The organism is Arthrobacter sp. Hor0625, from assembly GCF_052567525.1.
Genome location: NZ_CP199586.1, coordinates 1,416,041 through 2,318,303, shown reverse-complemented (window position 1 = coordinate 2,318,303; position 902,263 = coordinate 1,416,041). Strand labels below are relative to the sequence as shown.

Genomic DNA, 902,263 nt, shown 5'->3' with positions numbered 1-902,263 from the left:
TCAGGTCCTGTTCGGGGCCCGACAGCAGCTTCGGGGCCCGGGCCAGCGGCAGGATGCCCTCGGCCTTGGCCCGCCGGATCAGGTCGAACGCGTACGACGCCCAGGTGCGCGCCGGCGTCGTGCTCAGGCTGCGGTCCAGCCGTGCAGTGAAGCGGTCGCGCAGGGCGTCGGCGGCGAGCCGGCCGGGCGCGAGGATGAGCATCCGTCCCGGATCCAGGCCGTCGCGCTGCGCACGGCGGACGGCGGCCTCGACCAGCACCGTCGACTTCCCGGTCCCCGGCGCCCCCGGGACCAGGACCGGCCCGGAACCGTGGGCGACGTCGACGACCGCCAGCTGGTCCGGCGAGAGCACCGGGGCGGAGCCGTGCAGCGTCCGGGGCGGCAGCAGCCGCAAGCCGGGGCCTGGCGCAATCGGGGAGACCGGGGCGGCGGATGCCGGGGACGCGGGTGCTGGGTCTGCTGATGTCGGGACTGCTGGGGTTGCGGATGCTGGGTCGGGGCTACTCACACGGACATTTCATCATTGGGGACCGACAACTTATGCAACTCCCGTTCGAGGCGTTCGGCCAGGGCATCGATCCGCTCGAACTCCGGCTCGGTCGGCGCCCAGCGTGCCGTCACCAGGTCCACCCGCCAGCGGCCTTCGCCGGTGCGCTGGTAGTCCTCGAAGCGGCCCAGCAGCGGTGTGCCCTCGGCAAGGTAGCGGGCCAGGGCGTCGCGTTCGTGGCCCGGCGGGGCCTCTCCGTTGGCCTTGAGGATCCGCCACCACGGGACGGAGCTGCCGTGGTGGCTCATGACCGCCCCGACCTGCCGCGGGCCTCCGGCGCCGAGGAGTTCGGAGACATCCCCGTACGCGACGGCGGTGCCCGGCGGCACCATGGCGGCAAGCTCCAGCACCGCCTCCACATACTCCGTCCGCATGGGTTAAGGGTACCGGGGCGCGGTGGCCGCCGTGCCGGGCCGGGGGTCCCAAAACCGTCGGTGGCAGCCGGTAGCGTTAAAGCATGAGCACCTGGCACACCCTCCCCCGCGCAGCCTTTGATCTTGAGACCACCGGCCGGAACTCCCGCGCGGCCCGGATCGTGACGGCTTCGGTCACCGTGGTGGACGCCAACGGCGCCGTCATCAAGGAACACGAGTGGGTGGCCGATCCGGGCATGGAAATTCCCGCCGAGGCCAGTGAGGTGCACGGCGTCACCACCGAGCGCGCCCGCAGTGAGGGCCGCCCGGCCGCGGAGGTCGTCCGGGAGCTGGCCGCCGTCCTCCAGGAGCTCTTCGACACCGGCGTGCCGGTCATCGCCTTCAACGCCAGCTACGACTTCACCGTCCTTGCAGCCGAGTCGGCACGGTACGGCGTGCCGCAACTGAGCCGGTTCCCCGTGCTGGACCCCTACATCATGAACAAGCAGGTGGACCGGTACCGCAAGGGCAAGCGCACCCTGACCGCGCTCTGCGAGGAGTACGGGGTCAGCCTGGACAACGCCCACACCTCGGCAGCGGACGCGCTGGCGACCCTGCGGATGCTGGACGCCATGGCTGGTAAGTTTCCCAAGCTGCGGATGCCGGCCGGCCACCTGCACCAGCTCCAGGTTGAGTGGGCCTCGGCCCAGGCCACGGACTTCCAGGGCTATCTGCGCAAGACCAAGCCGGCCGCAGTGATTGAGGGCGACTGGCCTGTCCTGCCGCCCGAGGACGCCAGCCGCGGCGGCTTCTAGCCCTTAGACGGGGCCCTGCGGGGCCCGCTGGGACGGAGATCACAGGCGGCACGCGCCGCCCGGACCTGCACCGCTGCCGTCGCCGATTCCGCCCTACGGCGCTCTCCCGCCGCCCTGCCGGGCTCTGGACGCACGGTACAGAATTTTGCGAAGTATTTCGCCGTTGCGGGTGAACTTTATGCGCAAGTGGCTGCCAAATCGCGCCGCTGACATAATTTAGTTCAGCAGAGGCCGCGTGTTATGGCGCGCCCGAAACCCAACCGCCAAGGGATAAATGATCACAGTTACCGACCTGCGCAAGGTCTACCGGCAGGGCAAAAAGGAAGTCGTGGCGCTCGACGGCGTCACCCTTTCCGTGCCCAAGGGCTCGGTCCACGGCATCATCGGCCACTCCGGCGCCGGAAAGTCGACGCTGGTGCGCTGCCTGACCCTGCTGGACCGCCCGACCTCCGGTTCCGTCAGCATCGACGGCACTGAGCTCAGTTCCGTCCGGGATTCGGAGATCCGTGCTGCGCGGCGGCGCATCGGCATGGTCTTCCAGCACGCGAACCTGATGGACTCCCGGACGGCTGCCGGCAACGTGGCGCATCCGCTGGAGCTGGTCCGGACCCCGAAGGAGAAGATCCGCACCCGGGTGGCCGAGCTCCTGAAGCTCGTCGGCCTGGAGGGCTTCGAGAATGCCTACCCGTCCCAGCTCTCCGGCGGCCAGCGCCAGCGCGTCGGGATCGCCCGGGCCCTCGCCTCGGATCCCGAGGTCCTCCTGTGCGATGAGCCGACCTCCGCCCTCGACCCCGCCACCACGGACGAAATCCTGGACCTCATCCGGGACCTGACCCAGCGCCTGCAGCTGACCGTGCTGATCATCACCCACGAAATGAACGTCGTGAAGCGCGTCTGCGATTCGGTGTCGCTGCTCTCCCGGGGGCGCATCATCGAACACGGCGCCCTGCAGGACGTGGCCGGAGAGCTCGACAGCAAGCTCGCCCGCGCGTTGCTTCCCTTGCCGCCGTCGGAACCTCTCCACGGTGCGCTGCAGCGCGGGCCGGTCCTGGAAATCCTGTTCTCCGGTGACAGCGCCAAGGAACCCGTCCTGACCGGCGTGGCCCGGCACTTCGACATCGACCTCAACGTCCTCGCCGGCAGTGTCGAGACCCTCGGCGGCCAGCAGTTCGGCCACCTGCGTGTCCAGCTGGCCGAGAACGCCGACTTCGACGCCGTGCTGCGGTACCTGCACGGACGCGGCATCAACGCCAAGCGCGTGGCAGCCGACGCCGCCCCGGCGGACCAAGGAGCCACCTCATGAACGACATCTTCAGCAACCCCGTCCTGGCCCGCGCTCTCCCCGAGGCAATCGTGGAGACCCTGCAGATGGTGGGCATCTCCGCCTTCTTCACCGTGCTGATCGGCCTGCCGCTGGGCGTCTTCCTGCACGTGACCGCCCCGGGCGGACTGCGGCCGATGCCGGTCACCAACCGGATCCTCAGCGACGTCGTCGTCAACATCACCCGGTCCATCCCGTTCGCCATCCTCATGGTGGCGCTGATTCCGCTCGCCCGGGCCCTGACCGGCACGAGCCTGGGTCCGGTCGCGGCGTCGGTGTCGCTCTCGATCGGCACCATCCCGTTCTTTGCCCGGCTCGTGGAGTCCTGCCTGCGCGATGTGCACCACGGCAAGATCGACGCCGCCCAAGTGATGGGTTCCACCAACATGCAGGTCATCAGCAAGGTGATGCTGCGCGAATCCCTGCCGGCCCTCGTCGCGGCCACCACCACCACGGTGGTGACCCTGGTGGGCTACTCCGCGATGGCCGGCCTGGTCGGCGGCGGCGGCCTCGGAAAGCTCGCCTACAACTACGGCTTCCAGCGATTCGACGTCACGGTCATGATCGTCACCATCGTCCTGATCGTCGTCCTCGTCCAGGTCATCCAGCTTGTCGGGGAGCGGATCTCCCGCGGCCTCGACCACCGCTGACCGGCCATCCCCAGCCTTGCAGCGGGTAGCCGCCCCCTGCATCTGCGCGGACCACGGCACTGCCGTGGACTTCCGCCTATTTTGAAAGGAACGCATCCAATGCGTAAGTCACTCACCCTCCTGGCCACCGGCATTGTCACTGCCCTGGCGCTGACGGCTTGCGGTGGTTCGTCCACCCCCAGCGCCCAGGTCACGACCCTCGACCCGGCCAAGCCCGCCACCCTGACGGTCGGTGCGAGCCCCGTCCCGCACGCCAAGATCCTTGAGTTCATCAACCAGGAGCTCGCCCCCAAGGCCGGGCTGAAGCTGGAGATCAAGGAGATCGAGGATTACCAGACGCCCAACACGGCGCTGAGCGACGGTTCCCTCGACGCCAACTTCTACCAGCACCTGCCCTGGTTCGAGGACCAGGTCAAGACCAAGGGCTACAAGTTCGGCCACGGCGAGGGTGTGCACATCGAGCCGTACGCCGCGTTCTCCGAAAAGGTCAAGGACATCAAGGACATCAAGGACGGCGCCAAGGTCGCCATCACGAATGATCCGTCCAACCAGGTCCGCGCCCTCAAGGTCCTCCAGGTGGCCGGCCTGCTCAAGGACATCAAGGACGACACCTCGGTGCTGACGATCAGCGATGAGCAGAACCCGAAGAAACTCAAGTTCTCGGAGAACCAGCCGGAACTGCTGATCAACGACCTGAAGGACCCCTCCGTGGACCTGGCCCTGATCAACGGCAACTTCATCCTCAAGGCGGGGCTGAGCACCAAGAATGCCCTCGCCGTCGAGTCGGTGGAGAACAACCCGTACGCCAACTTCCTGGCCTGGCGCGAAGATTCGAAGGATGACGTGCGGATCAAGAAGCTTGACGAGCTGCTGCACTCCCCCGAGGTCAAGGCCTTCATCGAGAAGGAATGGCCCAACGGCGACGTGACCCCGGCCTTCTAGTCCGGACAACGCTTAAACACTTTCGGCACCCGCTGCGGCGGGTGCCGAAAGTGTTTAACGGCCCCGGCGCGGCTCCCCGGAGAGGGATCCGCGCCGGCGGCGAACTAGCCCCTGGCTTCGGCGGCGGCCTTCGCTGCGGCCGGAAGGGCGTCGAAGATCCGGTTCATCGCGGCGTCGTCGTGCGCGGCGGAGAGGAACCAGGCCTCAAATACCGACGGCGGCAGGTACACCCCCGAGTCGAGCATGGAGTGGAAGAACGGCGCGTACCGGAAGACTTCCTGGCCCTGCGCGTCGTCGTAGTTGTGGACGCCGCGGGCCGAGGTGCCGAAGGCGACGGAGAACAGGTTGCCGGCGCGCTGGATGGAGTGGTCCACACCGGCGGCGTCCAGTGCCGAGGACAGTGCGCCGGAGAGCTCCAGCGACCGGGCGTCGACGAACGAGTACACCTCGGGCGTGGCGTGCGTCAGGGTGGCGACGCCGGCGGCCATCGCGACCGGGTTCCCGGAGAGGGTCCCGGCCTGGTACACCGGGCCGGTCGGGGCGAGGTAGTCCATGACCTCGGCGCGGCCGCCGAGGGCCGCCGTCGGCATGCCGCCGCCGATCACCTTGCCGAAGGTGAGCAGGTCCGGGGCCCACGGTTCGGCAGCGTCGGCGGCGCCGCCGGTGAGGCCCCAGTAGCCGGAGTAGCCGGTGCGGAACCCGGTGAGGACCTCGTCGAGGATCAGCAGGGCGCCGTGTTCGCGGGTGATCCGGGCCAGGCCGGCGTTGAAGCCCTCGCCCGGGGTGACCACGCCCATGTTGGCGGGGGCTGCCTCGGTGATGACGGCGGCGATGCTGTCGCCGTGCTTGGCGAAGGCGGCCTCGACGGCGGCCAGGTCGTTGTAGGGCAGCACCAGGGTCTCGGCGGCGGTCGCGGCGGTGACGCCGGCGGAGCCCGGCAGTGCGAGCGTGGCGAGCCCGGAACCGGCGGCAGCGAGCAGGCCGTCCAGGTGGCCGTGGTAGCAGCCGGCGAACTTGATCACGAGGTTCCGGCCGGTGTAGCCGCGGGCCAGCCGGATCGCGGTCATGGTCGCCTCCGTGCCGGTGGAGACCATCCGGACCCGCTCGGCCGCCGGCACGCGTTCCTGCACGATCGCGGCGAGGTTGGCCTCGTCCGGGGTGGAGGCGCCAAAGGACAGCCCGCGGTCGACGGCGGCGTGGACCGCCGCGAGGACCTCCGGGTGGGCGTGGCCCAGCAGGGCCGGGCCCCAGGAGCAGACCAGATCGACGTACTCGGCGCCGTCGGCGTCGGTCAGGTAGGCGCCTTTGGCGGAGACCATGAAGCGGGGCGTCCCGCCCACGGAGCCGAAGGCCCGGACCGGTGAGTTGACGCCGCCGGGCATCAGCCGGCGGGCGCGGTCGAAGAGTTCCTCGTTGCGGGGGTGGCTGGAAGTCATGGTTCCTATTCTTTCAGTGCTTGCGGGGTGCCGGCGCCGCGGCCGGCCAGCAGGGCGGCGACGCGGGGCGCCACCTCGGTGCCGAACAGTTCGATCGAGCGCATCATCGCCGCGTGCGGGAGCGTGCCGTTGCTGTACTTGAGGTCGAAGCGGTCCGCGCCCAGGGTGTCCTTGAGCAGGGCGATCTTGGCCGCGACGGTCTCCGGCGAGCCGACGTAGAGCGCTCCCTCGGGGGCGCACAGGTAATCGAACTCGGCCCGGCTGCCCGGACCCCATCCCCGTTCGGCCCCGATCTGGTTGCGCTGGCCGAGCCAGTGCGGGAAGAACTCCTCCCTCGCTTCCTCGTCCGTGGCGGCGACGTGGCCGGGCGAATGCGTGGCGACCTGCTGCATCGCGTGCCCGTACTTGGCCATGGCCTCGCGGTAGAGGTCCGCCAGCGGTCCGAAGGACCGCGGCTGGCCGCCGATGATCGCGAAGATGATCGGGTAGCCGTACTCCGCGCAGCGCAGCACCGACTCGGGGGTGCCCCCGACGCCGATCCAGGCCGGCAGCAGGTGGTGCTCCAGGGGCGGGTAGACGCTGAGGCCGTTGATCGGCCGGCGGGTCCGGCCCTCCCACTTGACCGGCTTCTGCGCGCGGACCTTGTCGAAGAGTTCGAGCTTCTCTTCGAAGAGGACCTCATAGTCGGACAGGTCCAGGCCGAACAGCGGGAACGACTCCACGAAGGAGCCGCGGCCCAGCATGACCTCGGCCCGGCCGTTGGAGATGGCGTCGACGGTGGCGAACCGCTGGAAGACCCGGATCGGGTCATCGGAGCTCAGCACCGTCACGGCGGAGCCGAGGCGGATGTTCCGGGTCCGCGCCGCGGCGGCGGCGAGGAACACTTCCGGCGCGGAGACGGCGAAGTCACGGCGGTGGTGCTCCCCCACCCCGAAGGCATGCAGTCCGACCTCATCGGCGAGTTCGGCCTGTTCGAGCAGCTGCCGGAGCACCTGGGCGTGCGGGACGGGGTGCCCGTCCGGGAACACGCCGACGTCGCCGAAGGTGTTCAGGCCCAGCAGCATGGTGTCCGGGCCGACCGGGGCGGTGGGGTTCGCCCCGGTCGCGGGATCGGGCGCGACGGCGGCGCTCACCGGGATTCCCTCAACCAGCCTGCGAGTTCGCTCGCCCAGTAGGTCAGGACCATGTTGGCGCCGGCCCGCTTGATCCCCAGCACGGACTCGGTGATGGCTGCACGGCGGTCGATCCAGCCGTTCGCGGCGGCGGCCTCGATCATCGAGTACTCCCCGGAGATCTGGTAGGCGGCGACCGGCACCGGGCTCATCGCGGCGACGTCGGCCAGGATGTCCAGGTAGCTCATGGCGGGCTTCACCATGACCATGTCGGCGCCTTCTTCAAGGTCCAGTTCCACTTCAAGGATCGCTTCGCGGCGGTTCGCGGCATCCATCTGGTAGGTGCGCCGGTCCCCGGTGAGCTGGGAGTCGACGGCTTCGCGGAACGGGCCGTAGAAGGCGGAGGCGTACTTGGCGGCGTAGGCCACGACGGCGGTGTTGGCGTGTCCCGCCTGCTCCAGGGCCTGCCGGATGACGGCGATCTGGCCGTCCATCATGCCGGAGGGGCCGAGGACGTGTGCGCCGGCCTCGGCCTGGGCCACGGCCATCTGCCCGTAGATCTCCAGGGTGGAGTCGTTGTCGACGTAGCCGTGAGCGTCCAGCACGCCGCAGTGGCCGTGGTCGGTGAACTCATCGAGGCAGACGTCGCTCATGATGACGAGGTCGTCGCCGACCTCGGCCTTCACGTCGCGGATGGCCTTGTTCAGCACCCCGTCGGGATCCAGCGACGCGGTGCCGCGGGCATCCCGTTCGGCGGGGATGCCGAAGAGCATAATGCCGCCCACGCCCAGCTCCACGGCCTCGGCGGCGGCACGTTTCAGCGACTCGGTGGTGTGCTGCTGCACCCCGGGCATCGAGGCGATCGGATTCGGTTCGGTGAGACCCTCGCGGATGAAGGCCGGCAGGATGAGTTCTGCCGGGTCCAGCCGGTACTCTGCCGTCAGCCGGCGCATTGCGGGGGTGGTGCGGAGCCTGCGGGGGCGGTGGGTCGGGAAGCTCATGGCTGATCCTCAATCTGCTCGGGGTCGGGAAGGGGTTCGTGGCGGGCCGGCGCCAGGGCCTCGGTGACAGCGGCGACGAGCCCGGAGGCGGTGGGCTCCGGGGCGACGGCGGCGACCTGCAGCCCGAGGGCGTGCGCCTCGGCCGCCGTCGAGCGTCCGATCGCGACGAGGCGGCAGCCGCCCAGGGGGGCCAGGCCGGCGTGGACCCGGCGCGCAGCGCTGGGTGAGGCGGCGACGACGGCGGCCAGGGTTCCGGCGTCGAGCGCGGACTTGGCCTCTGCGAAGCTCAGCACGGCCGCGCCTGCTTCCGCTGCGGCGCCCACGGATGCGCCCGGGTCCAGGCTGCGCCGCGGGTCCGCGGGGTAGTCGACGGTCCGGTAGGCGGTAACGGCCTGCACCGCGGCGCCGCTGGCGGCCAGCCCGCGGCGCAGCCGGGGGTCGGCGATGTCGGCCTGCGGCAGCAGCACTGTCCCGCGGCCGGCGGGCCAGACGTCCAGCAGCCCGGCGCCGGAGTGTTGTCCGGCGGGGGCAAGGTCGACGGCGACGTCCAGGCGCTCCAGCGCCCGCCGCGTGGCGGGGCCGACGGCTGCCACCTGCAGGCTGCCCGGCAGCCAGGCGCTCAGGGCGGCGCCGCGTTCGGCGGCCTTGGCGGCCAGGACCTGGACCGTGGTGACGCTGCTGACCACCAGCCAGGTGTAGGCGCCGGCGCCGAGCGCATCGAAGGCGACATCGAGGGAGTGCTGGTCCGGGGCGGCTTCGAAGTCGATGAGCGGCAGCAGCAGCGGCTCCGCGCCGGCGGCGCGGAGCGCGGACACCAGCGCTCCGGCCCGGTCCGGGCTGCGGGTGACCAGCACGCGGGCGCCGGCCAGTCCCTCCGCCCCGGTGTCCGGGTCCGGGCGGAAGCCAGCGCTGCGGCGTCCCATCGGGTGTGGATCCGTCCGGTTCAGGAGGCGGCCAGGTCGGCGATGTCGGCTGCTCCGGCGGCCAGCAGCGCCTCGGCCAGCTCGATGCCCAGCAGCGTCGCGCCGACTTCGGTCAGCCCGTCGGTGGCCTTCTTGTCCCGGACCGTGGCGGTGCCGTCGACGGCACAGACCACCGCCTCGAGGTGCAGCATGCTGCTTTTCCGGTAGGCGTAGGCGCCCACCGGCGCGGCGCAGCCGGCCTCCAGCCGGGCCAGCAGGGCCCGTTCGGCGGTGATGGCGAGGCGGGTGTCCGGGTCGTCCAGGGCGGCGAGGGCCTGCGCGAGCACGCCCTGCGAGCCCTCGGTGGAACCGGCCTTGCGGGGGGCATCGGCGGTGCGGCATTCGATCGCCAGCGAGCCCTGCCCGGCCGCGGGCAGCATCACGTCGGTGTCCAGGTACTCGCTCACGGCGTCCAGCCGGCCGATCCGGTGCAGCCCGGCGGCGGCGAGCACGACGGCGTCGAGGTCGCAGGATTTGCCCTCGACGTACACCTCGGTGCTGTTCCCCGGCAGCCCCGGCACCCGGCCGAGCCGGGTGTCGACGTTGCCGCGGATGTCGCGGATGTCCAGGTCGGGCCGGGCGGCCCGCAGCTGGGCGGCGCGGCGGGGCGAGCCGGTCCCCACCGTGGCGCCGGCCGGCAGGTCGGCGAGCTTGAGCCCGTCCCGGGCGCAGAGCACGTCCCGGACGTCCACGCGCTTCGGGGTCGCGGCCAGGCTCAGCCCGAGGGCCGGTCCGGTGGGCAGGTCCTTGAGCGAATGCACCGCGACGTCGCAGGCGTCCCGCAGGAGCGCATCGCGCAGGGCCGCGACGAACACGCCGGTGCCGCCCATCTGGGACAGGGACCCGGTCAGGACGTCGCCGTCGGTGCGGACGTGGACGAGCTCCACGGGGAGCCCTCCGACGGCGGCGAGCTGGTCCGCGGTCTGCCGGGTCTGGGTGAGGGCGAGCTTGCTGGCCCGGGTGCCGATCCGTACGGTCACGGCGTGGCCTGCCCAGCTGCCGGGGCTGCCGCAGTGGCGGGCGCGCCGGCGGCGGGATAGGGGTCGTGCCCCGTCCCGACGGTGGTGTCCGCGCCGGCGATGGTGGGCTTCTCGCCGCGGAAGTTCGCGCAGCAGCCGGGCCGGCAGACGTCGTACCAGGGGCCGAGTTTGGTCAGGTGCGGCCGGTCGGCGATGTTGTTCGCGGCGGTCCGCTCGCTGATCAGGTCCACGATGCCGGCGACGAACTTCCGGTGCGTCCCGGGCGTCGGGACGCGGGTGGCGGCCAGGCCGAGTTCGGCGCAGGTTTCCAGGGCTTCGGTGTCGAGGTCCCAGACGACTTCCATGTGGTCGCTGACGAAGCCGAGCGGTACGATCACGACGCCCTTGACGCCCTGGCCGGCGAGCTCCTCGATCGCATCGTTGATGTCCGGTTCCAGCCACGGCACGTGCGGGGCGCCTGAGCGGGACTGGTAGACCAGGGACCACGGGGCGGTGAGGCCGGTGTCGGCTTCGACCCGGCGGATGACTTCGGTGCCGGTGGCCAGGTGCTGGGCCACGTAGGCGGAGTCCTGCTCGAACTGCCGCGGCTCGCCCTCGGACCGGCCGGCGGCCTCGGCGTCGCGGGTCGGAATCGAGTGGGTCGCGAAGAGGATGTGCACCGGGGCGTCCGGGGTGCCTGCGGCGGCCAGCTGCGCGCGGACGTCGGCGAGGCCGGCCGCGGTGCCTTCGATGAACGGTTCGACGAAGCCGGGGTGGTCGAAGTACTGCCGGACCTTGTCCACTTCGAGTTTGCCGTCCAGGCCGGTCTCGGTCAGGGCCAGGCCGATGTCCTCGCGGTACTGGCGGCAGCTGGAGTAGCAGGAGTAGGCGCTGGTGGTGATCATCAGCACCTTGCGGTGCCCGGCGTCGTAGATCTCCTGGAGGGTCTGCGGGATGTAGGGGTCCCAGTTGCGGTTGCCCCAGAAGATCGGCAGGTTGATGCCGCGGGCGGCGAACTCCGCCTCCATCGAGGCCTTGAGCTGGCGGTTCTGCTCGTTGATCGGGCTGATGCCGCCGTTGGCGCGGTAGTGGTGCGAGACCTCCTCCAGCCGCTCGTCCGGGATGTCGCGGCCGCGTGTGACGTTGCGCAGGAAGGGGATGACGTCGTCCTGGCCCTCGGGGCCGCCGAAGGAGGCCAGCAGCACGGCGTCGTAGTCCTTGGGGGCCATCCGGCCGGCCTCGGTGACCGGGTTCACGGCGGTCAGCTCCGGGGATTCCTGCGGTTCCAGCGGGCTCATGCGAGGACCTCGGCAATCTCGGCGGCGCTGACGCGGCGGCCGGTGTAGAAGGGGACTTCTTCGCGCACGTGGTGGCGGGCTTCGGTGGCGCGCAGGTGGCGCATCAGGTCCACCAGGTCCACCAGCTCGGGGGCTTCCAGGCCCAGGATCCACTCCCAGTCGCCGAGGGCGAAGGAGGACACGGTGTTGGAGATGACCTGGGGGAAGTCGCGGCCCAGCAGGCCGTGGTCGCGGAGCATCTTTCCGCGTTCGGCGTCCGGCAGCAGGTACCACTCGTAGGAGCGGACGAAGGGGTAGACGCAGAGCCATTCGGCCGGTTCCACGCCGCGGGAGAAGGCCGGGGTGTGGTTCTTGGCGAACTCCGCCTCCCGGTGCACGCCCATCGCGGACCAGGCAATCTCGGTTCCGGTGAAGAGCTTGCTGCGGCGGATATCGCGGACGGCGCGCTGCAGCGCCTCGGCCCGCGGGCCGTGCAGCCAGACCATCACGTCGGCGTCCGCGCGCATGGCGGAGACGTCGTAGCTGCCGCGGTGGACGACGCCGTCCTCCGCCAGGCGGGCCAGGAGCGCCTCAAAATCTTCGGCCGCGTCGCCGCTGCGCAGGACGTCGGCGGAGCGCTTGAAGACCGTCCACAGCGTGAAGTACTGCTCGGTGGCTTCCTCGGCTGCTGCTCCGGTTTTAGTGACAGATTCGGCAGAAGTGTGGCTCATGGTTACCATCCTGCACCCTCCCCCGGGCTAAGTCGAAACAGAGCACTTCTACAAGACGTAGAAGTGCTCAATTTCACAGCGTGCGGGGCGGCCTGCGCCTAGATTTTGCGCATTCGGAGGACGACGGCGCCGGCTCCGAGGGAGACGGCGACGAGGCAGATCCCCCAGCCCACGAGGGCGGATGGGCCCACCGGTTCGACGGCAGACGCCGCCTGCATCTTGTCCCCGGCCGAGGGGGCGGGGTCCGGGGTTGCGGTGGCGGCGGACCTCGTGGACGCCGAGCGGGGCGTCCCGCTGGAGGTGGGCGTTCCCGCTGCGGGGGCGGCGGGGGCCGCCGGTGCCCCCTGCTCCGGGGCAGCCGGCGCGGCCTCCTGGCCGGTGGCCGGCGCCTGGGCGGTGGGCAGCTGCGGGGCCGAGGTGCCCGGTGCTGCGGTGCCGGGCGCCGGGCTCCCCGGGGCCGTGGCGCCGGGCGCGGTAGTGCCTGGGGCGGTAGTGCCCGGGGCGGTGGTGCCCGGGGCGGTGGTGCCGGGAGCCGCGGTTCCCGGGGACGTGGGAGAATCCGTGGCACGCCGGGAGTCGCGCTCTTCCGGCGGGTCGGTGGGGTCCGGCTCGTCCGTGGCCGTGTCCCGAGTGGGCGACGGTGTAGAGGTCCCGGAGGTCGGTGAGGGTTCGGGCGACCCGATCAGTCCGCCGATCAGGTCATCGATGCCGACGGAGATCGAGGCGGACGGCGCGTCCGGGCTGGGAGAAGGCGTTGCCGCCTGCGTGGCAGGAACTCCTGCGGTGAGAGCCAGTACCGCTCCGAGCGCTGCCACGGCAGTGCCGCGTCGGAGTCCCCCATGGTGACCGGCCGGTGTTTCTGGAACTTCGGACCTGTGCGTAACCATGGTCATCGAGCCTAATCGCAGAAAGCCGGCGGGGAAAATTTGCCCAAACCGCCTCCTTCCGGCTAGCGGGGCGCCGTCCGGGGGCCGTCAGGGCAGCAGTGCCGCCACCTGGACGGGCGTGTCGGCGACGATCGCGGCGAGGCCGTTTCCGGAGAGCCAGCCGCCGACGACGGCGAGGTCGCCTTCCGTGGCGCAGAGCCGGCGGACCTGCTCGACCCGCTGCCGGTGGCCGAGCGTCGCGAACGGCAGGGCGCCGGACCAGCGCACCACGTCCCAGCCAACGACGTCGCTGCGGGAGAGCGGAACGCCAAGCAGCGCGGAGGCGTCCTGAAGCGCGGCGTCGTAGAGGTCCTCATCGCCGGAGGGCAGCTGGCCGGCGGCGGCCGTCCCGCCGTCGTCGCCGCCGCGGCCGTAGGACAGCCGCAGGACGTGGCGGCCCGGCGGCGTCAGCGCGGCCAGCCAGGCCCACTTGGCCGTGGCGTGGGTCAGGGCCTTGGCGCGGATGCCCGGACTCTGGGGAGCCACGAGCACACCGGTTCCGCGGGGTGCCGCATCGAGCGCGGGCTGGTCCACCACCAGCGTCACGAGCCGGACGTCGGGTCCCGGGTCCGGGCTGAGCGCTGCCAGAGCCGGCAGCGCGTCGGCGAGCAGCGCGACGGCGGCGGGGCCTTCTACCGCCACTACGAGCCGTCCGGCGTCGATCCGGGCCGTTCCGGTGCTGATCCGCCAGCCGCCGGGGATGCGCTGGACCGCCTCGGCGCGGGTGGCGCTGAGTAGGGTGGCGCCGAGTCCTTGCAGTTCGGCGAGCAGGGCCGTGACCAGGGTGTGCATGCCGCCGAGGAGACCGGCGACGGCGGAGCCTGCCTTGCGGAGCCCCGGCGCGTGGCTGCCCGGCGCGTGGCTGTCCTGGGCCGGGCTGTGCTGGGCCGGGCTGTGCTGGGCCGGGTTTCCGGCGGTGGGACGGTCCGCGGCGGGGCGGCGCTGCGCGGCGACGGCGGCGGCGAGGGACCCGTGGCTGCGGACCCCGGCGCGCAGTCCGGGGGCCACCATGTCCACGTCCAGCAGTGCCGGGTCGGCCGAGTGCACGCCGCCGACCACGGGCGCGACCAGCCGTTCCAGTACGCGGCGGCCCATCCGGGCGCGGACCAGCGCGGCGACACTGGTGGCATCGGCCGAGGTGCCGACGGACGCCGGCAGCAGGGTGTCGAGCCAGGCCCGCAGCGAGCCCGGCAGCCCGAGGGACCGGCGGACCTCGGGGTCCCACGGGTTGGCGGGGATGCCCAGCACCCCGGTTTTTGGCAGTTCGCGCGGGCCCTCGGGCAGCTGCACCCAGGCGCCGCCGGGGTTCGGCGGAACGATCCGGTCGCCCAGGCCCAGTTCCTCGGCCAGCGTCGCCACCGCCGCGGAGCGGGTGGCGAAGGATTCGGCGCCGCTGTCCAGGGTCAGTCCGGCCACCGCGTGGCTGCCCACGCAGCCGCCCCACTCCCCCGAGGCTTCGAGCACCGTGGTGTGGAGGCCAGCCCGGGCCAGTTCCCGGGCCGCGAGCAGCCCGGAGATACCGCCCCCGATCACGACGGCGGTCCGGTCGGTCCCGGCGGGCACGGAACTGACCGGGCCGGCGGCGTCGGTGCCCATCGGGGGCCTACTCCGGCGCGATCGAGTGGATGAGTTCGACGACGCGGGTCAGCACCGCCGCGTCGGTCTCGGGGGGTACGCCGTGGCCCAGGTTCAGCACGTGGCCCGGGGCGGCGGAGCCGGCCGCGATGACCTCGCGTACGTGGGCCTCGAGGATCTCCCAGGGGGCGGACAGCAGCGCCGGGTCGATGTTGCCCTGCAGCGGCACGGTCCCGCCGAGCCGGCGGTTGGCCTCGTCGAGCGGCAGCCGGTAATCAACACCGACGACGTCGACGCCGACGTCGCGCATGGCCACCAGCAGTTCCGAGGTGCCGGTGCCGAAGTGAATCAGGGGTGCGCCGAGGTGCCGAACGTGGTCCAGGGCCCGGGCGGAGGCGGGGGCGACGAACCGGGTGTAGTCGGCAAGGCCCAGCGAGCCGGCCCAGGAATCGAAGAGCTGGCCGGCCGAGGCGCCGGCCTCAAGCTGGGCGCGGAGGAACAGTCCGGAGGCGTCGGCCGCCCAGTTGGCCAGCGCGGTCCAGGTCTCCGGATCGGCGTGCATCATGGTGCGCGGGCCGAGGTGGTCGCGCGACGGCCGGCCTTCGACCATGTACGCGGCGAGGGTAAAGGGCGCCCCGGCAAAGCCGATCAGCGGGGTGCTGCCGAGCTCGGCCACGGTCAGCCGCACGGCCTCGCGGATCGGTTCCAGCGCCTCCCAGCTCAGCTGAGGCAGGGCCGCGACGTCCGCGGCGGTACGCACCGGCTTGTCCAGGACCGGGCCCACGCCCGGGACGATGTCCACGCCGACGCCGGCCAGCTTGAGCGGGATGACGATATCGGAGAAGAAGATTGCGGCGTCGACGTCGTGCCGGCGGACCGGCTGGAGCGTGATCTCGGACGCCAGTTCCGGGCGCAGGCAGGAGTCGAGCATGGCGACGCCTTCACGGACCTTCAGGTACTCGGGCAGCGAGCGTCCCGCCTGCCGCATGAACCACACCGGGCGCCGGGACGGCGTGCCGCCGCGGTAGGCCGTAATCAGGGGTGAGCCGGCGGTGCGGCCGTCCATCAGGGGGTGGCCGGCGTCGAGGCCCGTTGCCGTGCCGTCGTTAACCGTGCCGTTATTTGCCGTGCCGGCGGTTGCCGCAGCGCTAGGAGTCATGCCTCTGATTGTGCCGAAAACTGCCCTCAAAAGATAACGACAGCCTGTCAGACGGCGCGGGCAGCGGCCCGCCGTGGCGTGAATCACACCCCGGCGTGGGCAGTCCCACCCCGGGCTGTTGTTCTACACGGGGGCGAAAAAGCTATGATTGTCGTGCTGTGGTTCTTTTCTCATTGGTGGCTACACACGCCGACATCGACCTCGAGACCGTTGCTCAACTGAGCACCGGCGCTTCCGGGCTTGCCGCATCCGCCCTCGCCGGTTCCCCGGCCGTGGCGGGTGCCGTCGTCCTGTCCACCTGCAACCGCTTCGAAATTTACGGCGAAGCGCCGCACCCGGATGACGTGGAAGCGGCCCGCGCCGCCCTGGTCTCGCAGATCAGCGGCGCCAGCGGCCTGAACCAGCAGCTCGTCTCCCGGTCCTTCAACACCCGCACCGGCCCGGACGTGACCCGGCACCTGTTCGCGGTCAGCTCCGGCCTGGACTCCGCCGTCGTCGGCGAACGCGAAATCGCCGGCCAGGTCCGGCGGGCACTGATCAGCGCCCAGCAGGAGGGGACGGCCAGCGCCGGCCTCGTCCGGCTGTTCCAGGCCGCGTCCAAGACCGCCAAGGACGTCGGTGCGCAGACCGCCCTCGGTTCACGGGGCCTCTCAATCGTTTCGGTCGCCCTCGACCTCGCCACCGACCTCTCCGAGAACGCCGACTGGTCTACCAAGAAGGTCGTGGTGTTCGGCACCGGCGCCTACGCCGGCGCCACCATGTCCCTGCTGCGCGAACGCGGCTGCACCGATGTGTCGGTCTTTTCGTCCTCCGGCCGGGCCGCCGGCTTCGTGGCCACCCGCGGCGGCACCGCCCTGGACAGCGACTCACTGCCCGGCGCCGTGGCGGCCGCCGACGTCATGATCGGCTGCAGCGGCTCGGACAACCGGGTCGAGGCGGCGGAGCTGGCGCGGATCCGTGCAGCGTCGCCGCAGCCCCTGATCGTGATCGACCTGGCGCTCACCCACGACTTTGATCCTGCCGTCGCCGAACTGGACGGCGTCGAACTGTTGACCCTGGAATCCGTGCGGCTGGCCGCCCCGCAGGAGCAGGCCGAATCCCTGAGCCAGGCCAGCGACATTGTCGACGGCGCCGCGACCGCGTTCGAGCAGGAACGCCAGGCGCGCTCGGTCGACTCGGCCATCGTCGCCCTGCGCCGCCACACGATGGATGTCCTCGACGCCGAAATGGAAAAGGTGCGCGCCCGTCACGGCTGCACCGCCGCGGCGGAGGAAGTGGAGTTCGCCTTGCGCCGGATGGTCAAGCAGTTGCTGCATGTCCCCACCGTGCGGGCCCGCGAACTCGCGGCGAACGGCCAGCAGGCCGACTACGTCGCCGGCCTCGAGGCTGTCTACGGGATCACGGTCGAGCAGCCCGCGGCCCGCGCCGCTGCGACCGCCACCGAGGCGCAGTGCCCGGTCGACCACAGCGAGGCTCCCGCCGCCGGAAGCGGCCGGGAAACGGCCTAGGACCCGCCGGGAGCGAGGGTGTTGATGCCTGCCGGCCCGGCGGACCGTGACCTCAGTAGACCGGCTTCTGCGGTTCAACCTCGCGCACCCAGGCGAGGATGCCGCCCTCCAGGTGGCTGACCCGCTCGTAGCCTGCGGCCCGGGCAGCGGCCAGCACCGCCGCGGAGCGCGTGCCGCCCTTGCAGTGGAAGACGATGTCCGTGTCCTGCGGCAGCTCGGCCCACGCTTCGCCGGCCAGGATCCTGCCCTGCGGGATCAGCCTGGCACCCTCGATGCGGACGATGTCGAATTCCCCGCTCTCGCGCACATCCACCAGCTGGAAGTCCTTCAACCCGGCCTTGCGGGAGGCGAGCATGGTGGCCAGCTGGGTGGCCGTGACGGTGTGCTCGGTGCCGGCGTCCGCGGCCGGGGCGATGCCGCAGAACGCCTCGTAATCGGTCAGTTCGGTGATGCGCGGCGCCGCGGGGTCCCGGGACACGCGGATCTCCCGCCACGTTCCGCCCAGGGCGTCGAACAGCGCCACCCGGCCCAGCAGGGAGCGGCCGACGCCGGTGATCAGTTTTACCGCTTCGGTCACCATCAGTGAGCCGACGGCGGCGCAGAGCATGCCGAACACGCCGCCCTCCCCGCAGGACGGAACGGAGCCGGCCGGCGGCGCCTCGGGGTACAGGTCCCGGTAGGTGGGTCCTTGCTGCTCCCAGAACACACTGACCTGCCCGTCGAAGCGGAAGATCGACCCCCAGACGTAGGGTTTCCCCAGGATGGCGGCCGCGTCGTTGACCAGGTAACGGGTGGCGAAGTTGTCGGCGCCGTCGATGATCAGGTCATAGCCAGCGAACAGGTCCAGCGCGTTGGTGGCATCCAGCCGCACGTTATGCAGCCGGACCTCGACCAGCGGGTTCAACGCGGCGATGGCGTCCCGGGCCGAGGCCGTCTTGGGGCGGCCCACGTCGGCGACGCCGTGGATCACCTGGCGCTGCAGGTTGCTGAGGTCCACGTCGTCGTCGTCGATGATGCCGAGGGTCCCCACGCCGGCTGCGGCCAGGTACAGCAGGGCGGGCGAGCCGAGGCCGCCGGCACCGATCACCAGGACCTTGGCGTTCTTGAGCCGGCGCTGCCCGAGCGCGCCGATCTCGGGGATGATCAGGTGGCGGGAGTAGCGCTCCACTTCCTCCGGCGTCAGGTCCGGCCCGGGATCGACCAGCGGTCCGGGTGCCGCGGGCGGGGTTGCCGGGTCGCCGTGCGCGCTCAACTGGGAAGCCATACTTCAATGTATGCCCGAAGATGCCGCCAGGTCATATTACCCGCGCGTAAAGTGGAGCTAACAGCGAGGGAAAGAAGGCGGACAGTGGTTCATCAGGCACCGGATGCGCGGGGACAGACCGGAAAGCCGGCGGCCGGCAACGGCCGGAGCGGGAGCCAGCGTTCGGCCCGGCTGCCACGCGACGAACGGCGGGCCCAGCTTCTCGCCGCCGCCCAGGAAGTGTTCGTGGCCAACGGCTACCACGGCGCCGCGATGGACGAAATCGCCGAGACGGCGCACGTGAGCAAACCGGTGCTGTACCAGCACTTCCCGTCCAAGCGCGAGCTGTACCTGGCGCTGCTGGACAGCCACCTGTCGGCCCTGACCGAACTGCTGCTGGGCGCCCTGAACTCCACGACGGACAACGACGAGCGCGTCCAGGCGGTCATGCGCGCCTACTTCCGCTTCATCGCCAGTGATGACCAAGCCCACCGGCTGGTCTTCGAATCGGGGCTGGTCAACGACGCCGATGTCAGCGCCCGGCTGGAAACCTTCAACAAGACCTTCGCCGACGCGATCGCCAAGGTCATCGCCGAGGACACCAAGCTGCCGCTCATCGAGGCACAGCTCCTGGGCCGCGGGCTCTCCGGCATGGCCCAGGTCAGCGCCCGCTACTGGCTGGAAACCGACGGCGACCTCGACCTCGATGTGGCCAGTGACCTGGTCTACCGTTTAGCTTGGCGCGGAATCTCGCGCTTCCCCAAAGAGTCCTAGACTACAAATAGAGAACACCCTCAAACTTTTTGATTGGCTGGGAGGCCTTGCTGTGGAAGTAAAGATCGGCATTCAGAACATCGGCCGCGAAATCGCCCTGGAATCGAACCAGGACGCCGACGCGGTGGCGGCGCTGGTGGCAGAGGCCCTGTCCAAGGGCACCGAACTGCGCCTGACCGATGAGAAGGGCCGCCAGATCATCGTCCCGGCGAACGTCCTGGGCTACGTCGAGATCGGCGCCGAAGAGGTCCGCCGCGTCGGTTTCGGCGCCCTCTAGGCCCCGGCCCGGCCGCCGCCGGGTACGCCCCGCACTTCCCTGAAGGAGTCTGAATGCTGTCCCTGATTGTGGTGGCCATGGTGGCCGTGGCCGCAGGCTTTGTGGTCTGGGCCAATGACAAGCGGCACGCCAAATACGGCATCGCCGTGCCGGCCGGGGTTGCCCTGGCCGTGGCCATGCTCAGCTGGGTCATCTTCATGGCCGCCGGGTTCGGCTACCAGCCGGGCCTGACGTGGATTCCGTGGGTGCTGCCGCTGCTGCTCGGCACGGCGGCGGCGATCGGCGCCGTGCTCTACCTCGGCCGGTCCCGCACCCGGCAAGACACCGCGCGGATGACCGCCATCCTCCGGCTCTAACTCCGCCGCAGCCAGCACTCCAGCGTGGCCGTTCCACCCCCGGGTGGAGCGGCCACGCTGCTTTTGCGGCCCGGGTCAGAGGAACTCGGCCCGGCCCTCCATGGCGGAGGAGGCCAGGGCATGCTCGCGGCGCGGAATCCGGCCGGCCTTCCGGGCCAGCCGGCCGGCGGCGACGGCGTGCCGGAACGCCGCCCCCATCAGTGCCGGATCCTGGGCCCGGGTCACCGCGGTGGCGAGCAGCACCGCGTCACAGCCGAGTTCCATGGCGAGTGCCGCGTCGGAGGCGGTGCCGATGCCGGCGTCGAGCACCACGGGCACCGACGCCCGCGCGACGATCAGTTCGATGTTGTGCGGGTTCAGGATGCCCAGTCCGGTGCCGATCGGGGCGCCGAGCGGCATTACGGCGGTGGCGCCGAGGTTTTCCAGCCGGAGGGCCAGCACCGGGTCGTCGTTGGTGTAGGCAAAGACCTTGAAGCCGCGGGCCACCAGCTGGTCGGTGGCCTCCACGAGTTCCAGGGCGTCGGGCAGCAGGGTGTGCTCGTCGGCGATGACCTCCAGTTTCACCCAGTCGGTCTCCAGCGCTTCCCGGGCCAGCTCCGCGGTCAGGACGGCGTCGCGGGCCGTGAAGCAGCCGGCGGTGTTCGGCAGCACCCGGATGCCGTGGTCGGCCAGCAGCTGGAACAGGGATCCGCTCTCGGCCGGGGAGTAGCGCCGCATGGCCACCGTGGTGAGTTCCGTCCCGGACGCCAGCAGCGCCGCGCCCAAGCCCTCCAGGCTCGGCGCACCGCCGGTGCCCATGATCAGCCGCGAGCCCAGTTCGACGCCGTCGATGGTGAGCGGATCCCGTGCCGGCTGCTGTGTGGTGGTGGGGGCAAGTCCTGCCATCGTGGTCATCCTCCCTGTACTGCGGTGACGAGTTCGACGTCGTCACCGTCGGCGAGTGCGGTGCTGTGCCACTGGCTGCGCGGCACGACCTCGGCGTTGCGGGCGACGGCGACGCCGAGCTTCCGGCCGTCGGTGGCGTGGCCGTCCTCGGCCAGGGTCCGGCCGGTGACGCCGCTGACCAGGGCGCTGACCGTGGCGCCGTCGGCGACGGCGTGCTGCGCTCCGTTGAGCCTGATGTTCATGCTGTCGTCCTGTCGTCGGTGGGGAGGCGGGAATCCTGGTGGTGTGCGGCGAAGCGGTCCGGGCGGAAGCCGGCCCAGCGCGGGTCCGGCTTGCCGTCCAGCAGCTGCCGGCACACCGCGGCGGCCGCCGGGGTGAGCAGGACGCCGTGCCGGAAGAAGCCGGTGGCGATGATCAGCCCGCCGGTCTCGTCCCCGCCGGGACCGGCCACGCGCCCCAGCAGCGGAGCGTTGTCCGGGGTCCCCGGCCGCGCCCGGGCGGTGGCCTCGAGCAGTTCCAGTTCGGCGACGGCGGGAAGCAGCTGCTGGGCGTCGCGCAGCAGCTGGTACACGCCGCCTGCGGACACGGCGCCGGCGTGGGCGGGGGCGTCCTCACGCTGGGTCGCGCCGATGACCACGGTGCCGTCCTCCCGCGGCACGAGGTAGACCGGGACCCCGCGGACCAGTCCCCGCACCGTGCACCGCAGCAGCGGCCGCAGCGCCGGGGGGACGCGGAGCCGGAGGATGTCCCCGTAGACCGGCCGCAGCGGCAGGGAGAGCCCCGGGGGCAGTCCCTGCAGATCCGCGGCTCCCAGGCCGTTGGCCACGATCGTTTCGGTGGCGCGGACCTGGCTGCCGTCCGCCAGGACGGCGCCGGCGACCCGGCCGTTGTCCCAGAAGAGCCCGGCGGCGCGGCGGCGAATGGCGGTGAAGTGGCGGTCCGCGGCCAGCAGGGACGCGGTCCGGGCCAGGAGCCGGCGCGGATCCACCTGGTGGTCGGCGGGAATCTCGAAGGCACAGGAGATCCCGGGGCTGAGCAGCGGCTCGCGTGCGCGTGCTTCGCGCACGCCCAGCGGCTCGACCGCCAGGCCGCAGGCCCGCTGCACCGCCCGCAGGTCGGCGAGCGCGCGGCGGTCCGCCGGGTCGGCGCCGACGGCGAGGGTCGGGGTCGGGAGGTAGCCGGTGCCGGCGGCTTCTCCGGTGCCGGCGGCATCGAGGGCGGAGGCGAACGAGGGCCAGAGCCGGGACGCTTCCAGCATGAGGGCCAGGAGCTCCTCTTCCTGGTAGTGCAGTTCGCTCACCGGGGCGAGCATGCCGGCGGCGGCCCAGCTGGCTCCGGTGCCGGGGGCGTCGTCGATAAGTGCGATGGTGCGGCCCGAACGGCGCGCCTCCCAGGCGATGCCGTGCCCCACCACTCCCCCGCCGATCACGGCGACGTCGTACTGCACAGCCGGTACGGCCGAGGTGTCCATGGATTCCTCCCTACGCCGGTACTAACCGGATCAGGTCAAGCGGTCGGCTCTGACGCCCTCTCAGCCCTGCCGCCCGTGGACGGCTTGTGCGGGCTCCCGCGGTATGCGCCCAGTTTAGAGGAACTAGGCTGGAACCATGAGCCAGGATGTCCACACCACCGCCCGCCTGTACCTGTGCACCGATGCCCGCAAGGACCGCGGTGACTTCGAGGACTTCGTCGACGCCGCCTTCGCCGGCGGGGTGGACATCATCCAGCTGAGGGACAAGTCGCTGGAGGCCGCCGAGGAACTGGAACTGCTGGAGGTTCTGCACTCCGTGGCCCAGCGCCACGGCCGGCTCTGGGCGGTCAACGACCGTGCGGACCTGGCGTCGCTGGCCGGGGCCCCGGTCTTCCACATTGGGCAGAAGGACATCCCCTTCGGCGCCGCCCGGGACTTCCTGGGCAAGTCCACCGTCATCGGGATGTCCACCCATACGCCGGAGCAGGTCGACGCGGCGATCGCCGCCGCCCCGGGCCGGAGCGGGCTGGACTATTTCTGTGTCGGACCGGTCTGGGCCACGCCCACCAAGCCGGGCAGGGCCGCCGTCGGCCTGGACCTAGTGCGGTACGCCGCCGACGCGATCGGCCGCGCCGAGGCCGCCGACGCCGGCAGGGTCGCCGGGGTGGTCCCCTGGTTCGCGATCGGCGGCATCGACCTGGGCAATGTTGAACAGGTCGTCGACGCCGGTGCGCGCCGGATCGTGGTCGTCCGGGCCATTACCGAGGCTGACGATCCGGCCGGCGCGGCTGCCGCGCTGCTCGCGGCACTGGACGCCGCGGCGCCCGGGCACTGACCGGCTTGGCCGGCGGAACTATCCGGCGAGCCCCAGTTCGGACATCCGGCGGGCGTGGGCGGCGGCCAGCTCGGCGGCGATCCCGGCGGACAGGGCGTGTCCGGGCCCGGTGGTCTGCCCCGGCCGGTCCGCGGCGGCCCCCTCAGCAGCCGCGGGCGGCAGGGCCGCGGCGTCCGCCATGCCGGTGAGGCCGGCGAGGAAGGCGTGTTCGGTACTGATCCGCTGCGCCTGGGTGAGGGCCTCTCCCAGCAGCCGCCGCGCCCACAGCGCCACCCGCGAGGCCAGGCGGGGATCGTCCGCGAGCGCGGCCTTCAGCCGGTCCCGCAGCACCGCCGTCGCGTCGCCCGGGGCCTGGACCTGCTCGATCAGCCCGGCGGTGTCAGCGTCGACGTAGCCGGAAACGGCCCGGCAAAAGTCGGCGGAGACGGTGTCGATCACGTAGGCCTTCATCAGCGACTCGTACCAGTCGGCGGGCCGGGTGCGCTCGTGGAAGTGGTCCACCGATGGCTGGAACGGCAGCATGGCGTCCTCCGGGTCGACGCCCATACCGGCGAGTTTGGCGCACACCAGTTCAAAGTGCCCGAACTCGACCACGGCCAGCCGGCCCAGCACGGCGCGGTCCTTCAGGGTCGGCGAATAGCGGGCGTCCGAGGAGAGCCGCTCGAAGGCCGACAGCTCCCCGTAGGCCATCGCGCCGAGCAGGTCGCGGAGGAAGCGGTGGTGGCGTGCAGGTCCGTCCGGGGAGGTGCTCATCCTTCAACATTAGCGGCGGAAATCGGGCTAACCTGATTCCGTGTCTCATCATCGCCTGACCCCTAACGTCCGCCGCCAGCAGAACCAGCTCGCCCAGGCCCTTAACGCGCTGCGAACCACGCTGGAACTGCCGGGCGAGTTCCCCGAGGACGCGCTCCGGGACGCGGAGGCGGCCGTGGCCGGCCATGAACTTCCCGAACTGGACCTGACGCACGTGGAGTTCGTGACCATCGACCCGGCGTCGTCGACCGACCTGGACCAGGCGTTGTTCATTGACCGCGCCGGCGACGGGTACCGGGTGCTGTACGCCATCGCCGACGTCCCGTCCTTCGTGGCTCCCGGCGGAGCGCTCGACGCCGAAACCCGGCGCCGCGGGCAGACCTTCTACACCCCGGACGGCCGTATCCCGCTGCACCCCGAGGTCATCAGCGAGGCGGCCGGCAGCCTGCTGGAAGGCCAGCTGTGCGCGGCCTTCGTCTGGGAGTTCGACCTGGACGCCGCCGCCGAGGTCTCCGCCGTCCAGGTACGCCGGGCCCGGGTCCGGAGCCGGGCCAAGCTCAGCTACCACGGGGTTCAGGCCGCGCTCGACGGCGGCACCGCGGACCCGGTGCTGCAACTGCTGCGCGAGGTCGGCGGCAAGCGCGTGGAACTGGAGCGGTTGCGGGGCGGGGCGAGCCTGAACATGCCCGATCAGGAGATCGAACAGCTGCCCGACGGCGGTTACCGGATCGTCGCCGAGCCGCCGCTGCCGGTGGAGGACTGGAATGCGCAGATTTCCCTGATGACGGGCATGGCCGCGGCGGAGCTCATGCTCCAGGGCAAGGTAGGGATCCTGCGCACCATGCCCGCCCCGGATGAAAACTCCCTGCGGCATTTCCGTCGCCAGACCGGCGCACTGGGCAAGCCGTGGGACGGCCGGATCAGCTACGGCGAATACCTCCGCACGCTCGACCCCACGGATCCGCGCCAGCTTGCGATCCTGCACTCCGCCGGGATGCTCTTCCGCGGTGCCGGTTACACCCACTTCGACGGCGACGTGCCCGAGGACGCCATCCAGGCCGCCATCGGCGCGGCCTACGCACACTCCACCGCCCCGCTTCGGCGACTGATCGACCGCTTCGTCCTGGTGATCTGCGAGGCCCTCTCCACCGGTGCCGAAGTCCCCGGCTGGGCCCGGGAGGCGCTGCCCTCGCTGCCGGCGATCATGGCCGCCTCGGACCAGCTGGCCGGCAGGCTGGAACGGCTCTCGCTGGACACCGTCGAGGCCGCCCTGCTGGTCAACCACGTCGGCCAGGAGTTCGACGCCGTCGTCATCTCCGGCTCCAAGCCGGCAAAAAACGGCAACGGGAACGGCAACGGCCCCTCCGGCATCGTGCAGATCGCGGAGCCCGCGGTGACGGCCCGCTGCCCCGGCGAGCTGGAGTCCGGCACCCAGGTCCGGGTGCGGGTGGTGTCCTCCGATATCGCCACCCGTGAGGTCCGGCTGGAGCTCGTCGGCTGACCGCCGCAGGACGGCGCTGCCCCGCCGTGCCGGGCGCCGTACCGGGTTGCGGACCGCAAGCCGGTAGACTGGGTGGGTAGTAATGGATGCCCGGTCGTTGATTTCCAAGTATTTTCGAATCAACAAGCCCGCCCCTACGCGATCTTGAGACAGACCCGCTGGTCCCAGTGCCAGCAATTAGATAGCCCGCGATCGGCTTCCACTGGACATGCTTGCGCCCCCGAGCGTGCTCCGGACCGGACCTCCGGGACGTTCCGTTGAGCAGGCAGCGCAGCCCAAATGAATAAGGAAACTCCCACGTGAGTGAATTGCACACGCACCAGCTTCTGACTGACGAATCCGGCACGGAATCGCTTGAGCCGGAAGAGACCATCATCTCGGACGAAACCCCGCACGAAATCGCGGAAAAGTCCTTCGCCGACTACAACGTCCGCGCCGACATCGTCGAGTCCCTGGCCGACGCCGGGATCACCCACCCCTTCCCGATCCAGGCCATGACGCTGCCGGTCGCCCTCGGCGGCCACGACATCATCGGCCAGGCCAAGACGGGCACCGGCAAGACCCTCGGCTTCGGCATCCCGGCGCTGCAGCGCGTCGTCGGCCGCGACGACGCAGGCTTCGAGTCGCTGCCGTCCCCGGGCGCCCCGCAGGCCCTCGTAATCGTCCCGACCCGCGAGCTCGCCGTCCAGGTGGCCGGCGACCTGCAGAACGCGGCGAAGAAGCGCAACGCGCGTATCGCCACGATCTACGGCGGCCGCGCCTACGAGCCGCAGATCGAAGCGCTGCAGCAGGGCGTCGAGATCGTCGTCGGCACACCCGGCCGCCTGATCGACCTGTACAAGCAGAAGCACCTGGTCCTGAAGAACGTCAAGATGGTCATCCTCGACGAGGCCGACGAGATGCTGGACCTGGGCTTCCTGCCCGACGTCGAGACCCTGATTGCCGGCACCCCCGCCGTGCGCCAGACGCTGCTGTTCTCGGCCACCATGCCCGGCCCGGTCATCGCCATGGCCCGCCGCTACATGAGCCAGCCCACCCACATCCGCGCCGCGGACCCCGAGGACGAGGGCCTGACCAAGCGCGACATCCGCCAGCTCATCTACCGTGCGCACAGCATGGACAAGGTCGAGGTGGTCGCGCGCATCCTGCAGGCCCGCGGACGCGGCCGCACCATCATCTTCACCAAGACCAAGCGCACCGCCGCGAAGGTCGCGGAGGAACTCGTGGACCGCGGGTTCGCCGCGGCCGCCATCCACGGCGACCTGGGCCAGGGCGCCCGGGAGCAGGCGCTGCGCGCCTTCCGGAACAACAAGGTGGACGTCCTCGTGGCCACCGACGTGGCGGCCCGCGGCATCGACGTCGACGACGTCACGCACGTGATCAATTACCAGTGCGTCGAAGACGAGAAGATCTACCTGCACCGGGTGGGCCGTACCGGCCGCGCGGGCAACAAGGGCACGGCCGTGACGTTCGTCGACTGGGATGACATGCCGCGCTGGGGCCTGATCAACAAGGCCCTGGGCCTGAGTGTTCCGGAGCCGGTGGAAACCTATTCCTCGTCCCCGCACCTGTACGCGGACCTGGACATTCCGGAAGGAACCAAGGGCCGCCTGCCCCGCGACAAGCGGGTTCTCGCCGGTGTGGACGCCGAGGAGCTTGAGGACCTGGGCGAGACGGGCAAGAAGAACACCCGCGACGGCGGCCGGGGCGGCGCACGCTCCGGTTCGCGCGACGGCGGACGTGCCCCGCGGGAGGGCGGCCGCTCCGGCGGGCGCTCCGAGTCCCGCGACGGCGGCCGCTCCGGCGAACGGTCGGAGTCCCGCGAGGGCGGACGTTCGGAGTCCCGCGAGGGCGGGCGCTCCGGCGGACGCTCGGGTGAGCGGCGCCGCCGGTCCCCCGAGAAGGAGGCCGGAGCCGGTCCCGCCGAGGCCACCGCCTCCGCAGCACCGGCAGCCAGCGCACCGACCGAAGTGGACCGGGCCACCCGGGCACGCCGCCGGACCCGCACCCGCCGCCGCAACGGCGAAGTCGTTGCCGGCGAGGCCCAGGCCACGGCACGCGGCGCCGAGGCCTAATCCGCTGCATGACTGACACCGTCTGGGCGCCGGACGGCAGCAACCTGGTGGTACACGCGGACAACGCGGCGTACCTCCCGACGCTGCCGGACGGCGCCTTCACACTCATTTACGTGGACCCGCCCTTCAACACCGGGCGGGTTCAGCGGCGCCAGGAGACCAAAATGGTCCTCAACGCCGGCGGCGAGGGTGACCGCGTCGGCTTCAAGGGCCGCTCGTACGACACCATCAAGGGTGCGCTTCACAGCTACGACGACGCCTTCAGCGACTACTGGTCCTTCCTCGAGCCGCGGCTGGTCGAGGCCTGGCGGCTGCTCGCCGACGACGGCACCCTGTATCTGCACCTGGACTACCGCGAGGTGCACTACGCCAAGGTCATGCTGGACGCGATCTTCGGCCGCGAGTGTTTCCTCAACGAGATCATCTGGGCCTACGACTACGGCGCCCGCGCCAAGTTCCGCTGGCCGACGAAGCACGACAACATCCTCGTGTACGTGAAGAATCCCGCGAAGTACCACTTCGACAGCGCCGAGGTGGACCGCGAGCCGTACATGGCACCCGGGCTGGTCACGCCGGCCAAGCGTGAGCTCGGCAAGCTGCCCACGGATGTCTGGTGGCACACCATTGTTTCGCCCACCGGGCGCGAGAAGACCGGTTACCCGACGCAAAAACCGGAGGGGCTGATCCGGCGGGTGGTCGCGGCCTCCAGCCGGCCCGGGGACTGGTGCTTGGACTTCTTTGCCGGTTCGGGCACGCTCGGCGCCGTGGCGGCGAAGCTGGGCCGCAAATTCGTCTGCGTGGACCAGAACCAGGCCGCCGTCGACGTGATGGCCAAGCGGCTGGGCGCGCACGCGGCGTTCACCGTCCAGCCCGCGAACGAGCTCCCCGCGGCCGAGCCCTCCGCCGCGGCGCCGGACTAGGCCGCCGCGGCCGCTCCGCGGGTCAGGTCCAGCTGGTAACGAAGGCGTGCACGGCGTCCGCGATCATCTGTACCGCGATCGCGGAGAGCAGCAGGCCTGCGATCCGGGTGACCAGCTCGACGCCGTTCTCACCGAGGGCGCGCTGCACGAGGCCGGCGAAGCGCATCGCCAGGTACAGTGACGCGAGCGTCACGGCAATGCCCAGCCCGACGGCGAGGTACTGCGCCGCGCTGGCGGAGCGCTGAACGAACACCATAACCGCCACGATCGCGCCCGGACCCGCCATCAGCGGTGTGCCCAACGGGACGAACGCGACGTTCTTGTACTTGGCGGCGTTGTCCTCCCCGCCGGTGGAACCGGTGAGCAGCTGGAGCGCGATCAGCACCAGCAGCAGGCCGCCCGCGCCCTGGAGCGCGGCCAGCGAGATGTGCATGTAGTTCAGGATCGACTGGCCGAAGATCGCAAAGGTCACGATCACGCCGGTGGCGACCAGCAGCGCCTGGAAGGCGGAGCGGTTGCGGTCCCGGGCGTCCATCTGCGCCGTCAGCGACATGAAGATCGGGACGGTGCCGGGCGGGTCCATGATCACAAACAGCGTCACGATCACCGACGCCAGCAGCTGAAGGTCGATCCAGTCCATCAGCGCACCACGGCCGTTCCGGTGCCCTGCTCCTCGATCCGGGCCAGCACCTCCGGCGATGTCAGGTTCTCGCCGAACAGGTTCGGTTTCCCGGTGCCGTGGTAGTCGGAGGAGCCGGTGACCAGCAGACCGTGCCGTTCGGCCAGCCCGCGCAGGAACGCCCGGCCCTCCTCCGGGTTGTCCCGGTGGTCGATCTCCAGGCCCGCCAGGCCGGCGTCGATCATCTCCCGGTAGGTCCGCTCCCCCACGATCCTGCCGCGGGCGGAGGCGACAGGGTGCGCGAAGACCGGCACCCCGCCGGCGGCGCGGACCAGTTCGACCGCGTGGGCCGGGTCCGGCGCGTAGTGCTGGACCCAGTACCGGGAGCGGGAGGTCAGGATTGTTTCGAACGCTTCGCTGCGGTCCGCGACCACGCCGGCGGCGACGAGGGCGTCGGCGATGTGCGGCCGGCCCAGGGTCGCGCCGGGGGCCACATGGTGGATGACGTCGTCCCAGCTGAGCGGGTAGTCCTCGGCGAGCAGGCTGACCATGCGCTCGGCCCGGGTGAACCGGGCGTCCTTGGCTTTGGTGATTTCCTCGAGCAGCCCGGGGTGCGCCGGGTCGTGCAGGTAGCTAAGCAGGTGCACGCTGATGCCCTCGCCGGTGCGGCAGGAGACCTCCATGCCGGGCACCAGGGCGACGCCCAGGCTGCGGGCGGCGACGGAGGCTTCGGCCCAGCCGTCGGTGGAGTCATGGTCGGTGAGGGCGACGACGTCGAGGCCGGCCTCCACGGCGGAGGCGACCAGCGCGGCAGGGTCTTCGGTGCCGTCGGAAACATTCGAGTGGGCATGCAGGTCAATCCTCACCTCCCCATGCTAGTAGATGGGCCGCCGCCGGAACGGCCGGTGCGGCTTGTTGGCCTCGGCCGCGCCGCTGGTGAGACGATGGGACCGTGAACGATGCAGATAACACCCAGATCTCCGCTTCCCAGCCCCTCGACGAGCGCGTCAACAACCGCTCCCAGCGGCCCAGCTCCGACGCTTTCAAGGCGTTCATGGCCAGCAACTGGGCTCCGGCCCAGGAGCAGCTGCCCGGCCTCGACGCCGTCGCCGGCCACGCCGCCGCCCGCCGCCGGGCCGTGTCCGAGTTGTTCAAAGGCGAACGGCTTGTCATCCCCGCCGGCCCGCTTAAGGTCCGCTCCAACGACTGCGACTACCGCTTCCGCCCGCACTCGGGCTTCGCCCACCTCACCGGGCTCGGCGTGGACCACGAACCCGACGCCGTGCTCGTGCTCGAACCCACCGACGAGGGCAAGGGCGACGACGGCGGCCACCACCACGCGACCCTGTATTTCCGCCCGCTGGCCGGCCGCGACACCGAGCAGTTCTACGCTGATTCCCGCTCCGGCGAATTCTGGATCGGGGCCCGGCCCACGCTCGCCGAGTTCCAGGCCCGGCTGGCGCTGGACACCGCCGACCTGAGCGGCCTCGAACTCGCCATCACCAAGAACGTCGGGGCCCCGGAGATCGGCGGGATCTCGATCAGGCTGGTGCGCAAGGTCGACGAGAACATCGACGCCCTGGTGGACACCGCCCGATACAACACGGCCAAGGACCCGGAGAACCTGGACCTGGGCGTGCTGGATGCCCTCGACGAGAAGCTCAGCGAGGCCCTCTCCGAGCTGCGCCTGATCAAGGACGAGTGGGAGATCGAGCAGATGAAGACCGCGGTGGCCGCCACCGTCGAGGGCTTCACCGAGGTCGTCAAGGCCCTCCCCCGAGCCCTGACCCACCACCGCGGCGAGCGTGTGGTCGAAGGCGCGTTCTTCGCCCGTGCCCGTGAAGAAGGCAACGAACTCGGCTACGACACCATTGCCGCCTCGGGCAACAATGCCACCGTGCTGCACTGGACCCGGAACACCGGCAAGGTCAACGCCGGCGAGCTGCTGCTGCTGGATGCGGGCGTCGAGGCCGACTCGCTGTACACCGCGGACATCACCCGTACTCTCCCGGCCAACGGCACCTTCTCCGCGATCCAGCGCAAGGTCTACGAAGCCGTGCTGGACGCCGCCGACGCCGGGTTCGCCGCCGCGCAGCCGGGCACGAAGTTCCGCGACATCCACACCGCCGCCACCACCGTGCTGGCCGAGCGGCTGGCCGAGTGGGGCCTGCTGCCGGTGTCCGTCGAGGAGGCGATCAGCCCCGAGGGCCAGCAGCACCGCCGCTGGATGCCGCACGGCACCAGCCACCACCTCGGCCTGGACGTCCACGACTGCGCCCAGGCCAAGCGCGAGCTGTACCTGGACGGAATCCTGGAACCGGGCATGGTCTTCACGATCGAACCCGGGCTGTACTTCAAGGAAGAAGACCTTGGCATCCCGGCCGAGTACCGCGGGATCGGCGTCCGGATCGAGGACGACATCCTGATGACCGCCGAGGGCCCGGTCAACCTGAGCGCCGCGCTGCCCCGGAAGGCCGACGACGTCGAGTCCTGGATGGCGGGTATCTACCAGGAGATCGACGCCCAGCTGCCGTAACTGTTGCACCGCGCCGGGATGCCCGGTGCGGTGGAACGGCGGACAAAAGGAAAGGGAGGGCCGATGGCCCTCCCTTTCCTTTGCCCTTCGTCGGTACGGCGGCGGTGCCGCCCGACGTGCCGGAAACCCTAGCGCTGGGTGTCGCCGCCCTGGCCGTCTTCCCGGTGCTGGCTGTCCTGCTGCTCCGTTGCGGACGGCTGCCGGGCCTGCCCCTGGGGGCCGGCATCGCTGACGCGGATGCCGTACTGCGGGCGGCCGTCCGGCAGGTCCGGGTAACGGACCGCCGAGGGGCGGGCCGGGGCCGGTTCCTGGGCTGCCTGCCCCTGGGCCGTGTCCGGCCCGGCTGCGGCGGGCTGCTGGCCCGGGGCCCCACTCCGCTGGCCGTAGGGGTCGCTCCACCCGGCGGGACGCTGCGGACCCTGCTGGCTCTGCTGGCTCTGCGGCCCCTGCTGCTGGCCCGGCTGGAACGGCTGCTGCGGTGCGTGCTGCTGGTAGCCCTGGCCGGCGGCGTCGTGCTGGCTCATCGGCAGCTGGTGCAACAGCCGGCGGGCCTCATGGGCCGCTTCGAACGCCACCACCACGTCATAGTTCGTAGCCACCACCTGGCTGGTGGAAGTGAAATCCCGCTTGCCGCGCTGCATGGCGTAGGTGACGATGCCGAACAGCATGAAGAACGCGGCACCCATCAGCACCGATGTCACAATCGAGAAGTAGCCCCCGGATTCGGAGAAAAAGGACAGCATGACGCCGACGAACAGGCCGAACCACATGCCGCTCAGGGCACCGGAGAGCGCGACGCGGGGATAGGTAAGCCGGCCGGTGACCCGCTCCACCATCTTCAGGTCGTTGCCGACGATCGAGACCAGCTGCACCGGAAACTGCTGGTCCGCAAGGTAGTCCACCGCCTTCTGGGCGTCCAGGTAGGAGCTGTAGGAACCGACCGTGTCCCCCTTGGGAACGGTGCGGGACTCATCCGCCCCGCCGGGGACGCCTGCCTTTGGACCACCAAAAATGTTTGACATAGCCCCATTCTCGCCCATGCAGCTGTACGGCGCCTGCAAATTCAGCTAAAAGAGAGCAGACTCGGTAGCCTGTAGGAGTGAGTACAACTCTTTCGCGGGTATTCGTCGCGCGCCTCCTCGGACTGGACGTCTTCGACCCTCTGGGCGACCGTCTGGGCCGTTTGCGCGACGTCGTGGTGCTCGCCCGCGGCAACCGCGGAGCCCCGCATGTGGTGGGCATCGTCGTCGAAGTTCCCGGCAAAAAACGGGTCTTTGTGCCGATGACGCGCATTACCTCGATCGACCAGACCCAGGTCATCTGCACCGGCCTGGTCAACCTCCGCCGGTTCGAGCAGCGCGGCGCCGAGACGCTCGTCGTCGCCGAGATGTTCGACCGCCGCGTGACCCTGGCCGACGGCAGCGGCGACGCCACCATCGAGGACATCGCGATGGACCGCCACCGCTCCGGCGACTGGTTCGTCAGCAAGCTCTTCGTCCGCCGCGGCCACTCGCTGTCGCCGCTGAGCAGGCTGCGCCGCAACGAAACCCTAATCATCGACTGGGCCGACGCCCGGCAGGGCGCCCGCACGGAACCGCAGGCCGCCACCCAGTTCGTCGCCACGCACGAGGACCTCAAGCCCGCCGACTTCGCCGAGGCCCTGCAGGAGATGAGCGACAAGCGCCGCTTCGAGGTGGCCAGCGAACTCCAGGACGAACGCCTCGCCGACGTGCTCCAGGAAATGCCCGAGGGTGACCAGGTGGAAATCCTCTCCGCCCTCGACGTCGAACGCGCCGCGGACGTGCTGGAGGAAATGGATCCCGACGACGCCGCCGACCTCCTCGCCGAGCTGCCCAGCGCCCAGGCGGAGGAACTGCTGCAGCTGATGGAACCCGAAGGCGCCGAAGACGTGCGCCGGCTGCTCGAATACGACGAGGACACCGCCGGCGGCCTGATGACGCCCGTCCCGGTGATCCTGCCCCCGGAGGCAACGGTCGCCGAGGCCCTCGCCCACGTCCGCCGCGAGGAACTGTCGCCGGCTCTGGCGTCCTCGATCTTCATCGCCCGTCCGCCGCTGGAAACCCCCACGGGGCGGTTCCTTGGCGTCGTGCACATCCAGCAGCTGCTGCGCTACCCGCCGCCGGAACCGCTGGGAAACCTGGTGGACAAGAACCTCGAACCCGTCTCGGACCAGGCCCACATCAGCGAGGTCGCCCGGACCCTGGCCACCTACAACCTCAACTCGCTTCCCGTGGTCAATGACGACGGCCGGCTCGTCGGGGCGGTGACTGTTGATGACGTGCTTGACCATCTGTTGCCCGATGACTGGCGCGCCCACGAGGACGACGCCCCGATAAGGAAGCTTGGAGGCCGCATTGGCTGATATCAGCGCACCACGGAACTCCACGAGCGGCCGCCCCGGGCCCCGGACCGCCGGCGGCCTGGACACCCCGCTCAGCGGCCGGCAGCGGATCCTGCCCAAGTTCTCACCCAACCCCGACGCCTTCGGCCACGCCACGGAGGGGTTCGCCCGATTCATGGGCACACCGCAGTTCCTGGTCTACATGACCGTGTTCTGCGTCTTCTGGCTGGCCTGGAACACCTGGGCGCCGGCGGACTGGCAGTTCGACTCCAGGGACCTGGGCTTCACGCTGCTGACCCTGATGCTGTCCCTGCAGGCCTCCTACGCCGCCCCGCTGCTGCTGCTCGCCCAAAACCGCCAGGACGACCGGGACCGTGTCTCGCTCCAGCAGGACCGGCAGCGCGCCGAGCGGAACCTCTCCGACACCGAATACCTGACCCGGGAGCTGGCCTCGCTGCGCATCGCGCTGCGCGAGGTCGCCACCCGCGACTACGTCCGGGCGGAGCTGCGCAGCCTGCTGGAGGACATGCTGGAGGCGCAGGAGGAACTGCGCAGCGAGGACGCTGCCGCCGTCGACTCGCCCCGCGAGAAGGTCAAGGAAAAGCTCAAGGAGCGCCGCGAGAAGCAGCGCGGCCCGCGCACCCAGCAGATCCCCCGGGTCCGGCCCGACACCGCCGCGGACAAACCGGACGGCGCCGCACGGCCCGCCCACCGAACCTCCCCCGAAAGCTGAGCAGAACCGCGCCATGAGCACACCGCAGGGACGCCCCGGCGCGTCCGGCCTCGAAGACGCCGTGCACGCGGCGCTGGCCACTGTCATCGATCCGGAACTGCGCCGGCCCATCACGGAGTTGGGCATGGTCGGCTCGGTGGAGGTCGCCGAGACCGGCGTGGTCCGGATTGCCGTGCTGCTGACCATCGCCGGCTGCCCGCTGCGGGGCACCATCACGGCGGACTGCGAGGCGGCCCTCGCGGCGGTGCCGGGCGTGACCGCCGTCGAGGTCGACCTGAAGGTGATGAGCCAGGAACAGCGCGACGCGCTCAAGGAACGGCTCCGCGGTCCGGGCGGGGCGCGCAGCATCCCGTTCAACGCCCCGGGTTCGCTGACGAAGGTCTACGCCGTCGCCAGCGGCAAGGGCGGAGTGGGCAAGTCCTCGGTCACGGTGAACCTGGCCTGCGCCCTGGCCGCGCAGGGGCTGCGCGTCGGCATTGTCGACGCGGATGTCTACGGGTTCTCCGTGCCTGCGCTGATGGGCATCACGCAGGCCCCCACCCGCGTGGACGACATGATCCTGCCGCCGGTGGCGCACGGCGTGAAGGTCATCTCGATCGGCATGTTCGTCACCGGCAACCAGCCCGTCGCCTGGCGCGGGCCGATGCTGCACCGGGCCCTCGAGCAGTTCCTCACCGATGTCTATTTCGGCGACCTGGACGCCCTGTTCCTGGACCTGCCCCCGGGCACCGGCGACATCGCCATCTCGGTGGCGCAGCTGCTGCCCGGTGCGCGGATCCTCGTGGTCACCACCCCGCAGGCCGCGGCGGCCGACGTCGCGGAACGCGCCGGTGCGATCGCGGTCCAGACGGGCCAGTCGGTGGCCGGCGTGGTGGAGAACATGTCCTACCTGGAGATGCCCGACGGCGGCCGGATGGAACTGTTCGGCAGCGGCGGCGGCGAGGAGCTTGCCTCCCGCCTCACCGCCACCGTGGGGGCAGAGGTCCCGTTGCTGGGCCAGATCCCGCTGGACATCCTGCTGCGGGAGGGCGGGGACAGCGGCGTTCCGCTGGTGCTGGGCCGGCCGGAAACCCCGGCCGCCGTGGCGCTGCAGAAGATCGCCGGGAAACTGGCCTCCAGCCCGCGCGGGCTGAGCGGCATGGCGCTGGGACTGCAGCCCCGCTGACCGGGCCGCCCCCTGGGGCTGGGGCAACTTAGGTGGCTTCGGAGTCGAACGGTGCGGCCACGCCGTGCGGCAGCCGTTCCACCACCCTGGCCGGGCGGCGCTCCTCCGCGGCGGCGACGGCGGCCGGCGCACCGGCGCTCACGGGCTTGGTGTCGTCCTCGAGGAGGGCTTCCTTGATGATCCGGCGGGGATCGTATTGCCGGGGATCGTACTTCCGCCAGTCGACGTCGTCGATGTCGATGCCGACTTCTTCCTTGATCTGCTCGCGCGCTCCCGACGCCATCCGCCGGACTTCCTTGACGATGTTGGCCAGCTTCTGGGTGTATTCGGGCAATCTGCTGGGACCGATCACGAGCAGGCCGATGATCAGCAGGAGGATGAACTCCGGTCCGTTGATTCCAAGCACTCTAGGAGATTACCCTCTCAGTCCGGCGTGCGACGATTCGGCCGGCGCCGCCGTCGCCCGCGTCGGGGCGGGCCCGCGACGGGGCCGTCCGGGGCCCGGTCACCGCGCCAGAAGCTCCATGATGCGCTCCAGTCCGCGGCCCAGCCGCGCGGCAAACCCGCTGTCGCGCTGCGGTGCCATGGCGTCGACCGGCCGCGCGTGGACAAGGGCGGCCACGCCGTCGTCGGCCTGCTCCGCCGGCAGCTCGGAAATGTACGTGTAGGTGGCGGCCTGCGTGGCGTAGATGGCCTGGAACGGCGCGTGGGTGTTGACCCACAGTGCGGGGCTGTGCGCCCCGTCCGCCGCGGGCGCGCCGGTTCCGGCCGGAGCGCCGTCCGGGCCGGCCGGAACGAAGCCGTCCTCGGATGCCCGGTGCCCGGTGAGCACATTGACCGGCTGCCCGGCGCGTCCCTGGCCGGCGGCGCCGTCCGTTGGCCGCTGTTCCAGGACCGTGGCGAAGTGCGTCCCGTCGGTCAGGTGAAGCTCCAGCACCTCCGAGCCGCCGGCGACCGCGCCGCGCGCCCACACCAGGTGGTAGCCCATTTCCCGCAGCTGCGGGCAGGTCCAGCCGTGGCCGCAGAGCGCCGCCAGCTGGTCGGAGCCCAGCGCCCCGGGAGGCGCGACGTCGGGTTCGCCGCTGAGCTTCCAGGCTGCCTGGGAGACGCTCCCGGAGGTCAGGGCACTGCGCTCAAGCGCGGGAGGAAACGCCGCGTTGAAGGAATCATCCGGGGCCGGCCCAGGAGCGGCACCGCCCAGCAGGAAGGCGGCCCCGCCGACCAGGGCCAGGGAGGCGGCGGCTCCGCCGGCGAACCCCGCGGCAAGCCGCCACGGCCGGCCTGGGCCCGGTGTCCTCCGCCGCTGGAGACCCTGGAGCCAGTCCGGGGCTCCGGGCCCCTCCGTCCCCGGGGCCGCCGTGGTTTCGTCGCCGCTCCCGGCTGCCAGGGCGCCGGTGCGCGCGAGCAGGCGGGCCGTCAGGTCGTCGCTGGCCGCCGGCACGGCGGCGCCGCGGAGCCGTTCAAGGTATTGCCGTTCCCGGCGGACCCGTGCCTGGCACGGTTCGCAGCGCTCGAGGTGTTGGCGGCGCAGCTCGCCGGACCGGCCGGCCAGTGGCGTAGCGCCACGTCCGGCGCGGCCCGGGCGGCGGCTGTAGTACCGGCATGCAAGGCCGGACAGGTAGTGTCCCAGCGGAGCCATCGCCCGGTTCAGAGGAGGCCGGCGATGCGCGGCAGCTTCAGCCGCGGCTTCAGGGACTGCTTGGCGCTGGCGGCCGTCTTCGGGCGGGGGTCCCGGTGCGCGAGCTTCTCCCGCAGCATGGTGCGGCCGCGGTGGATCCGGGACCGCACGGTCCCCAGCTTGACGTCCAAGGCCTCGGCGACCTCGTCGTAGGAGAGGCCTTCAAGGTCGCACAGCACCACGGCGGCGCGGAAGTCCGGCGGCAGCTCTTCAAGGGCGGCCTGCACGTCCAGGTCCAGGTTGTTCAGCTCGAAACTCTGCTCCGGGCCCGGCTCGCGTCCCGGGATGCGCGACTCGGCGTCTTCGGCCAGTGCGTCGAACCGGATGCGGCTCTTGCGGCGGGCCTGGTCCAGGAAGAGGTTGGTGGTGATGCGGTGCAGCCAGCCGTCGAGGGTTCCGGGTTTGAAGTTCTCCAGCGAACGGAATACCCGGACAAACACCTCCTGGGTGAGGTCCTCGGCGTCGAACTTGTTGCCCGTCAGCCGGTACGCCAGGCGGTAGACCTTGGCGGAGTGGTTGGTCACCACTTCTTCCCATGTCGGCCGGACCCACTCGGCTTCAGCCGTGGGCCGGGTCTCGTCAGTTACAGGGACAGCTGCCAGAACCGACATTGTCCACTCCCCTCGCGGATGGTACTTACGCCTGGACGGGGCCCGCGTCCTGCGGGCTCTTACCCTTGGATTCGGCGCCGATCACCTCGCGGATGAGCGGATCACCATCATCGCAAAAGAAGCTGGGAATTTCCTGACGCGGGCGCCCCTTCCGCCCACGGCGGAACGCGGAACACCCCGCCGGACACAGTACGCTGTAAGGAACACTCCCCCTGCCCGGAAAGCGATACCACCCATGAGCGCCGATAAGTCCACGAGCTGGTCCTACGCAGAAGATCTGCCTGCCGAGGATGAGGTTCTGATGCGCGCTCGGGAGCGGTCCTTCGAACTGGGCGTCACGCCGATCGGGCCCGGGGTCGGGGCCGTGCTGACGGTCCTCGCCGCAGCCTCCAAGGCGCAGACCGCGGTGGAGATCGGCACCGGGGCAGGCGTCTCGGGCGTCTGCCTGCTGCGCGGCCTGGGCCCCCACGCCGTCCTGACCACCATCGACGTCGACGTCGAACACCTGCGCGCCGCCCGCGAGTCCTTCCAGGAGTCCGGCAGCCCGGCCAATCGGACCCGGACCATCTCCGGCCGCGCCCGGGACGTGCTGCCCCGCCTGACCGACGGCGCCTACGATCTGGTGTTCATCGACGCGGACAAGCCCAACTACCCCGGTTACGTGGACCAGGCCATCCGGCTGCTCAAGTCCGGCGGGCTGCTGATCGTCAATGACGCCCTGGACAAGGACCGGGTCGCCAACCCGGCAGCCCGGGAGGCGACCACGGTGGTGCTGCGCCAGGTGGGCAAGTCGATCCGCGACGACGACCGGCTCGCCTCGGCCATGCTGCCCACCGGCGACGGACTGCTGGTGGCCGTCAAGAAGTAGCCCGGATGCCAATGAAGGGGCCCGCTGCCGGCTGGCAGCGGGCCCCTTCATTGGCGGTGGTCCGGCTATTCGGTGACGCCGACCAGGCACTCCCGCAAATTCGTAGCTTCCGCAGTGTTGAGCTCAACGACGAGCCGCCCTCCGCCTTCCAGCGGAACCCGCATGATCAGGCTGCGACCCTCCTTGGTCACTTCCATCGGGCCGTCGCCGGTGCGTGGTTTCATAGCAGCCATGAGGAATATCCCCCTCCAGTAGTCCCGTGACTTTCCAGCCCGGCCGGGCTGTGTCCGCTTGGTCAACAAGCCGCCCGGCGTCCGCAACACTGGCCGCCGTGGCTCACACTCAATTTTCCTTGCTTGGTGCCTATTATCCCGTAATTACGCGCGTGTAGCTAATCGATGGACTTTCCGGAGTGCAGCGGAAAGCCGCGCGTCCGGCCCCTAAAGGTGTCCGGCGTCACGGCGGATAGTCGCCCCCGCCGGGTAGTTGCGTCCAGGTCCAGAGCCACACGATCCAGACAATCTGGAGCAGGACGAACATGAGCACGACCGTGCCGCGGTAGGCGCGGGAGCGGGACACGAACGCTGCACCCAAGGCCAGCGGGAAGAGCGGCAGCAGCATCCGGAACGTGCTGGTCTGCGGGTGCAGGAAAACCAGCAGGTAGCCGACGTAACACACGCACCAGAGCCGCAGTTCGGTGCCCAGGGCGGCCACGGGCCGGGACACCATCACCAGCACGAACACGGCCACGAAGGCGAACGGCGCCAGCAGGCCCAGGACCGGCCCGAAGAGCTGGACGCCGGTATCGAACCAGGGCTTGAACGGCACCAGGTCCTGGCCGCGCCACACGGTCTCCGTTTTGGTGTAAGCCTGGATGTCGCCGGTGCTGGCCCAGGCGATGGCAGGCCAGGCGACGGCGCCGGCGGCGCTGACGACGGCGAGGGCGGCCAGTGACCACAGCCCGCCGGTGCCGGAGGGACCGCCGGAGGCAGGCGTCGGGGCGCCGGCCGCCGGGAGGTCACGGCGCCGGAGCACACGGTCCCGGAACCCTGCGTGCATGGACAGCCGGTGCAGGAACAGCAGGCCAACCATGGCGGCGAAGGGCACCCCCGTGGGCCGGGACAGGCACATGAGCAGTACCACCGGCATGGCCCAGACGTAGCGCCGGCGCACCACCAGCAGCAGGGCCGCGGCAAGCAGCAGGAGGTTCAGTGACTCTGCGTAGGGAACCTGGAGGACCGGAGCGACGGGGAAGGTTGCGAAGAACGCGGTGCCCCACAGCGCCTTGCGGTGGGTGGCCAGCTCACGGAAGAGCCGGTAGACCACCAGCGCGGCCGCCAGGCCCGAGGCCATGGCGATAACGGTCAGCGACGCCGCCGGTGCGATTCCGGTCAGCCCGGTCAGGGCACGGCCCAGGAGCGGGAACAGCGGGTAGAAGGCCCAGGCGTTTTCCTGCACGTTGCCGGCCTCGTCGGTGGGCAGCCGGGAGGGATAGCCGTTGCCGAGCGCCTCGCCGTACCAGCGGGCGTCCCAGATGTTGATGAAGTTCCAGTAGTCCGGTTTCGCCGGGAACCACGGATTCATGCCCTGGTGCAGGGCCGCCGCCATGAAAATCGCGGCGCTGATGAGGCGGGCAGCGAGGTAGAGGACGCCTGCCTGCAGCCACCACGGCCATCGCGCGGCGTGCGCGCCGGCCGCCGCCAGAGTCGCGCCAGGTGAGGGGCGGGGGCGGTCCCGGGCGGTCACGCTCACGCTTGCCGGTCCGGCGCGTGCTCCGGCGCCCGGTTCTCCAGCTCGTTTCGCAGCCGGGCGATCACGCTGTCCTTCCGGGCAAGCTCGTCCCGCAGCTCGTCGAGAACCTGGTCGACCTGGTCCATCCGGTACCCCCGGACGCCCACGGCGAAGCGGATCCGGTCGACGTCGGCGGGGCTGGCCTCCGCGGGCAGCAGCACCGCCGGCAGCGATGCGACCGGCTCGTCGAAACCGTCATCAAACGGCTGCTCGCCGTCGCGGCGGCGGAGCAGCCGCGGCACCAGGTCGGTGCCGGCAAGGATGGCGACGGCGGCCAGCAGGACCGCCACGAAGACCAGGAAGAAACTCACAGCACCATCGTGCCAGACGTGGCCGGGCGGACTGCTCAGGCCTGCGGTCCGGCGGCGGGGTCCACGCCGGCGCCGGCGCCGTTTGACCCTGTGCCGTTCCTTCCCGCACCGTTGGCCCCGGCGCCGTTCGTTCCTGCGCCGTTGGTCCCGCCGTTCGTCCCGCCGTTTGGATTGCGGTGCCGGGCAGCGCCCTCGACGATCAGGGCAACGGCGAGCGCGGGGTCGTCGACAATCTGCACCAGGTCCACGTCCTCCTCGGCCATCATGCCCTCGGTGACCAGGGTGTTCTGGATCCAGTCCAGCATGGGGCTCCAGAAAGCGGTGCCGATCAGCACGATCGGGAAGGAGGTGACCTTGCGGGTCTGGACCAGGACCATGGCTTCGAAGAGTTCGTCCAGGGTGCCGAGCCCGCCGGGAAGCACAATGAATCCCTGGGCGTATTTGACGAACATGGTCTTCCGCGCGAAGAAGTACCGGAAGTTGATACCCAGGTCCACCCACTGGTTCATGCCCTGCTCGAAGGGCAACTCGATTCCAAGACCCACGGAGACGCCGTTACCCTGGACCGCGCCCATGTTGGCTGCCTCCATGGAACCGGGCCCGCCGCCGGTGATGACCGCCAGCCCTGCCTCGGCCAGCTTGCGCCCGACCTCCACGGCCAGTTCGTAGTTCAGGCTTCCGGGCTGCGTGCGGGCGGACCCGAACACGCTGACGGCCGGGCCAAGGTCGGCGAGCGCGCCGAACCCTTCGACGAATTCGCTCTGGATCCGGAGCACGCGCCACGGGTCGGTGTGCACGAACTGGCCGGGTCCCTTGGTGTCCAGCAGCGTCTGGTCGGACATGGTGACCCTGGCGGCTTTGCGGCGCAGTTCCAGCGGCCCCTTGTGCCGGATTCCGTTGGCGGGCGGGGCGTCGCGCCGCGCGGGCCCGGCGGCCGGCGCGGGGTTCTGGTCTTCGGACGGCTGCGGTTCGGTGCTCATGCCCATAGGCTAGCGCGGATCGATGCGCCGGCCGGGCGGCGCGGCCGGGCCGGCGTACCGCCCCGCGGGCCCGCTGACCTGCGGATATCTCTTGGGTCACGATGTAGGGCATCTCCACGTGATTGGGGTCATAATCCGCTAATGTTCGCTAGATTCTTCTTATGACTACTCAAGTGCCCGGCGATGCCCTCGTCTCCCTGAATGCCGTGAACAAGCATTACGGCCAGTTGCACGTCCTCAAGGACATCAATCTGAACGTCCGCAAGGGAGAGGTCGTTGTCGTGATCGGCCCCTCGGGCTCCGGCAAGTCGACGCTGTGCCGCGCCATCAACCGCCTGGAAACCATCGACGACGGCGTCATCAAGATCGATGGCAAGGAACTGCCCGCCGAAGGCAAGGAGCTCGCCAAGCTGCGCGCCGACGTCGGCATGGTCTTCCAGTCCTTCAACCTGTTCGCGCACAAGACGATCCTGGAAAACGTCACACTCGGCCCGATCAAGGTCAAGGGCGTTTCCAAGGCCGAAGCCGACAAGGACGCCATGGCGCTGCTGGAACGCGTCGGTGTCGGCCACCAGGCGCCCAAGCTGCCCGCCCAGCTTTCCGGCGGCCAGCAGCAGCGCGTGGCGATCGCCCGCGCCCTGGCAATGAAGCCCAAGGTCATGCTCTTCGATGAGCCCACCTCGGCGCTCGACCCGGAGATGATCAACGAGGTCCTCGACGTCATGATCCAGCTGGCCAAGGAAGGCATGACCATGATCGTGGTGACCCACGAGATGGGCTTCGCCCGCAAGGCCGCGGACCGCGTGGTCTTCATGGCCGACGGCCAGATCGTGGAGGATGCCACTCCCGAGGAGTTCTTCACCAACCCGAAGAGCGACCGGGCCAAGGACTTCCTCTCCAAGCTCCTGACGCACTGACTGTCCCCCGGCGCCGGACCGCCACCGGCCTACCGGGTTTCGATTTTCCGTAGAGTTCGCACCCAGGCTGCCGTGAGGCAGCCGACCAATGAAAGGAATGTCATGAAGGCATTTTTGACCCGAAGGAAATCCCTTCTGGTTGCCGCATCGGCAGCTTTGGCCCTGAGCCTGAGCGCGTGCGGCGGCAGCTCCTCCACTTCCAACCCGCCGGTCGCCGAGAAGCCGAGCTTTGCCGCCGACAGCACCATGGCAAAGCTTTCCTCCGCCGGCAAGATCGCCATCGGCACCAAGTTCGACCAGCCGCTGTTCGGCCAGAAGGGCCTCGACGGCAAGCCGGTCGGTTTCGACGTCGAAATCGGCAAGCTGCTCGCCGCTAAGCTGGGCATCCCCGCCGACAAGATCGAGTGGGTTGAGACGGTTTCCGCTAACCGTGAGCAGTTCATCGAGCAGGGCAAGGTCGACCTGATCGTCGCCACCTACACGATCAACGACAAGCGCAAGACCCGTGTCGATTTCGCTGGCCCGTACTACGAGGCCGGCCAGGCACTGATGGTGAACAAGGACAACTCCTCGATCACCAAGCCCGAGGATGTCAAAGGCAAGAAGGTCTGCTCTGTGACCGGTTCCACCCCCGCGTCGACCATTGTCGAGAAGTACGGGGCCGTCCTGGTCCCGGCCGCGACTTACTCCGCCTGCCTGGAGCCGCTGCGCAACAAGCAGGTTGAAGCCGTTACCACCGACAATGTCATCCTCGCCGGCTTCGTCAACAAGGAGCCGGATGCCTTCAAGCTCGCCTCCGACGAGACCTTCACCAAGGAGCCCTACGGCATCGGCCTGAAGAAGGACGACAAGGTCTTCCGCAGCTGGATCAACGACCAGCTGGAAGCCTTCGACAAGGACGGTTCCTACAAGAAGGCCTGGGAGGCCACTGCCGGCGCCGTCATCAAGACGGCCCCGAAGCTTCCCGCCATCGACCGCTACTAAAACAGGCACGGCGGCCGCCGGCACCCGCGACTTCTGCGGGCCGGCGGCCGCCACTGCCCTGTCCTTGCTTGATCCCCCTCAACGCAGCTGAAGGAACCTATGGACGTCATCATTGAAAGCCTGTCCCAGTACTGGGACGGCTTTCTCAGAACCCTCTTCCTGGCCGTGGTCTCGGGAATCATTGCCTTGGTTGTCGGCACGTTGCTCGCGGCGGCCCGGGTCTCCCCCATCGCGGCGCTGCGCGGCTTCAGCATGGCCTACGTGGAGGTCATCCGGAATACCCCGCTGACCATCGCGTTCTTCTTCGCCGCCGTCGTGCTGCCCCGCCTGGGTGTCACCTTCGAGCAGTTTGAAGTCGCGGCCATCATCGCCCTGAGCGCTTACACCGCGGCGTTCATCGCCGAGGCGGTCCGCTCCGGCGTCAACAGCGTTCCGGTCGGCCAGGCCGAGGCCGCCCGGAGCATCGGCATGAAGTTTGGCCAGGTGCTCTCCCTGATCATCCTGCCGCAGGCCCTGCGGACGGTGATCCCGCCGCTGATCAATATCCTGATCGCCCTGGTCAAGAACTCCTCCGTGGCCGGCGCCTTCTACGTCCTGGAACTCTTCGGCTACGGCAAGCAGCTGGCCAACGACCACGGCGACGCCGTCATGTGGGTGCTGGTCGGCGTCGCGTTCTTCTACCTGCTGATTACCGTCCCGCTTGGCTACCTGGCCAACGTGGTTGAACGAAAGGTGGCGATCGCACGATGAGCTCAGTTCTCTACGACGTCCCGGGTCCCAAGGCCCGCCGTGTGTCCCTGATCGGTTCGGTCATCGGCATCATCCTGATCGCCGCCGTCGTCGTCGTCGCCGTGATGACCCTCGCCCAGCAGGGCATTTTCGAAAGCCAGCGCTGGGCGATTTTCGGCCAGGCGGACGTGTGGACCCTGATCGCCAACGGCATCGGCGCCACGCTCAGCGCGGCCGCGGTGGCCGCCGTCATCGCCTTCCCGCTGGGCCTGCTGCTGTGCCTGATGCGGATCTCCGACGTCGCTTGGATCCGGGTACCGACCCGGATCGTGCTGGAATTCCTGCGCGGCATGCCGGTAGTCCTGATGATGCTGTTCGTGCTGCTCGTCTTCGCCACCAGCTCCTTCATCGCCGTCGTGGCGGGCCTGGTCCTGTACAACGCGGCGATCTTCGCAGAGATCGTCCGCGCCGGCATCCAGTCCCTGCCCAAGGGCCAGCGGGAAGCCGGCCTGGCGATCGGCCTGACCAGCTTCCAGTCGCGGCTGACCATTGAGCTGCCGCAGGCCATCCGCCGGATGCTCCCCTCCCTGGTGGCGCAGCTGGTGGTGCTCCTGAAGGACACCTCGCTGGGCTACATCGTGGCGTACGGCGAGCTACTGCGCGCGGTGCAGGTGATGGCGGACTTCCTCGGCCCGCAGTACCTCTTCCCGGTGTTCTTCGTGGCCGCGGCCATCTACATCGCCATCAACCTGGCGGTCTCCCGCCTGGCGATCTGGATCGAGAAGCGGGGCTCCAAGAAGGCCGCCGGGGGCACGGCGCACGTTCCGGCCGCCGGGACCGCCCCGCCCAAGTAGGCCGGTCCCGCCCCCTGGACACAAGGAAAGGTCCGGAACCCCGCAGGGTTCCGGACCTTTCTCTTTAACGTCGAGCCCAGGTTCCAAGCGGTGCTAGACGCCCAGCCAGGTGCGCAGCGCGCGCAGGCAGTCGCGGACCGCGTCGGCGTCGACGTGCTCGTCGTCCTTGTGCGCCAGCAGGGCGTCCCCGGGGCCGAAGTTCACGGCGGGGACGCCGAGTTCGCTGAAGCGGGCGACGTCGGTCCAGCCGTATTTGGGCTTCGGTTCGGCGCCGACGGCCGCAACAAAGGACGCGGCGGCCGGGTGGTTCAGGCCCGGGCGGGCGCCGTTGGCCCCGTCGGTCCGGACCAGGTCGAAGCCCTCCAGGAGGGCCCGGACGTGCGCCTCGGCCTGTTCCATGGACTTGTCCGGGGCGAAGCGGTAGTTGATCTCCACGACGCAGCGGTCCGGGATGACGTTGCCGGCGGTCCCGCCGTGGACGCGCACCGCATTGAGGCTTTCCCGGTAGTCCAGCCCGTCAACGGTCACGGTCTGCGGCTCGTAGGCGGCCAGCCGGGCCAGGATTGGCGCCGCGGCGTGGATGGCGTTGCTGCCCATCCAGGCCCGCGCCGAGTGCGCGGCTTCGCCGAGGGTGGTCGCCTCGAAGCGGATCGTGCCGTTGCAGCCGCCCTCGACCGTTCCGTGGGTGGGTTCGAGCAGGATCGCGAAATCGCCCTCGAGCAGGTCGCCGTGGTTGCGGACCAGCCTGCCCAGCCCGCTCTTGACCCCCTCGACCTCCTCGTGGTCGTAGAAGACGAAGGTGACATCCTTGTCCGGCTCCGCGCCGCCGTCGAACAGTCCCGCCGCGAGCGCCAGCTGCACGGCAACGCCGCCCTTCATGTCGGTGGCGCCGCGGCCGTACAGGATGCCTTCCCCCGGCGCTCCGGAGGGCCAGTAGGAGGGCACGGTGCCCAGCGCGCCGTCGGTGGTGGGCAGCGGGACGGTGTCCAGGTGTCCGGCGAGGATCACGCGTTCGTCCCGGCCGAGGCTGGTGCGGGCGACGATGGCGTCGCCGTCGCGGGTCAGCTCAAGCTGCGGGATGCCGCGGAGGGCGCGCTCGACGGCGTCGGCCAGCCGGCCTTCCTCCCCCGAGACGCTGAAAATGTCGATGATGTCCGCGGTCAGCAGGGCAACGTCCTGGCGCAGGTCCAGGCGGGCGGGGGCAGGGTGCTCAGTCACCGTTCCACTCTAGCCGCCCTCCCCCGTCACCGTTTTCGGGGGCGCCGGGGCCGTCGATAGACTTGTCGCATGACTGAAACCGCTGCTGCCGCTGTGCCCTCCGACGCCCGTTCCGCCTACGGCTACGGGATCGCGACGATCGCCACCCGCAACGCCGACGCCACCGTGCTGGACGTCTGGTTCCCGGCTCCGGCCCTGGGCACCGCCGCGGAGCAGCTCCGCGACGTCGCCAACGCCGACCAGGCGCTGCTGGACATCGCCGAGCAGGGCGACGACGCCGACCGCGGCACCGAGCAGAAGGTCGTCTTCGTCCAGGTCAACCTCGACGAGGCCCCGGCCGACACCGCCGACGCGTACCTGCGCCTGCACCTGCTTTCCCACCGCCTGGTCCAGCCCAATACCATCAACCTCGACGGGATCTTCGGCAAGCTGCCCAACGTGGTGTGGACCAACTTCGGCCCGGCCCCCGTCGACGGCTTCGAGCTGACCCGTGCGCGGCTGCGCAAGCGCGGCGCGGTCACCGTCTACGGCGTGGACAAGTTCCCGCGGATGGTCGACTACGTCATCCCCTCCGGTGTCCGGATCGCCGACGCCGACCGGGTCCGGCTCGGCGCGCACCTGGCCGAGGGCACCACCGTCATGCACGAGGGCTTCGTGAACTTCAACGCTGGCACGCTCGGCACCTCCATGGTCGAAGGCCGCATCTCCGCCGGCGTGGTGGCCGGCGACGGCACCGACGTCGGCGGCGGTGCCTCGATCATGGGCACTCTCTCCGGCGGCGGCAAGGAAAAGATCGCACTCGGCGAGCGGGTCCTGCTCGGCGCCAACTCCGGCGTGGGCATCAGCATCGGCGACGACTCGGTCGTCGAGGCAGGGCTCTACGTCACGGCCGGCACCCGGGTGCGGGTGGCCGGGCCCAAGGACGCCGACGGCGAGGACACCAGCCGGATCGTGAAGGCCGTGGAACTCTCCGGCGTTCCCAACCTGCTGTTCCGCCGCAACTCCTCCACCGGCGAAGTTGAGGTGCTCCCCCGCGCCGGGCAGACCGTGGAACTCAATGAGGCCCTGCACGCCAACTAGCTGCCGGCCGGCCACCGGCCGGCGCAGGACTGGACCGGCCCCGCGGGGCCTGAGGGAGTAGTTACGTGGCACGCAAAGGTGGCTGGCGCCGTCGGACGGTGCTGTTGCTGGTGCTGGTCATGGTGGCCGGCGCCATCTATACGGCCGTGGGGTTCCTGCAGCGCTCCGAGACGCTGATCACCGAGCGCTGCACCGCAGCGGGGGCCGGCGGCGAGGACCTCGCGACCGACCAGGCCGCCAACGCCGCCCTGATCAGCGCCGTCGCGGTCCGGCGCGGGCTGCCGGCGCGCGCGGCCAGCATCGCCCTGGCCACGGCCATGCAGGAGTCGAAACTGCGCAACATCGGCCACGGGGACCAGGCCGGTCCGGATTCCCGCGGGCTGTTCCAGCAGCGGCCGTCCCAGGGCTGGGGCACCGAGGAACAGGTGATGGACCCGTACCACGCGACCAACGCGTTTTACGATGCGCTGGTCAAGGTGCCCGGGTACGAATCGATGCCCATCACCCAGGCAGCGCAGCGGGTGCAGCGCTCCGCCTACCCCGGTGCGTACGCCCAGCACGAACCGATGGCACGGGCATTCGCCTCCGCCCTCACCGGCTTCACGCCGCAGGGGCTGGATTGCTCCCTGCGCAAGTCCGACGCCGCCGGCGACCCGGCCGAGGTCCGGGACCGGCTGGCGGCCGACTTCGGGGTCGCCGCCGCGGCGTCCGGCCGCACGGTGACAGTCGCGGCCGAAGGCAACCGTGCCTGGGCGGTCGCGCAGTGGGCCGTGGCCAATGCCAAGCCGCTCGCCATCGCTGACGTCCGGGTGGACGGCCAGGCTTGGTCGAGGTCGGCCCGCAACGGCTGGCAGGCCGCGGAAGGAACCGCCGGCGGCCAGGTCACGATCACCCTCGCGGAGGCGCCGGCAGGCTAGCCGGTGCCGGCCGACCCGGCGGCGGGCTCAGACCAGCAGGTCGACGACCGGCTGGACGTAGCTGCGGAACAGCTCGGGTTCGGAGAGCAGGGCCGAGCTCATGATGATCTTGTCCGGTTCCAGGTACCAGGCCCGCGGTTCGGCGAGCGGGAGCTCGATGATGGTCAGTTCGAAATCCCGGGCGGCGCGGCCCACTTCGAGCAACCGGTCATCCACCATGTCGGCGAGCAGCTGGGTGGCGCCGCTGGCGTCCCGCTCCGCTTCGAGCGCGAGGTACTCGCCGCGGCGCTCCCGCGCCCAGCTAAGCGCCGCGCCGAAGTGTGCCTGCAGCACCCGCCGCAGGGCCGGGGAGTTGCCGAAAGCCCGGAAACCCGGCGGCCCGAGCTCCGGCTCCATCTCGGGGTGGGCCTTGAGCAGCTGGGCCCACCAGGCTTCCCACTCCGTCTTCAACGCCGGCATCCCGCCGACTTCGTTGATCAGGTGCGTGTGGTCGGAGGGCCGGATCTTCGGGGCCACATGGCAGAGCGCCGGGTGGCCCGCGGTATCCAGGCCGGCGGCGTCTCGAACATACAGCGCTATGAGCATAGGGCCGGAGGTGTCCATGGTGATTCGCCAGCCGGGACCGCCTGTGTGGTGCATCCGATTTGCCTCCCTTGGCAGCACGTACTTTTCCAGTCTATTCCTGATGTCCCCGCGCGGTAATGGCGGCGGTCAACGGCCTGTGCCCGGACCGCCCAGGCTCGCCAGGTGGGCGTCCAGGACGTCGTGGCACATCTGCGCGGTCATCCATTCCGGCTGCAGCAGGGCGTGCATCGTCAGGCCGTCGAGGGTGGCGAGGAGCCGCTCGGCCTCGGTGACCAGCCGCTGGTGGTCCGGGTCGCCGGCGCCGCCGGCCAGGTCGATCATCAGGCGTCCGACGACGGCGGCAACCGTGCGGTGGCTGCGGTCCGCCTCCGGGGCGAGGAACGGGCGGGTCCGTGCTGCGTTCTTGAAGGCCATCCAGACGCAGGCGTCGACGGCCCGCTCCTCGTCCAGCGGGAGCAGTTCCTTCAGCAGCTCCAGCACCGCGGCCCGGTGTTCGGCCGAGCCGGGGGATCCCGGCAGGCGGGCTTCGGCGGCGTCGAGCCGGCCGGCAATGCGGTCCACAACCGCGCCGAAGGAATGGGCCAGGAGCTCATCGCTGCTGGCGAAGTAGTGCCGCACTGAGCCCACAGCGAGATTGGCTTCGTCAGCCACTTCGCGCAGGGACGCCCGTTCCAGGCCGTCGGCGGCGACAATTCGGAAGACGGCGTCCACTACTTCCTGGCGCCGCAAAGCGGCGTCGACAAATTTGGGCATTGGTCTTTTTTAGCACGGATGGGCCGTTGACCGGCGTCCCCACGCCGGTCACACCTGTAACTCCCGTATCACGGCAGGATCGGTAGCCGGCAGGGTGGGCTGCGCCCTTAAACGCCGGCGCCGGCCGCGCGCCTGGTGGGTGAGGTGCGCGGCCGGCGTCGTGTATCCGGAGCTTAGACCGTCGGGTACTGCCGTTCCGGCTCACCCGTGTAGAGCTGCCGCGGGCGGCCGATCTTGGTGTTCGGGTCACTGATCATTTCACGCCACTGCGCGATCCAGCCCGGCAGGCGGCCGATCGCGAAGAGGACGGTGAACATCTTCTCCGGGAAGCCCATGGCCTTGTAGATCAGGCCGGTGTAGAAGTCCACGTTCGGGTAGAGCTTGCGCTCGATGAAGTAGTCATCCTGCAGCGCCTTCTCTTCGAGGCGGAGGGCGATGTCCAGCAGTTCGTCGTTGCCGCCGAGCTTGCTGAGGATCTCGTGGGCGGTGGCCTTGACGATCTTGGCGCGCGGGTCGTAGTTCTTGTAGACCCGGTGCCCGAAGCCCATGAGGCGGACGCCGTCTTCCTTGTTCTTGACCTTCTCCATGTAGTCCTCGGGCTTGATGCCGTCGGCCTGGATCTGGCGGAGCATCTTGAGCACGGCCTCGTTGGCGCCGCCGTGGGCGGGGCCGAAGAGGGCGTTGATGCCGGCCGAGACGGAGGCGAAGAGGTTGGCGTTGGAGGATCCGACCAGCCGGACCGTCGAGGTGGAGCAGTTCTGCTCGTGGTCGGCGTGCAGGATCAGGAGCAGGTCCAGGGCCTTGGCGACGACCGGGTCCACCTCGTACTGCTCGGCGGGCAGGCCGAAGCTCAGGCGCAGGAAGTTCTCGACGAGGTTGTGCGAGTTGTCCGGGTACAGCATCGGCTGGCCGACGGACTTTTTCAGGGCGTATGCGGCAATGACCGGCATCTTGGCCAGCAGGCGGTAGGTCGAGACCTCGACCTGCTCGGCGTTGAAGGGGTCCAGCGAATCCTGGTAGAAGGTCGAGAGCGCGGACACGGCCGAGGACAGGACCGGCATCGGGTGGGCGTCGCGCGGGAAGCCGCTGAAGAAGCCCTTGAGCTCCTCGTGCAGCAGGGTGTGGTGGCGGATCCGCTGATCGAAGGCCTCAAGCTCCGCCGGCGTCGGCAGGTTGCCGTAGATCAGCAGGTAGGACACTTCGAGGAAGCTGGAGTGCTGGGCGAGCTGCTCGATCGGGTATCCGCGGTAGCGCAGGATGCCGGCGTCGCCGTCGATGTAGGTGATGGCGGAGGTGGTGGCCGCGGTGTTCATGAACCCGGGGTCAAAGGCAACGGCGCCGGTCTGCTTCAGCAGCTTGGAAACGTCGTAGCCCTCGTTTCCCTCAACAACCTTGATGCGGGGCAGCTCGAGCTCGCCGCCCGCGTGACGCAGGGTTGCGCTGGTGGTCTCAGTCATGGATTCTCCTCATGAGGCATCTGGGCCCCTTGTTGAAAGCTTGATCCAACATCTGGTGAAGCCGCCCACGGAACCTGCATCTGGACACGGATTCCAACGGCCGCGCTGCCTTCTTGTGGAAAGCCACCATTGATAGTCAGTTAAAAACTACCGGCAGTTCGCGGGTGGCACTAATCCGATGCGGCCCAAAGGCCCTCAAACCGGGCATCTTGTGGCCCGCATCACAGCATTGTTACGGTCCCGTAGCCAAGCGTTCGACGGCGGCGTCGATCCGCTCGTCGGCGGCTGTCAGCGCCACCCGGATGAAGCCGTTCCCGGCGTCGCCGTAGAACACGCCGGGACCGACGACGATGCCCCGGTCCGCGAGCCTGCCCACGGTCTCCCAGGTGTCTTCGCCGGCGGTGGACCAGAGGTAGAGCCCGGCACGGGACTCATGGATGGCCAGGCCGAAGCGCTTGAGGGCTGGCAGGATCCGCTCCCGGCGGCCCCGGTACAGGTCCTTCTGCGCCTGGACGTGGCCGTCGTCGCCGAGGGCCACCCGCATGGCTTCCTGCACGGGGAAGGGAACGATCATGCCCGCATGCTTGCGACTGTTGACGAGGTTGGCCATGAGCGCGCCATCCCCGGCCACGAAGGCGGCGCGGTAGCCGGCCAAGTTGGACTGCTTGCTCAGCGAGTACACCGCCAGGAGGCCGTCATGCGAGCCGCCGCAGACGCGCGGATCCAGGATGCTGGGAACGGGCTCCCCGCCGCGCTGGACATCCCATTCGCCCCAGCCAAGCTCGGCGTAGCACTCGTCGGAGGCCACGACGGCGCCGACTTCCCGCGCCTGCGCGACGAGCCTCGTCAGGGACGCCGCGTCGCGGACGCTGCCGGTGGGATTGCCCGGGGAGTTAACCCAGATGAGCCGGACCCGGGCGCGGGTGCCGGCGTCGAGTTCGTCCAGGTCATCCGCTGCCACGTGCTCGGCCCCCGCGAAGGTGGCCCCGATGTCGTAGGTGGGGTACGCCACCGTTGGCCGCACGACGACGTCGCCGGCCTTGAGGCCGAGCAGGAACGGCAGCCAGGCCACGAGCTCCTTGGACCCCACGGTGGGCATGACATGGTCCGGGTTCAAGCCGGGGACGCCGCGGCGCCGCTCGAACCAGTCCGCGATGGCCTCGCGGAGCGCCGGCGTGCCGTGCACTGTCGGGTAGCCCGGAGCGTTGGCCGCGGCGCGGAGCGCCTCCTGAACCAGGGCTGGCGTGTCGTCGACGGGGGTACCGATCGAGAGGTTCACGACGCCGCCGGGGTGTTCCGCCGCGCGGGCCAGGTACGGGGCCATGGCTTCCCACGGGTAGTCGGGCAGGCTGAGGCCGAAGCTGCGCACGGCAGAGGTCACCGGGGCGCCGTCCTAGTGGTCCTGGTTTTGCGGCGGCAGGGCCGCGATCATGGGGTGGTCCGTGTGCGTGTTGCCGATCTTCGCGGCGCCGCCGGGCGAGCCGAGCACGTCGAAGAACTCAACGTTGGCTTTGTAATAGTCCGCCCATTCCTCCGGGGTGTCATCCTCGTAGTAGATGGCCTCGACGGGGCACACCGGCTCGCAGGCGCCGCAGTCCACGCACTCGTCCGGGTGGATGTACAGGGAGCGCTCGCCCTCGTAGATGCAGTCGACCGGGCACTCTTCAATACATGCCTTGTCCTTGACATCAACACACGGCTGCGCGATTACGTACGTCACGTCCCTGGCCTCTCCACGTTGGGTCCGGCGTCCGGCCGGATCGTGCCCGGCCTGAGCGCCGGGCTGCTGACTTCCGAGCCTATTATCTCCCAGCCTGCGTCCGCGAACCTAGCCGGGCGTCACAGGGGTCCGCAAGGGTTAGTCAGCGGGACGCTCTGGCGGTCTGTCGGGCGGACGATTGGCCGGACCTTCCGGGGACCTTCTGCGGACCTAGGATGGAGGGGTGAATGCCTCAATGCCGCCGCCCCAGGCGTTCCTCGCTGCCGCAGGCCTGGGCACCCGGGTGGTCGTCCGGTACCGCATCGAGGGCGGCATGACGGACGCCCTCGGTGAGCTGGTGGGCCGCACCGACACCGACTGCACCATCCGCACCAGGCGGTCCGACGTCGTCGTGCCGCTCGCCGTCGTCCTGGCGGCCAAGCCGGTGCCGCCGCCCCCGGCCCGCCGCCGGCCCGGTCCTTCCGCCGCCCTTCCGTAACGACCACTCCCGGCCCCCACTCCCCCGCCGGACATGCCCATCCTTAGCCGCGGCCGCTGGACATAACAGGTAATGCCCATTCCTGGCCCTGTCTGCTGGACATGCTCAGTTCTCGCCCGGCCCGCCACCCGCCGGACATGCCCATCCTTCGCCGCGGCCACTGGGCATAACCGGATATGCCCGGTCCTCGCCACACCGGCCGGACACGCCCTCTCTTAGCCGAAGGCACCGGACACCCCGTTCCCGGCCGCGGCCACTTGGCGTAGCCGGACATGCCCATTCCCGACCGGGTCCGCAGGACATGCCCGTTGCTGGCAAGTCCGGCCGTCCACTGTCTGCCCGGTGTTATGCGGCGGCCGGGAGCCGGCGCAGCGTATCCCGGACGAGGGCCAGGAATTCCTGCGGGCGATATCTGAGCAGCGAGTAGCTCACCACGAGGGTTGGCACGCCCAGCCGGGTGGTCACGTTCCATCGGCGCCGGTCTTCCTCGAAGCTTGTCCGGTCCATGTGAAACTCCGCGCCGTCGGCCTCAATGCCAAGCCGCCCGTCGACCATGAGATCCAGGTGTCCCATGCCGGGAATGTTGACCTGTGACTCGACCAGGTAGCCCGCACGCCGGAGGAGATACCGGGCCATGCACTCGATGATGGACTGTGACCGCGGCACGATCGCAGCTACGAGCCGACGCTCCCGGGCATCGTTTCGCCCGGCCAGACCCCGGCGCAGCTCCGCCAGGGGCAGCCCTTTGAGCACGACAGCGGATTCGGCCACGGCAAGCCCGTCCAGCTCGGGCAGGCAGCGCAGAGACTGTATGACCGTGTCGGCGAGACTGGGCGGCGCGCTGGTCCGGTGGCAGACGAAACCCGGGTAGGCGCGGCTGTGGGTGATGGCGATATGCGGCTGAGCGGGAGCCTGCATCACCCAGAGACCGCTCAGCACCGCCGCCGTCACGCAGGCCGGCTCCGCCGGAAGGGATCGAATGGCGACCAGTTGCGGGTCGGCGCCCGGCGCGGCGTAAACCCCGCGGGCGATACGGGTGACGGCGCCGTCGGCCATCGCGGCCCGCAGCCGGGTCGTGGAGACGCCGGCGGCGGCAAGATGCTTAGCCCGGGCGACGCCGTCGTACTTTGCCATAACCTCGCTCAGTCTGTTCATCCGCTCATGGTGGCGGTCCGGGGTTGCAGGCGCACAGCACCGGACTCCGCTATGTGCAGAACGCTTGCCCGGGGGCCACAACCGGCAGTGGGCATAACCCGGCATGCCGGTCCCGACGGCCACGAGTAAGCATGTCCGTCCCCGGCGGGGCTGCAGGCCGGATGGGCATGTCCGCGGCCGGGGACCAGCGCTGGGCATAACCTGACGTGCCCAGCCCTCACTCCCAGGGATGGGCATGTCCGTCACCGGCGGGTCTGCAGGCCGGATGGACATGTCCGCCACCGGCCCGGGAAGGTCAGGGCCGCCGGTAGCGGCGGCACCAAACGAGCATGCCCACCGTAACGACGGCAATGCCATAGATCCAGAGGTTCCCGGCAAGGTCTCCGATGATGAGCCGCTTGCCCGGCGGGAGCGTCGACCACCACCCAACCAGCGCATAGCAGAGCACGCCGCAGGCCGCCGTCGGGAGCAGGGAACGGAACGCCGCGCCAAGCCAGAGTTCGACGGCGGCGAGCAACAGCAGCGCCGCACCAGCGCCCCACGGCACCTCCACGCCGGCTAGCAGGACGTCCTGGCCGTGCAGGACCGTCCCAGCGAGGGCAGCAAAAAGGGCTGCCGGTACGGCGGCGGCAATGCCGCCTGCCGCACCGGCAGCCCTCCTAGTCACAACTGAACCGGAGTCCGGGGACCGGGATCAGGCCTTCGCGCGGGCGCGGGTGGCCTTGGCCCGCTCGTTCGAGTCCAGGATGACCTTGCGGATGCGGATGTCCTCCGGGGTAACCTCGACGCACTCGTCCTCACGGGCGAACTCGAGGCATTCCTCCAGGGTCAGCTCGCGCGGCGGCGTCAGGTTCTCGAAGGAGTCCGAGGACGCGGCACGCATGTTGGTGAGCTTCTTTTCCTTGGTGATGTTGACGTCCATGTCGTCGGCGCGAGAGTTCTCGCCGACGATCATGCCCTCATACACCTCGGAGGTGGGCTTGACGAAGAAGGAGCCGCGTTCCTGCAGGTTGATCATGGCGAACGGGGTCACCACACCGGCGCGGTCGGCAACCATCGAACCGTTGGTGCGGTACTCGATGGGGCCGGCCCACGGCTCGTAGCCCTCGGAGATGGAGGCAGCAATGCCGGCGCCACGGGTGTCCGTGAGGAACTTGGTGCGGAAACCGATCAGGCCACGGGCCGGAACGATGAACTCCATGCGGCACCAGCCGGTGCCGTGGTTGGCCATGTTGGTCATCCGGCCCTTGCGGGCGGCCATCAGCTGGGTAACCGCGCCGAGGTACTCTTCCGGCACGTCGATGGTCATGTGTTCCATCGGCTCGTGGACCTTGCCGTCGATGGTCTTGGTGACCACCTGCGGCTTGCCCACGGTCAGCTCGAAGCCTTCACGGCGCATCTGCTCCACCAGGATGGCCAGCGCAAGCTCGCCGCGGCCCTGGACTTCCCAGGCGTCCGGACGCTCGGTGGGGAGCACCTTGATGGAGACGTTACCGATCAGTTCCTTGTCCAGGCGGTCCTTGACCTGGCGGGCCGTGACCTTGGCGCCCTTGACCTTGCCGGCCAGCGGCGAGGTGTTGATACCGATGGTCATCGAGATCGCGGGGTCATCCACGGTGATCAGCGGCAGCGGCTGCGGGTTCTCGGCGTCGGTCAGGGTTTCACCGATGGTGATCTCCTCGATGCCGGCGACGGCGACAATTTCACCGGGGCCGGCGGACTCCGCCGGAACGCGCTCGAGGGCCTTGGTGGCGAGCAGCTCGGTGATCTTGACGTTCTTCAGCTCGCCGTTTGCGCGGGCCCAGGCCACAGTCTGGCCCTTGCGCAGGGTGCCGTTGTAGATACGCAGCAGGGCCAGGCGGCCGAGGAACGGGGAGGCGTCGAGGTTGGTGACGTGCGCCTGGAGCACACCCTCCGGGTTGTATGTCGGAGCCGGGATGTGCTCGATGATCGTCTTGAACAGCGGCTCAAGATCCTCGTTCTCCGGAGCGGTGCCGTCGGCGGGCTGCTCCAGGGAGGCGCGGCCGACCTTGGCGGCGGCGTACACGACGGGGACCTCAAGGATCTTGTCCAGATCCAGGTCGGGGACCTCGTCGGCCAGGTCGGAGGCGAGGCCCAGGAGCAGGTCCATGGACTCGTGCACGACCTCTTCGATCCGCGCGTCGGGGCGGTCGGTCTTGTTGACCAGCAGGATCACGGGCAGGTGCGCGGCCAGGGCCTTGCGCAGCACGAAGCGGGTCTGGGGCAGCGGGCCCTCAGAGGCATCGACAAGCAGGACGACGCCGTCGACCATGGACAGGCCGCGCTCGACCTCGCCGCCGAAGTCGGCGTGGCCGGGGGTGTCGATCACGTTGATGGTGATGGTCTCGCCGTTCGAGGACGGACCGTTGTAGGCGACAGTGGTGTTCTTCGCCAGGATGGTGATGCCCTTTTCGCGCTCCAGGTCCCCGGAGTCCATGACGCGGTCTTCTACGTGGTTGTGCTCGGCAAAGGAATGGGTCTGCTTGAGCATGGCGTCGACCAGAGTGGTCTTGCCGTGGTCAACGTGGGCCACGATCGCTACGTTGCGCAGGTCACTGCGCGATGCAGTGGCTACCGCAGTGTTGGTGGAGGTTTCAGACATGCGTTATTGCTCGATTCAGTGGTGAAGTCAGCTGAGGTATCGCGACATTTCCAACCGGAACGCACGACGGACAAGGCCCTTGGCACAGGGCGCCTTCATCCATTCTAGACGCTCGGGCATTTATCGTCCTAAAATCCCGGACCGCCGCTCTCCCGCCCCGTTACCAAATTGGAACGCTGTGACCGCTCCAAGTGACCAAAGTCACTGGCTATAGCCCGGGCGATGCCCCATTATTGCTGAAGTAACTACGAGCACACGGGGAGTCCCACATGCGAAGAGCCCCGAAAGTGGCCTGTGCCATCCCTTCCCTTCTCGCCGCCGCCTTGTTCGTCGGCGGCTGCAGCCCGGCGGCGGAGTCCCGGGCGCCGGAAAGGACTACGGACCGCGTCCAGCACGCGGCCGCCGCCGCTCCCGGTCCCGGCCAGCCGGCCGCCGCCGGTTCGGTACGCCGGAAGACGGTGGTCGACCCGGACAACCTGCCCCCCGGCGCCCTGTACCGGAACCCGTCTAACGGCCGGAATGAAGTCATTGTCGAAGATATCGAGAACACCGCGGTGCTGATCGGAGACTCCCAGTCCGAGCCCGCGGAGAGCTGGCCCCGGCTCGCGCTGGGACGGCTGGGCTACGACGTCTATTTTTGCGGCGGCAGCGGCACCGGGTTCGTCGCCGCCAGCAGTTCCCGCGGCAACTACATCGACGCCTTGGAAAGTGGTGACTGGCAGCTGCCTTACGGAGATCCTCCGGTGGTTCTCATCGAAGGCGGCGGAAACGACGCCACGCGCGGAGCCTCCAACGTCGACATCGCAGAGCATGCTGAGCGGCTGATCGAGGCCGTCGAGGAGCGTTACCCGGAGGCCGACGTCGTGCTGGTGGGCACGCTGGCCCGCGGCGCCCACGCCGGCGGCGGACGCCGGTCGGAAGTGGATTCGTTGCTGGGGTCTGTGGCCAAGGAGTACGGACTGTCGTTCGTCAGTGTGGGTGACTGGCTGACCCGCTACGGGCTGGCGGATCACTTGGCCGATGACCGCCATCTGGATGCGGACGGGCACGAGGCAGCCGCCGTCCTGCTCGAAGAGCGGCTCGCGGACCTCGGGCTGATCTAAGCGGCCTCCCCACCGAACGGCCACCCCGGGTCGGGAATCCGTAGGACAGAAAAGCGGGCCGGCACCCACCCACGTGGATGCCGGCCCGCTTCCGCAGGGGCAGAACAGCTAGGCCGAGGCCGCTTCCGGCGGCAGCATCAGGTGCGCCCCCGGGATCGCGTTGAGCAGGGCCTTGGTGTAGTCCTGCTGCGGCGAGTCGAACACCTCGTCCGTGGAACCGGTCTCGACCAGCTTGCCCTTCTCCATCACGCACACGTGGTCGGCGATCTGCCGGACGACCGCGAGGTCATGGGTGATGAACAGGTAGGTCAGGCCCAGCCGCGACTGCAGGTCCGCCAGCAGGTTCAGCACCTGCGCCTGGACCAAAACGTCGAGCGCCGAGACTGCCTCGTCGCAGATGATCACCTCGGGGTCGAGGGCCAGGGCCCGGGCGATGGCTACGCGCTGGCGCTGGCCGCCGGAGAGTTCGTTCGGGTACCGCTGCATGGTGGACTGCGGCAGCGCCACCTGGTCCAGCAGCTCCCGGACCTTCTTCTCGCGGCTGGCCTTGTCCCCGATCTTGTGGGTGCGCAGCGGTTCCTCGATGGTCCGGAAGATGTTGTACATCGGATCCAGCGAACCGTACGGGTCCTGGAAGATCGGCTGCACCCGCCGCCGGAACGCGAAGATCTCCTTGCTGTTGAGCGTGGAGGTGTCGACGCCGTCGAACACGATCTTGCCCGAGGTGGGCTGCAGCAGGTTCAGGACCATCTGAGCCACGGTGGACTTGCCCGAACCGGACTCCCCCACAATCGCCGTCGTCGTCCCGCGCTTGACGCTGAAGGAGACGTTGTCCACGGCGGTGAAGTCGGTGGAGCGACCGAACCCGGACCGCAGCTTGAAGACCTTGGTCAGGTTCTCAATCTGCAGCACCTCTTCGGGCATCGACGTTTCGACCGCCGCTTCCTCGGCCGGGGCCAGCAGGTCGCCGGATTCGACGCCGAGTTCCTTGGCAGCCTGGATGCGCCGGGAAGCCAGCGACGGCGCCGAGGCCACCAGCCGCTGGGTGTACGGGTGCTGCGGGTTCCGCAAAAGCTCCAGCGACGGGCCGGACTCGACGACCTGGCCGCGGTACATCACCACGACCTTGTCGGCGCGTTCGGCGGCGAGACCCAGGTCGTGCGTGATCAGCAGCACGGCGGTGCCGAGCTCGGTGGTCATCTTGTCGAGGTGGTCCAGGATCTGCCGCTGCACGGTGACGTCCAGCGCCGACGTCGGCTCATCGGCGATGAGCAGGCGCGGCTGGCAGGACAGGCCGATGGCGATCAGGGCCCGCTGGCGCATGCCGCCCGAGAACTCGTGCGGGTACTGGTTGGCGCGGCGCGACGCGTCCGGCAGTCCGGCTTCAGACAGCACCTTGGCGACGTCGTCCGGGCCGCTGGGCAGGCCGTTGGCCTTGAGCGTTTCACGGACCTGGTAGCCGATCTTCCAGACCGGGTTGAGGTTGGACATCGGGTCCTGCGGCACCATGCCGATGCTGTTGCCGCGCAGCTCGATCATGCGCTTCTCCGAGGCGTGGGCGATGTCCTCGCCGTCGAAGAGCACCTGGCCAGCCGCCACCCGGCCGTTGCCCGGCAGCAGGCCGATCGCGGCCAGCGCCGTGGTGGACTTGCCGGAGCCGGACTCGCCGACGATCGCGACGGTCTCACCGGGCATCACGGTCAGGTGGGCGTTGCGGACCGCGTTGACCTCGCCATTGCTGGTGGTGAAGCTGATTGCCAGGTCCTTGATTTCAAGGAGCGGCCGTTCGGCGGACGCGCCGGCTTCGTGGATTTCGACAGAGGCGTTCATGGCGTCCCCTTTCATCGCTTGCGCGCTTTGGGATCGAGCGCATCGCGCAGGGCGTCGCCCAGCATGATGAAGCTCAGGACGGTGATGGAGAGCGCGATGGCCGGCCAGAGCAGCGGCATCGGGTTGGACCGCAGCGACGCCTGCGCCGCCTGGATGTCATTGCCCCAGGACATGACGCTCGGCGGCAGTCCGATGCCGAGGAATGACAGCGTGGACTCGGCCACGATGAAAGTTCCCAGCGAGATGGTCGCCACGACGATGATCGGCGCCAGTGAGTTCGGCAGCACGTGGCGCAGCAGCGCACCGAACTTGGAGACGCCGAGCGAGCGGGCGGCCGTGACGAAGTCCGCGTTGCGGACCTCGATGACGGCGCCGCGGGTGATGCGGGCGATCTGCGGCCAGCCGAAGGTGACCAGGATCAGCACCAGCGTCCACGCCGTGCGGTTGGCACGGAACACGGGCAGCTGCATCATCACGATGGCGCCGAGGATCAGCGGCAGCGCGAAGAAGATGTCATTGACCCGGGCCAGGACCGCGTCGACCCAACCGCCGTAGTAGCCGGCGAGGGCACCCATGATGCCGCCGATCAGCAGCACGCCGAGGGTGGTGAACAGGCCTACGGTCACGGAGGAACGGGTACCAAAGATGACCCGGGCGTAGACGTCGCAGCCCTGCTGGGTGAACCCGAGCGGGTGGCCGGCCGCCGGACCCGCGTCGGAGTTCGCCAGTTGGCACGCCTCGGAGGCCGGGTCGATGCCGGAGAACAGCGAGGGAAAGAGCGAGACGGCGACGACGACAAGGATCAGGAACGCCGAGATCAGGAACAGCGGCTGCCGCCGCAGGTTTTTCCAGGCCTCCCCCCAGAGGCTGAGCGGGGCCTGGTCCTCTTTGACCTTGTCGGTTGCCTGCAGCGGCGTCTCGGCAAAGTCAGCGACGAAGTGTTCGATGTGCCGCCGGGCCGGCGCGGCGGAGCGCTGGTCGGGGGCGATGTTCTCAGGCGTCATAGCGGATCCTTGGGTCAAGCCAGGCGTACAGCAGGTCTACGAGCAGGTTGGACACGACGTAGATCAGCACCAGGACGGTAACGATCGAGACGACGGTGGGGCCCTCGCCCTGCGTGACGGCCCGGTAGAGCCGGTTGCCGACGCCGGGCACGTTGAAGATGCCTTCGGTGACGATCGCGCCGCCCATCAGCGCGCCGAGGTCGGCGCCGAGGAAGGTGATGACCGGGATCAGCGAGTTGCGCAGGATGTGCACGCGTACGACGCGGAACCGGGACAGGCCCTTGGCGGTGGCGGTGCGGACGTAGTCCGCGTTCATGTTCTCGATCACGGACGTGCGGGTCAGGCGCAGCACGTAGGCGAAGGAACCCAGGCCCAGCACGATCGCGGGCAGGATCAGGTCCTGCACCGTGGCGGCGGAACTGACCGTCGGCTTCGCCCAGCCGAGCTGGACGCCGATGGTGAACTGCAGCAGGAAGCCGAGGACGAAGATCGGGATGCCGATCACGATCAGCGAGGCGACGAGCACGGTCGCGTCGAAGAACTTGCCCTTACGCAGGCCGGCGATCAGGCCGAAGATGATGCCGAAGACGGCCTCGAAGATCAGGGCCATGACGGCCAGGCGTGCCGTGACCGGGAAAACTTCGCCCAGCACGGCGGCGATCGGACGTCCGGAGAAGTCCTGGCCGAGGTCAAAGGTGAAGATGCCCTTGAGGTAGAGCAGGTATTGGATCCAGAACGGCTGATCCAGGTGGTACTGCTCGCGCAGCCGCGCGGCCACGGCCTCGTTGACCGGCTTGTCGCCGAAGAGTGCCACGATAGGGTCGCCGGGCAGGCTGAAGACCAGAAAATAGACCAGCAGCGTGGCACCGAGGAAGACCGGGATCAGCTGCAGGAAACGCTTGAGGATGTAGGTCGCCATCAGCGAAGGACACCCCCGTCAGCAGGCATCCTGTCCAAGGATGCGGCGGAGTTGTTCATCAAAGAACCTTTTCACTATGGTTTGCAGCCCCCCGCCGGTGCGGTCACGGCGGTCCGGCTGCGGAGTACACCGGCCGGAGCGGGTGCCTAGAAATGGGTGGAAGCAAAACAACGGCGGGGGCCCCAACCAGGCAGCCCCCGCCGTTGTTCAGTTATTACTTACCGGAGATGTTGTAGTACAGCGGAACACCGTTCCAGCCGTAGTCAACGTTGGTGACCTTGTCGCTCCAGCCGCCCTGGGCGACCTGGTACCACAGCGGGATGGCCGGAAGGTCGGTCAGGAGGATTTCCTGGGCCTTGTTCATGGCCTTGTTGCCTTCGCTGACCGAGGAAGCGGCGAGGCCTTCAGAGATGGCCTTGTCGAATGCCGGGTTGGCGTAGCGTGCGTCGTTGGAGCCGGCGCCGGTCTTGTAGATCGGGCCGAGGAAGTTGTACAGCGACGGGTAGTCGGCCTGCCAGCCGGCGCGGATCGAACCGGTCAGGGTGCCGGCGGTCGCGTCGTTGCGGGCTTCCTTGAAGGTGGCGTACGGCTTGCCTTCGACCTTGATGCCGAGGGTGTTCTTCAGCTGGTTCACGACAGCCTCGACCCAGGCCTTGTGGCCGCCCTTGTCGGCGTTGTAGGCGATGGTGAAGGTCTTGTTCGCATCCCACTTCTGGATGGCGTCGGCCTTGGCCCAGGTGGCCTTGGCCTTCTCGGCGTCGAACTTCAGGTTCTCGGAACCCGGGATCGAGTCGCTGTAGCCGTCCAGGACGGGAGCGGTGAAGTCCTTCGCGGGCTGGCGGGCGCCGCTGAAGATGACCTTGGTGATTTCATCGCGGTTGATGGCCATGGAGAGGGCCTGGCGGCGCAGCTTGCCGGCTTCGCCGCTCCACTCCGGCAGGTATTCCGGAATCGCGATGGTCTGGTTGCCGGCGTACGGCTTGTTGATGGTGCGGTCACCGAGGTCGGACTTGAAGTTCTTCAGCGCGCTCGTGGGGATGGTCTGCAGGATGTCCAGGTTGTTGGACAGCAGGTCCTGGTACGCGGCGTCGTCGTTCTGGAAGATCTTGAACGTCACGCCGGCGTTCTTGGCCTTGCGCGGGCCGTTGTACTCCGGGTTCGGGACGAGCTGGATCTGCACGTTGTGCTGCCAGCCGCCGTCGGCCAGCTTGTACGGGCCGTTGCCGACCGGCTTCTCGCCGAAGCCCTTCGGGTCCTTCAGGGCGCCGGAGGGAACCGGCACGAAGGCGCTGTAGCCGAGGCGCAGCGGCCAGTCGGATTCGGGCTGCTTCAGTTCAACGGTGAAGGTCAGGTCGTCGACGACCTTGAGGCCGGACATGGTCTCGACCTTGGAGCCTTCGGCGCTGGCCTCGTCGTAACCCTTGATGCTTTCGAAGAAGCTGCCGCTGAGCTGGGCGTTCTTCGCAGCCGCACCGAAGTTCCAGGAATCCACGAACGTCTTGGCGGTGATCGCCTCGCCGTTGGTGAACTTCTGGTCCTTCTTGAGCTTGATGGTGAAGTTTTTGCCGTCCTTGCCCTCGATGGACTCGGCCAGTTCGTTCACGGGCTTGCCGCTGGGGTCGTAGCTGACCAGGCCGGCGAAGATGAGGTCGATGACCTTGCCGCCGCCAACTTCGTTGGTGTCGGCCGGCATGAGCGGGCGCTGCGGTTCGGAACCGTCAGCGATGATGACCTTGCTGGCGTCGCCGCCGGTGCTGCCGCCGGCGGTCGAACCGCCGCCACCGCAGCCGGTCAGGGCGAGAGCGGCGATTGCCATGACGCCCAATGCTTTGGAAGTGCGCGAAAAACGCATTCCGCCTCCTATGAGTTGTGGGAGTTCGTGCGGGAGAGACTTATGCTTCCCGGCAGGCCCGGGCACAGGGATGCCCTGTGACGTGGCCTACATATGGAAGTAGCCTAACCGCAAGGAGTCCGAATAATGGAACTCCGTTGCCAAACCGTGACTCGACAACTCCGTGACGGCTAGCGTCAATCGAAACGCATTTCAAGTCATACGTTACTCGCTGGTACTATTCGCTCAATCACACCTCCGGGTTACAGTCCATTAACCGGAAATCGGGGCTCTGGCCGTGTCAGCTGGCGCCCGAGAGGAGCTGGGCGCGCAGCTCCCGGCGCTCCCGCTGCTTCTCCGGATCGGGCAGCGGCACGGCGGCCAGGAGGCGCTGGGTGTAGGGCTCCTGCGGGTTGCGAAGGATCTGGTCGCGGGTGCCCTGCTCCACGATCCGGCCCCGCTGCATCACGCAGATCCGGTCGGCGAGCACGTCGACGACGGCGAGGTCGTGGGTGACGAACAGGCAGGCAAAACCAAGCTCCTTCTGCAGGTTCTGGAAGAGTTCAAGCACCTTGGCCTGGACCGAGACGTCCAGGGCCGACGTCGGTTCGTCCGCCACCATCAGCTTCGGCTTCAGCGACAGCGCCCGGGCGATGCCGACGCGCTGCTTCTGCCCGCCGGAGAGCTCATGCGGATACCGGTTGCGGTAGTCGCGCGGGAGTTCAACCTGGTCCAGCAGCGCCTCGATGCGCGACTGCAGTTCGGCGCCCTTGGCCACGCCGGCGAGGAACATCGGTTCGCCGATGCTCTCGCCGATCGGCAGCCGGGGGTTCAGCGAGGACGAGGGATCCTGGAAAACCATGCCGACGTGCCGGCGCATTTCGTGCAACTGCCGGCCGTTCCTCTTGGCAGCGGAGATGTCCTGCCCCACCACCTTCATGGTGCCGGCGGCCACCGGCAGCAGGCCAACGGCGGCGCGCCCGATGGTGGTCTTGCCGGACCCCGACTCCCCCACGAGACCCACGACCTGGCCCGGGTAGATCGCGAGGTTGGCTCCTTCCACAGCGCGGAAGGCGGGAACCCGGCCCTGCTTCGGGTATTCGATCGCGACGTCGGTCAGTTCCAGCACCGGCTCGCCCTGCTCCTTCGCCGCGGCGCCCGCCGCGCCTGCTGCCGCGGCCAGTGCCGCTTCGTTTTCGCGTTCCCGCCGCAGCAGTTCCGACCGCGGAACCGCGTCCAGGTCGGCGTGGGTGTCCGCTGCGAGGGCGGCGGTGACATCGACGTCGTCGTCGCTGGCCGCCCCGCCCTGCCCCAGGTGGGGGACGGCGGCCAGGAGCGCCCTGGTGTATTCGTGCTGCGGGTTGTGGAAGATCTCTGCGGCGGTGCCGGTTTCGACGATGAGTCCGCGGCGCATGACGGCGATCCGGTCGGCGAGGTCGGCGACGACGCCCATGTCGTGGGTGATCAGCACGATCGCGCTGTCCAGCTTGTTGCGGAGGTTGCGCATGAGGTCGAGGATTTCGGCCTGGACGGTCACGTCAAGCGCCGTCGTGGGTTCGTCCGCGATCAGCAGCTTGGGGTCGCAGGAGAGCGACTGGGCGATCATGGCACGCTGGCGCTGTCCGCCGGAGAGCTGGTGCGGGTAGGACTTGTAGGCCTTCTCCGGGTCCGGCAGCTCCACGAGCTCGAGCATCCGCAGCGCGCGTTCGCGCGCCTGGTCCGGCGACACCTCGTTGTGCAGCCGGATGGTTTCCACGATCTGCGCGCCGACGGTGTAGACCGGGTTGAGCGCCGTCATCGGTTCCTGGAAGATGACCGCGACGTCCTTGCCGCGGACGGACCGAATGTTCGCCTCGTTGCCGCCGAGCAGTTCCTGGCCTGCGAGCTTGACGCTGCCGCTCACCCGGCTGTTGCTGGGCAGCAGGCCCAGGAGGGCCATCGAGCTGGCGCTCTTGCCGGAGCCGGACTCCCCCACGATCGCCAGCACCTCGCCGGCGCGGACCTCGTAGTTCAGGCCGATGGCCGCGGGAACCCACTTCTTGTCCACGCCGAAATCGACGCTCAGGTCACGGACCTCCAGGACGGTGTCGCCTCTGCCGGGCGCGGGAGCCGGGGCCGGGTCCAGGGTGATGAAGTCAGTCATGATGGATTTTTCCTTCCGCCCGAGCCGCCGCCGCACCGGTGATTAGTGCTGGAACTCGGAATACTGAATTATTGGGGGCATGAGCACTGTGCCCTCTGCCGGAAACGTCGAAGTCTTCAAGGCCCGGACGAACAAATGGTTCGCCTGGCTGGCCTGGGCCGTGGCCGCGGTCGGCCTGGTGGTGACGGTCGCCTCGGCCGGTGTGGCGGCACTGCCGACCACTGCGCCGCTGCTGCTGCTCGCACTGCTGGGCTGGCAGTTTTTCTGGATGCCCGCCGTCGCGGTGCACGACGGCGGCGTCACCCTGGAGAACCCGTTCCGCTCCGTCCTGGTGCCGTGGGCCGCGCTGGTGCACGTCGACACCCGGTACGCCCTGACGCTGGTGACGGCTGAGCGCAGCTACGCGGCCTGGGCCGCGCCGGCCCCAGGCATCTGGGGCGGGCGCAACGCCCGCCCCGAAGACCTGCACGGACTGCCGGACACCAGCTACGGCCCGGGCAGGTCGGTCCGTCCCGGTGACCTCAAGACCACCGATTCCGGCCAGGCAGCCCAGCTGGTGCGCACGCGCTGGCGGGACCTGGTCGAAAGCGGCTCGCTGGACACCGGCCACGGGGCCGCCGCCCAGGTGCGTCCGCGCTGGGCAGCCGTGGCCGGCGACCTGCTTCTGCTGGCCGCCAGCTACTGGGCGGTGGCCGCCGGGTAGCCGGCGGCCGGTGTCGGGGCAGCACCGCATTTAGCGGTCCCCGGGTCCGTCGAGTGCCGTGACCGGGGCAGGTTCCGGCTTCCGTTCGGCGTCCTTGGCCTTCTTGGCGTTGAACTTCTTCTGCCGCGGGTCGAAGGCGTCACGCAGGCCGTCGCCGATGAAGTTGATGCTCAGGCAGATCAGCACGATGAACAGGCCGGGGAACCAAAACAGCCAGGGCCGGGTGGAGAAGGCCTGCTGGTTCTGCGAGATGAGCAGGCCCAGGGAGGTGTCCGGGGCCTTGACCCCGACGCCGAGGAAGCTCAGCGCCGTCTCGGTGAGGATGGCCGCGGACATGGTGAGCGTGACGTTGACGATCAGCACGCCGACGGCGTTCGGCAGGATGTGCTTGAAAATGATCCGGGCGTTGCTGGCCCCGGAGATCCGTGCGGCGTCCACGAACTCCCGCTCGCGCAGCGAGAGGAACTCGCCGCGCATCAGGCGAGCGAGGCTGACCCAGCTGATCAGGCCCAGGAAGATGCCCAGGGCCAGGACGCCGTTGGTGCTGGCGAAGGCGGAGAACCAGCTGCCCGAGTCGCGACGGCCGGCCATCTGCGCCATGACGGCGGCCAGCAGGAGCGCGGGAATGATGATGATGACGTCCGTCAGGCGCATCAGGATGGCCTCGGCCCAGCCGCGGAAGTAGCCGGAGACCGCGCCGACAACGACGCCGATCAGGCCGGCGATGAGGCCGATGACGACCATGACGGTGATGGACTGCTGCGCCCCGCGCATGGTCATGGCGAACAGGTCGCGGCCGATCCGGTCCTGGCCGAAGGGGTGCTCGCCCCAGGCCAGCGGCCACAGCGACGAGGTCGGTGCGCCGTCGTTGACCAGCGGGGAGACCTGCTCGTGGTTGTACTTCCACCAGCCCGGGATGCCGAGGTAGCCGACCGAGGTGAAGGCCAGGATGAAGATGAACGCGAACACGACCAGGCCGATGATGGCGCCGGAGTGTCCAAGGAAGCGTTTCCGGACAATCTGCCCCTGGCTCAGGCCCTTGGCCTCGAGGACGGGCTCGATGCCGGCCGCGGGCGGCTGGGGCAGTGCGGCCTCTTCGGCCATGATTTCGTCTTGCTGGCTTGGCTGGCTCATGCTTTTACCCTTACGCGCGGATCAAGTGCGGAGTAGGCGAGGTCCGCGATGAGGTTGAACACCATGGCGGTGATGGCGACACACAGGAAGACACCCATGACGGGGTTCGGGTCGACGTGCGAGATGCCGTCCAGGAAGAGGAAGCCCATGCCCCGGACGGAGAAGACCGATTCGGTGATGACGGCGCCGCCGATCAGGCCGCCGATGTCGAAGGCGACGATCGTGGCGATCGGGATCAGCGCGTTGCGGAATGCGTGGCGCATGACGACGGTCCGTTCCGTCAGGCCCTTGGCCCGGGCGGTCCGGATGTAGTCCATGTTCATGATTTCCAGCATCGAGGCGCGGGTGAACCGGGTGTAGCTGGCCAGCGAGATCAGAATCAGGGCCAGGGTCGGCAGGATCAGGTGGGTGAACGTGTCCAGGCCAAGGACCCAGAAATCGCCTTCGATGTTCGGCGTGCTCGCCCCGATGGTGGCGATCGGGCGGCCACGGACCCTGCTGTTGTTGAAGTAGCTGGGCCAGGCCTGCATGAAGCGGTCCAGCAGCACCATGAAGCCGACCAGGAACGAGGTGATGGCAGCGGCGCGCATGGACTGCCCGCGGTCGTAGCCGCCCACCAGGTAGCCAATGCCCAGGCCGACCAGGACGGTCGCGACGCCCAGCAGCGCGATCATGAGGAACGTTGCCTGGTCCAGCAGGGGCTGGACGACGAAGTAGAGCACGACGCCGACGCCGACGGCGATCAGCGAGGACTGCAGGGCCTTGCGGTTCTTCAGCCCGGCGGTCAGCAGGGTGACGGCGAAGGCGAGGCCCACGCCGGCGATCGCGATCAGTACCGGGCCCAGGCCGGGGGTCTTGAACCATTCGGTGGCGGAGAAGTAGATGAGGATGGCGGTCACGAACAGGAACACGACGCCGCCGGCGAGGACGCGGCGCTTGAGCTCCCCGCCGACCGCCACCGCGATCACGGCGCCGAGGGCGAGGCCGATGCCGATGGCGGTTACGAGCGGTATCTCGGGGTTCCGCAGGAAGTTGTTGAAGCCGATGGCGCCGAATTCCTTGAGCAGGACGGCGACCCAGAAGATCGGCAGGGAGAAGAACAGGAAGGCCATGAACGTCACGCCGTAGTCAAGGGCGCTGTACTGGCGCAGGGCCGTGATGATGCCCAGGGTGATGCCGATCAGGATGGCGAGGACCGTGGCGCCGGTAACCAGGGTCAGGGTCTGGACCAGGGCGTGGCCGAGGGCGTCCGTGACGGGCTGGCCGACGATGTTCTTGCCGAGATCACAGGTGCCGGCGAAGGGGACGAGGCACTGGGCCGCACCGCCGAGCCACTTGAAGTAGCGCAGCGGCGGGGGGACGTCCAGCTGCAGGAGTTCGGTGCGGGCGTCCATCAGTTGCTGCTTGTTGGCCGCGTTGATGGCGCGGTACTCCTCGAGGGGATCGCCTGACGCCGCTGTCAGGAGATACACCAGGAAGGATGCGCCGAGAAGAATGAGGGCGGCAGTCAGAAGCCGCCGGACTATGTAGGTCACCATGGGGAATAGAACCTCGGTATTCGGGCCCAGGGATCGCCCGGACCGGTCGCAGAGTTAGGCCGGATCCCCCGGCCGATGCGGCTGCGCCATTCATCGCCGGGGAGGGTCGCTAGAAAGGCGTCGGGACCGTAAAGCCGTGGTCCCGACGCCTTCAGCTAGCTATGTGTCACTTGCGGTGGCGGGCTACTTCTGAGCCCACTCCCAGAAGTTCCACCAGACACCGGTCTGGTTCGGCATGTACTTCACGCCGGTGATGCGGTCGCTGTACGCGTCCACACCCACTGCCTGGAACAGCGGCAGGCCGTAGGCGGAGGCCCAGATCTTCTTGTCGATCTGCTGGATGATGTCATCCTGCTTGGCCTTGTCGGTGGTGACGATGAGCTCGTCCATCAGCTTGTCGGCTTCCGGATCGCTGAACTTGTTGAAGTTCGAGTCGTTGCCGGACTTGAAGATCTGCGGAACGCCGGAGACGCCGACACCCGAGTTGATCCAGCCGAAGATGGTGGCGTCGTAGCTGCCGTCACCGAGGGCCTTGCCCCAGTCGGACTTGCCGAGGCCGCCGTCGACGACCTTGAAGCCTGCCTTGCCGGCGGACTCGCGGATCAGGGAGAAGGCGTCAACACGGTTGGGGTTGTCCTTGTTGTACATGATGCGGACGGACGGCGTGGCACCGTTGAGCAGCTTCTTGGCGCCCTCGATGTCAACATCCTGGTAGGCGGAAGAGCCGTTGTCCTTGACGGAGTCGGCGTACTTGGCCTGGTCCGGGACGAAGAGCTGGGAGTCCAGCGGCTTGGCGTTTTCGTCAAGCTTCTTGACGATCTTGTCCACGATGTCCTTGCGCGGAACCGTCTTCATGAAGGCTTCGCGGACGTTCTTGTCAGCGAACGGGCCGCTGTAGTTCAGGTCGATGTGGTCGTAGGAGAGCTGGTTGCCCACCTCAACCGTGACGCCCTGGCTTTCGAGGGCCTTAAGCTGCTCCACCGTGTCGGCGGACGCCTGCGGGGCGATGATGTCAGCCTCGCCGTTCTTCAGCGCCTGGACCTGGGCGGGAGCCTCACCGATGTAGCGGACGGTGATTTCGTCGAGCTTGGCCTCCGGGCCCCAGTTGTAGTCCTTGTTCTTGACCATGGTCAGGGACTGGTCCTGGTTCATCGCCTTGACGACGTAAGGGCCGTTGGAGAGGAAGAGGCTAGGATCGGCCGGCAGCGTCTTGGTGTCGAAGCCGGTGTTCCACATGTCCGCCATGGCCTTGAGCTGCTTGTTGGCGGGCTTCGGGTTCTTGGCGTCGCCGCGCGGCATGCCCTTAATCATGTCAACGAACGCCTTGGCGTCGGCCAGGCCGGCCTTCTTGGCGAGGACGTGCGCCGGAATGTCGATGCCGGGGCCGCCGAGGGCGATCTCCCAGTCGGCGAACGGCTTCGAGTACTTCAGGGTGATGGAGCGGTTGTCGTCACCGAGTTCAGGGAAGTCGGTCAGCGCCAGGCCGGTCGGGTCGCCAGCGTAGGAGAAGTAGGTCGTACCCTTCTTGCCCTCGGCATCGGCGTCGTTGTAGTAGCCGGAGAACGCCGCCCACTGCAGCACCAGGTCGGCTGCCGAGACGGGGGTGCCGTCGGACCACTTAACACCGTCGTTGATGGTGTACTTCACGGTCAGCGGGTTGTCTGAGACCTTTTCCATCTTGCCGAACTTTTCGTTGCGTACAACGTTCAGTTTGTTGTCGATGTAGAAGAACCCGGAGTGGGTGGCGTAGCTGACCTTGGAGTTGATGTCAGTGTTGCCGTCAGCGGTATTGGGGTTGAACGTGTTGAACGCGTTGACCTCGACGACCGTAGCCGAGCCCCCTGACTTGCCTGCCGCGGCAGCGGACGACGGGGTTGACCCCCCGCTGTTGCCGGCGCAGGCGCTCAGTGCGAGCGCTGCTGCTGCCGCGACCCCCACTGCTTTGGAAATACGACCGAAGCGCATTCCGCCTCCTTGTTTCTGTGGTGTGGATGAGACCGGCGCCAACGGCACCAGAAGGACGTCCACACTCCCCCAGCGGCAGTGTGGCGCGTCTCACATGGCATGAAGCGTAAACCCCCGGCAGGGCGGAAGGGCACGAAAGTTGACCGCGAATAAAGTTCGTTATCGAGCTGCAACAATTGGTGCGGAACGGCGGCTTAATTTGCCTAAATTCATTGACGGATGGCCGACACCAAGATAAAAGCGCCAGGCGTCAAAGCCCCGTCATCCTTGAGAATTGGACGATTTCGAGTTAATCGGCCATTACCGGGCGGCCGGCCAGGATGCAGCGTCGGCCTACGCCTGCTCCGCCAGCCGCTTGATTGCGTCGATCGCCTCAGACCACATGCCGCGCATGTCGTCGGCCCACTCGTCAGGCACCTCAAGCTCGACGACGAGCGTCGTCACGCCGTCGTTCTCGATGAATGAGTAGTTTTCGTGGAGCCCGGCGGCCGGGCCCCCGGGATTCTCGGCGCCGTTCTCGACATCGCCCAAGTAGCGGATCGAGACGAACTCGTGGGGCCGGTTCTCGACGATGGTCCCGAAGAGGCCGCTCGAGGTTCCGTCGTCGTTCGGGCCGAGGAAGCGGATCTCCTCCCCCTCGTTCCAACCGCCCTCGTAGGTCGACCCCTCCTGGAACGCGCCGGCCCACTCCCGGTAGGTGTCGAGGCCGAGCATGACGTTCCAGACGTGCTGCGCAGGAGCGTCGACACCGACGCTGAATCGAAGGTTCTCCATGGGTGATCTTAGAACCGGGATGCCGTCGCGGCGCAAGAGCGCGCAGAGTCCGGTTCGCCGGCAAGGGGGTGGATTTGCTACGTCCCCACTTTGCTGACATGCTGTCAGGAAGATGCTGACAGTGCGTCAGCATCGTACCCCTGTTACTCCTATCAACCTAGGACCCCCAATGTTCCTTGCACTCCGCGAACTGATCTTCGCGCGTGGCCGCTTCAGCCTGATGGGCGGTGTCATCGCCCTCATCGCCGTCCTGATGGTGATGCTCTCCGGCCTGTCCTCGGGCCTCGTCAACGATGGCGTGTCCGGCCTCAAGTCGATGCCGGTCACCGCCTTCGCCTTCGACCAGGGCACGAAAACCGACAACGCGTTTTCCCGCTCCGTGGTCGATGACCAACAGCTCAACGCCTGGCGTGGGACAGCCGGCGTGGCTGCTGCGGAGAAGATGGGCGTTGGCATGGCCAATGCCACTACCGATTCCGGCAAGCAGATCGACCTCACACTGTTCGGCGTCGAGCCCGGATCCTTCCTGGAACCGTCCCGCTCCGCCGGCACCGCACTCGGGGCCGCTGATGGCATCGTCGTGTCCTCGACCGCAAAGGCTGAAGGCATCGACCTCGGCACGGTGGTGACACTGGACCGGATCGGCACCAAACTCAAGGTTGTCGGCTTTACCGAAGGGCAGGCCACATTCGGGCACGTCGAAGTCGCCTACCTGCCCTTGAAAACCTGGCAGCTGATCGCCTCCGGCCAGGCCGCCCCCGGCACACCGAGCGCCGCGCAGTTGTCCGCGCTCACCTTTGACACCGCCAGCGTCGTTGCGGTCCAGGCGCAGCCCGGCACCAAGCTGGATCTTGCCGCCGGCGACACGACGGCGGGGACGTCCAGCAAATCCCTGTCCGCCGCCTTCAACGCATCTCCCGGCTACGAGGCCGAGACCATGACCCTGAGCATGATCCAGGTCTTCCTCTACGCCATCTGCGCCCTCGTGGTCGGCGCGTTCTTCACCGTCTGGACGATCCAGCGCAAGCACGAAATCTCCGTACTGCGGGCCATCGGAGCCTCAACCGGCTACCTGCTGCGGGACGGGCTGGCCCAGGCCGCCATTCTGCTCGTGGGCTTCACCGCGCTGGGCGTGGCCGCCGGCCTGGGACTCGGCGCCGCCATGCCCGACGCCATGCCGTTCGCGCTTGAGGCCGCACCGATCGCCATCGCCACGGCCCTCACCATTGGCCCGGGCCTGATCGGCGCCGCCGTGGCCGTGGTGCGTATTTCCCGCATCGACCCGCTCAACGCCCTTGGAGGACAGCGATGACCAACCCCACGTTCACGGCGGCCGGCGCACGCACCGCCGGCGCACCCGGACCTGCCGGCCTGTCCATCCGCCACGCGGTGATGGAGCTCGGCGACGGCGACACCAAGGTGAAGGCCCTGGATGACGTCAGCCTCGACGTTGCCCCCGGGGGAATTTCTGGCCATCGTCGGGCCATCCGGGTCCGGCAAATCCTCGCTGCTCGCCGTCGCCGGCGCCCTCGCCTCCCCGGATTCCGGGACGGTCAGCATCAACGGCCAGGATCTCTCCCAGTTGAGCCGGGGCAAACGCGCCGCGTTCCGACTGGCGAACATTGGCTTCGTTTTCCAGTCCGGCAACCTCATCCCGGCGCTGACGGCGGCGGACCAGCTCCGGCTGGTCAACCGGCTCGCGGGCGGACCGAAGAATTTCGACCCGGCTGTCCTGCTGGAATCCGTCGGCATGGCCCACCGTGCCGCCAACCGCCCCGCACAGCTCTCGGGCGGCGAACGGCAACGCGTTGGCATCGCTCGGGCACTCGTCTCCGGGGCGAAACTCCTCCTCGTGGATGAACCGACCGCTTCCCTGGACCGGGCCCGCAGCCGCGAGGTCGTGGAATTGCTCGCCCGGCAAAGCCACGAGCACGGCGTCGCAACAGTCATGGTGACCCACGACCATGACGTCCTCGGCTGCTGCGACCGCATCGCCGAGATGGTCGATGGCCGCCTGGGGGCTCCTGCCCCGTGCGCTAGCATCCAAGCTCCGGGTACGACGACGGCGGCCTGCTCAGCGGGCCGCCGTCTCGCGCCGTATTCTTGAAGCCCAGGCCACATCAGCGTCAAAGGATCCCGTAATGCCCAGAATCAGTGCCGCCACCGTCGCGGAACATCGCGCCGCACAGGAGCGCGCACTGCTGGATGCTGCCCACGAACTGCTGCAGGAAACGTCGGAGGCGCCGACCATGGCCGAGGTGGCCTTGCGGGCAGGGGTCTCAAGGCCCAGCGTTTACCAGTATTTCGGTTCCCGGCAGGATTTGCTCCAGGCCCTGGTCCGCGACATTTTCCCGCGCTGGACCGAGCGTGTCACCGGCGCCATGGCGGATGCACCCACCGAGGCGGACCGGATCCTTGCCTACGCGACGGCCAATCTTGACCTGGTCGCCGAAGGGGCGCACGCCGTTGGAGCAGCGCTGGCCGCACTGGCTCCCGGCGCCGAGCTCGACGAGCAGGCCACCCGGATGCACCGCCAGCTGCAGGAACCGCTGATCGCGACGCTCACCGAACTTGGAGTTGCGGACGCGGAGTCAGTCGCCGAGATGATCAACGCCGTCGTCCACGCCGGCACCCGCATGCTCGAATCCGGTCAAACAGTGGCGCAGGTGCACGCCCACCTCAAGACACTGCTCGGCCCCTTCGTGGCAGGGCGCCGGGCCGCCGAAGCCTCCGGGTAATAGTTCAGCCGCAGCGCACACCGCGCGCTGCTCCGCGGAGGCGAGGCGCCCTCGTGTGCCTAAAATACTCATATGCCTTCCCGTGTTCACGAGTTTGACTGGCCTGATCGCGTCGTCGTTGGCACTATCGGCGTTCCCGGGGCGCGGACGTTCTACCTGCAGGTGCGGTCCGGGGCTCAGATCGTCAGCATTGCGATGGAAAAGCAGCAGTCCGCTCTGCTCGCCGAGAAGATCGACGAGATTCTCGACCAGCTCGGCACCGTCGAGGGCAACCCGTTCAGCGTTCCCGCGGGCACTCCCGTCGAACTCGTCGACAACGACCCGCTAGAGGCCGTCCAGGAGCAGTTTCGCACCGGCGCCATGAGCCTGGGCTGGGACCCGACCACGGCCCAGGTCGTCATTGAGGCCCATCCCATCAGTGATTTCGATGCTGATTACGACGAATCGCTTGACCAGGACGGCGCCGAGGACTCCGAAATGCTGCTGGTGCGCCTGCCGGTCGGCACCGCCCGGGCTTTCGCCAAGCGCACCCGCGAGATTGTGGGCGCCGGGCGTCCGACATGTCCGCTCTGCGGCTACCCGATCGACCCCGACGGGCACATCTGCACCCTTCCCGGGGACTGACGCCGGCGCCCAGCCGACGGCTTAGACAACGACGGCGCGCTTCGCGCCCAGCGCTTCGCTGCTCTAGCGGGCCTGTCCTATGAGCGACCGCGCCGGCAGGGATGTCCGACGTCGTCTGGATGTGCGGGCGGACTTGACGACCACTACCGTGGCCGCGATGACGGCGGCTACGGCAGCCAGGATCACGGCGGCCCTCATGGCCGGTGGGGAAACCTCGTCCGGGGCGGCACCGCCGCGGGTTCCGACGTCCGGCACGTTCCAGTCGGACGCCGAGGGAAAGATACCCGGCGGAAGCTCTTCCGTGCGTAGTTCCCGACGGGACGCCAGGCGGTTCCTGACTTCTTCGTTCGGGGCAGGTACGACTTCGTCTGCCGCCACCGCTGTCGGGTAATCAATAATGTAGGGCTCACCATAGAACGCTGAGGAGGCCACGGATTCCAGCCAGGTGATCGGCGGTTCCTGAACCCCGTGAGCGGCGAAAACTGTTCGCAGGTTCTCCACAATCTCGCTAAGGCTCTTCCCTTTGGAGTCCTTGCTGACCTCAAAGATGGCCAGTTGGAGTTGCAGCTTTACTTCCGCAGCAGGATCTGCCGCAGCCGGGTCCTGGCCGGTCGGGTCTTCGGTCGGCAGCTCAGCGTTGACGTCGCCGGACTTGTTTGGATCTGCATTCATGAGTTTCCTTTCTCCGCGCCTCCCCGTCGTTCCCACCGGTTCCAAGCTATCAAAGCCCTCTGCTTCGGCTAATTGCGGCTGGCATCAGCCGCAACGCGAACTGACCTGGATGTTGCTGGCGCGCTACCGATCTCCTCAACGGTATGGGTGCCGCAAGGCGTCTTAGTCACGGTGGCGTGCACGATGCGGCCGACTCGGAACCAGCGCATCTCGTTGCGTAACCGGCACCAGGCGATCAAATACCAGTGGCCGTTGGTTGAGGCGAAGATGACTGGTTCGACGTCCCTGGTGGTCTCATCTCCATCCTGAGCGGCGTAGCGGATGCGGGCCACCCGCTGCTCTGACATCGCTTCCTCAAGGGCCGATCGGACGGTCCGCGTTCCAGACTTATCCGTGTTGACCCAGATGCGGCGCGCCAATTCATCGACCTTTTCCCGGGTTGGAGGATCCAGTACGTCGACGATCTTGCTGACGGCGACCGAGGCGAGATCAGCGTACGGCGCATCAGGGGCGGCTGAAACCGCTGCGAGGAGAGCCACCGCTTGAGCGGGGGTCAGTCTCACAGGCGGAAGATCGGCTTGAATCGCCAGTCCATAGCCGCCGCGAGGTCCCGGACGGGACCAGATCGGAGCGCCACTGTTCTCCAGCGCATCAATGTCCCGCTTAATCGTGCGCACAGACACGCCGAACTCGATGGCCAGCCGGTCTGCCGTGCATCCACGAGATCCGCTGCGTCGCAGCATCTCGGACAACGCGTGCAGCCGCTCGACTCGCTTCATTTCTTCACCCGTCTTTGATCCGTGCCATAAATAGTGCCACACAGTTGTCCGAGAGGCGGGCGAGGATGGTGGCATGACAACAGATACAAGCAGTCCGACGATCCTGCTGATCCCCGGCCACTGGCTGGGAGCGTGGGCATGGGACGAAGTCCTGGAGAACCTGACATCCTCGGGCCACCGCGCCGTCCCGCTGACCCTGCCCGGACTCGACGAAACCGACGCCGGCCGGGTGACCAGGACGCTGGCGGACCAGGCAACGGCAATCGAACGGGCCGCCACTGGCAGCTCCGGGCCAGTGGTCGTCGTCGCGCACAGCGGGGCCAACGCTCCGGTGAGTCTCGTCCTCGACCGCCACCCCGAGCTGTTCAGCCGTGTGATCTGGGTAGACAGCGGCCCGGCTGCGCCCGGCGTCGCCTTTGCCCCCGACTTCCCAGAGGATGTGGACGGACTCGAGCTGCCACCGTTCGAGATGCTTGGGGAGCAGGCCAGCATCGAGGGCCTGAGCGCCGATGCCCTCGAGCGGTTCCGCGAACGCGCAGTGTCTGAGCCCGGAACCGTCCTTCGCCAGGTCGTCCAGCTCACGAACGATGCTCGTTTCGACGTGCCCACTACTTTCGCGTGCTGCTCAATGCCGAGTGCGCTAATACAGGATCTGGTCAAGGCCGGCCATCCTATGTTCGCCGAGGTGGCCAAGCTCAAGAGCGTTAACTACATCGACCTTCCGACCGGCCACTGGCCTATGTGGAGTCGCCCGGCCGACCTTGCCCACATAATTGCATCGGAATCCTCAAGCGACTGACACAGCACGGATATCCTCCTGAGTGCTATGCGCTGATGGGGCCCTTCACCAGTTCGCAGTCAGCCGTTCGGTGAAAAACCCGATGGCCGCCAAGAACACGTGTTCTTGACGGCCATCGAAACGGTCTCAGCGAATCCGGACCTTACACGTTGAAGCGGAACTCCACCACGTTCCGTCACAGAATAACGTGTCAATTGAGTTCCATCGACTAGACAACCGGCGGTACCACACGCAACTTGACAGCCGAACCCCGGCCCCGGTCACTTATCCGCCGGAGGTCCTAAGCTCATGAACACGGCGGTCGAGGTCCGTGTCGCCGCGAGTACCCATGGCATTCATAAGATTCGTGCCATCCCGCCACAACTGTTGGTTGCCAGACTCCATCGCTGCAGCGATCACCGGGGCTAACGCCTCGCGCCGAAGATCCCAGTTGTCCGCAACTGGGCGGCCAGCAGGTTGCGGCGAGCCATGCCTCTGCGTGCCGTCGGGTCTGTCCGGAGCTTCCGGTCCGGCGTTATACGCAACGAGGATTAGCGGCAACCGGGGCGATGTCGGTTTCGCCAGTCGATCGATCACCTGCGGCCTCTGACGCCCCTGGACCTTGTATGAGGTCGTTCGAAATTGGGCCAGCCGGAATCCCTACCAACCTTCGTCGGCCGCGGTCTCATTCCGTCCGGTGACAACAGGGGAGCCAAAGCTTGCAGGAAAGAAAGCATTCTACGTATTCGCATGAGACTCGGCTCCCGCCTATCGATCGCACCCTTGAGATCGTCGAGGCGGCCAAAAATTGCGCTTCGAAGGCAACGGTTAACAGACCGAAAGCCCTGTTTCAGCACCAGGCGGGCTCAACTCACATCAGTGACTCCATTTACCCCGCAACATGATTGGGGCTGAGGGGGACGCCTGTGGACTCAGTGAGTTGCGGGTGGAGTCTCTTTCACCTTTTCGATGCTCTTTATGAAGTCATGAAGGGGTTTTGATCCGCCACCGATAGCCAATGAAGTTATTACGACATCCAAGTTTCCCGATACAGCGGTGGCACCGACAGCTTGGAGAAGATACAGCCCCAAGTTCTCGCATAGAAGTACTGCGATAACAAAGGCGAGAGAAGATATCAAAACAGCTCTATTTGCCTTTGCCTGCTTCGAACCTGTGCCAGGGGGCAAAAGTTCAAGGACCCGTTCAATTGCCTGCGCACCAATGTAAAGGCCTGTCGTGAGTATGAAGCCGTCGACAGGCTTGAACGGCGCCTTAGTTTCCGGGATCCACCAAGCGAGCGCTACGCCCAAGGCGAAAACGACGAGTGCAACTAGCCGCGCCCCATTTTCGGCCGACACCTCGTCACCGGAGCCTGCAGCCGGCGGGCTCTCAGGTGATCCCGTTTTGTGCGGATCAGGGGAGAGGCGTTTTGGGGCGAGTGCGTCGGCCAGCGCTGACATGTCGACTCCTCTACGTCAACAACAGACTTTAGGGCTCAGTGAGAATTAGTATGCCCTTGAATCGTGTCGAACGATAGGGACTGCACCCAGTTTTTGTGCGGAAACGGGCTGACAAGACGCCGGATACCGCGAGACCTCGGGAGCCTTTTTGTCGCTCAAGCAAGTGAGCCAGTCGCGTTCCGAAGAACAGCCGGGTGTGGCCGGGATAAAGGACGCCGAGGGTTGCAGGCACCGAAGTTCTCCGGCCGCATCACCTAAGACTAGAATCGCTTCAGTCCATGCAGCAATTGCTTTCAAGCGCGCCTGATAGCGCCGTATTGTTGAGGGGCCGCAGCACCTCTCATCATCGAGGACAACAAGCTTGCTTTCTGGCCATCGCCGCAATGCCCCGCGGTGGCAACAAGTCCACTGATACCGCTACAGCACCCGCCGGTGGCGATTATGTCCATTTGGCGTCCTGCAGACCCTCTGCCCCGGACGTATCCGTACAGCGTACGCCGGCGACTTACGCTCCCGTGCTCCAGTCCCGCTCCTGGACACGGTAGCGGTCGGGCGGCTGGACTCCTCCGGCTCGGGAGTCAGCGGCGGGGGTTGCGCCCTCATCGCCGGTACAAGATGTGCGGATAGTCCCATTGGCTAGAAATACGGAACTGAACCAGAAGTGGATCTGGCTTCACAGCCGGGTCCGGATACGTTCTTTTCTAAGCTCAGGCTCGAGACGGGCTAGCCCAGATCCGCCACGGCTCCTAAAACGAGGGTAGGTGCCCCGTGGGGCCGGAATTACACATTGAACCTAAATTCAACCACGTCGCCGTCGGCCATCACGTATTCCTTGCCCTCGATCCGGACCTTGCCGCGGGCCTTCGCCTCGGCCATGGAACCGGCTTCGATCAGGTCGTCGAAGGAGACGACCTCGGCCTTGATGAAACCGCGCTGGAAGTCGGAGTGGATCACGCCGGCAGCCTGCGGTGCCGTGTCGCCCCGGTGGATGGTCCAGGCGCGCGTCTCCTTCGGGCCGGCGGTGAGGTAGGTCTGCAGGCCGAGGGTGTGGAAGCCCACACGGGCCAGCTGGTCCAGGCCGGACTCTTCCTGGCCGTTCATTTCGAGCATTTCGCGGGCCTCCTCCTCGTCCAGTTCGACGAGGTCGGCCTCGAGCTTGGCGTCGAGGAAGATGCAGTCGGCCGGGGCCACCAGGGCACGCAGCTCTTCCTGCTTCTCGGGGCTGCCCAGGATGCCCTCGTCCACGTTGAAGACGTAGATGAAGGGCTTAGCCGTGAGCAGGCCGAGCTCCTTGAGGTGCTGCATCTCCAGCTTGTCGCTCTTGATCGAGGAGAAGATGGTGTCCCCGCGCTCCAGCACCGCCTGGGCGGCTTTGATGGCAGCCAGTTCGGCGGCCTCGCGCTTCTTGATCTTGACTTCTTTTTCGATCCGCGGGATGGCCTTCTCGATGGTCTGAAGGTCGGCGAGGATCAGCTCGGTGTTGATGGTTTCCATGTCCGAGCGGGGGTCGACCTTGCCGTCGACGTGGATGACGTCGGGGTCATCGAACACGCGGACGACCTGCGCGATGGCCTCGGCCTCGCGGATGTTGGCGAGGAACTGGTTGCCCAGGCCCTCCCCCTCGGAGGCGCCCTTGACGATGCCGGCGATATCCACAAAGGACACAGCAGCCGGAAGCAGGCGGGCGGAACCGAAGATGGCGGCGAGCTTCTCGAGCCGCGGGTCCGGCAGGTTCACGACGCCGACGTTGGGCTCGATCGTCGCGAACGGGTAGTTCGCCGCGAGCACCTGGTTGCGGGTCAGTGCGTTGAAAAGGGTTGATTTGCCGACGTTGGGCAGTCCGACGATGCCAATAGTAAGAGCCACGAGTATTGATTCTACCGGTAATCGGGGCGGTACCCTGCGGCGGCGGGCCGCCGTCCGCCGTCGGCGTCGCTCGGGGATGCCGGCGACCGTGCGTCACTGGCTAAAAGTGTCAGGGGTGCGTGCCAGAGTGAAGGCATGGACGCTTTCGCACTCATTCTCGCCCTGCTGATGCTGCTGACCGGGGCCGTGGCCGGCGCCGCCTTCACCTTTGTCGTCTACCGCCGCCGCACCGCGGCACTGGAACAGGACTTCGACGGCGTCTCGGCCCGGCTTTCGGAGGTCAGCGCCCGGTACGCGGCGGCCGACGCCGAACGCCGCCTGCTCGCGGACCAGAACCGCGAGCTGGGGCAGGCGCGCAGCCAGGACGGCAACGTCCTTCGCGCGCTGGCGCCGGTGGCGGAAAAGCTCACCGCGGTGCAGCAGCAGGTCTCGCTGCTGGAACGGGACCGGCTGGAGCAGTACGGCCAGCTGGCACAGCAGCTGCAGGAGGCCCGGCTCTCCGACGAGCAGCTGCTGCGCTCCACGCACGCCCTGGAATCGGCGCTGCGGTCCAACAGCGCCCGGGGTCAGTGGGGCGAGGTGCAGTTGCGCCGGGTGGTCGAGGCCGCCGGCATGCTGCGGCACGTGGACTTCCACGAGCAGCTGCACAGTTCCGGACAGGGGTCGGAGGGCACCGTCCGGCCCGACCTCGTGGTGCAGTTGCCCGGCGACAAGCAGCTCGTGGTCGACTCGAAGGTGCCGCTGGCGGCCTACCTTGAGGCCCAGGAACTCGGCGCCCCTGCAGGCGGCAGGGCGCCGGCTGGAAGCCTGGGCGGACAGCAGGCGTTGCTGGCCGCCCACGCGAAGGCGCTCAAGGCCCACGTGGACGCCCTGAGCAACAAGAAGTACTGGGACATTCCGGGCAACGCGCCGGAGCTGGTGGTGTGTTTCCTGCCCGCGGAGTCGATCCTGGCCGCGGCGCTCTCAGCGGACCCGGCCCTGCTGGACCACGCTTTGTCCCGGAATGTCGTCCTTGCCTCCCCTGGGACGCTGCTGGCGGTGCTGAAATCGGTGGCCTTCACCTGGCGGCAGGACGTCCTGACCGACAGCGCACGGGAGCTCTTCGAACTCGCGCAGCAGCTCTACGAACGGATGGGAACGCTGGGCGAGAATGTCACGCGTCTCGGCTCGTCGCTGAAGACCTCCGTGGACCGCTACAACTCCTTGGTCGGGACCCTGGAGGCCAGGGTGCTGCCGACAGCCCGGAAACTCAATGCCATGGACACCGCCGGCCTCGTGGCCCCCGCCGCGGTCGAGGTGACGCCGCGTTCCGTGGCGGCTCCCGAGCTGCAGCAGGGTGCCGCCAGCAGCGCGACGGCGGAAGAGGAGCCCGCCGCCTGATCCTGACGTGTCAGCGCTGACCGATCAGTGATGACGGGTCGGGGCCAGGGCCCCGCAGTCAGTACCGCGCGGTCAAGACTGGCGGGGGTTGCGTGCGCCGCGGCCGCCGAGGGCCCGGGAGACGTCACCGGCCTGCTTCAGGGTGGCCCGCAGTTCCTTCGGGAGCGAGAAGAGCAGATCTTCCTCGGCCGTGACGACTTCCTCGACGGTGCCGTAGCCGTAGTCGGCCAGGAGCCGCAGGACGTCCTTGACCAGCACCTCGGGAACCGACGCACCCGAGGTCACGCCGACGGTGGCGACGCCTTCGAACCAGGACTCGTCCACCTCGTTGGCGAAGTCGACCCGGTAGGATGCCTTGGCGCCGTACTCCAGCGCCACCTCCACCAGGCGGACCGAGTTTGAGGAGTTGGCCGAGCCGACGACGATCACGAGGTCCGCCTGCGGCGAGATCTTCTTGATGGCCACCTGCCGGTTGGTCGTGGCGTAGCAGATGTCATCGCTGGGCGGGTCCTGCAGCGTCGGGAAGCGCTCCTTCAGCAGCCGCACGGTCTCCATGGTCTCGTCCACGCTGAGGGTGGTCTGCGAGAGCCAAATGACTTTCTCCGGGTCCCGGACCGTCACCTTGTCCACTTCGTGCGGGCCGTTGATGATCTGGATGTGCTCGGGCGCCTCCCCCGCGGTTCCTTCGACTTCCTCGTGACCGTCGTGGCCGATCAGCAGGATGTCAAAGTCGTCCTTGGCGAACCGGACCGCCTCGCGGTGCACCTTGGTCACCAGCGGGCAGGTGGCGTCGATGGTGCGCAGGCCGCGGTCCTCCGCCGACTGCACGACGGCCGGCGAGACGCCGTGGGCTGAGAAGATCACCAGCGCGCCCTCCGGAACCTCGTCGGTTTCGTCGACGAAGATCGCGCCCTTTTCCTCCAGCGAACTGACCACGTGGACGTTGTGGACGATCTGCTTGCGGACGTAAACCGGCGGGCCGTAGTGCTCGAGGGCCTTCTCCACCGCGATCACGGCGCGGTCCACGCCGGCACAGTAGCCGCGCGGCGCGGCCAGCAGCACCTTCTTGGGGCCGGCCACCGGGGCCGCCGCCAGGACTTCCTCCGGAGTGCGCCGCCGGCGCGGAACGGAGGGCATCGGGATGGATACAGCGGTGGAGGTCATGCCTTCCATGCTACCGGTGTCCGCTACGGGCGGCTGATGGCCGCCCGCTTGCGGCCGCCCACCGCGCCAACCGCAACCCCGGACAGCAGGAGCACGCCCCCGACCACCAGCGCCGCCGTGATCCAGTCTCCAAACCCGGCCGTGGACGCCGCCACGAACTCCCGCTTGAAGATCTCGGCGACGTCGCTGCTGTTCCCGGAACCCTGGACCGCCCGGCCCGCCGCGTCCACGCCCAGCTTCCACACGCCAGCCAGCACAAGGGCGCCCGCGCCGGCCGCGGCAAGGACCGTCCACTTCCGCCGGGCGGCAACGAAAGCCAGCAGGAACGCCACGGCGGCGCCGATGGCCACCGCGGAGCCCATCGGGGCGTAGGCCGTGATCCGCTCGATCAGCTGGCGCTGGTTGGACTGGCCGATCCCGATCCGCACCTCCCCCGGCGCACTCAGCGGCACCGGGGACGCCTCCGAGACCTTCTTCACCACCAAACCCACCAGCGGGGCGACGTCAAAGGTCAGCGAGGTGGTGCCGTCGACGTCGGCGGGCAGCGTGCGCGGGTCCGCAAAGCTCAACCGGTGGCTCCGGCGCAGGGTCTCCGCCCAGGCCTCGGAGTAGCCGGGCATCGACGTCAGCGACTGTGCGGCGTCCTCAAGGACCGGCTTGACGACGGCGGCCAGCGCGTCGGGCAGCTGCTGGTCGCCGAAGGAAATGTTGTTGACGGCCGCGGTCGCCAGCCGGCGCTGGAAGGCGGGGTCCTTGCCCAGCGGCGCGGTCAGGGCCACGAAGCCGTCCTCCTGAACGATGTTGCGGTCCACCCAGATGGCGGGGACCGCTACGGCCGCCATGGCGAGGCCGAGCAGGACCGCGACGGCCGAGACGAATGTGCGCACGAAAGTCTCCTAGGAAAGGGTTGGGAGTAGAGCCATCCTACGGGGGCGCCGGGGCGGGGCCGAAAGCGGGCCGGCCGAAACGTCGGCCCCTGCTGGTAGAGCTATGGATAGAGTTGAAGCAGCTCCCTGACCCACCAAAGGACCACTCCCCATGCACCAGGCACTTCCCGCCGGCGGTGGCCGGCATGTCTGAGAACACCGCCGCCAGCACGCTGCCGCCCACCGCCGCCGACACCAGCCCTGACAACCCCTGGCCGCTGCAGCTGCTCTCCCAAAAGCTCAAGATGCACATCGACCGTGCACCCTCCGCCTGGGTCGAGGGCCAGGTCATCGAGCTCAACCGGCGCGGCACGAACGCCTACCTCACGCTGCGCGACATCGACGCGGAGATCTCGCTGCCCGCCTCGGTGTGGACGAACGTCCTGGACCGCCAGGCCCTGCCGCTGGAGCGCGGTTCCCGGGTGGTGGCCCTGCTCAAGGCCGAGTTCTGGCTGAAGACGGGCCGGCTGAACATGTCCGTGAAGGACATCCGCCCGGTGGGGCTCGGCGACCTGCTGGCCCGGATCGAGCGGCTGCGCCAGGCGCTGGCCGCGGAGGGGCTGTTCGCCGACTCGCGCAAGAAGCGCCTGCCGCTGCTCCCGCACCGGATCGGCCTGATCACCGGCCGTGACTCCGACGCCAAGAAGGATGTCCTCCGCAACGCGGCGCTGCGTTGGCCCGCCGTCGAGTTCGAGATCCGCGAAGTGGCCGTCCAGGGCAACACCGCGGTCTCCCAGGTCATCGGCGCGCTGCGCGAGCTCGACGCCCACCCGGTCGTGGACGTCATTGTGATTGCCCGCGGCGGCGGCGCTCTGGAGGACCTGCTGCCGTTCAGCAGCGAGGAGCTGATCCGTGCCGTCGCCGGCGCGTCCACCCCGGTCGTCAGCGCCATCGGCCACGAGGCGGACCGGCCGATCCTCGACGACGTCGCGGACCTGCGGGCCTCGACGCCCACCGACGCGGCCAAGCGGATCGTGCCCGACGTCGCAGAGGAACTCGCCCGAGTCCGGCAGGCCCGCGACCAGCTGCGGCGCGGGGTGGGCCGGCTGGTCGAACGCGAAGCCGACCGGCTCGCCTCGCTGCGCTCCCGCCCGGTGCTCGCCGCCCCGGAGGGCATGGTCACGGCCCGGCACGACGACGTCGAACGGCTCAAGGGCCGGTCCTTCGCCGCCGTCAGCACCGCGGTGGTGCGGGCGGCGGACCAGCTGGTACACCTGAAAGCCCAGGTACGTGCCCTCTCGCCGCAGAAGACGCTGGACCGGGGCTACGCGGTGGTCCAGCTCGACGACGGCAACGCCGCCCCCGGCGCCCGGCACACCGTGGTGTACCACCCGGACCAGGCCCCGGCGGGCACGGCCCTGGCCGTCCGCGTCGCCGGCGGCAGGTTCACGGCCCGGTCCACGGCCGGGCAGCAGTCCGACGGGGACTGACCGGGCCGCCGGCCCCATCCAGCGGCACCGTTCATCCGGCACCGCCCCATCCAGCAGTACTGTCCCAACCAGCATCCCCGGCCCGCAGCGGCGGCCGGGCCCGGGCCCGCAGTGGTTCCGGTTCAGACAAGGAGCAACAGCATGGCAGCAGAGAACGCGTCGGCCCCCGCACCGGACGCCGACATCGACAAACTCAATTACGAGGAGGCCCGCGAACAGCTCGTGGCCGTGGTGGGCCGGCTGGAAGCCGGGGGCGCCAGCCTCGAAGAGTCACTCGCCCTGTGGGAGCGCGGAGAGGCTTTGGCCAGCCGCTGCGAGGAGTGGCTCGAAGGCGCCCGCAAACGGCTTGCCGCGGCACGGGACAAAGGCGCCCAGCAGGGCTGAGCGCCCGCCGCGGGTTAGGAGCGCTTCACCAGCTCGCGTTCGAGGTCGACGTCGAGCTCCGGTTCGGGCCACTGCAGCGACAGCCCCTCCAGCGCATCCAGCAGCAGCTGCTGGACGGCGATCCGCGCGTACCACTTCTTGTTCGCGGGGACCACGTGCCAGGGCGCGTGCTCGGAGCTGGTCCGCTCAAAGGCGGCCTGGTAGGCGTCCATGTAGTCGTCCCAGAAGGCGCGCTCCTTGAGGTCGTTGCTGCTGTATTTCCACCGCTTCGCCGGGTCCTCCAGCCGGGCGAGGAGCCGCTCCTGCTGCTCTTCGCGGCTGATGTGGAGCATGACCTTGACAATCTTCGTGCCCGCGGCGGACTGCCGGGCCTCAAATTCGTTGATGGAGCGGTACCGGCGTTCCAGTTCCTCCGCGTCCGCCCAGCGGTGCACCCGGTGGATCAGCACGTCCTCGTAGTGGGAGCGGTCGAAGACGCCCACCATTCCGGCGGCCGGCACTTCTTTTTCGATCCGCCAGAGGAAGTCGTAGGACTGTTCCTCCGGGGTGGGGGCCTTGAAGGACTTCAACTGGACGCCCTGGGGGTTCATTTGCCCCATGACGTGGTTGACGATCCCGCCCTTGCCCGCGGTGTCCATCGCCTGCAGGACCAGCAGGACGCGCTTCCTGCCGCCGGACCGTGATTCGGCGAACAGCTGCTCCTGCAGCTGCGTGATCCTGCCGTCGAGCTCCCCCAGCAGCCGCTCGCCGGCGGCCTTGTCGCCGGCGTACCCGGGGGTCGAGCCGGGGTCGAGGTCGAGGAGCTTGAACTTCTTCCCCGCCTTCAGCGTCTCGGAGGGGTGTTCGTCGAAGTTCACGACTTCTTCCATCAAAGCCTCTTTCCGATTCGGGCAGCCGGCCGGCCGGACGTTCGCCCGGCCGCGCTGCTGTCCCGAATCCTAGTTGCCCTGGTACCGGCTCAGGAAGTCTCCCATGCGGTTGATGGCTTCCTCGAGGTCCTTGACGTTCGGCAGGGTCACCATGCGGAAGTGGTCGGGCCGGACCCAGTTGAAGGCCCGTCCATGGGAGACCAGGATCTTCTGCTGGCGCAGCAGGTCCAGGACGAACTTCTCGTCATCGCGGATGTGGTAGACCTCCGGATCGAGGCGCGGGAACAGGTACATCGCCCCGCGGGCCTGCTGCGTGCTGACGCCGGGGATGGCGTTCAGCATGTCGTAGGCCTTGTTGCGCTGCTCCAGCAGCCGTCCGCCGGGCAGGATCAGGTCGTTGATGCTCTGGTAGCCGCCCAAGGCGGTCTGGATGGCGTGCTGCGCCGGCACATTGGCGCACAGCCGCATGTTGGCCAGCAGGTTGATGCCCTCGAGGTAGTCGGCAGCGTCCTTCTTGGGACCGGAGATGGCCATCCACCCGGCCCGGTAGCCGCAGACCCGGTAGGCCTTGGAGAGACCGCTGAAAGTCAGGCAGAGCACGTCGTCGCCGGTAAGGGCGGCCATGTTCACGTGCACGGCATCCTCGTAGAGGATCTTCTCGTAGATCTCGTCGGCGAACAGCACCAGCCCGTGCTTCTCGGCCAGCGCCACGATCTTCCGCAGGGTTTCCTCCGGGTAGACCGCACCGGTGGGGTTGTTCGGGTTGATCACCACAATGCCCTTGGTGCGCGGGGTGATCTTGGATTCGAGGTCCTCCAGGTCGGGCTGCCAGCCGGACTCCTCATCGCAGAGGTAGTGCACGGGCTTCCCCCCGGCCAAGGCCACAGAGGCCGTCCAGAGCGGATAGTCCGGGGTGGGGATGAGGACCTCGTCGCCGTCGTCGAGGAGGGCCATCAGGGACATCGTGATGAGTTCGCTGACGCCGTTGCCGAGGTAGATGTCGTCCACGTGGATGTTCTGGATCCCGCGGGTCTGGTAGTACTGCGAGACGGCCGTGCGGGCCGAGAAGATGCCGCGTGAGTCGCTGTAGCCCTGGGCGTGCGGCAGGTGGCGGATCATGTCCACGAGGATCGCGTCGGGGGCCTCGAAGCCGAAGGGTGCCGGGTTGCCGATGTTCAGCTTGAGGATGCGGTGCCCTTCCGCTTCCATCTGCTGGGCAGCCTGCAGAATCGGTCCACGGATGTCGTAGAGGACATTATGAAGCTTGGTGGACTGCTTGAAATCTGCCATTTATCAAATATGCCATATGGCGGATGTACTTCCGCTGAGACTTGCCTCACAGCGGAGCGCGGCCCGGGGCGGGACCGACGACGGCGGCTGCCGGATGCAACGACGGCGGCTGCCGGTCCCGGGCGCGCCCGGGTCCGGCAGCCGCCGTCGGACTGTCAGGGACCGTGCTTACTTAGCCAGGCCCTTGTCCTTGAGCCAGGCGGCCGCGGCGTCCTTCGGGTTCTGCTTCTCACTGCCGCCGACCGCGCGGTTGAGGTTGATCAGGTCCTCGGTGGTCAGCTGCTTGGAGACGGCGTTCAGCGCCTCCTTGGCCTTGTCGGTCATCTTGGCCTTGTTGTACAGCGGCAGGACCTGCTGGGCGATGAAGTTGTTCTTCGGGTCCTCCAGCACCACCAGGTCGTTGTCCGCGATGGCCGGGGTAGTCGTGTAGATGTCGGCCACCTGCACCTGGTCCGAGAGCAGGGCCTTGACCGTCACCGGCCCGCCGCCGTCGCTGAAGGGCTCCAGCTTCTTGGGCACGCAGTTGTAGTTCTTCTTCAGGCCCGGCAGGCCGTAGGCGCGTTCGGCGAAGGTGGCGGGGGCGCCGACGACGATCTCGCTGCAGACCTTGGCCAGGTCCTCGATGGACTTCAGCTGATACTTTTCCGCGGTGGCCTTGGTGACCACCATGGCGTCCTTGTCCTCGGCCTTGGCCGCGTCCAGCACGGCCAGGCCCTCGGGCAGCTTGCCCGGCAGGGCCTTGGCAATGTCCTCGGCGGAGATCTCGGTCGCGTCCTTGTTGACGTGCAGCAGCAGGTTGCCGCTGTAGTCCGGGATGACGTCCACGGAGCCGTCCTGCACGGCCTTGAAGTAGACCTCGCGGGAACCGATGTTCGGCTTGGTGCTGGCCGTCACCCCGGCGGCGTTGAGCGCCCCGGCGTAGAGTTCGGCGATGATCTGGCTCTCGGTGAAGTCCGCCGAGCCGATGACGAGGGCGCCGCCGGCCGCGGCGGAGGAGCCGCCGCTGGCGGGTGCCGAGGACAGCGGGTCGGACGAGCCCCCGCAGGCGGACAGGGCCAGGGCCACGCCGACGCCGGCGGCCAGGCCGCCGAATGCGCGCCTGCCCAGTGCTCGATGACGGATTTCCTTCATGACGTACCTCCTTGGACAACAGTCTCCGCGGTCGCGGGGTCTGTGAGCTCAACCGCTGCCTGCCGGCTGCGGTTTGGTTTACGGGCGGCCCCGCGGGAGAGGATGAGCCGCTGGAACAGGACGAGGACCAGATCGACGGCGATGGCCAGCCCGGCGATGAGCAACGAACCGCCCAGCATCTGCGGGAAGTCCGAGAGCACCAGCCCGTCGAAGAGATAACGGCCCAGGCCGCCGAGGTTGATGTAGGCCACCACCGACACCGTGGCGATCACCTGCAGCACGCCGGTGCGGAACCCGCCGAACATCACCGGCAGGGCGTTGGGGAACTCGGCCCGGAACAGCACCTGCAGTTCGGTCATGCCCATGGCGCGGGCGGCGTCGACCACGGTCCGGTCGACGCTGGAGATGCCCGCGTAGGTGCCCGCCAGCAGCGGCGGCACGGTCAGGATCACCAGGGCCCAGACCGGGGGCATCAGCCCGATGCCGGCCAGCAGCACAAACAGGGTCAGCAGGCCCAGGGTCGGCAGCGCCCGCAGCGCGCCGGCCAGGGCGACCACCGCCACCCGGCCCCGGCCGGTGTGGCCGACGTAGAGCCCCACGGGGACCGCGATGGCCACCGCGATCAGCATGATCAGGCCGGTGTATTGCAGGTGCTCGGCGAGACGGACCGGGATGCCGGTGCTGCCGGCCCAGTTCTCGCCGTCGGCGAGCCAGGCGAACGTGTCGGAAAAAACGTTGCTCATGCGGAGGCTCCCGCCGGGGTGCCGGCCGGGCTGCGGTCCGCCGCCGCGGTGCCGGATTTCCCGCGGCCCGGCCGGGTCCAAGGCGTCAGAAGCCGTTCCAGCAGAACCAGCACGGCGTCCATCAGCAGGGCCAGGACCAGGATGGCAATGATGCCCACCACTACTTCGGTGACGAAGTCGCGCTGCAGGCCGGCGGTGAACAGCATGCCAAGGTTTCCGATGCCCAGCAGGGCGGCGACACTGACCAGGGAGATATTGCTGACCGAGACCACGCGCAGGCCGGCGAACAGCACCGGCAGGGACAGCGGAAGGTCGATCTGCAGAAACCGGGCCAGCGGTTTGTAGCCCATGGCCACAGCGGCCTGCTGCAGGTCCTCGTCAACGGAGTCAAAGGCGTCCAGGGCGGCGCGGACCAGGAGCGCGACGGCGTAGATCGTCAGGGCGGTCACGACGTTGGCCGGGTCCAGGATCCGGGTCCCGAGGATGGTGGGCAGGATGATGAACAGCGCCAGCGACGGGATGGTGTACAGCAGCGAGGACGCGGTCAGGATGACCGTGCGCAGGGTCCGGTTCCGCCGGGCGAGCTGGGCCAGTGGAATGGAGACGAGCAGGCCGAGGACCATCGGCAGGACCGCCAGGACCAAGTGCTGGCCGGCGAGGCTGAAAACCTGCCCGCTGTTGGCCAGGAACCATTCCATCAGCCCACGCCCTGCCGGAGCCGGCGGCCAGCCTCGACCACGGTGAGCACTTCATCGGCCGTGATCACTCCCGCCACCCGGCCGTCGGAGTCGACGGCGACGCCCAGCCCGGACGGGGAAGACAGCGCCGCGTCGAGGGCGCGGCGAAGGGTCTCCCCTTTGCGGAACAGGGACCCGCCGGGAACGATCGCGGTGCCAGCGCCCGGAGCGCACCAGCCCAGCGGGCGGCCCCCGTCGTCGACGACGAGCTGCCACCGGTCGGCAGCGGCGCGGTCCGGGCCGTCGAGCTCGCCGGTGCGGACGGTGTCCACCGGGTGGATCGTGACGCCGTCGGACGGGCTGAACGCGAGGTGCCGGAAGCCCCGGTCGCGGCCGACGAAGGAGGCGACGAAGTCGTTCGCGGGGGCCCGCAGGATTTCCTCGGGCGTCGCGTACTGCGCCAGTTTCCCGCCCTCGGCGAACACAGCCACCTTGTCCCCCAGCACCGTGGCTTCGTCAATGTCGTGGGTGACGAACACGATGGTTTTGGCCAGGTCCCGTTGCAGGCGCAGCAGTTCCTTCTGCAGTTCGTCCCGCACCACCGGATCCACCGCGCTGAAGGGCTCGTCCATCAGCAGCACCGGCGGGTCGGCGGCCAGCGCCCGGGCCACGCCGACGCGCTGCTGCTGGCCGCCGGAAAGCTGGGAAGGGTAGCGCCGGCCCAGATCAGGGTCGAGGCCGACGACGTCGAGCAGTTCGCGGGACCGCTGGCGTGCGGCGGCCCGGGACACCCCGTTCAGGCGGGGGACGGTGGCGATGTTGTCGAGCACGGACCGGTGCGGCATCAGCCCGGCCGACTGCATCACGTATCCCATGGAGCGGCGCAGCTGTGCCGCCGGCACGGAGGTGACGTCCCGCCCGTCGACGGTGATGGTGCCGGAGGTGGGCTCGACCATGCGGTTGATCATCCGCAGCGAGGTGGTCTTGCCGCAGCCGGACGGACCGACTAAGACCGTGATTTTGCCCTTGTCGATGGACATGGTGAGGTCATCGACCGCGGGCTGGCCGCCCTGGTATGTCTTGGTAACGCTCTGGAACTCGATCATGGCCTCTGCCATTCCGGGCTTACCTAACTGTTGGCGGCAACATAGGACGGTCCAGCCAGCTGATCATATGCACGCTGATTTTTGGCTGTAAAGCGGGTAGGACCCAGCGTAGCCGCCACCGCCGGCAATGCCGGCACCGGCCCGGGGCTCCCCCGGGCCGCTGCCGGCGGCGGCCGCACTACGACTGGCATTCGGCGCCGCGCTGCACGCGGATGGGCGGCGCGGCGCTAAAGCTCCCCGGCGGGGCCCCGTCCGCCGTCCCGCCCCCGGGTTTTCGCCTTCCCCGAGCCGCTCTTCGAGCCCCTGCCCGGCTGCTCGTGGCTGAACCGCTCGGCGGCCCGCTGGCTCCGGCTGGCCACCACTACTTTCTGGTGCCACTCGCGCTGGTATGCCCTCCGGGCCGCGGCGTCATGCCGCCGCGCCAGGGCCGCCAGCTCCCGCTGCATCTTGAGGTAGCTCGCCCAGCGGCGGTCGTCGAGGACCCCGTCCGCGTGCGCGGCCTGCACGGCGCAGCCGGGTTCCCTGCCGTGCGCGCAGTCGGCGAACCGGCACTGCGCGAAGAGCTCCTCCAGATCCCCGAAGACCTCGTCCAGGCCGTCCTCGGCGTCGAACAGCCCGAAGCCGCGTACCCCGGGCGTGTCCATCAGGACCGAACCGCCGGGCAGCGGAACCAGTTCCCGGGAGGTTGTGGTGTGCCGGCCCTTGCCGTCACCGGCCCGGACCGCGCCGGTCTCCTGTGCCTCAAAACCGACGAGGGCGTTGATCAGGGTGGACTTACCGGCACCCGAGGGGCCCAGCAGCACGATGGTCCCGCCTGGGGGAAGGTGGGCCAGCAACTCGTCGAGGCCGTCGCCCTGCTCGGCAGAGGTGGTGACCACGTCGACGCCCGCGGCCTGCAGCATGACCTGCCCGACGACGTCGTCTGCCACATCGGCGAGGTCCGCCTTGGTGATGACCACCAGCGGGGTGGCCCCGGAATCCCAGGCGGCCACGAGGGTCCGTTCGAGCCTGTTGTGCGTCAGCGGACGGTCCACCGGCACGACCACCCCGACGATGTCCATGTTGGCGCCGAGCACCTGCGCCTCGGAGGATGCCTCGAAGGCGCGCTTGCGGCTCAGCTCCGAGCGGCGCGGCAGCACGCCCACGATGGCCGGTTCGCCGGCGGTGTTGCTGCCGAGCCAGACCCAGTCGCCGGTGGCCGGGACCGGGCCGGAGCGGGGGTAGGGCAGGTGGGATTGGCCGTTGTGGTCCGCGACGAGGACGAGGTTGCGGTCCACCCGTACGACGCGGCCGGCGGCCGTGCCGCCGGGTACGGGGTTGGCGGCGTAAAGCTCCGCGACGGCGTCGGTGAAACCGTAACGGGCCGGCCCTGCGAGGCCGGAGTGGTGACTGAACTGAATTTTCAATGGAAGCCCTTTTGATGGGCCCCGGAGGAGTATCGCCCGCTGCGGTCGAAAAGGACCGGTTCAGCTGATGGCTAGGAGTGGCGGGCGGCCGGGGCAGGAGTAATGACGTGGCTGGGTGTGCGCTGGGCGCGCAGTTCCGTTGCATTCATTGCTTCCACCTCCCCGGTCGGCTGGCTCGTCCGCAGCCTCTGCGGCCGCGGTTTCCCTAGCGTAACCGCACCCGGGGGCTGCTGGCTAGGAGTTTTTCAGGCGAGTTTGCCGTCCAGTGGACGCTCGCGGTACAGCCGCAGCGCGGCGTCCACCAGCGAGACCCGGTTCAGGGCCGCCACCTCGGCCAGCGGGATCCAGGCGGCATGCGTGGTGCTGCCCCCGACCTCGTGCCGCAACTCCCCGCCGGTGATGCTCGCCTCGTACACCAGCCGCAGGGACTGGAAGTCCCGCCGGCCGCCGTCGAGCCGGCTCTCGGCGGGCCAGTACCCGACGTCGATCCCCAGCATCGCGCCGATCTGCGCGTGGTAGCCGGTCTCCTCGAAGATCTCCCGGCGGCAGCCGTCCACGGGGTGTTCAGCCAGGTCCAGGCCGCCGCCGGGCAGCGTCCAGCCCTCGCGGCCGCCCTGCTTCCAGTAGGCCAGCAGGAGGGAGTCCTCCCGGATGACCACGCCGTAGGCGGCGGGACGGGTGTCGAATGCCAGAGTCATTGATCCAGCGTAACGGCGCAGGACCGCCCCTGCCGTCCGGCGCCTCCGGGCCCTAGAGTTTGAGGGTGACCAACCTTGAACTTCGCCCGCCTGAAGAAGTCTGCCCCGCCGCCCACAGCGTCGAGGGTTCCGCGAGCGGGCCCTGCCTGCAGCTGTGGCCGGCACGGGAGGTGCCGCTGGGCGGAGTCCGCGCCATGAACGTCTCCCGGACCCTGCCCCAGCGCGGGCTGCCCACGGTGGGCGCGTGGTGTTTCCTGGACAGTTTCGGTCCCGACCGGGTCGCCATGTCCGTGCTGCCGCATCCGCACACCGGCCTGCAGACGGTCACCTGGCCGCTGGCCGGAACCATCCGGCACCGCGACAGCGTGGGCAGCGACGTACTGGTCAGGCCGGGTGAGCTGAACATCATGACCGCGGGCCGCGGGAGGTACCCGGCAACGGGGCACCCGCCGGGCCGCCGGAGGTACCGGTCCAGCGCGGACTGCAGCTGTGGGTGGCGCTGCCGGATTCCGAACGCCACCGCCCGCCTGCGTTCGAACAGCACCGCGAGCTGCCGGTGGTCCGCGGGGCGGGGTTCACCGCCACCGTGATGGTCGGCTCGCTGGCGGGAGCCACGTCGCCGGCCACGGTGTACTCCCCGATCGTCGGGGCGGACATCAGCGCCGCCGGCCCGGTCAGCCTGCCGTTGGATCCGGAGTTCGAGCACGCCGTGCTGGTGCTCGACGGCAGCCTGCGGCTGGACGGGCAGGAGGTCGGGCCCGGGCCGCTGGGCTACCTTGGCTCCGGACGCCGCAGCCTGGAGCTCGAAGCCGCCCCGGAGACCCGCTTTGTGCTGCTGGGCGGGGAACCGTTCGAAGAGGAACTGCTGATGTGGTGGAACTTCGTGGGCCGCAGCCACGACGAGGTGGCGCAGGCGCGGCTGGACTGGGAAGCCCAGGCCGGCCTGACCGACGCGGAGGCTGCCGGTGCGCGGTTCGGGCTGGTGCACGGGCACGACCCCGACGCCGGCGCGGAGGCCGGCCGGATCCCCGCTCCCCCGTTGCCCGGGGTGCCGTTGCGCCCCCGGCGCCGCCGCTGACCCGCCCTAGCCCTGTTCGGCGACGAGCTGCAGCACCCCGAAGACCGGTTCCTGCCGCAGGACCCGCACGTCGGTGATCCCGGCCGCGGCCAGCGCCGCCCGGAAAGCGTCCTGCAGCCGCACCACGTTCATGCCCAGGCCGCTGCCCAGGATGACCGGCCCGTCGATGCCCAGTTGCCGGACCGCCTGTTCGGCGAGGGCGGCCAGGTCACGGCCGGCGAGGTCGATCAGCGCCTGGCTCGCGGCATGGCCGGCGTCGGCGGCTTCCACCACCAGCCGTGCCCGCTGGGCCCAGTAGCGGCGGCCGGTTTCAGGCGAGTGGAACAGGGCGATCAGCTTGTTCGGGTGGTCGACGCCGCAGGAGGCCAGCAGCGCCCGGGTAAGTTCATCGGGCTCCAGCCCCTGGTTCATTCGGCGCAGGCTGTGGCGGACGGCCTCGCGGCCGAGCCAGTAGCCGCTGCCCTCGTCGCCAAGGAGGTAGCCCCAGCCGCCGGCGCGGGCCTCGGCGCCGGCGCTGTTGCGGCCCCACGCGGCCGAGCCGGTCCCGGCGATCACGGCCACGCCCGTGCTGGCGCCCCCGGCCGCCAGCAACAGGCGGGAATCGTGCACCACGGTGACCTTGGCACCGGGCACGTGCGGGGCGATCAGCGCGGCGAGCGCCGCGGCGTCGTCGTCGGTGTCGATGCCGCCGGCGCCGGCGTAGACCTGGGCGATGTCGCCGCCGCCGATCCGTGCGAACAGTTCGGCGAGGTTGCGGGCAGCCACGTCGGGGGTCACGTTCTGTACGTTCGCGCTGCCCACCGATTCGTCCGCCACCGGGACACCGGATTCGAACCGGACCCCGCGGGTCTTGGTGCCGCCGATATCGAGGCCGATCACGGCGCCGGCACCGGTGGAGGAGGCGGGATCCGCAGGGGCCGGGATGTCAGAATGAGTCACCGGAACAGCCTACTGAATCACTGACAGGAGCGAGCAATGCCGCAGGACATCTTCGGTACCCCGGTCATCGCCGCGCCGATGGCGGGCGGTACCTCCACGCCCGGCTTCGTTGCCGCCGTCCACGCGGCCGGGGGCCTGGGCTTCCTGGCTGCCGGCTACAAGGACGCCGCGGCCATGCTGGCGGACATCCGGACCGCCCGGGATGCCGGCGCCCGGTTCGGGATGAACGTCTTCGTGCCGGACCCCGCTCAGCTGGACCCGTCCGCCGCCAGCCGCGCCGAGCTGGAAGAGTACCGCCGGCGCCTCCGCCCCGACGCCCTGCGCTACGGCGTGGATCTTCCGCCGCTGCGCTTCGATGACGATGACGCCTGGACGGACAAGATCGACGCGCTGCTCGCCGACCCGGTGGAACTGGTCAGTTTCACGTTCGGGCTCCCGGGCCGGGAGACGGTCAGGGCCCTGCAACGGGCCGGGTCCGCCGTCCTGGCCACGGTCACGACCACGGCCGAGGCGGCGCGCGCCGCCGAACAGGGCGTGGACGCCCTGGTGGTCCAGCACGCTTCCGCCGGTGGCCACAGCGCGGCGTTCGGGCCGGAGCCCGCCGGGCCGGGACGCGCTGCGGCCGCCGGAGGCCAGGCGACGACGGCGGGCCTCGTCGCGGCGGTGCGCGCCGCCGTCGCGCTGCCCCTCGTTGGAGCCGGGGGCATCATGGACGCCGCCGGCGTGCGGTCGGTCCGGGCCGCGGGAGCCGTCGCGGCGCAGCTGGGCACCGCGTTCCTGCGCACGGAGGAAAGCGGCGCCCGCACGCTGCACAAGGATGCCCTGGCCAGCCCGCACTTCACTGAAACGGCGTTGACCCGTGCCTTCACCGGCCGGCAGGCCCGGGCGCTGGTCAATGAGTTTGTCCGGGACCATCGGGACGCTCCGGAGGGTTACCCCGCCGTGCACCACCTGACCGCCCCGCTGCGCGCCGCGGCTGCCGCCGCCGGGGATGCCGAGCGGCTGAACCTGTGGGCCGGAACCGGGTGGCAGCAGGCCCGGGCCGGTTCCGTCGCGGAGGTCCTGGCCAGGCTGCTGGACTGACACCTGCCACGCCCCTCCGGGCCCGGCCCAGTCAGGCCCCGGAGCGCCCGCGGACGAAGCCCGCCAGCAGCGCCGGCCCCTCGCTGAGCACCAGCTCGCGGAACAGCCGGACCGGGTCCGGTTCTGCGTCGGCTCCGCCGCGCCGTTCCCGCCAGGCCAGGCCGATCTCGCGGAAGGCAAGGTCCGATGCCAGCGCAAGTTCGACCCAGCCGAGGCCGGCGGACTGCTCGGGGGTGTGGCGCCCGGTGATCGACCCGCTGGGCGGAAGGATGCTCACGCCCAGCCCGGCCGAGACGAGCCCCCGGGCGGTGTGCGAGTCCTGGCTCTCGAAGGCGATGCGGGGCCGGAACCCCGCTTCCCGGAACAGCGCGTCGGTCAGCGAGCGCATGCCGTAGCCGGGCCCCATGGCGACGAAGGGCTCCTGCCGGATTTCCGCGAGCCGCACCGTCCGGCGGCCGGCCAGCGGGTGGGCGTGGTGCACGACGAGCCGGAGCGGTTCCCGGTACAGCGCGGCCGAGGAGACCAACCGGCTGGGCGTTGCGACCGGGGCGGTGAGGGCCAGGTCCGCGTCCCCGGCTGCCAGTTCGGCGAGGCAGCCGTCCCGCGCGCCCTGGCTGAGGACGAAGGCCGGCTGGGGGTGGCGGCTGCGGAACGCACTGATCAGCAGCGGCAGCATGGCCTCGCCGAAGGTGTGCTGGAAGGACACCGCGATGCGTCCGCGGACTACCTCGGCTTCGTGCCGGACCAGGTCCAGGCCGGCCTGGAATTCGCCCAGCGCGGTTTCGATGTGCGGCAGCAGCGCCAAGGCTGCCGGGGTCAGCCGGATTCCCCTGCCGTCGCGGAGCAGCAGGTCCGTGCCGATGATGCTGCTGGCCCGTGCGATGGCGCGGCTGACCGTGGACTGCGGAACCCCCAGCGCCTCCGCCGTCGCGGTGACGTGCCGGGTCCGGCCCAGCTCCGCCAGCAGGGGCAGCAGCGGCAGCAGCTGGCTGAGCTGTTTCTGCTCGATCTCCACCGTCCCGCCCATTCTCTTCATCCGGTTTTGCTATCGATTATAGGGAAATGATGCATTGGATGCATAGCACCTGGCGCACCTATCCTGAGGCCATGCCCCGTACACCGCTCCCTCGGACGCCCCGGCCGCCGGCGACACCGCTGCCGGCGCGCCCGGGCGCCGCCTGGCCGGGCCACCCGAAGGGCTCGGCTGCCTACCGCAGGATCCTTGCCGGCCTGGCCTTCGCCGGGGTCGCCACCTTCGCCCAGCTGTACTCCACCCAGGCCGTGCTGCCCCTGGTCGCGGCGGACCTGCAGGTGACCGCGGCCGAGGCGGCCCTCACCATCTCCCTGGCCACCGTCGGCCTCGCCGCAACGGTGCTGCCCTGGTCTTTCCTCGCCGACCGCATCGGTCGGGTCCGGGCCATGGCCTGGGGCATCTCAGCGGCTACCGTGCTGGGGCTGCTGGCTCCGCTCGCGCCCAGCTTCCCGGCACTCCTGGGCCTGCGGCTGCTCGAGGGCATGGCCCTGGGGGGCATCCCGGCCATCGCCATCGCCTACCTCAACGAGGAGGTCAACAAGGCCCACACCGCCCTCGCCGCCGGCACCTACGTCGCGGGCACGACCCTGGGCGGGCTGGCGGGGCGGCTGGTGGCCGGCCCGGTCGGTGAGCTGTGGGGCTGGCGCGCCGCCGCCCTGGCCGTGTCTGTCATGGCGACCGCGGCGGCGGTGCTCTTCCTGGTGCTGGTGCCGCCGGCGCGGAACTTCACCGCCGCGGCCGCCGGAGGCTTCCGAGGCGCCCTCGCCACCCTGGCCGGCCATACCCGGAACCCGCGGCTGCTCGCCATCTACGTCCAGGCGTTCCTGCTGATGGGCGGCTTCGTGGCGGTGTACAACTACCTGGGCTTCCGGCTTTCCGGCGAGCCCTTCGGACTGCCGGCGACACTGATCAGCCTGATCTTCCTGGCCTACCTCTCCGGCACGGTCTCCGCGCGCTGGGCGGCGGGGCTGACGCTGCGCTTTGGCCGGCGGAACGTGCTGGTGGCAGGCACCGCCCTGATGGTTGCCGGGCTGGCGCTGACCCTGACGCAGCTGCTGGTCCTCATCCTGGCCGGACTGCTGCTGTTTACCGGCGGCTTCTTCGCCGCGCACAGTATTGGCTCCGGCTGGACGGGGGTAATCGCGACCACCGGCCGTGCGCAGGCGGCTTCGCTCTACAACCTCGCCTACTATCTTGGCTCAAGCGTCATCGGCTGGGCCGGCGGCCTGCTGTTCCAGTCCCTGGGCTGGGCCGGCCTGGCGCTGGCCGTGATGGCCCTGGCGGTGACGACGGCGGCGGTCACCGCCGTCGTGCACCCCGCAGGTGTTCCGGCCGCCGCGGCGGGCGGCCCAAGGCTGCGCTAGCGGGTCGCCTCGAGGGCCTGGATGAGGTCCGCCACGATGTCCATGGGATCTTCCAACCCCACAGAGAGCCGCAGCAGGCCGGCGTGCGGTTTGGCCTCCGCGGCCACCGGACGGTGCGTGAGCCCGGCGGGATGCTGGATCAGGGTGTCGACACCGCCCAGCGATACGGCGTGAGTAATCATGCTGACGGCCGACGGCAACCGTTCGGCGTGCTCGGCGCTGGGCAGCTCGAACGCGAGCAGTGAACCCGGTCCGGCCATCTGCGCCCCGACCAGGCCCTGCGGGTCGCATTCGGGCAGGCCCGGGTAGTAGACCCGCCGGACCAAGCCGTGTTCGGCCAGCGCGGCGGCGACCTTGGCGGCGCCGGCCTGCTGCGCCCGCACGCGGACCGGCAGTGTCGCCAGCCCGCGGTGCAGCAGGTAGGCCGGCCACGGGGTGAGGATTCCGCCGGTGATGGCCCGCAGCTGCCGCAGCCGGACGGCCCATTCGGCGGACACCGCGACGACTCCCCCCATGGCGTCGCCGTGGCCGCCGAAGAACTTCGTGGCGCTGTGCAGGACCATCGCAGCGCCCAGCCGGAAGGGCTGCTGCAGAACCGGGGTGGCGAAAGTGTTGTCCACCAGCAGCGGCACCCCGTCGGCGGCAGCCACGGCGGCGGCGATGTCGACGAGTTCCAGGCTGGGGTTGGCCGGGGTTTCGAGGATGACCAGGCCCGTCTCCGGGCGCAGCGCAGCACGGATCCCCTCGGCCGTCGTGAACGTGACCTCGCTGCCGAGCACCCCGGAGGCCAGCAGGTGGTCGCTGCCGCCGTAGAGCGGGCGGACGGCCACCACATGGTTTTTCCCGCCGGCGACGGCGGCAAGGACGACGGCGCTCAAGGCCGCCATGCCGGTGGCAAAGGCCACCGCTTCGGGGGTGCCCTCAAGCGCGGCAACCCCTTCTTCGAACCGGGCAACGGTGGGATTCCAGAGCCGCTGGTAAACGGTGCTCTGGCCGTCCAGGTGCGGCCCGCCCGTGGCCATCTGCTCGTAGGCCAGGCCGCCGTCGTGGACCGACGGCAGCGGGGCGGTGGTGGACAGGTCAATCGGAACGGCATGGACCCCGAGTTCCGTCAGGCCGTTCCGGCCGGCGTGGACCGCCAGCGAATCTTGAGAAAGCACCGTACTCCTTACGAATATTCACCATTGAATGCGGCAAGTATCTGGCAATAATTCGGAGTTTCACAGGGCGTCTGAATGGATGTGGTGGATTGGGCCGATTATGATGAACTCATCGCACTTGTAGGAGGATCCGTGAGCAGCACCGCGAAGAATGTTCGGCCCGCCCCCGGTGCCGGCGAACCCCTGGATGCCATCGACGAGCGGCTGCTCGCCGCCCTGGTGGCCGATGCCAGGATCTCAAACAAGCAGCTTGCCGAACTGGTGGGCATCGCGCCGTCGACGGCCCTGATGCGCACGCGGGCCCTGTCCGAGCGCGGCATCATCCAGGGCTTCGAGGCCAAGCTCAGCCTCGCCGCTGTGGGCCGCTCGGTCCAGGCCCTGATCGCGGTGCGGCTACGCGCCCACGACCGCGAACAGATCGACCGGTTCACCGCCCGGGTTCCCAAGCTGCCGGCGGTACTGAGCACCTTCCACACCTCGGGTTCGGTGGATTACCTGCTGCACATCGCGGTGGCCACCACCGAGGACCTGCGCGACTGGGTGCTGGACAACCTGGCCACCGATCCGGTGGTGGGCCACACCGAAACGACCCTGGTGTTCGACCACATCCAGGGCAACCACGGGCCGTTGCCCGCATAGCCGGCCGGCACGGCCCTTCCCGCGGAGCCCGCCGACTGCCACCTCCGGGGTCAGCGCACCGAGCCTCCGGTCAGCGCACCGTCGCGGTGGTCCGCAGCGCGCCGCGCAGGGTCACGGCCGCCAGGCCGAGGGCGAAGACGGCGCAGAGGGCGACAAAGCCGGCCACGGCAGCCTGCAGCCCGAAGGCACCGGCGGCGAGTCCCAGGCCGATGACCGGGAAGGCGCTGCCCAAGTACGTGATGACGTAGACCGTGCTGATGATCTGGGCATGGCGCGAGGCCTCCACCTTGGACGCCACATCATTGAAAACGGTCCGGAACGCCACGCCCTGGCCCAGGCCCGCGGTGACACTGGCAGCGACCAGCAGCACCGGGCTGCCCACCGCAGCCGCGGCGGCGATCAGCAGCACCGAGACCGCAAGCAGGGCCAGCCCGGCCGGGACCACGAAGCGCCCGCGGACGGCCAGCAGCTGGCTCAGCGCCGACGCCGCCAGCGTCAGGCCCGCGAGCAGGCCGATCAGCGGCCGCGAGTCGGCGTGGACAATCTGGGCGAAATAGCCCGGGGCCAGCGAGAGGCAGAAGCCGAACACGGCGAAGCTGAGGAATCCCACGGCTGAGGCCAGCCAGAAGGCGCCGCGGGCCTCGCTCGACACGGACGGCCGCCGGGGCGCCAGCACCTTCAACGGCTGCGGTCCCGCCACCGAGCTGATGGCCGGACGGGCCTTCAGCAGGTAGAGCGGCACCAGGAGTGCCAGCAGGACCACCGAGTGCAGGTAATAGGGCGTGGAAGTGGGGCCCGGGAGCAGCGAGAGCACGCCGCCGATTGCGGGACCGGCCGCGACACCGCCGGCGGACGCCAGCAACGTGAACCGGGACGCCCACTCCGGCCGGCTGGGCAGCAGTTCGCGCAGCGCGGCGGAGCTGGCTCCGGTGGCCAGCGCGACGGCGGCCCCCTGCATGGCCCGCCCCGCGGAGAGTGCCAGCAGGTTGTCCGCGTTCGCGAACACGAAGCCGCCGGCCAGTCCGACCAGGACGGCCAGCACCAGGGCGGCGCGGCGGCCGATGTGGTCGCTCCAGTGCCCGGCAAGGATTAAGGTCGCCACCAGCGCCAGGACGTAGGCGGAAAAGGCCACGGTGACGTCCAGGGCGGTGATGCCCAGCTTGGCCTGCAGCAGGGGGTACAGCGGGGTAGCCAGGTTGGCGCCGACCAGCAGAGTGAAGATCACGACGCCGGCCATCACCAGCCGCGCCGTGACGGAGGCGTCCCAGGCCCAGCGTTCAGCCGTGGTCGGGCGCATGCGGAGTTCGCTGAAGACGGTCATGACGGTGTCCCTGCTGGTGTGAAGCGGGCCTCCCGGGTCCCTGGTGGGGAGGGGCCGGCCCGGTGGAGATGGGTAGCTCCAGAATGCGGCATTAGTGACCGATAAAACCAAGATTTGTGCCAATATTGAGCAAAAGCATCAATCGATGCCCGCCAGCATGAACCGGAGTGATGATTTGAACAGTCTGGACCCCACCGACCTGAAGATCCTGCTCGAACTCATCAAGGATCCCCGGGTCCAGATCGGGGAAATCAGCGAGACCCTAGGCATCGCCCGGAACACCGCCCAGTCCCGGGTCCGGCGGATGCTGCGCTCGGGCCTGCTGCACGACGGCGGCCGGGAAATCGACCTCGAAGCGGTGGGCTACGACGTCGTCGCGTTCGTGACGATCGAGGTCAACCACCGCGAGCTCGACGGCGTCGTCGGCGCCCTGCGGCTGCTCCCCCAGGTCCTGGAGGTGCACGAGATTTCCGGCCGCGGCGACGTCTGGTGCCGGGTGGTGGCCACCGACACGCACAATCTGCAGGCTGCGCTGCGCTCAATTCTGCGGATCAAGGGGGTGATCCGGACCGAGACAGTGCTGGCACTGCACACGCACATCCCGTACCGCACCGAGCCGTTGATCAGCCGGCTGGCGCAGGGAAGCGCGCTGGCGCCGGGGCGGAAGGGATAATAAGCCGGTGACTATCATCGACAACGCCGTCTACGTGGACGGTGTCCGCAGTGCCGAACCGCAGAGCCTGGAACAGACGTTTGAGACCCTGAACCGGCACGGCGGGATGGCCTGGATCGGCCTTTACCGGCCGACGGAGGGCGAAATGGCCGCCGTCGCCGCCGAGTTCAGGCTCCACCACCTCGCCGTGGAAGACGCGATCTCGGCCCACCAGCGCCCCAAGCTCGAACGCTACGACGACAACCTCTTCACCGTGCTGCGGCCGGCCCGGTACCTGGACGAGACCGAAACGGTCGAGTTCGGCGAACTCCACGTCTTCACCGGTGAGAACTTCGTCGTCACCGTCCGGCACGCTGAGACCGGCGGCGTGGCCCAGGTGCGGCGGAAACTCGAACGGCGCCCCGACCTGCTGTGCCACGGCCCGGAGGCGGTGCTGTACGCCTTGATGGACCAGGTCGTGGACGACTACGTGCCCGTCGTCGCCGGGCTGGAAAACGACATCGACGAGATCGAGGACCAGCTGTTCAGCGGCGATCCCACCGTCTCCCGACGGATCTACGAGCTGGCCCGTGAAGTCATCCAGTTCCAGCGCGCCATCCATCCCCTCCCGGCCATGGTCCAGCTGCTGCGGCGCGGCTTCGAGAAGTACCAGGTCAACACCGAACTCCAGCACAGCCTCCGCGACGTCGAGGACCATGTGGAACGGCTGATCTCCCGCGCCGATTCCTTCCGCGACCTGCTGCAGAACGCCCTGACCCTGGACGGCACCCTGACCGCCAACCGCCAGAACGAGGCGAGCGCCGAGCAGAACGAACAGGTCAAGAAGATTTCCTCCTGGGCCGCGATCTTCTTCGCGCCGTCCTTTGTGGCCGGGGTCTACGGCATGAACTTCGAGCGGATGCCGGAGCTGCACTGGACCTTCGGCTACCCGATGGCAATCGGCATGATGGCGGGCACGGCGGCGATCATGTACGGGATCTTCAAACGGAAGGGCTGGCTCTAGCCGGCTCCGCGGCCGGTTCCCGCCGCGGCACCGCACGCCGCGTGTAGTCTGGCGGCATGAGCGCGCGGCGGGACCGGTTCCGGCACATCGTGGAGACCCTCGGCAGGCACGGTCTGGGGTTCGCCATCGGCTATCTGGGCCTGGACCGGTTGCACCTGCCGGGCCGCCATGCGGGCCAGCGGACGCCGGCCGGCGGTATTCCCCTCCCGGCCCGGATCCGGCTTGCACTGGAGGACCTGGGAACCGTCTACGTGAAGTTCGGCCAGATCGCTTCCACCCGCCCCGACATCCTGCCCGCGGACTACGCCGCCGAGCTGGCCAGGCTCCAGGACGATTCCCCGCCTGTTCCCGTGGCCGGGATCCGCCACGTCATTGCCGAAGAGCTCGGCCCCCGGGCGGAGCCGCTGCTGGCCACCCTGCATGAGGAACCGCTGGCCACCGGGTCCATCGGCCAGGTTCATGAGGCCACCGTCCCGGCAGCGGGCGGGCCAGCCGACGTCGTGGTCAAGGTCCGCCGGCCCGGCGTCGTCGCGCAGGTCAACGAGGACCTGGAGGTCATGGCGGAGCTGGCGAGGCGGGCCGAGCGGGCGTCCGCCGCCGTCGCGGGATACCACGTTGCCGCCCTTGTCGAGGAGTTCTCCCAGACCCTGCGGGCAGAGCTCGATTACCTGCAGGAAGGCAGGAACGCGGAGCAATTTGCGGACAACTTCGCCGGCGACGACCGCGTCCACATTCCCCGGGTCTACTGGGACACCACGACGTCCCGCGTCCTGACGCTGGAACGCGTCCGCGGGATCAAGATCAACGACGTCGGCGCCCTGCGCGCCGCGGGGATCGACTCCGGGGAGCTCGCCGTCCGGGCCTGCAACGTCCTGCTGAAGATGGTCTTCGAGGACGGTTTCTTCCACGCGGACCCGCATCCGGGGAACTTCTTCGTCGAACCCGACGGGCGGCTGGGGATTATTGATTTCGGCATGGTCGGCCAGATCAGCGACGCGGCCCGCTGGAATTTGGTCCGGGTGTTGCTGGCGGTCGTCGAAGAGGACGCCGCACGGCTCACCACCGCGATCGTGCAGCTCTGCGGCGCGGCGGAAGCCGCCGACCAGGCCGGCCTGCAGGAGGCCTTGGGCCGCCTGGTGGCCCGCTATGCCGGTCGGCCCCTGGCCCAGGTCCCGATCGTCCCGGTGCTGGCTGAACTGGCCGGTTTGCTCCGCACGCACCGGCTCCGGCTGCCGCGCGAGGCGGCCCTGATGGTGAAGATGCTGGTGATGGCTGACGGACTGGGTAAACAGCTCGATCCGGGCTTCGAGCTGACCGAGCAGCTGGCCCCGTTCACCCGGCGGATTATCCTCGGCTCGCTGTCCCCCGGGGCGCTGGCGGGGCAGTTGAAGAAGTTCGGCTGGGAGGCGCTGCGGTTTGGCGCGGAGGCCCCCGATCTGGCCCGCCGCCTCCTGGACGTGCTGGAGCGCGGCGGCCTGGATGTGCACCTGCGGGCCGATGAGCTGGACCGCCTGATGGACAAGGCCGAACGCACCGGCAACCGGCTTGTCGCGGGGGTGATCACGGCGGCCCTGATCGGCGCCGTCGGCGAGCTGGTGTCCGTCCAGCCGGACCGCTGGCCGGGCTGGCCCAAGGCGCTCTTTACCGCCGGTCTGGGCGGGGTCGGTGTGCTGGGCGGCTATCTGGCGGCCACGGCACGGCACCGTCGCCGCTGAGTCTGCCTGCTGGCCCGGCCTGCCGCGTCAGGCAGGGCTGTTGCGTCAGGGCGCGGACGGCGCGTCATCTGGAGCTGGCGCGTCAGGGCGCGGAACGGCGGTTGCGGGCCAGGACCACCAGCCGTGCGAACGCCAGGACGAAGGCCGTCTCGATCGCTGCCATCAGCCCGAGCCACAGCCACTGTCCTCGGCTGATGAAGTAGATGGCACCGCAGACGACCAGCACGCTTCCCAGAACAAGGGCGTACACCGCGAATCCGAAAGCGACGCGGGCGCTGCGCACCCCGGTGCGGAAGCCGAAGCCCTGCGGCGCACCGCCCGGAAGGCCCACGACGCGGTCCTGCCCGGCCGGTGGGAGCCGGTCGAATTCCTCCCACGGATCCGCCCCGTGGTCCGGACGCTGTTCGGCCACGACCCCATTATCCCCCGCTGCAGCCCGGGAGGCCCTAGGCGGCCCGCTGGCCGACTTCGCCGGGGGCCGCGCCGGCGGCGCCGAAAACGAGCAGGCGCGTGGCGATTTTCTCGGTGAAGAACCGGTCGTGGCTCACCACCACGACCGCACCCGGGAAATGCAGCAGCGCCCGCTCCATCACTTGGGTGCTCGAAAGGTCCAGGTGGTTGGTGGGCTCGTCCAGCAGCAGCACCGACGCGCCGGAGAGCAGACACTGTGCCATGGCCACGCGCGCCTTCTGGCCCCCCGAGAGGTTGCCGATCTTCTGCTTGAGGTCCGCCTCGGAGAACTGGAACATCGCCAGGAAACGGTTGACGGATTTCTTCGTGGCGCTGAAGGCGAGGCTGTCCGGCAGCGCGTTGACGGCGTGGGAAACGGTGTCGCCGTCGTCGAGGTCCGCCAGCATCCGGTTGTACGACACGAAGCCCGGGCCCTTTGCCCACGCCACCTGGCCGGCGTCGGGGGCCTCCTCGCCGGTGAGGACCTTCAGCAGGGTGGACTTCCCGCTGCCGTTCGCGCCCAGCACCGCGATCCGGTTGCCCTTGCGAATCTCGAAGCTCAGATCGTCGAACAAGACCTTCTCGCCGTAGGACTTGCCCAGCCCCTCCACCCGGCACAGCACGTCCTTCACGTGGAGGCCGCCGTAGATCTCGGTGACGATCTGGTCCACCGGCCTGGGGGTCCGGGATTTCTTGATCTTGGCCAGCTGGTTGCCCAGTCCGCGGCCGGCGGCCTTGGCGGCTTCGCGACGGTCCGCGATTCCCTCGGCTTCAAACGCGAGCAGTTCGGACTCGTGCACGAACTGCTGCTCGAGGGTCTTGAGCCGGAACTGCTTCTGGACCACATATTCGCCGAAGTTCCCGGGGTATTCGTGCAGGTGGAAGTTCTCCACCTCGATGATGCGGGTAACGACGGCGTCCAGGAACGTCCGGTCGTGCGAGACGATCACGGCCGCTCCCTGGAATCCGCGGAACCAGTTCTCCAGCCATTCGACGCCGGCCACGTCGAGGAAGTTGGTGGGCTCATCGAGCAACAAGACGTCCGGGCCTTCGAGCAGGATCTTGGCCAGCGCGGCCCGGTTCCGCCAGCCCCCGGACAGCGCATCGATCGCGCAGTGACGGTGGGCGTCATCGAACCCCAACGTGGTCAGCACGGTGTCGATCCGTCGCGGGTAGTCCCAGCCATCGAGGCGCTCCATGTCCTCGAACAGGGCCGCCTGCCGTCCGATCAGACCGTCCAGCTCGCCGGGGGCGGGATCGGCCGCGATGGCGGCATCAATGGCGGCCAGCTCGGCTTCCACGCTCTTGATCTCGCCGAAAAGGCCGTCGAGGACCTCGGTGATGGTCGAGTCGCCGTTCAGCTCTGAGAACTGGGAGAAGTAGCCCACCCTCGTGCCGAGTTCAATGCTGACCGTGCCGGTGTCCGGAGCCACCTGGTCGAGGACCAGCTTCAGGAGGGTGGTCTTGCCGGACCCGTTCTTGCCGATGAGGCCCACCCTGTCTCCGGGTTCAAGCCGGAAGAACGCCTCGCGAAGGACCTGGGTGTTGTCGAAGCGGACGCTGACGTCATGCAGCCGGATTAGGCTCACTAATGCTGTCCTCTCAAGGGGGTTTTGACTGATGGGCCAGGCGGGCTGCGGGCCTTCCTTCAGACTATCCGGTACCGCGGAAGCGTCGGGACACACGGACGGGAAGACGGCTCAGCGGGATACCGTCCGGAGGCCGAAAAGCTGGCCGGAACCTAGGCGACCGGACCGCGGGGAGCGAACATGATCACGGCCACCCCCGCGAGGCAGATCAGCGAGCCCACCACGTCCCAGCGGTCGGGCCGGAACCCGTCGAAGGCCATGCCCCAGGCCAGCGAGCCGGCAACGAAGACGCCGCCGTAGGCTGCCAGGATCCGGCCGAAGTGCGCGTCCGGCTGCAGAGTGGCGACGAATCCGTAGAGGCCCAGGGCGATGATCCCGATCCCGGCCCACCACCACGCCCGCCCTTCCCGGACGGCCTGCCACACCATCCATGCCCCGCCGATCTCGGCGGCCGCAGCCAGGACGAACAGCAGGACGGACTTTGCAACGCTCATGCCCCCTATCCTCCCGCAGACTGGTCTTCGCCTCCGCCCCGGCGGCACGGGTGCGGTCCCCGGGGCCGGGACCCCGCGGTCGCCAGCGACCGGACATGGCAAAGGCCCCCTCGATCCGGCGTTGCCGAGGACCGAGGGGGCCTGCCGATTGTGGAGCTAAGGAGATTCGAACTCCTGACCTCTTCGATGCGAACGAAGCGCTCTACCAACTGAGCTATAGCCCCGCAGCAACGCCGTTCCTGGAAGGGAACGGCGTTGTCAACGTTCCTAGGCTACAAACTATCCGCCCGCATTGCCAGCCAGCCCCGGAATGTCTGCGTGCCGTGTCGTTCTTCGGGCACCAGATTGTCGCCGGCACGCAGGTATTTGCCCATCCCGCCGGGCAGCGGCAGCTCCACCACCCGGCCGCGCGAGCCCGTAGCCTGCTGCCAGGTGACGGCCAGTTCCCGCATTTCCAGAATCTCCGGACCGCCGATGGTCCGGACCCCGTGCCGCACGCCGGAGGGCGCCTCCAGTGCCGCGTCGATCAGCGCCGACGCGACCTCGGCCGCCGCGATCGGCTGGAACCGGGCCCCTTTGAAGACGGGAATCAGCCGCAGCTTGGAGCCGGCGGCAAAGATGCCTGCGAGCAAGGAGTGGAACTGTGTGGCCCGCAGCACCACGGTCTCCAGCCCGGACTGCTGGTAGGCCCGTTCCTTGGCCGCCTTCGACCGGTAGTAACCGAAACTGCTGCGGTCGCAGTTGACGATTGACAGCAGCACGGCCCTGCTGACTCCGGCATCCTGGGCGGCGGCCAGCAGCCGGGCTCCGCCGTCGGCGAAGTTCTTAAGCGCCTTCCCCGACCGTCCCTCCAGGGTGTCGATGACGACGTCGGCACCGGCCAGGGCCGCGTCCAGCCCGTCCCCGGTGGCGACGTCGGCGCGAAAGTAGTCCACGCCGGCGATGTGCCCCGGCGTGCCCGGGGCGGGCGGATTGCGGCTGAGGACGGCCACCCGTTGTCCTACCAGGATGGCCTGGCGCACCACCTCGCGGCCCACCTGCCCCGTTCCGCCGGCAACGCAGATTCTGCTCATGCACGTCAGGCTACCGCCCGCATGCACGAAAAAGCCCCGGTTGGCCGCCGTGGCGGCCGCCCGGGGCGGTGAGAACGGTTTAGGCTCGGCGCCTCTGCAGCACGTCGTCGAGGTTGCTCAAGGCGCTCTGGCCGCGGCCCAGGGGCTTTGCCTCGGCCTGCTCGGGCTGCCGGACCGTGCCCTGCTTCAGCGACGGCTTGCCCACGGCTTTCGGGGCTTCCGGGAGATCCAGCGGCTCGGGCGCGGCGCGTTCGGCCTTGGGTGCTTCCACATAGGTTGGTTTCGGAACCTCCACCGGCTCCCAGCTGGACCCTTCCAAGGCGGGATCGCCGGTGCGCTGGACGGAGGTGTCGCCCGAGGCCGCGGCCTCGGCGAGGGCAGCCTGGCGCAGTTCGTCAGCGGTCAGTGGCCGGAGGGCAGGCGCGGGAGCGACGCTGCCCGCTTCCGCGTCGAACAGCGGGCTTTCCTTGGCAGGCGCGGCCGTGCGCCCGGCCGCCGGGTCCTCGGAGAGGGCCCGCACCGGGGACTGCATGGCGGAACGGAACGCGGCGTCGAGCTTGCGGCGTCGATCGCGCACCGCGAGCCTGCGCAGCAGCACGACGGCGGCAGCAGCGCCCAGCAGCGTGCCCGCCGGCAACCAGCCGGAGCCCAGCCCGAATATCCGCAGGATCCCGGACACGATCCCGGTGAACAGTGAGAGGACACCCAGGACGAACACCGCCAGCCGGCCGTACCTGATCCGGAAGGCAGGGGCGGCGGGCTTGGGGCCGCCGTCGACGTCGATGGTGCCTCCGGCGTGGCCGGGTCGTTGCGTGCTCGTCATCGGGGTCTCCTGCGGGGCAGCCGTCTTCATCAGAATTCCGGCCTGGGGGTCTGCTTTGCCTGCGTCCACGGCGTCCATCATGAGCTCCCCCGCCGGCTGCAGCCGGTGGTGGCCGTTCCGGAGCATGTAGGGAGCCACCCATACGATCCAGAGCGCAACAGCAATGACAAGGATCACTGAGCTGCTAAGAGGGAAGTCCACAGTCAAAACCGTATGAGGTGGACGGCGGGGCGGGCGGCATTGGGGGCGGTGTGTCGCGAGTGAACTGCCAAATCACTGGAAATATGACGAAAGTGCTGGTCAGACCCGGGTTTCCGGCGGCCCGGCAGGGCCCTGTTCCAGCCAGCGCGCGAGGAGGCCTCCGGGGACCTCCTCGGCGGTCAGCGCGAAGGTCCGGTGGTCCGCCCATTGGCCGTTGATGTGCAGGAAGCGGGGCCGGTAGCCTTCGTCGCGGAACCCGAGCTTTTCCACCACGCGCAGGCTGGGCCGGTTCTCCGGCCGGATGTTGATCTCCATCCGGTGCAGCCCGAGGGTCTTGAAACAGTAGTCGGTCGCCATCGCCACGGCGGTCGGCGCGATCCCCCGCCCCGCGTGCCCCTGGTCAACCCAGTACCCGAGGGTGGCCATCATCGCCGAGCCCCAGACGATCGAAGAGACCGTCAGCTGGCCTACGATCACCGGTTCCCGGACGCCCGGGGTCCATGAGGTGATGACGAACGGCAACGCGGTGGCCTGGGCTGCCTGCGCCTTGAGCGAGCGCACCATTTGCCGGTAGTCGGGCAGGCCGCCGCCGGGCACCGGGTTGGAGGCTTCCCAGGGCGCGAGCCACTGCTCGTTGCGGGCGCGGAGTTCGCTCCATTCACGCCGGTCCCGGTACCGGATGGGCCGCAGCACCAGGTCGCCGCACTCCAGTGTCACCGGCCAGGTGAAGCCGCCCGCCATGGGACTAGTGCGTCAGGCCGGAAGCGAAGCCGGGCAGCCATTCACGCAGGCCGGGGCCGAGGTCCTCGCTGTCGCAGGCAAGCTGGACGCAGGCCTTGAGGTAGCTCAGCTTGTCGCCCGTGTCGTACCGGCGGCCGCGGAAGACGACGCCGTAGACGCCGTAGCCCTCGCCCTCGCCGGCGGAAAGTTCCTGCAGCGCGTCGGTGAGCTGGATTTCGCCGCCGCGGCCGGGCTCGGTCCGCTCAAGCACGTCAAAGACGGCCGGGTGCAGAACGTAGCGGCCGATGATGGCCAGGTTGGACGGGGCCTCGTCGGCGTCGGGCTTCTCCACCAGCTGCTTGATCCGGACGTAGTCCTCACCTTCGACGGCTTCGACGTCGGCGCAGCCGTAGGCGCTGATCTGCGACGGCTCAACCTCGATCAGTGCCACCACCGAGCCGCCGGTCTTGGCCTGCACCTCGATCATGGTGCTGAGCAGCTCGTCGCGGGCGTCAATCAGGTCATCGCCCAGCAGGACGGCGAACGGCTCGTGGCCCACGTGCTGCTTGGCGCGCAGCACGGCGTGGCCCAGCCCCATCGGGTCGCCTTGGCGGACGTAGTGGATGTCGCCGAGGTTGCTCGCGGCCTGGATCGATTCGAGCTTGGCGGTGTCGCCCTTGGCCTCCAGCGTCGCCTCCAGGGTGGGCACGCGGTCGAAGTGGTCCTCGAGGGCCCGCTTGTTGCGTCCGGTGATCATCAGGACGTCGTTGAGGCCCACGTTGACGGCTTCTTCGACGACGTACTGGATGGCGGGCTTGTCGACGACGGGCAGCATCTCCTTGGGCATCGCCTTGGTGGCGGGAAGGAAACGGGTGCCGAGGCCCGCTGCGGGGATGACGGCCTTACGAACGGAGGCGTTGGGTGTAATCACTGGACTAATCTAACCGAGGGGGCAAATCATCAGGTAATTGCCCCCGCCGGCATGGCGGCCGCGGCAGACCGTCTGCTGCGCCCCCGGTCGAAAGGATGCCAGCGCATGAGCTCCAAGGAAGAGATCCGTTCCCGCCACCGGTTGCGTCGTGCGGCACTGTCCCCGCAGGAGCTCGACGACGCCGGCGCGGCCATCGCCCGGCACGGGGTCGAGTGGGCGTCGGCCCTGGCCGCGGACGGCCCACGCACCTTCGCCGCCTACCTCGGCGTAGGCTCCGAACCGCCGACGGCGCCGCTGCTCACCGCGCTCCATGAGAACGGCCACCGGGTGCTGTTGCCGGTGTGCGAGCCGCGCCTGGCTTTGTCTTGGGTGTACTGGACTCCCGCGACGGAGTTTGTCCGCAGCCGTTACGCGCCCATCCAGGAACCGGCCGGGGAACGCTTGGAGACGGCCGTGATGCGTACGGCCACGGGGATCTTCCTGCCCGCCACCGCCGTCGACCGCTCCGGCAATCGCATCGGCCAGGGTGGCGGTTACTACGACGTCTTCCTGGCCTCACTGGCGGCGCTGTTTCCGGACCGTCCCGGTGGGCGCGGCCCGCTTCCGACGGCGGCCGTGGTCTACGACGCCGAAGTACTCCCCGCCGGCAGCATTCCGGCGGAGTCCTTCGACCAAAAAGTCGCCAGCGCTGTGACGCCAGCCGGGGTGACGGAGCTTTCCTAGGCGCCTTCCCCGGATGCTAGAATTGGCACTCAGGCCCTGCGACTGCTAATGCGGCTCCCGGCGACGGGAACCCCGCACCTTGGCAGCACGGGACCTGATCGTTTGTCCTAGAGGAGGAACCCCAGTGCCCACGTATGCATACGCCTGCAAGGACTGCAGCCACGCCTTCGAGACCGTGCAGTCGTTCACGGACAGCTCCCTCACGACCTGCCCGGAGTGCCAGGGAACCCTGCGCAAGAAGTTCAACAGCGTCGGCGTCGTCTTCAAGGGCTCCGGCTTCTACCGGACGGACTCGCGCGACACCAAGGGCAGCAGCGTTGCCCCTGCCGCCGCACCGGCAGCGTCCGCGCCCGCTTCTTCCGGCTCCGCCGCGGCGCCGGCCGCTGCCAGCTAGCCACCCCGCTTAGCTGTCGACCCCGCGGGGTGTCCGGGCGGTTGTCCACATAACACCGGCCGGGCCTGACCCCGGCGGACAGCAAGGACGTAGCGTGGCGGCATGTCCGCTTCCTGCTCCGGCCCTCCCTTTTTCCCCCCTCGGTCCGGCGTGCTGCAGACCGGTGCCGGACGGTTGGCGGCCGTGCAGTTTAGCCCGGCCCGTCGCGGCATGTCCCTGGAAACGGGTGCCCGGCCCGGCGGCCGCCTGGCCCGCCAGGTCCCGCGCGGTTCCCTGCCGCGTGCGGGCCGCACGCCGCGGCGCCCGCCCGGAGGCCTTCCGCCGCGGCGGCGGATTCGTCGCTGGCTGGCCCGGTACCGCAGGCTGGCTGTGGCCCTTTTCCTGTCCCTGGCGGCGGCTACCGCCGTTCAGCAGCTGACTCCCGTCCCGGCCGCAACTGTGCCGGCATGGGCCGCCGCCCGGGACCTCCCGGCGGGCCGGGTGCTGGTTCCGGCCGACCTCATGGCTGTCAGTGTCTCCCCGGAGGCGCTGCCGCACGGGGCCCTGGCGCGCGAGACGCTGGAGGGCAAGCAGCTCGCGGTGGCCATGCGCAAGGGCCAACTCCTCGCCGACGCGCAACTCGTCGGCCCGGGCCTGCTGGCCGGGAGCGCACCCGGTTCGGCCGCCGTGCCGCTCCGGATGGCCGACCCTGCCTCGGTCCAGCTCGTCTCCCCCGGCCAGCTGGTCAACGTCGTGATGACCAGCGGCGGTGACTATGAAAGGGCGGGAGCCGGCGAGGTGCTTGCCGCCGCGGTTCCCGTGCTCTGGACTTCGGCACAGGGCGGCAAGTCCGGGACATGGCTCGACGCCGGGGACGCCGACGGGCTGATGGTGGTCGCCGCGGACCCGGCCCAGGCCCGGAAGCTTGCCGGGGCCTCGACCCAGGGAAAACTGTTCTTCGTCCTCGTCGGCGCGCGGCCGGACTAAGGTCAGCGGCCCGGGACGCCGGCGCGGCCGGGGCGGCGCTAGCCCCAGTGCGGCGGGCGCTGCTCCCTCAGCCACGCGTCGTGGTCGTAGGACCCGGGCTGGTCACCCCAGCGCCGTGGATCGTCTTCGGCGGCCTTGGTGGGAAGCACTTCCCCGGCTGCCGCGCGGCGCACCGAGGGGCTCCGCCGGGCCTGGCCGGCTGGTTCGGCAGCTCGACGGGCCTCCGCGGGCCCACCGTCCGCGGCCCCGGCGCCGGACACCTGCCCGCCTTCGGCTGCGGAAGTTTCGGCCTCGGCAGTTCCGGCTTCGGCGGTGCCGGCGTCGCCTGCGCCGGTCCCGGTGGTGCTGCTGGCTTCATCCTTGCTGGCGTGTGCGCTCATGCCGCCGGCCTCCTTGCTGCGTGGCACTGTTCCCTGGCCGCGGCAGCCGTCCGCGGTCAGCCCCGGTCGGCGCCGGCGGAGACGAACGCCTCCCGCCCGTCGTCGACGCTATGGGTTTCAATGTCATCGGAGAAGCCCGGCGACGCGTCCATACGGTTCAGCGCCACCGGCTTTTCCAGTCCGAGATAGCCGCCGATCCGGTCCGCGCAGGCAGACGGGTCGGTGAAGACCTCTATTGTCCATAGTGGCATGTACCGCCAGCCCATGCGTTCGAGCAACTGCGGCCGCAGGCGGCTGCGTTCCCGGACGGACATCCGGCGGTACCGCTCGGTGCCGTCGGATTCGATCGCGACAGGGCTCGGGATCTCGGCGTCGTCCTGGCCGATGGTGCGCATCGGGTCCGCCGCGGCCACCATGTCCAGGACACCGTCGTACTGGTGCCAGACCCGGGCCCCGCGGGCACGGAGCCGGTCCCCCAGGTCGGCCACGAGCGGGTCGGCGCCCAGGGCCTGTTCGCTGGCCGCGGCGCGGGACGCCGGGCTCCCCAGGTCGGAGTTGCCCGCGATTTCGCGGTCCAGGAGCTCGTAGAAGTCGACCGCGCCGTGGCTGAGGCGGGTCACGTCCAGGTCCTCCGGGCGGAAGCAGCTGAGCACGTGCAGGGAACGCCGCGCACGTGTCATGGCGAGGGCAAACTTTGCGCGGCCGCCGGGGGCCGACAGCGGACCCAGGCTGTGCAGGGCCCGGCCGTGCGGGGTACGGCCGTACCCGGGAGAGAAGATGACGTGGTCGCGGACCAGGCCCTGGGCCCGGTCGAGATCCACGACCCGGAACGACTCCTGCCCGGCGGTGAAGAAGCTGCCCAACAGCGGGTGCTCGGGCAACTGCCGCCGGATGGCCTCGCCGATCCGGGCGGCGTGCCGCAGGCTTCCGGTGACGACGGCCAGCGAGGTGCGCGGCCGGAGCCTCGCGTGCTCGAAGACCAGTTCCACGACGCGGTTCACTTCGGCCACAACGGACTCCACGCCGTCGTGGTCCGCGCTGGGCAGGCCCGTTCCGTCCGGGAGGTACTCGACCTCCAGGGTGCGGTCGAGGCCGGTGGCTGACTGGCCTTCGGGCAGCCGGCGGAGGCCGCCGTCGTAGAAGGCCTTGCTCAGCTGCCGGACGAGGTCCTCATCGACGGCGCGGTAGACGGTCCGCAGCTTCCAGACCGGCAGGACGGCGGACAGGGCCTCAAACGCGCTCTCCACCGGCTGGTGCGAGGTTTCGCCCGCGGCAAGCCGTTCGACTCCCACGGTGAAACCGCGCGGGCTGGCAATCTTGTCGTCGCCGAAGGCGATGACCTGCCGGGACCGTGCGACGGCGGGCAGCACGGCCTGCAGGGAGGTGGCCTCGGCGTCCAGGATCACGACGGCGTCGAAGCGCTGCTCCGCCGGCAGCAGGCTAGTCAGAAGGTAGGGGCTGACGGACCAGACCGGCACGAGCATCGGAACGAGGTCGGGCGCCTGGGCGGTCAGCGCCGGCGGCGTCACCCGTCCGTCCTTGAGCAGGCTGCGCAGGAGCTCGGCCTGGCGCGGGTGCCCGGTCAGAGCGGCGCGCCAGCGTTCTGCCAGCTTCCAACGCAGCCGGGCGGCGCCGCTGGCAATGTGGGCGTTATCCGCGAGGCGGTATTCCGCTTCCAGCTGGCGGAGGGCGTCGCCGTCGGACATGGCCAGGTAGTCGTCCCCGCTGATCATGGCTTCGAGGGCTGACTGCCACCAGGCCAGATCGAGTTCGGCAGCCACCGACCCTGCAGGCACCTCGCGGTCGGCAAGGTCGTCGAGCAGTTCGCCGAGGCCGTGCTCGCGCATGTTCTCCACCAGCAGCGTCCGCTCGGGCAGCGTTTCCAGCGTCCCGGTGTCGGCGACCAGCCGCTCGAGGCGTGCCAGCAGCGTCCCGTACGGGGCGCTCCGGAGGTCCCCGCCGTCGGCCGTGTGCCGGAGCGCCTGCCCCAGCTCGTCCAGTTCCGCTTCCAGTTCCCGGTAGAGCGCCGTGATCTCGGCCAGCCCGGAGGGCACTGCGGGGTGCCGCTGCGTGGTGGCGTAGCCGGCCCACGCGGCGCGCTGGTCCTGGACCAGCACCAGCGAGCTGTGCAGGTCCGCGATGTGGACGCCCGGCCGGACGTATTCCTTGGCGACGCGGCGCAGCCGGGAGCGCTGCATCGAGGCCATTTCGATGTTCCGCTCGCGGCGCCACGAGGACGGTGCGGTGGCGGAAATCAGGTCGTGGACCGGACGGTCGAAAATGTCCGGTGTGAACTTGTCCAGGCTCTCGCGGACCGCGACCAGCAGGTCGATCTGCTCGCCCCATTCGGCGAAGGTGTCGCCCAGGCGGATCTCGGCGTGTTCAGCCACGCTGTTCATGCGTTCGCGAAGCTGCGGCAGCTTCTCGGCCACCGAGCGGGCGACCTGCTGCGCTTCCTGGGTCTCCTTGCGGGTCAGGAGCCGGGCGCCGTGCCAGGGGCTGAGGGTCGACGCGCGGCTGAAGCTGCCCAGTTCTGCCGCCCGGCGGAGCCGGCCGGCCAGTTCCTCACGGTCCCGGATGCTGTCCAGCACGCTGCGCTTGAGCCGCACTGTGGTGGCGGGCGCCGGGTGGATGGCGGTGAGCGCGGCGAGCGACTGCATTGCCTCGTACGGCGAGCAACCCCAGCGCTGGCGGACGTTGTGCAGGGAGGCGACGTGGTCCATGAGGGCGTGCCGGTGCTGAGTGAGCGTGGTGTGCAGGTTCTTCAGCTGGGGCTCGAGGGACTTCTCGTTGCGGACGATCGCGCGGACCAGCTGGCCCTTGAGCTGCAGCGGGGTGGAGTTGCCCGCCAGCTGGACCAGGGCCGAGTCCAGGCCCAGGGATTCCAGCTGGGCTGTCACCTCGGCCAGGCTGGCGCGCCGGTCCCCGACGACCAGCACGCTCTTGCCGTCGTCCACCAGGGCCCCGATGGTGTTGATCGCCGTCTGGGTCTGGCCGGTGCCCGGCGGGCTGCTGACCACGAGCGAGTCGCCGGCGCGGACCGCGTCGACAACGTACTGCTGGTCGGAGTCGGCGTCGAGCAGCAGGAGCTCGTCCGCGGGGTTCCGTTCGTCGGTACTGGGGAACCGGCCAGGCTCAAGCGCGGGCACCTCGACCGGCGCGCCGGCGGAGGCCCGCTGCAGTGCAGCAACGAGCGGGTTGTCCGGGTTGATCCAGGGGTCGTCCAGGTTGCCCGAGAGGTCGGCGAAGGTGGAGACCAGCAGGTTGTGTTCGATTTCCGCGCCGTGGATCGGCTGGACCAGGGTGCCGAGGCGTTCGAGCACCGGCTGGGGATCGTACCGGGCGGTGCTGTAGGCCATCCGGGTGACGGCGTTGACGTCGAAGACGATGCCGTGGACGTTCTTCAGGTGCCGGACGAGGGCCGGGTTGATCCGGGCCTGCTCGGTCAGCTGCAGTTCGTAATCGTCCTCCCCGGGGCGGACCGTGAGCGAGACGGCGGCCAGCATCACCGGCGCGGACACGCGCTGCGGTTTGCCGCCGACGGCGGACGTCCAGACGACGGTGCCGGCCGAGAAGTAACCGGCGTCGATTCCGCGGTCGTTGGCGAGCTCGAAGATCTTCGAGCGGAGGTTCCGCGAGGCCCGTGCGGCCACGACGTACTGCTGGCGGTCGCGGATCAGGGTGGACAGGCGCGTGCGTCGGCCGGCCATCAGCTGGGCCAGGCCGGAAGGGTGCGCGTGGGTCAGGTCAATGGAGCCCTCGGGCGTCTTTGTGAAGCGCAGCATCGTGTCTGCACCGGTGACGGGCTTGAGGCCCGACAGCCATTTCCTGAACTCCTCGGAGCCCTCGGGGTGGCCTTGACCAACTGACACTGCTGCCTTCTTTTCTGTGCTCACGTTCTTTTCGGTGCTCACGTTTTCTGAGTTCGCGCGGGACGCCCTGGACCATACCGGCATGCTTTCGAGGGTAGCCCGAATCCGTGGCCGGTGGCGGGCCGCAACACTGGCACGGGCCAAATTCGTGGCGCAAATTACCGCGTGGACCAGACGGGCGCACAGAGTAGCGCGCAGAGTCGCGCGCACGAAAATGGCCGGCCTCCGAAGAGACCGGCCATTTAGGACGCTATTCCCACTCGATGGTTCCCGGCGGCTTGCTGGTAACGTCCAGCACCACGCGGTTCACGCCGTCGACTTCGTTGGTGATCCGGTTGGAGATCCGGGCCAGCAGGTCGTACGGCAGCCGCGACCAGTCCGCCGTCATGGCATCCTCGGAGGACACCGGGCGCAGGACGATCGGGTGGCCGTAGGTGCGGCCGTCGCCCTGGACGCCGACGCTGCGGACATCGGCCAGCAGCACGACCGGCATCTGCCAGACTTCGTTGTCGAGCCCCGCCGCGGTCAGTTCAGCGCGCGCGATGGCGTCGGCCTTGCGGAGCAGGTCGAGCCGTTCCTTCGTGACCTCTCCGACGATCCGGATGCCCAGGCCAGGGCCCGGGAAGGGCTGGCGGCCGACGATTTCCTGCGGCAGGCCCAGCTGGGCGCCGACGGCGCGGACCTCGTCCTTGAACAGCGCGCGCAGCGGTTCGACGAGTTCGAACTGCAGGTCTTCGGGCAGGCCGCCGACGTTGTGGTGGCTCTTGATGTTCGCGGCGCCCTCGCCGCCGCCGGATTCGACGACGTCGGGGTAGAGGGTGCCCTGGACCAGGAACTTGATCTTCTCGCCGTGGGCCGCCGCCTCGGCGATGATCGCCCGTTCGGCTTCCTCGAACGCCCGGATGAATTCGCGGCCGATGATTTTGCGCTTGGTTTCCGGGTCGCTGACCCCGGCCAGGGCAGCCTGGAAGCGTTCCTGCTCATTGGCCACGTAGAGTTTGACGCCGGTCGCGGCCACGAAGTCGCGTTCGACCTGTTCGGCTTCGCCTTCGCGCAGCAGGCCGTGGTCCACGAAGACGCAGGTCAGCTGGTCGCCGACGGCGCGCTGGACCAGCGCCGCGGCCACGGCGGAGTCGACGCCGCCGGAGAGGCCGCAGATGACCCGGGAGTCGCCGACCTGTTCACGGATCCGGGCGACCTGTTCCTCAAGGATGTTGCCGGTGGTCCAGTTCGGTTCCAGCTTGGCACCCTTGAAGAGGAAGTTCTCCAGGACCTGCTGGCCGTAGGCCGAGTGCTTGACCTCCGGGTGCCACTGCACGCCGTAAAGGCACTTTTCCTCGTTGGCGAACGCGGCGACGTCGGCACCCGCCGTCGTGGCGAGCACTTCAAAGCCTTCCGGCGCCTCGTGCACGGAGTCGCCGTGGCTCATCCAGGTGCTCTGGTGCTGCGGCATGCCCTCGAGAATCGAACGGCCTTCGCCGATGGTGGTGGTTTCCGTGGCGCCGTATTCGCGCAGGCCAGTCCGGGCCACCTTGCCGCCCAGGGCGTTGGCCATGGCCTGGAAGCCGTAGCAGATGCCGAAGACAGGGACACCGGCTTCGAACAGGTCGGCCCCGACGCTGGGGGCGCCTTCGGCATAGACACTGGCGGGGCCGCCGGAGAGGATGATCGCGGCGGGGTTCTTGGCCAGCAGCTGCTCGGTGCTGTAGGTATGCGGAACGACTTCCGAATACACATTCGCTTCCCGGACGCGGCGGGCAATCAGCTGCGCGTACTGGGCACCGTAGTCAACAACCAGCACAGGCCTGTGGGACGTCTGGGATGCAGTGGGAGTGGTCACCGTCCTAGCCTACTTTGCGGCCCCGGTCCCCCGCACATTGAGAGGGCTCGCGTTAGCGAACTCACAGCCGGCGGCACTGCCGAACCGGGCGGCTCAGTAGCGTTGCGGCGCCTGCGGGTTGGCCGCGAGTTCGGCCTCGACCTCGGCGTGGAATTTCTTCTCCACGAAGAACGAGAGGAACGGAACGACGCCGCCGAGGGCGAGGACGATGAGCTTGGCGAACGGCCAGCGCATCAGCGACCAGAGCCGGAAGTTGGACATCAGGTACACCACGTACATCCAGCCGTGGACGATCAGCACGGCGACCGAAAGGTTCACCCCGCCGATAACCCCCGGCGGCTCGGCGTCGGCGAACCCGAACCCGAACGGCTGGCCGGTAACGGCGTCGGTGCCCCCGGCGAACAGGTACTGGCCGAAGACGTAGCGGGCGATCAGTTCCGCGCAGAGCAGCAGCAGCATGGAGCCGGTGAGGTAGGCGAGCACCTTGTAGAACTTCAGCGCGGAGCGGATCTGCGCCTCGGTGCCGCCGAAGCGGCGCTTCTTGCCGGGGGCGCTTCCGGGTCCGGCGGGCTGCTGCGGCTGGATGGCCGGCTGGGGCTCGATCATGATTGCACTCTCGGGTTGGTGGGGTCGGGCTGGGGGGAATGCTCGTCGGGGGCTGCACCTGCCGGGGCTGCGCCGGCGGCGCGGCGCGCTGCTTCTTCGTCTTCCGCTTCTTCGAGGCCGCGCCGGTAGTCGTCCTTGACCAGGCGCCACCAGATGAAGAGCGCGAACCCGGCGAAGACCACCCACTCGGCGGCGTAGAAGAGGTTGAGCCAGTTCACGGTCTGGGCCGGCGGCTGCGGGCCGATGTCCAGGGCTTTGACCGGGCCGGAGGCGGCCACGTCGGCACCTCCGGCGCGTTCGGCGCTGGCGGCAACGAACCCGGGGTAGCTGCTGACGTCCCACAGGTTGATCAGTTCGGCGACGGAGACGGCGCTGGCCCGCCCGGGACCGGCGTCGGTATTGGGCAGCGGAGCTTCGGAGGGAATCAGCCGGCCGGTGAGTTCAATGGTGCCCGACGGCGGTGCCGCGGCGTCCGCGGGGTCGGCGACCCAGCCCCGCGCCACCGGGATCCACGTCTGGGGTGATGCTCCGGCGCCGGCGAGCGCGGGCGCGCCTTTTACCGCGAAGGCGGAGACGATCCAGAATCCCTTGGCGCCGTCCTTGATCCGGCCGGGGATCAGCACCTGCTTCTGCGGGTCGTAGCTGCCGGTGGCGGTGACCACCTGGTCCGCGACCGATCCCGGGAAGAACTGCCCCGGTTCCAGCACGTCGGTCAGCGGTCGGGGGTTCTCCGTCCCGGCGGAGACCGGAGCCTCCGCACGGGTGGACCGGCCGAACTGCCACTGGCTGAGCAGCACAAAGACCGCGGAGATCACGAGCGCAAACACGAGGCCTGCGATCCAGCGGGGTTTGAGGGCGGTTTTCAGCACCCCTTAACCGTACTTCGTCCGCGTGTAGAACTGCGAAACGGGCCCCGGGGGCCCGGAGAGGACGCCGTTCGCCGGCACGGCGGGGTGTGTCCCTAGTGGTCGAAGAAAACCAGGCTGGAGTTAATTAGTTCGGAGATCACCTCGGGGTCGTAGGCGCGGCGCAGCGACTCCCGGAACGATTCCTTGGACAGCGACCGGGCCAGCGTGGCGAGCACCTCAAGGTGCTCGGAGAAGGAACTGGCGGGCGTTCCGATGAGCAGCACCACGGTGGCGGGCCCGTCGGCGGCGCCGAAGTCCAGAGCCTTGCCGTACTTCGTGATGCCCACGGCGATCGAGGTGCGCGCGACGAATTCGCTGCGCGCGTGGGGCAGGCCGATGCCGCCGGGCAGCCCGGTCGCCAGCTGGTGTTCCCGGGCATTGACGTGGCCGAGGAACCCCTCCAGGTCGGAGATCCGGCCGGCGTCGTACATCCGCTGCGCGAGCTGGGCGGCGGCGTCGAACTTGTCCTCGGCCTCCAGTTCCAGGATCACCATCTGCGGCGTGGTGAGGTCGGCATCGTACCTGTCCAGTGGTTCCGCCAAGAGGTGTCCCTTCGGTGAGGCGTCGGCGCACGCCGGCCCGGGCCGCGTCCTGCGGTACCCCGGTCAGCGCAGCGGAACGATGTCTTCGGCGCCCAGGCGTGCGGCGTCCGCGGACTCGTCGTCCGGCTGCTCCTGGCTCAGCCGTTCGGCGTCGACCCGGGCCAGGTAGTGCTTGATTTCGCTCTCGCGCTGGGCATCGCTCCAGCCGAGAACGTCACCGATCAGTTTAGCCACGACCGGCGCCGCGGACACACCGCGGTCCCACGCCTCGATCGAGATCCGGGTCCGGCGGGTCAGCACGTCCTGGACATGGCGGGCCCCTTCGTACTTGGCCGCGTAGACAGCCTCCGCGGCCAGGTAGTCGTCCGCGCCGGGCAGCGGCTCGGCCAGCTCCGGGTTATCCGCGATCAGGGCCAGGACTTCCGGCGCCATCGACCCGTAGCGGTTGAGCAGGTGTTCGATCCGTGCCACGTGCACGCCGGTTTCCTCGGCCATGCGGTTGCGCTTGTTCCAGGCGGCCTTGAAGCCGCTGGCGCCCAGCAGAGGGATAGATTCGGTGCACGACGGCGGGACGCGCTCGTCCATGCTCCGTGTCGCCTCATCCACGGCGTCCTTGGCCATTACCCGGTAGGTGGTCCACTTGCCGCCGGCCACGACGACGAGGCCCGGCACGGGGTGGGCAACGACGTGTTCGCGGGAGAGCTTGGCCGTCGAGTCGTTCTCCCCTGCCAGCAGCGGACGCAGGCCGGCGTAGACGCCCTCGACGTCCTCGCGCGTGAGCGGGCGCCTGAGGACCTTGTTGACGTGTTCGAGGATGTAGTCGATGTCCTTGCTGGAGGCCGCCGGGTGCGCCTTGTCCAGGTGCCAGTCGGTGTCGGTGGTGCCGATGATCCAGTGCCGCCCCCAGGGGATGACGAAGAGAACGGATTTTTCGGTCCGCAGGATCAGCCCGACGGTGGACTGGAAGCGGTCCCGGGGCACCACCAGGTGGATGCCCTTGGAAGCACGCACCTTGAGCTGGCCGCGGTCGGTGACCATGGCCTGGGTTTCGTCGGTCCAGACCCCGGTGGCATTGATGACCTGCTTGGCGCGGATATTGAAGCTGGAGCCGTCCTCATGGTCGACCACCTTGGCGCCGACGACCCGCTCGCCCTCGCGGAGGAAATCCACGACGGCCATCTGGTTCACCGCGTGGGCGCCGTAGTAGGCGGCGGTCCGCACGAGGTTGGCGACGTACTTGGCGTCGTCGACCTGTCCGTCGTAGTAGCGGATGGATCCGACGAAGGCGTCGTCCTTGAGGCTGGGCGCCGCGCGCAGGGTGCCGCGTCGGCTCAGGTGCTTGTGGAACGGGACGCCGCGGCTGTGGCCGCCGGTGATGGACATGGCGTCGTAGAGGATGATGCCAGAGCCGACGTAGGGCCGTTCCACGAAGCGCTTGGTCAACGGGTAGAGGAACGGCACGGGACGGGCCAGGTGCGGGGCGAGGACGGAGAGGATCAGGCCGCGCTCGTGCAGCGCTTCCTTTACGAGGGCGAAGTCCAGCATCTCCAGGTAGCGCAGGCCGCCGTGGATCAGCTTCGAGGACCGCGACGACGTCCCTGCCGCCCAGTCGTTGGCCTCGACGATGCCCACCCTCAGGCCGCGCGTGACGGCGTCCAGGGCCGCGCCCGCGCCGACGATGCCGCCGCCGACGATCAGGATGTCGAGTTCCTTGCCGGGCTCGGTGCTGGCTTTCAGGGCCGCCAGCGACGCCTCGCGCTCCGCGGGCCCGAGCGCGCCGCCGGCCATGGGAGCCCCACCGGGAAAACTGTTCATCTCACGCCTCCATCCGGATCAAACCTCGTAGTGCACCACACTACTTCCAAGTTCTCCGGTTGGGCAGGGCCCCGGCGCCGGGGCCCTGAAGCGTCAGTTCCCGGCGTACGGCGAGACGACGACGTCGACGCGTTGGAATTCCTTCAGGTCCGAATAGCCGGTGGTCGCCATCGAACGGCGCAGCGCACCGACCAGGTTGGCGGTGCCGTTGGTGTGGTGGCCGGGGCCGAAGAGGACCTCCTCGAGCGGGCCGACGGTACCGACGTTGACCCGGTCGCCGCGGGGCAGCTCCAAGTGGTGGGCCTCCTGGCCCCAGTGCCAGCCCTTGCCGGGCGCTTCCTCGGCGCGGGCCAGGGCGCTGCCCAGCATGACGGCGTCGGCGCCCATGGCGATGGCCTTGACGATGTCGCCGGAGCTGCCCATGCCGCCGTCGGCGATCACGTGCACGTACCGCCCGCCGGATTCGTCCATGTAGTCGCGGCGGGCGGCCGCGACGTCGGAGATGGCGGAGGCCATCGGCGAGTGGATACCGAGAGCCCGGCGGGTGGTGGTGGTGGCGCCGCCGCCGAAGCCGACCAGCACGCCGGCCGCGCCGGTGCGCATCAGGTGCAGGGCCGGGGTGTAGCCGGCCGCGCCGCCGACGATCACGGGGACATCGAGTTCGTAGATGAACTGCTTGAGGTTCAGCGGTTCGTGGTCCTTGGAGACGTGCTCGGCGGAGACGGTGGTGCCGCGGATGACAAAGATGTCGACGCCGGCGGCCAGCACGGTCTTGTAGTGCTCCTGGGTGCGCTGCGGGGTCAGGGAGCCGGCCACGGTGACACCGGCGGCGCGGATCTCAGCCAGCCGGGAAGTGATCAGTTCCGGCTGGATCGGCGCCTGGTAGAGCTCCTGCATGCGCCGGGTGACGGCGGGGCTGTTGGTTTCGTCCTCCAGGGCCGCGATCTGGTCGAGGACCGGCTGCGGGTCCTCGTAGCGGGTCCACAGGCCTTCGAGGTCAAGGACGCCGAGTCCGCCCAGCCGGCCCAGCGCGATGACGGTCTCGGGCGACATCGCCGAGTCCATCGGCGCGGCGATCACCGGCATGTCGAACTTGTAGGCATCGATCTGCCAGGAGACGGAGACGTCCTTGGGATCGCGCGTACGCCGGTTGGGGACGATCGCAATGTCGTCCAGGGAGTAGGCACGACGCCCACGTTTGCCACGGCCAATCTCAATCTCGTAAGTCACGCCCCCAACTTTACTTGACCGTGACTCCGGCCCGACATCAGCCCCTAGTCAAGCGAGAGCAAACCTTCACTTGACAAGTTTTGTCAATAGTTTACAAATTTTGAAAATACGCTTACGTTTGCTGTCGGCCGGCCGGGGACCCCGCCGGCCTCCACCGTTCCAGGCGCTCCGCAGCGCCCGGTTACAGAAAGCAGAACCCATGGGAAGTGCATCACTCAGGACCTCGCGCGTCCTGGCCCTCTCGCTGGCGGCCGTCGTCGGCACCATGACCCTGGCCGTCTCCCCGGTGCTCGCGGCGCCCGCCGCGGGGCGCGTCGTTTCGGAGACCGCTCCGGCTCCGGACGTCAACGCCGGCGAGGCGTACACGCAGTTCATCGTCAGCTATAAGAAGACCCCCGGCAACGCCACTCCCGGCGGACGCGCGAACGCCTGGGGCAAGGCCGCCAAGCAGCAGGGGGTAAGCGTCCGCGAGCTGCGCGCCCTCGCTACCGGAGGAACCCTGATTGCCTCGGACAAGGCCCTCTCCGACCAGGCGGCACGGGACTTCATGGCGGGCATTGTTGCCTCCGGCGCGGTCGACGCCGTCGAACCGGACGCGCGGATGACCGCGGTCCTCAGCCCGAACGACACCCGTTACGGCGAGCAGTGGGACTTCACCGCCGCCAACGGCATGCGGATCCCCGGCGCGTGGGACGTCTCGACCGGTTCCGGGTCCACCGTCGCGGTGATCGACACCGGCATCACGGCCCACCCCGACCTGGACGCCAACATGCTGCCGGGCTACGACTTCGTCTCCGACGCCACGGCAGCGCGGGACGGCAACGGCCGTGACGCCAACGCCCAGGACCAGGGCGACTGGTACGCCGCCGGCGAATGCGGGCAGACCGCCGCCGGCAACTCGTCCTGGCACGGCACCCACGTCTCCGGCACCATCGCCGCCGTGACCGGCAACGCCACCGGCGTGGCCGGCGTGGCCCCCAACGCCAAGGTGCTGCCGGTCCGGGTCCTGGCCAAGTGCGGCGGATCGCTCTCCGACATCGCGGACGCCATCATCTGGGCCTCCGGCGGCGCCGTCTCCGGGATCCCGGCCAACGCCAACCCCGCCAGGGTCATCAACATGAGCCTGGGCGGCTCCGGCGCCTGCGGCACCACCTACCAGGCCGCCATTGACTCCGCCGTCTCCCGCGGTACCACCGTGGTGGTCGCTGCCGGCAACAGCAACCAGGACGCCTCGGGCTTCCGCCCGGCCAACTGCAGCTCGGTGGTCACCGTCGCCGCCAGCAACCCCAGTGGCACGCTCTCGTACTACTCCAACTACGGCGCGACCGTGGACCTGACCGCTCCGGGCGGCGACACGAGCGTCAGCGGCGGCGGCATCCTCTCCACACTCAACACCGGCACCACCACGCCGGCCGGCGCGGGCTACGCCAACTACCAGGGCACCTCCATGGCGACCCCGCATGTGGCCGGCCTCGTGGCCCTGATGAAGGCCAAGTCCCCCGGCCTGTCCCCGGCGCAGGTCGAGTCCACCCTCAAGCAGGGCACCCGGGCCATGCCCGGCGGCTGCACCAAGGGCTGCGGGGCCGGGCTGTCCGACGCAACCGCCACCATGGGGCTGCTGGGCGGCACCACCCCGCCGCCGTCGGGCAACCTGCTGCTGAACCCCGGCTTCGAGAGCGGCGCCGCGTCCTGGACCTCCGATCACACCGACACCTTCGAAACCGGCACCAACGCCCGCACGGGCAGCGGCTTTGCGGGGCTGAACGGCTGGGGTCAGTCGACGTCGTACCGGCTGGACCAGACGTTCAGCATCCCCTCCGCCGCGGCCGGGTCCACGCTGTCCTTCTACCTCAAGACGCTGACCGACGAGACCACGACCTCGACGGCCTATGACACCTTGAAGGTCCAGGCCGTCAGCGCCGGGGTCACCACCACGCTGGCGACCTACTCGAACCTGAACAAGTCGCCCGGTTACGTGCTCAAAACCCTCGACCTGTCCGCGTTCAAGGGCAAGACCGTGACGCTGCGGTTCCTCGGGGTCGAGGACTCGTCGCTGCAGACCTACTTCTTCGTGGACGACACCTCGGTCACGACGTCCTAGCCGTCACTCGCTGGCCGCGGCCCCGGCTGCGGCCAGCGGGTGGGCATGTCCGGCGCTCTCCGACGGACATGTCCATTCTTTGTGCCCAGGACCGGGCAGAACGTGCCATGCCCGATTGTCGGGCCGACGGATGGGCATGTCCGGTGGGGAAATGGAGCCGGCCTGGCGGACGGGCATGTCCGGTGGGGCGTTGGCTACAGTGGCTGCATGGCTGAGCGCTGGATCTTTGACGGGCAGATCGCCGGACTCGGGGCCGCCTCGGGGCTGCGCGCCGTCGTCGGAATCTGGCGCGCCTCCCCCTTTGGGGCCTTCGCGGACGTCATGGTCCAGACTGGCACCGGGCACCGGCTGCTCCTGGCCCCCGCCGCCGACGTGGGCCAGTTCGTCGCCGCCACGTACAGCTTCGACGAGGTGCGGATCGTGGACGTGGCCGCCGGAGTGCACGACGGCAGGCTGGCCGTTGCGGCCGGGCCGCTGGTGATCGCGGCGACCGTCGGCTCCAGGACCGTGCTGGGGCTCGGCCTCCGGGCGGTCCCCCGCCGCCTGGCTGTGCATCCGGCCTGGCTGCGGGCCATCAACCCGTTGGCAGCCCGCCTCAGCCCCGGCACCCGGACCCATGGCACCGCCGGGAACGGCCGGCAGGAATCCTACGGCGTCACCGACCTTCACCGGATCACCTCCGCCCGGGTCACCTGGAACGGCGCGGACCAGGGCGGCCTCGTGCCCATCACGCCCGCTGTCAGCTTTGGATTCAGCAGCGTCCCGCCGTCGCCCAGCCTGGCGACAGTCCGCACCACCATTGTCTGCGGCGGCTGAACCCTGCACCTGCCGGGGCGTGGCCGGGCCGATCCGCGCCGGCCGGGCCTAGACGCCTTCGGGCTCGTCCACGTTGAGCTGCGACTCGAACATCCGGAAGTAACGCCCGCGCAACGCCACCAGTTCCTTGTGCGTGCCCTGTTCCACGATCCGGCCGTCTTCGAGCATGTAGACGATGTCCGCTTTCTCGATCGTCGCGAGCCGGTGGCTGATGGCGATGATGGTGCTGCTCCGGTCGGCGAACAGCCGGGTGAAGATCCGGTGCTCGGCCAGCGCGTCAATCGCCGACGTCGGTTCGTCCATCACCATGAACGACGCGTCGCGGTAGAAGTTCCGGGCCATGGCCAGCCGCTGCCACTGCCCGCCGGAGAGGCCGCTGCCCTTGCGCCCGCGCGGGTCTTCCATCCAGTTGCTGACATGGTTGTCCAGCCCGTTCGGCAGCTTGTTGATGAATTCGAGGGCCTCCGCGTCCGCGGCGGCCCGGCGGATCCGCTCGTCGTCGCGCGGCGCATCGACGTCGCCGAAGAAGATGTTCTCGGCCGCCGTGGCGAACTCGTACTTGAGGAACTCCTGGCTGAGCACCGCGAGGTGGCGGTGCCAGGACTTCACGTCGACGGCGGCGAGATCGACGCCGTCGAGCAGCACCTGCCCGGAGTCAGGCCGGTAGAGCCCGGCGAGGATCCGGATCAGCGTGGACTTCCCGGCCCCGTTCTCCCCCACGATGGCGATGTGCTGGCCCTGCCGGATGGTCAGCGAGACGCCCTTGATGACCTCCAGCTCGCTGCCGGTGTAGGTGAAGCGGACGTCGCGCAGTTCCACGGTCCTCGGCGCCTGGAGCAGGGCCGGGGCGTGCTCGGAGTGGACCGGCAGCGCCATGAACAGCTCGTAGTCCTTGAGGTTGGCGAGGTCCTCGTCGATCGAACTCAGCGAGGAGACCAGATTGTTGGCGGTGGACAGGGCCCGGCTGACGATCTGCTGGACGTAGAGGAACTGCCCCACCGGCTGGGCACGGGCGATGATCTGGCCCACCACCCAGATCAGCGAGACCACCTCGGCACCGTACTGCAGCGCATCGGCGGCGAGCTGTTTGGGGATGTAGCGCTTCTGGAAGTCGAGCCGGCGTTTTTCGTCCGCATCCCGGAGCCGGGAGCGGAGCCCCATCAGGTAGCCGACGATTCCGTAGAGCCGCATCTCGGCGATGTGCTGCGGGCGCAGCAGGTTGGTCTCGATCATCCGCCGCTGCCGGCGCGAATCGACCTGGGTGTTCCAGTGCGCGATCTGTTCGCGCGAGAGTTTGAACTGCAGGTAGACGCTGGGCACGATCGCGACCAGGACGATCACGGCAATCCACCAGCTGACCAGCAGCAGCGCGCCGATCGCGAGGATCACCGAGACCAGCTGGGTGAAGATGGCGGCGATCCGGTCCAGGACGCGGGCGTAGGAATCGGAGAAGCGTTTGGCCCGGTCGTAGAGGTCCACCGTCTCCTTGTCGTCGTAACGCCAGAATTCCAGGGCAAGGAAACGCTCGTACATCAGGTCCCCGACGATGGCGCCGACCCGGAAGCTCATCAGCTGCTGGATGTAGCGGTCCACGCTGCTGAAGGCGCCCCAGAACAGGCCGAGCGCCGCGGTGATGATGACGTAGACGATGGCCTGCTGCCCGGCGGCCGCATTACCCGCGTACGCCGCCGCGAGCGCCGTCGTGGTCAGCGCGGCGAAGTAGGTGGTGACCAGCGGCATCAGCGCCGAGATCAACGAGCCCACCACCTTCATCACGACGGCGGCAGGCGAAGCGCGGAAGCTGACCCGCAGCACCTGCGCCACGGCCCGGGCGTACGGCCGCAGCGCCAGTTTCCGCTTCGGCTCGCGCGCGGGCAGGAGTTCGGACATGGCTCCAGCCTAGTTCCGGATCCGCGCCTCCGGGGCCGCTTCTTAACGCAGGCAGGCCACGGGGACGGATCCCCGTGGCCTGCGTGTCCAGCCTTCCGGCGGGCCAGCCTGGCGGGTTAGCGCGAACCGTAGTTCGGCGCCTCCACCGTCATCTGGATGTCGTGCGGGTGGGATTCCTTCAGCCCGGCCGGCGTGATCCGGACGAACTTGCCGCGGGCCTTGAGCTCGGCCACGGTCGGGGCTCCGGTGTAGAACATGGTCTGGCGGAGGCCGCCGACCAGCTGGTAGGCCACCGAGGAAAGTGGACCGCGGTAGGCGACCCGGCCTTCGATACCTTCCGGGATGAGCTTGTCGTCGCCGGACACGTCGGCCTGGAAGTACCGATCCTTGGAGTAGGAGGTGTTCTTGCCGCGGGTCTGCATGGCACCGAGGGAGCCCATCCCCCGGTAGAGCTTGAACTGCTTGCCGTTGACGAAGATCAGGTCGCCCGGGGACTCGTCGCAGCCGGCCAGCAGAGAACCGAGCATGACGGTGTCGGCGCCGGCGACCAGGGCCTTGCCGATGTCGCCCGAGTACTGCAGGCCGCCGTCGGCGATCAGCGGGACGCCGGCCGGGATCGCGGCCTTGGCGGATTCGTAGATGGCGGTGATCTGCGGGACACCGACGCCGGCCACGACGCGGGTGGTGCAGATGGAGCCGGGCCCCACGCCGACCTTGATGCCGTCGGCGCCGGCGTCGATCAGGGCCTGCGCGCCTTCGCGGGTGGCGGCCTGACCGCCGATGATGTCCACGTGCGCGGCGACCGGGTCAGACTTGAGGCGGCGGATCATGTCCAGCACGCCCTGCGAGTGGCCGTTGGCGGTGTCTACGAAGAGGGCGTCCACACCGGCGTCGATCAGGGCCATCGCGCGCTCCCAGCCGTCACCGAAGAAGCCGATGGCGGCGCCGACGCGCAGCCGGCCCTCATCGTCCTTGGTGGCCAGCGGGTACTGCTCGGCCTTGGTGAAGTCCTTGGTGGTGATCAGGCCCTTGAGCCGGCCCTGGTCATCGACCAGCGGGAGCTTCTCGATCTTGTTCGTCGCGAGCTTGTGCGAGGCCTCCTCGCGGCTGATGCCGACGTGGCCAGTGACCAGCGGCATCTTGGTCATGACGTCGCTGACCAGCCGGATCGGGAAGTCGGCTTCCGGCACGAAGCGGGTGTCGCGGTTCGTGACGATGCCGAGCAGGCGCATGCCCTCGTCCACGACGGGCAGGCCGGAGACCCGGTAGTGCGAGCAGATTTCGTCCAGCTCGGCCAGCGTGGCCTCGGGGCCGATCGTGAGCGGGTTGGTGATCATGCCGGACTCGCTGCGCTTGACCCGGTCCACCTGGTCGGCCTGGTCGGCGATCGAAAGGTTGCGGTGCACGACGCCGAGGCCACCCTGGCGGGCCATGGCGATGGCCATCCGCGACTCGGTCACGGTGTCCATCGCGGCGGACAGCAGCGGCGTGTTGACCGTGATGCGCTTGGAGATCCGGGAGGAGGTGTCGGCTTCGGAAGGGATGACGTTGGTGTGTCCCGGAAGGAGCAGGACGTCGTCGTAGGTCAGGCCAACGAAGCCGAAGGGGTCGTGTTCGGGCTGGGTCATGAGTGCGCCTCTTACCTTGGGTTTCTGGGTGTTCACGGGTAGGGGTTGCAGCAGATGACCAGCCCGTCATTACGGGCGTGGCCTGTGCAGGAGTGTTGAATAAATACTAGAACCTTGGCGCAGATCCCCATATTCCGCGCCGTGATTGTGAGCAACGGCATCGCGCACCGCTGCCGGTCGGCGGGTTTACTTCCAGCCGGTGGCTGCGAGCAGGCGCTTCTCGAACATCGGGATCATGGTCTGGACGTAGGTCTTCGTCAGGTGGTTGTCGTCCTTGTAGACGTAGACGTTCCCCACCACGGCCGGGCAGGTCCCGTCGGCGCAGATGAAGTCGCTCATGTCCATCAGGTGCAGGCGGGCCACCTTGCCCCGGTAGGCATCCAGCGGCGAGGACGCCGCCAGGGACTCCTGCAGCGGGACGTTGCACTCGGCGGCGTCGGGTCCCTTGGTCTGGACGCATTCGGGCATGTTGATCGGGAAGCGCGGGTTGTCGCGGATCCCGACGACGTCGATCCCGGCGTCGGTGAACGGCTTGATGCCTTCCAGATACTTCGGGACCTCGGTCTCGAACGGCGCCTCCTTGTGCGTCAGCGAGGCGACGGTGAAGACGGCGTCGGGCTTGTGCTCCAGCACGTAGGCGGCGCTGGCCTTGTTGAAGGCGTTGCAGTCGGCGTCGCGCTCGTCGGACTCGCCACCGAAGCGGCAGTTGCCCTTGAGCAGGGTCACCACCTCCCACCCGTGGCTCTTGGCCACCGGGCCGAGCGCGGCCATGTACTGCTGGGCGTGCGAATCCCCGAGCACCACGATCTTCTTGGTGACTTTGGCCGGGCGGCTGTTCTGCAGGCAGCCCTCCAGCAGCGGGTCGCTGGGGACGTTGGCGTCCGTGCAGAGCCCGTCGATGTCAGCCCACTCGTTCTTCATCGCCCCCGGGGCCGGGATGATCTTGGCGTCCGGCGTGGGCTTGCCGGCGTTTTCGGGGGCCAGCGCCGCGGCACCGGGTGTCAGTTCCCGGGGCTGGGACGCGGCGGCGGCCTCGTCGGCCACCATGTGGCTCTGCCACAGCGTGACCGGACCGGCGAGCAGGGCGCCGCAGGCGGCGATGACGACGGCGGTGCGCCAGGCCTGGCGCTGCGGCCAGTGCCATTCGCGCAGCGGCTTTTCGACGTAGCGGGTGGTGAGCACGGCCAGGAGGAGGGAGGCGGCGACGATCGCCAGGCCCTGCCAAAGGTTGGGGGCGCTGAGTCCTGCCCCGGCCAGGGCGAGGACCAGCAGCGGCCAGTGCCAGAGGTACAGGGCATAAGAGTTATCGCCCAGGGCAACCAGCGGGCGCCAGGTCAGGATCCGGTCCACCCCGAAGCGGCTGCCGCTGCGCCCGGCCACGATGATGGCCGCCGCCGCGAGCGTGGGCCACAGCGCGATGAAGCCAGGGAAGGACCGGTCCACGGTGAGCAGCAGACCGCAGGAGAGCATTGCCGCCAGGCCCACCCAGCCCAGCACCACGCGCAGCGCCTTGCCGGGTTTGAGGTGCGGCAGGGCCAGCGCCAGCAGCGAGCCGAGGGCGAATTCCCAGAGCCGGGTGCGGGTGTCGAAGTAGGCATAGGCCTGGTTCCCGGCGGTCTGCTCGACCGAGTAGGCCAGCGATGCGGCGAAGACCGCGCCGAAGGCGACGGCCAGGAGTGCGCGGTAGCCCGGCAGCCGGTCACCCAGCCGGGTCCAGCGGCGTACCGCGTAGCGCAGTCCCCGGTGCAGCAGCGCGGTCCCGGCGAAGATCAGCGGCCACAGCAGGAAGACCTGCCCCTGGATGGACAGCGACCAGAAGTGCTGGAGCGGACTGGCGCCCGAGTGGTCCTGGGCGTAATAGTCCACGGCGGAATCGGCGAGCAGCCAGTTCTGCCGGTAGAGCAGCGAGGCCCAGGCCTGGTCCAGGATGTCCGCCCAGCGGCTGGCCGGCAGGATGGCCCAGGTGCCGATCAGGACACCTAGGACCACGACGACGACGGCGGGCAGCAGCCGCTTGAGCAGGTGCAGCCAGTGGTGCAGGAGCCGGAGCGGCTTGCCGGATTCGACCTTGCGCGCGAAGCTGAGCGTCATCAGGAAGGCCGAAATGAGCAGGAAGATGTCGACGCCGCCGGAGACCCTGCCCAGCCAGACGTGGTAGGTCACGACCATGAGGACAGCCAGCGCGCGCAGGCCCTGCACCTCGGGGCGGTAGCCCGATTTGCGGCTCGCCGGAGAGCCCGCCGGGGCGGCGGGCGGGCTGGTTATGGTTCGCTCGTTCGTCACTTGGGATCCTCCAGGCGGCTTCCAAAGCATCAATGTTACCGAACCGTAATCTTGTCCGCCAACTCGCGGTCTCGAATTCACGGCCCGGCCGCGACGGAAGGATGAGGCGCGGCGCCGCTAGTCTGTTACGAGTCGAAGGAGGCCGCGCGTGATCGTGCAGGTACGCATCTGTGTCCCGGAAGAACTGTCCGCCACCGTGGTGGAGAGTTGCTCGGGTGCGCCCGGGGTGGCCGAGGTCGCCCTGCATCCCGGCGCGTCGGTGCTGCCGCCGGGCGACGTTGTCCTGGTCTTCATTGCCCGCGAGTCGGTCGAGGCGCTGATCGAGAAGCTGCAGTCCCTTAATGTCCAGCGGAGGGGGTCGGTCTCGGTCACCACTCCCGAGTTGCTGCTCTCCGACCGCGCGGACCGGGCAGTGGCGGCGGCTCCCGGGGAGGGCGCTGATGCCATGGTCTGGGATGAGGTTTCCCGGCAGACCGGCGAGGATTCCCGGCTCACCTGGAGCTACCTGGCGTTCCTGGTCCTGGCGACGCAGCTGGCCGCGATCGGCATCGTCACGGATTCCACCATCGCCATCGTCGGCGCCATGGCGGTCGGCCCCGAGTTCGGGCCCCTCGCTGCCCTCGCCGTCGCGCTGGTCCGCCGGCAGTGGCGGCTGGGCCGCCGCGCGGCGGTCGCCCTGGGCGTGGGTTTTCCGATCGCGATGCTGGCCGCAGCCCTGACCGCCTGGCTGTCCGTGCCGCTAGGGCTCTTCCCGGCGGACACGCTGGACCGTGGCTCGGCGGTGGAGTTCATCTACCACCCGGGGCCTTACTCCGTGATCGTGGCCCTGCTCGCCGGCGCGGCGGGCATGCTCTCGGTGACCAGCCGGCGGTCCACCGCCCTGGTCGGGGTGTTTATCTCGGTGACCACCGTTCCGGCGGCCGGGTTCGTCGCCGTGGCCCTTGTCCTGGGCGAATACCAGAAGGCTGCCGGATCGGCCCTGCAGCTGCTGGTGAATCTGGTGGGGATTACGGCCGCGGCGGTGGCAGTGCTGCTGTTCTTCCGGTTGAGGCGGCGGTCTCCGGCTAAGTCCAGCCGGTCGGCTGCCTGAGCCGCGGGCCGCGAGAACACCGGTGGATCGTCCGCCCGCTCACAACCGCCGCTAACTACAGTGCAGGCGAGTTTTCAGTAGGACGGCGCAGGCCCCTGTGCCTTACCTGCCGTCATTTCCAGCCCGTCACACTGAGCAGTCGTTCCGCAAAGACAGATGACATAGACGCGACGTATGTCCGAGTGAGGTGGTTGTTGTCGAGATAAACAAAGGTGTTGCCCACCGCCCCGGGGCAGCTCGACCCATCGCAAATCATGTCCGTCATGTCAACCGTGGACAGGCCGGGGACCCGACCCTGCAGAGCAGCAAGCGGACTGCGAGCCGCCAGCACGTCGGCTTTGTCGCGACGGCAGTCAGGACTGTCGGCTCCTTGCTTCGCCACGCATTCGGCCATGTTGAAGTCGAACCGCGGGTTATCCCTGATGGCAACTACCTCGACCTGGCGCTCATGCCAAAAGCGCGCGGTGGACTCAAGGCCCGGAATGAGTTTCTCCGCAGGAGATGATGGGGACGCAGCGGTTCCCACGGTGATGACGGCATCCGGAGGGTTGGCAGCCGCTTCGTCCCTGACAGCAGCATTGAACTTCTCGCAGTCCGTGCCCGATTCATTGGCGATGACACTGAACCGGCACCCGCCCTTGAGGATCGCATAAACCCGCCATCCCTGCTTGCTGGCAACTGCGTCAATGGCGGGCAGCCACTGCTCGGCGTGCGAATCCCCGACTACAAGAAGAGTCTTGGCGTCGGCGGGACCGTCGTTCTGGCTGCAGCTCTTGTGCAGCGCCGCATTGGACGGCTGCAGGTCTCCGCTGCATGGCTCGGCCAAGCTGGCCCAGTCCTTGGCTACCATCTCAGGAGTCGGCAGGATCGGGGCATCGCTGTCGGCCTTATCGACGAAACCAGGCACTAGGGCCATCGCTCCGGGGTTATTCCTTTGCGCCTGCGCTAGCACGGCCTGGGTCGCAAGGTGCTGCTGCAGTTGCACGGCACCCAGTGGCACAGCGACCACTGCCAAGCAAAGAACCACGGCCGCCGCTGCCCTGCGCCTCTGCGCTTCCGGCCAGGCCCAGGAGCGCCAGGGACGCTCGACGAAGCGGGTGGTGAAGAAAGCGAGTCCCAATGACACCGCGATGATGGCGCTGCCGGAAAGCCACCCTGCGTGCTCCTTCCCACTCCATGCCAATGCCAGCACAAGTACGGGCCAATGCCATAAATACAACGCGTAGGAGTTGTCACCCAGTTTTACGAGCGGCCGGGAGCTCAGGAAGCGGTCGACCCCCCAGCGACTGCCGGTTTGCCCGGCCACGACGACACAGCTTGCGGCCAAGGTCGGCCAGAGTGCCACAAAACCGGGGAAAGCCCCCTCCACGTCGAGGATGAAGCCGCAACTAACCATCGCAAGGACGCCCACCCAGCCAAGGATGACCCGCATCCGCTTTGACAGGAAGGCTAGCGTCGGTAAGAACAAGGCAAGGAGCGTGCCCAGCGCGAATTCCCAGAGCCTAGCGCCTGTGTCGAAATATGCCTCGGACTGATTTGTCGCCGTATAGAAGATGGAAAAGGTCAGAGATGCTACGAATATGCCGGCAAAAACGAGGCGGAGAAGCGCCCTGTAGCGAAGGCCAAACTTGCGGGCGACAACGGCGCACCCTGCAAAGATGAGCGGCCAAAGGATGAAGACCTGTCCTTGAATGGACAGCGACCAGAAATGCTGCAAAGGGCTCGCCGATGCGTGGTCGGCTGCGTAGTAATCCACTGCTGCGTTCTGGAGCAGCCTGTTCTCCGCATAGAACAGCGATGCCCAACTTTGCGAGATCACATCCGGGAAGCGAGTGCGGGGCAGGACAAAATAACTGACTGCCAAGGTGCCTAGAATGACGACCGCTGCGGCCGCAAGGAGCCTGCGGAACAAATGCAGCCAGTGCTTGATGAGGTCCAAGCGGGAGCCGCGATCGTAGCGCCCCACGAACTGGAGGGTCATCAAGAAGGCCGAGATAAGAAGAAACACGTCCACGCCACCGGAGACGCGTCCAAACCACACGTGATAGGTGACAACCATGAGCACCGCGAGTGAACGCAGGCCCTGGATTTCAGGCCTGAATTTTGTCCCGGCTGCCCGAGGGGGCTGGTGGCTGGTCTCCCGCGGCAGGACGAGCGTTCCCGCTCCAGACATACGAACTCCCGTAATAAAGACTCTAGACAACCAGAGCCACTATACAGACCCCGCCTCGCTGCGTCCCTAATGGGTGACGACCGCCGATGACTTCCGACCCTTTGGAGAACGATTTCGCCACGCAAAAAGGACCGGACCAGCGCTGGCGCTGATCCGGTCCTCTGCGGTGCGGAGACCTTAGTGCTGGTGCCCGGCGTGTTCGTCCTCTTCGGCCGGCTTCTCCACCACGAGCGTTTCCGTGGTGAGAACCAGCGCGGCGATGGACGCCGCGTTGCGCAGGGCTGCACGGGTGACCTTGACCGGGTCGATGACGCCGGCCGAGATCAGGTCCTCGTATTCGCCGGTCTTGGCGTTGAAGCCCTGGTTGACCGCGGACTCGGCAACCTTCGCCACGACGACGTACCCGTCGAAACCGGCGTTCTGCGCGATCCAGCGCAGCGGCTGGGTCAGCGCGCGGCGGACAATGCCGACGGCGGCAGCCGCGTCGCCTTCGAGCGCCTGGACGGCCGGATCCTCATCGAGTGCCTTGAGGGCGTGGATGAGGGCGGAGCCGCCGCCGGCCACGATGCCTTCTTCGAGGGCAGCGCGGGTCGAGGACACTGCGTCCTCGATGCGGTGCTTCTTTTCCTTCAGCTCGACCTCGGTGGCAGCGCCGACCTTGATCACGCCGATGCCGCCGGCCAGCTTGGCCAGCCGTTCCTGCAGCTTCTCGCGGTCCCAGTCCGAGTCGGTGCGGGACAGCTCGGCACGCAGCTGGGCCACGCGGCCCGCGACGTCCTCCGCCGAACCGGCGCCGTCGACGATGGTGGTGTTGTCCTTCGTGACGGTGATGCGGCGGGCGGTGCCGAGCACCTCGAGGCCGACGCTGTCCAGGCTGAGGCCCAGTTCCGGGGAGACAACCTGGGCGCCGGTGAGGGTCGCGATGTCCTGCAGCATGGCCTTGCGGCGGTCACCAAAACCGGGGGCCTTGACGGCCACAACGTTCAGGGTGCCGCGGATGCGGTTGACGATCAGCGTGGACAAGGCCTCGCCGTCGACGTCTTCGGCGATGATGAACAGCGGCTTGGAGCTCTGCAGGGCCTTTTCCAGCAGCGGCAGGAATTCCTGGACCGAGGAGATCTTGCCCTGGTTGATCAGGATGAGGGCGTCTTCGAGGACTGCTTCCTGGCGTTCCGCGTCGGTGACGAAGTACGGGGAGAGGTAGCCCTTGTCGAACTGCATGCCCTCGGTGAGGACCAGCTCGGTCTGCGTGGTGGACGACTCTTCGATGGTGATAACGCCATCCTTGCCGACCTTGCCGAAAGCCTCGGCCAGGAGCTCGCCGACCTCTTCGCTCTGCGCCGAGATGGCGGCGACGTTGGCGACCTGGGTGCCTTCGACCGGACGGGCGTTCTCCAGCAGGCGGGCGGCGACGGCCTCGACGGAGACCTCGATGCCACGCTTGATCTGGCCGGGAGCGGCGCCGGCGGCAACGTTGCGCAGGCCTTCCTTGACCAGGGCCTGGGCCAGCACGGTGGCGGTGGTGGTGCCGTCACCGGCGACGTCGTTGGTCTTGGTGGCGACCTCCTTGGCGAGCTGCGCGCCAAGGTTTTCGTACGGGTCGTCCAGTTCGACTTCGCGGGCGATGGTCACGCCGTCGTTGGTGATCGTGGGGGCGCCCCACTTCTTGTCCAGCACGACGTTGCGGCCGCGCGGGCCGAGGGTCACCTTGACCGTGTTGGCGAGCTTATCGATGCCGGCTTCAAGCGACCGGCGGGCAGCGTCGTCAAACGCAAGCTGCTTTGCCATGGTTGTGTCCTTTCAAGACAGAACCCCGCGCAGCCGTTCCGTTCAAAGCGAAGGAAAGGCGGCGCGGGGGTCCAAGAGAGTTACTTTACGACGATCGCCAGAACGTCGCGGGCGGACAGCACGAGGTACTCGACGCCGCCGGTCTTAACTTCGGTTCCGCCGTACTTGGAGTAGATGACAACGTCGCCGACGGCTACGTCGACGGGGACGCGGTTGCCGTTGTCGTCAAAGCGGCCGGGGCCAACTGCGACAACTTCGCCTTCCTGCGGCTTCTCCTGTGCGGAGTCCGGGATAACCAGGCCGGAAGCCGTGGTCTGCTCGGCTTCGAGCGGGCGGACAACAATACGATCCTCAAGAGGCTTAATAGAGACCGACACTCGGACCTCTCCTTTTCGTCAGCAAATTCATGGACTTTAAAGCCGTCGTGCCGTGGCGTACAGACCGTCGTCGCGGTGCCGGCAGCAGCCAGGCCGGTAAAGCTTCAGGTGTTAGCACCCGCCTAGGGAGAGTGCTAATGACGACTCTATGTAAGGAGTTAGCACTCGGTCAAGGTGAGTGCCAGCAGTTCGTCCATGGTGAACGCCCCCTCCCCCGCCGGACATGCCCGTCACCCGGCCAACCCGGTGGGCATGCCGCGTTGTGCCCACGCCCTGCCCCTAAGGATGGGCATGTCCGTCGGACCGGGTGTCCGCGGGGAAGCGGCAACTATTGGGTATGTCCTTCCCTGGGCGCAGCCGGTGGGCATGCCGCGTTATGCCCACGCCCCGCCCCTAAGGATGGGCATGTCCGTCGGACCGCCGGGGTCAGCCGCCGGCGAGGTCGTCGAAGTTGACGTCGTCGCCGTCGTCGCGGCCGGACGTGCCCCGGGTGCGGTACAGCACCGCAGCACCGGCGACGGCGGCCGCTGCGCCGAGGATCAGGAAGACGATGCCGCCGACGCGTGCCGCAGCGTAGGTGTCGCGGATGGAACGGGCCTCATCGGTCGCGTCTGCCACGCTTTTGCCGCCGACCGAGTAGACGGTGGCGTTGAACGAGTCCAGGAAGAAGATGATGACCAGCAGCGCCACGCAGACGACGGCGACCACGCCGCCGGCGATCAGCGCCGGGCGCGCGAACCGGGCGGCGCCGCGGGGCTGCCCGGCCGGTTCCGCCACATTGTCCCGGGTGCCTGCCGTGCCCACATTTTCACTCTTCCTGCCATCCATGCCGTCCACCCTATCCGGGACGCCGGGCCCGCCGGCCTGAACTACGCTTGAAGGCATGGCTGAGACGACGCAGGACCAGATCGCCCCGCTGCTGAATCCGGAGGGCTGGGAACTGCTGGCCTCGCTGGGACCGTACCGCGAGGACGAGGCCTTCCGGCTGAACGCCTCGCTGCGGAAGGCCGGGCACTCCCCCGAGCTGGTCTCCGCTGCCCTGACCCAGTCCCGGCTCCGGACCAAGGCGGAAGCCAAGTTCGGCGAGTTCGCCCGGCAGATGATTTTCACCCGCGCCGGCCTGGAGCAGGCCACCCGGCTCAACGTGGCGGCGCGGCACGCCCAGCGTTTCGCCGAGGCCGGAATCGGTCACGTCGCGGACCTGGGCTGCGGGCTGGGCGCGGACGCGATGGCCTTCGCGTCCCTGGACATCACGGTCACCGCCGTGGAGGTGGATGAAACCACTGCCGCCTGCGCCACGATGAACTTGATCCCGTTCCGCAACGCCACCGTGGTCCACGCCGACGCCGCCGCGGTCCCGCTCGACGGCGTCGACGGCGTGTGGCTGGACCCGGCCCGCCGCACCACCTCAAGCTCCGGTACCAAACGGCTCTGGGACCCGGAAGACTTCTCCCCGCCGCTGTCCTTCGTCGAAGGCCTCGCCGCCTCCGGCCGCGCCGTCGGCGTCAAGATGGGCCCGGGCATGCCGCACGCCGCCATCCCGCAGGACTGCGAAGCGCAGTGGGTGTCCGTAGGCGGGGATGTGACCGAGGTGGCGCTGTGGTTCAACGCGGTGCGCCGGCCAGGCATCCGGCGTGCCGCGCTGGTGCTCGGCCCGCAGGGCGCAGCTGAACTCACCAGCACGGAGGACTTCGACGCCGGTCCGGCCGCACCCGTCGGCCCGGTCGGGGGCTATCTGTACGAGCCGGACGGGGCCGTGATCCGCGCCGGCCTCGTCGCCGACGTCGCACTCCAGCTGGGCGGGCACCTGCTGGACGAGCACATTGCCTACATCTGCGCGCCGGAGTTGCGGGAGACTCCGTTCGCCCGCGCCTACGAAGTCCTTGAGGTGATGCCGTTCAACGTCAAGGCGCTCAAGTCCTGGGTCAGGGAGAACGGCGTCGGCGTCCTGGACATCAAGAAGCGCGGCGTCGCCGCCACACCGGAGGAACTGCGCAAGCAGCTGCTCCCCGGTGGCCGGACCGGCAAGGACGCGGCCAAGAAAACGGCCACCCTGGTCCTGACCAGGATCGGCGAGGAACGGGTGGCCATCTCGGTGCGGCCAGTCGGGCCGGCGTAACCTGCCCGGCGGATTCCGCGGCAACGGGCGGAGCTACTGCGCCCGCATAAAGTTCTCCGCCGCGCGCACCTGCTCCGCCGTGGGCCGGATGCCGGTGTAGAGCACGAACTGCTCCAGCGCCTGGATGGTTGCGACCTCGGCGCCGGTGATCACCTGCTTCCCGGCGGCCCGCGCGGCCCGGATCAGGGGCGTCTCGGCGGGCAGCGCCACGACGTCGAAGACCACCTTGGCCGCGTCCACCGCCGGCTGCGGGAAGGACAGCGCCTCCGCGTCGGGGCCGCCGGCCATCCCCACCGGGGTGACGTTAATGAGCATGTCCGCCGTACCCTCGCCGGCCGCCGGGAAGTCCGCACGCCAGTGAAAGCCGTACTGGTCGGCGAGCGCCCGGCCCGCCTGTTCGTTGCGGGCGATGATGGTGACGTTGCGGAAGCCGGCGTCGCGCAGGGCCGCCGCGGTGGCCTTCGCCATCCCGCCGGCCCCGGTCAGCCAGACCGCGTACTCGACCGGGACCGCATTGCGCTGCAGCAGTTGTTCGATTGCCGTGTAGTCAGTGTTGTAGGCCGTGAGCCGGCCGCCGTCGTTGACAATCGTGTTCACCGACTCGATGGCCTTCGCGGACGGGTCCATAGCGTCGACGAGCGCGATCACGTCCTCCTTGTAGGGCATGGACACGGCGCAGCCCCGGATGCCCAGGCCCCGCACCCCGGCGATGGCCTGGCTCAGGTCCGTTGGCGCGAAGGCCTTATAAATCCAGTTCAGTCCCAGCTGCTCGTACAGGTGGTTGTGGAAGCGGGTCCCGTTGTTGCTCGGCCGGGCCGACAGCGAGATGCACAGGGTCATGTCTTTGTTCAGGATGGGCACAGCACCATTAAACGGCACCCCGGCGGCCGTGACGACGCGTGACCGGCCGCCGTCAGCGGCAGCCGGACCCCGGCGCCTGGCGGCCGACGGCGACCGGCAGCTTTCCCGGGGCCGTCGCCTTGCCCGCTAGGACGGCCAGCAGGGCGTCGAAGGCCTCCTGGCTGCGGCCGTACAGAGCCACCTTGGTCCGGGCCGCGGACTTCTCCAGCGGCCACGGCGCGTCCAGCGCGACCGCCACGCTCCCGGCCGCCGGGGCGCCGCGGTAGCCGATCAGTGTCACGAGCGGGCCGGCGCCCAGGGCGATCCCGGCCCGGCGGGCGGCCGCGGCGAAACGGGCACGGTCCTGGGACGTGCCGCCGCCCACCCGGACGCTGGCCGGAACAAGCGGTCCGCGGCAGGGGCCGGCGAGCACGGTGACCGCCTGCTGCGAGACTTTCCGGGACAGCGCCGAACCGCTGCCGGGCGCCGCGCCGCGGGGCGGGTGGCTGCGGCCGCGCCAGAGCTGCATGGTGGCCACCCGCGTGGCTGCCTCCTTCAGCCGGGCCGCGGGCAGGGACCCGTTCTGCACGGCCGTGACGATCGCCGCATGCGCGGCCTCCGCCGAGGCCGGCATCAGCAGCAGGTCGGCCCCGGCGGCCAGGGCCAGCGGGGCGGCGGCGTCGCGGGGGTACTGCTGCGCGATGGCGCCCATGTTGAGCGCGTCGGTCACCGCGACCCCCTTGAACCCCATCCGGCGCAATTCCCGGTAGGAGGCTTTGGACACGGAGGCGGGCACCCCCGGTTCCAGGGCAGGCACGGCGATGTGGCCGGTCATGACCATCGGGAGCCCTGCGTCGATGGCGGCCTGGAAGGGCTTCAGGTCCCTGGCGCGCAGCTGCTGAAGGCTGGCGGGCTGGACCGGCAGCGCCCGGTGTGAATCGGTCGACACGGAGCCGTGGCCGGGGAAGTGCTTGGCCGCCGGCAGGACGCCTGCGCCGAGCATGCCCTTGGAGAAAGCGATGCCGACGGCGGCGGCGGTGTCGGCGTTGCCGGAGATGGACCGCGCGCCGATGGTGGGGTCGGCCGGGCCCATGGTGACGTCCGCGGCCGGGGCGAAGTCGAGGTTGAAGCCGAGACCGGCCAGTTCCGCGGAGAGGGCCCTGCCCGCATCGGTCGCCAGGGGACGGCTGCCGGCGGCGCCGTAGCTCATCGGTGCGGGCCACTCGGTGAGCGGCGCGCGCAGCCGGGCGACCACACCGCCTTCCTGGTCGACGCCCACCATGCCGGGCCAGCCGCGGCCGCCGGCGCGGGCGGCCTGCTGCAGGCGCCGGGTGGCGGCGTGCATGGCGGCGGTGTCCACCTGCCCGCCCTGCGTTCCGGGGACGTTGTCCGGCATGATGATCGCCCCGGCCAGGTGCAGCCGCTCGATGGTCCGGGCGTGGGCCTCATGGTCCAGCCCGGAAAAGTAGGGAAGCAGGACCTGTCCCGCTTTCTGCGCCAGGCTCATGCGGCTGACGGCCCGGTCCGCGGCATCGGCATCGGCCTGGTCCGGGCCCCAGCCCAGCGGCCGCGTCCCCGCGGCGCCGCCGGGCGACTGCGGGGCACCGCCGGGCGACGGCGGGACATCGCGGGATGAGGGCGCGGCGCCGGCGGCGCTCGCCGGCGGGCTGCCGGCTGCAGCGCCGGGACCAGGGTCCGCCGGGCCGGTGCAGCCCGCGACGCCCACGGCGAGTGCCGCCAGGACGCTGAGGACCGCCGTCGGCCGGCGTCGACTGTGAAGACTCTCACGTATCAGCTGTAACTTCGCCACCAGCTCGATGCTACCCCTGCACTAGACTTGCAACACCGCTGCCTTGCCGTAGCCCGCCGCGTCCGCGGGCGGACCGTCCGGGCGACATGACCGGCCGGCGCAGGCTGGCAACGACACCGTGAAGGGACCACATGAAGATTGATTTCGCTTCATCCAGGCAATCAACTCTTGGTGTGGAATGGGAACTCGCGCTGGTCAATGCCGAAACCGGCGAGCTGGCCTCGGTCGCCAGCGAGGTGCTTCGCGGCGTCGCCGCCCGGCACCCCGAATTGAACGAGGATGACGAGCATCCGCACATCAAACAGGAATTGCTGCTCAACACCGTGGAGCTCGTCACCGGGATCTGCACCACGGTGGCCGAAGCGAAGGCGGACCTGAGCAGCTCGCTGGCCGCGGTCCGCGAGGTCACCGATCCGATGGGCGTAGAGGTCTTCTGCGCCGGCAGCCACCCGTTCAGCCCGCCGCAGCTCCAGACGGTGACGGACAAGGAGCGCTACGCCAAGCTGATCGACCGTACGCAGTGGTGGGGCCGCCAGATGGTGATTTACGGCGTCCATGTCCACGTCGGCCTGGACAGCCGGGACAAGGTCCTGCCGGTGCTCGACGGGCTGGTCAACTACTTCCCGCACTTCCAGGCGCTCTCGGCATCCAGCCCGTTCTGGGGCGGCGAGGACACCGGCTACGCCTCGCAGCGGGCTCTGATGTTCCAGCAGCTGCCGACGGCGGGCCTGCCGTTCCAGTTCGGCAGCTGGGCCGAATACGAGGCTTATGTCCAGGACATGTTCACCACCGGAGTAATCGACACCCTCTCCGAGATCCGCTGGGACATCCGCCCCGTCCCCAACCTTGGCACGATCGAGATGCGGATCTGCGACGGCCTGGCCACGCTGGAGGAAGTCGGCGCCATCGCCGCGCTCACCCAGTGCCTCGTGGACGAGTTCTCCACCATCCTGGACAACGGCGGCACCATTCCGACCATGCCGCCGTGGCACGTGCAGGAGAACAAGTGGCGTGCAGCCCGCTACGGCCTGGACGCGATCATCATCCTCGACGCCGAGGGCAACGAACAGCTCGTCACCGACCACCTGCGAGAGACCTTGAAGCGCCTTGAGCCGGTCGCCGCGAAGCTCGGCTGCAGCGCCGAGCTGGCCGACGTCGGCAAGATCATCGACCGCGGCGCTGGCTACCAGCGGCAGCGCCGGGTTGCCGCCGAGCACGGCGGGGACCTGCGCGCCGTCGTCCTTGACCTGGTCAAACAGATGCGCACCGGCCCCGAGGCCTAGCCTCACGGGCCGCGCCCTCCCGGAAGCCTGGCATCCCCGGAGGGGCCATCCCGGGAACGCACCGTTCCGGCAGCCGGCCTCCCGGCCGCGGCGGCTACGCGCTGACGACCGTGACCGGCATCGAGGAATCCGGCGCGAAGCCGATCCCGCTCGGCGCCGTCCCGGACATCACCAGCTGCGCGCCGAGGGCCGCCACCATGGCGCCGTTGTCCGTGCAGAGCGAGAGCGGCGGCACCGTCAACCGGATCCCGGCCGCGCTGCAGCGCTGTTCGGTGAGCTGGCGCAGCCGCGAGTTCGCCGCCACTCCCCCGCCGAGCAGCAGGTCGGTGATGCCGTTTTCGCGGCAGGCGAGCACCGCTTTGGCCGTGATCACGTCCACCACCGCCTCCTGGAACGCCGCCGCGATGTCCGCCACCGGGACCTCCTCGCCGCGGGCCTCGAACTGCTCGACGCAGCGCGCCACGGCGGTCTTCAGCCCGCTGAAGGACCAGTCGTAGCGGTGCGGGCCGGGCTCCTCCGCGGTGCCCATGTACTTGGGCTGGGTCAGGCCCCGCGGGAACCTGATCGACTTGGCGTTGCCGGTGCGGGCCAGTTTGTCGATGGCGGGACCGCCCGGGTAGCCCAGGCCCAGCAGCCGGGCCACCTTGTCATAGGCCTCACCTGCGGCGTCGTCGATCGTGGAGCCGAGCAGCTCGACGTCGTCGGTGATGCTGCGGATCCGGAGGATCTCGGTGTGGCCGCCGGAGACCAGGAGGGCGCCGAGGTTCTCCGGCAGGCTGCCGGAGAGACCGCCGGGGACCCCGGCCGCGCCGGATGCCGCGGCGCCGTCGGCCGGCTCGAGGAGCCCGACGCCGACGTGCGCCACGAGGTGGTTGATCGCGTACAGCGGCTTCCCGGTGGCGACCGCGAGCGCTTTGGCCGCGCAGACCCCGACCATGAGCGCCCCGGCAAGGCCCGGGCCGGAGGTGACGGCGATGGCGTCGACGTCGTCGAGCGTCACGTCCGCCGCCGCGAGCGCCTCCTGCAGGGTGGGGACGAACGCGTCCAGGTGCGCCCTGGAAGCGATTTCGGGGATGACGCCGCCGAAGCGGACGTGCTCGTCCATGGACGAGGAGACGGTGTTGGCCAGCAGCCGGGTCCCGCGGACGACGCCGACGCCGGTTTCGTCGCAGGAGGACTCGATGCCCAGCACCAGCGGGGCGTTGCGGTCGGGGCGGTTCATGGACGGCCTGCTTCCTGTGGGTCTTCCGGCGCGCCGAGCACCAGCCGCATGATCAGCGCGTCCACGCCGTCGCGGTAGTAGCGGGGCCGGACGTGGATCTGTTCGAAGCCGAAGCGCCGGTACAGCTGCTGGGCGCGCGGGTTGTCCGCGCGGACTTCCAGCAGCACGTCGGCCGCGTGCCGGCGCCGGCTTTCCCGGATGAGCTCGGTCAGCAGGGCCGAGCCGATGCCGCGGCCTTCCTGTTCGGGGACGACGGCGATGGTCTGGACGTCAGCGATGGGTTCGATGCACATCAGCCCGGCGTAGCCGACGATCGTCCCCCCGGACTCCGCGACGAGGTAGCGGCGGGTTTCCGCCTGGGCCAGTTCGTCGACGAACATTTGCAGCGGCCAGGCGTCCACCGGGAACAGGCGGCGCTCCAGTTCGTGCACCGCGGGCACGTCCGCGGCCACCATGTCCCGGAGGACGACGCCTGCCGGTGCGGCGCCGGGCGTCACTCCCGGAGTTCCGGGGGCGTTCACAGGGCGCGCTTCCGTGGGCCGGGCACCTGCGCGTCGGACTCGCGCAGGTACAGCGGCGTGCTGTCCAGCAGCTGCTCCCCCGCGGCCAGGCGGGCCAGCGCGAACTGGCCGAGCGACAGGGCCTCGGGCTGGCGCGAGGCGAATTCGGGCACGGCCCGCACGTCATCCGGGTAGAGCCCGGCGCCGGCCCCGTAGGCGGGAAGGTCCGGCAGCCCGGCGGCGAAGCCGACGTGCGGGCCGTCCACCAGCTGCGGCAGCTGGCCCGCAGCCAGGGCGTAGCGGGCCCAGTACACTTCCTTGCGCCGCGCGTCGGTCGCCACGATGAACTCGGCCGCGGCCTCGGTGGACTCGGCGACCTCCAGGGCGATCGCGTCGAGGCTCATGAGCCCGTAGAGCGGCTTCTGCCAGACAAGAGCCAGGCTGCGCGCGGTGACGATGCCGGACCGCAGCCCGGTGAACGGGCCCGGACCCACACCGGTCACGATCGCGTCGACGTCGGCCCCGCGAAGGCCCGCGCCGGAGAGCAGCTGTTCGATGCCGGGCGCCAGCACCTCGGCGTGGCTGCGGGTGTCCGCGGTGGCAAAGCTGCCGACGACGGATTCCAGCGAATCGTCGGAGACCAGGGCGGCGCTGGCCACGGCCGAGGTATCGATGGCAAGGATCAGCATCTTCAGTCCGTTTCCGGGGTTGCGGCGGGGGCGGCGAAACGGCCCAGGGCTGCCGGCGGCCCGGCCCAGCGGGGGCCGAAGCCGCGGAAAACCACGGTTCGGGGTTCGTCGGCGTCGTCGGTATCGAAGTCGAGCCCTGCCGGTTCGGACGCGCCGCCGGGCTCCGCGGCGCCGGGCTGCGCTGTGGGCTGCGAAGTGGTGGCCTGCGGGGCGGCGCCGCCGAGCCGGCGGTGCAGCTCAATCTCAAGCCGGCTCTCGCTCAGATGTTCCACCCGGTCGCGGCCCCATTCGACCACCGTCACGGAGGTGTCCATGGTGTTTTCCAGGTCGATGTCGTCAATCTCGGCGGCGGAGCCCAGCCGGTATGCGTCGACGTGGACCAGGTCCGGGCCGCCGGGGCGGGGTCCGTCGGGGAGGTTGGGGTGGATCCGGACCAGCACGAAGGTGGGCGAGATGATCCCGGGGCGGACGCCCAGGCCCTCGCCGAGCCCCTGGGTGAACGTCGTCTTCCCGGCGCCCAGCTCGCCGCTGAGGACCAGCAGGTCGCCGGCCTCCAGTTCGGCGCCCAGTGCCGCCCCGAGCGCGTGCGTCTGCTCCGCGGTCCCGACGTCGAGGGTCCGCTCCCACACCGGAGCGCTCACTGTGCGCTCCCGCCGTCGGATGCCGGTTCCTCGTTGATGTAGCGGCGCGGAACCCGGGGGCTGATGCGCGTGACAATCTCGTAGTTGTTGGTGCCGGCCGCGCGGGCCCAGTCCTCGGCGGTGGGGCCGCCGTCGGCGCCGTCGCCGAACAACACCGCTTCGGCGCCGAGCAGGCTGCGTCCGCCGTCGGAAACATGCAGCGGGCCGAGGTCGATCACCATCTGGTCCATCGCGATGCGCCCCACCACGGGGTAGTCCACGCCGTCCACCCGCACCGGGCCGCCGGTGGCGACCCGGGGCACGCCGTCGGCGTAGCCGAGCGGGACCAGCCCCAGGGTGCTGCTTTGGGCGGTGCGGTAATTGAGCCCGTAGGACACGCCCTGCCCGGCCGGCACGTCCTTGCAGTTTGAGACGACGGCGCGCACCGTCATCGCCGGGCGCAGGCCGACCTCCGCGGCACGCTGTTCCTCGAAGGGCGAGAGTCCGTAGATGCCGAGGCCGACCCGGACCAGGTCGAAGTGCGTATCCGGTCGGGAGAGCGTCGCCGGGGTGTTGGCGAGGTGGCGGACCTCGGGGTCGACGCCGGCGTCCTGCGCCATGGCCAGGACGTCGCGGAAGGCTTCGAGCTGCTGGTCCGTTTCCGGCCGGTGGGGCTCGTCGGCGACGGCCAGGTGGGAGAAGATCCCGACGACGCGCAGCAGGCCCTGGTCCTGGTACTCCATGGCCTCGCCCAGGAGCGTGTCCCACGATTCGAGGGTGGCGCCGTTGCGGCCAAGGCCCGTGTCGACCTTGAGGTGGATCCGGGCCGGGCGCTCCTGTTCCCGGGCGGCGGCCACGATCCGGCCCAGCTCCCAGCCGGAGCAGCCGATGTCGATTCCGGCGGCGACGGCGGCAGCGAAGTTGCTCTCGGGAGTGTGCAGCCAGGCCAGCAGCGGCGCGTCAATGCCGGCGGCGCGCAGGGCCAGGGCCTCCGAGATGTGGGCCACGCCCAACCAGCTGGCCCCGGCGCTGAGCGCGGCCCGGGCGACGGGCACGGCACCATGGCCGTACGCGTCGGCTTTGACCACGGCCATGACCTTGGCCGGCGACGCGACCTTGGCCAGGTGCCGGACGTTGTGCCGGATCGCCTCAAGGTCAATAATCGCCGAGCGCTCCTCGACGTGGTCCGGTCGGACTTCCGCCACCGGCCGGAAATCACCTGTTGCTGCTGGGTATATCACCCAACGATTCTACGGGTGGGTGGCAGGCGCGCTGAATTTCCGCCCCGGCCCCCTCCGGCGGACATGCCCATTCTCGGCAACTGCGGCTGGGCATAACGGATCATGCCCGTTCCCCGGCCCAGCCACGGGACATGTCCGTCAGGCCGCCGGACCCACCCGCAGCCCACCCGGACGGACATGCCCATCCCTCGCAGCTGCGGCTGGGCATAACGGATCATGCCCGCTCCTCAGCCGCGCCACGGGACATGTCCGTCAGCCCGCGGGCCCACCCGCGCCCTCACCCAGCCGCGCCCCCACCCGGCGGCCCGCTGCGGTTTAGGCGTCGGAGAGGTGGGCGATGGTCGCCGTCGCCCGCCGCTGGGCCTCCGGCGGCACGTCGCGCACGATGTCTTCGAGGAACCGGTACCGCCGGAGCCACTGGCTGCCCTGCCGTTCCTTCCGGGCGTTGGCGCGCTGCCACCAGTCGGCCAGGTCGCCCCAGCCCGGTGCGGCGAGGGAGCCGCCGACCTGCTGCACGGCCAGGGCGGCGCAAAGGTTCGCGAACCGCAGCCGGTCCCCGAGCGGCCAGCCGGCCAGGCACCCGACGATGAACGCGGCCCCGAAGCAGTCCCCCGCCCCGGTCGGGTCGAAGGCCTGGACCGGCAGCGACGGCACCCATTCCTCCTCGCCGGTCTCGGAGTCCACGGCCATGGCCCCCTGCGGACCCAGGGTCACCACAGCCACCGGGACCCGGTCAGCGAGCGCATAGAGCGCCGCCCAGGGGTTGTCCTTGCCGGTGAACGCCATCGCCTCCTGCTGATTGGGCATAAAGGCGTGGAAATACCGCAGGTTATCCAGCCGGGCCTGCGCCCACGCCCCGGTGGGGTCCCAGCCGACGTCGCCGAAGAGGCGAACCCCGGCACGGTGCGCGTCCAGGGCCCACGGCTCGAGCTCCTCGCCCAGTTCCGCGACGGCGGCGAGCGCGGCCGGCGGGCAGCCGATCAGCTCGGTGGAGGTGACGGGCGCCGGGTGGCCGTGGGTCACCATGGACCGGTCCTTTTCGACGCTGAGCGAGACGGTGACCGGCGAGTGCCAGCCCGGGACCCGGCGTGAGAGCGACAGGTCCACGTGCTCCTGGCGGTCCAGGATCTTCCAGTTGTAGTCGCCGTAGCCGTCATCGCCGAACGCGGCGGCGAGACCGGTCCGGAGTCCCAGCCGGGCCGCCGCGATGGCCTGGTTCGCCACCCCGCCGGGGCAGCTGCCCATCCCTTCGCTCCAGATTTCGGTGCCGGGCAACGGCGAGTGCGGCAACCCGGTGAAGATGATGTCCTGGAACACCGTGCCGGTCAGGAGCAGGTCGAACCCCGCCGCCGCGGGGGCCCGGACGGCGGCGAGCGGGTCGAAGCGCGGCGCTGGAATCGCGTCCATACAGGCACATTACGCCGCCGTTGATGCCGGCGGAAGAAGCCCTCCGTGATCCCCGGCGGCGGTGCGGAATAGACTGCTGGCATGCGGCTCATGATTGCCGGCGGCGGCGGGTTCCGGGTGCCGCTGCTGTACCGGGCGCTCACTTCCGGGCCCTTCGACGGGTTGGTACGGGAGCTGGTGCTGTACGACGTCGACGCGGGCCGGCTCGCCGCCGTCGAGGCCGTGCTCGCCGCCGCGCCGGGCCCGGCGGGTGGTCCTTCGGCGTCCGGCGCCCCGGCCGTCCGGACCACAACCTCGCTGCCCGCGGCCCTCGCCGGGACGGACATGGTCTTCGCCGCAATCCGGCCCGGGGGCACTGCCGGCCGGACCGCTGACGAGCGTATCGCGCAGCAACTTGGGGTGCTGGGCCAGGAGACCACCGGCGCGGGCGGGATCTCCTACGCCCTGCGCAGCATTCCGCCCATGCTTTCGCTGGCCCGCGCGATGGCGCAGCACTGCCCGGACGCCTGGCTGGTCAACTTCACGAATCCGGCCGGGATGGTGACCGAGGCCCTGCTCCCGGTGCTGGGCCGGCGCGTGGTGGGCGTCTGTGACTCCGCCGGCGGGCTGGTGCAGCGGGCGGCGGCCGCCGCCGGCGTCGTCCTGCCCAACGGCCGGCTCGACGGCGTGGGTTACTACGGGCTGAACCACCTCGGCTGGCTCTACCGGCTGGAGTCCGGCGGCCGGGACGTGCTCCCGGGCCTGCTGGCCGACGCCGGAGCTCTGGCGGGGTTCGAGGAGGGCCGCCTCTTCGCGCAGCCCTTTTTGGCACGCCTGGGCTGCCTGCCGAACGAGTACCTGTATTACTACTACGAAACGGACCGTGCCCTCGCCGCCATGCAGGCTGCGGGGCAGACCCGGGGCGAATCGATCCACCGGCAGCAGTCCGAGCTCTATCCCCGGCTCGCGGCCGCCGGCGCGGATGCCTACCGGCTCTGGGATGCCGCCCGGCGGTCCCGCGAGGAAGGCTACCTGGCGGAGGCCCGCGGCGCGGGTGAACAGCGGGATGAAGCGGACCTGGCCGGTGGCGGCTACGAGCGGGTGGCGCTGGCGGTGATGCGCGCCCTGTCCGGCGGCGGCGCCGCCGACCTTGTCCTGAACACGCCCAACGCGGTGCCCGGCCCGGGCGGTGTGCCGGTGGCGGCGGTCCCGGGGCTGCCGGTGGACGCCGTCGTCGAGGTCCCCTGCCGGGTGGACACCGGCGGCGTGGCGCCAATCCAACAGGAGCGCCCGGCACCGGCGCAGCTGGGGCTGATGCGGCGGGTCAAGGAGGTTGAACGGCTCGTCGTCCGGGCCACGGCCGACGGCGGCGCGGCCGCTGCCGCCCCCGACGGCACGGGGTCCGTGCTGGCGACCGGGGCCCGGCGCGAGGCTGCCCTGGCCGCCTTTGCCCGCCACCCGCTGGTGGGTTCGGAGGAGCTCGCGGCCCGGCTGCTCACCGGTTACGAGGCAGCCTTCCCGGAACTGCCGCGGCTCTGGGCTCAGAAACTGTGACCAGGAAGTTCAGCGCAGTCCGCCGGCGAGCGCTTCGTGGAGCGCCGTGTTGGGTTCGCCGGGTTTGCCCGTGCCGCTGAGGTAGAGGCCCATCTGGTTTCCGTGGTACTCCCAGTACGCGAAGCTGAGGTCGTTCTCCTTCAGGAGTCCCAGCATGTCGGTGACCCACTGGCCGCCGCCCTTGCCCTCCATTTCGAAGGCCTGCCGGACCAGGCCGAACTCCATGACCGACATGGGCACGTTGTTGTCGGCGCCGAACTTCAGCCGCTTTCCCAGCTCGTGGGCCAGATAGTCCTTGCCGCGGGTGAGGAAACCGCCGCCGGCCGCTCCGGGTGACTGGGCATACACATCGATCTGGAGGGCGGCCGCCGGGGCGGAACTTCCGGTGGCGGCGATTCCCTGGCCGCGCATGTGGCCCTGGATGCGGTACTTGTTGCCGGGAACGACCTTGAAGAGGTGGCCGTCGTTGCTCCACCCGGCGATCGTTCCGGCGTCGACGGCGTTGCTGATGGACAGGCTGCCGTTGTCCCGGTGGCCGGACTTTTCCCGGGCGAACTTCGGCCCGGACCCGGCACCTGCCCCGTACGACCATTCGTGCCAGTCCAGGGTGCCGTCCCGATCGAGCCGGTCGTTGACGAGCTGCCGCAGTTCGGCGCCGTCGGGCCCGTATTCGGTGACGGTAATGGCGTCGAAGGAGGCCGTTCCGCGTACCCCGCCCTGCGCCGTGACCAGGGGCATCGCCGCGACGGCTTTCGGGTCCTCGATCGCGACGATCCCGCTGTCGTACGCCGCCCACCCGGTCGTCCCGGCCGGCAGCGGCTTGGTGGCAATGCGGCTTTCCGGGAGCAGGACTCGTTCCCCGGTCGGGAGGAGTGTGTCCGGATCGGGGTAGCTGCCACCGTCCTGGATCGGGCCTTCGACCCAGGATGCGTACTGGTGGGTGTATTTGATCGGTTCGTAGAAGTGGAAGTCGTACACGACGTTTTCGTCATTGACCAGGAAGTGCGGGTCGATGCCGGCGGCACCGTACCTGCCGTTGACGCCGTAGATCCCGCCCACGACCAACAGGTGGTTCGGGTCTTCCGCGCGCACCGCGGCGACCAGTTGCTGGGCCAGCCGTTTCCACTGCTCGCCCGTCGCGTCGGTCGTCACCGGCTCGTTGAGCAGGTCGTAGGCGGCGATAGCCGGTTCGTCCTTGTACCGGGCCGCGACGGCGCGCCAAAGGTCGGCGTTCTGCTGTTGCAGCTTCGGGTCGGACCAGAGGTCAAAACTAACGGCGTCGCTGGTCGGGTCCAGCCAGAACCCGCCGATCGGGGTGTGCAGGTCCAGGATCAGGCGCATCCCGTGGTCCCGCGCCCAGGCCACGTTGCGGTCCAGCCACTGCCAGAAGATGTCCGGGGAATCGACGTACCAGTCCCCGTCGAAGGCGAACCGGACGCTGTTGAAGCCGAGGTCCTTCGCGCGGGCGAAGTCTTCCTTGGCATGGTGCTGGGAGGTCAGGAGCTCGGCCCCGTTGAGGTTCCGGTGGTAGAAGTTGGAGAAGTTGACCGCCTGCAGCCGGACGGGCGCGCCGTCGAGCACCAGCCCCCGGCCCTCCGCAGTGATGAACCCGTCCGCCTTGGCGGCTTCCGGCGGGCCGCCGGTGCCGCGGGTGAGCGTGCACCCGGCGATGACCAGCACCGGTACTCCCAGCAGCAGCACGGCCAGCACCCAGCCGGGCAACCGGCGTCGCGGGCCGGTGAAGCGCGGCCGGTCCTGCACAGGCGGATATCCGTTCCCGGGCATCTGGTTCCCCTCGCTCGGTCCTCAGACGCACAGCCTATTAGCCCCGGCCGCGTTTGTCTTGGGTCCGTCGCTTCCCGGGGCCGTCCGCTTCCCGGGGCCCGGCCGCGTCCCGGCGCGCCGTTCAGGAGTAGTGTTTTACCGAATCCACGTCGCATGAAGGGAAGGACGATGATGCCGCTGGTCCGCCGGGTCGCCCTGCTCTCCCTGCACACCTCGCCGATGGAGCAGCCCGGGTCCGGGGATGCCGGCGGGATGAACGTGTACATCCGCGCCCTCGCGGCCGCCCTGGCCGAGACCGGCGTCGAGGTGGAGATCTTCACGCGCGCCACCTCACTGGACCAGCCCGCCGTCGAGCACCCCTCCCCCGGTGTCTGCGTCCACAACGTTTTCGCGGGGCCGGCGCGGAAAGTTCCCAAGGAGGAGCTGCCCGCGCTGCTGCACAGCATGGTGGCCGAAATCGACCGGATCAGGCAGCTCCAGCCGCACGGCCGCTATGACGTCATCCACTCGCATTACTGGGTCTCCGGGATCGCCGGGCTGGAGCTGTCCGAGCTGTGGGGTGTCCCGCTGTTGCACACCATGCACACTATGGCCAAGGTCAAGAACCTGCTGCTGGAGTCCGGCGAGCAGCCTGAGCCCCGCCGCCGCGAGGAGGGCGAACACCGGATCGTCGACGGCGCCACCCGGCTGATCGCGAACACCGGGGCGGAGGCCGCGGAACTGGTGTCGCACTACGACGCCGACCCGGACCGGATCGACGTCGCGCCGCCGGGGGTGGACCTGTCCGTGTTCACCCCGGCGTTCCGTGGCCGGGCCCGCAGCCAGCACGGCGTCCCGCCCGGGCGCTACCACCTGCTGTTCGCGGGCCGGATTCAGCGGCTGAAGGGTCCGCAGATCCTGATCAAGGCCGCCGCGCTGCTGCGCGCCCGCCGCCCGGACATCGACCTGCAGCTGACCATTCTGGGGGCGGTCAGCGGGGCGAAGGACTTCGACCTGAAGGCGCTGATCAGCGCCGCCGGGATGGACGACGTCGTCACGCACCATCCGCCGGTCAGCGCGCCCAAGCTGGCGGGCTGGTACCGCTCGGCCGACGTCGTCGTGATGCCCTCCTATAGCGAATCCTTCGGCCTGGTGGCCCTGGAAGCCCAGGCCTGCGGGACCCCGGTGGTCGCCACCAAGGTGGGCGGGCTGTCCCGGGCGATCTTCGACGGCCGCACCGGCCTGCTGGTGGAGGGGCACAAGGCCGCGGACTGGGCGGATGCGCTGGAGGCCCTGCACGACGACCCCGCCACCCGTGAGGACATGGGCCGCGCGGCGTCCGTGCATGCGCAGGATTTCGGCTGGCAGCGCACCGCCGCGATCACGCTGGAGAGTTACCAGGCCGCCCTGGTCCAGTACCTTGGAACCCGGAGCGTTCCGGCGGGCCACACGCCCTGAACCGCAGGACACCCCGACGCCCGGCCGGCACCACGGCCGGGCGGCGACGAAGCCACGAGCCGAAGGACAACGATGTCTGAGAACACCACCGAAGCCCCCGCGACCGACGGCGGGAGGCCGGCCGCGGCGCCGGTGCCCAGCGACCTCGAGATTGCCCAGCAGGCCACCATGCGGCCGATCGAGGACATTGCGGTCGCGGCCGGGATCAACCCCGGGGCGCTGGAGCTCTTCGGTCGCTACAAGGCCAAGATCGACCCGGCCAAGCTGAAGCGGGACGGGCTGCGCGCCCCGGGGAAGGTGGTCCTGGTCTCGGCCATGTCCCCCACGCCGGCCGGGGAAGGCAAGTCCACCACCACGGTCGGGCTCGCGGACTCGCTGGCGCGGGCCGGGCACCGGGTCATGATCGCCCTGCGTGAGCCCTCCCTGGGGCCCATCCTGGGGATGAAGGGCGGCGCGACCGGCGGCGGCTACTCGCAGGTGCTGCCGATGGACGAGATCAACCTGCACTTCACCGGCGACTTCCACGCCATCACCTCGGCGAACAACGCCCTGATGGCCCTCGTGGACAACCACATCTACCAGGGCAACGCCCTGAACATCGACCCGCGGCGGATGACGTTCAAGCGCGTGCTGGACATGAACGACCGGTCCCTGCGCGAGGTCGTGATCGGCCTTGGCGGACCCACCCAGGGCGTGCCGCGGCAGGACGGCTTCGACATCACCGTCGCCTCCGAGATCATGGCCGTGTTCTGCCTGGCCACCGGCCTGGATGACCTGCGCGCGCGGCTGGGGCGGATCACCTTCGGCTACACCTACGACCGGGAGCCCGTGACCGTTGCCGACCTCGGCGTCGAGGGCGCCCTGACCATGCTGCTCAAGGACGCGATCAAGCCCAACCTTGTGCAGACCATCGCCGGCACGCCCGCCCTGGTGCACGGCGGGCCCTTCGCGAACATCGCCCACGGCTGCAACTCGCTGATCGCCACTCAGACGGCCCGCAGCCTCGCCGACGTCGTGATCACGGAGGCCGGCTTCGGCGCCGACCTCGGTGCCGAGAAGTACATGGACATCAAGGCGCGCACGGGCGGCGTGGCCCCGTCCGCCGTCGTCGTCGTGGCGACCATCCGCGCGCTCAAGATGCACGGCGGCGTTCCCAAGGACCAGCTCCGGGAGCCGAACCTCGAAGCGCTGGCCGCCGGCGCGGCGAACCTGCAGCGGCATGTGCGCAACGTGGAGAAGTTCGGCATCATGCCGGTGGTGGCGGTCAACAAGTTCGGCACCGACACTGAGGAAGAACTCGACTGGCTGCTGGACTGGTGCGCCGCGGAGGGCGTCCAGGCCGCCGTCGCCGACGTCTGGGGCCGCGGCGGGGGCGGCGACGGCGGGGACGAACTCGCCGCGAAGGTGGCCGCGGCGATCGAAGCCCCGCACGATTTCCGGCACCTGTATCCGCTGGAGATGCCTGTGGAGGACAAGATCCGCACCATCGCCCAGGAAATCTACGGGGCCGACGGCGTCGAGTTCTCCGTCCCGGCGCTCAAGCGGCTGGCGGAGATCGAGAAGAACGGCTGGTCGTCGATGCCGGTGTGCATGGCCAAGACGCAGTATTCCTTCAGCGACGACGCCACCAAGCTCGGCGCGCCGAAGGGTTTCACCGTGCACGTCCGCGACCTGATTCCCAAGACCGGGGCGGGCTTCATCGTGGCACTCACCGGCGCGGTGATGACCATGCCGGGCCTGCCCAAGGTCCCGGCGGCGATGCGGATGGACGTCGGCCCGGACGGCAAACCCGTCGGCCTCTTCTAGACCGCGTTGCCCTATCACTTACAGCTGCCATTCGGGGGCTGTGGGGCCCACAACTGATGTCGCAAGCGCGGCCTGTGGATACTTTCTGCAGCCCTGGGCGGTTCTGCCGAGAATGGTGGGCATGCACGCTCCCGCGCCTTTGCCCCGCCACCTCGCCGCTGCGCCCTTCACCGTCTACGAGGCGCGCGCGGCGAGTCTGAGCGCGGGGCGGCTCCGGGCAGCGGACCTCGGCACCGCCGGTCGGGGTCTCTACCTGCCCACGGACTGGGAGTTCGAACTTCGTGGTCTGGCACGGGCCCTCTCCGCCGCGACGCCCGGCGCGTGGATCTCGCACCTGACCGCGGCCGTCCTGCTCGGCCTGTGGCTTCCGTCGTGGTTTGCCGGGTGCCGGGAACTGCACCTGAGCAAATCGAAAGCACTGCCCCCGGTCCGTAGGGCCGGCGTTGTCGGCCATACCGTGTTGGCTTTCGCCGACGAGGTCATGGTCTGGGAGGGAATCCGGATCTCGACGCCGGCCCGGACGTGGCTGGACCTTGCCCGGATGGTGCCGCTGGAGGACCTCGTGGCCGTCGGCGACCAGCTGGTGCGCCAGCCGCGCCCCGGCCTGGAGCGCCGCACGGAGCCCTGGGCCACGCTTCCGCAGCTGAAGGCCATGCTCGTGCGGCACCCGAAGCTCCAGGGCATTGTGAAAGCCCGGCTGGCTGCGGACCTGATCCGTACCGGTGCGGACTCCGCGCCGGAGACGTTCCTGCGTCTGGCACTAACCGCGGCCGGGTTGCCGGAACCGGAGCTGCAGGTGCGGATCATACCCGGCGACCCCTACTCCCCTGCCGCGGACCTGGGCTACTGGAAGCGCCGGATCGCTGTGCAGTACGACGGAGGTCATCACCTCACCCGGGAACAACAGTCCCGCGACATCCGACGCGATGAAGCCTTCATCGCCGCGGGGTGGCGGTATTTCAAGCTCAACGCCGATGACCTGCAGGGCGGTTTCCGCGCCGCGGTTCGCAGAGTCGGCGCGGCACTCATCGCCGGTTAAACCACAGATGCCCTATCACTTGTGGGCGCCAAACCGGGGGTTTGGGGACCACAAGTGATAGGGCATCCGTCGGGGTTTAGCGCTCCAGGTCGCCGCGGATGAAGGCCTCGACCTTTTCGCGGGCGAGGTCGTCGTTGAACTGCTCCGGCGGGGACTTCATGAAGTAGCTCGACGCGGAGAGCAGCGGGCCGCCGACGCCGCGGTCCAGGCCGATCTTGGCGGCACGGACGGCGTCGATGATCACGCCGGCGGAGTTGGGCGAGTCCCAGACCTCCAGCTTGTACTCGAGGGACACGGGCGCGTCGCCGAAGTTGCGGCCTTCGAGGCGCACAAAGGCCCACTTGCGGTCATCGAGCCACTGCACGTAGTCGGACGGGCCGATGTGGACATCCTTGGCGGCGAGGTCCGCTTCGACGTTGGAGGTCACGGCCTGGGTCTTGGAGATCTTCTTGGACTCGAGGCGGTCGCGCTCCAGCATGTTCTTGAAGTCCATGTTGCCGCCGACGTTCAGCTGGTACGTGCGGTCCAGGGTGACGCCGCGGTCTTCGAAGAGCTTGGCCATGACGCGGTGCGTGATGGTGGCGCCGATCTGGCTCTTGATGTCGTCGCCCACGATCGGCACGCCGGCGGCGGTGAACTTGTCCGCCCATTCCTTGGTGCCGGCGATGAAGACCGGGAGTGCGTTCACGAAGGCCACGCCGGCGTCGATCGCGCACTGTGCGTAGAATTCGGCTGCTTCCTGGGACCCGACGGGCAGGTAGCAGACCATGACGTCGACCTGGGCGTCCTTGAGGGCCTGGACGACGTCGACCGGCTCTTCCGGGGCCTGCTCAATGGTCTCGAGGTAGTACTTGCCGAGGCCGTCGAGGGTCGGGCCGCGCTGGACGGTGACGCCGGTCGGGGGCACGTCGGCAAGCTTGATGGTGTTGTTCTCGCTGGCGAGGATCGCGGCGGACAGGTCCTGCCCGACCTTCTTGCCGTCGACGTCGAACGCGGCAACGAACTGCACGTCGTTGACGTGGTACTTGCCGAACTGGACGTGCATCAGACCCGGGATCGTGGCCTCGGGATCGGCGTCCCGGTAGTACTCGACGCCCTGGACCAGCGATGAGGCGCAGTTACCCACGCCGACGATTGCAACACGAATCGGATTTGAAGACACGGAACTCCCTTTGAGAACAAACAAACGTACCGGCGCGGACGCACGGGATGCGACGGCGGCAGGCTGGCGCAGCAAAATACGGCGCCCTTGCATTCTAGTCAACGGTACCTGGCCCGGAGTTGTTCCCGGTCGCGGTACCGAATCTGTGACAGCCGGCCGGCCCGCTCAGGCCGGCCGGCTGATCAACGGGCGCAGGCTATTTCTGCGCCCAGAGGTTGATGTCGGAGTCGACGGCGAACTCATCGATCGCGGCAAGCTCCTCGGCGGTGAAGTCCAGGTTGTTGACCGCGGCCAGGGAATCCTCCAACTGGCGGACGCTGGACGCGCCGACCAGGGCGGAGGTGACCGGGGTGCCGCGGCGCTGGTCGCGCAGGATCCAGGCGATGGCCAGCTGCGCCAGGGTCTGGCCGCGGCCCTCGGCGATCCGGTTCAGCCCGCGCACGCGGTCCAGCTTCTCGGGGCTGATCATGGACTGGTCCAGGGACTTGTCCTGCGCGGCCCGGGAGTCGTCCGGGACGCCGTTGAGGTACCGGTCCGTGAGCATGCCCTGCGCCAGCGGGGAAAACGCGATGGCGCCGGCGCCGACCTGCTCCAGCGCCTCGTACAGGCTGGGGCTGCCCTGCTCGGTCCAGCGGTTCAGCATGGAGTAGCTGGGCTGGTGGATCAGCAGCGGGGTGCCGAGGTCCTTGAGGATCCGGGCGGCCTCCAGGGTCTGCTCCGGTGTGTAGGAGGAGATGCCCGCGTAAAGCGCCTTGCCGGAGCGCACGGCCTGGTCCAGGGCGCCCATGGTTTCCTCCAGCGGCGTCTCCGGGTCCGGGCGGTGGCTGTAGAAGATGTCGACGTAGTCCAGGCCCATCCGGCCCAGCGACTGGTCCAGGCTGGCCAGCAGGTACTTGCGCGAACCCCAGTTGCCGTAGGGTCCGGGCCACATGTCGTAGCCGGCCTTGCTGGAGATGATGAGCTCGTCCCGGTAGGGGGCGAAGTCGTCCTTGAAGTGCCGGCCGAAGTTGGTTTCGGCGCTGCCGTACGGCGGGCCGTAGTTGTTGGCGAGGTCGAAGTGCGTCACGCCCAGGTCGAAGGCGCGGCGGAGGATGGCCCGCTGCACCTCGAACGGCTTGTCGTCGCCGAAGTTGTGCCACAGGCCCAGCGAGATCGCCGGAAGCTTCAGGCCGCTGCGCCCGACGCGGCGGTAGGGCATGGTCTCGTAGCGGTTCTCCGCTGCAATGTAGGTCATGGGTCTGTCCTGCCTTGGTCTGGTGGGTGGGGTCTCAGCGGGAAAGGATGGCGGCGCTGTGGCCCGGCAGCCCAAGGCCGCCGGCCGTCAGCGCGGTCCCGTCCTCGGTGGCCAGCAGCAGCGACGTGCCTCCGACCGGCAGCTGCCGCGGCTCGGCGGAGAAGTTCATCGCCACCTCCACCCCGCCGCGGCGCAGCAGCAGCCAGCGCTCGGCCTCGTCGAATTCGACGGCGGTGTCCGCGAACCCGCCGTCGGTGAGCTCCGGCGTCGTGCGGCGCAGCGCGATCAGGTTCCGGTACAGCTCCAGCAGCCGGGCGTGGTCCCCCTCGGCGGTTTCGGACCAGTCCAGCTTGGAGCGGGTGAACGTCTCCGGGTCCTGCGGGTCCGGCACGACGGCGGGGTCCCAGCCCATCCGCTCGAATTCCTTGATCCGGCCCTCCGCGGTGGCCTTGCCAAGCTCCGGCTCGGGGTGCGAGGTGAAGAACTGCCACGGCGTGGTGGCGCCGTACTCCTCACCCATGAACAGCATCGGGGTGAATGGTGAGGTCAGGGTGGCGACGGCGGCGAGCGCCAGCTGCCCGTAGCCGAGGGTCTGGGAGAGCCGGTCCCCGGTGGCCCGGTTGCCGATCTGGTCGTGGTTCTGGCTGCAGACCACCAGGGCGGCGGGGTGGACCAGGCCGGTGTTGATGGGCCGGCCGTGATGCCGTTCCCGGAAGCTGGAGTAGCTCCCGTCGTGGAAGAAGCCCTTCTCCAGGACCTTCGCCAGCGCCGCGAGGGAATCGAAGTCGCTGTAGTAGCCGGTGGTCTCGCCGCTGACGTTGACGTGGACGGCGTGGTGGAAGTCATCGCTCCACTGCCCGGCCAGGCCGTAGCCGTTGGCGTCCCGCGGGTAGAGCAGGCGCGGGTTGTTCAGGTCCGACTCGGCGATCATCGACGCCGGGCGCCCGGTTTCGGCGGCGGCGGCGTCGGCGAGCGCGCCGAAGTCCTCCAGCAGGTGGACGGCTCGTTCGTCCTTGAAGGCGTGCACGGCGTCGAGCCGGAGGCCGTCGACGTGGTAGTCGCGCAGCCACATGGCCGCGTTGTCCAGGATGTAGGAGCGGACGACGTCGGAGCCGGGGCCGTCGAGGTTGACCGAGTCGCCCCAGGTGTTGCCCTCGCCGGACTTCAGGTACGGGCCGAACCGGGGCAGGTAGTTGCCGCTGGGGCCGAGGTGGTTGTAGACGACGTCCTGGATTACGCCCAGCCCGGCCCGGTGGGCCGCGTCGACGAAGCGCTGGTAAGCGGCCGGCCCGCCGTAGCCCTCGTGCACGGTGTACCAGAGGACGCCGTCGTAGCCCCAGTTGTGGGTGCCGTTGAAGCCGTTGACCGGCAGCAGTTCGACGAAGTCGACGCCCAGATCCGCCAGGTAGCCGAGCTTACCGATCGCGGCGTCCAGCGTCCCTTCGGGGGTGAAGGTGCCCAGGTGCAGTTCGTAGATCACCGCGCCCTGCAGCTCCCGGCCCTGCCACTGCCCGTCGCCCCAGGCGTGCCCGGCGGGGTCGAAGGTGCGCGAAAGCGCGTGCACGCCCTCGGGCTGGCGGCGGGACCGCGGATCCGGCAGCGGGGTCGTGTCCCCGTCCACCAGGTAGCCGTAGTCGACCTCGCCGGAGGCCGGGGCCTCCGGTGCGCTCCACCAGCCGTCGCTGCCGGGGCCCGCGGCGCGGGACATCGGGTACTGCCGGCCGTCGGCGAGCAGGGTGACCTCCTGCGCCTCCGGTGCCCAGAGGTCGAAGCGTGCGGTTCCATGTGCGGGCAGAGTCATTACCGTTCCCCTCGTCGGTTCGTGCGTAGGTGCGTTTTAGGCGGCCGGTGCCAGCAGGGCCACCGGGTAGTCGCGGAGCAGGTCTGCGACCTTCACCGGTCCCGGGCCGAAGGACCGGCCGCTGAGCTGGTCCGTCATGGCCGCGGGAAGGTCGACGGCGGTGTCCTGCCAGCCTCCCCGCTGCTCCAGGCCGCGGGGCAGCCTTGTGGCCAGGGTGACCGCCCCGGGCGTGCCGGAGCCGCGGTCGAAGGCCACGAGGTGTCCGGCGGCGGCTCCGGTCGCCTGGAGCGGGGTGTAGCCGGTGAACAGTTCCGGCCGGTCCCGGCGCAGCCGCAGGGCCCGGGAGGTCACCAGCAGCTTGGCCGCGTCATCCCGGTACGATGCCGGCAGCTCTCCGGCATCCAGCGCCGCGAGGGCATCGCGGCGGGCGTCGAAGTCGAAGGGCCGTCGGTTGTCCGGGTCGGTCAGCGAGCGGTCCCAGAATTCGGTGCCCTGGTAGACATCCGGCACGCCCGGCATGGTGAGCTGGACGAGCTTGGCGCCGAGGGCGTTGGCCGCGCCGTACGGGTCCAGCAGGTCCACCAGGCCGTCGAGTACGGCGCGCACCGCAGGGTTGTCGAAGGCGGCGTCGACGGCGGCCGCGAGCTGCGTTTCGAAGTCCTCGTTCGGGTCGAGCCAGTCAGTGGAATTACCGGCCTCGCGGGCGGCTTTTTCGGCGTAGGACTGCAGCCGTTCCCTGTCCGCGGGCCAGACCCCGGCGATGGCCTGCCACAGCAGGTTGGCCAGCGGCCCGTCCGGCAGCGGCGCGAGTTCCTGGAGCCGGCGCAGCGTCGCGGTCCACTCGGGGGCGAGTTCGGCGAGCACCGAGATCCGGGCCCGGGTGTCCTCGCTGCGCTTGGTGTCGTGGGTGCTCAGGGTCGTCATGGACAGCGGCAGCTCGGCCTGGCGGCGGGCCATCCGGGCGTGGAACTCGTCCGTGGAAAGCGCGAACTCGGTGGGGTCCGCGCCGACCTCGGTCAGGGTCCCCAGCCGGGTGTAGCGGAAGAAGGCGGTGTCTTCGACGCCCTTGGCCATCACCATGCCGGAGGTCTGCTGGAACCGGCGGCCGAGTTCCTCGTCCTCCCCCGGGCCGGCGCGCTGCAGCAGCGGCAGCAGCGCGTCCACGGCCGTCTCCAGCTCGGGCCGGCGTGAGACGGCGAGCGCGCATGCCTCGCGGAGCACGTCCCCGCCCGCGGGAAGGTAGCTACGGTACACCGGGAAGGCGGCGATGATCTCGGAGAGCGCGTCGGCCGCAGCCTCCGCACTCAGGCCGGCGGAGGCGGGGACGAGGCGGGCGAGCCGGAGCATCTCGGAGTGCAGGATCCCGTCGGTGATCCGGCGCTTGGTGCCCCGGATCATTTCCTCGTAGTCGGCGGTTTCACCGCCGCGCAGTTCGCTGTCCAGCGCATCCAGGCCGGGCTGGCCCTGGGGGTCGATGAACACCCGGTCCACGTCCGCCAGGGCGTCATAGCCGGTGGTGCCCTCGCACTCGAAGCTGCCCGGCAGCACTTCCCCGGGCTCAAGGATTTTCTCGATCAGCAGGTAGGCGCCGCCGGCGGCCTCGCGCAACCGGCGCAGGTAGCCCTCCGGATCGGCGAGGCCGTCCGGGTGGTCGATCCGCAGGCCGTCCACGAGATCCTCGCGGAACCAGCGGGTGATCTCTTCGTGCGCCTCGTCGAAGACCTCGGGCACCTCCACCCGGATCCCGGCGAGGGAGTTGACCGCGAAGAAGCGGCGGTAGTTCAGCTCGTTGTCAGCGCGCCGCCAGCCGACCAGCTCGTAGTGCTGCCGGTCATGGACGTCTCGGGGGTCATCTCCGTCGGTGTAGCTGCCTTCGGCCAGCGGGAAGCGGTGGTCGTAGTAGCGCAGCTCGCCGTCGCGGATCTCGAGGGCGTCGACGTCGGAGTCCTGGCCCAAGACCGGGATCCGGATCCGGCCGCCGCCGAAGTCCCAGTCGACGTCGAACGCCGGAGCGTACGGCGACTGCCGGCCCTCCTTGAGCAGGGACCACCACCAGGGGTTCTGGACCGGGGTGGCCACACCCACGTGGTTGGGCACGATGTCCACGAGGACGCCCATGCCGTGGTCGCGGGCCGCCTGGGACAGCGCCAGCAGCCCTTCGGGGCCGCCGCGGTCGGGGTCCACGGCCGAAGGATCGGTCACGTCGTAGCCGTGGTCCGAGCCCTTCTCGGCGGTGAGGATGGGCGAAAGGTACACCCAGTCCACGCCGAGGTCCTTGAGGTACGGGACCTTCTCGGCGGCGTCGAACAGGGTGAAGCTGCTGCGGATCTGCAGGCGGTACGTGGACACCGGGGTCCTCATGCTTCGGTGGCCCTTGCCTCGCTGGCTTCCGCGGCCTTGGTCTGGGCCTCCACCATCTCCTCCTGCGCTTCCTCCTGCTCGGCCATGGATGCCAGCGAGGCGGCGGCGGAGTAGTCGACCTCTTCCTCCGGACCGGAGTAGGCGCGCAGCACCACCATCGACTTGGCCTGCAGTTGCAGCGTGGCGCCTGCCTTCAGGGGTTCGTAGTCGTCGGCCTGGGCGGCGGTGTCGAACTGGACCTCCCAGTACTGCGAGAACTCCTCGGCGGGAATGCAGAAGTCCACGGCATCGTCATGGGCGTTGAAGGCCATGAGGAAGCTGTCGTCGGTGATCCGGCGGCCGCGGGAATCCTGTTCCTGGATGCCGTCGCCGTTGTAGAACACGCCGATGGTCCGGCCGAAGCCGCTGTCCCAGTCCTCCGGGAGCATTTCCGTGCCGTCGGTCTTCAGCCAGACAATGTCCGGCAGTTTCTCGCCTTCGCCGCGGCGGACGGGGCGCCCGTCGAAGAAGCGGCTGCGGCGGAAGGTCGGGTGGTCGTGCCGGAGCTTGTTCACGAACGCGGTGAACTCCACCAGGGGCTGGTCCATGGCTTCCCAGTGAATCCAGCTGAGCTCGGAGTCCTGGCAGTAGGTGTTGTTGTTGCCCTGCTGGGTTCGGCCCAGTTCGTCGCCGTGCAGCAGCATGGGGACGCCCTGGGAGAGCAGCAGCGTGCCGATGAAGTTCCGCTGCTGCCGGGCGCGGAGGGCCAGCACGGTCTCGTCGTCGGTATCGCCTTCCACCCCGCAGTTCCACGAGCGGTTGTGCGATTCGCCGTCGTTGTTTCCTTCACCGTTGGCGTCGTTGTGCTTCTCGTTGTAGGACACCAGGTCCCGCATGGTGAAGCCGTCGTGGGCGGTGACGAAGTTGATCGAGGCCACCGGGCGGCGGGCCGAGCTTTCGTAGAGGTCGGCGGAGCCGGTCAGCCGGGACGCGAACTCGCCCAGGGTGGACGGCTCGCCGCGCCAGAAGTCGCGGACCGTGTCCCGGTACTTGCCGTTCCATTCGGTCCACTGCGGCGGGAAGTTGCCGACCTGGTAGCCGCCGGGGCCGACGTCCCAGGGTTCGGCGATCAGCTTGACCTGGGAGACGATCGGGTCCTGCTGGATCAGTTCGAAAAAGGTGGAGAGCTTGTCGACGTCGTAGAACTCGCGGGCCAGGGTGGAGGCGAGGTCGAAGCGGAAGCCGTCGACGTGCATTTCGGTCACCCAGTAGCGCAGGGAGTCCATGAGCAGCTGCAGGGAGTGCGGGTGCCGGACGTTGAGCGAGTTGCCCGTGCCGGTGTAGTCCATGTAGTGCTTCTGGTCGTTGTCGACGAGGCGGTAGTAGGCCTGGTTGTCGATGCCCTTGAAGGACAGCGTGGGGCCGAGGTGGTTGCCTTCGGCGGTGTGGTTGTAAACGACGTCGAGGATCACTTCGATGCCGGCGCGGTGCAGGTCACGGACCATGGCCTTGAATTCCTGGACCTGGTGCCCCACGTCGCCGGTGGCGCTGTAGGTGTTCTGCGGCGCGAAGAAGCCGATGGTGTTGTAACCCCAGTAGTTGTTCAGCCCCTTCTCCACCAGGGTGCCGTCGTTGACGAACTGGTGCACGGGCATGAGCTCGATGGCGGTGACGCCGAGCTTCTTCAGGTGCTCGATCACGGCCGGGTGCGCCACACCCGCGTACGTGCCGCGCTGGTCTTCGGGGACCTCGGGGTGCAGCTCGGTGAGGCCCTTGACGTGGGCTTCGTAGATGACGGACTGGTGGTACGGGATCTTCAGCTGGCGGTCGCCGTCCCACTCGAAGAACGGGTTGATGACCACGCCATGCATGGTGTGCGGGGCCGAGTCGGCGTCGTTGACCGAATCGGGGTCGCCGAACTCGTAGGAGAAGAGCGCGGGATCCCAGTCGATCTGGCCCTGAATGGCCTTGGCGTAGGGGTCCATCAGCAGCTTGTTGGGGTTGAAGCGGTTGCCGTTGGCGGGATCGTAGGGTCCGTGCACCCGGTAGCCGTACTTCTGGCCGGGCTGGATCTGCGGCAGGTAGCAGTGCCACACATAGCCGTCCACTTCGGTCAGCTCGATCCGGGTCTCGGTGAGGTCATCGGCCAGGAGGCAGAGTTCAACCCGCTCTGCCCGTTCGCTGAACAGGGCGAAATTGGTGCCGGTGCCGTCGAAGGTGGCTCCCAGCGGGTAAGCCGTTCCGGGCCAGACTTCCATGTGTACTCCTCGTGCGTGGCGGACTATCTCTAGACAGACTACTTGTAAGTAAGGTTACTAATTGACCGGGCGGATGCCGCGCGTGCTTTTGTTACGGTTCCGCGATGACCTCCGGCAGGCGGGCGGCGATGTCCGACGCCGTCAGCGGGCCGCCGCCCGAGGCCAGTGTCCCGGCCCGGCCGTGCAGGCTGGCGGCCAGTGCCGCGATGGCGGCCCAGTGGTCGGGTTCGTCGATGCCGCGCCGGCCGAAGGCGTGCCGGTCCCCCGCTAGTTGGGCCAGCAGGGCCCCGAGGATTCCGGCCAGCACGTCGCCGCTGCCGGCCGAAGCCATCCAGGGACTGGCTTCGGCCTGGCTGAACACCGAGCCGGACGGGGCGGCTACCAGGGTCGTGGCGCCCTTGAGCAGCACGGAGGCGCCGGTCAGCGCGCTGGCCTGCCGGGCGGCGGCCAGGGTGGAGTCTTCGACGGCGGAGCGGCCCGGCGCGGCGCCGTACCGCTCCAGCAGCTTCGCCAGTTCCCCGGCGTGCGGGGTCAGGATTGTGCTGGCCGACAGTGCGCGGGGAAGAGCCGGCAGCGCGCCGGCGTCGGCCACGGTGGGGAGTCCGGCGCCCGCCGCTTCGCGGACCCGTTCGAGCTGTTCGTGGGCGCCGTCGTCGAGCCCGGGACCGAGCAGCCAGGCCTGGACGTGGGCGTCGGCGACGCTGGAGCCGCACACCACCTCGGGGCAGGACTGCCGGACCAGGTCTGCGACCTCGGGCGGTCCGACGTAGCGGACCATGCCGGCGCCGGCGGCGAGGGCGCCCTTGCAGGCGAGGACGGCGGCGCCCGGATAGCGCGCGGACCCGGCGACGACGCCGAGGACGCCGCGGGAGTATTTGTGCGAACGCCGGCCGGGGTGCGGCAGCAGCACGGCCAGGTCGGCGGCCTCCAGCCGGCGCAGGTCCGGCCGCTCCAGGGCGTCTTCGATGCCGATCGGGATGATGCGCAGCCGGCCGGTGTAGTCCGCGCCGGGGTCGGCGAGCAGCCCGGCCTTCGCGGCGCCGAAGGTCACGGTGAGGTCAGCGGCCAGCACGGGGCCGTGCGCTTCGCCCGTGTTGGCGTCGACGCCGCTGGGGATGTCGCAGGCGACGACGAACCCGCGGCCGCCGCGCGTTCCGGCCCGCTGCAGATCCCTGTCCCGCTGCAGTTCGTCGAACAGCCGGGCAGCCGGGCCGCGGAGGCCGCCCTGCGCGCCGGTGCCCAGGACCGCGTCGATGATCGCCTCGTCGCGGGCGGCCGCCCCGGCCAGCTCGCCGGCGTTGGCCTCGGTGAGGACGGTGTCCTCCCCGCCGGCGGCGCGGAAGGCGGCCAGCGCCTCGGCGTGCGCCTGACCGGCGGTGAGCACCGCCGTCGTCCGCAGCCCCCGGCGGGCCAGCAGCGCAGCTGCATACAGCCCGTCCCCGCCGTTGTTGCCCTTGCCGGCGAGCACGGTGGCGCGGGAGCCGTAGGGACGCAGGCCGCGGCGGCGCAGTTCGAGGATCACCGTGTTGGCGAGACCGTGCGCTGCGCGCTGCATGAGAACAGCGCCCATACCGGGGTCCGCACTGGCCTCGAGAAGGCGTCGCTCGGTTTCTCGAATGCGGGTTCCGGTATAGGCGCTGATCATGGTGTCTAGCCCTCGGCGATCACCGTGGCGGTGGCGATGCCGCCGTCGTGGCTGATCGAGAGGTGCCAGCGCTTGACGCCTTTCCCTTCAGCGACGGCCAGCACCGTGCCTTTGACCTGGACCGTGGGCCCGTTCTGGTCCAGGCCGATCCAGCAGTCCTGCCAGTTCATGCCGGCCGGGGCGCCGAGCACCTTGGCGACCGCCTCCTTGGCGGCGAACCGCGCGGCCAAGGACCGGGTGTTCAGTTCCCGCTCCGCGGGTACGAACAGCCTGTCGCGCAGGCCGGGCGTGCGCTCGAGCTGCCGGCCGAACCGCTCAATGTCTACGACGTCAACGCCGATGCCTACAATCATGCGGCTATTCTACGGTCACGCTCTTGGCCAGGTTCCGCGGCTGGTCCACGTCGTAGCCCTTGGCGCTGGCGAGGGCGAGCGCGAAGATCTGCAGCGGGACGGTGGACAGCAGCGGGGCCAGAAGGGTCGGGGTCTCCGGGATGTAGATGACGTGCTCGGCGTAGGCCTTGACCGCCTCGTCGCCCTCTTCGGCGATCACGATGGTCTTGGCGCCGCGGGCCCGGACTTCCTGGATGTTGGAGACCACCTTGGCGTGGAGCGAGTCGCGGCCGCGCGGGGACGGGACCACCACGAACACGGGCTGGCCCTCTTCGATCAGCGCGATCGGGCCGTGCTTGAGTTCACCGGCGGCAAAGCCCTCGGCGTGGATGTAGGCGAGCTCCTTGAGCTTCAGCGCACCTTCCATGGCCACCGGGAAGCCGACGTGGCGGCCCAGGAACAGCACCGACTTGGCATCCGCCATGTCCTTGCCGAGTTCCTTGATCTGCTCGGCGTTGTCCAGGATCTCCTGGATCTTGGCCGGCACCTTGCCCAGGTCGGCCAGGATATCCTTGATTTCGCCCTGGAACTTGTTCCCCCGCAGCTGGGCGAGGTACAGGCCCAGCAGGTACGCCGCCGCGATCTGGGCCAGGAACGCCTTGGTGGAGGCCACCGCGATTTCCGGGCCGGCGTGCGTGTACAGCACGGCGTCGGATTCGCGCGGGATGGTGGAGCCGTTGGTGTTGCAGATGGAGACCGTCTTGGCGCCCTGTTCCTTGGCGTAGCGGACGGCCATCAGGGTGTCCATGGTCTCGCCGGACTGCGAGATGGAGACGATCAGGGTGTTGGCGTCCACGATCGGGTCGCGGTACCGGAACTCGTGGGAGAGCTCGACCTCGGTGGGGATCCGGCACCAGCGCTCGATGGCGTACTTGGCGACCTGGCCGGCGTAGGCGGAGGTGCCGCAGGCCAGGACGATGATCTTGTCGACGCTCTTGAGCAGTTCGGTGTCGATCCGGAGCTCATCGAGGGTCAGCTTGCCGTCGACGTCGGAGCGGCCCAGCAGGGTCTGCAGCACGGCGTCCGGCTGGTCGTGGATTTCCTTCTCCATGAAGGACGGGAAGCCGCCCTTTTCCGCGGAGGCGGGGTCCCAGTTGACGTAGTATTCCTTGCCCTCGGCCGGGGCGCCGAAGAAATCGGTGATCGCGACGGAGTCGGCGGTGATCGTGACGATCTGGTCCTGGCCCAGCTCCACGGCGCGGCGGGTGTAGTCGATGAAGCCGGAGACGTCCGAGCCGAGGAAGTTCTCGCCTTCGCCCAGGCCCACCACGAGCGGGGAGTTGCGGCGGGCGGCCACGACGACGTCGGGCTGGTCCGCGTGCACGGCGAGCAGCGTGAAGGCGCCTTCGAGGCGCTGGCAGGCGAGCTCCATGGCCTTGGTCAGGCCGCCGTTGGCGTTGTCACCCCCGAGGTGGTTGCGGTAGAGGTCGCCGATGAGCGCTGCGGCCACCTCGGTGTCGGTCTCGGAGAGGAACGTCACGCCCTTGGCCACGAGTTCCTGCTTGAGCTCGGCGAAGTTTTCGATGATGCCGTTGTGGATGAGCGCCAGTTTGCCGCCATCGGACAGGTGCGGGTGCGCATTCATATCCGTGGGGCCGCCGTGGGTCGCCCAGCGGGTGTGGCCGATGCCGGTCACGGCGTCGGGCAGCGGGTGGGCCTCCAGCTCGGCGATCAGGTTGCTCAGTTTGCCTGACTTCTTGCGCGAGGAGATGGTGCCGTCGGCCACGACGGCGATCCCTGCGGAGTCATAGCCGCGGTACTCGAGCCGACGCAGCCCCTCCAGGACCACATCCAAGGCCTTGTGTTCAGTATTTCCCCGGCCCGCAGAGTGGCCTACATATCCAACGATTCCACACATGGACACAAGCCTAACTGGTTTCCCGGCCATCCGGCGTCCGGCGAGCAAGTCCGGCGGCTGTCGGACGGCGCTTCCATTTCGCTCTGGGCGATGTCAAGGGCAGAATCTCTAGGGTGACTTTGCAACGCAACGACGCGAACGGCGAGGGGGCCTCCCCGTTCGTAGAGCTGGACCGGCAGACCTGGTCCCGGCTCGCTGCCCAGATGGAGCAGCCCCTCAATGAAGAGGACGTGCTCCGCCTCCGCGGCCTGGGCGACCCCCTGGACATGAAGGAGGTCCGCGAGGTCTATCTCCCGCTGTCCCGGCTGCTGCACCTCTACGTCGAGGCCGCCAACCAGCTGCACGCTGCCACCACGACCTTCCTGGGCGAGCAGACCCAGCGCACCCCCTTCGTGATCGGCGTCGCCGGTTCGGTGGCGGTCGGCAAGTCCACCATTGCCCGCGTGCTGCGCGAGATGCTCCGGCGCTGGCCGGGCACCCCGAACGTGGAGTTGATCACCACCGACGGCTTCCTTTACCCGCTCGCCGAGCTCAAGCGCCGCCAGCTGCTGGACCGCAAGGGCTTTCCGGAGTCGTACGACCGCCGGTCCCTGCTCCGGTTCGTCAGCGAGGTCAAGAGCGGAGCGGAGGAAGTCCGCGCACCGTGGTACTCCCACGTCACCTACGACATCGTGCCAGGTCGGGAAGTCGTGGTCCGCCGGCCGGACGTGCTGATCGTCGAGGGCCTGAACGTGTTGGCGCCGGCACGGCCCCGGTATGACGGCCGGCAGGGCCTGGCGCTGAGCGACTTCTTTGACTTCTCCATTTACGTGGACGCGAAGACCTCCTACATCGAGGAGTGGTACGTGGACCGGTTCCGCAAACTGCGGACCACGGCGTTCGCCCAGCCGGAGTCCTACTTCCACCGCTACGCGACACTTTCAGACAGCGAGGCCGAGCAGACCGCCCGGGACATCTGGAAGCGGATCAATGAGCCGAACCTGGAAGAAAACGTCCTCCCCACGCGGGGCCGCGCCCAGCTGGTGCTGACCAAGGACGCCGACCACTCCATCCGCCGCATGCTCCTCCGCAAGGTCTAGCCCAGATGTGCCACGACACCGGCCCTGATGCGCCCGGCCGGCCGCCGAGCCGGAGGGCGTTCGGCATGTTCCTCGCAGCAGGATCCGCGCTGGCGGCGCTGACCGCCTGCGACCCGGCCCGCCCGCCGGCGGCAACGGGCTCCGGCACAGGCGTGCCAACTGGGAGCCCGTCAGCCCCCACCGGGCCGGCGAGCGGCTCCCCCGCCGCTACCGCGTCCGGCACCTCCACGGCAGCCCCCGCGGGGAAGACCGGAGCGGCCAGCCCCACGGCGTCCCCGTCGGCTCCGTCCTCTTCCGCACCGCCCTCTTCTGCGCCGTCACCGTCGGCTCCGGCCAGTTCGGCACCCGGCAGGAAGTACTCGCTGACGGATCCGGCCAGTCCGTGGGTCGTGGTCAACAAGCACAGGCCGCTGTCCCCCGTCACCTTCGTGCCGCCGGATCTGGTGCAGCCGCCGGTCCGGCTGGCGGTTTCGGGCGAGGCTGCGCTGCTGAATAGCACGACGGCGGCCGCCGCGGGCCGGATGTTCGCCGCGGCGGCGGCTGCCGGCGTCGTTGTGACCCTGGCAAGCGGTTACCGCTCCTTCGCCACCCAGACGGCGACGTACAACGGCTACGTCAATTCCCGGGGACGCGCCGAGGCCGACACGGCCTCCGCCCGGCCGGGATACTCCGAGCACCAGACTGGCTGGTCCTTCGACATCGGGGACGGCGGCGGCGCCTGCAGCTTCCAGCCCTGCTTCGCCCAGCAGCCCGCAGCCGTCTGGGTCAAGGCCAACGCCTACCGCTTCGGCTTCGTGGTCCGCTACCCCTGGATGGAGCACCCCACGACGGGCTACTACTACGAGCCGTGGCACCTCCGCTACGTCGGGGTCGAGGCTGCCGGCGACATGCACGCCCGGGGCATCGCCACCCTCGAGGAGTACTTTGGGCTCGAAGCGGCGCCAGCCTACCGCTGAATCCTCCACTCCCGGGCTAGCGTGGGCAGCATGCTGACAGGATTCAAGAACTTCATCATGAAGGGCAACGTCGTGGACCTTGCCGTCGCCGTCGTCATGGGTGCCGCCTTCGGCGCCGTCGTGACCTCCATTGTGGAAGGACTACTCACCCCGCTGATCGGCCGGCTGTTCAACGCCAAAGGCATCGAAGACATGGCGTGGGAGGGCTTCAAGTACGGCTCCGTCATTTCCAGCGTCATTTCGTTCCTGCTGATTGCGGCCGCCGTCTACTTTGTGGTCGTGCTGCCGATGAACCACATGATCGAACACCGCAACCGCAAGCTCGGCATCGACGCGGACGTCAAGGAAGAGTCGGCCGAGGATCCGCAGATCGCCTTGCTCACCGAGATCCGGGACGCCCTGACCCGCACCCGCTAAACTCCCCGTAACGCACTGTGGCCCGCTTCCAGACGGAAGCGGGCCACAGTGCTGTGGGGGTCTAGTCGGAAACCAGCTCGAGGGCCAGTTCCGTGCGGACCACCTGGGCCAGCCCTTCGGCGATTTCCTGCGCCGTCTCCTGATCCGCGGCCTCCACCATGACCCGGACGACGGGTTCGGTGCCGGAAGGGCGGAGCAGCACGCGGCCGGTTTCGCCAAGCCGGGCCTCGGCCCGGGCCACGGCTTCCGCCACGGTCTGGTCGCCCTTCACCCGGGTGCGGTCGACGCCCTTGACGTTGATCAGGACCTGCGGGAGCTTGGTCATCACCGTGGCCAGGTCCTTGAGCGGGCGGCCCGTGAGGGCCACCTGCGCGGCCAGCTGGAGGCCGGTGAGGACGCCGTCGCCGGTCGTGGCGTAGTCGGCGAAGATGACGTGCCCGGACTGCTCGCCGCCAAGGTTGAAGCCGCCGTCGCGCATGCCTTCGAGCACGTAACGGTCCCCCACCCCGGTCTCCCGGAGGCTGATGCCCGCCTCGCGCAGGGCGATTTTGAGCCCGAGGTTGCTCATGACCGTGGCCACGAGCACGTCGTCCTTGAGTTTGCCGGAGGCCTTGAGTGCCACGGCGAGGATGGCCATGATCTCGTCGCCGTCCACCTCGTTGCCTTCGTGGTCCACGGCCAGGCAGCGGTCCGCGTCGCCGTCGTGCGCGATGCCCAGGTCCGCTCCGTGATCGAGGACTGCCTGCTTCAGCGGACCAAGGTGCGTGGACCCCACACCGTCATTGATGTTGAGCCCGTCCGGTTCGGCGCCGATGACGACGACGTCCGCGCCGGCGTGTTTGAAGACCTGGGGCGAGCAGCCGCTGGCCGCGCCGTGGGCGCAGTCCAGCACGACTTTGAGGCCCTCCAGGCGGTGCGGGAGGGTCTGCAACAGGTGCACGATGTACCGGTCTTCGGCGTCGGAGAACCGCTGGATGCGGCCGACTTCCCCGCCGACGGGGCGGAAGGGCTCTTTCGCGAGCTGCTCCTCGATCGCGTCCTCGACGTCGTCCGGCAGCTTCTGGCCGCCCCGGGCGAAGAACTTGATGCCATTGTCCGGCGCCGGGTTGTGGGAGGCGGAGATCATCACGCCGAAGTCGGCGTCGAGGTCCGCCACGAGGTAGGCCGCAGCCGGCGTGGGCAGGACCCCTGCGTCGAAGACGTCGATCCCGGAGCTGGAAAGCCCGGCTTCAACGGCTGCCGCGAGGAACTCGCCGCTGGCCCGCGGGTCGCGGGCCACGACAGCCCGCGGCCGGGTGCCGTTGGTGTTGCGGTCGTGGCCAAGCACGACGGCGGCGGCCTGCGCCAGCTGCAGCGCCAACTCGGCGGTTAGCAGGCCGTTTGCCAGGCCCCGGACACCATCTGTTCCAAATAATCTAGACATCGTGCCCAAGTTTAGTCGATGGCGCACTTTTGTCCCGCTTCGAGGGCATCGAAGGGCGTCAAACGACGGAAGCCCGCCCCGCAGAATGCGGGACGGGCCTCCAATTCCAGCGCTGGCTAGCGCTTGGAGTACTGCTGAGCCTTGCGGGCCTTCTTGAGACCGGCCTTCTTACGCTCGATGACGCGGGCGTCTCGGGTGAGGTAGCCGGCCTTCTTCAGGGTGGCGCGGTTGTTCTCGACGTCGATCTCGTTCAGCGAACGGGCGATGCCGAGGCGCAGTGCACCGGCCTGGCCGGAGGGGCCACCGCCGTGGATGCGGGCGATGACGTCGTAGGCGCCTTCGAGATCGAGGATCTTGAAGGGCTCGTTGACGTCCTGCTGGTGCAGCTTGTTCGGGAAGTAGTTCGACAGCTCGCGGCCGTTGATGGTCCACTTGCCGGAGCCCGGCACGACGCGAACGCGTGCAACGGCTTCCTTGCGGCGGCCAACAGCTGCGCCGGCGACGGTCAGTGCCGGACGTTCCTTCTTCGGAGCTGCTGCGTCTGCAGCACCGCTCTCCGAGGTGTAGCTGGTCAGGTTTTCCTCAGCCTCGACGGCTTCGGTGGTCTCTTCGTTCTGAGCCACGGTTCTCCTTGTGTTAATAAGTTGTTTGGTGGCCAGGACTACTGGGCGACCTGGGTGATTTCGAAAGTCTTGGGCTGCTGGGCGGCGTGCGGGTGCTCTGCACCGCGGTACACCTTCAGCTTGCCCAGCTGCTGGGCAGCGAGCGAGTTCTTCGGGAGCATGCCCTTAATGGCCTTCTCCACGGCGCGGACCGGGTTGGATTCCAGCAGCTCCGCGTAGTTAACGCTGGTCAGGCCGCCCGGGTAGCCGGAGTGGCGGTATGCGCGCTTCTGCTCCAGCTTGGCGCCGGTGAGGGCAACCTTCTCGGCGTTGATGATGATGACGAAGTCGCCCATGTCCATGTGGGACGCAAAGGTGGCCTTGTGCTTGCCGCGCAGCAGGATTGCGGTCTGGCTGGCAAGACGACCAAGGACAACGTCGGTGGCGTCAATGACGTGCCACTGGCGGTTGATATCGCCGGGCTTCGGGGTGTACGTACGCACGGTGTTTGCCTCGTTCTTGTTCTGGCGTTCTTGTTTTAGGCGTCACGCGAGGGTGCGCCTACTATCTATGCGCTACCGGAACAGAGGTGAGGGCTCTATGTAACCAGTCATCCTGTGGTCTCGAATGTGCACGTTGAGTAGTTATCCTGCAACCGGATTCTCAAGCGGACACGCATCATCGAGATAGGACACGCACAACGACTACCAAGAATAGCGGAAGCCCTGTGCGTGGGTCAAAATAGGGTGTCCGGCCCGGTCCCAATCCGCCGGCCGCCCGATCCCGGTCCGCAGCGCCCTCGGAGGTACCGTGCCCCTTCCCGCCCTTCCAGGCTCTGCACCGCTGCTCCTGGTCGCCGCGGCCGCTCTCGCCGGCGCGTGCCTGGCGCTTATCGCGGAGCCCTTGATCAGGCGCGCCCTCCCCCGCATCGCTGGCAGCACGTCCGCCCGGCAGCTGGCCGTGACGACGGCAGCCACGGCGGCGGTCTCCGCGCTGCTCGCTTGGCGGTTCGGCAGCGCCCCGGAACTGCCCGCCTATGTCCTGCTCGGAGTCTTCGCCGTGCAACTGGCACGGATCGACATCGCGCACCACCTGTTGCCGAACCGGCTGGTCGGCCCGCTGCTGGTTGCCGGCCTGGCACTCCTGGCTGCTGCCGCTTTGTTCCATGGTTCGGCCGGGGACCTGCTTCGCGGAGCCGCCGGGTCCGGAATGCTGTTCCTTTTCTATCTTTTTTTGGCTCTAACGAGCCGGAACGGCCTCGGAATGGGTGACGTGAAGCTGGCCGCACCACTTGGGCTGTACTTAGGCTACCTAGGCTGGACGCAGCTGTTCTACGGTGGCGCCTTCGCCTTCGTGGCGGGCGGCCTGACCTCCGTGTTCCTGATGCTGAAGAACCGCGGAAACAAGCCCCAAGAGGTGGCCTACGGCCCCTCCATGCTCGCCGCCGGGCTTGCAGTCATCCTGTTGCTCCCGTAACAGGCGTCACTGCCTCACCTCGGCTCACATTAGTAAGCAGCCGTATCAAACCAAGTAGTCCGCGCCCATTCCAGATCGCCGACTGAGTACCGCCGAAATTAGCCCTAGGTGATTCGCCATTTTCGGCCTCCGAAAGACGAGTAGTGCAATGCGTTGCCGCGCCGCAAATGAGCGTGCAACTGTTGTTCCAGCGGAAGTCCGAAGGATGGCAAAAGGGGATTTGCTGGAATTCCGCAGTTCATTCAAAAACTCTGGAAAAGGATTAATTCAATGACTGGTCTCATGGTTTCAATGCTCGCTTTTGTCGCCGGCGTCAAGGACAAGCTCGAATCGGAAAAGGGCGCCACCGCGACGGAATACTCGCTGCTCGTGGCCTTCATCGCGTTCCTGGTCATCGGTGGCGCAACCGTCTTTGGCACAGCGCTGAGCGACTGGTTCAACGATCTCGGTGGAGTCGTGGACGGGTGGCGCGCGCCGGCGGCTCCGTAGCCGGCTTCGATCCTCGCCGGCTGGAGGTCTCCCGGTCGAGCGTCTCCGCACCCGATGTGCCGCGTCCGCCAAGCGCGGACGCGGCACCCGCGTTCTCTAACTAGTTTTCAACACCAGCTGCATCGATCCCTGGGGGGAAGCAATGAAGCGCAGCACTACTCGGGCGCCCGAAGCGGGCGTCGGACGGTCCGAGCGGGGGGCCGCCGCCGTCGAGTTCGCCCTCGTGGCACCCGTCCTGCTGGCCCTGGTGGGCGGCATCGTCGAATTCGCTCACGCCTACAACCTGCAGATCTCGGTCACCCAGGCCGCCCGCGAGGCAGCCCGCACCATGGCCATCGAGAACGACCAGGCACTTGCCCGGACCGCCGCCACCGCCGGCGCCCCCGGGTTGGATCCGGCGGCCTTCACCTTCGCCTTCGCCCCGGGCGCCTGCGCCGAGGGGCTGACCGCGAATGTCACCGTCACCTATACCGCTAACACCCTCACAGGGCTGTTGGGCGGCACGCTGACCATGACGGGCGTAGGAGCCATGCGATGCGGCGGGTGACCAGGAAGAGCGAGAAGGAGCGCGGCGCCGCTGGCGTCCTGGTCGCGGTCATGATGGTGGTCCTTCTCGGGGCCGGGGCTATGGCGGTGGACGTCGGCCAGATCTATGCCGAAAGGGCCCAACTGCAGAACGCCGCAGATGCGGCGGCCATGGCCACTGCGCAGCAGTGCCACAACACGCCGGCCGATTGCCCGATTCAGGCTCTTCCCTGGGCCCAGGAGATGACCGCGGGGAACTCCAATGACGGGGCCACGGCAGTCGACTCGGTGGACCTTACTGTTCCCAACCAGGTCACGGTAGCCACGTCGACCCTCAACGGCACCAGCGGCGCAGGCTTCCTCACCCAATTGTTCGCCAATGCGCTGAACGCCCCGCCGGTGACGGTAGGGGCGCGCGCCACCGCGGTGATCGAACCGCTTGGCGGAGCGACCGCGTTCCCGTTGGCCATCTCCGATTGCCAGTACGACCTCTCCGGGGCGGAAGAGACCGGAGAGGTCCAGCTGATCAAATACAAGCCCGGCAGCGGAACCTGCACATCAACCTCGGGGCACGTTATTCCAGGTGGCTTCGGCTGGTTGGACGACAGCGGGACCTGCGTTGCCACCACCGACGCCGGCGACATCGCGGACACCGACACCGGGGCCAACTTCCCGGGCAGTTGCACCGCCATTGTCACTGGCTGGCGGAACACGATCCTCGCCGGGGGAAGCGTGGAGGCGACCTTCCCGGTCTATGACGACGCCGGCGGTACCGGCCACGGCGGCTGGTTCCACATCCGCGGTTACGCGACCTTCAAGATCATCGGCTGGGCCTTCTCCGGCGGCGGCACACCCGAGGTCTTCCGGGAAACGATGCCCTGGGTGGGCAGTCCCGCCAATGCATGCACCGGAAGCTGCCGCGGCATCATCGGCCAATTTATCCGATTTGAATCCATCGGCGAGGCAGGGGGGACCCCGGGTACCGGCCCGGACCTCGGAACCGTGAATATCCGGCTCATCAGATAATTAATTTCTAAGGGGTTGAAATGAAAACACGCCTGCTGGGGGGCATCGCCGCACTAATTGTGGCAATTATTGGAACCGTCTTATTGGTCTCTTATGTACAAAATGCTGATAAACGCGCAATGGCCGGCACAGAAACCGAAAGCGTCTATGTCGTGCAGCAGGCCATTCCGGCCGGCGCAACTGCCGACAAGATCGCTGCCTCCGTTTCTCGCAAGGAAGTACCAAAGGCGGCGCTGGCCAGCAACACGGTCACGGACCTCGCTTCGCTTGGGTCAAAGGTTGCAGCCGTCGCCTTGGTACCCGGGGAACAGCTGATCTCCAGTCGTATGGTGGACGAACAGTCGTTCCTCGGCCCCTCCAGGGTCCAGGTCCCGGCCGGACTGCAAGAACTCACCCTGAAGCTACCGATCGAACGGGTAGCCGGCGGAAAGGTGAACGCCGGTGACACGGTCGGCGTCTTCCTTTCCCTGGAATCAGCTACCGCCGGGGCCAACGGGCAGAAAGCCAGCAAGACGCAGCTGAGCTTCCACAAAGTCCTGGTCACCGCGGCCCAGTTCAGCGACGGTGCTGCGGCCCAGACTGCCGCCGGCACGGCCGGCACGGCCGGCACGACCCAGGCTTCCTCGACTACGGGCAGCTCCAGCACCAAGGTCCCGAGCGACCGCACGTACCTGATTACCCTCGCCCGCAACTCTGCAGACGCAGAGCGCATCGTCTTCGCCGCGGAGTTCGGCAAGGTGTACCTCTCCAAGGAACCGCAGAATGCGGCCGAAACCGGTGCCAGCTACGTGGATTCGTCGAGGTTGTTCCGATGAGCCGCTTCGTCCTGATCACGCCCAATGCCGACTTCGAGCGCCTGGTCCGGCTCGCCGTCAGCGGCATGCACGGGGAACTCCACGTCTTCAAAGCCGACTACCTGCCCGAGGGGCCGGCCGACATCATGCGCCAAATGGTCGGCGAGCCGCCCGAGGTCCTGATCCTTGGGCCGGGGGTGCCGGTGACAGACTCGCTCAAGCTGGCCGCTGTGGTGGACCTTCAGTACCCGGAGATCAGCGTCGTTCTGGCCGTCACGGCAGACCCGGACACGGTGGTGCAGGCAATGCGTGCCGGTGTCCGCGATCTGCTGGACCCCGGAGCTGACCCGGACACCATCCGGGTCATGCTGGAGCGGGCCAGCCTCGCCGCTGCCGGCCGCCGCCGCGGACTCGGCCCCCAGACCACCGAACACGCCGACCACGGCGCCGGACGGGTGATTGCCGTGATGTCGCCCAAGGGCGGCGTCGGAAAAACGACAGTGGCCACCAATATCGCGGTGGGGCTGGGAAAAATTGCTCCGATGGGCGTGGTGATCGTCGATCTCGACCTGCAGTTCGGCGACGTGGCCAGCGGCTTGCTGCTGGAGCCGGAGTTCACCATCACCGACGCAGTCATGGGAGCAGCCAGCCAGGACTCCATGGTGCTGAAAACCTACCTGACCGTCCACCCGGCCGGAATCTACGCCCTGTGCGCCCCACGCACCCCGGTGGAAATGGACCGGATCAGCGCGGCCCATGTCTCCCATTTGCTGGAGCAGCTGCGGAAGGAGTTCCGCTACATCGTGGTGGACACCGCCCCGGGGCTGGGCGAGCACGTCCTGGCCACACTGGAACAGGCCACCGACGCCGTCTGGATCTGCGGTATGGACGTTCCCAGCATCCGGGGCATGCGGACCGGGTTCCGAATCCTGGACGAGCTCAACCTGGTTCCTGCCCACCGGCACATCGTGCTGAACATGGCGGACCGGCGTGCCGGGCTAACGCTCAAGGACGTCGAGGCGACCGTCGGAGCCCCGGTGGACGTGGTCCTGCCGCGATCCCGGACGTTGCCGTTCTCCACCAATAAAGGCGTCCCCATCCTGCAGGACGGCAGTCGGGACGCCGCCCTCAAGGGCCTGCGCCAACTGGTCGAGCGGTTCAAGCCCGAGTGGGAGGCCAGGCCGCACAAGCAACTCCATCGAAGGGCGGTAGTCCAGTGAGTCTCACCGATCGTTTCCAGCAACTGCGCGGAGGCACACCAGCCGCACCGCCGGAGGTGCCCGGCCAGAACGTCTTCGCTTCCAGCGTCGTACCGGCCACGCTGGGCCGGATCCATGAGGCCAAGACCGCCGCCGAGGCTCAACCAGGATTCGATGACCTGCAGCAGACGGCGTCCGTCGCCAGCGAAGCACTGACAGCGCTCAAGGAACGCGCCAGCCAGGCACTCTTTGAACGGCTTGGCTCGCGCATCACCGATTCGTCGGTTGACGAAACGGAACTCCACCAGACGGTCAAGGATGAGCTCAAGGCGGTCGTGGATGAGGAGCAGATCCCCCTCACCCCGGTCGAGCGGCAGCGGCTGATCCGGGAAATCATCGACGACGTGCTGGGCCACGGTCCGATCCAGCGCTTCCTGGACGACCCGACGGTCACCGAGGTCATGGTCAACCGCTTTGACCAGATCTACGTCGAGCGCCAGGGGCACCTCCAGCTCACGGACGCGAAGTTCACCTCGGACGACGCCCTGAGGCGGGTCATCGAGCGGATCGTCTCAAACGTCGGACGCCGCATTGACGAGTCCTCCCCCCTGGTGGACGCCCGACTGGCCGATGGGTCCCGCGTCAACGCGATTATCCCGCCGCTCGCTGTCAACGGCCCCGCCCTGACCATCAGGAAGTTCGGCCGCGATCCGCTGACAGTCCATGACCTGATCTCGATGGGCAGCTTGTCACCAGAGATGGCGGAGCTGCTGCAGGCCTGCGTGCAGGCACGGTTGAACATCATCGTTTCGGGCGGCACGGGCACCGGCAAGACCACGCTGCTGAACGTCCTCTCCTCGTTCATCCCGGGCGCCGACCGGATCGTGACGATCGAGGACGCCGTGGAACTACAACTGCAGCAGGACCACGTGGTCCGGCTGGAAAGCCGACCGCAAAACATCGAGGGCAAGGGCGAGATCTCCATCAGGGACCTTGTCCGTAACTCACTCCGCATGCGGCCGGACCGCATCGTGGTCGGCGAGGTCCGCGGCGGCGAATGCCTGGACATGCTGCAGGCCATGAATACCGGCCATGACGGGTCCATCTCGACCGTCCATGCGAACTCCCCGAGGGACGCCGTCGCCCGGCTGGAAACGTTGGTGCTGATGGCTGGCATGGACCTGCCACTGCGGGCTGTGCGCGAACAGGTGGCCTCGGCCGTGAACCTGATCGTGCATGTCTCCCGCCTCCGGGACGGCTCCCGCCGGGTCACCCACATTACGGAGGTCCAGGGCATGGAGGGCGACGTCGTCACCCTCCAGGACGCGTTCATGTTCGACTACTCAGCCGGCGTGGATGCCCATGGACGGTTCCTGGGCAAGCCCATCCCTACTGGTGTTCGGCCCCGCTTCACGGATCGCTTCGCCGAGCTCGGCATTCCGATCTCACCGGCCGTGTTCGGCGCCACGCCAGTCAGGGGGCGGTAGTGATGCTGGACCAGTCCCCTCTTGTGTTCGTTGCCGGCCTCGTCCTGGCCTACGCCGCCCTGGCAATCTTGGTCGGCGTCGTATTCAAATCACGGGCGGTTCCTTTGTCCCGGCGCCGGCCAGAATCGGCCGCCGCCCGGCCTTCCAACCTCACCCGGCTTACGGACCAGGCCGTGAGCACTCTGAACCAAGGTCTGCGGAACCGGGGACCTGGACTCCTCAGCCGGGAGAAGCTCGACAGAGCCGGCCTGAAGAAGCAGCCGGGCGACTACCTGCTGATGGCTGGGGCGGTCACCTTGGCGGCGACGGTCATTGGCTATCTTCTGGCAGGCGGAGGGCTGGCGGTGTTGCTGCTCGTGGTGACGCCTGTAGGCCTCATCTTGTTCCTCAACCTGATGGTCTCCCGTCGACGCAAGAAGTTCGACGAACAGGTTCCGGACTCGCTGCAGATGCTCGCGGGCGGTTTGCGGGCCGGGCACAGCCTCCTGCGGTCGGTGGATGCCGCGGCCGAAGAGTCGGAGGCGCCAATGAAGGAGGAACTCAACCGGGTGGTCAATGAGACCCGGATTGGCCGCGACCTTGGCGAATCCCTCGCCGACGTCGCCCTCCGAACCAACAATGAGGACTTCGCCTCCATTACCCGGGCCATAGAAATACACCGTGAAGTGGGCGGTGACCTTGCCCAGGTCCTGGACCATGTAGGCGAGACCATTCGGGACCGCAACCAGATCCGGGGCCAGGTCAGGGCATTGAGCGCTGAGGGACGGATGTCCGCCATGGTCCTCATGGCGCTGCCCGTCCTGATGTTCACGCTGCTGACACTATTCAACCCGCTGTACTCGAAAGTTTTCCTGACGACCCTGCCGGGCTACCTGATGATCACAGCAGCCCTGCTCCTGCTGGCAGCCGGTGGCTTCTGGCTCAGCCGACTCGTCAAGCCGAAGTTCTGAGGAAGGAGACTCCGTGCAAACCATTGCTTACGCAGCAATCCTGGCGGTTGTCGCTCCGCTGTCGATCATGACCTGGCTCGCCTTCACCGGGGATCGTGCCGGATTGCGCAACGTTCAGGCAAACCTCGGGCGCGGCCCACAGGACGCCGGTTCGGTGCTGTCCGCGTCGGGCCACTTCGCGGCCCTGACCCGGAAGATGACGCCCAAGGGGTACACCGCGTGGCTGGACAAGCAGCTCGCCGGTGCGGGCCGGCCCAAGGAGTGGCCACTGGGCCGCGTCATCATGGTCAAGCCCCTGCTGGCCCTCGCCGGGGCGATACTTGGGATCTTCCTTGTGGCAGGAAAGCCCACAACCGGCAATGTTTTCCTCATGGTGGCCGTGACCGTTCTTGCCTACTTTGTCCCGGACATTCTCCTGCGGAACCACGCCCAAAAGCGCCGCCAGCGGATCAAGCTTGAGCTGCCGGACGCGCTGGACCAGATGCTCATCTCGGTCCAAGCGGGATTGGGCTTCGAAACCGCCATGGCCCGGGCCGGTCAAAACGGCAAGGGCCCGCTGGCCGAAGAATTGATCCGCACGCTGCAGGACATCCAGGTGGGCCGTTCCCGCAAGGAAGCGTATCTGGCGATGGCCCAGCGCGTGGACGTGCCGGATCTGCGGTCCTTCGTCCGGGCCGTGGTCCAGGCCGATGCCTACGGAATCGCCATCGCGAACGTGTTGAACGCGCAGGCGAAGGATATGCGCGTGAAGCGCCGCCAGCGGGCCGAAGAACACGCCATGAAGATGCCGGTCAAGATGCTTTTTCCGCTGATCTTCACCATCCTGCCGACCCTGTTCATTGTGGTGCTGGGCCCAACGGTCATGAGCATCATGGAGGTTTTCGCCAATAAGTAACACGCGGCCCGACCTCGGACCGCCCTAGACCGGACCCCCTTGGTACCCAGAGCCAAGGGGGTCCTCTTGTGTCCGGACTTTGGGCGTGGGATCCGCGGCCGTTCTGCGGCGGAGCGGGTCGAGCGCAGGATCCGCGCAGGGAATGTACAGGAAATGTGCAGTTTGGGAAGTCTTGGCACAGGTTGTTCGAAAGTCGGATTCCCGGCGTGTCGGCGGTTGCTAAGTTCCTTGCAGTGCTGGTGCAGGGCCAGCCGCCCAACTCGCTCAGGAGTCACCAATGCGTTCCTTCTTCTCCACCATCGCAAACCGCCTTCGCCGCGACCAGCGCGGCGCGACCGCCGTCGAATACGGCATCATGGTCTCCCTCATCGCCGTCGTCATCATCGTCGCGGTCACCATGCTCGGCGGAAACCTGAAGACCACTTTCGATAACGTCGCGTGCAGCGTCAAGGGTGGCACCATGTCCGCCTCGACCACCGCGGCAGACGGAACCACGACCGCGGGTACCTGCTCCAAGTAGTACTCCCGCGATCCACCAAGTGAGGGTTGGGGAAGGCTCCGGCCTTTCCCAACCCTCACTGGTTCCCGCGCCATTCCACAGCGCTCCCAGAAAGGCGGTCCCCATGTCCAAGACAAACGAACGGGGCGCCGTCGCCGTGGAGTTCGCCCTTCTGGCCCCGGTCTTGATCATGGTTCTGCTGGGAATCATGGAGTTTGGCCGCGCCTACAACGTACAGATCTCGCTCTCCAGCGCCGCCCGCGAGGGCGTCCGGGTGATGGCCATCAACAACAGTCCCACCGCAGCCAAAACAGCGGTGAAGAACGCGACAGCCGGCATGCAGCCGGCCCTCTCCGACACGAACATTACCGTCACGCCGGCAACGTGCACCTCCGGCGCCCAAGTGACCGTCAAGATCACCTACACGCTCTCCACCATGACCGGCATCGCCGGGCCGTTCCCGATGGAAGGCAAAGGAGTCATGCTGTGCGGCGGCTAGGCAGTCGAGTTGCTGACGGCGACCGCGAGCGCGGCGGCATCGCCGTCGTCGTTGCCATCCTCATGGTTGCACTGCTCGGGTTCGCCGCCCTCGCCGTCGACGTCGGCATGCTCTACGCGGAGCGCACCCAACTGCGCAATGGCTCGGACGCGGCCGCCCTGGCCATCGCACAAAAGTGCGCCAAGGACATCAACGACGCCGACTGCTCGGCCACCTCCACCCTCGCGCAAGGGCTCGCCAACGGCAATGCGGGCGACGGCGCGAGCAACGTCAAGTCGGTGCTATTGGACAAAGCCAACCGCACCGTCACAGTTGCCGCAGGAGCCCAGGAACCAGGCAAGACCCCGAACCAAGTGTCACTGGTCTTCGCACGGGCGCTTGGCGTCACCTCCGCCGAAGTCTCGGCCACCTCCACAGTCACGTGGGGCAGCCCGGTCAAGGGTCCGACGGCGTTTCCCGTCACGTTCTCGATCTGCCAGGTCCAGGGCCACGTCGATGGCACGTTGCAGCTGCTCCAGAACCACGGCAGCAACGCCAACCCGGACTGCAATTACGGCCCCTCCGGCGCGGCGGTCGAGGGCGGTTTCGGCTGGCTCGTCAGTGACCCCGGGGTGTGCGGCGGACTGATCGACCTTGCGGTCAGCGAGGGAGGCAGCGACCCCGGCAATAGCTCCCCCGCCATCTGCGCGGCCACGCTGAACCGCTGGGCCATCGACCTCACCTCTGGCAAAGAGGTCGTAGTCCTCCTCCCCGTCTTCAACCGCGTCACCGGCACGGGCAACGGCGCCATTTACAGCCTCAAGTCGTTTGCCGCCTACAAAGTCGCGGGCTGGAAGTTCAGCGGCAACAGCACACTGCCGGACACCTTCCGAAACACCGCTCCGGCTGTGCCGTCCTCAGTGGCCTGCGACGGCAATTGCCGCGGCATCATCGGCAGTTTCATCAAGTACGTCTCACTGGCCGACGGATTCACCCTCGGCCCGGTCGACGCCAACGGCGCCACGATCGTTCGGCTCACCCAATAACCCGCAAACCCGTCCCCACTCGACCAGACCAACCGCATCCCACCAGGTTCAGGAGCAGTTTTTGAAGTCACGCTTATTGGCAGGGCTGGCCGCCGTCGTACTGGCCATCGTCGGTGCCATCCTCGTTGTCAGCTACGCCCAGGGCGCCGACACCCGTGCCGTTCAAAATCTGGAGCCGGTGAGCGTCATGGTGGTGCAAAAGGCCGTCCCCGCCGGCACCCCGGTGGAAACGCTGAAGGCTTTTGTCATCAGCCAGGAACTCCCCGGCAAGGCCGTATCCAAGACCGCGCTGAAGAGCCTGGACAAGGAGACCGGCAAGGTCACCGCCGTCGATTTGGTTCCCGGCGAGCAACTCGTGGCAGAGCGGCTGGTTAAGCCCGAGGAGCTGAAGACCAGTGGATCGGTGGAGATCCCCAAGGGGTTGCAGGAGGTGTCCTTCCAGCTTGAACCGCAGCGGGTGGTCGGCGGCCGCATCGCCGCGGGCGACCACGTCGGCATCTTCATCAACCTCAAGGAGGGCGGCATGGAAGGTAAGAAAGAGACAACTCAACTTTCCGTCCACAAGGTATTGGTGACCGCGGTGCAGCGGGCGCCGGTGGCGACACCCAGTCCTGAGCCAACCTCTAGCGGTGCCCCCGTCGAAGACACATCCCTCCCCACCGGCGCGCTACTTCTGACCGTCGCGGTCAACGAAGTGGACGCAACAAAGATCGTCTACGCTTCGAACTTTTCGGACATAGCAAGCCTCTGGTTGAGCAAGGAGCCGCTCAGCGCAGTAGAAGGCACGCGTCCGGGAATCATGACCCGACCGGAGGTCTACAAGTGAGCCGCTTTGTCCTCATCACCCCCAACACCGACTTCGACGCGCGCCTGCGGCAGGCGGTCGCGGGCGGCCTGCCGGGCGGCGTCCAGACCTTCGCCTACATCAACCCGGCCAACCCGGGCGAGCTCTTCGCCAACCTCAACCAGGAGCGGCCCGAGGTCCTGATCCTGGGCCCGGACATCCCGGTGGAGGACGCCCTGCGGCTCGCCACGGTCTTCGACGTCCAACTGCCCGAGCTCAGCGTGATCCTGGTGGGCGAACCCGACCCGGACTTTGTGCTGCTGGCGATGCGCGCCGGCATCCGGGACATCCTCAGCCCCGGCTCGGACCCGGCCCAGATCAGGGTGCTGCTGGAACGGGCGTGCCAGTCCTACGCCAGCCGGACCCGCGCCACAGCCGTCCAGCAGCCGGACAAGAGCCCTAAAGGCCTGGTCATCGGCGTGTTCTCGCCCAAGGGCGGGGTCGGTAAAACCACCATCGCCACCAACATCGCCATCGGCCTCGGCCAGGTCGCCCCGATGGGTGTCGTGATCGTGGACCTGGACCTGCAGTTCGGCGACGTCGCATCCGGGCTGTACCTGAACCCGGAGCACACCGTCACCGACGCCGTCTCGGCCTCGGCCAGCCAGGACTCGCTGGTACTCAAGGCCTTCCTTACCGTGCACCCGAGCAGCATCTACGCCCTCTGCGCGCCCCGGACCCCGGTCGAGGCCGACGACATCACCCCCCAGCAGGTCAGCCGGCTGCTGGAACAGCTCGCCGAGCAGTTCCAGTACGTCGTCGTCGACACCGCCCCGGGCCTGCCCGAAGTGGGCCTGGCCGCGATGGAGCAGTGCACCGACGTCGTCTGGGTCAGCGCCATGGACGTGCCCAGCATCCGGGGACTGCGCTCCGGGCTGGAGATCCTGCGCCGGCTGGACCTGCTCCCCGAGACCCGCCACGTGGTCCTGAACATGGCCGACTCCAAGTCCGGGCTCAGCGTCCAGGACGTCGAGGCAACGATCGGCGCGCCGGTGGACGTAAGCATTCCGCGGTCCAAGGCCGTGGCGTACTCCACGAACCGGGGCATCCCGGTCCTGCAGGATGGCCGCCGCGACCCCGCGGTGAAGGGCCTGCGGCAGCTCGTGACGCGCTTTGACCCGGCTTGGCGGGCCAGTGCCCAAAAGAAACTGCACCGACGGGTGGTGGTCTAGGTGAAGCTCTCCGAGCGCCTTTCCGCCGCGGAGACCGGCGCGCCGACGCAGCCGTCACCTCCGTCACCCGCGACCCCAGCGGCAGCGGCCGTCTCCTCCGACGGCCAGTCCCCGCTGCGGGAGCCGGCAGCGCGGCCGGCGACGGCGGTCCCGGGTTTCGCCGAGCACCACGATGTTTCCCGCACCAAAGCCCAGCATCCGGTCGACGCCTTCGCGGCGTTGAAGGAACGCGCCGCCACCGCCCTGTTTGAACGGATGGGCACCCGGTTCAACGACTCCGCGGTCAAGGAAGACGAGCTGCGCGCCACGGCACGCGATGAGCTAATCCGCATCATCGATGCCGAGCAGGTTCCGCTCTCCACCGAGGAGCGCACCCGGCTGGTCCGCGACGTCGCCGACGACGTGCTCGGTTACGGCCCGCTCCAGCGGCTGCTGGACGATCCGGCGGTCACCGAGATCATGGTCAACCGGATGGACCAGATCTACGTCGAACGAAAGGGCCAGCTCACCCTGACCGACTCGCGGTTCAGCTCCGAGGACCATCTGCGCAAGGTGATCGAGCGGATCGTGTCCAAGGTGGGTCGCCGGATCGATGAGTCCTCGCCGCTGGTCGACGCCCGGCTCGAGGACGGCTCGCGCGTCAACGCGGTCATCCCGCCGCTCGCCGTCGGCGGTTCCTCGCTGACCATCCGCAAGTTCAGCAAGGTCCCCCTGACCGTGCGCAACCTGATCGACTTCGGCACGCTGACCCCGGAGATGGCCGAGCTGCTCAACGCTTGCGTCCGGGCCAAGCTGAACATCATCGTCTCCGGCGGCACCGGCACCGGCAAGACCACGCTGCTGAACGTGCTGTCGTCCTTCCTGCCGCACGATGAACGCATCGTCACCATCGAAGACGCCGTGGAGCTGCAGATCCAGCAGGAGCACGTGGTGCGGCTCGAAAGCCGGCCTCCGAACACGGAAGGCAAGGGCGAGGTCACGATCCGGGACCTGCTGCGGAACTCGCTGCGCATGCGCCCGGACCGGATCGTCGTGGGCGAGGTCCGCGGCGGGGAGTCGCTGGACATGCTCCAGGCCATGAACACCGGCCACGACGGTTCGCTGTCCACCGTGCACTCGAACTCGCCGCGCGACGCCGTCGCGCGCCTCGAAACGCTGGTGCTCATGGCCGGGATGGACCTGCCCCTGCGGGCCATCCGTGAACAGATCGCGTCCGCCGTGAACCTGATCGTCCAGATCTCCCGGCTGCGGGACGGGACCCGGCGCATCACCCACGTGACCGAGGTGCAGGGCATGGAAGGCGACATCGTCACCCTCCAGGACGCCTTCGTGTTCGACTATTCCGCCGGCGTCGACGCCCATGGCCGCTTCCTGGGCAGGCCTGTAGCGACGGGGATCCGGCCGCGGTTCATCGACCGCTTCGAGGACATGGGCATCTATGTGTCCCCGAACGTCTTCGCCGCGCCCGCCCCGGCCGGCAGGGTTGACCGGCCATGAACCTCACTGTAGGCGCCGCCTTCCTGGCCGCTGCGCTGCTGCTGTTCGCCGTGGCCGTCCTCGCACCGGGAGCCGCTCGCGTCCCCCTGGACCGACGGCGGCCCGTCGAGGTTTCACCGGATTCCTCGCTCAGCCGCGTCGCCGGCTCGGCGGTCCAGCTGGCGGATACCTTCTTCGCCCGGCGCAAGATCCGGCTCTTCAACCGGGACGCGCTGGAACAGGCCGGTCTGCGGCTCGGACAGGGCGACTTTTACGTGCTGCTGCTGGTCGGCGCGTTCGTCGGCGCCCTCGCCGGCTTCGTCGTCGGCGGCCCGCTGGTTGCCATCGCGCTGGTGCTGCTGGCGCCGGTGGCCGGCCACCTGCTCCTCACGGTCCTGGCCGGCAAGCGCCGGGCCAGGTTCGACGAGCAACTAAGCGACACCCTGCAGCTGCTCTCCGGTGGACTGCGCGCCGGACACAGCATCCTGCGGGCCATCGACGCCGCCGGCAGCGAATCGCAGAGCCCCACGGCCGAAGAGATGCGCCGCGTCATCACCGAAACCTCGCTGGGTCGGGATCTGCTCGCCTCGCTCAACGACACCGCCGAACGGATGCGCAACGAGGACTTCGTCTGGGTTGCCCAAGCCATCCAGATCAACCGCGAAGTGGGTGGCAACCTTGCCGAGGTGCTGGACCAGGTGAACGAGACCATCCGCGAGCGCAGCGAGATCAAAGGCCACATCAGGTCTCTCGCCGCCGAAGGGAAGTTCTCCGCGTACATCCTGATGGCCATGCCGGTGGGTATCGTGCTCATGCTGATGCTGGTCAACCCCGGCTACATGAACGTCATGTTCACCAATCCACTGGGCTGGGGCATGATCGCGGCCTCCGTGATCCTGATGACGATCGGCGGCCTGTGGATGCGCAAGATCATCGACTTGAAATTCTGAGGCGCCATGAGTCCCCTGATCCTTGCCGCGTTGCTCCTGGTCTGTGTGCCGACGGCGTACCTGACCTGGTCGCTGCTTTCCGTGGACCGGAAATCCCAGCGCGCCATCCGGCAGATGCCGCTGCAGGGCAACGGTACTGTCGAAGCAGCCGCGCCCAAGCAATCGGCCCTGCTGGACCGAGTCGGCCACGCCCTGACGCCTCCGGCCTACGCCCGGAAACTCGACCGGCTGCTGTCCCTGGCCGGCCGCCCGGCCTCGCTCCCCCTCGGCCGTGTGCTGGCCGCCAAGCCGTTGCTGGGACTCGCCGGCGCGCTCCTTGGCCTGTGGCTGGCCAGCACCCCGGCTCCGGTATTGAAGCTCGTGGGCCTTTTTGTGATGCTGCTGGGCTACTTCATCCCTGACCTACTGCTGTACAGCAAGGGCCAGGAACGCCAGAAACACATGCAGCTGGAACTGGCCAACACCCTGGACCAGATGCTGATTTCGGTTGAAGCGGGCCTGGGTTTTGAAGGTGCCATGGCACGGGCCGGCGAGAACGGCAAGGGGCCGCTGGCCGAGGAACTGGTCCGCACCCTGCAGGACATGCAGGTGGGCAGGAGCCGCCGCGAGTCCTACCAGGCCCTGGCCGAACGGACCAGCATCCCGGAGCTGCGCAGCTTCGTCCAGGCCGTCGTGCAGGCCGACACCTACGGCATTGCGATCAGCAGGGTGCTGCGGATCCAGGCCAAGGTGATGCGCGTCAAGCGCCGGCAGCGGGCCGAGGAGAAGGCCATGAAGCTGCCCGTCACCATCCTGTTTCCGCTGCTCTTCTTCATCTTCCCGGTGCTCTTCATCGCGATCCTGGGACCCGCGGTGATCAATGCCATCGAGACCTTCAGCGGCCAGTAATGACGGCCCCAGCGAACGCCAAGACAGGCGCAAAACGGCCGTCACCGGACCGGGAGATTTCCGGCGGAAGGATAGCCGCAGGGTTTCCGCAGGATCCCCCGCCGCCTCCGGCACCGGTTCGAAGAGCGAGTACCGTAGTGGCATGTCTCTTTTAGCTGCCTGCCCCGATGAGGGGAACGCCGGCCCCGTACCCGCCACCGTGTCCCCCTCAGGCGCAGGCTCGTCGGCGGCGGCAGAACCGGCGCCGCTGGTGGACCCGGCTGCCCTCCAGGAGCTGGGCGAGCAGGTCAACAGCGCCGCACTGGCCAAGGGTTTCGCGCGGGACTTTTCGCAGATGTGGGAGCAGCGCTACGGTTCCCTCGCCGGCGCCCTGGACCGCCGCGAGCAGGGCGCCGCCCTCGACGCCGTGCTAAGCCTGAAAACTTCCTCGTCGATGGTCGGCGGCCTGCGGCTGGCCGGCCTCGCCGGCGAGCTGGAGGAAGCGATCCGCCGCGGCGACTTGGAGCACGCCGCCTCCCGGCTGCCTGAGGTCGCTGCCCGCGGCCGCGAAACCGTGGCGGAGCTGCAGTTCAGCTACGTCCTCTGGGACGGCTAGGACCGCTCCGGGGCCAGCCGGTAGCCCACGCCGCGCACGGTCTGCAACCAGCGCGGCTGCAGCGGATCCTCCTGCAGCTTCCTCCGCAGGTTGCCGATGTGCACCTCGACGGCGCGTTCATCAGATTCGCTGATGTAGGCATCGGCGCGGTAGTACTCCCCGCGAACCACGCGTACCAGTTCCGTCTTGGACCGGACAGCTCCGGCGCCCTTGAGCAGCGCGTGCAGGAGGTCGAACTCGCTGCGGGTCAGGGCGAGCGCTTCGCCGTCCACTGCTACGGAGCGCATGTCCGGGTTCAGCGCAAGTCCGTTGTGACGCAGCACGTTGTCCGGGGCGGCGTCGGCCTGTGGCCGCTGTGCAGCACTGCCCGGGGCGACGTGGCCCTCCCGCCGGGGACGGCGCATCATCGCTGCTACCCGGGCCCTGAGTTCGCGCGGCCGGAACGGTTTGGTGAGGAAGTCATCCGCCCCGGTGTGCAGCGCGGTCAGGGTGTCGAGCTCGTCGGTGCGCGCAGTCAACATGACGATATACGCGTCGCTGAACTGCCGGATCCGCCTCAGCACTTCGAACCCATCGATGTCGGGCAGGCCAACGTCCAGCGTGACCACGCTGGCGTCCCGTTGCCGGACGACGTCGACGCCCTCCCGGCCCTCGGCGGCGGAATGGACCTCGAAACCGGCCTGCCGCAGCACGCCCTCCACCAGGTTGCGTACATCCGCATCGTCCTCAACGACGACGGCCACCCCTAGGTCAGTCATGCCCACCCTCACATCCGCTGCTGCACACGTTCTGTCACCATACCCGCGCCAAGACACCATTCCGGGGTACGGCGCAGTAACACCGCCAACACTAGTATGTTTTGTGTCAACTTGACGTGACAGGGATGTAAACTCCAGTTGCGAGGAAGGGGCTGGCGCAGTGGATGAATGGCGGTTGAATCGCGGCGCGGGCATGGGCCGCCGGTTCGCCGACCTGCCCCTGCGTTTCCGTGTGCTGGCCTGCCAGGCGCCGCTGACACTGTTGTTCGCCGCCGGCCTGGCGGCGGCACCGCCAGCCTGGGCCCTGCATGTGGGCACCGCCTGGGGCCAGGCCGCCCTCGCCCTTCATGCCGCGCTCCTGCTCTCCTCCGCCCTCGTCCCGTGGCAGCGCTTCGGCCGCTCGGCCCCGTTGGTGATCCCTTTCCTGGACCTGGCCGCGATCGGATTCAGCCGGGCCGCGGCAGCAGGGGAGCTCCCGGGCCTCGGGGTGCTTACCGTGCTTCCCATCGTCTGGATCGCAGCCTCCCGGCTCTCCCCCGCGGTGGTGGTCGCGACCGGACTCCTTGGGCCCGTGCTGGCTGGACTGCCCTGGATCCTGTCCGCCCCCGCCGGGGAAGCCGGGAAGCGGATCCCCACCATCCTCCTCCTTGCCCTGATGACGGCGGCAGTCTCCCTTGCCATCCAGGCCGGCCGCGCGCAACTCCGGCGCCAGCAAGCCAAAATCGCGGCCAAGGAAGCCCAGCTACAGGCTCTGCTCGCGCAGAGCCGGGAGCGCGAACGGCTGCTGAACACCATCCTCGACACAGTCGACGTCGGTATCGTCGCCATCGGCGCCGACGGCCGGCGCCTGCTCACCAACAGCTGGCAGTCCCGGCTCGAGGCATCCGCCGCACCCGCTGGCTCCGCAACGGACGGCGCCGCCGGGGACCAGGAGGGGGAAGCGAACCTGCTGCTGACCGGCCTTGACCGGTCAACGCCGCTGCCGCCCGGCCGGCGTCCACTCCGCCGCGCCCTCGAGGGCGGGTCCTTCGCCGACCATCTGGTCTGTTTCGGGACGCCGCCCGGGAGCCGCGTCGTATCCACCGCCGCGCAGCCGCTGCGCAACGACGACGGCGGCTTCCATGGCGCCGTCGTCGTCTACAACGAGGTGACCGGCCTGGTCAACGCCCTCGCCGCCAAGGAAGACGTCGTCGCCACCGTCTCTCACGAGTTCCGGACCCCGCTGACCTCCATCATCGGCAACCTCGACCTGGTCCTGGGCGAGGAACTGCCGCAGGCTGTGCTGCGCAGGCTCGAGGTGGCGCAGCGGAACGCCGAGCGCCTGCTGGCGCTCGTCTCGGACCTGCTGATGTCGGCCAACTCCGCCGTTCACGTCCAGCCGCGCCGCACGGACCTCGCAGGCCTGGTCGAAGCCAGCCTCGGCTCCGCGCAGGCCCACGCCCATTGCGCCGGGGTCTCCCTGGCGATGGACGTGCCGGCGCCGCTGTGGGCGAACGTTGACCCGCTGCGGATCAGCCAGGCCCTGGACAACCTCGTCTCCAACGCCATCAAGTACTCCCCCGACGGCGGCGCGGTGACCGTCTCGGCGCGGGCATGCGACGGGCGGCTGCTGTTGCGGGTCGAGGACTCCGGCATCGGGATGACCGCCGCGGACGCGGAGAAGGTGTTCACCAGGTTCTACCGCAGCCCGGCGGTCCGCGACGGCGCCATCCCCGGCGCCGGCCTGGGCCTCTCCATCACCAAGGCGATCGTGGAAGGCCACGGCGGCTCGATCACCTGCAGCACGTTGCCGGGCCGCGGCAGCACCTTCACGGTCGAGCTGCCGGCGGACGGTACGCCGCCCTCGTTCTAGGGCACAGCGGCCGGCGGACGGGCTATGCCCTCCGCGCCCGGGTGAGTTCGGCGCGCGCCAGCAGGCCTTCCGCAGACGGGTAGGCCACCTCTTCAAGGACCAGCGGGTGCGGTGCGGCGAGCACGGACCTGGCGTCCCGCTGCCGGGCGACCAGCCGCTCATAGAGCCATGCGGGAGGCTCGGCCCCGGCCCCGACGTAGAGCGCCGAACCGACAAGCGAGCGGACCATGTTGTGGCAGAACGCGTCCGCCTGGACCGTGGCGACGATGACGCCGTCGGCGCCGCGGGTGAAGTCGAACCGCTGCAGTTCCCGGATGGTGGTGGATCCCTCGCGCGGTTTGCAGTAACTCCGGAAATCCTGCAACCCCAGGAGGCGGGACGCGCCCTCGTTCAGGAGCGCCGTATCCAGGCGCTCCTTGTGCCAGAGGGTCAGGTGCCGGCCGAGCGGGTCCCAGAGCGCCGGACCGTCCGCGATCCGGTAGCTGTAGCGGCGCCACAGCGCCGAGAAACGCGCATCGAATCCCTCCGGCGCCAGCGCTGCCCGGTGGACCTCGACCGCGCCGCCCAGGTCCCCGAGGACGCGGCCCAGGGCTCCGCGGAGCCGGCGAAGCAGCGACGACGCCGGGTCAAGGGAAGAGCTGCGGCCCAGCCCCAGCCACTCCGCCTCGCTCAGGTCCAGATGGACCACCTGGCCGCGGGCGTGGACGCCGGCGTCGGTGCGGCCCGCAACCGTCACCCGGACCGGCCGGCGGATCAGCAGCGCGAGGGCTTCCTCCAGGGCTCCCTGCACGGTGCGGAGACCGGGCTGCAGTGCCCAGCCGCTGAACGGACCACCGTCGTAGGACAAGTCCAAACGGATACGCAAAAACCCGCCGCCCCCCAAATCGGGGGCAGCGGGTTTGAGCTCGTTCATAGACCTAAGTCTATAAGAACGCGGTGGGAACTACTTGGCGTCCTTCTCGGACTCCTCGGCAGCTTCCTCGGCGGCCGGAGCCTCTTCGGTCGCAGCGGCTTCGGTCTCAGCAGCCTCAGCCTCGGGAGCCTCTTCGGTCTCGGCGGCTTCGGTCTCGGCGACCGGAGCTGCTTCAGCCTTCTCGGCGTCCTTCTTCTCAGCATCGCGCTGCGCGGCGGAGGTAGCCTCGGCTACGACGGCCTGCTTGGCGGAAACCGGCTCCAGCACCAGTTCGATGACGGCCATGGGGGCGTTGTCGCCCTTGCGGTTGCCGATCTTGGTGATGCGGGTGTAGCCGCCGTCGCGGTTCTCGACTGCCTGGGCGATGTCGGTGAACAGCTCGTGGACGACGCCCTTGTTGCTGATCAGGCCGAGCACGCGGCGGCGGGAAGCCAGGTCGCCACGCTTGGCGAAGGTCACCAGACGCTCTGCGTAGGGCTTCAGTCGCTTGGCCTTGGTCACCGTGGTGGTGATCCGCTTGTGCTCGAACAGTGCGGCTGCCAGGTTCGCGAGCATGAGACGCTCGTGAGCCGGGCCGCCACCGAGGCGCGGACCCTTAGTGGGGGTAGGCATAACTATTTCTCCTCATATGGAAGCCGGCGGGCTGTGCACGCTGCGGTGCGTCCAGCCTGCTGGCCAAGATCTGTTTTAGAGCTCGTCGTCGCTGAACGCGGCGTCGTCCTCTTCGATGGCTGCGGCGCGGGCTGCGAGATCGAAACCGGGAGGGGAGTCCTTGAGGGACAGACCCAGTTCGACGAGCTTCGCCTTGACCTCATCGATGGACTTCGCACCGAAGTTGCGGATGTCCATCAGGTCAGCCTCGGAGCGGGCAACGAGTTCACCCACGGTGTGGATGCCCTCACGCTTGAGGCAGTTGTAGGAACGGACGGTGAGGTCCAGATCCTCGATCGGAAGCGCCATGTCTGCTGCCAGGGCAGCGTCCGTCGGCGACGGGCCGATCTCGATACCTTCAGCTGCGGTGTTCAGCTCGCGGGCCAGACCGAACAGTTCCACCAGGGTGGTGCCTGCCGAAGCAACCGCATCGCGCGGGGCGATGGCCTGCTTGGTCTCGACGTCGACAATGAGCTTGTCGAAGTCGGTGCGCTGCTCAACACGGGTAGCTTCCACGCGGAAAGTAACCTTCAGGACCGGCGAGTAGATCGAGTCGACCGGGATGCGGCCGATCTCGGAGTCGCCGGACTTGTTCTGAGCTGCCGAAACATAGCCACGGCCGCGCTCGATGGTCAGCTCGAGTTCGAACTTGCCCTTCGAGTTCAGCGTGGCAATGTGCAGATCCGGGTTGTGGAATTCGACGCCGGCCGGCGGAGCGATGTCCGCGGCGGTGACGACTCCCGGGCCCTGCTTGCGCAGGTAAGCAACAACCGGCTCGTCGTGCTCGGAGGAGACCGACAGGTTCTTGATGTTCAGGATGATCTCGGTGACATCTTCCTTGACACCCGGAACCGTGGTGAACTCGTGCAGCACGCCATCGATCCGGATGCTCGTGACAGAGGCACCGGGGATGGAGGAGAGCAGGGTACGGCGGAGGGAGTTTCCGAGGGTGTAACCGAAGCCCGGCTCCAGCGGTTCAATGATGAAACGGGAGCGGTTATCGGAGACGACCTCTTCGGAGAGGGTGGGGCGCTGTGCAATGAGCACTTAGGTTTCCTTTCGGCGAGCATCCGCTATATGACGCAACACAGGTGGTGGAAAGATCGGTCTAATGGCTTAACGCGGCGGGGGCCTGCCCGGACCCGTGAGGATCCGGGCAAGCTCCGGTCAAGAAATTAGACGCGGCGGCGCTTCGGCGGGCGGCAGCCGTTGTGCGCGCTGGGGGTGACGTCCTGGATGGAACCCACCTCGAGGCCAGCGGCCTGCAGCGAACGGATTGCGGTCTCGCGTCCGGATCCCGGTCCCTTGACGAACACGTCAACCTTGCGCATGCCGTGCTCCTGTGCACGCTTCGCAGCGGCTTCGGCGGCCATCTGGGCGGCGAACGGGGTGGACTTGCGGGAACCCTTGAAGCCAACCTCACCGGACGAAGCCCAGGAGATGACAGCACCGGTCGGGTCCGTGATGGACACGATGGTGTTGTTGAACGTGCTCTTGATGTGCGCCTGACCCAGCGCGATATTCTTCTTGTCCTTCTTACGCGGCTTGCGGACCGCACCACGAGTCTTCGGGGGCATTATTTCTCCTACAGAAAGTTATTTGGGGAAGCGAACGCTTGAGCCCTCAATTGCCGGATTCCAGGAACCGCCTGGCGGTTCTAGGTGGCGATTGGGATTTAGCGTCCGGCCTTCTTCTTGCCGGCGACGGTCCGCTTCGGACCCTTACGGGTACGGGCGTTGGTCTTCGTACGCTGGCCGCGTACGGGCAGGCCCTTGCGGTGGCGCAGGCCTTCGTAGCTGCCGATCTCGACCTTGCGGCGGATGTCGGCGGCTACCTCGCGGCGAAGGTCACCCTCAACCTTGTAGTTGCCTTCAATGTAGTCACGCAGCTGGACCAGTTCGGCGTCCGTCAGGTCCTTGACCCGAACGTCAGCGCTGATGCCGGTGGCAGCCAGGGTTTCGTGTGCACGGGTCTTGCCCACGCCGTAGATGTAAGTAAGCGCAATTTCCAGCCGCTTTTCGCGGGGAATGTCTACGCCAGCGAGACGAGCCATAGTGGCAGTGCTCCTTGAATAAACCGGAGGTCGTAGGCAGTACACCCGCACAATCCGTACGGCCCCAGCCTCCGACCGGGGGTTAGCTGTCCGGACTCGTTGATGCTTAGCGTCCCAGATCAGCTTGTGCTGCCTTTATTTACTTGCGTGGGTTAGCAACCCAGGGTTTTCCGGTGAAGGAAATTAGCCCTGGCGCTGCTTGTGGCGCGGGTTCTCGCAGATCACCATGACCCGGCCATTACGGCGGATCACTTTGCACTTTTCGCAGATCTGCTTGACGCTCGGCTTGACCTTCATGGCGTTCCTTTGCGTGTTGCAGTTGGTCAGCTGGACCGGCCACCGGCTGTTGCCGCGGCCGCCCAGTGTTTACTTGTAGCGGTAGACGATACGACCACGCGTCAGGTCGTAAGGGCTCAGCTCCACCACTACGCGGTCCTCAGGGAGAATCCTGATGTAGTGCTGGCGCATCTTTCCAGAGATGTGTGCCAGAACGATGTGCTTGTTGGTGAGCTCAACGCGAAACATCGCGTTAGGCAGCGCCTCGGTCACAACGCCCTCGATCTCAATGACCCCGTCCTTCTTGGCCATACCCTCCGCTAACTGTTGTTGCCACAGCCTCCTCCGGCTCGCACCGGTGGCCACTGCGGACGCTTTTTGATTGCTTGGCTGCAGCCACCAGGCCACAAAAGGGCACAACAGGGCAGACAACCAACAGTCAACACTACGGCATTGCGGGCCGAATGTTAAATCCAGCCATGCTAGCGCACCTCGTCCCGGTATGCACGGAAACGCCCCGCCGGCGTCTCCACATCCGACGCGGCCGCTATCCCGTCGAGGACGGCCAGCCGCACGGCATCGGCGGCCGCGCTTTGCAGGGTAATCAGGCTCAATTGCCGCACAGCGTCGGTGCCGCGGTCCAGCGCGACGCCGCCCGTGGCGAGGCAAAAGACGGTGTCCCCGTCGGCGAGTGTGTGGCTCGGGTTCAGCGCCCGGGCCAGGCCCGCGTGGGCTGCGGACGCCGTTCGTTTGCACTCTGCCTTGTCCAGGATCGCGTTCGTTGCAACGACGACGAGTGTCGTGTTCAGCGGGGGTCCGCCTAGTTCGGCCGGCGGCGCATCCGAAACCCCCCGCGTGCTCGCTCCTTCGTCGCTTAGACGCACGCTTCCGGGTTCCGGATGCGTCGCCCGCTCCGGTTCTGTGACGTTGCCGGGTTCCACCCGTTGCGGCGATGTGCTAAACGGCAGGCCCATCGCGTTGACTACGGCTAGTGCGCCGACCACGACCGGCCCTTCTGCTGAGATGTTGTCCAGGGTGAGCGATGCCGTACCCACTCCTCCTTTGTATTGGCCCCGGCCGATGAGGGCTCCGGTGCCGGCTCCGGTGTTGCCGCGGTCGACGTCGTGGCCGGCCGGGCGGGAGGCGGCGTCGGCGGTGGCCGCGTAGCCCATGGCCGCGTCCGGGCGGGCGCCGAAGTCGCCGCCGCGTCCGACGTCGAAAATGGCCGCCGCCGGGACGATCGGCACCACACCGCCGGGCACCGCGAAACCGCGGCCGTGTTCCTCGCACCAGCGCTGGGCGCCCTGCGCGGCCGCGAGCCCGAAGGCGCTGCCGCCCGTCAGCACCACCGCGTCGACGGCGTTAGTCAGGGTGGTCGGATCCAGCGCGTCCGTTTCGTGCGTGCCGGGGCCGCCGCCGCGCACATCGACGGAGCCGACGGTGCCCGGCGGCAGCAGGACCGCGGTCACCCCGCTCAACCATCCCTCCCCCATCCTGGAGGCCTGGCCCACCAGGATTCCCGGCACGTCCGTGATAGCAGTCATGGCTCCATTGTGGGCCACCGCGGACCCGGCCGGCAGCTGTCAGCGGGAAAGCGGCTCCCCTTCCCCGACGGCAGGCAAACGGTGTGGAATACTGCAACCAACAACAGGTAAACGGGCAAGGAAGCCTGGCATAACAAAGCTCTGACAATGCCTTGTGCGGGGTTCCGCCCACCGTCTGTGTGGTGAAGTGTTATTGATCCCCCGCCCAACCGCCTGCCCGCTGCAGGCCCGGATCCGTTAGAGACCCCTATGACTAGACAACTGACCGACCGTCCCGCGGCTGCCGCCGGGACCGTCGCCTCGGACCGGCGCAGGGGACGCTGGTCCGCCAGGACACGCCGGGACTTTATCGTTTTCCTCGCGCTGGCGCTGCCGAACCTGGCACTGATCGCAGTGTTCACCTACCTGCCGCTGATCAACAACATTTACTACTCCACCCTGGACTGGACCCTCGGCTCCGCCTCGGCCACCGTCGTCGGCTTCGACAACTACATCAACTTCTTCACCAGCGCCGACGCCCCGAAGGTGCTCGGCACCACGGCCATCTTCACGCTGGTCACCGTCGGCGGCTCCATGGTGCTCGGCCTGCTGGTGGCCCTGGCGCTGAACTCCAAGGTCCGCGGCACCACCTTCGCCCGGTCCGCCGTCTTCGCCCCCTACGTCCTCAGCGGCGTCGGCGTCGGGCTGGTCTGGCTGTTCATCTTCGATCCCGGCTACGGCGTGCTGTCCTGGCTGCTGCGCGGCATCGGCCAGGAGAGCCCGCAATGGATCAACGACCCGCAGCTGTCCCTGGTGATGGTCATCATCGTCTACATCTGGAAGAACCTCGGCTACTGCGCCGTCGTCTACCTCGCCGGGCTCCAGTCGCTGCCCCAGGATGTGATGGAGGCGGCGTCGCTCGACGGCGCCAGCGGGTTCCGCCGCTTTGTCAGCATGGCAATTCCGTTGCTCTCCCCCACCACGTTCTTCCTGCTGATCACCACCATGCTCAGTTCCCTCCAGGCCTTCGACCTGATCCGGATCATGACCCCGCTGGGCAACGGCACGTCCACCCTGATTTACGAGGCATACCTCCAGGCCTTCGGCGCCTTCAACCGGGCCGGCTACTCCGCCTCGATCTCCGTTGTCCTCTTCGCCATCCTCCTGGTCATCACCGTGCTCCAGGTGCGGTTCGTCGAACGGAAGGTGCACTACTCGTGAGCACGCTCTCCCCCGTCAACCCCGATCCCGCCGCCAACGCCGGACCCGCCGCCGGGCCGGACACGCCGCCGCAGCGGCCGCGTCCGCTGTCCCGCGCCAACCTGGTGCAGACGATCGCCGGCGGCTACGTCCCGCTCCTGCTCGCGACGCTCGTCGTCGTCCTTCCGCTGCTCTGGATGGTGCTGAGTTCCCTCAAGCAGCCCGGCGAGATTGTCACCACCGACCTGAAGATCCTGCCGGAGAGCGTGAACCTGGATAACTACCGCGTCGCCATGACGACGGTGCCGTTCGCCCAGTTCTTCGTGAACAGCCTGATCGTCACCACGGTGGGCTCCACGGTGAAAGTCATCCTGGCCATCCTGACCGCCTACGCGCTCGTCTTCGTCCGGTTTCCGTTCAAGAACGCCATTTTCATCATCATCCTGGTCGCGCTCATGGTGCCGCCGCAGGTGTCCATCCTGCCCAACTACATCCTGATCGCAGGCCTAGGCGGGAAGAACACCCTCTGGGGCATCATCCTTCCCGGCCTCGGCACCGCCTTCGGCACCTTCCTGCTGCGCCAGCACTTTCTCACGCTGCCCGGCTCCATCCTGGAGGCTGCCGAGATCGACGGCGCCGGGCACTGGCGGCGGCTCTGGCAGGTCGTCGTGCCGGTCTCCGGCCCTTCCATCGCCACAGTGGCCCTGGTGACCGTGGTCAGCGAATGGAACGACTACATCTGGCCGCTGATCATCACCGACCGGCCGGAGACGATGACCCTGCCGGTCGGGCTGACCCTGCTGCAGAACTCCGAGGGCAACGGTTCCGGCTGGGGCATTCTGATGGCCGGTGCGGTGCTGGTCATCGTGCCGATCCTGCTGGTCTTCGCCGCCCTGCAGCGCTACATCGTCGCAGGCCTGACCCAGGGCAGCGTCACGGGCTAGGGCCCGGCTGCCCGTCTCCGAACATTTCCACCGTCACAACAAGTCAGCACCCTTGAGAGGATCCACCATGGCAAGAAACCTTGACCGCCGACACTTCCTTGGCCTGGCCGGCGCCGGAGCCGGTGCCGCAGCCCTGGCTGCCTGCGGCGGACCGTCCACCGGAGGCGGCACCGCCGGGTCCGGCGCGGCCGACATCGACTTCAGCGGCGTGAAGCCGGCTTCCTCGATCGATTTCTGGACCAACCACCCGGGCAAGTCCCAGGATGTCGAGAAGGCGATTATCGAGAAGTTCCAGGCCAAGTACCCGGAGATCAAGGTCAACCTGGTCACCGCCGGGGCCAACTACGAGGAAATCGCGCAGAAGTTCCAGACCTCGCAAGCGGCGAAGTCGGCGCTGCCGGGCCTCGTCGTGCTCTCCGACGTCTGGTGGTTCCGCTACTACACCAACGGCAACATCATCCCCCTCGACAGCCTGATCAAGCAGCTGGACATCAAGGTCGATGACTTCCAGAAGTCACTCGTTGCGGACTACAAGTACGCGGACAAGCAGTGGGCGCTCCCCTACGGCCGTTCCACCCCGCTCTTCTACTACAACAAGGACCACTTCAAGGCCGCCGGCCTGCCGGACCGGGCACCCAAGACGTGGCAGGAGTTCGGCGAGTGGGCTCCCAAGCTCAAGGCCGCCTCCGGGGCGCAGTACGCGTACATTTACCCGGCCCTGGCCGGCTACGCGGGCTGGACCCTGCAGAACAACCTGTGGGGCTGGGGCGGCAGCTGGTCCAACGAGTGGACCATCAACTGCGATTCCACTGAATCCGTCGAGGCCCTGCAGTGGGCCCAGGATTCGATCTACAAGGACAAGTGGGCGGGTGTCTCTTCCAAGGAGGCAGCCGACGACTTCGCCGCCGGCATCACCTCCACCACGATCGCCTCCACCGGTTCCCTGCTCGGCGTTCTGAAGTCGGCGAAGTTCAACGTCGGCGTCGGCTTCCTGCCGGGCGGACCCAAGAACGAAACCGGGGTCTGCCCGACCGGCGGCGCCGGCCTCGGCATCCCGAGCGGTGTCAGCAAGGAGGTCCAGCTGGCCGCTGCCACGTTCCTGAAGTTCATGACCGAGCCGGAGAACACCGCGGCGTTCTCCGCCGCCACCGGCTACATGCCCACGCGCACGTCCGCGGACATGTCCGCCGTGCTGTCCAAGACGCCGCAGATCAAGACGGCCATCGACCAGCTCGCGGTCACCCGCATCCAGGACAACGCCCGCGTCTTCCTGCCCGGCGCCGACCAGGAGATGGCCAAGGCCGCCGCGAAGATCCTCACCCAGCAGGGCGACGTGAAGGCCACCATGACGGAGCTGAAGGGCACCCTCGAGGGCATCTACACGAAGGACGTCAAGCCCAAGCTGAAGAGCTGACGCCCCCGCGGGACGCAAAATCCCTGGCGCTGCCGGTATTCCGGCAGTGCCAGGGATTTTTTGTGCCCGGGGATCGTCGCCCGCCCGCGCTGCCCGGGGACGTCAAGGGGACGTTAGGGAATCGGGACGGGGACGACGCCGAGAGGGGCCAGTTTCGCTGCCCCACCGTCCGGGGCGGACAGCACCCAGATGCCCTTTTCGTGCACCGCGACCGAGTGCTCCCATTGGCAGGAGCGCTTCCCGTCGGTGGTCACGACAGTCCAGTCGTCCTCCAGGACGGCGGTGTCGATGCTGCCGCGGACCAGCATCGGCTCGATCGCCAGGCACAGGCCCGGGCGGATCTTGGGGCCGCGGTGGTTCGTCCGGTAGTTCAGCACGTCCGGCGGCATGTGCATTTCGGAGCCGATCCCGTGGCCGACGTAATCCTCCAGGATCCCCAGCGGTTTGCCCGGGACCGAGGAGACGTAGTCGTCGACGGCGTTGCCGATGTCGCCGACGAACTTGCCGGTGGCCAGGGCGGCGATGCCGTGCCACATGGCGGCCTCGGTGACGTCGGAGAGCCGCTGGTCCTCGGGATCCGCGGTGCCCACGATCACGGTCCGGGCCGAGTCGGAGTGCCAGCCGTCCACGATCGCACCGCCGTCGATCGAGATGATGTCGCCGTCGTGCAGCACCCGGTCACCGGGGATGCCGTGCACGACCTCTTCGTTCACCGAGGTGCAGATGGTGGCCGGGAAGCCGTGGTAGCCGAGGAAGTTCGACTTCGCCCCGGCTTCCTGCAGCACGCCGGCGAAGACGGCGTCGAGTTCACGGGTGGTCACTCCGGGCGCCGCGGCGGCGACGGCGGCATCCAGGGCACGGGACAGGACCAGCCCCGCCTCGTGCATCGTGCGCATCTGGGCGTTGGTCTTGTATTCAATGCGGGGCTGGCCGAATGCCATGCTCAGCGTCCTTTCGGTGGTGCCGCAGCGGCTGGGGCTGCGGAAAAATGGCTGAGGCTCCTCCCGGCACAGCGGGAGGAGCCTCTAGCAGTGGCGGGGCCGGTCAGGCGGACTGCGCCGCTTTGATGGCCTGCATGACACGGTCGGTGACCTCGTCGATGCCGCCGATGCCGTCGACCTGGGTGAGGATGCCGCGGTCGGCATACTTGCCGACGACGGCCTCGGTCTGGCCGTGGTACAGGTCCAGCCGGTGCCGGATGACGGCTTCGTTGTCATCGCTGCGGCCGGTTTCCTTGGCCCGGCCCAGGAGGCGCTTGACCAGTTCTTCGTCGTCGGCGGTGAGCTGCAGGACAACATCGAGCTTCTGGTCGCCGTCGGCCAGGATCGCGTCGAGGTAGTCGACCTGCGCAGTGGTGCGCGGGTAACCGTCGAGCAGGAAGCCCGCTTCGACGTCGTCTTCGGTGAGCCGGTCACGGACCATCTTGTTCGTCACGCTGTCCGGAACGAAGTCCCCCGCGTCCATGTACTTCTTGGCTTCGATGCCGAGCGGCGTCTCACCCTTGACGTTGGCCCGGAAAATATCGCCGGTGGAGATCGCAACGACGCCGAGGCGCTCCGAAATGCGTTCCGCCTGCGTTCCCTTGCCGGAACCGGGAGGTCCGATAATCAACATTCTCGTCATCGCAAAAGCCCTTCGTAGTGACGCTGCTGTAGCTGCGCATCAATCTGCTTGACGGTCTCCAAACCGACGCCGACCATGATCAGGATCGAGGTGCCGCCGAACGGGAAGTTCTGGTTGGCATTGATCAGGACCAAGGCGATCAGCGGGATCAGGGCCACGAAGCCCAGGTAGATCGCGCCGGGCAAGGTAATCCTGGAAAGCACATACTGCAGGTAGTCCGCCGTCGGCTTGCCGGCACGGATGCCCGGAATGAAGCCGCCGTACTTCTTCATGTTGTCAGAAACTTCCTCAGGGTTGAAAGTGATCGCAACATAGAAGTAAGTGAAGAACACAATCATGGCGAAGTACAGGGCCATGTAGATCGGGTGGTCCCCCCGGGTCAGGTTGTTGTTGATCCACTCGACCCACGGGGCCACGGGCTCGCCGGGCTTGGGCTGGTTGAACTGCGCGATGAGGCCCGGCAGGTACAGCATCGAGGACGCGAAGATGACGGGCACGACGCCGGCCATGTTCACCTTGATCGGGATGTACGTGCTGGTGCCGCCCACGGTGCGGCGGCCGATCATGCGCTTGGCGTACTGGACCGGAATGCGGCGCTGGGACTGCTCCACGAAGACCACGAGGGCCACGGTCAGCAGGCCGATGGCGAGCACCATGAAGAAGGTGCCCGGGCCCTGCGCGCTCCAGATCGCCCCGAGGGAGGTCGGGAAGCCGGCGGCAATGGAGGTGAAGATGAGCAGGGACATGCCGTTGCCGACGCCCTTCTCGGTCACGAGCTCGCCCATCCACATGATCAGGCCGGTGCCGGCCGTCAGGGTGATGATGATGAGGATCGTGGTGATGATGCTGGAGTCAGGAATGATCGGCAGCTGGCAGTTGGGCAGCAGCTGGCCCGAACGCGCGAGCGACACCAGGGTCGTGGCGTTCAGCAGGCCCAGCGCGATGGTCAGGTACCGGGTGTACTGCGTCAGCTTGGACTGGCCCGAGGCGCCTTCGTCGTAGAGCTGCTGGAAGCGGGGAATGACCACGCGCAGCAGCTGGACGATGATGCTGGCCGTGATGTACGGCATGATCCCGAGCGCGAAGATCGAGACCTGCAGCAAGGCGCCGCCGCTGAACAGGTTGACGAGCTGGTAGATCCCGCCCGTGGTCTGACCGTTCTGCAAACATTGCTGGACATTCTGGTAGTTCACACCAGGCGAGGGGATGAAGGCACCCAAGCGAAAGATTGTGATGATTCCCAGCGTGAACAACAACTTGCGTCGCAGATCAGGCGTGCGAAAGGCCCGGCCAAATGCGCTAAGCAAGCGTCCTCCTGAGTAATAAGTAAAGTCGTGTGAGATAGGTCAAATAAACCCAACAACCGAGTCTAACGGGTGGATGCGCCCGGCGAACAATCGACGGGCCCCCGGGGCAAGAAAAAACTCCCGGTTCCAGGGCCGAGGGCCCCGGAACCGGGAGTTTCAACAACGGGCGTTTGCCCCGCCGGCTCCTTAGAGCGCGGTGGTGCTGCCGCCCGCTGCGGCAATCTTTTCTGCGGCGCTGGCCGAGAATGCGTGGACGGTGACGTCAACCTTGACGGTGATATCGCCGGTACCGAGGATCTTGACGGGCTGGTTCTTGCGAACGGCACCCTTCTCGACCAGGTTCTCCACGGTGACTGCGCCACCTTCCGGGAACAGCTCGTTGAGCTTGTCCAGGTTTACCACCTGGTACTCAACCCGGAACGGGTTCTTGAAGCCGCGCAGCTTCGGCAGGCGCATGTGCAGCGGCAGCTGGCCGCCGGCAAAGCCAGCCTTGACCTGGTAGCGGGCTGCAGTACCCTTCGTGCCACGACCGGCGGTCTTACCCTTGGAGCCTTCACCACGACCAACACGGGTCTTGGCGGTCTTGGCACCCGGGGCGGGACGCAGGTGGTGAACCTTCAGTGCGTTCTGCTTCTCAGCGGCGCTCTGTGCCTTGTCGGCGGTGTTCTTCTCTGCCATTTACTTCGCCTCCTCTACCTTTACCAGGTGCGGAACCGTGTTGAGCATTCCCACGGTCACGGCGTCGGCGGTGCGGACAACGGTGTGTCCGATCCGCTTCAGGCCGAGGGACCGAAGGGTGTCGCGCTGGTTCTGCTTGCCGCCAATGGCGGACTTGATCTGAGTGATCTCCAACTGGGCGTCGGAGGGAATCAGGTTCTTAGCCATGACTCAGACACCTGCCTTCTGGTTGAGCAGTGCGCGCACCAGGGCCTGCGGAGCAACCTCGTCCAGCGGCAGGCCGCGGCGTGCTGCCACGGATGCCGGCTCTTCGAGGCGCTTCAGCGCGTCAACAGTCGCGTGAACGATGTTGATGGCGTTGGAGGAACCGAGCGACTTGGAGAGGATGTCGTGGATGCCCACGCACTCCAGTACTGCACGGACCGGACCGCCGGCGATAACACCGGTACCGGCGGAAGCCGGACGCAGCATGACGACGCCTGCGGCGGCCTCACCCTGTACGCGGTGCGGGATGGTGCTGCCGACGCGGGGAACGCGGAAGAAGGACTTCTTGGCTTCTTCAACGCCCTTCGCGATGGCGGCGGGAACTTCCTTAGCCTTGCCGTAGCCGACGCCGACCATGCCGTTGCCGTCACCGACGACGACGAGAGCGGTGAAGCTGAAGCGACGACCACCCTTGACGACCTTGGAGACACGGTTGATGGTTACGACGCGCTCTACGAACTGGCTCTTCTCGGCTTCGCGGCCGCCGTCACGGCCACCACGGCCGCCACGGTCGCCACGGCCCTGGCCGCGGTCGCCACGCTCACCACGACGGGCACCGCCGCGGCGGTCGTCGGTGGTAGCAGGCGCAGCGGTCTCAGTTGCCGGAGCAGCTACAGCTTCAGTCACCTGAATGTCCTTTTCGTTATTTTCGGTCACAGTGCCAGCCCACCTTCACGTGCGCCGTCGGCGACGGCGGCGATCCGGCCGTGGTACTTGTTGCCACCGCGGTCGAAGACAACAGCTTCGATGCCTGCAGCCTTGGCACGCTCGGCAACGAGCTCGCCAACGCGCTTGGCCTTGGCGGTCTTGTCACCGTCGAATGCACGAAGGTCGGCTTCCAGAGTGGACGCGCTCGCTACGGTCAGGCCCTTGGTGTCATCGACAACCTGGACGAATACGTGGCGGGCGGAACGGTTGACGACCAGACGCGGACGAACAGCCGTACCGGAGATGCGCTTGCGGATACGAAGCTGGCGGCGGCTGCGCTGGGCAGACTTGCTCTTGTTCGTACGCTTCTTGTTAATTGCGATGGCCATGGTTACTTACCAGCCTTTCCGACCTTGCGGCGGATGACTTCGCCGGCGTAACGGATGCCCTTGCCCTTGTAGGGGTCCGGCTTCCGCAGCTTGCGAATGTTGGCAGCAACCTCGCCGACCTGCTGCTTGGAAATGCCTGAGACAGAGAGCTTGGTCGGGGTCTCTACTGCAAAGGTGATGCCGTTCGGAGCCGAGACGTTGACCGGGTGGCTGTAGCCCAGAGCGAACTCCAGGTCAGAACCCTTGGCCTGGACGCGGTAACCGGTACCGACAATCTCAAGCTTCTTCTCGTAGCCTGCGGTGACACCCTGGATCATGTTGGCGATCAGGGTGCGGGTCAGGCCGTGCAGCGAACGGGAGGCGCGCTCGTCGTTCGGGCGGGCGACGGTCAGGGTGCCGTCTTCCAGGGTGACCTCGATCGGGCTGGCCACAGTGTGGCTCAGCTCGCCCTTGGAACCCTTGACGGTGACGACAGAGCCGTCAACCTTGACCTCAACGCCGGCAGGAACGGTGATGGGGAGACGTCCAATACGTGACATTATTCTCTTCCTTTCCCGTTACCAGACGTACGCGAGGACTTCGCCGCCCACGCCCTTCTTGCCGGCCTGCTTGTCAGTCAGGAGGCCGGAAGAGGTGGACAGGATTGCGATACCCAGGCCACCCAGCACGTGCGGCAGGTTGGTGGACTTCGCGTAAACGCGGAGACCCGGCTTGGAAATACGACGAACGCCAGCGATGGAACGCTCGCGGTTCGGACCGAACTTGAGCTCGAGGGTCAGCTTCTTGCCAACCTCCGCGTCTTCTTCCTTCCAGGAGGCGATGAAGCCTTCGGCCTTCAGGATGTCGGCAACGCGTGCCTTGAGCTTGCTGTACGGCATGGACACGGAATCGTGGTATGCCGAGTTAGCGTTGCGCAGACGCGTGAGCATATCTGCGACAGGATCTGTCATAGTCATGTGGGCTCTTGCCCTTCCTCATAACGGTTTCCGCTGCGGCGGCGTCCCGAACACTGTCGGAAAGCGGCGCAGCCGGACCTTTTACGTAGTTAGATTAGTCTTCGGTCTTGAACGGGAAGCCAAGCGCCTTGAGCAGCGCGCGGCCTTCGTCGTCGGTCTTGGCAGTGGTCACGACGGTGATGTCCATACCGCGAACGCGGTCAATGGAATCCTGGTCGATCTCGTGGAACATAACCTGCTCGGTCAGACCGAAGGTGTAGTTGCCGTTGCCGTCGAACTGCTTGCCGCTGAGGCCCCGGAAGTCGCGGATACGCGGCAGTGCCAGCGTGACCAGACGGTCCAGGAATTCCCACATGCGGTCGCCACGCAGGGTTGCGTGCGCGCCGATCGGCATGCCTTCGCGCAGTTTGAACTGGGCGATCGACTTGCGGGCCTTGGTTACCTGCGGCTTCTGGCCGGTGATCAGGGTCAGATCGCGGACAGCGCCGTCGATCAGCTTGGAGTCCTTAGCGGCATCTCCAACACCCATGTTCACAACGACCTTCACCAGACGGGGAACCTGGTTGACGTTCTCGTACTTGAATTCCTCAACGAGCGCGCTCTTGATGGAATCCGCGTACTTGGTCTTCAGACGAGGAACGATCTTGCTTGCCGGAGTCTCGAGAGTCTCAGTCATTAGATGTCCTTCCCTGAGCTCTTGGCCACGCGGACACGCACTTCACGCTTCACGCCATTGCGCTCAACGGTCTCGGTGCGGAAACCGACGCGGGTGGGCTTCTTGGTGGACGGGTCAACCAGAGCCACGTTGGAGATGTGGATTGAAGCCTCGACGACCTCGATGCCACCGGTCTTGGTGCCGCGCTGCGACTGACCGACGCGGGTGTGCTTGGTTACGCGGTTGATGCCTTCGACCAGCACGCGGTTGGTCTCCGGGAAAACGCGCAGAACCTTGCCCTGCTTGCCACGGTCGCCGCCGCGCTCAGCCTTGGCGCCAGTGATGACCTGAACGAGGTCACCCTTCTTGATCTTAGCCATGGACTAGAGCACCTCCGGAGCCAGCGAAACGATCTTCATGAACTTCTTGTCGCGAAGTTCACGACCAACCGGTCCGAAGATACGGGTACCGCGGGGGTCACCGTCGTTCTTCAGGATCACAGCTGCGTTCTCGTCAAACTTGATGTAGGAACCATCCGCACGGCGGCGTTCCTTCTTGGTACGGACGATGACAGCCTTGACGACGTCGCCCTTCTTTACGTTGCCGCCCGGAATTGCGTCCTTGACGGTAGCGACGATCACGTCGCCAATGCCTGCGTAGCGACGGCCGGATCCACCGAGAACGCGAATGGTAAGGATTTCCTTAGCACCCGTGTTGTCGGCGACCTTGAGTCGCGACTCCTGCTGAATCACTATTTACTCCTTGCGTCGCGCCGGTTCTCAGGCCGTGATCTTGCTACGGAATGAGCCTTGCGGAACGGTTGATCGGGGTGTCTCTTGACCTGACTGGATTTTGCCAGACCAGGCCTAAACGCCCGTGCCAAAAACAGTTGCTCCCGGGCGCGCTGGGCGCGAGGGGGCACTATGCCGTGGCACGATTGTTTACGAGGTTGACGATGGCACACGAAAGGCGCCATACAAACTCAAAATCTTAGCACGGACGGGCCCCCTCCGTAGAATCGGCCCATACCACAGGGACCCTCCCCACGCCGCCCCAAAGCGCGAACGGGCACTTCAGGCCCGCGACTCGCCAGCCCCCACCCCGCCCCAAGGCGCGAACGGGCACTTGGGGCCCGGGAGCCGGCGTGCAGCGGGGCCCCAAGTGTACGTTCGCGCCCTGGGGAGCCGGCGGGCAGGGGCCCGAAGTGTACGTTCGCGCGGGGTGCAGGGGTCCCGGGAACGGCGAAACCCCCGCTCCCAGGAGGAACGGGGGTTTCGGTTCAGCGTCCCGGAGGGGATGCTGCAGGTGTTACTTGGCCTTCTCGAGGATCTCCACCAGACGCCACCGCTTGGTAGCGGAGAGCGGGCGGGTCTCGGCGAGGAGCACCAGGTCGCCGATGCCGGCGCTGTTCTCTTCGTCGTGAGCCTTGATCTTCGTGTTGCGGCGCATGACCTTGCCGTAGAGGGCGTGCTTCACACGGTCTTCGACCTGGACAACGATGGTCTTTTCCATCTTGTCCGAGACGACGTAACCGCGCTTCGTCTTACGGTAACCGCGCTCGTCAGCCTTGGCTGCGTCGGAAACAGTTTCCGTCACGTTCTCGTCCTTTTCACTCACTTGGCGTCCTCCTCGGTCTCAACCGTTTCAGCCTTGTCAGCCTTCTTGGTCGCAGCCTTCTTGGACTTCTTTTCTTCCTTGGCTTCCACAACCGGTGCGGCAACCTCGGCACGAATGCCCAGCTCGCGCTCACGGAGAACGGTGTAGATGCGTGCGATGTCCTTCTTTACCGCGCGCAGGCGACCGTGGTTCTCCAGCTGGCCGGTGGCGGACTGGAAACGCAGGTTGAACAGCTCTTCCTTGGACTTGCGGAGTTCTTCAACGAGACGCTCGTTGTCGAAACCGTCCAGCTGTGCGGGTGCGAGATCCTTCGACCCTACTGCCATTTCTATTCACCACCTTCGCGACGCACAATGCGTGCCTTCAACGGGAGCTTGTGGATTGCCAGGCGCAGGGCCTCGCGAGCTACCTCTTCATTAACACCGGAGAGTTCGAAGAGAACCCGGCCCGGCTTGACGTTTGAGACCCACCATTCCGGAGAACCCTTACCGGAACCCATGCGGGTTTCGGCCGGCTTCTTGGTCAGCGGACGGTCCGGGTAGATGTTGATCCAGACCTTGCCGCCACGCTTGATGTGGCGGGTCATCGCGATACGGGCGGATTCGATCTGCCGGTTGGTGACGTATGCCGGGCTCAGAGCCTGGATACCCCACTCGCCGAACGAAACCTCGGTGCCGCCCGTGGCAGCGCCGGAACGACCCGGGTGGTGCTGCTTACGGTGCTTGACTCGACGTGGGATAAGCATTTAAGCCTGTCCTCCTTCTACAGCGGCAGGAGCCGCCTCAGCTGCCGGTGCTTCGGCAGCAGGTGCTGCGTCAGCGGCCGGACGGTCGTTACGACGACGGCGGTCACCACGGTCGGCGCCACCCGGGCGGCCCGGACGATCGCCGCCACGGCCGCGGGACGGAGCAGCAGCTGCCTGCTGGGCCAGTTCCTTGGCGGTGACGTCACCCTTGTAGATCCAGACCTTCACGCCGATACGGCCGAAGGTGGTCTTGGCCTCGTAGAAGCCGTAGTCGATGTTCGCGCGGAGGGTGTGCAGGGGCACACGGCCTTCGCGGTAGAACTCCGAGCGGGACATTTCTGCGCCGCCCAGTCGACCCGAGCACGCGATACGGATGCCCTTGGCACCTGCACGCTGTGCGGACTGCATGGCCTTCTTCATCGCACGGCGGAACGCCACGCGGGAAGTCAGCTGCTCCGCAACACCCTGGGCAACAAGCTGGGCTTCCATCTCGGGGTTCTTGACCTCGAGGATGTTCAGCTGGACCTGCTTGCCGGTGAGCTTTTCGAGCTCGCCGCGGATGCGGTCGGCCTCGGCGCCGCGGCGGCCGATTACGATGCCCGGACGTGCCGTGTGGATGTCCACGCGGACACGGTCGCGGGTGCGCTCGATCTCAACCTTGGCGATGCCGGCGCGCTCCATGCCCGTGGACATGAGCTGGCGGATGCGGATGTCCTCACGGACGAAGTCCTTGTACCGCTGGCCGGACTTGGTGCTGTCGGCGAACCAGTGCGATACGTGATCGGTGGTGATGCCGAGTCGGAACCCGTGCGGGTTTACTTTCTGTCCCACTTAGCGAGCCTCCTCTTTCTCCGGGGTAGCGACTACCACGGTGATGTGGCTCGTGCGCTTCTTGATCTGAAATGCACGACCCTGGGCACGCGGCTGGAACCGCTTCATGGTCGGGCCTTCATCAACAAACGCTTCGCTGATGATGAGGTCACCTTCGTCAAACGCGACGCCGTCGCGGTCCGCGAGGACCCGGGCGTTGGCGATTGCCGACTGAACTACCTTGAATACCGGCTCCGAAGCTGCCTGCGGGGCAAACTTCAGAATTGCCAGAGCCTCGTTCGCTTGCTTCCCACGAACAAGGTTGACGACGCGCCGGGCCTTCATAGGCGTTACGCGGATGTGGCGCGCAATAGCCTTGGCTTCCATTGCTTTCCTTCTCTCGTCTTTGACGTAAGCGCAGGCGCCTAGCGGCGCTTGCCCTTACGGTCGTCCTTGACATGGCCGCGGAAAGTCCGCGTGGGAGCGAATTCGCCGAGCTTGTGCCCGACCATCGACTCAGTGACAAACACCGGGATGTGCTTGCGTCCGTCGTGCACGGCGATCGTGTGGCCGAGCATGTCGGGGACGATCATCGAACGGCGGGACCAGGTCTTGATGACGTTCTTGGTGCCCTTTTCGTTTTCCCTGGCTACCTTCACAAAGAGGTGCTGGTCAACGAAAGGACCTTTTTTCAGGCTGCGTGGCATGTGTCCAGGCTCCTATCGCTTGTTCTTGCCAGTACGACGGCGACGCACAATAAGCTTGTCGCTCTCTTTGTTGGGACGGCGGGTGCGGCCTTCGCGCTTACCGTTGGGGTTGACGGGGTTACGCCCACCGGACGTCTTACCCTCACCACCACCGTGCGGGTGGTCAACCGGGTTCATGGCGACACCACGGACGGTCGGGCGGACGCCCTTCCAGCGCATACGGCCGGCCTTGCCCCAGTTGATGTTCGACTGCTCGGCGTTGCCGACCTCGCCGACGGTTGCGCGGCAGCGCACGTCAACGTTGCGGATTTCGCCGGAGGGCAGACGCAGCTGGGCGAAGCGGCCTTCCTTGGCAACGAGCTGGATCGATGCGCCGGCGGAGCGGCCCATCTTGGCGCCGCCACCCGGGCGCAGTTCGACTGCGTGGATAACGGTACCGACCGGGATGTTGCGCAGCGGCAGGTTGTTGCCGGGCTTGATGTCAGCGTCGGCACCCGCTTCCACGGTGTCACCCTGGGCCAGCTTGTTCGGGGCGATGATGTAACGCTTGGTGCCATCAACGTAGTGCAGGAGGGCGATGCGAGCCGTGCGGTTCGGATCGTACTCGATTTCGGCAACGCGGGCGTTGACGCCGTCCTTGTCGTGGCGACGGAAGTCGATCAGACGGTACTGGCGCTTGTGTCCACCACCCTTGTGACGGGTCGTGATCTTACCGGTGTTGTTACGGCCACCCTTTTTCGGGAGGGGACGTACCAACGACTTTTCCGGCGTCGACCGCGTGATTTCGGTGAAGTCCGCTACGCTCGAGCCACGACGGCCCGGGGTAGTCGGCTTGTATTTACGGATTCCCATAATTTATTTCCTCGTTAAAGTGGTCTCCGCTACGCGAGCGGACCGCCGAAGATGTCGATAGTGCCTTCTTTGAGGGTCACAATGGCACGCTTGGTGTTCTTGCGGGTACCCCATCCGAATTTGGTGCGCTTGCGCTTACCGGCACGGTTGATGGTGTTGATCGATTCGACCTTGACGGAGAAGATCTTCTCCACGGCCAGCTTGATCTCGGTCTTGTTCGACCGGGGGTCCACCAGGAAGGTGTACTTGCCCTCGTCGATCAGGCCGTAGCTCTTTTCCGAGACGACGGGTGCAAGCACGACGTCGCGCGGGTCCTTGATGGTGGCTGCACTCACTTGGCATCCTCCTCGTTCTTTGCAGCCTTGCCAGCAACGAATGCTTCGTAGGCAGCGTTGGTGAAGACTACGTCGTCCGAAACGAGCACGTCGTAGGTGTTCAGCTGGTCTGCGTACAGAACGTGAACATCCTGGAGGTTGCGCACGGACAGTGCGGCAACGTCCTCGGCGCGGTCGATGACAACGAGCAGGTTCTTACGCTCGGAGACGCCACGCAGCGCGGCCAGGGCTTCACGGGAGGACGGCTTGGTGCCGGCGACCAGTTCAGCAATGACGTGGATGCGGCCGTTGCGGGCGCGGTCAGAGAGAGCGCCGCGCAGGGCAGCAGCAATCATCTTCTTGGGGGTGCGCTGGCTGTAGTCACGCGGCGTCGGGCCGTGGACGATGCCACCACCGGTCATGTGAGGAGCACGGATGGAACCCTGACGGGCGCGGCCGGTGCCCTTCTGCTTGAACGGCTTGCGACCTGCACCGGAAACCTCGGCGCGGGTCTTGGTCTTGTGGGTACCCTGGCGAGCAGCAGCGAGCTGGGCAACGACGACCTGGTGCAGCAGCGGCACGTTGGTCTGAACGTCGAAGATCTCTGCAGGCAGGTCAACCTTGACAGTGCTAGTCATTGAACTAGGCTCCCTTCACGGCGGTGCGTACGAGTACGACCTGGCCGCGGGCGCCGGGGACGGCACCCTTGATCAGGAGCAGCGACTTCTCGACGTCAACCGCGTGGACCGTGAGGTTCAGCGTGGTGTGACGCACGGCGCCCATGCGGCCGGCCATTTTCATGCCCTTGAAGACGCGGCTCGGGGTGGATGCGCCACCGATGGAACCGGGCTTACGGTGGTTCTTGTGGGCACCGTGGGAAGCTCCAACGCCGTGGAAGCCGTGACGCTTCATAACACCGGCGAAGCCCTTACCCTTGGTGGTGCCAACGACGTCGATCTTCTGGCCGGCTTCGAAGAGCTCAACGGAGAGCTCCTGGCCCAGCTCGTAAGAGTCAGCATCTGCGGTGCGCAGTTCTACGACGTGGCGGCGAGGCGTGACGCCTGCCTTTTCAAAGTGACCAGCCAGCGGCTTGGTGACCTTGCGGGGATCGATCTGGCCGTAGCCGATCTGAACGGCGACGTAGCCATCAGTCTCTGCGTTGCGCAGCTGCGTGATGACGTTCGAGTCTGCCTGGACCACAGTGACGGGGATGAGCTTATTGTTCTCGTCCCAGACCTGGGTCATGCCGAGCTTCGTGCCCAGCAGGCCCTTTACGTTACGGGTTGCGGTCATAGTCTCTCAGCACCTCCCTACAGCTTGATTTCGATGTTCACGTCGGCCGGCAGGTCGAGACGCATGAGCGAGTCGACGGCCTTGGGCGTGGGATCGATGATGTCGATAAGACGCTTGTGCGTGCGCATTTCAAAGTGCTCGCGGCTGTCCTTGTACTTGTGCGGAGAGCGGATAACGCAGTACACGTTCTTCTCCGTCGGCAGCGGCACGGGGCCAACTACAGTTGCGCCTGCGCGCGTGACCGTCTCAACGATCTTCCGGGCTGAAACGTCAATGACCTCGTGGTCGTATGACTTCAGCCGGATGCGGATTTTTTGTCCCGCCATGTCGCCTGACTCTCTTTCAGTCTGTGCTTCCCCTGGTTAGGGCTGCCCTGTTCACTTACTCGTTGTATGGCTGCCGAAGCATTTGAAGTCGTAACTACCATCAGCCGCACAAGCTGAATCCGGATGAATCCGGGTTCCTCAACCTGCCGGCCAACCGACCCCCGCGGTCGGGCGTGTCGCGCTTTTCACGCGTACTCGTCCGCAATTCCTTGGGGAGTGGGTTATGTTTGGGCTCTTACCTGGACCCTGGCACCCGGCATTATCCGGATCGGGACGCGAAAGAGCGCTTGAACAACTCATCTAGTATGCCGGAATTAATCCGCAGAAGCGAATCAGCCCCCGGCCCGGGCCGTCGTCGTGATTGCCTTCGGCAACGGCCGGGACGAAGATAGGGGCATGACCGTGCAGGATTCCCCGGATGTCCGCACCCTTGCCGCCCGGCTGAGGCCGGGCTTCGTGCTGGGGGTGGCCTCCGCGGCGTTCCAGATCGAAGGTTCACTGGCAGCAGGCGGCCGCGGCCCCTCCGGCTGGGATGCCTTTGCGGAGAAGCCCGGGACCATCTGGGACGGCCACTCCCCCGCCGTTGCCTGCGACCACTACAACCGTGCGGACGAAGACGTCCGCCTGATGCGCGAACTGGGGATCGACTCCTACCGCTTTTCCATCTCGTGGCCGCGGATCCAGCCGGACGGGACCGGAGCGTTCAACCCCGAGGGCCTGGACTTCTACGACCGGCTGATCGACCGGCTGCTCGAAGCCGGGATCGCGCCGATGGCGACGCTGTACCACTGGGACACGCCGCTTCCCCTTGAGCACCGGGGCGGCTGGCTGAACCGTTCGACGGCGGAGCGGTTCGCCGACTACAGCGCTGAGGCCGGCGCCCGGTTCGGAGACCGGGTGACGCAGTGGGTGACGCTGAACGAGCCCGCCTCGGTGACCCTGAACGGCTATGCCCTGGGCGTCCACGCGCCCGGCCACGACCTGCTCTTCAATGCCCTGCCGTCGGTCCACCACCAGCTGCTGGCCCACGGCCTAGCGGTCCAGGCGCTCCGCGCCGCCGGGGTCTCGGGGGCGGTCGGCGTGACCAACCTGCACTCGCCGGTGCGCCCGGCCAGCGGCTCGATCGCGGACCGGCTGCTGGCGAAGGTCTTCGACCTGGGACTGAACCGCATCTACGCGGACCCGGTCCTGCTTGGCAATTACCCGAAGCCGCCGCTGGCCGCACGCCCCTGGTTCCGGTCCCTGGGCCGGATCTCCGACGCCGACCTTCGCACCATCCACCAGCCACTGGACTTCTACGGCCTGAACTACTACTACCCGGTGAAGGTGGCCGCGGGCCGCGGAACTGCGGAGAGCCCGGTCGGCACCGCGGAGGCGATGGCGCGGCTGCCGTTCCACTTTGCCGCCTACCCGGAGTACGAGACCACGGGCTTTGGCTGGCCGGTCGCACCGGACCACCTGGGTCCGCTGCTGCGGGAGATGAAGGACCGGTACGGGGCGGCCCTCCCGCCGCTCTATATCACCGAGAGCGGCGCCAGCTTCCCCGAACCGGACCACGTAGAGGGTCCGGTGCCCGACGCCGGGCGGATCGGGTACCTTGCCGGGCACCTGGACCAGGCCCTGGCCGCGACCGCGCCGGGCGGAGTCGCCGAGGACGTCGAGCTGCTCGGATACTACGTCTGGACGCTGATGGACAATTTCGAGTGGGCCGCCGGCTACTCGCAGCGCTTCGGCCTGGTCCACGTGGATTTCGACACCCAGGCACGGACCCCGAAGGAGTCGTTCTACTGGTACCAGGCACTCAGCCGGGCCCGACGGCGGTAGCCGGACACCGGCGCCCGCCGGCTGCCTACCGGTTTTTGTTGGCGCGGTTGATCCGTTTGGCCCGCTCGATCTCGTGCCGGAAGTACTTCTTGGCCCACAGGCCTCCCCCGGCGACGACCGCAACCACCACCAGGAAAATGATCCATTCCATGCCGGACTCCTTTCTCCACCTGCAACCGTAGCAGGGGATTAAACAGAACAGCCCCGCTGCAGTGCAGCGGGGCTGTTCCTACCCATCCGGTGGCCGTCAGACGGCCAGCCGGGCGGGGATCAAGCTCTGATCAGCAAGAGTTACTTGATGATCTTGGTGACGCGTCCCGAACCAACGGTGCGGCCGCCTTCGCGGATAGCGAAGCCGAGGCCCTCTTCCATAGCGATCGGCTGGATCAGCGCAACGGTCATCTCGGTGTTGTCACCGGGCATAACCATTTCGGTGCCTTCCGGCAGGGTGATAACGCCGGTCACGTCCGTGGTGCGGAAGTAGAACTGCGGGCGGTAGTTGGAGTAGAACGGGTTGTGACGTCCGCCTTCGTCCTTGGAGAGGATGTAGACGTTGGCCTCGAAGTCGGTGTGCGGGGTGATGGAACCCGGCTTGACGACAACCTGGCCACGCTCGACATCGTCGCGCTTCAGACCGCGGAGCAGGAGGCCACAGTTCTCGCCGGCCCATGCTTCGTCGAGCTGCTTGTGGAACATCTCGATACCGGTAACCGTGGTCTTCTGGACCGGGCGGATGCCGACGATCTCGACCTCGGAGTTGATGGCGAGGGTTCCACGCTCGGCGCGGCCCGTAACAACGGTGCCACGGCCGGTGATCGTGAAGACGTCTTCGATCGGCATCAGGAACGGCTTGTCACGGTCACGTACGGGGTCCGGAACGGACTCGTCGACGGCTTCCATGAGGTCCTCGATGGACTTGACCCACTCCGGGTCACCTTCCAGGGCCTTGAGGCCGGAAACGCGGATGACCGGGGCGTTGTCGCCATCGAAGCCCTGCGAGCTGAGCAGCTCACGAACTTCCATTTCGACGAGGTCGAGGAGTTCCTCGTCCTCAACCATGTCAGCCTTGTTCAGCGCGACCAGCAGGTAGGGAACGCCAACCTGGCGGGCGAGCAGAACGTGCTCGCGGGTCTGGGCCATCGGGCCGTCAGTGGCGGCAACCACGAGGATTGCACCGTCCATCTGGGCAGCACCGGTGATCATGTTCTTGATGTAGTCAGCGTGACCCGGGGCGTCTACGTGTGCGTAGTGGCGCTTCTCGGTCTGGTACTCAACGTGGGAGATGTTGATGGTAATGCCGCGCTGACGCTCTTCGGGTGCAGAGTCGATCGACGCGAAGTCACGCTTTTCGTTGAGAGACGGGTACTTGTCGTACAGTACCTTGGAAATGGCGGCCGTCAGCGTCGTCTTACCGTGGTCAACGTGACCAATGGTACCGATGTTAACGTGCGGCTTAGTCCGCTCGAACTTTGCCTTTGCCACAGGTTCCTCCTAGAACGTTTTCAAATGACTTGCCCTTCGCCCGCGCTTGTCGCGGCCGAAACTCCAGCAAGTCTACTTGGGGGGCTTTGGTTTGGTGAAATTGCAGAGTCAGGAACTAATACTAGTGCCTAGCGCCTGTTCGCGCTGGCGGCCGGCCCGGCCTGGCCGGACTGCAGCCGACCGGAATCCGGCCGCCAGCGCCAGGTGAATTTCCTGTGGAGGAAACGCACCCGAGTTGTGAAGTTGCTGCGTGCAGTCCGGAGACTACTCGCCGCGGCTCTTCTGGATGATCTCGTCGGCAACTGCCTTCGGGACCTCGGCGTAGCTGTTGAACGTCATGGAGTACACAGCGCGACCCTGGGTCTTCGAACGCAGGTCACCGATGTAGCCGAACATGCCGGACAGCGGAACGTGCGCGCGGATGACCTTGACGCCCTGGGCATCTTCCATGGACTGCATCTGGCCACGGCGGGAGTTGAGGTCACCGATAACTTCACCCATGTATTCCTCAGGGGTGCGGACCTCGACATCCATCAGCGGTTCAAGCAGGACAGGGTTCGCCTTGCGTGCAGCTTCCTTGAAAGCCATACGGCCGGCGATCTTGAACGCCATTTCCGAGGAGTCAACATCGTGGTAAGCGCCGTCAATCAGCGTTGCCTTGATGCCGACGACCGGGTAACCGGCCAGGACGCCGTCGTTCAGCGCATCCTGGATACCCGCGTCAACGGACGGGATGTATTCGCGCGGAACGCGGCCACCGGTGACCTTGTTCTCGAACTCGTACATCTCGCCTTCGGAAGTGTCCAGCGGCTCGATGGCGATCTGGATCTTTGCGAACTGGCCCGAACCACCGGTCTGCTTCTTGTGCGTGTAGTCGTGACGCTCCACAGCACGCTTGATGGTTTCGCGGTAGGCGACCTGGGGCTTGCCCACGTTTGCCTCGACCTTGAATTCGCGGCGCATGCGGTCCACCAGGATGTCCAGGTGGAGCTCGCCCATGCCGGCGATGATGGTCTGGCCGGTGTCTTCGTTGAGGGAGACCTGGAAGGTCGGGTCCTCAGCGGAGAGCTTCTGGATGGCCGTGGAGAGCTTCTCCTGGTCACCCTTGGTGTTCGGCTCGATCGCAACCGAGATCACGGGCTCCGGGAAGCTCATGGACTCGAGGACGATCTGGTTGGCCGCATCGCACAGGGTGTCGCCCGTGGTGGTGTCCTTCAGGCCGATCGCTGCGTAGATGTGGCCTGCGGTAGCGCCGTCAACCGGCATTTCCTTGTTGGCGTGCATCTGGAACAGCTTGCCGATGCGCTCCTTCTTACCCTTGGTGGAGTTGACCACCTGGGCGCCCGCTTCGACGTGACCGGAGTACACGCGGATGAAGGTGAGCTGGCCGAAGAAGGGGTGCGCGGCGATCTTGAACGCCAGTGCGGAGAACGGCTCGTCAGCGGAAGGCTTACGGGTCAGTTCCTTCTCTTCGTCGCGAGGATCGTGGCCGACCATCGGGGGGACGTCGAGCGGGTTCGGCAGGTAGTCCACGACGGCGTCGAGCATCGGCTGGACGCCGCGGTTCTTGAACGCGGAGCCGCAGAAGACCGGGTAGAGCTCGGAGTTGATCGTCATCTTGCGGATGCCGGCCTTGAGCTCGTCGATCGTGATCTCTTCGCCCTCGAGGTACTTCTCCATGAGCTCTTCGGAGGACTCGGCGACGGTCTCAACGAGGGCCGCGCGGTACTCCTCGGCCTTTTCCTTGAGGTCGGCCGGGATTTCCTGGATCTCGTACTTGGCACCCATGGTGACGTCACCCTTGGAGTCGCCGGGCCACACCAGGGAGCGCATGTAGAGCAGGTCGACGACGCCGATGAAGTCGTTCTCGGCGCCGATCGGCAGCTGCATGACGAGCGGCTTGGCACCGAGGCGGCTGATGATGGTGTCAACGGTGAAGTAGAAGTCAGCGCCGAGCTTGTCCATCTTGTTGACGAAGCAGATGCGCGGGACGTTGTACTTGTCGGCCTGGCGCCACACAGTCTCGGACTGCGGCTCCACGCCTTCCTTGCCGTCGAACACGGCGACGGCACCGTCGAGGACGCGCAGGGAGCGCTCAACCTCAACCGTGAAGTCCACGTGGCCGGGGGTGTCAATGATGTTGATCTGGTTGTTTTCCCAGAAGCAGGTCACGGCGGCAGACGTGATGGTGATGCCGCGTTCCTTCTCCTGTTCCATCCAGTCGGTGGTCGACGCGCCGTCGTGCGTTTCGCCGATCTTGTGGTTCACACCCGTGTAGAACAGGATGCGCTCGGTAGTAGTGGTCTTGCCGGCATCAATGTGGGCCATGATGCCGATGTTGCGGACCTTGCTAAGGTCGGTAAGCACGTCCTGTGCCACGGTGTCTCCCTTTCGGATGGACTGCACGTTCGCCGCCGACTCGGTTGAGCCGGCGGCGTCCGGGAAGTATTACCAGCGGTAGTGTGCGAAGGCCTTGTTGGACTCGGCCATCTTGTGGGTGTCCTCGCGACGCTTCACAGCGGCACCGAGACCGTTCGAGGCATCCAGGATTTCGTTCTGGAGGCGCTCGGTCATCGTCTTCTCGCGGCGGGCCTTGGAGTAGCCGACCAGCCAGCGGAGGGCGAGGGCCGTGGAACGGCCCGGCTTGACCTCGACGGGGACCTGGTAGGTCGCGCCGCCGACGCGGCGGGAGCGGACCTCGAGGGAAGGCTTGACGTTGTCCATCGCCTTCTTGAGGGCTGCGACCGGGTCGCCGCCGGACTTGGCGCGTGCGCCTTCGAGGGCACCGTAGACGATGCGCTCTGCGGTGGACTTCTTGCCGTCAACCAGCACCTTGTTGATCAGCTGCGTGACCAGCGGGGAGCCGTAAACGGGATCTAGTACTAGCGGCCGCTTGGGGGCCGGACCCTTGCGAGGCATATTACTTCTTCTCCATCTTTGCGCCGTAGCGGCTGCGTGCCTGCTTACGGTTCTTCACACCCTGGGTATCAAGGGCGCCACGGACGATCTTGTAACGGACACCCGGAAGGTCCTTAACACGGCCGCCACGGACGAGCACAATGGAGTGCTCCTGCAGGTTGTGGCCTACACCGGGGATGTAAGCGGTGACTTCAATGCCACCGTTGAGGCGCACACGCGCAACCTTACGGAGAGCCGAGTTCGGCTTCTTCGGGGTCGTGGTGTAAACGCGGGTGCAAACACCACGGCGCATGGGGCTGCCCTTAAGCGCGGGAGCCTTGGTCTTCGAGACCTTAGGCGTGCGGCCCTTGCGGACCAGCTGGTTAATCGTAGGCACTCTCGTGTTCTCCGTTTTATCCGGAGCGGCCGTTGGCGGCCGCTCTCTTGTCGCTGCGCCCCGCCGCTCGAGCTTTGAAGATCTCTCCAGAGCAGCTGTGGCGAAGCCTTAATAGTCGGGCCGCATGCACGGGCCCCGGACTTTCATCCTGAATGGCCCCTAGGCATGCGAAAATGTGGCATACGTTGCACAAGAACCCTGCAAACCGGAAACGTCGTCCTGGTCCAGCTCTTCAGCTCGAAGCTGTTGGCTAAACCGGCGCTCTCATCCACTGCCACAATAACAATTAGTCTCCAGTCTAACATGGACAGCCCCCAGCCCTTAATCGGCGCGGATCCGGGGCCTCCACCGCACCGCCCGCTCCCCCGATCTGTCCCCCGTCCGTCCTCCGCCGGCTGCGCCGTCGACGTCGGGACCGGGTTAAACGGGACGGTCCCCCACCGTGTGGTGGGGGACCGTCGCGGGACTGCTAGCCGTTAGCGGAAGTCGCTGCCCAGGTCGTAGTCATCCAGCGGGATGGCGTGGAACTCGGGAGCTCCGTCGCCGCCCAGCGAATCGTAGGAGAAATCGCTGAAGGCGCTCGGGCCGGTGAACAGGTTGGCCTTCGCTTCCTCAGTCGGTTCCACCGTGACCTCGGTGTAGCGCGGGAGACCCGTGCCGGCCGGGATCAGCTTACCGATGATGACGTTTTCCTTGAGGCCGAGCAGCGGATCGCTCTTGCCCTCCATGGCCGCCTGCGTCAGGACGCGGGTGGTCTCCTGGAAGGAAGCTGCGGACAGCCAGGACTCGGTCGCCAGGGACGCCTTGGTGATGCCCATGAGCTCGGGACGGCCGGAGGCCGGCGTCTTGCCCTCGGAAACCACGCGGCGGTTGGCATCCTCGAACCGGCTGCGTTCGGCGAGCTCGCCGGGCAGCAGGTCCGATTCACCGGACTCGATGACCGTGACGCGGCGCAGCATCTGGCGGACGATAACCTCGACGTGCTTGTCGTGGATACCGATGCCCTGGCTGCGATACACGCCCTGGACCTCGTCCACCAGGAACTTCTGCGCGGCACGGGGACCCATGATGCGCAGCACCTGCTTGGGGTCGACCGGACCGTTGATCAGCTTCTGGCCGACGCTGACGTGCTCGCCGTCCTCGATCAGGAGGCGGGAACGGCGCAGGACCGGGTAGGCGATCTCTTCGGACCCGTCATCGGGGGTGATGACCAGTCGCATCTGGCGCTCGGACTCTTCGATGGTGATGCGTCCGGCTGCCTCGGCAATCGGCGCAACACCCTTCGGGGTACGGGCTTCGAAGAGCTCCTGGATACGGGGCAGACCTTGGGTGATGTCGTCGCCGCCGCCGGCGGAAACAGCACCACCGGTGTGGAAGGTACGCATGGTCAGCTGGGTACCCGGCTCACCGATGGACTGGGCCGCGATGATGCCGACGGCCTCGCCGATGTCCACGGTCTTGCCGGTGGCCAACGAACGGCCGTAGCAGAGCGCGCAGGTGCCGACGCTGGACTCACAGGTGAGTACGGAGCGGACCTTGACCTCGGTGATGCCGGCTGCGAACAGTTCGGCAATGACGACGTCGCCGCAGTCGGTGCCGGCCGCGGCCAGGACGTTGCCCTTGGCGTCGACGACGTCGACAGCCAGGGTGCGGGCGTACGCGCTGTTCTCGACGTTCTCGTCCAGGACCAGCTCGCCGTTGGCGTCCGCCACGGCGATCGGGGTGACGAGGCCGCGCTCGGTGCCGCAGTCCTCTTCACGGACGATGACGTCCTGCGAGACGTCCACCAGACGACGGGTCAGGTAACCCGAGTTGGCGGTACGCAGCGCGGTGTCGGCCAGACCCTTACGGGCACCGTGCGTGGCGATGAAGTACTCCAGCACCGACAGGCCCTCGCGGTAGGAGGACTTGATCGGACGCGGGATGATCTCGCCCTTCGGGTTGGCCACCAGGCCACGGATACCCGCGATCTGGCGGACCTGCATCCAGTTACCACGGGCGCCGGAGGAAACCATGCGGTTGATGGTGTTCATCGGCGACAGGCTGTCACGCATCGCCTGGGCGATTTCGTTGGTGGCCTTGTTCCAGATCTCGATCAGTTCCTGGCGACGCTCGTCGTCGTCGATCAGGCCCTTGTCGTACTGGCCCTGGATCTTCGCGGCCATGGTCTCGTAACCGGCGAGCAGCTCCGGCTTGGAGGCCGGGACCTCGATGTCGGAGATGGCGACCGTGACGCCCGAGCGGGTTGCCCAGTAGAAACCGGCATCCTTCAGGTTGTCCAGCGTTGCCGCCGTGACGACCTTCGGGTAGCGCTCGGCGAGGTCGTTGACGATCCGGGACAGCTCGCCCTTGTCGGCAACAGCCTCAACCCACGGGTAGTCCGCGGGCAGCGTCTGGTTGAAGATGACCTGGCCGAGGGAGGTTTCGACCAGCGCGGTCTGACCCGGCTCCCAGCCTTCGGGAGCTTCCCAGCCGGCGTACGGGACGAAGCCGTCGAGACGGATCTTGATCTTGGAGTTCAGGTGCAGCTCGTGCAGGTCGAACGCCATGATCGCTTCCGAGATCGAGGAGAAGATCCGGCCTTCGCCAGCTGAACCGACACGCTTGGTGGTCAGGTGGTAGAGGCCGATGATCATATCCTGCGAAGGCAGCGTCACCGGGCGGCCGTCGGACGGCTTCAGGATGTTGTTCGAGGACAGCATCAGGATCCGGGCTTCGGCCTGGGCTTCGGGGCTCAGCGGCAGGTGGACTGCCATCTGATCGCCGTCGAAGTCGGCGTTGAAGGCGCCACAAACCAGCGGGTGGAGCTGGATTGCCTTGCCTTCGACGAGCTGCGGCTCGAACGCCTGGATGCCGAGACGGTGCAGGGTAGGTGCACGGTTCAGCAGCACGGGGTGCTCGGTGATGATCTCTTCGAGGACGTCCCAGACCTGCGGGCGGTAGCGCTCGACCATCCGCTTGGCCGACTTGATGTTCTGCGCGTGGTTGAGGTCAACCAAGCGCTTCATCACGAACGGCTTGAAGAGCTCCAGCGCCATCTGCTTGGGCAGGCCGCACTGGTGCAGCTTCAGCTGCGGACCGACGACGATGACCGAACGGCCCGAGTAGTCCACGCGCTTGCCGAGGAGGTTCTGGCGGAAGCGGCCCTGCTTGCCCTTGAGCATGTCGGAGAGCGACTTCAGCGGACGGTTGCCCGGTCCGGTGACCGGACGGCCGCGGCGGCCGTTGTCGAAGAGGCTGTCAACAGCTTCCTGAAGCATGCGCTTCTCGTTGTTGACGATGATCTCCGGAGCACCGAGGTCAAGCAGGCGCTTGAGACGGTTGTTGCGGTTGATCACGCGGCGGTACAGGTCGTTCAGGTCGGAGGTCGCGAAGCGGCCGCCGTCGAGCTGGACCATCGGGCGCAGTTCCGGCGGGATCACCGGGACGGCGTCCAGCACCATGCCGAGCGGGCTGTTGTTGGTCGTCAGGAACGCGTTGACCACCTTGAGCCGCTTCAGGGCGCGGGTCTTGCGCTGGCCCTTGCCGTTGGCGATGATGTCGCGCAGCATGTCGGACTCGGCCTGCATGTCGAAGGTTTCGAGGCGCTTCTTGATCGCCTCGGCGCCCATGGCGCCTTCGAAGTACATGCCGTAGCGGTCCCGCAGTTCGCGGTAGAGGCCCTCGTCGCCCTCGAGGTCGGCGACCTTGAGGTTCTTGAAGCGGTCCCAGACCTGCTCGAGGCGCTCGATCTCGGCGTCGGCGCGCTTGCGCACGTTGGCCATCTGGCGGTCGGCGGAGTCGCGGGCCTTCTTCTTGTCCGCGGCCTTGGCACCCTCGCCCTCGAGACGGGCAAGCTCGTTCTCCAGGTCGCGGGCGATCGTGGCGATGTCCGAGTCGCGGTTGTCGATCAGCTGCTTCTTCTCGATGTCGTGCTCAACCTGCAGGTTGGGCAGTTCCTCGTGGCGGGCATCAGCGTCGACGCTGGTGATCATGTAGGCGGCGAAGTAGATGACCTTTTCAAGGTCCTTCGGCGCCAGGTCAAGGAGGTAGCCCAGGCGGGACGGAACACCCTTGAAGTACCAGATGTGCGTGACCGGGGCGGCCAGCTCGATGTGGCCCATGCGCTCACGGCGCACCTTGGCGCGGGTGACCTCAACGCCACACCGCTCGCAGATGATGCCCTTGAAGCGCACGCGCTTGTACTTGCCGCAGTAGCATTCCCAGTCGCGGGACGGGCCGAAGATCTTCTCGCAGAAGAGGCCGTCCTTCTCGGGCTTAAGCGTGCGGTAGTTGATGGTTTCCGGCTTCTTAACCTCGCCGTAAGACCAGCCGCGGATGTCTTCCGCGGTGGCGAGGCCGATCTGCATGAGGCCGAAGGAGGATTCGCTGGACATAGGGTCCCTGTTCTCTCTTGTTCTCTAAATTCTGAAGTCTTGGGTTACGGGAAGAGGGAGGTCGTCCACGACGGCGGGCGCGGGCCCGCCGTCGTGGACTCCCTGCTAGACCTCTTCTACGGAACTGGGCTCTGCACGAGACAGATCGATGCCCAGTTCTTCCGCAGCCGTGAAGACTGCGTCATCAGAGTCACGCATTTCAATTGTGGTTCCGTCCGTGGAAAGCACTTCCACGTTCAGGCACAGCGACTGCATTTCCTTGATCAAGACCTTGAAGGACTCAGGAACGCCCGGCTCCGGGATGTTCTCGCCCTTGACGATGGCTTCGTAGACCTTCACACGACCGTGGATGTCATCAGACTTGATCGTGAGGAGTTCCTGGAGCGTGTAGGCGGCGCCGTAAGCCTCGAGCGCCCACACTTCCATTTCACCGAAGCGCTGGCCGCCGAACTGTGCCTTACCACCCAGCGGCTGCTGCGTGATCATTGAGTACGGGCCGGTGGAGCGTGCGTGGATCTTGTCGTCCACCAGGTGGTGGAGCTTCAGGATGTACATGTAGCCGACCGAGATCGGATCCGGGAACGGCTCGCCGGAGCGGCCGTCAAACAGGCGGGTCTTGCCCGAGGAGTTGATCAGGCGGTCGCCGTCGCGGGTGACGTTGGTGGAGTCCAGCAGGCCCGTGATTTCTTCCTCACGCGCACCGTCGAAGACCGGCGTCGCGACAGTGGTCTGGCCACTTTCGCGCGGCAGGTTCGGCAGCTGCTTGACCCACTCGGGCTCGCCCTCGATCTTCCAGCCGGTCTTGGCAACCCAGCCGAGGTGCGTTTCCAGCACCTGGCCGACGTTCATACGGCCCGGGACACCCAGCGGGTTCAGGACGATATCAACGGGGGTGCCGTCAGCAAGGAAGGGCATGTCCTCGACCGGAAGGATCTTGGAGATAACGCCCTTGTTGCCGTGGCGGCCGGCGAGCTTGTCGCCGTCGGTGATCTTGCGCTTGGCGGCCACGTAGACGCGGACCAACTGGTTGACACCCGGGGGCAGCTCGTCGTCGTTGTCGCGGTCGAAGACGCGGACACCGATCACGGTGCCGGACTCGCCGTGCGGCACCTTCAGGGAGGTGTCGCGCACTTCGCGGGACTTCTCACCGAAGATGGCGCGCAGCAGGCGCTCTTCCGGGGTCAGTTCGGTCTCGCCCTTGGGGGTGACCTTGCCGACCAGGATGTCGCCGGCTTCGACCTCGGCACCGATGTGGATGATGCCGCGCTCGTCCAGGCCCGCGAGGACCTCTTCAGAGACGTTCGGGATGTCACGGGTGATTTCCTCGGCACCAAGCTTGGTGTCGCGGGCATCGATCTCGTGCTCCTCGATGTGGATCGAGGACAGGACGTCCTCGGCCACGATCCGCTGGGACAGGATGATGGCATCCTCGAAGTTGTGGCCTTCCCAGGACATGAATGCCACGAGCAGGTTCTTACCGAGGGCGAGCTCGCCCTGGTCCGTTGCCGGGCCGTCGGCGATGATGCCGCCGACTTCCAGGCGCTGGCCTTCGTTCACCAGGACACGGTGGTTGTAGCAGTTGCCCTGGTTGGAGCGGGCGAACTTGCTGATCCGGTAGTTGGTTTCCGTTCCGTCGTCGTTGAGCACAACCACGAGTTCGGCGGAGACCTCGGTGACCACACCGGCCTTCTTCGCGATGACCACGTCACCGGCGTCGACGGCGGCGGCGCGCTCCATGCCGGTGCCGACGAACGGCGCCTCGGAGCGGACCAGCGGCACGGCCTGGCGCTGCATGTTGGCACCCATGAGTGCACGGTTGGCATCGTCATGCTCGAGGAACGGGATCAGGGCGGTTGCCACGGACACCATCTGGCGCGGGGAAACGTCCATGAACTCGACGTCGGCGGCGGGAACCAGCACGGGCTCGCCTCCACCACCACGGGCACGGACCAGGACGGTCTCCTCGGCGAACTTCTTGTTCTCGTCCAGCGGCGCGTTGGCCTGGGCGATCAGCACCTCGGCCTCGTCGTCGGCGGTGAGGTACTGAACCTCATCGGAGACGATGCCATCCTTGACCAGACGGTACGGAGTCTCGATGAAACCGAACGGGTTGATCCGGCCGTAGGACGCCAGCGAACCGATGAGGCCGATGTTCGGGCCTTCAGGGGTTTCGATCGGGCACATACGTCCGTAGTGCGACGGGTGGACGTCACGGACTTCCATGCCGGCGCGGTCACGGGACAGACCGCCCGGGCCCAGCGCGGACAGGCGGCGCTTGTGGGTCAGGCCCGAGAGCGGGTTGTTCTGGTCCATGAACTGGGACAGCTGGGAGGTTCCGAAGAACTCCTTGATCGCTGCCACCACGGGGCGGATATTGATCAGGGTCTGCGGCGTGATCGCCTCGACGTCCTGGGTCGTCATCCGCTCGCGGACGACGCGCTCCATGCGGGACAGGCCGGTGCGGACCTGGTTCTCGATGAGCTCGCCGACGGCGCGGATACGGCGGTTGCCGAAGTGGTCGATGTCGTCGATCTCGACGCGCAGCTCGTGGTCCTGGCCGTCGCGCTTGCCCATGAGGGTCTTCTCACCGGCGTGCAGGGCGACCAGGAACTTGATCATGGCCACGATGTCTTCAACATGCAGGACCGAGGCTTCCTTGTCGCCAAGGGAGCGGTCGATGCCAAGCTTGCGGTTGATCTTGTACCGGCCGACCTTGGCCAGGTCGTAGCGCTTGGAGTTGAAGTACAGGTTGTCCAGCAGGGACTGGGCAGCCTCAACGGTCGGCGGCTCGCCCGGGCGCAGCTTCCGGTAGATGTCCAGCAAGGCGTCTTCGCGGGTTTCGGTGGCGTCCTTCTCCAGCGTCGCGCGCATGGAGTCGTACTGGCCGAACTCTTCGAGGATCTGGCCTTCGGTCCAGCCGAGGGCCTTCAGCAGCACGGTGACGGACTGCTTGCGCTTACGGTCGAGGCGGACGCCGACCTGGTCGCGCTTGTCGATTTCAAGCTCGAACCAGGCGCCGCGGGACGGGATGATCTTCGCGGTGAAGATGTCCTTGTCGCTGGTCTTGTCGGCGGTGCGCTCGAAGTACGCGCCCGGGGAACGGACCAGCTGCGAGACGACGACACGCTCGGTGCCGTTGACGACGAAGGTGCCCTTCTCGGTCATCAGCGGGAAGTCACCCATGAACACGGTCTGCTGCTTGATTTCGCCCGTGTTGTTGTTCATGAACTCGGCCTTGACGTACAGCGGAGCCGAGTAAGTGGCGTCCCGGTCCTTGCACTCGGCCATCGTGTACTTGGGGTCAGCGAACTCCGGCTCGGAGAAGCTCAGGGACATGGTGCCCTGGAAGTCCTCGATCGGGGAGATCTCTTCGAAGATGTCGGACAGACCCGAGGTGGTGGCGACGCTGAGGTCGCCCTCCTCGACGGCTTTCGCGACGCGCGCCTGCCAGCGTTCGTTCCCGACCAGCCAGTCAAAGCTGTCGGTTTGCAGGGCAAGCAGATTCGGAACGTCAAGCGGTTCGTGAATCTTGGCGAAGGAGAGCCGGCGGGTTGCACCGTCGGTGCTGTCGGCATTGATAGCGGTAGCGTTGTTTACATTAGAGGTGCTCGAGGCGACCAAGAGGGATCCTTCCACAGACCTTCAGGCGTTTTCAGATCTCCCCCGTTATGCACCCTGCGAAAGTGACTCCGCAGTGCTACCAGTCCGGTTCCGCTATATGACCCGGGACCCGCACTGCCCATGCTGGTGCACGTTGTAGACGGCACATTGATGGAGCAGCTGCCAGGCTAAGCCCACCGCTATATGAAGGCTGAAGGTAAACAGGGAAGACGCAAATATCTACGATACGGCAAAGCAACCTACTTGTCTACCCCACTTGCGGCCACAATGCAAGCACGGGACCCTCCCCCGGCAGCGCGGGCCGACGGGAACGAATGGTCCGGTGACAGGGGTCACGATAGCCTTGGAAGACACCGCCACAGATCGGAAGAGATAACCATGAGCAACTCCGCGGACAACAACGATGTTGTCATCCTCGCCGCCGCCCGCACCCCGCAGGGCCGGCTGAACGGGCAGCTGTCCGGCTTCACCGCCGTCGAACTCGGCAGCCATGCGATCCGTGCGGCCCTGGCCGCCGGCGGAGTGCGGCCGGACCAGGTCGACTCGGTCATCATGGGCCAGGTCCTGCAGGCCGGCGCCGGCCAGAACCCGGCCCGCCAGAGCGCCATCGGCGCCGGCATCGGCTGGAACGTTCCGACCGTGACGATCAACAAGGTCTGCCTCTCCGGCCTCACCGCCGTGATCGACGCCGCACGGCTGATCCGCAGCGGCGAGGCCGCCGTCGTCGTCGCCGGCGGGCAGGAGTCGATGAGCCGGGCGCCGCACCTGCTGCCGGGCTCGCGGCAGGGCTGGACCTACGGTTCGGTCCAGGCGCTCGATGCCGCCGCCCACGACGGCCTCACCGACGCCTTCGACGGGCAGTCCATGGGCCTCTCCACGGAAAGCAAGAACGTCACCCTCGGGATCGACCGCACCTCCCAGGACGAAGTGGCGGCGGCCTCGCACCAGCGTGCCGCCAGCGCCGCCAAGGACGGCGTGTTCGACGGCGAGATCGCCCCGATCAGCGTCAAGCAGCGCAAGGGTGAACCGATCCTGGTCAACAGTGACGAGGGGGTCCGCCCGGACACGTCCGTTGCCTCGCTGGCCGGCCTGCGCGCCGCGTTCGCCACCGACGGCACCATCACCGCCGGCAACTCCTCCCCGCTCTCCGACGGCGCCGCCGCCCTGGTCCTGAGCTCCCGGCAGTTCGCCGAGGAGAACGGCCTGGAGTACCTGGCCGTCGTCGGCAAGCCCGGCCAGGTCGCCGGGCCGGACAATTCGCTGCACTCCCAGCCCTCCAACGCGATCAAGAGCGCCCTGGAGCGGGCAGGATGGACCCCTGAGGACCTGAACTTCATCGAGATCAACGAGGCCTTCGGCTCCGTGGCCGTGCAGTCCCTCAAGGACCTCGACTACCCGCTGGAGCAGTGCAACATCCACGGCGGCGCCATCGCCCTGGGCCACCCGATCGGCGCTTCGGGCGCCCGGCTGGCCCTGCACGCGGCCCACGAGCTCAAGCGGCGCGGCACCGGCAAGGCGGCCGTCTCGCTCTGCGGCGGCGGCGGCCAGGGCGAGGCCCTGCTGCTGTACCGCGACTGATGAGCGAGCTGGCCTCGGGCGAGGGCCGCGGAGGCGGCGCCGGCAGGAAACGGTTCCTGGCCGACGCTGCCACCCGCGGCCTGGCGGTTGAGCTCGTGGAGCGGCAGGCCGCCGGCAGCCTGGAGGAAGCCGCGGCGATCCTCGGCATCCGCCCCGGGGACATCGTCAAGTCCCTCGTGGTCAAGCACAAGGACGGCAGCTTCCTTTTCGCCCTGGTCCCCGGCGACCGGCAGATCTCCTGGCCCAAGCTGCGCCAGCTGGTCGGGGTCAACAAGCTCTCGCTGCCTCCCGCCGACGCCGCCCTCGCAGCCACCGGGTACGAGCGCGGCACCATCACCCCGCTCGGCAGCACCACCGCCTGGCCCGTCTACGCCGACGCCGCCGTCGCCGGGCGGCGGATCTCCATGGGAGCCGGCGAACACGGCTACAGTGCCTTCGTCGACGCGGACGCGCTGGTGGCCGCGCTGGACGCCGTCGTCGCGGACATCACCGAGCCCCTCTGACTTATAGCGCGCCCGGGTTAACTGCCCCGCACCCCGGCGCGGCGGCCGCCGCGCCGGGGTGCGGGCGGGAATCAGGCGGTCACGGTCAGCGGCGCGCCGTTCACCGTCAGGCGCCAGTTGGACCGGCTGAACACCGCCGCATCCAGGGTGCCGCGGTCCACGACGTAGTCGATGATGCGCTGCCGGATTTCCTGCTGGCTGTTCGAGAGCACCGGGGCGGACTTGACCGCGGGGAACCCGCCGCCGCCGCTCTGCCGGTAGTTGTTGATGGCCATCGCGAACTCCTTGCCCGCGGGCAGGGGCTCGCCGTCGTAGCTCAGGTTGCGGATCCGGTCCCCCACGGGGCGGGCCAGGTCGATCTCGTAGTCCAGCGGCGCGTCCAGGCCGTAGACGACGTCGTAGTTGTAGTCCGGGGTCCCGTTCGGCGCCAGCGCCGTGGCGGCGTTGGTGACGTCCGCGGCCTTGGCGCTGGTGCCGCTGACCGGCTTGAAGTACTGCGCCGACCACTCGAGGTAGTCCTTGACCTGCGCCCCGGTGACCTTGATGGACAGCAGGGTGTTGTCGAAGATGTACAGCCCGGCCACGTCCCGGATGGTCAGCGGCCCGGCCTTGACGTCCACTGAACGGGAGAATGCCGCCGCGATGGACAGCACGGGCAGCCCGGCGGCCGGCCCGTTCGCGAGTTCGGCCTTGATGGTGCTCGCCTGGACGTAGTTGATTGCATCGATCGCTGCCGAGTCCTCCCAGCAGGCGGTGACCGTGCTCAGCGGTGCGGTGGAGGTGCCGATCACCTGGTTGACGTACTTCACCGTTGCCTCGTGGCCGGCCTGGACGGCGCTGACGACTGCGGGATCGGCGTCGACCGTCTTGGCGTCCAGCAGGTGCGCGTGCGCCGATGCGACGCGCCACTGACCGCGGTCCTTGACCAGCTCCAGGTCCATGACGGCCACGCGCATCCCCCACTTGAGCGGTTCGGTCAGCAGCACCGGCCGGCCCGTGGCCTTGTTGGTGACGAACCGCTCGGGGATCTCCAGGTGGGCGTGTCCGACCAGGATGGCGTCGATTCCCGGGACCTCTTCGGCGAGCTGCGTGGAGGCGTTCTCCGGGAAGGGCAGGGCATCGCCGTACGACGAGCCGGGGGTCGCGCCGGAGTGGCTGGAGACGATGACGACGTCGGCGCCCGCGGCTTTCATCTCGGGGATGACCGTCTTGGCCTCCTCGACGATGCCGTTGAAGTCCAGCTTGCCTTGGACGTTGTCGCGGTCCCACAGGGCGCAGCCAGGGGTTACGAAGCCCACGAGGCCGACGGTCAGCCAGCCGTTCTCGGTCTTAACCCGCTTGAGCACGTACGGGGTGAAAGCGCGGCGGCCGGTGCCGGCGTCGTGCACGTTCGCACCGAGTAGCGGGAAGTCCAGCTGTTTCTCCCAGGTCCGCAGCATCGGGATGCCGTAGTTGAACTCGTGGTTGCCGAGCCCGACGGCGTCGTAGCCCACCGCGTTCATCGCCAGCGCCATGGGGTGCTTGACCGTCGCGGAGATCGGGTTGACCTTGGCGAAGTAGTAGGCCAGCGGTGTCCCCTGGATCGTGTCTCCGGAGTCGATGGTGAGAGTGTTGGCGGCCCCGCGCTCGGCCCGGACGGCCTTGATCAGGGTCGCGGCCTGGGCGATGCCGACCTTGTTGCCCGCGGCGTCGGCGTAGGGCAGGTCCTTGAAGTAATCCCAGTTGAAGACGTTGTTGTGCAGGTCGGTGGTGCCGAGCACGGTCAGGGTGAACTGCTTGCGGCCGTTGGCCGGGGCTGCCTGCGCTGCCGGGGCGGAGAAGGCGGCGGCCGCGGCACCGCCGCCGACCAGGGCCGCAGTGAGCATGGCGCGGCGGGAGAAGGCGGTGGAGGGATCAGTCATGGTGGGGACTCCTTGGGTAGCGGCCGGTCGGCACAATGCCACAGTCTAGGGCCGCAGTCCCGCCATGAAAAGAGAGCAGACAATCGTTTGCGCAGAGTTCATCTGTCCACCCCGGGTCCGCCGTCGGGTGCCCGAAAACGCAGGAAACCCCGCCCACCGAAGTGGACGGGGTTTCCCGAAGGGCCGGATCCCCGGTATCCCGGGGAGCCTTGGCGGGCCGTGTTACTTGAGGGTAACGGTGGCGCCGGCAGCCTCGAGCTGCTCCTTGGCCTTCTCGGCAGCTTCCTTGGTGGCGCCTTCGAGGACAGCCTTCGGTGCACCGTCGACCAGGTCCTTGGCTTCCTTGAGGCCGAGGGAGGTGATGGCGCGAACTTCCTTGATCACTGCGATCTTCTTGTCGCCAGCAGCTTCGAGGATGACGTCGAAGTCGGTCTTCTCTTCAGCCTCTTCAGCAGCGCCGCCACCGGCGGGGCCGGCAACTGCAACCGCAGCAGCGGTAACTTCGAAGGTCTCTTCGAAGAGCTTGACGAACTCGGAGAGCTCGATGATGGTCAGTTCCTTGAAAGCTTCAATGAGCTCTTCGTTGGTGAGCTTCGCCATGGTTGGCGTCCTTCCTATAGTGGTGCCGGTCGGCATGCGCCGTGTCCCCGCACCGGAGTCTGGTTTGTAAGAGAGTTAGTTCTCTTCGGCAGCTGCGGCTTCGGCCGGAGCTTCAGCTTCTGCTGCGGGGGCTTCTTCAGCGGCGGGCGCTTCGGCAGCTGCCGGTGCACCGTTCTCTTCTTCAAGCTTGAGGCGCAGAGCGTCGATGATGCGTGCAGCAGCGGCGGCGGGTGCCTTGAGGACACCGGCAACCTTGGCGAGCTGCAGCTCGCGGGACTCGAGTGCTGCCAGGGCAGCAACTTCGCTGGCGTTCAGTGCCTTGCCCTCGAAGTAACCGGTCTTGATGACCAGCTGCTTGTTGGCCTTGGCAAAATCCGTCAGGCTCTTGGCAGCGGCAACTGCGTCACCCTTGATGAACGCGATTGCAGTGGGGCCGGCAAGCTGGCCGTCGAATGCTTCGACACCGGCTTCCTTGGCTGCAATTGCGGTAAGGGTGTTCTTGACGACCGAGAACTTGGTTTCCTGGCCGAGAGAAACACGCAGCTGCTTTAGCTGTGCAACGGTGAGCCCACGGTATTCGGTCAGGACAGCGGCGGTCGATTCCTTGAAATCGTTAGTGATCTCAGCTACTGCTGAGACCTTGCTAGGCGTTGCCATAACCCTCCTTCCGGGGATAATGCCGGTTTGTCCGGGTCCCCGCTCAGGTGAGCTAAAACTAAAAACGCCCCGCGCAGATGCACGGGGCTTGGCTCGACGCGGTCGTACCGCGGAACTTTGCTTCGTTCACCTGCGCCGGCCGCCCTATGTCAGGGTCCTTCGTCCGGAAACCAACTTGAATCCCCCGCACACAACTGCAGACGTGAGCGATGCTCAGGAGAGTGGATTTCCAACAACCGACGGTCTTTGGTTCTTCTAGGGTACGGGACGCCCCCGGCATGCTCCAAATCGGGGTCAGCTGACGCTGGGGCGCAGGTCCGGCAGTTCCTTTTGCCAGATGCCCGTGACCCCCGCGGTGGTGAAGCCGAGCTGCTGGTTGACCGTCAGGAGGTAGCGGTTCTCCGGCGCGTTCCAGGTGTAGAGCACCCGCGCGTCCGGGAACTGCTCGGTCAGGCGTTCCATGTTGGCGACCTTGATCAGCAGGCCCAGTTTGTTGCCGCGGTGCTCGCCCAGCACGACCGTATCGTCCTGGAAGACGACGTCGGGGCGCAACGCCAGCACGCTGATGGTGGTCAGGCCGACGAGGGTCCCGCTCGCGAGGTGCTCGACGGCGGTGACCACCGTCCGCCGGCCCTGCGCGATGGCGACCTCCTCGGCCTCGCGCAGGATGCCGCCGTCGAACACCAGGGCCCCGTCCTCGGCGCCCGGGATGCCGTCCTCCCCGGCGCTGTTTTCCAGGGCCGCAACGGCTTCCAGCCACTGATCCGGGCAGCGGTCCGTCCAGTGGTGCAGCCGGTAGCGTCCCGCGTTGGCTTCCTCCGCCTCGGCCTGCAGCGCGGCGACCAGCTTGCTGTCCAGCGGGAGGGTGCAGGAGCTGAACTGCTCGATGTGCTGCAGGGTGTAGCCGGTGTGCTGGGCGAACTCGACCTCCCTGCTCTTGAGCGGTACGAAACCGAGGCCGGACCCGGGGATGAGCTGCCCGGCGGCGCCGTCGGCCAGGGTGGCGGCGGGGTGGTTGGTGTCGATCAGGATGGTGTGCCGGCCTTCGTCCCGGGCCAGGTGCTCGGCGGCCTCCAGCAGCTGCCGGCCGACGCCGCGGCCCTGGTACTCGGGCAGGATGTCCAGCGTGAACTCCGCGAGGTCCTGGTTGTCCGCGAGCGGCAGCGCGATGTCCACGGTCCCGACGATCACGCCGTCGACCTTGGCCACCAGGATCACCTGGCGTTCATAGGGGTCCGCCAGCTCGAGCAGCTTCTCGAGCGGGGCGTAGGCAAGGTCGTCACTTCCCCACGTCTGCATCCGGACCCTGCGCCCGACTTCGACGGCGGCGACAAAGTCGGCAGCGTCGGCACCTTCGAGCGAATCCGGGATCCACAGCTGCTCGACCCGTACCTCGTGTTCCATAGCGGGCATGTTCCCAGCCATCCTGCCGCCCGATGCTCCACCGGCCAATGCGCTACTGGCCGGTGCCGGCCCGGCTCGGGGCCGGGCCTTCAGGGTCAGCATATGCCGGTTTTTGCCCGCATTCCATGCCCTCCCGGGCGGCTGCGGAGCGGCCCCTCAGCCTGCGCCGTCCCCGCCACCGGTGGCCCCGCCCGCGGTTTAGCCGATGGTTCCGCCTTCGGCCGGGCTGTGCGCCGGCAGCGTGCGCTGCCATTCGCCGTCCCAGCCGGCGGGCCGGAACCCGAGGGCGACGTTGATGGCGAGCATGTGCTCGTTCTCTGCCGCGTTGAACGTGGTGACGCGCTCGACCGCCGGGTAGTCCTTGAGCCGCCGCAGGTTGGCGATCTTGACGAGCATGCCCAGGCGGTGGCCGCGGTGCGCTGCGGCGACGAGCGTGTCGTCCTGCTCGGCGAGCCACGGCTTCCCGGGCGCGAGTTCGAGCACGGTGTAGGCGGCCAGCTCACCGCTGCCGGTGTGGCGGGCGGCCGTCACCAGGGAGGTGTTGCCTGCCTGCTTCCAGGTGTTCTCGACGTGCCGGACCCGGGCGGCGTCCCAGGTCTCCTCGTCGTAGCTGAGCCCTCCCGTGGGCACGTCGGTGCTCATCCTGGACATGAGCTGCGCGAGCTGGTCGACGTACTCCTCCGGGCAGTCGTCGGTCCAGCGCAGCAGTTCGTATCCGTCGGCACGCGCCAGCGCCTCCCGTTCGAGCCGGTCCAGTTCCGGGGCGGCGGCGGCAAGGTCCAGGGAGCTGTACCGCTCGACCTGCTCCAGCCGGTACCCTGCGGCGGCGGCAAAGCGGGAGCCGCGCGCCGCGGCCGGCACGGCGCCCGTCCCGGTCAGCGGCGTCATCACCTCCGGTCCCTCGGGGTCGAAGTCCGCCGGGTGTTCGGTGAAGGTCATCAGGACGGTCCGGCCGTCGGCGGCGGCGAGGGCCTCGGCGTGCTCCAGCAGCGCCCGGCCGATCCCCCGGCCGGCGTAGGCGTCGCGGACTGCGACGTGCAGGAGGGCGCGGGTGAGGTTTTCCTGCAGCTCGAAGCGGATCCAGGATTTGGCAGCCATCTCGCCGTCGACGCGGACGAAGAAGATCAGCATGCGCGAGTAAGGGGTGTCCCGCCAGTAGCGCAGCCGCCCCGCGGCCGGTGTGACCCGGTCCAGGTGGCCCCAGGTTTCCAGGGTGAGCTCATCGCAGAGCCTGCCGAATTCGAGGAACTCGGCAGCATCGGGAGCGTCCAGCGTTTCCGGCAGGTGGAGGGGTTCAATGACGTAGGCGGCATTCACCGGGTCAGCCTAGCCGCCGTCCGGGCACGAAAAAAGACCGCCCCGCCGAGGCGGGACGGTCTTTCTCTACTTGCGGCAGGGCCGCGTCGAGGCTTAGGCCTCGGTCAGGACCTTGGTGACGTTGGGGTCAACCGAGATGCCCGGGCCGAACGTCGTGGCGACGGTGGCCTTCTGGATGTAGCGGCCCTTCGAAGCGGAGGGCTTGAGGCGCAGGACCTCTTCCAGTGCGGCGGCGTAGTTCTCGGCCAGCTTCACGGCGTCGAAGGAAACCTTGCCGATGATGAAGTGCAGGTTCGAGTGCTTGTCGACGCGGAAGTCGATCTTGCCGCCCTTGATGTCGTTGACGGCCTTGGTGACGTCAGCGGTCACGGTACCGGTCTTCGGGTTCGGCATCAGGTTACGCGGGCCGAGGACCTTGCCCAGGCGGCCCACCTTGCCCATGAGGTCGGGGGTGGCGACGGCGGCGTCGAAGTCGGTCCAGCCGCCGGAGATCTTCTCGATCAGGTCGTCGGAACCAACGAAGTCGGCGCCGGCGGCGATTGCGGCCTCGGCCTTGTCACCGGTGGCGAAGACGAGGACGCGGGCGACCTTACCGGTGCCGTGCGGCAGGTTGACCGTGCCGCGGACCATCTGGTCGGCCTTGCGCGGGTCAACGCCGAGGCGGAAGGCGACCTCGACGGTGGCGTCGAACTTGGACGGGTTGGTGTCCTTGGCGAGGGTTACTGCCTCGAACGGCGCGTAGAACTTCTCCGCGTCGATCTTGGCGGCGGCTGCCTCATATGCTTTGCTGCGCTTTGCCATGCTGCTTTTTCTCCTTGTGCAGTTGTGGTCTGCGGACCGCGCTGGGCCCTGCCACAGTCGGGCATCCGAAGGCTGTTGACGGATTTCCGACATTCAATGTTCAGGTGGTGCCGGTCGCCCGGCGGTGCTGTCCGGCGTCGTGGTCGGTTTCCCGGTCCCGGCGCCGCGTCAGCGGTGGGTACTAGCCCTCGACGGTGATACCCATGGAGCGGGCGGTGCCGGCGATGATCTTCGCGGCGCCTTCGAGGCTGGTGGCGTTGAGGTCTTCCATCTTGGTGGAGGCGATCTCGTTGACCTGGGCCTGGGTCAGCTTGGCAACCTTGACGGTGTGCGGGGTAGCCGAACCCTTGGCGACGCCTGCGGCCTTCTTGATGAGCTCTGCAGCCGGCGGGGTCTTGGTGATGAACGTGAAGGAACGGTCTTCGTAGACCGTGATTTCCACGGGGATAACGTTGCCGCGCTGGGCTTCCGTCGCAGCGTTGTACGCCTTGCAGAATTCCATGATGTTGACACCGTGCTGGCCAAGCGCAGGACCGATCGGCGGGGCCGGGTTGGCGGCACCTGCCTGGATCTGCAGCTTGATGAGGCCGGTGACCTTCTTCTTGGGAGCCAATGTAGGGTCCTTCTCTCAATTACGTCCTGGGACACAGGAGCGTGCCTCAGGTGGTTGGCCGCCATGGCGAGGCGGCCGGCCGCTCCAAGGCTGCTAAGCGGGCAGCCCGGGGCGAATTCTGTGGGTGTTGCTAGATCTTGCTGACCTGATTGAACGCCAGGGTCACGGGGGTCTCGCGCTCGAAGATGGAGACCAGCACCACAAGGGTCTGGGACTCGGGCTTGATCTCGGAGATCGTCGCGGGCAGGGTCTCGAACGGGCCCTCCTTGACGATGACGGATTCGCCGACCTCGAAGTCGACGGCCACGGGAGCCTGGTTCTGCTTGTTGACCGGCTTGCCCTTCTCGGCCTGCTCTTCCTCGAAGACGGGGGCGAGCATGGAGAAGACCTCGTCCAGGCGCAGCGGCACGGGGTTGTGGGCGTTGCCCACGAAGCCGGTAACACCCGGGGTGTGCCGGACGGCGCCCCAGGAGGCGTCGGTCAGGTCCATGCGGACCAGCACGTAGCCGGGGATCCGGACGCGGTTGATGACCTTGCGCTGAGCGTTTTTTATCTCAACGACTTCCTCCATCGGAACCTGGATTTCGAAGATGTAATCTTCCATGTCCAGGGTCTGGATGCGGGTTTCCAGGTTGGTCTTTACGCGGTTCTCGTAGCCCGCGTAGGAGTGGATGACATACCAGTCACCCTCCTGGCGGCGCAGCTTGGCCTTGAACTCTTCGGCGGGGTCCACGGGAGCGGCAGCGGCAGCGGCAGCAAGGGCGTCGCCCTCCTCGCCTTCCTCGGCGTCGCCGGCAGCGGACTCTTCGACGTCGGCTTCAGCGGCGGTCTCGTCGGCGGCGTCGGATTCGGGCGCAGCAGACGCGGCCTCGGACTCTTCCGAGGTTTCCACCACGGCGTCCTGGCTCTTATCCAGCTCAGTCTCAGTTACCTCGAGCTCCTGCTCAGACACTTGGTCTCCTGCTTCCTCATTGCCTAACATGCCTATTTAAATGACTCAATTCCGCACACCCCGCGGAAAGCCCGGATTAGCGGGCGTCCACGCAGTCTGCGGACCGGTCGCCTTAGCGGTCCGTGGCGCCCGTTCCGCCGAAGACCCAGCTCACTCCGGTCCCGAAGGCCAGGTCCAGCAGGGTGACGATCACCATCATAATGACCACGAACACCAGCACCACGAGTGTGTAGTTGATCAGTTCCTTGCGGGTGGGTGCGACAACCTTCTTCAGCTCACCGATGACCTGGCGGACGAAGAGTGCAATCCGAGCGAAGAATCCCGCCTTGGGGGCGTTCTTGGCGGGGCGGCCCTTAGAGCTGCTGGCAGCCGTTTCGGTCACCTGTTCCTCACTCATCCTTGCGATGTCGGACACCCGGCTCTGGAATGAACCATGGTTGCTGCGCTTGTTCCGGCGAAATCCGGAACAGCTTGCGCAGGGCAGACAGGACTCGAACCTGCAACCTGCGGTTTTGGAGACCGCTGCGCTACCAATTGCGCCACTACCCTATGGATCGAAAACCGGCCAGGACGTGACTGTTCCGCAGGTTTCCCTGAGGCGCACGCCATCATCGTGTTTTCAACACCGGAGAACCAGTCTACGCAACATCTGCGTCCACGTCGAACCGGCCCGTTCCACCCCTGGATGCCTGCGCTATTTTGCGCGCCGTGAGGCCGCAAATCCGCGCGGGTCACATTCGACCCCGGCACCCCGGAGGATCCGCAGATCAGCATAGAGTAGATTTCGTCGAATCCCACATCCAGCCCTGAGCTGTACGCGAAGAACGGACCCGCAATGCCTGCCGCCCGCATTTCCCAGCGCATTTCCGCCATAGCCGAATCCGCCACACTGGCTGTCGATGCCAAGGCGAAGGCGTTGAAGGCTGCCGGCAGGCCGGTCATCGGTTTCGGGGCCGGCGAACCCGACTTCCCCACCCCGGACTACATCGTGCAGGCTGCCATCGAGGCCGCCAGCCAGCCCAAGTACCACCGCTACTCCCCCGCGGGCGGGCTGCCCGAACTGAAGCAGGCGATCGCGGAGAAGACCTTCCGGGACTCCGGCTACAAGGCTGAGGCGTCCCAGGTGCTGGTCACCAACGGCGGGAAGCAGGCCGTCTACAACACGTTCGCCACGCTGCTGGACCCGGGTGACGAGGTCATTGTCCCGACGCCGTTCTGGACCACCTACCCGGAGGCGATCCGGCTGGCGGGCGGCGTGCCGATGGAGGTCTTCGCCGGTCCGGAGCAGGAGTACCTGGTCACCGTGGAGCAGCTGGAGGCGGCGGTCACGGACCGCACCAAGATCCTGCTGTTCGTTTCCCCCTCCAACCCCACCGGCGCCGTCTACACCCCGGAGCAGGTCCGGGAGATCGGCCTTTGGGCAGCATCCCGCGGCCTCTGGGTGGTCACGGACGAGATCTACGAGCACCTGACCTACGACGGCATGCCCTTCACCTCGATCGCCACCGCCGTCCCGGAGCTGGGTGACAAGGTGGTCATCCTCAACGGCGTCGCCAAGACCTACGCCATGACCGGCTGGCGGGTCGGGTGGATGATCGGCCCGGCCGACGTCATCAAGGCCGCCACCAACCTGCAGTCCCACGCCACCTCCAACGTCTCCAACATCCCGCAGATCGCCGCCCTTGCCGCGGTATCCGGGCCGCTGACCGCGGTCGATGAGATGAAGGTGGCCTTCGACCGCCGGCGCAGGGCCATCGTGGCCGGACTGAACGCGATCGAGGGCGTGGACTGCCCCACGCCCAAGGGCGCCTTCTATGTCTACGCCGACGTGCGGGCACTGCTGGGCAAGGAGTTCCCGACGGCCAACGGCCCGGTCCGGCCCTCGACGTCGGCCGAGCTCGCGGCGCTGATCCTGGACGAGGTCGAGGTGGCAGTGGTGCCCGGCGAGGCTTTCGGCCCCTCCGGTTATCTGCGCCTGTCCTACGCGCTGGGCGACGAGGACCTCGCCACCGGCGTCGGCCGCCTGCAGGAGTTCCTGGGCAAGGCGAAGTAGGACCCTCCTACCCCGATGCGCTATCACTTTTAGTCCTCATCAGCACGTTTTGAGGACCCTAAGTGATAGCGCATCTTCGGGTTAAAGCAGGCGGCGCTCCGCGGCCCAGCGGGTCAGTTCGTGCCGGCTGGAGAGCTGCAGCTTGCGCAGCACCGCTGACACGTGGGTCTCGACCGTCTTGATCGAGATGAACAGTTCCTTGGCCACTTCCTTGTAGCTGTAGCCGCGCGCGATCAGCCGCATCACCTCAAGCTCGCGGGCCGAAAGCCGGTCCAGTTCGTCGTCGGCGATCTCGGCCGGGGCGGTGCCAAAGGCGTCGAGGACAAACCCCGCCAACCGGGGCGAGAACACCGCGTCCCCGCCCGCCACCCGGCGCACCGCGTCGCTGATCTCGGCCCCGGAAATGCTCTTGGTGACGTAGCCCCTCGCGCCGGCGCGAATGACCGAGACGACGTCCTCCGCGGCGTCAGAGACGCTCAGGGCGAGGAAGCGGGTGGTGCCCAGCAGCGCCGCGGAACCGGCCAGGACGTCGCGCCCGCCACCCCCGAGCCCGCCGGGAAGGTGCACGTCGAGCAGCACGACGTCGGGCCCTGCCGCGGCGATGACGGCCACCGCCTCCTCCACCGTGCCGGCCTCGCCGACGACGAGGATGTCCGGGTCGAGGTCTGCCTTCAGCCCCGACCGGAAGATCGCGTGGTCGTCGACGATCACCACACGGATGGCCGCGGCCGGCGCGGCCTCCGCGCCGTCGCCCAAAGGCTGGTTGCTCACTGTGGTTCCTCTCCGTTGTTGCCGGCACCGGTGTTGCCGCTGCCATTGGTCCCGTTGCCGTTGTTCCCGACGCCGTTGTTCCCGACGCCGTTGGGGGCGGCCGCTCCGGTGAGCGGCAGCCGGAGCCGCATCTCGGTACCATCGGGGCCGCTGGCGATGGCGGCGGTGCCGCCGTGGCGCCGCATCCGCCCCAGGATGGATTCCCGGACGCCCAGGCGGTCCGGCGGGATCGAGCCCGGGTCAAATCCCGGCCCGCGGTCCTTCACGAAGGCCTCGGCGGCGGCGTCGGTCACTTCGAGGTAGACCGAGACCGTCCCGCCGCCGTGCCGGGCAGCGTTGAGCATGGCCTCGCGGGCCGCCTGGACGAGGGCTTCCGTACGCTCAGTCATGCCGCAGTCCCCCACCGTCACGACCTCGACGGCGTGGCCCAGGGAGTCCTCGACCTCGGCGGCGGCTTCCTTGATCCGGTCCGAGAGTTGGCCCGCGCCACGGTCCGGGTCGCGGTAGAGCCAGCCGCGCAGTTCGCGTTCCTGGGCGCGTGCCAGACGGACGACGTCGTGCTCGTTGCCGGCCCGCCGCTGAATCAGCGCCAGGGTCTGCAGCACCGAATCGTGAAGGTGGGCGGCGATCTCCGCCCGTTCGGTCGCCCGTGCCCGTCCGGCGCGCTCGGTCTCGAGGTCGCGCCAGAACTTCAGGCCCCACGGCAGCAGCACCAGGGCGACGCCGCCCAGCACGGCCACGGACGCCAGCAGGGCCAGCCAGGTCTGTTCCCAGGAGCCGGAGCCGGAGACCATCAGCAACACGCCGGCCACCACCAGGCCCAGCCCGGCCGCGAGCCGGGCCCACCCGCCGGCCTGGTCAGCCTTGGCCTTGTCCATGATGCCCGCGCGCCGGGTTTCATCCAGCTGCATCCAGGCGATCGCCGCGCCGCCTAGGATCGCCGCCACCGGGATCAGGGTTCCGAGCGGGACGTCAAGGCCCGCGAGCCGCGCGACCAGGATGCCCGCCGCCAGCAGCAGCCCGGCGCCCAGCAGGATTTCCTTGCCATAGGGCATGCCCGGGAGCCGGGCCCGCCAGGTTCCCGGACCGGCCGCGGGGCTGCCGGGGCCGGGTCCGCCGTCGGCGGGTGCACTCACCGCCGGGGCAATGGGCGACGCCGGCTGCCGGGCGCCGCGGGTGGCGCTCTCATCCGCGGTGGGCACCATGATCCAGAGCCAGGCGTAGAAGGCCACTCCGGCCCCGCCGGCGAGCGCGGCGACCACCATGCCGATCCGGACCATCCGCACCGGCCAGCCGAGGTGGTTGGCGAGGCCCGCGCAGACACCCGCGATGACGCGGTCACCGCCGCGGGTCAGCGGCGGGCGGGATACGGCTGTTGTCATGGCTCAATCCAAACACGGGTCGGGGCTTCCCGGAGCAGGTTTCGACCCGAACCGGGGGCCACTCAGGGGCCGTTCAGGGTCTTCCCCAGTAGAGCGGCGGCGCACGGACCGGGAGGATCGAAGTATGAATCCGCACACTCCGCACCCAGATGAGGGCCCGACCGCTCCAGGCGGTCCGGACGACGCTTCGCACACCACGCCGGAGACCCCGGCCGGCTCCACATCACCCGACGCCACCAGCAGCATGCCCACGCCCGCGCCCGGCCCCGGGGCCACCGCCGGCGACGCTCCGCCGCTCTACCCGCCTGGCGGCCCGTATCCGTCCTACTCGGGTCCGACCCCGCCGCCGGCTGCCCCGACCCCGGCGGCAGGGCAGAACTTCTTCGACTGGATCCGCAGCCACGGCATCCACCGGGGCCGCGAGCGCTGGATCGGCGGTGTCGCCAGCGGCATCGCCCAGCGCCTCGGCGTGGACCCCCTGATTGTGCGGGGCATCCTGATCGTGCTGACAGTCTTCGCCGGCGTCGGCGTCCTGCTCTACGGGCTTGCCTGGGCGCTGCTGCCCGAACCCGACGGGCGCATCCACGTCCAGGAGGCAGCCGCCGGCCGCTGGAGCACCGGAATGACCGGGGCCCTGGTCACGACGCTCGTCGGCTTCCCCAGCCTGGGCGGCGGCGTCTGGGGCTGGGACCGATACGGCTTCGGCGCCTTCGTCTGGACCGTGTTCTGGGTCGGCGGGGCCATTTACGCCATCTACTACCTGACCCAGCGCAACAAGACCCGCGCCGCCGCGACGCCGGCTGGCTCCGGAACGCCGGGGACCACACCTTCCGGCACTGGCTGGACGTCGCCGTTGGCGGCCGAGTCCCCCGCCAACGCCGGGTACGCGCCCGCTCCCGCCACCGACGACGGCGGGTACCACCCGGCCTCCGCCACCGACCACGGCTACCACCCGGTTCCCGCTCCGGCCGGGGGCAGCTACACCCCGCCGCCTTCCGGCGGATACCGCCCGGCCACCCCGGCCCCGCGCCCCGCCCCGAGGCCCCGCAACCTGGGCCCCGGCACCCCGGCCGTGGCTGTCACCGCCGGCCTCGCCCTCCTGGTCGGCGGCGGGATCAAGGCCCTCGACGCCGCCGGGCTCTTCTCCCTCGGCGAGGCGACGGACGCTGTTGCCTGGGCGAGCGGCGTCGCCGTCCTGGGGCTGGGCATCCTGGTCTCCGGACTCCGGGGCCGGACCGGCGGCATCCTGGGGTTCTTCGCGGTGGTGGCCCTGATTATTGGCGGCGTCTTCAACCTCGCCCCCTACACTGAGCGGGCACGGTTCCAGAACATCGACTGGGCGCCCGCCAGCATCGAGCAGGCCCGGGACGGCTTCGAAATGACCGGGGCCACCGGCACCGTGGACCTGACCAAGCTGAACCTGACCGCGCCGCTGGCCTCCGACGTCGTGGTGCGGCTGGACGTGACGGCAAGCAACGTCGTGATCGCCATCCCCGCCACGGTCCCCGTGCAGCTTGAGGCGGACATGACGATGGGCAACCTGAACGACAGCCGCGGCAACCACGCCGGCATCACCACCCAAGAAAACGAGTACAACACGGACAAACCCGGCGCCCGGCTGGTCGTCAAGGTCTCCGGCACGCTGAGCAACATCACCGTGAAGGAAGGGAACTGACATGAACAGCTATTACCCGGCAGCCGACCTGCCGGACGCGGCGGCCGGCTCCGCAGAGCCCGACGCAACCCGCCCCCGCGTGGGCACCGTGGTCTGGGGCCTGATCATCATCGCCCTGGCCGCACTGACCGTCATCTCCCGCCTGGGCCTGGTGGCCCTGAACGGCACCTACGTGCTGATCGGACTGATGATCGGCGCCGGCGCCGCGCTGGTGGTCGGCGGACTGCTCTCCGCCCGCGGACGTGACAAAGACACTACGAACGGGAAGTCTTGAACCATGGAAAAATTCTTCAGCATCGTCCGGGGCCTCGGCCTGAAGCGCGGCCCGGAGCGCTGGCTCGGCGGCGTGTGCGGCGGGATCGCCGCCAAACTGAACGTCGACGCCGCCTTCGTCCGGATCGCGTTCCTGCTCTTCGCCCTGCTGCCCGGCCCGGCCTTCGTGTTCTATCTCGCCGCGTGGCTGGTCCTGCCGGACCAGCGCAACGCGATCGTGCTTGAGTCCTTCCTGGAACGGCGCGCCGGACGGCCCTGACCCGCACCGGAGTCCCGGCAGCCTCCCCGCTGCCCCCGCCACCCGGCGGGGGCATCGGGCGTTCATGCCCATGGGCGGCGGACGCGGTTTGTGTCCTGCCCCACATGCGCCAGTAGACTTCTAGGTGAGCTCAGCGTGGCGCTCTGCCTGTATACCTTCGAACCAGGATTTGAGCCGAGACATGAAAATTGGAATCCTCACCAGCGGCGGAGACTGCCCCGGACTGAACGCGGTCATCCGCGGAGCCGTACTGAAGGGCATCGCCGTTCACGGCCACGAATTCGTGGGATTCCTGGACGGCTGGAGGGGCGTCGTCGAGGGCGACGTCATCGACATCCCCCGCACGATGGTCCGCGGCATCGCCAAGCAGGGCGGCACCATCCTCGGAACCTCCCGCACCAACCCGTTCGAAAACAACGGCGGCCCGGAGGTCATCAAGGCCCACATGGACCGCCTGGGCATCGACGCCATCATCGCCATCGGCGGCGAAGGCACCCTCGCCGCCGCCAAGCGCCTGACCGACGCCGGCCTGAAGATCGTCGGTGTGCCCAAGACCGTCGACAACGACCTCGACGCAACCGACTACACCTTCGGGTTCGACACCGCGGTGGAGATCGCCACCGAGGCGATCGACCGGCTGCGCACCACCGGCGAATCCCACCACCGGACCATGATCGCCGAGGTGATGGGACGGCACGTCGGCTGGATCGCCCTGCATGCCGGCATGGCCTCCGGCGCCCACGCCATCCTGATCCCGGAGCAGAAGGTCTCCATGGAACAGATCACCGAGTGGGTCGTCTCCGCCCGCGACCGCGGACGCGCCCCGCTGGTCGTCGTCGCGGAGGGCTTCGTCCCCGAAGGACAGCAGGCCCCGCACTCCGAACGCGGGCTGGACACCTTCGGCCGGCCCCGGCTCGGCGGCATCGCCGAACTGCTCGCCCCCGAACTCGAGGCCCGAACCGGCATCGAAACCCGGGCCACGGTCCTCGGCCACATCCAGCGCGGCGGCGTGCCGACCGCCTTCGACCGGGTCCTCGCCACCCGCCTCGGCATGGCAGCCATCGATTCCGTGGTCGAGCAGCGCTGGGGCACCATGGTCTCGCTGAACGGCACCGACATCGTGCACGTGGGCTTCGACGCCGCCCTCGGCAACCTCAAGAGCGTCCCGGAGCACCGCTACGAGGAAGCCGCCGTCCTCTTCGGCTGAGCTCTGCCTCCCGGGTGGTCCCGGCGGCGCCCGCCCGGGTTTCCCGGATGCGGGCGGCCGCTGGGTAGGGTTGGTGCATGACTCTTGCGCCCGGTTCCGCTGACATCATCCAGCTCGCCTGGGCCCGGCGTCTGGGGTTCGACGACGGCGCGTTCGCGGCCGCCGGCGGCCGCCGCCTCACCCGGGCCGACGACGCGGCCCGCAGCGTACAGTTCATCCGCCTGTTCGGCAGCTCAGCGCTCGTCGGGCCGCAGTGGGCCCTGGACGCCGCGGCCGGCCTGTCCGATGAGGAACTGGCCCAGCATGTGACCCTGCTGACCCTGAGCCGAGGGCACGGCGGCCGCGGGCTCGGGGCCGCGGCGCTGTTCTTCGCCGACGACCTACCCCTGCAGCAGCCCTCCGAGGAGCTCACCGTCTCGCACGGGAACCCGGAGGCCATCGAATTGGAGGCGCTCTGCCCGCCGGATGACGTCAACGAGGTGGGCTTGGCGGACCTGGAACACCGGTTCACGATCATGCACGTCGACGACGGCCGGCGGACCCCCGTGGCCTGCGGGGCCTACACCGAGTGGGAAGGCCTGCTGGCGCAGCTCGGAGTGCTCGTCGCCCCGGAATGGCGGCGGCGCGGCCTCGGGCGGCTCGCGGCTTCGATTGCCGCCCACGAGGCGCTGGCGTCCGGCCTGACACTGCAGTGGCGCACCGACGTGAGCAACCAGGGCTCACTCGCCCTGGCCCGCAGCCTCGGCTTCACCACGGGCGGCATCCACACCAGCGTGCTGCTGGGCTAGCCGCCCCGGGCCGGGGGTTCGCGCCGGCGCCTGCCTAGCCCCGCTGGGCCTCGGCATCCTCCGCGACCGCGCGCGCGCCCGCTTCCGCCGGGACCGCGCCCGGAGTACCCCAGGCCTGCTGCTGCGGCTTGGCGAAGAACAGCGCCACGGCGGCGCCCAGCAGGATCACGGCGGCAGGCAGCAGGATGGACTGGCCCATCGCGGTCGAGAATCCCTCGTGCAGGGCCTCCGGGAGCTTGCCACCGAACGCCATCGGTTCGGCCTTGCCCGCCCCGCCCGGGGCCGCGGGGAGCTCGGCAGCCAGCCGCGCCTGGATGAGCACGGCGATGGCGGCGCTGCCGAGGACCGCACCGATCTGGCGGGTGGTGTTGTAGACGCCGGAGCCGGCGCCCGCCAGGCGCGGCGGCAGGTTGCGGGTGGCGGTGGAGCTCAGCGGCGCCCAGATGCCGGCGTTGGCGAAACCCAGCACCGCGCTCGGCAGCAGGAACAGCCAGATGGGGGTGTCCGGGTGCATCAGGGTTGCGTTCCAGAACAGGGCGGCGGACATCAGCGTCAGGCCGGCGGCGGTGATGAACTTCGGGTCGACCCGGTCGACGATCCGGCCCACGACGGGCGCGAGGGCGCCGGAGATCACGGCCATCGGGATCATCATCAGGGCGGACTGCGTCGGGGTCAGGCCGCGGACCACCTGGTAGTAGAAGATCAGCGGCAGGCCGAAGGCCGTCACGGTGAAGCCCACGGTGGTGATGCCGACGTTGGCCAGCGAGAAGTTGCGGTCCTTGAACAGGCCCAGCGGCAGGAGCGGCTCGCCCTTGTTGAACCGCTGCCACGCCACGAAGGCGGCCAGGACGACGACGCCGCCGATGATTAGTCCCCAGACGGTGATCGGCCCGGTGATGGTCCCCCAGTTGTAGGTTTCACCTTCCTGGATGCCGAAGACCAGCAGGAACAGGCCCATTGCGCTCAGCAGCACGCCGGGGACGTCGAACTTGTGCGGGTGGGTGCTGAGGGCCGGCACATAGCGCAGGGCAAGGAAGAAGCCGGCGATGCCGACCGGGATGTTGATGAAGAAGATCCATTCCCAGCCCAGCCCGTCCACCAGCACACCGCCGAGGATCGGTCCGACCAGGGTGGCCACGCCCGCCGTCGCGCCCCAGATGCCCATGGCTGCGCCGCGGCGGTCCGGCGGGAAGATCCGGGTGATCACGGCCATGGTCTGCGGCGTCATCATCGCGGCTCCGAGTCCCTGCAGGATCCGGGCTTCGATCAACGTCTGGACATCGCCGGACAGCCCGCACCACAGCGAGGCCAGGGTGAAGACCGCGAGACCGGCCAGGTAAAGCTTCTTGGGCCCGAAACGGTCGCCCAGGCGGCCCGTGATGAGCAGCGGCACGGCGTAGGCCAGCAGGTACGCGCTGGTCACCCAGATCACCGAGTTAATGTCCGCGTTCAGGCCTTCCATGATCCGGGGGTTGGCCACCGACACGATGGTGGTGTCGATCAGGATCATGAAGAAGCCAATGACGAGGGACCAAAGGGCCGCCCAGGGCCGCGCGACGTGTTCCATTGGAGCTTCCTTAGGGTGCATGGTGCGTGCTGAAGTTGTTGGTTGTGTGCGGCGGTCAGCCGAGGAGCGCCAGGAGGTCGTCCCGGGCGAACATCTGGGCGGCCGCCCGCGCGGAGGGCCTGCCTGCGTCGGGATCGGCGCCGGCAGCAACGAGCGCCTGCACGACCTCCGGGTAGCCCTTGAACACGGCCCCGGCCAGCGGCGTCTGGCCCCGGTCGTTGGCGGTGTTGGCGTCGGCGCCGTGCGCCAGGATCAGCTTCACCGTGTCCGCGTGGCCGTGGTAGGCCGCGAGCATGAGGAGCGAATCCCCCGCCGCGTTGGTCAGCGCGGGGGCACCGGCGGCCAGGTAGCCGCCCAGCAGGGTTGAATTGCCTTCGCGGGCGGCGTCAAACAGGGTATGGGCCAGGGCCACGGCCTCATCATCCGGGGAGACGCTCCCGCCGTCGTCCGCCGGAGATGCCGTCTCGCCGTTCACCGCGGGCCCCGGAGGAAGCCGGTCTGGCGGCCGACGACCTGACCGGCGTCGGGGGCAACAATCAGTTCCTGCGCAGCGGTGTAGGACTCGTCGCCGTCGAGCACGGTCAGGACCTCGTCGGGGGCGACGGAGCGTTTGACGACGGCCAGGGCGACGGGGCCCATCTCGTAGTGCTGCGCCACGGAAGTCACGGTTCCGACGTTCCGTTCCCCGGCCTTCACGGCGCTGCCGGCGGCCGGCAGGGTGTGCTGGGAGCCGTCCAGCTGCAGGAACACGAGCCGCCGCGGCGGGTGGCCCAGGTTGTGCACCCGGGCGATCGTCTCCTGGCCCTTGTAGCAACCCTTGGCCAGGTGCACGGCGGTCCGCAGCAGGTCAAGCTCGTGCGGGATGGTCTTGTCGTCGGTCTCCGCTCCCCAGCGGGGACGCCAGGCGGCGATCCGCAGCGCTTCGGCGGCCAGGATTCCGGCGAGCGGGCGGTCACCGACGGTGGCCTCCAGCTGGTCGGCCGGCACCAGGTATTCAAACCAGGGCCGTTCCAGGCCCGGATGGTCGTCCTCGCCGGCCACGGCGTAGGAGTAGCCGCCGGCACCGACGTGCGGCCAGGGGTCTTCCCAGACGAGCAGCCCGGACCATTCCGGCACCGGCCGGGTGGATCCGACGACGCCCCAGTCGGCGGACACATCGGCGATCTCGACCCGGAGCATGAACTTCATCCGGTTGAGCCAGTCGGCCAGCGGCGCGGCTTCGGCCGCCTCCGCGAGCAGCCAGGTGGTGGCCCCGTCGTCCAGCACGCGGGCGTCGAATTCGATCCGTCCCTGCACGCTGAGCAGCAACAGCTCGGTGGACCGGCCCGGCGCGAGGTCGGTGAGCTGCTGGGAGGACAGCGTGTTGAGCCAGCTCAGGCGGTCGGGTCCGCTGACGGTCACCACGCCGCGGTGGGAGAGGTCGACGACGGCGGTGCCCGCCGCCAGGGCGCGCTGCTCGCGCAGGGGAGCTCCGTAGTGGGCCGCGACGCCGGCGTCGGCCCCGGCGGCTTCGACGGCGCCCGGGCGCGACAGCAGGGGGCTTGGAGTAGTCATATGAAGTAGAAGTCCTCCGCGCTCAGCGGTATTCCGGGTTTTCGAAGTCGTATCTGGTTCCGGCCTTCCAGGCTTCCGGCAGGTTGCCGTACGCGGGGATGCCGCCGGCGTCCTTGAGCATCCGGGCCAGGTGCAGCAGGTTCCAGGTCATGAAGGTCGTGTTGCGGTTGGTGAAGTCGCTTTCCGGTCCGCCCGAGCCTTCATCCAGGTAGCTTGGGCCGGGGCCCACCGCGCCGATCCAGCCGGCATCGGCCTGCGGCGGAATGGTGAAACCGATGTGCTGGAGGCTGTAGAGCACATTCATGGCGCAGTGTTTGATGCCGTCCTCGTTGCCCGTGATGAGGCAGCCTCCCACTTTCGGGTAGAACGCCCATTGCCCCTTGGCGTTCAGCTCACCAGAGTGCGCGTAGAGCCGTTCGATCAGCTTTTTCGTCTGCGAGGAATTGTCCCCCAGCCAGATCGGGCCGGCGACCACCACGATGTCCGCTTCCCGGACCGCCGGATAGAGGGACGGCCAGTCATCACTCGGCCAGCCATGCTCGCGCATGTCCGGGTACACGCCCGCGGCGATGTCGTGGTCCACCGTGCGGATCACGCGGGTGGTGACACCGTGCTTGTCCATGATCGAGCGGCTGATGTCGATCAGCCCCTGCGTGTTGGAGGTCTCCGGGGAGCGTTTGAGGGTGCCGTTGAAGAAGACGGCCTTCAGGTCGCTGTAGGTGCCCGGCTCCGCCGGCGCACCGCCGGTGCCGCTGGAGGTGTCGTTCATGGTGGTGCTCCCTGCGTTCGCTGCGGACCAACGGAAAACCAATGGGACCCCGGCGTCCGGCCGGCGCGGCGGGTTAGGACACTTTGCTCAGGATTGCGGAGGCGTGGGCTTCCAGGCCGGCGCCCGGCGTGGAGCCCGTTCCGGTGGCAACGTCCCAGCGCCACAGCAGCTGGCCTTCCACCAGCCCGAAGATCCGGGTGGCGGCGGTGTACTCCTTGGAGTGGCTGCCGCGCATCACCATGTCGGTGCTGAGTTGGATCTGCGGACCCTTGATCTGTCCGTAGTACAACTCCGAAATGCCGCCGGGATGCGAGATGGACACGGTGATGTCGAAACCGCCGTCGCTGTTGCGCAGCTCCTCCACCTCGTCGGCGCTCTTGAGCACCGGGACGATGTCCGCGGGGATCAGGCCGGGGCCGCCGTCTTCCTCGCGCTGCTTCCGCTCAAGGGCCCAGAACCCGGTCTCGACGGTGAGCGGGCGCAGCTTGACGCCTTCATCGTCCGTCAGCCAGGACTCGGCCCGGTACTGCAGGTAGGGCAGGCCGTTGTGGGTGAAGGAGACGTGCTGCAGGAAGTGCTCGGAATCCTCTTCACCGGCGCCGAGCCGGCCCCGGCCCTCCCACTCCCCGATGAGCCAGGACAGCGGAACGATTTCGGGCGTCAGATCGGTAGGAATTTCAATCGGCACGGCAGCTACCTCCGGAAACTACGGATTCTGGACGGTGTTTTGGGGGCGGAGTCTACTTCTGGCCCTTGAAGAGCCGGTACACCACGAAGCCGGCGAACCAGGCCATGGAAAGGCCGGCAACGGCGAGCAGGACAAGGAAGAAGATCTCAAATGCAAGTACGGACATGATGCCATCCTAACGCTTAGATAATGAGGAGTTTGTCTATGAAGTAAGCCAGGGAGCCGACCGCCGAGACGGGCGCCAGGCCCATGCCCAGCACCGCCGGTAAGTTCAGGGATGCGCCGCGGATGATCACCAGGCGGCGGAAGCTGACCAGGACGGCGGCGACGACGACGCCGACCAGGGCCGCGGGCAGGACGGCGATGTCGGACAGCACGAGCCCCGCCAGCGGACCGGCAAGGCCGGCGAGGACGATGCCCAGCGGGGCGACGACCCGGTCCGGCCAGCGGATCAGCCCGGCCAGCAGGGCGATCGCGGCGCTGATCGCGGCGATGAGCAGCATCTCCCGGACCCCGTTGAAACGCGCGGAGGCGATCCAGCCTGCGCCGAGGCAGGAGAGCAGGACCCCGGCACAGGAACCCAGCGTGGACTCCAGGCGCTGGGCCTGGCCGGTTCCGCGGATCAGTTGCATGACGAACACCGCCATCACGCCGGCGGCCACGAAGGCGGGCGTCCAGTCCAGGAAGCCCGGAGGGGGCAGATAGCTCGCTGCGACGGCGGATCCGATGCCGGGGAGCCCGATCAGCACGGCGAGGGTCTTCTTGGCCGGGATGCCGAGGAAATGCGGCCAGCCGATGCCGACGCAGGCGGCGGTCACGGCGGCAACGGCCAGCAGGGCCCCGGGCGCGGCATAGGTGCCGGCGACGATTGCCGCGAGCCCGGCCAGGCCGACGACGCCAACGCTTCGGGACCTCACAGCCCGCTCCCCCCTGTCCGCCTCCATAGGGCATCCGCGGTGCGGACGCCCATCAACACCTTAGCCACGATCAACCGGTACCTTCGCTCACTGCAGACCGTGCCCGGCCAGCTCGACTCCGCCGGCAGCTGCAGGCCCCGACGGTTCAATCCTGCCCTATGTGAACGTTTTGTGTCGCAAAAGGGTCCGGACGGAGCGGCGGGACAGTGCCCGCGAAGTGCCGTTTGGGTATACTCAAGGCTCAGCTACACTTCCTCCGGCAGCCGCAGGCAGGTCACCGTCCGGAAGTACAGTACCGGCCGGTGAAAGCCCGGCGCAGACGCCCAATGATGCGCGGACACCCCTTGGAGGAACCATGTCGCACATCCTGCTCCTAACGAACAGCACCGGGTCATCGGTGGACGTCCTGCCTGCGCTGGAACTGCTCAATCACCGCGTCCACATCCTGCCCGCCGAACCGACGGCACTGCTGGACACCGATCCCTGCGACATCGTCCTGCTGGACGCCCGCAAGGACCTGGTGGGCGCCCGCTCCCTCACCCAGCTGCTGAAGGCCACCGGGCTCAGCGCTCCCCTGATGCTCATCCTGACCGAGGGCGGCATGGCGGCCGTCTCCTCGGCCTGGGCCGTCGACGACATCCTGCTGGAATCGGCCGGACCGGCCGAGGTGGAGGCGCGCATCCGTCTTGGCATCGCCCGGGCGGTCCCGGACCAGGAGGACACGCCGAGCGAGATCCGGGCCGCCGGCGTAGTGATCGACGAGGCGAGCTACACCGCCCGGGTCAACGGCGCCGCCCTGAACCTGACGTTCAAGGAATTCGAACTGCTCAAGTACCTCGCCCAGCATCCGGGCCGGGTCTTTACCCGCCAGCAGCTGCTCACCGAGGTGTGGGGCTACGACTACTACGGGGGCACCCGCACCGTGGACGTGCACGTCCGCCGGCTCCGGGCCAAGCTTGGCGCCGACCACGAGAACCTGATCAGCACGGTGCGCAACGTCGGCTACCGGCTGACGCTCGTCCGGCAGCCGGACGAGGAACTAACCGAAGCCTAGCTCCGCACGCCGGCCGCCAAACGCTCCGGAACGCAAGAAGCCCCGGACCAGGGTCCGGGGCTTCTTCTGTAACTTTAGTGGAGGACATACGGGTCGAACGTATCGAGGCCACCCCAGTGGTGGATCCCCCTCGTCCTCCGTCTGCGTCCCGGGGCTTGAGCCTCGAACCGATCAGCCGGATGAGTTAACGACTATACGGCCCCGCCCCCGATGCCACAAATCGGCGGCTCCGCGCACGCTTGGCGGCGGGCGTATAGCCTTGCACCATGAGTCCCGCGCATCCGGAGAACTGGCCAGTCCTCACCGTGCAGGGAGCTGTCGGCGAACAGCTGCTGCGCGACGTCAGGGCCCTCGTGGCCGCGGCGGAGGAATCCGACGGCAACCCGCCGCTGTCCGAGCAGACCCTGGTCACGCTCCGGGCCGGTGACGACGGCCCGCACACGGTGCTGGCCCTGGCGCTGTACCCGCCGGACTACTCCGGGCGGGACGACACCAGGACCGGCACGCCGGGCACGGTACGCGGCAATGACCTCGCCGGCTTTGCCGTCGTCATCGGGGAACCGGACGGCACAGGCGTACTGGAGGTGGCAGTCCACCCCAGCTACCGCAACCAGGGCGTGGCGGACCGGCTGGTCGGAGAACTGCAGAAGGTGCGCGGCTTCGCGGGACTGAAGGCCTGGTCGCACGGGAACCACGAGGCCGCGGCGGACCTCGCCGCCCGGTACGGCTACGGCCCGGTCCGCGAACTGTGGAAGATGCGGCTCGCGACGGCCGCCGCGGACCTCCCCGACGTCCCCCTGCCCGAAGGCGTGAGGCTGCGCAGCTTCCAGCCGGGACAGGACGAAGCCGGCTGGCTCGCCGCCAACGGCGCCGCCTTCGCCCACCACCCGGAGCAAGGCGGCATGACGCGCGCAGACCTGGCGGCGCGGATGGCCGAGCCCTGGTTCGACCCCGCAGGCTTCCTGCTCGCAGTCGACGCCGCCGGGACCATCCTCGGCTTCCACTGGACCAAGGTGCACCCGCGGCACGGCGAGCACCCGGCGATCGGCGAGGTGTACGCCGTCGGCGTTGTCCCCGCAGCCCAGGGCACGGGGCTGGGGAAGGCGCTGACCGTTGCCGGGATCCGGTACCTGCAGCAGCAGGGCCTGCACGCCGTCATGCTCTACGTCGACGCCGACAACATCCCGGCCGTCGCCCTGTACCACCGGCTGGGCTTTTCACGCTGGGACATGGACGTCATGTACGCGCCGCTGGAAGGCAGCTAGCCGCGGCTGTGGCCGGGCGCCCGCGGCCGTCGAAACCTGGGGTCATCCGCAGGGGATTCCTTGTAAGGTTGAAGCTAAATCGCGCCAGCACTAGGAGAGTCCATGCAACGGGAATCCGCCCGGACAGCCACGTCTGAAGCAGCCACGACGGGCAAGGCCGGACGTCCCGCGCGGGCCCGGTTCGGCTCCTCCGAGGTGCCCGCCTCGCGGGCCACCCAGGACCGGATCGACATCCCGGAATTTGCGCCGAACCTGGAACCGGAAGGCGACATCAGCCCCGACCGGTTCCTGGACCGGGAACTGAGCTGGCTGGCCTTCAACGCCCGCGTGCTGGAACTCGCCGAGGACCCCAACCTCTACCTGCTGGAACGGGTCAGCTTCCTGTCCATCTTCGCGTCCAACCTGGATGAGTTCTTCATGGTCCGCGTCGCCGGCCTCAAGCGCCGCATCGCCACCGGACTGGCCGTCCCCTCCCCCGCCGGGCTGAGCCCCATGCAGGTGCTGGAGCAGATCGGCGAGGCCGCCCACCGCCTCCAGCAGCGCCATGCCCAGGTCTACGCGGAGCAGATCCGGCCCGCGCTGGCCTACGAACACATCCACCTGATGCACTGGGAGGAACTCGACGACCAGGCCAAGGACCAGCTCAGCGCAATGTTCGCGGAGAAGGTCTTCCCGATCCTCACGCCGCTGGCCGTGGATCCGGCCCACCCGTTCCCCTACATTTCCGGGCTGTCACTGAACCTCGCCGTCGTCGTCCGCAACCCGGTCAGCGACAAGGAACTCTTCGCCCGCGTCAAGGTCCCGGACCAGTTGCCGCGGCTGATCTCCATCGACGGCCCGCGCGCCGGCTCCGTGCCCGGGCGCGTGGCCCGCTTCATCGCGCTCGAGGAAGTGATCGCCGTCCACCTCGACCAGCTCTTTGCCGGGATGGAGGTGCTGGAGCACCACACTTTCCGCGTCACCCGCAACGAGGACGTCGAAGTGGAAGAGGACGACGCCGAGAACCTGCTGCAGGCGCTGGAGAAGGAACTGCTGCGCCGCCGCTTCGGCCCGCCGGTCCGGCTCGAGGTCACCAACGACATCAACCCCAACATCCGGGCGCTGCTGATCCGCGAACTCGGGGTGGAGGAATCCGAGGTCTACTCGGTGCCGGCGCCGCTGGATCTGCGCGGCCTCTCCGTGATCGCGGGGATCGACCGCGCGGACCTGCACTACCCCAAGCACGTCCCGCATACCTCCCGGTACCTCAACGAATCGGAAACCTCCAAGGCCGCCAACGTCTTCGCCGCGATGCGCCGGCGCGACATCCTGCTGCACCACCCCTACGACTCGTTCTCCACCTCCGTGCAGGCCTTCCTGGAGCAGGCCGCAGCGGACCCGAAGGTCCAGGCCATCAAGCAGACCCTGTACCGCACCTCCGGCGACTCCCCCATCGTCGATGCCCTGATCGACGCGGCCGAGGCCGGCAAGCAGGTGCTCGCCCTGGTGGAAATCAAGGCCCGCTTCGACGAACAGGCCAATATCTCCTGGGCCCGGAAGCTGGAACAGGCCGGCGTGCACGTGGTGTACGGAATTGTCGGGCTCAAGACGCACTGCAAGCTCTCCCTGGTCGTCCGCCAGGAAGTGGACGGGCTGCGCCGGTACTGCCACATCGGCACCGGCAACTACCACCCGCGCACGGCCCGCTACTACGAGGATTTGGGCCTGCTGACGGCCAACGAACAGGTGGGCGAGGACCTGTCCAAGCTCTTCAACCAGCTCTCCGGTTACGCACCGAAGTCCACCTTCAAGCGCCTGCTGGTCGCCCCGCGCTCGGTCCGCTCCGGGCTGATCGACCGGATCGAAACCGAGATCCGCAACGCCCGGGCCGGGATCGCCGCCCGGGTCCAGATCAAGGTCAACTCCATGGTCGACGAAGCCATCATCGACTCGCTGTACCGGGCTTCCCAGGCCGGCGTAAAGGTCGACGTTATTGTGCGCGGCATCTGCTCGCTGCGTCCCGGCGTGCCCGGCCTCAGCGAGAACATCACCGTGCGCTCGATCCTTGGCCGTTTCCTGGAGCACTCCCGTGTCTTCGCTTTCGCCAACGCCGGCGACCCGGTGGTCTACATCGGCTCGGCGGACATGATGCACCGCAACCTGGACCGGCGGGTGGAAGCGCTGGTGCAGCTCAGCAGCGGCGACGACACCGCCTACGTGCTGGACATGCTCCGCCGCTACTTGGACCCGGAAACCGCCAGCTGGCACCTGGACAGCAGCGGCGAATGGGTCCGGCACCACCTCGCGGAGGACGGCACCGCCCTGCAGGATGTCCAGTCCTGGCTGCTCGCGTCGCGTTCGCGGCAGCGCTCGGCGAGTCTGCGCTAGGGCCGCCGACAATGAGCAGCGATTCCCTGGTCGCGGACCAGACCGACCACCCCGGCGAGAAAATCGCCGTCGTGGCCGCCGGCGCCATCCCCTGGCGCATCAAAAAGGACCGGCTGGAGGTCCTGCTGATCCACCGGCCCCGCTACGACGACTGGTCCTGGCCCAAAGGCAAACTTGACCCGGGCGAGACCGTCCCCGAGTGCGCCGCCCGCGAGGTGGAGGAAGAGATCGGCCTCAGGGCGCCCCTGGGCATCCCGCTGCCGCCGATCCACTACCACGTGCCCGCCGGGCTGAAAGTGGTGCACTACTGGGCTGTCGACGTCGACGGCGCGGCGCTGCGGCCCGACGGCAAGGAGGTGGACAGCGTCATGTGGTGCGCGCCGGAGAAGGCGGCCGCCCTGCTGAGCAACCCCAGCGACCGCACGCCGCTGGAGCACCTGGTGGCAGCCCACGCCCGCAATGAGCTGCACACCTGGCCGCTGCTGGTGATCCGGCACGCGAAGGCCAAGCCCCGCTCGTCGTGGTCCAAGGCCGAGGGTGACCGCCCGCTGGCCGCCACCGGGACGCGCCAGGCGCAGGCTGTGGGGCGGCTGCTGCAGGCGTGGAAGCCGCCGCGGATCGTAACGAGCCCGTGGCTGCGCTGCGTCGCGACCGTGGCCCCCTACGCCAAGGCCGCAGACGCCAAGGTGAAGCTCAACGAATCGCTGACCGAGCATCTGCACGGCCGCAGTCCGCATAAGACCGCGAACGTCGTCGAGGCGCTCTTCGACAAGGAGCGGGCCGTGGCGCTGTGCACCCACCGGCCCGCCCTGCCCACTGTCTTCGCCCAGCTCGGCCGGCACATGAACTCCCGGCTCCGTGCCCTCCTGCCCGCCAACGACCCCTACCTCACCCCGGGTGAGATGATCGTCTGCCACGTCTCGCACACCAAGGGCAAGGTTGTGGCCGTCGAGCAGTTCCGCCCCTTCGACGACTAGCGTCTTTGACCCCGGCAGCCACGCTGCTCCGGGGTTGAGCCCGACTCAGTAGACTGGAACCGTGAGCATCCCAACGCCCTATGAAGACCTGCTGCGCGATGTCCTGGCGCACGGCACGCACAAGTCGGACCGCACCGGAACGGGGACGCGCAGCGTGTTCGGCAGGCAGCTCCGGTTCGACCTGGCCCAAGGCTTTCCGCTGATCACTACCAAGCGCGTGCACTTCAAGTCCGTGGCCGTTGAGCTGCTGTGGTTCCTGCGCGGGGACAGCAACGTCAAATGGATGCAGGACCAGGGCGTCACCATCTGGGACGAATGGGCGGACGCCGACGGCGAACTCGGCCCGGTCTACGGCGTGCAGTGGCGCTCGTGGCCCACCCCCGACGGCGGCCACATCGACCAGATCGCCGACCTGGTGGAGAACCTCAAGTCCAACCCCGATTCGCGCCGCCACATTGTCTCGGCGTGGAATGTGGCCGAGCTCAAGAACATGGCACTGCCGCCGTGCCACGCCTTCTTCCAGTTCTACGTGGCGGACGGCAAGCTCTCCTGCCAGCTGTACCAGCGCTCCGCGGACACCTTCCTGGGCGTGCCGTTCAACATCGCCTCCTACGCCCTGCTGACCTGCATGCTCGCCCAGCAGACCGGCCTGGAACCGGGCGAGTTCGTCTGGACCGGCGGCGACGTGCACATCTATGACAACCACCTCGAGCAGGTGCGCACCCAGCTGGAACGCGCCCCGTACGACTACCCGCAGCTGGCGTTCACCCGCAAGCCGGCGTCGATCTTCGACTACACGATCGAGGACTTCGAGGTGGTCGGCTACCAGCACCACCCCACGATCAAGGCCCCGATCGCCGTATGACCCCCGAACCCCATCAGAACAGGAAGACGAGCAGGCCCATGGAACCCGCCGAATACACCGAACAATTGCGCGGCACGGTCACCGGGCTGGGGCTGGTGTGGGCACAGACCAGCACCGGCGTGATCGGCCAGGCCGGCGGCATGCCCTGGCACCTGCCCGAGGACATGCAGCACTTCAGCCGCCTCACCGCCGGGCACCCGGTGATCATGGGCCGCAAGACCTGGGAGTCCTTCCCCGACAAGTACCGGCCGCTGCCCGGCCGGACCAACATCGTCATCACCCGGCAGGAAGGCTGGGGCGACACCCCGGAGGCGGAAGGCGCCCTCGCGGTAAAGTCGCTCGACGACGCGCTGCTGGAGTCCCAGTTCGCCCCTGGCCACCAAATGGTCTGGATCATCGGCGGCGGTGAAATCTTCGGACAGTCCCTCGACCTGGCCGACGTCGCCGTCGTCACCACCATCGACACCGCGGCGGAAGGCGACACCTTCGCCCCGGAGCTGGGCTACGACTGGGCCGCCGAATCAAGCCTTCCGCCCGACGGCTGGCTGACCGCGGCCAACGGCACCCGCTACCGCATCACCCTGTGGCGCCGGACCGAGGCGAAGTAGATGCTGCGCAGACCGGAAACCCTGTTTGTCCTCGGCTACATGCTGCTGCCGCTGCTGGCACTGCTGTCCGCGATCGTGGGCCTGACCATGATCCTGGGCGGCAACAAGATCGCCGGGGCCATTGTGCTGGTCATCGTCACCCAGATCTTCGCGTTTGGCGCCATGGCCGCCCTGCGCCGGCGCAAGAGCGCCCTGCTGGCCGAATCCGACGGCGACTAGCAGCTCCGGGCGTCCGGCCCGGGTGCGATGGGGAGAACACCCCATCGCGGCATTGCTCCGGCCCGGATAGATTGGGCCGGTCAGATTCTTTGAACCACAGTGCGTCCGTCCGGGATGAGTGCGGTTTGGCAGCGGCCCGTTAGGCTGTTGCCCGTAAAGGGGGTTGCCAGCATGGCAGGAAACTTGTGGGGCGCCGACGTCGCCCAGCTTCGGTCGCTCGCGCAGCACTTCGGCAAGACGTCGGAGACGCTGCTGCAGCAGTCCTCGGTCCTCACGTCCACGATTAACAACAACACCTCGTGGAAGGGCGCCGACAGCGCTCGGTTCAAGTCCGACTGGAACGGCACCCACCGCGCCTTGATCCAGCAGACAGCGCGCGCCCTCAAGGAAGAGTCCAAGCGGCTGATGACCCACGCGGACGAGCAGGAGAAGGCCAGCAACGCCGCTCCGGGCTCAGGGGGCGGTCCGGGCCGCCCGGGGACGCCCGGGAGCACCGGTTCCGAGGGATCCCGCCCGGGCCAGGGCCGCAATGATCCGTGGGGTCCGGACTGGCTGTCCGATCCGGAGGCTCCGTTCCGCGGCGGCTGGGACTTCTACAACGTCGTCAAGGCCTTCCCCAACCTTCGCTCCGGCCTCTTCGATATGGCCGGCATGCTGCAGAAATCCCGGATCGGCGATTTCTTCGACCCGGCGGCGTGGAAGGCCTTTCAGAACTCGAACGAGTTCAGCAAGTTCTTCAATGTCTCGAACCAGTTGTTTGAGGGCAAATGGCACGAAGCCTTCAACCTCACCGAGGGGACCAAGGCCTTCAGCGCCTTCGAAGGCCTCGGCAAGGGGCTTGGCGTCCTCGGCGTCGGACTGGACGGCATGGACGCTATCAACTCCCTGGCCGACCACGAATACGGGGACGCCGCCTATTCGAGTGCCAAGGCACTCATTGGCGCGGGCTCCTTCCTTCCCCCGCCGGCCGGCACGGCCTGCATGGTTGCCAGCGCCGGACTGGCCCTTTACGACAACGTGCCCGTCGTTCATGACTCCGTGAACTGGGTGGGCGGCAAGATTGCTGATGGCGCGGGCGCCGTCAAGGATTCCATTGCCGACGGCGCGGAAGCTGTCGGCGACTTCTTTGGCTTCTAATAACGAGGAGATCTAGATCGTGACTGAGACAACCACAGCTCGACCGGGAGCCGGACAATCGGTATACCCGGACTCCGTCGGGTTCGGCTTCGCTGAGCTCGTCACCTTACTTAACCTGGCGCATGGGCCGGCCGCGACCGCGAGTGCCGAGGCGTTGCGCGTAGCCAAGGAACTCGAGGATCCCACGGTAATGTCCGCCGGTGCGTCCTCGCTGGTGGCAAGGGGTGCGGCGGCAGTGGAGTCGGACGGCACATTGTCCGTCAGCGGACCGGTCGCCGCGGTGACCCGGGCCCTGACCACTGCCACCCGCCGGATGCAGATCAACCTGCTCACGGCAGACTCCGCGGACAGCGTCCTGGCTGTTGAATCCGAGGACTACCGCATCCTGCTGCAGCCGCGCGCCTTTTTCAGCTGGTTTGCCATGGCCCAGGATCCTGAAATCTCCCCGGCCGAGGCGAATTTCTTCATCATGCGCAAGCACCTCGAAGACAACCCCGCTGGCGGCGCCACCTTGCGCCGGCTGGAGGACCCGTCGCGACGCCAACTGCTGCTCAAGCGTTCCGGAGACGCCTGGACCGTCGGTTACAGCACTCCCGGAGCGGGAGAAATCGACGAGCTCACCGGCCTGGGCGACGCCGAGGTATTGCACCACATCCGCGCCATCCGGGAAGGCTGAATCCCGTGCCCCAAGACGCTGCCGACCACCAGCACGACGAAGAGGTCCGCGCCCGGCACGAACGAGCCGTGGCGGCCGGAGAAAAACGGCTCCTGACCAGGACCATGGACCGCGGGCGGCTGCACTCCTACGCCGCGGACGAAATCGGCTTCGCCCGCGCCGGATCCGGACCGATCGTCACCACGGCGTTCGGGATGGTTGTCCTGGCCGTCGTATTCGCCGCCGTGACTGTCTTCTCCGTCGTGCTCGTCGCCGCCCCGACCTCGCAGGGCGAAAGCCCGATGTGGGGCGCACTCGTGCTGACCGTAATCGGCGCCGCGGGAGTGCTCTACGCCGCGCGGCTCGCCGTGTCCGAATTCAGGGCCCGGCGCATCCGCCGCGAGCGCGGCCTTCCGGAACCAAGCCCGCGCCAGCTGAACTGAGAGGAAGCCTGCCCCGCGCGGCGGGTGGGGCGAGCCTCCCCGAGGACGGCTGGCGAACCGCCGCGAACGGCACCCGCTACCGCATCAGCCTGTGGCGCCGGACGGAGGCCAAATAATGCTGCGCAAATCTGAGACCCTCTTCGTGCTGGGCTACATGCTGCTGCCCCTGCTGGCGTTGCTGTCTGCGATCGTGGGGCTGACCATGATCCTCAGCGGCAACAAGGTTGCGGGCGCGATCGTCCTCGTCGTCGTCACCCAGGTGTTCGCCTTCGGTGCGGTGTTTGCGCTACGCCGGCGCAAGAGCGCACTGCTGGCAGAGTTCGACGGCGAGTAGCAGCCGCCGCCGTCGGGCCCAGGCGCCCCGATGGAGAGAGCACCCCATCGCGGCCTGCCGGCATTCGGGTTAGATTGGGTGGGCCGGTTCCGGGTCCCCCTCGCTGGGGTGGCCCGCGACCGGCGGAATACATGGGAGTGCGGCGGCACAGTAGGCTGTTGCCCGATGGCGGGGGATGTTGATCGTGGCAGGGAACGTATGGGTCGCGGACGTCGGTGCGCCGGGGGCCAACACCTCCGGGAACGTCGGCGGCCAGGGCCGTGCCGACAAAAAACGCCTCTGGGGACCCGGCTGGATCAGCACCTCCGACTCGCCATTCCGCGGAGGCTGGGGTGCCTATAACGGCGTCCCCGGGCTCAAGACGGCGCCTTTGGGCCTCCGTATTATCTCCCAGTTCGCCGCCAGATATGGCGACGGCGTAGCAGAGCTGTGGCGCACCGGAAAAAAGCTCCAGGATCTCATCTCCTACCGATCAGCAAAGGGGCATCCCCGTGACGGTTGAGTCCCCGCGGCGCCGTTCCGCGCTCTCCCGGCCCTGGTACTTCGGCACGGGCATGGACAGTACGGTCCATGCCTACACCCGGGAGGAGTGGGGCATCGGCGGGTCCCAGCCCTTCGGTAACTACACCGCCCACACAGTCACCGGCCTGGTCACGGTGACGGCGTTGATGACCATCCCTGCGATCCTGGCTCCGGTGCTGTTGATCGTCGCCATCGCGCGGCTGAACGTCGGCATGGCCCTGCTTCTCCTCGCCTGCATGGCACTGTTCACCGGGAGCTGGCTGCTCGGGCTGCGCTCCCTTCGGAGGGAATCCGTCGCAGGCAAATTGCGCCGCCTCAAGGGCCTGCCCAAGCCGCGGTTCGCGGTCACGGACGACCAGGCGCGCCGCTGGTTCGAGGCCCACCCGGCCGGCATACCGCTCACCCGGGAGAACTTCCCGGACAGCAGTTACCCCTTCCCCGGCGAAAGCCGTGACCGGCGGGAAACGACGAAAGCGCCTGTGAACTTCGATCGCGAGCGTGAACGCCGGAACGAGGACGTGCATGCCGACCACAGAAAGGCACTCGCACGGGGCCAAAAGCGGGTGCTGCGTAAGACCGACACCGGCGAACTGCACAGCTATCCCGCCGATGAAATTGGTTTTTCCCCCGGCCGCGGCCAGGTGCAGGTCCGGTCCTGGTGGGGCATGGGCATTCTCACCGCCGTGATGGGCGCCCTCGTCGTTCTTTCCCTGGTGATGCTGCTGGGCCCGGTCGGCCGCGGCGGGCAGCCCTTCTGGGGGGCGTTGATCCTCACGGCGTTTGGAGCTCTTGGAGCCTGGTACACGTTCGGCATGGCCCGGGACGAGTATCGGGCCAAGAAACTAAGGGCAGAACGCCAGGCCCCGGAGCCTGGCGCGGGGCACGTCTCGCAGTAGTCCGGGCGGCCGGGGCACCGGCGGCCCGGCCGTGACGTAACCGACTGCGTCCCGTCCGCCGCAAAGTCTAAACTGGCCCAATGACTACAGCAGCTACCCCGTCCGTCGGACTGGTCGGTTGGCGTGGCATGGTCGGCTCCGTCCTGATGCAGCGCATGCAGGACGAGGGAGACTTCGCCAACATCAACCCGGTCTTCTTCTCCACCTCGAACGCCGGGGGCGACGCCCCGGCCATCGCCGGTGCGGCGGCGGGCGCTGCCGGCAAGCTGGAGGACGCCTACGACGTCGAGACGCTGGCCAAGCTGCCCATCATCGTCACCGCCCAGGGCGGAGACTACACCAAGAAGGTCCACGGCGAGCTGCGCGGCCGGGGCTGGGACGGCCTCTGGATCGACGCCGCCTCCACCCTGCGGATGAACGAGGACTCGATCATCGTGCTGGACCCGATCAACCGCGACGTCATCGACGCGGGCCTCTCCGGCGGGGTCAAGGACTACATCGGCGGCAACTGCACCGTCTCCTGCATGCTCATGGGCCTGGGCGGCCTGTTCAAGAACGGCCTCGTCGAGTGGGGCACCTCCATGACCTACCAGGCGGCCTCCGGCGGCGGCGCCCGGCACATGCGCGAACTACTGAGCCAGTTCGGCACGCTCAACGCCGAGGTCAGCAGCGAACTGGACGACCCGGCGTCGGCCATCCTCGAAATCGACCGCAAGGTCCTGGCGCACCAGCGCACCGACATCGACGCCACCCAGTTCGGGGTGCCGCTGGCGGGCTCGCTGATCCCGTGGATCGACGCCGACCTCGGCAACGGCCAGTCCAAGGAAGAGTGGAAGGCCGGGGTGGAGACCAACAAGATCCTGGGCACCTCCGGCGCGGACCGCGTGATCATGGACGGCCTGTGCGTTCGGATCGGCGCCATGCGCTCGCACTCCCAGGCGCTCACGCTTAAGCTCCGCGAAGATCTCTCCGTTGCCGAGATCGAGAAGCTCCTGGACGCGGACAACGAGTGGGCCACCGTGGTGCCCAACACCAAGGAAGCCTCAATGGCGGACCTCACCCCTGTGGCGGCCTCCGGAACCCTCGACATCCCGGTGGGCCGCATCCGCAAGCTCGAAATGGGCCCGGAATACATCAGCGCCTTCACCGTCGGCGACCAGCTCCTCTGGGGCGCTGCGGAGCCGCTGCGGCGCATGCTCAAGATCGCCACCGGTTCGCTCTAGCCGCCGGGGCGTTCCAGCCCCAGGAACCGGCGGTACTTCGCGGCCTGCCGCTCAAAGGATTTTTGAGCGGCAGGCCGCAGTCCGTTAACCGCGTCGAAGGGCTCCGGCACCACGCTGCCGCGCCGTCCGTTTCCGGGCGCGGACCAGGTTCCAATCACGGCACCGCCGGCCACCAAGGTCTTCTTGAACACACCGTTGCCGCCGGGGACGATCTTGTCCGCGTGGTGCGCGGGCAGTGCGATGGACCGGTCCGTGTAGCCCAGCAGGAACTCATCGAACGCCGGCAGCGCCAGCACACCGCGCTGGGCGGGCACCCCGGTGTCGAGCAGCCCGGCGGTCTCCGGTGAAAGCCAGTACTGGGTTCCCTCGAATTCCAGCTCCACCAGGCGGTCCCGCACCTCGGCCAAAGCCGCCCGGCTCTCGGTCAACGGGATGCCAGACCACCAGGCGAAATCCCGCACGGTGGCCGGGCCGTGGCTGTACAGGTAGCGCAGCAACCACTCAGCGATGCCCGCTTCGCGGTCCAGGGTCCGCGGTTCCTTGATCCATTCATCGAAGGCCACCACCTGCTGCTGGTTGCCGGCCAGCGGGCCCAGCACCAGCTGCCGCTGCTGGCACAGCATGGCCAGCAGGTGGATCCCCCGCTGGCCGGCGGTCGACTGTCCGGCTTCCTCGAACGTGCCGAACAGTTCCGCCCGGCTGGCCGGGTTCCCGCCCGCCACCCGGCGCAGCGCTGCCTCCCCGGCGGCGTCGACATCGGCCGCGGTGATGCCCAGCTCGCGGTGCCGGCCCGCCAGGCTCCGGATGAGCCGCCCGGAGGTGAGCTCCAGGACCCACTTCAAGTCCTCCGGCGCCAAGAGGTGCAGGGTCCCCCGCATGGGCCAGGAGCGGACGATGTCGCCGTGGTCCAGGGCTGCACGGACGTCGGTCACGCGGGAGCCCGGAACGCGCTGCCCGACCGCCCAGAGCGAGGCCTGGAGGTCCTGTGCCTGCAGTGCGGTCATCGACCGCACTGCGTCCGGCACGGACCGGAAGCCGGGCCCGGCGAGCCCCTGCGCGGCGAGGCGGAGCCGGCCCAACGCTGACCGGCTCAACCGTGTGCGCACCCTTGCTGCCATGACCTCATCCTAGGGCCGGGGCCGGACACTCCGGCGGAATCCGGCCGCCGCCCCGCGGCCTCCCAGCCTGCGCCCAGCCGGCGTGATTAAAGTGGATTCGTGACTTTGGCTGAGACGTGGCCGCGCCTGCGGCCCCTGTGCAGGAGGCTGGCCCTGTTGGGCTGGGCGTCCAGCGCTGCCGGGATGGCGGCCGGACTCGCCATCGCCATCGCCAGCGGAACCCGCCTTTCCCCCCTCATGACGACGTTCCAGGCGGTCTCCACCGGGAGCATGGTCCTGGCCATGGCCAGCTTCGTCACGGCGGCGATGCTGCAGCCACGCTCCCCCGTCCAGCCGGAGAACGACCGGGCCGAGACCGACCACGATCCCGCGGCAGAGTTCCCCGCAACGGTGCAGAGCTTCCTGCTCGGCTCGCTGGCGCTGCTGGCCGGGGCGGTCGCCTTCGCCGGCGCCGGTCTCCTGCTGCGGAGCGGTCCGAGCGCCCAGTCGATAGCGTTCTGCCAGGTGTTCCTGCTCGGCGCGGCAACCTCCGGATTCACCTTCATGCTCTTCAGCAAAGTCACCCCGCGCCGCAGCGGCGGCTGAACCCGCCCCGACGACTGCCGGTTCCGGGAATGTGGCCTAAAGTCCGACGCCGATCAGCAGCGGTTCCGGGTGCAGCTCAATGCCGAAACGTTCGACGACGCCGCGGCGCACCTCGCGGGCGATGGAGAGCAGGTCCGCGGTGCTGGCGCCTCCGCGGTTGGTGATGGCCAGGGTGTGCTTGGTCGACAGCGAGGCACGGCCGCCGGAGACGCTGCCGGGTTCCAGGCCGAAACCCTTGCCGAAGCCTGCCTGGTCAATCAGCCAGGCGGCGGAGAGCTTGGTCAGCCCCTCGGCGCCTCCGGGGTACCGCGGCGCGTTCTCGGGAAGCCGCGCGGCAACCTCGTCCGGCACGATCGGGTTGGTGAAGAAGGAGCCGGTGGAGTAGGTGTCCCGGTCCTCCGGGTCCAGCACCATGCCCTTGGAAGCACGAAGCTTCAGCACTTCCCGCCGGACATCGTTGGCGTAGGCGCGCTGGCCGGGTTCGGCGCCGAGCACCCGGGCCAGCTCCGCGTACCGGATAGGCGCACTCATCCGGCCCAGCGGCAACTGGAACTCCACCGTGAGCACCACGTAGCGCGGGGAACCGTCCACGGTCGCCTGCTTCAGGATCGAATCGCGGTAGCCGAACTTCAGCTCGGCGTTGGTGAACGTCCGGACGGCGCCGCGCTCCCGGTCCCAGGTCCGCACCGCCGCGATGGTCTGGGAGACGTCCGCGCCGTAGGCCCCGACGTTCTGCACCGGCGTCGCGCCGGTGGCGCCCGGAATCCCGGACAGCGCTTCCAGGCCGGACCAGGCGTGCCTGACGGCGTGGTCCACCAGGGCGTCCCAATTGTGGCCGGCCTGCACGACGACGGACACGCCGCCGCAGGAGTCCTCAGCGTTGACGGCAAAACCCTCGGACGCAATTTTCAACACAGTGCCGGGGAAGCCTTCGTCGCTGACCAGCAGGTTGGAGCCGCCACCGATGATCAGCAGCGGCTCGCCGGCGGCATCCGCTCCGCGGACGGCGTCGATGATCTCCGCCTCGGTGCGGGCTTCGAGGTAGCGGCCGGCGGGGCCGCCGACGCCGGCCGTGGTCAGGGCGGAAAGCAGTGTCTGGGTCACCCCTCCAGCCTAGCCGGGTTCCGTACACCGCCCGAAAGCGTTCCTCCGGCCGGCATCCGCGCCGCGGTCAGGCGGCCTTGCGGGCCACCGGCGAGAGCAGGAAGCTGACCACCAGCATCACCATGACAGCCAGCAGCGAGTGCAGGATGCCGACGTGCTCGGCCAGCAGGCCCAGCAGCGGGGGCCCGCACAGGAACGCGCCGTAACCGATGGTGGAGACCACCGAAACCCGGGCAGCGGCCTTGGCCGGGTCGTCGGCGGCGGCGGACATCCCCACCGGGAAGCCCAGCGACGCGCCGAGGCCCCACACCGCCAGTGCCACATACGCAAGCCACGGGACGGGCGCGAAGACGAACAGGCCCAGCCCGGCCACGGCGAGCGCGGCGCACCAGCGCATGACGGGCACCCGGCCGAAGCGGTCAAGGGCGACGGTGCCGGCGAAACGGCCCACGGTCATGAATGTGACGAAGAGCCCGTAGCCGGCCGCTCCCGCCGCGTCGGACTGGCCGTGCCCGTCGGCCAGCGCCAGCGCCACCCAGTCGCCGGCCGCGCCTTCAGCCAGGGCCAGGCCCAGCACCAGGACCCCCAGCAGCAGGGTGCGGCGGTCGCGCCAGGCCTGGGCGATCTGCCGCTTGCTGTCCAGCGGTTCGGCCGTGCCCTGCGCCGCAGGACTGATAACCGGCAGCGGGCCGGTGGACGGGTCCTCGAAGGTGTCCGTCCCCGAGGGGTTGAACTGCGTGTCTTGCACCGGTGTGATGTCGGCACGGAACCAGGCGGCGGCGGTCGCGACGGAGCCGGCCACCAGCACGCCGATCCCGGCCAGGTGCCAGAAGACCGGAACCCCTGCCCCGGCGGACCAGGCACCCACCGCGGCGCCGGCGACGGTGCCCAGGCTGAACGCTCCGTGCAGCCGGGGCATGATGTGCCGCCGCACCGCCCGCTCGACCGCGGCGCCTTCGACGTTGGACGCGGTGTTCCAGCTGGCGGTTCCGAGCCCGATGACGGCGAGCCCCGCCGCCACCGCGAGCGGGTTGACCAGCACGGAGGTGCCGAACCCGGCGAGCACCAGTCCGGCGCCGACCATGATGCTGCCGATTCGGATGGTCTGTTTGGAGCCGAACCGCAGCACGATCAGCCCCGACGCGGATACGGAGACGAAGGAACCGAGGGTCATGCACAGCAGCAGCAGCCCGACGTTGCCCGGGGTGAGGTCGAGCCCGTCCCGGATGGCCGGAAGCCGGGACACCCAGCTGGCAAAGGCGATCCCGCTGAAGGCATAGGCGGCCACGACGGCGTTACGCCAGCGGGTGACTTCCGCCGACGGGACGGCGCGAACCTTCACAGCAGTGTCACGGAATCAGGCCAGCCTGACGACGGCCTGGGCCTTCATCAGGACCTTCTGCCCGCCGGCGACGACGGTGAGGTCCACGCGGGCGGTGCCGGCATCGGCGTCGAGCGCACCGACAGCGGCGCTGACCTCGATCACGGCGCCGGCGTCCGGGGTGCCGGTGGTGTCGGCCACCGGGACCGGCTTGCTGAAGCGGGTCTGGAAGTCCACGACGGCGGCCGGGTCCCCGGCCCAGTCGGTGACCAGCTGGACGGCGGCGCCCATGGTGAACATGCCGTGCGCGATCACCCCGGGCAGGCCGACGCCGGTGGCGAACGCCTCGTTCCAGTGGATCGGGTTGAAGTCGCCGGAGGCACCGGCGTATTTGACGAGGTCCGTGCGGGTAACCTCGATGCGGCGGCTGCCGAGGTCCTGACCGACGGTGAGCTCTGCAAGCGTGGGGTTCATGGCTACTGTCCCTCTCCGCGGACCAGGATGGACGAGGTAGTGGTGGCGACGGCGTCGCGTTGCCCGCCGCCGTCGCCTGCGTCGCCGGTGAGGGCGTAGATTTCGGACCGCGTAGTGATCATGGCGCCGCCTCCCATGGCCCGGACGCCGTCGACGTGCAGTTCAGCGACGAGCCGGTCCCCCGCGGTGATCGGGCGGTGGTGGATGAACCGCTGGTCGGCGTGGACCACGCGGGAGAAGTCAATGCCGGACTCCGGGTCCTCGATCAGCTGCGCGTCCGCGCGCTGGGCAACGATGATCGCGAAGGTGGGCGGAGCCACCAGATCGGCGTGGCCCAGGGCCCGGGCGGCGTCGACGTCGAAGTGTGCCGGGTGGACGGCCTTGACCGCGCGGGCGAACTCGCGGATCTTCTCGCGGCCGACGTCATACACCTCTGCGGCAGGGTAGCTGCGGCCCTGCAGATCCGGATTGATAGTCATGGCTCCAGCCTAGCGCCCTGCCCCGGGGCAGCGTTCCCCGTGACGCCGCCCAGGGGCGCTTGCATCCACCCGATATGATGGAAACATCAATTCATAAAGCCGCCGTCCGGTTGCCTCCGGACGGCCAGCCAGGAGAGCGCAGGACCGCCGTGATTTCCGCAGCGCAGACCCCCTTGTACGAAATCAAGGCCAACTTGTTCAAGGCCCTCGCCCACCCGGCACGGATCCGGGTGCTGGAACTGCTGGCAGCCTCCCCGGACACCGCCGCCCCGGTCAGCTACCTGCTGGCGGAGACCGGGCTGGAAGCCTCGCATCTGTCACAGCATCTGGCCACGCTGCGCCGGCACCGGGTGGTCACCTCGGTGCGGACGGCCAACGCCGTCACCTACCGCCTGGCGCACCCGAAGATCGCCGAGCTGCTCGCCATCGCCCGGATCTTCCTGCTGGACAACCTGGCCGACTCGGGTGAACAGCTCCGGCTCGCGCAGGAACTGCCGGCCGCGCCGCTCCAGGGTTCCGCGTCATGACCGCCCCGACAGCCACCGCGGCGGCGCGCGGCGCCCGGGGATCCCTCACCCGCTTCCTGCCCTCCCGCCGCGACTACGACGGGCTGCGCGGCTCGTGGCGGACGGACCTGCTCTCCGGCATCACCGTCGGCATCGTTGCCCTGCCGCTGGCCCTCGCCTTCGGGGTCAGTTCGGGCGTCGGCGCCGAGGCCGGGCTCATCACCGCGGTGGTCGCCGGGCTGGTGGCTGCCGTTATGGGCGGCTCGCACGTCCAGGTATCCGGGCCCACCGGCGCCATGGTGGTGGTCCTGGCCCCCGTCGTCGCCGCGCACGGCATCGGCAGCATCGCCCTGGTCTCCGTGATGGCCGGACTGCTCGTCGTGGTCCTCGGCATCAGCGGGCTCGGCCGGGCCGTCGCGTTCATCCCGTGGCCGGTGGTGGAGGGCTTCACCCTCGGCATCGCCGCCATCATTTTCCTCCAGCAGGTCCCCATGGCCACCGGCACGACGGGGGTTCCGGGCCACAACACCGTGATGGCCGCCGTCGAGAGCGCCGCCAAAGCCACGGCGCCCGCTGTGCTGCAGACCCTGGCCGTCGTGGCGGGCGTCGCCGCGGTGATGTTGTTGTTGCCGCGGCTGAACAAAGCCATCCCGGCCAGCCTGGCCGCGGTGCTGCTGGCCACCGTGGCCGCCGAACTCCTGGACCTGCCCATCCCGCGGATCGGCGCCCTGCCGCACTCCCTGGCTGCACCGTCGTTGCCGGCACTGGACCCTGCGTCGCTGGGCGCCTTGTTCATGCCGGCCCTGTCCATCGCCGCGCTCGCAGCCATCGAATCCTTGCTCTCGGCCCGGGTGGCCGCCGGGATGGTCGGCCCCGACGGCCGGCCCACCGGCACCTACAGCCCGGACCGCGAACTCACCGGCCAGGGCCTGGCCTCGGTGGCGGCTGGCTTCTTCGGGGGCATGCCGGCCACCGGCGCGATCGCGCGGACCGCGGTCAACGTCCGGTCGGGGGCGAAAACCCGGCTGGCCGCCGTCGTCCACGCCCTGGTCCTGCTGGCCATCATCTACTTCGCCGCCGGGCTGGTGGGCCGGATACCGCTGGCGGCCCTGGCCGGGATCCTGATGGTCACGGCCACCCGCATGGTCTCGCGGCAGACCGTGGCGGCGGTGCTGCGCTCCACCCGCGCCGACGCCTTCGTCTTTGTCCTGACAGCGCTGATCACCGTGGCGTTCGACCTGATCGTGGCGATCGAGATCGGGCTGGTCGCGGCGGCCGTGTTCACGCTGCGCAAGTTCGCCTCGCTCAGCGGAGTGCAGCGGGAAGACATCCCGGGTCCGGCGGCTCCTGGTGACGCGCACATTGCCGTCCTCCGGCTGGACGGTGCCATGTTCTTCGGCGCAGCGGAGCGGGTCCTGCAGGAAATCAGCCAGGTCAAGGACATCCAGGTCGCGATTATCCGGCTCTCGCAGGTCCGGATGCTCGACGCGACCGGGGCGCACACCCTGGTGGACGTCATCTCGGCGCTGGAACTGCGCGGCGTCACGGTGCTGCTCAAGGGCGTCCAGCCGCAGCACCTGGACCTGGTCACCAATGTCGGCGTGATCCGGTCCCTGCGGCACCACAAGCACCTGTTCGATACCCTGCCGGACGCTGTGGAGCACGCCCGCAGCCACGTGGCGCGGAACGCAGCGGCTAGCGCTTGAGGTTTTTCCGGATGGTCTGGCCTCGGACCACGATCCCGGCGATATGCAGGACCAGCCCCAGGCCGATTACGGCCAGGGATGCCATGGCCAGGCCGCGGTTGCCGGTGTTGTTGCCGACCAGGTTCAGGACGATCCCGGCGGCGATCAGTCCCATGGCGCTGAAAACGAGCACCTTGTAGGTGGTTGACGCGGTGGCCCAGAATTCGTTCAGCACCCAGCCAGTCTACCGGGGCTCAGAACAGCGCCTCCTGCACGGCGGGGACCTCGGAGCCGTAGTCGCCCAGGCTGATCCACCGGGCTTTCAGCAGGCCCAGGTTGACGATGAAGTCGAGGACGGCCCCGTCGAGCCGGGCCAGCGCGATGCTTCCGCTCAGCGCGGCGATCCGGAAGCCGTGGGCTCCCGCGTCGAGGTCGTGCGGGTACGCGTGCCGGGGGGACGGGGCGCAGGCCGCCGCGGCGAGCGCCGGCCGCTGCCACAGCTCGTCCACGACGTCGAAGCCGTCACCGCCGGCGCGGGCCAGCAACACCCGGGCCGCCGCGGCGGCCCTGGCGTTCAGGGCCTCCAGGGTGGCGTCCGGGGGCGGCGCGGTGAGCGCGGCGGCCTTCGCGGCCGAGCGGATCTGCTGCGGCAGCCCGGCGTCGCGGGTGACTTGGTCCTCCAGGATCCGGACCACCCGGCCGTCGGCGGCCCGGGCGACGTACCGGGCGGTGACCGCGCCCTGCTCCGCCAGCCGGTTCCACTTCCGCAGGTCCGCGGCCGTGCCGACCTTGCTGGCGCCGTTGGCGAAGGTCGCGACATAGAGCCAGTGCGGCTGCATCAGGTAGGCGCGCAGCCCGGGCGGGACGCGGCCGCCGCGGTGGAAGTCGTGGATCAGGCGGGAGTCGTCGACGGCGAAGCAGGGCCCGCACTGCGTGCCGCGCACGGCCGGCGCCCGGTCCGGGCAGCTGAGGTGGTCCCGCTCGGCCGACCCGTGCACCCGGTGGCGGCCGAGGCAGTACCGCCCCGGGGCGGCGAGCCGGAAGCCCAGCCGGGTCCCGGCGTCGAGCGCCACGTCCGTCACGGCGCCCGCGGGATCCTGCAGCCGCAACACCACGCGGCCGGTCTCCGGCGTTGCCGTGCCGGCGGGCGCGGGGCCATCCCAAAAGACCCCGTGCACCAGATGGCGGGCATCGGTCACGGGGTCTCCTCGGCGTTGGGGACCGGCTACAGGGCCGGCTGCACCCCAAAGGCTACCGCGAGCTTCATGATCTTCTCCGCGCGGCCCAGGCGCGGCAGGTCGGAGCCGTCCCGGATGACCCGGCCGTTGGCCTCGAAATCGGCCATGAAGTCCGTGGCCCAGGCAACGTCGGACGGCGTCGGGCTGATGACCTCGTTGATGACCGGGGTCTGGTCGATCGCGAGGCAGAGCTTGCCGGTCATGCCCATCATCACGGTGATCCCGGTCTGTTCGCGCAGGATTGGGTGGTTGGTGCCGACCGTGGGGCCGTCGATCGGGCCCGGCAGGTTGCCCACCCGGCTGGCGACGACGAGCTTGGCCCGCGGGTAGGCCATGGCTTCCGGGGTCGCGGCCATGCCGGTGTCGCGGCGGAAATCACCGGAGCCGAAGGCCAGTCGGAACGCGCCCTGGGCCTTGGCGATGTTGTTGGCTTCCTCGATGCCGACGGCAGACTCGACCAGCGGGATGACCGGAGTCTTGCCGTCCATGCGGTGGAAGCTCTCGGTGACCTGGTCAGCGGACTCGGTCTTGGCCAGCATGACGCCCAGCAGGCCCGGGGTGCCGCGGAGGCCGGCAAGGTCATCGGCCCAGAACGGGCTCGTGGCGTCGTTGATCCGGACCCAGGCACTGCCGCCGGCGGTCAGCCAATCCACGACGTGCTCGCGGGCAGCGTCTTTCTGCGAGGGGTCCACCGCGTCTTCGATGTCGAGGATGATGGCGTCCGCGCGGGACTCCGCCGACGGGCCGAAGAGTTCCGGCTTCATGGCGTTGACCAGCAGCCAGGAGCGGGCGATTTCAGCCGGGACGTTGCGTTGGGGCCGGACGATCCCGGCGGTGGTGGTAGAGGTCATGACTCTACGCTAGCCGCCCGGACAGGTCGGCCGCCAAGTATTGCCCCGGATCGGGGCGACCAATACGACCAAAATCACCCCGTCCGGGCGGGTGCTAGGGGATGTTGCTGCCGCGTGCCGTGATCCAGAGGCGGTACCACTCGGCCCGGGTCATGCCGGCGGCCACCTCGGCGGCGCTGGCACAGGCCCGGATCCGGGCGGGCTTGGCGGTGCCGATGACCGGTGCAATCCCGGCCGGGTGCTTCATCAGCCAGCCCAGCAGGACGGCTTCGCCGGTGGTGCCGTTCGCCGCCGCCATCGCAGCCACCAGCTCGGTGGTGGCCGTCTCGGCGGCGCTTGGGTCCGCGGCGGGCGCGCCGGTGTACAGGCCGCGGGAGAGCGCCCCGTAGGCCTGGAGGGTGATGCCGCGCCGGACGCAGTGCTCCACCGTGCCGTGCGGGAAGCTGTAGTCCGTGCCTTCGGCGTGGTTGACCAGCACAGTGCTTTCCAACCAGGCCCGGGCGGACAGGCTCATCTCCAGCTGGTTCGCCACAATGGGCACCTCAAGCACATCTTGCAACAGCTCGATCTGGGGCGCCGACATGTTGGAGACCCCGACTGCCCGGACCTTGCCCTCGTCCATGAGCTGACGGACTGCCGAGGCTACTTCGGCGGGATCCATCAGCGGATCCGGCCGGTGCAACATGAGCACGTCCACGAAGTCCGTCCGCAGCCGGTCCAGGCTTTCGTTGACCCGTTCCAGGATGCCGTCCCGGCTCAAATCGTAGAACGCGTCGAGGCCCTGCTCGCCCAGGCGGATGCCGCACTTGGTCTGCAGCCGGATCCGCTCGCGCAGGCCCGGGGTCCGGGCCAGCACCTCGCCGAAGACCGCCTCGGCCTTGCCGTTGCGGTAGATGTCGGCGTGGTCGAACAGCGTGATGCCGGCATCGAGGGCGGCGTCGACGGCGGCAGCCGCCTCATCCACATGTGCGGACGAGTACGGCTCCGACGACCAGCTGCCTCCCAGGCCCATGCAGCCGTAGATCAGCTCCTGTCCGGTGCCGGGCTGGTGCTCCGCGGGGAGCGTCACCGCAGCCAGGCGGTGGTGTTGCCGGGGAGCAGTTGCCCGTCCAGCGGTCCGCTGCTGACCAGCACCTCACCGGCGGGCAGCTCGACGGCGTCGTCACCGAAGTTGGTCACCGACTGCCAGCCGCCGTGGCGGCGGAAGTGCAGCACATCGGCGTGGCCGCTTTCCAGCCACTCCAGTTCCTCCGAGGTCTGGAGTTCGCGGCGCAGCTTGAGGGCCTTGCGGTAGAACTCCAGGGTGGAGCCTTCGACGCCGTCCTGGGCCGCCACGGCGTAGCCGCTGAACCAGGCCGGCTGCGGCAGGTGGGCGCCGCCGTCGCCGAAGCCGAAGGAGGAGCCCTCCGGCGCCCACGGCAGCGGGACGCGGCAGCCGTCGCGGCCGATTTCAACGCCCTTGTTGCGGAAGAAGGTCGGGTCCTGGCGTTCGGAGTCCGGGATCTCGGCGACTTCCTGCAGTCCCAGTTCCTCGCCTTGGTAGAGGTAGGCGGAGCCGGGCAGCGCCAGCATCAGCAGGGTCGCGGCGCGGGCGCGGCGCAGGCCCAGTTCGACGTCGAGTTCCTCGGGCGGGGCGCCGGCGAGCAGCCAGCCCTTGCCGTCCTGGCCCTTGGCATGCTTGCCGCCGCCCTTGGGCAGGCCGTAGCGGGTGGCGTGCCGGACGACGTCGTGGTTGGAGAAGACCCAGGTGGAGGAGGCACCGGACTCGGTGGCCTCGGCGAGGTTGCGGGTGATGATCTCGCGGAACTCGTCGGCGTCAAAGTCGGCCTGCAGCAGGTCGAAGTTGAACGCCTGGCCCAGTCCCTCCGGGCTGGCGTAGCGGGCACGGCGGGAGGCGTGCACCCAGGCCTCGGCGACGGCGGTGCGCGGCGGGTTGTACTCGTTGAAGACCTCGCGCCATTCAACGTAGATCTCGTGCACTTCGTCGCGGTCCCAGAACGGGTGCGAGCCGTCGACGTGGCCGTCGGCGCCGGTTCCCGCCTCGCTCAGTTCCAGCCGGGACAGCAGCGGTTCGGTCAGGTCCTTGGTCAGGGCGTGCGCGACGTCCACGCGGAAGCCGTCCACGCCGCGGTCCGACCAGAAGCGCAGGGTCTTGAGGAAGTCGTCGCGGATTTCGCGGTTGGCCCAGTTCAGGTCGGGCTGTTCCTTCGCGAAGATGTGCATGTACCACTGGCCCGGGGTGCCGTCGGGTTCGGTGATGCGTTCCCACGCCGGGCCGCCGAAGACGGATTCCCAGTCCGAGGGCGGGATTTCGCCGTTTTCACCCTTGCCGTCACGGAAGATGTAGCGGTCGCGGGCGGCCGAGCCGGGCGGGGACGCGAGGGCTTCCTTGAACCATTCGTGGCGGTTGGAGGAGTGGTTCGGGACGATGTCCGCGATCAGCTTGATGCCGGCGGCGTGCAGCGCCTTGGACATCTCGTCGAAGTCGGCCAGCGTGCCCAGCTTCGGGTCCACGTCGCGGTAGTCGTCGACGTCGTAGCCGCCGTCGGCGAGCGCCGAGGGGTAGAACGGGGAGAGCCAGACGGCGTCGATCCCGAGTTCCTTCAGGTAGGGGACCTTGGCGGTGATGCCCTTGATGTCGCCGAGGCCGTCGCCGTTCGAGTCGGCGAAGCTGCGCGGGTAGATCTGGTACACGGACGCCTGGCGCCACCAATTGGGGTCGGCGGCGAGGTCGGAACCGGACAGGGTTGCCAGCGTGGCGGTGTTGGACAAGGTGTGCATCCTTTGGGGCCGGGAGCGTTTCTGGACAGCGGCGGACCCCGGCGGACCGGGATCTGCTAATTTAGATAGAAGCTAAATCTATTGCCGGATCAATTATGGGTCCGCAGTCCTCGGGAGGTCAAGATTCCGAAGCCGCAGGCCGCCGCCACCCCCCCGCTGCTGCGCCGGGTAAACGCCCAGGCCGTACTGTCCGCCGTCCGCGGAACCGACATTGCGACCGGCACGGAGCTGATGGCCCGGACTGGACTGACGCGGGCATCGGTAATCGCCGTCTGCGAGGACCTGATCCGCCGCGGCTGGATCCGCGAACTCGACGCACCCCGCAGGGACTCCCCCGCCGCCAGCCCGCAGAAGGGCCGGCCTGCCCGTCGCTTTGAACTGCAGGCCAGGGCCGGCGTCGTGCTCGGGATCGACGTCGGCGCCGCCACCACCACGACCGCGGTGGCAGACCTGCGCGGGACGGTTTTGGCCCGGGCGAGCGGCAGCTTCCGCGCCGCGGACATCCCCGCCGCGGAGCGGGTCAGCGTGGTGGACCGCACCTGCCGGCAGGCGCTCGCGGCCGCAGGTGAACCGGCCGGGAAGGTCCTGGCCGTCAGCGCCGGCATCGCAGCCCCGGTGGACCGCCGCGGGAACGTGCTCGCCTCCCAGCACTTCTGGAGCCTGTTCGACGTCGGGCTCCGCGCGGCGCTGCAGGACCTCCACGGCTGGACCGTGCTCCTGGAGAACGATGCCAACCTGGCCGCTCTCGGTGAACGCTGGCGCGGGTCCGGCGCGGGCGTCGATGACCTTGTGGTGATCCTGGCCGGCGAGCGCCTCGGCGCCGGGGTGCTCGAGTCGGGCCGGCTGCTGCACGGCAGCTCCGGCGGCGCCGGGGAGATGGGCTTCCTGGACATGGTGGAGGGCGTCGGTTCCAGCGAGGGTATCGCCAGCCTGGCCCGGCGGTGGCAGGCCGCGGGCGGGGGCCCGGCAGCCGGCGGCGCCGCCGACGCCCGTCAGGTCTTCGAGGACGCGGCAGCCGGGGATGCCGCCGCCCAGGCGATCCTGGACCGGCTCGCGGAACGGATGGCCCGGGTCGTCGCCGCAGTCGCCAGCCTAATCAACCCCGAACAGGTGGTGATCGGCGGCGCCGTCGCCGACTCAGCCGGGGCGCTCGTCCCCGGCATCACCGCGGCCCTGCCTCGGTTCACCGCCACTCCCCCACTGGTGACGGTTTCGCCGCTGGGCGACCGGATCGTGACGGTGGGCGCCGTCCGGCACGCCCTGGACTATGTTGAGGCCAACGCCCTGGAACTGGAACTGGCCAGCTGACCGCTCCCCGGGGGGCTGGCTCGAGCCCACCCGCCGGCGTCGTCACTCCGGCATGATCATGGTGCGCAGGTCCAGCTGCCGTAGGACCCGGTCGGCGACTTCGGGGTCCATGCCCGGTTCGTTGCGGGCCGCCACGACCTCCTGACGCGCCGCGTCCAGCGCTATGGTCTGCACAGCGATGGCCAGCTCGCGGCCGCGCTTGCGCTTCTCGGTGACGCTCTCGTTCCGGAGGCTGCCATCCAGAAGCTCCGCGTGCAGCCGGGTCATCTTCTCCTTGACCAGGGCCACTTTTTCCTGCGGCAGTTCCTTCATGAGCTCGTTGTCCTTCAGGGCCGCGATGGCTGCCTGCTGGGCCCGGGACGCGAGCAGCCGGGCGGCGTCGCGCTCAACGGACCCGTCCTCGGACGCTTTGAGGACCCGCATCAGCCATGGCAGCGTCAGGCCGGGAAGCACGAGAGTGGCGAGCAGCACGGCGCACGCAATCACCAGCAGCTCGCTGCGGTCCGGGAACGGGGACCCGTCCGCCAGGGTCACCGGCAAAGCGAGCGCCAGCGCCAACGTCGCCAGGCCGCGCATCCCGCACCAGGAGAGGATCAGGACGTCTTTGGCAGAGGTGGGCCGCAACGTATTCTTCGAGCTCCGGGCCCAGCCGGACATCATCGCCAGCCAGCCGAAGCGCACTGCAAACACCAGCACGCAGACCACGGCGGCGGTACCGGCCATGCCGAAGACCGCGGTACCTTCCTCGCGGATGACCTGCCGGATCTCCAGGCCGACCAGCCCGAAGGCGAGGCCCGTGGCGAGCAGTTCCACCACGTCCCAGAAGGCGGTGCGGGTGACGCGCTCGGCGGCGTCCTCGGGCCGTGAATGCCGCTTGATCTCCAGGGCAGTGACGACGACGGCGATCACGCCGGAGGCGTGCAGCTCCTCCCCCAGAATGTAGGCGGCGAACGGGACCACCAGCGTGACGGCGCTGCGGGCCACCATCGACTGCACCAGCCGCGTGATCAGGCTCGTGAGCCAGCCCATGCCGATCCCGATCCCCACCGCCAGCGCGGCGCCGAGCGCGAACTGCAGCACGACGCCGGGCCCTAGCTTGGTGCCGGAGACCGAGGCTGCGACGGCGGCCTGGAAGATGACGATGGCCGCCGCGTCGTTGAACAGGCCCTCGCTCTGCAGGACCGTGATGAGCCGCCGCGGCATGTGTACCCGCCCTGCGATCGAGTCCACCGCCACCGGGTCCGGCGGCGCCACCATGGCGCCGAGGGCTATCGCGGCCGGGATGCCAATGCCTGGAATCATGAGCCAGGCGGCTCCGGCCACGACGGCGGTGGAGACCACGACGAGGGCGACGGCGAGCATCAGGAGCGTGCGCCACCGGACCCGGAAGACCGCCCAGGAGCTCCGCTGCGCAGTCGCGAACAGCAGCGGCGGCAGGAAAATCGGAAGGATCAGCTCCGGCGCGATGTCCATCTCGGGGAAGCCCGGGATAAAGGTCAGCGAGGCGGCCAGGAGCAGCATCAGGACCGGATACGGCAGGCGGAGCCGGTCGCCGACACCCACGGCTACCACCGTGGCGAGGAGTAGTCCGACGATAAGGGCCAGCTGGTCCATGGGCTCTCTTTCCCCGGGGCGTAGGGCGGCCAGGACCCGGTCAATTATCCGCCGGCCGCCCCATTACCCTACCGGGGCGTCGGGCCCAGACTAACTCCCGGACTCCAGGGCCGCGGGAAGCGGCAGGGTCCCGTCCCGGAACTCGATGGTCCGCCCGGCCGTCTCCGGCATGCCGAGCACCGCGGCGGCGACGAGGGCCACGTTCGAACGCGAGGTGTTGGTGCCGTCCGAGGTGTCCGAGGGGTTGACGTCGAGCAGCCCGTTGCCGGGGCCTTCGGTCAGTGCACCCGGGCCCAGGATGGTCCACTCCAGGCCGCTTGCCCGGAGGTGGGCATCCGCAGCCGCCTTGGCCTCCGCATAGGCGTGGAAACTGTTGTCCTCCGGGACGCCATGGTCCGGCCCCGCGCCCAGATAGGACACCATGACATAGCGGCGGACTCCGGCCTGGCCGGCCGCGTCCATCGACCGGATGGCAGCGTCCCGGTCAACGGCGTAGGTGCGCTCCGGGCTGCCGCCCCCCGCCCCGGCGGACCAGACGACGGCGTCGTGGCCCGTGAGCGCTGCGGCGATCTCCGCCGTCGTCGCCTTTTCGACGTCCAGCACCAGAGCCGCGGCGCCGGTGGAGGCCACATCATCGCGGTGATCCGGGTTGCGGATGATGGACGTCACCTCGGCCCCGTCCTTGGAGAGGATGCCGGACAGTTCCAAAGCCACTTTGCCGTGGCCGCCGATGATCGCGATTTTTGTCATCGTCCCATTCTGTCCCAAGCGTGCTGGCCCCGCACCCCCGGCGCCGCCGCCGACACCGGCTGCTCTCTCACTTCTGGGGGCTAAAACGGCTCGAAAGAGCCACTACTGATAGAGCAATGCAGGGCTTAAAACAAAAGGACCCCCCAGGCCGGGGCCTGCGGGGTCGATCTGTAGCGGTGGGGAGGCTCGATCTCCCGACCTCACGATTATGAGTCGTGCGCTCTAACCAACTGAGCTACACCGCCACGAATGAGAAAAACCTGCGTCAAGCCGGTCAAACCGCCTTGACGCAGGCTCTCATTCAGAGCCCCCCACCGGAATCGATCCGGTGACCTCGTTCTTACCAAGAACGCGCTCTACCACTGAGCTAGGGGGGCAACGAGTAAATACTCTACCGGAAGATTCGGCTCCCAACAAATCGGCCGAGGTCCCCCGACGTCCGCCTGAAAATCCCGAGCTTTCCGCGGATTCCGGGGCGTCCGGAGGGCCCCGGCGGACTGTTTCCCGGGCAGCCGGCCGACGGATGTGACGAAGCCGACTTCCGGCACCAGGCGGCGCCTGCCGGGCCGGGCGGCGGGCCACCCCCGGGGCCTGGCTGGCGGCCTCACATGCGGCGCGTTAAACACGGGACGGGCCGGCTCAAAGCTGAGCCGGCCCGTCCCGTTTAGCCTAGGGGCTGCTGGTTACCACTTGTTGCGGGGCTTGAAGCCACCCTCGTGGCGGGGCTTGCGGGTGTCGGAGCCAACGCCGCGCTCGCCCCGGTCGCTGTAGGAGCGGCCGCCGCGGTCCGCGGAGGAACGCTCGCCGTCGTTCTTGCGGAACTCGCGCTTGAAACCGCCGCTGCCCTTGAAGTTGCCGCTGCCGCCCGAGTAACCGCCGCGTTCGCCGCCGCGGTTGCCCTGGTAGGCGCCGCGGTCACCGGACGGCTTGCGGCCGTTGTCCAGCTCGAGGTGGATCAGCTCGCCGCCGATCCGGGTGCGGGACAGGGCGCGCAGCTGCTCGGGGCTCAGGTCGGCCGGGAGCTCCACCAGGGAGTGGTCCGAGCGGATGTCGATGCCGCCGATCTGGGCCGAGGAGATGCCGCCCTCGTTGGCGATGGCGCCGACGATGGAGCCGGGCATGACGCGCTGGCGGCGTCCGACGGCGATCCGGTAGGTGGCGTTGCCCTCGGTCAGCTGGCGGGTCGGGCCGCGGGAGCCGAAGCCGTCCTTGGAGCGCTCGCGCTTCTGGTACTCCGGAGCTGCGGGCAGTTCCTTGACCAGGAGCGGCTGGCCGCCCTGGGCCATGACGGCCAGGGCCGCGGCGATCTCGGCGGCCGGCACATTGTGCTCTTCCTCGTAGGAGGAGATCAGGTCACGGAAGGCCGAGACGTCCTCGGACGCCAGGGTTTCGGTGATCTTGTCCGCGAACTTGCCCAGGCGAAGGGTGTTGACCGTCTCGGCGGTGGGCAGGTGCATCTGCTCGACCGGCTGGCGGGTCGCCTTCTCGATCGACCGCAGCAGGTACTTCTCCCGCGGCGTCATGAACAGGATGGCCTCGCCCGAGCGGCCCGCACGGCCGGTGCGGCCGATCCGGTGCACGTACGACTCGGTGTCGTGCGGGATGTCGTAGTTGATGACGTGGCTGATGCGCTCCACGTCCAGGCCGCGGGCCGCGACGTCGGTGGCGACCAGGATGTCGATCCGGCCTTCCTTGAGCGCGTCGACGGTACGTTCGCGCTGCTGCTGCGGGATGTCGCCGTTGATGGCGGCGGCCTGGAAACCGCGGGCACGCAGCTTGTCAGCCAGGTCCTCGGTGGCCATCTTGGTGCGCACGAAGGCAATGACGCCGTCGAACTCTTCGACCTCGAGGATGCGGGTCATGGCGTCGAGCTTGTGCGGGCCCATGACCTGCAGGTAGCGCTGGCGGGTGTTGGCGCCGGTGGTGGTCTTGGACTTGACCTGCACCTCGGCCGGGTTGTTCAGGTACTGCTTGGACATCCGGCGGATCTGGCCCGGCATGGTGGCGGAGAACAGGGCAACCTGGCGGCCCTCGGGGGTCTGCTGGAAGATCTGCTCCACGTCATCGGCGAAGCCCATGCGCAGCATCTCGTCGGCCTCATCCAGCACCAGGTACTGGAGTTCGGACAGGTCCAGGGAGCCCTTCGCGATGTGGTCGATCACGCGGCCGGGGGTACCGACAACAACCTGGGCGCCGCGGCGCAGGCCGGCCAGCTGCGGGCCGTAGGCGGAACCGCCGTAGACCGGGAGGACGGTGAAGTCGTCGATGTGCTTGGCGTAGGAGGTGAAGGCCTCGGCGACCTGCAGCGCGAGCTCGCGGGTCGGGGCAAGGACCAGGGCTTGGGTCTTGCGGGACGGGCCGTTCAGGTCGTGGAGTTCGGCCAGCCGGGACAGGGCCGGCACTGCGAATGCTGCAGTCTTGCCGGTACCGGTCTGGGCCAGGCCCACGACGTCGCGGCCTTCGAGCAGCAGCGGAATGGTGGCTGCCTGGATCGGCGACGGCTTTTCGTAGCCGACGTCCTGCAGGGCGGCCAGCACGCGGGCGTCGATGCCGAGGTCGACGAAGCGGACGCCTTCCTCCTCGTCACCGGCCGGGGCCTGGGTCGACGCGGCCTCGAGGGCGTTTTCGGCGGCCGGCGCTGCGGCAGCTTCGGTCTCGGTCGTCTGGGTCTCGACGTCGGCCGGGGTGTTCTCGGTGTCGACGGAGTTGTTGTGATTTTCAGGCATAGGGGACTCTTCCTCATCCATAGGGGCCAAGCGGCACAACCCGAGGTGAGCGGAGCCGCAGTACGTGTGACACGGTTTCGCCGGGCAAACGTTGACCGGCCGGTCACATAGAAGTCCGGCGCTTTCGCAATCCCATGGCAGGACTTCCCGCTGCATCTCTTGGCTGCTATCCCAGCAGTCTGTACAGCGTTTTCTTTAGCCGGCTCTCCCTATGAAAATGCCCGCATCACATTAGCGGGCCCCAACACTTACCAGTCCTGCCTCAAAAATTGGGCAGGAATAAGGGATTTCCGGAGTGGGGGATAGTTCAAGTGTAGGGCATGCGGCCGCACCGGTGCCAACGCAGCGGGCTGCAGCGGCGGTGAGCTTGCGCACACCGCGAGCCGGGGGAACTACTCCCCCGTCCTGGCCTGCAGCTTCGCAAACGCCTCCTGGTAGTCCGCCTGCAGCCGGATCAGTCCATCGGCGTCGGCGTCGCGGAGGGCCTCCATATCCTGCACGGTGGGGTCCGCGAACCACTTGCCGACGCTGACACCGTGGGCCGGGACATACGTCCGGTGGATGTGGTCGCCGGCCTGGATGCTGCCGGGGCGCACCACCCGCAGGTACGCGCCCACCCGTCCGGCCTCGGTGAACCGCTTCACCCAGTGGGGCTCGTTCATCCGGCGTTGGAAGGTTGCGCAGGGCACCCGCGGCGACGTGACCTCGACCTCCACGTCCAGCCCGATCCTCCAGCGTTCCCCGATCACCGCGGCGGTGGCGTCGAGCCCGGCAATCCGCAGGTTTTCGCCAAAGTAGCCCGGCGGGATGTCGCGGCCGAGCTCGGCGGCCCAGTAGTCGGCGTCGGCCTGGGAATAGGCGTACAGGGCCTGGTCCTCGCCGCCGTGGTCGTAGCGGTCTACTTGAACGTCGCCGCGCAGGCCCAGCCGGTGGACCTTGACCGGCCCGTCCACGGGCCGCTTGTCGATGGCGGTCACCCCCAGCCTTCCCTCGTCGCTGAGCAACTGGTGCACGCAGCAGACGGCCAGGACAGTGGCGGTATTCATGGCACCAGTGTAGGCCCGCGATGCCCCGGCGGCTGGAGGTCCGCGGGCTGCGTTCCAGCCCGGTTACTTCGCCGCCGGCCGCCCCGCCGGGCCGCGGCACCGGCGTGTCCGCCACGATCCGCGGGCCGGCCCAGAAGTAACTGGGCGGGAAGGTCCGGCACTCCGCCCGCACCGCGCCGTAGGATGCTCCAATGAGCAGTGTGGGAGCAACCGACGTGTCCGATGTCCTGGCGATCGACGCCCTGCTGAGCGCCGACGAACTGGCCATACGGGAGAAGGTCCGCGACTTCACCCGCCAGCGGATCCAGCCCGGGATCGCCGACTGGTACGACCAGGGCGTCTTCCCGCTCGAGCTGGCCGCCGAGCTGGGTGAGCTTGGCGTCCTGGGCATGCAGCTGGAGGGCTACGGGTGCCCGGGCCGTTCCGCCGTCGAATACGGGCTCGCCGCCATGGAGCTGGAGGCCGGCGACTCCGGCATCCGCACCTTTGTCTCGGTGCAGGGTTCGCTGGCCATGACCGCCATCCACCTGTGGGGCTCGGAAGACCAGAAGCTGCACTGGCTCCCCCGGATGGCGGCCGGGGAAGTGATCGGCTGCTTCGCCCTCACCGAACCCACGGCCGGCTCTGATCCGGCGGCCATGCAGACCACGGCCCGACGGGACGGAAGCGGTGACGGAGCCGGCTGGATCCTGGACGGGGCCAAGCGCTGGATCGGCCTCGCCTCGGTGGCCGATGTGATGGTGGTGTGGGCCATGACCGAGGACGGCGTCCGCGGCTTCCTGGTTCCTGCCGGGACGCCCGGCGTCACGGCGATGCCGATCGGCGGGAAGCTGTCCATGCGCGCTTCGATCCAGTGCGACGTCACGTTCGACGGCGTCCGCCTGGGTCCGGAGGCGCAGCTGCCGGCCGCCCGCGGGCTCCGCGGCCCCTTCAGCTGCCTGAACGAGGCGCGGTACGGCATCGCGTGGGGTGCGATGGGTGCCGCCCGCGACTCCTACGAGGCGGCGCTTGCCTACGCGCAGGAGCGGCTGCAGTTCGGCAGGCCGCTGGCCGGCTACCAGCTCACCCAGGAGAAGCTGGTGAACATGCTGGTCGAAATCCAGAAGGGCACGCTGCTGGCGCTGCAGCTGGGCCGGCTCAAGGACGCCGGGAAGCTGCGGCCGGAGCAGATTTCGCTGGGCAAGCTGAACAACGTGCGGGAGGCAATCGGAATTGCCCGCGAGGCGCGCACCATCCTGGGCGGGAACGGCATCACCCTCGACTATTCGCCGCTGCGGCACGCCGCGAACCTGGAGTCGGTACGGACCTACGAGGGCACCGACGAGGTCCACACCCTGGTCTTGGGCCAGCACATCACGGGGCTGCCCGCCTTCCGCTGAACCGAGATGACATTTCGCGGCAGTGTTGTCACGAAACACTGCCGCGAAATGTCATCTCGGCGGGGTGGGCGGGAAGAGTCAGGCGGAGAAGCCGCCGTCGGCCTTGATCAGCTGCCCGGACACCCAGCGGCCCTCGGGCGAGAGCAGGAAGGCCACCGTTCCGGCCACGTCGGCGGGGGTGCCGAGCCGGCCGCCGGGCTGCTGCCGGGACAGTTCCTCGCGCAGCGGTTCATCCATCCAGCCGGTGTCGACCGGTCCCGGATTGAGCGCGTTGGCGCTGATCCCCTGCGGGCCGAGCTCCCGCGCTGCCGCAATCACGATCCGGTCCAGGGCTCCCTTGGACGCGCCGTAGGGCAGGTTGTAGGCGGTGTGGTCGCTGGTCAGGGCGACGATCGCGCCGCCGTCGGCCGCTGCCTGCCGTGCGAAGGCTGCGATCAGCTGCCAGCTGGCGCGGGTGTTGACGGCGAAGTGCCGCTCAAAGCTCTCCAGGGTGGTGTCCAGGATGCCGGAGTCGACGGATTCGGCGTGGCTGAGCACGAGCCCCTGGAGGGTGCCGGCTTCGGCGGCGGCCACGGCCATCAGCCGGTCAACGCCCTGCGGGTCCTCAAAGTCGGCGGGAACGGCCGTCACGGCGGCGCCGGTCGCCTGGAGCTCCGCGGTGAGGCGTTCGACGTCGTCCGGCTGGACGCCCCAGGGCATCCGGCTGTCATAGTCCTGCCAGTACGTGAGTACCAGGTCCCAGCCGTCCGCCGCGAGCCGCCGGGCCACCCCCGCGCCGATGCCGGCAAGGCGGCCGACGCCGGTCACGAGGGCTGTTTTCCGCTGCGCCGGCCGGCCCGCAGGGGCGGCAGCGCCGGAGGGGGTGGGGGTGGAAGTCATGGCCCCAGCCTAGCCCGGGGCTAGGACGCGACCGGAACCGGAGCCGGGCGGGCGGCGTCCTTGCGGATGGTTGCACTGATGACGGCGGCGATCGTGCACATGGCAGCGGCGGCGAACCAGGCGTAGGTGTACTGGCCGGTGGCGTCCCGCACGGCTCCGGCGGCCAGTGCTGCCGCGGCGGCACCGAGTTGGTGGGCGGCGAAGACCCACCCGAAGACCACGCTGCCGTCCGCGCCGAACACCTGCCGGCAGATCGCGGCGGTAGGCGGGACGGTGGCCACCCAGTCCAGGCCGTAGATGACGACGAACACGATCATGCTGGGCTGGACCTCGGCGCTGAGCAGCAGCGGCAGGACCAGCAGCCCGATGCCGCGGAACTGGTAGTAGACCGCCAGCAGGATCCGCGGGTTGAACCGGTCCGTCAGCCAGCCCGAGGCGATGGTGCCGACGATGTCGAAGATGCCCACGACGGCGAGCAGGCCCGCTGCGGTGGTTTCGGCCATGCCGTGGTCGTGCGCGGAGGGGATGAAGTGCGTGCCGATCAGCCCGTTGGTGGTGGCGCCGCAGATGGCGAAGCCTGCCACCAGCGCCCAGAACGTCCGGACTTTGCTGGCGCGCTTGAGCACCTGGAGCGCCCGGACGGCGGCGTTGGGGCGGGGCCCGGTGGCCGGGCCCGCGTCCGGGTTCGTGTCCGGCTTCGCATCTACGGCGGGCTCGGCGCCGTACGGCAGCGCCCCGACGTCGGCCGGTGAGTTCTTCAGGAACTTCAGCACCAGCGGAACCACCGCGAGGGCACCCGCCGCGATCAGCAGGGACGCCTGCCGCCACCCGGGATGCTGGGCGAGGGCTGCGATGAAGGGAAGGAAGACCAGCTGGCCTGCGGCGCTGCCCGCAGTGAGGATGCCGATGACGAGCCCGCGGCTCTTCACGAACCAGGTGTTGGCGATCGTCGCGGCAAAGACGAGGGCCATGGAGCCCGTGCCGAGACCGATCAGCAGGCCCCACGTCAGCAGGATCTGCCAGGACTGGTTCACCAGGACGGTCAGGGCGCTGCCGGCCCCGATCAGCACCAGCGCCACGGAGGTCACGGCTCGGATGCCGAACCGCTCCATTAGGGCGGCCGCGAACGGCGCAGTGAGGCCGAACAGCACCAGGTTGATGCTGACTGCGGTCGAAAGGACCGTGGTGGACCAGCCAAATTCATTTTGCAGCGGCACCATGAGCACGCCCGGGGCGGCGCGGAATCCTGCGGCGCCGACCAGAGCCAGGAAGGCGACGGCCGCGACGATCCACGCCGGGTGGAGCCGGCGGCCGGGCTTAGGCCGCCGCGGGGTTTGGGTCAGAGTCACGCTGCGGTTCCCTTCGTGCGGCTGGTCCGGCGGTCCGGTGCCGCTGTCCGGGCTGCCGGCGGGGCGGTGGCCAGCGGCACAGGGGCAGCGCTCCTGGTGAGGCTGTGCCAGCTGGTGTTCTCGGCCGTCAGCCGTTCGCCGCAGGCCGTGCAGCGGTCCGCCGAGGAGGTCCGCTGGCCGCAGCCGCTGTGGATGACAAACATGTGCGCCTGGTCCGACGGCGCGGGCAGGTGCTTTTCGGACCAGAGCACAACGGCGTTGAGCACCGGGAGGGCGTCCTCGCCCTTGGGCGTGAGCACGTATTCCTGCCGGCGCCGGCCGCCGTCGTCGTAGGGGCTGCGGGCGAGCAGGCCGGCGCCGACCAAGGCCGCCAGGCGCCGGGTCAGGACGGAGTCCGCTACCCCAAGCCGGGCCTTCATGGCGTCGAAGCGGCCGTTGCCGAAAAAGACTTCGCGCAGGACCAGCATGCCCCACGGGTCGGCGAGGATGTCCAGGCCGCGGGCCAGGCTGCAGGTGCGCGCGGACCAATCGGATCTAAGTGCCATACCCGCAGGCTAGCTGACTCTCTTGAAGAAAGCCAGCGCGAACGTACACTTGAGGCCCTTTCCAGCCGCGGGAAAGGGCGCCAAGTGTTCGTTCGCGCCCACCCGAAGGGCGCCATGTGTCCGTTCGCGCCCACCCCGAGGGCGCGAAGTGTCCGTTCGCGCGGTGAGGGTTAGGGGCGCTGGCGCAGCGTGGACCGGGAGGGCCGGTAGGCCAGCGCCCAGTAGACCAGCATCGCGATCCCGCAGGCCACGCCGAGGCTCGCGACGGTGAGCTGCCACTGCGTCACGGGATCTTTGCCCCACTCGTGTGCCCCGGCCAGCACCGCAAGGTACTTGGGCGTGAGGTAGAAGGCGACGGCGGAGGCGGCCACGACGATCCAGCCGGCCACCCGCATCCGGCCCTGGCGCGAGGGGACCCGGTGGATCGCGAAGCCCATGCAGGGTAGCGCCACGGCCATCCAGACCCAGTGATGCGACCAGGAGACCGGGCTGATCAGCAGCATCAGCACCGCGGTGGCGGACACGGCCACGAAGTTTTCCTCCGCCGCGACCGCCCACCTGATCACCAGCGCGGCGACGGCGGTGAGGGCGAGCGCGAGCACCAGCCAAATGACCGAGGTTAGGGTCGAGTCCGGCAGGCCGAGGTGCAGCAGCAGGCCCTTGACCGAAAGGTTGTCCACGTAGCCAGGGACCCCGATCCGGCCGGTGTCCGGCAGGATCCTGGTCCAGAAGGTCAGCGACGCCGCGGGCAGCACGGCCCAGGTGAGTGCAATCGAGCCGAAGAAGCCGGCCGCCATCCAGCCGAGGGCTTTGAAATCACGGCGCACGAGGAAGTAGAGGCCGAAGGCCAGCGGGGTCAGCTTGATCCCGGCCGCGATGCCGATCAGCAGGCCCGCCGGCCAGCGGAGCTCGCCAGCCCGGGATTTTCCGTACAGCGCGAAGTCCGCCAGGATCAGGCCCATCAGGATGATGTTGATCTGGCCGAAGTCGAAGGTGTCCCGCCACGGTCCCAGCAGCAGGATCGCTGCGGTTCCGGCCAGGGTGACCGACCGGAACCGCCAGTCGGCGGCGGCGTCGCGCCAGCGGCCCAGGCCGAAATAGTGCCGGGTCAGCCAAGCGGACACGACGGCGGCGCCCAGCAGCGCGGTACCGATGAACAGGAGGCTGCCGGCGCTCTGGCCCAGGGCGGCCAGGGCGGCGAAGAGCAGGGCGGCGAACGGCGGGTAGGTGAACGGGAGCCCTTCGCGCGGGGCGTAGAGTTCGTTGATCCCGGTTTCGCCGGCCTGCAAGACCCGGGTTCCGCCATAGAAGTAGACCTCGAAGTCGTTCATCAGCGGGATGTAGGCCGAGTACAACACCACCAGCGCGGCCACGACGGCGGCGGCGCCCGCCGCCGTCGCGACCAGCCCGCGGGTGGCGGAACCGGCCCGGGAAGTAACGGTCACCGGAGGCTAGCTGCCCGTCTGGATGCGCGCGAAGGCCTGTTCGAGGTCCGCGATCAGGTCCTCGACGTCCTCGATGCCGCAGGAGAGCCGGATCAGGTTCTCCGGGACAGCCAGTTCGGTGCCCTTGACCGAGGCGTGCGTCATCTCCGAGGGGTAATTCATCAGCGACTCGATCCCGCCCAGGGATTCGGCGAGGGTAAACACGGAGGTGGACTCCGCGACCTTCCGCGCAGCCGCCTCGCCGCCCTTGAACTGCACGGAGATCATCCCGCCGAACTTCTTCATCTGCTTCTTCGCCAGCTCGTGGCCCGGGTGCGAGGGCAGGCCCGGGTACAGCACGGCCTCCACTTCGGGGCGCTGCAGCAGCCATTCGGCCACGGCCTGGGCGTTGTCGCTGTGCCGGTCCATCCGCACGCCGAGCGTCTTCAGCCCGCGCGTGGTGAGGAAGGCGTCCATGGGCCCGGACACGGCGCCGACGGCGAACTGCACGAAGCCGATCTTCTCCGCCAGCTCCGCGTCGTTCACGATGATCGCGCCGCCGACGACGTCGGAGTGCCCGCCGATGTACTTGGTGGTGGAGTGCACGACGACGTCGGCGCCGAGCGCCAGCGGGTTCTGCAGGTACGGGGAGGCAAAGGTGTTGTCGACGACGAGGAGGGCGCCGGCGTCGTGGGCCACCGTGGCGAGGGCTTCGATGTCGGTGATCTTCATCATCGGGTTCGACGGCGTCTCGACCCAGACCAACTGTGTCCTGCCGCCGGCCTTGCCGCCGTTGGTCCCGCCGGCGGCAACGGCCTTGGCCACGGCATCGAGGTCGGACATGTCCACCGGGGTGTTGCCGATCCCCCACTCCCCCAGGACGCGGCTGATCAGCCGGTAGGTCCCGCCGTAGGCGTCATTACCCAGCACGATGTGGTCCCCGGGCCGGGTCAGGGCCCGGATCATGGAGTCCTCGGCGGCGAGTCCGGAGCCGAAGGAGAAGGCGTGCGAGCCGCCTTCGAGCGCGGCGAGCTGTTCCTGCAGGGCGTCCCGGGTGGGGTTGCCGCCGCGGCCGTACTCATAGCCGGAGCGCAGCACGCCGATGGCTTCCTGGGCGTAGGTCGAGGAGAAGTGCAGCGGAGGCACCACGGCACCGGTGCGCGGTTCGAAGGCCTGGCCGGCGTGGACGGCGCGGGTGTTGAAGCCGGCGGCCGGGGCGGAAGAGCTTTCTGGCGTGGACATGGGACTCCTTGGACGGATCAGTTGCTGAGGTAGGCGAGGAGGTCGTGGCGGGTCAGGATCCCCACCGGCGCGCCGACGAACGTCACCATGAGGGTGTCGGTGTCGGAGAGGAGTTCCCGGGCCGTGGAGATCGATTCGAGCGAACCGATCACCGGCAGCCGCGGCTCCATGTGTTCGGAAATCTTGTCCGCGAGATTCGCTTCGCCGCGGAACAGCTTGGCGGTCAGGGTGCGCTCATCGACGGCGCCGAGGACCTCGCCCATCACCACGGGCGGTTCCTGGGACAGCACCGGGATGTGCGAGACCCCGTATTCGTTCATGATGTTGATGACGTCGCGGACGGTTTCGTTCGGGTGGATGTGGACCAGGTCCGGCAGCTCACCGGTCTTGGCCTTGAGCACCTCGCCGACGGAGGCTTCGTCGCCGCCGGGGAGGAACCCGTAGGAGCGCATCCACTGGTCGTTGAAGATCTTGGCCAGGTAGCCGCGGCCGGAGTCGGGCAGGATCACCACGACGACGGCGTCGGCCGGGAGGTCTTTGGCGGCCTGCAGCGCGGCGACGACGGCCATGCCCGAGGAGCCGCCGACCAGCAGGCCCTCTTCCCGGGCCAAGCGGCGGGTCATGGCGAAGGAGTCGGCGTCGCTGACGGCGATGACCTCGTCCGGGATGGCCTTGTCGTAGTTCGCCGGCCACATGTCCTCGCCGACGCCTTCCACGAAGTAGGGCCGGCCGGTGCCGCCGGAGTAGACCGAGCCGGCCGGGTCGGCGCCGATGATCTTGACCACGCCGCCCTCGGCCTCTGGCCGGGCCGCGGAAACTTCCTTGAGGTAGCGTCCGGTGCCGGTGATCGTGCCGCCGGTGCCGGCGCCGATCACGCAGTGCGTGATCCGGCCGTCCGTGTCCGCCCAGATTTCCGGGCCGGTGGATTCGTAGTGGCTGGCCGGCGCCGCGGGGTTGGAGAACTGGTCCGGCTTGTAGGCGCCCGGGATTTCACGGACCAGGCGGTCCGAGACGCCGTAGTAGCTTTGCGGGCTGTCCGGGGCGACGGCGGTGGGCGTCACCACGACCTCGGCCCCGTAGGCCTGGAGTACGGACCGCTTGTCCTCGCCGACCTTGTCCGGCACCACGAAGATGCAGCGGTAGCCCTTCTGCTGCGCCACCAGGGCCAGGCCCACGCCGGTGTTGCCCGACGTCGGCTCCACGATGGTGCCGCCGGGGAGCAGCTTGCCGCTGCGTTCGGCGTCTTCGACCATCTTCGCGGCGATCCGGTCCTTGATGGACCCGCCGGGGTTCAGGTATTCCAGCTTGACCAGGACGGTGGCGGCGATGCCGTCCGTCACGTGGTTGAGTTTGACGAGCGGCGTGTGGCCGATGAGGTCCAGGACGGACTGGGCGTACTTCATAGCTACAACGCTACCGCTTTCCGTGGCGCGGGCCGGTCCCGTCGCCCGTGCCGCCCCGCGGGTGCGAGGATTAGCCGGTGAAGCGAAGAGCCTGGCGGACGGCGTTGAAGAGTTACATGGTCCCCGGCGGCATGTTCCTGGCCGGGGCTGCGGCGCTGGGAACCGGGCTGCTGCCCTGGCCAGCGTTCGAGGAGCTCGCCGGCCGCACTGTTCCGGTGCTCGGTTTCGTGGTGGCCATGTCGCTGGTGACCGAACTGGTGGACGACGCCGGGCTGTTCCGGGCGGTCACTGACCGGCTGGCCGCCCTGGGCCGCGGCCGCGTCCTGCTGCTGTGGCTGCTGGTCATCGCGCTGGCCTGTGTTTCCACGGTGTTCCTGTCGCTGGATACGACGGCGGTGCTGGTCACGCCCGTCGTCGTCCTGCTGGCCGTGCACGCCCGGATCCCGCCGCTGCCGTTCGCCCTGACCACGATCTGGCTCGCGAACACGGCGTCGCTGCTCCTGCCGGTCTCCAACCTGACCAACCTGCTGGCCCAGTCGCGGCTGGGCCTGAGCCCGGCGGCTTTCGCCGCCCTGGTCTGGGCGCCGGCGCTGGCGGGAATCCTGCTGCCCCTGGTCCTGCTCTGGCTGGCCTTCCGTAAGGACCTGCGGGGCCGGTACGGTCCGCAGCCGGTGCACCGGGTGCGCGACAAGGTGCTGCTGTACGCCTCCGCCGGCGTGACGGTCCTGCTGTTGCCCGCGCTGGTCTCTGGGATCCCGGTGCACGTCCCGGCCGCGGCCGCCGCGGCCGTCCTGCTGGGGCTTTTCCTCTGGCGGCGGCGCTCGGCGCTGCACTGGTCGATGGTGCCGTGGCGGCCCCTGTTGCTCACGGCGGGGCTGTTCATGGTGGTGGAGGCGCTGCACGCCAACGGGCTGACCACGGCGCTCGCGTCCGCCGCCGGCACCGGGGAGGGGCTGCCCGCGCTGCTGCAGCTCGCGGCGCTTGGCGCCGGCGCGGCCAATGCGGCCAACAACCTGCCGGCCTACCTGGCGCTCGAACCGCTGGCCGGTTCACCCGTGCGGCTCGCCGCCCTGCTGATCGGGGTGAACCTCGGCCCGCTCGTGACCCCGTGGGCGTCACTGGCCACCCTGCTCTGGCACGAACGGCTGCGGGCCCTGAACGTCGAAATCCGCTGGGGCGGCTTCGCCCTGGCGGGCCTGGCCGCCGTCGTCCTGACAGTCCCGGTGGCGGTCGTGGCCCTCTGGCTGACCAGCGGCATGCACTGACCCCGGGTCAGGCCCCGATGTCGTTTGACGGGGCCGCGGTGCCGGCCGCGGGGGCGTCCCCGGCGGCGGCCCGCGCCGCCGGCGCAGCGTTTTGCCACAGCCCCACAATATTTCCTTCTGTGTCCTTGAAATACGCGTTCCACCCGGATCCGGGCACCTCCATCTTGCCGCGGTGGACTGTTCCGCCCCCGGCTTCGATCCGGGCCAGCGCCGCGTCAATGTCGTCGACGTCGACCGTCACCACCGGCGCGGTCAGCTCGCCGCGGCGGAACAGGCCTCCGTTGATCGACCCGGACACGGCGGGCCTGCCGTGCTCGTCCATCGGCGTGGTCAGCGCCAGGCTGTACTCCATCTCCGGCATGACCTGGAACCCCCAGCCGAACACCGAACTGTAGAACTCCCGGGCGCGGCCTTCATCATCCGCGGGAAGTTCGAAATGCACTACTCCACCGGCCATTGCTCTCTCCTGATCATCAAGGAATCTGCTCCCGGGCGGCCCCAGCAAGTCCAAGCTCCGCACCGGATTCTAGCCCCGTGCGGGGTGGCGGATAAGGGCCGTTCGGTTCACCGCACCGGGCCGTCCAGCCGCCCCGGATGTGCCCGGCGTCAGCCCGTCGTGGGAACATATTCGGATGACCACCGCAGAGCTCCCCGACGGCGCGCCAGCCGCGGCGGATGCCTCACTGCGGTGGCACCCGGGTGGTCCATTCGATCTCCTGCAGACCCTCGGCACCCTCCGCCGGGGTCACGGCGATCCCTCGATCCGGGTCACCGCGGACGGTTTCTGGATGGCGTTCACGACGGCGTCCGGTCCAGCTTCGCTGCGGCTGACCTCCGCGGGCCCGGCGACGGCGCCTTGGATAGAAGCCCGCGCCTGGGGACCCGGCGCGGCCGAGGCGGCCCAGGCCGTTCCGCGGATGCTGGGGCGCGACGATGACTGGACGGATTTCGACGAACCCGCGTTCCACGCCACGCTCCCCCGGATGGTGGCCGAGGCCCGGCGCCGCAATCCGGCCGTCCGCCTGCCCGCCACAGGCCGGATGATCGATGCGCTGGTGCCCACGATCCTCGAGCAGAAGGTCACGGTGATCGAGGCCCGCCGGGGGTACCGCTACCTGATGTACCGGTTCGGGACTGCGGCACCCGGTGCCGGCACCGTCGCGCCGGCCAACCTGATGGTCCAGCCCACCCCCGAACAATGGCTGCGCATCCCGTCCTGGGAGTGGCACAAGGCCGGGGTCGGTCCGCAGCGATCGGCCACCGTCATGCGGGCCCTGCGCTCCGCCGCCGCGCTGGAGCGGCTGGCACCGCTGCCCGCCGGCGAGGCTGCGGCGAAACTCCAGACCATCCCCGGCATCGGCATCTGGACGGCCGCGGAGGTGGTGCAGCGCACGCACGGGTGCCCGGACTCGATCGCCGTCGGCGACTACCACCTGGCCGCCTACGTCGGCGCCGCCCTGACCGGGCGCCGGACCGACGACGCCGGGATGCTCCGGCTGCTGGCGCCCTGGGCCGGCCACCGGCAGCGCGTCGTGCGCATGATCGGCCTCAGCGGCTTCCGCAAGCCTGTCTTCGGTCCGCGGATGACTATCCAGGACCACCGCGGCCACTGACCGCCATCCCGCGAACGCCGGGCAGAGCCGCCAGCGCTCCGGCTGGCCAGATACTCGAGTACGCCGGGAACACCGCAGGTACGCCCGCGCGCCATAAACGAGTAGCGGCCACGCCTGCCGCCCCGCACCGGGCTACGTAGCCTTGGGGGAGGTCGTGGACCGACTGTCGGGGCCGCGGGGATACGGGTCACCCCGGCAGCCGGCGGAAATCGAGGCATGCATGGGCGGGAGCAGCGGCCAGCCGGCACGCAGGACCGTAATCGGAGCCGCATTGGCCGGGCTGGCGATCGCAGTCTCGGATGCGTATGCCGGCACGCCCCGCGGACCCGCGACGGTTTTCCACACGGCCGGGGCGGGGTCCGTCGGCGAAGGGTCCACCAGCTTCGGGGAACCCCGGCTGGCCCGGCTGCAGGAACAAGCCGCTGCGAAGCGGCGCCCCAGGCCGGTGCTGGAAGGCTTCCTGGGGCAGCACGCGTCGACCGCCCGGCAGCGCAAAGTGGACGTTTACGTCAACTCGACGGTGGGCAGTATCCGGATCAGGGCCTACCGGATCGGCCACTACAGCGGCGAGGGCCAGCGCCTGGTGTGGACGTCCGGACCCGTCAAGACGGTCCGGCAGCGGCCCTACAAGCTGGAGCGGAAGACGAGGATGGTGTCCTGCCCGTGGAAGGTGACGACGACGGTCGACACCACGGGCTGGCCCGACGGGTTCTACTACCTGGCCCTCCGCGGCGGCGCCGCCCGGGAGCACCGGATCCCGCTGGTGGTGGAATCCGGCTCGGTCACCGGCAAGGCGGTCCTGGTCTTCAACGACTGCACCATGCAGGCATACAACGCCTGGGGCGGGTACTCCCTCTACGCCGGGCCGGGCAGGGCAAAATCCGCCCGCTCCTACAAGGTCTCCTTCGACCGTCCCTATCGGAACTTCGAGGAAGTGGAGAAGCGGAACGCACCGCTGGTCCGGGCCGCGGAAGCCATCGATGACCCGCACCTGAAGCTGGCCTACACCACCGAGGCACGAATCACCGGGAACTCCAGCCTGGTGAACGGAGCGGCCGCCGTCATCTTCTCGGCCCACTCGGAGTACTGGTCGCCGGGCCTGCGGCGCACCGTGGAGCGCGCTCGCGACCGCGGCACGAACATCGTGTTCTTCGGTGCCAACAACGTCTACTGGCGCACCCGGCTGGAGCCCTCGGCCAGGGGCAAGAACCGGATCCTGGTGTGTTACCGGAATGCCAAGCTGGATCCGTACCGGACCAGGCGTCCCGCGGCCGTGACGACCCAGTGGCGCCAGGGCTCTGCCGCCCGGCCGGAATCAACGCTGACCGGGTCGGTCTACGGCGACCTCCGCGCCACCGGGACGTTCACCGTCTCGGATCCGGGGTTCTTCGCCTTCGCCGGCACCGGCGCCGTCCGCGGGACGACGTACGCGGGCCTGACGTCCGGAGAAACGGACCGGGTCTTTCCAGCCGGCAAACTCCGCGGCTTCACCTACCCCAAGAATCTGCACATTTTCGCCCATTCGCCGCAGTCCGGCCAGCATGCGAGGCACGGCTGGTCCGACTCCACGTTCTACACCGTTCCGTCCGGGGCCGGGGTCATCAACATGGGCACGCTGGACTGGCTGCAGGCGCTGGGCGACACCGCAGTGCCCGCCCGCTCCCGGGCGTTCGCGCTGCGCGTCACGCAGAACATCATCCGCGAGGCCGGCCTCGGCCGGCTCGGACAGCGGGGCGCCCGTCCGGGCCCATGGCACAGGGCCACCGACGGGGTCCGCGCCGGGCGGCAGGGCCCGACTCCGGCCTAGGACTCCGCCGGGCCTAGCCTTGGAGCCGGGCGATGGCCTCCTGGCGCATGTCGACCTTGCGGATCTTGCCCGACACCGTCATCGGGAAGTCTGCCCGGACGTCGACATAGCGCGGGATTTTGTAGTGCGCCAGTTTCCCGCGGCAGAACTCCGCCAGCCCGGCGGCGTCCAGGGCCGGGGCCCCGGGTTTGAGGATGACGCAGGCCATCAGTTCCTCGCCATAGGTCGCGTCGGGTATGCCGATCACCTGCACATCCTGGATATCCGGGTGGGTGTAGAGGAACTCCTCAATTTCACGCGGATAGATGTTCTCGCCGCCGCGGATCACCATGTCCTTGATCCGGCCCTCGATGACGAGGTAGCCCTCCTCGTCCATCCGGGCCAGGTCCCCGGTATGCATCCAGCCCTCGGCGTCGATGGCCTCGGCGGTCTTGTCCGGCTGGTTCCAGTAGCCCCGCATCACCGAGTAGCCGCGGGTGCACAGCTCACCGATCTCGCCGCGCTGCAGGACCTCGCCGCTCAGCGGATCGACGATCCGGCTTTCCAGGTGCGGCATGGTCCGGCCGACCGTCTGGGTGCGCTGGGCCAGGGTGTCCCCGTCGCGGGTCATGGTGGAGACCGGGGACGTCTCGGTCATGCCGTAACAAATGGCGACATCGCGCATGTTCATTTCGCTGATCACGCGGTTCATCACCTCGATGGGGCACAGCGAACCGGCCATGACGCCGGTGCGCAGCGTGGAGAGGTCGTAGGACGCGAAGTCCGGCAGCGCCAGCTCGGCGATGAACATGGTCGGCACGCCGTAGAGCGAAGTCCCGCCGAAGTCCTGCACCGCCTCCAGCGCGGCCGCCGGGGAAAACCCCCGGCCGGGGATGATGGTGGCGCACCCGTGGCTGAACGCGGCGAGGTTCCCGATCACCATCCCGAAGCAGTGGTAGAACGGCACGGGCAGAACCACCCGGTCATGGTCAGTGTAGTGGAGCAGCTCGCCGATCGAGTACCCGTTGTTGAGCAGGTTGTGGTGGGTAAGGGTCGCGCCCTTGGGAAAGCCGGTCGTGCCGGAGGTGTACTGCAGGTTGATCGCGTCGTGCGGATCCAACTCCGCCATCCTCGCCTTCAGGGCGGCGTGCGCGACGTCGTCGGCCCGCCGGAGCAGCTCCGCATAGGTGCGCTCGGCCGCCTGCTCCGGGACTCCAGCGGTGAGGCCGGGCTGGTTTGCGTCAGGCAGGAACACGAGCTCGCGCAGCTCCGGGCAATGCGCCAGCGCCCGCCGGGCCATCCCGGTGTAGTCGCTGTTCTTGTCCGACGGCGCCGCCACCAGCATGCGCATGCCGTTCTGCTGGACGACGAATTCGAGTTCGTGGCTGCGGTAGGCGGGGTTGACGTTGACCAGGATCGCCCCGATCTTCGCCGTGGCGTACTGCAGAATGGTCCACTCGGCGCAGTTGGGGCTCCAAATGCCGATCCGGTCCCCCTTGGCCACGCCGAGCGCCAGCAGGGCGCGGGCGAGCCGGTCGACGTCGTCGTTCATCTTGGTGTAGCTCCAGCGCCGCGCCTCTCCGCCCGGCACCGCTGCCGCCTCGATCAGCGCGTCGTGCAACGGGAACCGGGCGACCATGCGCTCGAAATGGTCGCCAATGGTTTCATCAATCAGCGGAACGTCAGTGTCCCCGGCTGTATACGCAAGCATGGTGTGACGCTACCAACCGCCCGGCGGGTTGAGAAGACTAAAGCGTGGATGTCCTAGGAAACTTTCCGGTCATTTTCCGGCGCCGGGACGGCCGCCGGGTAGGGTGAAACCATGAGCGAACCCATCGACCTGCAGGCCACCTTCATCCCCAACGAGGGCGAATTCTTCCGTGTGAAACTCGCCCTCGAAATCGCGATCGACGAGGTGGTCAACGAGCCCGGCTGCATCCGGTACGAACTGACCGAGGCCAGCGAGGACAAGCTGGTGCTGACCGAGCGGTGGGCCTCACAGGAGGACCTGGACAAGCATTCCAAGGGCACCGCGGTCCAGGACCTCAACGAGTCGCTGAGCGCACTGCTGGCCGAGCCGGTCACGCTGGAAAAGCTCTAGCTCCAAGCGTCCGGCCCTCGGCTGGCAGCAAAAACGTGGGGCCCCGCCGCGCCCGCACCCCGTTAGGGGAGGGCGCAGCGGAGCCCCGCGCTTTTTGGTCTAGGTGGCCGGCTCAGGCGTCCGGGATCTGCGAGCCGTCCTGCTGGGCGGCCGCGGCCTCGGCCTGGGAGCGCGCCACGTGGGCGTGGACCTCCTCCATGTCCAGGGCCTTGACGGCGTCAACGACCTGTTCCAGCTGCTGGGCGTTCAGCGCGCCCGGCTGGGAGAACACCAGCACCTTCTCGCGGAAGGCCATCAGGGTCGGGATCGAGGTGATGCCGGCCTCGGCGGCGAGCTGCTGCTCCGCCTCGGTGTCCACCTTGGAGAAGACGACGTCGGGGTGCTTCTCCGACACGGCCGCGTAGGTGGGGCCGAACTGCTTGCACGGGCCGCACCATTCGGCCCAAAAGTCTACGAGGACAATGTCATTGTCCTCGACGGTCGCTGCGAACTGTTCACCAGTAATGTCTACGGTTGCCATGGGTCAACGGTACGCGAGCGGGCTTCGAATGTCCCCCGGGTTTCGCTCTTGGCACATCCGCCCGGTCTAGGCCCAGGCGTGCGGGGCGGGGCGGCGGGCGCCGGGCAGCGCGTTGGTTTCGCGCCACTCGTGGATCCATTCCGGCAGCGTCAGGCCGGCCGGAGGGGCGCCGAATTCGAGGATGATCTCTTCCTGGCTGACCGGCCGGCCCTTGTGGACCAGCCGGGTGGCGATGTAGGCGCGCGCGTAGATTTCGCCGTCGACGACCATCCGCTGTTCGAAGTAAATGGCCTTCTCGTCCAGGCCGATGATTTTCGTTTCAATCGTGTACTGCTGCCACAGCTGCAGGGAGCGCCGGAAGGCGATGGTTTCCCCCGCCACCACCGGCGTCCAGCCGCGGCGGCGGATGGACTTCCAGGTGCCGCTGCGAGCCATGAGGTCGAACCGGCCCAGGTCCATCAGGGACAGGTACATGCCGTTGTTCACGTGCATGGCGATGTCGATGTCCGTGGGCAGGACGCGGAGCGGAAGCGAGGAGGTCTCCCAAATACTCAACGGCGAGCGCCGTGCGGACCGGAAGAGCAGCAGGAGGGTGCGGAGCAGCAGATGCATGCGCTTCATGTTACCCGCGAGTAACAACACTGCCAAGGCGTGCGCGCCTAGGGGGCGGACAGCACGGCCACCGTGGCCTTCCGGCCGGAGCCGCGGATGGACCAGCAGTTACCGGCGCCGATCACCTCCAGGTCCTCGAGCTCCGCATGGGGCAGCACCAGCGCGGTGTTTTCGTCGATGGCCACGGCCCGGTCCACCAGGCCCTCCGCGACCGCCGCGACGGCACGGCTGAGGGTCCCCGCCTGCGCGGTGTGGACATCGACGGCGAACGGAACCAGGCCCAGGCCCTCCCGGACGTCGAGCTCCTCGAGGCCCTCGGAGCACTCCTCCGAGCACACCTCAATCCCCCGGAGCCGGTAACCTCCCGCCAGGGCACGGCCCGGGGCCACCATCGCCCCGGCCGAGAACCCCAGATAGGGCACGCCGCCGGCGGCCGCCGTCCGGATCGCCGGGCCGCAGCTGATCAGGCCCGCCAGGTATTCGGGGGTCGGGCCGCCGCCGACGACGATGCCGTCGACGCCGGTGAAGGACGCTTGGTCGGCCGGGGCGTTGCGGCGCAGCAGGACCGGAACCGGCTGGCAGGGGATGCGGCCTTGCAGCGGTTCCAGGTAGGCCGGCAGGAAATACTCCGAGCTGCCGTCCCGGTCGAAGAGCACGACGGCGATCCGGGGCGCCCGGGTTCCCCCGGCACGGTGCCGGACGTCCTGGACGAAACGGTCGAAGATGGCCGGGGTGGTTACGGTGTCGGGGCCGCCGCCCACCAGGATGATGCTCATGGTCATCACCGTACCCGCGGGGTCCCTCCCCGTCTGCAGTCCTCAGCCTGCAGCGAAGAGTTCGACCTCGAAGCCGTCCGAGTTCACCAGGTAGGCGGCGAAGTGTCCGGGGCCGCCGGCGTGCGGATACCGCTCCGGGAACAGTTCAATCCAGCCGTGGCCGGGGGCGTCGGCGGCCAGCGCATCCACCTGCGCCGGTGTTCCGGCGTGGAAGGCCAGGTGGTTCAGTCCGGGCCCGGTCCGGCGGTGGGTCCGGCCGGTGAGGTCCGGGGACTCCTCGACGACGATGTAGGTCGGTCCCAGCCGCCAGCTGCGCCCGAGGGGCCAGTCCTGGTACTGCTCGTGGCCGAGCCGGGTCAGGAGCCAGCCCCATTCGTGCCGGGCCCGTTCCAGGTCCGGCACCCACAACTCAACGTGGTGCAGCGCGCCCAGGGAATCAGTCACGGTTCGAGCCTTGCACGGGCGGGTGCAGGATGCGCTGGAACAGGACATGGTCCTGCCAGGTCCCGGCGATGCGCAAATAGTCGGGGGCCAGCCCGATCTCCTGGAAGCCGGACCGCCGCAGCACCGTCTGCGAGGCGGTGTTGTGCGGCAGGGTGGCGGCCTGGATCCGGTGCAGGCCCAGCGCGGTGCGGGCGGCGTCGAGGACGTGGGCGACGGCGGCCGTGCCGACGCCCTGGCCGTTGTAGTCCCGGTCCACCCAGTAGCCGAGGTTGGCGCTGAGGAACGGGCCGCGGACGATCCCGCTCAGGGTCATCGCCCCCACGGCACGTCCGTCGGCGAGCATGATCCACGGGACACCGGTCCCCGCGGCGAACATGCCCAGCTTGCCGCGGATGTTCGCGCCCTGGCCCTCCGGGGTGTAAAACTCCGGGGCCCGTACTGGCTCCCAGGGGGCAAGGTGGTCGTGGTTTCGCTGGTAGGCCGCGCCCAGCCGTTCGGCGTCGGATTCCCGAAGATTCCTGATCCGCACACCGGCGGGCAACTCCCCCGCCAGCGCATCCGGGTCGTCGGTCATCACTCCCCTTCTTCCTCCCGGTCAGCGGTTTCCTGTCCGCCGGCGTCGTCCCCGGTGCCGGCGAGCGCCAGGATCATGCGCTCCATCCGGGCGAGGCCGGCAAACCGGCCCGCGTTGTCCGTGACCAGGAGCGGTTCAAACCGCTGGGCCTTGGGCCGCGTCATGGCACGGGCCAGCGCCTGGCTGAGCGGGGTATCCAGGTTCACCCGCAGGCCGGGGTGGACGACACCGAGCGCGGAGGCACCGGCGTCGAGCACCGCGACCGGCCGCAGGTGCTCCCCGAGCAGCACGACCGCGTCCAGTGCCGGATCGGCGGCGAAGGCCTCGGCAGCCTGCGGGACGCTGGCCACGGCGGCCGCCGCTTCGACGACGTCGCGGACCACGGACTTGTGCAGGGCCGGGCGGGCGCTTGCCATCCGGTGCGCCACGTCCAGGTCGATCCCGGCCCAGGGCGGTGCGGGCCGGGCGAGGTAATAGCCCTGCACCAGCGGGACGCCGAGCGCCACGAGCGCCTCCAGTTCTTCGGAACGCTCGACGCCTTCGGCGAGGATCCAGGCGTCCACCCGGCTGGCGAATCCGCCCAGCATCCCGATCAGGGCCCGCTTCGCCTCGTCGCGGTCGACGTCCTGGACCAGGTCCCGGTCGATCTTGATCAGTGCCGGCCGCAGGGCCAGCAGGTGGCGCAGGCCGGCATAGCCGGCCCCGGCGTCGTCGACGGCGATCAGGGCGCCGGCAGCGCGCAGCTGGTTCAGGTCCGGCTCCAGCTCGACGTATGAATCGATCGGCGTCTGCTCGGTCAGCTCCACGATGAGACCGCCCAGCGGGCCCTCCTCGCGCCAGACGCTGCGGATGCTCTCGGAGGTCAGGAGTTCCGGGGAGACGTTAAGCGTCAGAAAACAGTTGGCCGGGAGCGCGGAACGTGCCTTGAGGGCAGTCCGCAGCGTGGCGGCCTCAAGCTCGGCGGACCGTCCGTGGGACCGCGCAGCGGCAAACCAGACCTCGGGGTTCTTCTCGGCGTAGCCGGGGAACCGGGCGAGGGCTTCGTAGCCCACCACCGTGCCGCGCGCGGTGTCGACGATCGGCTGGTAGGCCGCCGCCAGCCCTTCGCCGCGGCAGGCGGTTTCCAGCAGGCGGTCCCAGTCTGCGGGCATGGGTACAGCGCCCGCGGACGGCGTACCGCCAGCCGGGGGACTCAACTAACCGGGCGGATCGCTTTGTGTACCGAGTCGACGAGGTCTGCGGACAGGTCCGTCAGGCCGTGCGCGGACGCGGCGTGGGCGCCGACCTGGACCAGGATTTCGTCGTCCGTGCTGCAGACCCAGCGGGCTTCGCAACCGGGGACCACATCACCGCATGCAAACGACTTCACTTCAGCACTCCTTCAAGCTCAACGATTAACGGCCCAACCCTACTCCGCGGCAGGGCCGGGGGCGGCGATTGCTTCAGGGTGTCGCCACCGCCGGCGGCGCCGCGCACACCAGCGACGGCCCCGCATCCGGCCCGGGGACCTCGCAGGCGGCCCGCCCGGCCAGCCAGGCCAGCGCCTCGCGCCGGGAGGTGAAGTAACCCTGCGGACAGTCGTTGCCGCGGCGCATCCACGCGGCAACGACCCGGTCAACATTGGATTCGCCGACGAGGGCGACGGCGCAAACGAAACGGCTCTCCAGGAAGTGGTTCCGCGCCCCGGCCGAGACCTTGACGTCGCTGATGTCAATCAGCAGCGGCAGCAGGCGCCCGGCGCTGATTTTGGTGACGGCAAGGACCGATTCGACGGCGTCGGCCGCCTCGAGCACGCTGCCCGGCGCCCACGTCAGCCGGAAAACTCCGTCCTCGGCCAAGCCGAGCACTCCCTTACCGCCTGCCAAGACCAGCTCCATGTGATTTCCCTCCTGCGACAGAGTAGCGCCTCAAGGGCCTCAAGGTGATGTCCGCCACATCGCGGGGGCCAGATGACGGCCGCGCCATCGCCCCGGCTGCTCCGCGCCGACCCGTCCCGGCGGGGGTATGGCGGGCTGCCGACGCTGGGAGGGCATGAAAAAGCCTCCGGAACCCAGAGGTTCCGGAGGCTTTTCGAGGGTGGCAGATGAGGGATTCGAACCCCCGTAGGCGTTGCCAGCTGATTTACAGTCAGCCCCCTTTGGCCGCTCGGGTAATCTGCCGAACTTCAAAAGAAGATCACTCGCGGCTTCCGTGTTCGGAACGGGCGTTTCCGGTCCGTTCCGCTTCCAGCAACCGCGGGCAAGACAACTTTACAGAACTTCGCCCGAAGAATCGAATCGGCGCCGCGGCGCCCCCGACGGCCCGGATTCCGGGGGCAGGGATCAGGATTCGCCGAGGATCCGGCCGGCCAGCCTGGCTTCGAACTTCGCCGCCTGTTCGGGCGTGACCTGGTTCAGTTCGACGGCCCGGGCCAGGTCCGCATGCACCCCGTCAAGCCGGACGGCCGCGCCGGCTGCCGGGCTGAGGATGACGGACGCGGCGAGCGCGGCTGCGGCCACGGAGCTCGCCGCGGCCGCGGTGCTGCCCGTGACGTAACGGAGGGCCTTGCTGTTCATGGGTGTTGCCTTTCCAACGGCGCCTTCAACGTCTTCAACCCTGCCGGGCCTAGCTTCGTTCCCGCCGGGGTTCAGCTTTGAGCCGACTGTGAGAGCCCGGCCACCGGCACCACCTTCACTTCCGCGGCATCCGTACTAGGCTGGAATGCAGAAAACACCGCCCTCCCGGAGGGCGTCCGGACAACCACCAGGAGGACAGTCATGGCAGGCGAATCCACATTCGACGTCGTCAGCAAGGTCGACAAGCAGGAGGTCGCCAACGCGCTGAACCAGGCGCAGAAGGAACTGGCGCAGCGCTACGACTTCAAGGGCGTCGGCGCCGAGGTCGATTTCAGCGGCGAGAAGATCCTGATGAAGGCCAACTCCGAGGAGCGGGTCCTGGCGGTCCTGGACGTGCTGCAGTCCAAGCTCATCCGCCGCGGCATCTCCCTGAAGTCCCTGGACACGGGCGAGCCCTACGCCTCCGGCAAGGAGTTCCGCTTGGAGGCCACAATCAAGGAGGGGATCGCCCAGGACCTCGCCAAGAAGATCAACAAGCTGATCCGCGACGAGGGGCCCAAGTCCGTCAAGTCGCAGATCCAGGGCGATGAACTGCGCGTGACCTCCAAGTCCCGCGACGACCTGCAGGAAACCATGGCCCTGCTGAAGAACTTCGAAGAGGCCGACCTGCAGTTTGTGAACTTCCGCAGCTAGGGCCGGTTGTTGGCCCGCTGACGGCGGGCAACGCAGCCGTCGATCCGCAAGAAGGCTGTCGCTACTCCGGTAGCGGCAGCCTTTTAGTGTCCAGCCCGTGCGCTCCAGCCCGCTTACCTGCCGGGCCGCCGGGCGGCGTCGTGCTTGAGACCCGGAAACCGGGGGTTGCCGGTGGCTGGGGCCGGTCTCGCAGCGGAGTAACCGGGGAGGAACGCACGCCGCTGCCGGCCAAAAGTCCCTGCCCCAATGCGTTGACTCGGCCGGTCCACCCGCCGGGTGCCCTCAGCCGCAGTGAATGGAGCTCTGAGATGTTGGCTAAGCAGAAGGGCTGACCGCGATGCAGCGTGCGTCGACGCCCGGTCAGCGGAGCGGCCGGCCTGCCATCCGCTCCAGCCGGCTGATCCGGTCGCTCATCGGCGGGTGGGTGGAGAACATCCGGGCCATGCCGCCGCCGCGGAACGGGTTGGCGATCATCAGGTGCGAGGCGTTCACCAGCCGCTGGTCCTGCGGCAGCGGGGCCAGCTGCACGCCCTGTTCGATCTTGCGCAGCGCCGAGGCGAGCGCCAGGGGATCGCCGGTAAGCGCCGAACCGTCCTCGTCGGCGTCGTACTCCCGGGTCCGGGAGATCGCCATCTGGATCAGCGACGCCGCGAACGGGGCCAGCAGCGCCATGGCGAGCAGGGCCAGCGGATTGCCGTTGCGGCGGTCACCGCCGCCGCCGAAGAACAGCAGCATCTGGCCCACCGAGGTGATCACGCCGGCGACGGCCGCCGCCACGGAGGAGGTCAGGATGTCCCGGTTGTAGACGTGCATCAGTTCATGCCCGAGGACGCCGCGCAGTTCCCGGGCGTCGAGCAGCTGCAGGATGCCCTGGGTGCAGCAGACCGCTGCGTTCTGCGGGTTCCGGCCCGTGGCGAAGGCGTTCGGTGCCATGGTCGGGGAGATGTAGATCCGCGGCATCGGCTGGTTGGCGCGGGCCGAGAGCTCCCGGACGATCTGGTGCAGCTGCGGCGCCTCGGCCTCAGTCACCGGATAGGCCTGCATGGAGCGGATCGCGATCTTGTCACTGTTCCAGTAGCCGTACGCGGTGGTGCCGACGCCGATCAGCGCCATGATCCAGATCGGCGTCGAACTGCGCATGCTCGACCCGATCAGTGCGCCGAGCCCCAGCAGCACCGCCCAGAGCACGCCGAAGAGGGCCGCCGTCTTCAAGCCGTTGTGATAATTGTGCACCGATCCTCCTGCTGCCACATTCCTGACGCCGCCGGCACTGGCGCCGGCCCTCGGACGCCCCCGCGGGCACCCACTTGAGGAACGAACCGCTACGGAACCGGGTTCCGCGCGTCGTACGCCAAAAACCCGGACTGCCAGCGCGCCACGAGCCACGCCACCACCGCGCAGAGCACTCCGCCTGCGAGCAACACCCAGCCCTCACTGAGCAGTGTAGTGGCGCTGCCGGCCAGCATGTCCCCGATCCGGGGGCCGCCCGCGACGACGACGACGAAGACGCCCTGCAGCCGCCCGCGCAGGTGGTCCGGCGCAGCCGATTGCAGGATGGTGGTGCGGAAGACGGCGCTGACCGAGTCGGCGATGCCCGCCAACGCGCAGCAGATGGCGGCCGGCACGAGCCACAGCGTGACCCCGCCGGCCCCGGAGCGCCCGGCGAGGACGACCACCAGCCCCAGGCCCGCAATCGAGGCGCCCCAGCCCATGACCGACCAGACCACTGCGGCCCCCTGGGCGCGGACGGCGCCGAGGGGCCCGGAGAAGAGCCCGGCCAGGAAGGCGCCGACGGCGGTCGCAGCCAGCAGGACCCCCACCGTCGCCTCACCGCCGCCGATCATGAGCGCGGCGATGGCCGGCAGCAGCGCCCGGGGCTGCGCGAGGATCATAGCCACCAGATCGATCACGAACGTCATCCGCAGGTTGGGGCGGGTGCCGAGGAACCGGAACCCCTCCACCACGGAGCGCAGGCCGGCCCGGTGCGCGGCGTGGCCCGGCGGCAGCGGGGGCAGCCTCAGCAGCGCCCAGACGACGAAAACGAAGCTCGCCACGTCGGCGGTGTAGGTCCAGGCGAACCCGACCGTGGCGACCAGCACGCCGGCCAGCAACGGTCCGGCGGTCATGGAGAGCCCGATGCTGATCATGGACAGGGCGTTGGCGGCAGGCAGCAGTTCCTTGCGGACCAGCACCGGGATGATGGCGCTGCGGGCCGGCTGGTTGATGGCCTGCGCGCCGCTCTGCACCGCGACCAGGCCATAGAGCAGCCACACGTTCCCCAGCTGCAGCCAGGCCTGCAGTGCCAGGCAGGCGGTGGTCAGCCACAGCACCACGGAGGCAAGCAGCGCCACCTGGCGCCGGTCGTGCGCGTCCGCGATGGAGCCGCCGAGGAGGCCGCCGAAGACCAGGGGCACGAGGGCGAAAATGCTCAGCAACCCCACGTAGAGGCTGTCCTGGGTCAGCCGGTAGACCTCGAGGCTGACGGCCACGAGGGTGAGTTGGCTGCCCAGGGCAGAGGCGGCTGATCCGAGCCACAGGCGGCGGAATGCCGGGCTTTCGCGTAGCGGCGTGATGTCCGCCAAGAATTTCCCCACCCGGCAACTCTAGTGCGGGCCGGGGCAGCTAAGCCCCGCCTTATTGTGAACAACTAAAAATAAGTGCTTGAATGGGGCCATGACGGAAACGATGGGCAGCCACGAAGCATGGGCAGCGGCCCTGCGTGTCCACGGCCGCCGGGTGACCAAGCAGCGGCTGGCCGTGCTGGCCGCCGTCGAACGCCATCCGCATTCGCCGGCCGACGGGATCCTGGCCGCCGCCCGCGAGGAGCTCCCCGAGCTGACCGCGCAGTCCGTCTACGTAGTCCTGAACGACCTGACCGGTCTGCAGATGCTGCGGCGCTTCGAGCCACCGCACTCCCCCGCGCTGTACGAGACGCGGGTCGGCGACAACCACCACCACGCCGTCTGCATCAGCTGCGGCCGGGTGGAGGACGTCGAGTGCGCCGTCGGCCACGCGCCCTGCCTGACGCCGCACTGGGACGCGGGCGCCAAGCCCATGACCATCCAGATCGCGGACGTCCTGTACCAGGGCATCTGCGAGGACTGCCAGCGCAGCCAAACACTTCCTTCCGACCGTACCTAAGTTAGAAACAGAAATAGGAGCATGATGACCCAGAACATCTCTGCGCCCGCCGTGTCCACGACACAGTCCGGTGCCCCCGTCACGTCCGACGCCCATTCGCAGACCGTCGGCGCCGACGGCGCGATCATCCTCACCGACCACTACCTGGTGGAGAAGCTCGCCCAGTTCAACCGCGAGCGCGTGCCGGAGCGCGTCGTGCACGCCAAGGGCGGCGGCGCGTTCGGTACCTTCAAGACCACCGAGGACGTCTCCAAGTACACCAAGGCGGCCCTCTTCCAGCCGGGCACCGAGACGGACATGCTCATCCGTTTCTCCTCCGTCGCCGGCGAGAACGGCTCTCCGGACACCTGGCGTGACCCGCGCGGTTTCGCCGTGAAGTTCTACACCACCGAGGGCAACTACGACCTGGTCGGCAACAACACCCCGGTGTTCTTCATCCGCGACGGCATCAAGTTCCCGGACTTCATCCACAGCCAGAAGCGCCTGCCTGGCACCCACCTGCGTGACGCGGACATGCAGTGGGATTTCTGGACCCTCTCCCCCGAGTCCGCCCACCAGGTCACCTGGCTCATGGGCGACCGCGGCCTGCCGGCCTCCTGGCGCGAAATGCAGGGCTACGGCTCGCACACCTACCAGTGGATCAACGCCGAGGGCGAGCGCTTCTGGGTCAAGTACCACTTCAAGTCCAACCAGGGCGTGCACTCCATGACCGGTGACCAGGCCGAGGCACTGGCCGGCTCCGACGCGGACTTCTACATCCGCGACCTGTCCGAGAACATCGCCGCCGGCAACTTCCCGTCCTGGGACATGCACGTCCAGGTGATGCCGTACGAGGACGCCAAGACCTACCGCTTCAACCCGTTCGACCTGACCAAGGTCTGGCCGCACTCCGACTACCCGCTGGTCAAGGTCGGCACCATGACGCTGGACAAGAACCCGGAGAACTACTTCGCGCAGATCGAGCAGGCCACCTTCGCGCCGTCGAACTTCGTGCCGGGCATCGCCGCCTCGCCGGACAAGATGCTGCAGGCCCGCATCTTCTCCTACGCCGACGCGCACCGCTACCGGGTGGGCACCAACCACGCCCAGATCCCGGTCAACCAGCCCAAGAGCCAGGTCAACAACTACAGCCAGGACGGCGCCGGGCGCTACCACTTCAACGCCCCCTCGGTTCCGGTCTATGCGCCGAACTCGGTCGGCGGCCCTGCTGCCGTGGAGCCGCAGAGCCCGGCCGGCGGCTGGGAGAACGACGGCGAGCTGACGCTGTCGGCACACTCCCTGCACGCCGAGGACAGCGACTTCGGCCAGGCCGGCACGCTGTACCGTGAGGTCTTCGACGACGGCGCCAAGGCCCGTCTGCTCGAGACCATCACCGGCGCCGTGGGCGGGGTCAGGAGCCCGGCCATCAAGGAACGCGCCATCCAGTACTGGACCAACGTCGACGCCGAACTCGGCGCCAAGCTGCGCGCCAACCTCGGTGCCGCCGCAGCCGGCGTCGCCACCTCGGACGCCGAAGCCGCCAACAAGATCGGCTGATCCACTTTCTGGTCGAAGAACACCCCGCCACGCACTAGCGCGGCGGGGTGTTCTTGTCTCTGCCTGCGCCGTCCCCGGCTATAGTCGGGGGGTGAATTCCGGAATCATTTACCTCGTGGGCACCTCTGGTCACCCAAATTTCGGCGATGAGTTCATCGCGGCCGCTTGGCTAAAATACCTCGCCGTCGCACGGCCCGATGCCGATGTCTGGTTGGACAGCCCCCAGCCCGGCATGGCGCAGGTGCTGTTCGAGGGCATGCATCCGCGGCTTCGCGTAACAAATACCCTCTGGCGCCTGGTCCACGAAAACGCCGACCTGTCCGCCGACGTGGCGGCGAAAAATATCCGCGAACGCATCACCGGGCTGGGTACGCCCGCCTACGATCTGGGCATCCTTAAAATCCACGAGGCCGAGTCGCTCCACTTGATTGGCGGGGGCTACGTCAACAGCACCTGGCCGCACCATGCCGGCCTGCTCGCCGGGATGCGCGCCGTCAGCGAGGTCACCGGCGCACGGCTCTACGCCACCGGCCAGGGCCTGATGCCGGCGTTGCCCCGGGACAACGGTGAGGCTCCCCTGTTCCAGGGGTTTGACGTCGTCCGCGTGCGGGACGAGCCCAGCGCGGCCGCCCACGGGCTGGAGCTGGGCCTCGACGACGCGTTCCTGGGCATACCCGGTGAGATGGGCCGTAACGAGGCGGCCCCGGGTTTGTACGTCTGCATCCAGAGCGACCTGGCCGACCCCGGCCGGTTCCAGGCCGCCGTGGACCTCGCGCGGGCCGAGATCCGGCTGGCCGGACGCCGCGGCATCAAGGCCCACTACATCGAGGCGATCCCCGGCGTCGACCGCGCCGCCTACGAACGCCTGGCGGACCTGATCCCGGAGTCCAGGTTCGTGCCGTTCTCCGATGTCTGGACCCGCGGCCTTCCGCTGTCCGCGCAGCAGACCTGGGTGACCAGCCGGTTCCACCTGCACCTGCTGGCATCAGCCGCAGGCGCCCGTGGCATCGCCGTCGGGGTGAAGCAGGGGTACTACGACGTCAAGCATGAATCCATTGCGGCGCTCGGCAGCGGCTGGTCCCTGGCCCTCGGTTCAGACGACCCGTCCATGCCCGAGCGGGCCGGTACGCTGGCCTCGAAGTTGCCGGAACTCCTGGAACAGAAGCGGCGTGAGGCTGAATCGCTCTATCCGCCGGCCGGCGGGTTCCTGGCCGGCGGGGCCGCCAGGCTCCTGAACAAGACGCTGACAACCTCCCTGAAGAACAGGATCCGGTCCCAGGCACGCTGACACTCTCACGTCTAAGCGGCACCCTGGGATGTTGCGTCGGTTCCGGACCCCCGCGGCGCCCGCCGGGCGCGGCTGCCGGGTTTGCGCGGGGGTTTCGGACGGGCGCGCCGATTACGGACGACGGCGGGTCGGGCCCGGGGTGCGCCCGTCCGGAACCATAGCCCAGACGAATCAGCTGGTTGCCGCGGCGGGCCGGTGTCCCTTCTTGGCCAGCTGGATCTGCTCGTACACGTGGTGGCGTAGCTCGGTGAAGCGGGGTAGCGACCGGGTCTCCAGCTGGTCTCGTTCGTCCGGCAGGTCGATCACGATATCCTCCTGCACCACCGTCGGGGAGCTTGAGAGGATGATGACCCGTTCGCCGAGGTAGACGGACTCGTCGATGTCGTGGGTCACGAACAGCACTGTCACGCCCAGCTTCTTCCAGACCGTCCGGATCAGGTCCTCCAGGTCCGCCCGGGTCTGGGCGTCCACGGCTGCGAACGGTTCATCCATCAGCAGGACCTCGGGCTGGTAGGCGATGGCCCGGGCGATGGCCACACGCTGCTGCATGCCGCCGGAGAGCTGCCAGGGGTACGAGCGCGGAACGTGCGCCAGGCCCACTGCTTCGAGGGCCTCGTCGACCAGCCGGTCGCGTTCGGCCTTGGGCACTCCCTGGTTCTTCAGCGGCAGCTCCACGTTGTCCCGGACCCGCATCCAGGGGAACAGCGAGCGGCCGTACTCCTGGAACACGACGGCCATTTTCTTCGGCGGCCCGGAGACCCGCTTGCCGTCGAGGAGCACCTCCCCCTCGGTGGGCGCCATCAGGCCGGAGATGCACTTGAGCAGGGTGGTCTTGCCGGAGCCGGAGGGGCCGACCAGGCAGGCCAGTTCCCCGGCCCGCAAATCGAAGGTCAGGTTGCGCACGGCCTCGATGTCGCCGCCGTCGGTCTGGTAGACCTTTTTCAGGCCGCGGACGGAGAGCATTGCCTCCGGCGCGGGGCGGGTGGTGTCAGGCTGCATTTTCTACCTCTTTCTGGCCGTGGTACCACCGCAGGATGTTGCGTTCGGCCCACTGGAAGATGAACGACATCGCCACACCCAGCAAGCCGAGCACCACAATGCCGGACCACATCTCCGGGATGGCGAACGAGCGCTGGAACTGGACGATAGTGAAGCCCAGTCCCGAGGACGAGGCAAACATTTCTGAAATGACCATCAGGATCAACCCGAGCGAGAGCGACTGGCGCACGCCGGCGAGGATCTGCGGGCTGGCCGAGGGAAGCACCAGGTACCGCACCCGGGCCCAGCCGTCGATGCCGTATGTGTGGGCCGAGTCGGAGAGGACCCCGTCCACGGCACGCACGCCTTCGATGGTGTTCAGCAGGACCGGCCAGACGCAGCCGGAGATGATGACGGCGATCTTCATGGAGTCGGTGATGCCCATCAGCAGGATCAGCACCGGGACCAGGACTGGCGGCGGGATCGCGCGGAAGAACTCGAGCGTGGGTTCGAGCAGGGCCCGGAGCCAGGCGACCGAGCCGATCAGCACGCCGCCCACGACGCCGATCACGATCGCCGCGACAACGCCGATCAGGAGCCGGGCGATGCTGGGCAGCACGTCCGAGAAGAACCGCGGACCGAACCAGACTTCGCCGAACTTCTCGACCAGGGCGGCCGGGGTGGGGACGAAGAAGTTGACCGCGCCAAGGGTCGACGCCCACCAGGCCAGGACCAGCAAGGCCGGCAGCGCCAGCACATAGCCCAAAGTTTTCAGCGCTTTCATACGACCACCTCGGAGCGGACAGAGGAATGCCAGGACAGGGTCTTCTTTTCAATGAACCGCATCAGGACGTTGATCAGCACACCGATCAGGCCGGTCGCGAGCACCAGGGCGTACATCCCGGAGATCGCGCCGCCGGACTGGGCGAGGGCGATCTCGCGGCCCAGCCCCGGCGAACCGATCACGAGTTCCGCCGTAATGGCCAGGACCAGCGCCACCGTGGCTGCGAGCCGGACGCCGGTCATCAGGTAGGGCAAAGCCGTGGGGAAGACGACGTAGCGGATCCGCGCCATCCACCCCAGGCCGTAGGTCCGCGCGGTGTTGCTGGCGACCATATCGACGTCGGCCACGCCGTAGAGGACCTGGATCAGCACCTGCCAGAAGGCGGCATAGGTGATGAGCATGAGCGAGGACTCGATTTTCACGCCGAACAGCAACACCGCCAGCGGGATCAGGGCCACGGACGGAATCGGGCGCAGAAACTCGACCGTTGAGTTGGTGGCCTTCCGCAGGAAAGTGCTCGAGCCAATGATGAAGCCCAGCAGCACGGCCAGGGACACCGCGATGATCAGGCCCAGGAACCAGGCCTTCATCGTTTCGCCGACCGACACCCAGAACGCGGTCAGACCGAAATCGAGGGCCAGCGCGGTGATGACTTCGCTGGCCGGCGGCAGGAAGCGTTCGTCGATGATGCCCAGTCGGGGAATGAGCTCCCACGTGGCCAGGAACCCCAGAATGCCGGCCACCCCCAGGAGCCGCTGTACCGGAAGGCCGCGGCCGGGCCGGCGGCCCCGCCCCGCAGCGGGGACGGGACCGCCGGACGCACGAGCGTCGGAAGTCACGGAGCTCACGGAAGCAGGTCGCCTGCGTTCGGTGCCTTGCTCAGGGTGCCGTACTTGGCGGCAGCGTCCCCGAGGGTCTTGAACGCATCCTTGTTGAACTCAACCCGGTAGCGCGGCAGCACCATCTTGGCGCGCGTGGCTTCGTCGATCTTCGTGTAGGTCCCGACGATGTCCCGGACTTCCTGCGGGTGGGTCTGGGCGTACTCCAGGGACTTGTTCATGGCACGGGTGAACTTCTGGGTCAGCTCGGCCTTGTTCTTGATGGTGTCCGCCTTGGTGAAGTAGCCGGCGATATCCAGTTCAGGGCTCATGTCGACGAAGTTCGAGGACACAATCTTGCCGCCGTCGGCAACGGCCTTGGAGAGGAAGGGCTCCAGGATCCAGGCCGCGTCCACCTGCTTGTTGGCCAGGGCCGCGGGCGCATCCGGGAAGGCAACTTCCACGAACTTCACGCTGGCCGGGTCGCCGCCGGCCTTTTCGATGACCGACTTCACCGTGGTGTCACCGATGTTGGAGAGGTTGTTCACCGAGACCGTCTTGCCGGCCAGGTCCTTGGCGGAGCTGATGGACGAGCCGGCCGGGACGACGACGCCGCCGATGTCCTTGCCCTTCTCACCCGTGGTAGAGGCGCCGTTGGCGACGAACTTCAGGTCAAGGCCCTTGTCCTTGGCAACCATCACGGAGATCAGGTTCGAAAACGCGAAGTCGAAGCTGCCGCTGACCACGCCCGGAACGATCGCGGCCCCGCCGGTGGCGGTCTGGATGTCGAGCTGGATTCCTTCGTCCTTGAAGAAGCCCTGCTTGCTGCCCAAGTAGATCGGGGCGCAGTCGACGATCGGGATCACGCCGACGCTGACCTTGGTGAGGTCGCCCCCGCCCGCTGCGCCGCCGGAGGCGCTGCCGCCGGTGGAGCTCGGGGATCCGCTGCCACAGGCCGAGAGTGCCAGGACCGAGGCGGCCGCCAGCACGGTGATAATACGACGTTTCATGTTCACTCCTATGTGCGCACTGGCCGCGGGATACTCAAGCCCCCAGCCTTGATGTTCGTATGTTGAACAAACGTTCAAAATATCGACTATCTCCACCATACTGTGATGACGCCCACATAAGGGGCATTGTTACGCATTAGTAATGGCGGGACGGCGGGGACGGCGGCGGCGACGGCGGCAGGCCAGCGTGCGGGGCCGGAAGCACGCGCCAGCGGCGGCAGGGCCCGTACGACGGCGTCCGGCGTCCGCACACGCAAAAGGCCGGCCGCGGCCGGTCCGGCAAATGCCGGTCCGGGCGCGGGCGGCCCTCGTCGATGCTCGCCCCCGAGGGGGCATGGTGGCTACGGCTTGGTCAGCGTCTCCGTGCCGGCGTCCTGCACCGGGGCGGCGGACTGTGCGGTCTCCGCAGCAGCGCCGGGTCCGTTGACAGCGGCCCGGGCCTCGGCGAACTTCTCGTTCAGCCGGGAGTGGCGCTGCCCGTAGGCGAAGTAGATCGCGATGCCGATGACGAGCCAGATGGCGAAGAAGATCCAGGTCTCTACCGCGAGGTTGGTCATCAGATACAGGCAGAGCACGGCGGAGACCACCGGCAGCACCTTGCCGAAGGGCACCCGGAAGGCCGGCTTCAGGTCCGGACGCTTCCGGCGCAGCACGAGGATGCCGAGGCTGACCATCACGAACGCCGACAGGGTCCCGATGTTGATCATTTCCTCGAGCAGGTCCACGTTGGTCAGCCCGGCCACCAGGGCCACGGCCGTGCCGCAGATGATCTGCAGCCGCGCGGGGGTGGCACGGATGGTGCTGGTGCGTGACAGCGAGCGCGGCAGCAGGCCGTCGCGGCTCATGGCCAGGACCACGCGGGAGAGGCCCATCAGGAGCACCATGATGACCGTAGTGAGGCCCACCAGCGAGCCGAAGGCGATGACCTTGGCGGCGTCGGTGTTGCCCACGGCCTCGAAGGCGGTGGTGAGGGTCGGGTTATCCGCCTCGGCCAGCTTGGTGTAGGGGACCATGCCGGTCAGCGCGAGCGAGACCAGGATGTAGAGCACGGTGACGATCGCCAGGCCGCCGAAGATGCCGCGCGGCAGCGTCTTTTGCGGGTTCTTGACCTCCTCGGCGGAGGTGGCGACGACGTCGAACCCGATGAAGGCGAAGAACACCAGCGCGGCGCCGGCGAAGATCCCGAGGGTGCCGTACTGGGCCGGGGCGGCGCCGGTAAGGAAGCCGAAGAAGGACTGCTTGAGCACGTCGGCCGTCCCGGTGCCGCCGGTGGGCTCGGAGGTGGGGACGAACGGGGTGTAGTTTTCGAACTTCACGTAGGTGAAACCGACCACGATCACGAACAGGACGACGGCGATCTTGATCAGGGTGAAGACGTTGCCGACGCGGGCCGACAGCTTGGTGCCGAGGACCAGGAGCACGGTGAAGACGGCCACGATCAGGAAGGCGCCCCAGTAGAGGTCAACGCCGCCGACGTTGACGGCCGGCGGAACGTCCAGGCCCATCAGTGCGAAAACCTTGCTGAGGTAGATGCCCCAGTATTTGGCGATGACGGCCCCCGCGGTGAACAGTTCCAGGATCAGGTTCCAGCCGATGATCCAGGCCAGCACCTCCCCCATGGTGGCGTAGGTGAACACGTAGGCGGAGCCGGCCACGGGGATGGCGGTGGCGAACTCGGCGTAGCACATGATCGCCAGGGCGCAGGTGACGGCGGCGATGGCGAAGGAAACGGTGACGGCGGGGCCGGCGAAGTTGGCGGCTGCCTTGGCGCCGACCGAGAAGATCCCGGCGCCGACTGCGACGGCGACGCCCATGATCATCAGGTCCCAGGTGCTGAGCGAGCGCTTCAGCTTGCGTCCGGGCTCATCGGCGTCGGCGATCGACTGCTCAATGGTCTTGGTCCGGAAAAGGTTCATAGGAAGATCCAAAATCTCGGTAACAGGGTTGAAACGGACCTATCCATAGTAGTGTCCATCCACTGGACGGCCGCTTTTATCCCACATTGTGAGACTGTACCCGCCCGGGTTCCGAGCGAACGGACACTTCGCGCCCTTCCGGCAGGGCCTGAAGTGTCCGCTCGCGCCTCCGGCGGGGCGCGAAGTGTCCGCTCGCGCCTCCGGCAGGGCCTCAAGCGTCCGTTCGAGCTTCCACACCGGAGGGTCAGACGGGCCAGTCCATCAGGGTGGACCGGATCAGGAAGCGCTTGCCCTCCGGCGCCTCGACGGAAAAGCCGCTGCCGCGGCCGGCAACGAGGTCGACGGTCAGGTGCTGTGGCTCCAGTAGCTGAACTGCTCCCGGGACATCCAGAACTCGAGCGGCTGGGATTCGGGGCCGTCCGCGATGTCGAACCGGCCCAGCAGGACATCCGAGTCGCCGGTCAGGAACTCCCCCGCCGGGTAGCACATCGGCGCGGAACCGTCGCAGCAGCCGCCGGACTGGTGGAACATCAGCGGTCCGTGCTGCACCCAGAGCTTGCGCAGCAGCTGGACGGCCTCCGCGGTGAGCGCCACCCGGGAGAAGTCCTCGCCGGGAAGCGTCACGGCGGCATCGAGTGGGACCTGGGTCATCGGGCTCCTCGGGAATAGTGGGGAAACGGCAAGGCGGGGCGGACCACACCGGCCCGCCCCGCCGCGTCGGCCTAGAAGAAGCCGAGCTTGTTCTCGTTGTAGCTGACCAGCAGGTTCTTGGTCTGCTGGTAGTGGTCCAGCATCATGGCGTGGTTCTCGCGGCCGATGCCGGAGGACTTGTAACCACCGAACGCGGCACCGGCCGGGTAGGCGTGGTAGTTGTTGACCCACACCCGGCCCGCCTGGATCTCGCGGCCGGCGCGGTAGGCGACGTTGCCGTTGCGGGACCAGACGCCGGCGCCGAGGCCGTACAAGGTGTCGTTGGCGATGCCCATGGCGTCGCTGTAGTCGCTGAACCGGGTCACCGAGACCACCGGGCCGAAGATCTCTTCCTGGAAGATCCGCATCTTGTTGTGGCCCTCGAAGATGGTCGGCTGGACGTAGTAGCCGCCGGCGAGGTCGCCGGAGAGCTCGGCGCGGGCGCCGCCGGTCAGCGCCTTGGCACCCTCCTGCTTGCCGATGTCGATGTAGGAGAGGATCTTCTCCAGCTGGTCGTTGGAGGCCTGGGCGCCGAGCTGGGTGTCGGTATCCAGCGGGTTGCCCTGGATGATCTTCTGGGTGCGGGCCAGCGCGTCCGCCATGAAGGAGTCATAGATGCCTTCCTGGACCAGGGCGCGGGAGGGGCAGGTGCAGACCTCGCCCTGGTTGAACGCGAAGAGCGTGAATCCCTCGAGGGCCTTGTCGTAGAACGCATCGTTGCTGTCCGCGACGTCGTTGAAGAAGATGTTCGGGCTCTTGCCGCCCAGTTCCAGCGTGACCGGGATCAGGTTCTGGGACGCGTACTGGCTGATCAGGCGGCCCGTGGTGGTTTCGCCGGTGAAGGCGATCTTGCGGATCCGGGGGCTGGAGGCGAGCGGCTTGCCGGCCTCGACGCCGAAGCCGTTGACGACGTTGACGACGCCGGCCGGCAGCAGGTCGCTGATCAGTTCCATCAGCACCAGGATCGAGGACGGGGTCTGCTCGGCCGGCTTGAGGACGACGGCGTTGCCCGCGGCGAGCGCGGGGGCGAGCTTCCAGACGGCCATCAGGATCGGGAAGTTCCACGGGATGATCTGGCCGACGACGCCGAGCGGCTCGTGGTAGTGGTAGGCGGTGGTGTCGTCGTCGAGCTGCGAGAGCCGGCCCTCCTGGGCGCGGACGGCGGAGGCAAAGTAGCGGAAGTGGTCCGCCGCGAGCGGGATGTCGGCGTTCAGCGTCTCCCGGATCGGCTTGCCGTTGTCCCAGGTTTCGGCGACGGCCAGCAGTTCGGTGTTCTCATCGATCCGGTCCGCGATCTTGTTCAGGATGGCGGCGCGTTCGGCCACCGACGTCTTGCCCCACGAGGGCGCTGCCTTGTGCGCGGCATCCAGTGCCAGTTCGATGTCTTCGGCCGTACCGCGGGCGACCTCGCAGAACGCCTTGCCGGTGACCGGGGTGATGTTTTCGAAGTACTGGCCCTTCACCGGGGCGACCCACTCGCCGCCGATCCAGTTCTCGTACCGGTCCTTGAAGGTGACCTTCGAGCCCTCGGTACCGGGCTGTGCGTAGACAGTCATTGCTAGCTCCTTTGCTGTGCAACAGTGGCGGGAGCGGCCGGTGTGCTGCGGCCGCTGCTGACGCCAGCCTAGGGGCGTGGAGGTTGCAGGCAGGTTGCAACGGTGTGACCCGGCTCACGGAGCTGTGCCGGGCGGCCCGCCCCCTGGTACTCAGCCCCGCGGCGCAATACCTATGGACACCGCCGGGGCCCGCTTCGATACTCAGCGGACGCCGCATGCTGTTGCGGCGTGGGCGTCCGACAGCTCGCCACGACGCTCACACCTTCTCCGAGGGGGCTCCTGGCATGGTGGTACAAAGGGCAACACAAGCGATAGGAAAATGCGTCCGCACAGTGTCAGCCATTGCGCTGGCGTCGGCGATGGCCAGCACCTTCGTCGTCTCGCAGGCCGTCCCGGCGGCTGCGGCGACGACGGGCGGGATGGTGATCTCCGAGCTGAACTATCATTCCGGGTCGGACCTCGACACCGACGACTTCCTGGAACTGGCCAACACCTCCGGCGCTCCGCTGGACATCTCGGGGTGGTCCTTCACCGCCGGTGTCACCGGGGTCTTCGCGGCGGGCACCGTGGTGCCCGCCAACGGCTACTTCGTGGTGGCGAAGGACGCCGCGCAGTTCCAGGCGACGTACGGGTTCGCCCCGAACGCCGTCTACGGCGGCAACCTCAGCAACGGCGGCGAAGCGGTCACGCTGGTCGACGGGGCGCTGAACGTCGTGGACACGGTCACCTACGCGGACACCGCACCCTGGCCGTCCACGCCGGACGGGACCGGACCCACCCTCGAACTGCGTGACCTGGCCCTCGACAACTCCCTGCCCGACAGCTGGGGCGCAAGCCTCGCTGCGAAGGGGACTCCGGGGGCCAGGAACTCGATCGACGGGACCGGGCCGGCGCCCGTGGTCACTGAACTCAAGGCGGACCCGGCGCGCCCGGCCGCCGGCCAGCCGGTGGCCGTCTCGGCCCGGCTGCGGACCGGTTCCACGGCCCAGCTCACCTACAAGGTGATGTTCGGGGCGGACGTTGTCGTGCCATTCCTCGACGACGCGGCCAGCCCCGGCGGGGCCGGGGACGGCGTGTACTCCGGGACCATCCCCGGACAGGGCGCAGGCAGCCTGATCCGCTACCGGATCGATGCCTCCGCCGGCGGCACCGGCTACTCGGAACCGGCAGCCGGTGACTCGGTGCGCTACCGCGGCGTGGTGGTCCTGAACTCCGCAGTCAGCAGCTCGCTGCCGGTGATCGAGTGGTTCATGGAGGACGCCGTGTACAACGACATCCTGGCCAACCACCGGTACGACAAATTCCAGGGGGCAGCCGTCTGGTCCTACAACGGCCAGGTCGTCGACGGGGCCCTCATGAGCGTGCGCGGCAACACCTCCCGCAGCAATGCCAAGGTGAGCTGGAAGGTCGAACTGCCCAAGGGGTATGTCTTCGACCTTGGCGGCAAGCTGCCTTATCCGCTCGATGAGTTTGCGCTCCAGAACTACTCGGACAACTTCGCCGACGTCGGGTGGGCGACCGTGAAGGCGGCCGGCAACCGGTCCCTGAACATCCTCCCCGTGCGCACGCAGCGCAACGGAACCTTCTGGAGCCTGGGCCGGATCATGGAGACCGAGGACGGCCGCTGGCGGGACGACCAGGGGGTGTCCAACTGGTCGATCTACAAGGGCGACGGCGGCAGCGTGAGCGCAACGTCATCCCCGGCCGCGCTCGAGGCTTCGGGCTGGCTGGACAAGAAAACCCGCAAGGATGAGGACTTCTCGGACGCATGGGCCCTGTCCAACGCGGTAGACGCCTCGCCCTCCGCGGCGCAGCAGGCGTGGATTTACCAGAACGTAAACGTCCCGGAGCTGGTCAACTATATGGCGATCAACTCGATCATCCGGCACCAGGACAGCGGCTGGTACAACTGGTGGCTGGCGCGCGACACCGACGGAACCGGCCGCTGGGAGATGTGGCAGTGGGATCTGAACTGGATCTTCACCACGCCCGCCTCGGACGGCAAGGGCCTCTTCCTGACACCGGACACCTCCAACAACTTCACGCAGGCCATGCTGGCCTACCCGGAGATCAGGGAGATGTTCTTCCGGCGGCTGCGCACCCTGGCCGATCAGTTCCTTCCGGCCGGGCAGTATGAGGCCCAGTGGGATGCGATCTCGGCGCAGACCACACCGGATTGGAACCTGGACCGGGCCAAGTGGGGCGGGTACACGCCGGCCTCGGCGCGGAGCGCTTTCCTGACGGGCCTGGCCGACCGCCGCAACACGATCAACGGCAACACAGGTCCCGGCCTGCCGGTGCCCACCACCCAGGCGGCCGACGCAACCGTGGTGGTCAACGAGATCCAGTACCACCCGGCGGGAAGCGGCGGAGAATTTATCGAGCTGGCGAACCCCGGCACCACGGCCGTGGACATTTCGGGCTGGACGATCGACGCTGTCGGTCTGAAGATCCAGCCCGGCACGGTGGTCCCTGCCGGCGGGCGCGTGGTGTTCGTCGCCAATGACAAGGCGTTCCGTGCGGCCTACACCGGGGCTAACCGCTTCGTAGGCGGCACCTTTGCGGGCACCCTCGACGACGGCGGGGAGGCCGTCGTGCTGCGCGCCGGCAGCCGGGTGGTCGATTCGGTGACGTATTCGAACCAGGCGCCCTGGCCGACGGCCGCGGACGGCACAGGCCCCTCCCTGGAGCTGACCTCGCCGACGGCGGACAACTCGGTCGCCTCGAACTGGACGGCGGTGTCCACCACGGGCGGCACGCCGGGCCTGGTCAACACGAAGGGGACGCCGCCGGCGAATGTGGCGCCGGTTGCGGCGTTCACGAGCGGGGTGAGCGGGCTGACGGCCACCGTGAACGGGGCCGGATCGACGGACTCGGACGGAACGATCTCCTCGTACGCCTGGGACTTCGGCGACGGCAGTACCGGGACCGGGGTGAACGCAAACCACACCTACGCTGCCGCCGGAACCTACACGGTCACCCTGACCGTGACAGATAACGGCGGGGCGAAGGACACGGTCAGCCATCCGGTGACGGTCGCCGCGCCGCCGGCGGGCGAGGTCCTGGCCCGGGACACCTTCACCCGCACGATCAACGGCGGCCTGGGCACAGCGGAAACCGGAGGCCCCTGGACCCTGTCCGGGACGGCATCGAACTTCGCCGTCAACGGCAGCGCCGCCACAATATCCAGCCCCGCTGCGTCCAACCGCTACGCCTACCTTGACGGTGTTTCCTCCACCGACACCGAAGTGCGGGCAACGATCGGCTTCAACCGGCCGACCGCCAGCAGCATCTACACCGGCCTGCTCGGCCGCCGGGTCGGCGCGGAGACCTACGGCGCACGGGTGGTGGTGAATTCCGCCGGGGCCGTAAGCCTGCACCTGACCCGCAGCACGAACACCAACATGAAGGCCGCGACAATCCCCGGGCTGACCTTCAACACCGGAGACCGGCTGCAGTTCCGGCTGCAGGTCACCGGAACCTCACCCACCACCATCCAGGCCAAGGTCTGGAAGACCGGCACCACCGAACCGGCCAACTGGCAGCTGAGCACAACCGACAGCACCGCCGCGCTGCAGACCGCCGGAGGAATCGGCATCTACAGCTACCTCAGCACCACCGGAACACCCACCCCCCTGACCGTCAGCTTCGACGACCTCTGGGCCGGGCGCACCGCGTCCACGCCGCCGCCGGCGAATGTGGCGCCGGTTGCGGCGTTCACGAGCGGGGTGAGCGGGCTGACGGCCACCGTGAACGGGGCCGGATCGACGGACTCGGACGGAACGATCTCCTCGTACGCCTGGGACTTCGGCGACGGCAGTACCGGGACCGGGGTGAACGCAAACCACACCTACGCTGCCGCCGGAACCTACACGGTCACCCTGACCGTGACAGATAACGGCGGAGCGAAGGACACGGTCAGCCATCCGGTGACGGTCGCCGCGCCGCCGGCGGGCGAGGTCCTGGCCCGGGACACCTTCACCCGCACGATCAACGGCGGCCTGGGCACAGCGGAAACCGGCGGCCCCTGGACCCTGTCCGGGACGGCATCGAACTTCGCCGTCAACGGCAGCGCCGCCACAATATCCAGCCCCGCTGCGTCCAACCGCTACGCCTACCTTGACGGTGTTTCCTCCACCGACACCGAAGTGCGGGCAACGATCGGCTTCAACCGGCCGACCGCCAGCAGCATCTACACCGGCCTGCTCGGGCGCCGGGTGGGCGCGGAGACCTACGGCGCACGGGTGGTGGTGAATTCCGCCGGCGCCGTAAGCCTGCACCTGACCCGCAGCACGAACACCAACATGAAGGCCGCGACAATCCCCGGACTCACGTTCAACACCGGAGACCGGCTGCAGTTCCGGCTGCAGGTCACCGGAACCTCACCCACCACCATCCAGGCCAAGGTCTGGAAGACCGGCACCACCGAACCGGCCAACTGGCAGCTGAGCACAACCGACAGCACCGCCGCGCTGCAGACCGCCGGAGGAATCGGCATCTACAGCTACCTCAGCACCACCGGCAAACCCAACCCCCTGACCGTCAGCTTCGACGACCTCTGGGCCGGGCGCATCAACTAGCACTCATCGGCAACAGAAGTCCCCGCCGGCGCGGACAACGCCGGCGGGGACTTCTGCGTGTGCACCTGTTCCGGCCGGGGCGGCGTCCGGCCGGGGCGGCGCTCCGCCTCCGGCGCAGCGCGGTTCAGGCGCTGAGTTCGCTCTCGAGCCGCTCCAGGTCCGCGACGACGGCGGCCCGCTTCGGCGAGCGCGGCGGCAGCAGCTTCAGTGCCGTGGTGCGGACCTCGACGTCGTCCTGCGCCTCGGGCAGTTGCGCGTATTTCAAAAGCGATTCGGCGCTGCCGTCCGTCAGGACAGCTTCCCGCAGCAGGCGCGAGACCCGGGAGCGGAGTTCGGCGACGCCGGGGGCTTCAGACCGGGGCAGGACTGCCCCGCGGTAGATTTCCAGCGCGATCCGGTGGGCCCCGCGCTGCAGGCAGCTGAGCACCTGGCCGGAGTCCGGGGAGAGGTCCACCGGGAGCCGGTAGGGCCGGGACTCCGGGACAGCGGCGGGGTTGAGCTGCAGCAGCACCTTGCGCAGGCGCACCATTTCGGCGCGCAGCGTCATGGTGGATCCGTCCCCGGGGTAGAGCAACGCGCTGAGTTCCTCGGCGGACAGGCCGTTCGGATGGGCGCTCAGGAGGGCGAGGATTTCGCTGTGCCGGGCCGACAGGGTGACGGTGCGGCCGTCGAGGCTGAGCACGGCCTGGTCGCGGCCGAGCAGTTGCAGGCTGTTGCGGTACAGGCTGCCGGGCCGGCCCGGGGCCGCCGCCTTTGCCGCCGTCGTCATGGACCCGCTGCCGGCGACGGTCGCCGCCGGCCGGCGACGTGCCGGGGCGGCGTGGCGGGCAGCCGCCAGCTGCAGGCGTTCGACCCGCAGGTGCGCCTGGGCTGCGGCGACGGTCGCTTCGACCAGGGACAGGGTATGCGGCGCGACCGCGGATTCGGTGCCGGTGATGTCCACGACGCCCAGCAGCGCGCCCGAGTCAGGGTCGTGGAACGGGACGGCGGTGCAGCTCCACGGATGCACGGAACGTTTATAGTGCTCGGCGCCGGCGATCTGGATGCCGCGGCCCAGGGCCAGGGCGGTACCCGGGGCGCTCGTGCCCACGGTGGCCTCGGACCAGTCGGCGCCGGGGACGAACATCATCCCTTCGGCGCGGCGCTGCATGGCCGGGTCGCCCTCGACCCACAGCAAACGGCCCACTTCGTCCCCGACGGCCACCAGCATGCCGCTGTCGTGGCTGGGGAGGACCAGCAGCTTATGGATCACCGGCATGATCGCAGCCAGCGGATGCTGCTGCCGGTATTCCTCAAGTTCCTCCCGGTCCATGGCCAGGGGCGCTTCCGGGTTATCCGGGTTGGCGTGCAGCTGCGCGGACCGTTGCCAGGATTCACGGATCAAGCTCCGCAGTCCGGGCACGTGCTCCAGGCCGGTGCCCAGGGAACCCAGCTGCTCGTGCCCGGCGTGGGCGTAGGGCTGGCGGGCCTCCGGGCTCAGCCCGGCGCCGGAAGCGCGCAGCAATGCCGGCTCGACCGAATTCCTCATTGAACTCCCATTGACGGGCACCTCGCGGCGCGCGACAACGGCGCCGACGTTTTCATCGAGTGTACGGGGCGTTCCCGACCCCCGCCAGAGGAGGGGTCAGCCGCGGTCAGCCGCGGGAGATCCGGATCATTTCGTCCCGTGGCACGACCTTGATCCGTTCGCGGACGACGCCGTCGGGTCCGTTCGCCGCGGACCACCCCGCGCCGAGTTCCAGCTCGTGCGCGTCCAGCCTGTTCCAGCCCTCCCAGGTCGTGTATTCGATGCCGCGCTCCTCCAGCAGGTCGATGATGGCCTGCGGATCGGGGTTCTGGGCCGGCGGCAGGGTCAGGCGGTCCTCGAGCAGGAAGCCGATGGTTTCGAGGGCGTCGCCCTTGGTGTGGCCGATCAGGCCGACCGGGCCGCGCTTGATCCAGCCGGTGGCGTAGATGCCGGGCACGGGCTTGCCGCCGGCGTCGAGCACGCGGCCGCCCTCGTTGGGGATGACGCCACGCCGCGCGTCGTACTCCAGCTCCGCCAGCGGCGACCCGTGGTACCCGATGGCCCGGTAGACGGCCTGGACCGGGTAGTCCACGAATTCGCCGGTACCCTTGGCGTTGCCCGTGCCGTCCAGCTGCATCCGTTCGAACTTGATTCCGGCCACCTTGCCGGGGTGCGCGGCGTCGTCGTAGATCTCGACGGGGTTGTGCAGGAAGTGCAGGTGCAGGCGGCGGGAGGACGGCTCCTCGGCCTCCGCGTGCTCCTCGACCAGCCAGTTGCCGAGGGTGTTGACCATAGTCTTGATCTGGTTGTTCGTCCGGATCGCTTCGTCGGAGGCCTCGTCGAACTCGAAGTCTTCCGGGTAGAGGACGATGTCGACGTCCCGGGCGTGGCTGAGCTCCCGGAGTTCCAGCGGGGTGAATTTCACCTGCGCCGGGCCGCGGCGGCCGAAGACGTGCACGTCCGTGACCGGCGAGGCCTTCAGGGCCCGGTACACGTTGTCCGGGATTTCCGTGACCAGCAGGTCGTCGGCGTGCTTGACCAGCATCCGGGCCACGTCCAGGGCCACGTTGCCGTTGCCGATCACGGCGATTTCCTTGGCCTCCAGCGGCCAGTCACGGGGCACGTCCGGGTGGCCGTCGTACCAGGAGACGAAGTCGGCGCCGCCGAAGGAGCCCTCCAGGTCGATGCCGGGGATGTCCAGGTCCGCGTCCTTGATGGCGCCGGTGGAGAAGATGACGGCGTCGTAGAAGGCACGGAAATCGTGCAGGGTCAGGTCCCGGCCGTAGGTGACGTTGCCCAGGAAGCGGATGTCGCCGCGGTCCAGGACCTTGTGCAGGGCGTTGACGATGCCCTTGATGCGCGGGTGGTCCGGGGCGACGCCGTAGCGGATCAGCCCGTAGGGCGCCGGGTATGCCTCGAACAGGTCGATGCTGACTTCGAAGTCGCCGCCCTTGACCTCGTTGGACTTGGTCAGGATGTCCGCGGCGTAGACGCCGGCCGGTCCGGCGCCGACAATCGCAACGCGGAGGGGACGCTTGGACGTTCTTTGAGGCGAGGTTTCGGCCGAGTTGGACACCGGGAGCCCTTCTGAAGCAGGTCGCGTGCGCGGGCGAATCAGCGCACAGGCCCCCATTCTAAATGTCCCGGCCGGCTCCGGCGGTAGGAATAGCGGAACAGGGGACGGTGTTATTGATCCTGTGCCTATCTCCGACGGACCCACCGCCCCCGCTGCCCTGACCTCCCCGGAGGCTCCCCCGCGCACCGCCGCACCCGCCGCGGTGGACAAGGACACGACGACGGGGATCCTCTTCGGCATCGGTGCCTACGGCCTGTGGGGGCTGCTCCCCCTGTACTTCTTCGTGCTGCACCCGGCCACCGCCGTCGAGATCGTGGCCAACCGGGTGGTGTGGTCCCTGGTCTTCTGCGCCCTGCTGATCACGGTCACCCGGACGTGGCGGGTGATCGGCGCCGCGTTCCGGAACCGCACGGTCATGGGGCCGCTGGCCCTGGCCGCCGGCCTCATCGCGGTGAACTGGCTGACCTACACCTACGGGGTGACCACCGGCCAGGCGGTTGAGACGTCACTGGGCTACTTCATCAACCCGTTGGTGTCCGTGCTGCTGGGCGTGTTCGTACTGAAGGAGAAACTCCGGCCGCTGCAGTGGGCCGCCGTCGGTGTCGGCTTCATCGCCGTCGGCGTGCTGACTTACTCCTACGGGAAACTGCCGTGGATCGCGCTGACCCTGGCGTTCAGCTTCGGCCTTTACGGCTTCGTCAAGAAGCGCGTCGGGCCCCGGGTGGACGCGATCACGAGCCTCTCCGTGGAGACCATCGTGCTGGCCCCGATTGCCGGCGTCGCGATGGTGGTGCTCGCCGTGACCGGTGCCGCCACGCTCACCACCAACGGCGCGGGGCACTTCTGGCTGCTGGCCGCCTCCGGCGTGATCACGGCCGTGCCGCTGCTGTTCTTCGGCGCGTCCGCGCGGCGGCTGCCCATGACGACGATCGGGCTGCTGCAGTACTTCGCCCCGGTGCTGCAGTTCATCGTGGCCCTCGTGGTGTTCAAGGAGGCCATGACCCCGGAGCGCTGGATCGGCTTCGGCGTCGTCTGGCTGGCGCTGCTGCTGCTGACGGCGGACATGCTGCGGACCGCGCGCCGGAACGCCGTCACCCGGCGGCTGGCCCGCGCCGCCGCCTGACCAACGCGCGAACGTACACTTGAGGCCCCGTTTCCACCTCGAAACAGGGCCTCAAGTGTACGTTCGCGCCTCCGGCGGGGCGGGTTAGTCCTCCGGGCTGCTGTCGACCCGGACGTAATCGCGGGGCACCACGACCATCGGCACCGGCAGGGCGCGGAGCACCTTGTTCGCGGTGCTGCCCAGGAAAAGCTTGTTCTTCTCCGCCAGGCGGGATGACCCGACGATCAGGATCTCCCGGTCGTCCCACTCCAGGTCATCGATCGCTTCTTCGATGCTGCGGCCGTGGGCCACTTCGACACTGACGTGATGCCCGGCCGGCAGCCGACCGGCCGCCGCCTTGAGCACGGTATTGGCGTGGACGTGCGCGGCGTTGACGTTCTCGCCGCCGTCGCCCTCGGCGTCGAGCTCCACCAGCGAAACCAGGCGCAGCGGCACCCCGCGGCGTTCGGCGGACTCGATGGCGACGTCGATCGCGGCGTCCGCGCCGGTGCGCTGGCCGACGGCGAGGGTCAGGCGGGTGACGGCTTCGGTGTTGCGGTAGCCGCGCGGCGCCAGCGCCACCGGCACCGGTGACGCGTGCAGCAGGGCGTTGGCCACGCTGCCCACGGTGTACCGCTTGAACAGCCCGGTGCGGGCCGCGCCCACCACGATCAGGCCGGCGCGGTATTCCTTGGCGGCGTCGATCAGCCCGGCGGCAAAGGAATCCGCCTGGCGGACATGGAAGCGGGCTTCCAGGCCCTCCGGCACCAGCGCCAGGCCTTTCCGTTCCGCCGTCAGCACGGACTGCTCGGCCACGCTGATCCGGTTGCCCTGCGGGTTCAGCGCGACATAGGGGGTATTGCGGTCCACGACATGGACCAGGTCCAGGTGGGCGCCCTGGGCGCGTGCCATGGCGGACGCGAGGGCGACGGCGTCGGCTCCGCGGTCGTTGGGTGTGTAGCCAACTACGTATCGCATGTAAGAACCCCTTATGGGTCTGGGGCAGAATCCAGCGTGGCTCCGGGGTCCCGGGCGACGGCGGCCGGTCTGCTTTCCTGCAGTGGTAGGAACGACTCTAACCCAGCGCCGCGCCGAATTGTCGGTGACTTTTGGCCCTGCGGCGCGTCACCGCGCGCGGCCTACGCTGATGGGGTGGAGGGGAGCTCACGATGGCTGTGATCAGGAACCGCAGGTTCACGGCAGGCACTGCAGGGCTGGGAATGGCGGTGCTGCTGCTCGCAGCGGCCGGCTGTACCCCTTCGCCGCCCCCTCCGTCCGCCACCGCCACGGCCACGGGCAGCGCCACCACGGCGCCCACCGAATCCGGCAGCGCGACGGCGACGGGTTCAGCCACGGCGTCGGCTTCCGCCTCGCCCGGCACGACGACGGCGTCCCCCACCGGTACGGGCACGCTGCCTCCGGACTCGGATGAGACGGCTGCCCCGCAGGACGGCGACCGGGTGATTTCTTCCAAGATCACCCACGACTGGACCGTCCCGTCCTCCGCGCCGTTGACGACCAAGCACCAAAACCCGGTGCCGCTGGCCCCACCGCCGGCTGAACCGTTGCCGACGCTCTACTCCATCGGCGCCGGCCAGCACCCGACGGACACGCCGCCGTACGACCAGCTGAGTTTCCGGTTCAACGGGGCCTTCCCCAGCTACGACATCTCGTACGTCCCTGAACTCCTCGCCGACGGCAGCGGCCTGCCCATCCCGATGCCCGGCACGGGCGCGATTTTGAAGGTTGCGTTCCACGGCGCCCAGGCGCACACCTCGGACGGTAAAGCCAGCACCATCAAGACCAGCCCGCCGCAGGCGATCGGCTACCGGGCGCTGACCCGCTATGCACCGGCGGGCGACTTCGAGGGGGTGCTCAGCTACGGGCTCGGCGTCGGCCGGCCGGGCACGGCGGCCCCGCAGACGAAGGTGCGGGTCTACGAAGTCGAGAAGATTGAACAGGGCCGGCACCTGTACGTTGTCGCCATCCAGCTCGACGCCAGTTCCTGGAAGTAGCCGCTCCGGCCCTCCGGAAGCAGCAGTCCGGAGGCAGCAACGCGCACGGGCCGCGGACCGGTTGGTCCGCGGCCCGTGCGCGTTGGGGTGGCTCACCGGCTCCGGGCCGGCGGGGGTGCTAGGCGTTGGCGCGGATGGCGGCGGCCAGGACCTCAAGGCCGTCCAGCAGCAGCTCGTCGCTGATGACCAGCGGCGGCAGCAGCCGGATGACGTTGCCGTAGGTGCCGCAAGTGAGGATGATGACGCCCTCCTTGAGGCAGGCGGCGGCGACGGCCTTGGTCAGTTCCGGGTTCGGCTCCTTCGAACCCTGCTGGACCAGTTCGACTGCGAGCATGGCGCCGCGGCCGCGGATGTCGCCGACGACGGAACCCTCGCCCAGCTCGGCGGCGAGTTCGCGCAGCCTGCCCAGGGCGAGTTCCTCGATGTGGCGGGCCCGGGCGTTGAGGTCGTACTGCTCCATGGAACCGATGGAGGCCAGCGCCGCGGCACAGGCTACCGGGTTGCCGCCGTAGGTGCCACCGAGGCCGCCCGGGTGGACGGCGTCGAGCAGGTCGGCGCGGCCGGTGATGGCGGACAGCGGCATGCCGCCGGCGATGCCCTTGGCCATGGTGACGATGTCCGGGACGACGCCCTCGTGGTTCACGGCGAACCATTCACCGGTGCGGCAGAAGCCGGACTGGACCTCGTCGGCGATGAAGACGATGCCCTTCTCCTTGGCCCAGGCGGCCAGGGCAGGCAGGAAGCCCTCGGCGGGGACAATGAAGCCGCCCTCGCCCTGAATGGGTTCGATGATGATCGCGGCCACGGACTCGCCGCCGATCTGCTTCTCGATCATGGTGATGGCGCGCTTGGCGGCCTCGGCACCGGTGATCTCCGGGTTCTCTTCCCGGTACGGGTAGCTCATCGGCATCCGGTAGACCTCGGGCGCGAAGGGGCCGAAGTTGGTCTTGTACGGCATGGCCTTGGCGGTCAGCGCCATGGTCAGGTTGGTCCGGCCGTGGTAGGCGTGGTCGAAGGCGACGACGGCGTCCCGGCCGGTGGCGAGGCGGGCCACCTTGACGGCGTTCTCCACGGCTTCGGCGCCGGAGTTGAACAGCACCGTGCGCTTCTCGTGGTCGCCGGGGGTGAGCCGGTTCAGCTGCTCGGCGACGGCGACGTAGCCCTCGTACGGGGTAACCATGAAGCAGGTGTGGGTGAAGTGCTCCACGGCCTCCTTCACGGCGCCGACGACGGCGGGGTCCGAGGCGCCGACGCTCGTCACGGCGATGCCGGAACCGAGGTCGATGAAGGAGTTGCCGTCAACGTCCTGGACGATGCCGCCGTCGGCGTCGGCGACGTAGACCGGGACGCTGGAGGCAACGCCCGACGCGACGACGGCCTTGCGGCGCTCGGTCAGGGCGACGGACTTGGGGCCGGGGAAGTCGGCCTGGACGCGGCGCTTCTGCTCCAGACGGTAGGAGATGTCGTTTGCGGTGGTGGTCACGGGAAAGCCTTTCTAGGTGGAGAGGGGGCGGCGCGGGCCGGCCGGGGGGGGCTGGGCGCGGCGGCGCCGGGTGGGGCCTTAGGCGTCGAGGGCGCTCATGACGTGCTTGATGCGGGTGTAGTCCTCGACGCCGTACATCGAGAGGTCCTTGCCGTAGCCGGACTGCTTGAAGCCGCCGTGCGGCATCTCGGCGGTGAGCAGGATGTGGGTGTTGATCCAGACAGCGCCGAAGTCCAGGTCGCGGCTGACCCGCATGGCGGTGCCGTGGTCCGTGGTCCAGACGCTGGAGGCCAGGGCGTAGTCGACGTCGTTGGCCAGCTCGATCGCCTCGGCCTCGCTGCTGAACTTCTGCACCGTGATGACCGGGCCGAACGTTTCCTTCTGCACGATGTCATCGGTCTGCTTGGCGCCGGTGACGATCGTGGGTTCGAAGAAGAAGCCCTTGTCCCCGGCCCGGTGGCCGCCGGTTTCGATCTTGCAGTTCGCCGGCAGGTGCTCGACGACGGAGGTGACCGCGTTGAAGTGGTTGACGTTGTTCAGCGGGCCGAAGTAGTTGTCTTCGTCGTTCTGCGAACCGGTGCGCAGGGTCTTGGTGTGCTCCACCATGGCGGCAACGACGTCATCGTGCACCGAATCCTCGACCAGGACACGGGTGATGGCCGTGCAGTCCTGGCCGGCGTTGAAGAACGCGAACTCCGCGATGGCGGCGGCGCTCTTCTTGATGTCCGCGTCCTTGAACACGATCGCGGGGGCCTTGCCGCCGAGCTCCAGGTGGGCACGCTTCAGGCCCTTGGCGGCGCCGGAGGCGACGGCGATGCCGGCCCGGACGGAGCCGGTGATGGAGACCAGGCCCGGGACCTTGTGCTCGACCATCATGGCGCCGGTTTCGCCGGTGCCCAGGACCACGTTGAGCACACCGGCCGGGAGGATCTCCCCGGCGAGGCGGGCCAGCACCAGGGTGGATTCGGGGGTGGTGTCGGAGGGCTTGAGCACCACGGTGTTGCCGGCGGCCAGGGCGGGGCCGATCTTCCAGATGGCCATCAGGAACGGGTAGTTCCACGGTGCGACCTGGGCGACGACGCCGATCGGTTCGCGGCGCACGAAGGAGGTGTGGCCCTCCAGGTATTCACCGGCCGACTTGCCCTCCAGCAGGCGGGCGGCACCGGCGAAGAAGCGCAGCTGGTCCGCGCCGGCGGCAACTTCCTCCGCGGCGATCAGGGAGCGGACCTGGCCGGTGTTGCGGTGCTGGGCCTCGACGAGTTCGTCGCTGTTGGCCTCCACGGCGTCGGCGAGCTTGAGCAGCAGCAGCTGCCGCTGGCCGGGGGTGACGTGCTTCCAGCTGGCGAAGGCGTTCTTCGCGGCGGTCATCGCGGCGTCGACGTCGGCCTGCACCGAGACCGGGGCCTTGGCCACCACGTCGCCGTTGGTGGGGTTCACGATGTCCAGCAGGTCGGTGCCGGCGGGGGTGACGAACTCCCCGTTGATGAAGTTCTGCAAGGTTTGAACCACGGTGTACAACCTCTTTCGTGCTGGCGGGGAAGGGCAGGCAGGACGGGACCTGCGACTGCTCCGAGCCTATGCCAGGGGACCAAGGCAGGGAATAGGCAGCTGCACACCCTCGGCGCAGGGCTTTAGTGCGCTTGACCAGCCCGCGGTTATCCTGAGTCCATGGCAATTTCCCTCGCGGCCCTGCTGGGGGTTCCGTCCCTCAAGCTCTCCAAGGCGGGCCTCGCCGAAACCACCTGGCACCAGGACATCCACTGGGTGGCGGTAACCGAGCAGGAGGACCCGCAGCGCTTCCTCAACGGCGGGGAGCTGGTCCTGACCACCGGCATGCGGCTCAGGAGCGCTCCGGAGCAGCGCCGCTTCGTCCGCCAGGTCCAGCGCGCCGGCGCGGTGGGAATCGGGTTCGGCGTCGGGCTCACGCATGAGGCGGTCCCGCCGGCCCTGGTCGCCGAGGCAAACCGCTGGGGCCTGCCGGTGGTCGAAGTGCCGTACGAGACGCCGTTTATCGCGATCGGCAAGCTCGTGGCGGATGCCCAGTCCGCGGACCACTACGCCAAGCTGGAACGGCTGATCGCGGGGCACCAGATCCTGGCCCGCGCCCTGCTGACCGGCGGCGGCCTGGCCGAACTGCTCAAGCACCTGGGCTCGATGCTGCGCACCGACATCGTGCTGACGCAGTTCACCGCGCAGCTGTACAACAGCGCAGCCGGGAACCCCTCCCCCACCCCGGACGGCTGGAGCTCCTTTCCCATCCCGACCGGCCGCCGTGACGCCTGCACACTGTGGGTGCGGCATCCGTTCGAGGACTCCGGGATTGTCGGCTACGCGCAGAACCTGATCAGCGTCGAGCTCAACAACATGGTCAAACAGCGCCAGTCGCAGCGGGCCCTCGCCGGACAGGTCCTGGAGGACGTCATCCACGGAACCCTCGAGCCCACCGAGGCCGCCCGGCGGCTCGCCGGCATCGGCGTCAACAGCACGCGCAAGAACGTGGTCCTGCTGGCGGAATCGGCGGCCCACACCAAACAGCTGGGAAGCTCCTCACTGCCGCAGCCGCTGGCGGCGGCGGTGACCGCCGTCGTCGGCAAGGACCTGGTGGTGCTGGTGCACGACGACGGCAGCGGCGCGGGCGCGCTGGCACGCAGCCTCAGCGACCACCTGGCCGAAGCGGGGATCCACGCCACGATCGGCATCGGCGGGGCCTACACGAAACCGAACGGCCTGCGCTGGAGCTACTTCGAGGCCCGCGACGCGGCCAGCCACGGCCTGCCGGTCAACGAGCCGGAGCGGCTGAGCCTGACCTCGCTGCTGCTGGCCAGCGAGGACGTGCCGCTCGCGGACATGGCGAACGAGTCGCTGAACCCGCTGCGGGACTTCGACGCCGCGCACGGCGCCGAGCTGATGACGACGCTGGAGAGCTACCTGTCCAACAACGGCTCCGTGGCCGCGGTCGCCGAGGAACTCACCCTGCACCGCAACACCGTCCGCTACCGGCTGGCGCAGATCACCGAACTCACCGGGTACGACCCGGCCCAGACCGCGGACCGGGTCCAGCTCTGGCTGGCCCTGGCGGTGCAGCGGCTCAGCGCCCGGCACCCGCGCTGAGCCTGAGCGGGAACCGACCCGGCACCGCCGGAACCAACACTCTCGGAAGCCACCCCCGGGCTGCCCGGCCCCGGACAGACCGCGGGCCCGCCCGGCGACCCCTGGAGGGGCGGCCGGACGGGCCCGGGCGGTCGCTGCCGCTGACTTCGTCTAGCGGGACAGGCCCTTGAAGACGTTTTTCGGCCGCTGCATTTCGCCGTGCTTGGCGCCCAGGACGATCACCCAGCCGGCGAAGACGGGGATGGCCCACTGCAGGATTTTCAGCTGCTGCTGGGCGGAGCGGAGCTCCTCGGAGGCGCCCGGCTTGGGCTCGGTGGCGCCCTCGGCACCCTCGGCCGCGAGCTTGTCCACCTTCGCACCCTGGAGTCCGGCGTAGAGGCTCACGCCGGCGCCGGCCGCGGTGACGATGGACTTGTAGATGCTCAGCCGGGTGACGCCGTCCTGCTTGGCCATCCGGCCCTTGTTCTCCCACATGATGGCGAGGCCGGAGAGGAAATGCGCGCCGAAGGCGGCCGTCTGGTACGGCGCCCACTTCTTCCAGCCCAGGCTGGACAGCCGGGTCCGCTCGGCGGGATCCTTGGCCTCCGCCGTCGCGCCGTTCAGCCCGATGGCGCCCATCAGCGAGCCGCCGAACCACGCGCCGGCGGTCAGGTCGTGGATGGATCGGGCAACAAGATTACCTGCCATGGTGAGCTTCCTATCGTGTGAATCGAATCCGGAACTGGCCCGGCCCCAACGTCGGGACCGCACTCCCCACATAGTAAGCACACTTACCAAAGAGTTGGTAGTCCGGCCGTGAGGGCCCGGCGGCACGCCGCACCGCGCGTAAGCTCGTAGCAATGGAAGACGCAAGCACGGAACCGCGGGACCGGCGGGACGAAGCGACACTCGACGCCGCCCTCGGGGAGGCCGCGGATGCCGCCGAGGCCGCGTCCAACAGCAAGGTCTTGGACGTCGTCGCGCGCTGGGGTTTTGCGGTGATGGCCTTGCTGCACATCGTCATCGGGGCGATCGCCGTCGCCCTGGTCCTGGGCGCCCCCGGCCAGGCGGAACCCACGGGGGCGATCGAGCAGCTGGCCGCGAACCCGTGGGGGCCCGCGGTGATGTGGACGTGCTTCGTCGGCTGCGCCGGGCTGGCGCTGTGGCAGCTCAGCGAGGCGACGCTGCGGGCCCGCCACCTGCCGCGCGGCGAGCGGCTGGGCAAGCTGGTCTCCTCCGGCTTCCTGGCCATCGCCTACGGCAGCATCGGGTTCACGTTCGCCAGCTTCGCCGTCGGCGTCCGCAGCGACTCGGGCGAGTCCACCGCCGCGTTCAGCGAGGCCCTGCTGAACCGCCCGCTGGGGGCCCCGCTGCTGATCGGGATTGGCCTGACGGTCAGCGGGATCGGGGTGTACTTCGTGGTGAAGGGCCTGGGCAAGAAGTTCAAGGAGGAGCTGCGCCGCTTCGAGGGGACCCACCGCGGCCACCTGGTCAGCGGCCTGGGCGTGGCCGGGCACGTCGCCAAGGGACTGGCCCTGGTGCTGACCGGGCTGCTGTTTGTGATGGCCGCGGCCACCAACGATCCCGGCTCCTCCACCGGGCTGGACGGCAGCCTTAAGGCGTTGCAGCACCACCCGTTCGGCCCGCACCTGCTCCTGGCCATCGGCGCCGGCTTCATCGCCTACGGTGTCTTTGCCCTGATCCGCGCCCGGTTCGGGCGGATGTAGGGGTTCCGTCCTTGTTGCCGGGCCTGCCCGGGTTTAAAGTTTTAGCTATCCGGAAGCCTTGCAGCCAGGCTTTCCGGGCGTCTCCGACCACGCCCCCGGCGGGCCGGCCCTGCAGTGTAAGGCCATGAGCTACGTTCCAGTGAGCAGGCGCACGATCCGGCGCCACCGCGAGTCCGAGCGGGCCACCCGCCGGCTCGTCATCGCCCTGTCCGGGGCGGCCGCCCTGGCGTGGCTGCTGTCGGTCGCCCTGTCCACGGCGGTCCGGGTCGGTGGCTACGAGCACAATTTAGCCGATGTGCTGCATATCCTGTCCCTGGTGGTGGCTTTCGGCGCCATCCTGCTGGTCGACTGGCACGGCCTGCTGTGGCTGCTCGGCCGGCGCACCCTGGCCGACATCATCCGGCTGGACGGCGCCGCGACGCCGCTGATCTGGGGCGGGCTGGCCGGCATGCTGGCCACCGGTGTGTTCCTCAACCCGCACCTGGACAATCCGATGACCGACCTCAAGCTTGCCGCGGTGCTGGTGCTGAGCCTGAACGGCATCATGCTGATCCCGCTGATGCGCCGGCTGGCGCACCTGCCGCCGGACACTCCGTTCGGAGGGCTGACCGTCGGGCAGCGGGTGCACCTGCTCGTGTGCCTTGCCGTTTCGCAGGCCTGCTGGTGGACGGCGATCGTCATCGGCTTCATCAACGCGGAGTTTTGAGCGGCCTGCTGCGGGGTGCTGCCGTGCCGGCCGGTGCGGGCTGTCAGCGCAGCGGGACGACGGCGCCTTCCTGGTAGAGCAGCGCCCGGATCTCCGATTCGGCCGAGTCCAGCCGCTTCGGGTCGATGGTTTCCCCGGCCTCGTAGTGGTCCAGCAGGCGGGGATCAACGTAGCTCTTCCGGGCAATCGACGGCGTGTTGCCGAGCACCGCGGCGGCGTCCACCATGGCCCGGCTGACGGCACGCTTGCGGGCGCTGACCTTGGCTTGCGGCCCGGTTTTGGCCAGGCTGACGGCGGCCGCGACGGTGCCCCGCAAGGTTCGGAAGTCCTTGGCGGTGAAGTCGCCGCCGGTGCGCTCCTTGACGTACTCGTTGATCTCGGCACTGGTGACGGGGTGCCAGCGCCGGCCGTTCTTGTAGGCGAGCAGGCGGGCGTTGGCGCCGCGCCGCTTGAGCGAGCGGACGACGTCGGCGAGGTCGGCGTCGTCGATCCGCGACTCCCAGTTTTTGCCGCTCTTGGCCGGGAAGCTGAGCCGGAGCTCGTCCTTGCGCACCTTCACGTGCGCGCAGAGCAGGGTGGCCAGGCCGTGGCTGCCGTTTTCGTTGGTGTAGCGCTCGGAGCCGACGCGCAGCGATCCGCTGTCGAGCATCCGGAACGCGGCCGCGAGCACGCGCTCACGCGTGAGCCCCTCGGAGCGCAGGTCGCGGGTGACCAGGCGGCGGGCGGCGGGCAGGGTCTCGCCGAGCTGCAGTGAGCGGTCGAACTTGAGCCGGTCTTTCCGTTCCCGCCAGCTGGGGTGGTAGATGTACTGGCGCCGCCCGACGGCGTCGAGCCCGGTCGCCTGGATATGGCCGTTCTCGTAGGGCGCGATCCAGACGTCGGTCCAGGCCGGCGGGATCCCGATGCTTTCCAGCCGGTCCCGGACCGGGCCGGCCGGGAGGGTCGACCCGTCCAGGTCCCGGTAGCTGAATCCGGTGCCGGCGGGTACCCGGCGGTAGCCCCGGCCCGAGGCATTGCTGCGGCGGAGCCTCATCGGCGGGGTCCTCGGTGCGTGTCCATGACGGTAAGCCTACTGACTACCCGGGGGAAATGTCCCCATGACCGACCAACGCGGGGCCACCTTCCCCCGCCCCCTTCGGGACGGGCTTGAGGTGACCCCGCGCCTTGTCAGTAATCCCGGGTTAGACCTCCGCCGCGACCCCGCCGCGGGAGATCTCCACCATGTCCTCGCGCGGGACCACTTTGATGCGCTCGCGCTGGACGCTGTCCGGACCCGCGGACGCCTTCTCCCCCAGGGAGCGTTCATGCGCGTCCAGGGCCAGCCAGCCTTCCCAGGAGGTGTACTGCACCCCGCGGTCCTCCAGCAGCCCGATGACCGCCTCCGGCGCGGGTGCCGCAGCCTGCGGCAGGTTCCCGCGGTCCTCCAGCAGGTAGGTCACGGTTTCCAGGGCATCGCCCTTCGTGTGGCCAATCAGCCCGACCGGGCCGCGCTTGATCCATCCCGTGGCATAGATGCCGGGCACGTGGGCGCCGGACGCGTCCAGGACGCGGCCGCCGTCGTTCGGGACGACGCCCCGGCTGTGGTCGAACTCGACCTCGGGCAGCGCCGAACCGAAGTAGCCGATGGCGCGGTAGACGGCCTGGACCGGGTAGTCGATGAACTCGCCCGTGCCGCGGGCATTGCCCGTGCCGTCGAGTTCGGTGCGCTCGAACTTGATCCCGGCCACCCTGCCCGGGTTCGCCGCGTCGTCGTACACCTCGACCGGGCTGTGCAGGAAGTGCAGGTGCAGCCGGCGGGAGGCCGTGAGTTCGGAAAGGTCCTCGGGCTGTTCGGCGATCCAGTTGGTGAGGGTGCCCACCATGGTCTTGGTCTGGTTGTTGCTCTGGATCTGGCGGTCGGATTCGGCGTCGAACTCAAAGTCTTCCGGGTAGAGGATGATGTCGACGTCCTTGGAGTGGGACAGTTCGCGCAGCTCCAGCGGGGTGAACTTCACCTGCGCCGGGCCACGGCGGCCGAAGACGTGCACATCGGTGACCGGGGAGTCCTTCAGGGCCCGGTAGACGTTGTCCGGGATTTCGGAGACCAGCAGGTCGTCGGCGTGCTTGGAGAGCATCCGGGCCACGTCCAGGGCCACGTTGCCGTTGCCGATCACGGCGATTTCCTTGGCCTCCAGCGGCCAGTCACGGGGCACGTCCGGGTGCCCGTCGTACCAGGAGACGAAGTCGGCGCCGCCGTAGGAGCCCTCGAGTTCGATGCCGGGGATGTTCAGGTCCGCGTCCTTGATGGCGCCGGTGGCGAAGATGACGGCGTCGTAGTGGGTCCGGAGGTCTTCGAGGGTGAGGTCCGTGCCGTAGTCGACGTTACCGAAGAAGCGGATGTCGCCGCGGTCCAGCACCTTGTGCAGGGCGTTGACGATGCCCTTGATGCGCGGGTGGTCCGGGGCGACGCCGTAGCGGATCAGGCCGTAGGGTGCCGGGTAGCGGTCGAAGAGGTCGATGCTGACGGTGAGTTCGCCGCTTTTGACGGCCTCGCTCTTGGTCAGGATGTCCGCGGCGTAGACGCCGGCCGGGCCGGAGCCGACGACGGCGACGCGCAGGGGACGGGCGGCGGTTCCTACGGTGGTGTTCGTTGACACGGCTGTGTTCCTTATTCTTCTGGATCCGTTGCTCCAACATCGCCCTCGTGGGGCTTGTAAACGGCGGTTACGGAGCAGTCGGCGGGCTTGCGGGGTCGTGGGGCGGGCTGGAACTAACGGGCGGGGACGCGCGGGGCGTTCGGAGACGTGGTGCCGTAGTCCGCGGTCTTGAAGTGCGGCGGCGCGAACGGGCTGACGCGGACCACGTCACCGATCACGATCACGGCAGGGTTCGCGACGCCGGCGGCCTCGGCTTGATCCGCGATGGTCCCGAGCGTTCCGATGGTCACCCGCTGGTTGGGCAGGTATCCATTCTCTACGATGCCAACAGGCGTCCCGGCTGGCAAACCGGCACGGCCCAGCGACGCCGCGGAACCGCGGAGCTGGCCGACGCCCATGAGCAGGATCACGGTGTGGTCGGGCCGGGCGGGGACTTCGGAGAGTTCCTCATGCCCGGTGACGACGCTGAAGCCCTTGGCCAGGCCGCGGTGCGTGACCGGGATGCCGGCGGCGGCGGGGACGGAGACCGCCGAGGTGACGCCGGGAACGACCTCCACCTCGACACCGTGCTGCCGGCAGAATTCCGCTTCCTCGCCGCCGCGTCCCAGAACGTACGGGTCGCCGCCCTTGAGCCGGACCACGCGGTGCCCGGCCAGGGCCTCGTCCACGAGGATCCGGTTGATCCCGGACTGCGGGACCGGATGGTGGCCGGGGGTCTTGCCGACCTCGATCACACGGACGTCCGGGGCGAGTTCGCCGAGCAGTTCACGCGGGCCGAGCCGGTCCGCAATGACGACGTCGGCCTGGCCGAGGAGCCGCCGGCCGCGGACGGTGATGAGCCCGGCATCGCCCGGGCCGCCGCCGACGAGGGCGACGCTGCCGGCGCCGGAGGGGCGCCGGCGCCGGAGCGGCAGGTCACCGGCGTGCAGGGCGGTGGCGACGGCGTCGCGCAGGGCCATCGCCCGGCGCGGGTCTCCCCCGGCGTTGACGGCGATCTTCACGTCGTCGACGATGGCCACGGCGGGCGTCCAGGCGGCGGAGGCGCCGTGGTCAGAGGCGTTGACGCACCAGACGCGCTGCGCCTCGGCGTCGGCGGCGACCCGGGCGTCCACCGCGGCGTCACCGGTGGCGGTCTGGACGAACCAAGTCCCGTCGACGTCGGAGCTTCGGTACGGACGGGGCTGCCAGTCCAGCAGCCCGGCGCCGGCGAGTTCGTCCAGGGCCGGGCAACCGAGCGGAGCCACCACCGTGACCCGGGCGCCGGCGTCGAGCAGTCCCTTGGCGCGGCGGGCGGCGACGGGTCCGCCGCCGACCACCAGCACGGTCCGGCCGAGCAGGCGCAGCGCGGTGGGATAGATGTCTTGAATCGCCATGCATCGACGATAGGGCCGCTCCCGGAGGGAGCCCAGTGGGCCGGAAACACCCGTTCACGCAGGGTAACGGGGGGTAACCTTGCCCGGCGGGTCGGCTTCTCCGCCCGCCTACTTGACTGCGATGAGCTCGATCAGCTGGATGTCCGGGTCCTTGGACAGCAGGGTCGGCCCGTGCTCGGCAAGCGCGGCGGGGATGGCACCCTTCAGGTGGGCCTGCCGGTCTTCCTCGGTATCGAAGGTGTCAAAGATGCCGAAGGTGTAGTCGTTGACCCGGAAGGCGTACCAGGTGCGTGTCCCGGGTTCCTTGACTACCGCCGCGCGGGCGCCGTTCAGGAAGTCCCAGACCTCCTGTTCCTTCCCCAGTTTTGCCTCGACCAGTGCCAGTACTCCGTATTTTGGCGCCACGGCGTCCTCCTCAGAAGCGGGCTGTGGGAGTCGTATACCGGCCCCTAGCCGTGAGTGTATTTAGCGCGCGTAAGCGGAACAAGGGTCCATCGGCGAGGGCGGCGAAGGCGGGCGGTGAAGCCGGGCCAGGCCCGGTCGGCGGCGGCCAAGTCGGCGGCGGCCAGGGGGCACTTCGACTGTCTCCGGGGACTCTGCGGCGCCAGGCGCCGGCGTGTCCGCGTCAATGCTGCCCCGGGCGGCGGAGCCCGGCAGCGCTCAGTACGCGGAATTCAGCGGGTGCTGCCGGCGAGGAGTCCGCGGCGGCGCAGCAGGCGTTTTTCGACCGGCCCGAAGACCAGCAGTTCGATCAGGATCCCGACGCCAAGGATCAGCAGGATGGCGGCCATGACGATGGTCATGTCGGACAGCACCCGGCCCTGGTCCAGCATCGAGCCAAGGCCGAAGCCGATGGTGCCGCCGACGGCGATGATTTCCGCGGCCATGAGCGAGCGCCAGGAGAAGGCCCACCCCTGTTTGAGGCCGCCGAGATAGCCCGGCAGCGCCGCCGGCAGGATGATCTGCAGGGCCAGCTGGAGGCGGGAGGCGCCCAGGACTTTCCCGACGCGGCGGTACTGCGGCGGGATCTGGTCCACGCCCGAGACCAACCCGTTGATGATCGACGGGATGGCACCCATGAAGACCACGAAATACACCGTGGCGTCGGTAATCCCGAACCACAGAATGGCGGCCGGCACCCAGGCCACGGACGGCAGGACTTGCAGGCCGGAGATCAGCGGTCCGAAGGCGCGCCGCAAGGGCGTCACCTGCGCGAGCAGGAGCCCCACCGGCGTCGCGATGACCACGCTGATCAGGAAGCCCAGGACACCGCGCTGCACCGAGGTCCAGACCGCTTCCTGCAGCGTCCCCTCGCCCCAGAGGACCCCAATCTGGCCGCCGACGTCCAGCGGGCCGGGCACCACGTCACGCCGCTTGACGCCTAGGGAGACGTAGAACTGCCAGACGAGCACCAGCACCGCGAGCGCTGCGAGCGGCAGCAGGATCCTGCTCCAGTCGATGCCGGTCCTGCGGTCGGCGTCGGACTGCAGGGAATCGAGCCCTGCCTCAAGCTCGCGCAGGTCGTCCTGGCCGCCGGAGGACCGGGTCAGGGCGGCAGTGACCTTGCGGGCCGGTTCCGCCCCCGATGCCGCCCTGGGAGTGGCATCCAAGGCATCGGCCGAGGGCCCCGATGCGAGCTTGCGAGTGTTGGGGAGGCAGGTGCCGCTGTCGGAGCCGGCCGCTTCGTCCGAAGGACGAATGCGGTCCGGCGAAGGGGCGGGGGCGGCATCGGGGGTGGAGCCCCACAGAAACTTACTTGGCATGGCGCCGGATTTCCTCTCGCAGCCGGGCGGTGATCTCGCCGGTGAGCTGGCCGGCCAGGCGGGCGTCGGTCCGGTGTTCCTCGCTGACGTGCCATTCGCGCACCACGCGGCCGGGCCGGGAGGACAGCAGCAGCACTCGCTGGCCCAGCCGGACGGCTTCCCGGACGTTGTGCGTGACAAAGACGATCGTGCGGCCGGTTTCCTTCCAGATCCGTTCCAGCTCGTCGTGGAGCAGGTCGCGGGTGATCGCGTCCAGCGCCGCGAAGGGCTCGTCCATGAGGAGCAGCTGCCGGTCCTGGGCCAGGGACCGGGCCAGGGACACCCGCTGCCGCATCCCGCCGGAGAGTTCGTGGGGCCGTTTGTCGCCGGCGCCGGCCAGGTGCACCAGGTCCAGCAGTTCCCCCGCCCGGGCCTGGCGTGCGGTCTTCCCTACGCCTCGGAGCTTCAGCGCCAGCTCGACGTTTTCCCGGGCGGTCAACCACGGAAACAACGCCGCGTCCTGGAACATGAACGCGGCCCCGTCGCTGGGCACTTCGAGGGCGCCCGACGTCGGCGCCTCCAGTCCCGCCATGATGTTGAGCAGGGTGGACTTGCCGCAGCCGGACGCACCGAGCAGGGCGACGAACTCGCCCTGCCCGATCGTGGCGTTGACGTCGTCCAGCACCGGGGCAGCGTCGCCGAAGCGTTTGCCCAGGTGTTCCAGTACAACTGGCATGGTCTGGTCCTAACTGTTGTGGCTGTTAACCGGAGGCGGCGGAGCTAGTCCTTGCCGAGCCCACCGGCGGAGATCTTCCTGCCGGCGGCCCCCTCGGCCAGGACACGGTTCAGCGCCGTGAGGTCGAAGATGCCGTTGATGTCCGCCGCTTTGGTGGTTCCGGCGTCGACGCCGTCCTGGAGCAGTTTTCGGTAGGTCCCGGCGAGCGGGTCGGTGGTGAAGACGATGTTCTCCAGGGACCGGTCGACGACGTCGGCCGGCAGCGCCTTGCCGGCCGACGCCTTGAGTGCGTCGTTGAGGACGCCGGCTTTCTCGGCGGCGGGTGCGGCGTTGAGCCACTCCACCGATTCGATGTGGCCCCTCAGGAGCGCCTGGACGGTGGCCGGGTGGTTGGCCGCGAACGTCTTGTTGACGATCAGGACGGTGGTGACGAACTCGCCCTTGTCCCACAGGTTTTTCTCATCGACCAGGACCTTCGCCCCGGCCTGGAGCACCAGGCGTGATGCCCACGGCTCCGGCAGCCAGGCGCCGTCGAGCTTGCCGTCCTGGAACAGTTTGAGGGTCTGGGCGTTCTCGGTCGGGTTGATCGTGACGTCGCCGCTGCCGTCCGTGGAGGTCTTGAACCCCTGGTGGCCGAGCCAGGCACGCAGGGCTACGTCCTGGGTGCCGCCGAGCTGCGGCGACGCCAGGGTCTTGCCCGGGAGGTCCGCGGACGAGGTGATCCCGGGTTTGACCACCAATTGCGCACCACCGGCGGTGGCGCCGGCGATGATGCTGATGGATTCGCCTTTGCTCTTCACGTAGGAGTTGATCGCCGGGTTGGGCCCGATGTAGGCCGCGTCGATGGCACCGGCGTTGAGTGCCTCGATCGCGGCGGGACCGGCGTTGAAGACCTGAGTGCTGAGCCTGGTCCGGCCCAGTTCCCCGGCGATAAACCCCTTGCTTACCCCGACCAGGGCCGGGCCGTGGGTGATGTTGCCGAAATAGCCAAGCCGGAGTTCCGTTGCCGGGGCGGTGCCGGCGGCAGGCACCGCCCCGGCGTCGCTGGTGCTGGACACGGTCGAGGCGACGGCGGCCCCGGCTCCGATCAGCAGCGCGAGGCCGACGGCAACCCCGATTTCGAGCGTGCGCTTGCGTTTGGGTCTGGTCGATGCGCCGGCGACGATCCGGGTGGTGCCGGGGGTGGGGCTATCGGGTGTTGATGACATGGCATGGATCCCTCTGTGCGGGTGCGGGTGGGCCGGGCGGATGGTCAGCGCCGGCGACATCGCCCCTGGAGGGCCCCGTTGAAGGGGCTGTTGAACCGTTCCGGAGTAGCCATGGCTTCACCATAGGGAGCGCCGGAAGGCCCGTTCAATGGTGCGGAAACGAGGGGTCACGCGGGTTCATGCGGCGTCATATCCGGCTTCCGGAGCCAGGGCCGGTTCAGTCGCCCTTGACGTTGACCAATTGCCGGAGCTTGTGCCGCACCCGGACCAGGTCGGCCGAGTCACGCATGATGACGTCGATCGGTTTGTAGGCGGCGGGGATTTCATCGATGAACGCCTCCCGAGGCCGGAATTCGATGCCCTGCATGGCCGCCTTCAGCTGGGTGAGCGAGAAGGTCTTCCGGGCCGCGGTGCGGGAGTACTCCCGTCCGGCGCCGTGCGGGGAGGAGTTCAGGGACGCCCGGTTCCCGAGGCCCACGACGACGTAGGAGGCGGTGCCCATGGAGCCGGGAATCAGGCCCGGGTCGCCGGCCTGGGCCCGGATGGCCCCCTTGCGCGAAACCCACACGGCCTTGCCGTAATGCGTCTCCTGGGCCGTGAAGTTGTGGTGGCAGTTGATCCGTTCCAGCTCCCGGACCGGGCCGCCGATCCACTTTTCGAACTGCTGGATGAGCCGGTCCATCATTTCCTCGCGGTTGAGCAGCGCAAAGTGCTGTGCCCACCGCAGCTCCCGGATGTACCGCTGGAACTCGGTGGTGCCCTCCTCCAGGTGGGCCAGGTCGCGGTCCGGCAGGGCGGTGTTCCGGCGCAGCGCCAGGGCCCGGGCCTCCGCGATGTGCCGCTGCGCGATCTTGTTGCCCACCCCGCGGGAGCCCGAATGCAGGAACAGCCAGACGGCGTAGTTTTCGTCGGCGCACACTTCGATGAAGTGATTCCCCGAGCCCAACGAGCCCAGTTGCAGCTCCCAGTTCGCCGCATACCGGGCGGGGTCGAAGCCGGCCGCCGCGGCCATCCTCCGCAGCTCGGCGAGCCGGGGGCGGGCCGTCGGTGTGACACTGCGGTTGAAGTGCCCGGCCGACAGCGGAACGGCGCGCTCGATTGCCACCCGCAGCCGCGCCAGGTCCTTGGGCAGGTCCTGCTGCGTGTACTGGGTGCGGACGGCGATCATGCCGCAGCCGATGTCGACGCCGACGGCGGCCGGGATGATCGCGCCCACGGTGGGGATGACCGACCCCACGGTGGCGCCCTTGCCCAAGTGGGCGTCCGGCATCAGCGCCAGGTGGGGGTAGATGAACGGCAACGTGGCCGTGGCCAGCGCCTGCCTGCGCGTCTCCTCGTCGAGGATGGACGCCCAGCTAAGGAGCCTGCTGTTGATGGCTTCCACGGATCACCTCCCACGACGATGATCGTCGGGCCGCGGGCAGGCGGCAAGGTGCGGGGTGCGCCCGCCGGGCACGGCCATTGCTGGGCGCCGCCCCGACTGCCATTCTTATCGGACCGGAACCATGCAGGGAAGGACGGGACCATGCCCCTTTATCTGTCCAAGTTCAGCTACACCCCCGAGACGTGGGCGAGACTGGCGAACCACCCCGAAGACCGCAGCGAAGCCGCCCGCAGCTACATCGAATCGGTGGGCGGGAAGCTGCACGGCTTCTGGTACGCCTTCGGCTCCCACGACGGCTACAACCTGTGGGAGGCGCCCGACAACGTCTCGATGGCCGCGGTGGCGCTGGCCATCAGCGGAGGCGGCGCGCTCAGCTCCTTCGAGACCACGGTCCTGCTGAGCGTCGAGGAGACCATGGAGGCGCTGCGCAAGGCCGCTGAGATCAAGTACCGGCCGCCGGGCGCCTAGATCGAATAGCGCTCGTCCTCGTGGTCGCCTGGATGGTCCCGGACCAGCCCGGCCGCCAGCGTATTGCCGTCTTGCGGGTCGATCACCAGGAACGCCCCGGTCCGGCGGTGGTGCCGGTAGTTCTCCAGCGGCAGCGGCGCCGCGAGCCGGAGCTGGGCTTCGCCGATGTCGTTCAGCTCCAAGGCCGAGGCGGCCGCGAGGCGGAAACTCGCCAGGTCCAGCTTGCCGGTCACGTTCCGGATCAGCGCCTGGACGGTCCGGCTGCCGTGTTTGACCAGCACCTTGGCGCCCTCGCGCAGCGGTTTCGGGGACAGCCAGCACAGCGAGGCGTACAGGTCCGCGGTGGGCTCGGTTACCGTGCCTGCGGCCGCGATCGTGTCGCCGCGGGCGACGTCGGCCTCGTCCGCCAGCCGCAACGCGACCGACTGCGGGGCGGCGGCTTCCTCCAGCGCGGCACCGGCAAAGTCAATGGCCGCGACCGTGGTGATGCGCGGGGCCTGGCCGGGCGTCAGGATTGAGACCCGGTCCCCCACCCGGACGGCTCCCTCGGTGATCTGGCCGGCGTAGGCGCGGTAGTCACGGAAGGCCTCCGGGTCGAGTCCGGCGGCGACGGCCTCGGGCGCCAAAGCGCCCTGCGGGCGGAGGACCAGCTGCACCGGAAAGCGGAAGCTTTCCAGGTGGCTTTCGAGTTCGTCTGCTGCGGGCAGTGTCTCCAGGATCTCGAGCAGGGCCGGGCCGGTGTACCAGGGGGTGCGGTCCGAGCGTTCCACGACGTTGTCGCCGTCGAGCGCGGACACCGGCACCACCAGCAGGTCGGTGGTGTCCCCGGTTCCCAGGCCCAGGTCCCGTCCCAGCTGCTGCACGTCGGCCTCGATGCCGCGGAAGACGTCCTCGCTGAACTCCACGAGGTCGATCTTGTTCACCGCGACGACCACGTGCGCGACGCGCAGCAGCTGCAGCACGGACAGGTGCCGGCGGGTCTGCTCCAGGACGCCTTTGCGGGCGTCGATCAGGACGACGACGGCGTCCGCGGTGGACGCGCCGGTCACCGTGTTCTTCGTGTACTGCACGTGCCCGGGGCAGTCGGCGAGGATGAAGCTGCGGCGGTCTGTAGCGAAGTAGCGGTAGGCGACGTCGATGGTGATGCCCTGCTCGCGTTCGGCGCGCAGGCCGTCGGTCAGCAGGGCCAGGTCGATCCGCCGGGCCCCGCCGGCGCCGTCGGCCGCGTCCGCCCCGCCGAAACCGCGGTCCGCGGAGGTGCGGGCGACGGCCTCGAGCTGGTCGGCCAGGATGGCCTTGGAATCGTGCAGGAGCCGGCCCACCAGGGTGGACTTGCCGTCGTCGACCGAACCGGCGGTGGCGAAGCGGAACAGGGTGGCGGGCAGGGTGGTTTCCAGGTCCGCCGGGCGGACTACTGTGGTGGTCATTAGAAGTATCCGTCCTTCTTGCGGTCTTCCATGGCGGCCTCGGAGATGCGGTCGTCGGCCCGGGTGGCGCCACGTTCGGTCAGGGTGGAGGCCGCGACTTCAACCACGACGTCGGCGACCGTGTAGGCCTGCGATTCCACGGCCCCGGTGCAGGACATGTCCCCGACTGTGCGGTACCGGACGGTCTTCGTGATGACGTCCTCGCCCTCGCGCGGCGGGGAGACCTCCCCCACGGCGCGCCACATGCCGTCGCGGGCGAAGACCTCGCGTTCGTGGGCGTAGTACAGACCCGGCAGCTCGATGTTCTCGCGCTCGATGTAGCGCCAGATGTCCAGTTCGGTCCAGTTGCTGATCGGGAACGCCCGGACGTGCTGGCCGACGGTGTGCCTGCCGTTGTAGAGGTTCCACAGCTCGGGGCGCTGGTTCCGCGGGTCCCACTGGCCGAACTCGTCGCGCAGGCTCAGGATTCGTTCCTTGGCCCGGGCCTTGTCCTCGTCGCGGCGGCCACCGCCGAAGACGGCGTCGAACCTGTTGCGCCGGATCGCGTCCAGCAGCGGGACCGTCTGTAGCGGGTTCCGGGTACCGTCCGCACGCTCGGCCAGCTCACCGGAATCGATGAACTCCTGCACACTGCCGACGACGAGCCGGAGCCCCAGCCGCTCCACGGTGCGGTCGCGGAACTCGATGACCTCCGGGAAGTTGTGCCCGGTGTCCACATGCAGCACCGGGAACGGCACCTTCCCCGGCCAGAACGCCTTGGTGGCCAGGTGCAGCATCACCACAGAGTCCTTGCCCCCGGAAAACAACAGCGCCGGCCGCTCAAACTCGGCAACCACTTCGCGGATGATGTGGATCGCTTCGGACTCCAGGGTGTCCAAAGACGAAAGGCGGGCCGGGGCTGGAACGCCGATTGCCGCCCCGCCCAGGCGACCCGACCGCAGAGCCGCAGCGGCAGATGCCGCCCCGGGAGTGGCATCGGGCCTTCCGGAGCCGCGCGCATCGTCCGAAGGACGGATGCCGCGCGGCGAAGGGGCGGGGGCGGCATCTGCCGCGGAGGCGGTGGTGACCGTCGTCGTCGTGCTCAAGTTGCTCATACGTGTAGCCCGCATTCTGTCTTGTCGGTTCCTGCCCAGCGTCCGGCGCGGGGGTCGTCGCCGGGCGCCACCTTGCGCGTGCAGGGCTGGCAGCCGATGGACGGGTAGCCCTGGGAAAGCAGCGGGTTGACGGGCAGGAGGTTGTCTTCGGAGTGCCGGACCAGCTGGTCGAAGGTCCAGGCGGCCACGGGGTTGACCTTGACCAGGCCGTTGGCCTCGTCCCAGCTGACCAAGGGCGTGGTGGTGCGGGTCGGGGCCTCGTCGCGGCGGACCCCGGTAAACCAGAGCTCGTAGCCGGCCAGGGTGCGGCGCAGCGGGGCGACCTTCCGCAGGGCACAGCACCGGGCGGCGTCGCGGGCGAAGAGGTCCCGGCCCAGCAGCCGGTCCTGCTGCTCCACGTTGCTCTCCGGCAGCACGTCGACGACGTTCACGCGCAGGTTCGCGGCCACCTCGTCGCGGGTGGCGTAGGTTTCCGGGAAGTGGTACCCGGTGTCCAGGAACAGGACGTCGACGCCGGGGAGCTGGTCCGCGACAAGAGCCGGCAGGACGGCGTCGGCCATGGAGCAGGCGACGGCGACGGCGGGCAGTTCGAAGTTCCGCGCCACCCAGCCGATCACCTCGCGGGCCGGGGCGTCCCAGCCGAGCTCGGCCGCGCCGGCGCCGGCCAGGGTCCGGAGTTCGTCGTGGGAACGGAGCACCACGGGGTCCACCCCCGGTGCATGCTTGCTCACTGCAGGTCCCCTTCCTCGGCAGCGAAGGCCCATTCGGCGAAGCTCTGGCCGTCGGCGCGGTCGGCGACGAATTTTCGGACCACCCGCTCGACGTAGTCGGGAAGTTCCCCGGCGGTGACCTTGAGGCCGCGGACGGTGCGGCCCAGGCCGGCCTCTTCGCGGCTGTCGGAGGCGAGTCCGCCGCCGAGGTGGACCTGGAACCCAGGGGTGGGGCCGCCGTCGGGCGTGGGCAGCATCATGCCCTTGAGGCCGATGTCCGCGGTCTGGATCCGGGCGCAGGAGTTGGGGCAGCCGTTGATGTGCAGGGACAGGGCCTGCGGGAGCTGCTTGGTCTCGACGAGGTCGGCGAGGCGGCGTTCCAGCTCGGCGACGGCGGTGGCGGCCGTGACCTTGGTTTCGACGATCGCGAGTTTGCAGAACTCGATCCCGGTGCAGGCGATGGTGCCGCGGCGGAATACCGAGGGCCGGGCGGAGAGGCCCAGCGCGTCGAGCTCGGCCACGAGGGGCTCGACCTCGGCCCGGGGCACGTCGAGGACGACCAACTTCTGGTGCGGTGTGGTGCGCAGCCGCCGCGAGCCGCGGGCCTCGAGGGTGTCCGCGAGCTTGACCAGCTGGCTGCCGGAGAGCCGGCCCGCGAGGGGTGTGGCGCCGATGAAGAACCTGCCGTCCTTCTGCTCGTGCACGCCGATGTGGTCGCCCGGGGTGGCCGGTTTGGGCGCGGCCGGGCCGTCGGCGAGCGTGTAGCCGAGGTACTCGTCTTCCAGGACCTGGCGGAACTTCACCGGCCCCCAATCGGCCAGCAGGAACTTCAGCCGCGCCTTGGTGCGCATCCGCCGGTAGCCGTAGTCGCGAAAGATGCTGGTGACGCCCAGCCAGACGTCGGCGGCCTGCTCGGGCCGGACGAAGGCGCCCAGCCGCTTGGCCAGCATCGGGTTCGTGGACAGGGCGCCGCCCACCCACAGGTCGTAGCCGGCGCCGAGCTCGGGGTGGACGACGCCGACCAGGGCGAAGTCGTTGATCTCGTGCACCACGTCCTGGCTGGGGTGGCCGGTGATGGCGGTCTTGTATTTGCGCGGCAGGTTGGCAAGCTCCGGGTCGCCGATGAAGCGCTCGGACAGTTCCCGGATCAGGGGCGTGGGGTCGATGATCTCGTCCTTGGCGATCCCGGCCACCGGGGAGCCCAGGATGACGCGAGGCACGTCCCCGCAGGCCTCGGTGGTGGAGAGGCCGACGGCCTCGAGACGGCGCCAGATCTCCGGCACGTCCTCGACCCGGATCCAGTGCAGCTGGATGTTCTGCCGGTCCGTGAGGTCCGCCGAGTCGCGGGCAAAGTCCTCGGAGATCCGGCCGATGACGCGCAGCTGCTCGGTGGTGAGGGCGCCGCCGTCGATCCTGACCCGAAGCATGAAGTACTTGTCTTCGAGTTCGTGGGGTTCCAGGGTGGCGGTCTTGCCGCCGTCGATTCCGGGCTTGCGCTGCGTGTAGAGGCCCCACCAGCGGAAGCGGCCGTGCAGGTCGGTCCCGTCGATCGAATCGAAGCCATGCTTGGCGTAGACGGACTCGATACGCTCGCGGACGTTCAACCCGCTGTCTTCCTGTTTCCAGGTTTCGTTGGCGTTCAGCGGGGCGGTGCCGTCGACTTTCCACTGCCCGTGCGGCTTGGCGGCGGGGCGGGCGGGGCGGGCGGGGCGGGAAGCGGCAGCCTGGTCCGGGGTCGCTCCGGCTAGAGCTGTATCAGTCATGGATCGACTGTAGGGGCGGCCGGGAAGGCCCCACAAAGGGTCAGAAACGCAGGGTCACCGTGGGCAACACTTCGTCATGAACGGCTGCCGGCGACCGCCGCGTCGTACCTCTCCAGAGCCAGTTCGGCGAGCACCGGGGAGGGCAGCAGCGGGGCCGTGACCAGGTCCGCCCCGGCCTTGGCGAGCTGGTCGTGGAAGAATCCCGGGGCCAGCAGGTAGGAGGCGATGACCACGCGTCCGCCCAGGTCCACGGCCCCCGCGGACCGCCCGGCGCCGGCTCCCCCGGCAGCTTCTTCCCGCAGCATGGCGACGGCTTCGGGCACGGAGGGCCGGGCGGAAGCGCCGTAGGCGGCCACGATCCGGTTGGAGCGGAGCGTACCCAGCCGGGCCGCGACCTCCTCGACATTCTCGGCAGCGGTGGCGTCGGAGGACCCCGCCGCGGCGACGATCACGGCGTCGTTGTCCGTGACCCCGGTCTCGCGCAACCGCTGGTCCAGCAGCTCGGCGAGCCGCGGATCAGGACCCAGCGGCGCCGCGGCCAGGATGCCGGGGCGGCCCTGCACCGCCCGGGCAATGTCCACCTTGACGTGGTACCCGACGCTGAGCAGCAACGGCACGACGACGGCGCCCGCGTCCGCCGGCAGCCCGGCGACGACGTCGGGCAGTCCGGGGTCCTGGACGTCGACGTACGCCTCACGGACGTCCAGCCCGGGGCGCAGCGCGGAGATCGAGGCCCGCAGGGCATTGACTTCCGCGGCCCCCTCTTCGCTGGAGGTGCCGTGGGCGCAGGCGATCAGGATGGGGGTCTTCATAGCCGTTAGCGTAACCTTGGAGCCGCCCCATCCGCCCCTCCCAACCGTCCGGGACGCCCCATGACTTTCTCCTATAGCCTCGTCTCGGTCTGGCTGGACCTGGCCGGTGTCTTCTTCTTTGCCGTGTCCGGTTCCCTGCTGGCGGCCCGTAAACAGTTCGACATTGTCGGTTCGCTGCTGCTGGCCTCCGTGGTCAGCCTGGGCGGCGGCGTCATCCGCGACCTCATCATCAATGCCGGACCGCCGGCGGCCTTCACCAACCCCGCGTACCTCGCACCGCCGCTGCTGGCCACCGTGCTGGTGTATTTTCTCTTCCCCAGCGTCCGGCGCTTCACCTCGCTGCTGGTCCTGTTCGACGCGGGCGGCCTGGCCTTGTTCTGCATTACGGGGAGCCTGAAGGCCCTGGCCGCCGGGATGCATCCGGTCGCCGCGGTGCTGCTGGGCGTGACGACGGCGGTCGGCGGCGGGCTGCTGCGCGACGTGACCGCGAACGAGGTTCCCCAGCTCTTCGACCCCGGCGACATCTACGCCCTGCCGGCGTTCGCCGGGGCGGGCCTGACGGTGGCGCTGTCCGTCACCGGCACCTTCGGGGTGCTGACAGCGAGTGCCGTGGCGGCCGTGGTTTTCGCCTTCCGCGTTACGGCCTGGCGGCGGCAGTGGCACGCCCCGCTGGCGGTCCGCGGACGGCACCGCCCGGGCCTGGACGGCGCCCAAAACGGGCCCGCAGATTAGCTAGGATAAGAACCATGACTGACATGTTCCTCGAGAAGTTCCGTGCGCTTGTTCCGAAGTATCTCGAAGACGAATGGCAGGAAGAGGACGGGCTGCCGGCCGAAGAGCTGGACGCGGCCCTTTCCGAGCACCAGTTCCAGATCCCCCTGGTCCTCCGCGAGTTTTACCTGGCCCTCGGCGGCTGCGAGGACCTGATGGAGGCGTACCACTACTTCTGGGACCCCGAAGAACTCGAAGTGGACGATGAAGGGTTCCTGATGTTCCTCGAGGACGAGGAGGAACAGTTCACCTGGGGCTTCCGCGTCAGCGACCTCAGCGTTCCGGACCCGATCGTCTACCGCCGCAACAATGCCCGCGGCCAGTGGAAGAGCGAGGAAGGCACCTTCTCCGAGTTCGTCTTCGACATGTTCGACTGGGCCTTCAACGAGGACGACGAGGACTAACCCGCCGGGCTGGGGCGCCTGGCTGGCTGGCCGCTGGCTGCGGAGTTTCCCCACCTTTGGGCCGGCCTGCCGGCGTGTTGTGCGAAACCGCCGGTTCATTTCCGGCCGTTGCTGTTCAGAGGTGGGGAGATTCAGCGGACTACCCTGCCCCGCAGCACCTGCCACACCTCTGCGACGATCTTCTCCGGGTTGAAGACGACGTCCTGATAGCCGTACCTCAACACCGCGTACCCGGTCAGGGTGCTGGCGTTGTTCCGCCGTCGGTCCTTCTTCACCTGCGCCGGCTCCAAATGCGTGCCGCCGTCGATCTCCACGATGAGGAACCCTTCCAACAGGAAGTCCACGATCCCGATACCGGGCAGGTCCACCTGGGTCTGCGTGAATATCCCTTCGTCCCGGAACAGGAGCCTCGCGACCACCTCGATCGCGGACCCCGCCGAACCGTCCACCAGGTCCAGCACCGCCCGGGCTGAGCCGTTGCGGTTGCCGGGAAGCCGCTGCCGGAGGTAATCAAGCGTGGTGCGTCCCTCAGCAGGGCGCTTTCCACCATGATGGCGGCTTCCACGGGCGGCCGGCAGCGGAGGGCGTGCAGCAGTGTATCCGTCAGCCCGGCCACGGGCTTAGGGAATTCCGGCGGGACCAGGCTCCCCCGGTGGATGATCACACCCGAGGCCGACCCGTGGCGGCACAGGAGGTGAGGGCGCTCCGGTTCGTGGAGTCTCCAGAGCCTGTGGTGGCTGGCCGCCGAGACACAGGTCAGCAGCCCGTTATTCAGAACCGCGGCCACCAGGTCCGGCGCCGCACCCGGCAGCGCCACCACACCGTGTCGCAGCCGCACGAGCTCCCCCGCGGCCAGGGAGTCACGGACGGCCCGCTCCCGGAATCCCGCCCCGAGCAACGTTCCGGTCCGCGCCACGGAGCCGGCAAATTTCATGTAGTTCGTGACATCCACGCCTCCAGTGGACCTGCCAGCACCCTCTGCAAGGCGGCCATCCCGGAGCTATGTGGACAAGCCGGGGTTGGATTCTCCCCGGGTTCGGAGACGCCCGACGGCGTGGCGGCACGACTCGCCGTCGTTCGAAGACCCGAGACCCGCAAAAGCGGGGAAAGTCCGGCACCCACCGAACGCACAAACTCGTGACAGTCAATTTACAGATCCACTAGACAACATGACAGAACTGTCATAAGCTCATTCATGGGTTCACCAAATGCCTCCGGTGAATCTGATGCGAACGGAGAAATGGCCCCGGTTCCGCACAACGGACGACTCGTTACGTTGTAAGGAACCGGGGCCATTCCGGTTAAAGCAGTCTTGGCCGGGCAGACCTGGCCAGGCAGCCCGGGTAAACGGGGCCGGGCAGTCGCCACCCCGCGGAGGCCCTAGCTGCTGCGGTCGACCACCGCGTGGGCGAAGCTGGTCAGCGAATCCTTGACCACGCCCTCGGGCAGCGGAGCCAGCGCCGCGATCGCCTCATCGGCCCAGGACCGCGCGACGGCCCAGGACTCGGCGGTCACCGGGTGTTCGCGGAGCCCGGCGACGGCGGCCGCGAGTGCTTCGTCGGAGCTGAGGTCGCCGTCGATCAGTTGCAGCAGCTCCGCGGCAGATGCGTCGCCGTCGGCCGCGGCCTTGCGCAGCAGCAGCACGGGCAGGGTGGGGACGCCTTCGCGCAGGTCGGTGCCGGGAGACTTGCCGGACTTGACCTTGACACCGGTGACGTCGATGACGTCGTCGGCCAGTTGGAACGCGACGCCGACCTTCTCGCCGTACTCGACCAGCAGCGCCTCGTAGGCCGGATCCGCGTTGGCGAAGATTGCGCCGAGCTGGCCGGAGGCGGCCACCAGGGAGCCGGTCTTGTCCGCAATGACAGACAGGTAGTGCTCCACGGGGTCCTCGTCGGGCCGCGGGCCGACGGTCTCGTGCAGCTGGCCCAGGCAGAGCCGTTCGAAGGTGCGGGCCTGGATGCCGAGGGCGCGGGAGCCAAGTTCGGAGACCAGGATCGACGCCCGGGCAAAGATCAGGTCGCCGGTCAGCACGGCCACCGAGTTGCCCCAGACCTCGTGCGCGGTGGGCGCACCGCGGCGGAAGGGGGCGGAGTCCATGACGTCGTCGTGGTACAGCGTGGCCAGGTGGGTGAGCTCGACGACGACGGCGGCCTGCACCACCGCTGGCAGCGAGGCGTCACCGAGGTGGGCGCAGAGCAGGGTCAGCAGGGGCCGGATCCGCTTGCCGCCAGCCTCCACCAGGTGGCGGGACGTGGCGTCGGCCAGCGGGTCGGAGTTGGCGATCGCCTCGCGCAGCTTCTTCTCCACGCGGGCGAGGTTCGTCGTGATGGCCGGGCCCAGTTCGGGGTCCCCCGCGATCGCGGCGAAGCCGGCCGGCAGCTGGAGTCCGGTGGCGATGGCGGTGGTGTTCAGGTCGGGCTCGGTGCCCGGCAGGCCGTGTCCGGCGTGCGTCCAGCTTTGGTCTGCAGAGTTGGTCACGGGTTAACCCTAACTTTTTGTTGCGGAATCCGCGGATTTGAGTCCGGAGCAGGCCGGGTGTTGGAGGTGGCCGGAACGAGGGCCTCCAGGATACGGATCATCCGGTCCTCGAGGCCCTTGGCGGAAGGATCGGTCAGGTTGGCCAGCAGCCGGACGACGAACTTCATCAGCAGCGGCAGGGGCATGCCGGTCCGGAGCGCCAGCTTCATGACCGCAGGCTTCCCGATCACGGCGGCGAACGCCCGGCCCAGGGTGAAGTGCGAACCCCACTGGTCCCGCACGTAGTCGGCATAGCCGGCAAGGCGCGCGTCGGTGTCGGCGCCGCTCCAGCCGGCCGCGGCGGTCCGGGCCGCGGCGTCGATGATGAACTCCGCCGCGAACCGGGCCGACTCCATCGCATAGGAGATGCCTTCGCCGTTGAACGGTGAGACCATGCCGCCGGCGTCGCCGAGCAGCAGCACGCCGGGAGCGTAGTGCGGGGTCCGGTTGAAGCCCATCGGCAGGGCGGCGCCGCGGATCTCCCCCACCTGGTTTTCCGGCGTGAAGCCCCATTCGGCCGGCATCCCGGCGGTCCAGTCGCGCAGGACCTGCTTGTAGTCGAGCTTGCCGAATTCCTTGGAGGAGTTCAGGATGCCCAGGCCCACGTTCGAGGTGCCGTCGCCGACGCCGAACACCCAGCCGTAGCCGGGCAGGAGGTCGCCGCCGCGGGCACCGGGGCGGGAGGAGGAGCGAAGCTCCAGCCAGCCTTCCATCCAGTCGTCGTCGTGCCGCGGGCTGGTGAAGTAGGTGCGCACCGCCACCCCCAGCGGGCGGTCGTCGCGCTTCTGCAGGCCGAGGGAGACGGCGGTGCGGCTTGAGTTGCCGTCGGCGGCGAGGACGACGTCGGCGGCGAAGTCCAGGGTCTGCCCGGTCTTCCGGCCGTTGTCATCCAGCACGGCGGCGCGGACGCCGGTGACCCGGCCGTCGTCGGAACGCAGCGCCTCGGTGACGCTGTGGCGTTCCAGGATGACGGCGCCGGCGGACTCCGCGTGCCGTGCCAGCTCCTCGTCGAAGCCCAGCCGGGTGCGGATCAGGCCGTACTGCGGGAAGTCCGAGACCTCGGGCCAGGGCAGTTCGATGGTGCGGCCGCCCGCGATGAGCCGCAGGCCCTTGTTCCGCCGCCAGCCCTCGGATTCGGGGTGCGGCAGGCCGAGCTTCTGGATCTCGCGGACCGCGCGCGGGGTCAGCCCGTCGCCGCAGACCTTCTCGCGCGGGAAACTGGTCTTTTCCAGCACCGTGACCTCGACGCCGGCCCGGGCAAGGTAGAACGCGGCGGTGGAGCCGGCAGGACCGGCTCCGACGATCAGAACTTTCACGGCTGCGGTCGGCTAACGCTGGGTCCGGGTGATATTGCGCCGCAGCTTGGCCACGGGGCCGGTGTGGCTGGCCAGCGCCTTGGCGCCCGTGGCCGGATCGGTTCCGGGGCCGTCCGGCTTCTGGGCGCGGTGCACCGCGACGATGCCGCCGCTGAGGTTGCGGTATGTCACGTCCTCCCAGCCGGCCTCCTGAAGCCAGGCGGCCAGGTGGTCCTGGTCCGGCCACGCGCGGATGGACTCGGCCAGATAGACGTAGGCGTCTGGGTTGGAGGAGACCTTGACGGCAATGGCGGGGAGCGCGCGCATCAGGTATTCCGTGTACATGGTGCGCCACAGCGGCACCACTGGCTGGGAGAACTCGGCAATGACCAGCCGGCCGCCGGGCTTGGTCACCCGGAGCATCTCGGCGAGGGCCTTCTTGGGCTCGTTGACGTTGCGCAGGCCGAAGGAGATGGTGCTGGCATCGAAGGTGTTGTCCGCAAACGGCAGCCGGGTAGCGTCCCCGGCGATGAAGTTGATGTCCGGGCGGCGGCGCTTGCCGACCTTGAGCATGCCCAGGGAGAAGTCGCAGGCGACCACGTCGATGCCGGCGTCGGCGTAGGGTTCGCTGGAGGTGCCGGTCCCCGCAGCCAGGTCCAGCACACGCTGGCCGGCCTTCACATCCATGGCCTCAACCACGATCCGGCGCCAGCGGCGGGTCTGCCCCATGGACAGGACGTCGTTCACGACGTCGTATTTGGGGGCGACGTCGTCAAACATCGTCGCTACTTCGTCCGGACGCTTATCCAAGGATGCTCGGTTCACCCCGTCATTGTCTCAAAACTTCGACCCACCCCCTAACCGCCTTCCGGCCGGGGCGCGGCGCGCGGCGGGAGTAGTGTTAGCTCATCATGACGAGCGCGCTCCGTACCAGAATTATCAGGACCCTGACAGTCCCCCTCGATGCAGAGTCATTCCCCGGGGGGCTGCCGTCGTTTCTGGTCCGCGACGACGTCCTTTGCTGGACCCGGCGCGAGGCGGGCCTGGTCGGCTTCGGCGAGGTGGCCCGGTTCACTGCCACCGGCCCGGACCGGTTCCTCGAAGCCGACATCTGGTGGCGCCATCTGGTCCTCGAGGCCGAGGTCACGGACGCCGTTGACTGCCCCGGCACCGGGCCGGTGGCCTTCGGCTCCTTTGCCTTCTCCAAGACCTCCGCGCATGAATCCCGGCTGATCGTCCCCGAGATCGTGGTGGGCCTGCGGGACGGCAGGGCATGGCTGACGCACCTGACGTTCGACGACGTCGATCTCACCGACGCCGGTGCGCGCGCCGCCCTGCGGCGCTGGCTGGAGGCCCCCGGCACGGCGGCCGCCCCGTCCGCGGGCGGAACCGCCGGCCGCCCCGCGGTCGAGGCCAAGCTCAGCACCGGCTCGCTCAGCGAAGCGGAGTGGATGGCCGCCGTCGCCGAGGGGGTCGCCGAAATCCGCACGGGAGCGCTGGAGAAGCTGGTGCTGGCCCGGGACGTCGTCGCCACCGTGCCCGACGGCGTGACCGCAGCCGGAATCCTGCGGGAACTCGCGGTGCGCTACCGCGAATGCTGGACCTACGGCGTCGACGGCCTGGTCGGCTCCACGCCCGAGATGCTGATCCAGGTGGAGGGCCGGACGGCGCAGGCCCGGGTCCTGGCCGGAACCCTGGACCGCCGTGACGCCGAGGGGATGGACGGCCCGCCGCTGGAATTCGCCGAGCGCGTGCTGGCCGGCTCCGAGAAGCAGCGGCACGAGCACGACATCGCCATCGCGTCGCTGACCACCCAGCTGGCCCCGTTTTCGGAGGCCATGAACGCGCACAGCGAACCGTTCATCCTGGAACTGCCCAACGTCTGGCACCTCGCCTCCGACGTCAAGGCCGAACTGGCCGAGGTGGAGGGCCACGTCCCCACCTGCCTGGCGCTGATCAACGCCCTGCACCCGACGGCCGCGGTGTGCGGCACGCCCACGACCGTGGCCGGCGCGCTGATCCGCAAGCTCGAGCACCTGGACCGCGGCCCGTACGCGGGCCCGGTGGGCTGGCTCGACGCCGCCGGCAACGGCGAGTGGGGCATCGCGCTGCGCGGGGCGGTCATCGAGGGACCGGACACGGTCCGGCTCTACGCCGGCTGCGGCGTCGTGGAGGGCTCCATACCCGAGGCCGAGCTTGCCGAAACCTGGGCCAAGTTCCGCCCGATGCTGGAATCGCTCGGCATCAGTTCCTGACGGCGGCCCGGGGCCCGGAGGCGTGGCCGCCCCGGCTGGACGCTCGATTCGCCGGGCGCACGGCACCGGACGGGGAGAATCCGGAATCACAGACACCCGCTCCGGCGCAGGGCTTGTACTATGGGCGGGATTAGTTATCCAATAGTGAATCTTAGTTTTCTGTGATGCACATCTCTTATTCGGCGATAGACTATAAGCCGTTTTAGTCATGCATGCCCCTGCAACAAAAGGTAAATAATGCTGATCTCCCGTTCCTTCCTGGCCGGTTCCGCGGCCAAGGCGGCCGCCATCGCAGCGGTCGGCGCCCTCGCCCTGACCGGCTGCAGCTCTTCCGGCGGATCGACCACCACCGACTCCGGCGTGAAGCTGATCGAGTCCGGCAAGCTCACGGTCTGCTCGGACATCCCCTACGAGCCGTTCGAGTTCGTCAAGGACGGCAAGAACGTCGGCTTCGACATGGACCTGGCCGCCGAGGTCGCCAAGGACCTCAAGGTCGAGCCCAACGTCATCACCGTGGCGTTCGAAGGCATCCAGTCCGGCCAGGCGCTCAACACCAACCAGTGCGACGTCGCGATCTCCGGCATCTCCATCACCGACGCCCGCAAGACGGTCATGGACTTCTCCACCCCGTACCTGGACGACGACCTGTCGCTGCTCGTGACCAAGGCGTCCGGGCTGAAGAACCTGGCCGACCTCAAGGGCAAGAAGGTCGGCGTCCAGCAGGGCACCACCGGTGAAGAGTACGCCAAATCCAAGGGCCTGGAGACGATCCAGTATGAGAACACCGGCCTCCTGATCCAGGCGATCAAGACCGGCGGCGTCGACGCCGCGATCAACAACCAGTCCGTGCTGGGCTTCGCCGCCAAGGGCGATGACTCGCTGGTGTTCGCCGAGACCTACAAGACCGGCGAGAAGCTCGGCATCGCGGTCAAGAAGGACAACAAGGCGATGACCGACTCCGTCAACAAGACGCTCAAGCGTCTGGAGGACGACGGCACCATGGCCAAGCTCAAGACCACCTGGTTCGGCGAAGCCGCCAAGTAACCTGCCCGCCCGGACCGACCACAGCAGGGCGGTTCCGGCTCAGCCACCGGCCCCGGCCGCGACCTGACCCGGAACCGCCCCGCAACATGTAAAAGGCAAATCACATGGCAATGACTGTTCGCCAACGGGCCCGCGTGAGCCGGTCCGTTCAGTACGGACTGCTGGCGCTCGCCGTCGTCCTGTTTATTCTCTTCGCCGACTGGGCCTCCATCGGCAAGGCATTCTTCAACTGGGATTCGGCGGTCAAGCAGTTCCCGGAGATCATCACGCTGGCGCTGAAGAACACCCTGATCTACACCGCGCTGAGCTTCGTGGTGGGCCTGTCCGGCGGTCTGCTTTTGGCGCTGATGAAGCTGTCCTCGGTGGCGGTGTGGCGCTGGATCGCCACCCTCTACATCGAGTTCTTCCGCGGCGTTCCGGCGCTGCTGGTGTTCATTGCCTTCGGCTTCGGCATCCCGACCGCCTTCGGTGTCCGGTTCGATATCTACGTCACCGTGATGCTGGCGCTGGGCATGGTGGCCGCGGCCTACATCGCCGAAACCCTCCGCGCCGGCCTGCAGGCGGTCCCCAAGGGCCAGCTTGAGGCCGCCCGGTCGCTGGGCATGCCGCACTGGCGGGCCATGGTCTCGATCGTGATCCCGCAGGCGTTCAAGATCGTGCTGCCGCCGCTGACCAACGAGGTCATCCTGCTGACCAAGGATTCCTCCCTGGTCTACCTGCTGGGCCTGGCCGCGTCGCAGTACGAACTCACCAAGTTCGGCCGCGACGGCATCACCCAGCCCAACGCCGGCCTGACCCCGCTCGTAATTGCCGGCGCCTGCTACCTGATCATCACCGTTCCGCTCGGCATTCTGGCCCGCCGCTTTGAATCCCGTACCGCCAAGACGAAGGGCTAGGAGTCACCATGGCTGAATCAACGTCATCGGCTGCCGCGAGGCAGATCCAGGCCGCCGGTGTCTCCATCAAGGAGCTCCGCAAGTCCTACGGTTCCAACGAGGTCCTCAAGGGCATCGACCTGGAGGTCGCCCCCGGCGAAGTGGTCTGCCTGATCGGCCCGTCCGGCTCCGGCAAGTCCACCCTGCTCCGCTGCGTGAACCTGCTCGAGCAGCCCAACGTGGGCACCATCCACGTCGGCGGTTTCGAGTCGACGGACCCGGACGTGGACATCGACAAGATGCGCCGCAAGGTCGGCATGGTGTTCCAGCAGTTCAACCTCTTCCCGCACCTGAGCGCACTGCAGAACTGCACCATCGCGCAGACCAAGGTGCTAAAGCGCAGCCAGGCCGAGGCCGCGGAGGTGGCCCGGAAGAACCTGGCGCGGGTGGGCCTGGACCACCTCGCGGACCGTTTCCCGGACCAGCTCTCCGGCGGCCAGCAGCAGCGCGTGGCGATCGCCCGGGCGCTGAGCATGGACCCCGAGCTGATGCTCTTCGACGAGCCGACGTCGGCCCTGGACCCGGAGACCGTGGGCGACGTGCTCGCCGTCATGCGGAACCTGGCCAAGGAAGGCATGACCATGCTGGTCGTCACCCACGAGATGGGCTTCGCCCGCGAGGTGGCCGACCGGGTGGTCTTCATGGACGGCGGCGTGGTGGTGGAAGAGGGCGCGGCCGAACAGGTTATCGGCGCCCCGACGCAGCCCCGCACCCAGGAATTCCTGCGCCGGGTCCTCGACCCGACGCACATCGACATCGCGGAGTAATCCCGCACCGCTTTCGGACAGCCGCTACGTGGATCCACGTAGCGGCTGTCCTTTTTCGTGGCGGAAATCCGGCTGCGCGGCGCAGGCCGGGCTGCTACCCGCCGAGGACTCCGGCCACGGCGGCGGCGACCGCGGCGCGGATGCGTCCGTGCAGTGCCCGGAGGTCCCGCCGGTCGGCGCGGACCTCGATGATGCTGCGGCCCGTCACGGGTTCCGCCAGGGCTGCCGCCAGCTCCGCTGTCGTGCCCACCGCCCGGTGCGCGACGCCGTACGCGGCGGCGAGGGCGGAAAGGTCCACGGTGTGCGGGGTGCCGAAGAGGCGTTCGACGGCGGTGCCGTAGCGGCCGGACTGCTCGACGGCGCCGTGCTCCAGGAGCCCGAAGATGGCCCCGCCGGCGTCGTTGAGGACCACGATGCGCAGCGCCGGCTCGGTCTCCCCCGCGCCCAGCAGCAGGCCGCCGGCGTCGTGCAGGAACGTCACGTCGCCCAGCAGCACGGTGGTCTCCTGCCGGCCGCCGACGGCGATGCCGGTCGCGGTGGCGAGGGTGCCGTCGATGCCGGCCAGGCCGCGGTTGGCGAAGACGGTGGCCTGGGGTTCCTGCGGCGGCGCCCCGGCCAGGTCGACGTCGCGGATCCCGTTGGAGGAGCCCAGGACGAGCTGTCCGCGGGCGTGTTCCCAGACCAGGGCCCCGACGGCGGGGCCGGTGGCGGGCGTGCCGGCCGCGGCGGGACCGGTCGCGGGCGTGCCGGCCCCGGCGGGTCCGGCTGCGGGGCCGGCCAGCACCTGGTCCAGGGCGTGCTGCGCGGCGGCGCCGGCCAGCAGCCAGGCGTCGAGCCACGCGGCGGGGCCGCGGCCGGCGAAGTCGGCGAGGGCCGCGAGGGTCTCCAGCGGCAGCTCGGTCCGGCGTCCGGCCTCGTACCAGGCGACCGGCACGGGCTGGTAGAGCGCGGACGGGACATCGGCCCGGGCCAGCAGGGCGGACACCGGCCGGGACAGTGTGGGGCGGCCGAACAGCACGACGCTCTCGACCGGCTGGCCGGATTCCGGGCCGAAATGCTCCAGCAACAGCCGGTACGGGCCCACCGCGTTCGGGCCGAACCGGGCGTTGGAGGAGGGCTCGGCGAGCAGCGGCAGGCCGTGGGCCCGGGCGAACGCCTCGGCGACCGGGCCGGCGTCGTGCCCGGCCAGGACCACGGTGCGCCGCTCGGGCAGCGCCGTGGAGGCCGCCGGGAAATCGAGCGCCAGCGGATGCCGCGGGGCGCGGTGGATCCGGCGGCCGACCTCGTCGCCGCCGCCCAGGCGGTCGCCGTCGGCGGGGACCAGCGGGTCACGGAAGGCGAGGTTCAGCTGCACCGGACCGGGCGGGATGTCCTCAAACGCGCCGGTGGCGGCGCTCAGGGCCGTCTCGACGGCCCGGAGCGGGTTGTCACCGGCGGCGACGTCGGCCGCGAACCGGACGTGGTCGCCGAAAAGGTCCGGCTGCACGGTGGTCTGGTTGGCGCCGGTGCCGCGGAGCTCCTCCGGCCGGTCGGCGGACAGGACCACCAGCGGCACGGCGGCGTGGTTGGCTTCCATCACGGCGGGCAGCAGGTTTCCGACGGCCGTGCCCGAGGTGGTGAGCACGGCCGCGGGGGCGCCGGTCGCCAGCGCCAGGCCCAGTGCGGTGAAGCCGGCGTCGCGTTCATCAATCCGGACCAGCAGTTCCACCCGGCCGGCGGCGTCGGCCTCGGCCAGGGCGTAGGCCATCGGCGCCGAGCGGGAGCCGGGGGCGACGACAACCGAGCGCACGCCGGCGCCCAGCAGCGCCGCGACGGCCACCCGCGCGGCCTCCACCGCGCCCAGCGCACCGCCCGCGGCTGGCACGGCCGGCTCCCCGCCGCCCTCGGAACCGGCAGGCTCCCCGGCCGGGGTCACATGTTCTCCGGTGTCTCGATGCCCAGCAGGTCCAGTCCGGCGGACAGCCGGCGCAGGACCAGGCCGCAGAGCGCCAGCCGGGAGTCGCGGACGGTGTCCCCGGCCTTGAGCACCGGGCACTGGTCGTAGAAGGAGGTGAACAGCTGCGCGAGTTCGAACAGGTAGGAGCAGAGCCGGTGCGGTTCGAGCTGTTCGCCGACCTTGCGCAGCGTGGTGTCGTAGTCGAGCAGGTGCAGGGCCAGGGCGCGTTCGGCCGGTTCGACGACGGCGATCCTCGCCGCGGGCGCGGCGCTGGCGTCAACGTGCCGTTCCAGTTCCCCGGCCTTGCGCAGGATGGAGCGGATCCGGGCCGCCGCGTACTGGACGTACGGTCCGGTGTTGCCGCTGAGGGCGAGCATGCGGTCGAAGTCGAAGACGTATTCGGTGTCGTGCCCGGTGGAGAGGTCGGCGTACTTGACCGCGCCGATGCCGACCTGCCGGGCCGTGACGGCCCGCTCGTCGTCGCTGAGTTCGGGCCGGCTGGCGTCGATGACGGCCCGGGCCCGGTCCACGGCCTCCTGCAGCAGGGCCATCAGCTTGACCGGGTTGCCGGCGCGGGACTTGAGGATTTTGCCGTCCTCGCCGAGCACGTTGCCGATCTGGACGTGGGTGGCTTCGACCGTGTCCGGCAGCCAGCCGGCGTCGCGGGCCGTGGCCATGACCATCCGCAGGTGCACGTTCTGCGGTGCGCCCACGACGTACAGCACCCGGTCCGCTTCGAGCTCGCGGACCCGGTAGCGGATGGTGGCGAGGTCGGTGGTGCCGTAACCGTAGCCGCCGTCGGACTTGCGGATGATGAGCGGCAGCGGGTCGCCGTCGCGGCCGGTGAAGCCGGCCGGGAAGGTGCAGAGCGCGCCCTCGCTGACCCGGGCGATGCCGCGTTCCTCGAGTTCCTGGCACAGCTGTGCCAGATGCGCGTCGTAGGAACTTTCACCGGCGATGTGGTCGTCGGTGAGGCTGATGCCGAGCATGGAGTAGATGGCGTTGAAGTACCTCTTGGACTGGGCCACGAGCCGCTGCCAGACGGCGAAGGTTTCCGGGTCCCCGCCCTGCAGCGCCACCACCCGGAGCCGGGCGCGGGTGGCGAAGCCGTCGGATTCGTCGCCTGCGGCAGTGGCGGAGGCGTCGAATTTGGCGCGGGCGGCCTGGTAGAAGGCGCTTGGGTCATCGACCAGCAGGGCGGCCTCCGGCGAGTCCTCCCCCACCTCGAGCCAATGTTCGATCAGCATGCCGAACGGGGTGCCCCAGTCGCCGATGTGGTTCTGCCGGATCACGGTGTGGCCGAGCGCTTCCAGGACGCGCACAATGCTGTCACCGACGACGGTGGTGCGCAGGTGCCCGACGTGCATTTCCTTGGCCACGTTCGGGGAGGAGTAGTCGACGACGACGCGGTGCAGCGGCGCGGGCTGCGGCTCGCCGGCGGGCTGCGGAGCGTTGAGCAGCTCCTCGATCCAGGTGCCGTCGAAGGTGAGGTTGATGAAGCCGGGGCCGGAGATTTCGACCAGGCTGCAGACGCCGTCGAGGTCCAGGGCGTCCACGATCCTGGCCGCTGCCTCGCGCGGCGGCAGGCCGACCCTCTTGGCCAGCGCCATGGCGGCGTTGATCTGGATGTCGGCGAACTGCGACGGCCTGATCACCGGGTCCGTCTGGCGGTACTCCTCGCCGAACGCGGAGGCAATAGCTGCCTGGACTCTGGGGACAACCAATTCGGCCGGATTATTCACACTGTTCAAATTATCAGTTTCCCCCACCCCCGACGCTCCCTCACGTCCGGTTCCCCCACCCCCGACGCTCCCTCACTTCTGGGCGCTTAAACGCAAACGCTCCCTCACATCCTGCAGAACAAACTCAAACGCTCCCTCACCTCCGGCCCCCGAGGAACCGAACGTGAGGGTGCGTCACCCAAAAACCCGCCACACCTGAGGGAGCGTCACCCAGAAACCCGCCGGACGTGAGGGAGCGTCGGGCGCGAGGGGGTTAGTCGTCGGCGCGGAAGACCTGGACCACGGAGGGGCGCGGAAGGCGTCCCTGCCCCGGCTTCGGGGTGGCTCCGGCGGCGACGTAGTCCGGGAAGTAGGAGTTCTGCGCCGCGAAGCTGCCGTCCTCCCCCGGGTGCTGCACGGAGACGAACACGTGCCGTTCCTCGTCGTGGACGATCGGCCCGCAGGTCTCGGCGTCCCGCGGCACGGCCAGGAACTGCTCCACGCGTCCGCGTTCGGGCCCGTCCAGGGTGACCTTGAAGAGCCCGTCCGCGTAGCCGGTGCTGGAGGGTGCGCCGTCGGTGGAGATCCACAGGTTGCCCACCGAGTCGAAGGCCAGGTTGTCCGGGCAGGAGATCGGCGAGACCTGGTCGGCGGGGAAGCCGGCAAAGTACGCGGAGCTGTTCTTGGCCGGGTCGCCGCAGACCATCAGCAGGTTCCAGTTGAACACCATCGAGCTCTGGTCGCCGCGCTCGGCGATTTCCACGATGTGCCCGTTGCGGTTGAGGCTGCGCGGGTTGGCCTCGGTGGCGCCTGCCTTTCCGGCCTTGCCGCGGTCCGAGTTGTTGGTGCAGGCCACGTAGACCTTGCCGGTGTGCAGGCTCGGCTGCACATCCTCGCAACGGTCCATCTTGGTGGGGCCCACCTTGTCCGCCGCCAGCCGGGTGTAGACCAGCACTTCTTCCACGGTCATCCCGGCGACCTTGGACTTGCCGTCCACCACCAGCGGGAGCCATTCGCCGGCGCCGTCGAAGGCCCCGTCCGCGGGGAGCTTCCCGGAGCCGTCGATTTCCGCCGCCGGGGAGTCACCGGTGAACTTGGCCACGAAGAGGTCGCCCTCGGAGAGCAGCGTCATGTTGTGCCGGCGGGCGGCAGCGGAGGTGCCGGGACGGTACTTGTCCCTCGAGACGAACTTGTACAGGTAGTCGAACTTCTCGTCGTCGCCCATGTAGGCCACGACGTGCCCGGAGGCGGCGACGATGACGTTGGCGCCTTCGTGCTTGAAGCGGCCCATCGCGGAGTGTTTCTTCGGCGTCGACGTCGGATCCTGCGGGTCCACCTCGACGATCCAGCCGAAGCGGTTGCTCTCGTTGGCGTAGCCGGGGTTCCGGGTGTCGAAGCGGGGGTCATCGAGCTCCCACTGGCGGGCGGTGGGCTTGCTGGTGAGGCCGTAGCGCTTGTCCTCGGCGGACGTTCCGGCGGTGACGAAGTAGCCGTTGAAGTTCTCTTCACCGGAGAGGATGGTGCCCCACGGCGTGGTGCCGCCGGAGCAGTTGCCCAGGGTGCCCTTGATGGTGCGGCCGGCGGGGTCGGCAATGGTGCTGACCAGGGCGGACCCGGCGGCGGGCCCGGTCAGTTCGTAGCTGGTGTCGGTCAGGAAGCGGCGGTTCAGCCCGGCGCCCTGGACGTAGCGCCACGGCTGGTTCTTGTTGCGGCGTTCGAGTTCGACGACGGTCAGGCCGTGGGCGGCGCGGCCGATCGCGCGCGCTTCGGCGGCGTCGAAGCCGACCGGAAGCATGATGCTCTCGTTCGTGTACTCGTGGTTGGTGAAGAGCACGGCCCGGCGGCCCTTGGCGTCCAGCGGCAAAATGTCCGTGTAGTCGTTGTTGTAGCCGAACTGGCGGGCCTGGGCGGCGGCGCTCTGGCGGTCAGCGTCGAACGCCGGCGAGTCGTTGAACAGCGGGTCACCCCAGCGGATGATCGGCTGCCAGCTGTAGCCGGCCGGCACGGTGAAGGCGTCGACGGCGGCGTCGACCGGCGCGATCGCGGTAAAGCGCAGTTTGGACTTCTCAAAGCCCTGCTTCGCTGCGGCGGCCAGCCCGGGTCCCCCGGCCGCGGCCGGCTCCGCGGAGGTGACCGCGTTGCCGAAGACGACGGCGAGCGCACCGGCCGCGCCGAAGCCCAGCGCCGTGCGGCGGGACATCGTGGCGGAGGCGATGTCGCGGAAGTAGTCGTTCGAGCTGCTGTTGCAGATCTCGCCGGAGCAGGCGTTGTCGCACTTGAGGGCACAGGTCACGGGGCTGCGTTTGCCCTTGGTGTGGCCCAGCATGGGCAGCAGGGAAAACTTGCGTCCGGAGGAGACAGGCATGGGTGGGACCTTCCAAAACTTTAGGGATGCGTCCCGGCCAGCCTGTCAGCGGCGGGCTACGCGGAGCGGTCCAGAAGGTGACTGCGGAATGAACGCTTTCACCTTCCGCTGAACCCGTCCGTTGTTCCGCCAGCACCGTTCCGGCGGTCATCAGGGCGGCTACGGAGCAGCCGAGGGTGCCAGGACGGCGTGCACCCGCCGCAGCCGGTCCAGCCACCAGTCCCTGCGTTCGGGCGGCGCGGCGTACTCGTCCAGCAGCTCCGGATCGGCGCGCACGTCGCGGAGCCGGATGGCGCCGTCGTCGGGGACCAGGGGGTCCCGGGTGACGTCGGCGGCGAGCAGCGAGACCGTGCCGAGTCCGCAGGCGTAGGGCAGCTCCGGCAGGGCCGCCGCCAGGGCCAGGCCGGCGCGGATCCCGACCGAGGTGTCCAAGGCAGAACTGACGACGGCGGGCAGTCCGGCCTGCGCCACGATCTCGAGCGCGCGCCGCACCCCGCCCAGGGGTGCCACCTTGACGACCACCAGGTCCGCCGCACCGGCGCGGGCGACCTTGAGCGGGTCCTCTTCCTTCCGCACGCTCTCGTCCGCGGCGATCAGCACCGGAACACCGCCGGCCCGGAGCCGCCGGCGCACCTCGGCGAGGCCGGCGATGTCCGGGACCGGCTGTTCGGCGTATTCGAGGCCGACGGCGGCGAGCCGGGTCAGAGCCTCGACGGCGCCGTCGACGTCCCAGCCGCCGTTCGCGTCGACCCGGATGGCGGCGTCCGGCAGCGTGGCCCGCACGGCGTCCACCCGCGCCGCGTCATCGTCGAGCGTCTGGCCGGCCTCGGCGACCTTGACCTTGACGGCGTCGACCCGGCCGAAGCGGGCCAGGACCTCCGGTACGCGCTCCGCGGGTACCGCCGGGACGGTCGCGTTCACCGGGATGCTCTCCCGCCGGGGTTCGGGGAAGCCCTGCCAGCCGGCTTCGAGGGCGGCCGCGAGCCAGCGCGCTGCCTCGGCATCGCCGTATTCGGGGAAAGGGCAGAACTCGGCCCAGCCCCGCGGCCCGGGCAGGAGCAGGGCCTCCCGCCGGGTAATGCCGCGGAACTTCACCCGCATCGGCAGGCTGACCACCCGGGCGGTGTCCAGCAACTCCTCCACGCTGACCTGCCCGGCCCCGGTGCCCGGCGTCGAACCGGGGCCGGCGACCGGGCGAAGCTGCGGAGCGGGATGGGCGCCGGTGGCGGCGGGGCGGTCGGCGCTGGTAGGCATGGCTGTACTCTACCCGCGGCCGTCCCGCCTCCAGCCAGCGCGCAGGGTTCTGTGGGACCCTGTTAAGCGATGAATTTTCGGCACCAGCGCAACAGCGGACCCGTGGAAGCGGACGGCAGGGAGTCCCAGGGACCGGGCCGGGCCGCCGGTTTCCTGTTCCTGCTCGCCACCCTGGGCTGCGCGGCCGCCCTGGCGGCAACGTACTACTTCTTTGTGCGCACCACCACCGGGCAATTCATCGACGAATCGGCGCTGGTCGAAGCGGTGGAGATCCACGGCGCGGCCGGCAAGGCCAGCAACCGGCTGCTGGACTGGCTTCCCGCGCTCTCGGTGCTGATCGCCTCCGTGGTGGTGGTGTTCGTGACTGCGGCGCGGCGCCGCTGGGCCGCGGCCGGTATCGCCGTCGCGGCCGCCGCCGGGGCCAACGTGGCCACCCAGCTCCTGAAGGCCCTGGCGCCCGAGCGTCCGTTCCGCGGCATCGAGACCCTGGACTTCAACTCCCTGCCGTCCGGACACACCACCCTGGCGGCGTCCGCTGCCGCGGCCGTTTTCCTGATGGTCTCGCCGCGCTGGCGGCCGCTGGCGGGGTTCCTGGGCGGCACCTTCGCCGTCGCCACCGGCGTTTCCACCCTGATCAACCAGTGGCACCGGCCCGCCGACGTCGTGGCCGCCTTCCTGGTGGTGGGGGCGTTTACCATTCCCGCGGGCTGGCTGGTCATGCGCACCGGGCGGCGCTGGAACGCCTGGGACGGGTACAACACCCACTGGGCGTCGGCCCGGCTGTGGGTGGCCGTTCCGGTGCTGGCGGGACTGGCCTCCGCCGCCGTCGCGGTCTACTCGCTGTTGAGGATCGCCCCGGGGCCGGGCCAGGAGGGCAGCACGACCAATTACTTCTGGGCCGGCACCTCCCTCATCGTGATCACCGGCTACCTCGCCACCGTCGCCGGGGTCTGGTTGTTTGGCCTGGCCGCCCGGCGGACGGCGGCGTAGCAGGACGCCGGCCGAAACAACGGCCGGCCTAGGCGGACGCTACCTAGGCGAGCGCCGCCGCCAGCGCCCTGGCGACCCACTCCCGGTAGGCAGGGACCGGCCAGCCGGCGTCGTGCACCATGGCCCGGTACACCTGCGGATGCCCCAGCGACCAGATGGCCGCGGCAGCTTCGGCGTCGGACATGCCCGACCGCAGGCCCCCGCGCTCCCGGGCTGCCGCGGCGGCCTCCCCATAGCGGCGGAGCCGCTGCTGCCCACGGTCCCTTTCCAGCCGCGCAGCGGCCTCGTCCAGCGCCGCGGCCCGGGCGATGACGGCGTTGATGCCGGCGGTCCGCGGATGGACCTCCACGAACCAGTCCGCCAGCACGGCCACCAGGGCCGGCAGGTCGGCGGCCTGCCGCGTCCTTTCCCGCATCAGGTCAAGCACGCCGGCCTGCCTCCCCGGCCCGGCGGCTGCCCTGTCCAGCACGGCGGAGAGCAGCGCCGCCTTGTTGCCCACCGAGTTGTAGACCGTCTGGACGGTGACCCCGCTCGCGGCGGCAATGGCGTCCATCGTGGTCTGGACGTACCCGTCGGCCGCAAACAGGCGGCCGGCCGTGTCCACGATGACGTCCCGCGTGCCGGCCGCCTGGATGGCCCGCCGTGTCACTTTCTGCATGAAATTAGACTATCGCTCTAGTCACTAGAACGGTATTCTAGTGACTAAGCGAAAGGGTGCCCCAGCGAGGAGGCGGCGGCCATGAATGCGGAGACCACCAAGGACAGCGGCCCGTTTGATGCCGTGGTGATTGGAGCCGGCCAGGCGGGCCTGGCCACGGGATACCACCTGGCCCGGGAGAAGCTGCGGTTCCAGATCCTGGAGGAGGGTCCGCGGCCGGGGGCGGCCTGGCGCAGCCGCGGGGACTCCCTGCGGCTGTTTACCCCCGCCCAGCACGACGGCCTGCCGGGCCTGCCCTTTCCGGCGGCACGGAACACCTACCCGGGCAGGGACGAGTTCGCTGACTATCTGGAACGCTATGCGGTCCGTTTCGAGCTGCCGGTACGGACCGGGGTGCGGGTCGGCGGCGTCTCCCCGGCCGGCACTGGCTTTACGGTCGACACCGCCCAGGGCAGCATCTGGACGCGCAGCGTCATCGTCGCGACCGGGTCGAACCCCCTCCCCCGGGTACCGGCCGCCTCTGCGGGGCTGGACCCGGCCATCCGGCAACTCCACAGCTCCGAGTACCGCGGCCCGGCCGACGTCCCTGCCGGTGATGTCCTGGTGGTGGGCGCCGGTACGTCGGGGGCTGAAATTGCCCTTGAGCTCTCGGCCGGCCACCGGGTGCTGCTTTCCGGCCGCCCCACCCCGCATGTGCCGGACCTTCTCCTGCGCCACGCCGGAGAGGCGTACTGGCGGTTCATTCATTCGGTGTTGACGCTGCGCACGCCGCCGGGACGCAGGGTTGCGGCAGCCTTCCACCAGCGTGGGGCACCCCTGATCAGGATTTCACCGAAGGACCTGTCCCGGGCGGGGGTGGTGCCTGTGCCGCGTTTCTCCGGCACCCGGGACGGTCAGCCCGTGTTCGACGGCGGTGACACCGCCGCGGTGCGGTCCGTCATCTGGGCCACCGGTTACCGGCCGGACTTCGGGTGGGTCCACGGCCTGACCGTTGGCGCGTCCGGCTGGCCGGAGACGGACCGCGGTGCCGTCCCGGGCCAGCCGGGCCTGTACTTCGTCGGCCTGCCCTTCCAGTACGCCCTGACCTCCGGCCTGGTGGGCGGCGTCGGCCGGGATGCCGCCCATGTGGCCGCGCGGGTGGCGCAGCGGTCGCCGGCACCGGGGAGGGTGCGTGCGGTTCAGTAGTGCGCGCGGTTCAGTAGTTGCGCCGGTGCCTGAGCCGGGGAATGGTGATGGCAAAGACGGCCGCGGCGGCGAAGCCGAGCACGCCCGTGGCGGCCACCCCGGCCCCGAGGGACACCAGGGCCGTGATGCCGGAGAGCAGCACCGGGCCGCCGGTGGCGCCGGCGTCGGCCATGAACCGCCAGATGCCCAGGAACTGGCCGCGCCCGCGGTCCGGGGAGAAGTCGGCGCCCAGCGTCATGTTCAGGCCCGAACTGATGCCGTTGCCGAACCCGATCAGGAGCGATGCCAGCAACAGCCCGACGAACCCGGCGCTGAGCGGTATCAGCAGCATCGCGACGCCCATGATGAGGGTTGACGGGACCGCAACCCACTGCCGGCCCTTGCGGTCCATGAGCTTCCCGGCCGGGTAGAAGACGAGCATGTCGATGGCACCGGAGATGCCGTAGATCAGCGACGCGTGGGTGGCGTCCAGGCCCAGGTGGTCCGCCCACAGCGGGATGACGACCTGCCGGGACGCCCGCAGCGCGCTGAGCAGCAGGACCCCGAGGCCGACGCTGAGGAACACCCCGGCGTGCGAGGCTGCGACGCTGCGCAGCGTGGGCGGCGCCGTCGGGGATCCGTCGGTGGCGGCGGGGGCGACAAGGTCGGGAATGGTCAGGGACAGGCCCGCTGCGGCCGCCATCGCCACCACACCGACCCAGTAGGCGGCGGTGATACCGCCGAACTGCATGGCCGCCGCGCCCACAAACGGCCCGATAAAGATGCCGATACGGTTGACCCCGCCCAGGGTCGACAGGGCCCGGGCGCGCAGAATGACCGGCACGGCCTCGGTGAGGTACTTCTGCCGGGCCAGGCTGAAGACGCTCGCCGCCATGCCGACCACCACCATCGCCGCGGCCAGCAGCCAGAGTCCCTGCGGCACGAGCGGAGCCAAAGCGGCGGCGGCGAGGGCGACGGCGCTGGCCGCCGCCGCGCCGACGATCGCCCAGCGCTCGCCGAATTTCAGGGTCAGGAGGGACGCCGGCAGGTTGAAGAACCAGGAGCCGAGCCCGATCAGGGTCACGATCAGCGCCGCCACGGCAACGCTGGCACCGAGGTCCCGGGCGGAGAGTGCTACTACGGGGAGGATCGCGCCTTCCCCGATGCTGAACAGCAGCGCCGGGCCGAAAGCGGGGACGGCAATGCTGCGGAGGCTGAACGGGGCGGTGTCGGTGCTGGTCATCGCCTTCATCCTAGGCCCGCGGCGGCCCGCCGCCCGCCGGGTCAGCCATCGAAGTGGGTGTGGATTTCCTCACCGGTGACGTTCTTGAGCACATCCGCCGCGACGGCGCGCAGTTTCTGGTTGCGGTTGCTGGAGACCCGGGTGAGGATGGCCATCGCCTCTTCCTGCGAGCAGCGGTTCTGCGCCATCACCACGCCGCAGGCCAGGTCAATCGACGTGCGGTGTTCCATGGCCGCCTGCAGGTCTTCCGCCCGGGTCTGCGCGGTGCCGATCCGGACCGCCAGGCGCAGCGCCCGGCCAGCGAGGTCCGCGAAGCCGGACGCCTCGGCGACGATACCCGCGGTGAAAACGCCGGTGGAGTCCGCGAAAAAGTTCAGGGCCGCGGTGGAATCGGCGTCGATTTCCAGGGGAACACCCAAGGTGCTGCGGCAGCCGTGGGCGGCAAGTTGCTTTTGGTACTCGGGCCAGCGCGGGTCCGTGTCCACGTCGGCGAGCAGCACGATGCCCTTGGTCCGCAGCGCCTCGATGCACGGCCCGTCGCCCAGGCTCTGCTCGATCCGGTCAAGCATGACGGCGTTCCCGCTGCTGCCGGCCACGGTCATGTTCCGTTTCCGGCGCCGGAGCGTCACGCCGCACTCGATTGCGGTGCCTGCGGAGTGGCTCAGGGTCGACGCGGCGAATTCCGCGAGACGGTCCAGGAAATCCTCAACGTTGTCGGCGCCGACGATCAGGTCCTGCAACTGGACTGCGGCGTCGTTCCCGGCGTACTTGCTCATGGCCTAAATGTAGCGGCTAAACGTACCCGTCGACGATTGCGGCGGCGATCTCCCGGTACGCGCGGCGGGTCTCGGGCCGGAGCGCGTCCAGGGTGACCAGGTCGCCGTCGGCCACGCCGCGGTCATGCGGCACCGCGATCAGCTGGCGGCAAATGCCGGCCAGGTGGTCCTCGATGGCGTCCTTGTCCACCCGCGAGGAGACCTCGTCTTTATCGGTGATGACGACGACGGCGTTCCGCGCCAGGTCCTCGTACCCGTGGCTGGCAAGCCAGTGCAGGGTGCTCCGGGCCCGCTTCGCGCCGCTGACGGCGTAGCCCGCGGCGATGATCAGGTTGTCGGCGGACTGCAGGATGCCGCTCATGGCGTTGTGGGTGACGCCGGTGCCGCAGTCCGTCAGCGCCACGGAGTAGTACCCGGCGATCAGCTTGCGGATGCGCAGGTATTCCTCCGCGGTGAGCGAATCGGAGACTTCCGGGTCCTGCTCGCCGGCGATCAGGTGCAGCCTGCCGGCGTGGTGCATGTAGCGGGCCAGGGCCGTGAGTGAATCGATGGACTCAACGTTCTTCAGCAGGTCGCTGATGGTCCGGGGCGCCTGCTGCTGGTAGATGCCTTCGCCGAGGGCCCGCTCGACCAGGTCACCGGAGTCCGGGTTGGCGTCGATGGCGCACGGCGGGTCGCCGCGGTACTCGGCCAGGGTCAGGCCGACGCCGACCGTCGTGGACGTCTTGCCGATGCCGCCCTTGAGGCTGAGCACGGCGGTGTTGTAGCTGCCCTGCAGCTGGCGGGAGATGCGGCGGGCGAGTTCGTCTTCCTCGCGTTGCCGGGCGCTCGGGCCCAGGTTCAGGCTGCCGCCGGTCAGCTTGTAGAGGGCGCCGCGCAGGCCGCCGACCGGGCGCGGTTTCTGTTCGCGGACGAAGAGGCCCGGGGAGCTGATGAAGTCCGGCATCGGCGCCTCGGCCAGTGCGGCCGCGCGGCTCGCGGAGCGGGTGGCGCGGGTGGGCTGCGGGGGCACGGAGGCTGCGGCGGGGTCCGCGGCGGATCCTTGTTCCGGCTCGTCCCGGACGGGTGCCGCCGGAGCGGGCGCCTGCTCTTCGTCGCGGACCGGGCTCTCCGGCGTCGCGGGCGTCACCGGCGCGGCGGCCGACGCCGGCGGTGCGGCCGGTTGCTGCGGCGCCGGGATCCGGCTGATCACCGGGGTGGCGCCGGTGGCGAGGCGTTCGTCCGCCGCCTCGGCGGCCTGGGCCCAGGAGCTGCTGCGGGTCGGGGCGGGACGGGCGGGGGTTTCCGCGGAAATGCTGCGGGGGTTGACGACCGGCATGGTTCCTGTCCGGGCAGCCGCGTTTCCGCCGTCGGCGCGACGCAGGTCGCGGCGGCGGCGGAGTTCAGGCTGTCCTGAGTTTTCAGCAGTGGCAGCTGAGTTGTCTTCCACCGATTCGGGCATTGTCTGGTTTCCCCCCAGGACTCACAGCGGAGCACGCTGCGGCGCTTGTTGAAACTTCTTTCCAGAAGCAAGTCTAGGCGCAGTAAGGAGCAGCCTTATCTTTGGCCACTTCCAGCACGGCCGCCTGGGCGCCGTCCGCCGTCGGATTCCCGGCCGCTTTCCGTGCCGCCCGCGTCCGGGGTCCGCCGTCGGCGGTCCGGCTTAGTGGTGGGCGCGCGTCTCCATCAGGCGCTTGATGAACCACCGCGACTGTTCCGGGCCGTAGGGCAGGATCGGGACCGCCTTGGTGGCGTCGTTGGGCGTCTCCCGGGTGGCCTGGGTGGCCTGCCGCACGGCCGTGCTCATGGTGTTGGCCATGGTTTTGACGAACTGGTCGCTGCACGGTTCGCCGTGGCCCGGGACCAGGAATTCGTAGCGGTGCCGCAGGGCGGAGATGTGGCGCAGGGCGTCGGCCCATTCCTCCGGGAAGGAATCCTCGAAGGACGGGTGTGATCCCTGTTCCACCAGGTCTCCGGCGAACAGGGTGGTGCCGGTCCCCACCAGCAGGTCACCGTCGGTGTGGCCGCGGCCCAGGTAGAACAGCGTCACGTTCCGGCCGCCCAGATCCACCAGCACCGGCTGGTCCTTCACGATCGCGTTGGGGACCACGAGTTCCACGCACTCGCCCTCCCCCGCGGCCATCTCCGGCTCCGCGGCAGCCACGGCGGGCCGCTGGGCGTCGCCGTTCTCTTCGATTTCGGCGGCGCAGTTTTCGTGCCCCCAGAACTCGGTGACGCCGTCGTCGGCGAAGACGGCGTTGCCGAAGAAGTGGTCGTAGTGGGCGTGGGTGTTGACCACCACCAGGGGCAGCTCGGTCTTTTCCCGCACCGCGGCGAGGATCTCGCGGCCCTGCCGGGGACCGCTTCCGGTGTCGATCACCATGGCGCGTTCGGCGCCCACTACCAGTCCGGTGTTGAGCAGGGATCCTTGCGTCGTCAGCACGTAGTTGTCCTGGCCGACCTCGAGCCATCGTGACATGAAATCTCCGTAGTCCGGCCTGCCGCCGGCGTGGTTGGTGCGATGTTCTGGCCTCGATGATACCCGGCGAGGCTTAGAGATCGGCCAGCACGGACCCCGGGTTCTCGATCGCATCGGCGATGTAGCGCAGGAAACCGCCGGCGGTGCCGCCGTCGCAGACGCGGTGGTCGAAGGTGAGCGTGAGCTCGGTGACCCTGCGGACTGCGAGCTCCCCGTTGACCACCCACGGCTTGTCGATGATCCGGCCGACGCCGAGGATGCCCACCTCGGGGTGGTTGATGATCGCGGCGGAGCCGTCCACGCCGAAGACGCCGTAGTTGTTCAGCGTGAAGGTCCCGCTGCCCAGCTCCGCGGGAGTGGCCTTGCCGTCGCGGACGACGGCGGTGAGCCGCCGGATCTCGGCGTCCAGTTCCCGGGCGCTGAGCTTGTCGGCGTTGCGCACCGAGGGGACCATCAGGCCCCGGTCGGTCTGCGCCGCGAAGCCGAGGTTGACGCCGTCGAACGCGACGATTTCCTGGCTGGTTCCGCCGGCAGCGTCCTCGGTGGTGACGATCCGGGTGTTGAGCTCCGGGAACTTCTTCAGCCCCGCGGTGACGAACCGGGCAATGAAGGCCAGCAGCCCCGGGGTGGCCGGGTCCGTCTTCTGCAGCGCGGCCCGGAGCTCCACCAGCGCCGTGGCGTCCACGTCGACCCAGACGGTCGCTTCGGGAATCTCGGACCGGCTGCGGCTCATGTTCGCCGCGACGGCCTTGCGCACGCCGCGGACCGGGGTGCGCCCGGCAATCCCGAGCCCGGTCCGGGCGTCGGTGTCGCCGGCGGCGGCGCTTGCCGCCACCGGTGCTTCGTCAGACGGCGCGGCCTGGCGCTCACCCGCCGCAGCAGGCTTGATCGCGGCCTCAACGTCGCGGCGCATGATCAGCCCGCTCGTCCCGGACCCCTGGAGTTCCCCCAAATCAACTCCATGGTCCCTGGCCATCCGCCGCACCAGCGGCGAGATCACGGCCCCGAGCTTCCCCGGCACCCGGGTCCGCATCAGCACGAGGTCATCGGCGGCCTTCTCAGCCTCCGACAACCGGGCGCCCGCCGCGGCCGGTACAGCCCGCTTCGGAGCCCGAGTCCGCCGGGCAACCCCATGCCCGCCCGGAGTGCCGTACCCGATCAGCACATTCCCGGACCCGGCCTTCTCCTCCTCGCGGTACGCCTCGGCGGCAGCAGCGGCCGGTGATTCGGCGGCGGCAGCGGCCGGTGAGTCGGCAACAGCGGAAGGCGAGTCAGAAGCAGACCCCGCCGACGCAGGCAATGCCGCCCCGGGAGTGGCATCGGGCCTGTCGGAGCCGGCAGCATCGTCCGCAGGACGGATGCTGTCCGGCGAAGGGGCGGGGGCGGCATTGCCTGTGGCGGCGCCCGCCGCTCCAGCAGCGCTCCCAACCGGAGTCACGGAAATCAGCGGCTTTCCGACGTCGAGCGTCTGGCCCGGCTCGCCGTGCAGCACGGCGACGGTGCCTGCGTACGGGGAGGGGACCTCGACCATGGACTTGGCGGTCTCCACCTCGGCGATCGGCTGGTCGACGCGGATTTCGTCGCCCACGGCCACGAGCCAGTTGATGAGTTCGGCTTCGGTCAGTCCCTCGCCGAGGTCCGGCAGGAGGAATACTTTCGGTTCGCTCATGGTCAGTCTTCCCACTGGAGGTCGTCTACGGCGTCGAGGATGCGGTCCACGCCGGGCAGGTAGTAGTGCTCGAGTTTGGGCGCCGGGTACGGCACGTCGAAGCCGGTCACGCGGCGGATCGGGGCCGCGAGGTGGTGGAAGCAGCGTTCCTGGATCCGGGCGACGATCTCCGAGGCGACGGAGGCGAAGCCGTGGGCTTCGGCGATGACGACGGCGCGGCCGGTCTTGCGCACCGAAGCGCAGACCGTTTCGTCGTCGAACGGCACGATCGAGCGGACGTCGACCACTTCGAGGGAGCGTCCCTCCTCGGCCGCCGCGGCGGCGGCCGCGAGCGCCGTCGGCACGGACGGCCCGTAGGCAATCAGCGTGGCGTCGGTGCCGGCCCGGGCGACGGCGGCGCGGCCCTCAGAGGAGGTGCCGCGTGCGGCGTTGGCGGCGTGTTCGTCCCGCAGCGCGCCCAGGTCCACCAGGTCCTTGGACCAGTACAGCTTCTTGGGCTCCATGAAGACCACCGGGTCGTCGGAGTCGATGGCCTCGCGGAGCATCCGGTAGCCGTCGGCGACGGTGGCCGGGGTGAAGACCTTGAGACCGGCCGTGTGGGCGTAGTAGGCCTCGGAGGAGTCGCAGTGGTGCTCCACGCCTCCGATGCCGCCGGCGTAGGGGACGCGGACAACCATGGGGAGCTTGACCGCCCCCTTGGTGCGGTTGTGCATCTTGGCGACGTGGCTGAAGATCTGCTCGAACGCCGGGTAGGCGAACGCGTCGAACTGCATCTCGATGACCGGGCGCATGCCGTTCATGGCCATGCCCACGGCCATGCCCACGATCCCGGACTCGGCCAGCGGGGTATCGAAGCAGCGGCTGGGTCCGGAGGTCTTGGTGAGGCCGTCGGTGATGCGGAAGACGCCGCCCAGCATGCCGACATCCTCGCCGAAGACCAGGACGGAGTCGTCCGCGTGCATGGCGTCCGCCATGGCGGTGTTCAGCGCCTTCGCGAGGGTGACGGGCTGCGGCCCGGTTGCCGCGGCGTCGACCGCGGCCTTGGCGGCGGCCCGGGCCGTGGCGGCGCTGACGTTGCCGTTGGCTTCGGAGGAGGTGGTGACGGTGGGGCTCATCGGGTTGGCTCCTCGGAAGTGGTGGCGGCAGCGTCGCGGGCCAGCTCGTCGGCGAGCAGGGCGGCCTGTTCCTTCAGCTGCGGGGTGGGGGCGGCGAAGACGTACTTGAAGAGGTCCTGCGGGTCGACCGGGACGTCCTCGCCCAGGCCCTCGCGCAGCTGGGCCGCCACGGCCTCGGCCTTCGCCGTGATCCGGGAGGTGCCGTCGTCGTCGAGCAGCCCGCGGTCGGTCAGGTACGCCTTCATCCGGGTGAGCGGATCCTTGGCCACCCACTCGGCCACCTCGCTGTCCTGGCGGTAGCGGGTCGCGTCGTCCGCGTTGGTGTGGGCCTGCATGCGGTAGGTGTGCGCCTCGACCAGCAGCGGGCCGGAGCCGGAGCGGGCCAGCTTCACCGCCCGTCCCAGCACGGCGAGGAGCGCGACGATGTCGTTGCCGTCCACGCGTTCCCCGGCCATGCCGTAGCCGACGGCCTTGTGGGCGAGCGAGGGCGCGACCGACTGGTGGGCCAGCGGCACGGAGATGGCGTACTGGTTGTTCTGTACGAAGAAGATCACCGGGAGGTGGAAGACGGCGGCGAAGTTGAGCGCCTCGTGGAAGTCCCCTTCGCTGGTGGCGCCGTCACCGCACATGGCCAGCACGACGGTGTCCTCGCCGCGGAGCTTGGCGGCGTGGGCGACGCCGACGGCGTGCAGCAGCTGGGTGGTCAGCGGAGTGCACTGGATGCCGACCTTGTGTTCGGACGGGTCGTAGCCGCCGTGCCAGTCGCCGCGGAACAGCGTCATGGCCTGGACCGGGTCGACACCGCGGGCCATCACGGCCACGGAGTCGCGGTAGGTGGGGAACATCCAGTCGCCGTCGGACAGGCAGAGCGCGGCCGCGACCTGGCAGGCCTCCTGGCCGTGGCTGGAGGGGTAGACGGCCATCCGGCCCTGCCGGACCAGCGCCGAGTTCTGGTCGTTGACCCGGCGGCCGACGACGAGCTGCTCATAGGCGGCCAGCAGTTCGGCATCGCCGGGCAGGCCGTATTCGTGACCGGGCTGGGCGCCCTGCTCGGTGTCCGGGTTCAGCGCTCCGTCCGGGCCGACGATCTGGATCGGGTGCCGGGCGGGCAGCATGTAGTCCTCGACGGTGATGCCGAACTTGCGCACAGCCTCGCTGGCGGCGTCGGCTGCCCCCTCGGTGCCCGCCGCGCCGGCAGCCGCCGGTCCGGGCTGCTGCGCAGTGTGGTCTGCGGAGATCGTCATTGGTCCGTCCTTCTGTAGCCACTATTCATCCCAAGTATGGTCCCGGGCGCTGTTTCGTATCCAGCTCAACCGAAAACCGTGGAGAAGTCACGATGTTTGCCGTATTCTGAAAGACGAATCGTAAATGTGAGCTGGATTACCGGAGGGGGTTGTAGACAAATGGCTGAGACCGGATCGGACCAGACGGTGCCCCTGGATGACGTGGACCGCAACATCATTGCGGAGCTGACCCGGGACGGGCGGATGTCGGTGACCCAGGTGGCCGAGAACGTTCACATCTCTCGCGCTCACGCCTACACCCGCATCGCGCGGCTGACCGGGGAAGGCGTCCTCACCAAGTTCACCGCCCTGGTCGATCCGATCAAGGCCGGCCTCAAGTCCTCCGCGTACGTGACGCTCAAGGTCCGCCAGCATTCCTGGCGCGAACTGCGCGAGCTGCTCCGGGCCATTCCCGAGGTGCACCACATCGCGCTGGTGGGCGGTGACTTCGACGTCATCCTGCTGGTCCGCGCGGTGGACAACGTGGATCTGCGCCGGGTGATCTTCGACCAGCTCCAGTCCATGCCGGGGGTCCTGGATACCCAGACGTTCCTGGTGTTCGAGGACCTCGACACCCGCTAGCCCTCCCCCCCCGCGCGAACGTACACTTCAGGCCCCTCCCCCAGCGCGAACGTACACTTCAGGCCCCTCCCGGGCGGCGTCCAGGGGCGCCAAGTGTACGTTCGCGCTTCCTGGAGGGCGCCAAGTGTACGTTCGCGCAGGGGCTAGTTGAGGAAACCCTTGAGCCAGATCTTGAGCTCTTCGCCGAACTCCACCCGCTCCGAGGCGATGGTGATGACGGCCTTCAGGTAGCTGAGCTTGTCTCCGGTGTCGTAACGCCGGCCCTTGAAGACCACGCCGTAGACGCCGGAACCCTCGCCCTCACCCGCGGCCAGGGTCTGCAGCGCGTCGGTCAGCTGGATTTCGCCGCCGCGGCCCGGCGGGGTGTCCTCCAGCACGTCGAACACGGACGGGTGCAGCACGTACCGGCCGATCACGGCCAGGTTCGACGGCGCCTCGCCGGCGGCCGGCTTCTCCACCAGGCTGTTCACCCGGACGTAGGCCTCCCCCTCGATGGCCGTGATGTCCGCGCAGCCGTAGGCGCTGATCTGGGCGGGATCGACCTCAATCAGGGCAATGACGGAACCGCCGGTTTTCTGCTGCACCTCCATCATGGTGGTCAGCAGGTCCTCGGCCTCATCGATCAGGTCATCGCCCAGCAGCACGGCGAACGGTTCGTCGCCCACGTGCTGGCTGGCTCGCAGCACCGCGTGCCCCAGCCCCCTGGGCTCGCCCTGGCGCACGTAGTGGAGCGGACCGAGTTCGGAGGCCTCACGGACCATGGCCAGACGGTCCCGGTCCCCCTTGAGCTCAAGCGTCCGCTCCAGCCCGGGTTCCCGGTCGAAGTGGTCTTCCAGGGCGCGCTTGCCGCGCCCGGTGATCATCAAAATGTCATCCAGGCCCGCCCTGACGGCCTCCTCGACAACGTATTGGATGGCCGGCCGGTCCACGACGGGCAGCATCTCCTTCGGCATAGCCTTCGTCGCGGGCAGGAAGCGAGTGCCCAGCCCGGCAGCAGGTATGACGGCTTTCGTAACAGATTTCCCCAATGTCATAAGCGAACCTTACAATCCGGTCACGCAAATGAGAATGGGCCGGAGCACCCTCTTCGATGCCCCGGCCCAGGACGCCTAGCCGCGGAAAACCGGCGTGCGCTTTTCCTGGAACGCGCGGAATCCCTCCGCGTAGTCCTCGGACTTGCAGAGGCGGGCCTGCTCGGCGTTTTCCTCCTCCATGGACTCCCAGAGCCCCAGCCGCTGGTCGCGGATGTGCGCCACCAGTTCCTTGCTGGCGTTGAAGGCACCGGTCGCGCCGGTGGCCACCTTGGCGACAATGCCGCGGGTGGCGGCCAGGAGGTCATCGGCCGGCATGGCACGGCTGAACAGCCCCTGCGCGACGGCCTCGGTGCCGCTCATCAGTTCCGCTGTGTAGATCAGGTCCAGGGTGCGGTGCATGCCCAGCCGTTCGGTGAAGTACCAGTGTCCGCCCGAGTCCAGGGTGGCCCCCAGCTTGGCGAAGGGCGAGCCGAACTTCGCGTTCTCGGCCACGTAGACCACGTCGGTCGCCAGCAGCAGGCCCAGGCCCACGCCCAGGCAGGCGCCCTGCGCCGCGGCGAACGTCGGCGCCGGGAAGGCGCTCATCTTCCGCAGCAGCGGCTGGACCAGGCCGCCCAGGTAGGCCTGGGCGTCGTCGCTTTCCGGGGTGACCCCGGCGATGTCCCGGCCGGCGCAGAAGGCGCGGCCCTCGCCGCGCAACAGCAGCGCCCGCACCTCACCGCGCGCAGCGGCGGCAGCGGCGTCGTCGTACGCCTGGTCCAGGTCTTTCAGCGCCTGCTCGTCCAGGGAGTTGAGCTTCTCCGGGGCGTTGAGGACAACCTCGGCAATGCCGTCGGCGATGGTCAGCGAAATCATGCGGTTCCTTGGGATCGGCGGGATTTTAGACGTCGAAGTCGACGGCGACTTCCGCCGTCGTGGGGTGCGACTGGCAGGTCAGGACGTAGCCCTTGTCGAGTTCGTCCTGTTCCAGTGCGTAGTTCTCGTCCATCGTGACGGAACCGGCGACCACCTTGGCGCGGCAGGTTCCGCAGACGCCACCGGCGCAGGCGAACGGAACGTCCGGGCGCACCCGCAGGGCCGCGTTGAGGATGGATTCGCGGGCATGCGTCGGGCTGGCGACCTCGCCCTGCAGGCCGTCGAGCTTGAAGGTGATCTTGTACGTCGCCTGGGATTCGTCCGCGACGACCGGGCGGCCGATGTTGCCTTCGGGGCGGTCGGGCTTGCCCGAGGTGAACAGCTCGAAGCGGACGTGCTCGGGCTCCACGCCGCGGGCCGCGAGGGTGTCCCGGCAGAGCTGGACCAGTTCGAAGGGCCCGCAAAGGAACCATTCGTCGACGTCGTCGCTGTGGATGGCGGTGCCCAGCAGCGACTGCAGCTTCTCGGCGTCGATCCGGCCGCTGAGCAGCGGGGCGATGCGCTGTTCGCGGGAGAGCACATGGTGCAGGGCCAGCCGCGACGGGTACTTGTCCTTGAGGTCCGCCAGCTCCTCGAGGAACATCACGTCCATGGCGGCCTTGTTGGCGTAGATCAGGTCGAACCGGGTTTCCGGGTGGGCGGCCAGCAGGGTGCGGGCGATCGCGATCACCGGGGTGATCCCGGACCCGGCGGCGATGGCCACGAAGTTGCCGGCCTGGCCCGCGAGCTGCTCGGGGTTGTTCATGGAGGTCATAACGTTCTGTTCCACGGATGACCCGTCACGGCCGTGCTTGGAGACGAAGGCGCCCATGGGGCTCATGACGTCGAGCACGTCGCCGGCCTTGAGTTCGGCATTGGCCCAGGTGGAGAACAGCCCGCCGAGGTCCTTCTTGATCGCGACCCGGATTTCGCTGCTGCCGTCCTCGAAGCTGCGCGGCTCCGCGCAGATGGAGTAGCTGCGGCGCACCTCGCGGGGCTCGCCGTCGGCGTCCGGCAGGGTGGTCCGGAGCGCGACGTACTGGCCGGGGAGGTAGTCGAACTGGCCGGCCAGCTCCGGCGGGACGCCGAAGGTGACTTCGATCGCGTCGTCGGTCAGCCGGCGGACCTCGGCGACGGTCAGTGCGTGGAAGGACGCACGACGGCGGCCGGTCGCCGCGGCCTCTTCGGCGGCAGTCTGGCGGACAACAGTCATGGGGGCACCTGTTCCTTACAAAACTTTGAAGTAGTCGAACGGTTCCTTGCAGTCCTGGCAGACGTAGAGCGCTTTGCAGGACGTGGAACCGAAGCGGGTGAGTTCCTTGGTGTTCAACGACGAACACTGCGGACATTTGACGGCAAGGGAGAGCCGGACCGGACCGGAGTGCCCCCCGGCGGCCGAGCGGCCCGAGGGCGGCGCGATCCCGTACTGCTGGAGCTTGGCTTTGCCGGCCTCGCTCATCCAGTCCGTGGTCCAGGCCGGGGACAGCACCAGTTCGACGTTGACGCTGGGGTAGCCCGCGCCGCGGAAGACGGCCGTGAGGTCCTCGCGGATGGCATCCATTGCGGGGCAGCCCGAATAGGTGGGCGTGATGGTGACCTGGACGGCGGGCACCATCCCGCCGTCGTCGTACAGCCGCACGTCGCGCAGGATGCCCAGGTCCTCGATGGTGAGGACCGGGATTTCCGGGTCGCAGACCGTGGCAGCGAGCTCCCAGGCCTTCTGGTCCGCCGTCTTCTGCCCCGCCGTCTTCCCCGCGGACGCCGGGGAGGCAGCCGTGGGGTTGGTGACGTACATGTCGTGCATGGCTACCAGCTCGCCCCGGGGAACTCGCGGGCCAGGACCTGCATTTCCGCGAGCACGTAGCCCAGGTGTTCGGAGTGCAGTCCGCGGCGTCCGCCGCCGGGGGCGGGCTGGACCTGCGGGACCTCGAGCTCGGCCTCGGCCAGGACCTCGCCGGTCAGCCGATCGAAGTCGGCCCGCAGGCTGGAGGGCTGCACGGCGATGCCGGCGGCGCTGAGCCGACCGGTCAGTTCGTCGTCGCGGAACAACTCCTCGACGTAGGGCCAGATGACCTGGAAACCGTGGATCATCTTGGCGCGGGATTCGTCCGTGCCGTGCGCCAGGCGCAGCACCCACTGGGCGCTGTGGTCGCGGTGGTAGTCGACTTCCTTGACGGCCTTGGCCGCGATCCCGGCCAGGGTGGCGTCGGTGGAGTCGGCCAGCCGGCGGTACAGCTCGAACTGGTAGTAGCTCACGACGAACTGCCGGGCGATGGTGACGGCGAAGTCGCCGTTGGGCTGTTCGAACAGGGACACCGAACGGAACTCGTGCTCGCGGCGGAAGTAGGCCAGGTCATCCTCGCTGCGCCCGTCCAGGCCGCCCGCGTAGCTCAGGAAGGAGCGTGCGTGCCCCAGCTGGTCGAGGGCGATGTTGCCCAGGGCGATGTCCTCCTCCAGCTCGGGGGCACGGGAGATCCAGTGCCCCAGGCGCTGGGCCAGGATCAGGGCGTCGTCGCCGAGGCGGAGCGCGAACTCCGCGGCGTCCTCGCTGGGCTTGGCGGTGCCCCGGCTGACGGCCAAGGCGATGTCCTCCGGGCGGAGGGCGTTGCCGGGAGTGATGCGGGTGGCGCTGGCCGTGGCCTCGCCGGTGCCGCTGGCTCCCTGGACGCCGACGGTGAGGTCGCCGTGGCCGGCTGCTTCTTCCGCGGGCGCGGCAGTGTCCGTGGTGGTTTCCGGGGTGCTCACAGGTGCTTCACGCCCTCGCTCTTGGTGTAGTAGGTCGCGTGCCGGTAGTCCTTGCCCTGCGGCGACTCGAAGAAGGCGCCCTTGGCGTCGGGGTCGGACGAGGCGATGGCGTCGGCCGGGACCACCCAGATGGAAACACCCTCGTTGCGGCGGGTGTAGAGGTCGCGGGCGTTGCGCAGCGCCATGGCGGCGTCCGGCGCGTGCAGGGAACCGGCGTGGACGTGCGAGAGGCCGCGGCTGGAGCGGACGAAGACTTCCCAGATGGGCCAGACGTTGCCTGCGTGCGGTTCGGGGGTTGTCATGCTGCGGTTTCCTTCTCTGCTTGCTTCCGGGCCTGCTTTTCCGCGTAGGCGGCAGCGGCTTCGCGCACCCAGGCGCCGTTCTGGTGGGCTTCGCGGCGCCGTTCCAGGCGCTGGGCGTTGCACTGGCCGCGCCCGGCGATGACCTCGTGGAATTCGTCCCAGTCGAGCGGGCCGTGCTCCCACTTCTTGGTTTCCTCGTTGAAGCGGATGTCCTTGTCCGGCAGCGTCAGGCCCAGGACCTTGACCTGTTCCATCATCATGCCGACGAAGCGGTTGCGGAGTTCGTCGTTGCTGAAGCGCTTGATGTTCCAGGCCATGGACTGCTTGGAGTTGGGGGAATCGTCGTCCGGCGGGCCGAACATCATCAGGGCCGGTGCGTACCAGCGGTTCACGGCGTCCTGGGCCATCTGCTTCTGCTCCGGGGTGCCGTGGGAGAGTTCCAGCAGGATCTCGAAGCCCTGGCGCTGGTGGAAGGATTCTTCCTTGCAGACGCGGACCATGGCCCGGCCGTAGGGGCCGAAGGAGGCGCGGCAGAGCGGGACCTGGTTGGCGATGGCGGCGCCGTCGACCATCCAGCCGATGGCCCCCATGTCCGCCCAGGTCCGGGCGGGGTAGTTGAAGATGGAGGAGTACTTGGCCTTGCCGGACATCAGGTCCTGCATCATCGCGTCACGCGGCTGGCCGAGGGTCTCGGCCGCGGAGTAGAGGTACAGGCCGTGGCCCGCCTCGTCCTGGACCTTGGCCATCAGGATGGCCTTGCGCTTGAGGCTCGGGGCGCGGGAGATCCAGTTGGCCTCCGGCTGCATGCCGATGATTTCCGAGTGCGCGTGCTGGGAGATCTGGCGCAGCAACGTCTTGCGGTAGGCCGGCGGCATCCAGTCGCGCGGTTCGATGCGGGAGTCCTCCGCCATCACCTTGTCGAAATATGCCTGGCCCTCGGCATCACGGCGGGCCGCGTCCTCGGGGCTCATCTCGTGCCGCGCCGGCGATGGCTCGGCGGGCACTGACTGCAGGGTCTGCGATGCCATGGTTGCTCCTATGCATTTCCGATAAATAATTACCGACCGTTCGTTCAGGATATGCAAAAGGCGCGAAGCGAGTCAAGCACTACGGCGCGCCCTCGGCCCGCGCGCGGATCCGGCGGGACACCGGCGCCCGCGGTTGCGGCGGGGCCGGGCCGACGGCGGGGCCCGCTTGCCCGTTCGCCCGCGATGGGTCCTGACCGCGCCGGAACCCGTGACCGGATCGTTGCCGTGTCCGCCTGCCCGGCCCTGATACACGGTGATATGGTCCGCTCATGGCCACGCCCGAAGCGCCGGAACCGCCCGATGGGACGCCGCCTGACCCGCAGCGGGCCGGACGGCGGCGCAGGATCCTGTTCCTGGTGCTGGGCCTGCTGCTGACCGCCGGCATCGCCGCCGCCGTCGTCCTCCTCGCGCCGCGCACGGAGACCCCCGCCCCGGCGAAATCCCCGGCACCGTCTGCCGCCCCGACGTCGACGCCGAAACCGAAACCGACGCCCCCGCCGGAGCCTCCGCCCACCGCGCTGAATATCCTGCTGGTGGGCAGCGACAGCCGGGATAACCAGCGGGCCGCCGCCGCGGCGGGCAAGCCGTCCAACCAACTGGCGGACAGCATCGTGTTCCTGCACATCCCCGCCAACCGGAAGCAGGCCTACGGCATCTCCCTGATGCGTGACCTGTGGGTGGATATCCCCGGACACGGCCAGGCCAAGATCAACTCAAGCCTGCTGCTGGGCGGCCTCCCCCTCGTGACGCGGACCGTCGAGTCCCTGCTGGGCCAGCGCATCAATCACACCGTCATGGTCGATTTCCAGACTTTCGCCGCCCTGACGGAAGCAGTCGGCGGCGTCGACGTCAACGTGAAAGTGCCCTTTGAGTCGACGATTGATCCGGGGGTCAGGTTTCCGGCCGGAGTGAACCGCCTCAACGGCGCCCGGGCCCTGGACTTCGTCCGCGAACGAAAGGCGTTCGTCGACGGCGACTACCAGCGCGTCCGCAACCAGCAGACCTTCCTCAAGGCGGTGCTGGCGAAGGTCGTCAAGCAGGGTGCGACCGACCGCGCCACCGCCCGCAAGCTGGCGACCACCGCACTGCCGCACATCACGGTGACCCCGGGCCTGACCCTGGACGCCCTGGCACGGCTGGCGTTCAGCTTCCACACCACCCCGGCCAACGGCGCCGTGCTCTTCACCCTGCCGACGGCGGGGATCGGAACCAGTGCGGACGGGCAATCGATCGTGCTCAAGGATCCCGCCGCCACCGCAGAGATCGCGGCCGCCCTCCGGGCGAACAAGCTCAGCAACTACGTGGCCGCCCACAAACTGCAAAACGGCAACTGACCGGCGTCCCGGTTGGGTAGATTGGGTCCATGACGCAGACCCCCGTGCAGCCCTCCCCGCAGCCTCCCGTCGCCAAGAAGGTTCCCGCCCCCCGCACGCACCACGGTGACGTGTTCGAGGACAACTATGAATGGCTGCGGGACAAGGAAAACCCGGAGGTCGTGGACCTCCTGAAGGCCGAAAACGCCTACCAGGAGGCCGTCACCGCGCACCAGGAACCGCTGCGCGAGGCCATCTTCCAGGAGATCAAGGGCCGCACCCAGGAAACCGACCTCTCCGTGCCCAACCGCAAGGACGGCTGGTGGTACTACACCCGTTCGGTCGAGGGCAAGGAATACGGCATCCAGTGCCGGGTCCGCGCGCAGGACACCGGCGACCGGGTCGCGGACTGGACGCCGCCCGCCGTCGAGGTCGGCGTCGAAATCCCCGGCGAGGAAGTGCTCCTGGACGGCAACGTCGAGGCCGAGGGCAAGCCCTTCTTCGCTGTCGGCGGCTCCGCGGTGACCGTCGACGGGACCCTGTACGCCTACGCCGTGGACAACGCCGGCGACGAGCGGTTCACCCTGCGGATCAAGGACCTGCGGACCGGCGAACTGCTGCCGGACGTGATCGAGAACGTCTTCTACGGCATCTCCTTCTCCCCCGACGGCAGCCGCATCTTCTACACCGTCGTCGACGATTCGTGGCGCCCGTACCAGGTCAAGTCCCACGTGCTCGGCACCCCCGTGGCTGCCGACGAGGTGATTTACCAGGAGGACGACGTCGCCATGTGGCTGGGCTTCGAGCTCTCCGCGGACCGCCGCCACCTGGTGCTGGGCATCGGCTGCTCCGAGTTCAGCGAGACCCGGCTGCTCCGCTTCGACGACCCCAACGCCGCCCTCACCACGGTCATCTCCCGCGACGAGCGCATCCTCTACGAAGCCGAGCCGTTCCTGCTGGCCGGTCCGGACGGGGAGAAGACCGAGACCATTCTGCTGACGCACAACAAGGACGCCGTCAACTCGATGGTCTCCCTGGTGGACCCGGCCGAACTCGCCAAGCCGGCCGCCGAGCAGCACTGGCGCACCGTCGTCGCGCATTCCGACGAAGTCCGCGTCAACGGCGCCGGCGTCACCGCCACGCACCTGGTCGTCTCCATCCGCAAGGACACGATCGAACGCGTGCAGGTGCTGCCGCTGGCGGGACTGGGCACTCCGGACCAGGGCGCACCGGTGGAACCTGCCTTCGACGAGGAGCTGTACACGGCCGGGGTTTCCGGCTCGGACTACGAGGCGCCGGTGATCCGGATGGGCTACACCTCCTACTTCACGCCGTCGCGGGTCTATGACTTTGTGCTGCCGACGGCGGAGCTGCCCGCCGGCGAACTGCTGCTGCGCAAGGAAAGCCCCGTGCTGGGCGGCTACTCCTCCGCCGACTACGTCGCCACCCGGGAGTGGGCTGAGGCCGCCGACGGGACCCGCATCCCGCTGTCGGTACTCCGGCATGTCTCGGTGGCCCGGGATGCGACGGCGGCCGGCCTGGCCTACGGCTACGGGTCGTACGAAATGAGCATGGACCCGGGCTTCGGCATCCCGCGGCTGTCGCTGCTGGACCGCGGGATTGTGTTCGTGATCGCGCATATCCGCGGCGGCGGCGAACTGGGCCGGCACTGGTACGACAACGGCAAGAAGCTGCACAAGAAGAACACCTTCACCGACTTCATCGCTGCCACCGACTGGCTGGCCGGCTCCGGCTGGGTGGACCCGTCCCGGATCGCTGCCATGGGCGGTTCCGCCGGCGGCCTGCTGATGGGCGCCGTGGCCAACCTGGCGCCGGAAAAGTACGCGGCGATCGTCGCTGCCGTACCCTTCGTGGACGCCCTGACCACCATCCTGGACCCGGAGCTTCCCCTCTCCGCGCTGGAGTGGGAGGAATGGGGCAACCCCATCACGGACCCGGAGGTGTACAGCTACATGAAGTCTTACACCCCGTACGAGAACGTCCGGGCCGCCGCCTACCCCAAGATCGCCGCGGTGACGTCGTTCAACGACACCCGGGTGCTCTACGTGGAGCCGGCGAAGTGGGTGCAGCGGCTGCGCGAACTGACGACCGGCAGCGAGCCGATCGTCATGAAGATCGAGATGGAGGGCGGCCACGGCGGGGCGTCCGGGCGTTACGTGCAGTGGAAGGAACGCGCCTGGGACTACGCCTTCGTCGCCGATGCCCTCGGTGCGACCGAGCTGCTTCCGGGGGCCGGGCTGAAGTAGCCTGATCGGTTGCTCCGTTGCCGCCCTTTTGGGCCCTCAAGTCGGCGGCAGCGGAGTAGCCGACGGCGCAACGGCCCGCCTGGGTATCCAAATATCATCATCATGCTTACTATTGACCTGCTTAGGCACAGGAATGGACTAACTGCTCACTGGGGGCAGCAGCAGCCGTGCCGGAATGGGAGTCAACAGTGGGTACCGAAAGTGCAATGTCCGGCCTCTCCGACGAGGAACTGATGTCCGAGGGCGCCACCGCGCTACCGGACAAGGAGGTCGCCTCCGTGCTGGACCTCAACGCCGACCTCAACCTCGGCATCGAGGCCGCCGCTCCGATCGACCTCGCGGTCGCGGCCAACGCCAACGTCGCGGCGCCGATCGATGCCGCAGCCTCGGCCAACGTCCTGTCCTCCGGCTCCGACGCGCAGGCCCTGTCCGACCAGGGCGTGATCATCGACCAGGGCATCGTCGCCGATGCCAACGCCACGTCGGTGCAGGACAGCGGCATCGACCAGGCCGTTGATTCCGGCGCGCCTGCCCCCACGGAAGATACTGCGCCCGCCACTGACGGCAGCGCCGACGGCGCGACCCTCGACGCCGGCACCCTCGACGGCGCCCTGCCGGACGGCACGGTCGACGGCGCCGTGGACGGGGCGGTCGACGGCACCGGCGGCGTCCTTCCCGACGGCACGCTCGACGACACGACCGGCGCCGTGGACGGCGCCCTCTCGGGCGCAACCGGGGCGCTCAACGGCAACCTGCTCAACGTCGACGTCAACCTCGACGCCAACGCCGGCATTGCCGCGCCGATCAACGGCGCCGTCGCCGCCAACGCCAACGTCGCCGCGCCGATCGACGCCGCCGTCGCAGCCAACATCGGCTCGATCGACAGCAACGCGTACGCCGTCTCGCAGCAGGACGCCATCATCACCCAGGACATCGAGGGCGAGGCGCAGGCCTCGGCCGACCAGCAGTCCGACCTCCAGCAGTAGCGCCGGGTGACAACACTGCAAGGCGGGCCGTCCGCCCCGGACGGCCCGCCGGCTGCGCCCGCCGCGGCCCCGGAGGCTGCAGGCACCGCCGGTCCGCCTCCGGCCCTCGCCGACGGCGTCGAGCTGATCGGCGAGTCCAAGGGCTCCGGCTACAAGCAACCCCCGTCGCTGGTGCGGCGCGCCGACGGCCAGACGCTGCAACTGACCCGGCTGCTGTACCTCGTGCTGGAGGCCGCGGACGGCCGCCGCAGCCTGGCGGAGATCGCCGAGCAGACCAGCGCTAAATTCGGCAAGCAGGTCTCCGCGGAGAACGTCCGGACGCTGATCGATTCCCAGCTGCTTCCGCTCGGGCTGCTGCGGCTGGCGGACGGCTCGCAGCCGGAGGTCAAGAAGGCCGACCCGCTGCTGGGCATGCGTTTCCGCTACTCCGTGACGGATCCGGAGCGCACCCGGAAACTGACCGCGCCCTTCGCGGTGCTCTTCAACCCCTTCATTGTCGTGGCCGTCACCGCGGCCTTCCTGGCGGCCTGCTGGTGGGTGCTGCTGGTCAAGGGTCTCGCCTCGGCCACCCATGAGGCGTTCGCCAACCCGGGGCTGGTGCTGCTGATCCTGCTAGTCACCGTGTTGTCCGCCGGTTTCCACGAGTTCGGCCATGCTGCCGCCGCGCGCCGCGGCGGTGCAACGCCCGGCGCCATGGGCACCGGCCTCTACCTGATGTGGCCCGCCTTCTACACCGATGTCACCGACTCCTACCGGCTCGGCCGCGGGGGCCGGCTCCGCACCGATTTGGGCGGCCTGTACTTCAACGCCATCGTCGCCGTCGCAATCATGGGCATCTGGTGGGCCACCGGCTTCGACGCGCTGCTGCTGGTGGTGGTCACCCAGATCCTGCAGATGGTCCGCCAACTCATGCCCATGGTCCGGTTCGACGGCTACCACATCCTGGCCGACGCCACCGGCGTCCCGGACCTGTTCCAGCGGATCAAGCCGACCCTGCTGGCGCTGGTTCCGTGGCGGAAGACCGCTCCCGAGGCCCAGCTCCTGAAGCCCTGGGCCCGGGCGGTCGTGACTGTCTGGGTGCTCGTGACGGTTCCCCTGCTGCTCTTCAGCCTGGTGTCCATGGTGGTGGCCCTGCCGCGGATCCTGGGCACCGCCTGGGACAGCGGCTGGAAGCAACAGGCCATGCTTGCGCAGAGCGCGGCCGCCGGCGACTTCGCCGATGCGGCCGTCCGCCTGCTCGCCATCATCTGCATCGCGCTTCCCGTCCTAGGCATCGGCTACATCCTGCTCCGCCTGGGCCGGCAGGTCCTGACCGGGCTCTGGCAGCGGACCCGGGGCAAGGCCGTCCAGCGCGGCATCGCCCTGGCCGCCGTCGCGGCTGTCACCGCCGGGCTCGCCTGGGCCTGGTGGCCTGGCAGCGAGACCTACCGGCCGGTCCAGCCCTACGAGCGCGGCACCCTGGCGGACATCACCACCGCCGTCTTTCCTGCCGCCACCGCCTCCGGCCTGGCCGAGGGACGGCCGGGCAGGACCGTGGCCCTCTGGCCGGCGGGCGCGAGGAAACCCACCCGCGAGCAGCCCCAGCTGAGCATGGTGCTGGTCCCGCGCGCGGGGTCCGCCCCGCAGGGCACAACGGAGTCGACGGCGCCGGCGCCGGCGGCGCCGTCGTGGGTGTTTCCCTTCGACAAGCCGGCCCCGCCGCAGGAGGGCGGCAACCAGTCCCTGGCAGTCAACACGACGGACGGGTCCGTGGTCTACGACGTGGCCTTCGCCTTGGTCTGGGCCGAGGACGGCGAGGACGTCAGGGACCGCAACGAGGCCTATGCCTTTGCCAGCTGTAAGGATTGCGCCGCGGTCGCGGTGGGCTTCCAGGTGGTGCTGATTGTGGGCCAGGCGGACGTGATCGTCCCGGAAAACCTCTCGGCGGCCGCGAACTACGATTGCGTCCGGTGCCTCACCTACGCGCTCGCCAGCCAGCTGGTCCTGACCCTGGACGGTCCGCTGAGCCCAGACGGCATGTCGAAGCTGAACAGCCTGTGGCAGCAGATTGCGGAGTACGGCCGGAACCTGCAGAACGTTCCGCTCGCGGAAATCGAGGGCACGCTGCGCGGCTTCAAGGACCAGATCTCGGAGATTATCCGGACGGATCCCAGCGCCTCCCCGGGCGGCGGCACCCCGACCACGGCGCCGACGCCCTCAACCGGAGCCGGCCCGACCCCGTCCCCCGGCGCCACGCTGCCGCCGTCGCCCGGTGCCACGGATCAGCCCGCTCCCGGTGAAACCGTCGTGCCTGCGCCGGGCGAGACGACCGCCCCGGAGCCCACGCTCGCACCCGACCCCAGCCAGCCACCCACCGGCGCCGTCGAACCCGCGCCGGTCACGACGTCGGCGGCCCCCACGGACACAGCTCCACCGGCACCGTACGGTGGAGCAGGCGCGCAGCGGTAGGTTGGGACGCACTCGGGAGGGGACGTATCCGGGATAGCAGGTACGGCCGGAGCGCTGCGCAGAAGTCCGATTGCCGAAGATGGCCGCTGTGGAACTCTCATAGCGGCCATCTTTGGCAATTCACCAAACTTCCGGGATCTCCGTCTGCCGCCCGGTCCAAGCAATCTCCCGGGCCGTCGGGGTGGATTATCTGGCGCGGTGCGACGCTCCAGCCCAGTTACCTGCTGCCACACCCCCGGACAGCGGCAGTTAACCTCTAGATTCCGGGCCTGGGCGGCGCCAAAGCGGGCAGCGGGCCGGAGTAACTGGGCAGGAACGTACAGGTCAGGGCCGCGCCCCCTAAACCAGCGCGCCTACCCCGGCTGCCGGGCCTGCCATTCGTCGGCCAGCATCGCGTAGACCACCTCGGTGGCCCACTGGCCCTTGTAGTGCCACTTGTCGACCTGGGTTGATTCCAGGCGCATGCCGAGCCGCTCGCACAGGGCTGCGGAGGCGGTGTTGAGCGCGTCGAGCTTGGCGTCGATGCGGTGGAAGCCCAGCTCGTCGAAGCCCAGCGCCAGCACCGCGGCCGCTGCCTCCGCCGCATAGCCCTTCCCCCGGGCCTCGGGCGCCAGGCTCCAACCGATTTCGGCTCGGCCCCGGCCCGGCAGCCACTTGAGGACCACCTCGCCCAGCAGCCCGGGGGCGTCCGCGGCCTGGATCGCCAGGCAGATCCAGTCGCCTTCCTGCTCGAAGACGAAATTGGCGTACTTGCCCACGGATTCCATCGACTGGGTGTAGCTCTTGGCCTCCCGGGGCAGGAACCGGGCGGTCTCCGGCAGCGAGTGGTAGGCGTGGAAGGCGTCCAGGTCTCCGGCCTCGAAACGGCGCAGCACCAGCCGCTGCGTGCGGAGGGGCAGGTTCAGTTCGGTCATGTCCCCAGCCTAGGACCCGTCACCCCGTCAACGGCTTCCCACCGGCCCCCTCCCCTCGCAGGTTCGGTCAGGGAACCCTTGCCGGCGTGGGCCCAGCAGCCCCGTTAGGCGCAGCGGAAAACGGTTACGGGGCACCCGAGGAGTCGGCGACGACGGCGGCAGTCGCCTCGGCGATCGCGCGCTCCTCGTCGGTGGGGACCACCAGCACGGGCAGTGCCGACTCCGGCGCGGAAATGATCCGGGGCTCCGTGGACCGGGCGCGGTTCAGGCCGCCGTCGAGCTCCACGCCGAGGGCTCCCAGCCGTTCGGCGACAAGGCTGCGGAACTGGTGCGAGTTTTCCCCGATCCCGGCCGTGAAGACCAGCGCCTTCGCCCCGCCGACCGCCACGTGGTAGCCGCCGATGTATTTCGCGAGCCGGTAGGAGGCCACCGCAAGGGCCATCGCGGACCGGGCGTCGCCGGCCTCGGCGGCCTCGACGACTGAACGCATGTCGTTGTTTCCGGCCAGGCCTTTGAGCCCGGACCGGCGGTTGAGCATCGAGTCGATGTCCTCGGCGGACCAGCCGGCACGGCCCAGGAAGACGAGGATGGACGGGTCAAGGTCCCCCGAGCGGGTGCCCATTACGAGGCCCTCCAGCGGTGTGAAGCCCATCGAGGTGTCGATGGACTTGCCGCCGCGGATGGCCGTGACGGAGGCGCCGTTGCCCAGGTGGGCGATGACGGCGTCGAGCTCCTCTTCCGGAACATCCAGCAGCGCCGCGGAACGGTGCGCCACGTACTCGTGGGAGGTGCCGTGGAAGCCGTAGCGCCGGATGCCGTGGTTGGTGTACAGCTCGTCCGGGACGGCGTAGCGCCAGGCGTGTTCGGGAAGCGTGCGGTGGAAGGCGGTGTCGAACACGGCCACCTGCGGCAGCTGCGGCCACTTCTTCGCGATCGCCCGGATGCCCAGCACGTTGGCCGGGTTGTGCAGCGGCGCCAGCGGGTTCAGGCGCTCGATCGCGCGGGTGATCTCGTTGTTGATCAGCACCGGTTCGGCGAACCGCTCGCCGCCGTGCACCACGCGGTGCCCGACGGCGTCCAGGGGCCGGTCGCCCAGCGCCTCGTGGATCGCCCCGTCGACCTGTTCGAGGGCTTCCGCGTGGTCGCGGGGGCCCTCGATCTGGCCGTCGCCCTCGCCGCCGTTGCCCATGCCGATCCGTTCCACCAGCCCCTCGGCCAGGACACTGCCCGCCTCCACGTCGCGGACCTGGTACTTCAGCGAGGACGAGCCGGAGTTGATGACGAGCACGAGCACGGAGGCCTCCTAGGCTTCGAGAGACTGGACGGGCTGCGCGGCCCGGACGTCGGGTTCTGCGGCTGGCGGGACGGGGTCGGCGGACTGGGCCTGGATCGCGGTGATGGCGACCGTGTTCAGGATGTCGTCCACCGTGCACCCGCGGGAAAGGTCATTGACCGGCTTGCGCAGCCCCTGCAGCACGGGCCCGACGGCGACCGCGCCGGAAGACTGCTGCACCGCCTTGTAGGTGTTGTTGCCGGTGTTCAGGTCCGGGAAGATGAAGACCGTCGCCTGGCCGGCCACCGAGGAGCCCGGCATCTTCGAGGCGGCAATGGCCGCGTCGACGGCAGCGTCGTACTGGATGGGACCCTCGACCGCGAGGTCGGGGCGGCGGGCACGGACCAGTTCGGTGGCCTGCCGGACCGCGTCCACGGCCTCGCCGGCGCCGGAGCCGCCGGTGGAGTAGGAGAGCATGGCCACCCGCGGTTTGACGCCGAACTGGGCGGCGGTTTCGGCCGAGGCCAGGGCGATGTCCGCGAGCTGCTCGACATTGGGTTCCGGGTTGACGGCGCAGTCGCCGTAGACCAGCACCCGGTCCGGCATCAGCATCAGGAACACCGAGGAGACGATCTTCACGCCCTCGCGGGTCTTCACGAACTCCAGCGCCGGCCGGATGGTGTGCGCGGTGGTGTGGGCGGCGCCGGAGACCATCCCGTCCACCACGCCGAGCTGGACCATCATGGTGCCGAAGTAGCTCTCGTCCTGCATCACCTCGAGCGCCTTCGCCAGATCCACGCCCTTATGCGCCCGCAGCTCCGCGTACTTCTGCGCGAACTCCCGGCGCAGCTCCGAGGTGGCCGGGTCCACGATGTTGATCCCGGCCAGGTCGATTCCCTGGGTCGCGGCGAGCTCGCGGACGTCAGCCTCGCGGCCCAGCACGGTCAGTTCGCACACGTCGCGGCGGTGCAGGATTTCCGCGGCGCGCAGGATCCGCACGTCCGTCCCCTCGGGCAGGACGATGTGGCGGCGCTGGGCGCGGGCCCGTTCGATCAGGTCGTGCAGGAAGCGCAGCGGCGTCATCCGTTCCGGCCGCGGCAGGTGCAGGCGCTCCAGCAGTTCGGCCTCGTCAACCCGCTTGGCCCACAGGCCCAGCGCGGAGGCCACCTTGCGGCGGTGGCCGGACCAGATCTCGCTGCGCACTTCGGAGACGCGCTTGGCCGTTACGTAGGTGTCATCCGGGGCGGCGAAGATCGGGAAGGGCGCCTGGGCCAGCAGCGAGTAGATCGTCGGGTCCGGGGCCAGCCCGCCGGAGAGGATCAGCGCCGACGGGACCGGGAATTCCGGCGAGAACGAGGAGGCCAGGCAGGCCACCAGCACGTCGGCGCGGTCCCCGGGCACGATCACCAGCGCGCCGTCGTCGAGCACGTGCAGGAAGTTGGCCACGTTCATGGCCGCCACCTTGACCGAGTGCACGTCACGCTCCAGGTCGGGCAGCCCGGCCACCTGGCCGATGCCCAGCGCGGCCGCCACCTCACCGGTGGTGGGCCGGGCGATGTCCTCCAGCTCCGGGAAGACGTAGACGGGCCGGCCGGAGGCGCCCGGGCGGACGGCGGCGGCGATCGCCTCCAGGTCCTCGGGGTCGGCGCGGTTGACCATGATCGCGAGCAGGGCGCAGCGTTCGGCCAGGAGTTCCTTGCGCGCGACCTCCACGGCGTCCGCGGTCTCGGCCACCGTGCGGCCCTTCGCCCCGACGACGGCGACCATCGGTGCGGCGAGGTTGTTGGCGAGCCGGGCGTTGAGGTCGAATTCGACGGCGGCGTCCTGGCCGGTCAGGTCCGTGCCCTCGATGATCACCACATCGCAGTGCCGGGACATTTCCGCGAAAATCTCGACGCAGCGCGCATCGATCTCCTCGCGTTTGCCTTCCGCGAGCAGGCCCCGCACCTCCGTGAAGGTCAGGCCGCTGCGGCACCGGTCGTCGTCGAGCCCGAAGCGGGATTTCATCAGGGCGACCATGGGGTCCGCGTCCGTGCGGCCGTGGACGACGGGCTTAAAGAAGCCGATCCGGTCCGCGTGCCGGTGGAGGGTGTCCGCCAGGCCCAGGGCAATGAGGGATTTGCCGGATCCCGGCGTCGTCGCGCTGACATAGATTCCTTTGGCCATGTGTCCCAGCATACTTACGCCCCTTGACAGCGGGCACCAGAATGGGATTACCTAATGAACATTCGGTAAATAAAGCTGGAGGCAATGACGCATGGCTGAACTGACGATTTCCGGTGAGACCCACCCCATCCTGAAAGACGACTACGCCTCCGAGTGGATGGGGATCGAGGTCCTGGCGCTTGAGGACGGCCACGCCACCATCCGGATGCCGCTCCGCCGCGAGATGCTTAACGGCTTCGGCATGGCCCACGGTGGGATGATTTTCGCCTTCGGTGACACGGCCTTCGCCCTCGCCTGCAACCCCGTCACCCCGGCCCCGGGCGAGGCCGACAGCATCACCGTCGCGTCCGGCGTCGACATCAATTTCGTGAAGCCGGCCTTCCGCGGCCAGATCCTCACCGCCGTCGCGAACCGCCGCGCGAGCGCCGGCCGCAGCGGCATCTATGACATCCAGATCTACGCCGCAGACCCCGGCACCGCGCCCGCTACGGACGCGGCCGCCGGCACGGTCCCGGGCGAACTGCCCGCTGACAGCTCCACCCAGGGCGAACTCATCGCCGAGTTCCGCGGCCGCAGCCGCACCATCTCCAAGAAATAGAAACGTAGGACCCAGATGACCACCCCCACCGCTGAATCTGCCCTCGCCACCGGCGACGCCGTCCCGGACCGCGAAGAAACCATCTCCCGCGACGAGCTCGAAGCCCTCCAGCTGTCCCGCCTGCAGCACACCGTGGCCTACGCCTACGACCGCGTCCCGCTCTACAAGCGGAAGTTTGACGAGGCCGGCGTCCACCCCACCGACCTGCGCGAGCTCTCCGACCTGGGGAAGTTCCCGTTCACCACCAAGGAAGACCTCCGGCTGGAATACCCGTTCAGGATGTTCGCGGTCCCGCAGAAGGAGATCGCCCGGATCCACGCCAGCTCCGGCACCACGGGCCGCGCCACCGTCGTCGGCTACACCAAGCAGGACCTCGCCGACTGGGCCAAGCTCGTCGCCCGTTCGCTGCGCGCCTCCGGCGTCCGGCCCGGCATGAAGGTGCACAACGCCTACGGCTACGGCCTGTTCACCGGCGGCCTGGGCGCCCATGCTGGCGCCGAGGCCCTCGGCTGCACGGTCATCCCGATCTCCGGCGGCCAGACCGAGCGCCAGATCCAGCTCATCCAGGACTTCGAACCCGACGCCATCCTGGCTACGCCGACCTACCTGCTGACCATCGCCGATGCCATGATCAAGCAGGGCATCGACCCGGCTTCCACCTCGCTGAAGTACGCGGTGCTCGGGGCCGAGCCGTGGACCGAGGAAATGCGCCACGAGCTCGAGGTCACCATGAACATCAAGGCCTGCGACATCTACGGCCTTTCCGAGGTCATGGGGCCCGGGGTCGCCGGTGAGGCCGTGGAAACCCAGGACGGGAGCCACATCTGGGAGGACCACTTCCGGCCGGAGATCATCGACGCCTTCAACCCGGCCGTGGGCGTGGACTCGGTCCTCGGCGACGGCGAGCACGGCGAGCTGGTCTTCACCTCGCTCACCAAGGAAGCCCTGCCGATTATCCGGTACCGCACCAAGGACCTGACCCGGCTGCTGCCGGGGACCGCCCGCCCGGCGCACCGCCGCATGGGCCGCATCACCGGGCGCAGCGATGACATGATCATCCTGCGCGGCGTGAACCTCTTCCCCTCGCAGATCGAGGAGATCGCGCTGCGCATCCCGGAGCTCAGCCCGCATTTCCAGCTGGAACTGACCCGGCCCGAGGGCCAGCGGATGGACCAGTTGACGGTCCGGATCGAGCGCCGCGACGCCGTCTCGGTCGAGAGCAGCGCGTCGGCGGCGAAGGTGCTGCAACAGCAGATCAAGATCCACGTCGGTTCCTCCTGCACGGTCGACGTCGTTGATCCGGGTTCGCTGGAGCGCTCCAACGGCAAGCTCCGCCGCATCTACGACCTGCGCCCCAAGGCCTAGAGCGTGCGTGACCGGCGGCCGGTCCCCTCGGGGTCCGGCCGCCGGTCACGCCGCCGGGCCGACCAACCGTTCATGAGAAACTAGCGAGTATGCCCAGCACAGCAACCACCACCAAGCGCGGCCGCCCCGGCTATGACCAGCAGTCAGTGCTGCTGATCGCCGTCGACGTCTTTAACCGCCACGGCTATGACGCCACGTCGATGGGCATTCTGGCCGAGAACCTGGGCATTTCCAAGTCCGCGATCTACCACCACGTGCCATCCAAGGGCGACCTCCTGAAACTCGCCCTTGACCACGCACTGGGCGGCCTCGAAGCCATCCTGGACCGTCCCGAAGCACAGCAGGGCTCGGCCGAGGCGCGGCTGGAGTTCGTGGTCCGCGAGACGATCGCGGTCCTGGTGGAGCGGCTGCCGTTCGTCACCCTGCTGCTGCGGCTGCGCGGCAACACCGAGATCGAACGCGACGCGCTGGAACGCCGCCGCACCTTCGACCACAAGGTGGCGGCCCTGATTTCTGCGGCCCGCGACGAGGGCTCGCTGCGCCAAGACGTCGACCCGCGCACCGTCGCCCGCCTGCTGTTCGGCACGATCAACTCGATCGTCGAGTGGTACAAGCCGGGCGGCTCGCTCTCCCCCGCCAAGCTGGCCGACGACGTCATCACCATGGCCTTCCACGGCCTGCACGTCCCCACCCAGGACTGAGCCAGTAGCCGCCGGGTCCTTCCCGGTGCGCTGAGTGGGCCGGGCCCTATTGACGGGCTTGCCGGATACTAAGGGTGCTTGGTATTTCCGTCGACCGCGGTTTACGGTGGTAGAAAGCCATCATCGGAGGAAGGAAGCACCATGAGTCACCCCAAGGAAGATCCCGCTGCAGGATTCATCGTTCCGGACCCGTCGAAGGTCCCGGAAGACATTCCCGGCGATGCGGGCGACGAAGCAAACGTCATCCGCTTCAGCGAGGAGCAGGCGCTTATCGAAGAACAGGCGCACGGCCTCCGCCCCGACACTTACAGCGTTCCCGCCGGCGGCCCCACCATGGACGAGGCGCGCGGCAACATGGACCTCTCGGACCGCAGCGAGTCCGGCCGCGGCACCGGGCGCGAGGATGACAGTAGCGACGACGGCCTGCACGGCGGCGCCGAGTCCTGACAAGCTGCGCGGGGTCCGGCGTGCGTCGCCCGCCGGAGCCCCGCGCGTCCTAGGCTGAGCGAAGCGGCAACAGGAGACCGGGACTACAGGCCTACAGCTGGTAGTCGGCTGCCGTGGTGATGTTTTCGTGGACGCAGAGGATGTTGTGCTCGGTGTCCATGAACCAGGCGCACTTCTCAGAGTCCGTGGTGCAGATGTGGTTTTCGATCTTGAGGTCTGGAAGGTCGTAGTCCTGGAACGTGACGCCCCGGGCTTCCATTTCCTGAACCGTGCGTTCGATGCCGCTGACTTCAAAACTCAGGGTGGTGTGCTCTGAGTGTTTTCCGTCCTTGACCGGCATCAGCTGGAGCAACGGGCCGCCCTCCGAGCCGAATATTTCGCTTCCGTCATCTGCCACGCCACGGTGCGGGAGCCCCAGGGTGTCCGCGTAGAAATGCCGGGCACGCGCTGCATCATCGACTGGCAGGACTGTTGTGGCTTTGTTGAGTACTAGGGACATTTCGCCACCTCCTACGAGCACGATTTTACGCCGGAGCAGGGCGGAAAGAGCCCGCCCGGCCCCGGTTGCCCTATCACTTATGGTTGCCATTCCGGGGTTTTGGCAGCCACAAGTGATAGCGCAACGGGCGGGGGGAGCGTCCGGGGTGGGTGGGGTTACTTCTCGACGAGGGTCAGGACGTCGTAGGTGGCCACGATTTCGTCGTTCTGGTTGGTCAGCACGGCGTCCCAGGCCACCTCGCCGTATTCGTCGGTCTCGCGCGGGGTGATCTTCTTGGCCGTCAGGGTGACACGGATGGAATCGCCGGCCGCGACCGGCGTGATGAATCGCAGGTTCTCCAGGCCATAGTTCGCCAGCACCGGGCCCGGCGCGGGCTCCACGAACAATCCGGCACCCCAGGCCAGCAGCAGGTAGCCGTGCGCCACGATGCCCGGGAAGAAGGGGTTGGCTTCCGCCGCCTCCTGGTTGGTGTGGGCGTAGAACGTGTCGCCGGTGGAGTTGGCGAACTTCGTGATTTCGTCCAGGGTGACCTCGCGCAGCTCCGACCGGATGGCATCGCCGATGTGCAGCGTGGCCAGCGGCTTGCGGAACGGGTGCTGTCCCTCGGTCTCCAGGGTGAAGTTCCGGTCCGCGCCGGTGTGCCAGATGCCGGTAACTGCGGTCAGCATGTTCGGCGAGCCCTGGATGGCGGTGCGCTGCATGTGGTGCATGACCGAGCGGATGCCGCCCAGTTCCTCGCCGCCACCGGCCCGGCCGGGACCGCCGTGGACCAGGTGCGGCACCGGGGAGCCGTGCCCGGTGGAGCTGCGGGCGTCCTCGCGGTTGAGCATCAGGACGCGGCCGTGGTGCGCCGCGATGCCGGTCACCAGTTCACGGGCCACCTCGGGGTCGTTGGTGCAGACCGAGGCGACCAGGGAGCCGCCGCCGCGGGCGGCAAGGCGGACGGCATCGGCGACGTCGATGTATCCGATCAGGGACGAAACGGGTCCGAAGGCCTCGAGCGAGTGCACCGTCTCGGCCTCGGGGTCGGCCCAGCTCAGCAGCACGGGCGACATGAACGCCCCGCCGTCGACGACGCCGACGGTCCCGTCCGCGCTGGTGACCTTCGGCGAATCGAGGCTGCCGTAGGCGAGTTCACCGCCGGCGTCGAGCATGGCCTGCACGGCGGCACGGACGTCGGCGAGCTGCTCGAGCGAGGCGAGGGCGCCCATGGTGACGCCCTCGGCCCGGGGGTCGCCCAGCACGACGCGTTCGTTGATCCGTTCCCCCACGGCGGCGGCGACGTCGGACACGAGCTCCTGCGGCACGATCGCGCGGCGGATCGAGGTGCACTTCTGGCCAGCCTTGGCGGTCATCTCGGTGACGAGGGACTTGACGAAGGCATCGAATTCGGGGGTTCCCTTGACCGCGTCCGGGCCCAGGATCGCGGCGTTGAGCGAGTCGGTTTCGGAGGTGAAGCGGACGCCGCCCTTGACCACGTTGGGGTGGGACTTGAGCGTGTCGGCGGTGGCGGCCGAGCCGGTGAAGGCCACGAGGTCGCGGTAGTCGAGGTGGTCCAGCAGGGTGCGGGCCGACCCGGAGACCAGCTGCAGGGATCCCTCGGGCAGGATGCCGGACTCGTCGATCGCCTTGACCACGGCCGCGGCGACGAAACCGGTCGGAGTGGCCGGCTTGACGATCGTCGGGACGCCGGCGATGAAGGCCGGGGCGAGCTTCTCGAGCATGCCCCAGACCGGGAAGTTAAAGGCGTTGATCTGCACGGCGACGCCGGGGATCCGGGTGTAGATGTGCTCACCGGCGAAGGAACCGTCCCGGGACAGGATCTCCATCGGCCCGTCCACCACCACCTGGGCGTTGGGCAGTTCGCGGCGGCCCTTGGAGCCGAACGTGAACAGCACGCCGATGCCGCCGTCGATGTCGACCATGGAGTCGACCTTGGTGGCGCCGGTCTGGGCGGAAAGAGCATAGAACTCGTCCCGGCGGTCGTTCAGGTACTGGGCGAGTTCCTTGAGCTTAAGCGCCCGCTGGTGGAAGGTCAGCTTGCCCAGCCCGGCCTGCCCGGTGGCGCGGCCGTAGTCGACGACGGATGCCAGGTCCAGGCCCTCGGTGCTGACCCGGGCGAGCAGTTCGCCGGTGCTGGCGTCCCGGACGGGCGCAGCGCCCGCTGCGGAGGCGGCGTCGGGGGTCCACCACGAGTTCCGGATAAAACTGGGGACGATTTCGACGGTGCCGACAGTGGGTTCCGGAGCTGTTGCAGTGGTGGTCATCGTTGACGGGTCCTTCCAACACGGGGCAAGATCGACGCGGCCAGCACATTACTGACCGTCCGTTCGGTAATATGTCTACAGTACATGAACCTGCCCGCCCGCACACTAGTAACGGCAGGACCGACCGGCCGGCATCGGGCCGATTTCCGAGGAGGCGCTATGACCACCGATCCGCGCGGTACCGAGCTGTGGAAGATCACGCTGGGTGAGCTCGACGAAAAAATGGGCGTAAAGATTGTCGAGGAATCCGTCGAACGGGTCGTCGCCACCATGCCGGTGGAGGGCAACCGCCAGTCCTTCGGGCTGCTGCACGGCGGCGCGTCGCTGGCCGTGGGTGAGGCCGTCGGTTCCTGGGCGGCGGTGATCCACGCAAGCACGCTGGGCAAGACGGCGGTGGGTGTTGATGTTTCCGCCACGCACCACAAGTCGGCCCGGGATGGGACCATCACCATCACGGCGACCCCCATCCACCTGGGCGGCACGCTAACCACCCATGAGGTGCTGATCGCCAACGAGGCCGGCGAAAGGCTGTGCACGCTGCGGATCACCAACCTGCTGCTGGAGCGCAAAAAGTAAGGGAACGCGGTCACAGGGCCGGCCGCTGCATCCGCGGCGGGCCTCCGGCCGGTATTAACGGTGTCAGCACATCACCGCCCGGATCCGGGCAGCTCAATGAGGAGTTTGAAATGCGCAAAACCGTTTATGCCGCAGGCGCCCTGTCCCTGGCGGCCGCACTGGCCTTCGCAGCCCCGGCCCAGGCCGGCGGGAAGCACGACGGCGGCAGGCACCATGGCGAGGACGCGGTCCTCTCTGTGCTCCACGGCGTCCCCGGTCTCACCGTGGACGTCTGGGTCAACGGCAAGCTGACCCTGGACGACTTCACGCCCGGCAAGCTTGCCGGCCCGCTGAAGCTCGAGGGCGGAAGCTACGAGATTGCCGTCACGGCCGCCAACGCCAAGAGCGCCGACGACGCCGTGATCGGGCCCGTCGAGGTGAAACTCCGGGATGGCCGGAATTACACCGCCGTCGCCCATCTGGACGAGGACGGGGATCCCACCGCCACCCTGTTCAGGAATGACACCTCGCCCAGCCCGCGGGGCCAGGGCAAGCTCACGGTCCGGCATGTGGCGGCAGCGCCCGCCGTCGACGTCCTTGCCGGCAAGACCCCGGTCAGCGAGGGTCTGGAGAATCCTGAGCAGGAGGTGCTCCCGCTGAAAGCCGGGAAGGTCTCCGCCGCGGTAGCCGCCGGAACCACCAAACCCCTGATCGGCCCGGCCGATATTCCGGTCACCGCAGGCAAGAACACGATCGTGTACGCCTGGGGCAGCCTCGATAAGGGAACCCTCGGCGCCGCCGTCCAGGTGGTCGACTCGGACAAGTGGCGGGACCACAGCGGGCACGGCCACTAAGGGCCTTTAATGCCGCCAGGGCCGGCGGCTAGGCTGCCGTGGTGCTCGCCCTGACCACCAGGCGCGCCGGGTAAATGAGCGGTTCGCGGCTGGTGCCCGGGTCTTCGATATCCGCGAGCAGCAGGCGGCCGGCCTCAGCGGCCATGTCCACGGTCGGCTGGTTGATGGTCGTCAACGGCAGTTCCCCGGGCGCGGCCAGGTGATCGTCAAACCCGACGACGGCGACGTTCCCGGGGACCGCCAGGCCTGCGGCCTGCAGCGCGGTAATGGCACCGCGGGCCATCAGGTCGGAGGCCGCGAACAGGCCGTCGATACTGCGGTCCTCGGCCAGCAGCCGCTCGGCGGCCTCGGTTCCGCCGGCAGGAGTGAAGTCACCCTGGACCACCGGCCCCGGCTCCAGCCCGGCTTCCTTGAGGCCGGCCTGCCAGCCCGCAAGCCGGTCGGCGGCGGCGGTCATATCCAGCGGACCGGTGATGGTTGCCAACCGGGTACGCCCGGCCGCGGCCAGGTGCAGCGCGGCCAGGCGTCCGCCCTCAAAGCTGTCGACGTCGACGTAGTGGATCCCGAGCCCGGTGTCCCAGGGCCGGCCGATGAAGACGGTGGGCAGGCCCGACCCCGCGAGGTCCTCGGTCCAGCCGTCCGCCTTGTGGTGCGAGACGATGATCGCGCCGTCGACGTGGCCGCCGCGCAGGTAGCGCAGCGTCCGGGACGGGTCGCCGCCGGCGCGGGACATCAGGAGGACCAGCTGCATTTCGGTTTCGCGCAGCGCCTCGGTCACCCCGGTGATGACGGCGGCGAAGAACGGATCCATCATGACGCGGGCGTCGGGCTCATTGATGACCAGGGCGATCGAAGAGGTCCGGCGGGTCACCAGACTACGGGCGGCCCGGTTGGGGGTGTAGCCGAGGGAGATGACCGCTGCGTCCACCGCGGCCTGGGCCTCCGGGCTGACCCGTGATCCACCGTTGATGGCCCGCGAGGCGGTGGAGCGGGACACTCCGGCCGCCGTCGCGAGGTCTTCAAGGGTGGGGGTGGGTTTGGCCGGTCCGGCCCGGAGACCCCGGTGGATCTGTGCGCTCATTACCTTGAGAATACGACATCCCCGGTGTCCGTACTGACCATCCCGTGCTGCAGCGGCAGGGCATTGGCCGCCGCCACCGCAGCGTACCAGTGCCCGCTGGCCTTGGGGATGCGTTCCAGGGTCTCGTAGTCGACCCGGACCAGGCCGAAGCGCTGGTGGTAGCCGTAGGCCCACTCGAAGTTATCCAGCAGCGACCAGGCGAGGTAGCCGCGCACGTCTGCGCCGTCGGCGATCGCGTCGCGGACGGCGCGCAGGTGGGCGTCGAAGAACGCCAGCCGGTCCTGGTCATCGACGAAGCCGTCGGCGTCCGGCGCGTCCGGGTACGCGGCGCCGTTTTCGGTCATAAACAGCGGGATGCCGGCCGGGCCGGTGTATTCGCGCTGCATCCGGGTCAGCAGGCGGTACAGCCCCTCGGGCTGCACCTCCCAGCCCATCCCGGTGACCGGCAGCCCGCGCGGGACCGAGCGCACGCCCTCGGCGGAGACGAACGGCGTGGCCTCCCGCCTGCCGGCCGACTCCGGCGCGGCCTGGGCCGTGGTCGTCACGGTGTCCGGCCGGGCCTGTTCCTCAGGTGCCGCCGCCTTGGTCAGGGCTTCACCCTGGTAGTAGTTCACCCCCAACAGATCCAGGGGCGTCGAGATGACGGCCAGGTCGCCGTCCCGCACCACCGTGTCGAAGCCCAGGCCGGCGATGTCCTCCAGCACGTCGGCGGGGTACTCGCCACGGAAGAGCGGATCGAGGAAGATCCGGTTGTGCAGGCCGTCGATCCGGCGGGCCGCGTCCCGGTCGTCGGCGGCGGCCGCGTCGGCCGGGTCGGCGACCGTGAGGTTCAGGGTGATGCCGAGGCTGGCCTCCGGGTCGCGGCGGCGGAGTTCCGCGGCGGCGAGCCCGTGCCCGAGCAGGAGATGGTGCGCGGCCGCGAGGGCGGCCGCCGGTTCCTGCCGGCCCGGGGCATGGACCCCCGAGGCGTAACCGAGGAATGCCGAACACCACGGTTCATTGAGCGTGGTCCAGATGCGGACCCGGTCACCCAGGGCCTCATGCATGAGCACGGCGTAGGCTGCGAAGAGCTCGGCGGTTTCGCGGTTGGCCCAGCCCCCTTCGTCCTCCAGCGCCTGCGGCAGGTCCCAGTGGTACAGGGTCAGCCAGGGGGTGATCCCTGCGGCGAGGAGGTCGTCAACGAGCCGGGAGTAGAACGCGATCCCCTCGGGGTTGGGCGTCCTGCCGTCGGGCATGCAGCGCGCCCACGAGGTCGAGAAGCGGTACGCCTTGAGGTTCAGCGATTTCATCAGCTCGACGTCCTGGCCGGAGCGGTGGTAGTGGTCGCAGGCCACGTCGCCGTTGTGGGCGTCCGCGACGGCGCCCGGGACCCGGGCGAAGGTGTCCCAGATCGAGTCCTTCCGGCCGCCCTCCTGGGCGGCCCCTTCGATCTGATAGGCCGCGGTGGCCGCGCCCCACAGAAAACCGTCGGGGAAAGTGGTCGGGGTGGTGCTCATCCTTTGACTGCTCCTTGCATAATTCCCGAAACGAGTTGGCGCCCTGCCGCGATGAAGAGCAGCAGCAGCGGGATGGTGGCCAGGACAGCCCCGGCCAGCACCACCGAATAGTCCACAAAGTGGGCCGCCTGCAGCAGCTGCAGCGCCACGGGGAGCGTCGGATTTGAGGGGTCCAGCACAATGAAGGGCCAGAAGAAGTTGGTCCACGTGGCAACGAAGGTGAACAACGCCAGCATGGCCGCTGCCGGCCGGGCCGCCGGGAACCCCACGTACCAGAAGGCCTGGATCATCGACGCCCCGTCCATCCGAACGGCCTCGATGAGCTCGTCCGGCAGGGCATCGCGCAGGTACTGGGTCATCCAGAACACGCCGAAGGCCGTGACGGCTCCGGGGATGATGACGGCCCAGAGGGATCCGGTCCAGCCGAGCTTCGCCATCACAATGAACAACGGCACCACCCCGAGCTGGGTGGGCACCGCCATCGTGGCGATCACGAAGACGAGCAGGCCCTTGCTGCCGCGGAAGCGGAGTTTCGCGAAGGCGAACCCGGCGAGGGTTGAGAACGCCACCACGGAGGCGGCCGTCACCGTGGACACCAGCAGGCTGTTGCCCATGGCCTTCCAGAACGGGACGCTGTCAAAGACCTTCGCGGCGTTGGACAGGAAGTTTCCGCCCGGCAGGAGCGGGATACCGCGGCTCAGCGCCGTGCTGTCGTGGCTGCCCACCAGGAAGGACCAGTAGAGCGGGAACAGGGACGCCAGCAGCACAGCACCCAGGGCGCCGTAAGTCAGGGCTCCGGGGGGCCGGCCCCCGCCGGCGCCGGGAGCCCTGACGCGCCCGGGGTTGCGTCCGGGGCCGGGACCAGCCGGCCGGTCGAGCCGTTTGGCCGCCGTCTTGGCGGCGCCCTCTCCCGCGGTTTGCCGGATCATGGGGATGGAGCTCATTTGCGGCCTCCCTGGTCTGCGATGCGCCGGGTGAGTAGGAAGTTCAGGAGGGCGATCAGCACGATCATCAGGAACAGCAGCCATGCCACGGCCGATGCCCTGCCGAAGTTGCGCTGGCCCCAGCCCAGTTCCCAGATGTACATGGTGAGCGTCTGCCACTGCCGGTCGGCGCCGCCGAGCCCGGACTGGTCGAACACCCGGGGCTCGTCGAAGATCTGCAGTCCGCCGATCGTGGACGTGATGGCGACGAAAATCACCGTGGGGCGCAGCATCGGAACCGTTACCGACAGGAACTGGCGGACGCGCCCGGCGCCGTCGATGATGGCGGCTTCGAAGACGTCGCGCGGGATGGCCTGCATTGCCGCCAGGAAGATAAGTGCGTTGTAGCCGATCCAGCGGAAGTTCACCATGGTGGCGATCGCCAGGTGGCTGGCCAGCTGGTCGGAATGCCAGCGGACCGGGTCAAGGCCGGCAAGGGCCAACAGCTCGTTGACGAGACCGAACTGGTCTGCGAACAGGTTGTTGAAAATCAGCCCTACGGCCACGGGGGCGACGACGAAGGGCACCAGGACGCCCATCCGCCAGAACGTCTTCGCCCGCAGGTTCGCGTCCAGCACGGCTGCGATCAGCAGCGCCAGCACCACCTGCGGCACGGACGAGAGCAGGAAGATGCTCAGCGTGTTTCCCACCGCGTTCCAGAAATACGGCTGCCCGAGGACAAAGCCGAAGTTTTCCAGTCCGGTGAACCTGCCCTGCCCGCCGATCAGGTTCCAGTTGTGCAGCGAAACCCAGCCGGTGTAGAGCAGCGGAAACAACCCCGTGACAGCGAACAGCAGGAAGAACGGCGAAATGTACAGGTAGGGCGAGAGCTTGATGTCCCACCGTGAGAGCCGCTGTGACACGGCGATCCGCCGGACGCTCCTGCTGGTGGCGTGTTCCTCGTCAGCCGATGGGCCGTGGGGCCTGACCCGGTCCGTTACCGTCACGACTTACAGTGACTTCACTGCGGTGAGGAACTTCGCCCAGGAGGACTCGGCGTCGTCCTTCTTGTCCACGTCCACGCGGGTGAGGGCCTGCTGCATGGCGTCGTTGATGGCGAAGAACTTCGGGCCCTTGAACGGGGTTGCACCGACGGCCTTGGCCCGCTCGGCGAAGATCTTTCCGGTGGGGGCATTGTTGAAGAATTTGTTGGTCTGGCCCAGCAGCGCCTCGCTGTCGAGCGCCTTGACCTGACTCGGGAACGTTCCCTTGGCAGTGAAGGCCTTGATCTGCTGTTCCGGGGCGGTCAGCCAGGCCGCGAGCTTCTTGGCTTCGGCCTGGTGCTTGCCCTGTGCCGGAACGGTCAGGTAGGAACCGCCCCAGTTTCCGCCGCCGCCGGGGAAGACGTTGGCGACGTCCCAGCCCTTGACCCCGGTGGCGTTACCTTCGATCACACCCAGCATCCAGCCCGGGCAGAGGGTGGTGGCGAACTTCTGGGACTGGAAACCGGCGACCCAGTCATTGCTCCACTGGCCCAGGTGTGCCGACAGGTTGTCCTTCGTCGAAGCGTTAAGGACCTTGGTGTAGATCTCCTTCACCGCCGGGTTTTCGGCGGCGATGACGGTGCCGTCTTCGTTCTCGTACGCCTTCTCCAGCTGGTTGCTCATGCCCTGGTAGATGGCGCCGGCGGAATCGAACCAGGCAGCGCCGGTCGTGGCGGCAACGAACTTCTTGCCGGCGTCGAAGTAGCTGTCCCAGGTGGTGCCGAGCATGGCGGCGACGGATTCGCGGTCCGTGGGCAGCCCCGCGGCCTTGAGCAGTGACGAGTTGTAGCAGACGGCCTCGGGACCGGAGTCGGTACCGTAGCCGATCAGGTGGCCGTCCTGGGTGGTTGCCGCCTCGGCCTTCCAGTCCAGCCAGCGGCCCTCGACGGCGGGATCCTTGAGGTCCACGAACTGGTCGGGGTACTGCTTGAGTTCGGACAGCCAGTCCACCTCAATGGCCTCGATGTCCGACAGGCCGGAGCCTGCGGCCAGCCGGGTGGTGAGGTTGTCGCGCGCCTCGTTCGTGGTGGCGGCCTTCTTGTGCTGGATCGTGACGTTCGGGTTGAGCGATTCGTACTCCTTGAGCAGGCTCTCGTAGCCGAACTCGTTGAAGGTAGCGAGGGTAAGGGTCACGGGCTCCTTCCCCGTCTCGCCGGTGGGCGCCGCGGCTTTGGGGGCGTCTGCTCCGCAGGCGCTCAGGGCAAGGGTGAGGCAGGCAGCCGACGCCGATAGGGCGGCAAGCTTGCTGGGGAATTTCACGCAGGGACTCCTTTGTCGGGATGGGGCACGATGAGTGCGGGGCGAGGCGCCCGGATTGGGAGCGCTCCCACGATGGTCGTGGGAGCGCTCTCACGTGCATGGTGTCGTACATCACAAGCGCTTGTCAAGGCGGCGTCCCCGAGGCGGAGCGGACCCTTGCCCGCCCCGGGGGGCGGTGTTAGGCTTCCCGGCGGGAGCGCTCCCACACTTCCGTGTTGACGGCCCCGGGCGCCTCATTCCCTTCGTTCCCCTTCCCCCAAGCCATGCAACATCCGCACCTCCAGAGAGCAGGACAAGCGATGCCGCTAGCCCACCTCCGTTGCCGCCGCGCGGCCCATCCGACGCCGTTCCGGGCGTCAACGCACCACCAGGGACGGCTGCTGGCCGGCGCGGTGGCCGTGGCCCTCGGCGTGCTGGGCGCCGTCGCCGCCCCCGCCGCCAACGCGGCCCCCGCTGCGACGCCGTCGGCGATGAACCCGGCCAAGGCCGCACCCGCAGCGGCCCCCGATTTCGGCCCCAACGTGCGCATCTTCGATCCCGGCATGCCCGTGGCCGACATCCAGGCCGAGGTGGATGCCATTGCGGCCCAGCAGGTCGACGACGAGATGGGCACCAACCGCTACTCCCTGCTTTTCAAGCCCGGCACGTACGGCAGCCCGGAAACGCCCCTGATCATCCAGGTGGGCTATTCGACCGAGGTGGCCGGCCTGGGCGCCTCGCCCACGGACGTGACGATCAACGGCCACGTCGACGCCTACAACCGGTGCCTGAGCGCGGACAACTGCATTGCCCTGAACAACTTCTGGCGCTCCGTCTCCAACCTCACCATCAACGTCACCGGGCTCGACGGGTGCCGCAGCTCGGCCAACTTCTGGGCCGCGTCGCAGGCCTCACCGATGCGGCGGGTCAACGTCACCGGCGGCAACCTCTCCCTGATGGACTACTGCACCGCCGGGCCGCAGTACGCCAGCGGCGGCTTCATTGCCGACTCCAAAACCGGCGCCGTCATCAACGGCTCGCAGCAGCAGTACCTGGTCCGTGACAGCAGCATCGGCAGCTGGTCCAACGGGGTCTGGAACCAAGTCTTCTCCGGGGTGAACGGGGCCCCCGCCCAGTCCTTCCCGGACCCGCCGTACACCACCGTGGCGAGCACCCCTGTCAGCCGCGAAAAGCCCTACCTGACCCTGGATGCGGCAGGCCGGTACGCCGTGTTCGTTCCTGCGGTGCGCAAGGATTCCACGGGCACCACCTGGGAGAACGGTCCGACGGCGGGCCGCAGCATCCCGCTCTCCGACTTCTTCCTCGCCCGGCCCTCCGATACGGTGCAGGTCATCAACGCCCAGCTGGCCCGCGGCAAGCACCTGCTGCTGACCCCGGGCGTCTACGACATCGACCGCAGTATCAACGTCAAGCGCGCCAACACGGTCGTCCTCGGGCTCGGTATGGCCACGCTCACCGCCGTCGACGGTGCCGTGCCGCTGACGGTCGCGGACGTCCCCGGCGTCGACATTGCAGCCGTCACCATCGACGCCGGCGAGACGAACTCACCGGCACTGATGCGCGTCGGCACCCAGCGGGCCGCGAAGGGCAGCGCCCGAGCCCACAACAGCTGGACCGATCCTGCCAACCCCACCACGCTCCACGACGTGTTCTTCCGGATCGGCGGCCCGCACGTGGGTAAGGCCACGGTGAGCCTGGAAGTGAACAGCAACGATGTCCTCCTCGACCACATCTGGGCCTGGCGGGCCGACCACGGAAACGGCGTCGGCTGGACCACCAACACCGCGCAGAACGGCGTCATCATCAACGGCGACGACGTCACCGCCACCGGCCTGTTCGTGGAGCACTACCAGCAGTACAAAGTGATTTGGAACGGTGAACGGGGCAGGACCGTCTTCTTCCAGAACGAACTGCCCTACGACGCCCCCAACCAGGCAGCCTGGCAGCACGACGGCGTCTTGGGCTGGGCCGGCTACAAAGTCGCCGATTCGGTCAGGACCCACGAGCTGTGGGGCGGCGGGAGCTACGTCTACAACAACGTGAATCCCTTGATTCACGCCACCCGCGGTTTCGAGGTACCGGTCACGCCCGGCGTAAGGCTGCACAGCCTGCTGACCGTCAACCTGGGCGCCGGGACATTGGACCACGTCATCAATGACACCGGGGCACCGGTCTCGACCGATGCCGTGGGCCAGCCCAGCTACGTCGCCGACTTCGGCTGATTCTTCGGCGGAGGGGCGCCCCGGGGGCCCCACCCGCCGGACCTGGCACTACTTGAAAGGCCGGCTGCTGACAGCAGCCGGCCTTTCCGGCACCCAGTCAGTACCCCCGCGGGGCATCTTCGCGCCCGGACGTGGCCACCCTGCTAGCGGGCACCGCGGCGGCGGTTGATGTGCGCGCCGACGAGGACGGCGGCGGCCAGCACCAAGGCCCCGCCGGCGAGGCCTGCCAGCGGCAGGAATGACCCAGCCGCCGTGCCGGGCTGCTGCCCCGCGGACGGGGTCCGGCTGGCGTCGGCGGGGTTTGACGCCTCCGTGGAGCCCCGAGCGGGTGTCGGGGTCACCGCCGGAGCGGTGGGCGCCGCGGTGGCGGCTGGCGGCGTCGAAGCAGCCGGGGTCGCGGCGGGCGCCTGGCCCGCCTGCATGGCCGAAGCGGCCGGCGCGGCCGGCATAACGGCGCCGGGGCGCGGCGCCGGAGCCAGGACGGGCAGGCCCGCCGCGGGTCGGGCAGCGGGCATTCCCGCGGCGGCGGCACCGGCCTCCGATTCGACCCGGAGGGTGAATTCCAGCGCACCGGATCGGCTGTGGCCGTTCACCGTTTCGGCGGTGTAGCGGAATGAGCCCGCCTTGGCCGGGGCGGCAAAGGACCAGTTCCCGTCAGCGTCCACCGGCACCTCCACCGGCTCCGCCTTGTCCCGCACCAGGCGCACCTTGGACCCGGCGGCGACGGCCGAGGCGGGGGCGGCTGCAACGCGTCCCCGGACCAGGCTGCCCGGGGCCACGGCGGCTGCCGAGCCCTTGGCGGCGAGGGTGGGCTTGTTCAGGAAGACCTGCAGTTCGACGCCGCCGGGGATGCTGCGGAGGGCGTCCTGGAGGGTGGCGGCGACGGCGAAGTTCTGCTCGGCGCCCGCGGGTTCGCCGGCTGAATGCGTGCCCACGGCGTAGTTTCCGCTGATCCAGGGGCCGCCGGAGTCGCCGCCGCTGGACTGCACGTCGTAGGACAGGAACCCCTTGAAGGCCCGGAGGGTGCACGGTTCGAGGGGCACTCCCCCGGCGTCGGTGCAGGCGGTGCCGGGTGTGGGGCGGCCGGCTGCGACGTAGATGCCGGTCTCGGCCACCACCCCGCAGGACCAGCCCTCGGTGCGGCCGGACCGGCACACGGACTGCCCCTGGTAGGGGGCGGCAGCGCCAATGATCTTCACGGAGCTGCGGCCCGGGGCTGCGGGGCTGTCCCATCGCGTTACTGACGGCTGCATGGCCAGTCCTGCCCGAATGTCCTTGATCACCGCGATGTCCGTGCCGATGTTACCGGGGCGGTTCTCGGAGCCGGTGATGGGCGAGTTCCCCGGTCCGCCGAACTGGCTGAACCCGAACGTGCCCAACAGGCCCGGCACTGCCGGGCGCGCATTGGTGGCCCCGCCTGCCGGCGCCGCGGTGCCGGGCTCGACGTCGGCGCGAACGGCCTGTCCGTCCTCCGCGCAGTGCCCCGCCGTCAAGACCAGCGGCAGGCCGGCGGCATCGAAGCCGCCGAAGCCCGCGGAGCAGATGGCCATATCGTCGATCACGAAGCCCTGGCCTCCGAAGTAGTCATCTTCGGTCTTGATCGGCGCACCTTTTTCGAGAGCCACGTTGGCGTAGCGGGCGACGAAGTCCGCCGGCGAGACCTTGCCGGGCAACTGCTGCGCGGGTGCCGCGGCGTCGCCGGCACTTTCCGCCGTCGAACCCTCCGGGGTGTTGACGCCGCCGGTGCGGATGATGAAGTGGCCGTCGGCGAAAGCTACCGCCTGGAGCCCGGCGGGCCCGACGTCGCGGACGTAGGCCTCGAAGAGTTGGTCGGCGCTGCCGGCGACGAGCCCTGCCCTGCCCGCGCCGGCGTCAACCGCTGTGCCTGCGCCGGCGGCGGCGGAAAGCGGCGCGGGAGCCTGCAGGGTGAATTCGTCCGGGCCCGCCTGGTTGAGTTCGGCGACCCGGACCTGGAGATCGGCGCCGGCGCCTTCGACGACGGTCTTCCCGTCCTGCAGCCGGATCCCGACGTAGCCGGGGAGCTCGCGCAGGCCCCGAACGGCGTCGGCGGCCCGCTTGGCCTGGGCGCCTGCGGCGTTGAACTGCTCCAGGGTCATGCCTAGGTCGCGGCGGACCGCCTCGGCCAGTCCGGCGTCGCTGATGCCCGTGTCAGCGGGAGCCGCGGTGGCGGTGGGTGCGGCGGGGTCGGCGGTGTCCTGGGCCAGGGCAGGGACAGCCAGCGAGGATCCCGCGAGCGCGACGGCGGCCGCGGCGAGGGCGCGCAGCACCGGCCGGTAGGTGGGAGTCTTCACCCGGTTACTCTAACGTCCGAGCCTGCTCCGGATGGCTGCCAGCTCCTGGACCGTTACGCCATTGTGCCCAAGGAACTCGGCGGTCCCCAGCTGGCGGAGGAAGCGCAGGAGGCTCTCCTGGCGCTGCTCGACCAGCGGTGCGAGCTGCGCTTCGGGGAGGTACCGCTCGTGGGGGTGCGGGATCCCGGAGACCCGGTGGTGCTCGTTGATCCCCCGCATGGCGTGCCCGTAGGCGAGTGCGATCGCGTCCTCGCCGGCACCGGCGAGGTCCTGGAGCATGGCGGCGATCATCCCGCTGCGGTCGCGCCCCGCCGAGCAGTGGATCACCACGCCTCCGCGGGCGGCCGCCAGCGCCTTGAAGACGCGGGCAAGCCTGTCGGGGAAGAGCCTGGCGTTGTCCGAATAGCAGGCGGGGTCGTTCAGGTACGGGACGCAGAGCCTCCGGAATTCGGCGTCGGCCGGATCCTCGGTGGGGGCATGGACGACGTCGAACCCGGCCAGGATCCCGTCCCGCACGACGGGGTCGGTGTCGCGGCGGCAGATCTCCTCCGGATTGCGCAGGTCGATGATGGTCCGGATGCCGTCGTCGTGGGCCTGCTGCCAGCCGGCTTCGGTGAGCCATTCCCGGCGTCCCATCCGGTACACCGACCCGGCGACGCGCCACGCGTTGACCGCGCCGTCCCAGCTCGCCGCCTCGACCGGCGCGGCCGCGGCCTGGGTCGGCTGGCGTGCGGCGGGAATCATCATTTCGACAGCTAAGCACACGCCCCGGCGCTATTCCACCGGTGCGGTCTTACGCCGGCCGCGGCCTGGCCAGCCTCGCCTCGAGGCCGTTGCGGACCATCGGCCACTCCTGGGCGAGGATGGAGAACACGACGGTGTCGCGCAGGGCGCCGTCGCTGCTGCGCGTGTGGCTGCGGAGCACCCCGTCCTGCTTGGCGCCCAGCCGCGCGATCGCCTCCCGGGATTGGTGGTTGAGCCAGTGCGTCCGGAATTCGACGGCGGGGCAGCCGAGCGTTTCGAAGGCGTGGCGCAGCAACAGCAGCTTCGAGTCCGGGTTGCTGCCGCTGCCCTGGGCGGAGGCCGCGTTCCAGGTGGAGCCGATTTCCACCCGCGGTGTCGCCGCATCGATGTTCATGTAGGAAGTCATCCCGATGATCCGGCCCGGGCCGCCCGTGGCCCGGTCGAGCAGCCGCGTGGTGAACGGCAGCATGCTCCCGCTCTCCTGCAGTGCGAGGCGGCGGTCGATCTCGGCGGTCATCTGGTCCGGGGCGGGGACGGACGTGTACCAGAGCTGCCACAGGTCGCCGTCGCGGACGGCCTCGACCAGTCCGTCGTGGTGGTCGTGGCTGAGCGGTTCGAGGACGACGTATGTGCCGGCCAGGGTCACCGGAACGATCGGGGCAGCGCCGGGGATGGTCACCGCCTCATCCTAGGGCACCGGCCCGGCGGCGCGGCGCGGAATCGGGCAGGGCCGCCGAAGCCCGTCTGGGTAGGCTGGGCCCATGATCACAGTTCGCGGCACCATCCAGTCCGATCTTGACCCCGCCCGGGCCTTTGCCTACCTCTCCGCTTTTGAGCACACCCCGGAATGGGATCCCGGGACGCCGGTGGTGAAGAAGCTCTCCGACGGGCCGGTCGCCGTCGGGCACCGGTACCACGCCGAGGCGGAGTTCCGGGGCAAACGACAGTCCCTGACCTACGAGGTGGTGGAACTGACGGCGGACCGGATCACGCTGCGCGGCGAGAACTCCGCGGTCATCTCGGTGGACACGATCGAGGTCGCACCCGCCGGGACCGGTTCCAAGGTGGACTACACCGCCGAGTTCACGCTCAAGGGGTGGCGCAAGATCGCCGAGCCCCTGGCCCGGCCGGCCTTCAACTCGCTGGCCGGTCCAGCCATGGACGGGATGAAGCGGACGCTCGACTCGCTGGCGCGGTCCTAGCCGGCCAGCACCGGGCCGCGGCCCAAGCCGGGGGCCGCTAGGCGGTCCAGTCGAAGAATCCCTTGCCGGTCTTGCGGCCCAGCTCGCCGCGGGCCACCTTGTCGCGCAGGATCTGCGGCGGAGCGAAGCGCTCGCCCAGGGTGGAGGCCAGGTACTCGGCAATGCCCAGCCGCACGTCCAGGCCGACAATGTCGGTGGTGCGCAGCGGCCCGGTCGGGTGCTTGTAGCCCAGGACCATGGCGTTGTCGATGTCCTCGGCGGAGGCCACCCCCTCCTCGACCATCCGCATCGCCTCGAGGGCGATCGCGACACCCAGCCGCGACGAGGCAAAGCCCGGTGCGTCGTTGACGACGACGGCGGTCTTGCCGAGCGCTTCGACCCAGCCCCGCGCGGCGGCGGCGAGCGTTTCAGAGGTCTGCTCGCCGAGGACCACCTCGATCAGGGTGGACGCCGGTACCGGGTTGAAGAAGTGCAGTCCCAGGAAGTTCTGCGGGCGCTCCAGCTCCCGGGCCAGGCCGTTGACGGAAAGGGAGGAGGTGTTGGAGGCCAGGTAGGCGTCCGCGCCGAGCCGTTCCTCGATGCCGCGCAGCGAGGCCACTTTCAGGTCCCAGTCCTCGGGAACGGCCTCGATCACGAGTTCGCGGTCCTTGAAGTCGTCGTAGTCCACGGTCACGGCGAGGCGGGAGACCATCTCGTCGAGGTTCCCGTCGACGGCGCCGCGCTCGATGCTCTTGGCGGCCGCGGATTCGACCCGCTCGCGGGCGGCTTCGGCGGATTCCTCGTCGCGTTCGACGACCAGCACGTGGGCGCCGTTGATGAGAAAGGCGTGGGCGATGCCGGCACCCATCCGGCCGCCGCCGAGGACGCCGACGGATACGGGCAGGTTCGCGGGCAGTACGGAATTGCTCATGATCAGTTCTTCTTCCGGTCTGATGCCTGGTCGGTCGTGGCCGGTTTCCGGGACTTCTTGTCCAGGAAGGCCTGCATGCGGTCGAACTTCGCCTGCGACTCAAAGAGGATGCCCTGGGCGAGCTGGTCGATCAGGGGGTGCGCTTCCGCCGGTGCGTGGAACACCGACTTGGTGATCCGCACCGCGAGGGGGTCCTGCTGGGCGATCCGGTCCGCCAGCGCGTGCGCGCCGTCCAGCAGCTGAGCGGGTTCGTGGATCTCGGTGATGAGCCCGACGGCGAGCGCCCGGTCGGCTCGGAGCACGGCCCCGGCAAGCAGGATGTCCTTGGCCACGGGCTCCCCCACCAGCTCCTTGAGCCGCCAGCTGGCTCCGGCAGCGGCGAGGATGCCGAGGCCGGTTTCCGGGTTGCCGATCCGGACCCCGGGGGTACCGATGCGGAAGTCCGCCGCGTAGGCCAGTTCCGCGCCGCCGCCGAGGCAGAAGCCGTCGAGGGCCGCGATGACCGGCATCGGCAGCTTGGCGATCCGGACAAAGATCGTGGAATTGATGCCCTGCAGCGCATCGTCGCGGCGCCGCTCGCGCAGCTGGGCGATGTCGGCACCGGATGCGAAGACTCCCTCGGCCCCGGCGATGATGAGCACCTTGGGGATCTGTTCAAGGTACGCGCAGACCGCGTGCAGCTCGTCGACCATCTGCTGGTCGATGGCGTTGCGCACCTCGGGCCGGTTCAGCCGCACCACCAGCCGGTCCTCGCGCTCCTCGACAAGGAGCGTACGGAAGCCTGCGGCGTCCAAGCCGCCCTGCCCGGCCGCCACTAGACGCGCTCCAGCAGCATGGCCGTGCCCTGGCCGACGCCGATGCACATGGTGGCGAGGCCCATCTTGGCGTCCTCGCGCTCCATCCGGCCCAGCAGGGTGATGGCGATCCGGGACCCGGAGGAGCCGAGCGGGTGCCCCAGGGAGATCGCGCCGCCGTCGCGGTTGACGATCTCCGGGTCCAGCCCGAGCCGGCGCATGCTGGCCAGCGACTGGGTGGCGAACGCTTCGTTGAGTTCGACGGCGCCCAGGTCCTCGACGCTCAGTCCGGTCCGGGCGAGCACCTTCTGGGTGGCCGGGACCGGGCCGATGCCCATAATTTCGGGTTCGCAGCCGGCGGAGGCGCCGTCGATAATGCGCGCCCGGGGGGTGAGGCCAAGCTTCTGGATCGCAGCTTCGGAGGCGACGATGATCGCGGAGGCGCCGTCGTTGAGGGTGGAGGAGTTGCCGGCGGTGACGACCGAACCGCCCGCGACGACGGGGCGCAGTCCGGCGAGCACGTCCATGGTGGTGCCGGCCCGGGGGCCCTCGTCGGTGTCGACGACGGTCTCGCCCTTGCGGGTCTTGACAATTACGGGGACGATCTCGTCGGCGAAGCGGCCGGCGGCGATCGCGTCCAGCGCACGTTCGTGTGACCGGACCGCAAAGGCGTCGGCGTCCTCGCGGGTGATCCCGTCGACGCGGGCGACCTCCTCGGCCGTTTCCGGCATGGAGTAGGTCATCTTGCCGTCCCGGGAGAGCTCGCCCTTCTGGAACAGCGGGTTGGCGAAGCGCCAGCCGATCGAGGTGTCGAAGATCTGGCCCGGCTTGGCGAAGGCGGTCTGCGGCTTTTCCTGCACCCAAGGCGCGCGGCTCATGGATTCAACGCCGCCGGCAATGACGATGTCCGCGGCGCCGGACTTGATCATCTGGCTGGCCATGATGATGGCGCTCAGGCCGGAGGCGCAGAGCCGGTTGACGGTGATGCCGGGGATGTGGAGCGGAAGCCCGGCCAGGATGGTGGCCATCCTGGCCACGTTCCGGTTTTCCTCCCCGGCCCCGTTGGCGTTGCCGAGGATAACCTCGTCGATGGCGTCGGGATCCACCCCGGCGCGCGCGACAGCTTCGCGGACGACCAGCGCCGCGAGGTCGTCGGGCCGGACCGCGGAAAGCGCGCCGCCGTAGCGCCCCACGGGAGTGCGGGCACCGCCAACAAGAAAAGCCTCGACCATGAGAACATCCTTCACCAAGGGAGCAAGGCCGGCAGAGATAAATTACCGACCGTTCGTTCTATAAAGATTACACGGCGGGCCAAGAGGGTCAACCGCGGGCCCCAGCATGACGCGGCCGCGCGTCAGGCGACGGTGATGCCCAGCTGGGCGGCGAGCAGCGGGGCCAGCATGGCCAGCTGGTCACCGTCGACGACGGCGCCGGCGAGGCTCCCGAGGCCGCTGATGGAACGTAACTCCGTGCCGCGCAGGTCGAAGTCCTTCAGCCGGGCGCCGCTGACGTCCAGGCTGCCGATGGTGCAGTTCTTCAGGGCCACCCGGGTGGCGGCGCAGGAGCCGAGGTCGAGTTCGTTGATGATGCAGTCGCTGATCTGCACGTCCGCGAGTTTGGCGCCGCGGAGGTTGACATAGTCCAGCTTCCCTCCGTCGACCCGCACGGATTGCCAGACGCTCTCATACAGCTCCGCGGATCCCCAGCGCGGGTTCCGGATCTCGACGTCGCGAAGCTCCGCCCGGGCAGCGGTGAGCACCGGCGCGTAGACCTCGGCCAGGATGCAATCCCGGAAACCCGCGCCGCGCAGTTGGGCGTCATTGAAGGAGGCGCCGTCGAACTCGCAGTCAGCGAAGGTGATGCCGGTCAGTTCCCGTCCGTCCGCGGCCGCGCGGTGGAACCGGACGCCGTCGTACCGTCCTCCGCGCCGGAAGTCCGGGGTAGCATCCTCCGCGAGCTCCGCGGGCCGGACCGGCGTCAGGCGCGGCGGGGCGATCTTGGTTTTCCGGACAGTCATGCCTCGAGCCTAGCCCGGCGGCCTAGGCCTGAGGGCCTGAGTGCCTGATCAACGGCCGTTGAAAAGATCATTCCCGGCAGGACTTGAATTAGTAAGCATGCTTCGTGTTATGGTGAAACTGCGTTGAATTTCAACCGGAAACGAAAGGTGGACCACACCATGGGTATCGGAGACAAGATTCAGAACGAGGCGGAAAACCTGGGCGGCAAGGCCAAGGAAGCTGCCGGAAACGCCACCGACAATGACCGCCTGAAGGCCGAGGGCCAGAAGGACCAGGTCGTCGCCGACGCGAAGAAGGTCGGCGAAGACGTCAAGGACACGTTCAAGCGCGACTAGTCCTTAGAACCGACGGCGTCGGACTTTCCTTTGGGGGAATGTCCGGCGCCGTTTTTTCATGCCTGGATGCCAGACTGTCCGGACAAGACATCAGCGTGACCCGGCCTACGACAGAGGAGCCAAGATGGCCAGCAATGCCGACGACGGGACACCATCCCCGGCCCGGGGCCTGCACAACGTCGACCTCACCGGGGCCAGCATCGCCGCCGGCGGATCGCCGCGGCTGCTTGGCTACCTCGCGGAGCCCGAAGGCGAGGGACCCTTCCCCGCGGTCCTGATGATCCATGAAGCCTTCGGCCTGGATGGGATCACGGTCCGGCACGCGGATCGGATGGCGGCCGCGGGCTACCTGACCTTGGCCGTGGACCTGTTTAGCGACGGCGGGACCCGGCGCTGCCTCGTCTCAACCATGCGTTCCCTGTCCGCCGGTCAGGGCAGGGCGTTCACCGACCTCGCGACGGCCCGGCAATGGCTCCTGGACTCGGACCGCACCACGGGAAAGGTCGGCGTGATCGGCTTCTGCATGGGCGGCGGCTTCGCCCTGCTGCTGGCCAATGACGGCTTCGACGCGGCAGCGGTGAACTACGGCAGGCTGCCGAAGGATCCGGAGACCGCGCTGGCAGGGGCCTGCCCGATCGTCGCCAACTACGGCGCGAAGGACCGCAGCCTGCGCGGGACGCCGGCCCGGCTGACGTCCGTCCTTGAGGGCCTTGGCGTCGAACACGACGTCAAGGAATTCGAGACCGCCGGACATTCGTTCCTGAACGACGCGGAGCCCGGCCCGCGCGCCCTGCGCCCGCTGTTCCGGGTCATGGGCGTCGGCCCGGACCCACAGTCGGCCCCGGAAGCCTGGCGCCGGATCGAAGACCACTTCGCCCGTCATCTGAAAAACTAAAACCACACGCGTGAACGTACAGTTGAGGCCCCGAATCGCTGCGGATCCGGGGCCTCAACTGTACGTTCGCGCTTAGGCGAGGGCGCGAAGTGTACGTTCGCGCTTAGCTGTACAGCTCGCTCTTGGGCTCGTTGTGCTTGACCTTCTGCCAGCCGAGCCAGAGCACCACCGCGAAGAACGGGATGGTCGCCAGCGTCCAGAGGCCCAGGTGGAAGACTTCCCCGGACTTGCTGGTCATGGTGTCGAAACCAATCAGCACGGTGATGGCCAGCAGGGCCACGAGGCCGGCCCAGCTGGTCCACGGTGAGCCGGGCATCGGTAGCGAGGAGGCGTTGCCCTTGATCTTGCGCAGCGCGATCTGGCTGGCGAAAATCGAGCCCCAGGTGAAGATCACGCCGATGGAGGCGGTGTTCAGCGCCAGGTCGAAAGCGTGCGAGCCGCCCAGCCAGATGTTCAGCAGGATGCCCACCAGGTACACGGAGCCGATCGCGATGATCGCGGCGTACGGCACGTGGTTCTTGGACATCCGGGTCAGCCACTGCGGGGCATGCCCGTTGTTGGCCATGGTGCGGAAGATCCGGCCGATCGAGTACAGGCCCGAGTTGCAGGAGGACAGCGCGGCGGTGATGACGATCATGTTCATCACGTCGCCCATCCAGGGCAGTCCCATCTGGCCGAAGACGGTGACGAACGGCGAGGTGCCGGCCTTGTACTGGTCCGAGGGCAGCAGCATGGCCAGGAGGGTCACGGAGCCGACGTAGAAGACGACAATGCGGATCACGACGGCGCGGATTGCCTTCGGGACCTCCTTGGCCGGGTCCTCCATCTCGCCGGCGGTGATGCCCACGAGTTCGATGGCGTTGTAGGCGAAGATCACGGCGTTGAGCACGAGGATCATCACGAGGGCCCCCTTGGGGAACATCCCGCCGTCGGCTGCGAAGAGGTTGTTCACGGAGGCGTGGCCGTCGCCGACCTTGGCGTTGGTGACCACCATGAAGGTGCCGACCGCGAGGAAGATCAGGATGGCCGCGACCTTGAGCACCGAGGCCCAGAATTCAAACTCGCCGAACGCCTTGACGCTGAGCAGGTTGACGCCGACGAGGAGCAGCAGCGCCGCGATCGCCGTCAGTTCCACCGGCACGTTGGGGAAGAAGAACTGGAAGTAGAGTCCGATCGCGATCAGCTCGGCGATGCCGGTCATGGCCCAGTTGATGAAGTACATCCACCCGGACAGGTACGCGCCCTTCCGGCCGAACATCTCGCCCGCGTAGCTGACGAAGGACCCGGAGGTCTGGCGGTACATGATGAGCTCGCCCAGGGCCCGCATCAGCAGGTAGGCGATGACGCCGGCAATGGCGTAGGAGAAAATCAGCGCGGGTCCCGTGGAGGCCAGGCGCCCGCCGGCACCCATGAAGAGGCCGACGCCGATTGCGCCGCCCATCGCGATCATCGTTACCTGGCGGCCGTTCAGGGACTTCTTGTAGCCCTCGGCACTGAGGGTGGAGTCGACGACGGCGGGTTGCGCCGGCGCGCTCTTAGCTTCGGTGGACGTACTTTGTGACACAACTGTTCCTTGTGGGTCGGTGTTTTCCGGGACGGTCGGGGCGGATCCGGGACCCTCGGGGCCGGTCCGGCGCGGTCCCCGGTCCGCCGCTGCGGGCAGGGGAAAGGCCGGAACTTCGAACGGATCGCAGCGTCGCGCGGCTAGTCCATACTACTAGCTTCCGGGACCGGACCGTGACGCGGGCTACATCCGGTTCCTCCTGCGCAGTCCCGCGATGCGCGCCTCCCAACCGCAATTAAGCCCGTGTTTTGGCGCAAAATTGCTGGTCAGGTCCCGGTTTCCCATTACTCTGAGCACACCGGCCGGGACTTGTTCCCGGCCGTTACGCCTGCAACATCACTGCAGGCCACGGCGGGGACGCCGTGAGTCAGGGGGGAATATGAAACAGAGAGCGCTACTGCCTGCAGTGCTGCTTCTCGCACTGGCGGGGTGTTCGAGCGGCGGTTCCGCTCCGGCCGGGCCCGGCGAAAGCCGCACCGCAGCACCATCAGCATCCGCATCAGCATCAGCATCAGCGTCGCCGGATACCTCCGAGCCTGCCGATGTTTCCACGTCGCTGAACGCACCCGACGCCCTGCGGCAGCCCGTCTGCCGTGCGACGGCCGACGGGTCGTGGTCCTTCACAGGGACCCTCGTCAACAGCGGCGACAAGGACAGAACCTTCACCGTGGCCATCGCGGTCACCGCGGGCCCTGCGGTCGCAGGACACACGATCATCACCAAAACCGTCGCGGCAGGCCAGTCGGCCGAGATCGCAGCACCGAACTTTGCCCAGACCAAGGACAGCGCCGGGATTTGCACGCCGGTCGTCTCCGTAGAGGACGCGCCATGAAAAAACTCCTTCTCATCACAGCGGTGGTTCTCGGGCTGGCCGCCCCGCTGGCGGCCGGGCCGGCGTTCGCCGAGACGGCACCGGAGCCGACTTCCAGCGCCACGGCGACGTCGACCGAAGCGCCGCTGCCGACGGAGTCGGCGTCGGCCCCCGCCGATCCGACTCCGCAAATAACCTCGACCCCGACGGCAACGACGGAACCCACCGTGGAGCCGTCGGCTCCGGCTGCGGCGCCGAGTCCGGCGCCCACTCCAACGCCCACTCCGACGGGGGAGCCCACGCCCCCGCCCGTTGTTGTCCAGGGAGCCATCCAGGCGAAGTGGACTGCGCTGAAGGGTGCATCGGGAGCCCTTGGCGCACCGGCCGCCAACCAGGTCTGCTCTTCTGGGGTCTGCAGCCAGGCGTTCGAGGGCGGCTTTGTTTTCTGGACCGCCGCCACCGGCGCGCACCCGGTCCTTCGGACAGCCGGGCACACCGGCCCCGGATGGCACACCAAGGGCGGCCTGGCCCGTTTCGGCTACCCGGTAACTGACGAGACGCAGGTCGCTGGCGGAACGATCCAGAAGTTCTCCAGTGGCCGGTTCCTTACCTGGACGACTAAGGGGGTCCAGCAGATCTGGTCCCGCGGCGGTATCGGAGCCCTGTGGCGCGCCCGGGGCGAAGCGAACGGGCTCGGCCTTCCCGTGTCCGCCGAGGTCTGCGGGTTGACGGCCCGCGGCTGTTCTCAATTCTTTGTCAACGGAGCCGTGTTCTGGTCTCCCAAGACCGGCGCCCAGGTAGTCAACGGGACCGTTTACTCCCGGTGGCGAGCGGCGGGCGGCGAAGCTGGCGTCATGGGCTACCCGACCGGCGCGAAAATTTGTGGTCAGTCGGCTGGCGGATGCGTGCAGCGTTTCCAAGGCGGGACGATCTATTGGTCATCAAAGACCGGGTCCTGGATCTCGCGCGGCGGGATCGGGTCTCGTTATGCCAGCGCAGGGTCCACCCGCAGCAGCCTCGGATATCCCGTAGCCAACGAAAAGTGCGCTAGCGGGCAGTGCATCCAGGCCTTCCAGCGCGGGTTCATCAGTTGGACCGCCAAAACAGGGACCCGGGTGTACGGGATGACGGAGTGCCAGAACCTGAACAACGGCAGGTCCAAGTACCCCACCTACGGCGCCAACCGCGTCCTGCTCACCTGGACGCAAGGTTATGGGCTGAACCATGCGACGAACCTGTACTGCATGAAAATGGCCGGAACGTATGTGCCGGACTGGCGGACTGACGGTTACGTCGGCAAGTCAGGGTTCAAGCGGCCGGGAGTCCCGTCCGGCCCCACCCGGAACCTCTTCTCCCCGACCGGCTCGTTCTCCGTGACGGAGGCGTTCGGCCTGGGCAACCCGGGCACCAAGCTGCCCTACCGGACGCTCAACCCCCGCTCCCGCTGGGGCGGCAATCCCTGGACGCCGACGTACAACAAGTACCACGAGTCCTCCTCGTGGGTGGGCTGGGACGAGAACATGTGGTGGTTCGCAAGCCTGGGCTACTACCGCCAGGGTGTGGTCATCAACTACAACCGGCCGAAAATTGTCCAGGATGCCGGCTTCGCCATCTTCCTGCACATGAAAAAGATCCCGACGGCGGGCTGCATCTCGCTTGATGACTGGGCGGTGGTGGACTACATCCGCAAGTCCACCCCGGGCGACCGGATCATCATGGGGACCTACGGGGCCCTGTTCCGGTAGATTCCCGGCTCGTCACCACTCCGACTAACGCCCGGTGCCCTTCGGCCCCGGGCGTTGGCCGTCTCCGGGCAAGGGCGCGTCCCGGAAGGTGTCCCCGTCCCCGGAAGCGCGACCCCCTTTTCCGGCGGCGGACTAGGCTGGTGGCATGGGCACCGCTGTTCGACAACTCCCCGCGCCGCGGCCGGACCTGTACACCTTTTCGCGGCTGGACCTGGTCGCCGCCGGCATCTACACCGCGGTGGCCGCTTTCTTCGCCACCAGTGCGGGGCTCCTGGCTCCGGTCCTGCTGCAGCTCTCGCCCAATCCCGCGGTGGCTGCCTACGCCGTCAACCTGGCCTTCTACGGGGTAATCGGTCTGCTCGCCCTCACAGCGGCCCGCCACGTTGTACGCCGGGATCTGTTGGTGCTGGCCACCCGCCCCTGGTTCACCCTGGCGATGGTGCCGCTGGCGGTCGTAGCTTCGATGGTCCTCACTGCCGTCCTGGTCGCCCTGAGCGGGCCGCCGCAGACCTCCGCCAACCAGGCCGGACTGCAGGCCCTGATGCAACAGGTCCCCGCCTGGCTGATGGTGCCCCTGGTGGTCTTCGTGGGCCCCTTCGTGGAGGAGTACATCTTCCGGCACCTGCTGATTGGAAAGCTGGGCCGCCGGCTGAACATCTGGCTCTGCTGCGTCCTCTCCGTGGTGCTGTTCGCGGCGCTGCATATCGTGGGGCAGGAGGCGCTGACCCTGCCGGTCCTGATGCCTTACCTGGCCATTGGCGCAACCCTGGTCTTCGTCTATATCTGGACCGGCCGGAACCTGATGTTCTCCTACTTCGTGCACGCCGCCAAGAACCTGCTGGCGGTCCTGTTCATCTACGCGGTGCCCCCGGACCTCCTGGACCAGCTGCAGTAGCTCCGCAGCGGCGCCCCGCGGGTTCGGGCCGGGATCTGGCGCGCCGACGGCCGCCGTCGTAGGTTCATCCCATGACACTGAACATCCAGATCGCCGTCGACTGCATCGACCCGCACGCCCTCGCCGACTGGTGGGCCGAAATGCTGGACTGGGCCGTCGAGCCGCAGGACGAGGACTTCATCCGTTCCATGATCGAGCAGGGCTACGCGACGGACGCCGAAACCATCCGGCACCGCGGCAAGCTCGTCTGGCGCACCGGCGCCGCGATCCGTCCGCCCGAGGACCTGGGCGCCAAACCGGCCACCCGGAGGATCCTGTTCCAGACCGCCCCGGAACCCAAGACCGTCAAGAACCGGGTCCATTGGGACGTGAACCTGGCCGGCGCGGACAAGGACGAGGCCCGGGCCGCCCTCGAGGCCCGCGGCGCGACGTACCTTTGGACAGCCAATGAGGGGCCGCATTCCTGGCACACCATGGCTGACCCGGAGGGCAACGAGTTCTGCATCAGCTGAGCCGATTACTAGACTCGGTCTGTGAGCAACGAAATCCCCGACAAGGTATCCGACGTCTTTGACCCCACCCGGTGGCGCACCGTGTCCGGCTTCGACGACTTCCAGGACATGACGTACCACCGGCAGGTGGAGCGCTCCGACGACGGCACCGTGGTCCGGGACCTGCCCACCGTCCGGATCGCCTTCAACCGGCCCGAGGTGCGCAATGCCTTCCGCCCCGGCACCGTGGACGAGCTGTACCGGGCCATGGACCACGCCCGGATGACCCCGGATGTGGCCACGGTGCTGCTGACCGGCAACGGCCCCTCGCCCAAGGACGGCGGCCACTCGTTCTGCTCCGGCGGCGACCAGCGGATCCGCGGCCGGGACGGCTACCGCTATGCGGACGGGGAAACCCAGGAAACGATCGACCCCGCCCGCGCCGGCCGGCTGCACATCCTTGAAGTCCAGCGGCTGATGCGGACCATGCCCAAAGTGGTCATCGCCGTTGTGAACGGCTGGGCCGCCGGCGGCGGGCACTCGCTGCACGTCGTCTCCGACCTCACCATCGCCTCCCGCCAGCACGGCAAGTTCAAGCAGACCGACGCCACGGTGGGCAGTTTCGACGCCGGCTACGGCTCCGCTCTGCTGGCCCGCCAGATCGGCCAGAAAGCCGCCCGCGAGATCTTCTTCCTGGCCCGCGAATATTCCGCCGAGGACATGGTCCGGATGGGCGCCGTGAACGAGGCCGTCGACCACGAACGGCTCGAGGAGGTCGCGCTGGAATACGCCGCGGACATCGCCCGGCAGTCCCCGCAGGCCATCCGGATGCTGAAGTTCGCCTTCAACCTCGCCGACGACGGCCTGGCCGGCCAGCAGGTGTTCGCCGGCGAAGCGACACGCTTGGCTTACATGACCGACGAGGCGGTGGAGGGCAAGGAAGCCTTCCTGGAAAAGCGTGATCCGGACTGGTCCAAGTTCCCGTACTACTTCTAGGCTCGTCATGACTGCCCCCTCGCTCGGCCTCGACCCCGCCCTGGCTGCCCTCGCCGCCGCCCTCCGCGGGGAGGGCCCAGCCGTCGAACTCTCCGCCGGCCCCGGCGGCTCCCCCGCCGTGCAGTTCGTGCAAACCCCCGGCGTCGAGGATGCCGCCGTCGTGGTCCGGACCTCCGGCTCCACCGGAACGCCCAAGGCCACCGTCCTCACGGCGGACGCCCTCGCCGCCTCCTCCATGGCCACCGCGATGGCACTCAAGGGCGAAGGCCAGTGGCTGCTGGCGCTGCCGGTGCAGTTCGTGGCCGGCGTGCAGGTGCTGGTGCGCTCCCTGTTCGCCGGCACCCGGCCCTGGGCCATGGACCTCTCCGGCGGGTTCACCCCGGAGGCCTTCACCGCCGCGGCGCAGGAACTGACCGACCGGGTCCGTTTCACCTCCCTAGTCCCCACCCAGTTGCAGCGCCTGCTCGAGTCCCCCGCGGCGCCGACCCTGGCCGCGCTCCGGCGCTTCGACGCGGTGCTGCTGGGCGGCGCCCCGGCGTCCGCTGAACTGCTCGCGGCGGCCCGGCATGCGGGCGTGAAAGTCGTGACCACCTACGGTTCGGCCGAGACCTGCGGCGGCTGCGTATACGACGGCGTCCCGCTGGACGGCGTCGAGGTCAGGATCGGTCCGGACGGCAGGATCCTGCTCGGCGGCGCCACGGTGGCCGCGGGGTACCTCGGCGAACCCGGGCTGACGGAGGCTGCGTTTGCCGAGGACGGCGGGACGCGCTGGTACCGCACTAACGACCTGGGCGCGCTGTCCGCAGACGGTGTCCTCACCGTGCACGGCCGCGCGGACGACGTCGTCATCACCGGCGGCGTGAAGGTCTCCGCCGCGCACGTCCAAGGGGAGCTCGAACGGCTCGACGGCGTCCGGGCGGCTTTCGTCGCCGGCGTCCCGTCCGCCGAATGGGGCCAGGCACTGGCGGCCTGGGTGGTGCTGGCGGACGATTCCCCCGCCGCGGCCGCCGCCTTTAGCGACCGGCTCGCCGCCGGGAACGCCGGCGGGCTGTCCGGCGCCCTGGTTCCGAAAACCGTACTCACGGCGGCGGACCTGCTGATGCTGCCGAACGGCAAACCCGACCGGATTGGCATGACCGTTCGGCTCGATGCCCGTCATCAGGGAAAATAGAACAGCTACACCAGAGTCCCCAGAGTTTCACCGACCCAACGAGGTACTGACCGTGGCCACAGCCGCACAATGGATCCAAGGCGCCCGTCTGCGCACCCTGCCGGCCGCGATTGCGCCCGTCCTCATCGGCACCGCGGCCGCTTACGAGATGGGCGCCTTCCGGCCCGTCAACGCCGTCCTGGCGGCCCTGGTGGCGCTTCTGCTGCAGGTGGGGGTGAACTTTGCCAACGACTACTCGGACGGCATCCGCGGCACGGACGCGGACCGTGTGGGGCCGCTCCGGCTGGTCGGCTCCGGCGTGGCGAAGCCGGAGCACGTCAAGCGGGCCGCCTTCGCAGCCTTCGGCCTGGCGATGGTGTTCGGACTCGCCCTGGTGGTCATCACCCAGGCCTGGTGGCTGATCCTGGTGGGGGTGGGCTGCGTCCTGGCCGCCTGGGGGTACACCGGCGGCAAGAACCCCTACGGCTATCTGGGCCTGGGCGACTTGTTCGTCTTTGTCTTCTTTGGGCTCGTGGCCACCCTGGGCACCACCTACACGCAGGCCGGGCAGCTGAGCCTGGCATCGGTCATCGGGGCGATCGGGACGGGCCTGATCGCCTGTGCCCTGCTCATGGCCAACAATGTGCGTGACATTCCCACGGACCGGGCCGCGGGAAAGAAGACACTCGCCGTCCGCCTCGGTGACAAGCACGCCCGCGAAAGCTATGTCCTGATGCTGGCCGTGGCGATCCTGCTGGTGATTGTGCTGGCACCCGGGCGGCCCTGGATGCTGACCGTGCTGCTGCTGATCCCCGCCATCCTGATGCCGTCCTGGCTGATGATCGCGGGCCGGCGCCGCAAGAGCCTGATTCCGGTGCTGAAACAGACCGGGCTGATCAACCTCGGCTACGCGGTTTTGTTCTCGCTCGCCCTGGTGCTGAGCCGGGGCTTCTAGCCGGCCGAGCACCGGGAGCCGACCGGCACGGCGAACCGCCCAAAAGCCCTTGGACAGGGCAGTCGGGCTAGGAGTCCTTGCGCCGGGCGTCGGTGCGGACCGTCACGTCGGGGTGTTCGTCCACCAGGCGGTCCTCGGCGTCGGCGTCGGCAACCTCACCGGCGCTGCGCAGCGGCTTGGCCTGGCCTGAGAACCGCTGGTGGAGCGAGGCCGCGGCCGCGTCGCGCTGCTTCTGGAAGAACAGGAAGCTGATCGCGAAGGCCATCATGCCGGCGCAGAGCGCAGCCAGCAGCCAGCCCAGCTGGAGGTAGATGAAGAGGGCGAACAGCGGCGCGAACAGCGCCAGACGGATCAGGGAGTATTTCAGGAAGGCCACACCCCCAGTTTAGCCGTCCCGGCGCCCTGCACCTCCGGCTGGGTGGCGCCCGGCCGGTTGCGGACAGGCTTGCTCCCGCGGCGGAAGGACAAGGGACCCGACCCCGGAAGTTCCCGCGGAGGCTAAACTGAAGCTATGCTCCGTGTCGTGGTACCCATCGTCGTACTGGTCGTCTTTGTCTACGGACTGATCGACCTGATCCGCACCGATGCGCGCCAGGTCAAGGGCATCTCCAAGCCGGCCTGGATCGTCGTGCAGATCCTCCTTCCGGTTCTCGGAGCCATCCTGTGGTTCCTCATCGGGCGCCCCCGTGGCGGCGACGCACCGGCCGCCTCGGCCTACCGGCACCCCACGGCTCCGGACGACGATCCTGATTTCCTCCGGAACCTGGAGCTGCGCCGCCGCAACCAGGCCGAGGCCGACAGGCTCAAGAAGCTCAAGGACGAGCTAGAGGCCCGGGAACGCCGCCTGGGCGACGACAACGGGGATTCCCGGGGCCAAGGCTCCGGCGAAGCCCACGGCAGCGGCGACCCCGCTTCTGGTACAGACGAGGTCAAGTAACCCCCTCCCCCGGCGCACCGGTTCCTTACCGTCGGCATGGCTCCCTGGCGGACCGGATGCTCACCTGCTCATTCCCGTCCTGGTGCGCGGAGTCAGTTGCAGCCATTTGCCACGAACGGCCGGTAACCCTGCCGCAGAGCAGCCGTCTTGGGCAAACCGCCGCCAGGTGTCCACGGCCCGCACTCCGGCTTAGCGGCCACCACTCCTCCCCCGGGCACGGGTTCCCGTGGCTGACGCCTGAGCCCGCGCCGGGGTCGTCCTGTGGATAACGTCCGGGCCAGCTCCCGACCGGCGCAGAATACATCCATGCGCCGACCCAGCGAGCTTCCACCGCACCTTCGACACAGGCCGTTCAGCACGGCGGAGGCCCGGGCGGCGGCGCTGGGCCGGGGCCGCACCCGGGCACGGGATCTTGTCAGTCCCTGCCACGGAGTCCGCGTCGCCGCCACCGCGGCGGACACGCTCCTCGGACGTGTCCATGCCCTGGCGGCGGTCACCGACGCCGTCGTGAGCCATCTCTCCGCGGCGGCGCTGTGGGGGTTCCCGCTTCCGTCAGGTCTGGGAGCCGACGCCATCGTCCACCTGACGAGTCAGCCCGGCCACCGCGCAGTGCGGCGCAAGAACGTCATAGGGCACCAGCAGTTCCTTGCTCCGGAGGAGATCATCACTGGTGCGCACGTCCGCTGCACCTCCCCGGTGCGGACGTGGTTTGACCTTGCCAACATCCTCAGCCTCGACGACCTAGTCATTGCCGGAGACTTCCTGTTGCGGCGCCGGCAACCGCTGTGCACCCTGAGCGAGCTTGATGCCTACCTTCCAGGACGCAAGGGAAAGCCTGGCTCCCGGAATGCCACGCATGCCCGCACCCTTATGCGGCCCCGCACGGACTCCCCCAAAGAAACGGAACTGCGTTTGCTGCTGCTCCGCCACGGCTTGCCGGAGCCCGGGATCAACGTTCCGATGTTCGACGCGACTGGCGGGTGGATCCAGGACCCGGACATGTCCTACGAGCGGGAAAAGGTTGCGCTTCAGTACGACGGCGGCCACCATGCCGACCCCGGGCAGCGCCGCAGCGATATCTTCCGGGATGAGAGGGCACGGGATGCCGGATGGCGGGTCGTGGTGTTGACCCAGTGGGACCTGACCCCGTTCAGGCCGGGCATGGAGCCGACGGCGGTCAGCAGGGTGCGGGCGGCGCTGCTTGAGCGAGGCTGGGTGCCGGCACCTGCGTCGAGGCCCAGTCGCCGCCCCGCCCCCTCGCCAACGGCACCACCTGACAGAAACGGCCGCTAAGCACGCTGGCTTAGCGACCTTCTTTGGCAAATGGACGAGGGCGCAGCAGGCCCCCGCCGGTCCCCCGCCACCCATTTGACGCGAATGGCCGCTAGGCACGGTGGCTTAACGACCTTCTTTGGCAAAGGGACGGGCGCGCGGCAAGCCCCCGCCGGTCCCCCACCGCCCGTTAGACACGAATGGCCGCTAAGCACGGGGCTTAGCGGCCATTGCCGGCAAACGGTGGGCGGCTCGGACTACAGGCCGGAGTACGAGTGCAAGCCGTTGAAGAACTGGTTGACGATAGTGAAGTTGAAGACCACGCACAGGTAGCCCACGATCGAGAGCCATGCCGCGCGGGTACCGGTCCAGCCGCGGGTGGCACGGGCGTGCAGGTAGCCGGCGTAGACCACCCAGATCACGAAGGTCCAGACTTCCTTGGTGTCCCAGCCCCAGAACCGGCCCCAGGCCTTCTCCGCCCAGATGGCGCCGAACATCAGCGTGAACGTCCAGCCGACAAAGGCGATCGCGTTGATCCGGTAGGACAGGTTCTCCAGGCTCAGGGCGTTCGGCACTAGGCGCATGAAGCCCAGCTTGTCCGCCCCGCCGGCGGCGATGGTCTTCTGCCGGTGCGACTGGACCAGCTGCAGCGCCGACATCGCGAAGGTCAGCGTGAACAGCGCCGAGGACAGCACGGCGATGGAGACGTGGATGATCAGCCAGTAGCTCTGCAGGGCCGGCACCAGGTGTCCCACCGGGGTCCAGTAGGCCACGGAGGCCGCGACCAGCATGACGATGGCCAGGCCGACCACGAAGGTGCCGAGGAAGCGCAGGTCGCGCCGGATCAGGACCAGCAGGAAGACCGCCACGGCGACGAAGGCGCCGGTGGTCAGGAACTCGTACATGTTGCCCCACGGCACGCGGCCCGCGCCGAGCGCGCGGGTGATGACACCGGCGGCGTGGATGGCGGCACCCAGCACGGTCAGGGCGACCGCGACCCGGGCAGGCGCGCGGCGTTCGCTACCGTAGCGCATGCCGCCGTCGGCGGTCACCCCCGCGCCGGTGCCGGCGGCGGAGGACGAGGGCCGTTCGGCACGCCCGGCCGGTCCGCTGACGGCGCCTTCGGAGCGGTCGACGGCGGAGGAGGCCCCGACGCCGGCGCCCACGGGAATGCGGGCCGGCTCGGCGCCGGAGAGCTGGGCGGCCTTGAGGTCCACGGCGCGCAGGGTCTTGCTGCTCTTGGCCAGGTCCCAGGCGAAGGCGATGAAGGCCACCGTATAGGTCCCGGCGGCCAGCAGCATGAAGAGCTCGCTGTACTGCCCCATGGTTTCGTTGATCGAGAACGGCATTACTGTTCCTTCTTTGACTCGGGCGAGCCTGCTGTGGACTGGATGAAGTCTGGTGCGGCGGTATCCGCGGTGTCCGGGCCGGCGCCGGTCCGTGGCCCGGCCTCCGCCCGGTCATTATCCTCCGGCGCGCTGGGAACCGGCTGGGAGTCCCCCTCCTCCTCGAGCGGCCACGCAGCCGAAAGCAGGGCGCGGATCGCCGCGGCCTCGCCGGCCAGCCGGTGGTCCTCGCCGCGGGCCAGCAGCCCGTACTCGACCATGGTGCGGCCGTCCGGGTGGGTTCCGGTGCGGACCCAGGCGCGGCGGCGGTTCACATACAGAGATGTCACCAGCCCGGCGACGGCGACCAGGGCGAAGAACAGGGCGTAGCCCTGGCCGGGGTTGTGGTGGATGTCGACGCCGACGTAGCGCTTGACGCCGTCGAACGTGATGGTGCCTTTCCCGTCCGGCAGGGTGTGGGTGGCCCCCGGGGTGAGCACGATGCCCTTGGTGGGCAGGTTGCGCGCATTGAGCGGCGTCAGCTTCTTCACGTCGAGCTCGAACACGTTCTGCGGGGCGCCATCATTGAGGCCGAGGTCGCCGTAGTACGAGTTGAGCGTCAGCTGCGGGTTGAACAACTCCGGGTCACCGCTGAAGGACACGCCTTCGGGGGTGATGAACGCGGTGGGCAGGAAGAAGCCGGCGAAGGCGAGCTGGTCCGGCTTGGCGTCGGGAACCTTGATGACCACCGAGGAATAGTAGTTGTCGCCCTGCAGCTTGGCCACGACCGGACCCTGCATGGCGACGTTGCCGGCGCCGTCCCGCACCGTGACCACGGGGGCGTAGCCGTTGCCGGTGAGGTAGACGCTGGTCCCGCCGAGGCTGATCGGGTCGTTGACCTTGAGCACTTGCTGCTGGGCGGGGGCGCCGGGGTTCTCCTTGGTGGTGACCTCGGCCTTGAAGTCGATCGGCTGGCCGAACTTGCCCTTGGATTCCCGGTCGAAGGTGATCTGGAATTTGTTGAGCTGGATGGAGTAGGGCTCCAGCTGGCTGGACTGGAAGTTGGTGCCCGGCGTGAACTGGTCATAGCCCACGAGGGTGTTCACGAAGGTGTCGCCCTCCACCAGGATCCGTTGCCCGCTGTAGCCGAAGAGTCCGCCGGCGGCCACGGAGACCAGCACGCCGATCAGGGCAGTGTGGAAGACCAGGTTGCCGACTTCCTTGAACAGGCCCCGTTCCGCGCCGAGCGAGGGGCGCTTCCCGTCGCGGTCCCGGACCTCGACCCGGTAGCCGCGCTTCTTCAGCAGCGCGGCGGCGTCGTCGATGGCGCGCGACGCCGGGATCCCGGCGTCGGCGGGGACCACCAGGGTGCCGTACTCGGGCAGCCGCGACAGCCGCGCGGGCGTGCGCGGCGGCTGGGAGCGCATGGCCTTGTAGTGCACGATGGCGCGCGGCACGACGCAGCCGATCAGCGAGATGAACAGCAGGATGTAGATCGCAGAGAACCACGCCGAGGAGTACACGTCATAGAGCTGGAGCGAGTCCAGGATCTTGCCGTAATCGGGGTGGTCCTTGATGTACTGCGTGACCACCGCCGGGTTCGCGGGGCGCTGCGGAAACAGCGACCCGGGCACGGCGGCGACGGCCAGCAGCAGCAGCAGGAACAGCGCGGTGCGCATGCTGGTCAGCTGGGTCCAGGCCCAGCGGAGCATGCCCATGGGCCCGAGCGAGGGCAGGACGGCCTCCGCCTTCGCCGCCGCCACCGCATCCTCTGCGGGGCCGGAACCTAAACCGGGGCCGGTCCGGGGCGTGCCGGGGGTCGGGGTTGTCTTCTCTTCGTTCACTCGCTCGCTCATCAGATTGGCAGTTTCACGTCGGTTTGGAACCAGTACTGCAGCCCGGAAACCCAGGCACCCCAGACACCGCTGGCCATCAGGATGCCCAGCATGATCAGGATGCCGCCGCCGGTGCGCTGGATGGCCACCCGGTGTCTACGGAAAAAGGACAGCACTCCGACGCCGCGGCGCACGGCGAGTGCGATCAGCAGGAACGGAATGCCCAGGCCCAGGCTGTAGACGAAAGCCAGGAGGGCGCCCTTGGCCGCCGACGATCCGCCGGAGAGACTGAGCAGCTGGACGGCGGAGTAGGTGGGGCCGATGCAGGGCGCCCAGCCCAGGCCGAAAGTGACGCCCAGCAGCGGCGCGCCCCACAGCCCGGCCGGCGGCTTCGCGTGGATCTTCGCGTCGCGCTGCAGCCAGGAGAATCCGCCCAGGAAGACCACGCCCATCACGATCACCAGCACACCGAGCAGCTGCGTGATCCAGGCGTTCTGCGTCCCGGTGATCAGGGTGCCAAGCTGGCCGAAGGCCCCGCCGAGGAGGACGAAGATCACTGAGAAGCCCAGGACGAACAGCCCGATACCGGCCAGCATGCGGCCGCGCCTCTGCTTCTGCAGGTCGACGCCGGTCAGGCCCGTCACGTAGCCGAGGTAACCGGGAACCAGCGGCAGCACGCAGGGCGAGAGGAAGGACACGAGGCCTGCCAGCAGGGCCACCGGGATGGCCAGCAGCAGCGAACCGCTGAGGATGGCTTCGGCGAAGGGGCTGTTCACGGGGTCACCTGCCCGCTACTCGGCCACGGCGGCGGCAATGAGGGACTTGAGGGTGCCCTTCTGGATTTCGCCGAGCACCCGTGAGGCGACGCGGCCCTGCTTGTCCAGCACCAGGGTGGTGGGCACCGCGCCCGGCGGGACCAGCCCGGAGACGGCCAGGAGCACCGCACCGTCCTTGTCGTTGAAGCTCGGGTAGGTCAGATTGAACGTCTTGTCGAACGCGTCCGCCGTCGCCTTTTCATCGCGCAGGTTGACGCCGAAGAACTGCACGCCCTGGCTCTTGAACTCCTGGTGCAGCGCCTCCAGCGAGGGCGCCTCCACCCGGCACGGCGCGCAGGCCGCAAACCAGAAGTTGAGCACCGTGACCTTGCCCTGGAACTGCGACGCCGTAACGGTGGTCCCGTCGAAGAGCGTTCCCTTGAGCTCGACCGGCTCTTTCCGGTCGGCAGCGGCAAATTCGGTCACCGAACCGTCGCCGGCGACGTAATTCTTGTTGTCCCCCGCCCTGGCCTGCTTGGCGAGGTCGTCCTCCTGCGCGCAGCCGGCGAGTCCGAGGACCGCCGCCAGCGCCGCGCCGCTGGCGCCCAGGACGCTGCGGCGGCTGGGCCGTGGATTGCTGGTCGACATGCTCAGGCCCCCGGGGTGTTCGACGCGCCGGGCAGGAGGGCGGCGGCAGGCTCGCTGTAGTCCACGCGCAACAGCGTTCCGGCGTCGTCAAACACCAGCGAGGTGACGGAGGTCAGGGTGCATTCACGCTTGCGCGGGTCGTGCCAGAGGGGCTTGCCTTCGGCGCTGAGCCGGGTGGCCCAGATCGGAAGCTGGTGGCTGACCAGGATCGCCTCCGCGCCGTCGCCGCCAAGTTCGATGGCCCGCGACCGTGCGTCCTGCACGGCGGCAGCCACCCGGCTGGCCTGCTGCTTGTACGGCTCACCCCAGGAGGGGCGCAGCGGGTTGCGCAGCATCGGCCAGTGCCTGGGCCGGAGCAGTTCGGCCTTGGAGACTTGGAGGCCCTCGAAGTAGTTTTCGGCCTCGATGATCCGTTCCTCGGTCTCGATCTCGAGGTTCAGGGCACGCGAGATGGGCAGCGCCGTTTCCTGCGCCCGGGTCAACGGGGAGGCTGCCAGGTGCACGATTTTCGCACCCTGCGCGGCGCGATCGCTGAAGTGGTCGGCGAGCGTCAGGGCCATCTGCCGGCCGAGTTCGGAGAGGTGGAACTCCGGCAGCCTGCCGTACAGGACGCCTTCGGGGTTATGGACCTCGCCGTGGCGGAGCAAATGGACAGTGGCTTGGGGCATGTGTACCAGTTTCTCAAAGGGCAGGGGCAATGACGAAATCTTCTACGACAGGTAGAACTGAAAGTTTTTGAGAAATGTTCCCCGCGGGTGGAATAAAAGATGCAAACGCATGTTTATACTGGATGCAGCAGTTAGTTGAGACTTCAACAAATGAAGCGTCAACCTACGATCAGACGCCAACAGCACGACCCACCCGACTCAAGGAGAACCACCATGGCACTTCCCACCAACGTCACCCCCGGCACCTGGACCCTGGACAACTCGCACAGCGAGATCGGCTTCACCGTCCGGCACGCTGGCATCAGCAAGGTCCGCGGCCAGTTCAAGGAGGCCGACGCCACCCTCAACCTCGCCGAGGACGTCGCCAGCTCCAAGGTCAACGCCACCATCAAGACCGCCAGCTTCGATTCCGGGGATGCCAACCGCGACGGCCACGTCCGCGGCGAGGACTTCTTCGACGTCGACAAGTTCCCGGAAATCTCCTTCGTCTCCAGCGCCATCGTCCCCAAGGGCGATGCCTACGAACTCCAGGGCGACCTGACCATCAAGGGCGTCACCCGTCCGGTGGCACTGGAAACCGAACTCCACGGCGTGGCCGTTGATCCCTTCGGCAACACCCGCGCCGGCCTGACCGCCGAGACCACCATCAGCCGCAAGGACTTCGGCCTGACCTGGAACGCGGTCCTCGAAGCCGGTGGCGTGCTCGTCAGCGACAAGGTTGCCATCAACCTCGAACTGGCCTTCATCGCCCCCGCCGCCTAGTCCCCGGCAGGGACCAGGGGATCCGGTTCACCGGCGCCGGATGACCGGGGCCGGCTAACCGGGCCAAGCCACCAGCACCCCGCACCTCCCACGGATCCGCCCAGGACCGTCACCGGAGGGGCGGGGTGCGCGGCTTAAATGGCAGCAATTGCGGGCGGTTTTCACAGCAGACTCCCAGAGTGCCCGCACCGCCGGGAAGGCTGCTGGAAACGCCCCGGAGCCGGGTCTAGAGTGAAATTCATGAGCAATCCCGGCGACGTCCCCGAGCCTGAACAACCTCGCCCCGCCGGCGGCTTCCGGTTCAGCCTTCCCGACGACCGCCCGCGGAACTTCCGGGACGCGATGCCGGTAGGCGGCTACGCCGGACTCTTCAACCTTCCCGCCATGCCGGCAGCGCTGCGGATTTCCTACTACGTCTGGGTCATCGGCGGCCTCCTCGGAATCCTCGCAGCGGTGATCGGCCTCTTCGGCACCCTCGTCCTGTTTGTGGTCTCGCCGCCGGCCGGCATCCTGCTCCTGCTGTTGGTCCTGGTGGCGCTGGCGTTGGCCGGCGCCCAGCTGACCCTGGCCATGAAAATGAAGGAAGGCTGGGAGTGGGCACGGTTCGCCTTGACGGCGGTCACCGCAGCCAGCCTGCTGCTTGCCGTCCTGGGCACCGGGCTCGCCGGCGGTGGCAGCTGGCCCGGCTTCGTCATCAGTCTGGCTGCCACCGTCCTGATGTGGCTGCCGAAGTCGCAGCAGTGGTTCGATGCGTTCAAAGGCAGGGCCTGAACCGCGGGCGGAAGCCGAACGACGGGCCGGCACCCCCGCCGAGAATACCTCTGAGGAATGACCCACAGAGACGCGGCTGGAGGGTACGGTGGACTCAACCACGCTGGGGGCAGGGTTTTAACACTGGTCCCGGAAGTCCACCCCCCGTCGACACGCAAAGGACCGCCATGAGTAACCCGCCAGTCGAGCCCTCCAGCCCGGACGGACCCGAGTCGGGCAAGGCACCGCAGTACGGCCAGCAGGCGCCTGGCTACGGCCAGAACGCCCCGGAGTACGGCCAGGGCGCCCCCCAGTACGGCCAGCAGGCCCCCGGCTACGGCCAGAACGCGCCCCAGTCCGGCCAGCAGCCGCCGGCCTACGGACAGAATACGCCGCAGTACGGCCAGAACGCGCCCGGCTACGGCCAGCCGCAGTATGGCCAGCAGCCGCCGGCCTACGGACAGGCCCCGGGCCAGTACGGCCAGAGCCCGTATGGACAGTCCCCCTATGGGCAGTCCCCTTACGGCGCCTACCCTTCGGAGCTGCCGACGGGAGGCGCCGGAACCCGACCCGCCCAGCTTGACCTCGCCTTCTGGCTCATCCTTGGCGCCGGCATCCTCTCGCTGATCAGCAGCCTGGTGGTCGCTTTCACCGGAGCGGCCTACTTCGAGACGGCCATGCAGGAAGCCGCCGCGCAGCAGGGACAGAGCCTCTCCTCCGAGGAGCTCAGCGCAATGCAGGCCATCATCCCGATCAGCGGGATCATCGCCGGCCTGATCTCCTTCGGGCTGTACGCGCTGGTTGCCTTCCCGGTCCGCAAGGGCAAGAACTGGGCCCGGATCCTGGGAACCGTTTTCGCCGCCATATCGCTGCTGGGCCTGTTCGGAGGCTCCTTCGCCTTCGGCGCGCTCACCGGCATCCTGCAGATCGTGGTGATCCTGATGGGCGTCGCCGGCATCGTGATTCTCTACCTGCCGACAGTTTCGCCGTACTTCAGCAAGCAGCAGCCGTTCTCCAACCCCTACGCGCAGAACCCGTACGGGCGCTAGCCCCAGGTCCGCGCCAAGGGCGCAGGAACCGCAGGACACCGGTCAGTCGGCGTCTTCCGGATCCTGCGCCCTTTGCGCGTGGTAGGCCAGAATCTGCAGCTCCGTGGCCATGTCCACTTTCCGCAGGTTGACCCCGGGTGGGACCTGCAGCATGACGGGGGCGAAACTCAGGATGCTGCGCACGCCCGCCCCGACCACCCGGTCACAGACGTCCTGGGCCACAGCCGCGGGCAGGGCCAGGACCACCATGTTCGCCCCGGTGCGGTGGAGCACGGACTCAAGATCGGCGGCGTCGCTCACCCTGAGCCAGCCGACCTCGGTCCCCACCACCATCTGGTCGGCGTCGAGGATGGCCACGATGTCGAAGCCGCGCGACTCAAAACCGCCGTACCGGGCCAGCGCCTTGCCGAGGTTGCCGGCACCGACGATCGCGACCTTCCAGTCGCGCGTCAGGCCCAGCGCGGCGGCAATGTGGCGGTTCAGGTACTGGACGTCGTAGCCCACACCGCGGGTCCCGTAGGAGCCCACATAGGAGAGGTCCTTGCGAAGGGTGGAGGAGCTGACGCCCGAGGCTTCCGCCAGCGACTCGGAGGAAACCCGCTCCACTCCCTCGCCCAGCAGGGTCGTCAGGGCGCGCAGATAGAGCGTCAGCCGGGCCACGGCCGCGGGCGGGATCTGCTTGGCGGCAGGTCCTGCTCCTCCGGGCAGGGCACCGGGTGGGGAATCCAGCGAAGTCACTATTTGCTCCATTGCGTCGCGTTGTGAGTCCACTCTAGAGCCCCCGCTGTTCGGGCCACAAAGCAACCCGCGGCGCCCCTTCGGGGGCACGGCTCAGGCGGGCTGGCCCAGCGCACGCCGCAGGAGCCGGTCCAGCCGAGCCTCGTCGACGCGCCAGAAATCGCGTTGCACGCCGTCCACCAGCACCACCGGGATTTCTTCGGCGTAGCGCTCGCGCAAGGCGGCGTCGTCGTCAATGGACCGCTCGGTCCAGCCCAGGCCCAGCGCTGCCGTCACCCGGCCGACGGCGTCGCGCGCGTCGGCGCACAGGTGGCAGTTTGATTTGGTGATCAGGACGACGTCGGGGGCGTGGGCGGGTGTGGCCATGCCTCCACGGTAGCCCGGTGCCGGGCCCGGCGTCGACGCGGGCGCTGCCGTCGGGCGGGTGCGCCGCGGCTCTTCCCCGCGGCGCCGATCGACGGTGCGGCGGGGCCCGCCTGCGCGGAGTACCCCGCGGATTGACTAGACTCGAGGCATGCCCGAGGAGAAGATCGTCGCAGTGGCCACGCGGCCGGTTGCGTCACCGCAGCCCGGTGAAGCCGCCTTCTTCGACGTCGACAACACCCTCATGCGGGGCGCCAGCCTGTTCCACGTGGCACGAAAGATGTACCAGCGCGGCGCCTTCACCATTCCCCAGGCGGCCGGTTTCGCCTGGAAGCAGCTGATGTTCGTCTTCCGCGGGGAGAACATCGACGATGTCCACGCCGTCCGGGACACCGCCCTGAGCCTGGCGTCGGGTTTCACGGTCGAGGACATCGAAGCCCTGGGCGAGGAAGTCTACGACGAGATGATCGAGTCCCGGATCTGGCCCGGCGCCAAGGCCCTGGCCGAGCAGCACCTGCGGGTGGGCCGCCGGGTCTGGCTGGTCACCGCCACCCCCATCGAAGTGGCGACGGTCATCTCCTCCCGCCTGGGTCTCACCGGGGCCCTCGGCACGGTCGGGGAAATCCGGGACGGCTCCTACACCGGCCGGCTGGTGGGCGAGATCCTGCACGGCCCGGCCAAGGCCATCGCCGTCGCCAAGGTGGCAGAGGACGAAGGCCTTGACCTCAACCGTTGCTGGGCCTACAGCGACTCGCACAACGACATCCCGCTGCTCAGCATGGTGGGGCACCCGGTGGCCATCAACCCGGACGCCCGGCTGCGCCGCCACGCCCGCGAACACAACTGGCCGGTCTACGACTTCCGCTCCGGCCGCCGGGCGGCAACCCTGGGGCTCAAGGCCGCGACCGTGGGCGGGGCCGTCTACGGACTCTGGCGCGGCTTCGCGCGCTTCCGCGGCCCCTCGCTCTAGGCTTCCCGCCGCGTTCCGGATTTCCGCGGCGGTTTCGGACGGTCGCACCCCGGGCCCGGCGCGCGCCGGTCCGGAGCCCCCGCCCCGGTCCGGAACCCCCGCGCCGGTCCGGAACCCCCGCCCCGGTCCGGAACCCCCGCGCCGGTCCGGAACCCCCGCGCCAGTCTCTAACCCCAGCACCCCGCCGAGCTCTCTAACCCCAGCACCCCGTCGAGCCCGTTCCGGACTTCCGCGGCTGGGTCCGGGCTTGTGACCACGTTCCGGACTTCCGCGGTGGTTTCGGACGGTCGCAACCCGGGCCCGGGGCGCGCCGGTCCGAAACCCCCGCGCCGGTCCACAACTCCCACGCCAAAGAAAATGCCCGCCGCCGGAAGGCAACGGGCATTGACGTTTTTCGAAGTATCTCTACTTCTTGTTGCGACGCTGGTGGCGCGTCTTGCGAAGCAGCTTGCGGTGCTTCTTCTTGGCCATACGCTTGCGACGCTTCTTAATAACTGAACCCACGAAAGTTCCTTACCGGCTAGATGCAGTACCTGCCCGTTGGGGAGGGTCCGCGGGCTAAAGCAGCAGACTGAACAACTGACAGGTTCTTACAATGACGTAAAACGTTCCTTAACAGGGTACCGCCTATCCGGGGCACACCACGACCGCAGGCCCGGATCTGGGTTCGAGCCTCGGACCAGCAGGAATCCGGCGGACCCTGCGGAATCTCAGGCTGTGCCGGTCCGTCCGTCCACCACGGCACCCTTGAGGTACTGTTCGACGGCGCTTTCCGGCACCCGGTAGGAACGGCCAAAGCGCACGGCCGGCATTTCGCCGGAGTGCACGAGGCGGTACACGGTCATTTTGGATACCCGCATGACCTCCGCGACCTCGGCCACGGTGAGAAAGCGGGCATTGGAGAAGTTGGCCTCCGAAGACATTTCCCTTATTCCTTTTGCTCAAGCGAACGGCTGCCCCGTCTGAACGACATGGCGGTGTGCCGATGCTGAGCCATCAAACAACCATGTGCTAGATACTCTAGGGGTTAGTGGTGCCAATGTGAAAGGTTTCCGCCGGAATTCTCGAAGGATTTCCGCAGTTTTTGCCCACCGGGCACCTTCCCCCAGTCTCATCGCGCAGCCTGGTCGCGCCACCTCAGTCCCGCAGCCTGCGGGCCCGCGCCGACGCCGCCAGCTGGCCCAGCACCGAGGCCGTAACGTCCCAGTCCATGCAGGCGTCGGTCACGCTCTGGCCGTACACCAACCCCGCGGGGCCGGCGGCGACGTCCAGAGCCTGGGCGCCGCCGACGAGGAAGCTTTCCAGCATGACGCCGGCGACCGCCGAGGCGGATGACCCGCCGTCTTCAAGCTGGGCGCCGATCTCAAGGGCTACCTCGGCCTGCCGGTGGTGATTCTTGCCGCTGTTGGCGTGGCTCGCATCGACGATCAGCCGCGGATTCAGCTGCCGGCCGGCGAGGCGCGCTGAAGCTGCCTCGACGTCGGCGGCGGAGAAGTTGGGGCCGCCGCTGCCGCCGCGCAGGATGATGTGGGTGTCGGGATTGCCGGCCGTACTGACCAGGGCGGCGCGGCCGTCGGCGTCGATCCCCAGGAAGGCCTGCGCGGCCGCTGCGGCGCTGCAGGCGTCGAGCGCCACCTGGAGACCGCCGTCGGTCCCGTTCTTGAACCCGATCGGCATCGAGAGCCCGGAGGCCAGCTGCCGGTGGATCTGGCTTTCGGTGGTCCGCGCCCCGATGGCGCCCCAGGCGACGAGATCCGCGAGGTACTGGGGGCTTATCGGTTCGAGGAATTCGGTGGCGGTGGGCAGTCCCAGGGCGGTCACCTGGCGCAGGAACTGCCGGGCGGCGCGCAGCCCCGCCGCGATGTCGTGGCTGCCGTCGAGCTGCGGATCGTTGATCAGGCCCTTCCAGCCGACCGTGGTGCGCGGCTTCTCGAAGTAGGTCCGCATCACGATCAGCAGGTCCTCGCGGTGCTTCTCGGCCTGGCTGACCAGCCGGCGGGCGTACTCCAAGCCGGCCTTGGGATCGTGGATGGAACAGGGACCGACGATCACCAGGAGCCGGTCGTCGACGCCGTCCATGATCGCGCGGACCTCGTCCCGGCCGCGGCCCACGACCTCCGAGCCGCGGGCGTCGAGCGGCAGCTCCGCGATGATTTCCTGCGGGGTGGGCAGCGCGGTGAACTCGCTGATCCGCAGGTTGGACGTGGCGTGCTGGCTGTCGGGGGCTGCTTCGATGCTCATGTTCGGGTCCTGTTCCGGGGTGCGGAGCGGGCCCTGATCAGAACCCGCCGGAGAAATGGCGAAGGGCAGAGAATGATCTCTGCCCTGTTGGCTCTGAAGGAAAGTTGGATGCGTGTCAGTTAGACGCGGGCCCCTCCAGAGCCAACGAAAAATACGCATACCAACGGTTAGTCATGATGTTGACGATAGACCCCGGAGCCGGGAGGACAAAGTGCCGGCGTAACATTCCGACGGCGGCCGTGCTGCCGGCCCGCATGGCCCGGGGCGCCGGACCGGACAGCCGGCCCGCCGGGGAAGGGATGCTTGATGCGGCCCGGCCCCGGCCCTACAGTGTGGTTAGACCACATGAGTTGACGACCAGCCCCGGAGGCAGCAATGACGCAGACCATCGAGCCCGGCAATCCCGAGGCCCCGACGACGCCAGGGGACACCGCCGTGCAGGGGCGCCCCGGCGGCAGCGGCGCCGGGGCGGCCGCCGCGGACCGCTCCGGCGGGCTCCCCGATGCGCTGCGGCGCCGGGTTCCGAAGATTGCGGACCTGGCACCGTTGATGCAGTTCAAGAAGCCCGAACTCGGCCGCGAGGCGCGGCTGCGCCGGGCCAGCACCATCTGGGACCTGCGGGACATGGCCAAGCGCCGGACGCCGAAGGCCCCCTTCGACTACACGGACGGCGCGGCCGAGGCGGAAATCACCCTGCGCCGGGCCCGCACGGCGTTCCAGGACATCGAGTTCCGCCCCGGGGTGCTGCGGAATGTTTCCGGCGTGGACCTGGGTACCGAGGTCCTGGGCAAGCCTTCCCGGCTGCCGGTCGGCATCGCGCCCACCGGGTTTACCCGCATGATGCAGTCCGAGGGCGAATACGCCGGTTCCCAGGCAGCGGCCGCCGCGGGGATCCCCTACACGCTCTCCACCATGGGCACGGCGTCCATCGAAGACGTCGCCGCCGCCGCGCCCGGGGGCCGGAACTGGTTCCAGCTCTACCTGTGGACCGACCGGGACCGCTCCCTCGAGCTGATCGAGCGGGCAGCGAAGGCCGGCAATGACACCCTCATGGTCACGGTGGACACCGCCGTCGCGGGCGCCCGGCTCCGCGATGTGCGCAACGGCATGACCATTCCCCCGGCCCTGACCCTGAAGACCGTGCTGGATGCCTCCTACCGGCCTGCGTGGTGGTTCAACTTCCTCACCCACGAGCCGCTGACCTTCGCCTCGCTCTCGCGCTATACCGGCACGGTGGCGGAGCTGATCAACTCCATGTTCGACCCCACGCTGACGTTCGATGACCTGGACTGGCTGCGCGCGACCTGGAAGGGCAAGCTCGTGGTCAAGGGCATCCAGACCGTCGACGACGCCCGCAAGGTCGTGGACCACGGCGCCGACGGCGTCGTGCTCTCCAACCACGGCGGCCGCCAGCTGGACCGCGCGCCCATCCCGCTCCACCTGCTCCCGGAGGTTTCGGCGGCGCTGAAGGCGGACAACAGCGACGCTGCGGTCATCCTGGACACCGGCATCATGAGCGGCGCGGACATCATCGCCGCGCTGGCCCTGGGCGCGGACTTCACCCTGATCGGCCGCGCCTACCTCTACGGCCTGATGGCCGGCGGGCGGGCGGGCGTGGACCGTGCCCTGGAGATCCTGGAGTCCGACATGCGCCGGACCATGGCGCTGCTGGGCGCCAGCCGGATCTCGGAGCTGAACCCCGACCACGTCCGGCTCCTGGCCCGGTAACAACCTCCGGATCGGCGAAAGGGCAGTTTCGCGGCAGTGTTCTTGCCGAACATTGCCCCGAACTGCCCTCTCGGTGCGGGTGCCCTCCCGGTTGGGGTGCCCTCTCGGTTGGGGCCCTAGATGAGGCCCTGGGCGAGCATGGCGTCGGCAACCTTCACGAAGCCGCCGATGTTCGCGCCCAGCACGTAGTTGCCCGGGTCGCCGTATTCCTCGGCGGTAGCGGCGCAGCGGTCGTGGATCCCCACCATGATCTCCGTCAGCCGGTCCTCGGTGTGCGCGAAGGACCAGGAATCACGGCTGGCGTTCTGCTGCATTTCCAGCGCGGAGGTGGCCACACCGCCGGCGTTGGCGGCCTTGCCGGGGCCGAAGAGGGTCCCGGCCTGCTGGAAGACCGCGACCGCCTCCCGTGTTGAGGGCATGTTGGCGCCTTCCGCTACCGCAATCAGCCCGTTGCGGACCAGCCGCGCCGCGGCCTCGCCGTCGAGTTCGTTCTGCGTCGCGCACGGCAGGGCCACGGTGGCGTCGAGGTCCCAGACCGAGCCGCCCTCCACGTAGTCGACCGCGGAACGTCGCTCCGCGTACTCCTTGAGCCGCCCGCGCTCGACCTCCTTGATCTGGCGCAGCAGCGCCACATCGATGCCGGCCTCGTCCACGACGTAGCCCGAGGAATCCGAGCAGGCGACGACGGTGGCGCCGAGAAACTGCGCCTTGGCGATCGCGTTGATGGCGACGTTGCCGGAACCGGAAACGACGACGCGCTGGCCGTCGAACGACTGGCCGCGGGCCTTGAGCATCTCCTCGGCGAAGATGACGGTGCCGTAGCCGGTGGCCTCCGGCCGGACGAGGGAACCGCCCCAGGAGATGCCCTTGCCGGTGAGGACGCCGGATTCGTAGCGGTTGGTGATCCGCTTGTACTGGCCGAAGAGGAAGCCAATTTCGCGTCCGCCGACGCCGATATCCCCCGCCGGGACGTCCGTGTACTCGCCGATGTGGCGGTACAGCTCGGTCATGAAGGACTGGCAGAAGCGCATGATCTCGGCGTCGGAGCGCCCGCGGGGATCAAAGTCCGAGCCGCCCTTGCCGCCGCCGATCGGCATGCCGGTCAAGGCATTCTTGAAGATCTGCTCGAAGCCCAGGAACTTCACGATGCCGAGGTTGACCGAGGGGTGGAACCGCAGGCCTCCCTTGAAGGGTCCGAGCGCCGAGTTGAACTCCACCCGGAAGCCGCGGTTGATCTGGACGCGGCCAGCGTCGTCCACCCAGGGGACGCGGAAAATGATCTGGCGTTCGGGTTCGCAGAGCCGCTCCAGGACGGCGCCTTCGAGGAACTCCGGGTGGCGGTCGTGGACGGGACCAAGGCTTTCGAAGACCTCGGTCACCGCTTGGTGGAACTCGCCTTCGCCGGGATTCCGCGCCAGTACCGTGTCCCGGATGACTTCAAGCCGTGCGTCCATTGCAACTCCTTACCCGGCGCCCGCCGTCGGGCGCTCACTCAAGCAGTTCCATGGTTGCACCGCGCCGGTGCCGTTCGCTATTCCGGGGCGGCCGGGTCCAGTATGTGACACCGCCGGCGGGACCCGGGCGGGAAAGGGGGTGGACTACTTCTTGCGGCCGAATTTCGGCAGGTTGGCCAGCAGGTCGGCGGCGCGGGTTGCGGCGCGGCCCACCGTGCGGCCGATCTGCTGCGGGCGCCTATCCTCCCCTGCGGTGCCCACCGGGATCGCGACGGCCGGGCTGAGTGTGCTGCCCGCGGCGGCCTCCGGCAGCAGCGGGGCGGCCGGTTCGGCGGCCGTCACGGCGTCGGCGAGGGTCTCCGGAGCGGAGGCAGCGGATGCGGCGGCGGGGACGGCGGAGGCGGCGGGGGCCGGGGCCGCATCTGCGGGACGGCCGACGTCGAACGTCTGCAGCCAGCTGGCGACCCCGGCCAGCGGCTTCGGGTTCAGGGCGTAGTACCGTTTCTGGCCCTGCGCCCGCATGCTGACCAGGTCCGCTTCGCGCAGGACCTTCAGGTGCTTGGAGATGGTGGGCTGGCTGGCCTCGAGTTCCTGGACCAGCTCCCCCACCGCTTTGTCCCCCTGGCGCAGGGACACCAGAATGTCGCGCCGGGTAGCCTCAGCAATGACGGCAAATACGTCGTCTGTCACCATGCCCTCCACACTAGCGACATATACGCCGAAAGGCATCCACTATCTGGCCCCGGCGCGCGGCCCGGTCCGGTGCATGGCGGGCCGGCTAGTCGAACCACGGATCGAGGCCGTGGAGCGGGAAAACTTCCTTGCGGGTGGCCATGACGGTGCGGTCTACCTCGTCGTTGGGATCGAAGCCCACTTCCCAGGAGCGCCACCAGAGGTCGACGTCGTCGCCCATCACCGCCGGCGGCTCCACCCCGAACTTGGCGCCGTACTTGTCCCGCACGTATGTGCGCCAGTCTTCCGGGACCGGGGTCCGCAGCGGGACCGGCCGCCCGGCGGCAATGGCGATGAGATGGCTCCACGCGCGCGGGACCACCGTGACCACGTTGTAGCCTCCGCCGCCGGTGGAAATCCACCGGTTTTCGCATAAGCGTGCCGCCAGGTTGCCGATCGCGGTGGCGGCCTCGCGTTGCCCGTCGACGCTGATGTTGAGGTGGGTCAGGGGATCCAGCCGGTGCGAGTCGCAGCCGTGCTGGCTGACAATCACCTCCGGTTCGAACGCCGCCACGAGCTGCGGCACCACCGCGTGGAACGCCCGGAGCCACCCGGCGTCGCCGGTCCCGGCCGGAAGTGCCACGTTCACGGCGCTGCCCAGCGCGTTCGGTCCGCCGATCTCATTGGCGAAGCCGGTGCCCGGAAACAGGGTCAGCCCCGTCTCGTGCAGCGAGATCGTCAGGACCCGCGGGTCGTCCCAGAAGATCCCCTGCGTCCCGTCACCGTGGTGTGCGTCGATGTCGACATACGCCACCCGCTGGACCCCGCCGTCGAGCAGCCGCTGGATCGCGAGGGCGGCGTCGTTGTAGATGCAGAAGCCGCTGGCGCGTTCGCGCGCAGCGTGGTGCATGCCGCCGCCGAAGTTCACCGCGCGGACGGCGCTGCCGTCCAGCACGGACTCGGCCGCCAACAGCGAACCGCCCGCCAGCCGGGCGCTGGCCTCATGCATCCCGGCGAAGGCCGGGTCGTCCTCTGTGCCGAGGCCGCGCTTCAGGTCCGGAGTGTCGGGGTCCGCGCTGACGCGGCGGACGGCGGCGACATAGTCGGCGCTGTGGACGGTGCCGAGTTCGGCGTCGGTCGCCACCCGGGGCGCCGCCACATTCACGTGCTCCAGCTCCAGCAGACCCAGGCTGCCGGCCAGCCGGACGGTCAGTTCCATCCGTTCCGGGGCCATGGGGTGGCTGTGGCCAAAGTTGTAGGCCGTCATGGCGGAGTCCCACACCACCGTCGTTGGCAGGGCGGGCTGGGCGAGTCCGGGCAGGAAGGTCATCACTGACAGGCTACCGGAGCGCACGGCGCCGATCCCCGCCGTTGCGCGGAATATAGTGGTTTACTACTGAAGGAAGCCGTTTCGACCGAGGACAAACCCCACATGACGCAACGCCAGTCGAGGTCTCCGGGCGCGGCCCACTGGCATCCCGGCCAACCGGAACGTGAGGGGCTATGGGTCTTCACCCGGCTCCGCGACTTCGTCGATGACATCGCCAACACCTCGCCGGCGCGACTGGCGATCTCCGCCTTCGCCGTCGTCGTGCTGGTTTTCACCACGCTGCTGTCCCTGCCGGTGTCCTCCGCCACGGGGCAGGCGACGCCGCTTCACCAGGCCCTCTTCACGGCGGTGTCCGCGGTGTGCGTGACCGGCCTGACGGTGGTTTCGACGGCGGTGCACTGGTCCTTCTTCGGCCAGCTCGTGATCCTGGTCGGAATTTTCGTCGGCGGCCTCGGCACACTGACCCTTGCCTCGCTGCTGGCCCTGATGGTCAGCAAGAAGCTCGGCGTCCGCGGCAAGCTGATCGCCCAGGAGGCCATGAACAACGCCGGCCGCCTCGGCGAGGTGGGCACGCTGCTGCGGATCGTCATCGCCACTTCCGTGGTGATTGAAGCGGCTCTGGCGGTGTCCATGATTCCGCGCTTCCTGACGCTGGGCGAGAGCCCCGGACAGTCGGTCTGGCACGGCGTCTTCTATGCCATCTCCGCGTTCAACAACGCCGGTTTCACGCCGCACTCGGACGGCATCGTGCCGTACGAGACGGACCTGTGGATCCTGGTTCCGCTGATGATCGGTGTCTTCCTGGGCAGCCTCGGCTTCCCGGTCGTCATGGTGCTGCAGCAGAACGGGCTGAACTGGCGAAAGTGGAACCTCCACACCAAGCTGACCATCCAGGTCTCGCTCATCCTGCTCGTGGCCGGCACCGTGCTCTGGGGACTGATGGAGTGGGAAAACCTGCGCACGATCGGCGGCATGAACCTGGCCGACAAGATCACGCACTCCCTCTTTGCCTCGGTGATGACGCGCTCGGGCGGGTTTAACCTGGTGGACCAGAACCAGATGGACTCAACCACCATGCTGCTCACCGATGCGCTGATGTTCGCCGGCGGCGGGTCTGCCTCGACGGCGGGCGGCATCAAGGTCACCACAATCGCGGTAATGTTCCTCGCGATCATCGCCGAGGCCCGCGGCGACGCCGATGTGAAAATCTACGGACGCACTATCCCCGAGGGAACCATGCGGGTGGCCATCTCGGTCATCGTCGCCGGCGCCACACTGGTGGCGGTCTCGGCCCTGCTGCTCCTGCAGATCAGCGGCGCCTCGCTGGACCGGGTACTGTTCGAAACGATTTCGGCCTTCGCCACGGTGGGCCTGAGCACTAACCTCAGTGCCGAACTGCCACCTGCCGGGGTCTACGTCCTGACCGCCCTGATGTTCGCCGGCCGCGTCGGCACCGTCACCCTCGCCGCTGGCCTGGCCCTGCGCCAGCGCAGCCAGCTGTATCACTACCCGGAAGAGAGACCGATCATTGGCTAGTTCCTCAGGCGCCGTCAACCGCCCCGCCCACAACGCGCCCGTCCTGGTGATCGGGCTGGGCCGCTTCGGCTCGTCCACCGCCGAACAACTCGTCAAACAGGGCCGCGAGGTGCTGGCGATCGAGCGCGACCGGAACCTGGTCCAGAAGTGGGCCAGCGTGCTCACCCACGTGGTCGAGGCGGACGCGACGAACATCGATGCGCTGCGCCAGCTCGGCGCCCAGGAGTTCAGCTCCGCCGTCGTGGGCGTGGGCACCTCGATCGAGTCCTCCGTGCTGATCACGGTCAACCTGGTGGATCTGGGCATCGAGCACCTCTGGGTCAAGGCCATCACCCCATCGCACGGAAAGATCCTGACCCGGATCGGCGCGAACCACGTCATCTACCCCGAGGCGGACGCGGGCGTGCGCGCGGCCCACCTGGTCTCAGGCCGGATGCTGGACTTCATCGAGTTCGACGACGACTTCGCGATCGTGAAAATGTACCCGCCGCGCGAAACCGTGGGCTTCACCCTGGACGAGTCGAAGGTGCGGTCCAAGTACGGCGTCACGATCGTGGGCGTGAAGTCCCCGGGCGAGGACTTCACCTACGCTCGGCCGGAAACCAAGGTCTCCGCACGGGACATGCTCATCGTTTCCGGCCACGTGGACCTCCTGGAGCGGTTCGCCGCCCGGCCCTAAGGCCGTGTCCTAAGTCCGTACCCTAAGTCAGGGACCTGCGGTCCGAACCGCTCAGGCTCCGCCGGCCTTCGCCGCCTTCGCGGCCGCCTTGGCGGCCTGCTTGCTGGCCCGGACCTTCGCAAGTGACTCAGGATCCACGATGTCTGCGACGGACAGGAACGCCTCCGCCTGCCCGTAGTGCCCGGCGGCCTCACGCCAGCCGGGCGCCTCGAGCCCGCATTGCTTACCCAGCAGGGCCAGGAAGATCTTGGCCTTCTGCTCGCCGAAGCCCGGCAGCGCCTTGAGCCGGCGCAGCACCTCCGGCCCGTCGGGATCCCCCTGCGTCCAGATCGCCGAGGCGTCGCCGTTCCACTCAGTGTGCACCGTGGCCGCGAGGGCCTGGACACGGGCTGCCATCGAGCCGGGGAACCGGTGCACGGCCGGGCGTTCCTTGAACATCTCCTCGAAGGCCTGCGGATCGGCGGCGGCGATGGTCCCGGGATCCATCGAGCCGAGCCGGGTCCGGATTTTTTCCGGGCCGGCGAAGGCAGACTCCATGGTCACCTGCTGGTCAAGCAGCATGCCTGTCAGGAGGGCGAAGGCGTCGTCGCTGAGTAGTTTGTCCGCCGCGGGATCCCCGGTGATATGCAGTTCCATGGGTCCTATCCTGCCATCCGGCCGGGGCCGCTAGCCAAGCTGTTTGGTGATCTCCGCCGCCCGTTCGGCCGCCGCGCGGGCGCCGGCGGCGATGATCGCAGGAAGGCCGCGCTCGTCGAACGTTGCGATGGCCCGTTCCGTGGTGCCGTTCGGGCTGGTCACGGCCTTGCGGAGGGAGGCGGGATCGGCCCCGGGCTCGGCGAGCATCAGCCCGGCGCCGGCAACCGTCTCCCGCGCCAGCAGCAGCGAGAGGTCTGCGTCGAGCCCCAGGTCAACGCCCGCGGCGGCCATCGCCTCGGCTAGATAGAAGGCGTAGGCCGGGCCGGATCCGCTGATCGCGGACAGAGCGTCCACCTGTTCTTCGGGAATTTCGACGACGGTGCCCACGGCGGCAAAAATATCCTTGGCCTGCTGCAACTGCCCAGCGGTGCAGTGCTTGCCGGCGGAGACAGAGACGACGCCACGGCCCAGTTTGGCCGGCGTGTTCGGCATGGAGCGGATCACCGGCTGCCCCTCCGGCAGCGCAGCCTCCAGCTGCTCCAGCGACACCGCCGCGGCGACGCTGACGACGATCGTGTCCGGGGCCAGGGCGCCGCTGATTTCCCGGGCCAGGTCCGCGATGCCGACCGGCTTCACGCCCAGGACCACGACGGCGGCGCCGGTGGCGGCCTGGGTGTTGTTCTCGGGCTCTTCTTCCCCGGCGATGGCGGTGATGCCGTGATGCCGTTCGGCGAGCTCTGCCGCCCGCTCCGCCCTCCGGACCGTGGCCACGATGTCCGCGGGATCTGTCCCGCCGGCGATCATGCCGCCCATGATTGCCTCGTTCATTGACCCACAGCCCAGGAATGCGATTCGGTTGCTCATGTGCCCATCATTGCAGGGAGCCCCGATTCACAGCCAGCTCACATCCTCAGCGCAGCTTCCTCCCAAAGTCCGGGATTAGCGTAGGTACTACCTCATTGAGGGTGCGAGTGATGATAGGCAGTCATGCGGATGTCTGCCCGGCACCGGTGGTACGCAGCGGGTTTCCCCCATTTTCCCGCTCCGGACCGCCGGTGCTTCGCTTTAAGCCGCAGCCCACACCGGACCGCCCGGTTCTCGGCGGGCCGCCTGGACCCGCGCCGGGCCCCGGCGGCCCCGTCAGCCGGCGTCGGACGCCGTCGTTCCCTGGAGTTCGGCTGACTGGAGCTCAGCCGCAGTGCCGCCCGCTAGGCTGACGTGCGGGGCCGGCTGCAGGGGACCTTCGAAGACCAGCTGGTCGAGCCGCCGCAGGATCAGGCCCTCCCGCAGAGCCCACGGGCAGATCTCCAGGCTCGGGAATTCGAAGAGTTCCAGCGCCGCCTCCGCTACCAGCGCGCCGGCGAGCAGCTGCGGGGCCCGCGCTTCGGAAACGCCGGGCAGGTGCAGCCTGTCCTCCACTTCCATGGCGGAGATCCGCTGCGCCCAGAGGCCCAGGTCCGCCGCGAAGAGCTCGCGCCTGACGTACGGGCCCGCGCCGCTCGGCGCAGCGCCGGCGATGCGGGCCAGCGAGCGGAAGGTCTTGGAAGTGCCGGCCACAAGGTTCGCCCGGCCCAGCTTGTCGAAGTTGCGGACCGCGGGCTTGAGCGTGGCGCGGATGTAGCGGCGCAGCTCCTTTACGCTCTTGGCCGACGGCGGATCGTCCTGCAGCCAGTCCCGGGTGAGGCGGCTGGCCCCCAGCGGGACGGACATGGCGAGTTCGGGCAGTTCATCCCCGCCATAGGCCATCTCAAAGGATCCGCCGCCGATATCCAGGTCCAGGATCGGTCCGGCGCCCCAGCCGTACCAGCGACGCACGGCGAAGAACGTCATCGAGGCCTCTTCGCTGCCGGTCAGTTCCCGCAGCGTCACGGTAGTCTCGTGCTCGACACGGGCCAGGACGGCAGGCCCGTTGGTGGCCTCGCGGATCGCGGAGGTGCAAAACGCCAGCAGGTCCTCGGCCTTGTGCCGGGCGGCGAATTCCCACGCCTCCAGCACGAACTCGATCAGCTCGTGCTGGCCGGCGTCGTTGATGTTCCCGTCGGCGTCGAGGAACTGCACGAGCGACAGCGGCCGCTTGTGCGAGGCGAACGGCACCGGGCGCGCGCCGGGGTGGGCGTCCACCAGAAGCAGGTGGACAGTGTTGGACCCGATATCGAGGACGCCTAGCCGCATGGTGCCATTATTCTCCTCCGGCCCGCCGTGCCCTAACCGGGCACCCCGGCCGTGTCCGCCGGCTCAGGCCTGCTGGCCGTCCGGGCCCGCGGCGGGTTCCTCGTCGGAGGGCTTGAAGTCGCGGCGGATGTTCGCCACGCCCTCGGGGTCGATTTCGAACCCGTAGACCGTGCCCGGGTTGATCACCATGCCAAGCTCATCGCCGAGGTTGCTGATGATGGCCGCGCCCTGGGTGCCCAGGACGTTCGGGGCGGCGTCGAGGTACTGCTCCGTGACCCGGCTCGGGTGGGAGAAGACGGCCAGCACCGGCTTGCCGGCGGCGTTGGCCAGAACGAGCGGTTCGACCTGGGAGTCGGGCCCGTCGATGGTCTCGGAGCTGACGATGTAGACCTCGTTGTTGAGAAAGGACAGGATGACGTCCACCGGGTTCGCGTCCGGCTGCTCCCCCTTGGCGAGCTTCTCTTCGAGGTCGTTGAGCGGCTGGAGATCCATGGGTGCTGGCTGTTCAGTCATGGTCCCACTCGATCACGTTGCGCCCCGCTCCGCAATTCCTCACCGCTGCCCGGCCCGGTCGCCTACTTCTTGGCGGCGGCCTTGCGGGCCGGTGCCTTGCGGGCCGGAGCCTTGCGCTTGACCGGCCCCTTGGCGCGCTTCTCGGCGAGGAGTTCCACCGCCTGTTCCCGGGTCAGCTCCTCGATCGCGGTGCTGCGCGGGACGGTGATGTTGGTGATCCCGTCGGTGATGTAGGGGCCGAACCGGCCTTCCTTGACCACGATGTTTTTCTCCGAGACCGGGTCCGGGCCGAACTCCGCCAGCGGCGGCACGGCGGCGCGGGCGCCACGCTGCTTGGGCTGGGAGTAGATCTCCAGCGCCTGTTCGAGCGTGATCGTGAAGATTTCCTCCTCCGAGCCGATCGAGCGCGAATCCGTGCCCTTCTTCAGGTACGGGCCAAAGCGGCCGTTCTGCACCGTGATCGGGTTGCCCTCGGCATCCTGGCCCAGCACCCGGGGCAGGCTCATCAGCTGCAGCGCCTCGTCCAGGGTGATGGTGTCCACGCTCATCGAGGCGAACAGCGATCCGGTGCGCGGCTTGGCCTTGACCGGCTTCTTCGGCGGCTTGGGCTTGCCGTTCTTGTAGTACTCCACCGGCAGGCTGGCCAGCTGCTCCTCGGTCATTTCCGGAATGACCTCGGTGACGTAGGCGCCGTAGCGGCCGTTCTTCGCGACCACCGTATGCCCGGTGTGCGGATCGGTGCCGAGCACGCGTTCCTCCGGGGCGGCGGTCTCCATCAGCTCCTGGGCCTTCGCGGCGGTGAGCTCGTCCGGGGCGAGGTCCTCGGGCACATTCGCGCGCGCCGACTCGACCACTTCGCCGGTCTTCGGATCCACCGTGGGGACCGAGCTTTCCAGGTAGGGGCCGAACTTGCCCACCCGCAGGGTGATGCCGTCGGTGATCGGGATGGAGTTGATTTCGCGGGCGTCGATCTCGCCGAGGTTGTTGACGATGCTCAGCAGGCCGGGCTCGGAGTCGGCACCGAAGTAGAAGTGCTTCAGCCAGGCGGGCCCGGCTTCCTGGCCGTTGGCGATCTTGTCCAGGTCGGCTTCCATGTCGGCGGTGAAGTCGTAGTCCACGTAGTCGTGGAAGTGCTGCTCAAGCAGCCGGATCACGGAGAAGGCGATCCAGCTCGGCACCAGCGCGGAACCCTGCTTCCGGACGTAGCCGCGGTCCTGGATGGTGGAGATCGTGGAGGCGTAGGTGGACGGACGGCCGATGCCGCGCTTTTCCAGCTCCGCGGTCAGGGACGCTTCGGTGTAGCGCGGCGGCGGGGAGGTTTCGTGCCCGACGGCGACGATCTCGGAGGCGGTCAGCGCGTCGTCCTTGGCCACGTTGGGCAGCCGGCGTGCTTCTTCGGACTCCTCGTCGCCGCGGCTCTCGTCCTTGCCCTCTTCGTAGGCTGCGAGGAAGCCGGGGAAGGTGATGACGGTGCCGGACGCGGAGAACTCGGCGTCCCGGCCGTCGGCGGCGCCGCCGACGGTGACCGCGCCGAGGCGGATGGTGGCGGTGGAGCCCTTGGCATCGGCCATCTGGGAGGCGACGGTGCGCTTCCAGATCAGCTCGTAGAGGCGGAACTCGTCACCGGAGAGCTGCTTGGCGACCTGCGCCGGGGTGCGGAAGGAGTCGCCGGCGGGGCGGATGGCTTCGTGGGCCTCCTGCGCGTTGGCTGCCTTGCCGCTGTAGACGCGCGGCGACGCCGGGACGTACTCGGGCCCGTAGAGCTCGGAGGCCTGGCGCCGCGCGGCCGTGATGGCCTCGTTGCTCAGCGCGTTCGAGTCCGTACGCATATAGGTGATGTAGCCGTTTTCGTAGAGCCGCTGGGCCACCTGCATGGTGCTCTTGGAGGAGAAGCGCAGTTTACGTCCGGCCTCCTGCTGCAGCGTGGAGGTGGTGAACGGCGCCGCGGGACGGCGGGTGTACGGCTTGGTGTCGACGGAGCGGACGCGGAACTCCGCCTCCTGCAGGCCGGCGGCAAGGGCGCTGGCGAGTTCTTCATCCAGGTGCACCACGCCGCGCGAGGTGAGCTCGCCGTCGTCGTTGAAGTCCCGGCCGCTGGCGACCTTGGAGCCGTCGACGGACGCCAACTTCGCCTTGAAGGAACCGGATTCGGCGCCGAACTGTCCGGTCAGGTCCCAGTACGAGGCGGCCTTGAACGCCATGCGTTCGCGTTCGCGGTCCACCACCATGCGGGTCACGACGGACTGCACCCGGCCGGCGGAGAGGCCGCGCGCCACCTTGCGCCAGAGCACCGGGGAGATCTCGTAGCCGTAGAGCCGGTCCAGCACGCGCCGGGTTTCCTGGGCGTCCACCAGGTCCTGGTCCACGTCGCGCAGGTTGTCCATGGCGCGGTGGATGGCTTCCTTGGTGATTTCGCCGAAGGTCATCCGGTACACCGGAACCTTGGGCTTGAGGACCTCCAACAGGTGCCACGCGATGGCTTCGCCCTCGCGGTCCCCATCGGTTGCGAGGTAGAGCGCGTCGGCGCCCTTGAGCTGGGCCTTGAGTTCGGCGACCTTTTTCTTCTTGTCCGGGGACACGACGTAGTAGGGCTTGAAGTCGTGCTCGACGTCGACGGCGAACTTGCCGAGCGGCGTTTTCTTCAGTTCCGCAGGGAGCTCCGAGGGCTGCGGAAGGTCGCGGATGTGACCGATGGAGGCCTCAACGATGAAGCCCTCGCCCAGGTACTTGGCGATGGTCTTGCTCTTGGCCGGAGACTCGACGATCACGAGTTTCTTGCCGGTGGGGGCCTTGCTTGGCACGGTGCTCCTACAGAAAATGATGGCTCGGGCAGATGCGCCCATACCCGCCTAGTTCACCATATTTTGCCGATTCCCGCGCATCCGGGCCCGTGCCCGCCCCTTTACGGCGCCGCTTCGGAGGCCGCGGGCGAGGAACGGCAACGCCTCGGCTGGTTCCGGCGGGCCGTTGGGACAGCGGAGCCGAAACCGTTGCGGCGCTGCGGCCAGGGTGGTTGTCTGGGGGCATGAGCGATCAGGAAGCACCACAGCCAAGCGACGTTCCTGCCGACGAGCACCTGCGCGACGACGTCTCCTCCGCCGCTGACCCGGAACCCGGCGCAGCCCGGCAGGGCAGCTTCACCCCGGGGCAGACCAATGCCGGACGACAGGTGGGCGGACTGGCATCGGCGGCCGACTACGGCAAGGACCAGGACCCGGATTCCCGGGGAGATACCAACAATCCTGTGTAAGCAGGGCCGGCGGTGGACAGCACCAGGCTTCCCTTATGCCGGGGCTCCGGCCGTCTCAGGCTCCCGGCCGCCCGCCGCCTCGTGCTGGACCGCCCCGCCGATGAAGAGCCAGGCCGCACACGATCTGTAGGAGCCCGAAGGCGAGGAATCCGATGTCCCAGATCCACGGACCGCCCAGGTCGTCGCGCACGTGGTGGATCTGCAGCAGCTGATGATCGACCAGGCCTTCAACGACGTTGAAGATCCCCCACCCCGCCAGGATCAGGCCGAAATGGAAGCCCCAACTGGGCGCCTTGCGGCCCCGGCGCCATGACGCGACCGCCGCCGTCGAACCGGCCACAACCAGCACCCAGGTTCCGGCATGGAAGAAGCCGTCGGCCAGCGTATTGACCTCAAGGCCTTCAACCGTCCCGACCGGGTAAGTATCAACGTGGCTGACCATGTGGTGCCACTGCAGGATTTGGTGCAGGAGAATTCCGTCGACGAAACCGCCCAAGCCGAGGCCGAGCAGGATGCCCGCCCACCGTGAAGGCGCTTCCTTCTTCTCCGCCGGCACAACCCGACCGTTCATGCTTACCCCCTCCCCCTCGCTGGGACACCCTGCGCATGGCTTCCTCGTGACCGGCCCGCGCCGCTCGCTCTGGCCGGGACATCTCTTCGAAGATATAGTAAGCACGCTGACGATTTTTTAAAAGACCCGACGACGCCCTCCCCTGGCGTCCCGAGCCAGTAGCCTCCAGTTGCCTGCCAAGGAGAAATCGATGCGACGCCCTCTAAGTTCCGTGCTCACAGCGCTGGCCCTCTGCGCAGCCCTTGTCCTGCCGGCCGGGGCCGCGGCCGCCACGGCGGCCGGCCCTTCCCCGACGTACCTGAGTGCCAGCACCACGGCGCCCGACCCGACGAGTTCGCCTTCCACCCCCGGTCCGGTGGACCCCGGAACGGGCGAAACTCCCGCGGCGAAGGAAACCCGCATTGACTACGCGCCGTACTACATCGCCGCCGTCGTGATCCTGGCCCTCGCAGCGGCAGCCCTGACCTGGCGGCGCGTCAGGGGCGGCCCGTCATCGAGGAACCTCCGCCGCGCGGACCAGGACTCCAGCGGGAAGGGCCCGGATGATCGCCGTTCTGATCATTGACATGCAGAACGCGTTCTTCGAGGACCCTGCGCTTGAAGACCAGAGAGAGGCGGTTACCGCCGCCTGCAACCGCCTGATCGCGGCGGCCAGCGACTCCTCGGCGAATGTCTTGCTGGTAAAGACCGAACACGAGAAGGATAAGTCCACCTGGACCCTGAACATGCTGGATGACGACCAGGGCTTCATCTTCCGCGGAACACAGCAGGCGGAGTCCGTCGCCGGCCTGGCGACGGAGTCCCTGCCGCAGCTGGTCCCCGGGACAGCGCTTTTCTCGGGACGGACCTGATCTGGCGATTGCGGAACTGGGATGTCGACACTCTCGTGCTCGCGGGCGTTTCGACGCACAACTGCATCGCCCAAACCGCGGCGGATGCATTTGCACACAATTTCCGTGTCGTTTACGCCGACGAGGCGACAGCGTCCGAGAACGCCGAAGCCGCCACGGCTGTTCAAGAAGTCCTCTGCCGCGAGTACCGCCAGCAGGTACTGGACGTCGCGGCGATCGAAGAACTACTGCAGGCCACGACCCGGAAGTGATGCGGGGCGCTCCGGCGGGCATCCTCGCACGCAACCCCGGCGACCTCTGTACGCACCGTTCGGATGCTGATAAAGCTTGACCCGGGCAACTGTTTGTTTTCCGCGGCCCAGACCGCGGAGGGAAAGAGGAGGCAACCATGGTCGATCGAATAGCCGAAATCTGGGGCAGCAGAACCCCCTACCCGCAGGACGGGCTGTGGCCGGTTCGGGTCGACCAGGCCCTGGCCGAGGGTGTTGCCGCGGACGACGTCGACCGCTGGGTGCAGTCGGCCTGCGTCCTCTGCAGCAACGGCTGCGCGTGCGACATCGCGGTCAAGGACGGCGCGATGGTCGGCATCCGGGGCCGGGCCGGGGACCTGGTGAACCACGGCCGGCTGGGTCCGAAGGGACTGTTCGCCAGCTGGCAGGGCGTTTCCCACAAGGACCGGCTGCAGCGTCCGATGGTCCGGGAAAACGGCCGCCTGGTCGAATGCGACTGGGACACGGCGATGAACCGGATCGCCGAGCGGAGCCGGCAGCTGCTGAAGGACCGAGGGCCACTCAGCCACGGCTTCTACACCAGCGGACAGCTCTTCCTGGAGGAGTACTACGCCCTGGCGGTGATCGGAAAGGCCGGCATCGGAACCCCGCACATGGACGGCAATACGCGCCTGTGCACCGCGACGGCGGCCGCGGCACTCAAGGAGACCTTCGGCGCCGACGGCCAGCCGGGGTCCTACACGGACATCGACAGCTGTGACGCGATCTTCCTCTACGGCCACAACATGGCCGAGACCCAGACCGTGCTGTGGTCGCGGGTGCTGGACCGCATCGCCGGCCCGGACCGGCCCAAGGTGGTCTGCGTCGACCCGCGCGACACCGAAGTGGCCCGCCACGCCGACGTGCACCTCGCCGTCCGTCCAGGCACCAACCTGGCGCTGATGAACGCCCTCGTCCACGAGATCCTGGCCCACGGCTGGGTGGACGAGGACTACGTCCAGGCGCACACGGTGGGCTTCGAAGAGCTCAAGGCCACTGTGCAGCCCTGGAACGCGGAGGCCGCCGCGGCAATCTGCGATGTCAGCGCCGCGGACATCCGGGAAGCCGCCCGCATCTTCGGAACCTCCGGCCGGGTCCTATCCACCGTGCTCCAGGGCTTCTACCAGTCCGCGCAGGCCACCGCTTCCTCCTGCCAAGTCAACAACCTGCACCTGCTCCGCGGCCTGCTCGGACGGCCCGGGTGCGGAATCCTGCAGATGAACGGCCAGCCGACCGCGCAAAACAACCGCGAGTGCGGGGCGGACGGCGACCTCCCCGGCTTCCGGAACTGGGAAAACCCCGACCACGTCCAGGAACTCGCCGACCTCTGGGACATCGACCCGCTGACCATTCCGCACTGGGCCCCGCCGACACACGCGATGCAGATCTTTCGGTACGCCGAGCAGGGCTCCATCGAATTCCTCTGGATCTCCGCCACCAACCCCGCCGTGTCGATGCCGCAGCTGCCGAGGATCCGCGAGATCCTGGCCAAGCCCGAGCTGTTTGTAGTCGTGCAGGACCTGTACCTGACCGAGACCGCGCAGGCCGCCGACGTCGTCCTGCCCGCGGCCGGCTGGGGCGAGAAGACCGGCACCTTCACCAACGTCAACCGGACCGTCCACCTCTCGGACAAGGCCGTGGAACCGCCCGGGGAGGCGCGCAGCGACCTGGACATCTTCCTCGACTACTCACGCAGGATGGGTTTCACCACCCGACAGGGCGAGCCCCTGCTGGCCTGGGAGGGCCCCGAGGATGCCTTCAACGCGTGGCGTGAGTGCACCCGCGGACGGCCCTGCGACTACACCGGCATCAGCTACGAGCGGCTCCGGGGCGGCAGCGGCATCCCGTGGCCGTGCAACGAGGAGAACCCCGACGGACGCGACAGGCTGTACACCGACGGCGTCTTTCCGACCGACCCGGACTACTGCGAGAGCTACGGCCACGACCTGTTGACCGGAGCGACGGTGGGCCCCGAGGCCTTCCGGGCAACGGTCCCGGCAGGCCGCGCCGTCCTGAAGACGGCGGACTATCATCCGCCGCACGAGGAACCCGACGGCGAGTACCCGCTGCGGTACACCACCGGCCGCACTGCCTACCACTTCCACACCCGGACCAAGACGGGCCGCTCACGGCAGCTCACCCAGGCCGCACCGCGCGCCTGGGTGGAACTGGGCGCGGACGACGCCGGGCGGCTGGGCATCGAGGAGGGCGACCTGGTCCGGGTGGAGTCGCGGCGCGGCAGGATCGAAGTCCCCGCCCGGATCAGCGACATCCGCGCCGGGACCGTGTTCGCGCCCTTCCACTACGGCTACTGGGATTCGCACGGCACGCCGGGCGAACATCTGACGGCCGCCAACGAACTCACGCTCACCGAATGGGACCCGGTCTCGAAGCAGCCAGTCTTTAAGAACGCGGCCGTCCGGGTGGAGAAAATCGGTGATGCGGAGGGGCCCGCGCCGGCACCGACGACGACGGCGTCGGCCCCGTCCGCTACGGCCGAAGGCCAGGGCACCCGGCGGCCGCGGCCGACGACCGGAGGCGGTGAAGCCGACGCCACCGAGGACGTCGATGCCGCCCCGCCGCCCCGCTTTCCGGAGGCCGTCAGGCCCGGCCCGGGCAGCGGCCGCCCCGGCGGCGCCAGCGCAGGCAGCGTCAGCGCAGGCCGCAACCAGGAGGCACGGCCATGAACCTGAACATTTACCTGGGCATGCTGCACCAGGCCGAGAAGACGCTGGCCGAATCCTTCCGCCAGGTCGCGGCCGGCCACGGCGACGAGCCCGACGTGCACTTCCTGTGCCACACCCTTGCTCAGCAGTGCGAGGAGCACAGCCGCCTTTTACACCCGATCGTCCAGCGCTACGGCGAGGACCCTTCGGATGCCGAGCCGGAGCGCCTCCACGCCGAGGGGCTGTCCAGCACGAGGCAGGGCCCGGTGGGGCTGTTGCGGGACCTGCAGGACCTGTACCTGCTGGCCAGCCTGGTGGATGTCACCTGGACCATGGTCAAGCAGGCCGGATCGGCGCTCCGGGACCGTGAGCTGCTGGAGGTTGTGTCCCGGTGCGACGGGGAGACCTCCGTGCAGCTGCGCTGGCTGCAGACCCGCATGAAGCAGGCGGCCCCGCAGGCCCTGGTCGCGGCACGCTAGGTGTCCCGAAGCGGAAGGTCGATGCCGTGCCCATGACACCTCCCCTGCTGCAGCGGCTTAAGTCGCGCCGGACGCGCCTTGGCCCGGCGTCGTATGCGGCCGTGCTCTCCTTGGTCGTCCTGGCCCTCGCCGGGGCGGTGGGGATCGGCCTGCACCTGCCGTGGCTTTTTCCCAGCCTTGGCCCGACGGTGATGCTCTTCTTCGAGTCTCCGGAGCAGCCCTCATCACGGCCCGCGAACACGTTGGTGGGCCATCTCACCGGACTGGTTATGGGCGTTCTCTGCCTCTACGCCCTGGGCCTCCAGGGCAGTCCACCGGCCCCGGTCGGCGGGTTGTCCTGGCAGTATGTGGCTGCCGGAGCACTGTCCGTGGCACTGACGACCTTAGTGCTCACGTGGCTGCACCGGCCCCATCCCCCGGCCGGGGCGACGACGCTCATCGTGAGCCTGGGGATCCTGACCACGCCGCCCCAGCTGCTGTCGATGGCGGGCGCCGTCGTCCTGATCACCGCCGCCGGCTGGGGCCTGAACGTGCTGCTCGGTACCCGGCCGGCGGCCCCGGAGTAGCCCACCCCCGGAGCGGCCCCCAGAGTGGGGCACGTCAGGGCCGGGTCGGGGAGGGCACGACTTTCTGAGTGCCACCGCAAAGGCTGCGGAGGAAGCAGTCCAGAGAGGCCAGGTCCCGCGGGCGTTCCGCGAGCGTTACCAGTGTCGAGGCAACGTCGGCGAGCTTGATGTTGGAGTTGTTGCTGTACTCACGAAGGATCCCGAATGCCTCGGACGACGTGACAGCCACCCTCCCCATCAGGATCCCCTGGGCCTTGGCAATAAGACAGCGGGTGCCCATCGCGCCGCGGATCGCATCCCGGGCGGCCGCGGCGGTCTCCTCGTGCACGGTCGATGTTAGGTCCAGCATCACCCCGGCCACTGCGCGCAAATCCCCTGCACCGTCAAGGAACGCCTCGCCCGCAGTCAGGACCTTATTCTCATGGGATTGGGCATCAATCACCCGATGATAAATGGCGACGTGACCTCCGCGGGAGAGAAGCTCCTCGTTGACTTTCAGGATGCGGGCCAGGTCATCCGGGTGCTTATGGGCAAGGGTGAGGCTCAGCCTCGGCACGACCTCGCCCCGCCGGTAGCCGTGGATCGCATACATCTCATCGGACCACTCCATGATCTTGGTCCGGCCATCCATAACGAACGAGCCGGCCACCAAATCGCCCGGCCCCGGACGGCTGGCGTAAAGCGGCCGCGCGAGCCAATCCATCACCGCCCCTTTCCAGACGCCCCGGCGCCCGCTTGGCCTGCTGCCGACCAAGCAGGACGCCGCCTGTTCCATATAGTGCCATCAAGGCGGGACCACGTCGACGGCATTCCGCCGGGCGAAGACGCCGGGGCAGTTCAACGGGTCAGCGGCGAGGAGCCGCGGTGGTGGCCCGGCCGCGCTGCAGCGTCAACGCCAGTGCGATCATGCCGAGGCCCAGGATCAGATGCAGCCAGTTATCTGCCGAATTGAGCGGCACGAAGTTGGCAGCGGAGTCGTGCCCGACGAAGAGACCGTAAAGCCACAGGACGAGGTAGATCACTCCCCCGTACAGCAGGAAGTTCCGCCCTTGACCTGGCGTGCGGCTCGTCAGGAGACCCGCCACGCCGAACAGCAGATGCACGATGTTGTGCAACACCGACACCTGGAAAACGCCCAGCAGAAGTGCCTCGGAGCCATGTCCAGCCACCCCCAGCGATCCATAGTTGGTCGTGATCCCTGGGATGAACCCCAGGATGCCCACGAGCAGAAATACCGCTCCTACTATTTGCGCGGCCTTCTGCGCGTTTGTTTTCGTCCGCTCTGTCCGCTGTGTATCGGTCATCGTTTTTCTCCTTTAATTGGAATGTGTCGCTCTCGGGCAGCTAAAAGCCCGTTGGTGTTTCGAGGCGCGGCTTTTCGATCCCCGGCGCGGCGAGGCGACCGGATGTGCCTGTCAGGCTCCGCGCTGTGCCTCCATCAGCTTCGATTGCGCGCGCGAACGGGAGGATCGGTCTGGAACCCGCAACCGCGACGCATCACCCTGGGCCCCTGCAGCTGGCCGGCGTGACCGGTGTGAGCGGCGGACGCCAAGCCCGGCTGCACCACCAGCCGCATCGCTTGCCCGCAGTGGACGGGCCACCTTGCCGCCGAAGAGAACGTCTCCTGCGCCGGCCCGGGTGAGGGAGCCTTGCCCGTCGGAGGACTCAAGACCTCCATCCCAGCTCCGGTTGGGCACATACGAGGTAATCCGCGGCGGCGGGCCCGATGATGCGCAGCGGAGTGCGCCCTGGAATGATGCTCTTCTTCCGCATGGCCGCCCAGAAGACGCTTTCTGCTGCGGGAGGCCGAAGGCTTATGGAGCACCAGCTGGTGTAGAGGCCAAAGAGGCAATCGCGGTCGACACTGGCGCCGGCTGCAGCTTCCGAAGATGTGGCGTCGCGAAGGAATTGGGTGAATTGGGAGATAGCCATGATCGGCTCTTTTCCGCAGCGTGCGTGTGTACCGCCGAGGGCTACAGCGGTGGCCGGTGGTCGTCCTGCACGGGAACGCCTGGCGTGCGGGGCTCCCGGGAAACGGCGTCTTCAACGGTTCTGCTAGCCGGAACTCTGGTGCCCTACGCCTTTGACGCTACGCCCCGCCGCGCCCGGATACAACCCCGCCCCCTCCCACACGGATCGGCCAGGGTCTGCCTAGTCTGCGCCGCCTGGACCCGGCACGACGGCGGGTGTTCGGCGTCATGCCCGTCAGGGTCCGGGCTCATTCGAGTCCGCGGCGCGCGCAATCCGCTCCCGCTGCCGCTCGATTTCCTTCTCCCCTTCATTTTCCGCGTCGTACAGCTTCGCGTTGCTGACCTTGAGCTCCAGCATCAGCGCATCCAGCTTCAGGTGCAGGGCTGCGGTATCCCTGTTCTGGGTGTTCTGGATGATGAACACCATGAGGAAGGTCACGATGGTGGTGCCGGTATTGATAACCAGCTGCCAGGTGTCCGAGAACGCCAGCAACGGACCGGTGAGCGCCCACGCCACTAGGACGGCGACGGCGGCACTAAAGACCCAGGCGTGGCCCAGGACCCGGGCGGTGGCTGTGGTGAATCGGGTGAACACGTCGGGCTGTTCGTTCCCCTGTGGTTGAGCCATGGTCGGTACGCTTTCCCTCAAGAATCCAGGGCCGTCTGGACGGGCCGCGGGAAGCAAACCCCGCGGTCCGTCCAGTTTGGCACCGAATCAGGGATCCGGCTGCGGCCCCTAGGAACCGGCCTGATCGAAGGCGCGCTTGGCCGCGGCCTGGGCATCGGCCAGCGCCTTGTCCGGCGCCTTCGTTCCGAGCAGGGCCGAGGCGATGGCGTTGTTGAGTTCGGTCTTGATGGTCTGCCCGGCGGGTGAAGCGCCCAGGGACTTGCCGGTCGGCAGAACGTCGTAGTACGTGCTGATCGTTTCATCGAAGCCCGCGTTGCCGCTGGGCTTGACGAACTTGTCCCGGATCAACTTGTCCGCAGACGGCGAGCCGGTGAAGAGGCCGGTGTTGATACCGCCGGGGGTGGCCGCGATCTTCTGTGCGCGGGCTTCGCCTGCAGCGGCCCACGCCTCGTCGGTGACCAGTGAGGTCATCCACGCGCAGGCAGCGTCGGGGTTCTTGGCGCCCGTGGGGATGACGAAGGAGGTACCGCCGGCTACCGTGAAGGGCTTCCCCTCCTTGTCCTTGAACGGCACGGCCGAAATCTTCAGCGACTCCGAGTAGGGGGCGAGGACATTGACGTACCACTGAGCGTCGACCTGGGCCCCGACTTGCTTCTTGACGAACTGGTTGTCCTTGCCGAAGGTGTCGAACGAGTCGCTGAAGCTCTTGGCCTTGGCGTAACCGCCCTGCGCGTCATAGATCTCCTTGAGGAATGACAGCGCCCCGACGTTCGCGGGGTCATCCAGCGCCGGCGCGCCCTTGTCGTCCACCAGTCGGCCGCCCTGCCCCAGGATCCAGAGTTCGGCCTGGCCGCCGGCGACCGGGTCGAAGCCGAGCGTCGCCGGGTTGCCGCCGCTGGCTTTGTAGGCCTTGCCGATGGCCCCCAGCAGCTTGGCTTTGTCGGAGGTGTCGATGTCCTCGCCTGAAACCCCGGCGGGCTGCAGGACGTTTTGATTAAGGATGATGGCGGCGGGCTGGTAGAACTGCGGGACGGCCCACACCTTGTCCTGGTAGGTGACCTGCTGCGTGACCGCCGGGTAGAACTGCTTAGCCGGGTCCATGCCGTGCGCCTTGAAGCATCCGTCCAGAGGCTTAATGAGGCCCTGGGCGGCATACGTGGCAACGAAGGCCCGGTCCATCTGGACCACGTCCGGCACCCCGCCGCTGGCCGCCCGGGTGGTGAACTTCTGCGCATCGAACGGCGTCTGGTCCATGGTGATCTTGACGCCGGAGAGCTGTGACTCCGCATACTTCATCCGGGCCTTGCCGACGTCGTCCGCGTTATCGAAGGCCCAGGCGGTGAGCGCCCCCGACGCCTCCTTCTTGAAATCCGACGTCTCCGCGGCCGACTGGCCGCCGCCACAGGCCGCCAAGCTCAGCGCTGCCACGGCCAGAACCGCGAACCTCTTCGTTGGAACGCCCATCTGCATCCTCCTGCACTCGACCCTTATGTCGCCGCCAAGAAAGCCTCGGCTAAACGATCCGTTACTGCCAGACTGTAAGTAAGCTTGCTAAATCGAAAACTAACCGAGTGAGACGAGGGGCGCAAGTGGCCGGCGGGGCGCGTGCTCCGCGACGGCAGCGGCCCCTGCAACCATCGAAAGTGGGGGTGCCTTGAAAACAGAGCCGGCGGCCGATGCCGCACCGCGCAGGCCGGCCCGGAGCCAGCGCCGTCCGCACAAGAAGTACAACCGTCGGGAAGCATTGGCCGGCTACCTGTTCATTTCCCCGTGGATCATCGGGTTCCTCGTGTTCATGCTCGGTGCGATGGTCTACAGCCTGGTGATCTCGTTCAGCCGCTACAACCTCGCCACCAATGTCGCCAAACCGGCCGGCACCACGAACTACGCGTTGCTTTTCGACGACCCCAAGGTGGCCGCGTCGCTGGCCAATACCCTGTTTTACGCCGTCATGGCGGTGCCTCTGGAAATCTGCGTGGCGCTCGGCCTTGCCCTGCTACTGAACCAGGTTGGCCGCGGGGCCGGGTTCTTCCGAACCGTCTACTACCTTCCGAAGATGACGCCCTCGGTAGCCACGGCTGCGGTATTCCTGCTGTTGTTGAACGGCAATACCGGCGCCATCAACCAGGCCCTCCGCTTCTTCGGAATCACCGGCCCGCAATGGCTCATCGACCCGGCCTGGGTGAAACCCTCCATCGTGCTGATGACACTCTGGGGGGTGAGCGGAACGATGGTCATCTTCCTTGCGGCACTCAAGAGCGTTCCGAAGGATCTCTATGAGGTGGCCGCACTGGACGGCGCCGGCCCGGTACGGCAGTTTTTCTCCATAACCGTCCCGATGATTTCCGGGGCCATCTTCTTCAACGTCATCGTCCTGACCATCGCCGCCCTGCAGGTCTTTGACCAGGCCTACTTGTTGTTCTGGCGCGACCAGACCAGCACCTCGCCCGAGGCATCGCTGTTCTACGGCATCTATCTGTTCCAGCAGGCCTTCCGCGAATTCAACTTCGGCTTCGCCTCGGCCATGGCCTGGGTTCTTTTTGTCCTGATCCTGCTGATCAGCCTCCTCCAGGTCCGGATCGGCAACAAGTTCGTCTACTACGAGGGGGAAAAGCGCTGATGGCAACGACACGGACCCAGGCGGCCGGGGTTGAACCCCGGACCGGTACCCGGCCGGCGGACGAACCTCCCCGCCCGCGGCGCAAGCGGCTCTCCCCACGGAGCAAAGCGGGCCGGGTGCTGCTGTGGTCTCTTCTGACTCTGTTCAGCGCCGCGTTCCTCTATCCGCTGGTCTGGCTGATCGCCGCCAGCCTCAAGCCGCGCGGGGAGGTCTTCGACAACTCGCTGATCCCCCGCACTTTCTCCCCGCAGAACTACATCCAGGTCTGGGAGCAGCTCCCGCTGGTCAACTGGGTGACGAACAGTTTCCTGATCGCCGTCCTGGCCGCCACGCTGGTGACGATCTCAAGCGCCATGGTCGCCTTCGGATTCGCCTATTTCCGCTTCCCGGGCCGAAACTTCCTCTTCGGCCTGGTCCTGGCCACCATGATGCTTCCCGGGGCTGTGACGATGGTGCCGCAGTACCTCATTTGGAAAAACCTGGGAGTCCTGGGAACTTGGATCCCGCTCTTCGGCATGAACCTCTTCGGATCAGCCTTCTACATCTTCCTGCAGCGTCAGTTCTTCCTCGGCCTGCCCCGCGAACTCTTCGAGGCGGCCAGGATCGACGGCGCCAGCTACTTCGGCCTCTTCCGCCGGATAGCCCTGCCGCTGTCGATCCCCTCCCTGGTGGTCATCTTCATCTTCGAATTCCAGGCCAGCTGGAACAACCTCCAATCGGCCCTGATCTACCTCAACGCCGGATCCGTCGAGGGCTTCACCGCACCGCTTGGGATCGCCTACGCCATGACCAAATACAGTCCAACGAACGGCGGGCAGGGCGACTACCAGTTCGTCATGGTTGCGACCCTGCTCATCACCTTGCCCATGCTCATCCTCTTCGCCTTCGGGCAACGCCACTTCATCGAAGGCGTGGCCACGGAAGGCCGGAAGGGCTGAGCAGCGCCGAAAATTCCGAAACGGCGGTCCCCTAGCCGTGCTCGGGCACGGCCGATACAGTAAGCATACTGATGATTAATCAGCCCCTTGTTGATCCCCGATCCAGTCAGAGGAGAAATCGTGAGCACCAAGGTTGAGAAGCGCATTCTGGTCAACGTTCCCGTCAGCGTGGCCTATAACCAGTGGACCCAGTTCGAGGAGTTCCCCCATTTCATGGGCGGGGTGAAGAGCGTCAAGCAGCTCAGTGACGAGCAGCTCGAGTGGACGGCCGAAATCGCCGGGGTCCGCAGGCAGTGGCAGGCCCGGATCCTGGAACAGGTGCCCGACCAGAAGGTTGCCTGGGCGGCGACCGAGGGTGCTACCAACGCCGGGTCGGTGACTTTTGAAGACCTCGGCGGCGGCCAGACGTCGGTTCAGCTTTCCCTTGACTACGAGCCCGAGGGCGTGGTGGAGAAGATCGGCGACAAGCTCAACGTCGTGGAGAAACAGGCGGAGGGTGACCTTGAGCGGTTCAAGGCTTTCATCGAAGACGAGGGTTACGCGACCGGCGCGTGGCGCGGCACAGTAGGCGGAAGCGTCCCGGGCGGAACCCCCGGCGTCGAGGACGCCGCCGCCTCACGCGGCGACAGCGGCAAAGCCGGGGTCTCCGGCAAGGTGATTGCCGGCGCCGGTCTCGCGGCCGCCGCCGCCGCCGGTGTGGCTGCCGCCTCCGGCAGCAGGAACTCCGACGGCGCTGCACCTGCCGGCACGCCTGCCGTGCCGCCGGCCACGCCGCGGCCGGAGGCCACCACCGCAGTACCGCCCACCGGCACCACAGGCAGCGTGTTCCCCGACGAGGGTCTCGGACACGACGCCGGACCGGAGCGGGATGCGGCCGGGACCACCCGCGCTCCGGACACCCGCCCGGCCGGCAAACCCTTCGACCAGACGAACGGCCTGGTCGATACTGAAGGCGACTCCGACGAGACGGCCCTCAGTGACACTGCGAGCGAGGCCGAACGCCGGGCGCGGACCGAGGGCGGCCCGGGCGCCCTCCCGCCCGCCGGCGGCAGCCTCGGGCAGCACTAAGCACATGGGAAACCAGCGGCGCAAAGGCCGGGGCACGCGGGACCGCCGCAGCCCCGGCCTTCCTGCTGCCACCGTCCGGCCGCCCGACGGAGCCCCGGCCTCCGGGAGCGCTAGGAAGCCGCGGGCCCGCCCCGGTCATCCGGAATCATCGACCACATGGTGGCCATCCGCTCGGCGCCGTCGGGAACCTGGTCGGGGTCCTCAAGCTCATAGTCCCGGAGCAGGTCAAAGAGCCGCTGGTTCAGTTCCGCGCGCTGGGCCGGGGTGAGGTACAGCAGGTTGCTGGCCAGCACCACCGATGACGTGCCGTCCGCCGCCTCGCCGCGCTGGCGCTGCTCGTCGCGCGACCTTGCGTAGGCCTTGACGCGCCGGCGGTAGGCGTCGAGTTCCAGGTCCAGCACGGCGAATTCCGGGCTGGCCGGCCCGCCGACGGAATTGATGGTGAAGTCGGTGCCGGCGGCTTTCCACCGCCGCTCGCGGGCGTCGCCGGCGGTGGCCGCGGGCGCCACAATGCCCCACTTCTGCAGGGCGCGGAGGTGGTAGCTCATCGCGCTTGGCGTCAGGCCGGTCTGGGCGGCCAACTCGGTGGCCGTGCGGCTGACCTGGGTGGAGTAGAGCTCGGAGATGACCTCAAGCCGCGCGGCGTGGGCCAGCGCCCGGATCGCCTTGGGGTCGGTAATCTCGACCTTTTTTTCCGGCCGCGGCCTGCGCTTGGCGGCCGGGCCGGCGGCGTCAGCCGGGGCAACTGACTTCGAGTTCTCTGCATTCACCCCTCCAGTCTACCGAGTTACCCCAAACTCTGAAACAAATGCTTGACACCCGATCCGCACCGGGTCTAGCTTGCTGTTTATGAAACATGTACTTCAGAAATTGCGCGGCGCCGGACGTGGTCCCTCGCTGCTGCGCAACCGCGATTTTCTGCTCGCCAGCAGCGCCCGCTTCCTGGCGACGGCGGGGATGGGCGCCGTCGTCGTCAGCATCATGCTGCACCTGCAGAACATGGCCGCAGCGGGGCCGGACGCCGCCGCCGGCCCCTGGCTCGTCGCCGCGTACCTGGCCTGCTCGGCGCTGCCGCTGGTGCTGCTTGCGCCGTGGGCCGGCCGCCTCGCCGACACCCGGGACTCACGCACCCTGGCGGTGGGGTCCTCGGCCGTGAGCGCCGCCGCCGTGGCCGGGATGGGCGCCGCCCTCCACTACCTCGACAACCCCGTTGTGGCGCTGTTCGCCCTCACCTTCCTGCTGGATGCGGCGCAGGCCGTCGCTGGTCCGACCTGGCAGGCGCTGCTGCCCCGGATCGTCGGGGAGGAACGCACGCCCCGGGCGGTGGGCACCATGCAGGCCACCATCATGATCGCCGGCATGGCCGGCCCCGCCGCGGGCGGCCTGCTGAGCGGCTGGGGCGGCTCGGGCCTGGTCTTCGCCGTCGCGAGCGGCTGCTACCTGGGCATGGGCGTCGGCGCGCTGCTGATCCGGACCCGCCGGGGCACCGCCGCGGAGCGGGCCGGCCGGGAGGCGCCGGCCCTCCTCGATGGCCTGCGGCTGATCCGGCGGGACAGCCTGGTCTGGGCCCTCGTCCTCGGCGCCTTGTTCTTCATCATCGTGGGCGAGGCCACCAACGTGCTGGAAGTCTTCCTGGCCCGCGGCGAACTCGGCGCCAGCGAAACCGAGTACGGCCTGCTTGCCGCCGCGTTCGGCCTGGGCATGGCCTCGGGGGCCGCGCTGGCCGGCCGGATCCGCACGCCGCAGGCCCGGTTGCGGGCGCTTTTGGCCTCCATGGCGCTGACTTCGGCCTTCCTCGGCGTGATGGCGCTGGTGCCGACGGTGGGCCTGCTTTTCGCGGCGTACACCGCGATGGGGGCAGCCTGCGGGGTATTGAACGCCTGCTTCGGCGTAATTGCGATCCTGCGCATTCCCGAGAGCGGGCGCGGGCAGGCGATGGCGATCATTGGCGGCATGACCCGCGCTGTCTCCATTGCGGCCCTGGCGATCGGCGGCCTGCTGGGCGCGCTGTTGCCGATTCGGCTGAGCTTCCTTGCCACCGGGGTGGCCGGGGTGCTCGTCGCCCTGGCCGTCAGCGCCTACGTCCTGCCGCGGTTCGGCCGCGCGGACTCGCAGGCCCCGGCGCCGGTTCCGGCGTCAGGCGGGAAGCAGGAAGCCGTCGCGCACCAGGTTGGCGACCTCCTCGAGGAGCCCGCGGCGGAACGCCCCGGCGTCGTAGCCCTCGTAACCGCCCAGCAGGGCATCCAGGGCACCGATGATCTGCCCGACGGTGAGCTCGCCGTCGCACGCTGAGACGAAGCCGGCCAGCTCGGTACTGAGCAGGTTGGTCCGGCGCAGGCCGGCACCCTGGCGCAGCAGGATGACGCCCGGGTGTTCGGCACCGGGCCGCTGGTGCCGTTCCTCGGTGACGTCGTCGGCCACGACCAGGTGCGCCGGCTCCAGCTCGTGGCCGGCCAGCCAGTCGGCGCGTTCGACGGCGGCGCCCAGGTGCGGGCCGACGGGTTGCTCGATCGGGTAGGTGATCTCCTCGAACCGGGAGAGTACCGGTCGGGTGCCCGGGGCGGGCCGGCGGAGCCAGATCATGCCAAAGCCGACGGCCTCCACGTCCCGGGCGGCGAAATCCGCCAAGTAGGCCGCGTACGAGTCCCGGTACAGGCGGCGGTCGCGGGCCTCGGAGGCGTCCTGGAGCCAGGTCTCGGCGTACTGCCCGGGGCTGACCTGCTCACGCTGGATGAACCAGGCGTCCGATTCCGGGGCCACCCAGCTCCGCGGCCGCTCGGCCCAGTCCGCCCCGGCAGGGATCTCCCAGTTGCCCAGCAGCTGGGCCGTCCCGCCCGGGGCCAGGATGCCGGGCAGCCCGCGGACCAGGGCGGCGACAATGTCATCGCCGGGCAGTCCTCCGTCGCGGTAGGTGAACTGGTCGGCAGCCGCCTCGCCCGCGGTGCGCGGTGTGATCACGAACGGCGGGTTGGAGACGACGAGGTCGAATTCCTGGCCCGCCACCGGGTCCAGCAGGGAGCCCAGGCGCAGGCTCACCCGCTCCTCCAGGTGCTCGGGATCCAGGTGCAGCGCCGCCGCGTTGAGGACCATGTTGAAACGGGTGAACGCGAGCGCGCGTTCGGAGATATCGGTGGCCGTGACGTGCTCGGCGTGGTGGAGCAGGTGGAAGGCCTGGATGCCGCAGCCGGTGCCGAGGTCCAGGGCGCGGGCTACGTGCCGGCGGGCGGTGACCTGCACCAGAGTGGTGGACGCCTGCCCGATCCCCAGTACGTGGTCATGGCGCAGGACGCCAGGGCGCTGGTGGGCGGCGAGGTCGCTGGCCACCCAGAGCTCGGCGCCGCCGCTGGCCGCGCCGTCCTCATCGACGTACGGGTCCCAGCCGTAAGGCCGCAGATCCACCTTCGCCTGGACCCGGCCATCCCCCGACGCCTCCACGAGGCCCAGCTGCTGCAAACCTTCGGTGCGGATGCCCGGCAGGGCGGCGTCGAGGGTGCCGGGGGTTTGCGGTTCGGCCAGCAGCCACAGCCGGACGACGGCGGCGAGCGCCGCCGTCGTCGTCCCGCCCTGGGCAGGCGTGTCGGTGGCGATCAGGGCCGGAACGAGCTGGTCCCGGGCCAGGGCCGCGTGGGCGGCAGGCCCAAGCAGCTCCGCGACGCCGTCGACCGTGTAGCCGATGCGGCGCAGGTCCGCGGCGAGCGCCTGAAGCAGGTCCGGGAGATCGCTGCGGGGAGCGTCGGGGGTGTTGCCGGCGGTGAAAAGCGTTGAAGGAGTCACCGGACAAGTTTAGGCGTGGCGCCGTCCGGGCCCCGCTTCCCCGTACCCGTGCGCACACCGCCCCACCGCGGGTCCCGCGTTAAAGGTTCTTGGCCGCGTAGGCCTGCAGTGCGTCCCGCACGAACGTGGCTCCGGCGGTCCCGCCGTAGTTCGCCGCGAAACGCTGGTCCGCCACGTACATCTCGCCCAGGCCGGACAGGTATCCCGCCAGGTTCCCGCCGGCTGCGGGGGTGCCCGGAATTCCGGTGAGCCATTCGACGTGGCGCCGTGCGAGGTCCTGGGCCTCCGGAGCGTCCGGGGCGATGCCCGCTTCCGCCGCCGCAATCCAGTCCTGGCTCAGGCGTGCTGACCGTTCCTTCCACCCGTCCTTTTCGGCGCCGTCCATGCCGCGCCACCAGGCGTCGCCCTGCGCGTACGCGTCCTTGCCCCAGCGTTGCTCCACTTCGCCCTTGTACTCTGTGTGATCGAACCCGTCGAACATCTTCTCGGCCATGAGTTCCCTCCCTGCTTTGACTTCCTTGAGTGTGTGCTGGACCGAGGCGATCTGCCGCGCCAGCCTGTCATATTCCTGTTGCAGCCATTTGAGGTGGGCGGCCAGCGCGGGCCCGGCCTCCTGGTCCCGGTCAAGGACCCCGGCGATCGCCGGCAGGCCCAGCCCCAGATCACGCAGCAGCAGGATGCGCTGCAGCCGCAGCAGCGCTGTCTGGTCGTAGTACCGGTAACCGTTCTCCCCGACGCGGCTGGGCTTGAGAAGCCCGACCGCGTCGTAGTGCCGCAGGGTCCGGCTCGTGGTGCCTGCCAGCTTCGCGATCTGCTGCACGGACCAGTCCATGGTGCTCCTTCCCGCCGCCGGGTTCCCTGACCGCTGCCCCGAGCCTAAAGCTTGACGCCGCGTCAACGTCAAGGCTGCTGGCTTACGGTCCGGATCCGGGGCGCGGTTCCGGAGGGCGCGGTTCCGGCGGGTAAGTTGGAGGCATGCTTTCCGCTCCAACGCTGCCGCTCCGCGCCATCACCATCCGTCGCCTCCTCGCCGCCGCGGCCGGCGCCGCCGTCGTGCTCGGCGCCGCCGCGTGCGCACCCGGGGGCTCGGTCGAATCCGCCGACGTGAACGCGTGGAAGGCCACCGCCTTGCCGTCGGCCGGCGGCGTCGTGCTGGCCGATGCCGGCAAGATCCTGAACCGCGACCCGGTGGCGAAAGCCGCCAGCGTCCCGGCCGGCAGCTACACCCTGACGATGACCTGCGACGGCGGCGGCAAGGAGTTCTTCGAGGTCACCCTCGACGGGAACCACCTCACGGAGGCCGGGGCGGCCTGCAACAGCAGCCGGGAGACCGCCAGGATCACGGTCCCCACCGCCGGCACGCTGAAGATCAGCGCTTCAAGCGTGGACGCCCCGCTGATCTTCGCCTACCAGTTGACGCCAGCGGGCTATGCTGCGGCGCCCCGGCCACCGCTGCCGCTAGGCTCGGGGCATGGTTTCTGCTGGGGGTAAGCAAAAGGTCCGTGCCTGGGCGACGCTGATCGCACTGGTTTTCGCGGCGGCGCTGGCCGGCTGCGAGGTCGCGGACGACGTCGGCAACCCGGGCCCCGACGCGGCTCCCCCGGTCCGGTCCCCCGCACCGCGGCCGACACTGCCGCCGCCGACGCAGGACGAAGCTATTGCCGCCGAAGTGGCTAAGAACACGACGGAAGTTCAGCGGCTCCTCGGCCCACGGCCGAAGAACGAACTGATGTCGTCCTTGACCGGGATCGGCTTCCGCCAGACCAAGCAGGGCACGGCCAAGGGCGTGTATGCCGTCAGGATTGCCTGCGCCGGAACACCCACCGCGCTCTTGGCGGTTACCCAGCCGGACCGCCGGGACGGGACAAGACTCACGCTCAAGGTTCCATGCGGGCGCACCGTTCAGGCGTCCGTGAAGCTGGAGTCCGGGCCGACCACGGTGCAGATTGACCCGCTGTCAACCAAACCCGCTCCGGGCGCGGCCGTCGCCATCCGGCTTGAGCGGCTGCCCACCCCGTAGCGGCGTAACCGCCCGGGCGTGCCGGCCTCTGGCCCGCCGTCACGGCCGGGCCTAGCATCGGAGTATGCCCTCCGCACAGGCGCCCCTGGTGCGGCGGTCGCGTGGCGCCGCCGCGCTGGCCGCGCTGCTGGCCTGCACCCTGGGGCTCGGCGCCTGCGAATACCAGTACGACGACGGGTTCACCCCGGCGTCGTCGACCCCGCCCGCGGGCACGGCCACCGACGCGGCGCTGCCGCAGGATCCCGGGCGGAACCGGCCGGTTTCCGGGGCGGAACTGGACCGGTGGATGGCGGAGGTGCTGCCCGAGACCGAGGGCCAGGTCTTCCAGACGCGGTCCGGGCTGCTGGACGCCGGCGAGACCCGCCATGAGACCACCACGCAGCTGCCCTCCGGGACGTACGCGCTGACCCTGGTCTGCCGCAGCACCCGGCGGGTGTCCTTCACCGTCCGCGACAGCGAGACTACCCTGGTGGACCTGAGTCTGCGCTGCGGCACTCCCCGGGTGAATGTCGTCCAGCTCGCGGCGGATGCGGTGCTGAGGATCCGGGTGGAGTCGCGGGCGCCGGCGAACTATGCCTACCGGGTCAGCCGGATCTGACCCGGAACCGCGCGGGGCGCCGGGGCGGTTGCGGCGCCGGGCTGGCGTTACGCCGCGCAGCCGTCCGGGCAGCGGAGCGTTGACGGGTCCGACGCGCACTCGGCGCAGTACAGGGTCAGGGTCCGGCAGGCCGGGTTCGAGCAGTTCTCGAACTTGCCGGTCGGGGCGGAGCACCGGACACACTGGCCAATGGTCTTGGCGTCCTCGCTGAATTCAAGGTGCATGCGCCGGTCGAACACGTAGAGCGAGCCCTCCCACAGGCCCTGGTCCTTGAACGCCTCGCCGTAGCGGACGATCCCGCCGTCGAGCTGGTAGACCTCTTTGAAGCCGCGGTTGATCATGAGGCTCGAGAGGACCTCGCAGCGGATGCCGCCGGTGCAGTAGGTGACCACCGGCTTGTCCTTGAGGCCGTCGTACTTGCCCGACTCGAGTTCCTTGATGAAATCGTGGGTCGTTGCCACATCGGGCACGACGGCGTCCTTGAACCTGCCGATCTCGGCCTCGAAGCCGTTGCGGCCGTCGAAGAACACCACCTCGTCTCCGGCCTGTTTCTTCGCCTCGACCAGCTGGTGCAATTCCTCCGGGGCCAGGTGCGTCCCGCCGCCGACAACACCGTGTTCGTCCACCTTGAGCTCACCCGGTGCGCCGAAGGAGACAATCTCGTCGCGCACCTTCACACTCAGCCGGGGGAAGTCAGCGGCCCCGCCGTCGGACCATTTCACGTCGATGCCGCGAAAGCCTTTGTACTCCCGGGTGGTCTTGACGTACTGCTTGACCGCACCAATCTCGCCGCCGACCGTCGCGTTGATGCCGTCCTTGGAGATGATGATGCGGCCGGTCAGGCCCAGTTTCTCGCAGAGGGCGCGCTGCCAGAGTCGGACCGCTTCCGGATCCGCGATCGGGGTGAAGCCGTAAAAGAGCACAATTCGATTCAAAGCCACGTATTTAAGCGTACTGGGCCCGCGCAAAACACCGCCGGCCATCAGTGCGCTGCTGGGGCATCGTCACAATTGGGTAAGTAAGCGCCCCCGGCCTGCCGGGGCTCTGTTACTTGTGGCGGGGCTGGAATACGCTCGTCTCATGAGTGTTGAAGCCATGGTTAACGACACCACCCACCTCCTGGAGGTCTGGGTCGCCGGGTGGGCCGGTTGCCGGGGCTACGAGACGCGCAGGGAGGGGCGTTTCCCCGCGGTGCTGCGGGCGGACACGACCCGCGAATGGGAATACTTCGCCCACGATCCCGCGGAGGCCGAGTTCGCGGAACTTGCCGCGAAGACCGCCGAGGTCCCGGCGCGGATCCTGACAATCCTCACCAATGACGTTCCCCGTTACACGGCCCTTGCCGCGAAGAACGGGCTGAACGTCACGTCCGCGTCGCAGACGATGATGATCGTGGACATGGAGACCCAGGACGCCGAGGATCCGTGGCTCCCGGACGACGACCTGCGCTGGGTTCCGTCGACGGCAGACGGGGTGCACCACGCCGTCGTCTATGCCGGCGAGGAGGTCGCCGCCAGCGGCCGGGTATTCGTCGCCGACCACACCGCCGTCTTCGACAAGATCGTCACCGAGCCCGGCTTCCAGCGTCGCGGGCTGGGCAGTTTCATCATGCGGGCCCTGGCGGCCCAGGCGTTCGAGCACGACGTCGAATCCGGCTTGCTGCTGGCCTCCCTCGACGGGCAGAAGCTGTACTCGCACCTTGGCTGGTCAACGGTGTGCCACGTGCTCATGCTGTCGGCCTCGGACGAAGGCGCCGACCTGTCCGTGGGCTGACCGGCAGTACTCCGGCTTGGTGTCCGCAGCCTCCGGCCCGGCCGGCGGCTGCGATTTGAGCCCGGGTGAAAGAATGTTGGGGTGAACCCGCACGACTCCCTGATCCCGTTGCTGGGCCGCGGCCCGGACCCGGAGCAGCTGCGTCACGTGCGCACGGTCCCGGCCCGGAAAGCCGTCAATGAGCCCTGGCCGGAGTGGGTGCACCCCGATCTGGTGCGCGCGTACGGTTCCCTGGGCATCGACGAGCCTTACCGCCACCAGGTACAGGCTGCCGGGATCGCCCATGCGGGCGAACATGTGGTGATCGCCACGGGGACGGCGTCGGGGAAGTCGCTGGCCTACCAGCTGCCGGCACTGGACGCGGTCCACCGCTCCGAGCTGCGCGTCCTCGCGGACCCCGGGAAGATCCACGACGACGGCGCGGTCGCCCTCTATCTATCCCCCACCAAGGCGCTCGCGGCCGACCAGCTGGCGGCCATCCGCTCGCTGAAGCTGCCCACGGTCCGCGCGGAAACCTACGACGGGGACACCGACCCGGCGTCCCGGCGCTGGATCCGGGACCACGCGAATGTCATCCTGGCCAATCCGGACATGCTGCACTTCGGGATTCTGCCCAACCATGCCTGGTGGGCGCGGTTCTTCCGCCGGCTGCGGTACGTGATCGTGGACGAGGCGCACAGCTACCGCGGCGTCTTCGGCTCGCATGTGGCCAATCTGATGCGCCGGCTGCGGCGGATCTGCGCCTATTACAGTCCCGGTGCGTCCCACCCGGGCCCCGTGTTCATCGCCGCCTCCGCCACCGCGTCCGACCCGGGCACCTCCTTCGGCCGGCTCATCGGCGCTCCCGTCCGGGCTGTGTCCGAGGACTGCTCCCCGCACGGTGCCACAACCGTGGCCTTCTGGGAGCCTGCGCTGACCGAGTTGCGGGGCGAGAACGGCGCCAAGGAGCGCCGCACCGCAGTCGCGGAGACGTCGGACCTGCTCGCGAACCTTGTGTCCGCCAGGATCCGGACCATCGCCTTCATCAAGTCCCGCCGCGGAGCGGAGACCATCGCTTCGATCACCAAGCGGCTGCTGGATGAGGTGGACCCCAGCCTGCCGCAGCGGGTGGCGGCCTACCGCTCCGGGTACCTTCCGGAGGAACGGCGCGCCCTGGAACGGGCCTTGCGCTCGGGTGAGCTGCTGGGCGTTTCCAGCACTTCGGCGCTGGAGCTCGGCATCGATATCTCCGGTCTCGACGCGGTCCTGGTGGCCGGTTGGCCGGGCACCAAAGCGTCGCTGTTCCAGCAGATCGGCCGCGCGGGGCGGGCCGGGCAGGATGCCATCGCCGCCTTCGTCGCGAGCGATGATCCGCTCGACACGTACCTGGTGAACCACCCCGAGGCGATCTTCGACGTGTCGGTGGAGGCTACGGTCTTCGATCCCTCCAATCCCTATGTCCTCGGACCCCACCTCTGCGCCGCCGCGGCCGAGTTGCCGCTGGCGGCCGGGGACCTTCCGCTCTTCGGGCCGACGGCGGAGAAGCTGCTCGGCCAGCTGGTCGCCCAGGGCTACCTGCGCAGGCGTCCGGCCGGCTGGTTCTGGACGCACCCGCAGAGCGCTGCCGCCATGGTGAACCTGCGCGCCGACGGCGGCGGTCCAGTGAGCATCGTGGACGCCGACACCGGTTCACTGCTTGGCACCATGGACTCCCCGCAGACCCATTACCAGGCGCACACCGGGGCCGTCTACGTCCATCAGGGCGACAGCTACGTGGTCGAGGAACTGAACGAGGCGGAGCACTGCGTGGTGGTCCGCCGGGCCAACCCCGACTACTACACGACTGCCCGCGACGTGACGCAGATCGAAGTCCTGGAGACGCTCCGCACGACCCGGTGGGGTGACGTGGCGGTGCATTTCGGCGATGTGAAAGTGACAACACAGGTAGTGTCCTTCCAGCGCAAAGCCTTGATTTCCAACGAGGTCCTCGGGGAGGAACCGCTCCAGCTGGGTGCCAGGGACCTGTTCACCAAGGCGGTCTGGTTCGTGATGGACAACCGGTCCCTGACCGGGGCCGGGCTGATCGAGGCCCAGTTCCCGGGAGCCCTGCACGCCGCGGAGCACGCCGCCATCGGGTTGCTGCCGCTGGTCGCCTCGAGCGACCGCTGGGACATCGGCGGTGTGTCCACGGCCATCCACGCCGACACCGGAGTGCCCACCATCTTTGTCTATGACGGCCACCCCGGCGGGGCAGGCTTCGCTGAACGCGGTTACGACAAGGCCAAGGTCTGGCTCTCCGCGACCCGGGACGCCATCCGCGCCTGCGAATGCGAGGCCGGATGCCCCTCCTGTGTGCAGTCGCCCAAGTGCGGGAACAAGAACAACCCGCTGGACAAGGACGCCGCCGTCAAGCTGATTGAGATGCTGCTCGAAGACGCAAGCGAAGTCATGGGCGGCCCGGCGGTGGATCCGGACGGCCGGACCGCCGAGCGCACCGGCAACCCGACGGGCTAGCGTCTGCCGGCCTGCGCCCTCCCGCGCGGGCGGTCTGGCGGTCCTGCGACCTTCCGCGGCGCTCACGCCATCAGCCGGGCTGCCACCGCTTCCTGCGGGCGGCGGCCCCCAACTGCGCATTCATCCGGGCGCATCCGCGTCACTTACGGGCGGCGGTCCGGCCCGTGCAAGGCCGGTGGCCGGACCGAACGCGGCATTGTCGCGCAGTTCGGTCCGCACCTGGACCGTGTCCCCGGATTCCCGGACGCAGTCGACAAGCCTGGCCCGGTGCCGGTCGGCGACTTCGGCCGCGACGGCACAGGGTTCCCCGGCCACGAGGCCGCGGGCGGCGTCGGCAGCGGCAAGGGCCGCAAGATCCGCGGCTGCCGCTGCCCGGGCCGCCATCACCGCGGCCTGGCCCAGCAGCAGGGCAGCGGTCAGGGCCAGGAGCAGCACCATGCCCAGACCCAGGGCGAGCCCGGTCCCCGCACCCTGTTCCGAGGCCGTCTCCGGCGCCTGCCGCATCAGGCGCTCCGGCCGGCGGCAGGCCGGGTTGCCGCTGCCCCCGGAAGGGCCGCCGCGTCCGCGGACTCGGTCCGCGCCCAGGCCCGGGCTGTGAGGGTCCAGGGGACCAGCGGGCCCAGTGCCCCGGTGACGGCGGCGGATACGGTGACGCTCCGCCATATGCCATCGGATTCAATGGTTACCCGCGCCGAGTCCCCGGCCAGCCGCCGCACCGTCACGCCCACTGCGGCGGCATCTTCGCCGCGGGCCAGCGCTCTGGCACCCGCCTGTGCGGCTTCCTCAATCCGGAGCTGCGTCAGCCCGGCCGCGGAGCCGGCCAACACCAGCGCCAACAGCAGGACGACCGCCGGCAAGGCCACGGCGAACTCGGCCGTCACCGCGCCCCGGCACTCCGGCTCGCTGGCACCGGAGCGTGGAAGGGCCGCCGGCGCAGACTGCCGTCCTGCGGAGGAGCCCGGCCGATGGGACCGGCCTACCCCGGCCGGGAAAAGCCCCCGCGGGGCGAAGGCGTCCTGCCGGCCCGGCCGCCGGCGGATCACGGCAGTGCCAGCGCCGTGCGGATGAGGTTGAGCAGGAAGCCGCGGACCTCGTCGCTGCGCATGATCAGGACCAGCAGACCCGCGAAACTTACGGCGGCCAGGGTGGCGATGGCATATTCGGCGGTTGCCATTCCCGCCTCGGCGCCCTGCGGCGTGCGTCGGCGGCGTCCCGGATGAACGGGCGCGGCCTCCATCGCGCCGGGGTAGATTTCGCTGACTACGGCTGCTTCCTCGGCGGTTTGACTGCTGCCCGGGTCTGCCGGGTCGTTGCGGTGGAGTGTCATGGGATGCCTCTCTGGAATGGTGGGGTTATTGCCGGGACAGTCGGCCGGAGTCGCCAGTGGAGTTTTGGGATTCCGTCGTGTTGGCCGGCTTGTTCCAATCTCGCGTTCCGCACTCCCCCGGGTAAGGGCCCGCTGCGGCCAAGTGGAAAAGTCCGGTTGTGGAGGAGGAGTCGCAGCACGGAGCGCACGGCGCCGCGGGTCAGGGGCCGGTCAGGGGCCGGTCAGGGGCCGGTCGGCAGCATCGCGAGCACGACCGGAACAATCCCCAGGCAGACGAAGGCCGGCAGCGAACACAGCCCCAGTGGAATGACCAGCTTCACGCCGAGGGCGGCAGCCCGGCGCTCGGCGGCCCGGAAGTACTCCCGGCGCAGCCTTGCAGCCTGGGCGTAGAGGATGGCCGCTGAAGGTGCCCCTGTGAGCGCTGCGAACCCCAGACCGTCCCGGATGGCGAGCAGCCGGGCGGGGACCTCGCCGGACGTCCGCCACGCCGTCTCCCAATCGGCGCCGATGGCAAGGGAAGACACCACAGGCCCCAGTGGCCGCCCGAGCGAGGGCTCGGCCTGGGCCGCCAGCAATTCCAGGGCCCGGCCCAGCCCGGAGCCGGAATCCAGCATGGAGCCGAGCAGGTCCAGCATGAGGGCTGGGTCGCTGATGCCAAGCCCGTCGGACGGGTCGTTAGGGGCTCTGCGGCCGGTGCCGGCAAGACTCCCCTGCCGGGCGCTTCCGCGACCCGGCGGCCGCCCGGGTGCTCCAGAACGGCTGTCCGGATGATCCAGCGCGCGATTCCAGCGGCGCCGCGGCCGTGCGCCGGGCGTGAGCGTTAGGACCACGGCAGCGGCCAGCAGAGCAGCCACGGCCAGACCGCCCTGCTCCGGAGTCACGGGTCTCCCCCGGCGGCTGCACGGACCAGGCGGGAGGACCACACCCGGCCGGCTGCGGCAAGGGCGAGCCCGGCGACCAGCGCGGCCGTGCCGAGCGGGGTGCCGAGCAGGACCGCCAGCGGATCCGCTCCGAGCAGCATGCCCAGTGCAAGGCCGAGGAACGGCAGCCAGGTCAGGATGCGGACGGTCGCCCGGGGACCGGCCAGGGCGGTTTGCCGGGCGGCGCCTGCATCTTCGTCAGCCTCCAGATGGGCGGCGAACCGGGCCAGGACATCAGCGAGGGGACACCCGCTAGCCTCGGCGACGTCGAAGCAGGCTGCGAGTTCGACCCAGGCGGCCAGCTCGCGGGGCGGCCGGCGGTGTCTCCGGCCCGCGGCGACGGCACCGGCCGCGGCGCTGCGGATCGCTGCGCCGACCGGGGACCCCGTCGCCGCCGCCGCCCGGGCTGCGGCCAGGATTCCGCGCGAGGCTCCGCCCAGGACTCCCGCCGGACCGGGGCCCGCCCGGAACGCCCCGCTGCCGGAGAGCCCGGCGGCCCGCGGGCCCTGGTTGCCGTAGACCAGCCAGAGTTCCTCCCACAGGCGCGCCGGAGCGCGGCCGCCCTTGACCAGTGCGGCCAGCTGCAGGACCAGGACGGTCACGGGAACCTCGACCGGCGGGCTCCCGTTCCCGCGCCGCAGTACGGCACCCCGGAGCCATCGCCACACGCGGGACCACACCCCGTCCGGGTTCGGTTCCCGCCCTGCCATGGCGTGGCGGAGACGGCGGCCGGGTCCGCCCGGCGGCGCCATCACCAGCCATAACGCCAGGGCCAGAAACCCCGCCACCGCGGCTGTCACGGCAGCCCGGCCCTCACGTCGGCGCCCCCGGGCCGGGCGCGCCGGCCGTCGGGTGTCCGGTCGCCGGGCAGGCAGCGGGGTCCACGCCCAGCCGGGCGGCCAAGTCCGGCCACGCCGGGCCCGGGCGGACTGTGCCGGTGGCGTCGACGGCGAGCGCCGCGGCGACGGCGAGACCGGCGGGCCGGTCCTCGAAGAGCCCGATCGAGGCAAGTTGCCGCCCCTGGGGCCGCCGCTCGAGGTGGACGACGGCGTCGAGGGCGCTGCTCGCCTGGAGCCGGACGGCGTCCGGCGACATTCCCGCGAGCGCCCCGAGGGCCGTCAACCGGGCGGGGACGGCGGCGGCCGTGTTGGCGTGGATCGTCCCGCCGGCGCCGGTGTGTCCGGTGTTCATGGCGGCCAGCAGCTCCCGCACCTCGGCGCCACGGCATTCCCCCACCACGAGCCTGTCCGGCCGCATCCGCAGGGCCTGGCGGACGAGCTCCCCGAGGTCGACGGCGCCGCCGCCCTCGAGGTTCTTGTGCCGCGCCTCCAGGGAAACGACGTGCGGGTGCACGGGGTTGAGTTCGGCGGCGTCCTCGATCAGGATCAGCCGCTCCCCCGGCTCGCAGAGCCCGAGCAGGGTCGCCAGCAGTGTCGTCTTACCTGCCCCGGTCGCCCCGCTCACCAGGAAGCTCAGTCGGCGTGCCACCATCCGTGTGAGGATCCCGAGGATCAGCGGGCCGAACATGCCGGCTGTGGAGAGCTCCGCGAGGGTGAACACCGCGTCCCGCCGGATCCGGACGCTGACCAGCGTTCCGGCCGTGGAGATCGGCGGCAGGACAGCGTGGACGCGGTAGCCGCCGGCGAGCCGGACATCCGCGCAGGGCGAGCCGTCGTCAAGCCGTCGTCCTCCGGCTGCCACCAGCCGCACGGCGAGCGCCCGCACCTGCGCCTCCCCGGCAAACCCGATCGGCGCCCGTTCCGGCCCGCGGCCGCGGTCGAACCAGACCGAATCGGGCGCGTTGACGAAGATGTCGGTGACACGCGGGTCGCGCGTGAGCGGCTGCAGCAAGCCCAATCCGTTCAGTTCCGCGCTGATGCTCTCAACGGCGGCGAGCGCCCCTGCCGCGCCCAGCAGCCGGCCGCTTGCCTGCACGGCGGCCGCCACCCGGGCCGGCGTGACCGGACCCGCCTCCGTCATGACGGATTCGCGCACCACGTCCAGCAGCAGCGGGTCCACCCCGCCGGGTGCGGCCTGCCGGTGCCGGGACCGTGGCCGGCCCGCGTCCGGCGGTCCAGACGAGGCGTGCGCGCTCACGGCGTGCCGGCCGCGTCAACGTCGAAGAGGGCCTTCGCGAAACGGTGGACACTGCGCCGGGCACCGGTGTCCAGCAGCCGGCCAAGTTCGGTGGCAGCCGCTGTCCCCCGGATCTCGGGCACGATCCCCTGCACGGGCAGCCGCACCGCCTGCGCAACGAGTTCGTGGCCGACCGTGGCGCCGGGCTTGGCCCGGAGGACCAGCACGGTATCCGCCGGCGGCAGCTCCGCCACCAGCCGGGCCGCGGCTACGGCGGCCCGCAACTGTGCCGGCACGACCACGACGAGGCGGTCACATTCCCAGGCGAAGCTGCGCACGGCATCGAGCCCGCGGCCAATGTCCACAACGACCAGCTCGTAGGACCGCCGCGCGGCGTCCAGGACACCGGCGGTGGTGGCGTCGTCGATCGCCGGGGCCGGCTCGCGGCTGCCCGGCCAGGACAGGAAAGAGAAGCCCCCTGCCTGCGGAAGTGCTTGCTCGAGTTGGGCCGGGTCGATGCTGCCGCTGACCCCGGCCAGATCGGGCCAGCGGAGGCCGGGCTCGTCCTCTGCCGCGAGGGCCAGTTCCAGGCCGCCGCCCCAGGGGTCACCGTCCACCAGCAGGACCCGCGCGCCCAGCCCGGCCGCGGCCTGGGCCAGCCAGACGGCGGCCGTCGTTGCCCCGGCACCGCCGCAGCCGCCGATGACGCCGAGCACATGGCCGCCGGGGTCCGGGGACTGCGATCGGGTGAGGTACTCGGCCAGCCACGCACCGGCGTCGGGAAGCACGGCCACGCGGTCGGCCCCCATCGCGGCCGCCAGCGGCCAGAGGCCGACGTCGTCCAGCCCCACGAGGACCGCCGGGGCGCTCCGCCGGGGCGGCAGTTCGGCCACGTCACTGCCGACCAGGACGGTGCCTGCCGAGTCCCAGTGCGGCAAGGCCGCAGCGGCATCCGGCACCACCAGAAGCCGGCGTCCGGCAGCGGCCGCAATCCGCTCCACCTCGCTGCGGATGACGGCGGACCGGGTGACCAGCAGTGTCCCGGCCGCGTCCTCGGGCAGCCATGGCCCCGGCCCCGCCCGGACTGGCTCGCCGGGCTGCGGCCCACCGTACCGCGATTCCGTGGACGGCCGGTCAGGCTCAGGGGCCCGGCGGCGGGGCCGAGCGGACTGGGTGTTACCAGTCCGGGAAGGGTCGGGCTGGGGCAGCTGATGCCGGCTCATCCCCCAACTGTGCAGGTCACGGCGGCGGCAGATAAGCGGCGTCCCCGGTTATGTGGACAACCCGGGCCGATGACGACCTGGACCGGCGGGCAGGGCAGAATTGGGAGCATGCATCTGCTGCTTGCCGCCCACGCCGACGGCGCAGCCCTCCAACGACTCACTGCCCTGGGCGCCCCGGACTCCGAGGCCCCAGCTCCCCGGATTATCAGCGCCGCCGAGCTTCCCGCCGTCGTGAGCGCAATGGAACGGCAGCGGCCGCGGTGGATCTGGCACCGCACCCAGGACTGGTACCCCGCCCTGCTGGGCGCCGGCGTCGAGCTGGAACGCTGCTACGACCTGTCCCTGTGCGGGGCGATCCTGGCCCACTCGGAGTTTACGGCGCACACCGCCTACGCCCGTGCCGCCGAGAAGCTGACGGCCGACGACGACGTCCAGCAGCCGCCGCGGGCGTTGCAGCCGCCGCCTCCCCCGGCGGACCAGGGCGCGCTGTTCGACGCCCCCGGCCCGCGCGCCACGGCCCGGCACTCCCCGGAGGAGCTCCGGGCCGAGTACGCCGCGCAGCAGGAAGCCCTGGCCGGCGTGGCGCCGGACGGTGACCGGCGCAGGCAGCGGCTTCAGCTGCTGCTCGCCGCCGAGTCCGCAGCCGCCATGATCGCCGCCGAGATGCAGCACACCGGCGTGCCCTGGCGCGAGGAACTGCACGAGCGGATCCTCGCCGACTACCTCGGCCCGCGTCCGGCCGCCGGCCACCGCCCCGCTAAGCTGGAGGCCCTGACCGGCGAACTCCGCCGCCTGCTGCAGTCCCCGGCCCTGAACCCGGACTCCCCGCAGGACCTGATGCGGGCCCTGCACCGCAACGGGATCGAGGTGAAGAGCACCCGCCAGTGGGAACTGAAGGAATCCACCCACCCGGCCATCGAACCGCTGCTGGCCTACAAGAAGCTCGCCAGGCTGCACGCCGCGAACGGCTGGGCGTGGCTGGACGCCTGGGTCAAGGGCGGCCGTTTCCGGCCCGAGTATGTCGTGGGCGGAGTGGTGTCCGGCCGGTGGGCCTCCCGCGGCGGCGGTGCCCTGCAGATTCCCCGCCAGATCCGCGGCGCGGTGCACGCCGACCCGGGACACAAGCTGATCGTCGCCGACGCTTCCCAGCTGGAGCCCCGGGTGCTGGTGGCCCTGGCCCAGGACTCCAAGATGGCCGCGGCGGCCCGGGACAAGGACCTCTACGCCGGCATCGCGGCGCAGGGATTCGGCGGCGACCGGGCCAAGGCCAAAGTGGCGCTGCTCGGCGCCATCTACGGGGCGACAACGGGCGAATCGGGGCGGCTGATGCCCCAGCTGGCACGCACCTACCCGCGGGCCGTCGGCTACGTGGAGCACGCGGCGCGGGAAGGCGAGGCGGGCCGGACGGTCACGTCCCGGCTGGGCCGCAGCAGCCCGCCGCCCTCGGAGCGGTGGCGGCAAAGCCAGCAGTCCGCCACCGCGGAGGAGCAGCGCCGGGCCGAGTCGCTGGCCCGCTCGCGCGGGCGGTTCACGAGGAACTTCGTGGTCCAGGGCTCCGCCGCGGACTGGGCCGCCTGCTGGCTGGCGGAACTGCGACGGCGGCTGCGGACGCTGCGTGCCGACGGCAGCCCTGCCGGCGAGCTGGTCTTCTTCCTGCACGACGAGGTCATGGTCCACTGCCCCGAGGAAGCCGTGGAGGCGTGCGTCCGGGCGATCGAGGAGTCGGCCGCGGCAGCCCGCGAGTTGCTGTTCGGCCGGATCCCGGTCGAATTTCCGGTCAGCATCGCCGTCGTCGACTCCTACGACCACGCCAAGTAGCCGCCGCCAACCCGCCTCTCGCGGCGGGCGGGACGCCGGAGGTAACGTACCCGCCGGTAGCGTTGCAGACGCTCCGGCGGCCTGCCTAGGCTCGAAAAGCCGGCAGGCGCCCTGGGGTGCCCGCCGGCACGAAGGCACTAACGCAAGGAACCGGAGGCAGCGACGTGGCTGGCACATTCGAGATCGCAGCAGCGGGAGACAACTCCTACTTCTTTAGGCTGACGGCGCCGGACGGGACGGTCGTCGCTGTCTCACCGCTGTTCAACACCCTTAAGGGCGCGGCCGCCGGAATCACCGCCGTGCGCGAACATGCTGCCACCGGACACGTCGTGGACCGGTCCGCAGGGAAGCCCGCCCGGATCTAGCCGTCGATGCCGTGCAGCCGGGTACGGTCCCACGGGACCGCCCAGCCCAGCTGGTCGAACAGCTGGTTGAGGATCATCCCCGTAAAGCCCCAGACGACGACCCCGTTGACGGTGAAGGCCGGGCTCTGGAAGGTCTGGCCGGCGCGGCTGACGGTCGCCATCACCCGGTTGTCGGGATCCAGCAGGTCCCGCACGGGCACCCGGAAGACCTGGGCCGATTCGCCGTAGTCCACCACCCGCACCGGGGAGGGCGCGGCCCACCAGCCGAGCACCGGCGTGACCAGGAAATTTCCGCGCGGGAGGGCAAGCTCAGGCATCACGCCGAGCACCTCCACCCCGCCCGGATCGAGCCCGGTTTCCTCCTCGGCCTCACGCAGCGCGGCTTCGATGACGGTTTCCCCCGGGTCAATGCCGCCGCCGGGGAAGGCCACTTGTCCGGGGTGGTCATCGAGGGTCTGCGCGCGCTGCAGCAGCAGCACATCCAGGTCCGCCGGGGCAAGCAGCTTCACCGACTTCGCCGGGACATCGTCGAGGGCGCCGAACAGCATGAGCACCGCTGCCCGGCGGACCCGCTCACCGGGCTCGACCTTCAATTCACGCCAGCGCGGGTCCGGCGGCGGTGCCGTTCCGGCACCCACGGCCGCGACCAGCCCGACCAGATCCTGACGGGCCGTCACCGCGGCCTTCTCTGCGATTCCATCCGGATTTCCGCCGCCCGGTGCGTCTCGGCCAGGAGCTTTTCGAGCAGCTCCTCCTGCCCGGGGGCCAGCTCATATTTGAGCAGCCGGCGGGCCTTGTCCGGGTCGGTCTCGCCGGTACCGTAGCTGGGGCACCAGTTCGCGACGGCGCAGGCGCCGCAGGCCGGCTTCCGGGAATGGCAGACGCGCCGGCCGTGGAACACCACCCGGTGCGAAAGCATGGTCCAGTCCTTCGGCTCGAACAGTTCGGCGACGTCGGACTCGATCCGCACGGGGTCGTCCGACTCGGTCCAGCCGAACCGGCGGGCCAGCCGGCCGAAGTGCGTGTCCACCGTGATACCGGGGATACCGAACGCGTTGCCGAGGACCACGTTTGCCGTCTTGCGTCCCACGCCGGGCAGTTTCATGAGCTCTTCGAGCCGGCCGGGCACCTCGCCGTCGTAGTCGTCGACGAGTTTGGTGCCCAGCGCCATCAGGTTCCGCGCCTTGGCCCGGAAGAAGCCCGTCGGCTTGATAATCGCCTCCAGCTCGGCCGGCTCCGCCTCCGCCATGCTCCGGGCGTCCGGGTACCGGGCGAACAGCAGCGGCGTGATCTGGTTGACCAGCACATCCGTGGTCTGCGCCGACAGGACGGTGGCCACCACCAGCTCGAACGGGCTGCGGAAATCCAATTCCGCGTGCGCGTACGGGTACTGCTCCGCGAGTGCCCTGTTGATCCGCCGGGCCCGCCGCTTGAGCCCCAGCAGCGTCTCTCCCCCTGCAGCGCGGGCACGGGACTTTGCGCCGGGCGGCACGGGCGCCGGCACGACGGCGGCGTCCGCGCCGGCGGGGTCCGTGGCCATGGTGCGGCTAACCGCGTTCGATGTTGCTGAGATCGCGGAGCACACCGACCCTGCCGTCCGTGTGCTGGACCAGGAACTCATGGCCCCGGTCCTCGAGGGCAAGGACCCAGCCGCCCGGTTCGATGACGAAGGCGGGGGCGCCGGTCCGCTCGTCCACGGCCGTTCGGGGCTGGGCGACGGCGAACCAGAAGGCCTCATAGGCGGGCTGAGGCGCCGCGGCGCCGTGCCCGGCCGGGTCAACGGTGGCGCCGATCGGCTCCTGCGAGCGGACCTGCGGGTTGAGGGCGGTGGGTGCCTCATGGGGCGAGGCGGCGGCCGGAACGGCAGCCGCCTGGGTCTCCTGCGCGGCCGTGGCCTGCGCGGGATTCTGCGCTGCGGGGGCCACGGGCGCGGCCTGGGTCTGTTCGGCGGCGGAAGGTACGGCTTCGCCGGCCACCGCGGACGGTGAGCCGGCCTGCGCAGGCGCTTCGAAAGGAACCACACCGTGGGCCTGGGTGGCCGGCTCGGCCGCCGCCGGGCGGGACGGGTTCGCGCCGGAGGCAGCCGCCGCGCCGACTCCCCCGGCCGCTGCGGCACCGGACGCGAACCCGGCACCGTGGCCTGCCGCGGGAACTCCGTGGCCCTGGGTCCCGGGCTGAGCCTGCGGCGTGGTCTGGTCCTGGGGTGCGCGCTGGCCGTCGTCGGCCTTCTTGCCCGGAGCCATCTTCTTCGCCCATCCGGCCAGCGCCCCGCTGCCGGCGCTGGCGCCGCCGGCGGGTTTGGCCGCTTTAGGGGCGCGCGGCTTGCGGACAGGCTGCGCAGCCTCCCGCGCCGCCACGTGGGCAGGGCTCTCGGGGCGGTGCAGGAAGTCGCCGGCCAGGACGGGGATCAGCCGGGCGAGCACCGTGGCGGTGAAGAGCCCCAGCGCACCGATCAGCCCCAGCAGCAGGCTCGGGACGAACGCTCCCGCGACCGCCAGGAAGAAGAACGCCAGGCTGAAGGACGCCACGACGGAGGCGAACTGGTCGACCGAAAGGGACCCGATCCGGATCCTGGTCCCCGGGCTGACCCGGCGGGCGACGAAGAGCGCGGCAACGATCAGCGGCAGCAGGATTCCCAGGCCGAGGAAGAACAGGCTGCCGAGATTCCACAGGTTGTACCGGACGGCGAACATCGGGATCAGCGAGGCGATGAACAGCACCAGCGTGGAACCAAGAACGGTGAGGTCGCGGACAGTGAAGGGGCCCAGGACCGCCTCGTTGTTCTTCGGGTTCGGCTTATCCACGGTGAAGCGGGGCTGCTCCCCCCGGCCGCCCGGCGCCTGCCCGGCGGGATCCTCGGTCCGGGAGGGCGCGTGCAGCTGCCCGTTGCTTTGCTCGTTCATTCTGTTCTCCTTAGCGTGGCCGCACCCTGGACGGTGCCGCCTAACGGCAGGCAAGAAAGGGCCGCCCTGCGGCCCAGTCGCTCCCATCGGATGTCACAACTCGGTATCAGCCTAGCCAAGTGGCAGGACGTTCACTAGCCGAGGCGCGGCCAGCGCGCCCGGGCCCTGCGGGCTTTCGCCGAACGCGTAAACGAGCGCCTGTCCGGGGCCGGTTTCCGCCGCCGCGGCGGCCTCCCGCGGCCCTGCACCGTGCCTCGGCCCGGAAGCCCGGCCCAGCCATTCGGCGCTTAATAAACACCGCTCGCGGCTCCCAATGTGACGGGGCGCACGTTCTGTCGGGAGCGGGCGTTAGTGTGTAGTTCGGAACAGCTCTTTCCGGCACGTCCGTGACCGGCAGATGCCCGGCGCCGCGCAAGCGCCCCGGGTGCCGGCCGGACGGACGCGCCGGATGGCACGGCTCGATGAATGATGAGGTTCACCATGTCCCAGCAGACCCCCGGCTCCACGACGGCAACCCAGGCGCCCCGGCAGGGCGACGCCTTCGAAAACCTGTCGCAGGAGAACCGCAAGTTCGCCCCGTCCGCCGAGTTCGCCGCGAATGCCGTGGTGACCGCCGCCGATTACGCCGAGGCTGAGGCCGACCGGCCGGCGTTCTGGGCCAAGCAGGCCCGCGGGCTGCTGAGCTGGAGCAAAGACTTCACCGAAACGCTGGACTGGTCCACCCCGCCGTTCGCCAAGTGGTTCGTCGGCGGCGAGGTCAACGCGGCCTACAACGCCCTGGACCGGCACGTCGAAGCCGGCCACGGCGACCGCGTCGCGATCTACTTCGAGGGCGAACCCGGCGACACCCGCACCTACACGTACGCCCAGCTCACGCGGGAAGTGAAGAAGGCCGCCAACGCCTTCGAATCCCTCGGCGTGGCCAAGGGCGACCGCGTCGCCGTGTACCTGCCGATGATCCCCGAAGCCGTCATCACGCTGCTGGCCTGCGCCCGCATCGGGGCCATCCACTCAGTGGTCTTCGGCGGCTTCTCCGCCGAGGCACTCCGCTCCCGGATCGACGACGCCGAGGCAAAGCTGGTGGTCACAGCCGACGGCACCTACCGCCGCGGCAAGCCCAGCCCGCTCAAGTCCGCCGTCGACGACGCGTTGTCCCACGAGGGAGACGGCAGCGGGCACACCGTCCAGAACGTCGTCGTGGTCAAGCGCAACGGGGAGGACGTGGACTGGCACGAGGGCCGGGACCACTGGTGGGCCGACACGGTCGATGCAGCCTCCGACGAGCACACCGCCGTCGGCCACGACTCCGAGCATCCGCTGTTCATCCTCTACACCTCCGGCACCACGGGAAAGCCCAAGGGCATCCTGCACACCACCGGCGGCTACCTCACCCAGGTCGCCTACACGCACAAGGCCGTCTTCGACCTGCACCCGGAGACGGACGTGTACTGGTGCACCGCCGACGTCGGGTGGATCACCGGGCACTCCTACGTCGCCTACGCGCCGCTCATCAACGGCGCCACCCAGGTCATGTACGAGGGCACCCCGGACTCCCCGCACCAGGGCCGCTGGTGGGAGATCGTGGAGAAGTACAAGGTTTCCATCCTCTACACCGCCCCCACGGCGATCCGCACCTTCATGAAATGGGGCAAGGAAATCCCGGCCAAGTCCGACCTTTCCTCGATCCGCGTCCTGGGCTCGGTGGGCGAACCCATCAACCCCGAAGCCTGGATGTGGTACCGGGACGTCATCGGCGCCAACGCCGGGAAGAACGGGGAGAAGAAGGAGAACCCGGCCCCGATCGTGGACACCTGGTGGCAGACCGAAACCGGGGCGCAGATGATCGCGCCCCTGCCCGGCGTGACCGCCACCAAGCCCGGCTCCGCCCAGGTCCCGCTGCCCGGCATCGCCGTCGACGTCGTCGATGAGGCCGGGGAATCCGTGCCCAACGGCGCCGGCGGCTACCTCGTCATCCGGGAGCCGTGGCCGGCCATGCTGCGCGGCATCTGGGGGGATCCGGAACGGTTCAAGGACACCTACTGGTCCCGCTTCGACACCATGTACTTCGCCGGCGACGGCGCCAAGAGGGACGAGGACGGGGACATCTGGCTGCTGGGGCGGGTGGACGACGTCATGAACATCTCCGGCCACCGGCTCTCCACCGCGGAAATCGAATCCGCCCTCGTGTCCCACCCGGCGGTCGCCGAGGCCGCCGTGGTGGGCGCGACCGACGAGACCACCGGACAGGCCGTCGTGGCATTCGTCATCCTCCGCGGCGACGCCGTGGACTCCGGAGATGCCATGGTCCAGGAACTCCGCAACCACGTCGGCAAGGAGATCGGCCCGATCGCCAAGCCCAAGACCATCCTGATCGTGCCCGAGCTGCCCAAGACCCGCTCCGGCAAGATCATGCGCCGGCTGCTCAAGGACGTCGCCGAAGGCCGCGAGGTCGGCGACGCCACCACGCTGGCCGACAACACCGTGATGGCACAGATCGCCCAGTCCCTGAGGAAGTGAGCGGCCCGGCCAGGGCACCACGGAACGCGGCATCGCACCGGTGACGGCATCCGGGGGCGGGCCGGTGCGGGCTCGGGGCCGGTCGGGGGAACCCCGCCGGTCCCGGCCCGGTCCGTGCATGGTGAACTCCGCAGGAAACATCGGCCTGCGGCCCGGGACAACGCGATAGATTGGCAGGCATGAGCGAACCCACTCCCGTCGGCGCCGGCCGCGGCACCATCCTGGTCCTCAACGGGCCCAACCTGAACCTGCTGGGCACCCGGGAGCCGGAAAAGTACGGAACGGCGACCCTGGCCGACGTCGAACAGCTCGCCAAGGACGCCGGCAACGCCCACGGCCTGGACGTCGAATGCTTCCAGTCCAACCACGAGGGCGCCCTGGTGGACGCAATCCACGCCGCCAGGGGAAAAGCCGTCGGCATCGTCCTGAACGCCGGCGCCTACACCCACACCTCGGTGGCCATCCGGGACGCCCTCTCCGCGGTGCAGCTTCCCGCCGTCGAGGTCCACATCACCAACGTCCACGCCCGCGAACCGTTCCGGCACCACTCCTACCTCTCCGACATCAGCCAAGCGGTGATCGCGGGCGCGGGAATCCTGGGCTACCGCTTCGCCGTCGAATACCTCGCCGACCTCCACGCGGGCCGGGACTGAGCATGTCCCGCGGGACGGAGCCGGCAGGAACCGCGGACTGGTACCGGCACTTCGGCACCGTCGACGCCCCGGGCAACTCCGAGTGCTACGCCGCGTGGTCGCTCGGCATCGCGGGCGACCCCGAGATCATCCGCCGCATTGAGGCATGGCCGCATACCAAACGCCAGCCGCTGCTGATGCTGGCCGCCGCCCGCTTCCTCGGCGCCCCGGTCAGCCCCTATCCCGACTTCCGCAGCTTCCTCGACGCCCGCTGGGACGAGGTTTCACGGCTGGTCCTGTCCCGGTCCACGCAGACCAACGAGGCCGGGCGCTGCGCCACACTGCTTCCCTCGCTGGCCCGGATCGCCGCCGCGGAGGGCCGCCCGCTTGCCCTGCTCGAGGTCGGCGCCTCCGCGGGCCTGGGGCTGTTCCCGGACCGCTACGGCTACGAATTCGAGGGCCCCGGCGGCGCCGTCACCCGGCTGGAGCCCTCCGGGGCGGAGCCCCGCAGCTACCCGGTGCTGCACTGCGCCACCTCCGGGGACGTTCCCCTGCCGGCCGCGCTGCCCGCGGTGGCCTGGCGGGCCGGCATCGACCTGAACCCGCTGGATATCCGCAACCCCGACGACGTCGCCTGGCTGGAGGCGCTCATCTGGCCGGAGCAGGACTTCCGCCGGGAGCGGCTCCGCCGGGCGATCGCCGTCGCACTGGAGGAGCCGCCGCAGCTGGTGGCCGGCGACCTCAACGAGCAGCTGCTCGCCCTGGCCGGGCAGGCACCGCCGGAGGCTGCCCTGGTGGTCTTCCACAGCGCGGTCATGGCGTACCTCGACGCCGGCGGCCGGGAGCGTTTCCGTGACACCATGGCCCAGCTGGCCGCTGACCGCGGCTGCCACTGGATCTCCAATGAGGGCCACACTGTCATCGTGCAGCAGGACGGCTCCAGCGTGGTCCCGGAACTGGATGACTCCCGCCTCCGCGGACGGTTCCTTGTCGTGGAGGACGGGTCCCCGGTGGGAATCGCCGGTCCGCACGGGCAGAGCCTGGAGTGGATCGAGGCCGCTGGCGCCTGAGTCGGGTGGGCAGTCTCCCGGTTTTACTTCTTGATGCACTGCCCGGGCGAGACCGGGTTGCCCAGGCCCGGGGCCTTCGCGGCGACCGGAGCCAGGTCAGTCATGGTGATGGCAAAGCCCAGCGACGCCTGGGACGTGGACTTGGCGAAGATGACACCGGACACCTGCCCGGAGGTGCTCAGCAGCGGGCCGCCGGAGTTGCCCGGCTGCACGTCACCGGCGAGCCGGTACACATCCTCGGGGGCGGCATTGTTGCCGTAGATGTCGGGAACCAGGACGGTGGTGATGTCCCGGACGGTGGCCGGCTTGGACTGGAACGGGCCGCCGTGCGGGTAGCCCGCGAAGGCCGCCGCGCTGCCGGCGGGAAGGTTGCGGCCCAGCGGAAGCGGCGCGGCCCGCAGCCCGTCCACGGCCAGCACCGCGAGGTCATGCTGGCTGTCGAAATACACGACCCGGCCGGGGAGGGCTCCCCCGCCGGGGACCTCGACCACGGGCTCGGGAACACCGGCGACCACGTGGGCGTTGGTCACGACCCGGCCCGGGGACACGACGAAGCCCGTGCCGGTCTGGTTCTGGCCGCATTGGTACGCCGTGCCGGCGATCTTGAGGACGGACTGCGCTGCCTTGTTCAGGGCCGGTGTGTCCGTGCTGGCATTCGGGACCGCTACGGGCTGGCCGCCGACGCCCTCCAGGAGGGTGGGGATGCCGTCACCGATCACGGCCGAGCGGAGCTGGGCCATGGAGGCTTTCAGCGGCGTGGGCGTGACGCCGTCGATGAACCCGATCACCTTGGAGTCGGCAAGCTGCTGGGAAATGAGCGGCACACCGAGGGCGCTGATGCTGAACGCCAGCATGGACATCACGAGCGCGGACACGGCCACATTAACGCCGCCGCCCACCACCCGGTCCGCCAGCTTCAGCGGGCTGATCTTGACCACGCTCCGGATGCGGCGCCCGATCATGGTCCCAATGCCGTGCCCCAGCATCATCAGCAGGACGGCGGCGGCGATAATCGCGGTCAGACGCCAGCCGGAGTCGTCCACCAGGTCACTGACGACCGGCACGGACACGAAGGCTGCCACGGCGCCGGCCGCGAACCCCGCGATGCCGCCCAGGGTCACCAGGAAACCGTTCCGCAGCCCGTAGATCAGGTAGGACAGCAGCGTCAGAACCAACGCCAGGTCCAGAATGGTCAAGCCGAACACCGGGGCTCCTTAGGGACTGGTTGGAACCTTATTCTACCGGCGCCGGCTGACAGTTTGCCCGGCGGCCTTTACCGCGCACGGACGCGTCATCCCCGCCGTTTCGGGCGATTCGGTGCCAAGTACGTCACAGAAGCCGGAAAGTTCTGAAAGAATGGCTGGAGCGCCCCAGCCGACACAGTTAGTCAGGAGATTTCATGGACATCGAGGTATTGCGCCGCGCACCCCTTTTCGCCACGCTCGACGACGAGGCGTTCCGTCTGTTGACGGACGAACTCACCGAAGTGGACCTTTCCCGCGGAGCCTCGGTGTTCCGGGAAGGCGATCAGGGTGACCAGCTCTACTTCATCGTCTCCGGCAAGGTGAAGCTCGGCCGCACCTCCCCCGACGGCCGCGAGTCCCTGCTCGCCATCCTCGGCCCGGGCGAACTCTTCGGCGAGATGGCCCTGTTCGACCCCAGCCCCCGCACCGCCACGGCTACCGCCGTGTCCGAGACCCGCCTGGCCGGGTTGAAGAACGAGAGCCTCAACGCCCTCCTGCGCACCCGCCCCGAGGTCTCGGCCCAGCTGCTGCAGGCCCTCGCCCGCCGTTTGCGCCGGACCAACGACTCGCTCTCCGACCTTGTCTTCTCAGACGTGCCGGGCCGCGTCGCCAAGGCCCTGCTGGATCTGGCCGACCGCTTCGGCCGCCCGGCGACCGACGGCGTCCTCGTCGCCCACGAGCTCACCCAGGAGGAACTGGCCCAGCTGGTCGGCGCCTCGCGCGAGACCGTCAACAAGGCCCTGGCCGAGTTCGTGCAGCGCGGCTGGCTGCGGCTGGAAGCCCGCGCCGTCGTGATCCTGGACATGCAGCGTCTCCGCCAGCGCTCCCGCTAGGTCGTTCAGCGGCGACTGCCGCCAGCACGAAAGGGCCGGCTCCGAACACTCGGAGCCGGCCCTTCGCATGTCGGGCCCGGGGCCGGGCGCCTAACGCTCGCGCTGCGGTTCCCCGGCAACGGTCTTCGCCGCCTCGACTTCGAGCATGAGCTTGCCGTCCTCCTCGACGAGGACCGGCTGGTACGCGTGGGCTTTGCGTTTGTAACTGAGGTAGGCGATGCAGCCGTTGGCCGCAGCCATCTTCTCCAGCATGATCTCCGAGCCCGGCACCAGCAGCTGGCCCAGGGTCAGGCCCACCGTGTTCGGCTGGCCCACTTCGTCACCAAGGGCAGTGGTTTCTCGCTCGTCAACGACCTTGCGGACACACACCCACCGGCCCCAGACGCCCTTGCTGGCCAGCAGCGAGGGCTGCTGGTTCACCGGGACGGTCGCGGCAAAGTACCGGGTGTTGAACCGGCGGTGGGCGAAGTCGGGGCTGAGCCAGTTCACCAGCGGCTTGAGCAGGTCCGTGCGGACGGACAGGCCGCGCTTTCCGAGGACGTCGGTGAACGATTTTTCCTGCTCTGCAACGGCTTCGCGGGCGCGCATCCATTCGGCCGTGGACGTTGCCTCCACCGTCGTGGACAGGTCCGGGCCGGCCAGCAGGATCCCGGTCTCTTCGAACAGTTCGCGGATGGCTCCCACCACGTGGCGGCGCGCCAGACCGATGTCGGTTGTCCCCATCTGCTCGGCCCACCACTGCGGCGCGGGGCCCAGCCAGCCGACGGCGTCGTCGTCGGTGGCTTCGAGCGAACCGCCCGGGAACGCGAGCACGCCCAGCGGCGAAGAACCGGGCCGGTAGCCCAGCCAGGTCTCCAGCCCGGTGGGCGAGTCCCGCAGCAGGACGACCGATGAGGCGAAGCGCGGCGCCCGGGGGGTCCGTTCGCCGTGTTCCAGCCAGCTGCGGGCTGCCCCCTCAAGTTCCGGGGGAAGGACAAACAGGCGACGAGCTAAGTGTGGCAAGGGAAACGACCGGGCCTTTAGGCGAATTCAGCGATCAGTTCGACCTCGACCGGCGAGTCGAGCGGCAGCACCGCAACCCCGACGGCGGACCGGGCGTGCTGGCCGGCGTCGCCCAGGACCTTGCCCAGCAGTTCGGAGGCGCCGTTGATGACACCGGGCTGGCCGGTGAAGGACGGGTCGGAGGAGACGAAGCCGACGACCTTGACGATCCGCGTGATCCGGTCCAGGTCGCCGATGACGCTTTTGACGGCGGCAAGGGCGTTCACTGCGCAGACCTCGGCGTAGCGCTTGGCCGCCTCCGGAGAGACGGTGGCCTCGTCGGAGGTGCCCTCGGCGCCGGAAGCGACCTTGCCGGCGGCCTCGAGCTTGCCGTCGATGAACGGCAGTTGGCCGGAGGTGTAGACGTGGTTGCCGGAGATCACGGCCGGCACGTAGGCGGCAACCGGGGCGGCGACCTCGGGCAGCTTCAGGCCCAGCTCGGCAAGGCGCTGTTCGACGGCGGACGACGCGCCGGTGGCGGCAGCGTCACCGGCGGCGCCGACGGGCGCGTTGGCCCCGGTGGAAGCCGCGGTTTCGGGGGCGCTCATCGCTAGCTCTTCTCCCGCTTGAGGTAGGCAACCAGGCCGTTACCGTCTGGTCCCGGCACGACCTGCACCAGCTCCCAGCCGTCGTCACCCCACTGGTCCAGGATCTGCTTCGTCGCGTGAATAATGAGCGGAATCGTGGCGTACTCCCATTTGGTCATGAAGTAAAGCCTAGTCCTTGCCGGTAAAGTGGAAAACATGGCGACTGGTAAGAACCCTTTATTCGATACTGCCACCACCCTCGGAAAGCTCGTTCTCTTCCTTGGCGTGAGCGCAATCTGCGGCATCCTGGTGGCAGGGCTGCTGGTTCCGGCTGCCGCTGTGTCCGGCAATGCCGCCAGCGGGTCCATCAAGTTCTTCGAGGCGCTGCCGGCGGAGCTGAAGGTTGATCCGCCCAGCCAGTCGACCAAGATTCTGGCCTCGGACGGAAGCGTCATCGCCAACCTCTACCTCGAGAACCGCACCCGCGTGTCGCTGGACCAGATGTCGCCGTTCATCAAGGACGCCGTGATCGCCATCGAGGACAGCCGCTTCTACGAGCACGGCGGTGTCGATACCACCGGCATCCTCCGCGCGCTGGTCGCCACCGCCCGCGGCAACAAGCAGGGCGCCTCGACCATCACCCAGCAGTACGTCAACAACGTGATCAACTCCTCCCTGGAATCCGAGGGCAAGGGCGACCAGGTGCTGTTGAACGGCGTCAACAAGGGCGTCGGAGACAAACTGCGCGAGATGAAGCTGGCCATCGCCCTGGAGAAGAAATTCACCAAGGAGCAGATCCTTGAGGGCTACCTCAACATCGTCTTCTTCAACCGCGACGCGTACGGCATTGAAGCCGCTTCGCGGCTGTTCTTCAGCACCTCCGCCAAAAACCTGACCCTGCCGCAGGCCGCCCTGCTGGCCGGCGTCGTGAACAGCCCGTCGTTCTACGATCCGATCTCCAATCCGGACAACGCCAAGGTCCGCCGCGACCTCGTGCTGAAGGCCATGCTCACCCAGGGCAAGATCAAGAAGGCGCAGTACGACGCCGCCGTCGCCACCCCCGTCAAGACCAAGGTGACCCAGCCCCGGCAGGGTTGCGCCTACTCGCCGACCGCCCCGTACTTCTGCGACTACGTCCTGCACCTGCTGCTGAACAACCCGGCCTACGGAGCGGACGCCAAGGAACGCGAGCGGAAGGTCTTCCGCGGCGGCCTGACCATCAAGACCACGCTGGATCCGAAGGCCCAGAGCGTGGCTCAGGCACAGGTCAACGCCGCCGCCGGTCCGAACCCGGACAAGTGGGGCGCCGCGCTGGTCTCGGTAGAACCGGGCTCGGGCAAAATCACCAACATGGCCCAGAACACCACCTGGCTGCCGGCAAAGGGCAAATTCGACACCCAGCTGAACTTCAACGTCGACAAACGGGACAAGGATGGCAACGACCTCAACGGCATCGGCGGTGCCCAGCCCGGCTCCACCATGAAGCCGTTCACCTTCGCCGAGTGGCTGGATGAGGGCAAGTCGATGAACACCATCGTGGACGGCTCGGTGCGCGAGTACCGGACCGGCTTCCCGTGGCGGAACTCCTGCGGCACCACGGTCGGCGCCTACAGCACCGCCGAGAAGAACGCTGGCGGTAACGCCACCGACGACCTGCAGAACGCCGAAGATGGCTACTACAAGCCGATGACGGTCCTTAAGGGCCTGTACAACTCGATCAACACCATCACCTTCGCTTCGGCCGCGCAGCTTGATTTCTGCGGCATCCAGCGGATCGTGGATGCTGTCGGGATCCACAACGGCCTGGACAACAAGCCGGTCGACATGTCGCGGCTGCCCAACCTGCTGGGATCCACCCAGACTTCGCCGCTGACGATGGCCAGCGCGTTCGCGACCTTCGCCAACGACGGCCGCTACTGTGCGCCGATGGCCATCACCTCCGTGACGGACGCGACCGGAGCCAAGCTGCCCGCCCAGGCCCCCGACTGCCGGGACGCCATCAAGCCCGAGGTGGCCCGCGGCGTGAACTACGCGCTGCAGGAGGTCCTCAACCGCGGTTCGGGGTCCCTGATCCAGCCGCGCATTTCCACGGTGACCAACTTCCCGATCGCGGCCAAGACCGGTACCTCGAACAGCAACGGCTCCACCTGGGTAGTCGGCCACACCACCGGCCTCGCCACCGCCGCCTGGTTCGGTGACGCGCTTGGAGACCAGGGCCGCGCCGGCCAGAACGTCACCATCAATGGCCAGTTCTACGAGGGCATTGACGGCTACATGATCGCCGGCCCGATGTTCTCCAGGTTCATGGCCCAGATCGCCCCCACGCGCAGTACGGACCCGTTCCCGGCGCCGCCGTCGAACCTGCTGTACGAGCCGGCCCCGTACCAGCAGCCCCGCACCGAATCCGGGAACACCAACAGCAACAACGCACCGGCTCAGCAGGAACCGGCGCCGGCGCCGGAGCCGAAGAAGCCCGGCGACGGAAAGAAGGACAAGTAGCCGTGGCCGTCGGAGCCAACCTGGCCAGCCGCGCCCGAAGCATCGGGCGCGGCTTTGCCGTTACTGCCGCGGCCACCGCCGCTGCCGGAGCCGCCGCTGCCGGCTACGGCCTCTGGGAAAAGAACCAGTTCGAGCTGCGCGAGGAAACCCTTGCCATCCTGCCGCCGGGCTACGGCCCGCTCCGGGTGCTGCACTTGAGCGACATCCACTTCGTGCCCGGCCAGCATAAGAAGGCCGACTGGCTGCGGTCCCTCGCCGCGCTGGAACCGGACCTGGTTGTCAACACCGGGGACAACCTCAGCCACGTCAAAGCCATCGATCCGGTACTGGAGGCGCTGCGGCCGCTGATGCAGTTCCCCGGCGTTTTCGTCCCCGGCTCCAATGACTATTTCGCTCCGAGGCTCAAGAACCCCGCGTCGTACCTGCTCGGCCCGTCGAAGTCCCGGCCCGACCCGGTCCAGCTGGACTGGCCTCGGCTCCGGGCGGGCTTCGGCATGTCCGGCTGGGTTGACCTGACCAACCGCTGCCAGTCGCTGATCATCCGCGGGCTGCGCGTCGACTTCTCCGGCGTGGACGATCCGCACCTGCGGCTGGAACGCTACGCCGGCTGGCCCCGCGGCACCAAGGGGCAGGATGCCAAGCCGCACCTGCGGATCGCGGTCGCCCACGCCCCGTACCAGCGCGTCCTGGACCACTTCACCGAAGACGGTGCTGACCTGCTGTTGGCCGGTCACACCCACGGCGGGCAGATCTGCGTGCCGGGCTATGGGGCCCTCGTCGCCAACTGCGACCTGCCGACCTGGCGTGCTCGCGGGCTGCGGGACTGGGAGAGCCAGGGACGTACGACGCCGGTGAACGTCTCCGCCGGCATCGGCACCTCCCGCTTCGCCCCGGTACGGATTGCCTGCCGCCCCGAGGCCGTGCTGCTCACCCTCACCGCCCGGTCCTGACCCCGGCGGGTCCGCGCCGGCTCCCGGCGCTGGGCGGCTTCCCGCAGGACATGCCCGTCCCCGGCCCGCTGGACTGGGCATAATCCGCCATGCCCACTCCCCGCCGCGAAGAATGGGCATGTCCGTCGGAGTTGGGCTGGAAAGAATGAGTGTGCTCAAGCCTGCAGACAGCGGATGAGCATGTCCGGTGGGGATGCGGGGCACTTCTGCGCTTCATCGCGCCGTGGCGCGGAGGCTTGACATTACTCCAACGAATCTATGAAATGTCTGGGGATCATCTTTCCAGAAGGATGGTCGAATCTTTGGGGGAAGCTCGCGCCGCGATTCCAGACTGAATGTTGGTTCGGGACCGTCGTCGCCAAACCGTGTGCGACCGCGACTCCCGCCACTATCAAGGGCTGGAGTGCTTTGCCAACGACGTCGCCGCACGCCCGGGAAGAGCAGTCCCTGCGGTCATCGGCGCTGCGGCGGATCTGCGTCACTGCGGCCGCGGCCTGTCTCATCGCGGTCGCCGTAGCGGGCTGCGAGTACCCGGCGCAGCCGACAAAGCCAAGGGGCGGCGCCGCTGTTGAAGCCGGCTCGGCATCCCCGGTACCGGCTACCGCAGCAGGAGCAGGGCCCAGAGCCGGAGCGCTGCGGGGCCAGACCGAATTGAACAGCTACTACTTGGCCGTCAGGTACACCTGCGTCGACGGGGACACCTGGGAGGCGGTCGCCCGCGAATTCGGGATGGACGCCGAGGTTCTTAGGAAGTTCAACAAAGCGGAAACACTCAGAGCCGGAGCAGTCATTGATCTGCGCGGCGAAGAGACTCCCCAACTGGGAGCCGGCGGATCGTTCATCTCCAATCCGGATGGGACTTCGACGTACACCGTCGCGGCCAACGACACGTTCTCCGGAATCAGCAGCCGATTCGGGGTGCCCGCTTACGCGCTGCGCGGAGCAAACGTGTCGCTTTCCGGCAAGGGGGCCGAGCTGCTAGCCGCCCCCGGGGAGCAGCTCACCATTCCCGGCACCCGCTAGGCCGCGCAGACCAGCCCCCGGCCGCGCAGTCCCCCACCTGGCCGGTCCCGCCGATCCCGCCCATAGCCATTGCGGACCGTAATTACTGGGCCAGATTCCGGAACGGCCCGATATCCTGTGAAGCGGGTCACCCGATGGCCTAGGGTAGTTGCTAAAGGAAACTACATTCAGTTGCGTAATTCATCTCGCAGTTGCCGTTAAGAAGCAGGCATGGCCAAGCAGACCCCATTTTTCACGTCAATCCGCCGTCTCTACCCGCATGTCAGGCCGATCATGCCCCGGCTGGTCATGGGCTTGGTCAGTGCCCTGCTGGCCAGTATCGTCGCTCTGGCCATTCCGCAGGTACTGCGGGTCCTCATCAATGATTGGCTGACACCCGGCGGAAGCAGCCAGGCCGTCTGGATCGCGTCGGCCGTGATCCTGATGCTGGGCATTGCCGAGGCGGGGCTTGTCGCCCTGCGCCGCCAGTTCGTCATCAACCCTGCCACCACGGTGGAGACCCGGATGCGGGTGTCGCTGTACAACCACCTGCAGGACCTGACCGTGTCCTTCCACGACCGTTGGGGTTCCGGGCAGCTGCTCTCCCGCGCCATGACGGACCTGAACTTCCTTCGCCGCTGGATGGCATTCGGCGCCATCATGCTGGTGGTGACCACCCTGACCGTAGTGATCGGCGTCGTCGTCATGTTCGCCATGAGCTGGCAGCTGGCGTTGATCTTCCTAGCTGCCGCGGTGCCGATCATGATATACGGCTTCCGTTTCCGGACCCGCTTCAGCAAGGTCGCCCGGCGCAGCCAGGACCAGGCCGGGGATCTTGCCACCACGGTTGAGGAATCCGTACACGGCATCCGCGTGCTCAAGGCGTTCGGGCGCAGCCGGGAAGCGCTGGAGAACTTCAACGAACAGGCCGAGGAGCTGCGCCAGACGGAGATCGCCAAGGCCAAGCACCTGGCCACCTTCAGCCTCGTCGTCACTCTGCTGCCCGAGCTCGCGCTCGGCGCCGGGCTCGTCGTCGGCGTCATGCTGGCCGCCGCGGGGCAGCTGAGCATCGGCTCGCTCGTGGCCTTCTTCGCCACGGCAGCCGTGATCGCGGCGCCGGTGGAGTTCTGCGGCCTGCTGCTGGCCATGGCACTCACCGCCAAGTCCGCCGTCGACCGGCATTTCGAGGTCATGGAATCGGTCAACACCATCACCAGCCCCGAGCAGCCCCGGCGCCCCGCCGAGCTGAGGGGTGCCTTGTCCTTCCACAACGCCACCTTCGCGTTCGAGGACGCCCCGGACAAGCCGATCCTCAAGGACATCTGCCTGGAACTCCGGCCGGGCGAGACCATGGCCCTGGTGGGGATCACCGGCAGCGGCAAGAGCGCCCTGCTGCAGCTGGTCCCCCGGCTGTTCGACGTCACGGCCGGTTCGGTCACGATCGACGGCGTGGACCTGCGGGAGTTCAGCGTGGAGGACCTGCGCGCCATCGTGGCAGTGGCCTTCGAGGACACCACCTTGTTCTCCAGCTCCGTCCGGGACAACGTGCTCCTCGGCGTCCGGGCCGACGAATCGGCGGAACGGCGGGAGCAGATCCTGGCCGAGGCGCTGGACACCGCCCAGGCCCACTTCGCCTACTCCCTGCCCGAAGGCCTGGACACCCTGATCGGGGAAGAGGGGCTGAGCCTGTCCGGCGGCCAGCGGCAGCGCATTGCCCTGGCCCGCGCCGTTGCCGCCGGGCCGAAGGTGCTGGTCCTGGACGATCCGCTCTCCGGGCTGGACGTAAACACCGAGGAACTGGTCGAAGCCCGGCTCCGCGAGGTCCTCAGGGACACCACCACCCTGATCGTCGCCCACCGGCCCTCCACCGTGGCCCTGGCCGACCGGGTGGCGCTGCTCGAGGACGGCCGGATCGCCGCCGTCGGCGCCCACACGGAACTGCTCGCCGAAAACAGCCACTACCGCTACGTCATCGCCAGCCTGGACCCGGAACCCCGGGACCTCGACTCCGAACTGTCCGCGCTCGAGGCCGAGGAGCTGTCCCGATGACCACCGCCACCTTCGGCACCGCCAACGAAGACAACGCGCACCTGTCCAAGGCCGAGAGTAAGGCCGTCCGGCGCCGCTCCCTGGCCCTGCTTGGCTCGCTGATCCGCCCGGTCCGGCTGCGGTTCTGGCTGACGATTGCCGCCGTCGTCCTCTCCCAGGCCGCGCGGGTGGCCGGGCCCGCCCTGATCGCCTTCGGCATCGACCACGCCCTGCCGGCCCTGCGCGCCGGAGACAACCTTCCGCTGGTGCTGGCCGGCGCCGCCTACCTCGCCGCGGCGGTCGCGACGGCGTGGCTCACCGCCCTGTACGTGACCTCCACCGCGCGGTTGAGCCAGGCCATGCTGCTGGACCTGCGCGTCCGGGTCTTCCGCCAGACCCAGCGGCTGAGCCTGGAGTTCCACGAGAAGTACACCTCCGGCCGCATCATTGCCCGGCAGACCTCGGACCTCGAGGCCCTGCGTGAACTCCTCGACTCCGGGGTCAGCTCGCTGGCATCGGGCTTGCTGTTCATGATCTTCACGGCCGTGACCGTCTTCGCCCTCGACTGGCGCAGCGGGCTGCTGGTGCTGGCCGCCGGCGTCCCGATGTGGTTCCTCTCCCGCTGGTACCAGAAACACTCCCAGATCGCGTTCCGGGAGTCCCGCGTCGTCTCCGCCCGGCTGATCGTCCACTTCGTCGAGACCATGACCGGCATCCGCGCGGTCAAGGCCTTCCGCAAGGAGCCCCAGAACGCCGCCCGCTACGCCGAACTGGCCGAGGATTACCGCAAGGTCACCGTCCGCTCGATCAACCTCAACGGCGTCTTCCAGCCCGGCCTGGTGCTGATCGGGAACGTGTGCGTCGCCGTCGTGCTGCTCACCGGTGGCTTCCGGGTCCTCTCCGGCGACCTCGCCGTCGGCGTGCTGCTGGCCCTGATCCTTTCCGCCAAGCGGTTCTTCCAGCCGGTGGACCAGATGGCGATGTTCTACAACTCCTTCCAGAGCGCGCAGGCTGCGCTGGAGAAGGTCTCCGGGCTGCTGGAGGAAGTGCCCACCGTCCGGCCGCCGAAACATCCCGTGGCGCTGCCCGCGGCGCAGGGGCGGATCGATTTCGAGAACGTCGAGTTCCGCTACGGCGACGGCCCGGTCATCATCCCGGCCATGGACCTGCACATTCCGGCGGGCCAGACGGTCGCGCTGGTGGGCCAGACCGGCGCCGGCAAATCCACGCTGGCCAAGCTGATTGCCCGCTTCTACGACGTCTCTTCCGGCTCGCTCACGCTCGACGGCGTGGACCTGCGGCAACTGACGACGGCGGACCTGCGCCGCAACGTCGTCATGGTGACCCAGGAAGCGTTCCTGTTCAGCGGCTCGGTCGCGGACAACATCGCCCTGGGCCGGCCCGAGGCCTCCCGCGAGGAGATCGAGGAGGCGGCCGCGGCCGTGGGCGCCCATGAATTCATCATGGCGCTCCCGGAGGGCTACGACACCGACGTGAACAAGCGCGGCGGCCGGGTGTCGGCCGGGCAGCGGCAGCTGATCAGCTTCGCGCGGGCGTTCCTGGCCCGGCCCGCCGTCCTGATCCTCGACGAGGCGACGTCGTCGCTGGACATCCCGTCCGAGCGCATGGTCCAGGCCGGGCTGGCGAGCCTGCTGCGCGGCGCCGGATCCGGGGGCGGGGGCACCGGCGGCGACAAAGCCGGCGCCGGGGCCGCCGGCCGTACCGCGCTGATCATCGCGCACCGGCTCTCCACCGTCGAAACCGCGGACCGGGTGCTCGTGGTCCACGACGGCCGTGTCGTCGAGGACGGCACCCCGGCCGAGCTGATCGGCGGCGGGGGCCGGTTCGCGAAGCTGCACGGGGCGTGGAAGGACTCCCTGGTCTGAGCCGCAACGCCGCTCGGAGCCGGAAACCCGGGCGGCCGCGTCCGGGACCGGGCCCGATTTCGCATCCGGGGCCGGAATCGGATACTCTTGTGAAGTTGCTTTTGAAGTAACGGATCGGGATGTGGCGCAGCTTGGTAGCGCGCGTCGTTCGGGACGACGAGGTCGCAGGTTCAAATCCTGTCATCCCGACCAGTCACAAAGAGGGCCCTTCATACGAAGGGCCCTCTTTTGCTTTCCCGGCGCGGCGCACCCGCCATCGTTCCGGCACAAAAAACAGCCCCGGCCGCGTCAGACGCGTCCGGGGCTGTTCCGTTGGCTGCTTACATCGGGTCGGGCCAGTTGCCGACGTTGGTGGAGTAGGTCATCGGGTCAGGCCAGTTGCCCACGGCCGAGGCGACCCGCATCGGGTCGGGCCAGTTGCCCACGGCGGTAACGCTGCTGGTGTCGGCGATGGAACCTGCGGACAGAACGGCCGGAGCCGCTGCGGAGAACGCCAGGGCACCCGCCAGGGCTACGCCGGCTGCAATCTTCTTCAACATAGAGTTCCTCATTCGAGTCGGAGTCGTTACCAAGTCAGTACTGCCCTTGTTGACATACATTGTAAAATTTCTTCCACAGAGACTGTCAAGCATTTAGTATAAGAAGTGTCCGGAATGAGGTGGTATCCGTGGGGAACGGATTCGGGGAGAAACTCCGCGCGGAACGGCTGGAGCGTGGGCTGACGCAGGCGGAGCTGGGGAGGGATTTGTACTCCCCCAGTTACATCTCCCTGCTCGAAACCGGGCGCCGCGAACCGACGGCCGACGTGATCGAGGAACTGGCCCGCCGCCTGGAGCTCGCGCCCAAGGCGCTCGAAGCCTGGAGCCAGCCCGTCTCGGTCAGCGACGCCGAATACGTGCTCGCCGGACTGTACGCTCGGCAGGCCTGGGACCTCCGTGACTATCCGCTGGCCGCCAGCCACGCCGCCAATGCCGCCCAGATCGCACTGGAGGCCAAGAACACCAGCGCCTGGTGGAACATGACCTACATGCAGGCCGAGTGCCTGATCAAGCAGGGCCGGTGGGACGACTGCCGGACCATCGTGCAGCGGCTGCTGGACCACCCGATGGCGGCCGAGTCCGCCGGCCTCGGAGTCCGCGCGCGGCAGATGCTCGCCGCGGCGGCGCAGGGCCAGGGCCAACTGACGACGGCGGTGGAGAACTCCCAGGAGGCCGTGCGGCTGTGCGCCCAGCTCCCGAAGGGCTCCACCCTGATCATCGGCGCGCTCCGGGCGTTGATCGGCGCCCTGGCCGAAAGCGGCCGGCTGGATGAGGCCTGGCAGTACTGCCAGGAGATGAATGAGCAGATGGAGGGCCAGGCCAACTCCCAGCTCGCCGGCGAGGTGGCCTGGGTCGTGGGCAACGTGGCCTTCATGCGCCACGACTACGCCGAAGGCATCAAGCACCACGAGAAGGCCGCCACGCTGCTCTCCCCGGCTAACGACATCGACCTCTGGGCCCGCTTCAACAAGGCTTCCGCCGCCGTGCGGCTGTCCTCCGGCATCGTTGAGCCGGAGACCCTGTCCGCCATCGAGCGGGCCGAATTGGCCCTCTCGATCGTCGGCGGCAACAAGACCGACCGCCTCGAGGTGGCCTTCATCCGGGCGCGCTGGCTCTACCTGACCGGCGACATCGTGGGAGCGGTGCAGAAACTGCGCGAAATCCACGCCGAGCGCGAGGTCCTCGCCAAGCACACCGCCGGAGAAGTCTCGCTCCTGCTCGGCAAGGCGCTCAAGGCCGCCGGTGAAGCCGACGAAGCCCTCGTCTTCCTCGATGAGGCGCAGAAGGAATTCAGCGCCGCCGGGGCCTCGGACCGGGTCCAGCAGGCGATGGACGCCGTGCTGGAGATCCGGCTGGCCCAGCGCCGCGCCGCAGCTGCTGCCGGCAGCAGCACCTAGCCGCCGGCAGCAGGACCTAGCCGCCGCCGGCAGCAGCACCTAGGCGAAGGTGCGGCCGGTCAGCTTTTCGTACGCTTCGACGTAGCGGCTGCGGGTGCGGGCGACGACGCCGTCGGGCAGCGCCGGCGGCGGCGAATCGGAAGACCGGTCCCAGCCCGATTCGGCCGAGGTCAGCCAGTCGCGCACGTACTGCTTGTCGTAGGACGGCTGCGCCTGGCCGGGCTCGTATGTGGCGGCGTCCCAGAACCGGGAGGAGTCCGGCGTCAGGACCTCGTCGCCGAGGGTGATGACGCCGGTCGCCGGGTCCACCCCGAACTCCACCTTCGTGTCGGCCAGGATGATGCCGCGGCCGCGGGCGATCTCCTCGGCCTTCGTGTAGATCTTCAGGGTGAGCTCCCGCAGCCGGGCGGCGATATCCTCGCCCACCAGCTCCACGACGGCGTCGTAGGTGATGTTCTCGTCGTGCTCCCCCACCTCGGCCTTGGCGGAGGGGGTGAACACGGCGTCGGCCAGGCGCGAGCCGTCCACCAGCCCGTCCGGCAGCGGAATGCCGCAGACGGTGCCGGACTCCCGGTATTCGACGAGCCCGGAGCCGGTCAGGTAGCCGCGGGCGATGCACTCGACCGGGAACATCTCCAGCTTCTTGCAGATCATCGCGCGCCCCTCAACCGCGGCGGGCACGCCGCCGTCGACCGTGGCGGCGAGGACGTGGTGCTCGACGCCGAGCTGCTCGAACCACCACAGGCTCAGCTGGGTGAGGATGCGTCCCTTGTCGGGGATCTCGCTGGCGAGCACATGGTCGTAGGCGCTGATCCGGTCGCTGGCCACCACCAGGACGCAGTCGTGCCCGATGCGTTCGGTGATGGAGCTGTCCGCGGGGACGTAAAGGTCGCGGACCTTGCCGGAATAGACGTGCTTCCAGCCGGGCAGTTCAGGGGCCGCGGTCGCGAGGCCGGCTGCGGTGCCGGCGGAGTCGGGGGTGTTCATGCCTGGGCCTTCGCTTTCGCGGCGGCGACAGCCGAAGCTGCCCCGGGCGCCGTTACCTTGATTTCGCCGCGGGCGGCTTTGCCTCCGATGTCGGTGCGGAACTGGCTGCCTTCGAGCTGGACTAGTTCGACGCCGTCGTACGCCCGTTCCCGGGCCTCCACGAGGTCCGCCCCGAGCGCGACCACGGCGAGGACGCGGCCGCCGGCGGAGACGACCTTGCCCTCGTCGTCGAGCCGGGTACCGGCGTGGATGACGTGCACGCCCTCGATCGCCTCGACTTTCTTGAGCCCGCGGATGCGGTCGCCGGTGCGGGGCATGCCCGGGTAGTTTTCGGCGGCGACGACGACGGCCACCGCCGATTCCTTGGACCAGCGCAGCGGCTGGACCTTGTCCAGTTCGCCCTTGGCCGCGGCCATCAGCAGGCCGCCGAGCGGCGTCCGAAGCCGCGCCAGGACCGCCTGGGTTTCGGGGTCGCCGAACCGGACGTTGAATTCGATGACGCGGGTGCCGCGGGAGGTCAGGGCCAGGCCGACGAACAGCACGCCCACGAACGGGGTGCCGCGGTGGGCCATCTGGTTCACGGTGGGCTGGGCGACGCGTTCGATCACTTCGTCCACCAGGTGCTCGGGGGCCCAGTCCAGCGGGGTGTAGGCGCCCATGCCGCCGGTGTTGGGGCCCTCGTCGTTGTCGTAGATGCGTTTGAAGTCCTGCGCGGGGGAAAGTGCGACGGTGTTGGTGCCGTCACAGAGCACGAACAGTGACACCTCGGGGCCGTCGAGGAACTCCTCGATAACCACGGAACCGCCGGCGTCGAAGCAGCTCTGGGCGTGGGCCAGCGCCTCGTCGCGGTCGCGGGTGACGACGACGCCCTTACCGGCGGCCAGCCCGTCGTCCTTGACGACGTAGGGGGCGCCGAAGGTGTCGAGGGCGTCTGCGGCTTCCTCCGGTGTGGAGGCCACGCGGGCCATGGCAGTGGGGACGCCGGCCTCGGCCATGATGTCCTTGGCGAAGGCCTTGGACGCCTCGAGCTGCGCGGCGGCCTTGCTGGGGCCGAAGACCGGGATCCTGGCCTCGCGGACCGCGTCCGAGACCCCCGCGGCCAGTGGCGCTTCCGGACCGACGACTACGAGGTCGACGGCGAGCCGGGTCGCCAGCGCTGCGACGGCGGCGGGGTCGTTGGCGTCGATGGCGTGGGTGGGGACCAGCTTGCTGATTCCGGCATTGCCCGGGGCGGCGTGGACCTCCGAGACGTTCGGGTCGGCGAGCAGGGATCGGACAATGGCGTGTTCGCGGCCGCCGGGGCCGATGACAAGTACCTTCACACTTCCCAAGGGTACGTGGTGGACCTTGCAGGCTCCTAAGCTGTGACTAGCACCGGACATGCCCGTTTTTGGTCCAGCCACAGCCCCGCTTCGGGACCGGACATGCCCAATGCTGGTCGCGAGGAGTGGGCATAACGGTCTATGCCCACTCCTGCCCCACAGGAACGGACATGCCCGATCTTGGTCTAGCCACAGCCGCGCCGGAGGACCGGACATGCCAATCCGCGGTCCCTGCCGCTCCGAATCCCCGGTATGACAACGCCCAGCACCCGGAAGCCCGGCACCACCACGAAGCGCGGCAAGCGGTCGGCGCTGACCGGTCCCGCGGCCCTTGCCGCACTGGCCGGCGTGGTCTCGGCCGCCGTCGTGTTGGCCGTTGCGGAACTGGCCGGCGCGTTCTTCTCGTCCCGCGCCACGCCGCTGGTGGCGCTGGGCTCGACCTTCATCGACTTCACGCCGCCATGGTTGAAGGATTTCGCCATCGCGACCTTCGGCACCAACGACAAGGCCGCCCTGTTCGTGGGCATGGGCCTGACGATCCTGCTGCTGGCCTGCGTGCTGGGCATCGTGGCGTACCGGAAGTGGTTCCTCGGCGCCGCAGGCGTGCTGGTGATGGGCGTCGTGATCGTGGCCAGCGTCGTGACCCGGGCCGGCGTCTCACCGCTCGACGCCCTGCCGTCGCTGCTCGGCACCCTGGCCGGGCTGCTGGTCCTCCGCTCCCTGATCGGCAAGCTGTGGCGGCTCGACGAAACCCAGAGCGCGCCGCACGACGGCGGTGCGGCACCGGTGGACCGCCCTGCGACGACCCGCCGGGCATTCTTCACCGCCACCGGCATCACCGCCGCGGCAGCGGCGGTCGCGGCCACGGGCGGACGGCTCCTCGGGGCCGCCCGCAGCAATGTGGCGGCGGCGCGCGACGCCCTGAGACTCCCCGCCCCGGCCAAGCCGGCGCCCGCCGTACCTGCCGGGGTGCAGTCCAAGACGCCCGGCGTCACCCCCTGGCTGACCCCGAACAAGGATTTCTACCGTATCGACACCGCACTCAGCGTGCCGGAAGTCGACGTCCAGTCCTGGGAACTCCGGGTCCACGGCATGGTGGAACAGGAGGTCCGCCTGAACTTCCAGGATCTGCTCGACGCCCAACTGATCGAATCCCACGTGTCGCTGACCTGTGTCTCCAACCCGGTCGGCGGCAACCTGGCCGGCAATGCCAAGTGGCTGGGCATGCCCATCCGTGACGTACTCAAGATGGCCCGGCCGACCGCGGGAGCGGATATGGTCCTGTCCACCTCGGTCGACGGTTTCACCGCGTCGACGCCGCTGGAAGTCCTCCAGGACGGACGCGATGCCATGCTGGCCATCGGCATGAACGGTGAGGCGCTGCCGCTGGAGCACGGTTATCCGGTGCGCATGGTGGTCCCGGGCCTCTATGGGTTCGTCTCGGCCACCAAGTGGGTGGTGGACCTGGAGGTGACGCGGTTCGCCGACAACAAGGCCTACTGGACGGAGCGCGGCTGGTCCGAGCGCGGCCCGATCAAGACCATGGCCCGGGTGGAGGTGCCCAAGTCCTTCGCGAAGGTCCCCGCCGGCAAGGTCGCCCTCGGCGGCACGGCCTGGGCCCAGACCCGCGGCATCTCCAAGGTGGAGGTCCAGATCGACGACGGGCCGTGGACCGCAGCTGTCTTGGCGGCCGAGGCGTCCGTGGTGACCTGGCGGCAGTGGTCCTACGAGTGGGAGGCCGCGCCGGGACCGCACTACATCAAGGTCCGCGCCACCGACGGCACCGGCGAGCTCCAAACCGACCAGCGCGCCGATCCCGTGCCCGACGGCGCCTCGGGCTGGCAATCCATCATGGTGACCGTGGAGTAGCTAACCCGGTCCGGAGGTCCGCGCACCATAGACTGGCAGCATGCCTTTGAACCCGCATGCCACCTTCACCGTTGACTCCGCCGTCGAACTGGCAGTGCTGGAACGCAGCGGCTTCGTCGAATCCCGGCACATCGGCTCCGCCGTCGTGCTCGCCGCCGATGGAAACGTCGTCACGGAGCTTGGCGACATCACCACGCCGGTCTTTGCCCGCTCGACCCTCAAGCCCCTGCAGGCGCTGGCGTCCATGCAGTCCGGCGTCCCCTTGCGCGGCGCGCAGGTGGCGATTGCCTGCGGCAGCCACGTCGGGTCCCTCGACCACATGGACGTGGTGGAAGGCATGCTTGAGGCTGCCGGCGCCAAGGAGGACCAGCTGCAGTGCCCGGCGGCATGGCCGGAGGACGAAACGGCCCGCACCTGGCTGGTCCAAACCGAGCGCGGAAAGTCGCGGCTGGCTTTCAACTGCTCCGGCAAGCACGCGGCCTTCCTCTGGGCCTGCACGGAGAACGGCTGGGACACCCACAGCTACCTTGAGCCGAACCACCCCCTCCAGCAGCGCATCCGGTCCGTGATCGAGGAGTACTGCGGCGAACCGATCGCCCACCTCGGCATTGACGGCTGCGGCGCCCCGGTGGCCGCCGTCTCCCTCACCGGCCTGGCCCGCGCGTACTCGCGGTTGGCCAAGGCGCCCGGTGACAAGAACTCCAACGCCCGCGCCGCGACGATCGCAACCTCCATGCTGGACTACCCCTGGGCCGTGCAGGGCAGGGGTCAGGCCAACACGATTGTGATGGATGACCTGGGGATCATCGCCAAGATCGGCGCCGAGGGCGTCCTGGTCATGGCGACCCCGCAGGGCGTCTCGGTCGCGATCAAGATCCTCGACGGCAGCATCCGTGCCACTACCCTCGTAGGCCTGACCCTGCTCGCGGCCGCGGGCGCCGTCGACATCCCGGAGGTCTCCAGCGTGTTGGACAGGGTCGTCGAACCGGTGCTCGGCGGCGGCCGGCCGGTCGGCAAGATCCGCCTGGGCAGCGCCGTGTCGGCGCTGTTGGACTAGCCGTGGCAGTCCCCAGGCGCCGCATCCCCGTGGACGAGGGCAAGGCGGCGCTGGCCGCCTGGCGGGATGCCGCCGCAGGGGAAGCGGAAACCCCGGATGCCGGAACCGCGGCGCCGCAGCCCCCGGTTCCCCGCGCCACGCTCGCGACGGCGGTGCGCTATTCGCTTGAAGAGGTCGCCGCCCGGGTCCCCGGGAACTCGGTGGAGGTCCGCGTGCCCCCGTTCGGGGTGACCCAGTGCATCGAGGGCCCGCGCCACACCCGCGGCACTCCCCCGAACGTCATCGAGTGCGACGCCGCCACCTGGCTCGGCATGGTGACAGGGCGGCTCCGCTGGGCGGACGCCGTCGACGCCGGCCGGGTCGCCGCGTCGGGGCTCCGCGCCGATCTGTCGGGGCTGCTTCCGCTCTAGCGGCACCCCGACGCCACTGCGGCCGACACCTCGACGCTACCGTGGGCACCGCCGCACGCCGGCGGGGAGGGTTCAGCCCCGCCCGAGGAACGGCATCCCGGCCGCGGTGACGACGAGGGAGCCGACATTGGCCGAGGCCGGCATGCCTGCCATCAGCACGACGGCGCGCGCCGCGTCCTCCACGGGGAACGTCGGCTCCGTCCGGCGGCTGCCGTCGGGCTGCAGGGCCCCCGCACCCACCCCGATCGCATCCATCAGTTCCGTGGCGGCGTTGCCGATGTCGATCTGGCCGCAACTGATCCCGAAGGACCGGCCGTCAAGGTCGATGCTCTTCGTCAGTCCCGTGATCGCGTGCTTGGTGACGGCGTAGGCCACGCTGCGGGGCCGGGGCGAGTGGGCAGCAATGGAGCCGTTGTTGATGATCCGGCCGCCCTGGGGTGACTGCGCTTTCATGGCCCGCACCGCGGCGGCCGCGCAAAGCAGCGAGCCGGTCAGGTTCACGGCGAGGGTGGCCTCCCAGTCCGCCACACTGATCTCGTCCGCCGAGGCGGTGGGGCCGAACACGCCGGCGTTGTTGAACAGCACATCCACTCTCCCCCACCGCTCCAGCGTCGCGGCGAAGAGCCGTTCGACGTCGTCGGGCCGGGTGACATCGCAGGGAACCGTAAGTGCCCGGGCGTGGCCCGCCCCGGTCTCCAGCAGGGGAGCTTCCCGCCGCCCGGCGAGCACTACGCGGTACCCCTCCGCCAGCATGAGCCGCGCCACCGCCCGACCGATCCCTGAGCCGGCTCCGGTGACCACGGCGAGCGGGCCGAGGTGGTGGTGTGTCATGCGCGCTCCTGGGATGGCCGGTGGAACAACGGTCCCGGACAGCCTATGCCGAGATGACAATTCGCGGCAGTTCCGGAGACAAACATTGCCGTGATCTGCCATCTCGCGGCCCACGTCAGGGCCTTGCGCCACGAAGTAGAGTGAAGCGTGGCAACCACCGCGGGCGAGGCCCTGCTGGCCTACCTGGGCCAGCAGCTCGACGAGTTGCGCCGGCAGGCGCCCGGGGTCCGGGGGAAACAGCCGGAAGCCGTCCACCAAATGCGTGTTGCGGCCCGCCGTCTCCGCTCGCTGCTGGCCTCGGGCCGGCCGTTGTTCGACGACGGCGCCGCGGAACCACTCCGGGACGAACTGCGCTGGCTCTCGGGGCTGCTGGGCGCGGCGCGCGATCCGGGAGTGGTCCGCGAGAGGCTCGCGACGCTGCTCGCCCAGGAGCCTGCGGCGTTGCGCGGCGTTTCCGGCCCGCACGGTCCGGCCGCCACCCGGATCGACGGGGAGCTCAACGCCCTGGCCGCGGCGGGATTCGACGCGGTCCTGGATGCGCTCGGAAACGAACGCTATGCCCAGCTGCTGGCGGAGCTGGAACGGCTCGTCACCGATGCTGCGCTGTCGCCGAAGTCCGCCGGCGCTGCCGGAGCGAGGTTCGGCAAGATCGTGGCAAAAGACCGGCGGCGGTTACAGCGCGCCGTCACAGCGCTTCCGGCAAGGGCAGACGACGGCGAAGCCCGTGATGCCGGCCTGCATGAGATCCGCAAGGCGGCGAAACGGCTGCGCTACTCGGCCGAGTTGGCCGCCTCACTGCCCAAACGCACCGGGAAGAAGCGGCGCCGGAGCGCCAAACGGACAGCGAAGTCCGCGCGGAAAATCCAGCAGTTGCTGGGCCTGCACCAGGACAGCGTGGTGGCACGGCAGCGGCTGGCGGAGCTGGCCCGTCGGGCGCAGGACAGCGGCGAGAACGCCTTCATCTACGGACGGTTGCACGCAAAGGAAGAGGCCCTGGCGGCCGCCGCCGAGCGTGACTTCCTGGACTTCTGGGACTCGGCGTCCCGGCCGTCGCTGGGCGGGTTGAGGACAAAACAGCCACCACGCTAGCGGCCCAGCAGGCGCTGCCTCCCGCCCTGGAACACGCGGCACGGACTGCGCGGCCGGACTGCGCGGCCGGCCGCCCAGACTTAGCGCCCGCGGGTCAGCGCACTACGGTGCGGTGGCCGGCATCCAAGCGCCGGGTCCAACCGCGCGAGTCAAGGTGCTCCAGCAGTGGAACCGCGATCCGGCGGGTGGTGTCGAGCGCCTGACGCGCCTGGCTCGTAGTGAACGGCTGCTCCAGGCGGGCCAGCGCACGCATGGCAAGGGCCGGCGCCGAAGGTAGCAGCACGACCCCGTCGCGCAACCGCAGCAGGCGCCCCGCCCGATCGGCGGCAGCCAGCTGGCGGGCGCCTAAGCCCAGCGCGGCCAGGTCATCGGCTTCCGGGGCGTGGAATGGGGACGCGGAAAGCCGGCGCTCCAGCTCGGCGACGGCGGGCTCGGCGGCGCCGAGGTCGTCGCGGCTGCCGGGCACCCGGATGTGTCCGGCGTCGGCCTCGAGCGTCGCGCCGTCGATCACGTGCGGCAGCAGCCGTTCGTCCGGCAGGCTCAGCAGGCCGGCCGCGGCTCCCATGGAGAGCCCGGGGGCCAATGGGTCCCGTTGCCGCAGCTCCTCGACGGCTGTCCGCAACCGCTGCTGCCACGCCTCGAGAACGGGAGCGTGCACCCACCACTCCCCCACGACGTGGATATCGTCATACTCTGCGGGGTCCTGACCGGTCAGCAGGCCCAGCCGCCTCAGGTGGTCCTCCCGGACCGCCCCGCGGGCCGCGACCGCCCCGGCGAGGTCGCCGGCGGGATCCATCGCGGCGAGCCGCTGCGCCCACTTGGCCCCGTCGCCGCGGCGGACCAGGTCGGGCGGGTCGGCGTCGAGGATGCGGGCGCCGCCCAGGACGGAGTGCCGCCCGGGGTCGCGCAGCACCAGCCGGTCCCCCAGCACCAGCGGCAGGGCCCGGTCGAGGACCAGACGGGCGAGGTCGGCACCGAAAGGACGCAGCCGGGCCGGGACCGCGGCGGTTCCCACGTGCACCATGATGTTCTCCGGCACCTCCGTGTATTCCAGGCCTGAGGCGCGCTGGATGCCGACGACGGCGGTGGTGGCCCAGGCGTCCGGAGTCACCAGCACGTCGCCCCGGTGGATCTCTGCGGGGCCGACGTCGCGGAGGTTCAGCGCCACCCGGCTGACCGGTTCCACGGAGGTCCGCGCGGTGTCGCAGCTTTGCAGCCCGCGGATGGCCACCGGCCGCCCGGTGGCGTCGCCCAGCAGCATCAGCCGGTCGCCGCGGGCCAGGGTTCCGGCGGCGAGGGTCCCTGTCACCACGGTCCCGGAGCCGGTGATGGTGAAGGACCGGTCCACCCAGAGCCGCACCCGTCCGGTCAGGGTTGGCGCCGGCACCCGGGCGAGGACGTCGTCGAGCGCGGCGCGCAGGTCGTCCAGCCCGGTCCCGTCGATGGCGGAGACGGCGACTGCGGGCGCGTCGCGCAGGCCGGTTCCGGCCAGCTCCGCGCGGGTCCCGGCCAGTACCTCGGCGCGGCGTTGCTCTGTGGCCCGGTCGGACCGGCTCAGGACGATCACTCCGTGCTCGATGCCGAGGGCCACGACGGCGTCCCGGTGGTCACCGGACTGTGCCTGCCAGCCCTCGTCGGCGGCCACCACGAAGCAGACTACGGGCGCCGGGCCGATGCCGGCGAGCATGTTCCCGAGGAACCGCTCGTGGCCCGGGACGTCGACGAAGGCCACGTCGCGGCCGGAGGGCAGCGTCGTCCACGCATAGCCCAGGTCGATGGTCAGTCCGCGGCGGCGTTCCTCTTCCCACCGGTCCGGTTCCATCCCCGTAAGGGCGCGGACCAAGGTGCTCTTGCCGGAATCAACGTGCCCGGCCGTGGCGATGACGTGCATAATTCAGACTGCTCCCCCGGCGCCGGCGGCCGCAAAATGTGACTGGGCCTGGCGGACTGCGTCGAGGATCCGGTCGTCGTCGCCGGCGGGCACGCAGCGGAGGTCGATCAGGCAGGCGCCGTCGTGCACGCGCGGCAGCACGGCCGGGGTGCCGGTGCGCAGCGGCCCGGCGAGCCGCTCCGGCAGCCGCAGGGCCCAACCCGGCAGGGGCACGCCGGGGGCGCCGCCGCCGCCGACCCTGCCGGCGTGGGCCACGACCTCGACGCCGAGGGCCGCGGCGAGCCTGTCGGTGCGCCTGCGCAGCTCCTCGACGTCGGCGTGCAGGGCCTGGGACACGGGTGTAGCCCCGCCGGTGAGGGTGGCTTCGAGGGCGGCGAGGGCGAGTTTGTCGGCGCGGACCGCCCGGGCCAGGGGATGCCGGGCCAGCCGCTCGATGATCTCCTTGCGGCCCAGCAGCAGGCCCGCCTGGGGGCCGCCCAGCAGTTTGTCGCCGCTGGCGATGACGACGTCGGCGCCGGCCAGCAGCGCGGAGGTCACGTCCGGCTCGTCGGGCAGCAGCGGGTCGTGCGTCAATAGTCCGCTGCCGAGGTCGGCCACCAGGGGCACGCCGCCGGACACGGTCAGCCGGCTCAGTTCGGTCAGCGGCACGGCGGAGGTGAACCCGTCAACCCGGAAATTGCTGGGGTGCACCTTGAGCACGCAGCCCGTCTGTGGTCCCAGGGCGTCCGCGTAGTCGGCCAGGTGCGTCCGGTTCGTGGTGCCGACCTCCCGGAGCACCGCGCCGGTGGACTCCATCAGGTCCGTCAGGCGGAATCCGGCGCCGATCTCGACCAGTTCGCCGCGGCTCAGGACCACGTCCTTGCCGGCTGCCAGGGCGGTGGTGGCCAGAACGAGTGCGGCCGCTCCGTTGTTGACCACCAGCGCGGCCTCCGCCGCGGGGCATGCGGCAAGCAGGGCCGCCCGGGCGCCCGCTCCCCTGCTGGAGCGGCTCCCGTCCCGAAGGTCAAGTTCGACGTCGACGTAGCCGCTGGCGGCGACGAGGGCTTCCTTCGCGGCGTCCGAGAGCGGCGCGCGTCCGAGGTTGGTGTGGACGATAACGCCGGTGGCATTGAGCACCGGCCGCAGGGTGGTTGCCCGGCGGGCGTTCACCGCCGCGGTGAGGGTCGGTCCCACCAGGTCGGGGGCCAGTTCGCCGCGCCGGGCCCGGTCCTGGACGTCCCGGACCAGCTCGCGGATGACGTGGCCGCCAAGCCGCCCGGCGGCTTCCCGGACGGCAGGCAGGGCAAGCAGGTCGTTCGTCCGCGGAATAAGTCGCCGGGGGTCGATCTGGTCCACGGTCCTCCTCGGCCGGCGGCAGTGACGCCTGAAGTTGGCGGTGGCGGACGGGAATCGAACCCGCCAGGCCGAGATGCTCGGCCGCACCGGTTTTGAAGACCGGGGGGCCCACCAGGACCCGGACGCCACCGCGCATCAATATAGCAGGGTTGCCTTGGGGGTACGCTGGGCGGGTGACCGAGGCCCAGACAACCATCCCGGAGCCGGAGGAGGGCGCCGCGCCCATCCGGCTCACAGGCTTTGCCCACGGCGGAGGATGCGCCTGCAAAATCCCGCCGGGCGAACTGGAGGACGCTGTCCGCGGCCTGATCGGACATCCCGGGCCGGAGGTGCTGGTCGGCTTGGACAGCGGCGACGATGCCTCCGCCGTCCTGGTCCGCGAGGACCTGGCGGTCCTCACCACTGCCGACTTCTTCACTCCCGTGGTCGATGACGCCTACGACTGGGGCCGCATCGCCGCGGCCAACGCCCTCTCCGACATCTACGCCATGGGCGGCCGGCCGGTGACGGCCATCAACCTCCTCGGCTGGCCGCGTGGCGTGCTGCCGATGGAACTCATGACAGAGGTGCTCCGCGGCGGCCTGAGCGTCGCCGCCGAGGCGGGCTGCCCGGTGCTGGGCGGCCACTCCATCGACGATCCGGAGCCCAAATACGGCATGGCCGTCACCGGCGTCGCCCACCCGGATCGGTTGCTGCGCAACGACGCCGCCGAGCCCGGACTGCCCATCACGCTGACCAAGCCCATAGGCGTCGGGTTGCTCAACAACCGCCACAAGCAGACCGGCGAGATCTTCGCCGAGGCGATAGAGACGATGGCGCGGCTCAACCGCGACGCCTCTGACGCCGCCGTCGCAGCCGGGGTCAAGGCGGCCACCGATGTCACCGGCTTCGGTTTGCTGGGACACCTCTACAAGATGGTCCGCGCCTCCGGGATCGGCGCCGTCATTGACCTGCAGTCCGTCCCCCTGGTGGACGGCGCCCGGGAGGCGCTCCGCGACGGATTCGTCTCCGGCGGCACCAAGCGCAACCTCGACTGGGTGCGCGCCCACCTCGACGCCGGCGAGGGGATCACGGAGGATGACCTGCTGCTGCTGGCGGACGCGCAAACCTCCGGCGGCCTGCTCGTGGTGGGCGAGGTGCCCGGCTACCCGGTGATCGGCCATACAACGGCGGGCCAGGGCATCCGGATCCGCTAGTCCTGGGACTCGGGTCGCCTGGGCCGGGTCACCAGCTGTCGGGTAATCCGCAGCGGGCGCGTCAGCTGGCGGTGGTGATGGCGTCGCCGGTGACGCCGGCGGCACGCCGCGCCGCCAGGCGCCGCTTCTGCGGTTCGATCGTGTAGCGGGGATCCTTGGCCGAGGCGAGCCCGGCCTCGAACACGCCGAAGCGGGTCAGTGCCGAGCCTGCCAGCAGCGCCAGTCCCGACGCGGCCGCGACCGCCCGGTTCCGGCCTCCGAGGAGGGTGCCCAGTCCCCCGGCCAGGACAAGCCGCTCGCTCCACTTCAGCATGGTGCCGGCCTTGCCTTGGTGCAGGGGCTCCGCGGCCACCGGATCCATCCGCCGTTCCATGATCTTCATCGCCACCACGTCCCCGACCACGCCGAGGAGCGCGAGGTTCCGGGCGGGTCCGGCCTCGCGGACCGGCGTCGTCACCATCGCGAGCCCGGCGGAGGCCAGGCTGGCGGAGCTGACGAATACGAACGGCAGTTCCCCGTGCATCTCGTTCCAGGTCGGCGTCGCGGTGTCGCCCAGCAGGACGGCGGTGTAGGCCGCCAGCGGGCCCGCGAAAACGGCGGCCTCGAGCCCGGCCGGGCCTTCGACGGCGCGGAGGACGCCCCGCAATGGTCCCAGCGGCAACCGCTCTCCGCTCATCCGGTCGATCTCCGCGACGGCGGCGACGCCGGCTCCCGCGCTGAAGGCGCTCAGGATCCAGGAGCCGACGCTCATCGGCGAGGTCACCTTGAAGGTCCGCAGCATGTTCAGGAAGCGCTCGGGGCGGCCGAGGTCCTTGACCAGGGCGGCGGCGCCGAGGCCCACGGCCCCCAGGGCACCGAGCCTGGCGTTCCGCCGCAGCAGCGGGCGTCCGCTCAGCTGGCCGCCGGCACCCAGCAGGGCCGAGCCCGCGGCGACGCCGCCGAGGAACAGGTAGATGGCGACGTCGTCGCCCCAAGGGGCAGGCTTGACGACGGGACGGCCGTAGTACGAGGTGAACTCCGGTTCCGGCACCATGGGCATTTCGCGGGAGCCGTCACCGTTGTCCCGGCGCCGGCCGGTGCCGCGTTTGCCGCCCTCCCGCCGGCGCCGGGCGGGTTCGGAGGGCCGGAAGCTGTCGAATTCTGAGAGCGTCACTCGCGTCCTCCCAGGAACGCCACCGCGGCGGCAACGGCCATGCCCGCTACCGCCATGCCGGCCCGCCGGTACATCTTCGGCAGATCGGCTGTGGGCACCCGCGGATCCGGCGGAAGCCCGTAGACCTCGGGTTCATCCAGCAGCAGGAAGACCGAACCGGTTCCGCCGACGCCGTCGTTCTCGTTCGCGCCGTACAGCCGGGCCTCGGTCATGCCCTGGGCGTGCAGGGTGGCGACCCGTTCCTTGGCGGTTTCCACCATGTCGTCGTGGTCGCCGAACTTGATGGACGTCGTCGGGCAGGCCTTGGCGCACGCGGGCGTCTCGTCGGCCACCAGCCGGTCGTAACACAGGGTGCACTTCTGCGCGACGCCCGCGTTGGGGACGTCGGCATGCTTGGCGTGCTGTTCCTCCCTGCTGGCGGCAACCTTCACGGTGCCGTTGCTGCGGCGCTCGATCACGCCGAAGGGACACCCGGCCACGCAGGTTCCGCAGCCGTTGCAGACGTCATCCTGGACCACGACGGTGCCGAACTCGGTGCGGAACAACGCTCCGGTGGGGCAGACGTCGAGGCATCCGGCGTGGGTGCAGTGCTTGCAAACGTCAGAGGACATCAGCCAGCGGAAGTCCGCCGTGTCCGGCGGGGTGGTATCGGCGTCCGCGAGGTCCGCCACGCTGGGCGGGGCCGGCGGACCGATTCGCGGCATCCCAAGGCTGACCAGGGCACGGCCTGATTCCCGCGCCTCAGCAATGCGTTCCTGGCCCTGTTCGATGAAGGCGACATGCCGCCAGGTGCTGGCACCCAGGGACCCGGTGTTGTCATAGGAGGACCCGAGCAGTTCGAGGTCTCCGTCCTGCGGGTTGTGGTTCCACTCCTTGCAGGCAACTTCGCAGGCCTTGCAGCCGATGCAAATCGATGTGTCGGTGAAGAACCCCTTGCGCGGATGGTTGTGCTCCCAGTGGGCATCGGCGGTGGGGTCGGTCGGTCCGGTCAGCTGGCCCATTCGGTCCTCCAACGTCGGGTCGGTGTCCGGGCGGCGGCGATGTGCCGCCACCCGGACCGGGCAAGGTGTGCTGCGTTCGGGGCAGTTGCCGGGGCGCGGGTCACGGCGTCTGCCCGCCCGGGTGTTCGCCCTCGGCGGCCGGATCGGTCACCGTTCGGTTCCCGGTCTCCACCGTGAGCCCGGCACGCTCTTGGTACTCGGCGACGAGCGCCAGCAGCTCCGGTCCCCGCGGCCTGCGCCCGGGGCGGATGTCGCAGGAGGCCACCTTCGATTCCTGGATCTGGACATTGGGGTCGAGGGTCACGCCCAGCAGATCGTTGGCAGCGTCGCCGCTGACGACGGCGCTGTTCCCGACGCCCCAGTGATAGGGCAGCCCGATCTGGTGCACGGTGTGGTCCCCGACGGTCAGCGGCCTCATCCGCTCCGTGACCAGGACCTTCGCTTCGATGGCCGAGCGCGCCGAGATGATGGTGGCCCAGCCGTAAGGCTCCAGTCCGCGCTCGGCGGCCAGTTCGGGCGAAACCTCGCAGAACATCTCCGGCTGCAGTTCGGACAGGTACGGCAGCCAGCGGCTCATGCCACCGGCCGTGTGGTGCTCGGTGAGCCGGTAGGTCGTGAACACGTACGGGTAGACATCCGTTCCCGGGCTGCCGGCGCTGGGCGCGCTGAGGTTGTCCTTCCGCGGGTACTTCAGGCGTGCCGGATTCTGCTGCTGCGGGTACAGCCCATTGGCGACGGGCGATTCCTGGGCCTCGTAGTGGGTCGGGAGCGGACCGTCCACGAGTCCCTTCGGCGCGAACAGCCAGCCCTTGCCGTCGGACTGCATGATGAACGGATCGTCCCCGCTGAGCGCGGCCGGACCGCCCACCGCGGGGTCGGGTTTGCTGCCGGGGGCGAGGGTCGGCGGGAAGTCGGGAACGTCGTCGCCGACCCACTTGCCCTGGTCCTCGTCCCACCAGATGTATTTCTTGCGTTCGCTCCACGGCTTGCCGGCCGGATCGGCGGAGGCCCGGTTGTACAGGATCCGCCGGTTGGCCGGCCACGCCCAGCCCCACTCCGTCGCCGCGGGGCCCTGCTCCTGGCCCGGCTTCCGGTTGGCGGCGTGGTTGATCCCCCCGGCGTAGACACCGGTGTAGATCCAGCAGCCCGCCGTCGTGGAACCGTCGGCGCGGAGTTCGGTGTAGGCGGATAGGGGCTTGCCCGCGTCGGGGCCGGTCAGGTGACGGCCGTTGATTTCGGCAAGCACCGACTCGGGGTCCGGATCGCCGTGGTCGTCCGTGGGGTAGTCCCACGTCAGGTCCAGCAGCGGCCGGTCCCGTTCGTCAGCGGAACCGGCAAGCTTCTCCCGGATCCGGTGGCCCAGTTCGTAGAAGAACTGGAGTTCGCTCTGGCACTCGCCCGGCGGGGCCACGGCCTGGTGGCGCCACTGCAACAGCCGCTGGGTCTGGGTAAAGGACCCGGCCTTCTCCACGTGGGTCGCCGCCGGCAGGAAGAAGACCTCGGTCTCGATGTCCTCGGTGCGCAGTTCCCCGGATTCGATCTCCGGGCCGTCCTTCCACCAGGTCGCCGACTCGATCATGTTCAGGTCGCGGACCACCAGCCACTTCAGGTGCGACATGCCCAGGCGCTGCATCCGGCCGTGGGCCGAGCCGACGGCAGGGTTCTGGCCGAGCAGGAAGTACCCTTCCACCTCGTCCCGGAGCATGCTCATCACGGTCTCGTAGGTCCCGTGCGCACCGGTCAACCGGGGCAGGTAGTCGTACGCCCAGTCGTTGTCCGCCGTCGCCGCGTCACCCCACCAGGCCTTCAGCAGGCTGATGGTGTACGCGTCGGCGTCGGCCCAGAACCCCTTCTGGTTCTTCGAGGCGTTCGCCTTGAGGTACTCCTCCAGGGTGTCGTGCCGCCCGGCGCTGGGCATCGGCAGGTAGCCGGGCAGCAGGTTGAACAGCGTGGGAATGTCGGTAGAGCCCTGGATGCTGGCATGGCCGCGCAGGGCCATGATTCCGCCGCCGGGGCGTCCCACGTTCCCCAGCAGCAGCTGGAGGATGGCGGCGGCGCGGATGAACTGCGCGCCCAGGGAGTGCTGGGTCCAGCCCACGGCGTAGGCGAAGCAGGTGGTCCGGTCGCGGCCGGAGTTCTCCGTGATGGTCTTCGCCAGGTAGGCAAAGTCCGCTTCGCTGATGCCGCACATGTCGCGCACCATTTCCGGGGTGTAGCGGGCGTAGTGCCGCTTCACGATCTGGAAGACGGTCCGGGGGTTCTGGAGCGTGTCATCCCGCAGTACCTCGGCGTGCTCGAGCGGCGGGCCGCCGCTTCCGAAGGTATCACCGGAGGCCCGGGCGCCGGCCTCGGCGCCGTGCTCAGGACCGGCCGGTTCGCCGATGGCGCCTTCCGCGGCCTCATCGTAGGCCCAGGACGAGTTGTCGTAGGCGCCCTTCTCCGGATCGAACCCGGAGAACAGGCCGCCCAGGTCCTCGGCGTCGCGGTAGTCCTCATGGACCAGCGTGGCCGCGTTGGTGTACGCGGTCACGTACTCCTTGAACCACAGGTCATTAGCGACGACGTAGTTGATGAGGGCGCCAAGGAGCACGACGTCGGATCCGGCCCGGATCGGCAGGTGCTTGTCAGCGACCGCCGAGGTACGCGTGAACCGGGGGTCGATGTGGATGACCTTGGCTCCGCGTGCCTTGGCCTCCGCCACCCACTGGAATCCGACCGGATGGCACTCGGCCATGTTGGATCCCTGGATAATGATGCAGTCGGCGTTGGCCATGTCCTGCAGTGATTGCGTTGCACCACCGCGTCCAAACGAGGCTCCCAAACTGGGAACCGTGGCGGAGTGTCATATACGGGCTTGGTTCTCCGTCTGTACGGCCCCGGCGGCGGTGAAGAGCTTCTTGATCAGGTAGTTCTCTTCGTTGTCCAGGGTGGCGCCGCCAAGGGAGGCGATGCCCATGGTGCGCCGCAGCAGGCGGCCCTCGTCGTCTTCCTGCTGCCAGGTCCTGCGCCGGCTTTCGATGAACCGGTCGGCGATCATGTCGACGGCAGTGGATAGGTCCAGCCGTTGCCATTCCTTGGCGCGCGGGGCACGGTACAGGACCTTGGTCTGCCGGCCCGGTGAGTTGACCAGCTGTTCGCTGGCGGAGCCTTTGGGGCACAGCCGACCGCGCGAAATGGGCGAATCGGGGTCGCCCTCGATCTGGACAACCTTCTCGTCCTTGACGTAGACGCGCTGTCCGCAGCCGACCGCGCAGTACGGGCAGACGCTCTGCACGACGCGGTCCGCGGTGGCGGTGCGGGGGGCGATCGCCTGGGTCCGTGGCGAGGTAACCGACGGCCCGCGGCCCAGCAGGTCGCCCGTGCTCAGCTGCCGGACAACCGGCCATTGAAGAAAACTTCGCGGTGCCATTTCAGGAGCATATCCCAATCCAGGAACGAGTGACAGGACAGGCTTTTTGGCCTGTCCGTCCGGGTTCCTACGTATTGTCAAAGGGCAGTCTCGCTGCCGGCCGGCCCGCCGGGGGACCGACCGGCAGCGGCACCGCTACGGCTTCAGGACGACCTTGATGCAGCCGTCCTGCTTGTTCTGGAACTTCTCGTACATGGCCGGGGCCTCGTCCAGGCCGACCTGGTGGGTGACCAGGTCCATGACGCCGAGGGGATCGGCGTCGGCTTCCACCAGCGGCAGCAGGTCCTCGGTCCAGCGCCGCACGTTGCACTGGCCCATCCGCAGCTGGATCTGCTTGTCGAACATGTGCATCAGGGGCATCGGGGTCGCGCTGCCGCCGTAGACGCCGCTCAGCGAGACGGTGCCGCCGCGGCGGACCGCATCCAGTGCGGTGTGCAGGGCGGACACCCGGTCCACCCCGACGGTCTCGAAGGCCTTCTGTGCCAGCTTGTCCGGCAGCAGCCCGGCCGCGTGCTGGGCGAAGGCAGCCACGGGCGACTCATGGGCCTCCATGCCGACCGCGTCCACGACCGCGTCGGCGCCGCGGCCCTGGGTCATCGAGCGCAGCTCATCGGCCACGTCCTTGGAGAAGTCGAGGGTTTCGACGCCGTGCCGTTCCGCCATCGCGCGGCGCTCCGGCACCGGGTCGACGCCGATGACGCGCAGCCCGAAGTGCTTGCCGATCCGGGTGGCGAACTGGCCCACCGGCCCAAGACCCATCACCGCGAGGGTGCCTCCGGTCGGCACGTCCGCGTACTTCACGCCCTGCCAGGCCGTGGGCAGGATGTCCGAGAGGAACAGGTAGCGTTCGTCCGGGAGGTCGGCGCCCACCTTGATGGGACCGTAGTCCGCGTGCGGTACGCGCAGGTACTCCGCCTGGCCGCCCGGGACGGACCCGTACAGTTCGGAGAAGCCGAAGAGCGACGCGCCGGAGCCCTTCTCCTTGACCTGCGTTGTCTCGCACTGGGACTGCAGTCCCTGGTCGCACATGTAGCAGTGTCCGCAGGAAATGTTGAACGGGATGACCACCCGGTCGCCCTTGGCGAGGTTGGTGACCGCGCTGCCGACTTCGACGACGACGCCCATCGGCTCGTGGCCGATGATGTCCCCCTTGTGCATGTACGGCCCGAGGGTCTCATAGAGGTGCAGGTCGGAGCCGCAGATGGCGGTCGACGTGATGCGCACAATCGCATCGGTGGGTTCCTGGATCACCGGATCGGGGACGTTCTCCACGCTCACGGAACGCTTGCCCTGCCATGTAAGTGCCTTCATTTGCTGCCTTTCGGTTGCGGTCTGGAGGGAAAATTTGGGGGGCGGAACGGGCGCCTGTGTGCCGGGGTCAGCGGACGCTGGCGGCCAGCGTCCCGATGGCGCTGCCGGCAAGGTTTTCCAGCAGGGCCCGGGGGCTTTCATAAACCTCTGCTGCTCCGGCTTCGCGGAGTTCGGCCTCGCTGGTGCCGCCGCAGCTCAGCCCGATGGCGGGGATGTCGAGGGCGGCGGCCGCATAGATATCCCAGACGCTGTCGCCGACATACACGGCGCGCTCAGCGGGCACGCCGAGGGCGGCAAGGGCGGCGGCGAGAATGTCCGGGGCAGGCTTGCTCTCCTTGGCGTCGGCGGAGCTGGTGGCGGCGTGGATGTAGGCGTCCGCGTCGATCGTGGAGCGCAGCATTGCCAGGTCGCGGTCCCTCGCCGAGGAAGCCAGGGCAACCCCGAGGCCGGAGTCGAAGCACTGGGCCAGCAGTTCGCGGGCACCGTCGAGACGGCGGAGGGACGGCCAGAAGGTGGAGAACACGGCGGCGTGCGAGGCCATGATGGTCGCGTCCTGGTCGGGATCGCGGTCCGCCGGCAGGAGCCGGTCCAGGATCCGGTCCCCGCCCATGCCGACCGCGCGGTGGATGGAGGCCATCGTCACGTCGTAGCCGGCCTGGCGGAAGGCCTGCCACCACGCGAGGGTGTGGATGTAGGACGAGTCGACCAGGGTCCCGTCGACGTCAAAGAGGACCGCGGCCCGGGGCTGTACAGCTGCCACGTCAGTGGTGCGCCCGGGTGCGCTTGGTGGCGGCCAGGGTTCCGCCGGAGAGCGTGGAGACCCGGCCGGCGCCGCTGGTCCTCCGCTTGGCCATGGCCGCCATCACGGCGGGCTGGCCGTCGCCGCTCCGGTCCCGGACCAGCCCGGTGCCGGCGATTTCCCGCGCCTGGGCGATCCCGGCTACGGCCGCGCGCTTCGTGGGAAAGGTGACCGAGACAGCCATCAGGCCTCCCGCTGCGTCCATCATCCGAATCCGGTATCCGCCGTCGGGCGCATCGACGAGCTCGAAATATCCAGCCATTGCATACTCCTTCAATCCTGCACCCCGCCTGGGGATATTAGTAAGTATACTTATCTAAGATCTGGAGAAAAGCCAGCGGTCCCCGCTCGCAGGATAGGCCGCTGGACCGGGCCGGTCAGTGGCCTGCCGCGTGCAGCTGGACCGCGCTGCGCACCAGGGCGAAGTGGCTGAAGGCCTGGGGCGCGTTGCCCAGCTGGCGGGCGGCGTGGACGTCCCACTCCTCGCTCAGCAGGCCGACGTCGTTGCGGAGCGCGAGCAGCCGTTCGAACAGTTCCCGGGCCTCACGGCGGCGGCCGGCCCCCAGCAGCGCCTCGACCAGCCAGAACGAGCAGGCCAGGAACACGCCCTCGCTGCCGCGTACGCCGTCGTCGCTCTGGTCCGTCCGGTAGCGCAGCACGAAACCGTCCTGGCTGAGCTCCCGCTGGATGGCCTCGATGGTGCCGACCACCCGCGGATCATCCGGGGCCAGGAACCCGACCCGCGGGATGAGTAGCAGACTGGCATCCAGTTCGGGCCGGCCGTAGGACTGAACGAAGGTGTTGCGGCCGGCGTCGAACCCGTTTGCCATGACGTCGGCGTGGATGCGGTCGCGGAGGGCTTCCCAGCGGTCCGCCGGCCCCGGCAGCCCGAAGTCCCGGACCCCCTTGACCATCCGGTCGGCCGCGACCCAGGCCATCACCTTGGAGTGGGTGAAGTGGCGGCGCGGCCCGCGCATCTCCCACAGCCCGTTGTCCGGCTTGTCCCAGGCCGTCTCCAGATGTTCCATCAGCGCCACCTGGACGTCCCAGGCGTCGTCGCCGTCCTGCAGCAGCGAGCTCCGGGTCAGGGCCAGGCAGTCCAGCACCTCGCCCCAGACGTCCAGCTGCAGCTGCCCGGCCGCGCCGTTCCCGATCCGCACCGGGGCGGATCCCTCGTACCCGGCCAGCCAGTCAAGCGTCGCTTCCGGAAGCCGGCGTTCGCCGTGGAGCCCGTACATGATCTGCAGATCGGCCGGGTCGCCGGCCACGGCACGCAACAGCCAGTCCCGCCAGGCCGCGGCTTCGGCCGAATAGCCCGCGCCGAGTAGTGCCTGGAGCGTCAGGGTCGCGTCCCGCAGCCAGCAGAAGCGGTAGTCCCAGTTCCGCTCCCCGCCCAGTTCCTCCGGCAGCGAGGTGGTGACCGCCGCGACGATCCCACCGGTCGGCGCGAAGGTCAGCGCCTTGAGCGTGATCAGCGAGCGCAGCACGGCGTCCTTGTAGGGGCCCGTGATCTTGCACCGGCCTGCCCACTCCTTCCAGAAGCCCTCGGTGGCGGTGAGCGCGGCCTCGGCGTCGATGGTGCGGGGCCGGCCCAGGTGGCTGGGCGACCAGGTCAGGACGAAGGGGACGTGCTCGCCGGCTTTGACGGTGAACTCGCTGACGGTCTGCAGGTGTTCGCCGCGAAGCGGCGCGCCGGTGACCAGGTACGCGGCGTCGGGGCCGGCCACGGCATGGATGCCGTGCTCGTCGTGCCGGACCCAGGGGACGATGTTGCCGTAGTCGAACCGCAACGTCAGCTCCCCCCGCATCCGGACCGTTCCGTGCACGCCCACGACGATCCGCACCAGGTCCGCGGCGCCGTCGCGGGGCGGCATGAAATCGATGATCTTGACCCTGCCGTCGGGGGTTTCCCACTCGGTTTCCAGGATCAGGGTGTTGCGGCGGTAGCGGCGGACGGTGCATTCGCCGCCGTCCGCCGGCGCCAGCAGCCAGCGGCCCGCTTCGGGGCTGTCCAGCAGCGCGTTGAAGCAGCCCGGCGAGTCGAACCGGGGCAGGCAAAGCCAGTCAATGGAGCCCTCGGTGCTGATCAGGGCGGCGGTCTGCAGGTCGCCGACCATTGCGTAGTCCTCGATGCGTGCCATGGTTCTTACAGTGCCACATCGGCCCCGCGGCGCTAGGATCCCCTCATGCCGGAACAGCAATCCGGGTCGGCGCACATCGGCACCAGCGGCTGGAGCTACGACCACTGGAACAACGTGCTCTACCCGCCGGGGCTGCCGGTGAAGGACCGGCTGGCCCACTACGCGTCACGGTTCAGCACCGTGGAGCTGAACGCGAGCTTCTACCGCTGGCCGCGGGAGAGTGCCTTTGCCGGCTGGCAGCGGCGCCTGCCTGCGGGTTTCGCCATGTCCGTCAAGGCCCCGCGCGGCCTGACCCACGGCAAGAAGCTGTACGGCCCGGAGGCGTGGGTGGAGCGGATCACCCGGGGCTGGCATGAGCTCGGCGACAAGCGCGCGGTGCTGCTGGTGCAGCTGCCGCCGGACTTCGCCCGCGACGACGCCCGGCTGGAGTACTTCCTGGCCGCCCTGCCGGGGTGGATCCGCGTCAGCGTCGAATTCCGCCACCCCAGCTGGGACCACCCGGCGGTGTACGAGCTGCTCGAGCGCCACCGGGCCGCCTACTGCGTCATGAGCGGGGCGCAGCTGCCCTGCATCCTCCGGGCCACGGCCCCGTTCGTCTACCTCAGGCTGCACGGACCGGACCCGGAGCACCTGTACGCGGGCTCCTATTCCGAGGCCGACCTCCGCTGGTGGGCGGAGCGGATCCGGGAGTGGCAGGAGGGCGGCCGGGAGGTCTATGCGTACTTCAACAACGACGGCGAAGGCAACGCCGTGCGCGACGCTTTCAGGCTGCGGGAGCTGCTTGGCGCCAGCTGAGGTACCGACGCAATCGACGGCGGCGCCCGCCTGCTGTGGGAGAGTGGAGGCATGAAAATGGCGTCGCAGGATTCCCCGCAGGAACGGCCGGACCCGAAGATCTCGGGCAGCCAGGCCTTCCGGCTGGCCCACCTGGTCTCGGACACGGTCAACCACCTCCGGCTGAAGCTGGCCAGGCGCTGGAAATTCAGCCCCCAGACCATCGCCTACCAGGGCTACGGCTCCACGGAGTGGGTCCGGGTGCTGGGCCGGGTGGTACTCACCAGCAAACCGGCCCCGGGCAGCCGCGCGGAACGGGCGGCGCAGAACGGCAACCAAAACATCCGCGGGTGGCGGGCTTTCACGTCCGTTCCGATCCAGTTCGTCGAGGTGGACATCGAGATCGGCGGCGTCACCACCCGCGTGCATGCGGACCGCGGCGGCCTGGTGGACACCGTGGTGCCGGTCTCGCTGGCGCCGGGCTGGCACACCGCAGTGCTGCGCGCCGCCGGGACCGAAGCCGCGGAGGCAAAGATCTACGTCATCTCCCCGGACACCCGGCTGGGCATCGTCTCCGATATCGACGACACCATCATGGTCACGGCGCTGCCCCGCCCGTTCCTGGCGCTGTGGAACACCTTCGTGCTTAACGAGCGGGCCCGGATGGCGACCCCGGGGATGGCCGTCCTGATGGACCGGCTGCTCGTGGAGCACCCCGAGGCGCCGGTGATCTATCTCTCCACCGGGCCATGGAACGCCGCGCCCACCCTGGCCCGTTTCATCACCCGCAACATGTATCCGACCGGGACCCTGCTGTTGACCGACTGGGGCCTCACCCACGACCGCTGGTTCCGCAGCGGCCAGGACCACAAGCGCCGCAACCTGGAGCTGCTGGCCCAAGAATTCCCGAACATGCGCTGGCTGCTCTTCGGCGACAACGGCCAGCACGACGAGGCCATCTACTCGCAGTTCGCCCGGGACCACGGCGACCGGGTCGCGGCGATCGGCATCCGGCAGCTCTCCACCGGCGAGGCTGTGCTCGCCGGCGGCCACTCCGAGACCGGGGACCACACCGATACCAGCGTGCCCTGGATCTACTCGCCGGACGGCGCCGGCATGGCCAGCCGGCTCGAGGAGCTGGAGCTCCTCTAGCCGGCTGCAGTCCCGGCGGCATCGGGCGCCGCCCCGCCTGCGGTACCTTCGACGTTGGCGGCTTCCCGCGCGGACTCCGCGCCGCCGCCGGCTGCGGGCACCGGCTCGCCGCCCGTGGCGGCGCGCTGCTTGCGGGCCGCCATCAGCTCGCGGAGCCAGTAGAAGGATGCCTTGGGCGTGCGGGCCATGGTGTCCCGGTCCACATGGATCAGGCCGAACTGCTGCTTGTACCCGGCGGACCATTCAAAGTTGTCCAGCAGGGACCACACGTAGTAGCCCCGCAGCTCAATCGATTCGGCGCTGCCGCCGGGCGAGGTCGCCTCGATGGCGGCGCCGATGTGCTCGGCGAGGTACCGGACCCGGCGCTCGTCGGGGACGATCAGCCGGCCGTCGGCGTCGTGGATTTCCAGGTCCTCGAAACTGGCACCGCCCTCGGTGATGTAGACCGGCGGCAGGTCCGGGTAACGTTCGGCCATTTCCGCGAGCGCCACGGCCATGTAGTCCGGTTTGATCGGCCAGCCGTAGGCGGTGATCTCGGTGTCGGGGAAGCTCTGGATGTGGAAGGGCGTCCCGGACCCTCCGCCGTTCAGGTCGTTGCCCATGGCCTCGGCCATGCCCTTGGGGACAGTGCCCTCACCCGGGCCCGCCGCCACCCGGGTGGGCATGTAGTAATTCAGGCCGTAGAAGTCCAGCGGCTGGGAGATCAGCTCCATGTCCTCGCCGGAGGGGCTGAATGAGGAGAAGAACGTCGCGGCCCGGATCGCGTCCGGGTACTTGCCCAGCAGGACCGGGTCCGCGTACAGCCGGTTCTGGGCCATGTCCATCAGCCCGGCGCTGACTTTGTCCAGGGGGTTGCCGGAGGCGGGGACCATGGGTGAGTAGACATTGGTCAGCCCGATCTCCCCGGGTACCTTCGCAGCCCGCAGCGCCTGCATTGCCAGCCCGTGGCCGAGCAGCTGGTGGTGGACGCTGGGCAGCGCCTTGAGCATGTGGGCCTCACCCGGGGAGTGCACGCCCAGCATGTAGCCGTTGGCGCTTACCGTGGCCGGTTCGTTGATGGTCACCCAGCGTGCCACCCGGTCGCCGTACGCGGCGGCGGCGATTGCGGCGAACTCCCCCAGCCGGTAGGCGGTATCGCGGTTCATCCAGCCGCCGGCCTCGTCCAGTTCCAGCGGGGTGTCCCAGTGGTACAGGGTGGCCATCGGGGAGATCCCGTTGGCCAGCAGCAGGTCGATCAGCCGGTCGTAGAAGTCCAGGCCCTTGGGATTGACCGGGCCGCTGCCGCCGGGCTGGATCCGGGGCCAGGACAGCGAGAAGCGGTACGAGTCGATCCCCAGTTCCTTCATCAGCGCCACGTCTTCGGGCATCCGATGGTAGTGGTCGCAGGCAATTGCGGGACTGTGGTCGTTGACGATCGATCCCGGCGTGGCAGCGAAAACGTCCCAGCCGGAGGGCCCGCGTCCGTCCTCGTCCAGCGCCCCCTCGATCTGGAAGGCGGCGGTCGCCACGCCCAGGGTGAACTCGGGCGGCAGCTGAGCGGCCAGATCGTGGGCGGAAGCGTTCATTGGCGAATCCCCTATGCAGTTGCGCTGGTGGTGGATCGATCTTAGGCCCCGCCCGGCCCGAAGAGGAACTCCCGGGCGTGCGCCACGGCCTTCTTGAAGGCGTCGTTCCGGAGCACGACGAGCTGCTCGGCGTCATCCGCCGCCGGTTCGAGGTACCCGGTGAACCCGGGCCGCAGGACCCAGATGTCCCCGGCCGGCGGGAGGTAGAACACGCCGAAGGACCGGTGCTGGCTGTCCTGGTCCGCCCAGACGGGAACGACCGCCAGCGCGGCGCCGGTGTCCACGTTGATCCACTGGGCGCGCGGCACCGGCAGCTCGTGCGCCTCCGGATCGAGGAACGGCGCCGTGTCCTTCCCCCAGCGTTCCTCGAAACGCTCGTGGAAGGCGGGGATCAGGTGCGAGTCATAACGCCGCCAGGCGCTCATGGTCGAACTCCTTCTGTCGGTTCCTCACCGCTCCCAGCGCACCGGGGTGATGCGCAGGACCGGCTGCCGCGCGGCATGGTGCCGCACCGGGATCGCGCGGCCGACGGCGGGGTCCCGGTTTCCTGCCGGCGCCTCCGGGCCGGCCCCGGGGTCGTAGGCCGCGCGGGATGCCGGGTCCCTGAGCACCGCGAAGGACTCGAGGATCCGCCGGGCCTCCGCGCCGTTATCGGGCCGGCCGCCGGTCCCGGCGCCGAGGTCGGGGTGGCGCAGCCGCATCAACGCGCGGAAGGACCGCTGGATTTCGGCCGGCGTGGCATCCGGCGAAACCCCCAGCGCGGCGTACAACCCACGCGGGTCGCGGTTCACTGGCCACCCCCTCCCGGGCCGTGGCGGGACGCGCCGTCCCGCCGGTCCTACTTGCCGATCTCCTGCATCGTGTCCTGCGTGTGCGTGATTTCGATCTTCCGCGGCTTGGCCTGTTCCTGCACCGGGATGCGGAGGGTCAGGACGCCGTCGGCGTAGTTCGCCCGGACCTTCTCGGTGTCCAGGGTGTCGCCCAGGATGAGCTGGCGGCTGAAGACGCCGCGCGGCCGTTCCGAGGCGATGAGTTCAACGTTCGGCTGGGTCGGGTCCCGCCGCTCGGCCTTCACGGTCAGGACATTGCGTTCGATGTCCAGGTCCACCGAGTCGACGTTGACGCCGGGAAGATCGAATGCGACGACGAATTCGCCGTCCTCCTGCCAGGCGTCCATCGGCATCGCCGCCGGCCGCGCCGCCGTCCCGAAGACCTGCTGGGTCAGCCGGTCCAGATCACGGAACGGGTCCGTACGCATCAACATCATTTCCCACTCCTTCAAATGAGAGTTGCCTGCTGTGTTGGTTCTCCAGCCAACGATTATCTGTTGTGGCTGATATAGATTTTTTATAGCACCGATGCCAGACTGATGCAAGGGGAAAATGACCGGGCAGCGGCGGCCGAGGGGCCGCGACCAGGGAAGGGGCACCGTGACGGAACGCGGGGAGGATTTGGGGCTGTATGCCATCTCTGTGGTGGCCCAGCTGGTAGGGACGGGGCAGCAGAACATCCGCCTGTACGAGCGGAAGGGTCTGCTGACGCCGGACCGGACCGCCGGCGGCACGCGGCAGTACAGCGAGGCGGACCTGGTGGTCCTGCGGCGGATCAGCGAACTCCTGGAGGAGGGCCTGAACCTGGCCGGCGTGGCCAAGGTCCTGGAGTTGGAGGCCGCCAACGCCAGGCTCCGCGCGGAGCTGAAACGGGCCAAGGCCCGCTGAGGCCCGTGCCCTGCGGTGGACGCCGCGGAGCACGGGCCTCGGGACGGTCAGCGGGCGGCCGCGCCTGCCTCGGCCGGGACACCCTCGCCGGCAGTGCGGGCCAGCCGGAGCCAGGTCTCCACCACGGTGTCGGGGTTCAGGGAGACGGACTCGATGCCCTCCCCCACCAGCCATTCGGCCAGGTCCGGGTGGTCGCTGGGGCCCTGGCCGCAGATGCCGACGTACTTGCCGCGCGCCTTGCAGGCCTGGATGGCCATGCTCAGCAGCTTCTTGACGGCCGGGTCGCGCTCATCGAAGCTGCCCGCGACGATTGACGAGTCCCGGTCCAGGCCAAGGGTCAGCTGGGTCATGTCGTTGGAGCCGATGGAGAAGCCGTCGAAGTGCTCCAGGAACTCGTCCGCGAGCAGGGCGTTGGACGGAACCTCGCACATCATGATGACCTCGAGCCCGTTTTCGCCGCGGCGCAGCCCGTTCTCTGCCAGCAGCTCGATCACGCCGCGGGCCTCGTCCACCGTGCGCACGAACGGGATCATCAGCTTGACGTTGGTCAGTCCCATCTCGTTGCGGACAAAGGACAGCGCCTCGCACTCAAGGTCGAAGCAGTCACGGAACTCCGGCGCCAGGTACCGGGAGGCACCGCGGAAGCCGATCATGGGGTTCTCTTCGTGCGGTTCGTACGCCGGGCCGCCGATCAGGTTGGCGTACTCGTTGGACTTGAAGTCGGACATGCGCACGATCACCGGCTCCGGCGCGAAGGCGGCGGCGATCGTGGCCACACCCTCGGCCAGGCGCTTGACGTAGAACTCGCGCGGGCCCTGGTACGCGGCGATCCGCTGCTTGATCTCCGCCGCCACGTCAGCCGGCTGCTCGTCGAGGTTGAGCAGCGCCTTCGGGTGGATGCCGATCTGGCGGTTGATGATGAATTCCAGCCGGGCCAGGCCGACGCCGTGGTTCGGCAGCTGGGCGAAGGTGAATGCCTGTTCCGGCGTACCGACGTTCATCATGACCTTCACCGGCGCATCCGGCAGCTCGGTGACGCCGGTTTCCTCGACCGTGAAGTCCAGCAGGCCGGCATAGATCACGCCGGTTTCACCGTCCGCGCAGGAGACGGTCACCTCGGCCCCGTCGGCCAGGGCGTCGGTGGCGTCGCCGGTGCCGACGACGGCGGGGATGCCCAGCTCACGGGCGATGATGGCCGCGTGGCAGGTGCGCCCGCCCCGGTTCGTGACGATCGCGGAGGCGCGCTTCATGATCGGTTCCCAGTCCGGGTCCGTCATGTCCGCCACCAGCACGTCGCCGGTCTGGAACGCGGCCATCTGGTCGAGGGCGGTGAGCACCCGGACGCTGCCGGCACCGATCTTTTGGCCGATCGCGCGGCCTTCGGCCAGCACCGGGCCGGTTTCGTTGAGCCGGAAGCGGCTCATGCTGCCGGGGGCGCGCCGGGACTGCACGGTCTCGGGGCGGGCCTGGAGGATGTAGAGCCCGCCGTCGGTCCCGTCCTTGCCCCATTCGATGTCCATCGGGCGGCCGTAGTGGTTTTCGATGGCCACGGCGTGCCGGGCGAGCTGCTCGACGTCCTCGTCGCTGAGGCTGAAGCGGTTCCTCAGCGCCGGTTCGACGGGAACAAAGTCGATGGTCCGGCCGATTTCGCTGCTGGCCGTGTAGGTCATCTGCAGCGCTTTTTCGCCCAGGCCGCGCTTGAGGATGGCGGGCCGGCCGGCCTCCAAGGCGGGCTTGTAGACGTAGAACTCGTCGGGGTTCACGGCACCCTGCACCACGGCCTCGCCCAGGCCATAGGAGGAGGTGACGAACACCGCGTCCTGGAATCCGGACTCAGTGTCCATGGTGAACATGACGCCGGAGGCGCCGACGTCGGAGCGCACCATCCGCTGGATGCCCGCGGAGAGCGCCACCTCGGCGTGTTCGAACTTGTGGTGGACGCGGTAGGCGATCGCGCGGTCGTTGTAGAGCGAGGCGAAGACGTCCTTGATGGCCTGCAGGATGTTCTCGATGCCCCGGACGTTCAGGAAGGTTTCCTGCTGTCCGGCGAAGGAGGCGTCGGGGAGGTCTTCCGCCGTCGCGCTTGAGCGCACGGCCCAGGACAGGTCATCCGAGCCGGCGTGCCTGTCGACCAGCTGCTGGTAGGCGTCGCGGATCTGCGCTTCGAAGTCGGGCAGGAACGGCGTCTGGCGGATCAGCGTGCGGATGTCCTGACCCGCTGCCGCCAGGGCGGTTACGTCGTCGGTATCCAGGCCCACCAGCCGGTCGGCGATCTGCTGGTCCAGGCCGGAGTCCGCGAGGAAGCGGCGATAAGCGTCCGCCGTCGTCGCGAAGCCGTCGGGGACCTGGACGCCTGCAGAAGTCAGGTTCTGCACCATCTCGCCCAAGGAGGCGTTCTTGCCGCCCACCCGGTCCAGGTCCTTGAGGCCGAGTTCCGAGAACCACAGGATATCCGTCGTCATTGTTGCTGCTCCTTCGCAGAAATGGTGGCGTGCCGCCGGCCCGCTCGCGGCGATGACCGCTCGCAGGGCGCAAGTCCTGTCCACAGTGTCAGGTCTTCAGGGCGCTTTCCATATGACGTCCGCCACACAGGGTTTGTGAATTTTTTCGCTAATGCTTGAGTTTCATCTGTTGCAGGATCGTCGCCGCCATCTCTTCGACCGAGACAGTTGCGGAGTTCAGATACGGAATCCCATGTGAGACGTACAACCGTTCGGCGCTGCGCAGTTCGAAGCCGCATTGCCGGAGCGAGGCATAGGGCGAGCCCCGGCGCCGTTCGGTCCGGATCTGGCTGAGCCGCAGCGGGTTGGACGAGAGCCCGAAACATTTAGAAATGAAGGGGCGCAGTGGCTTCGGCAGCCCCTCCTTGTCGAAGTCCTCGTCCACCAGCGGGAAGTTGGCGGCGAAGATGCCGTGCTGCAGGGCCAGGTACATCGTGGTCGGCGTCTTGCCGCAGCGCGAGGGGGCCACCAGGATGACCTGCGCCTTTTCCAGCGCGCGCAGGCTCTGGCCGTCGTCGTGCTCCATGGCGTATTCGACCGCCGCCATCCGGGACTGGTACCGCGCGGCGTTGCCCAGGCCGTGGGCCCGCCCGGGCTCACCGCTCGCCGGGGTGCCGAGCGCCTCCTCCAGCTGTCCCACATGGCTGCCGATGAGGTCCACGATCACGCCCTTGCAGGTGGCCAGCGTCTTACGGATATCGGTGCTGACGGCCGTGGAAAAAACGATCGGCCGCAGGCCGGTGGCGGCCAGCTCGTCGATCGTCCCGACGACGGCCTGGGCCTGCTCGACGGTGGTGATGAAGGGGATGGTGACGCGGTCGAAGTTGCCCGCGGGGAACTGGGTCAGCAGGGTGCTGCCGAGCGTTTCGGCGGTGATGCCGGTACTGTCCGAGAGGAAGTAGACCGGCCGCAGATCGTCATTGGTCATGAACGCATTGTGCCCCACTTCCGGCCCGGCCCCGCTACTCGGCGGAGGACTCCTGCTTGGAGAGTTCGCCGGTGATCTGCTCGCCGGGGATCCGGGCGGTCCGCCAGGTGTCGAGCATGATCACCGCTCCCAGGATCAAGAACGAGATCGACAGGGATGCGAGCGCATCCGTGGTCCAGTGGTAGCCAAGGTACAGCCGGCTCAGCGCGGCGAAGACGATGCCGACGCCGGCGACGGCGAAGCCCGCCACCGCGGCCTTCGTGTTCTGCCGCCGCGAGAACACCAGGAACGCCGTGACCAGCAGGAAATCACAGGCGCCCAGCACGTGCCCGGAAGGGAACGAGAAAGTGGAGTCGGCGCCGAAAAGCATGAGGTTCATGGGCGGCCGCTGGCGTCCCACCGTGCGGCCGATGATCTGGGCCAGGATGACGCCGGTCAGCATGGCGCCGCCCAGCACCATCGGCCGCCAGGCGTGCTTGGCCAGCAGCCCCCAGGCCACGGTGAACACCAGGATGATGATGGGCAGCCCGATGGGGCCGAAGACGACGGCCAGGATGATCATGATGGTGGTGGCCGGTTCCCCGCGCAGCGTCACGAGCCAGGAGCGGACCGGCTCGTCCACGACGCTCACGCCGCTGCGGGACAGGACGCTGACCAGGATGATGGTGAACAGCACGGCGCCGGTGATCATGAGCCCGACGGCAATTCGGTAGAGGTTCCGCCGCGCCTCCGGCTCCATGTAGCGCTCCTCCACGACGAACTTGTCGTGGAAAACCCGCCACCAGCCGGACGAGTTCCCTTGTTGGTCCTGAGCCATGCCCGCATCCGCCTCTACACAGTGTTCCGTTGTTCTTCCGTGAAGATTATCCCGGTTCGGCCCGTCGCGGCGCTTCCCCGGCGGGCGGCGGCGGGAGCGCGGACCGGACCGGGGCCTGAGGGGGCGTGCGGCCCGGGCCGGACCCGGCCCGGCCCGGGCCCCGCCAGCTGCGGCGGGCCGGCCGGCGCGGCCCGCGGACGCTGTTCGGCGTGGCGTGAGTTGACTCACATTTAAATCAGACGTTACTGTCACTTCAGCCGTCGGACCCGCGGCTGCCGCCCTGATGAAAGACAGCCCGATGACCACAGCGAACGAGTGCATTGAGATCCGCGTCGACAGCCGCCGGCTGCTGGACGAACGCCTCAACGATGCGGTCCAGGGCCTGCAGCGCCTGGCCATGCTCACGGGCACGCACGGCATCCTGCTGACCCGGCACACGGCGGGCCACTACACCGCGGCGCTCTCGGACCAGGTGCCCTATGGCATGACCCGGGAGCTGGTCCGCTAGTCCCGGACCCGGGACTCCACAAAGCCAGGCCCCGGGCGGCTGAGCATCGACTCGCCGCCCGGGGCCTTCGTGGCATCGGGCGGGCATGGACCGCAAACGGGGCTTAGCGGCCGACTCTTTGGAGCATCCGCAGGGTTTCACCCGCGGTCGGGCGTGCGGCCGGCTCCGTGTCGGTCATGGCTTGCAGGAGCACAGACCAGCGACGGCGCACGGTGTCCGGCATCCGCGGGGACCGCAGCGTGCGGGCGACCATGGACTCCAGTGCCAGCCCCGGGAAGGCCTTGATGCCGGTGAGGCATTCGAAAACGACGAGGCCGAGGGCATAGATATCACTGGCGCCGGTCGTGGGGCGCCCGTGGACCGCCTCGGGGCTGAGGTAGTGCGGCGTGCCGGAGGCGTGGGCGTTGGGCCGGTGCCCGGCGCTGGTGGCGATGCCAAAATCCGTCAGCTTCGCGATGCCCGACCCTCCCGCCCGGGTGCCGGCGACCATGATGTTCGCCGGCTTGACGTCGTTGTGCACGATGCCCCGGCGATGGATGTGTGCCAGGGCCTTGGCGACGCCGCCCAGGAGGACGGCGGTCTGCGCGGCGGGGATCGGCCCGTCCTGAAGCAGCCGCCGCAGGTCGGTCCCGGCCAGTTCCGCGACGATATAGTCCCGGCCTGCATCCGGGCCGTCCGCCGGCATCCTCCCGCTGCCGTGGATCCGGACGACATTGGCATGGTGCAGCGGGGCGTGAAGCTCCCGTTCACGGACAAAGGGTGAGGAGTCGTCCGACGAGGTGGAGCGGAAGACCTTGATGGCCGCGGCACCGGAGCCGGCGGCGTCCGGACCGCGGAAGTCGGTTGCATGGAAGACGTCGGCCTCGGAGCCGCGCCCGAGCAGGTGGTCGATCCGGTAACGCTGGCCAACCAGCTGCGCACCGGCGTGCGGCTGGCCGGCCGGGGCCGGTCCCCTGCGGCGGTTTAGGACACCGGCAAGAGTCACCGGATCACGTCGGCGAGGCCGTCAGCCGTCAGGCCGGCGGCCAGGCGCAGCGCTTCGTGCTCCGCCCCAGCCCGGGAGGCGTTGCGGACGGCGGCGTTGAAGGCTGCCTCGGCGGCGTCCATTTCCCACTGCAGGCTCTCCAGCCGGCCGGCCGCGGCCCGGACCGGGGCCAGGGGGTCGACGGCGGGGGCGGCATCCTGGCGGAATCCGCAGGTGCACACCCACTCGCCAAGACCGGAATGGAACTGCGCCCAGGGCAGCGAGGCATCGGGTCCGGGCGAGGTCGCCATCTGGACTCCGCAGTGCAGCGGGGGAATCGATCCGGCCGTGCCGCCCGCTGTAGCCGGCGCGGTCCGGAAGGGGCGGTGCAGCGACCCGGCGAAGTCTGCCTCAGGTCGCTTTTCCTGCCCGCCGATGCCAGCCGTGGAGGCGTTGTCGGTGGTCTTGCGTTCGACTACTGCTGTCATGGAAACCACTGCCTCTAAATAGCTAGCTGATAATGTAGCTAGCCTATCTAGTATTTTAGTTTTGTCCAGTCAGCACCAGTTGGGGGTGGTCGGCGTCGACCTTGTCCACGGCGTCGCGCATCCTCACCAGGAACTCCGTGACGGCCGCCGCCTGGTCGGGAGTGAGCGACTCGGCCACTTCGATCATGCGTTCGTGCATCTGGCTCAGGGTCTGCCGGACCTCTTCGTCGGCGCCGGGAGTGGGGCGCAGGATAATGGCCCGGCGGTCCACGGGGTGCGGTTCCCGGGTGACGTAGCCGCCCTTGACCATGCGGTCCACGAGCGCGGTCATCGAGGCCGAGGTCATACCCAGGCGGGCCGCGAGTTCCTTGGGGCGGATGCCGGCACCCGCCCGCTCCGCCTCGAGCAGGTAGCGCAGGGCGAGGAGGTCCGTCTCACCCATCGCCATTGAGGACCGGGTGCGGCGGCGCATCGCCGTCTCCGACGCGCGGTATTCCCGCAGCGCATTCAGGACCCCCACGGCGGCGGCCCGCCGCTGCTGTTCCGGAGGGTACCAATAACCTTCACCGGCACCATGCGCATTCATCCCAGTTCCTTCGACGGCCTAGTTGTACGTCTGTCTAAGCAATCAATGATAGGGCATGCGGGCCCGCTTGCGAACGCCCGGGCAGCGCTTTGACGCTCCGGACGCCGGGCGGGTCAGTCCTCGGTCGGGGTGGTCCTGGTGGAGTGGTAGTTCCGCCAGCTGTGTTCGGGCGCGTAGCCCAGCAGCCGCTTGGCCTTGTCGATCGACAGCATCGTTTCGTGCTCGCCGAGGTCCTTAACGACCTTGACCTCCGGGAACACCTCGGCGGCCAGTGCGCTGCTGGCCCGGCCCATCACAGTGTCCTCGTTGGCGATAATGAAGGCCTCAAAGCCCGGCTTGCCGTGTTCCAGAGCCCGCGCCACCGCCTGCGCGCCGTCGCGTCCGTCAATATATCCCCAGAGGTTCCACTTACGCAGCGCCGGGTCGGCGTCGAAGGACGGGAACTCCTCGTAGTCCTCCGGGTCCATCACATTGGAAAACCGCAGGCCGGTGATGCTGAGCGCCGGGTCCCAGCGGGTCAGCTGGATGGCCATCTGCTCTTCGAGGTGCTTGACCAGGGAGTAGGTGCTCTCCGGGCGGGCCGGGTACTCCTCATCCACGGGAATGTAGGGCGGGTCGGTGTCGAACGGCAGTCCCAGTACTGTCTCGCTGGAGGCGTACACGATCTTCTTAATCCCCGCGCGGCGGGCGGCCTGGAAGACGTTGTAGGTGGACAGCATGTTGTTCTCGAACGTCGCGGCGTCCGGGGCGAGCCCCGGGGCTGGGATGGCCGCCAGGTGGACAATTGCGTCGAAGCCCTGGTGACGGTCGTCGAGGCCCAGGATGACGTCCACTACCTGGCCGTAGTTGCGCAGGTCCACGCGGGTGAACCCTGGTCCGCGGTCCCCCGCCTGGTCCAGATTCGTGACCTGGTGGCCGTCGGCATTGAGCCGCCGGACCACATGCCTGCCGAGCTTTCCGCTTCCGCCGGTAACTGCAATTCTCATCTGGGTCTCCTCGATGGTCGGGGGCTGCCGTTCCCCCACCCTAGAACGGACCTCGCCCCCGGCGCACCCGCGGCCCGGCTCCCGGCAGCGGCCGCGGAGCGCGTGCCCGGGGACGCCGTCCCGGACCGGAACGACCGGTCCGGGACGCTGCGGGCGCGGTGACCTTTGGCCCTAGGCGCTCCGGGGGCGTCGGTGAATGGTGGGTGCCATGAGCGCAAATCAGCGGATAGTCGTGGGCGTGGACGGTTCGGAGTTTTCGACGACGGCGCTCCGGGTCGCCGGGCGCATGGCGGCCGGCCTGGACGCCCCACTGGAGGTCATCACCTGCCTGGGCACCTCGGATTTCTTCCTGGCCTCCCATCTGCCTGAAGAGCGCACCGCCTCGGCGGGCGAGCTTGAGGAAACCGCGAAGCGCCTGGTGGAGGAGTCCTTGGAACGGGCGTTCGGCGATGCGCGGCCCGAACGGCTCACCCGGCAGGTCAAGTTCGGGCCGCCGGCCAAGATCCTGGTCGAGGAAAGCAAGGATGCCCAGCTCCTCGTGGTCGGTCGGCGGGGAAAGGGCGGGCTGCTGGCGCAGGTGATGGGCTCAGTGAGCGGGGTCTGTGTCGCGCATGCGCATTGTCCCGTGCTGGTGGTCGGCCAGGGCGGCGACAACCAGCCGGCCGAATAGGCAGGCCGGTTTTCGGAGGCGGACGGTGAAATCGGCTCGGACCAGCATTGCCGCCGGCCTCGCCCTGATGGCCCTGGGCGGGCTGCTGCTGCTGGACCTGCTTGGCATTCTGGAGACGGTCGCATTCCTCCCGGCCCTGTTGTTCGCCGGCGTGGGTTCGGCGTTCCTGGTCCTCTTCGTCCGCTCGCGGGACTACTGGTGGGCCGCGATCCCCGGGTCCGTGTTCCTCGGCCTGGCCGCCGTCGTCACGGCGACACAACTTTCCGGCGGGGACTCCGGCGGGACCGTGCTGTTTGTGTTCATGGCCGCCGGATTCGCCGCCGTCTACCTGCGCGAACGCGCCAACTGGTGGGCCGTGATCCCGTGCGGCGTGATGCTCACGCTCGCCGTCGTCGTGGCCCTGCCGGCGCAGTGGCAGGGCGCGCCCGTCGCCGCCGCCCTGTTCCTGGGCCTCGCCGGAACATTCGGCTTGCTCTCCCTGGTCCCGGTCCGGTCACCCGAAGGACAGGCCCGGATGAGGTGGCCGTTGATCCCGGCCGCTGCCCTGGCCGTGCTCGGCGCGGCTTTCGCGCTGCAGGCGGCGGCCCTGCTCACCGCCGCCGAATTCGCCGTGCCGGCCGCTTTAATCCTGGCTGGCATAGCCCTCCTGGTCTATGCCTACCGGGCCCGGCACCGCGGCCATAAGGTGCACGGCGCCTAAGCCCGGCACCGGCCCCGCTGGGGCGGGCAGTACCCCGGAGATTCCCGGGGCGACCCGGTCGCCATAGCCGGGGCGGCCCTCCGGCGGCTAGGATGATCAGCATGCTTACTGCATCGTCCAGCGTCGTCGAGCTTCGGAAGGCATGACCATGAGCAGCTACCACCCCGAAAACGACCCGGCCAACCCGGACCCGCCCCGGCCGGGCGCCGCCAGCCGGCCGCAGGACCCCGACCGGGAGGCCACCGCCCCGGCCGGCACCGCGTCCGCCGGGCAGGACGACCCGGATGCGGGCGCCTCGGCTAATCCGGACCCGCTCAGCGGGAAGATCACCGGCCTGGAGCCGGGCGGTGGGGTGCCCCCGGGCGAGACGCCTCCGGCGGAAGACCAGATGAGCCGCGACCAGGGCCACGGGGAATAGCCCCGGCGGGTGCTCCGCTAGGCCGGTGCCCCGGGCTCCGGAGCCGGCAGCAGGTATTTGGTGAACCAGTCTCGGGCCAGAATCGCGGCGGCGGCCAGGGTGCCGGGCTCCTCGAACAGGTGGGTGGCACCCTGCACGACGGCAAGCTGGTTGGGGCAGCGCATCGCCGCCTTCGCCTTCCGGTTCAACTCGAGCACCTCGTAGTCCAGGCTTCCGACGATCAGCAGCGTCGGCGCGCGGACGGCGGAGAGCCTCGGCCCGGCCAGGTCCGGGCGGCCGCCGCGGGAGACGACGGCGGCGATCCGCGCCGAAGGCTCCGAGGCGGACCAGAGGGCGGCGCCGGCTCCCGTGCTCGCCCCGAAATAGCCGATGGCACTGTCCGCGGTGTCCTGCCGGCTGCCCAGCCAGTCGGTGGCCGAGGACAGCCGCCGCGCCAGCAGCTCGATGTCAAAGACGTTCGCGCGGTTGCGTTCCTCCCCCGGTGTGAGGAGGTCCAGCAGCAGCGTCCCCAGCCCCGCGCGCTGGAGCACACCGGCCACGAAGCGGTTCCGCGGGCTGTGCCGGCTGCTGCCGCTGCCGTGAGCGAAAAGCACCACACCGCGCGCCGGGACGGGCAGGTGCAGGTGGCCCTGCAACCGGACGCCGCGGGAAGGGATCTCCACTTCCTCGTCGAACTCGGCCGCGTTCTCGTCGGCCAGCGGGGCCGTGCCCGCCGCCGGCGGTGAATCCTTCCGCCGCCGGTCGGCTGCGTCGAGCAACTGGATGACTTCATCATCTTCGGTCGGCGAAAAGTCGCGGTAGTGGTAGCCGACGGCCGCGAAGTGCCGCGGCGTGGCCAGACACACCACCTCATCGGGTTCGGTGAGGACGGCGAGGGTGTCGGCCGGCGCCACCGGGACGGCCAGGATCACGCGTGCCGCGCCCAGCTTCCTGGCGATCCTGCAGGCGACCCGCGCCGTGGAGCCGGTGGCGATGCCGTCGTCGACAATCACGGCGACGCGTCCGGTCAGATCCTGGCGGGGCCGGCCCTTGCGGAATTTCGCCACCCGGTTCTCCAGCACCGCCCGCTCACGGTCCTCGACCGCCTGCAGCTCGTGCTCGCCCACCCGGGCCTGGGCCAGCACATGCTCCTCCAGGACCCTCGCCCCGCCTTCACCGATCGCCCCCATGGCCAGCTCGGGTTGGTACGGCAGCCCGAGCTTGCGCACCACGATCACGTCCAGCGGCGCGTCCAGGGCCGCAGCTACCTCGAATGCCACCGGAACGCCGCCGCGGGGCAACCCAAGTACCACGATGTCCTGACCCCGCAGGTCCGCCAGCCGCCGCCCCAGTTGCCGCCCGGCATCGACCCTGTCTTCAAAAATGCTCATTGTCTTGGCTTTCCAATCGGGCGCCGACCGTTGGGGCTCCTCCAGCGCTGCGCGCCACAGGCCGGGCATCGGACCAGCTTGGCCGGTTCCTCTCACTATCTGTCAGGAGTTTCGGGGGCGTGAGGGCCCTTGGACCCGGTTTCGACGGCTCCGGGACTGCCTGCCCCGGCGGGGTGTCAACGGTCCGCGCCGACCGTGCCGGGCCGTGGCATCCGGGGTGCTGAATCGGGCGGCGCGGCGGGCAACGCGGTGGTCTTTACCCCTGCGCCGGACCCGCCGCAGCGCCGGAACGGCGGGCTGCTGCGCGACCTGGGAGAAGAACCACTGCTTGGCCAGTTCCACCAGCACCAGGTAGACAACGGTCATGCCCAGCAGGGCCAGGAAGAACGGTACCGGCAGCGGGTCAAACCCCAGCACCCCGGCCAGCGGGGACAGTGGAAGGAACACACCGGCTGCCACCACACCGAGCGACGCGCAGAGCAGCCCTGCCGAGGGCCGGCTCCGCAGGAACGGGACGCGGCGGGTCCGGATGGCGAAAATAATCAGGGTCTGGGTGGCGATCGATTCAATGAACCAGCCGGCCCGGAACTCCCCCGGCGCGGCATTGAAGACCAGCAGCATGAGCGCAAAGGTCGCAAAATCGAAGAGCGAACTGATCGGCCCGAAGAGGAGCATGAAGCGCCGGATGAATCCGATATTCCAGTGCGCGGGCGCGAGCAGCTGCTCCTTGTCCACCCGGTCGCCGGGGATCGCCAGCTGCCCGGTGTCGTACAGCAGGTTGTTGAGCAGGATCTGGCCGGGCAGCATCGGCAGGAAGCTCAGAACCACCGAGGCGGTGGCCGCGCTGAACATGTTGCCGAAATTGCTCGAGGTCCCCATCAGGACGTACTTGATGGTGTTCGCGAAGATCCGCCGGCCTTCCATCACGCCGTCGGCCAGCACGCCCAGGTCCTTGTCCAGCAGCACGACGTCGGCCGCGTCCTTGGCGACGTCCGTGGCGCTGTCCACGGAGATGCCGATGTCCGCGTGGTGCAGGGCCAGCGCGTCATTGACGCCGTCGCCCATAAAGCCCACCGCCCCGCCGCTCTGGCGCAGCAGCCGGATGATCCGCGCCTTCTGCTCGGGCGAGACCCGGGCGAAGATGCTGGCCTCGCGGGCCGCGGCGCCCAGCTCCGGGTCGGACAGGGCGTCCACTTCGGCTCCGGTGAGCGTCCCGCCGGAGAGCACGCCGATTTCGTCACAGACCCGCTCCGCCACCTTGGCGTTATCCCCGGTGGCGATCTTGACCGTGATGCCGAGCGCCTCCAGCCTGTCCAGCGACTCGCGCGCATTGGCCTTGGGCTTGTCCAGAAACACCAGGAAGCCCGCGAGGAGCAGGTCCCTTTCGTCAGCCGGGCCCATGTCGGTCATGCCGGCGGCGTCGCGGGCGGCCACGGCCACCACGCGGGAGCCGGCGTCGAACTGCTCGTCCAGCAGCGCCCGCACCGCCGCGGTTACCGGGGCGCAGAGTTTGAGGACGTCTTCCGGCGAGCCCTTGGTGATGATCCGGGCGGGGCCGCCGCCGTCGCGCACCAGCACGGACGTCCGCCGCCGCTGGTGGTCGAAATCGATGACGTCGAGCCGTTCGTAGCGGCCCGGTTCGAAACCGGCCGCGCCCGGCGACGCCCAGAGGGCCGCGTCCAGCGGATTCTGGCCGACGACGGAGCGTCTGGCCTCGGCGTAGTCGGCCTCGGTGGCGAGCAGTCCCAGCCGGAACACGTCCTCCGCGGTGGCCCCGTCACCCACGGGCAGGGCCGCCGTGAAACTGATCCGCCCCTCGGTCAGGGTCCCGGTTTTGTCCGTGACCAGGATGTCGAGGTCGCCCAGGTCCTCGATGCACACCAGCCGCTTGACCAGCACCCTGCGCTTGGCCAGTTGCCGGGTGCCGGTGGCCAGGCTGGTGCTGACGACGGCGGGCAGTAGCTGCGGCGTGATGCCGACGGCGATCGCCAGCGAGAACAACAGGGATTCGAGCACGGGACGCTGCAGCAGCAGGTTCGCCACGAAGATCAGCGACGTCAGGCCCACCGCCACCTGCAGGAGCAGAAAGGAGAACCGTTTGAGCCCGAGCTGGAATTCGGTCTGGGGCTGCCGTTCGCCCAGGCCGAGCGCGATCCGGCCGAACTCCGCCCGGCCGCCGGTCGCCACCACCACGCCCGTGCAGCTGCCGGCCTGGATGACGGTGCCCATGAACAGGCACGAGGTCAGGTCGCCCAGGGCTGCACCGCCGGACACCGGCGCCGGGTCCTTGGGCACCGGCAGGGACTCGCCGGTGAGGATGCTCTCATCGCACAGCAGGTCCTTGGCCGTGAGCAGCCGCAGGTCCGCGGGAATGACCGCCCCCAGCCCGAGCTGGACGACGTCGCCGGGGACCAGGGCGGTGACGTCCAGCTCACGTGCCGTTCCCCCGCGGAAGACGACGGCGCGGTGGGTGACGCGCGAGTGCAGCGCCTCGGCGGCGCGCTCGGCACGGAACTCGTTGCCGAAGCCCAGTCCCACGCTGACGAACAGGATCACGCCGATCACGACCGCGTTGGTGGTGTCGCCCAGGAAGAGCGACAGCCCGGCGGTCAGGAGCAGGAGGACCAGGATGGGGCTGCGGAATTGCCGTCCCAGCACGGACCAGCCGCCGGCCTGGTGGGACCGGACCGCGTTCGGTCCCACCTCCGCCAGCCGCCTTGCGGCCTCCGTCTCCGGAAGGCCGCCAGGCGACGAGCCCAGGGCGGCCAGCACCGCCGCCGCCGGGGTGGCCGCGGCGTCGGCGACGGCCAGCGCTGGGGTACCCCGCGTCCCGGGAGCGGGCCGGGATGGCGGCTGTGGTGGTGCGGGCTGTGGCATGCGACGTCCGTCCGGCGACGTTGAGGTACCGCTAAGGCTACGTCCGACCGGCTCCGGCGTCATGGGGTCCACAGCCCCGGTGTCGCCGCAGGCCCGCCCGGCGACACCGGGGCTGTGGATCCTGCGCGCGCTGACCAAAACAGCGACCAAATCCTGTATATAATTTGTCCCGTTACGGTTTAGCAGAAGGCCGTTGGATAGTTTCTTCGATCCGGCTGTCGCTCCCGCAACCACTCCCTGCTGTGGTGGCCTGCGCCGCCGGGTCGATTCGACCTGAGCGAAACGGCAAAAGGAACAGTGGTCACCGACTCAACAGCAACAGCGATCAACGAGCGCCTCCACCAGGCGGTGCTGAGCAGTGCCGACGTGGAGGAGTTCCTGGGCGAACTCGCAAGGGTCTCCGCCCGAAGCCTCTCCGAGCCCGGCGACGAGATCCTGTGCGGCATTACCCTGCTCCGGCAGCGCAAACCAGCCACCGTGGCCAGCAGCAGTGCGGCCGCGCAGGCCATGGACGAGATCCAGTACAGCCTGGGCGACGGCCCCTGTGTGACGGCTTCCCGGGAACAGGTGGTGGTGCACCTGGCCGACCTGGACGAGGATGAGCGCTGGCCCGAGTGCACCGCCCGGGTCCGCGAGCACGGCATGCGCTCCATCCTGGCGGTACCGTTCCAGCTGGACGGCGGGACCCGGGCCGCGCTGAACCTGTACTCACACCGGCCGCACCGGTTTGATGAACGCGCCCGGGAACTGGCGACCATCTTCGTCAGCCAGACCTCGATGGCCCTGCGGCTCGCGGTGCGCTTCGCGCAGACATCGGAGACGGCCGAGAACCTCAAGGCGACGCTGGAAACCCGCACCGGGATCGACGTCGCCGTCGGGATCATCATGGCGCAGAACCGCTGCAGCCAGGCCGAGGCCTTCGAGCTGCTCAAGGCAGCGTCCAGCACCCGCAACGTCAAGCTGCACACGGTCGCCTCCGCGATCGTGGACGGCCTGGGCCACGGTCCCGCCCGGACCCACTTCGAGTACTAGCCGGACCGCGTTTCCCCCGGGGCGTTCGCCGCTCCCGGGGCCTGCGTCGTTCCCCGCCCGTGCGGGGCCTGTGCGGGTGCGTCGGCCCCGGCCAGGACCGCGCGGATGGTCTCCGGGTGGGCCAGGATCCGGAAGTGGCCGCCGGTCTGCAGCTGGATGTTGCGGGCCCCGGGCAGCACGCTGCCTTCGGGGATGTGCGGGTCGAAGAGCCCGAAGACGGACGTGATGCGTTCATTGACGCTCAGTTCGCGGCCGAGCTGGAGCGTCACGGCGTTCCGCGGAGACAGGGCCCGCAGGCTCGGCAACAGCATGAAGCCGGCGTAGCGGGACCCGGAAAACGGCGAGCACACGGCCACCATCCGGCTGATCCGGTGCTCGGGGTCGAGCAACGTCATGGCGTACTTGCCGATCAGGCCGCCCTTGCTGTGGGCGACGATGACGGCGTCGGTCAGGCCCCGCTCGCTGAGGTAATGCGCCAGGAGGGCGGCGGCCCGGGGAACGGCGATCCGGTTCCGCTGCAGCATCGTCACCACATGCACCGGATGCCCGCCCGCGTGCAGTTCCTCGATCAGCGGCAGCATAAACCGCCAGTCCTCGAAGATCCCGGGAACGACGACGACAGGCCGGCCGTCGCCGCTGAGGAATTCGTCCGGGCTGACCCGTGAGACGGCGCTGCGCAACTGCCGCCCGACGGCGTAGGCGTAGTCCCGGGCCCACCAGCCGGCGATCTGCAGGGCAGTACTCATGCTGCGGAGTCCTGGGGCTCCCCGGTGCCGGCAGCGGTGATGCCGGCGAAGGCAAGGATGGCTGCGCAGACCTGGGCGGCCCGGTTGTGCTGGACCACGTGCCCGGTTCCCTCAATCTCGACCACCTCCGCGGCGGCGGCCCGCGCCGCCAGCCGCCGGCACCAGTCAAGCGGCGCGACGGGGTCGTTGCCGCCCCGGATCACCAGCACCGGCGCCGTCACGGCCCCGATCCGTTCCTCGATGCGGTAGTCCATCATGACCTTCAGGTTCTTCAGGTACCAGAGCGGACCGCAGCGGAAGTAGTCGGTGACCACCAGGGCGTTGGAGGACGGGCTTTCGTAGAACAGGCAGTCCCGTCCCAGATCCAGGGCCTGCTGTGCGACGGAGTTGCGCCGGTCGTTGACCACTGGGCCCATCAGGACAACGTGCGGGATCCGCGACGGCTGCTGCAGCGCGGTCTCCACGGCGAACTGCGCGCCCATCGAATGGCCGACCACCACGAACTCCGGCACGCCAAGCTCTTCCATGGCGCCCAGGACATACCGGGCCTGCTCGGCCGCGGTGAGCGTGTGCGCCGGGGTGGGGGTGCCGCCGAAACCCGGCAGGTCAATGGAGTAGGTGTCGGCGGACTCCGCAAGAAAGCTGTGGAGCCGGCGCAGGTAGCGGTGCGAGACACCGATCCCGTGGATCAGCACGACGGCGGGCGCTGCCGGGCCGTCGTCGCTGGGGCGTCGGGAGGCGAAGACGTGGCCGAGCTGGCCGGCGGCCTCAACCTCGATGCGCACGGGCCTGGTCATGGTGGGCGTCTCGTTTCTTGTCGGCGTCGTGTAAACATACACGACGCCGGCATGCCCGCGTGGCTCCGGCGTCGCTCGGGACGGCGGAGGAAGCGGGCGCCCCGGCTGCGGTCCGGGGCTATCCGGTCGACGGGCCCAGCGGCGCCGGGCCGTCCACCGGCCGCGCGGCCGGCTCCTTCAGTTCGACGAAGATGGTGTGCGTCTCGGTCTCCCCGGTGTTCTCGCCGGAGTGGGACTGCGCCGGCAGCCAGCGCGCCAGACCGGCGGGGAGTTCGACGTCGACCTCCCGCCCGTCGGATGAGAGCCTCCGACGGAAGCTGCTCAGAGTCACCATCACGCTGTCCGGGTGCGAATGCGGCACGGTCTTTTCTCCGGGGCGGTCCATGTAGTCCAGCACGCGCACCCGTTCGTTTTCGAAAACCACGCGGTACAGCTCGGGGTTGGTCACCACGGGATCCTGGTCCATGGCGCGACTCTAGACCCGGCGGATGCGGCGCGCCAGAGCCCACGGGCCGCGGCCTGTACTCCGGCGCGGCGCCCGCTGTAGCTTGGAGGGGACAGCGAGGGTGGAAACCCGCAGGCCAACGTCGGAGGAACGCATGAGCAGCAAACCGATCGAACCGGAAGACATCGTCAGCGACGGGGTGGACGAGGACGTAAAACCCGTCCCGCGCGAAGAAAGCAGCCCGGCAGAGAAGTCGGCGCCGGCGCCCGCCGGGCAGGAAGGCCACGCCCCCGGCGAGGGCGACTCCCACAAGGTGCCGGGCCCGGCCGAGGAAGACGACGAAAAAACGGCCGACGACCGCGGCCTCACCACCGATACCAGCCCGGACTGAGGCCCCGGGCTGTGCCGTCAAGGCCCGGGCTGGGCCGTTGACCGCGGCCGGTCTCCCCGACAGGGGCGGCCGGCCGCCGGTGTGTCTACTGTGTCTTGGCGGGGGCGATGTTGATCAACCAGTCGACGCCGAACCGGTCCTTGCACATGCCGAACGTGTCTCCCCACGGGGCTTGCTCCAGGGGCATGGTCACGGTGCCGTCGGCGGAGAGCTTGTCCCAGTAGCCACGGAGTTCGGCCTCCTCGGTCCCGCTGAGGGATACGGAGAAGTTGTTGCCGGGCGTGTAGTCCATGCTGTTGGGGGTGTCGGCACCCATCAGCACCATCCCTTTTTCGCCGGTCAGCATGGCGTGCATGATCTTGTCCTTCTCGGCAGGATCGTCGCTGGCTTGGAATTCGGCGAAGGTGCTCATGTTCAGCTCTCCGCCGAAGACGGACTGGTAGAAGGTCATGGCCTCCCGGGCGTTGTCGCGGAAGCCAAGGTAGGGGTTGAGCGTGGTCATGTCCGGGACTCCTTGGTGGCTGTGTGGTGGCTGGCGCGGAACGGGCCGACAGGCGCCCGGCGCTGCTTACAGGCATATCCTGCCCGAAACAATGTCCGCTTCATAGGGGCTTAAACGGCAGGGGCGCCGCCGCGGTTGCGGTCGGCGCCCCTGAACGGGCGGCTGCCCCGGCGGGGGCGGGCGTCGGCTAAGCCGTCTGGCCGGCGTGCTCGCCTTCGGCGATTTCCTCCAGGAGCTTGTTGTTGAAGGCCGGCAGGTCATCCGGGTTCCGGCTGGTGACCAGGCCCTGGTCCACCACCACTTCCTCATCCGACCAGTTGGCGCCCGCGTTCTTCAGGTCCGTCTGGAGCGTGTGGTACGAGGTGAGGCTGCGGCCGTTGACCACGCCTGCGTCGATCAGCAGCCACGGCCCGTGGCAGATCGAGGCCACCGGCTTGTGCTGCTCGAAGAAGGCCCGGGCAAAGGCCTGCGCGTCCTTGTCCACCCGGAGGTGGTCCGCGTTCACCACGCCGCCGGGGATCACGAGCGCGTGGAAGTCGGCGGCGTTGGCCTCACCCACGGTCAGGTCGACGTCGAACGTCTCGCCCTTCTCCGTTCCGTCGTAGCCCTGCAGCTTTCCACTCTTGGGGGCCACGAGGGTGGGTTCCCCGCCGGCTTCCTTCACGGCGTTCCACGGGCTGGTCAGCTCGACCTGCTCGACGCCGTCCGTCAGCAGAAATGCGACCTTCTTGCCTGCAATGGTGTGTTCCGACATGTGTCCTCCTCCAGCCAGCGCGGGTTCCGGCGGCAGGTGTGCCGCCGGAGGGCCCGCGGGGAAATTGGTGCCTTGCACGTCCAACTCTAGGAAGTTGGAAAATAACAAGCAAGCTGACTATTTTTGGGCCCGGGGATTGCCGGCCGGCAATCGCCCCCCTGGCCACGGGTGTGGCGGGTGGTTAGGCTGGCGGAAGCCGCAGCTTCACAGAACAGGAGTGGACATCATGGACGAACGGGACATCCTCCAGCGCATTACCTCCCTCGTGGACGAGGAGCGGGAGCTCCGGGAGCAGGCCGAGTCCGCGAGCGCCGACCACGACCACGTCCCGGACCGGCTGCGCCTGCGGCAGCTCGAAGAGGACCTGGACCAGTGCTGGGACCTCCTGCGGCAGCGGCGCGCCAAGCGGCAGTACGGCGAAGACCCGGACGACGCCGAAGCCCGGCCGACCACCCAGGTCGAGGGCTACAGCGGCTGAACCGGTCCGGCGGGACGCAGCGCCGTCCTTCCCGTTTGCGGACGGCCGGCGCATGCTGGTGCCATGCAGATCGCGTTCGTCGGCGATGTCATGCTCGGGCGGCTGGTAAACGACCGGCTGAGAACCGCCGGCCCGGAGTACCCGTGGGGCGACACGCTGCCGGTCCTGCGGCGGGCCGACCTCAGGATCGCGAACCTCGAGTGCGTGCTGGCCGACGGCGGAGCGCCCGAGCCCGGCAAGGTCTTCACGTTCCGCAGCGACCTGGAGAACATGCACGCCTTGGCCGCGGCGGGCATCGATGCGGTGTCCCTGGCGAACAACCACGTCCTGGACTACGGCGCGGACGCGTTCCGGGAGATGCTGCCGGCGCTGGACGCCGCGGGCATCCTGCACGCCGGGGCGGGCGAGGACCTGGCCGCGGCGCAGCGCCCGGCCGTCCTGCGGGCGGGCGGCACCGCCGTCGGCTTCGTGGCGTTCACGGACAACGAGCCGGACTGGGACGCCGCGGCCCGCTCCCCCGGCGTCCACTACGTCCCCGTGTCCCGGCTCGGGGACCGGGTGGAGCGGCTGCTGGAGCTGGTGCGGGAGGCCAGCTCCGGCGTGCAGCTGCTCATCGTGTCGGCGCACTGGGGCGGCAACTGGGGGTCGGACGTCCCGCCGGAGCACCGGTCCCTGGCGCGCCGCCTGGTCGACGCGGGTGCCGACGTCGTGTTCGGGCACTCGCCCCACATCGTCCGCGGCGTCGAGTTCTACCGCGGCCGGCCCGTCATCTACGGGGCCGGGGACTTCATTGACGACTACGCGGTGGACCCCGTCGAGCGCAACGACCGGTCTTTTATCTTCCTGTTGGAGGCCGACGACGGTGTACCGCACCTGCTGCGGCTCTTTCCCACCGTGATTGCCGGGTTCCAGGCCCGGCTGGCGCGCGGGGACGCCCGCGACAGCGCCGCCCGGATGACCCGTTTGTGCGCGGTGCTGGGCACGGCCGGGAGCTGGAACGCCCGCGACGGCTGTCTTGAACTGCGGCCGCGGTAACCGCCTCGGCGCTCTGCCGCCCGCCCGGAAGTGCGTTTGCCCCCTGATATTTCCGCGCCCCAGGTCCTACGATATGGACGGGGGGCACTCGAAAAGCACCATGCTTACTGGGAGGCCACGATGTTCCACGCTGTTCGCACTCTGTTTCCGCATTTGCAGAAGACATCCGTGGCGGCGGCCCGTCCCCCGGCCGGACCAGGGGGACGGCGCTTTACCGGGGGCAGCGGCTTCGTCGGCGCCCTTGCCGCCGTCGCCCTCGCTGCCGGCGGCGGGATCCTGGCCGCGGCGCCGTCAACCGCCGCCGAACCGGTGCAGAACTACATCGTGGTGCTCAAGGACGGGGCCGGGGACGCCGGCGCCCTGGCAGCGGCCCAGCAGGGCAAGTTCGGTTTCCGCGCCACCACCGTCTACCGCAGCGCCGTCCTTGGCTACTCGGGGTCGATGACGGCGTCCCAGGCCAAGCGGCTCGCGGCCGATCCCAGCGTCGACTTCGTCACCGCCGGGCGCCATTTCGAGGAACCCGAGGAGCCGGCCGCCCCCTACACGCAGGTTGCCCCGCTGTGGTGGCAGCGCATCGGCGGCGATCCCGAGGAGGCCAAGGACGCCGTCCGCGCCGGCACCACCGACGACGGCCCCGCGGTCAACGTCGCGGTGATCGACAGCGGCATCGACGGCAAGCACCCGGACCTCAACGTCCAGGGCGGCATCGACTGCTCCTCCGGCCAACCCGTGGAGGTCGCCCCGGTGGACGTCCTGGGGCACGGTACATCCGTGGCGGGCGTTATCGGAGCCCGCAACAATGGTTCCGGCATCATCGGCGCGGCGCCCGGGACGCCGCTGTGGTCGGTGCGGGTGGTCTCGAACACCGGGGTCATCACGGAGGAGAGCCTGATCTGCGCGATTGACTGGGTCACGTCGACCCACAAGGACGACGACGAGGACAACGACATCGCCGTCGCGAACATCAGTATCGGTGGCCCCGGCACCAATACGCCGAACTGCGGCAAGGGCACCGACCCGATGCACTACGCCATCTGCCGCTCGGTCCGCGCCGGTGTCACCTACGCCGTGGCCGCCGGCAACGAGGCCTCGGACCTGGCCCGCACGGTGCCGGCGGCCTACCACGAGGTGCTGACCGCCACCGCGATGGCGGACTTTGACGGCAAACCGGACGGCCTGGCGGCCCCCAAGTGCGGCAAGGACGACTGGCGGGCCATCGGCCAGCTCGACGACCGGCCGGCGTTCTTCTCCAATTTCGCCACCAACCCCGCCGACACCCGGCACACGGTCGCCGCTCCGGGCGTCTGCGTCCTGTCCACGGTGCCCGGCGGCTACGGCGTGAACCACGGCACCAGCTTCGCCAGCCCCGCCGTGGCCGGCGCCGTGGCCCTGTGCATCGACCGGGGCTCCTGCGAAGGCTCCGGAGCGGAGGTCCGGGACCAGTTCCTGGACATCGCAGCCTCCTACAATCACCACCACCCGGGCTTCGGGTTCGTCGGCGACCCGCTCCGCCCGGCCGGGGCGAAGTACTACGGCTACCTGACCCAGATCCTGCGGCTCTAGGACACCTCCGCCGGCCGGCTCGCCTTCAACGGGCCGGCCGGGCTAGCTCCCGGTCCCGTCCCGGCCCTGCCCGGCGGCCGCCTTGGCCCCGGATCCACGCCGCCACAGCGGTTCCAGCCCGGCAATCTCCTCCGCCGAGGCGGTCCCGAACGGCGGGTTCGCCGGCGCCGGCGGGGCTTTGGGCCCCTGGCCCCGGGTGGCCCAGAGGCTCATCCCGATGGAGACGCCCAGGATGAGGGCGATGACCGCCAGCGAGAGCGGCGTCGGGATGTAGTAGAGGTCGACCTTCAGGAGCATCTTGATGCCCACCCAGATCAGGACCAGCGCCAGCCCGACCTTGAGGTAGATGAAGCGGTGGATCAGGTCTGCCAGCAGGAAGTACATGGCCCGCAGCCCCAGGATCGCGAAGGCGTTCGCCGTGAAGACCAGGAACACCTCGTCGGTGACGGCGAAAATGGCGGGGATGGAGTCCACGGCAAAGATGATGTCGGTGAACTCGATCAGGGCCAGCACCGCAAGCAGCGGCGTCGCCAGCAGGACGCCCTTCTTACGGACCAGGAACCGCTGGCCGTGGAAGTCGTTCGTCATGGGCACCCGGCGGCGGAAGAGCCGCAGCAGCCTGGATTCCTCGGGGTCCAGCTGCTCGTTGCGGTGCCGGATCATCCGGTAGCCGGTCAGAAGCAGGAACGCGGCAAACAGGTACAGCACCCAGCCGGCGCTGGCGATGATCGCGGAGCCGGCGGCGATGAAGATGCCGCGGAACACCAGGGCGCCGAGCACCCCGAAGAACAGCACCCGGTGCTGGTATTCACGGGGTACGGCGAAATAGGTGAAGATGATCGCCCAGATAAAGACGTTGTCGACGGCCAGGGACTTCTCGATCAGGTAGCCGGCGAAGTATTGCTGGCCCAGTTCGGCGCCATAGAGCACCCAGACCAGGGCACCGAAACCCACACCCAGCGCGACCCAGAGGGCGGACCACAGGGCGGCTTCACGGACACCGATCACGTGCGCCTTGCGGTGCGCGAACAGGTCCACGGCCAACATCAGCACAATCACGGCCAGGACGGCCAACCAGGCCCAGAGGGGAACATTCATCAGGGGACACCCGCTTCCAGTCAGTAGCTACCAACTGGAGGTCTTTCCCGGCCGCTGCGGGCCTGCACCGCCGGGCCGCTCAGGGGCGGCCGTACTGACGACGGGACATTCGGGGGATACTCCCCTCCACAGGCTTAAGTGAAACATGGCTCGCTGCGGTCCGGCAATGCCCGCCCCTCGGGGCTGAGAGAATGGCCCCATGGAAGTCGCCCTCGGACTGCTCGTGCTCGTCGCCGTCGTCTGTGCCGGCAGCGCACTGGGCCGAAAACTCAACGTGTCCGTTCCCCTGCTGCTGGTGCTTGCCGGCGTCGCGGGTTCCTTCCTGCCCTTCGTCCCAACCATCGACCTGAACCCGGAACTGGTTCTCGTCGGGCTGCTGCCGCCGCTGCTCTACGCCGCGGCGCTGCGGACCTCGCTGTTCGACTTCGGTTCCAACCGCCGTGCCATCGGACTGCTCTCGGTGGGCTACGTCATCTTCGGCACGCTCGCGGTCGGCGCCGTCGTGTGGTGGCTGTTCCCGGAAATCCCGCTGGCCGCCGCGATCGCGCTGGGCGCCGTCGTCGCCCCACCCGATGCCGTGGCCGCGACCGCGATCGCCCGCAAGGTGGGCATGCCGCGCCGGATCGTCACCATCCTCGAGGGCGAGTCACTGGTCAATGACGCCACCGCCCTGGTCTGCCTGCGCGCCTCCATCGCCGCGATCGCCGGCTCCGTGTCCGCGCTCGACATTGCCGGCGGGTTTCTGCTCGCCGCGGGCGGCGGCCTGGTCGTGGGGCTGGCGGCAGCCTACGTGCTGACCGAGCTCCGGAAACGGATCCGGAACGTTGCGATCAACACCTCGACGTCGTTGATGGCGCCGTTCGTCGCGTACCTCCCGGCGGAGGCGATCCACGCCTCCGGTGTCCTCGCCGTCGTCGTCACCGGGCTGGTGATGGGCATGAAGGCACCGTCCATGCCCAATGGGGCGGCCCGGCTGAGCCAGCGCAGCAACTGGAACACGGTCCAGTTCCTGCTTGAAAATTCGGTGTTCCTGCTGATCGGCCTGCAGGTCAGCACCATTATCGCGGGCGTCCAGGACGACTCGCTGGGGGCGGGCCGGATCTGGGCCGGCTGCGCAGTGATCCTCCTGGCGGTGCTGCTGCTCCGACCGGTCTGGGTGTTCCCGGCGACGTACCTGCCGCGGCTGATCCCGGCGGTCCGGCGCGCCGATCCGGCCCCGCCGTGGCAGTTCGCCGCGATCGTGTCGTGGGCCGGCATGCGCGGGGTGGTGACGCTGGCGGCGGTCCTGGTGCTGCCCGCGGACCTGGAGCACCGCCCGGTGCTGATTCTGGCCGCGCTGGTGGTGGTCGGCGGGACGCTCGCGCTGCAGGGCCTGACGCTGCCCGGGCTGGTCCGGCTGCTCCGGGTCCAGGGTCCGGACCAGCGCGAGGATGCGCTGAACCAGGCGTCCCTGATGCAGCTGGCCACCGCGGCCGGCGTGGCGAAGCTGCAAGAACTGCGCACGGACGAGGACCCGCCCGAGGTCGTCGCGATGCTGAAGCGGCGCACCCAGGAACGCGGCCTGGCAGCCTGGGAGCGCCTGGGCCGGCCGACGTCGGAAGCGGCGACCCCCAGCCAGCGCTACGCGCAGCTGCGGCTGGCCATGCTCGACGCCGAACGCGCCAAGGTGCTGGAACTGCGCCGCGGCGGTGAGTACGCGCATGAAGTCCTCAGCGGGGTGCTGGAACGGCTGGACGTCGAGGAGTCGATGCTGGATGCCTCGCTGGAGGAGCTGGACACCGACGGCGGGGGCGGCGGCGAGGGCATCGCCCGCCCCGGCGGGATCTGCGGACACCTGGAGACCGCGCCGGACCCGGAGGTTCCGGACGACCCGTTCTGCGCCGACTGCCGCCGCGACGGCACGACGCCGGTCCACCTGCGGATGTGCCTGGCGTGCGGGCAGGTGGGCTGCTGCGACTCCTCCCCCGGAACGCACGCGTCCAGGCACTTCCAGGCGACCGGCCACCCGGTCATGCGCAGCGTCGAGCCGGGTGAGGACTGGCGCTGGTGTTACGAGGACGAACTGCTGGGGTGACCCCCGGGCCGGGCGCGCGTACCCTCGGGATGTGGACATCGTCGAGTTTTTGTCCGAGCGGATCTCCGAGGATGAAGCGGCGGCCCGGACCCTGCTCAGCGACCGGACCGTCTCCAAGTCCGGGGAATGGTACGAACAGCGGCTGCTGCTCGAGTGCGAGGCCAAGCGGAGGCTGATCGGCGTCGTCGAGGCTGCCCGGCAGGCCGCGCTGGCAGCGATGGTCAGCGACGCCCTCCAGGAAACCCACTGGGCACCCCGGTCCCTGGACTGGATGGAGCGGTCGCTGCAGGCCCTGGCGCTGCCCTACTTCGACCACCCGGACTTCCGCCAGGACTGGCTGCACCCCTGAAATATCCGCGGCCGCGGCGTGGTTAGCCCGGGTATGACTACTATCGGAATCATCGGAGCAGGACACATCGGCGGCCAGCTGGCCCGCAAGGCAGTGGAGCTGGGCTACGACGTCGTCATCAGCAACTCCCGCGGCCCGGAAACCCTGGCCGGCCTGGTGTCGGAACTGGGCCCGCACGCCCGTGCCGCCACGGCGGCCGAAGCAGCAGCGGCAGGCGACTTCGCCGTCGTCACCGTCCCGCTGAAGAGCATCAAGGACATCCCGGCCGAGCCGCTCGCGGGCAAGATCGTCATCGACACCAACAACTATTACTGGGAGCGCGACGGGCGCATCCCGGCGCTGGACAACGGTGAGGCCACCACCTCGGGCCTGCTGCAGGAACACCTGCCCGGTTCCAAGGTGGCCAAGGGTTTCAACCACATCATGTACACCGACATCACCACCGACGGAACGCCCGCCGGTACCGAAAACCGCCGCGCCCTGGCCACCGCCAGCGACTACCCGGAGGCGGCCGAGCTGGTGACCCGGCTCTACGACGAGTTCGGCTTCGACACAGTCAACATCGGCCCGCTCTCGGAGAGCTGGCGGGTGGAGCGGGACCGCCCGGCCTACGTCGCCCGGCAGAATGCGGCCGAGCTGCGGGAGAATCTCACGAAGGCGCCGCGGACCATCTGAGCCCCGCCGGCGCCGCCGAAATGACAGATCACGGCAGTGTTCCCGCGGGACACTGCCGTGATCTGTCATTTCGCGGACCAGTGGAAGCCTGCAACTAGGTGCGTTTCCGCAGCCGGCGCCACCAGCGCCCTTCCGGTTCCGGTGCGGGCGGGACGACGGCGGCGGCTGACCGGCGCTCGCGCCACCGCGCGACCTCGGCATCGACGTCGCGGGTTTTGGTGATCACCGGCGGGCCGCCCTGGAGCTGCCTCCGGGCGTCGATGACCCGGGCGTTGAAGTCCGCCACGATGTCCCGGACCTGGTGCTCCGTCGGCTGCGCGTCCAGCCGTTCGTCGAGCCCGGCGTCCTCGGTGCGCAGCAGGATCGCGGCCGGACCCAGCCCGGTGACGTTTTCGCGCTGAAGCAGCCCCTTCACCCACCAGTCCGGGTCGTACACCTCGCCGAGGCCCGGAATCGGTTTGCCCGCGTACTTGAGGTTGTCGAACTTCCCCTGCGCCATGGCATCGCGGACCAGGTACTCGGCCTTCGCCGCGTCGTCCACGCGGGCGCGTTTTTGCCGGAGCTCCTCTTCCGCGGCGTTGAGCTCGTCGTTTTCCTGGACGCTGCTGCCGCTGTACCGGATAGAGCGCAGCTCGGCCGCGCGTTCCACGCGGCGCCGGAACGCGCTGCCCCCGTCACCGCCCATCAGCTACCCTCCTCTGCCGCTGCCGGAACACCGAATCTGGGTTCAAGTATCCGCAAATCCGGCAGGCGGCGAAAGGCGGGACCTCAATGGGACGGGGTGCCGGGCATCGGGCCGGGATCGTTCCCGGACCGCGTCGAGATGACAGCTCGCGGCAGTGTTGTGCCGAAACATTGCCGCGAAGTGTCATCTCGCGGAGGCGTCTCAGCTGGCGTCGAGGCAGAGCACAAAGTGGTCGAATGCGTGCCGTCCCGGGCGTCCGTCGACGGCGTCGATGGCCCGGCGCAGCTCGCCGAGGTGCTCCGGCGCCAACTGCAGCGGCGGCTCGTCCGGCTGGTACGTGGTGTAGATCGGATAGTCGACGCCGGGCTTCCGTGTCATCTCGATGTGGCAGCCGAAGATGTGCCGCACCGGATACCGCGCGCAGAACCCGATCAGCCGGTCGATGGTCCGCACAAACGCGGGCCAATCGTTTATGTAGAGGCGGCCGGGATAGACCGTGTCGCCGGTGAACAGAAGGCCGGTATAAGGGTCGTAGAACGTGACCCGTCATCGTGGTGGCCGGGGCTGGGCCAGCACTGCAGCACCCTGCCGCCCAGGTCCACACGCGCCTGCCGGGCGTCGCCGTCGCCGTCATCCTCCCCGCCGGGACCGCCGTCGTCGGCAAATCCGAAGAACTCCCACGAGCTGCGGCGCCCGGCGTCCACCACCTCGGTGTCCGGCCGGCCCTCGAACTGCGCATCGCCGGCGACATGGTCCCCGTGCGGATGCGTGTGCAGCACCAGCAGCCCGTAGCTCGTCCGCGGATGGGCGGCCAGCCAGGCCTCGATCAGCCCGTCGACGACCCTGCGCAGCGGGAAGAACTCCGCCGAGGACGTGGCGCCGGTGTCGAGCAGCACGGCCCGGCTGTTGCCGAACAGCAGGAACATGAACGGCGCCTCGTAATTTACCGTCATGTTCTGCCGCAGGATGAAGGTGTGCTCGTCGTAGGCGTGGACCTGGATATCCGGGTCCGTGTTGTGTTTCGCGGACTCCGAGCCGTGGATCCACGCCACATCGAGATTTCCGGCGCGCGGAACGCCGGTGGTGAAGTCGAGCGCGGCGCCGTTCATCCCTAGAGCCCCGGGAGGACCTGGTCGCGGACCTGCTTGCGGAGGATCTTGCCGAGCATGGACCGGGGCAGGTCGCCGGTTTCGACGATCCGTTTGGGTACCTTGTAGCCGGCCAGGTGCTCCCGGCAGTGCGTGCGCAGCGCCTCTTCGTCGAGGACCGTGCCGGGTTCGAGTTCGACGGCGGCGACCACCATTTCGCCGCCGCGTTCCAGCGGCTTGCCGACGACGGCGGCGTCACGGACGTCCGGGTGCAGGCGCAGCACGGCCTCGACCTCGGTGGGCGAGACGTTGAAGCCGCCGGTGATGATCAGTTCCTTGGCCCGGTCCACGACGGTGGTGAAGCCGTCCTCGTCAACGGTTACGACGTCGCCGGTGTGCAGCCAGCCGTCCGGGGTGAGGGTTTTCGCGGTTTCCTCGGGGTTGTTCCAGTAGCCCTGGAAGACCTGCGGGCCCTTGATCAGGAGTTCACCGGGCTGGCCCTGCGGGACCTCCACGGACGGGTCATCGACGTCGACGACCTTCATCAGCGTGGATGGGAACGGCACGCCGATGGTGCCGGTGCGGCGGGTGGGGTGGAACGGGTTGCCCAGGGCGACCGGGGAGGATTCGGTCATGCCGTAGCCCTCCACGAGCAGGCCGCCGGAGACCGATTCCCAGAGTTCCACCACGTGGCCGGGCAGGTTCATGGCGCCGGAGATGCAGTATTTGCAGGACCGCAGCGAGACGCCCTTCTCCTTTGCGGCCATGGCGGTGCGCTCGTAGATCGGCGGGACGGCGCAGTAGACGGTGGCGGGCGACTTCTTCATGGCGGCCAGCACCAGGTCCGGGTCGAACTTGGGAAAGAGGACCAGCAGGCCCTGCTTCCGGATGCCGTAGGTCAGGTAGAGCGTCATGCCGAAGGCATGGAACATCGGCAGGATCGCGTAGAAGATTTCCTTGCGGTACTCCGCGCCGGCCATCCAGGCCTCGCCCTGGAGGGCGTTGGCGTAGAGGTTGAAGTGCGTGAGCATGGCGCCCTTGGGCCGGCCGGTGGTGCCCGAGGTGTACTGGATCGCGGCCAGGTCCTCCACCGAGGGGCGGGGGTGGGCGGGATCGATTCGGCCGTGCCCCAGCAGCTCCTTCCAGGGCACGGTCCCGGGGGCGGGCGCGCTGAGGGAGGCCCGGGTGTCCCGCAGCTTTTTCACCGGCAGCTTCAGGGCCAGCCGCTTGGTGGCCGGGAAGGCCTCGAGCAGGTTGACGGAGACCACGTGGTCGATTTCGACGTCGGCCGGGAACTCCCGCACGGCCGCGGCGGCCTTGTCCCAGGCGATCACGATCCGGGCCTGGTGGTCCTCGAACTGGTGGCGCAGTTCGCGGGAGGTGTACAGGGGGTTGTGTTCGACGACGACGGCACCGAGGCGCAGGACCGCGTAGAACGCGACGACGTGCTGGGGGCAGTTCGGCAGGATCAGGGCCACCCGGTCGCCGGCCCGGACGCCGAGCCGGCGCAGGCCCTCGGCGGCCCGGTCCACCTGCTCGCCGAGGTCGGCGTAGCTGGTCCGGCGGCCGAAGAATTCCAGGGCGGGGGCGCTTCCGGCCTCGGCGACGGACCGCTCCAGCATGGCGACCAGCGACTCAGTTGGCAGCTCGATCTCGGCCGGGACCCCCGGCTGGTAGTTCTTTACCCAAGGCTGCTGGTCTGTGTGCTCCATGCCCACATCATTTCGCGAACTCGGGCGCAGGGGCGAATCCCGACGCTCCCTCACCTTTGGCGCCACTTTCCCGGACGCTCCCTCAGATGTGGCGGCGACTCCCCCAACGCTCCCTCACATGTGGCAGCGAATCCCCCAACCCTCCCTCACACCTGGCTGCCAAACCACCAGCGCTCCCTCACTCTGATCTGAGGGAGCGTCCACCCAACGCGCACCAAACCTGCGGGAGCGTCCGGGGTAGCCGCCGCTAGAGGGCGGACCAGCCGCCGTCGGAGGCGAGGATGGCGCCGTTGACGTTGGTGCCGTCGTCGCTGAGCAGGAACGTAATCGAGGCGGCCAGCTGCGCCGCGCTGGCAGGGGCCGGGATGTTGGCCCCCATCAGCGGACCGAGGCGTTCGGCCGCCAGCTGCGAACCCCAGTCGGCCACGATGTTGGTGATCGTGGCTCCCGGCGCCACGGCGTTGAAGCGCAGCCCCTTCGGCCCGTACATCACCGTGGAGTTCTTGGTCAGGCCGACGACGGCGTGCTTGGACGCCGTGTACGCGGCGCCGGCGGCGGACCCGCGGATGCCGGCTTCGGACGTCACGTTGACCACCGACCCGGTACCGGCCTCCAGCATCAACGGGACCACGGCCCGGGTCAGCCGCATCAGCGCGGTGACGTTGATCCGGAACACCCGTTCCCAGATCGCGTCGTCGACCTCGTGGACCGGCGCGAAGTTGTCCATGATGCCGGCGACGTTGGCGAGCGCGTCCACCCGGCCGTCGGCGGCGGCAACGACGGCGGCGACGGTCTCCTCGGTGGAGATATCCCCGGACACCGGCACCAAGTCCAGGTCCGGGTGCGCGGCGACCAGGTCATCCAGGCGCTCCTTGCTGATGTCCGCCGCGACCACGCGGCCGCCTTCCTTGGCCACGCGCAGCGCGGTGGCCAGGCCGATGCCGGAGCCGGCGCCGGTGACGATGACGGTCCTGCCGGCGAAACGCCCGGGGGTGATGGTTTCCTGCCATGAAGCTTCGTTGCCCATGTTGTCCTTCCAGTGGTGGTCGGTCCTGACAGCGACAGCCTAACCGGGGCAGTGCCGCCCGGATAGGCCCGCGGCACCCGCATCCGGCGTCGCGGTTTGACGGGATGCCCGCGGGCTGTTCACAGTTGTTCAGTGCTCCTGAATATCGACCCCGCCGCCCCGGGTCCCCTTACCCCCGGCATCCGTCCGCGACGGCGGCAGGTCGGGGCCCTTTTCGGCTTCCTGGCCGCGTCTTGGCTTGTCTCCCTGCTCGGCTCACTGCCCATCCGGATGAACAGCACCTGGTACGCGGCCGCGGTCAAGGCACCGTGGACTCCCCCGGGGTGGATGTTCAGCGCGGCGTGGCTGGTGTTGTACGCCTCCATGGCGGTGGCGGCCTGGCTGGTGTGGCGGCAGCAGCTCTTCCCGCGGCGCGACGCGCTGAGGGTTTACGTCAGCCTGCTGGTGCTCAATCTGGCGTGGCCGATGATGTTCTTTGGCCTGTATCCGGCGATGGGGTCGGCCGCCCTCTGGCTGGCGCTGGCGGCGATCGCCGCGCACGCGGTCCTCGCCGTCTTTGCCGTGCTGCACTTCGGGCCGATCAACACCGCCGCCGGCGTCCTGATGCTCCCGTATGTGTCGTGGGTACTGTTTTCGACCAGCCTGAACCTGTATGCGGCGCTGAACAACTAGGCGGCAAACGGCCCGAAACCGGGGGGATAACGACGGCGGGGTTTCCCCGCCGTCGTTTATCCCCGGACCCCTGCGCGCCGTCGGCCCGAAACCGGAGATCCTCAGGCGTTGGCGTGTTCGGCGAGGATCGCGTCGACCTGGCCCAGCGCCCCCTTCATGCCTTCCTCCATGCCCATGGCCACGACCTTCTCCATCTGCTCCTCCGATTCGAAGGTGGAGAGTACCGTCATCCGGGTCCGGGCGCCGGCCGGTTCCAGTGTCACCAGGCCGTGGATGGTGCCCAGGTCGGGCACCGGCTCTCCGTTCTCATCCGCGAACCCGTCGTCAAACTCCAGGCGGTGCGGGGAGTCGATGGCAACGAACCGCCACCAGCCGCGGGCCTTCTCCCCGTCCGGGCCGGTCATGTAGTAGCTGGCTTCACCGCCCGGGACGAAGTCGTGCTTTTCGAAGGTGGCCGGCCAGGTGGGCGGGCCCCACCAGCGCTCGAGCTGGCGCGGGTCCTCCCAGATCTGCCAGACGCGTTCGACGCCGGCGTCGAACTCGGTGACGATGCTGAGGCTGAGTGCCTCGAGATTCTTGACCGAACTGATGACTGTCATGACGAACCCTTTCCATCTTCTGCCCTGCTGGTTTCTGATTTGCCGGTTCCTGCCGTGCCGGTTTCCGCGTTGTCGGCCCGCTGGCCCGTGTCCGGTTCGGCCAGCAGGTCCGCGATCCGCCCGGCCCGCTCCCGCCAGATGGCCTCGTACTCGTCGAGCAGCCTGCGGGCCCGGCGCAATCCGTCGTGGTCGGCCCGCACGATCTGCTCCCTTCCGCGCTTGTCCTTGGTCACCAGGGAGGCGCGTTCCAACACCGCCACATGCTTCTGGACGGCCGCGAAACTCATGGCGTAGAGGGCGGCAAGCCCGGACACCGAGTACTCCCCTGCGGTCACCCGCCGCATGATGTCCCGGCGGGTGCTGTCGGCGAGCGCCTGGAACAGGCGGTCGGTCGCTTCCTCATCCAAATAATCTACAACCATTTGGTTGTAGATTATGCCGCTGCCACCGGGCTGTCAATGGGTGACAGCGGCTCACCCGCAGAGGCATCTCGCTTCCGAACACCCTAGATACCGGTGACTGTCGGAGCCCTGCGTCAGATTGTCAGCACAATCATTCTTGTTCAGGGGGACGTATGGAATTTTCAGAAAAGCTCTCGGCACTGGCCGCGAAGGTGCGGCAGCAGCGCGAGGTTATTCAGACCGAAGAGGCGACCAAAAACGCATTCGTTATGCCGTTCATCTCCACCATTCTCGGCTACGACGTCTTCAACCCAATGGAAGTCGTACCGGAGTTCATCGCGGACGTTGGTCTCAAGAAGGGCGAAAAGATCGACTATGCCATCGTCAAGGACGGCGAAGTGCAGATCTTGATTGAATGCAAGAAGTCGACCGAACCAGTGAAGATTGAGCACGCGTCCCAACTGTTCCGATATTTCGCGGTCACCAACGCCAGGATCGCAATCTTGACTAATGGCGAGGTCTACCAATTCTTCACTGACCTGGATGCTCCCAACCGGATGGATGCGAAACCATTCCTGGTGCTCGATCTCAACGACATCGATGAGACGCTGATCCCGGAGTTGCAGAAGCTCTCTAAGGACGTCTTCGATCTCGACTCGATCATCAACGCTGCCGGCGAACTCAAGTACATCGGTGAGCTCAAGCGGACGCTGGCTGCTCAGTTCAAGGAGCCGGAGGACGAATGGGTCAAGTTCCTGACCGGCCGCGTGTACCAAGGCGCTTACACACAGAAGGTCCGCGAACAGTTCACGGCCCTGGTCGGGAAGGCGTCGAAGCAATTTCTCAACGACCAGGTAAATGAGCGTCTGAAAAAGGCTCTCGGCGCACCCAACTTCCCGCAGAACGACGATATGGCTGCGGCTGCCACGGTCACTAGCGCCCCAGTCGCCGAGGCGGATCTTGAGACCGCGGACGGTATCGAGACGACGCTCGAAGAAATTGAGGGCTACCAGATCGTCCGCGCCATTGTCTGCAGCGAGGTCAAGCCTGCCCGCTTTTCCCAGCGCGACGCTAAGTCGTATTTTGCCGTCCTGCTTGATGACAACAACCGCAAGCCGATCGCGCGGCTTCACTTCAATCGGACTCAGAAATACATCGGTTTGTTCGGCAGCGACAAAGAGGAGACCCGCGTGCCGATCAACTCTCTGGAAGAGATCTATGAACACACCGAAGCGCTTCGCGCGAGTGTCCGGAGCTATCTGTAAGGCCGAGCGACCGTGACGGAAGCTCGGCACTGAACGGACAGATAGTCAGGCCCCTCACCCCAAAAACGTGCGGTGGATGTCGCTGCCGTAGCGGCGGATGATGTCCCGTTTGGCGTTCCGGAAGGCGTCGAGGTCGCCGGCGCGGCCGCGCTGGGCGGTGCGGCGGCGGGCGAGCTCGTCCGCGATCACGTCCAGGAAGAGCTCCGCCAGCAGCAGCCGGGCGGAATCCCGGAACCGCCCCCGCCCGTCGACGTACAGCTGGACCGTGGGCGCGGCCGTGTTGATGATGACCTTGCGCTCCGCGGGGTCGTAGACCGCACGGTCGGCGCTGTTGTGCAGGTTGCGGAAGTCGTAGCCGGTGAAGAGATCGACGCCGTGGTCCCGGCTGGGCCGGGGCGCCCCCGTTCGCCCGTTCCGCCCGCCGGAACCAGGCGCCGCGCCCGCCGGCGGTGCCGGGCGCGCTTCCGGGGCGGCACCGCCGTCGGACGCGGGATGCGGCGGCTGGTCCGCGGCGTGCTGCGAGGCGTGCTCGGCGATGACGAGCTCGCAGAGCGCCCAGTAGTCGCCGACCCGGACGGTGAGCTCGCCCCGGTCACCGGCCTGCTCCCCCGTCGCGGTCCATTCCAGCCGCCGCGTCCCGGCGAGCGCGGCGACGGGTACCGGGACAGGCGCCGGGGTGATCGCCAGCGAACCGGGCAGGTCCGCCTCAAAGGTAAGCGTTCCGCCGTCGGGCAGCCGGGCCGGATCGAGCAGCAGCGACACCTGGAACGGGCGCCCCGGGGGACGGTAGTAGAACGGAGTGGTGAAGCGCAGCGCTGCCGGTTCCCCGCGCGGGGCGCCGGGCTCCGGCGCGGTCTCAAGCCCCAGGTCGACGACGGCCGCCTCATTCATGCGCTGCAGCAGCCGCTCGATCATCTCCGCGGTGCGCCCGGAGGTGGTGGCCCGCTCCAGGAGCGTGAGCTTTTCCTTCTCTGCCTGCACGGCCGCGGCGATCGTCCCGCTGACGGCCCGGGAGAACGCGGCCACGAAGGGGTCGCGGGGATTGAGCCCCTCGCGTTCGTCGCTGATGACCGCGCGGCCTCGGCCCAGCATCTCGGTCAGCGCGTCACACGTCACGGTGCCGAAGAGGTACTCGGTGCCGACCTGGTTTTCGAATTCGAACAGCTGGCAGTCCAGGGCGGCTTTCCCGGAGAGGACCACCAGGCCGTTGGTGCGTTCGTCGCCGCGGAGCGTCAGGTCCCCGGCGGTGGCCCGCTTCAGTGTGAGGGTGAACGGATACGCCCGGCCCTCGAAGCTGACGCTGCCGGGCTGGTCCGGGCCGAGCAGCGTGTCCGCCGCGGGCTCCCGGAACCGGACCGGGCCACCGCCGGTTCCCGGCTGCCCGTGCTCGAGTTCCACCTGCCGCCGGTCCAGCACGGCGCGCAGGTAGAAGTTGTCCGACAGCGACTGCAGCAAGGTGCCGTACTGGGTGATCCGGACCCGGGGATTGTCGACGACGACGGTTACGGCAGTCCCGGCGGCCCCGGGTGTTTCCTCGATTCCGAGCCGGGCGTAGTCGGCGGGGAAGGCGCGGCGGTCCTCCCCGCCGTCGTCGTAGAGGTAGCCGCCGTTGGCGCTGCGGAAGACGTCGATGCGGGTGAAGCGGCCGTCGCGGATGGTTTCGATCCAGCCGTGGCCCAGCCCGAAGATGGCCTGCTTGAGCCCGCGGCCGAAGTAGCCGCGGCCGTCCCCGACGCCGCGCGCCAGCGGGCTGTGCGCCCCGCCGTAGCTGAGGATCCGGCCGGCCTGTTCGAAGGTCATGCCCTCGGCCTGGTCGCTGACCCTCAGCACCGCTCCGGCAAGGTGGCGTTCGTAGCGGACCCGGATCCGCCCGGACACGGGTACACCGGCGGCTTCCAGCCGGGCGTAGCTGTCGTCGCTGTTGGTGATCAGCTCCACCAGGGCCTTTTCCACCGATGCGAAGCGCCGCGAGTCAATACCGATCACGCGCTGGTCCACCCGGATTTCAGCAACCGTCATGCTGCTTCCCCCGCCGCTCTTGGCACGCACCGGCGGCGCGCGCCCCGTTTACCGGGACAGTAGCAGTCCGGGCGGCGGCAGCCTAGGGAGTGGGGGCCGCCGGCTCCTGGTCGGCCATCCCCGGGGCTCCGGGGGCATCAATAAGGCCCTTCAGCCATTCGACCGCATCCGTCCGGGAGGTGAAGAATTCGTGCGGGTACTGGGTGTCCCGGCTGGTGGCAGCGGCCACCACGCGGTCCACGGCGCTGGATCCGAGCACGGCGATGGCGCTGACGTCGGAGGACTTGGCGAATTCGTAGCGGGCCGCGGCGCTGATCTCGACGTCGGCCATGACTGAGAGCATCGGCATCCGCCGGCCCTGGCAGATCCGCTCTGTCGCTTTCATGGCGTCGCGGGCGTCGTCGACGTCGACGAAGGATCCGGGCGTCCACACCGATTCAATGATGCCGCCGCTGATGCACAGGATGTTCTTCCCGCCGGCTGCGTGAATGGTTTCTGGCATCATCTGGCCAATTCTAGGCACGGCACGCCCCGGAGCGGGGAGAACACGACCGGGAAGGAAACTTGTGTACCTCCGCGCGGGTCCGTGCGTTGCTTCGCAGCCGGCCACGGCCCACCGGATGCAGGCCCGGCGGCCTGATTTGACTCGCAAAAAGCCCATCAATATGCTATTTGGACGCCCCGAGGCCAACCCCCAATGGTCTCGGGGCGCTTCAGCACCCGGAAGCCTCCGGACCCCACCCCGCCGGCCACGCCGAAAAAGCAGCAGCGCCTAGCGGCCCAGCGACAGTTCCTCGATTACGGCGGCAACGCGTGCCCGCTGCTGTGCGTCCAGCCCCCGGATCGGCAGCGGCAGGCTGGACTGCTGGACCAGTCCCAGCTGCTCGGCCACGGCGGCGACCACCCGCAGGCTGCCGCCGAACTCGGTATACAGCCGCCAGAGCGGCGCCAGCCGCTCCGACTCCGCCAGCGCATCGGCCGCCCGGCCGTCCCGGACCGCTGCCACGATCCGCAGCGCCACCTCGGGAAGGGTGCCGCCAATGACCGAGTACCAAGCATCGCAGCCGGCGGCCAGCCCTGCGGCGGCCATGGCGTCCCCGGAGACGCCGATGGTTACGTGCGCGGGGATGGCCGCCCGGATCTCGCCCACCCGGGCCCGGGCCTGGTCGGCGTCGGCCGGGACGCCCGGGATCTTGACGGAGGCAACGCCGGGCAGGGCGGCTATCCGGCCGTACAGCTCCGGCGTGAACGTAAACCGCGTGGTGCCCGGGTTGTCGTAGACGATGACCGGCAGCGAGGAGTAGGCCGAGACGGTGCGGAACAGCTCGACCACGTCGTCGTCGGTGAGCGGCTGGTAGGTCATGGGCGCGAGCAGGAGACCGGACGCGCCGGCTTCCTCCGCCTGTTCGGCGTTCGCCAGAACGTGTGAGGTCCGCAGCGCCCCGATGCCGATGAAGACCGGCGTCCCGGCGGCGTGTTCGACGGCGAGGCGGGCGGCGCGGGCCCGCTCCGCGGTACTGAGGTAGGCGTAGGACCCGGTGGATCCGAGGGCAGTGATGGAATCCACCCCGGCGGCGGCCAGTCGTTGGATCAGGCCTGCGAAGGCGGCCTCGTCCAGGGCGTCGTCGGCGAGCGGGGTGAGCGGGAATGCGCTCAGGCCGGTGAACATTGTTCGAGCTCCTCGTGGGGTCGGGGGCGGCGGCCGCCACGCTGGGCGGCGGCACCGGCAAGGATAACCAGCAGGATGCCGGCAACCTGGATCGCGGAGGGCTGCTGGCGGAGCACCAGCAGGCCTAGCAGGACGCCGAAGCCGGGCTCAAGGGCCATCAGGGTGCCGAACGCCGTCGGCGTCATCCGGCGCAGCGCCAGCATCTCCAGGGCAAACGGCAGCACGGGCAGCAGCACCGCGAGGCCGGCCGCGGCCGCCAGGATTCCGGGCGAGAGGTGCCCCGCAGCCTGGGGTATGCCGACGGCCGCGGCTGTCACCGCCGCCACCGGGACGGTGAGGGAGAGGGTACCGATGCCGGTGAAGCGGTCCCCGATCCGCTGGGTGAGCACAATATAGGTTCCCCAGGCGACGGCGGCGAGCACGGCGAAGCCCGTCCCGACCGGATCGAAGCCGACGCTCCAGGGCTGGGTCAGCAGGACGACCCCGGCGAAGGCCACGGCCGGCCAGATGAGGGCCCGCCGGCTGTGGCTGCGGACGCCGGCGACGGTCAGGGGGCCCAGGAACTCGATGGCGACGGCGGTCCCGAGCGGGATATGTTCGATGGCGGCCAGGAACGCGATCGACATGAGCCCGGTCGCGACGCCGAGCGCCAGCAGCGTCGGCACGTCCCGCCGACGGACCGAACGCAGCGGAGGCCGGACCACCGCCAGCAGGATCAGGGCGCCCAGGCTGAGCCGCAGCCACGCGGTGCCGGCGGGGCCGACGGCGGAGATCAGGTCCAGCGACAGGGCGGATCCCAGCTGGACCGAGAGCATCGCCGCGACAGCCAGCCCCCAGGGCGGGACTGGGACGGCGGCGCTGCCTGGGCTACGCATCCGCTGCCTCCTTCCGGCGGCCCGAGCCCACGCCCGGTTCGAAGACGGCCAGGGAGAACCTGGCCGGTTCGCTGCAGTGGTTGGCGTAGGAGTGGGCCGCGTCGCCGGCGAAGGCTACGGCGTCGCCTTCGCGCAGGAGCACGGTCTGGCCCGCGGCCACGACGGTGACCTCGCCGGTCTGGACCTGCAGGAGCTCCTGGGTACCTGGGGCGTGGGGCTCGCTGCTGTGCTGCTCTCCCGGCTCCAGGGTCCAGTCCCCGAGCTCCACCACGTCCGGCGGCTCGGTGCCGGCCACCAGCACTCCGCGGCCACCGGACCCGCCGGTCCACAGGGCTGCCCCTTCGCCGGCCCGGGTCACCTTCAGCGGCCTGGGCTGGGGCGACTCGACCAGGGCCGGCAGCCCTACGCCCAGGGCGTCGCTGATCCGGAGCAGGGTCCCGACACTGGGGTTGGTGGTGCCCTGCTCAACATTGATCACCATCCGGCGGCTGACGGCGGCAGCGGCCGCGAGCTGGTCGAGGGTCCAGGCCCGTGCCAGTCGCTCTTGCCTGACCCGGGCGCCGATTGCGGTCGCCAGGTTCGCTGCGTTGTCGTCCATGAGTGCATCATAATGCACTTCCGGTGCACTAAGACACTACACGCCTGCTGTGATGAGTCTCACCTGCAATATTCGCCATCTGGCTTGAGCCGCCGCGCGCCGGGTGTGCATCATGAAAAGGCAGGCCGGGACAGCGCCCCGGCCGGCGACGCCCGAAGCTGGGACCGGTGCAAACCGCCGGGACTCCACCGAAGGGCACCATCCTGGTGGACGCAATGAGGCCAAACCGGTGAGCTCGCAGAGCTACCCACGGCCGCAGGCGTTCCTGGTTTGGCCACGGCGGCTCCGCATCGGTGCGGCAGCCGGACATCCGGATTCAGAAATGGAAGCACTAAACAATGACGTTTGAAACTGCCAGCCACACTGTCACCCACAAGCTCGTGGACCGCGCCACGATGCACCACGAACTGGACGCCCTGGTCCACGACCTCTCGGTCCGGCACAACACCGCGAAGTCCAACATCGCGGTCCACGCCAGCGGCCCGAACACCTTCACCCTGAGCCTGAACGGCGCGGCCAACCTGGATACGGCCTCCGCCTAAATCTTTCAGGCCGCACAGAAACGCCACCCAGGCAATGCCAGGGTGGCGTTTCTGTTATCCGGAATCCTCGATCCCGTCAGACCGACAGTGGGACGTCCTCCGCGGCGGCGTCACGCGCGGCGTGCTCCTGCCGCGCCGGGCGCATCGCCGCAACGGCGCCGCCCGCCACAAGAACCACGACACCAACGCCCATGTAAAGCATGGAGGCCGTCCAGTGCGCGTCCAGCAAGGCGCCGGTGATGAGCGGAGCGACGATGGCACCGACGCGGCCGATTCCGATCGCCCAGCCGACGCCGGTGCTCCGGACGGATGCGCCGTACAGGACGGGAGTGATGGTGTACATGCCGGCGATGCAGCCGTTGATCAGCATGCCGACGACACCGCCCGCGACGAAGGCCAGGGCGAGGATGCCCGCGGTGGAAATGAACATCACCATGGTGGCGGCGGAGAGAACGGCGAACGCGATCATCACCCTGCGACTGTCCCAGCGGATGGTGAGCAGGCCGTAGAGGAGGGAACCGAAGGTGCCACCGAGGGTGAGCATGAGGCCACCGATGATGCCCTGGCTCTCGGTCATGCCAGCCGTGACGAGCAGCCGCGGCGTCCAGCTGTTCACGAAGTAGAACCCGAACATGGTGGCGAAGAAGGCCAGCCAGACGAGCCAGGTGGAGCGGCGGTTGCCGGCGGTAAAGAGTTCGGAGAGCTTGTTCCTGCGCTGCGCCACCGGGGCGGGTGCGGGGAGCTCTGTCACCTCGGGCTGGCCGATTTTGCCGGCGATCTTGTTGAGGCGCTCGAGGACGTTGCGCGGACGACGGCTGGTCAGGAAGTCCACCGACTCCGGCAACAGGACGGCCAGCAGGACCAGGACGACGCCGGTGCAGATGCCGCCGAACACGAAGACCGAGCGCCAGCCGAAGTTTGCTTGGAGAGACACCGCGGCGGCACCGCCCAGCGTCGCGCCGATGCCGTAGCCGGCCGTGTAGATGCTGATGGCCAGCCCGCGCCAGCGCTTGGATGAGTACTCGCTGGCAATAACGTTGGTGCAGGCCAGGATGCCGCCGATGCCCAGGCCCGTCACGACGCGCCAGATACCCAGCTCTACCGCCGAATGGGCCAGGGAAGCGAGCAGCATCCCGGCGGTCGCGAGGCCCACCGAGACCAGGACCATGGGCCGCCGGCCGATGACATCGGCGAAGGGCGCCAGGCCCAGCGAGCCGATGGCCATGCCGACCAGGCCGGCGCTCAACAAGACCCCCAGCTCTGCCCCGCTGAGGCCGAACTCGCGGGTCACACTGTTGGCCGTGAAGGCCATGGCCAAGACATCGAAGCCGTCGAGGGCGTTAAGGATGATGCACAGTCCAACGATCAACCATTGGTACAAGGACATGCGGGACGCGTCGATGCGTTCTTGCAGTTGCATGAGACTACTTTCTGGAGGCCGCGGACAGTCCGGGCGGGTACAAAATTGCGTGCAGAGCGGCGGGTGCGTGCGCCGTTCGGGGCCAGAAGCCCGTTTCTCGGGGGCTCGTCGTCGAGCGCCCGGCAGCCGGACAACTATCTATACTGATAGCTAGATGTGGCGTGAGACACAGCCTAACTATGAACATAGTTAGTTGACAAGAGATTTTGATGAAGCCAGGCCCTCATGTTGCGATGCGACGGACGGGACCCGGGAAAGGACCGGTAGCAAATGAGCCTGCGCTACGCCCTGCTTGCCCTGCTGACATCGCAGCCCCTGACCGGCTACGACGTCTTCAAGCAGTTCGAACAATCCGTCGGCTACGTCTGGCACGCTCCGGACTCGCAGATCTACCCCGAACTCCGCCGAATGGAAAAAGACGGGCTGCTGCGCGGAGTCGAGGAGGCCTGGGGGAAGAAGGGCAAGAAGAAGCGCTACCACATCACCCCGGAGGGCGTTGAGGCGTTTCGGGCCTGGATCAACACCACCCTTGACTACACCCGCGAGCGCGATCCGATCCACCTCAAGGCGGCCTACCTGGAGTGGGCCGACCCGGAGGCCGCGCGCGCGCAAATGCAGGCCCATATCGCACACCACTCCTCGCGGGCGCAGCAATGGCAGGAGATGATTTCCGCGCTGCAGGACCGGAGTAATCCGATTTTGGCAGCCCGCCTGGAGGCGGCCCCAGAAGCAGAGAGAGCCAAGATCGCGGGCTACAAGATTTTCACCTACGAGGGCATGATCGAGCGCGCCAACGCCGAGATTCAGTGGGCCCGGCGCGGCTTGGAGCTGATCGACAAACTGGAATCCTGACCGGCGCAAGGCCCGGAAGCCGCGGGGCTTCCGGGCCTTTTCCGTGCCCCGCCACGGCCGCCGTCGGCGTTTCACCCTTGTCACTATCTATGAACATAGTTATGCTGTGACGCAGACCACTACCTATGTAGATAGATATAACGAAGGAATGACATGACCGCGCTGATGCAGTCCGTTAGTTCGACCACCAATAAGGTGCTCGGATACCCGCTGGATGCCTGGTACGTGGCCGCCTGGGACCACGAGGTGACCCGGAAGCCGATGTCTCGGCGGATCGCGGACCGCCCGCTTGCCCTGTACCGCACGGAGGACGGGAAGGCCGTGGCACTGGCGGACGCATGCTGGCACCGGCTGGCACCGCTCTCCATGGGCAAGACTCTCGCCAAAGACGAGATCCAGTGCCCGTATCACGGCATCGTTTACAACTCCGCCGGCCGCTGCGTCTCCATGCCGGCGCAGGAAACCATCAATCCGAGCGCCACAGTGCCGTCATTCCCGGTGATCGAACGGTACCGGTACGTCTGGGTCTGGCTGGGCGATCCGACCCGGGCGGACCCCACCCTGGTCCCGGACATGCACCAGATGAGCTCGGAGGAATGGGCTGGCGACGGCGAGACCATTTTCGCCCCGTGCAACTTCCAACTGGTGCTGGACAACCTGATGGACCTTACCCACGAGGAGTTCGTCCACTCTTCCTCCATTGGGCAGGACGAACTGAGCGAGTCCGATTTCAAGGTGACCCAGGAGGGCAACACCGTCACTGTGTCCCGTTGGATGCTCGACATCGACGCGCCTCCGTTCTGGCTCAAGAACATGCGCGACAAATTCCCGGGCTTCGAAGGCAAAGTGGACCGCTGGCAGATCATCACCTTCCAGTCGCCGTCGACCATCAACATTGACGTCGGCGTCGCGAAAGCCGGAACCGGAGCGCCTGAGGGTGACCGCAGCCAGGGTGTCAACGGCTTCGTCATGAACACCATCTCCCCCGAAACGGCCAAGACCTGCCACTACTTCTGGGCCTTCATGCGCAACTACCGGCTGGACAGCCAGCTGATCACCACCCAACTGCGCGACGGCGTTCACGGCGTCTTCGGCGAGGACGAGGCCATGCTCAAGGCCCAGCAGGAGGCGATCGATGCCAACCCGGACTACGAGTTCTACAACCTCAACATCGACGCCGGCGGCATGTGGGTCCGGAGGCTGATCGAGCGCCAGCTCGCCGCAGAAGGCCGGCTCATCCCCACGGCCTGACCGAGCCCAGACCCACCCAGCCCAGCCCAGCGAGAAGTTAGAAGAAAGTCATGGCAGCAACCAACATAGAAGTCTGGCAGACCGGAACCGTCGTCGAGGCGGAGTCCGTCACCGCGGAAACCCGGCGGCTGGTCCTATCCCAATCCCTGCCGAAGAAGGCGGAGCCCGGGTCGCACATCGACGTCATGGTCACGATCAACGGGGAACGCCATAAGCGCTCTTACTCAGTGGTGGATTCCAGCGAGGACGGCGTGCGCGTGGCCATCAGCGTCTTCCGGGCGCCGCAGTCCCGTGGCGGTTCGGTTTTCATGCAGGGGTTGGAGGTCGGGGATCAGGTGGAGATCACCCAGCCTCTCCAGAATTTCCCGCTCCGGGTGGGCGCTCCGCGCTACGTGCTCCTGGCCGGGGGCATCGGGATCACCGCACTGGTCAACATGGCCCGGGTGCTGCGGAACATCAAGGCGGACTACACCCTTGTCTATGCCGGCCGCAGCCGTGCGGCCATGGCCTACCTGACCCAGCTGGAAGCGCTCCACGGCGACTCACTCCGGGTGCACGTGGATGACGAGGGCACTGCACTCAAAGTCGATGAGTTGTTGGCCGGGGTGGATCCGGAGACCGAGCTCTACATGTGCGGACCCATCCGGCTGATGGACGCGGTGAAGCGCGGCTGGGACACCCGCGGGCTGAGCATCCCGAACCTGAGGTATGAGACCTTCGGAAACAGCGGTTGGTTCGACCCGGAAGAATTCGTCGTCCGCGTTCCGCGGCTGGGTGTGGAGACGACCGTCGGCCCCGGTGAGTCCATGCTGGAAGCCCTCGAGGGCGCGGGCGTCGACATGATGTTCGATTGCCGCAAGGGCGAATGCGGACTCTGCGAGGTGCGGCTGCTGGGACTGCAGGGTGCCGTGGACCACCGTGATGTGTTCTACAGCGAGCGCCAGCAGCACTCTGCCGCGAAGATGTGCTGCTGCGTCTCACGGGCCGTCAGTTCAGAAACCGGCGCGCGGGGGGACGCTTCAGGGCAACGCGCCGTCGTCACGATCGACGTCTGAACGCCGCGGCCTGTCTGGTTCCGGCCTCCGCCTGAGACCTTCCAAGCAAAGACCGCAAACAACTACGACGACGGCGGGGGCTCCCGCCGTCGTCGTCGCGTCTGCACTTCTCGAAGGTCAGGAGAAGCGCCCGGGCCGGAAAGTGGCCAGCATCGGGTGCTTCCGACCTGTGGCAATCTCTCCCGCCAGCAGTTCACCTGCGATGAGCCCAAGCGTGGCCCCCGAGTGGGTGAATGCCACGAAGCAACCAGGCACCTGCCCTAGTTCGCCCAGGACCGGTTCGCCGTCCCCCGGGATCGGCTTGTAGCCGATTTTCCAGGAGGCCGGTTTAAGTTCCGGGTGGCCGGCAATCAACTTGGCTGCCTCGTCGGCGAGCTCCTGCACAACATCTTCCGGGATGCTGAAGGTACCGTCGGAGTGTTCGATGATGTGTTCTTCGTACCAGTCGTGATCAAGCGCCAACGCATGCCCCGGATTCGGGCGAACCGCGGCCCGCGGCGTGTTGAGCACCGCCTTCAGCTCGTGTTCCACGGGCTTGGTCAGCACCAGCATGGAAACCGGAGAGCCGTTGGGGATCTCGACGCCCAAGGGTGCGACGACGGCGGGAGTTGCAGCCCCGCAGGCGACCAGGACAGCGTCGGCGGGATAGGTTTGGCCGGCCGCCGTTTCGACACCCGATGCCCGGCCGCCGTCGACCGTGACCGACACCTTGCCGGCGTTGAGGACCAGCTCCCCGCCCCGCTCGTGGAACTCGTCCATCAGGAACTCCACGAGATCGGGCAGGCTCACCCAGCCCTCACCGGGGTTGAAGATGGCGCTGTCCGTCACCGCGGCGGCTTCGACGCCGGGGACTGCAGCGGAAATCTGTTCCGGGGCCAGAAGCTTGGAGTCGTACCCGATGGCGGTCTCGTACTCGTGCCTGGTTTCCGTGGCGATTTGCTCTCCTTCGGCGTGCCACATAAGCCCGCCGCCGAACTGCAGCCAGTCCCGGCCCGGATCCGCGGCGAAAAGTGTGCGGTAGCGGTCCACGCCGGCGACGCGCAGCTGGTGGTAGGGAGTGGAACGTTCGCCGGCGGAGTTCAACCAGGACAGCGAGCGGCCGGTAGCCCCGCTGGCCAGGCCTTGTTCGCTCAGCAGCACTACGGAGGCGCCTTCGCGGAGCAGGTGGACGGCGGTGGAGACGCCGAGGATGCCGCCGCCGATGACGGCGACGCGCTTGGATGCGGGCGAGGTGGACATGGGTCTGCCTTTCATTGGGTGGGGAATGCTGTGGGCGCGCGGAGCCGCGGCGGTTGCCGGGCCGACGCCGGGAGCTTTCGGGTGCGCGGCGGAGGCGCGCTCAGGCGTAGGCGCGGACGCTTTCGATGACTTTCAGGACGTCGAGTGCCTCTTCCGGTGCAACCGGAAGCGGGCCATCGCCGTGCAAGGCCGCAGCCAGCTGGCGGTAGAACCCGGGATAGGCGCCGGCCCGGGCTGGGACGGGCTGCGTCGCTCCGTCGACACCGAGCCGGCCCCAGATCTCCGGGGGTTCCACGCCATAGGCGGGATCGGTCGGCGCCATGCCGGCTGCCAGGGCCGGTTCCTGACTGTCCAGACCCCATTTGGTGTAGCCGGCCTTTGACCCGAGGACGTGGAAGCGTGGACCCGCTTGCGGTGCCATCCCGTTCATCCACAGCCGTGACCTGACCCCGGATTCGTGCCACAGGCTGACGAACGCCTCGGTGTCCGCGCCTTCCGGGTTGCCGTGGTTCGCCGTTTCACCGTAGCTCTCCGCCACGGGACCGAACAGCCGGATGGCTTGGTCGATCAGATGGGCGCCAAGGTCATTGAGGATGCCACCACCGTCGGAAACCCTGGCGGTGTCCCGCCAGTTGCCAAAACCTTCCGGCCGCCACCATTCAAAGCGGGATTCGAAGCTGCGGACCTCGCCGAGCGCACCATCCCGCACCAGATCCTGCAGGGTCAGGAAGTCGGCATCCCACCGCCGGTTCTGGAAAACCGTCAGCTTCACGCCGGCGTCGGATGCCAGGCTAATGAGTGCCTCACCTTGGGCCGACGCCGAAACGAACGGTTTGTCGACCACCACGTGGAGGCCGCGGGCGATCGCCGCAGAGGCAAGGTCCGCGTGGGTTCCCGGCGGCGTGCCGAGCACCACGAGGTCGAGCGTGTCGGCGGCGGCGAACAGCGCCTCCGGTGTCGGCAGTACCCGGGCCCTCGGATAAAGCTTTGCCGCCTCGGCGGCGCGGGCCGGGTCGGCCGTGACGATCGCGTCGAGCGAGTAGGCCGGATCGGCGGCGATTAGCGGCGTGTGGAAAACCTTCCCCGATACTCCGAAGCCTACGACCGCGGTGCGGATGGTCGCAGCTGGGCGTCGGCCCATTAGAGCACCTCCGAGAGGAACCGCTGGAGCCGCTCGCTCTGGGGGTCGTCGAAAAGCTGGGCCGGGGTACCGGCCTCGACAACCTCGCCCTCGTCCATGAAGACGACCTGGTCCGCGACTTTCCGGGCGAAGCCCATCTCGTGGGTCACCACCAGCATGGTCATGCCGCGGCGGCCCAACCCCGCCATCAGTGTCAGGACGCCCTTGACCAGTTCCGGGTCCAAGGCGCTGGTGGCCTCGTCGAAGAGCATGACCTCGGGTTCCATAGCCAGGGCCCGTGCGATTGCGACGCGCTGCTGTTGCCCGCCGGAGAGGTCGCGGGGGCGGTGGTCAGCGCGTTCGGCCAGGCCGACCTCGGCCAGCCGGCGGCGGGCGCGTTCCTTCGCCTCGCTCTTCGACATCCCCTTGACACTCCAGAGGGCTAGGGCAACGTTCTCGAGCGCCGTATGGTCCGGGAAGAGATTGAAGTGCTGGAAGACCATACCGATACGGGCGCGCAGGAGATCCGGTTTGACTTGCAGGGCACTCTCACCGGCCAGCAACACGTCACCGCTCCGGGGTTCGTGCAGCCGGTTGACCCCGCGCAGCAGGGTGGACTTGCCCGAGCCGGAGGGTCCGATGATGCAGGTCGTGGTGCCGGGGGCGACTTTAAGGCTGACGTTGCGAAGCACCTCGACGTCGCCGTAGGCCATGGTGAGGTTCTGCAGCTCCAGGCTGGAACCGTGGAACGTCTCTGCGTCCGAGGCGGCGATGCGGGTGGTGTTGTTTGCGAGGCTCATGTGTTGCTCCCGGTGGTCAGCGGTGAGGCCGCGTCGAGTTCTTTTACTTCCTTCAGGCCGCTGCTGGGTGCGGCTGAACGGCGTCGGCCGGTCCGGAAGCGGTTGTCGAAGTAGTTGACCAGATGGGTCAAAGGCACGGTTATCACCAGGTAAAAGATCCCGGCGAGGACTAGCGGCGAGAGGTTGCCGGTCAGGACGGCTGCATCCTGCCCGACCCGGAACAACTCGCGTTCGGAGACCAGCATGCCCAGGAAGTACACCAGGGAGGAGTCTTTGACGATCGCAATGAACTGGTTGACCAGCGCCGGCAGGACCCTGCGGACGCCCTGCGGAACCACCACAAGGGCCATGGATTTGGCGTAGCTCATGCCCAGCGCGCGGCAGGCCTCGCCTTGGCCCTTGTCGACGCTCTGGATGCCGGCGCGGAAGATCTCGCCGATGTAGGCACTGGCGATCAGGCTGAGGGCGATGATGCCCAGCGGGTAGGGCGAGGGGCCGAAGATCGACTGGCTGAAGCGGGCGAAGCCCTGGCCGATCAGCAGGATGGTCAGGATGGCCGGAAGCCCACGGAACAAGTCGGTGTAGATGCGGGCGGGAACACGGAGCCATGCGGAAGGGGAAATCCCCATGACGGCGACGATCATGCCGAGTGCGACTCCAATGATGGTCGCCGCGACGGAGATGATCAGGGTGTTAAGGAGGCCGACTCCCAGAAGCTGGGGCAGGACTTCGGCCATCGCGCCGAAGTCGAGGAAGGTGCGGGTAATGGTGCTTAACCAGTCCATGGTTGCTCTCAGACGTAGGTAGCTTGTGGGTCCCGGGCGGGCCGCGCTGTGCGGCCCGCCCGTTCAGGTGGCAGCGGGAAACGGCTGCCGGCGGTGATACGTAGCGTCGTCGGCCCTACTTGCTGGCCGTCGGGCTGGGTGCAGGGCTGGAAGTCTGCTCAGCCTTGGGCAGGTACTGCTCGGGCATCGGGGAGCCCGGGAACCACTTCTGGTAGAGCTTCTTCCAGGTGCCGTCCTCCATGGCTGCGGCCAACCCCTTGTTCAGCGCGTCCTTGAATGCAGTCTTGCCCTTGGCGACGGCGAAGCCGGCCGGAGCATCGAAGGACGGGATGTCCGCGGCGCTGACCAGTCCGTACTTTTCGACGTACGCCTTCGCCGCCTCGTAGTCGAGGAAGTGCGCATCGACGGACCCGCTGTTGACGGCCGAGATGGCGGTGTTGTTGTCCGGGAACCGCACGAGATCCGTGGAGGTGAAGTTCTTTACCGCATAGGCCTCCTGCAGGGTTCCCTGCACGACCCCCAGACGCTTGCCGCCCAGCGCATCGGCACCGGTGATGCCGGACGATTTCTTGGTGATGACCGTGAGGTAGCCGGCCAGGTAGCCATCAGAGAAGTCGACAGTCTGCTTGCGCTTGTCCGTAATGCCGATCGCCGCGACGCCGGCGTCGAACTGGCCGTTCGACACCGCGGCGAGCAGGCCGGAGAAGTCCTGCCCGGTAAAGACGACTTTGTCGATACCGGCGCGGTGGGCAACGTCCTTGAAGAGTTCAACGTCGAAGCCGGTGAAGTTCCCCTGGGCATCCGTGAACGTGTACGGCTTGGAGTCGCCGAGGCTGGCGACCCGGATGGTGCCGGGTTCGATGAGTCCGTAGGGGTTGTCCGCCGGTGAGGACGAGGCGGAGGAGGCGCCGCCGCAGCCGGACAGCGCCAGCACCGCGGCGACTGCGGCGGCAACGAGCGCCCCGGGGCGCAGCTTCTTTCCTGTATTCACAGCGTTTTCCAATCGTGGAGTGAGCGGGGTAGGCAGGCAGGGAGTTCCGCGGTGCGGAACTGTCGATGCGGGCCTTGCTGAGTCCGGTCTCAGTCCATAAGATTGAGACCGGACTCACATCGATTGCTAGAAATGTAATCGAAGCCACATGGGGCGTCAAGAGTCCGCTACGAAAGGCCGTAATGAAGAGTGATGCCTCCCGACGACGCGATGTCACCGTCGCCGACGTCGCCCGCGCCGCCCAGGTCTCCAAGGCCCAGGCCGCCCGTGCCCTGGGAAACTACGGTGCCGTAAGCGACGACGTGCGCGAACGCGTGCTTGCCGCCGCCGAGGAACTGGACTACCGGCCCAACGAACTTGCCCGCAGCATGAACACCGGAAAATCCAACACCATAGGGGTTGTGGTGGGCGACATCGAGAACCCCCACTTCGGCCTCGCCACCCGCGGCATCACGGACACCGCAAAACGCGGCGGTTTCAACGTCATCCTCATAAACACCGACGAGGACAACGCGGCTGAAGTCGACGCCGTGGGGGTTCTTCTTGACAAAAGAGTGGACGGCCTCATCGTGGCCCCGGCATCCTCGGTGGAAACGCAGCACCTGCGGCGGGTGCACGACGCCGGCCGGCCGCTGGTGCTGCTAGACCGCAAGGCGCCGGGTCTCGAGGTTCCTACGGTCGCCGTCGACATGGAGGAAATCTCCTACGCGTCTACGCGGTACTTGATCGACGCCGGCCACCGCAGAATTGCCTTCATCTCCACCCTGCGCACCGAGGTGACATACCGGGACGGCATGGAGCTGGACTCGTCGCAGATCTCCGACAGGCGCGATGGCATGAAACGGGCCTTCGACGAGGCCGGGCTGGTACTGCCGGACGACCTGATCCGCCTGAACGCCGGGGACAGCAGGTCCATCGGGAAAATTACCCGAGAGCTGTTGCAGCGTCCGGATCCGGCGACGGCGATCATCGCCTCGGACGGCCTGATCGGGCTGGGGGTCGTGGAGGCCATCCAGGAACTTGGCCTGTCGATCCCGGCGGACGTGTCCTTCCTGATGTACGACGACTTCGCCTGGACCCGCCTCACCTCACCGCCACTGACGGTAATTGCCCAGCCCGTGTACGACATGGGCGCAGCCGCCGCGGAGGCGCTGATCCGTCAGATCGAAGGCCGCGACCCGTCCGCCACCCCGCCCGTATTCACGGCCGAACTGATCCGTCGAGGCTCGGTGGGGGCGCCACCGGCCGAGCAGCGCTAAAACTCGGTAAGGCCCAGACAACGGGGCGTGAGACCCGCGCTTCGCGAGGCACCCTCCCGCCTGCAGACACCCCGGCCCAGTCCCGGCCCGGCCACCACCTGCCCTGCTTGCTGTGAGCCTCTTCACAATGTAGCCTTCGAAACAACTTGTGATGCTTATTAAGCAACTATTTTTCGGATGGAGACAATCGTGGCAAAGACCCAGCGGGCGGCGTACGCCGGTGAAACGGCCGGCGGCAAGGTGACGCAGGTGGAGACCTACGGGATCGAGCAGATTCCGGAGAAGGACCGGAACGCCAGCGCCTTTGACCTGTTCCGCGTCTCCTTCGGCGGCGCCAACACGTTCGCCACGGCGTTCCTGGGCGCCTTTCCGATCCTCTTCGGGCTCTCCTTCTGGCAGGGCCTGGCCGCGACGCTGACGGGGCTCGTGATCGGCGCGCTCCTGCTGGCCCCCATGGCCGTGTTCGGCCCCACCAACGGCACCAACAATGCGGTGTCCTCGTCGGCGCACCTGGGTGTGCACGGCCGGATCGTCGGATCGTTTCTCTCCCTGCTGACGGCGACCGCATTCTTCTCCATTTCCGTGTGGAGTTCCGGGGACGCGCTGGTGGGAGGCTTGAACCGGCTCGTCGGCGTCCCCCAGGACATGGGCTCGTTCGCCGTGGCGTACGGCCTCTTCGGAGCGCTGGTTCTGGTGGTCTGCATTTACGGATTCCGGTTCATGCTCCTGGTCAACAAGATCGCCGTCGTCGCCGCCACCTTGTTGTTCGTCGTCGGGTTCATTGCCTTTGGCGGCGACCTCGACCTCAACTTCGCCGGAGCCTTCGGCACCGGCCTGGACGGTCTGGGTGTCGAGGGCTTCATCCCCGCCTTCATCGGGGCGGCGCTGATCGTCATGTCCAACCCCATCTCCTTCGGCGCCTTCCTGGGCGACTGGGCCCGCTACATTCCCACCGCCACGCCGAAGCGGAAGGTCATCGGCGCCGCGTTCCTCGCCCAGGTGGCCACGCTCGTGCCGTTCGTATTCGGGCTTGCCACGGCATCGATCATCGCCACCAAGGCGCCGGAGTTCATGGACCCGGCGGCCCCCAACTACGTCGGCGGCCTCCTCGCTGTCTCGCCGGCGTGGTACTTCATCCCGCTGTGCGCCATCGCCCTGATTGGCGGCATGTCCACAGGCGCCTCCTCCCTGTATGGAACCGGCCTGGACTTCAGCAGCGTCTTCCCCCGCTTCAACCGCGTCCAGGCGACGGTGTTCATCGGACTGCTGGCCATCGCCTTCATCTTCATCGGCCGCTTCGCCTTCAACCTCGTGCAAAGCATCTCCACCTTTGCCACCCTGATCGTCACCTGCACCGCGCCGTGGATGGTGGTGATGATCATCGGCTTCATTACCCGCCGCGGCTGGTACGACGCCGATGCCCTACAGGTCTTCAACCGGCGCCAGACCGGCGGCCGCTACTGGTTCAACCACGGCTGGAACCTGCGCGGCATGCTGTCCTGGCTGGTCAGTGCCGCGGCCGGCCTGAGCCTGGTCAACATGCCCGGCCAGTTCCAGGGACCGCTCGGCAATCTGGCGGGCGGCGTAGACATCAGCCTCCCCGCCTCCCTCGTCCTCGCCGCCGTGCTCTATATCGGGCTGTTGTGGCTGTTCCCCGAGCCCCGCGCCGTGTTCCCTGCGGCCGGCCCGCGCTGGGTCCCGAGCCGCGAGACTCCGGTTGCCCCGCTGAAGGACAGCGCCGGGAACACGGTCCCCGCGACGGCCGGCCCCGGGAGTGCGGAGCAGGAGCAGGCTGAGCTGGTGGCCCAGCCGTGACCTGGTTGGACCTCAGCGTCCCGCTCCGATCGGGCATGCCCGTCTACCCCGGCGACCCCTCCGTCCGCATCGCCCCGGCCCTGACGGTGTCCGACGCCGGCGCGAACGTGCTGTCGCTTTCGATCGGGTCCCATTCGGGAACCCACGTGGACGCCCCCTTCCACGTCAACGATGACTGGGAGCGGCTGGACCAATTGCCGCCGGCACGATTCAGCGGTCCGGCAGAGCTGGTGGATGTCCGCGCCGCCGGGCCGGGAGGCACGATTACCGCAGGGCACCTGGCCGGCCTCCGCCCGGCGTCCGACCGGAACGGCGGGCCGGACCGCATCCTGCTGCTCCACACCGGGTACGCCGAACACTGGGAATCCCCGGAGTACCTCAACCACCCGTTCCTCGACGCCGAGGCTGCCCGGCTCATCGTCGACCGTGGATACCGCACGGTGGGGCTGGATGCCCTCAGCGTGGACAGGAGCACGGGCGCGGCCGCGGAAGCGGAGGAGGCCGAACACGGAGCGTTTCCGGCACACCACGTCCTGGCCGGCAACAGCTGCGCCATCGTGGAGAACCTGAGCGGGCTAGACCGGGTCGCACAGGCCGTCGCCGCCGGCGCCGCCGTGGAAGTCTTTCTCTTTCCCCTCAGCATTCCGGGCGCCGATGGCGCCCCCATCCGGGCGATGGCGCGCGCCACGCTCCCCGAGTTGCGTGCGAAGGCGGACGCCGTCCCGGCCCCGCACGGGCTGGCCAGGGAGGACGTCGAAACCGCGGCAGCCCGGCTGGTTGCCGCGTTTGCCACCACGGATACCGAGGGCTATTTCGCGTGTTTCAGTCCGGCAGCGACCTTTATCTTCCATCCGGAACCGGACAGGCTCGGTTCGCGGGAGGAGTACCGGCGGCTGTGGGACGGCTGGACCGCTGCCGGGTGGAAGGTGCTCGATTGCCAAAGCAGCGAGCAGGACATCCAGCTGCTGGGCAGCACGGCCGTGTTCACGCACCGGGTTCTCACCACGGTGCAAACGGACTCAAGCGGGTCGACGGCGGTCAGCGACGAACGGGAAACGATCGTCTTCACCCGCACGGCGGAGGGCCAGGTCCTCGCCGTCCACGAGCACCTCTCCGCCGTGCCGCCTGCGCCGTCGGGCACGTAAAAAACCGGCCGGATGCCGCCCGCCCGGAATCATCCGCCAGCTGCGCCAGGGAAGGCGCCCTGAAGCGCCGTCATCAGTAGGACGGCGCCAGGTGCGCATTCCTTACGGCGCATCTAGAGTGAACTGCATCGCTGTGCGCGCAGGGGGTTCCATGCTTCAGGCCCGGTCCCCCCAGAGTGCATCCGGTATCCGCGCGCGATCTTCGGGGGCATGTTTGAAACTTTTGCTAACGTCCGGCGGCGTGACGAACCCAAGCATCCATGCGGCGCTTGAGCAGCTGCTCGGGAAACCGGTCGGCCACTGCCACGCCCTGGTTATTCCGACCGCGCAGTGGGGCCACCCGATGTGCGGGCCGGCCTCGGTGCGGCGGCTCATGGCCGCCGGCCCCGGCTCCCCGCACCTGTCCGGCCTGGGCTGGGCCTCCCTCGGCGTCCTTGAACTCACCGCGCTCCCGAGCATCGGGTCGGAGCGTTGGGTGCCCTGGGTCCGGGAGGCCGACGTGCTCCTGGTCGACGGCGGCGACGCGACGTACCTGGCCCACTGGATGCGGGAATCCGGACTGGCCGACCTGCTGCCGACACTGCCCGACACGGTGTGGGTGGGGGTGAGTGCCGGAAGCATGGTGATGACGCCGCGGATCGGGAAGTCCTTCGTCGAGTGGTCCTCCGCCGCGGACGACCGCACCCTCGGAGTGGTGGACTTTTCGATCTTCCCGCACCTGGACGCGTTTCCGACCAACACCCAGGAGCACGCAGAGCGCTGGGCCGCCGACCTCGGCGGCCCAGCCTACGCCATCGACGAGCAGACAGCGATCAAAGTCATGGACGGCTCGGTCGAGGTGGTCTCCGAGGGACAGTGGACGAAGTTCGGATGACGGCCGCCGGGCATTCCTGACGCCCTTCCCTACACCGCCCCGCCCGGCCGTTCCCGGGACAGGCGGCGTCCGAGTGCCAGCACCCGCGAGGCGAGACTGTCTTCGTCCGCGGCCGCGGGCCCGACGGCGGCAGCCAGAGGCACGCCCGCGCGGCCGCTGAGCACCGCGGTCCACAGTGCCTCGACGGTCGAGACAGCCTCGATGGCCCCCGTCGGCCTGGACACCAGCCACCCTCCCCCGGTGGCTGCCACCTTCGGGGCACCGGGCCAGGACCGGCAGAGGTCATTGACCGTCTGGGCGACGATCAGGTGTTGGCGCATCGTCCGCACAGGTCCCAGCACGGGATCGGCCACGACGGTCTGCCCGCAGGCTCCGCACATACGTTCGTCCTCCCCTACGGCATGACGTCGCCGGAGTTGGGCCCCAGCGTCTGGCCCACGTACAGGTTGCCGCCCGGGTCGCTGGCCAGCAGCAGCGCGGTGGGGGCCACTTCGGCGGGGAGGCCAAAGCGGCCCAGCGGAAGCTCGGCACGTTTAGCCGCCTTCCAGTCCTCCGAGATGCCCTCCACGAGCGGCGTTTCAATCGGCCCGGGCGCGATGCTGTTGACCAGCACATTGTCGCCGGACACTTCCAGGGCCAGGGCCTTGGTCAGACCCACCACCCCGGCCTTGGCGGCACTGTAGTGGGCGAGCCCGGTCCCGCCTTTGATCGCCAACTGGGAGGCGATGTTGATAATGCGGCCCCACTTCCGTTCCCGCATCTCCCCCACCACCTCGCGGCAACACAGGAAGACGCCGGTGAGGTCGACGGAGACGGTTTCGTTCCACATGGCCAGGGTCATGTTTTCCAGCGGCGATTCGGTCAGCAGCCCCGCACTGTTAACCAGGATGTCGATCCTGCCCAGCTGCGCGCGGGCGGCGGCAAACGCGGCCTTCACGCTCGCTTCGTCCGAGACGTCGACGGCGATCCTCCCGGATCCGCCGTCCCGGTCCAGGACGGCAACCGTGTCGCCGTTCGCCGTGAAAGCCTCGGCGATTGCCTTCCCGATGCCGCTGGCACCGCCGGTGACGACGACGGCCCGGCCCGTCGAGTGCGGGGACGTGTCAGTGTTCTGCATACTGTCCTTTCAGAAGGTTCAGGCCCGCATCTTGATGGTGAGTCCGCCGTCGACGATCAGCGATTGACCGGTGACGTAGGCGGCGGCGTCGGAAGTCAGGAAGCCGATAACGCTGGCGACTTCCTCGGGACGGCCGACCCGCCCCCACGGGATGTCCCGCCCGGCCCGCTGCAGGCCCTCGGGGCCGAGTGAGTTCACCGGGTCCAGGGACTGGGGTGTCTCGATCAGGCCGGGGATGACCGCGTTGGCACGGATGCCGCGCGGCCCCAGCTCGGCGGCCACGCTGCGGACGAGCCCGAGCACCCCGGCCTTGGCGGCCGCGTAGTGCGCGTGTTCCTCCCAGCCGTAGACCCCGCCGGCGATGGAGGACACCGCGACCATCGCTCCGCCGTCGGCCATTCTGGTGGACCCGGCCCGGAGGGTGCGGAGGACGCCGGTGAGGTCGACGTCGAGCATGTCCTCCCAGCGGTCGTCGGTCATCTCGCCCAGGGGCGAGTTGCGCAGGATCCCGGCGTTCGCAACCGCGTAGTCGAGCCTGCCGTACTCGTCGACGGCTCGCTGGGCGAACGCGTCGACGGACGGCGTGCTGCGGACGTCCACTTCGTGGATCACCGCCTGGCCCCCCGCATCCTTGACCTGGCGCAGCGTTTCCTCCGGGTCGTGGGGATCGCCGGGGAAGGTGCCGATCACCGAATGGACGCCGCGGCCGGCGTAATGGACCGCGAGCGCGCGGCCGATCCCGCTGGCCGCCCCGGTGATGACCGCCACCTGCGCCGCATCCGGGCTCATGCCTGGACCTCGTGCGGGTGGTCCTCCAGGAGGGCCTCCGCCGGAGGCTTGGCCGCGATCATGAGAAGGCCGGAGACCAGGGTGCCCACGGCACCCACCCAGACGGCCGCGGTGCCGGTTCCGCTGCTGGCGGCGATCGCGGTGAAGATGGCGCCGCCGATGATGGTGCCCGGCTGGCTCATCGCCCCGATGAACGCCGTTCCGGTGGCCCGGCAGCTGACCGGGTAGCACTCCGCCATGAAGTACTGGATGGCGGCGTAGGGGCCGACCAGGAAGAACAGGCCGGCGCCGTAGGAGGCAATGATCGTAAAGGCGTTGGTGGCGAGGGGGCTGAGCATGATGGTGAAGGAAATGCCGGACAGGATCCAGCCACCGATGATGGTCTGCTTGCGGCCGATCTTGTCGCCGAGCCAGCCGTGGAAGACGTAGCCGAAGTACGCCAGCAGGTTGATCACGATCAGCATCCAGAAGGCGTCGGAGAGTTCCACGCCCTTGGCGTTCTTCAGGACCGAGCTGCCCAGGACACTGAAGATGGTGATGCCGAAGAAGTTCACGATCCAGGCCAGGGAGAAGACGATGGTGTTCCGCCGCAGGTGCGGTTCCCAGATCCGCTTCAACGGAGCAGCGGAGGAGTGTTCGACGCCGTAGGCGCGGGCCAGGGCGTGGGCCTCATCCGACTCCCCGCTCTTCTCCAGTTCGGTCAGCTTGTGGTGCAGCTCGAACTGGGGGGTTTCCTTCAGCTTCTTGGCGATCACCCACACAATGATTACCGCCGGGACGGTGGCCATCAGGTACAAGGCCCGCCACCCGAGGGACGGCAGGAAAGCGAGCGCGAGGGCACTGGCCAGCAGGAAGCCCAGCGGCCATCCGCCCTGGATGAACGAGTAGTGGAAGCCGGGGCGCTTGCGCTTATCCGCGACCTCGGTCACCTGGTAGACCTCGTTCATGTAGGTCGCGTTGACCGCCTGTTCCGAGAAGCCCAGGCCGCCGAAGGACCGGATCAGGACCAGGAGGCCGTTGCTAAGGAAGGGAATGCCGGTCGGGATCAGGGCGGTCAGGCCCGAAACCACCGCGGTGCCGCCAATGGTCGTCATCATGCCCTTGCGGCGGCCCAGACGGTCGATCACGGGGCCGATCCCGAAGCAGACAATGGCGGTGCCCACGGCGATCCAGGTGTTGATGGCGTAGGCCTCGGGCGCGGTCCAGCCAAACTCCTCCTGCATGGCCGGCAGCAGCGTCCCGAACAGGCCGTAGTCGAAGACGGCAATGGTCCAGGCGAGCAAAGCCAGGACAGTAGCGACGCTGGTGTTCTTCTTGGAGAAGACCGGGAAGCGGCGCTTCTCGTCCGGCCGCGGCCGGGTCAGGTCGACGGCGGGTTCCTGAATGCTCATGACTGGTTTTCCTTTCGGGGGCTGCGGGCGAGGAACGAGTCCGCGATCTGGTCGAAGGTCATCCAGCTGACGCCCTCGTGGGAGTTGATGTGCTCGATCAGGCGTTCGAGCATGAGCAGTACCTGCGGGCGGCCCGAGACGTCGGGGTGGATGGTCATCGTGAAGACGGCCTGGTCCATTTCCCGGTAGACCCAGTCGAACTGGTCGCGCCACATCTGTTCGATATCGCGGGGGCTGACGAAGCCGTGCGAGTTCGGGGAGGCTTTGATGAACATCATGGGAGGCAGGTCATCGAGGTACCAGTTGGCCGGGATCTCGACCAGGTCCGTTTCTTTTCCGCGGACCAGCGGTTCCATCCAGGTCTGGGCGTCCTTGGTGTAGTCGATCTTCTTCCAGCTGTCGCCAACCCGGACGTAGTAGGGCTCGAAGTCGCGGTGCATCAGGGAGTGGTCGTACTTGATCCCCCGCTCGAGCAGGATTTCGTTCGTGACCGGGGAGAACTCCCACCAGGGTGCGACGTAGCCGGTGGGACGGCGGCCGGAGACCTTTTCGATAAGTTCAATCGAGCGGTCGAGGATGGCGGTTTCCTGCTCCCGGGTCATGGCGATGGGGTTTTCGTGCGAGTAGCCGTGCACGCCGATCTCGTGGCCGGCGTCGACGATCATCCGGGTCAGTTCCGGGAAAGTCTCGATGGAATGGCCCGGCACGAACCAGGTCGCGGGCAGACCATACTTTTCGAAAAGTCGGATGAGGCGCGGGCCGCCGACTTCGCCGCTGAACAGGCCGCGGGAGATGTCGCACGGGGAGTCTTCGCCGCCGTAGGAGCCGAGCATGCCGGCCACGGCGTCCACGTCGACGCCGAATGCCACTTGGATGTCCTTTGTCATGGGTTCAACCTTTCACTGCGCTTGTTGTTGGTTTCTGGTGTTCTGGGTTGCCGGCGGCGGGCCTGTCCGGATCCGAGGCCTTGCCGCGGAGCGCGAAAGTTTCTGCGACGCGGTCCGGCCCTGCGTCCAGCCTGAGCAGCACGCTCAGGAGGATCAGGGACTGGGACGGCCTGAGCCATCCGGACGGTATGGCGCCCGCCTCGCGCAGGTCTTCGCCGCCGCCGTCGCCGTAGACGGGAACGACGGCGCCGGCCTCCACCCGGGTACTGGTCACCACCACGACACCCGCCGCCGTCGCTTCGGCCACCGCCTGGCAGATTGGGTGGTTGGCGTTGCCGGTCCCCGTTCCCTGCAGCACGATTCCGGCCGCACCTGCCTGTACCGAACTCCGGAACTGGGTGGCATCGGCGCCGGGGTAGACAGCGACGAGATCCACCCGCGGCCCGGCACCGGCACCGGGCAGCGGCAGCGCGGCGTGCTGCTGGGGAGTTGCCGAGAAGCTGACCTCCCCGGACTCGGTGACGGAGCCGATCGTTCCAAAATCAGGGTTGGCGAAGGCCTCGGGCTTGGTGGTGTGGCATTTCCGCACGCCGGTCGCGGGAAAAATGGCGCCGGCGAACGCCAGCAGCACGCCTTTCCCGCGGGCCTCCGGTGAGCCGGCGACGGCGATCGCCCTGGCGAGGTTTCCCGGGCCGTCGGGATTCGGGGCATCGGCCGCCTGCTGCGCCCCGGTGAAAACTACCGGGCGGGGATCATCATGGGTCAGCGCCGCCAGGTAGGCGGTTTCCTCCATGGTGTCCGTGCCGTGGGTGACCACGACGCCGAGGACCTCCGGGGCCGAAAGGGCCTCCCGGATCCGGGCGCAGATGGCGATCATGTCATCCACGGTCAGCAGGTACGACCCCTTCCGGAAGACGTCGACCACGCGGACCGGGTGGGCGGGCGGCCCGCCGATGCTGGCGAACACCTGCTCCCCGGTGTCGGACGCAACCGCGCCCCCACCTGCCCCGGAACCGCGGGAGGAGATCGTCCCTCCCGTGGCGAGCAGCACCACGTAGGCGGTGCTCGAATCTGTGACAGTCATATGTACTCCGTTGCTCTGCATCCGTTGCCGGACACTCACCCAATCGATTGGGTATGTGGGTAGAAAGTATCTTCGGGATGTTTCGTGCAACTGCCGTCCGGCGTTTCGTCGGCGTAAACACTTCTGGTGTCGGCGCCGGCCGCCGGGCTACCCAAACGATTGGGTTGGGGGTAAAAATGACTATAGGATGTGACCTGTGACACGTCAAGGGCCCTATGGCGGGAGATGCCCGGCCGTATCCGGCAGTCTTGGTGTGACGCCTTCTCGAGCTGCGGCAGGGGACCAATGAAGGAAAATTCGGCCGACGGCCGCACCGTGACACTCAAAGACCTAGCCAGCGAGCTGGGCATCCACCCGTCGACCGTGTCCAGGATCCTGCACTCGGGCTCCGAGGTGGCCCGCGGTGCCGCCTCGGTGGCCACCGCCGAACGGGTCCGCGAACTGGCGCGGAAGCGCGGCTATTCACCCAACCCGCAGGCGGCCGGGCTTCGGACCCGGCGGACCCGCCTCATGGGCGTCATCGTCCCGCGGCTCTCCGACTTGGTCCTGGCCATCATGTACGAGGGCATTGAGGAAGCCGCAGCCGAGCTCGGCTACTCCACGTTCGTGATGAATTCCCGCGACGATCCGGAGGAACAGCGCCGGAAAGCGGAGACCATGCTGGCACGCAGGGTGGATGGCTTGATCATCGGCGACGCCCACCTGGACGGCAGCCATTTGCGCGAGCTCAGCGCCCGCAAGGTTCCCTTCGTGCTCATGAACCGCCGGGTCGCCGGCTACCCGTCGGCCACCTGCGACGACGTCCTCGGCGGCCGGCTCGTGGCCGACCACTTGTGGGGCAGCGGCCACCGGGATGTCGCCGTCATTGCCGGCGAGCCCTACGCCAGCACGGCCGTGGACCGGACCGGGGGCTTCGTGGACCGGTGGAAAGCCCTGGGCGGCACGATCTCGCCCAAGGCCGTGGTGTGGTCCAGGTTCGACACCGTCGGCGGACACGAGGCCACCGAAACCATCCTGGCCAGCGGGCTCCCCCGCCCCACCGCGATCTTCGCGGTCAACGACTTCGCCGCGATCGGCGCCATGGGCACGCTGCGCTCCCACGGGCTCACCGTCGGCCGCGACGTCGCGGTGGTGGGCTTCAACGACACCTCCGTCGCGGCCGAGCTCCCGATCCCGCTGTCATCGGTCCGCTCCCCCATGCTGGACATCGGGAGGACGGCGATGCGGCTGCTCAAGCGTGTGCTTGACGGTGAAACGGTCGAGCCCGTCCTCCTCGAACCGACCCTCTGCATCCGGGAAAGCAGCGCGCAGACCATCCCCGGCTGACCCCGCGCCGAGGTCAGCCGGCCGCGCCCGCGCCGGTCCGGTTGGCTGCCCCGAGAATGCCGAGGGCCAAGGTGCACGTTGCGCGGACTTCCCCGTCGGCGAGGTCCAGCTGCAGCAGCTCCTCGATCTTGCGCATGCGGTAGCTGAGCGTGTTCCGGTGAATGAAAAGTTCGGCGCAGATTTTGGGGGCGCTCCCGCTGTGCCGCAGGTACGCCTCGAGAGTTTCCAGCAGGGCGCCGGCGCCGTCTGCGGTCAGCGGGGCGAGGAGCCGCCGGCACATGGCCACGAGTCCCTGGCTGGGAAGGCCCTGCACGATGCCGGCGAGGTCGGCGGGCGGCGCTTGGTGCACACCGGGCGGTCCCACCTGGCGGCGGGCGAGCTGGAGCGTCAGCGGCAGTTCCCCCAAGCTGCCGGATTCCGCCACGACGACGGAAATCTCCGGGGCATCCCGGAAGAACTCCCGGACCGTCGCCAGCAGGCCGGCCGGCTCCTCGCGCCTCTGGAGCAGCAGCGAGGTCAGGCCTGCCTCCTCCATGAACCGCACGGTGCCGAAGACACCCTGCAAGCCCACCCGCGCCCGCCAGGCGACGGCCCGCAGCCGCGCCGGGGCCACATCCGCGGTGCCGCCGATGAGCACCGCGCTCCACTCGGCGCCCGGATCGAAGCCCGACTCAAGGGCGAAGCGGCGCAACGGAACGCCCGGATCGCCGCGGTCCACATACAGCGCCTCCATGAAGCGTGCAGCTTCCCGTGAATGCAGGGGCGAACGCGAGCCCAGCGTGTAGCTCAGCTGCATGCCGATCACAGCGGCAACGGGACCCAGGATGGGCTGGAGCACCAGGTCCGCGCCGATCCCTTCGATGGAGAGCCGGAACTGGTCCGCGGCACCGCTGGGCAGCCGCAGGATGGTCCGGGCGGTCCCGCCGTGCGCGGAGCCGGCGGCCACCAGCTCGAAACCGTCCTGGTCGATCACGGCCACCCTGGCATTCACGGCGTCCGCGACCCGCCCGAGCACCTCGGCGAGCGATCGGCCGTCCGCCGCCAGCCTGGTGCAGTCGTCTGCCAGTTCCCAGCCCTGCCGCAGCTCTTCGAACCGCTCGGCGGCGATCACCTGCTCCACGTGTTGCATGACAAGCACGAACGGCACTTCCGGCGGGAGCTCCAGCAACGGCAGGCCATGCGCCTCGCACGCCTGCAGCAAACCGGGCGGCAACTCCCGGTGCGCCGCGCCCAGCCCGAAGGCAAGTGCGGAGACGGGGACGTCCATCAGCCGTTCAACGTAGGCATCCCAGATCCTGAAGTCCCGAACGTTCAAGCCCATGCCGTTGGTCAGCACCAAGGCATTGACGCTGAGGAACGGCCGCGGGTCCATGTGTTCCGTGGGAGCGCACCAGGCGATCGGCCGGTTCAACCTGCCCTCGCCGCCAACGACGCGCAACCGGACGTCCAGTCCGATGTCGGCTACAAGGTCTGAGATCCTCATGGCACCTTCCCGCGGAGCGAAAGTCCTACATGTAGTGCTCTGAGCATATCCAACCGCTATCAATTCAGCACTTTGCACAATATCCCTCCTGCGCGATGCTGAGTAGCGTGGCATTTATGCAGAAAAATGTGACCGCCGGCACGTCCGGCCGCGTGCTTTTGAATTCGGACATGGGCGAAGGCCTCGGCCTTCACGAGTTCGGCAACGACGAAGAGCTGATGCGCATCATCGACGTCGCCAATGTGGCCTGCGGCTACCACGCAGGCGATCCCGACGTCATGAACCGGACGGTGGAGCTCGCCGCCGAGCACGGCGTGGCCGTCGGCTCCCACCCCGGGCTGCCGGACGTGGTGGGCTTCGGCCGCCGCCGGATGGTGCTCACCCCCGCGGAGGTCGAATCGATCATCCTGTACCAGACCGGGGCGCTGACGGCGTTCCTCGGCAAGCACGGCCTTGCCCTGAACCACATCAAGCCCCACGGCGCGCTCTACGGCATGCTGGCCGGGGACGAGGAGCTCATGCAGGCAGCCGCGGGGGTGGCACTGCAGTTCGGGGTTCCGTTTTACGGCCTCGGCGGGACCGCCCACGAGGACGTGTGCCGTGCCATGGGCGTGGAATTCGTTCCCGAACTATACGTCGACCTCAACTACGGACCCAAGGGGGAGCTGCTGATCCAGCGCCGCCCGGTTCCAACAGATCCCGACGCCGCAGCGGAGCGCGTCAGCCGCGCCCTGGCCGGCAAACCGGTGCTCGCCGTCGACGGCACGGAGCTTGATATCCCCTTCCGGAGCGTCTGCGTGCACTCCGACGCGCCCAACTCGGTCGCAGTGGCCAGCGCCGTGCGCACGGTCCTGGGCTGAAACCCCTAAATCCAACCAGCTGAAAGCGAGCACCCCAATGGCTAACATCGTCTCCCCGCTTCCCGGGATCTTCTACCGCAAACCCGGCCCCGGCAAGCCCCCGTTCGCCAACGAGGGCGACACCATCGAGGTCGGACAAACCGTCGGCATCGTCGAAATCATGAAGCAGTTCACCGAGATCCAGTCGGATGTGGCCGGGGTCCTCGAATCGTTTGCCGTGAATGAGGGCGACATGGTCAATCCCGGCGACACGATCATCGTCGTCCGAGAAGGGTAATGATGAAACGTCTACTCATCGCCAACCGGGGCGAAATCGCCGTGCGCATCGCCCGCACGGCCCGCGAGATGGGCATCGAGACGCTGGTCATAGCCAGCGAGCCCGACGCCGATTCGCTGGCCGCGCGCTCGGCGGACCACGTCGTCGTCGTGGGGCCTGCTCCGGCCCCTGCCAGCTACCTGAACCAGGACGCGATCATCGCCGCAGCGCTGGACAACGGCTGCGACGCCGTGCATCCGGGCTACGGGTTCCTCTCCGAGAACGCGGAGTTCGCCCGGAAGGTAGTGGACGCGGGGTTGACCTGGGTGGGTCCTGACGCCGGCGCCATCGAAATGATGGGCAACAAGTCCATGGCAAGGGATTCCGCCCGCAAGGCGGGCGTCCCCGTGCTCCGCGGATCCGACGGGCCGCTGGATCCCGAGGCCGACGCCCTGGCGCTGGCGCGTGACATCGGCTACCCGCTGGTGGTCAAGGCCTCCGCCGGCGGCGGCGGCCGGGGCATCCGCTTCGTCCATGACGAAGGAGAGTTGCTCGCCACCATCGAGATGGCCCGCGGCGAGGCCGCGTCCGTCTTCGGAGACCCGACCGTCTACCTCGAACGCTTCGTCAAGCATGCCCGGCACGTCGAGGTCCAGGTGCTCGGTGACGGAAAGAACTTCATTCATCTCGGGGACCGCGACTGCTCCATGCAGCGCCGCTCGCAGAAGGTGATTGAGGAAGCTCCGGCCCCGGACCTCCCCGATGCCGTCCGCCAGACCATCCGGGAATCCTCCGTGGAGCTGGCCCGGCAGTGCGGCTACAGCGGCGCGGGCACGGTCGAGTTCCTCTACGACCCGGTCAACCACGAGGCAGCATTCATCGAGATGAACACCCGCATCCAGGTCGAACACCCCGTCACGGAGGTGGTCACGGGCGTCGACCTCGTCCGCGAACAGCTGCTCATCGCGTCCACCGGGTCCATGTCGGTCCGGCAGGAGGACATCGAGTTCAAGGGCCACGCCATCGAATGCCGCATCAATGCCGAGGACCCGCACAACAACTTCTTCCCGAGCCCGGGCGTCATTAGCGTCCTGGACTGGTTCGAGGGCGAAGGCGTCCGGATCGACGCCGGCGTGGAGGCCGGGTCCACCGTGAGCCCGTATTACGACTCCATGCTTGCCAAGCTCATCGTCCACAAGGACACCCGGGAAGCCGCCATCGAGGGGGCACTGGAGGCCCTCTACGGGACCCGGATCGAAGGAGTCAAGACCACGATTCCGGTACTGAAGAAGCTGCTGGACCGGCTGGAATTCAGCGCCGTGAAACACCACTCGAAGTTCATCGAAACCGTCGACAACCTGATGGAGCCCAAATGAGCAGTCCGGAAACCGCCTCCATGGAGGCCCGCTATACCTGGGGCGGCGACGAGTTCCTCTTCGTGGAAGTCTCCGAGGCCATGAGCCTGGCCGCCAATTTCAAGGTGATGTCCATCGCTGAGAAGCTTGCCGCCGCCGACCTGCAGGGCATCGTGGACATCTGTCCGGCCAATGCCTCCCTGCTGGTGAGGTTCGATCCCGACGTCCTGCCGCCCGCAACCCTTGAAGAGTCGGTCCGGGCAATCGAATCGGACTTGGCGCACCACCAGCTGGAGCCGCTGGACACGCGGATCGTCGAGGTGCCGGTCTGGTACGACGATCCGTTTACCGCGGAGGTCGCAGAGCGGTTCCGGGAGGGGTTCCACCAGGAGCCCGGCGGCAGCGACATCGACTACGCCGCCAAGGTCAACCATCTCAAGGACGCCGCGGAGTTCATCCAGCGGCACCACGAGCAGCCGTGGCTGGTCTCCATGGTCGGGTTCGTCGCCGGCCTGCCGTTCCTGTTCCAGCTTGTAGGCCGCGAAAAGCAGCTGGAGGTGCCCAAGTACCTGAGTCCGCGCACCGACACCCCCAAACTGACGGTGGGCCATGGCGGCTGCTTCGGCTGCATCTACTCGGTGCGCGGCGCGGGCGGATACCAGATGTTCGGGGTCGCCGCCGCACCGATCTTCGACCCGGCACAGTCGCTGGCCGATTTCAAAGACTTTATGGTGTTCTTCCGGCCGGGCGACATCGTGAAATTCAAGCCGGTGACCGAGACCGAATACAACAGCATCCAGGACGAGATCAGCGCCGGGACCTTCCGCTACCGCCAGGCGCCCGTGACATTCGACCTGTCCAAGGCGCTGGCGGATCCCGAAGGTTACAACCAGGAACTCATGGAGGCCCTCAATGGCATTTGAAATCAAGAGCCCAGGCCTGGCAACCACCGTTCAGGACCAGGGCCGCACCGGCCATTACAACGTGGGCATTCCGCAAAGCGGCTCCATGGACCAGTACTCGGCCGAGCTCGGCAACGCCCTGGTGGGCAACACCCCCAAGGAGGCCGTCCTTGAGTGCACGTATCTGGGACCGACGCTGACCACGGACCAGGATGCCGTCGTCGCGGTCACCGGTGCGCCGGTAGAGGTGAAGGTCAACGGCGAACCACGGCCGCAATGGACGCGGCTGCAGCTTAAAGCCGGGGACGAAGTCAGCTTCGGAGTCATTCAGGGCGGCACGCGATACTACATCGCGGTGCAGGGCGGGATCGATGTTCCCGAGGTGTTGGGCAGCCGCTCCACGTACAGCCTGGGGGCCATTGGCGGTTTCCAGGGCCGGAAGCTGGAGGCGGGTGACCACGTCCCCGTCGGCAGCCCGCTCGACGGCGGCGCGTTGCCGGCCGGTGACACGGTTCCAGAGGAGTTCCGCCCGGTCTTTTCCAAGGAGCAGGAAGTCCGGATCGTGCTGGGTCTTTACGACCACCGGCTAACCGAAGAGGGGCTTGAGAACCTGCTGAACGGCGAATGGAAGGTGACGCCGGTTGCTGACCGTATGGGCCTGCGCTACTCCGGCCCGGGCGTGAAATGGAAAGAGCGGGAGCAGCCTTTCGGCGCTGGATCCGACCCGTCCAACATTGTGGACGCCGGCTACGCAGTCGGATCCATCCAGATCCCCGGCGGCACTCAGCCGATCGTCCTGCACCGCGACGCGGTCTCGGGCGGCGGCTACGCCATGGTGGGAACGGTGATCAGCGCGGACATGGACCTGGTGGCCCGGGCGGCCCCCGGTACCTCGACCCGGTTCGTCGCCGTCAGCCTGGAGGAGGCTCTCGCCGCGCGCAAGGAACTCAGCGAGCGCAAGAAGAATGCGAAGGCCGCGCTCGGCGCCACCTGACGCGAACCACCCGACGGCGCTCAGCCTCAGAGTGTGGCGGCTTCCTCCTGCGCCAGGCGGATCAGGCGCAGTTCGTCCTCCACCGCGCGGGCCGGCCAGTAGTCCTTGGCCAGCTCGTCCGCACGGACCCGGTCAGCGGCCGGGAAGAGTTTGCCCAGCCGGCCGGCCGCGTGCAGCAGGGCGATGAGCGCCGTGGTGCGGGCATTGGACCCGGCCGCAGTCCCGGCGGTGGCTGCACCGGGAGTTTCGGCCGGCACACCGGCGTCGGCGGCCCCCGGGGCTGCCGGCGTCGGGACCGCCGGCGCCGCGGCGCCCGCCGCCCCGCCGGGGAGCACGACGCGCAGCGCCGCCTCAAGCTGCTGCAGGAGCGCCGCCTCCGGACCATGGTCTTTTTCCGGGTACCGCGTGGACCGGAACAGGCCCAGGTGCCTCTCGCCCACTTGCTCCACAATCCCCCGCGACGCCATCGTCTCGTATATGCGCTGCACCAGGGCACGGCCTTCCAGCATGGCGACCCACCGCTTGGGCGTGTGAGGCCGCGACTTACCGCGGATGAGGTCCAGTTCGTGCTGGCAATCAGCCGGCGGGGCTGCGCCCGCGGCCCGGACGTGTTTGCCCTGCAGGGTGATGGCGCCGGCCAGCTCCAGCTCGGCCAGCACCGCCCCCGCCACCGTGGTCCTGAGCACGAACACCGGCACTTCCGGTTTGCCGTCCTTGTCGTTCGTTGCGAGGAGGAGGAAGGCCTGGGGCAGGCTCAGTTCCGGGGTTTGGGGAGTTTCAGCGTCCATGCCTCTTATCGTGGCCCGGCTGTCCGGCCGCCGCATGGGGATTTCGTCCCCATCCCCGGCACTGGAACCAGCCCCGGCGGCGGGTCGTCCGGTGTCGCATCCCTGCTATATTCTGGTGCTTTCAGGCCCGGGCAAGGGGTATGCCGGGGCGCGGCAGCACGTCGAACGGCCCCTTAGTGACATCCAACAGCACGCCTCCCGGGTCCATGGCGGGAAGAGACCCCCAGGACGAATTCCTCGACTGCCCCACCGGGCTGGTCGAGTATTACTTCGCCGACGGCGAGTTCCGCTGGTCGGACGGCCTGTACGCCATCTACGGGTACGGCCGCGGCGAGGTCGTGCCATCCATGGAAATGGTCCTGCCCCACGTCGAGCCCGAGGACCGGGCCGCGGTCCAGGCATACTGGGAGCGGGTCGCCGCCGTCGGCGGCCCGACGTCGATCTACGTGTCCATCCGCGATCGCAAGGACCAGCAGCACAAACTGCTGTTCTCGGCGGACTACCTCCTCGACGGGACCACGCCCGTCGGAGTTTGGGGCGTGGTCGTGGACCTCACCCAGTCCATCCACACGGACCGCCATCAACTCGCCACCGAGGCGGTCGCCGCTTCAGCGATCCACCGGGCCGCGATCGAGCAGGCCAAGGGCATCCTGATGGGACGGGCCGGGATCGACGCCGACCGGGCCTATGAACTCATGAGCAAGATGAGCCAGGACACCAACCGCAAGGTCCACGCCATTGCCCACGAGATCATCGAGCGCACCACCGCCCCGGCCAAAGGCGCGAAAGCCGAACGCCACCCACTGCTGTAGCGGCGGGACTGCGGATCGCCGGCCCGTAGCCGGCGTCACCGGCCATTAGTCAGCATGCTTACTATAGAGGCTCGACCTTTTTGTAGAGAAACGAGCATCGCATGACTCCGGCTCCTGCCACGCGTTCCCTTCCGTACCCGCTGGGCGTCACGCTGCGCGACGGCGGCGCCAACGTCGCCATCTATTCGGAGACCGCCGACGCGGTGGAATTCTGCGTATTCGACGGCGAGGGCAATGAGACCCGCACATCCCTCCCGGAGCGCACCGGGCACGTCTTCCACGGCGTGGTGCCCGGCGTCGAGGTCGGCACCCGCTACGGGATCCGCGTCGACGGCGCCTGGGACCCCGACTCCGGGCTCCGACACAACGTGAACAAGCTGCTGCTGGACCCGCATGCCACCGCGGTGGAGGGCGGCTACGACTGGGGCCAGGCGGTCTTCTCCCACGACCTCAACGACCCCGCCACGTTCGACGCCACGGATTCGGCCCCCTCGACGCCCCGCTGCGTGGTCACGGACCCGTCCTTCGACTGGGACGCCGGCTCCCCCGACGTCGCGCCGCGCACACCGCTGGCGGAAACCGTCGTCTACGAGGTCCACGTCAAGGGCTTCACCCAGCAGCACCCGGATGTCCCCGGGGAGATCCGGGGCACCTACGCCGGCCTGGCGCACCCCGCCGCCATCAAGCACCTCACGGACCTTGGCGTGACCGCCGTCGAACTCCTTCCCGTGCACCAGTTCGTCCAGGACAGCCACCTGGAGGAGAAGGGCCTGCGCAACTACTGGGGCTACAACAGCATCGGCTTCTTCGCCCCGCACGGTGACTACAGCTCCGCAGGCGACGGCGGCGGCCAGGTCGCAGAGTTCAAGGCGATGGTCAAGGCGCTGCACGCCGCGGGCCTTGAGGTCATCCTCGACGTCGTCTACAACCACACGGCCGAGGGCAACCACCTGGGCCCCACCCTGTCCTTCAAGGGCATCGACAACGCCTCCTACTACCGGCTGTTGGAGGGCGAGGAATCGGCCTACTTCGACACCACCGGCACGGGCAACAGCCTGAACGTCGGCCACCCAGCGGCCCTGGGGCTGATCATGGATTCGCTGCGGTACTGGGTCACGGAGATGCACGTTGATGGCTTCCGCTTCGACCTGGCCACCACGCTGACGCGGCAGGACGGCGACGCCGAGCTGCACAGCGCCTTCCTCACCCTCATCCAGCAGGACCCGGTCCTGGCGCCGGTCAAGATGATCGCGGAGCCCTGGGACACCGCCGGCTACCAGGTGGGCGGCTTCCCGGCCGACTGGTCCGAGTGGAACGGCAAGTTCCGCGACGACGCCCGCGACTTCTGGCACGGCGGCGGGAACGTCCTGGGCGACTTCGCACAGCGTTTCCTCGGCAGCCCGGACGTCTACGAGGGCACCCGCCGCGCCCCGGTCTCCAGCGTCAACTTCATCACCGCCCATGACGGTTTCACCCTGGCGGACCTGACGGCCTACGACGAGAAGCACAACGAGGCCAACGGCGAGGACAACAACGACGGCGAAAGCGACAACCGCTCGGCCAACCACGGCGTCGAGGGCCCCACCGATGATCCCGGCGTCAACGATCTCCGCGGCCGCCAGCGCAGGAACTTCCTGACGACCCTGCTGCTGTCCGCCGGCGTGCCCATGATCCTCGGCGGCGACGAGCTGGGCCGCAGCCAGGGCGGCAACAACAACGCCTACTGCCAGGACGATGAAATCTCCTGGTTCGACTGGAACAAGGTCGACGGCGGCCTGTTGGACTTCACCAAGGACCTGATCGCCCTCCGGCGCGAGAACCCGGCGCTGCGCCCGGACTGGTTCCGCCACGCCCCGGACGCCGGCAGTTCGGACTCGGTCCGGGTCCTGCGGGCGGACGCTGAGGGGTTCGCCGAGGAGGACTGGGCGGCGGACCACCGTGCCATCGCGTTCGTCCTTGAGCACGACGGCGCCGACGCCTTCGCGGTGCTGTTCAACGCCGCCGAAAACGGGGTGGAGTTCACCGTCCCGGCCGCCCCGCAGCAGGACTGGGAACTCGCCCTGTCCACCGACCCGGACCAGCAGGTCACCGCTCCGGTGGAGACGCTGATCGTCCGGGACCGCTCCGTCACCGTGCTCCGCTCCCGGGCCTGACGGGTCTGACGGGCCTGACGGGCCTTCCGGGGCGCGGCGGCGACGTCGTGCCCCGGCATCCGGGGCGGTAGTTTGGTGGCATGACCGCCAGCTACCGGTACGACGTCGAGATCCTCCACCTGCTCGTCTCGCCCGCGCACGCCTACTTCGGCCGCGCCCGCGAAGGCGCCGCTGACGTTCCGACCACCGACGCCGAGGCGGCGACACTCGTAGCCGGCAAGGGCATCGTCGGCGACCGGTTCTTCGGCAAGGCCGCGCACATGAACGCCGCCGTCACGGTCTTCGCCGTCGAGGCCCTCGAGGCGATTGCCGCCGAGCTGGGATCGGCGGCCTTCGATCCGCTGCTGACCCGCCGCAACGTGGTGCTGCGCGGGGCGCACCTGGCGCCGCTGCTTGGCCATGACTTCGCACTCAAGTCGGCCGGGGCCACGGTGCAGTTCAAGGCCGGCCGCCCCGCCCACCCGTGCGCGTGGATGGATGCGATGCTCGCCCCCGGCGCACACAAGGCCATGCGGGGGCGCGGCGGGGTGCGCTGTCAGGTGCTCTCCGACGGCGTCCTGCACCGCGGGCCGGCCGTGCTGGTCAGCCCGGTGCCGCTGGACCCGGGCCGTGCGGGCGAGGCGAGCGTGCTTCGCCCCTCGCGGCTTCCCTAGGCAGGGCTAGGGAAGGACCGCTTCCTCGTCGGACAGCAGGTGGTCCTCGGTCCGTGCGTACCTGAATTCCGAGAAGAGAAGCAGGAGCGAGGCCAGCAGCAGGAACGCGGCGGACGCCCACAACGCGGCGGCGGTGCCCGCGGCTGCTGCGATGACGCCTCCCAACGGCGCCCCGACGACAATCATTCCGCGGTTGACGGAGCGCATCGTCGCGCTCATCCGGGCGAGGAGCCGGTCGGGGGTGACCGCCTGGCAGTAGCCCATTTCCAGTGGCCCCTCAACGCCCATCAACAAGCCGAACAGCAACTGCCCGGCGCCGGCCAGGACAAACGCCGCCCACAGCCCGCCCGGCCAATCCCCGGGGGACCCGTACGACTCCCCGGGTTGGGGCGTGCCGGCGGCGGCCGGCGCCAGCGCCACGAGCGCGATCGCCAGCGGCTGGGCCAGACGTGAAGCGACCATCGCGGCTCCGGTGCCCCAGCGCCGCCCCACCCGGATGGACAATGTTGTGCCGATGACGGCCCCGACGCCGGCACAGCCCATCACCAGGCCCAGACCCAGGGCGCCCAGGCCGAGGTCCTTCAGGATCAGAATGGGCATCGCGGTGCCCAGGATTGCGGAACCGATGAACCAGGTGTGGGTGCTCCACGCCAGCGGGGTCAGCCGGGAGCGTCCGTAGACCCACCGCAAACCCCCTGCGACCTTGTGGCGGAGCCGTTGTTTGCGTTGCCCCTGCCGCTGAACTGCCGGCCGGTCCAGCGTGAGAAGGACTGCCGCCGAGAGAAAGTAGGAGGCTGCATCGAAAAGGAGGGCGAAGGGGGCGCTCACCAGGGCCACCAGCCCGCCCGCCGCTGCACCGCCGGCCGTCTGTGCCACGGTGTCGCTTTGTTGCAGGCGGGCGTTTGCCTTGGTCAGCAATGGCCGGGGCACGAGCTGGGGGAGGAAGCTCTGATGGGCGGCATCGCTGGTCAGCGCGAGCGTTCCGAACACGAACATCAGGACGACGACGGCGGGAACCGAGATCACTTCCGTCACCGCCATGGCGCAGAGACCGGCCAGGATGACGCCACGGCCGACGTCTCCGCCCACCAGGACCGTCCCGCGCGGGAACCGGTCGATCCACACGCCCGCGACCAGGCCGAAGAGCAGGTACGGCGCCCATCTGGCGGCGTTGACGAGGCCCTGGTCCACCGGGGTGCCGTCCATGGTGACCAGAATCAGCACCGACAAGGCCACGGACGTGATGTAGGTACCGAAATCGGAGACGGTCGACGCCAGCCAGAACCTCATGAACGGCGGAAACCGGCGCAGCTTCAGCTGAGTCACCCCGGATTCGTCTGCAGATGGTCCCACGTCGCCCCAATCGTCTTGTCCGCCGAGCTTAGCGTCCCGGGGAACGGGGGCAGGAGCAACCCGTCACCGCCATGGCAGGCCGGATCCTGGCCCGACCGCTCGGCGGGTTGTTGGTTTTTTCCCCATCGATACGGCAGGGTTCAGCTATGCAGAGTCAGGCCGCGCAGGCGGAGTCGGGGACAACAGCGCCACTGGGGGCGTCCTACTGGAAGCTGTGGTCCGCGTCCGGGCTGTCCAACCTGGCGGACGGCGTCTTCAAGATCGCGCTGCCGCTGCTGGCCATCCAGTTCACGCAGTCGCCAACTCTGGTGGCCGGGCTGAGCGTCGCGGCGACGCTGCCCTGGCTTCTCTTCGCCCTCACTGCCGGGGCGCTGGCGGACCGGCTGGACCGGCGCAAGCTGATGTTCTGGGCCAACCTCGGCCGCGGCGTGCTGCCTGCGCTGCTGGTCGCCGCCGTCGTGCTGGATCTGGGCTCCATCTGGATCCTGTACGTCGTCGCACTGGCCGTGGGCGTGGCCGAAACGCTCTACGACACCTCCGCGCAGTCGATCCTGCCGCAGGTGGTGCACCGGGACCAGCTGTCGCGCGCCAACGGCAGGCTCTACGCCGTCGAGCTCACCGCCAACCAGTTCGTCGGTCCGCCGTTGGGCGGGTTGCTGGTGGCGGCCGGGGTCATCGCGGGCTTCACCGTTCCGGCGGCGCTGTGGCTGGCGGCTGCCGGCGGCCTGCTGCTGGTGCGGGGGACGTTTCGCGTAGAACGGGAGCAGAAGACCACGCTGCGGTTCGACGTCGCCGAGGGCCTGCGGTTCCTCTGGCACCAAAAGACCCTACGCACTCTGGCCGTGATGACCGGGGTATTCAACTTCGCCTCCAGCGCGGCGTTCGCCGTCATGGTGCTGTTTGCCGTGGGCCCGACGTCGGCCATGCACCTTTCCGAGGTGGGATTCGGCCTGCTCTTGACCGCTTCGGCCCTTGGCGCCTTTGTCGGGTCGTTTATCGCAGAACGGGTCGAGGCCAGGCTGGGCCGGTCGAAGTCCCTTGCCCTCACGATCCTCGGCGGTGCGCTCCTGGTCGGCGCGCCGGCTATGACCGACAACCCGTACGTGCTGGGGCCCATCCTCTTTGTGGGCGGCATGCTGATCGTGCTCTGGAATGTCATCACCGTGTCCCTGCGCCAGCGTATTACCCCGAACCGCCTGCTGGGCCGGGTCAACAGCGCCTACCGCCTGCTGGCGTGGGGCACCATGCCCCTGGGGGCTGCGGCCGGCGGCCTGTTGGCCCAGTTGCTGGGCCTGCAGGCCATGTTCGGCATCATGGGAGCGCTGACTTTGGCGCTGCTGGGCCTGATGCCGATCCTCACGGATAAGGCCATCGCCGGGGCCGAGGCTGGCTCCTAGGCGGCTCCCCATGCGCGCCCTGGCCGCCAAGCGGTCCACACTTTCGTAGACTCGTGGAAGATTCGGCGCGCCTCCACCGGGGCGTGCCCGCCACAGGAAGAGCCATCAATGAAGATTGTCGTCCTAGTCAAGGAAGTCCCGGACACCTACGGGGACCGGAAACTGAACCTCGAAACCGGCCTCGCCGACCGCGACGCCAGCGAGAAGGTCATCGATGAGATCGGTGAACGGGCCCTTGAGCTGGCCCTGAGCTACGCGGACGCGCACGAGGGAACCGACGTCGCCGTCCTGTCGCTGGCGCCCGAGGGGGCGACGGCGACCATCCGCAAGGCCCTGGCCATGGGGGCGGGCAGCGCCACGCACATCTGCGACGAGGCGCTCCGCGGCGCGGACCTGGGACTGACCGCGGAAACCCTCGCGGCCGCAATCCGCCGCGGCGGCTTCGACCTGGTCATCACCGGCAACCTCTCCACCGACGGCTCCGGAGGCATGATCCCGGCGATGCTCGCGGAACTGCTGGAAGTGCCGCACGCCACCGGCCTGACCGCCGTGGAGATCAGCGACGGCGCGGTCTCCGGCACCCGCCCGGTCGACGCCGGCGTGCAGCAGGTCTCCGCGCCGCTGCCCGCGGTCATCTCCATCACCGAAGCCCTGCCCGGGCCCCGCTTCCCGAACTTCAAGGGCATCATGGCGGCGAAGAAGAAGCCCCTGGAGGTCCTCACGCTCGCGGACCTTGGCGTCGCCGCCGAGGACCCGGACGCCGCCCGGTCCATCATGCTGTCCGTGGCGGAAAAGCCGCCGCGCGCGGCGGGCGTGAAGCTCGTCGACGACGGCGACGCCGGCGAGAAGCTCGCCGCTTTCCTCATCGAAAACCGACTGGCCTAGGGAGCACCGCCGTGACTGACTATCCTCGTGACGCCATCCTGGTGGTTGTCGAAGCCGACGCATCCGGTCTGGAGAAGGCCGCCCCCGGGCTTTTCGGCGCTGCCGCCGCCGTCGGCACCCCGGTTGCCCTGCTGCTCGCCGCCCCCGGCGCGGGTGACGCCGCCGCTGCGGCCGCGGAACTGGGGGCCGTGCGGGTGCTGATCGCCGAGACGCCGGACCCGGCGGCGCTCGGCGTGCCCGGCGTTGACGCGCTCGCCGCCGCCGCCGGGCAGGTGCAGCCGGACGCGATCCTGGTCTCCCACTCACTCAACGGCCGCGACCTCGCCGGCCGCTATGCCGCCCGGACGCGGGCCGCGGTCTGCGTCGACGCGGTCGGCGTGTCCCGGGACGAGGAGGGCGTCGTGGCGCACCATTCCGTCTACGGCGGCGCCTACAACGTCACCGCCACGGCCACGTTCGGGCCGCCGGTCATCACCATCCGGCAGGGTTCCATCGAGGCGCGGGCCGAGGCGCAGCCGCCGGCGTCGGAGTCCCTGGCCATCACGCCGTCCGGGAAGCCCGCGGCGCGGATCGATTCGTTCGAGGAGTCGGTTGCCGCCAGCTCGCGGCCCGAGCTGCGCGGGGCCGCGAAGGTCGTCGCCGGAGGCCGCGGCCTCGGGTCGAAGGAACAGTTCGCCCTGGTCGAGCAGCTGGCCGACACCCTCGGCGCCGCCATCGGCGCCTCGCGTGCCGCGGTGGATGCCGGCTACATTCCGTCGGCGCACCAGGTGGGCCAGACCGGGGTGTCCGTGTCCTCGCAGCTGTACGTCGCGCTCGGCATTTCCGGGGCGATCCAGCACCGGGCCGGCATGCAGACCGCCAAGACCATCGTCGCCATCAACAGGGACGCGGAAGCACCGATCTTCGAGATCGCCGACTTCGGCGTGGTGGGCGACGTCTTCAAGGTGGTCCCCCAGCTGATCAGCGCCCTCGAGGCGCGGAAGAAGTAGCCATGGCAACCCAGTCCCGGTCCCTCCGGCGGGGCCTGCCTCGCGTGCCGGGCGGCGAGCCCTGGCCGCCCGCCGGCGACGCGCCAGCCCGCCTGGTTTCCGCTGCCGCTGCTCCCGGTGTCGGTGCGACGACGGCGGTGCCGACGGCGGAGCCCGCAGCGGCGCCCGATGTGCCGGTTACGGCGGAAAACGTTCCGGCGGACGCTCCATCGGCCGGAACTCCGGCTCCTTTGGCGGGCGTCCGGCAGCTTCGCCGCGGCCTGCCGCGCGTGCCGGGCGGCGAGCCGTGGCCACCGGCAGGCGCGGTGCCGGCAACGGCTCCGGCAGAACCTCCGGCTCCGGACGCTGCGCCTTCGCAGGCCGGGGAGTCCGCCGAGGCTCCGTCTGCCGTTGAACCGGCAGCTGAAGTTGCGGCGTCGGCGCCCATCGAACCGGCCGTTGCACCGGCTGCCCAAACCCCGCCACCGTCGACGGCTGCGGGCAGCACCCTGCTTCGCCGCGGCCTCCCCCGCGTGCCCAGCGGCGAACCGTGGCCGCCGGCGGGGCTTGCTCCCCTACGCTCCGATGTTCCGACGCAACCCCCGGTTGTCGCACCGGCTGCGCAGAAAACGCCAGAACCCGTCGCCGCGGCGCAGCCCGTGATCGAGCCGGCGAGCGCCGCCGAACCCGTGCCGGCACCGGCTCCCTCGAAGCCCGCCGCCGTCGAACCCGCGCCCGAACCTGCCGCCGTCGAGCCCGCCCAGGCAGCCAAAGTCACGGAGCCCGCAGTCGCCGCAGCGTCGGCACCTGCGGCCCCAACCACCAAGCCCGAGAAGCCCGCTGCCCCGAAGCCCGAGGCGAAGCTCTACGGATCCCGGACCCTCGTCCAGTGGATCCGGCGCGTCGCGCTCCTCGCCGTCGGCGCCGTCGTCGTCGCCGGAATCCTGGTGCTCGCGGCGCGCGGGGTGACCACACTCCCCGGTGTGCCGGCGTTCCTCGAGCGCTACCCCGGCGAATACCACCTGCCCGATGCCGCCGAACCCGGTTTCCCGTGGTGGGCGCAGTGGTCGCACTTCCTGAACTTCTTCCTAATGGCGCTGATCATCCGCTCCGGCTACCAGGTGCGCACGCAGCAGAAACCGCCGGCGTACTGGGCCCCGAAGCGCGGCGGCAAGAAGATCAGCATCACCCTCTGGCTGCACCAGTCACTCGACGTCATCTGGCTGGCCAATGGCCTGCTGTTCGCGGTGCTGCTGTTCGCCTCCGGTCACTGGATGCGGATCGTCCCGACCAGCTGGGAAGTCTTCCCCAACGCGGCATCCGCGCTCCTGCAGTACATGACGCTCGACTGGCCGGTGGAAAACGGGTGGGTCAACTACAACAGCCTGCAGCAGCTCATGTACTTCATCGTGGTGTTCATCGCGGCGCCGGTGGCGGCGCTCACCGGCGCGCGGATGAGCGAGTTCTGGCCGAAGAACGCGGCAAAGCTGAACCGGATCTACCCGGTGGAGGCGGCGCGGGCGCTGCACTTCCCGACGATGCTGTTCTTCGTGGTCTTCATCCTCATCCACGTGTTCCTGGTCTTCGCCACCGGCGCGCTGCGGAACCTGAACCACATGTTCGCCGGCTCCGACCAGGTGAACTGGGTGGGGTTCTGGCTGTTCGCCGCCGCCATCGCCGTCACCGCGGGCGCGTGGTTCGCCGCCCGGCCCATCGTGCTGGCGCCGCTGGCCAGGCTGTTCGGCAAGGTGAGCAGCCGCTAGTCCGCGGGCCGTCGACGACGGCGAGGCGGCCCACCGGAGGCCGGGACGCGGCGGGGACACCGGTTCTACACTGGCGGGATGGAAGCGACTGTCCGCGGAGTGCCGGTGCACTACGTCGAGTCCGGCAGCGGGACGCCGGTCCTCGCCCTGCACGGCGTCGGGGTGGACCACCGGGAGGTCGCGGGCGCCCTGGAACCGGTCTTCGCCGCCGCGCCTGGCTTCCGGCGCCTGTACCCGGACCTGCCCGGGATGGGCCGCACCCCGGCGCCTGCCAGCCTGGCCGGCAACGACGACGTGCTGGACGTCCTGCTCGACTTCATCGACGCCGTGGCCGGTCCGGGGCCGCTGCTGGTCATCGGCCACTCCTACGGCGGGTACCTGGCCGGGGCCATTGCCGAGCACCGGCCGGAGCAGGTGATCGGCCTGGCGCTGGTCTGCCCGGTCGGCGCCAGCACCGGCCGGGTGCCTGAACACGAGGTGCTGGTGTCCTCGCCCGGCCTCTCCCCGGACCTCGGCCCGGAGCTTGAGGCGTCCTACCGGGGCTATTTCGTGGTGCAGACGGCGGAGACCCTGGACCGGTTCCGGGAGACGGTGGCCCCGGCCGCCCCGCTCGTGGACGAGGCCGGGCTGGCGCGGATCTTTTCGCGCTGGGAGCTGCGCGGCCTGCCGGGACCCGGCGCGGTCTACGCCCGGCCGGTCCTGGTGCTGGCCGGGCGGCAGGATTCCACCTCGGGGTACGCGGGGCCGGCGGACCTGGCCGGGCAGTACCCGCGCTGCACCCTCGCGGTCCTGGACCGTGCCGGCCATGCCCTGCTGCATGAGCATCCCGCCCTCGTGCGGGCCCTGGTCGTCGACTGGCTGGCGCGCGTGCGGGAGCACGCCGCGGCCTAATGCGGCGGACCTGCGCGTCCGACCCGGGCAGTTAATCCATTCGGTATAGTATCCGCGTGGGCTGGCGCCACTGGCGTCGGTTCCCCCGACTCTCACACCAAGGAGCCTCCGTGGGCCAGCAAGCGACGGAAACGACCGCCCCCGATGACCGTCAAGCCCATGCCCCCGCGCGGGACGCAATACGGGGTGTGCTGCTCGGCATCCTGGCCGGGATTGTCGGGCTGGGCCCGTGGTTGATCACCGGGGCGCAACTGCCCCTGCAGAACCTGTGGGCCGCCGAGACGGGCCCGGACCAGATGCCTGTGTCCCTTCTGCCGGTCAGCCAGTATGAACTGACTACCATCGTGGCCCTCCTCACCGTGGGCGGCGCGGCAGCAGGGCTTGCGGTGCGACTCTGGTCCCCCGCCCGGCGGCGGTTGGCGGTCTGGTGTGCGGCAGCCGGGGTCCTTGTCGTCCAGCTCACGGCGACGGCGCAGTCCTTCACAGTACTCGACGACGGGCTGGGGGACGGTGCGATGGCCCGTCTCTACTTCGCCGGGCTGCTTGCCGGTGCGGTAACGTCCCTCGCCGCGGCCCTCGTCGCGCTCCTGCTGCTCTCGTCGACGTCGCGGGCGCTGATGGCCTTGGGCGTCGGACTCATGGCCGTGCCGTTCGGGTCTTGGCTGGTGGAGTGGGTTGTTGGCTTCGTGGGGCCCACCAACATTCCGGCCATGGTGCCGTCAGCGGCCCGCTGGATCCCCGCCATCCTGGTCGGCTGCGCCTTAGCGTGGTGCGGCCTTCGTAGTTGGCCGCGCGCAGTGGTGTGGCTTGCGGACCTGGCCCTGTTGTGGGTGGTTCCCGCTCTGTTCATCTCCGTCAATTACGTCCTGGGAACGAGGGTAACAGCCGGGGATCTCCAGGAGATGCTGTTGATGAGTAGGCAGATTCTGGCGGCCACCCTCGGACCAGCCGGCGGAGCGTTGCCCACTGTTCTGGTGGCCTTGGCCATTGCCGCGGCGGGCCTGGGAGCCCGATCCCTACTAGCCCGGCGTCGTCCGGCCGTGTCCGGGGAGTGACCCGACAGTTAGGAGGGCCTTGCGGGCAGCGGGCAGCGGCTAGTCCGCGGGTGCCATTCCGTCTGGCAGACCGACGTCGACGGGGAAGGTCATAAAGGCGGGCGTCTCATAAGGGTGGGCGGCCACGGCGGCGTTGACGACGGCGCTCCGCCGGGACCGCGGGTAGATAGCCTCGATGCGGGTTTCCGGGACTTCCTCGGGGGTACCGACGGCGCCGATGGCCGGGTTAGCGCCCGGCAGCGGCGTGAAGCGACCCGTCCCTTCGGCGCTGAAGGAGCAGTGCGAATAGTTGCCCAGCCGGCCTGCGCCGGCGTCGCCGATGGCCTGGCGGAGGGCCTGCGCCGCGCCGGTGGGGACATAGATGACCAGACAGTCCATGGGCTCCATGGCTGAAAGTCTGGCACGCCCGGTCCCGGGCTGGGGACCCGTGGGAGGGCCCTTCCGCACCCAGCGCACCTAGGATGGAGCTCCGATGACCCGCCAGTCGCGGGAACCGCCGACCCGAGGAGCACCAATGTCGTTGAGCAAGGGAATGTCCGTCGAGTGGAACACGCCGCAGGGGCCCACCCACGGCAAGATCGTGGAGAAGAAGGTCAGCGACTTCGAGCTGGACGGCAAAACCCACCGGGCCAGCCAGGATGAACCGCAGTACATCGTCGAATCGGACAAGACCGGCGCCAGGGCGGCGCACAAGGCCTCGGCCCTGACCGAGAAGAAGTAATTCCCGGGGCCGGCCTGAGGCTGGACGCCTGCAACCGACGTCGCCGGGCTCGCCCTACGACGCCGGGTTGGACCTACGGCGCGAGGCCGGTGCGCCCCGCCGGGGCCTCGACCCCGGACCCAGCGTGCGCAGAGCCCAGTAGCGACAGCTGTCGCTTGACCTCGTCAAGCTCGACCTGAAGCTGGTCCACCGTGGCCCGGTACTTTGCGAAGGACGCCGCCCGGCGCTTCGCCGCAACGTAGTTGATGATGGCGGCGAGGACCGCCAGCGGGAAGGCCAGCAGCAGCGCCCAGCCGGAGGCTCCCAGGAAGTCCAGCGCGACGGGAAGTGCCTCCTTGAAGGCCAGGAAGTCGTTCACCCCGCCAACCACGCCGTTCAGGGCCGCATCCAGCGGTTGCAGAAACTGGCCGACGACGGGCGTGCCGGCCAGGGAGGGGGCGCTCAGGCGCTGCGCTCCCCCGCCGGACCAGCGCGGATCGCCGAAATGGTTCAGGACGTAGATCCCGGTAGCCGCGTTGAGGGCGGCGAAGAGCAGGACGGCACCAACCGCGGTGCTGTGCAGCTTGCGCGGGCGCCAGAGTCCGGCCGCGAGCGCAAACACGGCGGCCGCAACCCAGGGAAGGAGTCGGAGGTTGTCGAGGCTCATGCCGCCCAGTAAATCCAAGGAATGTCCTGCCTAGCTTTGAAGAGGTGACCCGTCCCGGGCCAGAAGCGAGCCTACCTCGACGCCCGGGGTCCCGCGCGTCGTCCCGCCAAGGACGCCCCCCAAGAAAACCGTGTCCGCGCGGGCCGGTTCTCACTACACTGGAACGCATGACCGAGCATGAACCGGTCCCGCCGCGGACGGCCGTGGCCGACGGCGTCGCCGGTCCCGGGGACACTGCCCCCGCCCCGTTCCAGCGCAGCCCGGCGCAGCGGTCCCGCACCTTCACCGGCATCCTGGTGAATACGGGCCTGGCCAACATCACCACCAGCTACCTTTGGTTTGCCCTGACGTTCTGGGTGTATCTGGAGACGCGCAACGTGATCGCCACCGGCGTCGTCGGCGGGGCGTACATGCTGCTCATTGCGCTCTCCAGCATCAGCTTCGGCACCTACGTGGACCGGTACCGCAAGCTGGCGGTGATGCGCTTCGCGGCCGCCTTCACCCTGGTGATGTTCGTCCTCGCCGGTGCCCTGTTCCTGCTGGTCCCGGGCGGCCGGCTGCTGGACCTGACCCAGCCGTGGTTCTGGGTCTTCACCCTGATCATCCTGATCGGCGCCGTCGTGGAGAACATGCGCAACATCGCGCTCTCGACGACGGTCACCATCCTGATCGAGCCGGAGCGCCGGGCCAACGCCAACGGGCTGGTGGGCATGGTGCAGGGGCTGATGTTCATCGTCACCTCGGTGCTCTCCGGCCTGTCGGTGGGGCTGATCGGCATGGGCGGGTCGATCGCCGTCGCCCTCATCCTCACCGCGCTGGCGTTCACGCACCTGCTCACCCTGCGCATGCCCGAAGAGGCGCAGGCGGCCGGCAGCGACGCGCAGGGCGGCTTCGACCTGCGCGGCTCGCTCGCGGCGGTCCGGGCCATCTCCGGGTTGTTCGCGCTGATCGTGTTCTCCACGTTCAACAACTTCATCGGCGGTGTCTACATGGCGCTGATGGACCCGTACGGGCTGGAGATGTTCCCGGTGGAGCTGTGGGGCACGTACTTCGCGGTCGGCGCCACCGGCTTCATCGTCGGCGGGGCGCTGATCAACAGGTTCGGGCTCGGCACCAACCCCCTGCGGACCATGCTCTACGCCGTGATCTTGATGGGGGTCCTTGGCGCCGTGTTCACGCTGCGGGAGTGGGCGTGGCTGTACGTCGCCGGGATCTGGCTGTATCTGGTGCTGGTGCCGTTCGTGGAAGCCGCCGAACAGACGGTGATCCAACGGGTGGTCCCGCTGGAACGGCAGGGCCGGGTGTTCGGGTTCGCGATGGCGTTCGAGTCCGCGGCGGCGCCGGTCACCTCGTTCCTCATCGCCCCGGTCGCCCAGGTGTGGATCATCCCGTACGCGCGGTCCGCCGACGGCGCCGCCCTCCTGGCGCCGCTGCTCGGCGAGGGCACCTCCCGCGGCATCGCCCTGGTGTTCCTGGTCGCCGGGCTGATCATGGTCGCCGCGGCGGCGCTGGCCTTCCTGACCCCGGTCTACCGACGGGTCTCGGCGTCGTACGCCCAGGCGGGAGCAGGGGCGACCGCGACGGCGGAGACCGGCGCCGCGCCCTCGGGCTGAGGGCCGCGCGTGCCGGACTTGCTGGGCAGCGCGGCCTGAAGCGTGGCAGCGAAGAGCTGCTCGGCGAGCCGGATGAGGTGAGCGGGGGCGCTTGATTCCTCACCGCTGGGATCGTGGCCCAGGAAGACGCCCGTCCCGTTGAAAGTGCCATCAAGGTCGGCGCCTGCTTCGCGGATGAGCACCTCTGCCCGAGGGTTCTGCGGCAGCCGCCCGCCCTCGTCGTTCAGGTAGACGTGCCAGTCCGCGCCTGCGAGGGACTCCACGTTCCCTCCCACCAGGTCCTGCAGGACATCGACATCGACGTCCATCGTTTCTATTCGCACGGGCTGGGTGAGTTGGGCAGGGACGATCAGGGCGTCGTAGGTGGTGTTCATGGTTCTGTTTCTTGTCTTTGGGCTTACAGGAAATGCGAGGCACCTCGGGCCCGGCGGTGTTCCGCGAGGGGGTCTGCGTCGCGGCAGAAGGGGTGCAGGCGGCCGAGCGGGCTAAGAGTTTCGCGCCCCGCCGCCCGCGGCCTATCAGCGCTGATTCTTGCGCGGCTTCACGAAGTGAATTTCGCTATTTTCGCTTTTGGCTCTTTTTTCCGCTCTCTTTTCGAGAATCGTCTTTCCTGCTTTTTTGGCACTGCCACTCTTAAGCAATTTTCCGGACAACGGAATCACACCTTTCTGTGCTTGCGTGTACCAACGACCATACACGTTTATATTTTTTATGCCAGTTTTCGGAAAAGCATAGATCCGGCGGTGAGCTTCCCGGCAGCGAATGCTCTCCGGGGGACTCCCGCCCAGCACCCGGGCGGCTCAGAGCGTCGTGGCGCCGATCGCCCATTCACGCTTCACCTAGCACGAAGTGACAGGATTCCGGGCGGCATCCGTTCGGCATCCAGGCCATAAAAATCCAGAAGTAATGCGGCTTTGTTTACCCTAGGGCTACTCGCAAACGCTTTTAGAAAACGCTGCCAGAAATTCCGGCGATTGGCAGCCCGCGCTTTTGGGCAAGAATGTGCGCTCTTCGAGCTGCATCACTGGAATGTGCCGGCAAACCCCGGCTAGCGCGTGACGGGCTGCTGCAGCTCGGTCACCCAGTCCGCCTGGTCCTCCGACTCGGCCCGCAGGTACACCTCGCGGCACGGCCCGGACGGAGTGAAGCCGCGGGCGATGATCTCGGCGTGGACGGCCTGCCAGCTCTCGCCGATGCGGTCCATCGGACCCAGATGGACGCCGCAGATCGCGGTAGGGACGTGGGGAAGCTCCACCGCCTCGACCCCGTCGGGGATGTTCCCCGTGGCGGCGTACCCGGCGGTGATGCGCATCCCCTCTTCGCCCGCTTCGTACTGGGCGATGGGGGTCTCGAGGGATCCGCCGGCGGCGCGGAGCACCCCGGCCACGCCGTCGAACAGCGGCCCGACGACGCCGGCCACCTCGGGTTGTTCGGCGACGGCGGCGGTGCGGGCCGCGAGGCGGACGGCGGGGAGGGACTTTTCGATGATTTCGATTTGGGTCATGTGCTTTTCCTTCTCAATCAGGTGGAGCCTCCGCTCGACGTCGATGAGCCGTGCCACGGCCAGTCGCTGTTCCTCCGCCACCTCGGCGCGCCGGATCTGCAGCAGCCGGGCCATCCGCTCCGCATCAACCCCGGCCTCAAGCATGGCGGCAACGTCCGCCAGGCCGAACCCGAGCTGGCGGAGCGCGACGATCCGGTGCAGCCGTTCCAGCTGGGCGGGATCATAGGAGCGGTAACCGCTGAACTCATCCACGTGCGCGGGAACGAGCAGCCCGGAGGTGTCCCAGTGCCGCAGCATGCGGTGGGTGACCTGGCCGATCTGCGCGAACGCTCCAATGGATAACATGACTCAGTTCTCCCGCCTTCCACAGTGTCAGAGTCAAATATCGCGGCCGGGCTGCCCTAGCGGTCAGGAAGATCCTTGAGGTAAACGTTCAGTTCCCGGGCGCTTTCAAGAGCTGCCGAATCGACGTCCACGACGGCCACGGAGTCACCTTCCGGCAGGAGCGCAGCGTTGCGGCCGAAGGGCGTCGCAAGACAGCTGTGTCCGGTGAAACCCGCGCCGCAGTGGTTGGAGTAGGCGATGAAGACACCGTTTTCAAGCGCCCGAGCCGGAACCTGCAGGGTGGATGTCGACGTCGCGGAATAACCCCAGGCTCCGGATCTACCGGGCATCCGGTACTCAAGTTCCGGCACTGCGGTGGGAACCAGCAGTACTTGCGCACCGGCCACGGCCTGAGACCGCGCAAACTCGGGGAACTCGACGTCGTAACAGATCCCCATCCCCCAGCGCCACCCTTCCCACTCAAACGGGGGCGCGTAGTCCCTTCCCGGGGTGATGAAAGCCTTCTCCTCCGCACCAAAGAGGTGCCGCTTGTGCACGCGGACCACCTCCTCCCCCTGCGGGCTGAAGAACGAGGCCGCGATGTGTCGAATCGTCCGGCCCTCGACGTCTTCGCCTGCCGCACCGCCAGGACTGTCAATCGTGGACCCCACGACTGCCACGCCGATCTCGCGGGCCAGGACTCCGAGGCGTCCACGGATCTCCGCCCCGTCCCACTGCCAGGCAGTGGCTGGCGTGTATCCGGTAGCGAACAACTCGGGCGTAACCACCACCCTTGCTCCCTGTTCCGCTGCTTCCTCAATGAGACGTCGCAAGGTCGCGATATTTTCGTCGACGCTGCCCGGCACAGCACGGCCCTGGACAACACCTACCCGAATTGGCTTACTCAACGCGCCTCCTAATCGGCTTCGTGCCGCCCACGAATTAAACCTTTGCACTTGTTGACACCCAGTGTGACCGGCAGCATACTTTGAAACCAAATCGCATTTGGTTATTCGTCGGTCCGGGAGTTCCGGCCTGTTCCACCCCTCCCACGAACTTTGCAGGAAAGGCACGGACATGAGCACATCACGTTCCACGAGCATCGGGGTCGTCCCGCCGGAGCGGACGCCTGATTTCACGGCGCACCTGGCTGAAATGGGATTGTCCCCTGCCGTAGCAGGGGAGATCGAGCGTCGCATCGTGGCAATAGAGACCCAAGAGTGGCAGGACGACTCACGCAAACCCATGTCGGCATCGGAGTTGACCGGCTACGTGCTGGTCTCGGTCGCAGCATGCGTCGTCGGACTCCTGTTGGTGATCCTGTGACGGCCCCTACGAGCAGTGCACCGGGCTCGGAGCTTTCGACGGAGCTAGAGAACGAAGCCGCTTTCGGGACCTTCCCGCTCCTCAAGCACGAACGCCTATGGTCCGGCTGGGACTACACCTGGGTGAACACTGCCCTCGCTATTGCCACATGGGCCTTCATCGTAGGCGGCTCGACCGCCTTGCTGGTCGGCTTCCAAGATGGCATAGCAGCCATGATCATCGGCAACGCCATCGGGCTGTGCTTCATGGTCCTGGCCTCCACCGTCGCCTCACAGCGCTACGGGTCCGAGCAGTACACCATGCTCCGCGGCGCCTTTGGCGTGGTGGGCGTGGCCGTCCTGGTCTTCACGGTCATAGTGATCACGGAAATGGGCTGGTCATCACTTCTGGCCGTCATGGCGGGCAGGGCAAGCAGTCAGGTCATCGCCACGGCCACAGGCGCAGCGCTGAGCCAGTATGGTCCCGCTGTCACTGTCGGCGGCCTCCTTTCCATCCTCCTTGCCTGGTTCATCCTCTCGCGTGGCCCGGTGACGCTCGGAAAATTCAACAAGGTCATCGCGCCCGGCCTCGCAGTCATCACGGTAGTGATGATGGTTTTCCTCGTGGCCAATACCTCCGTGGGAGAGCTCTTCAGCGCCGCGCCGCTGGCTCCATTCGATGACAGCACGTTGAACTTCATGGTCGCCGTCGAGTTCAACGTCGGTGTCGGCGTGTCCTGGTACCCCATCATGGGGTCCCTGGCCCGGATGACCTCCAGCCGAAAAGCCGCCGTCTGGCCTGCCTATGGCGGACTGTTCATTGCCACCCTCATCGCCCAGATTGTTGGGCTCGCCTCTGCACTTACCCTGGGCGATTCCGACCCCACCGTCTGGATGGTGCCCTTCGGGGGTCCGGCGCTAGGCGTCGCCGTGCTGATCTTCATCGCCTTCGCGAACATCACCTCGATGTCGTCAATCGTCTACTCCACAATCCTGGCTATCCGCCAATCCTCCGGCCAGCTTCTCTCGCGGATCTCTTGGAAGGCCCTGACCGCAGCATTCTTCGTTCTTCCAGCTGTCATGACCTTCTTTCCGCAATTCATGTACGAGCAGTTCATGGTCTTCGTGTCTGTTTCCGGCGCCTTCCTGACCTCCATCTGCGGGACGGCGCTGGCCGACTACTTCTTCCTGCGGCACCAGCACATGGACCTGCGCCAGCTCCACCTCGGGCAGCGCGGCACGCTGTACTCCTACGCAGGAGGCGTGAACTGGGCCGGTCTTGGCGCCGTAGCAGTCGGTGCACTGTTCTACCTGTGGCTCTACAACCCGATCACGCTCGAAGCCCAGCCCATCTTCAACGTGGTTACCGCCTCATTGCCGGCAGCCATACTGTCGGCGGCAACCTATCTAGTGCTGATGAGGGTCTTCTACCGGAACCGCCCCACGGTCCCCAACGCAACCGCCCTCTCCAAGGAGCCCTAACCCATGCCCGTAGTAGCCCGTGCTGCCGTCCATACCGGCCAAGGAGCCGAAGGCCTTGAAATCATGAAGGTCACGGTTCGCGATCCCGGCCCAGGCCAGGTTCTCGTAAGGATGGGGGCATCCGGGGTTTGCGGCTCAGACCGGCACGTACTCGACGGCGATTGGACACTTCCCAGCCCCACGGTCCTCGGCCATGAAGGGGCCGGCACGGTCGAATTAGTCGGCGATGGGGTTGAGACTCTCGCAGTCGGCGACCGGGTCGTCATGACTTGGTTCTACCCATGCCAGGCGTGCAGCAACTGTATTCAGGGCAAGCCGTGGGTGTGCACGGGCTCGCGTGCCGGGGAATGTCTGCTCCCTGACGGCAGTTCGGCCATGGAAATGGACGGCGCACCGGCGTTCCCCTACCTGGCCGTGGGCTCAATGAGTGAATACGCAACCGTCCCCGAACAAGCAGCGATCAAGATCCCGGATCTTGTGCCTTTTGAGGTTGCTGCTTTGATCGGCTGCTCCGTGGCCACCGGCGTGGGCGCCGTCGTTAACGACGCTCAGGTAATACCCGGCCGATCAGCCGTCGTCATCGGAGCAGGAGGAGTGGGGCTGTGCATCATCATGGGTTTGGCCTTGGCCGGCGCCAACCCCATCATTGCCGCAGACATACACCCCGAATCACTGGAGTTGGCGAAGCGCCTCGGAGCGACCCACACAGTCATTTCCGGAGACGACCTTCCGCAGCAGATACGAGCGCTCACTGGCACCGGAGCCGACTATGCCTTCGAGGCGATTGGCCGCCCCCAGTCCATAGCGCAGATGCCGGCTTGCCTGACCAGCGGCGGCACGGCAGTCATAGTCGGCCTGCCCCCGGAAGACTCTCCGGTTCATATCGATGCCCTGGAAATGGCAGAGGGAGGCAAGCGCCTGCTGGGCTCAAACTACGGCTCCACCGTCCCGGCCCGCGACTTTCCCCTGCTCGCCGGGCTCTACCTCAACGGCAAGCTTCCCCTGGACGAACTGATCACGAAGCGCTTCGAGCTCGACGACGTCAACGACGCGTTCCAGCTCATGCGTTCCGGTGCCCGCGGCCGGAGTGTGATCACCTTTTGAGTTCAAATACCGCGGCAGGGCTCGCTCCTGCCCTGATGCGATAATCAGCTATGGCCCGCCCCAAGAAGAACATTCTTTCTCCCCAGATCATTGCCGAAACGGCGCTGAAATTGGTGGACAAGGGGCATGACTTCACCATTCCGGGAATCGCGGCCGAGCTTGGAGTGAACCCGTCGTCGCTCTATCACCACGTGACGGGCGGGCGGGCCGAGATCATCAAGCTAATGCGCCGCGCCCTGTACGAGAAGATCGATTTGTCTGGGCTCACCGATCCACTGTTGCCTTGGCAGGACAGGCTGGAGCAGTGGGTCAGGTCCTACCGCGACTCTTCCGCGCTGGTCCCCGCGGCGCTCCCCTTGCTGGTGGGGGCGGCGGTGGATGACTCCTTAACGCTGCAAATCTACGAGGCGCTGTTCACGATCCTGGATCAGGCGGGCGTCGGACAGGAGCAGCAACTGGCCGTCGCCGCCATGCTCGATGCCATTGTTATCGGCTCCGCCATTGATGCCGCCTCACCGGACCCGCTGTGGACAGCCACCGAGGAGCTTCCGCGCCTGACCTCCCTGGCCAGCCCGGAGGCGATGACGCGCCGCACCCAGGACGGGCTGACCTTGGCGATCAGGGCCGCAGTGGCACAGATCGAGGCGATCGCGGAAGCCCCCCGGCGGTGAAGAGCGCCGTGGCATAAAACGACGACAGTCGCCCCGCGCCTCCTACGTGGCCCAGTCATCGTCGCCGAACGCCCGGCCGCGGAAGTGCGCGCGGAGGTATTCGCCGACGACGGCGGCGCCCAGATCCCCGGTGTCCGGCGCCACCACCCGGCCATCGACCCGCCGGGCCAGCTTCTGGATGAACCGTTCCAGCCCGGGATCGCGGCCCAGCCGGAAGAACGTCGCCTGCACCCCGGCGCGGCCCAGCCGGTCCAACTCGGCGACGGTGACGCGGATGGTCTCGGCGTCCGGCGGATAGTTGAACCACGAGTCGCCGTCGGCCAGCAGGTGGGCGGTGGGTTCGCCGTCGGTCACCACCAGCAGCACCGGCTGCATGGACGGGTGCTTGCGGAAGAACCGGCCGGCCAGCAGCAGCCCGTGGTGCAGGTTGGTGCCCTGCTGGCGGAAAGCCGGCAGTGCCGTGAGCTCGCCGATGTCCATGGACTGCGCGTACCGGCCGAACGTGATCAGCTGCAGCCGGTCGCCGCGGAACTTGGTGGACACGAGGTGGTGCAGGGCCAGCGCGGTGCGTTTCATCGGCACCCAGCGTCCCTCGGCGGCCATCGAGAAGGAGACATCCACAAGGAGCGCGACGGCGGCCTGGGTCCGCGCCTCGGTCTCGGTCACCTCGATGTCGTCCACGGCCAGGCGCAGTCCGCGGCGCGGGTCGCCGCCGTCGGCGATGGTGCGGCGGATCGCGTTGGTGATGGTCCGGGTGACGTCCCAGGGCTCGGCGTCGCCGAACTCCCACGGCCGGCTGGAACCGGTCTGCTCCCCCGCGGCGCCGGCCATCCGGGTGTCCCGGCTCCCCTGCCGGCCGGAGAGCTGCTTGGCGGTGTCCCGCAGCAGCGACCGGCCCAGCCGGCGCATGGCCTGCGGTGAGAGTTTCAGGTCCCCGTCGGCGCCGCGCTGGAGGAAGCCGCCGTCGTGCATGGCCTTCTCAATCTCCGCGAGCGTCCGCGCCGAGACGGCCGCATCCTGCCCCAGCTGGCGGGCCAGTACCTCCAGGTCCAGGTCATCCAGCCGGGAGCCGTTGTAGGACTGGGAGAGCTGCTCGGCGAGTTCGTCCAGTTCGGCGAGGTCCTGCAATACGCCGGTGCCGTCGCCGAGCCCCAGACCCTCCTCGCCGTTGAACTGTTCGGAGCCGGACCAGTCTTCGCCGGGCCGCAGGGCCTGCAGGTTCGCATCGAGTTGGCCCAGCTGTGCCATAAGCTCCGGCGAACCGAACGCCTGGGCGGAGAGCTGCACCAGTTCCTCGCGCTGCTCGGCGGACATGGAGCGCAGCATCCGCTGCGCGGCGGCCGAGCGCTCGGCGAGCGCATCGATCAGCTCCTCGACCGACTGCGGGTTCTCCGGGAAGAACTCGCCGTGCTTGGCCATGAAATCCCGGAAGTCCGCGTCCGTGTCCTCGCCGCGGCGGTGCTTGTCGAGCAGTTCGTTGAGGTCGCCCAGCATCTCGGCGACGGCGGCGCGGTCCTCCTCGGTGGCGCCCTCGAGCGCCTGCTTCATGCCAGCGAAGCGCTGGTCCAGGATCTCCCGGCCCAGCAGGTCCTTGATCCGCTCGTAGGCTTCCCGGGCGGTACTGGACTGCCAGTCGTAGGAGGCGAGCTCGTTGACCGCCGCGGCCGTGGACTGGGGCAGGTTCTGCAACTGCATCTCGCGGAAGGCGCGGTCCGTGTCATCCATCCGGACGTCGCGGGCCAGCTGCTTGCGCTCCTCCAGCACCGCGGTCTCCAGCAGCTTCTGGACCTCATTCAGCGTCCCGTCCAGCTTGTGACGGCCCAGCAGGTCCTTGCGCCGCTGCTGCACCCGGCCCGCCAGCTCGTCGAGGCCTTCCCGGTTCCGGCCGCCGCGGCGCAGGTACTCCTGCAGGGCGTGCCGCGGCGAGTACCCGGCCATCACGTCCTCGGCGACGGCGTCGAGCGCCTCCGTCAGGTCCACCGGCGGCGCGAGCGGATCGGGCCCGCCCGCGTACCGGCTGTAGCGGGACCGGTGGTGAACACTCATGGCGGCCTCCTTAGACCTAGCGGCGCCTAGCCGTAGACGGTGGCTTCGTCGTCGGAGTCCTTGGAGATCCGGCGGGCGAGGTAGAGCCCTTCGAGGGCCAGTTCGACGGCGGCGGCGCGCTGCCCGTCGTTGGTGGCGCCCAGGCGCTCACCGATCTCGTCGTAGAGGCGCGACCCGTTGAGCGACGGGAGGCCCTCCAGGAATTCCCGCGCGGTGACCAGTTCGCCGGTGGTGACCGTGGTGTGGCCGTCCAGCGCCGCGACGAGGTCGCCCATGTCGAGGCCGTGGAAGTGCGCCCGCACGGCCTCGGCGGTGGCCATCCGCAGCAGGTGGTCCAGGATGTCCTGCTCCCGGCCCTCCTTCCCGGATTCGAACTCGATCTTCCCGGCCAGGACCTCCACGGCGGCGTCGAGGTCGATGATCCGGGCGACGGCCTCATCCTCGCCGCGCACGCTGGCCCGGCGCAGGGCAGCGGCGGCAACGGTCTCGGCACCGGCGATGGCGAACCGCGCGGACACCCCGGAGGTCTGGTTGATCGCCGGGGACTGGCGCAGCGCCCGGGTGTAGCGGGCCAGGATCTCCAGGATGACGGGCGGGACGCCGGCCACCAGGTGGCCCTCCTGCCGGATGACGGCCACCTCGTCCTCGAGCTCGATCGGGTAGTGGGTGCGGATCTCCGCACCGAAGCGGTCCCGCAGCGGCGTGATGATCCTGCCCCGGTTGGTGTAGTCCTCCGGGTTGGCGGAGGCGACCACCAGGACGTCCAGCGGCAGCCGCAGCACGTAGCCGCGGATCTGGATGTCACGCTCCTCCATCACGTTGAGCATGGAGACCTGGATCCGCTCGGCGAGGTCCGGGAGTTCGTTGATGGCGATGATGCCGCGGTTGGAGCGCGGCACCAGGCCGTAGTGGATGGTTTCCGGGTCGCCCAGGCGGCGGCCCTCGGCCACCCGCATCGGGTCGACGTCGCCGATCAGGTCCGCGACGGAGGTGTCCGGCGTCGCGAGCTTCTCGACGTACCGTTCGGAGCGGTGCCGCCACGCAACCCGCAGCCGGTCCCCCTCGGTGAGGGCCAGGGCGCGGGAGTGCTCGGTGATGGGCTGGTAGGGGTGTTCGTTCAGTTCCGAGTCCTCGATCACCGGCGACCACTCGTCCAGCAGCCCGGCCAGGGTGCGCAGCAGCCGGGTCTTGCCCTGCCCGCGTTCGCCGAGCAGGACGACGTCGTGTCCGGCCAGCAGGGCGCGTTCGAGCTGGGGCAGGACGGTGCGGCTGAAGCCGTACATCCCGGGCCAGGGGTCGCGGCCGGCGGCGAGCGCGGCCAGCAGGTTGTCGCGGATCTCGCGGCGCAGGTCCTTGTGGACGTGGCCGGAGGCGCGCAGTTCACCAACAGTGAAGATTTCGGGGCGATCACTCACTCCTCCACCGTAGACCTGTACCCGGCGGGGAATCGAGGGATTTGGTGAGATTCCTGCGCACCCGGACGCTTGGCGGAATAGGCTGGATGCTGATGGCTACAGCAACCGCAGACGAAGCAACTCCTCCCCCGGCGCCCGCACGCCCTGGCACCCTCCTGCTCCTGGTGCGCCACGGCCAGACGCCGACGACGGGCTCGGTCCTGCCGGGCCGGGCGCCGGGGCTGCACCTCTCCGACCGGGGCCGGGAGCAGGCCGAACGTGTCGCGGACCGGCTCGCCGGGCTGCCGGTGGATGCCCTGTATTCCTCCCCGCTGGAGCGAGCCTGCGAGACGGCGGAGCCGACGGCGGCGCGCACGGGTTTGGCGGTGAAGCACGACGAGGGGCTGCTGGAGTGCGATTTCGGCGGCTGGACCGGCTCGGCGATCGCGGACCTGGCGGCGCTGCCGGAGTGGCAGACCGTGCAGCACAGCCCGTCCCAGTTCCGCTTCCCGGACGGCGAGAGCTTCCCCGAGATGCAGTCCCGGATCGTCGGGGCCATGGAGGCGCTGTGCGCGGCCCACGCCGGCGGCGTGGTGGTGTGCTTCTCGCATGCCGATCCCATCAAGGCTGCGGTGGCCCATGCCCTCGGCACGCCGCTGGATCTGTTCCAGCGGATTGTGATCAGCCCCGGGTCGGTCTCGGCCATCACGTTCGTGGAGGGCCAGGATCCCGCGGTGCACATGGTGAATTCGACGGCGGAACCGCTCAGCGGGCTCCGGGCGTCATGACTGTTTCTCCGAGGCGGGAGGGACCGTGTCCGGCCGGGAACTGACCCTGCTGACCGAGGGCAGCATCGAGCTGCTCGGCCTCATCCCGCGCAGCAGCAACCAGACGTTCCTGGTCCAGGTCACCTGCGGCGAGGACGAGGGGTACGCGGTGTACAAGCCGGAGGCCGGCGAGCGGCCGCTGTCCGATTTTGAACCCGGCCTCTACAAGCGCGAACGCGCCGCCTACCTGCTGAGCGCAGCGCTGGGGTGGGGCTTCGTTCCGCCCACGGTGATCCGGGAAAACGCACCTCTGGGCGTCGGGTCGCTGCAGTGGTTCGTCGAGTGCGACTTCCAGCAGCACTACTTCACCCTGTTCGAGGACGCCCCGGAGACCCACGCTGAGCTGGCCCGGATCGCCCTGTTCGACTTCGTCGCCAACAATACCGACCGCAAGAGCGGCCACGTGCTACGCGGCGACGACGGGCGCATCTGGGGCATCGACCACGGGCTGTGCTTCTCGGCGGCGTTCAAGCTCCGCACCGTGATCTGGGACTTCGCCGGGGAACAGATCCCCGAGGCGCTTCTGGCGGACATCGCCCCGCTCGCCGAGTCCGTGCCTGACGAACTGGCGGAACTACTCGACGACGAGGAGGTCACCGCCCTGCAGCGCCGCGTCCAGCGGGCGCTGGTTGCTGGGTCACTGCCGGTCGACCGGACCGGCATGCGCTACCCGTGGCCACTGGTTTAGGCCTATCGATGACAGCGCGGGGTCCTTCCAGATTTGCGCTCTGGACGGCGAGCCCGGCGCGACCACAGCCGCGCTCTCCCGATGACAAGCCTCAGTCGATCGCACTGCATCAAGCTTGGAATGTGGGCTCCTTTGACACGAACAGTCACAATTAGCGCCCTGGTCACCAGCGTCGAGATCGATCCGACCTACGGCTTCACGGCCCCAGCAAAAAATCAGGGCGAAACGACGGCCCTACCTGCATGTCCATCAGCGTGGGCAGCGTTTTGGGCTTGGTATGCAACGGAAGCAGCGTTCTGCGGCGCAATGGGATTCTTCGGCCCCGGAGCCGCTCTCGCTTGTGCCTTGGCCATGGGCCTGGGCGGAACAGCCCTCGACTTCGACCGCGGTTGCTAGGATCGAACCAATGAACCAAACAATGCGGAATGGTCAAACCAAAAACGCTTACTGGATACTCCTGAGCGTATTCTTCGCTGCCGGAGTCGTCGTTGTTGGCCTTGCCGAGGGGTTGATTCTGCTCGGAACTGCCATCACACTGGTGGCCGCCATTCTCGGCCTTACAGCTCTGCATGGGCAGTTCAGGAAAGACGTTCTGCGAAGTCTCTCGACCGCGTCACCTGGCGTCGGGATCTCGGCCGCCACCGTCATTGCCGTTGCCGTCCTGCTGCGCGGCGCTGATTCCGCAGTTTGGGCAGTCCCTCTACTGGCCGTTGGCGCCTCAGTTGGACTTTATGTGTGGTTGCACCGCCATGGCCACTACGACGAGTCCGCTGCGGTCTGAGGTCTTGACGGCGGTGTGGCAGCGAAGCCGCCCGCTTCCAGTGGCGGGCGCTGCCTCCTAGAGGCCGATGCTGACATCGTCTAGACGATGCTGTGGGACTCTGGCTGCAGCCTTTCTTACAGAAGTTGGCAATCTGTCGCTCCTGGATCGCGCTGTGGGTTCCGGTCCGCCGTCTTCCACGCCCGAGAGACACCCGGTACCTCTTTCAACGCATCGCATCTGCCCCGGCTCGGTCTCGGCCGTCACGCTTGTGGAGGGTCAGGATCCCGCGGTGCTCATGGTGAATTCGACGGCGGAACCGCTCAGCGGGCTCCGGGCGTCATGACTTCTTCTCCGAAGCGGGAGGGTCCGTGTCCGGCCGGGAACTGACACTGCTCACCGAGGGCAGCATTGAGCTGCTCGGCCTCATCCCGCGCAGCAGCAACCAGACCTTCCTGGTCCAGGTCACCTGCGGCGAGGATGAGGGGTACGCGGTGTACAAGCCGGAGGCCGGCGAACGGCCGCTCTCCGACTTCGAGCCCGGGCTCTACAAGCGCGAACGTGCCGCCTACCTGCTCAGCGAATCGCTGGGCTGGGGCTCCGTCCCGCCCACGGTGATCCGCGAGGACGCTCCCCTGGACGTCGGGTCGCTGCAGTGGTTCGTCGAGTGCGACTTCCAGCAGCACTACTTCACCCTGTTCGAGGACGCCCCCGAGACCCACGTCGAGCTGGCCAGGATCGCCCTGTCCGACTTCGTCGCCAACAACACCGACCGCAAGAGCGGCCACGTGCTGCGCGGCGACGACGGCCGGATTTGGGGCATCGACCACGGGCTATGCTTCTCGGCTGCGTTCAAGCTCCGCACCGTGATCTGGGACTTCGCCGGGGAACCTATCCCCGAGGGTTTGCTGGCGGACATCGCACCCTTGGCCTGGTCCGTGCCCGCCGAGCTGGCGGGACTGCTCGACGATGACGAGGTCACCGCCCTGCAGCGCCGCGTCCAGCGGGCGCTGGTTGCTGGGTCGCTGCCGGTGGACCGGACGGGCATGCGGTATCCGTGGCCGTTGGTGTGATCGAACGCTTGCCCAGCAGTCTGGCCGGGTGCGATGGCTTGACACGTCCCCGTCCGCATCTTTTGGGCGGCGAAAGCACTTGCGGTTTGAGTTCAGCTTTCCAGTCCCTCTTTACCCCGAAGACGCCTGTCTCCGCGAGCCGGAACGGCACGGAACAACCAGCCGACAGCTCAGCCGGGGTCGAGTTCGACCCGGACCTCAACCGGTAGTTGTCGCTCAGAAATAGTCTCCGGACTCTAGGAGAGCGTGCCACGCGTCTCGTGGGTTCTGGAGAATGCGGTAGGCAACCGCTGACCGCAGCCAAGACTTTCCAACCTACGTCCGCAGTTGGTAGTCGTGAACCTCAGACACGGCCACGACATCCAGTTCCCGACGAAACTCGGGGGTACCGTAAGGATATGCAAATGCGATGGACGGATCCCGATAGTCTCACGGTGACCTTGGACAACCAAACCTTCGATCACGCTACCGGGGGAATGAACCAAGAAATCCACGGAGAAATAACAACCTCTGCTGAGGAATGGCTTCACATCGTCGTTAGGGTGCTCAGCATGCTGCCTGGGAAGCGTAGCCCCGAGGGGGACTATTACCTGACGCCGGCCGACGCTGATCCAGACATGATCGGGGACTTGGTCGCCGCGATGCTTAAGGACCTACCGACTTATCGACCACACGGCTAAGGCAGAACCTGAGTCCGAGTCGGCGCGCACGTCTCGACGCTAGCGGGATCTCTCAAGTCTCACCGCTCCTGCACAACTCAGTACTGTGGTAATGGAACACGGACGTCACGCCTTGCTTACGAGCGCGTGCTGTTGGACCTCACCAGGACGCCGCGACGGGGTGATCGTCTGGCACACGGATGGGCTACACCGGCGGCCCTCGAACTTTAGCGGTTCGAGGACACGTGCACCCGGGCAGGAGTGCGCGACGTAGTGACTCTTTCGGGTGACATCGACTTTGCAACGGGGGAAGGGATGCTGATGGCCCGGCTGTGGTAGGCGGTCTCTGCCAATGAGTCAGATTGCCGGGGCCAGCCTAAGGCCTTGGGATTGCACAAACCGGATGCCCCCACGCATGGGCGGACCCGGTGCATTCGGGTTCCGGGGTGACAAGACCGCCCACGAGCCAACGGAAACCGGCGTGATTCGTGATCTGAGTTTGCGTGCGCTGGCAGTTGAAACGCTGATTATCTGGGAGCCAATCATCAGCGCTGAGCAGGGCGGGCGTCTGCAAAGCTTACTGCGGGACCTGGCCCGGCGTTCAAACCTAGGTACCCGACGCCAGCCTCCAATGCGGCCCGCTCGGGGTCCGCCGCCGGTCCCCTCGCCACCTAGGTCCTGGCCGGATTCTTTGAACTAAAGTAGCGTCCACCGCCCTCGCTGGCGTCGGGATACAGCGTGAAGACCAACCGGCGTCGCGAACGACGAACCTGTCACTACCCGGCGGTCGGCATTCTGCCAAAAGAGCGCCAGAGTAATGTTGCTTCTTCAGGTCAAGCGCGCCGTTGCGCGCCGCTCCGTCCCCCCTGGGACAATCTCAGGATTACGGCACCTGTGATATGCACAATGAACCAGGCGTCCTCAACGGTGGAAGTCGTGGCCGCGTGAGCGTCCCCGTAGGTGCTGCGATCCGCCGACACCCAGTTCATCACCTTGTCCAAAGCGTCGATCATGGGAAGATCGTGGGCCGCTATGATCCCCTTGTTTTTCGCAGATTTGATGAGCGGACCAAGAGCATTTCCTTCGCATCCCAACGCCGTAAGCGTCTCTTGAAGAGCAGTTCCCGCATCAGTAATGGCGTCCCCTGGCTTACCGTCCGCAATTTCGTCCAAGGCGTCTCTGTACGCCAACTCTGCGGAATCGAAGTCCGAGCGGCCGGACAACAGGGTGAGAACAGGCGACACGACTGCATCGTGCATCTCCATCGAGGAGAACTCGACCATCTGATCTGCTACGAAGTCGAACGAAATCCTGTGTTCGCGGAGCGCCGTCCGGCACAGTTCCGCGAATTCTTCAGGCGAGTTCCAACTCTGACCGTCTTTGAGGTTGTTAAACGCAACATAGATTGCCTCAATGCATGTGGGCATATCTTCATCCGGGCAGGTTTGAACATAGACCCTGAAATCGTCAATGTCCGTGTAGCGGTTTGAGGCCAGGTGAAAAAGACCCTCATCACGAAGGATCAACCGCCGCGCTTCAGCTGCAATAGGACCACTTCGGTAGTAGCCGCCAACATCATCGAGCGCATGCAGGACCTTGGTCCGAAACTTATCGTCGAACTGGTCGGTCCAGAGGTCGACGCCCTGAGCCTCCTGCTCAACCAAGGTCTGCAATCTTTTGCGCCGCCCGAACAACACCCGCTATTCCCCTTTGTTTCGCCAAATGTCCACTAGTGAGCTTACGGCCCACACTCGACAACCCGTCCACCTCCCGCCCACGTGTCGTCCGACGGTGCATTAACATATGGCGGGGTTCCCCGCCCGGAGGGCTCCGATCGGCACGGTCTGCCCGGGCTGGGCCACCAGACTCAGCGAAGAGATCGGCGGCTTATCCCGCGAGTACGCGAAGGATACATCCTCGAACACGAGGCACCTGCGCTGAACCACAGGACCGCAAAAGGGGCAGCTCCGGCAAACTTCCCTTCACCAAAATCGGACTTCGACCCTGACGAAACCAAATATCGGCAGTGAACTAAGGACCGCGAATTCGCTTCGAGGATGCCTGTGTCGGCTGGAATGCTAATCGGTGTACGCTACCGAGTGACCAGAAATCACTGGCACTCTGCTGCAACTTTTAGAGCGCGGTGGTGCTGCCGCCTGCTGCGGCAATCTTTTCTGCGGCGCTGGCCGAGAATGCGTGGACGGTGACGTCAACCTTGACGGTGATATCGCCGGTACCCAGGATCTTGACGGGCTGGTTCTTGCGAACGGCACCCTTCTCAACCAGGTTCTCCACGGTGACTGCGCCACCTTCCGGAAACAGCTCGTTGAGCTTGTCCAGGTTTACCACCTGGTACTCAACCCGGAACGGGTTCTTGAAGCCGCGCAGCTTCGGCAGGCGCATGTGCAGCGGCAGCTGGCCGCCGGCAAAGCCAGCCTTGACCTGGTAGCGGGCTGCAGTACCCTTCGTGCCACGACCGGCGGTCTTACCCTTGGAGCCTTCACCACGACCAACGCGGGTCTTGGCGGTCTTGGCACCCGGGGCGGGACGCAGGTGGTGAACCTTGATCACTCCGCGGGGCCCCGTCCTGCCAGGCCCATTAGGAGGCTCCTCCCATACAGGAGGGTCTATTGCGGGACTGGGGTTCTTATGTGGCCGATCGGCTGGATTGATCTGCGGAGCCTCATCACCCACCGACGCCAACCCTTCCGAAAAGCCAAACGGCTATGGTCCAAAGCAGCAACCCGCCGCCACCGAACAGTATCACGTGAGAAAAACGGCGACGGATCTCTTCCAGGGCGTTGTCGTTGTCGTCGATGTATCTCCCGGACCATCCCGCCAGACTCCTCAGCAACTGCGCCTCTGAAGGACGAGGAACTTGGCGGTCGATGAAGTTCGTAATAATGTCCCGAGGATCGAGTCGAATCGTGAAGTCGAGCCCGGGCCTGATCACCCGGCATAGCTGTACTGTTGCCCAGGCTACTGAAAGGGTTGCCAGAATGGCGACTACATAGAACAAGCCACCAGGGGCCGCGGACCGCAATGTGGTCGTGACGAGAAAAGCGGTCGCTGTCCCAATGAAGGCCATATACGATACAGCACGCGTACGAATACCGTTTAGCTCGTCTACTTGATCGCTAATGCTTCGGCGACCTTCCTCGAACGCCACCCGATAGAGGCTAGTCGCCGCATCCATATCCGGAAGCGGGTCAGGTAGGCCGTGCCCTGCTTGTTGGCTCATGAGAGCAATACTAGGCCCGGGCCTTAGTAACACACAGGGATCAACGGCATTGATGCCCAGAATTACTACTGGGTTCAGCCGACATGGTAGGGAGCTGCCAGACTCTTGTCGCCAAATGCCGTTAGTTCTTGGAGCCGGTGCTAGCGACCTGCCTCGGGCGATGTCGCTTATCCGCTCTCAGTCGGGATTACATCACCACCAGAAGGCGGGCAGGACAAGCCCACGGACATAATCGGCAACCGGCGGAATGCCTAAGCGACTGAGAGAGCTCGAAGATTGCCGCCACTCGACTCGAAACTTGGGCCCAGGGTTCGCCATATACGCAGGCGACGCGGAACCAGCAACCGCGCTGTAGCCCGATGCCCTGTGTGGAACTCACACCTCCGCCACCGGAGCCGCGAACTGCGCCTCGTACAGCCGCGCGTACGCGCCGCCGGCTTCCAGCAGCGACGCATGGTTCCCCTGCTCCACGATCTGGCCAGCTTCCATCACCAGGATGAGATCGGCGTCGCGGATGGTGGAAAGCCGGTGGGCAATGACGAACGACGTCCTATCCGACCGCAACGCACTCATGGCCTTCTGCACCAGCACCTCGGTCCGGGTGTCCACGGACGATGTTGCCTCGTCCAGGATCAGCACCGACGGCCGGGCCAGGAACGCCCGGGCGATCGTCAGCAGCTGCTTCTCCCCCGCCGAGACGTTGCCGCCCTCGTCGTCGAGCACTGTGTCGTAGCCCTGCGGCAGGGACTTCACGAACCGGTCCACGTACGTCGCCTTCGCCGCCTCCAGGATCTCGGCCTCGGACGCACCGGGCCTGCCGTAGGCGATGTTGTCCCGGATGGTCCCGCCGAACAGCCAGGTGTCCTGCAGCACCATGCCCATCCGCGAGCGCAGCTCGTGCCGCGACATCAGCGCCACGTCAACGCCGTCGAGCGTGATCTTCCCGGCGTCGAGCTCGTAGAAGCGCATCATCAGGTTCACCAGCGTGGTCTTGCCCGCCCCGGTGGGCCCCACGATCGCCACGGTCTGCCCCGGTTCGGCCACCAGCGACAGGTTAGAGATCAGCGGTTTGTCCGGCGAGTACGCGAAGGACACGTCCTCGAACACCAGCCGCCCGCGCGTCGTCTCCGGCTTCAGCGGCACATCCGGATCGGAGAGCTGCTCCTCGGTGTCCAGCAGCTCGAACACCCGCTCGGCCGACGCCACCCCGGACTGCAGCAGGTTCGCCATCGAGCCCAGCTGGGCCAGCGGCTGGGTGAACTGGCGCGAGTACTGGATGAACGCCTGCACGTCGCCCAGCTGCATCGCCCCGGACGCCACCTGCAGCCCGCCCACCACGGCGATCCCCACATAGACCAGGTTCCCGATGAACGTCATGGCCGGCATGATCAGCCCGGAAATGAACTGCGCGCCGAAGCTGGCTTGGTACAGCTCCGCGTTCTTCTGCCGGAACGTCTCCTCCACCTCGCGCTGCCGGCCGAAGACCTTCACCAGCGCGTGCCCGGTGTACGTCTCCTCGATCTGGCCGTTGAGCTCGCCGGTGTTCTTCCACTGCGCCACGAACAGCTTCTGCGAGCGCTTGGCGATCAGCGCCGTCGTCACCAGGGTCAGCGGAATGGTGACCAGCGCGATGACGGCCAGCGTCGGCGAGAGGATCACCATCATCACCAGCACCCCCGCCACGGTCAGCAGCGAGGTCACCGCCTGGCTGATGGACTGCTGCAGGCTCTGGGAAATATTGTCGACGTCATTGGTCACCCGGCTGAGCAGCTCGCCGCGCTGCACGGTGTCGAAGTAGCGCAGCGGCAGCCGGTTGATCTTCGCCTCGATCCGCTCGCGCAGCCGGTACACCGTCCGCTGCACCACGCCGTTGAGGATATATGCCTGCATCCACATAAACGACGACGCCAGCACGTACAGCACCAGCGCCCACAGCAGCACGGCGGACAGCGCGGCGAAGTCGATCCCGGTGCCCGGCGTCAGCGCCATGGCACTGAGCATGTCCGCCTTTTGGTTCTCCCCGGCGGCGCGCAGCTGCGCGATCAGCTGCTCCTTACTCACCCCGGCGGGCAGCTGCTTGGACACGACGCCGGCGAAGATCAGGTTGGTGCCCTCCCCCAGCAGCCGCGGCCCGATCACCGACAGGGTCACGCTCACGACGGCGAGCGCCAGTACCAGCGCCAGCCAGAGCCGCTCGGGGCGCAGCTCGCCCAGCAGCCGCCGGGCGGACGGGCCGAAGTTCAGCGCTTTCTCCGCCGGGACGTTCATCCCGGCGAACGGGCCGCCGTGGCCGGGGCCGCCGCGCGGCCGCGGAATCCGCAGCGGAGCTTCCCGGCCGGCACCCGGTGAACCGGGAGCGCCGGAGCCCGGTAGTCCGCCCGCGCCGGAGCCCGCGAGACCGGAGCCGCCGGCACCTCCCGCGCCGCCGCCCGCCGTCGGCCGCTGGGATTCGACCTTGCTCATACCGCCTCCTCCGCCGCCAGCTGGGAGTTCACAATCTCGTTGTACGTCGCTGAGGACTCCAGCAACTCCTCGTGCGTGCCGTGCGCGACGATCCGGCCGTCGTCGAGCACCAGGATCTGGTCCGCGTCCGCGATGCTGGAGACCCGCTGGGCAATGATCACCAGGGTGGCGCCGGCGGTGTGCTGCTTCAGCGCCTGCCGCAGCCGGGCATCCGTGGCGGTGTCCAACGAGGAGAACGAGTCGTCAAAGATGTAAAGCTCGGGCCGTTTCACCAGCGCCCGGGCGATCGCAATCCGCTGCCGCTGCCCGCCGGAGACGTTGGTGCCGCCCTGCGAGATCGGCGCGTCCAGGCCGCCCTCCATCGCGCGGACAAAGTCCTCGGCCTGCGCGATGGCCAGCGCCCGCCAGAGTTCGTCCTCGGTGGCGTCGGGCTTGCCGTAGAGCAGGTTGCTGCGGACCGTGCCGGAAAACAGGTAAGGCTTCTGCGGGACCAGGCCGATGTGCCCCCAGAGCAGGTCCGGGTGCAGCTCGCGGACGTCCACGCCGTCGATCCGTACCGAGCCGGAGGTGGCGTCGAAGAGCCGCGGCATCAGGTTCACCAGCGTGGTCTTGCCCGAGCCGGTGGAGCCGATGATCGCCGTCGTCTGCCCGGCGCGGGCGGTGAAGTCCACGTCGGAGAGTACCGGCGCCTCGGCACCCGGGTAGGCGAATCCGACGTCGCGCATTTCCAGCTCGCCGCGGGCGGCGCCGGCGAGGCTGACCGGCTGCGCGGGCGGCCGGACGCTGGATTCGGTGCCCAGCACCTGCCCGATCCGGTCCGCGGAGACGGCGGCGCGCGGGATCATGATCGCCATGAACGTCGCCATCATGACGGACATCAGGATCTGCATGAGATAGCTGAGGAAGGCGATCATGGTGCCCACCTGCATGGACCCGTCCTCGATCCGGTACGCGCCGAACCAGATCACGGCCACGGAGGAGACGTTGAGGACCAGCATCACGGTGGGGAACGCGAGCGCCATCAGCCGGCCGGCGCGCAGTGCGGTGTCCGTGACGTCCTCGTTGGCGCGGCCGAAGCGGGCGGTCTCGATGTCCTCGCGGACGAAGGCGCGGACCACGCGGATGCCGGTGAGCTGTTCGCGCAGCACCCGGTTGACCGTGTCGATCCTGGTCTGCATGAGCCGGAACAGCGGCACCATCCGGGTCACGATCAGGCCCACGGCGGCCAGCAGCACCGGGACGCTGACCGCGATCAGCCAGGACAGCTGCACGTCCTGCCGGATGGCCATGATGACGCCGCCGATGCTCAGCATGGGCGCGGTGACCATCAGCGTCGCGGACATCAGCACCAGCTGCTGGACCTGTTGGACGTCGTTGGTGGAGCGGGTGATCAGGCTGGGCGCGCCGAACCGGGTGACTTCCTGTTCGGAGAATTCCGCCACCCGGCTGAAGATCGCCCCGCGCACGTCCCGGCCCAGCGCCATCGCGGCCTTCGCGCCGAAGTAGACGGCGGCGATGGTGCAGGCGATCTGCAGCAGGGTGACCATGAGCATCACGCCGCCGGTGCGCAGGATGTAGTCGGTGTCCCCGCGCGCCACGCCCTGGTCGATGATGTCCGCGTTCAGGGTGGGCAGGTACAGCGAGGCGATCGAGGCGGCCAGCTGGAAGACGACGACGGCGAGCAGCAGCCCGCGCTGCGGCCGCAGGTATTGCACGAGCAGTTTCCAGAGCATCCGGTCTCCAGTTCCAAGCACGGTCCCCGGTGGGTGGTCCGGAGGTCAGTTTACGTCCGGATGCTGGGCGCGGACGGGGTTATTCTCAGGGCGGACTTGGGTATGTGGTGCGGCTACCGCGGTGGTTGCGTGCCTCATCGGCCGCCAGGATACGTTGGCGGGCGCTCCCGTGGCCTGTCCGAACCTTCAGCTGTCGGAACCGGCCTTCTTTCGGGGTCCCAGAACGCAAAACTCGTTGCCTTCTGGATCCTCCAGTACAGTCCACGGCTGCTCGCCCTGACCAATATCGACCCTGCGGGCACCCAGGGCGATCATCCGCTCGACCTCGGCCGCTGGATCGTCCGGCCGAAAATCGAGGTGAAGACGATTCTTCGTAACCTTCGAATCTGCTACCGGCACAAAGACCAAGCCCGGCAACCGGTCCGGTGCAGAACGAATTTCGAACTCATCGTCACCGTCTATAGTCACGACCCAGCCCAAAGCTTTGGCCCACCAATATCCAAGCTCAGCCGGCCGCGCCGAATCGACAATTACTTGTTCCCATTCGAGACTCATGCGTGCCACTCTACTGAGCGGGGCCCCTGCCCGAGAGTGCTTGCGCTCCACTCCGGCCCGGAATAGCGTCCCAACCAGCGGGTTGAAAACCACGAGCGGAAGGCATCCCATGCTGAGGCAGGTCGCGGACGGCGTTCTTGTGCACGAGAGCGAGTTCATCCAGAGCAAGTCCGTGATCGTCCAGGGCGGGGCCGGGGTGCTGCTTATCGACCCCGGAATAACGCGCAATGAACTGGCCGGCCTCGCGGACGACGTTCGCGAACTGGGCCAGCCCGTCGCGGCAGGCTTCGCCACGCATCCGGACTGGGACCACGTCCTCTGGCACGAGGCCTTTGGCGACGCGCCCCGTTACGGTACGGCCCGCTGCGCGGCTTCGATTCGGGATGTGCTGGCGACGGCGGACTGGCAGGAGCGCGTGGCCGGCGTTCTACCGCCTGAGTTCGCCGATGAGATCCCCATGGAGCTGTTTGGTCTCGTCACCGGCTTGCCCGCCGAAGCGGCGCACATTCCTTGGGACGGCCCTACAGTCCGCATCATTGAGCATCGGGCCCACGCCCAGGGCCATGCGGCGCTGCTTATCGAGGAGCACCGCGTCCTCGTTGCCGGCGATATGCTCTCCGACATCCTGATGCCGTTCCTCGACCTCGACGCCGTGGATCCGGTCGCAGACTACCTCGCCGCGCTGCAGCTGTTCGAAAGCGTGGCCGACGACGTCGATGCCGTCATCCCCGGTCACGGCTCGGTCGGCGGAGCCGAGCAGCTACGGGCACGGATCAAACAGGACCTTGCCTATGTCGAAGCCCTGCGCGACGGCGGCGTTCCCGACGACCCGCGGGTCGGCCCCTCGGCCCCACTGGAGTGGCTGCCCGACGTGCACAACCGGCAACTACAGCGGCTCGCCCAAAAAGCGCAGAACGGGACGCCCGAATAACACCCCGGCAGATTCCACCGGAGGGTACGGGCTAGGAGGCGGGGTCGGCGTCGTGCTTTGCCGGCTGCTGGCTGTCGACGGCGGCGCCGGCGCTGTGGTCTTCGTGCCCGTCCTTCTTCTTCCCGAACGGCAGCACCTTGAGCAGCGGGGTCAGGACGGCCATGACGACCAGGCCCCAGGCGAGTCCCAGGACGGCCGAGCACAGGGTGTTCACGAGCCAGGCCAGGGCGCTGCCCACCACGGCGATCCCGGCGACAGGGTGCTCGAGGGCGTGGACCAGGTCGTAGGGGCCGTGCCAGCCGAGGTCGTGGGCGCCCTGCAGCATGATGTGGCCGCCCACCCAGAGCATGGCGATCGTCCCGATCACGGTGATGGTGGTCAGCACCTTCGGCATGCCTCGGACCAGCAGCTCGCCGAAGTGCTTGGAGCCGGCGGAGTCCTTAGTGGTCAGGTGCAGGCCGATATCGTCCATCTTGACGATGAGCGCGACGGCGCCGTACACGGCTGCCGTGATCGCGATCGCCACGGCGACCAGGATCGCGGCGCGGACCCAGAGGGAGTCGGCCGCCACCTCATTCATCGCGATAACCATGATCTCGCAGGAGAGGATGAAGTCCGTGGTGATGGCGCCCTTGGTGACCTTAGCCTCGGCCTCCGGGCCCCGGTCCACCGCCGGTGTGTCCTCGTCGGGCTCGTGCTGGCCGCGGAGCTTGTGCCAGATCTTCTCGGCGCCCTCGTAGCAGAGGTAGGTGCCGCCGGCCATGAGGATGAACGGGATGATGCCGGGAATGAAGGCGCTGATGAGCAGCAGGGCCGGCAGGATGATCAGGAGCTTGTTCCGCAGCGAGCCCCAGAAGATCTTTTTGATCATCGGCAGTTCGCGGGACGGGTCCGCGCCGGACACGTACTGCGGGGTGACGGCGGCGTCGTCAATGACGACGCCGGCGGCCTTGGCCCCCGCCTTGGCCGCACCGGCCGCGACGTCGTCCACCGAGGCGGCGGCAATCTTGGCCAGGGCGGCGATGTCGTCCAGGAGGGCGACGAGACCGCCGCTCACAGCGCGCCTCCGGGCTGCTTGGGGGCGGACGGCTGGACGGAGTGGCCTCGGCCAAGGCGCGTGATCGGCATCTTCGAATTATATGGGGGTCGGGACCGTCGACCGGAGCGGGCCGTCTCGGTAGCCTGTGGCGCATGGGCATCAAACTGGAGAACGTCGGGATCGCCGTGCGCGACCTGGAGGCCGCCGTCGCCTTCTTCACCGATCTTGGCCTCACGGTGATCGGCCGGGACACCGTCAGCGGCGAGTGGACCGACACCGCCGTCGGGCTGGACGGCAACCACGCCAAGATCGCCAGGCTGCAGACCCCGGACGGCCACGGCCAGCTGGAACTCTTCGAATACCTCCACCCGGCGGCGATCGAGAGGGAGCCCATCTTGCCGAACGAGATCGGCATGCACCGGGTCGCGTTCTCCGTCGAGGACATTGACCGGGCGCTGGAGATCGCCGCGCGGCACGGCTGCCGCCCCCTGCGCGGCGTCGCGACCTACAAGGACCTCTACAAGCTCTGCTACCTCCGCGGCCCCAGCGGCATCATCGTGATGCTCGCCCAGGAACTGGGGGCAAGCTGATGCTGAGCCTTGGGTCGATCGTCATCTGGGTGGACAACCTCGACCGGCAGATGCGCTTCTGGCAGTCCGCACTGGGCTACGCGCCGCGCCGCGAGCCGGAGGACGGTTTTGTCATCCTGGAGCCACCCGGCGGCAGCGGCACGTGCATCTCCCTGGACCAGGTCCCCGCCCCGGTCCAGATTCCGCCGCGGCTGCACCTGGACCTCTACGCCGAGGATCAGGCCGCCGAGGTGCAGCGGCTGCTGGCCCTCGGCGCCACCCGGGTGTACTGGGACAAGCGGCCGGCGGACGCCGACTACGTGATCATGGCCGACCCCGAAGGCAACCGGTTCTGCGTGGTGGATGCCGGCAGCCCGGATCCGGCAAGCTAGTCCGGCTCCGGTGCCGCCGTCGTCGTCCCTAGCTGATGGGGTCGTAGTGGAACGCGCGCACCTCTTGGGGGCAGCGGCAGGCCGCCGCGAACTTGGCGGCCCACTCCACCGCCGCCTCATACGAGGGCAGCTCCAGGATCGAGTAGCCGCCCTCGAGCTGCGCGGTCTGCGGGTAGGTGCCCTCCCGCACGGTCCCGTCGCCGTCGACCATCACGGGCGGGACGCTCTCATCGATGCCGCCGCCGAACACCCACGCGCCGGCCTCCTTTGCCTCCAGCACGACGGCGCGCGCCGCCTCGCCAACCGCCTCCAGTTCCCCCACGGGAACGTCCATCGCGGCGCCGGGGAATGAAATCAGGTACTTAGTCATCGCGGGGCTCCTTCGTTGCAGCACGGGATGGCGTTCATCCTTGCCCAACCGCCCCCGCCGTGCAAGACCCCGGCGGCCGGTCTTTAGCCGGCCGCCGGTCAGCCAGCCGGCTGGTCAGCTGGCCAGCACGACGTTCGCAGGCGGCTCTCCGGCGAGCATCAGCTCGACCTGCCGCTGCAGCAGCTTGCCCATCCGGGGCCGCATGGCCGTGGTGGCGCCGCCGATGTGCGGGCTGATGATCACCCCGGGGGTGCTCCACAGCGGGTGGTCTTCCGGCAGCGGCTCGGGATCGGTGACGTCCAGGGCGGCGCGGATCCGTCCTGATGCGGTGTGCTTGACCAGGGCGTCGGTGTCGGCGACCGGCCCGCGGGCAACGTTGACCAGCAGCGCGCCGTCGGGCATCGCGGCGAGGAACGCGTCGTCGATCAGGTGCCGGGTGGAGTCGCTGAGCGGGACCACGACGACGACGATGTCGTGGTCCGGGAGCAGGCCGTGCAGTTCATCGATGCCGTGGATCTGGCCGCGCGCGTCGGAGCGGGCCTTGCTGGCCACCCGGGTCACCGTCGTCTCGAACGGCAGCAGCCGGTCCTCGATGGCCTTGCCGACGCCGCCGTAGCCGACGATCAACACCCGCCGGTCGGCCAGGCTGGCGGTGACACCGCCCTCCCAGCGGCCCTGCTGCTGGTTCTGCAGCATCCGCGGGAACTCGCGCTGGCTAGCCAGGATCAGGGCGACGGTCAGTTCGGCGGTCGACGCCTCATGGACGCCGGCGGCGTTGGCGAAGACCCGGCCGGCGGGGAGCACGTCCTCCACCCCGTCGTAGCCGATCGACTGGCTCTGCACCAGGCCGGTTTTCACGGTCTCAAGCGCGCCCAGGGCAGCCCAGCCGCCCATGTACGGCGGGACGACGATGTCGATCTCCTGCTGCGGGGGCTCCCCGGTCAGGTCCCACTCCAGGATGCTGACATCCGGGTTGGACTCGAGGTATTCGCGCAGTGACGCGTCCGGCAGGCTGACGGTAATCTTCTTCGGCATAGCTGCCAGCCTAGTAGCGCAAAGCAGGTGTTCCCGACCGGCCTAGTTTCTGTTAAGGCCGAACTGTCGCGTAAGCAGAGCCTTCTTAAAGTGAATTTCGGCAGCGTCTACCTGCGCAGCGGGAGCACTGGGCGAGAATACCTGCAGGATGCTGAACTGAAAGTGGTGCCGATGCGTCATGTCCACGCCGTCCAGTTCGCGGAGGGCGACGTTGCCGCCATGCCCATTTCGGGCATATGCGCTCCAACGACCTAGGAAGCGCTCCGCCCCGTCAGCTTTACCCACATAGAGTTTGCCGGTTTTCGTATCGGCGATGAGATAAATCCCCTGCACCGAACTCAGTGCCGTCCGCCATTGGCGGTATCGGTCATCATCCATGACGGCCAGAAGCTCGCTAAAGCTGACCAGGAGTGAGTCGAACCCAGGAAATGGTTCGGTCTTCGGATCTGCGATTTCGACCACAGGCATGGTGAGGGCATGCTTTCCGGCCTTAGCCCAGTTGACTGTATCGGCCGTCCATTCGATGACAAGTCGTTGTGCATGTGCGGAAAACACAGAAGAAGGTCGCAGGTCAAAATAGCGATGCACGTCAGTGCGTTCAGCCGGCACCTCTCCGTGGTTCTCGTAAGCGGTCAGGAACCGCGCACGGCGCCCGGTGGTCGCAAGGAAATTAAGCCACAGCCTTGGAGGCGACTGCCCGAGCTTATTCCGTAGTCCCTGCTCACGCGTATAAGTCAGCAGCTTCGGCCCCTCGGCCTCGCTCTGGCTGACCAAGCCGTCGGAGTTGAGCGTGTGCCGAATGACGACAACGTCATCCGGGGCCAGCCCCGCTGCTTGGAACAAGTGCCCTAGTCTCAGCTCGCCAAGCACATCGCCGTACATGCATTACCCCAATCATCACGAACGTCGTCCGCTGCCACGAACTTCGCTGTTCAGCTTACGTCCGCGGACGCAGTGTTCGGCGCCATCACGGGAGGCGACGGCGGCACGCGCCGCCGCCGTCGCCGTCGGCCTAGGTGCCGGCCGGACGCACCCCGCAGCGCACGCAAAGGGGCGGCGGGAGTGATCCCGCCGCCCCTTTGGACGGATAACCTTGGTGCGGGCGGTGCCTAGCGGCCGAAGAGCTTGGCGAAGAAGCCGGTCTTGGGCTCGTCGGCGTGGCCCTTGCAGCGGTCGGCGGCCTTGACGCCGCGCATGACCTGGTCCACGTGCTGGCCGCAGCCGGCCCAGGTGGTCTTACCGCACTTCTTGCATGCAACCTGACGGCACATCTGGTGTCTCCCTCGGGGTAGGTCGGTGACCTTGGTGGTCTGCAACCAACGATATACCCCCAGGGGTATTTTCCGCAACTTGGTGGAACACCCTGACGCCTGCGGGCGTTACTCCCCACAGTGGGGACCGTCGCAGGGACGCACGCACCGACTTCAGACCGAGAGGATCGCTTCATGGCTTACACCAAGGTAGGAACCGAGAACAGCACCGACGTCGAGCTCTACTACGAGGACCACGGCAGCGGCCAGCCGGTCGTCCTGATCCACGGCTACCCGCTGGACGGCTCGTCCTGGGAGAAGCAGACCACGGCCCTGCTGGGCGCCGGCTTCCGGGTCATCACCTACGACCGGCGCGGCTTCGGCAAGTCCAGCAAGCCCACCGACGGCTACGACTATGACACGTTTGCCGCCGACCTCGACACCGTCATGACCACCCTGGACCTGAACGACGCCGTCCTGGTCGGCTTCTCGATGGGCACCGGCGAAGTGGGCCGCTACCTGGGCACCTACGGCTCGGCGCGGGTGGCGAAGGCCGCGTTCCTCGGCTCGCTGGAGCCCTACGTGCTGCAGACCGAGGACAACCCCGACGGCGTCCCGCAGTCCGTGTTCGACGGCCTGATGGAGGCGGTCACGGCCGACCGCTACGCCTTCTTCACCGAGTTCTTCAAGAACTTCTACAACAGCGAGACCTTCCTGGGCACGCCGCGGCTGAGCGAGGAAGTCATGCGGGCCGGCTGGAACCTTGCCACTGCGGGCGGCCCGACGGCGTCGGCCGCCGCCCAGCCCACCTGGCTCACCGACTTCCGCGGCGACATTCCCAAGATCGACGTCCCGGCCCTGATCGTCCACGGCACTGCGGACCAGATCCTGCCGATCGACGTCACCGGCCGGCGCTTCGCGAAGGCCCTGCCCAGCGCGGAGTACGTGGAGATCGACGGCGCCCCGCACGGCATGCTCTGGACCCACGCGGCCGAGGTCAACGAGGCGCTGCTGGGCTTCCTCGCGAAGTAGGTCCTGCCGGTTGCGGATCTTCGCGCCGCTTGCGGATTTTCGCGCCGGCTTCGGACAGGCGCACCCCGGGCCCGGGGTGCGCCTGTCCGTTAAGGCCGCGGATTTCCGAAAGCGCCGCCCGGCACTGGCGCGGGAGCCCCGTCAGGCGCACGATTAAGGGACCGGCCCGCCAACGAACCAATCCCCCGGACGGGGCCGGCACCCGCTGTAGCACGGGTGAGCTAACCGCAACTGGGTGGCAGTGCCCCGCGGCGCCGTCGTGGCCGGCACCCGCCGCCTGACCCATTTGAACCGCATCCTCATTGCAGGAGCACCACATGTCCATCCCAACCACCACACCAAGCAAGGCCCGCCGCCGCTCGGGGAAGTTTGCCCTCGTCTCAGCCGTCACCCTGGGGCTGATCGGCGGTCCCGTCGCCCTGGCCGCCCCGGCCGAAGCTTCCCGGTCCGTCTACGGCTGCACCGTGGACCCGCTCAAGCCGACCGAACGCAGCCACTGGGTCGATTTCCGCATCGAGGTCGACTGCCGGGACCACCGGACCGTGCAGATCCGCCAGCTGCGCTACGAGGACAACCGCGGCCGGAACGATGACTTCCTCGGCAGGTCCACGTTCTCGAAGTACTTCTACCGGCACGACGACGTCACTATCCACAGCTACGACTGGGTACCGAACCACCGCGGCGACGAGAAGGTCTACCAGCTCGTGTCGTTCCGGGTCCGCGTCGGCAACCACTGGTCCGACTGGACCCGCTGGGACATGAGTGACGTGGCAACCCTCCGTCGCTGACCTTCACTACCGCGTCGGCCGTCCGGCATCCAGGGCGCTGCCGCCGCAACAAAAAAGCCAGGGGCGAACCCCCTGGCTTTCCTGCGTCCGGGCGCGGCGCGGACGGCTACATCTCGTCGTCCCAGCCGCCGCCGTCGACGGCGTCCTCCGGCTTGGTCTCGGAAGCGTCGCCGGCCGCGTCGCCGGACCCGACATAGGCAGCGGGCACCGTCCCGGCGGCCTGGGTCAGCTGTTCCTCACGGATGTTGGCCGCCTGCGCCGGTTCCGGGTGCGGGGTCCGGGCCTCATCGGCGCCGCCCGCTTCGCCGATGTCCACCGCGGCGTCGCGCTCTGCCTGCTGCTGGCGGTCCTTCGTGGCTTCCGGGTCGCCGGGGCCGCGCAGTCCGGCGGGATCGGCGCTGGGATCATTCGGGTCACTCATGGCACTGCCTTCCGTCCGGGGTCAGGTTCCTCCACCCTAACTCCCCCGCACACTGGCGCGCTGGCGGGCTGGCGGGCATCCGCGGCTCCGTCGCGCCGGCTACCCCGCAGCGCCGGACGCGACCAGCTCCTCCAGCCCGCGCTTGAACCCCGACCTGCCGCCGTGGGCCGGATGCCGGATCTTGACCGCGGACACGCCGTTGCGCCGCAGGCTGCGGTCGGCGACGTTCCCGACCGCCACGACCGTCTCAATCCCGAACTCCGCGGCGAGCGCCTGCCAGAACGGGGTGCCCAGCGCCGCGTCGGCCGCGGTGGGAGTGCGGTTGGACAACGGCTTGCCGGGCACGTGGGTGTGCCAGGGGCAGGCGCTCCAGAGCAGCGGCAGCACCCCGACCTCGGCCAGCACCTCCCACATCACCGTGGCCGTCGGCTCGGCCGCAATACCGGCAGCTTCCGGCGGGAGCACGTATCCCTTGCCCGGCCCGAACAGGCCAAAAGCGTTGGGAGGACCCTCCAGGATGGTCCGGTTGGTGAAGGGGACCCCGGTGATCCGCATGCCGCGAAACCCCGGGGCTTCGCCCAGCAACAGGATCTTCGGGGACCGCTCGCGCACCTCCTGCAGGTAGAGGGCCAGATTCTGCCGGCGCAGCGCGTTCGTCGGGACCGAGTGGTCGAAGAAGTTGGTGCACCCGGGCCCGGTCTGCACGGACGCCAGCCGGTCCACAAAATCCACGATGGAGGATGAAATCATGCGGCGCCCGTCCGGTTGGGAACTCATAGGTTTCCCAGCGTAGCCCGGCGCCCGGGCAGCGTTACCTCACCGGGGCCGGCCGCCGCTCCGGAACGGAACCGGCACCCCTCCGGACGCCACCCGGGTGTGCCCTCCCGGGCGCCCGCCCGGGCGCACGCGCGGCACCCGTCGCCCTAGCATGGAGGGCATGACGGCGACGACGATCTTCACCGTGGGCCACTCGACGCATCCCATCGAGGAGTTCATCGGCATCCTCCAGGCGCACGGCATCAAGAAGCTGATCGACGTGCGCACCGTCCCCAAGTCCCGGCACAATCCGCAGTTCAACACGGACCTGCTCGCGGCGAGCGTGCGCGCCAGCGGAATCACCTACCGGCGGATGGCCGCCCTGGGCGGGCTGCGGCACACCACCAAGGACAGCCCCAACGGCGCCTGGCGGAACGCGTCATTCCGGGGCTACGCGGACTACATGCAGACCGAGGAATTCGCCGCCGCCGTCGACCAGCTGGCGGACCGCGGACGGCACAGCGACGCCGCCATCATGTGCGCCGAGGCCGTCCCCTGGCGCTGCCACCGCTCCCTGATCGGCGACGCGCTCCTGGTCCGGGGCGTCAGGGTGCTGGACATCATGTCGGCGACGTCGGCCAAGGAACACACCCTGACCTCCTTCGCCCGCGTCGACGGCCGGCGGGTCTGGTACCCGCCGGAGTGAGCTACCAGCGCGGGTGGATCGTCGCCCGGAAGTAGCGGTCGTAGATTTCGTGCACGCCGACGTCGAACGTTGAATCGATGCCGCTGACCGACGCCGCCTCCGCGTTGGCGCGGGCCTGCTCGACACTCCGGGCGCCGGGAATCACGGTACTGACCCCCTCCTGCGCCGCGATCCAGGCGATCGCCGCCTGGGCGGTGCTGACGCCGTCGGGCACCAGCTCGCCGAACTCGGCCACCGCTTTCAGCCCCTGCTCGAAGTCGACGCCGGAGAAGGTCTCCCCGACGTCGAACGCAGCCCCGGCGCGGTTGTAGTTGCGGTGGTCATCCTCGGCGAAGGTCGTCTCCGCGGTGTACTTGCCCGAGAGCAGGCCGGACGCGAGCGGGACGCGGGCGATGATGCCGACGCCGGCGGCCTGGGCGGCGGGCAGCACCTCGTCCAGGGGCTTGAGGCGGAAGGCGTTGAAGATGATCTGCACCGTCGCCGTGCCGTCATGGCGGATGGCTTCGAGGGCTTCATCGGTCCGCTCCACGCTGACGCCGTAGTTCCGGATGGCGCCCTCGGCCACCAGGGTGTCCAGCGCGTCGTAGACCTCGGCGTTGCTGTAGACGGCAGTGGGCGGGCAGTGCAGCTGGACCAGGTCGAGCTGCTCGACGCCGAGGTTCCGCCGGGACCGGTCCGTCCATTCGCGGAAGTTGGCAAGGTTGTAATTCTCCGGACGCTGCTCCATCCGGCGGCCCATCTTGGTGGCCACCGTGATGTCCAGGCCCGGGTTGTCCGCCAGGAACGCGCCGATAGCCTGCTCGCTGCGGCCGTCGCCGTACACGTCCGCGGTGTCGAAGAAGGTGACGCCGGCTTCCGCGGAGGCGTCCAGCACGGCCCGCGCCTGCGCCGGGTCCACGTTGCCCCAGTCCGCTCCGAGTTGCCAGGTCCCCAGTCCCACGATCGAGACGTGCCGGCCGGTTTTGCCCAAGATTCGTTGTTCCATCATCCGACTATAGGCCGGGGGACGGACTTGCTAGCCTGAGCCTGTGAAGTACGAGTCGCTGTGGATCGGAATGCTGGTCGGTGCCGCCATCGGCTTTGCCGTCGGCGTGGCCACCGCCGACAAGCCGTTCACCGGGCTGCTGATCGGCCTCGGCGTCGGCGCGCTGGTGGGACTCGCGGCCCGCAAGGACCCGCGCAAAAGGTAGGCCCGCCAGCACCGCCCGCTCCCGCCCGCACCGGAAGGAAATCCACCGTGACCTACTCCGTCAACTGCTCGATCATGCTGGAGGACCTCCCGCTGCTGGCCCGGCCGGCGGCGGTGAAGGCCGCCGGGTTCGACGCCGTCGAGTTCTGGTGGCCCTTCGCCGACTCGGTCCCCGGCGACGCCGAGGTGGACCGCTTTGAGCGTGCGATCACGGACGCGGGCGTCCGTCTCACCGGACTGAACTTCAACGCCGGGGACATGCCCTCCGGCGAGCGCGGCCTGGTGTCCTGGCCCGGCCGGGAGGCTGAATTCCGGGACAACATCGACGTCGTGGCCGGCATCGGCGAACGGCTGGGCTGCACCATGTTCAACGCCCTCTACGGCAACCGTCAGGACGGGCACAGCCCGGAGGCCCACGACGAGCTGGCCGTCCGCAACCTCGCCGCCGCAGCCCAGGCCGTAGGCCGGATCGGCGGGACCGTCCTGCTCGAACCGGTCAGCGGCGCACCAAGCTACCCGCTGCGCACGGCCGGGGATGCCCTGCGCGTCCTTGCCCGGGTCAAGGAGGAGACCGCCGCGGACAACCTCCGGCTGCTGGCCGATTTCTACCACCTGTCGGTCAACGGGGACGACGTCGACGCCGTCATCGAGGCCCACGCCGCGGGCTTCGGCCACGTCCAGATCGCCGACAGCCCCGGTCGCGGAGCCCCCGGAACCGGGACCCTGCCGCTGCAGCGCTGGATATCCCGGAGCAGGGAACTCGGCTACGCGGGCCGCGTCGGCTTGGAGTACAAGGCGACGACGGCGACGGCGTTCGACTGGCTGCGGGCCGCGACCGGCCGGACCCGGGTGCCCGAACCGGCGGCCCCGGCCGCGCAGGTCACTCCCGGGTCGACGGAGATGCCATGACGCCCACCGCCACCCGGACTGCGGCCGACCGCACCACCAGATTCGGCATCGCCTTCATCGGCGTGCTGCTCATCGCCGTGAACCTCCGGGTGTCCTTTGTCAGCGTCGGACCCGTGCTCGGGAACATCAGCAGCGATCTGGGCCTTTCGAGTGCCGCCGCCGGGTTCCTCACCGGCCTTCCGCTCATAGCTTTCGCCCTCTTCTCCCCGCTGGCACCCGGTTTCGCGTCCAGGGTGGGCCTGGACCGGGCACTCTGGACCTCCCTGCTGATCCTGGCCACAGGCATCGTGCTGCGCTCCCTTGCACTGCCCGGGGTCATCTGGGCCGGCACCGCCCTGATCGGGCTGGCCATCGCCTTCCTCAACGTCCTGATCCCGTCGCTCGTGAAGCGAGACTTCCCGCTGCGGGTCAGCCAGGTCACCGGGGGCTACACCGCCGCCCAGGCAGCGTTCGCCGCAGTGGGCGCCGCCGTCGTCGTTCCCGTGGCGCAAACCTCGCCCGCGGGCTGGCGGCTGGCCCTCGGGATCTGGGCGGGGCTGGCGCTCATCGCCATGGCGGTCCTCCTGCCCTGGCTCCGCCGCCACCGGTCCGGCACCGCTCACGCGGCCGCGCCGAAGGCCGCCTACCGCTCGCCCTGGACATCCGCGCTGGGCTGGCAGGTGACGATTTTCATGGGGCTGCAGTCGATCGCGTTCTACGTCCTGATGGCGTGGCTGCCCACCATCGAGCAAAGCCGCGGCGTCCCGGCTACCACCGCCGGGGTCCATCTCTCCGTCTTCCTGCTGATCAGCGTGTTCGCCAGCCTTGCCGCCGGCGGAATCCTGCACCGCGGGCGCGACCAGCGGCTGGTGGCGTTCACCAGCGGCGCGCTCACGGTGGCGACGTTCCTGGGGCTGACCCTGGCGCCGGAGCTTGTGTTGCTGTGGATCGTCCTGGGGGCCATGGGCTGCGGGAGCCTGATCGTCATCGCCCTGTCCCTGTTCAGCCTGCGGACGTTGAATCACCCGCAGGCTGCGTCGCTGTCCGGTATGGCGCAATCGGTCGGCTATGGGCTCAGCGCGGCGGGGCCGGTCCTGTTCGGCGCCCTCCGCGACCTCACCCACGGCTGGACGGTGCCGCTCCTGGTGACAGCGGGCATCATGTTCGTCATGTCGCTGGTGGGGCTGCTGGCCGGTCGCGACCGGGTCATCAGCGGCCCGGCCTGACGCGGGCCTGCCCTGGGGCGGGCGCGGTCCCGGGGAGGGCGGGCCCGGCGGGCGCGGTCCTGGGCAGGGCGGGCCTACCCAGGATCGGGCCGGGCGCGGTCCCGGGCAGGGCGGGCCTGCCCCGAGCCGGGCGCGGTTCCGGGCGCGCGGGCCTGCCCCGAGCCGGGCGCGGTCCCGGGCGCGCGGAATAGTGACTCAGCGACCAGTGTTGTGCACCACAGATTCCATTCCCCGTCTCCCGAAGGACTTCCCATGAGCCAGAATCTCGTCAAGCTCCAGCCCGGCACCCCGGCACCCGATTTCACGTTGCCCGACGCCGAAGGCAAGCCCGTAGCGCTGGCCGACTACCGCGGCAAGAACGTCATCGTGTACTTCTATCCCAAGGCGGCCACCCCGGGCTGCACCACCGAGGCCTGCGACTTCCGCGACAGCCTCGCCTCCCTGCAGGGCTCCGGCTACGAGGTGCTGGGCATCTCCCCCGACGGACCCGAAGCCCTGGCACACTTCACCGGCGACTACGCCCTGACCTTCCCGCTGCTCGCCGACGAGGACCACGCCGTCGCACTGGCCTACGGCGCCTGGGGCGAGAAGCTGGTCCGCGGCGAGGTCACCGAGGGCATCGTCCGCTCCACCGTGGTCCTCGACCCCGAAGGCAAGGTCAAGCTCGCGCAGTACCAGGTCAAGGCCGAGGGCCACGTCGCCGCCCTGAAGGACGAGCTGGGCATCTAAGGCCGCCGCTCCCCCGGGCCCCGCGGCGGTTCCAGACGACCGCGCCGGCAACGGATTTTCGCGCCGGTTCCGGACCGGCGCGCACCGGGCCCGGGGTGCGCTCGTCCGCAACGCCAGCGGAAATCCGGAACAGGGGCGCATCCCATCCCGCGCCGGCCTCAAAGTGTCCGCCCCGGCCTCGACAAAACGGCCGTGCCTGTTCCGGATTCCGGCGCCGCGGCCGGGTTCCCGCGCCGGTTCAAAGCCCACGCCCCGGGTCTGGATTCCCGCGCCGGTTTCGGACTGGCGCAGGCCGGGCCCGGGGTGCGCTGGTCCGAAACGCCAGCGGAAATCCGTACCGCCCGCTTTTCCACATCCGACGGCGCCCCCGTTGCGGCGCGCCGACCGACGGATGAGCATCGGGAGATGGAGATTCCCGCGTTCATTCTCAGCAGCGACTCGGCACGGCTCGGCCGGGATACCCGCGCGTTGTCCAGACGCGCCGCGGCAGGGGAACTGCGGCGCATCCGGCGGGGCGTCTACGTCCAGTCGTCGGACTGGGACCGGCTACCGAACTGGGCCAGGTACCCGGTCCTGGTTCAGGCTGCGGCGTCGACGCTGCACAGCCGGACCGTATTCTGCAGGAAGTCCTCCGCCGCCCTGTGGGATCTGCCGGTGCTGGGCCGCCCGCAACTGGTCCATGCCTGCACTACGGACGACGGCGGGGGCCGGTCCGGGGCAGGCGTCGTGAGGCATTACGTCGATCCGCGGTCGCTGGAGATCGAGGAGCGACGGGGGCTGCTGGTCACCTCCCGGCTGCGCACGGTCCTGGATCTCGCAGCCTACGAATCCTTCGAGCAGGCAATTGCGGCGCTCGACCACGTGCTGTGTCCCCGACCGGGGCTGCCCGCCCTGAGCAGACCGGAGCTCCACGCCGGCGTCGGGGACAACTACAGCGCGGCCGCGGCGCGCAGGATCCGGACGGCGATCGATTTCGCGGACCCAGCATCGGAGTCGCCGGGCGAGTCGGTCAGCCGCGCGCTGATGCACCGGCTGGGATTCAAACCTGCCACCCTGCAGGCAGAGGTGTGTGACGCCCGCGGGCGTGTAGGTTTCACCGATTTTGAGTGGCCGGACGAACGACTGTGCGGTGAATTCGACGGCCTGGTTAAGTACCAAAAGCCCGAATACCTTCGAGGGCGGACCCCGTCCCAGGTCGTCGTCGAGGAGAAGCTGCGCGAGGACCGGATCCGGGCGACCGGGAGACGGGTCGTCCGCTGGACCTGGACGGAGATTTCCGGGCCGGCGCGATTCGAAGCCTTCCTCACGGCGGAGCGCGTGCCTCGGCTGGTCCGCCCTGCGTGCCGTCCCTAGCGAGGCGCGGCTTCTGGATTTCCGCACCGGTTCCGGACCACCGCCAGCCGGGCCCGGGGTGCGCCAGTCCGTAACCGCCGCGAAAAACGGCCCGGGGTGCGCCAGTCCGTAAGCGCCGCGGAGACCGCCGGGATCGGGCTATGGCCGGATGCCGGTCCCCAAACACCGCGGAAACAGCCGTAAACAGGCTATGGCCGGATGCCGGTCACGACCGTGGCCGTCGACCGGAGCCTCAGTGCACCCTGGTGCTCGTAGCGGCCCAGCATTTGGAACACGTCCGAGCGGATCAGCGTCTTCGCTTCCGGGCCGGCCTTTGCCAGGCCCATGGCCACGGTGGCGGCGATATCCGTCATGAACTGCCAGTAGCTCTCCGGCGATTCGTGGACCAGGTCGGTGCTGACCGTGCGCTCGCCCACCCGCACCAGACCGGCGTCCCGGTACAGCCGGGCCATGAAGCCGGATGCTGAGCAACGGAAGAGCCCGGGCATTTCCGCGGGCGGACGGGGCAGCTCCGTGTGATGCGCGAGCGTGCCCAGGATGAGGCTGGCCCACGGATTCTCGGCCGCCCGCCCCCAGACCGCGGCCGTGATCCGCGCTCCGGGCCTGGCCGTCCGGACCATCTCCTTCAGGGCGGCCCGCATCTGCGGGAAGAACATGAAGCCGAAGCGGCAGAGCACGGCGTCGAACGTCCCGTCCTTGAACGGCAGTTCCGCGGCGTCGCAGACGGTGAAGCTGACGTTGGCCAGTCCGCGGACGTCGGCTTTCTCCTCGGCGACGTGCAGCATCCCGGCGGAGATGTCGGCGAGCACCACCTGGCCGCGGGGTACCAGGTGGGCCGCGGTCAGCCCCGGCTCTCCGGTGCCGGCAGCGACGTCGAGGACGGCCGAATCCGGCCGTAACCGGGCGTCCTGGAGGAGTGCGTCGCCGAAGGGCCCGTGCCAGCCGAGCAGCTCCGCGTCCCACTTCTTCCAGCCGGCCGCGAACTGGTCCCAGATGATGCGCTGCCGGTCACGGATGCTGTCCGCTGCAACTGCCATGGTGCGTCCTTCACAAGTCCGGACCGCACCCTCCCCCACGCACTAGTGTGCCCCGCCGTCGGCTGTTCCCGCTAGGCTTCCGGATCTCCGCGCCTGTTCCGGACGGCCGCGCCCCGGGCCCGGGCAGCGGCAGTCCGGAACCGGCGCCCAAAACCGGAACGGGCGCGGAAACGGCGTCGCCCACGGGCAGTAGGCTTAACGCCATGGCTTCTGAAGACATCCCCGCCGCCCCCGAGCGCCGCGCCGTTACCGTCCGCCGCGCCCCGAAGTTCGTGCCGTTCCTGATCGCGGGCGGCCTGCTGGGCGTCGTGGTGGCCGCCATCATCGCGTACGGGTTCCCGGCCGGGGAGGGCTTCGACGCCAACTCCGTCTTCGGTTTCTTCCTGACCTTCTGCATCGGCGGCGGTGCGGTCCTGGGCGCCGTCGTCGCCCTGGTGCTGGACCGGCTGAGCGTCCGCCGGGCCGAGCGCGCCGTCGTCGAATCCGTCCCGGACTCCGTGCCCGACACCGACGACGAGGACCGCCCCTAGCCAGCCGGCGCGCGGCAAGACCCGGGCGGGCGAAGGACCACGGACCCGGCCCAGGTCATAAACCGGCGCCCGGGGAGGGGCCCGGCGTCCGGCGTGAGATAATCGACCAGTGGCACGCGGCGATGGAAAACTTTCTCATGACCTTCTCTCTGGCGAAAAAGGCCCGCAGGACGCATGTGGCGTCTTCGGCGTCTGGGCTCCCGGCGAAGAGGTAGCAAAACTCACCTATTACGGGCTGTACGCGCTGCAGCACCGCGGCCAGGAGTCGGCCGGCATCGCGACCAGCGACGGCAAGCGGATCAACGTCTACAAAGACATGGGCCTGGTCTCCCAGGTCTTCGACGAGACCACGCTGAATACCCTGACCGGCCACCTCGCCGTCGGGCATTGCCGCTACTCGACCACCGGCGCCAGCCACTGGGCCAACGCCCAGCCCACCCTCGGCGCCACGGCCACCGGTACTGTCGCCCTGGCGCACAACGGCAACCTGACCAACACCGCCGAGCTCAAGGCCATGATCGTGGAACGCAACGGCGGCCAGCTCACCGGCGAGATGAAGCAGGGCAACACCTCCGACACCGCCCTGGTCACGGCCCTGCTGCAGGGCGAGGACGGCAAGTCCCTCGAACAGACCGCCCTGGACCTGCTGCCGATGATCAAGGGCGGCTTCTGCTTCGTCTTCATGGATGAAGGCACCCTCTACGCCGCCCGCGACACCTACGGCATCCGCCCGCTGGTCCTCGGCCGGCTGGAGCGCGGCTGGGTGGTCGCGTCCGAGCAGTCGGCCCTCGCCACCGTCGGCGCGAGCTTCATCCGCGAGATCGAGCCCGGCGAGTTCATCGCCATCGACGAACAGGGCGTCCGGTCGCAGCGGTTCGCCGAGCCGACGCCGGCCGGCTGCGTCTTCGAGTACGTCTACCTCGCCCGCCCGGACGCCGCGATCGCCGGCCGCTCCGTCTACGAATCCCGCGTGGAGATGGGCCGCCAACTGGCCCGCGAAAACACCCAGGAAGCGGACATTGTTATCCCGGTGCCGGAATCCGGCACCCCCGCCGCCGTCGGCTACGCCGAGGAGTCCGGCATTCCGTTCGCGCACGGCTTCGTCAAGAACGCCTACGTGGGCCGCACCTTCATCCAGCCCTCGCAGACGCTGCGCCAGCTCGGCATCCGGCTCAAGCTCAACGCCCTGGAATCCGTGATCCGCGGCAAGCGCGTGGTGGTGGTCGATGACTCGATCGTCCGCGGCAACACCCAGCGCGCGATCGTCCGGATGCTCCGGGAAGCCGGCGCCGCCGCCGTGCACGTGAAGATCTCCTCCCCGCCGGTCAAGTGGCCGTGCTTCTACGGCATCGACTTCGCCTCCCGCGCGGAACTGATCGCCAACGGCGCCACCATCGAGGAAATCTCCCAGGCCATCGGCGCGGACTCGCTGGCCTACATCTCCGAGGACGGCATGATCGGCGCCACCCGGCAGCCGCGCGAACGCCTCTGCACCGCGTGCTTCACCGGCAAGTACCCGATCGAACTCCCGGGCGCCGACAAGCTCGGCAAGAACCTGCTCGAGCGCACGGACCTGGGCGGTAAGCCGGCCGGCCTCCCCGCCATGGCCGCCACCCCGGGGTCCCCGGGCGCCACCTCCGGGGCCACGGCCGACGCCGCGACCGCTGACGCCACCGCCGCCATCCCGGCCGACGCGGATCCTGCGGAAAAGGCCGGCGCCACCGGCTGCGATCCGGGCCCCGATGCCGAATTCGAAGAACTGCTCACCGACGCCGACCGCGTACCCGCCGACAAGCCTGATGCCGACAAGAAAGAGCCAGTATGACTTCCGCCTCCCCGGCCGCTGACACGAACGACGCCGGAAACACCGGCATCACCTACGCCTCCGCCGGCGTCGACGTCGAAGCGGGCGACCGTGCCGTCGAACTCATGAAGGACGCCGTCAAGGCGACCCACAACGACTCGGTGATCGGCGGCGTCGGCGGTTTCGCCGGGCTGTACGACGTCTCGAAGCTGCTGACCTACAAGCGGCCGCTGCTGGCCACCTCCACCGACGGCGTGGGCACCAAGGTTGCCATCGCCCAGGCCATGGACATCCATGACACCATCGGGTTCGACCTGGTGGGCATGGTGGTGGACGACATCGTCGTGGTGGGCGCCGAACCGCTCTACATGACCGACTACATCGCCTGCGGCAAGGTCGTTCCGGAGCGCATCGCGGACATCGTCCGCGGCATCGCCGCGGCCTGCTCGGTTGCCGGGACCGCCCTGGTGGGCGGCGAAACCGCCGAGCACCCGGGCCTGCTGGGCGAGCACGAGTACGACGTCGCCGGTGCCGCCACCGGCGTGGTCGAGGCCGACGCGCTGCTGGGCCCGGACCGGGTCCGCGCCGGCGACGTGGTGATCGGCATGGCCTCCTCCGGCCTGCACTCCAACGGCTACTCGCTGGTCCGCCGCGTGGTCAACCACGCCGGCTGGGCCTTGGACCGCCACGTTTCCGAGTTCGAGCGCACGCTGGGCGAGGAGCTCCTGGAACCGACCCGCGTGTATGCCGCGGATTGCCTGGACCTGGCCCGCACCTTCCCGGTGGACGGCTCCGCCAGCGGTCGCGCGGTGCACGGCTTCAGCCACGTCACCGGCGGCGGGCTGGCCGCGAACCTGGCCCGCGTCCTGCCGCAGGGCCTGCTCGCCACGGTGGACCGGGCCAGCTGGGAACTGCCGGCCATCTTCAAGCTGGTCTCCGAGCTGGGCAACGTGCCGCTGGCCGACCTTGAGCGCACCCTGAACGTCGGCGTCGGCATGGTTGCGATCGTCTCCCCCGAGGCCGCCGATGCCGCGGTGGCCCACCTGAACGCCCGCGGCCTGCCCTCCTGGATCATGGGCACCGTCGGGCAGGATTCCGACGCGGCCCTGCGGACCGGCCCGGACTACGTCCAGGGCGCCAAGGGCGTCGACGGCGGCGCCGTCCGGATGGTCAACGCCTACGCCTAAGAGCCCCGCACCCGCATCGCATGGACCAAGACCGCCGTTCAGACCCTTCTGAACGGCGGTCTTGGCATACGGGGCGACGTGCGGCGGCAGGTGCCCCCGCCGATCGTGCGAGGCAAGCAACTCGGCGGGGAACACTCTGATCCGGCCTAAACCTCCAGCAGGCTGATGACGCCGCCCTGCGGGTCACGGATCGTCGCGATAGTGCCGGCTTCCTCGACGTCCTCCGGCTCCACCAGGACGACGCCGCCCGCCTCCGTGGCCGCAGCCACGGCTGCGGCGGCGCTGGGCACTCCGAAATAGACCTGCCAGCCCGGCTGGAGGTTGTCCTCCCCCGCGGGAACCGTCGCGATCCCGGCCACCTCGGCGCCGCCCGCCATCAGCGTCGTGTAGGTGCCGCCGTCGTCCTGCGGGTACTCGGTGACCTCATGCCCGAACAGCTGCTGGAAAAGCCCGACGGCGGCCTGCGGCTCGGGCGTGAGCAGTTCCGCCCACGCCAGGGCGCCGGGTTCCTCCATCCGTGCCGTGCCGACGTGGCTGCCGGCCTGCCAGACCCCGGTCGTCCCTCCGCCGGGCGGGGCAAAGAAGACCATGACGCCGGTGTCGGCCACGGCCTCGGGACCGAATTCCAGCGCCCCGCCGGCGTGCGGTACCTCGGCGGCGAGTTCCGCGGCGTCGTCCGCCGCGAAGTACACGTTCCACTGGGCCGGTGTCCCCGCTTCCTGCTGCTGCGGGTTCTGCGGGGCGATCACGCCGACCAGGTCGTGATCCAGGAATGCCATGGCGTAGCTGCGGCCGTCAGGGGTGGGCTGGTCTTCGTAGCGCCAGCCGAAGAGCGCGGCGTAGAAGCCTTTCGCCGCATCCACGTCCGGGGTCTGCAGGTCCGCCCAGCAGATCTCGCCGTGGGCGAATCCGGTGCGCTTGGTCATGGTCTTCCTTCCGCAGGCGTCCGCCGCGCGGGCGTGGCGGCGTCATCAACCTAGCCCGGCACCGCCGGGCCGACAAGCCCGGAGCATCGCCGCAAGAAAAAAGCCCGCCGGGCGCGCCCAGCACAGGGCACGGCCGACGGGCCTGGAAAAACTAGGATGGCTTCCTTGCGGCAGGAAACCGGGGAAGGAGCGACTAACCGATGCGGCGGGTGTCTACCTCGTCGTCGTCATCGTCCAAATCGTCCGCGTACTTATCCACATAGGCCGAATAGTCCGGTTCAACCGGCTCGTCCTTGAAGTGGTTCGAGGCACGACTTCCCGGGCCCGTGAGCTCGCGCTGAAGGGCCGAATAGTCAGTGTTCGGGGAGTAGTACTTGATGTCCCGAGCCTGCTTGGTAGCTTTTGCCTTTTGACGGCCGCGCCCCATGGCGTGACCCCCTTTTGTACTTGGACCGGAGGTGGTCACCTTGGCTGTCGGTGAGGCCCCGGAATGATTGGTCAATTTGTCGTACACCTAGATTACATGCTTTCGGCTGGTACTGCTTGCCGCCGGAGCCATGGTGGACAGTGTCGTCCGTCCCATCGAGTGACCGGCCGGCGCCGGCGTGCATGCAGGCCCGGCAGCATCTTCGATAGAGTCTCTTGACGGGTTCCCGGAAACAGGACCCGCGACCGGCCGCCCGGCCCCTTACGCAAACGCACGGAAGAGGTGAATTCCCGAGTGACCGACAAGCCTGCGAGCGAGGAAACCGCCAGGCGCGGCGACGCCGGAATGCCTAACGGTTCCCGCCCGGAGCCCTCCGCAGGACAACCGAACGGCCCCTCAGCCGCGGCCCAGTCGGGCCGCCCTGCCGTGCATATCCCGCCGCGCCCTTCGGCGCCGCCGACGTCGGCCATGCCGGCCGTTCCCCGCGCAGACTCCGCGGCTCCCGGGGAAGTTCCTCCTTCCCGCACCTCCCCCGCATCAGCCGCACCGTCCGCAGCTCCGGCCGCCCCGCAGGCTCCCGAGCGCCGCGCCGCCGATCCCGCACCGTCCGCTCCGGCCTCTCCGGCCGCCCCGCGGCAGACCGCTGAGCGCCGCACGGCTGGTAAGCCCACGGCCCGCAAGACCACCTCCGGAGCCTCCCAGCTGGGAAAGCTGCTCGCCACCCAGGGGACCCGGCTCCGCGGCGCGGTGGGACCCGGCGTCCGCCGCCTGCGTGCCGAGGCCGGGCCGCGCGCCCGGCGCCTCGGCCAGGCCGTGCGGACCACCGGGCTGCGGCTGGGCCCGGCACGGGTCGCCGCCGCCGTGGCCGCCGTCGTGGTGCTGGGCCTGGTGGCCTGGTGGCTTACGGCGCTGGCCGCGTCGAAACATGAACCGACCGCCGGGGCAGCGTCCGCCGCAGCACCGTCGGCACCCGCCTCCGCGGAGGCGTCGGCGCCGCCGTCGCCCGCAGCCCGCGGCGCCCTTCCGCTGGAGGGCGTGAACCCGTTGGACTTCCAGCTGGGTGACTGCTTCAAGGACTTCGACGCGAGCGCACCGACGGCGACCGTCGTCGCCTGCTCCACTGGCCATTCGGCGCAGCTCGTCGCCGTGGACCGTTACGGCGCCGACGACGCCTACCCCGGCCGGGATCCGCTGAAGCAGAAGGCGCTGGATACCTGCAAGGCGGCACCGCTGACCGACAAGTCGGCCAGCTACGACTTCAGCTACAAGCTGGCCTACCCCAGCGCGTCCAGCTGGAACTCCGGCGACCGGCGGGTGGACTGCTACTTCGTGGCCGACGGCGGCAACGTCATCAAGGAATCCCTGATCCCCCGGCTCTAGGTTTAGGCAACTCCCCCAGGGCCGCCGGATCGCCGCCTGCAAGCGCGTGACCTGCGGGCCGCTGGCGTCGGTGGTATCGTCGCAGGCTTGTGCCGGGCAGTCGGCCGGGCACACCTGTTGGGGAGGCGTGCACGTGGTTGGCTTTGGTTTTGGGATTCTCTACTTCGCAGTGATGGCGGTGCTGGTGGGGCTGGCCGTCTACGCCCTCGTGCTTCTCATCATCTTCCTGCGGCTCCGCATCCGAGACCTCAAGGCCGCGCAGGGGCCGGGGTCCGGCGCCGGGCCGGTGGCCTGATGCGGATGACGAAGGCCAAGTTCCTGCGGGTCCTGGCAGTCTTTGCCGCCGGGTACCTGCCGTACGCCTTCCTCTGGCGTTCGACCGGGGCCGTCACCGCTTTCCTGATCGGCGCGGCGGTCGCCGTGGCGGTGGCGCTGGTCATCCGCTGGCGGGAAACCCGCGCCGGCGACCCGCGCTAGGACCCACACGCGTCAGACGGGCGGATCCGGCTAAGCTGGGCGCATGATTTTGGGGGGCGCGGCCGCGGAGCCGCTTGTGCACATCAAAGATTTTCGGATGGACTTCGGCGACAAAACGGTCGTCAAAGACCTGTCTTTCGACGTCCGCGCCGGCGAGACCTTCGGATTTCTCGGCAGCAACGGGTCCGGGAAAACCACCACCCTCCGCGCCCTGCTGGGCATCTACCAGCCCACCGCGGGGACCTTGCACATCGGGGGTAAGCCGTTCGCACCCCGGGACGGGGCCAGGCTCGGCTACCTGCCGGAGGAGCGCGGGCTTTACAAGAAGGAAGCCGTTCTCGATGTCATGGTCTACTTCGGCCGGCTCAAGGGTTTGGACAAGAACCGCGCCAAGGCGTGGTCGCGGGAATACCTGGACCGAGTCGATCTGGCCGACAAGGCTTCCACCGGGCTGGACAAGCTCTCCGGCGGCCAGCAGCAAAAGGTCCAGCTTGGTGTGACGATCATGAATGAGCCCGAACTCCTGATCCTTGACGAACCCACTAAGGGCTTCGACCCGGTCAACCGGCGCCTGCTGATGGACATCATCGAAGAGCAGAAACTCGCGGGGGCGACGGTTGTGCTCGTCACCCATCAGATGGAGGAGGTCGAGCGGCTATGCGACCGGGTGATCCTGCTCAAGGACGGCACGGCGCGCGCTTACGGCACTGTCGCTGAGGTCCAGGAACAGTTCGGCGGCACCCGCTACCGGCTCTCCTACACCGGGCGGCTGCCCGCGTCGGAGCTGTACGACGTCGTACTGGACACCGGCGGCGACGCCGAACTCTCTCCCCGGCCCGGCGGCGACGAGGCTACGGTTTTGCGCACCCTGATCGAGCGCGGCGTGGCAGTACGGTCCTTCGCCACCGCGCGCACCTCTTTGGATGAGGTTTTCATCAAGGTTTACGGCGAACAGCACGAACTGGCAGAGGTCTGAACCCATGACACAGCACACCGCACCGCCCCCGTCCGCGCCGCCCGCGCCGAAGTCCGAGAGTGCGCCGGTTGGCGTCCCGAAGCGCCCCTTCGCCCGCCACAACCTGGGGACCGTCGTCGAGTTCGAATTCACGCGCACCCTGAAGAAGCGGGGATTCTGGATCGCCACCCTCGCCATCCCCGTGGTCATCGCGATCGTCTTCGGCCTCGTGTACCTGAGCAACTCCTCCACCTCGGCCAGCGCCGATGCCCAGAAGACCGCGTCGATGTCCTTCACCTACACCGACGACTCTGGACTCATTTCCCCGCAGGTCGCGGCGGCCATGGGGGGACAACGGGCCACGGATGGCGCGGCCGCTCTCCGGGACGTGCAGGAGGGCAAGAGCGACGCCTTCTTCGCGTACCCGGCCCAGCCCGCCACCGAGGTAGTCAAGGTCTACGGGGCGGACAAGGGCATCTTTGAGAACAACAAGTACGACGCCGTCGCCAAGCAGCTGCTCACGGCCTCCGCACAGGCTGCGGTCGGTTCGCCCCAGCTGAACGCCGCGGCTAGCGGTGCCATCAAGACCGAGGCCAAGACATTTAAGGACGGGCGGCAGACCGGCGGCTTCGGCTCCGCGATTCCGCCGCTGACATTCCTGGTGATCTTCTACGTCTCGATCATCCTGCTTTCCAACCAGATGCTGAGCAGCACCTTGGAGGAGAAGGAGAACCGGGTCACGGAGATGATCCTCACCACGCTCAATCCAACCACTCTGATCATCGGCAAGGTCGCGGCACTGTTCCTGGTGGGGCTGGTACAGATCCTCGTCTTCCTCACGCCTATTGTCGTGGGCTTCGTGTTCTTCCGCGACAAGCTGGCCATCCCGGACTTCGACCTCTCCTCCATCAGCTTTGAACCGGGCACAATGATCGTGGGCGCCTTACTGCTGCTGGGCGGCTTCACCGTCTTCACGGGTGTCCTGGTCGCGATCGGCGCCGTCATGCCCACCACCAAGGACGCCGGCACGATCTTCGGCCCGCTGATGGGACTGATCTTCGTTCCGTTCTACGCAGTCAGCCTCATCATCTCCGACCCCCGCGCCCCCATCGTGCAGATTTTCACCTATTTCCCACTGTCGGCGCCCATCACCGCACTGCTCCGCAACGCCTTTGGCACTCTCAGCCCGCTTGAATCCGTCATCATCATTGCGGAACTCTTCATCGTCGGCATCCTCATCCTCAGGCTGGCAGCGCATCTCTTCCGGTACGGGTCGATCCACTACTCGGGCAAGCTCTCCATCGCGGGAACATTCCGCAAACGCGAGGCTTCCGCCGCAAAATAGCCGCCCGGACCGGGCACGCGAAAGGGCTGCCGCCGTCGTCGGACGGCTGCAGCCCTTCGCGTTTGCTTGCACGGACGCCGTGGAGCCTTAGCGGCTACTCCTTGCGCCGGACCGAGAGCCCGGAGCCGCTGGAGGCGCCGCCGCCCGGGCGGTCGGACACCTCCGGACCGCCCATCGTCAGCTCCATCAAATCCGGCGCGGTATCCACGACGACCGTGTCGCCGTCGGAGATCTCGCCGGCCAGGATGGCCTTGGCCAGCCGGTCGCCGATCTCGCGCTGGACCAGGCGGCGCAGCGGCCGGGCACCGTACGCCGGGTCGAAGCCGGTGACGGCCAGCCAGGCGCGCGCCCCCTCGGACACTTCCAGCGTCAGGCGGCGGCCCTTGAGCCGTTCGCCCAGCTCCTTGACCTGCAGTTCCACGATTTCGGCGAGCTCTTCGACGCTCAGCGGGTCGAACAGCACCACCTCGTCGAGCCGGTTCAGGAACTCCGGCTTGAAGGACGCGTGCACGGTCGCCATGACAGCGTCGCGCTTGGCGGCAGCGTCGAGGTTAGGGTCCACCAGGAACTGGCTGCCCAGGTTGGAGGTCAGCACCAGGATGACGTTGCGGAAGTCCACGGTGCGGCCCTGCCCGTCGGTGAGGCGGCCGTCGTCGAGCACCTGCAGCAGGATGTCGAAGACTTCCGGATGCGCCTTCTCCACCTCGTCGAGCAGCAGCACGGAGTACGGACGACGGCGGACGACCTCGGTCAGCTGGCCGCCCTCCTCGTAGCCCACGTAGCCGGGAGGCGCCCCGACGAGCCGGGCCACGGAGTGCTTCTCCGAGTACTCGGACATGTCGATCCGCACCATGGCGCGTTCGTCGTCGAACAGGAAGTCGGCCAGCGACTTGGCCAGCTCGGTCTTGCCGACGCCGGTCGGGCCCAGGAAGAGGAACGAGCCGGTGGGCCGGTTGGGGTCGCTGATGCCCGCGCGGGCGCGGCGCACGGCGTCGGACACGGCGGTGACGGCCTTGGTCTGGCCGATCAGCCGCTCGCCCAGGACGTGCTCCATGTCCAGCAGCTTCTGGCTTTCGCCCTGCAGCATGCGGCCGGCCGGGATGCCGGTCCAGGCGGAGATCACCTCGGCGATATCGTCCGCGGTGACCTCGTCGGCGACCATCTGCCCGGACTTGTCGGGCACCGCCGCCTCGGCCTCCGCCGCGGCGGTGAGTTCGCGCTCCAGGGCCGGAATCTCGCCGTAGAGGATCCGTGACGCCGCCTCGAGGTCGCCCTCACGCTGGGCCTTGTCCGCCGTCGAGCGCAGCTCATCCAGCTTGGCGCGCAGGTCACCGACCCGGTTCAGGCCGGCCTTCTCCGCCTCCCAGCGGGCGTTCAACGCGGCGAGCTCTTCCTTCTTGTCCGCCATGTCCGACCGCAGCGCGGCCAGCCGCTCCACCGACGCCGGATCGGTCTCGCCGGCCAGGGCCAGCTCCTCCATGGTCAGCCGGTCCACCTGGCGGCGCAGCTGGTCGATCTCCTCCGGGGCGGAGTCGATTTCCATCCGCAGGCGGGACGCGGCCTCGTCCACCAGGTCGATCGCCTTGTCCGGCAGCTGCCGGCCGGAGATGTACCGGTTGGACAGGGTGGCCGCGGCCACGAGCGCGGAGTCGGCGATGGAAACCTTGTGGTGGGCCTCGTAGCGTTCCTTGAGTCCGCGGAGGATGCCGATCGTGTCGTCCACGCTCGGCTCGCCCACGAAGACCTGCTGGAAGCGGCGTTCCAGGGCCGGGTCCTTCTCGATGTTTTCGCGGTATTCGTCCAGCGTGGTGGCGCCGATCAGCCGCAGCTCGCCGCGGGCCAGCATGGGCTTGAGCATGTTGCCAGCGTCCATCGAGCTGTCCCCGGAGGCGCCCGCCCCCACCACGGTGTGGAGCTCGTCGATGAAGGTGACGATCTGGCCCTCGGAGCTCTTGATCTCCTCCAGCACCGCCTTCAGCCGCTCCTCGAACTCGCCGCGGTACTTGGCGCCGGCCACCATGGAGGCCAGGTCCAGGGCGATCAGGGTCTTGCCGCGCAGACTCTCGGGCACGTCGCCGGCGACGATCCGCTGGGCCAGGCCCTCGACGACGGCGGTCTTGCCGACGCCGGGCTCGCCAATGATCACCGGGTTGTTCTTGGTGCGACGGCTGAGGACCTGGATGATGCGGCGGATCTCGGCGTCACGGCCGATCACCGGGTCCAGCTTCCCGGAGCGCGCGATCGCGGTCAGGTCCGTGCCGAACTTCTCCAGGGCCTGGAAGGTGTTTTCCGGGTCGGCGTTGTCCACCTTGCGGTCACCGCGGACCCCGGGCAGGGCCGCCAGCAGCGCCTCGTGCGAGGCGCCGGCCTCGCGCAGCAGGCGCCCGACGTCGTCGCTCCCTGCCGCCAGCCCCAGCAGCAGGTGCTCGGTGGAGACGAAGGTGTCGCCGAGGCGCTCGGCCTCGTTCTGCGCGTTCTTGATGGCCTGCATCGCGGTGCGGGACAGCTGGGCCTGCTGCACCGAACTGCCCGAGGTGGACGGCAGCGCCTTGATCGCGGTGCTCGCCTGGACGCTGACGGTGTCCGGGTCGGTTCCGGTGGCCCGGAGGAGCGCGACGGCGACCCCCTCGCGCTGGTCCATCAACGCCTTGAGCAGGTGCGCGGGTTCCAGCTGCGGGTTGCCCGCCGTCGAGGCGTTCATGGCGGCGGCCGAAAGAGCCTCCTGGCTCTTGGTGGTGAATTTGGCGTCCAAAGAGAGCTCCTTCCGGGGATAAGACTGTCGTCAAAGTTGAGTCTATCCCGCTCAACTCTGGATTGAGTGCCTTTGGTTCCATGTTTGCCCACGGCGAAACACCTGTCTAGGGTCGCGCGGCGGGACATGCCCGACCCTCGGGTGAGCCGCGGCCCGGGGGCTGACTCACGCCCGACCCCGCGACCGGACATGCCCATTCTTCAGGCCAACCAACGGGCATGGTCCGTCATGCTCACAGGTCGGCATCCGCGACGGGCATGTCCACCAGGGCAGGCTACGGTACATGCCCAGCGCAGACGTCAGCCGGTGGGCATAAGCCACTATGCCCACCGGCCGAGCCGAGGGATGGGCATGTCCGTCTCGGCAGACAGCGGGCAGGCATGTCCGCCGGGGAGGGGATGGGCATGTCCGGCGGGGAGTCCGCGAGACGGGCCTGAGCCCGGCAGACCCCCGGAAAGCAAGCCGGCTACTTAACGTTGCTTAACGCTGAAACCGCTCATTACTGTAACTGAGGTCACAAGGACGCGAACCGGCGCGAAGGAGGGTCAGGATGCAGGCACATGCCGCCGCCGCTACCAGCGACGGCCCGGTTGCCCCGGTTTCCGCGGCCGCCGTCGCCCGGGCGGCAGGGGTCTCCCCCGCCGCGGTGTCCTATGTCCTGAACGGCAAGGGCGGCGTCTCGCCGGAGACCCGGCGCCACATCATCCACGTGGCGAACGAGCTTGGCTTCAGGCCCCGTAAGTCCTCCCACTCCACCGACCTGCAACGCACCCGGGTGGTGGGCCTTATCCTGCCGAACATCATCAACCCGATGTTCCCGCGCTGGGCCCAGGGCGTGATCTCCGCGGCGGCGGACTCCGGCTACGAGGTCTTCGTGGCCACCACCCAGGACGACCCCGAGGTCCTGGCGCAGGTCACCGCGACGCTCGCGAACCGGGCCGTCGACGGCGTCATCCTCGCCGCCTCGCTCCGGGACGATGCCCGCGCCCTCCGCACCCTCAGAGCCGCCCGGATCCCCTACGTCTGCCTGTCCCGCCGCGCCGACTTCCTCGACTCGGACTTCGTCGGAATCGACGACGACGCCGCGGCCACCGTCCTAATGCAGCACATGCTCGGCCACGGCTACACCGAGATCGCCACGGTGATCGGCCCGCGGGTGTCCACCGCCTCGCTGGCCCGGGAACAGGCGTTCGTGCGGACGGCCGCTGCCGCCGGCGTCGTGATCAGCGGGGACCGCAAGATCAGCACCCGGGTCAACAACGAGGGCGGCCGGCTCGCCGCCGAGCGGCTCTTCGCCTCCGGGACGCCGCCGCAGGCTGTGGTCTGCGGCAGCGACGAACTGGCCATCGGCGTCATGGAATATGCCATGGCCCGCGGCCTGCGGATCCCCGACGACGTCGCCGTCGCCGGCTGCGACGGGCTCCCGCACAGCCGCTCCGGCCTGATCAACCTCACCAGCATCGTCCAGCCGCAGCAGGAAATGGCCCACGAAGCCTTCGCCATGCTGCTGCAACGCATCGACGCCCCGTCCCGCAGCTACACCTCACTGGTGTGCCCGCACCGCCTCCATATCGGCCGCACCTGCGGCTGCACGCCGGCAATTCCCTGACCTTCCTGACCACCCAGACACGCACCGCACCCCCCAAGGGCTTCTCCAACGCTGCCCGCTGTCCACCGTCACCCTGACCCAATCCAAGGACCCACCCATGTCAGTTGTATCCGCACCAACGAAGATGCGCACACCGCAGGAAATAAACGGCGTGATCCTCCGCAGGGTCATGCCGCTGCTGATCGGCGCCTACATCATGGCCTTCCTGGACCGCACCAACATCGGTATGGCCAAGGACCGCCTCGAAATCGACCTCGGCATCTCCGCCACCGCCTACGGCATCGGCGCCGGCCTGTTCTTCCTGACCTACGCCCTCTCGGAGATCCCCTCCAACCTCATCATGCACAAGGTCGGCGCCCGCTTCTGGATCATGCGGATCATGATCACCTGGGGCCTGATCTCCGCCGGCATGGCCTTCGTGCAGGGCGAGTGGTCCTTCTACATCATGCGCATGCTGCTCGGCGTCGCCGAGGCCGGGCTCTTCCCCGGCGTGATGTACTTCCTGACCCAGTGGTTCGTGGTCAAGGACCGGGCCAAGGCCAACGGCATGTTCCTCCTCGGCGTCTCCATCGCCAACATCGTCGGCGCCCCGCTCGGCGGCCTGCTGCTGACCCTCGACGGCCTGGGCGGCCTGCACGGCTGGCAGTGGATGTTCCTGGTCGAGGGCCTGCCCGCCTGCATCCTCGCCTATGTCGTCTGGAAGAAGCTCCCGGACCGGCCCAGCAAGGCCACCTTCCTCAGCGCCGAGGAAGCCGCCGACCTCGAGGCCCGCATTGCCGCCGAGGAAAAGGCCGGCGCCAAGGCCTCCGGCAACCACCGCCTGCGCGACGTCCTCAAGGACAAGCAGATCCTGCTGGTGGTGGGCGTCTACTTCACCCATCAGATCGCCGTTTACGCCCTGTCCTACTTCCTGCCCTCGATCATCGGCACGTACGGGAAGCTCAACCCGCTCCAGATCGGCCTGCTGACCGCCATCCCGTGGATCTTCTCCGCCGCCGGCGCCCTGCTGGTGCCCCGCTTCGCCACCGACGGCAGGCGCTCCCGCCTTCTCGTCACCGGCACCATGATCGGCATCATCGCCGGCTTCGCCCTCGGCGCCGTCGGCGGACCGCTGCTCGGCATGATCGGCTTCTGCCTGGCCGCGTTCAACTTCTTCGCCCTGCAGCCGATCCTCTTCACCTACCCGGCCACCCGCCTCACCGGCGCCGCCCTCGCCGGCGGCATCGCCTTCGTCAACACCATCGGCCTGCTCGGCGGATTCCTCGGCCCCTATGTCATGGGCTTCATGCAGGACGCCACCGGCTCCAAGCTCTCCGGCCTGTGGTTCATCGTGGGCATGTGCGTCATCGGGGCGCTGCTGTCGCTGATGCTCAAGCGCGGCACCGAGAAGCCCGACGCCGTCCCCGCCGCCCACTAGGCGCCCGACGGCGGCGCCCGCCACGGACACCGCCCGCCATGGATACCGCCACGTCGCACCGCCGGCACGCACGCAGCGTGCCGGCGGCCCGACCCCCGAACCACCACCGCTAGGAAACACCATGGATTTCACCGCCAAACGCGTCCTCGTCACCGCCGGAGCCAACGGCATCGGCCTGGCCATCGCGAACAAGTTCCAGCAGCTCGGCGCCAACGTCTTCGTCACCGACATTGACCCCGACGCCGTCGAAAAGGCCCGCGTCAACGGCTTGGCCGCCGCGGTCAGCGACGTCTCCGACGAGGCCCAGGTCCGCGACCTCATGGCCACGGTGGCCGCGGAGCTGGGCGGACTGGACGTGCTGGTCAATAACGCCGGCATCGCAGGGCCGACCGGACCCCTTGAGACCCTTGATGCGGACGCCTGGAAGGCCACCTTCGACGTCAACATCCACGGCCAGTTCTACTGCATCAAGCACGCCCTGCCGCTGCTCCGTCAGGGCACCGGCGCCTCGATTGTGAACCTCTCATCGGCGGCCGGCCGGCTGGGAATGGCCGGGCGCAGCGCATATTCGGCCTCGAAGTGGGCCGTCGTCGGGCTGACCAAGACGCTCGCGATCGAGCTTGGCCCGGACCGGATCCGGGTCAACGCGATCTGCCCCGGCGCGGTCAACGGCCCCCGGATCGACGCCGTCATTTCCGCCAAGGCGCAGATGCTGGGCCTCCCGACGGAGCAGGTCTCCGAGCTGTACCACAACCAGTCCTCGCTGGGCCGGCTGATCGAAGCCGAGGACATCGCCAACATGGCCGCCTTTGCCGCGAGCGACCTGGCCCGCAACGTCAACGGCCAGGCCCTCGCCGTCGACGGCAACACCGAAAAGCTGTACTGAGCCCCGAAGGAGCGACCCCCATGGCTGCTGCACGCAAAGTCATCATCACCAGCGCCGTCACCGGCGCGATCCACACCCCGTCCATGTCCCCGCACCTGCCGGTGTCCCCGGATGAGATCGCCGACGCCGCGATCGGCGCCGCGGAGGCCGGCGCCGCGATCGTGCACATGCACGCCCGCGACCCGAAGGACGGCCGTCCCTCACAGGATCCGGAGCACTTTGCCCCGATCCTGGACAAGCTCAAGCGCAACACCGATGCCGTCATCAACATCACCACCGGCGGCTCCCCCCACATGACCGTCGAGGAGCGCATGCAGCCGGCCGCGCTGTTCAAGCCCGAACTGGCCTCGCTGAACATGGGTTCGATGAACTTCGGCCTCTACCCGATGCTGGACCGCTTCACCGAGTTTGGCCACGAGTGGGAGCGCGAAGGCCTCGAGAAGAGCCGCGACCTGGTCTTCAAGAACACCTTCCAGGACATCGAAACCATCCTCGGCATCGGCAACGCGAACGGCACCCGGTTCGAATTCGAGTGCTACGACATCTCGCACCTGAACAATCTGGCCCACTTCCACGGGCGCGGCCTGGCCCGCGGCCCGCTGTTCGTCCAGTCCGTCTTTGGGCTGCTCGGCGGGATTGGCGCGCACCCGGAGGACTTGATGCACATGCGCCGCACCGCGGACCGGCTGCTCGGCGAGGACTACCAGTGGTCCATCCTGGGCGCCGGCAAGAACCAGATGCCGCTCGCCACAATCGGCGCAGCCATGGGCTCGCACGTCCGCGTCGGCTTGGAGGACTCGCTCTGGATCGGCCCCGGTCAGCTCGCGGCGTCCAACGCGGAGCAGGTCACCCGGATCCGGACCATCCTGGAGGCCCTCAACTTCGAGGTCGCCACTCCGGACGAGGCCCGCGAAATGCTGCAGCTCAAGGGTCGCGACCAGGTGGGATTCTAGGCCCGTGACCATCCTCGTCGCCCCGGACAGCTTCAAGGGCACCTTCGCCGCCGAGGCCGTCGCCGCCCACATCGCCGCCGGGATCCGGGCCGCGGGCGGGACCGCCGTCGAACTTCCGGTGGCCGACGGCGGCGAGGGAACCTTTGAGGTGCTCGTCCGGGGCCTGGACGCCCGCCGGGTCCGGGTCCGCACGGTGGGGCCCTGGGGCGACGACGTCGAGACGGTCGTTGCGCTGGCGGCGGACGGCACCGCCGTCGTCGAGCTCGCGTTCGCCAGCGGGCTCAACCTGCCCAGCACCGGTGACCGGGATCCCGTGCGGGCCAGCACCTACGGCACCGGGGTGCTGATGGCCGAGGCTGTCCGGCTGGGCGCCCGGCGGGTGCTGGTGGGCGCCGGCGGTTCCGCCACGACCGACGGCGGCGCCGGGGCCATCGCCGCGATCGAGGAACGCGGCGGGCTGGACGGTGCCGAGGTGGTCATCCTCAGCGACGTGACCACCCCCTTCGCCGACGCCGCCCGCGTCTTCGGCCCGCAGAAGGGCGCGGACCCGGCCACGGTGGAGGTCCTGACCCGGCGGCTCGAGGCGCAGGCGGACCGGTTCGCCCGCGAGCTGGGCCGCGACCCCCGGCCGGCGGCCAGGACCGGGGCGGCCGGGGGCTTTTCCGGCGGGATGTGGGCGCAGTACGGCGCCCGATTGGTTTCCGGTGCGGACTATGTCCTGGACCTGCTCGGCTTCGACGCCCTGGCCGCGGCGAGCACCGCGGTGGTGGCCGGCGAGGGCCGGCTTGACTCCCAGACCGGCCAGGGCAAGATCATCGCCGCCATCCTGGCCCGCAGCGGCACCACCCCGGTGTACGCCGTCGTCGGCTCCGTCCACGAGGATCTGGGCGGCTATGCGGACAACTTCGCCGGGGTGATCGTGGCCGGTGACGCGGACCGGATGAGGCGTGCCGGGTGGGAAATTTCCCGCGAGGTAGCGCCGCCCGCGCCGGACATGCCCACCGTTGCCGCCGGGCACTGGACATAATCCGCTATGTCCAGTGCCGGGCCGCAGGGCGGGGCATGTCCCGCCGGGGGTTCCTAGGCCCGGGCCTGCTTGACCAGCTCGGCGCAGCGTTCGCCGATCATCATCGTGGTGATGTTCGGGTTGACCGTGGTCAGTTCCGGCATGACCGAGGCGTCGGCCACCCGCAGCCCGCTCACGCCCTTGACCCGCAGTTCCGGGTCCAGCGGCGACATCCGGTCCTCCGGGGCGCCCATCCGCACGGTCCCCGCCGGGTGGTAGACCGTGTTGTGGGTCTTGCGGATATAGTCGGCGATCTGTTCGTCGGTCTGGATGGCCTCACCCGGGTAGAGCTCGGTGCCCACCCAGTCCGCCAGTGCCGGCTGCGCCGCGATCTCGCGGGCCTTGCGGATCCCGGCGATCATCACCCGCGTGTCGTGCGGGTCGGTGAAGTAGCGCGGATCCACCTTGGGCTTGTCCCGGAAGTCCTTGCTCCGCAGCTTCACCGTGCCGCGGGAGCGGGCGTGCGTGACGTTCGGGGTGAGGCAGAAGCCGTTCTCCGTCGTGGGGAAGCCCTGCCGGAGGGTGTGCATGTCGAACGGCACGGAACCGTAGTGGAACATCAGGTCCGGCCGGTCCAGGCCGACCTCGGTCGGGGTGAAGATCCCGGCCTCCCACCACTGCGTTGAGGTCTGGGTCATGGGCTGCTTGGCTTCCCACTGGATGACGCCCTCGGGGTGGTCCTGGAGGTGCTCGCCCACACCCGGGGAGTCCGCCCGGACCGGGATGCCGAATTCGGCCAACTGCTCCGCCGGCCCGATGCCGGAGAGCATCAGCAGCTTGGGCGAGTCGATGGCGCCGGCCGAGACGATGACCTCGGCCCGGGCGCCCAGCGCGTGGGTCTTGGCGAACGCGTTATCGACGACGGCGACGCCGGTGCAGCGGTTGGCGTCGTCGAAGGTCAGTTCCTTGGCGCGCAGCCCGGTGAGCAGCGTGAAGTTCTTCCGGTCCGTGATCGGGTGGATGTAGGACACGGACGAGGAGGACCGGGTGCCGTCGGCCCGGCGGTTGATCTGGAAGAACCCGGCGCCGTTGATGACCGTCTCGCCGGTGTTGAAGCGGACCTTGGGGATGCCGGACTGCTCGCAGGCATCCAGCAGTGCGCGGCCGGTGGGGTCCGACGGCGGGACGTTCATCAGGTGCACCGGTCCGCTGTCGCCGTGGTGCGGGGCGTCCGGGCCCGCGTCCTCGTTCGTCTCCAGCTGCTTGTAGAGCCGGTAGGCCATCTCGGCGTTCCAGCCCGTGGCGCCGAACTTCTGCTCCCACTCGTCGATGTCCTCGCGGGGTGCCCAGAACGCGATGCAGGAGTTGTGGCTGGAGCAGCCGCCCATGACCTTGGCCCGGGCGTGGCGCATGAACGAGTTGCCGTTCTCCTGCTCCTCAATCGGGTAGTCCCAGTCGTAGCCGGATTCCAGCAGTTCCATCCAGCGGTCCAGCTGCAGGATTTCGTCCACGCCGCGGTCGTCGGGCCCGGCCTCCACCAGCGCCACTTCCACCGCGGGGTCCTCGCTGAGCCGGGAGGCGACGGCCGCACCGGCGGACCCGCCCCCGATGACGATGTAATCGAAGTCGGTCTTGTCCAGCATGGTCATAGTGCTACTTCCCCTCTGCGGATGCGGAACGGTCGGCGAACCATCCCGTCACCTGCGGATCGATGTTGTGGTAGACGTGCTTGGCCTCCTGGTACTCGGCCAGGCCGGTGGGGCCCAGTTCCCGTCCGACGCCGGACTGCCCGAAGCCGCCCCATTCCGCCTGCGGCAGGTAGGGGTGGAAGTCGTTGATCCAGATGGTTCCGTGGCGCAGGGCGCGGGCGACGCGCTGGCCCTTGCCGGCGTCCTGGGACCAGACCGCCCCGGCGAGGCCGTAGTGGGTGTCGTTGCCGATCTTCACGGCTTCCTCTTCGGTGCGGAATGTCTCCACGGTGACCACGGGGCCGAAGGCCTCGTCGACCACCACGGACATGCCGCTCGTGACCTGGTCCAGGACCGTGGGCAGGTAGTAGAAGCCCTTCTCCAGCTCCCCCTCGCCCCAGGTGCCGCCGCAGCGCAGGCGGGCGCCCTCGGCCACACCCTTCTCCACATAGGCCGTGACCTTATCGCGGTGGGCCGCGGAGATCAGCGGCCCGGTCTCGGCCTCCGGGTCGAACGGCCCGCCCAGGCGGATCTGCCGGGCGCGGCGGACCAGGTCGTCGACGAACTGCTCCGCGATGGACTCCTCGACGATCAGCCGGGCTCCGGCGGAGCAGACCTGGCCGGAATGGACGAAGGCGGCGTTCAGCGCGTTGTCCAGTGCGGCGTCGAGGTCCGCGTCGGCGAACACGATGTTGGGGTTCTTGCCGCCCAGTTCGAGGGCCACCTTCTTGACCGTGCCGGCGGCGGCCGCGGCGATGGTCTTCCCGGTTTCCAGGCCGCCGGTGAAGGACACCAGGTCGACGTCGGGGTGGCTGGAGAGCACGGACCCGACGGTGGCGCCGGCCCCGAGGACCAGGTTGGCGACGCCGGCGGGCAGCCCGAGCTCCTGCAGCACGTCCATCATGAGGATGGAGGTGTGCGGGGTCAGTTCGCTGGGCTTGAGCACGAAGCTGCAGCCGGCGGCCAGCGCCGGCGCGATCTTCCAGGACGCCTGCAGGAGCGGGTAGTTCCACGGCGCAATCAGCGCGCAGACGCCGACGGGTTCGTACTCGATGCGGCTCACGACGGTGGCGCTGCCGGCGTCGACGACCCGGCCGGAGTCCTGGCCGGAGAGCTTGCCGAAGTACTCGAAGCAGTTGGCGATGTCGTCCATGTCGATTTCGCTCTCGGCCAGCCGCTTGCCGGTGTCCAGCGTCTCGGCCCGGGCAAATTCATCCTTGCGCTCGCGCAGCCGGTTGGCCACCTTGAGCAGGAACGAGCCGCGCTCCAGGGCGGAGGTGCCGGCCCATTCGCCGGAGTCGAACGCGGCGCGCGCCGCTTCCACGGCCCGGGCGGAATCCTGGGCGGTGCCCTCGGAGACCGTGCCCACCAGTTCGCCGTCGGCCGGGCAGTGGATGTCCCGGGTGCCGCCGTCGGATGCTGCGCTCCAGGCGCCGCCGATGAATAGCGTTGCGGTGGTCATTTTGTTGCCTCCTGCGTTTCGAAGTCTGATTCCCAATTGTCTTTGGCCATCTGGTCCTCGACCAGGACGGTGTTGCCCGGCGCTGCACGGTTCAGGTGCAGGAATTCCAGGTGCTGTTCGTAGTGGTCCAGGACGTCCGTGATGACCTGCTCCTTGGTGTAGCCCATGAGGTCGTAGCCGTGGCTGCCCTCAAGGGAGAACACTTCCATCCGGTAGTAGTGGTCCTCCGGGTCCGCCCGGCGGGTGGCATAGGAGGGGGTTTCGTACTGGACCGGGTAGATCTGGTACTTGAACGGGCGTTCCCCGCCCATGGCCAGCTGCAGGTCGATGCTGTCGATGCCGCAGGACTCGACCCGGGCCACGGAGAGGACGGTCTCGGCCCCCTGGGACCGGAGCTCCTCGCTGACCTCCTGCAGGGCCGGCAGGGCGATGGTCTCCACGAAGCGGTTCGTCTGCCGGCGGCCGGGGTAGCTCATCGCCCGGGTCAGCCGCTGGCGCCAGCTGCGCCCGCCCCGCTGCTCGCCGCCGGCACGGCCCGAGATGATGCCGGGCAGGCTGGCGCGGTAGCTGTCGTTGAGCGAGTTCTCCACCCGGAGGGCCCGGTAGAGCCCCAGCATGATGAAGACCAGCAGCAGTGACAGCGGCAGGCCCATGACGATCGTCGCGTTCTGCAGCGTGGTGACGCCGCCGACCATGAGCATGGCCAGCGTCAGCAGCCCGGTTGCAACAGCCCAGAACACCCGGAGCCACTCCGGTCCGTCCGAGTCGGCGTCCTTGAGGTGCGAGGTGAAGTTGGCCATGACCAGGGCGCCGGAGTCCGCGGAGGTCACGTAGAACAGCAGGCCCGTGAAGGTGGCCACCGCCGCGGTCACGGGGACGCCGGGGTACTCGGCGAGCAGGCTGTAGAAGCCGCGTTCCGGGTTGCTCATGGCTGCTTCGCCGAAGGCGGCGTTGCCGTTCATGATCAGGTCGATGCTGGAGTTTCCGAAGATGGAGATCCAGAGCAGGATGAACAGGAACGGGACGGTCATGGTGCCCAGCACGAACTGCCGGATGGTGCGGCCGCGGGAGATCCGGGCGAGGAACAGTCCGACGAAGGGGGCCCAGGCGATCCACCAGGCCCAGAAGAACAGCGTCCAGGCGTTGAGCCAGTCGGTCGGGCGGTCGTAGGCAAAGGTGTCCAGGGTCATGGCCGGGAAGCGGCTCATGACGTCGCCGATGTTCTGCACGATGCCGTCGAGCAGGAAGCTGGTCTTGCCGGCGAAGAGCACGAACAGCATCAGGGCGACGGCGAGCACGACGTTGAGTTCGGAAAGCCGCCGGATGCCCTTTTCCACCCCGGACATCACGGACACGGTCGCCATGACGACGGACAGCGCGATCAGGCCGATCTGGATTGCCAGGTTTTCCGGGACGCCGAACATGAAGTGCAGTCCGTAGTTCAACTGCACGACGCCGATGCCGAGCGAGGTGGCGATGCCGAAGATCGTGCCCAGCAGCGCCGCGATGTCGACGGCGTGTCCGATCGGGCCGTCGATTTTCTTGCCGAAGATCGGATACAGCGCCGAGCGGATGCTCAGGGGGAGGTTGTGGCGGTACGCGAAGTAGCCCAGCGCCAGGCCCATCAGGGCGTACAGCGCCCAGCCGGTGAGCCCGTAGTGGAACAGGGTCCAGACGAGGGCCTGGCGGGCTGCCTCCGGGTTGCTGCCCTCACCCTGCGGCGGGGCGAGGTACTGGCTGACGGGTTCGCTGACCGAGAAGAACATCAGGTCGATGCCGATTCCCGCGGCGAAGAGCATGGCGGCCCAGGTGAACATGCCGAACTGGGGCTTGGAGTGGTCGGGGCCCAGCTTGGTCTTGCCGACCCGGGAGAGCGCGGCCACGAGGACGAAGACCAGCGCGGCGGTCACGATCAGGAAGTAGTACCAGCCCATGTTGGTCGACACCCAGCCGACCAGCGAGCCGATGACGGCTTCGGCGTTGTCCTTGGCGAGGATGGCCCAGAGCGTGATCCCGACGACGCCGGTGGCCGAGCCGATGAAAACGCTCTTGTTGACCCGCGTTCTGCGCTCCCCGGCTCCATCCGGCTCACCGGGCGCGGCGGTCGAATTTGTCCTGACGGTGCTGCTCTGGCTCATGAATCCCATTTCAGTCGTTGAGGCTGCGGATGGGACGCCGGCGCGGGCAAGAGATGCGGAACGGCTGTTTTCAGCCGGAATCGGGGGCCTGGCGGCCGGCGTCCGTTGGGTCTGGCTTGGCCATCGACGCTAGCAATTTTGCGCAAAAAGTGCCGAATTTAGTGAAATTTGCCACGTTCGGCCCAAAAAGAAGCGATCCGATGGTCGGCTCCCCCAAGGAACCGACCATCGGATCGAAAAATGACTACCCACAAACTTTGTCATACATATGACAGATTTGTCACATCCAGTGCGGGCTGAGTGTGTCGCTGCTCGGTACGCTGGGTCCATGGAGCAGACCCCGGCCTCGGACCACCCCCGCAGCGTTTTCCTCGACAAGGCCCACCCCGCCGCCTGGCGGACGCTGAACGGCCTGGGCCTGAAGGCCAAGGAGGCCGCAGATGAGGCCGGCCTGGACCAGACCCTGGTCGAACTGCTCAATGTGCGCATCTCGCAGATCAACGGCTGTGCTTTCTGCCTGGACCTGCACGTGGGCGACGCCATCAAGAACGGCGAATCCGCCCAGCGCCTCGCGGTGCTCCCCGCCTGGCGGGACACCAAGCTGTTCACCGAGAAGGAAGCCGCGGCCCTGACGCTGGCCGAGGCGATCACCAACATCTCCGACGCCGCCGCCCGGGAGCACGAGGGCCGGCTGGCGCGCAAGCACCTAACCGACGACGAGTTCGCCGCGGTCAGCTGGCTGGCGATCGCCATGAACGCCTTCAACCGGGTCTCGATCGTCAGCCAGCACCCGGTGCGCCGGAAGGCAGCCGAAACCGGGCAGGCAGACGGCGCCGACTAGCCCGGCCTCGCAGGCCGGCCCCGCAGGCCGGGCCGCGGTTCACTCACCGCCCGGCCGGGCCGCGCTACGGGATCAGCCGGTCCGCCCGGAAACGGTCGAAGAGCCCCGTGAAGGAGTCCAGCGTCCGGCGGTAGCCGGTGAAGCCGGCCAGCCGGCTCTTGGACATGTCGGCCAGCACCTCGATGTTGCGGCCCAGGTCGCCGTCGGTGTGCCACCACGACGAGACACGGGCCAGGTCGTGCTCGGCGAGGCCGTGCCGGCCGGCCAGTTCCGCCCACGGTTCTTCCATGCCCTTCATCTGTTGCTCCAGTGGCCGGGGTGCGCCTTCAAAGCCGACCGGTTCGACGCCGAAGTAGGCGGCCAGCCGCGGCCACATCCAGCGCCAGCGGAAGACGTCGCCGTTGACGATGTTGTAGGCCTGGTCGGCAGCCCCTTCCGCGGTGGCCGCCCAGAGCATGTGCTCGGCCAGCAGCCCGCTGTCCGTCATGTCGGTGAGGCTGTTCCACTGCGTCTCGGAACCGGGGAAGATGAAGGGCAGGTTCAGTTCCTTGCAGAGCGTGGCCTGGACGGCGAGCGTCAGGCCCATGTTCATGGCGTTGCCCACCGCGTGGCCGATCACGGTATGGGCCCGGTGGACCGACCAGGTGAAGCCCTGCCGTTCCGCCGCGGCCCACAGCTCGTCCTCCTGGGCGTAGTAGAAGTTGGCCACCGGCAGCCGCGGCTCCTCCTCGTGGAAAGGCGTGTCCGGCATCTCCCCCGCGGCGTAGGCCTCGAACGGGCCCAGGTAGTGCTTCAGCCCGGTCATTAGCGCGACGTGTTCCACCGGGCTGTTTTGCAGCGCGTCGAGCAGGTTCCGCAGCATCGCCGCGTTGACCTCGATGTTTTCCCGCTCGGTTGCCTGCCGCGACCACGCGGTGAAGAACACGTGCGTCGGGTTCTCCCCCGCCAGCGCGGCCGCGAGGCTCTCCGGCGACCCGAGGTCGGCGCTGAGCGGCCGCACGCCGGGACGGGCGACGCCGCCGCGGGACATGGCCAGGACGTCCCAGCCGCTCTCCGACAGGAGGCTCACGAGGGCGGAACCGGCGATGCCGCTCGCTCCCACCACGAGTGCGGTCCGGCCCTGGGCGCGGGTTGGTTCTGGAAGCACGGAATTCCTCCTGAAGGGTGGCTGGCTGTCCCTCCACCCTACGGCGCCGGCCGCAGCCGGGCCTACGCGGGGTAGACCGAAACGGCAGCAGCCTTCACCACGAAATAGACGCGCGAGCCCGGGACCAGCCCGAGGTCGGCCGAGGCGGCCGGGGTCACGTCAGCGGACAGCTCCCCCGCCCGCACCCGGATCTGGTCCCCGTGCGGTTCCAGGTCGGTGACCGTGACCGGGAAGGAGTTCCGCGGGCTGCCGTGCGCCTCGTCGAGGAAGACGGAAACGGCCGACGGCGGGAACGCCGCCACGCCGGCCTGGCCGGGGTCCGCAGCATCCTCGTGCCGTCCCGCGAAGTCCAGCCCGGCGGCGGTCCGCAGGCCGGTCGCCGTGACGGTGCCGGCGACCAGGTTCAGCCCCGCCAGGCCGGCGGCAAAGCGGCTGCGGGGCCGCTCGAGCACGTCGCGGGTGGGCCCGGCCTCGGTGACCTCGCCGTCCTCCAGCACGATCACCCGGTCGGCAAGCATGTAAGCGTCCAGCACATCGTGGGTGACGATGATGGCCCGGCGGCCGGCCAGGACCCGCTTCAGCAGGCGCCGCAGCAGCGGGGCCGCGTGCACATCGAGGGCGGCCATCGGTTCATCGAGCAGCAGCAGCTGCGGAGCCGCCGCCAGGGCGCGCGCCAGCGCCACGCGCTGGGCCTGGCCCCCGGAGAGTTCCCCGGGCCGCCGGGCGGCCAGCTCCGCCGCGTCGACCTCGCCAAGCCAGTGCCGGGCGGCTTCGCGGGCCTGACCCCGGGGCACCCCGGCGCTCCGGGGCCCGAAGGCCACGTTCTCCAGCGCGCTCAGGTGCGGGAACAAGAGGGCTTCCTGGGCCAGCAGCGCGGTGCCGCGCCGGTGCGGCGCCGTCCACGCCTTGCGGCCCGGCCCGAGGTTGAAGAGCAACCGGCCGTCGAGCTCCGCGCGGCCCGCGTCCGGGCGAAGCAGGCCCGCCACCACGGACAGCAGGGTGGACTTTCCGGCGCCGTTGGGCCCGAGCACGGCTACCGTTTCGCCCTCCGCCAGGTTCAGGGTGACATCGAAATGGCGGGCGGCGACGGCGGCCTGCAGGCTGAAGGTCACGGGGCCTCCTGCCGCACTCCGGGGGTGCGCCCGGCCGGGCGCCCGGCACCCCGCCCTGAGTATCCGCCGTCCGGGGAGGGTCCACGGTAGCTGAGTCCGACGACGATGACCGCCACGGCGACCAGCAGCAGGGACAGCGCGACGGCGGCATCGGCGTCGGTCTCGCGCTGCAGGTAGATTTCCAGCGGCAGGGTGCGGGTGACGCCCTGCAGGCTGCCGGCAAAGGTCAGGGTGGCGCCGAACTCGCCAAGGCTCCGGGCAAACGAGAGCACGGCGCCGGAGGCGAGGCCGGGCAGCACGAGGGGCAGGGTCACCCGGCGCAGCACCGTGCCGGGCCGCGCGCCGAGCGTGGCGGCCACGGCCTCGTACCGGCTCCCGGCCGAGCGCAGGGCCCCCTCGAGGCTGACCACCAGGAACGGCAAGGCCACGAAGGTCTGGGCGAGGACCACCGCCGTCGTCGAGAACGCGATCTGGAGGCCGGCGATCTCCAGGCTGCGGCCCAGCAGGCCCTGCCGGCCGAAGGTGTAGAGCAGCGCGATACCGCCGACAACCGGCGGCAGCACCAGCGGCAGCAGCACGAAGGAGCGGAGCAGTCGCTGCCCGCGGAAGGTGCTCCGGGCCAGGACCAGGGCCAGCGGGACGCCGAGCAGCAGGCACAGGACGGTGCTCGCCGCCGCCGTCCGCAGGCTGAGCCCCAGCGCGGTGAGCGACGCGTCCGAGGTCAGCAGCGGGAAAAGGTGCGGCCAGTCGACCCGCGCGGCCATGGCGGCCAGGGGCAGCAGGACGAACAGTGCGCCGATGACGGCGATGCCCAGCACCCAGCGCGGGATTCCGGTGTAACCGTGCCCCATCACGGCTCCCCGAAGCCGGCGCCGGCCAGGATTTCCTGGCCCCGGGCGCCGGTAACGAACGCGGTGAAGTCGGCCGCGAGGTCCGGATCCCGGCTGCCTTTCAGCGCGGCGATCGGATACCGGTTGACGGCGGCGGCGGACTCCGCGAAGGGGATGTCCTTCACCTTCGACCCGGCGGAGCGGACGTCGGTGACGTATACGAGCCCGGCGTCGGCTTCCCCCGAGGTGATCTTTCCGAGCACGTCCGTGACGGAGGATTCCTCGCTGACCGGCTTCAGCGTGACGCCGGCGGCGGCCTGGACGGCGCGGGCGGCCGCGCCGCACGGCACCTGGGCCGCGCACACCACCACCTTGACCCCCGGCCGTGCGAGGTCGGCGAAGGAGCCGATGTCCGCGGGGTTGGCCGGCGGCACGGCGAGGGCGAGGACGTTGCTGGCGAAGTTGCGGGGCGTGCCCTCGACGAGTCCGGCGTCGAGGACCTTCGCCATGATTTTGGCATCCGCGGAGGCGAACACGTCCGCGGGCGCCCCCTGGCTGAGCTGGGTGGCCAGGTCGGCGGACCCGGCGAAGCTGAGCGTGACCGCGGTGCCCTGGTGGCTGGCCTCGAACTCGCGGGCCAGTTCGGTGAACGGCGCCTTCAGCGACGCGGCCGCGAAGACGGTCAGGGTCCGTCCGCCCGAGCCGTTGCCGGGCCCCGCGCACGCAGCGGTTCCCAAAGCCAGGGCGCCGGCCGCCAGGAAGGCGGCGGCGCACCGCAGCCGGCTCATGCCTGGGCCTTCCCGTGCGGGCTTTCGATGATCACGGTGGTGGCTTTGACGACGGCGGTGGCCACCGACCCGGGTTGCAGCCCCAGGTCGCGGACCGCCTCGCTGCTCATCAGCGACACCACTCGGAACGGCCCGCACTGCAACTCCACCTGGGCCATGACGGTATCGGCGGTGATGGCCGTGACCAGCCCCACGAAACGGTTCCGGGCGGAGCTGAGGCCGCCGGCCGGGTCTTCCGGCAGCTTCGCCTGCTCCCGGGCCAGGGTTGCCAGCTCGAGCCCGTCCACCACGAGCCGGCCGGCGTCGTCCCGTTGCGGGGTCAGGCTGCCGTTCTCGGTCCAGCGGCGGACGGTGTCGTCGCTGACGCCCAGGAACCGGGCTGCTTCGGAGACGCGGAAAGTCGGCATAGGGCCACCTTAGTACGCAGATGCGGCCGCAGGAAGACGCTTCCACCGCACTTGCGTATTTCGAAGGGGGTCCCGTGAAGCACGGCCCCATAGCCGCGGACGCGTATCAGCCGTACGATTTTGGGGAGGGGTGAGCCGCGGTCGGCTAGGAGCACCGCCGTGAAATGGGTCAGGCCGGACGACGCGGCCTATGACGAAACTCGAAAACTCTTCAACGCGATGATCGACCGGCACCCGGCCGTCATTGCCCAGTGCGCGGACGCGGCCGACGTCGCCGATGCCCTGGCCCACGCCGCGGCCAACGGCCTAGACGTCGCGGTCCGCGCCGGCGGGCATTCCGTCGCCGGCATGTCCACGAATGAGGGCGGCCTGGTGGTGGACGTCAGGCCGATGAAATCGATCGCCGTGAACCCGGAGGCCAGGACCGTGACGGTGGGCGCCGGCGTCACCTGGGGTGAATTCGACCGCGCGACCCAGGAGCACGGCCTCGCCAGCACCGGCGGCCGCGCCTCCACCACTGGGGTGGCGGGCTTCACCCTGGGCGGCGGCTCCGGCTGGCTGGAACGCTCCTACGGCTTCGCCTGCGACAACCTGGTCTCCGTGGACCTCGTGACGGCGGCCGGGGACCGGGTCACCGCGAGCGCCCGGGAGAACCCCGAATTGTTCTGGGCCCTGCACGGCGGCGGCGGGAACTTCGGCGTCGCCACCAGCTTCACGTTCGGGCTGCACGAACTGGGACCCACGGTCCATGCCGGGATCATGCTGTGGCGCGGTGAGGAGGCAGCGGACCTCAGCCGCGCCTACCGGGACCTGGCGCAGGCAGCGCCGGACGCCGTCGGCAGCGCGCTGGTGTTCCTCACCGCACCGCCTGAGCCGTTCGTCCCGGAAGACATGGTGGGCAAGCCCGCCGTCGGCCTGGCGTACCTGTACGCCGGTGATCCGGCTGCGGGGGCCGAACAGGCGGCGCCGTTCCGCGACCTCGACCCCGCCGTGGACCTCGTCGGCGACATGAACTACGCGGATTTTCAGTGCATGATCGATGACCCGCCGGACCTTTACCACTACTGGAGCGCCGAGTACCACGACGCCCTCCCGGACGCCGCCCTGGACGTGATCGTGGACGCGGCCCGGCACCTGCCCGGACCGTACTCCCAGCATCTGGTGGCCCGCTGGGGCGGGGCCGTGGCCGGGCCCGCCGCCGCGCAGACACCGCTGCAGAACCGCGGCGCCCAGTGGGTCACGCACCCGTACGGCATGGAGGCGACGGCGGCGGCCTCAGAAGAGGCCAAAGCCTGGGTCAAGAAGTTCCGCCGGGACATCGCCCCGTACGCCACCGGCGGGGTCTGGCTGAACTTCGTCGGCGACGAGGGCAGGGACCGCGTCCGCGCCGCTTTCGGGGAGGACAACTACGCCCGGCTGGCCCGGGTAAAGCGCGAGTTTGATCCGGGCAACGTCTTCCGCGGCAACCAGAACATCCTGCCGGCCGCCTCGTAGACTGCCTGCATGGCCGTCTACCTGGATCCCCCGCTCTGGCCCGCCCACGGAACCCGCTTTTCGCACCTCGTTTCCGACAGTTCGCTGGAGGAACTGCATGCGTTCGCGCGCGCCGCGGGCATCCCGGAGCGGGCGTTCGACGGCGACCACTATGACGTTGCCGAGGCCCGCTACGACGAGCTGGTCGCCGCCGGCGCCATCCCGGTCGAGGGCCGGGTCCTGGTCCGCAAGTTGATCGGCAGCGGGCTGCGGATTCCGGCGCGGCGGCGCAGCGGCTCGCTGAAACTGCCGCTGCTGACCCGCTGGAATGAGGTGCTGCCCGGCCACGACGCCCTGTTCCTGGACCTGCTGGACCGCTGGGGCGAGGAGCATCGGAAGTACCACGGGCGGACCCATCTGCTCGCCGTGCTGGAGGCCCTGGACAAGCTGACCGCCCCGGAGCGCCCGCCCCGGACCGTGCTGCTCGCGGCCTGGTTCCACGACGCCGTCTACCTCGGCATCGCCGGTGAGGACGAGGAAGCCTCGGCCCGGCTGGCCGAGGAGCGGCTGGAGGACGCCGGGCTCCCGGCGGCCGAAACGGAGGAGGTCGCCCGGCTGGTCCGGATGACGGCCGAGCACCGGCCGGACCCCGACGACCGGCCCGCCGCGCTGCTCAGCGACGCCGACCTCTCCGTCCTGGGCGGCGGAACGGACGACTACGCCCGCTACCTCGCGGCGGTCCGTCAGGATTTCGCCCACATCGGCGACGCCGACTTCGCCGCCGGGCGCGCCGCCGTCGTGCGCCAGCTGCTGGACCTTGACCCGCTGTTCCACACCGCGCGGGGGCGCGAGCTGTGGCAGGACGCGGCGCGGCGCAACCTGGCGGCCGAACTGGCCTGAGCCGGCGAAACCTGGGGCGGCCTAGACAGCGTGCGTCAGGCGCCCCGGCGGAGGTGTTCGGCGAGGCGGTCGAAGGATTCCCGCCAGCCGGTGCCGTTGCTGTCCCTGTTCTCGGCCGTGTCGAAGGGCCCCTGGCTGAACGTCAACCGGGTGCCGCCGTCGATCTCGTCGAGCCGGTACGTAATCTCGGTCTCGTAGCCGCGGGTCCCGTCCGCCTTGTCCCACGCGTGGGTGAACACGAAGAGGTTCGGGGGTTCGATGTCCGTGTGGATGCCGCTCCACCAGTACTGCTGCCCGGTGGAGTCCTGGACCATGCAGGCGCGGTACTGTCCGCCGATTTCCAGATCGGCGTCGATGCTCTCCCGCGGGGTATGGAAGCCGCGCGGACCCCACCAGGCCGGGGCCTGGTCCGGATCCGTCAGGGCGGACCAGACCACGCCGATCGGGTCCTGGAACTCGCGGGTGATGACCAGCATCAGCTCGTCGGCGCCGGCCTCCGGGGTGGTTGACTCCTGCATTGTTCTTCCCTCGGCTTCCTCGGGTGGCCCGCCCGCTGCGGGTCCTAGCGGTAGCTGACCGCGAATGGGCGGTCGGTCGGCACGATCTGCTTGCCCAGCGGCATCAGGGACACCGGAATGAGCTTGAGGTTCGCGATGGCCAGCGGGATGCCGATAATGGTGATGGCCATGGCGAAGGCCGTGACCACGTGACCGATCGCGATCCAGATGCCCGCCACCAGCAGCCAGATGACGTTGCCCAGCAGCGTGAACACCCCGTTGCCGCCGGGCTTGTCCACCACCATGCGACCGAAAGGCCAGAGCGTGTAGGACGCGATCCGGAACGAGGCCAGCCCCCACGGAATGGTGATGACCAGCAGGCAGCAGATGACGCCGGCCACGAAATAGCCAATGGCCAGCCAGAGTCCGCCGAAAACCAGCCAGATGATGTTGAGCAGTGTCTTCATGGCTATATTCTCTCCCGCCGGAGGCCGTTCCGGATCAGGGGTTTGCCCTGATCCGCCCCTGATTTCGGCCCACGATCAGGCGTCGGCCTGCTTGACCATGGCGGCTTCGACGTTGATCTTGACTTTGTCGCTGACCAGCAGCCCGCCGGCTTCCAGGGCCGCGTTCCAGGTCAGGCCGAAGTCCTTGCGGGAGATTTCGGCCTCGGCGCTGAATCCGGCCCGGGTCGCGCCGAAGGGATCCACCGCGACGCCGGTGAACTCGACTTCCAGGTCCACGGGCTTGGTCACGCCGCGGATGGTGAGGTCCCCGGTGAGCACATAGTCCTCGCCGTCGCCCCGGATGGAGGTGGCACGGTAGGTCATCTCGGGATAGTTCTCGACGTCGAAGAAGTCGGGGCCGCGCACGTGGCCGTCGCGGTTGGCATCGCCGGAGTCGAAGCTGGCGGTCTTGACCGAGGCGTGCAGGCTTGCGTCGGCCAGTGAGTCGCGCACCCGGGCTTCCGCCGAGGCCTCGTTGAACCGGCCGCGGACCTTGCTGATGCCGGCGTGCCGAACGCTGAAGCCGATCTCGCTGTGGGACATGTCCAGCGTCCAGACGCCGGGGGTCAATCCTTGGGGCAGAGTCATGGCCGTTCCTCCTTGTGGATGGGTGGCGGGCCCGGCCCGCCGGTAGTCCTCAAGAAGCATGCTAACGAGGTTGCTGTCCGGGCGATAGGTGCGCGGGGAGCCCGGTCAGCGTCCCTTCGCTGACTCCACGAAGGCCACGATCCTGGCCGGATCCTTGACGCCCCTGGCGGCCTCGACGCCGGAGGAGACGTCCACGCCCCAGGCCCCGGCCGCCGCTGCTGCGGCGGCAACGTTGTCCGGGTCCAGCCCGCCGGCAAGCAGCCAGGATCGGCCCTCCAGGCCCAGTGCCCGGACGGAAGCGTAATCCCAGGCTTCGCCTGAACCGGGCACCGCCGCATCGATCAGGAGCAGTTCCTCGCCCCAGTCCGCGAAGGCCGACGGGTCCGCGGCCATGGTGACAGCCCGGATGAGCTTCAAGCCGGCGTCGTGGACCGTGCGCACGTCGGCGGGGCTCCGGTCACCGTGCAACTGGACCCACCCCAGCCCGGCCTCCCGGGCCCGGGCGACGGCGTCGTCGGCCCTTTCGTGCCGGAAGACGCCCACGGCGGGCAGCGCGGCGGGCACCGCGGCCAGCAGCTCCCGGACCGTGTCCGGAGCCACCTCGCGGGGACTGCGGGTGAGCACGAAGCCCAGGGCGTCCGCGCCGGCGTCGACCGCGGCGCGCACCGACTCGGCCGTGCTGAGGCCGCACACTTTGACGAACATTTCCGGCTCCCTACGCAGTTATATCGTTGCTTCGACGGTAGCAAGTCCGCGGGGGCCGCGCCGACGTTACGCTCCGGGAGGCCCGGAGGTGCGCGTCCGCCCGTCCGGCTAGGCTGGGCTGATGGAGATCATCCGGTACGCCGAGCTCAAGCCCGCCCTCTGGCGCAACGGCGGCGGGGTGACCCGCGAGCTGGCCAGGTTTCCGCAGGCTTCCGGCCAGGGCGCCGCAGCGGGCGATGCCTGGGATTGGCGGGTCAGCATTGCGGAGGTCTCGCGGGCCGGCGCGTTTTCCCGGTTCGCCGGGATGGAACGGGTACTGACCGTGGTCGACGGCGAGCTGCTGGTCCTGACGGTGGACGGCGCCGAGCATCCGCTGGAGAAATACCGGCCGTACCGCTTTTCCGGCGACGCGGAGGCCGCCGGCGCCCTGCCCACCGGCGACATCCGGGACCTCAACGTCATCACCAGGACCGGCGCGTTCAAGGGCTACACCTCGATCATCGAGCTCTCCAAGAAGCGGGCGCACCCGGTCTTCGATGGCCAGTTCGGCATCCTGCTGCAGGGGCAGGCTTCGGCCGGTGATCCCGGCGAGGCGCCCCAGGCCCTGGAGCGGTACGACGCCGTCGTCGGTTCCGACACCCGCACCCCCGAAATTCTGGGCCGCGGCTTCCTCGCGGTCGTCTCGATCGACCCCGTCTAAATCGACCGGTAACCGGCCGAGCAGGCCTCCGGCTAGCTCTCGTCGGCCTTCGCCTGGCCCGTCCCGACCCCCACGGAGTCGCCCGACAGCCGCTGCGCCAGCCAGATCGGGACGATTGAGACAACGATCAGCACCACGGCCACCACATTGACCACCGGCGCCTGGTTGGGCCGGAAGAGGTTCTGCAGGATCCAGATCGGCAGGGTCGTATCCCCGGCGCCGACGGTGAACGTGGTCACGATGATCTCATCGAAGCTCAGGGCGAAGGCGAGCAGCCCGCCGGCCAGCAGCGCCGAGCGGAGCTGCGGGAACGTCACCAGCCGGAACGTGGTGAATACCCCGGCGCCAAGGTCGGCGGAGGCCTCCTCCAGCCCGCCGTGCATCCGGCGGAGCCGGGCAATGACGTTGTTGAACACGGTGACCATGCAGAACGTGGCGTGCGCTATCACCACCGTCCAGAGGCTCAGCGGCACTCCGAGGATGGTGGTGAACATGTTGTTCAGGGCGATGCCGGTGACAATGCCCGGCAGCGCGATGGGCAGGATGACCAGCAGGCTGATGACGTCCCGGCCGAAGAACTTGTAGCGCTGCAGGGCGAGTGCCAGGAGGGTCCCCAGCACCAGCGAGATGGCAGTGGACACCACCGCCACCCAGACCGAGGACAGCAGTGCCTCCCGCACGCCGGTGGAATCCGCGGCCCGGCCCCACCATTCCAAGGTGAACCCCTTGGGCGGCCAGCCGAACGTCCGATCCGCGTTGAAGGAGTTCACCACCACCAGCAGCAGCGGCAGGTAGATGAAGAGCAGGACGAGTCCGGTAACGACGCCGAGGATGGCCTTGGCGCTGCGGGAAAGTCTCACGGTGCTCCTTGTTTCCGGCGGTTAGAGGTTGTTGAGGGCGCCCGAGCGGCGGACGATGAACAGGTACGCCATGATGATGACGATCGGCACGAGCGACACCGCAGCGGCCAGCGGCAGGTTGTTCGCGGCGCCGACGTTGGCGTACACCACGGTTCCCAGCATCTGGGTGGTTCCGCCGACGATCTGGGCGGTGATGTAGTCCCCCAGTGAGAGCGAAAAGGTGAAGATCGTCCCGGCGATGACCGAGGGGACGAGCAACGGCAGCATGACCAGCCGCATGGTGGTCAGCGGTTTCGCGCCGAGGTCGCCGGACGCCTCGAGGAGCGAGTCCGGGACCCGGTCAAAGCCGGCGTAGATCGGCAGGATCATGTACGGAAGCCAGATGTAGGACAGGGTCAGGATGACGGCGGTCTCGCTGTATCCGGGCGACGCCAGGCCGATCGGCGCGCCCATCCACTCCAGCAGGCCGCCCTCGGCGAGGACGTTGCGCCAGGCGTAGGCCTTGACCAGGTAGCTGGCCCACAGCGGCATCAGCACCGCGATGACCAGCAGCTTCTGCCAGCGGGCGCTGGCCACCTTGGCGATGAAGAACGCCATCGGCAGCGCGATGACCATGTCGATCACGGTCACCGCCGCCGCGATCCACAGCGTGCGCAACGCGATCCGCTGGTAGACCGGATCGGTCAGCACCGTCACCAGGTTCTCTGTGGTCCAGACCGTGGACACCTTCCCGGTGAAGGTGTCCACGGTCCACAGCGACGTGATCAGCAGGGCAGCGAGCGCGGCGATGTACACCAGCACCAGCCAGCCGGCGGGGGCCGTGATCAGCCCCGCGAGCCGCAACCCTGGCGCCCGGTGCAGCAGCGCCGAGAACCTGTTCGGCCGGGACCGCGGCACCCCGGCGGCCGGCGGCGAGCCGGGCGCCGGGTGCTGCGTCTGTACTGCCATGTCAGCCCTTGATCTCGGTCCAGGCCTTGGTCCATTCGGAGTAGTCCGTGCACTTGGCGTCCTTGCGGCCGTCAAGGCATTCGGCCACCGGCGTGGTCCAGTACCAGATCTTCTCGGCATACGCCGCGTCACCCGAGTGGTAGGTTTCGCAGTGCTTCTTGTCCTTGGTCAGCTCGCAGGCCTTGGGGTTGGCCGGCGACTCACCGAAGTATTCGGCCACCGCGGCATTGGCCTTGGGGCTGGCGATGTAGTCCAGCCACTTGTACGCGCAGTTCTTGTTCTTGGACTGCGCCCCGATCATCCACGTGTCGGACCAGCCGGTGGCACCCTCGTCCGGCAGGACGGTCGCGACCTTGGTCCCGTCGGCGGCGGCGATGTTGGCGCCGACCTGCCAGGTGGTTCCGACGACGGTGCTGCCGCCGGCGAAGGCCTGCACCTCCTTCACGACGTCGCTCCAGTATTCGCCCACGTGCTTGCGCTGCTGCTTGAGCAGGTCGACTGCGGCCGCGAGCTGGTCCTTGTCCAGTGCATACGGGTTCTTGATGCCGAGCTCCGGCTTGTGCGCCATCAGGTACACGGCCGCGTCGGCGATGTAGATGGGCGAGTCGTAAGCCGTGACCTTGCCGCTGTACTTGGCGGCATCGTCAAAAACGGCGCTCCACGAGGTGGGGGCGGGCTTGACCTTGTCGGTGGAGTACATCAGCAGGTTGGCGCCCCAGCCGTGGGGCATGCCGTAGTTCTTACCGTCCACGGTGTTCCAGGCCTTGTCCTTGAGGAACGGGTAGACGTCTGCGTAGTTCTTCAACAGGCTCGTGTTGACCGGCTCCACGTTGTTGCCGGCGATCAGACGCAGGGAGGCATCGCCGGAGGCCGAGACGACGTCGTACTGTCCGGTGCGCATCAGCGTCACGGCTTCGTCCGAGGTCCCGAACGGTTTGAAGCTGACCTTGCACTGGGTCTCTTTTTCGAAGGGGGTGACCCAGTCCACGGCCGGGTCGTTGCTGCCGTTCTCGACGTAGCCGGGCCAGGCGAGGATCGAGAGCTGCCCTTCGCCCGGACCGATTTCGGTTTTGAGCGGCTGCGCCGACGGGGCAGCCCCGCCGCCGCCACTGGTGCCGCAACCCGCCAAGGCGAGGGCGGCAGCGGCCACCCCGGCCACGAGGGCGGCTTTCATTCTTGGAGCCATGATTCTTACCTTTCGTAGTGGGGGTGGAAACTTTCCTGCGGCCCGGCGTCAGGCGGCGTCGGACGGCAGCCAGACGACGGCGTCGTCGTCCCAGCTCACGGTGACCCTGCGGCCGATTAGTTCGTCGTCGCGGTCCGGCAGTGTGTCCGGTGCCAGCACGACGACGCCGGGGCCGTCCTGGAGTTGCACCCGGACCTGGGTGGCGTGCCCGACGTACACGAGCGAGGTCACCGTGCCGGGCCGGCCCGTGACGCCCGCGGCCGTCTCCGGCACCGGCGACCAGGACAGGCGCAGCCGTTCGGGTCGGACGCACAGGGGCTCCGCGCGGCCGTAGAGGCTCTGTGCGGTGGCGGCGTCGAAGATGTTGGACGTGCCCACAAAGTTGGCGACGAAGGTCCCGGCGGGGCGCTCGTAAATCTCGTGCGCGGTGCCGATCTGTTCCAGGCGGCCATTGTTGAAGACACCGATCCGGTCACTCATGGTCAGCGCCTCCTCCTGGTCATGGGTGACGAAGATGAAGGTGATGCCCAGCGATTTCTGCAGCTCCTTGAGCTCCACCTGCATCTGCTGGCGCAGCTTCAGGTCGAGGGCGCCGAGCGGTTCGTCCAGCAGCAGCACCTTGGGTTCCACCACGAGCGCCCTGGCCAGGGCCACCCGCTGGCGCTGGCCGCCGGAAAGCTGGGCCGGCTTGCGGCCGACGAATTTGCCCAGTTGCACCCGGTCCAGGGCCTCGCGGGCTCGCTCGCGGCGCTCTGCCCGCGGCACTCCGCGCACCCTCAAGCCGTACGCGACGTTGTCCACGAGGGACATGTGCGGGAACAAGGCGTAGTCCTGGAAGACGGTGTTAACGTCGCGCTCGAAGGGAGCCAGCCTCGTGACGTCGCGGCCTTCCAGCTCGATGCTGCCCGAGGTCGGCAGTTCGAATCCTGCGATCAGCCGCAGCACAGTGGTTTTCCCGGAACCGGACGGGCCCAGCATGGAGAAGAATTCACCCTGCCGAATGTCCAGGTCGACGCCGTCGACGGCGACCGTGTCACCAAAGACCTTGGTGAGTTTGCGCAGGCGGATCGCCGGGACGCTGCCGGGGACGGTCGACGTTCCGGCCGTGCGCGTTTCGGTCATGTTCCTGCCTAACTCCGTAGCCGAAGGGCCGTTGCCGGGCCTTCGGGAGGGTGACGCCGCATGATGTGACGCGGGCCACAATGCGTTATTGGGCCAAATACTATTACTTCATAGGTTTTGTGTATAGACCCCGGCCACACACGGCCATAGGATGGCATCACCCACCGCGCGGCCGGCAACCGCACCGCCCCTGGAAACCGCCGGGCGGACCGGACGGGAGACGCGAAACCCGAGCGCGAGGGAGGAACAGATGCTGCTTCCACCCCAAGGCGCGTCCCGCAGCCTGGCGGCGGTCTTCACCCCCATCAAGTCCCGCGGCCTGGTCGATGAGGTGTGCGGGAGGATCGAGCAGGCGGTCGAGACCGGACTGCTTACCAGCGGCCAGCGGCTTCCCAACGAAACCGAACTCGCCTCCGCGCTCGGCGTTTCGGCTGTCACGGCCCGTGAAGCGCTGTCGCAGCTCCGCACCTCGGGGATCATCCGGACCATCCGCGGGCGCAGCGGCGGAAGCTTCATCGCTGACAACGTCCTGCCATCCCGGGAACGCGCCCTGGAGCAACTCGACGAACTGACCCGGCTCCAGATCAGCGACCTGGGGCTCCACTACCAGGCCATCGCTTGCGTCTGCGCCAGCCTCGCGGCACGCCGCTCCGACGCGGCCGACATGGCCACCCTGCGCTCCTTCATCCCGGCCGCCGACGCCGACCCGCTGGGCTGGCGGCTGGCGCTCTCTGAGTTCGTCCTGGAGGTCGCCGCCATCGCCCGCTCCGCCCGGCTGGCCCGCGAGCTCATCCGCCTGCAGGCCGACCTGGGCACGCTGACCTTATTGCCGTGCGCCGACGCCGGTTACAGGAACGACTCCGCCCGGATTCTGGACCATACCGCCGGCGCCATCGAGGCTCACCGGCCGGCCGAGGCGGAAACCGGGGTCAAGTCGCTCATCTCGACGACGACCGACTGGCTTCTGGCCGAGCATGCCAGGCGCATTTGAACCTTTCCCCCTTCCAGACCGAGGCAGGATCCCCATGACGGACACTTCCACTGTTAGTTCCGGCGGCGCCGATGCCGCCGCCGGTGACGACGCCGCAGCCCGGGCCGCGGCAGCCGAGCTGGACGCCGTCGTCGTCGAAATCGAAACGAGGCTCGCGGCATGGGCGCGGGAGGCGGGCGCGGCCCTGGCGGCACTGGACGGCAAAGTCTCCGGCACAGCGGTGGACAAGCTCATCCGGCCGGTGGTGGAGGAGCTGGTCCATACCCCGGAGGGTTACGTCGCGGGCGCCGGATTCCTTGCCAATGCCGGGCTGCTGGGTCCGGAGCGCAGCTACATCGCCTGGTGGCAGGGAGCCGAGATGGAGCACGTGGACGCCCTCGCCAATTTCAGCCCCAACGCCATCAGCCGTTACGTGCGGGCCGAGTGGTTCCGCACCCCGGTGGAAACCGGCCAGCCGCATGTCACCGGACCCTACGTCGATTTCCTCTGCACGGACGAAAATGTCCTGACCTTTACCCACCCGGTGTTCTGCCAGCCGGACGGTCCGGTGGCAGGCATCGTCGGCATGGACGTCACCGTGCAGCGCCTGGAACGCGGTGTCATGCCGGCGCTGAGGCGCATCGGGGACCGCGCCACCCTCGTGAACCCGGACGGCCGTGCGATCGTATCCGCGGCGGCGGATATCGATGCCGGGGATCTCGCCGTTGCCGCCGAGGGCTGCCGGGTCTATCCGGTGGGGCGGCGCTTCAGCATCTGGAGCGGCGCCGCGGGGATCTGAGCTTGCTAGGCTTGAAAGCAGGGCCGCCGCTTCGCGGCCTCCGGACGACGGTTCAGTACCCGGCACGCGACAAGACTGGCCAAAGGAGCTGTCATGTCGTGGTTGATTCTCATCCTTTCCGGGGCCTTGGAGGCTGTCTGGGCCGCGGCGCTGCACCGGACCGCGCAGGCCACCGGCCGCCGCCGGATCGCACCGGCCACCCTCTTCCTCGTTGCCGTCCTGGCCAGCACGGGCGGCCTGGCCATCGCGATGCAAAGCATTCCCACCGGCACGGCATACGCGGTCTGGGTGGGCGTCGGCGTGGTGCTGACCTCCGCCTATGCCATGGCCTCGAAGGTTGAGCCTGCGACCGCCGGACGGATCCTGCTGCTCGGCGGCATCGTCGCGTGCGTGGCCGGCCTGAAGCTGGTGGCGTGATGGCTGCGGACGGCGCCGCCGGGACGGCCAAGCCGACGCTGTCCTGGCTGATCCTGCTCGCCTCGGCCGTGCTGGAGGCCGTCTGGGCCACGGCGCTGGGGCTCTCCGACGGCCTCACCCGGCCGCTGCCCACGGCCGTGTTCGCGGTGGCCGCGACCCTGAGCATGGTGGGCCTGGGCCTGGCGGTGAAGACTATCCCGCTCGGCACCGCCTACGCCGTCTGGGTGGGGATCGGCGCGGCACTGACCGTCGGCTGGGCCATGGCCACCGGCGTCGAGCCCGCGAACCCGCTCAAGCTGCTGTTCATCGCCGGGATTGTGGGGTGTGCGGCCGGTCTGAAGCTGCTCCCGGCCGGTGAACCCGACCCGCCCGGTACGCTCCCGCCCAGTTAGTCCTAGGCCGGAGCGGGATTTCCGGGCGACTCGCCGTGTCCCCGGCCCGTCCGCCGCCAGTAACTGGGCAGGAACGCCCCCATGCCGGTCCGCCGTCGACAGTAACCGGGGAGGAACGCCGGAATAGCGGCGCGGCCGGCGGGGTTCTTGGCTGGGACAGCACTTCCACCCGACAGGAGACCACAGATGACGGCAGCAACAGTCCAGCTTGGCGACGGCCTCAGCGTCAGCCCCCTGGGGTTCGGCGGCATGGCCCTGACCCCGGTCTACGGGGAGGTGGACCCGGCCGAGGCGCTGGCCACCCTGCACCACGCCGTGGACGCGGGGATAACGTTCCTCGACACCGCGGACATCTACGGCGGCGGCAGCAATGAGGAGCTCATCGGCCGGCTGCTCAAGGAGCGCCGCGGCGAGGTCCAGCTGGCCACCAAGTTCGCCCTGGTCGGAACGCCCTCAACCGGCTACTCGGACATCCGCGGCGACGCGGCCTACGTCCGCCAGGCCATCGACCGCAGCCTGCAGCGCCTGGGCACCGACACGATCGACCTCTACTACATGCACCGCCGCGACCTCCGCGTTCCGATTGGGGAAACCGTGGAGGCCATGGCGGAGCTGGTCAAGGCCGGAAAGGTCAAGCACCTGGGCCTGTCCGAGGTGACGGCCGAGGAGCTGCGCGAGGCACACAGCGTCCATCCAATCGCCGCGGTCCAGAGCGAGTGGTCCATCTGGAGCCGTGACGTGGAGCGCCAGGTGGTTCCCGCCGCCGCCGAACTGGGCGTGGGATTCGTGCCCTATTCGCCGCTGGGCCGGGGCTTCCTCACCGGCACCGTGGACGCCTCAAAGCTGGGCAGCAACGACTTCCGCCGCAACATCCCCCGCTTCGCCGAGACCGCGATGGACGCCAACCAGGCGGTGGTGGCCGCGGTCCGGGACGTCGCCGCGGAGCTGTCCTCCCCCGGCCGCGCCGCAACGCCCGCCCAGGTGGCCCTGGCCTGGCTGCTCGCCCAGGGCGGCAAGCTGGGCCTGCCGGTGGTGCCGATCCCGGGCACCCGCAAGGCTGACCGGATCGACGAGAACCTGGGTGCTTTGGCCCTGGAGCTGACCCCGGCGCAACTGGCGCGGCTCGATGCCGCCGCGGACGCCGTCGTCGGCTCCCGCTCGGCGGATCCGAACTGGGTTTCGCAGGGCCGCGAATAGCCGGGTCCTAGACTGATGCGCATGGACTCACTTCTGCACTCACTCCGCGACATCACCATCCGCCGGATTTCGGTCAGCGAGATGGACAACAACGTGTACCTGCTGACCGCGAAGGCATCCGGCGCGCAGCTCCTGATTGATGCGGCCGACGACGTCGACGCCATCCAGGGGCTGCTTGCCGACGCCGCCGCGGACACGTCCGCGACGCCGAAGCTGGCGCTGATCGCCACCACCCACCAGCACTGGGACCACGTCCGTGCGCTGCCGTCGCTGGTGGAGGCCACCGGCGCCAAGACGGCCGCCGGAACGGACGACGCCCCGGAACTGCCGGTAAAGGTCGATGTGCTGCTCGATCACGGCGACGTCGGCAACTTCGACGGGTTCGACGTGACTGCGGTGCACCTGCGCGGGCACACGCCCGGTTCCGTGGCGCTGGTGTACCAGGACCCGGAAGGCCCGGCCCACATCTTCTCGGGCGACTCGCTGTTTCCGGGCGGCGTGGGCAACACCCAGAAAGATCCGGACCGGTTCGCCCAGCTGCTCAGCGATGTGACCGAGCGGCTGTTCGAGGTTTATCCGGATGACACCGTGGTCCACCCCGGCCATGGCAAGCCGACCACCTTGGGGGCGGAACGCCCGCACCTGGCGGAGTGGCGCGCCCGCGGCTGGTAGCAGCCGCCCATATCCGCGGCGGTTCCGGACCGGCGCCGCATATTCGGACGGCCGCACCGGGGATCCCCGGCGCGGCCGTCCGTTTGCCTAGCGCGGACCGCTAAGCGGCGCGGAAAAACGAACCTTAGCGGCTGCGGCGTTCGTTCGACGCCGGAGCGGAGGCGCGGCGCGGGCCGCCGCTGCGTGCCGGACGGCCGCTGCCGGAGCGTCCGCTGCCGTTGCCGCCGCCGGCGTACGAACCGCCGGAGGTGCCGCCGGTGTTGGAGGACCACACGGGAGCGGAGCCGCCGGACTTGGCGCCGGCTGCGGCGCGCTGGCCGGTTGCCGGGCGTCCACCGCGCTGGCCGCCGGTAGCGCCGCCGGAACGGCCTGCACCCGTGCGGGGGGCGCCGCCGGTACGGCCGGCACCGGCGCCGCGGGAGGCTGACCCGCCGCGGGCGTCGCGGCTGTCGGCAGCGCGGCCGTCGGAGCCGCGGCCGGCCGAGGCACGGCCGCCGGCTGCGGGAACATCGTTGTGGTGCGCGTAAGCGGTAGCCCGGCCGCGGCCGCGGGCATTGCGCCGCTCGGCGCGCTCGGCGTCGGCCCGGTCCTGGTTCTGCTCGGCGACGCGGTCTGCGGCGTCGCGGGCAGCGGCCTTGCCCTCGTACGCCGCGGCACGGCGCTCGGCGCGGGGCAGGTCGGTGCGGGGCGCCTCGGCGGAGACCCGGCCCCGTCCGCCGCGTCCGCCACGGCCACCGGCGGTGGGAGCCGCCTGGCGGCGGGCGCGCTTGCGCTCGGCGTTGGCGCCGGTGGAGGTGCCGCCGCCCTGCTTGGCGGCCTTGGCAGCCAGCAGCGCCGCACGGGTGCGCGGATCGATCTTCTCGGCCATTTCGCCGACCAGCTCTGCAACCAGCGGCGAGTTGGCGGTGACGCGCTCGAAGCTGACGTCCACACCGGCGGCCTTCATCAGCTTCTTGACGTCCGACTGCTGCTCCGGCAGGGTCAGCGTGACCACGGTGCCGTCGGAACCGGCGCGGGCGGTACGGCCCGAGCGGTGCAGGTATGCCTTGTGCTCGGTGGGCGGATCAACGTGGATGACCAGCTCGACGTCGTCGACGTGTACACCGCGGGCGGCGACGTCGGTCGCCACCAGGACGCGGACCTCGCCGGAAGAGAATTCGGCCAGGTTGCGGTCACGGGCGTTCTGCGAGAGGTTGCCGTGCAGGTCGACGGCGGGGATACCGGCGTCGGTCAGGGTCTTGGCCAGTTTGCGGGCGTGGTGCTTGGTGCGCATGAACAGCACGCGGCGGCCGGCGCCCGAGGCGAGCTCAACGATCAGCTGCTTCTTGACGGTCTGGTCATTGACGACCAGGACGTGGTGCTCCATGGTGGTCACCGCGGCCTGCGGATCGTCCACGGAGTGGGTCAGCGGGTTGGACAGGTAGCGCTGGACGATCTTGTCCACGCCGTTGTCCAGGGTGGCGGAGAAGAGCAGGCGCTGGCCCTGGCTGGGGGTCATGTCCATGAGCTTCTTGACCACGGGCAGGAAGCCGAGGTCGGCCATGTGGTCCGCTTCGTCCAGGACGGTGATCTCGACGCCTTCCAGCGTCACGATGCGCTGGCGGATCAGGTCCTCCAGTCGGCCCGGGCAGGCGATGACGATGTCGACGCCGGCGCGCAGGGCCTTCTCCTGGCGGGCCTGGGAGATGCCGCCGTAGATCACGGTTGTGGTCAGGCCGGCGGCCTTGGCCAGCGGCTCGATGGTCGCGTTGATCTGGGTGGCCAGCTCGCGGGTGGGTGCCAGCACCAGGCCCATGGGGCGGCCCGGCTTGCGGAAGTACCCGGCTTCGCGCTCGGCGAGCCGCGCCACCAGCGGGATGGCGAAGGCGATGGTCTTGCCGGAGCCGGTGCGGCCCCGGCCCAGGACGTCGCGTCCGGCCAGGGTGTCCGGCAGGGTCTTGACCTGGATGGGGAACGGGGTTTCGATCCCCTGGGCGGTGAGGGTGTCGGCAAGGGCCTTGGGCGTGCCGAGGGCAGCAAATGTAGTCATGTTTTTCGAAGGTCTTTCAGGCGGTATCCGTGCGGATATCGGCCCCCGGCGCCGGTTGGACCAGGGGTTCGCCGAAGAAAAGTCAGGTGGTCAACCGGGCTGCCTGCAAGCTTTCGCGGGCGGCCGGGACCAAATAGAACGCGTTCATCGACGCAGGATGTGCCTCTCACATGAATAAAGCCCACCGCTGCGGCCGGAATCCGGAAGGAATCCTGCAGGGGATCCGGGCTGGCCGCGCGGGGCGGAAACCGGATCCAAAGTGGGCATCACTGCACATCAAGTTCCTCCAGTCTAGCATCTGCGCCTCTCCTCTCGTTTCCGGCAGGGCCCGGAGGCCGGGCCGGAGGGCCGCGTGGAGGGGACTATGCCGCCGCTTGCCCGCCGACACGGGGAGCGACCAGCACGCCCGCGACGCCGATCGCCGCGGTGAGCGCGAAGACCCCGGCGAACGGGGCCGCACCGCCGCCGGCCGCCGTCGTAAAGGCCGCGAAGACAATCCCCGTCGCGGCGAGCGCCAGGGCGCCGCCGAGCGAGTCCGAGATGGACATCGCGGAACTGTTGAACCCTTCGGTTTCCTTCGTGGACAGGGCCAGGGTCATCACGCTCAGCCGCGGATACATCAGCCCCATTCCCCCGCCGGCGAAGATCCAGCCGGCGATCGCGATGGCGGCGGGCCAGCCCAGCAGCGCGGTCGCGAGCGCCAGGACGACGGCGCCCAGCACCAGCGCCGAGCCGATCCGCACCGCGCGGCGGTGCTCCAGCCGGGCCCCGAGCCGGCCCTGGACCGCTGAGGCCCCGGCCCAGGCCAGGGCACCGCCGGTGAGGGTCAGGCCCGCGACGGTGGGCGAAAAGACGTACCGCTCCACCAGCAGGTAGGGCAGGTACACCTCCGCGCCGAAAAACGCCGCCGAGGCCAGGCCGCGGGCGAGGATGACGGCCGGCAGCCCGCGGCGCGCCGTCAGGGTCCCGCGCGGAACCAGGGGCCGGACCGCCACCAGCGCCACGGCGACGGCGGCGGCCGCGAGCGCCCAGCCGGCGCCCGGCACTTCGACGGACAGGTTCAGTCCGAGGACCGCAAGCGCGGCGAGGCCGGCCCACCCCAGCCTGCCGTAGTCCCAGGGCCGGCTTCCGGCTTCCGTGGCGGGCAGGCCGCGCAGCGCCGGAACGATCATCAGCATGGCCGGAACCACCAGCCCCACCACGCCCAGGAAGACCCAGTGCCAGCCCAGCCACTGGGCGACAAGCCCGGCCGCGAAGGGTCCGACCAGGGAGGGGACCACCCAGGCGGCGGCGAACGCGGCGAAGATCTTCGGGTGCAGCACGGGCGGATACACGCGGGCCACCACCACGTACAGGGCGACGGTGACCGCCCCGCCGCCCAGCCCCTGGACCAGCCGCCCGGCGAGCAGCGCGGCCATGGTTTCCGCGGTGCCCGCGAGCAGCAGTCCCAGCACGAACAGCGCCACGGAGGCATACAGCGGACCCGCCGGGCCGCGGCGGTCCGACCAGTTGCCGGCGGCGACCATGCCGATGACACCCGTCGCGAGCGGACCGGCGAACGCCAGGGCGTAGAGGCTGGCCCCGTCCAGTTCACGGCTGACCAGCGGCATGATGGTGGTCACCGCCAGGGACTCGAAGGCGGCGAGGAACACCAGGGCCAGGGCGCCGAGCGTCACCAGCAGGTAGGTGCGGTGGAAGATGCCCTCCGGCGCTGCCGTGGTGCGCTCCGGCAGCGGCTGCGGACTGGCATCGGTGCTCATGGTTGAAGCCTAAGCGGACGGCGGCCGGGCCGGAAGCCGGGCTCAGTCGTCATCGCCGGGCCCCTGCGCGGGGACCACGACGGCGCCGCTGGCCCGGGAGTCCGGGTCCAGCATCCAGCCCACGCGCTTGACGGTGCTGAGCATGACGACGCTTTCGACCAGCACGATGCCGGGGACCTTCTGCTGCAGTTCCAGCTCCATCCGCATGACGTCGGCGAGCGACTGCAGCCACATGATGATCACGAAGTTGGCCGGCCCCGTGGTGGAGGCGCTGAGCCGGACGTTCCGGATGGTCTTCAACTCCGCGGCCGCGGCCTCGTGCTGGCCGGCGGGAACGTTGACGAACCACTGGCAGGTGACCGGGAAGGCCGAGAATTTCTGCGCGACTTCGCAGCGGAAGGACAGGATACCGCTGGCGATCACCCGGTTGAGCTGCCGCTGGACGGTCGCGGGGTGCCGGCCGAGCGCCCGGGCGATGTCGGCCGCCGTCGCCCTCCCGTCCCGGGCCAGGAGCGGCAGCAGCGCCAGATGGCTGGCGGGCAGCTGCTCCCGGGCCGCGGCCCGGGCAACGCCGGTGGCCGCGGGCCCGGCCAGGGCCCGCACCGCCGCCCGCTGGGCGCGGCTGAGCACGTTCAGCCGCCAGGCCCCGCCGCTGGCGTGCAGCCGCGTGCACAGCGCGGTCTGGTACTTGACCAGCCCGTCGATGTCCTTGAGCCGTGCGACGACCTTCGTGCTGAAGTCGTCCAGCGACGCGGTGATGACCGTCAGCATCAGGTCGCGGTGGCTGGCCGCCTCTTCCACCGTGACGACCTCCGGCATCGCGGCGAGCCTGGCGGTGACCGCCTCGCGCCGGTTCATGGCACAGTCCACGGCCACGAAGGCCAGGCACATCTGGTGCGGATCGCCGATCAGGTGCGCGGTGATCCAGGAGACCCCGGCGGACCGCAGCCGTTCCCAGCGCGCCGCGAGGGTGGTCGCGTGGACGCCCAGCACCTCCGCGGCGTCGGCCCAGCTCAGCCGCGGCGCGATCTGCAGCACGTTGATGAGCGCAAGGTCGTCTTCGCTAAGGTCCACCCGATTCTCCCCTCTGGTGCATGAAAACTGCGCTTGAAGCTTGTTTCTGCATATTTCCGGCGGTTCACGATGCTGTGAGCCGCATCACTTGAGAATAGACGCTGGAAGCCCCCGGCGGGTACGGGCCGCACCACAGCGGCCCGCAGAACCCCGCCCCCGACAGCCAAGGAGAACACGTGCCGATCACCGCAGATGCCCGCGAACTGCAGGACGACCTCGCCAGGTTCCGCCACGAAATGCACCAGGAACCGGAAATCGGCCTGGTGCTGCCGCGCACCCAGGAGAAGGTCCTCCGGGCGCTCGACGGGCTCGGCTACGAGATCACCCTCGGCGAGGAGACGACGTCGGTCACCGCGGTGCTGCGCGGCGGCGGTGCCCCCGGCGGCGGCCAGGGCACCCGCCCCGCAGTGCTGCTGCGCGCGGACATGGACGGCCTGCCGGTGCAGGAAAAGACCGGCGTGGAGTACACCTCCAGGATCGACGGTGCCATGCACGCCTGCGGCCACGACCTGCACACCTCCATGCTCACCGGCGCCGCCACCCTCCTGGCCGAGCGGCGGCACAGCCTGGCCGGCGACGTCGTGCTCATGTTCCAGCCCGGCGAGGAAGGCTTCGACGGCGCCGCCCACATGATCCGCGAAGGCGTCCTCGACGCCCCGGGCCGCCGGGTGGACGCCGCCTACGGCATGCACGTGTTCTCCGCGCTGGAACCGCACGGCACCTTCTGCACCAAGCCCGGCGTCATGCTCAGCTCCTCCGACGGTCTGACCGTCACCGTGCTCGGCGCCGGCGGCCACGGCTCCGCCCCGCACTCGGCCAAGGACCCGGTCACGGCCGCCGCGGAGATGGTCACCGCCCTGCAGGTCATGGTCACCCGCCAGTTCAACATGTTCGACCCGGTCGTGCTCTCCGTCGGCGTCCTGCAGGCCGGCACCAAGCGCAACATCATCCCGGAGACCGCCCGGATCGAGGCGACCATCCGGACCTTCTCCGAGGCGTCCCGGCAGAAAATGATGGAAACCGTGCCGCGGCTGCTGAAGGGGATCGCGGCCGCCCACGGACTGGAGGTCGACGTCGACTACCAGCAGGAATACCCGCTCACCATCACCGACGAGGACGAGACGAACACCGCCGAGAAGGTGATCGAGGGCCTGTTCGGCGACACCCGCCTGGCCCGCTGGGCCACCCCGCTCAGCGGCTCCGAAGATTTCTCCCGGGTCCTCGCCGAGGTCCCCGGCACCTTCATCGGGCTCAGCGCCGTCCCCCGCGGTGCCGACCATGCCGCCTCGGCGTTCAACCACTCCCCGTACGCCACATTCGACGACGGCGTGCTGGCCGACGGCGCCGCGCTCTATGCGGAGCTCGCCGTGTCCCGCCTCGCCGCGCTGACCGGCGCCGCCCCGGCGACCCTTTCCTAGCCCCGACTTCAGGGAGAAGACCATGACCGCAACCACGGCACTGCCCGCCGCACCACCGACCTCCACCCGCAAGACCCTCATCGGCACCGGCATCGGCAACGCCGTCGAATGGTACGACTGGGCGATCTACGCGACCTTCACGCCGTTCATCGCCAGCCAGCTCTTCAGCAAGTCCGATCCCGCCTCGGCGGTGCTGTCCACCCTGGCGATCTTCGCCGTCGGCTTCGTGGCCCGCCCCTTCGGCGGGTTCCTGTTCGGCTGGATCGGCGACCGGATCGGCCGCAAGGCCTCCATGACCCTGGCCGTGGGACTGGCGTCCGTGGGCAGCCTGATGATCGGCATCGCCCCGACCTTCGCCGCCGTCGGCGCCTGGGCCTCGCTGACGCTGCTGGTCGCCCGGCTGGTCCAGGGCCTGGCGCACGGCGGCGAACTGCCGTCGTCGCAGACCTACCTCTCGGAGATGGCGCCGAAGGAACACCGCGGCTTCTGGGCCACGCTGATCTACACCTCCGGCACGGTGGGCATCCTCTTCGGCACCCTGCTGGGCGCGGTGCTGAACATGACGCTGAGCACGGAGATGATGAACGCCTGGGGCTGGCGGATCCCGTTCCTGATCGGCGCGGCCATGGGCCTCTACGCGCTGATCATGCGATCCCGGCTGCACGAGACCGACGTCTTCGCCGGGGAGGCGGCCGCGGAGAAGCGTGCGCCGATCTGGCCGCAGATTGTCCGGCACCGCAAGCAGGCCCTGCAGGTGATCGGCCTGACCGTCGGCCTCACGGTGATCTACTACATCTGGGGCGTCGTCGCCCCCAGCTACGCCACCACGGCACTGAAGATCGACCGCGGCGAGGCGCTCTGGGCCGGCGTCGTCGGGAACATCGTCTTCATCGCGGCGCTGCCCTTCTGGGGCAAGCTGGCGGACCGGATCGGCCGCAAGAAGGTGCTGTGGTCCGGCGCCCTCGGCGCGGGCCTGCTGCACTTCCCGATGACCGCCCTGCTCAAGGATTCGGCCTGGCAGCTGGCCGTGAGCATGTCCGTCATGCTGGTCTTCATCGCCGCGAGCGCCGCGATCGTCCCGGCGGTCTACGCCGAACTGTTCCCCACGAGTATCCGCACGGTCGGCGTCGGGGTCCCCTACTCGATCTGCGTGGCGGTCTTCGGTGGCACGGCACCCTACCTGCAGCAGTGGTTCGGCACGAGCCTGCAGGCCCCGCAGCTGTTCAACATCTACGCCGTGGTCCTGCTGGCCGCCTCCGCCGCGTTCGTCTTCACGATCCCGGAGACGAAGGGCAAGGACCTCACCCTCTGACCCGGCCCCTCCCCCTGCGTTGCTCTCTCACTGATGGCTGCTATCCGGCAGGTTTGGCAGCCACAAGTGAGAGAGCAACCGGCGGGCGGGTCGGGTTAGGGGCGGGTAGGGGCGAGTAGGTGGGGCTGCTGGCGGGTCAGCCGCCGACGAAACGGTTCCGGCCCGCGCGGTATCCAAAGACTGCCGCCAGCGACCCGATCACCAGGAAGAGCACCCCGGCCGCGGCGAAGGAGCCGGTGGCCTGGTGAAGCTGCCCGACCAGCAGGGTTCCGGCCGAGCCGACCCCGTACCCCACGCCCTGCATCATGCCGGAAAGGTGCGCGGCGGTGTGCCCGTCGCGGGTGCGCAGCATGATCATGGTCAGGGCCACCGCCGTCAGGCTGCCCTGGCCCAGGCCCAGCAGCCCGGTCCAGACCCAGACCCAGTCCAGCGGCCCGAAGATGCTCAGGGCGAACCCGCCGCCGGTCATCAGCGCGACGGCGGTGTTGATGGCCCGCTGGTCCCGGAACCGCGCGGCCACGGCCGGCGCGAACAGCGACCCCAGCATCTGCAGCACGATCGAGGCGGACACGATCAGTCCTGCCGTTCCGCCGTCGACGCCGCGCTCCCGCAGGATCGGCGCGAGCCAGGCGAAGACGCTGAAGGACATCATGGCCTGCAGCACCATGAAGATGGTCACCTGCCAGGCGACCGCCGAGCGCCAGACATTGACGCCGCCGCCGGCCACCTGGTGCCGCCCGTGGCGCTGCGCCGCCGCCAGGGGCAGGAAGAGCAGGAGCACGACGCCGGCGGGCAGCGCCCAGAACCACAGCGCCGCGGTCCACTGGCCGGTGGCGCTGAACAGCGGATAGGTGAACCCGGCGCCCAGGGCCGCGGACGCACAGATTGCCGTGGTGTAGAGCCCGCCCATGAGCCCGAGCCGGTGCGGGAAGTCCCGCTTCACCAGCCCGGGCAGCAGGACGTTGCAGAGCGAGATCGCCGCCCCGCACGCCGCCGTCCCGGCCAACAGCGCGGGCAGGTGGCCGACGCCGGGCAGCTCCAGGGGCCGCAGCAGCAGCCCGGCGGTCAGGACAGCCATGGCGCCCAGAAGCACCCGTTCGGCTCCGAACCGCCGCGCCAACTGCGGCGCGAGCGGGGCGAAGACGCCCAGCAGGGTCACCGGCGCGGTGGTCAGGACCACCACCGCCCAGCCGGGCAGCCCGGCGTCGGCGGTCACCTCGGTAAGAACCGCGGCGAAACTGGAGAACACGGTGCGCAGGTTCAGGCCGATCAAGACCAGGCAGACGCCCAGGTAGGCCAGCGTGCGCCGGCTGCCGAGCCGCGTCGGCTCCGCCGCAGGGACGTCGTCGATCTCGGCATCCACCAGCTGGTCGGGATGGGGAACGCCCCGCCCGGCCGGGCGGATGCCGGCCTCAGCGCGGGCCGGTCCTGGCGCATTCGTTGGTCTCATCACCGCCCCATTCTGGCAGGCTGGCGGCCGCCGCTCCGACTGGGTTCCGCCGTTCGGACACCGCCCGGACACCGCCCGGACACCGCCCGGCGGCGGAGCGGAGGGCGGCCGCGGGGTTCCCGCCGGCGCCCGGGGAAGGCCCGGAATTCCACTATTCTGGAGGGGATGAGCGAATCCCCAGAATCCCCCCAGCAGCCGCAAGAACCCCGGCCGGTCACCCCGGGCAGCCAGGCCTCCTTCGGAACCTACGGAGGCCGTCCGGTCAGCTTCGTGCGCCGCGGCACGCGCCTGCAGGGCCGCCGCCAGGCCGCGTGGGAAGAGCACGCGGACCGGTGGGCGGTCGAGGTTCCCCGGCACGTCGCCAACACCTCCGTGCACCCGGATTACGTGTTCGACGCCGAGGCGGAGTTTGGCCGGAAGGCCCCGCTGATCGTCGAGATCGGCTCGGGCCTGGGCGATGCCGTCTGCCATGCGGCCGCGGAAAACCCGGACACGGACTTCCTGGCTGTGGAGGTCTACACGCCGGGCCTGGCCAACACCCTCATCAAGATCAACAGCCGCGGCCTGAGCAACGTCCGCGTGGTGGAGGCCAACGCACCCGAGGTACTGGCCACGATGTTGCCGGCGGGTTCGGTGACCGAGCTGTGGGTCTTCTTCCCGGACCCGTGGCACAAGTCCCGGCACCACAAGCGCCGGCTCATCCAGCCTGCCTTCGCCGAGCTCGCGGCCCGGGCCCTCAAACACGGCGGCCTGTGGCGGATCGCGACCGACTGGTCCAACTACGCGGTGCATGTTCGGGAGGTGCTGGCCGGGTCCGCCGACTTCGAGAACCTGCACGAGGGCGAACGCAGCGGCGATGACAGCCCGCTCACGCAGGTCTGGCAGTCCGGGGTGGAAGCCGTGGTGGGCGGCGCGCCGGTCAAGGAAGGCCGGGCTCCGGTCAGCACGGAGCACACCGGCCCCAACGAAGGCGTCGATGAGACGGGCGGCTGGGCACCCCGGTTCGAAGGCCGGATCCTGACCAGTTTCGAGGGCAAGGCCCACGAAGCCGGACGGATGATCTTCGACCTCTGCTACCGGCGGCGCTGACCACTGGCCCTGGGCTCCGGCCCGCGCCGCACCGGGGCGGGCCGCGCCGCACCGGGGCGGGCCGCGCCGCGCGGAAGCCGCCGCCCGGCCGGTCTGGCAAGAGGTGCTGTTCCGCTACGGATTCCCGTGGCACGATTACCGAACGATGCATGGCTGGCGGCGGCAACACCCCAGCGGAGAAGCTAACCGACGCGAGGGACCGAAAATTATAAAAGAGCTCAAGGACGTCGCGGATGTCGCCGAGGACGTCACCAATTCCAAGCCGCTGGAATACGCGGCCCGCGCCGGGTTTGCCGTCTCGGGGATCCTGCACTTCCTGATCGGCTTGGTCGCGATTCGGCTCGCGATGGGCGGGCAGGGCCAGGCGGACGTCAGCGGCGCCGTCGAGGAACTCGCCAAACAACCCGCCGGGCCGGTGCTGCTGTGGAGCGCCTTCGCTGCCTGCGTCGCCCTGGCCATTTGGCAGACCAGTGACGCCATCTTCGACTTCAGCCACCTGCCGACCAAGAAGAAAGTCGCCAGGAAACTCAAGGCTGCGCTCCAGGCCATGGTCTACGCCGGCTTCGGGCTCACCATCGCCTCCGTCGCACTCGGAGCCCACGCCGACCACCGCCGCTCCACGATCGACCTCACCGTGAACCTGATGAAGGCACCCGGTGGGATCCTGCTGCTCCTCGTCATCGGCGCCGCCGTCGCCGTCACCGGGGTGGTCTACGCGATCCGCGGCTTCCGCAAATCGTTCCTGAAGTACCTGCGCATGCCCGGCAACCCGCACGCCCGCACCGCGGTCACCACCACCGGCGTCGTGGGCTACGCCGCCAAGGGCGTGGCTCTGCTGCTGACCGGCCTGTTGATCGTGATCGCCACCATGAAGGCCAACCCGGCGGAATCAACCGGGCTCGACGGCGGGCTGAAGGCCCTGCGCGATCAGCCGCTCGGGATGTACGTGCTGGCCGCCGTCGGCGCGGGACTGATCTGCTACGGCGTCTTTCTGGCCGTCCGGGCCAGGCTCGCCCGGATGTAGGAGCAGGTGCCGGAGCCAGCGTGCCTCGGTCCCGCGTGGCTGGCTAAGATGGATCAGATGACCACCTGCCGAAAGTAGTGCTTGCATGCCATCGGATCCGGACGAAAGTGCGGCACTGGCGATACAGACCCCCACCATCAACGACCGCTCCCTCGCGGCCGGGCTTGCCTACGCCATGGGAAGCCGGGTCTCCGGGATTTCCTTCGACGCCGCCACCGGGCTCATGCTCGGCAAGGTCCGCGGCGGCGCTCCCGTGCCGTATTCGACGACGGCGAAGCTGGTCCGCAAGGGGGCCGGCTGGAGCTGCACGGTAGGAGTGTGCAGTTGCCCGGTGCGCAAGGACTGCAAGCACGTGGCCGCCCTGCTGTTTGCCGCCGAGGACAACCCGGCCACCCGCATGCAGCTGCTGGCACCGGCTGAGTCCTCCCGGCTCGCGCAACGGCCCGCGGCAGTGGAACTGCCGGACTGGGAGCAGGCCCTCGGCCCGCTGCTGGCCCGGCCCGCCGCCGACCGGCCCGGCAACGGCGTGCCGCTGGCCCTGCAGTTCGAAATCGAGGAACCGGCGCCGCACTTTTCCTACACCGGCCGCCGGGACCCGCTGCGCAGCGTCCGCCAGCTGAAAGCCCGGCCGGTCATCATGGGCGCCAAGGGCAAGTGGATCCGGGGCGACGTTTCCTGGAACACCCTGAGCTATCTGAACTACCGGCGCGAATGCAACGAAGCCCACGTCGAGTGGATGCTGGAGTTCCTCGCCTCGCACACCGCCCAGGCGAACCGCCAGCACGCAGGCGCCGCGCCCTGGCTGGGGCTGAACACCTACGCCGGCAAGAACCTCTGGACGCTGCTGGCCGAGGCCCGGAAGATCGGCCTGGCCCTGGTCCACGGCCGCGGCGACGAGCCCGTGACGCTGGCCGGCGAGCCGGCCGCGGTCGGGCTCAACCTGGCCCGGCTGGGCGCGGAGGAGTCCGACGGCGGCGGGCTCGCGCTCGGCCCGACCATCACCGTCGAGGGCACGGTCGTGGACACCGCCGCGGTGGGGACCATCGGCCGGCCGGCGCACGGGATCTTCGTGGCCGGCGGCGGCGAGCTGCCGGGTGTGGGGCCGGGCGACGCGGGGATCACGCTGGCGCCGCTGGAGGAAGGACTGAGCGAGGAGCTGCTGGCCTTCGTGACCGCCGGCACCACCCTCCATATTCCGGCGCGGGACGAGGGACGCTTCCTGACCGGGTTCTACCCCAAGCTCAAGCAGACCGCACGGGTCACCGCCTCGGACGACTCCGTCGAGCTGCCGGCCCTCGCCGTCCCCACCCTGTCCCTGCTGGCCAACTACGGCGCCGACCACCGGGTCCGGCTGCACTGGGAATGGCATTACACGTCCGGCACCCACGTCACGGCCCAGCCGCTGTGGCGGCACCCCGGGGACCACGGCTACCGCGACGACGCCGCCGAGGCGCGCATCCTCGAGACCGTGGGCCAGCCGTGGGAGGCCGTGGCGAAGCTTGGCGAGTCGGCGGCCGGCGGCTGGGGCACCCCGCGCCTGGCCGCGTCCGCCGAGCTCAGCGGCCTGGACACGCTGGCGTTTACCGAGGAAGTCCTGCCCCGGCTGCGCGAGCTCCCGGAGGTGTCCGTGGACACCGCCGGTGAAATCGCCGAATACCGCGAGGCCGAGGAGGCCCCGGTGGTGTCCATCTCCACCAAGGCCACCGACCAGCGCGACTGGTTCGACCTGGGCATCCAGATCTCCCTCGAGGGCCAGCCGGTGTCCTTCGCGGCCGTCTTCTCCGCCCTGGCATCCGGCCAGACCAAGATGCTGCTGCCCAGCGGCGCCTACTTCTCCCTGGACCTTCCCGAGCTGCACCAGCTGCGCGCGCTCATCGAGGAAGCCCGCTCACTCCAGGACAACAAGGACGCGCCGCTGCAGATCAGCCGTTTCCAGGCCGGGCTCTGGGACGAACTCGCGCACCTGGGCATCGTCGATGAACAGGCGGCGGCCTGGCGCGAGGCGGTCGGCGGCCTGTTGGCGGGCGGCGTGGAAGGGCTGCCCCTGCCGGCTTCCCTGAACGCCGAGCTCCGCCCCTACCAGCTCGAGGGCTTCAACTGGCTGAGCTTCCTCTACCGGCACGGGCTGGGCGGGGTGCTGGCCGACGACATGGGCCTGGGCAAGACCGTGCAGGCGCTGGCGCTGATCTGCGCCGCGAAGGAGGCGGCGGGCACGACGGCGGCGGACGCGGCGGCGACGGCGGAGGTCCCGACGGCGGCGGACGCACCGTCGGCGGCCCCGACGGCGGCGGAGGCACCGGCACCGTTCCTGGTCGTCGCCCCGACCAGCGTGGTGGGCAACTGGCAGGCGGAGACGGCGCGGTTCGCTCCCGGACTCACGGTCCGGGCCATCAGCGAAACCTTCGCCAAGAGCGGGTCGGTGCCGGCCGAGGCGCTGGCCGGGGCCGACGTCGTCATCACCTCCTATGCACTGTTCCGGATCGACTACGAGGCGTACGCGTCCCGGCGCTGGGCCGGCCTGGTGCTGGACGAGGCGCAGTTCGTGAAGAACCACCAGTCCAAGGCCTACCAGTGCGCCCGGAAGCTCCCGGCGGACTTCAAACTGGCGATCACCGGCACGCCGCTGGAGAACAACCTCATGGAGTTCTGGGCCCTGACCTCCATCGTCGCGCCCGGGCTGTTCTCCAGCCCCAAGCGCTTCGCCGAGTATTACCAGAAACCGGTGGAAAAGAACGGCGACCGGGCGCAGCTGGAGAAGCTCCGGCGCCGGGTCCGGCCGCTGATGATGCGGCGCACCAAGGAACAGGTCATCCACGACCTGCCGCCCAAGCAGGAGCAGGTCCTCGAGGTGGTGCTCAACCCGCGGCATCAGAAGGTCTACCAGACCCACCTGCAGCGGGAGCGGCAGAAGATCCTGGGCCTGATCGAGGACGTCAACAAGAACCGCTTTACGATCTTCCAGTCCCTGACCCTGCTGCGGCAGCTGAGCCTGGACCCGTCCCTGATCGACCCCTCCCTCGCCAGCGTCCGCTCGAGCAAGCTCGACGTCCTCTTTGAGCAGCTCGAGGACCTCGTGGCCGAGGGCCACCGGGCGCTGATCTTCAGCCAGTTCACCGGGTTCCTCGGCAAGGCCCGGGAACGCCTGGTGGAGGCCGGCATCGAGTTCTGCTACCTCGACGGCGGCACCCGCAACCGCACCGACGTCGTCAACGAGTTCAAGAACGGCAGCGCCCCGGTATTCCTGATCAGCCTGAAAGCCGGCGGTTTCGGCCTGAACCTGACCGAGGCGGACTACGTCTTCCTGCTGGACCCGTGGTGGAACCCTGCGTCCGAGGCGCAGGCCGTGGACCGGACGCACCGGATCGGGCAGGCCCGCAACGTCATGGTTTACCGGCTGGTGGCCAAGGACACGATCGAGGAAAAGGTCATGGCGCTCAAGGCCAAGAAGTCCCAGCTGTTCGCGGACGTGATGGAAGGCGACGCGCTCTCCGGCGGGGCGCTGACCGCGGAGGACCTGGCCGGGCTCTTCAACGACTGACGGGCCCTCGCCGCACCCCGGGTGCCGCACCCCGGGTGCCGCACGCCGGTGCCGTTCAGCCCTACCCGGCCCGCCGTGCCGGGTGTCCAATAGTCCGTAACGGTAGGAGCGCGGGCGAAGGAGCTGGCCATGGCTGCGCGGATCGGGTTCAGGGGCGGTTCGGTCCGCCCGCGTCGGCGGATTCCCGCGGTGCTGGGCTCAGTCCTGGCAGCGCTGGCCCTGGTGGCCGGGCTGTTGCCCGCGGCGGCCCCGCCCGCGCAGGCGGCCACCCTCTACGGCCATGACATTTCGTGGCCGCAGTGTCCGACGGCGGTCGGCGGCGTGGGGCTGCCGCTGCCGCCGACCACCACGCAGTTCGTCGTGGTCGGGCTGACCCGGGGGCTTCCCTTCACCGAAAACCCCTGCCTGGCCAGCCAGGTGGCCTGGGTCAGCAGCAACAACAAACGGGCCCACGCCTACACCATGGCCGCTTTTCCCACCGCGGCGCAGCTGACCACCTACCGCGCGCAGGGTCCCTGGTCCGCAACGACCCGGGCCGGGCAGCTTTCGAACGTCGGTTACGCCGAGGCCCGCTACGCCGTCGCCAGCCTGCAGCGCGCCGGGTTCCGGCCGCCGGTCGTCTGGATCGACGTGGAACCGCGGCCGGCCCAGCCCTGGCCCACCGCCACCGCCGTGCAGCAGCGGGAGAACCGGTTCGTCGTCGAGGGCCTCATGCGGGGCCTGCGGGACGCTGGCTTCTCCTATGGCCTCTACTCCTACGCTTCCGGCTGGCAGACCATTACCGGTTTCTGGCGGCTGCCGGGCGTCCCGGTCTGGGCCACCGCAGGCCGGCTCGACTACCCGGCCGAGGCCCTGGACCGCTGCCGGCAGGCCAGCTTTTCCGGCGGACGCGTCTACCTCTCCCAGTGGTACGACGACGTCCGCGACTACGACCTGACCTGCGATCCGTACGCGTTCGCGCCGTTGCCGAAGCCGGCCTCCACGCTCTCGGGAGCCACAGCGGACTTCAACGGCAACTGGAACAATGACGTCCTGGCCCGGGTCGCGGCCACCGGCGAGTTGCGAATGTATCCCGGGACGGGTCGCGGCACGTTGTTCCCGGGTGTCCGGATCGGGGCCGGCTGGACCGGCTACAACGCCTTGGAAACTCCGGGGGACGTCAATAGTGACGGACCCCTGGACGTGACCGCCAGGGAGGCCGCGACCGGCAAACTCTGGCTGTACCGCGGAAACGGCACCGGCGGCTGGCTGCCGCGCATCCTGCTCGGAAACGGCTGGCAGGTCATGAACGCGATCGTCGGCCCGGGGGATTTCAACGGTGACCAGCGCGTGGATCTGCTCGCCCGGCAGGCCTCGACGGGAGTGCTCTGGCTCTATCCGGGCAACGGCACCGGAGGCTGGCTGGCCCGCGTACCGCTGGGCGCCGGCTGGAACGCCTTCAACGCGTTCGTGGCCCCGGGTGACTTCGACGGCGACGGCACGGCCGACGTGCTCGCGCGGGAGACGGCTACCGGCCGGCTGTGGCTGTACCGCGGTAACGGCACCGGCGCCTGGAGGCCCCGCGTACTGCTGGGCGCTGGCTGGAACGTCATGACCGCAGTGATGAGCCCCGGGGACCTGAACGGCGACCGGACGCCCGACGTCCTGGCCCGCGACAAGGCCGGGGTCCTCTGGCTGTACCCGGGCAATGGAACCGGCAAGTGGTTGCCGCGGGTCCGTGCCGGGAGCGGCTGGAACATCATGAGCGCCATCTTCTAGGCGGCACCGCCCGGCGGATTCAGCGCCGGGCCGGAGGTTCAGGGAACGGCTCAGGCGGCCGCCGGCGCAACCAGCGGCCCCGCGGCGGCCAGTTTGCGCCGTGCCCAGCGCCGGAGTGCCGTCCCCTTGCCCGTCCACCAGCTGTCCTCGTCAGGGCCGTGGTGCCAGCGGAAGATCACGGAAACCAGCACGAAGACGCCGCCGGCCACCTGCTCCCACGCCCCGGATGCCGCATGCACCAGCACGACGACCGCCATGATCGCAATCGAGGGCAGCGCCAGGGTCCGGAACGCGGTGTTCGCCAGATACCGCCCCCTGGAGCGGGGCACGGAGACGGCACGGACCAGATCCGCGCAGACACAGACCACGACCAGGCTCTGGCCCAGGCTGAGCAGGACGAGGCCCGGAAGGGAATGACCGAAGGCGGCTACCGCCTGCAATCCGGAGTTCATGGCCGGTCCGCGATCATTGCGGACGCCGGCGCCCCTGCGCGTCGTCGAATCAGTGGTGTGAACATGCGCTGCCCCCCGACAGTTGTCCCTGGCCGCCCCCTGGCTGCCAGCACCATTCAACCGGTGGGCGCGGGTGGAAGTCACGACCTATGGATACCCGACTCCGGGCGTACCGGTACCTGACTTTTGCGGCGAGTACTCAGGTTGGTGCCGGGCACTACTTGGTTGCGGCCCCGGCGCGGCTAGTTGGTCTCGCGGGGACGCCAGACCACCAGGGCCTGCGAGCGCGCCCGGGGGCGCTGGCCGCGGGCCAGCGTCACGACGTCGCCCGCGGCACCGGCGGCGAAGATGCGCGAGTCCAGCGGCTGACGGCGGCGGCCCAGCTCCTCGGTCAGCTCGGCCACCCGGTGCTGCAGGGCGGCCACCTGGTTCTCCAGCTGCAGGATGCGTTTGATGCCTTCAAGCGAGACGCCCTCCTGGGAGAGGCGCTGGACCTCGCGGAGCATGGTCACGTCGCGCTGCGAGTACCGCCGGGACTTTCCGGGCGCCCGGCTGGGCGAGACGATGCCGAGGCGGTCGTACTGACGCAGCGTCTGCGGGTGCATATCGGCCAGCTCCGCGGCGACGGAGATGACGAAGATCGGCTGATCGAACTCGATGTCCACGGCTGGATCCTTACAGCCGGGCCTTGGCTGCCAGGCCCGCGCGGACATCCTCGCCGGCGGTGGCGGCGGCGAAGGCCTTCACGGCCTCCTCGGCGTCCTTGCTCAGCTTCTTCGGCACGGCGACGTCGATGGTCACCAGCAGGTCGCCGGTGGCCCGGGCGTGCTTGACCCCCCGGCCCTTGACGCGCAGCGTCCGCCCGTTCGGGGTGCCCGCGGGCACGCGGACCCTGACCTTGTCCCCGTCGATCGTCGGGACCTCGATGTCGGCGCCCAGTGCGGCCTCCGGAAAGGTGACCGGGACGTGGATGCGAAGGTTGTCGCCGTCGCGGGTGTAGAAATCGTGCGGCTTGACCGAGACGGTCACCATAAGGTCGCCGTTGCCGGCCGGGCCGTACTGGCCCTTGCCGCGGACGCGGACCTTCTGGCCGTCCTTGATGCCGGCCGGGATCCGCACGTCGATGACTTCGCCGTCGGGTTCGCGCAGGCCGATGGTGGTGCCGCGGATGGAGCCTGCGAAGGAGATGCTGGTCGACGCGGTGCGGTCCGCGCCCTTCTGCGGGCCGCGCTGGAAGGACTGGCCCCCACCGAAACCGCCACCGCCGAACAAGTCGGCGAATTCAGGCGGGATACCGCCGGCGGTGCTGTAGCCGCCGGAGTGGCGGCCGCCGCCGCCGGTGAACAGGCCCCCGAAGAGGTCCTCGAAGCCCGCGCCGCTGCCGGCACCGCCGGCACCGCCGGGGGCGAACCGGGCCCCGCCGCCCATCGCCCGGATGGCGTCGTACTGCTGTCGCTCGTCGGGATCGGAGAGCACCGAGTAGGCCTCGGAAATGTCCTTAAACTTCTTCTCCGACGCGGTGTCACCGGCGTTGGTGTCCGGATGGTGCTGCCGCGCAAGCTTCCGGTAAGCCTTCTTAATATCGGCGTCGGAAGCGTCCTTGGCGACACCAAGGATCTTGTAAAAGTCCTTGTCGACCCAGTCCTGGCTAGCCAATGGCGTTTCCTTTCAAATCTGAGTGCCGAGATGACAGTTCACGCCAATGTTTCCGGGAAACACCGGCGCGAACTGTCATCTCGATGGGGTGTTGCTACGCAGGGACCGAAACGATCACTTGGGCCGCGCGCAGGACCCGTTCGCCGGACCGGTAGCCCGAGCGGAGGACCTGGCTGACCGTGTCGGTTTCGACGTCGGCGCCGGGCTGCTGGATGAGTGCCTCGTGGATCGTGGGATCGAACTCCACTCCGGTCTCATCGATGCGCACCAGACCGTAGGTCTTCAGCGCGGTCTCCAGCTTCGTGGCGATCGCGGCGAACGGCCCGTCGGCGAGGTCGCCGTGCTGCCGGGCGGCGTCGACGTCGTCCAGCACCGGAAGCAGGGCGTTCAGGACGCCGATGACGGCCATCTCCCCTGCCACGGCGCGGTCGCGCTCGACGCGCTTCCGGTAGTTGACGTACTCGGCCTGCAGGCGGCGGAGGTCGTTCTTCAGCTCCTCCGCCTCCGCTGCGTCGACGCCCTGGGCGACGGACTCCGCGGCCGGAACGTCGACGCTGTTGAGGATGTCCTCGGCCTGGGACAGTGCGTCCCCGCCCTCGGGCTCCCCGGCAGCGGCGCGCTCCTGGTCGGGATGACGGGCCTGGCCGGTTTTCGGGTCAACCTTGCGGTTGTCGTGGATGACCGGCTTCTGGTTCTCGTCCCGCTGCTCGGCGTCGCGACGGTCCCCGGAAGCGCCGTGCTCTTCTTCGTTACCGTGGTGCGGCATGGCTACTTCTTCTCGTCTTCGTCAACGATCTCGGCGTCGACGATGTCCTCGTCGGCTGCACCCTGCTCGCCGGCCGGGGCACCCTGGGCACCGGCGGCGCCGTCGGGGGAACCGGGCTGGGCGTAGATGGCCTCGCCGAGCTTGGTCTGCGAAGCCTGCAGCTTCTCAAACGCGCTCTTCACGGCGGCGTCATCCGTGCCTTCCAGTGCCTTCTTGAGCTCGTCGACGTCGGCCTGGACCTCGGTCTTGACCTCTTCGGGCAGCTTGTCCGCGTTGTCGGCGATCAGCTTGTCCACGGAGTAGGCGAGCTGCTCGGCGGTGTTGCGGGTGTCGGTCGCCTCGCGGCGGGCCTTGTCCTCCGCTGCGTGCTCCTCGGCGTCGCGGACCATGCGGTCGATGTCTTCCTTCGAGAGGCTGGAGCCGCCCGTGATGGTCATCGACTGTTCCTTGCCGGTGCCCTTGTCCTTCGCGGAGACGTGCACAATGCCGTTCGCGTCGATGTCGAAGGTGACCTCGACCTGCGGCACGCCGCGCGGGGCGGGGGCGATGCCGGTCAGTTCGAAGGTGCCCAGCGGCTTGTTGTCGCGGGTGAACTCGCGTTCGCCCTGGAAGACCTGGATCGCCACGGACGGCTGGTTGTCGTCGGCCGTGGTGAAGGTCTCGCTGCGCTTGGTGGGGATGGCCGTGTTGCGCTCGATCAGGTGCGTCATGACACCGCCCTTGGTCTCGATGCCCAGGGACAGCGGGGTGACGTCGATCAGCAGCACGTCCTTGCGCTCGCCCTTGAGGACACCTGCCTGCAGGGCGGCGCCGACGGCGACGACCTCATCCGGGTTGACGCCCTTGTTGGGCTCCTTGCCGCCGGCGAGTTCCTTGACCAGCTCAGAGACGGCGGGCATACGGGTGGAACCGCCGACCAGCACGATGTGGTCGATGTCGGAAAGCTTGATCCCGGCTTCCTTGATGACGTCGTGGAACGGCTTCTTGGTGCGCTCGAGCAGGTCCTTGGTGAGGTCCTGGAACTTGGCGCGGGTCAGCTGCTCGTCCAGGTGGACCGGGCCGTCGGGGGTGACGGAGAGGTACTGGAGCGAGACGTTGGTGCTGGAGGAGGAGGAGAGTTCCTTCTTTGCCTGCTCCGCGGCTTCCCGCAGGCGCTGCAGGGCGATCTTGTCCTTGGACAGGTCGATGCCCTTGACCTTGAGCTGGTTCAGCAGGTAATCCACGACGCGCTGGTCCCAGTCGTCGCCGCCGAGGCGGTTGTCACCGGCGGTCGCGCGGACCTGGATGGTGGAGAAGTCGTCTTCGTCCTTGCCGACTTCCAGCAGGGAGACGTCGAAGGTTCCGCCGCCGAGGTCGAAGACGAGGATGAGTTCGTCTTCCTTGCCCTTGTCGAGGCCGTAGGCCAGGGCCGCGGCGGTGGGCTCGTTGACGATGCGCAGCACCTTCAGGCCCGCGATTTCGCCGGCTTCCTTAGTGGCCTGGCGCTCGGCGTCGTTGAAGTAGGCGGGCACCGTGATGACGGCGTCCGTGACCTTCTCCCCGAGGTAGGACTCGGCGTCGTTCTTGAGCTTCATCAGGATGCGCGCGGAGATTTCCTGCGCGGTGTACTTCTTGTCGTCGATCGCGACATTCCAGTCGGTGCCCATGTGGCGCTTGACCGACGCGATGGTGCGGTCGATGTTGTTGACGGCCTGGCGCTTGGCGATCTCGCCGACCAGAACCTCGCCGGACTTGGAGAAAGCAACAACCGACGGCGTGGTGCGGCCACCCTCGGCGTTGGCAATAACGGTGGGCTCGCCACCTTCGAGAACGGAGACGACGGAGTTGGTGGTTCCGAGGTCGATACCTACTGCACGTGACATGTGGTGCTTCCTTCTTTCCTTGGAAACTGACTGGCCCCGGCACTCGGCCGGACGCCCGCTGGCGGGGGAAATTCCCGCAGTCCGAGCCCGTCGAGACGAGGCGCGCCCACTGATTGAGCGCTCTGCACTCAACTTTACTCAGCCCCGCCGGGATGTCAATCCGAAGTTGAGTCAACCAGACTCAACTTTGCTTCGGGGGTGATCACCGCCGGATACCCGCCGGCCCGCGGGCCGCCGGAAACCCGCGCAAAGGCGCGCGTTTCCGGCAGCCCGCAGGCAGCCCCTCGGGTGGTTTCGCTGTCCGAGAACGGGCCCCGTATATCTTCCGGAGGAGCTAGCGACCTTCGCGGCCCGCGTCGTCCCGGACGGTACCGTCCCGCCCTGCGTCGTCCTCGTCCGCGGCGTCCCGGGCAGTGTGGGACGTCCGCCGGTCACCGGCCGCGCCGGCGGCGCCGTAGTCACCCTCGGGGTATTCGCCTTCCTCGCCGGCGAGGGCGTCGGGTGCCGTGGTTCCCGCGGCGCCATAGTCCCCTTCGGGGTAGTCCCCCTCTTCGGTTCCTACGGTCGAACCCGTGGCCACCCCGGCCGCACCGTAGTCCCCTTCGGCGTATTCACCCTCCGGGGCACCCGCCGGGTTTTCGCCGGCCACGCCGGCGTCGCCGTAGTCGCCTTCGACGTACTGGCCGGCATCGGCCTCAAGCCCCGCTTCCTCGGCGCCGGCCGGAACCCGGGCGGAGCCGTGCTGCTTCTCTGCTGCCGCTCGATCAAACTCACTGTGTTCAGACATGTTTGGATCCTTCCTGCAGGCGTGGGCGCCCGCACGGGCGCAGGGGCAGTCTATCGACCGCCGCCGGGCGGCGACAGGGGCGCACCCGGCCGGTCCGGCCGGCCGCTGCCGCCGCCCCCGGAGCGCAGCCCGGCCAGGCCGGCGAGGGCTCCCAGATGATGTGCGAACAGCTCGTCCCGTGCCGCAAAGGTCCCCTGGCCGTACTGGCCGAAGACCTCGAAGCTGATCGCACCGAAGAGCGCCGTCCAGACCAGGGTGCCGCGGGCCAGCACAGCGTCGGGTGCCGCGAGGCCCATCTCCGCCCGGATTTTCGCCAGATCGGCGGCGAGCGGCTCAGCCAGCAGGGTGGAGTCCGGGAGGGACAGGTCGAAGGCGGGTTCGCCGGCCTGCCAGGCACCGTCGATGATCCGGACCAGCGCGACAATCACGCGCGTCCCGGGCGCCGTCGTCCGCTCGGCCGGGGCCTGGTAACCGGGGACCGGACTGCCGAACAGCAGCGCGTAACTGGCCGGTTCCCGCAGCGCCCAGTCGCGCACGGCCGTGCCGAGAGCCGCGAACCTTCCCGCGAAGTCACCCTCAGGCCGGGCGGCGACGGCCGCGTCCACCGCATCGCCGAGCTCGTTATAGGCGTCGACCAAAAGCAGCGTCAGCAGCTCCTCGCGGCTCTCCACATACCGGTAGACGGCGGAGGAAACAACGCCGAGGTCGCGCGCGACGGCACGCAGCGACAGTGCGGCCGCCCCGTGCTCGGCAAGATGCTGCCGGCCGATGCGGATGATGTCCTCGATGGTCCGCGCCCGCGCGCGGGCGCGGGGCGTCGGGGGCTTCGCAGGGGCGGCGTCACGGCTGGGCATGCCCCCTAGCTTGGCACAGAAAAGAGCATCAGCAACAAATGTGAGCACTGCTCTTGCTTTTCGGCGCCAAGGCGGGCATTCTTGTTTTGAGAGCACTGCTCTCTCATCTGAACCTGATCGGGCACCAGCCCCTCCCCACAGCGAAGCGAGAAAACTCCCATGCCTTCCCCCGAAGTTCCGGCCACCCCGGCCGCAGCCCTGTACGTCGCCACCGGAGCCGGCCCGGTCGGCTGGACCGTCGCCGAACAGCTCGCCGCCGCGGGCCACCGCGTGAAAGTACTTACCCGCTCCGGCAGCGGCCCGGCCCATCCCCTGATCGAGCGGATCGCCGTCGACGTCTCCGACCCGGCGCACCTTGGACAGCTTTTCCAGGGTGCCAGGGCCGTCTTCCACTGCATCCACGGCTCCCGGTACACCGCCGCATCGTGGGGCCGGGAGCTGCCCGCCGCCGAACAGGCGGTGATGGCGGCCGCCGCCGACGCGGGCGCCGTCGTCGTGTTTCCGGAAAGTCTTTATTCCTACAGCGCGCCGGAGCAGACTATGCGCGAGGACAGCCCCCGGGAGGCGTCCGGCGGCAAGCGCGGTATCCGCACCGCACTGCTGGCGGCGCGGGCGGCAAGCGCGGCGGACACCGTCAGCGTGGTGGCCAGCGACTTCTACGGCCCGCGGGTCCTCGGCGCGCACGCCGGTGAACGGATGCTGAAGCCCGTCCTCGCCGGCAAGACCCTGAGGGTTCTGGGCAGCCCGGACCAGCCCCATTCGTTCACCTATGTGCCTGACCTGGCCGCTGCCATGATCGCCGCGGCAGCGGACCCCGCGCTATGGAACCGGGTCTGGCACGCTCCGACGGGCCCGGCGCTGAGCCAGCGCCAGCTGGCCGCGGCGTTCGCGGCCGCCGCCGGGGCCGGCTCCCCCAAGGTCGCGGCCCTCCCGGGCGCCGCGCTGCGCATCATGGGTGCCCTGCTGCCACAGATGCGGGAGCTCACCGAAATGCTGTACCAGTTCGAGCGTCCGTTCGTGATGGATTCCGGAGCCAGCGAGGCGGCGCTGGGCCTGACGCCCACCCCGCTTAAGGAAGCAGCCGCCGCCACCGTCGCCTGGTGGGGGGACCAGGGACGGTGACGGCGGCTGCGGACCGGGGCCCGGCCGGGGATCCGCCTAGCGGACGCCGGCGTCGGCAGACTCCGGTTCCGGGGCGGGAGCCGCGCGGCCGGCCGCGTCGGCCGACGGCCTGCCCAGCTTGCTCGGCCACCAGATCCGCGGGCCGATGTCGTAGGCGAGGGCCGGGACCAGCAGCGACCGGACCAGGACGGTATCCAGCAGCACGCCGAAGGCGACAATGAACGCCAGTTGGACCAGGAACATGATGGGGATGACGCCCAGGGCAGCGAACGTTGCGGCCAGAACCACCCCGGCGGAGGTGATGACCCCGCCGGTGACGCCCAGCCCGCGCAGGATGCCCGGGCGGGTGCCGTGCTTGAGGGATTCCTCGCGCACCCGGCTCATCAGGAAGATGTTGTAGTCCACGCCGAGGGCGACCAGGAAGACGAACCCGAAGAGCGGAACCGTGGCGTCCGCTCCCGGGAAACCGAAGACGTTGTTGAACACGACGGCGGAGACGCCCATCGCGGCGCCGTAGGACAGCACCACGGAGGCGACCAGCAGGACCGGGGCCAGCACCGAGCGCAGCAGCAGCATCAGGATGATCAGGATGACCGCGAGCACCACCGGGATGATGGTGACCAGGTCGCGCTGGGCGGTGGTGTTGGTGTCCAGGGCGGTGGCGGTCACCCCGCCGACCAAGGCTCCGCCGTCGATCTCCTTCAGGTCCTGGCGGAGGCTGACCACTACGTTCTCGGCCTCGTTGGAGTCGGCGGCGAAGTTCAGGGTGGCGTTGATCAGCACCTTGCCGTCGCGGACCGCCGGCGTGGCGGGCGGGGCGCCCGGTGCACCGGGGGCACCCGGAACGATGGGCACGTTGCCTTCGGCCAGCAGGTAGGCGTCGCCGACGCCGTCGGTCGCCTTGACCTTCTCCAGAACCTCCTGGGCCTTCGCTTCCTCGGCGACGACCACGGCGGGGCTGCCCGAGCCGGCGTCGAAGTGCCTGGCCAGGGCGTCCTGGCCGTCCACCGCGTTCGAGGCGGCGAGGATGACGTCGGTCTGCGGCACGCCGTTGGCCTTCAGCTGGAGCACGCCGGCGGAAGCCACCAGGAGCAGCAGGACGGAGGCCACCCAGACGGTGCGGGGCCGGCGGGACACCAGGGACCCGGTGGCGCGCCAGATGCCCTTCTGCCCCTCGAGGCCGGTGACAAGTTCCGGCTCGCGCTCGGTCTCCGGGAGCAGCTTGGGGCGGAACGGCCAGAAGGCGGTGCGGCCCAGCAACGCCATCATGGCCGGCAGCAGGGTCAGGGCCGCGAAGAGGCTGCAGAGGATCCCTGCCGCAGCCACCGGGCCCAGGGCCTTGTTGGAGTTCAGGTCGGAGAAGAGCAGGCACAGCAGCGCGATGATGACCGTGGCGCCGGAGGCGAGGATCGGCTCCCAGGCGGCCTTCCACGCGGTCAGGGCCGCGGCGGTGCGATTCGTGGTGTGGGTCAGGGCCTCACGGAAGCGGGCCACGTAGAGGAGGGCGTAGTCGGTGGCGGCGCCGATGACCAGGATCGAGAGGATGCCCTGGCTTTGGCCGTTGAGCTGGATCCAGCCCAGCTTCGCCATCCCGAAGACCAGCAGGATCGCCGCGCAGAGTGCGAAGACCGAGGTGAACAGCACCGCGATCGGGAGCAGTAGCGAGCGATAGACCACCAGCAGGATCACGAAGACCGCAGCCAGCGCCACCAGCAACAGGATGCCGTCAATGCCCCCGAAGGCGCTGACGAGGTCGGCGGTCAGTCCGGCCGGGCCGGTGACGTATGTGCGCATGCCCTCCGGCGCGGAGGCCGCCACCTCGTCCCGGAGTTCCTTCACCACCTCTTTAACCTCGTCGGAGGAGGCGATGGGCACCACGAACTGCACGGCCTTGGCATCCTCGGAGGGAATGGGGCCGATCACGGCACTGCCGGCCTGCAGCTCCTCGAGCTTGCCCTTGAGCGCTGCGGCCTCGCCGAGCTGGGCCCGGGTGAACGCAGCATCGTTTTCGATCACGATGACCGCAGGGATTTCCTTTGAGTCACGGAACTTGGCCTGCCAGTCCCTGGCCTCTGTGGCTTCGGCGCCCGCCGGCAGGAACGAGGCCTGGTCATTGGAGGAGACCTCGCTCAGCCGTCCGAACGTGGGTCCGCCGATCCCGGCAATGGCAAGCCACGCAACCACCAGCACGGCGGGAACCAGCCATCGCAGCCAGAACGGGACTCGGGTGCTGTTTTGCCTGCTGCTCTTCATGGCGTCCTTCTCGGGTCGGCTGGGCGGAGTAGACTTTAGTAAATCATAGATTATCTCCATGATCGATATAAGTGCCTGGCTAGTAAGATTTGTTGCTGCGGCGCTGGAGTAAACTCCGGAGGGCGCTTGGCGCAGGCCGCGCGGCGGCAGCAGCGGGAGAGGGATGGGTGCAATGGCAACTGAGATACCGGGGCGTCCCGACGTCGACGGTCCGCCGCTGGTGCACCTGCTCCAGGAGTTCAGCCTTGAGGCGAACCGTTATGTGGATGCCGCCGGCGGCCGGAACGACATGCACCGGACGGACCTGAACGCCTTGTCCGTGATCATGCAGCACACCGCGCGGAACCAGGTGGTCACCCCGGGGGTGCTGCGCCGCGAACTGCACCTGAGCTCGCCCGCCACGACGGCCCTGATCGACCGGCTGGACAAGTCCGGGCACGTGGTCCGGGAACGGCAGGGCGCTGACCGCCGGCAGGTCCAGCTCCGGATGACCCCCAAGGCCTACCGCGACGGCGGCGCGATGTTCCTGCCGCTCGCCCGCCACATGGCGGCCGCCCTGGAGTCCTTCACCCCGGAGGAGCTGGAGGTGGCCACCCGCTTCATGACCGCCATGATCGAGGCCACCGTCCGCGCCGGCGAGGAAGCCGCCGCCCCCGCGGGCCCCGCCGACCCGCGCTAGCCGGCCGCCCTAGCCGGCCGTCCCTCGCTGGCCGGCCGTCCCGGACCACGGGCAATTGCTGCAACCGGGTTCGCCCCGATCCCCGGGCCGCAGGCGTAGCGTTTGCCTATGAGCGCCCAGCAGCCCGACGATGTCTACACCCACGGCCATCACGAATCCGTGGTCCGCGCGCACGCCTCCCGGACGGCGCAGAACTCCGCGGCGTTCGTCCTGCCGCACCTGACGCCCGGGGTGTCGGTGCTCGACGTCGGCTGCGGCCCCGGCAGTATCACGTGCGATTTCGCCGTCCTGGTCGCTCCCGGCGAGGTCACCGGCGTCGACCGCGCCCCCGACGTCATCGCGCAGGCCAGCGCCCTGGCCGCCGAGCGCGGAGTGCCCAACGTCCGCTTCGCCGCCGGCAACCTCTACGACCTGGACTTCCCGAACGAGACGTTCGACGTCGTGCACGCGCACCAGGTGCTGCAGCACCTCACCGACCCGGTGGCCGCGCTCCGGGAGATGCGCCGGGTGGCCCGGGCCGGCGGGATCGTGGCCGTCCGCGACGCCGACTTCCACGGGATGAGCTGGTACCCTGCGCTGCCGGAACTGGACGAGTGGATGGAGCTCTACCAGCGCATCGCCCGCCGGAACGGCGCGGAGCCCGACGCCGGCCGGCGGCTGGTGTCCTGGGCGCAGGCCGCGGGTTTCACCGACGTCGCGCCGTCGAGCAGCAACTGGCTCTACGCCACCGGCCAGCTGCGGCGCTGGCAGGCCCGGGTGTGGGGCGAGCGGGTGCTGCATTCGGCCTTCGCGGAGCAGGCGCTCGAGTACGGGTTCGCCACCCCGGCGGACCTGGCCCGGATCTCTGCCGGCTGGCACCGCTGGGGCTCCACGGAGGACGGCTGGTTCCTGATTCCGAACGGCGAGGTGATCGCCCGGGCCTGAGCCGAACCGCCGGCACCCGCGTCCCGCGCAGGCCTTTCCGGGCCCCCGCTCCTGCCGCTAGGGTGCACTCAACGACCCAGCAGCGAGGAGCACCCATGCGTAAAGTGACGGCCGGCCTGTTCAGTTCCGTGGACGGGGTGGTGGAAGACCCGTTCAAGTGGCAGTTCGACAGCTTCGATGAGGAACTCGGCGCCGGGATGGGCGCAATGATGGGCCGGATCGACGCCGGTATCCTGGGCCGCGTCGGCTACCAGCAATGGTCCGAATACTGGCCGAATGCCCAGGTCGATGACGACTTTGCCGGGTTCATCAACCCGCTGCCCAAGTACGTGGCATCGCGGACCCTCACCGGGGTCCTCGCCTGGCAGAACGCGCAGTTGATCCCGGGTTCCCTGGAGGAGTTCGTCGCGGACCTGAAACAGGGCGACGGCGGCGACATCGGCGTCTTCAGCAGCATCTCCCTCGTCCGCCAACTGCTCTTCGCCGGGTTGCTGGACAGCCTGACGCTGATTGTCCACCCGGTCATCGCGGGCAGCGGCCGGCGGCTGTTCAACGACGGCGATCCGCTCACCCGGCTTGAACTGCAGTCCTCGGAGCAGACCAGCAAAGGCAACATGATCCTCAGTTACGGCCTCCGGCAGGGCTGAGGGGGCCCGCCGCCCGCGTCATCTAGCGGAGGAGGCACGCCGGGAACCGTAAACTTGAAAGGTGCAAATCTCCCTTTGGCTGGCCCTGGTCGGCGCCGGCGTCCTGATCAGCTTCACGCCCGGCGCAGGCGCCATCAACACCATGAGCAACTCCCTGAATTCGGGCTTCCGGCGCTCCATTTGGGGCATCCTCGGCCAGCAGGCGGCCCTCGTGGTGCACATCCTGATCGTGGCCCTCGGCGTCGGGGTGCTGGTGGCCAGCTCGCCGGTGGCCTTCAACGTCATCCGGTATGCCGGTGCCGCGTACCTGGTCTATCTCGGCATCGTCCAGTTCCGGCACAAGCCGGACCTGGACCAGGAGAAGGCGGCAGCGCTTCGCAACGAGCCGGCCTTCTCCATGTTCCGCCGGGGCCTGTGGGTGAACCTGCTCAACCCGAAGGCGATCGTCTTCTTCCTGGCCTTCATGCCGCAGTTCATCCGCCCCGATCAGCCGCTGCTGCCGCAGTACCTCGTGCTCTCTGCCACGGTGATCGTGATCGACATCCTGGTCATGTGGTTCTTCTTTGCGGCGGCGGCCACCACTTTCCAGCGGTTCACCCACGACGCCCGCGGGCAGCGGATCCTGAACCGGACCTTCGGCGTGCTGTTCATGGCTGTCGGCGTGCTGCTGGCGCTCATCCACTAGCCGTCGCGGCCGGCCCCGCGGGGCGCGAAGTGTACGTTCGCGCCACCCCGCAGGGCGCGAAGTGTACGTTCGCGACGCCCCGCAGGGCGCGAAGTGTACGTTCGCGCCACCCCGCGGGCGCGAAGTGTACGTTCGCGCTACTGGGGCTGCCCGCTCGTGCGGGTCAGTTTCCGCAGCTCGGCCTTGCGGATCTTCCCGCTGGCGGTCCGGGGCATGTCGTCGACGAACACGACGGATTTTGGGATCTTGTATCGGGCCAGCTTTCCATCCAGGTGGGCGCGCAGCTGCTCTTCGGTGAGCCGGGCGCCGTCGCGCAGCAGCACGACGGCGCGCGGGACCTCTCCCCATTTCTCGTCCGGCACCCCGATCACCGCGACGCTTCCGACGGCGTCGAGCTCGGCAATCGCCTGCTCCACTTCGGCGGGGTAGATGTTTTCGCCGCCGGAGATGATCATGTCCTTGAGCCGGTCCGAGATGAACACGAAGCCTTCCGGGTCCGTGTAGCCCATGTCGCCGGACTTGAACCAGCCATCCGGGGTGTAGGACTCGGCCGTCGCCTCGGGACGGTTCCAGTACTCGCGGATGACGTTGGGGCCCTTGACCTGGATTTCCCCCACGGTCCCCGGCGCGGCGGGACCGGCCTCCGGGTCCAGGGGGTCGGCCACCCGGACCTCCGTGAAGAAGTGCGGCAGCCCGGACGAGCCGGCCTTGTCCCTGGAACGCGCGGCGGGCAGGCTGGTGGCCCCCGGCGCGGTCTCGGTCATGCCGTAGCCGTTGGAGAAGCGCAGGCCGCGGCGTTCGTAGGCCTCCAATACCCGCATCGGCACCGCGGACCCGCCGCAGGTCAGCTTGTTCAGCGAGCTGAGGTCCGTGGCGTCCCAGTCGGGGTGCTCGCACAGCATCTGGTAGGTGGTGGGAACCCCGCTGATGGTCGTGGCGCGGTGCTGCTGGATCAGCTCCAGCGTCCTGCGCGGATCGAACCGGGCTTCCAGCACCACGGTGCCGCCCTTCAGGAGGGTGGGCAGGACACCCATGTCCAGCGACGCGACGTGGAACATCGGCGAGATCATCAGCGCCACATCGGTAGCGGCGAAATCGAAGTCCACCAGCACGTTGACGCAGTTCCAGGTGATGTTGCCGTGGGTCAGCAGCGCGCCCTTGGGGCTTCCGGTGGTGCCCGAGGTGTAGAGGATCATGGCGCCGTCGTCGAGACCCACCGGCACGTCGGGCGCGGTGTCCGCCCCCGACCCCAGCACGGCTTCGTAGTCCTCCGCCGCGCCGTCGGCCGCGCCGGCCGCGGCGCCGTCGTCGACGACGAAGCGGGCCCGCACCGCCGTCTCCGCGGAGCCGCGCTCCGCGAGCGCGGCCAGGGCGGCTGCGTGGACCAGCAGCACGGCACCGCTGTCCTGGAGCTGGAACCGGATTTCCGGCGGCGCCAGCCGGGTGTTGAGCGGAACGAACACCGCACCGACCAGGCCCGCGGCGAACAGGGTCTCCAGGAAAGAAGGATCGTTCTCTCCGAGGTAGGCCACCCTGTCGCCCTTTCCCACCCCCCGGGCGGTGAAGGCGTTCGCGAGCCGGGCGGAGCGCAGGGCCAGCTCCTCATAGCTAAGTTCGCGCGGGCCGGCGATGACGGCGGCTTTCGCGCCCGACTTCGGTCTGCGCCGTTGCAGCCACGAGCCGATGCCAAAATTCTCCACGGCATTTCCTTTCTACAGAGACGGTACGCCTGCGGTGCCGGCCGGGGCAGGACAGACCCCGGTCGCTGCGCTTACTTGTAGAAGCGGGCGAGGAACTCGGCGACGACGGCGGGACGGTCCTGGCCCTCGATCTCGGTGGTGTTGGAGACCTTGATCTGGGCCCCGCCCTTGACCTCGGTGACCTCGGCGATCGTGGCGCGCATCCGGATCCGCGAGCCGACCTTGACCGGGGCGGTGAAGCGGACCTTGTCCAGGCCGTAGTTGACCTTGGTGGTGACGCCCTCGACGTCGAACAGTTCGCCCCAGAACGGGATGATGAGCGAGAGGGTCAGGAAGCCGTGCGCGATCGGGGCGCCGAACGGGCCCTCCTTGGCGCGTTCGGGATCGACGTGGATCCACTGGTCATCGCCGGTGGCGTCGGCGAACTTGTTGATCTGTTCCTGGGTGATTTCGCGGTAGTCGGTGGCGCCGAGGTCGGTGCCGGCGAGAGTGAGGAGTTTATCGAAGTCGACGACGAGATTGGGCATGGGGGCCTCCTGGAATGGGTGGGGTGGTTAGCGGGTAAAGGCGCTTTCGCCGGTGAGCGCGCGGCCGACGATCAAGGCGTTGATTTCATGGGTGCCCTCGTAGGAATAGACGGCCTCCGCGTCGGCGTGGAAGCGGGCGACGTCGGATTCGAGCGTGATGCCGTTGCCGCCCGCCACCTCCCTGGCCAGCGCCACCGTCTCGCGCATCAGGAGCGCGGTCTGCATTTTGGCCAGCGCCGAGTCCTGGTCGCGGTAAATGCCCTTGTCCTGCTGTTCGGTCAGCCGGACCACAAGTGACAAGGAAGCCGTGACGTTGCCGAGCATCCGGGCGAGCTTTTCCTGGACGAGCTGGAAGGAACCGACCGGCCGGCCGAACTGCTGCCGCTCCGTCACGTAGCGGAGCGCGGCCTCGAACGCGCCGGCGGCCATGCCGGTCGCGATCCAGGCAACGTCTGAACGCATCGCCCGCAGCATGGCGGCCACGTCCCGGAAGGAGTTGACGTTGTGCAGCCGCATGGCGTCCGGAACCCGGACCTGCTCGAGGGTGATGTGCGCGTTCTGCATCATGCGCAGCGCTGTCTTGCCGTGGATCTTCTGCACGGTCACGCCTGCGGCTTCACGGTCCACGAGGAAGCCCTTGACCTGCCCGTCGGCCTCGTCGCGGGCGAACACCGCCAGGACGTCGGCGGTGGCCGCTCCCCCGATCCAGCGCTTGGCGCCGTCGAGGATCCAGTCCCTGCCGTCGCGCCGGGCGCTCGTGGAGAGTCCGCCGGCGATGTCGGAGCCGTGGTCCGGTTCGGTCAGCGAGAAGACGCCCTTGAGCGAGAAGTCGATGACCTGCGGCATCCAGCGGGCCTGCTGCTCCGCCGAGGCGCCGACCCGGATGGCGGTCCGGAACAGCCCGGCCTGCGCTGTGTAGTACGTGGCCAGCGAGCCGTCGGTCCGGGCCAGTTCAAAGGTCCGGAACCCGTGGTAGATGCCGCGGGCCGGGGCCCGGTCCGGCCCGGAGGTTCCAGCCAGGTCCGCCGGTTCCATCAGGTCCAGGTCGACCAGCGGCCGTGCCAGCTGGTCCGGGAACTCGCCGCGTTCCCAGTAGTCGGCCAGCAGCGGCCGGGCCTGTTCGTCAAGGAAGGCACGCAGGCGGCCCAGCACGCGCCGCTCGGCGTCGGTGAGCAGGGACTCGGCGTCGTAGTAGTCGCAGACGCCGTAGAGCCGCTCCCGGGCAACGGTTTGCACGCCCATCTCAACCACCGAGCCCGAGCAGGCGGACGGCGTTGTCCTTGAGGATCTTCGGCCGGACCTCGTCCTTGAGCGGCAGGTCCGCGAAGGCCCCCAGCCATTTCTGCGGGGTGATCAGCGGGAAGTCGGTGCCGAACAGCACCTTGTCCTGCAGCACCGAGTTGGCCATCTTCACGAGCGATTCCGGGAAGTACTTGGGGGACCAGCCGGAGAGGTCGATGAACACGTTGGCCTTGTGGGTGGCGATCGAGTTCGCCTCGTCCTGCCACGGCACCGAGGGGTGGGCCATGATGATCTGCAGTTCGGGGAAGTCCGCGGCCACGGCGTCGAGGAGCAACGGGTTGGAATAGGCGAGTTTGATGCCGTATCCGCCGGGCAGTCCGGCGCCCATGCCGTTCTGGCCGGTGTGGAAGATCGCCGGCAGCCCGAGTTCCTGCAGGACCTCCCAGAGCGGGTAGAACTGCTCATTGGAGGGGTCGAACCCCTGCAGGCTGGGGTGGAACTTGAAGCCGCGGACACCCAGGTCCACCGCCTGGTGTTTGGCGCCCTGGATGGCCTCGGTGCCGGTGCGCGGATCGACGCTGCCGAACGGGATCAGCACGTCGTTGTTCCGCGCCGCCCCGGCGATCAGCTCCGGGATGCTGTTGGGTTCGTGCTTGAGCTGGGTGCGGGCGTCCACGGTGAAGACGACGGCGGCCATGTTCAGTTCGCGGTAGACCTCAGCGATCCGGTCCAGCGAGGGGGTCCGCTCCTCGGCCTTGAAGTACTTGGCGGAGGCCTCGGTCAGGGCGTCGGGCAGCGAGCCGTGGCCGCAGCTGTCCACCTCGAGGTGGACATGCATGTCGACCGCGTCGAGCGAGGCGGCATCGATGCCGAGTTCGTAGCGGCCGGCGGCCATCTCAGCGGGCCTCGGCCGGTTCCGGCTGCAGGTCCTCCGGCAACGGCAGAAACTCCTCGCCCACGCTCTGCAGCTTGTCGCCGAAGAGTGCGCCGAAGTTGTCCACGAGGTCCTGGTACCCCCAGCCGCCCTCGCGGTACTCGGTGGCGGCAGCCTCGGGGTGGGTCCACAGCTGCAACCGGTCCCCGCCGGCGCCAATGGCCTGGCCGGTGACCCCGGCCGCAGCGTCGGAGGCCAGGAAGGCGACCAGCCCGGCGACGTCGTCGGCGGTGCCAAAGCCGAGGTCGTGGCGGAAGAAGGCCGGCATTGCTTCGCCGCGTTCGTCCGCTGCGACGGCCTTCTGGAAGTAGGGAACGGTCTTGGTCATGGCGGTGGCAGCGACCGGGATCACCGCGTTGGCGGTGACGCCCGCCTTCTTCATTTCCAGTGCCCAGGTGCGGACCATGCCGACGATTCCGGCCTTGGCGGCGGCGTAGTTGGTCTGGCCGAAGTTGCCGCGCTGGCCGGTCGGTGAGCCGATGGTGATGATGCGGCCCGCGACCCCGTGCTCCTTGAAGTAGCCGAAGGCTTCGCGGGCACAGGTGAAGGTACCGCGCAGGTGGACGTTGATGACGGCGTCGAAGTCCTCGTCCGTCATCTTCAGCAGGCTCTTGTCCCGCAGGATGCCCGCGTTGGTGACCAGGATGTCCAGTCCACCGAATTCCGCCACGGCGGCCTCAACCAGCTGCCGGGCGACCTCGGAGCTTCCCACCGGGGCGACGACGGCGGCCGCGCGGCCGCCGTCGGCCTGGATGGTGCGGACCGCCTCGTCCGCGACGGCGTCATCGACGTCGTTCACGATGACGGCCGCACCCTGGCGTGCCAGCTCCCGGGCGTACGCCAGCCCGAGGCCGCGGCCGCTTCCCGTGACGATTGCTACTTTTCCTGCCAGGCTCATCGCTGCTCCTTCGCTAGCTGTGCATCCCGCCCACCGGCATGGCATGCTGATCTGAATCCATGAAAGTATGGATGATTGAAAATGTCAACGATTTACTTTTTTGACTATTGGAGCGCGCATGACCATCGAGACCGGGGCCGACGCGGGCAGCAACCCGGCGGACAAGCTCGAGGCCGCGTCGATCAGCGCCGACGCCGGTTTCCTGCTGGCCAAGCTGCACGCCGCGGGTTCGGTGCTGAACAACCGCGCGCTGGCCGGGTTCGGCCTCAAGGAGCGCTCCTACTCGGTGCTGGCCCTGGCCACCAGCAACCTGGAGCCCACCCAGCGCGAGATGGCGGAGTTCCTCAGCCTCGATCCCAGCCAGATCGTTGCCCTGATCGACGAACTGGAGAAGCGCGGCCTGGTGGTGCGCGCCCCCGGAAGGCAGGACCGCCGGGCCAAGATCGTCTCCGCCACCGCCGAGGGTGCAGCGCTTTTCCGGCGGGCCGAAGCAGCGGCCAAAGCGGCGGAGGCCGAGGCCCTCGCCGCCCTCAGCGCCGCCGAGGTCGGCCAGCTGAAGGGCCTGCTCCGCAAAGCCCTGCGAGCCCGGAGCCCCGTGACAAGTAACGAATATTGATTGACATATTTGTCACATATCCCGGCATGCGAGTAGCCAAGAGGGGTCTGGATCGGCCAGACTTAGGCATGAACTCATCGTCGAGCCAATACCGGATCATCGCGGTCTGCACCGGAAATATCTGCCGGTCGCCGATGGCCGAATTGATGCTCGCGGAGGCCGTTGCCGCGGCCCGGTTGCCCGGCGTCACGGTGGATTCCGCAGGGATCACCGACTATGAGGCCGGACGCCCTATCGACCCCCGGGCCGCCCGCATCCTCGCCGCCCACAACATCTCCTCCGCATCGCATGTGGCCCGCGAATGGCGCCACGAGTGGTTCCGTACGCGGGAGCTGATCCTGGCGCTCGACGTCGACCACTACGGCTGGCTCCGCCAGGCGGCACCGGACGAGGCCGCGCTGGGCAACATCCGGATGCTGCGCAGCTTCGACCCCGCCGTCGCCGGCAGGGACCCGCTGGACCAGGGGATCGAGGACCCGTGGTACGGCGGCCACGCCGATTTCGAGTCGACCTGGGACCTGATCCACGCCGCAGTCCCGGGCATTCTGGCGCACGTCCGCAGCGTCCTGCCCCAGGCGGCGGGTACGCTCTAGTTCATGAGCCCAGCACCCGTCATCATCGCCATCGACGGACGCTCCGGGGCCGGCAAGACCACCCTGGCAATCGAGCTCGCGGCCCGGCTCCGGGAACACCATAAGGTCTCGCTCTTCCATCTCGAGGACATCTACCCCGGCTGGGACGGACTCGCCGCCGGCATCGAACGCTACGCCACCACAGTCGCCGCCCCGCTGCGCCGCGGCGAAGCCGCCCGGTGGGTCAGCTGGGACTGGGAACGGCACGGCGACGGCACGGCGCGCCGGACCGAGCCGGCCGAAATCGTCCTGCTGGAGGGCGTCGGCGCCGGGGCCGCGGCCGCGGCGCCGTATCTGGACGCGGTGGTCTGGGCCGACGCCTCCGGCCCGGACCGCCGGGCCCGGGCCCTCGCCCGTGACGGGGACAGCTACCGGCCCTACTGGGAGCAGTGGGCCCGGCAGGAAGACGCGTGGCTGGCCGCCGATGACGTTCCCTCCCGGGCCGACGTGCGGGTTCAGAGCCTGGCCGACGGCAGCGCCCCGGAGCAGGTGCTGCGCGCCCTGCAGTATGTTCCGGCCCTGGCCCCGGCACTTGCGCCCGAGCTGTCGGGCCGCCGCGGGCTGGAGCTGCGCGCCGAGCGGCTTGAGGCGGTCCCCGACGCCGCCCGGCTCTTCGAGGAGCTCTACGGCGGCTCCAAGCACGCCGTCTGGCTGGACTCCTCCCTGGCCGAGGCCGGACCCTTCGGCGGCGCGCCCGCTCCGCGGCCCCGGGGCGCGGAGGCCGCCGAGCGGAGCCGTTTCAGCATCCTGGCGGACGACGGCGGCAGTTTCGGCGAGGCGGTCCGGCACCGCTCCAGGCAGAGCTGGGTGGACCTCGGCCACGCCGCCGTGCGGGTGGAAGGCGGGTTCTTCCGCTGGCTGGACGGCGCCTGGGGCAGCCGGGCCCTGGACGCCCCGGAGGGTTACCCGTGCGAGTTCGTCCTCGGCTGGCTCGGCTACCTCGGGTACGAACTCAAGCGTGAAACCGGGGGAAGCGACGTCGCCGCCGCGACCGACGACGCCTGCCTGATCTTCGCCGGCCGCGCCGTGGTGCTGGACCACCGGGAGGGAACGGTGTGGCTGCTCGCCCTCGCCGGCCCCGACGCGGCGGACTGGCTGGCGGCGGCCCGCGCCGCCGTCGTCCGCGCGGCCCTGCCGGGAGAGTCTGTCCTCGCCCCGTCCGGTGGCGCCGCCGCCCTGCGCTTCGGCGCCAGGGACACGGAGGCTGCGTACAAGGCCAAGATCGCGGCCGCGCAGCACGAGATCGCCGAGGGCAACAGCTACGAAGTGTGCCTCACGACGTCGCTGGCCGCCACCGCCGCGGACCTCGATCCCTGGCCCACCTATCTGGCGCTGCGCCGGCGCAACCCGGCGCCATTCGCCAGCTACCTGCGCTTCCCGGCCCTAACCGTGGCCAGCACCTCGCCGGAGCGCTTCCTGCGCATCGACGCCGACGGCGGGATGCGGGCCGAGCCGATCAAGGGCACCCGCCGCCGCGCCGCCGATCCCGGCCAGGACGCGCTGCTGCTCGCCGACCTGGAATCCTCAACCAAGGACCGGGCCGAGAACATCATGATCGTGGACCTGCTGCGCAACGACCTGAGCCACTTCGCCGTGCCCGGGTCCGTCACGGTCAGCCGGCTTTGCGCCATCGAGAGCTACGCCACGGTGCACCAGATGGTCAGCACGATCGACGCGCGGCTGCGTCCCGGCACGCCGCGGGCCGAAGCCGTGGCCGCGTGCTTCCCGGCCGGGTCCATGACCGGGGCGCCCAAGGTCAGCACCATGGCCATCCTGGACCGGCTCGAGGCCGCGCCGCGGGGCGTCTATTCGGGCGCGATCGGCTACTTTTCGCTCAGCGGAGCCACCGACCTGGCGGTGGCAATCCGCACCCTCGTGGTGGCATCGACGGAGCACGGCGCCGAGCTGGGTCTCGGCGTCGGCGGGGCCATCACGGCTGATTCCTCACCCCAGGAGGAGTATGAAGAAATCCGGACGAAGGCCTTCGGGGTCCTCTCCGCGCTCGGAGCGGAGTTCCCGGCCGGCTGACCGGACGCGGAACTACTGCAGGGTCGCGGTCAGCCGGGCGACGTTGTCGACGTACTTGACCAGCTGCGGCCGCTGCAGCCAGTCCTCCAGCTTCAGTTCGCGTGAAATTCCGCGGTACGTGTCCTCGACGGCGCGGATCCGCTGCACGATGTCCTCCCCCAGCAGCATCACCGAGACCTCAAGGTTCAGCGAGAACGACCGCATGTCCATGTTGCTCGACCCCAGCACGGCCACCTCGTTGTCGACGGTGAAGTGCTTGGCGTGCAGCACGAACGGCGCCTTGTAGAGGTGGATCCTGACCCCTGCCTCCAGCAGCGCCTGGTAGTAGGACTGCTGCGCGTGGTGGACCAGGAACTGGTCGCCCTTTTCGGAGACGAACAGTTCGACGTCGACGCCGCGCTGCGCCGCCGTCGTCACCGCGTAGAGCAGCGAGTCATCCGGCACGAAGTAGGGGCTGCAGATGGAGAGCTTGTGCTGGGCCGAGTAGATCAGGGTGTTGAACAGCCGCAGGTTGTTCTCGGTGATGAAGCCCGGCCCGCTGGGCACCACCTGCGCCGTGACATGGCCGGGCACGGCTTCCGGCCGGTGCCCGAGCTGGTGCTCCAGGGACTCGTCGGTCTCACTGAGCCAGTCGGTGGCGAACACGACGTTGAGGGTGGTCACGATCTGGCCGCGCATGCAGGCCATGAGCTCGACCCATTCGCGTCCGACCTTGCGGTGGCGCGGGTTGTTGTAGGACGGTTCGATCAGGTTCTGCGACCCGGTGAACGCCACGTCGCCGTCGATCACCATGATCTTGCGGTGGTTGCGCAGATCCGGCCGGCGCCACTGGCCGTGCACGGGACGCAGCGGCAGCATCGGGCGCCAGCGGATCTTACTGGCGTTGAGCCGCGCCTTCAGCTTGCTGTACCCCTTGATCCGCAGGGTGCCGAGGTGGTCGAACAGGAGCCGGACTTCGACGCCGCGTTCGGCGGCTTCCTCCAGCGCCGTCAGGAGCTCGTCCGTGACGTGGTCCGAGCTCATGATGTAGAACTCGGCGTTGACGAAGGACTTGGCCTCCCGGACGGCGGCGGCCATCGCCTTGATGGAGTCCGGGTAGCCCGGCAGCAGTTCAACGCTGTTGCCGTCCACCATCGGCAGCGACCCCAGGGTCTTGTTCAGCTCCGCCGCGGACGCCACCCATTCGGGGCCGGCGTAGCGGCTCTCGACGGCGGCCAGCTCGGAGGTCCCGGCCCGGATCCGGGTGTTGACGGCCTCCTGCTGGGCGCGGCGGCGGCGGGAGAGCCGGAAATTGCCGAACAGCAGGAACAGCACGAGCCCCAGCGCCGGGACGAAGAAGATGCCCAGCAGCCAGGCCATGGCGGTGGTGGGCCGCCGGTTGCCGGGAATGATGCCGAGCGCGACCACACGGATCACCAGGTCGATGAGGGTCAGGATGAGGACCACCCAGGACGGAAGTGTTCCCACTAGCGGAAATGGCCACAGCACAGGCGAACCCCTCAAGCTCCAGACCCGCGGAACAGTTCCGGAACGGGCAATCCCGCAAATCCTATCCCGGCGGCACGGCACTAAGCTGAAGGCATGACTACCCCCGCCTCTGTTCCGGCCCGCGCGACGGTGCTGGTGTTCCTCGATCCCGCCTTTGCGAACGGCCGCATCGCCGACGCGTCACGGCCGCAACTGATGGCCACGGACCAGGGCGCGACCCGCGGCGATGGGGTGTTCGAGTCGCTGCTGGCCGTGGGCGGCCGGCCCCGCAAGCTGCCGGCCCACCTGGCCCGCCTCGCCGGCTCCGCCCGCACCCTGGAGCTGGACATCCCGGACGGGGACACCTGGCGCCGGGCCATCGAGACAGCCATCACCGAGTTCCGCGGCGCGGATGCGGCCGGGGACGACGAGGTGGTGGTCAAGCTGCTGGCCACCCGCGGCGTGGAGGGCGCGTCGGCGCCGACCTGCTGGGTGCAGGCCTCGGTGCCGCCGGAGGCCGGCCGCCGGCAGCGCGAGACCGGGATCGACGTGCTGCTGCTGGACCGCGGCTATGACAGCGAAGTCGGCGAGCGCGCACCCTGGCTGCTGCTGGGCGCCAAGACGCTCTCCTACGCGGTCAACATGGCCGCGCTGCGCTATGCCCACCACCAGGGCGCGGACGACGTGATCTTCACCTCCGCCGACGGGCGGGTCCTGGAGGGACCGACGTCGACCGTGCTGCTGGCGCACCTGGAGACCGTCGACGACGGCGCTGGCGGCACCCGCACCGTGCGCCGCCTGATCACCCCGCAGCTGGACAGCGGCATCCTCCCCGGCACTTCGCAGGGCGCCCTGTTCACCGCGGCCAAGGCCGCCGGTTGGGAGCTGGGCTACGGTCCGCTGGTCCCGGACGACCTCTACGACGCCGACGCCGTCTGGCTGATCTCGAGCATCCGGCTCCTCGCCCCGGTCAACCACATCGACGGCAAAGAGATCGGCACCCCGGAGCTGAGGCGCCAGCTCACGGCCGAGCTCAACGACCTGTTCGCCACGATCGAGTAGGACCGCGGCTTAGCCCTAGGTACCGGCCCGGGCGAGGGCGTCGTCGACCATCCGCGCCATATCCGGGGCCGAGCCCTTGGTGACATCCGGGCCGGTAGCGACCGCGGTGGCGGAGAGCCCTCCGCTGGCTCCCATCACCACCACCGTGACCAGCTTTTCCCCGTCCGGCATGGTCTGGGTGGACAGCGAAGCGAAGGAAGCGTCTGCGTTGGTCGGCACCGCCAGGATTTCGGTGGTGCTCTCAAACTTGTGGCCCTGCATCTCCACGGTGAAGTTCTCGCACTTTTTGGTGTTGGCGACCGAGCTTTCAACGTTCTTTGCCAGCACCTCCGGGTCCTTGAACGCCACCAGGGTCACCGCCGTGACAGCCCGGACAGTGGTCGACTCGGAGGTGCCGCCGGCGAAGACACTGCCCGGCGGGATCTGGGCGTTGCTGTCCGCAACGGCAGCGCACGCTTTCGGCGTGATGACGACGCCGGACATCACCTCCTTCGAGGCGGCGATGCCCTCCTCCAGTTGCGCGGCCGGGATGGCCGTCAGGCGCTTGCCCTGGGCATCCTTGAGACCGGCGACAATGGCCGCCAACTCGGTCTGCGTGAACACCTTGGCGGCCGCGGTGGGCGTGGGCGTCGGGCTCGGCGACTGGCTTGCGGACGGGGCGCCCGGGGAGCCCGCGGGCGTCGACCCGGCCGTCGTCGGGGCAGCGGAACCGCCGCAACCGGCGAGCCCCAGGGCGGTTGAAATCAGCAGCGCGGCCGGTGCGAGGCGTCGCAGGTACATGTGGGTCCCCAATTCTTGGTGTGAGCGTGCGGTGGACGGCGAGCGCTTTTCCCCCGCCGGCGCGTCAGTGGTGAGACTACGACAAGGCACGGCTCCGGGATAGGTGCCACTCCGGCGGCCGCGTGACTGAACATGACGGCGTCGGCGGCCCGGCCGGTGCCGGGAGTGCTACGTTTTTGGGGAGTAATGAGATCCGGCGCCAAGCCCTGACTGGCCGGTCGGCAACCCTCCTTTCGCGGCGGGGTGCCTCAGGTGAATACTCGGCAAATCGACCACTCGAGCTGCAAGCGTGAAAGTAAGGAGATCCGTCGTGTCCGACGCGTCCGTCCCCGCTGTGCCTGCCACAGCCCCCGCTCCCTCCCCTGCCGGCGCCGGTCCGCGCACGGAAGAAAAGCTGGCCTACCGGCTGTTTACCGGCCCGGATGACCGCGGTTTCTGCGAGCGCGTCTCGGCGGCCCTGGCCGAGGGCTACGTCCTGCACGGCAGCCCGTCGGCAACGTTCAACGGCCAGACCGTGATCGTTGCGCAGGCCGTGGTGCTGCCGGCGGCCATAGCCAGCGCCGACGCCGCCGTCGCCAGTGCGGTGGATGAGCTCGACGGCGGGTCCGAGGAGTTCGACGGCGAGGGCCACGCGTGAGCTGCGCCGGGGACCTGAGCCCGCAGCAGGCCTGGGCCAGGCTAGGGGCCGGGGCCGTCCTGGTGGACGTCCGGACCGAGGCCGAATGGCGGCAGATCGGTGTCCCGGTCACCGCCGGGGCCGGACCGGACCCGCTCTTCATCGAGTGGAACCTGGCCGGCGGCCTCCCCAACCCGCGGTTCCTTGACCAGCTCGAGGCAGCTGTCCCCGGGGGCGGCACCGAGCTCCTCTTCCTGTGCCGCTCCGGTGCCCGCTCGGCAGCCGCGGCGGCGGCCGCGGCCGCGGCTGGGTTCACGGCCTACAACGTCCTGGAAGGCTTCGAGGGCGAGCCCGGCCCGTCCGGAGCCAGGAATGTCAACGGCTGGAAGAACCGCGGCCTCCCCACCGACCAGGACAGCACCACGTGAGCTTCAACCCTGACGCCCAGGACTGGAGCCCGGACACCCAGGCCGTTCGCGGCGGCCTGGACCGCACCGCGTTTCACGAAACCACCGAGCCGATCTTCCTGAACTCGGGCTTCATCTACGAGTCCGCCGCCGCGGCCGAGCGCGCCTTCACCGGCGAGGACGAGCGCTTCGTCTACTCCCGCTACGGCAACCCCTCGGTGGCCACGTTCCAGGAACGGCTCCGCCTGCTCGAGGGCACCGAGGCCTGCTTCGCGACGGCGTCGGGCATGTCCGCGGTGTTCACCGCGCTCGGCGCGCTGCTGGGCGCCGGCGACCGCGTGGTCGCGGCCCGGTCGCTGTTCGGGTCCTGCTTCGTGATCCTCAATGAGATCCTGCCGCGCTGGGGCGTGGAAACGGTCTTCGTGGACGGGCCGGACCTTGAGCAGTGGCGGTCCGCGCTGTCCGAGCCTGCCACGGCGGTGTTCTTCGAGTCGCCGTCGAACCCGATGCAGGAAATTGTGGACATCGCCGCGGTGAGCGCGCTGGCCCACGCCGCCGGCGCCACGGTCGTCGTCGACAACGTCTTCGCCACCCCGCTGCTGCAGCGCTGCGGGGAGCTCGGCGCGGACGTGGTCGTCTACTCCGGCACGAAGCATATTGACGGCCAGGGCCGGGTGCTCGGCGGCGCGATCCTGGGCACCCGCGAGTTCATTGAGGGACCGGTCAAGCAGCTCATGCGCCACACCGGCCCCGCGCTGTCCGCCTTCAACGCGTGGGTGCTGAGCAAAGGCCTGGAAACGATGGCCCTGCGGGTGAACCACTCCTGCGCCACGGCGCTGCGGCTGGCCGAGTGGCTCCAGAACCAGCCGGCCGTCAACTGGGTCCGGTACCCGCTCCTGCCCTCCCACCCGCAGCACGAGCTGGCCGCCCGGCAGATGAAGGCCGGCGGCACGGTGCTGACCCTGGAACTGGCCCCCTCGGCCGGGCGCACCGCCAAGGAGGCTGCCTTCGCGCTGCTGGATGCACTGCAGATCATCGATATCTCCAACAACCTCGGCGATTCGAAGTCCCTGATCACCCACCCCGCCACCACGACGCACCGCGCCATGGGGCCGGACGGGCGCGCCGCGATCGGGCTGAGCGACGGCGTCGTGCGGCTCTCGGTGGGGCTGGAGGACGTGGATGACCTGATCCGCGACCTGGGGCAGGCGCTCCGGCAGGTCTAGCTTTCCGTCAGGCCGCGAAGTGACAGTTAACAGCAGTGTGAGCGGAAAACACCGCCGCGAACTGTCATTTCGGCGATGCAGGTCTAGCCGCGCCGGACCGGCACCAGTACCGGTTCCAGTCCGGCGGCCGGCGCAGGCTCCGCCCCGCGCGAGGTCACCCGCACCGCGTGGGCGACGACGGCGGCCGCCGCGGCGTCGTCGAATGGTGTGTCGAGGCCCGGGGCGTTGAGCGCCTGCCGCTGCAGCTGCGCGCCGGTGCCGTCGGCGAGGATCCGTTCGACGCCATGCCGCACCAGCTCGAGCTCTCCCTGCTCCGCCAGGACCGGGGCCACGAAATCGACCAGGGCGTGCACCACCTCCCCGGCCGGGGCGGGCCGGAAGGTCCCGAAGTCCAACAGCTCGCTCTGCAGCCCGCAGTTGCTGGCCTGCCAGGCGGCCATCTTCAGCAGCACGGTCGGCACCGGGGCGGGGTCGACGCCGTCGCGCCACTCCCGGCTGGCGGATTCCACCAGCGCACGCACCAGCACCGCGATCAGCGCCGCGTCTTCGGCGCGCAGGCAAACGTCCGCGACCCGGACCTCCACCGTCGGGTGATGGCGGGCGAGCCGCGCGTCGAAGTACACCATGCCTTCGTCGAAGAGCACCCCGGTCTCCAGCAGCCGCGCCACCACGCGCCGGTACACCGGAAGGCTGCCGAAGATCATGGCGGGGCCGGCGGCGGGCCACCGGTTCCACGCCTGGGTCCGGTAGCTTTCAAACCCCGTCTCCGAACCGTTCCAGAACGGCGAATTGGCGCTGAGCGCGATCAGCACCGCCAGTTTGTCCCTGATCCGGTCCAGGACGGCGACGCCCTCCTCCGGGGACTCGATGAAGGTGTGGACGTGGAAGCCGCAGGTCAGCTGTTCCTGCACGGTCAGGCCGAAGCGTCTCTGCATGGTGGCGTACCGCGGGTTGGGCGTGGTGTGCGTGGGCGAGGCCAGCGGCGACGTGGCCAGGGCCGCGACCCGGGCGCCGTGGATGCGGGCGGCATGGTCCGCGAAGGCCCGGGACTGCCGGACCTGCCCCAGCAGGTCCGCGTGGTCCAGGCAGGGCCGGGTCTGGGTTTCGATCTGCTCCAGCTTGAGCTCAAAGCTGAAGCCGGAGTCGTCGTGGTCCGCGGCGTGCGCGGCTGCCGCGCCGGGCGTCAGCCCCCGCAGCAGGGCGTCGGCCAGGGCCAGCGGCACCCCGCTGGCGGGGTCCACGATCAGCAGTTCCTCCTCGACACCAAAGGTGCGCATGGAACCATTGTGCGCCAGCACCCGCCCGGACGCGCCGGCTGCGGCGGTCCAGCCTGGTCAAACCGTCCAGCCTGGCCAGGCCGTCCAGCCTGACCCGGCCGTTCAGGCTGTTCAGTCTTGGAAGTACTCGATCTTCGCGCCGATGGTGTTCAGCCGCTCGGCCAGGTCCTCGTAGCCGCGCTCGATCACGTAGATGTTGCGCAGCTCGGAGACGCCGCGCGCGGCCAGCATGGCCAGCAGCAGGCAGGCCGCCGGGCGCAGGGCCGGCGGGCAGCCGACCTCGGCGGCGCGCCACCGGGTGGGTCCGTTGACGTAGATCCGGTGCGGATCGAGCAGCTGCACCTGGGCGCCGAGCTTGTTCAGTTCCGTCAGGTAGATCGCCCGGTTCTCGTAGACCCAGTCATGGATCATCGTCTGGCCCTGGGCGTTGGCGGCGATGACCGCGAAGAACGGCAGGTTGTCGATGTTCAGGCCGGGGAACGGCATGGGGTGGATCTTGTCCTCCGGCGCCCGCAGCTCCGAGGGCCGGGTGGTGACGTCCACCAGCCGGGTGCGGCCGTTGCGGGCCACGTACTCCGCGGAGACCTCCAGCCGCTGGCCCATCTGTTCCAGCGTCGCCAGTTCGATCTCCATGAACTCGATCGGGACCCGGCGGATGGTCACCTCGGAGTTGGTGACGATCCCGGCGGTGATCAGGCTCATCGCCTCGATCGGGTCCTCGGACGGGAAGTACTCGATCTCGACGTCGACCGACGGGCGCCCGACGATTTTCAGCGTCGTGGTGCCGACCCCCTCGATGTCCACGCCTAGCATCTGGAGGTAGAAGCACAGGTCCTGGACCATGTAGTTGGGGCTGGCGTTGCGGATGATGGTGGTGCCGCGGCGGTGGGCGGCAGCCATGATCGCGTTTTCGGTCACCGTGTCCCCGCGTTCGCTCAGCACGAAGGACCGGTCGTGGCCGTCCGCGGGCGGGGCCTGCACGCTGTAGAAGCCGGACTTTGCCTCCACGCTGAGCCCGAACTGGCGCAGCGCCTGCATGTGCGGTTCGACGGTCCGGGTGCCGAGGTCGCAGCCGCCCGCGTAGGGCAGGCGGTATTCGGCGGACTCATCGAGCAGCGGGCCCAGCAGCATGATCACGCTGCGGGTGCGGCGGGCGGCCTCGACGTCCATCGAGTCGAGGTCCAGCACGGCCGGGCGGCGGATCTGCAGGTCGTTGGCGTTCAGCCAGGTGCATTCGACGCCGATGCTGGTCAGCACCTCGACGATCCGGTTGACCTCTTCGATCCGGGCCAGCCGGCGCAGCACCGTGGTGCCGCGGTTGATCAGGCTGGCGCAGAGCAGGGCGACGCCGGCGTTCTTGCTGCTGTTCACGTCCACCGCACCGGAGAGGGTGCGTCCGCCCTCTACGCGCAGGTGCGTCATCTGCGGACGGCCAACTTTGACGATGGCCCGGCCGAAGATGGTTTCGAGCCGCTGGATCATTTTCAGGCTCAGGTTCTGCTTGCCCTGTTCCATCCGGGCGATGGCGCTTTGGCTGGTGCCCAGTTCCGCGGCGAGCCGGCCCTGGGTCCAGCCCTTTTCGCCGCGGGCGTCCCGCAGGACGGCGCCAACGTATTCAGCAGTCTGTTGAGTCATACCTCCATCAATATCACGGATGAGCTACGTGGCCCGGCAGAAGCCGTCAAGATGCAGTCAAGCTCACAGAATATCCGTCTGGTGCGATATTTTGTGCGCACCGACAGCCGGCCGGCGGCCGGAGCGGTCCCGCGGACCGGCGGTTACTGCTGGCCGAGGAACACCATATTCCACGTTCCGGCGCCGAGCGCGGCGGCCACGGCGGCGGCCGGGATGAGGACCCCGCCCAGGAGCACCCAGGCATCGAGCCGGCTGAACGTGGCCTGCCGCGCCCAGGTGCGCCGCGCACCGCCGAAGCCGCGCGCCTCCATGGTCACGGCCAGCCGGGAGGCCCGGCGGACGGCCTGGACCAGGAGCCCGAAGCTTTGTCCCAGGGTGGCCTTCAGCCGCTGCACCGGGTTGCCGTGCGAGCCGACGCCACGGGCCCGCCGCGCCATGCCGATGGTCTGCCATTCCTCGGCCATCAGCCCCACCAGGCGCATGGCCGCGAGGGTGCCGAGGACGAAACGGTGCGGCAGTTTCGCCTGCTGGGCGAGGGCATCGGCCAGGTCGGTCGGGTCGGTGCAGCTCATCAGGAGCACGGCGGGCAGCGCGATCGCCAGGCCGCGCAGCAGGAACCCCAGCCCGAGCTGCAACGAGCCCTCGCTGATGGACCAGATGCCGGCGTCGAGCAGGATCCCTCCGCGGTCCGGGGCCAGGATCGCGGTGCTCCAGCCGCCGACGGCCGCGGCGAGGATCAGCGGCCAGCCGCGCTGCCAGAGCAGGGCGAGGGTCAGGCCGGCGAGCGGGAACAGCAGCAGTTCGAAGGCCAGCGCCACGGAGGCGGACACCCAGTCGATGGACAGCGCCAGCGCGATGGTGATCAGCACGACGCCGGTGAACTTGGCGAGCGGATTGGCGCGGGTGAGCAACGCCCGGTTTCCGCCCAGGGTCAGGGCCTGCCTCATGGCGCCGCCACCCCCGGACTCGTCCGGCCCGGCAGCTCCGGCTGCGGGGCGCCCAGCCGCAGCTCGTGGCCGCCCAGGACCTGGCTGAATTCCGCGTCGTGGGTCACCGAAACGACGGCGGTCCCGGCGTCGAGCAGTTCCGAGAGGAACGAGGCGAGCTCCGCCCAGGTGTTGGCGTCCTGGCCGAAGGTCGGCTCGTCCAGGACCAGCACCTGCGGATGCGCGGCCAGTACGGTGGCAACGGAGAGCCGGCGTTTTTCGCCGCCGGAGAGGGTGTAGGGGTTTGCGTCCACCAGTTCGCGCAGCCGCAGCCGCTCCAGCAGTTCGTCCACGCGCTCCTCGCCGCGGCCGAGCTGGCGGGGGCCGAACATCAGTTCATCCAGCACCCGCCCGGTGACGAACTGGTGTTCCGGTTCCTGGAAGACCGTGCCGATCCGGGCGATCAGCTGCTGGGCCTTCCAGGTGTGCGGGTCGATGCCCGCGCCCTTGCTCAGGTCGGTCGTGGCGGACACGGTTCCGGCGGCCGGGGGCAGCAGGCCCGCCAGGGTCAGGGCAAACGTCGACTTGCCGGAACCGTTGGGCCCGGTAATTGTCAGCGCCTCGCCAGCCCGGACCTGGGCGGTAATCCCGGCCTGCACCGGGACCGGCGGGACCTTGCCGAACCCCTTGAGCAGGCCGGCCCGGCGGGGGCGTTCGCGGGAGACGGCGAGTTTTTCCGCGGCGAGCAGCAGCCCGCCGGCCGTGGCAGCCCCCGGGGCGCCCCCGGCGGCACGTGCCCGCGTCGCCGGGACGTGGCCGGGCACCCAGACGCCGGCCGCGATGAGCATGTCCCGCGCCTGCTCCAGGACCCGGTCCGGCGGACCGTCCAGCAGCACCGCGGACTCGGTGGCGGACCCGGGCTGCAGCACCACGATGCGGTCGACCAAGTCCTTCCAGACGGCCACCCGGTGCTCGACCACCACCAGCGTCGCCCCGGTCTTGTCCAGGCAGCGCCCGACGGCGTCGCGCACCTCCAGGACCCCGGCCGGGTCAAGGTTGGCGGTGGGCTCGTCCAGCAGCAGCAGCCCGGGCCGCATCGCCAGGATCCCGGCGAGCGCCAGCCGCTGCTTCTGCCCGCCGGAGAGCGCCGACGTCGGGTGTTCCAGCGGCAGGCCCGCCAGGCCGACGTCGTCCAGCGCCTCCGCGACCCGGCGCCAGATCTCCGCCGGGGGGACCGCGAGGTTTTCGGCGCCGAACGCGACGTCGTCGCCCAGCCGGGAGAGCACCACCTGGGTTTCCGGGTCCTGTTGCATCAGGCCTGCCCGGCCGCGCTGCGCCCGGGGCGCGGCGCCGTCGATCAGCAGCGCGCCGGTCTCATCGGCGTCGGCGGCGTCCCCCACCCCCGGAGCACCGCTGTCCCCGAGCACGCCGGCCAGGGCGTGCAGCAGGGTGGATTTGCCCGCGCCGGAGAGGCCCAGCAGCAGGACCCGCTCGCCGGGGCTGATCTCCAGGTCCAGGCCGCTCACCGCGGGCCGGGACCGGCCGGCGTGCCGCCAGCCCCAGCCGCGGGCACTGACCGCCGCGGGCCAGACCTCAGGTGTTGTCATCCGTGCGCGGGGGTTAGGAGAATACCGGTTCCGACGCCGCTTTGCGCGACGCGAAGGAGGCCAGCACCCCGGTCTTGGCCAGGCCGCGGGTGGCCAGCCAGGACAGGCCGCCGGCGATCACGGCGCCGGAGATGGCGCAGAAGATGATGTAGGCCAGCTTGTCCCCGGTCTCGTAGGCGATGTTCCAGCCCCACGGCAGGAAGGAGTCGTTCAGGGCGCAGAACAGCCCGGCGCCGGCGCCGGCCAGCAGCGACACCGGCAGGTTGAACCGCTTGTACAGGAAGGCCGCGAACACCAGCTCGGCTCCGAGTCCCTGGACGAAGCCGGAGAAGAGCACCGAGGCGCCGTACTGCGACCCCATGATCAGCTCGCCCGTGGCGGCAACGGTCTCGCAGAACAGTGCCGCGCCGGGTTTGCGGATGATGAGCATGCCCAGCGCCGCCGGGATCATCCAGCCGCCGGCGTACAGGCCGGTCAGCGGGGGGTAGACCGCGTTGAGCGGCACGGACACCAGGTTCGAGCCCTGGGACCAGGCCCAGAAGATCACGCCGCCGGCCACGGCGATCAGCGCGGCCACCACAATATCGACCACACGCCAGTGGGTCCTGCCGGTGGTGAGTGTCTGCTGTGCAGAAATATCAGTCATGCCATCCTCCTGAGGTACAGGAGGGGAGGGCTTCCGGCGTCGCCGCGGCTTCCGCCACGGGCGCCGGGCACCCTGAGAACTCGACTCCCTTGCGCCGGTACTAACCGGATCAGGTTCGAGGGTCTGCGGCTGTCCGCACTCTCAGCGCCCACCCGCGGTTCCCCGGACTGTTTCCGGTGCCCGACGGCGGCGCTCCCCTGTCGTATCAAATCGCCCGTTGTGGGCTGGCCCAGTTTACACCCGGCAGGGCACGCGCGGAGCGGCCGGTGACCTGCGGATCCGCTTACGGGCTCCAATCCCCGGCTTGGGTGAGATGGACGTTAGCTATGCTGACTCCGAACGGGCTGCCGAACAGCCCACAACTTGGGGGAACACATGGATCGCAAGACGAGGCTATTGGTCGCGGGCGCTGGGATTGCCGGCTTGAGCGCACTGTCCCAACTTCTGTTCGTGATAACCAAACTCCCTGTCATTTTTTGGTCAGATCTTCTGGGCGGAGTCGCCGCAGCCATCGTCACTGCAATTTTCCTGGTCCTTCTCCGTTACCGCCTCCGGCGATCGGCATAGGGGCCTCGTCGGTGCTGACGTGCGACGTTGCCGGGCCGACGCTCAGAGGGTCCCGTATAACCCGCCCGCAATTTGACCGGTGAAGGTGCCCTAAACGCCACACACGGAATGTGTCTCGAAAGCCGAGAGATTCGAGGCAGGTTATGAGACACATCGGCATGGACCCGTCCGTGCGCGGCGAGACCTCAACGTTCAGAGCCTCACGAGCGAATCCAGAAGGGGCCCGCCGGGACCATGGAGAAGTGGGCCCAGATGAAGTCCGGCCCTTAGGGCCAGATCGCGGCATCATAACTATGACGAACTAAGCGTGCAGACCTCTAGAAGACTTCTTGCCGTTTCTCTGGCTACCTTTGAACCACAGTAAGGGCAGTCCAACTCCGCTTCGTTGGCATAGATGATGTTCAAGCAGTTCGCACATTCAACGGCATGAGTCGCCAGGACGTCGCCGATCCTGTCGGAGCTGGATGCGATTACAATTCTCAGATCCGCGAAGCCATAGAGGTTCAACGGTTTAGCCCCTGGATTCGGACGTGTGCCAAGCGGCTTCACCGCCCCGGTTGGAATCCATGCGTTCACCTTGTTGGTGACTCCGGTTGTGCTTATTTTGAAAACACCCGCCGCCTCGGTGAGAGTAAAGCTTGAATTCGCGATTCGAGAAAAGTCGCTTTGGAAGCGGCCGAACTTCTCAAGAGTGCTCTCTTTCGAAAATTCAACGATTCCCCTTGCGAGATTGAACGGGGATATCGCTGCAGCCTCGTTCGGCATCCGCGTGTGTTCTTTTACTATCGATCGGGCCATTCGGATCATGTCACGGGGGGATCCGTGACTTAAGTACACGAGCACCTTGTGAGCATCCAGTGGTGCTTCGTTGTCCACGAGCTGGTTGAAAGAGGTGATCTTGCCATTTGAGAAAGCCGCTAGTCGCCTGCTGAGCATCTCGGAAAGCTCGTCCACGGTCCAGCCCAGATTAACTACTTCAACGCGGTCACCTCGAAGGCCATTGGTTCGCAGGTAGTCCTCCATCTGGTCCCACAAAAAGAACTTGAATGCGGCGCCCGGGGTTTCGAGCGTGGTCAGATCAGTGACCAGTTCAAGAATCAGCTTGCCCGCCGCTTCCGCGTTGTTGGTCGTGCTCGGCGTTTCATCCACCTTGTCGATCAAGAAGTAGACCGCGTCCCACCCGAGCTTCTTCGCGATCTCGACCAGCTGCGACAAGAAATAGTAGCTACTTGCGGCCTTGGAGTCTTGTGCTTGCTGCTCCAGACTGACCGAGATGTTCACATCGTCCAGCCCCGCCTTCTTCATAAGTAGGGCGACGCCGGCGGCGACGGGACCACCGTACTTTTTCCAAAACTCTCCGGCTTTGTCACCGAGGGTCTTCACAGCATCTACTGCGTCCTTGTACTCCCCAAGCCCGAGCACCCCGACAAACTGTTGCGCAGCCACCTTTACAATCTGGCGGTCATGATCGGTCAGAAAGAAAGCGTCGACGCTGTCGTTCTCCAAATGGGACAGGATCGCCAGCGTAACGATGCGGCATAGCTCCACCTGGTGGGCAGCGAGATCCCCACCGCGGCCGACGATCGACGCGAACGAGTCGTAGGTGAGACACAGGTACCGGGCGTCCGGCTCTACTGCCTCCCGCTCAATCATCAGCCGCTGCGCAGTCTTACCTCCGCCACGGGGAGCGAAGACGACATTGGACTTCGGCGTTGCGGGATCACCTAGGACGCTCTGGAAATACGGCGGTGGAACGAAATAGTCCCCGAGACGTTCCTCCTGCTCGGCATTCGTGTGGGCTAGAGGGTCGCCGGCGAAGCCGGCCTTCTGCAGGTAAGACTCGATTGACAATGATCGACCTTTCGTTCGCGTTGATCCTACTTGTCAGCCCGGCCTTTGTCCTCACCAGGGACCCGAAACGGCCCACCCGCTGCTCAGGTTGCCCGCGACCTCGAAATGACCAGCGCGACGTTCTACCGACGCTCTCATGCCCTGACGCCTAGAGGGTCACCCCCACCGCTTCCCTACCTCGCGCGAATCGCTGCGCCCGGGCGGCATGGTTGCTAGAGTCGGCCTACACCATGCGCTCTCCCGACGGAGGTTGAAGCCTTGCTCGAAACCCCAGCGCCCGTAACCCCTGAGCCCGCCGCGGACTACGACCCGGACTCGGCCGATCCGCAACCCCACGGCGCACTGGCCGCACTGATCGGCCGCATCCTGGCCGAAATCGAGGACCTGCAGTTCCAGTCCTTCAGCAAGGACGACGCCCTGGACCTGGGCCTGCGCCTGGTGGAGCTGGGCCGGCAGCGGTCCCACCCGATCGCCATCGACATCACCAAGGGCGAACAGGTCCTGTTCCACGCCGCGCTGGAGGGCGCCACCCCGGATAACGAACGCTGGATCCGGGCCAAGTACCGCACCGCGGTGCGGTACGAAGTTCCCTCCCTGCTGGTGGGTCTCCGGGCGCGGGCGGCCGGCCGCCGGATCGAGGACGATCCGTGGTTCGACCCGCAGGAGTTTGCCGCGCACGGCGGTTCCTTTCCCATCTACCTGCGCGGGACCGGGATGATCGGGGCGGTCACGGTGTCGGGGCTGCCGCAGAAGGCCGACCACGAGCTGGTGGTCGAAGCGCTGGCCGAGATCCTGGGCCGCCCGGGGCTGCCGGGACGCTAGGCCTGCCGGAACGCTAAGGGACGCCAGGGCCCGGGGCCCGGCCCAGCCGCAGCAGCGCCACCCCGACCCACACGAACCACACCCACAGCAGCACCCCGTAGGCCCAGTAGAAGCCGGGAACGGCATGGCGCAGGGCTTCCGCCACCACCCCGAGGGCTCCGGTGGCGACGCCGACCCGGGCCAGGGCCCGCGGCAGCGCCCCCTTGAGCATCACGACGGAGATCAGCAGGATCCCCACCGCGGACAGCATCCCGGCGGCGGCGGGGGTGTTGTTCTCGGCGATGACTGCCTCGGCGGCCGTAGCGTAGCGCAGCCGCTCGCCGTCGTCGGACGCGGCGGCATAACGGTCACTGAGGTACACCAGCACCGTGGAGCCGCGGCTGGTGACCGGGATAGCGAGGACCAGCCCCCAGGACAGGGCCCCGATGACCGTGGCCAGCAGGGCCAGGCCCCGGTCCAGCGGGGCGAGGGCGACGAAAAGCGCCACGAAGACCAGCACGGGCAGGATATTCGGCAGCGTCCAGAGCAGCTGCTCGGCGGTGTAGCTTTCCTTGTGCCGGGCAATGAATTCCAGGGTCTCGGCACCGCCGTGGACCGGCGGCGGGGCGAGGAAGTCCAGGACCAGGGCCAGCACCAGCAGGGCGACGAAGAGCACCGAGCCAAGACCGGCCCAGAAGAACAGCCGCCGCCAGTCGTGCCACCCGGCATCGCGAGCCTGCGACAGGGCGGGCGGGGCAGCGGCAGAGTCGGTCATGCTCGACGGTACGTCCCCGAACGCACGGCGCAGCAGGGGCGTTCGGCCCGCCCCGCCTACGGGGCAGGCGCCGTGCCGGGGCCGGCGATGACGCTAGGCTAGGGGAAGCCCTGTTTCCTCCCGCAAGGAGTACGACGCATGAACATCCTGATCAAGTTGCTTGGCACCGGCATCAGCCTCGTCGCCGGTTTCGTCGGCACCAAGGTGGTCGACACCGTCTGGGAAAAGACCACCGGCAACAAGCCGCCGAAGGGCCACGACGACGACGTCCCCACCACGCTGCGCCAGGCCCTGACGTTCGCCCTGATCTCGGCCTCGGTCAGCGCCGTCATCCAGGTCCTCGCCAACCGCGGCACGCAGCGCGCCATCACCCGCTTCGCCAAAACCCAGGACATCGTCTAAGGCGCACCGTCTAGGCCGCATCGTCTAACGCCCCAGCGGGCTACTTGTCGTCGGTGAACCCGTGTTCGCCGGCAGCCTGCTGAACGACGGCTTCGAGCTCGTCGGCGCTGAGCAGTTCCGGGTGCAGGTGCTTGGTGCGGTACCCGGCCCGGCCCACCATGTGCGCGGAGACCGGGACCGTGAGCAGCTGGAAGATCCAGGCCACCACGAGCACCGGCCACACCCACCAGGTGCGCAGCTGCAGGCCCACCGCGCACAGCAGCAGGAACAGGCCCAGCACCTGTGGCTTGGTCGCGGCGTGCATCCGGCTCATCAGGTCGGGGAACCGCAGCAGGCCGATCGCCGCGCCGAGGGACATCAGCGCCCCCACCACCATGAAAACGGCGGAAACGGCGTCGATCACGGCGTCTACGGACATCTGGTCAGGATTCATCGGGCTGCTTCCTTCGGTCTGCCACGAAGCGGGCCACGGTCACGGAGCCGACGAACCCGATGATCGAAATGGACACCAGCAGCATGAGGTTGTTCAGGTGCCGGTTGACGGCCATGTCGATGCACAGGGCCGCACCGAGGATGGCCAGCAGCACATCCGAGGCCAGCACCCGGTCCAGCAGCGACGGCCCCCGCGCGATCCGGATGATCGCCCCGCCGGCCGCGAGGGAGAGCACGACGGCGGTGATGGTCAGGACCAGCGGCATCATGCGCCGACCTCCTGGTTCAGTGCGGACAGCTCGGCCTTGGTGCCCATGATCCGGATCAGCCCGGCCTCGGTCTCCCGGACTTCCTTGCGGAGTTTGTCGGCGTCGTCGGCGTCGCGGACGTTGATGCCGTGGATGTAGAGCGTGGAGGTGGACCGGTCCACTTCCACCACCACGGACCCGGGGATCAGCGAGATGACGTGCCCGGTGGCGGTGACCAGCAGGTCCGAACGGCTGCGGAGCGGCACGGCGACGACGGCGCTGATCACCCGCGGCCCGCGGACCACGGCCAGGATCAGGACCTGGAAGCTGGCCGCGACCACCTTGGCCAGGAAGCCCAGGGCGAACGGGACCGCGCGCAGCACGTTGAACCGGCCGCCGAGCTCCACCGGGGGCAGGTACAGCAGCCGGGCCACGACGACGGCGATCAGGGCGCCGAAGAGCAGGTTCCCGGGGCTGAAGTCCTGCCAGAGGGCGCCCCAGACGATGACGAGCCAGACCAGCAGGGGCAGCTCCTGGCGCAGCGAAACTCGTTGGCGGGTCATCGCTTCTCCCCCTGCGGCGCGGGCTGGGCGAAGGCCGGGACGGGGGCATCCTCGCCCAGCACGGACTGGATGTAGGCGCTCCGGTCCAGCATCTCCCCCGCCGACTGCCCGGCCACCCGGAACAGCGGCCCGGCGAAGACCGTCAGCGCGACGCCGAACAGGACCAGACCCAGGGTCGATCCGACCATGGTGCGTGGCAGCAGGGTGGTCTTCTGCTGTCCTGCCCGGTCACCGGTGTCCTTGCCGCCGGGAACGGCGAGCAGCACCGGGTCGGGGTGTTCAGCGTCCTCGGGCTTGCGCCAGAAGGCACGGTTCCAGACGCGGGCGATGGCCAGCAGGGTCAGGAGGCTGGTGAGCACCCCTCCGGCCACGAGCGCATACGCCAGCGGGGTGCCGAGCTGCAGGCCGGCCTGCAGCAGCCCCAGCTTGCCCAGGAAGCCGGACAGCGGCGGGATGCCGGCCAGGTTCATGGCGGGCACGAAGAACAGCACGGCCAGCAGCGGCGAGAGCTTCGCCAGCCCGGCGACCCGGTCCACCGACGAGCTCCCGGCGCGCCGTTCGATCAGGCCGGTGACCAGGAAGAGGCTGGTCTGGATGGTGATGTGGTGCGCCACGTAGAAGACCGCGGCGCCCAGGCCCGCCACCGAGGACATCGCCAGGCCGAACACCATGTAGCCGATGTGGCTGACCAGGGTGAAGGAGAGCAGTCGTTTGATGTCGCTCTGCGCCAGCGCGCCCAGGATCCCCACCACCATGGTCAGCAGCGCCGCGACCATCAGGGGCGTGTTGAAGGTGTCCCCGGGGAAGAGCAGGGTCTCGGTCCGGACCATCGCGTAGACGCCCACCTTGGTCAGCAGGCCGGCGAACACCGCGGTGACCGGGGCCGGTGCCGTCGGGTAGGAGTCGGGGAGCCAGAAACTCAGCGGGAAGACGGCCGCCTTGATGCCGAAGGCCACCAGCAGCAGCACGTGCAGCAGGTTCCGGGTGCCCTGGTCCAGTTCGGCCAGCTTGATCGCGAGGTCCGCCATGTTGATGGTGCCGGTGGCGCCGTAGATCATGGCGATCGCGATCAGGAAGAGGACGGAGGACACCACGGACACGACGACGTAGGTGACGCCGGCGCGGATCCGCGGGCCGGTTCCGCCGAGGGTCATCAGCACGTAGCTGGCCGTCAGCAGGATCTCAAACCCGACGTACAGGTTGAACAGGTCGCCGGAGAGGAAGGCGTTGGAAACACCTGCGACCAGGATCAGGTAGGTGGGGTGGAAGATCGACACGGGAGCGTCGCTGTCCCCGTCGGCCATGCCCTGGCCGGTGGCGTACACCAGCACGGCGAGGCTGACGGCGGAGGACACCACCAGCATGAGCGAGGAGAACTGGTCGACCACCAGCACGATGCCCCACGGCGGCAGCCAGCCGCCGATGTTCACCGCGGACGTGCCGCCGTTCCAGACGGAGGCGAGGAGCAGGCACTCGAGCAGCAGGGTCAGGGAGAGCAGCACGATGCTGACGGTCCGCTGGGCCCGGGGCTGCCAGATCAGCAGGAAGGTCAGGGCGGCGCCCAGGAGGGGAAGGACGACGGCGAGCGGGGCAAAGCTTGCGATGTTCACTTCTGCCCTCCTTCCGGGCCGGGGTGGACGGTGCGGGAGCCGGGCTGTTCCTCGGCGGCGGCCTCCGCGGCGGGCATGTGGCGGGCTCCGGCCCGCACGGTCTCCTCCGGGGCGTCGCCGTCCGCGGTGCCGGCCGGGCCGGCCGCCACGAGCGGGAATTCGGAGGTTTCGACCGGGATGACGGCGTCGTCCTCGGCGTCGAAGCTGGGGGTCTCGGCCACGCGGCGGTCCTCGGCGTCGTCCTGGATCTCGTCCTGCCGCGCCAGCACCCAGGTGCGGTAGATGATGCCCAGCATGAAGGCGGTCACGGCGAAGGAGATCACGATCGAGGTCAGGATCAGGGCCTGCGGCAACGGGTCGTTGTAGTCCCGGGGGTCGGTGGCCTTGTCGAACAGCGGGGCCAGGCCCGCGTAGCCGCCGGTGGCGAGGATCAGCAGGTTGGTGGCATTGGCCAGCAGCATCAGGCCGAGCAGGACGCGGGTGAGGCTGCGTTCCAGGAGCAGGTAGATGCCGCAGGCGTACAGGGCTCCCATCACCGTCAGCAGGGTCAGATTGACGCTCATGCGTTCCCCCCGGTGGTGGATCCGGCCGGCCGGTCCGCGGCGCCGGCGTGGCCGTCGCCGGGCTCTCCGGGCAGTTCCCGGCTTTCGGCCACGGACTCCGGCTGGTTTTCGAAGTGTTCGTCGATTTCGGCGCCGAGGCTGCGCAGCACATCCAGGACGAGGCCGACGACCACGATGTAGACGCCGATGTCGAAGATGGTGGAGGTGACGAACTTGATGTCGCCGAAGACCGGCAGCCAGAGTTCGATCACGGCGGTCTGGAAGACCTGGCCGCCCAGCAGCAGCGGCGCCACTCCGGAGGCCGCGGCCGTCGCGAGGCCGATGCCCAGCAGCGCGCCGGCGCCGACCGGCGTCGCCTCCCGCAGTTCGAAGCGGCCGCCGGCGAGGTACCGGATGGTCAGGGCCAGGCCGGCCGTGAGGCCGCCGGCGAAGCCGCCGCCGGGGAGGTTGTGCCCGGCCAGCAGCAGGTAGATGGAGAACACGATCATGGAGTGGAAGACCAGCCGCGTGACGACTTCGAAGATGATCGAGCGGCGTTCCGGCGCCAGCGTCCGGCCGGCGACCAGCCACGCGTCCCGGGTCGCCGCCGCGAAGCGGCGGCTCATGGCCAGCGCGGCGTTGTCGCGGGTGTTGGCGGTTCGGCCGGGGCGGCGGCCAACGCTGCCCTCGGCGACCTCGGCGGAGGGTCCGATCTGGTCGCCGCGGCCGCGGACAAAGATCAGGCTGGCGACGCCGGTGGCCGCGAGCGCCAGCACCGAGATCTCACCGAAGGTGTCCCAGGCCCGGATATCCACCAGCGTGACGTTGACGACGTTCAAGCCGCCGCCGCCCTCATAGGCAAGGCGCGGGAACTCCAGTGACACCGGTGTTGCCACCCGGGAGCCCATCGCGTAGATCGCGACGAAGACCATGGTGAGGCCGAACGCGGCGCCGATGATCACCCGGATCACGCGGTATTTTCCGCCCGTGCGGTCCCGGAGTTCGGCCGGAAGGCTGCGCATCGCGAGGACGAAGGCTACCAGGATGATCGTCTCCACCAGCATCTGGGTCAGGGCCAGGTCCGGGGCGCCCTGCAGCGCGAACATCAGGGCGATGCCGTAGCCGGTGACGGAAACCATCAGCACGGCCAGGAAGCGTTTGTTGGCCCGCACCGCGGCCAGTGCGCCGATCACGATCCCGGCGCCGACGACGAGCTGCAGCGGCGAGTTGGGGTCCACGAAGTAGAGGCCGCCGGGCAGCGGCTTGTCCGCCAGCACGAGGGCGGTCAGCGGGAGCACGAAGGCGACCGTCAGGATGACGGCCAGGTAGAAGAACAGCGAACCGCGCTGGGTCCGTCCGGTGATCCAGACGGCGGCGTCGTCGAGTGCGCCGATCGTGAGCTGGTAGCTGCGGTCGGCGTCGAACCAGGCCGGGACCAGGGACTGCGCCCGCGCGACGGCGTTGCGGCCGTAGAACATGGCCAGGCCGAGGGCGAACGTGACGGCGGTCAGGCCCAGCGCCGGGGTGATGCCGTGCCAGAGCGCCAGGTGGCCGGCGCCGTCGCCTCCGTCGAACAATGCCGCGTAGGGCTGGATCCAGGCGTCCACCGGGACCGGCCACAGGCCGTAAACGATCGTCAGCAGGCTCAGCAGCGCCGGGGCGGCCAGGAACGCCGGCTTGATCGCTTTGAACGGCGTGGGCTCGACGCCCGGTTTCAGCGCGAAGGCGCCCCACATGAACCGGGCGCTGTAGGCGAAGGTCAGGATGGACCCGAGCACCAGGCCGGCCAGGGCAGCCAGCCCCCACGGCCCGGTTTCCGCGTGGTGCACGAACGCCTCGAAGACCGATTCTTTCGCCACGAAGCCGGCCAGCGGCGGCACGCCGGCCATGGAGGCGGCGCCGATCGCGGCCACCACGCCGAGGGCCCGGGAGGACCGGTAGACGCCGGAGAGCTTGCGGACGTCGCGGGTCCCGGCCTGGTGGTCGATGATGCCGACCACCAGGAACAGCGTGGCCTTGAACAATCCGTGGGCCAGCAGCAGGGCGAGGCCGGCCAGGGCGGCGTCGGGTTTGCCGAGTCCGACCACCATGGTCAGGAACCCCAGCTGGCTGACCGTGCCGTAGGCGAGGATGAGCTTGATGTCGGTCTGCCGCAGGGCGCGGTACCCGCCGACCAGCATGGTGGCCAGGCCCAGGCCCAGCACCACCGGAAGCCAGAACGTGGTCTCGGCGAACCCCGGGGCCAGCCGCGCCACCAGGTAGATGCCCGCCTTGACCATGGCCGCGGCATGCAGGTAGGCGCTGACCGGCGTCGGCGCCGCCATGGCCCCCGGGAGCCAGAAGTGGAACGGGACCAGCGCGGATTTCGTCACCGCACCGGCGAGGATGAGGACGACGGCGGCCGCCACCGCCTCGGCCGCGGGCCCGCCCACCAGGTCCGGCGCGGCCGCCAGGAGGGCGGAAATCCGGTACGTCCCGGCCACCGAGCCCAGCATGATCAGCCCCACCAGCATGGCCAGGCCGCCGGCAGTGGTGACGACCAGGGCCTGCAGCGCGGAGCGCCGGGCCGAGAGCCTGGTCCGGGCGTAGCCGATCAGCAGGTACGACAGGACAGTGGTCAGTTCCCAGAAGATGAACATCAGCAACAGGTCATCGGCCGTGACCAGGCCGAACATGGCCCCGGCGAACGCCAGCAGCTGGGCGCCGAAGCCGCCGAGGTAGCTGTCCTTGGATTTGAAGTAGCGCGCGCAGTACACCAGCACCAGCGCACCGACGCCGAGGACCAGCAGCGACATGACCCAGGCCAGGGCGTCCATCCTGAAGGCCAGTTCCAGACCCAGGTCCGGAATCCACGGCAGCACCGCCGCGGTGGACCCTGCGTCCGAATACACAGCCCCGTGCTGCAGCGCCAGCCAGATGAACGACCCTGCGGGCACGGCGGCCAGCACGTAGAACGCATTCCGGCCCAGCCAGCGGAAGAGGAACGGCGCCACAGCGGCCACCGCGAAGTGCACGGCAAGGACTGTGATCACTGGTATCTCCGCAACGTCAGGGATTCGATTGTCAAAAGTTGGAGCAGGCGGGGCAAGAGTTAGGTTCGGTGGGCCCAGTTTACCAAGCGTGCGCAAATTCTTTACCGGCCGGGACCCCGCCGGGCACCGTTTCTGCCCGGCCTGTCGCCGCGGGGCGGCTAACATCGGGCTATGAACTCCGCCACCGCCCCGGAGGCCACCCAGCCGGCCTCGGAACTTGAGTCCGGCAGCCACGCCACCGGCAAGGGCCGGGTCCTGGCCTGGGCGGCGTGGGATTGGGGGTCCGCGGCCTTCAACGCCGTGATGACCACCTTCGTTTTCACCGTGTACCTGACGTCCAAGCCGTTCGGCGGCGAAGACGAAGCCTCCGCGGTGCTCGGCGGCGCCCTGGCCATCGCCGGGGCCGCGATCGCCCTGCTGGCACCGGTCACCGGCCAGCGCTCGGACGCAGGCGGACGCCGGAAACTCTGGCTCGGCGTCAACACCGCCGCCGTCGCGCTCCTGACCGGGCTGTGCTTCTTTGTCTTCCCGCGCCCGGAGTTCCTGCTCCTCGGGGTGACGCTGATCGCGCTGGGAAACGTCTTCTTCGAATTCGCCGGCGTCAACTACAACGCCATGCTGGCGCAGATCTCAACGCCCGCCACCATCGGCAAGGTCAGCGGCTTCGGCTGGGCGGCCGGCTACCTGGGCGGCATCGTGGCGCTGCTGATCGTGCTGCAGCTGTTCGTCCAGCCCAGCATCGACTGGTTCGGAGCCTCCACCGCCGACGGCCTGAACATCCGCCTGGTGGCGGTGTTCTCCGCCCTGTGGTTCCTGGTCTTCGCGGTTCCGGTGATGTTCGCTGTTCCGGAGGTCCCCCGGTCCCGGCGGTCCGGCCCGGGCTTTTTCGGCTCCTACGCCCTGCTGGTGCGCCGGATCAAGGCCATCTACCGGACCAGCCCGCACACGATCTTCTTCCTGCTCGCCAGCGCCATCTTCCGGGACGGGCTCGCGGCGGTCTTTACTTTCGGCGGGATCATCGCCGCGGGCACTTTCGGATTCGAGCTCAAGCAGGTGATCTTCTTCGCGATCTTCGGTAATGTCGTCGCGGCCGTGGGCGCACTGGCGGGCGGCTTCCTGGACGACAAGGCAGGGCCGAAGGCGGTCATCATCGGATCCCTCGTCGGCCTGCTGGTGGCCGGCAGCGTATTGCTGGCCCTGGGCAACGAAACATATTCCCTCTTCGGCATACAGTGGCCGGGCAGCACCACCTTCTGGGTTTTCGGCCTGTTCCTCTGCCTCTTCGTCGGTCCTGCGCAGTCCGCCTCGCGCGCCTACCTGGCCCGGCTCGCCCCGCACGGGGAGTCCGGCGAACTGTTCGGCCTGTACGCCACCACCGGCCGGGCGGTGAGCTTCCTGGCCCCCGCACTGTTCACCCTGTGCATCACGGTCGCGACGCCGTTCGTCGCCCCGGGTGGGGCGCAGCGCTGGGGCATCCTGGGCATCCTGGTCGTGCTGTTGGCAGGACTGCTCGTGATGCTGCCGGTCAAACCGCCGGGCAAGACGGAAATCGCTGTGGTGCCGGAGGCCTGAACCGCCCTAAAGTCGCCGGCCGCGCACTAGGCTGGAGGCATGAACGTGGATGAAACGGACCTTCCCGGCCTCGGCCGGCGCAAGGATTTCATGACCGCCTCGGGCCGCCGGATCGGCGTCGTCGAGTACCGCGAGGGCCAAACCGAACTGATCGTCTCGACCTGGGACGACCCGGACACGTGCCAGGCCTCGATCCCGCTGACCGCGGACGAGGCCGCGGCGCTCGGCAATCTCCTGGGCGGACAGCGGCTGGCCATGCAGCTGTCCGAGGCGCACCGTGAGGTGCCGGGGATCGTGACCCGGCAGTTCTCCATCGCCGCGGACTCCCCATTCCAGAACCAGCCCATGGGCAAGGCGTGCATCCGCACCCGGAGCGGCGCCTCGATCGTGGCCATCATGCGCGAGGGTGAAGTGCTCCCCTCGCCGGGTCCCGACGTCGTCCTGCACCCCGGCGACCTTCTCGTTGCGGTGGGCACCCAAGAGGGACTGGACACGGCGGCCAGCATCCTGCGCAACGGATAAGCGGCATGGATCCGCTCGCCCTGACCCTCATTGAACTGGGGGCCGTCGTGTTCTGCCTGGGCCTGCTGGCCAGGCTGGCCGGGCGGATCGGCATGTCCCCCATCCCGCTCTACCTCATCGGCGGGCTCTTCTTCGGAGCCGGCGGCCTGGTGAAGCTGGAAGGGATGCACGAATTCGCCCATCTTTCCGGCGAGATCGGCGTCATCCTGCTCCTGCTGATGCTCGGACTGGAATATACGGCGGCGGAGCTGGTCACCGGCCTGCGGCGGTCCTGGCAGGCCGGGGTCCTGGACCTGGTCCTGAACTTCCTGCCCGGCGCCGGCCTGGCGCTGCTGCTGGGCTGGGGTCTGGTGGGCGCAATGGTCATGGGCGGCGTCACCTACATCTCCTCCTCCGGGATCGCGGCGAAGGTCATCACCGACCTCGGCCGGATCGGCAACCGCGAAACCCCGGTCATCCTGTCCATCCTGGTCTTCGAGGACCTGGCGATGGCGGTTTACCTGCCGATCCTGACGGCCACCCTCGCCGGGGTCAGCTTCCTGGTCGGTTTGCAGACTGTGGGGATCTCCCTCGCCGTGGTGACACTCGTGCTGGTGGTGGCGCTGCGCCACGGCCACCACGTCTCCAAGGCCGTCCACAGCGAGAACTCCGAGGTATTCCTGCTCAACCTGCTGGGCGCGGCCCTGCTGGTCGCGGGCCTGGCGGCCGCCATGCAGGTTTCCGCGGCGGTGGGCGCCTTCATGCTCGGGATCGCGATTTCCGGGGCCACCGCCCACAGCGCCACGCGGATCCTCGAACCGCTGCGGGACCTTTTCGCGGCGATCTTCTTCGTGGTCTTCGGGCTCAACACAGACCCGACGTCCATCCCGCCGGTGCTCGGCTGGGCCCTGGTCCTGGCCGTGCTGACCGCCGCAACCAAGATGCTCACCGGCATCTGGGCCGCCAAGCGAGCCGGAATCGCGCTCCCGGGGCGTTTCCGGGCCGGGGCGGCCCTCATTGCCCGCGGCGAATTCTCCATCGTGATCGCCGGGCTCGCGGTGGCCTCCGGCGTCGTCCCCCACGACCTGGCCGCCCTCGCCACCGCCTACGTGCTGATCATGGCGGTGATGGGCCCGCTGGCGGCACGCTTCATCGAACCGGTCGTGCGGCTCTTCGGCCGGCCGGTCAGGCGCGCTGCCGTCCCGGTCCGCCCCGCCGGGTAGCGGCAGGGTAGCGGCGGCTTGCGGCGCCGCGGAGGCACCCGGGCGCTAGATGTCGGTGCGGTGGAAGTTCAGGTGGCTGCGGCTGGCCGTCGGGCCGCGCTGGCCCTGGTAGCGGTTGCCGTACTCGCCCGAGCCGTACGGGTGCTCGGCGGCCGAGGTCAGGCGGAAGAAGCAGAGCTGTCCGATCTTCATGCCCGGCCACAGCTTGATCGGCAGCGTTGCCATGTTGGAGAGCTCCAGCGTGACGTGGCCGGAGAAGCCCGGATCGATGAAGCCCGCCGTCGAGTGCGTGAGCAGGCCGAGCCGGCCCAGGGACGACTTGCCTTCGAGCCGGGCCGCGATGTCGTCCGGCAGGGTGACGGTCTCGTAGGTGGAGCCCAGCACGAACTCGCCCGGGTGCAGGATGAAGGGCTCGCCCGGTTCGACCTCCACGAGGCGGGTCAGCTCGGGCTGGTCCTCGGACGGGTCGATGTGGGCGTATTTGTGGTTGTCGAAGAGCCGGAAGAAGCGGTCAATCCGCACGTCCACCGACGAGGGCTGGACCATCTCGGGGTCGAAGGGCTCAAGCACAATCCGCTGGGAATCGATTTCGGTACGAATGTCGCGGTCAGAGATCAGCACAGGTTCAAAAATACCCCAGACCCGGCCGGCCGGATCACCCGCGCGCGGGTGTGACGCCCTGGTCGGGTCAGGCGGCCGCCAGCCGGGGCTCGAGCACGGACTTGAGCTGCTCCAACTCGGCGACCTGAGTCATCATCGCCCGGCGCACCCGGGGGTAGCTGAGCAGGGCGGCGACGGCCGGGCGGCAGCGCAGCGCGAACCGCACCCTGGTGCTGCTTCCCTCCGTGCTCAGGTAGTAGCCTCCGTGCACGCGCATCCGTCCCGCAATGGCCTGGAATTCGATTTCCGCGCCGGGACGGGTGGTGGAGAGCGTGAAATCGACGTCGGCCGGCCCGCCCGCTCCGGCGAAGAGCGGCCGGTAGACGGCGCCCGCGGCGCCGGCGGCCCCGGAAATCAGTTTGACGCCGCGGATCCCGGTCCGCCAGGACGCAAGGTTCCGGGGGTCCAGCAGGAAGGTGTAGATGCTCATCGCGTCGCGCTCGATCACGACTTCATACTCTGCAAAGGCCACGGAATCCTCGCTCGGCGGACGGCTGATGGGTGTAGCCCGTTCCCCGGAGACTGCAGCTAACCCTTTCAGGATAGACAGCAAGGCCCGCCCCGCGCGCCTGCGGGGACGGGCCTTTATCGAAGAGTTATCGCCGGTGCCGTTCGTTACGTGTCGGCGCCGGACACGCTGACACACTGCCGAGGCAGGCCTGCGCCGGGCGGGCACGCCGGATGAGCGCATGTTCGGGGAAGGACGGCGATCTGGGGTAAGGTAAAACTCGTTGTTAGGCGGGTCAGGATTCGGTTCCTGTCCGGCCCAATGCGGCTGTAGCTCAATGGTAGAGCGCTAGCTTCCCAAGCTTGATACGCGGGTTCGATTCCCGTCAGCCGCTCCATTCCCCCTTCTGCGCGCCCGTTCCGGACAGGCGCACCCCGGGCCCGCGGCGCGCCCGTCCAAAAGCGCAGCCCCGGTCCAAAAGCCCCGCGGAAACCTCAGGCCCGGACGATCCGCAGCAGCCGCCTCCGGGCCTTCAGGTCAACCTTCAGCATCAACTGCCTCCGGCGGGCCAGGACATCGGCGCCACTCCCTATTTGCGCGCCCGTTCCGGACACGCGCACCCCGGGCCCGCGGCGCGCCTGTCCAGAAGCGCAGCCCCGGTCCGAAAGCCCCGCGGAAACCTCAGGCCCGGACGATCCGCAGCAGCCGCCTCCGAGCCTTCAGATCCACCTTCAGCATCAACTGTCCCCGGCGGGCAAGGACGACGGCGACTGTCGCCGCGGCCAGCGCCGGCACCCCGCCGGAAACGAAGATCGCTAGGTGCGGGTCCAGGTGCTCCGCCAGCCAGCCCATCAGGGGGCCTCCGATGGCCTGGCCGCCGATCAGCACCATGATGTACAGGCTCATGACCCGTCCGCGGATCCCCATGTTGGCGCTGACCTGGACCAGCTGGTTGGCGGCCGTAAGGAACATCAGGCACCAGAAACCGGCAAGCACCATCGCCGCCCCGAACCATGCCATCGAAGGGGCCGCGGAGGCCAGGCACAGCATCAGGCCGTACATCCCGGCGCCAAGCATTACGGAGCGCAGCCGGAGCTGCCGGCGCCGCGCGGAGGTAATCGCCCCCGCCAGCGCGCCGAGCGCCACCAGGGCGTTGAGCAGGCCGTAGCCGCCGGCGCCGGCGTCGTAAACGTGGTCGGCAAACGCCGCCAGCAGCACCGGCAGGCTCATTGCGAACACGGCCACGAAACCTGCCATCAGCCAGGGCCAGTAGATGGTGGGCTTGGCCAGGGCGTACCGGAGCCCCTCCCGCAGCATGCCCTTGCGCTTGGGCGCCGGCAGCGTGAGGTGGAGCTGGTCCTTGCGCAGGAGCATCAGCATGGTCAGGGTGGAGCAGCATGCCGCGGCGTTGGCTGCGAAGGCCCAGCCGGCCCCCACGGCGCTGAGCAGCACGCCGGCCACCGCCGGCCCGATCAGGCCGCCCAGCTGGAAGATCGTCGAGTTCACGCTGATGGCGTTCCGCAGGTAGGCCGGCCCAACGAGTTCGTTGACGAAGACCTGCCGTGCAGGCTGGTCCAGCACCGTGACCAGGCCCAGGATGAGGGCGATCGCGTACACGTGCCAGACCTGGATCTGGTGCGTGAGCGCCAGCACTGCCAGGGCGGCCGCCAGCACCGCTGCCACGCTCTGGCACAGCATCAGGATTTTCCGCTTGGCGAAGCGATCCGCCATCATCCCGCCCCAGGGACCCAGCAGGAGCGAGGGCAAGAACTGCAGGGCCACGGTGACGCCGACGGCGGTGACGGAGCCGGAGAGCTGGAGCACCAGCCAGTCCTGCGCGATCCGCTGCATCCACAGCGCGACCACCGCGATGAAGTGTCCCGCCGCGAAGATCCGGAAGTTCGGGACCTTGAGGGAGATGAAGGTGTGCCGCCACGGCAACCGCTCGCTGACGACGGCGACCGGCTGGGTCACGGGGTCGCCGACCGTCGGGGTAACGACGACGCCGGCCGGCTGGGCAAGGGGGCCCGGCCGGGCGGCAGGAAGGGGTTCGGACGGGGGATCGGCGGCCTGGAACGGCGGAGGGGGTGGCACGGATTACCTCGGAGCAAAGGGTTTCTTGAAAGTGCCTTCAGCCTATGCTGGCAAAAATCGATAATGGAAGGATATTCTGCACATAACTAACATCATGAAACGCAATGGATTGGGGAGTCCATGACCCGCACCGGCAGCCCGGCGACCGACGGCCCGCATGTTTGAGCCGGCCCAGCTCAGGTCCTTCCTGGCCGTGGCGGAAACGCTGAGCTTCACCCGGGCGGCGGAGCGCCTGGGCCTGGCGCAGCCGACCGTCAGCCAGCACGTGCGGAAGCTCGAAGCCGCCGCCCGGCGCACGCTGATCGCCCGCGACACCCGCGATGTGCGGCTGACCGACAACGGCGACGCCATGGCCGGGTTCGCGCGGACCATCCTGGCCGCCCACGATTCCGCGGCCCGCTACTTTTCCGGGTCGGCGATGCGCGGCCGGCTGCGCTTCGGCACCGCCGACGACCTGGCCATCACCGGACTCCCCCGGATCCTGCGCGAGTTCCGCCAGATCTACCCGCAGATCAACCTGGAACTGACGGTGGGCCAAAGCGACCAGCTCTACAAGCGGTTGAACGCCGGCCAACTGGACCTGGTCTTCGTCAAGTGGGTTGCCGGCGCCAAGGACGGCACCGTCGTGCAGCAGGATTCCTTCGCCTGGGTGGGACTTGAGCAGACTGCCCTGGACCCGGCCGAGCCGGTCCCCCTGATCGCCTACCCCTCGCCGAGCCTGAGCCGGAAGCTGGCCATCGACGCGCTCGAGGCCACCGGACGGACCTGGCGGATCACCTGCACGACGCGCCAGATCAGCGGCGTGCTCGCTGCTGTCCGGGCCGGAATCGGTGTCGCCGTGATGCCTTCCTCGCTTGTCCCGGACGACCTGAAGATCGTCACCCGGCGCTTCGACCTCCCGCCGGTGGGCGACGTCGACTTCACCCTGATCCGCAATCCGCTGGCCAACACGGAGGTCATCGAGGCCCTCACCCAGACCATCGTCGGGCGGGCGCTGAACCGCTCCACCTAGGCGCAGCCGGCGGGTACCTACGCGCCGAGGGCGGGGTACCTACCCGGAAAATACCCAGTCCTGCGGCGCTGTACGCAGCCATTGAACACTAGGTGGTACTTGCCCTATCCTGACCTTGTTGAAGGTCAAGCAGAGGCCCGCCACCACACTATTCACAACGAACGCTCGCCCTGACTGCCGCGGTGCGGCAGGCGGCAGGCGCTCGGGATAGGCCAGCAATGACGCCCGCCATTAACCATTCTCGTCCCGCGGTATCGCCGCACCCCGGCCGACCGGGCCACCCGATCCAGGGTGCCCGCTCCCTGGCCGCCCGGCTCGAAAGCCTGCCGCACACCGCCCTGGGCCGCCGGGATCCGCACCCGGCGACGACGCGCGCCGATGACGACTTTGTCGGCATCCCTTATTGCGAGCGCTGCGGGACGGACGAGTTCGTCTACCTCGAAACGTTCGTGCCCGCCAAGCACCACCGGGACGGCTCCGTCAGCAAACTGGCCGAGGTCACCTACTTCTGCTCCGGCTGCGACGACTTTTCCGCCCACGCCGTCCCTGCCTCTTGGGCGCCGCCGGGCTGGTACCTGGGCTAGCCGCCCCGCCGCCCGCGCCGGATAAGCTCGCGCCCCGCGCCGGACTAACCGCGGACAAACCGCCGCAGCCGCACACCCTTCGGTGTGCGGCTGCGGCTGTATGTCGGGTCCTGTGCGCGGACAGCCCCGGCGGAGCGGCCTGCCGGGGCAGGCGCCCGGGCTAGAGCAGGCCCTCGGACAGGTGGTTAGCGGTCCCGAAGCGGTGCGCCGTGATGCTGACGGCCTGCTCGTGCAGGAACGGCAGCAGCTCCACCCGCCCGGCCTCCGTGACCGGGTGGGAGTACACCGCCAGATCCGGCCGGCCGCCGGTTGCCTCGGCCAGGGCCGCGGCGTCGCCGCCGATCAGGCGGACCCGGGTCACCGGCAGCTTCGCTGCCCCCGCGAGCCGGGCTGCGGAGGCGAGCCAGTCGGCGTCGTTCTCCACGGCTGCTTCGATCCCGAGTCCCGCGAGCACGGCCCGCAGCTGGGCGGGCAGCTCTAGCGCACTGGACACGGTCAGATCCGAGCCGGCACGAACGCCGGCCGCGACGACCCGCACCAGTTCACCGAGCGGGTTCCCGGCCGAGAGCCGGACGGCGACCGGCAGCGGCCGGTAGCGGAACACGTTGCGCTCGGCGATCAGGCCCGAGACGTCCTTCGCCGTCCCGAATTCCTCGGCCCAGGCTCGGGCGTCGGAGGCGAGGGCACGCTGCAGCGGCGCGAGTTCGGCGGCTGCCAGGAACCCCTTGGCGGCGTCCTCCAGCCGGCTCACGCCGGGGTGCAGCTCTGCCACGGACCGGTCCGCGGCGCTGGGCTTGCTGAACCAGTCGCCGAGGCCGACGAGGTAGTTCGGGCCGCCGGCCTTGGTGCCGGCGCCCACCGCGGACTTCTTCCAGCCGCCGAAGGGCTGGCGCTGCACGATCGCGCCCGTGATGCCGCGGTTGACGTAGAGGTTGCCGGCCTGGACGGTGTCCAGCCACAGGGCCAGCTCGTCCGAGTCGAGGGAGTGCAGGCCGGAGGTCAGCCCGTAGTCGATCTCGTTCTGGAGATCGATGGCCTCCTCCAGGGTCTCGGCCGTCATGACGCCGAGAACCGGGCCGAAGAACTCGGTGAGGTGGAAGTAGGATCCCCGCCGGACGCCGTGGCGCACGCCCGGGCTCCAGAGCCTGCCCGAATCATCCAGCTGCTGCGGCTCCACGGCCCAGGCCTCGCCCTCGCCGAGGGTGGTCAGCGCGTTGAGCAGCTTGCCGCCGGCGGGTTCGATGATCGGGCCCATCTGGCTTGCGGGGTCCTCGGGGTAGCCGACCTTGAGCGAGGTGACGGCGTCGATCAGCTGGTTGTGGAAGCGCTTGGAGGTCGCGACCGAGCCCACCAGGATCACCAGCGAGGCCGCGGAGCACTTCTGGCCGGCGTGGCCGAAGGCGGAGTACGCCACGTCCTTCGCCGCGAGGTCCAGGTCGGCGCTGGGGGTGACGATGATCGCGTTCTTGCCGCTGGTCTCGGCCAGCAGCGGCAGGTCCTTGCGGAAGGAACGGAACAGTTCGGCGGTTTCGTAGCCGCCGGTCAGGATAACGCGGTCGACGGCGGGGTGGGAGATCAACTGCGTCCCGAGCTCACGTTCACCGAGTTGCACCATGGCGAGCACATCGCGGGGCACGCCGGCCTCCCAGAGCGCTTCGACCATGACGGCGCCGCTGCGGCGGGCCTGCTTGGCAGGCTTGATGACGACGGCGGAGCCGGCGGCGAGTGCCGCGAGGGTGGAACCGGCCGGGATGGCCACCGGGAAGTTCCATGGCGGCGTCACCACGGTCAACCTCGCCGGCACGAAGGTGGCGCCGTCGACGTCGTCGAGCTTGCGGGCGGACTCGGCGTAGTAGTGCGCGAAGTCGACGGCCTCGCTGACCTCGGGATCGCCCTGGTCGATGGTCTTGCCGGTTTCGCTGGCCATGACCTCGAGCAGCTCTGCGCGGCGGGATTCCAGGACGTCGCCGGCGCGGCGCAGGATCTCCGCTCGCTCGGCCCCGGAGAGGGCGCCCCAGGCCTTGCCCTTTTCAACGGCGGTTTCGATGACGGTGTTCAGGGCCGCTTCGGTGGTGATGGTGGCGGCCTCGACGGCGGCGTTGCCCAGCGTGGACGTGGCCACGCGGCCCAGGATGGCGCGGCCCCAGTCGCGGTTCGCAGGCAGCGAGGGGTCGGTGTCCGGCGTGTTCTCGAAGGAATCATGCGGCATGGGCGCGGCCGGGAGGGCGCGGTTCTGCCGGCGGTTCGGGGCCGGGACCTCGTCGTCGAGCCCGGCAAGGGAGGCGAGGAACCGCTGCTTTTCGCGCTCGAAGAGCGCTTCGTTTTCGCTCAGTTCGAAGACGGCGGACATGAAGTTTTCCTGGCTGGCGCCTTCTTCGAGCCGACGGATCAGGTAGGCGATCGCGACATCGAACTCGGCGGGGTGGACCACCGGCGTGTAGAGCAGCAGCGAGCCGACGTCCTTCTTGACGGCCTCGGCCTGGCCCTGGGCCATGCCCAGCAGCATCTCGAATTCGATGCCCTGCTCTGCGGTATCCGCGATACCGCGCTGTTTGGCCAGCAGCCACGCGAAGGCGATGTCGAACAGGTTGTGGCCGGCCACGCCGATCCGGATGTTGCGGATCCGTTCCGGGTGCAGGGCGTAGTTGATGACGCGCTTGTAGTTGGTGTCGGAGTCCTGCTTGGTGCCCCAGGTGGCCAGCGGCCAGTCGTGCAGGGAGGCCTCGACCTGTTCCATGGGGAGGTTGGCGCCCTTGACGACGCGGACCTTGATGGCGGCGCCGCCGCCGGCGCGGCGGGCCGCGGCCCAGTCCTGCAGGCGGATCATGGCGGCGAGCGCGTCGGGCAGGTAGGCCTGCAGCACGATGCCGGCCTCGAGGTCCTTGAACTCGGGCTTGTCCAGGATCCGGGTGAAGACCGCGATGGTCATGTCCAGGTCCTTGTATTCCTCCATGTCCAGGTTGATGAACTTGGCCTTGCGGCCGCCGCCGGCGAAGGAGGCGGCCCGGGTGAAGAGCGGGGTGAGCTTTTCGACCACGTGCTCCACGGCCTCGTCGAAGGCCCAGGCGGAGTGCGGTGCCACGGTGGAAGAGACCTTGATCGAGACGTAGTCGACGTCGGGCCGGGCCAGCAGGGTGTGGGTTCCCTCGAGCCGGCGGGAGGCTTCATGCTCGCCGAGCACGGCCTCGCCCAGGAGGTTCACGTTCAGCTTGATGCCGTCCTTGCGAATCTTCGCGATCGCCGGGCCCAGCTTGGCGTCGGTGGCATCGACAATCAGGTGGCCGACCATTTCGCGCAGCACGCGCCGGGCGACCGGGATGACGACCTGCGGCAGCACCGGAGCCATCGCCCCGCCCAGGCGGACGGCCCCGCGCATGTACCAAGGCAGGAAGGCCGGGACCTTGGGCGCGAGGGCGGCGAGGTTGCGGGCGGCGACCCGGAGATCTTCGGGGCGGACGACGCCGTCGACGAAGCCGACGGTGAAGCCCAGTCCGTTCGGGTCTTTGAGCACGCCGGCAAGCTGCTGGGCCGAGGCGTCCACCGGGACTTTGGCGGCTTCGGTCAGCCAGTGGCGGACCAGGGTGATGCTCTCCTCGGCGAGGGCGGCGGCTTCAAGCACGGGCGAGCCTTCGGAGACGGCTGCGTGGATGGCGTCGCTGCTCTTGTCCGCGCCGGCGCTCAGCCCGGATTCCAGTGAGGTGTTGGTCATGGAAGCACTCGTTCTTTCTCATCATGTGGACCGTTCTGGAATCAGTATGCGACCGGATTTTCATAAGATAAAGCGATGTTTTCCGAGCAATGCTCGTTAGGAAAATCGAACCTTTCACACCGCTCCTCCACCGACCCGCCCACCCCCGACGACGCTCCCTCAGATCCGGCTCACTATGACGAAACCCTCCCCCATGAAGTGAGGGAGGGTTTGTCGAAAACGCGCCGGATCTGAGAGAGCGTGCGGGAGTCAGCCGACGTGCCGGTGCAGCTCCACGGCTTCCTGGTGCCGCGGGCTGTCCGGATTCATCAGTGAGTGCTTCCGGCCGTAGCCGAAGTAGATCGCCAGCCCGATCACCAGCCAGACGCCGAAGCGGAGCCACGTCTCCCAGTGCAGCTGGAGCATCAGGAAGCCCGAGGCCAGCATGCCGAACAGCGGCACCACGGGCATCAGGGGAAGCCGGAAGGTGCGTGGCGCCTCCGGTTTCGTGTAGCGGAAGATGATCACGGAGAGGCAGACGACGACGAACGCGGCCAGGATGCCGATGTTCGTCAGGTCCGCGACGGCCTTGATCGGGAAGACCCCGGCGAGCAGCGCCGACGCCACTCCGGCGATCCAGGTCACCCGCTGCGGGGTTCCGTGGCGGTCGGTCTTGGCGAACCAGCCCGGCAGCAGCCCGTCGCGGCTCATGGAGAACCAGACGCGGGTGACGCCCAGCAGGAAGGTCAGCATGACGGTCAGGATGGACAGCACGGCAAACACGGAGATGATCGTTGCGATGACCGGCAGGCCGACGCCGTTGAAGGCGGACGCGAACCCGGCCTTGGGGTCGATCTCCTGGTAGTTCTGCATACCGGTGAGCACCAGGGTCGCCGCGACGTAGAGCAGCATGGCCACGATCAGGGACAGGATGATCGCCTTGGGCATGTGCTTCTTGCCGTCGGTGGCCTCTTCCGCCGCGGTACTCATCGCGTCGTAGCCGAAGACGGCGAAGAAAACGGTGGCCGAGCCGGCCAGTACGGGACCGAACCCGCTGGGCATGAACGGGTTGTAGTTGTTGGTGTTGATGTAGAAGACGCCCAGTCCGATGATGAACAGGATCAGGACGACCTTGATGGCGACGGCAATCAGCTCAAAGCGGCCGAAGGTCTTGGTGCCGCGCGAGAGGATCCATGCCACGAGGAGGCAGACGGCGATCGCGGGGATGTTGACCACGCCGCCCTTGCCTTCGTCCACGGTGGAGGTCATCCAGACCGGCATATGGATGCCGATGCCGGACAGGAACGCGTCGAAATAGCCGGAGATGCCGATCGCCACCACGGCCACGATGGCGATGTACTCCAGCAGCAGGTCCCAGCCGATGAACCAGCCGATCACCTCGCCGAGCGCCACGTACCCGTAGGTGTACGCGGAGCCGGCCCGCGGAATCATGCCGGCGAACTCAGCGTAGGACAGCGCCGCCGCCGCGGAGGCCAGCCCCGCGATCAGAAAGGAGATCAGCACGGCGGGTCCGACGCCGGGCTCACTCTCGCTGCCGTGGGCCACGAGGCCGGCGAGGGAGAAGATGCCGACGCCGATGATGCCGCCGACGCCGATCGCGGTGAGCTGCCACAAGCCGAGGCTCTTGAAGAGCCCACTGTGCTTGTTCTCTTCTTCGATGTCGTCGATCGGCTTGCGCCGCATGATCGATTGGGTCAGGTCTCTCGAACTCATCAGGGTCTCCTCTTTGGGGGTGCCACCCATCAATCCGCCCTGTGATGGGGCTTACTTAACGACATCAGTATGCAAGCCCAATTCCATTAGATAAAGTGAATTCTCCTAAACAATAAGCATTAGAATTCACAAAGGAACGGGAATGCTTGACGTCCGGCGCCTGCGCCTGCTGCGCGAACTCAAGATCCGCGGCACCCTCGCGGAAGTCGCCGACGCCCTGCAGTACAGCCCCTCGTCGGTTTCCCAGCAGCTGGCCCTGCTGGAGAAGGAAGCCGGCGTCGAACTGCTGCGGAAAACGGGACGCCGGGTGCAGCTCACGCCGCAGGCGGAAGTCCTTGTGGCACACACCGCACAGCTGCTGGAGACCCTGGAGCAGGCGGAGGCCGACCTTGCAGCGTCGCTGACCACGGTGACCGGCACGGTGCGGATCGCGGTCTTCCAGTCGGCGGCCCTGGCTCTGATGCCCGACGCCCTGACCCGGATGTCGGCGAACTACCCGGAAGTCCGGATCGAGATGACCCAGCGCGAGCCCGAGACCGCCCTCCATGAGACCTGGGCACGGGACTTCGACCTGGTCATCGCCGAACAGTATCCGGGCCACGCCGCTCCCCGCTATGCCGAGCTGGACCGGATCCGCCTGACAGGCGACGCGATCCGGCTGGCCGTTCCGCCGCCGGGGCCGGGCCGGGCTGCCGTCGCCTCCCTTGCCGACACCGCGGGGATGCCGTGGGTGATGGAACCGCGCGGCGCCGCCTCCCGGCACTGGGCGGAACAGGCCTGCCGCAGCGCCGGTTTCGAACCCGATGTGCGGTTCGAAACCGCGGACCTGCAGGCGCAGATCCGGCTGATCGAGTCCGGCAACGCCGTCGCGCTGATGCCGGACCTGGTCTGGACCGGCCGGGGCACCACGGCGCAGTTGATCGACCTGCCGGGCAACCCGCACCGTACCGTCTTCACCTCCGTGCGACGCTCCAGTGCCGCCCGTCCTGCCATCGTTGCGGCGCGCGAGACCCTTGCCGCGACTGCCGCCTCGATCGCTCCGGCCGTCTAAGGCAGCACTCCGGCCGGTGTTCGCTGGCTCACAGCGCCCGCCGGGGACCGGGGCTAGACTGGGAACGTTATGAATCGCACAATGTTCAAGTCCAAAATCCACCGCGCCACGGTCACCCACGCGGACCTTCACTATGTCGGCTCGGTCACCGTGGACCTGGACCTGCTCGAGGCAGCCGACATCCTCCCGGGCGAACTGGTCGCCATCGTGGACGTGACCAACGGCGCCCGGCTTGAGACCTACACGATCGCCGGCGAGCGCGGCTCCGGCGTCATCGGCATCAACGGCGCGGCCGCCCACCTGATGCATGAGAACGACGTCGTCATCCTCATCACCTACGCCCAGATGACCACGGAGGAGGCCCGGGCCTACACCCCCAAGGTGGTCCATGTGGACAAGGACAACAAGGTCGTCCAGATCGGCAACGATCCCGCCGAAGGCCACACCGCCGGGCTGCTCCGGCCGCCCCACGCCCTGAATAACGCCGAGCTCAACTGAGGCCCGTGCCGTCGCGCGCCGGTTCATGACGTGCCGCGGACCGGAATACCGGCCCCGCGGATAAATCTGATTATTGTGGGGCGGTGACCTTCCTACCGCCCCGCCCGCAATACCCGCACCGCCGGGGCGCGGCGTGCTAGGCGTGCTGGCCGGTTTCTTCGTTGTCTGGACCATCATCCTGGTCGGCATGTTTATCGGCCGCCGCAATATCCTGGGCGAGAACGCCCGCTCGGTCCTGAGTGCCCTGACCTTTTTTGTGGCAAGCCCCGCGCTGCTCTTCGAAACGCTGAGCAAGGCCCGGCTCGGCGACGTCTTTGCGGCGCCGCTGCTGGTAGCGGCGGTGAGCGCGGTGACGACGGCGGCGGTCTACTTCGCTATCGTCAGGCTCCTGCTGCAGCGCCCGCTCCCCGAAGCCCTGGTGTCGTCGATGAGCGCCTCGCTCGCCAATTCCGCAAACCTCGGCATTCCGATCGCCGTGTTCGTGCTGGGCGACGCCAGCTACGTCGCTCCCCTGCTGATTTTCCAGCTGGCGTTTTTCACGCCCCTGTTCCTGATGATCCTGGACGCCACCACCACCGCGCACCGGACGACGCCCCTGAGCTTCGTGCTGATGATCCTGAAGAACCCCATGATCGTGGGATCCGGACTCGGGCTGCTGATGGCCGGGACGGGCTGGCAGGTCCCGGCCTTGGTCCTGGAGCCCATCCACCTCATCGGAGGCGCCGCGATCCCGGCGATGCTGCTTGCCTTCGGCATGAGCCTGAACGGATCCCGGCCCTTGCAGGCATCGGCGGCCCGCCGGGCCGACACCCTGCTGGCCAGCGGATTCAAGCTCATCGTCCACCCCGTACTGGCGTTCCTTTTTGCCCGTTTTGCCCTGGGCCTGCAGGACCAGGCGCTCTTCGCCGTCGTGGTCACCGCAGCGCTGCCGACCGCACAGAACGTGTTCGTGGTGGCCAACCGGTACCGGACCGGGCTCACCGTCGCCAAGGACACCGTCCTGATCACCACCGTGGTGGCCGTCCCCGCCCTGATCGGGGTAGCCCTGCTGCTGGCCTGAGCCCGGGCCCGGGTCAGGCCTGGTCAGCCCGGCCGAGTCCGGCTGAGCCCGGCTCAGGCGGCTCAGCCCGGGGCGAGGGCGACCGAGATGCTGTAGGGCGGCAGCGTGAGCGTGGCGTGCTTGTCCGCATCCACGGTCAAGCTGACCGGGGGGTCGTTGGGCTCCGGGTGGCCGCCGTTGCCCCTGCGGTGGGTCGGGTTCCATTTGTACTGCTCCGGGGAGTACTGGTCCACCTCAAGCGGTCCCCGCAGGGGACGGGCCTTGCCGCTGCTGTCCTGCATCAGACGCACGGTCACGGTCCGGCCGGGATCCTTGTTGAACAGGAGCACGGCGATCTTGCCGTCCGGGCGTCGGACCGAATAGGCCGTCACGAGGGCCTGGCCTTTGGCATCGTGCAGGTCGCTGGTGGTGCTGTAGAGGGTGTGCTCGCCGGTGCCGGCCTCCAGCCAGTGGTGGTTGACCAGCCGGGCGGCCTGGAAGGTTGCGATCGGGCGGATCTTCCATTCGTCGTAGAACTGGAACAGCATGAGGTTGCCCGCGGTGTCACATTTCTCCCCGACTTCGTCCTGGAACACCCAGTTCGGCTCGATCCCGTAGAAGTAGCTGCTCTCCCCGCCCATGGCCAGGAACATGGCGGAGGTCTCCGCGTTCACGATGGCGCCGGGCAGCCCGAGCTCGACCTCTCCGACGAAGGACGAGTAGCCGTATTCGGTGATCACTTTGGGAACGTCGGCCGGCAGCCCGGCGTCCGCCTGGCGCTTAAGCAGCGCTGCCAGCAGCCCGGGGTTCTGCGGCAGAGTCCCGGCGGGGTTGGCGCACACGTCGTCGAACGGGTACCACTCAAAGGAAAAGAAATCGAAATCCTCCATCGCGTCCCGCTGCCGCAGGTAGGAAACGAAGCGCCCGGTCCAGGACCTGACCCCCTTGTCGTCCGGCCAGTGCACCCAGTCGGGCAGGGTGGTCTGGTAACCCGGACCGCCGAATTCGAGGCCCGGGTTGACGGTCTTCATGGCTGCCGCCATCTGCAGATAGAGGGCGCCATAGTGCTCCGGCTGGGCAAGCTGCCCGTCGGGTTCCTCGCCGACCTCGACCCGCTGCACCGGGAAGCCGCGCTTGCCCAGGTACCGGGCGAGGGCGGCAGCATCCTCGGGGGTGCCGTAAAGCGCCGGGACCGGGACCATCATGGGCTCATCCTTGGTGATCCCGCTGGCGAAAAGCCGCTCGAAGCTGGCGTGCTCGTAGTCCGTGTCCAGGTCCTCCTTGCGGTGCCAGGGATCGGTCGACGACGTCCACATGACCGTCTGCCGGTGCGACCTGCGGTGGCGGACATGGTCGACGAACGAGGCCCCCTGCTGCTGCCCGACGTAAAGTTCCCGGACCGCGACCCCAAGCCGGTCGCGGATGTCCTTGGACCCGGCCGGCGCCGTGTTCGAATCCGCGGTGAGCAGGATGCGCAGGTACTGGACGTCGACCGGTTTGGTGGCGACCCGGACAGACTGGGTCCCCCCGGTGCCGCGGTGCGCTGCCTGCGGGAAGTCCTGCCAGGTCCCGTTGTCGACCGGAAAACGCGCGTCCCGGCCCTGCCAGCGCTGCACTTTGAAGCCGGTGGCGTACGGGGTGCCCCAGTCGAAGCGGACGGTGTCCACCGGGACGGCGTGCGGAAATTCGACCATGATCCACTGCGGATGGAGGCCGTCCGGTTGGCCGGTGAAATGGGAGTCCAGGTAGGGGTTGCTCTTCCAGAAAGTCGTGGTATCGCCGTCGTTGAGCCGGGAATGGCCGCTGTTCTTGCCCTGGTCAATCGTGTTGCCCCGGCGCGGGAGGCGGTAGCCATAGGAGACGCGGTAGTCCTCCACCGGCTCCGACGACGAGGTCCAGTAGCCCTGCTCCTTCCCGGCCTCGCTCCAGGTTCCCCGCGGGTTCCAGTGCCACGCCTTGACGCCCAGTTCGGTCCGCAGCCGGTAGCTCACCGGGCCGAAGCCGGCGGACTTCATGGCCTCGACGTTCCGAGGCGTCCAGACCCGGTCGATTTCGTTCTCCTCGAGGCCGTCCACGCCGACGCCCATGGAGCGGTGCCCCTCGAACGAGTTCACGGGTTTGTCCACGGCGATGCTGATTGTCCCGTCGACCGGGGGCAACGGCCCGGGTTCGGCGCCCCGCAGCGCGACGGTCGAACCGATCCAGATGCCCGCGGCCGCGACGACGGCAACGGATGCCAGGGCGATACGACGCATGGGTCGTCGGGTGGGTTTTTGCTGCTCAGCATCAGGCGCCATGAGGTCCTCGGGTCCGCGGTAGTCCGACTTGGGCATGGGGAATTCAGCCGGGCGGCCCTGAGCCAGCCACCCGCGACAGCAGGGCCGTCGAGACAATCAAATCCCAGTGTGCCGGGCGATCCGGGAAATTTCTACGGCCCGGAGGCTCTGGTTTTGATCCCTTCCCTGCCTGCCGTGCACGGCGCTGGCCCGGACTGCCGGCATCGCCACAGGGCGGCAGCGGCGTGGCACGCGGACCACAACCCCGGCCGACCCTAAGCTGGAAAAGGCCAAAATCGGCCGCGGAAGCAGGCCGGCAACGGGGGAAGCAGTGCGCAGGATGGATACACGCCGCGGCGCGGCCGGCTGGGTCGCCTGCGTCCTCGCTGGCCTCCTGCTGGTCACTTCGACGGGCTGCGCCGGGTCCGGGCCGGCCGCCGGAGTCGGCAAACCTGCCGCGCCCGCGACCGCCACGGCCGCCACGATCCCGGCCGCGCCCAAAACAGCGACTACCGCAGCGGCCGGCAAAGCCGCCAAGGCCACGGTGCCGCCACCCGGACAATCGGGTGCTGCGCACACCGCCCTCAAAATGCTCTCAACGCTCCCCGTCAAGGGCCGGGCCCCTAAAACCGGCTACTCCCGGGACCAGTTCGGCCAGGCCTGGGCCGACGTCGACCGCAACGGCTGTGACACCCGCAACGACATGCTGCGCCGGGATCTGACGGCCGCCGCCCTCAAACCCGGGACCCAGGGCTGTGTGGTCCTCTCCGGCACCCTGTCGGATCCGTACACCGGCACGTCGATCGCCTTCGTCCGGGGCGCGGCGACCAGCACCGCTGTACAGATCGACCACGTGGTGGCCCTCAGCGACGCCTGGCAGAAAGGCGCGCAGCAGCTGGCCCCGGCCCGGCGCGTGGCCTTCGCCAACGACCCGTTGAACCTGCTGGCCGTGGACGGGCCGGCCAACATGCAAAAGAGCGACGGCGATGCCGCCACCTGGCTGCCGCCGAACAAGGCCTTCCGCTGCACGTACCTGGCCCGCCAGATCGCGGTCAAGGCCAAATATGCGCTGTGGGTCACGTCCGCCGAGCGGGACGCCATGGCACGGGTGCTGGGCAACTGCCCGGCCACCCCGGCCGGGCCCACTCCGCGGCCGACGGCGCCGAAGACGGCCGCCGCGCCTGCGCCAGCCGCGGTCCCGCCGCCCCCGGCTGCGGTAGTCCCGGCGCGCCCTGCCCCCGTGGCCGCTGACCCGGCCGCCGCGTATTACGCCAACTGCGCCGCCGTCCGGGCCGCGGGCGCCGCCCCGATCCGGCGGGGGCAGCCGGGCTACAGCAGCCGGCTGGACCGGGACGGCGACGGCGTCGGCTGCGAGTAACCCGGCCCCCTGGGTCCGTGGGGCTCAGGCGGGGGCGAGTTCCGCCACGCCGGCGAGAAGTTCGACCGAGCGCAGCCGCTCCTCGACGCCAGGGCTCTGGTGCGCGACGATCAGTTCGTCGGCGTCGGCGTGGGCCGTGAACTCCTCGAGATAGTCCAGTACCGCGGCCGGCGTGCCCACGGCGGAGTACCGCATCATCTGCGCCATGTGCTGGCCCTGCGGTGAATCCAGGATCATATCCGCCTCGTCGTCGCTGAACTCACGGCCGTTGCCGAAGAACAAGGAGACCCGGGCCCGTTTGGTGGCCTGGAACATCGCCTGGGCGTCGGCGGCGGAATCAGCGGCGATCACGTTGACGCCGGCGATCACATGCGGGGCCTCAAGCTGCGCGGAGGGCCGGAATTCGCGGCGGTAAAGGGCCACCGCGTCCTGCAGCGCGCTGGGCGCGAAGTGCGAGGCGAACGCGTAGGGCAGCCCCAGCTGGGCGGCGAGCTTCGCCCCGAACAGCGAGGAGCCGAGAATGTAGAGCGGGACGTTGGTGCCCTTGCCCGGGGTCGCTTCCACGCCGGGAATGCGGGTAGGGCCGGTCAGGTAGCCCTGCAGCTCCAGGACATCCTGCGGGAAGCTGTCTGCGCTCATCGGGTCGCGGCGCAGGGCCCGCATGGTGTTCTGGTCGCTGCCGGGCGCGCGGCCCAGGCCAAGGTCGATCCGTCCCGGGTGCAGCGTCTCCAGGGTGCCGAACTGTTCGGCGATGGTCAGCGGAGCGTGGTTGGGCAGCATCACCCCGCCGGCCCCGAGCCGGATGGTCTTGGTGTGGGCGGCGATGTGGGCGATCAGCACACTGGTCGCGGAAGAGGCAATGCTCGACATGTTGTGGTGCTCGGCGTACCAGATGCGCCGGTAGCCCAGCTCCTCGGCGCGCTGCGCCATGGCCACGCTGCCGGCGAAGCTTTCCGCCGCCGTCTGGCCCTTGCCGATAATTGCCAGGTCAAGGATGGAAAGCGGAACAGTCACGGAAAAGCCGGCCTTTCGTAGCGGAAAAGTGGGGAGATGCGCGGGGCCGTCGTGCGGTCGGGCGCCTACAGGTGGCAACGACGGCGGTGCCCGTCTTATTTCTGCCAATCTCCGTTGCGGTGGCCACACTGGCGGAATACTCAGCACCCTTACTGTGTTGCGGATTCTATGAGCAACGACAACCCGCAGCATCAGGATCAGTCCGCGACGATCGACTTGAAGGATCTGGGAACGGTCCACCGGCTGGGCTTTGGCGCCATGCGCATCGTCGGTGACGGCGTCTGGGGCGAACCCGCCGACCGCGACGCCGCCATTGCCGTCGTCCGCCGCGCCGTCGAGCTCGGCGTCGACTTCATCGACACCGCCGACTCGTACGGGCCCAACATCAGCGAGGAGATCCTCGCCGAAGCCCTGCACCCTTATAAAGAGGGCCTGAAGATTGCCACCAAGGTCGGCTTCGCCCGTACCGGCCCGGACGAATGGGTGCCGCTGGGCCGGCCCGAGTACCTCCGGCAGCAGACCGAGCTGAGCCTGCGCAAGCTCAAAGTCGACGCCCTGGACCTGCTGCAGCTGCACCGCATCGACCCCAAGGTCGACCCGGAGGAGCAGTTCAGCGTGCTGCGCGACCTGCAGAAAGAGGGCAAGGTCAAGGCCCTCGGCCTGTCCCAGGTCAGCGTTGCCGACCTGGAGCTCGCCGGCCGGTATTTCACCGTCTCGACGGTGCAGAACCGGTACAACCTGACGGACCGCAGCTCCGAGGATGTCCTCAACTACGCCGAAGAACACGGCATCGGCTTTATCCCCTGGGCCCCGATCTCGGCGGGGGAACTGGCCCGCCCGGGCGGCCCGCTGGAGACGGCCGCCGCCCGCCTTGGCGCCAGCACGTCGCAGGTGGCCCTCGCCTGGCTGCTCCGCCGGTCCCCGGTCATGATGCCCATCCCCGGCACCGGCTCGGTCAAGCACCTCGAGGAAAACCTGGCCGCCGGCGGCGTCGTCCTCGACGATGCCACTTACACCGAACTCGAAGCCGCACGCTGAACCCCTCACCCCATCCCCGCCGGCCCCGTGGCCGGCAGAACAGGAGCACACCATGGCTAACATCCTGATGGTCGTATCGGCCGCCGATTCCCTCACCATGCGCGACGGCAGCAAGCACCCCACCGGCTACTGGGCCGAGGAACTCGTGGTCTCGCACCAGACCCTGAAGGACGCCGGGCACAGCGTCAGCATCGCGACCCCCGGCGGCGCCAAGCCGACCGTGGACCAGGTCAGCCTGGCCGCGGAGTCGGCTGGCGGGCAGGACCGCGCCGACAGCTTCCGCGAGTACATCGCCGGCATCGACGCCGAACTCTCCGCCCCGCTGGTGCTGGCCGACGTCGACCTCTCCGGCTACGACGCGATCGTAATGCCCGGCGGCCACGGCCCGATGGCCGACCTGTTCCAGGACGCCGACCTCGGCCGGCTGCTGGTCGAGGCCAACAAGGCCGGCAAGGTCATTGCCCCCTTCTGCCACGGTCCCGCCGGCCTGCTGAGCGCCGTCGACGACGCCGGAACCTTCGCCTTCGCGGGACGCCGCCTGACGGTGTTCACCAACGAGGAGGAACTCGGCGGCGGCACCGGGGAAAACACCCCCTGGTTCGTTGAGGACGAGCTCAAGGCCAAGGGCGCCACGGTGGAAAACGGCGCGGCCTGGAGCTCCAACGTGGTCCGGGACGGCAACCTCATTACGGGGCAGAACCCGCAGTCCAGCGCGGACGTGGCCAAGGAAGTCGCCGCGGCCCTCGCCGGATAGCCCGGCTTCCCTGCCGAAATAAAGACTGACCTTAGCCGGGTCCGGACTCCCGGACCCGGCTAAGCTAACGCCATGGCCATCAAAACCACTGCAGATAAAGTCGCCACCATCCAGAAGGGCTACACACTGGAGGGGCCCACCATCGAGCTGGGAGCCGCGATCGTCGACGGCGAACTCCACAAGGATGCCCCCGTCCGGTTGCCGCTGGCGATGATGAACCGGCACGGCCTGGTCGCCGGCGCGACCGGCACGGGTAAGACCGTGACCCTGCACATGATGGCCGAACAGCTCTCCACCGCCGGGGTGCCGGTGTTCCTCGCCGACATCAAGGGCGACCTTTCAGGCCTGGCGACGGCAGCCGCCGGGTCGGAGAAGCTGAAGGCCCGCACTGACAGCATCGGCCAGCCTTGGTCCGGCAAGGCGTTCCCGGTGGAGTTCCTGGCCCTGGGCGGCGACGGCGCCGGCATCCCGGTCCGGTCAACCATCACTTCCTTCGGGCCCATCCTGCTGTCCCGCGTGATGGAACTCAACGAGACACAGGAATCCAGCCTGCAGCTGGTCTTCCACTTCGCGGACAAGAACAACCTCGAACTGATCGACCTAAAGGACCTGCGGGCGGTCATCCAGTTCCTGACCTCCGACGAGGGCAAGGACGAACTCGCCAACCTGGGCGGTCTCTCCAAGTCGACGGCCGGCGTCATCCTCCGCGAGCTCATCACCCTGGAGGCGCAGGGCATGGAGAAGTTCTTCGGGGAACCGGAGTTCGATACCGCCGAACTGCTGCGGACGGCCCCGGACGGGCGCGGCGTCGTGACCTGCCTGGAGCTGCCCACGCTGCAGACCAAGCCGATGCTTTTCTCCACGTTCCTGATGTGGCTGCTGGCCGACCTGTTCGAGGACCTGCCGGAGGCAGGCGACCTGGACAAGCCGAAGCTCGTCTTCTTCCTCGACGAGGCGCACCTGCTCTTCAACGACGCATCCAAGGCGTTCCTGGAGGCGATTACCACCACGGTCCGGCTCATCCGGTCCAAGGGCGTCGGCATCTTCTTCGTGACGCAAACCCCCAAGGACGTCCCCGCCGACGTCCTGGGCCAGCTGGCCAACCGGATCCAGCACGCCCTGCGCGCGTTCACTCCCGAGGACGCCAAGGCGCTCAAAGCCACGGTGTCCACGTTCCCGATCAGCGACTATGACCTTGAGGAGACGCTCACCTCCGCCGGGATCGGCGAAGCCGTCATCACCGTCATGAACGAGAAGGGCGCTCCCACCCCGGTTGCCCTGACCCGGCTCCGGGCCCCGGAGTCCGTAATGGGCCCGAGCGAAGACTCGCTGGTCGCCGGCACAGTGGCCGGCTCCGCCCTGCTCGCCAAGTACGGCACTGCTGTGGACAACGTCTCCGCGTACGAGAAGCTCACGGCCCAGACCGCAGCGCCGACCGGCCCCGCTGCCGGGGACGCCCGGGACGGCGGCGGCCAGGACCAGGCCGGCGTCGACGCCGATGCCCGCCGGATCGAGGAAGAGATCCTGGGCCGGCCGAGCAGCCGTCCCGCGGCGGCGCCCGAACCTCCGCGCGCCCCGCAGCGCCGGGCACCGCAGCCGCAGGAGTCCGGCGGGATGGCCGGGGACCTCGCCGGCGCGCTCGGCGGCGCCCTGGGCGGCGGCCTGAAGAGCATGGCACGGTCGCTGGGCACCCAAATCGGCCGGGAGCTGCTCCGCGGGGTCTTCGGCACTTCCTCCAGGCGGCGTAGGCGGTAGCGCGCCGGCCCTAGCGGGTAGGCGGTAGTGCGCAAGCGGTAGCGCCCGGACGCCCGGGCTGACCGTCATGGTGCACGTCACACTGCAACCCCGGGAGACCGGCATTCGGCCACCCGGCAGGTAACGTAAGGTACGTGCAAATGAGTCAGGCGTTGGTCAGGATCGCAGCCGCGTGGCTGCTGGGCCTGATGCTCGCCGTGGCCGGCGCCGTCGTCGCGGTTAACCTGGTCAACAATTCCATTGCCAGTCCGCAGCAGCCGGTCCGCGAGTATCTGGACGCCCTGCGCAAGGGTGAAGGCGAGAAGGCCCTGGGCCTGTTGCATGCCTCGGTGCCGCAGAGCAACCCCGCCATGCTCGACGGGGAGGCCCTGAAGACAGCCACTGCCCGGATCACCGACGTGAAATTCGGCGACGCCGAGGACCGCGGCGGCAACCAGGTCATGGTCCCGATCGATTACACCATCGACGGGAACCAGCTTCACACCGAGTTCCTCTTGCAGAGCTCGGGAACCCAGTGGCTTTTCTTCCACGATTGGTCCTTCGTGCCGGCCGCGCTGCCGGTGGTGGATGTGACCGTGGTGAACTCCAGCCAGGCCAGCCTCAACGGGGTTCCGGTGAACATGCCCGACGGGCGTAACACCTTCGCTGTGTTCTACCCCGGCGAATACGAGGCATCCCTGGACGACCAGTACTTCGCAGCCCCCGCAACCAAGGCCACCGTCACCAGCCGGGACATGCCCTCGGCACCACTGGACCTGTTGACCCAGGCCACCGACGGCCTCAAGGACGCCGTCTCGGCCAAGGTCAAGGAATTCCTGGACGGCTGCGCCGAGCAGGCCGACAAGCGGCAGCAACTCCAGCCCGCGTGCCCGTTCTACCACGCCACCAACAACCGGGTCGTGGACGGCACCATCGACTGGAGCATCGCCGACTATCCGGCGGTCAGCATCGAGCCTTTCGGCGGCCGCTGGGTTGTCGCCCCGCTGGACGGCAAAGCGAGGATCAAGGCACGGCAGGTGGACCTGTTCACCGGCGCCGTCACGGAATTGAACGCCGTCCATGACTTCAGCTTCACCACCCGCCTGGACATCACCGGCGACACGGTGAAGCTCACCCCCCAGCTCAACTACTAGCCCGCCCGCGGGCCGGCCTTAACGCCGGAGGGCTGCCGGTCGCGGCGTCAGCACACGAACGGCAGCCCTCCGGGCGGGCGGCAACCTAGTCCATGCCGCGCAGGTCGAGGACCAGTTCACTGTCCCCGTCGGCCTGCAGCACCACGGGGATGCCCCAGTCCTGCTGGTACAGGTGGCACGCGGCGTGGTCCGGAATCTCGCCGTCGGCGTCCTCCGGGCCGTCGCAGGCCGCCGCACGGGCGGTGATGTGCAGGACGCCCTCGGGGACGTCGGAGGCGAGCTCCAGGGTGCGGAGCAGCCCGACGGAGGTCCCGCCGCCCGCCACCAGCAGCTCGGGCGGGGTGGAGGAGATCTTCAACTGGGTCGGATCGCCCCAGCGGTCGTCCAGCTTCTGCCCGGTCGGTGCCGTGAAGCGCACCGTCAGGGACATCAACCCGGGAGCGACCGGGCTCTTGGGCCGGTGGGTCTGGGATGCCCCTTCGTCGACCTGCTGCGCTTCCTTGGGGATCGGGACGTACACGAGCTGGTGCTTGTTCGCCTCCACCACGACCAGCAGCGGCTCGGCACCGGCAACGTGGGTGTGGTCAACGATCACGTCGGAGGGTTCGGACAGGCCCCGCGCCAGCGTGGACACCGTCCCGGTGGCCGGGTCGTAACGGCGGACTGCGCCGTTGTACGTGTCGGCGATCGCCACCGAGCCGTCGGGCAGCACCGTCACGCCGAGCGGGTGCTGCAGCCGGGCGTCCGCTGCCGGGCCGTCGCGGAAACCGAAGTCGAACAGTCCCTTGCCGACGGCGGACTCGACGGTGATGGCGCCGTCGTCGGCGATCACGAGTTTGCGCAGCGCGGAGGTCTCCGAGTCGGCGACCCAGACGTTGCCGTCCGCGTCCTCGGCCAGCCCGGAGGACTGGGCGAACCAGGACTCGGCGGCGGGCCCGTCGAGCAGGCCCTCGAGGCCGTTGCCGGCGATGATGTTCACGGCGCCGGACAGCGGGTCGAAGCTGAAGATCTGGTGCACGCCAGCCATGGCCACCACGACGGCGTTGAGCTTGCTGGACCAGACGACGTCCCAGGGGGAGCTCAGTGAGACCTGGAGCGGGTCCGCTTCCAGTCGGCTGCCGTACGCGGCGCCTTCCTCATCCACACGGGCGGGCCCGGTTTCGAGCAGCCGCTGCACGCCGTTGCCGGCGAGCGTCCTGACGCTGCCGTCGGCGAGCGACAGGCCGCGGAGCCGGTGGTTGACCGAGTCGGCGATGACGACGTCGTAGCCGGCCTTCGCGGCCGCGTCCTCGGGGAGCAGCACCAGGCCCTGCGGCTCGTTGAAGCGCACGTCGGCTGCCGCGCCGTCGGCATGGCCCTTCTCGCCCGAACCATACGTGGCCAGCACGGTTTCGAAGTCGGTCGACAACTGCACGACCCGGTGGTGGCCGGTGTCGGTGACCAGCCAGGAGCCGGCGCTGTCCGCGCCGCCGGCCACTGATCCGCCGCGGCCGGCGGGCAGGAACAGGGCCTTGCCCGGGAACCGCAGCGTGCCCGACGTCGGCTCCGGGGCCACGTAGGGGCCGTCCCCGCGGTGCAGGGTGCCCTTGGCCTCGTGCTCGGCGATCAGCTCCGGGATGAGCACCGCGAGGCCGTCCGCGTGGCCCTCACCGGACAGGTGCGCCACGATATAGCCCTCGGGGTCGATCACCACGAGCGTGGGCCAGGCCCGGGCCGTGTAGGCCTTCCAGGTGTCCAGTTCCGGGTCGTCCAGGACAGGGTGGCGGATCTCGTAGCGCTCGACGGCGGCGGCGAGGGCCACCGGGTCGGCTTCGTGCTCGAACTTGGGCGAGTGCACCCCGACGGTCACGAGGACGTCGGAGTACTGCTGCTCGAGCGGGCGCAGCTCGTCCAGGACGTGGAGGCAGTTGATGCAGCAGAAGGTCCAGAAGTCGAGCAGCACGATCTTGCCGCGCAGGGATTCGAGGTCCAGGGACTTGCCGCCGGTGTTCAGCCAGCCCCGGCCCACAAGTTCGGAGGCCCTGACCCGGTGGTGGGTGCGTACGGTTTCGCTCATCAGCGTCCTTCCAGCTTTGAATTGCGTTCTGCCAGCTTCGCGTCGCGTTCGGCGAGCTGGGCAAACATATCGTTGTAAGCGGTGAGATCCGCGTCGTTATTCCTGTCCGCCGCCCGGTCGGTCCGCTTGGACTCGCGCGCGTCGGAACGTGACCACATGACGGCGACGCCGATTGCCACGAGCAGGGTGGGCACCTCGCCGATCCCCCACGCCACGGCCCCGCCCTTCTGCTGGTCCAGCAGGGCCGAGTCGCCCCAGGTCCGGCCGAGGTTGCCGAAGTAGTCCGCCGCGAGCAGGCCGGAGCCGCCCATGATGGCGACGCCGAAGAAGGCGTGGAAGCCCATCGTGGCCAGCAGGAGCAGCAGCCGCATCGGGTACGGCGCGCGGCGCGGCAGCGGGTCGATCCCGATCATGGTCAGCACGAAGATGTAGCCGGTGAGCGTGAAGTGCAGGTTCATCAGTTCGTGGCCCACGTGGTCGCGCATGGCGTAGCCGAAGGCGTCGGAGTAGTAGAAGAGGATGATGGAGCCGGCGAAGTTGGCCGCGGCGAACAACGGGTGCGTGACGAGCTTGGAGAATTTTGAGTGCACGAAGATCAGCAGCCATTCCCGCGGCCCGCGCGAGCTGTCGCGCCGCGCGGATAGCGCCCGCAGTGCGAGCGTGACCGGCGCGCCCAGGACCAGGAAGATCGGGGCCACCATGGTCAATGCCATGTGGTCCACCATGTGCGCCGAGAACAGTACCCGGCCATAGACCGACGGCGGCCCGGACGTGATGTATGTCAGGATTACCAGACCGATCACCCAGTTCACGGCGCGGAACCAGGACCATGAGTCGCCCCGCCGGCGGAGCGTCCGGATCCCCAGGATGTAGGACACGAGCCCAATGGCCGCGACGGCGACCCAGAGCCAGTCGAACCGCCATTCCGTCAGCCAGCGCTGCGGGGTCAGCTCCGGAGGCAGCTCATAACCGGAGAGAATGAAGGCCGGGGACGCGTCCGGGGCAAAGGTCGTCGGTTGCGGCGGCGCCGAACGGCCCAGCGCCACAGCAATACCCGACGTCGCCCCCATGATGAGCAGTTCCGCGAGGACCAGCTGCCAAAGGACGCGGCGGGCCGAAAGGCTTCCTCCGTTGCCGTCGAGCTGCGGGATGATCCAGCGACGGTGCATCAGCCCGATCCCGCCCAGGATCAGGACCGCCGCGGTCTTGGCCAGAATCAGCTGGCCGTAGGCGGACCCGGTGAGGTCGGCCCAGTTCGAAATCCTGATGCTGGCGTTGATGACGCCGGAGGCAAACACGAGCACGAACGCGAAGCCGGCCAGGGCAGAGAAACGGCTCAGCGCGGTGCCGGTGGCATCGCTTCGCCCCCGGTCGCCGGGTCCGGCGGCCAGGACGCCGGACAGCAGGGCCAGGACGATGATGCCGCCGACCCAGACCGACACCCCTACCAGGTGCAGGCCGAGCGAGTTGATGGCGCCCTCGTGGTCGTTGGAGCTGGCCGAGTGGCCGATCAGCGCCACCGGCACTAGGCCAGCCAGGGCCAGCACCAGCGTCAACGCCAGCGCCCCGGGCGCGCGGACGCCGAACAACGCCGTCGTGACGACGGCCGCGATGATGACGACGGCCAGCCAGGCGCGGCCGGTGTCGATGTCCGTCATGAAGTAGACGAGGGACCTGGTGAACTGCGGGTCTCCCGCGACCGCCTGCCCGGCAATGTCCGAGTAGCTCAGGACCAGCACGGCAACGGCTGAAAGCGTCCATCCGATCCCGGCAACGGCCGCGATGGCCAGCGCCCGGGTGAAGGCTGGGTGCTCCGGCTCGTCCGTGTTCCTGCCCCTCCGGCCCGACAGGTTCCGGGGCAGGATGCCGACCGCGAAGATCAACGCGCCGACGACGGTGGCGAAAGAGATGTTGTGCAGGGCTTTGCTGACGGGCAGGCCCCACCGGACCAGGGCGCCGGGATCAGAGACCGCGCGGGCGCCGGCTGCACCGGAAAACAGCAGCGCCGCGACCAGCCCGATGAGGACTGCTCCGAGGCCCGCGGCGAGCCACGGCCGGCTGATGGCCGGCACGCCGGCGCCCGGGCCGGATGCTCCCCGGGGGGCGGGCGCTGCTGGGGTTCGGGATTTTGCTGCAGAAGGCACACCTCCATTGTCCGCTACCCCCGCCCGCGGGCCGAATCCGGGCCCCGCCGCTTAACGCAAAGGAGCGGCAACCCGGCTGGGTTGCCGCTCCTTTCAAGCGGTAGAAGAAGGACTACTTCTTCTTGGCGACGGCGGCCTTCAGCTTGGAGCCTGCGGTCAGCTTGACGCTGTGGCCGGCTGCGATCTGGATGGTCTCGCCGGTCTGCGGGTTGCGGCCGGTGCGGGCCGCGCGGTCGGTGCGCTCGACGGCGAGCCAACCCGGGATGGTGATCTTTTCGCCCGCGGCGACAGAGGTCTCGAAAACCTCGAACAGTGCGTCGAGCACGGAGTTGACGGCTGCCTGGCTGGTGCCGGCCTTGCCAGCTACCTCTGCAACAAGTTCACTACGGTTCTTAGCCATTTATGTCCTCCTGGACGGTTCTAATCTCTGAAGCCTGCACGCGGCGTGCGTGCAGACCACTCCCCGAAAACTTACCAGCTTGGCGCCGCCGAGGGGGCAAATTCCGCGTGTTTTCGCTGTTTTTTCGGGAAAATCACGGGTTCAGAGGCTTCAGCTGCCCATAATCGGCCAACCCGGTAGCTCTCGGCGCTCCGTTAGGGCTGCCGGGTGGTTCCTGGTGGTTAAAGTGGGAGAGCCTCCAACCTGGTGGTTGGAGGCTCTCGACCTGAATGATGTTCCGGCGGTGACCTACTCTCCCACACCCTCCCGGGTGCAGTACCATCGGCGCTGTGGGTCTTAGCTTCCGGGTTCGGAATGGGACCGGGCGTTTCCCCCACGCTATGACCGCCGTAACCCTGTTACCCGACCCACCCTGTTGGGGGTGGTGGGAAATCTGTGTGGTTACAACATGTGGTGTTGTATTCAGTTGTTTTGGTTCCTTGCAACGTGCCCGTGGCGGGTTTGTTGGTTGGGAACCACATAGTGGACGCAAGCAGTCTTGTTCTCTTTTCTTCTCTCCTGGTGTGAACCTCTTTTGAAGGAACGGTTCACGGAGGGAAGGTGTGGTGTAAGTTATCGGCCTATTAGTACCGGTCAGCTTCACGAGTCGTTAGTCCTCGCTTCCACATCCGGCCTATCAACCCAGTGGTCTGGCTGGGGGCCTCTCACACACAAGGTGTATGGAAATCTCATCTCGAAGCGAGCTTCCCGCTTAGATGCTTTCAGCGGTTATCCCATCCGAACGTAGCTAATCAGCGGTGCACTTGGCAGTACAACTGACACACCAGAGGTTCGTCCGTCCCGGTCCTCTCGTACTAAGGACAGCCCTTCTCAAATTTCCTGCGCGCGCAGCGGATAGGGACCGAACTGTCTCACGACGTTCTAAACCCAGCTCGCGTACCGCTTTAATGGGCGAACAGCCCAACCCTTGGGACCTACTCCAGCCCCAGGATGCGACGAGCCGACATCGAGGTGCCAAACCATGCCGTCGATATGGACTCTTGGGCAAGATCAGCCTGTTATCCCCGAGGTACCTTTTATCCGTTGAGCGACGGCCATTCCACAATGTACCGCCGGATCACTAGTCCCGACTTTCGTCCCTGCTCGAGATGTCTCTCTCACAGTCAAGCTCCCTTGTGCACTTACACTCGACACCTGATTGCCAACCAGGCTGAGGGAACCTTTGGGCGCCTCCGTTACTTTTTAGGAGGCAACCGCCCCAGTTAAACTACCCATCAGGCACTGTCCCTGACCCGGATTACGGGCCGAAGTTAGATGTCCAAAGTGACCAGAGTGGTATTTCAACGATGACTCCACCCGGACTGGCGTCCGGGTTTCAACGTCTCCCACCTATCCTACACAAGCCACTCCGAACACCAATACCAAACTATAGTAAAGGTCTCGGGGTCTTTCCGTCCTGCTGCGCGTAACGAGCATCTTTACTCGTACTGCAATTTCGCCGAGTTTATGGTTGAGACAGCGGGGAAGTCGTTACTCCATTCGTGCAGGTCGGAACTTACCCGACAAGGAATTTCGCTACCTTAGGATGGTTATAGTTACCACCGCCGTTTACTGGGGCTTAAATTCTCAGCTTCGCCTTGCGGCTAACCGGTCCTCTTAACCTTCCAGCACCGGGCAGGAGTCAGTCCGTATACATCGTCTTGCGACTTCGCACGGACCTGTGTTTTTAGTAAACAGTCGCTTCCCCCTGGTCTCTGCGGCCCCTGCACGCTCCGGACAGCGTGTGTCCATCACGATAGGGGCCCCCCTTCTCCCGAAGTTACGGGGGCATTTTGCCGAGTTCCTTAACCATAATTCTCTCGATCGCCTTAGTATTCTCTACCTGATCACCTGTGTCGGTTTGGGGTACGGGCGGCTAAAACCTCGCGTCGATGCTTTTCTCGGCAGCATAGGATCACCGGATCCCCCCGTACGGGGGTCCCATCGGGTCTCAGGCTTCATGAACGGCGGATTTGCCTACCGTTCGCCCTACATCCTTAGACCGGGGCAACCATCGCCCGGCCCGGCTACCTTCCTGCGTCACACCTGTTAATACGCTTGCCTCCCAGGATCAGGTCCCGCGCTCCACCAAAACCCTTCACCCACAAGGGGTGTCGGGCAGGTCTCGGGCGGTTAGTATCCCCTGTTCAGCATGGGCGGTTTTTCGCCGGTACGGGAATATCAACCCGTTGTCCATCGACTACGCCTGTCGGCCTCGCCTTAGGTCCCGACTTACCCAGGGCAGATTAGCTTGACCCTGGAACCCTTGATCATTCGGCGGACGGGTTTCTCACCCGTCTTTCGCTACTCATGCCTGCATTCTCACTCGTGTAGGCTCCACCGCTGGTTTCCACCGCGACTTCACTGCCCACACGACGCTCCCCTACCCATCCACACTCCTGAACCACGAAGGCTTGGATAAAATGTGAATGCCACAACTTCGGCGGTGTACTTGAGCCCCGCTACATTGTCGGCGCGGAATCACTTGACCAGTGAGCTATTACGCACTCTTTTAAGGATGGCTGCTTCTAAGCCAACCTCCTGGTTGTCTTCGCAACTCCACATCCTTTCCCACTTAGCACACGCTTAGGGGCCTTAGTTGGTGGTCTGGGCTGTTTCCCTCTCGACTATGAAGCTTATCCCCCACAGTCTCACTGCTGCGCTCTCACTTACCGGCATTCGGAGTTTGGCTGACGTCAGTAACCTTGTAGGGCCCATTAGCCATCCAGTAGCTCTACCTCCGGTAAGAAACACGCAACGCTGCACCTAAATGCATTTCGGGGAGAACCAGCTATCACGAAGTTTGATTGGCCTTTCACCCCTACCCACAGCTCATCCCCTCCATTTTCAACTGAAGTGGGTTCGGTCCTCCACGACGTCTTACCGTCGCTTCAACCTGGCCATGGGTAGATCACTTCGCTTCGGGTCTAGATCACGCCACTGCAACGCCCTGTTCAGACTCGCTTTCGCTACGGCTTCCCCACACGGGTTAACCTCGCGACGTAACACTAACTCGCAGGCTCATTCTTCAAAAGGCACGCCGTCACAACTACAAGGCTGCTCCGACGGATTGTAAGCACACGGTTTCAGGTACTGTTTCACTCCCCTCCCGGGGTACTTTTCACCTTTCCCTCACGGTACTGGTCCGCTATCGGTCATTAGGGAGTATTTAGGCTTATCAGGTGGTCCTGACAGATTCGCACGGGATTTCTCGGGCCCCGTGCTACTTGGGATACTTCCCAGGCGGCGTGACAGCATTACGGTTACGGGGCTCACACCCTCTCTGGCCGGCCTTTCAAGACCGTTCACCTATACCCACGCACTCACCTCACCAGTCCGGCAGAACTGGAACGGAAAGTCCCACAACCCCGACCATGCAACGCCCGCCGGCTATCACACATGGAACGGTTTAGCCTGATCCGCGTTCGCTCGCCACTACTAACGGAATCACTATTGTTTTCTCTTCCTGCGGGTACTGAGATGTTTCACTTCCCCGCGTTCCCTCCACGCACCCTATGTGTTCAGATGCGGGTCACCAGATCACTCGCGCGTCTGGCGGGGTTTCCCCATTCGGACACCCTGGGATCACAGTCCGGTTATCGACTCCCCCAGGCTTATCGCAGATTCCTACGTCCTTCTTCGGCTCCTAATGCCAAGGCATCCACCGTGTGCTCTTAAAAACTTGACCACAAAGATCAAGGAGTAATTTCGAGAAAACCATGGAAACCAACCCCACACCCCAAACGGGTGTGGAACCAGATCCAGGTTCATATATCTTGGAAATTGCTTCTTATAAAAGATGCTCGCGTCCACTATGTAGTTCTCAAACAACAACCCCGTACCACACACCCCACACACCAGGCCCCCAAGGGAACCAACCAGTGCGCGACGCGTCGCAGCCGGGAAACCAGAAACACAAGCCCCACACCCCGCACCCCCTTCCCCGAGGGAAAGAAAAGCACAGGCCATGGTCCTGTTGTCTCAGGACCCAACAGTGTGCCAAACACGAAACCACCCATTCACACGCCCGCACCGTTCCAGGACACCCGCCCCAAAAGGAGCGGTACGTGTCCGTACTGGGTGCCGGCAGAAAATCCGGCGGCCGCTATTTGCTGATATTCCACCCGTGAGCACCCGCCGCAGAACTTGCGTCTGCGCAACGGGCGTTACTCCTGACAACACCACCACACAAACACAGGCTTGGCGGGGTTGTTGTAGGTGCTCCTTAGAAAGGAGGTGATCCAGCCGCACCTTCCGGTACGGCTACCTTGTTACGACTTAGTCCCAATCGCCAGTCCCACCTTCGACAGCTCCCTCCCACAAGGGGTTAGGCCACCGGCTTCGGGTGTTACCAACTTTCGTGACTTGACGGGCGGTGTGTACAAGGCCCGGGAACGTATTCACCGCAGCGTTGCTGATCTGCGATTACTAGCGACTCCGACTTCATGGGGTCGAGTTGCAGACCCCAATCCGAACTGAGACCGGCTTTTTGGGATTAGCTCCACCTCACAGTATCGCAACCCTTTGTACCGGCCATTGTAGCATGCGTGAAGCCCAAGACATAAGGGGCATGATGATTTGACGTCGTCCCCACCTTCCTCCGAGTTGACCCCGGCAGTCTCCCATGAGTCCCCGCCATAACGCGCTGGCAACATGGAACGAGGGTTGCGCTCGTTGCGGGACTTAACCCAACATCTCACGACACGAGCTGACGACAACCATGCACCACCTGTAAACCGGCCACAAGTGGGGGACCTGTTTCCAGGTCTTACCGGTTCATGTCAAGCCTTGGTAAGGTTCTTCGCGTTGCATCGAATTAATCCGCATGCTCCGCCGCTTGTGCGGGCCCCCGTCAATTCCTTTGAGTTTTAGCCTTGCGGCCGTACTCCCCAGGCGGGGCACTTAATGCGTTAGCTACGGCGCGGAAAACGTGGAATGTCCCCCACACCTAGTGCCCAACGTTTACGGCATGGACTACCAGGGTATCTAATCCTGTTCGCTCCCCATGCTTTCGCTCCTCAGCGTCAGTTAATGCCCAGAGACCTGCCTTCGCCATCGGTGTTCCTCCTGATATCTGCGCATTTCACCGCTACACCAGGAATTCCAGTCTCCCCTACATCACTCTAGTCTGCCCGTACCCACCGCAGATCCGGAGTTGAGCCCCGGACTTTCACGGCAGACGCGACAAACCGCCTACGAGCTCTTTACGCCCAATAATTCCGGATAACGCTTGCGCCCTACGTATTACCGCGGCTGCTGGCACGTAGTTAGCCGGCGCTTCTTCTGCAGGTACCGTCACTTTCGCTTCTTCCCTACTGAAAGAGGTTTACAACCCGAAGGCCGTCATCCCTCACGCGGCGTCGCTGCATCAGGCTTCCGCCCATTGTGCAATATTCCCCACTGCTGCCTCCCGTAGGAGTCTGGGCCGTGTCTCAGTCCCAGTGTGGCCGGTCACCCTCTCAGGCCGGCTACCCGTCGTCGCCTTGGTGAGCCATTACCTCACCAACAAGCTGATAGGCCGCGAGTCCATCCAAAACCACAAAAGCTTTCCACCCCCCACCATGCGATGAGGAGTCATATCCGGTATTAGACCCAGTTTCCCAGGCTTATCCCAGAGTTAAGGGCAGGTTACTCACGTGTTACTCACCCGTTCGCCACTAATCCCCGGTGCAAGCACCGGATCATCGTTCGACTTGCATGTGTTAAGCACGCCGCCAGCGTTCATCCTGAGCCAGGATCAAACTCTCCGTTGAAAACAAACAGACACAACCAACAACCCCGGGAAAACGGGGAAAGAAGGCTGCACAAAATTTGAAACCAGCTGTAAAAACCATGCCATCCACGGGGGTGGACAACACAGCCAAAACAACCAATCAATAAAACAATTGGTATCAACAAACTTGGCACACTATTGAGTTCTCAAACAACAGACACACCCGGCACCACCACAACCCCTCAAGGGTCCCGGCTCGCTCCGGAGCAACTTTTCAAACTTACCCGAAAACTTATTCTGAAGCAAATTCATTCTTGCGGACCTAAATCCGGAGACGAACCAGCCTCACCATAATTTCCTGCAACTGAAGGGTCGCGGGAACCTTGGTTTGAATTGTTTTTGGGGGTTTGGCCGCCTCCGGTACTCCAGCTTTCGGCTGGTCTCCCTCGCGGCGACTTAGAAAACAATACACCCAGACGGTCCCGACTGCAAACCCTCCACCGGACCGCCGTGGACGGGCTCCGGCCGCGCAGAAAACCGCGCCAGCCCGCGGCAGCGGCGCCCTCGCCGCGCATCCGCCCCTGGCTAAGCGCCCGCACATACAGCTGTATCGTCCGTCACCTTTCTTCCCCGGCGCGGATACCATCGGAGGCGTGAGGGCACACCAGCGGCACCGCATCCCACTCCCGCTTCATCGCCGTGTCTCCGGGCCGGCAGTGAACGGGCTCTCCGAAGACGATGTCGCTGCACGCCTTCAAAGCGGGCTGGACAACCGCGCTCCGGACAAGACGAGCAGAAGCCTGTGGCAGATCTTCCGCGCCAACGTCCTCACCCTCTTCAACGCAATCGTCGGCTCGAGCTTCTTGGTCCTTCTGTTCCTGGGCCGCTGGCAGGATGCGCTCTTCGGACTTGCCGCCGCAGGAAACGCGGTGATCGGCGTCGTGCAGGAATTCCGGGCCAAACGCTCTCTGGACCGCCTGGCGGTCCTGGACGCGCCGCGGGCCCGGGTGCTCCGGGACGGGAGCATCCGGGAGATCGCAACCGCCGACGTCGTCCGCGACGACATCCTGGTGCTGCGCGCCGGCGACCAGGTCACGGCGGACGCGTCGGTCCTGGAGGAGTCGGGACTGGAGGCCGACGAGTCCCTGCTCACGGGAGAGTCGGATCCGGTGGCCAAGAACGCCGGCGCCGAGGTGCTTTCGGGGTCCATCATTGTGGCCGGGCATGGCAAGGCGAGGGTAGTGCGGGTCGGCGCCGAATCATTCGCGAGCCGTCTCACGGCGGATGCGCGGAGGTTCTCGCTCGTCAACTCCGAGATCCGCAACAGCCTCAACCGTGTGCTGCGCTGGATCGCCTGGGCCATCCTGCCGGTCGCGGCGGTGGTGATCAACGGCGAAATCCAGGCCCGGGGTGGCTGGCACGCGGCCGTCACGACGGGAACGTGGACGGCCGCCGCCGTCGGCGTGATCGCCAGTGTGATTGCCATGGTCCCCCTGGGCCTTGTCCTTTTGACCAGCGTCGCCTTCGCCGTCGGCGGGCTCCGGCTGGCCGGCCATAAGGTCTTGATCCAGGAGCTCGCCGCGGTGGAAGGTCTGGCGCGCGTCGACGTCCTCTGCATGGACAAGACCGGGACCCTGACCGAGGGCGGCCTCCGCTTCGAGGGCGTCCATCAGCTGACGCCCGCACCGGCTCCGGGCTGGCAGCAGGCGCTGGGCTGGTTCGCCACCGAACCGGAGGCGAACGCCACTGCCCGGAGCCTGGCCGCAGCCTTTGAGGACGACGGCGGATCCCAGTCCGTGTCCTACATTCCGTTTTCTTCCTCCCGGAAGTGGAGCGGGGTCAGCTTCGGCGGCGGGAGCGGATCGACGCCGACCTGGATCCTCGGCGCCCCGGAGATGGTTCTGGGTGCCGCGGCCCGCCAAGGCGGCGGTGCCGGCGGAAATTCGCCGGCACTAAGGTCGGGCCAGGCCCCGCCGGCGGCCTGCCTGGAGGCGGAGCCGGCGCCCGAGCAGGTGCTGGATCAGGCCGGGGAGCTGGCGCGGTCCGGGCTGCGCACGCTGCTCCTCGCGGCCTCAGCTGACGGGCTATCCGCGTCCGGCGAGGATCCGGCGCTTCCCCGAAGGCTGCAGCCCGTGGCCCTGCTGACTTTCCGCGAGCAGGCCCGTCCCGACGCGCGGGAAACGCTGGACTTCTTCCGCGCCGAGGGCGTCGAGCTGAAGATCATCTCCGGCGACGACCCCCGAACCGTGGCGGCCATCGCGCGGCATGTCGGCCTCGAAATATCCGACGGTTTCGACGCCCGCCAGCTCCCCGTGGATCCCACGGAACTGGAAGAGACCATGGCCCGGCACACCGTCTTCGGCCGGGTCACCCCGGAGCAAAAGAAGGACATGGTGGCCGCCCTCCAGCGGCGCGGGCACACCGTGGCCATGACCGGAGACGGGGTCAACGATGCCTTGGCCCTGAAGACGGCGGACCTTGGCATCGCCATGGACTCCGCCGCCCCGGCCACCAAAGCTGTGGCGCGCCTGGTCCTGCTGGACGGCCGCTTTGACCGGCTGCCCGAGGTGCTGGCCGAAGGCCGGCGCGTCATTGCGAATATCGAGCGGGTATCCGGCCTCTTCCTGAGCAAGACGGCCTATTCCATCGCCATCGCCGTAACCTTCGGGCTGCTGCAGTGGCCGTTTCCCTTCCTGCCCCGCCAGCTCTCGTTTACGGACGGCCTGACGATCGGCATCCCCGCCTTCTTCCTCGCCCTCATGCCCAACGCCCGGCGGTACCGCGCCGGCTTCCTGCGGCGCTCACTCTCGTTCTCGCTGCCGGCCGGGCTGATCGTCGCCGCAAGCCTCTTGGTGTTGACTGCCGCTGCGGCACTGGACGGGCCGGCGGGGGCGGGGGAGCTCCGCTCCGCGGCCGTGCTCACGCTGTCGGTTGTGGGCCTCTGGATCCTAGCCGTCGTATCCCGGCCCCTCACCTCGGGAAGGGCTGCCGTCCTGGCGGCGATGTTCGCGGCCCTGATCGTTCTTTACAACCTGCCCCTCGCCCAGGACTTCTTCCTGATCGGCTGGCCCCCCGCGGGCCTGATGACCGCCGCCCTACTGGCGGGTGCCGGCGGCGGCCTGGCCATCGAAGTTCTGGCCTGGTGGCACCGGCGAAAGTTCCCCCGCTAACGTCCGTTCCCACCCGACGCTCCCTCACGTCCGGCGCCCTCCGCCCCGACGCTTCCTCATCTTTGGCGCGTTCCCACCCGACGCTCCCTCACGTCCGGCGCCCTCCGACCCGACGCTCCCTCACGTCCGGCGCCCTCCCAGCGGACGCTCCCTCGCCTCCGGCAACCCTCGCCTCTTGACACCCGGCGGCCTCGTGCGGACGCTCCAGCCCAGTTACCGCTGCTTCGCGGCCTTGGTTCCTTCGGTAATCCCCGGGTTGGCGCGGACTCGCTCGGCTGCCCGGCGTAGTAACTGGGCGGGAGCGTCGCGACCGAGTCCTTGGTGGGCGCCCTCACGGACTGCTCAACGGGGCATGCGCGGCCTATGGAACTGGCCGCGCAAGTGAAGACCAGGCGTGCGTGCCTAGCCTGTCGGAGTCCTGTGCCACCATCCCGGCGCTGCGCTCCTACAGCTTGCGGGCCGGGCAACGTTGTAGGCGTGCTTGTTGGCCTTGGAGAGCTTCCGTTTCGCGTAGTAGCCCCCGGAAGCCCCGTCCGCTCCACCCGAGGTGGGGGAGGGTTCTCGTCATGCCGGCCGCTTGTGAGGGAGCGTCCGTGGGTTTGGGTGCCGGTTGTGAGGGAGGGTCCTGGTTCCGGTTATGGGTGGTTAAAGTGGGAGAGCCTCCAACCTGGTGGTTGGAGGCTCTCGACCTGAATGATGTTCCGGCGGTGACCTACTCTCCCACACCCTCCCGGGTGCAGTACCATCGGCGCTGTGGGTCTTAGCTTCCGGGTTCGGAATGGGACCGGGCGTTTCCCCCACGCTATGACCGCCGTAACCCTGTTACCCGACCCACCCTGTTGGGGGTGGTGGGAAATCTGTGTGGTTACAACATGTGGTGTTGTATTCAGTTGTTTTGGTTCCTTGCAACGTGCCCGTGGCGGGTTTGTTGGTTGGGAACCACATAGTGGACGCAAGCAGTCTTGTTCTCTTTTCTTCTCTCCTGGTGTGAACCTCTTTTGAAGGAACGGTTCACGGAGGGAAGGTGTGGTGTAAGTTATCGGCCTATTAGTACCGGTCAGCTTCACGAGTCGTTAGTCCTCGCTTCCACATCCGGCCTATCAACCCAGTGGTCTGGCTGGGGGCCTCTCACACACAAGGTGTATGGAAATCTCATCTCGAAGCGAGCTTCCCGCTTAGATGCTTTCAGCGGTTATCCCATCCGAACGTAGCTAATCAGCGGTGCACTTGGCAGTACAACTGACACACCAGAGGTTCGTCCGTCCCGGTCCTCTCGTACTAAGGACAGCCCTTCTCAAATTTCCTGCGCGCGCAGCGGATAGGGACCGAACTGTCTCACGACGTTCTAAACCCAGCTCGCGTACCGCTTTAATGGGCGAACAGCCCAACCCTTGGGACCTACTCCAGCCCCAGGATGCGACGAGCCGACATCGAGGTGCCAAACCATGCCGTCGATATGGACTCTTGGGCAAGATCAGCCTGTTATCCCCGAGGTACCTTTTATCCGTTGAGCGACGGCCATTCCACAATGTACCGCCGGATCACTAGTCCCGACTTTCGTCCCTGCTCGAGATGTCTCTCTCACAGTCAAGCTCCCTTGTGCACTTACACTCGACACCTGATTGCCAACCAGGCTGAGGGAACCTTTGGGCGCCTCCGTTACTTTTTAGGAGGCAACCGCCCCAGTTAAACTACCCATCAGGCACTGTCCCTGACCCGGATTACGGGCCGAAGTTAGATGTCCAAAGTGACCAGAGTGGTATTTCAACGATGACTCCACCCGGACTGGCGTCCGGGTTTCAACGTCTCCCACCTATCCTACACAAGCCACTCCGAACACCAATACCAAACTATAGTAAAGGTCTCGGGGTCTTTCCGTCCTGCTGCGCGTAACGAGCATCTTTACTCGTACTGCAATTTCGCCGAGTTTATGGTTGAGACAGCGGGGAAGTCGTTACTCCATTCGTGCAGGTCGGAACTTACCCGACAAGGAATTTCGCTACCTTAGGATGGTTATAGTTACCACCGCCGTTTACTGGGGCTTAAATTCTCAGCTTCGCCTTGCGGCTAACCGGTCCTCTTAACCTTCCAGCACCGGGCAGGAGTCAGTCCGTATACATCGTCTTGCGACTTCGCACGGACCTGTGTTTTTAGTAAACAGTCGCTTCCCCCTGGTCTCTGCGGCCCCTGCACGCTCCGGACAGCGTGTGTCCATCACGATAGGGGCCCCCCTTCTCCCGAAGTTACGGGGGCATTTTGCCGAGTTCCTTAACCATAATTCTCTCGATCGCCTTAGTATTCTCTACCTGATCACCTGTGTCGGTTTGGGGTACGGGCGGCTAAAACCTCGCGTCGATGCTTTTCTCGGCAGCATAGGATCACCGGATCCCCCCGTACGGGGGTCCCATCGGGTCTCAGGCTTCATGAACGGCGGATTTGCCTACCGTTCGCCCTACATCCTTAGACCGGGGCAACCATCGCCCGGCCCGGCTACCTTCCTGCGTCACACCTGTTAATACGCTTGCCTCCCAGGATCAGGTCCCGCGCTCCACCAAAACCCTTCACCCACAAGGGGTGTCGGGCAGGTCTCGGGCGGTTAGTATCCCCTGTTCAGCATGGGCGGTTTTTCGCCGGTACGGGAATATCAGCCCGTTGTCCATCGACTACGCCTGTCGGCCTCGCCTTAGGTCCCGACTTACCCAGGGCAGATTAGCTTGACCCTGGAACCCTTGATCATTCGGCGGACGGGTTTCTCACCCGTCTTTCGCTACTCATGCCTGCATTCTCACTCGTGTAGGCTCCACCGCTGGTTTCCACCGCGACTTCACTGCCCACACGACGCTCCCCTACCCATCCACACTCCTGAACCACGAAGGCTTGGATAAAATGTGAATGCCACAACTTCGGCGGTGTACTTGAGCCCCGCTACATTGTCGGCGCGGAATCACTTGACCAGTGAGCTATTACGCACTCTTTTAAGGATGGCTGCTTCTAAGCCAACCTCCTGGTTGTCTTCGCAACTCCACATCCTTTCCCACTTAGCACACGCTTAGGGGCCTTAGTTGGTGGTCTGGGCTGTTTCCCTCTCGACTATGAAGCTTATCCCCCACAGTCTCACTGCTGCGCTCTCACTTACCGGCATTCGGAGTTTGGCTGACGTCAGTAACCTTGTAGGGCCCATTAGCCATCCAGTAGCTCTACCTCCGGTAAGAAACACGCAACGCTGCACCTAAATGCATTTCGGGGAGAACCAGCTATCACGAAGTTTGATTGGCCTTTCACCCCTACCCACAGCTCATCCCCTCCATTTTCAACTGAAGTGGGTTCGGTCCTCCACGACGTCTTACCGTCGCTTCAACCTGGCCATGGGTAGATCACTTCGCTTCGGGTCTAGATCACGCCACTGCAACGCCCTGTTCAGACTCGCTTTCGCTACGGCTTCCCCACACGGGTTAACCTCGCGACGTAACACTAACTCGCAGGCTCATTCTTCAAAAGGCACGCCGTCACAACTACAAGGCTGCTCCGACGGATTGTAAGCACACGGTTTCAGGTACTGTTTCACTCCCCTCCCGGGGTACTTTTCACCTTTCCCTCACGGTACTGGTCCGCTATCGGTCATTAGGGAGTATTTAGGCTTATCAGGTGGTCCTGACAGATTCGCACGGGATTTCTCGGGCCCCGTGCTACTTGGGATACTTCCCAGGCGGCGTGACAGCATTACGGTTACGGGGCTCACACCCTCTCTGGCCGGCCTTTCAAGACCGTTCACCTATACCCACGCACTCACCTCACCAGTCCGGCAGAACTGGAACGGAAAGTCCCACAACCCCGACCATGCAACGCCCGCCGGCTATCACACATGGAACGGTTTAGCCTGATCCGCGTTCGCTCGCCACTACTAACGGAATCACTATTGTTTTCTCTTCCTGCGGGTACTGAGATGTTTCACTTCCCCGCGTTCCCTCCACGCACCCTATGTGTTCAGATGCGGGTCACCAGATCACTCGCGCGTCTGGCGGGGTTTCCCCATTCGGACACCCTGGGATCACAGTCCGGTTATCGACTCCCCCAGGCTTATCGCAGATTCCTACGTCCTTCTTCGGCTCCTAATGCCAAGGCATCCACCGTGTGCTCTTAAAAACTTGACCACAAAGATCAAGGAGTAATTTCGAGAAAACCATGGAAACCAACCCCACACCCCAAACGGGTGTGGAACCAGATCCAGGTTCAAATTTTCTTGGAAATTGCTTCTTATAAAAGATGCTCGCGTCCACTATGTAGTTCTCAAACAACAACCCCGTACCACACACCCCACACACCAGGCCCCCAAGGGAACCAACCAGTGCGCGACGCGTCGCAGCCGGGAAACCAGAAACACAAGCCCCACACCCCGCACCCCCTTCCCCGAGGGAAAGAAAAGCACAGGCCATGGTCCTGTTGTCTCAGGACCCAACAGTGTGCCAAACACGAAACCACCCATTCACCCGCCCGCACCGTTCCAGGACACCCGCCCCAAAAGGAGCGGTACGTGTCCGTACTGGGTGCCGGCAGAAAATCCGGCGGCCGCTATTTGCTGATATTCCACCCGTGAGCACCCGCCGCAGAACTTGCGTCTGCGCAACGGGCGTTACTCCTGACAACACCACCACACAAACACAGGCTTGGCGGGGTTGTTGTAGCTGCTCCTTAGAAAGGAGGTGATCCAGCCGCACCTTCCGGTACGGCTACCTTGTTACGACTTAGTCCCAATCGCCAGTCCCACCTTCGACAGCTCCCTCCCACAAGGGGTTAGGCCACCGGCTTCGGGTGTTACCAACTTTCGTGACTTGACGGGCGGTGTGTACAAGGCCCGGGAACGTATTCACCGCAGCGTTGCTGATCTGCGATTACTAGCGACTCCGACTTCATGGGGTCGAGTTGCAGACCCCAATCCGAACTGAGACCGGCTTTTTGGGATTAGCTCCACCTCACAGTATCGCAACCCTTTGTACCGGCCATTGTAGCATGCGTGAAGCCCAAGACATAAGGGGCATGATGATTTGACGTCGTCCCCACCTTCCTCCGAGTTGACCCCGGCAGTCTCCCATGAGTCCCCGCCATAACGCGCTGGCAACATGGAACGAGGGTTGCGCTCGTTGCGGGACTTAACCCAACATCTCACGACACGAGCTGACGACAACCATGCACCACCTGTAAACCGGCCACAAGTGGGGGACCTGTTTCCAGGTCTTACCGGTTCATGTCAAGCCTTGGTAAGGTTCTTCGCGTTGCATCGAATTAATCCGCATGCTCCGCCGCTTGTGCGGGCCCCCGTCAATTCCTTTGAGTTTTAGCCTTGCGGCCGTACTCCCCAGGCGGGGCACTTAATGCGTTAGCTACGGCGCGGAAAACGTGGAATGTCCCCCACACCTAGTGCCCAACGTTTACGGCATGGACTACCAGGGTATCTAATCCTGTTCGCTCCCCATGCTTTCGCTCCTCAGCGTCAGTTAATGCCCAGAGACCTGCCTTCGCCATCGGTGTTCCTCCTGATATCTGCGCATTTCACCGCTACACCAGGAATTCCAGTCTCCCCTACATCACTCTAGTCTGCCCGTACCCACCGCAGATCCGGAGTTGAGCCCCGGACTTTCACGGCAGACGCGACAAACCGCCTACGAGCTCTTTACGCCCAATAATTCCGGATAACGCTTGCGCCCTACGTATTACCGCGGCTGCTGGCACGTAGTTAGCCGGCGCTTCTTCTGCAGGTACCGTCACTTTCGCTTCTTCCCTACTGAAAGAGGTTTACAACCCGAAGGCCGTCATCCCTCACGCGGCGTCGCTGCATCAGGCTTCCGCCCATTGTGCAATATTCCCCACTGCTGCCTCCCGTAGGAGTCTGGGCCGTGTCTCAGTCCCAGTGTGGCCGGTCACCCTCTCAGGCCGGCTACCCGTCGTCGCCTTGGTGAGCCATTACCTCACCAACAAGCTGATAGGCCGCGAGTCCATCCAAAACCACAAAAGCTTTCCACCCCCCACCATGCGATGAGGAGTCATATCCGGTATTAGACCCAGTTTCCCAGGCTTATCCCAGAGTTAAGGGCAGGTTACTCACGTGTTACTCACCCGTTCGCCACTAATCCCCGGTGCAAGCACCGGATCATCGTTCGACTTGCATGTGTTAAGCACGCCGCCAGCGTTCATCCTGAGCCAGGATCAAACTCTCCGTTGAAAACAAACAGACACAACCAACAACCCCGGGAAAACGGGGAAAGAAGGCTGCACAAAATTTGAAACCAGCTGTAAAAACCATGCCATCCACGGGGGTGGACAACACAGCCAAAACAACCAATCAATAAAACAATTGGTATCAACAAACTTGGCACACTATTGAGTTCTCAAACAACAGACACACCCGGCACCACCACAACCCCTCAAGGGTCCCGGCTCGCTCCGGAGCAACTTTTCAAACTTACCCGGTTTCGAACCGCTTCGCAAACCGGCGTTCCCGCCAATTTTCAAAGCAACGAAAGGGTCCCCACCCAAAACCGGCGCGCAATAATCCGCGCCATTTTCCAGGCTGTTCATCAGGGGGTCGGTCGCCATCTTTCCGCTTCAGCGGCGGCGACTCGAATAACTTTACACACCCCCACGACCCCACGCAAATCCGCCCCCAACCGCTCCCCCGGGCCGCGAAAACCTTGAAAATCCGCGGGATTGGGGCCCGGCGCCATCTCCCGGCGTCGTGCTGGCGCCGTCGGTGGCAGCTGTGGGCTCGGTCACGGCGCCAACCCCGGTTGCGGGCACCCTCCCGGTGGCCCGCCAGGACGCGGCAGCACCCGCACGCTCCCACTCGAAAGCAGCTCCAGCGGATCCCGGCGGTTAAAAGCAAAGAGGGCCGGCAACCAAATGGTTGCCGGCCCTCTTTCAAGCCACTGGCTTCAGGGGTGCTGAATTACCAGGAAGACTTCGTGATGCCCGGGAGCTCACCGCGGTGAGCCATGTCGCGGAAGCGAACACGGGAGATACCGAACTTCTGGAACGTACCGCGGGGGCGGCCGTCGATGATGTCGCGGTTGCGGAGGCGGACCGGGGAAGCGTTGCGGGGAAGCTTCTGCAGGCCGAGGCGTGCAGCTTCGCGGGCTTCGTCGGTTGAGTTGGGGTCAACCAGGGCCTTCTTCAGTTCGAGGCGCTTTGCAGCGTAGCGCTCGACGATGACTTTACGCTGTTCGTTCTTCGCGATCATTGACTTCTTAGCCATGTGCTTAGCGCTCCTCTCGGAATTCGACGTGCTGGCGGATCTTGGGATCGTACTTCCGCAGGACCATGCGGTCCGGGTCGTTACGACGGTTCTTGCGCGTCACGTAGGTGTAACCCGTGCCCGCGGTCGACTTGAGCTTGATGATCGGACGTACGTCCTTGTCCTTTGCCACTAGAGCTTCACTCCTCGTGCCAGGATGTCGGCGACGACAACGTCGATGCCGCGCACGTCGATGGTCTTGATGCCACGTGCAGAGACCTGCAGGGTGACATTACGGCGCAGGGACGGAACCCAGTAGCGCTTCTTCTGGATGTTCGGGTCGAACCGGCGCTTGTTGCGGCGGTGCGAGTGCGAAATGCTGTGTCCAAAGCCCGGCTCGGCTCCGGTCACCTGGCAGTGTGCTGCCATGACGACTCTCCTCGTAAATAAATTGGAACGGCAGCGGAGTTCCCGCATCGCCGTGCGGCAGGCGACGTCCGCATCCGGCTCCCACGAGCTATTCCGCAGCAGCCGATCCAGGACCGGCCGCAATCTTCATTGCGAAAATGTTGTGGGTGCTGGCACGGCGCGGGGTTTCCAGAGGAGACCACTGCGAGTGCCGGGATGCCGGGCGAATACAGGAGTGTCCGCAACTTGAGCCCCTAACTACCGGCCACCGGGACGGACTGTTTTCACAGGATTTCCCGACAACCGGAGCAATTGCGCCCACTCCGCGCCACCTAGCGCCTACCAAGTCTACGAGCTTGGCGAATTAAAGACCAATCCGTCCCTTCCCGGGGTATAAGCGCCGTCGCGGAACGGGCCGCCAAGTCACACCAGCGGCGTAGTGCATTCACAGCAAAATGAAGGCCCGGGGGCGGACTCTGGTGCCATGAACACGACATCCCGGACAGCGCAGCAGCCTCAGCTCCGGCGGGCGCCGCCCGCCGCGAACCCCTTTGCGGGGCAGCACCGGCGGCGGCTGCGCAGGGCGGACCTTCTTACCGTGGTCGCCTGGGCATCGGTGGCGGCCGCCGTCGCGTTGTGGCTGGCCGACGGCGGAGCGTCGGGTTTCGCCACCGCTGCCGGCGCCTTCACGGCAGCGGGGATCGTCGCCGGGCTTGCCGGCATGGACCTGGTGCTGCTCATGCTGCTGCTGGCCGCACGGCTCCCGGTCATCGACGCCACCGTGGGCCACGACCGGGCCCTGGAATTCCACCGCAAGCTCGGGAAGCCCTCGCTGTACCTGCTGCTCGCCCACGGCGTGCTGCTCGCAATCGGTTACGGCCTGGCCGAGGGACTAAATCCGGTCAGCGAGGCAGTGTCCCTGTGGGTGCTGGTCCCCGACATGTGGCTGGCCTTCGTTTCACTGGCGCTGTTTGTCGCCGTCGTCGTGACCTCGTTGGTGGCGGTGCGCCGCCGTTTCCCCTACGAGTTCTGGTACGGCGTCCACCTGCTGACCTACGCCGCGGTGCTGACGTCCCTGCCGCACCAGTTCAGTGTCGGCGGGCTGTTCGCAGCGGGCACCTGGCAGCGCTGGTACTGGCTGGCCGTCTGCATCGCCACCGGCGCCGCGCTCCTGCACTACCGGGTCCTGGAGCCGGTCGTCGCCACCTTCCGGCACGGGCTGAGGGTCAGCCGGGTGGTGGCGGCCGGGCACGGTGCGGTCAGCATCGAGATGACGGGACGGCACGTCGATGAACTGGCCGGCAGCGGCGGACGGTTTTTCATCTGGCGCTTCCTCGCCCCCGGGCAGTGGTGGCATCCGCATCCGTTCAGCCTCTCGGCGGAACCGGCGCAGATGGACGCCGACGGCGGCGGGCGGCTGCGGATCACCGTCCGGAACCTGGGGCGGGGGTCCGCCAGCCTGGCGCGGCTCAGGACCGGCACACGGGTGGCCGTGGAGGGACCCTACGGCGTCTTCAGCACCGCGGCCCGCAGCCGGAGGCACATGGTGATGGTCGGCGCCGGCATCGGCATCACCCCTCTCCGCGCCCTCCTGGAGCGCACCCCTTTTGCCCCCGGGGACGCGACCGTGATCCTCCGGGGCCATGACAGCTCAGGCCTCTACCTGGCTGACGAAATCCTCGATCTCTGCCAGCGCCGGGGCGCGGCCCTGTTCCATCTGACCGGCCGCCGTCCTCCCGGCGTGGACACCTGGCAGCCGGAGGCCGAAGCCCGGGCCGGTTACCGGCTGGCCAGCTACGCGCCGAGGCTGGCCGACGCCGACGTCTACGTGTGCGGCCCCGCCGGCTGGGCGCGGAATGTCCTCGAGGACGCGCGCCGGGCCGGGGTGCGGGAAGAACAACTCCACTACGAAAGGTTCGACTGGTGAGAATTCGCGCAGCAGTTTCAGCAACACTGGCCTCGGCCGGCATCCTGCTGGCCGGCTGGCAATCCGGAGCGCACGTCGCGGGCACGGCCGGCGCCGCCGGCTCCCCGTCCGGGACCACCGGGCCGGGGGCCGGGGCAGCCGGCCCGGGAACCACCGGGACCGCCGGCGGATCCGTGTCCTCAGGGTCGGCGGGCTCCTCCGGCGCTGCCGGGTCGGCAGCGAAGGCCGGGGGAACCTTTGCCGGTGACGTCGTCCAGACCCGGTTCGGTCCCGTTCAGGTGCAGATCACCGTCAGCGGCGGCACCATCTCGGACGTCACCGCCCTTCAGCTGACCGACGACGGCGGCAGATCGGTGCAGATCAGCAACTACGCCGCGCCCCTGTTGCGTGCCGAGGTGCTCCAGGCGCAGTCGGCCAACGTGCAGACCATCGGGGGAGCCACCGTCACGAGCGATGCCTACCTGACCTCGCTCCAGGCAGCCCTAGATGCAGCCCACCTCTGAGCTGGACCGGCCGGCGCTCAAGGCCAAAGTCTTCCGCTGCATGGGCACGGTCATCAGCCTCACCGTCCCCGCCGGACGCGGTTCCTGGACCGCCGCGGACGATGCCAACCTGGGCAACGCGGCCGCCGCCGTCGAGCGCCTGTTCGCGGCGCTCGACGCCCGCTTCAGCCTGTACCGGACCAGGTCGGAGGCCAGCCGGCTGGCCCGCGGAGAACTGACCCTGCGGCGGACCTCCCGGGAATTCCGGGACCGCTACGCCGACGCCGCCCGCTGGCGGATCCTGACCGGGGGCGCCTTCACGCCGGAGCGCCCGGACGGGACCCCTGACCTGTCCGGCCTGGTGAAGGGATTCGCCGTCCAGCAAGCCGGTACCGCGCTGCAGTCACTGGGGCTGCGCGACTGGTGTCTGAACGCCGGCGGCGACATCCTGGTCTCCGGCTCGCCGATCCCGGGCAGCCGGGCGTCGTGGCAGGCCGGAATCGTCGACCCGCTGGACCGCGGCTCCCTGATCGCCGCCTACCCCCTGGGCGGCAGCACGGTGACCGGCGCACTCGCCACCTCCGGCTCCGCCGAACGCGGCGACCACATCTGGGTCCTCGGCGCCGGCGCCAGTGAGTTCCGCCAGGTGTCCGTGGCCGCGGCGGACATCGTGACCGCGGACGTGCTGGCGACGGCCATCGTGGCCGGCGGCCTGCCCATGCTCAACCGGGCAACCAGCACCTGGGCGGTCGAGGTCCTCGCCATCCGGCGCGACGGCGGGCTCCTGGCGACGGCGGGCTTCCGGGCCTAGAAGCCGCGGCCCGAACCAGGGCAGTTCGGCTAGGGGGCGGCCGGGGGCAGGGCGTTCGACGCCGCGACACCGGCGTACCAGCGTCCGCTGGCCTTCGGTGTGCGGCGCTGCGTGTCGTAGTCCACCCGGACAAGGCCGAAGCGCTGGTGGTAGCCGAAGGCCCACTCGAAGTTGTCCAGCAGGGACCAGGCGAAATAGCCGCGGACGTCGACGCCGTCCGCCAGCGACTGGCGTACCGCGTCGAGGTGGTCCGCGAAGAACGCCAGCCGCGCCTGGTCGTCCACGAATCCGGCATCGTCCGGCACGTCGTCGAAGGCGGCGCCGTTCTCCGTGATGTAGATCGGGACCCCGGCCGGGCCGGTGTAATCGCGGTGCACCCGGTTCAGGAGCCGGCGCAGGCCCTCGGGCTGGATCTCCCAGCCCATCCCGGTGACCGGCAGCCCGCGCGGGACCTGCCGGACGCCATCGGCCGCGACATAGGGCGAGGCCGCATCCGAGGCCGCATCCCCGTCCGCCGCGGAGGCTCCTGAAGGCCCGGCAGTGAAGGCGTCGCCGTGGTAGTAGTTGACGCCCAGCAGGTCCAACGGCTGCGCGATGACCGCCAGGTCCCCGGGCCGTACGACGTCGGCCATCCCCAGGTGAGCGACGTCCGCGAGCACGTCGGCCGGGTATTCGCCGCGGAACAGCGGGTCCAGGAAGAGCCGGTTCGCCTGGCCGTCGACTCGACGCGCAGCGTCGCGGTCCTCGTCCCGGCCTGGATCCGCCGGATCCGCCACCGTGAGGTTCAGCGTGATGCCAAGTGCCGCCTCGGGATCGCGCCCGCGCAGCGCCCGGACGGCCAGCCCGTGGCCCAGCAGCAAATGGTGGACGGACGCAAGCGCCGCGGCCGGGTCGCGCCGGCCCGGAGCATGGATGCCGGCGGCATAGCCCAGGAACGCGGAGACCCAGGGCTCGTTAAGCGTGGTCCAGAACCGCACCCGGTCGCCGAGTGCCTCATGCATCAGGGCGGCGTAGTCGGCAAAGCGTTCGGCGGTTTCCCGCACCGCCCAGCCGCCGCGCTCCTCCAGCGCCTGCGGCAGGTCCCAGTGGTACAGCGTCACCCACGGCGTGATGCCGGCGTCGAGCAGCTGGTCGACCAGCCGGGAGTAGAACGCGATGCCCTCGGGGTTGGGGGTCACACCGTCGGGCATGCAGCGGGCCCACGAGATGGAGAAGCGGTAGGCGGCAAGGTTCAGTTCCTGCATCAGGCGCACATCCCCCGCCGTGCGGTGGTAGTGGTCGCAGGCGACGTCGCCGTTGTGGCCGTCCGCCACGGCGCCGGGGACGCGGCAGAAGACGTCCCAGATGGAGTCCCCGCGGCCTCCCTCGTGGGCAGCGCCCTCAATCTGGTAGGCCGCGGTCGCGGCTCCCCACAGGAAGCCGGCAGGGAAGGTGCGGGGGGTGCTGTTCATCCTGATGCTGCTCCTTGGCTGGGGGCTGGAGGGCGTGCGTTAGAGGCGGGTGAGCGACGGGTACCGCGGCGAGAGGCCGTCGCCGGAGGACTTCCCGGTGACCCGGCGCACCACCCACGGACCGGCGAATTCGCGCACCCAACGGGCGTTCGCCCGCAGCGCGTCGGTCCGGCTGAGCTCCGGGACCGGCGTCATAGGCGGCACGTCGATCGAATGGTCGTGCTCGAGCACGGTGAGGACCCGCTTGGCCATATTGGCGTGGCCGGCGGCGGACATGTGCATCCGGTCGGTGTCCCACATGCCCCAGTCGTAGTATTCGCTGAAGCGCCAATAGTCCACGAGGAGCGCGCCGTGGTCGCCGGCAATACCGCGCACGAGTTCGTTGTAGATCGCGGTCCGGCCGCGCATGGTGCCGAAGACTTTGGAACCGCGCGCATCGAAGCCGGTGAACATCACCACCGTGGCGCCGGTGGCCGTCAGGGTGCGGATAGCGGCGTCGTAGTCGACCAAGAGGTCGTCGATGTCGATCCGGGGACGGAGGATGTCGTTCGCGCCGGCGTAGATGGTCACCAGCGTGGGTTTAAGCGCGACGGCGGCGTCCACCTGTTCGGCCAGGATCTGGCGGAGCTTGCGTCCCCGGATGGCGAGATTGGCGTAGCCGAAGCCCGGGTCCGCGGCGCCCAGCTGCTCCGCCACCCGGTCCGCCCAGCCCCGCACGCCGTTGGGGCGGGCCGGATCGGCGTCGCCCACGCCTTCCGTGAAGGAGTCTCCGAGGGCAACGTAGCGGGCAGTGAATTCCATTCGCCCAGTCTGCCATCCGTTGCCGGGGGCAACCAAGGACCTTCCCGGGCGGAGCCGGTCAGGCGGGCGGGAGCTTGTTCTCGCGCAGGATCCAGTGGTTGGCGTCCAGGCGCGAGACGATTTTCTCCCCGATGCGGGCGAGGTCGGCGACGTCGGCCGGGTCGAGGGCATCCAGGAACAGGGTCCGGACCCCCTCGACGTGTGCCGGGGCCAGGCCCTCAATGGTGGCCATGCCGGCGTCCGTCAGGTGGGCGGTGGTAACCCGGGCGTCCCCCGGGTGCGGCTGCCGCTCCACCCATCCGCGGTTCTGCAGCTTGGTCACCACGTGCGAGAGCCGGGACAGGGAGGCGCTGGTCCGGGCCGCGAGTTCACTCATCGGCAGGTACCGCCCCTCCGCCTCCGAGAGCATGGCCAGGACGTTGTAGTCGAACAGGGACAGCTTCCCGGCGGCGTGCAGCTGCGTGTCCAACGCGGCGGGCAGCAGGGTGTTGATGCTCAGCTGGGCCAGCCAGGCCCGGCGTTCGTCGGCGTTGAGCCAGCGCGGTTCGGTCATGGCTCCATTCTAGGAGGGTCGATGCTTGACGATTCAACTTCAGGGCCTTTCGGACAACACTTTCACGGGCCGAACCAGGCTGTAGGCTGGCGCCATGTACGTTGTGTCCCTGACCTACAAGGTGCCCGAAGAAATCGTCGACTTCCACCTTCCGGCCCACGTCGCCTGGCTGCAGGATGCCTTCGACCGGGGGGTGTTCATGGTGGCGGGCCGCAAGATTCCCCGCACCGGCGGGCTGCTGCTCTCCAACGCGGACCGCGCGGACCTCGATGCTGCCCTGGCCCAGGACCCCTTCTACGTCAACGGCGTCGCGGAGTTCGACGTCGAGGAATTCCACGCCAGCCGGGTCGCCCCCGGGTACGAGAACCTGCTGGACAGCTAGGGCAGGAGTTTTTTCAGGCCGCCTTTGGCCGGGACCCGTACGGGCTCGGGCCAGCGCGGACCGAGCCGGTCCCCCAACGTGACCCCGCGCAGCTTGCGGCCGAACAGGGGAAGCACCCAGTCGTGCACCCAGCGCCGCTGCCGCCGTTCCCAGTCGCGCAGTCCGAGACGGGCCGGTGGCTCCCACTCCTTCGGGCTGATGGTGTGCTGCACGCCCAGCTGGTCCAGGACCTGCGCCGCGAGGTACTTGTGGCCGGCCTTGGACATGTGCAGCCGGTCGGTGTCCCACATCCGCGGGTCGTGGAACGCGTCGAAACACCAGTAGTCCACCAGCACCGCCCCGTACCAGGCTGCCAGCTCCCGGACCCGCCGGTTGTACAGCGTATTGCGCCGCTTGAGCGGCTCGAGCAGCACGGAGACCTTGACGTCGAAGCCGGTGAACAGCACGACCGTGGCGCCGCTGGCGGCCAGCGCCGCCACGAGGTGCTCGTAGTCATCCATCAGGTCCTCGATGTCCGTACCGAAGTCCAGGATGTCGTTCCCGCCGGCGTAGAGCGTCACCAGGGTCGGGTCCATCGCCAGCGCCGGTTCGAGCTGCTCCGCGATGATGTGGCGAAGCCGCTTGCTCCGGATCGCGAGGTTCGCGTACTCCCACCCCGGTTCCGCTTTCGCCAGCTGCTCCGCCACCCGGTCCGCCCAGCCGCGCACACCGTTGGGCAGCCGTTTGCTGCGGTCCCCCACGCCTTCGGTGAAGGAATCGCCGAGGGCGACGTAGACGCGCCGGCCGCCGGGACGCGGGGTCAGGAGCTTCTCGGCCATGGCGCCACGGTAGCGGGCGTATCCGACGCCGGGGTGAACAGGCGGGTCACATCAGGTGACCGGAGAGCCGCCTAGAGTTCTGCCCTGCCCTGCCGCCAGTAGCCCATGAACGCGACCTGTTTCCGGTCGATCCCCACCTCACGCACTAGGTACCGGCGCATCTCCTTGACCATCCCCGCTTCACCGGCGATCCAGGCGTAGAACGGCAGGGCGCCCGCGGGCTTGTCCGGATTCCTGCTGGCGCCGATCGCCGCCGCGTCCATTCGGGCGGGAGTTTCCCACAGGATGTCACGGTCCACGTTGACGTCCTCGGGCTCGGGGCCGGCGGCCGGCTCAGGGTCCGCGCGAAGCCCCACCCAGCCCGGGAGGGTGACGGCGGCGCGGACCGCGTCCTGAAGCAGTTCACCGTGCGGACGCGACCGGCCGATCGCCGCACCGCGCGCCAGCCAGGTGATCTCGATGTCGGCGGCTGTCGTGATGCCCTGGAAGTCTCCGGCTTCCGGTACCTCCAGGATGGCGTGGCCGCTCACGTACGAAGGCAGGCTCTCAAGGATGGCGCTGATGGCGGGGACGGCCGTCTCGTCACCGGCCAGCAGGACCCGCTGGGCCAGTCCCGGACGCCATTCGATCCCGGAGTAGGTTCCGGCCGTGACACAGTGCGCGGCCCGGTTGTTGGGCCCGATCAGGGTCAGGGTGTCCCCCGGCTTGGCGTGGAGGGCCCAGTTGGCCGCCGGACCGCCGTGGCCGGCATCGTCAAAGTGCAAAACGAAGTCGACGTCGAGTTCCGGGTAGACGGCGTCGAGGCGCTCCTGGCGCACGGTGTAGGTTCGCATGGAGCCGCGGGTCTGCGGATCCATGGCCAGCCATTCGCGGTACCAGCCGGTCTCCTCCATCCGGAACTCCGGCAACGGCAGCTCGGTGCCGTCCGGTGCCAGGGAGGGGATCATCAGTTTTATGCGCAGGTCGAGGGTGCTGCCGTGGACACCGAAGTTCCGCAGCGAATAGCCGCCCAGCGTAACGCGCCGGAAGTTGGGGCCGAGCTGCTGGACGGCCGTGACCTGGACTTCGAACGCGAGGGTGATGGGTTCTGTGGCGAGCTGGGGCCCGGGAGCGGCCAGGGCAGGTTCCGTGGCGGGTTTTCTAGCAGTCATGGGACCAGCTCCAGGGTGGTGGTTTGCGGGGATTCGGCGTGGTGGCGGCCCCGGGGGATGATCAGGGGTGCGCCGGACACAGGGTCGGGGAGCACCCGGGACTCCAGTCCGAACACGTCGCGGACCAGTTCCTCGGTGACGACCGTCCGCGAGGTTCCCTCGGCAACTATTCGTCCGCTCTTCATGGCGATGATGTGGTCCGCGTACCTCGCGGCAAGGTTGAGGTCGTGCAGCACGATTACCACGGTGGTACCGCGCTGCCGGTTGAGGTCGGTGATGAGGTCCAGGACCTCCACCTGGTGGGTGAGGTCCAGATACGTGGTGGGCTCATCCAGCAGCAGCACGCCGGTTTCCTGCGCCAGGGCCATCGCGATCCACACCCGCTGCCGCTGTCCGCCGGAGAGTTCGTCCACGTTCCGCCCGGCAAGTTCCAGCGTTTCGGTGGCGGCCATGGCCTGCTGCACGGCCCGCTCGTCCTCCTTCGAGCCGCCTGCCGGCCGGGACCGGAAAAATCCCTGGTGCGGGTAGCGGCCTCGGCCCACGAGGTCCCCGACGGTGATGCCGTCCGGCGCCGTGGGATGCTGCGGGAGCAGGCCCAGGATGCGGGCCACCTCGCGGGCCGGCCGGCTGTGGATGTCCCTGCCGTCCAGGGTGACGGTGCCGGCCGCGGGCTTGAGCAGCCGGGCCAGCCCCCGAAGCAGGGTCGATTTGCCGCAGGCGTTGGCGCCGACAATCATGGTCACCTTGCCCTCGGGGATGTCCGCACTGAGGTCCTCGATCACCACCCGCTGATCGTATTTGAGCTTCAATCCAGAGGTCTGAAGGGTTGCCATCTCAGGCGTCCTTTCGATTGGAGGCGACGAGCAGCCAGAGCAGGAACGGGGCGCCGAGGGCACCCGTGATAACACCGACCGGAAGTACTGTTCCGTCCAGCACGAGCGGTGCGATGTTGGCCGCGACGTAGTCGGCGGCCAGGACAATCAGCACGCCGGTCAGGGCCGACGCCGGCAGGCTGGCCTTGCCGGCGAAGCGGCGCGCGATCGGTCCGGCGAGGAAAGCGACGAACGCCACCGGCCCGGCTGCCGCCGTCGCCGCTGCCGCGAGTCCGACGGCGGTGACCACGATGGCCAGCCGGGCAGTCCCCACCCGGACACCGAGGCCCGCGGCTGTGTCGTCGCCCAGTTCAAGAATGCGCAGCGGTCCGGCGAGGAGCCCGACCGCGGGGATCAGCAGCAGCAGTGCGATGCCAAGGACCCCGGCCCGGTCCCAGTTCGCGGAGTTCAGCGAGCCGTTGAGCCACACCAAGACGTCGGCTGCGGTGCGGATATCCGCCCTGGTGAGCAGGAAGCTGACCACGGCATGGAGCGCCGCGGCGATGCCCACGCCGGCCAGGATCAGCCGGCTGCCGGCGGCATCGCCCCGTTGCCCGCCGGACCCGAGCGAGCCGCTGCGCGAGATGGCGTAAATGAGGGTGGCCACGCCTAGGGCGCCGGCGAAGGCGGCTCCCGAAACAGCTGCCCCGGTGGCGCCGAAGACGACGATCGCCGTCACTGCCGCCGCGCTGGCGCCGTAGCTGATACCGATCACGTCCGGGCTGGCCAGGGGGTTGCGGAGCATGGTCTGGAAAAGTGCACCGGACAGCCCGAACGCGGCGCCGATCAGTGTTCCCACGACGGCGCGCGGCAGCTTGTGCTCCATCACGATGAAGCTGGCGCCGGGGATCTTCTCCCCGCCGGTGATATGTGCGCCCAGGATCCGGAAGAAGTCGGGGATGGTGACGGTGTAGCTGCCCAGGAGCACGCTGGCGGCGAAGAGCGCCACGACGGCAAAGGCCAGCACGCCCGTCCTGCCGGGCACGGCCTGGCCGAGCACGGACCCGCGAGTTGGCAGATCACGCCAATGTTTGCGCGGAACACTGCCGCGAAGTGCCGGCTCGGCGGCGGATTCCGGCCGGGTCTGCGGGGCGAGGGTCTTCACAGCCCGGCCTCCTTGCCGCGCCGGACCAGCCAGACGAACACCGGGGCGCCGATGAGTGCGGTCATGATCCCGGCCGGGACCTCGCCCGGGAGCAGGATGACACGCCCGGCAACGTCGGAGGCCAGCAGCAGGGCCGGCGCGAGGACCAGCGAGAAGGGCAGGATCCAGCGGTAGTCGGGGCCCGTGAGGAAGCGGACGGTATGCGGAATGATGAGTCCGACGAAGCCGATCGGGCCGGCAAGGGCGGTGGCTGATCCGCAGAGCAGGACGATGCCGAGTGCGGTACCGCCGCGGACCAGGCCCACCCGCTGGCCGAGCCCGCGCGCGACGTCGTCGCCGAGCGCGAGGTTGTTGAGGATCCGGCCCGTGGCGAGCACTATCGCGGCGCCCAGCAGGAGGAACGGCAGGGCCGGGAGGATCACGGACCAGTCGCGGCCGGCGATTCCTCCGACCTGCCAGAAGCGGAAACGGTCCAGGGTGTCCCGGCTTGACACCAGGATGACGTTCATGAGGGAAAAGAGCCCGGCGCTGAGGGCAGCGCCGGCGAGGGCGAGCTTCACCGGCGTCGCGCCGTCCCGGCCGAGCGAGGCGACCAGGTAGACCAGCACGGCGGCGGCTGCGGCGCCCAGGAACGCGAACCAGATGTATCCGCTCAGCGAGGCCACGCCGAAGACGTAGATGCCGGTGACGACGGCCAGCGAGGCGCCGGCGTTGATGCCGATAATGCCAGGGTCCGCGAGGGGATTGCGGGCAACGCCCTGCATGGCAGCCCCGGCGAGCCCGAGGGCGCCCCCGGCCAGCAGGCCCAGGACCGTGCGCGGAATGCGGGCGTGGACCACGGCGTGGTCACCGTTGGCGGGATCGAACTGCGTCAGCGCCAGCCAGACAGTCTCCAGGAACAGTCCCCGGGCCCCGATGGCGAGCGACGCCGCGGTCACGAGAGCAAGGACGACGACGGCGGCCAGCAGCCAGGCTGCACGGTGCCCCCGGGCAGGGAAGACACCGGTGGTGCGGGTCTCCGGTGCAGGTCCGGTGGCTGCGGGGGCCGCCGTCGTCATCAAAGGGCTCATGGAGTGGTGGCTACTTCGCTGCTTTGTCCGCTGCCCCGGCGAGGCGCGGCAGGAAGGTGTCCAGGGACCACGGCAGGCTCAGCGGTGAGGATGCGGAGATGGACAGCGTGAGGGTGTTGTCCGAGTCCGCCACGAGCGCGCCGGTCTTGACGGCAGGGATCTGCGCCATGAGTGGGTCGGCCTGGACGGCCTTCGCTGCGGCGGCATCGGCGACCCAAGTCACGAAGATGTCCGATTCGAGTTCGTTCGCCTTCTCGGCGGACCAGGGGATGTAGAACTCCTTGGATCCCTTGGAGTTCTCGTCCACCACGGAGGCCTGCTTCATGCCGATAGAGCTGAGGAACCGGGGACGGTTGTCGCTGGCGGTGTAGAGGCCGATTTTCTCGGTGGCTGCAGGATCCAGGTTGCCGTAGATGAAGGTCTTGCCCGACAGTTGCGGGTACTTGGAGGCTTTGTCCTGGATGGTGGCCTCGGTGTCGGCGACCAGCTTGGCGGCTTCGGTTTCCTTACCGAGGGCCTTGCCGATGATGGTGGTCGATTCCTGCCAGGAGGTTCCGTAGGCCACGTCGGGATGGGCCACCACGGGGGCGATTTCGCTGAGCTTCTTGTAGTCCTCCGCGGTGAGGCCGGAATAGGCGCCCAGGATGACGTCCGGGTTGAGCTTGGCGATCTCGGTGAAGTTGACGCCGTCGGCCTCGGAGAACTGGGCGGGGGCCTTCTCGGTTCCGAAGCCGGCGCCGAGCTTCTCCAGTGCGGCGTCCTTCCAGGGGGTTGATCCCTTGTCGTTACCGCCCCATTCGTTCTTTGGGACACCGACCGGAACCACCCCGAGGGCAATTGCCACGTCGTCATTGACCCAGGAAACGGTGACAACCCGCTGCGGCTGTTCGGCGATGGTTGTCTCGCCAAACGCGTGCTTGAGGGTGACCGGGAACTCGGAGCTGGCCGACTGGCTTGGGGACTCTGCCGCGGTGGAGCCGACCGGGCCGGTGGAGCAAGCGGTCAGCGAAAGGGCGACGGCGGCCAGCAACGCCGCGGCCCGCAGGGTTGTCCGGCGGACAGGGCGGCGCCGGAGGCGGCGGGACGTCCGGCCGGCGGGCTCGGTGGCAGGGGAATGGTCGGCGGGCTCGGCGGCAGGGGAATGGTCGGCGGGGGCCACGGGATCTCCTTAGGTGAGTGAAGCAAACCTAAGTAAGGCTAGCCTACCCCCGGAGTAATTACGCAAGATCTATGTAACTTAATTATCTCGATCGGCGCGCTGGGCGCCCGGCTCGCCCGGGAACTGGACAGGTCTCGCCCGGGTTTGCGAGGATGAGCCGCGGACCAGGCGCAGCGGCGCCGGTCCGGAATCGTTCTTCACGGAACAAGGACCGAGCAAGGGGAGTGAGCATGCGCATCGCAACGATGACTGCTGCCACGGTCAGCGGGGTGGCCGTTCTGGCCTGCTGCGCGGCAGCGGCGACGCCAGCCCTTTCCTGCCGGCCGGGCGCCAACGCGGCCTGATTCGGCCGGAGCCCTCCCCACCGGAGTTCCGTGGCTGGCAGATCCCTGCCCTCTTCACCCCTGGCGCGCTGTCCGGCCACCAGAGGTTCCACACGATTCCGAAAGCTTTCGCCATGCAAAATCTCTCCGCCCAGCAGATCCGCTCTTCCTTTATCAACGCGAGCCGCTCCGAAGCCGCCAAGCTGACCCTGCCCAAGAACTTCGACAGCCTGGACTGGGACAGCCTCGACTTCCTCGGGTGGCGCGACGGCAAGATGCCGCTGCGCGGCTATCTGGTGCTTCCCGGCGTCGAGGGGCCCGTCGGCATCATGCTTCGCGCCCCCGAGGGCGGAGCCAAGAAGAACCGCGCGGTGCTCTGCGAACTGTGCCGCGACATCCATTCCAAGGACGACGTGCTGCTCTGGGTGGCCAAGCGGGCCGGCCAGTCGGGCCGCAACGGCAACACCGTGGGCACGTTGATCTGTGCGGACTTCGGCTGCTGCCGCAACGTGCGCGTGGCGCCCCCGGTCAACGACATCAACCCGGACCCGGAGGCGGCCGTCGCCCGCCAGGTCGCGGGCCTGACCGCCCGGTCAGCGCAGTTCATGGACCGCGTCCGCGGCGCCTGACGGTACCTGCGCGCCCGGGTTGCCCGGGCGCGCAGGCGTCAGCGCAGGACGATGTCCACCGGGTTCGCTTCGGAGCGCCAGGCGCCCTCCGCGCCGGGTTCCGGCACGATCACCGGCGCGGTCAGCACGCCGGAGCGGTTGGTGCGCTTGTCCCGCAGGATCTCGGTGACGGACCCGAGGTGGCGGGAGAGGTCGATGACGTTTTCCGGTGCGGCCAGCAGCAGCTGGAAGCCGAACTCGTGCAGCGCCTTGATGCCGGCGCCGGCGAATTCCTCCGAGGCCAGCACGAAGGCCTCGTCCATCATCACGGTGCCGTACGTGGTGAAGCCCTGCTCGGCAATGCCCAGCTGGTAACTCAGCGCCGCGGCCATGATGAAGGCGGTGAAACGCTGCCGCTCACCGCCGGACATGGAGCCGGTGTCCGCATGCATGAAGACCTCGGTCTTCTTCCTGCCGCCGCTCTTGGCCGCTTTAGGCCCTTGGACCTCGCGGTGCTCTTTGCACTGGATGAAGAGGTGTCCGCGGACGTCCAGCACCTCGGCACGCCAGCGCCGGTCTTCGGGTGACTGGGACCCGAGCCGCTTCACGAGCGTTTCCAGCGACTTGTAGCGGCTGGTGAGTTCGGCGTCGTCGTCCGCGCCGGCGGCACCGGCAACGGCGGACTTGCCCGGCCGCGCGTGGCGGACCTTCAGCGCGTTCTGGATGGCGTCCTTGAACTGCTTGGCCGTTGCCGGCAGGGTCTGCTTGATGTCCAGTTCCAGGAAGCTGCCTTCGTGGAAATTAACCTCGGACAGGATCCCGTTGAGCGGCAGGATCCGGCTGGTGATGGAGCGGCGTTCCTCGTCCAGCAGGTGCAGCAGGGTGGAAAAGGACTCGTGCGTGCGCTGGTTGAAGAACTGTCGGAACTCGGCCTCCTGCGCGGGGAGCCCGTCGCTGACGATCGCGTGGTAGCGGGCCTCGAACTCGCCCGCGGCACCGATGGACGTGCCGTGGTCCGCCGAGATCGCCGAGCCCCAGTCGCGGACGAAGCCCTCAAAGATGCGGGTAAGCCGCTCCGCGGTGGCCTGGCCGCGGGATTCGGCCGTGTGCAGCTCGGCCAGCAACCGGGTCCGGACCTGGTTGGCGAGGTTGTCCAGTTCGTGCATTTCCAGCACGTCGCCAAGATCCGTGAAGTACGGTTCGAGCGCGGTGACGGTGGCCTCCGACGGCGGCTGCTGGGCAACGCGCCGCCTGGCGGCCTCCAGCAGGGCGTCCGCGGCCGTGAGCTGGGAGTCCAGGGCCTTGTACTCGCTCTGCAGGACGGCGGCCGCTTCTGTGCTGGACTGGTGCTTTTGCCGGGCGGCCTCGATGTTGGCGCGCAGTGGTTCGAGGTCGGCCTGGGCGGCGAGCGCGTCGGCGAGCCGGGTCTCGATCCGGGCGAGTTCGTCGGCGGCGACGGCCGCGGACACCTGTTCCCAGGTCCGGTGGTCGTCGGCCACGCGGCGCAGCGCCTCCAGCTGGCGGGCCATGCCCTGGTGCGACTCCTCGCGGCTTTGGGCCAGCTCGGCGGCCTTGGCGAGTTCCTGCTGCAGGTCCTCGACCTGGGCCGCGACGAGTTCAAGCTTGGCGGCATTGTCGAAGCCGAGCACGTAGTCGTGCCGGGAGGTGAACCGGTCGTCCTTCTCCACGGTGTGCCGGTTGCGTTTGACCACGCCGCCCAGGCTCAGGCCCTTGTCCAGGCCCGCGAGTTCGTCCGGGTCCTCGACGCAGGGGTAGGCGAAGTCCAGTGCGATCCGTTCCCGCACCCACTCCCCCGCTTCGGTGGCCGGGCCGGATGCGAGGATATCCAGCTTGGCCAGCAGCTCGCCGTCGGCAGCGTCCTGCACCGCCAGCGCCCCGCCGGCCAGCGGCTTTGAGACGTCGACCGCGCGCAGGGCGCCGCGGACGGAATGGTCGTTGAGGTAGCGGGTGACGGCGGCGAAGTGCTCGCCCGGGACCAGCAGGGTGGTGGCGAGGCTGCGCAGCGCACGCTCGGCGGCCGGGCGCCACTGTTCCTGCCCCTCGGCGAGGTCAATCAGTTCACCGGCGAACGGCATGCGCTCTTCCGGCACCCCGGTGGCGGCGGCGATGGCGCTGCGGTTCTCGATGCTCGACGGCGGCAGCAGGGACTTGCGGGTCTGCAGTGAGAGGAGCTCCTGCTGGGCGGCGGCAAGCTCCCGCTTCCTGGCGGCGTGGCCGTCGAAGGCCTCGAAGCGCAGTTCCTTGAGCGCCTCCGAGTCGTCCTTGAGCTCGGCCGAGCGTGCCGCGGCGTGCTCGTGCGCCTGTTCCCAGCCGGCGGCGGTCCATTCGAGCTCCAGGCCGGCGTCGGTCAGCGCCTTGCGCGCGGTGTCCTCGACCTGCTGGCGGAGCTTGAGGCCCACCCGGGCGTTCTCCAGCGCTTGTTCGATCGCGGAGATCGCGTTGCCGCCCTGATTGTTGTAGTCCGCCTCGAGCTGCCGCAGGTCCTTGGCCAGGCCGTCGCGGACCCCGCGTTCGGCGCTGAGTTCCTTGGCTTTCGCCTGGGCCAGGGCCTTGATGCGCTCGAGGGTCTTCTCGTGGACGCCGACGGCGAGCTGCTGCTTGTACGCCTCGAACTCCTCCCCGGCCAGGTCCCGGAGCCGGTTCGCGTCCAGCAGCGACTGGGCATACTCCTTGTTCAGCGCCGGAACCGGGGCGAGCTGGTCCCGCTGCTGCCGGACGTCTTCCAACCGCTGCCGGATGGACATCAGGTTGCTGAATTCCTCGACGACGTCGTCCGCCGCGGCCAGCGTGGCGGGGGCGTCCAGGACCTGGTCGCGGAAGAAGGTGTTGACGCTGCCGCCCAGGCCCTTGCCGGCCTGGATCACGCGCAGCAGCGGCAGCGCCTGGTCCGAGGTGATGCCCAGCAGGCGGCGGAACCGCTCGGCGAAGGCCTTGTGGACGTCGAAGATCTGGGCGTCGGGGAAGATCGTTTCGAGGGCCGACTTCGTGAAGCGCTTATCGGCGATGCCCTCCAAGGCGGCCAGGTCCAGCGGTTTGTTGTCGATCAGGTAGAAGCGCCCGACGCTGGACTCGGTGCCGTTCTTCGGCAGGTCGAACAGCGCCGAGATGGTCACCCGGGTGCCGGCGGCGTTGTCGAAGGTCAGGGCGACGGCGGACCAGGTCGCCCCCGGGCGCTGGAAGGCGCTGGCCGACCCGTCGCCGACGGCCTTGTCCCCCACCTTGCCGCGCATGTAGGTGAAGGTCGTCCGCTTGTCCTCGACCGCCCCGCCGGCCCGCTGGGCGGCCGCCTCGTTGGAACGCGGCCGGGCGTCGAAGACCCGCAGCATCGCGTCGAACAGCGTGGACTTGCCGACGCCGGAATTACCGGTCAGCAGCGTGCCGTTGCGGTCCACGTGCATCGTGTGGGCGCCGTGGAACGTCCCCCAGTTGACCACCTGGACCAGGGCGAGCCGCATCTGGCCCGGGTTCGTTGCCTCACCGAGCGGGAGCATGGTTGCGATGCTCATTCTGCTGCCTCCTCTGCGGTGTGGTTGCCTACCGGTGCGTCTCCGTGGTCACCATGCGCGGCGTCACTGTGGTCACCTTCCGCGGCGCCACCGGCGACATGCTCTGCATGCTCGCTCGTTCCTCGCTTAGACGCATGCTGCCGCATGCCCCCGGCGTCGTCGCTGCTGTCAGTCACCGTTTCTGCGGTATCGGTGGTTTCTTCGTCGACGTTGTTGGTCACGTCACCTTGAGCGTCATCCTCTGCGTCGTCGTCCGGTTCGTCCTCCGCGTCGTCGCCGGGGGTGGCCGGGGCGGGGTCGAGGTCTAGGAGGGGTTCGGTGCCGGTGGGGTCGGTGGAGGCGGCGACCAGGGCTTCGATTTGGGCGGGGATGTCGCCGATGTTCTCGAACGGGAGGGCCAGGGGGAGGGCGTTGGAGATCGTGTAGACCTCGTCCAGGCCGGTGGTGAGCAGGAGCTGGCGGGCCAGGAGCTTGGTGATGGCGCGATTGACGACGTCGGAGTCGCGGAGCGCATCCTGCTGGCCGGCGGGCTGGTAGTGGGCCACGAGGTCCGCGATCTCCTCGCGCGTGATCGTAGGGTCCGTCTGGGCGGTGACGTGGCGGTCCAGGAGCAGGCGCAGGCGCAGCAGCACAATGGTTTCGACCCGGCTCAGGGCTCGCTGCTGGCGCAGGATGCTGGAGCGGGTGCTGCCGCCGATGGCCTCGGGGTCCACCGGGCGCAGCACTGCCACCTTTCGCTCGTGGTCCAGCTGCAGCGTCAGGAACAGTTCGGACAGCCGGCTGCGCAGGATCACCTGGTTGTCCAGCAGCGTGGTCCAGAGCTTCTCGTCCCGGCCGCCGTCGATGTACGGGCCCTTGAGCAGCTTCACCAGGGCTTGGCGGACCTTCATCGGCAGGACCCCGGTGTCCCCGGGGAACAGGGCGGCGCCGTCGACGAACGTATCCCTCGGGGTGACGGTGAACGGGTTCGCGGGGGCCTCGTGCGGGGCGTGCTCGAGCCCTGCGTCCGGCTCAACAGCGTGCTCTTCGGGGGAAAGGTCGGTCATCTTCAATCCTTCTTGAGCGTGACGACGGGTAGGTAGGCGGTGCGGATGGACCCGTCGATTTGTTCGAAGTCCAGCGGCTCCCAGGCCGCCCGGTCGAAGCCGGCGCCCTGATGCAGCGCCATGGAGAGCAGCGCTCGGATGGAGTTGATGTGGCGCTCCTCCGCCGGCAACTGCTCCCAGGCGTCGGCAAGCGTGGCGGCCCCGGCGAGCGCGGCCCGGACCGCTTCGGGGCTGGCCTTGCCGGTGCGCGGCGAGCGCACCCGGTCGGAGTCGCTGAAGGCGATCGGGGCCGCCAGCTTCGGCGGGGCGGCGAATTCGTCCGGGTCAAAGAGCTTGACCATGGCCAGCGACTCGAAGCCGGCGTTGAACAGCACTGGTCCGCGCACCAGTCCGGGGCGTTCGCGCTCGTATGGCAGCGAACGGATCGCCTGCTCCGCCTCGCGCAGCACCTTGCGGAGCCGCACCGACTGGCGGTAGTCGTCGCTCTGGACATACGTATTGAGGCTTTCGCTGAGCTTGCCGTAGATCCGCTGGATCTGGCTGTGCTGGCTGCGGAGCTCCGCCACGAGGTTCTTCAGGGTCTCGCGTTCGTCCTGGCTCAGTTCGTCCGCGAACTGGCGGCTCAGCACCTCGCCGATCGCCGAGCGGAAGCGCAGCTGCTGCTGCGGGTCTTCCAGGAACGCGGTAAAGGACCGGAAGGTCCTGCCCTCCGGGCTCTGCCGGAGCCGCTTGTCCGCCTCCAGCACCTGCGCCATGGTGGCGCCCTTGCTAAGGGACTCCTCGATGATCTGGTTCCGGAGCTCCCCCACGAGCTCCTCGATCCGGTCACGCATCTTCTTGTAATCCGCGGGCAGGCTCGCGGCGAGGTCCAGGATATTGCCGGCCGCCTCGACAGCCTCCTCGTCATCGAGCAGCCCGTCGAACTCCCCGGAGCTGATGTCCTCGATCAGCTGGCGGCGTTCGCCGATCTCTTCCTCGAGGGACTCCAGCCGGGCGCTCTGGTCCGGGTTGGTCTCGTTGGCGAGCTTCTCGACGTCGCCCAGCAGGGTGCCGAGCCGGGAGCCGTTCAGGGTGGAGCGTTCGCTGGAGAGGCTGTCGAGGAAGGCCAGGACGCGGGCCGCGGGCTCGGTGACCTCGTACACGATCTGGCCGGACTGGTTGCGCCGGGTCAGGAAGTTCTTGCGCGTCCACTCGTCCCCGAAGCCTTTGCCGTTGGCCGAGCCGCCCAGCCCGGGATCGTCACGCCGGAGCTGTTCCAGGAACGCGTCGACGTCGGCATGGAACTGCTCGAGCGGCAGCTGCGGCCGGGTCCGGGTGAAGGAAGCCTGCAGGACGGCGATCACCCAGGGCGCCGAGCGGGTCAGCGCCCAGGCCGGCCCTTTGGTGAGGAGTTCGAGGTCCCGCAACCGGGCGCTGATGGCGTCGGCGGAGGACACAGCGGAACGGGACACGCACTTCTCCAATCGCTGCCGGGGGGGTGGGTCGGGCAGCGGATCACGGAAAACTGCCAACTACAAGGTTAACGCAGCCCTCCGGGCTTCCCGCGACCTCGCCGTGACCTACGTCCGGGTAGCATTTCGATCCCGTATCAAGAGCCGGGGCGCGCCCGGCCGACTCTGGCTGGCTCTCCTCCGCCGCCCTACGCTCGGCCTACTGGTTTAGCCGAAGCGACGGTGCAGGAGGAAGAATGCAGCTCGATCTCAGCACAGTGGAAACCGGAACCCTGGTGTTCTTCGGGACACTGCTGTTCGCTTTCCTGATAGCCCTCTTCATTGCGGTGGCAGCCTTTGCCGCGCTGGTCCTGGTGGGCCTCGGCCGGCTGTCGTGGCTCGTCACCGCCGGCGTGCTGCTCGGGCTGGTCCGCTGCATCAACACCGGCTGGGACCTGCTGCTGCACCACGCCGCCGCCGTGGAACTGCCGGGCGACTTCCCCGGGGAGCTAATAGGGCAATCCTCCCCTAGTACCGGGACCTACCCGCGGGTAGCGTTGCGGGACAGCTGAAGGGTCCTCCACCCGCGGCGGATCCAGGGCTCTAGCCGGAGAACCCGGTGACAGGAGATGCCCCGTGAGTTCCGCCGTCGACAACCCGGCCACCGACGATCCATCCACCGACAGCCCCGCCGCCGAGGTCCCGGTGGCCCCGGAAAACATCGGCCCCGAGGCGAGCGCGGCGGATGCCCGCGCCGTCGCCGAGGCCGCCCGGGAAACTTCCTGGGACCGGCCCAGCTTCGCGAAAGGCCTGTACCTGGGCAGTTTCGACCTCAGCCTGGTGCACCCCTGGCCGCAGGCGCCGGCGGACGACGTGGAACGCGGCGAGGCGTTCATGGAACGGCTGACCGCGTACTGCCGCACCATGTCCGGCCGCACCATCGAACGCGAGGCCCGGATCCCCGACGAATACCTCTCCGGCCTGGCGGCCCTGGGCGCCTTCGGCATGAAGATTCCCCGCGAGTACGGCGGTCTGGGCCTCTCACTGGTGTACTACGGCCGGGCACTGGCCCTGCTCGGGTCCGTCCACCCCAGTCTCGGCGCGCTGCTCTCGGCGCATCAATCCATCGGGGTGCCGGAGCCCGTCAAGGTGTTCGGCACGCAGGAACAGAAGCGCGAGTACCTGCCGCGCTGTGCCGCCGGCGCCATCACTGCCTTCCTGCTCACCGAGCCCGACGTCGGCAGCGACCCGGCACGGATGGGCAGCACGGCGGTACCTTCCGAAGACGGCAGCTCCTACGTACTCGACGGCGTGAAGCTGTGGACCACCAACGGTGTCATCGCTGAGCTTGTCGTGGTGATGGCGCTCGTGCCGGCGCACACCGACGCGGACGGCACGGCGCACAAGGGCGGGATCAGCGCGTTCGTCGTGGAGATGGATTCCCCCGGCATCACGGTGGAAAACCGCAACTCATTCATGGGCCTGCGCGGCATTGAGAACGGCGTTACCCGCTTCCACCAGGTCCGGGTGCCCGCCGCCAACCGGCTGGGCCGCGAGGGCCAGGGGCTGAAAATCGCGCTCACCACGCTCAACACCGGCCGGCTCTCCATTCCTGCGCTGTGCGTGGCGTCGGGGCGGTGGAGTCTGAAGATCGCCAGGGAATGGTCCACCGCCCGCACCCAGTGGGGCCGCCCGGTGGGCGAGCACGAAGCGGTGGCCAAGAAGATCGCCTTCATCGCCGCGAGCGCCTTCGCGCTGGACGCCGTGTTCGAGCTCTCCGCCGAGCTCGCCGACGCCGGACAGAAGGATGTCCGGATCGAGGCCGCACTGGCCAAGCTCTGGTCCACCGAAATCAGCTGCCGGATCGCCGACGAACTGGTGCAGATCCGCGGCGGCCGGGGCTTCGAAACGGCCGAGTCCCTGGCGGCCCGCGGCGAACGCGCCGTTCCGGCCGAACAACAGCTGCGGGACCTGCGGATCAACCGGATTTTCGAGGGGTCCTCGGAGATCATGCGGTTGCTGATCGCGCGGGAAGCGGTGGACGCGCACTTGTCCGCTGCGGGGGCGCTCGCGTCCGCGGACGCCAGCCTGTCCGAAAAGGCGAGGGCGGCTGTCGGTGCGTCCGGCTTCTATGCCCGGTGGCTGCCGAAACTTGTGGCCGGCACCGGGATGGATCCGCGCTCCTACAGCGACTTCGGCCGGCTCGCCAGGCATTTGCGCTCTGTGGAGCGGGCCTCGCGTCGGCTGGCGCGCCAGACCTTTTACGGGATGGGGCGCTGGCAGGCAGGTCTGGAACACAAGCAGGCCTTCCTGGGCCGGATCGTGGACATCGGGGCCGAGCTGTTCGCGATGGCCGCGACCTGTTCGCGGGCAGAGATGCTGCTGCGGACCGCGCCGGACCGCGGCGCCTCGGCCTACGAGCTCGCCGATGCGTACTGCGAACAGGCCCGGGTCCGCGTCGAGGAGTATTTCGACCAACTGTGGCGAAACACCGACGACGGCGACCGCGCCCTGGCGCGCAGGGTGCTCGCCGGCGGTTTCGAATGGCTGGAGGCGGGAGTGCTGGACCAGTCGGAGGGGACCGGACCATGGATTGCAGACGCCAGCCCGCGGGCCTCGACGAAGGAGAATTTGCACCGCAACTACCGCTGACCTGCGGCTTTACCCGGCGCCCTGACGGACGCGCCAATAGTAAGCACCCTTGCTATTGGGTGTTCGGCGTGCTTAGGTGGAGGCAAGACCTGATGACGGTCGAAGCATTGCAGTGCCCGGCCCAAACGACGGACCCGGGTGGATCAATGAAAGCGAGCAGCCATCATGAGCAGCACAGCAGGCCCCGAAGACAGGACTCCCCGCCGCCCCGACGCCGTGGACGGAGATCCCGGCCGCGACGGCCGGATCCACGACGCCCGTCTGGAGGGCGCAAGCGCGGAGCGGCCCATTCCGGCCGACGAAGCGGCCGGCCGCCGCCCCGAGGCACGCGCAGAGGACCGCGCCGCGATGCGCACCGAGGACCGGGCAGACCGCCGCGCCGAGGCACACGCCGAAGACCGCGCGGAACGCCGGGCCGAACGCGCCGACGACACCCGGGCCTTCCCCGCCGCGGCGGCGGCCGGCGCCGCGGGCACAGCCGGCCGCGACCACCGGCCGATCCACGCCACCCGCGACGAGGCCTATGTCAATGACACGGTCGTGGACGAGGTCCCGACCCGCGAGACGGTCGTGGCCCGGGAGAAGGAACAGTTCGGCGGCATCAAGATCGGTTCGGCGTTCTTTGGCTGGCTGGCCGCCACCGGCATGGCCGTCCTGCTCACGGCCCTGGTCGCCGCCGCGGGCACCGCCGTCGGCCTGGCCACCAACACCAACGTCAACGTCAACGAGGCAGTCAACCAGGCCTCGCAGAACCAGAGCGTGGGCATCGCAGGCATCATCGCACTGCTCGTCATCCTCTTCGTCTCCTACTACTGCGGCGGCTACGTGGCAGGGCGGATGGCCCGCTTTAACGGTGCCCGCCAGGGCCTGATGGTGTGGATCTGGGCGCTGATCGCCTCGATCGTCGTCGCGATCCTGGCCCTCACCGCGGGCAGCCAGTACAACGTACTGGCCAACCTGAACAGCTTCCCCCGTATCCCGGTCAACGAGGGCGACCTCACGGCCACGAGCATCATCGCCGCCGTCGTGGTGGCGGTTGTCGCCCTGATCGGCGCCATGCTCGGCGGCCTGGCCGGCATGCGCTTCCACCGGCGGGTGGACCGGGCCGGTTTCACCCCGGTAGACACCGTCGAGGAGCGCTAGGCCAGGCTTAGCTCGTCCACGTAGTACCAGCGCCGGTCCTGACGGACGAAGCGGCTGGTTTCGTGGTGCACGCCGGCCTCGCCCCCGTGCCGGAACCAGGCCTTGAACTCGACGGTCCCTTCGGTGTCCAGCGGTCCGCCGCGGCGGGTGGAGACAATATCCAGCCGCCGCCACTGCATCGCCGGGTCAAGGTCCAGCGCCGCCGGACGGGTGCTCGGATGCCACGTCTTCAGCAGGTACCCGGCGCCCCGTACCACGAACGCACTGTAGCGCGACCGCATCAGCTGTTCGGCGGTGGGGGCCTCCGCGTCCCCCCGGTGGAACCGGGCGCAGCACTGCCCGTACTGCTCTCCGGAAAGGCAGGGGCACCGCGCATCAGGTGCGACGCCGGGAGACGGGGTATTACTGGTCTGGGCGTCGGTCACGGGAGTCCTTCCGGCAGGGCCGGGCGGTCCGGCGTGGGCTGCCTCCGACTATAGACGGCCAGCCGGCAGCCCCGGCTGACGGGGAAAACGCCGGGCCCGGGAAGGCGCCGGTATCAGCTTGGACACATCCTGCCGCGGCGGGCGGTTTCCCCGCGTGTCCGGCAAGATTTGTCCGTATGGTTAAGAGGGCTGAAGCCCGGTGGGCGGACTGCCGCGCAGACCTCAATGCAGGCTGGATTGGAGAGGCGAAGTGGAAGATCCGACGACGCTCGGGATAAACCTGACCTTCTTCGGCACCCTGGGCATCGGCCTCCTCATGTTCCTCGGCGTGTTCCTGGCCTTTGTCATCACCCTGCTGATCGCGGGCGCAGGACGGCTGCTCGCCGTGGTTTTCACCGCGCTGTTCCGCGGCGCTGCCGGGGCCTCTAAGGGCCTTCGGCGGACTCCGGAGAGCGCCCCGGCCGCCGGCACGATTTCCGAGGCTGCCGCCGATGCCAAGCCCGGCCGGCCGCTGAGGACCGGACGGCCTGCCCGCCGGGAACCGCAGCTGTCCGCGGACTGGGCCGCCGCCGTCGAACGCGCAGATGCCCGCGCCCGGGACCGCGCCAAGGCCGAAGCCGCCCGCACGGCCCGCGCCCAGCGGCCCGACCAGGAAACGGAGCGCAAGGCCAGCTGAGGCCTTACCGCTGCGCGGCATCTGGGCTACGTTGGAAGCCATGGAATTCAGATACCTCGGTCACAGCGGCTTCAAGATCTCGGAAATCACGTTCGGCAACTGGCTCACCCACGGATCGCAGGTGGAGAACGACGTCGCCACCCAGTGCGTGCGGGCCGCCCTCGACGCCGGCATCAGCAGCTTCGACACCGCCGACGTCTACGCCAACACTGCCGCGGAGACCGTCCTCGGTGAGGCACTCAAGGACGAGCGGCGCGAATCGCTGGAGATCTTCACCAAGGTCTTCGGCCCCACCGGCCCCAAGGGGCACAACGACCTGGGACTGTCCCGCAAGCACATCATGGAATCCATCAACGGGTCCCTCACGCGGCTGCAGACCGACTACGTCGACCTCTACCAGGCGCACCGCTACGACTACGAGACGCCGCTGGAAGAGACCATGCAGGCCTTCGCGGACATCGTCCGGCAGGGTAAGGCCCTCTACATCGGCGTCAGCGAATGGACCGCCAGCCAGATCCGCGACGGGCACGCCCTGGCCAAGCAACTCGGCTTCCAGCTGATCTCCAACCAGCCCCAGTACTCCATGCTCTGGCGGGTCATCGAGGCCGAGGTCGTCCCGACTTCGGAGGAGCTGGGCCTGTCACAGATCGTGTGGTCACCGATGGCCCAGGGCGTGCTGAGCGGCAAGTACCACCCCGGCAAGCCTGCACCGGAGGGCAGCCGTGCCACGGACGCCAAGGGCGGAGCCCGGATGATCGAACGGTGGATGTCCGACGAAGTCCTCACCGGCGTCCAGCAGCTCAAGCCGATCGCTGACGAGGCGGGCCTGACCATGGCCCAGCTGAGCATCGCCTGGGTGCTGCAGAACAAGAACGTGGCCTCCGCCATCATGGGCGCGTCCCGTCCCGAGCAGGTCGAAAAGAACGCGGCGGCGGCCGGGGTGAAACTCGAGCCGGCCGTCATGGACAAGATCGACGCCGCGATCGGTTCCCTCGCCGAGCGCGACCCTGCGCAGACGAAATCCCCGGCCTCGCGCGAGGCCTAGGCACCCGCCGGGGGCGCCCCGCGAGCCGCCCGGGCCGGTATTGACGGCTTCCGGGCGGCGGCGTAAACCTGAGACCAGGCGGACCGTCGACAGAATCGCAGTGCCATGCCGAAACAACTCTCCAAACACACCTCCCCCGTCATGGCGCGGCGCCGGCAGGCGCAGCGGCTCGCGGCCCATCCCGGCGAACCCAGCCACGGGCCGCTGACGGCCGAGGAGCTGCAGCTCGCGGTGCGGAACCATTCAATGCCGCTGGAGGCCCTCCGGAACGACGTCACACCGCCCGGGCTGCACTACCTGCTGGACCACTTCGACATCCCGGCCATCGACGCCGACAACTGGCACCTGCGGATTGGGGGTACGGTGCAACGCTCGCTGGAGCTCAACCTCCGGGCATTGCGCGGCGCGCCGAGCATCAGCGTCCCGGTCACGCTGGAATGCGCCGGCAACGGCCGGTCCCTGCTCAAGCCGCGGCCGCTGAGCCAGCCCTGGCGGCTGGAGGCCGTGGGCACGGCCGTCTGGACCGGGGTGCCGCTGGCCTACCTGCTGTCCCAGGCCGGCGTCGACGAGGACGCCGCGGAGGTGGTGTTCACCGGCGCGGACGCCGGCATCCAGGGCGGCGTCCGCCAGCAGTACGCCCGGAGCCTGCCGGTCAGCGAGGCGCTGCGGCCCGACGTCGTGCTGGCCTACCGAATGAACGGGGCGGAGCTGCCACCGCAGCACGGCTACCCGCTGCGGCTCGTGGTCCCGGGCTGGTACGGCATGGCCAGCGTGAAGTGGCTGTCCTCGATCAGGGTCCAGGCGACGCCCTTCGACGGCTTCCAGCAGTCCGTTGCCTACCGCTACCAGCAGGACGCGGACGACGCCGGGACGCCGGTGACGTGGATCAAGGTCCGGTCGCTGATGGTTCCGCCGGGCATCCCGGACTTCTTCACCCGCGAGCGCGTCCTGGCCCCGGGGCCGGTGATGCTGACCGGCCGGGCCTGGTCCGGAAACGGCCCGGTCCAGCGGGTTGAGGTAGGGATCGACGGCACCTGGCTGCCCGCACAGCTGGACCGCCCGGCGGCACCGTTCGCCTGGTGCGCCTGGTCCCTGCCGTGGGTCGCGGACACAGGGCAGCACGAACTGTCCTGCCGCGCCACGGACGCGAGCGGCGCCACGCAGCCGTTGGAGCCCGTGTGGAATTACCAGGGCATGGGCAACAACGTGGTGCAGCGGATCAAGGTCACCGTGCAGTAGCGCCGCTCAGTAGTCGACGATCGCGCCGCTGGAGATGTTGATAGTGGCATCGGTGATGGCGCCGGCCCTGTCCGAGGCGATGAAGCTGGCCACATTGCCGACGTCCGCCAGGGTGGCAGTCCGGTTCAGGTGCGCCGCGTTGGCAATGCCCACCACGATCTCCTCGCGGCCCTCCACCTGCCACGGAATGGTTTCGATGATCCCGCCGGTCACCATCGTCACCACGCGGACGCCGTGCTTCCCCAGCTCCATCGCCCACTGCCGGCGCTGCCCGTCCATGGCGTCCAGGGCCACCTTGAAGCCGCCGAGGCCGGTCATGGTCTGCGGGCCGGAGCCGCCGAACATCAGCACCACGCCGGATTTCTGCTTCACCATGTAGCCTGCGGCGGCGCGGGTGGTCAGGAAGTGGGTCCGGGCGGCCAGGGTGATCGGCTGGGTGAAGTCGTCGACGTCGATCTCCATCAGGGGCTGCTGGATGTCGCCGAAGGAGATGACGTTGAACGAGATGTCGATGCGTTTGGCCTTTTTCGCGGCAGCCGCCACGAAGGCGTCCACCTGTTTCTCGTCCAGCGCATCGACGACGGCGGTCTCCGCCGCGCCGCCGTCCTCGCGGATGTCGCGGGCGACTTTTTCGAGCCGGGCCTCGGTGCGGCCGGCAAGGTAGACGGTGGCGCCCTCGGCCGCGAATGCCCGCGACACCGCTCCCCCGATCGCACCGCCGGCACCGTAGACCAGCGCCGTCTTGCCCTGCAGCAGGCCGCCGCCCGGCGTCTCGTTTATCAGCATGTGTTCCTGCCTCCCGCCGCGGAGTGGTGAATGCCTCCACTATGTTCCCGCCGGGCGCAGGTGGCAAGCCTGCGGACAGCTGAGGACCGGACGGCTCAGGACGAGAGGGTCCCACGGACAATACTCACGCTGGAGTGCGCCGGATTGCCGTCCATCGGCTCGTCCGACACGTCAACGATCGGGTACTTGGCGAGGTCCAGGCCCGCAGGCACCGCAAAGGATCCGGCATCGGAGGTCATGACGCCCAGGCTCACCAGCCGCGAGAGGTCCGGCGCGATCAGCCACACCTCCTGGTAACCGCGGGCCTCGTTCTTGTCGACCCGGACCTCCAGCGTCCGCTGCCCGTCCCCGGTCTCGACGACGCGGGCCACCCCGCTGGCGGAATGCCGGTCCACGGGGGCAAGTTCGGCCTGGGCCAGCGGAGTCACCGCGGGCCGGCTTTGCTGCGCGGACCAGACGATGCCGGCGGTGAGCAGTGCGGCGGCCGCCGCGGCAGCCAGCCACACGCCCGGACGGCGCATCCAGCCGGCGCCGCCGCGCGGCCGTTTCCTGCCGTCGCGTTCCTTCGGGGCCGGTAGCGGCACCGGCGGCGGGGGTGCCGCCGTCGTCGGGCCGGCGGCTGGCGGCGCTTGGGTCCGCGACGGTCCCAGCGGATCGTCGGCGACGGCGTCGGAGAGACCGAGTGCGCTGTGGATTCCGGCCCATACCCGCGGACCCGGGGGTTCGAGGGCGCCGGCTCCGAGCCCGGTGTCCAGCCCCGGCTTGGCCGCGACGACGGCGCGGCGAAGCCCCGCATAGTCCTCCGCGCAGTCGGGGCAGGAACGGAGGTGGGCCGCGGCATCGTCTCCGAGATCCTCGCCGAGGGCCAGCAGGCTCAGTGATTCAGGATCAAGATGTTGCACGGTCTACCTCCAATCGGCTTTTGAGTTGGGACAAGCTGCGGCGGATGTGGCTCTTGACCGTACCAAGCGGCAAGTTGAGCTTCTGGGAGATTTGCGAATGGGTCAGGTCGTCGTAGAAGGCAAGCTTCAGGATGGATCCTTGCGGCTCCCCGAGCTTCTCCAATTCCCCGTCCAGCAGGATGCGGTCGGCCAGGGCTTCGGCGGCGGTTTGCCCGGTGGCCGGTTCCGGGTCCGGAGCACGTTCGACGGCGGCCAGCACGCGCCGGGTTTCGCGCGCCGAGGCCGCGTGGGCGTCCGCGATGGCGTTGCGGGTGATACCCACGATCCAGGCGGGCAGCCGTGCCCGCGCCGGGTCGAACGCGGAGCGGGAGCGCCAGACGCGGATGAACACTTCCTGGGTGACGTCGTCGGCCGCGGCCGGGTCGCGCAGCGAGCGCCGCGCCAGCGTGTGCACCAGCGGCGAGAACTGCCGGTACGCCTCCGCCAGGGCGGCTTCGTCCCCGGCGGCGAAGGACTCATTCAGGGCCGCGTCCCAGGCCGGCGAAGCCTCGAAAGGTGCCAAACCAGGCTCCTTCCCGCTCCTGGTGGGGACGCTGGAGGCCGGCATCTGGGTCACGCCGGCAGCGCCGTGACAATCACATTGTCACCGTAGTTCTGCTGCTCGTCCAGCCATCGGCCGCCGCAGGTCACCAGCTTCAACTCGTGCGGTCCGCCGCGCCGGAACACGGCCGCGCCGTCGAAGGCATCCTTGGCCATGAGTTCCACCCGCACGACCCGGAACCGTACGGGCGGGGCGCCTTGCCGGTCCACTGTCACGAGGGTGCCGGGAGGAAGCGTCTTCAGCTGGGAGAACGGGGCAGCCTCAGAAGTGGTGTCGACGTGGGCGGCCAGCACCGCGGCGCCGGCCGCGGCGCCGGGAGCCGGGCCAAACCGGTACCAGCCGGCCTCCTCGAAGGGGTCCGGGATCTGCATGGCGCCATCCGGGCTGACGCCGACCTCGACGATCCGCATCCTGATGGTGGTGCCCGCCACCGTGAGCAAGCGCGGGGCGGGGTCCCGGGGAGCGGCGGCCGGCGGCGCCGCGGGCCGCACCGGCGGGGTGCTCCGGGAGGGCGCGGGCGCCGCGGGCCGCACCGGCGGGGCGCTCCGGGAAGGCGGCGTCGCCGCCGCGGCGGGCAGGGTGGCGCCGCCTCCCGGGGCAGCGCCGGCGGGTCGGTTCAAGCCGGAGTCGTTTCCCCGGGCAGCCGCCTGTGCCGGCGGGGACGGATCCGGAAGCACCGCGCAGGAGGAGGCCAGCAGCGCGGCAGCGGCTAAAGCGGCGGCCAGGCGGACCGCAGCCCGCCGGGGGTAAGGCGCCCTGGTGCCGGGCCGGCGGCCAGGGCGGGAGCCGTGCGGTGGGGTCGGCATGTTCGTCCTCCTAGTGGGGCCCACGGGCCGGCCGCCCGGCGGGGACCCGGGCGGCCGGAGTGGGAGGCGGGCTAGCGGATGCGGCGGGGTGCCAGCTGCCTGCGGGTCAGGACGATGCCGCCGGCCAGCAGCAGGAGCGCGGCTGCGCCGAGGCCGACCATGGCGGCAGGATCGCTGGCCGTTTCAGACCCTGCTGCGGCTCCGGAGCGTCCGCCGGGCACTCCGGCGGGGGCGGAGTGCAGCCCCTCGATGTTCTGTACGGCGAGCTGCAGGTTCTTATCCGCAAGGCTTCCCCACGCGTAGACGATGGTGTGGGTGCCCTCCGCGACCGCGACGTCCGCAGGGCCGATCACCGGCGCTGTGGTGCCCGCGGCGGCTACCGCGGCCGACAACGTAGCCGGATCCAGGGTCAGTGTCTTTTCCTTGGCGTTGGCCAGGCCGGAGATGACGGGCGAGCCGCCCGCCAGGACGTCAACGGCGGGGGCTGCTGCCGTGTGCCGGACCGTGAGCTTGCCCTTGCCGGGTCCGATTTGGGCGACGTCGTTGGTAAAGAAGTTGGCGGTGGGCTTGCCTGCCGCGTCGAGGTTGGCGACGGCGGTGTAGTTGCCGCTGGCAGCAAGGGTGACCTTGACCGGCCCGATCACCGGAGCCGACGCGTCGGCGGCGTCCGCGGCGGTGATGGCGAGCTCGTAATCCCCGGCGGGCAGGGCCAGCGGACCGGCCAGCGTGCCGGGGGCAAAGTCGTCGAGGGTCCGTTCGCCGTTGACCCAGACGTCCACGGTCAGCTCCGGCACGCCGTGGAGGACCGACAGCTGGGCGTTAGGTTCGGCCGCCTGGGCGGGGCCGGCAAGGGTGAGAGCTGCGGCGATGGCCACGGCGCCTGCAGTGAAAAGGCTGGTACGCATTTACATCTCCTTCAACGGCCCGCCGGGCGGGCGATTTTTTGCTTACACCCCTACTACCGGCGCACACGGCAGTTTGGATGCAAACGCATGAAGAAGATTTTGCGGACAGTAACCGGGGGCTTTAGCGGGGCGGAAGTTCGGGTCCGCCTCGTCCCTCCCGGACCTCGGGAGGCAATGGCGACGGAGGTACCGACGCCGGTGGACCGCCGATCCCGTAATAACCCGCGGTCGGCGGTTGCTGGCCAGGCGCACCGGGCTGGCCGGGCTGCGGCTGGCCAGGCGCACCGGGCTGGCCGGGCTGCGGCTGGGCGGACGGGCCGGGATAGGGCGGGACTCCGGCGCTGTAGACCGGCAACTGGTCACCCGGGTCGGTCGGTCCCATGTCCAGATGGAACGGCGGGTACTCATCGCGCATCAGGGCCACGTAAGTGGTGACCCGGTAGATCCAGCGGTTCAGGCCCATCAGAAGGTCGAACAGTCCGCGCCAATACTGGCCCGTAAAAAGCAAGATCACGCCGGCGATGAGTACGAGCAGCCCGACCAGCGAAATGCCTGCATTCTGCTGGACCCACCTTCCGTCGGCCCAGTAGCCCTCGCGGGCTCCCCAGGCCCCCGTCGTCCCGGTCAGGATGCCGACGATGAGCAGGTGTGGGATGGCCAGCAGCCAGGACTTCACGAGCACCAGCCCGCGGGAGAGCTTCTCAGGGTAATCAACGTCAAAATCCGCCGGGTAGCCGGTGCGGGCCAGACTGAACGGCGGGTACTGGTCAGTGCCGATCGCGGCGTAGCAGTAGAAGGCCACCCGCCAGTTCCAGCGGATGACGCCCACGTTGAAGTTGAACAGTGAGCGCGGATAGCGGCCGGTGAAGAGAATCGCGAACCCGGCAACGATCGTGGTCACGACCAGCCCGAACCACAGGAAGAACAGCACGATGAAGTGCGGGATCGCGAGGAACCACTTGACCAGCCACAGCCAGCGGGACAGTTGCGGATCGAGGTAACCGCTGAGCCTGGCCGGATAAACGTATCCCCCCGGCGGCACGTCCGGCGGGTAGGAACCGGCGGGCAGGGGTGCTCCGGCCGGAGGGTAGGAAGCGCTGGCCGGGGACGGTCCTGGATAAGGCGGCTGGCCCGGCCGTTGCGGCGGGTTCGCGCGGCCCAACCCTGCCGCCCCGGCCACGATCAGGGGGACGCCGACGGCAAGCAGCACAATCCCGCCGGCCAGGAGTCCCAGGAACACCGGCCACAGCAGGTCGGAGCGGGCGCCGCCGCGAAGGTCCACCGAGACCGGACTGCTCGCGTCGGCGTTCATGACCACGACCACCCAGTTCCCGGAGCGCAGGTCCCACGTGATTTCCTGGGCTCCGGCACCGGTGGCGGAGGCGGTCCAGAACTTCTGCTCCGCTGGCCGGGTCGGCTGCCTGGTGCCGGGAACCTCCCGGTACTGGGCCCGGAACGGCGAAAACCGGACTTCGCCCACTTCGGAGTACTTGACGCCGCTGAGGTAGGCGGAGACGTCAGCCTCCGGAGCGATCCCGATGAAGATGCGCTGCGCGGGATCGGCGGTGGAACCGCGGAGCATCACGCTGCCCGCCGCTGCTGCCGGGTCGAAACCGGCCGGTCCGGCGTCGCCCATGAAATCCAGCCGGGGCGAGGTGATGGCGTAGGAGTCCACCGTGTAGCGCTCCGAGGGCGTGGTGAAAAAGCGCCCGTCGCGCTGCTGGTAATTGGCCCAGCCGGTGAAACCGGCTCCGGTGAGGAGCGCCAGGCCCAGCAGCGAGGCCAAGGTGCCCAGCACCAGCATGACAATCCGGCCCGGTTTCATGGCCGTTCCAGTGCCTCCAGCAGGGACTTGCCCCACCGGGCTGCCTTGTCGATTTCGCCGGGCCGCAGCGGCCCTTCGCTGCCCTTGACGTAGAACGGCATGGGCTCGGAAATGAGGTCCGCCCCGCTGTCGCGCAACGCATGCGCCATCTTCTTGGCCGCGTCACCGTGGACGAACATCCGGACACGGGTGTCGAACGCCGCTGCCTTGACGCCCTCGAGCTGTCCGCCCCCGAGCGTCGAGAGCAGCTCGGTGATCTTCGGCGTCGGGCGCCACCCGTTGATCGGGCTGCCGACGACGAGCAGGTCCCCGGCCGCCAGGTCTGCGGGATCGAACTCGCTGACCGGCACCGGGGTGGCGTGCACCTCGCCGAGGGAGCCAGCGACGGCCTCGGCCACGGATCGTGTGTTCCCGAACGCCGAATCGTAGACGACATGGGCTTTCATGCAGTGATCACCACTTTCAGGGCCTTCGTTTCCGCGGCGCGGGCAAAGGTGTCATAGGCGTCCATGAACTGGTCGAAGCTGAAGTGGTGGGTGGCGAACTTCCCGGCCGGCACCTTGTTCTGCGCCACCAGCTTGAGCAGCATGGGAGTCGTGTTGGTGTTCACCAGCCCCATGCTCAGGTTGATGTTCTGGATCCAAAGGTCCTCCACGTGCAGTTCCACCGGCTTGCCGTGGACACCCACATTGGCCACGTTGCCGCCCGGCCGCACAACGGCCAGGCACATCTCCAAGGTTGCCGGCACGCCGACGGCCTCGATCGCGACATCGACGCCTTGACCGTCGGTGAGGGCAAGGACCTGGTCCCTCCAGTCGGCGTCGCTGGAGAGTACGACGTCCGTGGCGCCGAACGCGCGGGACTGTTCAAGCCGGTTCGCGTCGAGGTCCACGGCAATGATGGTGGCGGCCCCGTAGAGGCCGGCGGTCGCCATGGCGGCCAGCCCGACCGGGCCGGCGCCGATGACGGCCACGGTGTCCCCCGGTTTGACCCGTCCGTACTGCACACCGATTTCGAAGCCCGTGGGCAGGATGTCCGACAGCATCACCGCTTGTTCGTCGCTGACCCCTTCCGGCAGCAGGTGCAGGGAATTCTCGGCATACGGGACCCGCACGTACTCCGCCTGCGTGCCGTCAATCAGGTGGCCGAACACCCAGCCGACCCCCGCTTTGCCCTCGCTGCCCATGCAGTGCGAATAGAGGCCGGTCCTGCAGTTGGCACAGTGTCCGCAGGACTTGATGCAGGAAATGATGACCCGGTCGCCCGCCTTGAGGGCGGTGACGGAGGATCCGACGTCGGTAATGGTTCCGACCCCCTCGTGCCCCAGGATCCGTCCCTTGGCGACGGCGGGAACGTCGCCCTTGAGGATATGCAGGTCCGTCCCGCAGATGGTGGTGGTGTCGACTTTGACGAGCACGTCGGAGGGGTTCTGGATTTCGGGGTCAGGGACGTCCGTCCAGGACTTTTGCCCCGGGCCGCCGTACACGAGCGCTTTCATGCGGGTTCCTTGTTTCGGAGGATGACCGGCGGATCAACGATCCGCAGGCGGCACGGGGTCACCGAGGAGTCGATCCCGGAGGACACAATCGCCTGCCGGGCATGCTCGCGCAGTTCCTCGAACGCGGCGGCGGTCACCCTGGCGTGCGCGAGGTCCACGACGATTTCGTAGCCCGCGAGTTTGGCCGTGACCCGGCGGCAGACGACGTAGAGGGCCCGGATGTTGGCGGTAGTGACGACGCCCCGAACCTCCACCCGCGCGGATTCCTCGGCTTCGTCGATCCGGATGACAACCTTGATCCGCGGATCGCCGTGGGAGGGGTGTGCCTGGTATGCCCTGGCGCGGCTGGCGTGGTTCAGGTGGCGCAGAGGGCTCATATTGCCTCCCAGCTCCGGCGCACCGACAGGGCTGGTGCTGCGGGCGACAACGGCGCCCGGGTGGTCAAAAACATGATGGCTGGTCTCCTGCCTTTCCTACCCAAGCTGGAAAGTGCAACTGCCATTTCCTCACCCCAGGGTCCTAGCGAGACCGATACTGCCTGCGAGGCGATTCCTCCCCCAAATACCCATGCCGGAATTACCCCACATCCAGAATGACCCGCCTCCGGGCGCCGGCAAAGGGACGAAAGTCCCTTGTGCCCGGCGGGGCCCCTCGGGGAGGTGACAGGAGGGCCGGGCGTGACTGGAGGGACCCAAATTGCTGCCCCCGCGGCGCGGCCCTAGCCTGTTCCTATGCCAAAGACCGACACTCCCGCGGGCAGTACCCGCCTTGTCCTCGCCGCCGCCCGGCTGCCCGGCGAAGCGGCCACCTGCGACGTATCGATCGCGGACGGGGTCATCACGGGTATCGCGCCTTCCGGTTCGTCCTCCCGGCTGCGGGCGGAGTCCGGCGGGCCGGCGCCCGAGGTGATTGACCTCGACGGGCGCTTTGCCATTCCCGGGCTGTGGGACGAGCACGTGCACATGACCCAATGGGCGCTTACCGCCGGCCGGATCGATCTGTCCGGGGCCGCGTCCGCCAGGGAGGCTGCCGCCGTCGTACGGTCCCACCTTGAGCGCGGCCGCCCGGTGGAGCCTGGCGGGCACACGGTGGTCGGCGTTGGCTTCCGCGATGCGGTCTGGAAGGACACGCCAAGCCTCGACCTGCTCGACAGCGCCACCGCCGGGGTCCCGGCCGCCCTGATCAGCCACGACCTGCACTGCGTCTGGCTCAACAGCGCCGCGGCAGCGCGCCACGGGGTGGCAGTCGGCGCGGACGGCCTGCTCCGCGAGGACCCGGCCTTCGAACTGACCCGGGAACTGGGGCGCCTGCCTGATGACGCCGTCGACCGGATGGTCCACGACGCCGGCAGGGCCGCGGCCGCCCGCGGGGTGGTGGGCATAGTCGATTTCGAGATGGTCTGGAACCGGGACACCTGGCAACGGCGGACCGCGGCCGGCTTCGACTCCTTCCGGGTGGACGCCGGCGTCTACCCTCAGGATCTTGACCGCGCCGTCGGCGAAGGGATGCGGACCGGGCAGCCGGTTGCCGGAACCGGCGGCCTCCTGCGGGTGGGTCCTTTGAAGGTCCTCATCGACGGGTCGTTGAACACCCGCACGGCGTACTGCGTCGATCCCTATCCCCATGGCGGCCGGGGACTGCTGACGGTCAGCGAGGACGAATTGCTGGAGTTGCTCACTAAGGCCCGGGACGCGGGGTTCGTGCCGGCGGTGCACGCGATCGGCGACGGCGCGAACGAGGTGGCGCTGAATGCCTTCGCGTCCGCCGGGGTCCGAGGGCGGATCGAGCATGCCCAGTTTGTCCGCGAGCAGGACTTCGCGCGTTTCGGTGAACTCGGCCTGACCGCCAGTGTGCAGCCGGCCCACGCACTGGATGACCGCGACGCCGCCGATGCCAACTGGGCCGGCCGGACGGAGCGGGCGTTCCCGCTGCGGTCGCTGCTCGACGCCGGGGCGACGCTGGCGCTCGGCTCGGATGCTCCGGTGGCGCCGCTGGAGCCCTGGACGGCGATGTCAGCGGCCACCACCCGGGCGCGCGGGGACGGCCGGGAACCGTGGCATCCTGAGCAGGCCCTGACCCGTCGGGAGGCGCTCGCGGCGTCCACGCGCGGACGGGGCCGGATCCGCGTCGGCGATCCGGCCGACGTCGCCGTGCTCGACGCCCACCCTCTGACCGTGTCGGACGCCAAGTTTGCGGCCATGCCGGTGGCGGCGACGCTGCTGGCAGGTCGGTTTACGCACCGGGCTTTCTGAGCGGCCGCGCCGGCTAGGAGCCCCTTACCCGGGCCTGAACCAGGTTGGCGAACGGCAGCCTGCCGTATTCCTCGGCGAACGCGGCGTGGTAGCCGGCTTCGGCGGCGGCCAGTTGCTCCACTGGCAGTTCCTTCCACGCGATGATCAGCGTTTTGGCGTCGGCGAGCTGCCAGATCAGCCGGCCGTCCCAGTGGCCCGGCGGCTTGCCCCGGCCAAAGTCGACAAACTCCTGGATCTGCCGCCGCAGCCCGCGGTTTCCCTTGCTGCCCGGACCGGCCTTGCCCACGTAGAGGACGTCGGCCCCGTCGACCCATTCGGTTCCGAGTGCATCCGGTTTTAGGGTGGGATCCTTCTTTTTGAAGATGCCTGCCGTGTTTTTGGCGAGGAACTGCGGCTTCGCGCTGCCGGGTGCGGCGCCGAGTCTGTTGCCCTGACCGCCGCCCTCCGGGCGCAACACCGCGAAGATGCCGGGCTTTTGCGGGATGCGGTTGATCTCCAGCTCCGCGATCGGCCGGAACCCGGTGAAGCCGTCCTGCTTCAGCGATTGTTTGTTGATCGGCATGGGTTCCTTGGTTTCGGGGCGGTTCATAGGCTTCCGGAAGGCGGCTTCCGTGGACACGTTCCGGCGGCCCGCTTCCGCGGCCATGTTCCGGAGGCCGGCTTTCGCGGCCGCCTTAATTGTCACAGGTGCCTGGTTGACTTGGTTCATGGACGGCAAGCAAGGGCCCGAAGTGGTTCCGACGGCAGGCATGACGGTCGCTGACCTCGCCCGGATCCTGGCCGGGATCCCGGCCCCGGCCAGCGCCGCGGCAACCATCGACGAAATCCGCGAACTCGAGGACCTGAAGTCCGTCCTGGCCGCCCGCCAAGCCCGTGACGCGGTCGCGGTCGACCTAGTCCGGCGCGCGGAGCAGGCTGCCGCCGGGATGCCCGCGGACAAACTGGGTGCCGGGGTTGGTGCCGAGATCGCCGTGGCGCGGCGGGAATCCCCCGCCAAAGGCTCCCGCCTCCTGGGTCTGGCTAAAGCGTTGGTGACCGAGATGCCTCGCACCCTCGCTGCCTTGGAAGCCGGGCAGCTGAACGAGTGGCGCGCCACCCTGCTGGTCCGGGAGACGGCCTGCCTCACCGCCGCGGACCGGACCGCCGTGGACGAAGAACTCGCCGCGGACGCCGGGACCTTTGACGGCGCCGGCGACCGGACCATCACCGCCGCGGCGAGGGCGGCCGCCTACCGGCGCGACCCGCGCACGGTTACCGAGCGGGCAGCCCACGCCGCGACCGAACGGTACGTCAGCGTCCGCCCCGCACCGGACACCATGTGCTACCTCACCGCCCTGCTCCCGGCAGCCCAAGCCGTTGCGGTGTACGCCGCACTAAGCAGGCACGCCGACACCGCCCGCAACGACGGGGACCCCCGCACCCGCGGCCAACTGATGGCCGACACTCTCGTCGAACGCACCACCGGCACCCCCGGCGGAATCAGCGGCATCAGCATCCAGCTCGTCATGACCGACCGCACCCTGTTCCAGGGCGACAGCGAAGCGGCCCGGCTGCCGGGCTACGGTGTTGTCCCCGCCGGCTGGGCGCGGCAACTCCTCACCACCGGGCCCGACAACGCCACCAACAGCCCCGGCACAGGCGGTCCCGGAGGCGTGGCCGGCGAGCACCCGTCCTTCCCGGTCTGGATCCGGCGGCTTTACACCGCCCCGGCCACCGGAGAACTTACCGCCATGGACTCCCGCGCCCGGCTCTTCCCCTCCGGACTCCGCCGCTTCATCCAGTCCCGCGACGACACCTGCCGCACCCCGTACTGCGACGCCCCGATCCGCCATCTGGACCACATCATCCCCTGGCACACCGGCGGCACCACCACCGCCGGCAACGGCGCAGGGCTCTGCGAAGCCTGCAACCACACCAAGGAAGCCCCCGGCTGGAGCGCTCAACCACGGCCAGGACCCCGCCACACCCTCCAACTCATGACACCAACCGGCCACACCTACTCCTCCACCGCCCCGCAGCTGCCGGGGACGGCGTTATCGGCGACACCCGAGCCCCGCCGCAGGGAACTTCGGCACCTCGCGAAGGTGGAGAGATTCGGCAGGGTCAGTGCTGCAGCAGCTGCGTAAACCGGGAACTAGGTTTGCGGAGTGCGCGCCTGGACGGGGTTCGCGAATGGAAGCCGTCCGTGCTGGCCCGGAAGTCTGCGTGATACTGCGCCTCCATCGCTGGAGCGCCGCGAACAATATGAAACCGGAAGCGCGTAGGGCGGTCCTTAAACACAGGACCTGCAGGTACCTTCGCGATCTCGCTATGAGACGGCCCGGACATTTTCATGTCCTGAACAGCCCGGCTTAATCAAGTGGTTACCTGCAGGCGCTTTAAGCGTACGCCCGGTGCGGCGCCGTCGGCTAGGGGTCCATCGACTCTTCCCCTTCCGGCCCCGAGGGTCCTCTGAACCTAAGCGTAGAGTGGAACAAGACGCCTGATTCTGGACGCCAAGTGCTGAGGGAGACATCGTGACGATTGACTGGGACGAAAAGAAGACCCTGCTGCAGGAACCGAACATCGCGGCCGTGACGCAACTGTGCGACGAACTGATGGAGAAGAAGCCGGGGTCCGTCGTCCCCTACATCGACCCCGTCCATGACGAGGATGAGTGCCGGATTGTCAGCCTTCACATCGCGCCCGGGAAGGGCTGCGAATCCGGCTTCGTGTCGCACTTCAATGAAGACGACGCTGCCCGGCGCGCCACCTCCATCTACGAGGCCGCCGAGCTGGACCCCCGCTACGTGATGCCGTGGAACGCGTACCCCTGGGTGCGCGACCCTGAGCTCCCGTCCGCGTTGAATGTCCAGGAAAAGACCGACGGGCTGCGCCCGTTCCGCCAGTTCATGAACATCAACCGGCGCACCTCCGCGGTCATCGCCCACGGCGCGGACGCCCACGCGTTCCTCACGCTCTTCGAAAAGACCTACCACTCCTCGCTGAAGAACCGCGGCGTGAAGATCTACAAGGCCACGGCGCTCGGCGGCCGCGCTTTCGCCGTCTCACCTGCCAAGCAGGAAGAGCTCCTGGCCAAGAACATCGCCGTCTACAAGGACGCCATGCAGCGGGCGGGCATCCAGCACCTCTAGGCCGGGTGCGGCCCGCCCCCGGGGCCGACCGCCGTCGTTCCCGGGCCCTACGGCCCTCCCCAGCGCCGCCGCCCGCGGCCAAGCTGGAATGGCTGGCCCGCACCGGCTGGCCCGCCGTCGCCGGTAGCGGCGCCCACGGTCACGCCTCGGGAGGGACAGCATGGGACGGCTGGACGGCAAAGTTGCCCTGATCAGCGGGGCTGCCCGCGGCATCGGCGCCGCGATGGCGGAGCGCTTCCTCGAGGAGGGCGCCCGGGTCGTCGCCGGGGACGTGCTGGACGACGACGGCGCCCGGTTGGTGGCCCAGCTCGGTGACGGTATCCGCTACGTCCATTTGGATGTGACCCGGCCGGACGACTGGGAGGCTGCGGTCGGCGAAGCGGCGGCCGCTTTCGGCGGCCTGTCCGTCCTGGTCAACAACGCGGGCATTGTGAATTTCGGCCGCATCGACGAGTTCCCGCACGAACAGTGGGCCCGGATTATCGATGTGAACCTCAACGGGGTTTTCAACGGCATCAAGGCGGCGGCCCCGGCCCTGGCCCAGGCAGGCGCCGCCTCGATCATCAACGTTTCTTCCATCGCCGGGCTCCGCGGCTATGAGAACCTCGCTGGCTACACCGCCTCCAAGTTCGGCGTGCGGGGCCTGACCAAGAGTGCAGCGCTCGACCTCGGACGGGACGGCATCCGGGTCAACTCGGTCCACCCCGGCGTCATCCAGACGCCCATGACGGAGGGCATGACCTTCGATACCGGCCACGTCGCGCTGCACCGGACCGGCCAGCCCCGGGAAATCGCCGAGCTTGCCGTCTATCTGGCCGGAGACGAGTCCTCGTTTGTCACGGGTGCCGAATTCGTCATCGACGGCGGCGAAACCGCCGGCACCGTCCAGACGCCGGCCGGCTGACGGCCCGCCATGGAACAGCCCGTGCCCGCCCCCTCAGGCTCCAGGCTCGCCATTGTCGGGGCGGGCAGCGTCGGGACATCCCTGGCATACGCCGCCCTGATCCGCGGCTCCGCCCGCCATGTCGCACTTTTCGACGTGAATGCCGCAAAGGCCGAAGCCGAAGTCCTCGATCTGGCCCACGGCACCCAGTTCACCGCGGCCGCGGCGACGGTCGATGGCGGCGGTGACATCAGCGTGACGAAAGGCGCCGACGTCGTCGTCATCACCGCGAGGGCCAAGCAGGCACCCGGCCAGACCCGGCTGGACCTGGCTGGCACCAACGTCCGGATTCTCGAGCAGCTCATGCCGCAACTGCTGGCCCAGGCCCCGGATGCGGTCTACGTGCTGGTCACGAATCCCTGCGATGTGCTGACCGTCGCGGCGCAGAAAATCACCGGGCTGCCCGCGGGCCGGGTGTTCTCCTCCGGGACGGTGCTCGACACGTCGCGGCTGCGCTGGCTGCTGGCGCACCGGGCCGGGGTGTCGGTGAGCAGCGTCCATGCCAGCATGGTCGGCGAGCACGGGGACACCGAGTTTCCGGTCTGGTCGGGCGCCCGGATCGGTCCGGTGCCGATCCGGGACTGGACCGTTGACGGCGGGCGCCTCTTCACCCCCGGGTACCTCGCCGAGACCGCCCGGGAGGTGACCCAGGCGGCCTACAAGGTGATCGCGGGCAAGGGGGCGACGAACTACGCCATCGGGCTCTCCGGCGCCCGGATTGTGGAGGCGCTGCTACGGGATGAGAAGGCCGTCCTGCCCGTCTCAACGGTGCTGGCCGGGCAGTACGGTATCGAAGGGGTCGCTCTGTCGCTGCCCAGCGTCGTGGGGCGGGGCGGCGTGCGCGCGGTGCTGGACACGCCGCTGGACGAGGGCGAGCACGCCTCCCTGCATCACTCCGCTGAGACGCTCCGGCAAAGCCTTGCTTCCTTGGGGATCTGACCCCGCGACGAGCTAGTCGGGCCGGGCGAGAGGCTCCACGGAAGGCACGACCGTCACCGCACCCAGGTGCGGCAGGGCCGCCTTTGCGCCGGCTTCCAGTCGCGCGGCGAGCGCCGCCAGTTCGCCCTGCCGCTCCTCCGGGTTGACCGCGACCGTGATCTCCGCCTGCAGCCGGTGGCCGGACCAGCGCAGCCGCGAGGTGCCGCCCGCCGGCGCGTGCTCGCGGACGACGGCGGCCAGGGCGTCCGTCAGGTGCGGATCGACGCCGTCCATGAGGCGTCGGCCGACGTCGCGTACGGTACCCCAGAGCAGCACCATGATCGCGACGGAAATCAGCAGGCCGACGATCGGGTCAGCCAGCGGAAAGCCGAGCCAAACGCCGACGACGCCGGCCACCACCGCGAGCGAGGTGAAGCCGTCCGTCCGGGCGTGCACGCCGTCGGCGATCAGCGCCGCCGACCCGATGCGCCGGCCGACCCGGATCCGGTAAATCGCCACCAGCTCATTGCCCGCGAAGCCGACGACGCCGGCGGCCAGCACCCAGCCCAAGTTGTACACGGGCTGCGGTTCGAAGAAACGCCGGATCGACTCCACCGCCGCAACGACCGCGGACAGGGCGATCATGGCCACGATAAAGAGCCCGGCCAGGTCCTCGGCCCGCCCGAACCCGTGGGTGTAGGTGCGCGTGGGCTTGCGCCGGCCGAGCAGGAACGCGATCCACAACGGCACCGCGGTCAGGGCGTCGGAGAAGTTATGCACGGTGTCGGCCAGCAGCGCCACCGACCCGCTGACCAGGACAATGGTCAGCTGGAAAACGGAGGTGGCGCCCAGGCCCAGCAGCGAGACCTTGACCGCGCGGATGCCTTGCGCACTGGATTCCAGCGCCTCGTCGATCGAGTCGGTGGCGTCGTGGGAGTGCGGTACGAAGAGCTCGTGCAGCCAACCCTTCAGACCGCCGCCGTGGGAGTGGTCGTGGCCATGATCGTGGTCGTGGTCATGGGTGTGGGGACCCGCATGGTCACGGTCATGGTGGTCATGCCCGTGGTCATGCTCCTCATGGGCGTGGTCGTGCGCCTGGCCGAGGGCGTTGTCGGGCCGGGTCATGCGCTGTGCCTCGGCGCGGTGCCGAGCGCGTGCTCGGCCTGATGGACCGCGGCCATGACGAGCTCGCGGGCGTGGTCGTTCTGGAGCCGGTAGAAGACTTTGGTGCCCTCCTGGCGGGTGGCCACCATGCCGCCGAGCCGCATTTTGGCCAAATGCTGGGACACGGCAGACGCAGGCTTGCCGACCTGTTCGGCCAAGGCGTTGACCGGCAGTTCGCCCTCCCCGAGAGCCAGGATCAGGCGGACGCGGGTGGCGTCGGCCAGCATGGAAAAGACTTCGACGGCGAGTTCTACATGGGGACTGTCGATATCAACCTGCGTATCTGCATTCATACGCAGATAGTGTCATACGGGAGTCCCACGTCAAACTCGCACGCACAGCTGAACCCGGGCCGGCGGGAACACACCGCCCCTCCGTGACGTTGGAACCCGGTAGCCTGAAATGCCGAAGCCAAGGAAAGGGGACGCACGTGGACGCTATGTTCCGGGCCGTGGTCCTGCGCCGCGCGGCCGTACTCGCCGCCGTCGTGGCCGTCCTCGCCGGGATCTTCGGCATGCACGTGCTCGCCGCGCCCCTCGGCGCCGCCGCGGGGCACGGGACCGACGCGCACGCGGCAGCCTCCCACCACTCCCCGCAGCACGGGCCGGCAGCCGCCCCCGAAACTCCGGACCCGTCGTCGTGCGCCTGCGGCGCAGGTTGCGACGACCAGCACTCCGCACACGCCGCCTGCACCCCTGCCCCGTCGGCCACGTCGCTGAGCGCGCCGCCTCCCGGATCGGCGCAGCTGTCCGCCCCGCGGTCGTCCGCCTCCGGAACGGCCCGGGACATCGCCTACTCGTACCTTCCCGCGACGCCGACGCCCGGGGAACTGTCCATCAGTCGGACGTAAAGGGATCGGGCCGGCCTGCGCCGACACCCGCATCCCCCGGTTTGCACCGCCACTGGCTGCACACCGCCCGACGCCGGCCCGTGGCCGGACTAAGCAAAGGACAACCATGAACAAGGCACTGACTCTTCCCGCGGCCGCCGTTGCCGCATTGATCGCCCTGGCCGGCTGCTCGGCCGGAACCGGCAAAACGTCCCCCATGGACCACAGCACCATGGGCACGAGCACCTCCGCCGCAGCGGCCGATCACAACGGGACGGACACGATGTTCGCCCAGGGAATGATCCCCCACCACGCCCAGGCCATCGAGATGAGCGACATGATGCTCAAGAAGCAGGGCATCGACGCGAAGGTGACCGCCTTGGCCGGCCGGATCAAGGCCGCCCAGAGCCCGGAAATTGACCGGATGACCGGCTGGCTCAAGGGCTGGGGCGAACAAGTGGAGATGCCCGGCGGCCACGTCATGTCCGGGATGCTGGGCGAGGACGACCTCAAGAAGCTTGAGGCAGCTACGGGGACCGAGGCAAGCAAACTGTTCCTGACCCAGATGATCGCCCACCACGAGGGCGCCGTCGAGATGGCCAACGCGGAAGTCCGCGGTGGCAAGGACCCGGAAGCGGTCGGCCTGGCCAAGGACGTCGCGGCCTCGCAGACGGACGAGATCAAGGAAATGAAGGAGCTGCTCGCCGCGCTCTAACCCCCTCCGCTGAGGCCGAACGTACACTTGAGGCCCTAAACCGCCCACAGCTCGGGGCCTCAAGTGTCCGTTCGCGCCCGCTCCGGGGCCGGAAGTGTCCGTTCGCGCCCGCTCCCGGGCCGGAAGTGTCCGTTCGCGCCCGCTCCCGGGCCGGAAGTGTCCGTTCGCGCCCGCTCCCGGGCCGCGTAACGCAAGCCGCCGGGGGCTGCGGCGCGGACCGGTTCGCCTAAGCTCGGAGATAGCAGTAACGCCTGGCTCAACGACGAACCACCCGGGAGACACCTCATGACCAACTGGCGGATCAGGGATTTCCATTCGGCTGACCTGGACGGGATCCTGCACCTGTGGGAGACGCTCAAAGCCACGAATGTGGAGCCGGTCTACGCGCTCTCCGAGGTCCTGGCCTCATGCGAAAAGGACCACGCCGTGGTTGCCGTGCTGGGCGAGCAGGTGGTCGGGGCGGCGGTCGGCCGTGCCGCCCACGACCAGGGCTGGATCGTCTTCCTGGCCACGCTCCCGGAATTCCGCGGCCGGGGGATCGGCTCGTCGCTGCTGGCCGCCGTCGAGAACCGGATGGCGCCGCACGGGCTGAACAAGCTTTCCGCGCTCATGCCGGAATCCGAGACCCGGGTCGAGGCCTTCCTAAGCCGGGGCTTCGTGTTGAAGAAGAACCTCCGCTACTTCGAACGCAGGATCCCCGTCCAGCGGCAGGAACTCGAACCCCTGAGCCAGCTCGGCGGCAGGATCCTGGCCCGCGACCTCTGGGAAAATGTCGCCGGCATGCGCCACGAGAAGGAACTCCTGGAACGCCGCCTGGTCCTGCCGCTGGCCGAAGCCGATCTCGCCGACGAATACGGCGTGGTGCCGCCGCGCGCCGTCGTGCTGTTCGGCCCGCCCGGCACCGGCAAGACGACCTTTGCCAAGGCGATCGCCTCCCGGCTCGAGTGGCCGTTCGTCGAAGTGTTCCCCTCCAGGCTCGCCGCCGATCCGCTCGGCCTGGCCGGCGCCCTGCGCGAGACGTTCCTGGAGATCGCCGAGCTGGAACACGCCGTCGTCTTTATCGACGAGGTGGAGGAGATCGCCTCGCAGCGGGCCGGTGACCCGCCGTCGCCGCTGCAGGGCGTCACGAACGAGCTCCTGAAGATCATCCCGGCGTTCCGGGAGCAGCCGGGCCGGCTGCTGGTCTGCGCCACCAACTTCATCCGCGCCTTGGATTCGGCCTTCCTGCGCCACGGCCGGTTCGACTATGTCATCCCGATCGGCCTGCCGGACCGGCTGGCCCGCGAGGCGATGTGGCAGCGCTTCATCCCCGCCGCCGTGGTGGACGACGTCGACATCGAGCTGCTGGTGGACCGGACCGACGGGTTCTCGCCCGCCGACATCGAGTACGCCGCGCGCAGCGCCTCCCAGCGGGCGCTGGAAAACGCCGTGTACGGCATGGACAGCGACGGCGGGCCGGCAACCGGGAGCTCCGCGTCGGTGCGGGACGCGGCCCGGAAGGGTCCGGGGACGCAGGACTACCTCGACGCGATCGCGGACACCCGGACCACGGTCAGCGCCGAAGTTCAGCAGGAGTTCCTGGAGGACATCGACCTGCTGGGCCGGGTTTAGTCCGCCTCGTCGTAACGCAGGGTCTCGTTGTCGGTGTCGTCGGCCTCGTCGAGCTGTGCGTCCAGTTCCTCCAGCAGCCACGGGTTGATCCGGGCGAGGATTTTGCGGGTCTCCTCCACCGGGACCGCGGCGTAGAGGACCGGGCGGGCGTCGGCGTAGCGGGTCACCGGCGGCTTGTCGGGCCACTTTTCCGCCAGGGCCTGCAGCCGCTCGGGCAGGGAGAGGTGCGCGTTGTGGGCGATCTCGACCAGCGCGGCGTCATGGTCCTCCGCGATGATGCGGGTGCCGGCCGGATAGTCGTCCGGGTACTCATGGAGGCGCCGCGTGAGCCGCTCAATGATGCCGACGGCCCGTTCGGAAACGCCCATGTCCAGCAGCGCCTGGCGCGTCATCGGGGTGTCCTCCGCGATGTCGTGCAGGTAGCCGGCGATCCGGATGTCGTCGTCGAACTCTTCCAGCGCGTCACCGACCGCGAGCACGTGGTCGCGGTAGGGCCGCTTGAGCTTGTCCTTTTGCCGGTCGTGGGCCACCTCGGCGAGGACTTTAGCCGTGTCGACCGTGAAGCGGGGCTGGGCAGGCGTTGGTTCGGGCATGTCTCCAGCCTACTGGCCGGCGGGGGTCAGGCCGGGCCAGACCCAGGGCTCACGAGGCAGGGCGGCCGGGTCGAAAGCTTCCAGCGCGCCAGCCAGGGCGCCCGGCGGCAGGCCGACCGACGCCAGCAACGCGTCGCGCACCCGGTCGGCGCCGACGCCGGCGGCGGCGAGGTCACCGAGCGTGACGGCGCCGTCGCGCTTGGCGAGCCTCGCGCCGGCCGCATTGACGACCAGCGGCACATGCGCATATTCCGGAACGGGAATATTCAAGAGGGAGGCCAGATAGGCCTGCCGAGGCGTGGAGGGCAGCAGGTCGTCGCCCCGGACGACCTGGTCTATGCCCTGGGCGGCATCGTCAACGACGACGGCAAGGTTGTAGGCGGTAACCCCGTCGTTGCGGCGCAGGACGAAGTCGTCCACCACTCCGGTGAAGCTGCCGTGGAGCACATCCTGGACCGTAGCCTCCGTGGCGGCGGCCCGGAGCCGGATGGCGGCCGGGCGGAGGCGACGCTTGTCCTCGCGTTCGGCGGCACTGAGGTTGCGGCACGTACCCGGGTAGGCGCCCTGCGGGGCGTGCGGGGCGGTGGGCGCGTCCTGGATTTCGCGACGCGTGCAGAAACACTCATAGGTCATCCCGGCCGCCGTGAGCTGCTCGAGTGCCTTCGCATAGAGGTGGTCCCGGTCGGTCTGGCGGACGACGTCGCCGTCCCAGGTCACGCCGACCGCCGCCAGGTCCCGGAGTTGCTCCGCCTCGGCACCGGCCCGGGCACGGTCCAGGTCTTCCACCCGCAGCAGGAAGCCCCGGCCACTGGACCGGGCAAAGAGCCAAGCCAGGATGGCGGTCCGAAGGTTGCCAACATGCAGTTCGCCGGAGGGGCTGGGGGCGAAGCGTCCGGCTGAAGTCATGGCACCAGCCTATGCCGGGAAACGCAGGAGCCCCTCAGCCACCGATGACTTCGGAAATCCGACGTCGGGGGCTCAGGGGCTCCTGCCGTAAGGGTGCGGAATGACGATGCGTGAACAAGAGTCAGTCAGCGGCGGACTCCTTGCGGGAGGCCTCGTCGGGAGTCCGGGTGGTGTGCCGGGTGGTCCGTAGCCTACAACTGCCGGCGGTGGCCGGCGGTCGATGTTGTCACCATTTGAGCATCGGCCCTACAGTTGGTGCAACGGGCCCCGCATCAGATAGTCAGAATGACCAGTTGCGGCGCGACCTCCTGACAGGAAGTGATCAGATTGCAGCAGCTTGATACGACGGACCGCCGGATCCTCCTGGCCCTCGACGCCGATCCACGGCTGCCGGTGATGGTCCTGGCCCAGCGGCTCGGCCTGGCCCGGGGCACCGTCCAGTCCCGCATGGAGCGGATGACGGCGTCGGGTGCGCTGCGGCCGAACAGCAGCCGCGCGCTGCCCGCGGCGTTGGGGCGGGGGGTGGCGGCCGCGGTCAGCGCCGAACTGGACCAGAGCCACCTCAACGAAGCGATTGAGGCGCTGCGCAATATCCCGGAAGTCTTGGAGTGCCACGCCCCTGCCGGCGATACGGACCTGCTGATCCGGGTCGTGGCCACCAGCCCGGACGATCTCTACCGCGTCTCGGAGGAAATCCGGCTCTGTCCTGGCATTGTGCGGACGTCCACGAGCATGTTCCTGCGCGAGGTCATCCCTTACCGGACCACCGGCCTGCTGGGCGACTGACACTCGGCGGTTGTTCGGCGGCGACCATGGATGCCAGCGCCCGGCAAACCGCGATTGGGCGCAGCTTTAGATCAGCATTGCCGCTAGATTTCGCCTCGGCGCCCTGAATCCTTCACGAGTTTCACTTAAATCGCCAACCATCCCACATGTCACATCCGTTACACTTGCGCGGAAGACAAGTACCGGGGGGAACATGGCCGTCAAGCGTGCGCTGAACCACGCAGACGCGACGGGCGACGAGATTCGCGGGTCCGTCGATGTCGCGCGGCGGCAGTTTCCTGATCCCGCCGTTTTGCAGGCTTCCGTCGTCCTCCCGAAGGTGGTCGACGTCAGCCCGGTCCTCAACGCACCACCCGTGCTCCGCGGCCAGCGGGGTCATATGCCGAAATCTCTCCCATCCGGTCCGGGTTTCATGAAGGAATTAAATGCGTTCTGCTAAGCGGTCTCTCGCGTCCATCACCGGTCTCCTGCTGCTCGCAGCAGGCCTAGTTACGATGCCTTCGGGGCCAGCCGTCGCCGTGGACACGGGGGGGTCCGACAGCCCGCCGTCTGTTCTGGTGGAGGGCACACCGCATTCCGAGCATGTCTTCGAGCCGGGGACTGACCCCGCCGAAAAGGCGTCCGCCGGAGGCCTCCAGACCGAGGCCATGCCTACCGGTCCGATCCAGGTCACGCTGGTTACCGCGGCACTGGCCGACAACAAGACCGTCGTGGACCCCACGGCGGCCGAGAACACCGTGAAAGCCGCCAGCCAGTACTGGAGCAGCATGTCCAACGGCCGCATCACCATGAATGTGTCCAAACGGATCCTCGGCCACAAGTCCGCCGCCCGGTCCACCCAGTTTTACGGTGACCTCATCGACAAGATCACCTCCGAACTTGGCTGGCGTTACGCTACCAACACCGCGCTTCTCATCTTCATCCCGGCTGCCACGCTGACCGACGGGGCTTTGGGGGCAGGCTACAGCGGCTTTGTTTCCAGCGGGGTCAGCGGTCGTATCCTCATGCCGAAGATAGGCTCCTACACCACCAGCGTCATCTCTCACGAGTTCGGGCATGTCCTCGGTTCCATGCACGCGGACTCCCTCCAATGCAAAAGTGGCGCTTCCGATGTTGGCACGACGTCCACCGGACTTTTTTCGGATTCGTCCTGCTACATCCGGGAGTACGGTGACACAGCTGATCTGATGGGCCTGTCCCGCTCCGATGCCTCGCCGGTCATCAGCTCGTCCCTCTGGGACTATCTGCGACTCGGCAGCGGGAACGGCAGCGACATTCGAAACGTCGGCGTCGCCAGCGGCGCCAAGCGCTACACACTCAAGCCATGGGGCGGGAAAGATCCCAACCGGGCGCTGAAGTTTACCGATCCGATCAGCAAGGAGGTGTATTACCTTGAGCTGAGGCAGCCCGTCGGCTACGACAGCTACCTTTCCACCGCCTCGAACGCCAGCAACCGCGGCGTGAAGATCGTACAGCGCGGAGGATCCACACCTGCGTCGTCGCTGGTGCTGAAGCCATACTCCAAGCCGGACGGCAACGTCTATACAAATCTTGCCTGGCAGCAGGGCAGCACATTCATCACGCATGCCGGTACAAGGGTGCGGATCGATTCGGTCACCGCAACCGCCGCCACCGTCACAATCACTGCCGACCCGGCCCGCTTCACCAAGCTCCAGTTCTCCGTCGGCGACTTCAGCGGCGACGGACGCCCGGATCTGATCTCACGGGAACCCAATGGCACACTGCAGCTGAGCCCCGGCGAGTCGGGGAACCGTGTCGGATCCCCGATCCAGATCGGCTCAGGGTGGGACGCCTTCAATTCTGTGATCGGCAGCGGCGATTTCAATGGAGACAACCTCGCCGACATCTTGGCTCGGGCCTCCGATGGGGCTCTGATGCTGTACCCGGGCAACGGGAAGAGCGGTTTTCTCCCGAAGCGCCAGGTGGGGTCAGGGTGGAACATTTTCATTCGCGTAGTGGCGGCTGGCGATTTTGACGGTGACGGAAACCATGACCTTTTTGGCGTGCTGCCCACTGGCGAACTCTTGCTATATCCCGGCAACGGGTCGGGCGGCTTTCTCCCCCGCCGGCAAGTGGGGTCCGGATGGCAGGGCTTCACCGGTATCACAGCAGCCACCGACATGTTGGCAGGACGACCCGGACTGGTGGCTCGGAGTGCCAACGGCACCCTGTATCTGTACCCGGGGAACGGCAGCGGCGGGTTTCGGCCTTCCGTCGTCTTGGCCACCGGCACGGCCGCCGCCACCGACCTCGTGGGCGGACAGGATTTTACGGCAGACGGGCGCACGGACCTGTTGCTGGCGGGAGCCGCCGGCCCGATGGCGCTAAATGCTGGAGACGGCACCGGCAAGTTTGCCGGGCGTCTTGCGATCGGATCAGGGTGGAACCGGTTTAGTGACATCTGGGAGGCTGGCGACTTCGACGGTGATGCCCGTGCGGACATCCTGGCCCGCGACGCAGCTGGCGCCCTAATGCTATACCCGGGTAACGGCTCAGGTAGTTTCAAACGCGCGAGGCAGGTTGGCTCCGGCTGGCAGATTTTCGATCAGGTAATCTCCGCCGCAAACTTCGATGGGAAGTCTGGACCAGACTTGGTCGCCCGTTCGACCGACGGGAATCTTTGGCTTTATCCCACGAACGGGGTGGCCGAGTTTAGTCCCCGGAAGCGGATCGGCCATGGGTGGGGCACATTCGCCAGGATTCTATCCCCCGGAGACTTCAGCGGGGACGGCCGGTCCGATATTGTTGCGCAAGGCTACGATGGCAAATTGTGGCTATATCCCGGCGACGGAGGTGGCGGGTTTTTACCCAGGCGGCAGATCGGCAGCGGCTGGGCCTCCTTTAGCCAGGTGATGGCGGCAAATGGTTTCGCAGGCGACGGTAAAGTCGGCATCATGGCGCGCGCCAAGGACGGGGAGTTGTGGCTGTACCCCGGCAACGGCTCCGGGGGTTTCCTGCCCCGCCGACTCATTGGCAGTGGCTGGAACGCATTCCGCACCGTCGCCAGTGTCGGCAACTTTGGAGGCATGGCTAAGCCGAACGTGATAGCGGCAGACCCCAGTGGCGGCTTGTGGCTGTACACCGGCAACGGAACAGGAGGGTTCCAGACAGTAGTGTTGAACCCGCGATGACTTCACGGCTTCCAGGCAGCTGACGTCCCCTTCGCCGGATTTCGCCCCGGCGGCCCTAGACCGGAGGTCCGGTGTTGGACTTCAGGTTCTTCATGACCAGCGTCGAGGTCAGTCGTTCGACGCCGGGCAGGGACGTCAGCTCGGCGTCGTAGAAGCGCTGGTACGCGGGGAGGTCCTCGGCGATCACCTTGAGCAGGTAGTCCGGCTCACCAAACAGCCGCTGCGCCTCCACGATATTGGGATTCTCGGCCACCCGGTTCTCGAAGATCTCCATGGTGGCCCGGTCCACCTGCCGCAGGGTCACGAAGACGATCGCCTCGAAACCGAGCCCGACGGCGGCCGGGTCGATGTCCGCGCGGTACCCGCGGATCACCCCGGCCGACTCGAGTTCGCGGAGCCGCCGGTGGCATGGCGCCACAGTCAGGCCCACCTTGGCGGCGAGCGCCGTCGCGGTCATCCGCCCGTCATCCCGGAGGTGCCGCAAGATATTTCTGTCCACGTGGTCAATCACGCAAGAATCTTATCGTTGACGCGCAAGACCAGGCGAAAAAGGGGAGCACCTTCCGGCCGGAAATTCCTAGGCTTGTCCTGACAGACCGCACCGTTAGGAGACTCCCCTGGACCCGCAGCTTTTCGCCGCTTTCACCGCCGTCGCAGTGGCCCTGGCCTGCACCCCGGGAGTGGACTGGGCCTACTCGATTGCCGCGGGGCTGCGCGAACGCAGCTTTGTCCCGGCGGTGGCAGGCCTGTGCGGGGGCTACGTGGTCCACACCCTCCTGCTGGCGGCAGGGCTGGCGGCCGTGATCACCGCGCTGCCGGGCCTGCTCGGCTGGCTCACGATCGCCGGCGCGGGCTACCTGTTGTGGCTGGGCCTGACCACGGTACGGTCCTGGCGCGGGGCCAGCTTCGGGGCGGACACCGGTCGCGGGACAGCGGGCCAGGCCAGCCAGCTCCGGGTCTTCCTGCAGGGCATGGGTACCAGCGGGATCAACCCCAAGGGCCTGCTCTTCTTCGTCGCCCTGGTCCCGCAATTCGTCAGCCCGAACGCCGCCCTGTCCGTCCCTGTCCAGTCCGGACTGCTGGGCCTGACGTTCGTGCTCCTGGTGGCCGTCGTCTACACCGTCGTCGCCCTGCTGGCGCGCAGGCTCCTGCAGACCCGGCCCGGCGCCGCGCGCCGGGTGACGCTGGCCAGCGGCATCATCATGATGGCCCTGGGCCTAGCGCTGCTGGCCGAGCAGGTCGTGCCGCTGGCCGCGGAGATCGCCCGGCACTAGCCCTGAGGCCTCCGCCAGGCCGGGATCATTCCCGATTCAACTGCTTCCATTCCTGTTCCCAGAGCCTGCGTTCTTCCACGTCTTTGCGGATGACCTCGAAGGTTTCGAGCTGAGCCGGCCGGCCACGCAGCCAGTCCCGGGGATTCAGTGATTTGCGGGAGTTATCCAGGAGCAGCAAAGCGCGGTCCGTCAGAGCATCATTACGGAGCGCAAAATGGGTCTTTCGCCGCCGAAGGACCTCCTTAAGCGCTGCCTGGGAAGCTGCAGACGCGCCGAGGCGGCGTAGCGACCGGGCGCGGATCAGCAGCAGTGCGGCTGAGAGGTCGTCGGAGTTAAGCAGCCCCTCGGTCCAGACCATCACTTCCTTGTCCCGGCCCAGAACGAACGCCACAGAACAGCGGGCCAGGGCCGCGGGCAGCGACGGGGGAAGCGAGAATACGGTTTGCAGTGCTGCTTCAATGTGGCCCGTCTCCCGCAGGGAGTGCGAAAGCGCCAGGAACACGGCTTCCTGGCTAAAAAGAACCGGAACCTCGATGCGCTCGGCTACTTCGACCCGGGTGACCACACGGGTCAGATAGGCGGACGCGAACTGGTTGGCGTCGTCGTCGTTCCCGGTGGTGAGTCCCCGCTGAAGCAGCTCCGAGGCGCGCAGGTAGCCGCCTTGTTTGTGCGCCAGGAGCCCGGCCAGAACGTAGCAAAGCCCGGCCCACCCGGGATGGGAGCGGCCCAGTGTGATCAGCCGGTTGGGGTCGGTGTTATGGAAGGCCGCCTCGTACACTGCCTTGGCCGCCTTCCCGGGCATCCGCCTGAGCCGGGGGATGGTGCCGTCCACGCTAAGCGCCCCGCCGTCCCGGCCGCCAAGGGCCGTGTGCAGGACGCCTCCGACACCGTCTGCGATGTCCCGCACCGGCGTCCGGACCTGCGCATCGCCGAACGGGGTGAGGTCGCGGGTATCGCGATAGATGGGTCCTGAGGACTGTCCGGCGCTCATTCTTCCATGCTAGTAGTGCGCCGGTGGACGCTGGTGGAAGGGCTAACTGGCCGCCGCCACCCAGACGCCAATGACCCACGTACTGGCGGCGAGGCAGGCCAGCCCGAACTCTGCGACCATGCCGAGGCCGGTGGCTTTCAACGCGGCCGCGCTGGACACCAGGGCGGGGCGCCAGGCGCGGGTGCGGTGGAGCTCACTGAGCAGCAGTCCGGCCGCGAAACCGACGAAGAGCCCCACCACCGGGATGAGGAACATCCCGACGACGCCGAACACCAGCGCCGTGACGACGGAACGGCTGGGGATGCTGTGCTGCTTGAGCTTCCGTCCGGTCAGCACGGCGCTGGCGGCCATGCCGGCCAGGACCAGGGCCAGGCCGATGCCGAACACCACCCAGCCTGTCGTCCCCGCACCGCCCCACAGCGCCCAGGCCAGCAGGCTCAAGGCGATCAGGATGCTGCCGGGCAGCACCGGAATGATGATGCCGGCAATGCCGACGAGGATCGCCAGGCCGCACAGGACCGTCACTACGATTTCGGGGTTCACCGCCCCAGTCTATGGCGGGGCCGGGCGCCCCGCGCTGCGGCGCTGCCCGCCCTCGGCGCTGCCCGCCCCATGCAACGACGACGGCGGCCTCCCGTTCCGGGGGCGCCGCCGTCGTCGTGCTGCAGCTGAGGTCTACTCCGCCTCCACCGCCGCTGCCACAGCGGCCGAGACGGCCGGCGCGACGCGGGGATCCAGGGGGCTCGGCACGATGTAATCGGCAGAGAGCTTGTCGCCGGCCAGTCCGGCGATGGCGTTGGCCGCGGCGAGCTTCATCGCCGGCGTGATCCGGCGGGCCCCGGCGTCGAGGGCGCCCCGGAAGATGCCGGGGAAGGCCAGGACGTTGTTGATCTGGTTCGGGAAGTCGCTGCGCCCGGTGGCGACGACGGCCGCGTACTTGGAGGCCACCTCCGGCAGCACCTCCGGGTCCGGGTTGGAGAGGGCGAAGACGATGGCGCTGTGGTTCATCAGTTTGAGGTGCTCCTCGTCCAGCCGGGACGAGGAAACGCCGATGAACACGTCGGCGCCCAGCAGGGCTTCGCCGGGGCCGCCGGCGACGCCGCGGGGATTGCTGCGGGCCGCGAGCTGGGCCTTCTTGCTGGCCGGGTCCGCGGCGATGTCGGCCCGCTCCCGGTTGATCACGCCGCGCGAGTCCAGCAGCACGACGTCGTCGATCCCTGCCGCCTGCAGGATTTCCGCGACGGCGATCCCGGCGGCTCCGGCGCCGGAGACCACGACGCGCAGTTCCCCGAGCTCGCGATCGGTTACTTTCGCGGCGCCGGTCAGGGCGGCGAGGACGACGACGGCGGTGCCGTGCTGGTCATCGTGCATGACCGGGCAGTCGAGGGCTTCGATCAGCTTCTCCTCGAGCTCGAAGCAGCGCGGCGCCGAGACGTCCTCGAGGTTGACGGCCCCGAAGCTGGGACGCAGCCGGACCAGCGTCTCGACGATCTCGTCGACGTCCGTGGTGTTCAGGACCAGCGGAATGGAATCCAGGTCGCCGAAGGCCTTGAACAGGGCGGACTTTCCTTCCATCACCGGCAGCGAGGCGCTCGGGCCGATGTCGCCGAGGCCGAGCACGGCGGTGCCGTCGCTGACCACGACGACGAGGCGCTCGGCCCAGGTCAGGGTCCTGGCCAGCTCCGGTTCGGCGGCGATGGCGCGGCTGACCTGCGCAACACCGGGCGTGTAGGCGATGGAAAGGTCGCGCTTGCTGGCGAGCGGAACGGTACTGGCGACCGAGAGCTTCCCGCCCCGGTGGGCGGCAAAGATCTCCTCGTCACCAAGCGCAGCCACGGCTGCTTCCTCGGGTGCATCGGTGTGGGCAGGGCGGATTGTTTCAATGGACACGTCGTTGTCTCCTGGGGCTCACCGTGGGCTACGGCACTCGGCTGCTTGGGCGCACTCGCGCGCAAGATGGTCTGTGGGGAGCTGAGGCGGCGGCCCAAGGGTGTCGGGTCCGCGGCGCGGCTCCCGGAAGTGCTGGCGCTGGCGCCGCTCCGGTGCTTGCCATGGTACGCGGCGCCGCCCCGGGAGGACGAGTCAGCCGGACATAATCCGGTAACCGGTCTAGACCGGCGCGCTGCGGCCGGGTTCCTGGGCTAAAGGCGCCCGCTCAGCGGTGGCCGCCGCCGGTGAGCAGGGAGCAGGCCTTCTTGAGGTCCTCTTCGGCTTCGAAGAGCGAGAGCCGCCGGGAGCGGACGCCCTGCACCAGCCCGGTGACCGTGAGCAGCAGGACCCTGGAAACCGCCGGATCGCCGCTGACCACCGTGACGGCCTTCTCCGCCGTCGCATCGATGTCGCGCAGCAGGCCGGTGGTATCCGTGTCCTTGGCGTATACCGCACGGGTCAGGCACTGCTCCACCGCGGGCTGCATCAGCCGCATGTGGAAGATCTCCATGACCGCGCCCACCAGGGCGTGCGCCGGCGCTCGGCCGCCGTCGGGCCACTCGCCAAGGCTCAGCTCGCCGAGCTGCTTGCGGTACAGGGCCAGCATGAGCTGCGTCGGCGACGGGAAGTAGCGGTACAGGGTGCCCAGCGGCACGTCCGCCTTCGCCGCGACCTCGGACAGGACCACCGAGTCCAGTCCCTTGCGGGCGAACCCTGCCGCGACGTCGAGAATCCGCGCATAACGGCGCCGCTGCCGGGGCAGCGTGGGCGGCGGGGCCATGGGCGGGAGATCCGAGGGGAAGTCAGGCATCAGCAGCGTTCCGGGAGTCGTTTTTCTGCGCAGCCGGGAGGGTCAGTCCACAGCCCTGCCGCAGCGATCCCGTCCACTATACGGCACCCTGCCGGACGCTCCGCCAGTCACACGACGCCCGCCCGGGCCTAGTCGACGCCCTTGATCCTGAGCACGAAAACCGCCCCCAGCAGGCCGATTACCGCGGCCGCCAGGTACAGCGAGACGTAACCTCCCCAGAACGCCACAAAGGGGTAGGCGATCAGCGGGGCAATGACCTGCGGCAGGGAATTGGCGATGTTGATGACGCCCAGGTCCTTGCCCCGGTCGACGGCGGTCGGCAGCACCTGGGTGATCAGCGCGAAGTCCACGGCGAGGTAGCAGCCGAAGCCGATGCCCAGCACGGAGGCGCCGATCAGGGCGCCGGGCCAGGTCGGCGCGAAGGCGAGGATCAGGGCCGCCGCCGCGATGACGGCCGAGGAGAGCATGACGAGCGGTTTGCGCCGTCCGGTCCGGTCACTGAGCCGGCCGCCGATGACACTGGTGATGATGACCATGACCGCGTACAGGCCGGTAAGGACCAGGACGCCGACTTCCGGCTCGATGCCCTGCGTGCGGGGCAGCTGGACCGCGTCGGTGAGGAAAAACAGCAGGTACAGGGTGACCATGTGGTTGCCGATATTGACCAGGAGCCGGGTCAGCCAGGCCCAGGCGAAGTCCGGGTACCGGGCCGGGGAAATCCAGAAGCCGGCGGCGAACCGGGTCAGTTTGAACGGCGGTCGGCCGTGCGCAGGCAGCGCAACGTCGTCGTTCTTGAAGAAATACAGCACGACACCGGCCAGCAGCGCCGCGGCGCAGAACGCGTAGCCCAGCGCAAAGTTGCCGGAGACGACGGCGGCGATCACCGCCCCGATGAGGATGCCGACCGTCTGGCCCATGGCGGCAAGCCCGCCCACGGTGCCGCGCTGCGCCACCGGCACCCGGTCAGGGATGGCGGCCGTAATGGCGGCGTAGGCACCGTTGCAGCCAGCCTGGACGAGGCACCAGAGCACCGCCATGACGGCCACGTTCGGGGCGCCGGCGAGCGCGATGAGCGCGGCGGCGCCAAGGATGGCGCCGAAGAGAACCCACGGGATGCGGCGGCCGCGCCGGGCGGTGGTGCGGTCACTGAGGGCGCCGAAGAGCGGGTTGGCGACGAGCGAGACCGCCGCCCCCGCGCCCGTCACGAGGGCCAGGATGGCTTCCTTCTCACCCTCGTCGAACGCGGCAGCCTGCTGGCCGAGCAGCACCTGGAGCGGGCCGAAGAACGCCGCGTTGATGCCGACGTTGACCAGGACGACGCCGGCGGTCCAGACCGGGCGGACAGGCCGGTGCGGTTCGGCGAGCGCCGGCGCGGCTGTTTCAGACAGGCTCATGTGGTTCCCCCCGGAACTGACTGCTGATGCTGGATCAGTGTGGGCCCAGACTATCGTGGGCGGTCAGCACTGAGGCCACAGCAATACAAACGTCGGCCCTCGCCAGTATTGTCATTTCCGAACCTCCCTTTGGAGGCCCGATCACTTGTTCCGTGGGGGAATGCACCTTGTCACTACTGAAGTTCCGCCGGCGCCCTGCTGCCAGGCTTGCAGGCCTGGCCACCGCAGTCGCATTGGCACTATGCGGCTGCAATGCCGGTACGGCGAAGGATGCGACGGAGACCGCGTCCGCAAGCAGCAACCCGGACGGCGGCGGCGCAGTTGTTGTCCGCGTCATCGACGGGGACACCTTCGTCGCGTCTACCGACGCTGGCGAAAAGACCATCCGGCTCCTCAACGTGGACACACCCGAAACAAAGGATCCGAACGAACCCGTTGAGTGCCTGGGCCCCGAAGCGACTCAGGCGCTCGAAGGCCTCCTTCCGGTCGGCGCGAAGGTTCGGCTTGAGCTGGACCAGGAACCGTTGGATAAGTACGGACGAACACTGGCAGGCGTCTATGACGCGTCCAACCGTCTGGTGAATGCGGAGGTTGCCCGACAGGGTCTAGGGGTTCCGGTCCTCTTCGAGCCCAACAGGAAGTTCTATCAGCCCGTCGTGGACGCTTTCGAAGAGGCACGCATCGCGGGTTCCGGACTCGCGTCAACTACCGTCGACTGCCTCCCGGCCCAGAAGGTGGAAAGGGCTGCCAAGGCCGTTGAGTCGCTCGTTGCCGCGCCACTCGCAGGCAACCACGCCGGCCTCGACCGCGATCATGCGGGTTTGGTCGCGGCGTTGGCCACGGTTGCCGCGCTCAAGGCAGCAGCCGAAGCCAAGACAATGATGCATTGGGCCGCCTACGATCCGTCTCGGATCAAGGCATTGCAGAGCCGTCTGCATGCAGCTGATACGGCTGGAACAGCTCGCTTGAAACCCATTAAGGCCAAGAAGAAGTCCCTTTCGGATGCCGCTGCAGCAGCAAAGCGCCGCGCGGCCGAAACGGCAAAGCGCCAAGCCGCAGCAGCCAAGCGTCAAGCGGACGCAGCCGCCGCTGCAGCTGCAGCTGCGGCGGAGGCCGAAAGGCTTCGGAACCTGCCGCCCGCCCCCGCCCCCTACGTGCCGCCGGCCTATACCCCGCCCGTCTATGTGCCTCCGGCTGCACCAGCCCCGGCGCCCAACCCCTACCCCGGATACACCGGTCCGCGGTGCTACGCGCCGGGCGGACAATCGTGGACCCCCTGCAGTAAGAGATAGTTCAACACCGTCCCTGGCAAGTCTTGACCCGCAGTCTGCGACAACGTGCGAAACAGAAAGAAGGAGACCCGTGGCTGACTTCCCCATAGTCCCCGATGCGGTAAACACCGCCGACCTTTTCGATGAGCGCGGCGAGGAACTGGACTCCCTGTCGGTGCAGTTTCAGTCCCTGGGTGGCCGCACGCACTTCAGCGGCCCGGTCCGCACCGTCCGCTGCTTCGAGGACAACGCCCTGGTCAAGGCCACGCTCGGCACGCCGGGTGACGGCGCGGTGCTGGTGGTCGACGGCGGCGGTTCGCTGCGCACGGCCCTGATGGGGGACCTGATCGCGGCGAGCGCCGTCGAGAACGGCTGGGCCGGCGTCGTGATTTACGGCGCCATCCGGGACCGGGTGGCCATCGCCGGGCTGCCGCTCGGGGTCAAGGCCCTGGGGGAGCAACCCGCGCAAGAGCGCCAAGGCGGGCGCCGGGGAAACCGACGTCGACCTCGTCATCGACGGCGTCACCGTCCGGCCGGGCCGGCGGATCTGGTGTGATCCGGACGGGATCCTGCTCGAACGCTGAGCGGTCGGGCGCGGGCGGCACGCGCCGGCGCAGCCATGGGCGTGGGACGGGCAGGAACAATGCTGGCCCTAAGATAGTTACTGAAAGCAACCTTCCTGCTTGATCCCACTTCCCCTCCCTGGAGCAGTCATGTCCAAAACCACCTCCCCGCGCCTGCCCGGCGAGGTCCTGACGCACCGTCAGACCATCACCGTCATGGTGGGCCTTATGCTCGGCATGTTCCTGTCCTCCCTGGACCAGACGATCGTGTCCACCTCGATCTACACCATCGCGAACGACCTCGACGGCCTCTCGCTGCAGGCCTGGGCGACGACGGCGTACCTGATTACCTCCACGGTCAGCACGCCGCTCTACGGCAAGCTCAGCGACATTTTCGGCCGGCGACCGCTCTACCTCGCCGCCATCCTGATCTTCCTGGCCGGCTCGCTCTACGCCGGCTCGGTCCACTCGATGACCGCACTCGCGATTGCCCGCGGGATCCAGGGCATGGGCGCCGGCGGCCTGCTGGCCCTTGCGCTGACCATCATCGGCGACATCGTGGCGCTGAAAGACCGGGCCAAGTTCCAGGGCTACTTCATGTCGGTCTTCGGCATCTCCTCCGTGCTGGGGCCGGTCATCGGCGGCGCCTTTGCCGGGTCCGCGAACATCCTGGGCTTTGACGGCTGGCGCTGGGTCTTCTTCATCAACATCCCGATCGGCCTGGCCGCCCTCGCCGTCGTCTTCCTCTACCTGCACCTGCCGGCCAAGCACCTCAAGCAGAAAATCGACTACTGGGGCGCCGCCGCCATCACCCTGGCGATCGTCCCGCTGCTCCTCGTCGCCGAACAGGGCCGCACCTGGGGCTGGACATCCACCGAAGCCTTCCTCTGCTACGGACTCGGCGCCGTCGGCATCATCGCGTTCCTGCTGGCCGAAAAGCGGGCCGGTGACTACGCCCTGATCCCCCTCCGGCTGTTCCAGAACATGACGTTCGGGCTCTCCTCGCTGCTGAACTTCATCATCGGCGTGGGGATGTTCGGTGCCATCGCGATGCTGCCGATGTACCTGCAGCTGGTCAAGGGCCTCACCCCCACCGAGGCGGGCCTGATGATGATCACCTTCACGGTGGGCATCCTGACCGGGTCCATCACGGCCGGCCGGACCATCTCGGCGTCGGGCACCTATCGGATCTTCCCGATCCTGGGCACCGCCGTGCTGACCGTGGCCGCCGTCGTCATGGGGCTCTCGCTGGGCGTTGACACGCCGCTCTGGGTTCCGGGCGCGATTGCCGTGTTCTTCGGCCTCGGCCTGGGCTTCTGCATGCAGCCGCTCACCCTCGCCATGCAGGTCTCGGTGCCGGCCCAGGACATGGGCGTGGGCACCTCCTCCGCGGCCTTCTTCCGCTCCATGGGCGGCGCAGTGGGCACCGCGGTGTTCATTTCGATGCTCTTCAGCCTCGCGGCGGACAAGATTGCCACCGGGATGAAGGCCGCGGCGCAGAACGCGGACTACCTCAAGGTACTCAAGGACCCGGCCGTCGCCGCAGACCCCGCGAACGCCAAGCTGTACGAGTTCTTCAAGAACGGTGCCAGCAACGACTCGCTGAACGACACGAGCTGGCTGCATACCGCGAACGCCATCCTGACCCGGCCTATCACCGAGGGTTTTGCCCAGTCGATCGACGCCGTGATGCTCACCGCCGCCGTGCTCACCGGCGTCGCCTTCCTGATCAGTTTCGCGCTCCCGAACAAGAAGCTCACCGATCCGAAAGCCGCCGCCACGGAGCCGGTCGCGGCGCACTAGAGGAACTGTAAGCTTGCTCTCATTTTGTGATGCTGTGACAGGCGCCGCGTCGGCGGCGGTGTAAGACTGGGTAGTTGCGGCGCGAGCCGCAGACTACGAATTGCCGAGGGAGCCATATGACCACCACCCAGGACCAGACCGCTGCCAAGATCCCCAAACGGGTCATCTGGCTGGCCGTGGCGGGGGCCGTCGGCGGCTTCCTCTTCGGCTTCGACTCGTCCGTCGTCAACGGGGCGGTCGACGCCATCAAGGACGAATTTGCCCTTAGTGAGGCCGTGACGGGCTTCGCCGTCGCCGTGGCCCTGCTGGGCTGTGCGGTCGGTGCCTACATGGCCGGCAAGATCGCTGACCGCTATGGCCGCATCCCCGCCATGAAGATCGGCGCCCTGCTGTTCCTCGTCAGCGCCTTCGGGACCGGCTTCGCCTTCGGCGTCTGGGACCTGATTTTCTGGCGCCTCGTCGGCGGCCTGGGCATCGGCCTCGCCTCGGTGATCGCGCCGGCGTACATCTCCGAGATCTCGCCGCGGCACGTGCGCGGCCGCCTGGCGTCGTTGCAGCAGCTGGCCATCACTACCGGTATTTTCGCCGCCCTGCTCTCCGACGCCTTGTTTGCCAACTTCGCCGGCGGCGCCGACCAGAGCCTGTGGTTCGGCGTCGGGGCCTGGCGTTGGATGTTTATCGCCGGTGCCGTCCCCGCCGTCGTCTACGGCTGGATTGCGTTCACGCTGCCCGAGTCCCCGCGGTTCCTCGTGGTCCAGGGCAAGGACGAGGAGGCCCTCAAGGTCTTCCGGTCGATCGCACCGGACGACGACACCGACCGCCACCTCCGCGACATCAAGACGGCCATCGAGGAGGACAAGCTCGCCGGCCAGAAGGGCTCGCTGCGCGGCAAGGCCCTGGGCCTGCAGCCGGTGGTCTGGATCGGCATCATCCTCTCCGTGCTGCAGCAGTTTGTCGGCATCAACGTGATCTTCTACTACTCGACGACGCTCTGGAAGGCCGTCGGGTTCCAGGAGAAGGATTCGCTCACGATCTCCGTGGCCACCTCGATCACGAACATCCTGGTGACCCTCGTGGCCATCGCGCTGGTGGACCGGATCGGCCGCCGGCCGATCCTGCTGGCCGGTTCGGTCGGCATGGCTGCCTCACTGGCGACCATGGCCCTGGCCTTCGGTTCCGCCACCGGGTCCGGCGAGAACATCGCGCTCCCGGGCGCCTGGGGACCGGCGGCACTGGTGGCCGCGAACGTCTTCGTGATCAGCTTCGGCGCGTCCTGGGGCCCGCTGGTCTGGGTCCTGCTCGGCGAGATCTTCCCGTCGCGGATCCGTGCCCGCGCCCTGGGCCTGGCCGCGGCCGCCCAGTGGATCGCCAACTTCGCCATCACGCTGAGCTTTCCGGTCATGGCGGCGGCCTCGCTGCCCCTGACCTACGCCATGTACGCCCTGTTCGCGGCGGCGTCGTTCTTCTTCGTGATGTTCAAGGTCCCGGAGACGAACGGCATGGCGCTGGAGCACGCGGAGACGCTGTTCGTGCCGAAGGGTTCCGCCAAGAAGTAGAACCGGCACCGCGCACCCCGCCCCGCCCCCGCCATAGGGGGCGCGAACGTACACTTGAGGCCCTTGTTTCCGCGGAAACGAGGGCCTCAAGTGTACGTTCGCGCTTTGTTTCGCGCTTTAGCGGGTTAGACCAGGTGCGGCTCGTGCGCCGTCAGGTACCGCCGGCCGCCGAGGACCACCGCGACCGCCAGCGCCATGGCGGCGGCTGCGGCGAAGAACGGCACCTGGGGGCCGAAGTGCTCGCCGAGCTGCGCCGCGGCGAACGGGGCCAGTGCGCCGCCCATCCAGCGGACGAAGTTGTACCCCGCGGACGCCACCGGGCGGGGCGAATCCGAGACACCCATGGCCAGTTCGGTGTAGATCGTGTTGTTGATCCCCAGCAGCGCGCCGGAGGCCACCACCAGGACGACGACGGCGGGCACCGAGTGCCCGGCAGCCAGGCCGAGGCCCACCAGGTCCAGGAGCAGCAGCCCCAGGGTCCCGCCGAGGACCTTGACCGCGCCGAAACGCCGCTGCAGCGCCGGGGCGACAAAGACGGAGAACAGGGCCACGGCGACGCCCCAGCCGAAGAACACGCCGCCGATCCCGTAGGCATCCATACCAAGGATGAACGGGGTGAAGGCGAGGATGGTGAAGAAGCCGTAGTTGTAGAACAGGCCGCTGGCCGCCGTCGTCCGCAGTCCCCGGTGGCCCAGGGCCAGCAGCGGGTCGCGAAGCCGGACCTTCCGGGCCGGCAGCGGGGTTTTGGGCAGCAGGGCGATCAGCGCGATGAAGGCCGATGCCATAAGCACCGCCGTGCCGAAGAACGGCGCGCGCCACTGCCAGCCGCCCAGCAGGGCGCCCAGGAGCGGGCCGAGGGAGATGCCCAGGCCGAGCGCCGCCTCGTAGAGGATGATCGCGGTCCCGGCGCCGCCGCTGGCGACGCCGACGATCACGGCCAGGGCGGTGGCGACGAACAGGGCGTTGCCCAGTCCCCAGCCGGCGCGGAAGCCGACCAGTTCGTCCACGCTGCCGGAGATCCCGGACAGGGAGGCGAACACCACGATGATGGCCAGGCCGGCCAGCAGGGTGCGTTTGCCGCCGATCCGGGAGGAGACGAAGCCGGTGATCAGCATGGCGATGGCGGTGACCATGAAGTAGCTGGTGAACAGCAACGACACTTCGCTGGGGGTCGCTTCGAGGTTCTTGGCGATGGCGGGCAGGATGGGGTCGACCAGGCCGATCCCCATGAAGGCGAAGACCGCGGCGAGGGCCGTGGCCCAGACCGCCTTGGGCTGCTTGAGGAGGGAGGCCTTTTCGGCCTCGAGGGTTGATGCGGCTTCGGGCGCGGGGGCCGTGAGCTGGCCGTCCATGGAGGATGCTCCTAAATAGTTGTCGTGCGTTGGGGTAAGTGCCGGCCCTGCCGGCGGGCGGGTCAGGACTGAAGCGAGGCGTTGATCTTGCCGACCACCGGGAGGGCGGCGGCAAGGGCAGCGCGTTCGGCTTCCGTAAGGGAGCCCAGGATTCCCGCCATGACCGCGTTGCGGCGCGCGTTGGCGGATTCGACGGCGGCATGGCCGTCCGCCGTCAGCGTGACGAGCACGGCGCGGGAATCCGCCGGATCAGCTTCCCGGCGGACCAGTCCGGCGCGCTCCAGCTTGATGATCTGCTCGGTGGCGCTGGGGACCTTGACGCCGAGGTTGCGGGCGATTTCGCCGACCCGCGCCCCGCCGGCGTCGGCCGGTTCCAGCAGCATCTTGAGCGTGCTGAGCTGGGCGGCGCTGAGTTCGCCGTCGGCGTCGAGCCGGCGCACCAGGTAAATGCTGTGGCGCAGGGCCTCGCGGAAGTCGCCGGCGAGGGCCAGCAGGCCGGCGTCGGGCAGCTGTTCTTCAGTCATACTTAGGGAGCCTAACAGTTAGGCGCCCTAATGGTCAACGGGCGGCCGGCTCCCAATCAAAAGCTTCAGGCTTCCCCGAGCGCCCACTCCACCACCGCCGGCAGGTCCGCCGGGAGTGCGCGGCGCAGCCGGATCGTCCCGGCGTCGACGCCGAATGTTAGCAGGGCGGCCTGGCCAGCCGAAGTGGAAGTCACCCGCCCAGCCTGCCATGACGCGGCGCCGGGCGGCCGATAGCGCACCACGATTTCCAACCCTGTACTTTGGAAAGGCTGATTTGTAACCGCCGTCACCTTCGGCGGACCACACAAAGGATTGTTGACATGCCCGAACAGACAACCGCGGAGCAGCGAACTGCCTCCAGCCGGGACACTGAGCCCCACCTCGCACGCTCGTTGAGCAACCGGCACATCCAGCTGCTGGCCATCGGCGGCGCCATCGGCACCGGCCTCTTCATGGGCTCCGGCAAGACCATCTCGGTCGCCGGGCCCTCCGTGATCTTCGTGTACATGATCATCGGCTTCATGCTGTTCTTCGTCATGCGCGCCATGGGCCAGCTGCTGCTCTCCAACCTGAACTACAAGTCCTTCAGCGACTTCGCCGGCGACCTGCTGGGGCCCTGGGCCGGCTTCTTCACCGGCTGGACCTACTGGTTCTGCTGGGTGGTCACGGGCGTGGCCGACGTGATCGCGATCGCCGGGTACGCCGAGCAGCTCTGGCCGGGCATCCAGCTGTGGGTCCCGGGCATTGCGACCATCATCATCCTGCTGCTCCTAAACCTGCCGACCGTCAAGGCGTTCGGTGAGACCGAGTTCTGGTTCGCGCTGATCAAGATCGTGGCGATCGTCGCGCTGATCGCCGTGGGCCTGGTCATGATCTTCACCGGCTTCCAGTCCAACGCCGGCACCGCCAGCTTCAGCAACCTGTGGAGCCACGGCGGCTTCTTCCCCAAGGAGTTCATGGGCTTCGTGGCAGGGTTCCAGATCGCCGTGTTCGCGTTCGTGGGCATTGAGCTGGTGGGCACCGCCGCCGCGGAGACCAAGAACCCGGAGCACAACCTGCCCCGCGCCATCAACGCCATCCCGCTGCGCGTCATGCTCTTCTACGTCGGCGCCCTGATCATCCTGATGTCCGTCACCCCGTGGACCGGATTCAAGGCCGGCCAGAGCCCCTTCATCGCGATGTTCTCCCTCGCCGGCCTCGGCATGGCTGCCACGGTGGTGAACCTGGTGGTGCTGACCTCGGCCATGTCCTCGGCCAACTCCGGCATCTACTCCACCTCGCGGATGGTCTACGGCCTCGCCAACGACGGCGACGCCCCCAAGGTCTTCGGCCGTCTCTCCCGCCGCAAGGTCCCGCAGAACGCCCTGTTCCTCTCCTGCGTGCTGCTGCTCGCCGGCGTCGTCCTGCTCTACGCGGGCAAGGACGTGGGCACGGCGTTCGACATGGTCACCACCGTCTCCGCCGTCTGCTTCATGTTCGTCTGGAGCATCATCCTGGCCAGCTACCTGGTCTACCGGAAGCGCCGGCCGGAGCTGCACGCGGCCTCGACGTTCAAGATGCCCGGCGGCGTGCCGATGGTGTGGGTGGTTTTCGCGTTCTTCGCCTTCCTGGTCTGGGCACTGACCACCCAGCCGGATACCCTCGTCGCGCTGCTGGTCACCCCGCTGTGGTTCGCGATCCTGGGCGTGGCGTTCGCCGTCGTCCGCCGTTCCCCGCTGCACCAGGCGCGCGTCGCCGAGTGGAAGGCCATGGCCGACGCCGAAACCGCCGCCGCCCGCCCCTGACGCTCCCTCAGGTCCTGCGGGTCCGGGGGTGACGCTCCCTCAGATCCGGCAGGTCCGGGGGCGACCCTCCCTCAGATCCGGCAGGTCCGGGGGCGACCCTCCCTCAGATCCCGCGGGTAAACGACGGGCCCTCCCTCACATGATGTGAGGGAGGGCCCGTCGTTTTTCCGCCAAACGTGAGGGAGCGTCAGCCAGAAACGCGCCAAACGTGAGGGAGCGTCAGGCTAGACGGCGGCCTTGGCTTCCTCGACGAGGGCGCAGACGGCGGGGAACAGCGGATGGTCCGCGTCCAGGCCTGTGATCCTCGTCGTGGCATCTTCGGCGCTGGCGGAGTTCAGCAGCTGTGCCAGCTCCACGGCTTCGGAATCCGCCGGATCGTTGAAACGCAGCGCGGCGGCGATCGCGCCGAGCAGCGCCTCGGGCACGATCCCGCGCTCGGCGAGCTCCGCGGCGGGTCCGATGAAGCGCTCGTGCCGGCTGAGTTTCCGCAGCGGCGCCCGGCCCACCCGGTTCACCGTGTCCGGAAGGTGCGGGTTGGAGAACCGGCCGAGGATCTTCTGCACGTAGGCTTCCTGCTCCTCGCGGTTGAAGCCGTGCTTGGCCACCAGCAGTTCCTTGGTCTCGTCCAGCACCGCGCGCACGTCCGCGGCGACGTCCTGGTCCGCCATGGCCTCGGAGATCTTGCCCAGCCCTGCTTCGAACCCGAAATAAGCGGCGGCGGCGTGTCCGGTGTTGACGGTGAAGAGTTTCCGCTCGATGTAGGGCGCCAGGTCGTCCACGAACGTGGCCCCCGGGATGACCGGTTCCTTGCCCGCGAACGGGGTGCGGTCGATCACCCACTCGTAGAAGTTCTCCACCGTGACGTCCAGGCCCTGCCCGGCCTCCTGGTTGGGCACAATCCGGTCCACCGCCGTGTTGGCGAACACGGCGGCATTGTCCAGGGAGCCGGCGGCCGGGTCCCACTGGGCGGCGACCTCGGTCTTCAGGATGTCGGTGGCGTTGATCGCGTTCTCGCACGCCATCACCTGCAGCGGCGCCAGCCCCGCTGCCCGGGCCGCAATGCCCCGGGCGATCACGGGCGCCACGAACTTGAGGATGTGCGGGCCGACGGCGGTGGTGACGATGTCCGCCGTCGCGATCTCCGCGACGACGTCGGCCTCCTGGGTGCCGGAGTTGAGCGCGCGGAAGTCGTCCACGGTCCGCACGGCCGGGTTGTCCCCCACCTCGTGCACCTGGTAGCTGTCCGCGGCCGCGAGCTGGGTGATGAGGGCGTCCGCGACGTCGGCGAACACCACCTCATACCCCGCCTCGTGCAGCAGCAGCCCGACGAACCCGCGGCCGATGTTTCCGGCTCCGAAATGAACAGCCTTCACTAGGAATTGACCTTTCCGAACAGGTCGAGCACTTCGTCGACGGTGGTGGCCGCCTCGAGCTGCGCGACCTGTGCCTTGTTAGTGAAGACCTTGGCGATCGAGGACAGGATCTGGAGGTGCTCGTTGTTGATGCCGGCGACGCCGACGACGAACTTGACCTCTTTGCCGTTCCAGTCGATGCCGTCCGGGTAGCGGACCACGGACACGGCGGACTTCATGATGTGGTCCTTGGCGGCGTTGGTGCCGTGCGGGATCGCGAGGTAGCTGCCCATGTAGGTGGAGACGGATTCCTCGCGCTCGTGCATGGCGTCCAGGTAGCCGGCGTCGACGGCGCCGCGGTCCAGCAGCAGCCGGCCCGCCTCATCGATCGCGGCGTCCCGGGTGGTGGCGGTGCCGCTGAGGACCACACTGTCGGCCACGAGGATGCCGGACGGGCCGGCAGCCGCTTCCGGTTCCGCGGCGGCACCGGCTGCGGCGGCACCGGCTGCCGGGGCGGCAGAAGCCGCCGCTGCAGGAGCCTCGGCTGTGTCCGCCGGGGCGTTGCTGCTCTTGACCAGTTCCACAATCTCGTCGTACTTCGGCGAGTTCATGAAGTTGTCCACGGAGACATGCACGGCGCTCGACGTTGCGGGTTTGGCCCGTTCGGTCAGGTCCTGGTGGGTGATGACGACGTCGTACGTGTCGGAAAGGTTGGCGATCGCGGAGTTGGTGACCTTGACGTCCGGGTAGCCGGCGGCCTTGATCTTGTTCCGCAGCACCGAGGCGCCCATCGCGGACGAGCCCATCCCGGCGTCGCAGGCGAAAACGATGTTCTTGACCGGTCCGGCCAGCACCGCGACGCCGCCGGCGCCCGCGCCGGCACCGGTGAGGGCCGAGGAGACCGAGGACTTCTTGCCCTTCATGGCCTCCATCCGGGTGGTGGCGGCGCCGAGTTCATCGCCCTCGACGTCCTTGCTGGCCTTGAGGATGACCGAGGCGATCAGGAACGACACCGTTGCGGCGAGCAGCACCGAGAGCGCCACACCGAAGAAGCTGTCCGCCGGGGTGGCGGCGAACACGGCGATGATGCTGCCCGGGGCGGCCGGGGAGCGCAGGCCCGCTCCGGTCAGGACCAGGGTGAAGATGCCGGTCATGCCGCCGCCGATCGCGGCGAGGATGATGATCGGCTTCATCAGCACGTAGGGGAAGTAGATCTCGTGGATGCCGCCGACGAACTGGATCAGCGCGGCGCCGGGGGCCGAGGCCTTGGCCATGCCCTTGCCGAAGATCATGTAGGCGAGCAGGATGCCGACGCCGGGGCCGGGGTTGGCCTCCAGCAGGAACAGGATGGACTTGCCCTGCGCGAGCGCCTGCTCGGTGCCCAGCGGGGTGAGGATGCCGTGGTTGACGGCGTTGTTCAGGAACAGGACCTTGGCCGGTTCAATGAAGATGCTGGTGAAGGGCAGCAGGCCGTTGTTGACCAGGAACTCGACGACGGCGCTGGCGCCGTTGCTGAAGGCCTTCACCACCGGGCCGATCACCAGCATGCCGAAGATGGCCATGACGGCGGCGACGATGCCGGCGGTGAAGTTGTCGATCAGCATCTCGAAGCCGGGCTTGACCTTGTTCTCCCAGAGGCTTTCGAGCCGCTTCATGATCCAGGCGGTCAGCGGGCCCATGATCATCGCGCCGATGAACATGGGGATGTCCGTACCGACGATCACGCCCATGGTGGCGGCCGCGCCGACGACGCCGCCGCGGACGCCGTAGACCATCCGGCCGCCGGTGTAGCCGATCAGGAGCGGCAGCAGGTAGGTGATCATCGGGCCGACCAGCTTGGCCAGTTCCTCATTGGGGGTGAAGCCCGCCGGGATGAAGAAGGCGGTAATGATGCCCCAGGCGATGAAGGCGCCGATGTTGGGCATGATCATGCCGGACAGGAAGGTGCCGAATCTCTGGACGCCGACCCGCATGCTGGTCCGTGGTTTCGCAACTGTCTCTGTTGCCATCTGATTTCCTAACCGTTGTTCCTGCTGCACCGCAGGATTGTCCGATATTTCGAGCTAGCTGGTGGAACTGGTGGAGATCCTGTGGAGCCATTCGAGAAAAAGCTTGAGTTCGGAGCTCGAGAGCTGGTCCGAGTGCGAGGCCTGCAGCGCCGCGTTCAGGGCGATCGCCGCCACCACGACCGGGGATTTCCCGGAATCCGGCCCGCTGTCCCGGGCCTGTTCGGTGGAGACGGCGAAAATCATCGCGTCCCGGGTCATGGCGGACAGCTCAAGGTTCCGTTCGGGCGCCTTCTCCGTGATCAGCATGAGCGTCACGCCCACGTTGGCGGCCAGGATGCTGCGGGCCGCCTCCTTGGGCGGGACGGCGAGCTGGCCGGCGACGGCGGCCTTGTTGAGCATTTCCTCCATCAGCGCCTCGGCGTCGGCGACGACGGCGGGGCGGCTTTCCGGGCGGATGTTGCCGAACATCACCAGATACAGCTCGGGCTGCTTGAGTCCGAATTGCACGTGCTGGTCCCACATCCGGCGGATGTCCTCCAGCGGCTGCCCGGAGGGCGCGAAGTCGCGCTCCCGGGCAACGTAGTCCTCGAAGCCGGCGGCCACGACGGCGTCGAACAGCCCTTCCTTGTCCCCGAAGTGGTGGTAGAGGGTGGGAGCGGTGACACCCGCCAGCTGCGTGATCTGGCGGGTGGAGACCGCGGCTCCCCCGGACTTGGCCAGCAATCCGGCCGCTGCGCGCAGCAGCCGGGTTTTGGGCGGTAGCTGGCCATCGATACTCATACCCGCTACCCTAGCACCTATAGCAACGCTATATGAAGTGCATCACATACACTTTTTTCAGGGACCTCCCGACCCGGGTTGACGTAGCCGTCCGCCGCGGGAAACGTGGGATCCAGCCGTCCTGCGGCGGCACCTGGACCGACTTACTGGCTCACGGCAGAGATTGAGGACTTTCAGTGCAGAACTTCCAAGGAGTAGGCGTCAGCCCCGGCCGGATCATCGGCACCATCCGCCAGATGCCGAAGCCGGTCAGCGAGCCGCCAGCTGGCGAGCAGCTGCCCCCGGGGGTCTCCGCCGAGGAGGCGACCGCGGCGCTGAAGGCGGCCGCCAAGTCCGTGCACGACCAGCTCAAGGCGCGGTCCGAAACCGTCAGCGGGGACGGCAAGGCGGTCCTGGAAGCTACCGCCCTGATGGCCACCGACACCATGCTGCTGAAGTCCGCGGCCAAGCTGATCGGCCGGGGCACCTCCAACCAGCGGGCCATCTGGGAGGCCGGCGCCTCGGTCTCGGAGATGCTGCATAACCTGGGCGGCTACATGGCCGAACGCGCCACCGACGTCCTCGACGTCCGGGCCCGGATCGTCGCGGAACTGCGCGGCGTGCCGGCCCCGGGGATCCCGTCCTCGGACGCTCCGTTCATCCTCATCGCCGAAGACCTGGCGCCGGCGGACACGGCCACCCTCGACCCGGACAAGGTGCTGGCGCTGCTCACGGCCGGCGGCGGTCCCCAGTCGCACACGGCGATCATCGCCCGGTCCCTGGGCCTGCCCGCCGTCGTTGCCGCCGCCGGCGTCGACGCGCTCCCGGACGGCACCGAGGTCTACGTTGACGGGGCCGCCGGCACCATCACGGCGGAACCGGACCAGGCCCAGCGGGACGCGGCGGAACACTGGGCCGCCACCGCATCGCTGCTGGCGGACTTCGACGGCAACGGCACGACGGCGGACGGGCACCTGGTGCCGCTGCTCGCGAACGTGGGCGGGGCCAAGGACGCGGCAGCCGCCGCCGGGCTCAACGCCCAGGGCGTGGGCCTCTTCCGGACCGAGTTCTGCTTCCTCGAGCGCGACACCGAACCCTCCGTGGAGGAACAGGCCGCCGCGTACAAGGGGGTCTTCGACGCCTTCCCCGGCAAGAAGGTGGTGTTGCGGACCCTGGATGCCGGGGCGGACAAGCCGCTGCCGTTCCTTACCGACGCCACCGAGCCGAATCCGGCGCTCGGCGTCCGCGGCTACCGGACCGATTTCACCACCCCGGGCGTGCTCGAACGCCAACTGCAGGCGATCGCCCGCGCGGAACAAGAATCCCAAGCGGACGTATGGGTGATGGCGCCGATGATCTCCACCGCGGAGGAGGCCGCCCGGTTCGCGTCGCTGTGCGCGGCGGCCGGGATCAAGACCCCGGGCGTCATGGTGGAGGTGCCGTCGGCGGCGCTCACCGCGGAAGCCATCCTGCGCGAAGTGGGCTTCGCGAGCCTGGGCACCAACGACCTGACCCAGTACGCGATGGCCGCGGACCGGCAGCTGGGTCCGCTCGCCGGGCTGAACACCCCGTGGCAGCCCGCCGTGCTGCGGCTCGTCGGCCTGACGGTCGAGGGTTCCGTCGCGGAAGGCCACGGGAAACCGGTGGGCGTCTGCGGCGAGGCCGCCGCGGACCCGGCCCTCGCCGTCGTGCTGACCGGGCTGGGCGTCACCACCTTGTCCATGACGGCCCGCTCCATCGCGGCTGTGGCCGCGGTCCTGAAGACGGTCACCCTCGCCGAGGCGCAGGATCTGGCCAAGCTGGCCCTGTCCGCACCGAGCGCCACCGAGGCCCGCGCCTGGGTCCGGGCCAAGCTGCCGGTCCTGGAGGACCTGGGCCTCTAACCGGGAACCGGGCCCTCCGCCCGGGGCGCTAGGATGCAGTCCATGACACTGATAGCTCCCCGGGTGACGGCCGGGCTCCCGGCCGACGACGCACAGAAACTCCGGTACGCCCTCAACGGCAGCAGCGACATCACCGTCTTTGTCGACGGCACCGTCCACCGCCTGCCGCCGACGGCCAGGGACGCCGTCGTGGACCTGCTGGAACGCTTCAGCCGGGGGGAATCCGTCACGGTCAGCAGCGTCGAGGAGATGTTGACCACCTCCAAGGCGGCCGAACTGGCGGGGATTTCGCACACCTACCTGCGGAACATGACCGACCGCGGCGAGATCCCGGTCGAGTACCGGGGCACGCACCGCCGGATCAGGCTGGCCGACATCATGGCCTGGCTGGAAACCCAGCGAAAGAAAGCGCCCGCCGGCCCGGCCACGGCCGGTGGGAGCGGTGACGACGTCCCGGCAGGTGCGGCGGACGGTTCGTGACGGCGTGATAAGGATCAAACAACGATCCCGCCCGGGCGCCGGACCGAGGCAGGGGCCGGGGTTACGCTTGAATTGTGGGTAAGTTCAGAGGGTGGCACATCCTGGCCGGCATCGCCGCCATGCTGCTCACCGGCATCCTCGGAACGGTGATGGGCCTGAACGCCACCGCGGCCTTCATGGCCAGCTGCGTCGCCTTCGTGGCCGTGGCCCTCTGGACCGACAGCCGCCTGACCCGCCGGAACAGGGACGCGGCGGGCCCGGACGGCTCCTCCGGCACGGACCGGAATTCCGCGCTGCGGGACGAGCGCTGACCGAGCGGCCTGGATCCGGGCCGTAGATCCTGCCCCTAAAACCGGGGCCGTTCCGCCCAGCGCCGCGCCTTCAGCGCCGCGTGCAGCTCCAGCCGGACCATTCCCTTCAGCGGATCCACGCCCAGCACCTGCCGGATCCGGCCGAGCCTGTTGTACACGCTGCTTCGGTGCAGGTGCAGCTTGGCCGCCACCTCCTGGACCGAGCTGTCATTGTCGTAGAAGAGCTCCAGCACCGGCAGCAGCTCCGCGTTCCGGTCGTGGTCCTCCAGCATCCGGAAGTACACCGAGCCCGCGTCCGCCCAGGCCCCGGCCCCGCCGCCCGCCGAGGCGAGCAGCTGGTAGAGCCCGGTGGAGCGGCAGTCCACCAGTTCGCCCAGCTGCGGGTCCACGGCCGCGGCCTGCGCGGCCTGGCGGGACTGCCGGTATGCCTCCGCCAGTTCCCGCGGCCGGGAAAACCCCTCGGACGTGCCGAGGATGATCCTGTGCACGGGCCGGCCGGCGCGCTTGGCCAGCTCCAGCTGGTAGTGCACCAGCACCTGGGCGTGGTCGGCCCGGCCGGTGGACTCCTTGAAGAGCACGACGGCGTGGGTTTCCGTTCCGGCGCTGAACAGCGCCGCGTCGACGCCGATCGTGGCCTGCAGCGCCGCGGAGCGATGGATCAGGGTGGACGCGATCGGGTCGGCGCCCTCGGCCCAGCCGTCGGCGTCGAGCACGGTCACCAGCTGCCAGGGACCGCGGCCCTGCACCTCCTTCCAGCCGGCGACGGCGGCGACGGCGTTCGCCTCTCCCCGGCAGGCGGCAAGGAACTCCTGTTCGCGGCGGCGGCGGAACTCGGACCCGGCCGTGTTGGAATCCAGCAGCAGGGCGGAGAGCTGCTCCAGCTCCGGCGCGACGTCCGGCAGCTGGGCCAGGACCGACCCGGCGGTGGGCTCCCCGGCGTCGAGCTGGACCCACAGGTACCCCACCCGGAAGCCGCGAACCAGCAGCGGCACGCACACGCGTCCGAACATTCCGAGCTCCTCGTTGGCCGGAACCACCACCGGACGCACCGCCGTCGCGATCCCGTGTGACAGCTGCCAGGCGCTGACGTCGACGGGGACGCGCTTGCTGAGCAGGAAGTTCACCCGCACCCGGTCCGCGTGGGACTGGTTGGAGCTGTAGGCGAGGAGCACGCCGTCGAGGTCCTCGAGCGAGAGTCCGCGCCCGAGCCTGAGGGCCACGCGCTCCACGAGCTGCTCGACGTCCTGCTGCTGCATGCTGCAACAGTACTGCCCGGCGCCCCGGACCGGCGAGCGGACGCCAACGGACAGCAGGCGACACCTGCCGCCCCCATGCCCGACATTTGTCGAGCCGCAGTTTCCGAAAACCCCGGAATGACACGGTTGCCGAGGCGGGCGGGGCAGGCAGCCCTGTCGCCTGCCTCACAGCCGGTCCTATTCTGGAATCACGACTTCCCCCGCACACCCGGCCTGCACGGCCACCATCACTGGAGCCCAAAAATGATCATCGGTGTCCCCAAAGAAATCAAGAACAACGAATTCCGGGTGGCCATCACCGCGGCCGGCGTCCACGAATTCCGCCACCACGGCCACACCGTCCTGGTGGAGCGCGGCGCAGGCCTGGGCTCCGGCATCACGGACGAGGAATACGCGATCGCCGGCGCCGAGATCGTTGCCGACGCGGACGACGTCTGGGCCCGCGCGGACATGGTCATGAAGGTCAAGGAACCGGTCAAGGCCGAATACCACCGCTTCCGCAAGGGCCTGATCCTCTTCACCTACCTGCACCTGGCCGCCGAGCCGGAGCTGACCCAGGAACTGATCAACACCGGCGTCACCGCGATCGCCTACGAGACCGTGCAGGAGGGCCGCACGCTGCCGCTGCTGGCCCCCATGTCCGAGGTCGCGGGCCGCCTGTCCGTGCAGGTCGGCGCCACCTCGCTGATGGCTCCAGCCGGCGGCAAGGGCGTGCTGCTGGGCGGCGTGCCCGGCGTCCGGCCCGCCAAGGTCGTAGTGCTCGGCGCCGGCGTGGCCGGCACCAACGCTGCCGTGATGGCCATGGGCCTCGGCGCCGACGTCACCATCCTGGACATCAACATCAACCGCCTGCGCGAACTCGACGCCCTCTACCAGGGCCGCCTGAAGACCGTCGCATCGAACGCCTACGAGATCGAAAAGTCCGTCGTCGACGCCGACCTCGTGATCGGGTCCGTGCTGATCCCCGGCGCCAAGGCCCCGAAGCTGGTCACCAACGAGCTCGTCTCCCGGATGAAGCCCGGCTCCGTGCTGGTCGACATCGCCGTGGACCAGGGCGGCTGCTTCGAGGACACGCACCCCACCACGCACCAGGAACCGACCTACAAGGTGCACAACACGATCTTCTACTGCGTCGCCAACATGCCCGGCGCCGTGCCGAACACCTCCACCTACGCCCTGACCAACGTCACGCTGCGCTACGCGGTGTCGCTGGCCAACCTGGGCGTCAAGGCCGCCTTCGAGCGCGACGCGGCCCTGGCCGCCGGCCTCAACATTGCCGGCGGCAAGGTGGCCCACCACTCGGTGTCCGAGGCGCACAACCTGCCACTCGTCGCCGACTGGCACGAGCTGGTCTCCGCGTAAGTAAGACCGTCATCGTCCCGCTGCGCTGGGCGACAGACATCCTCTGCGTGCTGCTCCCCGCCGTTCCCCTCGCCTCGCAAGCTCGGCCAGGGAACCCGAACGGCGTGGGCCCACTTCGTCGCTTTGACGCACGCTGCCGGATGCCCGTCGTCCAGCGTTGCGTGCGTTAAGCCCTTTTACCGGCCAGTTTCCGGGCCTGCTCAATCAGCCTGAGCACCTCGACGGCGTCTTGCGGATCCACCGGGAGGGGCAGGGCAGAGGAGGCGCCGCCGTCGGCGATCTTTTCGGCGAGCAGCCGGTAGAACTCCGGGTAGGCGCCGCGTTCGGTGGGCAGCCGGTCCAGGTGGCCGTCGCGGCCGAGCCGTCCGGCCCAGTCGGCGTCCTCCACCCCGTACGCCGCGTCCAGCGGGCTGCCGCCGGCCGCGAGGTAGGGCTCCTGCGGGTCGACGCCGTGCTTGGTGAAGCCGCCGCCGGGGCCCAGCAACCGGAAGCGCGGCCCCTGCTGGGCGCAGAGGAGGTTCATGGCCAGGTGGCTTGTCACGCCGGAGTCGTGCCGCAGCGCCACGAACGCGTCGTCGTCCGCGCGTTCCCCGTCCCGCCGGGCGGCGAGTTCCGCGTGGATCACGGTGGCCGGGCCGAAGAGCTGCAGCGCCTGGTCCAGCAGGTGGGTGCCCAGATCGAACAGCACCCCGCCGCCGTCGCCCGCCGTGGCCGCCGCCTTCCATGCCTTCGTCACGGCCGGGGACCAGCGCTCGAAGCGTGACTCGAAACGGCTGACCGTGCCCACCGCGCCGCTCTCCAGCAGGCCGCGGACGGTCAGGAAATCCCCGTCCCAGCGCCGGTTCTGGAAGACGGTGAGAACCCGCCCCAGCCGGCCGGCGAGCTCCATCAGTTCCTGCCCCTCGGCGCTGCGCACGGTGAAGGGTTTGTCGACGACGACGTCCAGGCCCGCCTCCAGCGCGGCCTTCGCGAGCGGGTAGTGCGTGGCCGGCGGGGTGCCGAGCACGATCAGGTCCAGGCCTTCCGCCAGGTCCAGGAGCTGGGCCGGGGTGTCCACGAGCCGGGCGTCCGGGTGGGCGGCGGCCGCCGCCGCTTTCCGCCCGGCGTCGGAGGTGGCGATCATGTCGAGGGAGAAAGCCGGGTTGGCGGCGATCAGCGGCGCGTGGAACACGCTGCCGGAGAGCCCGTAGCCGGCGACGGCGGTGCGGATAGGGGCCGGGGCCGCGGGGGCGGAGGCGGAGCGGGCGGGTTCGGAGGTCATTGCTCCACGCTACCCGCCCGACGCTCCCCCAGCTCCGGAAACAATTCAGGCGACGCTCCCCCACGATGTGAGGGAGCGCCGCCTGAAAAGCCGCTATACGTGAGGGAGCGTTACTTCTGCCAGCCCACCAGGCTCCAGTCCGGGGTCTGGAACAGGGACGCGCCGTAGTTGGCGAGGCCCGTGCGGGCGAAGTAGATCTGCGGGCCGTTCATGATGACACCCATGGAGTAGTACTTCGCCATGTGCTTCTTTTCGACCTCCATGGCCGCCTTGTTGCGCTCGGCGTCGTCCTGGATGGAGGCGAGGTCCTTGATGGCCTTGTCCAGTTCCGCGTCGCCGAGGCCGTTTTCGTTGGTCTTGGAATCGTAGAACTGCTTCACGCCGGAGGTGGCGTCCGAGCCGACGGTGTAGCCGCTGATGGTCAGCTGGAAGTCGCGGCTGCCCAGGACCTTGCCGAAGTCGGCGTCGCCGCGCTGGTCGATGCCGACCTCCATGCCGGCGGCCTGGAGCTGCTTCTGCAGCGTCTGGACCGTGGCGAGCGAGGTCGGGTCATCGCCGAAGTTGGTGATCTTGAAGGAGACCGGCTTGCCGTCCTTCTCCATGATGCCCTTGGCGTTAGGAGCGTAACCGGCCTCGGTCAGGACCTTCTTGGCCTGCTCGGCACCGGCTTCGGTGACGGGGTAGTTGTCCTGGTAGTACTTGGAGAACGGCATCAGCATCATCGATCCCGAGCTCTCCTCTTCCCAGTTCAGGCCGCCGAAGCGCACGGCACGCACGGCCGGACGGTCAACAGCGGTGAAGATGGCCTTGCGGACCGCGACGTCGGTCAGCGGCGCCTTCTGGGCGTTGAGGTTCAGGCCGCCGGCGAACAGGCGCTGGCCACGGCGGACCTCGGAGTTCTTGGTGCCTTCGAGCTGCTTGTACTTGGTGAGCGTACGGCCGTCAGCCATATCGATTTCGCCGTTCTTGAACGCGGCGATCTCGGCGCTGGCCTCAAGCTGGCGGAAAACGACCTTTTCCAGGACCGGCTTTTCGCCCCACCACTTGTCGTTCGGGACCATGGTGACGGTCTTCGCGGCGGAGTCGAACTTCTCCACCTTGAACGGGCCGGCCATCCACTCCGGGTGCATCTCGCCGGAGAACCCGGTGTTGAAGATCTCCGGGGTGTTGACGGCCTGCGGAATGAAGCCGCCGAAGATGTCGCTCAGCGGGTAGACCGGCTGGGTGGTGGTGGCAACGACTTCCTTGTCGCTGCTGCCTGCCTTGACGGAGTCGATGAACTCGTAGGCGCCGGACGAGACGATGTCGATGTCCTTGTTCTTGCCGTTGAGCATCTTCCAGGTGTTCACGAAGGTTTCGGCGTTGATGGGGGTGCCATCGTTGTACACGGCCTTCGGGTTGATCTTGATGGTGATGGTCTGCTTGCCATCCTTGACTTCGCTCTTGAAGTCCTCGCAGAAGTTCTTGTTCAGGTTGGCGGTGCCGTCGAAGTCGAGCTTCCAGCAGCCAACGTAGCCGGCCTCATCGATCGGGTAGTGCAGTTCGGTGTTGTCCGCCGAGTTGCCCGCGTTGGAGTAGCCGTTGAAGTCCGGACCGATGTTGCCGACCGGCAGGGTCACGGTGCCGCCCTGCTTGAGTTCGTCGGCCTTCTTGGCGTTGACGCTGACGAGCTTGCTGAGGTCGCCCGAGGCGTCCTGGGCCTTGGCGCTTTCGGCGGTGGTGGTGGCCCCGCCTCCGCCGCAGCCGGTCAGCGCGAGGGCTGCCGCGACGGCGGCCACCCCGCCGATCTTGGTCAGATTCTTCATGATGTTCCCCTTCATTTTTGTACGAGTTTGTCGTTCAGGTGCGGTGTGGTGGGTCAGAGGGACTCGTGGACAACCAACAGGTCCGCGTCCAGTTCGCCGTCCGGATAGAAGCAGGCGAATTGCTGGTCAGTGGGGCCCGACGTCGGGCCGGCAGGTGCCGCGGCGGGTGCCGCAGGTGCCGCGGCGCTTTCCAGCGGCGGCTCCAGGCTCAGGCATTTTTCCTGCTTGGCGGCGGGCAGGGCGGCGAAGACCGGGCAGCGGGTCGCGAAGTTGCAGCCCTTCGGGGCATCCAGCGGAGACGGCAGGTCGCCTTCGAGGATGATGCGTTCGCGGGTGCGTTCCAGGTGCGGGTCCGGGACCGGAATCGCGGAGAGCAGCGCCCGGGTGTAGGGGTGGCGGGGGTTGTCGAAGACCTCGTCGACGTCGCCGATCTCGACGATCTTGCCCAGGTACATGACGGCCACCCGGTTGGAGATGTGCCGCACGACGGACAGGTCGTGGGCCACCATGAGGTAGCTGAGCCCGAGTTCGGCGCGGAGCTTGTCGAGCAGGTTGATGACCCCGGCCTGGACCGAGACGTCGAGGGCGGACACCGGCTCATCGAGGACCACCAGTTTGGGGTTGACCGCCAGGGCCCGGGCGATGCCGATGCGCTGGCGCTGGCCGCCGGAGAACTGGTTGGGGAAGCGGTTGACGTGGTCCGGCTGGAGGCCCACGAGTTCCATCAGCTCCATGATCCGCTTCCGGATCGCCGGCTTGGCCATGCCGGAGTTCTCCAGCGGTTCGGCCAGCACCTCGTAGACGGTGAAGCGCGGGTCCAGGGCTCCGGTGGGGTCCTGGAACACCATCTGCAGTTCGCGGCGCATGGCGGCTTTGGTTTTGGCGTCGGAGGCGGCCTTGTTGCTCAGCCCGCCGATCTTCACCTCGCCGTCCTGGTCGCGGTGGAACTCCATGATCTCCAGCAGCGTGGTGGTTTTGCCGCAGCCGGACTCCCCCACGATCGAGAAGCACTCGCCTTCGCGGATGTCGAAGCTGAGCCCGTCCACGGCTTTGACCGTGCCGATCTTGCGCTTGATCAGGGCGCCCTTCATCAGCGGGAAGTGCTTCTTGACGTCGGTGAGTTCCAGGACCGTCGTGCGTTCGGCACGGGGGACGGCGTCGAAGCGGGACACCGGCAGCTCCGGGGCCCGGAAGATTTCGTGGACGTCCACGTTGCCGCCGAGGGAGTCGCTCTTGATGCAGGCGGCGCGGTGTTCCAGGGTTCCCCCGCCGGTGCCGGCGACCGCCCGGAGGTCCGGTTCGCCGTGCAGGCAGGCTTCGCTGGCCAGCGGGCAGCGCGGGGCGAAAGAGCAGCCGGTGGGGGTATGGATCAGGTTCGGCGGCATGCCCTCGATCGGCACGAGCGAGTTCTTCTCGGCCACGTCCACCCGCGGGACGGCGCCCAGCAGGCCCATGGTGTAGGGCATCCGGGCGTTGTAGTAGATGTCATCGACGCTGCCGGTTTCGACCGGGCGGCCGGCGTACATGACCATGATGTCGTCGGCCATGCCGGCCACCACGCCCAGGTCGTGCGTGATCATGACGACGGCGGCCCCGGTTTCCTCCTGCGCGGTGTGCAGCACCTCCAGCACCTGCGCCTGGATGGTGACGTCGAGCGCCGTCGTCGGCTCATCGGCGATCAGTACCCGGGGGTTGTTGGCGATCGCGATCGCGATCATCACGCGCTGGCGCATGCCGCCGGAGAACTCGTGCGGGAAGGCCTTGAGCCGGTCCTTGGGGCTGGGGATCCCCACCATGGCCAGGAGTTCGACGGCGCGCGCTTCCTTGGCCTGCTTGCTCATGGTCGGGTTGTGCACCGTGAGGGCTTCGATGATCTGGGTGCCCACGGTGTAGACCGGGGTCAGTGAGGACAGCGGATCCTGGAAGACCATGGCCATGTCGTTGCCGCGGAAGCGGCACATCGCCTTGTCACTGAGGCCCAGCAGTTCGGTGTCCTTGAGCCGGACCGAGCCGGTCACCTCGGCGGTTTCCGGCAGCAGGCCCATGATGGCCATCGAGGTCACGGACTTGCCGGAGCCGGATTCGCCGACGATGCCGAGGGTCTTGCCCGGCATCAGGTCGAAGTCGACGCCCCGGACCGCGTGCACCACACCGTTTTCGGTGTTGAAGCGGACGTTCAGGTCCCGGACGGAGAGGACGGCCCCGGCAGGGGCATCCGCGTAGGCGGTGTGCAGTCCGGCGACGTGCAGCCGCTCGGCGGTGCTGAGGTCGGTGGCGGTGGTATCGCTGCTCATGGGGTCATCTTCTTTGCGGTCTCCGTGGTGGCGCCGGCGGCAGTTGCGGCGGCGGCTTTCCTGCCGTTTGCCCTGCCTGGCCGGCCGGCGTTCTTCTTCCGGGCGCTGCCGATCGAGCTGGAGCTGGGGTCGAACGCGTCCCGGAGCCCGTCGTTCATCATGGCCAGCGACCCGGTCAGCAGGAACATCACGGTCAGCGGCACCCAGAACATCCACGGGAAGGTGGAGACCTGGGAGGTGGCCTGGCCGATCAGCACGCCCAGGCTCACGTCCGGGACCTTGATGCCGATGCCGATGAAGGAGAACGCTACCTCGGCGAGGATGGCGCCGGTCACGCCGCGGGTGATGTCGAGCACCAGCAGGGAGCCGATGTTCGGCACCAGGTGGCGCCAGACGATGCGCCGGGCGGGGACGCCCATGTACTGGGCGGATTTCACGAAGTCCCGCTGCATCAGCGACATCGAGAGCGAGCGGATCAGGCGGGCGGTTCCCATCCAGTTGAAGATCAGCAGGACGATGATCAGCAGCAGCCAGCTGGGCAGGTTCTGCTTGAGCCCGTTGCCGCCGCCGCTGGTGGCCACGGCGACGACCAGCAGGGCCGGCATCATGATCAAGGCCTCGAGGATGAAGAGCATGACCTTGTCGACCTTGCCGCCGAAATAGGCCATGGTGCAGCCGTAGACCGCGGCGATCAGGACGGAGACGAGGCCGACAACCACGCCGATCAGGATGGAGACGCGGGTGCCCTCCACGGTCAGGGCGTACAGGTCGATGCCGGCCTGCGAGGTGCCCAGCAGGTGTTCGCCCGAGGGGCCGACGCCGATGTTGAAGGGGTCGATGGTCTCCTTGTCCCAGCTGGAGAAGGCGCCGCCGACCAGGGACAGCACGGTCAGCAGCAGGAAGATCACCAGACCGGTCACCGCTGTCTTGTTCCGCAGGAAGCGCCGCAGGATGATCGTTGACTTGGCGATGACGACGTCGTCGTTCTCGATTTTGGCTTCTTCGGCGACGGCGGCCGGATCGATGGCGTTCAGGTTGGTCATGGCTACTGCACCCGCACTCTCGGGTCGACAAGGGTGGTGGCGAAGTCGGCGAGGATGGCCCCGATCGCGAAGATCACGGAGCCGTAGGCGAGCGTTGCCGTGGCCGCGTTGACGTCCTGCAGGGCGATCGCGTCGATGCTCCAGGACCCGACGCCGTGCCAGGCGAAGATCTTTTCGGCGAAGAAGCCGCCGGCGAAGATGGCCGGGATGGTGAACGCGATGCTCTGCGCCACCGGAATGAACGACACGCGCAGGGCGTGGCGGGTGATGGCCTGGTTGCGGGTCAGGCCCTTGGCGCGGGCGGTGCGGACGAAGTCGGCATTGACGTTGTCCAGCAGGTATTGCCGCTGCGCGATCTGGTAGGCACCCCAGCCGACGATCGTGATGGCGAAGGTGGGGACAGCGTAGTGGGCGAGCATGTCGACGAACTGGGCCCAGCCGCCGCCGTCGAGCCCCGGGGTGGAGATGCCGGTGACGAAGAAGATGCGTTCCCCCACCGTCTCGTTGATGTTGATGGCGCCGAGCTGGACCAGGAAGTACGCGATCGGCGCCGGCACGATGTAGACGAGGTAGCTGTAGGAGGTGATGGCGCGGTCGGAGAACTTGTACTGCCGTGCCGCGGTGTAGACGCCGAGGGCGACGCCGATGATCAGGGTCAGGATGATCGAGGCCAGGAACAGGCGGGTGGAGATCCACACCCGGTCGCCGAACTCGGCATTGACGAAGGCGCCGTTCGGGCTCCGGCCCCAGTCCCACCGGGTGACGATCCCGGTGAGCCAGTCAACGTAGCGTTCCCACGGGCTCAGCGCGGGGTCCAGGCCCTTGAGCCGGAAGGAGTTGGCGATCTGTTCGGGCGTCGGCCGCGGAATCTTCTCCTGCTCCAGCAGTGCGGGCTGGAGGCTGGTCACCGCCAGGAAGTACCCGGCGCTGGTGGTCAGGAAGATCATGAACGCATAAGTGACGGCACGCTTGGCCAGATAACGGAGCATGCTAGTTCAGGATCGCCGTGGCGGTTACGGCGCCGGGCGCCGCCGGTCGGGCCGGGCCTGCCTGGCCGCGCGCCGGGGTCGGTACAACATTCACAGCATGGATCCTTCCGTTGTCCCCCCGCAGGCAGGGGGTTTTCCGCTGCCGATCGGGGATCAAGGCCAGCGGGTGCCTGGCCGCCCGCATGCCTTTCGGCGAGCCCTGATGGACTATGTTGCGGGTCACATTCCAGAGGAAACTACCACATAGGTATTTCCGGAAGACGCACCAAGCGGCGCGAAATGGGTGGTCTACTACCAGATCGTTATGAATAACTCAGGTGAATTGATTTGACTTGGCACCGGGCGCCGAATCGGCTATTTTTAGCCGCCCCGCACGACCCTGGTGACAAGCTCGCGCCAGGACTCGGCGAGGCGCTCCGGGGAGACCCCGTGGACGCGCACGGAGTGCAGGATCCGCTCCGGTTCCAGCGTCACGCTCAGGGCCCCGGCCATCAGCCACGGGTCCGCCGTCACCCCGGCTTCCCGGAGCAGCATCTCCAGGTGGCGGTGCCAGAGCACGGCTGCCGGCACATCGAACCTGTTGTGGGCGGAGGCATCGGCCGCGCGGGCCAGCTCGCCGTATTCGAGCACCCAGGTGATGCGCTCCGCACCAAAGGCGGTGAGTCGCGCCAGCGGCGGGGCTCCCGGCCCGAGCGGCGGCGGGCCGAACATGAACCGGCCCTGGAATCCGGCCTCGGCATCGCTGAGCAGGGCCAGCATCAGCCCCGCCCGGCTGCCGAAGCGGCGGAAGACGGTGCCCTTTCCCACCCCGGCTCGCGCCGCGAGGCTGGCCATCGTGAGCCCGTCGGCGCCGGCTTCTTCAACCAGTTCGCGTGCGGCGCTCAGCAGCAGCGCCCGGTTCCTGGCGGCGTCGCTGCGCTCGGACTCGGCCACGGGGCCGCCGGGGCCGCCGGGGCCGCCGGGCTGGACTGGGATAAGGCTCACACGGGCCATTGTAGCCAGCGGGAATAAGAAACGGACCGCAGTCCGTTTATATCCGGTGAAGGGCTGAACAAGCCCCCCAGAACGTCCAGCCGCCGGTCTTCGTGCGGCGCGCAGCAAGGAGATTCCATGACCACCAAGACCGTCCTCACCCTCGTCGGCAGCCTGCGGGCCGGTTCGACGAACCAGCAGCTGGCCGAAGCCATCCAGCTCAACGCCCCCGAGCAGGTGGACGTCGTGATCCATGAGAGCCTCGGCAACATCCCGTTCTACAACGAGGACATCGACGTCGAAGGCCAGGTGCCGGCGGCCGCCGCCGCCCTCCGCGCCGCCGCGAGCAGCGCCGACGCCCTGCTGCTGGTCACCCCCGAGTACAACGGCACCGTTCCCGCACCGCTGAAGAACGCCATCGACTGGCTGTCCCGCCCCTTCGGCGCCGGCGCGCTCAAGGACAAGCCGACCGCCGTCGTCGGCACCGCGTTCGGCCAGTACGGCGGCGTCTGGGCCCAGGATGAGGCCCGCAAGGCTGCCGGCATCGCGGGCGCCCGGGTGCTGGAGGACGCCAAGCTCGCCGTTCCCGGCTCCATGGTCCGCTTCGCCGAGGTGCACCCGAAGGACGACGCCGAGGTCGTGGAGCAGATCAAGGGCGTCTTCGATGCCCTTGCGGAAGCCCGGACCCAGGCGGCCTAACCGCCGAACTCGACGCAAGTGCCCCGGTAGCCGTCCGCTGCCGGGGCACTTGCGTCTCCGCAAACCGGTGAACGGCGGACTTGTGAACAAAAGTTTTCCCTCTAACAACTGGGCCTGTACCCTTGGACTGTGACCCACGAAACACTTGATGCGGCCGAAGAAGTTCTTCCGGCAGAGGCAATTGACGCGATCGAACGTGCGGCTACGTCCGCCCACCGCCACGAGAGGCTTTTCTCGGAGCGCGCAGCAAATATCAAGCAGTCTGCCGTGCGGGATGTCTTCGACATCTCCCTCCGTCCCGGCCTGGTTTCCCTCGCCGGCGGCAGCCCTTACCTGCAGTCGCTGCCGCTGGGCCGCCTGGCCGAGTCGGCCGCGAAGATCATCGCCGAAGAGGGCCTGACCGCCCTCCAGTACGGCGGCGGCCAGGGCACCGAGGAGCTCCGCAAGCAGATCTGCGAAGTCATGGCAGCCGAGGGCATCCTGGACGCCAAGCCCGAAAACGTTGTCATCACCGCCGGGTCGCAGTCCGCGCAGGACATCGCCACCAAGGTTTTCTGCAACCCTGGCGACGTCGTCCTGGTGGAAGACCCCACCTACGTCGGGGCACTGAACACCTTCGAGGCCTACCAGGTCGAGGTCGGCGCCGTGGCGATGGATGAGCACGGCATCATCCCGGACCTCCTGGAAGCCAAGATCGCCGCCCTCCAGACCGCGGGCAAGACCATCAAGTTCCTCTACACCATCCCCAGCTTCAACAACCCGTCGGGCATCACCCTCGCCCCGGAGCGGCGCCAGCAGGTCGTCGATATATGCCGGAAAGCGAATATCTTGGTGCTGGAGGACAATCCTTACGGCCTGTTGCGCTTCGACGGGAACCCGCTGACCCCGCTGCGGGCCGGAAACCCGGACGACGTCATCTACATGGGCTCGTTCTCCAAGATTTTCGCCCCCGGGCTGCGGATCGGCTGGGCGCTGGTCCCGGCCCACCTGCAGCGGCGGTACTACCTGGCCGCGGAGGCCGTCACCCTGTGCCCGCCGACGCTGAACCAGATGCTGGTCTCGGCTTACCTGCGCGACTACGACTGGCTGGGCCAGATCGGGACCTATCGGAAGCTGTACCGGGAACGCTGCGAGGCCATGCTCGCCGCGCTCCAGCAGTACATGCCGGAGGGGCTGAGCTGGACCCGCCCCGAGGGTGGATTCTTTGTCTGGGTCACCCTTCCCGAGGGGGTGGACACGTATCCGCTGCTGCAGAAGGCCATCGACGCGGGCGTCGTGTTCATTCCCGGAGCCGCGTTCACGCATTCCGACGAGCCCTCCAACAAGCTGCGGCTGGCCTACAGCGCCATGCCGCCGGAGGCGATCGAGGAGGGCATCCGCCGCCTGGCGCCGGTACTGCGGGAAGCCATCGCGGCGTTGTAGCCTGAAGCATTGCCGCGGTCCGCACCGGACCTGACCAGAGGAGCACCCCATGACCGGAATCATCGTTGTCGGCGTCGACGGCAGTGAGACTGCCCTGAAGGCGGCCCACACGGCCCGGGACCTCGCTGCGTCGCTTGGCGCGACCCTGCACGTGGTCAGCGCGTTCGACAGCGACCGGACCGAGGTCTACGGCAGCGGCAGCGACCGGTGGATTGTCTCCGACGCCGGCGACGCCGAGAAAGTCGCCAAGGGCGTCGCCGAGAGCCTGCGCACGGCGGAGCTGAACGTCACCTACGCCGCCGCCCGGGGCAAGCCCGCCGAGGCGCTGATCCAGGAGGCGGAGCGCTCCGGCGCGCAGCTGATCGTCGTCGGCAACCGCCGCATGCGCGGCCTAGGCCGGGTCCTCGGGAGCGTTGCGAACAGCGTCGCCCACAACGCCCCCTGCGACGTCTACATCGCCAAGACCGACAGCCCGGCTTAGCCGGCGGCGGGGCCGCTGCGGGCCGGCGGCGGCTGCTCGGCGGCTGGCCGGCGGCTAGGCCCCCGGCTGCGCCGGCTGGGCCACCTTGAGCATCCGGCGCAGGATCTTGCCGGAGGCGGATTTCGGCACGGCGTCGATGAACTCGACGCGGCGGATCTTCTTGAAGGGTGCCACCTTCGAGGCCACGAACTCCCCGACCGCTGCCTCGTCCAGCGCCTCCCCCGCGGGTCCCGGCTGGCGCACCACGAAGGCCATCGGCACCTCCTGGCCGTCGGCGTCGGAGGTACCGATTACCGCCGCGTCGGCGATGCCGGGGTGGGTGAGCAGGAGGGCTTCCAGTTCGGCCGGGGCGATCTGGTACCCCTTGTACTTGATCAGCTCCTTGAGCCGGTCCACGATCGAGACCACGCCGTCCGCGCGCACCGTGGCGATGTCCCCGGTGTGCAGGAAGCCGTCGGCGTCCAGCGTGTCCGCGGTGTCATCGGGCCGGTTGAGGTACCCCAGCATCACGTTGGGACCGCGGCACAACAGGTGGCCTGCGGCGCTGGTTCCCTCGGCCGGGACCTGGATCTCCTCCCCCGTGGCCGGGTCCACCAGCCGGCACTCCATGTTGGGGACGGTGTAGCCGACGGAACTGACCGGCACGTCCGTGGCGTCCACCGGAATCAGGTGCGAGACCGGGCTCATCTCGGTCATCCCGTAGCCCTGCAGCACCCGGCAGCCCAGGCGCTCGGCCAGCCGCGCGCCCAGCTCTCCGTCCAGCGGGGCGGCGCCGGACAAGGTCGTGTGCACGGAGCCGAGGTCGTATTCGGCCACCAGGGGGTGCTTGGAGAGGGCCACTGCCACGGGCGGGGCGATGAAGAGGTAGCTGCACTTGTGGTCCTGCACGATGCGCAGGAACTCGGCGAGGTCGAACTTGGGCATTGTGACCAGGCAGGCGCGTTCGCGGAGCGCCAGGTCCAGCAGCACGGTCAGGCCGTAGATGTGGAAGAAGGGCAGCAGCGCCAGCAGCCGGTCCTCGGGCCGTACCTTGAGCAGGCCGCGCGATTGCTCCACGTTCGCAACGAGGTTCCGGTGGCTGAGCATCACCCCTTTGGGCCGCCCGGTGGTCCCGGACGAGTAGGGCAGTACCGCGACGTGGGTGGCCGGGTCGAAGCTGACGTCCGGGGCGGGCACGCCGGCGCCGAGCAGGTCCGCCAGCGACGGGTGGCCCTCGGCGCCGTCGAGCACCACCAGCCGGTCCGCGGGGATCCCGACCCGGCCTGCCGCTCCACGGGCGGCCGGCAGCAGGGCGGACACCGTGAACAGCCAGCCGGCGCCGGCGTCCGTGAGCTGCTTTTCGATCTCGTCCGCCGTGTAGAGCGAATTGATCGGTGTGACGGTGGCGCCGGCCCGCAGCAGGCCGTGGAAGACGACGGTGAAGGCGGGCGTGTTCGGGCACAGGATGGCCGCAACCCCGCCCACACCCAGGCCCTCGGCGGCAACCGCACCGGCGAGGGCGTTGATCCGGTCGCGGAGTTCGCGATAGCTGGTCTCGGCCCCGCTGGTGCCGTCAACGACGGCGATCCGGCCCAGGTCTTCCTCCTGCAGGCCGCCGAAGAGGTACTCATAGATGCTGACGTCGGGTATATCGACGGCGGGGAACGGGCTCGAGAACACGCAGAATCTCCTTTGATCGGCGTCCGTCGTCGTGGCGGCGGCTGGTGCAACTCTAGCGCCGCGTTCCGTGCACCGACAGGAGCCGCCCGGGTTGACCGCCGTCACGCCGGCTGGTGCGCAGTCTCACCCGGGTTTTGGGGCGTGCGCCCGGGGCCGGACGATAAAATTGGAGGTGCCCCCGATGGCGCGGACAGCCCTATCCGCACCACCTCCCGGGAGACACCCATGCCCGCTCTTCAGCGCCGCCAGCTCGTTGGCCACGACATCCTGCTTGCCCGCCACGGCAACCACATCAGTACGATGCGGGTCGACCGCGCCGCCGGCCGTGTGGTCGCGTACCTCGACGACGGTTCGGTGGACAGCGCCCCCAACCTGATTTCCCCCTCGCTGCGGATGCCCGACACGGTGCGCAGCATCCTGCGCGAGGACTGGAAGTTCCTGAGCACGGTCACCGCGGCGAGCTTTGGCTTTGCCGGGCTGGCTTTCGCCGCTGCCGTTGCCGCCGCCGGGTGGGCCGGCGGCCCGGGCGTCACCGAACTGCTCTCCGCCTACGCCGGCAGCTAGTCCGGCCCGGCTCCTCCTGCCCTGGGCGGACGCTCCCGCCCAGTTACTGCGCGCCCTCCCCCGGCAGCCTCCTGCCCTTGCGGACGTTCCCGCCCAGTTACTGCGCGCCTGCGGCCGGCATTCGCCCGGAAACCCTTGTAACGGCGCGGGCGCGGGACGGTCCGGGCAGGAGTAACTGGGCTGGAACGTTCGGGCGGCACGGGGCCCGGCCCGGCTAGTCCAGCAGCAGGGCGGGCTCTTCCAGGATGGAGGCGACGTCCGCCATGAAGCGGGCGGACAGATCCCCGTCCACCACGCGGTGGTCGAAGGAACCGCCCAGGGTGGTAATCCAGCGCGGAATCACCTCGCCGTCGAGGACCCAGGGTTTCTGCTTGATCGTCCCGAAGGCGACGATCGCGACCTCGCCCGGGTTGATGATGGGCGTGCCGGTATCGATGCCGAGGGCGCCGATGTTGGTGACCGTCAGCGTGCCGCCCTGCATCTGCGCGGGCTGGGTCTTGCCGGCCCGCGCGGTGGTCGCGAGCTCGTTGAGCGCGAGGGCAAGCTCCTTGAGCGAGAGGTCCTGGGCGTTCTTGATGTTTGGCACCATCAGGCCGCGGGGCGTGGCCGCGGCAATGCCCAGGTTCATGAAGTGCTTGACGTGGATCTCGGCGGAGTCGCTGCCGTCTTCGGCGTCCACCCAGCTGGCGTTGACGCTGGGGTTGCGGGCCGCGGCCCAGATTACCGCCTTGGCCAGGATCAGCAGCGGCGAGACCTTGATGCCCTCGAAATCGCGGGAGGCCTTGAGCCGCTTGACGAATTCCATGGTCCGGCTGGCGTCCACGTCCACGAAGATGCTCACGTGCGGGGCCGCGAACGCGGACTCCACCATGGCCCGCGCGGTGGCCTTGCGGACCCCCTTGACCGGGATGCGTTCAATCCGCTGATCCTGGGGGCGGCCGGTCTTGCCCCAGAACGAGTCCGCCCGGTCCACCTCGGCGTCACGCTGGGCCTGGTAGCTCACCAGGTCCTCG

General features: G+C 68.6%; 837 protein-coding genes, 8 tRNA genes, 6 rRNA genes, 6 pseudogenes and 4 riboswitches (2 of these 861 cut by a window edge). Of the genes and pseudogenes, 349 read left to right on the top strand and 508 right to left on the bottom strand.

The genetic code is table 11. The features are described 5' to 3' along the window. Together ACTWLI_RS10760 and ACTWLI_RS10755 are read right to left on the bottom strand one after the other, a co-directional pair. A protein-coding gene (locus ACTWLI_RS10760) for an ATP-dependent helicase (protein ID WP_445153854.1) crosses the window boundary here: on the bottom strand, positions 1–394 show its beginning. The gene continues 2,843 nt to the left of window position 1, outside the view; 394 of the gene's 3,237 nt are visible here — the first part of the coding sequence; its start codon is at positions 392–394; the stop codon falls past the left edge of the window. 110 nt (positions 395–504) lie between these two features. Then, complete coding sequence (locus ACTWLI_RS10755) at positions 505–921, bottom strand: MGMT family protein (protein ID WP_445153853.1); 417 nt, start codon at positions 919–921, stop codon at positions 505–507. A gap of 83 nt (positions 922–1,004) precedes the next feature. Between ACTWLI_RS10755 and ACTWLI_RS10750 the strand changes: the two genes are divergently transcribed. From ACTWLI_RS10750 to ACTWLI_RS10735, 4 genes are all read left to right on the top strand, one after another. Beyond that, positions 1,005–1,715 (top strand): 3'-5' exonuclease, encoded by a 711-nt coding sequence (locus tag ACTWLI_RS10750; RefSeq protein ID WP_445153852.1) that lies wholly within the window; start codon positions 1,005–1,007, stop codon positions 1,713–1,715. A 274-nt stretch (positions 1,716–1,989) separates the two neighbouring features. Further along, positions 1,990–3,018 (top strand): methionine ABC transporter ATP-binding protein, encoded by a 1,029-nt coding sequence (locus ACTWLI_RS10745; RefSeq protein WP_445153851.1) that lies wholly within the window; start codon positions 1,990–1,992, stop codon positions 3,016–3,018. After that, positions 3,015–3,686 (top strand): methionine ABC transporter permease, encoded by a 672-nt coding sequence (locus tag ACTWLI_RS10740; RefSeq protein ID WP_445153850.1) that lies wholly within the window; start codon positions 3,015–3,017, stop codon positions 3,684–3,686. Before ACTWLI_RS10745 ends, ACTWLI_RS10740 begins: the two co-directional genes overlap by 4 nt. Before the next feature lie 99 nt (positions 3,687–3,785). Further along, positions 3,786–4,628, top strand: coding sequence for a MetQ/NlpA family ABC transporter substrate-binding protein (locus ACTWLI_RS10735; RefSeq protein WP_445153849.1), 843 nt, complete (start codon positions 3,786–3,788; stop codon positions 4,626–4,628). A gap of 104 nt (positions 4,629–4,732) precedes the next feature. Here ACTWLI_RS10735 and hemL read toward each other — a convergent pair whose 3' ends face one another. From hemL to hemE, 10 genes are all read right to left on the bottom strand, one after another. Further along, positions 4,733–6,064 (bottom strand): glutamate-1-semialdehyde 2,1-aminomutase, encoded by a 1,332-nt coding sequence (gene hemL / locus ACTWLI_RS10730; protein WP_445153848.1) that lies wholly within the window; start codon positions 6,062–6,064, stop codon positions 4,733–4,735. Between the two features lie 5 nt (positions 6,065–6,069). Further along, positions 6,070–7,128, bottom strand: coding sequence for an LLM class flavin-dependent oxidoreductase (locus ACTWLI_RS10725; protein ID WP_445156161.1), 1,059 nt, complete (start codon positions 7,126–7,128; stop codon positions 6,070–6,072). Positions 7,129–7,193: 65 nt separating this feature from the next. After that, entirely contained in the window at positions 7,194–8,177 is a 984-nt protein-coding gene (hemB, locus tag ACTWLI_RS10720) for a porphobilinogen synthase (protein ID WP_445153847.1), read from the bottom strand. Next, entirely contained in the window at positions 8,174–9,100 is a 927-nt protein-coding gene (locus tag ACTWLI_RS10715; protein ID WP_445153846.1) for a uroporphyrinogen-III synthase, read from the bottom strand. The genes hemB and ACTWLI_RS10715 overlap by 4 nt, the downstream gene beginning before the upstream one ends. A gap of 20 nt (positions 9,101–9,120) precedes the next feature. Continuing rightward, positions 9,121–10,119 (bottom strand): hydroxymethylbilane synthase, encoded by a 999-nt coding sequence (gene hemC / locus ACTWLI_RS10710; protein WP_445153845.1) that lies wholly within the window; start codon positions 10,117–10,119, stop codon positions 9,121–9,123. After that, on the bottom strand, positions 10,116–11,396 hold the full coding sequence (locus tag ACTWLI_RS10705) for a ferrochelatase (protein ID WP_445153844.1): 1,281 nt from the start codon (positions 11,394–11,396) through the stop codon (positions 10,116–10,118). The genes hemC and ACTWLI_RS10705 overlap by 4 nt, the downstream gene beginning before the upstream one ends. Next, on the bottom strand, positions 11,393–12,106 hold the full coding sequence (hemQ, locus tag ACTWLI_RS10700) for a hydrogen peroxide-dependent heme synthase (RefSeq protein WP_445153843.1): 714 nt from the start codon (positions 12,104–12,106) through the stop codon (positions 11,393–11,395). Before hemQ ends, ACTWLI_RS10705 begins: the two co-directional genes overlap by 4 nt. A gap of 98 nt (positions 12,107–12,204) precedes the next feature. Then, positions 12,205–12,921 carry a hypothetical protein gene (locus ACTWLI_RS10695; RefSeq protein WP_445153842.1) on the bottom strand — a complete coding sequence of 239 codons (717 nt, stop codon included), beginning with the start codon at positions 12,919–12,921 and terminating at the stop codon, positions 12,205–12,207. Between the two features lie 159 nt (positions 12,922–13,080). Next, positions 13,081–14,628: a protoporphyrinogen oxidase gene (gene hemG, locus ACTWLI_RS10690; protein WP_445153841.1), complete on the bottom strand. Its 1,548-nt coding sequence runs from the start codon at positions 14,626–14,628 to the stop codon at positions 13,081–13,083. A gap of 7 nt (positions 14,629–14,635) precedes the next feature. After that, positions 14,636–15,766: a uroporphyrinogen decarboxylase gene (gene hemE, locus ACTWLI_RS10685; protein WP_445153840.1), complete on the bottom strand. Its 1,131-nt coding sequence runs from the start codon at positions 15,764–15,766 to the stop codon at positions 14,636–14,638. Positions 15,767–15,924: 158 nt separating this feature from the next. Between hemE and ACTWLI_RS10680 the strand changes: the two genes are divergently transcribed. Beyond that, entirely contained in the window at positions 15,925–17,274 is a 1,350-nt protein-coding gene (locus ACTWLI_RS10680) for a glutamyl-tRNA reductase (RefSeq protein WP_445153839.1), read from the top strand. 52 nt (positions 17,275–17,326) lie between these two features. Here ACTWLI_RS10680 and moeB read toward each other — a convergent pair whose 3' ends face one another. After that, entirely contained in the window at positions 17,327–18,538 is a 1,212-nt protein-coding gene (gene moeB, locus ACTWLI_RS10675) for a molybdopterin-synthase adenylyltransferase MoeB (RefSeq protein ID WP_445153838.1), read from the bottom strand. A gap of 6 nt (positions 18,539–18,544) precedes the next feature. Here moeB and ACTWLI_RS10670 point away from each other — a divergent pair, with 6 nt between their 5' ends. The 3 genes from ACTWLI_RS10670 to ACTWLI_RS10660 are packed head-to-tail and all read left to right on the top strand — an operon-like array spanning position 18,545 to position 19,924. Next, entirely contained in the window at positions 18,545–19,291 is a 747-nt protein-coding gene (locus ACTWLI_RS10670; protein WP_445153837.1) for a TetR/AcrR family transcriptional regulator, read from the top strand. A 52-nt stretch (positions 19,292–19,343) separates the two neighbouring features. Beyond that, positions 19,344–19,568, top strand: coding sequence for a DUF3107 domain-containing protein (locus tag ACTWLI_RS10665; RefSeq protein ID WP_056737972.1), 225 nt, complete (start codon positions 19,344–19,346; stop codon positions 19,566–19,568). Between the two features lie 53 nt (positions 19,569–19,621). Continuing rightward, positions 19,622–19,924, top strand: coding sequence for a hypothetical protein (locus tag ACTWLI_RS10660; RefSeq protein WP_445153836.1), 303 nt, complete (start codon positions 19,622–19,624; stop codon positions 19,922–19,924). Between the two features lie 75 nt (positions 19,925–19,999). On the opposite strand, the gene ACTWLI_RS10655 is transcribed toward ACTWLI_RS10660, so the two are convergent. The 3 genes from ACTWLI_RS10655 to thiO form a co-directional block, all read right to left on the bottom strand. Next, a complete protein-coding gene (locus ACTWLI_RS10655) occupies positions 20,000–20,809 on the bottom strand; it encodes a thiazole synthase (RefSeq protein ID WP_445153835.1) in 810 nt (269 codons plus the stop codon). A gap of 5 nt (positions 20,810–20,814) precedes the next feature. Continuing rightward, positions 20,815–21,051 (bottom strand): sulfur carrier protein ThiS, encoded by a 237-nt coding sequence (gene thiS, locus ACTWLI_RS10650; protein ID WP_445153834.1) that lies wholly within the window; start codon positions 21,049–21,051, stop codon positions 20,815–20,817. Then, positions 21,048–22,280 carry a glycine oxidase ThiO gene (gene thiO / locus ACTWLI_RS10645; protein WP_445153833.1) on the bottom strand — a complete coding sequence of 411 codons (1,233 nt, stop codon included), beginning with the start codon at positions 22,278–22,280 and terminating at the stop codon, positions 21,048–21,050. Before thiO ends, thiS begins: the two co-directional genes overlap by 4 nt. Next, a riboswitch (TPP riboswitch) is annotated at positions 22,271–22,390 on the bottom strand. (Overlaps the previous gene by 10 nt.) Positions 22,391–22,416: 26 nt before the next feature. On the opposite strand from thiO, the gene thiE reads away from it, so the two are divergent. Beyond that, entirely contained in the window at positions 22,417–23,115 is a 699-nt protein-coding gene (gene thiE / locus ACTWLI_RS10640; protein ID WP_445153832.1) for a thiamine phosphate synthase, read from the top strand. A gap of 18 nt (positions 23,116–23,133) precedes the next feature. On the opposite strand, the gene ACTWLI_RS10635 is transcribed toward thiE, so the two are convergent. Beyond that, positions 23,134–23,868, bottom strand: a complete 735-nt coding sequence (locus ACTWLI_RS10635; RefSeq protein WP_445153831.1) for a ferritin-like fold-containing protein — start codon at positions 23,866–23,868, stop codon at positions 23,134–23,136. A 40-nt stretch (positions 23,869–23,908) separates the two neighbouring features. Between ACTWLI_RS10635 and ACTWLI_RS10630 the strand changes: the two genes are divergently transcribed. From ACTWLI_RS10630 to ACTWLI_RS10620, 3 genes are all read left to right on the top strand, one after another. Then, entirely contained in the window at positions 23,909–25,369 is a 1,461-nt protein-coding gene (locus tag ACTWLI_RS10630) for an RNB domain-containing ribonuclease (protein ID WP_445153830.1), read from the top strand. 299 nt (positions 25,370–25,668) lie between these two features. Next, on the top strand, positions 25,669–27,444 hold the full coding sequence (locus tag ACTWLI_RS10625; protein ID WP_445153829.1) for a DEAD/DEAH box helicase: 1,776 nt from the start codon (positions 25,669–25,671) through the stop codon (positions 27,442–27,444). A gap of 8 nt (positions 27,445–27,452) precedes the next feature. Then, on the top strand, positions 27,453–28,364 hold the full coding sequence (locus ACTWLI_RS10620) for a DNA-methyltransferase (protein ID WP_445153828.1): 912 nt from the start codon (positions 27,453–27,455) through the stop codon (positions 28,362–28,364). Between the two features lie 22 nt (positions 28,365–28,386). Here ACTWLI_RS10620 and ACTWLI_RS10615 read toward each other — a convergent pair whose 3' ends face one another. Next, positions 28,387–28,995: a MarC family protein gene (locus ACTWLI_RS10615; protein WP_445156160.1), complete on the bottom strand. Its 609-nt coding sequence runs from the start codon at positions 28,993–28,995 to the stop codon at positions 28,387–28,389. A gap of 8 nt (positions 28,996–29,003) precedes the next feature. Then, positions 29,004–29,849, bottom strand: coding sequence for a PHP domain-containing protein (locus ACTWLI_RS10610; protein ID WP_445153827.1), 846 nt, complete (start codon positions 29,847–29,849; stop codon positions 29,004–29,006). Positions 29,850–29,935: 86 nt separating this feature from the next. On the opposite strand from ACTWLI_RS10610, the gene ACTWLI_RS10605 reads away from it, so the two are divergent. After that, entirely contained in the window at positions 29,936–31,519 is a 1,584-nt protein-coding gene (locus tag ACTWLI_RS10605; protein WP_445153826.1) for an aminopeptidase P family protein, read from the top strand. A 128-nt stretch (positions 31,520–31,647) separates the two neighbouring features. Here the strand turns inward: ACTWLI_RS10605 and ACTWLI_RS10600 are convergent, their stop codons facing one another. Beyond that, positions 31,648–32,541, bottom strand: coding sequence for a general stress protein (locus tag ACTWLI_RS10600; RefSeq protein ID WP_445153825.1), 894 nt, complete (start codon positions 32,539–32,541; stop codon positions 31,648–31,650). A 77-nt stretch (positions 32,542–32,618) separates the two neighbouring features. On the opposite strand from ACTWLI_RS10600, the gene ACTWLI_RS10595 reads away from it, so the two are divergent. Genes ACTWLI_RS10595 through ACTWLI_RS10585 form a run of 3 tightly spaced genes read left to right on the top strand, consistent with a single transcriptional unit; the run spans position 32,619 to position 35,779 of the window. Then, entirely contained in the window at positions 32,619–33,902 is a 1,284-nt protein-coding gene (locus ACTWLI_RS10595; RefSeq protein WP_056737959.1) for a magnesium transporter MgtE N-terminal domain-containing protein, read from the top strand. Continuing rightward, positions 33,883–34,614, top strand: coding sequence for a DUF1003 domain-containing protein (locus tag ACTWLI_RS10590; protein WP_445153824.1), 732 nt, complete (start codon positions 33,883–33,885; stop codon positions 34,612–34,614). Before ACTWLI_RS10595 ends, ACTWLI_RS10590 begins: the two co-directional genes overlap by 20 nt. Positions 34,615–34,627: 13 nt before the next feature. Then, entirely contained in the window at positions 34,628–35,779 is a 1,152-nt protein-coding gene (locus ACTWLI_RS10585) for an Mrp/NBP35 family ATP-binding protein (protein ID WP_445153823.1), read from the top strand. A 28-nt stretch (positions 35,780–35,807) separates the two neighbouring features. Here the strand turns inward: ACTWLI_RS10585 and ACTWLI_RS10580 are convergent, their stop codons facing one another. The 3 genes from ACTWLI_RS10580 to sigE all read right to left on the bottom strand — a co-directional run bounded on the left by ACTWLI_RS10580 (position 35,808) and on the right by sigE (position 38,068). Then, positions 35,808–36,185 carry a twin-arginine translocase TatA/TatE family subunit gene (locus ACTWLI_RS10580; RefSeq protein WP_056737956.1) on the bottom strand — a complete coding sequence of 126 codons (378 nt, stop codon included), beginning with the start codon at positions 36,183–36,185 and terminating at the stop codon, positions 35,808–35,810. Between the two features lie 99 nt (positions 36,186–36,284). Continuing rightward, positions 36,285–37,418 carry a hypothetical protein gene (locus ACTWLI_RS10575; protein WP_445153822.1) on the bottom strand — a complete coding sequence of 378 codons (1,134 nt, stop codon included), beginning with the start codon at positions 37,416–37,418 and terminating at the stop codon, positions 36,285–36,287. Positions 37,419–37,426: 8 nt separating this feature from the next. After that, a complete protein-coding gene (gene sigE / locus ACTWLI_RS10570; RefSeq protein WP_445153821.1) occupies positions 37,427–38,068 on the bottom strand; it encodes an RNA polymerase sigma factor SigE in 642 nt (213 codons plus the stop codon). A 235-nt stretch (positions 38,069–38,303) separates the two neighbouring features. On the opposite strand from sigE, the gene ACTWLI_RS10565 reads away from it, so the two are divergent. Then, the gene (locus ACTWLI_RS10565) at positions 38,304–38,936 is read left to right on the top strand and encodes an O-methyltransferase (protein WP_445153820.1); all 633 of its coding nucleotides are present in this window, start codon (positions 38,304–38,306) and stop codon (positions 38,934–38,936) included. 65 nt (positions 38,937–39,001) lie between these two features. Here the strand turns inward: ACTWLI_RS10565 and ACTWLI_RS10560 are convergent, their stop codons facing one another. From ACTWLI_RS10560 to ACTWLI_RS10545, 4 genes are all read right to left on the bottom strand, one after another. After that, positions 39,002–39,169 (bottom strand): DUF3117 domain-containing protein, encoded by a 168-nt coding sequence (locus ACTWLI_RS10560; RefSeq protein WP_082575015.1) that lies wholly within the window; start codon positions 39,167–39,169, stop codon positions 39,002–39,004. A 223-nt stretch (positions 39,170–39,392) separates the two neighbouring features. Next, on the bottom strand, positions 39,393–40,682 hold the full coding sequence (locus ACTWLI_RS10555; RefSeq protein WP_445156159.1) for a hypothetical protein: 1,290 nt from the start codon (positions 40,680–40,682) through the stop codon (positions 39,393–39,395). Between the two features lie 2 nt (positions 40,683–40,684). Next, positions 40,685–41,038, bottom strand: a complete 354-nt coding sequence (locus ACTWLI_RS10550) for a DivIVA domain-containing protein (RefSeq protein ID WP_445153819.1) — start codon at positions 41,036–41,038, stop codon at positions 40,685–40,687. A gap of 35 nt (positions 41,039–41,073) precedes the next feature. Further along, positions 41,074–42,024, bottom strand: a complete 951-nt coding sequence (locus ACTWLI_RS10545; protein WP_445153818.1) for an LOG family protein — start codon at positions 42,022–42,024, stop codon at positions 41,074–41,076. Between the two features lie 155 nt (positions 42,025–42,179). Here ACTWLI_RS10545 and ACTWLI_RS10540 point away from each other — a divergent pair, with 155 nt between their 5' ends. From ACTWLI_RS10540 to ACTWLI_RS10525, 4 genes are all read left to right on the top strand, one after another. Beyond that, positions 42,180–42,935 carry an amino acid ABC transporter ATP-binding protein gene (locus tag ACTWLI_RS10540; RefSeq protein ID WP_056737948.1) on the top strand — a complete coding sequence of 252 codons (756 nt, stop codon included), beginning with the start codon at positions 42,180–42,182 and terminating at the stop codon, positions 42,933–42,935. 102 nt (positions 42,936–43,037) lie between these two features. Continuing rightward, positions 43,038–43,919, top strand: coding sequence for a glutamate ABC transporter substrate-binding protein (locus tag ACTWLI_RS10535; protein ID WP_445153817.1), 882 nt, complete (start codon positions 43,038–43,040; stop codon positions 43,917–43,919). A 99-nt stretch (positions 43,920–44,018) separates the two neighbouring features. Next, positions 44,019–44,669: an amino acid ABC transporter permease gene (locus tag ACTWLI_RS10530; protein ID WP_445153816.1), complete on the top strand. Its 651-nt coding sequence runs from the start codon at positions 44,019–44,021 to the stop codon at positions 44,667–44,669. Then, entirely contained in the window at positions 44,666–45,502 is an 837-nt protein-coding gene (locus ACTWLI_RS10525) for an amino acid ABC transporter permease (protein WP_445153815.1), read from the top strand. Before ACTWLI_RS10530 ends, ACTWLI_RS10525 begins: the two co-directional genes overlap by 4 nt. Before the next feature lie 93 nt (positions 45,503–45,595). Here the strand turns inward: ACTWLI_RS10525 and dapE are convergent, their stop codons facing one another. Then, positions 45,596–46,720: a succinyl-diaminopimelate desuccinylase gene (gene dapE, locus ACTWLI_RS10520; protein ID WP_445153814.1), complete on the bottom strand. Its 1,125-nt coding sequence runs from the start codon at positions 46,718–46,720 to the stop codon at positions 45,596–45,598. A gap of 69 nt (positions 46,721–46,789) precedes the next feature. Here dapE and dapD point away from each other — a divergent pair, with 69 nt between their 5' ends. Continuing rightward, a complete protein-coding gene (gene dapD / locus ACTWLI_RS10515) occupies positions 46,790–47,800 on the top strand; it encodes a 2,3,4,5-tetrahydropyridine-2,6-dicarboxylate N-succinyltransferase (protein WP_445153813.1) in 1,011 nt (336 codons plus the stop codon). Between the two features lie 65 nt (positions 47,801–47,865). Next, on the top strand, positions 47,866–48,717 hold the full coding sequence (locus ACTWLI_RS10510; RefSeq protein ID WP_445153812.1) for a hypothetical protein: 852 nt from the start codon (positions 47,866–47,868) through the stop codon (positions 48,715–48,717). Between the two features lie 27 nt (positions 48,718–48,744). Here ACTWLI_RS10510 and ACTWLI_RS10505 read toward each other — a convergent pair whose 3' ends face one another. The 5 genes from ACTWLI_RS10505 to fdxA all read right to left on the bottom strand — a co-directional run bounded on the left by ACTWLI_RS10505 (position 48,745) and on the right by fdxA (position 53,232). Beyond that, the gene (locus ACTWLI_RS10505) at positions 48,745–49,356 is read right to left on the bottom strand and encodes a hypothetical protein (protein WP_445153811.1); all 612 of its coding nucleotides are present in this window, start codon (positions 49,354–49,356) and stop codon (positions 48,745–48,747) included. Between the two features lie 72 nt (positions 49,357–49,428). Next, positions 49,429–50,055, bottom strand: a complete 627-nt coding sequence (locus tag ACTWLI_RS10500; RefSeq protein ID WP_445153810.1) for a TetR/AcrR family transcriptional regulator — start codon at positions 50,053–50,055, stop codon at positions 49,429–49,431. A 173-nt stretch (positions 50,056–50,228) separates the two neighbouring features. Then, a complete protein-coding gene (locus ACTWLI_RS10495) occupies positions 50,229–51,512 on the bottom strand; it encodes a citrate synthase (protein WP_056737940.1) in 1,284 nt (427 codons plus the stop codon). Positions 51,513–51,744: 232 nt separating this feature from the next. Continuing rightward, the gene (gene dapC, locus ACTWLI_RS10490; protein WP_445153809.1) at positions 51,745–52,893 is read right to left on the bottom strand and encodes a succinyldiaminopimelate transaminase; all 1,149 of its coding nucleotides are present in this window, start codon (positions 52,891–52,893) and stop codon (positions 51,745–51,747) included. Between the two features lie 12 nt (positions 52,894–52,905). Further along, positions 52,906–53,232, bottom strand: coding sequence for a ferredoxin (gene fdxA, locus ACTWLI_RS10485; protein WP_290255783.1), 327 nt, complete (start codon positions 53,230–53,232; stop codon positions 52,906–52,908). A gap of 223 nt (positions 53,233–53,455) precedes the next feature. Here fdxA and ACTWLI_RS10480 point away from each other — a divergent pair, with 223 nt between their 5' ends. Next, on the top strand, positions 53,456–53,710 hold the full coding sequence (locus tag ACTWLI_RS10480) for a putative acetyltransferase (RefSeq protein ID WP_445153808.1): 255 nt from the start codon (positions 53,456–53,458) through the stop codon (positions 53,708–53,710). 345 nt (positions 53,711–54,055) lie between these two features. Here ACTWLI_RS10480 and ACTWLI_RS10475 read toward each other — a convergent pair whose 3' ends face one another. From ACTWLI_RS10475 to typA, 3 genes are all read right to left on the bottom strand, one after another. Then, positions 54,056–54,865, bottom strand: a complete 810-nt coding sequence (locus ACTWLI_RS10475) for a type IV toxin-antitoxin system AbiEi family antitoxin domain-containing protein (protein ID WP_445153807.1) — start codon at positions 54,863–54,865, stop codon at positions 54,056–54,058. 295 nt (positions 54,866–55,160) lie between these two features. Further along, on the bottom strand, positions 55,161–55,532 hold the full coding sequence (locus ACTWLI_RS10470; RefSeq protein WP_445153806.1) for a hypothetical protein: 372 nt from the start codon (positions 55,530–55,532) through the stop codon (positions 55,161–55,163). 27 nt (positions 55,533–55,559) lie between these two features. Then, on the bottom strand, positions 55,560–57,488 hold the full coding sequence (gene typA, locus ACTWLI_RS10465; protein ID WP_445153805.1) for a translational GTPase TypA: 1,929 nt from the start codon (positions 57,486–57,488) through the stop codon (positions 55,560–55,562). Between the two features lie 269 nt (positions 57,489–57,757). Between typA and ACTWLI_RS10460 the strand changes: the two genes are divergently transcribed. Beyond that, the gene (locus ACTWLI_RS10460; protein ID WP_445153804.1) at positions 57,758–58,591 is read left to right on the top strand and encodes an SGNH/GDSL hydrolase family protein; all 834 of its coding nucleotides are present in this window, start codon (positions 57,758–57,760) and stop codon (positions 58,589–58,591) included. 108 nt (positions 58,592–58,699) lie between these two features. On the opposite strand, the gene ACTWLI_RS10455 is transcribed toward ACTWLI_RS10460, so the two are convergent. From ACTWLI_RS10455 to ACTWLI_RS10435, 5 genes are all read right to left on the bottom strand, one after another. Further along, positions 58,700–60,421 (bottom strand): ABC transporter ATP-binding protein, encoded by a 1,722-nt coding sequence (locus tag ACTWLI_RS10455; RefSeq protein WP_445153803.1) that lies wholly within the window; start codon positions 60,419–60,421, stop codon positions 58,700–58,702. An 11-nt stretch (positions 60,422–60,432) separates the two neighbouring features. Then, entirely contained in the window at positions 60,433–61,425 is a 993-nt protein-coding gene (locus ACTWLI_RS10450) for an ABC transporter permease (protein ID WP_445153802.1), read from the bottom strand. Then, complete coding sequence (locus ACTWLI_RS10445; protein WP_445153801.1) at positions 61,415–62,344, bottom strand: ABC transporter permease; 930 nt, start codon at positions 62,342–62,344, stop codon at positions 61,415–61,417. Before ACTWLI_RS10445 ends, ACTWLI_RS10450 begins: the two co-directional genes overlap by 11 nt. Before the next feature lie 214 nt (positions 62,345–62,558). Further along, positions 62,559–64,196: a peptide ABC transporter substrate-binding protein gene (locus tag ACTWLI_RS10440; RefSeq protein WP_445153800.1), complete on the bottom strand. Its 1,638-nt coding sequence runs from the start codon at positions 64,194–64,196 to the stop codon at positions 62,559–62,561. Positions 64,197–64,476: 280 nt separating this feature from the next. Next, positions 64,477–66,318 (bottom strand): ABC transporter ATP-binding protein, encoded by a 1,842-nt coding sequence (locus tag ACTWLI_RS10435; RefSeq protein ID WP_445153799.1) that lies wholly within the window; start codon positions 66,316–66,318, stop codon positions 64,477–64,479. Between the two features lie 79 nt (positions 66,319–66,397). Between ACTWLI_RS10435 and ACTWLI_RS10430 the strand changes: the two genes are divergently transcribed. Then, positions 66,398–67,021, top strand: a complete 624-nt coding sequence (locus ACTWLI_RS10430) for a PH domain-containing protein (RefSeq protein WP_445153798.1) — start codon at positions 66,398–66,400, stop codon at positions 67,019–67,021. A gap of 30 nt (positions 67,022–67,051) precedes the next feature. On the opposite strand, the gene ACTWLI_RS10425 is transcribed toward ACTWLI_RS10430, so the two are convergent. From ACTWLI_RS10425 to ACTWLI_RS10410, 4 genes are all read right to left on the bottom strand, one after another. Beyond that, entirely contained in the window at positions 67,052–68,155 is a 1,104-nt protein-coding gene (locus ACTWLI_RS10425; protein WP_445153797.1) for an ABC transporter permease, read from the bottom strand. After that, positions 68,152–69,693, bottom strand: coding sequence for an ABC transporter permease (locus ACTWLI_RS10420; RefSeq protein ID WP_445153796.1), 1,542 nt, complete (start codon positions 69,691–69,693; stop codon positions 68,152–68,154). Before ACTWLI_RS10420 ends, ACTWLI_RS10425 begins: the two co-directional genes overlap by 4 nt. Before the next feature lie 183 nt (positions 69,694–69,876). Further along, on the bottom strand, positions 69,877–71,658 hold the full coding sequence (locus ACTWLI_RS10415; protein ID WP_445153795.1) for an ABC transporter family substrate-binding protein: 1,782 nt from the start codon (positions 71,656–71,658) through the stop codon (positions 69,877–69,879). Positions 71,659–71,991: 333 nt separating this feature from the next. Beyond that, positions 71,992–72,432, bottom strand: a complete 441-nt coding sequence (locus tag ACTWLI_RS10410; protein ID WP_445153794.1) for an SRPBCC family protein — start codon at positions 72,430–72,432, stop codon at positions 71,992–71,994. A gap of 169 nt (positions 72,433–72,601) precedes the next feature. Between ACTWLI_RS10410 and ACTWLI_RS10405 the strand changes: the two genes are divergently transcribed. The 4 genes from ACTWLI_RS10405 to ACTWLI_RS10390 all read left to right on the top strand — a co-directional run bounded on the left by ACTWLI_RS10405 (position 72,602) and on the right by ACTWLI_RS10390 (position 75,794). Then, positions 72,602–73,744: an ABC transporter permease gene (locus ACTWLI_RS10405; protein ID WP_445153793.1), complete on the top strand. Its 1,143-nt coding sequence runs from the start codon at positions 72,602–72,604 to the stop codon at positions 73,742–73,744. A 120-nt stretch (positions 73,745–73,864) separates the two neighbouring features. Then, the gene (locus ACTWLI_RS10400; RefSeq protein ID WP_445153792.1) at positions 73,865–74,539 is read left to right on the top strand and encodes an ABC transporter ATP-binding protein; all 675 of its coding nucleotides are present in this window, start codon (positions 73,865–73,867) and stop codon (positions 74,537–74,539) included. 34 nt (positions 74,540–74,573) lie between these two features. Continuing rightward, positions 74,574–75,170, top strand: a complete 597-nt coding sequence (locus ACTWLI_RS10395; protein ID WP_445153791.1) for a TetR/AcrR family transcriptional regulator — start codon at positions 74,574–74,576, stop codon at positions 75,168–75,170. A 72-nt stretch (positions 75,171–75,242) separates the two neighbouring features. Then, positions 75,243–75,794: a DUF3090 domain-containing protein gene (locus tag ACTWLI_RS10390; RefSeq protein ID WP_445153790.1), complete on the top strand. Its 552-nt coding sequence runs from the start codon at positions 75,243–75,245 to the stop codon at positions 75,792–75,794. Between the two features lie 63 nt (positions 75,795–75,857). Here ACTWLI_RS10390 and ACTWLI_RS10385 read toward each other — a convergent pair whose 3' ends face one another. Both ACTWLI_RS10385 and ACTWLI_RS10380 read right to left on the bottom strand, forming a co-directional pair. Continuing rightward, positions 75,858–76,466, bottom strand: a complete 609-nt coding sequence (locus tag ACTWLI_RS10385) for a hypothetical protein (RefSeq protein WP_445153789.1) — start codon at positions 76,464–76,466, stop codon at positions 75,858–75,860. 68 nt (positions 76,467–76,534) lie between these two features. After that, complete coding sequence (locus ACTWLI_RS10380; RefSeq protein ID WP_445153788.1) at positions 76,535–77,245, bottom strand: helix-turn-helix transcriptional regulator; 711 nt, start codon at positions 77,243–77,245, stop codon at positions 76,535–76,537. A gap of 73 nt (positions 77,246–77,318) precedes the next feature. Between ACTWLI_RS10380 and ACTWLI_RS10375 the strand changes: the two genes are divergently transcribed. Next, positions 77,319–78,044, top strand: coding sequence for an alpha/beta fold hydrolase (locus tag ACTWLI_RS10375; protein WP_445153787.1), 726 nt, complete (start codon positions 77,319–77,321; stop codon positions 78,042–78,044). A 911-nt stretch (positions 78,045–78,955) separates the two neighbouring features. On the opposite strand, the gene ACTWLI_RS10370 is transcribed toward ACTWLI_RS10375, so the two are convergent. Together ACTWLI_RS10370 and ychF are read right to left on the bottom strand one after the other, a co-directional pair. After that, positions 78,956–79,483 (bottom strand): hypothetical protein, encoded by a 528-nt coding sequence (locus tag ACTWLI_RS10370; protein WP_445153786.1) that lies wholly within the window; start codon positions 79,481–79,483, stop codon positions 78,956–78,958. 780 nt (positions 79,484–80,263) lie between these two features. Then, a complete protein-coding gene (ychF, locus tag ACTWLI_RS10365; protein ID WP_056737910.1) occupies positions 80,264–81,349 on the bottom strand; it encodes a redox-regulated ATPase YchF in 1,086 nt (361 codons plus the stop codon). A gap of 135 nt (positions 81,350–81,484) precedes the next feature. On the opposite strand from ychF, the gene ACTWLI_RS10360 reads away from it, so the two are divergent. Then, on the top strand, positions 81,485–82,729 hold the full coding sequence (locus ACTWLI_RS10360) for a DNA recombination protein RmuC (RefSeq protein WP_445153785.1): 1,245 nt from the start codon (positions 81,485–81,487) through the stop codon (positions 82,727–82,729). Between the two features lie 72 nt (positions 82,730–82,801). On the opposite strand, the gene ACTWLI_RS10355 is transcribed toward ACTWLI_RS10360, so the two are convergent. Together ACTWLI_RS10355 and ACTWLI_RS10350 are read right to left on the bottom strand one after the other, a co-directional pair. Further along, the gene (locus ACTWLI_RS10355; RefSeq protein WP_445153784.1) at positions 82,802–83,893 is read right to left on the bottom strand and encodes a 4-hydroxy-3-methylbut-2-enyl diphosphate reductase; all 1,092 of its coding nucleotides are present in this window, start codon (positions 83,891–83,893) and stop codon (positions 82,802–82,804) included. 23 nt (positions 83,894–83,916) lie between these two features. Continuing rightward, positions 83,917–84,780 (bottom strand): hypothetical protein, encoded by an 864-nt coding sequence (locus ACTWLI_RS10350; RefSeq protein ID WP_445153783.1) that lies wholly within the window; start codon positions 84,778–84,780, stop codon positions 83,917–83,919. 185 nt (positions 84,781–84,965) lie between these two features. Here ACTWLI_RS10350 and xseA point away from each other — a divergent pair, with 185 nt between their 5' ends. Both xseA and ACTWLI_RS10340 read left to right on the top strand, forming a co-directional pair. Beyond that, positions 84,966–86,249 (top strand): exodeoxyribonuclease VII large subunit, encoded by a 1,284-nt coding sequence (xseA, locus tag ACTWLI_RS10345; protein WP_445153782.1) that lies wholly within the window; start codon positions 84,966–84,968, stop codon positions 86,247–86,249. Between the two features lie 141 nt (positions 86,250–86,390). Next, positions 86,391–86,633 (top strand): exodeoxyribonuclease VII small subunit, encoded by a 243-nt coding sequence (locus ACTWLI_RS10340; RefSeq protein ID WP_445153781.1) that lies wholly within the window; start codon positions 86,391–86,393, stop codon positions 86,631–86,633. 14 nt (positions 86,634–86,647) lie between these two features. On the opposite strand, the gene ACTWLI_RS10335 is transcribed toward ACTWLI_RS10340, so the two are convergent. The 8 genes from ACTWLI_RS10335 to ACTWLI_RS10300 all read right to left on the bottom strand — a co-directional run bounded on the left by ACTWLI_RS10335 (position 86,648) and on the right by ACTWLI_RS10300 (position 94,553). Further along, the gene (locus tag ACTWLI_RS10335) at positions 86,648–87,502 is read right to left on the bottom strand and encodes a polyphosphate kinase 2 family protein (protein ID WP_445153780.1); all 855 of its coding nucleotides are present in this window, start codon (positions 87,500–87,502) and stop codon (positions 86,648–86,650) included. Between the two features lie 69 nt (positions 87,503–87,571). After that, entirely contained in the window at positions 87,572–88,792 is a 1,221-nt protein-coding gene (locus ACTWLI_RS10330; RefSeq protein ID WP_056737904.1) for a pyridoxal phosphate-dependent aminotransferase, read from the bottom strand. A 168-nt stretch (positions 88,793–88,960) separates the two neighbouring features. Then, positions 88,961–89,923: an ABC transporter substrate-binding protein gene (locus ACTWLI_RS10325; protein ID WP_445153779.1), complete on the bottom strand. Its 963-nt coding sequence runs from the start codon at positions 89,921–89,923 to the stop codon at positions 88,961–88,963. Beyond that, positions 89,920–90,666 (bottom strand): ABC transporter permease, encoded by a 747-nt coding sequence (locus ACTWLI_RS10320; RefSeq protein WP_445153778.1) that lies wholly within the window; start codon positions 90,664–90,666, stop codon positions 89,920–89,922. The genes ACTWLI_RS10325 and ACTWLI_RS10320 overlap by 4 nt, the downstream gene beginning before the upstream one ends. Beyond that, positions 90,663–91,364: an ABC transporter permease gene (locus tag ACTWLI_RS10315; RefSeq protein WP_445153777.1), complete on the bottom strand. Its 702-nt coding sequence runs from the start codon at positions 91,362–91,364 to the stop codon at positions 90,663–90,665. Before ACTWLI_RS10315 ends, ACTWLI_RS10320 begins: the two co-directional genes overlap by 4 nt. Continuing rightward, positions 91,364–92,461 carry an ABC transporter ATP-binding protein gene (locus ACTWLI_RS10310; protein ID WP_445153776.1) on the bottom strand — a complete coding sequence of 366 codons (1,098 nt, stop codon included), beginning with the start codon at positions 92,459–92,461 and terminating at the stop codon, positions 91,364–91,366. The genes ACTWLI_RS10315 and ACTWLI_RS10310 overlap by 1 nt, the downstream gene beginning before the upstream one ends. 215 nt (positions 92,462–92,676) lie before the next feature. Next, on the bottom strand, positions 92,677–93,855 hold the full coding sequence (rsgA, locus tag ACTWLI_RS10305) for a ribosome small subunit-dependent GTPase A (RefSeq protein WP_445153775.1): 1,179 nt from the start codon (positions 93,853–93,855) through the stop codon (positions 92,677–92,679). A 245-nt stretch (positions 93,856–94,100) separates the two neighbouring features. After that, entirely contained in the window at positions 94,101–94,553 is a 453-nt protein-coding gene (locus ACTWLI_RS10300; protein ID WP_445153774.1) for an NUDIX hydrolase, read from the bottom strand. Positions 94,554–94,618: 65 nt separating this feature from the next. Here ACTWLI_RS10300 and ACTWLI_RS10295 point away from each other — a divergent pair, with 65 nt between their 5' ends. Together ACTWLI_RS10295 and ACTWLI_RS10290 are read left to right on the top strand one after the other, a co-directional pair. Next, positions 94,619–95,143 (top strand): pirin family protein, encoded by a 525-nt coding sequence (locus ACTWLI_RS10295; RefSeq protein WP_445153773.1) that lies wholly within the window; start codon positions 94,619–94,621, stop codon positions 95,141–95,143. Next, a complete protein-coding gene (locus tag ACTWLI_RS10290; protein WP_445153772.1) occupies positions 95,047–95,631 on the top strand; it encodes a pirin family protein in 585 nt (194 codons plus the stop codon). Before ACTWLI_RS10295 ends, ACTWLI_RS10290 begins: the two co-directional genes overlap by 97 nt. A 6-nt stretch (positions 95,632–95,637) precedes the next feature. Here ACTWLI_RS10290 and ACTWLI_RS10285 read toward each other — a convergent pair whose 3' ends face one another. Beyond that, positions 95,638–96,570: an N-acetylglucosamine kinase gene (locus ACTWLI_RS10285; protein WP_445153771.1), complete on the bottom strand. Its 933-nt coding sequence runs from the start codon at positions 96,568–96,570 to the stop codon at positions 95,638–95,640. Positions 96,571–96,606: 36 nt separating this feature from the next. Between ACTWLI_RS10285 and ACTWLI_RS10280 the strand changes: the two genes are divergently transcribed. After that, entirely contained in the window at positions 96,607–97,653 is a 1,047-nt protein-coding gene (locus ACTWLI_RS10280; RefSeq protein WP_445153770.1) for a nitronate monooxygenase, read from the top strand. A gap of 31 nt (positions 97,654–97,684) precedes the next feature. On the opposite strand, the gene ACTWLI_RS10275 is transcribed toward ACTWLI_RS10280, so the two are convergent. Next, positions 97,685–98,689: a LysR family transcriptional regulator gene (locus ACTWLI_RS10275; protein ID WP_445153769.1), complete on the bottom strand. Its 1,005-nt coding sequence runs from the start codon at positions 98,687–98,689 to the stop codon at positions 97,685–97,687. A gap of 71 nt (positions 98,690–98,760) precedes the next feature. Here ACTWLI_RS10275 and ACTWLI_RS10270 point away from each other — a divergent pair, with 71 nt between their 5' ends. Next, complete coding sequence (locus tag ACTWLI_RS10270) at positions 98,761–100,050, top strand: MFS transporter (protein WP_445153768.1); 1,290 nt, start codon at positions 98,761–98,763, stop codon at positions 100,048–100,050. Here ACTWLI_RS10270 and ACTWLI_RS10265 read toward each other — a convergent pair. Further along, a complete protein-coding gene (locus ACTWLI_RS10265) occupies positions 100,047–101,210 on the bottom strand; it encodes a trans-sulfuration enzyme family protein (RefSeq protein ID WP_445153767.1) in 1,164 nt (387 codons plus the stop codon). The genes ACTWLI_RS10270 and ACTWLI_RS10265 overlap by 4 nt on opposite strands. Positions 101,211–101,342: 132 nt before the next feature. On the opposite strand from ACTWLI_RS10265, the gene ACTWLI_RS10260 reads away from it, so the two are divergent. After that, the gene (locus ACTWLI_RS10260; RefSeq protein ID WP_056737893.1) at positions 101,343–101,849 is read left to right on the top strand and encodes an Lrp/AsnC family transcriptional regulator; all 507 of its coding nucleotides are present in this window, start codon (positions 101,343–101,345) and stop codon (positions 101,847–101,849) included. A 70-nt stretch (positions 101,850–101,919) separates the two neighbouring features. Here ACTWLI_RS10260 and ACTWLI_RS10255 read toward each other — a convergent pair whose 3' ends face one another. After that, entirely contained in the window at positions 101,920–103,170 is a 1,251-nt protein-coding gene (locus ACTWLI_RS10255) for an MFS transporter (RefSeq protein ID WP_445153766.1), read from the bottom strand. Positions 103,171–103,315: 145 nt separating this feature from the next. Between ACTWLI_RS10255 and ACTWLI_RS10250 the strand changes: the two genes are divergently transcribed. The 3 genes from ACTWLI_RS10250 to ACTWLI_RS10240 are packed head-to-tail and all read left to right on the top strand — an operon-like array spanning position 103,316 to position 106,561. Then, positions 103,316–103,843: an Lrp/AsnC family transcriptional regulator gene (locus tag ACTWLI_RS10250; RefSeq protein WP_445153765.1), complete on the top strand. Its 528-nt coding sequence runs from the start codon at positions 103,316–103,318 to the stop codon at positions 103,841–103,843. Positions 103,844–103,850: 7 nt separating this feature from the next. Further along, complete coding sequence (gene corA, locus ACTWLI_RS10245; RefSeq protein ID WP_056737890.1) at positions 103,851–104,846, top strand: magnesium/cobalt transporter CorA; 996 nt, start codon at positions 103,851–103,853, stop codon at positions 104,844–104,846. A gap of 56 nt (positions 104,847–104,902) precedes the next feature. Continuing rightward, on the top strand, positions 104,903–106,561 hold the full coding sequence (locus tag ACTWLI_RS10240; protein WP_445153764.1) for an ABC1 kinase family protein: 1,659 nt from the start codon (positions 104,903–104,905) through the stop codon (positions 106,559–106,561). An 82-nt stretch (positions 106,562–106,643) separates the two neighbouring features. Here ACTWLI_RS10240 and ACTWLI_RS10235 read toward each other — a convergent pair whose 3' ends face one another. From ACTWLI_RS10235 to galU (ACTWLI_RS10200), 8 genes are all read right to left on the bottom strand, one after another. After that, positions 106,644–106,973, bottom strand: a complete 330-nt coding sequence (locus ACTWLI_RS10235; protein WP_445153763.1) for a hypothetical protein — start codon at positions 106,971–106,973, stop codon at positions 106,644–106,646. A gap of 34 nt (positions 106,974–107,007) precedes the next feature. Then, positions 107,008–108,600: an ABC-F family ATP-binding cassette domain-containing protein gene (locus ACTWLI_RS10230; protein ID WP_445153762.1), complete on the bottom strand. Its 1,593-nt coding sequence runs from the start codon at positions 108,598–108,600 to the stop codon at positions 107,008–107,010. 152 nt (positions 108,601–108,752) lie between these two features. Next, on the bottom strand, positions 108,753–109,094 hold the full coding sequence (locus ACTWLI_RS10225) for a YnfA family protein (RefSeq protein ID WP_445153761.1): 342 nt from the start codon (positions 109,092–109,094) through the stop codon (positions 108,753–108,755). A gap of 151 nt (positions 109,095–109,245) precedes the next feature. Next, positions 109,246–109,318, bottom strand: a tRNA-Ala gene (locus ACTWLI_RS10220). A 48-nt stretch (positions 109,319–109,366) separates the two neighbouring features. Next, positions 109,367–110,167, bottom strand: coding sequence for an SDR family oxidoreductase (locus ACTWLI_RS10215; RefSeq protein WP_445153760.1), 801 nt, complete (start codon positions 110,165–110,167; stop codon positions 109,367–109,369). A 79-nt stretch (positions 110,168–110,246) separates the two neighbouring features. Continuing rightward, positions 110,247–111,191: a hypothetical protein gene (locus ACTWLI_RS10210; RefSeq protein ID WP_445153759.1), complete on the bottom strand. Its 945-nt coding sequence runs from the start codon at positions 111,189–111,191 to the stop codon at positions 110,247–110,249. A gap of 99 nt (positions 111,192–111,290) precedes the next feature. Beyond that, the gene (locus tag ACTWLI_RS10205) at positions 111,291–111,932 is read right to left on the bottom strand and encodes a GNAT family N-acetyltransferase (protein WP_445153758.1); all 642 of its coding nucleotides are present in this window, start codon (positions 111,930–111,932) and stop codon (positions 111,291–111,293) included. Positions 111,933–111,936: 4 nt separating this feature from the next. Continuing rightward, positions 111,937–112,842 (bottom strand): UTP--glucose-1-phosphate uridylyltransferase GalU, encoded by a 906-nt coding sequence (gene galU / locus ACTWLI_RS10200; protein ID WP_445153757.1) that lies wholly within the window; start codon positions 112,840–112,842, stop codon positions 111,937–111,939. Between the two features lie 105 nt (positions 112,843–112,947). Here galU (ACTWLI_RS10200) and ACTWLI_RS10195 point away from each other — a divergent pair, with 105 nt between their 5' ends. From ACTWLI_RS10195 to ACTWLI_RS10185, 3 genes are all read left to right on the top strand, one after another. Beyond that, a complete protein-coding gene (locus ACTWLI_RS10195; RefSeq protein WP_445153756.1) occupies positions 112,948–113,565 on the top strand; it encodes a 5-formyltetrahydrofolate cyclo-ligase in 618 nt (205 codons plus the stop codon). A gap of 124 nt (positions 113,566–113,689) precedes the next feature. Next, positions 113,690–113,959 (top strand): FmdB family zinc ribbon protein, encoded by a 270-nt coding sequence (locus ACTWLI_RS10190; protein WP_445153755.1) that lies wholly within the window; start codon positions 113,690–113,692, stop codon positions 113,957–113,959. A gap of 369 nt (positions 113,960–114,328) precedes the next feature. Beyond that, the gene (locus ACTWLI_RS10185) at positions 114,329–114,925 is read left to right on the top strand and encodes an RcpC/CpaB family pilus assembly protein (protein ID WP_445153754.1); all 597 of its coding nucleotides are present in this window, start codon (positions 114,329–114,331) and stop codon (positions 114,923–114,925) included. Between the two features lie 38 nt (positions 114,926–114,963). Here ACTWLI_RS10185 and ACTWLI_RS10180 read toward each other — a convergent pair whose 3' ends face one another. The 8 genes from ACTWLI_RS10180 to ACTWLI_RS10145 form a co-directional block, all read right to left on the bottom strand. Continuing rightward, a complete protein-coding gene (locus ACTWLI_RS10180; RefSeq protein ID WP_445153753.1) occupies positions 114,964–115,305 on the bottom strand; it encodes a hypothetical protein in 342 nt (113 codons plus the stop codon). Positions 115,306–115,361: 56 nt separating this feature from the next. Next, on the bottom strand, positions 115,362–119,261 hold the full coding sequence (locus tag ACTWLI_RS10175) for an AAA family ATPase (RefSeq protein WP_445153752.1): 3,900 nt from the start codon (positions 119,259–119,261) through the stop codon (positions 115,362–115,364). Positions 119,262–119,427: 166 nt separating this feature from the next. Next, positions 119,428–121,017 carry a glutamine-hydrolyzing GMP synthase gene (guaA, locus tag ACTWLI_RS10170; protein ID WP_445153751.1) on the bottom strand — a complete coding sequence of 530 codons (1,590 nt, stop codon included), beginning with the start codon at positions 121,015–121,017 and terminating at the stop codon, positions 119,428–119,430. Between the two features lie 93 nt (positions 121,018–121,110). Continuing rightward, a complete protein-coding gene (locus tag ACTWLI_RS10165; protein ID WP_445153750.1) occupies positions 121,111–121,623 on the bottom strand; it encodes a DUF3817 domain-containing protein in 513 nt (170 codons plus the stop codon). Further along, positions 121,620–122,492, bottom strand: a complete 873-nt coding sequence (locus ACTWLI_RS10160) for an SURF1 family protein (RefSeq protein WP_445153749.1) — start codon at positions 122,490–122,492, stop codon at positions 121,620–121,622. The genes ACTWLI_RS10165 and ACTWLI_RS10160 overlap by 4 nt, the downstream gene beginning before the upstream one ends. A gap of 92 nt (positions 122,493–122,584) precedes the next feature. Beyond that, positions 122,585–123,073, bottom strand: a complete 489-nt coding sequence (locus ACTWLI_RS10155) for a PTS sugar transporter subunit IIA (RefSeq protein ID WP_445153748.1) — start codon at positions 123,071–123,073, stop codon at positions 122,585–122,587. Positions 123,074–123,136: 63 nt separating this feature from the next. Further along, on the bottom strand, positions 123,137–124,888 hold the full coding sequence (locus ACTWLI_RS10150; RefSeq protein WP_445153747.1) for a glycerol-3-phosphate dehydrogenase/oxidase: 1,752 nt from the start codon (positions 124,886–124,888) through the stop codon (positions 123,137–123,139). Positions 124,889–124,981: 93 nt separating this feature from the next. Further along, positions 124,982–126,118, bottom strand: a complete 1,137-nt coding sequence (locus ACTWLI_RS10145) for a GuaB3 family IMP dehydrogenase-related protein (protein WP_445153746.1) — start codon at positions 126,116–126,118, stop codon at positions 124,982–124,984. A 199-nt stretch (positions 126,119–126,317) separates the two neighbouring features. Between ACTWLI_RS10145 and ACTWLI_RS10140 the strand changes: the two genes are divergently transcribed. Next, a complete protein-coding gene (locus ACTWLI_RS10140; protein WP_445153745.1) occupies positions 126,318–128,219 on the top strand; it encodes a S8 family serine peptidase in 1,902 nt (633 codons plus the stop codon). 207 nt (positions 128,220–128,426) lie between these two features. After that, positions 128,427–129,035 carry a hypothetical protein gene (locus ACTWLI_RS10135; RefSeq protein WP_445153744.1) on the top strand — a complete coding sequence of 203 codons (609 nt, stop codon included), beginning with the start codon at positions 128,427–128,429 and terminating at the stop codon, positions 129,033–129,035. A gap of 48 nt (positions 129,036–129,083) precedes the next feature. Here ACTWLI_RS10135 and ACTWLI_RS10130 read toward each other — a convergent pair whose 3' ends face one another. The 3 genes from ACTWLI_RS10130 to ACTWLI_RS10120 all read right to left on the bottom strand — a co-directional run bounded on the left by ACTWLI_RS10130 (position 129,084) and on the right by ACTWLI_RS10120 (position 134,866). Then, positions 129,084–130,925, bottom strand: a complete 1,842-nt coding sequence (locus ACTWLI_RS10130) for an ABC transporter ATP-binding protein (protein WP_445153743.1) — start codon at positions 130,923–130,925, stop codon at positions 129,084–129,086. A gap of 116 nt (positions 130,926–131,041) precedes the next feature. Continuing rightward, positions 131,042–132,553: an IMP dehydrogenase gene (guaB, locus tag ACTWLI_RS10125; RefSeq protein WP_445153742.1), complete on the bottom strand. Its 1,512-nt coding sequence runs from the start codon at positions 132,551–132,553 to the stop codon at positions 131,042–131,044. Positions 132,554–132,739: 186 nt separating this feature from the next. After that, positions 132,740–134,866, bottom strand: a complete 2,127-nt coding sequence (locus tag ACTWLI_RS10120) for an acyltransferase family protein (protein WP_445153741.1) — start codon at positions 134,864–134,866, stop codon at positions 132,740–132,742. Between the two features lie 118 nt (positions 134,867–134,984). Between ACTWLI_RS10120 and ACTWLI_RS10115 the strand changes: the two genes are divergently transcribed. Then, positions 134,985–135,926: a DUF389 domain-containing protein gene (locus ACTWLI_RS10115; RefSeq protein ID WP_445153740.1), complete on the top strand. Its 942-nt coding sequence runs from the start codon at positions 134,985–134,987 to the stop codon at positions 135,924–135,926. A gap of 112 nt (positions 135,927–136,038) precedes the next feature. Here the strand turns inward: ACTWLI_RS10115 and ACTWLI_RS10110 are convergent, their stop codons facing one another. The 4 genes from ACTWLI_RS10110 to ACTWLI_RS10095 all read right to left on the bottom strand — a co-directional run bounded on the left by ACTWLI_RS10110 (position 136,039) and on the right by ACTWLI_RS10095 (position 141,068). Beyond that, positions 136,039–138,099: an acyltransferase family protein gene (locus ACTWLI_RS10110; RefSeq protein ID WP_445153739.1), complete on the bottom strand. Its 2,061-nt coding sequence runs from the start codon at positions 138,097–138,099 to the stop codon at positions 136,039–136,041. Between the two features lie 177 nt (positions 138,100–138,276). Continuing rightward, positions 138,277–139,887 carry a chaperonin GroEL gene (gene groL, locus ACTWLI_RS10105; RefSeq protein WP_445153738.1) on the bottom strand — a complete coding sequence of 537 codons (1,611 nt, stop codon included), beginning with the start codon at positions 139,885–139,887 and terminating at the stop codon, positions 138,277–138,279. An 80-nt stretch (positions 139,888–139,967) separates the two neighbouring features. Beyond that, entirely contained in the window at positions 139,968–140,264 is a 297-nt protein-coding gene (groES, locus tag ACTWLI_RS10100) for a co-chaperone GroES (RefSeq protein ID WP_056737866.1), read from the bottom strand. 426 nt (positions 140,265–140,690) lie between these two features. Then, positions 140,691–141,068, bottom strand: coding sequence for a hypothetical protein (locus ACTWLI_RS10095; protein WP_445153737.1), 378 nt, complete (start codon positions 141,066–141,068; stop codon positions 140,691–140,693). A gap of 79 nt (positions 141,069–141,147) precedes the next feature. Here ACTWLI_RS10095 and ACTWLI_RS10090 point away from each other — a divergent pair, with 79 nt between their 5' ends. Then, positions 141,148–142,383 (top strand): THUMP-like domain-containing protein, encoded by a 1,236-nt coding sequence (locus ACTWLI_RS10090; protein ID WP_445153736.1) that lies wholly within the window; start codon positions 141,148–141,150, stop codon positions 142,381–142,383. A 33-nt stretch (positions 142,384–142,416) separates the two neighbouring features. On the opposite strand, the gene ACTWLI_RS10085 is transcribed toward ACTWLI_RS10090, so the two are convergent. Together ACTWLI_RS10085 and ACTWLI_RS10080 are read right to left on the bottom strand one after the other, a co-directional pair. Then, on the bottom strand, positions 142,417–143,244 hold the full coding sequence (locus tag ACTWLI_RS10085) for a shikimate 5-dehydrogenase (RefSeq protein WP_445153735.1): 828 nt from the start codon (positions 143,242–143,244) through the stop codon (positions 142,417–142,419). Between the two features lie 52 nt (positions 143,245–143,296). Beyond that, positions 143,297–145,033, bottom strand: a complete 1,737-nt coding sequence (locus tag ACTWLI_RS10080) for a glycoside hydrolase family 3 protein (RefSeq protein ID WP_445153734.1) — start codon at positions 145,031–145,033, stop codon at positions 143,297–143,299. A 131-nt stretch (positions 145,034–145,164) separates the two neighbouring features. Between ACTWLI_RS10080 and ACTWLI_RS10075 the strand changes: the two genes are divergently transcribed. Next, on the top strand, positions 145,165–146,316 hold the full coding sequence (locus ACTWLI_RS10075; protein ID WP_445153733.1) for a glutamate--cysteine ligase: 1,152 nt from the start codon (positions 145,165–145,167) through the stop codon (positions 146,314–146,316). Between the two features lie 94 nt (positions 146,317–146,410). Here the strand turns inward: ACTWLI_RS10075 and tsaD are convergent, their stop codons facing one another. From tsaD to ACTWLI_RS10045, 6 genes are all read right to left on the bottom strand, one after another. Then, positions 146,411–147,538, bottom strand: coding sequence for a tRNA (adenosine(37)-N6)-threonylcarbamoyltransferase complex transferase subunit TsaD (tsaD, locus tag ACTWLI_RS10070; RefSeq protein ID WP_445153732.1), 1,128 nt, complete (start codon positions 147,536–147,538; stop codon positions 146,411–146,413). Beyond that, the gene (gene rimI, locus ACTWLI_RS10065) at positions 147,535–147,993 is read right to left on the bottom strand and encodes a ribosomal protein S18-alanine N-acetyltransferase (protein ID WP_445156158.1); all 459 of its coding nucleotides are present in this window, start codon (positions 147,991–147,993) and stop codon (positions 147,535–147,537) included. The genes tsaD and rimI overlap by 4 nt, the downstream gene beginning before the upstream one ends. Positions 147,994–148,055: 62 nt before the next feature. Continuing rightward, entirely contained in the window at positions 148,056–148,727 is a 672-nt protein-coding gene (gene tsaB, locus ACTWLI_RS10060; protein WP_445153731.1) for a tRNA (adenosine(37)-N6)-threonylcarbamoyltransferase complex dimerization subunit type 1 TsaB, read from the bottom strand. Between the two features lie 2 nt (positions 148,728–148,729). Then, a complete protein-coding gene (gene tsaE, locus ACTWLI_RS10055) occupies positions 148,730–149,368 on the bottom strand; it encodes a tRNA (adenosine(37)-N6)-threonylcarbamoyltransferase complex ATPase subunit type 1 TsaE (protein ID WP_445153730.1) in 639 nt (212 codons plus the stop codon). After that, entirely contained in the window at positions 149,365–150,588 is a 1,224-nt protein-coding gene (gene alr / locus ACTWLI_RS10050; protein WP_445153729.1) for an alanine racemase, read from the bottom strand. The genes tsaE and alr overlap by 4 nt, the downstream gene beginning before the upstream one ends. Before the next feature lie 315 nt (positions 150,589–150,903). Then, positions 150,904–151,995 (bottom strand): carbohydrate kinase family protein, encoded by a 1,092-nt coding sequence (locus tag ACTWLI_RS10045; protein ID WP_445153728.1) that lies wholly within the window; start codon positions 151,993–151,995, stop codon positions 150,904–150,906. Positions 151,996–152,076: 81 nt separating this feature from the next. Between ACTWLI_RS10045 and ACTWLI_RS10040 the strand changes: the two genes are divergently transcribed. Next, positions 152,077–153,528, top strand: coding sequence for a family 4 glycosyl hydrolase (locus ACTWLI_RS10040; protein ID WP_445153727.1), 1,452 nt, complete (start codon positions 152,077–152,079; stop codon positions 153,526–153,528). A 9-nt stretch (positions 153,529–153,537) separates the two neighbouring features. On the opposite strand, the gene ACTWLI_RS10035 is transcribed toward ACTWLI_RS10040, so the two are convergent. Beyond that, on the bottom strand, positions 153,538–155,313 hold the full coding sequence (locus ACTWLI_RS10035; protein WP_445153726.1) for a glycoside hydrolase family 5 protein: 1,776 nt from the start codon (positions 155,311–155,313) through the stop codon (positions 153,538–153,540). Between the two features lie 171 nt (positions 155,314–155,484). On the opposite strand from ACTWLI_RS10035, the gene mshA reads away from it, so the two are divergent. The 3 genes from mshA to ACTWLI_RS10020 all read left to right on the top strand — a co-directional run bounded on the left by mshA (position 155,485) and on the right by ACTWLI_RS10020 (position 159,595). Further along, positions 155,485–156,750, top strand: coding sequence for a D-inositol-3-phosphate glycosyltransferase (gene mshA / locus ACTWLI_RS10030; protein WP_445156157.1), 1,266 nt, complete (start codon positions 155,485–155,487; stop codon positions 156,748–156,750). Positions 156,751–156,822: 72 nt separating this feature from the next. After that, entirely contained in the window at positions 156,823–158,556 is a 1,734-nt protein-coding gene (locus ACTWLI_RS10025) for a formate--tetrahydrofolate ligase (RefSeq protein WP_445153725.1), read from the top strand. 121 nt (positions 158,557–158,677) lie between these two features. Further along, the gene (locus ACTWLI_RS10020) at positions 158,678–159,595 is read left to right on the top strand and encodes a hypothetical protein (protein ID WP_445153724.1); all 918 of its coding nucleotides are present in this window, start codon (positions 158,678–158,680) and stop codon (positions 159,593–159,595) included. A 76-nt stretch (positions 159,596–159,671) separates the two neighbouring features. On the opposite strand, the gene ACTWLI_RS10015 is transcribed toward ACTWLI_RS10020, so the two are convergent. The 8 genes from ACTWLI_RS10015 to glmS form a co-directional block, all read right to left on the bottom strand. Next, a complete protein-coding gene (locus ACTWLI_RS10015; protein ID WP_056737854.1) occupies positions 159,672–160,757 on the bottom strand; it encodes an inositol-3-phosphate synthase in 1,086 nt (361 codons plus the stop codon). Positions 160,758–160,953: 196 nt separating this feature from the next. Then, on the bottom strand, positions 160,954–161,991 hold the full coding sequence (mgrA, locus tag ACTWLI_RS10010) for an L-glyceraldehyde 3-phosphate reductase (RefSeq protein ID WP_445153723.1): 1,038 nt from the start codon (positions 161,989–161,991) through the stop codon (positions 160,954–160,956). 34 nt (positions 161,992–162,025) lie between these two features. After that, entirely contained in the window at positions 162,026–163,792 is a 1,767-nt protein-coding gene (treZ, locus tag ACTWLI_RS10005; protein WP_445153722.1) for a malto-oligosyltrehalose trehalohydrolase, read from the bottom strand. A gap of 36 nt (positions 163,793–163,828) precedes the next feature. After that, a complete protein-coding gene (gene treY / locus ACTWLI_RS10000; protein WP_445153721.1) occupies positions 163,829–166,153 on the bottom strand; it encodes a malto-oligosyltrehalose synthase in 2,325 nt (774 codons plus the stop codon). After that, positions 166,150–168,390, bottom strand: coding sequence for a glycogen debranching protein GlgX (gene glgX / locus ACTWLI_RS09995; RefSeq protein ID WP_445153720.1), 2,241 nt, complete (start codon positions 168,388–168,390; stop codon positions 166,150–166,152). The genes treY and glgX (ACTWLI_RS09995) overlap by 4 nt, the downstream gene beginning before the upstream one ends. A gap of 91 nt (positions 168,391–168,481) precedes the next feature. Then, positions 168,482–170,035, bottom strand: coding sequence for an NAD(P)H-hydrate epimerase (locus ACTWLI_RS09990; RefSeq protein ID WP_445153719.1), 1,554 nt, complete (start codon positions 170,033–170,035; stop codon positions 168,482–168,484). A 5-nt stretch (positions 170,036–170,040) separates the two neighbouring features. After that, on the bottom strand, positions 170,041–170,388 hold the full coding sequence (locus ACTWLI_RS09985) for a holo-ACP synthase (RefSeq protein ID WP_445153718.1): 348 nt from the start codon (positions 170,386–170,388) through the stop codon (positions 170,041–170,043). Positions 170,389–170,392: 4 nt separating this feature from the next. After that, the gene (glmS, locus tag ACTWLI_RS09980; RefSeq protein WP_445153717.1) at positions 170,393–172,285 is read right to left on the bottom strand and encodes a glutamine--fructose-6-phosphate transaminase (isomerizing); all 1,893 of its coding nucleotides are present in this window, start codon (positions 172,283–172,285) and stop codon (positions 170,393–170,395) included. Between the two features lie 113 nt (positions 172,286–172,398). Between glmS and coaA the strand changes: the two genes are divergently transcribed. The 3 genes from coaA (at position 172,399) to mscL (ending at position 174,737) form a co-directional block, all read left to right on the top strand. Beyond that, positions 172,399–173,364, top strand: a complete 966-nt coding sequence (coaA, locus tag ACTWLI_RS09975) for a type I pantothenate kinase (protein ID WP_445153716.1) — start codon at positions 172,399–172,401, stop codon at positions 173,362–173,364. 389 nt (positions 173,365–173,753) lie between these two features. Beyond that, entirely contained in the window at positions 173,754–174,320 is a 567-nt protein-coding gene (locus ACTWLI_RS09970) for a M15 family metallopeptidase (protein ID WP_445153715.1), read from the top strand. A 30-nt stretch (positions 174,321–174,350) separates the two neighbouring features. Further along, complete coding sequence (mscL, locus tag ACTWLI_RS09965) at positions 174,351–174,737, top strand: large conductance mechanosensitive channel protein MscL (RefSeq protein WP_445153714.1); 387 nt, start codon at positions 174,351–174,353, stop codon at positions 174,735–174,737. A gap of 61 nt (positions 174,738–174,798) precedes the next feature. On the opposite strand, the gene glmM is transcribed toward mscL, so the two are convergent. From glmM to rplM, 3 genes are all read right to left on the bottom strand, one after another. Further along, positions 174,799–176,160, bottom strand: a complete 1,362-nt coding sequence (glmM, locus tag ACTWLI_RS09960; protein ID WP_445153713.1) for a phosphoglucosamine mutase — start codon at positions 176,158–176,160, stop codon at positions 174,799–174,801. Positions 176,161–176,276: 116 nt separating this feature from the next. Further along, positions 176,277–176,783 carry a 30S ribosomal protein S9 gene (gene rpsI, locus ACTWLI_RS09955; protein WP_056737844.1) on the bottom strand — a complete coding sequence of 169 codons (507 nt, stop codon included), beginning with the start codon at positions 176,781–176,783 and terminating at the stop codon, positions 176,277–176,279. Between the two features lie 38 nt (positions 176,784–176,821). Further along, a complete protein-coding gene (gene rplM / locus ACTWLI_RS09950) occupies positions 176,822–177,265 on the bottom strand; it encodes a 50S ribosomal protein L13 (RefSeq protein ID WP_015937805.1) in 444 nt (147 codons plus the stop codon). Positions 177,266–177,572: 307 nt separating this feature from the next. Here rplM and ACTWLI_RS09945 point away from each other — a divergent pair, with 307 nt between their 5' ends. The 18 genes from ACTWLI_RS09945 (at position 177,573) to ACTWLI_RS09860 (ending at position 193,551) form a co-directional block, all read left to right on the top strand. Beyond that, complete coding sequence (locus ACTWLI_RS09945) at positions 177,573–178,238, top strand: prepilin peptidase (protein ID WP_445153712.1); 666 nt, start codon at positions 177,573–177,575, stop codon at positions 178,236–178,238. A gap of 270 nt (positions 178,239–178,508) precedes the next feature. After that, positions 178,509–178,727, top strand: coding sequence for a Flp family type IVb pilin (locus tag ACTWLI_RS09940; RefSeq protein ID WP_445153711.1), 219 nt, complete (start codon positions 178,509–178,511; stop codon positions 178,725–178,727). Positions 178,728–178,869: 142 nt separating this feature from the next. Further along, a complete protein-coding gene (locus tag ACTWLI_RS09935) occupies positions 178,870–179,274 on the top strand; it encodes a TadE/TadG family type IV pilus assembly protein (RefSeq protein WP_445153710.1) in 405 nt (134 codons plus the stop codon). Continuing rightward, on the top strand, positions 179,262–180,278 hold the full coding sequence (locus ACTWLI_RS09930; RefSeq protein WP_445153709.1) for a pilus assembly protein TadG-related protein: 1,017 nt from the start codon (positions 179,262–179,264) through the stop codon (positions 180,276–180,278). Before ACTWLI_RS09935 ends, ACTWLI_RS09930 begins: the two co-directional genes overlap by 13 nt. A gap of 20 nt (positions 180,279–180,298) precedes the next feature. Further along, on the top strand, positions 180,299–181,093 hold the full coding sequence (gene cpaB, locus ACTWLI_RS09925) for a Flp pilus assembly protein CpaB (protein WP_445153708.1): 795 nt from the start codon (positions 180,299–180,301) through the stop codon (positions 181,091–181,093). Beyond that, entirely contained in the window at positions 181,090–182,292 is a 1,203-nt protein-coding gene (locus tag ACTWLI_RS09920) for an AAA family ATPase (RefSeq protein WP_445153707.1), read from the top strand. The genes cpaB (ACTWLI_RS09925) and ACTWLI_RS09920 overlap by 4 nt, the downstream gene beginning before the upstream one ends. Beyond that, a complete protein-coding gene (locus ACTWLI_RS09915; protein WP_445153706.1) occupies positions 182,289–183,758 on the top strand; it encodes a CpaF family protein in 1,470 nt (489 codons plus the stop codon). The genes ACTWLI_RS09920 and ACTWLI_RS09915 overlap by 4 nt, the downstream gene beginning before the upstream one ends. 173 nt (positions 183,759–183,931) lie before the next feature. After that, positions 183,932–184,708 (top strand): type II secretion system F family protein, encoded by a 777-nt coding sequence (locus ACTWLI_RS09910; RefSeq protein ID WP_445153705.1) that lies wholly within the window; start codon positions 183,932–183,934, stop codon positions 184,706–184,708. A 13-nt stretch (positions 184,709–184,721) separates the two neighbouring features. Further along, positions 184,722–185,603, top strand: a complete 882-nt coding sequence (locus ACTWLI_RS09905; RefSeq protein WP_445153704.1) for a type II secretion system F family protein — start codon at positions 184,722–184,724, stop codon at positions 185,601–185,603. A gap of 277 nt (positions 185,604–185,880) precedes the next feature. Next, positions 185,881–186,123, top strand: coding sequence for a Flp family type IVb pilin (locus tag ACTWLI_RS09900; protein WP_445153703.1), 243 nt, complete (start codon positions 185,881–185,883; stop codon positions 186,121–186,123). A 103-nt stretch (positions 186,124–186,226) separates the two neighbouring features. Continuing rightward, positions 186,227–186,601, top strand: a complete 375-nt coding sequence (locus tag ACTWLI_RS09895; RefSeq protein WP_445153702.1) for a TadE/TadG family type IV pilus assembly protein — start codon at positions 186,227–186,229, stop codon at positions 186,599–186,601. After that, a complete protein-coding gene (locus ACTWLI_RS09890) occupies positions 186,589–187,626 on the top strand; it encodes a pilus assembly protein TadG-related protein (protein ID WP_445153701.1) in 1,038 nt (345 codons plus the stop codon). The genes ACTWLI_RS09895 and ACTWLI_RS09890 overlap by 13 nt, the downstream gene beginning before the upstream one ends. 61 nt (positions 187,627–187,687) lie before the next feature. Then, a complete protein-coding gene (gene cpaB, locus ACTWLI_RS09885) occupies positions 187,688–188,452 on the top strand; it encodes a Flp pilus assembly protein CpaB (RefSeq protein ID WP_445153700.1) in 765 nt (254 codons plus the stop codon). Further along, positions 188,449–189,642 (top strand): AAA family ATPase, encoded by a 1,194-nt coding sequence (locus ACTWLI_RS09880; RefSeq protein ID WP_445153699.1) that lies wholly within the window; start codon positions 188,449–188,451, stop codon positions 189,640–189,642. The genes cpaB (ACTWLI_RS09885) and ACTWLI_RS09880 overlap by 4 nt, the downstream gene beginning before the upstream one ends. Further along, positions 189,643–191,139: a CpaF family protein gene (locus ACTWLI_RS09875; RefSeq protein WP_445153698.1), complete on the top strand. Its 1,497-nt coding sequence runs from the start codon at positions 189,643–189,645 to the stop codon at positions 191,137–191,139. Continuing rightward, on the top strand, positions 191,136–192,068 hold the full coding sequence (locus tag ACTWLI_RS09870) for a type II secretion system F family protein (RefSeq protein WP_445153697.1): 933 nt from the start codon (positions 191,136–191,138) through the stop codon (positions 192,066–192,068). Before ACTWLI_RS09875 ends, ACTWLI_RS09870 begins: the two co-directional genes overlap by 4 nt. Before the next feature lie 6 nt (positions 192,069–192,074). Continuing rightward, on the top strand, positions 192,075–192,956 hold the full coding sequence (locus tag ACTWLI_RS09865) for a type II secretion system F family protein (RefSeq protein ID WP_445153696.1): 882 nt from the start codon (positions 192,075–192,077) through the stop codon (positions 192,954–192,956). Between the two features lie 142 nt (positions 192,957–193,098). Continuing rightward, complete coding sequence (locus ACTWLI_RS09860; RefSeq protein ID WP_445153695.1) at positions 193,099–193,551, top strand: Hpt domain-containing protein; 453 nt, start codon at positions 193,099–193,101, stop codon at positions 193,549–193,551. On the opposite strand, the gene ACTWLI_RS09855 is transcribed toward ACTWLI_RS09860, so the two are convergent. Beyond that, entirely contained in the window at positions 193,548–194,309 is a 762-nt protein-coding gene (locus ACTWLI_RS09855; RefSeq protein WP_445153694.1) for a response regulator transcription factor, read from the bottom strand. The two genes, ACTWLI_RS09860 and ACTWLI_RS09855, sit on opposite strands and share 4 nt — an antisense overlap. 160 nt (positions 194,310–194,469) lie before the next feature. Between ACTWLI_RS09855 and ACTWLI_RS09850 the strand changes: the two genes are divergently transcribed. Further along, positions 194,470–196,161 (top strand): sensor histidine kinase, encoded by a 1,692-nt coding sequence (locus ACTWLI_RS09850; protein ID WP_445153693.1) that lies wholly within the window; start codon positions 194,470–194,472, stop codon positions 196,159–196,161. Between the two features lie 22 nt (positions 196,162–196,183). Here the strand turns inward: ACTWLI_RS09850 and ACTWLI_RS09845 are convergent, their stop codons facing one another. The 8 genes from ACTWLI_RS09845 to ACTWLI_RS09810 form a co-directional block, all read right to left on the bottom strand. Then, positions 196,184–197,074, bottom strand: coding sequence for a tRNA pseudouridine synthase A (locus ACTWLI_RS09845; RefSeq protein ID WP_445153692.1), 891 nt, complete (start codon positions 197,072–197,074; stop codon positions 196,184–196,186). Between the two features lie 30 nt (positions 197,075–197,104). Then, positions 197,105–197,686, bottom strand: coding sequence for a 50S ribosomal protein L17 (rplQ, locus tag ACTWLI_RS09840; protein WP_445153691.1), 582 nt, complete (start codon positions 197,684–197,686; stop codon positions 197,105–197,107). Between the two features lie 75 nt (positions 197,687–197,761). After that, complete coding sequence (locus ACTWLI_RS09835; protein ID WP_024366109.1) at positions 197,762–198,772, bottom strand: DNA-directed RNA polymerase subunit alpha; 1,011 nt, start codon at positions 198,770–198,772, stop codon at positions 197,762–197,764. Positions 198,773–198,900: 128 nt separating this feature from the next. Next, positions 198,901–199,302, bottom strand: coding sequence for a 30S ribosomal protein S11 (rpsK, locus tag ACTWLI_RS09830; protein WP_056737824.1), 402 nt, complete (start codon positions 199,300–199,302; stop codon positions 198,901–198,903). A 98-nt stretch (positions 199,303–199,400) separates the two neighbouring features. Then, positions 199,401–199,778 (bottom strand): 30S ribosomal protein S13, encoded by a 378-nt coding sequence (gene rpsM / locus ACTWLI_RS09825; RefSeq protein WP_011775569.1) that lies wholly within the window; start codon positions 199,776–199,778, stop codon positions 199,401–199,403. A 183-nt stretch (positions 199,779–199,961) separates the two neighbouring features. Then, positions 199,962–200,075, bottom strand: coding sequence for a 50S ribosomal protein L36 (gene rpmJ / locus ACTWLI_RS09820; RefSeq protein WP_009358722.1), 114 nt, complete (start codon positions 200,073–200,075; stop codon positions 199,962–199,964). Between the two features lie 69 nt (positions 200,076–200,144). Next, positions 200,145–200,366, bottom strand: a complete 222-nt coding sequence (gene infA / locus ACTWLI_RS09815) for a translation initiation factor IF-1 (protein ID WP_009358723.1) — start codon at positions 200,364–200,366, stop codon at positions 200,145–200,147. A 170-nt stretch (positions 200,367–200,536) separates the two neighbouring features. Beyond that, positions 200,537–201,598 (bottom strand): P1 family peptidase, encoded by a 1,062-nt coding sequence (locus tag ACTWLI_RS09810; protein ID WP_445153690.1) that lies wholly within the window; start codon positions 201,596–201,598, stop codon positions 200,537–200,539. Positions 201,599–201,847: 249 nt separating this feature from the next. On the opposite strand from ACTWLI_RS09810, the gene ACTWLI_RS09805 reads away from it, so the two are divergent. From ACTWLI_RS09805 to ACTWLI_RS09795, 3 genes are all read left to right on the top strand, one after another. Then, positions 201,848–202,798 (top strand): carbohydrate ABC transporter permease, encoded by a 951-nt coding sequence (locus tag ACTWLI_RS09805; protein WP_445153689.1) that lies wholly within the window; start codon positions 201,848–201,850, stop codon positions 202,796–202,798. Next, positions 202,795–203,721: a carbohydrate ABC transporter permease gene (locus ACTWLI_RS09800; RefSeq protein WP_445153688.1), complete on the top strand. Its 927-nt coding sequence runs from the start codon at positions 202,795–202,797 to the stop codon at positions 203,719–203,721. The genes ACTWLI_RS09805 and ACTWLI_RS09800 overlap by 4 nt, the downstream gene beginning before the upstream one ends. Before the next feature lie 67 nt (positions 203,722–203,788). Next, positions 203,789–205,135 carry an ABC transporter substrate-binding protein gene (locus tag ACTWLI_RS09795; RefSeq protein ID WP_445153687.1) on the top strand — a complete coding sequence of 449 codons (1,347 nt, stop codon included), beginning with the start codon at positions 203,789–203,791 and terminating at the stop codon, positions 205,133–205,135. Between the two features lie 113 nt (positions 205,136–205,248). Here ACTWLI_RS09795 and map read toward each other — a convergent pair whose 3' ends face one another. The 23 genes from map to rpsJ all read right to left on the bottom strand — a co-directional run bounded on the left by map (position 205,249) and on the right by rpsJ (position 218,319). Then, the gene (map, locus tag ACTWLI_RS09790; RefSeq protein WP_445153686.1) at positions 205,249–206,076 is read right to left on the bottom strand and encodes a type I methionyl aminopeptidase; all 828 of its coding nucleotides are present in this window, start codon (positions 206,074–206,076) and stop codon (positions 205,249–205,251) included. A 103-nt stretch (positions 206,077–206,179) separates the two neighbouring features. Continuing rightward, the gene (locus ACTWLI_RS09785; protein WP_445156156.1) at positions 206,180–206,749 is read right to left on the bottom strand and encodes an adenylate kinase; all 570 of its coding nucleotides are present in this window, start codon (positions 206,747–206,749) and stop codon (positions 206,180–206,182) included. Between the two features lie 5 nt (positions 206,750–206,754). Continuing rightward, the gene (secY, locus tag ACTWLI_RS09780; RefSeq protein WP_445153685.1) at positions 206,755–208,065 is read right to left on the bottom strand and encodes a preprotein translocase subunit SecY; all 1,311 of its coding nucleotides are present in this window, start codon (positions 208,063–208,065) and stop codon (positions 206,755–206,757) included. 186 nt (positions 208,066–208,251) lie between these two features. After that, complete coding sequence (gene rplO, locus ACTWLI_RS09775; RefSeq protein ID WP_445153684.1) at positions 208,252–208,743, bottom strand: 50S ribosomal protein L15; 492 nt, start codon at positions 208,741–208,743, stop codon at positions 208,252–208,254. Then, complete coding sequence (gene rpmD / locus ACTWLI_RS09770) at positions 208,744–208,950, bottom strand: 50S ribosomal protein L30 (RefSeq protein WP_056626615.1); 207 nt, start codon at positions 208,948–208,950, stop codon at positions 208,744–208,746. It abuts the gene before it with no gap. A gap of 3 nt (positions 208,951–208,953) precedes the next feature. Beyond that, complete coding sequence (gene rpsE, locus ACTWLI_RS09765; protein ID WP_200947943.1) at positions 208,954–209,634, bottom strand: 30S ribosomal protein S5; 681 nt, start codon at positions 209,632–209,634, stop codon at positions 208,954–208,956. Positions 209,635–209,660: 26 nt separating this feature from the next. Continuing rightward, entirely contained in the window at positions 209,661–210,044 is a 384-nt protein-coding gene (gene rplR, locus ACTWLI_RS09760) for a 50S ribosomal protein L18 (protein WP_018773674.1), read from the bottom strand. A gap of 2 nt (positions 210,045–210,046) precedes the next feature. After that, positions 210,047–210,583, bottom strand: a complete 537-nt coding sequence (gene rplF, locus ACTWLI_RS09755) for a 50S ribosomal protein L6 (protein ID WP_056737815.1) — start codon at positions 210,581–210,583, stop codon at positions 210,047–210,049. Positions 210,584–210,601: 18 nt separating this feature from the next. Beyond that, positions 210,602–211,000 carry a 30S ribosomal protein S8 gene (gene rpsH / locus ACTWLI_RS09750; RefSeq protein WP_056737814.1) on the bottom strand — a complete coding sequence of 133 codons (399 nt, stop codon included), beginning with the start codon at positions 210,998–211,000 and terminating at the stop codon, positions 210,602–210,604. A 94-nt stretch (positions 211,001–211,094) separates the two neighbouring features. Next, complete coding sequence (gene rplE, locus ACTWLI_RS09745; protein ID WP_056737813.1) at positions 211,095–211,676, bottom strand: 50S ribosomal protein L5; 582 nt, start codon at positions 211,674–211,676, stop codon at positions 211,095–211,097. After that, entirely contained in the window at positions 211,676–212,035 is a 360-nt protein-coding gene (rplX, locus tag ACTWLI_RS09740; protein ID WP_056737812.1) for a 50S ribosomal protein L24, read from the bottom strand. Before rplX ends, rplE begins: the two co-directional genes overlap by 1 nt. A 3-nt stretch (positions 212,036–212,038) precedes the next feature. Next, positions 212,039–212,407 (bottom strand): 50S ribosomal protein L14, encoded by a 369-nt coding sequence (gene rplN / locus ACTWLI_RS09735; protein WP_003803789.1) that lies wholly within the window; start codon positions 212,405–212,407, stop codon positions 212,039–212,041. A gap of 556 nt (positions 212,408–212,963) precedes the next feature. Beyond that, on the bottom strand, positions 212,964–213,272 hold the full coding sequence (rpsQ, locus tag ACTWLI_RS09730; protein WP_056737811.1) for a 30S ribosomal protein S17: 309 nt from the start codon (positions 213,270–213,272) through the stop codon (positions 212,964–212,966). Then, positions 213,269–213,598: a 50S ribosomal protein L29 gene (rpmC, locus tag ACTWLI_RS09725; RefSeq protein ID WP_056737810.1), complete on the bottom strand. Its 330-nt coding sequence runs from the start codon at positions 213,596–213,598 to the stop codon at positions 213,269–213,271. The genes rpsQ and rpmC overlap by 4 nt, the downstream gene beginning before the upstream one ends. Positions 213,599–213,600: 2 nt before the next feature. Next, positions 213,601–214,017 (bottom strand): 50S ribosomal protein L16, encoded by a 417-nt coding sequence (rplP, locus tag ACTWLI_RS09720; protein ID WP_056737809.1) that lies wholly within the window; start codon positions 214,015–214,017, stop codon positions 213,601–213,603. Beyond that, on the bottom strand, positions 214,018–214,848 hold the full coding sequence (gene rpsC / locus ACTWLI_RS09715) for a 30S ribosomal protein S3 (RefSeq protein WP_445153683.1): 831 nt from the start codon (positions 214,846–214,848) through the stop codon (positions 214,018–214,020). It abuts the gene before it with no gap. Further along, entirely contained in the window at positions 214,849–215,214 is a 366-nt protein-coding gene (gene rplV, locus ACTWLI_RS09710; RefSeq protein WP_056737807.1) for a 50S ribosomal protein L22, read from the bottom strand. It lies immediately after the preceding gene. 38 nt (positions 215,215–215,252) lie between these two features. Continuing rightward, positions 215,253–215,534, bottom strand: a complete 282-nt coding sequence (gene rpsS, locus ACTWLI_RS09705; protein WP_018773666.1) for a 30S ribosomal protein S19 — start codon at positions 215,532–215,534, stop codon at positions 215,253–215,255. A 12-nt stretch (positions 215,535–215,546) separates the two neighbouring features. After that, entirely contained in the window at positions 215,547–216,386 is an 840-nt protein-coding gene (gene rplB / locus ACTWLI_RS09700) for a 50S ribosomal protein L2 (protein WP_056737806.1), read from the bottom strand. Between the two features lie 29 nt (positions 216,387–216,415). Continuing rightward, entirely contained in the window at positions 216,416–216,721 is a 306-nt protein-coding gene (gene rplW / locus ACTWLI_RS09695; RefSeq protein ID WP_011692807.1) for a 50S ribosomal protein L23, read from the bottom strand. Beyond that, a complete protein-coding gene (gene rplD / locus ACTWLI_RS09690) occupies positions 216,718–217,338 on the bottom strand; it encodes a 50S ribosomal protein L4 (RefSeq protein WP_445153682.1) in 621 nt (206 codons plus the stop codon). Before rplD ends, rplW begins: the two co-directional genes overlap by 4 nt. A gap of 4 nt (positions 217,339–217,342) precedes the next feature. Next, the gene (gene rplC, locus ACTWLI_RS09685; protein WP_003803812.1) at positions 217,343–217,993 is read right to left on the bottom strand and encodes a 50S ribosomal protein L3; all 651 of its coding nucleotides are present in this window, start codon (positions 217,991–217,993) and stop codon (positions 217,343–217,345) included. Positions 217,994–218,010: 17 nt separating this feature from the next. Further along, on the bottom strand, positions 218,011–218,319 hold the full coding sequence (gene rpsJ, locus ACTWLI_RS09680) for a 30S ribosomal protein S10 (protein WP_003803825.1): 309 nt from the start codon (positions 218,317–218,319) through the stop codon (positions 218,011–218,013). Between the two features lie 396 nt (positions 218,320–218,715). Here rpsJ and ACTWLI_RS09675 point away from each other — a divergent pair, with 396 nt between their 5' ends. Then, positions 218,716–220,143: a GH1 family beta-glucosidase gene (locus ACTWLI_RS09675; RefSeq protein ID WP_445153681.1), complete on the top strand. Its 1,428-nt coding sequence runs from the start codon at positions 218,716–218,718 to the stop codon at positions 220,141–220,143. Positions 220,144–220,168: 25 nt separating this feature from the next. On the opposite strand, the gene ACTWLI_RS09670 is transcribed toward ACTWLI_RS09675, so the two are convergent. From ACTWLI_RS09670 to rpoB, 7 genes are all read right to left on the bottom strand, one after another. Next, a complete protein-coding gene (locus ACTWLI_RS09670; protein WP_445153680.1) occupies positions 220,169–220,294 on the bottom strand; it encodes a hypothetical protein in 126 nt (41 codons plus the stop codon). 140 nt (positions 220,295–220,434) lie between these two features. Then, a complete protein-coding gene (tuf, locus tag ACTWLI_RS09665) occupies positions 220,435–221,625 on the bottom strand; it encodes an elongation factor Tu (RefSeq protein ID WP_056737804.1) in 1,191 nt (396 codons plus the stop codon). Positions 221,626–221,889: 264 nt separating this feature from the next. Further along, positions 221,890–224,004 (bottom strand): elongation factor G, encoded by a 2,115-nt coding sequence (gene fusA / locus ACTWLI_RS09660; protein WP_056737803.1) that lies wholly within the window; start codon positions 224,002–224,004, stop codon positions 221,890–221,892. Between the two features lie 69 nt (positions 224,005–224,073). Then, positions 224,074–224,544: a 30S ribosomal protein S7 gene (gene rpsG / locus ACTWLI_RS09655; RefSeq protein WP_026531948.1), complete on the bottom strand. Its 471-nt coding sequence runs from the start codon at positions 224,542–224,544 to the stop codon at positions 224,074–224,076. A 1-nt stretch (position 224,545) separates the two neighbouring features. Beyond that, on the bottom strand, positions 224,546–224,920 hold the full coding sequence (gene rpsL / locus ACTWLI_RS09650) for a 30S ribosomal protein S12 (RefSeq protein ID WP_003803830.1): 375 nt from the start codon (positions 224,918–224,920) through the stop codon (positions 224,546–224,548). A 476-nt stretch (positions 224,921–225,396) separates the two neighbouring features. Beyond that, positions 225,397–229,296, bottom strand: a complete 3,900-nt coding sequence (locus ACTWLI_RS09645; protein ID WP_445153679.1) for a DNA-directed RNA polymerase subunit beta' — start codon at positions 229,294–229,296, stop codon at positions 225,397–225,399. A 105-nt stretch (positions 229,297–229,401) separates the two neighbouring features. Then, positions 229,402–232,917, bottom strand: coding sequence for a DNA-directed RNA polymerase subunit beta (gene rpoB, locus ACTWLI_RS09640; RefSeq protein WP_056737801.1), 3,516 nt, complete (start codon positions 232,915–232,917; stop codon positions 229,402–229,404). Positions 232,918–233,295: 378 nt separating this feature from the next. Between rpoB and ACTWLI_RS09635 the strand changes: the two genes are divergently transcribed. Together ACTWLI_RS09635 and ACTWLI_RS09630 are read left to right on the top strand one after the other, a co-directional pair. Next, positions 233,296–234,495, top strand: coding sequence for an acetyl-CoA C-acetyltransferase (locus ACTWLI_RS09635; protein ID WP_445153678.1), 1,200 nt, complete (start codon positions 233,296–233,298; stop codon positions 234,493–234,495). After that, positions 234,495–234,998, top strand: a complete 504-nt coding sequence (locus ACTWLI_RS09630) for an aminoacyl-tRNA deacylase (protein WP_445153677.1) — start codon at positions 234,495–234,497, stop codon at positions 234,996–234,998. Before ACTWLI_RS09635 ends, ACTWLI_RS09630 begins: the two co-directional genes overlap by 1 nt. A gap of 71 nt (positions 234,999–235,069) precedes the next feature. On the opposite strand, the gene ACTWLI_RS09625 is transcribed toward ACTWLI_RS09630, so the two are convergent. The 10 genes from ACTWLI_RS09625 to ACTWLI_RS09580 form a co-directional block, all read right to left on the bottom strand. Beyond that, complete coding sequence (locus tag ACTWLI_RS09625; RefSeq protein ID WP_445153676.1) at positions 235,070–236,899, bottom strand: bifunctional metallophosphatase/5'-nucleotidase; 1,830 nt, start codon at positions 236,897–236,899, stop codon at positions 235,070–235,072. 222 nt (positions 236,900–237,121) lie between these two features. Continuing rightward, positions 237,122–237,499 carry a 50S ribosomal protein L7/L12 gene (rplL, locus tag ACTWLI_RS09620; RefSeq protein WP_056737798.1) on the bottom strand — a complete coding sequence of 126 codons (378 nt, stop codon included), beginning with the start codon at positions 237,497–237,499 and terminating at the stop codon, positions 237,122–237,124. 75 nt (positions 237,500–237,574) lie between these two features. Beyond that, positions 237,575–238,156 (bottom strand): 50S ribosomal protein L10, encoded by a 582-nt coding sequence (gene rplJ / locus ACTWLI_RS09615; RefSeq protein WP_056737797.1) that lies wholly within the window; start codon positions 238,154–238,156, stop codon positions 237,575–237,577. Positions 238,157–238,450: 294 nt separating this feature from the next. Further along, positions 238,451–239,560, bottom strand: coding sequence for a GNAT family N-acetyltransferase (locus tag ACTWLI_RS09610; protein ID WP_445156155.1), 1,110 nt, complete (start codon positions 239,558–239,560; stop codon positions 238,451–238,453). A gap of 198 nt (positions 239,561–239,758) precedes the next feature. Further along, a complete protein-coding gene (locus ACTWLI_RS09605; RefSeq protein WP_445153675.1) occupies positions 239,759–240,877 on the bottom strand; it encodes a GNAT family N-acetyltransferase in 1,119 nt (372 codons plus the stop codon). A 93-nt stretch (positions 240,878–240,970) separates the two neighbouring features. Beyond that, complete coding sequence (gene rplA, locus ACTWLI_RS09600; protein ID WP_056737794.1) at positions 240,971–241,678, bottom strand: 50S ribosomal protein L1; 708 nt, start codon at positions 241,676–241,678, stop codon at positions 240,971–240,973. 181 nt (positions 241,679–241,859) lie between these two features. Beyond that, a complete protein-coding gene (gene rplK, locus ACTWLI_RS09595) occupies positions 241,860–242,291 on the bottom strand; it encodes a 50S ribosomal protein L11 (RefSeq protein WP_003803853.1) in 432 nt (143 codons plus the stop codon). Between the two features lie 130 nt (positions 242,292–242,421). Further along, positions 242,422–243,243 (bottom strand): transcription termination/antitermination protein NusG, encoded by an 822-nt coding sequence (nusG, locus tag ACTWLI_RS09590; RefSeq protein ID WP_445153674.1) that lies wholly within the window; start codon positions 243,241–243,243, stop codon positions 242,422–242,424. A 112-nt stretch (positions 243,244–243,355) separates the two neighbouring features. After that, positions 243,356–243,640, bottom strand: coding sequence for a preprotein translocase subunit SecE (gene secE / locus ACTWLI_RS09585; protein WP_445153673.1), 285 nt, complete (start codon positions 243,638–243,640; stop codon positions 243,356–243,358). Positions 243,641–243,719: 79 nt separating this feature from the next. Next, positions 243,720–243,792, bottom strand: a tRNA-Trp gene (locus tag ACTWLI_RS09580). Positions 243,793–244,078: 286 nt separating this feature from the next. Here ACTWLI_RS09580 and ACTWLI_RS09575 point away from each other — a divergent pair. Then, on the top strand, positions 244,079–245,296 hold the full coding sequence (locus ACTWLI_RS09575) for a pyridoxal phosphate-dependent aminotransferase (protein WP_445153672.1): 1,218 nt from the start codon (positions 244,079–244,081) through the stop codon (positions 245,294–245,296). 81 nt (positions 245,297–245,377) lie between these two features. Here ACTWLI_RS09575 and ACTWLI_RS09570 read toward each other — a convergent pair whose 3' ends face one another. Together ACTWLI_RS09570 and ACTWLI_RS09565 are read right to left on the bottom strand one after the other, a co-directional pair. Beyond that, positions 245,378–246,010, bottom strand: coding sequence for a LuxR C-terminal-related transcriptional regulator (locus tag ACTWLI_RS09570; protein WP_445156154.1), 633 nt, complete (start codon positions 246,008–246,010; stop codon positions 245,378–245,380). 53 nt (positions 246,011–246,063) lie between these two features. After that, positions 246,064–247,449, bottom strand: a complete 1,386-nt coding sequence (locus ACTWLI_RS09565; RefSeq protein WP_445153671.1) for an ATP-binding protein — start codon at positions 247,447–247,449, stop codon at positions 246,064–246,066. A gap of 124 nt (positions 247,450–247,573) precedes the next feature. On the opposite strand from ACTWLI_RS09565, the gene ACTWLI_RS09560 reads away from it, so the two are divergent. The 5 genes from ACTWLI_RS09560 to ACTWLI_RS09540 all read left to right on the top strand — a co-directional run bounded on the left by ACTWLI_RS09560 (position 247,574) and on the right by ACTWLI_RS09540 (position 251,651). Continuing rightward, positions 247,574–249,124 (top strand): PspC domain-containing protein, encoded by a 1,551-nt coding sequence (locus ACTWLI_RS09560; RefSeq protein WP_445153670.1) that lies wholly within the window; start codon positions 247,574–247,576, stop codon positions 249,122–249,124. Between the two features lies 1 nt (position 249,125). Further along, positions 249,126–249,398, top strand: a complete 273-nt coding sequence (locus ACTWLI_RS09555) for a hypothetical protein (RefSeq protein ID WP_445153669.1) — start codon at positions 249,126–249,128, stop codon at positions 249,396–249,398. A gap of 3 nt (positions 249,399–249,401) precedes the next feature. Then, positions 249,402–249,656, top strand: a complete 255-nt coding sequence (locus tag ACTWLI_RS09550) for a PspC domain-containing protein (RefSeq protein WP_056737788.1) — start codon at positions 249,402–249,404, stop codon at positions 249,654–249,656. A 181-nt stretch (positions 249,657–249,837) separates the two neighbouring features. Further along, positions 249,838–250,863 carry a 6-phosphofructokinase gene (locus ACTWLI_RS09545; protein WP_056737787.1) on the top strand — a complete coding sequence of 342 codons (1,026 nt, stop codon included), beginning with the start codon at positions 249,838–249,840 and terminating at the stop codon, positions 250,861–250,863. Between the two features lie 77 nt (positions 250,864–250,940). After that, the gene (locus tag ACTWLI_RS09540; RefSeq protein WP_445153668.1) at positions 250,941–251,651 is read left to right on the top strand and encodes a GNAT family N-acetyltransferase; all 711 of its coding nucleotides are present in this window, start codon (positions 250,941–250,943) and stop codon (positions 251,649–251,651) included. Between the two features lie 34 nt (positions 251,652–251,685). On the opposite strand, the gene ACTWLI_RS09535 is transcribed toward ACTWLI_RS09540, so the two are convergent. The 6 genes from ACTWLI_RS09535 to ACTWLI_RS09510 all read right to left on the bottom strand — a co-directional run bounded on the left by ACTWLI_RS09535 (position 251,686) and on the right by ACTWLI_RS09510 (position 257,146). Next, positions 251,686–253,218, bottom strand: coding sequence for a DHA2 family efflux MFS transporter permease subunit (locus ACTWLI_RS09535; protein WP_445153667.1), 1,533 nt, complete (start codon positions 253,216–253,218; stop codon positions 251,686–251,688). A 55-nt stretch (positions 253,219–253,273) separates the two neighbouring features. After that, a complete protein-coding gene (locus ACTWLI_RS09530; protein WP_445153666.1) occupies positions 253,274–253,693 on the bottom strand; it encodes an ankyrin repeat domain-containing protein in 420 nt (139 codons plus the stop codon). Next, complete coding sequence (gene ygfZ, locus ACTWLI_RS09525) at positions 253,690–254,772, bottom strand: CAF17-like 4Fe-4S cluster assembly/insertion protein YgfZ (protein WP_445153665.1); 1,083 nt, start codon at positions 254,770–254,772, stop codon at positions 253,690–253,692. Before ygfZ ends, ACTWLI_RS09530 begins: the two co-directional genes overlap by 4 nt. Before the next feature lie 22 nt (positions 254,773–254,794). Further along, positions 254,795–255,541, bottom strand: a complete 747-nt coding sequence (locus ACTWLI_RS09520) for a flavodoxin family protein (protein ID WP_445153664.1) — start codon at positions 255,539–255,541, stop codon at positions 254,795–254,797. A gap of 73 nt (positions 255,542–255,614) precedes the next feature. Further along, a complete protein-coding gene (locus ACTWLI_RS09515) occupies positions 255,615–256,229 on the bottom strand; it encodes an FABP family protein (protein WP_056737781.1) in 615 nt (204 codons plus the stop codon). Between the two features lie 182 nt (positions 256,230–256,411). After that, positions 256,412–257,146, bottom strand: a complete 735-nt coding sequence (locus ACTWLI_RS09510) for a permease (RefSeq protein ID WP_445153663.1) — start codon at positions 257,144–257,146, stop codon at positions 256,412–256,414. 355 nt (positions 257,147–257,501) lie between these two features. Here ACTWLI_RS09510 and ACTWLI_RS09505 point away from each other — a divergent pair, with 355 nt between their 5' ends. The 14 genes from ACTWLI_RS09505 (at position 257,502) to asd (ending at position 269,711) form a co-directional block, all read left to right on the top strand. Beyond that, a complete protein-coding gene (locus ACTWLI_RS09505) occupies positions 257,502–258,200 on the top strand; it encodes a winged helix-turn-helix transcriptional regulator (protein ID WP_056737779.1) in 699 nt (232 codons plus the stop codon). A 266-nt stretch (positions 258,201–258,466) separates the two neighbouring features. Then, positions 258,467–259,465 carry a mycothiol synthase gene (gene mshD, locus ACTWLI_RS09500; RefSeq protein ID WP_445153662.1) on the top strand — a complete coding sequence of 333 codons (999 nt, stop codon included), beginning with the start codon at positions 258,467–258,469 and terminating at the stop codon, positions 259,463–259,465. Between the two features lie 102 nt (positions 259,466–259,567). After that, complete coding sequence (locus tag ACTWLI_RS09495; RefSeq protein WP_445153661.1) at positions 259,568–261,832, top strand: RNA degradosome polyphosphate kinase; 2,265 nt, start codon at positions 259,568–259,570, stop codon at positions 261,830–261,832. Between the two features lie 11 nt (positions 261,833–261,843). Further along, on the top strand, positions 261,844–262,809 hold the full coding sequence (locus ACTWLI_RS09490; protein ID WP_445153660.1) for an NUDIX hydrolase: 966 nt from the start codon (positions 261,844–261,846) through the stop codon (positions 262,807–262,809). A 61-nt stretch (positions 262,810–262,870) separates the two neighbouring features. Next, complete coding sequence (locus ACTWLI_RS09485) at positions 262,871–263,674, top strand: thymidylate synthase (RefSeq protein ID WP_445153659.1); 804 nt, start codon at positions 262,871–262,873, stop codon at positions 263,672–263,674. 38 nt (positions 263,675–263,712) lie between these two features. After that, complete coding sequence (locus ACTWLI_RS09480; RefSeq protein WP_445153658.1) at positions 263,713–264,282, top strand: dihydrofolate reductase; 570 nt, start codon at positions 263,713–263,715, stop codon at positions 264,280–264,282. After that, a complete protein-coding gene (locus ACTWLI_RS09475; protein ID WP_056737773.1) occupies positions 264,283–264,501 on the top strand; it encodes an NF038396 family protein in 219 nt (72 codons plus the stop codon). Between the two features lie 171 nt (positions 264,502–264,672). Beyond that, a complete protein-coding gene (locus tag ACTWLI_RS09470) occupies positions 264,673–265,638 on the top strand; it encodes a WXG100 family type VII secretion target (RefSeq protein ID WP_445153657.1) in 966 nt (321 codons plus the stop codon). Between the two features lie 19 nt (positions 265,639–265,657). After that, complete coding sequence (locus tag ACTWLI_RS09465) at positions 265,658–266,314, top strand: hypothetical protein (RefSeq protein ID WP_445153656.1); 657 nt, start codon at positions 265,658–265,660, stop codon at positions 266,312–266,314. Between the two features lie 5 nt (positions 266,315–266,319). Further along, a complete protein-coding gene (locus tag ACTWLI_RS09460; protein WP_445153655.1) occupies positions 266,320–266,736 on the top strand; it encodes a hypothetical protein in 417 nt (138 codons plus the stop codon). Between the two features lie 115 nt (positions 266,737–266,851). Beyond that, a complete protein-coding gene (locus ACTWLI_RS09455; RefSeq protein ID WP_445153654.1) occupies positions 266,852–267,070 on the top strand; it encodes an NF038396 family protein in 219 nt (72 codons plus the stop codon). A 184-nt stretch (positions 267,071–267,254) separates the two neighbouring features. Beyond that, complete coding sequence (locus ACTWLI_RS09450) at positions 267,255–267,572, top strand: hypothetical protein (RefSeq protein ID WP_445153653.1); 318 nt, start codon at positions 267,255–267,257, stop codon at positions 267,570–267,572. Next, the gene (locus ACTWLI_RS09445; RefSeq protein ID WP_445153652.1) at positions 267,562–268,488 is read left to right on the top strand and encodes a hypothetical protein; all 927 of its coding nucleotides are present in this window, start codon (positions 267,562–267,564) and stop codon (positions 268,486–268,488) included. The genes ACTWLI_RS09450 and ACTWLI_RS09445 overlap by 11 nt, the downstream gene beginning before the upstream one ends. 80 nt (positions 268,489–268,568) lie before the next feature. Next, the gene (gene asd, locus ACTWLI_RS09440) at positions 268,569–269,711 is read left to right on the top strand and encodes an aspartate-semialdehyde dehydrogenase (RefSeq protein ID WP_445153651.1); all 1,143 of its coding nucleotides are present in this window, start codon (positions 268,569–268,571) and stop codon (positions 269,709–269,711) included. Here the strand turns inward: asd and ACTWLI_RS09435 are convergent. After that, positions 269,708–270,829 carry a winged helix DNA-binding domain-containing protein gene (locus ACTWLI_RS09435; RefSeq protein WP_445153650.1) on the bottom strand — a complete coding sequence of 374 codons (1,122 nt, stop codon included), beginning with the start codon at positions 270,827–270,829 and terminating at the stop codon, positions 269,708–269,710. The genes asd and ACTWLI_RS09435 overlap by 4 nt on opposite strands. A gap of 99 nt (positions 270,830–270,928) precedes the next feature. Here ACTWLI_RS09435 and ACTWLI_RS09430 point away from each other — a divergent pair, with 99 nt between their 5' ends. Then, a complete protein-coding gene (locus ACTWLI_RS09430; protein WP_445153649.1) occupies positions 270,929–271,414 on the top strand; it encodes a hypothetical protein in 486 nt (161 codons plus the stop codon). A 36-nt stretch (positions 271,415–271,450) separates the two neighbouring features. Here ACTWLI_RS09430 and ACTWLI_RS09425 read toward each other — a convergent pair whose 3' ends face one another. The 4 genes from ACTWLI_RS09425 to ACTWLI_RS09410 form a co-directional block, all read right to left on the bottom strand. Continuing rightward, complete coding sequence (locus ACTWLI_RS09425) at positions 271,451–272,518, bottom strand: UDP-N-acetylmuramate dehydrogenase (RefSeq protein ID WP_445153648.1); 1,068 nt, start codon at positions 272,516–272,518, stop codon at positions 271,451–271,453. Between the two features lie 67 nt (positions 272,519–272,585). Further along, positions 272,586–273,860 carry an MFS transporter gene (locus ACTWLI_RS09420; protein WP_445153647.1) on the bottom strand — a complete coding sequence of 425 codons (1,275 nt, stop codon included), beginning with the start codon at positions 273,858–273,860 and terminating at the stop codon, positions 272,586–272,588. A 15-nt stretch (positions 273,861–273,875) separates the two neighbouring features. Continuing rightward, entirely contained in the window at positions 273,876–274,313 is a 438-nt protein-coding gene (locus ACTWLI_RS09415) for a MaoC family dehydratase (RefSeq protein ID WP_445153646.1), read from the bottom strand. A gap of 2 nt (positions 274,314–274,315) precedes the next feature. After that, positions 274,316–274,792, bottom strand: coding sequence for an FAS1-like dehydratase domain-containing protein (locus tag ACTWLI_RS09410; protein ID WP_445153645.1), 477 nt, complete (start codon positions 274,790–274,792; stop codon positions 274,316–274,318). Positions 274,793–274,941: 149 nt separating this feature from the next. On the opposite strand from ACTWLI_RS09410, the gene ACTWLI_RS09405 reads away from it, so the two are divergent. Together ACTWLI_RS09405 and ACTWLI_RS09400 are read left to right on the top strand one after the other, a co-directional pair. Beyond that, positions 274,942–275,319: an ArsR/SmtB family transcription factor gene (locus tag ACTWLI_RS09405; RefSeq protein ID WP_445153644.1), complete on the top strand. Its 378-nt coding sequence runs from the start codon at positions 274,942–274,944 to the stop codon at positions 275,317–275,319. Next, entirely contained in the window at positions 275,316–277,004 is a 1,689-nt protein-coding gene (locus ACTWLI_RS09400; protein WP_445153643.1) for a SulP family inorganic anion transporter, read from the top strand. The genes ACTWLI_RS09405 and ACTWLI_RS09400 overlap by 4 nt, the downstream gene beginning before the upstream one ends. Here the strand turns inward: ACTWLI_RS09400 and ACTWLI_RS09395 are convergent. The 5 genes from ACTWLI_RS09395 to ACTWLI_RS09375 form a co-directional block, all read right to left on the bottom strand. Next, a complete protein-coding gene (locus tag ACTWLI_RS09395; protein ID WP_445153642.1) occupies positions 276,994–277,218 on the bottom strand; it encodes a DUF3188 domain-containing protein in 225 nt (74 codons plus the stop codon). The two genes, ACTWLI_RS09400 and ACTWLI_RS09395, sit on opposite strands and share 11 nt — an antisense overlap. Before the next feature lie 19 nt (positions 277,219–277,237). After that, the gene (locus ACTWLI_RS09390; protein ID WP_445153641.1) at positions 277,238–278,182 is read right to left on the bottom strand and encodes a DUF2797 domain-containing protein; all 945 of its coding nucleotides are present in this window, start codon (positions 278,180–278,182) and stop codon (positions 277,238–277,240) included. Between the two features lie 26 nt (positions 278,183–278,208). Further along, on the bottom strand, positions 278,209–279,072 hold the full coding sequence (locus ACTWLI_RS09385; RefSeq protein ID WP_056737758.1) for an HpcH/HpaI aldolase/citrate lyase family protein: 864 nt from the start codon (positions 279,070–279,072) through the stop codon (positions 278,209–278,211). 94 nt (positions 279,073–279,166) lie between these two features. Continuing rightward, the gene (locus ACTWLI_RS09380) at positions 279,167–280,141 is read right to left on the bottom strand and encodes an aldo/keto reductase (protein ID WP_445153640.1); all 975 of its coding nucleotides are present in this window, start codon (positions 280,139–280,141) and stop codon (positions 279,167–279,169) included. After that, complete coding sequence (locus ACTWLI_RS09375) at positions 280,138–281,844, bottom strand: glycoside hydrolase family 13 protein (protein ID WP_445153639.1); 1,707 nt, start codon at positions 281,842–281,844, stop codon at positions 280,138–280,140. The genes ACTWLI_RS09380 and ACTWLI_RS09375 overlap by 4 nt, the downstream gene beginning before the upstream one ends. A gap of 90 nt (positions 281,845–281,934) precedes the next feature. Here ACTWLI_RS09375 and ACTWLI_RS09370 point away from each other — a divergent pair, with 90 nt between their 5' ends. Continuing rightward, positions 281,935–283,161 carry an ROK family protein gene (locus tag ACTWLI_RS09370; protein WP_445153638.1) on the top strand — a complete coding sequence of 409 codons (1,227 nt, stop codon included), beginning with the start codon at positions 281,935–281,937 and terminating at the stop codon, positions 283,159–283,161. A gap of 42 nt (positions 283,162–283,203) precedes the next feature. On the opposite strand, the gene ACTWLI_RS09365 is transcribed toward ACTWLI_RS09370, so the two are convergent. The 6 genes from ACTWLI_RS09365 to ACTWLI_RS09340 form a co-directional block, all read right to left on the bottom strand. Beyond that, entirely contained in the window at positions 283,204–284,775 is a 1,572-nt protein-coding gene (locus ACTWLI_RS09365) for a Na+/H+ antiporter (protein ID WP_445153637.1), read from the bottom strand. A 90-nt stretch (positions 284,776–284,865) separates the two neighbouring features. Continuing rightward, entirely contained in the window at positions 284,866–285,525 is a 660-nt protein-coding gene (locus tag ACTWLI_RS09360; protein WP_445153636.1) for an SDR family oxidoreductase, read from the bottom strand. A 171-nt stretch (positions 285,526–285,696) separates the two neighbouring features. Beyond that, positions 285,697–285,770 (bottom strand) — tRNA-Met (locus tag ACTWLI_RS09355). 60 nt (positions 285,771–285,830) lie between these two features. Next, positions 285,831–285,902, bottom strand: a tRNA-Thr gene (locus ACTWLI_RS09350). 306 nt (positions 285,903–286,208) lie between these two features. Next, positions 286,209–288,251, bottom strand: a complete 2,043-nt coding sequence (locus ACTWLI_RS09345; protein WP_445153635.1) for a DEAD/DEAH box helicase — start codon at positions 288,249–288,251, stop codon at positions 286,209–286,211. Positions 288,252–288,643: 392 nt separating this feature from the next. Beyond that, positions 288,644–289,297 (bottom strand): MOSC domain-containing protein, encoded by a 654-nt coding sequence (locus tag ACTWLI_RS09340; RefSeq protein WP_445153634.1) that lies wholly within the window; start codon positions 289,295–289,297, stop codon positions 288,644–288,646. 191 nt (positions 289,298–289,488) lie between these two features. Here ACTWLI_RS09340 and ACTWLI_RS09335 point away from each other — a divergent pair, with 191 nt between their 5' ends. Then, positions 289,489–290,676 carry an acyl-CoA dehydrogenase family protein gene (locus ACTWLI_RS09335; RefSeq protein WP_445153633.1) on the top strand — a complete coding sequence of 396 codons (1,188 nt, stop codon included), beginning with the start codon at positions 289,489–289,491 and terminating at the stop codon, positions 290,674–290,676. 78 nt (positions 290,677–290,754) lie between these two features. On the opposite strand, the gene ACTWLI_RS09330 is transcribed toward ACTWLI_RS09335, so the two are convergent. The 6 genes from ACTWLI_RS09330 to ACTWLI_RS09305 all read right to left on the bottom strand — a co-directional run bounded on the left by ACTWLI_RS09330 (position 290,755) and on the right by ACTWLI_RS09305 (position 297,518). Further along, entirely contained in the window at positions 290,755–291,555 is an 801-nt protein-coding gene (locus ACTWLI_RS09330; protein WP_445153632.1) for an SDR family oxidoreductase, read from the bottom strand. A gap of 20 nt (positions 291,556–291,575) precedes the next feature. After that, entirely contained in the window at positions 291,576–292,904 is a 1,329-nt protein-coding gene (locus tag ACTWLI_RS09325) for an MFS transporter (RefSeq protein WP_445153631.1), read from the bottom strand. Beyond that, the gene (locus tag ACTWLI_RS09320; RefSeq protein WP_445153630.1) at positions 292,901–293,449 is read right to left on the bottom strand and encodes a winged helix-turn-helix transcriptional regulator; all 549 of its coding nucleotides are present in this window, start codon (positions 293,447–293,449) and stop codon (positions 292,901–292,903) included. Before ACTWLI_RS09320 ends, ACTWLI_RS09325 begins: the two co-directional genes overlap by 4 nt. A gap of 170 nt (positions 293,450–293,619) precedes the next feature. After that, positions 293,620–294,894, bottom strand: a complete 1,275-nt coding sequence (locus tag ACTWLI_RS09315) for a glycosyltransferase 87 family protein (protein ID WP_445153629.1) — start codon at positions 294,892–294,894, stop codon at positions 293,620–293,622. A gap of 6 nt (positions 294,895–294,900) precedes the next feature. Next, on the bottom strand, positions 294,901–296,115 hold the full coding sequence (locus tag ACTWLI_RS09310) for a cystathionine gamma-synthase (protein ID WP_445153628.1): 1,215 nt from the start codon (positions 296,113–296,115) through the stop codon (positions 294,901–294,903). 17 nt (positions 296,116–296,132) lie between these two features. Then, complete coding sequence (locus tag ACTWLI_RS09305) at positions 296,133–297,518, bottom strand: cystathionine beta-synthase (RefSeq protein ID WP_445153627.1); 1,386 nt, start codon at positions 297,516–297,518, stop codon at positions 296,133–296,135. Positions 297,519–297,595: 77 nt separating this feature from the next. Here ACTWLI_RS09305 and ACTWLI_RS09300 point away from each other — a divergent pair, with 77 nt between their 5' ends. Further along, the gene (locus ACTWLI_RS09300) at positions 297,596–298,783 is read left to right on the top strand and encodes an SLC13 family permease (protein WP_445153626.1); all 1,188 of its coding nucleotides are present in this window, start codon (positions 297,596–297,598) and stop codon (positions 298,781–298,783) included. A gap of 7 nt (positions 298,784–298,790) precedes the next feature. Here ACTWLI_RS09300 and ACTWLI_RS09295 read toward each other — a convergent pair whose 3' ends face one another. Further along, positions 298,791–299,240: a VOC family protein gene (locus ACTWLI_RS09295; protein WP_445153625.1), complete on the bottom strand. Its 450-nt coding sequence runs from the start codon at positions 299,238–299,240 to the stop codon at positions 298,791–298,793. Between the two features lie 175 nt (positions 299,241–299,415). Between ACTWLI_RS09295 and ACTWLI_RS09290 the strand changes: the two genes are divergently transcribed. Further along, a complete protein-coding gene (locus ACTWLI_RS09290; RefSeq protein ID WP_445153624.1) occupies positions 299,416–300,396 on the top strand; it encodes a DNA-3-methyladenine glycosylase family protein in 981 nt (326 codons plus the stop codon). Positions 300,397–300,616: 220 nt separating this feature from the next. Continuing rightward, entirely contained in the window at positions 300,617–302,203 is a 1,587-nt protein-coding gene (locus ACTWLI_RS09285; RefSeq protein ID WP_445153623.1) for a N,N-dimethylformamidase beta subunit family domain-containing protein, read from the top strand. A gap of 13 nt (positions 302,204–302,216) precedes the next feature. Here ACTWLI_RS09285 and ACTWLI_RS09280 read toward each other — a convergent pair whose 3' ends face one another. Continuing rightward, positions 302,217–303,893 (bottom strand): AMP-binding protein, encoded by a 1,677-nt coding sequence (locus ACTWLI_RS09280; RefSeq protein ID WP_445153622.1) that lies wholly within the window; start codon positions 303,891–303,893, stop codon positions 302,217–302,219. A gap of 111 nt (positions 303,894–304,004) precedes the next feature. Between ACTWLI_RS09280 and ACTWLI_RS09275 the strand changes: the two genes are divergently transcribed. Then, positions 304,005–304,283: a putative quinol monooxygenase gene (locus tag ACTWLI_RS09275; protein ID WP_445153621.1), complete on the top strand. Its 279-nt coding sequence runs from the start codon at positions 304,005–304,007 to the stop codon at positions 304,281–304,283. Between the two features lie 112 nt (positions 304,284–304,395). Here the strand turns inward: ACTWLI_RS09275 and trxA are convergent, their stop codons facing one another. From trxA to ACTWLI_RS09225, 10 genes are all read right to left on the bottom strand, one after another. Beyond that, on the bottom strand, positions 304,396–304,803 hold the full coding sequence (trxA, locus tag ACTWLI_RS09270) for a thioredoxin (protein ID WP_056737735.1): 408 nt from the start codon (positions 304,801–304,803) through the stop codon (positions 304,396–304,398). Positions 304,804–304,869: 66 nt separating this feature from the next. Further along, positions 304,870–305,415, bottom strand: coding sequence for an acyl-CoA thioesterase (locus tag ACTWLI_RS09265; RefSeq protein ID WP_056737734.1), 546 nt, complete (start codon positions 305,413–305,415; stop codon positions 304,870–304,872). Positions 305,416–305,462: 47 nt separating this feature from the next. After that, on the bottom strand, positions 305,463–306,191 hold the full coding sequence (locus ACTWLI_RS09260; protein ID WP_445153620.1) for a Type 1 glutamine amidotransferase-like domain-containing protein: 729 nt from the start codon (positions 306,189–306,191) through the stop codon (positions 305,463–305,465). A 42-nt stretch (positions 306,192–306,233) separates the two neighbouring features. Then, positions 306,234–306,635: a VOC family protein gene (locus tag ACTWLI_RS09255; RefSeq protein ID WP_445153619.1), complete on the bottom strand. Its 402-nt coding sequence runs from the start codon at positions 306,633–306,635 to the stop codon at positions 306,234–306,236. Next, entirely contained in the window at positions 306,628–307,209 is a 582-nt protein-coding gene (locus ACTWLI_RS09250; protein WP_445153618.1) for a GNAT family N-acetyltransferase, read from the bottom strand. Before ACTWLI_RS09250 ends, ACTWLI_RS09255 begins: the two co-directional genes overlap by 8 nt. Then, positions 307,209–308,360: an EAL domain-containing protein gene (locus tag ACTWLI_RS09245; RefSeq protein WP_445153617.1), complete on the bottom strand. Its 1,152-nt coding sequence runs from the start codon at positions 308,358–308,360 to the stop codon at positions 307,209–307,211. Before ACTWLI_RS09245 ends, ACTWLI_RS09250 begins: the two co-directional genes overlap by 1 nt. Positions 308,361–308,401: 41 nt before the next feature. After that, positions 308,402–308,578: a DUF1059 domain-containing protein gene (locus ACTWLI_RS09240; protein ID WP_445153616.1), complete on the bottom strand. Its 177-nt coding sequence runs from the start codon at positions 308,576–308,578 to the stop codon at positions 308,402–308,404. Positions 308,579–308,651: 73 nt separating this feature from the next. Next, the gene (locus tag ACTWLI_RS09235) at positions 308,652–309,086 is read right to left on the bottom strand and encodes a DUF7793 family protein (RefSeq protein ID WP_445153615.1); all 435 of its coding nucleotides are present in this window, start codon (positions 309,084–309,086) and stop codon (positions 308,652–308,654) included. 200 nt (positions 309,087–309,286) lie between these two features. Then, a tRNA-Tyr gene (locus ACTWLI_RS09230) sits at positions 309,287–309,368 on the bottom strand. A 162-nt stretch (positions 309,369–309,530) separates the two neighbouring features. Beyond that, positions 309,531–309,764 (bottom strand): hypothetical protein, encoded by a 234-nt coding sequence (locus ACTWLI_RS09225; protein WP_445153614.1) that lies wholly within the window; start codon positions 309,762–309,764, stop codon positions 309,531–309,533. A 201-nt stretch (positions 309,765–309,965) separates the two neighbouring features. Between ACTWLI_RS09225 and ACTWLI_RS09220 the strand changes: the two genes are divergently transcribed. Continuing rightward, the gene (locus ACTWLI_RS09220) at positions 309,966–310,457 is read left to right on the top strand and encodes a YajQ family cyclic di-GMP-binding protein (protein WP_056737728.1); all 492 of its coding nucleotides are present in this window, start codon (positions 309,966–309,968) and stop codon (positions 310,455–310,457) included. Positions 310,458–310,817: 360 nt separating this feature from the next. Here the strand turns inward: ACTWLI_RS09220 and htpX are convergent, their stop codons facing one another. Beyond that, positions 310,818–311,690 (bottom strand): zinc metalloprotease HtpX, encoded by an 873-nt coding sequence (gene htpX, locus ACTWLI_RS09215; protein ID WP_445153613.1) that lies wholly within the window; start codon positions 311,688–311,690, stop codon positions 310,818–310,820. An 89-nt stretch (positions 311,691–311,779) separates the two neighbouring features. Then, entirely contained in the window at positions 311,780–313,051 is a 1,272-nt protein-coding gene (locus tag ACTWLI_RS09210) for an MFS transporter (RefSeq protein WP_445153612.1), read from the bottom strand. 79 nt (positions 313,052–313,130) lie between these two features. Here ACTWLI_RS09210 and ACTWLI_RS09205 point away from each other — a divergent pair, with 79 nt between their 5' ends. The 3 genes from ACTWLI_RS09205 to ACTWLI_RS09195 all read left to right on the top strand — a co-directional run bounded on the left by ACTWLI_RS09205 (position 313,131) and on the right by ACTWLI_RS09195 (position 316,422). Further along, positions 313,131–313,598 (top strand): Fur family transcriptional regulator, encoded by a 468-nt coding sequence (locus ACTWLI_RS09205; RefSeq protein WP_445153611.1) that lies wholly within the window; start codon positions 313,131–313,133, stop codon positions 313,596–313,598. A gap of 24 nt (positions 313,599–313,622) precedes the next feature. Then, positions 313,623–315,134, top strand: a complete 1,512-nt coding sequence (locus ACTWLI_RS09200; protein WP_445153610.1) for a catalase — start codon at positions 313,623–313,625, stop codon at positions 315,132–315,134. Between the two features lie 91 nt (positions 315,135–315,225). Continuing rightward, positions 315,226–316,422 (top strand): polysaccharide pyruvyl transferase family protein, encoded by a 1,197-nt coding sequence (locus tag ACTWLI_RS09195; protein ID WP_445153609.1) that lies wholly within the window; start codon positions 315,226–315,228, stop codon positions 316,420–316,422. A 171-nt stretch (positions 316,423–316,593) separates the two neighbouring features. On the opposite strand, the gene ACTWLI_RS09190 is transcribed toward ACTWLI_RS09195, so the two are convergent. The 7 genes and pseudogenes from ACTWLI_RS09190 to exaC form a co-directional block, all read right to left on the bottom strand. After that, positions 316,594–317,421, bottom strand: a complete 828-nt coding sequence (locus tag ACTWLI_RS09190; RefSeq protein ID WP_056737724.1) for an ABC transporter ATP-binding protein — start codon at positions 317,419–317,421, stop codon at positions 316,594–316,596. Next, entirely contained in the window at positions 317,411–318,184 is a 774-nt protein-coding gene (locus ACTWLI_RS09185) for an ABC transporter permease (protein ID WP_445153608.1), read from the bottom strand. The genes ACTWLI_RS09190 and ACTWLI_RS09185 overlap by 11 nt, the downstream gene beginning before the upstream one ends. Continuing rightward, positions 318,181–319,023 (bottom strand): ABC transporter permease, encoded by an 843-nt coding sequence (locus ACTWLI_RS09180; protein ID WP_445153607.1) that lies wholly within the window; start codon positions 319,021–319,023, stop codon positions 318,181–318,183. Before ACTWLI_RS09180 ends, ACTWLI_RS09185 begins: the two co-directional genes overlap by 4 nt. 5 nt (positions 319,024–319,028) lie before the next feature. After that, positions 319,029–320,012 (bottom strand): ABC transporter substrate-binding protein, encoded by a 984-nt coding sequence (locus ACTWLI_RS09175; protein WP_445153606.1) that lies wholly within the window; start codon positions 320,010–320,012, stop codon positions 319,029–319,031. 341 nt (positions 320,013–320,353) lie between these two features. Further along, positions 320,354–321,928, bottom strand: coding sequence for an amino acid permease (locus ACTWLI_RS09170; protein ID WP_445153605.1), 1,575 nt, complete (start codon positions 321,926–321,928; stop codon positions 320,354–320,356). A gap of 244 nt (positions 321,929–322,172) precedes the next feature. Continuing rightward, positions 322,173–322,579 (bottom strand): annotated as a pseudogene (locus ACTWLI_RS09165) (DUF779 domain-containing protein). Positions 322,580–322,650: 71 nt separating this feature from the next. Continuing rightward, entirely contained in the window at positions 322,651–324,174 is a 1,524-nt protein-coding gene (exaC, locus tag ACTWLI_RS09160) for an acetaldehyde dehydrogenase ExaC (protein ID WP_056737719.1), read from the bottom strand. A gap of 332 nt (positions 324,175–324,506) precedes the next feature. Here exaC and ACTWLI_RS09155 point away from each other — a divergent pair, with 332 nt between their 5' ends. Beyond that, complete coding sequence (locus tag ACTWLI_RS09155; protein WP_445153604.1) at positions 324,507–328,754, top strand: PKD domain-containing protein; 4,248 nt, start codon at positions 324,507–324,509, stop codon at positions 328,752–328,754. 124 nt (positions 328,755–328,878) lie between these two features. Here the strand turns inward: ACTWLI_RS09155 and ACTWLI_RS09150 are convergent, their stop codons facing one another. Together ACTWLI_RS09150 and ACTWLI_RS09145 are read right to left on the bottom strand one after the other, a co-directional pair. Further along, the gene (locus ACTWLI_RS09150; RefSeq protein ID WP_445153603.1) at positions 328,879–330,282 is read right to left on the bottom strand and encodes a GAF domain-containing protein; all 1,404 of its coding nucleotides are present in this window, start codon (positions 330,280–330,282) and stop codon (positions 328,879–328,881) included. Between the two features lie 106 nt (positions 330,283–330,388). Continuing rightward, the gene (locus tag ACTWLI_RS09145) at positions 330,389–331,837 is read right to left on the bottom strand and encodes an FAD-dependent oxidoreductase (RefSeq protein ID WP_445153602.1); all 1,449 of its coding nucleotides are present in this window, start codon (positions 331,835–331,837) and stop codon (positions 330,389–330,391) included. Between the two features lie 55 nt (positions 331,838–331,892). Between ACTWLI_RS09145 and rarD the strand changes: the two genes are divergently transcribed. Further along, entirely contained in the window at positions 331,893–332,960 is a 1,068-nt protein-coding gene (gene rarD, locus ACTWLI_RS09140; protein WP_445156153.1) for an EamA family transporter RarD, read from the top strand. An 84-nt stretch (positions 332,961–333,044) separates the two neighbouring features. Here the strand turns inward: rarD and ACTWLI_RS09135 are convergent, their stop codons facing one another. After that, a complete protein-coding gene (locus ACTWLI_RS09135) occupies positions 333,045–333,917 on the bottom strand; it encodes a universal stress protein (RefSeq protein ID WP_445153601.1) in 873 nt (290 codons plus the stop codon). A 191-nt stretch (positions 333,918–334,108) separates the two neighbouring features. On the opposite strand from ACTWLI_RS09135, the gene ACTWLI_RS09130 reads away from it, so the two are divergent. Further along, positions 334,109–334,954, top strand: coding sequence for an AMIN-like domain-containing (lipo)protein (locus tag ACTWLI_RS09130; protein ID WP_445153600.1), 846 nt, complete (start codon positions 334,109–334,111; stop codon positions 334,952–334,954). A gap of 118 nt (positions 334,955–335,072) precedes the next feature. Here ACTWLI_RS09130 and gabT read toward each other — a convergent pair whose 3' ends face one another. Next, positions 335,073–336,437, bottom strand: a complete 1,365-nt coding sequence (gene gabT, locus ACTWLI_RS09125) for a 4-aminobutyrate--2-oxoglutarate transaminase (protein WP_445153599.1) — start codon at positions 336,435–336,437, stop codon at positions 335,073–335,075. 78 nt (positions 336,438–336,515) lie between these two features. Then, the gene (locus tag ACTWLI_RS09120) at positions 336,516–337,946 is read right to left on the bottom strand and encodes a gamma-aminobutyraldehyde dehydrogenase (RefSeq protein ID WP_445153598.1); all 1,431 of its coding nucleotides are present in this window, start codon (positions 337,944–337,946) and stop codon (positions 336,516–336,518) included. Positions 337,947–338,105: 159 nt separating this feature from the next. Between ACTWLI_RS09120 and ACTWLI_RS09115 the strand changes: the two genes are divergently transcribed. Beyond that, entirely contained in the window at positions 338,106–339,548 is a 1,443-nt protein-coding gene (locus tag ACTWLI_RS09115; RefSeq protein ID WP_445153597.1) for a PucR family transcriptional regulator, read from the top strand. A gap of 150 nt (positions 339,549–339,698) precedes the next feature. Here the strand turns inward: ACTWLI_RS09115 and ACTWLI_RS09110 are convergent, their stop codons facing one another. Then, positions 339,699–340,235: a hypothetical protein gene (locus ACTWLI_RS09110; RefSeq protein WP_445153596.1), complete on the bottom strand. Its 537-nt coding sequence runs from the start codon at positions 340,233–340,235 to the stop codon at positions 339,699–339,701. A 152-nt stretch (positions 340,236–340,387) separates the two neighbouring features. On the opposite strand from ACTWLI_RS09110, the gene ACTWLI_RS09105 reads away from it, so the two are divergent. Next, the gene (locus ACTWLI_RS09105) at positions 340,388–341,254 is read left to right on the top strand and encodes a DUF1206 domain-containing protein (protein WP_445153595.1); all 867 of its coding nucleotides are present in this window, start codon (positions 340,388–340,390) and stop codon (positions 341,252–341,254) included. 124 nt (positions 341,255–341,378) lie between these two features. Further along, a complete protein-coding gene (locus ACTWLI_RS09100) occupies positions 341,379–341,960 on the top strand; it encodes a hypothetical protein (protein WP_445153594.1) in 582 nt (193 codons plus the stop codon). 43 nt (positions 341,961–342,003) lie between these two features. Here the strand turns inward: ACTWLI_RS09100 and ACTWLI_RS09095 are convergent, their stop codons facing one another. The 8 genes from ACTWLI_RS09095 to ACTWLI_RS09060 form a co-directional block, all read right to left on the bottom strand. Further along, positions 342,004–342,993, bottom strand: coding sequence for a DNA topoisomerase IB (locus ACTWLI_RS09095; protein ID WP_445153593.1), 990 nt, complete (start codon positions 342,991–342,993; stop codon positions 342,004–342,006). A 148-nt stretch (positions 342,994–343,141) separates the two neighbouring features. After that, entirely contained in the window at positions 343,142–344,596 is a 1,455-nt protein-coding gene (locus ACTWLI_RS09090; RefSeq protein ID WP_445153592.1) for an FAD-dependent oxidoreductase, read from the bottom strand. 113 nt (positions 344,597–344,709) lie between these two features. Next, complete coding sequence (cobA, locus tag ACTWLI_RS09085) at positions 344,710–345,969, bottom strand: uroporphyrinogen-III C-methyltransferase (RefSeq protein WP_445153591.1); 1,260 nt, start codon at positions 345,967–345,969, stop codon at positions 344,710–344,712. 108 nt (positions 345,970–346,077) lie between these two features. Next, a complete protein-coding gene (locus tag ACTWLI_RS09080; protein ID WP_445153590.1) occupies positions 346,078–346,374 on the bottom strand; it encodes a putative quinol monooxygenase in 297 nt (98 codons plus the stop codon). 269 nt (positions 346,375–346,643) lie between these two features. Continuing rightward, positions 346,644–347,732, bottom strand: coding sequence for an ABC transporter permease (locus ACTWLI_RS09075; RefSeq protein ID WP_445153589.1), 1,089 nt, complete (start codon positions 347,730–347,732; stop codon positions 346,644–346,646). After that, the gene (locus ACTWLI_RS09070; protein WP_445153588.1) at positions 347,722–348,447 is read right to left on the bottom strand and encodes an ABC transporter ATP-binding protein; all 726 of its coding nucleotides are present in this window, start codon (positions 348,445–348,447) and stop codon (positions 347,722–347,724) included. The genes ACTWLI_RS09075 and ACTWLI_RS09070 overlap by 11 nt, the downstream gene beginning before the upstream one ends. A 44-nt stretch (positions 348,448–348,491) precedes the next feature. Beyond that, positions 348,492–349,655: an ABC transporter substrate-binding protein gene (locus tag ACTWLI_RS09065; RefSeq protein WP_445153587.1), complete on the bottom strand. Its 1,164-nt coding sequence runs from the start codon at positions 349,653–349,655 to the stop codon at positions 348,492–348,494. 217 nt (positions 349,656–349,872) lie between these two features. After that, a complete protein-coding gene (locus tag ACTWLI_RS09060; protein WP_445153586.1) occupies positions 349,873–351,039 on the bottom strand; it encodes an RtcB family protein in 1,167 nt (388 codons plus the stop codon). Positions 351,040–351,180: 141 nt separating this feature from the next. Here ACTWLI_RS09060 and ACTWLI_RS09055 point away from each other — a divergent pair, with 141 nt between their 5' ends. Further along, the gene (locus ACTWLI_RS09055; RefSeq protein WP_445153585.1) at positions 351,181–351,507 is read left to right on the top strand and encodes a GYD domain-containing protein; all 327 of its coding nucleotides are present in this window, start codon (positions 351,181–351,183) and stop codon (positions 351,505–351,507) included. Here the strand turns inward: ACTWLI_RS09055 and ACTWLI_RS09050 are convergent. The 5 genes from ACTWLI_RS09050 to ACTWLI_RS09030 all read right to left on the bottom strand — a co-directional run bounded on the left by ACTWLI_RS09050 (position 351,504) and on the right by ACTWLI_RS09030 (position 357,313). Further along, the gene (locus ACTWLI_RS09050) at positions 351,504–352,934 is read right to left on the bottom strand and encodes a sulfate adenylyltransferase subunit 1 (RefSeq protein ID WP_445153584.1); all 1,431 of its coding nucleotides are present in this window, start codon (positions 352,932–352,934) and stop codon (positions 351,504–351,506) included. The genes ACTWLI_RS09055 and ACTWLI_RS09050 overlap by 4 nt on opposite strands. Next, complete coding sequence (gene cysD / locus ACTWLI_RS09045) at positions 352,934–354,028, bottom strand: sulfate adenylyltransferase subunit CysD (RefSeq protein WP_445153583.1); 1,095 nt, start codon at positions 354,026–354,028, stop codon at positions 352,934–352,936. The genes ACTWLI_RS09050 and cysD overlap by 1 nt, the downstream gene beginning before the upstream one ends. Beyond that, positions 354,025–354,759: a phosphoadenylyl-sulfate reductase gene (locus ACTWLI_RS09040; RefSeq protein ID WP_445153582.1), complete on the bottom strand. Its 735-nt coding sequence runs from the start codon at positions 354,757–354,759 to the stop codon at positions 354,025–354,027. The genes cysD and ACTWLI_RS09040 overlap by 4 nt, the downstream gene beginning before the upstream one ends. Next, complete coding sequence (locus ACTWLI_RS09035; RefSeq protein ID WP_445153581.1) at positions 354,756–356,501, bottom strand: nitrite/sulfite reductase; 1,746 nt, start codon at positions 356,499–356,501, stop codon at positions 354,756–354,758. Before ACTWLI_RS09035 ends, ACTWLI_RS09040 begins: the two co-directional genes overlap by 4 nt. A 74-nt stretch (positions 356,502–356,575) precedes the next feature. Further along, the gene (locus ACTWLI_RS09030) at positions 356,576–357,313 is read right to left on the bottom strand and encodes a sirohydrochlorin chelatase (RefSeq protein WP_445153580.1); all 738 of its coding nucleotides are present in this window, start codon (positions 357,311–357,313) and stop codon (positions 356,576–356,578) included. Between the two features lie 60 nt (positions 357,314–357,373). Between ACTWLI_RS09030 and ACTWLI_RS09025 the strand changes: the two genes are divergently transcribed. Both ACTWLI_RS09025 and ACTWLI_RS09020 read left to right on the top strand, forming a co-directional pair. Continuing rightward, positions 357,374–358,045, top strand: a complete 672-nt coding sequence (locus tag ACTWLI_RS09025) for a trimeric intracellular cation channel family protein (RefSeq protein WP_445153579.1) — start codon at positions 357,374–357,376, stop codon at positions 358,043–358,045. Between the two features lie 14 nt (positions 358,046–358,059). Beyond that, the gene (locus ACTWLI_RS09020; RefSeq protein ID WP_056737695.1) at positions 358,060–358,488 is read left to right on the top strand and encodes a hypothetical protein; all 429 of its coding nucleotides are present in this window, start codon (positions 358,060–358,062) and stop codon (positions 358,486–358,488) included. A gap of 131 nt (positions 358,489–358,619) precedes the next feature. Here the strand turns inward: ACTWLI_RS09020 and ACTWLI_RS09015 are convergent, their stop codons facing one another. The 4 genes from ACTWLI_RS09015 to ACTWLI_RS09000 all read right to left on the bottom strand — a co-directional run bounded on the left by ACTWLI_RS09015 (position 358,620) and on the right by ACTWLI_RS09000 (position 363,128). Continuing rightward, positions 358,620–358,949, bottom strand: coding sequence for an endonuclease domain-containing protein (locus ACTWLI_RS09015; protein ID WP_445153578.1), 330 nt, complete (start codon positions 358,947–358,949; stop codon positions 358,620–358,622). Positions 358,950–359,868: 919 nt separating this feature from the next. Beyond that, the gene (locus tag ACTWLI_RS09010; protein WP_445153577.1) at positions 359,869–360,969 is read right to left on the bottom strand and encodes a polyprenyl synthetase family protein; all 1,101 of its coding nucleotides are present in this window, start codon (positions 360,967–360,969) and stop codon (positions 359,869–359,871) included. Further along, a complete protein-coding gene (locus ACTWLI_RS09005; RefSeq protein ID WP_445153576.1) occupies positions 360,966–362,324 on the bottom strand; it encodes a geranylgeranyl reductase family protein in 1,359 nt (452 codons plus the stop codon). Before ACTWLI_RS09005 ends, ACTWLI_RS09010 begins: the two co-directional genes overlap by 4 nt. A 12-nt stretch (positions 362,325–362,336) precedes the next feature. After that, on the bottom strand, positions 362,337–363,128 hold the full coding sequence (locus tag ACTWLI_RS09000; protein ID WP_445153575.1) for a demethylmenaquinone methyltransferase: 792 nt from the start codon (positions 363,126–363,128) through the stop codon (positions 362,337–362,339). Positions 363,129–363,214: 86 nt separating this feature from the next. Between ACTWLI_RS09000 and ACTWLI_RS08995 the strand changes: the two genes are divergently transcribed. From ACTWLI_RS08995 to ACTWLI_RS08980, 4 genes are all read left to right on the top strand, one after another. Then, complete coding sequence (locus tag ACTWLI_RS08995; RefSeq protein ID WP_445153574.1) at positions 363,215–364,558, top strand: isochorismate synthase; 1,344 nt, start codon at positions 363,215–363,217, stop codon at positions 364,556–364,558. Positions 364,559–364,795: 237 nt separating this feature from the next. Then, positions 364,796–365,602, top strand: coding sequence for an ABC transporter substrate-binding protein (locus tag ACTWLI_RS08990; protein ID WP_445153573.1), 807 nt, complete (start codon positions 364,796–364,798; stop codon positions 365,600–365,602). Positions 365,603–365,706: 104 nt separating this feature from the next. Continuing rightward, positions 365,707–366,498 carry an amino acid ABC transporter permease gene (locus ACTWLI_RS08985; protein WP_056737689.1) on the top strand — a complete coding sequence of 264 codons (792 nt, stop codon included), beginning with the start codon at positions 365,707–365,709 and terminating at the stop codon, positions 366,496–366,498. Positions 366,499–366,506: 8 nt separating this feature from the next. Further along, positions 366,507–367,304: an amino acid ABC transporter ATP-binding protein gene (locus ACTWLI_RS08980; protein WP_445153572.1), complete on the top strand. Its 798-nt coding sequence runs from the start codon at positions 366,507–366,509 to the stop codon at positions 367,302–367,304. Positions 367,305–367,398: 94 nt separating this feature from the next. On the opposite strand, the gene menD is transcribed toward ACTWLI_RS08980, so the two are convergent. From menD to ACTWLI_RS08960, 4 genes are all read right to left on the bottom strand, one after another. Next, complete coding sequence (gene menD, locus ACTWLI_RS08975) at positions 367,399–369,168, bottom strand: 2-succinyl-5-enolpyruvyl-6-hydroxy-3-cyclohexene-1-carboxylic-acid synthase (RefSeq protein WP_445156152.1); 1,770 nt, start codon at positions 369,166–369,168, stop codon at positions 367,399–367,401. 47 nt (positions 369,169–369,215) lie between these two features. After that, positions 369,216–370,982, bottom strand: a complete 1,767-nt coding sequence (gene argS / locus ACTWLI_RS08970; RefSeq protein WP_445156151.1) for an arginine--tRNA ligase — start codon at positions 370,980–370,982, stop codon at positions 369,216–369,218. Positions 370,983–371,235: 253 nt separating this feature from the next. Further along, a complete protein-coding gene (locus tag ACTWLI_RS08965) occupies positions 371,236–373,326 on the bottom strand; it encodes a PhoX family protein (RefSeq protein ID WP_445153571.1) in 2,091 nt (696 codons plus the stop codon). Positions 373,327–373,485: 159 nt separating this feature from the next. After that, positions 373,486–374,427 (bottom strand): o-succinylbenzoate synthase, encoded by a 942-nt coding sequence (locus tag ACTWLI_RS08960; protein WP_445156150.1) that lies wholly within the window; start codon positions 374,425–374,427, stop codon positions 373,486–373,488. A 222-nt stretch (positions 374,428–374,649) separates the two neighbouring features. Here ACTWLI_RS08960 and ACTWLI_RS08955 point away from each other — a divergent pair, with 222 nt between their 5' ends. Then, positions 374,650–375,570: a phosphatase PAP2 family protein gene (locus ACTWLI_RS08955; RefSeq protein ID WP_445153570.1), complete on the top strand. Its 921-nt coding sequence runs from the start codon at positions 374,650–374,652 to the stop codon at positions 375,568–375,570. Positions 375,571–375,613: 43 nt separating this feature from the next. Here ACTWLI_RS08955 and ACTWLI_RS08950 read toward each other — a convergent pair whose 3' ends face one another. Beyond that, positions 375,614–376,228: a TetR/AcrR family transcriptional regulator gene (locus tag ACTWLI_RS08950; RefSeq protein ID WP_445153569.1), complete on the bottom strand. Its 615-nt coding sequence runs from the start codon at positions 376,226–376,228 to the stop codon at positions 375,614–375,616. Between the two features lie 81 nt (positions 376,229–376,309). Here ACTWLI_RS08950 and ACTWLI_RS08945 point away from each other — a divergent pair, with 81 nt between their 5' ends. Then, positions 376,310–377,413, top strand: a complete 1,104-nt coding sequence (locus tag ACTWLI_RS08945) for a flavin-containing monooxygenase (RefSeq protein WP_445153568.1) — start codon at positions 376,310–376,312, stop codon at positions 377,411–377,413. A gap of 10 nt (positions 377,414–377,423) precedes the next feature. Here ACTWLI_RS08945 and ACTWLI_RS08940 read toward each other — a convergent pair whose 3' ends face one another. The 7 genes from ACTWLI_RS08940 to pdhA form a co-directional block, all read right to left on the bottom strand. Continuing rightward, complete coding sequence (locus ACTWLI_RS08940) at positions 377,424–378,635, bottom strand: MFS transporter (protein WP_445153567.1); 1,212 nt, start codon at positions 378,633–378,635, stop codon at positions 377,424–377,426. Positions 378,636–378,676: 41 nt separating this feature from the next. Continuing rightward, entirely contained in the window at positions 378,677–379,411 is a 735-nt protein-coding gene (locus tag ACTWLI_RS08935) for a GAF and ANTAR domain-containing protein (protein WP_445153566.1), read from the bottom strand. A gap of 16 nt (positions 379,412–379,427) precedes the next feature. Continuing rightward, positions 379,428–380,852, bottom strand: coding sequence for a MinD/ParA family ATP-binding protein (locus tag ACTWLI_RS08930; RefSeq protein WP_445153565.1), 1,425 nt, complete (start codon positions 380,850–380,852; stop codon positions 379,428–379,430). A gap of 201 nt (positions 380,853–381,053) precedes the next feature. Then, positions 381,054–381,869, bottom strand: coding sequence for an MBL fold metallo-hydrolase (locus ACTWLI_RS08925; RefSeq protein WP_445153564.1), 816 nt, complete (start codon positions 381,867–381,869; stop codon positions 381,054–381,056). Between the two features lie 73 nt (positions 381,870–381,942). Then, a complete protein-coding gene (locus ACTWLI_RS08920; protein ID WP_445153563.1) occupies positions 381,943–383,538 on the bottom strand; it encodes a dihydrolipoamide acetyltransferase family protein in 1,596 nt (531 codons plus the stop codon). A 2-nt stretch (positions 383,539–383,540) separates the two neighbouring features. Further along, positions 383,541–384,653 (bottom strand): alpha-ketoacid dehydrogenase subunit beta, encoded by a 1,113-nt coding sequence (locus ACTWLI_RS08915; RefSeq protein WP_445153562.1) that lies wholly within the window; start codon positions 384,651–384,653, stop codon positions 383,541–383,543. Then, complete coding sequence (gene pdhA / locus ACTWLI_RS08910; protein WP_445153561.1) at positions 384,650–385,897, bottom strand: pyruvate dehydrogenase (acetyl-transferring) E1 component subunit alpha; 1,248 nt, start codon at positions 385,895–385,897, stop codon at positions 384,650–384,652. Before pdhA ends, ACTWLI_RS08915 begins: the two co-directional genes overlap by 4 nt. A gap of 159 nt (positions 385,898–386,056) precedes the next feature. Between pdhA and ACTWLI_RS08905 the strand changes: the two genes are divergently transcribed. Beyond that, complete coding sequence (locus ACTWLI_RS08905) at positions 386,057–386,518, top strand: Lrp/AsnC family transcriptional regulator (protein ID WP_445153560.1); 462 nt, start codon at positions 386,057–386,059, stop codon at positions 386,516–386,518. A 143-nt stretch (positions 386,519–386,661) separates the two neighbouring features. Here the strand turns inward: ACTWLI_RS08905 and galU (ACTWLI_RS08900) are convergent, their stop codons facing one another. The 7 genes from galU (ACTWLI_RS08900) to paaA form a co-directional block, all read right to left on the bottom strand. Then, the gene (galU, locus tag ACTWLI_RS08900) at positions 386,662–387,552 is read right to left on the bottom strand and encodes a UTP--glucose-1-phosphate uridylyltransferase GalU (RefSeq protein WP_445153559.1); all 891 of its coding nucleotides are present in this window, start codon (positions 387,550–387,552) and stop codon (positions 386,662–386,664) included. Positions 387,553–387,627: 75 nt separating this feature from the next. After that, positions 387,628–388,407 (bottom strand): enoyl-CoA hydratase/isomerase family protein, encoded by a 780-nt coding sequence (locus ACTWLI_RS08895; RefSeq protein ID WP_445153558.1) that lies wholly within the window; start codon positions 388,405–388,407, stop codon positions 387,628–387,630. Between the two features lie 25 nt (positions 388,408–388,432). Next, entirely contained in the window at positions 388,433–389,659 is a 1,227-nt protein-coding gene (gene paaE / locus ACTWLI_RS08890) for a 1,2-phenylacetyl-CoA epoxidase subunit PaaE (protein ID WP_445153557.1), read from the bottom strand. A 15-nt stretch (positions 389,660–389,674) separates the two neighbouring features. Next, positions 389,675–390,241, bottom strand: a complete 567-nt coding sequence (gene paaD / locus ACTWLI_RS08885; RefSeq protein WP_445156149.1) for a 1,2-phenylacetyl-CoA epoxidase subunit PaaD — start codon at positions 390,239–390,241, stop codon at positions 389,675–389,677. Between the two features lie 11 nt (positions 390,242–390,252). Continuing rightward, a complete protein-coding gene (gene paaC / locus ACTWLI_RS08880) occupies positions 390,253–391,191 on the bottom strand; it encodes a 1,2-phenylacetyl-CoA epoxidase subunit PaaC (protein WP_445153556.1) in 939 nt (312 codons plus the stop codon). Further along, positions 391,188–391,493, bottom strand: coding sequence for a 1,2-phenylacetyl-CoA epoxidase subunit PaaB (gene paaB, locus ACTWLI_RS08875; protein WP_091251167.1), 306 nt, complete (start codon positions 391,491–391,493; stop codon positions 391,188–391,190). Before paaB ends, paaC begins: the two co-directional genes overlap by 4 nt. Continuing rightward, a complete protein-coding gene (gene paaA, locus ACTWLI_RS08870) occupies positions 391,490–392,521 on the bottom strand; it encodes a 1,2-phenylacetyl-CoA epoxidase subunit PaaA (RefSeq protein WP_445153555.1) in 1,032 nt (343 codons plus the stop codon). The genes paaB and paaA overlap by 4 nt, the downstream gene beginning before the upstream one ends. A gap of 269 nt (positions 392,522–392,790) precedes the next feature. Here paaA and ACTWLI_RS08865 point away from each other — a divergent pair, with 269 nt between their 5' ends. The 4 genes from ACTWLI_RS08865 to ACTWLI_RS08850 all read left to right on the top strand — a co-directional run bounded on the left by ACTWLI_RS08865 (position 392,791) and on the right by ACTWLI_RS08850 (position 399,535). Continuing rightward, a complete protein-coding gene (locus tag ACTWLI_RS08865) occupies positions 392,791–393,855 on the top strand; it encodes an LCP family protein (RefSeq protein ID WP_445153554.1) in 1,065 nt (354 codons plus the stop codon). A 29-nt stretch (positions 393,856–393,884) separates the two neighbouring features. Further along, positions 393,885–396,101, top strand: a complete 2,217-nt coding sequence (locus ACTWLI_RS08860; RefSeq protein WP_445153553.1) for a S9 family peptidase — start codon at positions 393,885–393,887, stop codon at positions 396,099–396,101. A gap of 188 nt (positions 396,102–396,289) precedes the next feature. Beyond that, positions 396,290–397,087: a peptidoglycan-binding protein gene (locus ACTWLI_RS08855; RefSeq protein ID WP_445153552.1), complete on the top strand. Its 798-nt coding sequence runs from the start codon at positions 396,290–396,292 to the stop codon at positions 397,085–397,087. Positions 397,088–397,093: 6 nt separating this feature from the next. Further along, positions 397,094–399,535, top strand: coding sequence for a hypothetical protein (locus ACTWLI_RS08850; RefSeq protein WP_445153551.1), 2,442 nt, complete (start codon positions 397,094–397,096; stop codon positions 399,533–399,535). Between the two features lie 353 nt (positions 399,536–399,888). Here the strand turns inward: ACTWLI_RS08850 and ACTWLI_RS08845 are convergent, their stop codons facing one another. The 3 genes from ACTWLI_RS08845 to pta all read right to left on the bottom strand — a co-directional run bounded on the left by ACTWLI_RS08845 (position 399,889) and on the right by pta (position 403,888). Beyond that, positions 399,889–400,449, bottom strand: coding sequence for a GNAT family N-acetyltransferase (locus ACTWLI_RS08845; RefSeq protein WP_445153550.1), 561 nt, complete (start codon positions 400,447–400,449; stop codon positions 399,889–399,891). A gap of 124 nt (positions 400,450–400,573) precedes the next feature. Next, a complete protein-coding gene (locus ACTWLI_RS08840) occupies positions 400,574–401,743 on the bottom strand; it encodes an acetate kinase (RefSeq protein ID WP_445153549.1) in 1,170 nt (389 codons plus the stop codon). A gap of 9 nt (positions 401,744–401,752) precedes the next feature. Then, positions 401,753–403,888 carry a phosphate acetyltransferase gene (gene pta / locus ACTWLI_RS08835; RefSeq protein WP_445153548.1) on the bottom strand — a complete coding sequence of 712 codons (2,136 nt, stop codon included), beginning with the start codon at positions 403,886–403,888 and terminating at the stop codon, positions 401,753–401,755. Positions 403,889–403,979: 91 nt separating this feature from the next. Here pta and ACTWLI_RS08830 point away from each other — a divergent pair, with 91 nt between their 5' ends. The 4 genes from ACTWLI_RS08830 (at position 403,980) to ACTWLI_RS08815 (ending at position 406,999) form a co-directional block, all read left to right on the top strand. Then, complete coding sequence (locus ACTWLI_RS08830; protein WP_445153547.1) at positions 403,980–404,486, top strand: hotdog fold thioesterase; 507 nt, start codon at positions 403,980–403,982, stop codon at positions 404,484–404,486. Between the two features lie 15 nt (positions 404,487–404,501). After that, the gene (paaK, locus tag ACTWLI_RS08825) at positions 404,502–405,851 is read left to right on the top strand and encodes a phenylacetate--CoA ligase PaaK (protein WP_445153546.1); all 1,350 of its coding nucleotides are present in this window, start codon (positions 404,502–404,504) and stop codon (positions 405,849–405,851) included. Positions 405,852–405,940: 89 nt separating this feature from the next. Then, on the top strand, positions 405,941–406,552 hold the full coding sequence (locus ACTWLI_RS08820) for a TetR/AcrR family transcriptional regulator (protein WP_445153545.1): 612 nt from the start codon (positions 405,941–405,943) through the stop codon (positions 406,550–406,552). Between the two features lie 141 nt (positions 406,553–406,693). Next, positions 406,694–406,999, top strand: a complete 306-nt coding sequence (locus ACTWLI_RS08815; RefSeq protein ID WP_445153544.1) for a hypothetical protein — start codon at positions 406,694–406,696, stop codon at positions 406,997–406,999. A 91-nt stretch (positions 407,000–407,090) separates the two neighbouring features. Here the strand turns inward: ACTWLI_RS08815 and ACTWLI_RS08810 are convergent, their stop codons facing one another. Together ACTWLI_RS08810 and paaZ are read right to left on the bottom strand one after the other, a co-directional pair. Next, a complete protein-coding gene (locus tag ACTWLI_RS08810) occupies positions 407,091–407,498 on the bottom strand; it encodes a VOC family protein (RefSeq protein ID WP_445153543.1) in 408 nt (135 codons plus the stop codon). A 155-nt stretch (positions 407,499–407,653) separates the two neighbouring features. Further along, the gene (paaZ, locus tag ACTWLI_RS08805; RefSeq protein ID WP_445153542.1) at positions 407,654–409,765 is read right to left on the bottom strand and encodes a phenylacetic acid degradation bifunctional protein PaaZ; all 2,112 of its coding nucleotides are present in this window, start codon (positions 409,763–409,765) and stop codon (positions 407,654–407,656) included. Positions 409,766–409,924: 159 nt separating this feature from the next. On the opposite strand from paaZ, the gene ACTWLI_RS08800 reads away from it, so the two are divergent. Together ACTWLI_RS08800 and ACTWLI_RS08795 are read left to right on the top strand one after the other, a co-directional pair. Beyond that, positions 409,925–410,341, top strand: a complete 417-nt coding sequence (locus ACTWLI_RS08800) for a PaaI family thioesterase (protein WP_445153541.1) — start codon at positions 409,925–409,927, stop codon at positions 410,339–410,341. Positions 410,342–410,451: 110 nt separating this feature from the next. Further along, positions 410,452–411,174, top strand: a complete 723-nt coding sequence (locus tag ACTWLI_RS08795) for a DUF4397 domain-containing protein (protein ID WP_445153540.1) — start codon at positions 410,452–410,454, stop codon at positions 411,172–411,174. A 28-nt stretch (positions 411,175–411,202) separates the two neighbouring features. On the opposite strand, the gene ACTWLI_RS08790 is transcribed toward ACTWLI_RS08795, so the two are convergent. Genes ACTWLI_RS08790 through ACTWLI_RS08770 form a run of 5 tightly spaced genes read right to left on the bottom strand, consistent with a single transcriptional unit; the run spans position 411,203 to position 416,977 of the window. After that, positions 411,203–412,255, bottom strand: a complete 1,053-nt coding sequence (locus tag ACTWLI_RS08790; RefSeq protein WP_445153539.1) for a LacI family DNA-binding transcriptional regulator — start codon at positions 412,253–412,255, stop codon at positions 411,203–411,205. Continuing rightward, positions 412,255–413,751 carry a glycoside hydrolase family 1 protein gene (locus ACTWLI_RS08785; RefSeq protein WP_445153538.1) on the bottom strand — a complete coding sequence of 499 codons (1,497 nt, stop codon included), beginning with the start codon at positions 413,749–413,751 and terminating at the stop codon, positions 412,255–412,257. The genes ACTWLI_RS08790 and ACTWLI_RS08785 overlap by 1 nt, the downstream gene beginning before the upstream one ends. Further along, positions 413,748–414,695, bottom strand: coding sequence for a carbohydrate ABC transporter permease (locus ACTWLI_RS08780; RefSeq protein ID WP_445153537.1), 948 nt, complete (start codon positions 414,693–414,695; stop codon positions 413,748–413,750). The genes ACTWLI_RS08785 and ACTWLI_RS08780 overlap by 4 nt, the downstream gene beginning before the upstream one ends. Next, positions 414,692–415,681, bottom strand: a complete 990-nt coding sequence (locus ACTWLI_RS08775) for a carbohydrate ABC transporter permease (protein ID WP_445153536.1) — start codon at positions 415,679–415,681, stop codon at positions 414,692–414,694. The genes ACTWLI_RS08780 and ACTWLI_RS08775 overlap by 4 nt, the downstream gene beginning before the upstream one ends. A 3-nt stretch (positions 415,682–415,684) precedes the next feature. Beyond that, positions 415,685–416,977 (bottom strand): ABC transporter substrate-binding protein, encoded by a 1,293-nt coding sequence (locus ACTWLI_RS08770; protein ID WP_445153535.1) that lies wholly within the window; start codon positions 416,975–416,977, stop codon positions 415,685–415,687. A gap of 299 nt (positions 416,978–417,276) precedes the next feature. Between ACTWLI_RS08770 and ACTWLI_RS08765 the strand changes: the two genes are divergently transcribed. Then, complete coding sequence (locus ACTWLI_RS08765) at positions 417,277–419,199, top strand: adenylyl cyclase (RefSeq protein WP_445153534.1); 1,923 nt, start codon at positions 417,277–417,279, stop codon at positions 419,197–419,199. 143 nt (positions 419,200–419,342) lie between these two features. On the opposite strand, the gene ACTWLI_RS08760 is transcribed toward ACTWLI_RS08765, so the two are convergent. The 3 genes from ACTWLI_RS08760 to ACTWLI_RS08750 are packed head-to-tail and all read right to left on the bottom strand — an operon-like array spanning position 419,343 to position 422,934. Continuing rightward, complete coding sequence (locus tag ACTWLI_RS08760) at positions 419,343–421,511, bottom strand: S1 family peptidase (protein WP_445153533.1); 2,169 nt, start codon at positions 421,509–421,511, stop codon at positions 419,343–419,345. A 9-nt stretch (positions 421,512–421,520) separates the two neighbouring features. After that, entirely contained in the window at positions 421,521–422,255 is a 735-nt protein-coding gene (locus tag ACTWLI_RS08755; protein ID WP_445156148.1) for a tyrosine-protein phosphatase, read from the bottom strand. Positions 422,256–422,304: 49 nt separating this feature from the next. After that, positions 422,305–422,934, bottom strand: coding sequence for a GNAT family N-acetyltransferase (locus ACTWLI_RS08750; protein WP_445153532.1), 630 nt, complete (start codon positions 422,932–422,934; stop codon positions 422,305–422,307). An 82-nt stretch (positions 422,935–423,016) separates the two neighbouring features. On the opposite strand from ACTWLI_RS08750, the gene ACTWLI_RS08745 reads away from it, so the two are divergent. Next, the gene (locus tag ACTWLI_RS08745) at positions 423,017–423,457 is read left to right on the top strand and encodes an SRPBCC family protein (RefSeq protein WP_445153531.1); all 441 of its coding nucleotides are present in this window, start codon (positions 423,017–423,019) and stop codon (positions 423,455–423,457) included. A gap of 37 nt (positions 423,458–423,494) precedes the next feature. Here ACTWLI_RS08745 and ACTWLI_RS08740 read toward each other — a convergent pair whose 3' ends face one another. The 4 genes from ACTWLI_RS08740 to ACTWLI_RS08725 form a co-directional block, all read right to left on the bottom strand. After that, on the bottom strand, positions 423,495–424,367 hold the full coding sequence (locus tag ACTWLI_RS08740) for a 3-hydroxyacyl-CoA dehydrogenase family protein (RefSeq protein ID WP_445153530.1): 873 nt from the start codon (positions 424,365–424,367) through the stop codon (positions 423,495–423,497). A 2-nt stretch (positions 424,368–424,369) separates the two neighbouring features. Then, positions 424,370–425,182 (bottom strand): enoyl-CoA hydratase/isomerase family protein, encoded by an 813-nt coding sequence (locus tag ACTWLI_RS08735; protein WP_445153529.1) that lies wholly within the window; start codon positions 425,180–425,182, stop codon positions 424,370–424,372. Next, a complete protein-coding gene (locus ACTWLI_RS08730; RefSeq protein WP_445153528.1) occupies positions 425,182–426,393 on the bottom strand; it encodes a thiolase family protein in 1,212 nt (403 codons plus the stop codon). The genes ACTWLI_RS08735 and ACTWLI_RS08730 overlap by 1 nt, the downstream gene beginning before the upstream one ends. A 122-nt stretch (positions 426,394–426,515) precedes the next feature. Beyond that, positions 426,516–427,178 (bottom strand): pentapeptide repeat-containing protein, encoded by a 663-nt coding sequence (locus ACTWLI_RS08725; RefSeq protein WP_445153527.1) that lies wholly within the window; start codon positions 427,176–427,178, stop codon positions 426,516–426,518. A 159-nt stretch (positions 427,179–427,337) separates the two neighbouring features. Between ACTWLI_RS08725 and ACTWLI_RS08720 the strand changes: the two genes are divergently transcribed. Continuing rightward, entirely contained in the window at positions 427,338–427,514 is a 177-nt protein-coding gene (locus tag ACTWLI_RS08720; protein ID WP_056737645.1) for a CsbD family protein, read from the top strand. 124 nt (positions 427,515–427,638) lie between these two features. Beyond that, positions 427,639–428,409, top strand: coding sequence for a dienelactone hydrolase family protein (locus tag ACTWLI_RS08715; RefSeq protein WP_445153526.1), 771 nt, complete (start codon positions 427,639–427,641; stop codon positions 428,407–428,409). Positions 428,410–428,512: 103 nt separating this feature from the next. On the opposite strand, the gene ACTWLI_RS08710 is transcribed toward ACTWLI_RS08715, so the two are convergent. Continuing rightward, positions 428,513–429,973, bottom strand: a complete 1,461-nt coding sequence (locus ACTWLI_RS08710; RefSeq protein ID WP_445153525.1) for an amino acid permease — start codon at positions 429,971–429,973, stop codon at positions 428,513–428,515. A 406-nt stretch (positions 429,974–430,379) separates the two neighbouring features. Between ACTWLI_RS08710 and ACTWLI_RS08705 the strand changes: the two genes are divergently transcribed. The 7 genes from ACTWLI_RS08705 to ACTWLI_RS08675 all read left to right on the top strand — a co-directional run bounded on the left by ACTWLI_RS08705 (position 430,380) and on the right by ACTWLI_RS08675 (position 437,016). Beyond that, a complete protein-coding gene (locus ACTWLI_RS08705) occupies positions 430,380–430,805 on the top strand; it encodes a hypothetical protein (RefSeq protein WP_445153524.1) in 426 nt (141 codons plus the stop codon). Then, on the top strand, positions 430,802–432,529 hold the full coding sequence (locus ACTWLI_RS08700) for a hypothetical protein (protein ID WP_445153523.1): 1,728 nt from the start codon (positions 430,802–430,804) through the stop codon (positions 432,527–432,529). Before ACTWLI_RS08705 ends, ACTWLI_RS08700 begins: the two co-directional genes overlap by 4 nt. Positions 432,530–432,674: 145 nt before the next feature. Then, complete coding sequence (locus ACTWLI_RS08695; protein ID WP_445153522.1) at positions 432,675–433,424, top strand: lysostaphin resistance A-like protein; 750 nt, start codon at positions 432,675–432,677, stop codon at positions 433,422–433,424. A gap of 71 nt (positions 433,425–433,495) precedes the next feature. Further along, complete coding sequence (locus ACTWLI_RS08690; protein WP_445153521.1) at positions 433,496–433,936, top strand: VOC family protein; 441 nt, start codon at positions 433,496–433,498, stop codon at positions 433,934–433,936. Between the two features lie 21 nt (positions 433,937–433,957). Then, a complete protein-coding gene (locus ACTWLI_RS08685; RefSeq protein WP_445153520.1) occupies positions 433,958–434,911 on the top strand; it encodes a 1,4-dihydroxy-2-naphthoyl-CoA synthase in 954 nt (317 codons plus the stop codon). Positions 434,912–434,918: 7 nt separating this feature from the next. Then, positions 434,919–436,082, top strand: a complete 1,164-nt coding sequence (locus ACTWLI_RS08680) for an AMP-binding protein (protein ID WP_445153519.1) — start codon at positions 434,919–434,921, stop codon at positions 436,080–436,082. Positions 436,083–436,134: 52 nt separating this feature from the next. Then, the gene (locus ACTWLI_RS08675) at positions 436,135–437,016 is read left to right on the top strand and encodes a 1,4-dihydroxy-2-naphthoate polyprenyltransferase (protein WP_445153518.1); all 882 of its coding nucleotides are present in this window, start codon (positions 436,135–436,137) and stop codon (positions 437,014–437,016) included. A gap of 67 nt (positions 437,017–437,083) precedes the next feature. Here ACTWLI_RS08675 and ACTWLI_RS08670 read toward each other — a convergent pair whose 3' ends face one another. Continuing rightward, a complete protein-coding gene (locus ACTWLI_RS08670) occupies positions 437,084–437,392 on the bottom strand; it encodes a DUF4229 domain-containing protein (protein WP_445153517.1) in 309 nt (102 codons plus the stop codon). 135 nt (positions 437,393–437,527) lie between these two features. Here ACTWLI_RS08670 and ACTWLI_RS08665 point away from each other — a divergent pair, with 135 nt between their 5' ends. Beyond that, the gene (locus tag ACTWLI_RS08665) at positions 437,528–437,953 is read left to right on the top strand and encodes a PLD nuclease N-terminal domain-containing protein (protein ID WP_445153516.1); all 426 of its coding nucleotides are present in this window, start codon (positions 437,528–437,530) and stop codon (positions 437,951–437,953) included. Positions 437,954–438,259: 306 nt separating this feature from the next. Beyond that, a complete protein-coding gene (locus ACTWLI_RS08660) occupies positions 438,260–439,246 on the top strand; it encodes a hypothetical protein (protein ID WP_445153515.1) in 987 nt (328 codons plus the stop codon). 236 nt (positions 439,247–439,482) lie between these two features. Here the strand turns inward: ACTWLI_RS08660 and ccsB are convergent, their stop codons facing one another. From ccsB to ACTWLI_RS08635, 5 genes are read right to left on the bottom strand one after another with little or no spacing between them, the layout of a single operon-like run. Then, on the bottom strand, positions 439,483–440,574 hold the full coding sequence (ccsB, locus tag ACTWLI_RS08655) for a c-type cytochrome biogenesis protein CcsB (protein WP_445153514.1): 1,092 nt from the start codon (positions 440,572–440,574) through the stop codon (positions 439,483–439,485). Next, complete coding sequence (gene resB / locus ACTWLI_RS08650) at positions 440,574–442,406, bottom strand: cytochrome c biogenesis protein ResB (protein WP_445153513.1); 1,833 nt, start codon at positions 442,404–442,406, stop codon at positions 440,574–440,576. Before resB ends, ccsB begins: the two co-directional genes overlap by 1 nt. Beyond that, entirely contained in the window at positions 442,406–443,161 is a 756-nt protein-coding gene (locus tag ACTWLI_RS08645; RefSeq protein ID WP_445153512.1) for a cytochrome c biogenesis CcdA family protein, read from the bottom strand. The genes resB and ACTWLI_RS08645 overlap by 1 nt, the downstream gene beginning before the upstream one ends. Before the next feature lie 15 nt (positions 443,162–443,176). Continuing rightward, positions 443,177–443,788, bottom strand: a complete 612-nt coding sequence (locus ACTWLI_RS08640; protein WP_445153511.1) for a TlpA family protein disulfide reductase — start codon at positions 443,786–443,788, stop codon at positions 443,177–443,179. A gap of 2 nt (positions 443,789–443,790) precedes the next feature. Next, positions 443,791–444,456 carry a histidine phosphatase family protein gene (locus ACTWLI_RS08635; RefSeq protein WP_445153510.1) on the bottom strand — a complete coding sequence of 222 codons (666 nt, stop codon included), beginning with the start codon at positions 444,454–444,456 and terminating at the stop codon, positions 443,791–443,793. A gap of 213 nt (positions 444,457–444,669) precedes the next feature. Between ACTWLI_RS08635 and ACTWLI_RS08630 the strand changes: the two genes are divergently transcribed. From ACTWLI_RS08630 to ACTWLI_RS08620, 3 genes are all read left to right on the top strand, one after another. After that, positions 444,670–445,218 carry a YceI family protein gene (locus ACTWLI_RS08630; RefSeq protein ID WP_445153509.1) on the top strand — a complete coding sequence of 183 codons (549 nt, stop codon included), beginning with the start codon at positions 444,670–444,672 and terminating at the stop codon, positions 445,216–445,218. Positions 445,219–445,458: 240 nt separating this feature from the next. Beyond that, positions 445,459–445,989, top strand: a complete 531-nt coding sequence (locus ACTWLI_RS08625) for a hypothetical protein (RefSeq protein ID WP_445153508.1) — start codon at positions 445,459–445,461, stop codon at positions 445,987–445,989. 167 nt (positions 445,990–446,156) lie between these two features. Next, positions 446,157–447,017 (top strand): hypothetical protein, encoded by an 861-nt coding sequence (locus ACTWLI_RS08620; RefSeq protein WP_445153507.1) that lies wholly within the window; start codon positions 446,157–446,159, stop codon positions 447,015–447,017. A 42-nt stretch (positions 447,018–447,059) separates the two neighbouring features. Here the strand turns inward: ACTWLI_RS08620 and ACTWLI_RS08615 are convergent, their stop codons facing one another. Further along, entirely contained in the window at positions 447,060–447,755 is a 696-nt protein-coding gene (locus tag ACTWLI_RS08615) for a redox-sensing transcriptional repressor Rex (RefSeq protein ID WP_445153506.1), read from the bottom strand. A gap of 93 nt (positions 447,756–447,848) precedes the next feature. Next, positions 447,849–448,121 (bottom strand): glutaredoxin family protein, encoded by a 273-nt coding sequence (locus ACTWLI_RS08610; RefSeq protein ID WP_445153505.1) that lies wholly within the window; start codon positions 448,119–448,121, stop codon positions 447,849–447,851. Positions 448,122–448,269: 148 nt separating this feature from the next. On the opposite strand from ACTWLI_RS08610, the gene ACTWLI_RS08605 reads away from it, so the two are divergent. Continuing rightward, on the top strand, positions 448,270–449,088 hold the full coding sequence (locus tag ACTWLI_RS08605; RefSeq protein WP_445153504.1) for an HAD family hydrolase: 819 nt from the start codon (positions 448,270–448,272) through the stop codon (positions 449,086–449,088). Positions 449,089–449,493: 405 nt separating this feature from the next. Here the strand turns inward: ACTWLI_RS08605 and ACTWLI_RS08600 are convergent, their stop codons facing one another. The 3 genes from ACTWLI_RS08600 to ACTWLI_RS08590 form a co-directional block, all read right to left on the bottom strand. Beyond that, positions 449,494–449,592, bottom strand: a complete 99-nt coding sequence (locus tag ACTWLI_RS08600; RefSeq protein ID WP_003792170.1) for a 30S ribosomal protein bS22 — start codon at positions 449,590–449,592, stop codon at positions 449,494–449,496. Positions 449,593–449,798: 206 nt separating this feature from the next. Beyond that, complete coding sequence (locus ACTWLI_RS08595; protein ID WP_445153503.1) at positions 449,799–450,011, bottom strand: helix-turn-helix domain-containing protein; 213 nt, start codon at positions 450,009–450,011, stop codon at positions 449,799–449,801. 214 nt (positions 450,012–450,225) lie between these two features. After that, positions 450,226–451,329, bottom strand: coding sequence for a 3-deoxy-7-phosphoheptulonate synthase (locus ACTWLI_RS08590; RefSeq protein ID WP_445153502.1), 1,104 nt, complete (start codon positions 451,327–451,329; stop codon positions 450,226–450,228). A 375-nt stretch (positions 451,330–451,704) separates the two neighbouring features. Here ACTWLI_RS08590 and ACTWLI_RS08585 point away from each other — a divergent pair, with 375 nt between their 5' ends. Further along, positions 451,705–453,057: an alpha-hydroxy acid oxidase gene (locus ACTWLI_RS08585; protein ID WP_445153501.1), complete on the top strand. Its 1,353-nt coding sequence runs from the start codon at positions 451,705–451,707 to the stop codon at positions 453,055–453,057. A gap of 116 nt (positions 453,058–453,173) precedes the next feature. On the opposite strand, the gene gdhA is transcribed toward ACTWLI_RS08585, so the two are convergent. The 3 genes from gdhA to ACTWLI_RS08570 all read right to left on the bottom strand — a co-directional run bounded on the left by gdhA (position 453,174) and on the right by ACTWLI_RS08570 (position 456,513). Then, complete coding sequence (gene gdhA / locus ACTWLI_RS08580) at positions 453,174–454,511, bottom strand: NADP-specific glutamate dehydrogenase (protein WP_445153500.1); 1,338 nt, start codon at positions 454,509–454,511, stop codon at positions 453,174–453,176. Positions 454,512–454,655: 144 nt separating this feature from the next. After that, entirely contained in the window at positions 454,656–455,204 is a 549-nt protein-coding gene (locus ACTWLI_RS08575; protein WP_445153499.1) for an ArsR/SmtB family transcription factor, read from the bottom strand. A gap of 85 nt (positions 455,205–455,289) precedes the next feature. Then, positions 455,290–456,513: an acetoin utilization protein AcuC gene (locus tag ACTWLI_RS08570; protein ID WP_445153498.1), complete on the bottom strand. Its 1,224-nt coding sequence runs from the start codon at positions 456,511–456,513 to the stop codon at positions 455,290–455,292. A 102-nt stretch (positions 456,514–456,615) separates the two neighbouring features. On the opposite strand from ACTWLI_RS08570, the gene ACTWLI_RS08565 reads away from it, so the two are divergent. Continuing rightward, a complete protein-coding gene (locus tag ACTWLI_RS08565; protein ID WP_445153497.1) occupies positions 456,616–458,049 on the top strand; it encodes a TrkH family potassium uptake protein in 1,434 nt (477 codons plus the stop codon). Further along, entirely contained in the window at positions 458,042–458,728 is a 687-nt protein-coding gene (locus tag ACTWLI_RS08560; protein ID WP_056737616.1) for a potassium channel family protein, read from the top strand. The genes ACTWLI_RS08565 and ACTWLI_RS08560 overlap by 8 nt, the downstream gene beginning before the upstream one ends. Positions 458,729–458,779: 51 nt before the next feature. Here ACTWLI_RS08560 and ACTWLI_RS08555 read toward each other — a convergent pair whose 3' ends face one another. From ACTWLI_RS08555 to topA, 5 genes are all read right to left on the bottom strand, one after another. Further along, on the bottom strand, positions 458,780–459,364 hold the full coding sequence (locus tag ACTWLI_RS08555; protein ID WP_445153496.1) for an HhH-GPD-type base excision DNA repair protein: 585 nt from the start codon (positions 459,362–459,364) through the stop codon (positions 458,780–458,782). A gap of 30 nt (positions 459,365–459,394) precedes the next feature. After that, positions 459,395–460,228 (bottom strand): pyrroline-5-carboxylate reductase, encoded by an 834-nt coding sequence (gene proC / locus ACTWLI_RS08550; protein ID WP_445153495.1) that lies wholly within the window; start codon positions 460,226–460,228, stop codon positions 459,395–459,397. Between the two features lie 276 nt (positions 460,229–460,504). Beyond that, positions 460,505–461,536, bottom strand: coding sequence for a Ppx/GppA phosphatase family protein (locus ACTWLI_RS08545; RefSeq protein ID WP_445153494.1), 1,032 nt, complete (start codon positions 461,534–461,536; stop codon positions 460,505–460,507). Positions 461,537–461,599: 63 nt separating this feature from the next. Next, positions 461,600–462,049, bottom strand: coding sequence for an SseB family protein (locus ACTWLI_RS08540; RefSeq protein ID WP_445153493.1), 450 nt, complete (start codon positions 462,047–462,049; stop codon positions 461,600–461,602). A 62-nt stretch (positions 462,050–462,111) separates the two neighbouring features. Next, positions 462,112–464,850 (bottom strand): type I DNA topoisomerase, encoded by a 2,739-nt coding sequence (gene topA, locus ACTWLI_RS08535; protein ID WP_445153492.1) that lies wholly within the window; start codon positions 464,848–464,850, stop codon positions 462,112–462,114. Positions 464,851–465,074: 224 nt separating this feature from the next. Between topA and ACTWLI_RS08530 the strand changes: the two genes are divergently transcribed. Continuing rightward, complete coding sequence (locus ACTWLI_RS08530) at positions 465,075–465,299, top strand: hypothetical protein (protein WP_445153491.1); 225 nt, start codon at positions 465,075–465,077, stop codon at positions 465,297–465,299. A gap of 55 nt (positions 465,300–465,354) precedes the next feature. On the opposite strand, the gene ACTWLI_RS08525 is transcribed toward ACTWLI_RS08530, so the two are convergent. Next, positions 465,355–465,870 (bottom strand): DUF2243 domain-containing protein, encoded by a 516-nt coding sequence (locus ACTWLI_RS08525; protein WP_445153490.1) that lies wholly within the window; start codon positions 465,868–465,870, stop codon positions 465,355–465,357. 190 nt (positions 465,871–466,060) lie between these two features. Here ACTWLI_RS08525 and ACTWLI_RS08520 point away from each other — a divergent pair, with 190 nt between their 5' ends. The 6 genes from ACTWLI_RS08520 to ACTWLI_RS08495 all read left to right on the top strand — a co-directional run bounded on the left by ACTWLI_RS08520 (position 466,061) and on the right by ACTWLI_RS08495 (position 470,701). Beyond that, entirely contained in the window at positions 466,061–466,435 is a 375-nt protein-coding gene (locus tag ACTWLI_RS08520) for a LuxR family transcriptional regulator (protein WP_445153489.1), read from the top strand. Continuing rightward, entirely contained in the window at positions 466,413–466,721 is a 309-nt protein-coding gene (locus ACTWLI_RS08515; protein WP_445153488.1) for an isochorismatase family protein, read from the top strand. The genes ACTWLI_RS08520 and ACTWLI_RS08515 overlap by 23 nt, the downstream gene beginning before the upstream one ends. A gap of 8 nt (positions 466,722–466,729) precedes the next feature. Beyond that, a complete protein-coding gene (locus tag ACTWLI_RS08510) occupies positions 466,730–466,972 on the top strand; it encodes an isochorismatase family protein (protein WP_445153487.1) in 243 nt (80 codons plus the stop codon). Between the two features lie 137 nt (positions 466,973–467,109). Continuing rightward, positions 467,110–469,677, top strand: a complete 2,568-nt coding sequence (locus ACTWLI_RS08505; protein WP_445153486.1) for a molybdopterin oxidoreductase family protein — start codon at positions 467,110–467,112, stop codon at positions 469,675–469,677. After that, positions 469,674–470,135 (top strand): hypothetical protein, encoded by a 462-nt coding sequence (locus tag ACTWLI_RS08500; protein ID WP_445153485.1) that lies wholly within the window; start codon positions 469,674–469,676, stop codon positions 470,133–470,135. The genes ACTWLI_RS08505 and ACTWLI_RS08500 overlap by 4 nt, the downstream gene beginning before the upstream one ends. A gap of 32 nt (positions 470,136–470,167) precedes the next feature. Continuing rightward, entirely contained in the window at positions 470,168–470,701 is a 534-nt protein-coding gene (locus ACTWLI_RS08495; RefSeq protein WP_445156147.1) for an HPP family protein, read from the top strand. Between the two features lie 34 nt (positions 470,702–470,735). Here ACTWLI_RS08495 and ACTWLI_RS08490 read toward each other — a convergent pair whose 3' ends face one another. The 4 genes from ACTWLI_RS08490 to ACTWLI_RS08475 form a co-directional block, all read right to left on the bottom strand. Next, positions 470,736–471,404, bottom strand: a complete 669-nt coding sequence (locus tag ACTWLI_RS08490; RefSeq protein ID WP_445153484.1) for a PAS and ANTAR domain-containing protein — start codon at positions 471,402–471,404, stop codon at positions 470,736–470,738. Between the two features lie 142 nt (positions 471,405–471,546). Beyond that, entirely contained in the window at positions 471,547–472,005 is a 459-nt protein-coding gene (locus tag ACTWLI_RS08485; protein WP_445153483.1) for a DUF4383 domain-containing protein, read from the bottom strand. Between the two features lie 901 nt (positions 472,006–472,906). Further along, positions 472,907–473,299: a low affinity iron permease family protein gene (locus ACTWLI_RS08480; RefSeq protein WP_445153482.1), complete on the bottom strand. Its 393-nt coding sequence runs from the start codon at positions 473,297–473,299 to the stop codon at positions 472,907–472,909. A 108-nt stretch (positions 473,300–473,407) separates the two neighbouring features. Further along, a complete protein-coding gene (locus tag ACTWLI_RS08475; protein ID WP_445153481.1) occupies positions 473,408–474,763 on the bottom strand; it encodes an ABC transporter substrate-binding protein in 1,356 nt (451 codons plus the stop codon). A gap of 190 nt (positions 474,764–474,953) precedes the next feature. Here ACTWLI_RS08475 and ACTWLI_RS08470 point away from each other — a divergent pair, with 190 nt between their 5' ends. The 3 genes from ACTWLI_RS08470 (at position 474,954) to ACTWLI_RS08460 (ending at position 477,925) form a co-directional block, all read left to right on the top strand. After that, a complete protein-coding gene (locus ACTWLI_RS08470; RefSeq protein WP_445153480.1) occupies positions 474,954–475,919 on the top strand; it encodes a carbohydrate ABC transporter permease in 966 nt (321 codons plus the stop codon). Further along, on the top strand, positions 475,919–476,857 hold the full coding sequence (locus ACTWLI_RS08465) for a carbohydrate ABC transporter permease (protein ID WP_445153479.1): 939 nt from the start codon (positions 475,919–475,921) through the stop codon (positions 476,855–476,857). Before ACTWLI_RS08470 ends, ACTWLI_RS08465 begins: the two co-directional genes overlap by 1 nt. Positions 476,858–476,977: 120 nt before the next feature. Next, positions 476,978–477,925, top strand: coding sequence for an SRPBCC family protein (locus ACTWLI_RS08460; protein WP_445153478.1), 948 nt, complete (start codon positions 476,978–476,980; stop codon positions 477,923–477,925). A gap of 110 nt (positions 477,926–478,035) precedes the next feature. On the opposite strand, the gene ACTWLI_RS08455 is transcribed toward ACTWLI_RS08460, so the two are convergent. Next, entirely contained in the window at positions 478,036–478,695 is a 660-nt protein-coding gene (locus tag ACTWLI_RS08455) for an ArsR/SmtB family transcription factor (protein WP_445153477.1), read from the bottom strand. 79 nt (positions 478,696–478,774) lie between these two features. Between ACTWLI_RS08455 and ACTWLI_RS08450 the strand changes: the two are divergent. Continuing rightward, positions 478,775–480,049, top strand: a pseudogene (locus tag ACTWLI_RS08450) (MFS transporter); the annotation flags it as partial. A gap of 12 nt (positions 480,050–480,061) precedes the next feature. Here the strand turns inward: ACTWLI_RS08450 and ACTWLI_RS08445 are convergent. Next, positions 480,062–481,699: a DUF7059 domain-containing protein gene (locus ACTWLI_RS08445; RefSeq protein ID WP_445153476.1), complete on the bottom strand. Its 1,638-nt coding sequence runs from the start codon at positions 481,697–481,699 to the stop codon at positions 480,062–480,064. A 79-nt stretch (positions 481,700–481,778) separates the two neighbouring features. Then, positions 481,779–482,531, bottom strand: coding sequence for a MerR family transcriptional regulator (locus tag ACTWLI_RS08440; RefSeq protein ID WP_445153475.1), 753 nt, complete (start codon positions 482,529–482,531; stop codon positions 481,779–481,781). A gap of 143 nt (positions 482,532–482,674) precedes the next feature. Between ACTWLI_RS08440 and ACTWLI_RS08435 the strand changes: the two genes are divergently transcribed. The 3 genes from ACTWLI_RS08435 to ACTWLI_RS08425 all read left to right on the top strand — a co-directional run bounded on the left by ACTWLI_RS08435 (position 482,675) and on the right by ACTWLI_RS08425 (position 484,317). Further along, positions 482,675–483,190 carry a hypothetical protein gene (locus ACTWLI_RS08435; protein WP_445153474.1) on the top strand — a complete coding sequence of 172 codons (516 nt, stop codon included), beginning with the start codon at positions 482,675–482,677 and terminating at the stop codon, positions 483,188–483,190. Next, on the top strand, positions 483,171–483,719 hold the full coding sequence (locus ACTWLI_RS08430) for a hypothetical protein (protein ID WP_445153473.1): 549 nt from the start codon (positions 483,171–483,173) through the stop codon (positions 483,717–483,719). The genes ACTWLI_RS08435 and ACTWLI_RS08430 overlap by 20 nt, the downstream gene beginning before the upstream one ends. A gap of 64 nt (positions 483,720–483,783) precedes the next feature. Continuing rightward, a complete protein-coding gene (locus ACTWLI_RS08425) occupies positions 483,784–484,317 on the top strand; it encodes a DUF6023 family protein (RefSeq protein WP_445153472.1) in 534 nt (177 codons plus the stop codon). A 47-nt stretch (positions 484,318–484,364) separates the two neighbouring features. On the opposite strand, the gene trhO is transcribed toward ACTWLI_RS08425, so the two are convergent. Then, entirely contained in the window at positions 484,365–485,258 is an 894-nt protein-coding gene (gene trhO / locus ACTWLI_RS08420) for an oxygen-dependent tRNA uridine(34) hydroxylase TrhO (protein WP_445153471.1), read from the bottom strand. Between the two features lie 139 nt (positions 485,259–485,397). Between trhO and ACTWLI_RS08415 the strand changes: the two genes are divergently transcribed. Both ACTWLI_RS08415 and ACTWLI_RS08410 read left to right on the top strand, forming a co-directional pair. Next, positions 485,398–486,090, top strand: a complete 693-nt coding sequence (locus tag ACTWLI_RS08415; RefSeq protein WP_445153470.1) for a GNAT family N-acetyltransferase — start codon at positions 485,398–485,400, stop codon at positions 486,088–486,090. Between the two features lie 81 nt (positions 486,091–486,171). Next, positions 486,172–488,583 (top strand): DEAD/DEAH box helicase, encoded by a 2,412-nt coding sequence (locus ACTWLI_RS08410; RefSeq protein ID WP_445153469.1) that lies wholly within the window; start codon positions 486,172–486,174, stop codon positions 488,581–488,583. Between the two features lie 120 nt (positions 488,584–488,703). On the opposite strand, the gene ACTWLI_RS08405 is transcribed toward ACTWLI_RS08410, so the two are convergent. From ACTWLI_RS08405 to ssd, 7 genes and pseudogenes are all read right to left on the bottom strand, one after another. Further along, the gene (locus ACTWLI_RS08405) at positions 488,704–489,087 is read right to left on the bottom strand and encodes an Rv3654c family TadE-like protein (RefSeq protein WP_445153468.1); all 384 of its coding nucleotides are present in this window, start codon (positions 489,085–489,087) and stop codon (positions 488,704–488,706) included. Beyond that, positions 489,087–489,464 carry a TadE family type IV pilus minor pilin gene (locus ACTWLI_RS08400; protein ID WP_445153467.1) on the bottom strand — a complete coding sequence of 126 codons (378 nt, stop codon included), beginning with the start codon at positions 489,462–489,464 and terminating at the stop codon, positions 489,087–489,089. The genes ACTWLI_RS08405 and ACTWLI_RS08400 overlap by 1 nt, the downstream gene beginning before the upstream one ends. A 158-nt stretch (positions 489,465–489,622) precedes the next feature. Then, positions 489,623–489,772: pseudogene (locus ACTWLI_RS08395) on the bottom strand (DUF4244 domain-containing protein); the annotation flags it as partial. A 359-nt stretch (positions 489,773–490,131) separates the two neighbouring features. Further along, complete coding sequence (locus tag ACTWLI_RS08390; RefSeq protein WP_445153466.1) at positions 490,132–490,545, bottom strand: type II secretion system F family protein; 414 nt, start codon at positions 490,543–490,545, stop codon at positions 490,132–490,134. 242 nt (positions 490,546–490,787) lie between these two features. Next, entirely contained in the window at positions 490,788–491,432 is a 645-nt protein-coding gene (locus ACTWLI_RS08385) for a hypothetical protein (protein ID WP_445153465.1), read from the bottom strand. A 211-nt stretch (positions 491,433–491,643) separates the two neighbouring features. Then, complete coding sequence (locus ACTWLI_RS08380) at positions 491,644–492,927, bottom strand: TadA family conjugal transfer-associated ATPase (RefSeq protein ID WP_445153464.1); 1,284 nt, start codon at positions 492,925–492,927, stop codon at positions 491,644–491,646. Then, positions 492,924–494,129 carry a septum site-determining protein Ssd gene (gene ssd, locus ACTWLI_RS08375; protein ID WP_445153463.1) on the bottom strand — a complete coding sequence of 402 codons (1,206 nt, stop codon included), beginning with the start codon at positions 494,127–494,129 and terminating at the stop codon, positions 492,924–492,926. The genes ACTWLI_RS08380 and ssd overlap by 4 nt, the downstream gene beginning before the upstream one ends. A gap of 108 nt (positions 494,130–494,237) precedes the next feature. On the opposite strand from ssd, the gene ACTWLI_RS08370 reads away from it, so the two are divergent. After that, positions 494,238–495,947, top strand: coding sequence for a bifunctional 3'-5' exonuclease/DNA polymerase (locus ACTWLI_RS08370; RefSeq protein ID WP_445153462.1), 1,710 nt, complete (start codon positions 494,238–494,240; stop codon positions 495,945–495,947). Between the two features lie 164 nt (positions 495,948–496,111). Further along, positions 496,112–496,312, top strand: coding sequence for a YegP family protein (locus tag ACTWLI_RS08365; RefSeq protein WP_445153461.1), 201 nt, complete (start codon positions 496,112–496,114; stop codon positions 496,310–496,312). Here ACTWLI_RS08365 and ACTWLI_RS08360 read toward each other — a convergent pair. Genes ACTWLI_RS08360 through ACTWLI_RS08350 form a run of 3 tightly spaced genes read right to left on the bottom strand, consistent with a single transcriptional unit; the run spans position 496,309 to position 499,215 of the window. Continuing rightward, positions 496,309–496,989: an NUDIX hydrolase gene (locus tag ACTWLI_RS08360; RefSeq protein ID WP_445153460.1), complete on the bottom strand. Its 681-nt coding sequence runs from the start codon at positions 496,987–496,989 to the stop codon at positions 496,309–496,311. The genes ACTWLI_RS08365 and ACTWLI_RS08360 overlap by 4 nt on opposite strands. Further along, on the bottom strand, positions 496,986–497,852 hold the full coding sequence (nth, locus tag ACTWLI_RS08355; RefSeq protein WP_445153459.1) for an endonuclease III: 867 nt from the start codon (positions 497,850–497,852) through the stop codon (positions 496,986–496,988). The genes ACTWLI_RS08360 and nth overlap by 4 nt, the downstream gene beginning before the upstream one ends. Before the next feature lie 7 nt (positions 497,853–497,859). Continuing rightward, a complete protein-coding gene (locus tag ACTWLI_RS08350; protein WP_445153458.1) occupies positions 497,860–499,215 on the bottom strand; it encodes a hypothetical protein in 1,356 nt (451 codons plus the stop codon). 480 nt (positions 499,216–499,695) lie between these two features. On the opposite strand from ACTWLI_RS08350, the gene acs reads away from it, so the two are divergent. From acs to ACTWLI_RS08335, 3 genes are all read left to right on the top strand, one after another. Continuing rightward, on the top strand, positions 499,696–501,732 hold the full coding sequence (gene acs, locus ACTWLI_RS08345) for an acetate--CoA ligase (RefSeq protein WP_445153457.1): 2,037 nt from the start codon (positions 499,696–499,698) through the stop codon (positions 501,730–501,732). Positions 501,733–501,911: 179 nt separating this feature from the next. Then, positions 501,912–502,385 (top strand): type II 3-dehydroquinate dehydratase, encoded by a 474-nt coding sequence (aroQ, locus tag ACTWLI_RS08340; RefSeq protein ID WP_445153456.1) that lies wholly within the window; start codon positions 501,912–501,914, stop codon positions 502,383–502,385. Between the two features lie 2 nt (positions 502,386–502,387). Then, entirely contained in the window at positions 502,388–503,434 is a 1,047-nt protein-coding gene (locus ACTWLI_RS08335) for a DUF2332 domain-containing protein (protein ID WP_445153455.1), read from the top strand. Positions 503,435–503,457: 23 nt separating this feature from the next. Here ACTWLI_RS08335 and ACTWLI_RS08330 read toward each other — a convergent pair whose 3' ends face one another. Further along, positions 503,458–504,639 (bottom strand): MarP family serine protease, encoded by a 1,182-nt coding sequence (locus ACTWLI_RS08330; RefSeq protein ID WP_445153454.1) that lies wholly within the window; start codon positions 504,637–504,639, stop codon positions 503,458–503,460. A 194-nt stretch (positions 504,640–504,833) separates the two neighbouring features. On the opposite strand from ACTWLI_RS08330, the gene ACTWLI_RS08325 reads away from it, so the two are divergent. Next, positions 504,834–505,511: a Crp/Fnr family transcriptional regulator gene (locus ACTWLI_RS08325; protein ID WP_011693220.1), complete on the top strand. Its 678-nt coding sequence runs from the start codon at positions 504,834–504,836 to the stop codon at positions 505,509–505,511. A 90-nt stretch (positions 505,512–505,601) separates the two neighbouring features. Here ACTWLI_RS08325 and ACTWLI_RS08320 read toward each other — a convergent pair whose 3' ends face one another. Genes ACTWLI_RS08320 through ACTWLI_RS08310 form a run of 3 tightly spaced genes read right to left on the bottom strand, consistent with a single transcriptional unit; the run spans position 505,602 to position 507,258 of the window. Then, positions 505,602–506,513: an NUDIX hydrolase gene (locus ACTWLI_RS08320; protein ID WP_445153453.1), complete on the bottom strand. Its 912-nt coding sequence runs from the start codon at positions 506,511–506,513 to the stop codon at positions 505,602–505,604. A 17-nt stretch (positions 506,514–506,530) separates the two neighbouring features. Next, the gene (locus tag ACTWLI_RS08315) at positions 506,531–507,100 is read right to left on the bottom strand and encodes a RidA family protein (RefSeq protein ID WP_445153452.1); all 570 of its coding nucleotides are present in this window, start codon (positions 507,098–507,100) and stop codon (positions 506,531–506,533) included. Between the two features lie 2 nt (positions 507,101–507,102). Continuing rightward, on the bottom strand, positions 507,103–507,258 hold the full coding sequence (locus tag ACTWLI_RS08310) for a DUF4177 domain-containing protein (RefSeq protein ID WP_157366223.1): 156 nt from the start codon (positions 507,256–507,258) through the stop codon (positions 507,103–507,105). Positions 507,259–507,295: 37 nt separating this feature from the next. On the opposite strand from ACTWLI_RS08310, the gene ACTWLI_RS08305 reads away from it, so the two are divergent. The 6 genes from ACTWLI_RS08305 to ACTWLI_RS08280 all read left to right on the top strand — a co-directional run bounded on the left by ACTWLI_RS08305 (position 507,296) and on the right by ACTWLI_RS08280 (position 515,636). Beyond that, positions 507,296–509,578 (top strand): transglycosylase domain-containing protein, encoded by a 2,283-nt coding sequence (locus ACTWLI_RS08305; protein WP_445153451.1) that lies wholly within the window; start codon positions 507,296–507,298, stop codon positions 509,576–509,578. A gap of 2 nt (positions 509,579–509,580) precedes the next feature. After that, positions 509,581–510,528, top strand: a complete 948-nt coding sequence (locus ACTWLI_RS08300; RefSeq protein WP_445153450.1) for a metallophosphoesterase — start codon at positions 509,581–509,583, stop codon at positions 510,526–510,528. Positions 510,529–511,179: 651 nt separating this feature from the next. Beyond that, complete coding sequence (locus ACTWLI_RS08295; protein WP_445153449.1) at positions 511,180–511,551, top strand: LysM peptidoglycan-binding domain-containing protein; 372 nt, start codon at positions 511,180–511,182, stop codon at positions 511,549–511,551. A 210-nt stretch (positions 511,552–511,761) separates the two neighbouring features. Next, a complete protein-coding gene (locus ACTWLI_RS08290; RefSeq protein ID WP_445153448.1) occupies positions 511,762–513,579 on the top strand; it encodes an ABC transporter ATP-binding protein in 1,818 nt (605 codons plus the stop codon). Continuing rightward, positions 513,576–515,444, top strand: a complete 1,869-nt coding sequence (locus ACTWLI_RS08285; protein ID WP_445153447.1) for an ABC transporter ATP-binding protein — start codon at positions 513,576–513,578, stop codon at positions 515,442–515,444. Before ACTWLI_RS08290 ends, ACTWLI_RS08285 begins: the two co-directional genes overlap by 4 nt. 115 nt (positions 515,445–515,559) lie before the next feature. Continuing rightward, a tRNA-Pro gene (locus tag ACTWLI_RS08280) sits at positions 515,560–515,636 on the top strand. Positions 515,637–515,764: 128 nt separating this feature from the next. Here the strand turns inward: ACTWLI_RS08280 and ACTWLI_RS08275 are convergent. Then, positions 515,765–515,983, bottom strand: coding sequence for a hypothetical protein (locus tag ACTWLI_RS08275; protein WP_445153446.1), 219 nt, complete (start codon positions 515,981–515,983; stop codon positions 515,765–515,767). Positions 515,984–516,111: 128 nt separating this feature from the next. Between ACTWLI_RS08275 and ACTWLI_RS08270 the strand changes: the two genes are divergently transcribed. Beyond that, a complete protein-coding gene (locus ACTWLI_RS08270; RefSeq protein ID WP_445153445.1) occupies positions 516,112–517,380 on the top strand; it encodes a helix-turn-helix domain-containing protein in 1,269 nt (422 codons plus the stop codon). A gap of 39 nt (positions 517,381–517,419) precedes the next feature. On the opposite strand, the gene ACTWLI_RS08265 is transcribed toward ACTWLI_RS08270, so the two are convergent. Then, positions 517,420–518,367, bottom strand: coding sequence for a phosphoribosylaminoimidazolesuccinocarboxamide synthase (locus ACTWLI_RS08265; RefSeq protein WP_445153444.1), 948 nt, complete (start codon positions 518,365–518,367; stop codon positions 517,420–517,422). Beyond that, positions 518,364–519,689, bottom strand: a complete 1,326-nt coding sequence (gene purD / locus ACTWLI_RS08260) for a phosphoribosylamine--glycine ligase (protein WP_445153443.1) — start codon at positions 519,687–519,689, stop codon at positions 518,364–518,366. Before purD ends, ACTWLI_RS08265 begins: the two co-directional genes overlap by 4 nt. Before the next feature lie 252 nt (positions 519,690–519,941). Between purD and ACTWLI_RS08255 the strand changes: the two genes are divergently transcribed. The 3 genes from ACTWLI_RS08255 to ACTWLI_RS08245 are packed head-to-tail and all read left to right on the top strand — an operon-like array spanning position 519,942 to position 523,025. Next, positions 519,942–521,558: a molybdopterin-dependent oxidoreductase gene (locus ACTWLI_RS08255; RefSeq protein ID WP_445153442.1), complete on the top strand. Its 1,617-nt coding sequence runs from the start codon at positions 519,942–519,944 to the stop codon at positions 521,556–521,558. A gap of 40 nt (positions 521,559–521,598) precedes the next feature. Beyond that, positions 521,599–522,615 (top strand): asparaginase, encoded by a 1,017-nt coding sequence (locus ACTWLI_RS08250; protein WP_445153441.1) that lies wholly within the window; start codon positions 521,599–521,601, stop codon positions 522,613–522,615. Positions 522,616–522,617: 2 nt separating this feature from the next. Beyond that, entirely contained in the window at positions 522,618–523,025 is a 408-nt protein-coding gene (locus tag ACTWLI_RS08245; RefSeq protein ID WP_445153440.1) for a sterol carrier family protein, read from the top strand. Positions 523,026–523,097: 72 nt separating this feature from the next. Here ACTWLI_RS08245 and ACTWLI_RS08240 read toward each other — a convergent pair whose 3' ends face one another. Beyond that, positions 523,098–523,856: an SDR family oxidoreductase gene (locus tag ACTWLI_RS08240; RefSeq protein ID WP_445153439.1), complete on the bottom strand. Its 759-nt coding sequence runs from the start codon at positions 523,854–523,856 to the stop codon at positions 523,098–523,100. Between the two features lie 147 nt (positions 523,857–524,003). On the opposite strand from ACTWLI_RS08240, the gene ACTWLI_RS08235 reads away from it, so the two are divergent. Then, positions 524,004–524,945: a CHAD domain-containing protein gene (locus ACTWLI_RS08235; RefSeq protein ID WP_445153438.1), complete on the top strand. Its 942-nt coding sequence runs from the start codon at positions 524,004–524,006 to the stop codon at positions 524,943–524,945. 94 nt (positions 524,946–525,039) lie between these two features. Here the strand turns inward: ACTWLI_RS08235 and selB are convergent, their stop codons facing one another. From selB to ACTWLI_RS08220, 3 genes are all read right to left on the bottom strand, one after another. Beyond that, positions 525,040–526,836, bottom strand: a complete 1,797-nt coding sequence (gene selB, locus ACTWLI_RS08230; protein ID WP_445153437.1) for a selenocysteine-specific translation elongation factor — start codon at positions 526,834–526,836, stop codon at positions 525,040–525,042. A gap of 3 nt (positions 526,837–526,839) precedes the next feature. Beyond that, on the bottom strand, positions 526,840–528,171 hold the full coding sequence (selA, locus tag ACTWLI_RS08225; protein WP_445153436.1) for an L-seryl-tRNA(Sec) selenium transferase: 1,332 nt from the start codon (positions 528,169–528,171) through the stop codon (positions 526,840–526,842). A gap of 35 nt (positions 528,172–528,206) precedes the next feature. Further along, positions 528,207–528,301 (bottom strand) — tRNA-Sec (locus tag ACTWLI_RS08220). A 64-nt stretch (positions 528,302–528,365) separates the two neighbouring features. Here ACTWLI_RS08220 and selD point away from each other — a divergent pair. Continuing rightward, a complete protein-coding gene (selD, locus tag ACTWLI_RS08215) occupies positions 528,366–529,367 on the top strand; it encodes a selenide, water dikinase SelD (protein ID WP_445156146.1) in 1,002 nt (333 codons plus the stop codon). 61 nt (positions 529,368–529,428) lie between these two features. On the opposite strand, the gene nrfD is transcribed toward selD, so the two are convergent. The 7 genes from nrfD to ACTWLI_RS08180 all read right to left on the bottom strand — a co-directional run bounded on the left by nrfD (position 529,429) and on the right by ACTWLI_RS08180 (position 539,181). Further along, complete coding sequence (gene nrfD, locus ACTWLI_RS08210) at positions 529,429–530,520, bottom strand: NrfD/PsrC family molybdoenzyme membrane anchor subunit (RefSeq protein ID WP_445153435.1); 1,092 nt, start codon at positions 530,518–530,520, stop codon at positions 529,429–529,431. After that, entirely contained in the window at positions 530,517–531,521 is a 1,005-nt protein-coding gene (locus ACTWLI_RS08205; protein WP_445153434.1) for a 4Fe-4S dicluster domain-containing protein, read from the bottom strand. Before ACTWLI_RS08205 ends, nrfD begins: the two co-directional genes overlap by 4 nt. 100 nt (positions 531,522–531,621) lie before the next feature. Next, entirely contained in the window at positions 531,622–534,930 is a 3,309-nt protein-coding gene (gene fdh / locus ACTWLI_RS08200) for a formate dehydrogenase (protein WP_445153433.1), read from the bottom strand. 135 nt (positions 534,931–535,065) lie between these two features. Continuing rightward, positions 535,066–536,241: a zinc-dependent alcohol dehydrogenase gene (locus ACTWLI_RS08195; RefSeq protein WP_445153432.1), complete on the bottom strand. Its 1,176-nt coding sequence runs from the start codon at positions 536,239–536,241 to the stop codon at positions 535,066–535,068. 67 nt (positions 536,242–536,308) lie between these two features. Then, complete coding sequence (locus ACTWLI_RS08190) at positions 536,309–537,001, bottom strand: HAD family hydrolase (RefSeq protein WP_445153431.1); 693 nt, start codon at positions 536,999–537,001, stop codon at positions 536,309–536,311. 1 nt (position 537,002) lies between these two features. Beyond that, positions 537,003–537,302, bottom strand: a complete 300-nt coding sequence (locus ACTWLI_RS08185; protein ID WP_445153430.1) for a YegP family protein — start codon at positions 537,300–537,302, stop codon at positions 537,003–537,005. A gap of 115 nt (positions 537,303–537,417) precedes the next feature. Beyond that, the gene (locus ACTWLI_RS08180) at positions 537,418–539,181 is read right to left on the bottom strand and encodes a glycoside hydrolase family 15 protein (protein WP_445153429.1); all 1,764 of its coding nucleotides are present in this window, start codon (positions 539,179–539,181) and stop codon (positions 537,418–537,420) included. Between the two features lie 45 nt (positions 539,182–539,226). On the opposite strand from ACTWLI_RS08180, the gene ACTWLI_RS08175 reads away from it, so the two are divergent. Further along, a complete protein-coding gene (locus ACTWLI_RS08175; RefSeq protein WP_445153428.1) occupies positions 539,227–539,976 on the top strand; it encodes a DUF72 domain-containing protein in 750 nt (249 codons plus the stop codon). Between the two features lie 51 nt (positions 539,977–540,027). Beyond that, the gene (locus ACTWLI_RS08170; protein ID WP_445153427.1) at positions 540,028–541,107 is read left to right on the top strand and encodes an App1 family protein; all 1,080 of its coding nucleotides are present in this window, start codon (positions 540,028–540,030) and stop codon (positions 541,105–541,107) included. Here the strand turns inward: ACTWLI_RS08170 and ACTWLI_RS08165 are convergent. Genes ACTWLI_RS08165 through ACTWLI_RS08150 form a run of 4 tightly spaced genes read right to left on the bottom strand, consistent with a single transcriptional unit; the run spans position 541,104 to position 543,936 of the window. Then, complete coding sequence (locus ACTWLI_RS08165) at positions 541,104–542,672, bottom strand: glycoside hydrolase family 1 protein (RefSeq protein WP_445153426.1); 1,569 nt, start codon at positions 542,670–542,672, stop codon at positions 541,104–541,106. The genes ACTWLI_RS08170 and ACTWLI_RS08165 overlap by 4 nt on opposite strands. A 41-nt stretch (positions 542,673–542,713) precedes the next feature. After that, positions 542,714–543,097, bottom strand: coding sequence for a hypothetical protein (locus ACTWLI_RS08160; protein WP_056737555.1), 384 nt, complete (start codon positions 543,095–543,097; stop codon positions 542,714–542,716). Between the two features lie 24 nt (positions 543,098–543,121). Then, entirely contained in the window at positions 543,122–543,463 is a 342-nt protein-coding gene (locus tag ACTWLI_RS08155) for a J domain-containing protein (protein WP_445153425.1), read from the bottom strand. A 47-nt stretch (positions 543,464–543,510) separates the two neighbouring features. Further along, positions 543,511–543,936 carry an Hsp20/alpha crystallin family protein gene (locus tag ACTWLI_RS08150; RefSeq protein ID WP_445156145.1) on the bottom strand — a complete coding sequence of 142 codons (426 nt, stop codon included), beginning with the start codon at positions 543,934–543,936 and terminating at the stop codon, positions 543,511–543,513. A gap of 166 nt (positions 543,937–544,102) precedes the next feature. Here ACTWLI_RS08150 and ACTWLI_RS08145 point away from each other — a divergent pair, with 166 nt between their 5' ends. Continuing rightward, positions 544,103–544,390: a MerR family transcriptional regulator gene (locus ACTWLI_RS08145; RefSeq protein WP_445153424.1), complete on the top strand. Its 288-nt coding sequence runs from the start codon at positions 544,103–544,105 to the stop codon at positions 544,388–544,390. Between the two features lie 47 nt (positions 544,391–544,437). Here ACTWLI_RS08145 and ppsA read toward each other — a convergent pair whose 3' ends face one another. The 3 genes from ppsA to ACTWLI_RS08130 all read right to left on the bottom strand — a co-directional run bounded on the left by ppsA (position 544,438) and on the right by ACTWLI_RS08130 (position 548,636). Next, entirely contained in the window at positions 544,438–546,852 is a 2,415-nt protein-coding gene (gene ppsA / locus ACTWLI_RS08140) for a phosphoenolpyruvate synthase (RefSeq protein WP_445153423.1), read from the bottom strand. Positions 546,853–547,000: 148 nt separating this feature from the next. Continuing rightward, complete coding sequence (locus tag ACTWLI_RS08135) at positions 547,001–547,819, bottom strand: pyruvate, water dikinase regulatory protein (protein WP_445153422.1); 819 nt, start codon at positions 547,817–547,819, stop codon at positions 547,001–547,003. A gap of 34 nt (positions 547,820–547,853) precedes the next feature. After that, the gene (locus tag ACTWLI_RS08130) at positions 547,854–548,636 is read right to left on the bottom strand and encodes a phosphatase PAP2 family protein (protein WP_445153421.1); all 783 of its coding nucleotides are present in this window, start codon (positions 548,634–548,636) and stop codon (positions 547,854–547,856) included. Between the two features lie 298 nt (positions 548,637–548,934). On the opposite strand from ACTWLI_RS08130, the gene ACTWLI_RS08125 reads away from it, so the two are divergent. Continuing rightward, on the top strand, positions 548,935–549,144 hold the full coding sequence (locus ACTWLI_RS08125; protein WP_056737550.1) for a hypothetical protein: 210 nt from the start codon (positions 548,935–548,937) through the stop codon (positions 549,142–549,144). 103 nt (positions 549,145–549,247) lie between these two features. Here the strand turns inward: ACTWLI_RS08125 and ACTWLI_RS08120 are convergent, their stop codons facing one another. The 4 genes from ACTWLI_RS08120 to ACTWLI_RS08105 form a co-directional block, all read right to left on the bottom strand. Beyond that, positions 549,248–550,129, bottom strand: coding sequence for a serine/threonine-protein kinase (locus ACTWLI_RS08120; protein WP_445153420.1), 882 nt, complete (start codon positions 550,127–550,129; stop codon positions 549,248–549,250). Continuing rightward, positions 550,126–550,596, bottom strand: coding sequence for a hypothetical protein (locus ACTWLI_RS08115; RefSeq protein ID WP_445153419.1), 471 nt, complete (start codon positions 550,594–550,596; stop codon positions 550,126–550,128). The genes ACTWLI_RS08120 and ACTWLI_RS08115 overlap by 4 nt, the downstream gene beginning before the upstream one ends. Positions 550,597–550,651: 55 nt before the next feature. Continuing rightward, entirely contained in the window at positions 550,652–551,182 is a 531-nt protein-coding gene (locus ACTWLI_RS08110; RefSeq protein WP_445153418.1) for a MarR family winged helix-turn-helix transcriptional regulator, read from the bottom strand. Between the two features lie 113 nt (positions 551,183–551,295). Beyond that, a complete protein-coding gene (locus tag ACTWLI_RS08105) occupies positions 551,296–552,168 on the bottom strand; it encodes an NAD-dependent epimerase/dehydratase family protein (protein ID WP_445153417.1) in 873 nt (290 codons plus the stop codon). Between the two features lie 208 nt (positions 552,169–552,376). Here ACTWLI_RS08105 and ACTWLI_RS08100 point away from each other — a divergent pair, with 208 nt between their 5' ends. The 3 genes from ACTWLI_RS08100 (at position 552,377) to ACTWLI_RS08090 (ending at position 553,956) form a co-directional block, all read left to right on the top strand. Next, the gene (locus tag ACTWLI_RS08100) at positions 552,377–552,838 is read left to right on the top strand and encodes a universal stress protein (protein ID WP_445153416.1); all 462 of its coding nucleotides are present in this window, start codon (positions 552,377–552,379) and stop codon (positions 552,836–552,838) included. 25 nt (positions 552,839–552,863) lie between these two features. Continuing rightward, positions 552,864–553,538: a hypothetical protein gene (locus ACTWLI_RS08095; RefSeq protein ID WP_445153415.1), complete on the top strand. Its 675-nt coding sequence runs from the start codon at positions 552,864–552,866 to the stop codon at positions 553,536–553,538. A gap of 148 nt (positions 553,539–553,686) precedes the next feature. Then, positions 553,687–553,956 (top strand): DUF6480 family protein, encoded by a 270-nt coding sequence (locus ACTWLI_RS08090; RefSeq protein WP_445153414.1) that lies wholly within the window; start codon positions 553,687–553,689, stop codon positions 553,954–553,956. Between the two features lie 17 nt (positions 553,957–553,973). On the opposite strand, the gene ACTWLI_RS08085 is transcribed toward ACTWLI_RS08090, so the two are convergent. Both ACTWLI_RS08085 and mgtA read right to left on the bottom strand, forming a co-directional pair. Then, on the bottom strand, positions 553,974–555,326 hold the full coding sequence (locus ACTWLI_RS08085; RefSeq protein WP_445153413.1) for a phosphoribosyltransferase family protein: 1,353 nt from the start codon (positions 555,324–555,326) through the stop codon (positions 553,974–553,976). A gap of 102 nt (positions 555,327–555,428) precedes the next feature. After that, complete coding sequence (mgtA, locus tag ACTWLI_RS08080; RefSeq protein ID WP_445153412.1) at positions 555,429–558,203, bottom strand: magnesium-translocating P-type ATPase; 2,775 nt, start codon at positions 558,201–558,203, stop codon at positions 555,429–555,431. 297 nt (positions 558,204–558,500) lie between these two features. Here mgtA and ACTWLI_RS08075 point away from each other — a divergent pair, with 297 nt between their 5' ends. After that, entirely contained in the window at positions 558,501–559,235 is a 735-nt protein-coding gene (locus ACTWLI_RS08075) for a GAF and ANTAR domain-containing protein (protein WP_445153411.1), read from the top strand. Here ACTWLI_RS08075 and ACTWLI_RS08070 read toward each other — a convergent pair. The 3 genes from ACTWLI_RS08070 to ACTWLI_RS08060 all read right to left on the bottom strand — a co-directional run bounded on the left by ACTWLI_RS08070 (position 559,232) and on the right by ACTWLI_RS08060 (position 561,244). After that, positions 559,232–559,981 carry an esterase/lipase family protein gene (locus ACTWLI_RS08070; RefSeq protein ID WP_445153410.1) on the bottom strand — a complete coding sequence of 250 codons (750 nt, stop codon included), beginning with the start codon at positions 559,979–559,981 and terminating at the stop codon, positions 559,232–559,234. The two genes, ACTWLI_RS08075 and ACTWLI_RS08070, sit on opposite strands and share 4 nt — an antisense overlap. Beyond that, complete coding sequence (locus ACTWLI_RS08065) at positions 559,978–560,778, bottom strand: alpha/beta fold hydrolase (protein WP_445153409.1); 801 nt, start codon at positions 560,776–560,778, stop codon at positions 559,978–559,980. Before ACTWLI_RS08065 ends, ACTWLI_RS08070 begins: the two co-directional genes overlap by 4 nt. A 118-nt stretch (positions 560,779–560,896) precedes the next feature. After that, the gene (locus ACTWLI_RS08060; protein ID WP_445153408.1) at positions 560,897–561,244 is read right to left on the bottom strand and encodes a cytoplasmic protein; all 348 of its coding nucleotides are present in this window, start codon (positions 561,242–561,244) and stop codon (positions 560,897–560,899) included. Positions 561,245–561,377: 133 nt separating this feature from the next. Between ACTWLI_RS08060 and ACTWLI_RS08055 the strand changes: the two genes are divergently transcribed. Continuing rightward, positions 561,378–561,614, top strand: coding sequence for a hypothetical protein (locus ACTWLI_RS08055; protein WP_445153407.1), 237 nt, complete (start codon positions 561,378–561,380; stop codon positions 561,612–561,614). 85 nt (positions 561,615–561,699) lie between these two features. Here ACTWLI_RS08055 and ACTWLI_RS08050 read toward each other — a convergent pair whose 3' ends face one another. After that, positions 561,700–562,116: a VOC family protein gene (locus ACTWLI_RS08050; RefSeq protein ID WP_445153406.1), complete on the bottom strand. Its 417-nt coding sequence runs from the start codon at positions 562,114–562,116 to the stop codon at positions 561,700–561,702. A 187-nt stretch (positions 562,117–562,303) separates the two neighbouring features. Beyond that, positions 562,304–562,870, bottom strand: a complete 567-nt coding sequence (locus ACTWLI_RS08045; protein WP_445153405.1) for a type 1 glutamine amidotransferase domain-containing protein — start codon at positions 562,868–562,870, stop codon at positions 562,304–562,306. Positions 562,871–563,096: 226 nt separating this feature from the next. Here ACTWLI_RS08045 and ACTWLI_RS08040 point away from each other — a divergent pair, with 226 nt between their 5' ends. The 3 genes from ACTWLI_RS08040 to ACTWLI_RS08030 all read left to right on the top strand — a co-directional run bounded on the left by ACTWLI_RS08040 (position 563,097) and on the right by ACTWLI_RS08030 (position 565,946). After that, positions 563,097–563,348, top strand: a complete 252-nt coding sequence (locus ACTWLI_RS08040) for a DUF2630 family protein (protein WP_445153404.1) — start codon at positions 563,097–563,099, stop codon at positions 563,346–563,348. Positions 563,349–563,411: 63 nt separating this feature from the next. Continuing rightward, on the top strand, positions 563,412–564,383 hold the full coding sequence (locus tag ACTWLI_RS08035) for a CapA family protein (RefSeq protein WP_445153403.1): 972 nt from the start codon (positions 563,412–563,414) through the stop codon (positions 564,381–564,383). A gap of 153 nt (positions 564,384–564,536) precedes the next feature. Beyond that, on the top strand, positions 564,537–565,946 hold the full coding sequence (locus tag ACTWLI_RS08030) for a S8 family peptidase (RefSeq protein ID WP_445153402.1): 1,410 nt from the start codon (positions 564,537–564,539) through the stop codon (positions 565,944–565,946). A 42-nt stretch (positions 565,947–565,988) separates the two neighbouring features. Here the strand turns inward: ACTWLI_RS08030 and ACTWLI_RS08025 are convergent, their stop codons facing one another. Then, entirely contained in the window at positions 565,989–567,044 is a 1,056-nt protein-coding gene (locus ACTWLI_RS08025; protein ID WP_445153401.1) for a TerC family protein, read from the bottom strand. Between the two features lie 199 nt (positions 567,045–567,243). Between ACTWLI_RS08025 and ACTWLI_RS08020 the strand changes: the two genes are divergently transcribed. Genes ACTWLI_RS08020 through ACTWLI_RS08010 form a run of 3 tightly spaced genes read left to right on the top strand, consistent with a single transcriptional unit; the run spans position 567,244 to position 570,142 of the window. After that, the gene (locus ACTWLI_RS08020) at positions 567,244–569,118 is read left to right on the top strand and encodes a Na+/H+ antiporter (RefSeq protein WP_445153400.1); all 1,875 of its coding nucleotides are present in this window, start codon (positions 567,244–567,246) and stop codon (positions 569,116–569,118) included. A gap of 31 nt (positions 569,119–569,149) precedes the next feature. Beyond that, positions 569,150–569,467, top strand: a complete 318-nt coding sequence (locus tag ACTWLI_RS08015) for a DUF6221 family protein (protein WP_056737524.1) — start codon at positions 569,150–569,152, stop codon at positions 569,465–569,467. A 33-nt stretch (positions 569,468–569,500) separates the two neighbouring features. Further along, positions 569,501–570,142 (top strand): NADPH-dependent F420 reductase, encoded by a 642-nt coding sequence (locus ACTWLI_RS08010; protein ID WP_445153399.1) that lies wholly within the window; start codon positions 569,501–569,503, stop codon positions 570,140–570,142. Positions 570,143–570,236: 94 nt separating this feature from the next. On the opposite strand, the gene ACTWLI_RS08005 is transcribed toward ACTWLI_RS08010, so the two are convergent. The 5 genes from ACTWLI_RS08005 to ACTWLI_RS07985 form a co-directional block, all read right to left on the bottom strand. After that, complete coding sequence (locus tag ACTWLI_RS08005) at positions 570,237–570,827, bottom strand: DnaJ family domain-containing protein (RefSeq protein ID WP_445153398.1); 591 nt, start codon at positions 570,825–570,827, stop codon at positions 570,237–570,239. Between the two features lie 201 nt (positions 570,828–571,028). Then, complete coding sequence (locus tag ACTWLI_RS08000; RefSeq protein WP_445153397.1) at positions 571,029–571,280, bottom strand: hypothetical protein; 252 nt, start codon at positions 571,278–571,280, stop codon at positions 571,029–571,031. A gap of 17 nt (positions 571,281–571,297) precedes the next feature. Beyond that, positions 571,298–571,936 (bottom strand): hypothetical protein, encoded by a 639-nt coding sequence (locus ACTWLI_RS07995; RefSeq protein ID WP_445153396.1) that lies wholly within the window; start codon positions 571,934–571,936, stop codon positions 571,298–571,300. A gap of 2 nt (positions 571,937–571,938) precedes the next feature. Further along, positions 571,939–573,627 carry a long-chain-fatty-acid--CoA ligase gene (locus ACTWLI_RS07990; RefSeq protein WP_445153395.1) on the bottom strand — a complete coding sequence of 563 codons (1,689 nt, stop codon included), beginning with the start codon at positions 573,625–573,627 and terminating at the stop codon, positions 571,939–571,941. A gap of 247 nt (positions 573,628–573,874) precedes the next feature. Further along, positions 573,875–574,654, bottom strand: coding sequence for an SDR family NAD(P)-dependent oxidoreductase (locus tag ACTWLI_RS07985; protein ID WP_445153394.1), 780 nt, complete (start codon positions 574,652–574,654; stop codon positions 573,875–573,877). 132 nt (positions 574,655–574,786) lie between these two features. On the opposite strand from ACTWLI_RS07985, the gene ACTWLI_RS07980 reads away from it, so the two are divergent. Continuing rightward, positions 574,787–575,326, top strand: coding sequence for a TspO/MBR family protein (locus tag ACTWLI_RS07980; RefSeq protein ID WP_445153393.1), 540 nt, complete (start codon positions 574,787–574,789; stop codon positions 575,324–575,326). Between the two features lie 101 nt (positions 575,327–575,427). Here the strand turns inward: ACTWLI_RS07980 and ACTWLI_RS07975 are convergent, their stop codons facing one another. Beyond that, the gene (locus ACTWLI_RS07975; protein ID WP_445153392.1) at positions 575,428–575,925 is read right to left on the bottom strand and encodes an SRPBCC family protein; all 498 of its coding nucleotides are present in this window, start codon (positions 575,923–575,925) and stop codon (positions 575,428–575,430) included. A 95-nt stretch (positions 575,926–576,020) separates the two neighbouring features. Further along, positions 576,021–576,347 (bottom strand): annotated as a pseudogene (locus ACTWLI_RS07970) (ArsR/SmtB family transcription factor); the annotation flags it as partial. 152 nt (positions 576,348–576,499) lie between these two features. Between ACTWLI_RS07970 and ACTWLI_RS07965 the strand changes: the two are divergent. Further along, entirely contained in the window at positions 576,500–577,591 is a 1,092-nt protein-coding gene (locus ACTWLI_RS07965; protein ID WP_445153391.1) for a type I restriction endonuclease, read from the top strand. 54 nt (positions 577,592–577,645) lie between these two features. Here ACTWLI_RS07965 and ACTWLI_RS07960 read toward each other — a convergent pair whose 3' ends face one another. The 5 genes from ACTWLI_RS07960 to ACTWLI_RS07940 form a co-directional block, all read right to left on the bottom strand. After that, complete coding sequence (locus ACTWLI_RS07960; RefSeq protein ID WP_445153390.1) at positions 577,646–579,610, bottom strand: ATP-binding protein; 1,965 nt, start codon at positions 579,608–579,610, stop codon at positions 577,646–577,648. A gap of 82 nt (positions 579,611–579,692) precedes the next feature. Then, complete coding sequence (locus ACTWLI_RS07955; RefSeq protein WP_445153389.1) at positions 579,693–580,115, bottom strand: DUF7793 family protein; 423 nt, start codon at positions 580,113–580,115, stop codon at positions 579,693–579,695. A 267-nt stretch (positions 580,116–580,382) separates the two neighbouring features. Further along, positions 580,383–581,279, bottom strand: coding sequence for a dihydrodipicolinate synthase family protein (locus tag ACTWLI_RS07950; protein ID WP_445153388.1), 897 nt, complete (start codon positions 581,277–581,279; stop codon positions 580,383–580,385). Next, positions 581,264–582,154: an EamA family transporter gene (locus tag ACTWLI_RS07945; RefSeq protein WP_445153387.1), complete on the bottom strand. Its 891-nt coding sequence runs from the start codon at positions 582,152–582,154 to the stop codon at positions 581,264–581,266. The genes ACTWLI_RS07950 and ACTWLI_RS07945 overlap by 16 nt, the downstream gene beginning before the upstream one ends. Next, on the bottom strand, positions 582,147–582,752 hold the full coding sequence (locus ACTWLI_RS07940; RefSeq protein ID WP_445153386.1) for a helix-turn-helix domain-containing protein: 606 nt from the start codon (positions 582,750–582,752) through the stop codon (positions 582,147–582,149). The genes ACTWLI_RS07945 and ACTWLI_RS07940 overlap by 8 nt, the downstream gene beginning before the upstream one ends. A gap of 338 nt (positions 582,753–583,090) precedes the next feature. Between ACTWLI_RS07940 and ACTWLI_RS07935 the strand changes: the two genes are divergently transcribed. Next, positions 583,091–583,294, top strand: a complete 204-nt coding sequence (locus tag ACTWLI_RS07935; RefSeq protein ID WP_445153385.1) for a hypothetical protein — start codon at positions 583,091–583,093, stop codon at positions 583,292–583,294. A gap of 76 nt (positions 583,295–583,370) precedes the next feature. Here the strand turns inward: ACTWLI_RS07935 and ACTWLI_RS07930 are convergent, their stop codons facing one another. Next, positions 583,371–584,714 (bottom strand): MFS transporter, encoded by a 1,344-nt coding sequence (locus ACTWLI_RS07930; protein ID WP_445153384.1) that lies wholly within the window; start codon positions 584,712–584,714, stop codon positions 583,371–583,373. A gap of 270 nt (positions 584,715–584,984) precedes the next feature. On the opposite strand from ACTWLI_RS07930, the gene ACTWLI_RS07925 reads away from it, so the two are divergent. From ACTWLI_RS07925 to ACTWLI_RS07915, 3 genes are all read left to right on the top strand, one after another. Next, positions 584,985–585,566 (top strand): helix-turn-helix transcriptional regulator, encoded by a 582-nt coding sequence (locus ACTWLI_RS07925; RefSeq protein ID WP_445153383.1) that lies wholly within the window; start codon positions 584,985–584,987, stop codon positions 585,564–585,566. A gap of 153 nt (positions 585,567–585,719) precedes the next feature. Further along, positions 585,720–586,817: an aromatic ring-hydroxylating dioxygenase subunit alpha gene (locus tag ACTWLI_RS07920; RefSeq protein WP_445153382.1), complete on the top strand. Its 1,098-nt coding sequence runs from the start codon at positions 585,720–585,722 to the stop codon at positions 586,815–586,817. A 50-nt stretch (positions 586,818–586,867) separates the two neighbouring features. Continuing rightward, the gene (locus ACTWLI_RS07915; protein WP_445153381.1) at positions 586,868–587,872 is read left to right on the top strand and encodes a PDR/VanB family oxidoreductase; all 1,005 of its coding nucleotides are present in this window, start codon (positions 586,868–586,870) and stop codon (positions 587,870–587,872) included. Positions 587,873–587,989: 117 nt separating this feature from the next. Here the strand turns inward: ACTWLI_RS07915 and ACTWLI_RS07910 are convergent, their stop codons facing one another. The 5 genes from ACTWLI_RS07910 to ACTWLI_RS07890 all read right to left on the bottom strand — a co-directional run bounded on the left by ACTWLI_RS07910 (position 587,990) and on the right by ACTWLI_RS07890 (position 592,807). After that, entirely contained in the window at positions 587,990–589,111 is a 1,122-nt protein-coding gene (locus ACTWLI_RS07910) for an NAD(P)/FAD-dependent oxidoreductase (RefSeq protein ID WP_445153380.1), read from the bottom strand. A gap of 100 nt (positions 589,112–589,211) precedes the next feature. After that, complete coding sequence (locus ACTWLI_RS07905) at positions 589,212–590,252, bottom strand: Gfo/Idh/MocA family protein (protein WP_445153379.1); 1,041 nt, start codon at positions 590,250–590,252, stop codon at positions 589,212–589,214. Then, positions 590,252–591,031, bottom strand: coding sequence for an amino acid ABC transporter ATP-binding protein (locus ACTWLI_RS07900; RefSeq protein ID WP_445153378.1), 780 nt, complete (start codon positions 591,029–591,031; stop codon positions 590,252–590,254). The genes ACTWLI_RS07905 and ACTWLI_RS07900 overlap by 1 nt, the downstream gene beginning before the upstream one ends. After that, positions 591,028–591,816, bottom strand: a complete 789-nt coding sequence (locus ACTWLI_RS07895) for an amino acid ABC transporter permease (protein WP_445153377.1) — start codon at positions 591,814–591,816, stop codon at positions 591,028–591,030. The genes ACTWLI_RS07900 and ACTWLI_RS07895 overlap by 4 nt, the downstream gene beginning before the upstream one ends. 115 nt (positions 591,817–591,931) lie before the next feature. Continuing rightward, positions 591,932–592,807: an ABC transporter substrate-binding protein gene (locus ACTWLI_RS07890; RefSeq protein ID WP_445156075.1), complete on the bottom strand. Its 876-nt coding sequence runs from the start codon at positions 592,805–592,807 to the stop codon at positions 591,932–591,934. 182 nt (positions 592,808–592,989) lie between these two features. On the opposite strand from ACTWLI_RS07890, the gene ACTWLI_RS07885 reads away from it, so the two are divergent. The 4 genes from ACTWLI_RS07885 to ACTWLI_RS07870 all read left to right on the top strand — a co-directional run bounded on the left by ACTWLI_RS07885 (position 592,990) and on the right by ACTWLI_RS07870 (position 597,900). Beyond that, positions 592,990–594,066, top strand: coding sequence for a LacI family DNA-binding transcriptional regulator (locus tag ACTWLI_RS07885; protein ID WP_445156074.1), 1,077 nt, complete (start codon positions 592,990–592,992; stop codon positions 594,064–594,066). Positions 594,067–594,255: 189 nt separating this feature from the next. Further along, positions 594,256–595,881 carry a purine-cytosine permease family protein gene (locus tag ACTWLI_RS07880; protein WP_445156073.1) on the top strand — a complete coding sequence of 542 codons (1,626 nt, stop codon included), beginning with the start codon at positions 594,256–594,258 and terminating at the stop codon, positions 595,879–595,881. Further along, positions 595,878–597,026, top strand: a complete 1,149-nt coding sequence (locus tag ACTWLI_RS07875) for a cyclase family protein (RefSeq protein WP_445156072.1) — start codon at positions 595,878–595,880, stop codon at positions 597,024–597,026. Before ACTWLI_RS07880 ends, ACTWLI_RS07875 begins: the two co-directional genes overlap by 4 nt. A gap of 214 nt (positions 597,027–597,240) precedes the next feature. Further along, on the top strand, positions 597,241–597,900 hold the full coding sequence (locus tag ACTWLI_RS07870) for a Type 1 glutamine amidotransferase-like domain-containing protein (RefSeq protein ID WP_445156071.1): 660 nt from the start codon (positions 597,241–597,243) through the stop codon (positions 597,898–597,900). Between the two features lie 29 nt (positions 597,901–597,929). Here ACTWLI_RS07870 and ACTWLI_RS07865 read toward each other — a convergent pair whose 3' ends face one another. From ACTWLI_RS07865 to ACTWLI_RS07840, 6 genes are read right to left on the bottom strand one after another with little or no spacing between them, the layout of a single operon-like run. Beyond that, positions 597,930–598,280 (bottom strand): hypothetical protein, encoded by a 351-nt coding sequence (locus tag ACTWLI_RS07865; RefSeq protein ID WP_445156070.1) that lies wholly within the window; start codon positions 598,278–598,280, stop codon positions 597,930–597,932. 14 nt (positions 598,281–598,294) lie between these two features. Beyond that, a complete protein-coding gene (locus tag ACTWLI_RS07860; RefSeq protein WP_445156069.1) occupies positions 598,295–599,017 on the bottom strand; it encodes an SDR family NAD(P)-dependent oxidoreductase in 723 nt (240 codons plus the stop codon). 18 nt (positions 599,018–599,035) lie between these two features. After that, on the bottom strand, positions 599,036–599,806 hold the full coding sequence (locus tag ACTWLI_RS07855) for an SDR family NAD(P)-dependent oxidoreductase (RefSeq protein ID WP_445156068.1): 771 nt from the start codon (positions 599,804–599,806) through the stop codon (positions 599,036–599,038). Further along, on the bottom strand, positions 599,803–601,197 hold the full coding sequence (locus tag ACTWLI_RS07850) for an MFS transporter (protein WP_445156067.1): 1,395 nt from the start codon (positions 601,195–601,197) through the stop codon (positions 599,803–599,805). Before ACTWLI_RS07850 ends, ACTWLI_RS07855 begins: the two co-directional genes overlap by 4 nt. Then, positions 601,194–602,084 carry a polysaccharide deacetylase family protein gene (locus tag ACTWLI_RS07845; protein WP_445156066.1) on the bottom strand — a complete coding sequence of 297 codons (891 nt, stop codon included), beginning with the start codon at positions 602,082–602,084 and terminating at the stop codon, positions 601,194–601,196. Before ACTWLI_RS07845 ends, ACTWLI_RS07850 begins: the two co-directional genes overlap by 4 nt. A 4-nt stretch (positions 602,085–602,088) precedes the next feature. Continuing rightward, complete coding sequence (locus ACTWLI_RS07840; RefSeq protein ID WP_445156065.1) at positions 602,089–603,168, bottom strand: asparaginase; 1,080 nt, start codon at positions 603,166–603,168, stop codon at positions 602,089–602,091. A 285-nt stretch (positions 603,169–603,453) separates the two neighbouring features. Between ACTWLI_RS07840 and ACTWLI_RS07835 the strand changes: the two genes are divergently transcribed. After that, complete coding sequence (locus tag ACTWLI_RS07835; RefSeq protein WP_445156064.1) at positions 603,454–604,494, top strand: LacI family DNA-binding transcriptional regulator; 1,041 nt, start codon at positions 603,454–603,456, stop codon at positions 604,492–604,494. 13 nt (positions 604,495–604,507) lie between these two features. Here the strand turns inward: ACTWLI_RS07835 and ACTWLI_RS07830 are convergent, their stop codons facing one another. Next, entirely contained in the window at positions 604,508–605,977 is a 1,470-nt protein-coding gene (locus ACTWLI_RS07830) for a PucR family transcriptional regulator (RefSeq protein WP_445156063.1), read from the bottom strand. Positions 605,978–606,093: 116 nt separating this feature from the next. Between ACTWLI_RS07830 and pxpA the strand changes: the two genes are divergently transcribed. The 5 genes from pxpA to ACTWLI_RS07805 are packed head-to-tail and all read left to right on the top strand — an operon-like array spanning position 606,094 to position 610,344. Continuing rightward, positions 606,094–606,837 (top strand): 5-oxoprolinase subunit PxpA, encoded by a 744-nt coding sequence (pxpA, locus tag ACTWLI_RS07825; protein ID WP_445156062.1) that lies wholly within the window; start codon positions 606,094–606,096, stop codon positions 606,835–606,837. A 37-nt stretch (positions 606,838–606,874) separates the two neighbouring features. Beyond that, on the top strand, positions 606,875–607,114 hold the full coding sequence (locus ACTWLI_RS07820) for an acetyl-CoA carboxylase (protein WP_056737495.1): 240 nt from the start codon (positions 606,875–606,877) through the stop codon (positions 607,112–607,114). Between the two features lie 2 nt (positions 607,115–607,116). Next, on the top strand, positions 607,117–608,469 hold the full coding sequence (locus tag ACTWLI_RS07815) for an acetyl-CoA carboxylase biotin carboxylase subunit (protein ID WP_445156061.1): 1,353 nt from the start codon (positions 607,117–607,119) through the stop codon (positions 608,467–608,469). Beyond that, a complete protein-coding gene (locus tag ACTWLI_RS07810; protein ID WP_445156060.1) occupies positions 608,466–609,371 on the top strand; it encodes a 5-oxoprolinase subunit B family protein in 906 nt (301 codons plus the stop codon). Before ACTWLI_RS07815 ends, ACTWLI_RS07810 begins: the two co-directional genes overlap by 4 nt. Further along, positions 609,361–610,344 (top strand): biotin-dependent carboxyltransferase family protein, encoded by a 984-nt coding sequence (locus ACTWLI_RS07805; RefSeq protein WP_445156059.1) that lies wholly within the window; start codon positions 609,361–609,363, stop codon positions 610,342–610,344. Before ACTWLI_RS07810 ends, ACTWLI_RS07805 begins: the two co-directional genes overlap by 11 nt. Positions 610,345–610,370: 26 nt before the next feature. On the opposite strand, the gene ACTWLI_RS07800 is transcribed toward ACTWLI_RS07805, so the two are convergent. Next, on the bottom strand, positions 610,371–611,132 hold the full coding sequence (locus ACTWLI_RS07800) for a GOLPH3/VPS74 family protein (protein ID WP_445156058.1): 762 nt from the start codon (positions 611,130–611,132) through the stop codon (positions 610,371–610,373). A 176-nt stretch (positions 611,133–611,308) separates the two neighbouring features. Here ACTWLI_RS07800 and ACTWLI_RS07795 point away from each other — a divergent pair, with 176 nt between their 5' ends. The 3 genes from ACTWLI_RS07795 to ACTWLI_RS07785 all read left to right on the top strand — a co-directional run bounded on the left by ACTWLI_RS07795 (position 611,309) and on the right by ACTWLI_RS07785 (position 614,750). Further along, entirely contained in the window at positions 611,309–611,944 is a 636-nt protein-coding gene (locus ACTWLI_RS07795) for a PAS and ANTAR domain-containing protein (RefSeq protein WP_445156057.1), read from the top strand. Between the two features lie 101 nt (positions 611,945–612,045). After that, complete coding sequence (glgX, locus tag ACTWLI_RS07790; RefSeq protein ID WP_445156056.1) at positions 612,046–614,097, top strand: glycogen debranching protein GlgX; 2,052 nt, start codon at positions 612,046–612,048, stop codon at positions 614,095–614,097. A gap of 80 nt (positions 614,098–614,177) precedes the next feature. Then, positions 614,178–614,750, top strand: coding sequence for an MOSC domain-containing protein (locus ACTWLI_RS07785; RefSeq protein ID WP_445156055.1), 573 nt, complete (start codon positions 614,178–614,180; stop codon positions 614,748–614,750). A gap of 6 nt (positions 614,751–614,756) precedes the next feature. Here the strand turns inward: ACTWLI_RS07785 and ACTWLI_RS07780 are convergent, their stop codons facing one another. Further along, positions 614,757–616,076 (bottom strand): MFS transporter, encoded by a 1,320-nt coding sequence (locus ACTWLI_RS07780; RefSeq protein ID WP_445156054.1) that lies wholly within the window; start codon positions 616,074–616,076, stop codon positions 614,757–614,759. A gap of 173 nt (positions 616,077–616,249) precedes the next feature. Here ACTWLI_RS07780 and ACTWLI_RS07775 point away from each other — a divergent pair, with 173 nt between their 5' ends. The 6 genes from ACTWLI_RS07775 to ACTWLI_RS07750 all read left to right on the top strand — a co-directional run bounded on the left by ACTWLI_RS07775 (position 616,250) and on the right by ACTWLI_RS07750 (position 623,062). Further along, positions 616,250–617,500, top strand: a complete 1,251-nt coding sequence (locus ACTWLI_RS07775) for an MFS transporter (RefSeq protein WP_445156053.1) — start codon at positions 616,250–616,252, stop codon at positions 617,498–617,500. Between the two features lie 108 nt (positions 617,501–617,608). Continuing rightward, positions 617,609–618,385, top strand: a complete 777-nt coding sequence (locus tag ACTWLI_RS07770; protein ID WP_445156052.1) for an electron transfer flavoprotein subunit beta/FixA family protein — start codon at positions 617,609–617,611, stop codon at positions 618,383–618,385. An 11-nt stretch (positions 618,386–618,396) separates the two neighbouring features. Further along, a complete protein-coding gene (locus tag ACTWLI_RS07765) occupies positions 618,397–619,374 on the top strand; it encodes an electron transfer flavoprotein subunit alpha/FixB family protein (protein WP_445156051.1) in 978 nt (325 codons plus the stop codon). A gap of 638 nt (positions 619,375–620,012) precedes the next feature. After that, positions 620,013–621,116, top strand: a complete 1,104-nt coding sequence (locus ACTWLI_RS07760; RefSeq protein ID WP_445156050.1) for a cytochrome b/b6 domain-containing protein — start codon at positions 620,013–620,015, stop codon at positions 621,114–621,116. A gap of 78 nt (positions 621,117–621,194) precedes the next feature. Continuing rightward, complete coding sequence (locus ACTWLI_RS07755) at positions 621,195–622,007, top strand: alpha/beta fold hydrolase (RefSeq protein ID WP_445156049.1); 813 nt, start codon at positions 621,195–621,197, stop codon at positions 622,005–622,007. Positions 622,008–622,117: 110 nt separating this feature from the next. After that, on the top strand, positions 622,118–623,062 hold the full coding sequence (locus tag ACTWLI_RS07750) for a hypothetical protein (RefSeq protein WP_445156048.1): 945 nt from the start codon (positions 622,118–622,120) through the stop codon (positions 623,060–623,062). A 39-nt stretch (positions 623,063–623,101) separates the two neighbouring features. On the opposite strand, the gene ACTWLI_RS07745 is transcribed toward ACTWLI_RS07750, so the two are convergent. Then, complete coding sequence (locus ACTWLI_RS07745) at positions 623,102–623,449, bottom strand: hypothetical protein (protein ID WP_445156047.1); 348 nt, start codon at positions 623,447–623,449, stop codon at positions 623,102–623,104. A gap of 127 nt (positions 623,450–623,576) precedes the next feature. On the opposite strand from ACTWLI_RS07745, the gene ACTWLI_RS07740 reads away from it, so the two are divergent. Continuing rightward, a complete protein-coding gene (locus tag ACTWLI_RS07740) occupies positions 623,577–623,783 on the top strand; it encodes a DUF2945 domain-containing protein (RefSeq protein ID WP_445156046.1) in 207 nt (68 codons plus the stop codon). 73 nt (positions 623,784–623,856) lie between these two features. On the opposite strand, the gene ACTWLI_RS07735 is transcribed toward ACTWLI_RS07740, so the two are convergent. Next, complete coding sequence (locus tag ACTWLI_RS07735) at positions 623,857–624,429, bottom strand: hypothetical protein (protein ID WP_445156045.1); 573 nt, start codon at positions 624,427–624,429, stop codon at positions 623,857–623,859. Positions 624,430–624,596: 167 nt separating this feature from the next. Between ACTWLI_RS07735 and ACTWLI_RS07730 the strand changes: the two genes are divergently transcribed. Next, entirely contained in the window at positions 624,597–626,042 is a 1,446-nt protein-coding gene (locus tag ACTWLI_RS07730; protein WP_445156044.1) for an MFS transporter, read from the top strand. On the opposite strand, the gene ACTWLI_RS07725 is transcribed toward ACTWLI_RS07730, so the two are convergent. From ACTWLI_RS07725 to ACTWLI_RS07715, 3 genes are all read right to left on the bottom strand, one after another. Beyond that, positions 625,958–626,416 (bottom strand): DUF3846 domain-containing protein, encoded by a 459-nt coding sequence (locus ACTWLI_RS07725; RefSeq protein WP_445156043.1) that lies wholly within the window; start codon positions 626,414–626,416, stop codon positions 625,958–625,960. The genes ACTWLI_RS07730 and ACTWLI_RS07725 overlap by 85 nt on opposite strands. Before the next feature lie 674 nt (positions 626,417–627,090). Beyond that, positions 627,091–627,891: a MerR family transcriptional regulator gene (locus ACTWLI_RS07720; protein WP_445156042.1), complete on the bottom strand. Its 801-nt coding sequence runs from the start codon at positions 627,889–627,891 to the stop codon at positions 627,091–627,093. Between the two features lie 56 nt (positions 627,892–627,947). Then, complete coding sequence (locus tag ACTWLI_RS07715; RefSeq protein WP_445156041.1) at positions 627,948–628,778, bottom strand: nitrilase-related carbon-nitrogen hydrolase; 831 nt, start codon at positions 628,776–628,778, stop codon at positions 627,948–627,950. Between the two features lie 169 nt (positions 628,779–628,947). On the opposite strand from ACTWLI_RS07715, the gene ACTWLI_RS07710 reads away from it, so the two are divergent. The 4 genes from ACTWLI_RS07710 to ACTWLI_RS07695 are packed head-to-tail and all read left to right on the top strand — an operon-like array spanning position 628,948 to position 632,431. After that, positions 628,948–629,196 (top strand): hypothetical protein, encoded by a 249-nt coding sequence (locus tag ACTWLI_RS07710; protein ID WP_445156210.1) that lies wholly within the window; start codon positions 628,948–628,950, stop codon positions 629,194–629,196. Continuing rightward, a complete protein-coding gene (locus ACTWLI_RS07705) occupies positions 629,163–630,656 on the top strand; it encodes a purine-cytosine permease family protein (protein ID WP_445156144.1) in 1,494 nt (497 codons plus the stop codon). The genes ACTWLI_RS07710 and ACTWLI_RS07705 overlap by 34 nt, the downstream gene beginning before the upstream one ends. A 3-nt stretch (positions 630,657–630,659) precedes the next feature. Continuing rightward, positions 630,660–631,760, top strand: a complete 1,101-nt coding sequence (locus ACTWLI_RS07700) for an alcohol dehydrogenase catalytic domain-containing protein (protein ID WP_445156040.1) — start codon at positions 630,660–630,662, stop codon at positions 631,758–631,760. A gap of 50 nt (positions 631,761–631,810) precedes the next feature. Beyond that, positions 631,811–632,431 carry a TetR/AcrR family transcriptional regulator gene (locus ACTWLI_RS07695; protein ID WP_445156039.1) on the top strand — a complete coding sequence of 207 codons (621 nt, stop codon included), beginning with the start codon at positions 631,811–631,813 and terminating at the stop codon, positions 632,429–632,431. A gap of 42 nt (positions 632,432–632,473) precedes the next feature. Here ACTWLI_RS07695 and ACTWLI_RS07690 read toward each other — a convergent pair whose 3' ends face one another. Both ACTWLI_RS07690 and ACTWLI_RS07685 read right to left on the bottom strand, forming a co-directional pair. Beyond that, entirely contained in the window at positions 632,474–634,477 is a 2,004-nt protein-coding gene (locus ACTWLI_RS07690) for a vWA domain-containing protein (protein ID WP_445156038.1), read from the bottom strand. A gap of 26 nt (positions 634,478–634,503) precedes the next feature. Further along, the gene (locus ACTWLI_RS07685; RefSeq protein ID WP_445156037.1) at positions 634,504–635,892 is read right to left on the bottom strand and encodes a sigma 54-interacting transcriptional regulator; all 1,389 of its coding nucleotides are present in this window, start codon (positions 635,890–635,892) and stop codon (positions 634,504–634,506) included. A gap of 92 nt (positions 635,893–635,984) precedes the next feature. Here ACTWLI_RS07685 and ACTWLI_RS07680 point away from each other — a divergent pair, with 92 nt between their 5' ends. The 4 genes from ACTWLI_RS07680 (at position 635,985) to ACTWLI_RS07665 (ending at position 639,219) form a co-directional block, all read left to right on the top strand. After that, positions 635,985–636,659: an MSMEG_4193 family putative phosphomutase gene (locus ACTWLI_RS07680; RefSeq protein ID WP_445156036.1), complete on the top strand. Its 675-nt coding sequence runs from the start codon at positions 635,985–635,987 to the stop codon at positions 636,657–636,659. A 25-nt stretch (positions 636,660–636,684) separates the two neighbouring features. Continuing rightward, positions 636,685–637,386: an SCO1664 family protein gene (locus ACTWLI_RS07675; protein WP_445156035.1), complete on the top strand. Its 702-nt coding sequence runs from the start codon at positions 636,685–636,687 to the stop codon at positions 637,384–637,386. Between the two features lie 406 nt (positions 637,387–637,792). Beyond that, entirely contained in the window at positions 637,793–638,167 is a 375-nt protein-coding gene (locus ACTWLI_RS07670; RefSeq protein ID WP_445156034.1) for a hypothetical protein, read from the top strand. Between the two features lie 350 nt (positions 638,168–638,517). Then, the gene (locus tag ACTWLI_RS07665) at positions 638,518–639,219 is read left to right on the top strand and encodes an SCO1664 family protein (RefSeq protein ID WP_445156033.1); all 702 of its coding nucleotides are present in this window, start codon (positions 638,518–638,520) and stop codon (positions 639,217–639,219) included. 1,492 nt (positions 639,220–640,711) lie between these two features. Here ACTWLI_RS07665 and ACTWLI_RS07660 read toward each other — a convergent pair. From ACTWLI_RS07660 to ACTWLI_RS07635, 6 genes are all read right to left on the bottom strand, one after another. Next, a complete protein-coding gene (locus ACTWLI_RS07660; protein WP_445156032.1) occupies positions 640,712–641,542 on the bottom strand; it encodes a hypothetical protein in 831 nt (276 codons plus the stop codon). A 469-nt stretch (positions 641,543–642,011) separates the two neighbouring features. Then, positions 642,012–642,449: a 50S ribosomal protein L15 gene (gene rplO, locus ACTWLI_RS07655; RefSeq protein WP_445156031.1), complete on the bottom strand. Its 438-nt coding sequence runs from the start codon at positions 642,447–642,449 to the stop codon at positions 642,012–642,014. A 115-nt stretch (positions 642,450–642,564) separates the two neighbouring features. Next, positions 642,565–643,119 carry a hypothetical protein gene (locus tag ACTWLI_RS07650; protein WP_445156030.1) on the bottom strand — a complete coding sequence of 185 codons (555 nt, stop codon included), beginning with the start codon at positions 643,117–643,119 and terminating at the stop codon, positions 642,565–642,567. 375 nt (positions 643,120–643,494) lie between these two features. After that, a complete protein-coding gene (locus ACTWLI_RS07645) occupies positions 643,495–645,582 on the bottom strand; it encodes an ABC transporter ATP-binding protein (RefSeq protein WP_445156029.1) in 2,088 nt (695 codons plus the stop codon). Then, a complete protein-coding gene (locus ACTWLI_RS07640; RefSeq protein WP_445156028.1) occupies positions 645,579–647,315 on the bottom strand; it encodes an ABC transporter ATP-binding protein in 1,737 nt (578 codons plus the stop codon). Before ACTWLI_RS07640 ends, ACTWLI_RS07645 begins: the two co-directional genes overlap by 4 nt. A gap of 186 nt (positions 647,316–647,501) precedes the next feature. Beyond that, on the bottom strand, positions 647,502–647,870 hold the full coding sequence (locus ACTWLI_RS07635; protein WP_445156027.1) for a VOC family protein: 369 nt from the start codon (positions 647,868–647,870) through the stop codon (positions 647,502–647,504). 109 nt (positions 647,871–647,979) lie between these two features. Here ACTWLI_RS07635 and ACTWLI_RS07630 point away from each other — a divergent pair, with 109 nt between their 5' ends. Then, positions 647,980–648,801 (top strand): MBL fold metallo-hydrolase, encoded by an 822-nt coding sequence (locus tag ACTWLI_RS07630; RefSeq protein ID WP_445156026.1) that lies wholly within the window; start codon positions 647,980–647,982, stop codon positions 648,799–648,801. Positions 648,802–648,832: 31 nt separating this feature from the next. Here the strand turns inward: ACTWLI_RS07630 and ACTWLI_RS07625 are convergent, their stop codons facing one another. Continuing rightward, entirely contained in the window at positions 648,833–649,858 is a 1,026-nt protein-coding gene (locus tag ACTWLI_RS07625) for a DUF808 domain-containing protein (RefSeq protein WP_445156025.1), read from the bottom strand. A gap of 134 nt (positions 649,859–649,992) precedes the next feature. Between ACTWLI_RS07625 and ACTWLI_RS07620 the strand changes: the two genes are divergently transcribed. Both ACTWLI_RS07620 and ACTWLI_RS07615 read left to right on the top strand, forming a co-directional pair. Beyond that, positions 649,993–650,430 carry a VOC family protein gene (locus tag ACTWLI_RS07620; protein WP_445156024.1) on the top strand — a complete coding sequence of 146 codons (438 nt, stop codon included), beginning with the start codon at positions 649,993–649,995 and terminating at the stop codon, positions 650,428–650,430. Continuing rightward, a complete protein-coding gene (locus ACTWLI_RS07615) occupies positions 650,430–650,801 on the top strand; it encodes a VOC family protein (RefSeq protein ID WP_445156023.1) in 372 nt (123 codons plus the stop codon). The genes ACTWLI_RS07620 and ACTWLI_RS07615 overlap by 1 nt, the downstream gene beginning before the upstream one ends. 28 nt (positions 650,802–650,829) lie before the next feature. Here the strand turns inward: ACTWLI_RS07615 and ACTWLI_RS07610 are convergent, their stop codons facing one another. From ACTWLI_RS07610 to ACTWLI_RS07595, 4 genes are all read right to left on the bottom strand, one after another. Further along, positions 650,830–651,171, bottom strand: a complete 342-nt coding sequence (locus ACTWLI_RS07610; RefSeq protein WP_445156022.1) for a YciI family protein — start codon at positions 651,169–651,171, stop codon at positions 650,830–650,832. A 114-nt stretch (positions 651,172–651,285) separates the two neighbouring features. Beyond that, positions 651,286–652,206, bottom strand: a complete 921-nt coding sequence (locus ACTWLI_RS07605) for a 2-hydroxyacid dehydrogenase (protein ID WP_445156021.1) — start codon at positions 652,204–652,206, stop codon at positions 651,286–651,288. Between the two features lie 42 nt (positions 652,207–652,248). Beyond that, a complete protein-coding gene (locus ACTWLI_RS07600; protein ID WP_445156020.1) occupies positions 652,249–653,088 on the bottom strand; it encodes a GIY-YIG nuclease family protein in 840 nt (279 codons plus the stop codon). 227 nt (positions 653,089–653,315) lie between these two features. Beyond that, positions 653,316–653,477 carry a hypothetical protein gene (locus tag ACTWLI_RS07595; RefSeq protein WP_200947937.1) on the bottom strand — a complete coding sequence of 54 codons (162 nt, stop codon included), beginning with the start codon at positions 653,475–653,477 and terminating at the stop codon, positions 653,316–653,318. Between the two features lie 174 nt (positions 653,478–653,651). Between ACTWLI_RS07595 and ACTWLI_RS07590 the strand changes: the two genes are divergently transcribed. Further along, positions 653,652–654,488 (top strand): alpha/beta fold hydrolase, encoded by an 837-nt coding sequence (locus tag ACTWLI_RS07590; protein WP_445156019.1) that lies wholly within the window; start codon positions 653,652–653,654, stop codon positions 654,486–654,488. A 317-nt stretch (positions 654,489–654,805) separates the two neighbouring features. Next, a complete protein-coding gene (locus ACTWLI_RS07585; RefSeq protein WP_445156018.1) occupies positions 654,806–655,276 on the top strand; it encodes a hypothetical protein in 471 nt (156 codons plus the stop codon). 106 nt (positions 655,277–655,382) lie between these two features. On the opposite strand, the gene ACTWLI_RS07580 is transcribed toward ACTWLI_RS07585, so the two are convergent. Together ACTWLI_RS07580 and ACTWLI_RS07575 are read right to left on the bottom strand one after the other, a co-directional pair. Then, complete coding sequence (locus tag ACTWLI_RS07580; RefSeq protein WP_445156017.1) at positions 655,383–655,697, bottom strand: hypothetical protein; 315 nt, start codon at positions 655,695–655,697, stop codon at positions 655,383–655,385. 99 nt (positions 655,698–655,796) lie between these two features. Further along, entirely contained in the window at positions 655,797–656,474 is a 678-nt protein-coding gene (locus tag ACTWLI_RS07575) for a uracil-DNA glycosylase (protein ID WP_445156016.1), read from the bottom strand. Positions 656,475–656,634: 160 nt separating this feature from the next. Here ACTWLI_RS07575 and ACTWLI_RS07570 point away from each other — a divergent pair, with 160 nt between their 5' ends. Further along, positions 656,635–657,159 (top strand): DUF488 domain-containing protein, encoded by a 525-nt coding sequence (locus ACTWLI_RS07570; RefSeq protein WP_445156015.1) that lies wholly within the window; start codon positions 656,635–656,637, stop codon positions 657,157–657,159. A 1-nt stretch (position 657,160) separates the two neighbouring features. Here ACTWLI_RS07570 and ACTWLI_RS07565 read toward each other — a convergent pair whose 3' ends face one another. After that, positions 657,161–658,144, bottom strand: coding sequence for an aldo/keto reductase (locus ACTWLI_RS07565; RefSeq protein WP_445156014.1), 984 nt, complete (start codon positions 658,142–658,144; stop codon positions 657,161–657,163). Between the two features lie 43 nt (positions 658,145–658,187). On the opposite strand from ACTWLI_RS07565, the gene ACTWLI_RS07560 reads away from it, so the two are divergent. From ACTWLI_RS07560 to ACTWLI_RS07540, 5 genes are all read left to right on the top strand, one after another. Further along, a complete protein-coding gene (locus ACTWLI_RS07560; RefSeq protein ID WP_445156013.1) occupies positions 658,188–658,349 on the top strand; it encodes a hypothetical protein in 162 nt (53 codons plus the stop codon). 47 nt (positions 658,350–658,396) lie between these two features. After that, positions 658,397–659,257 carry a hydroxypyruvate isomerase family protein gene (locus ACTWLI_RS07555; protein WP_445156012.1) on the top strand — a complete coding sequence of 287 codons (861 nt, stop codon included), beginning with the start codon at positions 658,397–658,399 and terminating at the stop codon, positions 659,255–659,257. Then, positions 659,254–660,462 carry an MFS transporter gene (locus ACTWLI_RS07550; protein ID WP_445156011.1) on the top strand — a complete coding sequence of 403 codons (1,209 nt, stop codon included), beginning with the start codon at positions 659,254–659,256 and terminating at the stop codon, positions 660,460–660,462. The genes ACTWLI_RS07555 and ACTWLI_RS07550 overlap by 4 nt, the downstream gene beginning before the upstream one ends. Before the next feature lie 252 nt (positions 660,463–660,714). After that, positions 660,715–661,191 carry a thioredoxin-dependent thiol peroxidase gene (gene bcp / locus ACTWLI_RS07545; protein ID WP_445156010.1) on the top strand — a complete coding sequence of 159 codons (477 nt, stop codon included), beginning with the start codon at positions 660,715–660,717 and terminating at the stop codon, positions 661,189–661,191. 405 nt (positions 661,192–661,596) lie between these two features. Further along, positions 661,597–662,544: a type IV toxin-antitoxin system AbiEi family antitoxin domain-containing protein gene (locus ACTWLI_RS07540; protein ID WP_445156009.1), complete on the top strand. Its 948-nt coding sequence runs from the start codon at positions 661,597–661,599 to the stop codon at positions 662,542–662,544. Between the two features lie 188 nt (positions 662,545–662,732). Here ACTWLI_RS07540 and ACTWLI_RS07535 read toward each other — a convergent pair whose 3' ends face one another. Then, positions 662,733–663,581, bottom strand: coding sequence for a class I SAM-dependent methyltransferase (locus ACTWLI_RS07535; protein ID WP_445156008.1), 849 nt, complete (start codon positions 663,579–663,581; stop codon positions 662,733–662,735). A gap of 203 nt (positions 663,582–663,784) precedes the next feature. Here ACTWLI_RS07535 and ACTWLI_RS07530 point away from each other — a divergent pair, with 203 nt between their 5' ends. The 3 genes from ACTWLI_RS07530 (at position 663,785) to purM (ending at position 667,102) form a co-directional block, all read left to right on the top strand. Further along, positions 663,785–664,111 (top strand): hypothetical protein, encoded by a 327-nt coding sequence (locus ACTWLI_RS07530; RefSeq protein WP_445156007.1) that lies wholly within the window; start codon positions 663,785–663,787, stop codon positions 664,109–664,111. A gap of 109 nt (positions 664,112–664,220) precedes the next feature. Next, the gene (gene purF / locus ACTWLI_RS07525) at positions 664,221–665,936 is read left to right on the top strand and encodes an amidophosphoribosyltransferase (protein ID WP_445156006.1); all 1,716 of its coding nucleotides are present in this window, start codon (positions 664,221–664,223) and stop codon (positions 665,934–665,936) included. Then, positions 665,933–667,102 (top strand): phosphoribosylformylglycinamidine cyclo-ligase, encoded by a 1,170-nt coding sequence (gene purM / locus ACTWLI_RS07520; protein ID WP_445156005.1) that lies wholly within the window; start codon positions 665,933–665,935, stop codon positions 667,100–667,102. Before purF ends, purM begins: the two co-directional genes overlap by 4 nt. Before the next feature lie 146 nt (positions 667,103–667,248). On the opposite strand, the gene ACTWLI_RS07515 is transcribed toward purM, so the two are convergent. Further along, positions 667,249–668,028 carry a VOC family protein gene (locus ACTWLI_RS07515; RefSeq protein ID WP_445156004.1) on the bottom strand — a complete coding sequence of 260 codons (780 nt, stop codon included), beginning with the start codon at positions 668,026–668,028 and terminating at the stop codon, positions 667,249–667,251. 193 nt (positions 668,029–668,221) lie between these two features. Next, a complete protein-coding gene (locus ACTWLI_RS07510; protein WP_082574860.1) occupies positions 668,222–668,455 on the bottom strand; it encodes a DUF3073 domain-containing protein in 234 nt (77 codons plus the stop codon). A gap of 468 nt (positions 668,456–668,923) precedes the next feature. On the opposite strand from ACTWLI_RS07510, the gene ACTWLI_RS07505 reads away from it, so the two are divergent. From ACTWLI_RS07505 to ACTWLI_RS07485, 5 genes are all read left to right on the top strand, one after another. Then, positions 668,924–669,835 (top strand): septum formation family protein, encoded by a 912-nt coding sequence (locus ACTWLI_RS07505; RefSeq protein WP_445156003.1) that lies wholly within the window; start codon positions 668,924–668,926, stop codon positions 669,833–669,835. 133 nt (positions 669,836–669,968) lie between these two features. Continuing rightward, a complete protein-coding gene (locus ACTWLI_RS07500; RefSeq protein ID WP_445156002.1) occupies positions 669,969–670,130 on the top strand; it encodes a hypothetical protein in 162 nt (53 codons plus the stop codon). A 5-nt stretch (positions 670,131–670,135) separates the two neighbouring features. Then, positions 670,136–670,312 (top strand): hypothetical protein, encoded by a 177-nt coding sequence (locus ACTWLI_RS07495; RefSeq protein WP_445156001.1) that lies wholly within the window; start codon positions 670,136–670,138, stop codon positions 670,310–670,312. Between the two features lie 97 nt (positions 670,313–670,409). Further along, the gene (locus tag ACTWLI_RS07490) at positions 670,410–671,288 is read left to right on the top strand and encodes an ABC transporter ATP-binding protein (RefSeq protein ID WP_445156000.1); all 879 of its coding nucleotides are present in this window, start codon (positions 670,410–670,412) and stop codon (positions 671,286–671,288) included. Between the two features lie 4 nt (positions 671,289–671,292). Continuing rightward, on the top strand, positions 671,293–672,612 hold the full coding sequence (locus tag ACTWLI_RS07485) for an ABC transporter permease (protein WP_445155999.1): 1,320 nt from the start codon (positions 671,293–671,295) through the stop codon (positions 672,610–672,612). Between the two features lie 94 nt (positions 672,613–672,706). Here the strand turns inward: ACTWLI_RS07485 and clpB are convergent, their stop codons facing one another. Beyond that, on the bottom strand, positions 672,707–675,364 hold the full coding sequence (gene clpB, locus ACTWLI_RS07480) for an ATP-dependent chaperone ClpB (RefSeq protein ID WP_445155998.1): 2,658 nt from the start codon (positions 675,362–675,364) through the stop codon (positions 672,707–672,709). A gap of 550 nt (positions 675,365–675,914) precedes the next feature. Between clpB and ACTWLI_RS07475 the strand changes: the two genes are divergently transcribed. From ACTWLI_RS07475 to ACTWLI_RS07455, 5 genes are all read left to right on the top strand, one after another. Next, positions 675,915–676,973 carry a LacI family DNA-binding transcriptional regulator gene (locus tag ACTWLI_RS07475; protein WP_445155997.1) on the top strand — a complete coding sequence of 353 codons (1,059 nt, stop codon included), beginning with the start codon at positions 675,915–675,917 and terminating at the stop codon, positions 676,971–676,973. Between the two features lie 97 nt (positions 676,974–677,070). After that, entirely contained in the window at positions 677,071–678,390 is a 1,320-nt protein-coding gene (locus ACTWLI_RS07470) for an MFS transporter (RefSeq protein WP_445155996.1), read from the top strand. 121 nt (positions 678,391–678,511) lie between these two features. Continuing rightward, positions 678,512–679,276, top strand: a complete 765-nt coding sequence (locus ACTWLI_RS07465; RefSeq protein WP_445155995.1) for an SDR family oxidoreductase — start codon at positions 678,512–678,514, stop codon at positions 679,274–679,276. 20 nt (positions 679,277–679,296) lie between these two features. After that, positions 679,297–680,229, top strand: a complete 933-nt coding sequence (locus ACTWLI_RS07460) for a 3-keto-5-aminohexanoate cleavage protein (RefSeq protein WP_445155994.1) — start codon at positions 679,297–679,299, stop codon at positions 680,227–680,229. 4 nt (positions 680,230–680,233) lie between these two features. Further along, positions 680,234–681,256 carry a glycerate kinase family protein gene (locus tag ACTWLI_RS07455; protein WP_445155993.1) on the top strand — a complete coding sequence of 341 codons (1,023 nt, stop codon included), beginning with the start codon at positions 680,234–680,236 and terminating at the stop codon, positions 681,254–681,256. A 53-nt stretch (positions 681,257–681,309) separates the two neighbouring features. On the opposite strand, the gene ACTWLI_RS07450 is transcribed toward ACTWLI_RS07455, so the two are convergent. The 3 genes from ACTWLI_RS07450 to betT are packed head-to-tail and all read right to left on the bottom strand — an operon-like array spanning position 681,310 to position 686,532. Beyond that, positions 681,310–682,884: a GMC family oxidoreductase gene (locus ACTWLI_RS07450; protein WP_445155992.1), complete on the bottom strand. Its 1,575-nt coding sequence runs from the start codon at positions 682,882–682,884 to the stop codon at positions 681,310–681,312. 4 nt (positions 682,885–682,888) lie between these two features. Then, entirely contained in the window at positions 682,889–684,385 is a 1,497-nt protein-coding gene (locus ACTWLI_RS07445) for an aldehyde dehydrogenase family protein (RefSeq protein WP_445155991.1), read from the bottom strand. Next, positions 684,382–686,532, bottom strand: a complete 2,151-nt coding sequence (gene betT / locus ACTWLI_RS07440; RefSeq protein ID WP_445155990.1) for a choline BCCT transporter BetT — start codon at positions 686,530–686,532, stop codon at positions 684,382–684,384. Before betT ends, ACTWLI_RS07445 begins: the two co-directional genes overlap by 4 nt. Before the next feature lie 319 nt (positions 686,533–686,851). Between betT and ACTWLI_RS07435 the strand changes: the two genes are divergently transcribed. Then, a complete protein-coding gene (locus ACTWLI_RS07435) occupies positions 686,852–687,364 on the top strand; it encodes a carboxymuconolactone decarboxylase family protein (RefSeq protein WP_445155989.1) in 513 nt (170 codons plus the stop codon). 64 nt (positions 687,365–687,428) lie between these two features. Here the strand turns inward: ACTWLI_RS07435 and ACTWLI_RS07430 are convergent, their stop codons facing one another. The 5 genes from ACTWLI_RS07430 to ACTWLI_RS07410 form a co-directional block, all read right to left on the bottom strand. Further along, complete coding sequence (locus tag ACTWLI_RS07430; protein ID WP_445155988.1) at positions 687,429–688,511, bottom strand: SDR family oxidoreductase; 1,083 nt, start codon at positions 688,509–688,511, stop codon at positions 687,429–687,431. A 62-nt stretch (positions 688,512–688,573) separates the two neighbouring features. Then, positions 688,574–689,623 carry a sulfate/molybdate ABC transporter ATP-binding protein gene (locus ACTWLI_RS07425; protein WP_445155987.1) on the bottom strand — a complete coding sequence of 350 codons (1,050 nt, stop codon included), beginning with the start codon at positions 689,621–689,623 and terminating at the stop codon, positions 688,574–688,576. Beyond that, entirely contained in the window at positions 689,620–690,474 is an 855-nt protein-coding gene (locus ACTWLI_RS07420) for an ABC transporter permease (protein WP_445155986.1), read from the bottom strand. Before ACTWLI_RS07420 ends, ACTWLI_RS07425 begins: the two co-directional genes overlap by 4 nt. Then, the gene (gene modA / locus ACTWLI_RS07415) at positions 690,474–691,241 is read right to left on the bottom strand and encodes a molybdate ABC transporter substrate-binding protein (RefSeq protein WP_445155985.1); all 768 of its coding nucleotides are present in this window, start codon (positions 691,239–691,241) and stop codon (positions 690,474–690,476) included. The genes ACTWLI_RS07420 and modA overlap by 1 nt, the downstream gene beginning before the upstream one ends. Next, complete coding sequence (locus ACTWLI_RS07410) at positions 691,238–691,648, bottom strand: TOBE domain-containing protein (protein WP_445155984.1); 411 nt, start codon at positions 691,646–691,648, stop codon at positions 691,238–691,240. Before ACTWLI_RS07410 ends, modA begins: the two co-directional genes overlap by 4 nt. Before the next feature lie 159 nt (positions 691,649–691,807). Here ACTWLI_RS07410 and ACTWLI_RS07405 point away from each other — a divergent pair, with 159 nt between their 5' ends. Continuing rightward, positions 691,808–693,142, top strand: coding sequence for an FAD-binding oxidoreductase (locus ACTWLI_RS07405; RefSeq protein ID WP_445155983.1), 1,335 nt, complete (start codon positions 691,808–691,810; stop codon positions 693,140–693,142). 9 nt (positions 693,143–693,151) lie between these two features. After that, entirely contained in the window at positions 693,152–694,021 is an 870-nt protein-coding gene (locus ACTWLI_RS07400) for a DUF4031 domain-containing protein (RefSeq protein WP_445155982.1), read from the top strand. Between the two features lie 35 nt (positions 694,022–694,056). Here the strand turns inward: ACTWLI_RS07400 and ACTWLI_RS07395 are convergent, their stop codons facing one another. From ACTWLI_RS07395 to ACTWLI_RS07380, 4 genes are all read right to left on the bottom strand, one after another. Next, positions 694,057–694,539, bottom strand: a complete 483-nt coding sequence (locus ACTWLI_RS07395) for an SRPBCC family protein (protein WP_445155981.1) — start codon at positions 694,537–694,539, stop codon at positions 694,057–694,059. A 44-nt stretch (positions 694,540–694,583) separates the two neighbouring features. Beyond that, positions 694,584–694,985 carry a YccF domain-containing protein gene (locus ACTWLI_RS07390; RefSeq protein WP_056737414.1) on the bottom strand — a complete coding sequence of 134 codons (402 nt, stop codon included), beginning with the start codon at positions 694,983–694,985 and terminating at the stop codon, positions 694,584–694,586. Positions 694,986–695,060: 75 nt separating this feature from the next. Beyond that, a complete protein-coding gene (locus ACTWLI_RS07385; RefSeq protein WP_445155980.1) occupies positions 695,061–695,612 on the bottom strand; it encodes a YceI family protein in 552 nt (183 codons plus the stop codon). A gap of 105 nt (positions 695,613–695,717) precedes the next feature. Continuing rightward, positions 695,718–696,317, bottom strand: a complete 600-nt coding sequence (locus ACTWLI_RS07380; protein ID WP_445155979.1) for a phosphoribosylanthranilate isomerase — start codon at positions 696,315–696,317, stop codon at positions 695,718–695,720. 121 nt (positions 696,318–696,438) lie between these two features. On the opposite strand from ACTWLI_RS07380, the gene ACTWLI_RS07375 reads away from it, so the two are divergent. Further along, entirely contained in the window at positions 696,439–697,017 is a 579-nt protein-coding gene (locus ACTWLI_RS07375; RefSeq protein WP_445155978.1) for a HutD/Ves family protein, read from the top strand. A 32-nt stretch (positions 697,018–697,049) separates the two neighbouring features. Here ACTWLI_RS07375 and ACTWLI_RS07370 read toward each other — a convergent pair whose 3' ends face one another. The 4 genes from ACTWLI_RS07370 to ACTWLI_RS07355 are packed head-to-tail and all read right to left on the bottom strand — an operon-like array spanning position 697,050 to position 701,133. Then, positions 697,050–697,877: an ABC transporter permease gene (locus ACTWLI_RS07370; protein WP_445155977.1), complete on the bottom strand. Its 828-nt coding sequence runs from the start codon at positions 697,875–697,877 to the stop codon at positions 697,050–697,052. A gap of 21 nt (positions 697,878–697,898) precedes the next feature. After that, complete coding sequence (locus tag ACTWLI_RS07365; RefSeq protein ID WP_445155976.1) at positions 697,899–698,825, bottom strand: ABC transporter permease; 927 nt, start codon at positions 698,823–698,825, stop codon at positions 697,899–697,901. Position 698,826: 1 nt separating this feature from the next. After that, the gene (locus ACTWLI_RS07360) at positions 698,827–700,011 is read right to left on the bottom strand and encodes an ABC transporter substrate-binding protein (RefSeq protein ID WP_445155975.1); all 1,185 of its coding nucleotides are present in this window, start codon (positions 700,009–700,011) and stop codon (positions 698,827–698,829) included. A 48-nt stretch (positions 700,012–700,059) separates the two neighbouring features. Continuing rightward, complete coding sequence (locus ACTWLI_RS07355; protein ID WP_445155974.1) at positions 700,060–701,133, bottom strand: ABC transporter ATP-binding protein; 1,074 nt, start codon at positions 701,131–701,133, stop codon at positions 700,060–700,062. Between the two features lie 250 nt (positions 701,134–701,383). Between ACTWLI_RS07355 and ACTWLI_RS07350 the strand changes: the two genes are divergently transcribed. From ACTWLI_RS07350 to ACTWLI_RS07325, 6 genes are all read left to right on the top strand, one after another. Next, the gene (locus ACTWLI_RS07350) at positions 701,384–702,124 is read left to right on the top strand and encodes a FadR/GntR family transcriptional regulator (protein WP_445155973.1); all 741 of its coding nucleotides are present in this window, start codon (positions 701,384–701,386) and stop codon (positions 702,122–702,124) included. Positions 702,125–702,158: 34 nt separating this feature from the next. Beyond that, positions 702,159–702,902: a cache domain-containing protein gene (locus ACTWLI_RS07345; RefSeq protein ID WP_445155972.1), complete on the top strand. Its 744-nt coding sequence runs from the start codon at positions 702,159–702,161 to the stop codon at positions 702,900–702,902. 17 nt (positions 702,903–702,919) lie between these two features. Then, positions 702,920–702,986, top strand: a riboswitch (guanidine-III (ykkC-III) riboswitch). Positions 702,987–702,995: 9 nt separating this feature from the next. Beyond that, positions 702,996–703,319: a DMT family transporter gene (locus tag ACTWLI_RS07340; protein ID WP_445155971.1), complete on the top strand. Its 324-nt coding sequence runs from the start codon at positions 702,996–702,998 to the stop codon at positions 703,317–703,319. Then, entirely contained in the window at positions 703,319–703,711 is a 393-nt protein-coding gene (locus ACTWLI_RS07335) for a DMT family transporter (protein ID WP_445156143.1), read from the top strand. Before ACTWLI_RS07340 ends, ACTWLI_RS07335 begins: the two co-directional genes overlap by 1 nt. Before the next feature lie 186 nt (positions 703,712–703,897). Continuing rightward, positions 703,898–704,908, top strand: coding sequence for an aldo/keto reductase (locus ACTWLI_RS07330; RefSeq protein WP_445155970.1), 1,011 nt, complete (start codon positions 703,898–703,900; stop codon positions 704,906–704,908). Positions 704,909–704,929: 21 nt separating this feature from the next. Continuing rightward, on the top strand, positions 704,930–705,580 hold the full coding sequence (locus tag ACTWLI_RS07325) for an MBL fold metallo-hydrolase (protein ID WP_445155969.1): 651 nt from the start codon (positions 704,930–704,932) through the stop codon (positions 705,578–705,580). A gap of 124 nt (positions 705,581–705,704) precedes the next feature. Here the strand turns inward: ACTWLI_RS07325 and ACTWLI_RS07320 are convergent, their stop codons facing one another. The 3 genes from ACTWLI_RS07320 to ACTWLI_RS07310 all read right to left on the bottom strand — a co-directional run bounded on the left by ACTWLI_RS07320 (position 705,705) and on the right by ACTWLI_RS07310 (position 710,443). Further along, positions 705,705–707,609, bottom strand: a complete 1,905-nt coding sequence (locus ACTWLI_RS07320; RefSeq protein WP_445155968.1) for a DEAD/DEAH box helicase — start codon at positions 707,607–707,609, stop codon at positions 705,705–705,707. Between the two features lie 362 nt (positions 707,610–707,971). Further along, positions 707,972–709,369 (bottom strand): MFS transporter, encoded by a 1,398-nt coding sequence (locus ACTWLI_RS07315; protein WP_445155967.1) that lies wholly within the window; start codon positions 709,367–709,369, stop codon positions 707,972–707,974. 42 nt (positions 709,370–709,411) lie between these two features. Then, a complete protein-coding gene (locus ACTWLI_RS07310; RefSeq protein WP_445155966.1) occupies positions 709,412–710,443 on the bottom strand; it encodes an Lrp/AsnC family transcriptional regulator in 1,032 nt (343 codons plus the stop codon). A 176-nt stretch (positions 710,444–710,619) separates the two neighbouring features. Between ACTWLI_RS07310 and ACTWLI_RS07305 the strand changes: the two genes are divergently transcribed. After that, positions 710,620–711,861: a M20 metallopeptidase family protein gene (locus tag ACTWLI_RS07305; RefSeq protein ID WP_445155965.1), complete on the top strand. Its 1,242-nt coding sequence runs from the start codon at positions 710,620–710,622 to the stop codon at positions 711,859–711,861. A gap of 22 nt (positions 711,862–711,883) precedes the next feature. Further along, positions 711,884–713,173, top strand: a complete 1,290-nt coding sequence (locus tag ACTWLI_RS07300) for an MFS transporter (protein ID WP_445155964.1) — start codon at positions 711,884–711,886, stop codon at positions 713,171–713,173. Positions 713,174–713,309: 136 nt separating this feature from the next. Here the strand turns inward: ACTWLI_RS07300 and ACTWLI_RS07295 are convergent, their stop codons facing one another. Further along, a complete protein-coding gene (locus ACTWLI_RS07295; protein WP_445155963.1) occupies positions 713,310–714,626 on the bottom strand; it encodes an MFS transporter in 1,317 nt (438 codons plus the stop codon). A gap of 162 nt (positions 714,627–714,788) precedes the next feature. On the opposite strand from ACTWLI_RS07295, the gene trmB reads away from it, so the two are divergent. The 4 genes from trmB to ACTWLI_RS07275 all read left to right on the top strand — a co-directional run bounded on the left by trmB (position 714,789) and on the right by ACTWLI_RS07275 (position 722,032). Next, the gene (trmB, locus tag ACTWLI_RS07290; protein WP_445155962.1) at positions 714,789–715,712 is read left to right on the top strand and encodes a tRNA (guanosine(46)-N7)-methyltransferase TrmB; all 924 of its coding nucleotides are present in this window, start codon (positions 714,789–714,791) and stop codon (positions 715,710–715,712) included. A gap of 145 nt (positions 715,713–715,857) precedes the next feature. Next, positions 715,858–716,736: a DUF1206 domain-containing protein gene (locus ACTWLI_RS07285; protein ID WP_445155961.1), complete on the top strand. Its 879-nt coding sequence runs from the start codon at positions 715,858–715,860 to the stop codon at positions 716,734–716,736. Between the two features lie 85 nt (positions 716,737–716,821). Next, entirely contained in the window at positions 716,822–720,274 is a 3,453-nt protein-coding gene (locus tag ACTWLI_RS07280; RefSeq protein WP_445155960.1) for a DEAD/DEAH box helicase, read from the top strand. Positions 720,275–720,403: 129 nt separating this feature from the next. Continuing rightward, positions 720,404–722,032, top strand: coding sequence for an FG-GAP-like repeat-containing protein (locus tag ACTWLI_RS07275; protein ID WP_445155959.1), 1,629 nt, complete (start codon positions 720,404–720,406; stop codon positions 722,030–722,032). Between the two features lie 50 nt (positions 722,033–722,082). Here ACTWLI_RS07275 and ACTWLI_RS07270 read toward each other — a convergent pair whose 3' ends face one another. The 7 genes from ACTWLI_RS07270 to ACTWLI_RS07240 all read right to left on the bottom strand — a co-directional run bounded on the left by ACTWLI_RS07270 (position 722,083) and on the right by ACTWLI_RS07240 (position 728,409). After that, complete coding sequence (locus tag ACTWLI_RS07270) at positions 722,083–722,484, bottom strand: hypothetical protein (protein ID WP_445155958.1); 402 nt, start codon at positions 722,482–722,484, stop codon at positions 722,083–722,085. A gap of 242 nt (positions 722,485–722,726) precedes the next feature. Next, positions 722,727–723,149 carry a heat shock protein transcriptional repressor HspR gene (locus ACTWLI_RS07265; protein ID WP_445155957.1) on the bottom strand — a complete coding sequence of 141 codons (423 nt, stop codon included), beginning with the start codon at positions 723,147–723,149 and terminating at the stop codon, positions 722,727–722,729. 10 nt (positions 723,150–723,159) lie between these two features. Continuing rightward, positions 723,160–724,140, bottom strand: coding sequence for a DnaJ C-terminal domain-containing protein (locus tag ACTWLI_RS07260; RefSeq protein WP_445155956.1), 981 nt, complete (start codon positions 724,138–724,140; stop codon positions 723,160–723,162). A gap of 94 nt (positions 724,141–724,234) precedes the next feature. Then, positions 724,235–724,906, bottom strand: a complete 672-nt coding sequence (locus ACTWLI_RS07255) for a nucleotide exchange factor GrpE (RefSeq protein ID WP_445155955.1) — start codon at positions 724,904–724,906, stop codon at positions 724,235–724,237. Between the two features lie 2 nt (positions 724,907–724,908). Beyond that, positions 724,909–726,768 carry a molecular chaperone DnaK gene (dnaK, locus tag ACTWLI_RS07250; RefSeq protein WP_056737369.1) on the bottom strand — a complete coding sequence of 620 codons (1,860 nt, stop codon included), beginning with the start codon at positions 726,766–726,768 and terminating at the stop codon, positions 724,909–724,911. Between the two features lie 334 nt (positions 726,769–727,102). Beyond that, positions 727,103–727,555, bottom strand: a complete 453-nt coding sequence (locus tag ACTWLI_RS07245) for a hypothetical protein (RefSeq protein ID WP_445155954.1) — start codon at positions 727,553–727,555, stop codon at positions 727,103–727,105. 50 nt (positions 727,556–727,605) lie between these two features. Continuing rightward, positions 727,606–728,409, bottom strand: a complete 804-nt coding sequence (locus ACTWLI_RS07240; RefSeq protein WP_445155953.1) for a TetR/AcrR family transcriptional regulator — start codon at positions 728,407–728,409, stop codon at positions 727,606–727,608. Between the two features lie 159 nt (positions 728,410–728,568). On the opposite strand from ACTWLI_RS07240, the gene ACTWLI_RS07235 reads away from it, so the two are divergent. Then, a complete protein-coding gene (locus ACTWLI_RS07235; protein ID WP_445155952.1) occupies positions 728,569–729,531 on the top strand; it encodes an NAD-dependent epimerase/dehydratase family protein in 963 nt (320 codons plus the stop codon). 36 nt (positions 729,532–729,567) lie between these two features. Here the strand turns inward: ACTWLI_RS07235 and ACTWLI_RS07230 are convergent, their stop codons facing one another. After that, entirely contained in the window at positions 729,568–731,784 is a 2,217-nt protein-coding gene (locus ACTWLI_RS07230) for an MMPL family transporter (RefSeq protein ID WP_445155951.1), read from the bottom strand. Positions 731,785–731,956: 172 nt separating this feature from the next. Here ACTWLI_RS07230 and ACTWLI_RS07225 point away from each other — a divergent pair, with 172 nt between their 5' ends. The 4 genes from ACTWLI_RS07225 to ACTWLI_RS07210 all read left to right on the top strand — a co-directional run bounded on the left by ACTWLI_RS07225 (position 731,957) and on the right by ACTWLI_RS07210 (position 734,719). Beyond that, a complete protein-coding gene (locus tag ACTWLI_RS07225; protein WP_445155950.1) occupies positions 731,957–732,463 on the top strand; it encodes a MarR family winged helix-turn-helix transcriptional regulator in 507 nt (168 codons plus the stop codon). 108 nt (positions 732,464–732,571) lie between these two features. Beyond that, complete coding sequence (locus ACTWLI_RS07220; protein ID WP_445155949.1) at positions 732,572–733,387, top strand: methyltransferase domain-containing protein; 816 nt, start codon at positions 732,572–732,574, stop codon at positions 733,385–733,387. A gap of 95 nt (positions 733,388–733,482) precedes the next feature. Next, positions 733,483–734,034, top strand: a complete 552-nt coding sequence (locus ACTWLI_RS07215) for a dihydrofolate reductase family protein (protein ID WP_445155948.1) — start codon at positions 733,483–733,485, stop codon at positions 734,032–734,034. Between the two features lie 61 nt (positions 734,035–734,095). Continuing rightward, complete coding sequence (locus tag ACTWLI_RS07210; RefSeq protein WP_445155947.1) at positions 734,096–734,719, top strand: LysE family transporter; 624 nt, start codon at positions 734,096–734,098, stop codon at positions 734,717–734,719. 137 nt (positions 734,720–734,856) lie between these two features. On the opposite strand, the gene ACTWLI_RS07205 is transcribed toward ACTWLI_RS07210, so the two are convergent. The 5 genes from ACTWLI_RS07205 to ACTWLI_RS07185 all read right to left on the bottom strand — a co-directional run bounded on the left by ACTWLI_RS07205 (position 734,857) and on the right by ACTWLI_RS07185 (position 740,020). Then, positions 734,857–736,419 carry an acyl-CoA synthetase gene (locus tag ACTWLI_RS07205; RefSeq protein ID WP_445155946.1) on the bottom strand — a complete coding sequence of 521 codons (1,563 nt, stop codon included), beginning with the start codon at positions 736,417–736,419 and terminating at the stop codon, positions 734,857–734,859. A gap of 71 nt (positions 736,420–736,490) precedes the next feature. Beyond that, complete coding sequence (locus tag ACTWLI_RS07200; protein WP_445155945.1) at positions 736,491–736,946, bottom strand: MaoC family dehydratase; 456 nt, start codon at positions 736,944–736,946, stop codon at positions 736,491–736,493. Between the two features lie 27 nt (positions 736,947–736,973). Continuing rightward, the gene (locus tag ACTWLI_RS07195) at positions 736,974–738,188 is read right to left on the bottom strand and encodes an acyl-CoA dehydrogenase family protein (protein WP_445155944.1); all 1,215 of its coding nucleotides are present in this window, start codon (positions 738,186–738,188) and stop codon (positions 736,974–736,976) included. A gap of 1 nt (position 738,189) precedes the next feature. Next, positions 738,190–739,083 carry an amidohydrolase family protein gene (locus tag ACTWLI_RS07190; RefSeq protein WP_445155943.1) on the bottom strand — a complete coding sequence of 298 codons (894 nt, stop codon included), beginning with the start codon at positions 739,081–739,083 and terminating at the stop codon, positions 738,190–738,192. Between the two features lies 1 nt (position 739,084). Next, complete coding sequence (locus ACTWLI_RS07185) at positions 739,085–740,020, bottom strand: SDR family oxidoreductase (protein WP_445155942.1); 936 nt, start codon at positions 740,018–740,020, stop codon at positions 739,085–739,087. A gap of 118 nt (positions 740,021–740,138) precedes the next feature. On the opposite strand from ACTWLI_RS07185, the gene ACTWLI_RS07180 reads away from it, so the two are divergent. The 3 genes from ACTWLI_RS07180 to pabB all read left to right on the top strand — a co-directional run bounded on the left by ACTWLI_RS07180 (position 740,139) and on the right by pabB (position 743,296). Further along, entirely contained in the window at positions 740,139–740,636 is a 498-nt protein-coding gene (locus tag ACTWLI_RS07180) for a MarR family winged helix-turn-helix transcriptional regulator (RefSeq protein WP_445155941.1), read from the top strand. A 68-nt stretch (positions 740,637–740,704) separates the two neighbouring features. Then, positions 740,705–741,229, top strand: a complete 525-nt coding sequence (locus tag ACTWLI_RS07175) for a low molecular weight protein-tyrosine-phosphatase (RefSeq protein WP_445155940.1) — start codon at positions 740,705–740,707, stop codon at positions 741,227–741,229. Between the two features lie 3 nt (positions 741,230–741,232). Continuing rightward, the gene (gene pabB / locus ACTWLI_RS07170; protein ID WP_445155939.1) at positions 741,233–743,296 is read left to right on the top strand and encodes an aminodeoxychorismate synthase component I; all 2,064 of its coding nucleotides are present in this window, start codon (positions 741,233–741,235) and stop codon (positions 743,294–743,296) included. Positions 743,297–743,308: 12 nt separating this feature from the next. Here the strand turns inward: pabB and cls are convergent, their stop codons facing one another. After that, positions 743,309–744,784 (bottom strand): cardiolipin synthase, encoded by a 1,476-nt coding sequence (cls, locus tag ACTWLI_RS07165; RefSeq protein WP_445155938.1) that lies wholly within the window; start codon positions 744,782–744,784, stop codon positions 743,309–743,311. A 93-nt stretch (positions 744,785–744,877) separates the two neighbouring features. On the opposite strand from cls, the gene ACTWLI_RS07160 reads away from it, so the two are divergent. Next, positions 744,878–745,825, top strand: coding sequence for an aminodeoxychorismate lyase (locus tag ACTWLI_RS07160; RefSeq protein ID WP_445155937.1), 948 nt, complete (start codon positions 744,878–744,880; stop codon positions 745,823–745,825). Positions 745,826–745,840: 15 nt separating this feature from the next. Here ACTWLI_RS07160 and ACTWLI_RS07155 read toward each other — a convergent pair whose 3' ends face one another. Next, complete coding sequence (locus tag ACTWLI_RS07155; protein ID WP_445155936.1) at positions 745,841–746,605, bottom strand: hypothetical protein; 765 nt, start codon at positions 746,603–746,605, stop codon at positions 745,841–745,843. 182 nt (positions 746,606–746,787) lie between these two features. Then, positions 746,788–746,901: riboswitch (SAM riboswitch) on the top strand. Between the two features lie 38 nt (positions 746,902–746,939). Here ACTWLI_RS07155 and ACTWLI_RS07150 point away from each other — a divergent pair. The 3 genes from ACTWLI_RS07150 to ACTWLI_RS07140 are packed head-to-tail and all read left to right on the top strand — an operon-like array spanning position 746,940 to position 748,854. Beyond that, positions 746,940–747,242 (top strand): DUF1737 domain-containing protein, encoded by a 303-nt coding sequence (locus tag ACTWLI_RS07150; protein ID WP_445156142.1) that lies wholly within the window; start codon positions 746,940–746,942, stop codon positions 747,240–747,242. Beyond that, positions 747,239–747,649, top strand: coding sequence for a rhodanese-like domain-containing protein (locus ACTWLI_RS07145; RefSeq protein WP_445155935.1), 411 nt, complete (start codon positions 747,239–747,241; stop codon positions 747,647–747,649). Before ACTWLI_RS07150 ends, ACTWLI_RS07145 begins: the two co-directional genes overlap by 4 nt. Continuing rightward, on the top strand, positions 747,646–748,854 hold the full coding sequence (locus tag ACTWLI_RS07140; protein WP_445155934.1) for an O-succinylhomoserine sulfhydrylase: 1,209 nt from the start codon (positions 747,646–747,648) through the stop codon (positions 748,852–748,854). The genes ACTWLI_RS07145 and ACTWLI_RS07140 overlap by 4 nt, the downstream gene beginning before the upstream one ends. 83 nt (positions 748,855–748,937) lie before the next feature. On the opposite strand, the gene ACTWLI_RS07135 is transcribed toward ACTWLI_RS07140, so the two are convergent. The 6 genes from ACTWLI_RS07135 to ACTWLI_RS07110 all read right to left on the bottom strand — a co-directional run bounded on the left by ACTWLI_RS07135 (position 748,938) and on the right by ACTWLI_RS07110 (position 757,363). Continuing rightward, positions 748,938–750,131: a glutamate--cysteine ligase 2 gene (locus tag ACTWLI_RS07135; RefSeq protein ID WP_445155933.1), complete on the bottom strand. Its 1,194-nt coding sequence runs from the start codon at positions 750,129–750,131 to the stop codon at positions 748,938–748,940. A 111-nt stretch (positions 750,132–750,242) separates the two neighbouring features. Beyond that, entirely contained in the window at positions 750,243–751,766 is a 1,524-nt protein-coding gene (locus ACTWLI_RS07130; RefSeq protein ID WP_445155932.1) for a UDP-N-acetylglucosamine 1-carboxyvinyltransferase, read from the bottom strand. Positions 751,767–751,909: 143 nt separating this feature from the next. Next, a complete protein-coding gene (locus ACTWLI_RS07125) occupies positions 751,910–752,713 on the bottom strand; it encodes an energy-coupling factor transporter transmembrane component T family protein (RefSeq protein WP_445155931.1) in 804 nt (267 codons plus the stop codon). Beyond that, positions 752,710–754,299, bottom strand: a complete 1,590-nt coding sequence (locus tag ACTWLI_RS07120) for an ABC transporter ATP-binding protein (protein WP_445155930.1) — start codon at positions 754,297–754,299, stop codon at positions 752,710–752,712. Before ACTWLI_RS07120 ends, ACTWLI_RS07125 begins: the two co-directional genes overlap by 4 nt. A gap of 13 nt (positions 754,300–754,312) precedes the next feature. Then, a complete protein-coding gene (locus ACTWLI_RS07115) occupies positions 754,313–754,945 on the bottom strand; it encodes an ECF transporter S component (protein WP_445155929.1) in 633 nt (210 codons plus the stop codon). 68 nt (positions 754,946–755,013) lie between these two features. After that, positions 755,014–755,154, bottom strand: a riboswitch (TPP riboswitch). A gap of 649 nt (positions 755,155–755,803) precedes the next feature. After that, on the bottom strand, positions 755,804–757,363 hold the full coding sequence (locus tag ACTWLI_RS07110) for a P-loop ATPase, Sll1717 family (protein WP_445155928.1): 1,560 nt from the start codon (positions 757,361–757,363) through the stop codon (positions 755,804–755,806). Positions 757,364–757,621: 258 nt separating this feature from the next. On the opposite strand from ACTWLI_RS07110, the gene ACTWLI_RS07105 reads away from it, so the two are divergent. Beyond that, complete coding sequence (locus ACTWLI_RS07105) at positions 757,622–758,185, top strand: heme-degrading domain-containing protein (protein WP_445155927.1); 564 nt, start codon at positions 757,622–757,624, stop codon at positions 758,183–758,185. A gap of 13 nt (positions 758,186–758,198) precedes the next feature. Here the strand turns inward: ACTWLI_RS07105 and ACTWLI_RS07100 are convergent, their stop codons facing one another. Further along, the gene (locus ACTWLI_RS07100; RefSeq protein ID WP_445155926.1) at positions 758,199–758,939 is read right to left on the bottom strand and encodes a DUF4386 family protein; all 741 of its coding nucleotides are present in this window, start codon (positions 758,937–758,939) and stop codon (positions 758,199–758,201) included. A gap of 138 nt (positions 758,940–759,077) precedes the next feature. Here ACTWLI_RS07100 and ACTWLI_RS07095 point away from each other — a divergent pair, with 138 nt between their 5' ends. Further along, positions 759,078–759,341: a DUF4235 domain-containing protein gene (locus ACTWLI_RS07095; protein ID WP_445155925.1), complete on the top strand. Its 264-nt coding sequence runs from the start codon at positions 759,078–759,080 to the stop codon at positions 759,339–759,341. Positions 759,342–759,381: 40 nt separating this feature from the next. Here ACTWLI_RS07095 and mnhG read toward each other — a convergent pair whose 3' ends face one another. Genes mnhG through ACTWLI_RS07065 form a run of 6 tightly spaced genes read right to left on the bottom strand, consistent with a single transcriptional unit; the run spans position 759,382 to position 765,768 of the window. Next, positions 759,382–759,774: a monovalent cation/H(+) antiporter subunit G gene (gene mnhG, locus ACTWLI_RS07090; RefSeq protein ID WP_056737307.1), complete on the bottom strand. Its 393-nt coding sequence runs from the start codon at positions 759,772–759,774 to the stop codon at positions 759,382–759,384. Then, entirely contained in the window at positions 759,764–760,042 is a 279-nt protein-coding gene (locus tag ACTWLI_RS07085; RefSeq protein ID WP_056737305.1) for a monovalent cation/H+ antiporter complex subunit F, read from the bottom strand. The genes mnhG and ACTWLI_RS07085 overlap by 11 nt, the downstream gene beginning before the upstream one ends. Further along, complete coding sequence (locus ACTWLI_RS07080; RefSeq protein ID WP_445155924.1) at positions 760,039–760,584, bottom strand: Na+/H+ antiporter subunit E; 546 nt, start codon at positions 760,582–760,584, stop codon at positions 760,039–760,041. The genes ACTWLI_RS07085 and ACTWLI_RS07080 overlap by 4 nt, the downstream gene beginning before the upstream one ends. Then, entirely contained in the window at positions 760,581–762,194 is a 1,614-nt protein-coding gene (locus tag ACTWLI_RS07075) for a Na+/H+ antiporter subunit D (protein ID WP_445155923.1), read from the bottom strand. Before ACTWLI_RS07075 ends, ACTWLI_RS07080 begins: the two co-directional genes overlap by 4 nt. Further along, on the bottom strand, positions 762,191–762,757 hold the full coding sequence (locus tag ACTWLI_RS07070) for a Na(+)/H(+) antiporter subunit C (protein ID WP_445155922.1): 567 nt from the start codon (positions 762,755–762,757) through the stop codon (positions 762,191–762,193). Before ACTWLI_RS07070 ends, ACTWLI_RS07075 begins: the two co-directional genes overlap by 4 nt. Continuing rightward, on the bottom strand, positions 762,754–765,768 hold the full coding sequence (locus ACTWLI_RS07065) for a Na+/H+ antiporter subunit A (RefSeq protein ID WP_445155921.1): 3,015 nt from the start codon (positions 765,766–765,768) through the stop codon (positions 762,754–762,756). The genes ACTWLI_RS07070 and ACTWLI_RS07065 overlap by 4 nt, the downstream gene beginning before the upstream one ends. 171 nt (positions 765,769–765,939) lie before the next feature. Between ACTWLI_RS07065 and ACTWLI_RS07060 the strand changes: the two genes are divergently transcribed. Genes ACTWLI_RS07060 through ACTWLI_RS07050 form a run of 3 tightly spaced genes read left to right on the top strand, consistent with a single transcriptional unit; the run spans position 765,940 to position 769,064 of the window. After that, a complete protein-coding gene (locus tag ACTWLI_RS07060) occupies positions 765,940–767,340 on the top strand; it encodes an MFS transporter (protein ID WP_445155920.1) in 1,401 nt (466 codons plus the stop codon). Between the two features lie 39 nt (positions 767,341–767,379). Next, positions 767,380–767,862: a cation:proton antiporter regulatory subunit gene (locus ACTWLI_RS07055; protein WP_175322308.1), complete on the top strand. Its 483-nt coding sequence runs from the start codon at positions 767,380–767,382 to the stop codon at positions 767,860–767,862. 5 nt (positions 767,863–767,867) lie between these two features. Next, a complete protein-coding gene (locus tag ACTWLI_RS07050; protein ID WP_445155919.1) occupies positions 767,868–769,064 on the top strand; it encodes a cation:proton antiporter in 1,197 nt (398 codons plus the stop codon). A 45-nt stretch (positions 769,065–769,109) separates the two neighbouring features. Here ACTWLI_RS07050 and dcd read toward each other — a convergent pair whose 3' ends face one another. Together dcd and ACTWLI_RS07040 are read right to left on the bottom strand one after the other, a co-directional pair. Beyond that, the gene (gene dcd / locus ACTWLI_RS07045) at positions 769,110–769,685 is read right to left on the bottom strand and encodes a dCTP deaminase (RefSeq protein ID WP_445155918.1); all 576 of its coding nucleotides are present in this window, start codon (positions 769,683–769,685) and stop codon (positions 769,110–769,112) included. Positions 769,686–769,752: 67 nt separating this feature from the next. After that, entirely contained in the window at positions 769,753–770,196 is a 444-nt protein-coding gene (locus ACTWLI_RS07040; RefSeq protein WP_445155917.1) for a hypothetical protein, read from the bottom strand. 299 nt (positions 770,197–770,495) lie between these two features. Here ACTWLI_RS07040 and ACTWLI_RS07035 point away from each other — a divergent pair. Further along, positions 770,496–770,569, top strand: a tRNA-Gly gene (locus ACTWLI_RS07035). Between the two features lie 284 nt (positions 770,570–770,853). Here the strand turns inward: ACTWLI_RS07035 and ACTWLI_RS07030 are convergent. After that, positions 770,854–772,266, bottom strand: coding sequence for an MFS transporter (locus tag ACTWLI_RS07030; RefSeq protein WP_445155916.1), 1,413 nt, complete (start codon positions 772,264–772,266; stop codon positions 770,854–770,856). A 157-nt stretch (positions 772,267–772,423) separates the two neighbouring features. On the opposite strand from ACTWLI_RS07030, the gene ACTWLI_RS07025 reads away from it, so the two are divergent. Then, the gene (locus tag ACTWLI_RS07025; RefSeq protein WP_445155915.1) at positions 772,424–773,278 is read left to right on the top strand and encodes a LysR substrate-binding domain-containing protein; all 855 of its coding nucleotides are present in this window, start codon (positions 772,424–772,426) and stop codon (positions 773,276–773,278) included. 218 nt (positions 773,279–773,496) lie between these two features. After that, complete coding sequence (locus tag ACTWLI_RS07020) at positions 773,497–773,862, top strand: hypothetical protein (RefSeq protein ID WP_445155914.1); 366 nt, start codon at positions 773,497–773,499, stop codon at positions 773,860–773,862. Between the two features lie 160 nt (positions 773,863–774,022). Here the strand turns inward: ACTWLI_RS07020 and ACTWLI_RS07015 are convergent, their stop codons facing one another. Beyond that, on the bottom strand, positions 774,023–777,571 hold the full coding sequence (locus ACTWLI_RS07015) for a bifunctional proline dehydrogenase/L-glutamate gamma-semialdehyde dehydrogenase (RefSeq protein ID WP_445155913.1): 3,549 nt from the start codon (positions 777,569–777,571) through the stop codon (positions 774,023–774,025). 249 nt (positions 777,572–777,820) lie between these two features. Further along, positions 777,821–779,284 (bottom strand): amino acid permease, encoded by a 1,464-nt coding sequence (locus tag ACTWLI_RS07010; RefSeq protein WP_445155912.1) that lies wholly within the window; start codon positions 779,282–779,284, stop codon positions 777,821–777,823. 142 nt (positions 779,285–779,426) lie between these two features. On the opposite strand from ACTWLI_RS07010, the gene ACTWLI_RS07005 reads away from it, so the two are divergent. From ACTWLI_RS07005 to ACTWLI_RS06995, 3 genes are all read left to right on the top strand, one after another. Next, on the top strand, positions 779,427–780,335 hold the full coding sequence (locus tag ACTWLI_RS07005) for a LysR substrate-binding domain-containing protein (RefSeq protein WP_445155911.1): 909 nt from the start codon (positions 779,427–779,429) through the stop codon (positions 780,333–780,335). 69 nt (positions 780,336–780,404) lie between these two features. Beyond that, positions 780,405–780,833 (top strand): aspartate 1-decarboxylase, encoded by a 429-nt coding sequence (gene panD / locus ACTWLI_RS07000; protein ID WP_445155910.1) that lies wholly within the window; start codon positions 780,405–780,407, stop codon positions 780,831–780,833. Positions 780,834–780,966: 133 nt separating this feature from the next. After that, positions 780,967–781,893, top strand: coding sequence for an AEC family transporter (locus ACTWLI_RS06995; RefSeq protein ID WP_445155909.1), 927 nt, complete (start codon positions 780,967–780,969; stop codon positions 781,891–781,893). Between the two features lie 62 nt (positions 781,894–781,955). Here the strand turns inward: ACTWLI_RS06995 and ACTWLI_RS06990 are convergent, their stop codons facing one another. Continuing rightward, on the bottom strand, positions 781,956–784,205 hold the full coding sequence (locus ACTWLI_RS06990; protein ID WP_445155908.1) for a galactose-binding domain-containing protein: 2,250 nt from the start codon (positions 784,203–784,205) through the stop codon (positions 781,956–781,958). Between the two features lie 283 nt (positions 784,206–784,488). On the opposite strand from ACTWLI_RS06990, the gene ACTWLI_RS06985 reads away from it, so the two are divergent. Further along, complete coding sequence (locus tag ACTWLI_RS06985) at positions 784,489–785,526, top strand: GmrSD restriction endonuclease domain-containing protein (protein WP_445155907.1); 1,038 nt, start codon at positions 784,489–784,491, stop codon at positions 785,524–785,526. A 24-nt stretch (positions 785,527–785,550) separates the two neighbouring features. On the opposite strand, the gene ACTWLI_RS06980 is transcribed toward ACTWLI_RS06985, so the two are convergent. Beyond that, positions 785,551–786,540, bottom strand: coding sequence for an LLM class flavin-dependent oxidoreductase (locus tag ACTWLI_RS06980; RefSeq protein WP_445155906.1), 990 nt, complete (start codon positions 786,538–786,540; stop codon positions 785,551–785,553). A 168-nt stretch (positions 786,541–786,708) separates the two neighbouring features. On the opposite strand from ACTWLI_RS06980, the gene ACTWLI_RS06975 reads away from it, so the two are divergent. From ACTWLI_RS06975 to ACTWLI_RS06960, 4 genes are all read left to right on the top strand, one after another. Beyond that, positions 786,709–787,578, top strand: a complete 870-nt coding sequence (locus ACTWLI_RS06975; protein WP_445155905.1) for an aldo/keto reductase — start codon at positions 786,709–786,711, stop codon at positions 787,576–787,578. A 52-nt stretch (positions 787,579–787,630) separates the two neighbouring features. Further along, positions 787,631–788,332 carry a type 1 glutamine amidotransferase domain-containing protein gene (locus tag ACTWLI_RS06970; RefSeq protein ID WP_445155904.1) on the top strand — a complete coding sequence of 234 codons (702 nt, stop codon included), beginning with the start codon at positions 787,631–787,633 and terminating at the stop codon, positions 788,330–788,332. A gap of 72 nt (positions 788,333–788,404) precedes the next feature. Then, entirely contained in the window at positions 788,405–790,087 is a 1,683-nt protein-coding gene (locus ACTWLI_RS06965; RefSeq protein ID WP_445155903.1) for a helicase HerA-like domain-containing protein, read from the top strand. A gap of 140 nt (positions 790,088–790,227) precedes the next feature. After that, a complete protein-coding gene (locus tag ACTWLI_RS06960; protein WP_445155902.1) occupies positions 790,228–791,220 on the top strand; it encodes a hypothetical protein in 993 nt (330 codons plus the stop codon). A gap of 85 nt (positions 791,221–791,305) precedes the next feature. Here the strand turns inward: ACTWLI_RS06960 and ACTWLI_RS06955 are convergent, their stop codons facing one another. The 6 genes from ACTWLI_RS06955 to ACTWLI_RS06930 form a co-directional block, all read right to left on the bottom strand. After that, positions 791,306–793,276, bottom strand: a complete 1,971-nt coding sequence (locus tag ACTWLI_RS06955) for an NHL domain-containing thioredoxin family protein (protein ID WP_445155901.1) — start codon at positions 793,274–793,276, stop codon at positions 791,306–791,308. After that, positions 793,276–795,420, bottom strand: coding sequence for a cytochrome c oxidase assembly protein (locus ACTWLI_RS06950; protein ID WP_445155900.1), 2,145 nt, complete (start codon positions 795,418–795,420; stop codon positions 793,276–793,278). The genes ACTWLI_RS06955 and ACTWLI_RS06950 overlap by 1 nt, the downstream gene beginning before the upstream one ends. 112 nt (positions 795,421–795,532) lie before the next feature. Beyond that, a complete protein-coding gene (locus tag ACTWLI_RS06945; protein WP_011776355.1) occupies positions 795,533–795,820 on the bottom strand; it encodes an HU family DNA-binding protein in 288 nt (95 codons plus the stop codon). 275 nt (positions 795,821–796,095) lie between these two features. Beyond that, a 5S ribosomal RNA gene (gene rrf / locus ACTWLI_RS06940) occupies positions 796,096–796,212 on the bottom strand. A gap of 210 nt (positions 796,213–796,422) precedes the next feature. Then, a 23S ribosomal RNA gene (locus ACTWLI_RS06935) occupies positions 796,423–799,547 on the bottom strand. A 541-nt stretch (positions 799,548–800,088) separates the two neighbouring features. Continuing rightward, a 16S ribosomal RNA gene (locus ACTWLI_RS06930) occupies positions 800,089–801,612 on the bottom strand. The 16S, 23S and 5S rRNA genes sit together here, the layout of an rRNA operon. 676 nt (positions 801,613–802,288) lie before the next feature. Here ACTWLI_RS06930 and ACTWLI_RS06925 point away from each other — a divergent pair. Continuing rightward, positions 802,289–804,742, top strand: coding sequence for an HAD-IC family P-type ATPase (locus ACTWLI_RS06925; protein WP_445155899.1), 2,454 nt, complete (start codon positions 802,289–802,291; stop codon positions 804,740–804,742). 699 nt (positions 804,743–805,441) lie between these two features. On the opposite strand, the gene rrf (ACTWLI_RS06920) is transcribed toward ACTWLI_RS06925, so the two are convergent. The 6 genes from rrf (ACTWLI_RS06920) to rpmB form a co-directional block, all read right to left on the bottom strand. Then, positions 805,442–805,558 (bottom strand): 5S ribosomal RNA (rrf, locus tag ACTWLI_RS06920). Positions 805,559–805,768: 210 nt separating this feature from the next. Then, positions 805,769–808,893, bottom strand: a 23S ribosomal RNA gene (locus tag ACTWLI_RS06915). Positions 808,894–809,435: 542 nt separating this feature from the next. After that, positions 809,436–810,959 (bottom strand): 16S ribosomal RNA (locus ACTWLI_RS06910). A gap of 723 nt (positions 810,960–811,682) precedes the next feature. Next, positions 811,683–811,988, bottom strand: coding sequence for a 30S ribosomal protein S14 (gene rpsN, locus ACTWLI_RS06905; RefSeq protein ID WP_043485315.1), 306 nt, complete (start codon positions 811,986–811,988; stop codon positions 811,683–811,685). A gap of 4 nt (positions 811,989–811,992) precedes the next feature. Next, positions 811,993–812,160: a 50S ribosomal protein L33 gene (gene rpmG / locus ACTWLI_RS06900; RefSeq protein WP_056737121.1), complete on the bottom strand. Its 168-nt coding sequence runs from the start codon at positions 812,158–812,160 to the stop codon at positions 811,993–811,995. Further along, positions 812,160–812,396: a 50S ribosomal protein L28 gene (rpmB, locus tag ACTWLI_RS06895; protein WP_056737118.1), complete on the bottom strand. Its 237-nt coding sequence runs from the start codon at positions 812,394–812,396 to the stop codon at positions 812,160–812,162. Before rpmB ends, rpmG begins: the two co-directional genes overlap by 1 nt. A 463-nt stretch (positions 812,397–812,859) precedes the next feature. On the opposite strand from rpmB, the gene ACTWLI_RS06890 reads away from it, so the two are divergent. From ACTWLI_RS06890 to ACTWLI_RS06880, 3 genes are read left to right on the top strand one after another with little or no spacing between them, the layout of a single operon-like run. Then, positions 812,860–814,302 carry a ferredoxin reductase family protein gene (locus ACTWLI_RS06890; RefSeq protein ID WP_445155898.1) on the top strand — a complete coding sequence of 481 codons (1,443 nt, stop codon included), beginning with the start codon at positions 812,860–812,862 and terminating at the stop codon, positions 814,300–814,302. Continuing rightward, complete coding sequence (locus tag ACTWLI_RS06885) at positions 814,299–814,805, top strand: FMN-binding protein (RefSeq protein ID WP_445155897.1); 507 nt, start codon at positions 814,299–814,301, stop codon at positions 814,803–814,805. The genes ACTWLI_RS06890 and ACTWLI_RS06885 overlap by 4 nt, the downstream gene beginning before the upstream one ends. Further along, a complete protein-coding gene (locus ACTWLI_RS06880; RefSeq protein WP_445155896.1) occupies positions 814,789–815,595 on the top strand; it encodes an FAD:protein FMN transferase in 807 nt (268 codons plus the stop codon). The genes ACTWLI_RS06885 and ACTWLI_RS06880 overlap by 17 nt, the downstream gene beginning before the upstream one ends. 29 nt (positions 815,596–815,624) lie before the next feature. Here the strand turns inward: ACTWLI_RS06880 and ACTWLI_RS06875 are convergent, their stop codons facing one another. The 3 genes from ACTWLI_RS06875 to ACTWLI_RS06865 are packed head-to-tail and all read right to left on the bottom strand — an operon-like array spanning position 815,625 to position 818,400. Next, positions 815,625–817,046, bottom strand: coding sequence for a GH1 family beta-glucosidase (locus ACTWLI_RS06875; protein WP_445155895.1), 1,422 nt, complete (start codon positions 817,044–817,046; stop codon positions 815,625–815,627). Between the two features lie 39 nt (positions 817,047–817,085). After that, positions 817,086–817,847 (bottom strand): SGNH/GDSL hydrolase family protein, encoded by a 762-nt coding sequence (locus ACTWLI_RS06870; protein ID WP_445155894.1) that lies wholly within the window; start codon positions 817,845–817,847, stop codon positions 817,086–817,088. 58 nt (positions 817,848–817,905) lie between these two features. Beyond that, a complete protein-coding gene (locus ACTWLI_RS06865) occupies positions 817,906–818,400 on the bottom strand; it encodes a MarR family winged helix-turn-helix transcriptional regulator (RefSeq protein ID WP_056737108.1) in 495 nt (164 codons plus the stop codon). A gap of 94 nt (positions 818,401–818,494) precedes the next feature. Here ACTWLI_RS06865 and ACTWLI_RS06860 point away from each other — a divergent pair, with 94 nt between their 5' ends. Further along, entirely contained in the window at positions 818,495–818,782 is a 288-nt protein-coding gene (locus ACTWLI_RS06860; RefSeq protein ID WP_445155893.1) for a YciI family protein, read from the top strand. Here the strand turns inward: ACTWLI_RS06860 and ACTWLI_RS06855 are convergent. The 6 genes from ACTWLI_RS06855 to ACTWLI_RS06830 all read right to left on the bottom strand — a co-directional run bounded on the left by ACTWLI_RS06855 (position 818,779) and on the right by ACTWLI_RS06830 (position 824,843). Then, entirely contained in the window at positions 818,779–819,600 is an 822-nt protein-coding gene (locus ACTWLI_RS06855) for an SGNH/GDSL hydrolase family protein (RefSeq protein ID WP_445155892.1), read from the bottom strand. The two genes, ACTWLI_RS06860 and ACTWLI_RS06855, sit on opposite strands and share 4 nt — an antisense overlap. A 71-nt stretch (positions 819,601–819,671) precedes the next feature. After that, positions 819,672–820,751 carry a siderophore-interacting protein gene (locus tag ACTWLI_RS06850; RefSeq protein WP_445155891.1) on the bottom strand — a complete coding sequence of 360 codons (1,080 nt, stop codon included), beginning with the start codon at positions 820,749–820,751 and terminating at the stop codon, positions 819,672–819,674. Next, the gene (locus tag ACTWLI_RS06845) at positions 820,748–821,584 is read right to left on the bottom strand and encodes an ABC transporter ATP-binding protein (protein WP_445155890.1); all 837 of its coding nucleotides are present in this window, start codon (positions 821,582–821,584) and stop codon (positions 820,748–820,750) included. Before ACTWLI_RS06845 ends, ACTWLI_RS06850 begins: the two co-directional genes overlap by 4 nt. Before the next feature lies 1 nt (position 821,585). After that, on the bottom strand, positions 821,586–822,641 hold the full coding sequence (locus tag ACTWLI_RS06840; RefSeq protein WP_445156141.1) for a FecCD family ABC transporter permease: 1,056 nt from the start codon (positions 822,639–822,641) through the stop codon (positions 821,586–821,588). Positions 822,642–822,724: 83 nt separating this feature from the next. Further along, the gene (locus ACTWLI_RS06835; RefSeq protein WP_445155889.1) at positions 822,725–823,798 is read right to left on the bottom strand and encodes a FecCD family ABC transporter permease; all 1,074 of its coding nucleotides are present in this window, start codon (positions 823,796–823,798) and stop codon (positions 822,725–822,727) included. A 10-nt stretch (positions 823,799–823,808) separates the two neighbouring features. After that, positions 823,809–824,843, bottom strand: a complete 1,035-nt coding sequence (locus ACTWLI_RS06830; RefSeq protein ID WP_445156140.1) for an iron-siderophore ABC transporter substrate-binding protein — start codon at positions 824,841–824,843, stop codon at positions 823,809–823,811. Between the two features lie 571 nt (positions 824,844–825,414). Between ACTWLI_RS06830 and ACTWLI_RS06825 the strand changes: the two genes are divergently transcribed. Then, positions 825,415–825,909: an FBP domain-containing protein gene (locus ACTWLI_RS06825; RefSeq protein WP_445155888.1), complete on the top strand. Its 495-nt coding sequence runs from the start codon at positions 825,415–825,417 to the stop codon at positions 825,907–825,909. 38 nt (positions 825,910–825,947) lie between these two features. On the opposite strand, the gene ACTWLI_RS06820 is transcribed toward ACTWLI_RS06825, so the two are convergent. From ACTWLI_RS06820 to ACTWLI_RS06810, 3 genes and pseudogenes are all read right to left on the bottom strand, one after another. Beyond that, positions 825,948–829,415 (bottom strand): ATP-binding protein, encoded by a 3,468-nt coding sequence (locus tag ACTWLI_RS06820; RefSeq protein WP_445155887.1) that lies wholly within the window; start codon positions 829,413–829,415, stop codon positions 825,948–825,950. Positions 829,416–829,654: 239 nt separating this feature from the next. After that, a pseudogene (locus ACTWLI_RS06815) lies at positions 829,655–830,461 on the bottom strand (DUF4194 domain-containing protein); the annotation flags it as partial. A gap of 2 nt (positions 830,462–830,463) precedes the next feature. Beyond that, a complete protein-coding gene (locus ACTWLI_RS06810) occupies positions 830,464–831,912 on the bottom strand; it encodes a DUF3375 family protein (protein ID WP_445155886.1) in 1,449 nt (482 codons plus the stop codon). A gap of 236 nt (positions 831,913–832,148) precedes the next feature. Here ACTWLI_RS06810 and ACTWLI_RS06805 point away from each other — a divergent pair, with 236 nt between their 5' ends. The 3 genes from ACTWLI_RS06805 to ACTWLI_RS06795 all read left to right on the top strand — a co-directional run bounded on the left by ACTWLI_RS06805 (position 832,149) and on the right by ACTWLI_RS06795 (position 835,686). Next, positions 832,149–832,463: a hypothetical protein gene (locus tag ACTWLI_RS06805; protein ID WP_445155885.1), complete on the top strand. Its 315-nt coding sequence runs from the start codon at positions 832,149–832,151 to the stop codon at positions 832,461–832,463. A 64-nt stretch (positions 832,464–832,527) separates the two neighbouring features. Further along, positions 832,528–834,543, top strand: coding sequence for an acyl-CoA dehydrogenase family protein (locus tag ACTWLI_RS06800; RefSeq protein WP_445155884.1), 2,016 nt, complete (start codon positions 832,528–832,530; stop codon positions 834,541–834,543). 165 nt (positions 834,544–834,708) lie between these two features. After that, a complete protein-coding gene (locus ACTWLI_RS06795; RefSeq protein ID WP_445155883.1) occupies positions 834,709–835,686 on the top strand; it encodes a hypothetical protein in 978 nt (325 codons plus the stop codon). Here ACTWLI_RS06795 and ACTWLI_RS06790 read toward each other — a convergent pair. Beyond that, a complete protein-coding gene (locus ACTWLI_RS06790; protein WP_445155882.1) occupies positions 835,683–836,111 on the bottom strand; it encodes a YchJ family protein in 429 nt (142 codons plus the stop codon). The genes ACTWLI_RS06795 and ACTWLI_RS06790 overlap by 4 nt on opposite strands. Positions 836,112–836,361: 250 nt before the next feature. On the opposite strand from ACTWLI_RS06790, the gene ACTWLI_RS06785 reads away from it, so the two are divergent. From ACTWLI_RS06785 to ACTWLI_RS06775, 3 genes are all read left to right on the top strand, one after another. Next, on the top strand, positions 836,362–836,787 hold the full coding sequence (locus tag ACTWLI_RS06785) for a hypothetical protein (protein WP_445155881.1): 426 nt from the start codon (positions 836,362–836,364) through the stop codon (positions 836,785–836,787). A 40-nt stretch (positions 836,788–836,827) separates the two neighbouring features. Continuing rightward, positions 836,828–837,832: an aldo/keto reductase family protein gene (locus ACTWLI_RS06780; protein ID WP_445155880.1), complete on the top strand. Its 1,005-nt coding sequence runs from the start codon at positions 836,828–836,830 to the stop codon at positions 837,830–837,832. Positions 837,833–837,973: 141 nt separating this feature from the next. Next, entirely contained in the window at positions 837,974–839,071 is a 1,098-nt protein-coding gene (locus ACTWLI_RS06775) for a sulfite oxidase (protein ID WP_445156139.1), read from the top strand. 6 nt (positions 839,072–839,077) lie between these two features. On the opposite strand, the gene ACTWLI_RS06770 is transcribed toward ACTWLI_RS06775, so the two are convergent. The 9 genes from ACTWLI_RS06770 to ACTWLI_RS06730 form a co-directional block, all read right to left on the bottom strand. Next, positions 839,078–839,857 (bottom strand): SDR family NAD(P)-dependent oxidoreductase, encoded by a 780-nt coding sequence (locus tag ACTWLI_RS06770; RefSeq protein WP_445155879.1) that lies wholly within the window; start codon positions 839,855–839,857, stop codon positions 839,078–839,080. A gap of 95 nt (positions 839,858–839,952) precedes the next feature. Continuing rightward, positions 839,953–840,759: an anti-sigma factor gene (locus tag ACTWLI_RS06765; protein ID WP_445155878.1), complete on the bottom strand. Its 807-nt coding sequence runs from the start codon at positions 840,757–840,759 to the stop codon at positions 839,953–839,955. Beyond that, positions 840,746–841,366 carry an RNA polymerase sigma factor gene (locus tag ACTWLI_RS06760; protein WP_445156138.1) on the bottom strand — a complete coding sequence of 207 codons (621 nt, stop codon included), beginning with the start codon at positions 841,364–841,366 and terminating at the stop codon, positions 840,746–840,748. Before ACTWLI_RS06760 ends, ACTWLI_RS06765 begins: the two co-directional genes overlap by 14 nt. Positions 841,367–841,371: 5 nt before the next feature. Continuing rightward, positions 841,372–841,980 carry a class F sortase gene (locus ACTWLI_RS06755; RefSeq protein WP_445155877.1) on the bottom strand — a complete coding sequence of 203 codons (609 nt, stop codon included), beginning with the start codon at positions 841,978–841,980 and terminating at the stop codon, positions 841,372–841,374. A 257-nt stretch (positions 841,981–842,237) separates the two neighbouring features. Next, entirely contained in the window at positions 842,238–843,071 is an 834-nt protein-coding gene (locus ACTWLI_RS06750) for a DUF4397 domain-containing protein (protein WP_445155876.1), read from the bottom strand. Positions 843,072–843,192: 121 nt separating this feature from the next. Beyond that, positions 843,193–844,896, bottom strand: a complete 1,704-nt coding sequence (locus ACTWLI_RS06745) for a DUF4389 domain-containing protein (protein ID WP_445155875.1) — start codon at positions 844,894–844,896, stop codon at positions 843,193–843,195. Beyond that, complete coding sequence (locus ACTWLI_RS06740) at positions 844,893–845,342, bottom strand: flavodoxin family protein (protein ID WP_445155874.1); 450 nt, start codon at positions 845,340–845,342, stop codon at positions 844,893–844,895. Before ACTWLI_RS06740 ends, ACTWLI_RS06745 begins: the two co-directional genes overlap by 4 nt. Further along, entirely contained in the window at positions 845,339–846,394 is a 1,056-nt protein-coding gene (locus ACTWLI_RS06735; protein WP_445155873.1) for a zinc-dependent alcohol dehydrogenase family protein, read from the bottom strand. Before ACTWLI_RS06735 ends, ACTWLI_RS06740 begins: the two co-directional genes overlap by 4 nt. Beyond that, complete coding sequence (locus ACTWLI_RS06730; protein ID WP_056737063.1) at positions 846,391–846,771, bottom strand: hypothetical protein; 381 nt, start codon at positions 846,769–846,771, stop codon at positions 846,391–846,393. The genes ACTWLI_RS06735 and ACTWLI_RS06730 overlap by 4 nt, the downstream gene beginning before the upstream one ends. Positions 846,772–847,125: 354 nt before the next feature. Between ACTWLI_RS06730 and ACTWLI_RS06725 the strand changes: the two genes are divergently transcribed. Next, positions 847,126–848,646: an amidohydrolase gene (locus ACTWLI_RS06725; protein ID WP_445155872.1), complete on the top strand. Its 1,521-nt coding sequence runs from the start codon at positions 847,126–847,128 to the stop codon at positions 848,644–848,646. A 13-nt stretch (positions 848,647–848,659) separates the two neighbouring features. Here the strand turns inward: ACTWLI_RS06725 and ACTWLI_RS06720 are convergent, their stop codons facing one another. Continuing rightward, positions 848,660–849,208, bottom strand: coding sequence for a hypothetical protein (locus tag ACTWLI_RS06720; RefSeq protein WP_445155871.1), 549 nt, complete (start codon positions 849,206–849,208; stop codon positions 848,660–848,662). A 187-nt stretch (positions 849,209–849,395) separates the two neighbouring features. Between ACTWLI_RS06720 and ACTWLI_RS06715 the strand changes: the two genes are divergently transcribed. From ACTWLI_RS06715 to ACTWLI_RS06700, 4 genes are all read left to right on the top strand, one after another. After that, positions 849,396–850,772, top strand: coding sequence for a DUF222 domain-containing protein (locus ACTWLI_RS06715; protein ID WP_445156137.1), 1,377 nt, complete (start codon positions 849,396–849,398; stop codon positions 850,770–850,772). Between the two features lie 390 nt (positions 850,773–851,162). Beyond that, positions 851,163–851,780: a uracil-DNA glycosylase gene (locus ACTWLI_RS06710; RefSeq protein WP_056737057.1), complete on the top strand. Its 618-nt coding sequence runs from the start codon at positions 851,163–851,165 to the stop codon at positions 851,778–851,780. A gap of 160 nt (positions 851,781–851,940) precedes the next feature. Beyond that, positions 851,941–852,684 (top strand): SDR family oxidoreductase, encoded by a 744-nt coding sequence (locus ACTWLI_RS06705; protein ID WP_445155870.1) that lies wholly within the window; start codon positions 851,941–851,943, stop codon positions 852,682–852,684. A 9-nt stretch (positions 852,685–852,693) separates the two neighbouring features. After that, positions 852,694–853,662, top strand: a complete 969-nt coding sequence (locus tag ACTWLI_RS06700; protein WP_445155869.1) for an L-lactate dehydrogenase — start codon at positions 852,694–852,696, stop codon at positions 853,660–853,662. Between the two features lie 12 nt (positions 853,663–853,674). On the opposite strand, the gene ACTWLI_RS06695 is transcribed toward ACTWLI_RS06700, so the two are convergent. Continuing rightward, on the bottom strand, positions 853,675–854,766 hold the full coding sequence (locus tag ACTWLI_RS06695) for a cation diffusion facilitator family transporter (RefSeq protein ID WP_445155868.1): 1,092 nt from the start codon (positions 854,764–854,766) through the stop codon (positions 853,675–853,677). Beyond that, a complete protein-coding gene (locus ACTWLI_RS06690) occupies positions 854,763–855,098 on the bottom strand; it encodes an ArsR/SmtB family transcription factor (RefSeq protein WP_445155867.1) in 336 nt (111 codons plus the stop codon). The genes ACTWLI_RS06695 and ACTWLI_RS06690 overlap by 4 nt, the downstream gene beginning before the upstream one ends. 146 nt (positions 855,099–855,244) lie before the next feature. On the opposite strand from ACTWLI_RS06690, the gene ACTWLI_RS06685 reads away from it, so the two are divergent. The 3 genes from ACTWLI_RS06685 (at position 855,245) to ACTWLI_RS06675 (ending at position 857,960) form a co-directional block, all read left to right on the top strand. After that, a complete protein-coding gene (locus ACTWLI_RS06685; RefSeq protein WP_445156136.1) occupies positions 855,245–855,655 on the top strand; it encodes a DUF6153 family protein in 411 nt (136 codons plus the stop codon). Between the two features lie 106 nt (positions 855,656–855,761). Continuing rightward, positions 855,762–856,349, top strand: a complete 588-nt coding sequence (locus ACTWLI_RS06680; protein WP_445155866.1) for a DUF305 domain-containing protein — start codon at positions 855,762–855,764, stop codon at positions 856,347–856,349. A gap of 285 nt (positions 856,350–856,634) precedes the next feature. Then, complete coding sequence (locus ACTWLI_RS06675) at positions 856,635–857,960, top strand: ATP-binding protein (RefSeq protein WP_445155865.1); 1,326 nt, start codon at positions 856,635–856,637, stop codon at positions 857,958–857,960. Here the strand turns inward: ACTWLI_RS06675 and ACTWLI_RS06670 are convergent. Together ACTWLI_RS06670 and gluQRS are read right to left on the bottom strand one after the other, a co-directional pair. Beyond that, the gene (locus ACTWLI_RS06670) at positions 857,957–858,553 is read right to left on the bottom strand and encodes an HD domain-containing protein (protein WP_445155864.1); all 597 of its coding nucleotides are present in this window, start codon (positions 858,551–858,553) and stop codon (positions 857,957–857,959) included. The two genes, ACTWLI_RS06675 and ACTWLI_RS06670, sit on opposite strands and share 4 nt — an antisense overlap. A 9-nt stretch (positions 858,554–858,562) precedes the next feature. Continuing rightward, a complete protein-coding gene (gene gluQRS, locus ACTWLI_RS06665) occupies positions 858,563–859,459 on the bottom strand; it encodes a tRNA glutamyl-Q(34) synthetase GluQRS (protein WP_445155863.1) in 897 nt (298 codons plus the stop codon). Between the two features lie 327 nt (positions 859,460–859,786). On the opposite strand from gluQRS, the gene ACTWLI_RS06660 reads away from it, so the two are divergent. Both ACTWLI_RS06660 and ACTWLI_RS06655 read left to right on the top strand, forming a co-directional pair. After that, positions 859,787–860,245, top strand: coding sequence for an Lrp/AsnC family transcriptional regulator (locus ACTWLI_RS06660; RefSeq protein WP_445156135.1), 459 nt, complete (start codon positions 859,787–859,789; stop codon positions 860,243–860,245). A 425-nt stretch (positions 860,246–860,670) separates the two neighbouring features. Next, positions 860,671–863,397, top strand: a complete 2,727-nt coding sequence (locus ACTWLI_RS06655) for an FG-GAP-like repeat-containing protein (RefSeq protein ID WP_445155862.1) — start codon at positions 860,671–860,673, stop codon at positions 863,395–863,397. Positions 863,398–863,452: 55 nt separating this feature from the next. Here ACTWLI_RS06655 and ACTWLI_RS06650 read toward each other — a convergent pair whose 3' ends face one another. Then, positions 863,453–863,908, bottom strand: coding sequence for an Lrp/AsnC family transcriptional regulator (locus tag ACTWLI_RS06650; protein ID WP_445155861.1), 456 nt, complete (start codon positions 863,906–863,908; stop codon positions 863,453–863,455). Positions 863,909–864,014: 106 nt separating this feature from the next. Here ACTWLI_RS06650 and ACTWLI_RS06645 point away from each other — a divergent pair, with 106 nt between their 5' ends. Next, positions 864,015–864,671, top strand: a complete 657-nt coding sequence (locus ACTWLI_RS06645) for a LysE family translocator (protein ID WP_445156134.1) — start codon at positions 864,015–864,017, stop codon at positions 864,669–864,671. A 25-nt stretch (positions 864,672–864,696) separates the two neighbouring features. Here the strand turns inward: ACTWLI_RS06645 and ACTWLI_RS06640 are convergent, their stop codons facing one another. From ACTWLI_RS06640 to ACTWLI_RS06620, 5 genes are all read right to left on the bottom strand, one after another. Beyond that, the gene (locus ACTWLI_RS06640; protein WP_445155860.1) at positions 864,697–865,662 is read right to left on the bottom strand and encodes a hypothetical protein; all 966 of its coding nucleotides are present in this window, start codon (positions 865,660–865,662) and stop codon (positions 864,697–864,699) included. A 42-nt stretch (positions 865,663–865,704) separates the two neighbouring features. After that, positions 865,705–866,205, bottom strand: coding sequence for a DUF456 domain-containing protein (locus ACTWLI_RS06635; protein WP_445155859.1), 501 nt, complete (start codon positions 866,203–866,205; stop codon positions 865,705–865,707). A 132-nt stretch (positions 866,206–866,337) separates the two neighbouring features. Beyond that, entirely contained in the window at positions 866,338–867,552 is a 1,215-nt protein-coding gene (locus tag ACTWLI_RS06630; RefSeq protein WP_445155858.1) for an NAD(P)-dependent malic enzyme, read from the bottom strand. 265 nt (positions 867,553–867,817) lie between these two features. Next, complete coding sequence (locus ACTWLI_RS06625) at positions 867,818–868,402, bottom strand: TetR/AcrR family transcriptional regulator (protein ID WP_445155857.1); 585 nt, start codon at positions 868,400–868,402, stop codon at positions 867,818–867,820. A gap of 128 nt (positions 868,403–868,530) precedes the next feature. Continuing rightward, a complete protein-coding gene (locus tag ACTWLI_RS06620; RefSeq protein ID WP_445155856.1) occupies positions 868,531–869,796 on the bottom strand; it encodes an MFS transporter in 1,266 nt (421 codons plus the stop codon). A gap of 167 nt (positions 869,797–869,963) precedes the next feature. Between ACTWLI_RS06620 and ACTWLI_RS06615 the strand changes: the two genes are divergently transcribed. The 4 genes and pseudogenes from ACTWLI_RS06615 (at position 869,964) to ACTWLI_RS06600 (ending at position 874,989) form a co-directional block, all read left to right on the top strand. Continuing rightward, on the top strand, positions 869,964–871,088 hold the full coding sequence (locus tag ACTWLI_RS06615; protein WP_445155855.1) for a thermonuclease family protein: 1,125 nt from the start codon (positions 869,964–869,966) through the stop codon (positions 871,086–871,088). A gap of 85 nt (positions 871,089–871,173) precedes the next feature. After that, positions 871,174–871,651: pseudogene (rraA, locus tag ACTWLI_RS06610) on the top strand (ribonuclease E activity regulator RraA). 129 nt (positions 871,652–871,780) lie between these two features. Next, on the top strand, positions 871,781–873,433 hold the full coding sequence (locus ACTWLI_RS06605) for an MDR family MFS transporter (protein ID WP_445155854.1): 1,653 nt from the start codon (positions 871,781–871,783) through the stop codon (positions 873,431–873,433). Positions 873,434–873,549: 116 nt separating this feature from the next. Beyond that, the gene (locus tag ACTWLI_RS06600) at positions 873,550–874,989 is read left to right on the top strand and encodes a sugar porter family MFS transporter (protein WP_445155853.1); all 1,440 of its coding nucleotides are present in this window, start codon (positions 873,550–873,552) and stop codon (positions 874,987–874,989) included. A 125-nt stretch (positions 874,990–875,114) separates the two neighbouring features. Here ACTWLI_RS06600 and ACTWLI_RS06595 read toward each other — a convergent pair whose 3' ends face one another. The 3 genes from ACTWLI_RS06595 to ACTWLI_RS06585 all read right to left on the bottom strand — a co-directional run bounded on the left by ACTWLI_RS06595 (position 875,115) and on the right by ACTWLI_RS06585 (position 877,059). Further along, entirely contained in the window at positions 875,115–876,341 is a 1,227-nt protein-coding gene (locus ACTWLI_RS06595) for an MFS transporter (RefSeq protein WP_445155852.1), read from the bottom strand. Positions 876,342–876,403: 62 nt separating this feature from the next. After that, positions 876,404–876,865: a MarR family winged helix-turn-helix transcriptional regulator gene (locus tag ACTWLI_RS06590; protein ID WP_445155851.1), complete on the bottom strand. Its 462-nt coding sequence runs from the start codon at positions 876,863–876,865 to the stop codon at positions 876,404–876,406. Positions 876,866–876,930: 65 nt separating this feature from the next. Beyond that, positions 876,931–877,059 (bottom strand): hypothetical protein, encoded by a 129-nt coding sequence (locus tag ACTWLI_RS06585; protein ID WP_445155850.1) that lies wholly within the window; start codon positions 877,057–877,059, stop codon positions 876,931–876,933. Positions 877,060–877,185: 126 nt separating this feature from the next. Here ACTWLI_RS06585 and cycA point away from each other — a divergent pair, with 126 nt between their 5' ends. After that, positions 877,186–878,649, top strand: a complete 1,464-nt coding sequence (gene cycA / locus ACTWLI_RS06580; protein WP_445155849.1) for a D-serine/D-alanine/glycine transporter — start codon at positions 877,186–877,188, stop codon at positions 878,647–878,649. Between the two features lie 224 nt (positions 878,650–878,873). On the opposite strand, the gene ACTWLI_RS06575 is transcribed toward cycA, so the two are convergent. The 3 genes from ACTWLI_RS06575 to ACTWLI_RS06565 are packed head-to-tail and all read right to left on the bottom strand — an operon-like array spanning position 878,874 to position 882,790. After that, complete coding sequence (locus ACTWLI_RS06575) at positions 878,874–880,022, bottom strand: mannitol-1-phosphate 5-dehydrogenase (RefSeq protein ID WP_445155848.1); 1,149 nt, start codon at positions 880,020–880,022, stop codon at positions 878,874–878,876. Next, the gene (locus ACTWLI_RS06570; RefSeq protein WP_445155847.1) at positions 880,022–882,010 is read right to left on the bottom strand and encodes a PTS mannitol transporter subunit IICBA; all 1,989 of its coding nucleotides are present in this window, start codon (positions 882,008–882,010) and stop codon (positions 880,022–880,024) included. Before ACTWLI_RS06570 ends, ACTWLI_RS06575 begins: the two co-directional genes overlap by 1 nt. A gap of 54 nt (positions 882,011–882,064) precedes the next feature. Further along, positions 882,065–882,790, bottom strand: coding sequence for a TetR/AcrR family transcriptional regulator (locus tag ACTWLI_RS06565; protein ID WP_445155846.1), 726 nt, complete (start codon positions 882,788–882,790; stop codon positions 882,065–882,067). A gap of 176 nt (positions 882,791–882,966) precedes the next feature. Here ACTWLI_RS06565 and ptsP point away from each other — a divergent pair, with 176 nt between their 5' ends. The 3 genes from ptsP (at position 882,967) to ACTWLI_RS06550 (ending at position 885,443) form a co-directional block, all read left to right on the top strand. Beyond that, positions 882,967–884,652 (top strand): phosphoenolpyruvate--protein phosphotransferase, encoded by a 1,686-nt coding sequence (gene ptsP / locus ACTWLI_RS06560; protein WP_445155845.1) that lies wholly within the window; start codon positions 882,967–882,969, stop codon positions 884,650–884,652. Positions 884,653–884,694: 42 nt separating this feature from the next. After that, positions 884,695–885,132 (top strand): helix-turn-helix domain-containing protein, encoded by a 438-nt coding sequence (locus ACTWLI_RS06555; RefSeq protein ID WP_445155844.1) that lies wholly within the window; start codon positions 884,695–884,697, stop codon positions 885,130–885,132. 74 nt (positions 885,133–885,206) lie between these two features. Further along, positions 885,207–885,443 (top strand): hypothetical protein, encoded by a 237-nt coding sequence (locus ACTWLI_RS06550; RefSeq protein WP_445155843.1) that lies wholly within the window; start codon positions 885,207–885,209, stop codon positions 885,441–885,443. Between the two features lie 35 nt (positions 885,444–885,478). On the opposite strand, the gene ACTWLI_RS06545 is transcribed toward ACTWLI_RS06550, so the two are convergent. Next, positions 885,479–886,699 carry a PucR family transcriptional regulator gene (locus ACTWLI_RS06545; RefSeq protein WP_445155842.1) on the bottom strand — a complete coding sequence of 407 codons (1,221 nt, stop codon included), beginning with the start codon at positions 886,697–886,699 and terminating at the stop codon, positions 885,479–885,481. A gap of 243 nt (positions 886,700–886,942) precedes the next feature. Between ACTWLI_RS06545 and ald the strand changes: the two genes are divergently transcribed. Next, positions 886,943–888,061: an alanine dehydrogenase gene (gene ald / locus ACTWLI_RS06540; protein ID WP_445155841.1), complete on the top strand. Its 1,119-nt coding sequence runs from the start codon at positions 886,943–886,945 to the stop codon at positions 888,059–888,061. Positions 888,062–888,227: 166 nt separating this feature from the next. Here the strand turns inward: ald and ACTWLI_RS06535 are convergent, their stop codons facing one another. The 6 genes from ACTWLI_RS06535 to ACTWLI_RS06510 all read right to left on the bottom strand — a co-directional run bounded on the left by ACTWLI_RS06535 (position 888,228) and on the right by ACTWLI_RS06510 (position 896,437). Then, the gene (locus ACTWLI_RS06535) at positions 888,228–889,322 is read right to left on the bottom strand and encodes a Gfo/Idh/MocA family protein (RefSeq protein ID WP_445155840.1); all 1,095 of its coding nucleotides are present in this window, start codon (positions 889,320–889,322) and stop codon (positions 888,228–888,230) included. 110 nt (positions 889,323–889,432) lie between these two features. After that, on the bottom strand, positions 889,433–891,127 hold the full coding sequence (locus ACTWLI_RS06530) for an ABC transporter family substrate-binding protein (RefSeq protein WP_445155839.1): 1,695 nt from the start codon (positions 891,125–891,127) through the stop codon (positions 889,433–889,435). Between the two features lie 53 nt (positions 891,128–891,180). Beyond that, positions 891,181–893,421, bottom strand: coding sequence for a dipeptide ABC transporter ATP-binding protein (locus tag ACTWLI_RS06525; RefSeq protein ID WP_445155838.1), 2,241 nt, complete (start codon positions 893,419–893,421; stop codon positions 891,181–891,183). After that, positions 893,418–894,464, bottom strand: a complete 1,047-nt coding sequence (locus tag ACTWLI_RS06520) for an ABC transporter permease (protein ID WP_445155837.1) — start codon at positions 894,462–894,464, stop codon at positions 893,418–893,420. The genes ACTWLI_RS06525 and ACTWLI_RS06520 overlap by 4 nt, the downstream gene beginning before the upstream one ends. A 2-nt stretch (positions 894,465–894,466) precedes the next feature. Then, on the bottom strand, positions 894,467–895,453 hold the full coding sequence (locus ACTWLI_RS06515; protein WP_445155836.1) for an ABC transporter permease: 987 nt from the start codon (positions 895,451–895,453) through the stop codon (positions 894,467–894,469). Positions 895,454–895,813: 360 nt separating this feature from the next. Next, entirely contained in the window at positions 895,814–896,437 is a 624-nt protein-coding gene (locus tag ACTWLI_RS06510; protein ID WP_445155835.1) for a TetR/AcrR family transcriptional regulator, read from the bottom strand. Between the two features lie 126 nt (positions 896,438–896,563). Between ACTWLI_RS06510 and ACTWLI_RS06505 the strand changes: the two genes are divergently transcribed. The 3 genes from ACTWLI_RS06505 (at position 896,564) to ACTWLI_RS06495 (ending at position 899,027) form a co-directional block, all read left to right on the top strand. Further along, on the top strand, positions 896,564–897,124 hold the full coding sequence (locus ACTWLI_RS06505) for an NAD(P)H-dependent oxidoreductase (protein WP_445155834.1): 561 nt from the start codon (positions 896,564–896,566) through the stop codon (positions 897,122–897,124). A 129-nt stretch (positions 897,125–897,253) separates the two neighbouring features. After that, positions 897,254–898,546: an aminotransferase-like domain-containing protein gene (locus tag ACTWLI_RS06500; RefSeq protein WP_445155833.1), complete on the top strand. Its 1,293-nt coding sequence runs from the start codon at positions 897,254–897,256 to the stop codon at positions 898,544–898,546. A gap of 49 nt (positions 898,547–898,595) precedes the next feature. Further along, positions 898,596–899,027: a universal stress protein gene (locus tag ACTWLI_RS06495; RefSeq protein WP_445155832.1), complete on the top strand. Its 432-nt coding sequence runs from the start codon at positions 898,596–898,598 to the stop codon at positions 899,025–899,027. Between the two features lie 54 nt (positions 899,028–899,081). Here ACTWLI_RS06495 and ACTWLI_RS06490 read toward each other — a convergent pair whose 3' ends face one another. Then, positions 899,082–900,686 carry an AMP-binding protein gene (locus tag ACTWLI_RS06490; protein WP_445155831.1) on the bottom strand — a complete coding sequence of 535 codons (1,605 nt, stop codon included), beginning with the start codon at positions 900,684–900,686 and terminating at the stop codon, positions 899,082–899,084. Positions 900,687–900,911: 225 nt separating this feature from the next. On the opposite strand from ACTWLI_RS06490, the gene ACTWLI_RS06485 reads away from it, so the two are divergent. Further along, the gene (locus ACTWLI_RS06485) at positions 900,912–901,250 is read left to right on the top strand and encodes a hypothetical protein (protein WP_445155830.1); all 339 of its coding nucleotides are present in this window, start codon (positions 900,912–900,914) and stop codon (positions 901,248–901,250) included. Between the two features lie 214 nt (positions 901,251–901,464). Here ACTWLI_RS06485 and ACTWLI_RS06480 read toward each other — a convergent pair whose 3' ends face one another. After that, positions 901,465–902,263: the 3' portion of a dihydrolipoamide acetyltransferase family protein gene (locus tag ACTWLI_RS06480; protein WP_445155829.1), read on the bottom strand. It continues 752 nt past the right edge of the window; the window shows 799 of its 1,551 coding nt (coding positions 753–1,551); its start codon lies beyond the right edge, outside the window — the gene reads right to left on this strand; the stop codon is at positions 901,465–901,467.

Coding starts and splice junctions, on each gene's coding strand:
- ACTWLI_RS10755 (WP_445153853.1), bottom strand. CDS start 921: ATGCGGACGGAGTATGTGGAGGCGGTGCTGGAGCTTGCCGCCATGGTG.
- ACTWLI_RS10750 (WP_445153852.1), top strand. CDS start 1,005: ATGAGCACCTGGCACACCCTCCCCCGCGCAGCCTTTGATCTTGAGACC.
- ACTWLI_RS10745 (WP_445153851.1), top strand. CDS start 1,990: ATGATCACAGTTACCGACCTGCGCAAGGTCTACCGGCAGGGCAAAAAG.
- ACTWLI_RS10740 (WP_445153850.1), top strand. CDS start 3,015: ATGAACGACATCTTCAGCAACCCCGTCCTGGCCCGCGCTCTCCCCGAG.
- ACTWLI_RS10735 (WP_445153849.1), top strand. CDS start 3,786: ATGCGTAAGTCACTCACCCTCCTGGCCACCGGCATTGTCACTGCCCTG.
- hemL (WP_445153848.1), bottom strand. CDS start 6,064: ATGACTTCCAGCCACCCCCGCAACGAGGAACTCTTCGACCGCGCCCGC.
- ACTWLI_RS10725 (WP_445156161.1), bottom strand. CDS start 7,128: ATGCTGCTGGGCCTGAACACCTTCGGCGACGTCGGCGTGTTCCCGGAC.
- hemB (WP_445153847.1), bottom strand. CDS start 8,177: ATGAGCTTCCCGACCCACCGCCCCCGCAGGCTCCGCACCACCCCCGCA.
- ACTWLI_RS10715 (WP_445153846.1), bottom strand. CDS start 9,100: ATGGGACGCCGCAGCGCTGGCTTCCGCCCGGACCCGGACACCGGGGCG.
- ACTWLI_RS10705 (WP_445153844.1), bottom strand. CDS start 11,396: ATGAGCCCGCTGGAACCGCAGGAATCCCCGGAGCTGACCGCCGTGAAC.
- hemQ (WP_445153843.1), bottom strand. CDS start 12,106: ATGAGCCACACTTCTGCCGAATCTGTCACTAAAACCGGAGCAGCAGCC.
- hemG (WP_445153841.1), bottom strand. CDS start 14,628: ATGGGCACCGACGCCGCCGGCCCGGTCAGTTCCGTGCCCGCCGGGACC.
- hemE (WP_445153840.1), bottom strand. CDS start 15,766: ATGACTCCTAGCGCTGCGGCAACCGCCGGCACGGCAAATAACGGCACG.
- moeB (WP_445153838.1), bottom strand. CDS start 18,538: ATGGCTTCCCAGTTGAGCGCGCACGGCGACCCGGCAACCCCGCCCGCG.
- ACTWLI_RS10670 (WP_445153837.1), top strand. CDS start 18,545: ATGTATGCCCGAAGATGCCGCCAGGTCATATTACCCGCGCGTAAAGTG.
- ACTWLI_RS10660 (WP_445153836.1), top strand. CDS start 19,622: ATGCTGTCCCTGATTGTGGTGGCCATGGTGGCCGTGGCCGCAGGCTTT.
- ACTWLI_RS10655 (WP_445153835.1), bottom strand. CDS start 20,809: ATGGCAGGACTTGCCCCCACCACCACACAGCAGCCGGCACGGGATCCG.
- thiS (WP_445153834.1), bottom strand. CDS start 21,051: ATGAACATCAGGCTCAACGGAGCGCAGCACGCCGTCGCCGACGGCGCC.
- thiO (WP_445153833.1), bottom strand. CDS start 22,280: ATGGACACCTCGGCCGTACCGGCTGTGCAGTACGACGTCGCCGTGATC.
- thiE (WP_445153832.1), top strand. CDS start 22,417: ATGAGCCAGGATGTCCACACCACCGCCCGCCTGTACCTGTGCACCGAT.
- ACTWLI_RS10635 (WP_445153831.1), bottom strand. CDS start 23,868: ATGAGCACCTCCCCGGACGGACCTGCACGCCACCACCGCTTCCTCCGC.
- ACTWLI_RS10620 (WP_445153828.1), top strand. CDS start 27,453: ATGACTGACACCGTCTGGGCGCCGGACGGCAGCAACCTGGTGGTACAC.
- ACTWLI_RS10600 (WP_445153825.1), bottom strand. CDS start 32,541: ATGTCAAACATTTTTGGTGGTCCAAAGGCAGGCGTCCCCGGCGGGGCG.
- ACTWLI_RS10585 (WP_445153823.1), top strand. CDS start 34,628: ATGAGCACACCGCAGGGACGCCCCGGCGCGTCCGGCCTCGAAGACGCC.
- ACTWLI_RS10575 (WP_445153822.1), bottom strand. CDS start 37,418: ATGGCTCCGCTGGGACACTACCTGTCCGGCCTTGCATGCCGGTACTAC.
- sigE (WP_445153821.1), bottom strand. CDS start 38,068: ATGTCGGTTCTGGCAGCTGTCCCTGTAACTGACGAGACCCGGCCCACG.
- ACTWLI_RS10565 (WP_445153820.1), top strand. CDS start 38,304: ATGAGCGCCGATAAGTCCACGAGCTGGTCCTACGCAGAAGATCTGCCT.
- ACTWLI_RS10560 (WP_082575015.1), bottom strand. CDS start 39,169: ATGGCTGCTATGAAACCACGCACCGGCGACGGCCCGATGGAAGTGACC.
- ACTWLI_RS10545 (WP_445153818.1), bottom strand. CDS start 42,024: ATGGGCATGAGCACCGAACCGCAGCCGTCCGAAGACCAGAACCCCGCG.
- ACTWLI_RS10540 (WP_056737948.1), top strand. CDS start 42,180: ATGACTACTCAAGTGCCCGGCGATGCCCTCGTCTCCCTGAATGCCGTG.
- ACTWLI_RS10535 (WP_445153817.1), top strand. CDS start 43,038: ATGAAGGCATTTTTGACCCGAAGGAAATCCCTTCTGGTTGCCGCATCG.
- ACTWLI_RS10530 (WP_445153816.1), top strand. CDS start 44,019: ATGGACGTCATCATTGAAAGCCTGTCCCAGTACTGGGACGGCTTTCTC.
- ACTWLI_RS10525 (WP_445153815.1), top strand. CDS start 44,666: ATGAGCTCAGTTCTCTACGACGTCCCGGGTCCCAAGGCCCGCCGTGTG.
- dapD (WP_445153813.1), top strand. CDS start 46,790: ATGACTGAAACCGCTGCTGCCGCTGTGCCCTCCGACGCCCGTTCCGCC.
- ACTWLI_RS10505 (WP_445153811.1), bottom strand. CDS start 49,356: ATGCACCACACAGGCGGTCCCGGCTGGCGAATCACCATGGACACCTCC.
- ACTWLI_RS10500 (WP_445153810.1), bottom strand. CDS start 50,055: ATGCCCAAATTTGTCGACGCCGCTTTGCGGCGCCAGGAAGTAGTGGAC.
- ACTWLI_RS10495 (WP_056737940.1), bottom strand. CDS start 51,512: ATGACTGAGACCACCAGCGCAACCCTGCGTCACGCGGGCGGCGAGCTC.
- ACTWLI_RS10475 (WP_445153807.1), bottom strand. CDS start 54,865: ATGAACAGACTGAGCGAGGTTATGGCAAAGTACGACGGCGTCGCCCGG.
- typA (WP_445153805.1), bottom strand. CDS start 57,488: ATGTCTGAAACCTCCACCAACACTGCGGTAGCCACTGCATCGCGCAGT.
- ACTWLI_RS10460 (WP_445153804.1), top strand. CDS start 57,758: ATGCGAAGAGCCCCGAAAGTGGCCTGTGCCATCCCTTCCCTTCTCGCC.
- ACTWLI_RS10455 (WP_445153803.1), bottom strand. CDS start 60,421: ATGAACGCCTCTGTCGAAATCCACGAAGCCGGCGCGTCCGCCGAACGG.
- ACTWLI_RS10450 (WP_445153802.1), bottom strand. CDS start 61,425: ATGACGCCTGAGAACATCGCCCCCGACCAGCGCTCCGCCGCGCCGGCC.
- ACTWLI_RS10445 (WP_445153801.1), bottom strand. CDS start 62,344: ATGGCGACCTACATCCTCAAGCGTTTCCTGCAGCTGATCCCGGTCTTC.
- ACTWLI_RS10440 (WP_445153800.1), bottom strand. CDS start 64,196: ATGCGTTTTTCGCGCACTTCCAAAGCATTGGGCGTCATGGCAATCGCC.
- ACTWLI_RS10435 (WP_445153799.1), bottom strand. CDS start 66,318: ATGACTGACTTCATCACCCTGGACCCGGCCCCGGCTCCCGCGCCCGGC.
- ACTWLI_RS10430 (WP_445153798.1), top strand. CDS start 66,398: ATGAGCACTGTGCCCTCTGCCGGAAACGTCGAAGTCTTCAAGGCCCGG.
- ACTWLI_RS10425 (WP_445153797.1), bottom strand. CDS start 68,155: ATGAGCCAGCCAAGCCAGCAAGACGAAATCATGGCCGAAGAGGCCGCA.
- ACTWLI_RS10420 (WP_445153796.1), bottom strand. CDS start 69,693: ATGGTGACCTACATAGTCCGGCGGCTTCTGACTGCCGCCCTCATTCTT.
- ACTWLI_RS10415 (WP_445153795.1), bottom strand. CDS start 71,658: ATGCGCTTCGGTCGTATTTCCAAAGCAGTGGGGGTCGCGGCAGCAGCA.
- ACTWLI_RS10410 (WP_445153794.1), bottom strand. CDS start 72,432: ATGGAGAACCTTCGATTCAGCGTCGGTGTCGACGCTCCTGCGCAGCAC.
- ACTWLI_RS10405 (WP_445153793.1), top strand. CDS start 72,602: ATGTTCCTTGCACTCCGCGAACTGATCTTCGCGCGTGGCCGCTTCAGC.
- ACTWLI_RS10400 (WP_445153792.1), top strand. CDS start 73,865: ATGACGTCAGCCTCGACGTTGCCCCCGGGGGAATTTCTGGCCATCGTC.
- ACTWLI_RS10395 (WP_445153791.1), top strand. CDS start 74,574: ATGCCCAGAATCAGTGCCGCCACCGTCGCGGAACATCGCGCCGCACAG.
- ACTWLI_RS10390 (WP_445153790.1), top strand. CDS start 75,243: ATGCCTTCCCGTGTTCACGAGTTTGACTGGCCTGATCGCGTCGTCGTT.
- ACTWLI_RS10385 (WP_445153789.1), bottom strand. CDS start 76,466: ATGAATGCAGATCCAAACAAGTCCGGCGACGTCAACGCTGAGCTGCCG.
- ACTWLI_RS10380 (WP_445153788.1), bottom strand. CDS start 77,245: ATGAAGCGAGTCGAGCGGCTGCACGCGTTGTCCGAGATGCTGCGACGC.
- ACTWLI_RS10375 (WP_445153787.1), top strand. CDS start 77,319: ATGACAACAGATACAAGCAGTCCGACGATCCTGCTGATCCCCGGCCAC.
- ACTWLI_RS10370 (WP_445153786.1), bottom strand. CDS start 79,483: ATGTCAGCGCTGGCCGACGCACTCGCCCCAAAACGCCTCTCCCCTGAT.
- ACTWLI_RS10360 (WP_445153785.1), top strand. CDS start 81,485: ATGGACGCTTTCGCACTCATTCTCGCCCTGCTGATGCTGCTGACCGGG.
- ACTWLI_RS10355 (WP_445153784.1), bottom strand. CDS start 83,893: ATGACCTCCACCGCTGTATCCATCCCGATGCCCTCCGTTCCGCGCCGG.
- xseA (WP_445153782.1), top strand. CDS start 84,966: ATGTCTGAGAACACCGCCGCCAGCACGCTGCCGCCCACCGCCGCCGAC.
- ACTWLI_RS10340 (WP_445153781.1), top strand. CDS start 86,391: ATGGCAGCAGAGAACGCGTCGGCCCCCGCACCGGACGCCGACATCGAC.
- ACTWLI_RS10335 (WP_445153780.1), bottom strand. CDS start 87,502: ATGGAAGAAGTCGTGAACTTCGACGAACACCCCTCCGAGACGCTGAAG.
- ACTWLI_RS10330 (WP_056737904.1), bottom strand. CDS start 88,792: ATGGCAGATTTCAAGCAGTCCACCAAGCTTCATAATGTCCTCTACGAC.
- ACTWLI_RS10325 (WP_445153779.1), bottom strand. CDS start 89,923: ATGAAGGAAATCCGTCATCGAGCACTGGGCAGGCGCGCATTCGGCGGC.
- ACTWLI_RS10320 (WP_445153778.1), bottom strand. CDS start 90,666: ATGAGCAACGTTTTTTCCGACACGTTCGCCTGGCTCGCCGACGGCGAG.
- ACTWLI_RS10315 (WP_445153777.1), bottom strand. CDS start 91,364: ATGGAATGGTTCCTGGCCAACAGCGGGCAGGTTTTCAGCCTCGCCGGC.
- ACTWLI_RS10310 (WP_445153776.1), bottom strand. CDS start 92,461: ATGGCAGAGGCCATGATCGAGTTCCAGAGCGTTACCAAGACATACCAG.
- ACTWLI_RS10300 (WP_445153774.1), bottom strand. CDS start 94,553: ATGACTCTGGCATTCGACACCCGTCCCGCCGCCTACGGCGTGGTCATC.
- ACTWLI_RS10280 (WP_445153770.1), top strand. CDS start 96,607: ATGCCGCAGGACATCTTCGGTACCCCGGTCATCGCCGCGCCGATGGCG.
- ACTWLI_RS10275 (WP_445153769.1), bottom strand. CDS start 98,689: ATGAAGAGAATGGGCGGGACGGTGGAGATCGAGCAGAAACAGCTCAGC.
- ACTWLI_RS10270 (WP_445153768.1), top strand. CDS start 98,761: ATGCCCCGTACACCGCTCCCTCGGACGCCCCGGCCGCCGGCGACACCG.
- ACTWLI_RS10255 (WP_445153766.1), bottom strand. CDS start 103,170: ATGACCGTCTTCAGCGAACTCCGCATGCGCCCGACCACGGCTGAACGC.
- ACTWLI_RS10250 (WP_445153765.1), top strand. CDS start 103,316: ATGCCCGCCAGCATGAACCGGAGTGATGATTTGAACAGTCTGGACCCC.
- ACTWLI_RS10240 (WP_445153764.1), top strand. CDS start 104,903: ATGAGCGCGCGGCGGGACCGGTTCCGGCACATCGTGGAGACCCTCGGC.
- ACTWLI_RS10225 (WP_445153761.1), bottom strand. CDS start 109,094: ATGAGCGTTGCAAAGTCCGTCCTGCTGTTCGTCCTGGCTGCGGCCGCC.
- ACTWLI_RS10215 (WP_445153760.1), bottom strand. CDS start 110,167: ATGAGCAGAATCTGCGTTGCCGGCGGAACGGGGCAGGTGGGCCGCGAG.
- ACTWLI_RS10205 (WP_445153758.1), bottom strand. CDS start 111,932: ATGGCGGGCGGCTTCACCTGGCCGGTGACACTGGAGTGCGGCGACCTG.
- ACTWLI_RS10195 (WP_445153756.1), top strand. CDS start 112,948: ATGAGCTCCAAGGAAGAGATCCGTTCCCGCCACCGGTTGCGTCGTGCG.
- ACTWLI_RS10180 (WP_445153753.1), bottom strand. CDS start 115,305: ATGAGCGCACACGCCAGCAAGGATGAAGCCAGCAGCACCACCGGGACC.
- ACTWLI_RS10175 (WP_445153752.1), bottom strand. CDS start 119,261: ATGCCGGTATGGTCCAGGGCGTCCCGCGCGAACTCAGAAAACGTGAGC.
- ACTWLI_RS10165 (WP_445153750.1), bottom strand. CDS start 121,623: ATGATCGAGCCCCAGCCGGCCATCCAGCCGCAGCAGCCCGCCGGACCC.
- ACTWLI_RS10150 (WP_445153747.1), bottom strand. CDS start 124,888: ATGAACAGTTTTCCCGGTGGGGCTCCCATGGCCGGCGGCGCGCTCGGG.
- ACTWLI_RS10140 (WP_445153745.1), top strand. CDS start 126,318: ATGGGAAGTGCATCACTCAGGACCTCGCGCGTCCTGGCCCTCTCGCTG.
- ACTWLI_RS10135 (WP_445153744.1), top strand. CDS start 128,427: ATGGCTGAGCGCTGGATCTTTGACGGGCAGATCGCCGGACTCGGGGCC.
- ACTWLI_RS10130 (WP_445153743.1), bottom strand. CDS start 130,925: ATGTCCGAACTCCTGCCCGCGCGCGAGCCGAAGCGGAAACTGGCGCTG.
- guaB (WP_445153742.1), bottom strand. CDS start 132,553: ATGACCCAGCCCGAACACGACCCCTTCGGCTTCGTTGGCCTGACCTAC.
- ACTWLI_RS10120 (WP_445153741.1), bottom strand. CDS start 134,866: ATGCTTTGGAAGCCGCCTGGAGGATCCCAAGTGACGAACGAGCGAACC.
- ACTWLI_RS10110 (WP_445153739.1), bottom strand. CDS start 138,099: ATGTCTGGAGCGGGAACGCTCGTCCTGCCGCGGGAGACCAGCCACCAG.
- groL (WP_445153738.1), bottom strand. CDS start 139,887: ATGGCAAAGCAGCTTGCGTTTGACGACGCTGCCCGCCGGTCGCTTGAA.
- ACTWLI_RS10090 (WP_445153736.1), top strand. CDS start 141,148: ATGGCTGAGACGACGCAGGACCAGATCGCCCCGCTGCTGAATCCGGAG.
- ACTWLI_RS10075 (WP_445153733.1), top strand. CDS start 145,165: ATGAAGATTGATTTCGCTTCATCCAGGCAATCAACTCTTGGTGTGGAA.
- tsaD (WP_445153732.1), bottom strand. CDS start 147,538: ATGAACCGCCCCGACCGCAACGCCCCGCTGGTGCTGGGCATCGAGTCC.
- rimI (WP_445156158.1), bottom strand. CDS start 147,993: ATGGTGGCCGCGGACGTGCCCGCGGTGCACGAACTGGAGCGCCGCCTG.
- tsaB (WP_445153731.1), bottom strand. CDS start 148,727: ATGCTGATCCTTGCCATCGATACCTCGGCCGTGGCCAGCGCCGCCCTG.
- ACTWLI_RS10045 (WP_445153728.1), bottom strand. CDS start 151,995: ATGGACGCGATTCCAGCGCCGCGCTTCGACCCGCTCGCCGCCGTCCGG.
- ACTWLI_RS10040 (WP_445153727.1), top strand. CDS start 152,077: ATGCGGCTCATGATTGCCGGCGGCGGCGGGTTCCGGGTGCCGCTGCTG.
- ACTWLI_RS10035 (WP_445153726.1), bottom strand. CDS start 155,313: ATGCCCGGGAACGGATATCCGCCTGTGCAGGACCGGCCGCGCTTCACC.
- mshA (WP_445156157.1), top strand. CDS start 155,485: ATGCCGCTGGTCCGCCGGGTCGCCCTGCTCTCCCTGCACACCTCGCCG.
- ACTWLI_RS10025 (WP_445153725.1), top strand. CDS start 156,823: ATGTCTGAGAACACCACCGAAGCCCCCGCGACCGACGGCGGGAGGCCG.
- ACTWLI_RS10020 (WP_445153724.1), top strand. CDS start 158,678: ATGCACGCTCCCGCGCCTTTGCCCCGCCACCTCGCCGCTGCGCCCTTC.
- mgrA (WP_445153723.1), bottom strand. CDS start 161,991: ATGACCTACATTGCAGCGGAGAACCGCTACGAGACCATGCCCTACCGC.
- treZ (WP_445153722.1), bottom strand. CDS start 163,792: ATGACTCTGCCCGCACATGGAACCGCACGCTTCGACCTCTGGGCACCG.
- treY (WP_445153721.1), bottom strand. CDS start 166,153: ATGAGGACCCCGGTGTCCACGTACCGCCTGCAGATCCGCAGCAGCTTC.
- glgX (WP_445153720.1), bottom strand. CDS start 168,390: ATGGAAGTCTGGCCCGGAACGGCTTACCCGCTGGGAGCCACCTTCGAC.
- ACTWLI_RS09990 (WP_445153719.1), bottom strand. CDS start 170,035: ATGATCAGCGCCTATACCGGAACCCGCATTCGAGAAACCGAGCGACGC.
- ACTWLI_RS09985 (WP_445153718.1), bottom strand. CDS start 170,388: ATGATTGTAGGCATCGGCGTTGACGTCGTAGACATTGAGCGGTTCGGC.
- glmS (WP_445153717.1), bottom strand. CDS start 172,285: ATGTGTGGAATCGTTGGATATGTAGGCCACTCTGCGGGCCGGGGAAAT.
- mscL (WP_445153714.1), top strand. CDS start 174,351: ATGCTGACAGGATTCAAGAACTTCATCATGAAGGGCAACGTCGTGGAC.
- glmM (WP_445153713.1), bottom strand. CDS start 176,160: ATGTCTAGATTATTTGGAACAGATGGTGTCCGGGGCCTGGCAAACGGC.
- ACTWLI_RS09940 (WP_445153711.1), top strand. CDS start 178,509: ATGACTGGTCTCATGGTTTCAATGCTCGCTTTTGTCGCCGGCGTCAAG.
- ACTWLI_RS09935 (WP_445153710.1), top strand. CDS start 178,870: ATGAAGCGCAGCACTACTCGGGCGCCCGAAGCGGGCGTCGGACGGTCC.
- ACTWLI_RS09930 (WP_445153709.1), top strand. CDS start 179,262: ATGCGGCGGGTGACCAGGAAGAGCGAGAAGGAGCGCGGCGCCGCTGGC.
- cpaB (WP_445153708.1), top strand. CDS start 180,299: ATGAAAACACGCCTGCTGGGGGGCATCGCCGCACTAATTGTGGCAATT.
- ACTWLI_RS09920 (WP_445153707.1), top strand. CDS start 181,090: ATGAGCCGCTTCGTCCTGATCACGCCCAATGCCGACTTCGAGCGCCTG.
- ACTWLI_RS09900 (WP_445153703.1), top strand. CDS start 185,881: ATGCGTTCCTTCTTCTCCACCATCGCAAACCGCCTTCGCCGCGACCAG.
- ACTWLI_RS09895 (WP_445153702.1), top strand. CDS start 186,227: ATGTCCAAGACAAACGAACGGGGCGCCGTCGCCGTGGAGTTCGCCCTT.
- ACTWLI_RS09870 (WP_445153697.1), top strand. CDS start 191,136: ATGAACCTCACTGTAGGCGCCGCCTTCCTGGCCGCTGCGCTGCTGCTG.
- ACTWLI_RS09865 (WP_445153696.1), top strand. CDS start 192,075: ATGAGTCCCCTGATCCTTGCCGCGTTGCTCCTGGTCTGTGTGCCGACG.
- ACTWLI_RS09860 (WP_445153695.1), top strand. CDS start 193,099: ATGTCTCTTTTAGCTGCCTGCCCCGATGAGGGGAACGCCGGCCCCGTA.
- ACTWLI_RS09855 (WP_445153694.1), bottom strand. CDS start 194,309: ATGACTGACCTAGGGGTGGCCGTCGTCGTTGAGGACGATGCGGATGTA.
- ACTWLI_RS09845 (WP_445153692.1), bottom strand. CDS start 197,074: ATGAACGAGCTCAAACCCGCTGCCCCCGATTTGGGGGGCGGCGGGTTT.
- rplQ (WP_445153691.1), bottom strand. CDS start 197,686: ATGCCTACCCCCACTAAGGGTCCGCGCCTCGGTGGCGGCCCGGCTCAC.
- rpsK (WP_056737824.1), bottom strand. CDS start 199,302: ATGCCCCCGAAGACTCGTGGTGCGGTCCGCAAGCCGCGTAAGAAGGAC.
- rpsM (WP_011775569.1), bottom strand. CDS start 199,778: ATGGCTCGTCTCGCTGGCGTAGACATTCCCCGCGAAAAGCGGCTGGAA.
- rpmJ (WP_009358722.1), bottom strand. CDS start 200,075: ATGAAGGTCAAGCCGAGCGTCAAGCAGATCTGCGAAAAGTGCAAAGTG.
- infA (WP_009358723.1), bottom strand. CDS start 200,366: ATGGCCAAGAAGGACGGGGTCATTGAGATCGAGGGCGTTGTGACCGAG.
- ACTWLI_RS09810 (WP_445153690.1), bottom strand. CDS start 201,598: ATGACTGCTATCACGGACGTGCCGGGAATCCTGGTGGGCCAGGCCTCC.
- ACTWLI_RS09805 (WP_445153689.1), top strand. CDS start 201,848: ATGACTAGACAACTGACCGACCGTCCCGCGGCTGCCGCCGGGACCGTC.
- ACTWLI_RS09795 (WP_445153687.1), top strand. CDS start 203,789: ATGGCAAGAAACCTTGACCGCCGACACTTCCTTGGCCTGGCCGGCGCC.
- map (WP_445153686.1), bottom strand. CDS start 206,076: ATGGCATTCGGCCAGCCCCGCATTGAATACAAGACCAACGCCCAGATG.
- ACTWLI_RS09785 (WP_445156156.1), bottom strand. CDS start 206,749: ATGTTGATTATCGGACCTCCCGGTTCCGGCAAGGGAACGCAGGCGGAA.
- rplO (WP_445153684.1), bottom strand. CDS start 208,743: ATGGCAGAGAAGAACACCGCCGACAAGGCACAGAGCGCCGCTGAGAAG.
- rpmD (WP_056626615.1), bottom strand. CDS start 208,950: ATGGCTAAGAACCTGATTCCCTCCGACGCCCAGTTGGAGATCACTCAG.
- rplR (WP_018773674.1), bottom strand. CDS start 210,044: ATGGCCATCGCAATTAACAAGAAGCGTACGAACAAGAGCAAGTCTGCC.
- rplF (WP_056737815.1), bottom strand. CDS start 210,583: ATGTCACGTATTGGACGTCTCCCCATCACCGTTCCTGCCGGCGTTGAG.
- rpsH (WP_056737814.1), bottom strand. CDS start 211,000: ATGACTATGACAGATCCTGTCGCAGATATGCTCACGCGTCTGCGCAAC.
- rplE (WP_056737813.1), bottom strand. CDS start 211,676: ATGACTGAGACTCTCGAGACTCCGGCAAGCAAGATCGTTCCTCGTCTG.
- rplX (WP_056737812.1), bottom strand. CDS start 212,035: ATGGCTAAGATCAAGAAGGGTGACCTCGTTCAGGTCATCACTGGCGCC.
- rpmC (WP_056737810.1), bottom strand. CDS start 213,598: ATGGCAGTAGGGTCGAAGGATCTCGCACCCGCACAGCTGGACGGTTTC.
- rplP (WP_056737809.1), bottom strand. CDS start 214,017: ATGCTTATCCCACGTCGAGTCAAGCACCGTAAGCAGCACCACCCGGGT.
- rplV (WP_056737807.1), bottom strand. CDS start 215,214: ATGGAAGCCAAGGCTATTGCGCGCCACATCCGCGTAACGCCTATGAAG.
- rpsS (WP_018773666.1), bottom strand. CDS start 215,534: ATGCCACGCAGCCTGAAAAAAGGTCCTTTCGTTGACCAGCACCTCTTT.
- rplB (WP_056737806.1), bottom strand. CDS start 216,386: ATGGGAATCCGTAAATACAAGCCGACTACCCCGGGCCGTCGTGGCTCG.
- rplD (WP_445153682.1), bottom strand. CDS start 217,338: ATGACTAGCACTGTCAAGGTTGACCTGCCTGCAGAGATCTTCGACGTT.
- rplC (WP_003803812.1), bottom strand. CDS start 217,993: ATGACCGCAACCCGTAACGTAAAGGGCCTGCTGGGCACGAAGCTCGGC.
- rpsJ (WP_003803825.1), bottom strand. CDS start 218,319: ATGGCGGGACAAAAAATCCGCATCCGGCTGAAGTCATACGACCACGAG.
- ACTWLI_RS09675 (WP_445153681.1), top strand. CDS start 218,716: ATGACCGTGCAGGATTCCCCGGATGTCCGCACCCTTGCCGCCCGGCTG.
- ACTWLI_RS09670 (WP_445153680.1), bottom strand. CDS start 220,294: ATGGAATGGATCATTTTCCTGGTGGTGGTTGCGGTCGTCGCCGGGGGA.
- rpsG (WP_026531948.1), bottom strand. CDS start 224,544: ATGCCTCGCAAGGGTCCGGCCCCCAAGCGGCCGCTAGTACTAGATCCC.
- ACTWLI_RS09645 (WP_445153679.1), bottom strand. CDS start 229,296: ATGTCCAGCGAATCCTCCTTCGGCCTCATGCAGATCGGCCTCGCCACC.
- ACTWLI_RS09635 (WP_445153678.1), top strand. CDS start 233,296: ATGAGCAACTCCGCGGACAACAACGATGTTGTCATCCTCGCCGCCGCC.
- ACTWLI_RS09630 (WP_445153677.1), top strand. CDS start 234,495: ATGAGCGAGCTGGCCTCGGGCGAGGGCCGCGGAGGCGGCGCCGGCAGG.
- ACTWLI_RS09625 (WP_445153676.1), bottom strand. CDS start 236,899: ATGACTGATCCCTCCACCGCCTTCTCCCGCCGCGCCATGCTCACTGCG.
- rplL (WP_056737798.1), bottom strand. CDS start 237,499: ATGGCGAAGCTCACCAACGAAGAGCTCATTGAAGCTTTCAAGGAACTG.
- rplJ (WP_056737797.1), bottom strand. CDS start 238,156: ATGGCAACGCCTAGCAAGGTCTCAGCAGTAGCTGAGATCACTAACGAT.
- ACTWLI_RS09610 (WP_445156155.1), bottom strand. CDS start 239,560: ATGGAACACGAGGTACGGGTCGAGCAGCTGTGGATCCCGGATTCGCTC.
- rplA (WP_056737794.1), bottom strand. CDS start 241,678: ATGGCAAAGCGCAGCAAAGCATATGAGGCAGCCGCCGCCAAGATCGAC.
- secE (WP_445153673.1), bottom strand. CDS start 243,640: ATGAGTGAGGAACAGGTGACCGAAACGGCTGCCAGCAGCTCTAAGGGC.
- ACTWLI_RS09575 (WP_445153672.1), top strand. CDS start 244,079: ATGCCTGCCGCCCGCATTTCCCAGCGCATTTCCGCCATAGCCGAATCC.
- ACTWLI_RS09565 (WP_445153671.1), bottom strand. CDS start 247,449: ATGACAACAGCCGTATCCCGCCCGCCGCTGACCCGCGGCGGTGACCGC.
- ACTWLI_RS09560 (WP_445153670.1), top strand. CDS start 247,574: ATGAATCCGCACACTCCGCACCCAGATGAGGGCCCGACCGCTCCAGGC.
- ACTWLI_RS09555 (WP_445153669.1), top strand. CDS start 249,126: ATGAACAGCTATTACCCGGCAGCCGACCTGCCGGACGCGGCGGCCGGC.
- ACTWLI_RS09550 (WP_056737788.1), top strand. CDS start 249,402: ATGGAAAAATTCTTCAGCATCGTCCGGGGCCTCGGCCTGAAGCGCGGC.
- ACTWLI_RS09545 (WP_056737787.1), top strand. CDS start 249,838: ATGAAAATTGGAATCCTCACCAGCGGCGGAGACTGCCCCGGACTGAAC.
- ACTWLI_RS09540 (WP_445153668.1), top strand. CDS start 250,941: ATGACTCTTGCGCCCGGTTCCGCTGACATCATCCAGCTCGCCTGGGCC.
- ACTWLI_RS09535 (WP_445153667.1), bottom strand. CDS start 253,218: ATGGAACACGTCGCGCGGCCCTGGGCGGCCCTTTGGTCCCTCGTCATT.
- ygfZ (WP_445153665.1), bottom strand. CDS start 254,772: ATGACTACTCCAAGCCCCCTGCTGTCGCGCCCGGGCGCCGTCGAAGCC.
- ACTWLI_RS09520 (WP_445153664.1), bottom strand. CDS start 255,541: ATGAACGACACCTCCAGCGGCACCGGCGGTGCGCCGGCGGAGCCGGGC.
- ACTWLI_RS09505 (WP_056737779.1), top strand. CDS start 257,502: ATGTCGCACATCCTGCTCCTAACGAACAGCACCGGGTCATCGGTGGAC.
- mshD (WP_445153662.1), top strand. CDS start 258,467: ATGAGTCCCGCGCATCCGGAGAACTGGCCAGTCCTCACCGTGCAGGGA.
- ACTWLI_RS09495 (WP_445153661.1), top strand. CDS start 259,568: ATGCAACGGGAATCCGCCCGGACAGCCACGTCTGAAGCAGCCACGACG.
- ACTWLI_RS09490 (WP_445153660.1), top strand. CDS start 261,844: ATGAGCAGCGATTCCCTGGTCGCGGACCAGACCGACCACCCCGGCGAG.
- ACTWLI_RS09480 (WP_445153658.1), top strand. CDS start 263,713: ATGGAACCCGCCGAATACACCGAACAATTGCGCGGCACGGTCACCGGG.
- ACTWLI_RS09475 (WP_056737773.1), top strand. CDS start 264,283: ATGCTGCGCAGACCGGAAACCCTGTTTGTCCTCGGCTACATGCTGCTG.
- ACTWLI_RS09470 (WP_445153657.1), top strand. CDS start 264,673: ATGGCAGGAAACTTGTGGGGCGCCGACGTCGCCCAGCTTCGGTCGCTC.
- ACTWLI_RS09455 (WP_445153654.1), top strand. CDS start 266,852: ATGCTGCGCAAATCTGAGACCCTCTTCGTGCTGGGCTACATGCTGCTG.
- asd (WP_445153651.1), top strand. CDS start 268,569: ATGACTACAGCAGCTACCCCGTCCGTCGGACTGGTCGGTTGGCGTGGC.
- ACTWLI_RS09435 (WP_445153650.1), bottom strand. CDS start 270,829: ATGGCAGCAAGGGTGCGCACACGGTTGAGCCGGTCAGCGTTGGGCCGG.
- ACTWLI_RS09415 (WP_445153646.1), bottom strand. CDS start 274,313: ATGAACCCCACGCTTGCAGAGCTCACCGTCGGTCAGGACCTCGGCAGC.
- ACTWLI_RS09410 (WP_445153645.1), bottom strand. CDS start 274,792: ATGACTATCAATCCGGATCTGCAGGGCCGCAGCTACCCTGCCGCAGAG.
- ACTWLI_RS09400 (WP_445153643.1), top strand. CDS start 275,316: ATGACCGCCCCGACAGCCACCGCGGCGGCGCGCGGCGCCCGGGGATCC.
- ACTWLI_RS09385 (WP_056737758.1), bottom strand. CDS start 279,072: ATGACCTCTACCACCACCGCCGGGATCGTCCGGCCCCAACGCAACGTC.
- ACTWLI_RS09365 (WP_445153637.1), bottom strand. CDS start 284,775: ATGGACCAGCTGGCCCTTATCGTCGGACTACTCCTCGCCACGGTGGTA.
- ACTWLI_RS09360 (WP_445153636.1), bottom strand. CDS start 285,525: ATGACAAAAATCGCGATCATCGGCGGCCACGGCAAAGTGGCTTTGGAA.
- ACTWLI_RS09345 (WP_445153635.1), bottom strand. CDS start 288,251: ATGCCTGAAAATCACAACAACTCCGTCGACACCGAGAACACCCCGGCC.
- ACTWLI_RS09340 (WP_445153634.1), bottom strand. CDS start 289,297: ATGAATACCGCCACTGTCCTGGCCGTCTGCTGCGTGCACCAGTTGCTC.
- ACTWLI_RS09335 (WP_445153633.1), top strand. CDS start 289,489: ATGAGCAGTGTGGGAGCAACCGACGTGTCCGATGTCCTGGCGATCGAC.
- ACTWLI_RS09330 (WP_445153632.1), bottom strand. CDS start 291,555: ATGACTTCCACCCCCACCCCCTCCGGCGCTGCCGCCCCTGCGGGCCGG.
- ACTWLI_RS09320 (WP_445153630.1), bottom strand. CDS start 293,449: ATGGCACTTAGATCCGATTGGTCCGCGCGCACCTGCAGCCTGGCCCGC.
- ACTWLI_RS09310 (WP_445153628.1), bottom strand. CDS start 296,115: ATGTCCACGCCAGAAAGCTCTTCCGCCCCGGCCGCCGGCTTCAACACC.
- ACTWLI_RS09305 (WP_445153627.1), bottom strand. CDS start 297,518: ATGAAGTACGCCCAGTCCGTCCTGGACCTCATCGGCCACACGCCGCTC.
- ACTWLI_RS09295 (WP_445153625.1), bottom strand. CDS start 299,240: ATGGCCGGTGGAGTAGTGCATTTCGAACTTCCCGCGGATGATGAAGGC.
- ACTWLI_RS09290 (WP_445153624.1), top strand. CDS start 299,416: ATGACCACCGCAGAGCTCCCCGACGGCGCGCCAGCCGCGGCGGATGCC.
- ACTWLI_RS09285 (WP_445153623.1), top strand. CDS start 300,617: ATGGGCGGGAGCAGCGGCCAGCCGGCACGCAGGACCGTAATCGGAGCC.
- ACTWLI_RS09280 (WP_445153622.1), bottom strand. CDS start 303,893: ATGCTTGCGTATACAGCCGGGGACACTGACGTTCCGCTGATTGATGAA.
- ACTWLI_RS09275 (WP_445153621.1), top strand. CDS start 304,005: ATGAGCGAACCCATCGACCTGCAGGCCACCTTCATCCCCAACGAGGGC.
- trxA (WP_056737735.1), bottom strand. CDS start 304,803: ATGGCAACCGTAGACATTACTGGTGAACAGTTCGCAGCGACCGTCGAG.
- ACTWLI_RS09265 (WP_056737734.1), bottom strand. CDS start 305,415: ATGCATCTGCTGCTCCGCACCCTCCTGCTGCTCTTCCGGTCCGCACGG.
- ACTWLI_RS09260 (WP_445153620.1), bottom strand. CDS start 306,191: ATGAGCATCATCCTGGTGGGCGGCGGCCCCGACACCGTAACCACCCCG.
- ACTWLI_RS09250 (WP_445153618.1), bottom strand. CDS start 307,209: ATGACCGACGACCCGGATGCGCTGGCGGGGGAGTTGCCCGCCGGTGTG.
- ACTWLI_RS09245 (WP_445153617.1), bottom strand. CDS start 308,360: ATGCCCGCAGACTGGGACCGCCTGCTGGAAACCGCCTGCCGCGGCGAA.
- ACTWLI_RS09235 (WP_445153615.1), bottom strand. CDS start 309,086: ATGGAGCTGGTCTTGGCAGGCGGTAAGGGAGTGCTCGGCTTGGCCGAG.
- ACTWLI_RS09225 (WP_445153614.1), bottom strand. CDS start 309,764: ATGAACAGCAAGGCCCTCCGTTACGTCACGGGCAGCACCGCGGCCGCG.
- ACTWLI_RS09220 (WP_056737728.1), top strand. CDS start 309,966: ATGGCAGGCGAATCCACATTCGACGTCGTCAGCAAGGTCGACAAGCAG.
- ACTWLI_RS09205 (WP_445153611.1), top strand. CDS start 313,131: ATGACGGAAACGATGGGCAGCCACGAAGCATGGGCAGCGGCCCTGCGT.
- ACTWLI_RS09200 (WP_445153610.1), top strand. CDS start 313,623: ATGACCCAGAACATCTCTGCGCCCGCCGTGTCCACGACACAGTCCGGT.
- ACTWLI_RS09190 (WP_056737724.1), bottom strand. CDS start 317,421: ATGCAGCCTGACACCACCCGCCCCGCGCCGGAGGCAATGCTCTCCGTC.
- ACTWLI_RS09185 (WP_445153608.1), bottom strand. CDS start 318,184: ATGAAAGCGCTGAAAACTTTGGGCTATGTGCTGGCGCTGCCGGCCTTG.
- ACTWLI_RS09175 (WP_445153606.1), bottom strand. CDS start 320,012: ATGAAACGTCGTATTATCACCGTGCTGGCGGCCGCCTCGGTCCTGGCA.
- ACTWLI_RS09170 (WP_445153605.1), bottom strand. CDS start 321,928: ATGAACCTTTTCCGGACCAAGACCATTGAGCAGTCGATCGCCGACGCC.
- exaC (WP_056737719.1), bottom strand. CDS start 324,174: ATGACTGTCTACGCACAGCCCGGTACCGAGGGCTCGAAGGTCACCTTC.
- ACTWLI_RS09150 (WP_445153603.1), bottom strand. CDS start 330,282: ATGAGGAATTCGGTCGAGCCGGCATTGCTGCGCGCTTCCGGCGCCGGG.
- ACTWLI_RS09135 (WP_445153601.1), bottom strand. CDS start 333,917: ATGCGATACGTAGTTGGCTACACACCCAACGACCGCGGAGCCGACGCC.
- ACTWLI_RS09130 (WP_445153600.1), top strand. CDS start 334,109: ATGGCTGTGATCAGGAACCGCAGGTTCACGGCAGGCACTGCAGGGCTG.
- ACTWLI_RS09115 (WP_445153597.1), top strand. CDS start 338,106: ATGGCAATTTCCCTCGCGGCCCTGCTGGGGGTTCCGTCCCTCAAGCTC.
- ACTWLI_RS09110 (WP_445153596.1), bottom strand. CDS start 340,235: ATGGCAGGTAATCTTGTTGCCCGATCCATCCACGACCTGACCGCCGGC.
- ACTWLI_RS09105 (WP_445153595.1), top strand. CDS start 340,388: ATGGAAGACGCAAGCACGGAACCGCGGGACCGGCGGGACGAAGCGACA.
- ACTWLI_RS09100 (WP_445153594.1), top strand. CDS start 341,379: ATGAGCTACGTTCCAGTGAGCAGGCGCACGATCCGGCGCCACCGCGAG.
- ACTWLI_RS09095 (WP_445153593.1), bottom strand. CDS start 342,993: ATGAGGCTCCGCCGCAGCAATGCCTCGGGCCGGGGCTACCGCCGGGTA.
- cobA (WP_445153591.1), bottom strand. CDS start 345,969: ATGGCGATTCAAGACATCTATCCCACCGCGCTGCGCCTGCTCGGCCGG.
- ACTWLI_RS09075 (WP_445153589.1), bottom strand. CDS start 347,732: ATGCCAAGTAAGTTTCTGTGGGGCTCCACCCCCGATGCCGCCCCCGCC.
- ACTWLI_RS09070 (WP_445153588.1), bottom strand. CDS start 348,447: ATGCCAGTTGTACTGGAACACCTGGGCAAACGCTTCGGCGACGCTGCC.
- ACTWLI_RS09065 (WP_445153587.1), bottom strand. CDS start 349,655: ATGTCATCAACACCCGATAGCCCCACCCCCGGCACCACCCGGATCGTC.
- ACTWLI_RS09055 (WP_445153585.1), top strand. CDS start 351,181: ATGCCCCTTTATCTGTCCAAGTTCAGCTACACCCCCGAGACGTGGGCG.
- ACTWLI_RS09050 (WP_445153584.1), bottom strand. CDS start 352,934: ATGACCACCACAGTAGTCCGCCCGGCGGACCTGGAAACCACCCTGCCC.
- cysD (WP_445153583.1), bottom strand. CDS start 354,028: ATGAGCAACTTGAGCACGACGACGACGGTCACCACCGCCTCCGCGGCA.
- ACTWLI_RS09035 (WP_445153581.1), bottom strand. CDS start 356,501: ATGACTGATACAGCTCTAGCCGGAGCGACCCCGGACCAGGCTGCCGCT.
- ACTWLI_RS09030 (WP_445153580.1), bottom strand. CDS start 357,313: ATGAAGACCCCCATCCTGATCGCCTGCGCCCACGGCACCTCCAGCGAA.
- ACTWLI_RS09025 (WP_445153579.1), top strand. CDS start 357,374: ATGACTTTCTCCTATAGCCTCGTCTCGGTCTGGCTGGACCTGGCCGGT.
- ACTWLI_RS09020 (WP_056737695.1), top strand. CDS start 358,060: ATGACTGACATGTTCCTCGAGAAGTTCCGTGCGCTTGTTCCGAAGTAT.
- ACTWLI_RS08995 (WP_445153574.1), top strand. CDS start 363,215: ATGACGAGCGCGCTCCGTACCAGAATTATCAGGACCCTGACAGTCCCC.
- ACTWLI_RS08990 (WP_445153573.1), top strand. CDS start 364,796: ATGCTGATCTCCCGTTCCTTCCTGGCCGGTTCCGCGGCCAAGGCGGCC.
- ACTWLI_RS08985 (WP_056737689.1), top strand. CDS start 365,707: ATGGCAATGACTGTTCGCCAACGGGCCCGCGTGAGCCGGTCCGTTCAG.
- ACTWLI_RS08980 (WP_445153572.1), top strand. CDS start 366,507: ATGGCTGAATCAACGTCATCGGCTGCCGCGAGGCAGATCCAGGCCGCC.
- ACTWLI_RS08965 (WP_445153571.1), bottom strand. CDS start 373,326: ATGCCTGTCTCCTCCGGACGCAAGTTTTCCCTGCTGCCCATGCTGGGC.
- ACTWLI_RS08960 (WP_445156150.1), bottom strand. CDS start 374,427: ATGCGGGTGAAGTTCCGCGGCATTACCCGGCGGGAGGCCCTGCTCCTG.
- ACTWLI_RS08955 (WP_445153570.1), top strand. CDS start 374,650: ATGAATTTTCGGCACCAGCGCAACAGCGGACCCGTGGAAGCGGACGGC.
- ACTWLI_RS08950 (WP_445153569.1), bottom strand. CDS start 376,228: ATGCAGAAAGTGACACGGCGGGCCATCCAGGCGGCCGGCACGCGGGAC.
- ACTWLI_RS08945 (WP_445153568.1), top strand. CDS start 376,310: ATGAATGCGGAGACCACCAAGGACAGCGGCCCGTTTGATGCCGTGGTG.
- ACTWLI_RS08940 (WP_445153567.1), bottom strand. CDS start 378,635: ATGACCAGCACCGACACCGCCCCGTTCAGCCTCCGCAGCATTGCCGTC.
- ACTWLI_RS08935 (WP_445153566.1), bottom strand. CDS start 379,411: ATGAGCAAGTACGCCGGGAACGACGCCGCAGTCCAGTTGCAGGACCTG.
- ACTWLI_RS08930 (WP_445153565.1), bottom strand. CDS start 380,852: ATGCCCGAATCGGTGGAAGACAACTCAGCTGCCACTGCTGAAAACTCA.
- ACTWLI_RS08925 (WP_445153564.1), bottom strand. CDS start 381,869: ATGTCACGATGGCTCGAGGTCGGCCAGGACAACTACGTGCTGACGACG.
- ACTWLI_RS08920 (WP_445153563.1), bottom strand. CDS start 383,538: ATGAGCGAACCGAAAGTATTCCTCCTGCCGGACCTCGGCGAGGGACTG.
- ACTWLI_RS08915 (WP_445153562.1), bottom strand. CDS start 384,653: ATGAGCCCCACCGTCACCACCTCCTCCGAAGCCAACGGCAACGTCAGC.
- pdhA (WP_445153561.1), bottom strand. CDS start 385,897: ATGACGATCTCCGCAGACCACACTGCGCAGCAGCCCGGACCGGCGGCT.
- ACTWLI_RS08905 (WP_445153560.1), top strand. CDS start 386,057: ATGGCTGAGACCGGATCGGACCAGACGGTGCCCCTGGATGACGTGGAC.
- galU (WP_445153559.1), bottom strand. CDS start 387,552: ATGACATTGGGGAAATCTGTTACGAAAGCCGTCATACCTGCTGCCGGG.
- ACTWLI_RS08895 (WP_445153558.1), bottom strand. CDS start 388,407: ATGATTTCGCTGACCATCGCCGACGGCATTGCCGAGGTTGTCCTCAAC.
- paaE (WP_445153557.1), bottom strand. CDS start 389,659: ATGACTGTTGTCCGCCAGACTGCCGCCGAAGAGGCCGCGGCGACCGGC.
- paaD (WP_445156149.1), bottom strand. CDS start 390,241: ATGTACGTCACCAACCCCACGGCTGCCTCCCCGGCGTCCGCGGGGAAG.
- paaB (WP_091251167.1), bottom strand. CDS start 391,493: ATGACAACCCCCGAACCGCACGCAGGCAACGTCTGGCCCATCTGGGAA.
- paaA (WP_445153555.1), bottom strand. CDS start 392,521: ATGGCATCGCAGACCCTGCAGTCAGTGCCCGCCGAGCCATCGCCGGCG.
- ACTWLI_RS08865 (WP_445153554.1), top strand. CDS start 392,791: ATGGCCACGCCCGAAGCGCCGGAACCGCCCGATGGGACGCCGCCTGAC.
- ACTWLI_RS08860 (WP_445153553.1), top strand. CDS start 393,885: ATGACGCAGACCCCCGTGCAGCCCTCCCCGCAGCCTCCCGTCGCCAAG.
- ACTWLI_RS08845 (WP_445153550.1), bottom strand. CDS start 400,449: ATGACCGAACTGAACCTGCCCCTCCGCACGCAGCGGCTGGTGCTGCGC.
- pta (WP_445153548.1), bottom strand. CDS start 403,888: ATGGCCAAAGGAATCTATGTCAGCGCGACGACGCCGGGATCCGGCAAA.
- ACTWLI_RS08830 (WP_445153547.1), top strand. CDS start 403,980: ATGGCTGAACTGACGATTTCCGGTGAGACCCACCCCATCCTGAAAGAC.
- paaK (WP_445153546.1), top strand. CDS start 404,502: ATGACCACCCCCACCGCTGAATCTGCCCTCGCCACCGGCGACGCCGTC.
- ACTWLI_RS08820 (WP_445153545.1), top strand. CDS start 405,941: ATGCCCAGCACAGCAACCACCACCAAGCGCGGCCGCCCCGGCTATGAC.
- ACTWLI_RS08815 (WP_445153544.1), top strand. CDS start 406,694: ATGAGTCACCCCAAGGAAGATCCCGCTGCAGGATTCATCGTTCCGGAC.
- ACTWLI_RS08810 (WP_445153543.1), bottom strand. CDS start 407,498: ATGTCCCTAGTACTCAACAAAGCCACAACAGTCCTGCCAGTCGATGAT.
- paaZ (WP_445153542.1), bottom strand. CDS start 409,765: ATGACCACCACTGCAACAGCTCCGGAACCCACTGTCGGCACCGTCGAA.
- ACTWLI_RS08800 (WP_445153541.1), top strand. CDS start 409,925: ATGACCACCGATCCGCGCGGTACCGAGCTGTGGAAGATCACGCTGGGT.
- ACTWLI_RS08795 (WP_445153540.1), top strand. CDS start 410,452: ATGCGCAAAACCGTTTATGCCGCAGGCGCCCTGTCCCTGGCGGCCGCA.
- ACTWLI_RS08790 (WP_445153539.1), bottom strand. CDS start 412,255: ATGAGCGCACAGATCCACCGGGGTCTCCGGGCCGGACCGGCCAAACCC.
- ACTWLI_RS08785 (WP_445153538.1), bottom strand. CDS start 413,751: ATGAGCACCACCCCGACCACTTTCCCCGACGGTTTTCTGTGGGGCGCG.
- ACTWLI_RS08780 (WP_445153537.1), bottom strand. CDS start 414,695: ATGAGCTCCATCCCCATGATCCGGCAAACCGCGGGAGAGGGCGCCGCC.
- ACTWLI_RS08765 (WP_445153534.1), top strand. CDS start 417,277: ATGCCGCTAGCCCACCTCCGTTGCCGCCGCGCGGCCCATCCGACGCCG.
- ACTWLI_RS08755 (WP_445156148.1), bottom strand. CDS start 422,255: ATGATTCCCGCCGCACGCCAGCCGACCCAGGCCGCGGCCGCGCCGGTC.
- ACTWLI_RS08745 (WP_445153531.1), top strand. CDS start 423,017: ATGATCACAGTTCGCGGCACCATCCAGTCCGATCTTGACCCCGCCCGG.
- ACTWLI_RS08740 (WP_445153530.1), bottom strand. CDS start 424,367: ATGAGCAATTCCGTACTGCCCGCGAACCTGCCCGTATCCGTCGGCGTC.
- ACTWLI_RS08730 (WP_445153528.1), bottom strand. CDS start 426,393: ATGGTCGAGGCTTTTCTTGTTGGCGGTGCCCGCACTCCCGTGGGGCGC.
- ACTWLI_RS08725 (WP_445153527.1), bottom strand. CDS start 427,178: ATGACTGTCCGGAAAACCAAGATCGCCCCGCCGCGCCTGACGCCGGTC.
- ACTWLI_RS08720 (WP_056737645.1), top strand. CDS start 427,338: ATGGGTATCGGAGACAAGATTCAGAACGAGGCGGAAAACCTGGGCGGC.
- ACTWLI_RS08715 (WP_445153526.1), top strand. CDS start 427,639: ATGGCCAGCAATGCCGACGACGGGACACCATCCCCGGCCCGGGGCCTG.
- ACTWLI_RS08700 (WP_445153523.1), top strand. CDS start 430,802: ATGAAAAAACTCCTTCTCATCACAGCGGTGGTTCTCGGGCTGGCCGCC.
- ACTWLI_RS08695 (WP_445153522.1), top strand. CDS start 432,675: ATGGGCACCGCTGTTCGACAACTCCCCGCGCCGCGGCCGGACCTGTAC.
- ACTWLI_RS08690 (WP_445153521.1), top strand. CDS start 433,496: ATGACACTGAACATCCAGATCGCCGTCGACTGCATCGACCCGCACGCC.
- ACTWLI_RS08680 (WP_445153519.1), top strand. CDS start 434,919: ATGACTGCCCCCTCGCTCGGCCTCGACCCCGCCCTGGCTGCCCTCGCC.
- ACTWLI_RS08665 (WP_445153516.1), top strand. CDS start 437,528: ATGCTCCGTGTCGTGGTACCCATCGTCGTACTGGTCGTCTTTGTCTAC.
- ACTWLI_RS08660 (WP_445153515.1), top strand. CDS start 438,260: ATGCGCCGACCCAGCGAGCTTCCACCGCACCTTCGACACAGGCCGTTC.
- ccsB (WP_445153514.1), bottom strand. CDS start 440,574: ATGCCGTTCTCGATCAACGAAACCATGGGGCAGTACAGCGAGCTCTTC.
- resB (WP_445153513.1), bottom strand. CDS start 442,406: ATGAGCGAGCGAGTGAACGAAGAGAAGACAACCCCGACCCCCGGCACG.
- ACTWLI_RS08640 (WP_445153511.1), bottom strand. CDS start 443,788: ATGTCGACCAGCAATCCACGGCCCAGCCGCCGCAGCGTCCTGGGCGCC.
- ACTWLI_RS08635 (WP_445153510.1), bottom strand. CDS start 444,456: ATGCCCCAAGCCACTGTCCATTTGCTCCGCCACGGCGAGGTCCATAAC.
- ACTWLI_RS08630 (WP_445153509.1), top strand. CDS start 444,670: ATGGCACTTCCCACCAACGTCACCCCCGGCACCTGGACCCTGGACAAC.
- ACTWLI_RS08625 (WP_445153508.1), top strand. CDS start 445,459: ATGAGCAATCCCGGCGACGTCCCCGAGCCTGAACAACCTCGCCCCGCC.
- ACTWLI_RS08620 (WP_445153507.1), top strand. CDS start 446,157: ATGAGTAACCCGCCAGTCGAGCCCTCCAGCCCGGACGGACCCGAGTCG.
- ACTWLI_RS08610 (WP_445153505.1), bottom strand. CDS start 448,121: ATGGCCACACCCGCCCACGCCCCCGACGTCGTCCTGATCACCAAATCA.
- ACTWLI_RS08605 (WP_445153504.1), top strand. CDS start 448,270: ATGCCCGAGGAGAAGATCGTCGCAGTGGCCACGCGGCCGGTTGCGTCA.
- ACTWLI_RS08595 (WP_445153503.1), bottom strand. CDS start 450,011: ATGTCTTCGGAGGCCAACTTCTCCAATGCCCGCTTTCTCACCGTGGCC.
- ACTWLI_RS08590 (WP_445153502.1), bottom strand. CDS start 451,329: ATGAGCATCGAAGCAGCCCCCGACAGCCAGCACGCCACGTCCAACCTG.
- ACTWLI_RS08585 (WP_445153501.1), top strand. CDS start 451,705: ATGACGCAGACCATCGAGCCCGGCAATCCCGAGGCCCCGACGACGCCA.
- gdhA (WP_445153500.1), bottom strand. CDS start 454,511: ATGGACGCACGGCTTGAAGTCATCCGGGACACGGTACTGGCGCGGAAT.
- ACTWLI_RS08575 (WP_445153499.1), bottom strand. CDS start 455,204: ATGGTGACAGACGACGTATTTGCCGTCATTGCTGAGGCTACCCGGCGC.
- ACTWLI_RS08570 (WP_445153498.1), bottom strand. CDS start 456,513: ATGACCTTCCTGCCCGGACTCGCCCAGCCCGCCCTGCCAACGACGGTG.
- ACTWLI_RS08565 (WP_445153497.1), top strand. CDS start 456,616: ATGACGCAACGCCAGTCGAGGTCTCCGGGCGCGGCCCACTGGCATCCC.
- ACTWLI_RS08555 (WP_445153496.1), bottom strand. CDS start 459,364: ATGGAACTGCATATCACCGGGGATCCCGCGGCGGACAAACTACTCAGC.
- proC (WP_445153495.1), bottom strand. CDS start 460,228: ATGAGCAACCGAATCGCATTCCTGGGCTGTGGGTCAATGAACGAGGCA.
- ACTWLI_RS08545 (WP_445153494.1), bottom strand. CDS start 461,536: ATGCGGCTAGGCGTCCTCGATATCGGGTCCAACACTGTCCACCTGCTT.
- ACTWLI_RS08540 (WP_445153493.1), bottom strand. CDS start 462,049: ATGACTGAACAGCCAGCACCCATGGATCTCCAGCCGCTCAACGACCTC.
- ACTWLI_RS08530 (WP_445153491.1), top strand. CDS start 465,075: ATGAGCGATCAGGAAGCACCACAGCCAAGCGACGTTCCTGCCGACGAG.
- ACTWLI_RS08525 (WP_445153490.1), bottom strand. CDS start 465,870: ATGAACGGTCGGGTTGTGCCGGCGGAGAAGAAGGAAGCGCCTTCACGG.
- ACTWLI_RS08520 (WP_445153489.1), top strand. CDS start 466,061: ATGCGACGCCCTCTAAGTTCCGTGCTCACAGCGCTGGCCCTCTGCGCA.
- ACTWLI_RS08515 (WP_445153488.1), top strand. CDS start 466,413: ATGATCGCCGTTCTGATCATTGACATGCAGAACGCGTTCTTCGAGGAC.
- ACTWLI_RS08505 (WP_445153486.1), top strand. CDS start 467,110: ATGGTCGATCGAATAGCCGAAATCTGGGGCAGCAGAACCCCCTACCCG.
- ACTWLI_RS08500 (WP_445153485.1), top strand. CDS start 469,674: ATGAACCTGAACATTTACCTGGGCATGCTGCACCAGGCCGAGAAGACG.
- ACTWLI_RS08495 (WP_445156147.1), top strand. CDS start 470,168: ATGACACCTCCCCTGCTGCAGCGGCTTAAGTCGCGCCGGACGCGCCTT.
- ACTWLI_RS08490 (WP_445153484.1), bottom strand. CDS start 471,404: ATGGATTGGCTCGCGCGGCCGCTTTACGCCAGCCGTCCGGGGCCGGGC.
- ACTWLI_RS08485 (WP_445153483.1), bottom strand. CDS start 472,005: ATGACCGATACACAGCGGACAGAGCGGACGAAAACAAACGCGCAGAAG.
- ACTWLI_RS08480 (WP_445153482.1), bottom strand. CDS start 473,299: ATGGCTCAACCACAGGGGAACGAACAGCCCGACGTGTTCACCCGATTC.
- ACTWLI_RS08475 (WP_445153481.1), bottom strand. CDS start 474,763: ATGGGCGTTCCAACGAAGAGGTTCGCGGTTCTGGCCGTGGCAGCGCTG.
- ACTWLI_RS08465 (WP_445153479.1), top strand. CDS start 475,919: ATGGCAACGACACGGACCCAGGCGGCCGGGGTTGAACCCCGGACCGGT.
- ACTWLI_RS08440 (WP_445153475.1), bottom strand. CDS start 482,531: ATGGACTGGTCCGTGCAGCAGATCGCGAAGCTGGCAGGCACCACGAGC.
- ACTWLI_RS08435 (WP_445153474.1), top strand. CDS start 482,675: ATGCTTTCCGCTCCAACGCTGCCGCTCCGCGCCATCACCATCCGTCGC.
- ACTWLI_RS08430 (WP_445153473.1), top strand. CDS start 483,171: ATGGTTTCTGCTGGGGGTAAGCAAAAGGTCCGTGCCTGGGCGACGCTG.
- ACTWLI_RS08425 (WP_445153472.1), top strand. CDS start 483,784: ATGCCCTCCGCACAGGCGCCCCTGGTGCGGCGGTCGCGTGGCGCCGCC.
- ACTWLI_RS08415 (WP_445153470.1), top strand. CDS start 485,398: ATGAGTGTTGAAGCCATGGTTAACGACACCACCCACCTCCTGGAGGTC.
- ACTWLI_RS08405 (WP_445153468.1), bottom strand. CDS start 489,087: ATGCGGCAGGCGCCGGAGACGGCCTCGGAACAGGGTGCGGGGACCGGG.
- ACTWLI_RS08390 (WP_445153466.1), bottom strand. CDS start 490,545: ATGCTGGACCTGCTCGGCTCCATGCTGGATTCCGGCTCCGGGCTGGGC.
- ssd (WP_445153463.1), bottom strand. CDS start 494,129: ATGAGCCGGCATCAGCTGCCCCAGCCCGACCCTTCCCGGACTGGTAAC.
- ACTWLI_RS08370 (WP_445153462.1), top strand. CDS start 494,238: ATGCATCTGCTGCTTGCCGCCCACGCCGACGGCGCAGCCCTCCAACGA.
- nth (WP_445153459.1), bottom strand. CDS start 497,852: ATGGCCACGGACCCCGCCGGCGCGGACGCCGCCGTCGTGCCGGCGCCC.
- ACTWLI_RS08350 (WP_445153458.1), bottom strand. CDS start 499,215: ATGAACGAGCAAAGCAACGGGCAGCTGCACGCGCCCTCCCGGACCGAG.
- acs (WP_445153457.1), top strand. CDS start 499,696: ATGTCCCAGCAGACCCCCGGCTCCACGACGGCAACCCAGGCGCCCCGG.
- aroQ (WP_445153456.1), top strand. CDS start 501,912: ATGAGCGAACCCACTCCCGTCGGCGCCGGCCGCGGCACCATCCTGGTC.
- ACTWLI_RS08335 (WP_445153455.1), top strand. CDS start 502,388: ATGTCCCGCGGGACGGAGCCGGCAGGAACCGCGGACTGGTACCGGCAC.
- ACTWLI_RS08325 (WP_011693220.1), top strand. CDS start 504,834: ATGGACATCGAGGTATTGCGCCGCGCACCCCTTTTCGCCACGCTCGAC.
- ACTWLI_RS08315 (WP_445153452.1), bottom strand. CDS start 507,100: ATGAGCGCCCCCGAAACCGCGGCTTCCACCGGGGCCAACGCGCCCGTC.
- ACTWLI_RS08310 (WP_157366223.1), bottom strand. CDS start 507,258: ATGACCAAATGGGAGTACGCCACGATTCCGCTCATTATTCACGCGACG.
- ACTWLI_RS08305 (WP_445153451.1), top strand. CDS start 507,296: ATGGCGACTGGTAAGAACCCTTTATTCGATACTGCCACCACCCTCGGA.
- ACTWLI_RS08290 (WP_445153448.1), top strand. CDS start 511,762: ATGGCCAAGCAGACCCCATTTTTCACGTCAATCCGCCGTCTCTACCCG.
- ACTWLI_RS08285 (WP_445153447.1), top strand. CDS start 513,576: ATGACCACCGCCACCTTCGGCACCGCCAACGAAGACAACGCGCACCTG.
- ACTWLI_RS08275 (WP_445153446.1), bottom strand. CDS start 515,983: ATGTTGAAGAAGATTGCAGCCGGCGTAGCCCTGGCGGGTGCCCTGGCG.
- ACTWLI_RS08265 (WP_445153444.1), bottom strand. CDS start 518,367: ATGAACACCCCCGACTCCGCCGGCACCGCAGCCGGCCTCGCGACCGCG.
- ACTWLI_RS08255 (WP_445153442.1), top strand. CDS start 519,942: ATGACAACGCCCAGCACCCGGAAGCCCGGCACCACCACGAAGCGCGGC.
- ACTWLI_RS08250 (WP_445153441.1), top strand. CDS start 521,599: ATGCCTTTGAACCCGCATGCCACCTTCACCGTTGACTCCGCCGTCGAA.
- ACTWLI_RS08240 (WP_445153439.1), bottom strand. CDS start 523,856: ATGACACACCACCACCTCGGCCCGCTCGCCGTGGTCACCGGAGCCGGC.
- selB (WP_445153437.1), bottom strand. CDS start 526,836: ATGCACGTCATCGCCACGGCCGGGCACGTTGATTCCGGCAAGAGCACC.
- ACTWLI_RS08205 (WP_445153434.1), bottom strand. CDS start 531,521: ATGGGCCAGCTGACCGGACCGACCGACCCCACCGCCGATGCCCACTGG.
- ACTWLI_RS08195 (WP_445153432.1), bottom strand. CDS start 536,241: ATGAAGGCACTTACATGGCAGGGCAAGCGTTCCGTGAGCGTGGAGAAC.
- ACTWLI_RS08185 (WP_445153430.1), bottom strand. CDS start 537,302: ATGGCTGGATATTTCGAGCTCGTCGATGCGCCCGACGGCGGATACCGG.
- ACTWLI_RS08180 (WP_445153429.1), bottom strand. CDS start 539,181: ATGGCACGCATCGAGGACTACGCAATGGTCGGCGACCTGCAGACCGCC.
- ACTWLI_RS08175 (WP_445153428.1), top strand. CDS start 539,227: ATGCCGGAACAGCAATCCGGGTCGGCGCACATCGGCACCAGCGGCTGG.
- ACTWLI_RS08170 (WP_445153427.1), top strand. CDS start 540,028: ATGAAAATGGCGTCGCAGGATTCCCCGCAGGAACGGCCGGACCCGAAG.
- ACTWLI_RS08165 (WP_445153426.1), bottom strand. CDS start 542,672: ATGAACGCTTCCGCCCACGATCTGGCCGCTCAGCTGCCGCCCGAGTTC.
- ACTWLI_RS08160 (WP_056737555.1), bottom strand. CDS start 543,097: ATGAGCGCCTGGCGGCGTTATGACTCGCACCTGATCCCCGCCTTCCAC.
- ACTWLI_RS08150 (WP_445156145.1), bottom strand. CDS start 543,936: ATGTTGATGCGTACGGACCCGTTCCGTGATCTGGACCGGCTGACCCAG.
- ppsA (WP_445153423.1), bottom strand. CDS start 546,852: ATGACGACGGATATCCTGTGGTTCTCGGAACTCGGCCTCAAGGACCTG.
- ACTWLI_RS08135 (WP_445153422.1), bottom strand. CDS start 547,819: ATGACCAATGACGATCTGCGGCCGGTCTACTTCCTCTCGGACAGTACC.
- ACTWLI_RS08130 (WP_445153421.1), bottom strand. CDS start 548,636: ATGGCTCAGGACCAACAAGGGAACTCGTCCGGCTGGTGGCGGGTTTTC.
- ACTWLI_RS08125 (WP_056737550.1), top strand. CDS start 548,935: ATGACCACAGCGAACGAGTGCATTGAGATCCGCGTCGACAGCCGCCGG.
- ACTWLI_RS08115 (WP_445153419.1), bottom strand. CDS start 550,596: ATGACAGCAGTAGTCGAACGCAAGACCACCGACAACGCCTCCACGGCT.
- ACTWLI_RS08110 (WP_445153418.1), bottom strand. CDS start 551,182: ATGAATGCGCATGGTGCCGGTGAAGGTTATTGGTACCCTCCGGAACAG.
- ACTWLI_RS08105 (WP_445153417.1), bottom strand. CDS start 552,168: ATGAGAATTGCAGTTACCGGCGGAAGCGGAAAGCTCGGCAGGCATGTG.
- ACTWLI_RS08100 (WP_445153416.1), top strand. CDS start 552,377: ATGAGCGCAAATCAGCGGATAGTCGTGGGCGTGGACGGTTCGGAGTTT.
- ACTWLI_RS08090 (WP_445153414.1), top strand. CDS start 553,687: ATGAGCAGCTACCACCCCGAAAACGACCCGGCCAACCCGGACCCGCCC.
- ACTWLI_RS08085 (WP_445153413.1), bottom strand. CDS start 555,326: ATGAGCATTTTTGAAGACAGGGTCGATGCCGGGCGGCAACTGGGGCGG.
- mgtA (WP_445153412.1), bottom strand. CDS start 558,203: ATGCCACAGCCCGCACCACCACAGCCGCCATCCCGGCCCGCTCCCGGG.
- ACTWLI_RS08070 (WP_445153410.1), bottom strand. CDS start 559,981: ATGAGTACTGCCCTGCAGATCGCCGGCTGGTGGGCCCGGGACTACGCC.
- ACTWLI_RS08065 (WP_445153409.1), bottom strand. CDS start 560,778: ATGACCAGGCCCGTGCGCATCGAGGTTGAGGCCGCCGGCCAGCTCGGC.
- ACTWLI_RS08060 (WP_445153408.1), bottom strand. CDS start 561,244: ATGGACCAGGATCCCGTGGTGACCAACCCCGAGCTGTACCGCGTGGTT.
- ACTWLI_RS08055 (WP_445153407.1), top strand. CDS start 561,378: ATGAGCAGCAAACCGATCGAACCGGAAGACATCGTCAGCGACGGGGTG.
- ACTWLI_RS08050 (WP_445153406.1), bottom strand. CDS start 562,116: ATGACCACGCTCAACCCCTACCTTGGCTTCCGCGACAACGCCCGGGAG.
- ACTWLI_RS08045 (WP_445153405.1), bottom strand. CDS start 562,870: ATGTCGGAACACACCATTGCAGGCAAGAAGGTCGCATTTCTGCTGACG.
- ACTWLI_RS08040 (WP_445153404.1), top strand. CDS start 563,097: ATGGACGAACGGGACATCCTCCAGCGCATTACCTCCCTCGTGGACGAG.
- ACTWLI_RS08035 (WP_445153403.1), top strand. CDS start 563,412: ATGCAGATCGCGTTCGTCGGCGATGTCATGCTCGGGCGGCTGGTAAAC.
- ACTWLI_RS08025 (WP_445153401.1), bottom strand. CDS start 567,044: ATGAATGTTCCCCTCTGGGCCTGGTTGGCCGTCCTGGCCGTGATTGTG.
- ACTWLI_RS08020 (WP_445153400.1), top strand. CDS start 567,244: ATGGAAGTCGCCCTCGGACTGCTCGTGCTCGTCGCCGTCGTCTGTGCC.
- ACTWLI_RS08010 (WP_445153399.1), top strand. CDS start 569,501: ATGACTACTATCGGAATCATCGGAGCAGGACACATCGGCGGCCAGCTG.
- ACTWLI_RS08005 (WP_445153398.1), bottom strand. CDS start 570,827: ATGGGCGGTGACGGGGGCAGCGCGTTCCGGCGCCGCGTGGAACGCGCG.
- ACTWLI_RS07995 (WP_445153396.1), bottom strand. CDS start 571,936: ATGAACGGCGCCGCGCTCGACTTCACCACCGGCGTTCCGCGCGCCGGA.
- ACTWLI_RS07990 (WP_445153395.1), bottom strand. CDS start 573,627: ATGGAGCACACAGACCAGCAGCCTTGGGTAAAGAACTACCAGCCGGGG.
- ACTWLI_RS07985 (WP_445153394.1), bottom strand. CDS start 574,654: ATGGGCAACGAAGCTTCATGGCAGGAAACCATCACCCCCGGGCGTTTC.
- ACTWLI_RS07975 (WP_445153392.1), bottom strand. CDS start 575,925: ATGACAGTCATCAGTTCGGTCAAGAATCTCGAGGCACTCAGCCTCAGC.
- ACTWLI_RS07965 (WP_445153391.1), top strand. CDS start 576,500: ATGGAATTTTCAGAAAAGCTCTCGGCACTGGCCGCGAAGGTGCGGCAG.
- ACTWLI_RS07960 (WP_445153390.1), bottom strand. CDS start 579,610: ATGACGGTTGCTGAAATCCGGGTGGACCAGCGCGTGATCGGTATTGAC.
- ACTWLI_RS07955 (WP_445153389.1), bottom strand. CDS start 580,115: ATGATGCCAGAAACCATTCACGCAGCCGGCGGGAAGAACATCCTGTGC.
- ACTWLI_RS07950 (WP_445153388.1), bottom strand. CDS start 581,279: ATGTTCACCGGCCTGAGCGCATTCCCGCTCACCCCGCTCGCCGACGAC.
- ACTWLI_RS07945 (WP_445153387.1), bottom strand. CDS start 582,154: ATGCGTAGCCCAGGCAGCGCCGCCGTCCCAGTCCCGCCCTGGGGGCTG.
- ACTWLI_RS07940 (WP_445153386.1), bottom strand. CDS start 582,752: ATGGACGACAACGCAGCGAACCTGGCGACCGCAATCGGCGCCCGGGTC.
- ACTWLI_RS07935 (WP_445153385.1), top strand. CDS start 583,091: ATGACGTTTGAAACTGCCAGCCACACTGTCACCCACAAGCTCGTGGAC.
- ACTWLI_RS07930 (WP_445153384.1), bottom strand. CDS start 584,714: ATGCAACTGCAAGAACGCATCGACGCGTCCCGCATGTCCTTGTACCAA.
- ACTWLI_RS07925 (WP_445153383.1), top strand. CDS start 584,985: ATGAGCCTGCGCTACGCCCTGCTTGCCCTGCTGACATCGCAGCCCCTG.
- ACTWLI_RS07920 (WP_445153382.1), top strand. CDS start 585,720: ATGACCGCGCTGATGCAGTCCGTTAGTTCGACCACCAATAAGGTGCTC.
- ACTWLI_RS07915 (WP_445153381.1), top strand. CDS start 586,868: ATGGCAGCAACCAACATAGAAGTCTGGCAGACCGGAACCGTCGTCGAG.
- ACTWLI_RS07910 (WP_445153380.1), bottom strand. CDS start 589,111: ATGTCCACCTCGCCCGCATCCAAGCGCGTCGCCGTCATCGGCGGCGGC.
- ACTWLI_RS07905 (WP_445153379.1), bottom strand. CDS start 590,252: ATGGGCCGACGCCCAGCTGCGACCATCCGCACCGCGGTCGTAGGCTTC.
- ACTWLI_RS07900 (WP_445153378.1), bottom strand. CDS start 591,031: ATGAGCCTCGCAAACAACACCACCCGCATCGCCGCCTCGGACGCAGAG.
- ACTWLI_RS07895 (WP_445153377.1), bottom strand. CDS start 591,816: ATGGACTGGTTAAGCACCATTACCCGCACCTTCCTCGACTTCGGCGCG.
- ACTWLI_RS07885 (WP_445156074.1), top strand. CDS start 592,990: ATGAAGAGTGATGCCTCCCGACGACGCGATGTCACCGTCGCCGACGTC.
- ACTWLI_RS07865 (WP_445156070.1), bottom strand. CDS start 598,280: ATGTGCGGAGCCTGCGGGCAGACCGTCGTGGCCGATCCCGTGCTGGGA.
- ACTWLI_RS07860 (WP_445156069.1), bottom strand. CDS start 599,017: ATGCAGAACACTGACACGTCCCCGCACTCGACGGGCCGGGCCGTCGTC.
- ACTWLI_RS07855 (WP_445156068.1), bottom strand. CDS start 599,806: ATGAGCCCGGATGCGGCGCAGGTGGCGGTCATCACCGGGGCGGCCAGC.
- ACTWLI_RS07850 (WP_445156067.1), bottom strand. CDS start 601,197: ATGAGCATTCAGGAACCCGCCGTCGACCTGACCCGGCCGCGGCCGGAC.
- ACTWLI_RS07845 (WP_445156066.1), bottom strand. CDS start 602,084: ATGACAAAGGACATCCAAGTGGCATTCGGCGTCGACGTGGACGCCGTG.
- ACTWLI_RS07840 (WP_445156065.1), bottom strand. CDS start 603,168: ATGACTGTCACAGATTCGAGCACCGCCTACGTGGTGCTGCTCGCCACG.
- ACTWLI_RS07835 (WP_445156064.1), top strand. CDS start 603,454: ATGAAGGAAAATTCGGCCGACGGCCGCACCGTGACACTCAAAGACCTA.
- ACTWLI_RS07830 (WP_445156063.1), bottom strand. CDS start 605,977: ATGAGGATCTCAGACCTTGTAGCCGACATCGGACTGGACGTCCGGTTG.
- pxpA (WP_445156062.1), top strand. CDS start 606,094: ATGCAGAAAAATGTGACCGCCGGCACGTCCGGCCGCGTGCTTTTGAAT.
- ACTWLI_RS07820 (WP_056737495.1), top strand. CDS start 606,875: ATGGCTAACATCGTCTCCCCGCTTCCCGGGATCTTCTACCGCAAACCC.
- ACTWLI_RS07815 (WP_445156061.1), top strand. CDS start 607,117: ATGAAACGTCTACTCATCGCCAACCGGGGCGAAATCGCCGTGCGCATC.
- ACTWLI_RS07810 (WP_445156060.1), top strand. CDS start 608,466: ATGAGCAGTCCGGAAACCGCCTCCATGGAGGCCCGCTATACCTGGGGC.
- ACTWLI_RS07805 (WP_445156059.1), top strand. CDS start 609,361: ATGGCATTTGAAATCAAGAGCCCAGGCCTGGCAACCACCGTTCAGGAC.
- ACTWLI_RS07800 (WP_445156058.1), bottom strand. CDS start 611,132: ATGGACGCTGAAACTCCCCAAACCCCGGAACTGAGCCTGCCCCAGGCC.
- glgX (WP_445156056.1), top strand. CDS start 612,046: ATGACTCCGGCTCCTGCCACGCGTTCCCTTCCGTACCCGCTGGGCGTC.
- ACTWLI_RS07785 (WP_445156055.1), top strand. CDS start 614,178: ATGACCGCCAGCTACCGGTACGACGTCGAGATCCTCCACCTGCTCGTC.
- ACTWLI_RS07775 (WP_445156053.1), top strand. CDS start 616,250: ATGCAGAGTCAGGCCGCGCAGGCGGAGTCGGGGACAACAGCGCCACTG.
- ACTWLI_RS07770 (WP_445156052.1), top strand. CDS start 617,609: ATGAAGATTGTCGTCCTAGTCAAGGAAGTCCCGGACACCTACGGGGAC.
- ACTWLI_RS07755 (WP_445156049.1), top strand. CDS start 621,195: ATGGAAGCGACTGTCCGCGGAGTGCCGGTGCACTACGTCGAGTCCGGC.
- ACTWLI_RS07745 (WP_445156047.1), bottom strand. CDS start 623,449: ATGGAGCCCATGGACTGTCTGGTCATCTATGTCCCCACCGGCGCGGCG.
- ACTWLI_RS07740 (WP_445156046.1), top strand. CDS start 623,577: ATGTCGTTGAGCAAGGGAATGTCCGTCGAGTGGAACACGCCGCAGGGG.
- ACTWLI_RS07735 (WP_445156045.1), bottom strand. CDS start 624,429: ATGAGCCTCGACAACCTCCGACTCCTTCCCTGGGTTGCGGCCGCCGTG.
- ACTWLI_RS07730 (WP_445156044.1), top strand. CDS start 624,597: ATGACCGAGCATGAACCGGTCCCGCCGCGGACGGCCGTGGCCGACGGC.
- ACTWLI_RS07725 (WP_445156043.1), bottom strand. CDS start 626,416: ATGAACACCACCTACGACGCCCTGATCGTCCCTGCCCAACTCACCCAG.
- ACTWLI_RS07720 (WP_445156042.1), bottom strand. CDS start 627,891: ATGTTATCCATTGGAGCGTTCGCGCAGATCGGCCAGGTCACCCACCGC.
- ACTWLI_RS07710 (WP_445156210.1), top strand. CDS start 628,948: ATGAGCACATCACGTTCCACGAGCATCGGGGTCGTCCCGCCGGAGCGG.
- ACTWLI_RS07705 (WP_445156144.1), top strand. CDS start 629,163: ATGCGTCGTCGGACTCCTGTTGGTGATCCTGTGACGGCCCCTACGAGC.
- ACTWLI_RS07700 (WP_445156040.1), top strand. CDS start 630,660: ATGCCCGTAGTAGCCCGTGCTGCCGTCCATACCGGCCAAGGAGCCGAA.
- ACTWLI_RS07695 (WP_445156039.1), top strand. CDS start 631,811: ATGGCCCGCCCCAAGAAGAACATTCTTTCTCCCCAGATCATTGCCGAA.
- ACTWLI_RS07690 (WP_445156038.1), bottom strand. CDS start 634,477: ATGAGTGTTCACCACCGGTCCCGCTACAGCCGGTACGCGGGCGGGCCC.
- ACTWLI_RS07680 (WP_445156036.1), top strand. CDS start 635,985: ATGGCTACAGCAACCGCAGACGAAGCAACTCCTCCCCCGGCGCCCGCA.
- ACTWLI_RS07670 (WP_445156034.1), top strand. CDS start 637,793: ATGAACCAAACAATGCGGAATGGTCAAACCAAAAACGCTTACTGGATA.
- ACTWLI_RS07650 (WP_445156030.1), bottom strand. CDS start 643,119: ATGAGCCAACAAGCAGGGCACGGCCTACCTGACCCGCTTCCGGATATG.
- ACTWLI_RS07645 (WP_445156029.1), bottom strand. CDS start 645,582: ATGAGCAAGGTCGAATCCCAGCGGCCGACGGCGGGCGGCGGCGCGGGA.
- ACTWLI_RS07640 (WP_445156028.1), bottom strand. CDS start 647,315: ATGCTCTGGAAACTGCTCGTGCAATACCTGCGGCCGCAGCGCGGGCTG.
- ACTWLI_RS07635 (WP_445156027.1), bottom strand. CDS start 647,870: ATGAGTCTCGAATGGGAACAAGTAATTGTCGATTCGGCGCGGCCGGCT.
- ACTWLI_RS07630 (WP_445156026.1), top strand. CDS start 647,980: ATGCTGAGGCAGGTCGCGGACGGCGTTCTTGTGCACGAGAGCGAGTTC.
- ACTWLI_RS07620 (WP_445156024.1), top strand. CDS start 649,993: ATGGGCATCAAACTGGAGAACGTCGGGATCGCCGTGCGCGACCTGGAG.
- ACTWLI_RS07615 (WP_445156023.1), top strand. CDS start 650,430: ATGCTGAGCCTTGGGTCGATCGTCATCTGGGTGGACAACCTCGACCGG.
- ACTWLI_RS07610 (WP_445156022.1), bottom strand. CDS start 651,171: ATGACTAAGTACCTGATTTCATTCCCCGGCGCCGCGATGGACGTTCCC.
- ACTWLI_RS07605 (WP_445156021.1), bottom strand. CDS start 652,206: ATGCCGAAGAAGATTACCGTCAGCCTGCCGGACGCGTCACTGCGCGAA.
- ACTWLI_RS07600 (WP_445156020.1), bottom strand. CDS start 653,088: ATGTACGGCGATGTGCTTGGCGAGCTGAGACTAGGGCACTTGTTCCAA.
- ACTWLI_RS07595 (WP_200947937.1), bottom strand. CDS start 653,477: ATGTGCCGTCAGGTTGCATGCAAGAAGTGCGGTAAGACCACCTGGGCC.
- ACTWLI_RS07590 (WP_445156019.1), top strand. CDS start 653,652: ATGGCTTACACCAAGGTAGGAACCGAGAACAGCACCGACGTCGAGCTC.
- ACTWLI_RS07585 (WP_445156018.1), top strand. CDS start 654,806: ATGTCCATCCCAACCACCACACCAAGCAAGGCCCGCCGCCGCTCGGGG.
- ACTWLI_RS07580 (WP_445156017.1), bottom strand. CDS start 655,697: ATGAGTGACCCGAATGATCCCAGCGCCGATCCCGCCGGACTGCGCGGC.
- ACTWLI_RS07575 (WP_445156016.1), bottom strand. CDS start 656,474: ATGAGTTCCCAACCGGACGGGCGCCGCATGATTTCATCCTCCATCGTG.
- ACTWLI_RS07570 (WP_445156015.1), top strand. CDS start 656,635: ATGACGGCGACGACGATCTTCACCGTGGGCCACTCGACGCATCCCATC.
- ACTWLI_RS07565 (WP_445156014.1), bottom strand. CDS start 658,144: ATGGAACAACGAATCTTGGGCAAAACCGGCCGGCACGTCTCGATCGTG.
- ACTWLI_RS07550 (WP_445156011.1), top strand. CDS start 659,254: ATGACGCCCACCGCCACCCGGACTGCGGCCGACCGCACCACCAGATTC.
- bcp (WP_445156010.1), top strand. CDS start 660,715: ATGAGCCAGAATCTCGTCAAGCTCCAGCCCGGCACCCCGGCACCCGAT.
- ACTWLI_RS07540 (WP_445156009.1), top strand. CDS start 661,597: ATGGAGATTCCCGCGTTCATTCTCAGCAGCGACTCGGCACGGCTCGGC.
- ACTWLI_RS07535 (WP_445156008.1), bottom strand. CDS start 663,581: ATGGCAGTTGCAGCGGACAGCATCCGTGACCGGCAGCGCATCATCTGG.
- ACTWLI_RS07530 (WP_445156007.1), top strand. CDS start 663,785: ATGGCTTCTGAAGACATCCCCGCCGCCCCCGAGCGCCGCGCCGTTACC.
- purM (WP_445156005.1), top strand. CDS start 665,933: ATGACTTCCGCCTCCCCGGCCGCTGACACGAACGACGCCGGAAACACC.
- ACTWLI_RS07515 (WP_445156004.1), bottom strand. CDS start 668,028: ATGACCAAGCGCACCGGATTCGCCCACGGCGAGATCTGCTGGGCGGAC.
- ACTWLI_RS07510 (WP_082574860.1), bottom strand. CDS start 668,455: ATGGGGCGCGGCCGTCAAAAGGCAAAAGCTACCAAGCAGGCTCGGGAC.
- ACTWLI_RS07505 (WP_445156003.1), top strand. CDS start 668,924: ATGCCGGCCGTTCCCCGCGCAGACTCCGCGGCTCCCGGGGAAGTTCCT.
- ACTWLI_RS07495 (WP_445156001.1), top strand. CDS start 670,136: ATGACGAAGGCCAAGTTCCTGCGGGTCCTGGCAGTCTTTGCCGCCGGG.
- ACTWLI_RS07490 (WP_445156000.1), top strand. CDS start 670,410: ATGGACTTCGGCGACAAAACGGTCGTCAAAGACCTGTCTTTCGACGTC.
- ACTWLI_RS07485 (WP_445155999.1), top strand. CDS start 671,293: ATGACACAGCACACCGCACCGCCCCCGTCCGCGCCGCCCGCGCCGAAG.
- ACTWLI_RS07475 (WP_445155997.1), top strand. CDS start 675,915: ATGCAGGCACATGCCGCCGCCGCTACCAGCGACGGCCCGGTTGCCCCG.
- ACTWLI_RS07470 (WP_445155996.1), top strand. CDS start 677,071: ATGTCAGTTGTATCCGCACCAACGAAGATGCGCACACCGCAGGAAATA.
- ACTWLI_RS07465 (WP_445155995.1), top strand. CDS start 678,512: ATGGATTTCACCGCCAAACGCGTCCTCGTCACCGCCGGAGCCAACGGC.
- ACTWLI_RS07460 (WP_445155994.1), top strand. CDS start 679,297: ATGGCTGCTGCACGCAAAGTCATCATCACCAGCGCCGTCACCGGCGCG.
- ACTWLI_RS07450 (WP_445155992.1), bottom strand. CDS start 682,884: ATGACCATGCTGGACAAGACCGACTTCGATTACATCGTCATCGGGGGC.
- ACTWLI_RS07445 (WP_445155991.1), bottom strand. CDS start 684,385: ATGACCACCGCAACGCTATTCATCGGCGGCGCCTGGAGCGCAGCATCC.
- betT (WP_445155990.1), bottom strand. CDS start 686,532: ATGGGATTCATGAGCCAGAGCAGCACCGTCAGGACAAATTCGACCGCC.
- ACTWLI_RS07435 (WP_445155989.1), top strand. CDS start 686,852: ATGGAGCAGACCCCGGCCTCGGACCACCCCCGCAGCGTTTTCCTCGAC.
- ACTWLI_RS07420 (WP_445155986.1), bottom strand. CDS start 690,474: ATGGGGCACGGTTACACCGGAATCCCGCGCTGGGTGCTGGGCATCGCC.
- modA (WP_445155985.1), bottom strand. CDS start 691,241: ATGAGCCGGCTGCGGTGCGCCGCCGCCTTCCTGGCGGCCGGCGCCCTG.
- ACTWLI_RS07410 (WP_445155984.1), bottom strand. CDS start 691,648: ATGCCGACTTTCCGCGTCTCCGAAGCAGCCCGGTTCCTGGGCGTCAGC.
- ACTWLI_RS07400 (WP_445155982.1), top strand. CDS start 693,152: ATGGCCGTCTACCTGGATCCCCCGCTCTGGCCCGCCCACGGAACCCGC.
- ACTWLI_RS07395 (WP_445155981.1), bottom strand. CDS start 694,539: ATGCAGGAGTCAACCACCCCGGAGGCCGGCGCCGACGAGCTGATGCTG.
- ACTWLI_RS07390 (WP_056737414.1), bottom strand. CDS start 694,985: ATGAAGACACTGCTCAACATCATCTGGCTGGTTTTCGGCGGACTCTGG.
- ACTWLI_RS07385 (WP_445155980.1), bottom strand. CDS start 695,612: ATGACTCTGCCCCAAGGATTGACCCCCGGCGTCTGGACGCTGGACATG.
- ACTWLI_RS07380 (WP_445155979.1), bottom strand. CDS start 696,317: ATGTTCGTCAAAGTGTGCGGCCTCAGCACGGCCGAGTCGGTGCGCGCC.
- ACTWLI_RS07375 (WP_445155978.1), top strand. CDS start 696,439: ATGGAGATCATCCGGTACGCCGAGCTCAAGCCCGCCCTCTGGCGCAAC.
- ACTWLI_RS07365 (WP_445155976.1), bottom strand. CDS start 698,825: ATGGCAGTACAGACGCAGCACCCGGCGCCCGGCTCGCCGCCGGCCGCC.
- ACTWLI_RS07360 (WP_445155975.1), bottom strand. CDS start 700,011: ATGGCTCCAAGAATGAAAGCCGCCCTCGTGGCCGGGGTGGCCGCTGCC.
- ACTWLI_RS07355 (WP_445155974.1), bottom strand. CDS start 701,133: ATGACCGAAACGCGCACGGCCGGAACGTCGACCGTCCCCGGCAGCGTC.
- ACTWLI_RS07350 (WP_445155973.1), top strand. CDS start 701,384: ATGCTGCTTCCACCCCAAGGCGCGTCCCGCAGCCTGGCGGCGGTCTTC.
- ACTWLI_RS07345 (WP_445155972.1), top strand. CDS start 702,159: ATGACGGACACTTCCACTGTTAGTTCCGGCGGCGCCGATGCCGCCGCC.
- ACTWLI_RS07340 (WP_445155971.1), top strand. CDS start 702,996: ATGTCGTGGTTGATTCTCATCCTTTCCGGGGCCTTGGAGGCTGTCTGG.
- ACTWLI_RS07335 (WP_445156143.1), top strand. CDS start 703,319: ATGGCTGCGGACGGCGCCGCCGGGACGGCCAAGCCGACGCTGTCCTGG.
- ACTWLI_RS07330 (WP_445155970.1), top strand. CDS start 703,898: ATGACGGCAGCAACAGTCCAGCTTGGCGACGGCCTCAGCGTCAGCCCC.
- ACTWLI_RS07325 (WP_445155969.1), top strand. CDS start 704,930: ATGGACTCACTTCTGCACTCACTCCGCGACATCACCATCCGCCGGATT.
- ACTWLI_RS07320 (WP_445155968.1), bottom strand. CDS start 707,609: ATGACTACATTTGCTGCCCTCGGCACGCCCAAGGCCCTTGCCGACACC.
- ACTWLI_RS07315 (WP_445155967.1), bottom strand. CDS start 709,369: ATGAGCACCGATGCCAGTCCGCAGCCGCTGCCGGAGCGCACCACGGCA.
- ACTWLI_RS07300 (WP_445155964.1), top strand. CDS start 711,884: ATGACCGCAACCACGGCACTGCCCGCCGCACCACCGACCTCCACCCGC.
- trmB (WP_445155962.1), top strand. CDS start 714,789: ATGAGCGAATCCCCAGAATCCCCCCAGCAGCCGCAAGAACCCCGGCCG.
- ACTWLI_RS07285 (WP_445155961.1), top strand. CDS start 715,858: ATGCATGGCTGGCGGCGGCAACACCCCAGCGGAGAAGCTAACCGACGC.
- ACTWLI_RS07280 (WP_445155960.1), top strand. CDS start 716,822: ATGCCATCGGATCCGGACGAAAGTGCGGCACTGGCGATACAGACCCCC.
- ACTWLI_RS07275 (WP_445155959.1), top strand. CDS start 720,404: ATGGCTGCGCGGATCGGGTTCAGGGGCGGTTCGGTCCGCCCGCGTCGG.
- ACTWLI_RS07270 (WP_445155958.1), bottom strand. CDS start 722,484: ATGAACTCCGGATTGCAGGCGGTAGCCGCCTTCGGTCATTCCCTTCCG.
- ACTWLI_RS07255 (WP_445155955.1), bottom strand. CDS start 724,906: ATGCCGCACCACGGTAACGAAGAAGAGCACGGCGCTTCCGGGGACCGT.
- dnaK (WP_056737369.1), bottom strand. CDS start 726,768: ATGTCACGTGCAGTAGGTATCGACCTCGGAACCACCAACTCCGTCGTC.
- ACTWLI_RS07245 (WP_445155954.1), bottom strand. CDS start 727,555: ATGTCTGAACACAGTGAGTTTGATCGAGCGGCAGCAGAGAAGCAGCAC.
- ACTWLI_RS07240 (WP_445155953.1), bottom strand. CDS start 728,409: ATGCCCAGCCGTGACGCCGCCCCTGCGAAGCCCCCGACGCCCCGCGCC.
- ACTWLI_RS07235 (WP_445155952.1), top strand. CDS start 728,569: ATGCCTTCCCCCGAAGTTCCGGCCACCCCGGCCGCAGCCCTGTACGTC.
- ACTWLI_RS07230 (WP_445155951.1), bottom strand. CDS start 731,784: ATGAAGAGCAGCAGGCAAAACAGCACCCGAGTCCCGTTCTGGCTGCGA.
- ACTWLI_RS07225 (WP_445155950.1), top strand. CDS start 731,957: ATGGCAACTGAGATACCGGGGCGTCCCGACGTCGACGGTCCGCCGCTG.
- ACTWLI_RS07220 (WP_445155949.1), top strand. CDS start 732,572: ATGAGCGCCCAGCAGCCCGACGATGTCTACACCCACGGCCATCACGAA.
- ACTWLI_RS07215 (WP_445155948.1), top strand. CDS start 733,483: ATGCGTAAAGTGACGGCCGGCCTGTTCAGTTCCGTGGACGGGGTGGTG.
- ACTWLI_RS07200 (WP_445155945.1), bottom strand. CDS start 736,946: ATGCCCAATCTCGTCGTCGACTTCGATAAACTCCTCACTCTCGCCGGC.
- ACTWLI_RS07195 (WP_445155944.1), bottom strand. CDS start 738,188: ATGGGCGTGCAAACCGTTGCCCGGGAGCGGCTCTACGGCGTCTGCGAC.
- ACTWLI_RS07190 (WP_445155943.1), bottom strand. CDS start 739,083: ATGGCCGCCGGCCGCTACGAACTCGGCATCGATGCCGCCTCGCTCGAC.
- ACTWLI_RS07185 (WP_445155942.1), bottom strand. CDS start 740,020: ATGAGCCTGGCAGGAAAAGTAGCAATCGTCACGGGAAGCGGCCGCGGC.
- ACTWLI_RS07180 (WP_445155941.1), top strand. CDS start 740,139: ATGACCATCGAGACCGGGGCCGACGCGGGCAGCAACCCGGCGGACAAG.
- ACTWLI_RS07175 (WP_445155940.1), top strand. CDS start 740,705: ATGAACTCATCGTCGAGCCAATACCGGATCATCGCGGTCTGCACCGGA.
- pabB (WP_445155939.1), top strand. CDS start 741,233: ATGAGCCCAGCACCCGTCATCATCGCCATCGACGGACGCTCCGGGGCC.
- ACTWLI_RS07160 (WP_445155937.1), top strand. CDS start 744,878: ATGACTACCCCCGCCTCTGTTCCGGCCCGCGCGACGGTGCTGGTGTTC.
- ACTWLI_RS07155 (WP_445155936.1), bottom strand. CDS start 746,605: ATGTACCTGCGACGCCTCGCACCGGCCGCGCTGCTGATTTCAACCGCC.
- ACTWLI_RS07135 (WP_445155933.1), bottom strand. CDS start 750,131: ATGCGCACCTTTGGTGTCGAGGAGGAACTGCTGATCGTGGACCCCGCC.
- ACTWLI_RS07130 (WP_445155932.1), bottom strand. CDS start 751,766: ATGACTCAACAGACTGCTGAATACGTTGGCGCCGTCCTGCGGGACGCC.
- ACTWLI_RS07125 (WP_445155931.1), bottom strand. CDS start 752,713: ATGAGGCAGGCCCTGACCCTGGGCGGAAACCGGGCGTTGCTCACCCGC.
- ACTWLI_RS07120 (WP_445155930.1), bottom strand. CDS start 754,299: ATGACAACACCTGAGGTCTGGCCCGCGGCGGTCAGTGCCCGCGGCTGG.
- ACTWLI_RS07115 (WP_445155929.1), bottom strand. CDS start 754,945: ATGACTGATATTTCTGCACAGCAGACACTCACCACCGGCAGGACCCAC.
- ACTWLI_RS07100 (WP_445155926.1), bottom strand. CDS start 758,939: ATGACCGACTCTGCCGCTGCCCCGCCCGCCCTGTCGCAGGCTCGCGAT.
- ACTWLI_RS07095 (WP_445155925.1), top strand. CDS start 759,078: ATGAACATCCTGATCAAGTTGCTTGGCACCGGCATCAGCCTCGTCGCC.
- mnhG (WP_056737307.1), bottom strand. CDS start 759,774: ATGAATCCTGACCAGATGTCCGTAGACGCCGTGATCGACGCCGTTTCC.
- ACTWLI_RS07085 (WP_056737305.1), bottom strand. CDS start 760,042: ATGATGCCGCTGGTCCTGACCATCACCGCCGTCGTGCTCTCCCTCGCG.
- ACTWLI_RS07080 (WP_445155924.1), bottom strand. CDS start 760,584: ATGACCCGCCAACGAGTTTCGCTGCGCCAGGAGCTGCCCCTGCTGGTC.
- ACTWLI_RS07070 (WP_445155922.1), bottom strand. CDS start 762,757: ATGAGCGTCAATCTGACCCTGCTGACGGTGATGGGAGCCCTGTACGCC.
- ACTWLI_RS07060 (WP_445155920.1), top strand. CDS start 765,940: ATGAACTCCGCCACCGCCCCGGAGGCCACCCAGCCGGCCTCGGAACTT.
- ACTWLI_RS07055 (WP_175322308.1), top strand. CDS start 767,380: ATGAACGTGGATGAAACGGACCTTCCCGGCCTCGGCCGGCGCAAGGAT.
- ACTWLI_RS07050 (WP_445155919.1), top strand. CDS start 767,868: ATGGATCCGCTCGCCCTGACCCTCATTGAACTGGGGGCCGTCGTGTTC.
- ACTWLI_RS07025 (WP_445155915.1), top strand. CDS start 772,424: ATGTTTGAGCCGGCCCAGCTCAGGTCCTTCCTGGCCGTGGCGGAAACG.
- ACTWLI_RS07020 (WP_445155914.1), top strand. CDS start 773,497: ATGACGCCCGCCATTAACCATTCTCGTCCCGCGGTATCGCCGCACCCC.
- ACTWLI_RS07015 (WP_445155913.1), bottom strand. CDS start 777,571: ATGACCAACACCTCACTGGAATCCGGGCTGAGCGCCGGCGCGGACAAG.
- ACTWLI_RS07010 (WP_445155912.1), bottom strand. CDS start 779,284: ATGAGTTCGAGAGACCTGACCCAATCGATCATGCGGCGCAAGCCGATC.
- ACTWLI_RS07005 (WP_445155911.1), top strand. CDS start 779,427: ATGCTTGACGTCCGGCGCCTGCGCCTGCTGCGCGAACTCAAGATCCGC.
- panD (WP_445155910.1), top strand. CDS start 780,405: ATGAATCGCACAATGTTCAAGTCCAAAATCCACCGCGCCACGGTCACC.
- ACTWLI_RS06990 (WP_445155908.1), bottom strand. CDS start 784,205: ATGCCCAAGTCGGACTACCGCGGACCCGAGGACCTCATGGCGCCTGAT.
- ACTWLI_RS06985 (WP_445155907.1), top strand. CDS start 784,489: ATGGATACACGCCGCGGCGCGGCCGGCTGGGTCGCCTGCGTCCTCGCT.
- ACTWLI_RS06975 (WP_445155905.1), top strand. CDS start 786,709: ATGAGCAACGACAACCCGCAGCATCAGGATCAGTCCGCGACGATCGAC.
- ACTWLI_RS06970 (WP_445155904.1), top strand. CDS start 787,631: ATGGCTAACATCCTGATGGTCGTATCGGCCGCCGATTCCCTCACCATG.
- ACTWLI_RS06965 (WP_445155903.1), top strand. CDS start 788,405: ATGGCCATCAAAACCACTGCAGATAAAGTCGCCACCATCCAGAAGGGC.
- ACTWLI_RS06960 (WP_445155902.1), top strand. CDS start 790,228: ATGAGTCAGGCGTTGGTCAGGATCGCAGCCGCGTGGCTGCTGGGCCTG.
- ACTWLI_RS06955 (WP_445155901.1), bottom strand. CDS start 793,276: ATGAGCGAAACCGTACGCACCCACCACCGGGTCAGGGCCTCCGAACTT.
- ACTWLI_RS06945 (WP_011776355.1), bottom strand. CDS start 795,820: ATGGCTAAGAACCGTAGTGAACTTGTTGCAGAGGTAGCTGGCAAGGCC.
- rpsN (WP_043485315.1), bottom strand. CDS start 811,988: ATGGCTAAGAAGTCAATGATCGCGAAGAACGAACAGCGTAAAGTCATC.
- rpmB (WP_056737118.1), bottom strand. CDS start 812,396: ATGGCAGCACACTGCCAGGTGACCGGAGCCGAGCCGGGCTTTGGACAC.
- ACTWLI_RS06890 (WP_445155898.1), top strand. CDS start 812,860: ATGAACACGACATCCCGGACAGCGCAGCAGCCTCAGCTCCGGCGGGCG.
- ACTWLI_RS06880 (WP_445155896.1), top strand. CDS start 814,789: ATGCAGCCCACCTCTGAGCTGGACCGGCCGGCGCTCAAGGCCAAAGTC.
- ACTWLI_RS06875 (WP_445155895.1), bottom strand. CDS start 817,046: ATGAACAGCACCCCCCGCACCTTCCCTGCCGGCTTCCTGTGGGGAGCC.
- ACTWLI_RS06870 (WP_445155894.1), bottom strand. CDS start 817,847: ATGGAATTCACTGCCCGCTACGTTGCCCTCGGAGACTCCTTCACGGAA.
- ACTWLI_RS06865 (WP_056737108.1), bottom strand. CDS start 818,400: ATGACCGAACCGCGCTGGCTCAACGCCGACGAACGCCGGGCCTGGCTG.
- ACTWLI_RS06860 (WP_445155893.1), top strand. CDS start 818,495: ATGTACGTTGTGTCCCTGACCTACAAGGTGCCCGAAGAAATCGTCGAC.
- ACTWLI_RS06855 (WP_445155892.1), bottom strand. CDS start 819,600: ATGGCCGAGAAGCTCCTGACCCCGCGTCCCGGCGGCCGGCGCGTCTAC.
- ACTWLI_RS06850 (WP_445155891.1), bottom strand. CDS start 820,751: ATGACTGCTAGAAAACCCGCCACGGAACCTGCCCTGGCCGCTCCCGGG.
- ACTWLI_RS06845 (WP_445155890.1), bottom strand. CDS start 821,584: ATGGCAACCCTTCAGACCTCTGGATTGAAGCTCAAATACGATCAGCGG.
- ACTWLI_RS06835 (WP_445155889.1), bottom strand. CDS start 823,798: ATGAGCCCTTTGATGACGACGGCGGCCCCCGCAGCCACCGGACCTGCA.
- ACTWLI_RS06825 (WP_445155888.1), top strand. CDS start 825,415: ATGCAAAATCTCTCCGCCCAGCAGATCCGCTCTTCCTTTATCAACGCG.
- ACTWLI_RS06820 (WP_445155887.1), bottom strand. CDS start 829,415: ATGAGCATCGCAACCATGCTCCCGCTCGGTGAGGCAACGAACCCGGGC.
- ACTWLI_RS06805 (WP_445155885.1), top strand. CDS start 832,149: ATGCAGCTCGATCTCAGCACAGTGGAAACCGGAACCCTGGTGTTCTTC.
- ACTWLI_RS06795 (WP_445155883.1), top strand. CDS start 834,709: ATGAGCAGCACAGCAGGCCCCGAAGACAGGACTCCCCGCCGCCCCGAC.
- ACTWLI_RS06780 (WP_445155880.1), top strand. CDS start 836,828: ATGGAATTCAGATACCTCGGTCACAGCGGCTTCAAGATCTCGGAAATC.
- ACTWLI_RS06775 (WP_445156139.1), top strand. CDS start 837,974: ATGGCGCGGCGCCGGCAGGCGCAGCGGCTCGCGGCCCATCCCGGCGAA.
- ACTWLI_RS06770 (WP_445155879.1), bottom strand. CDS start 839,857: ATGCTGATAAACGAGACGCCGGGCGGCGGCCTGCTGCAGGGCAAGACG.
- ACTWLI_RS06760 (WP_445156138.1), bottom strand. CDS start 841,366: ATGCCGGCCTCCAGCGTCCCCACCAGGAGCGGGAAGGAGCCTGGTTTG.
- ACTWLI_RS06750 (WP_445155876.1), bottom strand. CDS start 843,071: ATGCGTACCAGCCTTTTCACTGCAGGCGCCGTGGCCATCGCCGCAGCT.
- ACTWLI_RS06745 (WP_445155875.1), bottom strand. CDS start 844,896: ATGAAACCGGGCCGGATTGTCATGCTGGTGCTGGGCACCTTGGCCTCG.
- ACTWLI_RS06740 (WP_445155874.1), bottom strand. CDS start 845,342: ATGAAAGCCCATGTCGTCTACGATTCGGCGTTCGGGAACACACGATCC.
- ACTWLI_RS06735 (WP_445155873.1), bottom strand. CDS start 846,394: ATGAAAGCGCTCGTGTACGGCGGCCCGGGGCAAAAGTCCTGGACGGAC.
- ACTWLI_RS06730 (WP_056737063.1), bottom strand. CDS start 846,771: ATGAGCCCTCTGCGCCACCTGAACCACGCCAGCCGCGCCAGGGCATAC.
- ACTWLI_RS06725 (WP_445155872.1), top strand. CDS start 847,126: ATGCCAAAGACCGACACTCCCGCGGGCAGTACCCGCCTTGTCCTCGCC.
- ACTWLI_RS06720 (WP_445155871.1), bottom strand. CDS start 849,208: ATGCCGATCAACAAACAATCGCTGAAGCAGGACGGCTTCACCGGGTTC.
- ACTWLI_RS06715 (WP_445156137.1), top strand. CDS start 849,396: ATGACGGTCGCTGACCTCGCCCGGATCCTGGCCGGGATCCCGGCCCCG.
- ACTWLI_RS06705 (WP_445155870.1), top strand. CDS start 851,941: ATGGGACGGCTGGACGGCAAAGTTGCCCTGATCAGCGGGGCTGCCCGC.
- ACTWLI_RS06700 (WP_445155869.1), top strand. CDS start 852,694: ATGGAACAGCCCGTGCCCGCCCCCTCAGGCTCCAGGCTCGCCATTGTC.
- ACTWLI_RS06695 (WP_445155868.1), bottom strand. CDS start 854,766: ATGACCCGGCCCGACAACGCCCTCGGCCAGGCGCACGACCACGCCCAT.
- ACTWLI_RS06690 (WP_445155867.1), bottom strand. CDS start 855,098: ATGAATGCAGATACGCAGGTTGATATCGACAGTCCCCATGTAGAACTC.
- ACTWLI_RS06685 (WP_445156136.1), top strand. CDS start 855,245: ATGTTCCGGGCCGTGGTCCTGCGCCGCGCGGCCGTACTCGCCGCCGTC.
- ACTWLI_RS06680 (WP_445155866.1), top strand. CDS start 855,762: ATGAACAAGGCACTGACTCTTCCCGCGGCCGCCGTTGCCGCATTGATC.
- ACTWLI_RS06675 (WP_445155865.1), top strand. CDS start 856,635: ATGACCAACTGGCGGATCAGGGATTTCCATTCGGCTGACCTGGACGGG.
- ACTWLI_RS06670 (WP_445155864.1), bottom strand. CDS start 858,553: ATGCCCGAACCAACGCCTGCCCAGCCCCGCTTCACGGTCGACACGGCT.
- gluQRS (WP_445155863.1), bottom strand. CDS start 859,459: ATGACTTCAGCCGGACGCTTCGCCCCCAGCCCCTCCGGCGAACTGCAT.
- ACTWLI_RS06655 (WP_445155862.1), top strand. CDS start 860,671: ATGCGTTCTGCTAAGCGGTCTCTCGCGTCCATCACCGGTCTCCTGCTG.
- ACTWLI_RS06640 (WP_445155860.1), bottom strand. CDS start 865,662: ATGAGCGCCGGACAGTCCTCAGGACCCATCTATCGCGATACCCGCGAC.
- ACTWLI_RS06625 (WP_445155857.1), bottom strand. CDS start 868,402: ATGCCTGACTTCCCCTCGGATCTCCCGCCCATGGCCCCGCCGCCCACG.
- ACTWLI_RS06620 (WP_445155856.1), bottom strand. CDS start 869,796: ATGAGCCTGTCTGAAACAGCCGCGCCGGCGCTCGCCGAACCGCACCGG.
- ACTWLI_RS06605 (WP_445155854.1), top strand. CDS start 871,781: ATGTCCAAAACCACCTCCCCGCGCCTGCCCGGCGAGGTCCTGACGCAC.
- ACTWLI_RS06600 (WP_445155853.1), top strand. CDS start 873,550: ATGACCACCACCCAGGACCAGACCGCTGCCAAGATCCCCAAACGGGTC.
- ACTWLI_RS06595 (WP_445155852.1), bottom strand. CDS start 876,341: ATGGACGGCCAGCTCACGGCCCCCGCGCCCGAAGCCGCATCAACCCTC.
- ACTWLI_RS06590 (WP_445155851.1), bottom strand. CDS start 876,865: ATGACTGAAGAACAGCTGCCCGACGCCGGCCTGCTGGCCCTCGCCGGC.
- cycA (WP_445155849.1), top strand. CDS start 877,186: ATGCCCGAACAGACAACCGCGGAGCAGCGAACTGCCTCCAGCCGGGAC.
- ACTWLI_RS06570 (WP_445155847.1), bottom strand. CDS start 882,010: ATGGCAACAGAGACAGTTGCGAAACCACGGACCAGCATGCGGGTCGGC.
- ACTWLI_RS06565 (WP_445155846.1), bottom strand. CDS start 882,790: ATGAGTATCGATGGCCAGCTACCGCCCAAAACCCGGCTGCTGCGCGCA.
- ACTWLI_RS06555 (WP_445155844.1), top strand. CDS start 884,695: ATGACACTGATAGCTCCCCGGGTGACGGCCGGGCTCCCGGCCGACGAC.
- ACTWLI_RS06545 (WP_445155842.1), bottom strand. CDS start 886,699: ATGCAGCAGCAGGACGTCGAGCAGCTCGTGGAGCGCGTGGCCCTCAGG.
- ald (WP_445155841.1), top strand. CDS start 886,943: ATGATCATCGGTGTCCCCAAAGAAATCAAGAACAACGAATTCCGGGTG.
- ACTWLI_RS06535 (WP_445155840.1), bottom strand. CDS start 889,322: ATGACCTCCGAACCCGCCCGCTCCGCCTCCGCCCCCGCGGCCCCGGCC.
- ACTWLI_RS06530 (WP_445155839.1), bottom strand. CDS start 891,127: ATGAAGAATCTGACCAAGATCGGCGGGGTGGCCGCCGTCGCGGCAGCC.
- ACTWLI_RS06525 (WP_445155838.1), bottom strand. CDS start 893,421: ATGAGCAGCGATACCACCGCCACCGACCTCAGCACCGCCGAGCGGCTG.
- ACTWLI_RS06520 (WP_445155837.1), bottom strand. CDS start 894,464: ATGACCAACCTGAACGCCATCGATCCGGCCGCCGTCGCCGAAGAAGCC.
- ACTWLI_RS06515 (WP_445155836.1), bottom strand. CDS start 895,453: ATGCTCCGTTATCTGGCCAAGCGTGCCGTCACTTATGCGTTCATGATC.
- ACTWLI_RS06505 (WP_445155834.1), top strand. CDS start 896,564: ATGACCACCAAGACCGTCCTCACCCTCGTCGGCAGCCTGCGGGCCGGT.
- ACTWLI_RS06495 (WP_445155832.1), top strand. CDS start 898,596: ATGACCGGAATCATCGTTGTCGGCGTCGACGGCAGTGAGACTGCCCTG.
- ACTWLI_RS06485 (WP_445155830.1), top strand. CDS start 900,912: ATGCCCGCTCTTCAGCGCCGCCAGCTCGTTGGCCACGACATCCTGCTT.